This is a genomic window from Thermococcus piezophilus (assembly GCF_001647085.1).
GTDB classification, from domain to species: Archaea; Methanobacteriota_B; Thermococci; order Thermococcales; family Thermococcaceae; genus Thermococcus; species Thermococcus piezophilus.
Genome location: NZ_CP015520.1, coordinates 994,402 through 1,873,900, shown reverse-complemented (window position 1 = coordinate 1,873,900; position 879,499 = coordinate 994,402). Strand labels below are relative to the sequence as shown.

At 51.3% G+C, this 879,499-nt stretch carries 986 protein-coding genes, 28 tRNA genes, 1 rRNA gene, 37 pseudogenes, 2 CRISPR repeat arrays and 1 riboswitch (2 of these 1055 running past the window's edge); of the genes and pseudogenes, 518 read left to right on the top strand and 534 right to left on the bottom strand.

Translation table 11 applies throughout. The features are described from left to right. The 6 genes from A7C91_RS10310 to glyA all read right to left on the bottom strand — a co-directional run. Positions 1–64, bottom strand: partial view of a DNA replication complex subunit Gins51 gene (locus A7C91_RS10310; protein ID WP_068667231.1) — the 5' portion only. The gene continues 506 nt to the left of window position 1, outside the view; the window shows 64 of its 570 coding nt (coding positions 1–64); the start codon lies at positions 62–64; its stop codon lies beyond the left edge, outside the window. A gap of 36 nt (positions 65–100) precedes the next feature. Continuing rightward, positions 101–850 carry a DNA polymerase sliding clamp gene (locus A7C91_RS10305; RefSeq protein ID WP_068667229.1) on the bottom strand — a complete coding sequence of 250 codons (750 nt, stop codon included), beginning with the start codon at positions 848–850 and terminating at the stop codon, positions 101–103. A 2-nt stretch (positions 851–852) separates the two neighbouring features. Continuing rightward, positions 853–1,035: a hypothetical protein gene (locus A7C91_RS10300; protein ID WP_068667227.1), complete on the bottom strand. Its 183-nt coding sequence runs from the start codon at positions 1,033–1,035 to the stop codon at positions 853–855. Further along, positions 1,017–1,346 carry a transcription factor S gene (locus A7C91_RS10295; protein WP_068667225.1) on the bottom strand — a complete coding sequence of 110 codons (330 nt, stop codon included), beginning with the start codon at positions 1,344–1,346 and terminating at the stop codon, positions 1,017–1,019. Before A7C91_RS10295 ends, A7C91_RS10300 begins: the two co-directional genes overlap by 19 nt. Before the next feature lie 545 nt (positions 1,347–1,891). Then, positions 1,892–2,326, bottom strand: coding sequence for an immunoglobulin-like domain-containing protein (locus tag A7C91_RS10285; protein WP_068667223.1), 435 nt, complete (start codon positions 2,324–2,326; stop codon positions 1,892–1,894). Positions 2,327–2,466: 140 nt separating this feature from the next. Next, positions 2,467–3,750 carry a serine hydroxymethyltransferase gene (gene glyA / locus A7C91_RS10280; protein WP_068667220.1) on the bottom strand — a complete coding sequence of 428 codons (1,284 nt, stop codon included), beginning with the start codon at positions 3,748–3,750 and terminating at the stop codon, positions 2,467–2,469. A 216-nt stretch (positions 3,751–3,966) separates the two neighbouring features. Between glyA and cobB the strand changes: the two genes are divergently transcribed. Genes cobB through A7C91_RS10250 form a run of 6 tightly spaced genes read left to right on the top strand, consistent with a single transcriptional unit; the run spans position 3,967 to position 7,551 of the window. Then, positions 3,967–4,722: an NAD-dependent protein deacetylase gene (gene cobB / locus A7C91_RS10275; protein ID WP_068667218.1), complete on the top strand. Its 756-nt coding sequence runs from the start codon at positions 3,967–3,969 to the stop codon at positions 4,720–4,722. Continuing rightward, a complete protein-coding gene (locus tag A7C91_RS10270) occupies positions 4,719–5,132 on the top strand; it encodes a DUF3783 domain-containing protein (protein WP_068667216.1) in 414 nt (137 codons plus the stop codon). Before cobB ends, A7C91_RS10270 begins: the two co-directional genes overlap by 4 nt. A gap of 34 nt (positions 5,133–5,166) precedes the next feature. Beyond that, positions 5,167–5,895 carry a TIGR02253 family HAD-type hydrolase gene (locus A7C91_RS10265; RefSeq protein ID WP_068667214.1) on the top strand — a complete coding sequence of 243 codons (729 nt, stop codon included), beginning with the start codon at positions 5,167–5,169 and terminating at the stop codon, positions 5,893–5,895. Next, positions 5,852–6,433 (top strand): ASCH domain-containing protein, encoded by a 582-nt coding sequence (locus tag A7C91_RS10260; RefSeq protein WP_082872007.1) that lies wholly within the window; start codon positions 5,852–5,854, stop codon positions 6,431–6,433. Before A7C91_RS10265 ends, A7C91_RS10260 begins: the two co-directional genes overlap by 44 nt. Positions 6,434–6,473: 40 nt before the next feature. Next, positions 6,474–7,097, top strand: coding sequence for a phosphatase PAP2 family protein (locus A7C91_RS10255; RefSeq protein ID WP_068667212.1), 624 nt, complete (start codon positions 6,474–6,476; stop codon positions 7,095–7,097). Then, complete coding sequence (locus A7C91_RS10250) at positions 7,090–7,551, top strand: COG2426 family protein (RefSeq protein WP_068667210.1); 462 nt, start codon at positions 7,090–7,092, stop codon at positions 7,549–7,551. Before A7C91_RS10255 ends, A7C91_RS10250 begins: the two co-directional genes overlap by 8 nt. Positions 7,552–7,599: 48 nt before the next feature. Here A7C91_RS10250 and A7C91_RS10245 read toward each other — a convergent pair whose 3' ends face one another. The 23 genes and pseudogenes from A7C91_RS10245 to A7C91_RS10140 form a co-directional block, all read right to left on the bottom strand. Further along, positions 7,600–7,986: a PEGA domain-containing protein gene (locus tag A7C91_RS10245; protein WP_199920044.1), complete on the bottom strand. Its 387-nt coding sequence runs from the start codon at positions 7,984–7,986 to the stop codon at positions 7,600–7,602. A gap of 108 nt (positions 7,987–8,094) precedes the next feature. Then, a complete protein-coding gene (locus tag A7C91_RS10240) occupies positions 8,095–8,436 on the bottom strand; it encodes a hypothetical protein (RefSeq protein ID WP_068667206.1) in 342 nt (113 codons plus the stop codon). After that, entirely contained in the window at positions 8,421–8,789 is a 369-nt protein-coding gene (locus A7C91_RS10235) for a hypothetical protein (protein WP_068667204.1), read from the bottom strand. The genes A7C91_RS10240 and A7C91_RS10235 overlap by 16 nt, the downstream gene beginning before the upstream one ends. Next, positions 8,786–9,202 carry a hypothetical protein gene (locus tag A7C91_RS10230; protein WP_068667202.1) on the bottom strand — a complete coding sequence of 139 codons (417 nt, stop codon included), beginning with the start codon at positions 9,200–9,202 and terminating at the stop codon, positions 8,786–8,788. The genes A7C91_RS10235 and A7C91_RS10230 overlap by 4 nt, the downstream gene beginning before the upstream one ends. 4 nt (positions 9,203–9,206) lie before the next feature. Beyond that, on the bottom strand, positions 9,207–9,746 hold the full coding sequence (locus tag A7C91_RS10225; protein WP_234394506.1) for an ATP-binding cassette domain-containing protein: 540 nt from the start codon (positions 9,744–9,746) through the stop codon (positions 9,207–9,209). Between the two features lie 204 nt (positions 9,747–9,950). Further along, positions 9,951–10,325, bottom strand: a complete 375-nt coding sequence (locus A7C91_RS10220; RefSeq protein WP_068667200.1) for a hypothetical protein — start codon at positions 10,323–10,325, stop codon at positions 9,951–9,953. Continuing rightward, positions 10,322–11,080 (bottom strand): hypothetical protein, encoded by a 759-nt coding sequence (locus A7C91_RS10215; protein ID WP_199920043.1) that lies wholly within the window; start codon positions 11,078–11,080, stop codon positions 10,322–10,324. Before A7C91_RS10215 ends, A7C91_RS10220 begins: the two co-directional genes overlap by 4 nt. Before the next feature lie 623 nt (positions 11,081–11,703). Further along, on the bottom strand, positions 11,704–11,883 hold the full coding sequence (locus tag A7C91_RS10210) for a hypothetical protein (RefSeq protein ID WP_068667196.1): 180 nt from the start codon (positions 11,881–11,883) through the stop codon (positions 11,704–11,706). Further along, positions 11,867–12,115: a hypothetical protein gene (locus A7C91_RS11320; RefSeq protein ID WP_199920042.1), complete on the bottom strand. Its 249-nt coding sequence runs from the start codon at positions 12,113–12,115 to the stop codon at positions 11,867–11,869. The genes A7C91_RS10210 and A7C91_RS11320 overlap by 17 nt, the downstream gene beginning before the upstream one ends. Positions 12,116–12,332: 217 nt before the next feature. Continuing rightward, a pseudogene (locus tag A7C91_RS10205) lies at positions 12,333–13,615 on the bottom strand (MFS transporter). A gap of 348 nt (positions 13,616–13,963) precedes the next feature. Then, entirely contained in the window at positions 13,964–15,286 is a 1,323-nt protein-coding gene (locus tag A7C91_RS10200) for a TldD/PmbA family protein (protein WP_068667194.1), read from the bottom strand. Positions 15,287–15,296: 10 nt separating this feature from the next. Then, entirely contained in the window at positions 15,297–16,718 is a 1,422-nt protein-coding gene (locus A7C91_RS10195) for a TldD/PmbA family protein (RefSeq protein WP_068667192.1), read from the bottom strand. Positions 16,719–16,851: 133 nt separating this feature from the next. Then, positions 16,852–17,142: a MazG nucleotide pyrophosphohydrolase domain-containing protein gene (locus tag A7C91_RS10190; protein WP_068667190.1), complete on the bottom strand. Its 291-nt coding sequence runs from the start codon at positions 17,140–17,142 to the stop codon at positions 16,852–16,854. 40 nt (positions 17,143–17,182) lie between these two features. Next, positions 17,183–17,863, bottom strand: coding sequence for an aspartate/glutamate racemase family protein (locus tag A7C91_RS10185; RefSeq protein ID WP_068667188.1), 681 nt, complete (start codon positions 17,861–17,863; stop codon positions 17,183–17,185). 91 nt (positions 17,864–17,954) lie between these two features. Beyond that, positions 17,955–19,166 (bottom strand): bifunctional phosphopantothenoylcysteine decarboxylase/phosphopantothenate--cysteine ligase CoaBC, encoded by a 1,212-nt coding sequence (coaBC, locus tag A7C91_RS10180; protein WP_068667186.1) that lies wholly within the window; start codon positions 19,164–19,166, stop codon positions 17,955–17,957. Positions 19,167–19,244: 78 nt separating this feature from the next. Beyond that, on the bottom strand, positions 19,245–19,541 hold the full coding sequence (locus A7C91_RS10175) for a DUF835 domain-containing protein (RefSeq protein ID WP_068667184.1): 297 nt from the start codon (positions 19,539–19,541) through the stop codon (positions 19,245–19,247). After that, the gene (locus A7C91_RS10170; RefSeq protein WP_068667182.1) at positions 19,534–19,791 is read right to left on the bottom strand and encodes a hypothetical protein; all 258 of its coding nucleotides are present in this window, start codon (positions 19,789–19,791) and stop codon (positions 19,534–19,536) included. Before A7C91_RS10170 ends, A7C91_RS10175 begins: the two co-directional genes overlap by 8 nt. Before the next feature lie 274 nt (positions 19,792–20,065). Continuing rightward, positions 20,066–20,446 carry a DUF190 domain-containing protein gene (locus A7C91_RS10165; protein ID WP_068667180.1) on the bottom strand — a complete coding sequence of 127 codons (381 nt, stop codon included), beginning with the start codon at positions 20,444–20,446 and terminating at the stop codon, positions 20,066–20,068. A 4-nt stretch (positions 20,447–20,450) separates the two neighbouring features. Beyond that, positions 20,451–20,822, bottom strand: a complete 372-nt coding sequence (gene crcB / locus A7C91_RS10160; RefSeq protein WP_068667178.1) for a fluoride efflux transporter CrcB — start codon at positions 20,820–20,822, stop codon at positions 20,451–20,453. Between the two features lie 33 nt (positions 20,823–20,855). Further along, positions 20,856–21,281 (bottom strand): hypothetical protein, encoded by a 426-nt coding sequence (locus A7C91_RS10155; RefSeq protein WP_068667176.1) that lies wholly within the window; start codon positions 21,279–21,281, stop codon positions 20,856–20,858. Beyond that, positions 21,265–21,579, bottom strand: coding sequence for a hypothetical protein (locus A7C91_RS10150; RefSeq protein ID WP_068667174.1), 315 nt, complete (start codon positions 21,577–21,579; stop codon positions 21,265–21,267). Before A7C91_RS10150 ends, A7C91_RS10155 begins: the two co-directional genes overlap by 17 nt. Beyond that, positions 21,570–22,262 (bottom strand): DUF6062 family protein, encoded by a 693-nt coding sequence (locus A7C91_RS10145; protein ID WP_068667172.1) that lies wholly within the window; start codon positions 22,260–22,262, stop codon positions 21,570–21,572. The genes A7C91_RS10150 and A7C91_RS10145 overlap by 10 nt, the downstream gene beginning before the upstream one ends. Next, positions 22,262–23,119 carry a prenyltransferase/squalene oxidase repeat-containing protein gene (locus A7C91_RS10140; RefSeq protein WP_068667169.1) on the bottom strand — a complete coding sequence of 286 codons (858 nt, stop codon included), beginning with the start codon at positions 23,117–23,119 and terminating at the stop codon, positions 22,262–22,264. The genes A7C91_RS10145 and A7C91_RS10140 overlap by 1 nt, the downstream gene beginning before the upstream one ends. A 24-nt stretch (positions 23,120–23,143) precedes the next feature. Further along, positions 23,144–23,218: riboswitch (Fluoride riboswitch) on the bottom strand. An 83-nt stretch (positions 23,219–23,301) separates the two neighbouring features. Between A7C91_RS10140 and A7C91_RS10135 the strand changes: the two genes are divergently transcribed. Continuing rightward, complete coding sequence (locus A7C91_RS10135; protein WP_068667167.1) at positions 23,302–23,946, top strand: zinc metalloprotease; 645 nt, start codon at positions 23,302–23,304, stop codon at positions 23,944–23,946. Positions 23,947–23,984: 38 nt separating this feature from the next. Beyond that, positions 23,985–25,030, top strand: a pseudogene (locus A7C91_RS10130) (radical SAM protein). Here A7C91_RS10130 and A7C91_RS10125 read toward each other — a convergent pair. Then, positions 25,027–25,227 (bottom strand): TIGR04140 family protein, encoded by a 201-nt coding sequence (locus A7C91_RS10125; protein ID WP_068667165.1) that lies wholly within the window; start codon positions 25,225–25,227, stop codon positions 25,027–25,029. The pseudogene A7C91_RS10130 and the gene A7C91_RS10125 overlap by 4 nt on opposite strands. Positions 25,228–25,336: 109 nt before the next feature. On the opposite strand from A7C91_RS10125, the gene A7C91_RS10120 reads away from it, so the two are divergent. Beyond that, positions 25,337–25,786, top strand: a complete 450-nt coding sequence (locus A7C91_RS10120) for a hypothetical protein (protein ID WP_068667163.1) — start codon at positions 25,337–25,339, stop codon at positions 25,784–25,786. Between the two features lie 159 nt (positions 25,787–25,945). On the opposite strand, the gene A7C91_RS10115 is transcribed toward A7C91_RS10120, so the two are convergent. Continuing rightward, on the bottom strand, positions 25,946–26,407 hold the full coding sequence (locus tag A7C91_RS10115; protein WP_068667161.1) for a peroxiredoxin: 462 nt from the start codon (positions 26,405–26,407) through the stop codon (positions 25,946–25,948). A 95-nt stretch (positions 26,408–26,502) separates the two neighbouring features. Between A7C91_RS10115 and pyk the strand changes: the two genes are divergently transcribed. Both pyk and trmY read left to right on the top strand, forming a co-directional pair. After that, positions 26,503–27,942 carry a pyruvate kinase gene (gene pyk / locus A7C91_RS10110; RefSeq protein ID WP_068667159.1) on the top strand — a complete coding sequence of 480 codons (1,440 nt, stop codon included), beginning with the start codon at positions 26,503–26,505 and terminating at the stop codon, positions 27,940–27,942. 87 nt (positions 27,943–28,029) lie between these two features. Continuing rightward, a CRISPR array of direct repeats spans positions 28,030–28,727; the repeat unit is 30 nt; unit sequence TTTTCAATTCTCCTAGAGTCTTATTGCAAC. 516 nt (positions 28,728–29,243) lie between these two features. Continuing rightward, positions 29,244–29,855: a tRNA (pseudouridine(54)-N(1))-methyltransferase TrmY gene (gene trmY, locus A7C91_RS10105; RefSeq protein ID WP_068667157.1), complete on the top strand. Its 612-nt coding sequence runs from the start codon at positions 29,244–29,246 to the stop codon at positions 29,853–29,855. On the opposite strand, the gene A7C91_RS10100 is transcribed toward trmY, so the two are convergent. Then, entirely contained in the window at positions 29,839–30,285 is a 447-nt protein-coding gene (locus A7C91_RS10100; protein WP_068667155.1) for a single- stranded DNA-binding family protein, read from the bottom strand. The genes trmY and A7C91_RS10100 overlap by 17 nt on opposite strands. Before the next feature lie 56 nt (positions 30,286–30,341). Here A7C91_RS10100 and A7C91_RS10095 point away from each other — a divergent pair, with 56 nt between their 5' ends. Genes A7C91_RS10095 through A7C91_RS11990 form a run of 5 tightly spaced genes read left to right on the top strand, consistent with a single transcriptional unit; the run spans position 30,342 to position 32,504 of the window. Next, positions 30,342–31,016, top strand: coding sequence for an adenylate kinase (locus tag A7C91_RS10095; protein WP_068667152.1), 675 nt, complete (start codon positions 30,342–30,344; stop codon positions 31,014–31,016). Between the two features lie 43 nt (positions 31,017–31,059). Next, entirely contained in the window at positions 31,060–31,344 is a 285-nt protein-coding gene (locus tag A7C91_RS10090; protein ID WP_068667150.1) for a ubiquitin-like small modifier protein 1, read from the top strand. Then, positions 31,344–31,625: an MTH1187 family thiamine-binding protein gene (locus tag A7C91_RS10085; RefSeq protein ID WP_068667148.1), complete on the top strand. Its 282-nt coding sequence runs from the start codon at positions 31,344–31,346 to the stop codon at positions 31,623–31,625. Before A7C91_RS10090 ends, A7C91_RS10085 begins: the two co-directional genes overlap by 1 nt. Before the next feature lies 1 nt (position 31,626). Beyond that, positions 31,627–32,298 carry a class I SAM-dependent methyltransferase gene (locus tag A7C91_RS10080; RefSeq protein ID WP_068667146.1) on the top strand — a complete coding sequence of 224 codons (672 nt, stop codon included), beginning with the start codon at positions 31,627–31,629 and terminating at the stop codon, positions 32,296–32,298. Beyond that, the gene (locus A7C91_RS11990; RefSeq protein ID WP_234394380.1) at positions 32,295–32,504 is read left to right on the top strand and encodes a hypothetical protein; all 210 of its coding nucleotides are present in this window, start codon (positions 32,295–32,297) and stop codon (positions 32,502–32,504) included. Before A7C91_RS10080 ends, A7C91_RS11990 begins: the two co-directional genes overlap by 4 nt. Before the next feature lie 189 nt (positions 32,505–32,693). Here the strand turns inward: A7C91_RS11990 and A7C91_RS10070 are convergent, their stop codons facing one another. Further along, positions 32,694–35,558 (bottom strand): STT3 domain-containing protein, encoded by a 2,865-nt coding sequence (locus tag A7C91_RS10070; RefSeq protein WP_068667144.1) that lies wholly within the window; start codon positions 35,556–35,558, stop codon positions 32,694–32,696. Between the two features lie 10 nt (positions 35,559–35,568). Further along, a complete protein-coding gene (gene glmS, locus A7C91_RS10065) occupies positions 35,569–37,377 on the bottom strand; it encodes a glutamine--fructose-6-phosphate transaminase (isomerizing) (protein ID WP_068667142.1) in 1,809 nt (602 codons plus the stop codon). 170 nt (positions 37,378–37,547) lie between these two features. Here glmS and A7C91_RS10060 point away from each other — a divergent pair, with 170 nt between their 5' ends. Further along, positions 37,548–37,742, top strand: coding sequence for a PCNA-inhibitor (locus A7C91_RS10060; protein WP_068667140.1), 195 nt, complete (start codon positions 37,548–37,550; stop codon positions 37,740–37,742). Here the strand turns inward: A7C91_RS10060 and A7C91_RS10055 are convergent. After that, the gene (locus A7C91_RS10055; RefSeq protein ID WP_068667138.1) at positions 37,737–38,885 is read right to left on the bottom strand and encodes a class I SAM-dependent methyltransferase; all 1,149 of its coding nucleotides are present in this window, start codon (positions 38,883–38,885) and stop codon (positions 37,737–37,739) included. The two genes, A7C91_RS10060 and A7C91_RS10055, sit on opposite strands and share 6 nt — an antisense overlap. A 60-nt stretch (positions 38,886–38,945) precedes the next feature. Between A7C91_RS10055 and A7C91_RS10050 the strand changes: the two genes are divergently transcribed. Next, on the top strand, positions 38,946–40,418 hold the full coding sequence (locus A7C91_RS10050) for a dolichyl-phosphate-mannose--protein mannosyltransferase (protein ID WP_234394505.1): 1,473 nt from the start codon (positions 38,946–38,948) through the stop codon (positions 40,416–40,418). An 18-nt stretch (positions 40,419–40,436) separates the two neighbouring features. Here A7C91_RS10050 and rnhB read toward each other — a convergent pair whose 3' ends face one another. From rnhB to A7C91_RS10035, 3 genes are read right to left on the bottom strand one after another with little or no spacing between them, the layout of a single operon-like run. Beyond that, positions 40,437–41,120, bottom strand: a complete 684-nt coding sequence (gene rnhB / locus A7C91_RS10045; protein WP_068667136.1) for a ribonuclease HII — start codon at positions 41,118–41,120, stop codon at positions 40,437–40,439. Between the two features lie 4 nt (positions 41,121–41,124). Next, positions 41,125–41,946 carry a metal ABC transporter permease gene (locus A7C91_RS10040; protein WP_068667134.1) on the bottom strand — a complete coding sequence of 274 codons (822 nt, stop codon included), beginning with the start codon at positions 41,944–41,946 and terminating at the stop codon, positions 41,125–41,127. Continuing rightward, entirely contained in the window at positions 41,943–42,731 is a 789-nt protein-coding gene (locus A7C91_RS10035) for a metal ABC transporter ATP-binding protein (RefSeq protein WP_068667132.1), read from the bottom strand. The genes A7C91_RS10040 and A7C91_RS10035 overlap by 4 nt, the downstream gene beginning before the upstream one ends. 181 nt (positions 42,732–42,912) lie before the next feature. On the opposite strand from A7C91_RS10035, the gene eif1A reads away from it, so the two are divergent. The 25 genes from eif1A to A7C91_RS09915 all read left to right on the top strand — a co-directional run bounded on the left by eif1A (position 42,913) and on the right by A7C91_RS09915 (position 64,914). Beyond that, the gene (gene eif1A / locus A7C91_RS10030) at positions 42,913–43,269 is read left to right on the top strand and encodes a translation initiation factor eIF-1A (protein WP_068667130.1); all 357 of its coding nucleotides are present in this window, start codon (positions 42,913–42,915) and stop codon (positions 43,267–43,269) included. A gap of 22 nt (positions 43,270–43,291) precedes the next feature. Then, the gene (locus A7C91_RS10025) at positions 43,292–44,071 is read left to right on the top strand and encodes a serine protein kinase RIO (protein WP_068667128.1); all 780 of its coding nucleotides are present in this window, start codon (positions 43,292–43,294) and stop codon (positions 44,069–44,071) included. 5 nt (positions 44,072–44,076) lie between these two features. Next, positions 44,077–44,769 (top strand): KH domain-containing protein, encoded by a 693-nt coding sequence (locus tag A7C91_RS10020; protein ID WP_068667126.1) that lies wholly within the window; start codon positions 44,077–44,079, stop codon positions 44,767–44,769. Between the two features lie 2 nt (positions 44,770–44,771). Further along, entirely contained in the window at positions 44,772–46,481 is a 1,710-nt protein-coding gene (top6B, locus tag A7C91_RS10015) for a DNA topoisomerase VI subunit B (protein WP_068667124.1), read from the top strand. Next, positions 46,474–47,634, top strand: a complete 1,161-nt coding sequence (locus tag A7C91_RS10010; RefSeq protein WP_068667122.1) for a DNA topoisomerase IV subunit A — start codon at positions 46,474–46,476, stop codon at positions 47,632–47,634. The genes top6B and A7C91_RS10010 overlap by 8 nt, the downstream gene beginning before the upstream one ends. After that, positions 47,631–48,878, top strand: coding sequence for a DUF530 family protein (locus tag A7C91_RS10005; protein ID WP_068667120.1), 1,248 nt, complete (start codon positions 47,631–47,633; stop codon positions 48,876–48,878). The genes A7C91_RS10010 and A7C91_RS10005 overlap by 4 nt, the downstream gene beginning before the upstream one ends. Positions 48,879–48,882: 4 nt before the next feature. After that, a complete protein-coding gene (locus A7C91_RS10000; protein WP_068667118.1) occupies positions 48,883–49,293 on the top strand; it encodes a DUF1699 family protein in 411 nt (136 codons plus the stop codon). After that, positions 49,281–50,051 (top strand): DUF4129 domain-containing protein, encoded by a 771-nt coding sequence (locus A7C91_RS09995; protein ID WP_082872006.1) that lies wholly within the window; start codon positions 49,281–49,283, stop codon positions 50,049–50,051. Before A7C91_RS10000 ends, A7C91_RS09995 begins: the two co-directional genes overlap by 13 nt. 68 nt (positions 50,052–50,119) lie before the next feature. After that, entirely contained in the window at positions 50,120–52,270 is a 2,151-nt protein-coding gene (locus tag A7C91_RS09990; protein ID WP_068667116.1) for an McrB family protein, read from the top strand. Then, entirely contained in the window at positions 52,267–53,712 is a 1,446-nt protein-coding gene (locus A7C91_RS09985; RefSeq protein ID WP_068667114.1) for a 5-methylcytosine restriction system specificity protein McrC, read from the top strand. Before A7C91_RS09990 ends, A7C91_RS09985 begins: the two co-directional genes overlap by 4 nt. 19 nt (positions 53,713–53,731) lie before the next feature. Beyond that, entirely contained in the window at positions 53,732–54,538 is an 807-nt protein-coding gene (locus tag A7C91_RS09980; RefSeq protein ID WP_068667111.1) for a GTP cyclohydrolase IV, read from the top strand. Positions 54,539–54,579: 41 nt separating this feature from the next. Beyond that, the gene (locus tag A7C91_RS09975) at positions 54,580–54,771 is read left to right on the top strand and encodes a hypothetical protein (RefSeq protein ID WP_234394504.1); all 192 of its coding nucleotides are present in this window, start codon (positions 54,580–54,582) and stop codon (positions 54,769–54,771) included. Between the two features lie 642 nt (positions 54,772–55,413). Then, positions 55,414–55,800, top strand: coding sequence for a hypothetical protein (locus A7C91_RS11315; RefSeq protein WP_199920041.1), 387 nt, complete (start codon positions 55,414–55,416; stop codon positions 55,798–55,800). Between the two features lie 121 nt (positions 55,801–55,921). Further along, complete coding sequence (locus A7C91_RS11310) at positions 55,922–56,131, top strand: hypothetical protein (RefSeq protein ID WP_068667105.1); 210 nt, start codon at positions 55,922–55,924, stop codon at positions 56,129–56,131. A 133-nt stretch (positions 56,132–56,264) separates the two neighbouring features. Beyond that, positions 56,265–57,032: a hypothetical protein gene (locus A7C91_RS09955; RefSeq protein WP_068667103.1), complete on the top strand. Its 768-nt coding sequence runs from the start codon at positions 56,265–56,267 to the stop codon at positions 57,030–57,032. After that, on the top strand, positions 57,029–57,277 hold the full coding sequence (locus A7C91_RS11980) for a hypothetical protein (RefSeq protein WP_234394378.1): 249 nt from the start codon (positions 57,029–57,031) through the stop codon (positions 57,275–57,277). Before A7C91_RS09955 ends, A7C91_RS11980 begins: the two co-directional genes overlap by 4 nt. Positions 57,278–57,366: 89 nt before the next feature. Continuing rightward, entirely contained in the window at positions 57,367–57,489 is a 123-nt protein-coding gene (locus A7C91_RS12230; RefSeq protein ID WP_267886230.1) for a hypothetical protein, read from the top strand. Continuing rightward, on the top strand, positions 57,486–58,304 hold the full coding sequence (locus A7C91_RS09945) for an ATP-binding cassette domain-containing protein (RefSeq protein ID WP_199920040.1): 819 nt from the start codon (positions 57,486–57,488) through the stop codon (positions 58,302–58,304). Before A7C91_RS12230 ends, A7C91_RS09945 begins: the two co-directional genes overlap by 4 nt. After that, the gene (locus tag A7C91_RS09940) at positions 58,292–59,140 is read left to right on the top strand and encodes an HD domain-containing protein (protein WP_234394377.1); all 849 of its coding nucleotides are present in this window, start codon (positions 58,292–58,294) and stop codon (positions 59,138–59,140) included. The genes A7C91_RS09945 and A7C91_RS09940 overlap by 13 nt, the downstream gene beginning before the upstream one ends. Before the next feature lie 144 nt (positions 59,141–59,284). After that, the gene (locus A7C91_RS09935; RefSeq protein ID WP_068667101.1) at positions 59,285–61,483 is read left to right on the top strand and encodes an elongation factor EF-2; all 2,199 of its coding nucleotides are present in this window, start codon (positions 59,285–59,287) and stop codon (positions 61,481–61,483) included. Positions 61,484–61,712: 229 nt separating this feature from the next. After that, positions 61,713–62,168 carry an AAA family ATPase gene (locus tag A7C91_RS12555; protein WP_394326667.1) on the top strand — a complete coding sequence of 152 codons (456 nt, stop codon included), beginning with the start codon at positions 61,713–61,715 and terminating at the stop codon, positions 62,166–62,168. Further along, positions 62,125–62,859 (top strand): ATP-binding protein, encoded by a 735-nt coding sequence (locus A7C91_RS12550; RefSeq protein WP_394326653.1) that lies wholly within the window; start codon positions 62,125–62,127, stop codon positions 62,857–62,859. Before A7C91_RS12555 ends, A7C91_RS12550 begins: the two co-directional genes overlap by 44 nt. A gap of 301 nt (positions 62,860–63,160) precedes the next feature. Next, the gene (gene tuf, locus A7C91_RS09925) at positions 63,161–64,447 is read left to right on the top strand and encodes a translation elongation factor EF-1 subunit alpha (protein ID WP_068667099.1); all 1,287 of its coding nucleotides are present in this window, start codon (positions 63,161–63,163) and stop codon (positions 64,445–64,447) included. 52 nt (positions 64,448–64,499) lie between these two features. After that, the gene (gene rpsJ, locus A7C91_RS09920) at positions 64,500–64,808 is read left to right on the top strand and encodes a 30S ribosomal protein S10 (protein WP_012571711.1); all 309 of its coding nucleotides are present in this window, start codon (positions 64,500–64,502) and stop codon (positions 64,806–64,808) included. A gap of 18 nt (positions 64,809–64,826) precedes the next feature. Further along, a tRNA-Ser gene (locus tag A7C91_RS09915) sits at positions 64,827–64,914 on the top strand. A 263-nt stretch (positions 64,915–65,177) separates the two neighbouring features. Here the strand turns inward: A7C91_RS09915 and A7C91_RS09910 are convergent. The 10 genes and pseudogenes from A7C91_RS09910 to for all read right to left on the bottom strand — a co-directional run bounded on the left by A7C91_RS09910 (position 65,178) and on the right by for (position 71,341). Further along, a complete protein-coding gene (locus tag A7C91_RS09910) occupies positions 65,178–65,570 on the bottom strand; it encodes a M48 metallopeptidase family protein (protein WP_267886266.1) in 393 nt (130 codons plus the stop codon). A gap of 134 nt (positions 65,571–65,704) precedes the next feature. Continuing rightward, entirely contained in the window at positions 65,705–65,854 is a 150-nt protein-coding gene (locus A7C91_RS11975; protein WP_234394376.1) for a hypothetical protein, read from the bottom strand. A 72-nt stretch (positions 65,855–65,926) separates the two neighbouring features. Beyond that, positions 65,927–66,124: a hypothetical protein gene (locus tag A7C91_RS11970; protein WP_234394375.1), complete on the bottom strand. Its 198-nt coding sequence runs from the start codon at positions 66,122–66,124 to the stop codon at positions 65,927–65,929. Next, entirely contained in the window at positions 66,124–66,501 is a 378-nt protein-coding gene (locus tag A7C91_RS11965) for a type I restriction enzyme subunit R domain-containing protein (protein WP_234394374.1), read from the bottom strand. The genes A7C91_RS11970 and A7C91_RS11965 overlap by 1 nt, the downstream gene beginning before the upstream one ends. Then, positions 66,453–66,647, bottom strand: a complete 195-nt coding sequence (locus tag A7C91_RS11960) for a P-loop NTPase family protein (RefSeq protein ID WP_234394373.1) — start codon at positions 66,645–66,647, stop codon at positions 66,453–66,455. Before A7C91_RS11960 ends, A7C91_RS11965 begins: the two co-directional genes overlap by 49 nt. A 137-nt stretch (positions 66,648–66,784) precedes the next feature. Continuing rightward, a pseudogene (locus tag A7C91_RS12420) lies at positions 66,785–68,049 on the bottom strand (HsdR family type I site-specific deoxyribonuclease). Between the two features lie 121 nt (positions 68,050–68,170). Further along, positions 68,171–68,536 carry a hypothetical protein gene (locus A7C91_RS09900; RefSeq protein ID WP_068667095.1) on the bottom strand — a complete coding sequence of 122 codons (366 nt, stop codon included), beginning with the start codon at positions 68,534–68,536 and terminating at the stop codon, positions 68,171–68,173. After that, entirely contained in the window at positions 68,536–68,763 is a 228-nt protein-coding gene (locus A7C91_RS09895) for a PIN domain-containing protein (RefSeq protein ID WP_199920039.1), read from the bottom strand. Before A7C91_RS09895 ends, A7C91_RS09900 begins: the two co-directional genes overlap by 1 nt. Positions 68,764–69,188: 425 nt before the next feature. Further along, a complete protein-coding gene (locus A7C91_RS09890; RefSeq protein WP_068667091.1) occupies positions 69,189–69,419 on the bottom strand; it encodes a MoaD/ThiS family protein in 231 nt (76 codons plus the stop codon). Between the two features lie 62 nt (positions 69,420–69,481). Further along, positions 69,482–71,341, bottom strand: coding sequence for a tungsten-containing formaldehyde ferredoxin oxidoreductase (gene for, locus A7C91_RS09885; RefSeq protein ID WP_068667469.1), 1,860 nt, complete (start codon positions 71,339–71,341; stop codon positions 69,482–69,484). A 176-nt stretch (positions 71,342–71,517) separates the two neighbouring features. Here for and A7C91_RS11305 point away from each other — a divergent pair, with 176 nt between their 5' ends. After that, positions 71,518–71,679: a hypothetical protein gene (locus A7C91_RS11305; RefSeq protein WP_199920038.1), complete on the top strand. Its 162-nt coding sequence runs from the start codon at positions 71,518–71,520 to the stop codon at positions 71,677–71,679. A 52-nt stretch (positions 71,680–71,731) separates the two neighbouring features. On the opposite strand, the gene taw2 is transcribed toward A7C91_RS11305, so the two are convergent. After that, positions 71,732–72,574: a tRNA(Phe) (4-demethylwyosine(37)-C(7)) aminocarboxypropyltransferase Taw2 gene (gene taw2 / locus A7C91_RS09880; protein ID WP_068667089.1), complete on the bottom strand. Its 843-nt coding sequence runs from the start codon at positions 72,572–72,574 to the stop codon at positions 71,732–71,734. A 130-nt stretch (positions 72,575–72,704) separates the two neighbouring features. On the opposite strand from taw2, the gene A7C91_RS09875 reads away from it, so the two are divergent. Both A7C91_RS09875 and cas4 (A7C91_RS09870) read left to right on the top strand, forming a co-directional pair. Next, a complete protein-coding gene (locus A7C91_RS09875) occupies positions 72,705–73,040 on the top strand; it encodes a hypothetical protein (protein WP_068667468.1) in 336 nt (111 codons plus the stop codon). Between the two features lie 177 nt (positions 73,041–73,217). Then, a complete protein-coding gene (gene cas4 / locus A7C91_RS09870) occupies positions 73,218–73,847 on the top strand; it encodes a CRISPR-associated protein Cas4 (protein ID WP_068667087.1) in 630 nt (209 codons plus the stop codon). Here the strand turns inward: cas4 (A7C91_RS09870) and A7C91_RS12415 are convergent, their stop codons facing one another. The 3 genes from A7C91_RS12415 to A7C91_RS12405 form a co-directional block, all read right to left on the bottom strand. Beyond that, positions 73,848–74,114 carry a hypothetical protein gene (locus tag A7C91_RS12415; RefSeq protein WP_324609485.1) on the bottom strand — a complete coding sequence of 89 codons (267 nt, stop codon included), beginning with the start codon at positions 74,112–74,114 and terminating at the stop codon, positions 73,848–73,850. Continuing rightward, positions 74,111–74,299 (bottom strand): MBL fold metallo-hydrolase, encoded by a 189-nt coding sequence (locus tag A7C91_RS12410; RefSeq protein ID WP_324609484.1) that lies wholly within the window; start codon positions 74,297–74,299, stop codon positions 74,111–74,113. Before A7C91_RS12410 ends, A7C91_RS12415 begins: the two co-directional genes overlap by 4 nt. 158 nt (positions 74,300–74,457) lie before the next feature. Continuing rightward, complete coding sequence (locus A7C91_RS12405) at positions 74,458–74,721, bottom strand: MBL fold metallo-hydrolase (protein WP_324609483.1); 264 nt, start codon at positions 74,719–74,721, stop codon at positions 74,458–74,460. A gap of 87 nt (positions 74,722–74,808) precedes the next feature. Here A7C91_RS12405 and A7C91_RS09860 point away from each other — a divergent pair, with 87 nt between their 5' ends. Further along, complete coding sequence (locus tag A7C91_RS09860; protein ID WP_068667085.1) at positions 74,809–76,107, top strand: 2,3-diphosphoglycerate synthetase; 1,299 nt, start codon at positions 74,809–74,811, stop codon at positions 76,105–76,107. After that, complete coding sequence (locus A7C91_RS09855; protein WP_068667083.1) at positions 76,104–77,003, top strand: 2-phosphoglycerate kinase; 900 nt, start codon at positions 76,104–76,106, stop codon at positions 77,001–77,003. Before A7C91_RS09860 ends, A7C91_RS09855 begins: the two co-directional genes overlap by 4 nt. Positions 77,004–77,186: 183 nt before the next feature. Here the strand turns inward: A7C91_RS09855 and A7C91_RS09850 are convergent, their stop codons facing one another. From A7C91_RS09850 to A7C91_RS09840, 3 genes are read right to left on the bottom strand one after another with little or no spacing between them, the layout of a single operon-like run. Further along, positions 77,187–78,698: a metallophosphoesterase family protein gene (locus A7C91_RS09850; RefSeq protein ID WP_068667081.1), complete on the bottom strand. Its 1,512-nt coding sequence runs from the start codon at positions 78,696–78,698 to the stop codon at positions 77,187–77,189. A 6-nt stretch (positions 78,699–78,704) separates the two neighbouring features. Then, positions 78,705–79,112 (bottom strand): CBS domain-containing protein, encoded by a 408-nt coding sequence (locus A7C91_RS09845; RefSeq protein ID WP_068667079.1) that lies wholly within the window; start codon positions 79,110–79,112, stop codon positions 78,705–78,707. A gap of 45 nt (positions 79,113–79,157) precedes the next feature. After that, on the bottom strand, positions 79,158–79,949 hold the full coding sequence (locus A7C91_RS09840; protein ID WP_068667077.1) for a class II glutamine amidotransferase: 792 nt from the start codon (positions 79,947–79,949) through the stop codon (positions 79,158–79,160). Positions 79,950–80,017: 68 nt separating this feature from the next. Between A7C91_RS09840 and A7C91_RS09835 the strand changes: the two genes are divergently transcribed. Both A7C91_RS09835 and A7C91_RS09830 read left to right on the top strand, forming a co-directional pair. After that, positions 80,018–80,764 (top strand): Rossmann-like domain-containing protein, encoded by a 747-nt coding sequence (locus tag A7C91_RS09835; protein WP_068667075.1) that lies wholly within the window; start codon positions 80,018–80,020, stop codon positions 80,762–80,764. A gap of 1 nt (position 80,765) precedes the next feature. Further along, positions 80,766–81,638, top strand: coding sequence for a type I restriction enzyme HsdR N-terminal domain-containing protein (locus A7C91_RS09830; RefSeq protein ID WP_068667073.1), 873 nt, complete (start codon positions 80,766–80,768; stop codon positions 81,636–81,638). Here A7C91_RS09830 and A7C91_RS09825 read toward each other — a convergent pair. The 5 genes from A7C91_RS09825 to A7C91_RS09805 all read right to left on the bottom strand — a co-directional run bounded on the left by A7C91_RS09825 (position 81,635) and on the right by A7C91_RS09805 (position 84,549). Beyond that, the gene (locus tag A7C91_RS09825) at positions 81,635–82,627 is read right to left on the bottom strand and encodes an AIR synthase family protein (protein WP_068667071.1); all 993 of its coding nucleotides are present in this window, start codon (positions 82,625–82,627) and stop codon (positions 81,635–81,637) included. The genes A7C91_RS09830 and A7C91_RS09825 overlap by 4 nt on opposite strands. A gap of 1 nt (position 82,628) precedes the next feature. Next, positions 82,629–82,826 (bottom strand): hypothetical protein, encoded by a 198-nt coding sequence (locus A7C91_RS09820; protein ID WP_068667465.1) that lies wholly within the window; start codon positions 82,824–82,826, stop codon positions 82,629–82,631. Between the two features lie 2 nt (positions 82,827–82,828). Then, the gene (locus A7C91_RS09815; protein ID WP_068667069.1) at positions 82,829–83,125 is read right to left on the bottom strand and encodes an ArsR/SmtB family transcription factor; all 297 of its coding nucleotides are present in this window, start codon (positions 83,123–83,125) and stop codon (positions 82,829–82,831) included. A 255-nt stretch (positions 83,126–83,380) separates the two neighbouring features. Then, positions 83,381–83,683: a hypothetical protein gene (locus tag A7C91_RS09810; protein WP_068667067.1), complete on the bottom strand. Its 303-nt coding sequence runs from the start codon at positions 83,681–83,683 to the stop codon at positions 83,381–83,383. A 35-nt stretch (positions 83,684–83,718) separates the two neighbouring features. Beyond that, on the bottom strand, positions 83,719–84,549 hold the full coding sequence (locus tag A7C91_RS09805) for a DUF2202 domain-containing protein (protein WP_068667064.1): 831 nt from the start codon (positions 84,547–84,549) through the stop codon (positions 83,719–83,721). Positions 84,550–84,654: 105 nt separating this feature from the next. Here A7C91_RS09805 and A7C91_RS09800 point away from each other — a divergent pair, with 105 nt between their 5' ends. After that, on the top strand, positions 84,655–85,698 hold the full coding sequence (locus A7C91_RS09800; RefSeq protein ID WP_068667062.1) for an SLC13 family permease: 1,044 nt from the start codon (positions 84,655–84,657) through the stop codon (positions 85,696–85,698). A gap of 57 nt (positions 85,699–85,755) precedes the next feature. Here A7C91_RS09800 and A7C91_RS09795 read toward each other — a convergent pair whose 3' ends face one another. The 4 genes from A7C91_RS09795 to A7C91_RS09780 form a co-directional block, all read right to left on the bottom strand. Next, entirely contained in the window at positions 85,756–86,949 is a 1,194-nt protein-coding gene (locus tag A7C91_RS09795) for a cell wall-binding repeat-containing protein (RefSeq protein WP_234394502.1), read from the bottom strand. 243 nt (positions 86,950–87,192) lie between these two features. Next, positions 87,193–87,417: a hypothetical protein gene (locus tag A7C91_RS09790; RefSeq protein WP_068667060.1), complete on the bottom strand. Its 225-nt coding sequence runs from the start codon at positions 87,415–87,417 to the stop codon at positions 87,193–87,195. Then, positions 87,417–88,130, bottom strand: coding sequence for a DUF4405 domain-containing protein (locus A7C91_RS09785; protein WP_068667058.1), 714 nt, complete (start codon positions 88,128–88,130; stop codon positions 87,417–87,419). The genes A7C91_RS09790 and A7C91_RS09785 overlap by 1 nt, the downstream gene beginning before the upstream one ends. 255 nt (positions 88,131–88,385) lie before the next feature. After that, complete coding sequence (locus A7C91_RS09780) at positions 88,386–90,161, bottom strand: ribosome biogenesis/translation initiation ATPase RLI (RefSeq protein ID WP_068667056.1); 1,776 nt, start codon at positions 90,159–90,161, stop codon at positions 88,386–88,388. 60 nt (positions 90,162–90,221) lie between these two features. Here A7C91_RS09780 and A7C91_RS09775 point away from each other — a divergent pair. Both A7C91_RS09775 and A7C91_RS09770 read left to right on the top strand, forming a co-directional pair. After that, positions 90,222–92,916: pseudogene (locus A7C91_RS09775) on the top strand (DEAD/DEAH box helicase). A gap of 165 nt (positions 92,917–93,081) precedes the next feature. Beyond that, complete coding sequence (locus A7C91_RS09770) at positions 93,082–93,819, top strand: hypothetical protein (protein WP_199920037.1); 738 nt, start codon at positions 93,082–93,084, stop codon at positions 93,817–93,819. On the opposite strand, the gene A7C91_RS09765 is transcribed toward A7C91_RS09770, so the two are convergent. Together A7C91_RS09765 and A7C91_RS09760 are read right to left on the bottom strand one after the other, a co-directional pair. Then, positions 93,790–94,404, bottom strand: coding sequence for a YigZ family protein (locus tag A7C91_RS09765; protein ID WP_068667052.1), 615 nt, complete (start codon positions 94,402–94,404; stop codon positions 93,790–93,792). The genes A7C91_RS09770 and A7C91_RS09765 overlap by 30 nt on opposite strands. A 3-nt stretch (positions 94,405–94,407) precedes the next feature. Beyond that, on the bottom strand, positions 94,408–94,854 hold the full coding sequence (locus A7C91_RS09760; RefSeq protein WP_068667050.1) for an HAD family hydrolase: 447 nt from the start codon (positions 94,852–94,854) through the stop codon (positions 94,408–94,410). A gap of 145 nt (positions 94,855–94,999) precedes the next feature. On the opposite strand from A7C91_RS09760, the gene A7C91_RS09755 reads away from it, so the two are divergent. Then, positions 95,000–95,815 carry a phosphatase PAP2 family protein gene (locus A7C91_RS09755; RefSeq protein WP_068667048.1) on the top strand — a complete coding sequence of 272 codons (816 nt, stop codon included), beginning with the start codon at positions 95,000–95,002 and terminating at the stop codon, positions 95,813–95,815. A gap of 40 nt (positions 95,816–95,855) precedes the next feature. Beyond that, a tRNA-Thr gene (locus tag A7C91_RS09750) sits at positions 95,856–95,932 on the top strand. A 100-nt stretch (positions 95,933–96,032) separates the two neighbouring features. Here A7C91_RS09750 and A7C91_RS09745 read toward each other — a convergent pair. Continuing rightward, entirely contained in the window at positions 96,033–96,464 is a 432-nt protein-coding gene (locus A7C91_RS09745) for a hypothetical protein (protein WP_068667046.1), read from the bottom strand. Between the two features lie 234 nt (positions 96,465–96,698). On the opposite strand from A7C91_RS09745, the gene A7C91_RS09740 reads away from it, so the two are divergent. After that, complete coding sequence (locus tag A7C91_RS09740; RefSeq protein ID WP_068667044.1) at positions 96,699–97,541, top strand: DMT family transporter; 843 nt, start codon at positions 96,699–96,701, stop codon at positions 97,539–97,541. Here the strand turns inward: A7C91_RS09740 and A7C91_RS09735 are convergent. The 5 genes and pseudogenes from A7C91_RS09735 to panB form a co-directional block, all read right to left on the bottom strand. Next, positions 97,531–98,082 (bottom strand): glycosyltransferase family 2 protein, encoded by a 552-nt coding sequence (locus tag A7C91_RS09735; protein WP_068667042.1) that lies wholly within the window; start codon positions 98,080–98,082, stop codon positions 97,531–97,533. The genes A7C91_RS09740 and A7C91_RS09735 overlap by 11 nt on opposite strands. 3 nt (positions 98,083–98,085) lie before the next feature. After that, positions 98,086–99,252: an RNA-guided endonuclease InsQ/TnpB family protein gene (locus tag A7C91_RS09730; RefSeq protein WP_068667040.1), complete on the bottom strand. Its 1,167-nt coding sequence runs from the start codon at positions 99,250–99,252 to the stop codon at positions 98,086–98,088. Next, positions 99,233–99,841 (bottom strand): IS607 family transposase, encoded by a 609-nt coding sequence (locus A7C91_RS09725; protein ID WP_068667038.1) that lies wholly within the window; start codon positions 99,839–99,841, stop codon positions 99,233–99,235. Before A7C91_RS09725 ends, A7C91_RS09730 begins: the two co-directional genes overlap by 20 nt. 73 nt (positions 99,842–99,914) lie before the next feature. Next, positions 99,915–100,037: pseudogene (locus tag A7C91_RS10870) on the bottom strand (glycosyltransferase); the annotation flags it as partial. A 9-nt stretch (positions 100,038–100,046) separates the two neighbouring features. Further along, complete coding sequence (gene panB, locus A7C91_RS09720) at positions 100,047–100,895, bottom strand: 3-methyl-2-oxobutanoate hydroxymethyltransferase (protein WP_068667036.1); 849 nt, start codon at positions 100,893–100,895, stop codon at positions 100,047–100,049. A gap of 57 nt (positions 100,896–100,952) precedes the next feature. Here panB and A7C91_RS09715 point away from each other — a divergent pair, with 57 nt between their 5' ends. From A7C91_RS09715 to moaC, 5 genes are read left to right on the top strand one after another with little or no spacing between them, the layout of a single operon-like run. Continuing rightward, on the top strand, positions 100,953–101,381 hold the full coding sequence (locus A7C91_RS09715; RefSeq protein WP_068667034.1) for an archease: 429 nt from the start codon (positions 100,953–100,955) through the stop codon (positions 101,379–101,381). A gap of 9 nt (positions 101,382–101,390) precedes the next feature. Beyond that, positions 101,391–102,329 carry a tRNA (cytosine(49)-C(5))-methyltransferase gene (locus A7C91_RS09710; protein ID WP_068667031.1) on the top strand — a complete coding sequence of 313 codons (939 nt, stop codon included), beginning with the start codon at positions 101,391–101,393 and terminating at the stop codon, positions 102,327–102,329. Then, entirely contained in the window at positions 102,326–102,772 is a 447-nt protein-coding gene (locus A7C91_RS09705) for a methyltransferase RsmF C-terminal domain-like protein (protein ID WP_068667030.1), read from the top strand. Before A7C91_RS09710 ends, A7C91_RS09705 begins: the two co-directional genes overlap by 4 nt. Positions 102,773–102,831: 59 nt before the next feature. Continuing rightward, entirely contained in the window at positions 102,832–104,271 is a 1,440-nt protein-coding gene (locus A7C91_RS09700) for an RtcB family protein (protein WP_068667028.1), read from the top strand. A gap of 32 nt (positions 104,272–104,303) precedes the next feature. Further along, positions 104,304–104,771 (top strand): cyclic pyranopterin monophosphate synthase MoaC, encoded by a 468-nt coding sequence (gene moaC / locus A7C91_RS09695; RefSeq protein WP_068667026.1) that lies wholly within the window; start codon positions 104,304–104,306, stop codon positions 104,769–104,771. Here the strand turns inward: moaC and A7C91_RS11300 are convergent. Genes A7C91_RS11300 through A7C91_RS09680 form a run of 3 tightly spaced genes read right to left on the bottom strand, consistent with a single transcriptional unit; the run spans position 104,741 to position 105,638 of the window. Further along, on the bottom strand, positions 104,741–105,106 hold the full coding sequence (locus tag A7C91_RS11300; RefSeq protein WP_199920036.1) for a hypothetical protein: 366 nt from the start codon (positions 105,104–105,106) through the stop codon (positions 104,741–104,743). The two genes, moaC and A7C91_RS11300, sit on opposite strands and share 31 nt — an antisense overlap. Positions 105,107–105,132: 26 nt before the next feature. Next, positions 105,133–105,315, bottom strand: a complete 183-nt coding sequence (locus tag A7C91_RS09685; protein ID WP_199920035.1) for a hypothetical protein — start codon at positions 105,313–105,315, stop codon at positions 105,133–105,135. A gap of 44 nt (positions 105,316–105,359) precedes the next feature. Further along, on the bottom strand, positions 105,360–105,638 hold the full coding sequence (locus tag A7C91_RS09680; RefSeq protein WP_068667020.1) for a hypothetical protein: 279 nt from the start codon (positions 105,636–105,638) through the stop codon (positions 105,360–105,362). Positions 105,639–105,769: 131 nt separating this feature from the next. On the opposite strand from A7C91_RS09680, the gene A7C91_RS11950 reads away from it, so the two are divergent. The 3 genes and pseudogenes from A7C91_RS11950 (at position 105,770) to A7C91_RS09670 (ending at position 108,035) form a co-directional block, all read left to right on the top strand. Further along, on the top strand, positions 105,770–106,027 hold the full coding sequence (locus A7C91_RS11950; RefSeq protein ID WP_234394372.1) for a hypothetical protein: 258 nt from the start codon (positions 105,770–105,772) through the stop codon (positions 106,025–106,027). 38 nt (positions 106,028–106,065) lie between these two features. After that, a complete protein-coding gene (locus tag A7C91_RS11945; protein WP_234394371.1) occupies positions 106,066–106,308 on the top strand; it encodes a hypothetical protein in 243 nt (80 codons plus the stop codon). Positions 106,309–106,311: 3 nt separating this feature from the next. After that, positions 106,312–108,035, top strand: a pseudogene (locus tag A7C91_RS09670) (endonuclease MutS2). On the opposite strand, the gene A7C91_RS09665 reads toward A7C91_RS09670, so the two are convergent. Together A7C91_RS09665 and A7C91_RS09660 are read right to left on the bottom strand one after the other, a co-directional pair. Then, on the bottom strand, positions 108,032–108,694 hold the full coding sequence (locus tag A7C91_RS09665; RefSeq protein ID WP_068667018.1) for a Kae1-associated kinase Bud32: 663 nt from the start codon (positions 108,692–108,694) through the stop codon (positions 108,032–108,034). The pseudogene A7C91_RS09670 and the gene A7C91_RS09665 sit on opposite strands and share 4 nt — an antisense overlap. Before the next feature lies 1 nt (position 108,695). Continuing rightward, entirely contained in the window at positions 108,696–109,010 is a 315-nt protein-coding gene (locus tag A7C91_RS09660) for a hypothetical protein (RefSeq protein ID WP_068667016.1), read from the bottom strand. A gap of 174 nt (positions 109,011–109,184) precedes the next feature. Here A7C91_RS09660 and thsB point away from each other — a divergent pair, with 174 nt between their 5' ends. Next, positions 109,185–110,828 carry a thermosome subunit beta gene (gene thsB / locus A7C91_RS09655; protein ID WP_068667014.1) on the top strand — a complete coding sequence of 548 codons (1,644 nt, stop codon included), beginning with the start codon at positions 109,185–109,187 and terminating at the stop codon, positions 110,826–110,828. 160 nt (positions 110,829–110,988) lie between these two features. Beyond that, positions 110,989–112,128 carry an amidohydrolase gene (locus tag A7C91_RS09650; protein ID WP_068667012.1) on the top strand — a complete coding sequence of 380 codons (1,140 nt, stop codon included), beginning with the start codon at positions 110,989–110,991 and terminating at the stop codon, positions 112,126–112,128. Here the strand turns inward: A7C91_RS09650 and A7C91_RS11295 are convergent. Both A7C91_RS11295 and A7C91_RS09645 read right to left on the bottom strand, forming a co-directional pair. Beyond that, positions 112,113–112,505: a hypothetical protein gene (locus A7C91_RS11295; protein ID WP_199920034.1), complete on the bottom strand. Its 393-nt coding sequence runs from the start codon at positions 112,503–112,505 to the stop codon at positions 112,113–112,115. The two genes, A7C91_RS09650 and A7C91_RS11295, sit on opposite strands and share 16 nt — an antisense overlap. 54 nt (positions 112,506–112,559) lie before the next feature. Then, a complete protein-coding gene (locus A7C91_RS09645) occupies positions 112,560–113,261 on the bottom strand; it encodes an ATP-dependent nuclease (protein ID WP_267886264.1) in 702 nt (233 codons plus the stop codon). Between the two features lie 954 nt (positions 113,262–114,215). On the opposite strand from A7C91_RS09645, the gene A7C91_RS11290 reads away from it, so the two are divergent. Continuing rightward, on the top strand, positions 114,216–114,449 hold the full coding sequence (locus tag A7C91_RS11290) for a hypothetical protein (RefSeq protein ID WP_068667008.1): 234 nt from the start codon (positions 114,216–114,218) through the stop codon (positions 114,447–114,449). Positions 114,450–114,628: 179 nt separating this feature from the next. Here the strand turns inward: A7C91_RS11290 and A7C91_RS09635 are convergent, their stop codons facing one another. Beyond that, positions 114,629–115,408: an SDR family oxidoreductase gene (locus tag A7C91_RS09635; RefSeq protein WP_068667464.1), complete on the bottom strand. Its 780-nt coding sequence runs from the start codon at positions 115,406–115,408 to the stop codon at positions 114,629–114,631. Positions 115,409–115,604: 196 nt separating this feature from the next. Here A7C91_RS09635 and A7C91_RS09630 point away from each other — a divergent pair, with 196 nt between their 5' ends. Further along, positions 115,605–116,651 (top strand): FAD-dependent oxidoreductase, encoded by a 1,047-nt coding sequence (locus A7C91_RS09630; RefSeq protein ID WP_068667463.1) that lies wholly within the window; start codon positions 115,605–115,607, stop codon positions 116,649–116,651. A 35-nt stretch (positions 116,652–116,686) separates the two neighbouring features. Then, positions 116,687–117,697, top strand: coding sequence for a deoxyhypusine synthase (locus tag A7C91_RS09625; protein ID WP_068667461.1), 1,011 nt, complete (start codon positions 116,687–116,689; stop codon positions 117,695–117,697). A 387-nt stretch (positions 117,698–118,084) separates the two neighbouring features. Here A7C91_RS09625 and tiaS read toward each other — a convergent pair whose 3' ends face one another. Together tiaS and A7C91_RS09610 are read right to left on the bottom strand one after the other, a co-directional pair. Beyond that, on the bottom strand, positions 118,085–119,356 hold the full coding sequence (gene tiaS / locus A7C91_RS09615) for a tRNA(Ile2) 2-agmatinylcytidine synthetase TiaS (RefSeq protein WP_068667459.1): 1,272 nt from the start codon (positions 119,354–119,356) through the stop codon (positions 118,085–118,087). Positions 119,357–119,387: 31 nt separating this feature from the next. Continuing rightward, positions 119,388–119,921 carry a GNAT family N-acetyltransferase gene (locus A7C91_RS09610; RefSeq protein WP_068667004.1) on the bottom strand — a complete coding sequence of 178 codons (534 nt, stop codon included), beginning with the start codon at positions 119,919–119,921 and terminating at the stop codon, positions 119,388–119,390. A gap of 45 nt (positions 119,922–119,966) precedes the next feature. Between A7C91_RS09610 and A7C91_RS09605 the strand changes: the two genes are divergently transcribed. Further along, complete coding sequence (locus A7C91_RS09605) at positions 119,967–120,923, top strand: transcriptional regulator (RefSeq protein WP_068667458.1); 957 nt, start codon at positions 119,967–119,969, stop codon at positions 120,921–120,923. Here A7C91_RS09605 and A7C91_RS09600 read toward each other — a convergent pair. Beyond that, positions 120,916–122,166 (bottom strand): HD domain-containing protein, encoded by a 1,251-nt coding sequence (locus A7C91_RS09600; RefSeq protein ID WP_068667002.1) that lies wholly within the window; start codon positions 122,164–122,166, stop codon positions 120,916–120,918. The two genes, A7C91_RS09605 and A7C91_RS09600, sit on opposite strands and share 8 nt — an antisense overlap. An 82-nt stretch (positions 122,167–122,248) precedes the next feature. After that, positions 122,249–123,532 (bottom strand): AMP-binding protein, encoded by a 1,284-nt coding sequence (locus A7C91_RS09595; protein ID WP_068667000.1) that lies wholly within the window; start codon positions 123,530–123,532, stop codon positions 122,249–122,251. 121 nt (positions 123,533–123,653) lie between these two features. Here A7C91_RS09595 and A7C91_RS09590 point away from each other — a divergent pair, with 121 nt between their 5' ends. The 3 genes from A7C91_RS09590 (at position 123,654) to A7C91_RS10860 (ending at position 126,323) form a co-directional block, all read left to right on the top strand. Then, positions 123,654–124,709, top strand: coding sequence for a hypothetical protein (locus A7C91_RS09590; RefSeq protein WP_068666998.1), 1,056 nt, complete (start codon positions 123,654–123,656; stop codon positions 124,707–124,709). A gap of 6 nt (positions 124,710–124,715) precedes the next feature. Next, on the top strand, positions 124,716–125,810 hold the full coding sequence (locus tag A7C91_RS09585) for a DUF835 domain-containing protein (protein WP_234394370.1): 1,095 nt from the start codon (positions 124,716–124,718) through the stop codon (positions 125,808–125,810). A 351-nt stretch (positions 125,811–126,161) separates the two neighbouring features. Then, positions 126,162–126,323, top strand: a complete 162-nt coding sequence (locus A7C91_RS10860) for a hypothetical protein (protein ID WP_234394369.1) — start codon at positions 126,162–126,164, stop codon at positions 126,321–126,323. Positions 126,324–126,398: 75 nt separating this feature from the next. Here A7C91_RS10860 and A7C91_RS09575 read toward each other — a convergent pair whose 3' ends face one another. Both A7C91_RS09575 and A7C91_RS09570 read right to left on the bottom strand, forming a co-directional pair. Continuing rightward, positions 126,399–127,589 (bottom strand): molybdopterin molybdotransferase MoeA, encoded by a 1,191-nt coding sequence (locus tag A7C91_RS09575; RefSeq protein WP_068666994.1) that lies wholly within the window; start codon positions 127,587–127,589, stop codon positions 126,399–126,401. Between the two features lie 2 nt (positions 127,590–127,591). After that, a complete protein-coding gene (locus A7C91_RS09570) occupies positions 127,592–128,107 on the bottom strand; it encodes a MogA/MoaB family molybdenum cofactor biosynthesis protein (protein ID WP_068666991.1) in 516 nt (171 codons plus the stop codon). Between the two features lie 112 nt (positions 128,108–128,219). On the opposite strand from A7C91_RS09570, the gene A7C91_RS09565 reads away from it, so the two are divergent. Then, the gene (locus tag A7C91_RS09565) at positions 128,220–128,807 is read left to right on the top strand and encodes an adenosylcobinamide amidohydrolase (protein WP_068666990.1); all 588 of its coding nucleotides are present in this window, start codon (positions 128,220–128,222) and stop codon (positions 128,805–128,807) included. Here A7C91_RS09565 and cobT read toward each other — a convergent pair. Next, positions 128,804–129,811 (bottom strand): nicotinate mononucleotide-dependent phosphoribosyltransferase CobT, encoded by a 1,008-nt coding sequence (gene cobT / locus A7C91_RS09560; RefSeq protein ID WP_068666987.1) that lies wholly within the window; start codon positions 129,809–129,811, stop codon positions 128,804–128,806. The two genes, A7C91_RS09565 and cobT, sit on opposite strands and share 4 nt — an antisense overlap. Before the next feature lie 68 nt (positions 129,812–129,879). Between cobT and A7C91_RS09555 the strand changes: the two genes are divergently transcribed. After that, complete coding sequence (locus tag A7C91_RS09555; protein WP_068666985.1) at positions 129,880–131,331, top strand: cobyric acid synthase; 1,452 nt, start codon at positions 129,880–129,882, stop codon at positions 131,329–131,331. Here A7C91_RS09555 and A7C91_RS10855 read toward each other — a convergent pair. From A7C91_RS10855 to A7C91_RS09515, 8 genes and pseudogenes are all read right to left on the bottom strand, one after another. Next, entirely contained in the window at positions 131,328–131,753 is a 426-nt protein-coding gene (locus A7C91_RS10855; protein WP_199920033.1) for a DUF4268 domain-containing protein, read from the bottom strand. The two genes, A7C91_RS09555 and A7C91_RS10855, sit on opposite strands and share 4 nt — an antisense overlap. A 43-nt stretch (positions 131,754–131,796) precedes the next feature. After that, the gene (locus tag A7C91_RS09545) at positions 131,797–132,300 is read right to left on the bottom strand and encodes a PDDEXK family nuclease (protein WP_199920032.1); all 504 of its coding nucleotides are present in this window, start codon (positions 132,298–132,300) and stop codon (positions 131,797–131,799) included. After that, positions 132,272–132,487, bottom strand: a complete 216-nt coding sequence (locus A7C91_RS09540; RefSeq protein WP_068666981.1) for a hypothetical protein — start codon at positions 132,485–132,487, stop codon at positions 132,272–132,274. The genes A7C91_RS09545 and A7C91_RS09540 overlap by 29 nt, the downstream gene beginning before the upstream one ends. Beyond that, a complete protein-coding gene (locus A7C91_RS09535) occupies positions 132,484–133,023 on the bottom strand; it encodes an NTP transferase domain-containing protein (RefSeq protein WP_068666979.1) in 540 nt (179 codons plus the stop codon). Before A7C91_RS09535 ends, A7C91_RS09540 begins: the two co-directional genes overlap by 4 nt. Next, positions 133,020–133,715 carry an adenosylcobinamide-GDP ribazoletransferase gene (gene cobS / locus A7C91_RS09530; protein WP_068666976.1) on the bottom strand — a complete coding sequence of 232 codons (696 nt, stop codon included), beginning with the start codon at positions 133,713–133,715 and terminating at the stop codon, positions 133,020–133,022. Before cobS ends, A7C91_RS09535 begins: the two co-directional genes overlap by 4 nt. Positions 133,716–133,718: 3 nt before the next feature. Continuing rightward, positions 133,719–134,129 (bottom strand): alpha-ribazole phosphatase CobZ, encoded by a 411-nt coding sequence (gene cobZ, locus A7C91_RS09525; protein WP_068666974.1) that lies wholly within the window; start codon positions 134,127–134,129, stop codon positions 133,719–133,721. After that, a pseudogene (locus A7C91_RS09520) lies at positions 134,126–134,687 on the bottom strand (Dph6-related ATP pyrophosphatase). The gene cobZ and the pseudogene A7C91_RS09520 overlap by 4 nt, the downstream one beginning before the upstream one ends. Next, positions 134,684–134,896: a hypothetical protein gene (locus tag A7C91_RS09515; protein WP_324609539.1), complete on the bottom strand. Its 213-nt coding sequence runs from the start codon at positions 134,894–134,896 to the stop codon at positions 134,684–134,686. Before A7C91_RS09515 ends, A7C91_RS09520 begins: the two are co-directional and overlap by 4 nt. A gap of 79 nt (positions 134,897–134,975) precedes the next feature. Between A7C91_RS09515 and A7C91_RS09510 the strand changes: the two genes are divergently transcribed. Genes A7C91_RS09510 through A7C91_RS09500 form a run of 3 tightly spaced genes read left to right on the top strand, consistent with a single transcriptional unit; the run spans position 134,976 to position 137,541 of the window. After that, entirely contained in the window at positions 134,976–135,722 is a 747-nt protein-coding gene (locus A7C91_RS09510) for a uracil-DNA glycosylase family protein (RefSeq protein WP_068666970.1), read from the top strand. Further along, on the top strand, positions 135,710–136,591 hold the full coding sequence (cbiB, locus tag A7C91_RS09505; RefSeq protein ID WP_068666968.1) for an adenosylcobinamide-phosphate synthase CbiB: 882 nt from the start codon (positions 135,710–135,712) through the stop codon (positions 136,589–136,591). The genes A7C91_RS09510 and cbiB overlap by 13 nt, the downstream gene beginning before the upstream one ends. After that, positions 136,576–137,541 carry an aminotransferase class I/II-fold pyridoxal phosphate-dependent enzyme gene (locus tag A7C91_RS09500; protein WP_068666967.1) on the top strand — a complete coding sequence of 322 codons (966 nt, stop codon included), beginning with the start codon at positions 136,576–136,578 and terminating at the stop codon, positions 137,539–137,541. Before cbiB ends, A7C91_RS09500 begins: the two co-directional genes overlap by 16 nt. On the opposite strand, the gene A7C91_RS09495 is transcribed toward A7C91_RS09500, so the two are convergent. Next, entirely contained in the window at positions 137,522–138,097 is a 576-nt protein-coding gene (locus A7C91_RS09495) for a class I SAM-dependent methyltransferase (RefSeq protein WP_234394368.1), read from the bottom strand. The two genes, A7C91_RS09500 and A7C91_RS09495, sit on opposite strands and share 20 nt — an antisense overlap. A 179-nt stretch (positions 138,098–138,276) precedes the next feature. On the opposite strand from A7C91_RS09495, the gene A7C91_RS09490 reads away from it, so the two are divergent. After that, positions 138,277–139,452: an MFS transporter gene (locus tag A7C91_RS09490; RefSeq protein WP_234394367.1), complete on the top strand. Its 1,176-nt coding sequence runs from the start codon at positions 138,277–138,279 to the stop codon at positions 139,450–139,452. Positions 139,453–139,456: 4 nt separating this feature from the next. Beyond that, on the top strand, positions 139,457–142,111 hold the full coding sequence (locus A7C91_RS09485) for a valine--tRNA ligase (RefSeq protein WP_068667450.1): 2,655 nt from the start codon (positions 139,457–139,459) through the stop codon (positions 142,109–142,111). A gap of 44 nt (positions 142,112–142,155) precedes the next feature. Here A7C91_RS09485 and trm10 read toward each other — a convergent pair whose 3' ends face one another. From trm10 to A7C91_RS12390, 6 genes are all read right to left on the bottom strand, one after another. Then, complete coding sequence (gene trm10, locus A7C91_RS09480; protein WP_068667447.1) at positions 142,156–143,274, bottom strand: tRNA (guanine(9)-/adenine(9)-N1)-methyltransferase; 1,119 nt, start codon at positions 143,272–143,274, stop codon at positions 142,156–142,158. A 107-nt stretch (positions 143,275–143,381) separates the two neighbouring features. After that, positions 143,382–143,666 carry a hypothetical protein gene (locus tag A7C91_RS09475; RefSeq protein WP_199920031.1) on the bottom strand — a complete coding sequence of 95 codons (285 nt, stop codon included), beginning with the start codon at positions 143,664–143,666 and terminating at the stop codon, positions 143,382–143,384. Between the two features lie 261 nt (positions 143,667–143,927). Continuing rightward, positions 143,928–144,005, bottom strand: a tRNA-Glu gene (locus tag A7C91_RS09470). Positions 144,006–144,080: 75 nt separating this feature from the next. Further along, positions 144,081–144,278 carry a class III extradiol ring-cleavage dioxygenase family protein gene (locus tag A7C91_RS12400; protein ID WP_324609480.1) on the bottom strand — a complete coding sequence of 66 codons (198 nt, stop codon included), beginning with the start codon at positions 144,276–144,278 and terminating at the stop codon, positions 144,081–144,083. Next, complete coding sequence (locus A7C91_RS12395) at positions 144,250–144,546, bottom strand: class III extradiol ring-cleavage dioxygenase family protein (protein WP_324609479.1); 297 nt, start codon at positions 144,544–144,546, stop codon at positions 144,250–144,252. The genes A7C91_RS12400 and A7C91_RS12395 overlap by 29 nt, the downstream gene beginning before the upstream one ends. 135 nt (positions 144,547–144,681) lie before the next feature. Further along, positions 144,682–144,873, bottom strand: a complete 192-nt coding sequence (locus A7C91_RS12390; RefSeq protein WP_324609478.1) for a class III extradiol ring-cleavage dioxygenase family protein — start codon at positions 144,871–144,873, stop codon at positions 144,682–144,684. A gap of 61 nt (positions 144,874–144,934) precedes the next feature. Here A7C91_RS12390 and trm5b point away from each other — a divergent pair, with 61 nt between their 5' ends. Next, entirely contained in the window at positions 144,935–145,930 is a 996-nt protein-coding gene (gene trm5b, locus A7C91_RS09460; protein WP_068666962.1) for a tRNA (guanine(37)-N1)-methyltransferase Trm5b, read from the top strand. A gap of 91 nt (positions 145,931–146,021) precedes the next feature. Here the strand turns inward: trm5b and A7C91_RS09455 are convergent, their stop codons facing one another. Together A7C91_RS09455 and A7C91_RS09450 are read right to left on the bottom strand one after the other, a co-directional pair. Next, positions 146,022–147,347, bottom strand: coding sequence for a TldD/PmbA family protein (locus A7C91_RS09455; RefSeq protein ID WP_068666960.1), 1,326 nt, complete (start codon positions 147,345–147,347; stop codon positions 146,022–146,024). 10 nt (positions 147,348–147,357) lie between these two features. Next, a complete protein-coding gene (locus A7C91_RS09450) occupies positions 147,358–148,725 on the bottom strand; it encodes a TldD/PmbA family protein (RefSeq protein ID WP_068666958.1) in 1,368 nt (455 codons plus the stop codon). 127 nt (positions 148,726–148,852) lie between these two features. Between A7C91_RS09450 and A7C91_RS11285 the strand changes: the two genes are divergently transcribed. From A7C91_RS11285 to A7C91_RS11940, 10 genes are all read left to right on the top strand, one after another. Beyond that, on the top strand, positions 148,853–149,176 hold the full coding sequence (locus A7C91_RS11285) for a hypothetical protein (RefSeq protein ID WP_199920030.1): 324 nt from the start codon (positions 148,853–148,855) through the stop codon (positions 149,174–149,176). A gap of 204 nt (positions 149,177–149,380) precedes the next feature. Then, positions 149,381–149,773, top strand: a complete 393-nt coding sequence (locus A7C91_RS11280; protein WP_199920029.1) for a hypothetical protein — start codon at positions 149,381–149,383, stop codon at positions 149,771–149,773. A gap of 999 nt (positions 149,774–150,772) precedes the next feature. Further along, on the top strand, positions 150,773–150,934 hold the full coding sequence (locus A7C91_RS11275) for a hypothetical protein (protein WP_199920028.1): 162 nt from the start codon (positions 150,773–150,775) through the stop codon (positions 150,932–150,934). Between the two features lie 76 nt (positions 150,935–151,010). Next, complete coding sequence (locus A7C91_RS11270; RefSeq protein ID WP_199920027.1) at positions 151,011–151,178, top strand: hypothetical protein; 168 nt, start codon at positions 151,011–151,013, stop codon at positions 151,176–151,178. 34 nt (positions 151,179–151,212) lie between these two features. Beyond that, a complete protein-coding gene (locus A7C91_RS09430) occupies positions 151,213–151,554 on the top strand; it encodes a cupin domain-containing protein (RefSeq protein ID WP_068666952.1) in 342 nt (113 codons plus the stop codon). A 275-nt stretch (positions 151,555–151,829) separates the two neighbouring features. Beyond that, positions 151,830–152,153, top strand: coding sequence for a hypothetical protein (locus tag A7C91_RS09425; RefSeq protein ID WP_199920026.1), 324 nt, complete (start codon positions 151,830–151,832; stop codon positions 152,151–152,153). A 6-nt stretch (positions 152,154–152,159) separates the two neighbouring features. Further along, the gene (locus A7C91_RS09420) at positions 152,160–152,957 is read left to right on the top strand and encodes a hypothetical protein (RefSeq protein ID WP_068666948.1); all 798 of its coding nucleotides are present in this window, start codon (positions 152,160–152,162) and stop codon (positions 152,955–152,957) included. Beyond that, on the top strand, positions 152,950–153,729 hold the full coding sequence (locus A7C91_RS09415; RefSeq protein WP_234394500.1) for an oxygen-binding di-iron domain-containing protein: 780 nt from the start codon (positions 152,950–152,952) through the stop codon (positions 153,727–153,729). Before A7C91_RS09420 ends, A7C91_RS09415 begins: the two co-directional genes overlap by 8 nt. Before the next feature lie 340 nt (positions 153,730–154,069). Further along, positions 154,070–154,774, top strand: a complete 705-nt coding sequence (cuyB, locus tag A7C91_RS09410) for a cysteate racemase (RefSeq protein WP_068666944.1) — start codon at positions 154,070–154,072, stop codon at positions 154,772–154,774. A gap of 249 nt (positions 154,775–155,023) precedes the next feature. After that, positions 155,024–155,293, top strand: coding sequence for a hypothetical protein (locus A7C91_RS11940; RefSeq protein ID WP_234394366.1), 270 nt, complete (start codon positions 155,024–155,026; stop codon positions 155,291–155,293). Here A7C91_RS11940 and A7C91_RS11935 read toward each other — a convergent pair. Next, positions 155,276–155,407 (bottom strand): hypothetical protein, encoded by a 132-nt coding sequence (locus tag A7C91_RS11935; RefSeq protein ID WP_234394499.1) that lies wholly within the window; start codon positions 155,405–155,407, stop codon positions 155,276–155,278. The two genes, A7C91_RS11940 and A7C91_RS11935, sit on opposite strands and share 18 nt — an antisense overlap. Positions 155,408–155,646: 239 nt before the next feature. Then, on the bottom strand, positions 155,647–155,817 hold the full coding sequence (locus tag A7C91_RS11265) for a hypothetical protein (protein WP_199920025.1): 171 nt from the start codon (positions 155,815–155,817) through the stop codon (positions 155,647–155,649). A 107-nt stretch (positions 155,818–155,924) separates the two neighbouring features. Between A7C91_RS11265 and A7C91_RS09400 the strand changes: the two genes are divergently transcribed. The 5 genes from A7C91_RS09400 to A7C91_RS09380 all read left to right on the top strand — a co-directional run bounded on the left by A7C91_RS09400 (position 155,925) and on the right by A7C91_RS09380 (position 160,178). Then, the gene (locus tag A7C91_RS09400) at positions 155,925–156,377 is read left to right on the top strand and encodes a hypothetical protein (RefSeq protein WP_068666942.1); all 453 of its coding nucleotides are present in this window, start codon (positions 155,925–155,927) and stop codon (positions 156,375–156,377) included. Between the two features lie 78 nt (positions 156,378–156,455). After that, positions 156,456–157,562, top strand: coding sequence for a hypothetical protein (locus A7C91_RS09395; RefSeq protein ID WP_199920024.1), 1,107 nt, complete (start codon positions 156,456–156,458; stop codon positions 157,560–157,562). Then, the gene (locus A7C91_RS09390; protein ID WP_068666938.1) at positions 157,559–157,966 is read left to right on the top strand and encodes a hypothetical protein; all 408 of its coding nucleotides are present in this window, start codon (positions 157,559–157,561) and stop codon (positions 157,964–157,966) included. Before A7C91_RS09395 ends, A7C91_RS09390 begins: the two co-directional genes overlap by 4 nt. A gap of 1 nt (position 157,967) precedes the next feature. Further along, positions 157,968–158,606: an ABC transporter ATP-binding protein gene (locus A7C91_RS09385; protein ID WP_068666936.1), complete on the top strand. Its 639-nt coding sequence runs from the start codon at positions 157,968–157,970 to the stop codon at positions 158,604–158,606. A gap of 216 nt (positions 158,607–158,822) precedes the next feature. Beyond that, a complete protein-coding gene (locus A7C91_RS09380; RefSeq protein WP_068666934.1) occupies positions 158,823–160,178 on the top strand; it encodes an RsmB/NOP family class I SAM-dependent RNA methyltransferase in 1,356 nt (451 codons plus the stop codon). Position 160,179: 1 nt separating this feature from the next. Here the strand turns inward: A7C91_RS09380 and A7C91_RS09375 are convergent, their stop codons facing one another. The 3 genes and pseudogenes from A7C91_RS09375 to A7C91_RS09365 all read right to left on the bottom strand — a co-directional run bounded on the left by A7C91_RS09375 (position 160,180) and on the right by A7C91_RS09365 (position 162,648). Continuing rightward, complete coding sequence (locus A7C91_RS09375) at positions 160,180–160,806, bottom strand: TIGR00296 family protein (protein ID WP_068666932.1); 627 nt, start codon at positions 160,804–160,806, stop codon at positions 160,180–160,182. Between the two features lie 34 nt (positions 160,807–160,840). Next, positions 160,841–161,845: pseudogene (locus A7C91_RS10850) on the bottom strand (IS630 family transposase). A gap of 221 nt (positions 161,846–162,066) precedes the next feature. Continuing rightward, positions 162,067–162,648 carry an IS6 family transposase gene (locus A7C91_RS09365; RefSeq protein ID WP_199920023.1) on the bottom strand — a complete coding sequence of 194 codons (582 nt, stop codon included), beginning with the start codon at positions 162,646–162,648 and terminating at the stop codon, positions 162,067–162,069. Between the two features lie 47 nt (positions 162,649–162,695). Between A7C91_RS09365 and A7C91_RS09360 the strand changes: the two genes are divergently transcribed. Next, the gene (locus A7C91_RS09360; RefSeq protein ID WP_068666930.1) at positions 162,696–163,889 is read left to right on the top strand and encodes a redox-regulated ATPase YchF; all 1,194 of its coding nucleotides are present in this window, start codon (positions 162,696–162,698) and stop codon (positions 163,887–163,889) included. On the opposite strand, the gene A7C91_RS09355 is transcribed toward A7C91_RS09360, so the two are convergent. The 5 genes from A7C91_RS09355 to A7C91_RS09335 all read right to left on the bottom strand — a co-directional run bounded on the left by A7C91_RS09355 (position 163,864) and on the right by A7C91_RS09335 (position 166,883). Beyond that, a complete protein-coding gene (locus A7C91_RS09355; protein WP_068666928.1) occupies positions 163,864–164,892 on the bottom strand; it encodes an endo alpha-1,4 polygalactosaminidase in 1,029 nt (342 codons plus the stop codon). The genes A7C91_RS09360 and A7C91_RS09355 overlap by 26 nt on opposite strands. Beyond that, positions 164,892–165,272: a hypothetical protein gene (locus A7C91_RS09350; RefSeq protein ID WP_068666925.1), complete on the bottom strand. Its 381-nt coding sequence runs from the start codon at positions 165,270–165,272 to the stop codon at positions 164,892–164,894. Before A7C91_RS09350 ends, A7C91_RS09355 begins: the two co-directional genes overlap by 1 nt. Before the next feature lie 77 nt (positions 165,273–165,349). Further along, positions 165,350–165,865: a class IV adenylate cyclase gene (gene cyaB, locus A7C91_RS09345; RefSeq protein ID WP_068666923.1), complete on the bottom strand. Its 516-nt coding sequence runs from the start codon at positions 165,863–165,865 to the stop codon at positions 165,350–165,352. Beyond that, positions 165,866–166,348, bottom strand: coding sequence for an Lrp/AsnC family transcriptional regulator (locus tag A7C91_RS09340; protein ID WP_068666921.1), 483 nt, complete (start codon positions 166,346–166,348; stop codon positions 165,866–165,868). Between the two features lies 1 nt (position 166,349). Then, positions 166,350–166,883, bottom strand: a complete 534-nt coding sequence (locus A7C91_RS09335; RefSeq protein WP_068666919.1) for a UbiX family flavin prenyltransferase — start codon at positions 166,881–166,883, stop codon at positions 166,350–166,352. 100 nt (positions 166,884–166,983) lie between these two features. Between A7C91_RS09335 and A7C91_RS09330 the strand changes: the two genes are divergently transcribed. Next, positions 166,984–167,787, top strand: a complete 804-nt coding sequence (locus A7C91_RS09330) for a DNA integrity scanning protein DisA nucleotide-binding domain protein (protein ID WP_068666917.1) — start codon at positions 166,984–166,986, stop codon at positions 167,785–167,787. A 288-nt stretch (positions 167,788–168,075) separates the two neighbouring features. On the opposite strand, the gene A7C91_RS09325 is transcribed toward A7C91_RS09330, so the two are convergent. The 4 genes from A7C91_RS09325 to A7C91_RS09310 all read right to left on the bottom strand — a co-directional run bounded on the left by A7C91_RS09325 (position 168,076) and on the right by A7C91_RS09310 (position 171,883). Further along, positions 168,076–169,317, bottom strand: coding sequence for a nucleotidyltransferase family protein (locus tag A7C91_RS09325; RefSeq protein ID WP_068666915.1), 1,242 nt, complete (start codon positions 169,315–169,317; stop codon positions 168,076–168,078). Positions 169,318–169,404: 87 nt separating this feature from the next. Beyond that, positions 169,405–169,659 carry a helix-turn-helix domain-containing protein gene (locus A7C91_RS09320; protein WP_068666913.1) on the bottom strand — a complete coding sequence of 85 codons (255 nt, stop codon included), beginning with the start codon at positions 169,657–169,659 and terminating at the stop codon, positions 169,405–169,407. 9 nt (positions 169,660–169,668) lie between these two features. Beyond that, entirely contained in the window at positions 169,669–171,645 is a 1,977-nt protein-coding gene (gene feoB, locus A7C91_RS09315; RefSeq protein ID WP_068666911.1) for a ferrous iron transport protein B, read from the bottom strand. A gap of 10 nt (positions 171,646–171,655) precedes the next feature. Continuing rightward, the gene (locus tag A7C91_RS09310) at positions 171,656–171,883 is read right to left on the bottom strand and encodes a FeoA family protein (RefSeq protein WP_068666909.1); all 228 of its coding nucleotides are present in this window, start codon (positions 171,881–171,883) and stop codon (positions 171,656–171,658) included. A gap of 229 nt (positions 171,884–172,112) precedes the next feature. Between A7C91_RS09310 and A7C91_RS09305 the strand changes: the two genes are divergently transcribed. The 3 genes and pseudogenes from A7C91_RS09305 to A7C91_RS09295 all read left to right on the top strand — a co-directional run bounded on the left by A7C91_RS09305 (position 172,113) and on the right by A7C91_RS09295 (position 174,337). Then, entirely contained in the window at positions 172,113–172,511 is a 399-nt protein-coding gene (locus tag A7C91_RS09305) for a DUF4870 domain-containing protein (RefSeq protein WP_068666907.1), read from the top strand. A gap of 37 nt (positions 172,512–172,548) precedes the next feature. After that, entirely contained in the window at positions 172,549–173,343 is a 795-nt protein-coding gene (locus A7C91_RS09300) for a DUF7411 family protein (protein WP_068666905.1), read from the top strand. Next, a pseudogene (locus A7C91_RS09295) lies at positions 173,340–174,337 on the top strand (AIR synthase family protein). Before A7C91_RS09300 ends, A7C91_RS09295 begins: the two are co-directional and overlap by 4 nt. A 13-nt stretch (positions 174,338–174,350) precedes the next feature. Here A7C91_RS09295 and A7C91_RS09290 read toward each other — a convergent pair. Next, a complete protein-coding gene (locus A7C91_RS09290) occupies positions 174,351–175,424 on the bottom strand; it encodes an mRNA surveillance protein pelota (protein WP_068666903.1) in 1,074 nt (357 codons plus the stop codon). Between the two features lie 58 nt (positions 175,425–175,482). Beyond that, entirely contained in the window at positions 175,483–176,535 is a 1,053-nt protein-coding gene (pepQ, locus tag A7C91_RS09285) for a Xaa-Pro dipeptidase PepQ (protein ID WP_199920136.1), read from the bottom strand. Positions 176,536–176,617: 82 nt separating this feature from the next. On the opposite strand from pepQ, the gene A7C91_RS09280 reads away from it, so the two are divergent. The 4 genes from A7C91_RS09280 to A7C91_RS09265 all read left to right on the top strand — a co-directional run bounded on the left by A7C91_RS09280 (position 176,618) and on the right by A7C91_RS09265 (position 179,990). Next, the gene (locus tag A7C91_RS09280) at positions 176,618–177,271 is read left to right on the top strand and encodes an HAD hydrolase-like protein (RefSeq protein WP_068666899.1); all 654 of its coding nucleotides are present in this window, start codon (positions 176,618–176,620) and stop codon (positions 177,269–177,271) included. A 106-nt stretch (positions 177,272–177,377) separates the two neighbouring features. Next, a complete protein-coding gene (locus tag A7C91_RS09275; protein WP_068666897.1) occupies positions 177,378–177,641 on the top strand; it encodes a 50S ribosomal protein L35ae in 264 nt (87 codons plus the stop codon). A 32-nt stretch (positions 177,642–177,673) separates the two neighbouring features. Then, entirely contained in the window at positions 177,674–178,810 is a 1,137-nt protein-coding gene (locus tag A7C91_RS09270; protein WP_068666895.1) for a tRNA (guanine(10)-N(2))-dimethyltransferase, read from the top strand. An 85-nt stretch (positions 178,811–178,895) separates the two neighbouring features. Further along, positions 178,896–179,990: a VIT1/CCC1 transporter family protein gene (locus tag A7C91_RS09265; RefSeq protein ID WP_068666893.1), complete on the top strand. Its 1,095-nt coding sequence runs from the start codon at positions 178,896–178,898 to the stop codon at positions 179,988–179,990. On the opposite strand, the gene A7C91_RS09260 is transcribed toward A7C91_RS09265, so the two are convergent. From A7C91_RS09260 to A7C91_RS09240, 5 genes are all read right to left on the bottom strand, one after another. Beyond that, on the bottom strand, positions 179,987–180,391 hold the full coding sequence (locus tag A7C91_RS09260) for a type II toxin-antitoxin system VapC family toxin (protein ID WP_234394365.1): 405 nt from the start codon (positions 180,389–180,391) through the stop codon (positions 179,987–179,989). The two genes, A7C91_RS09265 and A7C91_RS09260, sit on opposite strands and share 4 nt — an antisense overlap. Continuing rightward, positions 180,372–180,593, bottom strand: a complete 222-nt coding sequence (gene vapB, locus A7C91_RS09255; RefSeq protein ID WP_068666891.1) for a type II toxin-antitoxin system VapB family antitoxin — start codon at positions 180,591–180,593, stop codon at positions 180,372–180,374. Before vapB ends, A7C91_RS09260 begins: the two co-directional genes overlap by 20 nt. 46 nt (positions 180,594–180,639) lie before the next feature. Beyond that, positions 180,640–182,040 (bottom strand): MATE family efflux transporter, encoded by a 1,401-nt coding sequence (locus A7C91_RS09250; protein ID WP_068666889.1) that lies wholly within the window; start codon positions 182,038–182,040, stop codon positions 180,640–180,642. Between the two features lie 122 nt (positions 182,041–182,162). Continuing rightward, positions 182,163–182,351, bottom strand: a complete 189-nt coding sequence (locus tag A7C91_RS09245) for a 50S ribosomal protein L37e (RefSeq protein ID WP_068666887.1) — start codon at positions 182,349–182,351, stop codon at positions 182,163–182,165. A gap of 34 nt (positions 182,352–182,385) precedes the next feature. Continuing rightward, on the bottom strand, positions 182,386–182,622 hold the full coding sequence (locus A7C91_RS09240) for an LSm family protein (RefSeq protein ID WP_012571603.1): 237 nt from the start codon (positions 182,620–182,622) through the stop codon (positions 182,386–182,388). Positions 182,623–182,771: 149 nt separating this feature from the next. Between A7C91_RS09240 and glyS the strand changes: the two genes are divergently transcribed. From glyS to A7C91_RS09220, 4 genes are all read left to right on the top strand, one after another. Further along, a complete protein-coding gene (gene glyS, locus A7C91_RS09235) occupies positions 182,772–184,475 on the top strand; it encodes a glycine--tRNA ligase (protein ID WP_068666885.1) in 1,704 nt (567 codons plus the stop codon). Positions 184,476–184,510: 35 nt separating this feature from the next. After that, positions 184,511–184,978 carry a hypothetical protein gene (locus tag A7C91_RS09230; protein ID WP_068666883.1) on the top strand — a complete coding sequence of 156 codons (468 nt, stop codon included), beginning with the start codon at positions 184,511–184,513 and terminating at the stop codon, positions 184,976–184,978. A gap of 14 nt (positions 184,979–184,992) precedes the next feature. Further along, entirely contained in the window at positions 184,993–185,283 is a 291-nt protein-coding gene (locus A7C91_RS09225; RefSeq protein ID WP_068666881.1) for a DUF167 domain-containing protein, read from the top strand. Positions 185,284–185,381: 98 nt separating this feature from the next. Further along, positions 185,382–186,494 (top strand): aromatic amino acid transport family protein, encoded by a 1,113-nt coding sequence (locus A7C91_RS09220; protein ID WP_234394498.1) that lies wholly within the window; start codon positions 185,382–185,384, stop codon positions 186,492–186,494. 87 nt (positions 186,495–186,581) lie between these two features. Here A7C91_RS09220 and A7C91_RS09215 read toward each other — a convergent pair whose 3' ends face one another. Continuing rightward, entirely contained in the window at positions 186,582–187,586 is a 1,005-nt protein-coding gene (locus tag A7C91_RS09215; protein WP_068666877.1) for a phosphorylating glyceraldehyde-3-phosphate dehydrogenase, read from the bottom strand. 154 nt (positions 187,587–187,740) lie between these two features. Between A7C91_RS09215 and A7C91_RS09210 the strand changes: the two genes are divergently transcribed. Beyond that, complete coding sequence (locus tag A7C91_RS09210; RefSeq protein ID WP_068666875.1) at positions 187,741–188,499, top strand: molybdopterin-binding protein; 759 nt, start codon at positions 187,741–187,743, stop codon at positions 188,497–188,499. A gap of 84 nt (positions 188,500–188,583) precedes the next feature. Beyond that, positions 188,584–189,411 carry a translation initiation factor eIF-2B alpha/beta/delta subunit family protein gene (locus A7C91_RS09205; protein ID WP_068666873.1) on the top strand — a complete coding sequence of 276 codons (828 nt, stop codon included), beginning with the start codon at positions 188,584–188,586 and terminating at the stop codon, positions 189,409–189,411. Positions 189,412–189,468: 57 nt separating this feature from the next. Here the strand turns inward: A7C91_RS09205 and A7C91_RS09200 are convergent, their stop codons facing one another. Then, a complete protein-coding gene (locus tag A7C91_RS09200) occupies positions 189,469–192,066 on the bottom strand; it encodes a DUF4350 domain-containing protein (protein ID WP_068666871.1) in 2,598 nt (865 codons plus the stop codon). A gap of 138 nt (positions 192,067–192,204) precedes the next feature. On the opposite strand from A7C91_RS09200, the gene A7C91_RS09195 reads away from it, so the two are divergent. Beyond that, positions 192,205–192,720 carry a cob(I)yrinic acid a,c-diamide adenosyltransferase gene (locus A7C91_RS09195; protein ID WP_068666868.1) on the top strand — a complete coding sequence of 172 codons (516 nt, stop codon included), beginning with the start codon at positions 192,205–192,207 and terminating at the stop codon, positions 192,718–192,720. An 11-nt stretch (positions 192,721–192,731) separates the two neighbouring features. On the opposite strand, the gene A7C91_RS09190 is transcribed toward A7C91_RS09195, so the two are convergent. The 5 genes from A7C91_RS09190 to A7C91_RS09170 form a co-directional block, all read right to left on the bottom strand. Beyond that, entirely contained in the window at positions 192,732–193,961 is a 1,230-nt protein-coding gene (locus A7C91_RS09190; protein ID WP_068666866.1) for an MFS transporter, read from the bottom strand. Between the two features lie 56 nt (positions 193,962–194,017). Beyond that, positions 194,018–194,680 (bottom strand): DUF4097 family beta strand repeat-containing protein, encoded by a 663-nt coding sequence (locus A7C91_RS09185; protein WP_068666864.1) that lies wholly within the window; start codon positions 194,678–194,680, stop codon positions 194,018–194,020. Then, the gene (locus A7C91_RS09180; protein WP_068666862.1) at positions 194,670–195,356 is read right to left on the bottom strand and encodes a hypothetical protein; all 687 of its coding nucleotides are present in this window, start codon (positions 195,354–195,356) and stop codon (positions 194,670–194,672) included. Before A7C91_RS09180 ends, A7C91_RS09185 begins: the two co-directional genes overlap by 11 nt. A gap of 118 nt (positions 195,357–195,474) precedes the next feature. Next, positions 195,475–196,779 (bottom strand): hypothetical protein, encoded by a 1,305-nt coding sequence (locus A7C91_RS09175; RefSeq protein WP_068666860.1) that lies wholly within the window; start codon positions 196,777–196,779, stop codon positions 195,475–195,477. Beyond that, positions 196,776–197,180 (bottom strand): ArsR/SmtB family transcription factor, encoded by a 405-nt coding sequence (locus tag A7C91_RS09170; protein ID WP_068666858.1) that lies wholly within the window; start codon positions 197,178–197,180, stop codon positions 196,776–196,778. Before A7C91_RS09170 ends, A7C91_RS09175 begins: the two co-directional genes overlap by 4 nt. Before the next feature lie 123 nt (positions 197,181–197,303). Between A7C91_RS09170 and A7C91_RS09165 the strand changes: the two genes are divergently transcribed. Then, positions 197,304–198,185 carry an AEC family transporter gene (locus A7C91_RS09165; protein WP_068666856.1) on the top strand — a complete coding sequence of 294 codons (882 nt, stop codon included), beginning with the start codon at positions 197,304–197,306 and terminating at the stop codon, positions 198,183–198,185. 55 nt (positions 198,186–198,240) lie between these two features. Then, a pseudogene (locus A7C91_RS12545) lies at positions 198,241–199,258 on the top strand (M42 family metallopeptidase). 178 nt (positions 199,259–199,436) lie between these two features. Here the strand turns inward: A7C91_RS12545 and A7C91_RS09155 are convergent. Both A7C91_RS09155 and serK read right to left on the bottom strand, forming a co-directional pair. Then, a complete protein-coding gene (locus A7C91_RS09155) occupies positions 199,437–200,114 on the bottom strand; it encodes an HAD family hydrolase (protein ID WP_068666854.1) in 678 nt (225 codons plus the stop codon). A gap of 111 nt (positions 200,115–200,225) precedes the next feature. Then, positions 200,226–200,953, bottom strand: a pseudogene (gene serK / locus A7C91_RS09150) (L-serine kinase SerK). Positions 200,954–201,123: 170 nt separating this feature from the next. Between serK and A7C91_RS09145 the strand changes: the two are divergent. The 3 genes and pseudogenes from A7C91_RS09145 to A7C91_RS09135 all read left to right on the top strand — a co-directional run. Beyond that, positions 201,124–202,061, top strand: a pseudogene (locus tag A7C91_RS09145) (DUF763 domain-containing protein); the annotation flags it as partial. Positions 202,062–202,346: 285 nt separating this feature from the next. Next, positions 202,347–202,652, top strand: a complete 306-nt coding sequence (locus A7C91_RS09140) for a hypothetical protein (RefSeq protein ID WP_199920022.1) — start codon at positions 202,347–202,349, stop codon at positions 202,650–202,652. 98 nt (positions 202,653–202,750) lie between these two features. After that, positions 202,751–203,026, top strand: a complete 276-nt coding sequence (locus A7C91_RS09135; RefSeq protein WP_068666850.1) for an LSm family protein — start codon at positions 202,751–202,753, stop codon at positions 203,024–203,026. Between the two features lie 46 nt (positions 203,027–203,072). On the opposite strand, the gene A7C91_RS09130 is transcribed toward A7C91_RS09135, so the two are convergent. The 5 genes from A7C91_RS09130 to A7C91_RS09110 form a co-directional block, all read right to left on the bottom strand. Continuing rightward, a tRNA-Val gene (locus A7C91_RS09130) sits at positions 203,073–203,149 on the bottom strand. Positions 203,150–203,192: 43 nt separating this feature from the next. Next, positions 203,193–204,935 (bottom strand): tRNA guanosine(15) transglycosylase TgtA, encoded by a 1,743-nt coding sequence (tgtA, locus tag A7C91_RS09125; RefSeq protein ID WP_068666848.1) that lies wholly within the window; start codon positions 204,933–204,935, stop codon positions 203,193–203,195. A gap of 41 nt (positions 204,936–204,976) precedes the next feature. Continuing rightward, positions 204,977–205,894: an inorganic phosphate transporter gene (locus tag A7C91_RS09120; RefSeq protein ID WP_068666846.1), complete on the bottom strand. Its 918-nt coding sequence runs from the start codon at positions 205,892–205,894 to the stop codon at positions 204,977–204,979. A gap of 108 nt (positions 205,895–206,002) precedes the next feature. Continuing rightward, positions 206,003–207,049 carry a glycosyltransferase family 2 protein gene (locus A7C91_RS09115; RefSeq protein WP_068666844.1) on the bottom strand — a complete coding sequence of 349 codons (1,047 nt, stop codon included), beginning with the start codon at positions 207,047–207,049 and terminating at the stop codon, positions 206,003–206,005. Positions 207,050–207,078: 29 nt separating this feature from the next. Then, positions 207,079–207,354, bottom strand: a complete 276-nt coding sequence (locus A7C91_RS09110; protein ID WP_068666841.1) for a hypothetical protein — start codon at positions 207,352–207,354, stop codon at positions 207,079–207,081. A gap of 91 nt (positions 207,355–207,445) precedes the next feature. Between A7C91_RS09110 and A7C91_RS09105 the strand changes: the two genes are divergently transcribed. After that, a complete protein-coding gene (locus tag A7C91_RS09105; protein WP_068666839.1) occupies positions 207,446–210,046 on the top strand; it encodes an ATP-dependent helicase in 2,601 nt (866 codons plus the stop codon). On the opposite strand, the gene A7C91_RS09100 is transcribed toward A7C91_RS09105, so the two are convergent. The 6 genes from A7C91_RS09100 to thiC form a co-directional block, all read right to left on the bottom strand. Next, a complete protein-coding gene (locus A7C91_RS09100; RefSeq protein ID WP_068666837.1) occupies positions 210,038–210,742 on the bottom strand; it encodes an RAD55 family ATPase in 705 nt (234 codons plus the stop codon). The genes A7C91_RS09105 and A7C91_RS09100 overlap by 9 nt on opposite strands. Positions 210,743–210,924: 182 nt before the next feature. Further along, a complete protein-coding gene (locus A7C91_RS09095) occupies positions 210,925–212,775 on the bottom strand; it encodes a prolyl oligopeptidase family serine peptidase (protein ID WP_068666835.1) in 1,851 nt (616 codons plus the stop codon). An 81-nt stretch (positions 212,776–212,856) separates the two neighbouring features. Next, complete coding sequence (locus A7C91_RS09090) at positions 212,857–213,447, bottom strand: IMP cyclohydrolase (RefSeq protein WP_068666833.1); 591 nt, start codon at positions 213,445–213,447, stop codon at positions 212,857–212,859. Beyond that, positions 213,444–214,376 carry a formate--phosphoribosylaminoimidazolecarboxamide ligase gene (locus A7C91_RS09085; protein WP_068666831.1) on the bottom strand — a complete coding sequence of 311 codons (933 nt, stop codon included), beginning with the start codon at positions 214,374–214,376 and terminating at the stop codon, positions 213,444–213,446. Before A7C91_RS09085 ends, A7C91_RS09090 begins: the two co-directional genes overlap by 4 nt. After that, positions 214,373–215,032, bottom strand: coding sequence for a phosphoribosylaminoimidazolesuccinocarboxamide synthase (locus A7C91_RS09080; RefSeq protein ID WP_068666829.1), 660 nt, complete (start codon positions 215,030–215,032; stop codon positions 214,373–214,375). The genes A7C91_RS09085 and A7C91_RS09080 overlap by 4 nt, the downstream gene beginning before the upstream one ends. Further along, the gene (gene thiC, locus A7C91_RS09075; protein ID WP_267886263.1) at positions 215,029–216,333 is read right to left on the bottom strand and encodes a phosphomethylpyrimidine synthase ThiC; all 1,305 of its coding nucleotides are present in this window, start codon (positions 216,331–216,333) and stop codon (positions 215,029–215,031) included. The genes A7C91_RS09080 and thiC overlap by 4 nt, the downstream gene beginning before the upstream one ends. Positions 216,334–216,397: 64 nt before the next feature. Between thiC and A7C91_RS09070 the strand changes: the two genes are divergently transcribed. The 5 genes from A7C91_RS09070 to A7C91_RS09055 all read left to right on the top strand — a co-directional run bounded on the left by A7C91_RS09070 (position 216,398) and on the right by A7C91_RS09055 (position 221,722). Beyond that, positions 216,398–217,156 (top strand): sulfide-dependent adenosine diphosphate thiazole synthase, encoded by a 759-nt coding sequence (locus A7C91_RS09070; RefSeq protein ID WP_068666827.1) that lies wholly within the window; start codon positions 216,398–216,400, stop codon positions 217,154–217,156. A gap of 3 nt (positions 217,157–217,159) precedes the next feature. Continuing rightward, positions 217,160–218,470 (top strand): bifunctional hydroxymethylpyrimidine kinase/phosphomethylpyrimidine kinase, encoded by a 1,311-nt coding sequence (thiD, locus tag A7C91_RS09065; protein WP_068666825.1) that lies wholly within the window; start codon positions 217,160–217,162, stop codon positions 218,468–218,470. A gap of 457 nt (positions 218,471–218,927) precedes the next feature. Then, a complete protein-coding gene (locus tag A7C91_RS11260; RefSeq protein ID WP_199920021.1) occupies positions 218,928–219,122 on the top strand; it encodes a hypothetical protein in 195 nt (64 codons plus the stop codon). Positions 219,123–219,474: 352 nt separating this feature from the next. Next, positions 219,475–219,603 (top strand): DUF835 domain-containing protein, encoded by a 129-nt coding sequence (locus A7C91_RS10845; protein WP_199920020.1) that lies wholly within the window; start codon positions 219,475–219,477, stop codon positions 219,601–219,603. Between the two features lie 202 nt (positions 219,604–219,805). Then, positions 219,806–221,722, top strand: a complete 1,917-nt coding sequence (locus tag A7C91_RS09055; protein ID WP_068666821.1) for an ATP-binding cassette domain-containing protein — start codon at positions 219,806–219,808, stop codon at positions 221,720–221,722. Here the strand turns inward: A7C91_RS09055 and A7C91_RS12215 are convergent. The 4 genes from A7C91_RS12215 to A7C91_RS09040 all read right to left on the bottom strand — a co-directional run bounded on the left by A7C91_RS12215 (position 221,682) and on the right by A7C91_RS09040 (position 224,157). After that, entirely contained in the window at positions 221,682–222,053 is a 372-nt protein-coding gene (locus tag A7C91_RS12215) for a heparan-alpha-glucosaminide N-acetyltransferase domain-containing protein (RefSeq protein ID WP_267886262.1), read from the bottom strand. The two genes, A7C91_RS09055 and A7C91_RS12215, sit on opposite strands and share 41 nt — an antisense overlap. 85 nt (positions 222,054–222,138) lie before the next feature. Further along, positions 222,139–222,432 (bottom strand): heparan-alpha-glucosaminide N-acetyltransferase domain-containing protein, encoded by a 294-nt coding sequence (locus A7C91_RS12210; protein WP_267886225.1) that lies wholly within the window; start codon positions 222,430–222,432, stop codon positions 222,139–222,141. Between the two features lie 35 nt (positions 222,433–222,467). Continuing rightward, positions 222,468–223,070 carry a CPBP family archaeomyxosortase MrtA gene (mrtA, locus tag A7C91_RS09045; RefSeq protein ID WP_068666819.1) on the bottom strand — a complete coding sequence of 201 codons (603 nt, stop codon included), beginning with the start codon at positions 223,068–223,070 and terminating at the stop codon, positions 222,468–222,470. Positions 223,071–223,107: 37 nt separating this feature from the next. Further along, a complete protein-coding gene (locus A7C91_RS09040; protein WP_068667441.1) occupies positions 223,108–224,157 on the bottom strand; it encodes an FKBP-type peptidyl-prolyl cis-trans isomerase in 1,050 nt (349 codons plus the stop codon). Between the two features lie 116 nt (positions 224,158–224,273). Here A7C91_RS09040 and cysS point away from each other — a divergent pair, with 116 nt between their 5' ends. The 3 genes from cysS (at position 224,274) to A7C91_RS09025 (ending at position 226,790) form a co-directional block, all read left to right on the top strand. Continuing rightward, positions 224,274–225,704 (top strand): cysteine--tRNA ligase, encoded by a 1,431-nt coding sequence (gene cysS, locus A7C91_RS09035; protein WP_068666817.1) that lies wholly within the window; start codon positions 224,274–224,276, stop codon positions 225,702–225,704. A 90-nt stretch (positions 225,705–225,794) separates the two neighbouring features. Next, positions 225,795–226,442, top strand: coding sequence for a phosphoribosyltransferase (locus A7C91_RS09030; protein WP_068666815.1), 648 nt, complete (start codon positions 225,795–225,797; stop codon positions 226,440–226,442). 12 nt (positions 226,443–226,454) lie between these two features. Further along, complete coding sequence (locus A7C91_RS09025; protein WP_068666813.1) at positions 226,455–226,790, top strand: hypothetical protein; 336 nt, start codon at positions 226,455–226,457, stop codon at positions 226,788–226,790. Here the strand turns inward: A7C91_RS09025 and A7C91_RS09020 are convergent. Both A7C91_RS09020 and A7C91_RS11930 read right to left on the bottom strand, forming a co-directional pair. Continuing rightward, on the bottom strand, positions 226,769–228,019 hold the full coding sequence (locus tag A7C91_RS09020; RefSeq protein WP_234394364.1) for a hypothetical protein: 1,251 nt from the start codon (positions 228,017–228,019) through the stop codon (positions 226,769–226,771). The genes A7C91_RS09025 and A7C91_RS09020 overlap by 22 nt on opposite strands. Before the next feature lie 50 nt (positions 228,020–228,069). Beyond that, complete coding sequence (locus A7C91_RS11930; RefSeq protein ID WP_234394363.1) at positions 228,070–228,264, bottom strand: hypothetical protein; 195 nt, start codon at positions 228,262–228,264, stop codon at positions 228,070–228,072. A 324-nt stretch (positions 228,265–228,588) separates the two neighbouring features. Here A7C91_RS11930 and A7C91_RS09015 point away from each other — a divergent pair, with 324 nt between their 5' ends. Further along, positions 228,589–229,572 carry a metal ABC transporter solute-binding protein, Zn/Mn family gene (locus A7C91_RS09015; protein WP_068666811.1) on the top strand — a complete coding sequence of 328 codons (984 nt, stop codon included), beginning with the start codon at positions 228,589–228,591 and terminating at the stop codon, positions 229,570–229,572. A 48-nt stretch (positions 229,573–229,620) separates the two neighbouring features. Here the strand turns inward: A7C91_RS09015 and A7C91_RS09010 are convergent, their stop codons facing one another. From A7C91_RS09010 to A7C91_RS08995, 4 genes are read right to left on the bottom strand one after another with little or no spacing between them, the layout of a single operon-like run. Beyond that, complete coding sequence (locus A7C91_RS09010; protein ID WP_068666809.1) at positions 229,621–230,517, bottom strand: ABC transporter permease; 897 nt, start codon at positions 230,515–230,517, stop codon at positions 229,621–229,623. After that, complete coding sequence (locus A7C91_RS09005; protein WP_068666807.1) at positions 230,514–231,548, bottom strand: ABC transporter permease; 1,035 nt, start codon at positions 231,546–231,548, stop codon at positions 230,514–230,516. Before A7C91_RS09005 ends, A7C91_RS09010 begins: the two co-directional genes overlap by 4 nt. After that, a complete protein-coding gene (locus tag A7C91_RS09000; protein ID WP_068666805.1) occupies positions 231,541–233,067 on the bottom strand; it encodes an ABC transporter ATP-binding protein in 1,527 nt (508 codons plus the stop codon). Before A7C91_RS09000 ends, A7C91_RS09005 begins: the two co-directional genes overlap by 8 nt. A 46-nt stretch (positions 233,068–233,113) precedes the next feature. Beyond that, positions 233,114–234,349, bottom strand: a complete 1,236-nt coding sequence (locus A7C91_RS08995; RefSeq protein WP_068666804.1) for a BMP family lipoprotein — start codon at positions 234,347–234,349, stop codon at positions 233,114–233,116. A gap of 116 nt (positions 234,350–234,465) precedes the next feature. Here A7C91_RS08995 and A7C91_RS08990 point away from each other — a divergent pair, with 116 nt between their 5' ends. Continuing rightward, a complete protein-coding gene (locus tag A7C91_RS08990) occupies positions 234,466–234,921 on the top strand; it encodes a hypothetical protein (RefSeq protein WP_068666802.1) in 456 nt (151 codons plus the stop codon). Between the two features lie 138 nt (positions 234,922–235,059). Continuing rightward, positions 235,060–235,965, top strand: a complete 906-nt coding sequence (gene ftsY, locus A7C91_RS08985) for a signal recognition particle-docking protein FtsY (protein WP_068666800.1) — start codon at positions 235,060–235,062, stop codon at positions 235,963–235,965. Positions 235,966–235,969: 4 nt separating this feature from the next. On the opposite strand, the gene A7C91_RS08980 is transcribed toward ftsY, so the two are convergent. The 4 genes from A7C91_RS08980 to surE all read right to left on the bottom strand — a co-directional run bounded on the left by A7C91_RS08980 (position 235,970) and on the right by surE (position 239,225). Continuing rightward, positions 235,970–236,293 carry a hypothetical protein gene (locus A7C91_RS08980; RefSeq protein WP_068666798.1) on the bottom strand — a complete coding sequence of 108 codons (324 nt, stop codon included), beginning with the start codon at positions 236,291–236,293 and terminating at the stop codon, positions 235,970–235,972. A 263-nt stretch (positions 236,294–236,556) separates the two neighbouring features. After that, positions 236,557–236,850 carry a hypothetical protein gene (locus A7C91_RS08975; RefSeq protein ID WP_068666796.1) on the bottom strand — a complete coding sequence of 98 codons (294 nt, stop codon included), beginning with the start codon at positions 236,848–236,850 and terminating at the stop codon, positions 236,557–236,559. A gap of 361 nt (positions 236,851–237,211) precedes the next feature. Continuing rightward, a complete protein-coding gene (locus A7C91_RS08970) occupies positions 237,212–237,427 on the bottom strand; it encodes a hypothetical protein (RefSeq protein WP_199920019.1) in 216 nt (71 codons plus the stop codon). Positions 237,428–238,442: 1,015 nt separating this feature from the next. Beyond that, a complete protein-coding gene (gene surE, locus A7C91_RS08965; RefSeq protein WP_068666792.1) occupies positions 238,443–239,225 on the bottom strand; it encodes a 5'/3'-nucleotidase SurE in 783 nt (260 codons plus the stop codon). A 59-nt stretch (positions 239,226–239,284) separates the two neighbouring features. Here surE and A7C91_RS08960 point away from each other — a divergent pair, with 59 nt between their 5' ends. From A7C91_RS08960 to A7C91_RS08920, 9 genes are all read left to right on the top strand, one after another. Next, positions 239,285–240,259: an archaeosine biosynthesis radical SAM protein RaSEA gene (locus A7C91_RS08960; protein ID WP_068666790.1), complete on the top strand. Its 975-nt coding sequence runs from the start codon at positions 239,285–239,287 to the stop codon at positions 240,257–240,259. A gap of 150 nt (positions 240,260–240,409) precedes the next feature. Further along, entirely contained in the window at positions 240,410–240,664 is a 255-nt protein-coding gene (locus A7C91_RS08955) for a 2-oxoglutarate ferredoxin oxidoreductase subunit delta (protein ID WP_068666788.1), read from the top strand. Positions 240,665–240,670: 6 nt separating this feature from the next. Further along, positions 240,671–241,861, top strand: coding sequence for a 2-oxoacid:acceptor oxidoreductase subunit alpha (locus A7C91_RS08950; RefSeq protein ID WP_068666786.1), 1,191 nt, complete (start codon positions 240,671–240,673; stop codon positions 241,859–241,861). Beyond that, a complete protein-coding gene (locus tag A7C91_RS08945) occupies positions 241,861–242,715 on the top strand; it encodes a 2-oxoacid:ferredoxin oxidoreductase subunit beta (protein ID WP_068666784.1) in 855 nt (284 codons plus the stop codon). Before A7C91_RS08950 ends, A7C91_RS08945 begins: the two co-directional genes overlap by 1 nt. 5 nt (positions 242,716–242,720) lie before the next feature. Next, the gene (locus A7C91_RS08940) at positions 242,721–243,233 is read left to right on the top strand and encodes a 2-oxoacid:ferredoxin oxidoreductase subunit gamma (RefSeq protein ID WP_068666782.1); all 513 of its coding nucleotides are present in this window, start codon (positions 242,721–242,723) and stop codon (positions 243,231–243,233) included. Continuing rightward, complete coding sequence (locus A7C91_RS08935) at positions 243,230–244,378, top strand: 2-oxoacid:acceptor oxidoreductase subunit alpha (protein ID WP_068666780.1); 1,149 nt, start codon at positions 243,230–243,232, stop codon at positions 244,376–244,378. The genes A7C91_RS08940 and A7C91_RS08935 overlap by 4 nt, the downstream gene beginning before the upstream one ends. After that, a complete protein-coding gene (locus tag A7C91_RS08930) occupies positions 244,379–245,224 on the top strand; it encodes a 2-oxoacid:ferredoxin oxidoreductase subunit beta (RefSeq protein WP_068666778.1) in 846 nt (281 codons plus the stop codon). Then, positions 245,221–245,781 (top strand): 2-oxoacid:ferredoxin oxidoreductase subunit gamma, encoded by a 561-nt coding sequence (locus A7C91_RS08925; RefSeq protein WP_068666776.1) that lies wholly within the window; start codon positions 245,221–245,223, stop codon positions 245,779–245,781. The genes A7C91_RS08930 and A7C91_RS08925 overlap by 4 nt, the downstream gene beginning before the upstream one ends. Positions 245,782–245,842: 61 nt before the next feature. Then, positions 245,843–246,313, top strand: a complete 471-nt coding sequence (locus A7C91_RS08920; protein ID WP_068666774.1) for a DUF192 domain-containing protein — start codon at positions 245,843–245,845, stop codon at positions 246,311–246,313. Here the strand turns inward: A7C91_RS08920 and A7C91_RS08915 are convergent. Then, entirely contained in the window at positions 246,310–246,657 is a 348-nt protein-coding gene (locus A7C91_RS08915) for a 6-pyruvoyl trahydropterin synthase family protein (protein ID WP_068666772.1), read from the bottom strand. The two genes, A7C91_RS08920 and A7C91_RS08915, sit on opposite strands and share 4 nt — an antisense overlap. A 178-nt stretch (positions 246,658–246,835) precedes the next feature. Here A7C91_RS08915 and metG point away from each other — a divergent pair, with 178 nt between their 5' ends. Next, the gene (metG, locus tag A7C91_RS08910; protein WP_068666770.1) at positions 246,836–249,037 is read left to right on the top strand and encodes a methionine--tRNA ligase; all 2,202 of its coding nucleotides are present in this window, start codon (positions 246,836–246,838) and stop codon (positions 249,035–249,037) included. A 7-nt stretch (positions 249,038–249,044) separates the two neighbouring features. Here the strand turns inward: metG and A7C91_RS08905 are convergent, their stop codons facing one another. The 4 genes from A7C91_RS08905 to A7C91_RS11920 are packed head-to-tail and all read right to left on the bottom strand — an operon-like array spanning position 249,045 to position 251,226. Continuing rightward, entirely contained in the window at positions 249,045–249,743 is a 699-nt protein-coding gene (locus A7C91_RS08905) for a helix-turn-helix transcriptional regulator (protein WP_234394362.1), read from the bottom strand. A 53-nt stretch (positions 249,744–249,796) separates the two neighbouring features. Next, positions 249,797–250,000, bottom strand: a complete 204-nt coding sequence (locus A7C91_RS11925) for a hypothetical protein (RefSeq protein ID WP_234394361.1) — start codon at positions 249,998–250,000, stop codon at positions 249,797–249,799. After that, the gene (locus tag A7C91_RS08900) at positions 250,001–251,089 is read right to left on the bottom strand and encodes a coiled-coil domain-containing protein (protein ID WP_234394360.1); all 1,089 of its coding nucleotides are present in this window, start codon (positions 251,087–251,089) and stop codon (positions 250,001–250,003) included. Continuing rightward, the gene (locus tag A7C91_RS11920; RefSeq protein ID WP_234394359.1) at positions 251,086–251,226 is read right to left on the bottom strand and encodes a hypothetical protein; all 141 of its coding nucleotides are present in this window, start codon (positions 251,224–251,226) and stop codon (positions 251,086–251,088) included. The genes A7C91_RS08900 and A7C91_RS11920 overlap by 4 nt, the downstream gene beginning before the upstream one ends. Before the next feature lie 355 nt (positions 251,227–251,581). On the opposite strand from A7C91_RS11920, the gene A7C91_RS12205 reads away from it, so the two are divergent. Together A7C91_RS12205 and A7C91_RS08895 are read left to right on the top strand one after the other, a co-directional pair. Continuing rightward, positions 251,582–251,707, top strand: coding sequence for a hypothetical protein (locus A7C91_RS12205; protein WP_267886224.1), 126 nt, complete (start codon positions 251,582–251,584; stop codon positions 251,705–251,707). Continuing rightward, positions 251,708–252,139, top strand: a complete 432-nt coding sequence (locus A7C91_RS08895; protein WP_068666768.1) for a hypothetical protein — start codon at positions 251,708–251,710, stop codon at positions 252,137–252,139. Here A7C91_RS08895 and A7C91_RS08890 read toward each other — a convergent pair. Genes A7C91_RS08890 through A7C91_RS08880 form a run of 3 tightly spaced genes read right to left on the bottom strand, consistent with a single transcriptional unit; the run spans position 252,081 to position 254,866 of the window. Next, on the bottom strand, positions 252,081–252,845 hold the full coding sequence (locus tag A7C91_RS08890) for a sulfite exporter TauE/SafE family protein (RefSeq protein ID WP_068666766.1): 765 nt from the start codon (positions 252,843–252,845) through the stop codon (positions 252,081–252,083). The genes A7C91_RS08895 and A7C91_RS08890 overlap by 59 nt on opposite strands. A 13-nt stretch (positions 252,846–252,858) precedes the next feature. Then, a complete protein-coding gene (locus A7C91_RS08885; RefSeq protein WP_068666764.1) occupies positions 252,859–253,854 on the bottom strand; it encodes a M42 family metallopeptidase in 996 nt (331 codons plus the stop codon). Positions 253,855–253,864: 10 nt separating this feature from the next. Continuing rightward, the gene (locus tag A7C91_RS08880) at positions 253,865–254,866 is read right to left on the bottom strand and encodes a 2-hydroxyacid dehydrogenase (RefSeq protein WP_068666762.1); all 1,002 of its coding nucleotides are present in this window, start codon (positions 254,864–254,866) and stop codon (positions 253,865–253,867) included. Between the two features lie 100 nt (positions 254,867–254,966). Between A7C91_RS08880 and proS the strand changes: the two genes are divergently transcribed. Further along, positions 254,967–256,415, top strand: a complete 1,449-nt coding sequence (gene proS / locus A7C91_RS08875; RefSeq protein WP_068666760.1) for a proline--tRNA ligase — start codon at positions 254,967–254,969, stop codon at positions 256,413–256,415. Between the two features lie 76 nt (positions 256,416–256,491). Here proS and A7C91_RS08870 read toward each other — a convergent pair whose 3' ends face one another. After that, a complete protein-coding gene (locus A7C91_RS08870) occupies positions 256,492–256,878 on the bottom strand; it encodes a pyrolysin (RefSeq protein WP_068666758.1) in 387 nt (128 codons plus the stop codon). Between the two features lie 91 nt (positions 256,879–256,969). Between A7C91_RS08870 and A7C91_RS08865 the strand changes: the two genes are divergently transcribed. Together A7C91_RS08865 and A7C91_RS08860 are read left to right on the top strand one after the other, a co-directional pair. Beyond that, a complete protein-coding gene (locus A7C91_RS08865; protein WP_068666756.1) occupies positions 256,970–258,574 on the top strand; it encodes a carbamoyltransferase family protein in 1,605 nt (534 codons plus the stop codon). 79 nt (positions 258,575–258,653) lie between these two features. After that, a complete protein-coding gene (locus A7C91_RS08860; RefSeq protein WP_068666754.1) occupies positions 258,654–259,823 on the top strand; it encodes a pyridoxal phosphate-dependent aminotransferase in 1,170 nt (389 codons plus the stop codon). Between the two features lie 22 nt (positions 259,824–259,845). On the opposite strand, the gene A7C91_RS08855 is transcribed toward A7C91_RS08860, so the two are convergent. Genes A7C91_RS08855 through A7C91_RS08845 form a run of 3 tightly spaced genes read right to left on the bottom strand, consistent with a single transcriptional unit; the run spans position 259,846 to position 261,932 of the window. Continuing rightward, positions 259,846–260,490 carry a metallophosphoesterase gene (locus tag A7C91_RS08855; protein ID WP_068666752.1) on the bottom strand — a complete coding sequence of 215 codons (645 nt, stop codon included), beginning with the start codon at positions 260,488–260,490 and terminating at the stop codon, positions 259,846–259,848. 34 nt (positions 260,491–260,524) lie between these two features. Beyond that, positions 260,525–261,397, bottom strand: a complete 873-nt coding sequence (gene htpX / locus A7C91_RS08850) for a zinc metalloprotease HtpX (RefSeq protein WP_068666750.1) — start codon at positions 261,395–261,397, stop codon at positions 260,525–260,527. A 4-nt stretch (positions 261,398–261,401) separates the two neighbouring features. Further along, the gene (locus A7C91_RS08845) at positions 261,402–261,932 is read right to left on the bottom strand and encodes an adenylate kinase family protein (protein ID WP_068666748.1); all 531 of its coding nucleotides are present in this window, start codon (positions 261,930–261,932) and stop codon (positions 261,402–261,404) included. A 135-nt stretch (positions 261,933–262,067) separates the two neighbouring features. Between A7C91_RS08845 and A7C91_RS08840 the strand changes: the two genes are divergently transcribed. After that, positions 262,068–262,289, top strand: a complete 222-nt coding sequence (locus A7C91_RS08840) for a hypothetical protein (RefSeq protein WP_199920018.1) — start codon at positions 262,068–262,070, stop codon at positions 262,287–262,289. A 40-nt stretch (positions 262,290–262,329) separates the two neighbouring features. Here A7C91_RS08840 and A7C91_RS08835 read toward each other — a convergent pair whose 3' ends face one another. Further along, positions 262,330–263,547, bottom strand: a complete 1,218-nt coding sequence (locus A7C91_RS08835) for a methionine adenosyltransferase (protein ID WP_068666746.1) — start codon at positions 263,545–263,547, stop codon at positions 262,330–262,332. 335 nt (positions 263,548–263,882) lie between these two features. On the opposite strand from A7C91_RS08835, the gene A7C91_RS08830 reads away from it, so the two are divergent. Genes A7C91_RS08830 through A7C91_RS08810 form a run of 5 tightly spaced genes read left to right on the top strand, consistent with a single transcriptional unit; the run spans position 263,883 to position 266,507 of the window. Further along, a complete protein-coding gene (locus A7C91_RS08830) occupies positions 263,883–264,500 on the top strand; it encodes a translin family protein (RefSeq protein WP_068666744.1) in 618 nt (205 codons plus the stop codon). Positions 264,501–264,530: 30 nt separating this feature from the next. Beyond that, a complete protein-coding gene (locus A7C91_RS08825; protein WP_082872001.1) occupies positions 264,531–265,100 on the top strand; it encodes an endonuclease V in 570 nt (189 codons plus the stop codon). Then, on the top strand, positions 265,097–265,735 hold the full coding sequence (locus A7C91_RS08820; RefSeq protein WP_068666741.1) for a DUF120 domain-containing protein: 639 nt from the start codon (positions 265,097–265,099) through the stop codon (positions 265,733–265,735). Before A7C91_RS08825 ends, A7C91_RS08820 begins: the two co-directional genes overlap by 4 nt. Next, a complete protein-coding gene (locus A7C91_RS08815; protein WP_234394358.1) occupies positions 265,735–266,256 on the top strand; it encodes a hypothetical protein in 522 nt (173 codons plus the stop codon). The genes A7C91_RS08820 and A7C91_RS08815 overlap by 1 nt, the downstream gene beginning before the upstream one ends. Positions 266,257–266,297: 41 nt before the next feature. Continuing rightward, positions 266,298–266,507, top strand: coding sequence for a PRC-barrel domain-containing protein (locus A7C91_RS08810; protein ID WP_068666737.1), 210 nt, complete (start codon positions 266,298–266,300; stop codon positions 266,505–266,507). Between the two features lie 2 nt (positions 266,508–266,509). On the opposite strand, the pseudogene A7C91_RS08805 reads toward A7C91_RS08810, so the two are convergent. Beyond that, a pseudogene (locus tag A7C91_RS08805) lies at positions 266,510–267,972 on the bottom strand (DHH family phosphoesterase). A 112-nt stretch (positions 267,973–268,084) separates the two neighbouring features. Here A7C91_RS08805 and A7C91_RS08800 point away from each other — a divergent pair. The 6 genes from A7C91_RS08800 to A7C91_RS11255 all read left to right on the top strand — a co-directional run bounded on the left by A7C91_RS08800 (position 268,085) and on the right by A7C91_RS11255 (position 274,492). Then, on the top strand, positions 268,085–269,803 hold the full coding sequence (locus A7C91_RS08800) for a hypothetical protein (RefSeq protein WP_068666735.1): 1,719 nt from the start codon (positions 268,085–268,087) through the stop codon (positions 269,801–269,803). A 169-nt stretch (positions 269,804–269,972) separates the two neighbouring features. Next, positions 269,973–270,842, top strand: a complete 870-nt coding sequence (locus tag A7C91_RS08795) for a DMT family transporter (RefSeq protein ID WP_068666733.1) — start codon at positions 269,973–269,975, stop codon at positions 270,840–270,842. 288 nt (positions 270,843–271,130) lie between these two features. Then, on the top strand, positions 271,131–271,703 hold the full coding sequence (locus A7C91_RS08790; protein ID WP_068666731.1) for a CBS domain-containing protein: 573 nt from the start codon (positions 271,131–271,133) through the stop codon (positions 271,701–271,703). A 208-nt stretch (positions 271,704–271,911) separates the two neighbouring features. Then, positions 271,912–273,105, top strand: a complete 1,194-nt coding sequence (locus A7C91_RS08785) for a hypothetical protein (protein WP_234394357.1) — start codon at positions 271,912–271,914, stop codon at positions 273,103–273,105. A gap of 107 nt (positions 273,106–273,212) precedes the next feature. Further along, positions 273,213–274,253 (top strand): ABC transporter substrate-binding protein, encoded by a 1,041-nt coding sequence (locus A7C91_RS08780; RefSeq protein ID WP_068666727.1) that lies wholly within the window; start codon positions 273,213–273,215, stop codon positions 274,251–274,253. A gap of 65 nt (positions 274,254–274,318) precedes the next feature. After that, positions 274,319–274,492, top strand: coding sequence for a hypothetical protein (locus A7C91_RS11255; RefSeq protein ID WP_199920017.1), 174 nt, complete (start codon positions 274,319–274,321; stop codon positions 274,490–274,492). A gap of 366 nt (positions 274,493–274,858) precedes the next feature. Here the strand turns inward: A7C91_RS11255 and A7C91_RS08775 are convergent, their stop codons facing one another. The 7 genes and pseudogenes from A7C91_RS08775 to A7C91_RS08745 all read right to left on the bottom strand — a co-directional run bounded on the left by A7C91_RS08775 (position 274,859) and on the right by A7C91_RS08745 (position 281,754). Then, complete coding sequence (locus A7C91_RS08775; RefSeq protein WP_234394356.1) at positions 274,859–275,917, bottom strand: iron-containing alcohol dehydrogenase; 1,059 nt, start codon at positions 275,915–275,917, stop codon at positions 274,859–274,861. A 341-nt stretch (positions 275,918–276,258) separates the two neighbouring features. Then, positions 276,259–276,764, bottom strand: a pseudogene (locus A7C91_RS08770) (4Fe-4S dicluster domain-containing protein). Between the two features lie 5 nt (positions 276,765–276,769). Then, on the bottom strand, positions 276,770–277,828 hold the full coding sequence (locus tag A7C91_RS08765; RefSeq protein WP_068666725.1) for an FAD-dependent oxidoreductase: 1,059 nt from the start codon (positions 277,826–277,828) through the stop codon (positions 276,770–276,772). 5 nt (positions 277,829–277,833) lie between these two features. Further along, positions 277,834–278,217, bottom strand: coding sequence for a 4Fe-4S dicluster domain-containing protein (locus A7C91_RS08760; RefSeq protein WP_234394355.1), 384 nt, complete (start codon positions 278,215–278,217; stop codon positions 277,834–277,836). Further along, positions 278,217–278,708 carry a 4Fe-4S dicluster domain-containing protein gene (locus A7C91_RS08755; protein WP_068666721.1) on the bottom strand — a complete coding sequence of 164 codons (492 nt, stop codon included), beginning with the start codon at positions 278,706–278,708 and terminating at the stop codon, positions 278,217–278,219. Before A7C91_RS08755 ends, A7C91_RS08760 begins: the two co-directional genes overlap by 1 nt. A 2-nt stretch (positions 278,709–278,710) precedes the next feature. Beyond that, complete coding sequence (fdhF, locus tag A7C91_RS08750) at positions 278,711–280,753, bottom strand: formate dehydrogenase subunit alpha (RefSeq protein WP_068666719.1); 2,043 nt, start codon at positions 280,751–280,753, stop codon at positions 278,711–278,713. A 32-nt stretch (positions 280,754–280,785) separates the two neighbouring features. Next, positions 280,786–281,754: a formate/nitrite transporter family protein gene (locus tag A7C91_RS08745; protein ID WP_199920016.1), complete on the bottom strand. Its 969-nt coding sequence runs from the start codon at positions 281,752–281,754 to the stop codon at positions 280,786–280,788. Positions 281,755–282,147: 393 nt separating this feature from the next. Here A7C91_RS08745 and hydB point away from each other — a divergent pair, with 393 nt between their 5' ends. From hydB to A7C91_RS08720, 5 genes are all read left to right on the top strand, one after another. Then, positions 282,148–283,251 (top strand): NADPH-dependent hydrogenase/sulfhydrogenase 1 subunit beta, encoded by a 1,104-nt coding sequence (hydB, locus tag A7C91_RS08740; RefSeq protein ID WP_068666716.1) that lies wholly within the window; start codon positions 282,148–282,150, stop codon positions 283,249–283,251. Beyond that, positions 283,248–284,123 carry an NADPH-dependent hydrogenase/sulfhydrogenase 1 subunit gamma gene (gene hydG / locus A7C91_RS08735; RefSeq protein WP_068666714.1) on the top strand — a complete coding sequence of 292 codons (876 nt, stop codon included), beginning with the start codon at positions 283,248–283,250 and terminating at the stop codon, positions 284,121–284,123. Before hydB ends, hydG begins: the two co-directional genes overlap by 4 nt. Before the next feature lie 10 nt (positions 284,124–284,133). Continuing rightward, positions 284,134–284,922: an NADPH-dependent hydrogenase/sulfhydrogenase 1 subunit delta gene (gene hydD / locus A7C91_RS08730; RefSeq protein WP_068666712.1), complete on the top strand. Its 789-nt coding sequence runs from the start codon at positions 284,134–284,136 to the stop codon at positions 284,920–284,922. Beyond that, positions 284,922–286,202, top strand: a complete 1,281-nt coding sequence (gene hydA, locus A7C91_RS08725) for an NADPH-dependent hydrogenase/sulfhydrogenase 1 subunit alpha (RefSeq protein ID WP_082872021.1) — start codon at positions 284,922–284,924, stop codon at positions 286,200–286,202. Before hydD ends, hydA begins: the two co-directional genes overlap by 1 nt. A gap of 132 nt (positions 286,203–286,334) precedes the next feature. Next, entirely contained in the window at positions 286,335–286,796 is a 462-nt protein-coding gene (locus tag A7C91_RS08720) for a hydrogenase maturation protease (protein ID WP_068666708.1), read from the top strand. An 8-nt stretch (positions 286,797–286,804) separates the two neighbouring features. Here A7C91_RS08720 and A7C91_RS08715 read toward each other — a convergent pair whose 3' ends face one another. From A7C91_RS08715 to lonB, 4 genes are all read right to left on the bottom strand, one after another. Beyond that, positions 286,805–287,098 (bottom strand): hypothetical protein, encoded by a 294-nt coding sequence (locus A7C91_RS08715; RefSeq protein ID WP_068666706.1) that lies wholly within the window; start codon positions 287,096–287,098, stop codon positions 286,805–286,807. Between the two features lie 111 nt (positions 287,099–287,209). After that, positions 287,210–288,547 carry an SUF-like minimal system protein SmsB gene (gene smsB / locus A7C91_RS08710; protein WP_068666704.1) on the bottom strand — a complete coding sequence of 446 codons (1,338 nt, stop codon included), beginning with the start codon at positions 288,545–288,547 and terminating at the stop codon, positions 287,210–287,212. Next, complete coding sequence (gene sufC / locus A7C91_RS08705) at positions 288,540–289,286, bottom strand: Fe-S cluster assembly ATPase SufC (RefSeq protein ID WP_068666702.1); 747 nt, start codon at positions 289,284–289,286, stop codon at positions 288,540–288,542. Before sufC ends, smsB begins: the two co-directional genes overlap by 8 nt. A 114-nt stretch (positions 289,287–289,400) precedes the next feature. After that, the gene (lonB, locus tag A7C91_RS08700) at positions 289,401–291,308 is read right to left on the bottom strand and encodes an ATP-dependent protease LonB (RefSeq protein ID WP_068666700.1); all 1,908 of its coding nucleotides are present in this window, start codon (positions 291,306–291,308) and stop codon (positions 289,401–289,403) included. 117 nt (positions 291,309–291,425) lie between these two features. Between lonB and A7C91_RS08695 the strand changes: the two genes are divergently transcribed. The 7 genes from A7C91_RS08695 to A7C91_RS08665 all read left to right on the top strand — a co-directional run bounded on the left by A7C91_RS08695 (position 291,426) and on the right by A7C91_RS08665 (position 295,229). After that, entirely contained in the window at positions 291,426–292,214 is a 789-nt protein-coding gene (locus tag A7C91_RS08695) for a DUF2666 family protein (RefSeq protein WP_068666698.1), read from the top strand. Between the two features lie 77 nt (positions 292,215–292,291). Next, positions 292,292–292,678 (top strand): RidA family protein, encoded by a 387-nt coding sequence (locus A7C91_RS08690; RefSeq protein ID WP_068666696.1) that lies wholly within the window; start codon positions 292,292–292,294, stop codon positions 292,676–292,678. Between the two features lie 23 nt (positions 292,679–292,701). Next, complete coding sequence (locus tag A7C91_RS08685) at positions 292,702–293,073, top strand: Mov34/MPN/PAD-1 family protein (protein ID WP_068666694.1); 372 nt, start codon at positions 292,702–292,704, stop codon at positions 293,071–293,073. A 57-nt stretch (positions 293,074–293,130) separates the two neighbouring features. Continuing rightward, positions 293,131–293,508: an ArsR/SmtB family transcription factor gene (locus A7C91_RS08680; RefSeq protein ID WP_068666692.1), complete on the top strand. Its 378-nt coding sequence runs from the start codon at positions 293,131–293,133 to the stop codon at positions 293,506–293,508. A gap of 8 nt (positions 293,509–293,516) precedes the next feature. Then, on the top strand, positions 293,517–293,813 hold the full coding sequence (locus A7C91_RS08675) for a MazG nucleotide pyrophosphohydrolase domain-containing protein (RefSeq protein WP_068666690.1): 297 nt from the start codon (positions 293,517–293,519) through the stop codon (positions 293,811–293,813). A 174-nt stretch (positions 293,814–293,987) separates the two neighbouring features. Further along, on the top strand, positions 293,988–294,437 hold the full coding sequence (locus A7C91_RS08670) for an Lrp/AsnC family transcriptional regulator (RefSeq protein ID WP_068666688.1): 450 nt from the start codon (positions 293,988–293,990) through the stop codon (positions 294,435–294,437). Between the two features lie 78 nt (positions 294,438–294,515). Next, complete coding sequence (locus A7C91_RS08665; protein ID WP_068666687.1) at positions 294,516–295,229, top strand: DUF92 domain-containing protein; 714 nt, start codon at positions 294,516–294,518, stop codon at positions 295,227–295,229. 144 nt (positions 295,230–295,373) lie between these two features. Here the strand turns inward: A7C91_RS08665 and A7C91_RS08660 are convergent, their stop codons facing one another. From A7C91_RS08660 to A7C91_RS08625, 9 genes and pseudogenes are all read right to left on the bottom strand, one after another. After that, complete coding sequence (locus tag A7C91_RS08660) at positions 295,374–296,429, bottom strand: SPOUT family RNA methylase (protein WP_068666685.1); 1,056 nt, start codon at positions 296,427–296,429, stop codon at positions 295,374–295,376. 89 nt (positions 296,430–296,518) lie between these two features. Next, the gene (locus A7C91_RS08655) at positions 296,519–297,121 is read right to left on the bottom strand and encodes a 30S ribosomal protein S3ae (protein ID WP_068666683.1); all 603 of its coding nucleotides are present in this window, start codon (positions 297,119–297,121) and stop codon (positions 296,519–296,521) included. Between the two features lie 18 nt (positions 297,122–297,139). Then, on the bottom strand, positions 297,140–297,391 hold the full coding sequence (locus tag A7C91_RS08650) for a KEOPS complex subunit Pcc1 (protein WP_068666681.1): 252 nt from the start codon (positions 297,389–297,391) through the stop codon (positions 297,140–297,142). Then, positions 297,381–298,811 carry a GINS-associated RecJ family nuclease gene (gan, locus tag A7C91_RS08645; protein ID WP_068666679.1) on the bottom strand — a complete coding sequence of 477 codons (1,431 nt, stop codon included), beginning with the start codon at positions 298,809–298,811 and terminating at the stop codon, positions 297,381–297,383. The genes A7C91_RS08650 and gan overlap by 11 nt, the downstream gene beginning before the upstream one ends. 29 nt (positions 298,812–298,840) lie before the next feature. Further along, on the bottom strand, positions 298,841–299,296 hold the full coding sequence (locus tag A7C91_RS08640) for a 30S ribosomal protein S15 (RefSeq protein ID WP_068666677.1): 456 nt from the start codon (positions 299,294–299,296) through the stop codon (positions 298,841–298,843). Between the two features lie 83 nt (positions 299,297–299,379). Beyond that, a pseudogene (locus A7C91_RS11250) lies at positions 299,380–299,592 on the bottom strand (lamin tail domain-containing protein); the annotation flags it as partial. A 462-nt stretch (positions 299,593–300,054) separates the two neighbouring features. After that, positions 300,055–300,132 (bottom strand) — tRNA-Met (locus tag A7C91_RS08635). Positions 300,133–300,225: 93 nt separating this feature from the next. Further along, positions 300,226–300,549: a hypothetical protein gene (locus tag A7C91_RS08630; protein ID WP_068666675.1), complete on the bottom strand. Its 324-nt coding sequence runs from the start codon at positions 300,547–300,549 to the stop codon at positions 300,226–300,228. Between the two features lie 15 nt (positions 300,550–300,564). Next, the gene (locus A7C91_RS08625) at positions 300,565–300,924 is read right to left on the bottom strand and encodes a hypothetical protein (RefSeq protein ID WP_068666673.1); all 360 of its coding nucleotides are present in this window, start codon (positions 300,922–300,924) and stop codon (positions 300,565–300,567) included. 227 nt (positions 300,925–301,151) lie between these two features. Between A7C91_RS08625 and A7C91_RS08620 the strand changes: the two genes are divergently transcribed. From A7C91_RS08620 to A7C91_RS08610, 3 genes are read left to right on the top strand one after another with little or no spacing between them, the layout of a single operon-like run. Further along, entirely contained in the window at positions 301,152–302,312 is a 1,161-nt protein-coding gene (locus tag A7C91_RS08620) for an aconitase X catalytic domain-containing protein (RefSeq protein WP_068666671.1), read from the top strand. A 9-nt stretch (positions 302,313–302,321) separates the two neighbouring features. After that, the gene (locus A7C91_RS08615; RefSeq protein ID WP_068666669.1) at positions 302,322–302,714 is read left to right on the top strand and encodes a DUF126 domain-containing protein; all 393 of its coding nucleotides are present in this window, start codon (positions 302,322–302,324) and stop codon (positions 302,712–302,714) included. Positions 302,715–302,758: 44 nt separating this feature from the next. Beyond that, a complete protein-coding gene (locus A7C91_RS08610) occupies positions 302,759–304,009 on the top strand; it encodes a site-2 protease family protein (protein WP_068666667.1) in 1,251 nt (416 codons plus the stop codon). Here the strand turns inward: A7C91_RS08610 and A7C91_RS08605 are convergent. Continuing rightward, positions 303,999–304,421 (bottom strand): hypothetical protein, encoded by a 423-nt coding sequence (locus A7C91_RS08605; protein ID WP_082872000.1) that lies wholly within the window; start codon positions 304,419–304,421, stop codon positions 303,999–304,001. The genes A7C91_RS08610 and A7C91_RS08605 overlap by 11 nt on opposite strands. Positions 304,422–304,679: 258 nt before the next feature. Here A7C91_RS08605 and A7C91_RS10835 point away from each other — a divergent pair, with 258 nt between their 5' ends. Next, positions 304,680–304,856 (top strand): class III signal peptide-containing protein, encoded by a 177-nt coding sequence (locus tag A7C91_RS10835; RefSeq protein ID WP_082871999.1) that lies wholly within the window; start codon positions 304,680–304,682, stop codon positions 304,854–304,856. Between the two features lie 238 nt (positions 304,857–305,094). On the opposite strand, the gene A7C91_RS08595 is transcribed toward A7C91_RS10835, so the two are convergent. Both A7C91_RS08595 and A7C91_RS08590 read right to left on the bottom strand, forming a co-directional pair. Continuing rightward, a complete protein-coding gene (locus tag A7C91_RS08595; RefSeq protein ID WP_199920014.1) occupies positions 305,095–307,263 on the bottom strand; it encodes an ArnT family glycosyltransferase in 2,169 nt (722 codons plus the stop codon). Positions 307,264–307,351: 88 nt separating this feature from the next. Further along, positions 307,352–309,505 (bottom strand): DUF6541 family protein, encoded by a 2,154-nt coding sequence (locus A7C91_RS08590; RefSeq protein ID WP_324609538.1) that lies wholly within the window; start codon positions 309,503–309,505, stop codon positions 307,352–307,354. A 418-nt stretch (positions 309,506–309,923) separates the two neighbouring features. Here A7C91_RS08590 and A7C91_RS08585 point away from each other — a divergent pair, with 418 nt between their 5' ends. From A7C91_RS08585 to prf1, 3 genes are all read left to right on the top strand, one after another. Continuing rightward, positions 309,924–310,484 (top strand): HEAT repeat domain-containing protein, encoded by a 561-nt coding sequence (locus tag A7C91_RS08585; protein ID WP_068666659.1) that lies wholly within the window; start codon positions 309,924–309,926, stop codon positions 310,482–310,484. A gap of 11 nt (positions 310,485–310,495) precedes the next feature. Next, positions 310,496–310,732 carry a pro-sigmaK processing inhibitor BofA family protein gene (locus A7C91_RS08580; protein ID WP_068666657.1) on the top strand — a complete coding sequence of 79 codons (237 nt, stop codon included), beginning with the start codon at positions 310,496–310,498 and terminating at the stop codon, positions 310,730–310,732. 74 nt (positions 310,733–310,806) lie between these two features. Then, positions 310,807–312,054: a peptide chain release factor aRF-1 gene (gene prf1 / locus A7C91_RS08575; RefSeq protein ID WP_068666656.1), complete on the top strand. Its 1,248-nt coding sequence runs from the start codon at positions 310,807–310,809 to the stop codon at positions 312,052–312,054. Here the strand turns inward: prf1 and A7C91_RS08570 are convergent. Continuing rightward, positions 312,048–312,929 carry a dihydrodipicolinate synthase family protein gene (locus A7C91_RS08570; protein WP_068666654.1) on the bottom strand — a complete coding sequence of 294 codons (882 nt, stop codon included), beginning with the start codon at positions 312,927–312,929 and terminating at the stop codon, positions 312,048–312,050. The two genes, prf1 and A7C91_RS08570, sit on opposite strands and share 7 nt — an antisense overlap. Before the next feature lie 44 nt (positions 312,930–312,973). Next, positions 312,974–314,902: an arginine--tRNA ligase gene (locus tag A7C91_RS08565; protein WP_068666652.1), complete on the bottom strand. Its 1,929-nt coding sequence runs from the start codon at positions 314,900–314,902 to the stop codon at positions 312,974–312,976. Positions 314,903–314,972: 70 nt separating this feature from the next. Here A7C91_RS08565 and A7C91_RS08560 point away from each other — a divergent pair, with 70 nt between their 5' ends. Both A7C91_RS08560 and A7C91_RS08555 read left to right on the top strand, forming a co-directional pair. Continuing rightward, positions 314,973–315,251, top strand: a complete 279-nt coding sequence (locus tag A7C91_RS08560; protein ID WP_068666650.1) for a lipoate-protein ligase small subunit — start codon at positions 314,973–314,975, stop codon at positions 315,249–315,251. A gap of 11 nt (positions 315,252–315,262) precedes the next feature. Then, positions 315,263–315,838 (top strand): stage II sporulation protein M, encoded by a 576-nt coding sequence (locus A7C91_RS08555; RefSeq protein ID WP_234394353.1) that lies wholly within the window; start codon positions 315,263–315,265, stop codon positions 315,836–315,838. On the opposite strand, the gene A7C91_RS08550 is transcribed toward A7C91_RS08555, so the two are convergent. Then, on the bottom strand, positions 315,773–316,903 hold the full coding sequence (locus A7C91_RS08550; protein WP_068666645.1) for a DUF354 domain-containing protein: 1,131 nt from the start codon (positions 316,901–316,903) through the stop codon (positions 315,773–315,775). The two genes, A7C91_RS08555 and A7C91_RS08550, sit on opposite strands and share 66 nt — an antisense overlap. Before the next feature lie 285 nt (positions 316,904–317,188). Here A7C91_RS08550 and A7C91_RS08545 point away from each other — a divergent pair, with 285 nt between their 5' ends. Both A7C91_RS08545 and wecB read left to right on the top strand, forming a co-directional pair. Beyond that, positions 317,189–318,475, top strand: coding sequence for a UDP-N-acetyl-D-mannosamine dehydrogenase (locus tag A7C91_RS08545; RefSeq protein ID WP_068666643.1), 1,287 nt, complete (start codon positions 317,189–317,191; stop codon positions 318,473–318,475). Continuing rightward, a complete protein-coding gene (gene wecB, locus A7C91_RS08540) occupies positions 318,472–319,605 on the top strand; it encodes a non-hydrolyzing UDP-N-acetylglucosamine 2-epimerase (RefSeq protein WP_068666641.1) in 1,134 nt (377 codons plus the stop codon). The genes A7C91_RS08545 and wecB overlap by 4 nt, the downstream gene beginning before the upstream one ends. Here wecB and A7C91_RS08535 read toward each other — a convergent pair. The 4 genes from A7C91_RS08535 to A7C91_RS08520 form a co-directional block, all read right to left on the bottom strand. Beyond that, complete coding sequence (locus A7C91_RS08535; RefSeq protein WP_199920013.1) at positions 319,591–319,965, bottom strand: hypothetical protein; 375 nt, start codon at positions 319,963–319,965, stop codon at positions 319,591–319,593. The two genes, wecB and A7C91_RS08535, sit on opposite strands and share 15 nt — an antisense overlap. Beyond that, positions 319,950–320,147, bottom strand: a complete 198-nt coding sequence (locus tag A7C91_RS08530; protein WP_199920012.1) for a hypothetical protein — start codon at positions 320,145–320,147, stop codon at positions 319,950–319,952. Before A7C91_RS08530 ends, A7C91_RS08535 begins: the two co-directional genes overlap by 16 nt. A 192-nt stretch (positions 320,148–320,339) precedes the next feature. Beyond that, the gene (locus tag A7C91_RS08525; protein ID WP_199920011.1) at positions 320,340–320,756 is read right to left on the bottom strand and encodes a hypothetical protein; all 417 of its coding nucleotides are present in this window, start codon (positions 320,754–320,756) and stop codon (positions 320,340–320,342) included. A 90-nt stretch (positions 320,757–320,846) separates the two neighbouring features. Then, positions 320,847–322,106, bottom strand: coding sequence for a radical SAM protein (locus tag A7C91_RS08520; protein ID WP_068666632.1), 1,260 nt, complete (start codon positions 322,104–322,106; stop codon positions 320,847–320,849). Positions 322,107–322,291: 185 nt separating this feature from the next. On the opposite strand from A7C91_RS08520, the gene A7C91_RS08515 reads away from it, so the two are divergent. The 14 genes from A7C91_RS08515 (at position 322,292) to nuoI (ending at position 332,762) form a co-directional block, all read left to right on the top strand. Further along, positions 322,292–322,792 carry a TrpY family transcription regulator gene (locus A7C91_RS08515; RefSeq protein WP_068666630.1) on the top strand — a complete coding sequence of 167 codons (501 nt, stop codon included), beginning with the start codon at positions 322,292–322,294 and terminating at the stop codon, positions 322,790–322,792. A gap of 272 nt (positions 322,793–323,064) precedes the next feature. Continuing rightward, on the top strand, positions 323,065–323,571 hold the full coding sequence (locus A7C91_RS08510) for a Na+/H+ antiporter subunit E (protein WP_068666628.1): 507 nt from the start codon (positions 323,065–323,067) through the stop codon (positions 323,569–323,571). Continuing rightward, positions 323,568–323,822, top strand: coding sequence for a monovalent cation/H+ antiporter complex subunit F (locus A7C91_RS08505; protein WP_068666626.1), 255 nt, complete (start codon positions 323,568–323,570; stop codon positions 323,820–323,822). The genes A7C91_RS08510 and A7C91_RS08505 overlap by 4 nt, the downstream gene beginning before the upstream one ends. Next, positions 323,819–324,199 carry a monovalent cation/H(+) antiporter subunit G gene (gene mnhG / locus A7C91_RS08500; RefSeq protein WP_068666623.1) on the top strand — a complete coding sequence of 127 codons (381 nt, stop codon included), beginning with the start codon at positions 323,819–323,821 and terminating at the stop codon, positions 324,197–324,199. The genes A7C91_RS08505 and mnhG (A7C91_RS08500) overlap by 4 nt, the downstream gene beginning before the upstream one ends. Beyond that, positions 324,196–324,480, top strand: a complete 285-nt coding sequence (locus tag A7C91_RS08495) for a DUF4040 domain-containing protein (protein ID WP_068666621.1) — start codon at positions 324,196–324,198, stop codon at positions 324,478–324,480. The genes mnhG (A7C91_RS08500) and A7C91_RS08495 overlap by 4 nt, the downstream gene beginning before the upstream one ends. Beyond that, positions 324,474–325,184, top strand: a complete 711-nt coding sequence (locus A7C91_RS08490; RefSeq protein WP_068666619.1) for a Na(+)/H(+) antiporter subunit B — start codon at positions 324,474–324,476, stop codon at positions 325,182–325,184. The genes A7C91_RS08495 and A7C91_RS08490 overlap by 7 nt, the downstream gene beginning before the upstream one ends. Next, positions 325,181–325,525, top strand: a complete 345-nt coding sequence (locus A7C91_RS08485; RefSeq protein ID WP_068666617.1) for an NADH-quinone oxidoreductase subunit K — start codon at positions 325,181–325,183, stop codon at positions 325,523–325,525. Before A7C91_RS08490 ends, A7C91_RS08485 begins: the two co-directional genes overlap by 4 nt. Continuing rightward, on the top strand, positions 325,522–327,009 hold the full coding sequence (locus tag A7C91_RS08480; protein WP_068666615.1) for a proton-conducting transporter transmembrane domain-containing protein: 1,488 nt from the start codon (positions 325,522–325,524) through the stop codon (positions 327,007–327,009). The genes A7C91_RS08485 and A7C91_RS08480 overlap by 4 nt, the downstream gene beginning before the upstream one ends. After that, on the top strand, positions 327,006–328,868 hold the full coding sequence (locus tag A7C91_RS08475; protein ID WP_234394352.1) for a proton-conducting transporter transmembrane domain-containing protein: 1,863 nt from the start codon (positions 327,006–327,008) through the stop codon (positions 328,866–328,868). Before A7C91_RS08480 ends, A7C91_RS08475 begins: the two co-directional genes overlap by 4 nt. Positions 328,869–328,871: 3 nt before the next feature. After that, positions 328,872–329,801 carry a respiratory chain complex I subunit 1 family protein gene (locus A7C91_RS08470; protein WP_068666613.1) on the top strand — a complete coding sequence of 310 codons (930 nt, stop codon included), beginning with the start codon at positions 328,872–328,874 and terminating at the stop codon, positions 329,799–329,801. A gap of 10 nt (positions 329,802–329,811) precedes the next feature. Further along, positions 329,812–330,384, top strand: coding sequence for a NuoB/complex I 20 kDa subunit family protein (locus A7C91_RS08465; RefSeq protein ID WP_068666612.1), 573 nt, complete (start codon positions 329,812–329,814; stop codon positions 330,382–330,384). A gap of 5 nt (positions 330,385–330,389) precedes the next feature. After that, the gene (locus A7C91_RS08460) at positions 330,390–330,923 is read left to right on the top strand and encodes an NADH-quinone oxidoreductase subunit C (RefSeq protein ID WP_068667436.1); all 534 of its coding nucleotides are present in this window, start codon (positions 330,390–330,392) and stop codon (positions 330,921–330,923) included. 10 nt (positions 330,924–330,933) lie between these two features. Continuing rightward, entirely contained in the window at positions 330,934–332,109 is a 1,176-nt protein-coding gene (locus A7C91_RS08455) for an NADH-quinone oxidoreductase subunit D (RefSeq protein ID WP_068666611.1), read from the top strand. 5 nt (positions 332,110–332,114) lie between these two features. Continuing rightward, a complete protein-coding gene (nuoI, locus tag A7C91_RS08450) occupies positions 332,115–332,762 on the top strand; it encodes an NADH-quinone oxidoreductase subunit NuoI (RefSeq protein WP_068666610.1) in 648 nt (215 codons plus the stop codon). Between the two features lie 316 nt (positions 332,763–333,078). Here nuoI and A7C91_RS08445 read toward each other — a convergent pair whose 3' ends face one another. Next, the gene (locus A7C91_RS08445; RefSeq protein ID WP_068666609.1) at positions 333,079–334,380 is read right to left on the bottom strand and encodes a uracil-xanthine permease family protein; all 1,302 of its coding nucleotides are present in this window, start codon (positions 334,378–334,380) and stop codon (positions 333,079–333,081) included. Positions 334,381–334,459: 79 nt separating this feature from the next. Further along, positions 334,460–335,745 (bottom strand): annotated as a pseudogene (locus tag A7C91_RS08440) (leucine/methionine racemase). Between the two features lie 148 nt (positions 335,746–335,893). Here A7C91_RS08440 and A7C91_RS08435 point away from each other — a divergent pair. Further along, a complete protein-coding gene (locus A7C91_RS08435; protein ID WP_068666608.1) occupies positions 335,894–336,355 on the top strand; it encodes an Lrp/AsnC family transcriptional regulator in 462 nt (153 codons plus the stop codon). On the opposite strand, the gene A7C91_RS08430 is transcribed toward A7C91_RS08435, so the two are convergent. From A7C91_RS08430 to A7C91_RS08420, 3 genes are read right to left on the bottom strand one after another with little or no spacing between them, the layout of a single operon-like run. Next, complete coding sequence (locus A7C91_RS08430; RefSeq protein WP_068666607.1) at positions 336,352–337,428, bottom strand: M24 family metallopeptidase; 1,077 nt, start codon at positions 337,426–337,428, stop codon at positions 336,352–336,354. The two genes, A7C91_RS08435 and A7C91_RS08430, sit on opposite strands and share 4 nt — an antisense overlap. 3 nt (positions 337,429–337,431) lie before the next feature. Continuing rightward, positions 337,432–337,743 (bottom strand): cupin domain-containing protein, encoded by a 312-nt coding sequence (locus tag A7C91_RS08425; RefSeq protein WP_068666605.1) that lies wholly within the window; start codon positions 337,741–337,743, stop codon positions 337,432–337,434. A gap of 1 nt (position 337,744) precedes the next feature. After that, the gene (locus A7C91_RS08420; protein ID WP_068666603.1) at positions 337,745–339,079 is read right to left on the bottom strand and encodes a DUF438 domain-containing protein; all 1,335 of its coding nucleotides are present in this window, start codon (positions 339,077–339,079) and stop codon (positions 337,745–337,747) included. 135 nt (positions 339,080–339,214) lie between these two features. Here A7C91_RS08420 and A7C91_RS08415 point away from each other — a divergent pair, with 135 nt between their 5' ends. After that, positions 339,215–339,634 (top strand): DUF1858 domain-containing protein, encoded by a 420-nt coding sequence (locus tag A7C91_RS08415; RefSeq protein WP_234394351.1) that lies wholly within the window; start codon positions 339,215–339,217, stop codon positions 339,632–339,634. A 54-nt stretch (positions 339,635–339,688) separates the two neighbouring features. Here A7C91_RS08415 and hcp read toward each other — a convergent pair whose 3' ends face one another. Beyond that, entirely contained in the window at positions 339,689–341,053 is a 1,365-nt protein-coding gene (hcp, locus tag A7C91_RS08410) for a hydroxylamine reductase (protein ID WP_234394350.1), read from the bottom strand. Positions 341,054–341,393: 340 nt separating this feature from the next. On the opposite strand from hcp, the gene A7C91_RS08405 reads away from it, so the two are divergent. The 4 genes from A7C91_RS08405 (at position 341,394) to A7C91_RS08390 (ending at position 343,662) form a co-directional block, all read left to right on the top strand. Continuing rightward, on the top strand, positions 341,394–341,780 hold the full coding sequence (locus A7C91_RS08405) for a transcriptional regulator (protein WP_068666598.1): 387 nt from the start codon (positions 341,394–341,396) through the stop codon (positions 341,778–341,780). Between the two features lie 71 nt (positions 341,781–341,851). Then, complete coding sequence (locus A7C91_RS08400; RefSeq protein ID WP_068666596.1) at positions 341,852–342,667, top strand: hypothetical protein; 816 nt, start codon at positions 341,852–341,854, stop codon at positions 342,665–342,667. Between the two features lie 11 nt (positions 342,668–342,678). Next, a complete protein-coding gene (locus tag A7C91_RS08395) occupies positions 342,679–343,251 on the top strand; it encodes a hypothetical protein (RefSeq protein WP_068666594.1) in 573 nt (190 codons plus the stop codon). A 60-nt stretch (positions 343,252–343,311) separates the two neighbouring features. Beyond that, positions 343,312–343,662 (top strand): thioredoxin family protein, encoded by a 351-nt coding sequence (locus tag A7C91_RS08390; RefSeq protein ID WP_068666592.1) that lies wholly within the window; start codon positions 343,312–343,314, stop codon positions 343,660–343,662. On the opposite strand, the gene A7C91_RS08385 is transcribed toward A7C91_RS08390, so the two are convergent. Next, positions 343,654–344,382, bottom strand: a complete 729-nt coding sequence (locus A7C91_RS08385) for a cytochrome c biogenesis CcdA family protein (RefSeq protein WP_068666590.1) — start codon at positions 344,380–344,382, stop codon at positions 343,654–343,656. The genes A7C91_RS08390 and A7C91_RS08385 overlap by 9 nt on opposite strands. Positions 344,383–344,445: 63 nt before the next feature. Then, positions 344,446–345,051, bottom strand: coding sequence for a CGP-CTERM sorting domain-containing protein (locus tag A7C91_RS08380; RefSeq protein WP_068666588.1), 606 nt, complete (start codon positions 345,049–345,051; stop codon positions 344,446–344,448). A 92-nt stretch (positions 345,052–345,143) separates the two neighbouring features. On the opposite strand from A7C91_RS08380, the gene A7C91_RS08375 reads away from it, so the two are divergent. Both A7C91_RS08375 and A7C91_RS08370 read left to right on the top strand, forming a co-directional pair. Continuing rightward, positions 345,144–345,608 (top strand): hypothetical protein, encoded by a 465-nt coding sequence (locus tag A7C91_RS08375; RefSeq protein ID WP_068666586.1) that lies wholly within the window; start codon positions 345,144–345,146, stop codon positions 345,606–345,608. Positions 345,609–345,708: 100 nt separating this feature from the next. Continuing rightward, a complete protein-coding gene (locus A7C91_RS08370) occupies positions 345,709–345,960 on the top strand; it encodes a hypothetical protein (protein WP_068666584.1) in 252 nt (83 codons plus the stop codon). On the opposite strand, the gene A7C91_RS08365 is transcribed toward A7C91_RS08370, so the two are convergent. Next, entirely contained in the window at positions 345,951–346,283 is a 333-nt protein-coding gene (locus tag A7C91_RS08365) for a YbhB/YbcL family Raf kinase inhibitor-like protein (RefSeq protein ID WP_324609474.1), read from the bottom strand. The two genes, A7C91_RS08370 and A7C91_RS08365, sit on opposite strands and share 10 nt — an antisense overlap. After that, entirely contained in the window at positions 346,216–346,356 is a 141-nt protein-coding gene (locus A7C91_RS12385; RefSeq protein WP_324609537.1) for a hypothetical protein, read from the bottom strand. The genes A7C91_RS08365 and A7C91_RS12385 overlap by 68 nt, the downstream gene beginning before the upstream one ends. 242 nt (positions 346,357–346,598) lie before the next feature. On the opposite strand from A7C91_RS12385, the gene A7C91_RS08360 reads away from it, so the two are divergent. The 4 genes from A7C91_RS08360 to A7C91_RS08345 are packed head-to-tail and all read left to right on the top strand — an operon-like array spanning position 346,599 to position 349,001. Further along, the gene (locus A7C91_RS08360; protein WP_068666582.1) at positions 346,599–347,060 is read left to right on the top strand and encodes a DUF2284 domain-containing protein; all 462 of its coding nucleotides are present in this window, start codon (positions 346,599–346,601) and stop codon (positions 347,058–347,060) included. 9 nt (positions 347,061–347,069) lie between these two features. Next, complete coding sequence (locus tag A7C91_RS08355) at positions 347,070–347,519, top strand: hypothetical protein (protein WP_234394349.1); 450 nt, start codon at positions 347,070–347,072, stop codon at positions 347,517–347,519. Beyond that, positions 347,513–348,007, top strand: a complete 495-nt coding sequence (locus A7C91_RS08350) for a hypothetical protein (RefSeq protein WP_068666578.1) — start codon at positions 347,513–347,515, stop codon at positions 348,005–348,007. Before A7C91_RS08355 ends, A7C91_RS08350 begins: the two co-directional genes overlap by 7 nt. Further along, positions 347,991–349,001, top strand: coding sequence for a PIN domain-containing protein (locus tag A7C91_RS08345; protein WP_068666577.1), 1,011 nt, complete (start codon positions 347,991–347,993; stop codon positions 348,999–349,001). The genes A7C91_RS08350 and A7C91_RS08345 overlap by 17 nt, the downstream gene beginning before the upstream one ends. An 11-nt stretch (positions 349,002–349,012) precedes the next feature. Here A7C91_RS08345 and A7C91_RS08340 read toward each other — a convergent pair whose 3' ends face one another. The 6 genes from A7C91_RS08340 to A7C91_RS08310 form a co-directional block, all read right to left on the bottom strand. Then, on the bottom strand, positions 349,013–350,335 hold the full coding sequence (locus A7C91_RS08340) for a RuvB-like helicase (RefSeq protein WP_068666575.1): 1,323 nt from the start codon (positions 350,333–350,335) through the stop codon (positions 349,013–349,015). A 266-nt stretch (positions 350,336–350,601) separates the two neighbouring features. After that, positions 350,602–350,853 carry a hypothetical protein gene (locus tag A7C91_RS08330; protein ID WP_068666571.1) on the bottom strand — a complete coding sequence of 84 codons (252 nt, stop codon included), beginning with the start codon at positions 350,851–350,853 and terminating at the stop codon, positions 350,602–350,604. A gap of 191 nt (positions 350,854–351,044) precedes the next feature. Continuing rightward, positions 351,045–351,806, bottom strand: a complete 762-nt coding sequence (locus A7C91_RS08325) for a 7-carboxy-7-deazaguanine synthase QueE (protein ID WP_068666569.1) — start codon at positions 351,804–351,806, stop codon at positions 351,045–351,047. 2 nt (positions 351,807–351,808) lie between these two features. After that, entirely contained in the window at positions 351,809–352,066 is a 258-nt protein-coding gene (locus tag A7C91_RS08320; protein WP_068666567.1) for a hypothetical protein, read from the bottom strand. Between the two features lie 64 nt (positions 352,067–352,130). Further along, positions 352,131–352,631, bottom strand: coding sequence for a hypothetical protein (locus tag A7C91_RS08315; protein ID WP_068666565.1), 501 nt, complete (start codon positions 352,629–352,631; stop codon positions 352,131–352,133). Positions 352,632–352,765: 134 nt separating this feature from the next. Then, positions 352,766–353,947, bottom strand: coding sequence for a hypothetical protein (locus A7C91_RS08310; RefSeq protein ID WP_068666563.1), 1,182 nt, complete (start codon positions 353,945–353,947; stop codon positions 352,766–352,768). Between the two features lie 748 nt (positions 353,948–354,695). On the opposite strand from A7C91_RS08310, the gene A7C91_RS08305 reads away from it, so the two are divergent. From A7C91_RS08305 to A7C91_RS08240, 13 genes are all read left to right on the top strand, one after another. Next, complete coding sequence (locus A7C91_RS08305) at positions 354,696–354,956, top strand: 50S ribosomal protein L37ae (RefSeq protein WP_068666560.1); 261 nt, start codon at positions 354,696–354,698, stop codon at positions 354,954–354,956. Between the two features lie 34 nt (positions 354,957–354,990). Further along, a complete protein-coding gene (locus tag A7C91_RS08300; protein ID WP_068666558.1) occupies positions 354,991–355,140 on the top strand; it encodes a DNA-directed RNA polymerase subunit P in 150 nt (49 codons plus the stop codon). A 55-nt stretch (positions 355,141–355,195) separates the two neighbouring features. Next, complete coding sequence (locus A7C91_RS08295; RefSeq protein WP_068666556.1) at positions 355,196–355,837, top strand: ribosomal biogenesis protein; 642 nt, start codon at positions 355,196–355,198, stop codon at positions 355,835–355,837. Next, entirely contained in the window at positions 355,780–356,058 is a 279-nt protein-coding gene (pcc1, locus tag A7C91_RS08290) for a KEOPS complex subunit Pcc1 (RefSeq protein ID WP_068666554.1), read from the top strand. The genes A7C91_RS08295 and pcc1 overlap by 58 nt, the downstream gene beginning before the upstream one ends. 63 nt (positions 356,059–356,121) lie before the next feature. After that, entirely contained in the window at positions 356,122–356,472 is a 351-nt protein-coding gene (locus A7C91_RS08285) for a prefoldin subunit beta (protein ID WP_068666552.1), read from the top strand. 31 nt (positions 356,473–356,503) lie between these two features. Further along, positions 356,504–356,836 carry a DUF3194 domain-containing protein gene (locus A7C91_RS08280; RefSeq protein WP_068666550.1) on the top strand — a complete coding sequence of 111 codons (333 nt, stop codon included), beginning with the start codon at positions 356,504–356,506 and terminating at the stop codon, positions 356,834–356,836. Continuing rightward, entirely contained in the window at positions 356,814–357,797 is a 984-nt protein-coding gene (locus tag A7C91_RS08275) for a DHH family phosphoesterase (RefSeq protein ID WP_068666549.1), read from the top strand. The genes A7C91_RS08280 and A7C91_RS08275 overlap by 23 nt, the downstream gene beginning before the upstream one ends. A 402-nt stretch (positions 357,798–358,199) precedes the next feature. After that, positions 358,200–359,120 (top strand): hypothetical protein, encoded by a 921-nt coding sequence (locus A7C91_RS08265; protein ID WP_068666545.1) that lies wholly within the window; start codon positions 358,200–358,202, stop codon positions 359,118–359,120. 152 nt (positions 359,121–359,272) lie between these two features. Further along, a complete protein-coding gene (locus A7C91_RS08260) occupies positions 359,273–359,599 on the top strand; it encodes a hypothetical protein (protein ID WP_068666543.1) in 327 nt (108 codons plus the stop codon). 63 nt (positions 359,600–359,662) lie between these two features. Continuing rightward, positions 359,663–360,769 (top strand): tetratricopeptide repeat protein, encoded by a 1,107-nt coding sequence (locus tag A7C91_RS08255; RefSeq protein ID WP_234394348.1) that lies wholly within the window; start codon positions 359,663–359,665, stop codon positions 360,767–360,769. Further along, a complete protein-coding gene (locus tag A7C91_RS08250) occupies positions 360,696–361,421 on the top strand; it encodes a tRNA-binding protein (RefSeq protein ID WP_068666539.1) in 726 nt (241 codons plus the stop codon). The genes A7C91_RS08255 and A7C91_RS08250 overlap by 74 nt, the downstream gene beginning before the upstream one ends. 198 nt (positions 361,422–361,619) lie before the next feature. After that, entirely contained in the window at positions 361,620–362,672 is a 1,053-nt protein-coding gene (locus A7C91_RS08245) for a hypothetical protein (RefSeq protein ID WP_068666537.1), read from the top strand. A gap of 47 nt (positions 362,673–362,719) precedes the next feature. Further along, positions 362,720–363,103, top strand: coding sequence for a hypothetical protein (locus A7C91_RS08240; protein WP_199920010.1), 384 nt, complete (start codon positions 362,720–362,722; stop codon positions 363,101–363,103). Between the two features lie 6 nt (positions 363,104–363,109). Here A7C91_RS08240 and A7C91_RS08235 read toward each other — a convergent pair whose 3' ends face one another. From A7C91_RS08235 to A7C91_RS08225, 3 genes are all read right to left on the bottom strand, one after another. After that, positions 363,110–364,966, bottom strand: coding sequence for an aldehyde ferredoxin oxidoreductase family protein (locus tag A7C91_RS08235; protein ID WP_068666534.1), 1,857 nt, complete (start codon positions 364,964–364,966; stop codon positions 363,110–363,112). After that, positions 364,966–365,802 carry an aldo/keto reductase gene (locus A7C91_RS08230; RefSeq protein WP_068666532.1) on the bottom strand — a complete coding sequence of 279 codons (837 nt, stop codon included), beginning with the start codon at positions 365,800–365,802 and terminating at the stop codon, positions 364,966–364,968. Before A7C91_RS08230 ends, A7C91_RS08235 begins: the two co-directional genes overlap by 1 nt. A gap of 107 nt (positions 365,803–365,909) precedes the next feature. Next, on the bottom strand, positions 365,910–367,142 hold the full coding sequence (locus A7C91_RS08225) for a 2,3-bisphosphoglycerate-independent phosphoglycerate mutase (RefSeq protein ID WP_068666530.1): 1,233 nt from the start codon (positions 367,140–367,142) through the stop codon (positions 365,910–365,912). Between the two features lie 131 nt (positions 367,143–367,273). On the opposite strand from A7C91_RS08225, the gene A7C91_RS08220 reads away from it, so the two are divergent. After that, positions 367,274–367,774 (top strand): HIT family protein, encoded by a 501-nt coding sequence (locus tag A7C91_RS08220; RefSeq protein WP_068666528.1) that lies wholly within the window; start codon positions 367,274–367,276, stop codon positions 367,772–367,774. Here the strand turns inward: A7C91_RS08220 and A7C91_RS08215 are convergent. The 9 genes from A7C91_RS08215 to A7C91_RS11890 all read right to left on the bottom strand — a co-directional run bounded on the left by A7C91_RS08215 (position 367,771) and on the right by A7C91_RS11890 (position 372,407). Beyond that, positions 367,771–368,466 (bottom strand): hypothetical protein, encoded by a 696-nt coding sequence (locus A7C91_RS08215; protein WP_068666526.1) that lies wholly within the window; start codon positions 368,464–368,466, stop codon positions 367,771–367,773. The genes A7C91_RS08220 and A7C91_RS08215 overlap by 4 nt on opposite strands. 104 nt (positions 368,467–368,570) lie before the next feature. Next, positions 368,571–368,840, bottom strand: a complete 270-nt coding sequence (locus A7C91_RS12200; RefSeq protein WP_324609536.1) for a Na+/H+ antiporter NhaC family protein — start codon at positions 368,838–368,840, stop codon at positions 368,571–368,573. Beyond that, a complete protein-coding gene (locus tag A7C91_RS11915; protein ID WP_267886223.1) occupies positions 368,819–369,631 on the bottom strand; it encodes a Na+/H+ antiporter NhaC family protein in 813 nt (270 codons plus the stop codon). The genes A7C91_RS12200 and A7C91_RS11915 overlap by 22 nt, the downstream gene beginning before the upstream one ends. Before the next feature lie 91 nt (positions 369,632–369,722). Continuing rightward, positions 369,723–370,205: a hypothetical protein gene (locus A7C91_RS11910; RefSeq protein WP_234394347.1), complete on the bottom strand. Its 483-nt coding sequence runs from the start codon at positions 370,203–370,205 to the stop codon at positions 369,723–369,725. A gap of 157 nt (positions 370,206–370,362) precedes the next feature. Next, positions 370,363–370,599 carry an ACT domain-containing protein gene (locus A7C91_RS11905; protein WP_234394346.1) on the bottom strand — a complete coding sequence of 79 codons (237 nt, stop codon included), beginning with the start codon at positions 370,597–370,599 and terminating at the stop codon, positions 370,363–370,365. A gap of 66 nt (positions 370,600–370,665) precedes the next feature. Next, complete coding sequence (locus A7C91_RS11900) at positions 370,666–370,944, bottom strand: hypothetical protein (protein WP_234394345.1); 279 nt, start codon at positions 370,942–370,944, stop codon at positions 370,666–370,668. A 123-nt stretch (positions 370,945–371,067) separates the two neighbouring features. Continuing rightward, on the bottom strand, positions 371,068–371,805 hold the full coding sequence (gene thyX / locus A7C91_RS08200; protein ID WP_068666524.1) for an FAD-dependent thymidylate synthase: 738 nt from the start codon (positions 371,803–371,805) through the stop codon (positions 371,068–371,070). 95 nt (positions 371,806–371,900) lie between these two features. Beyond that, positions 371,901–372,176, bottom strand: coding sequence for a DUF996 domain-containing protein (locus tag A7C91_RS11895; RefSeq protein ID WP_234394344.1), 276 nt, complete (start codon positions 372,174–372,176; stop codon positions 371,901–371,903). 66 nt (positions 372,177–372,242) lie between these two features. Beyond that, positions 372,243–372,407, bottom strand: a complete 165-nt coding sequence (locus tag A7C91_RS11890) for a hypothetical protein (RefSeq protein WP_234394343.1) — start codon at positions 372,405–372,407, stop codon at positions 372,243–372,245. 151 nt (positions 372,408–372,558) lie between these two features. Between A7C91_RS11890 and argF the strand changes: the two genes are divergently transcribed. The 6 genes and pseudogenes from argF to A7C91_RS11245 all read left to right on the top strand — a co-directional run bounded on the left by argF (position 372,559) and on the right by A7C91_RS11245 (position 375,851). Further along, positions 372,559–373,506, top strand: a complete 948-nt coding sequence (gene argF, locus A7C91_RS08190; protein WP_068666522.1) for an ornithine carbamoyltransferase — start codon at positions 372,559–372,561, stop codon at positions 373,504–373,506. Between the two features lie 71 nt (positions 373,507–373,577). Beyond that, positions 373,578–374,507: an NOL1/NOP2/sun family putative RNA methylase gene (locus tag A7C91_RS08185; protein WP_068666520.1), complete on the top strand. Its 930-nt coding sequence runs from the start codon at positions 373,578–373,580 to the stop codon at positions 374,505–374,507. Positions 374,508–374,557: 50 nt separating this feature from the next. After that, the gene (locus A7C91_RS12540) at positions 374,558–374,827 is read left to right on the top strand and encodes a DUF257 family protein (RefSeq protein ID WP_068666518.1); all 270 of its coding nucleotides are present in this window, start codon (positions 374,558–374,560) and stop codon (positions 374,825–374,827) included. A gap of 170 nt (positions 374,828–374,997) precedes the next feature. Continuing rightward, entirely contained in the window at positions 374,998–375,177 is a 180-nt protein-coding gene (locus A7C91_RS08175) for a hypothetical protein (protein ID WP_068666516.1), read from the top strand. Between the two features lie 42 nt (positions 375,178–375,219). Beyond that, a pseudogene (locus A7C91_RS10830) lies at positions 375,220–375,423 on the top strand (DUF257 family protein); the annotation flags it as partial. A 182-nt stretch (positions 375,424–375,605) separates the two neighbouring features. Then, complete coding sequence (locus A7C91_RS11245; RefSeq protein ID WP_199920009.1) at positions 375,606–375,851, top strand: DUF257 family protein; 246 nt, start codon at positions 375,606–375,608, stop codon at positions 375,849–375,851. On the opposite strand, the gene A7C91_RS08170 is transcribed toward A7C91_RS11245, so the two are convergent. Together A7C91_RS08170 and A7C91_RS08165 are read right to left on the bottom strand one after the other, a co-directional pair. Then, positions 375,820–376,782, bottom strand: coding sequence for a hypothetical protein (locus tag A7C91_RS08170; RefSeq protein ID WP_068666514.1), 963 nt, complete (start codon positions 376,780–376,782; stop codon positions 375,820–375,822). The genes A7C91_RS11245 and A7C91_RS08170 overlap by 32 nt on opposite strands. Further along, positions 376,782–377,360 (bottom strand): metallophosphoesterase family protein, encoded by a 579-nt coding sequence (locus A7C91_RS08165; RefSeq protein WP_068666512.1) that lies wholly within the window; start codon positions 377,358–377,360, stop codon positions 376,782–376,784. The genes A7C91_RS08170 and A7C91_RS08165 overlap by 1 nt, the downstream gene beginning before the upstream one ends. 59 nt (positions 377,361–377,419) lie before the next feature. On the opposite strand from A7C91_RS08165, the pseudogene A7C91_RS08160 reads away from it, so the two are divergent. The 7 genes and pseudogenes from A7C91_RS08160 to A7C91_RS08130 all read left to right on the top strand — a co-directional run bounded on the left by A7C91_RS08160 (position 377,420) and on the right by A7C91_RS08130 (position 384,433). Continuing rightward, positions 377,420–378,507: pseudogene (locus A7C91_RS08160) on the top strand (saccharopine dehydrogenase family protein). Continuing rightward, complete coding sequence (locus tag A7C91_RS08155; RefSeq protein ID WP_068666510.1) at positions 378,485–379,144, top strand: 16S rRNA methyltransferase; 660 nt, start codon at positions 378,485–378,487, stop codon at positions 379,142–379,144. The pseudogene A7C91_RS08160 and the gene A7C91_RS08155 overlap by 23 nt, the downstream one beginning before the upstream one ends. A gap of 86 nt (positions 379,145–379,230) precedes the next feature. After that, positions 379,231–380,610 (top strand): sodium-dependent transporter, encoded by a 1,380-nt coding sequence (locus A7C91_RS08150; RefSeq protein ID WP_068666508.1) that lies wholly within the window; start codon positions 379,231–379,233, stop codon positions 380,608–380,610. A gap of 83 nt (positions 380,611–380,693) precedes the next feature. Next, complete coding sequence (locus tag A7C91_RS08145; RefSeq protein WP_068666506.1) at positions 380,694–381,104, top strand: translation initiation factor IF-5A; 411 nt, start codon at positions 380,694–380,696, stop codon at positions 381,102–381,104. Between the two features lie 74 nt (positions 381,105–381,178). Further along, positions 381,179–382,042: an agmatinase gene (gene speB / locus A7C91_RS08140; protein ID WP_068666504.1), complete on the top strand. Its 864-nt coding sequence runs from the start codon at positions 381,179–381,181 to the stop codon at positions 382,040–382,042. Positions 382,043–382,631: 589 nt separating this feature from the next. Beyond that, positions 382,632–383,126 (top strand): CBS domain-containing protein, encoded by a 495-nt coding sequence (locus A7C91_RS08135; protein ID WP_068666502.1) that lies wholly within the window; start codon positions 382,632–382,634, stop codon positions 383,124–383,126. Beyond that, entirely contained in the window at positions 383,114–384,433 is a 1,320-nt protein-coding gene (locus A7C91_RS08130) for a cation:proton antiporter (protein WP_068666500.1), read from the top strand. Before A7C91_RS08135 ends, A7C91_RS08130 begins: the two co-directional genes overlap by 13 nt. Positions 384,434–384,446: 13 nt before the next feature. Here A7C91_RS08130 and A7C91_RS08125 read toward each other — a convergent pair whose 3' ends face one another. Further along, entirely contained in the window at positions 384,447–384,917 is a 471-nt protein-coding gene (locus A7C91_RS08125) for a hypothetical protein (RefSeq protein WP_068666498.1), read from the bottom strand. Positions 384,918–384,990: 73 nt separating this feature from the next. Between A7C91_RS08125 and A7C91_RS08120 the strand changes: the two genes are divergently transcribed. Together A7C91_RS08120 and A7C91_RS08115 are read left to right on the top strand one after the other, a co-directional pair. Beyond that, positions 384,991–386,712 carry a chloride channel protein gene (locus tag A7C91_RS08120; protein ID WP_068666496.1) on the top strand — a complete coding sequence of 574 codons (1,722 nt, stop codon included), beginning with the start codon at positions 384,991–384,993 and terminating at the stop codon, positions 386,710–386,712. Positions 386,713–386,721: 9 nt separating this feature from the next. After that, on the top strand, positions 386,722–387,981 hold the full coding sequence (locus A7C91_RS08115; protein ID WP_068666494.1) for a TIGR00375 family protein: 1,260 nt from the start codon (positions 386,722–386,724) through the stop codon (positions 387,979–387,981). Positions 387,982–387,985: 4 nt separating this feature from the next. Here the strand turns inward: A7C91_RS08115 and A7C91_RS08110 are convergent, their stop codons facing one another. After that, positions 387,986–388,594 carry a diacylglycerol/polyprenol kinase family protein gene (locus A7C91_RS08110; protein WP_068666492.1) on the bottom strand — a complete coding sequence of 203 codons (609 nt, stop codon included), beginning with the start codon at positions 388,592–388,594 and terminating at the stop codon, positions 387,986–387,988. A gap of 140 nt (positions 388,595–388,734) precedes the next feature. Here A7C91_RS08110 and A7C91_RS08105 point away from each other — a divergent pair, with 140 nt between their 5' ends. The 8 genes from A7C91_RS08105 to A7C91_RS08070 all read left to right on the top strand — a co-directional run bounded on the left by A7C91_RS08105 (position 388,735) and on the right by A7C91_RS08070 (position 397,307). Continuing rightward, entirely contained in the window at positions 388,735–389,670 is a 936-nt protein-coding gene (locus tag A7C91_RS08105; protein WP_068666490.1) for a thiamine-phosphate kinase, read from the top strand. 91 nt (positions 389,671–389,761) lie between these two features. Continuing rightward, positions 389,762–390,637, top strand: coding sequence for a lysylphosphatidylglycerol synthase transmembrane domain-containing protein (locus A7C91_RS08100; protein WP_068666488.1), 876 nt, complete (start codon positions 389,762–389,764; stop codon positions 390,635–390,637). Continuing rightward, positions 390,613–391,839 carry a glycosyltransferase family 4 protein gene (locus tag A7C91_RS08095; RefSeq protein ID WP_068666486.1) on the top strand — a complete coding sequence of 409 codons (1,227 nt, stop codon included), beginning with the start codon at positions 390,613–390,615 and terminating at the stop codon, positions 391,837–391,839. Before A7C91_RS08100 ends, A7C91_RS08095 begins: the two co-directional genes overlap by 25 nt. Then, a complete protein-coding gene (locus tag A7C91_RS08090; protein WP_068666484.1) occupies positions 391,836–392,549 on the top strand; it encodes a polysaccharide deacetylase family protein in 714 nt (237 codons plus the stop codon). The genes A7C91_RS08095 and A7C91_RS08090 overlap by 4 nt, the downstream gene beginning before the upstream one ends. A gap of 47 nt (positions 392,550–392,596) precedes the next feature. Next, positions 392,597–393,640 carry an AmmeMemoRadiSam system radical SAM enzyme gene (gene amrS / locus A7C91_RS08085; protein ID WP_068666482.1) on the top strand — a complete coding sequence of 348 codons (1,044 nt, stop codon included), beginning with the start codon at positions 392,597–392,599 and terminating at the stop codon, positions 393,638–393,640. A gap of 5 nt (positions 393,641–393,645) precedes the next feature. Then, complete coding sequence (locus tag A7C91_RS08080) at positions 393,646–394,470, top strand: hypothetical protein (RefSeq protein ID WP_068666480.1); 825 nt, start codon at positions 393,646–393,648, stop codon at positions 394,468–394,470. Between the two features lie 200 nt (positions 394,471–394,670). Next, complete coding sequence (locus A7C91_RS08075) at positions 394,671–396,479, top strand: S-layer protein (RefSeq protein WP_068666478.1); 1,809 nt, start codon at positions 394,671–394,673, stop codon at positions 396,477–396,479. Between the two features lie 45 nt (positions 396,480–396,524). Further along, the gene (locus tag A7C91_RS08070; protein WP_068666476.1) at positions 396,525–397,307 is read left to right on the top strand and encodes a hypothetical protein; all 783 of its coding nucleotides are present in this window, start codon (positions 396,525–396,527) and stop codon (positions 397,305–397,307) included. Here A7C91_RS08070 and A7C91_RS08065 read toward each other — a convergent pair. After that, positions 397,297–399,042, bottom strand: a complete 1,746-nt coding sequence (locus A7C91_RS08065; RefSeq protein WP_068666474.1) for a radical SAM protein — start codon at positions 399,040–399,042, stop codon at positions 397,297–397,299. The two genes, A7C91_RS08070 and A7C91_RS08065, sit on opposite strands and share 11 nt — an antisense overlap. Positions 399,043–399,268: 226 nt before the next feature. Between A7C91_RS08065 and A7C91_RS08060 the strand changes: the two genes are divergently transcribed. Next, positions 399,269–399,685, top strand: a complete 417-nt coding sequence (locus tag A7C91_RS08060; protein ID WP_234394342.1) for a ferritin-like domain-containing protein — start codon at positions 399,269–399,271, stop codon at positions 399,683–399,685. A 31-nt stretch (positions 399,686–399,716) separates the two neighbouring features. Here the strand turns inward: A7C91_RS08060 and rsmA are convergent, their stop codons facing one another. The 5 genes from rsmA to A7C91_RS08035 all read right to left on the bottom strand — a co-directional run bounded on the left by rsmA (position 399,717) and on the right by A7C91_RS08035 (position 403,197). Then, positions 399,717–400,538, bottom strand: a complete 822-nt coding sequence (rsmA, locus tag A7C91_RS08055; RefSeq protein WP_068666472.1) for a 16S rRNA (adenine(1518)-N(6)/adenine(1519)-N(6))-dimethyltransferase RsmA — start codon at positions 400,536–400,538, stop codon at positions 399,717–399,719. Continuing rightward, positions 400,535–401,155, bottom strand: a complete 621-nt coding sequence (locus A7C91_RS08050; RefSeq protein ID WP_068666470.1) for a DUF655 domain-containing protein — start codon at positions 401,153–401,155, stop codon at positions 400,535–400,537. Before A7C91_RS08050 ends, rsmA begins: the two co-directional genes overlap by 4 nt. Positions 401,156–401,224: 69 nt before the next feature. Further along, complete coding sequence (locus A7C91_RS08045) at positions 401,225–401,587, bottom strand: RNA polymerase Rpb4 family protein (protein WP_068666468.1); 363 nt, start codon at positions 401,585–401,587, stop codon at positions 401,225–401,227. A gap of 2 nt (positions 401,588–401,589) precedes the next feature. Further along, positions 401,590–401,886 carry a 50S ribosomal protein L21e gene (locus A7C91_RS08040; RefSeq protein ID WP_068666466.1) on the bottom strand — a complete coding sequence of 99 codons (297 nt, stop codon included), beginning with the start codon at positions 401,884–401,886 and terminating at the stop codon, positions 401,590–401,592. Between the two features lie 147 nt (positions 401,887–402,033). Next, entirely contained in the window at positions 402,034–403,197 is a 1,164-nt protein-coding gene (locus A7C91_RS08035; RefSeq protein WP_068666464.1) for a tRNA pseudouridine(54/55) synthase Pus10, read from the bottom strand. Positions 403,198–403,242: 45 nt separating this feature from the next. Here A7C91_RS08035 and A7C91_RS08030 point away from each other — a divergent pair, with 45 nt between their 5' ends. From A7C91_RS08030 to A7C91_RS12195, 5 genes are all read left to right on the top strand, one after another. After that, complete coding sequence (locus A7C91_RS08030; RefSeq protein ID WP_068667432.1) at positions 403,243–403,545, top strand: transcriptional regulator; 303 nt, start codon at positions 403,243–403,245, stop codon at positions 403,543–403,545. Positions 403,546–403,642: 97 nt separating this feature from the next. Beyond that, positions 403,643–404,962 (top strand): Glu-tRNA(Gln) amidotransferase subunit GatD, encoded by a 1,320-nt coding sequence (gene gatD / locus A7C91_RS08025; RefSeq protein ID WP_068666462.1) that lies wholly within the window; start codon positions 403,643–403,645, stop codon positions 404,960–404,962. Between the two features lie 5 nt (positions 404,963–404,967). Then, complete coding sequence (gene gatE / locus A7C91_RS08020; protein ID WP_068666460.1) at positions 404,968–406,848, top strand: Glu-tRNA(Gln) amidotransferase subunit GatE; 1,881 nt, start codon at positions 404,968–404,970, stop codon at positions 406,846–406,848. A 38-nt stretch (positions 406,849–406,886) separates the two neighbouring features. Continuing rightward, entirely contained in the window at positions 406,887–407,165 is a 279-nt protein-coding gene (locus tag A7C91_RS08015; protein WP_068666458.1) for a hypothetical protein, read from the top strand. A gap of 114 nt (positions 407,166–407,279) precedes the next feature. Continuing rightward, on the top strand, positions 407,280–407,402 hold the full coding sequence (locus A7C91_RS12195) for a hypothetical protein (RefSeq protein WP_267886222.1): 123 nt from the start codon (positions 407,280–407,282) through the stop codon (positions 407,400–407,402). A 108-nt stretch (positions 407,403–407,510) separates the two neighbouring features. Here A7C91_RS12195 and hmgA read toward each other — a convergent pair whose 3' ends face one another. Together hmgA and A7C91_RS08005 are read right to left on the bottom strand one after the other, a co-directional pair. Next, positions 407,511–408,737: a hydroxymethylglutaryl-CoA reductase (NADPH) gene (gene hmgA / locus A7C91_RS08010; protein WP_068666456.1), complete on the bottom strand. Its 1,227-nt coding sequence runs from the start codon at positions 408,735–408,737 to the stop codon at positions 407,511–407,513. 17 nt (positions 408,738–408,754) lie between these two features. Then, complete coding sequence (locus A7C91_RS08005) at positions 408,755–409,498, bottom strand: MinD/ParA family ATP-binding protein (protein ID WP_068666454.1); 744 nt, start codon at positions 409,496–409,498, stop codon at positions 408,755–408,757. A 159-nt stretch (positions 409,499–409,657) separates the two neighbouring features. Between A7C91_RS08005 and tdh the strand changes: the two genes are divergently transcribed. The 3 genes from tdh to pheT all read left to right on the top strand — a co-directional run bounded on the left by tdh (position 409,658) and on the right by pheT (position 413,990). Then, complete coding sequence (gene tdh / locus A7C91_RS08000) at positions 409,658–410,710, top strand: L-threonine 3-dehydrogenase (protein ID WP_068666452.1); 1,053 nt, start codon at positions 409,658–409,660, stop codon at positions 410,708–410,710. A 78-nt stretch (positions 410,711–410,788) separates the two neighbouring features. Beyond that, a complete protein-coding gene (gene pheS / locus A7C91_RS07995; RefSeq protein WP_068666450.1) occupies positions 410,789–412,291 on the top strand; it encodes a phenylalanine--tRNA ligase subunit alpha in 1,503 nt (500 codons plus the stop codon). Between the two features lie 19 nt (positions 412,292–412,310). Continuing rightward, positions 412,311–413,990: a phenylalanine--tRNA ligase subunit beta gene (pheT, locus tag A7C91_RS07990; RefSeq protein WP_068666448.1), complete on the top strand. Its 1,680-nt coding sequence runs from the start codon at positions 412,311–412,313 to the stop codon at positions 413,988–413,990. A 13-nt stretch (positions 413,991–414,003) separates the two neighbouring features. Here the strand turns inward: pheT and A7C91_RS11240 are convergent, their stop codons facing one another. Further along, on the bottom strand, positions 414,004–414,147 hold the full coding sequence (locus A7C91_RS11240; protein ID WP_199920008.1) for a hypothetical protein: 144 nt from the start codon (positions 414,145–414,147) through the stop codon (positions 414,004–414,006). A 186-nt stretch (positions 414,148–414,333) separates the two neighbouring features. On the opposite strand from A7C91_RS11240, the gene truA reads away from it, so the two are divergent. Then, positions 414,334–415,134: a tRNA pseudouridine(38-40) synthase TruA gene (truA, locus tag A7C91_RS07985; protein ID WP_068666447.1), complete on the top strand. Its 801-nt coding sequence runs from the start codon at positions 414,334–414,336 to the stop codon at positions 415,132–415,134. Here the strand turns inward: truA and A7C91_RS07980 are convergent. Then, positions 415,105–416,478, bottom strand: coding sequence for a DEAD/DEAH box helicase (locus A7C91_RS07980; protein ID WP_068667431.1), 1,374 nt, complete (start codon positions 416,476–416,478; stop codon positions 415,105–415,107). The two genes, truA and A7C91_RS07980, sit on opposite strands and share 30 nt — an antisense overlap. Positions 416,479–416,553: 75 nt before the next feature. On the opposite strand from A7C91_RS07980, the gene A7C91_RS07975 reads away from it, so the two are divergent. After that, the gene (locus A7C91_RS07975; protein ID WP_068666445.1) at positions 416,554–417,819 is read left to right on the top strand and encodes a UbiD family decarboxylase; all 1,266 of its coding nucleotides are present in this window, start codon (positions 416,554–416,556) and stop codon (positions 417,817–417,819) included. A 26-nt stretch (positions 417,820–417,845) separates the two neighbouring features. Here A7C91_RS07975 and A7C91_RS07970 read toward each other — a convergent pair whose 3' ends face one another. The 4 genes and pseudogenes from A7C91_RS07970 to A7C91_RS07955 form a co-directional block, all read right to left on the bottom strand. Then, the gene (locus tag A7C91_RS07970) at positions 417,846–418,766 is read right to left on the bottom strand and encodes an ABC transporter ATP-binding protein (protein ID WP_068666443.1); all 921 of its coding nucleotides are present in this window, start codon (positions 418,764–418,766) and stop codon (positions 417,846–417,848) included. Positions 418,767–418,771: 5 nt separating this feature from the next. Beyond that, on the bottom strand, positions 418,772–419,653 hold the full coding sequence (locus A7C91_RS07965) for an ABC transporter permease subunit (RefSeq protein WP_068666440.1): 882 nt from the start codon (positions 419,651–419,653) through the stop codon (positions 418,772–418,774). Between the two features lie 97 nt (positions 419,654–419,750). Next, positions 419,751–420,542 carry an N-glycosylase/DNA lyase gene (locus A7C91_RS07960; protein WP_068666438.1) on the bottom strand — a complete coding sequence of 264 codons (792 nt, stop codon included), beginning with the start codon at positions 420,540–420,542 and terminating at the stop codon, positions 419,751–419,753. Between the two features lies 1 nt (position 420,543). Continuing rightward, a pseudogene (locus A7C91_RS07955) lies at positions 420,544–421,513 on the bottom strand (beta-ribofuranosylaminobenzene 5'-phosphate synthase family protein). A gap of 71 nt (positions 421,514–421,584) precedes the next feature. Between A7C91_RS07955 and folP the strand changes: the two are divergent. Beyond that, positions 421,585–422,403, top strand: coding sequence for a dihydropteroate synthase (gene folP / locus A7C91_RS07950; protein WP_068666436.1), 819 nt, complete (start codon positions 421,585–421,587; stop codon positions 422,401–422,403). Here folP and A7C91_RS07945 read toward each other — a convergent pair. Genes A7C91_RS07945 through sppA form a run of 3 tightly spaced genes read right to left on the bottom strand, consistent with a single transcriptional unit; the run spans position 422,381 to position 424,880 of the window. Next, positions 422,381–423,388 (bottom strand): AI-2E family transporter, encoded by a 1,008-nt coding sequence (locus A7C91_RS07945; protein WP_068666434.1) that lies wholly within the window; start codon positions 423,386–423,388, stop codon positions 422,381–422,383. The two genes, folP and A7C91_RS07945, sit on opposite strands and share 23 nt — an antisense overlap. Further along, positions 423,378–423,860 (bottom strand): PH1570 family protein, encoded by a 483-nt coding sequence (locus tag A7C91_RS07940; protein ID WP_068666433.1) that lies wholly within the window; start codon positions 423,858–423,860, stop codon positions 423,378–423,380. Before A7C91_RS07940 ends, A7C91_RS07945 begins: the two co-directional genes overlap by 11 nt. A 12-nt stretch (positions 423,861–423,872) precedes the next feature. Further along, positions 423,873–424,880: a signal peptide peptidase SppA gene (gene sppA / locus A7C91_RS07935; RefSeq protein ID WP_068666431.1), complete on the bottom strand. Its 1,008-nt coding sequence runs from the start codon at positions 424,878–424,880 to the stop codon at positions 423,873–423,875. 93 nt (positions 424,881–424,973) lie between these two features. Here sppA and A7C91_RS07930 point away from each other — a divergent pair, with 93 nt between their 5' ends. Further along, positions 424,974–425,780 carry a sugar phosphate isomerase/epimerase family protein gene (locus A7C91_RS07930; RefSeq protein WP_068666429.1) on the top strand — a complete coding sequence of 269 codons (807 nt, stop codon included), beginning with the start codon at positions 424,974–424,976 and terminating at the stop codon, positions 425,778–425,780. Here A7C91_RS07930 and A7C91_RS07925 read toward each other — a convergent pair. From A7C91_RS07925 to A7C91_RS07905, 5 genes are all read right to left on the bottom strand, one after another. Continuing rightward, entirely contained in the window at positions 425,777–426,163 is a 387-nt protein-coding gene (locus tag A7C91_RS07925) for a ribonuclease III family protein (protein ID WP_068666427.1), read from the bottom strand. The genes A7C91_RS07930 and A7C91_RS07925 overlap by 4 nt on opposite strands. Further along, positions 426,160–427,479 carry a hypothetical protein gene (locus tag A7C91_RS07920; RefSeq protein ID WP_068666425.1) on the bottom strand — a complete coding sequence of 440 codons (1,320 nt, stop codon included), beginning with the start codon at positions 427,477–427,479 and terminating at the stop codon, positions 426,160–426,162. Before A7C91_RS07920 ends, A7C91_RS07925 begins: the two co-directional genes overlap by 4 nt. A 100-nt stretch (positions 427,480–427,579) precedes the next feature. Next, positions 427,580–427,867 (bottom strand): DNA-directed RNA polymerase subunit L, encoded by a 288-nt coding sequence (locus A7C91_RS07915; protein WP_068666423.1) that lies wholly within the window; start codon positions 427,865–427,867, stop codon positions 427,580–427,582. After that, positions 427,857–428,489 carry a DUF2067 family protein gene (locus A7C91_RS07910; RefSeq protein WP_068666421.1) on the bottom strand — a complete coding sequence of 211 codons (633 nt, stop codon included), beginning with the start codon at positions 428,487–428,489 and terminating at the stop codon, positions 427,857–427,859. The genes A7C91_RS07915 and A7C91_RS07910 overlap by 11 nt, the downstream gene beginning before the upstream one ends. A 2-nt stretch (positions 428,490–428,491) precedes the next feature. Beyond that, a complete protein-coding gene (locus A7C91_RS07905; RefSeq protein ID WP_068666419.1) occupies positions 428,492–429,079 on the bottom strand; it encodes an exosome complex RNA-binding protein Csl4 in 588 nt (195 codons plus the stop codon). 128 nt (positions 429,080–429,207) lie between these two features. Here A7C91_RS07905 and A7C91_RS07900 point away from each other — a divergent pair, with 128 nt between their 5' ends. Continuing rightward, positions 429,208–431,085 (top strand): threonine--tRNA ligase, encoded by a 1,878-nt coding sequence (locus A7C91_RS07900; RefSeq protein WP_068666417.1) that lies wholly within the window; start codon positions 429,208–429,210, stop codon positions 431,083–431,085. Here the strand turns inward: A7C91_RS07900 and A7C91_RS07895 are convergent. The 4 genes from A7C91_RS07895 to A7C91_RS07880 form a co-directional block, all read right to left on the bottom strand. Then, a complete protein-coding gene (locus A7C91_RS07895) occupies positions 431,075–431,803 on the bottom strand; it encodes a hypothetical protein (protein WP_068667430.1) in 729 nt (242 codons plus the stop codon). The genes A7C91_RS07900 and A7C91_RS07895 overlap by 11 nt on opposite strands. Before the next feature lie 82 nt (positions 431,804–431,885). Then, a complete protein-coding gene (locus A7C91_RS07890) occupies positions 431,886–432,566 on the bottom strand; it encodes a TBP-interacting protein (protein ID WP_068666415.1) in 681 nt (226 codons plus the stop codon). Positions 432,567–432,665: 99 nt separating this feature from the next. Beyond that, entirely contained in the window at positions 432,666–433,460 is a 795-nt protein-coding gene (gene uppS / locus A7C91_RS07885; RefSeq protein WP_068666413.1) for a polyprenyl diphosphate synthase, read from the bottom strand. 6 nt (positions 433,461–433,466) lie between these two features. After that, on the bottom strand, positions 433,467–433,991 hold the full coding sequence (locus A7C91_RS07880) for a gamma carbonic anhydrase family protein (RefSeq protein WP_068666411.1): 525 nt from the start codon (positions 433,989–433,991) through the stop codon (positions 433,467–433,469). A gap of 71 nt (positions 433,992–434,062) precedes the next feature. Here A7C91_RS07880 and hjc point away from each other — a divergent pair, with 71 nt between their 5' ends. The 6 genes from hjc (at position 434,063) to A7C91_RS07850 (ending at position 439,073) form a co-directional block, all read left to right on the top strand. Next, positions 434,063–434,464, top strand: coding sequence for a Holliday junction resolvase Hjc (gene hjc, locus A7C91_RS07875; protein ID WP_068666409.1), 402 nt, complete (start codon positions 434,063–434,065; stop codon positions 434,462–434,464). Next, a complete protein-coding gene (locus tag A7C91_RS07870) occupies positions 434,454–435,983 on the top strand; it encodes a COG1470 family protein (RefSeq protein WP_068666407.1) in 1,530 nt (509 codons plus the stop codon). The genes hjc and A7C91_RS07870 overlap by 11 nt, the downstream gene beginning before the upstream one ends. An 84-nt stretch (positions 435,984–436,067) precedes the next feature. After that, positions 436,068–437,105, top strand: a complete 1,038-nt coding sequence (locus A7C91_RS07865) for a lysyl aminopeptidase (RefSeq protein ID WP_068666405.1) — start codon at positions 436,068–436,070, stop codon at positions 437,103–437,105. Positions 437,106–437,222: 117 nt separating this feature from the next. Next, complete coding sequence (locus A7C91_RS07860; protein WP_199920007.1) at positions 437,223–437,627, top strand: DUF86 domain-containing protein; 405 nt, start codon at positions 437,223–437,225, stop codon at positions 437,625–437,627. Positions 437,628–437,704: 77 nt separating this feature from the next. After that, positions 437,705–438,259 (top strand): class IV adenylate cyclase, encoded by a 555-nt coding sequence (gene cyaB / locus A7C91_RS07855; RefSeq protein ID WP_068666403.1) that lies wholly within the window; start codon positions 437,705–437,707, stop codon positions 438,257–438,259. Then, on the top strand, positions 438,243–439,073 hold the full coding sequence (locus A7C91_RS07850; protein WP_068666401.1) for a hypothetical protein: 831 nt from the start codon (positions 438,243–438,245) through the stop codon (positions 439,071–439,073). Before cyaB (A7C91_RS07855) ends, A7C91_RS07850 begins: the two co-directional genes overlap by 17 nt. Here A7C91_RS07850 and A7C91_RS07845 read toward each other — a convergent pair. Beyond that, positions 439,033–439,887, bottom strand: coding sequence for an energy-coupling factor ABC transporter ATP-binding protein (locus tag A7C91_RS07845; RefSeq protein ID WP_068666399.1), 855 nt, complete (start codon positions 439,885–439,887; stop codon positions 439,033–439,035). The two genes, A7C91_RS07850 and A7C91_RS07845, sit on opposite strands and share 41 nt — an antisense overlap. Next, positions 439,884–441,365 (bottom strand): TrkH family potassium uptake protein, encoded by a 1,482-nt coding sequence (locus tag A7C91_RS07840; RefSeq protein ID WP_068666397.1) that lies wholly within the window; start codon positions 441,363–441,365, stop codon positions 439,884–439,886. Before A7C91_RS07840 ends, A7C91_RS07845 begins: the two co-directional genes overlap by 4 nt. 97 nt (positions 441,366–441,462) lie before the next feature. Between A7C91_RS07840 and map the strand changes: the two genes are divergently transcribed. Beyond that, positions 441,463–442,350, top strand: coding sequence for a type II methionyl aminopeptidase (map, locus tag A7C91_RS07835; RefSeq protein ID WP_068666395.1), 888 nt, complete (start codon positions 441,463–441,465; stop codon positions 442,348–442,350). Positions 442,351–442,650: 300 nt separating this feature from the next. Here map and A7C91_RS07825 read toward each other — a convergent pair. Then, positions 442,651–442,736 (bottom strand) — tRNA-Ser (locus A7C91_RS07825). Positions 442,737–442,876: 140 nt separating this feature from the next. On the opposite strand from A7C91_RS07825, the gene A7C91_RS07820 reads away from it, so the two are divergent. Beyond that, positions 442,877–444,052: a CBS domain-containing protein gene (locus A7C91_RS07820; protein ID WP_068666391.1), complete on the top strand. Its 1,176-nt coding sequence runs from the start codon at positions 442,877–442,879 to the stop codon at positions 444,050–444,052. A gap of 13 nt (positions 444,053–444,065) precedes the next feature. Here the strand turns inward: A7C91_RS07820 and A7C91_RS07815 are convergent, their stop codons facing one another. The 3 genes from A7C91_RS07815 to A7C91_RS07805 form a co-directional block, all read right to left on the bottom strand. Beyond that, positions 444,066–445,073 (bottom strand): DUF835 domain-containing protein, encoded by a 1,008-nt coding sequence (locus tag A7C91_RS07815; protein WP_234394341.1) that lies wholly within the window; start codon positions 445,071–445,073, stop codon positions 444,066–444,068. A gap of 89 nt (positions 445,074–445,162) precedes the next feature. Next, positions 445,163–446,422 carry a bifunctional sugar-1-phosphate nucleotidylyltransferase/acetyltransferase gene (gene glmU / locus A7C91_RS07810; protein WP_068666387.1) on the bottom strand — a complete coding sequence of 420 codons (1,260 nt, stop codon included), beginning with the start codon at positions 446,420–446,422 and terminating at the stop codon, positions 445,163–445,165. Further along, complete coding sequence (locus A7C91_RS07805; protein WP_068666385.1) at positions 446,419–447,234, bottom strand: undecaprenyl-diphosphate phosphatase; 816 nt, start codon at positions 447,232–447,234, stop codon at positions 446,419–446,421. The genes glmU and A7C91_RS07805 overlap by 4 nt, the downstream gene beginning before the upstream one ends. 56 nt (positions 447,235–447,290) lie before the next feature. Here A7C91_RS07805 and A7C91_RS07800 point away from each other — a divergent pair. Together A7C91_RS07800 and A7C91_RS07795 are read left to right on the top strand one after the other, a co-directional pair. Beyond that, positions 447,291–448,098 (top strand): annotated as a pseudogene (locus tag A7C91_RS07800) (MBL fold metallo-hydrolase). A 61-nt stretch (positions 448,099–448,159) separates the two neighbouring features. After that, positions 448,160–449,236, top strand: a complete 1,077-nt coding sequence (locus tag A7C91_RS07795; protein WP_068666383.1) for an NOG1 family protein — start codon at positions 448,160–448,162, stop codon at positions 449,234–449,236. Here the strand turns inward: A7C91_RS07795 and A7C91_RS07790 are convergent. Continuing rightward, on the bottom strand, positions 449,233–450,159 hold the full coding sequence (locus A7C91_RS07790) for a zinc ribbon domain-containing protein (protein WP_068666381.1): 927 nt from the start codon (positions 450,157–450,159) through the stop codon (positions 449,233–449,235). The two genes, A7C91_RS07795 and A7C91_RS07790, sit on opposite strands and share 4 nt — an antisense overlap. A 132-nt stretch (positions 450,160–450,291) precedes the next feature. Continuing rightward, complete coding sequence (locus tag A7C91_RS07785) at positions 450,292–450,684, bottom strand: 30S ribosomal protein S8e (protein WP_068666379.1); 393 nt, start codon at positions 450,682–450,684, stop codon at positions 450,292–450,294. A 115-nt stretch (positions 450,685–450,799) separates the two neighbouring features. Here A7C91_RS07785 and A7C91_RS07780 point away from each other — a divergent pair, with 115 nt between their 5' ends. Then, entirely contained in the window at positions 450,800–451,693 is an 894-nt protein-coding gene (locus A7C91_RS07780; protein ID WP_068666377.1) for a hypothetical protein, read from the top strand. A gap of 14 nt (positions 451,694–451,707) precedes the next feature. On the opposite strand, the gene pyrG is transcribed toward A7C91_RS07780, so the two are convergent. The 5 genes from pyrG to A7C91_RS07755 all read right to left on the bottom strand — a co-directional run bounded on the left by pyrG (position 451,708) and on the right by A7C91_RS07755 (position 454,964). Next, on the bottom strand, positions 451,708–453,306 hold the full coding sequence (pyrG, locus tag A7C91_RS07775; protein ID WP_068666375.1) for a glutamine hydrolyzing CTP synthase: 1,599 nt from the start codon (positions 453,304–453,306) through the stop codon (positions 451,708–451,710). Positions 453,307–453,500: 194 nt separating this feature from the next. Then, positions 453,501–453,881, bottom strand: a complete 381-nt coding sequence (locus tag A7C91_RS07770; protein WP_068666373.1) for a DUF555 domain-containing protein — start codon at positions 453,879–453,881, stop codon at positions 453,501–453,503. A gap of 12 nt (positions 453,882–453,893) precedes the next feature. Further along, positions 453,894–454,181, bottom strand: a complete 288-nt coding sequence (locus A7C91_RS07765) for a DUF357 domain-containing protein (RefSeq protein ID WP_068666371.1) — start codon at positions 454,179–454,181, stop codon at positions 453,894–453,896. Between the two features lie 618 nt (positions 454,182–454,799). Next, a tRNA-Val gene (locus tag A7C91_RS07760) sits at positions 454,800–454,877 on the bottom strand. A 10-nt stretch (positions 454,878–454,887) separates the two neighbouring features. Beyond that, a tRNA-Ala gene (locus A7C91_RS07755) sits at positions 454,888–454,964 on the bottom strand. A 116-nt stretch (positions 454,965–455,080) separates the two neighbouring features. Between A7C91_RS07755 and A7C91_RS07750 the strand changes: the two genes are divergently transcribed. Then, the gene (locus A7C91_RS07750; RefSeq protein ID WP_068666369.1) at positions 455,081–456,229 is read left to right on the top strand and encodes a M20 metallopeptidase family protein; all 1,149 of its coding nucleotides are present in this window, start codon (positions 455,081–455,083) and stop codon (positions 456,227–456,229) included. A gap of 14 nt (positions 456,230–456,243) precedes the next feature. On the opposite strand, the gene A7C91_RS11885 is transcribed toward A7C91_RS07750, so the two are convergent. The 15 genes from A7C91_RS11885 to hxlAB form a co-directional block, all read right to left on the bottom strand. Next, entirely contained in the window at positions 456,244–456,561 is a 318-nt protein-coding gene (locus A7C91_RS11885) for a hypothetical protein (protein ID WP_234394340.1), read from the bottom strand. A 210-nt stretch (positions 456,562–456,771) separates the two neighbouring features. After that, positions 456,772–457,158 (bottom strand): hypothetical protein, encoded by a 387-nt coding sequence (locus tag A7C91_RS11880; RefSeq protein ID WP_234394339.1) that lies wholly within the window; start codon positions 457,156–457,158, stop codon positions 456,772–456,774. A 10-nt stretch (positions 457,159–457,168) separates the two neighbouring features. Further along, a complete protein-coding gene (locus tag A7C91_RS07740; RefSeq protein WP_068666365.1) occupies positions 457,169–457,879 on the bottom strand; it encodes a phosphoglycolate phosphatase in 711 nt (236 codons plus the stop codon). Positions 457,880–457,943: 64 nt separating this feature from the next. Continuing rightward, positions 457,944–459,194: a tRNA pseudouridine(13) synthase TruD gene (gene truD, locus A7C91_RS07735; RefSeq protein ID WP_068666363.1), complete on the bottom strand. Its 1,251-nt coding sequence runs from the start codon at positions 459,192–459,194 to the stop codon at positions 457,944–457,946. Positions 459,195–459,197: 3 nt separating this feature from the next. Further along, positions 459,198–459,554: a peptidyl-tRNA hydrolase Pth2 gene (gene pth2 / locus A7C91_RS07730; protein ID WP_068666361.1), complete on the bottom strand. Its 357-nt coding sequence runs from the start codon at positions 459,552–459,554 to the stop codon at positions 459,198–459,200. A gap of 59 nt (positions 459,555–459,613) precedes the next feature. Then, positions 459,614–460,072 carry a hypothetical protein gene (locus tag A7C91_RS11875; RefSeq protein WP_234394338.1) on the bottom strand — a complete coding sequence of 153 codons (459 nt, stop codon included), beginning with the start codon at positions 460,070–460,072 and terminating at the stop codon, positions 459,614–459,616. Between the two features lie 26 nt (positions 460,073–460,098). Further along, positions 460,099–461,604, bottom strand: coding sequence for a BatD family protein (locus A7C91_RS07725; protein WP_234394337.1), 1,506 nt, complete (start codon positions 461,602–461,604; stop codon positions 460,099–460,101). A 117-nt stretch (positions 461,605–461,721) separates the two neighbouring features. Continuing rightward, positions 461,722–463,038 (bottom strand): aspartate--tRNA(Asn) ligase, encoded by a 1,317-nt coding sequence (gene aspS, locus A7C91_RS07720; protein ID WP_068666359.1) that lies wholly within the window; start codon positions 463,036–463,038, stop codon positions 461,722–461,724. Between the two features lie 28 nt (positions 463,039–463,066). Next, on the bottom strand, positions 463,067–463,579 hold the full coding sequence (locus tag A7C91_RS07715; protein WP_068666357.1) for a KH domain-containing protein: 513 nt from the start codon (positions 463,577–463,579) through the stop codon (positions 463,067–463,069). A 102-nt stretch (positions 463,580–463,681) separates the two neighbouring features. Then, entirely contained in the window at positions 463,682–464,302 is a 621-nt protein-coding gene (locus tag A7C91_RS07710) for an HD domain-containing protein (protein WP_068666355.1), read from the bottom strand. 8 nt (positions 464,303–464,310) lie between these two features. Further along, entirely contained in the window at positions 464,311–465,117 is an 807-nt protein-coding gene (locus tag A7C91_RS07705) for a glutamate cyclase domain-containing protein (RefSeq protein ID WP_068666353.1), read from the bottom strand. Positions 465,118–465,120: 3 nt separating this feature from the next. After that, positions 465,121–465,300, bottom strand: coding sequence for a hypothetical protein (locus tag A7C91_RS07700; protein ID WP_068666351.1), 180 nt, complete (start codon positions 465,298–465,300; stop codon positions 465,121–465,123). Continuing rightward, positions 465,297–465,941, bottom strand: a complete 645-nt coding sequence (locus tag A7C91_RS07695) for a TIGR02253 family HAD-type hydrolase (RefSeq protein ID WP_068666349.1) — start codon at positions 465,939–465,941, stop codon at positions 465,297–465,299. The genes A7C91_RS07700 and A7C91_RS07695 overlap by 4 nt, the downstream gene beginning before the upstream one ends. Position 465,942: 1 nt before the next feature. Then, positions 465,943–466,695 (bottom strand): FtsZ/tubulin family protein, encoded by a 753-nt coding sequence (locus A7C91_RS07690; RefSeq protein WP_068666347.1) that lies wholly within the window; start codon positions 466,693–466,695, stop codon positions 465,943–465,945. A 9-nt stretch (positions 466,696–466,704) separates the two neighbouring features. Beyond that, positions 466,705–467,925, bottom strand: coding sequence for a bifunctional 3-hexulose-6-phosphate synthase/6-phospho-3-hexuloisomerase (gene hxlAB, locus A7C91_RS07685; protein ID WP_068666345.1), 1,221 nt, complete (start codon positions 467,923–467,925; stop codon positions 466,705–466,707). A 138-nt stretch (positions 467,926–468,063) separates the two neighbouring features. On the opposite strand from hxlAB, the gene A7C91_RS07680 reads away from it, so the two are divergent. The 5 genes from A7C91_RS07680 to A7C91_RS07660 all read left to right on the top strand — a co-directional run bounded on the left by A7C91_RS07680 (position 468,064) and on the right by A7C91_RS07660 (position 471,034). Next, a complete protein-coding gene (locus tag A7C91_RS07680) occupies positions 468,064–468,789 on the top strand; it encodes an arginase family protein (RefSeq protein WP_068666342.1) in 726 nt (241 codons plus the stop codon). A 5-nt stretch (positions 468,790–468,794) separates the two neighbouring features. Then, entirely contained in the window at positions 468,795–469,124 is a 330-nt protein-coding gene (locus A7C91_RS07675) for an Sjogren's syndrome/scleroderma autoantigen 1 family protein (protein WP_068666340.1), read from the top strand. Further along, the gene (locus tag A7C91_RS07670) at positions 469,121–469,333 is read left to right on the top strand and encodes an ArsR family transcriptional regulator (protein WP_068666338.1); all 213 of its coding nucleotides are present in this window, start codon (positions 469,121–469,123) and stop codon (positions 469,331–469,333) included. Before A7C91_RS07675 ends, A7C91_RS07670 begins: the two co-directional genes overlap by 4 nt. A gap of 763 nt (positions 469,334–470,096) precedes the next feature. Continuing rightward, a complete protein-coding gene (locus A7C91_RS07665) occupies positions 470,097–470,534 on the top strand; it encodes a hypothetical protein (RefSeq protein ID WP_068666336.1) in 438 nt (145 codons plus the stop codon). A gap of 29 nt (positions 470,535–470,563) precedes the next feature. Continuing rightward, entirely contained in the window at positions 470,564–471,034 is a 471-nt protein-coding gene (locus A7C91_RS07660; RefSeq protein ID WP_068666334.1) for a hypothetical protein, read from the top strand. Between the two features lie 277 nt (positions 471,035–471,311). Here A7C91_RS07660 and trmBL2 read toward each other — a convergent pair whose 3' ends face one another. The 3 genes from trmBL2 to A7C91_RS07645 all read right to left on the bottom strand — a co-directional run bounded on the left by trmBL2 (position 471,312) and on the right by A7C91_RS07645 (position 476,811). Then, positions 471,312–472,106 (bottom strand): HTH-type transcriptional regulator TrmBL2, encoded by a 795-nt coding sequence (trmBL2, locus tag A7C91_RS07655; RefSeq protein ID WP_068666332.1) that lies wholly within the window; start codon positions 472,104–472,106, stop codon positions 471,312–471,314. A 455-nt stretch (positions 472,107–472,561) separates the two neighbouring features. Further along, on the bottom strand, positions 472,562–476,227 hold the full coding sequence (gene rgy / locus A7C91_RS07650; RefSeq protein ID WP_068666330.1) for a reverse gyrase: 3,666 nt from the start codon (positions 476,225–476,227) through the stop codon (positions 472,562–472,564). 53 nt (positions 476,228–476,280) lie between these two features. Then, positions 476,281–476,811, bottom strand: coding sequence for an SWIM zinc finger family protein (locus A7C91_RS07645; protein WP_068666328.1), 531 nt, complete (start codon positions 476,809–476,811; stop codon positions 476,281–476,283). Positions 476,812–476,906: 95 nt separating this feature from the next. Here A7C91_RS07645 and A7C91_RS07640 point away from each other — a divergent pair, with 95 nt between their 5' ends. Next, a complete protein-coding gene (locus A7C91_RS07640; RefSeq protein ID WP_068666326.1) occupies positions 476,907–477,140 on the top strand; it encodes a hypothetical protein in 234 nt (77 codons plus the stop codon). Positions 477,141–477,263: 123 nt separating this feature from the next. Here the strand turns inward: A7C91_RS07640 and A7C91_RS07635 are convergent, their stop codons facing one another. Beyond that, a complete protein-coding gene (locus A7C91_RS07635) occupies positions 477,264–478,442 on the bottom strand; it encodes a DUF4139 domain-containing protein (RefSeq protein ID WP_324609473.1) in 1,179 nt (392 codons plus the stop codon). A gap of 143 nt (positions 478,443–478,585) precedes the next feature. Between A7C91_RS07635 and A7C91_RS07630 the strand changes: the two genes are divergently transcribed. The 11 genes from A7C91_RS07630 to A7C91_RS11870 all read left to right on the top strand — a co-directional run bounded on the left by A7C91_RS07630 (position 478,586) and on the right by A7C91_RS11870 (position 488,327). Beyond that, positions 478,586–479,284, top strand: a complete 699-nt coding sequence (locus tag A7C91_RS07630; RefSeq protein ID WP_068666324.1) for an acetate--CoA ligase family protein — start codon at positions 478,586–478,588, stop codon at positions 479,282–479,284. A gap of 163 nt (positions 479,285–479,447) precedes the next feature. Beyond that, positions 479,448–480,221, top strand: a complete 774-nt coding sequence (gene cas6, locus A7C91_RS07625) for a CRISPR-associated endoribonuclease Cas6 (protein WP_068666322.1) — start codon at positions 479,448–479,450, stop codon at positions 480,219–480,221. A gap of 37 nt (positions 480,222–480,258) precedes the next feature. Beyond that, positions 480,259–481,656, top strand: a complete 1,398-nt coding sequence (gene cas8a1 / locus A7C91_RS07620; RefSeq protein WP_068666320.1) for a type I-B CRISPR-associated protein Cas8b1/Cst1 — start codon at positions 480,259–480,261, stop codon at positions 481,654–481,656. Beyond that, positions 481,653–482,738: a type I-B CRISPR-associated protein Cas7/Cst2/DevR gene (cas7i, locus tag A7C91_RS07615; RefSeq protein ID WP_068666318.1), complete on the top strand. Its 1,086-nt coding sequence runs from the start codon at positions 481,653–481,655 to the stop codon at positions 482,736–482,738. Before cas8a1 ends, cas7i begins: the two co-directional genes overlap by 4 nt. Positions 482,739–482,742: 4 nt before the next feature. Further along, positions 482,743–483,369, top strand: a complete 627-nt coding sequence (gene cas5b / locus A7C91_RS07610) for a type I-B CRISPR-associated protein Cas5b (RefSeq protein ID WP_068666316.1) — start codon at positions 482,743–482,745, stop codon at positions 483,367–483,369. Beyond that, a complete protein-coding gene (locus A7C91_RS07605; RefSeq protein WP_068666314.1) occupies positions 483,369–485,552 on the top strand; it encodes a CRISPR-associated helicase/endonuclease Cas3 in 2,184 nt (727 codons plus the stop codon). The genes cas5b and A7C91_RS07605 overlap by 1 nt, the downstream gene beginning before the upstream one ends. Positions 485,553–485,571: 19 nt before the next feature. Continuing rightward, positions 485,572–486,084, top strand: a complete 513-nt coding sequence (gene cas4 / locus A7C91_RS07600; protein ID WP_068666312.1) for a CRISPR-associated protein Cas4 — start codon at positions 485,572–485,574, stop codon at positions 486,082–486,084. A 59-nt stretch (positions 486,085–486,143) separates the two neighbouring features. Further along, on the top strand, positions 486,144–486,371 hold the full coding sequence (locus tag A7C91_RS07595; protein ID WP_068666310.1) for an AbrB/MazE/SpoVT family DNA-binding domain-containing protein: 228 nt from the start codon (positions 486,144–486,146) through the stop codon (positions 486,369–486,371). A gap of 85 nt (positions 486,372–486,456) precedes the next feature. Next, positions 486,457–486,774 (top strand): PIN domain-containing protein, encoded by a 318-nt coding sequence (locus A7C91_RS07590; RefSeq protein ID WP_234394336.1) that lies wholly within the window; start codon positions 486,457–486,459, stop codon positions 486,772–486,774. Between the two features lie 4 nt (positions 486,775–486,778). After that, positions 486,779–487,759 carry a type I-B CRISPR-associated endonuclease Cas1b gene (gene cas1b, locus A7C91_RS07585; protein WP_068666308.1) on the top strand — a complete coding sequence of 327 codons (981 nt, stop codon included), beginning with the start codon at positions 486,779–486,781 and terminating at the stop codon, positions 487,757–487,759. A 292-nt stretch (positions 487,760–488,051) separates the two neighbouring features. Next, on the top strand, positions 488,052–488,327 hold the full coding sequence (locus tag A7C91_RS11870; protein WP_234394335.1) for a hypothetical protein: 276 nt from the start codon (positions 488,052–488,054) through the stop codon (positions 488,325–488,327). 102 nt (positions 488,328–488,429) lie between these two features. Here A7C91_RS11870 and cas2 read toward each other — a convergent pair whose 3' ends face one another. Further along, entirely contained in the window at positions 488,430–488,687 is a 258-nt protein-coding gene (cas2, locus tag A7C91_RS07575) for a CRISPR-associated endonuclease Cas2 (RefSeq protein WP_012571277.1), read from the bottom strand. Positions 488,688–489,207: 520 nt separating this feature from the next. Further along, a CRISPR array of direct repeats spans positions 489,208–490,738; the repeat unit is 30 nt; unit sequence GTTGCAATAAGACTCTAGGAGAATTGAAAC. 151 nt (positions 490,739–490,889) lie between these two features. After that, positions 490,890–491,570, bottom strand: a complete 681-nt coding sequence (gene pdo, locus A7C91_RS07570; RefSeq protein WP_068666306.1) for a protein disulfide oxidoreductase — start codon at positions 491,568–491,570, stop codon at positions 490,890–490,892. A 135-nt stretch (positions 491,571–491,705) separates the two neighbouring features. Between pdo and surR the strand changes: the two genes are divergently transcribed. From surR to A7C91_RS07555, 3 genes are read left to right on the top strand one after another with little or no spacing between them, the layout of a single operon-like run. After that, positions 491,706–492,416 carry a sulfur metabolism transcriptional regulator SurR gene (gene surR, locus A7C91_RS07565; RefSeq protein WP_068666304.1) on the top strand — a complete coding sequence of 237 codons (711 nt, stop codon included), beginning with the start codon at positions 491,706–491,708 and terminating at the stop codon, positions 492,414–492,416. Beyond that, complete coding sequence (locus A7C91_RS07560; RefSeq protein ID WP_068666302.1) at positions 492,400–492,603, top strand: DUF362 domain-containing protein; 204 nt, start codon at positions 492,400–492,402, stop codon at positions 492,601–492,603. Before surR ends, A7C91_RS07560 begins: the two co-directional genes overlap by 17 nt. Before the next feature lie 5 nt (positions 492,604–492,608). Beyond that, positions 492,609–493,790, top strand: coding sequence for a geranylgeranyl reductase family protein (locus A7C91_RS07555; protein ID WP_394326666.1), 1,182 nt, complete (start codon positions 492,609–492,611; stop codon positions 493,788–493,790). Here the strand turns inward: A7C91_RS07555 and topA are convergent, their stop codons facing one another. From topA to A7C91_RS07535, 4 genes are all read right to left on the bottom strand, one after another. Beyond that, complete coding sequence (gene topA, locus A7C91_RS07550; protein WP_068666298.1) at positions 493,791–495,950, bottom strand: DNA topoisomerase I; 2,160 nt, start codon at positions 495,948–495,950, stop codon at positions 493,791–493,793. It abuts the gene before it with no gap. Positions 495,951–496,279: 329 nt separating this feature from the next. After that, positions 496,280–496,357 (bottom strand) — tRNA-Pro (locus A7C91_RS07545). 26 nt (positions 496,358–496,383) lie between these two features. Further along, a tRNA-Thr gene (locus tag A7C91_RS07540) sits at positions 496,384–496,460 on the bottom strand. 26 nt (positions 496,461–496,486) lie between these two features. Continuing rightward, positions 496,487–497,086, bottom strand: coding sequence for an RNA ligase partner protein (locus tag A7C91_RS07535; RefSeq protein ID WP_068666296.1), 600 nt, complete (start codon positions 497,084–497,086; stop codon positions 496,487–496,489). A 53-nt stretch (positions 497,087–497,139) separates the two neighbouring features. Here A7C91_RS07535 and A7C91_RS07530 point away from each other — a divergent pair, with 53 nt between their 5' ends. Continuing rightward, a complete protein-coding gene (locus tag A7C91_RS07530) occupies positions 497,140–498,348 on the top strand; it encodes a hypothetical protein (protein WP_068666293.1) in 1,209 nt (402 codons plus the stop codon). 108 nt (positions 498,349–498,456) lie between these two features. Then, entirely contained in the window at positions 498,457–498,627 is a 171-nt protein-coding gene (locus A7C91_RS11235; RefSeq protein WP_199920006.1) for a hypothetical protein, read from the top strand. Here the strand turns inward: A7C91_RS11235 and A7C91_RS07520 are convergent. From A7C91_RS07520 to A7C91_RS07510, 3 genes are read right to left on the bottom strand one after another with little or no spacing between them, the layout of a single operon-like run. Next, a complete protein-coding gene (locus A7C91_RS07520; protein WP_068666289.1) occupies positions 498,624–500,948 on the bottom strand; it encodes a TRAP transporter permease in 2,325 nt (774 codons plus the stop codon). The genes A7C91_RS11235 and A7C91_RS07520 overlap by 4 nt on opposite strands. A 2-nt stretch (positions 500,949–500,950) precedes the next feature. Continuing rightward, complete coding sequence (locus A7C91_RS07515; RefSeq protein ID WP_199920005.1) at positions 500,951–501,400, bottom strand: DUF1850 domain-containing protein; 450 nt, start codon at positions 501,398–501,400, stop codon at positions 500,951–500,953. A gap of 10 nt (positions 501,401–501,410) precedes the next feature. Next, complete coding sequence (locus A7C91_RS07510; RefSeq protein ID WP_068666287.1) at positions 501,411–502,418, bottom strand: TAXI family TRAP transporter solute-binding subunit; 1,008 nt, start codon at positions 502,416–502,418, stop codon at positions 501,411–501,413. A 224-nt stretch (positions 502,419–502,642) separates the two neighbouring features. On the opposite strand from A7C91_RS07510, the gene A7C91_RS07505 reads away from it, so the two are divergent. From A7C91_RS07505 to A7C91_RS07430, 16 genes and pseudogenes are all read left to right on the top strand, one after another. Further along, the gene (locus A7C91_RS07505; protein WP_068666285.1) at positions 502,643–503,461 is read left to right on the top strand and encodes a D-aminoacyl-tRNA deacylase; all 819 of its coding nucleotides are present in this window, start codon (positions 502,643–502,645) and stop codon (positions 503,459–503,461) included. A gap of 119 nt (positions 503,462–503,580) precedes the next feature. Then, positions 503,581–504,702 carry a cell division protein FtsZ gene (gene ftsZ, locus A7C91_RS07500; RefSeq protein WP_068666284.1) on the top strand — a complete coding sequence of 374 codons (1,122 nt, stop codon included), beginning with the start codon at positions 503,581–503,583 and terminating at the stop codon, positions 504,700–504,702. 39 nt (positions 504,703–504,741) lie between these two features. Then, complete coding sequence (locus A7C91_RS07495) at positions 504,742–504,927, top strand: protein translocase SEC61 complex subunit gamma (RefSeq protein WP_068666282.1); 186 nt, start codon at positions 504,742–504,744, stop codon at positions 504,925–504,927. A gap of 20 nt (positions 504,928–504,947) precedes the next feature. After that, complete coding sequence (locus A7C91_RS07490; protein ID WP_068666280.1) at positions 504,948–505,406, top strand: transcription elongation factor Spt5; 459 nt, start codon at positions 504,948–504,950, stop codon at positions 505,404–505,406. Between the two features lie 29 nt (positions 505,407–505,435). Then, the gene (locus tag A7C91_RS07485) at positions 505,436–505,927 is read left to right on the top strand and encodes a 50S ribosomal protein L11 (protein ID WP_068666278.1); all 492 of its coding nucleotides are present in this window, start codon (positions 505,436–505,438) and stop codon (positions 505,925–505,927) included. Between the two features lie 79 nt (positions 505,928–506,006). Further along, positions 506,007–506,657: a 50S ribosomal protein L1 gene (locus A7C91_RS07480; protein WP_068666276.1), complete on the top strand. Its 651-nt coding sequence runs from the start codon at positions 506,007–506,009 to the stop codon at positions 506,655–506,657. Between the two features lie 5 nt (positions 506,658–506,662). Further along, the gene (locus A7C91_RS07475; protein ID WP_068667425.1) at positions 506,663–507,682 is read left to right on the top strand and encodes a 50S ribosomal protein L10; all 1,020 of its coding nucleotides are present in this window, start codon (positions 506,663–506,665) and stop codon (positions 507,680–507,682) included. 69 nt (positions 507,683–507,751) lie between these two features. Further along, positions 507,752–508,069: a 50S ribosomal protein P1 gene (gene rpl12p, locus A7C91_RS07470; RefSeq protein ID WP_012571140.1), complete on the top strand. Its 318-nt coding sequence runs from the start codon at positions 507,752–507,754 to the stop codon at positions 508,067–508,069. 181 nt (positions 508,070–508,250) lie between these two features. Beyond that, positions 508,251–508,326: transfer RNA gene (locus A7C91_RS07465), tRNA-Arg, on the top strand. Between the two features lie 21 nt (positions 508,327–508,347). Further along, positions 508,348–508,817, top strand: a pseudogene (gene dcd / locus A7C91_RS07460) (dCTP deaminase). A gap of 349 nt (positions 508,818–509,166) precedes the next feature. Then, a complete protein-coding gene (gene hpkA / locus A7C91_RS07455) occupies positions 509,167–509,370 on the top strand; it encodes an archaeal histone HpkA (RefSeq protein WP_068666274.1) in 204 nt (67 codons plus the stop codon). Between the two features lie 77 nt (positions 509,371–509,447). After that, entirely contained in the window at positions 509,448–510,722 is a 1,275-nt protein-coding gene (locus tag A7C91_RS07450) for a TIGR04013 family B12-binding domain/radical SAM domain-containing protein (protein WP_068666272.1), read from the top strand. Between the two features lie 36 nt (positions 510,723–510,758). Continuing rightward, complete coding sequence (locus A7C91_RS11230) at positions 510,759–510,896, top strand: hypothetical protein (protein ID WP_199920004.1); 138 nt, start codon at positions 510,759–510,761, stop codon at positions 510,894–510,896. A 270-nt stretch (positions 510,897–511,166) separates the two neighbouring features. After that, the gene (locus A7C91_RS07445) at positions 511,167–511,565 is read left to right on the top strand and encodes a toprim domain-containing protein (RefSeq protein WP_068666270.1); all 399 of its coding nucleotides are present in this window, start codon (positions 511,167–511,169) and stop codon (positions 511,563–511,565) included. Next, positions 511,565–512,932 (top strand): DNA primase DnaG, encoded by a 1,368-nt coding sequence (gene dnaG / locus A7C91_RS07440; RefSeq protein ID WP_068666268.1) that lies wholly within the window; start codon positions 511,565–511,567, stop codon positions 512,930–512,932. The genes A7C91_RS07445 and dnaG overlap by 1 nt, the downstream gene beginning before the upstream one ends. Positions 512,933–513,215: 283 nt before the next feature. Next, positions 513,216–514,937: a glutamate--tRNA ligase gene (locus A7C91_RS07430; RefSeq protein ID WP_068666264.1), complete on the top strand. Its 1,722-nt coding sequence runs from the start codon at positions 513,216–513,218 to the stop codon at positions 514,935–514,937. Between the two features lie 51 nt (positions 514,938–514,988). Here the strand turns inward: A7C91_RS07430 and A7C91_RS07425 are convergent, their stop codons facing one another. The 3 genes and pseudogenes from A7C91_RS07425 to A7C91_RS07415 all read right to left on the bottom strand — a co-directional run bounded on the left by A7C91_RS07425 (position 514,989) and on the right by A7C91_RS07415 (position 520,908). Continuing rightward, positions 514,989–516,281 carry a sodium-dependent transporter gene (locus tag A7C91_RS07425; protein ID WP_068666262.1) on the bottom strand — a complete coding sequence of 431 codons (1,293 nt, stop codon included), beginning with the start codon at positions 516,279–516,281 and terminating at the stop codon, positions 514,989–514,991. Between the two features lie 140 nt (positions 516,282–516,421). Beyond that, a pseudogene (malP, locus tag A7C91_RS07420) lies at positions 516,422–518,932 on the bottom strand (maltodextrin phosphorylase). A 101-nt stretch (positions 518,933–519,033) separates the two neighbouring features. Next, positions 519,034–520,908 carry a phosphoenolpyruvate carboxykinase (GTP) gene (locus A7C91_RS07415; RefSeq protein ID WP_068666260.1) on the bottom strand — a complete coding sequence of 625 codons (1,875 nt, stop codon included), beginning with the start codon at positions 520,906–520,908 and terminating at the stop codon, positions 519,034–519,036. A gap of 134 nt (positions 520,909–521,042) precedes the next feature. Between A7C91_RS07415 and A7C91_RS07410 the strand changes: the two are divergent. The 3 genes and pseudogenes from A7C91_RS07410 to tmk all read left to right on the top strand — a co-directional run bounded on the left by A7C91_RS07410 (position 521,043) and on the right by tmk (position 523,568). Then, positions 521,043–522,125, top strand: a pseudogene (locus A7C91_RS07410) (nucleotidyltransferase family protein). 10 nt (positions 522,126–522,135) lie between these two features. Next, on the top strand, positions 522,136–522,843 hold the full coding sequence (locus A7C91_RS07405) for a phosphohexomutase domain-containing protein (RefSeq protein ID WP_068666258.1): 708 nt from the start codon (positions 522,136–522,138) through the stop codon (positions 522,841–522,843). 107 nt (positions 522,844–522,950) lie between these two features. Then, positions 522,951–523,568 carry a dTMP kinase gene (gene tmk / locus A7C91_RS07400; RefSeq protein WP_068667423.1) on the top strand — a complete coding sequence of 206 codons (618 nt, stop codon included), beginning with the start codon at positions 522,951–522,953 and terminating at the stop codon, positions 523,566–523,568. A 221-nt stretch (positions 523,569–523,789) separates the two neighbouring features. Here tmk and A7C91_RS07395 read toward each other — a convergent pair whose 3' ends face one another. The 3 genes from A7C91_RS07395 to A7C91_RS07385 form a co-directional block, all read right to left on the bottom strand. Continuing rightward, positions 523,790–524,659 (bottom strand): alpha/beta hydrolase, encoded by an 870-nt coding sequence (locus tag A7C91_RS07395; protein WP_068666256.1) that lies wholly within the window; start codon positions 524,657–524,659, stop codon positions 523,790–523,792. Positions 524,660–524,668: 9 nt separating this feature from the next. Further along, complete coding sequence (locus tag A7C91_RS07390; RefSeq protein WP_068666254.1) at positions 524,669–525,979, bottom strand: MFS transporter; 1,311 nt, start codon at positions 525,977–525,979, stop codon at positions 524,669–524,671. 129 nt (positions 525,980–526,108) lie between these two features. Further along, complete coding sequence (locus tag A7C91_RS07385; RefSeq protein ID WP_199920133.1) at positions 526,109–527,437, bottom strand: SLC45 family MFS transporter; 1,329 nt, start codon at positions 527,435–527,437, stop codon at positions 526,109–526,111. 87 nt (positions 527,438–527,524) lie between these two features. Between A7C91_RS07385 and A7C91_RS07380 the strand changes: the two genes are divergently transcribed. From A7C91_RS07380 to A7C91_RS07355, 6 genes are all read left to right on the top strand, one after another. Then, positions 527,525–528,211, top strand: a complete 687-nt coding sequence (locus A7C91_RS07380; protein ID WP_068666250.1) for a glycerophosphodiester phosphodiesterase family protein — start codon at positions 527,525–527,527, stop codon at positions 528,209–528,211. A 31-nt stretch (positions 528,212–528,242) separates the two neighbouring features. After that, positions 528,243–528,992, top strand: coding sequence for a glycerophosphodiester phosphodiesterase family protein (locus A7C91_RS07375; protein WP_068666248.1), 750 nt, complete (start codon positions 528,243–528,245; stop codon positions 528,990–528,992). Between the two features lie 59 nt (positions 528,993–529,051). Beyond that, positions 529,052–530,533: a glycerol kinase GlpK gene (glpK, locus tag A7C91_RS07370; protein ID WP_068666246.1), complete on the top strand. Its 1,482-nt coding sequence runs from the start codon at positions 529,052–529,054 to the stop codon at positions 530,531–530,533. A gap of 65 nt (positions 530,534–530,598) precedes the next feature. Further along, complete coding sequence (locus tag A7C91_RS07365; RefSeq protein WP_068667420.1) at positions 530,599–532,089, top strand: NAD(P)/FAD-dependent oxidoreductase; 1,491 nt, start codon at positions 530,599–530,601, stop codon at positions 532,087–532,089. Next, positions 532,089–533,345: an NAD(P)/FAD-dependent oxidoreductase gene (locus tag A7C91_RS07360; RefSeq protein WP_068666244.1), complete on the top strand. Its 1,257-nt coding sequence runs from the start codon at positions 532,089–532,091 to the stop codon at positions 533,343–533,345. Before A7C91_RS07365 ends, A7C91_RS07360 begins: the two co-directional genes overlap by 1 nt. Continuing rightward, on the top strand, positions 533,342–533,695 hold the full coding sequence (locus A7C91_RS07355) for a DUF1667 domain-containing protein (protein ID WP_068666242.1): 354 nt from the start codon (positions 533,342–533,344) through the stop codon (positions 533,693–533,695). The genes A7C91_RS07360 and A7C91_RS07355 overlap by 4 nt, the downstream gene beginning before the upstream one ends. A 75-nt stretch (positions 533,696–533,770) precedes the next feature. Here the strand turns inward: A7C91_RS07355 and A7C91_RS07350 are convergent, their stop codons facing one another. The 4 genes from A7C91_RS07350 to A7C91_RS07335 are packed head-to-tail and all read right to left on the bottom strand — an operon-like array spanning position 533,771 to position 536,223. Further along, positions 533,771–533,977, bottom strand: a complete 207-nt coding sequence (locus A7C91_RS07350; RefSeq protein WP_068666240.1) for a hypothetical protein — start codon at positions 533,975–533,977, stop codon at positions 533,771–533,773. Further along, entirely contained in the window at positions 533,970–534,677 is a 708-nt protein-coding gene (locus A7C91_RS07345) for a PrsW family intramembrane metalloprotease (RefSeq protein WP_068666238.1), read from the bottom strand. Before A7C91_RS07345 ends, A7C91_RS07350 begins: the two co-directional genes overlap by 8 nt. Positions 534,678–534,722: 45 nt before the next feature. Then, the gene (locus A7C91_RS07340; RefSeq protein ID WP_068666236.1) at positions 534,723–535,493 is read right to left on the bottom strand and encodes a hypothetical protein; all 771 of its coding nucleotides are present in this window, start codon (positions 535,491–535,493) and stop codon (positions 534,723–534,725) included. A gap of 49 nt (positions 535,494–535,542) precedes the next feature. After that, positions 535,543–536,223 (bottom strand): metallophosphoesterase, encoded by a 681-nt coding sequence (locus A7C91_RS07335; protein WP_068666234.1) that lies wholly within the window; start codon positions 536,221–536,223, stop codon positions 535,543–535,545. Positions 536,224–536,323: 100 nt separating this feature from the next. Between A7C91_RS07335 and A7C91_RS07330 the strand changes: the two genes are divergently transcribed. Next, positions 536,324–536,602 (top strand): hypothetical protein, encoded by a 279-nt coding sequence (locus tag A7C91_RS07330; RefSeq protein WP_068666232.1) that lies wholly within the window; start codon positions 536,324–536,326, stop codon positions 536,600–536,602. A 1-nt stretch (position 536,603) separates the two neighbouring features. On the opposite strand, the gene A7C91_RS07325 is transcribed toward A7C91_RS07330, so the two are convergent. After that, a complete protein-coding gene (locus A7C91_RS07325) occupies positions 536,604–537,284 on the bottom strand; it encodes an HAD family hydrolase (protein WP_068667417.1) in 681 nt (226 codons plus the stop codon). An 87-nt stretch (positions 537,285–537,371) separates the two neighbouring features. Between A7C91_RS07325 and A7C91_RS11225 the strand changes: the two genes are divergently transcribed. The 4 genes from A7C91_RS11225 to A7C91_RS07310 all read left to right on the top strand — a co-directional run bounded on the left by A7C91_RS11225 (position 537,372) and on the right by A7C91_RS07310 (position 541,086). Continuing rightward, complete coding sequence (locus A7C91_RS11225) at positions 537,372–537,515, top strand: hypothetical protein (RefSeq protein ID WP_234394334.1); 144 nt, start codon at positions 537,372–537,374, stop codon at positions 537,513–537,515. A 214-nt stretch (positions 537,516–537,729) separates the two neighbouring features. Beyond that, positions 537,730–539,070, top strand: a complete 1,341-nt coding sequence (gcvPA, locus tag A7C91_RS07320) for an aminomethyl-transferring glycine dehydrogenase subunit GcvPA (RefSeq protein ID WP_068666230.1) — start codon at positions 537,730–537,732, stop codon at positions 539,068–539,070. Next, a complete protein-coding gene (gcvPB, locus tag A7C91_RS07315) occupies positions 539,071–540,576 on the top strand; it encodes an aminomethyl-transferring glycine dehydrogenase subunit GcvPB (RefSeq protein ID WP_068666228.1) in 1,506 nt (501 codons plus the stop codon). It abuts the gene before it with no gap. Positions 540,577–540,771: 195 nt separating this feature from the next. After that, a complete protein-coding gene (locus tag A7C91_RS07310; protein ID WP_199920003.1) occupies positions 540,772–541,086 on the top strand; it encodes a hypothetical protein in 315 nt (104 codons plus the stop codon). A 6-nt stretch (positions 541,087–541,092) separates the two neighbouring features. Here the strand turns inward: A7C91_RS07310 and A7C91_RS07305 are convergent. After that, positions 541,093–541,169, bottom strand: a tRNA-Thr gene (locus tag A7C91_RS07305). Between the two features lie 321 nt (positions 541,170–541,490). On the opposite strand from A7C91_RS07305, the gene A7C91_RS07300 reads away from it, so the two are divergent. From A7C91_RS07300 to rpsG, 10 genes are all read left to right on the top strand, one after another. After that, positions 541,491–541,566: transfer RNA gene (locus A7C91_RS07300), tRNA-Asn, on the top strand. 5 nt (positions 541,567–541,571) lie between these two features. Beyond that, a tRNA-Ile gene (locus A7C91_RS07295) sits at positions 541,572–541,649 on the top strand. A 720-nt stretch (positions 541,650–542,369) separates the two neighbouring features. Beyond that, on the top strand, positions 542,370–542,618 hold the full coding sequence (locus A7C91_RS07290; protein ID WP_068666223.1) for a DNA-directed RNA polymerase subunit H: 249 nt from the start codon (positions 542,370–542,372) through the stop codon (positions 542,616–542,618). Between the two features lie 16 nt (positions 542,619–542,634). Then, positions 542,635–545,997, top strand: coding sequence for a DNA-directed RNA polymerase subunit B (locus A7C91_RS07285; RefSeq protein ID WP_068666221.1), 3,363 nt, complete (start codon positions 542,635–542,637; stop codon positions 545,995–545,997). 5 nt (positions 545,998–546,002) lie between these two features. Then, complete coding sequence (locus A7C91_RS07280; protein WP_068666219.1) at positions 546,003–548,720, top strand: DNA-directed RNA polymerase subunit A'; 2,718 nt, start codon at positions 546,003–546,005, stop codon at positions 548,718–548,720. 5 nt (positions 548,721–548,725) lie between these two features. Then, entirely contained in the window at positions 548,726–549,901 is a 1,176-nt protein-coding gene (gene rpoA2 / locus A7C91_RS07275; RefSeq protein ID WP_068666217.1) for a DNA-directed RNA polymerase subunit A'', read from the top strand. A gap of 13 nt (positions 549,902–549,914) precedes the next feature. Beyond that, positions 549,915–550,217: a 50S ribosomal protein L30e gene (locus tag A7C91_RS07270; protein WP_068666215.1), complete on the top strand. Its 303-nt coding sequence runs from the start codon at positions 549,915–549,917 to the stop codon at positions 550,215–550,217. Then, positions 550,217–550,654 (top strand): NusA-like transcription termination signal-binding factor, encoded by a 438-nt coding sequence (locus A7C91_RS07265; RefSeq protein ID WP_068666213.1) that lies wholly within the window; start codon positions 550,217–550,219, stop codon positions 550,652–550,654. The genes A7C91_RS07270 and A7C91_RS07265 overlap by 1 nt, the downstream gene beginning before the upstream one ends. Positions 550,655–550,664: 10 nt before the next feature. Further along, positions 550,665–551,108, top strand: coding sequence for a 30S ribosomal protein S12 (locus tag A7C91_RS07260; RefSeq protein WP_012571180.1), 444 nt, complete (start codon positions 550,665–550,667; stop codon positions 551,106–551,108). Between the two features lie 5 nt (positions 551,109–551,113). Beyond that, entirely contained in the window at positions 551,114–551,761 is a 648-nt protein-coding gene (gene rpsG, locus A7C91_RS07255) for a 30S ribosomal protein S7 (RefSeq protein ID WP_068666211.1), read from the top strand. A 98-nt stretch (positions 551,762–551,859) separates the two neighbouring features. Here rpsG and A7C91_RS11220 read toward each other — a convergent pair whose 3' ends face one another. Beyond that, positions 551,860–552,033, bottom strand: a complete 174-nt coding sequence (locus A7C91_RS11220; RefSeq protein WP_199920002.1) for a hypothetical protein — start codon at positions 552,031–552,033, stop codon at positions 551,860–551,862. A 507-nt stretch (positions 552,034–552,540) separates the two neighbouring features. On the opposite strand from A7C91_RS11220, the gene A7C91_RS07250 reads away from it, so the two are divergent. The 3 genes from A7C91_RS07250 to A7C91_RS07240 all read left to right on the top strand — a co-directional run bounded on the left by A7C91_RS07250 (position 552,541) and on the right by A7C91_RS07240 (position 553,950). Then, entirely contained in the window at positions 552,541–552,990 is a 450-nt protein-coding gene (locus A7C91_RS07250) for a hypothetical protein (protein ID WP_068666209.1), read from the top strand. After that, entirely contained in the window at positions 552,905–553,366 is a 462-nt protein-coding gene (locus tag A7C91_RS07245) for a hypothetical protein (protein ID WP_082871995.1), read from the top strand. Before A7C91_RS07250 ends, A7C91_RS07245 begins: the two co-directional genes overlap by 86 nt. 176 nt (positions 553,367–553,542) lie before the next feature. Beyond that, on the top strand, positions 553,543–553,950 hold the full coding sequence (locus A7C91_RS07240; RefSeq protein WP_199920001.1) for a hypothetical protein: 408 nt from the start codon (positions 553,543–553,545) through the stop codon (positions 553,948–553,950). An 11-nt stretch (positions 553,951–553,961) separates the two neighbouring features. Here A7C91_RS07240 and A7C91_RS07235 read toward each other — a convergent pair whose 3' ends face one another. Further along, positions 553,962–555,083: an alkaline phosphatase family protein gene (locus A7C91_RS07235; protein WP_068666203.1), complete on the bottom strand. Its 1,122-nt coding sequence runs from the start codon at positions 555,081–555,083 to the stop codon at positions 553,962–553,964. A gap of 73 nt (positions 555,084–555,156) precedes the next feature. Then, positions 555,157–556,407 (bottom strand): Nre family DNA repair protein, encoded by a 1,251-nt coding sequence (locus tag A7C91_RS07230; RefSeq protein WP_068666201.1) that lies wholly within the window; start codon positions 556,405–556,407, stop codon positions 555,157–555,159. Between the two features lie 110 nt (positions 556,408–556,517). On the opposite strand from A7C91_RS07230, the gene A7C91_RS07225 reads away from it, so the two are divergent. The 3 genes from A7C91_RS07225 to A7C91_RS07215 all read left to right on the top strand — a co-directional run bounded on the left by A7C91_RS07225 (position 556,518) and on the right by A7C91_RS07215 (position 557,250). Beyond that, positions 556,518–556,603: transfer RNA gene (locus A7C91_RS07225), tRNA-Ser, on the top strand. Between the two features lie 20 nt (positions 556,604–556,623). Beyond that, a tRNA-Cys gene (locus A7C91_RS07220) sits at positions 556,624–556,698 on the top strand. Between the two features lie 348 nt (positions 556,699–557,046). After that, on the top strand, positions 557,047–557,250 hold the full coding sequence (locus A7C91_RS07215) for a MoaD/ThiS family protein (protein ID WP_068666199.1): 204 nt from the start codon (positions 557,047–557,049) through the stop codon (positions 557,248–557,250). A 1,392-nt stretch (positions 557,251–558,642) separates the two neighbouring features. On the opposite strand, the gene A7C91_RS07205 is transcribed toward A7C91_RS07215, so the two are convergent. After that, complete coding sequence (locus tag A7C91_RS07205; protein WP_068666195.1) at positions 558,643–559,839, bottom strand: pyridoxal phosphate-dependent aminotransferase; 1,197 nt, start codon at positions 559,837–559,839, stop codon at positions 558,643–558,645. Positions 559,840–560,022: 183 nt separating this feature from the next. Here A7C91_RS07205 and A7C91_RS07200 point away from each other — a divergent pair, with 183 nt between their 5' ends. From A7C91_RS07200 to A7C91_RS07145, 12 genes are all read left to right on the top strand, one after another. Further along, positions 560,023–560,268: a hypothetical protein gene (locus A7C91_RS07200; protein WP_068666193.1), complete on the top strand. Its 246-nt coding sequence runs from the start codon at positions 560,023–560,025 to the stop codon at positions 560,266–560,268. After that, positions 560,265–560,846: a LysO family transporter gene (locus A7C91_RS07195; RefSeq protein ID WP_068666191.1), complete on the top strand. Its 582-nt coding sequence runs from the start codon at positions 560,265–560,267 to the stop codon at positions 560,844–560,846. Before A7C91_RS07200 ends, A7C91_RS07195 begins: the two co-directional genes overlap by 4 nt. A gap of 55 nt (positions 560,847–560,901) precedes the next feature. After that, a complete protein-coding gene (locus A7C91_RS07190) occupies positions 560,902–561,087 on the top strand; it encodes an HTH domain-containing protein (protein WP_234394333.1) in 186 nt (61 codons plus the stop codon). A 207-nt stretch (positions 561,088–561,294) separates the two neighbouring features. Continuing rightward, positions 561,295–561,579 carry a 50S ribosomal protein L44e gene (locus tag A7C91_RS07185; RefSeq protein ID WP_012571193.1) on the top strand — a complete coding sequence of 95 codons (285 nt, stop codon included), beginning with the start codon at positions 561,295–561,297 and terminating at the stop codon, positions 561,577–561,579. 3 nt (positions 561,580–561,582) lie between these two features. Beyond that, the gene (locus tag A7C91_RS07180; protein ID WP_012571194.1) at positions 561,583–561,780 is read left to right on the top strand and encodes a 30S ribosomal protein S27e; all 198 of its coding nucleotides are present in this window, start codon (positions 561,583–561,585) and stop codon (positions 561,778–561,780) included. A 95-nt stretch (positions 561,781–561,875) separates the two neighbouring features. After that, positions 561,876–562,703 carry a translation initiation factor IF-2 subunit alpha gene (locus tag A7C91_RS07175; protein ID WP_068666189.1) on the top strand — a complete coding sequence of 276 codons (828 nt, stop codon included), beginning with the start codon at positions 561,876–561,878 and terminating at the stop codon, positions 562,701–562,703. Positions 562,704–562,714: 11 nt separating this feature from the next. Then, positions 562,715–562,891: an RNA-protein complex protein Nop10 gene (locus A7C91_RS07170; RefSeq protein ID WP_068666187.1), complete on the top strand. Its 177-nt coding sequence runs from the start codon at positions 562,715–562,717 to the stop codon at positions 562,889–562,891. A 4-nt stretch (positions 562,892–562,895) separates the two neighbouring features. Continuing rightward, entirely contained in the window at positions 562,896–563,696 is an 801-nt protein-coding gene (locus A7C91_RS07165) for a proteasome assembly chaperone family protein (RefSeq protein WP_068666185.1), read from the top strand. A gap of 140 nt (positions 563,697–563,836) precedes the next feature. Next, positions 563,837–564,451 (top strand): energy-coupling factor ABC transporter permease, encoded by a 615-nt coding sequence (locus A7C91_RS07160; protein ID WP_068666183.1) that lies wholly within the window; start codon positions 563,837–563,839, stop codon positions 564,449–564,451. Beyond that, complete coding sequence (locus tag A7C91_RS07155) at positions 564,448–564,696, top strand: PDGLE domain-containing protein (protein ID WP_068666181.1); 249 nt, start codon at positions 564,448–564,450, stop codon at positions 564,694–564,696. Before A7C91_RS07160 ends, A7C91_RS07155 begins: the two co-directional genes overlap by 4 nt. Before the next feature lies 1 nt (position 564,697). Continuing rightward, the gene (locus tag A7C91_RS07150) at positions 564,698–565,357 is read left to right on the top strand and encodes an energy-coupling factor transporter transmembrane component T family protein (protein WP_068666179.1); all 660 of its coding nucleotides are present in this window, start codon (positions 564,698–564,700) and stop codon (positions 565,355–565,357) included. Then, positions 565,354–566,154: an energy-coupling factor ABC transporter ATP-binding protein gene (locus A7C91_RS07145; RefSeq protein ID WP_068666177.1), complete on the top strand. Its 801-nt coding sequence runs from the start codon at positions 565,354–565,356 to the stop codon at positions 566,152–566,154. Before A7C91_RS07150 ends, A7C91_RS07145 begins: the two co-directional genes overlap by 4 nt. Here A7C91_RS07145 and glmM read toward each other — a convergent pair. From glmM to A7C91_RS07090, 12 genes and pseudogenes are all read right to left on the bottom strand, one after another. Further along, a complete protein-coding gene (gene glmM, locus A7C91_RS07140; RefSeq protein ID WP_068666175.1) occupies positions 566,144–567,511 on the bottom strand; it encodes a phosphoglucosamine mutase in 1,368 nt (455 codons plus the stop codon). The genes A7C91_RS07145 and glmM overlap by 11 nt on opposite strands. A 13-nt stretch (positions 567,512–567,524) precedes the next feature. Next, positions 567,525–569,906 carry a hypothetical protein gene (locus tag A7C91_RS07135; RefSeq protein ID WP_068666173.1) on the bottom strand — a complete coding sequence of 794 codons (2,382 nt, stop codon included), beginning with the start codon at positions 569,904–569,906 and terminating at the stop codon, positions 567,525–567,527. Between the two features lie 4 nt (positions 569,907–569,910). Continuing rightward, positions 569,911–570,783, bottom strand: a complete 873-nt coding sequence (locus A7C91_RS07130) for a DMT family transporter (protein ID WP_068666171.1) — start codon at positions 570,781–570,783, stop codon at positions 569,911–569,913. A gap of 10 nt (positions 570,784–570,793) precedes the next feature. Beyond that, the gene (locus A7C91_RS07125) at positions 570,794–571,198 is read right to left on the bottom strand and encodes a hypothetical protein (RefSeq protein WP_068666169.1); all 405 of its coding nucleotides are present in this window, start codon (positions 571,196–571,198) and stop codon (positions 570,794–570,796) included. Between the two features lie 2 nt (positions 571,199–571,200). After that, positions 571,201–572,582, bottom strand: a pseudogene (locus A7C91_RS07120) (mannose-1-phosphate guanylyltransferase/mannose-6-phosphate isomerase). A gap of 77 nt (positions 572,583–572,659) precedes the next feature. Beyond that, positions 572,660–574,016 (bottom strand): annotated as a pseudogene (locus A7C91_RS07115) (ADP-specific glucokinase). A gap of 66 nt (positions 574,017–574,082) precedes the next feature. Further along, positions 574,083–574,652: a glucose-6-phosphate isomerase gene (locus tag A7C91_RS07110; protein ID WP_068666167.1), complete on the bottom strand. Its 570-nt coding sequence runs from the start codon at positions 574,650–574,652 to the stop codon at positions 574,083–574,085. Between the two features lie 64 nt (positions 574,653–574,716). Then, positions 574,717–575,331 carry a site-2 protease family protein gene (locus A7C91_RS07105; protein ID WP_068666165.1) on the bottom strand — a complete coding sequence of 205 codons (615 nt, stop codon included), beginning with the start codon at positions 575,329–575,331 and terminating at the stop codon, positions 574,717–574,719. Next, complete coding sequence (locus A7C91_RS07100; protein WP_068666163.1) at positions 575,328–575,507, bottom strand: KH domain-containing protein; 180 nt, start codon at positions 575,505–575,507, stop codon at positions 575,328–575,330. Before A7C91_RS07100 ends, A7C91_RS07105 begins: the two co-directional genes overlap by 4 nt. A 49-nt stretch (positions 575,508–575,556) precedes the next feature. Then, positions 575,557–575,732: pseudogene (locus A7C91_RS11215) on the bottom strand (zinc ribbon domain-containing protein). A gap of 16 nt (positions 575,733–575,748) precedes the next feature. Beyond that, positions 575,749–576,429: a TraB domain-containing protein gene (locus A7C91_RS07095; RefSeq protein WP_068666161.1), complete on the bottom strand. Its 681-nt coding sequence runs from the start codon at positions 576,427–576,429 to the stop codon at positions 575,749–575,751. 2 nt (positions 576,430–576,431) lie between these two features. Further along, positions 576,432–577,361, bottom strand: a complete 930-nt coding sequence (locus A7C91_RS07090; RefSeq protein WP_068666159.1) for a ribonuclease Z — start codon at positions 577,359–577,361, stop codon at positions 576,432–576,434. Between the two features lie 89 nt (positions 577,362–577,450). Between A7C91_RS07090 and A7C91_RS07085 the strand changes: the two genes are divergently transcribed. Next, the gene (locus tag A7C91_RS07085; RefSeq protein ID WP_068666157.1) at positions 577,451–578,410 is read left to right on the top strand and encodes a tetratricopeptide repeat protein; all 960 of its coding nucleotides are present in this window, start codon (positions 577,451–577,453) and stop codon (positions 578,408–578,410) included. Here A7C91_RS07085 and A7C91_RS07080 read toward each other — a convergent pair. The 4 genes from A7C91_RS07080 to A7C91_RS07065 are packed head-to-tail and all read right to left on the bottom strand — an operon-like array spanning position 578,378 to position 582,018. Further along, entirely contained in the window at positions 578,378–579,154 is a 777-nt protein-coding gene (locus A7C91_RS07080; protein ID WP_068666155.1) for an ABC transporter ATP-binding protein, read from the bottom strand. The genes A7C91_RS07085 and A7C91_RS07080 overlap by 33 nt on opposite strands. Next, positions 579,151–580,185 (bottom strand): FecCD family ABC transporter permease, encoded by a 1,035-nt coding sequence (locus tag A7C91_RS07075; RefSeq protein ID WP_068666153.1) that lies wholly within the window; start codon positions 580,183–580,185, stop codon positions 579,151–579,153. Before A7C91_RS07075 ends, A7C91_RS07080 begins: the two co-directional genes overlap by 4 nt. 5 nt (positions 580,186–580,190) lie before the next feature. Next, the gene (locus A7C91_RS07070; RefSeq protein WP_068666151.1) at positions 580,191–581,327 is read right to left on the bottom strand and encodes an iron ABC transporter substrate-binding protein; all 1,137 of its coding nucleotides are present in this window, start codon (positions 581,325–581,327) and stop codon (positions 580,191–580,193) included. A gap of 22 nt (positions 581,328–581,349) precedes the next feature. After that, a complete protein-coding gene (locus tag A7C91_RS07065) occupies positions 581,350–582,018 on the bottom strand; it encodes an FmdE family protein (protein WP_068666150.1) in 669 nt (222 codons plus the stop codon). A 131-nt stretch (positions 582,019–582,149) separates the two neighbouring features. Between A7C91_RS07065 and A7C91_RS07060 the strand changes: the two genes are divergently transcribed. Further along, positions 582,150–582,524, top strand: a complete 375-nt coding sequence (locus A7C91_RS07060; RefSeq protein ID WP_068666148.1) for a NifB/NifX family molybdenum-iron cluster-binding protein — start codon at positions 582,150–582,152, stop codon at positions 582,522–582,524. A gap of 58 nt (positions 582,525–582,582) precedes the next feature. Continuing rightward, the gene (locus tag A7C91_RS07055) at positions 582,583–583,596 is read left to right on the top strand and encodes a TDT family transporter (protein WP_068666146.1); all 1,014 of its coding nucleotides are present in this window, start codon (positions 582,583–582,585) and stop codon (positions 583,594–583,596) included. 108 nt (positions 583,597–583,704) lie between these two features. Here the strand turns inward: A7C91_RS07055 and A7C91_RS07050 are convergent. Next, positions 583,705–584,384 (bottom strand): annotated as a pseudogene (locus tag A7C91_RS07050) (cation diffusion facilitator family transporter); the annotation flags it as partial. A gap of 146 nt (positions 584,385–584,530) precedes the next feature. Between A7C91_RS07050 and hypA the strand changes: the two are divergent. The 4 genes from hypA (at position 584,531) to A7C91_RS11210 (ending at position 586,396) form a co-directional block, all read left to right on the top strand. Beyond that, entirely contained in the window at positions 584,531–584,950 is a 420-nt protein-coding gene (hypA, locus tag A7C91_RS07045; RefSeq protein WP_068666144.1) for a hydrogenase nickel incorporation protein HypA, read from the top strand. After that, positions 584,947–585,678 carry an Mrp/NBP35 family ATP-binding protein gene (locus A7C91_RS07040; protein WP_068666142.1) on the top strand — a complete coding sequence of 244 codons (732 nt, stop codon included), beginning with the start codon at positions 584,947–584,949 and terminating at the stop codon, positions 585,676–585,678. The genes hypA and A7C91_RS07040 overlap by 4 nt, the downstream gene beginning before the upstream one ends. A gap of 27 nt (positions 585,679–585,705) precedes the next feature. After that, the gene (locus A7C91_RS07035) at positions 585,706–586,182 is read left to right on the top strand and encodes a hydrogenase 3 maturation endopeptidase HyCI (protein WP_068666140.1); all 477 of its coding nucleotides are present in this window, start codon (positions 585,706–585,708) and stop codon (positions 586,180–586,182) included. 70 nt (positions 586,183–586,252) lie between these two features. Next, positions 586,253–586,396 (top strand): hypothetical protein, encoded by a 144-nt coding sequence (locus A7C91_RS11210; protein ID WP_199920000.1) that lies wholly within the window; start codon positions 586,253–586,255, stop codon positions 586,394–586,396. A 4-nt stretch (positions 586,397–586,400) separates the two neighbouring features. On the opposite strand, the gene mobA is transcribed toward A7C91_RS11210, so the two are convergent. The 19 genes from mobA to A7C91_RS06940 form a co-directional block, all read right to left on the bottom strand. Beyond that, complete coding sequence (gene mobA / locus A7C91_RS07030) at positions 586,401–586,982, bottom strand: molybdenum cofactor guanylyltransferase MobA (RefSeq protein ID WP_068666138.1); 582 nt, start codon at positions 586,980–586,982, stop codon at positions 586,401–586,403. Continuing rightward, positions 586,979–587,419, bottom strand: a complete 441-nt coding sequence (locus A7C91_RS07025; RefSeq protein ID WP_068666136.1) for a nucleotidyltransferase — start codon at positions 587,417–587,419, stop codon at positions 586,979–586,981. Before A7C91_RS07025 ends, mobA begins: the two co-directional genes overlap by 4 nt. 26 nt (positions 587,420–587,445) lie before the next feature. Further along, positions 587,446–589,011, bottom strand: coding sequence for a proton-conducting transporter transmembrane domain-containing protein (locus A7C91_RS07020; protein ID WP_068666134.1), 1,566 nt, complete (start codon positions 589,009–589,011; stop codon positions 587,446–587,448). Positions 589,012–589,021: 10 nt separating this feature from the next. Beyond that, positions 589,022–589,507 carry a Na+/H+ antiporter subunit E gene (locus A7C91_RS07015; RefSeq protein WP_068666132.1) on the bottom strand — a complete coding sequence of 162 codons (486 nt, stop codon included), beginning with the start codon at positions 589,505–589,507 and terminating at the stop codon, positions 589,022–589,024. Beyond that, on the bottom strand, positions 589,504–589,896 hold the full coding sequence (locus A7C91_RS07010; RefSeq protein ID WP_068666130.1) for a sodium:proton antiporter: 393 nt from the start codon (positions 589,894–589,896) through the stop codon (positions 589,504–589,506). Before A7C91_RS07010 ends, A7C91_RS07015 begins: the two co-directional genes overlap by 4 nt. Beyond that, positions 589,893–590,666, bottom strand: coding sequence for an MnhB domain-containing protein (locus A7C91_RS07005; RefSeq protein WP_068666128.1), 774 nt, complete (start codon positions 590,664–590,666; stop codon positions 589,893–589,895). Before A7C91_RS07005 ends, A7C91_RS07010 begins: the two co-directional genes overlap by 4 nt. Beyond that, entirely contained in the window at positions 590,667–590,921 is a 255-nt protein-coding gene (locus A7C91_RS07000; protein WP_068666126.1) for a hydrogenase subunit MbhD domain-containing protein, read from the bottom strand. Continuing rightward, a complete protein-coding gene (gene mnhG, locus A7C91_RS06995; RefSeq protein WP_068665212.1) occupies positions 590,918–591,268 on the bottom strand; it encodes a monovalent cation/H(+) antiporter subunit G in 351 nt (116 codons plus the stop codon). The genes A7C91_RS07000 and mnhG (A7C91_RS06995) overlap by 4 nt, the downstream gene beginning before the upstream one ends. Next, the gene (locus tag A7C91_RS06990; RefSeq protein ID WP_068666124.1) at positions 591,265–591,549 is read right to left on the bottom strand and encodes an MrpF/PhaF family protein; all 285 of its coding nucleotides are present in this window, start codon (positions 591,547–591,549) and stop codon (positions 591,265–591,267) included. Before A7C91_RS06990 ends, mnhG (A7C91_RS06995) begins: the two co-directional genes overlap by 4 nt. Before the next feature lie 4 nt (positions 591,550–591,553). Next, positions 591,554–591,859 carry a hypothetical protein gene (locus A7C91_RS06985; protein ID WP_199919999.1) on the bottom strand — a complete coding sequence of 102 codons (306 nt, stop codon included), beginning with the start codon at positions 591,857–591,859 and terminating at the stop codon, positions 591,554–591,556. Then, positions 591,810–592,610 carry an NADH-quinone oxidoreductase subunit B family protein gene (locus A7C91_RS06980; protein ID WP_068666120.1) on the bottom strand — a complete coding sequence of 267 codons (801 nt, stop codon included), beginning with the start codon at positions 592,608–592,610 and terminating at the stop codon, positions 591,810–591,812. Before A7C91_RS06980 ends, A7C91_RS06985 begins: the two co-directional genes overlap by 50 nt. Then, positions 592,607–593,224, bottom strand: a complete 618-nt coding sequence (locus tag A7C91_RS06975) for an NADH-quinone oxidoreductase subunit I (RefSeq protein WP_068666118.1) — start codon at positions 593,222–593,224, stop codon at positions 592,607–592,609. The genes A7C91_RS06980 and A7C91_RS06975 overlap by 4 nt, the downstream gene beginning before the upstream one ends. Continuing rightward, a complete protein-coding gene (locus A7C91_RS06970; RefSeq protein ID WP_068666116.1) occupies positions 593,224–594,975 on the bottom strand; it encodes an NADH-quinone oxidoreductase subunit D-related protein in 1,752 nt (583 codons plus the stop codon). Before A7C91_RS06970 ends, A7C91_RS06975 begins: the two co-directional genes overlap by 1 nt. Positions 594,976–594,978: 3 nt before the next feature. Next, complete coding sequence (locus A7C91_RS06965; protein ID WP_068666114.1) at positions 594,979–595,881, bottom strand: respiratory chain complex I subunit 1 family protein; 903 nt, start codon at positions 595,879–595,881, stop codon at positions 594,979–594,981. Between the two features lie 10 nt (positions 595,882–595,891). After that, positions 595,892–597,865, bottom strand: coding sequence for a complex I subunit 5 family protein (locus A7C91_RS06960; protein WP_068666112.1), 1,974 nt, complete (start codon positions 597,863–597,865; stop codon positions 595,892–595,894). A gap of 6 nt (positions 597,866–597,871) precedes the next feature. Beyond that, positions 597,872–599,323 carry a hydrogenase 4 subunit D gene (locus tag A7C91_RS06955; RefSeq protein WP_068666110.1) on the bottom strand — a complete coding sequence of 484 codons (1,452 nt, stop codon included), beginning with the start codon at positions 599,321–599,323 and terminating at the stop codon, positions 597,872–597,874. A gap of 14 nt (positions 599,324–599,337) precedes the next feature. Then, on the bottom strand, positions 599,338–599,835 hold the full coding sequence (locus A7C91_RS06950; protein ID WP_068666108.1) for a 4Fe-4S dicluster domain-containing protein: 498 nt from the start codon (positions 599,833–599,835) through the stop codon (positions 599,338–599,340). A 5-nt stretch (positions 599,836–599,840) separates the two neighbouring features. After that, on the bottom strand, positions 599,841–601,904 hold the full coding sequence (fdhF, locus tag A7C91_RS06945) for a formate dehydrogenase subunit alpha (RefSeq protein WP_068666106.1): 2,064 nt from the start codon (positions 601,902–601,904) through the stop codon (positions 599,841–599,843). Between the two features lie 413 nt (positions 601,905–602,317). Further along, positions 602,318–602,869 (bottom strand): TetR/AcrR family transcriptional regulator, encoded by a 552-nt coding sequence (locus A7C91_RS06940; protein WP_068666104.1) that lies wholly within the window; start codon positions 602,867–602,869, stop codon positions 602,318–602,320. A gap of 297 nt (positions 602,870–603,166) precedes the next feature. Here A7C91_RS06940 and A7C91_RS06935 point away from each other — a divergent pair, with 297 nt between their 5' ends. The 6 genes from A7C91_RS06935 to A7C91_RS06910 all read left to right on the top strand — a co-directional run bounded on the left by A7C91_RS06935 (position 603,167) and on the right by A7C91_RS06910 (position 609,663). Continuing rightward, entirely contained in the window at positions 603,167–603,412 is a 246-nt protein-coding gene (locus A7C91_RS06935) for a HypC/HybG/HupF family hydrogenase formation chaperone (RefSeq protein WP_068666102.1), read from the top strand. 1 nt (position 603,413) lies between these two features. Beyond that, on the top strand, positions 603,414–604,517 hold the full coding sequence (hypD, locus tag A7C91_RS06930) for a hydrogenase formation protein HypD (RefSeq protein ID WP_068666100.1): 1,104 nt from the start codon (positions 603,414–603,416) through the stop codon (positions 604,515–604,517). 92 nt (positions 604,518–604,609) lie between these two features. After that, complete coding sequence (gene hypF, locus A7C91_RS06925) at positions 604,610–606,922, top strand: carbamoyltransferase HypF (RefSeq protein WP_068666098.1); 2,313 nt, start codon at positions 604,610–604,612, stop codon at positions 606,920–606,922. Between the two features lie 161 nt (positions 606,923–607,083). Next, complete coding sequence (hypE, locus tag A7C91_RS06920) at positions 607,084–608,094, top strand: hydrogenase expression/formation protein HypE (RefSeq protein WP_068666096.1); 1,011 nt, start codon at positions 607,084–607,086, stop codon at positions 608,092–608,094. A 79-nt stretch (positions 608,095–608,173) separates the two neighbouring features. After that, a complete protein-coding gene (locus tag A7C91_RS06915) occupies positions 608,174–608,467 on the top strand; it encodes a hypothetical protein (protein ID WP_068666094.1) in 294 nt (97 codons plus the stop codon). After that, entirely contained in the window at positions 608,464–609,663 is a 1,200-nt protein-coding gene (locus A7C91_RS06910) for a cysteine desulfurase (RefSeq protein WP_068666092.1), read from the top strand. The genes A7C91_RS06915 and A7C91_RS06910 overlap by 4 nt, the downstream gene beginning before the upstream one ends. A gap of 62 nt (positions 609,664–609,725) precedes the next feature. Here the strand turns inward: A7C91_RS06910 and A7C91_RS06905 are convergent, their stop codons facing one another. From A7C91_RS06905 to A7C91_RS06880, 6 genes and pseudogenes are all read right to left on the bottom strand, one after another. Continuing rightward, the gene (locus A7C91_RS06905) at positions 609,726–610,454 is read right to left on the bottom strand and encodes an ATP-binding protein (protein WP_068666090.1); all 729 of its coding nucleotides are present in this window, start codon (positions 610,452–610,454) and stop codon (positions 609,726–609,728) included. Positions 610,455–610,503: 49 nt separating this feature from the next. After that, entirely contained in the window at positions 610,504–611,646 is a 1,143-nt protein-coding gene (locus tag A7C91_RS06900; protein WP_068666088.1) for an ATP-NAD kinase family protein, read from the bottom strand. Between the two features lie 4 nt (positions 611,647–611,650). Beyond that, on the bottom strand, positions 611,651–613,096 hold the full coding sequence (locus A7C91_RS06895) for a potassium channel family protein (RefSeq protein WP_068666086.1): 1,446 nt from the start codon (positions 613,094–613,096) through the stop codon (positions 611,651–611,653). A gap of 33 nt (positions 613,097–613,129) precedes the next feature. Further along, positions 613,130–614,080: pseudogene (locus tag A7C91_RS06890) on the bottom strand (radical SAM protein). Positions 614,081–614,127: 47 nt separating this feature from the next. Next, positions 614,128–614,367, bottom strand: a complete 240-nt coding sequence (locus A7C91_RS06885) for a DUF4405 domain-containing protein (RefSeq protein ID WP_068666084.1) — start codon at positions 614,365–614,367, stop codon at positions 614,128–614,130. A 4-nt stretch (positions 614,368–614,371) separates the two neighbouring features. After that, positions 614,372–615,163: a hypothetical protein gene (locus tag A7C91_RS06880; RefSeq protein ID WP_234394332.1), complete on the bottom strand. Its 792-nt coding sequence runs from the start codon at positions 615,161–615,163 to the stop codon at positions 614,372–614,374. A gap of 58 nt (positions 615,164–615,221) precedes the next feature. Here A7C91_RS06880 and A7C91_RS06875 point away from each other — a divergent pair. The 3 genes and pseudogenes from A7C91_RS06875 to A7C91_RS06870 all read left to right on the top strand — a co-directional run. Continuing rightward, a pseudogene (locus tag A7C91_RS06875) lies at positions 615,222–615,488 on the top strand (Rossmann-like domain-containing protein); the annotation flags it as partial. 124 nt (positions 615,489–615,612) lie between these two features. Continuing rightward, positions 615,613–615,795, top strand: coding sequence for a hypothetical protein (locus A7C91_RS11865; RefSeq protein WP_234394331.1), 183 nt, complete (start codon positions 615,613–615,615; stop codon positions 615,793–615,795). A 26-nt stretch (positions 615,796–615,821) separates the two neighbouring features. Beyond that, a complete protein-coding gene (locus tag A7C91_RS06870) occupies positions 615,822–616,856 on the top strand; it encodes an MFS transporter (RefSeq protein WP_234394330.1) in 1,035 nt (344 codons plus the stop codon). A 22-nt stretch (positions 616,857–616,878) separates the two neighbouring features. On the opposite strand, the gene cdr is transcribed toward A7C91_RS06870, so the two are convergent. The 5 genes from cdr to A7C91_RS11855 all read right to left on the bottom strand — a co-directional run bounded on the left by cdr (position 616,879) and on the right by A7C91_RS11855 (position 624,060). Beyond that, positions 616,879–618,204: a CoA-disulfide reductase gene (cdr, locus tag A7C91_RS06865; RefSeq protein WP_068666082.1), complete on the bottom strand. Its 1,326-nt coding sequence runs from the start codon at positions 618,202–618,204 to the stop codon at positions 616,879–616,881. Between the two features lie 59 nt (positions 618,205–618,263). Next, positions 618,264–619,430, bottom strand: a complete 1,167-nt coding sequence (locus tag A7C91_RS06860) for a 60S ribosomal export protein NMD3 (RefSeq protein WP_068666080.1) — start codon at positions 619,428–619,430, stop codon at positions 618,264–618,266. 5 nt (positions 619,431–619,435) lie between these two features. Then, positions 619,436–619,735 carry a DUF424 domain-containing protein gene (locus A7C91_RS06855; protein WP_068666078.1) on the bottom strand — a complete coding sequence of 100 codons (300 nt, stop codon included), beginning with the start codon at positions 619,733–619,735 and terminating at the stop codon, positions 619,436–619,438. Between the two features lie 75 nt (positions 619,736–619,810). Next, on the bottom strand, positions 619,811–621,256 hold the full coding sequence (locus A7C91_RS11860; protein WP_234394329.1) for a hypothetical protein: 1,446 nt from the start codon (positions 621,254–621,256) through the stop codon (positions 619,811–619,813). 149 nt (positions 621,257–621,405) lie between these two features. Then, positions 621,406–624,060, bottom strand: coding sequence for a S8 family peptidase (locus A7C91_RS11855; RefSeq protein WP_234394328.1), 2,655 nt, complete (start codon positions 624,058–624,060; stop codon positions 621,406–621,408). 284 nt (positions 624,061–624,344) lie between these two features. Here A7C91_RS11855 and A7C91_RS06845 point away from each other — a divergent pair, with 284 nt between their 5' ends. The 11 genes from A7C91_RS06845 (at position 624,345) to A7C91_RS06800 (ending at position 635,382) form a co-directional block, all read left to right on the top strand. Beyond that, complete coding sequence (locus A7C91_RS06845; RefSeq protein WP_068666076.1) at positions 624,345–625,010, top strand: phospholipase D-like domain-containing protein; 666 nt, start codon at positions 624,345–624,347, stop codon at positions 625,008–625,010. Further along, complete coding sequence (locus A7C91_RS06840; RefSeq protein WP_068666074.1) at positions 625,007–626,011, top strand: hypothetical protein; 1,005 nt, start codon at positions 625,007–625,009, stop codon at positions 626,009–626,011. The genes A7C91_RS06845 and A7C91_RS06840 overlap by 4 nt, the downstream gene beginning before the upstream one ends. After that, complete coding sequence (locus A7C91_RS06835) at positions 626,008–627,129, top strand: hypothetical protein (protein ID WP_068666072.1); 1,122 nt, start codon at positions 626,008–626,010, stop codon at positions 627,127–627,129. The genes A7C91_RS06840 and A7C91_RS06835 overlap by 4 nt, the downstream gene beginning before the upstream one ends. Then, the gene (locus A7C91_RS06830) at positions 627,111–628,505 is read left to right on the top strand and encodes an ArnT family glycosyltransferase (RefSeq protein ID WP_068666070.1); all 1,395 of its coding nucleotides are present in this window, start codon (positions 627,111–627,113) and stop codon (positions 628,503–628,505) included. The genes A7C91_RS06835 and A7C91_RS06830 overlap by 19 nt, the downstream gene beginning before the upstream one ends. Positions 628,506–628,654: 149 nt before the next feature. Further along, the gene (gene ppsA / locus A7C91_RS06825) at positions 628,655–631,006 is read left to right on the top strand and encodes a phosphoenolpyruvate synthase (protein WP_068666068.1); all 2,352 of its coding nucleotides are present in this window, start codon (positions 628,655–628,657) and stop codon (positions 631,004–631,006) included. A gap of 142 nt (positions 631,007–631,148) precedes the next feature. Beyond that, positions 631,149–632,600 (top strand): MATE family efflux transporter, encoded by a 1,452-nt coding sequence (locus A7C91_RS06820; protein WP_068666065.1) that lies wholly within the window; start codon positions 631,149–631,151, stop codon positions 632,598–632,600. Between the two features lie 171 nt (positions 632,601–632,771). After that, positions 632,772–633,440, top strand: a complete 669-nt coding sequence (gene upp / locus A7C91_RS06815; RefSeq protein WP_068666064.1) for a uracil phosphoribosyltransferase — start codon at positions 632,772–632,774, stop codon at positions 633,438–633,440. A gap of 594 nt (positions 633,441–634,034) precedes the next feature. Beyond that, a complete protein-coding gene (locus A7C91_RS06810) occupies positions 634,035–634,403 on the top strand; it encodes a hypothetical protein (RefSeq protein ID WP_068666062.1) in 369 nt (122 codons plus the stop codon). A gap of 30 nt (positions 634,404–634,433) precedes the next feature. Beyond that, positions 634,434–634,625 (top strand): transglutaminase-like domain-containing protein, encoded by a 192-nt coding sequence (locus A7C91_RS06805; protein WP_068666060.1) that lies wholly within the window; start codon positions 634,434–634,436, stop codon positions 634,623–634,625. 299 nt (positions 634,626–634,924) lie between these two features. Beyond that, positions 634,925–635,089: a transglutaminase-like domain-containing protein gene (locus A7C91_RS12535; RefSeq protein WP_082871993.1), complete on the top strand. Its 165-nt coding sequence runs from the start codon at positions 634,925–634,927 to the stop codon at positions 635,087–635,089. A 101-nt stretch (positions 635,090–635,190) separates the two neighbouring features. Next, entirely contained in the window at positions 635,191–635,382 is a 192-nt protein-coding gene (locus A7C91_RS06800; RefSeq protein WP_199919998.1) for a hypothetical protein, read from the top strand. A 242-nt stretch (positions 635,383–635,624) separates the two neighbouring features. Here the strand turns inward: A7C91_RS06800 and A7C91_RS06795 are convergent. The 7 genes from A7C91_RS06795 to psmB form a co-directional block, all read right to left on the bottom strand. Beyond that, a tRNA-Leu gene (locus A7C91_RS06795) sits at positions 635,625–635,712 on the bottom strand. A 117-nt stretch (positions 635,713–635,829) separates the two neighbouring features. Then, positions 635,830–635,997, bottom strand: a complete 168-nt coding sequence (locus A7C91_RS11205) for a hypothetical protein (protein WP_199919997.1) — start codon at positions 635,995–635,997, stop codon at positions 635,830–635,832. Between the two features lie 207 nt (positions 635,998–636,204). Then, positions 636,205–636,888 carry a ribose-5-phosphate isomerase RpiA gene (gene rpiA / locus A7C91_RS06790; protein ID WP_068666057.1) on the bottom strand — a complete coding sequence of 228 codons (684 nt, stop codon included), beginning with the start codon at positions 636,886–636,888 and terminating at the stop codon, positions 636,205–636,207. A gap of 4 nt (positions 636,889–636,892) precedes the next feature. After that, the gene (locus A7C91_RS06785) at positions 636,893–637,246 is read right to left on the bottom strand and encodes a hypothetical protein (RefSeq protein ID WP_324609471.1); all 354 of its coding nucleotides are present in this window, start codon (positions 637,244–637,246) and stop codon (positions 636,893–636,895) included. 39 nt (positions 637,247–637,285) lie between these two features. After that, positions 637,286–638,620: a pyridoxal-phosphate dependent enzyme gene (locus A7C91_RS06780; protein ID WP_068667413.1), complete on the bottom strand. Its 1,335-nt coding sequence runs from the start codon at positions 638,618–638,620 to the stop codon at positions 637,286–637,288. A 5-nt stretch (positions 638,621–638,625) separates the two neighbouring features. Next, on the bottom strand, positions 638,626–640,572 hold the full coding sequence (locus A7C91_RS06775; protein WP_068666053.1) for a beta-CASP ribonuclease aCPSF1: 1,947 nt from the start codon (positions 640,570–640,572) through the stop codon (positions 638,626–638,628). Positions 640,573–640,582: 10 nt separating this feature from the next. Then, complete coding sequence (psmB, locus tag A7C91_RS06770; RefSeq protein ID WP_068666051.1) at positions 640,583–641,194, bottom strand: archaeal proteasome endopeptidase complex subunit beta; 612 nt, start codon at positions 641,192–641,194, stop codon at positions 640,583–640,585. Between the two features lie 112 nt (positions 641,195–641,306). On the opposite strand from psmB, the gene A7C91_RS06765 reads away from it, so the two are divergent. Further along, the gene (locus tag A7C91_RS06765) at positions 641,307–642,470 is read left to right on the top strand and encodes a hypothetical protein (RefSeq protein WP_068666048.1); all 1,164 of its coding nucleotides are present in this window, start codon (positions 641,307–641,309) and stop codon (positions 642,468–642,470) included. 116 nt (positions 642,471–642,586) lie between these two features. On the opposite strand, the gene gdhA is transcribed toward A7C91_RS06765, so the two are convergent. Further along, positions 642,587–643,849, bottom strand: coding sequence for a glutamate dehydrogenase (gene gdhA, locus A7C91_RS06760; protein ID WP_068666045.1), 1,263 nt, complete (start codon positions 643,847–643,849; stop codon positions 642,587–642,589). Between the two features lie 626 nt (positions 643,850–644,475). Between gdhA and A7C91_RS06755 the strand changes: the two genes are divergently transcribed. Then, positions 644,476–646,059: a sodium:neurotransmitter symporter family protein gene (locus A7C91_RS06755; protein WP_068666043.1), complete on the top strand. Its 1,584-nt coding sequence runs from the start codon at positions 644,476–644,478 to the stop codon at positions 646,057–646,059. A gap of 156 nt (positions 646,060–646,215) precedes the next feature. Beyond that, on the top strand, positions 646,216–646,944 hold the full coding sequence (locus A7C91_RS06750; RefSeq protein WP_068666041.1) for an alpha-glucosidase: 729 nt from the start codon (positions 646,216–646,218) through the stop codon (positions 646,942–646,944). On the opposite strand, the gene A7C91_RS06745 is transcribed toward A7C91_RS06750, so the two are convergent. Then, on the bottom strand, positions 646,941–647,258 hold the full coding sequence (locus tag A7C91_RS06745) for a P-II family nitrogen regulator (protein WP_068666039.1): 318 nt from the start codon (positions 647,256–647,258) through the stop codon (positions 646,941–646,943). The two genes, A7C91_RS06750 and A7C91_RS06745, sit on opposite strands and share 4 nt — an antisense overlap. Positions 647,259–647,472: 214 nt before the next feature. Next, positions 647,473–649,155: pseudogene (locus A7C91_RS06740) on the bottom strand (glycoside hydrolase family 57 protein). 118 nt (positions 649,156–649,273) lie between these two features. Here A7C91_RS06740 and rqcH point away from each other — a divergent pair. Next, positions 649,274–651,226: a ribosome rescue protein RqcH gene (gene rqcH, locus A7C91_RS06735; protein WP_068666038.1), complete on the top strand. Its 1,953-nt coding sequence runs from the start codon at positions 649,274–649,276 to the stop codon at positions 651,224–651,226. Here rqcH and A7C91_RS06730 read toward each other — a convergent pair. Further along, positions 651,223–651,645: an amino acid permease gene (locus tag A7C91_RS06730; RefSeq protein ID WP_068666036.1), complete on the bottom strand. Its 423-nt coding sequence runs from the start codon at positions 651,643–651,645 to the stop codon at positions 651,223–651,225. The genes rqcH and A7C91_RS06730 overlap by 4 nt on opposite strands. A 19-nt stretch (positions 651,646–651,664) precedes the next feature. Beyond that, the gene (nikR, locus tag A7C91_RS06725) at positions 651,665–652,081 is read right to left on the bottom strand and encodes a nickel-responsive transcriptional regulator NikR (RefSeq protein ID WP_068666034.1); all 417 of its coding nucleotides are present in this window, start codon (positions 652,079–652,081) and stop codon (positions 651,665–651,667) included. An 82-nt stretch (positions 652,082–652,163) separates the two neighbouring features. Here nikR and A7C91_RS06720 point away from each other — a divergent pair, with 82 nt between their 5' ends. Continuing rightward, positions 652,164–652,610 carry a hypothetical protein gene (locus A7C91_RS06720; protein WP_068667411.1) on the top strand — a complete coding sequence of 149 codons (447 nt, stop codon included), beginning with the start codon at positions 652,164–652,166 and terminating at the stop codon, positions 652,608–652,610. On the opposite strand, the gene A7C91_RS11850 is transcribed toward A7C91_RS06720, so the two are convergent. Beyond that, complete coding sequence (locus A7C91_RS11850) at positions 652,607–653,107, bottom strand: DUF389 domain-containing protein (protein ID WP_234394327.1); 501 nt, start codon at positions 653,105–653,107, stop codon at positions 652,607–652,609. The genes A7C91_RS06720 and A7C91_RS11850 overlap by 4 nt on opposite strands. Between A7C91_RS11850 and A7C91_RS11845 the strand changes: the two genes are divergently transcribed. Further along, the gene (locus A7C91_RS11845; protein ID WP_234394326.1) at positions 653,076–653,330 is read left to right on the top strand and encodes a hypothetical protein; all 255 of its coding nucleotides are present in this window, start codon (positions 653,076–653,078) and stop codon (positions 653,328–653,330) included. The genes A7C91_RS11850 and A7C91_RS11845 overlap by 32 nt on opposite strands. Positions 653,331–653,416: 86 nt before the next feature. On the opposite strand, the gene A7C91_RS11840 is transcribed toward A7C91_RS11845, so the two are convergent. Next, a complete protein-coding gene (locus tag A7C91_RS11840) occupies positions 653,417–653,593 on the bottom strand; it encodes a hypothetical protein (RefSeq protein ID WP_234394325.1) in 177 nt (58 codons plus the stop codon). Between the two features lie 570 nt (positions 653,594–654,163). Here A7C91_RS11840 and A7C91_RS06710 point away from each other — a divergent pair. Beyond that, on the top strand, positions 654,164–655,495 hold the full coding sequence (locus A7C91_RS06710; RefSeq protein WP_068666033.1) for a TrpB-like pyridoxal phosphate-dependent enzyme: 1,332 nt from the start codon (positions 654,164–654,166) through the stop codon (positions 655,493–655,495). On the opposite strand, the gene A7C91_RS06705 is transcribed toward A7C91_RS06710, so the two are convergent. The 3 genes from A7C91_RS06705 to A7C91_RS06695 all read right to left on the bottom strand — a co-directional run bounded on the left by A7C91_RS06705 (position 655,492) and on the right by A7C91_RS06695 (position 657,295). Then, positions 655,492–656,166, bottom strand: a complete 675-nt coding sequence (locus tag A7C91_RS06705; RefSeq protein WP_068666031.1) for a Ribonuclease P protein component 3 — start codon at positions 656,164–656,166, stop codon at positions 655,492–655,494. The genes A7C91_RS06710 and A7C91_RS06705 overlap by 4 nt on opposite strands. Then, a complete protein-coding gene (locus tag A7C91_RS06700; protein WP_068666029.1) occupies positions 656,163–656,618 on the bottom strand; it encodes an RNA-binding protein in 456 nt (151 codons plus the stop codon). Before A7C91_RS06700 ends, A7C91_RS06705 begins: the two co-directional genes overlap by 4 nt. Before the next feature lie 92 nt (positions 656,619–656,710). Continuing rightward, complete coding sequence (locus A7C91_RS06695; protein ID WP_068666027.1) at positions 656,711–657,295, bottom strand: 50S ribosomal protein L15e; 585 nt, start codon at positions 657,293–657,295, stop codon at positions 656,711–656,713. 130 nt (positions 657,296–657,425) lie between these two features. Here A7C91_RS06695 and A7C91_RS06690 point away from each other — a divergent pair, with 130 nt between their 5' ends. Continuing rightward, the gene (locus A7C91_RS06690; protein ID WP_068666025.1) at positions 657,426–658,499 is read left to right on the top strand and encodes a M24 family metallopeptidase; all 1,074 of its coding nucleotides are present in this window, start codon (positions 657,426–657,428) and stop codon (positions 658,497–658,499) included. Positions 658,500–658,517: 18 nt separating this feature from the next. Here the strand turns inward: A7C91_RS06690 and A7C91_RS06685 are convergent, their stop codons facing one another. Beyond that, a complete protein-coding gene (locus A7C91_RS06685) occupies positions 658,518–659,012 on the bottom strand; it encodes a helix-turn-helix transcriptional regulator (protein WP_394326652.1) in 495 nt (164 codons plus the stop codon). 107 nt (positions 659,013–659,119) lie between these two features. On the opposite strand from A7C91_RS06685, the gene A7C91_RS06680 reads away from it, so the two are divergent. Together A7C91_RS06680 and leuS are read left to right on the top strand one after the other, a co-directional pair. Next, positions 659,120–662,482, top strand: coding sequence for an MMPL family transporter (locus A7C91_RS06680; protein WP_324609470.1), 3,363 nt, complete (start codon positions 659,120–659,122; stop codon positions 662,480–662,482). Positions 662,483–662,696: 214 nt separating this feature from the next. Further along, positions 662,697–665,588, top strand: a complete 2,892-nt coding sequence (leuS, locus tag A7C91_RS06675; protein WP_068666021.1) for a leucine--tRNA ligase — start codon at positions 662,697–662,699, stop codon at positions 665,586–665,588. 130 nt (positions 665,589–665,718) lie between these two features. On the opposite strand, the gene A7C91_RS06670 is transcribed toward leuS, so the two are convergent. From A7C91_RS06670 to A7C91_RS06620, 10 genes and pseudogenes are all read right to left on the bottom strand, one after another. Further along, positions 665,719–666,921 (bottom strand): hypothetical protein, encoded by a 1,203-nt coding sequence (locus A7C91_RS06670; protein ID WP_234394324.1) that lies wholly within the window; start codon positions 666,919–666,921, stop codon positions 665,719–665,721. 229 nt (positions 666,922–667,150) lie between these two features. After that, positions 667,151–667,699: a hypothetical protein gene (locus tag A7C91_RS06665; RefSeq protein WP_068666017.1), complete on the bottom strand. Its 549-nt coding sequence runs from the start codon at positions 667,697–667,699 to the stop codon at positions 667,151–667,153. 460 nt (positions 667,700–668,159) lie between these two features. Next, complete coding sequence (locus tag A7C91_RS06660) at positions 668,160–668,603, bottom strand: hypothetical protein (RefSeq protein ID WP_199919996.1); 444 nt, start codon at positions 668,601–668,603, stop codon at positions 668,160–668,162. Positions 668,604–668,928: 325 nt separating this feature from the next. Next, positions 668,929–669,957 (bottom strand): polyprenyl synthetase family protein, encoded by a 1,029-nt coding sequence (locus tag A7C91_RS06655; protein WP_068666013.1) that lies wholly within the window; start codon positions 669,955–669,957, stop codon positions 668,929–668,931. Positions 669,958–670,437: 480 nt separating this feature from the next. Continuing rightward, positions 670,438–671,760: an RNase J family beta-CASP ribonuclease gene (locus A7C91_RS06645; RefSeq protein ID WP_068666009.1), complete on the bottom strand. Its 1,323-nt coding sequence runs from the start codon at positions 671,758–671,760 to the stop codon at positions 670,438–670,440. Positions 671,761–671,913: 153 nt separating this feature from the next. Further along, entirely contained in the window at positions 671,914–673,038 is a 1,125-nt protein-coding gene (gene fni, locus A7C91_RS06640) for a type 2 isopentenyl-diphosphate Delta-isomerase (protein ID WP_199920132.1), read from the bottom strand. A 452-nt stretch (positions 673,039–673,490) separates the two neighbouring features. Next, a complete protein-coding gene (locus A7C91_RS06635; protein ID WP_068666005.1) occupies positions 673,491–674,267 on the bottom strand; it encodes an isopentenyl phosphate kinase in 777 nt (258 codons plus the stop codon). After that, entirely contained in the window at positions 674,264–675,268 is a 1,005-nt protein-coding gene (locus A7C91_RS06630; RefSeq protein ID WP_068666003.1) for a mevalonate kinase, read from the bottom strand. Before A7C91_RS06630 ends, A7C91_RS06635 begins: the two co-directional genes overlap by 4 nt. Positions 675,269–675,327: 59 nt before the next feature. Then, positions 675,328–676,203 (bottom strand): MEMO1 family protein, encoded by an 876-nt coding sequence (locus tag A7C91_RS06625; protein WP_068666001.1) that lies wholly within the window; start codon positions 676,201–676,203, stop codon positions 675,328–675,330. Between the two features lie 35 nt (positions 676,204–676,238). Further along, positions 676,239–677,072, bottom strand: a pseudogene (locus A7C91_RS06620) (pyridoxal-phosphate dependent enzyme). A 304-nt stretch (positions 677,073–677,376) separates the two neighbouring features. Between A7C91_RS06620 and udp the strand changes: the two are divergent. Further along, a complete protein-coding gene (gene udp / locus A7C91_RS06615; RefSeq protein WP_068665999.1) occupies positions 677,377–678,213 on the top strand; it encodes a uridine phosphorylase in 837 nt (278 codons plus the stop codon). Positions 678,214–679,119: 906 nt separating this feature from the next. On the opposite strand, the gene A7C91_RS06600 is transcribed toward udp, so the two are convergent. Further along, positions 679,120–679,197 (bottom strand) — tRNA-Gly (locus A7C91_RS06600). Positions 679,198–679,302: 105 nt separating this feature from the next. Here A7C91_RS06600 and A7C91_RS06595 point away from each other — a divergent pair. Continuing rightward, a tRNA-Arg gene (locus A7C91_RS06595) sits at positions 679,303–679,380 on the top strand. 202 nt (positions 679,381–679,582) lie between these two features. On the opposite strand, the gene A7C91_RS06590 is transcribed toward A7C91_RS06595, so the two are convergent. From A7C91_RS06590 to A7C91_RS12375, 8 genes and pseudogenes are all read right to left on the bottom strand, one after another. Next, positions 679,583–680,920 carry an FAD-dependent oxidoreductase gene (locus tag A7C91_RS06590; protein ID WP_068665993.1) on the bottom strand — a complete coding sequence of 446 codons (1,338 nt, stop codon included), beginning with the start codon at positions 680,918–680,920 and terminating at the stop codon, positions 679,583–679,585. 124 nt (positions 680,921–681,044) lie between these two features. Continuing rightward, positions 681,045–681,848, bottom strand: a complete 804-nt coding sequence (gene mtnP, locus A7C91_RS06585; protein ID WP_068665991.1) for an S-methyl-5'-thioadenosine phosphorylase — start codon at positions 681,846–681,848, stop codon at positions 681,045–681,047. Between the two features lie 41 nt (positions 681,849–681,889). Next, positions 681,890–682,588 (bottom strand): hypothetical protein, encoded by a 699-nt coding sequence (locus tag A7C91_RS11835; protein ID WP_234394323.1) that lies wholly within the window; start codon positions 682,586–682,588, stop codon positions 681,890–681,892. Between the two features lie 2 nt (positions 682,589–682,590). Beyond that, positions 682,591–682,803: a hypothetical protein gene (locus A7C91_RS11830; protein WP_234394322.1), complete on the bottom strand. Its 213-nt coding sequence runs from the start codon at positions 682,801–682,803 to the stop codon at positions 682,591–682,593. Next, a complete protein-coding gene (locus A7C91_RS11825) occupies positions 682,800–683,015 on the bottom strand; it encodes a hypothetical protein (RefSeq protein ID WP_234394321.1) in 216 nt (71 codons plus the stop codon). Before A7C91_RS11825 ends, A7C91_RS11830 begins: the two co-directional genes overlap by 4 nt. 264 nt (positions 683,016–683,279) lie before the next feature. Next, positions 683,280–683,489, bottom strand: a complete 210-nt coding sequence (locus A7C91_RS06575; protein ID WP_068665989.1) for an RNA chaperone — start codon at positions 683,487–683,489, stop codon at positions 683,280–683,282. Positions 683,490–683,666: 177 nt separating this feature from the next. Beyond that, on the bottom strand, positions 683,667–683,870 hold the full coding sequence (locus A7C91_RS12380) for an ARMT1-like domain-containing protein (protein ID WP_324609469.1): 204 nt from the start codon (positions 683,868–683,870) through the stop codon (positions 683,667–683,669). Continuing rightward, positions 683,867–684,289: pseudogene (locus A7C91_RS12375) on the bottom strand (ARMT1-like domain-containing protein). The gene A7C91_RS12380 and the pseudogene A7C91_RS12375 overlap by 4 nt, the downstream one beginning before the upstream one ends. 556 nt (positions 684,290–684,845) lie before the next feature. On the opposite strand from A7C91_RS12375, the gene A7C91_RS06565 reads away from it, so the two are divergent. From A7C91_RS06565 to A7C91_RS06545, 5 genes are read left to right on the top strand one after another with little or no spacing between them, the layout of a single operon-like run. After that, positions 684,846–686,192, top strand: a complete 1,347-nt coding sequence (locus A7C91_RS06565) for a signal recognition particle protein Srp54 (protein WP_068665987.1) — start codon at positions 684,846–684,848, stop codon at positions 686,190–686,192. Beyond that, positions 686,189–686,428, top strand: a complete 240-nt coding sequence (locus tag A7C91_RS06560) for an Lrp/AsnC ligand binding domain-containing protein (protein ID WP_068665985.1) — start codon at positions 686,189–686,191, stop codon at positions 686,426–686,428. Before A7C91_RS06565 ends, A7C91_RS06560 begins: the two co-directional genes overlap by 4 nt. A 4-nt stretch (positions 686,429–686,432) precedes the next feature. After that, positions 686,433–686,933, top strand: a complete 501-nt coding sequence (locus A7C91_RS06555; protein ID WP_068665983.1) for a YkgJ family cysteine cluster protein — start codon at positions 686,433–686,435, stop codon at positions 686,931–686,933. Positions 686,934–686,987: 54 nt separating this feature from the next. Further along, a complete protein-coding gene (locus tag A7C91_RS06550) occupies positions 686,988–687,704 on the top strand; it encodes a phosphoribosyltransferase family protein (protein WP_068665981.1) in 717 nt (238 codons plus the stop codon). Between the two features lie 5 nt (positions 687,705–687,709). Next, a complete protein-coding gene (locus tag A7C91_RS06545) occupies positions 687,710–688,036 on the top strand; it encodes a hypothetical protein (protein WP_068665979.1) in 327 nt (108 codons plus the stop codon). Here the strand turns inward: A7C91_RS06545 and A7C91_RS06540 are convergent. Beyond that, positions 688,022–688,474 (bottom strand): Lrp/AsnC family transcriptional regulator, encoded by a 453-nt coding sequence (locus tag A7C91_RS06540; protein ID WP_199920131.1) that lies wholly within the window; start codon positions 688,472–688,474, stop codon positions 688,022–688,024. The two genes, A7C91_RS06545 and A7C91_RS06540, sit on opposite strands and share 15 nt — an antisense overlap. 67 nt (positions 688,475–688,541) lie before the next feature. On the opposite strand from A7C91_RS06540, the gene A7C91_RS06535 reads away from it, so the two are divergent. Both A7C91_RS06535 and A7C91_RS06530 read left to right on the top strand, forming a co-directional pair. Further along, positions 688,542–688,619: transfer RNA gene (locus tag A7C91_RS06535), tRNA-Arg, on the top strand. Positions 688,620–688,976: 357 nt separating this feature from the next. Then, positions 688,977–689,732: a metallophosphoesterase family protein gene (locus A7C91_RS06530; RefSeq protein WP_068665977.1), complete on the top strand. Its 756-nt coding sequence runs from the start codon at positions 688,977–688,979 to the stop codon at positions 689,730–689,732. Here A7C91_RS06530 and A7C91_RS06525 read toward each other — a convergent pair. Continuing rightward, the gene (locus A7C91_RS06525) at positions 689,701–691,026 is read right to left on the bottom strand and encodes a lipopolysaccharide biosynthesis protein (RefSeq protein ID WP_068665975.1); all 1,326 of its coding nucleotides are present in this window, start codon (positions 691,024–691,026) and stop codon (positions 689,701–689,703) included. The two genes, A7C91_RS06530 and A7C91_RS06525, sit on opposite strands and share 32 nt — an antisense overlap. 24 nt (positions 691,027–691,050) lie before the next feature. Then, entirely contained in the window at positions 691,051–691,350 is a 300-nt protein-coding gene (locus tag A7C91_RS06520) for an FUN14 domain-containing protein (protein WP_068665973.1), read from the bottom strand. A gap of 113 nt (positions 691,351–691,463) precedes the next feature. Between A7C91_RS06520 and A7C91_RS06515 the strand changes: the two genes are divergently transcribed. Beyond that, a complete protein-coding gene (locus A7C91_RS06515) occupies positions 691,464–691,790 on the top strand; it encodes a PadR family transcriptional regulator (protein WP_068665971.1) in 327 nt (108 codons plus the stop codon). A gap of 84 nt (positions 691,791–691,874) precedes the next feature. Here the strand turns inward: A7C91_RS06515 and A7C91_RS06510 are convergent, their stop codons facing one another. The 51 genes from A7C91_RS06510 to A7C91_RS06255 all read right to left on the bottom strand — a co-directional run bounded on the left by A7C91_RS06510 (position 691,875) and on the right by A7C91_RS06255 (position 718,293). Beyond that, positions 691,875–692,033: a 50S ribosomal protein L40e gene (locus A7C91_RS06510; RefSeq protein WP_068665969.1), complete on the bottom strand. Its 159-nt coding sequence runs from the start codon at positions 692,031–692,033 to the stop codon at positions 691,875–691,877. A gap of 59 nt (positions 692,034–692,092) precedes the next feature. Continuing rightward, positions 692,093–692,180, bottom strand: a tRNA-Leu gene (locus tag A7C91_RS06505). Between the two features lie 40 nt (positions 692,181–692,220). After that, the gene (rpsB, locus tag A7C91_RS06500; protein WP_068665967.1) at positions 692,221–692,826 is read right to left on the bottom strand and encodes a 30S ribosomal protein S2; all 606 of its coding nucleotides are present in this window, start codon (positions 692,824–692,826) and stop codon (positions 692,221–692,223) included. Between the two features lie 18 nt (positions 692,827–692,844). Continuing rightward, a complete protein-coding gene (locus A7C91_RS06495; RefSeq protein WP_068665965.1) occupies positions 692,845–693,870 on the bottom strand; it encodes a hypothetical protein in 1,026 nt (341 codons plus the stop codon). Positions 693,871–693,876: 6 nt separating this feature from the next. Then, positions 693,877–694,050 (bottom strand): DNA-directed RNA polymerase subunit K, encoded by a 174-nt coding sequence (locus A7C91_RS06490; RefSeq protein ID WP_068665964.1) that lies wholly within the window; start codon positions 694,048–694,050, stop codon positions 693,877–693,879. A gap of 21 nt (positions 694,051–694,071) precedes the next feature. Beyond that, positions 694,072–694,149: transfer RNA gene (locus A7C91_RS06485), tRNA-Pro, on the bottom strand. A 16-nt stretch (positions 694,150–694,165) separates the two neighbouring features. Further along, positions 694,166–694,363, bottom strand: a complete 198-nt coding sequence (locus A7C91_RS06480; protein ID WP_068665962.1) for a DNA-directed RNA polymerase subunit N — start codon at positions 694,361–694,363, stop codon at positions 694,166–694,168. Positions 694,364–694,401: 38 nt separating this feature from the next. After that, positions 694,402–694,809 carry a 30S ribosomal protein S9 gene (locus tag A7C91_RS06475; protein ID WP_068665960.1) on the bottom strand — a complete coding sequence of 136 codons (408 nt, stop codon included), beginning with the start codon at positions 694,807–694,809 and terminating at the stop codon, positions 694,402–694,404. 11 nt (positions 694,810–694,820) lie between these two features. Continuing rightward, positions 694,821–695,249 (bottom strand): 50S ribosomal protein L13, encoded by a 429-nt coding sequence (rplM, locus tag A7C91_RS06470; RefSeq protein ID WP_068665958.1) that lies wholly within the window; start codon positions 695,247–695,249, stop codon positions 694,821–694,823. A 6-nt stretch (positions 695,250–695,255) separates the two neighbouring features. Further along, on the bottom strand, positions 695,256–695,618 hold the full coding sequence (locus tag A7C91_RS06465; protein ID WP_068665956.1) for a 50S ribosomal protein L18e: 363 nt from the start codon (positions 695,616–695,618) through the stop codon (positions 695,256–695,258). A 52-nt stretch (positions 695,619–695,670) separates the two neighbouring features. After that, positions 695,671–695,758 (bottom strand) — tRNA-Leu (locus A7C91_RS06460). A gap of 1 nt (position 695,759) precedes the next feature. After that, positions 695,760–696,536: a DNA-directed RNA polymerase subunit D gene (locus A7C91_RS06455; RefSeq protein WP_068665954.1), complete on the bottom strand. Its 777-nt coding sequence runs from the start codon at positions 696,534–696,536 to the stop codon at positions 695,760–695,762. Positions 696,537–696,566: 30 nt separating this feature from the next. Beyond that, complete coding sequence (locus tag A7C91_RS06450; protein ID WP_068665952.1) at positions 696,567–696,986, bottom strand: 30S ribosomal protein S11; 420 nt, start codon at positions 696,984–696,986, stop codon at positions 696,567–696,569. Then, entirely contained in the window at positions 696,983–697,525 is a 543-nt protein-coding gene (locus A7C91_RS06445) for a 30S ribosomal protein S4 (protein ID WP_068665950.1), read from the bottom strand. Before A7C91_RS06445 ends, A7C91_RS06450 begins: the two co-directional genes overlap by 4 nt. Positions 697,526–697,535: 10 nt before the next feature. Beyond that, positions 697,536–697,985: a 30S ribosomal protein S13 gene (locus tag A7C91_RS06440; protein WP_068665947.1), complete on the bottom strand. Its 450-nt coding sequence runs from the start codon at positions 697,983–697,985 to the stop codon at positions 697,536–697,538. A 39-nt stretch (positions 697,986–698,024) separates the two neighbouring features. Beyond that, positions 698,025–698,111, bottom strand: a tRNA-Ser gene (locus A7C91_RS06435). Beyond that, entirely contained in the window at positions 698,097–698,684 is a 588-nt protein-coding gene (locus A7C91_RS06430; RefSeq protein WP_068665945.1) for a class I SAM-dependent methyltransferase, read from the bottom strand. The genes A7C91_RS06435 and A7C91_RS06430 overlap by 15 nt, the downstream gene beginning before the upstream one ends. A gap of 40 nt (positions 698,685–698,724) precedes the next feature. After that, a complete protein-coding gene (locus A7C91_RS06425; RefSeq protein ID WP_199919994.1) occupies positions 698,725–699,426 on the bottom strand; it encodes a hypothetical protein in 702 nt (233 codons plus the stop codon). Between the two features lie 656 nt (positions 699,427–700,082). Beyond that, positions 700,083–701,087 (bottom strand): RNA-guided pseudouridylation complex pseudouridine synthase subunit Cbf5, encoded by a 1,005-nt coding sequence (locus tag A7C91_RS06415; RefSeq protein WP_068665939.1) that lies wholly within the window; start codon positions 701,085–701,087, stop codon positions 700,083–700,085. Between the two features lie 59 nt (positions 701,088–701,146). Further along, positions 701,147–701,866, bottom strand: a complete 720-nt coding sequence (locus A7C91_RS06410) for an SDR family NAD(P)-dependent oxidoreductase (RefSeq protein ID WP_324609468.1) — start codon at positions 701,864–701,866, stop codon at positions 701,147–701,149. Positions 701,867–701,907: 41 nt separating this feature from the next. Beyond that, entirely contained in the window at positions 701,908–702,159 is a 252-nt protein-coding gene (locus tag A7C91_RS06405; protein WP_068665935.1) for a 50S ribosomal protein L14e, read from the bottom strand. Between the two features lie 13 nt (positions 702,160–702,172). Beyond that, positions 702,173–702,742 carry a (d)CMP kinase gene (gene cmk, locus A7C91_RS06400; RefSeq protein ID WP_068665933.1) on the bottom strand — a complete coding sequence of 190 codons (570 nt, stop codon included), beginning with the start codon at positions 702,740–702,742 and terminating at the stop codon, positions 702,173–702,175. 10 nt (positions 702,743–702,752) lie between these two features. Next, on the bottom strand, positions 702,753–703,019 hold the full coding sequence (locus tag A7C91_RS06395) for a 50S ribosomal protein L34e (RefSeq protein WP_068665931.1): 267 nt from the start codon (positions 703,017–703,019) through the stop codon (positions 702,753–702,755). A 42-nt stretch (positions 703,020–703,061) separates the two neighbouring features. Next, on the bottom strand, positions 703,062–703,589 hold the full coding sequence (locus A7C91_RS06390; RefSeq protein WP_068665929.1) for a DUF106 domain-containing protein: 528 nt from the start codon (positions 703,587–703,589) through the stop codon (positions 703,062–703,064). After that, positions 703,582–704,172, bottom strand: coding sequence for an adenylate kinase (locus A7C91_RS06385; RefSeq protein WP_068665927.1), 591 nt, complete (start codon positions 704,170–704,172; stop codon positions 703,582–703,584). The genes A7C91_RS06390 and A7C91_RS06385 overlap by 8 nt, the downstream gene beginning before the upstream one ends. A gap of 74 nt (positions 704,173–704,246) precedes the next feature. Then, positions 704,247–705,692: a preprotein translocase subunit SecY gene (secY, locus tag A7C91_RS06380; protein ID WP_068665925.1), complete on the bottom strand. Its 1,446-nt coding sequence runs from the start codon at positions 705,690–705,692 to the stop codon at positions 704,247–704,249. A gap of 35 nt (positions 705,693–705,727) precedes the next feature. Beyond that, the gene (locus A7C91_RS06375; protein WP_068665923.1) at positions 705,728–706,174 is read right to left on the bottom strand and encodes a large ribosomal subunit protein uL15; all 447 of its coding nucleotides are present in this window, start codon (positions 706,172–706,174) and stop codon (positions 705,728–705,730) included. 11 nt (positions 706,175–706,185) lie between these two features. Beyond that, complete coding sequence (locus tag A7C91_RS06370; RefSeq protein WP_068665921.1) at positions 706,186–706,653, bottom strand: 50S ribosomal protein L30; 468 nt, start codon at positions 706,651–706,653, stop codon at positions 706,186–706,188. Between the two features lie 11 nt (positions 706,654–706,664). Beyond that, on the bottom strand, positions 706,665–707,372 hold the full coding sequence (rpsE, locus tag A7C91_RS06365) for a 30S ribosomal protein S5 (RefSeq protein ID WP_068665919.1): 708 nt from the start codon (positions 707,370–707,372) through the stop codon (positions 706,665–706,667). Next, positions 707,369–707,974: a 50S ribosomal protein L18 gene (locus tag A7C91_RS06360; protein WP_068665916.1), complete on the bottom strand. Its 606-nt coding sequence runs from the start codon at positions 707,972–707,974 to the stop codon at positions 707,369–707,371. Before A7C91_RS06360 ends, rpsE begins: the two co-directional genes overlap by 4 nt. 10 nt (positions 707,975–707,984) lie before the next feature. Then, complete coding sequence (locus tag A7C91_RS06355) at positions 707,985–708,431, bottom strand: 50S ribosomal protein L19e (protein ID WP_068665914.1); 447 nt, start codon at positions 708,429–708,431, stop codon at positions 707,985–707,987. Between the two features lie 11 nt (positions 708,432–708,442). After that, positions 708,443–708,823, bottom strand: a complete 381-nt coding sequence (locus tag A7C91_RS06350) for a 50S ribosomal protein L32e (protein ID WP_068665912.1) — start codon at positions 708,821–708,823, stop codon at positions 708,443–708,445. A gap of 10 nt (positions 708,824–708,833) precedes the next feature. Next, positions 708,834–709,388 carry a 50S ribosomal protein L6 gene (locus A7C91_RS06345; RefSeq protein WP_068665910.1) on the bottom strand — a complete coding sequence of 185 codons (555 nt, stop codon included), beginning with the start codon at positions 709,386–709,388 and terminating at the stop codon, positions 708,834–708,836. 10 nt (positions 709,389–709,398) lie between these two features. Next, entirely contained in the window at positions 709,399–709,791 is a 393-nt protein-coding gene (locus A7C91_RS06340; protein ID WP_012571039.1) for a 30S ribosomal protein S8, read from the bottom strand. Positions 709,792–709,802: 11 nt separating this feature from the next. Continuing rightward, a complete protein-coding gene (locus tag A7C91_RS06335) occupies positions 709,803–709,973 on the bottom strand; it encodes a 30S ribosomal protein S14 (protein WP_012571038.1) in 171 nt (56 codons plus the stop codon). 1 nt (position 709,974) lies between these two features. Next, entirely contained in the window at positions 709,975–710,526 is a 552-nt protein-coding gene (locus A7C91_RS06330; protein WP_068665908.1) for a 50S ribosomal protein L5, read from the bottom strand. A gap of 11 nt (positions 710,527–710,537) precedes the next feature. After that, entirely contained in the window at positions 710,538–711,284 is a 747-nt protein-coding gene (locus A7C91_RS06325) for a 30S ribosomal protein S4e (protein ID WP_068665906.1), read from the bottom strand. A 2-nt stretch (positions 711,285–711,286) separates the two neighbouring features. Then, the gene (gene rplX, locus A7C91_RS06320) at positions 711,287–711,649 is read right to left on the bottom strand and encodes a 50S ribosomal protein L24 (protein WP_068665904.1); all 363 of its coding nucleotides are present in this window, start codon (positions 711,647–711,649) and stop codon (positions 711,287–711,289) included. A 10-nt stretch (positions 711,650–711,659) separates the two neighbouring features. Continuing rightward, the gene (locus A7C91_RS06315) at positions 711,660–712,085 is read right to left on the bottom strand and encodes a 50S ribosomal protein L14 (protein ID WP_068665902.1); all 426 of its coding nucleotides are present in this window, start codon (positions 712,083–712,085) and stop codon (positions 711,660–711,662) included. A 5-nt stretch (positions 712,086–712,090) separates the two neighbouring features. Next, positions 712,091–712,426 (bottom strand): 30S ribosomal protein S17, encoded by a 336-nt coding sequence (locus A7C91_RS06310; RefSeq protein WP_068665899.1) that lies wholly within the window; start codon positions 712,424–712,426, stop codon positions 712,091–712,093. Then, complete coding sequence (locus tag A7C91_RS06305) at positions 712,423–712,800, bottom strand: ribonuclease P protein component 1 (protein WP_082871992.1); 378 nt, start codon at positions 712,798–712,800, stop codon at positions 712,423–712,425. The genes A7C91_RS06310 and A7C91_RS06305 overlap by 4 nt, the downstream gene beginning before the upstream one ends. Next, entirely contained in the window at positions 712,686–712,952 is a 267-nt protein-coding gene (gene yciH, locus A7C91_RS06300) for a stress response translation initiation inhibitor YciH (RefSeq protein ID WP_206204400.1), read from the bottom strand. Before yciH ends, A7C91_RS06305 begins: the two co-directional genes overlap by 115 nt. 36 nt (positions 712,953–712,988) lie before the next feature. Continuing rightward, the gene (gene rpmC / locus A7C91_RS06295) at positions 712,989–713,189 is read right to left on the bottom strand and encodes a 50S ribosomal protein L29 (protein WP_068665893.1); all 201 of its coding nucleotides are present in this window, start codon (positions 713,187–713,189) and stop codon (positions 712,989–712,991) included. Further along, on the bottom strand, positions 713,186–713,809 hold the full coding sequence (gene rpsC, locus A7C91_RS06290; RefSeq protein ID WP_068665891.1) for a 30S ribosomal protein S3: 624 nt from the start codon (positions 713,807–713,809) through the stop codon (positions 713,186–713,188). Before rpsC ends, rpmC begins: the two co-directional genes overlap by 4 nt. Before the next feature lie 5 nt (positions 713,810–713,814). Continuing rightward, positions 713,815–714,285, bottom strand: coding sequence for a 50S ribosomal protein L22 (rplV, locus tag A7C91_RS06285; RefSeq protein WP_068665889.1), 471 nt, complete (start codon positions 714,283–714,285; stop codon positions 713,815–713,817). Positions 714,286–714,295: 10 nt separating this feature from the next. Then, the gene (locus A7C91_RS06280; RefSeq protein WP_068665886.1) at positions 714,296–714,697 is read right to left on the bottom strand and encodes a 30S ribosomal protein S19; all 402 of its coding nucleotides are present in this window, start codon (positions 714,695–714,697) and stop codon (positions 714,296–714,298) included. Positions 714,698–714,699: 2 nt separating this feature from the next. Continuing rightward, a complete protein-coding gene (locus A7C91_RS06275; protein ID WP_068665884.1) occupies positions 714,700–715,419 on the bottom strand; it encodes a 50S ribosomal protein L2 in 720 nt (239 codons plus the stop codon). A gap of 13 nt (positions 715,420–715,432) precedes the next feature. Then, the gene (locus A7C91_RS06270) at positions 715,433–715,693 is read right to left on the bottom strand and encodes a 50S ribosomal protein L23 (RefSeq protein ID WP_068665882.1); all 261 of its coding nucleotides are present in this window, start codon (positions 715,691–715,693) and stop codon (positions 715,433–715,435) included. A 6-nt stretch (positions 715,694–715,699) separates the two neighbouring features. Next, complete coding sequence (gene rpl4p, locus A7C91_RS06265; protein ID WP_068665880.1) at positions 715,700–716,467, bottom strand: 50S ribosomal protein L4; 768 nt, start codon at positions 716,465–716,467, stop codon at positions 715,700–715,702. A 10-nt stretch (positions 716,468–716,477) separates the two neighbouring features. Continuing rightward, on the bottom strand, positions 716,478–717,521 hold the full coding sequence (locus A7C91_RS06260) for a 50S ribosomal protein L3 (RefSeq protein ID WP_068665878.1): 1,044 nt from the start codon (positions 717,519–717,521) through the stop codon (positions 716,478–716,480). Position 717,522: 1 nt separating this feature from the next. Next, positions 717,523–718,293 carry a putative RNA uridine N3 methyltransferase gene (locus tag A7C91_RS06255; protein ID WP_068665876.1) on the bottom strand — a complete coding sequence of 257 codons (771 nt, stop codon included), beginning with the start codon at positions 718,291–718,293 and terminating at the stop codon, positions 717,523–717,525. A 1,109-nt stretch (positions 718,294–719,402) separates the two neighbouring features. On the opposite strand from A7C91_RS06255, the gene A7C91_RS11820 reads away from it, so the two are divergent. From A7C91_RS11820 to A7C91_RS11810, 3 genes are all read left to right on the top strand, one after another. Then, a complete protein-coding gene (locus A7C91_RS11820) occupies positions 719,403–719,540 on the top strand; it encodes a hypothetical protein (protein ID WP_234394320.1) in 138 nt (45 codons plus the stop codon). 56 nt (positions 719,541–719,596) lie between these two features. Then, positions 719,597–719,833 carry an ATP-binding protein gene (locus tag A7C91_RS11815; protein ID WP_234394319.1) on the top strand — a complete coding sequence of 79 codons (237 nt, stop codon included), beginning with the start codon at positions 719,597–719,599 and terminating at the stop codon, positions 719,831–719,833. A 71-nt stretch (positions 719,834–719,904) separates the two neighbouring features. Further along, the gene (locus A7C91_RS11810; RefSeq protein WP_234394318.1) at positions 719,905–720,294 is read left to right on the top strand and encodes an AAA family ATPase; all 390 of its coding nucleotides are present in this window, start codon (positions 719,905–719,907) and stop codon (positions 720,292–720,294) included. A 103-nt stretch (positions 720,295–720,397) separates the two neighbouring features. Here A7C91_RS11810 and A7C91_RS06245 read toward each other — a convergent pair whose 3' ends face one another. The 3 genes from A7C91_RS06245 to A7C91_RS06235 form a co-directional block, all read right to left on the bottom strand. After that, complete coding sequence (locus tag A7C91_RS06245; protein WP_068665874.1) at positions 720,398–721,540, bottom strand: RNA ligase; 1,143 nt, start codon at positions 721,538–721,540, stop codon at positions 720,398–720,400. 187 nt (positions 721,541–721,727) lie between these two features. Beyond that, entirely contained in the window at positions 721,728–722,276 is a 549-nt protein-coding gene (locus A7C91_RS06240; protein WP_068665872.1) for a 50S ribosomal protein L16, read from the bottom strand. An 87-nt stretch (positions 722,277–722,363) separates the two neighbouring features. After that, complete coding sequence (locus tag A7C91_RS06235) at positions 722,364–723,530, bottom strand: MFS transporter (protein WP_068665870.1); 1,167 nt, start codon at positions 723,528–723,530, stop codon at positions 722,364–722,366. A gap of 163 nt (positions 723,531–723,693) precedes the next feature. Here A7C91_RS06235 and A7C91_RS06230 point away from each other — a divergent pair, with 163 nt between their 5' ends. Both A7C91_RS06230 and A7C91_RS06225 read left to right on the top strand, forming a co-directional pair. After that, positions 723,694–724,848: a pyridoxal-phosphate-dependent aminotransferase family protein gene (locus tag A7C91_RS06230; RefSeq protein WP_068665867.1), complete on the top strand. Its 1,155-nt coding sequence runs from the start codon at positions 723,694–723,696 to the stop codon at positions 724,846–724,848. Between the two features lie 31 nt (positions 724,849–724,879). After that, the gene (locus A7C91_RS06225) at positions 724,880–725,641 is read left to right on the top strand and encodes a hypothetical protein (RefSeq protein WP_068665865.1); all 762 of its coding nucleotides are present in this window, start codon (positions 724,880–724,882) and stop codon (positions 725,639–725,641) included. An 11-nt stretch (positions 725,642–725,652) separates the two neighbouring features. Here A7C91_RS06225 and A7C91_RS06220 read toward each other — a convergent pair whose 3' ends face one another. Next, positions 725,653–726,249, bottom strand: a complete 597-nt coding sequence (locus A7C91_RS06220; RefSeq protein WP_068665863.1) for an ATPase, T2SS/T4P/T4SS family — start codon at positions 726,247–726,249, stop codon at positions 725,653–725,655. Between the two features lie 193 nt (positions 726,250–726,442). Between A7C91_RS06220 and A7C91_RS06215 the strand changes: the two genes are divergently transcribed. Beyond that, positions 726,443–727,342 carry an asparagine synthetase A gene (locus tag A7C91_RS06215; protein ID WP_082871991.1) on the top strand — a complete coding sequence of 300 codons (900 nt, stop codon included), beginning with the start codon at positions 726,443–726,445 and terminating at the stop codon, positions 727,340–727,342. A gap of 71 nt (positions 727,343–727,413) precedes the next feature. Here A7C91_RS06215 and gltA read toward each other — a convergent pair. Further along, a pseudogene (gltA, locus tag A7C91_RS06210) lies at positions 727,414–728,837 on the bottom strand (NADPH-dependent glutamate synthase). Beyond that, a complete protein-coding gene (locus A7C91_RS06205; RefSeq protein WP_068665859.1) occupies positions 728,838–729,674 on the bottom strand; it encodes a sulfide/dihydroorotate dehydrogenase-like FAD/NAD-binding protein in 837 nt (278 codons plus the stop codon). It abuts the pseudogene before it with no gap. A 149-nt stretch (positions 729,675–729,823) separates the two neighbouring features. Between A7C91_RS06205 and shyB the strand changes: the two genes are divergently transcribed. From shyB to A7C91_RS06175, 6 genes are read left to right on the top strand one after another with little or no spacing between them, the layout of a single operon-like run. Beyond that, the gene (gene shyB / locus A7C91_RS06200) at positions 729,824–730,828 is read left to right on the top strand and encodes an NAD(P)-dependent hydrogenase/sulfhydrogenase 2 subunit beta (RefSeq protein ID WP_068665857.1); all 1,005 of its coding nucleotides are present in this window, start codon (positions 729,824–729,826) and stop codon (positions 730,826–730,828) included. After that, positions 730,825–731,700 (top strand): NAD(P)-dependent hydrogenase/sulfhydrogenase 2 subunit gamma, encoded by an 876-nt coding sequence (gene shyC, locus A7C91_RS06195; RefSeq protein ID WP_068665855.1) that lies wholly within the window; start codon positions 730,825–730,827, stop codon positions 731,698–731,700. The genes shyB and shyC overlap by 4 nt, the downstream gene beginning before the upstream one ends. Next, complete coding sequence (gene shyD / locus A7C91_RS06190) at positions 731,697–732,437, top strand: NAD(P)-dependent hydrogenase/sulfhydrogenase 2 subunit delta (protein ID WP_068665853.1); 741 nt, start codon at positions 731,697–731,699, stop codon at positions 732,435–732,437. The genes shyC and shyD overlap by 4 nt, the downstream gene beginning before the upstream one ends. Next, entirely contained in the window at positions 732,434–733,681 is a 1,248-nt protein-coding gene (gene shyA, locus A7C91_RS06185; RefSeq protein WP_068665851.1) for an NAD(P)-dependent hydrogenase/sulfhydrogenase 2 subunit alpha, read from the top strand. Before shyD ends, shyA begins: the two co-directional genes overlap by 4 nt. A 47-nt stretch (positions 733,682–733,728) precedes the next feature. Then, a complete protein-coding gene (gene pbp11 / locus A7C91_RS06180) occupies positions 733,729–734,052 on the top strand; it encodes a tRNA-binding protein Pbp11 (RefSeq protein WP_068665848.1) in 324 nt (107 codons plus the stop codon). A gap of 10 nt (positions 734,053–734,062) precedes the next feature. Then, positions 734,063–734,911 (top strand): TatD family hydrolase, encoded by an 849-nt coding sequence (locus tag A7C91_RS06175; protein ID WP_068665846.1) that lies wholly within the window; start codon positions 734,063–734,065, stop codon positions 734,909–734,911. On the opposite strand, the gene rtcA is transcribed toward A7C91_RS06175, so the two are convergent. Genes rtcA through A7C91_RS06160 form a run of 3 tightly spaced genes read right to left on the bottom strand, consistent with a single transcriptional unit; the run spans position 734,908 to position 737,310 of the window. Further along, positions 734,908–735,936, bottom strand: a complete 1,029-nt coding sequence (gene rtcA, locus A7C91_RS06170) for an RNA 3'-terminal phosphate cyclase (RefSeq protein ID WP_068665844.1) — start codon at positions 735,934–735,936, stop codon at positions 734,908–734,910. The genes A7C91_RS06175 and rtcA overlap by 4 nt on opposite strands. Then, positions 735,936–736,763 (bottom strand): hypothetical protein, encoded by an 828-nt coding sequence (locus A7C91_RS06165; protein ID WP_324609467.1) that lies wholly within the window; start codon positions 736,761–736,763, stop codon positions 735,936–735,938. Before A7C91_RS06165 ends, rtcA begins: the two co-directional genes overlap by 1 nt. A gap of 34 nt (positions 736,764–736,797) precedes the next feature. After that, a complete protein-coding gene (locus A7C91_RS06160) occupies positions 736,798–737,310 on the bottom strand; it encodes a metallophosphoesterase (protein ID WP_068665840.1) in 513 nt (170 codons plus the stop codon). A gap of 106 nt (positions 737,311–737,416) precedes the next feature. On the opposite strand from A7C91_RS06160, the gene A7C91_RS06155 reads away from it, so the two are divergent. From A7C91_RS06155 to A7C91_RS06110, 10 genes are all read left to right on the top strand, one after another. Then, a complete protein-coding gene (locus A7C91_RS06155; protein ID WP_068665838.1) occupies positions 737,417–737,911 on the top strand; it encodes a hypothetical protein in 495 nt (164 codons plus the stop codon). Beyond that, a complete protein-coding gene (locus A7C91_RS06150; RefSeq protein WP_068665836.1) occupies positions 737,911–744,519 on the top strand; it encodes an LAGLIDADG family homing endonuclease in 6,609 nt (2,202 codons plus the stop codon). Before A7C91_RS06155 ends, A7C91_RS06150 begins: the two co-directional genes overlap by 1 nt. Before the next feature lie 69 nt (positions 744,520–744,588). Further along, the gene (locus A7C91_RS06145) at positions 744,589–745,020 is read left to right on the top strand and encodes a translation initiation factor IF-2 subunit beta (protein ID WP_068665834.1); all 432 of its coding nucleotides are present in this window, start codon (positions 744,589–744,591) and stop codon (positions 745,018–745,020) included. Positions 745,021–745,160: 140 nt separating this feature from the next. Further along, a complete protein-coding gene (locus A7C91_RS06140) occupies positions 745,161–746,729 on the top strand; it encodes a carboxyl transferase domain-containing protein (protein WP_068665827.1) in 1,569 nt (522 codons plus the stop codon). A 10-nt stretch (positions 746,730–746,739) separates the two neighbouring features. Continuing rightward, the gene (locus A7C91_RS06135; RefSeq protein WP_068665825.1) at positions 746,740–747,114 is read left to right on the top strand and encodes an OadG family protein; all 375 of its coding nucleotides are present in this window, start codon (positions 746,740–746,742) and stop codon (positions 747,112–747,114) included. Positions 747,115–747,116: 2 nt separating this feature from the next. Further along, the gene (locus A7C91_RS06130; protein WP_068665823.1) at positions 747,117–747,569 is read left to right on the top strand and encodes a biotin/lipoyl-containing protein; all 453 of its coding nucleotides are present in this window, start codon (positions 747,117–747,119) and stop codon (positions 747,567–747,569) included. 6 nt (positions 747,570–747,575) lie between these two features. Continuing rightward, entirely contained in the window at positions 747,576–748,703 is a 1,128-nt protein-coding gene (locus A7C91_RS06125; protein ID WP_068665820.1) for a sodium ion-translocating decarboxylase subunit beta, read from the top strand. Between the two features lie 82 nt (positions 748,704–748,785). After that, on the top strand, positions 748,786–749,631 hold the full coding sequence (locus A7C91_RS06120; protein WP_068665818.1) for a CBS domain-containing high hydrostatic pressure regulator HhpR: 846 nt from the start codon (positions 748,786–748,788) through the stop codon (positions 749,629–749,631). 37 nt (positions 749,632–749,668) lie between these two features. Continuing rightward, entirely contained in the window at positions 749,669–750,670 is a 1,002-nt protein-coding gene (locus A7C91_RS06115; RefSeq protein ID WP_068665817.1) for a homoserine dehydrogenase, read from the top strand. Between the two features lie 50 nt (positions 750,671–750,720). After that, entirely contained in the window at positions 750,721–751,245 is a 525-nt protein-coding gene (locus A7C91_RS06110; RefSeq protein WP_068665815.1) for an ASCH domain-containing protein, read from the top strand. On the opposite strand, the gene A7C91_RS06105 is transcribed toward A7C91_RS06110, so the two are convergent. The 9 genes from A7C91_RS06105 to A7C91_RS06070 all read right to left on the bottom strand — a co-directional run bounded on the left by A7C91_RS06105 (position 751,242) and on the right by A7C91_RS06070 (position 757,113). Further along, on the bottom strand, positions 751,242–751,901 hold the full coding sequence (locus A7C91_RS06105; RefSeq protein WP_068665813.1) for a ZPR1 zinc finger domain-containing protein: 660 nt from the start codon (positions 751,899–751,901) through the stop codon (positions 751,242–751,244). The two genes, A7C91_RS06110 and A7C91_RS06105, sit on opposite strands and share 4 nt — an antisense overlap. A gap of 69 nt (positions 751,902–751,970) precedes the next feature. Then, positions 751,971–752,369, bottom strand: coding sequence for a cell division protein SepF (locus A7C91_RS06100; RefSeq protein ID WP_068665810.1), 399 nt, complete (start codon positions 752,367–752,369; stop codon positions 751,971–751,973). Between the two features lie 333 nt (positions 752,370–752,702). After that, on the bottom strand, positions 752,703–752,876 hold the full coding sequence (locus A7C91_RS11200; protein WP_199919993.1) for a hypothetical protein: 174 nt from the start codon (positions 752,874–752,876) through the stop codon (positions 752,703–752,705). 110 nt (positions 752,877–752,986) lie between these two features. Next, entirely contained in the window at positions 752,987–753,796 is an 810-nt protein-coding gene (gene rrp42, locus A7C91_RS06095; protein ID WP_068665808.1) for an exosome complex protein Rrp42, read from the bottom strand. 1 nt (position 753,797) lies between these two features. Beyond that, positions 753,798–754,547 (bottom strand): exosome complex exonuclease Rrp41, encoded by a 750-nt coding sequence (gene rrp41, locus A7C91_RS06090; RefSeq protein WP_068665806.1) that lies wholly within the window; start codon positions 754,545–754,547, stop codon positions 753,798–753,800. After that, positions 754,544–755,314 (bottom strand): exosome complex RNA-binding protein Rrp4, encoded by a 771-nt coding sequence (gene rrp4, locus A7C91_RS06085; RefSeq protein ID WP_068665804.1) that lies wholly within the window; start codon positions 755,312–755,314, stop codon positions 754,544–754,546. The genes rrp41 and rrp4 overlap by 4 nt, the downstream gene beginning before the upstream one ends. Beyond that, the gene (locus tag A7C91_RS06080) at positions 755,311–756,021 is read right to left on the bottom strand and encodes a ribosome assembly factor SBDS (RefSeq protein ID WP_068665803.1); all 711 of its coding nucleotides are present in this window, start codon (positions 756,019–756,021) and stop codon (positions 755,311–755,313) included. The genes rrp4 and A7C91_RS06080 overlap by 4 nt, the downstream gene beginning before the upstream one ends. 10 nt (positions 756,022–756,031) lie before the next feature. Then, positions 756,032–756,814, bottom strand: a complete 783-nt coding sequence (gene psmA / locus A7C91_RS06075) for an archaeal proteasome endopeptidase complex subunit alpha (RefSeq protein WP_068665802.1) — start codon at positions 756,812–756,814, stop codon at positions 756,032–756,034. A 77-nt stretch (positions 756,815–756,891) separates the two neighbouring features. Continuing rightward, complete coding sequence (locus A7C91_RS06070; RefSeq protein ID WP_068665801.1) at positions 756,892–757,113, bottom strand: hypothetical protein; 222 nt, start codon at positions 757,111–757,113, stop codon at positions 756,892–756,894. Positions 757,114–757,167: 54 nt separating this feature from the next. On the opposite strand from A7C91_RS06070, the pseudogene A7C91_RS06065 reads away from it, so the two are divergent. The 9 genes and pseudogenes from A7C91_RS06065 to A7C91_RS12530 all read left to right on the top strand — a co-directional run bounded on the left by A7C91_RS06065 (position 757,168) and on the right by A7C91_RS12530 (position 762,221). After that, positions 757,168–757,625: pseudogene (locus tag A7C91_RS06065) on the top strand (HIT family protein). 78 nt (positions 757,626–757,703) lie between these two features. Beyond that, on the top strand, positions 757,704–757,991 hold the full coding sequence (locus tag A7C91_RS06060) for a hypothetical protein (protein WP_199919992.1): 288 nt from the start codon (positions 757,704–757,706) through the stop codon (positions 757,989–757,991). Positions 757,992–758,054: 63 nt separating this feature from the next. Further along, complete coding sequence (locus A7C91_RS06055; RefSeq protein ID WP_068665791.1) at positions 758,055–758,393, top strand: hypothetical protein; 339 nt, start codon at positions 758,055–758,057, stop codon at positions 758,391–758,393. Between the two features lie 5 nt (positions 758,394–758,398). Then, positions 758,399–758,689, top strand: a complete 291-nt coding sequence (locus A7C91_RS11195; protein WP_199919991.1) for a hypothetical protein — start codon at positions 758,399–758,401, stop codon at positions 758,687–758,689. A 543-nt stretch (positions 758,690–759,232) separates the two neighbouring features. After that, complete coding sequence (locus A7C91_RS06050; protein WP_068665789.1) at positions 759,233–760,282, top strand: hypothetical protein; 1,050 nt, start codon at positions 759,233–759,235, stop codon at positions 760,280–760,282. Continuing rightward, a complete protein-coding gene (locus tag A7C91_RS06045; RefSeq protein ID WP_068665787.1) occupies positions 760,194–760,634 on the top strand; it encodes a hypothetical protein in 441 nt (146 codons plus the stop codon). The genes A7C91_RS06050 and A7C91_RS06045 overlap by 89 nt, the downstream gene beginning before the upstream one ends. 79 nt (positions 760,635–760,713) lie before the next feature. After that, entirely contained in the window at positions 760,714–761,109 is a 396-nt protein-coding gene (locus A7C91_RS06040) for a hypothetical protein (RefSeq protein ID WP_068665786.1), read from the top strand. Beyond that, a complete protein-coding gene (locus tag A7C91_RS06035; RefSeq protein WP_068665785.1) occupies positions 761,064–761,537 on the top strand; it encodes a hypothetical protein in 474 nt (157 codons plus the stop codon). Before A7C91_RS06040 ends, A7C91_RS06035 begins: the two co-directional genes overlap by 46 nt. Positions 761,538–762,071: 534 nt before the next feature. Further along, positions 762,072–762,221, top strand: coding sequence for a CGP-CTERM sorting domain-containing protein (locus tag A7C91_RS12530; RefSeq protein WP_082872017.1), 150 nt, complete (start codon positions 762,072–762,074; stop codon positions 762,219–762,221). Positions 762,222–762,235: 14 nt separating this feature from the next. On the opposite strand, the pseudogene A7C91_RS12525 reads toward A7C91_RS12530, so the two are convergent. Continuing rightward, positions 762,236–762,472: pseudogene (locus tag A7C91_RS12525) on the bottom strand (nucleotide pyrophosphohydrolase); the annotation flags it as partial. Positions 762,473–762,481: 9 nt separating this feature from the next. Beyond that, entirely contained in the window at positions 762,482–762,769 is a 288-nt protein-coding gene (locus A7C91_RS06025) for a hypothetical protein (RefSeq protein ID WP_068665784.1), read from the bottom strand. 93 nt (positions 762,770–762,862) lie between these two features. On the opposite strand from A7C91_RS06025, the gene A7C91_RS12190 reads away from it, so the two are divergent. From A7C91_RS12190 to iorA, 3 genes are all read left to right on the top strand, one after another. Next, positions 762,863–762,991, top strand: coding sequence for a hypothetical protein (locus tag A7C91_RS12190; RefSeq protein WP_267886214.1), 129 nt, complete (start codon positions 762,863–762,865; stop codon positions 762,989–762,991). A gap of 194 nt (positions 762,992–763,185) precedes the next feature. Continuing rightward, positions 763,186–763,395: a hypothetical protein gene (locus tag A7C91_RS11185; RefSeq protein WP_199919989.1), complete on the top strand. Its 210-nt coding sequence runs from the start codon at positions 763,186–763,188 to the stop codon at positions 763,393–763,395. Positions 763,396–763,467: 72 nt separating this feature from the next. Further along, positions 763,468–765,387, top strand: a complete 1,920-nt coding sequence (gene iorA, locus A7C91_RS06015) for an indolepyruvate ferredoxin oxidoreductase subunit alpha (RefSeq protein ID WP_234394316.1) — start codon at positions 763,468–763,470, stop codon at positions 765,385–765,387. Positions 765,388–765,415: 28 nt separating this feature from the next. On the opposite strand, the gene A7C91_RS06010 is transcribed toward iorA, so the two are convergent. Beyond that, positions 765,416–766,099: a DUF4152 family protein gene (locus A7C91_RS06010; protein ID WP_068665779.1), complete on the bottom strand. Its 684-nt coding sequence runs from the start codon at positions 766,097–766,099 to the stop codon at positions 765,416–765,418. A gap of 59 nt (positions 766,100–766,158) precedes the next feature. On the opposite strand from A7C91_RS06010, the gene A7C91_RS06005 reads away from it, so the two are divergent. Beyond that, positions 766,159–766,347 carry a hypothetical protein gene (locus tag A7C91_RS06005; protein WP_068665777.1) on the top strand — a complete coding sequence of 63 codons (189 nt, stop codon included), beginning with the start codon at positions 766,159–766,161 and terminating at the stop codon, positions 766,345–766,347. A 121-nt stretch (positions 766,348–766,468) separates the two neighbouring features. Continuing rightward, positions 766,469–766,606, top strand: coding sequence for a hypothetical protein (locus A7C91_RS11180; RefSeq protein ID WP_199919988.1), 138 nt, complete (start codon positions 766,469–766,471; stop codon positions 766,604–766,606). A gap of 6 nt (positions 766,607–766,612) precedes the next feature. Here the strand turns inward: A7C91_RS11180 and A7C91_RS06000 are convergent, their stop codons facing one another. Continuing rightward, entirely contained in the window at positions 766,613–766,936 is a 324-nt protein-coding gene (locus tag A7C91_RS06000; protein WP_068665775.1) for a hypothetical protein, read from the bottom strand. Positions 766,937–766,990: 54 nt separating this feature from the next. On the opposite strand from A7C91_RS06000, the gene A7C91_RS05995 reads away from it, so the two are divergent. Further along, complete coding sequence (locus A7C91_RS05995) at positions 766,991–768,037, top strand: AI-2E family transporter (protein ID WP_068665773.1); 1,047 nt, start codon at positions 766,991–766,993, stop codon at positions 768,035–768,037. Here the strand turns inward: A7C91_RS05995 and A7C91_RS05990 are convergent. Further along, positions 767,964–768,509, bottom strand: coding sequence for a nicotinamidase (locus tag A7C91_RS05990; RefSeq protein ID WP_068665771.1), 546 nt, complete (start codon positions 768,507–768,509; stop codon positions 767,964–767,966). The two genes, A7C91_RS05995 and A7C91_RS05990, sit on opposite strands and share 74 nt — an antisense overlap. Positions 768,510–768,573: 64 nt before the next feature. Beyond that, a complete protein-coding gene (locus A7C91_RS05985) occupies positions 768,574–768,972 on the bottom strand; it encodes a DUF2240 family protein (RefSeq protein ID WP_068665769.1) in 399 nt (132 codons plus the stop codon). A gap of 108 nt (positions 768,973–769,080) precedes the next feature. On the opposite strand from A7C91_RS05985, the gene A7C91_RS05980 reads away from it, so the two are divergent. Genes A7C91_RS05980 through A7C91_RS05970 form a run of 3 tightly spaced genes read left to right on the top strand, consistent with a single transcriptional unit; the run spans position 769,081 to position 770,985 of the window. Beyond that, the gene (locus A7C91_RS05980) at positions 769,081–769,467 is read left to right on the top strand and encodes a hotdog fold thioesterase (RefSeq protein WP_068665768.1); all 387 of its coding nucleotides are present in this window, start codon (positions 769,081–769,083) and stop codon (positions 769,465–769,467) included. A 48-nt stretch (positions 769,468–769,515) separates the two neighbouring features. Beyond that, positions 769,516–769,806, top strand: a complete 291-nt coding sequence (locus A7C91_RS05975; protein ID WP_068665767.1) for a PadR family transcriptional regulator — start codon at positions 769,516–769,518, stop codon at positions 769,804–769,806. A gap of 3 nt (positions 769,807–769,809) precedes the next feature. Further along, entirely contained in the window at positions 769,810–770,985 is a 1,176-nt protein-coding gene (locus A7C91_RS05970) for an MFS transporter (RefSeq protein WP_068665766.1), read from the top strand. 51 nt (positions 770,986–771,036) lie between these two features. Here A7C91_RS05970 and A7C91_RS05965 read toward each other — a convergent pair whose 3' ends face one another. The 5 genes from A7C91_RS05965 to A7C91_RS05945 form a co-directional block, all read right to left on the bottom strand. After that, positions 771,037–771,252 (bottom strand): hypothetical protein, encoded by a 216-nt coding sequence (locus A7C91_RS05965; protein ID WP_068665765.1) that lies wholly within the window; start codon positions 771,250–771,252, stop codon positions 771,037–771,039. 46 nt (positions 771,253–771,298) lie between these two features. Beyond that, the gene (locus A7C91_RS05960) at positions 771,299–771,553 is read right to left on the bottom strand and encodes a hypothetical protein (protein ID WP_068665763.1); all 255 of its coding nucleotides are present in this window, start codon (positions 771,551–771,553) and stop codon (positions 771,299–771,301) included. 69 nt (positions 771,554–771,622) lie between these two features. Then, complete coding sequence (locus A7C91_RS05955) at positions 771,623–773,848, bottom strand: DHH family phosphoesterase (protein ID WP_068665762.1); 2,226 nt, start codon at positions 773,846–773,848, stop codon at positions 771,623–771,625. Positions 773,849–773,886: 38 nt separating this feature from the next. Then, positions 773,887–775,065 (bottom strand): MFS transporter, encoded by a 1,179-nt coding sequence (locus A7C91_RS05950; protein ID WP_068665760.1) that lies wholly within the window; start codon positions 775,063–775,065, stop codon positions 773,887–773,889. A 159-nt stretch (positions 775,066–775,224) separates the two neighbouring features. Next, positions 775,225–776,694, bottom strand: a complete 1,470-nt coding sequence (locus A7C91_RS05945; protein WP_068665759.1) for an S-layer protein — start codon at positions 776,692–776,694, stop codon at positions 775,225–775,227. Positions 776,695–776,759: 65 nt separating this feature from the next. Between A7C91_RS05945 and A7C91_RS05940 the strand changes: the two genes are divergently transcribed. The 4 genes from A7C91_RS05940 to A7C91_RS05930 are packed head-to-tail and all read left to right on the top strand — an operon-like array spanning position 776,760 to position 779,051. Further along, on the top strand, positions 776,760–777,146 hold the full coding sequence (locus A7C91_RS05940; RefSeq protein WP_324609466.1) for a DUF2391 family protein: 387 nt from the start codon (positions 776,760–776,762) through the stop codon (positions 777,144–777,146). Further along, the gene (locus A7C91_RS12370; RefSeq protein ID WP_324609465.1) at positions 777,143–777,298 is read left to right on the top strand and encodes a hypothetical protein; all 156 of its coding nucleotides are present in this window, start codon (positions 777,143–777,145) and stop codon (positions 777,296–777,298) included. The genes A7C91_RS05940 and A7C91_RS12370 overlap by 4 nt, the downstream gene beginning before the upstream one ends. Next, positions 777,299–778,315, top strand: coding sequence for a DUF3226 domain-containing protein (locus A7C91_RS05935; protein ID WP_068665757.1), 1,017 nt, complete (start codon positions 777,299–777,301; stop codon positions 778,313–778,315). Positions 778,316–778,355: 40 nt separating this feature from the next. Continuing rightward, a complete protein-coding gene (locus A7C91_RS05930) occupies positions 778,356–779,051 on the top strand; it encodes an HAD family hydrolase (protein WP_068665755.1) in 696 nt (231 codons plus the stop codon). Between the two features lie 149 nt (positions 779,052–779,200). On the opposite strand, the gene A7C91_RS12365 is transcribed toward A7C91_RS05930, so the two are convergent. From A7C91_RS12365 to A7C91_RS05915, 4 genes are all read right to left on the bottom strand, one after another. Beyond that, a complete protein-coding gene (locus A7C91_RS12365; protein ID WP_324609534.1) occupies positions 779,201–782,182 on the bottom strand; it encodes a DNA polymerase domain-containing protein in 2,982 nt (993 codons plus the stop codon). Positions 782,183–782,186: 4 nt separating this feature from the next. After that, a complete protein-coding gene (locus A7C91_RS12360; protein ID WP_324609464.1) occupies positions 782,187–785,363 on the bottom strand; it encodes a 3'-5' exonuclease in 3,177 nt (1,058 codons plus the stop codon). Positions 785,364–785,451: 88 nt separating this feature from the next. Continuing rightward, on the bottom strand, positions 785,452–785,634 hold the full coding sequence (locus A7C91_RS11790; RefSeq protein WP_234394315.1) for a hypothetical protein: 183 nt from the start codon (positions 785,632–785,634) through the stop codon (positions 785,452–785,454). Positions 785,635–785,642: 8 nt separating this feature from the next. Next, complete coding sequence (locus A7C91_RS05915) at positions 785,643–786,008, bottom strand: hypothetical protein (RefSeq protein ID WP_234394314.1); 366 nt, start codon at positions 786,006–786,008, stop codon at positions 785,643–785,645. A gap of 100 nt (positions 786,009–786,108) precedes the next feature. Between A7C91_RS05915 and A7C91_RS05910 the strand changes: the two genes are divergently transcribed. Beyond that, positions 786,109–787,461, top strand: a complete 1,353-nt coding sequence (locus A7C91_RS05910) for an RsmB/NOP family class I SAM-dependent RNA methyltransferase (RefSeq protein WP_068665753.1) — start codon at positions 786,109–786,111, stop codon at positions 787,459–787,461. Here the strand turns inward: A7C91_RS05910 and A7C91_RS05905 are convergent, their stop codons facing one another. Continuing rightward, a complete protein-coding gene (locus A7C91_RS05905; RefSeq protein WP_068665748.1) occupies positions 787,462–788,079 on the bottom strand; it encodes a TIGR00296 family protein in 618 nt (205 codons plus the stop codon). A 93-nt stretch (positions 788,080–788,172) separates the two neighbouring features. On the opposite strand from A7C91_RS05905, the gene A7C91_RS05900 reads away from it, so the two are divergent. Genes A7C91_RS05900 through A7C91_RS05885 form a run of 4 tightly spaced genes read left to right on the top strand, consistent with a single transcriptional unit; the run spans position 788,173 to position 791,528 of the window. Further along, positions 788,173–788,475, top strand: coding sequence for an MTH1187 family thiamine-binding protein (locus A7C91_RS05900; protein WP_068665746.1), 303 nt, complete (start codon positions 788,173–788,175; stop codon positions 788,473–788,475). Continuing rightward, positions 788,468–789,601 (top strand): DUF373 family protein, encoded by a 1,134-nt coding sequence (locus A7C91_RS05895; protein WP_199919986.1) that lies wholly within the window; start codon positions 788,468–788,470, stop codon positions 789,599–789,601. The genes A7C91_RS05900 and A7C91_RS05895 overlap by 8 nt, the downstream gene beginning before the upstream one ends. Further along, on the top strand, positions 789,579–790,640 hold the full coding sequence (locus A7C91_RS05890) for a V-type ATP synthase subunit I domain-containing protein (RefSeq protein WP_068665744.1): 1,062 nt from the start codon (positions 789,579–789,581) through the stop codon (positions 790,638–790,640). The genes A7C91_RS05895 and A7C91_RS05890 overlap by 23 nt, the downstream gene beginning before the upstream one ends. Positions 790,641–790,682: 42 nt before the next feature. Beyond that, on the top strand, positions 790,683–791,528 hold the full coding sequence (locus A7C91_RS05885) for a deoxyribonuclease IV (protein ID WP_068665743.1): 846 nt from the start codon (positions 790,683–790,685) through the stop codon (positions 791,526–791,528). On the opposite strand, the gene A7C91_RS05880 is transcribed toward A7C91_RS05885, so the two are convergent. Continuing rightward, positions 791,525–792,568 carry a DmpA family aminopeptidase gene (locus tag A7C91_RS05880; protein WP_068665742.1) on the bottom strand — a complete coding sequence of 348 codons (1,044 nt, stop codon included), beginning with the start codon at positions 792,566–792,568 and terminating at the stop codon, positions 791,525–791,527. The two genes, A7C91_RS05885 and A7C91_RS05880, sit on opposite strands and share 4 nt — an antisense overlap. 85 nt (positions 792,569–792,653) lie before the next feature. Between A7C91_RS05880 and A7C91_RS05875 the strand changes: the two genes are divergently transcribed. From A7C91_RS05875 to A7C91_RS05865, 3 genes are all read left to right on the top strand, one after another. After that, positions 792,654–794,273, top strand: a complete 1,620-nt coding sequence (locus A7C91_RS05875) for an ABC transporter permease (protein ID WP_068665740.1) — start codon at positions 792,654–792,656, stop codon at positions 794,271–794,273. After that, the gene (locus A7C91_RS05870; RefSeq protein ID WP_068665736.1) at positions 794,267–795,271 is read left to right on the top strand and encodes an ABC transporter ATP-binding protein; all 1,005 of its coding nucleotides are present in this window, start codon (positions 794,267–794,269) and stop codon (positions 795,269–795,271) included. Before A7C91_RS05875 ends, A7C91_RS05870 begins: the two co-directional genes overlap by 7 nt. A gap of 131 nt (positions 795,272–795,402) precedes the next feature. Then, complete coding sequence (locus A7C91_RS05865) at positions 795,403–796,737, top strand: NCS2 family permease (protein ID WP_068665735.1); 1,335 nt, start codon at positions 795,403–795,405, stop codon at positions 796,735–796,737. A 37-nt stretch (positions 796,738–796,774) separates the two neighbouring features. On the opposite strand, the gene A7C91_RS05860 is transcribed toward A7C91_RS05865, so the two are convergent. The 4 genes from A7C91_RS05860 to rrf form a co-directional block, all read right to left on the bottom strand. Further along, complete coding sequence (locus tag A7C91_RS05860) at positions 796,775–797,212, bottom strand: metal-dependent transcriptional regulator (protein ID WP_068665734.1); 438 nt, start codon at positions 797,210–797,212, stop codon at positions 796,775–796,777. 387 nt (positions 797,213–797,599) lie between these two features. Continuing rightward, a tRNA-Lys gene (locus A7C91_RS05855) sits at positions 797,600–797,677 on the bottom strand. 106 nt (positions 797,678–797,783) lie between these two features. Further along, positions 797,784–797,861: transfer RNA gene (locus A7C91_RS05850), tRNA-Asp, on the bottom strand. A gap of 9 nt (positions 797,862–797,870) precedes the next feature. Further along, positions 797,871–797,992 (bottom strand): 5S ribosomal RNA (gene rrf / locus A7C91_RS05845). A 443-nt stretch (positions 797,993–798,435) separates the two neighbouring features. Between rrf and A7C91_RS05835 the strand changes: the two genes are divergently transcribed. The 6 genes from A7C91_RS05835 to A7C91_RS05810 all read left to right on the top strand — a co-directional run bounded on the left by A7C91_RS05835 (position 798,436) and on the right by A7C91_RS05810 (position 802,151). Then, positions 798,436–798,735, top strand: coding sequence for a hypothetical protein (locus tag A7C91_RS05835; protein ID WP_068665730.1), 300 nt, complete (start codon positions 798,436–798,438; stop codon positions 798,733–798,735). Then, entirely contained in the window at positions 798,708–799,172 is a 465-nt protein-coding gene (locus A7C91_RS05830; RefSeq protein ID WP_068665729.1) for a DUF835 domain-containing protein, read from the top strand. The genes A7C91_RS05835 and A7C91_RS05830 overlap by 28 nt, the downstream gene beginning before the upstream one ends. A 42-nt stretch (positions 799,173–799,214) precedes the next feature. Next, positions 799,215–799,790, top strand: coding sequence for an SMC-Scp complex subunit ScpB (gene scpB, locus A7C91_RS05825; RefSeq protein WP_068665727.1), 576 nt, complete (start codon positions 799,215–799,217; stop codon positions 799,788–799,790). A 124-nt stretch (positions 799,791–799,914) separates the two neighbouring features. Next, positions 799,915–800,979, top strand: coding sequence for an OB-fold nucleic acid binding domain-containing protein (locus A7C91_RS05820; RefSeq protein WP_068665725.1), 1,065 nt, complete (start codon positions 799,915–799,917; stop codon positions 800,977–800,979). After that, the gene (locus tag A7C91_RS05815) at positions 800,980–801,348 is read left to right on the top strand and encodes a replication protein RepA (protein ID WP_068665723.1); all 369 of its coding nucleotides are present in this window, start codon (positions 800,980–800,982) and stop codon (positions 801,346–801,348) included. Next, positions 801,345–802,151, top strand: a complete 807-nt coding sequence (locus tag A7C91_RS05810; protein ID WP_068665721.1) for an OB-fold nucleic acid binding domain-containing protein — start codon at positions 801,345–801,347, stop codon at positions 802,149–802,151. Before A7C91_RS05815 ends, A7C91_RS05810 begins: the two co-directional genes overlap by 4 nt. 99 nt (positions 802,152–802,250) lie before the next feature. Here A7C91_RS05810 and A7C91_RS05805 read toward each other — a convergent pair whose 3' ends face one another. Genes A7C91_RS05805 through A7C91_RS05795 form a run of 3 tightly spaced genes read right to left on the bottom strand, consistent with a single transcriptional unit; the run spans position 802,251 to position 804,586 of the window. Further along, on the bottom strand, positions 802,251–802,631 hold the full coding sequence (locus A7C91_RS05805) for a ribonucleoside-triphosphate reductase (RefSeq protein ID WP_068665720.1): 381 nt from the start codon (positions 802,629–802,631) through the stop codon (positions 802,251–802,253). Between the two features lie 12 nt (positions 802,632–802,643). Beyond that, positions 802,644–803,474 carry a geranylgeranylglycerol-phosphate geranylgeranyltransferase gene (locus A7C91_RS05800; RefSeq protein WP_068665718.1) on the bottom strand — a complete coding sequence of 277 codons (831 nt, stop codon included), beginning with the start codon at positions 803,472–803,474 and terminating at the stop codon, positions 802,644–802,646. Between the two features lie 44 nt (positions 803,475–803,518). After that, on the bottom strand, positions 803,519–804,586 hold the full coding sequence (locus A7C91_RS05795) for a Clp1/GlmU family protein (protein ID WP_068665716.1): 1,068 nt from the start codon (positions 804,584–804,586) through the stop codon (positions 803,519–803,521). A 172-nt stretch (positions 804,587–804,758) separates the two neighbouring features. Between A7C91_RS05795 and A7C91_RS05790 the strand changes: the two genes are divergently transcribed. Further along, a complete protein-coding gene (locus A7C91_RS05790) occupies positions 804,759–805,223 on the top strand; it encodes an Lrp/AsnC family transcriptional regulator (RefSeq protein WP_068665714.1) in 465 nt (154 codons plus the stop codon). On the opposite strand, the gene engB is transcribed toward A7C91_RS05790, so the two are convergent. Next, positions 805,170–805,799 (bottom strand): GTP-binding protein EngB, encoded by a 630-nt coding sequence (engB, locus tag A7C91_RS05785; RefSeq protein WP_068665712.1) that lies wholly within the window; start codon positions 805,797–805,799, stop codon positions 805,170–805,172. The two genes, A7C91_RS05790 and engB, sit on opposite strands and share 54 nt — an antisense overlap. 93 nt (positions 805,800–805,892) lie before the next feature. On the opposite strand from engB, the gene A7C91_RS05780 reads away from it, so the two are divergent. Beyond that, positions 805,893–806,555 (top strand): GAS domain-containing protein, encoded by a 663-nt coding sequence (locus A7C91_RS05780; protein ID WP_068665710.1) that lies wholly within the window; start codon positions 805,893–805,895, stop codon positions 806,553–806,555. Here A7C91_RS05780 and A7C91_RS05775 read toward each other — a convergent pair. Then, the gene (locus A7C91_RS05775) at positions 806,552–806,722 is read right to left on the bottom strand and encodes a preprotein translocase subunit Sec61beta (protein WP_068665708.1); all 171 of its coding nucleotides are present in this window, start codon (positions 806,720–806,722) and stop codon (positions 806,552–806,554) included. The two genes, A7C91_RS05780 and A7C91_RS05775, sit on opposite strands and share 4 nt — an antisense overlap. A gap of 295 nt (positions 806,723–807,017) precedes the next feature. Here A7C91_RS05775 and A7C91_RS05770 point away from each other — a divergent pair, with 295 nt between their 5' ends. The 8 genes from A7C91_RS05770 to A7C91_RS05735 all read left to right on the top strand — a co-directional run bounded on the left by A7C91_RS05770 (position 807,018) and on the right by A7C91_RS05735 (position 813,291). Then, the gene (locus tag A7C91_RS05770) at positions 807,018–807,323 is read left to right on the top strand and encodes a hypothetical protein (protein ID WP_068665706.1); all 306 of its coding nucleotides are present in this window, start codon (positions 807,018–807,020) and stop codon (positions 807,321–807,323) included. 121 nt (positions 807,324–807,444) lie between these two features. Then, on the top strand, positions 807,445–807,822 hold the full coding sequence (locus tag A7C91_RS05765; protein WP_068665704.1) for a 30S ribosomal protein S6e: 378 nt from the start codon (positions 807,445–807,447) through the stop codon (positions 807,820–807,822). Between the two features lie 119 nt (positions 807,823–807,941). Further along, a complete protein-coding gene (eif2g, locus tag A7C91_RS05760) occupies positions 807,942–809,174 on the top strand; it encodes a translation initiation factor IF-2 subunit gamma (RefSeq protein WP_068665703.1) in 1,233 nt (410 codons plus the stop codon). A 29-nt stretch (positions 809,175–809,203) separates the two neighbouring features. After that, positions 809,204–809,614 (top strand): PIN domain-containing protein, encoded by a 411-nt coding sequence (locus tag A7C91_RS05755; protein ID WP_068665702.1) that lies wholly within the window; start codon positions 809,204–809,206, stop codon positions 809,612–809,614. A 102-nt stretch (positions 809,615–809,716) separates the two neighbouring features. Beyond that, on the top strand, positions 809,717–810,487 hold the full coding sequence (locus A7C91_RS05750) for an HD domain-containing protein (protein WP_068665701.1): 771 nt from the start codon (positions 809,717–809,719) through the stop codon (positions 810,485–810,487). A 20-nt stretch (positions 810,488–810,507) separates the two neighbouring features. Further along, positions 810,508–811,155, top strand: a complete 648-nt coding sequence (locus A7C91_RS05745) for a DUF434 domain-containing protein (RefSeq protein WP_068665700.1) — start codon at positions 810,508–810,510, stop codon at positions 811,153–811,155. Positions 811,156–811,567: 412 nt separating this feature from the next. Further along, positions 811,568–812,206 carry a DUF432 domain-containing protein gene (locus A7C91_RS05740; protein ID WP_068665699.1) on the top strand — a complete coding sequence of 213 codons (639 nt, stop codon included), beginning with the start codon at positions 811,568–811,570 and terminating at the stop codon, positions 812,204–812,206. 2 nt (positions 812,207–812,208) lie between these two features. Further along, positions 812,209–813,291 carry a mechanosensitive ion channel family protein gene (locus A7C91_RS05735; RefSeq protein WP_068665698.1) on the top strand — a complete coding sequence of 361 codons (1,083 nt, stop codon included), beginning with the start codon at positions 812,209–812,211 and terminating at the stop codon, positions 813,289–813,291. Positions 813,292–813,295: 4 nt separating this feature from the next. Here A7C91_RS05735 and A7C91_RS05730 read toward each other — a convergent pair whose 3' ends face one another. The 5 genes from A7C91_RS05730 to dph2 form a co-directional block, all read right to left on the bottom strand. Continuing rightward, positions 813,296–814,621 carry an RsmB/NOP family class I SAM-dependent RNA methyltransferase gene (locus A7C91_RS05730; protein WP_068665697.1) on the bottom strand — a complete coding sequence of 442 codons (1,326 nt, stop codon included), beginning with the start codon at positions 814,619–814,621 and terminating at the stop codon, positions 813,296–813,298. A 36-nt stretch (positions 814,622–814,657) separates the two neighbouring features. Next, positions 814,658–815,488: a hypothetical protein gene (locus tag A7C91_RS05725; RefSeq protein ID WP_199919985.1), complete on the bottom strand. Its 831-nt coding sequence runs from the start codon at positions 815,486–815,488 to the stop codon at positions 814,658–814,660. Between the two features lie 122 nt (positions 815,489–815,610). Continuing rightward, positions 815,611–816,588 (bottom strand): hypothetical protein, encoded by a 978-nt coding sequence (locus tag A7C91_RS05720; RefSeq protein WP_068665693.1) that lies wholly within the window; start codon positions 816,586–816,588, stop codon positions 815,611–815,613. 77 nt (positions 816,589–816,665) lie between these two features. Continuing rightward, on the bottom strand, positions 816,666–817,277 hold the full coding sequence (locus A7C91_RS05715) for an METTL5 family protein (RefSeq protein WP_068665692.1): 612 nt from the start codon (positions 817,275–817,277) through the stop codon (positions 816,666–816,668). Next, on the bottom strand, positions 817,274–818,308 hold the full coding sequence (gene dph2, locus A7C91_RS05710) for a diphthamide biosynthesis enzyme Dph2 (protein ID WP_068665691.1): 1,035 nt from the start codon (positions 818,306–818,308) through the stop codon (positions 817,274–817,276). The genes A7C91_RS05715 and dph2 overlap by 4 nt, the downstream gene beginning before the upstream one ends. Before the next feature lie 118 nt (positions 818,309–818,426). Between dph2 and A7C91_RS05705 the strand changes: the two genes are divergently transcribed. The 7 genes from A7C91_RS05705 to A7C91_RS05680 all read left to right on the top strand — a co-directional run bounded on the left by A7C91_RS05705 (position 818,427) and on the right by A7C91_RS05680 (position 821,022). After that, the gene (locus tag A7C91_RS05705; protein WP_068665690.1) at positions 818,427–818,756 is read left to right on the top strand and encodes a YbjQ family protein; all 330 of its coding nucleotides are present in this window, start codon (positions 818,427–818,429) and stop codon (positions 818,754–818,756) included. Between the two features lie 155 nt (positions 818,757–818,911). After that, positions 818,912–819,061 (top strand): hypothetical protein, encoded by a 150-nt coding sequence (locus tag A7C91_RS11785; RefSeq protein WP_234394313.1) that lies wholly within the window; start codon positions 818,912–818,914, stop codon positions 819,059–819,061. 144 nt (positions 819,062–819,205) lie between these two features. Continuing rightward, the gene (locus A7C91_RS11780; protein ID WP_234394312.1) at positions 819,206–819,385 is read left to right on the top strand and encodes a hypothetical protein; all 180 of its coding nucleotides are present in this window, start codon (positions 819,206–819,208) and stop codon (positions 819,383–819,385) included. Between the two features lie 61 nt (positions 819,386–819,446). Next, the gene (locus tag A7C91_RS05690) at positions 819,447–819,803 is read left to right on the top strand and encodes a PadR family transcriptional regulator (RefSeq protein ID WP_068665687.1); all 357 of its coding nucleotides are present in this window, start codon (positions 819,447–819,449) and stop codon (positions 819,801–819,803) included. Between the two features lie 154 nt (positions 819,804–819,957). Next, positions 819,958–820,599, top strand: coding sequence for a DUF1648 domain-containing protein (locus A7C91_RS05685; RefSeq protein WP_199919984.1), 642 nt, complete (start codon positions 819,958–819,960; stop codon positions 820,597–820,599). Between the two features lie 4 nt (positions 820,600–820,603). Continuing rightward, positions 820,604–820,771, top strand: a complete 168-nt coding sequence (locus A7C91_RS11165; RefSeq protein WP_199919983.1) for a hypothetical protein — start codon at positions 820,604–820,606, stop codon at positions 820,769–820,771. Then, a complete protein-coding gene (locus tag A7C91_RS05680) occupies positions 820,762–821,022 on the top strand; it encodes a hypothetical protein (RefSeq protein WP_068665682.1) in 261 nt (86 codons plus the stop codon). Before A7C91_RS11165 ends, A7C91_RS05680 begins: the two co-directional genes overlap by 10 nt. Positions 821,023–821,063: 41 nt before the next feature. Here the strand turns inward: A7C91_RS05680 and A7C91_RS11160 are convergent, their stop codons facing one another. Continuing rightward, positions 821,064–821,258 (bottom strand): hypothetical protein, encoded by a 195-nt coding sequence (locus tag A7C91_RS11160; RefSeq protein WP_199919982.1) that lies wholly within the window; start codon positions 821,256–821,258, stop codon positions 821,064–821,066. A gap of 229 nt (positions 821,259–821,487) precedes the next feature. Here A7C91_RS11160 and A7C91_RS05675 point away from each other — a divergent pair, with 229 nt between their 5' ends. After that, entirely contained in the window at positions 821,488–822,084 is a 597-nt protein-coding gene (locus A7C91_RS05675) for a class I SAM-dependent methyltransferase (RefSeq protein WP_324609463.1), read from the top strand. 109 nt (positions 822,085–822,193) lie between these two features. Here A7C91_RS05675 and A7C91_RS05670 read toward each other — a convergent pair whose 3' ends face one another. Continuing rightward, positions 822,194–822,571: a multidrug transporter gene (locus tag A7C91_RS05670; protein ID WP_068665681.1), complete on the bottom strand. Its 378-nt coding sequence runs from the start codon at positions 822,569–822,571 to the stop codon at positions 822,194–822,196. A 292-nt stretch (positions 822,572–822,863) separates the two neighbouring features. Continuing rightward, positions 822,864–823,658 (bottom strand): nitrilase, encoded by a 795-nt coding sequence (locus tag A7C91_RS05665; protein WP_068665680.1) that lies wholly within the window; start codon positions 823,656–823,658, stop codon positions 822,864–822,866. Between the two features lie 515 nt (positions 823,659–824,173). On the opposite strand from A7C91_RS05665, the gene A7C91_RS05655 reads away from it, so the two are divergent. Together A7C91_RS05655 and A7C91_RS05650 are read left to right on the top strand one after the other, a co-directional pair. Continuing rightward, positions 824,174–824,824 carry a metallophosphoesterase gene (locus tag A7C91_RS05655; protein ID WP_068665678.1) on the top strand — a complete coding sequence of 217 codons (651 nt, stop codon included), beginning with the start codon at positions 824,174–824,176 and terminating at the stop codon, positions 824,822–824,824. A gap of 69 nt (positions 824,825–824,893) precedes the next feature. Further along, a complete protein-coding gene (locus tag A7C91_RS05650) occupies positions 824,894–825,235 on the top strand; it encodes a transcriptional regulator (protein ID WP_068665677.1) in 342 nt (113 codons plus the stop codon). On the opposite strand, the gene A7C91_RS05645 is transcribed toward A7C91_RS05650, so the two are convergent. Together A7C91_RS05645 and A7C91_RS05640 are read right to left on the bottom strand one after the other, a co-directional pair. Further along, positions 825,232–826,920 carry a DUF4910 domain-containing protein gene (locus tag A7C91_RS05645; protein ID WP_068665675.1) on the bottom strand — a complete coding sequence of 563 codons (1,689 nt, stop codon included), beginning with the start codon at positions 826,918–826,920 and terminating at the stop codon, positions 825,232–825,234. The genes A7C91_RS05650 and A7C91_RS05645 overlap by 4 nt on opposite strands. Positions 826,921–826,990: 70 nt before the next feature. Beyond that, complete coding sequence (locus A7C91_RS05640) at positions 826,991–828,049, bottom strand: glycosyltransferase (protein ID WP_068667406.1); 1,059 nt, start codon at positions 828,047–828,049, stop codon at positions 826,991–826,993. Positions 828,050–828,128: 79 nt separating this feature from the next. Here A7C91_RS05640 and A7C91_RS05635 point away from each other — a divergent pair. Then, positions 828,129–828,206, top strand: a tRNA-Pro gene (locus A7C91_RS05635). A 542-nt stretch (positions 828,207–828,748) separates the two neighbouring features. Here the strand turns inward: A7C91_RS05635 and A7C91_RS05630 are convergent. Further along, positions 828,749–829,003: a hypothetical protein gene (locus tag A7C91_RS05630; RefSeq protein WP_068665674.1), complete on the bottom strand. Its 255-nt coding sequence runs from the start codon at positions 829,001–829,003 to the stop codon at positions 828,749–828,751. Between the two features lie 125 nt (positions 829,004–829,128). On the opposite strand from A7C91_RS05630, the gene A7C91_RS05625 reads away from it, so the two are divergent. The 4 genes from A7C91_RS05625 (at position 829,129) to A7C91_RS11770 (ending at position 831,226) form a co-directional block, all read left to right on the top strand. Beyond that, positions 829,129–829,204: transfer RNA gene (locus A7C91_RS05625), tRNA-Gln, on the top strand. Between the two features lie 547 nt (positions 829,205–829,751). Beyond that, entirely contained in the window at positions 829,752–829,985 is a 234-nt protein-coding gene (locus tag A7C91_RS11775; protein ID WP_234394311.1) for a hypothetical protein, read from the top strand. 171 nt (positions 829,986–830,156) lie between these two features. Further along, positions 830,157–830,564, top strand: coding sequence for a DUF1102 domain-containing protein (locus A7C91_RS05615; RefSeq protein ID WP_324609462.1), 408 nt, complete (start codon positions 830,157–830,159; stop codon positions 830,562–830,564). Between the two features lie 434 nt (positions 830,565–830,998). Then, positions 830,999–831,226 carry a DUF1102 domain-containing protein gene (locus A7C91_RS11770; protein WP_234394310.1) on the top strand — a complete coding sequence of 76 codons (228 nt, stop codon included), beginning with the start codon at positions 830,999–831,001 and terminating at the stop codon, positions 831,224–831,226. Here the strand turns inward: A7C91_RS11770 and A7C91_RS11765 are convergent. Next, positions 831,218–831,391 carry a hypothetical protein gene (locus A7C91_RS11765; RefSeq protein ID WP_234394309.1) on the bottom strand — a complete coding sequence of 58 codons (174 nt, stop codon included), beginning with the start codon at positions 831,389–831,391 and terminating at the stop codon, positions 831,218–831,220. The genes A7C91_RS11770 and A7C91_RS11765 overlap by 9 nt on opposite strands. Between A7C91_RS11765 and A7C91_RS12580 the strand changes: the two genes are divergently transcribed. From A7C91_RS12580 to A7C91_RS05560, 13 genes are all read left to right on the top strand, one after another. After that, positions 831,381–831,497 carry a S24/S26 family peptidase gene (locus A7C91_RS12580; protein ID WP_234394308.1) on the top strand — a complete coding sequence of 39 codons (117 nt, stop codon included), beginning with the start codon at positions 831,381–831,383 and terminating at the stop codon, positions 831,495–831,497. The genes A7C91_RS11765 and A7C91_RS12580 overlap by 11 nt on opposite strands. 326 nt (positions 831,498–831,823) lie before the next feature. After that, positions 831,824–832,003 (top strand): hypothetical protein, encoded by a 180-nt coding sequence (locus A7C91_RS11755; protein WP_068665673.1) that lies wholly within the window; start codon positions 831,824–831,826, stop codon positions 832,001–832,003. 139 nt (positions 832,004–832,142) lie between these two features. Continuing rightward, positions 832,143–832,418: a hypothetical protein gene (locus A7C91_RS11750; RefSeq protein WP_234394307.1), complete on the top strand. Its 276-nt coding sequence runs from the start codon at positions 832,143–832,145 to the stop codon at positions 832,416–832,418. Between the two features lie 67 nt (positions 832,419–832,485). Beyond that, positions 832,486–832,812: a hypothetical protein gene (locus A7C91_RS05600; RefSeq protein WP_068665671.1), complete on the top strand. Its 327-nt coding sequence runs from the start codon at positions 832,486–832,488 to the stop codon at positions 832,810–832,812. Positions 832,813–833,220: 408 nt separating this feature from the next. After that, the gene (locus A7C91_RS05595) at positions 833,221–833,658 is read left to right on the top strand and encodes a hypothetical protein (protein ID WP_068665669.1); all 438 of its coding nucleotides are present in this window, start codon (positions 833,221–833,223) and stop codon (positions 833,656–833,658) included. A 56-nt stretch (positions 833,659–833,714) separates the two neighbouring features. After that, entirely contained in the window at positions 833,715–834,137 is a 423-nt protein-coding gene (locus tag A7C91_RS11745; RefSeq protein ID WP_234394306.1) for a hypothetical protein, read from the top strand. Positions 834,138–834,216: 79 nt separating this feature from the next. After that, positions 834,217–834,699 carry a hypothetical protein gene (locus A7C91_RS11740; protein ID WP_234394305.1) on the top strand — a complete coding sequence of 161 codons (483 nt, stop codon included), beginning with the start codon at positions 834,217–834,219 and terminating at the stop codon, positions 834,697–834,699. Positions 834,700–834,810: 111 nt separating this feature from the next. Then, a complete protein-coding gene (locus A7C91_RS05585) occupies positions 834,811–835,347 on the top strand; it encodes an inorganic diphosphatase (RefSeq protein ID WP_068665667.1) in 537 nt (178 codons plus the stop codon). Between the two features lie 35 nt (positions 835,348–835,382). Beyond that, positions 835,383–835,943, top strand: a complete 561-nt coding sequence (locus tag A7C91_RS05580) for a DNA-directed RNA polymerase (protein WP_068665665.1) — start codon at positions 835,383–835,385, stop codon at positions 835,941–835,943. Then, on the top strand, positions 835,940–836,125 hold the full coding sequence (gene spt4, locus A7C91_RS05575; protein WP_068665664.1) for a transcription elongation factor subunit Spt4: 186 nt from the start codon (positions 835,940–835,942) through the stop codon (positions 836,123–836,125). Before A7C91_RS05580 ends, spt4 begins: the two co-directional genes overlap by 4 nt. Next, complete coding sequence (locus A7C91_RS05570) at positions 836,125–836,658, top strand: GTP-dependent dephospho-CoA kinase (protein ID WP_082871990.1); 534 nt, start codon at positions 836,125–836,127, stop codon at positions 836,656–836,658. The genes spt4 and A7C91_RS05570 overlap by 1 nt, the downstream gene beginning before the upstream one ends. Then, positions 836,648–836,941, top strand: coding sequence for a 30S ribosomal protein S24e (locus A7C91_RS05565; RefSeq protein ID WP_068665661.1), 294 nt, complete (start codon positions 836,648–836,650; stop codon positions 836,939–836,941). The genes A7C91_RS05570 and A7C91_RS05565 overlap by 11 nt, the downstream gene beginning before the upstream one ends. Before the next feature lie 2 nt (positions 836,942–836,943). Then, positions 836,944–837,099 (top strand): 30S ribosomal protein S27ae, encoded by a 156-nt coding sequence (locus A7C91_RS05560; protein WP_068665659.1) that lies wholly within the window; start codon positions 836,944–836,946, stop codon positions 837,097–837,099. Between the two features lie 110 nt (positions 837,100–837,209). Here A7C91_RS05560 and A7C91_RS05555 read toward each other — a convergent pair whose 3' ends face one another. Continuing rightward, a complete protein-coding gene (locus tag A7C91_RS05555; protein WP_068665658.1) occupies positions 837,210–838,460 on the bottom strand; it encodes a S8 family peptidase in 1,251 nt (416 codons plus the stop codon). A 287-nt stretch (positions 838,461–838,747) separates the two neighbouring features. Between A7C91_RS05555 and A7C91_RS05550 the strand changes: the two genes are divergently transcribed. Further along, on the top strand, positions 838,748–839,332 hold the full coding sequence (locus A7C91_RS05550; RefSeq protein WP_068665657.1) for a HemK2/MTQ2 family protein methyltransferase: 585 nt from the start codon (positions 838,748–838,750) through the stop codon (positions 839,330–839,332). Here A7C91_RS05550 and A7C91_RS12180 read toward each other — a convergent pair. Beyond that, positions 839,329–839,463, bottom strand: coding sequence for a hypothetical protein (locus tag A7C91_RS12180; RefSeq protein ID WP_267886212.1), 135 nt, complete (start codon positions 839,461–839,463; stop codon positions 839,329–839,331). The genes A7C91_RS05550 and A7C91_RS12180 overlap by 4 nt on opposite strands. A gap of 131 nt (positions 839,464–839,594) precedes the next feature. Here A7C91_RS12180 and twy1 point away from each other — a divergent pair, with 131 nt between their 5' ends. The 11 genes from twy1 to A7C91_RS05495 all read left to right on the top strand — a co-directional run bounded on the left by twy1 (position 839,595) and on the right by A7C91_RS05495 (position 852,382). Further along, a complete protein-coding gene (gene twy1 / locus A7C91_RS05545) occupies positions 839,595–840,581 on the top strand; it encodes a 4-demethylwyosine synthase TYW1 (protein WP_068665655.1) in 987 nt (328 codons plus the stop codon). Positions 840,582–840,653: 72 nt separating this feature from the next. Beyond that, entirely contained in the window at positions 840,654–842,876 is a 2,223-nt protein-coding gene (locus A7C91_RS05540) for a prenyltransferase/squalene oxidase repeat-containing protein (protein ID WP_068665653.1), read from the top strand. 7 nt (positions 842,877–842,883) lie between these two features. Further along, complete coding sequence (locus A7C91_RS05535; protein ID WP_068665651.1) at positions 842,884–843,975, top strand: FtsZ/tubulin family protein; 1,092 nt, start codon at positions 842,884–842,886, stop codon at positions 843,973–843,975. Beyond that, the gene (locus A7C91_RS05530) at positions 843,972–844,601 is read left to right on the top strand and encodes a hypothetical protein (protein WP_068665649.1); all 630 of its coding nucleotides are present in this window, start codon (positions 843,972–843,974) and stop codon (positions 844,599–844,601) included. Before A7C91_RS05535 ends, A7C91_RS05530 begins: the two co-directional genes overlap by 4 nt. A 39-nt stretch (positions 844,602–844,640) precedes the next feature. Beyond that, complete coding sequence (locus A7C91_RS05525; RefSeq protein WP_068665648.1) at positions 844,641–845,276, top strand: class III signal peptide-containing protein; 636 nt, start codon at positions 844,641–844,643, stop codon at positions 845,274–845,276. 2 nt (positions 845,277–845,278) lie between these two features. Then, the gene (locus tag A7C91_RS05520) at positions 845,279–845,719 is read left to right on the top strand and encodes a hypothetical protein (RefSeq protein ID WP_068665638.1); all 441 of its coding nucleotides are present in this window, start codon (positions 845,279–845,281) and stop codon (positions 845,717–845,719) included. Continuing rightward, on the top strand, positions 845,706–846,173 hold the full coding sequence (locus A7C91_RS05515; RefSeq protein WP_234394304.1) for a hypothetical protein: 468 nt from the start codon (positions 845,706–845,708) through the stop codon (positions 846,171–846,173). The genes A7C91_RS05520 and A7C91_RS05515 overlap by 14 nt, the downstream gene beginning before the upstream one ends. After that, positions 846,170–847,948 (top strand): DUF4097 family beta strand repeat-containing protein, encoded by a 1,779-nt coding sequence (locus A7C91_RS05510; RefSeq protein ID WP_068665634.1) that lies wholly within the window; start codon positions 846,170–846,172, stop codon positions 847,946–847,948. The genes A7C91_RS05515 and A7C91_RS05510 overlap by 4 nt, the downstream gene beginning before the upstream one ends. A gap of 4 nt (positions 847,949–847,952) precedes the next feature. Continuing rightward, positions 847,953–850,505 (top strand): hypothetical protein, encoded by a 2,553-nt coding sequence (locus A7C91_RS05505; RefSeq protein WP_068665632.1) that lies wholly within the window; start codon positions 847,953–847,955, stop codon positions 850,503–850,505. After that, positions 850,505–851,608 carry a hypothetical protein gene (locus A7C91_RS05500; RefSeq protein WP_068665630.1) on the top strand — a complete coding sequence of 368 codons (1,104 nt, stop codon included), beginning with the start codon at positions 850,505–850,507 and terminating at the stop codon, positions 851,606–851,608. Before A7C91_RS05505 ends, A7C91_RS05500 begins: the two co-directional genes overlap by 1 nt. A 6-nt stretch (positions 851,609–851,614) precedes the next feature. Next, positions 851,615–852,382, top strand: a complete 768-nt coding sequence (locus tag A7C91_RS05495; protein WP_068665628.1) for a DUF2101 family protein — start codon at positions 851,615–851,617, stop codon at positions 852,380–852,382. On the opposite strand, the gene A7C91_RS11155 is transcribed toward A7C91_RS05495, so the two are convergent. The 9 genes from A7C91_RS11155 to purD form a co-directional block, all read right to left on the bottom strand. After that, on the bottom strand, positions 852,304–852,594 hold the full coding sequence (locus tag A7C91_RS11155; RefSeq protein ID WP_199919981.1) for a hypothetical protein: 291 nt from the start codon (positions 852,592–852,594) through the stop codon (positions 852,304–852,306). The two genes, A7C91_RS05495 and A7C91_RS11155, sit on opposite strands and share 79 nt — an antisense overlap. Before the next feature lie 104 nt (positions 852,595–852,698). Next, entirely contained in the window at positions 852,699–853,265 is a 567-nt protein-coding gene (locus A7C91_RS05490) for a GMP synthase subunit A (RefSeq protein ID WP_068665626.1), read from the bottom strand. A 10-nt stretch (positions 853,266–853,275) separates the two neighbouring features. After that, positions 853,276–854,199: a glutamine-hydrolyzing GMP synthase gene (gene guaA / locus A7C91_RS05485; protein ID WP_068665624.1), complete on the bottom strand. Its 924-nt coding sequence runs from the start codon at positions 854,197–854,199 to the stop codon at positions 853,276–853,278. Positions 854,200–854,266: 67 nt separating this feature from the next. Continuing rightward, positions 854,267–855,262 (bottom strand): formate--phosphoribosylaminoimidazolecarboxamide ligase, encoded by a 996-nt coding sequence (locus tag A7C91_RS05480; protein WP_068665622.1) that lies wholly within the window; start codon positions 855,260–855,262, stop codon positions 854,267–854,269. Continuing rightward, positions 855,259–857,400: a phosphoribosylformylglycinamidine synthase subunit PurL gene (purL, locus tag A7C91_RS05475; protein WP_068665619.1), complete on the bottom strand. Its 2,142-nt coding sequence runs from the start codon at positions 857,398–857,400 to the stop codon at positions 855,259–855,261. The genes A7C91_RS05480 and purL overlap by 4 nt, the downstream gene beginning before the upstream one ends. Before the next feature lie 6 nt (positions 857,401–857,406). After that, complete coding sequence (gene purQ, locus A7C91_RS05470) at positions 857,407–858,078, bottom strand: phosphoribosylformylglycinamidine synthase I (protein WP_068665617.1); 672 nt, start codon at positions 858,076–858,078, stop codon at positions 857,407–857,409. Position 858,079: 1 nt separating this feature from the next. Continuing rightward, positions 858,080–858,322: a phosphoribosylformylglycinamidine synthase subunit PurS gene (purS, locus tag A7C91_RS05465; RefSeq protein ID WP_068665615.1), complete on the bottom strand. Its 243-nt coding sequence runs from the start codon at positions 858,320–858,322 to the stop codon at positions 858,080–858,082. 10 nt (positions 858,323–858,332) lie between these two features. Next, on the bottom strand, positions 858,333–859,475 hold the full coding sequence (locus A7C91_RS05460) for a formate--phosphoribosylaminoimidazolecarboxamide ligase family protein (protein ID WP_068665613.1): 1,143 nt from the start codon (positions 859,473–859,475) through the stop codon (positions 858,333–858,335). 10 nt (positions 859,476–859,485) lie between these two features. Further along, on the bottom strand, positions 859,486–860,802 hold the full coding sequence (purD, locus tag A7C91_RS05455) for a phosphoribosylamine--glycine ligase (RefSeq protein ID WP_068665611.1): 1,317 nt from the start codon (positions 860,800–860,802) through the stop codon (positions 859,486–859,488). Between the two features lie 106 nt (positions 860,803–860,908). Between purD and purE the strand changes: the two genes are divergently transcribed. Beyond that, positions 860,909–861,340, top strand: a complete 432-nt coding sequence (gene purE / locus A7C91_RS05450; protein WP_068665609.1) for a 5-(carboxyamino)imidazole ribonucleotide mutase — start codon at positions 860,909–860,911, stop codon at positions 861,338–861,340. A 292-nt stretch (positions 861,341–861,632) separates the two neighbouring features. On the opposite strand, the gene purT is transcribed toward purE, so the two are convergent. Beyond that, positions 861,633–862,922 (bottom strand): phosphoribosylglycinamide formyltransferase 2, encoded by a 1,290-nt coding sequence (gene purT, locus A7C91_RS05445; protein WP_068665607.1) that lies wholly within the window; start codon positions 862,920–862,922, stop codon positions 861,633–861,635. A gap of 118 nt (positions 862,923–863,040) precedes the next feature. Here purT and purM point away from each other — a divergent pair, with 118 nt between their 5' ends. Next, complete coding sequence (purM, locus tag A7C91_RS05440; RefSeq protein ID WP_068665605.1) at positions 863,041–864,045, top strand: phosphoribosylformylglycinamidine cyclo-ligase; 1,005 nt, start codon at positions 863,041–863,043, stop codon at positions 864,043–864,045. Between the two features lie 23 nt (positions 864,046–864,068). Continuing rightward, a complete protein-coding gene (locus tag A7C91_RS11150) occupies positions 864,069–864,248 on the top strand; it encodes a hypothetical protein (RefSeq protein ID WP_199920140.1) in 180 nt (59 codons plus the stop codon). On the opposite strand, the gene purC is transcribed toward A7C91_RS11150, so the two are convergent. Next, a complete protein-coding gene (purC, locus tag A7C91_RS05435; RefSeq protein ID WP_082871988.1) occupies positions 864,232–864,927 on the bottom strand; it encodes a phosphoribosylaminoimidazolesuccinocarboxamide synthase in 696 nt (231 codons plus the stop codon). The two genes, A7C91_RS11150 and purC, sit on opposite strands and share 17 nt — an antisense overlap. A gap of 163 nt (positions 864,928–865,090) precedes the next feature. Here purC and purF point away from each other — a divergent pair, with 163 nt between their 5' ends. Next, entirely contained in the window at positions 865,091–866,422 is a 1,332-nt protein-coding gene (purF, locus tag A7C91_RS05430; protein ID WP_068665601.1) for an amidophosphoribosyltransferase, read from the top strand. Between the two features lie 35 nt (positions 866,423–866,457). Here the strand turns inward: purF and pdxT are convergent, their stop codons facing one another. Both pdxT and pdxS read right to left on the bottom strand, forming a co-directional pair. After that, on the bottom strand, positions 866,458–867,051 hold the full coding sequence (gene pdxT / locus A7C91_RS05425) for a pyridoxal 5'-phosphate synthase glutaminase subunit PdxT (protein ID WP_068665599.1): 594 nt from the start codon (positions 867,049–867,051) through the stop codon (positions 866,458–866,460). 33 nt (positions 867,052–867,084) lie between these two features. After that, complete coding sequence (gene pdxS, locus A7C91_RS05420; RefSeq protein ID WP_068665597.1) at positions 867,085–868,092, bottom strand: pyridoxal 5'-phosphate synthase lyase subunit PdxS; 1,008 nt, start codon at positions 868,090–868,092, stop codon at positions 867,085–867,087. A gap of 248 nt (positions 868,093–868,340) precedes the next feature. On the opposite strand from pdxS, the gene A7C91_RS05415 reads away from it, so the two are divergent. The 7 genes and pseudogenes from A7C91_RS05415 to A7C91_RS12160 all read left to right on the top strand — a co-directional run bounded on the left by A7C91_RS05415 (position 868,341) and on the right by A7C91_RS12160 (position 871,986). Then, positions 868,341–868,697: a hypothetical protein gene (locus tag A7C91_RS05415; RefSeq protein ID WP_199919979.1), complete on the top strand. Its 357-nt coding sequence runs from the start codon at positions 868,341–868,343 to the stop codon at positions 868,695–868,697. 147 nt (positions 868,698–868,844) lie between these two features. Continuing rightward, complete coding sequence (locus A7C91_RS05410) at positions 868,845–869,339, top strand: hypothetical protein (RefSeq protein WP_068665593.1); 495 nt, start codon at positions 868,845–868,847, stop codon at positions 869,337–869,339. 11 nt (positions 869,340–869,350) lie between these two features. Continuing rightward, a complete protein-coding gene (locus tag A7C91_RS05405; RefSeq protein ID WP_068665591.1) occupies positions 869,351–870,154 on the top strand; it encodes a hypothetical protein in 804 nt (267 codons plus the stop codon). Between the two features lie 639 nt (positions 870,155–870,793). Next, positions 870,794–871,168: pseudogene (locus A7C91_RS12175) on the top strand (type I restriction-modification system subunit M N-terminal domain-containing protein); the annotation flags it as partial. 6 nt (positions 871,169–871,174) lie between these two features. Continuing rightward, positions 871,175–871,327: an N-6 DNA methylase gene (locus A7C91_RS12170; protein ID WP_267886260.1), complete on the top strand. Its 153-nt coding sequence runs from the start codon at positions 871,175–871,177 to the stop codon at positions 871,325–871,327. A 38-nt stretch (positions 871,328–871,365) separates the two neighbouring features. Beyond that, complete coding sequence (locus A7C91_RS12165; RefSeq protein WP_068665587.1) at positions 871,366–871,650, top strand: hypothetical protein; 285 nt, start codon at positions 871,366–871,368, stop codon at positions 871,648–871,650. 201 nt (positions 871,651–871,851) lie between these two features. Beyond that, the gene (locus A7C91_RS12160; RefSeq protein ID WP_267886211.1) at positions 871,852–871,986 is read left to right on the top strand and encodes a hypothetical protein; all 135 of its coding nucleotides are present in this window, start codon (positions 871,852–871,854) and stop codon (positions 871,984–871,986) included. 143 nt (positions 871,987–872,129) lie between these two features. Here A7C91_RS12160 and A7C91_RS11135 read toward each other — a convergent pair whose 3' ends face one another. The 4 genes from A7C91_RS11135 to A7C91_RS11730 all read right to left on the bottom strand — a co-directional run bounded on the left by A7C91_RS11135 (position 872,130) and on the right by A7C91_RS11730 (position 875,569). After that, entirely contained in the window at positions 872,130–872,333 is a 204-nt protein-coding gene (locus tag A7C91_RS11135) for a hypothetical protein (protein WP_199919978.1), read from the bottom strand. A gap of 373 nt (positions 872,334–872,706) precedes the next feature. Next, the gene (locus A7C91_RS05390) at positions 872,707–873,156 is read right to left on the bottom strand and encodes a DUF6884 domain-containing protein (RefSeq protein WP_068665584.1); all 450 of its coding nucleotides are present in this window, start codon (positions 873,154–873,156) and stop codon (positions 872,707–872,709) included. Then, the gene (locus A7C91_RS05385) at positions 873,153–873,935 is read right to left on the bottom strand and encodes an N-glycosylase/DNA lyase (protein ID WP_068665582.1); all 783 of its coding nucleotides are present in this window, start codon (positions 873,933–873,935) and stop codon (positions 873,153–873,155) included. Before A7C91_RS05385 ends, A7C91_RS05390 begins: the two co-directional genes overlap by 4 nt. A gap of 143 nt (positions 873,936–874,078) precedes the next feature. Beyond that, positions 874,079–875,569 carry a protein NO VEIN domain-containing protein gene (locus A7C91_RS11730; protein WP_267886259.1) on the bottom strand — a complete coding sequence of 497 codons (1,491 nt, stop codon included), beginning with the start codon at positions 875,567–875,569 and terminating at the stop codon, positions 874,079–874,081. Between the two features lie 36 nt (positions 875,570–875,605). On the opposite strand from A7C91_RS11730, the pseudogene A7C91_RS05375 reads away from it, so the two are divergent. The 4 genes and pseudogenes from A7C91_RS05375 to A7C91_RS05365 all read left to right on the top strand — a co-directional run. Next, positions 875,606–875,977 (top strand): annotated as a pseudogene (locus A7C91_RS05375) (N-6 DNA methylase); the annotation flags it as partial. Positions 875,978–876,106: 129 nt separating this feature from the next. Then, the gene (locus tag A7C91_RS12155) at positions 876,107–876,235 is read left to right on the top strand and encodes a hypothetical protein (RefSeq protein WP_267886210.1); all 129 of its coding nucleotides are present in this window, start codon (positions 876,107–876,109) and stop codon (positions 876,233–876,235) included. 87 nt (positions 876,236–876,322) lie between these two features. Continuing rightward, complete coding sequence (locus tag A7C91_RS05370) at positions 876,323–876,616, top strand: hypothetical protein (RefSeq protein WP_199919977.1); 294 nt, start codon at positions 876,323–876,325, stop codon at positions 876,614–876,616. Next, complete coding sequence (locus tag A7C91_RS05365; RefSeq protein ID WP_199919976.1) at positions 876,613–876,864, top strand: hypothetical protein; 252 nt, start codon at positions 876,613–876,615, stop codon at positions 876,862–876,864. The genes A7C91_RS05370 and A7C91_RS05365 overlap by 4 nt, the downstream gene beginning before the upstream one ends. A gap of 172 nt (positions 876,865–877,036) precedes the next feature. Here A7C91_RS05365 and nadC read toward each other — a convergent pair whose 3' ends face one another. The 3 genes from nadC to nadA all read right to left on the bottom strand — a co-directional run. Beyond that, entirely contained in the window at positions 877,037–877,870 is an 834-nt protein-coding gene (gene nadC, locus A7C91_RS05360; RefSeq protein ID WP_068665573.1) for a carboxylating nicotinate-nucleotide diphosphorylase, read from the bottom strand. Then, positions 877,857–879,167 (bottom strand): ATP-binding protein, encoded by a 1,311-nt coding sequence (locus A7C91_RS05355; protein WP_068665571.1) that lies wholly within the window; start codon positions 879,165–879,167, stop codon positions 877,857–877,859. Before A7C91_RS05355 ends, nadC begins: the two co-directional genes overlap by 14 nt. Positions 879,168–879,244: 77 nt before the next feature. Then, positions 879,245–879,499 carry the 3' end of a quinolinate synthase NadA gene (nadA, locus tag A7C91_RS05350; RefSeq protein ID WP_199920129.1) on the bottom strand. The gene runs 657 nt beyond the window's last position, so only the last 255 of its 912 coding nucleotides appear in the window; its start codon lies beyond the right edge, outside the window — the gene reads right to left on this strand; it ends in the stop codon at positions 879,245–879,247.

Genomic DNA, 879,499 nt, shown 5'->3' with positions numbered 1-879,499 from the left:
GTTCGGCCAGTTCACTGGAGGAAAGCTCCCTCTCGAGCAGTTCCCTGAGCTTGATGATGTCCATGCTCCCACCAGCCCAAATGAAGAAAGGGGAAGGAAATCAGTCCTCAACCCTTGGGGCGAGCAGGAAGGTGAGCTTACCCTCGTCCCTTATCGGGTAGTCCATCTGGAGGGGCATCTCATTGCCGAAATGGATTATAACTTCGTCGGCCTTTCCGATGCCTTTGATCATGTCGGCGAGGTAGCTTATTCCGTAGGCACTCTTGGTCTCCTCCTCGACCTCAAGGTCAAGTAAACCTTCGTCCTCGAGGGTAAGCTTTATCTCGACCTCATTGGTCTCGCCCTCGGCCTTCATTATAAACTCTTTCTCCCTGGCGATGAACTTTAGGGAGTCACTGACGAGGGAAGCGTCCTTTACGGCCTCCTTGAGAACCTCTCCGAGGACGACGACTTTGGCGGTAAACGGCAGATCTGGAAGGTCGAGCTCGAGCTCCTCAACCTCTATGAGCGGAAGGCGGAAGGTCCTCTTGGCGGTTCCCTCAAAGGTAACTTCGAGGAAGTTCTCGTCGCCCTTCCTGAGGATAAGGGTGTCCTTGTTCTTTCCGCGCTTGAGTATCTTCTTGAAGTGATCCATGTTGATGCCTATGGTTTCCTCTTCATCGACCTCGTACTTGCTGAATATGCTCTCAGGGAGGTTGAGGTCAATGAGAACTACTCTGCTCGGGTCCATGGCGCGCATCGAAATTCCATCCTCTGTTACCTTAAAGGCAGCCTCGTCTATGAGGTTGCTCGCGGTGGCAATAAGATCGGCGAAATCCTTGGCACCATCAAAAACTATTTCGAACGGCATCTTTACCCCTCCTTCAATATATTGAGCATCAGCCTAACCCTTTCTTTTCCCCGAAATAAATAAGCTTTTCCGTTGTCGGTTTCGGGCAGTCTTTTATAAGCCTCCTCAAGCTCCTTAAGGGCCTTCTCAGCAAGCCGCCTGAGCACTTCGAACTTTTCCTCCTCGTTCACTCGTAGGACCTCCATACGTGGCCGCACTTGGTACACTTGTAGAATATCGTGCTCGGCTCATCGCCAGCCCTCGTCTGGAGCTCCCACCAGTAGGCCTCGTCGTTGCCGCACTTTGGACAGGTTATTTTGACCTTCGGCAGAGTCGCCACGTCCTGTTCTACGATGATTATGCCTTCGTCAGGCTTGTGCTCGACCTTCTGGGTAATCCGGTATTTCTTGGCGTCCTCTGGGTTAATGGGCTCCTCGTAGCCGCACTTACGGCAGACGAAAACCCCCTTCTTCTTGTCCGGAAGCATGATGCTGCCGCACTTTGGACAGAACTTCATCTCCTCACCCCCGCTGAGGGTAGAATAGTGGGAGATGGAATAAAAAGTTTTGCCAAACAAATGGGGCATTCAGTCCAATCGTAATGCCAGTCTTTCCGGATCTAGCCAGTTACCTCAAACTCGACGGAGAAGTTCTAGCAACCCCTCGGCCAGCCGCACACCTCTTTAACGACCCTGTATCTCCCTGGGGGCAGTGGTGGTTAATAACGGGGTTAATAACGGGGGTCTCCTATGGACTGATTTGTAGGGAGGTAAACAAGGCGAATCTTCTGCTTCCACGAGCTGAAGGGGAATACAGTATAAATCGGAAGCGTGAAGACGAGCCCCTGCTGGCCTTTACCCAGCTCCCGTTCTCCCAGCGGTAATGAGGTACCCCTGGCCAAAAGTGATCGGCATCAAGCCGATGTTCCTCACCGTGAGCTCAGGCCTCTCCCAGTGGGCATAGGTTGTTTTGTCAATGCTGACGATGACGTGAGGCCGGTTAAGCCCCAAAGAAGAATAATGGCCGAGACCAGTAGAGCCTTCTCCAAGGGGCTATCCTCCATTCATCTTTTGATGTCAAACTCGGTCTCGGGCTTTACAGTTACATTGCCCACGAAGATGCTCTTGACTATTTTGTAGTGTCCCGGATCAATGTTGAGCTTTGAGAGGTCTATTATCTGCTCCCAGCTCTTGCCGGGTTCAATGATGATAGCTATCTCTATGAAGGCCATGTCAAGGTTTACCTCCTTCCAGTTGCCGTTCTCAAGTCTGTAAAGCTGGAATTCGTAGCCGGTTGTTGCCTCCGAGTCGGCGTTGTTGACCACTGTTAAAACCATAGTCTCATCCGGGGCATAGCTCGTCTTGTCAAGTTTCAGAACGACGTCTGGAACGGCGGGGATTTCGTCAGTTCCTCCAATATCTCCCCCCATGGAGGAAGCCAGGAAATACGCCACGGGAATTATCAGGAGTGCCAACAGCACAGGGACTGCTTTTCTCATGTGAGCCACCATAGAAGTATTAACTTCCAAGTTCTTAACGGTTTTCAAAACTTCAAGGGGGAGTAAAGTGAACTGCCTGGGCACAGAGGGAGCACTTATTGGTCCCTAACTCCGCGAGGATATTAAAAAAGGAGATGGAATCACTCCTTCATCGGGAGGCCGTAGTCGAAGGAGTAGTAGACCTTCTGGTACTCCTTTCTGTACTCGGCGATCTCCTTCATGACCTTCTTCGGGTCCTCTTTGTCGATGAGGACGCGCCTCATGAAGACCGCTATGTCCTTCATGTTGTCTTCGAGCATTCCCACCCTGGTCATCTCTTGGACGCCTATCCTGAGGCCGCTCGGGGTGTTGACCTTCTCAAGCGGGTCCCACGGCAGGAGGTTCTTGTTGAGGATTATGCCTGCCTCCTCGAGGAGCGGCGCGGCCCAGCCGCCGGCGGCCTCGTGGAGATCGCTAACATCGACAATGACCTGGTGGCTCTCGGTGTAGTCCTTGTCCTCGCCAATGACCTTGAAGCCCTCCTCGGCGAGGGCCTCGGCGAGGGCCTTGGCGTTTTTGACAATCTGGGTCGCGTACCTCTCACCGTACTCGAGCATCTCGGCAGCGGTGATGACCTTTCCGGCCATGTGATGGAGGTGGTGGTTGCTGAGGACACCCGGGAAAATGGCCCACTGGAGCTTGGCGACGTCCTCACCGAAGTTCTTGTAGAGGATTATACCGCCCTGCGGTCCTGGGAAGGTCTTGTGGGTCGAGGCGGTGATTATATCTGCTCCCTCCCTGAGTGGGTCCTGGAACTGCTTTCCGGCAATGAGACCGAGCACGTGGGCTGCGTCGTACATGACATAAGCACCGACTTCCTTGGCCACCGGAGCAAGTTCCTTGACCGGGTGTGGGAACGGGAAGAGCGAACCACCGAAGACGACTATTCTTGGCTCGAGCTCACGAATGAGCTGAGCGGCCTTGTCAACGTCGATGTTGAACTCCTCATTGTCAAAGGGCCAGGTGTGGACTTCAAGGCCCCTCATTCCAGCGGCTCCGAATGGCATGTGGCTTATGTGGCCACCATGGGATGTGTGCAGAACGATAGCCTTGTCTCCCGGCTGGGTGAGACCGAAGAAAACTGCCTGGTTGGCGTTGGTTCCGGATATAGGTCTGAGGTCAGCAAAGTCGCTTCCAAATAGCTTGCAGAAGAGGTCAACACCGATGAGCTCGACCTCATCAACGTACTTACAGCCCTGATAATACCTCTGTCTGGGCCAGCCCTCGGCGTACTTGTGCATAAAGCCGCTAGAAACAGCGCGGTTGACGCTCGGAGAAGTGATGTTCTCACTTGCGATGAGGTTTATAGTCGAGCTCCTCCAATTCTCGTGGGCGTCCAGATATTCAATAACCTTGTCCCTGTACATCTTATATCTGTTCTCCATGGGAAACACCTCGATAGAGGTTTGAGCAGATAAAATATAAACCTTACCGCAGAATTGAAGGTTTATTCACGTGCTCTTTTCCTTTTGTTGGCAACTAAGCAGGGGCTGTTTCGGAAGATGGTGAAAAAAGTAAACTTTTTACAATGTATGCTGCATGTGCTGAAAGGATTTCAAAGCCGGGCAGGATTTTTAAGGACTGCCGACATAGGTGTACTCATGATAGAAGAAGCGGCCAAACTGCTCGCCCGCTCGAGGTTTGCGATTGCTTTTACCGGGGCCGGGATAAGCGCCGAGAGCAGGGTTCCGACCTTCAGGGGCTCCAACGGCCTGTGGAAGACGCACAGACCAGAGGAGCTCGCCACCCCAGAGGCCTTCAGGAGGGATCCCCATCTCGTCTGGAGCTTCTACAAATGGAGGATGGAGCTGATAGGGAAGGCCAGGCCAAACCCCGCTCACTACGCCTTAGCTGAGCTCGAAAGGATGGGAATCCTCAAGGCGGTTATAACTCAGAACGTTGATGATCTGCACCGCGAGGCTGGGACTAAGAATCTAATCGAGCTCCACGGCAACATCTTTCGCGTTAGGTGCACCTCCTGCGACTATAAGGAGAACCTGAAGGAGAGCGGTCGCCTGGAAGAGTTTCTGAAAGAGAAAGACCTTCCGAAGTGTCCGGAGTGTGGTTCCCTCCTGCGGCCCGATGTGGTCTGGTTCGGAGAGCCCCTGCCGAGAAAAGCACTGGAGGAGGCCTTCAGGCTCGCGGAGAGGGCTGACTTGGTGCTCGTCATAGGAACGAGCGGCGTGGTGTATCCGGCCGCGTACATCCCCCAGATAGTCAAGGAAACCGGGGGCAAAGTCATTGAGGTAAACCCAGAGGAGAGCGGGATTACGCCCATAGCCGACGTATTCCTCCGCTGTCCCGCTGGCGAGGCGATGGAAAAACTGATGGAGAGGATTGAGGGGCTGGTAAGATGAAGGTGAAGGTTTTTCTCATTGGTTTTAACGAGGAAGAAGCAAATGTCGTAAAGGAAGCCCTCAATGGACTCAGCGTCTTTGAGGTTCCCGAGTACTGCAGGGACTGGATCGTGGGGGATGTAGTGGAAAAGGCTGGGACGCTGAGCGGTTCCTGCTACTGGCATCTGAGGAAGTTCGTAATAATGCACGGCGTTGATAACGAGACCCTCAAAGATGCAATAAAAACCGTCCGATCCCTCGACCTCGGAAGGATCATATTCGCCACTACCACTCAGACTTCCCTGACGTGGAAGCTGGAGGATCTCCTGGACGAACTGATGGCCGAGGACGAGTACTTTCAGGCTCTGAGATGGGCCCGGGAGCAGGGCGCCAGGAAGAAGGGCCCGTTTCTGGATTTGGAGAAAGGTTAAATTACCCAAAGCACAACTAATGGCGGGTGGGGAGATGATAAAGGTCGTGTTTTTTGACCTTGACGATACCATCGTGGACACGTCCAAACTGGCCGAGATGGCACGGAGGAACGCGATAGAGAACATGGTGAGACACGGTCTTCCAGTTGATTTCGACACTACCTATCACGAGCTCCGTGAACTGATAAACGAGTACGGGAGCAACTTCGGCAGGCATTTTGATTACCTTCTGCGCCGTCTTGATCTTCCTTACGACCCCAAATGGGTGGCGGCTGGAGTTATAGCGTATCACAACACCAAGTTTGCCCACCTGACAAGCGTTAAGGGTACGAGAAAAGTCCTGCTTGAGCTTAAGAGAGAGGGACTCAGTCTCGGTATTATCACTGACGGCAATCCGATAAAGCAGTGGGAAAAGATACTCCGCCTTGAGCTCGATGACTACTTCGATGCAGTTTTTATCTCGGACTTCGTCGGCGTCAAAAAGCCCCATCCAAAGATATTCAAGAAGGCCCTTGGGAGGTTCAACGCCGAGCCCCATGAGGCCCTCATGGTCGGCGACAGGCTGTACTCCGACATATACGGTGCCAAGAACGTAGGCATGAAGACCGTGTGGTTTAAATACGGGAAGTACGCCAACCGCGAGCTGGACTACCTCGAGTACGCTGACTTTACCATTAACTCTCTTGAAGATGTTCTCAACATAGTCAGGAGGTTGACGAGTGAGGGGGAAAAGCGTTCAGATAAGGAAGTTCATGCTGATTGACAGCGCATACAAATCCAGAATCCTGCGTGGGGACAAAGTTACGACGATACGCTACGGAAACTACGAGGCCAAGCCGGGGAGCGAGGTCTACCTCGTCATAACGCCGAGCGACACTGCCATAGCCAAGGTCAGGATAACTCGCGTTGAGCGGAAGAAGGTCAAGGAGCTCACTAACGAAGATGCAAAGCTTGACGGCTTTTCCGACGTGGGTCAGTTGGTCAGGGAGCTCTCCAAGATATACGGCGAGCTCTACGGCGACGACGAGGTTACGATTATAGGCTTTGAAATGATAAAGCGCTTCGACGACGGTATCCCGCTCAAGTGGCTTAAGGGGCTCAACTACCGCGAGCCCGATGAAATAGCCCGCCTTTACCTGGAGAACCAGGAAAAGCTGAACCTGAACCGGGAAACGGACTTCATACTGCGCAGGATATACAACGAGGGCCTTGGAAGGGCAGTCAGAACATTCGGGCCAAAAAAAGTCCAGCAGGCGCTGCTCAAGGCATATCATGCGCTCTATGCAGCCGGCGTTATCTAATGGAAAGCTTTTTTAGTGTCGTTTTCCTTTTCAGAGTGCCATGGACGAGAGAAGAAAGCTTACAATCCTCACGGTTGCCCTTGCAATCGTTTTCATTGCCCAGCTGGCGGGCCTGTTCGATTGGATAAACCGGGCTGTAAACTCTGCCATCCCTCTCGTCGATACTCCTTTGGTTCGCGCGTTCACGTTTCTCGGCGATGATATGCCTTTTTTTGCGTTTGTATTTCTCGCAATTTTTCTCGACTGGCGCGAGAGGGAGAGGCTCTCCAGGGAGACGTTCGCCTTCGTCATTGCTGCCTTTGCTGGACTGGCTGTGGTCGGTTTGTTGAAGTTCACTCTGGGGGTTCCGAGGCCGAGACCCCTGCCGGTGGCGGGGGCCTTTAGCTCCGGCTCTTTTCCGTCCGGCCACACCTTCAGGGCTGCATTGATAGCAGCCTATGGAGACGACCGTTGGGAGAGGCTCAAGCCACTCTTTTGGGTCTACGCCTTAGCCATAACCTTTACGAGGCTCCTCCTCCACTACCACTGGCTCAGCGATGTTCTCTTCAGCCTAATCCTCGCTCCCTGGCTTTATATTCTGACCAGGGTCGCCGAGAGCCGCTGGCTTCCAGTTTACAATACCGTCGTTGAAAGGCTCAAACTGGGGGTGCTCCGGGTTGAATGAGCTCCTGAGGGTTTTTCTCCTCTCACTCCTCCCGACCTTTGAAGGTAGGTATGCCATAGTTTACGGTATAGGAAAAGGATATCCCCTCTACGAGACCCTGATAGTGGCTTCCCTCGGTGTCCTGATACTATCGCTGGTTCTTCCGATTACGCTCCCTTACCTGGACAAGCTGATGCTCTGGCTGGAAAAGACCCCCCTTGAGAAAATCGCGAGGCTCTACCTTTACTACGTGGAGCGCGTGAGGAAAAAGGCCCATCCCTACGTTGAGAGATGGGGCTTCCTCGGGCTGACTATCTTTGTCGCCATACCCCTCCCTGGAACGGGCGTATGGACGGGAGCTCTGGCCGCTTACCTGTTTGGCATCGAGAAGAGAATGGCCGTTCTCGCCTTGATCCTCGGAGGACTCCTAAGTATGGCGATAACACTCGTTCCGGCGCTAGGGCTGTTTGGGTAAAAAAGAAAGGTCAAAGCTTCTTGGCAATCAGTACACCAATTCCGACGATTAAAATGCCTCTGAGCACGTAGGCGGTGGTAGGGGATACTGGAAGCTTGCTCTTTGTTCCCTCCTTTGGGGCCATTTGTTCTGGTTCCCTTCTTTTATCCGGGGGTCCAACGAGTACTTTCTGCCGCTCAGGTCGGTGAGTGCTACCGAGATAACGCCGCTGTCTCCAGCGTGCGCTCTAACCATCGTCTCGTAGTCCCTGAAGCCCTCCTTCTTAAAGACCAGCGTGTGCGTTCCGGGAGTAAGGGTGATGTTGCAGGGCGTTGTGCAGTTCGCGGTCTTTCCGTCGATGTAAAGCCCTGCACCCCCAGGTACTGAAACTACCTGGAACTTAGGATACGGTAGGAGGGTCATGTTCAGGGCCAAACGCTCACCCGGTGAGAGCACCACCTTCCTGCTTCACTCCACAAACCCCTCGGTATATCCTGCGACCTTGTGCTCTCCAGGGGTCCGGTTCAGGGTACATTTGCCTATGCACATGAGATTACTGTCCACCTAAACCTCTGCGTCTTCCGGGTGAGCCTCTACCAAGAGCGTCGCGTTCTCCGGTTTGGGAATTCTGACTGTCTCGTTTCCAGCATTCCCGCTTGTGTTCTCGGTATTATCTGAAGTTCTCTCCAGCCCGTTGGGGGGATTCCTGTACTCTGAAGGAATCCCATAAACGACTTTGACGCTCACGGCATTTATAATCCGGGTAAAGTTGACGTTTATCGTGATTCTCTCTCCGGAACCTGGTTTCACGAGGAAGTCCACGTAGGGGGAGACACCATTGAATGAGTTGATATTCGATGCGACTGTTATGGGGCACTCTCTGGTTGGACTTACCTCAAACTCCACCCGCCTTTCAGCAAAATCGAGTCCGTATCCTTGGATGCTTTCATTGATGACAGGCAGGAGCGTGTTAAAGGCGTCCTCGGCACGTTGAGGATCCCTCCAAAGACGAGAACCGTGGAACCCTGCGGGTCGGAGTTTACATCAACCCTCAAGTATTCTGGAACGTAGCTGGTCCAGTTGAGGTAGTGTCCAACCGACGCCCAACCGTCTTCAATCCTGGTGATTTCTACTATATAGTACTCATCGCACACTCTAACCGGCGTGTTGTTGAACAGCAGGATGTAGCCGGTTCCGCTGGCGTTTTTCATGACTTCAAATACAGGCCCGTTACCCTCAACCGGCCCGTACGTCGTCACTGCACATTCCAGTGCTGGCCCGAGCCCGGGAGCTTCGGCGGCAGTCTAAGCGGTGCTTCGAACTTCAGCTCAATAGGTTTGGCGCCCTCAGTCATAATAGCCTCCCAGATTTTCCCACCATTCACCTTCAATATCGTCGTCAGACCTTCCTTGACCAGAACTGGGATTTTTACCTCCAACCCGTCGATTTTCAGGATAAGAAAGTACTCTTTGCCTTCATTTGTTGCAGGTAGCTCAACCCACGCCGGTGCGGTAAAGCTTAAATTCTCGTCCAGAACTAAAACTTCCGCGCTGGAATCGACAACGAGTATATCCCATGGCCGGCCTCCGGAGACGCCGTAACATTGTTTTGAACCGAAAGTGAGAGCAACAATAGTACAATGATTGCCGGGACGATTCTTTTCATAATTCACCACCTCACAGTGGGAACGCCCCTTCAAGCAGTGGAAGAACTTCCTCTGGATGGCCTGAAGCCTGAACCTTTCCCGCAGCTATCAGGACGGTGGGGTCTGCCATTCCAATAAACGGGTGCCAAATGTGGGAGATTACAACGAGATTAAGGCCGTCTTCATGCTCCCGCTTGATAACATCAATGACATTCTTCATGCCTCCCAGGTCGAGGTTGGCGAGGGGTTCATCAAGGAAAATCGGCTCGGGGTTTCCCCCGAATGCCTGGGCTAGGCTGATCATCTTCCTCATTCCGGCGGAGTACTCCCTGACCTTCTTGTCTATAAACTCCCCAGCCCCGAACATCTCCGCAGCCTCCCGGACATCCCGTCCATCCCCTCCTCTGGCCTCTGATATGTACTCCAGCCACTCCCTTCCGGTTCTCAGCGGGGGAAGCGCCGGCGGATCGAAGGAGACACCCAACCGTCTTCTTATCCCCTCGTCCCTCCAGGGGTCTTTTCCCAGAACCTCAATACTCCCCCTGGTGGACAGGTATGCCCCAGTTGCAATTTTCAGGAATGTTGACTTCCCGCCGCCGTTGGGACCTACTATGACGGTCAGGCCCTAGGAATCGTGAGGTCCATGGAATCGAGGGCGACGACGCTGCCAAAGCGCTTGGTGAGTTCCTTGGCTTTCACGATCACCGTCTCACTCCCAGCACAATCAAAGTGGCGAGAAGGAAGGCCGCCGTTCCTCCGGCCATGTACTCAACCCTCAGCACACGCTCCGATGGATAGGCCACACGGTTCTGATTGCGATCCGGGCCGTGCTGTTTCCGTGGTAGACGAAGTAGTAAGTCCCAGAATCCGGGAGTTCGATTTCCCTGTACATGTTTCCCATCGCGGGGAGGTTTGCGAGGAATTTTTCCCTCACCCCATCAAAGAGCAGGATGCTGTATTCCTCCTTACCGTCCGTCACAACGCTAACCGCGACCCTCCTGGCAGTGGGGACAAAGACCGACACGGACGAGCCATCCCCGCTGAAGAAGCCGTACGCAGTTGGATTCACCGATTGGTAGTGGGGAAGGAGCAGCGAGCTAACCGTGAAGAGAAAGAGCGCAAGCAGGAAAAACACCGTGAATCTATTCATCTCGCGTCCCTCCTTTCGCTGAGGACTGTTGAAGCGGCCAGCAGTGCCGACGGGACAAAAAACCCAACCTGGATGACGCCCACGTAGGGACTGCCGGCGTATCTCATCCTATACGCCGCTGCCGTTAGATATGAGGACATGGCGCTGGAGATGCTGAGGGGCGGGAGGTTCGATATTTCAAGGATAAAGGGGACGTACAGTACTGCCAGCCCCCCTAGTATTGCGGCGAACGAATTCGGGGACAGCACTGCCACGAAAAGCGAGACCGAGACCGTGTAAAAGACAGCCATCAGAAAGAACGTGAGAACGTTGATCCAGATCCCCTTTCCTAGGATTCCGGCGAGGAGGGAAGGGGAGCCGGAGAGGGTGTATCCAAGGGCCAGAAAATAAGGGAGCACGAACGAGATGAGCGCCAGAAAGAAGGTCGAAGCGAACTTTACAATGAAGAGCTTCCACTTCCTCATCTGAAGGGAGTAAACGGTGAGGGCAGCGAGGGAATCAATCTCTCCCCTTATTGAAAGGCTTGAAAGCATTACCGAGACGAAAGCCAGGACGCTGTAGGCTTCCTGCGAGATAGTCGGGAGGGCGAGCTTTGGAATGGTTGTAGCGTAGTATGACGCTGATTCGGGGCTGAACGGACTGAGTATTCTGGCTGCACCCATCCCAAAAACATCTCTCATGAACGCGAGTCCGGCCATCAAAAACCCGAACAGGAAAACGGTGAGCCTCAGAGGGTCGTTTAGCTCCCATTTCATCTGGGTTTTAAGCATGCCCATCCTTCCACAACTTTACCCCTATGGACACCAGAAGTGTCAGGGCCCAGAAGTGCATGTAGTACTTCCATGGAGTATCGGGGAAGAAGCTTTCATTTTCGTTTGGAAACTCAATGTTCGTGTCGTACAGCTTGATGCCGTCCGGCCAGATTCCTTCGCTCGATTTTCCGCGAATCTTGCGGTCCAGGCCTGTTCAACCTGCGGGGCCTTTCCAGAGAGATCAACATCTCCATGAGGAATGTCACCTACAGCGCCTACGGCAATGACACTGTTCTGACGTACTACCAGCCCTTCAGGCCCCGCGCATAGATATCACCACATGAAGGTTCTACTTCAGCGATGCGGGCAGGGACTGGTCGATGTCCGGGGGAGGAAGAGAGGAGTACACCTATGACTTCCTCACGAGAGTCATAATCGCGGGGTCGTTCAGCCATTCCCCAGAGCTGATGGCGCTGGGTGTGTTCAGCATCGACAGAGTTCTCCGGGCTTGGGAGGGGTGGAGGGATCTATGAAGAAGGTGGCCTTCCCTATGAGGGTTCCGTTCTCAGAGTAGGTCATACTGGTCAGGTTTGGGTTTAACACCTTCCATATCGTCAGGTTGGGAATTATTCGCACAGGTGGTTGCCCTCAATCGTGGCGTTTATGAAAGTTATGCTAACATTGATGAGCGCTTCACCTCCACAGACCTCAAGAACCTCAAACTGCAGGAAAATCCTCGTGCAGTCTCCGATTATAAAAGGGGAACTGTCTTTTTTCCAGGGGGAATCGTTACTCAAGTAGTCCATGATTTCCTTCTCCGGTGACTCTCTGATATTCGAATTTTGTGTATGCAATCTTTGATGTGTGGACCTTGTAGGGACCTTCGATAATTTTTGTTCCCATACTCCAAGACACTGCGGAAACGTGTTCTACTGTGTTGGTTTCGATAGTTGCACCTTCCATCATAAACCAAGACATATCCTCTGACTCCTGCCCAGTACCCCTCTCCGTTGTCCCATACATAATCATCAATATCATGTTTATAAATTTCCCAGCATCCAGTGGGGACACTGCTTTGGGAGGTTGCTACTACGAAGTTTCCGATAATATATCCAAAGAAAACCTACTATTAACAAAACACTAATAGCTCTCTTCAAATAATCACCTCTGAAGTTATTTGTAAATCTTCAGGTAGATATCGTATAAATTTTTATAAAGCGGTAAGTATGATAATGAATAGAAAATAGAAACAGTATCAGGCCAGCTCCTTCCCCATAGTCTCATCTCCAAGGGCCAGAACGTCGAGGGCACCTATTATAGAGATCACTGCTATAGTCAGAACCGCCAGCGCAGTGTCGCTGAGTTCCATGATTCTTCCTGCAACTATTGGGGCTATCCCACCGCCTATCCTAGCCATTGCTCCTGCCCACCCTGTTCCAGTTCCCCTTACACTGGTCGGGTAAAGTTCGGGCGTGTAGGCGTAGATGGCGCCCCAGGCACCTAGATTGAAGAAACTGAACAGTATGGCGCTCGCAAGTATCATGGATGTGTTGGCTGAGCTCGCCGCGAAGTAGAACATCAAACCCGCAATCCCCGAGAGGAACAGGTACGAAGAGAGCGTTTTCTTCCTCCCAACGTGCTCAATCAGATAGGCAGCACTCCAGTATCCAGGCAACTGGGCAACTGCAGTTATGATGAAGTACTGGAAGCTCTTGAAGACGGTTATTCCAAGCGTTGAGGAGAAAAACTTCGGAAGCCATATGAAGAAGCCGTAGTAGGCAAACGCTATGCTGAACCATGCTATGCTCAGCATTAGTGTCCTCCGTGAGTACTTCTTCCAGAGGTCTGCTATGGATGCTTTCTTGTGTTCCTCCGGGGGTTTCTGAAGCTTTACATCAACGCCGAAGATTATCTTCAGTGTCTCCTTCGCCTCGGAGACCCTACCTTTAACGAGTAAGAACCTCGGAGACTCTGGGAGTGTCAGAAAGAGCGGCAGGATAATCAGGATTGATCCGCCGAATAGCAGGATATTCCTCCAGTCTGCCATCACAAGGAGGGCCACCACTCCGATGATTATGGTTCCTATTGCCCAGGAGCTCTCCAAGATGGAAATCATTGCTCCTCTCATGGACTTCGGCATGAATTCGGCGAAGTACGAGCTGGCAACGGGCAGGGAACCTCCAAGTCCCAGCCGACGATAAACCTGAGAAGTATCAGCTGGTTAAGGCTCCCGGCGAAGGAGCTTGCTATGGATCCGAGTGAGAATGTGACGACGGTCAGGGTCAAGGTCTTTTTCCTCCCTATGTGATCCGAGAGGATTCCGAAAAGCCACGCTCCGAAGAGCATTCCAAAGAGGGCCGCCGAGCCGAGCGAACCGAGTTTGGGGAGGCTACCTTGGAAAGCGGGTTCCTCTTTCAGTAGGGGTATGATCAGGCTCGCGGCTATGGTGTTCACTGCAACAAATGCCCATATCGCTCCAAGCACGGCCAGAAGCTTGTAATGGAAGGTTTTAAGCTCTGAATTTTCTATTACTTCCATTTTTCACCACCACTACGGTGTATTCGGGACCCTTTCAGATTATTAAGGAAAGAGAAACAGTACTTTTAAGTGTTTGCCGACTGAAACCCCCAAAGTCGTTCATACTTCATCTTGGCTGGTTGCCATAGGAATAACGCGGTCATAGGGTTCATGATGCCTGAGAAAGGGGATGTGGCTTCTAAAATTGGAGTGCTGATGGCCACCACGAGCGTTCCTGGAGTTTACATCGGGAGTTACATGAACAAGACCGTGGAAGGGCCACTTTTGATGACGCTGCTCGCGATCCTAATGATTGTCATCCGGTTAAGATGGTGGATTAAATTGCGGAAAGGGGAAAGAGAAAAGACCTTACATCGTCGCCCTTGTTATTCCCACGTCCTTTACGAGCACGTATGGGGTGAAGACCGGCGTCCTGACCTCCCACCAGTGGATGTGGTGTAGCTGCTTTCCAAGGGCGGTGATGTTCTCCAGAATTCTCTGGAAGTTGTCGCTCACGCGGATGTTCCTTATGGGCTTCAGCTCGCCCCTCTCGACGAGGAAGATTCCGTCGCGAGGTATGGTCGAGAAGTCGCCCTTGACGTAGTTCTGGAAGCGCGTGTACCAGACGTTGGTGATGTAGATGCCCCTTCTGACGTCCTCGAAGAGCTCGTCCTTTGAGTAGTCGCCAGGCTCAAGGAGTATGTTCCAGGCGTGGGGCATCGTCAAACCCGCGTTGGCTGTGGTCTCGGTTCTGTACTTCTTAGCTAGGCTGGTGTTGAGGAGGAATGTCTTGAAGGTGCCTCTTTCAATTATGGTGGTTTCCCTCGTCGGAACGCCCTCGTCATCGAACTTTCTGGTGCCGTAGGCGTTGGGTATGTTGCCAACATCTTTGATGGTAACGTTCTCGTTTGCTACCTTCTGCCCGAGCTTGCCAACGAGGAAGGAGAAGCCCGCCTCGGCAGCGAAGGCCGACGTCATGAAGCTCATATAGCTGAGAAGGTTGGCAAAGGCTAACGGATCAAAGATAACATCGAACTTACCCTCAGGCCCCTGCTCCGGTTTCTGTGCTATCTTAGCTATCTCGCCTGCCTTTCTTCCCGCACTTTCGGGATCGAACTTCTTGAGGATCCTCACTGAGTTAGTTCCGTGGCCGCTCTCAAGGTCGCCGATGAAGGCTCTAACGCTTATCTCTATTCCCGTTCCCTCGTCAAAGGCCTCGACGCTGTTGCTCGTGGTTAGATAAAGCCTGTTGTGGTCAGTGTAAAGAACACCGGCGACACGCTTAGCCCCCTCCTCGAGGGCCGCGTTTATGGCGGTCTCAACGTACTCGTTCGGCTCATCGAGCTCGACTATGGCCTTATCAAAGGTCTCTGGTATATCCCTGTATTTGAAGGGTCCCTCGGCGATGCTGTAGTAGTCCTCCTTTGGAGACATGTTCTTTAAAGTCGAGAGTAGGGCCTTGAGCGTCCTCTCGATGTTCTCCCCGCTCAGCTCGGTGATGCTCGTTCCTGCGACCCTCTTCTCAAGCTCGACGAAGATCTCCACCTTCCTCTCGTGCCAGTTCTTGGCGACGGTTATCTCGTTGTTGGCGAAGCGCACCTGGCGTCTGTCCATCTCGTAGCCGAGGACGACAACATCGCCGAAGCCAAGCTCTTTGGCCTTCTTAAGGATGAATTCGTTAACGTCAAACATCTCCACCACCTCACGGCCTCCTCAGCGGTATTCCCCTGAGCCTCGCGTGGGCACCTCCCATCCAGACCGGAACGCCCTGGCCAGGCTCGCCCTTGCCACAGGTTCCTGGGAAGTACTCGACCTCTTTGCCAACGGCATCGACGCTGCTCCACAGTGCCTTGGTGGTTATCTCCAGAATCGGTCTCCTCACGGGGTGCTTAATCTCGCCGTTCTCGATGAGATAAGCCTCTCTGCCGATATAGCGCTGCTGGTAGCGCCTGTCGTCTATGTTCCACTCGTTGAAGGAGACCATGTAGACACCGAGCTTTATGTCCTCAATCAGCTCCTCGAAGCTGTAGTCGCCCGGCGCGAGGTATGTGTTCGCCATCCTCACTATCGGCTCGCGGTTGTAGTTTATGGCCCTCGCCGCTGCGTTCGACCTCCGCCCGAGCTTTGCGGCATACTCCCTGTTGGTGAGGAACTCGGTGATTATTCCGTCTTTGATGAGGTAGCGCGGCCTTGCCTTAACGCCTTCGTCGTCGTAGAGGTAGAAGCCCCAGCTGTTGGGTATCGTTGGATCCTCTATGACTGTGACAACTTCGCTTCCAATTCTCTCGCCAAGCATCTCTGGCTTTACGAAGCTTTCACCGGCCTGCGCCGCCTCCCTGCCGAATATTCTATCCGCCTCATATGGGTGTCCAACGCTCTCGTGAACAGCTATTCCAGCGACCTCGGGGCTTACGACCACATCTACTTTTCCTTCGGGCGGCTTCTGCCCCTCACCTATGAGCTTCTTCAGGGCCTGAACGTCCTTCACTGCCCACTTCCAGGGCTCATCTTTCTCTATGAGCTCTAAGCCGCCAGAGAAAGCCCTCTGGATGAATGGAGCCTGCTCCATCTGGCCGTTCTCGAGGACGACAAGGTTATACATTATCGAGACCTTTGGGATAACGCTTTCAACCAGCGCCCCCTCACTGTTGGCGAATATCTTGTGCCAGACGTAGTCCGAGTAGCCCAGGTACCTCATGGGCACGTTGATGCCCGTGTCGAGAACGTCCTCTTCAACCTTCTTGAGGAGCTCAAGCTTTTCCTCCACTGAGACTTCCCGGAAGTCCTTCCTCATCCTGACCTCGTAGTAAACCTTGTGGAAGTCCTCATCGCTAAAGCGAATAGGCTCATTCCTTACCTTCGCAGCTGCTTTAGCGAGTTTGACCGCCTTTTTAACAGCTTCAGCAACGCTTTCCCTGGTGAGGACGTTCGTCGAGGCAAAACCCATGCCCCCATTGACCAGAACCCTCACGCCAATTCCCCTGTCGGAGATAACCTCGAGGCCTTCTGGATTGCCATTCTTCATGGTCAGAGAAGTGCCGTTCTTCTCCTCAAAGCGAGCCTCGGCATAGCTCGCCCCAAGCTCTAAAGCCTTTTCAACGGCGAACTCAACGAGTTCATGCATGCACATCACCTCAGCTTACTGCATAGAATGGTGTGTTCAGGAGTATAAAAATCTTTTCGCTCAGATGATGGTCGAAAAAGAGGCTGCAATCTTCCACATCTGGAAGGCAGAACCGGAGAGAGGAATATGTCGTTCACTTCTCTTCGCAGGTGCAGGGACTGTTGCCGCAGTAGGGGCAGACGCCGGGGTATTTCTTTTTGGCTGCTTCCTCGAGGTCCATTCCGATGAGGTTGGCCAGGCTGGAGAGCCACGCCAAGACGTCGGCGAACTCCTCCTCCATTGCCTCCATGTCATTCTTCCTTATCGCCTCTGCTAACTCGCCAATCTCTTCCACGAACCAGAGGAACGTTTTATCCACTCCGCGCTTCGAGTCCTTATGAAAGTAAATCTCCCTTATCATTTCCTGGAACTCGCGAAGCTCCATCTTCTTCCCCTCGGTGAAGAATAGGAAAGGGGTATAAAAATCACTCGCTCGCCAGCTCTATGAGCTTCCTCATGTGGATTTCCGCCGTATCAAAGACCTCAATGCTAACGTCTCCAGCCTTTATGGCTAGAGGAAGCTCCGTGCAGCCAAGGATTACTCCTTCGACTTTCTCTTCCCTCGCATACCTCTCGATTAGTTCGACTATCCAGGGCTTGTTCCTGAAGTTCTCGAAGGCCAGCTCGTTGAAAATTATCGAGTTGAGCCGCTCCTGCTCCTCCTCGCTTGGAACCACTACTTCAAAGCCCTCCTCGCGGAGCGCGTTGACGTAGAAGCCGGAGCTCATGGTTGTTTTAGTTCCGAGGAGGAGAACGCGCTTTATCCTTCTCCTCTTGATTTCTTCAGCAACTGCCTCTATTATGCTCACCATTGGGACGTTTACTTCTTTCTGAACATCGGGGAAGACTTTGTGGGGAGTGTTTGCGGACATCACTATTATCTCCGCCCCTGCCCTCTCGAGGGCTTTGGCGGCGTTTATTAGGATCTTCTTCCTTCCCTCCCAACCTTCAGGGTTCTCGAAGAACCTCCGGAAGTTTATGGAATATATAATCAGCTCAGGGTAGATGTGCTTTTCAAATTTCTCGCGGCTTATCTCGATATATTTGCGGTAGTAGTAGCAGGTCGATTCCGGCGTCATTCCGCCTATTATACCTATCCTTTTCATGAGAACCACCAAGAGCGGTTGGAGTGAGTCTTTATGAGGTTTTTGGGGCTTGGATGAATTTTTTCTCAAGAAATGGGTAGAAGTAAAAGAACTAAACCATCAAAAGAATCCCGTCCCACAGCCTCTCTGCCAAGGCGCGCTTGTCCATCCTAGGCAGTTTCTTGACGGCATCAGCCGTTACGAGGATGACCTCGTTCTCTTCGCTGCCGAAGGCCTTGAGTGTGTTGGCAACTACCACGTCGCTTTTGACCCTCTCTATCTGCTTTCTGGCGGCGCTTACGAGTTCTTCTTCACTCAAGCCGGTCTCTGCCTTGAAACCAACGAGGAAAACATCGGGCTGGAGCTCTTTAACGCGGTCGATTAACTTGGGAGTCGGTTCGAGTTCGAGGGTTACCGGCTTCTCGCTCTTTATCTTGACATCTGCCTTGTTCTTAATGCGGAAGTCGCTCACCGCCGCTGCTAAAACCACGAAGTCGTATTTCTTGGCCTTCAGCTCGTTCTCTATCGCCTCTAGCATCTCCTCCACGGTCTCTACTTCGATTTGGTTCTCGACAAAGCTCGGCACGCTTCCCTTGGTCCTTATCAGTGTCACCTCTGCCCCTCTGAGGTCTGCCTCCTCAGCCATGGCAACTCCCATTTTTCCGCTGCTTGAGTTGGTTATGTAGCGTATCGGATCTATGTACTCCCTTGTCGCTCCAGCGGTTACAAGAACGCGCTTTCTGGCCAAATCTTTTGTATGGAGCTTTTTGATGACGCGGTATACTATCTCGTCGATGCTCGCTACCTTGGCCTTTCCCTCCTCGAACCTCGGCCCTATGAACTCGACGCCCAGCTTTTTGAGCTTCTCTATGTTCTCTGTGACTATCGGGTGGTCGTACATGCTCGAATGCATCGCAGGGGCAATCATTATGGACGTGTGGGCAAAGGCTGTCGTTACAACTGTCGTAACGGGTGTATCGTCGATCCCGGAGGCTATCTTCGAGATAGTGTTTGCCGTCGCTGGGCAGACTAAAATCAGGTCGGCCTTGTTCTCGTGGTCCCCCGCCAGCTCCACGTGCTCTATGAAACCAGTGATTTCAGTAACGACCGGGTTTCCTGTTGCGAACTCCATAGCGTAGGGGTGGACTATCTTCGTCGCGCTTTCGCTCATGACCGCGTGAACTTCCGCGCCATGCCTAATAAGCTCTCTGGCCAGCTTTACACACTCAACGGCTGCTATACTCCCGGGGATAGCTAGGACAATTTTTTTGCCAACCAGCTTCCGACTTTTCGTGGCGTAGATAAGCTTAACGTGATGGAGCATCTCAGTCACCACTCCCTATACGACCCGAACATCTAAATGTTTTGTGGCGGTGGGGACAGAAGGGGTCACGTTTTGGAGTCATCCTTTATTCTTTGTATCGAGCCATTTGAACTCTCTTTCAAGCAGTTTGAGGTGCTTCTCCTTGATAGCTGCTGGATCCAGCATGACTATGAGGGTGGCTCCAATCAGTATTCGCTTGTCCTTAAGCGTGGTTAGGAACTTGAAAATGCTCTCGAACCTATTTTCAAGGATGAGGTACTCCAAGCCATCAAAGATAATGACCGTGTTTTGGTCTGCACTATCAACGAGCTTCTGGAGGAGGGGCGCGAGGGAAGTTGGATGTATGGGGTTTTCCCATCTACATTGGTTATCCATAAGTAGGGGATTCCACGCTTTTCAATACCTCCGGTCTTCTGGTGATGGCAAGAGCTTCTTTGCCCCTCAAGTATGGTAGGATATCCCTAATGTTCCTGCTGGTTAAATAGGCATCTTCAGGAAGGGAACCCTCACCTTTCATGATTTTCTTGGGGGCTATCCTTATCCCTATGGTGTGCTGCATTCTCCACACATAGGTGAAGACTACTCCACTTCCCAAGACGAGCAGCACGCTATTGGGTATCTTCATGAACCTGTGCTGGAGCAATGCCGTTTATCATGTTCACAAAATATCCAGTCTAGAACACCGCCGCACCCAAGGTAACCCCGTTGAGGGTCTCGCTTCCAAAATTTCCCTGAGCAGTGAATAGGAATGGCGGAGGAGGTAGAGTTCCCCCTTCAGCACCAAAAAGCACGCTGCCTCTGCCAAGAGTTCAATTGTATTATAGATGTCCCACATCGTACCAGGTGCCCGTGGATAGTGCAAAAATGAGTTTTAATAATTTTTGTTTTAAGAATCAAAGCTATTCCTCCCTAATTGCATCTTCCTTGAACTTCTTGACTTCCTCCGCGGTTCCGACCCAGACCACGATAGTTGGCTCGACCGTTATCATGCCGTCCTTTATCATCGGCTTTATCTCGCAGATTGCTTTCTCTATCTTGTAGCCCCTGTCCACGGCCTCGACAATGATGGGTAAATCCGTGGAGAGCCTCATTACATCGGTGGAGTGAATTTTGCTCTTCTTCCCGAAGCCGTAGAGTCCACGATAAACAGTAGCACCAGCGATGCCCATCTCGCGGAGCTTTCCAACTATCGCTTTGTAGAGGGGCTTCCCGTCCCAGCGGTCGTTTTCCCCTATGTAAATCCTGAGGCGGAGCGTGTTCCAGTGCTCAACCTCGACCATTCTATCACCTCCTGGAAAGGACAAAGCCTGCAAAGACTAATGCAATCGTGATTATAACGTTTGCCGAGACGTTCAGGAGAGCTAAAAGGTATTCCTTCTCCCTCATGAGCGAGAATGTCTCATAGGAGAAGGTTGAAAAAGTGCTCAGGCCACCGCAGAAGCCCGTTCCGAAGAAGGTCCTCCAGTCTGCCGGAACGTCAATTCCCCAGAAGAGGAGGCCGTAGAGGTAACCGAGTATGAAGCTGGCTATGCTGTTGACGAGCAGAGTTCCAACGGGGAGGTCCCTGTAAACAGGCATTATTCCCGAGATGTAAAAGCGCGCCAGCGCTCCAAGGGCACCGCCGAGTGCTATCGCCACCGCTATCCTGCCGTTCATTCCATCACCGCCGAACCATGTGCAGGGTCTCTTTTAATCCTTGTCCCCAAAGGCCATGTAGTAGTGAATCAGCTCCTCAACTTCCGAGAAGTCTCTCCCCTCCTTCCCGAGTAACTTTCTCAGCCTCTTGTTCTCCGCCATCATTCCGGAGAGCTGGATTCCGAGGTTCTGGTTGTCGAGCGCTATATAATAGGAGCGGAACTTCAGGGGCGACCACTTCCCTTCAAGCTCGTACAGCTCCTTTTCAAGAGCATCTATATCCTTCTCAAGCTTTTCAAAGGCCTCCTCGTCGGCGTCGACTCCATCATTCACATAGCCCTGGAGGAGTATTATCCTTATGGCCTCCTCCGGCCTGAAGCCGTAGCGCTCGCACAGTTCCTCTATCCTTTTGAGGGTCTCATCTGGAATCCTGAAAGTAACCCTCCGCCAGCCCCTCCGCGGCTTAACGGTTATTTTCATCCCTCTTTTCCTCCAGCTCTTTTCTAAGACTTTTGTTCTCCTCGCTGAGTTCCTTCCTAAAGACCATCAAAAACTCCTTATCCCTCTTTGCCTTATCCTCAAACTCAAGCAGCTCGCAATAGTTTCTCCTCATCTCGTTGAGCCTCTTCTCCAGCCTGGCCCTCTGCTCCAGGAGGAACTGCAACTTGAGGGCTTTTAGGGTTTTCTCAAGCCCTTCCAGGTCTTTGAAGCGCATCACTATCTCCCGCCGGTTCCTCCGTATCTCAGCCAGCTCCTCGGAACTTACTTCTATCTCCATAGCAAAACGCTCCTCACCCGCCTTTTTCGCTCCTTCTTCCTTAAGGTTGCTCCGTTTTTGAGCCCTTTAAGCGCCTCTATAACCCGTGGAAGTGATGAGACCTCTTCTTTTGTGGGCCTTTCGGTTGCTCTATAGTCGAATTTGTCTATGAGAGAGTTCATTTTTTCCCTGAGCTTCTTCAGCTTCTCCAGCTGGACTTTTCTGAGCCTCTCCGCACTCTGGGGATTTTTCTCCCTGAGGATTGAGCCTATCATCTCGTAGTGCCTTTTGCAGAGGATTGCCTCCGATGACTCGTAAACGGGCAGGAGCTCCTCAATTCTCTCCGCGATAGCCTCCACCGTGTCCTTTTCCTTCTCCTCCACGAGAAGGCACAGGAAGCACTCGCCTTCCTTAACTTTTTCCCGGCTTTCGAGGGTTTTGATGTACGTTGAAAGCATGTGCTCGTAGATTATCGCCACTCCCAGCGGGCCGAGCAGCGGGTTCGAGTAGGCCTTTTTGAGGGTCTTCCAGGCGTGGTAGGTGCAGAGGCCAAGGCTCTCCTTGAACTTGGTCCTAACAGCGGGGTCGTTCACGTGCTCGTAGAGTATTGTATCGATTTCAGACTCCTCGTACTCCCTGAGTATCCTGCAGATTGGGCAGCCCTCCTTCATAGCCTCCCTGAGGTATATTCCCACGATATCCATCAGTACCACTTCAGGAGTTCGTCGAGGGCTTTCACGGCTCTGTAAGTGTTCTGGAAGTTAGATATACCCATCTCCAGCGAGCGCCTGAAGCCTCCGTTGGGGTTCTGCAGTGCCCGGATGAACCTGATATGGTCCTCTACATAGCGCGCCCTCTTGTCTAGCAGACTGAGACCTCTTATAGCATAGAACGTCGGCTCTAGGTAGGGGGGCAGCGAGTAGGGCACCTCGGTAAAGCCACCGTAGACCTCGCATCTGTAGAAGTGGGTAGTGTCTTGGACGGCATAGCCAAGGCCTTTGAGGGTGAAGAGGGCTTGGTAAGTCATGGTTGTGGTGGCCCCCTTCACCCCGAAGCCGTCTCCCTCGCGGAACCCCATTACGAACTCGCGTATCCTTTCTTTAGTCTCGCCGTCCATACGGTAACCCACGGCCGCCAGCGCCCTCATGGCCCAGTAGGTAGCCTCCAGGGGTGTGGCAGTTCCGAACTCCTCACTTCCTCCGAGGCCGACGGCGAACTTCCCTTCTAGCGGGTTGTATTTGGAGAAGAGCAGATCCAGCTTTTCTCTTGCCAGGTCTCTCGCTCCCAGTAATGACAGTGCCTCGATGGCCATTGCAACGGCCACCACCGCGGTCTGCATCTGAGCGGAAGTGTAAAGGAACTCCACTGTCTTCTCCCTCTCAGGAATTTCGAGCCCGAGCGGGTCGTAAATCTTTACCGCGTAGTACGTGTCGTTAATATTGGTCTCATTCAAAACGCTCACGAAGCAGTAGCCGCCGTCCTCGTGGCGCCTATCCTCAACGTAGCGGATGAGCGCATCAGCGTTAATAAACCTGCCAATCTCACTCAGCTTCGAGCCCATTCTACCGCCTCCCGCTATCTCTGGCAGGGAACAGGCGTCATCAGCCCAAAACGGGCGGTTCGGCTCGAAGCCCGGGCGGACGCCATCGCCAGAAACCCTTCGAATGGCGGTTAAAAACGTTTGTGGTTCAATCACCTAAAAATTTAATAACTTTAGAGCGGCCTTTAATTTGTGGTGAAATCATGGAGTTTATAGCGTTCACCTATGTCGGGAACTTCGTGGACAAAGAAATAATAACCGATGTTCTATTCAACGTTTTCGACGATACGAACCGCTTCTTCCAGCAGAATGAGATTCCCGTGAGGTTCCTCTACATAGGAAAACTTGAGCTGGAGCCGGGTTACCTGATAAACCTCAACACCCCTGAGGGCAGGATAAGGGTCTATCCGCTTGAGGCCCTCGTTGAGGTTCTCTACTCCAGACTGCTTCAGGAAATCAATGAGAAAGGGGACGTCAAGATGAACAAGATATTTGCCCTCACCACATTCCCGCTCGTTTCTAGGAATCCCTACTTCGACTTCTACGAGAAGTTTCTGGGCATTCACGAGGTCATCACAGGTCTCAGGATTATGATACTGTCGATGAAGCCCTTCGAGGTCCCCATAGCCCCCGACGATTCCGCCCATGAGCGCAGGATGAAGCTTGAGACGTTCAAAAGCAGGCTCCTCAAGGGTATCCTCCACGAAGTCGGGCACAGCTTTGGCCTTGAGCACTGCAGCAACCAGTGCGTCATGCATCCCCCGGCCAACATAGAGGAGTGGGACTCGCGGATCCCGGGCTACTGCGATGAGTGCCTCCTCAATCTGAGGGCAGCCTTAGAAAAGTAACCGACAAGTGTTTTAACCATGAGAACTTCTTAGATGGCATGTGGTTCAGGCGGATAGAGATTAGGGAAATTGAAGGGACCATAAAAGCAATGCACCACTACTTCGCGGTTCTCAGGGGAGACGAAGTGCCGAACTTCTTTCTATCAAAGCGGGTGGAAGTGGAATTTGACGAAGATGCGCCATTAGAAGAGCTGTGGGAGATCCACAAAGAGGCTATGGGTGGATTGGGGGAACGACCTCAGCGAAAGCCCGGAGAAGAGCCTCCTCGACCTCAAAGCGGTTATAGATTATAAGATCCTCAAGAGCTGCGAGCTCTGCGAGTTCAAGTGCCGAACGAACAGAAAAAAAAGGAAATCGGCTACTGCAGGGTGAAGGAGAGCCTCGTTGCGAGTGATTTCCTCCACTACGGCGAGGAGCCGGAGCTGGTTCCCTCTTACACGATCTTGTTCAGCGGCTGCAACTTCTGGTGCGTCTTCTGTCAGAACTGGGACATCAGTCAGTTTCGGGCTGGGGTTGAATATTCACCGAATGAGATGGCAGAAAAGATAACCGTGGCCTTCGCACGGGGAGCAAAGAACGTGAACTTCGTCGGCGGTGAGCCGACTTCAAACCTTTCCTTCATCATCGAGACCCTAGGCAAGTTAAAGTTCCGGTTCCTGTCGTCTGGAACTCCAACATGTACATGAGCGAAGAGGCGATGAAGCTTCTCGATGGGGTTGTCGATGTTTACTTAGCCGACTTCGGGTGGGAAAATGATAAATGCGCCCTGAAGTATTCGCGGGCACCCCGCTACTGGGAGGTTGTTACCAGAAACTTCCTCCTTGGCAAAAGGCATTACAAAGCCGAGTTCCTGATAAGGCATCTCGTTATTCCTGGTCACCTCGACTGCTGCACAGGGCAGATACTAACGTGGATAGCCGAGAACCTTGGAGAGGATGTTAGAATAAACGTGATGTTCCAGTACCGGCCAGAATACGAAGCAGGGAAACATCCAGAGATCAGCCGGACTCTTAAGGACGAAGAGATGATTAAAGCCGCACGGCTCGTGAGAGAATTTGGATTCAAGAACGCCTTGGTGGGCTAACCGCCGGCCCTTGCCAGTCTGAGGACATCCATGAACTTTTCTATCTCTTCGTCTGTCCCTTCCAGAAGCACTCTGTACCTCGGCATGCCGTGGAATGATTCTGCCTCCGAAATGACCAGCTCAACCTTTGCTCCAGATTTTTTCAGGATGAGCTCTATTTCGTCTGGCGGGATTGCTGTTATTAACTCCTTCCTCACGGCATTAGTCTTCTATGGTTTGGGGTTTTATAGCTTTTCAACATCGAAAACTTTATAAAGAAACCCGATATATGTAATATTGAAGTTACACATGGAGGGGTGATATGACATGAAAAAGTGGTTGGGAATTGGTTTGATGGTGTTGGGCCTCTTTGGCCTCGTGTTTGGAACAGTCGCAGCATACCAGGGTGTGCCGGGACCAAACCCGGATGTTGAGAGGGCCATGGAGCCTCAAATGGTCGGTCATGGCCACGGTGCCATGGCTGAGGATAGGGGCAGGTACATGGGCCTTGGAGTTAGAGCGACTGACCTGATAGAAGTCAGCATCGATCCTGCTGAAGTTCAGGACTATCTGAGTCAGCTCTCAGTTGAGGAGTTCACCAACCCCCGCGGAGTAACCATCCAGAAGCTCGTCTACGACGGTGACTATGTTGGCAAGGTCGTTGGTGACTACGACCTCAGCGAGCTGGACGTTTACGCTGCCTACGAGACCCTAAACGGTGTTAAGGTCTTCCTCACCTACGAGGGCAACATAGTCGGCTTCGTGCTCATGAAGTGAGCACCTCTGCCTCCTTCATTTTTAAGCTTTGGGAGGTGAGAACGTGAGAATCGTCGAAATTATCGGCAGATTCCTTTTGAGATTTGAACCTAAAAATAACAAGAACCCTGTTCTTCAATCCGAGTCGCTGTTGGCGGAAGAAGGAAATAAATAGATGCCTTAATTTTCTTCCACGAGTTTCTTCGCTTCTTCTAAGACTTTTGATGCGTGCCCCTTTGCCCTGACCTTAATTTTCTTCCAGACTATCTCTCCTTCAGGATTCAGGATGAATGTGCTCCGTATAACGCCCTCGTATTCCTTTCCGTAGCTTTTCTTCTTGCCCCATGCCCCAAGAGCTTTGATAAGCTCTGCGTTGGGATCGCTCAGGAGTTTTATTCTCAGTCCATGCTTCTCTTTGAACCTCCGGTGAGAGTTAACTGAATCCTTACTTACCCCAATCACCTGAAAACCGAGCTTCTCGAACTCGGGAAGGAGTTCTGTAAACTCTTTCGCCTCGGTCGTGCAGCCAGGAGTGTTGTCCTTTGGATAGACGTAAAGAATGGTCCACTTTCCAAGAACGGCGTCCCTGAGCGGGGCTTTGTTCCCTTTCTCATCAAAAACCTCAACATCGAGGTGGTTCATCCGATCACCGGGTCAATTAGGCTTTCCTAACTTATTAAGGTTTCGTTGGGATAAGATTATTAGGGGTAAGTGAAATGCCATTTTAGGTGAAAGACATGAGGTTGCCATCCCACAAAACGAAAATCATAGCCACAATAGGGCCAGCCTCCCTGAAGAGGAAGACGGTAGAGACCATGGTGAAGGCAGGAATGAGCGTTGCACGCATAAACTTCGCCCACGGAGACTTTGAACAGCACGCGAAGACAGTGGAACTGGTAAGGAAAGTCTCCGACAGGCTCAACAGACCCATCGCCATTCTCGGCGATCTTCCAGGAGTGAAGATACGCGTTGGGGAGATCCAAAACGGTTCAGTAACACTGAGACGCTGGCAAACGATAACCCTCACCACGCGGGATGTGGTTGGCAATGAGGCAGAGATACCCGTGCAGTTCAAGGACTTTCCCAAGATGGTATCCAAGGGAGACGTCATCTATCTGAGTGATGGCTTTATAGCGCTCCGTGTCGAGGAGGTTCACGATATCGACGTGGTCTGTAAAGTTCTCGTTGGAGGCACACTCTTCTCCCACAAGGGCATAAACGTCCCGAATGCAAGGATAGCGATAGACGCGGTGACGGAGAAGGATTTGCAGTTTCTTGAGTTCGCAATAGAGCACGGCATGGACGCTGTAGGAATAAGCTTCGTCGGCTCGGCCTACGACGTTCTGAAGGTCAGGCGCTTCGTGGAGGAGAGAAACGCGAAGATCTTCATAATCGCTAAGATAGAGAGACCCGATGCAGTAAAGAACTTCGACCAGATACTCAGCGCGGCCGATGGCATAATGATAGCCCGGGGCGATTTGGGAGTCGAGATGCCGATTGAGAGGCTCCCGGTGCTCCAGAAAAAGCTCCTAAAAAAGGCCAACATGGCGGGCAAGCCCGCCATAACAGCCACCCAGATGCTCGAATCAATGACCCAGGAAAAGCTTCCCACGAGGGCAGAGGTCACAGACGTGGCCAACGCCATCCTCGACGGAACGGACGCGGTTATGCTCTCGGAAGAGACTGCTGTAGGCAAGTATCCTGTCGACGCAATCAAGATGATGGCTAAGATAGCAAGAACCACCGAAGCCTACCGCGATTCCCTCTGGTCAACGCGCGTGGTAGAGTGGAAGATGAGCGAGTGGAAGGGCCAGATGCCCAAAAAGAGCACCATAAAAGACGCCATAGCGAGGAGCATCATAGAGGCCCTCAACTCGATAGACATCAAGTACATCCTTACCCCTACGAGGACAGGTGAGACGGCTAGGCTGATATCCCGTTTCAAGCCGAGACAGTGGATTCTGGCTTTTGCCACCGACGAGAAGGTTGCCAACAGCCTCATGTTCTCCTATGGAGTCTACCCCTTCCTCGTCGAGGAGACCAGCGAGCGCGAGATACTGAACCTCATCAAGGGCCTTGGTCTCGTGAACGAAAACGACACGGTTCTGCTGACGAAAGGAACGCCGATAGGGAAGACCGCTGGAACGAACACGATAAGGATATTCACCGTTGGGTGAGGCCCTCTGCATTCCATAGGTATATTTTAAGGGCTCTGGGTCTCTTGGAGTCTTATTGAAACTACAGATAGGCGCTGTCTTTGCCCTCTTTCAATTCTCCTAGAGTCTTATTGCAACTTGATGTCCCAATGACGGCGGCGGTGACGGCGGGTTTTCTTTCAATTCTCCTAGAGTCTTATTGCAACACTTGCAGATAAAGGAATGCTTGTGAGGGCTCTTATTTTCAATTCTCCTAGAGTCTTATTGCAACCTGCAAGCCCTTTGAAGTATCTTCTCTCTTCTTCCGTTTTTCAATTCTCCTAGAGTCTTATTGCAACGAGCGTGAGCGAAGTCATTGAGGAGGTCGAAGATGCATTTTCAATTCTCCTAGAGTCTTATTGCAACGGGCATCCTCTAGGTTACGGACTTGATAGGGCAGTAATTTTCAATTCTCCTAGAGTCTTATTGCAACACGGTTACGCGCTTGATGTGAAAATTGCAGTAGGAGTTTTCAATTCTCCTAGAGTCTTATTGCAACTCGCTAAGCTCATGTGGTCCATCACTAATCTCGCCACTTTTCAATTCTCCTAGAGTCTTATTGCAACGGTGGGAACACCTGGTCGCTTGTAGCGTCAACTGATATTTTCAATTCTCCTAGAGTCTTATTGCAACTGAAAAGGAGGCGCTGGCTTATGCAACGTGGTGGTGGTTTTCAATTCTCCTAGAGTCTTATTGCAACCCACTGACCCCGCAATACGAGCAATATACCAACGATATTTTCAATTCTCCTAGAGTCTTATTGCAACAGGGCGGCTTTTTCCTTCTTTTGCTCTATATGGCTATAAAGTGCCTTGAATCTTATAAGTTTTTCTGCAGAAGGGTGGTTTCAACGCTACGAGGATCTTCTATTCGGGGCCTTTTAGGAACCTCTCTCAGGAATTTCAGGGCCTGTACAGCTCAAAAATTCTGTGAACAAGAATGTTCGCTAGATTTCCAAAGGCCGAAGAAAAGAGAAAAATTAATTTTCAGACTTCAAAATCATTTAACAGTCAAAAAGACCAGTTTCCTCTGGAGAATGGGATAAAAACAGCCGTATCGTGCTATTCTCAATGTTATGAAAAAATTTCGTTACATTATAAGGTAAAGATAGTACCAAAAAGTCTGATAGTTACCGAGTGTTACTAAAGACTTCCAAACACTTCACCGTCCCCATTTTCCAGAGTTTCGGACGATGAAGTAAGAAGGCCAGGGATGCCGCAGTATGAATCTGCTCCGGAATCTCTTCGGGCAAGGGTTATAAGTCCCCCTCCAAACTCCCCCCCATGAGGACGTTCATAGTCAAGGCTAACAAGGCTCACACCAAGGCCGATTTCAAGCTCAGGGACTTACCTGGAACGAGCGGTAGGATTGACTTGCTCTGTAGGGTTCTCAACTCAGCTTTTCTGCTTTCCTACAGCTTCAGGAAGAACGTCCGCGTCTGGCTGAGCCTCTACGGCCCGCCGAACCCACCGAAGGCGATAAGGTTTGAGGGGCAGGAGATGAAGCCCAAAACGCTCAACCCCGACGAGCTGAGCACGGCGAAGCTGATAATCAAAGCTTTGAAGGTAGGAGAGACCCTCCGCGAGCCGAGCAAGGAAGTCCAGGTTCTCCCAGGAATATACGTCAGCAACATGACCTTTGAGGACATCGTGAGGAGAACCCTGAAAAGCTCGACCCTTTACTACCTACACGAGGAGGGCAGACCCATCGGGAGAGTGAACTTTTCGCAGAATGTTGCCTTCATCCTCGGCGACCACGAGGGGTTAACCCCTGAGGACGAGACCTTTCTTGAGGGCATAGCTGAAAAAGTGAGCATCGGAAGGAAAAGCTACCTCGCCTCCCATGTCGTGGCCTACGTCAACATCTTCCTTGATTCCCTCACTCCTCCGCCTTGAGTCTGAGCGAGGTATGCTCCTGCTTGAGCTCCTCCAGCTTCTCCAGTATTTTCTCGCTCATCTCCCTGAGCTGAAGGGCGAGCTCTTCAAGCTCCTTTATCTGCTCTTCGAGGTCTCTCTCGCGCTCCTCGATTTCTTCCATAGCTTCGGCGAGCTTTGCTTCATCCTCTCGCTTGTAGACCTCTATCTTGAGTCCCTCATAGTGCCACTTTATCTTTCCATCCTCGATGCTGAAGGGGACGCTTATCCTCACGACGTCCCCCTTGTCCACCCCCATCTCCTGGAGCTTTTCAAAGACGTACTGGTTGAGCTCCGCCGCGGCCTTTACAACTTCTTCCGGCTCCACCCTCCCGCGTGTTATTGCAAAGAGGACGCGCCTCACCTTGTGGGCGTAGCCGGATGCCCGAACAAAGCCTGTGCTCAGTTTCATGACCACCACCGTAATTGTTTTATCAACTGAGAAACAAATAACTAACGGTGAGAAAAATGAACATCCTCATCTTTGGGCCACCTGGGAGCGGCAAATCAACCCACTCAAGGACGATAACGGAGCGCTACGGGCTGACGTATATCTCCTCGGGGGACATGATACGGACGGAGATTGAAAGGGGAAGCGAGCTCGGGAAGGAGCTGAAGAAGTATCTCGCAAAGGGGGAGCTCATCCCGGACATCGTCGTCAATACCCTCGTGATTTCTCGCTTAAGGCGCGACAGGAACAACTTCATCATCGACGGCTACCCCAGAACGGCAGAACAGGTTCTCGCGCTCGAGAACTACCTCTACGACCACGGCATAAGGATAGACGTGGCGATGGAGATTTTCATCTCTAAGGAGGAGAGCGTTGAGCGCATCTCCAGGAGGAGGATATGTCCCAAGTGTGGTGCCGTTTATCACCTTCAGTACCGATCCACAAAGGTTCCTGGTAAATGTGACATCTGTGGCTCTCAGCTCGTCCAGAGGGAGGACGATATGCCGGACATAATCGGGAGACGCTACGACCTCTACGTCAAGAACATGGAGCCAATAATCAAGTTCTACAAGAGGCAGGGCATCTACGTTAGGGTTGATGGTCACGGCAGTATAAACGAGGTCTGGGAGAGGATGAGACCGCTCCTCGACTACATACACAACCGCGAAAAGAAACGGAAAGAACACGAATAAAGTTTTTTAGTCCCTTCTTCCAACCTTTTTTAGGTGGGGCTCAATGAAGGTGCGATTTTACGCCACGTTCCGGGAGCTGATAGGGAGGAAGGAGATAGAGTTGAACAGTTCCAGAACGGTAGGTGAGCTTATCGATTATCTGGCCGAGCACTACAATCCGGAGATAAAGAAGCAGCTCCTTGAGAGTCCCCACGCCAAGGAGGCAGGAAAGGCCATAGACGGAATGATCCTCGTGAACGGCCACAACATCCTGCACCTTAAGGGCCTCGACACCGAGCTGAAGGATGATGATGAGGTGCACATCTTCCCGCCCGCAGGGGGTGGCTGATGGCGGTAGCGGAGCTTTGCCTTTTTCTACTTGGAACAGAAAGCCCGAGTGTGGGCAAGTACCTCGAACCCATCATCAAAGTCATAAAGGCGAGCGGCCTGAAGTACCATGTCTGCCTGATGGGAACTGTGGTTGAAGGTTCCGTTGATGAAATCCTCGAGCTGGTCAAGCGCTGCCACGAGACAATCCTCAATACTGGTGTGAAGCGCGTCGTGATAAACCTCAAGATAGACGACCGGGTTGATAAACCGCTCACCATAGAGGGCAAAATGGGGGTTTAACGTGGTTGAATACTTTGACAGGATAGCGAAGCGCTACGACGACTGGTACAGGACAAAGACCGGTCGCTACGTGGATAGGACAGAGAAGTGGCTCGTGTTCTCGATGCTACGCTCTAAGGCCGGTAAAGCCCTTGACCTCGGCTGCGGCACCGGAAACTACACTATCGAGCTTAAAAAGCGCGGCTTTGACGTTATCGGCCTCGACGCGAGCGAGGGGATGCTGGAAATAGCCGGGGCAAAGGGCCTCAACTGCATCAAAGGCAATGCATATTCCCTGCCCTTTCCGGACGAGAGCTTTGACCTAGTCCTGAGCGTGACCATGTTTGAGTTTATCCACGAGCCTGAGAAGGTAATCGCCGAGATCCACCGCGTCCTCAAGCCCGGCGGTGAGGTTATCATCGGCACCATGAACGGAAGGAGCTCGTGGTTCTTCTTCAAGCGCCTAAAGAGCCTCTTCGTCGAGACTGCCTACCGCTATGCCCGGTTCTACACTCCCAGGGAGCTCAAACTTCTCCTGAAGAACGGGGGCTTTACTGAGGTCGAGTGTGCGGGGGTTATCTTTTTTCCATCCTTCTGGCCCTTCTTAGGCTTGGCCGAAAGGATTGATAGAAAATGCCACAGGAAGCGCAAAAACTTCGCCGCCTTTATAGCCGTTAGGGGCGTGAAGACTTGAGAGGGACCAGGCTCATAACGAGGGAGGAGGCCTTCAGGCGCGCCGAGAGGATAAAGGAGGAATACGAGGTGATTTATGGCATTGAGTTTGAGCTTGAAAGGGAGTTCATCCCCCTGGAGCAGGTCGTTTCCACCCAGAGGGAGCTCAGCGGGGCCAAGCTGCTGGTCATCCTTCAGGAGATCAAGCACGCTACAACGCGCCTATAGTAGTCATACCCCATGGTGGGAAATACTACATGCTCGATGATCACCACAGGGCATTTGCCCTCAAAAAGCTCGGCTTTTCCGAGGTCGAGGCCATCATTCTGAGACCAAAAACGGCTTTGTTCCTGGCGTTGTAAGAACAGTAAGAAAAGAAGAGTTAGAAAGGCTGGAAGACGTAAAAATAGTGAGAGATTAGCCCTCCCAGATCACGTACTCCTTCTTGGCAATGAATATCGGCTCTATCCTCTCCTTCACTACGACGACCTTGTCCTCGCCGTACTTCTTGTAGAGCTCCTGGAGGTACTGCTCAAAGACGTTCTCCGGCATGCTCGCCTGGACGGTTATGGTGTTGTTGCCGGCCTTCACGCTGATGCCCTTCTTGACGGGGATGTAGGTTATGATGTCCATGTGGGGCTCCAGGCGGAAGTTCGGCTGGTTAATGTCCTTGCCGTTGGGTGCGACGTAGTAAACTATGCTGGCCCTGAGATAGAGGTCAGCGGTGTAGTTCTTCCTGAAGGCCGCAGTAAGCTCGAGCTGGCCGCTCTGGCCCTCATTAAGGATGTAACTTGGGTTGGCAATCTTTCCATCGACCTTCGGCGCGCCGTTAAGCACTCCGACAGGGCCGTCCTGGATGAGGACGAAGCGGTAGCTGGTGACGTTCGGTATCGTCAGGCTGACCTCGACGGGGGTCTCGTTGAGGTAGTTGATGTTAACATTCTCCGCAACGACTTCCCTCTTGACCAGCTCGGTTCCGTTGTAGGCCTCAAAGACCAGGGTGGCGTCTTTAACGTCCCTGCCGAAGGCTGAGATCCAGAGTCTAAGCCTCTGTTCGCCGAGTGGGAGCTTTCCGCCGGCGGTCGTGCTGTAAAATGCCTTCCATGTTCCGTTCTCATATTTGTCAATCCTGTAAACTGCGAAGGGCCTGAACTCGTAGGTCGAAACTCCACCGTTAGTGTAGACCGGCTTGAAGTTCGCGAAGAGCATCTGGGCGTCCCACTGCTTGAAGGAGTACGGTATGTGGAAGGCGAGTCTAACGAAGTTGCTGAAGGCTATGCTCTGGTACGCGAGCAGGCCGTAGCCCTGGAAGACGTAGAGGACGTAGGGTATGTCTCCCCTTCCCTGGATGACCTGGCCCTTAGTGAGGTCGATGGTCATTATCGGCTGGTAGGCGTACTGGCCGTTGGTGATGTAGACTACCGTTTTGCCGCTCTCGTTGACGTAGCGGATGTAGTTCGGGTATATCACCTGGAACATGGGATTGTTCTTGTATTCCTCGTAGGTTATCGCTCCACCGAGGTAGCTTATGGCGTTGAACTTGTAGATGTCCTGCTGCCAGACTATCATGTAGTTGAGCTCCCAGCTCTCGAAGTCGACCTCGCTCTCGTTGCCGTAGTGGGCGAAGAAGTCCGCAACTATGTAGCGCCTGTCGTAGGCGTGACCGCCGTCGGTGGCAGAGCGCCTGTTGCTGAGGAGGCTTGACTCGATCCAGTAGCCGTAGTCCCACCAGCTGGTGGCACTGTCAAGCGGGTCGCTGTTCTCCCTGAGCCATTTGAGAGTATTCACCCAGTCGGCCGGGACTGAGCCCTGGGCCTTTGATGTGTTGATGGCCACGTTGTTCATATACTGGGCACCTATGATTGGGAGCGGCAGGAACAGGAGGATGAGGAGCATCGCGTAGAGGACCCTAGTGCTGATGCTATCTTTCATGTTTTCAACAAACAGGAACACTTCGCCAATCGCAACGCCAGCCAAGAGGAGTATAGCGCCCGAAGCCTGGAACACGAATCTAACCGCCATGAGGAGCAGATAAACCGAGCCAATGTAGTAGGTCACGAGGAAGACTTCCTTATAGCCGGTGAGGTCACTTTTGAGGAGCTTTCTGATGAACCTGACAAGCACTATGATGAAACCAGCAAGTGAGAGCAGGAAGATAATTCCGTCTTTGGTCTTGACACTGTAGTAGCTGGCTATTGTTTTCCAGTTAGTCTTTGCAAGTTCAGCAACAGTCTGGTAGAGCGGGTTGGACTGGTACGCGGCGCCCATGTACTTCAACATGTCAGGACCGAGGTAGAGGTAGGCGCCGAGAAAGCCAACCAGGCCGATCGCGAGAACGGTTCCAAAGCGGTGCTTTCTGTGGGAGTAGCTAAGCCCGACCCGCTCACCATACAGCATTATTGCAACGAGCACGGAAAGCCCGATGAATGCCTGAAGGGAGAATATAAGGAAGCCCCTTATTCTGACGAAGCCCGTCGGGTACAGTGCTATTCCGATGAGTAGTGACAGCGCGTAGATCGGGTAAAATTCTTTAACAAAGCGCTTGAGCTCTTCAATCTTTCCGAATACGAAGAGGATTATCGTGTGTGCCGCCGCGAAGAGCAGGAGGATTCCCACACCGAACTGGCTTCCCAGCCAGACGCCCATGTAGAGGACGCTGGCTATCAGGAAGAGCAACCCTGAGAGGATTTTCTTCCAGTTCCACTCCTTCTCGTCGAGGTACACGATGAGGAAGAACACCGCGTAGAGGAAGAACATCATGAACGGACCTTCACCACGGTTGTTACCCGAGTAGGTCTTGCTGAAGTTAGCGTAGGAGAACATCATGAATGCTGCCGCCCAGACACCCGCCCAGTTGGAGTGGAGCTTCCTTCCGAGGAGATAAACGGCTATGATGGTCATTGCTCCAACGAACGGCGGCCAGAGCTTGAAGGCATCCATCACGTCGTAGCCGAGCGGACTAATCAGCTTGTAGAAGAACGCCTGAACCGCGTAGAGGCCAAGGGACCCGCTTATTTTAAACCCCGTCGGTGGGTTGGCGTAGGGGAAGTACTTGGGGAGCCACTCTTGGATGGCCAGCTTGTAGAGCTCGTAGTGGTAGAAGGTATCCGGATCGAGGAAGGTCTTGTAGTTGGACGTAACGGCCCTTATCTTGAAGCCGATGTATGCCAGCAGGAGAACTATCAGCGGAAGCCCGTAGGCCTTGAACTTCTGATAGTACTCGGAAATGGAGGATTTCTCCTCCTTTTTCTTTCGTTTTTCCTTAACGTCGGTTTTCACCATTCAAACCACCTCATTCAACGGTAACTGACTTGGCCAAATTCCTCGGCTTGTCGGGGTCGTTGCCCCTGAGGACGGCGAGATGATATGCGAGGATCTGGAGAGGGACGACGTAAACTATGGGCGTGAGCAGCTCGTCCATTGGAGGCATCTCTATAATCACGTCCGAGACCTTCTTAAGGCTCTCATTATCGCCTAGGGCTATTATGTATGCTCCCCTTGCCTTGGCCTCCTCTATGTTGGAAAGCATCTTGTCGAAGGTCTTCCCGCTTGGAGCGATTGCAACCACTGGAACGCCTTCTTCGAGCAGTGCCAGCGGGCCGTGCTTCAGCTCACCCGCGCTCAGTCCCTCGGCATGGATGTAGCTTATCTCCTTGAGCTTGAGAGCTCCTTCCAGGGCGGTGGGGACGCCTATGCTCCTTCCGATGTAGAAGAAGTCCCTCTTTTCCTTAAGTTCTTCGGCGAGCTCCCTGAGTGCGCCATCGTGCTTGAGAACTTTCTCAACAAGCTCTGGGATTCTGTTTAGGTTCTCCTCAAGCTGCCTTAAGTACTCCTTATCGGCAGTTCCAAGGGTTCTCGCAAGGGCTATCGCGAGCATGGTAAGAACTGTAAGCTGGGTGGTGTAGGTTTTCGTCGCGGCTACGCCTATCTCCGGCCCCGCGTGGGTGTAGAGCGTTAAGTCGGCTATCCTGGTCGCCATACTGCCAATGACATTGACTATTGCCAGAACTTTTGCGCCCCTAGCTTTTGCCAGCTTCATGGCCGCTAAAGTGTCTGCAGTCTCGCCGCTCTGGGTTATGGCTATGACGAGCGTATCCTCATCTATCAGCTCTTCCATTTCATAGCGGAATTCGCTGGCCTCTTCAACGATTGGAACCTTCTTCGCCAGGCGCTGGAGGAGGTATTTCCCGACCAGGGCGGCGTGGTAGGAGGTTCCCATTGCAACGAAGAAGATTTTATCGTACTTCGCTATCTCCTTGGCGACATTTTCTATAACTTCCGCGTTGCCGTGGATTGCGTCCCTTATCGCCCTCGGCTGCTCGTAGATCTCCTTCAGCATGAAGTGCTCATAACCAGCCTTCTCGGCCATCTCGAGCGTCCAACCTATCTCCTGGACGGGCTTGTCAATGACTTCACCGGTCGAGAGCTTTTTAACGACGCAGGAGTCCTTCGTTATCACCGCGTATTCCCCATCGTCAAGGAAAACGGCCCTGTTGGTGTACTCCAAAAACGCAGGCACATCGCTTGCCGCGAAGTTTTCTCCCTCACCTATGCCCAGAACGAGCGGACTCTCGTTCCTCACGAAGTAGAGCCTGTCCGGCTCTTCTGTGTAGATTATTCCCAGAGCGAAAGAGCCCTTGAGCTTGAGCAGGGCTTTTCTCATGGCTTCTTCAAAGCTCTTGCTCGACTTGAGCTCATCCTCGATGAGGTGAGCTATGACCTCAGTATCAGTGTCGCTCTTGAAGACGTGTCCCCTTTTGAGGAGCTCCTCTTTTATCTCGCCGTAGTTCTCAATTATGCCGTTGTGGACGAGGGCGATTTTGCCGGAGCAGTCAGTTTGGGGATGAGCGTTAACGTCGTTCGGAACACCATGGGTCGCCCAGCGGGTGTGGCCGATGCCCCTTTTTCCTGGCATCTCGAGCAGACCAAGCTTCTCGGCCAGCTCGTCTATCTTTCCGGCACCTTTCTTAATGTGAAGCGCTCCATTTTCCTCGGTGACTATTCCAGCAGAATCGTAACCTCTGTATTCGAGGCGTTTGAGCCCTTTAACGATAACCTGACAGGCCTGTCTTTCGCCGATGTACCCGATTATGCCACACATTTTGCTTCACCGTGTTCTGTTACTCTTTTCCCAAATAAATTCCCAAAGTTAAAAGCGTTTCTCAACTGACTACCTTCCACCCTGTGTTGACCATTAATATGCTCTTTGGTGCAACCCTCGATGGAAGAAAAGCCTTTATACCCCCTTATCCATTTCATCTGGGTGGGTCAATGGACAGGAAGCTCGACGAGTTCATAGGCAACACAAGTCCAAAGGTCTCTCAGGACGATGCGCCCCGCAAAAAGAAGAAACGCCTCAAATCCACGAGCCTGGAATCTTTTCTGCCTGAGGAACATGTGGCTTACTTCAGAAAGCTTCGCATAGGCTCGAAGAAGATAAGGAACGCCAAAATAGAAGAGCTATAGCGTCTCCGCTATTATCGCCTTGTCCTTGAACTGGAAAACAAAGGCCCTTCTTTCTCCCGTCAGGTTCGCCTCTATGCGCTTCCTGAAGCGCCAGTACTCATTCTCGGGGATGCTTATCCTGAGCGTCGCCCTGCCGAAGCCCTCCTTCCTGAGAAAGTCGTTTATCCTCAGCGGGTGGAACTTGGTGACCCCAACGATAACATAGGAACGCTTAAAGTAGTCGCTCTGTATTTTCTCATCGCTCGTCGCCAGAACGCGCCTCTTCTCGCGGAGCAGCATTTTGAGATTTCCATGGACTGCGTGGAAGAGCTCGTTTATCAGGTCTGCATAGTCTACCGCCTGCGGAATCTCGTGGAGATAGGCCTTTGGTTCTTCCGTCCATGTTACAATATTTTCGAGGTTCGGGTCGCTCTCCAGCCGGACGCCCTTAGGGAGCATTACCGCGCTCCTATCTGCCTTTGCCAGCGTCTCAAAGTAGAAGGTCAGTCTGTTGAGGTGGCCGAAAAGGTCTATGTACTCGAACTCTCCTTTCCATGGAACCCTCTCGCGCCTTATCTGCGGGGGAAGGTCAAAGATGAACGCATCGGTTTTTGCTTTGTAGGCTTCGTAGACCTCTAGTGGGCTCGGCAGCAAGTCTTCAAGCCTTCTCTCGGGCATCTCGGGGGGTCTCGCTGGATCCGAAAAGATTACGTCGGCATCGATGTGTTCTATCGTTTCGGGTGCGAGGGAATCGGCGTTTATGAACTCGATGTTTCTAACGCCGTACTTCTCGGCGTTTTTCCTCGCGAACTCTATCTTCTTGGGGTCTATATCAACTCCGTAGGCCTTCTCTACCTTCATCGCGTAGAAGATAAGCTGTATGCCTATTCCGCACGAAACGTCGGCTATGCTCTTAACTCCAAACTCTGCCAGCCTCTCGGCCCTATATCTCGCGACGACCTCGTGGGTGGCGTAGCGCAACCCTTCCAAGTCCATCCATAGGTCATCGCGGGAGAACTTGTCCCTGGCCCTGATTCTCGCCCGAGCTATTTCTGCTATCTCCTCCCAGTTCTCACCAAGCTTCGCGCGGAGCTTCTTCTCGTCGAGGCCCTTTCTGAGCATCTCAACGGCGAGGTTGATTTGCTCTTCCTTTATCTCGCTCATGTTCCCAAGCTCGGAGGGAAGCTTAAAAACGTTGCCGAACTACTTTGAGTGGTGGCAATAATGAACTGGAAAAGGGTTGCGTTCATTATCATCTCTGGGCTCATAATAATAGGTTCTTTTGGGTATCTCTACGGTATAGCTTCCCAGCCAAAGCTTAGGGACTACGTGGGGGATGAAGTATGGTACGTCCCCGCCTCAAGGAACATCCTCCACAGGCTCGGCGTCGAGCTGCACTACGTCAACGAAACCACGAACGCCGAAGGGGTCAATGTAATATTCTCCAACACGAGCATGAGGATAAAGTACCAGTACTCCGTCGAGAAGATAGCCCTCCGATACAACGCCACCTATGAGAAGAAGTACCTCAAGTTCCCGGGCGTTTACTTTGAGATTCCCGTTGAGAACCTTGGGGCTTTTCTGGACGAGCTTGAGCGGGAGATTCCTTCCGATGCCTATTACGTTGTTACGAGCTACTGGTATCCTGACAAGGAGAACATCCAGAACTACCTGAACACAGAGCATCCCTTCCTCGGAAAGGACCTCATAATGCTCGGCATGCTCATCGAGGATAAACCAATCAACTGGCGCCTTCCCGGGCTGATAACATTTTTCATCCTCAACATCCTCGTCCTCCTAACCGCGTATAAAATAAGCAGGAGCTACCTCGCGGCTCTCATAGCACTTCTCTTTTCCGCCGCAGACCCGACACTTCAGGCGACTGCCGTAGCTGCCATGCTCGACATTCACGTGGCGTTCTTTGTTGCGCTCTTCATGGCCCTGCTCGTCTTTGAGAAGAGAGGTGCCTCGGGTTTTGCCGTCGGCTTAGCCGCAGCGGCAAAGCTCAGCGGTGCCTTCGGCTGGCCGGTGCTTTTGGTCAGGGCATTCAAACGGGAGAACAATCTCCCGAGCTTCCTCCTCACCATAGCGATATTTCCTGCCATCGGCTTCATCCTGCCCAACGTCCCCGCGATAATAGCCATCGGGGTCGAGAAGTGGTTCAGGGAGTTTCTCGGCAGCTTCCGCTGGCACCTCAGCTCCAAGGGTGGCCACCCAGCGGCTTCTCCGCTTTGGCAGTGGTTCATAAACAAGAAGGCCTTCGCGCTCCACTACGACCCCAACATCTTCGTTCGGACAGACCCCTTATTGCTCCTGGCCATGGTGGTCTTTATCTTCGCCATGCCCTGGCTTTACTGGAGGAAGCCGAAAATCCTGGTTCCCTTCTGCATCTTCTGGAGCACGGTAGGCTTCTTTGCCCTCCAGTATCTCCTCGGCGGAACCACTCAGTTCAGCTTTTACGCAACGGTGCTCGTTCCCCCGGCGGCGGTAACCATGGGCGTCGCCCTCAACGAGCTCATCAACTGGGATGCCTTCAGGGAGTCGAGAGAATTCTACATCAAGTGGGGCCTTAAGGTAAAGAATAGAATTATAGGGCGCCTCAAAAGGGGCGAAAGGCCAACCGGTAGAGATGACCCGGGCACCTCGGGGAACATTGAGGAGAAGCCGATCCCGGGACTGGAAACTTCAAGAAAATGAATAATCGCGACTTAAGGTTTATCCCTTCCCGAGGAACTCCCCGAGGGTGAGCTGTCCTCTCTTCTTTTTCTCTGCCGAGAGCTTCTCCTCGATCTTCCTAAGGGTTTTCCAGCTCCTTCTGACTATCGGTGGAAAGTCGCCGTGCCGCTTGTAGTAGTCCTCAAGGAACTTCCTCGTTCTCGGATCGCTTGGATATCCAGAGCCTATCTCGCCGTACTCCTCTTTAAGCCTATCAATTTCCCTGTCGCGTGTTACCTTAGCGAGTATTGAGGCGGCGGAGACGGGAACGAACTTGTCGTCGGCCTTGTGCTCGGCTATTATCTCTGCCTCGAAGTTCAGCTTTGCCTTTATCTCCTCGCCAAAGCGGACCTCCTTCACGTCAGCCGCGTCTATGTATACCACGTCGGGCTTCAGTTTAAGGGAACTCAGGGCTTTCACGAAGTTATCCACTTCGAACTCGTTGAGCGTTCCCTCGCGGGAGTCTATCTGCTCGGGCCACAGTTCGATGATGACGTAGTCGTCGAGAAGCCTGATTATCTCGTCGAACAGCCTCTCGCGCCTTTTTGGAGTGAGCTTCTTTGAGTCCCTCACGCCGAGCTCCTCCAGCTTTGGAATGTTCTTTTCATCAACGACCACAGCCGCTATGACCATTGGGCCGAGGACTGGACCCCTGCCGGCTTCGTCTATTCCAGCGAGCTTCAAGATTTCACCCCCTGAAGAGCAGCGCACCGTAAATGACGCCGAGCATTATCGTCGCTATGCCGCTCGGCGGGATGTCCGTGAAGTACGCTAAAACAACAGAGGACAGCTCTATCCCAAGGGTTAGGAAAAGGCTCACGGCAAGTATCTTCCTGATGTTGTCGCTCACCATGAGCGCTATTGCGCCTGGCAGAACCGCCACCACCTGGAGCGTTATAAGTCCAACCGTCTGGACTATGAGAGCGCCTATTGCCCCGACCAGGACGTAGAGAATCATTAGGTAAGCCCTAGCTTTGCCGCCGTAGCTCTCCAGGCCTTCAGCGTCGAAGCTTAGGTAGAGGAAGTCCCTATAAAGGAGCAGCATGACGAAGAACATAACCGCGCCGCCGAGGACGAGAACCGTCAAGTCGTTGAGCGTTATGAGAAAAATCTCGCCCGTCAAGTAGGAAACTATGTTCTCGCTGAGGGGGAAGTAGGGTCTGCTGGCCATCACCTTGTAAAGTACTCCAAAGCCGAGGACGGTTAGGCCGGCCACGAAGCTCGCCACTATTCCGACGGCAGAATCAGGTGAAAAACCAATCTTTTCAAGCTGGGCGATGAGGAGGACTATTGCAACGGTTACAATCAGCGCAACAAGCATGACCAGACTCATATTTCCGAAGATCAGTCCGAGTATCATTCCCAGAACCGCGCCAAATAGGAGGGCGTGGAATATCGCGTGGGTGAGAAAGGCCAGCCCCTTGGTGTTTATCAGTGGGCTGAGCATCCCGAGGAGGACGCTAACCATAACGCTCGCAAGGATTGCCCTGATAAGGTACTCCGGAATCAACGCCCGCCACCTCCGTGGATGTGGGTGTCGCCGATGATGCAGTATAGCCTGTCCTCGATCTTTACCGCCTTTGCCAGTGGGCCGTAAACGGACTTTATAATGGTGTCCTGAAGGACCTCATCCGGCGTTCCAAAGGCTATGAGGCGTCTGTTAAGTAGCATGACTTTGTCCCCAAGGTCTATGAGCGGATTGACGTCGTGGGTGGTGATTATCATGGTTATTCCGCTCTCGCGCTTTATCTTTCCGAGGACATTTGCCACCTCCACCCTTGCGCTCGGGTCGAGGGCTGAGAGGGGTTCATCAAGGAGGAGAAGCTTCGGGTCGGACACCAAGGCCCTCGCGAGGAGAACCCTCTGCTTCTGGCCGCCGCTCAGCTCTCTGAAGAGCTTGTCCTTAACGTGGGCGAGTCCAACAAAGCCAAGAGCTTCCTCGGCTTTCTGGAGGATTTCCTTTGGGATTTTGAAATGGATGAAGCCTTTCCGGTAGATGCCGCCCATGGCAACTACCTCTAACGCGGTCAATGGAACGCGCTCGTTGAGGACGTGGCTCTGGGGGACGTAGGAGATAAGTTCCTTGGCTTCTTCCGGTTTTCTGCCGAATACTTCGAGCTTTCCGGTATACTCCCTGTGGAACGCCGCTATGGTTCTCAGAAGTGTGGTCTTTCCTGCCCCGTTGGGGCCAAGGAGGAGCAGTGTCTCCCCGTCATCCAGCTCGAAGGTTACGTCTTCCACAGCCCTCTGCCCATCGTAGAGTATCGTGAGGTTCTCGGCCTTTACTACCTTCATAGTCATCATCCAAAAGATGCCTTTGAAGGGTGCGCTTTTAAACTTTAATGTGCCCTCACTGGGCAGTCTTGGGTAGTCTCAGTGCAAAAATTTTAAAAGTGGGGTGCTGTACTTCCGTTGGAAAATTTTTGCAAGGCTTAAGCTTATAAGGGCTCAATCCTAGGGGAGGGGGGTGATGCTCATGGTATACCATAAGGGTAAGAAGAAAAACAACAGGCAGGTGGAGGGAGACGAGGTAATTCGTGTCCCCCTTCCAAAGGAGGGCCAGCTCTTCGGCGTGATAGAGCAGGCCCTCGGAGCGGGATGGATGGACGTCCGCTGCTCTGACGGAAAGGTTAGAAGATGCAGGATTCCAGGCAAGCTCAAGAGAAGGATGTGGATGCGTGTCGGCGACGTCGTCATAGTCCAGCCGTGGCCGGTGCAGAGCGACCAGAGAGGCGACATTGTCTACCGCTACACCAGGACCCAGGTGGACTGGCTCCTCAGGAAGGGCAAGATAAGCCAGGAGTTCCTCACTGGCAGCGAGCTGCTCTTTTGAGCAACTTTAACCAGTGATGACGATGCGCGAGGAGTTCATCGAACGTGAAATCGAAGAGGTGCTCGGTTTAACAGAGAGGCGCGAGAAGGACAGTGAGCTCTACAAGATAGCTAACGAGGTCTTCGACAGGACGACCAAGGAGACCCTTGCCTATCTCCACCGCAGGGGCAAGATAGAGAGCCTCTACGGCGTGATAAGCACGGGCAAAGAGGCCAACGTCTTCGCTGGGATAGACAGCGAGGGCAACAGGATAGCAGTCAAAATCTACCGCACCTACACTACCGAGTTCCGCAGGATATGGGAGTACTTAGCTGCCGACCCGAGGGTTGGCTATCTGCCAAAGGACATGCGCAAGCTCGTCTTCGTCTGGACGAGGAGGGAATATAAAAACCTCAAGAGGGCTATTAAATATGCTGTTAGGGTCCCAGAGCCGATAATCTTCCGCAACAACGTTTTGGTAATGGAGTTCATAGGCGACGAACTGCCGGCCCCGAGGCTCAAAGACGTCGAGAGGGAGTTAACTAAGGTCGACTTCGAGGAACTCTACGCCTTCACGATGGGCGTTATTGAGCGTCTCTGGAAGCGCGGAGACATGGTTCATGGGGATTTGAGCGAGTACAACATCTTAATTCACGAACCCCCCGTCGTAATAGACTGGTCCCAGGCAACGGTAAAGAGAAACAAGATGTCTGTCTCGCTCCTCAGGAGAGATTTGAGGAACGTCATCAACTACTTCGCCCGTAAAGGTGTCTCAGTTGACGACTTCGAGGAGAAGTTTAGGGAACTCATTGAGAGCAGGTGAGAGTTATGAACGAGTTTGAGAGACTACTTAAGAAGTACGAGCGCGTTGATAAGGAGGGCAACCCGATCAGGGACGATGAAGAGGAGGTAACCTACGCTGCCCTTGGGGAGCAGGAGGAGTTCGTCAAGATACCCAAGGACAGGGTCGCCGTTCTGATAGGGAAGAAGGGCCAAACGAAGAGGGAGATAGAGAGGAGAACGAAGACAAAGATAGAAATCGACAGCGAGACGGGTGGGGTCTTCATAACCTCCACGAAGGAGACCGACGACCCCCTGGCCGTGTGGAAGGCGCGCGATGTCGTCACGGCCATAGGCAGGGGCTTTTCGCCCGAGAGGGCCTTCAGGCTCTTCAACGAGGGTGAAATACTGGAGGTAATCAACCTCACCGACATCATCATCGGAAACGATAAGAACGCCCTTCCCCGCGTGAGGGGCAGGATAATCGGTCGGAAGGGCAGGACAAGGGAAATCATAGAGGAGATGAGCGGTGCCGATGTGAGCGTCTACGGTAAGACCGTTGCCATAATCGGAAATCCCCTCCAGGTTGAGATAGCTAAGACCGCCATCGAGAAGCTTGCCAAGGGCTCACCGCATGGTACCGTTTACAAGTACCTCGAGCGGAGGAAGAAAGACCTCGAGCTGGAGAGTTCCTCCTACTACGAGGCCCTTGGCGGCGTTGACAACTTCGAGGAGGAGTAAAGATGGCCGAAGCCAAGGAGCTGTTCAAGGAGTTTAAGATTCAGAGCGTCAGCGAGTTTTTCAGGCGAAACGCGGCAATGCTGGGCTATACCGGAAAGATACGCTCCCTCACCACCGTCGTCCACGAGGCCGTTACAAACTCACTCGACGCATGTGAGGAAGCTGGAATACTCCCCTACGTCCGTGTTGAAATAGAGGAGCTTGGGAGGGAGCACTACAAGGTCACAGTTGAGGACAACGGCCCAGGCATTCCCGAGAAGTTCATAACCCACGTCTTCGGTAAGATGCTGGCCGGTACGAAGGCCCACAGGAACATACAGAGCCGCGGTCAGCAGGGTATTGGTATAAGCGGTGCAGTGATGTTTGCCCAGATAACGAGCGGAAAGGCAACTCGCGTTATCACCTCCACCGGAGACGACAAGATAGTTGAGGCGTGGGTTAAGATTGACGTCGACAAGAACGAGGGCAAGATAGTCAAGAAGGAGAAGCACCCCAATCCTAAGGGCTGGCGCGGGACGAGGATCGAGCTTGAGGTCAAGAACGTTAAATACGTCCGCTCGAAGCAGGGTGTCTACTGGTACCTCAAGCTCACCGCTATAGCGAACCCCCACGCCCACATCGAGCTGATTGAACCCGATGGAAAGCTCATCGTCTTCCCGCGCTCGAGCGAGGAGGTTCCAAAGCCGCCGGTTGAGATGAAGCCTCACCCGAGGGGTGTTCTAACGGACGACGTTTACAGGATGGCGAAGAGGACTAGGAGGAACACAGTAAGGCGCTTCCTCATCGGCGAGTTCTCCAGGATAAGCGACAAGAAGGTCGACGAGCTTGTCATGTACATAGCGGCGCTCAGGCTCATCAAGACTGAGGAAGACAAGAACGTCCAGGAGCAGTTCTACGAGAGGCTCATGAACGAGGAAGTGGAGAAAGTCCTCAAGTCCTTCGGAAGGAATTGGCGCAAGGTCGTTAAGGAAGTCGAGAAGATAATGGAGAAGCCGCCCGAGAAGCTCACCTGGCATGAGGCTGAGGAAATCGTTGAGGCCTTCAAGTTTATGAAGTTCCTAGCACCGCCGACGCACGGTTTAAGACCTATAGGTGAGGAGAACATAGAGAAGGGCCTCATGGGAATCCTCAAGCCAGAGTTCGTCACCGCCGTTACGAGGCCGCCGAAGGTCTACAGCGGAGGTATTCCTTTCCAGGTCGAGGTAGGCCTGGCTTACGGCGGAGAGATAAGCAACGGTTTCGACCTTCTCCGCTACGCCAACCGCGTTCCGCTCCTCTTTGATGCCGGCTCATGTGTGACGACCTTGGCGGCTCGCTCCATTGACTGGAAGAGGTACAAAGTAGACGACCTCGAGAGGGCGCCAGTGGTTCTCATGATAAACGTCATCAGCGTCCACGTGCCCTACACTGGAACGGGCAAGCAGAGCATAGCCAATGTGGAGGAAATCTACAACGAGATCAGGCTGGCAATAATGGACGCCGCGAGGAAGCTTCAGACATACCTCAGCGGAAAGCACCGCAGGCTCTACCAGGTGAAGAGGAAGAAGACCTTTGAGAAGTACGTGCCTGAGATAGCGAGGGCACTAAGCATTCTGACGGGCGAGCCCGAGGAGGAGATTAAAAACTACTTCCTGGGGTTCATCGAGATGAAGTTCGCCCAGAGCGAGAGTGAAGAGAGAGCCGTCCCTGCGGAGGTGACCGAGAATGCCTAAATCCAAAGCCGTCAAGAGAAGCCAACCGAGAGAGCACTTTGTCTATGATCCCCAGAAGGTTCTCAGCAAGCTCGAAGAGTACGGAAGGAGGGTTCTTGAGGACATAAAGTCGGGCAAAAACCCCTACTTCGACATACCTATGCGTGGCCTCGGCAACGTCTACTTCGACGAGAAGAGGAAAGTCATCAAGATGGGCGACAAGCTCTCCAGGAGGTACTTCCTCAACGTCGCTCACGCGAGAAAGTTCATGCAGACGCTCCTCACAATGTCCTACGTCAAGAGGCTCGTGGCCGAAGGCAAGCACGCGAGCCTTCGTGAAGCCTACTACGCCAACAAGCACACCATTCCGGGAACGAAGGAGAACACCTTCGAGGACCAGCGCGAGAGCGACCCGATCATCGAGGACCTTGAGAGAATGCTCGGCGTTCTCCGTGAGGAGATGCACCTCACAGCGGACAGGCGCGGCTACATATACGGTGACATCGTCATACGCGACGGGGAGGACGAGTTCAACACGAGCAAGCTCGGTATGGGTGGCTGGGCCGTTCCAGGAACTGTGGAGCACCTCCAGTTCGTGGAAGTCAATGTTGACTACGCCCTAGTCGTCGAGACCGCAGCTATGGCCGACCGTCTCATCGAGGAAAAGTTCCCGAAGAAGGAGAACGCCCTCATAATAGCCACCCAGGGACAGGCCTCCCGTGGAGTCAGGAGGCTCATCCACAGGCTCCACTACGAGGAGGGGCTGCCCATCATAGTCTTCACCGATGGAGACCCCTACGGTTGGTACATCTACTCCACCATAAAGCAGGGCTCCATTAACCTCGCATACCTCAGCGAGAAGCTGGCAACGCCGGAAGCTAAGTTCGTGGGCATGACCATGGACGACATCGAGAGGTACGGGCTCAAGAACGTCACCGAGAAGCTCAAGGGAATACCGCCCAACAAGAAGGGTGGTCCGACGGGCGACTACAAGAGAATCATGGAGGAGATGAACTATCCATGGTTCCAGAACAAGGAGTGGCAGAGGCAGCTCCAGCTCGCTCTCAAGATGGGGGTTAGGATAGAGCAGCAGGCTCTGGCCAATAAGTCCCTCGAGTTCGTGGCGAAGAAGTACCTCCCTGAAAAGATAAACAACGGTGAGCTCCTGCCATGACGACGACAGAAGAGCTCGTCGCACAGGTGAACAAGATACTGGACGACATCGGGATAGACATGGATGGGTTATTCGAGACTTTTGACGTCCCGTCCATTTCTTACCGTTTGAAGGAGAACCTGTCTCTCCTCCAGGAGCTTGAGGAGAATTTATCGAGGCGCGTCGGCGAGGTTGCTCCCTCGGTGGGGGGCTTCGACAAGAAGAGCAAGGATCCTCACATCCAGTGGATATACAAGAAGAAGCGCAACCGTGTTTTAGCCCTTGAGAGGCTCCGCTCGGCTATTACCTCCCACAAGATGGCCCTCGCTTTGATAGCGGCCAACTATACTTTCACCCTTGGAAAGAGGGAGCTCTCAATCAGGGAGCTCAAGAGGGAGGATATTCCAAAGGTTAAGGCCATCCAAAAGCCTGTCCAGCTCGGGCGCATTGAGGTGCTTCCTTATTTGGCATATTCCGGTGACGTACTCCGCCTTCTGGCAAGAGAAAGCATCGAGGTCAGGGAGACCTTCAAATTCATAAAGGCCAAGCTCCGCGAGAAGGGGACAGTGAGAACGCGCGGACTGCGCATAGAGGTGGAATACTGGGAGAACAACAGGCTTAAGAAGGCCCGTATAGACCTTCCGGCCAATGCGGACATCGAGAGCGAGCTCCGCCAGCGCTACGGGAAGCGCTTCCGCTGGCGCGTGCTGAGCTTCGTTAAGACAAAGGGCGCCATTATAAACAACCACTACACAGTGGATAACCTTGCGCTGGCCTACTCTATCCTCGATCCAAAGAAGGGTGCCGAACTGCTCGGCTTGGACTTGTTCCGCTACTATTTCCTCACTTCTGAGACCGAGAGGGAAGTGCTGGGCCTCTATCCGGACATAAAGCTCTGCATCGACTGCCACTACTCGATCTTCGATCTTCCCTTCAGGGATGAGCCTGGCTTTAAAACGGGCCACGGTAGCATACTCATCACAAGGAAGTGTGAGATGGAGAGGGCCCTAGTTGGCAGGAGGAAGGATATAACCAACATCCCCAACTATCTTCTTGGAGGAGTCCTGCTCTACGGAATGAGCGGCTACAGCGAAGAGAAAGTTGCCGAGTTGCTGGACATCCCAAAGGACGAGCTCATCGAGGCCATAAAAAAGTTCGTTATATCCGGCCTTCACAAGACGCTCTTTGCAGACACCAAGAAGTTCGAAAAGTTTATGCCAAAGAGCGACAGGGCGAAGCAGTTCTTAGCCCTCCTCCAGGGGTGATGGTGTGAGGGTGGAGATAAAGGCCAAGAACAACGCCGAGCTCATAAGGAAGCTCAACGAAAGCCTGAACGAGGAAGTTACGGAAGTCTACATTAACCTTCGCCCGACCAAGGAGATACTCGTGAGGATCCTTGAAAGGGCCCCCAACGTGAGGAAGATTTCCTGCCCGCCGAGCCTCTATCCGAAGGTCTCGAAGAAAGCGATAAACGCCCTCGCGCAGATGGGCATAGAGCTCGTTCCCGGGGGCTATCCCCGTGGAAGGCCGCGGAAGTACGATGAGCGGACTATCCGTGAGGTTTACGACCTTATACGGAAGGGCGTAACCCCCAAGGAGATAAGCTCACGTATGGGAATTCCGCTCAGGACGGTTTACTACCTGATCGAGAAGATGGGTGCTCGGCAATGGAGAGAATGAAGGCCCTTTACGGGGCCCTGTTTTCCTTCCTCCTTCTGCTCTTCACCCTTCTCGGGAGTACTGCTGTGCACGGCGGTGTTACGGTCTTCAACATCGAGTGGTTCTTTTTCTTTGTGAACCTGACGCTCCTCGCGATGGCTGGCTACGTAGTTAAAATAATGCTCTCAGAAGGCCTCGACAGGGAGGAGCGAAAGAGGAAGAAGAGAAACGTCCTGGCGACGATAATAACGATACTTGCCTTTTTCGTGGCGATAAAGCTTCTCCTGGATAAGAGGACGGAGAAGCTCTTTGAGGGCCCCGATGCGGTGAAAACCATCGAAGGCGCCTTGGACTACATAACTTCTGGAGGCGTTCAGGTCGTCCTGAGGGAGCTTCCTGCGGTCTTCTATCTTCTTCCCTTCATTATCTTCCTGCTCATAGCCGGCACAGCTCTGTGGAGAAGGAAAAGGAAAGTGGAGTTCGAGGTGCGTTTTAACCCTGAGATGCGCTACGAGGCCCTCAAAGGGACGCCGGCCGAGAGGGTCATCAAGATGTACAAGAACGTCGTCGCTGGCCTTGTCATGAAAGGCTATCCCTACCGCAAAAGCTGGACCCACTGGGAGCACGAGGAGAAGCTCAGGGAGATTTTCCCAGATTTGGATGACCTCGACGTCCTAACACGGATTTTTGAGAAGGCAAAATACGCCGGGAGGCTTAGCGATGGGGACGTTGAAGTGGCGCGGGAGAGCTATGAGAGGCTGATGGACTTTCTGAGGTAGTCAGAGACTCTGACGGGTAGGGAAAAGATTTAATACCCTTACAGCCTCCATTCCTATTGGTGATTGTAATGATTCGTCCGGTACCAATGAAAAGTTCAATGTATTCTATAAACAGGTTTTTGGACAGCGAGTACGGGGACTTTGGCTTCGTCGTTGAAGACCTGAAGCTGTTTCCCAGCGGGAGGTATCTGGCAGTTCTGGTAAGACTGGATGACGACTCAAGGTTCATACACGCTTTTGAAACAGGAGGACGGCTCCTCGAAGGTTGGGAAAAGGGCATTCCTGTGCCCTGCGCGGACGAGGTGGTGATGTTTCCAGGGAAAAGAGAACTCGCAGTCTTCACGAAGTGCTATACTGGGGAGGTTAAAATTTACCCTATCCAGTCGGACAATCCGGAATCTGATGCGCTCTCAGTAACGTTTACCAGACTGCCCCTTTACGTCAATTTTACCTCCCTAGGAAGGCTTGTGGTGTTCTGTGATTACAAGGTAGAGTACTTTGCACCTGCGGAGATTGAAGTCATCAAGATTCCAACGCCATCAAATGGTTTTGCGTATCTCCATTCAGTAAAGGATACCAAGGACTCACTTTACCTGCTCTATACCTTCAGAGAGAATCAAAAGCCGCGCCTGGAGCTGGGAATGGTTCCTCTCCCAATGTTTCCTTACTATTCTTCCCTGGAGTTCTGGGATGGCGTTGAGACCCTCTCAAAATCCAGCATTGTGCCTCGGGGAGGAAGGCATGTGGGGGACATATGGCTGGAAAACGGCTCTTTTATTGCAGCTCTCGGCACCAAGGGGGGAAATGAGATTTACCTCATGAGCGCCGCCGGAACGAAAGTGGCACTGCTTCCCGGGGAGCTGGTGTTCCTATCATTCACATCCAGAGGACTTTTTGTCATAACGGGTATATACGGTGGAAACCTGAAGGCCTGGCTCGTACCCTTCGATGTCATTAACACCACCAAAAAGATAAAAGTGGAAGATTTCCGCGGAGATGCGGTTCTGGGGAGGTATGTCCCTGGGGTTGTTGATCCAAAGTTCGCGGGAATATCAATGGATGGGAGAGTTCTTTACTTAGGTAGAAGCGGGGGAAAAAGTTCGGGCGGAACTTTCTATTACTTTCTCCGCAGGGACGTGGACTACCTTTACCGGCTCGAGGTGTCTGAAACTCCGAACCGGGAAAGTGAATCAAGGGTGGGGGTTTCCGAGCTTGGACCTGTTGGGAACAAAAAAGGGGAAACGGCCGAAAAAACTGGGGGGACGTTTCTGGAGCCCCTGCTTCAGAGGTTCAAGCAGGTCATCATCTACGGGCCGCCCGGCACGGGTAAAACATACCTGGCGCTTAAAACCGCCAAAAACGCGGAGTTTGTCACATTCCACCAGTCTTACAGTTATGAGGATTTCGTCGAGGGGTTTAGACCTGTTGAAAAAGACGGGAACGTTGTGTACCGTGTCTTCGACGGAGTATTTAAGCGCCTGGCAGTGCGAGCAATATACGACTCCCTACCGGAGGAATTCCGAGAACACAAAAACAACGCAGGGTATGAGGATATGAAGCTAGCAGTCCAGAAGTTCCTGGAAAAAAGGAGAAAAGGAAAGAAGACTGCCATTAAGCCTCAGAGAGAATTCTACATGGTAATTGATGAAATAAACAGGGGCAATATAAGCAGAATACTCGGTGAGCTGATAACCCTCCTCGATCCCGATAAAAGGCTGGGCGCCCCAAACGAGACTATAGTGACCCTTCCATACTCGGGAGAGCTTTTTGCGCTACCCCCCAACTTATACATAGTCGCCACCATGAACTCGGCGGACAGAAGCATAGCGATGCTCGACATCGCACTCAGAAGGAGGTTCGCATTCGTGGAACTGTCTCCAGATCCTGAGAAACTCAGAGGGATAAATGTGGATGGGATAGACCTTGAACACCTCATCATGAGAATAAACTCCATTATCGAGCAGGAAAAGGGCAAAGACTACACCATAGGGCACGGATACTTTCTCGATGTTCCCTCCGCGGACGACCCAAGGCAGGCGCTCTACCTGGTCTTCTACCACAAGGTGCTGCCTCTTTTCCAAGAGTACTTTTACGGGAACTGGGAGCACCTCCGATCCCTCTATCCAGGCTTTGAGTTCATAGACGAGAGGGGCCGGATAATTCGGATGAACCTTGACGAGTTCATGGATGCCCTCCGCAGGCTGGGGGGGTCGGAATGAGGGCGGTAACCCTTTACGAGTTCCAGAGAAAGTACCTCCAAAGTCTCCAGGCTGAGGGTATAAAGGTATCCCCCTCCGAACTCCAGAGGTTTTTTGACTTTATCAACAGGACTTACGGCCATGAAAATGACGTCCTGAGCCTGAGATACGACGTCAGCAAGGGGGACTACTACATCCAGGCCCATGGGAGTGTGGGCTTCGCATACTACCTTGGGGATGAGCCGTTCATGATACAGGTTCTTCCGAAACCCTACAGGCACGATTCCGACCAGAGGCGTTCCATGAAGTTCTTCCTCAGTCTGCTCAACCTGAGCGGCAGCCTGGGTATGAGCCCACGCGATATAGAGCTTGCTGTCTCCGCTTACCAGGACGAAGGTGAGCTGATCCATGAGCTGTTCTTTTACCTCTACGTCTCCCAGCTGGGGAGGAGAATATTCCACGGGATGTACCAGGAGTACAATGAACTCGAAGAGAACACCAAGACCATCCGGGGGAGGGTGCTCCTTTCGCGTTTGATCAGGACAGCACCCGGACAGCTGGATATCCCCGTCAGGCATTCGGTCCTTGGAATCGACAACCCGCTGAACAGGGTATTGAGGGCCGCACTTGAAGTGGTGACGGAGAACTCAGAGTGGAACGGGGTGAGAAGGGCGGCCGGCTCTCTTCTTGAGTACTTTAGGGGAGTTGGACAGCTCAATCAAAACGATTTCAGCAGGGTGTCCTTCAACCCCCTGAACGAGAGGTTCAGGCCAGTCTACATCCTCGCAACAATAATCCTCAGAGGGTTCAGCAGAGGAAGTCAAAGGGGCACGGCGCAGCAGGGAGTTTTTATAGATATGGCTCATCTATTTGAGAACCTGGTGTATCACACAATAAAGAGGGCCCTAACTGGGTGGGGGAGGGTCTACAGGGACTACCTCCTCCCGCACCTTGTTAAAGATTCCCGGAAGGTGGAGGCAGAATTGGGGGCTGTTTTTACTTTCGGGCCCCCGCTTCCGGATATACTAATTGTAACAGATTCCGGGAAATGCGTGGTTGAGGTCAAATACCGCAGTCTCCTTGTAAAGATGCGGGGGAAGTGGCGGAGAAAGCTCGTCCGAAACAGCGAGGAGCTCTACCAGATATACTCCTATTCCCGCCTCGCCGGAGGAAGTGCGGCGATCGTTTATCCCCGCCTGGAGGGGGTGTACAACCACTGGATTCCGGACATGTTTGGGCCCGGCGAAGAGATTCTCAGCTTCTTCGACGGTACGCCCTTCGGGCTCTTTGGATACGAGCTCTCCAGAGTTGGGACGGACGTGTTTATAACCCGAAACGGTGTCGTTTTGAGGGATTCGGTTGCCAAAAACCTTAGGGAACACCTGCTGTCTCTATGTGAGGGAAGATATGTGGAAGCACATCACGGCGTACATTTAAAAAGCCCCCCTCATAGATGCCCCTAAAAAGTTCAGGGTGATACTCATGCCGATATTCGAGACCCAGGAAGAGATTCCCGAGATTAGAGAGCGTCTTCACCGTGTCGGAATAACAAATCTCCGAACGGTGGCAAAGATAAACTGGAAAGGAAGGGTGTACACTTTCCTCCCGCTTTTTGAGATAACTATCGACGTTCCCGAAGAGAAGAAGGGCATACACATGAGCAGGCTCGTGGAAAGCATAACGGAAGCGATGAGCGAGGCCGTTGAGGAAGAGGTAATGGAAGCCCACAGCTCGCTCGAAGAGCTTGGGAAGGCAGTCATTTATAGGCTCGAAGGCAAGCACCCACACAAGAGGGCTGAGGTCTGGATAAGAACTCACCTCATAATCCCTCGCGAGACTCCGGCGAGCAAAAAGACCACCTACGAGCCCTATGACGTTGAAGTCGGTGTCCTCAAGAATGAGGACGGAAGCTTTGAGAAGATTCTAAGGGTTAAGGTTATCGGAAACACCGCCTGTCCGCACGCGATGGCCAACAACATGGGGAAAACCCACATCCAGCGCGCGGTCGGCGAGCTGGAAGTCAGGACTGCCTTCGACGAGGAGATAGCACTTGAGGACATGATAGACGTCGTTGAGAGCTCCTTCAGTCACCCGACCTACACGCTGCTCAAGACGGTGGACGAGAACGCCGTCGTTCAGGGCATGTACAGGAACCCGAAGTTCGTGGAGGATGTTGCGAGAGAAATCTTCGCCAAGGCCAAGGAGCGCTTTAAGGGCAGGATTCACGTGAGGGTCATCAGCAACGAGAGCATCCACAAGCACGACGTCATAGCGGAGACGTGGAGTTAGCCAAAAGCTTTTTTGTCCTTACCCTTTAACTTTAGTTGGTGATGAAGATGAGCGTCACACTCAGCGAAATCCTCCACAGGATAGATGAAACAGAGCGCTTTCTAAAGGAGCTCATAGATGTCAACCTCCAGCTCATCGAGGAGGTTAAGCCTGAGGAGTGGGAGGAAGAGGCAATCAAAGAACGCGGAGAAGATGAGTTCGTCGAGTGGGACGTGGTGAAGGATGGGCTTTGAGAACAGAGTTCTCATCAGCAGAAAAGCTCTGAAGGAACTCATGGACATACCTGAGGAAGAAAGAGAGGCTTATTAAGGACAGGATATCTAAGCTTGCCTTCTTTCCACTGCCCATCTCGATGTTCAAAAGATCAGGGCTACAAGAATGTTTACCGCCTCCGCGTTGGTGAATACAGGGTCATTTTTGGCGACCTTTTGTTAAATTATTTCGTTAATCCTGGTATAACTGGGTTGTTAGTTTTGACATACCTATCTATATGTTTGTACAGTGTAATGGGCTGGAGGGACGTTTCCGATTTTTTGAAATTTATAATTAAACTTCGAAGTAAAAGTTAAATATAATAATGAGAGTATCACCAATCGCCCGGCAGGTCGTATTGTTTTGAAAATTGAACAAGGAGGGTCTGAAATGGTCAAGCATAGATTGGTAAATCTTTTCCTGCTGGTTGCGATTCTCATGGTGTCGTCCCTTGCTAGTGCTTCTGAGTTTGGTAGTTATACTTCTCTAACATATATAGCCTCTAGATACGACCCATATATTCACTATCGTCTCTCCCTTGGGGACAAGCCCGAATGGATAACCACATCATGATTTACAATTACTCTGGAGTTCTTTACACGATAAAAACATACAATGATGTCATGATAAAGTTCGAACTCGAAGAAAACGGCAGCTATGTCCGTTCGCGTGTCGCCATTACGCTCAATAACGTTACGGTAATGACGTTTCTTCCCAGAGGTGTATCACTCCCGGTTTTCTGGAATGAGTCGGATCTTCTCTCGAAGAAAATTGAGGAAAGCCACGACCCTGATTTCAAGGACTGGAGTTGGTACGTCTTCAAATTGAGGAAAGTTAAGATAAGTGGGTCTTACTTCATCAGAGAAAGCGATTTGCAGGTAATAAAAAACGGGAAGGTTTATGGCCACACAATGCTTTTTGATGACCCCGTTAAAACCCCTCAAAAAAGGGGACGCCTTCACGGAGTATCCTTTCCCAACAACAATATCCTCTGTGGCAATCGACAATAAGAGACCAATGAAATGGAAAAACATTACGTACTATCCACCGTTAAAAACAGTAGTCACAAGCCAGTACTCCTTTAACCTTACCCAGCCCTTTGGCAGGGGGTATCCCATTGTAAACGTTCAGATGGCGACCATGATTTACACCTTCGACGCTTCCGATGGAAAGCTTATATTCACTCCCAACGGCGGACCTGATCTATGGGCCGTTGGAATCTTGGAGGCATCCTTTACCGACGAGTATGCTCTATACCAGGTGGAGGTCAGGCACAATGATTCGTACGCCACAGGCATTGTCCTTAATCGTTCAGACTCAAAGGGGAAAAATCCGGTGTAGTGGCCTTCGAAAAACCGAAGGTAAAAACCTCCTACGTCTTCTATTGCTCGCTTGCAATTCTATTGTTGGCACTCTTGATTGGAAGGTACAATAAGGGAATCAAAGAAAAGACAAAATTAGAGGTGGGAATGAGGTGGGACGTCTCTACACGCTCTTCCGCTGGAAGATGAACAACTTGGTTAAGAGCGTCCTCCTGCTGTTCGGAATACTCTTGGCAGGAATGGCTATGAAGCAGTCTCTGATGACAGTAAGTTCAAGTATGGGCTTTGCCTCTGGAGCCCAGATTGAACTCTTCGGGCCTTCAAAAGCATCCGGAGTTTCAACGGCGATACTGGGCATGCTCCCCCTCGATGATGTCTGGACGCTGATAAGCTTCCTCGTTCTGCTCCTTGGTGCGCTAACCTTCCGCTACGACCGGGACAGCGGGGTGGCGAAGTCCGTCTACTCCCTCCCCTACTCGAACGACGAGTTCCTTTGGATCAAACTGCTCTCGTTCCTCATCTACGGCTTCCTCGTAGTGCTGCTACCTTTCGCATACGTGACGCTGACCACATACGCGAGCATAGCGGGCTACTTGCCGGAGATAACGTCGAACTTCATGACCGATGCCCAAATCATCCTGACTTTCCTGGTGCTGTACTTAATGGCAATAGCCACAGTGGTTTCCCTCGCGTCCCCCAACGCATTTCTTGCCTTCATGGTGGGCTTCGCCCTCATATACGCGCCTAGGGTCATTGGGACATCGGAGATACCGCCCCAGCTCTTCATTGACGCTATAGCTCGGAGCGGAAGTGCAGACTTCACTCCCTTCACCTTACACTACTTTGGTTGGGGCCTGCTCGTCCCTGCTGTCCTCTTCGCCGTATCGTGGGTTCTAATCAGGAGGAGGGATGTGGTGTGAGGTTCTGGGTGGCTCTCCTCGCGGCAATGCTGATGCTCACCGCGGGCTCGCTGTGGGTTTACAGCTCCTACGAGGACAGGGTGGGTTCTATAGGGCAGGTTTTCCTCTCTTTGGTGGAGCATCAGGGAAACGTCACTAGCATGGACTATGTCACTGCCCATACGCTCACCAGCTCACTGGTGGAGGCGTCATGCAACGGCAATGGAATGGTTGAGGTGTACGACATCATCACGGGAAACAGATAGATAGGCACGCTGTCTACGGCCACGCAAAGTATCAGTTCGTCATCCCCCGTGAAGGGGACTACCTCATAATCAACAACGGCACCGACGGATTGACCTGCTCGTTCAGGTTCATAAAGAATTACCCGACTAAAGAAGTTCAGGACGCGCTCTACATCAGCGGCTCCGTCTTCGCTCTTCTCCTCGCTCTCGTGGTCTGGAGGTGGGCCAGATGACGCTGGTAGAGGCGAAAGAACTTAGGAAAATCTTCGGAAGCATAAGGGCGCTCGACGGCGTAACGGTTGAGATTTCCGAAGGGATAACCCTCATCCTCGGCTCCAACGGCGGCGAAAAGAGCACCTTCCTCAAGCTGGCAACGGGGGTATACAGGCCAACCTCAGAGGAGATAAAGGTCTTTGGCGAGAACCCTTGGAACAACTGGAGGGTCAAGAAACGCTTTGGCGTTGCCTACGATCCACCTGCTTTTCCCCAGTTCACAACGGGCAGGGAGTGGCTCACCCTCTTCGCCGAGAGCAAAGGCTTTGGAGAGGATGAAGTGGAGAGGGTTGTGGAGCTGTTTGAGGTCAAGCCCTTCATAGATAAAAGGATAAACTGCTACTCCTCGGGGATGTTGAAGCGCCTATCGCTCGCTCAGGCCTTCATTGGGGAGCCGGAGCTGGTATTCCTCGATGAGCCTTTGGCGAACATAGACTTCGACAGCATGGAGAGGGTCATTGAGATAATCGACGGCATGAGAAAGACGAACTTCGTGAAGATAAGCCACATCTGGGAGCCGCTGATGCCCATAGTCGACTGGGTAATTGTCATCGGCAACGTGAGGCTCATCCTGAACGGAAAGGCTGATGAGGTGCAGGAGGATGTTGAGAAGCTGTTTAAACCACGTATAGCAAGGAAGAAGGGGGCTCAAAAGAGCCCCCCGGGCAGGAGGGTCGACAAACTCCAAGCGGAGGTGAACCATCTGAAGTGGAAGCCCCTGCCACCTATTAGTCGGCACCAGATTTATATAAACTTTTCCTCATGGAGGGTGTAACCTACGCGGCTTTGCTTCATGACCTCGGGCAGTATCCTTTCTCCCATACGCTGGAGGTCCTTTATCCGTGGCACGAGGAGAACCCCACATGGTTCCTCAAAAACGGCGAGATTAGGGAGGCAATAGAGGAAGCCTACTCGATTAGGAAGTTCCTGCTGTTTCTGAAGCACCCGATAGTGAGTGGGGACATAGACGCCGACAGGATGGACTACCTCGTGAGGGATGCCTACTACACCGGCGTTGCATATGGACTCGTCGACCTCGACAGGCTTATAAGAAACCTCCGCTACGACGGCGAAAAGCTCATCATCGGGCAAAAGGGGGATATGGCCGCTCAGTCGCTGCTCCTCGCGAGGAGCATGATGTATCCGACCGTCTACCAGCACCATGTTTCCAGGATAGCGTCGGCGATGCTCATCAAGGCAGTCGAGCTTGAGAGAATACGTGAGAAAGAGGTCGCCACCATGGACGAGGTCGATTTAATTGCTCTCCTTAGGGGAAGCGAGCGCGATGAGGTCAAAGAGCTTGTGAAGGCCATCGATAATAGGAGGCTCTATAAACGCGTAGTTTACACAAACAAAGAGCTCAAGAATGTCGAGGAGCTTAAAAAGGCCCTTGAAGATGAGTTCGGCCACTTAGCTATTTTTGACTACCCACCGAAGCCAAAGTTCGAGGAGAAGAACGCATTCGTTGAGGGAGACCAGAGGTTAAGCAATGTTTCCCCTCTCGTCAGGAGCCTGGTAGAGCTCAAGGATACGCACTGGCGCTGGGGGGTTTACGCAAGGGAGGACGTCAGGGAAGAGGTCAGGCAATTCTTAATAGACTTCCTTGGCTGAAGTGGTTGGATTTTCTTTTTGCTTCCAAAAACCTTAAGTAGTTTAAACGTTTTCGCCTGACCTCGATTTTGCGCTGGGAAAGATTTATAACCGCACCTTTTAAGTGAGTGGTGAACAAGCTCATCAGGTTAGAAGGTGGTGTAAATGGGAAGAAGGGAAGAGATGATTGCAAAGATTAAGGAGCTCATGACCCAGCCCGAGAGGATTAGGAACATGGGTATTGCCGCTCACATTGACCACGGTAAGACAACGCTGAGCGACAACCTGCTCGCCGGAGCAGGTATGATTAGCGAGGAGCTCGCTGGAAAGCAGCTCGTCCTTGACTTCGACGAGCAGGAGCAGGCGAGGGGAATTACCATCAACGCTGCAAACGTCTCAATGGTCCACACCTATGAGGGCAAGGAGTACCTCATTAACCTCATCGACACTCCAGGTCACGTTGACTTCGGTGGTGACGTTACCAGGGCCATGCGTGCAATAGACGGTGCGATCATAGTCGTCGACGCCGTCGAGGGTGTCATGCCCCAGACCGAGACCGTTCTCAGGCAGGCCCTCAGGGAGTACGTTAAGCCGGTCCTCTTCATCAACAAGGTCGATAGGCTCATCAAGGAGCTCAAGCTCGGTCCGAACGAGATCCTCAACAGGTTTGCCAAGATTATCACCGACGTCAACAGGCTCATCAAGAAGTACGCTCCGGACGAGTTCAAGAGCCAGTGGATGGTTAAGGTCGAGGACGGTAGCGTCGCCTTCGGTAGCGCCTACTACAACTGGGCCCTCAGCGTCCCCTACATGAAGAAGACTGGCGTTTCATTCAAGGACATCGTCGAGCTCACCAACGCCGGCGACATTAAGACCCTCAGGCAGAAGGCCCCGCTCCACGTCGTGGTTCTCGATATGGTCGTCCGCCACCTCCCGAACCCGCTCGAGGCCCAGAAGTACAGGATCCCGCACCTCTGGAGGGGCGACGTCAACAGCGATGTCGGTCAGGCCATGCTCAAGTGTGACCCGCAGGGCAAGATTGTCATGGTCGTTACCAAGATTATCCTCGACAAGCACGCGGGTGAGGTCGCCACCGGCCGTGTCTGGAGCGGTACCGTGAAGACCGGTCAGGAGGTCTACCTCATCAGCGCCAAGAGGAAGGCTAGGATTCAGCAGGTCGGTATCTACATGGGTCCTGAGAGGGTCAACATGGAGGCCGTTCCGGCCGGTAACATCGTCGCCGTCACCGGACTGCGCGACGCCATGGCCGGTGAGACCGTCGCCCAGGAGCAGATCGAGCCGTTCGAGGCGCTCCACTACACCAGCGAGCCAGTCGTTACCGTGGCTATAGAGGCCAAGAACGTTAAGGACCTTCCGAAGCTCATCGAGGCGCTCAGGCAGCTCGCCAAGGAGGACCCAACTCTGCACGTCAAGATCGACGAGGAGACCGGCCAGCACCTCCTCAGTGGTATGGGTGAGCTCCACCTCGAGGTCAAGCTCGTCAAGCTCAAGGAGGACTGGAAGCTCGACGTCGAAGTCAGCCCGCCGATTGTCGTCTACCGCGAGAGCGTCACCAAGGTCAGCCCGATAGTCGAAGGAAAGTCCCCGAACAAGCACAACAGGTTCTACATCACCGTCGAGCCTATGCCGGACGAGATCTACCAGGCCATCCGTGAGGGCGTCATCCCAGAGGGAAGGCCCAAGAACCCGAAGGAGGTCGCCAAGAAACTCGCAGAGCTCGGCATGGACTACGAGATCGCCAAGGGTATCGTCGACATATACAACGGCAACATGTTCTTCGACAACACCAAGGGTATCCAGTACCTCAACGAGGTTATGGATCTGCTCGTCGACGGTTTCCACATGGCCATGGATGAGGGACCGCTCGCTAAGGAGCCGGTCATGAAAGTCATCGTCAGGCTCCACGACGCCAAGATTCACGAGGACAACGTCCACCGCGGTCCGGCCCAGATCTACCCGGCCATCAGGACTGCCATCCACTGCGCCATGATGAAGGCCCAGCCGGTCCTCTACGAGCCGTACCAGAAGGTCATCATCAACATACCCTACGAGTACATGGGTGCCGTCAGCAGGGAACTCAACCAGAGGCGCGGCCAGCTCATAGACATGAGGCAGGAAGGAGAGGTTATGATCATAATCGGCGAGGCCCCAGTTGCCGAGATGTTTGGATTTGCCGGAGCGATCCGCGGGGCCACCAGCGGAAAGGCCCTCTGGACAACAGAGCATGCCGGCTTCAAGAGGGTTCCGAACGAACTCGCCCAGCAGATCATCAGGCAGATACGCCAGAGGAAGGGCCTCGACCCGAACCCGCCGAAGGAGCAGGACGTCTGCCCGCAGCAGTGAGGGCTTTCTGCCCTCTAAACTTTTCTATTCCTCGTTTCTTTGTTGTGCCATTTTCTGAGTTTTTCAAAAGTGGCTTGGACTTCGGATCGTGATTCGCAATTGACCAAAATTCTTAAAGATAATAATATGATAATAGTGATTATCATAATGAACCGCTTCGTGGACAGGAGGCCGAGCTAAGGGCCATAAATGAGAAGTTGATGAGTGAGAAGTTTGAACTCATCGTGATATACGGAAGGAGGCGTGTTGGAAAAACCGACTCGTTCTTGAGGCAGTTAAGGAAATACCACACGTTTACTATCTGGCGGTTGAAGGGGACAACCTCGAGTATTTTCGGAAAACTGCCGGGAGAGCTTTTCCGGAAGTTCGTTATGCCCGTGAGGACTGGAAGGGCCTGCTTCACGCTCTAAAGGGAAAAGTGAGGGTCATAGACGAATTTCCCAACATGATTAAGGAAGATCCTAAGGTTCTTTCCCTGTTTCAAAGGGCGTTTGACCTTGATCTTTCGGGGTCAAAGACCAAACTGATACGCCTTGGTTCTTCAGTGAGCATGATGACTGAGAAGGTGTTGAGCTACAAAAGCCCACTCTACGGCAGGAGAATAGGCTCCATGAAGTTAAAACCGATGGAGTTTTTTTACCTTGAGGGAGTTCTTTCCCAGGGCGGGCTTGGAAGAGCTCGTTGAGATTTACGCCCTCACCGATGGCATCCCATTCTATATCACTCAAGTTGAAATCCCACTCTGGGAGTGGCTGAGGGAGGAACTCCTTAATCCGGTGAGCTTCTTTAGGGACGAGATTGATTTTCTCCTCAGGTATGAGTTCACAGAGATCAAAACATACAAGCGCATACTTGAAGCTATTGCGCTGGGCAAAACAACGCCAAAGGAGATAACGGACTTCACTGGAATGAAGCACTCCAACATAATCCCCTACCTGCGCAACCTTATTGAAATGGATTTGGTCGTGAGGGAAGTTCCGGTTACTGAAAAGCCCTCCTCTAAGAGGGGCCATTACTACGTTGCCGATAACTTTTTGGCCTTCTGGTTCTGCTACGTTTACCCAAACCTCTCAAGGATTGAGGAAGGAACTTTTGACGTTGCTGAAATCCAGGAAAATTACAGTCACTACCTCGGCTGGGTTTTTGAGAAAGTTACGAGGCGGTTCCTTCTCAAAATGAACAGAGATGGAAAGCTTCCGTTCCGCTTCACGAAGATTGAGAAGTGGTGGCACAAGAACGAGGAAATTAATTTGGTTGCCCTGAATGAGCGTGAAAAGAAGGCCCTCTTCTTTGAAGTCAAGTGGAAGGACTCAAGCAATCGGGAGGCAAGGGGAATTTTGAGGGATTTAGGGAAAAAGCGGAGCTTGTATGATTGAACAATTGGGAGAAGAGCTTTGGTTTAGTGGTGAAGAGTGTTGAAGGGAAGGAAAGGCTGAAGGAGGAAGGCTGGCTCGTATGGGATTTGAAGGAGTTTGAAGGCTTGTCCTGAAAATTGACAAATCTCTGCCCAACGGCGATTAGTTAAGTTTTTAAACTCATCCCTCAAGTTCACCTCGGAACTCATGAGGTTCCCTCGAGAAAAAGGCGGGTTTCCCGCCCGAGGGAGCCGAAGTTCGAAAGATTTAAAAGGCCATCCTAGTCAAACGGGACTAGACCAAAATTAGGAGGTGTTTGAAAATGGCAAAGGAGAAGCCACACGTTAACATAGTCTTTATCGGCCACGTCGACCACGGAAAGAGCACCACCATCGGAAGGCTGCTCTTTGACACCGCTAACATCCCGGAGAACATCATCAAGAAGTTCGAGGAGATGGGTGAGAAGGGTAAGTCCTTCAAGTTCGCTTGGGTCATGGACAGGCTCAAGGAGGAGAGGGAGAGGGGTATCACCATCGACGTTGCCCACACCAAGTTCGAGACCCCGCACAGGTACATCACCATCATCGACGCTCCGGGTCACAGGGACTTCGTTAAGAACATGATCACCGGTGCCAGCCAGGCCGACGCTGCCGTTCTCGTCGTTGCCGCCACCGACGGTGTCATGCCGCAGACCAAGGAGCACGCCTTCCTTGCCAGGACCCTTGGTATCGGCCACCTCATCGTCGCCATCAACAAGATGGACATGGTTAACTACGACGAGAAGAAGTTCCAGCAGGTCGCCGAGCAGGTCAAGAAGCTCCTCATGATGCTCGGCTACAAGGACTTCCCGATCATCCCGATCAGCGCTTGGGAGGGTGACAACGTTGTCAAGAAGAGCGACAAGATGCCCTGGTACAAGGGTCCAACCCTCATCGAGGCCCTCGACCAGATACCCGAGCCGCCGAAGCCCACCGACAAGCCGCTCCGCATCCCGATCCAGGACGTTTACTCCATTAAGGGTGTCGGTACCGTCCCGGTCGGCCGTGTCGAGACCGGTGTCCTCCGCGTCGGTGACGTCGTCATCTTCGAGCCGGCCAGCACCATCTTCCACAAGCCGATCCAGGGTGAGGTCAAGAGCATCGAGATGCACCACGAGCCACTCCAGGAGGCCCTTCCGGGTGACAACATCGGATTCAACGTTAGGGGTGTCGGTAAGAACGACATAAAGCGCGGTGATGTCGCTGGCCACACCAACAACCCGCCGACCGTCGTCAGGCCAAGGGACACCTTTAAGGCCCAGATCATCGTCCTCAACCACCCGACCGCCATCACCGTCGGCTACACCCCAGTCCTCCACGCCCATACCCTCCAGGTCGCCGTCAGGTTCGAGCAGATCCTCGCCAAGCTCGACCCGAGGACAGGTAACATCGTCGAGGAGAACCCGCAGTTCATCAAGACCGGTGACTCCGCCATCGTCATCCTCAGGCCGACCAAGCCAATGGTTATTGAGCCGGTCAAGGAGATCCCGCAGATGGGCAGGTTCGCCATCCGTGACATGGGCCAGACCGTCGCTGCGGGTATGGTTATCTCCGTTCAGAAGGGCGAGTGAAGCCCTTCACTAATCTTTCCTTTACTTCCCTGAACTCATAGGAGGGACGAAAATGCAGAAGGCAAGGATTAAGCTCGCAAGCACCAACATTAAGGCCCTCAACGAGGTCACCGACCAGATAAAGCAGATAGCCGAGAGGACCGGCGTTAGGATGAGCGGCCCGATCCCGCTCCCCACCAAGAGGATCAGGATCACCACCAGGAAGAGCCCGGACGGAGAGGGCACGGCAACCTTTGACAGATTCGAGCTCCGCGTTCACAAGAGGCTCGTTGACATTGAGGCCGACGAAAGGGCCATGAGGCAGATCATGAGGATTCGCGTCCCTGAGGACGTCACCATCGAGATCGAGCTCATCTCGTGATTCTCCTCCTTTTTACGCGCCGGGGTAGCCTAGCCTGGGAAGGCGCGGGCCTGGAGAGTCCGTGGGCGTCGAGCCCGCCAGGGTTCAAATCCCTGCCCCGGCGCCAATCAACCCTTCTAACAAACTTCGCCTGCGCGACGTTGAAGCGAAGCTTCAACGCACGGGACGATAGTCCCGTTGAGTTTGATCAAGGCTCGTACGTCTCTTATAAATTTCAACTTTTGAATGATTTTCTCTATTACATGAGCTGTTTTTCAATGTTTCACTGTACTCGGCGCTTTTCGAGCGCCTAAAAATGGGGAAACCTGCTAAAAAGCCTGTTTTTCAATAAAACCCACACTCGCAAGTCAGTTTAAAGGACATACTAACTCATCGCCAGTACTCCCTCAGTCCCCTCCGGGCACGCATGTAATCTGGATAATACTCCCTCACGAGCTTCCAAAATGCTCGAGAGTGTTTTTGGAACTTGAGGTGGGCCACCTCGTGGATTATGATGTAGTCCCTGAGTTCCTCTGGCAGCGCCATAAGCATCAGGTTAAAGCTTAGATTTCCTTTCTCAGAGCAGCTTGCCCACTTCGTCTTCTGAAAGCGGATGTAGATTTTTCTGTACTTTACCCCAAAGACCGATGAGAAGAGTCTCACCTTGAATTCCAGCCCCTCTCCCAGCTGACTCTTCAGCCATCTTTTTAGCATTCCCAAATCGTTGTTGGGCAGGAGAACCACGTGAAACTTTGGATTAACCCCAAACTCCTCTGACTCGATGAGTTCGTAGAACTCACCGTCGAGTATGAGTCTCTTGGAAAGCGGGAGAAACCTCCCAAGGGGGCTTATCTCGATGCGGGGATACTTAACGTCCCTCAGAGCGAGACCTCACTGACGACCTCGGTTTTCTCCGTCTAGCGGGTGAACCTAAGCGCCTCAGTTTCTTTGAGTAGCTTTCTAACCCCTTTGATAAGCTCGTTAGTATTGGTCTTTATGTGCTTCTTGAGCACCATAAGAAGGGCATATTCGAGCTCGTTCAAATCGAGCTTTCTCTGCTCCTGCAAGCGCGTTTCTATTTCCTTCGCTATTCCACGGAGCTCCTCATAGAGCTTTTCGATTTCTTCCTTTTTATGCCTCTAGGCTTCGATTATCTTCTCTACCTGCTCAACTAAGTCCTCCGTTAAAGGTTCCTTGTGAGTGTTTACGTAGTGTCTGACCGAGAATAGGAGGTTAGTAAATGCCTTCCGCTTATCCCTCTCCCCCATTACTTTCTTGAGGAACTCCTCGTCAAGTTCAATTATTGGAGAGTCAGTCTTTATCTCCTCTATGTCCACTATCTCATATATGAACCGTAAAGCTTCTCTGAAGACAGCCTCCCGAACTCCTTGCCCTTGTTGTTTCTGAACAGTATCTCAATTGCGTTCATTATCGTCTCCTTATCCCTTCTCGGCTCAAGACCATCAAAGTATCCCATAACCCTGGCAATCTTTTTCCTGAGCTCTTCCTTTATCTCTTCGACGCTGTAGGTGGCCCCTTCGATATCAACTTCATCATAGATTTCTAGCGCTCTCTTCAACTCCTTGAATATACCCACGTAATCTATAACGAGGCCGAAGGGCCTGACGTTCTCACCATTCTTGATGAAGGGCCTGTTGGTCCTCGCTATTGCCTGAAGGAGCCTGTGCTCCTTGAGCGGCTTGTCCAGATACATATTTGAAGGATTAGGGCGTCAAAGCCCGTGAGGAGCATATCGGTAACTATCAGGATTTTTGAGGACTCCCTATCAACTGCGACGACCATTGCTTTAAACGGCTCCATGCTCTCTTTATAGTGCCTTGCTATGTCCCGGGTTATCATTTCGGTCCTCTTCGGGTTTTTCAGGAGGACCCTTATCGCGTTGAGCCTCTTTTTGAGCTTCTCCTCTACCCTTCTGCGGTACTCCTCTGGGATTTACTCCAGCTTCGATGAGAGAAACGCCTCAAGGAGCTCCCTCTTTAGGTGAACATCCCCTCAAGCCTCGCCTGGTAGGTTATCTTCACAGTAAAGCCGTCCCCTATGGACTGCGTTGTGAAGTACCTGTCGAGGTAGGGCCTGTCCTTATAGCCGAAGGTAGCGTAGGTGTCGTGCCCTTTCTTTGCTATCGGAGTACCGGTAAAGGCAAAGAAGGACGCGCTCTTAAGTATCGAGCGCATAGTCGAAGCAAGCTCGCCGTACTGGGTTCTGTGGCCTTCGTCTATGAGAACCACGACGTCCCTGCGGTTCATTATCGTCTTTCTTCTCCGGCTTTCCCTATTGAGGCCTTCCAGCACGTCATTGAGGTCCTCGGCGCGGAACTTGTGGATGAGTGTGATGAATATCCCCCTCGTTCCATCGGCGTGGGTTAGGACTTCCTTGAGCTTCTCGATTGAATCCATGACTTCAAAGCTCAGGCCCACGGCTTTAAGCTCATCGCTCAGCTGTCTCTCAAGTTCCTTCCTGTCAACGACGAAGAAAATTGTGGGGTTACCAGCAGGCGCTTGAGTTTATAGGCGGAGAATATAATGGTCAAGGTTTTTCCGCTTCCCTGCCAGTGCCATATCAAGCCCCTGTTTCTTTCCGTCTCGCCCCTCGCGTAGGCCAGAGCGATGCTCACTACCTCTCTAACCGCCCGGTACTGCATGTACCTTGGTAGAACCTTTGTAAAAGCTCCACCGCTCTCACGGTAGAAGGTGAAGTAGCGGAAGATGTCAAGGAGAGTCTCAGGTTTTAAAAGCCCAACCAGATTATCCAGCTCATCAAATCTCTCGCCCTTCCATTTGTAGACCGGAACATTGTCAAGCCACGGCACTATGGGGACGTAGACGGGTTTATCTCCGACGGCGATCCCTACCTGCACGTACTTGAAGAGCTCGGGTATCTCCCTCTCGTAGTCCTTAATCTGCTCGTAGGCCTTTTTCCAGCTCACGTCCAACTTTTTGCACTCGATGATGACCAGAGGGATACCGTTGACGTAGAGGATTACATCGGGTATCTTGGTCTTGAACGGATAGCCGACTTGGTTAGCAATGATGAACTCGTTGTTTCCGAGGTTTTCGTAGTCAATGAGCATCAGCCCCTGTGGTTGAGCGGTTTCCTCATCCTTCACAGGAACGCCGTTCTTGAGGTAGTCGAGCACCTTTCTCGACCCATTAACACCAAAATGAGCGGCCTTGAGGATGTTGATTGCCTCCTCCGCTTCCGTCTCGCTAACTCCGCTCGTCCTTACTATCGCACGCTTCATCCTTGGGATTGAGAGGGGCTCGTTTTCGTCTTCGAGGACCTCGATGCCCCTCCTGTAAGTCCGGCCCTTCGATTACAGCCGCTCGATGGTAAGCTCCTAACATTGGAGGTATTCGGGGGTTTCATGCAAGGGACGGCACCTCCCTGAAGAACTCGCCCATTATGGGCGGGGCGTACTCGTATTCAATCCTCCATCTCGTCAAAAACGCCCTGAATTCAAACGTCGCATGCACCGGCACCAAAACTACTCCTGCGGCAAGCTCAACGGCATTGAGCTTTTTGAGTATCCCCTTACCTCCCTTTCTCCCCCTCAGGCTATATATGAACCTCACCTTTTCGCTGCCAGTAAGACCGGAGTATGAGAACTTAAAGAGGGTGTGTCCCTTGGCGTTGAGAGCCTTATGGGGGAATTCGTTTTTTGTCAGGGAATAGCCTTCAACGAGCAGTGCAAAACTTATCAGGTTGTTTTCGCTGAAAAGTTCACCCATCAGGAAGCGATTAAAAAATCGGCAAAAGTCCTCGCCATCTCCGCCATTGCGAGGTTTGAGGTGTAGAATTTAGCCTTAAACTCTCCGTTAATTGCCCTATCAACAAGACGGTAGGATTGCTCAAGCTTGCGGTATTTCCTAACGAGTGCTCTGCCATGCCCCTCGATACCCTTCCTCAACATTGCCCCGTGGACTATCGTGTTCGTATCAACGAACACCCTGACCATAGCCCTTGGCCCAGAAGATCCCAAATTGACCCTTTTTTCTTCCTGCCCCCTCTCTTGGGAGGATGTCAGAGTCCCACTATTTTATACCGCCCGTCGGGCTGAACCTCGGCGAGATAGTACTTTCCCGTGAGTGGATTGTGAATGCGCTTGTACTTTTTCTTTGTTCTCCTCTTTGTGACCATTTCCCCACCCAATTAATTTAGACGAGGAGCTTTAATAACCCTTCCCTCAATACCCCAGCTCCCTCAAATACCCTTCAATCCTCTCATCAAACTTCGCAAGCTCCTCACGGGTTAAACCGTTATCCTTCCTGGGTGAATCATTTAGAACTCAGTGAGCTTCCTCTCCATGATTCACACCAACGAGAGGATACCCTCACGGGTTGTTGTACTTAACTCCAAAGCAAAGAAAAGAACGGTCCTCCTTCAGCCTCCGCTCAAAATCGGCATCACCTTAATCTCATCGCCGTCGGTAACCTCGGCGTCGCCCCTCGCGGGCTGGCCGTTGATGAAGATGATCTTCTCCTTGAACTCGTCGTACCTCGGAATTACCTCCCTCAGAATCTCATCCACAGTTTTCTTGTCCTCTATCTTCACATTGAGATCCCTCGCCTTCGCAAGGTGGGCGAAAGCTCCCATTAGCCTAATCCTGACCATTTTTACCACCGTACAAACTTGACTCCGCGGGCTAAGGTTTGTTGGAGAAGAAAAAGGGAAAATCACTCGAGCTTTGTAACCTTCTCGAGCTCTGGGATAACCTCCTCGAGGCCGAGCTCCTTGAGGGTCTCCTCCTTCGGGATTCCGCGCTCGTCCCATCCCCTGAGCCTGTAGTACTCGCTGAGAAGCTTGTCGTACTGCTTCTCATCGAGGTGCATGCCCTTGTACGAGCCGCTCTTGAGGCCCTCGATGAACCACCTCTTCGGCGGGTAGTCCATCTTTCTGTCCCACTTGCCGTTGAACTCTCTGACCCAAAAGGCCCTGATGAGTGCGTAGACCCTGTCGGCTGCCCTGTAGAGGTCGTCCCAGGTGTATTTTACGCCGGTAATGGCCTCGAGGAGCTTCGGATAGTAGTCGAGGCTCAGGCCGACCTCGACCCATGGAAGCCTACATGCGGTGAGCATCTCAAAGAGGCCTCCCCTGAGGCGCTGGAGCTCGATAACCTTAGCGGCCTTCTCCGGGTTGTAGGTGATTTTGTACTCGACCTTCTTGGCCTGCTCACCCTCGATTGGAGCGGTGCCAATCTCCCAGGCGATGACCCATGCCTCCTTATGGTGAGCACCGATTGAGCTGGTACCGAAGGCGAGCGCCATGGCCGGATAGATGAAGCAGTTGTAACCGCTCGTCTCAAGGCCCTTTACGTGCATGGCGAAGCTGTCATCGCCGAGCTTCTGGCTCATCCTCATGACGCCTTCGGCGGCGAAGTTGCCGAGCTCTCCCCTCCTAAAGGCGATGTCCTCAATGAGCTGCTTGGCGCCCTTGAAGTCCCCAAAGGTCGGACCTTCCTTAAGGAGTCCCCTCTCTACAGCCTCCATCACGAATGATATCGATACACCGAGTGAAATGGTGTCGAGGCCGTACATGTCGGCGAGCCTGTTGAGGACCGAAACCTCATTGAGCTTGCCAAGGCCGAGGTTTGAGCCGAGCAGGGCAACGTTCTCGTAGTCAAGCTCGCTCTCCTGGGCTTCGGCATCGAGGACGACGTTTCCACAGGGCATGTTACAGTACGGACAACCGCGCTGCTTGACCTTCATGCCCTCCATGGTGTATCCATCGATCGAGCGTGCAAACTCGAAGGAACCGTCGCTGAAGTTCCTCGTCGGCAGGGCGCTGTTTTCGTTGGTCCACTCGACAGCGGCCATGGTTCCCTGCCTCTTCCAGAAGGGGTAAGCCGGCGAGCTCTGGATTGCCTTGTAGGCCTCCTTTGAGAGCTCCTGGAGCTTTTTCTTGTCAGCGACTGGTATCTCCTTCGTTCCCTTTATGACGACGGCCTTGAGCTTTTTGCTTCCCATTACGGCACCCATACCGGGCCTTCCAGCGGCCCTGCCCTCCTGTGACATGACGACGGCGTAGCGGACAAGGTTTTCTCCACCCGGACCGATGCTAAGGATTCCGACGTTCTTGCCGTGTATCTTCTTGAGCTCCTCCTCTGTCTTGAAGGTGTCGAGACCCCAGAGGCCCTCAGCGCTGAGTATGCTAACGTTGTCGTTCTCTATGTAGAGGTAAACCGGCTTCTTGGCCTTGCCCTCAACGACGATGGCATCATAACCGGCCTTTCTCAGGTGGACAGTCGCCATGGTGCCGAGGTTACCATCACCGTAACCGCCGGTGAGCGGGCTCTTGGCGGCGACGACGAGCTTACCGCCGCTCGGAGTTGGTAAACCGTTGAACGGACCCGCAGCAAAAACGAGCTTGTTCTCCGGCCCAAGCGGGTCGGCACCTTTGACTTCATCCCAGAGGATCTTGATTGCGAGACCTCTACCCCCGATAAACTGCTGAGCCACATCGGGAGAATACTCCTGCACCCAGACTTTGTTGTTGGTCAAGTCGACCCGGAGGATCCTTCCCCACCATCCTTTCATTGACATATCAGAATCACCTCGAGAGATTTTCGGTTTGAAGGATATAAGGGCTTCGCAAAAGGAAACATTTCACCGAACCCTTTACGTTAAGTCCATTTGTTAACTACAATGACCCAAGACGAACACAAATAGCCAAAGGTTTATTCGGAGCGCATGAATTTTCATGGGTGAACCCGATGGATGAAGGTCTTAAAGCCTGCAAGAACTGCCACTGGTTCGGTGCGGTAGACTCGTATTTCCCGACACAGGGGATATGCAGGAAGTGCATGAAAACAGTCCACATGAATTTCGTCTGCGATGACTGGGAGCCGTTGTGGAAGAGGTTTGAAAGGGCCTGATGAAGACAACTGCTGACGTTGTATGATAGCGATTATTATAACCGCGATTATACTACCGCTTGAAGACACTTAAATCCAGAACCACGTGCCACACCCCTGGAGCGTAGCGCTTTATAACGAGCTCGTTGAGCTTCTCCACCTCGTAGCCGTATTCCCTGGCCGTTTTCTGGAAGGTCTCAAGGGGTTCCCTCGGCATCAGCCTCTCGGGAACGGTGTTGTGGTAGTGGATTATCGCCTCGTCCTTCGCTATGCTCAGCGCTTTAGGGATGAACTCGTGAGTCTTCACCACGTATCCCATGAGAATCCTGTCGGCGATGTTCTCCCCTAGAAAGTCGCGGTTGTCAATGTTGTAAGCCGTCATCCTGTCCTGCACTTTATTAAGCTCGATGTTCTCCACCAGAAAGCGGAAGGTGTAAGGGCTCTTTTCTATGGCTATAACCCTCGCCCCTCCGTGAACTGCCATTGGCAGGCTGAGGTGGCCGACTCCCGCAAACATATCAACGACAAGCTCATCTGGTTTTGCTATTTTGGCCATCCTAACACGCTCTTTGACGTTCGCTGGCGAGAACATGACCTTTGCCACGTCGAGCTTGTAGAGTATCCCGTTCTCGCGGTGTATTGTGACAGTGTCGTTCCCGTAGAGGAGCTCATAGTTTGTCTCCCTAAATTCGCCACATATGCGCCCTTTCCTAAGCACGGCCTTGACGCCGAGAACCTCCGCATAGACTTCGGCTATCCTGTGTTTGTATGGCTCAAGCTCCTCCCTGAGCGGAAGGATTAGCACGTCGCCTATCTGCGTCCAGTGCTTTGGGAGCTTATCCACTAACTCCGCGGGGAGCTCTTTTGAAAGTATCGCCCTGATCCTCGGCTTGATTAGTTGGGTTTTCCACGGCATCGGACTTACTCAGTGTGTAAACCTTAAAAAGGATTCCCTCTCAGCATTTCGGCAAAAAGCGATGAGAAAGCCTTAAAAACATGGAAGGCGAATAAAAAAGCGAGAAGTCCCTTGGAGGTCGATGGCCCCTATGGATGAAGAACCCCCGAGTAGTTGGTTATTGAAGCTATTTAAACCACGGAATAAACCCGCCCTTCTTGAGCAGAAATTGAGTGAAGAGGTCTACGAGGACTACAGGCGGCTTTTGATGAAGGCTAGGCCCGAGGTCAGCGGATCAAAGCTTACACTGAGGCTCTCCAGCGGAACCGTCGAGCTCGACCGCGGCGTTCTCCGCGTTAAGGCAAAGAACCGGAAGGCCGCGGAGAAGATACTCCGCAACCTGCACCACTACGAGCAGCCCCCGAGCCTCTGGCCGGCTTATGGTCTAAGTTACTCGCTCAAGAGGAAGAGGGGCACCCTTCTTTGACTCTTGCTTTTATCCCCACTTATGCCCCCCAAATATTTAAAGGCACAGTTAGTCTTAATTCTCTAAGCGGATGACGACCCTTGCCCAGTCTGATTGGTGATGACGTCGGTATTAGCTGACGCTGGGGTGGTGAGGCTCGCGGACCGATGACCCACCCCCTCATCTGGAGGGAAGGAGATGGGCAACGAGGAAAACGACGGACTGCTTGAGTTTTACGCAAGCGAGGCCCTGACCTGCCCGAGGAGAATATACTTCAGGCTCAAGGGCTACCCCGAGAGGTGGCCCGAGTTCGTCAGGGTGAGGTTGAACCAGGGGGTAAATACCCACAACGTCCTCGGCGAGATTCTGGCAAAGCGCTTTGGCTTTGAGCTTGAGAAGCACATGATTCTGCGCTCCACTAGACTGGGCTTTGAGATCCACGGCAGGGTTGATGCCATAAGGGACTTTCCCATCGAGATAAAGGGCAAGACGAGCCTCCCGAGGGTTCCCTACGACTACCATTTGGCCCAGCTCAACATCTACCTCCGCTGGGCCGAAGCTGAGTACGGCTACCTCTACTACATAAAGCTTCACAACGAGCCGATGAAGGTCATCAGCAGGATAGACTTCTCCCGCTTCCCGATCGTCAAGGGGCCCAACTTCAAGGCCTTCGAGGTGCCCTACGACGGTAAGCTCTTCAGAGAGACACTCAGGCACTTCTACAACGTCAAGATGCACTACGAGAAAGGAAAGCCTCCCAAAGGCTGGAATGACTACGCCTGCAGGTTCTGCCCCTACAGGTATCTGTGCCATCCGGATGAAGAATGATTATGGAGCGGTTCTCCACTTCAGTCCATTATCCGCGACGGCCTCTATTTTTCCCTCGTTGTAGAGCTCCGCTATAATTGCCCTTAGGGGGACGAGGTTAAGGGCGAGTTTTTGTGGAGTAACTTTGACACCGTAGTGCCCCATTATCTTAAAAGCCAGCTCGTCGAGACTCATCGGCGTTCTGAGGAGCCTGGGAATTAACGCCTCCAGCCCTTCGACGCGTTTCATGTTGAAATCAAGGAGCTTAAGAGCTTCCTCGCCGCTCACAACCTCCCCATGGGGGGAACGAGGGTGTAATCATCTTCTGCATAATTCTGTAATTCAATAATTGAAGCTTTAAATAATTCTGGCTCAACGAAGTAGGGAACGCCTACGGCCATTATCAACCTCTTGCCAAAGAATGAATCGCCAGCGTAGATTATCCTGTTCTCCTCGTCAAGAAAACCCGTCATTCTGGGCGAATGTCCGTTGAGCCTTATCGCCTTGAGGCCGAATGGCTCGTCACCCCACTCAAAACGGCGTGAACTTTGACTTCCTCTGGAAACTGGTAGGTCAGAAAGCCCCTGGGAGCTTTCGAGCTGAAGGTAAGCAATTTCCTGTTGAGGGGACTCTAGGCAATGGAGAACTCGAAACGGTGGATGAAGAGCGGAGCGTTTATCTTCGGGGCAACTGAAACGTGGTCGGCATGGCCGTGGGTGACGAGCTGTGATTTGATATCCAGTCCGAGCTTTCTAACTTCCCTCTTCAGGTCTTTATGCCTGCCGCTCCCCTGGTCGGGGTCGACAAGAACACAGCCTTCATCAAAAACCCCGATGAGCGTTGCGGGGCTTCCGGGATACAGGTGGGCAGAATCACCCAACCGTCCCAATGCCATAGTACCATCACCCTTGTTAAAAGCTCACGATTAAAAATCCATCGAAAGGTTATAATGTCCTGGGGATAAATAAGGGCGGGTGGTTATATGAGGCTCGCTCTAATCGACGGTGAGCACTATCCAGGTGTCACTGCATGGGCGATTAAAAAGCTTGGTAACGTCTGCTGCGCCGTCTTCCTCGGGGGAAGCGAAAAGATTGGTAGTATCGAAGAGGTCGAGAGGAAAGTGGGGGTTAAGGTTTATCATTCACCCAACTATCTTAATGCCATCAGGCGGGCGCTGGAGGAAAACGAAGTTGAAGAGGTCGTTGATCTGAGTGATGAGCCCGTCCTCAACTATGAGGACCGCTTTAAGATAGCATCCATCTGCATGCTCTACGGCGTGGCATACCGCGGTGCGGACTTCTACTTCAAGCCAAGCCCCATGAAAAGGCTTGGAAAGCCGAGTATAGCTATTATTGGCACAGGGAAGAGGGTGGGGAAGACGGCCGTGAGCGGCTTCGTGGCGAGAATCCTTAAGACGATAGCCAGACCTGTCATCGTCACCATGGGGCGCGGCGGTCCAGAGGAGCCTGAGCTGATAGAGGGAGAAAGGTTCGAGATAACCCCAGAGTTCCTGCTTAAGCTGGCCGAGAACGGCAAGCATGCGGCATCAGATCACTTTGAGGATGCGCTGACGTCGCGCGTTACAACAATAGGCTGCAGGCGCTGCGGCGGCGGCATGGCGGGCTTTCCCTTCTTCGATGTTGTGGACGCGGGGGTGAAGCTTGCCGAGAGCCTGCCCAACGACTTGATAATCCTAGAGGGCAGCGGGGCGACGTTTCCAGCTTATAAAGCCGACCGGTACGTTGTTGTGGTCAGTGCCGATCAGAAGCTGGACTTCATACGGGGCTACTTTGGGCCCTTCAGATTGGCAATGGCGGATATCGTCGTGGTTACGAGAGCAGACTCCGTGGGTGAAGAAAAGATGAAAGCTTTGGAAAACGTCATCCACGATACCAACCCTGACGCGGATCTTCACTTGACGGCCTTCCGTCCGAGACCCCTCGGTGAGGTCTCCGGGAAGAGGCTCGGCCTCGTGATGACCTCCGGTGAGGCCCTTCCAAAGGCGAAGGAGTACCTTGAAATGCTTGGCGCTGAAGTGCTATACAACTCGGGCAACCTCTCGAAGAGGCCACTCCTCTGGAGGGATTTGGGGGGCTTTGAGGGAATAGACGCCGTTGCCGTCGAGCTCAAAGCCGCTGCGGTTGACGTGGTTACGAGGTGGGCACTGGAGAGGGGAATAGAGGTCATCTATCTTGACAACGAGCCGGTCAATATCGACGGCAAAGACCTGAGGAGTGCCGTATTAACCCTTGGCCGTTCCTTGCTGGAGGGGAGAGCATGATAATCGTTACCGACCCAGAAAGGAAGATACGCCTTCCGTTCTCACGGGGAATCCTCACGCGCTCAATAACCCTCGCAGGGGTTGACGTGGGAATAGCGTACATCATAGCTACGGAGGTTCAGAAAGAACTGAAGGAGCGGAAGCGCAAGCTCATAACCACTGAGGATATCCACGAGCTGACCTATCAGAAGCTCCTTGACCATGGTCTGAAGGAGGCAGCAAAGCGCTACCTCCTCTGGCGTCAGCTCAGACGTCTCAAGGTGCCGATAACCATACTGCTCGGCGGCGCCACAGGCGTGGGGAAATCAACCATAGCGACGGAGTTAGCCTTTCGCCTTGGGATCAGGAGCGTCATAGGCACGGATACAATACGAGAAGTCATGAGGAAGATAATAGCCCCCGAGCTCCTCCCCGACCTTCACACCTCATCCTTCCTCGCGTGGAAGGTAATAGGTGCGGGCAGGAAGGAGAATTCGCCTCTCATACGGGGCTTTGAGAACCAGGTTCAGCACGTCTCTGTTGGCGTCAACGCCGTCCTTGAGAGGGCTTACAAGGAGGGCTTCAACGCGATAATCGAGGGCATACACCTAGTTCCCGGATACATAGAGCTAAGGGAGAACAGTTTCATGTACGTGATAACCGTGGATGGCCGAAAAGACCTTGAGGCCAGGTTCTACGAGAGGGCCCGCTACAGCAAAAGACCAGTGGACTACTACCTCAAGCACATTGAGGCGATCCTTGAGATTCAGGATTTTCTCATTGAACGTGCCAGGGAGCACGGTGTGCCGGTCCTCAACAACGTCGAGCTTGAGAACACGATTAACACCATCATGGAGGACATAATGGAGAGGCTTATGGAGAGAATTGGGGAGAAGCTGACCTCCCCTTCACCCTGAAGGAGTTCCCCGGACGTCATAACTCCCTCCAGGGTGCTTCATCGGTTTGCGGGGGATCTACTTGCCCCCGCCACCAATTTTGGGAACCAGCCCCGAGGAGACAGTCTTGAAAGGTTTTTGCTTTTAAAGGGCCTGTCTGGAGGATTCCCGTCCCGCACTGGCGGGTAAGACTTGACGGAGTTATCAGGGGTTAAAGGGCTCTTTTATTTTCCACATCCCCAGCAGTCTGCCTGAACCCCACGTTGCCTGTACCTCGAAGACCACCATCAGGTCGCGGTATATATCTATGAGGTTGAAGGTGTTCCCGTAGGGGTTCCTGTGGAGCTCCCAGCTTACCGAGCTGGCGTTGACTATGGGCGTGTTCTCCACCTTTATACCGAAGGAGTTGCCACCGTGGCCAGTCAGAACGAGGTTGGCCTTTTCTCTTGTCAGCATCCTCAGCACGTCTCCGGCATCCTCTAGGAAGCCCCTCTCTCTGCTCCGCGGAATGGGCACGATGTTGTGGTGCATAACCACCACCGTGAACGTCTCGCGGTACTCCTCAAGGTGTTTGGCTATAATTCTCTGTCCTATCCTCCCCACAACCCCAATCGGTGTCTCGTACTGGGCGCTTATCACCGGAATAAAGGTGAATCTCCCGATTTCGAGGATATTTGGGTCGCCGAAGTACTCTCTGAAGAGGTCGTAGCCGAGATATGTTATGTCATTGTGGCCGGGAACGACGAGCTTCTGGGCTTTTATTTTCTCGTAGAACTCGTAGGCCTTTTCGTAGTACCTCTCTATTCCCATATCCACGATATCGCCGCAGTGGATCACCAGGTCTGGCTTTATGCGCTCGTTTATCGTTCTTATGGCGTTTTCGAGCACTTTTCTCCTGAAGTAAACCCTGTCCGAGACGTTGCTCTCACTGAGCTGGACTATCCTGAAAAGCCTTTTCTCCTTGGGGACGAAAATCTTTGGCCTTACAGGTTCGCGCTCTTTCTTTGCCCTCTCTCCGGTAACGCGCTTTATAGTAACCTCTATCCTTCCGTCATCGTGAAGAGTTATGATGTTGTAGCTGTTCACGTCACCCTTGCGCGTCTTCCTGCAGGAGGTGCAGCCCGCGTTGTCCACTACCATGTCCTCAACCCTGTAAACGTTGGGTACGTGCTTGTGACCGCACGTGTAGAGGCTGACTTCGTGCCTGAGCATTAAATCGAGGACGTCGCCGGCGTTGAAGAGCACGTTCCTCTCACGCCCTGTGTCGGGCAGAGGGACGATGTGGTGGTGGGCAGCAATGATTTTGAACTCCCTTTTGGAGTACTCCTCCAGCTTTGCTTTCAGCCACTTGAACTTATAGCCGCCGACCCTGCCGTCGCTCAAATCTGGAATCGTCGAATCGACCCAGATAACGACACCATTCTCGAACTCAAAAACGCCGTTCAGAGGCCCAATGAACTTCTGGAAGAGCTCATAACCGACGTTTCTAACGTCGTGGTTTCCGGGGATGACGACCAGAGGTTTCTGAATCTTCTTCAGTTCATATGCTGCCCGTTCATACTCCTCGCGCAGTCCTTGATTGGTGACGTCGCCCGTGTGGATCACGAAGTCGAAGTTTCCTCTGTTGATTTCGCTCACTATGAGGTCGTAGGCGTAGCCCTTGTACGCTGACTCGCTTGTTATGTGGGTGTCGCTTATGTGAGCTATTCGAATCATCGCCCATCACTCCGCGGCTATGGCAGTTTCGAGCTTTCTTCTGCTTGCGGTGAGAAGGTCGCTTAGGCTGAAGATGCCCACTATTTTGCCTTTCTCCTCGATGAGCATGTGCTTTATTCCCTTTTTGGCCATCAGATCGAGAACTTCCCTGAGCGGGGTGTTTTCGTCCACGGCTATGAGCTCGCTGCTCATTATATCTTTCGCCGGTGTCGTGTTCGGAAGGCCGGGAATCACAACGCGTCTTATTATATCGCTCTTGGTGAAGAAGCCGACGACCCGTCCCTCCTCCACTACCACAAGGGAGCCGATGTCGAACTCGACCATCACTTCACAGGCCCGCTTCACCGTATCGTCGGGCGCGACGCCAATGAGCTTTCTCGTCATGTAGACCTTAATCGGAGCCTTCCCCTCCATATCATCACCCAAAAGAAAAGTGGGAGGACTTTCTATATAACCTTATCACAGATGAACGGTCTCAACGCTGACATCCTCATAAGAAATCCGCAGGTAAAAGGCTGTCTCGTTGGGGATGACCTCGTATCCGGCTTCGTGATAGAGCTCCAGCGTTGAGGAAGCCACGGCAAATAGGTTCTCCTCCCTCAGAAGGAGGAGCTTGGAGTAGTCGAACCTCTCGGGTTTTTGGAGGAGTCTCTCGACCATCTTAGCCGTTATAAATGCAGTAAACTCTCCCTTGGAGTTCTGGAACAGCGTCATCGTGTTGAAGACACTCTTGGTGGTCTCCTCGATTACGCGGTAGTGGATGAGAACATCCTCCAGTTTGGGACTCGGGAGCCTCCTGCAGAGATACACGGCAAAGGTGTAGCTGTCGGAGGCGTTCCTTAGGTCTTTCTCGTCCAGCTCGGCGAGCTCGATTATCTTCTCCTTGTTGAGGTCTCCGTTGTGAAGCAACCAGAAGCTGAAGCCACGTCTCGTTGAGAAAGCGAAGGGCTGGACGTTGAAGAGGTTCTTGGCCCCCTGGCTGGCCGCCCTCGTGTGAACCATCAGAACGGAGAAGCCCTCGAGGGCATCCTTTACGGACGCGACGGCAGAAGAGTCCTCAAATATTGGCTTCATGCTCCTGTAGTGCCTCACGCTTCCGTCTCTCACCAGGACGTAGCCCCAACCGTCCCTGTGCTGTCTTCCACTTCCCCTACGCTCCTTATACGGGTCATTCTCCGAGGCTTTGACTATCGCATCGACGAGGGGTTTGATTTTCTTCCCGTCTCCAGCTGCAAACAGTATGCGGCACATTCTTCTCACCACACTGAGTTCCCTCCAGAACCCCAAAAGCTTTTAGGTCTCAAAGTGTAGATGTTTCCATGCTGCTGAGGGAGATAAAGAGGAAAGCTCTTAAGCTGGTGGAGGAAGACTTTAGGATTATCGACTTCTCCTTCGCCCTGCCATACACTTACGTCCTCATAGAGGGAGAGCGTGGAAGGGCCCTCGGTGTGGCCATGACCCTCCCCGAGGAAGTGGGCACCTACAGGACTTCGATTGAGGAGCCTTCTCTGGAGGTTTTCATCGAAAGGGCGGACAGTCTCAACGTCATCGAGCGAACGCTTGCCCTGGCGGCGATAAACGCGGTTTCTCAATACTACATCGACGTCTCAAATGCACCGAACTTGGACGTGGTTGAGCTTCTGGATGACAGCTTTGAAAAGGTCGCCATCATCGGTAACATGCCTCCCGTGGTGAGGACTATCCGCGAGAGGGGTTTTGACGTTTACGTCTTCGAGCGGAATCCGAAGCTCTGGGACAGGAACACTCTCAGCGATGCCCTCGAGTACTGGCTTCTGCCAGAGGTCGACGCTGTGATAGCGAGCGGTTCAGCCATCCTGAACGGGACCCTTGAGATGATGCTCGACAGGGCAAAGCGGGCTAAGTTTTTCATCCTCACAGGACCGACTGCCCAGCTCCTGCCAGAGTTCCTCAGGGGAAGTGGAGTTACTCATCTAGCCACCATGAAAGTTGTGGACATCGATACGGCCTTGGTGAAGCTCAAGCTCGGCTCCTTCAGGGGTTTTGAGGCGGGTAGCAGGAAGTACATCATTGGGGTCGGTGGATGATATGGAAGAGCTTAGAAAAGCCATTATCAGTGTTGCTAGGAAGGTGCGCGCTCACAGATCTCTCTACGAGAAGAACGAAGAGGCTGTAAAGCAGCATCTAATAGGGGAGATATTTCAGGCCCTTGGCTGGGACTGGAACAACCCCGAGGAAGTTAGACCGGAGGAGAGGACAGAGGACGGAAGGGCCGATTATGCCCTCATCCTCGACGGTAACGTCTTCGCCTACGTTGAGGCCAAGAACCTCGGTGTGAACATCCTCAAGAATGATAAACCGCTCAGACAGCTCGGCCGCTACTGCTTCAACTCGGGCGTGAGGTACGGTATACTGACGAACGGGGCAGTTTGGATAGCCCTAAAGGCCTTTGAGGAAGGCTCGAGGCTGAGCGATAGGATTCTTCTTATCACCAACATCGAGGAGGAGTCCCTGAACAAGCTTGTTCTCAAGCTCTCTCTTCTGTCGAAGTCCCGTATCTGGGACATTGAAAGGCTGACATCGCTTCTTAAAGCCCTCGAGCTGAGCTTTGCAGGATTGAGGAAAGAGGGCTATTCGGAAGAGATGCTCATCGAGTATCTAACTTCCAAGGGCGGTACGAACCTCGTTCCCGTCGAGGATCTTACCGGGACGGAGGCGCCCAAGGCAGCTTACGTTTATGACAACGGCTGGAAGCTCCTCCCACTACCTGAGAGGAGCATTAAAGGCGTCCTGCTCGCGGTCCTGCTCTACATGGAAAAAAACTCCCATGGTCCTCAGAAGGAAGAAATCAGGAAAGCCTACGAACACATAAGGGCGATGACGATAAGCCCCAGAACCGCCCTTGAAATTCTGAAGAAGCTCGAGGAGGAAGAAAGGCTAAGGATTTCCGTGGAGCTTTAGACGATCTTCCAGAGCTCGTCGCTCTCCGGCCTCTCAAGGGGCCTTTCCCTTCCGTTCTCAACTATTACCTTTGAGTCTTTGTCTTCCAGGAACTCCCCGATTACCGAGGCGTTTATGCCCTTTCCCTCGAGGGCGGAGATTATATCATCGGCATTTTCTTTAGGGGCAGCTATTATAAGCGCACCTGAGCTGATGAGGGCGAGCGGATTGAGGCCGTAAAACTCACAGATTTTCAGAGTTTCTTCCCTTATCGGGATCTTCTCTGCGTAAACCTTAAGGCCAAGCTTAGCAGAGTCTGCCATCTCGTGGAGGCCGTTGGTTATTCCGCCCTCGGTGGGGTCGTGCATTGCATCAACGCCGGCCTCGTTGGCCGTGAGGGCGTCCTCAACGACGCTTATCATCGAGATGAAGGACTTGGCCCTCTCGACAAACTCCCTCCCGAAGACCTTTACCAGTTCCTCCTCACGCTCGTTCGCTATGATGGAGGTGCCCTCTAAACCGGCCCACTTGGTGAGGATTATGGCATCGCCCGGTTTGGCACCGTTTGAGGTTACGAGCTTCTCCTCCGAAACCTCTCCCAGCATGGTGCCGACCACTATTGGCCTGTGGAGGCCTGGGGTGACCTCCGTGTGGCCGCCGACTATCGCCACGCCAAGCTTTTTGGCACTCTCGTGGAGCTCGTCCATAATCTTGGCGAGTAAGGCCTCGTCGGCATTTTCGGGGAGGAGGATAGAAACTAAAAACCACTTGGGCTTGGCGCCGAAGGTCGCAACGTCGTTCGCGTTGATGTGAACCGCATAGAAGCCTATTCTCTCCTCGGTCCCGGTTATCGGGTCAGTGGAGGCAACCAAAACGGAAGAACCGAAATCGATTGCAGTGGCATCTACCCCGAGGTCTGATTTAATTATAACCCTCTCGCCTGGGGCTCCCAGGCGGTTGAACACTATCTCCCTGAGCTTCTCTGGGGGAATTTTGCCTGGCGGCAGCATTTCAGACTTCCTCGAGCTTCTTCTTGACTTCCTCGGTGTGTCTCTTGGTCTCCTCTAGAGTGTTCCGCAGGTTTGCCAGCTCGAGCTTCAGCTCACCCAGCGTCTTGTTCATCTGGTAAAAGGCGAAGACCATTATCGCTATCAGGATCAGCCCGAGGGTTATAGATATCCATCCGCTCGGAGTCGAGCTGTACGGCATCATCACACCTCCTTCAGGTTTTTCACAATCTCGTTATCGATTATGAGCTTGAAGGGTTTTGCTTTGTAATACTTCTTTGCCCTTGGGTCGTTCGGCTCCAGGCGGAGCTCGCTCTCGACGAGGTTCGCCTTTTCCAACTTTTTCAGATGGAGGTAAAGCAGCTGGCGAGAAATGCCCAGGGTCTTTGCGAGCTCGTAGACGTACCACTCCTTCTCGCAGAGCATCTTGAGTATCTTCACCCTGATTGGAGAACTCAGAGCTTCCGCGATCACTGCCAGCTCTTGGATGCTCTCGACCATTTTTCATCACGCTTGGCCTTCCATAGGACAGGAAGTCATTACATAAGTTGGAACGAAAAATAAAAAGCTTTCGAAATCAGCGCTTCAGGAGGGTGTAAAGCAACGCCCCCAGCAGGAGGAGAGGCAGGAACAGGAACGCTAAGCGCGTAAATATGAAAAATATTCCAAAACCTCACCACATCCAGCCGAAGCCCCACCTCCTCCTTCCAAACATTGGACCCCTCATTATTGATCCTCCAAATCCTCTCGGCATTTTCATCCCTCTAGATATAGCCATCCAACGATTGTTTCGCCGCAGTCGAGCGTTACTTTGACCCCAAACGGGGTCTGGTAGGCGCTTCCAATGGTGAGCTTTTCAATGGGGCACTCACCTACGACCTTTCCGATGTAGTTTCCGTACTCATCGAGCAGTTTCATCACGGTTCCCCTTGAGGTCTCGTACATATCGACCCTCACGCGCCTGAGCAGCTTTAGAGCGTCGTCCTTAACTTCCTCCACATCTATCTCCTCAACCGGGAACTCCCCGAACTCAACGAAGTGCCAAACCTTGGCCTCCATATCTAAACCTCCATTCGATTATAAAAAAGAAAGCTTCAGATGGCGAAGCCTATCCTGTGGACAAAGCCCCTCATCCAGTTCCAAGTGTTCCTGAAGGTGTTGATGATGCTGTCAATTATTCCAGTCTCTTGAGTCGGCTCCTGTGCGGCGCTGTCCCATATTCCGGGGCCCCTGACAATGTCGCCCATCGGGTTGCCGAAGCCGTGGCTGTTTGCCGAGCTGATGACCTCCTGGTAGTAGTTCTCGCTGATCACCTGCGGCTCGTATGTTACCCCGTAGTTCGCGAGCACGCTCACGAAGCCCCTGAGGTGGTTCTTGCTACCTGCCTTGAGGCTCTCGTAGACCTGGATTATGTCCGCGTTGTCGGTCTTCTCAGTCCACTCCTCCAGGTCAGCTATGTCAGTCTCCTCTATCAATGCCCCGACCTTGAGGGCGTCGACGAGGCCTTGGCTGCCCATCTCGACGAGCTGGTCGTAGAGGGCCTGAAGTTCTGGATTCGTGAAGACGCCTATTTCGTCGGTGGCCGGGTCGGTAAGGTTGTACTTCTCTATCAGGACAAGCACGGTGTCAGTATGCGTCTGCTCGCTCTGGGCTATGTTGTAGAATATTGGCAGTCCATACATCTCATAGAACGTGAGGTAGACGTCCCTGGCGAGCTTCTCCTCTTCTCTCATCCAGAGTAGGCCGTCTATTTCCTCTTGGCTCAGGTCAGCGTAGTAAGTGGTGAGTGTGCTGTCCACGAGGGGCGCGGTCTCCTGGACCGGCATCCTTGGACCGGTCCAGCTCTGCATTGCTGCAGCCATTCCAAAGGTCATTCCAACCAGCAGGGCGAGGAGCCCAACTCCAAACAACTTCATATTTCTCATGTTATTAGCCACCTCCATGTGTAAGTTTAATATTACATATATCGAAGACTTTATAAAGTTTTCGGTATAGATACAATTAAAAAGGCAGCCTTGGGCACATACATCATGCAGCTCAAGCTGAAGAAAATACTCATTGAGGAGTGGTTGTTTTCTCTCTCGGTCTCTGGCCTAGTCTTGATTTCCCTTGTGACACAGAGAATCCCCCATTACTCCACCGATGACTTCCAGGTTGTCTTCACACTCTTCGTGTTCCTAGTCATTGTCAACGGCCTACAGCGCGAGAACGTCCTCAGGTTCTTGGCGGCCAACTTTCAGGGGAACTTGGGAGCGGTTAAGCTCGTTGCAATAACTGGGATTCTCTCGATTTTTGTCACCAATGATGCCGCTCTAATAACGATGGTTCCCCTCACTCTTGTCATAGACTTCGAAGACGCCGCCCTAGTTGTTATTTTGGAGACGCTAATGGCTAACGCCGTCTCAGCTTTGACGCCCTTTGGCAATCCCCAGAACCTCTTTATCTACTATCACTACAACGTTTCACCCGCCGATTTCGTCCACACTATACTTCCCTTCGTCTTGGTGATGTCTCTTGTTATACTCTTCATGAGTCTTAGGGTGAGAGCCAATCCGGAGGTTGAGTTCTCTGGGAAGCCGTCTCGGGAGGGATGGATATACGTGGGGATGTTTCTCCTGTTCATAGCTGCAGTCTTGAAGATCGTCCCCCTGTGGGTCGGCGTTATAGTTTTGGGCTACGCCCTCCTTTTCGATAGGAGGCGCCTCAGGGTAGATTACTTCCTTCTCGGCACTTTTCTGGCGTTCTTCGGCTTCACGGACAACGTCTCCCACCTTCTGAGATTTGAGCTGGAGTTCCCTCACCAAACATTCTTCACTGCTGCATTCCTCAGTCAGATAATGAGCAACGTCCCCTCAGCACTGCTCATTGCTGACTTTACGTCCGATTGGAAAGCCCTTCTCTGGGGAGTGAATGTCGGTGGATTCGGAACGCTTATCGCTTCACTTGCAAACCTAATCTCCTACCGCATATACTCATCGCACAGAAATAAAGAAAGGACATATCTGATACGGTTCCATCTCTACAGCTTTTCATTGTTCCTGCTGGGGATCATCCTGTATCTAGTTATTGAATAGCAGAATCTGGCTACCTGATGACAGCAAGTAAAAACGGATCAAAAACAAAATTAAACGTCATGGGGCTCCCCCATGAACGGGGAGCTTTCTATGGCCTTTTATATGTGGCTTGCCGCTCATATAGAGCTCCCTGAGGGTGCTTTCCAGCTTCATCAGGAGGGCACTGGCAGTCTCCACGTCGTTGTTCTCAATGGAGGCCTTAAGCTGCTCAACCAGATTCTCTAATTCTGAGACATCGATCCCGGCCTTTTCTAGGACTTTTATCTGGGCTTCTAGGCGGTGGAGTGTTATCTCTGCCCTCCTCATCGGGTCGAACTTCACCTTCATGTTCCACTCCTTTGAGGCTATCCTGATGACAAACTCAGCGTGGGCCTTCGCCGCCGTTGCCTGTCCGTAGGCCCTTCCGTACTTACCTTCGTCATAGGCCTCCTTTGCCCTCTCAAGCTCCTTCTTTGCAAGGTTGAGCATCTTCTCGGCAAGCCACTCCTTCTGCTCCGGGAGCGTCACGTTGGCAAGGAGCTCCTCCGCAGTGGTTATCCTCTCCTCGCCCATGTTGATGGCCTTGAGTGCCACCTCCCAGGTTACGTTGACCTCAACCTCGGTGACGTTGAATGGAGTCTCGTTATCAAAGGCCCCCTCACTGAGCCTTTCCCTGACCCTCTCCGCAACGCCCTTCATAACGTGACTCCTGATGATGGTTATGTTCTTGGGCCTGAGCTGTATCTTCATCATAACCTGAGTTATGTCGGTACTGTTGTTGACGAAGATTATTATCCCGTGAACCTTCAAGGCCCTCCTGAGGGCGACCTCGATTCCGGCAGTGTCGTTGCCTGGAACCACGATGACGCTGTTTTCGAACTTTATTTTGAGCTTCACGGTGGCGTTGTTGATAACGGCCAGGTTGGTCTCGTACCTGTTCCTGCCCCACCAGCGCTCAACTGTGATGTTCAGGCCCTCGAGGTCCTCGACGTACTGGTCAACAACGGCATCGGGGCCGCCAATTATTATGACCTCATCTGGAGCGTAGCTCATTATCTCGGCGGTAACGTTCGGGTAATAAACGCCCCACGCAGTGGTTATAATAACTGCACCAGTCAGATTGGCTAGGTACTCGGCCAGTGCACAATCTGCCTCGTTGTCGCTGACGAGGATGACAGTTGCTGAAGTTTCCCCTGCGGAGACTCTTCCGAACGCCAACGTGGTCGTTATTAGCATCATACCGAAGAGCAACGCGATGACTTTTTTCCACATCACGGTACATCACCTCGACTGCTACTATGAAAAAGGCCTTATTTAAGCTTTTTTCACGAAATCGTCAGTGTAAATTCATGCTTATTTAGCCTGGGGCGGTCGTCGTGACTATTTTGTCCTTTATCGTTAAAAAATGTTAGCCAACGTTTATCTATGTTCAACGGCCCTCATCAGCGAAGAGAAAAGAAAAAAGTGCCAGCACATCTCTGGGTTAATGATACAAGCCCATAGGCATTGTCGGGCTCACACCTCTTCGAGTATCTTCTCCACCTCGGCGGTCTGTCCCCGAAGATCCGCCGCGACCTGGTTTATTCCCCTGAGCTCTTCCGTTATGGCTGCGAGGTTCTTGTGCAGGGAGTACATTGAGAACAGGACCACTGCCAAGAGAACGAGCCACAGGGCTATGTTCACGTACTCAACGTAACCGGGAGTCTCGGAGTAAAAATATCGGGGAATGTAAGGGCCCATCAGCCTTCACCTCCTTCAGCTGTTTCGTTTCCCTCAACTGGGCTGTTTAAACCCAGAAGCTTCTCAATCGCCGCGGCGAGCTCTTCCTTGAAGACCTCCCTATCTAGGCCATTCTTGAGCTCGATGGTCTCAAGGAGTTCATCGGGTTCTGCTTCGATGCCATAGTCTTCCTTCAGGACTTTGGCCAGCTCGTCCGCAGGGACGCCGTAGAGATCCGCGAGCTGTTGTAGCGCATAGCTCTTGAGCATCGTTCCGGTGATTTCAACGTAGGTGTATGTGGTGTTGATGGTCTCGTTCGGGAGATAGTCCAAGTAATCGTGGGTGCCCTCAGTGTCTTCCGTGTTCTCTTCCTCTACGATTAAGGCGCCGTAAGCGTAGAACCCCGCTGCTAGGAGGGTGAACACGAGCAGCAGCGCAGCGATGGGCTTCCACTTGGTCTTCCTAAAGCCCATCCTGAGCATGGTTATCATGCTCTTAAACCCTATTATCAGGTGAGCCGCCACGAGACCTACCATGGCAAAGCCGAAATACGTGTGGGTGTTGGTCCACGTGTCCTTGTCAAGCCCTAGGAAAGTCCAGCCCAATGTATCTGCTATCCTTCCAGAGGGTGCTAAATACAGGGCTATTCCAGAAATGATGACCACTATAAAAACAACCGTTAGCGCGAGGTCTATTATTCCCCTAAGCCAGGCCGGGGCCGCTTTCCACTTCATCAACGGCATCTCCCCTTGCATTTTATGGTTCCAAGAGTAGGAATTGTTGGAGTTTCAATGTGGAAACCTCTGTCAGGGGTCATTCCTTTGGTTTTCAACATCAATTTCATACGAATCACCACATATGTAACTTTAAAATTACATATGATGGCTCCATTTAAAAAAGTTTCGGTAGACTGGTTGGCCAAAGGTATTGAATACTTTAATATCCAAAAAAAGAGTAATCCCCGCAGAATAAAGGAAGAGAGCACAGAATCAGAGAGAGACGTAGTAGTACTCTCCCATCTCCTTCTGCTCCCTGTCCTTGACGCTTCCTTCCTTGTTGGCCCTCGGCCTTCCAGTATCCGGATCGCGTCTGAAGGTTACTCCCACACTGGCCAGGAAGCGGTTCATGCCCTCGCGCATTCCTGTCGGCGGCAGAGCCTTACCGTACTTGCCAGGCTCTCCCTCAAAGACCATTATCCTGTCGCTTATGTAGTCTATCATGAGGACGTCGTGCTCTACTACGAGGGCAGTCTTTCCTTCTTTCTCCATGAGGTGCCTTATCGCCCTTGATACGGCCAAGCGTTGCTCGACGTCGAGGTAGGCTGAGGGCTCGTCGAGCAAATAGAGGTCGGCATCACGTATGAGCGCCGCAGTTATAGCGACCCTCTGCAGCTCTCCACCGCTCAGCTCGTTCACCTGCTTGTCGTAGAGGTCTGGAATGCTCAGCGGGTTTAACAGCTCGGTCTTGTAGAAGTTGCTGAGGAGCTTTGAGGCGTCGATCTTGCTCAAAAGGTCGTAAACCGTTTCCTCATAGTCTGCCTTGATGTACTGGGGCTTGTAGCTGACCTTGAGCTCCCAGTCGACCTCGCCCTCTGTGGGCTTCTCCACTCCGGCCAGCATTTTCACGAAGGTGGTCTTACCGATACCGTTCGGGCCGACGATGCTAACAACTTCACCCATGTAGAGCGTCCCCGGCTCGGCCTCCAGTCTGAACCCACCGTAGTCCTTGACGAGGCGCTGGTACTCAACGAGTATCTCGCTCGCCTGGCTCTGCCTATCGCTGGACTTGGTGAAGCGTATCTCATAGGGCCTAAATCTAACGTTCTCGTCTCTTAAATAGCCCCTGAGGAATTCGTTGATGCCGTTCCTCGTTCCCTTCGGCTGGGAGAAGATACCGTAAGCGCCAGGCTTACCGTAGACGACGTGGACTATGTCGCTCAGGTAGTCGAGAACCGCCAGGTCGTGCTCGACAGTTAAGACGGCCTTTCCTGAGTCGGCAAGCTTCCTTATTATCCTCGCGACCTTGAGACGCTGCCTTATATCGAGGTAGCTGGAGGGTTCGTCAAAGAAGTAGAAGTGTGCATTCCTGAGCAGAGCCGCGGCTATTGCAACCCTCTGAATCTCACCACCGCTTAGCTGATCTATGTTCCTGTCGAGGACGTTCCTGAGCTCGAGCTCATCAACAACTTCATCAAATGCTCCAATCTCGTCTGCCCTCTTGAGTAAGTCCCTCACCTTGCCCTTCACTGCCTTGGGGATTAAATCGACGTACTGGGGCTTGACAACAGGTCTAATCTCTTTGTTTTTCAGCCTCTCAAAGTAGGTCTGGAGCTCGTTGCCGCGGAAGGCCCTAATAACGTTGTCCCAGCTGTCGTTGTCGCCGCAGAGGTTTGGGAGGAGCTGGCCGGCGAGTATCTTGACCGCGGTGGTCTTACCGGTTCCGTTTGGACCAAGGATTCCGACGACCATACCTTCCTTGACGACCGGCAGGCGATAGAGGACGAATGCATTGACGCCATAGCGGTGCACGCAGCCCTCTTCAAGCTCCTCCGGGAGGTTCACAATGGTTATCGCGTTGAACGGGCACTTGTGAACGCAGATTCCACAGCCCGTACAGCTTGCCTCTTGAATTATGGGCCTGTAGTTCTCCTCGTCGATGATTATAGCCTCGCCACCCATTCGATTGACTGGACAGACGCGCTCACACAGGAAGTGCCCGCACTTGTCAGGGTTGCACTTCTCATAATCGATGACCGCGATTCTCATTCCCACCACCGCCCTACCCTACTGAGAAGGCCTTTAAAAAGTTGCGACGTAGTTTGACCCATGAGCCTATTCGAGGCCTTCAAAGACCTCAAAGGCGAGATAGCCCACGTGAGCGTTTTTTCATCGAGGAAAGGTGATTTCTCGGATTTCCGGTTCAACCACCGTGAGATAAATGCCCTCCTTAACGAGCTGGGATTCGCCCTCTACCGTCACCAGGTTGAGGCGCTGGAGAAGCTCTACTCCAGCAAAAACATCGTGGTAACCACTCCAACTGCGAGCGGAAAGAGCGAAATCTTCAGGCTTGCCATCTTTGACTCCTACCTCTCGAATCCTCGCGCAACGTATCTTCTCATCTATCCCACCCGCGCGCTTATCAACAACCAGTATGAAAAGTTCTCGCTCGAAGCCTTCTACTTCTTCAGGCTCACAGAAAAGATACCGACGGCGAGTATCTTGACTGGCGACGTCCCGTGGGAGGAGAGGAGAAAGATACCCCGCGAGAAGCCGAACGTGATATTCACGACTCCAGACATGCTCTACTACAACGCCCTGAGGAGGTGGCGGGACTATGAATGGCTCCTGTGGAACCTCTGCTACCTCGTCATTGATGAGCTTCACGCATACCGCGGCGTCTTCGGCAGCAACACTGCCTACCTATTCCGCAGGCTGGCCTTCAGGCTGAAACGTCTCAGAGTTAAACCCCAGATAATAGCCCTCTCTGCGACGCTCAGGAATCCGAAGGAGTTTGCCGGAAACCTCTTCAAAACCAAGTTCGAGGTCGTGGAGGAGGCCACAAACCCCTTTCCCAGGAGGTACCTAATCCTCTTCGAGCCGAGGAACCTCGACGGGAGACAGCTCCTCAGGGCGGTCGTCGAGAGGCTGGCGGGGAGAGGAATCAAAACCCTAGTCTTCTTCGACTCACGGAAGGGCACCGAGAAGCTCCTGCGCTTCATGCTCGGCTCCCCAGTTTTCACGAAAACGAGCACCTACAAGGGAACACTGCCAAAAAACGTCCGCTGGGAAATAGAGCGGGACTTCAAGGAGGGAAGGCTTTTAGTTCTACTCACCACGAACGCCCTCGAACTGGGAATAGACATCGGTGATTTGGACGCAGTGATAAACTATGGCATCCCACCAGACGGCCTCTTCTCGCTCATCCAGCGCTTTGGCAGGGCTGGGAGAAAAGCGGACAGAGAGGCTATCAACGGTATCGTCCTGAGGAAGAACGGAGTCGACTATTACTACAAGGAGCACGTCGATGAGCTCGTCGAGAAGCTTGAGAAGGGCATAATCGAGTATATGCCTGTCAACCTGTGGAACGAGCACATAGCGAAGAAGCACATCCACTACCTCCTCACCGAGGTTGGAGTGGTTGAGTGGGATGAGCTGGACGAGTTCGAGAGGAAGGTTGCGGAAAAGCTCGTCATCGAGAGGCTCGCCTCATTCAGAAAGAACCCCCTGCTTGGAAAGCTCGAGGTCAGGCCACTGAGGCCAGCTCTTAGTTATTCCTCACTTAGAACGGCGAGCGACGAGAGCTTCTTCCTGCTCATAGACGAGCCGTGGATAAGAGCCAAGCTCGTGGAAAAACGGGACATGGGTGAGCTTCTCCGCTTCATCAACTGGCTCAAGCTCAAGGGCTACGTAATTGAGGAGGTTGATACGGCCGAGTACCACCGCTCCCTCCTTCTGGGTATGGCCTACTTCTCGAGGGGAGAGCTCTACATGGCGAAGGACCGATTGAGCCTCGGCAAGTTCCACTTCGTCTTCGCCAAGAGACTCAACCGCCTCTGGGACGTTGAGACCTTCGCGAGCAAGGGGGAGGACATCGAGAGGCTCGAAGTTTACGAGAGTAAGTCTTACAAGGGGACAGAGGTTCATCTGGGCAGGCTTAGGGTCAGGCACGTTTACACGGGCTTTGCGGTTAAGGGCAGGGACGTTGAAAACTACGCCGCTGAGCTGATGAAGCTCAGGAAGGAGGGAATCCTCCGCGGGGAGATACATTCTCCTGTAAGCGGCCAGAGGGTTGAAACTGAGGAGGACTTCTCCATACTCAACTGGGAACGCTTTGCCAGAGTCGAGTTTGAAAAACCCCTAGAGGGGGAGTTTGAGACCGAGGGCATATGGCTCGTCTTCCCGGACTGGATTCGGGAAATTCCCCACGAGGGGTTCAACGAGTTCTTCAGAGTGGCGGCGGAGAAGGAAAAAGAAAACATCACCTTCGCCCTCTACGAGAACCTCGACAGGAGGAAGCTCTTCCCCGAGCTGTTAGGAGCGACGAGCCACTACATCAGGAAGGCGATTGATGATGCCCTCCAGCGCTTCAACATTTAAGACAAGGAGCTCGCCTTCGCGATAAAGAAGATGATGGACAGCAAGGACGGGGTAGGCTCTGCGTTACACGCCATAGAGCACAACATGATAAAGATAGCCCCCATCTTCACCTACGTGGATTCGAGGGAGCTTGGCGGCTACAGCTACGCGAGCTTTCCCATCCCCCCACGTAGGGAAGCCAGTGGTGTTTATCTACGACGGCAATGAGTTCAGCGCTGGGCTGGCGCCAATACTCTACGAAAACGCCGAAAAACTGATGGAGAAGAGTTTATGGCACCTGAAGGGCTGCGAATGCAAAGACGGCTGCTCCGTCTGCGTTCTCTCGTCCAAGTGCGGCACCTTCAATGAGTTCCTCGATAAGTGGATAGCGAGAAGGGTGTGGGAGAGATTACTTAAACAACCCAATAAAGGGCAAGATTTTTAACTCCAGATGGTCATCCCCAGCCCATGACCGTGCAGAGCATCCCTGGACCCGAGGTGTACTGTGTAATCTACAGCCTTGTGGAGCGTGGAAGGTTCGAAGAGGCTCTCGCCAAGATACGGGAACTCCCTCCGGACTATGCGAGCGAGGAACTGGTCTCTCTTGGGGGTGAAGATTGCAGCGGACTTCGCCCGGCGGGGCGATCTTAGGAAAGCACTGGTTGTGGTGGACATCCTGGTGGGGGACTCCGTCGATTGGGCAAGATGGCACGTTTTCAAGGAGTATCTAGATTCGTACAGTCTGGAAAGAGCGGAGACGTCCTTTGAGAGACACCAAGTTCTTATAAAGCCAGAGAGTAAGGTGGAGGCTCTCCCGGACATTGCGAGGTGTGCCGGAAAAGAGAACTCAAAGCTTGCCCGTGACGCGCTGATTCTGGCCCTCCAGCGGGCGAGGCACATAAAGGGACGTTCAAACAGGGACTGGAGGCTGGAGATGGTTATAAACACTGCGTGTGACCTTGAGGAGTGGGATATCGTTGCAGAGGCCTGCCGGGCCATGAGCGGAAAGGGGCGAAGAAAGGTCATAGAGGATAGGCTCTTTCCCGAGGAGCTGGAGAAAGGGGTAACCACCTGTTGGGAATTCGCCGAGACACTGAAGAGGCGCTATGAATCGGCGGAGGAAAACTCCTTCGACCTGGTCATAGAAGCCCACTTGAAGTATGAGAAGGAAATCCTGAAATCGCGAGTAGTACACCCTTACCTGTACAAGCTGAAGGCAGTAAAAATTGAAGAAGGCGTTACGTTCTACGCCGTTAGAAGACCCCTTACGGTGGCACTTACCTGGTACCTGTTGGACAGAGTGAGGCGGCTCCTGAGTCTAAACGCTCCTCATGAAGAGGGGCCTTAGTCTAACCCTCCCGCGCGTCTTTTCAGTCAGAAGCTCCATCAGCGGTTCGGCCTCACCTTTTCTCGTCTCCACGATGAATTTCACCAGCTCACCGTAATCCTCGCCAACCACCTTCCCGCCGTTTCCCTCGACAGTCTCTCTGACGGCCTGGTAGAGACTGTAGGAAAAAACAACCTCAAAGCGCTCTGTCTCATAGACTTCGACTATCCCTGCGTTTTCTATGGCCAAACTAGCTGCTTCGCTGTAGGCCTTAACAAGCCTGCCGTAGCCGAGCTTTATGCCGCCGAAGTAGCGCGTAACAACGACAACGACGTTGCTCAGGCCTTTGTTCTGGATGACCTTGAGAACGGGCTTTCCGGCAGAGCCTTTAGGCTCGCCGTCGTCGTCATAGCGGACAGCAAAGTTCTTCCCGTCGTTTATCAGATACGCCGAGACATTGTGGGTGGCGTCGCTGTGGTGGGCCTTTATCTTCCCTATGAAGGATTTTGCTTCTTCCTCAGAGCTGGCAGGTGAAGCGTAGCCTATGAAGACGGACTTCTTAACGACTAACTCGGCTGTGCCTATGCCCTTTAGCGTTCTGTACATGCCTTACCCTCTCAGCGTCGCGATGAGTTTCTTCTCGTTGAGGAGCATAGCTATCGCATCTTTGACATCGGTAACTACGATATCGCTCGCGAGTAGGGCGTCTATTGTGGCCCCCTCTGGACCTATGACGCAGAAGGCCAGCTCGGCGCTCTCCAGCATTGCTACGTCGTTGTTTCCATTACCGACGGCTATGTAGGAGCCGTAGCTCATAGCTTTTTGGAGCTTCTCGCTTCCGTCTTTAATCCTCTCAACCCTGACGGGGAGGCCTTTGAACTCTTCCTCCAGCGTCCCGAAGGTGTCCGCACTTAGTATTACAACGGTGTACCTGTCGGCAAGCCTCTCCAGGAGGTGCTTTACCTCATCGTCCACTTTTCCAGCCGATCCAAGGGTCCCGTTGAGGTCGAACACTACAGTTTCAGCTTCTATTTTGCCGTAGCCAGGAATTTCCATTGAGACCACCACTGTAACGTTGCCAGGAGGATTTTTAAGGTTTGAACCCCAAGTGGCCGATAGAGGGGTGGGGGGCGACCAATTCAAGGGTGTGTTCCGTATCAATAGAGAAAGAGTTAAATATCTCACCACTGGAGGGAATACCATGTTAAAAGTGCGAGAGCTTGTCAATGACTGGGAGGTTCTCGTTAGGCTAAACTCGTTCTTTCTGAGCTACTTCGGATGGCTCTTATTTGGACTTGCCTACGGCTTTCTCGGCAGGTATAGCGTTGATTTGACCGATTATCTCTTGAAGCTTCCGTTCACCTCCAGGGATTTTGTGGTTAGCCTTGTGGGGTTTACAAAAAGTGTTCCTCTCATATACTGGCTCCTTGAGGCAGTTTATTACCTGGGCTTCTCAGGGTCAATCGCTCTCGTCGTTGCATATCTACTCCTTTACAAAAGGGATTTGGAGACATCGGACGAGCTCTTTATTCGATATCTGCTCTCCTATTCCGTGGCTGGAGTGATATACATCCTCTTCCATGTCCACGCACCACATCTGGTCTACAACCTTCCAGGCTACATATCCGAGAATAACTATCTGACGAGGCAGGAGTTCGTTCTGCCTTCTCTCCATAACACCTTCGCCATGGTGAACATAATCACCCTCTGGAAGTACAGAAAGGAGAAGACAGGCGCGACTATCATAGCCATCAACTCGTTAATACCCTTTGCCACGCTCCTCCTCGGCCACCACTGGATTTATGATATAGTCACAGGGATGCTCCTTGCGGGAATCGTTTCAAGGCTCCTCGTGGGCTATTCTCCAAAGCTCCCGGCCATCCTGTGCAGGCTGGAGCTCTCTTATCTAAAACGGCTGACACTGGTCAGTTTCTTCATCGGCGTCATCGCCCTCTTCCTCGCTGCCGCCCCTCAGCACTGGAGCCAGCTCGTCAACAATCTCTTTGGGACTCCCTGAGAAAAACTTATAAATGTCTCCGAAGCCCTTAACATCGGGTGCCGGGGTAGCCTAGCTCGGCAGGGCGGCGGACTCGTAATCCGCAGGTCGCGGGTTCAAATCCCGCTCCCGGCTCCACAACCACCCTTCCCACTTCTCAGGCCATTTCTCAATTGAAAGCCTCACCAAAACGGCATCCTCCATGAAACGGCTCCTGTTATTTGAAGGCTTTTATTGCTCACCACGGAATAATCCCTAATCTTACCAAAAACTGAACTTTGGTGGGCCCCTCGGCTGAATCAGACATCATGACCAGGTACATGGAACCGTTCTTCGGGAATCTCCAGGTCCTTTCCAGACTGTACGTGTTATCTACCTTAAAGAAGCAGAGGGCACCCCTCCCGGATTCTAGCATGCTGAGGCCGGTGTCGTCTGTGATACATATCGTCACAGGATTATCGGAGGTTATTGAGAAATAGACCATACTCCACTCGTAACCTTGGATTTCATATATGTAATAATCCCCGGGCGGTATTACTACCTCCTCCTGGAGCTGGTATGAAACTCCAAGGATGCTGACTGAGAGCAAGACAATAACAACTACCATAAGCGCGAATCCAAAGGCTTCTAAGCGCCTCAGGTTTAATGGTCCAAGAATTACATGCTTCACGGTACCTCCCTATTACTATTACGTTCCGTCCTATTTAAAGGTTGTTACGTTGAGTCTGACTTTTTTCTATCTTTATTACGTACATACCCACAACCTGTAGTTTTTATATTCCATTGGACAAAATCCAATATATGGGGGGACATACTCTTTCTCGATTTGAGCTGCGCCGCTTGAGGAACATCAATCGCCGCACCCTCCTGAGAATTTATAACCCCAAAAGAGAAATGGAGAAGCATGGAGCAGGAATCCCTCGGGACACTCTTCGCAATGATTGGGATGCTCATTTACGGCCTCGAGCCGGTGGTAATAAAATCAAACCACTCGAATCCGGTTAGCTTTGCCACGTTCTCTGCTCTTACAGCGTCTTTAATTCTGTGGGGAAACCTCCTCTGGAGCGGAAGATGGCGGGAGATTAAGGATAACCGGAAGGGGCTGAAGGGCGCCTTTTTTATAGGGTTCTTTGGAACGGCACTAGCTTATTTGGCCTATTCCTATGGCGTGCGGCTGAGCACCGCCATAAACGCTTCCCTTATTACTAGAAGTGAAGTTCTTTTCTCGTTCTTCCTTTCGTGGGTTTTCCTTGGAGAACGAATAACCAGAAATCTCGTCGCATATTCTGCGGTTATCCTAGCTGGCTTGGTTCTTGTAATCACCCAGGGCGGTTCCATGGAGCTTCATTTTGGAGACTTCCTTCTCCTGCTGGTTCCCCTTTTCTGGCAACTTGGTCATGTCATATCTAAAAAGCTTTCATACAGCCCCATAACTATAGCAGCCCTCAGGAATACGTTTGGCTTTTTAATCCTGCTTCCCTTCGCGGTTGCGACGGGTCTTGAGCTCTCAAAGTTCATCCTTGCTGAGGGCTTGGTAATAGCTCTCGGCCAGATTGTTTGGTACAGGACGATAAAGCTCATCAACCTCTCTAAGGCGACTACCATAATAACTCCGGCCCCTGCGGTCGCGATAGGAATCGGTGTGTTCTTGGGGGAGAGATTTACCCCCTACCACGCCCTCGGCTTCCTCCTGATAACCCTCGGAACCCTTGGGGCGGTGAGGGTAAAGAGCGAGCTCAGAACTTGAGCAGTGCCCAGAGGAAGCGGAGAACATCCTCGAGGCGGAAGTGGCCTGTTTCGACGCCATATATCATGCTTACGGGCACTTCTTTAATCCTCGCCCCGGCCTTGGCGGTCTTTATTAGCACCTCCGTCTCGACCTCATAGCGGTCGCTTTCGATTTCTGGGACGAACTCCCTCCGTATCGCCCTAAAGCCGCTCTGGGTGTCGTAGACGTACTGTCTGAGCTTTAGGCGTATAAGTCGGGTAGTGATTATGTTACTCAGTCTCCTGTGGAGCGGTCTTTTTCCCTGAACCTCGAATTTCCTTGCACCGATGACAAAATCCGCCTCATCTTTGACTATCGGTTCAATGAGCTTCACGATTTCCTCTGGCCTGTGTTGGCCATCCGCGTCCATGAAGACGATTACATCTCCGCTCGCGTGATTGACACCTTCCCTCATTGCGCAGCCTTTGCCGCAGTTCTTCTCCAGCCGGAAGGCCTTCACTCTGGAGTCAGTCTTGGAGTATTTCCCGGCAACTCCGTAGGTGTTGTCCGTTCTGGTTATCCGCTACTTTTGGAACATGTAATTGTAGCGGGTAACCTTCCAGCCTCTGCTCATCGGCTGGCGTTCGGGGGGAACGGAGACTCCCCACATCTTCAGGGCTTTTAAACGAATGTTCCAAGAGCCAACAGCATCCCTATCTGATTCAAAACCACAGTTTGAACACTTTAAAACCCTGTGCCCATTCGGGCTTAACTTACCCCCACATATCGGGCACAGGGAAGAAGTAAAAGCGGGATTGACAAAAACAACCTTTATGCCCTTTAGTTTAGCCTTGTATTCGATGATTGACTGGAGTTTGCGAAAACTCCAGCGGTGCAAACGACCATTCATCTCGGCTGAATACCTGATTGACGCCCTGATTTCTGTTAAATCTTCGAGGGCGAGACCACCGTATTTTTCCGCAAACTCGACGATTTTGTTAGCTAATTTATGGTAGAGGTCGTTCAGCCTGTTTCTTTCCCTCTGCCCGTATTTCTCGAGGAGTTCTTTCCTTTTCTTACCAGCTCGAATTTTCCTCTGGATTTTCCTCCTCTTAACAAAATAACCCGTTCTAACTTCCCGCTCGTGGGTGATAATCTGCAAAAACTCACCATTCGGGAGGGAAAGAGTTACATTATTCTCGTTCAAATCAACTCCGACAAAAGCTTCAGGCTCTCTAATCTTGACCTCCTTTGAGAAAACAACATGAAGGAAGACGCCTTTTGGCGTTTTGACGAGCCAAGCTTGTCCAACCTTCCAGTCCTTAAACCTCTCGTGGTATTTGGCCGGGTAAAACTTCAAACTAAGCCTTCTTTGAGGAGTGGAGAGTTTTACGGTTTTAGTTTCCAAGTCGAGTTTGAACAAGTGATCGTCTAGCATTATAACATCTTTCTTGAAAACTGGTTTTCCCTTAGCTTTCCCCTTCCTCCTTCTTTTCCTGTAGCTTTTGAAAATTGCAATCGCCATCTGGCAGGCCGTGTAAAGGTAATGGCTTGGGAGTTCCGGATATTCCTTGCGCAATCCCTTGTAAGTTTCCTTCTTTAGCCGGTAAAAGCTCGTAACGTTGTTCTCGAAAGCGTAAGTTATGAGAAGGTTTACAATCTCACGATAAGTGGAGAAAAGGCTGCCTAACCCTTCAGGAATTGTTTTGAGCTTGAATTTGGCAGTGAGCTTAATCGTTTCTAAGGGCATTCTTTACCGCCTTAATGAGGCGTTTTTTCCTGTGAGAGCGCATGCCATAAAGTTTTCCAGCAAATGAGGTTACAATGGCTAATAAATCCTCAACGAGTTCTTTTTCTGGTGTTTTCTCCTCGTCATCGAAGATTACTTCAATCTCAACGCCATGAGAGTTGAAGTACTGTTCGAGGTATTTGAAGCCGAATCGCGTGAGCCTGTCCCGGTAAGTTATGATGACTCTGGTAACTTCTCCGCTCTCAACCAATTTGAAGAGTTGTTTTAAGCCCTTCCTGTTCTCGTTCAGGCCGGAGGAAATGTCCGTGATGATTTTGGCCACTTGGTAACCTTTTGAAGAAGAGTAATTCTTGAGGTATTCAACCTGTCTCTCCAAGTCCTCCTTCTGGTCTCTGCCCGAGACCCTGGCGTAAATGACTACTTTATCAGGGACTTTGCCCTCAAGAATTCTCTTGATTTCGCTTTCAGGGACTCTGTATTCTTTGCCGATTTTGTGGGCTTTAAGTTTGCCTGATTTAATCCAACGAAGGACTGTCATCTTGGAAACTCCGAGCTTCTTTGCTGCTTCACCAGTTCGATAAAGCTTCACCCCTCTCACCCAAAAGAAATTAGTACCAAAAATATTTAAAAGCTTCGCTTGTTATTATTTATGGAACAGCTCCACTACCGTCGTCCACCACTATAATCTCGTCAACGAACTCCGGAATTTTGCTGAGAACGTTTAGTATCCTCCTTTCCTCGTTGTATGCTGGGATTATCACCGTTATCCTCTTGCCTTCCAGCATTCAATCATCCTAGCTTAACCTTTCGAGGACCTTCCTGGCTTTTCTCTTGAATTCCTCCTTGTCGAGAAACTCCCAGTAGTGCTCCTTTGCAGGAAAAGAGCCGTTCTTGACCTCTTCACGGTAGTTCTCGAGGGCGAGGCGAATCATCCCACCTATGTCCGCGTACTTCTTGACGAAGGGTGGGACGTTCTCGTAAATTCCAAGAAGGTCGTGCCAGACCAGAACCTGTCCGTCCACGTATGGCCCAGCTCCGATGCCGATGGTCGGAATGGAAACCTCTTCGGTTACGAGCTTGGCAACATCAGCAAGTGTGAACTCCAGAACGACAGCAAATGCTCCAGCTTTTTCAAGAGCCTTGGCATCGCGCAGGATTTCCTCGATCTCCTCCTCGGTTTCGCCCATCAGGCGATAGCCTCCCAATCTGAGGTAGCGCTGTGGAGTTAAGCCTGTGTGCCCTATAACTGGAATCCCCATGCGGACGAGCCTCTTAACGAGCTTTTTATGATCATAGCCGCCCTCTATCTTGACGGCATCTGCACCGGCCTGAATCAGCCTGATGGCATTCCTGATGCCTTCTTCAACGTCAACCTCGTAGCTCCCGAAGGGCATATCGGCCAGAACGAGTGCCCGCTTGACGGCTTTGGCAACGGCCCTCGTGTGGAGAACCATCTGATCCATAGAAACGGCCAGTGTGCTTGGTTCGCCGTAAACGACCATGCCGAGGGAATCGCCGATGAATATGATGTCCATTCCTGCTCTGTCCGCTATGAGCGCAGAAGGATAATCGTAAGCGGTTATCATAGAAATTTTCTCTTTGCCCTTCATCTCCATAATCGTCCTTGGGGTTATCTCCCTCATGCTCTCACCCTTAGCCTAATAAACCCCCCTCCCTATAAGTCTTCTGGAGGTGATAAGATGCGCGAGTGGGAACACTACGAGCACACCGCGGACATTGGAATCCGCGGGTACGGTGAGACCCTTGAGGAGGCCTTTGAAGCTGTCGCGTTGGCGCTCTTCGATGTCATGGTCAATGTGAGGAAGGTCGAGCCGAAGGAAGTGAGAGAACTTGAGGTTGAGGCTGAAGACTTGGAGGCTTTGCTCTACCTGTTCCTTGAGGAGCTCCTGGCGCTTCATGAGATGGACGGTCTCGTATTTGGAAACTTCAAGGTCAAACTCGAGAAGACTGAGGAGGGCTATAGGCTCCGGGCCAGAGCCTACGGTGAGCTCCTTGATTACGTGAAGCACGAGCCCAAGGAAGAGGTCAAGGCCATAACCTACCACGACATGAGAATTGAAAAACTGTCAGACGGGAGATGGATGGTCCAGCTCGTGCCCGATTTATGAGGTGATTCGATGAATGCAAGGGACGAGGTTAGGCATGCCAATCCTGAGTTTTACGAGCGCTATTCTCAAATAGAAGACACTGATGAGTTCTGGGAGTTCATAGTAAGGCCCCTCAGGCAGAGCATCAGGGTGAACACGCTCAAAGCACCCTTCGACTATATCGTGGAGCGCCTGAGCGAGCGCTACGAGCTTGAGCCGATTCCCTGGGCCAGAGAGGGCTTTTTCATCGACGTCGAGAACCTTGCCACGATTCTCGAGCACAGCCTCGGTCTGATATTCGGCCAAGAGGCCAGCTCGATGATTCCGCCCGTTGTTCTTGATCCAAAGCCTGGAGAGCTCGTTCTCGACATGGCCGCCGCACCGGGAAGCAAGACCGGACAGATAGCCCAGTATATGGAGAATGAGGGCTGTATAATAGCCAACGACCCGAAGATAGAGAGAGCAAACGTTCTCATAGCGAATCTCAACAGGATGGGCGTTTTGAACACGCGCGTAACGACGCGCGATGGTGCCTACTTTGGCCGCTTTGAGAACACCTTCGACAGAGTTCTACTAGATGCCCCCTGCTCAAGCGTGGGAATGATAAGGAAGAAGTGGCGCTTTCTGACGGAGTGGAACCTTAGAACCGTCGTCCGCTATATGAACATACAAAAAAGACTTATCTTAGCCAGCTACCGCGCGCTGAAACCTGGAGGGGTCATGGTATACTCAACATGCACCATAGACCCACTGGAGAACGAGGGTGTAGTTGACTACCTCCTGAGGAAGACGGACGCGAGGCTGGATGATATAGACCTGCCTGTGAAGACAAGCGAACCCGTTCTCGAGTGGGAGGGTAGAACTTACTCAGAAGAGCTTAGGAAAACCCGCAGGATTCATCCCAACGACAACGACACTGAAGCATTCTTCATTGCGAAGATAGTGAAGCCCAAGGAGGGAGAAGCATGAGCGAGAACCCTAGGGGGGAGATATGGAAGACGGACGATACCGAGCTTGTGAAGAAGCTTTTACTTGAGAATTATGGCTACGCCCCGGAGTTAATCTACGAGATACGCGGCAGATATCATAAGGTCTATGCATACAAGCCTTGTGACTTTGAGGTGAAAAGCACGGACAGACAGGGGGTCTATTTTGGCAGGATCGAAAGCGATGGGATAAGGCTTACCATCGAAGGAAGCTTCTTGATTGGTCCAAAAGCGACGAAGAACATCGTTGAGCTGGATAAAGAGCGAGCCAAGCGTTATCTTGCCGGCGAGAGCGTTGAGATTGACGAAGACATTCACAGCTGGGTCATTGTAAAGTGGGGGAGCTATTACCTTGGTTCGGCCAAAGCCAAGGAGGGCAGGCTCATCAACTATGTGCCAAAGGAAAGAAGACTGAAGCTGGAGTAACACTTCAGTCCAGCTAAAGCTTAAATAACTTCGGGGGGATTTAAAACGGAGGTGAGAGGATGATTCCGCTGAAGAAAATTGATAAGATAAGGTGGGAGATACCGAAGTTCGATAAGAGGATGCGCGTTCCAGGCAGGGTTTATGCTGACGACCAACTCATAGAGAAAATGCGCCAGGACAGAACACTTGAGCAGGCGGCAAATGTTGCCATGCTTCCTGGCATCTACAAGTATTCCATAGTCATGCCTGACGGTCATCAGGGTTATGGCTTCCCGATAGGGGGCGTCGCCGCTTTTGATATTAATGAAGGAGTTATCAGCCCCGGTGGAGTCGGCTATGACATAAACTGTGGTGTCCGTCTTATCCGCACGAACCTAACTGAAAAGGAAGTTAGGCCGAAGATCAAGGAGCTTGTCGACACACTCTTCAAAAACGTTCCCTCCGGTTTGGGAAGCAAGGGTAGAGTGAGGCTCCACTGGAGCCAGCTGGATGATGTTTTAGCCGACGGTGCCAAATGGGCCGTCGATAATGGCTACGGCTGGGAAGAGGATTTGGAGCACCTTGAAGAGGGCGGAAGAATGGAGGGGGCCGACTCAGAGGCCGTCAGCCAGAAGGCGAAGCAGCGCGGTGCTTCTCAGCTCGGTTCCCTTGGCTCGGGTAACCACTTCCTCGAGATTCAGGTAGTCGATAAGATATACGACGAGAAAATTGCTAAAGTCTATGGCCTCTACGAGGGACAGATCGTCGTCATGGTACACACTGGTTCTCGCGGACTGGGCCACCAGGTAGCGAGCGATTACCTGAGGATAATGGAGAAGGCCAACAGAAAGTACAACGTGCCCTGGCCAGACCGTGAGCTGGTCAGCGTTCCGTTCCAGACGGAGGAAGGTCAGCGCTACTTCTCAGCTATGAAAGCCGCTGCAAACTTCGCCTGGGCCAACAGACAGATGATAACCCACTGGGTCAGGGAGAGCTTTGAGGAGGTCTTCAAACAGAAAGCCGAGGACATGGAGATGAGCATCGTCTACGATGTGGCCCACAACATAGCGAAGGTCGAGGAGCACGAGGTCGATGGAAAGAAGGTCAAAGTTGTAGTCCACAGGAAGGGAGCTACCAGAGCTTTCCCGGCCGGACACCCGGACGTTCCGAGGGCATACAGAGATGGCGGCCAACCCGTGCTCATACCTGGTTCGATGGGAACGGCCAGCTACGTCCTGGCTGGGGCCGAGGGCTCGATGAAGGAGACCTTCGGTTCGAGCTGCCACGGAGCCGGCAGGCTCATGAGCAGGCACGCCGCGACCAGGCAGTACCGCGGCGACAAGCTGAGGAACGAGCTCTTCCGGAGGGGAATCTATATTAGAGCGGCCAGCATGCGCGTCATTGCTGAGGAAGCTCCAGGAGCCTACAAGAACGTGGACAACGTCGTTAACGTCGTCCACCAGGCGGGAATAGCCACACTTGTTGCCAGGATGAGGCCGTTCGGAGTGGCCAAGGGCTGATTCATTTTCTCTTAACTTTTGGAGGTTTCACCATGAAGGAACTCACTCATGTCGATGAGAAGGGTGTTAAGATGGTTGAGGTCGGCCACAAGAGCGAGGTCTTCAGGAGGGCCGTTGCCAAGGGCAGGATAAGGCTCAGGCCAGAGACGATAGAGCTCATAAAGGCAGGAAAGACGAAGAAGGGCAACGTCATAGCGACGGCACAGATAGCGGGCATTCTGGCGGTCAAAAAGACCCCCGAGCTCGTACCACTCTGCCATCCGATACCGCTGACGGGCGTGGATATAACCTTCGAGTTCGGTGAGGACTACATAGAGGCCACCTGCGAGGTTCGGGCGACCTATAAGACCGGAGTCGAGATGGAGGCCCTGATGGGGGTAACCCTCGCGCTGCTGACTATATGGGACATGGTTAAGGCCGTCGAGAAGGACGAGCAGGGTCAGTATCCGTTTACGAGGATCGAGGACGTTCACGTCGTGGAGAAGGTGAAGGAGAGATAACCTTGATAGTGCCAGCCTTCCTGGCTGGCATGTTTTTCACCCTGGTATATCTTACCACACTCTATTTTCTGATCACCTCGGAAAGCTTGAAGCGAGCGGTTCTCATGGTACCGCTGCTTATTGGAGCTTACCTGCTTGGCAAGTGGGCGATGTTTAAGGCCGTGGAATCGAACGGCGAGATATTGGTATGGCTGGCTGGGGCTGTTATACTGGCAGTAGGTATAATTCCTTGGCTCCACAGGAAGGCATCTGAGAAAACCCCCCTCCGGAGAGAACGCTGCGAGCGTCGTCGCAATAGTGCTTGTCACACCATTTGTTCTGCTGGCCATCTTCATCGCACTCGCCTTCCTCAGCTGATTTCCTATTCTCTGCAGTAGCCCAGGATGAAGTACTCCATAACTTTGAGCAGTTCGTTGAGGAAGAATCCCAGGAGTATCAGAAAGATACTCGCCAGAGGGTATCTGCCCCCCAGATACTGAAGGCCGAAGATGAGGGGCGCCCAGATGACGAAGGGCTGGAGCTCCATGAGTATCTTCATCGTCATCGAGGTTTGGCTTAAAATGAGCTTCTTTAGTGCCCCCTCGCTTCTCACAAAGTAGGCGTTCTCTTTGATCTTCTCCCCCTTCGTGAGAGGTTTGGTGCTCTCACGAGCAGTTTAGTCCCGTCCTTAAACTTCATGAGGTAGACGTACTTCCCAAAGCTCGACGCGAGGAAAGACTCGACCATTAGCTCCGCATCCCAGTCTTCCCTCAGCTCCACGGGGTTGATGCCATTTTGCCTCAGCCCCTCCTTGAACTTTTCGCTCTCGAACTTCAGCCACCAGACCCTGAAGTGATACGCTGGCTTGAGGAGCCTTTCGAGAAGCATGGAAAAGCCTCCAGACTGATTACTGCCTCTGTTAGTATTAACCTCACTGGTCTTATAAAACTTTGTTGGTTCTCACTTCTGGCCAGCCCATTTTTTTAAGCCTCCACGGGAAGACTTCCCGGGTGGGAGTAATGTATCTGGTGAAGAAGAGTAAAGCTGACTACATATTTAATAAGCTGCGCGAGAGGATAGCGTTTCTCTTCATGGATGATGGAACCTACATCATGTACCACGACGAGAAAGTCCTCTGCTACTCGACAGGACCAGTAGAGATAGCGAGGGAGGATATAAAGGCCTTCGAGAAGACTGGCGAGCTTCCAGAGCTTGTAAAGCGTATCAAGGCCAGGGATTTCCAGGGCAGTGCGTCGTTAGGGAGCTACCTCCAATAGACGATGATCTGCCCCCGCTCAACCCGAGCAGGAAGGCGGTGGTAATCTTCACAGGCTTCAGGGATACGGTGATAGACTACGTCGAGTGCAACGGTAAGACTTTGGCAGTCGCGAGGCTCGTGGACGAGCCAGAAAAAGTCTGCCGCTTCGCTGGGAGAGGCAACTACAAGATAGCGGCCGTCAAGCTCAAGCGCGGTGAGAAATGCTTGAGCAGGAGGAGTTCCTCAAGAAAATCGTGGAGTGCCAGCGGAAGGTTTTTTAGACCCCTTCCCATCTTTTGAACGATGACGCTCAAGCTTAACCCAGAGGCAAGAGCCATATACAAGGCTATCCGTGAGGATATAAAGAGAAGGTTAGTCCTTCATAGGAGTTCGGCTATTCTCGACAGCTTCGAGCCCGTGGGTGATAAAGACGAAATCCTCCAGAGACAGGCCTATCTGAGGGAGAACCTCCCGCGGATTAGACCCAAGCTTAGGGACTACCTCTCGAAAATCAGGTCCATAAAGTTCAGGCGGGACTTCCTCCACGACAGGATTCTGATAGTTGACGAGAGCGAGCTTGAAAAAGCAGGGAATTTAAACCTCTGCGAGGTCTCAACAAGCTTAGATGACGCCGAGGGCTATCCTCTCGTCCTCAGCACCATTGGCTACGGCATCGATGTTGAGCTTACACCTTCTGATATAGCTCCTGAGCTCTACATCATGCCTCTATGGGGGAACAAAGAGACGCTTCAAGCCCTCGTGAGTATAGGTGAGCTCACAGGAGAGAAAAGCGTTGCGAAAGAAATTCTCGAGGCGCTTAAAGAACTCGAAGAAGTCATGGAAAAAAGGAGGCTCCTTGATGGGCTCGAAGAACTGATAGCCGGCAAGGAGCGCGAGCTGAACGAGAAGATTTCAGAAAAGCTTGAGAAGTTCAGCCTGACGCTCAGCGGGAAGGAGCTCTTGGAGTTCCTGGGGGAGCTGAAGGCTGGAAACTATGAGGCAATTTTCTCCCACTTCGGCGAGATTGAGGGCGAAATACTCGAGCTAATTAACGAGACCGAGAGGGATTTAAGTGAGAGGCTTGGCGCTACGGTTGAACTGTTCTCACGCGAAGAGCTTTACCCTGTTTCTGTACCTCCCGAGAGGGTCGAGTTACTGAGGGACGAACTAGAAAGGGAACTCAAAGTCGAACTCTACCTCAGGAGCAGGGAAGTCCTCGAAAGAATCCGCCCAGTACTCCCAAGGCTCAAGGAGGAGCTGGCGAGGGTCTACGAACTGGACTTCCTGAGGGCAGTGAAGGAGTTCGCGGAGGACTTTGCCTTCCCCGAGCTCTGGAACGGTGGAATCGCGTTTATCAACGGCAGGCACCTATTCATCGAGAACCCCCAGTCGGTGAGTTACGTCGTCGGGAAAAAGCCCGAGAACTTTGCCCTTCCAGGCGCAGAGAAGGTAAAGGACGAGCCTGTAGTAATCCTCACCGGTGCGAACAGCGGTGGAAAAACTTCACTCCTAGAGCTAATCACACAGATAACGCTCCTCGCCCACATGGGGCTGCCCGTTCCGGCGGAGAAAGCGTGGGTCGAGCCCCTCGATGAGCTTTTCCTCTTCAGGCGTAAGAGGAGTGTTTACAGTGCAGGAGCCTTTGAGACGGCCTTGAGGTCGTTCGTCAGAGCGCTGAAGGGCAAGGGCAGAAAGCTAATCCTCATAGATGAGTTCGAGGCCATAACCGAGCCCGGAGCGGCCGTTAAGATAATCGGCGAACTTCTCAAGGTGGCCCGCGAGAGGGGCTTTTACGTCGTCATAGTTTCACATCTCGGCGAGGACCTGAAGAGGGAGCTGCCCTTCGCGAGGGTTGACGGCATAGAGGCCAAAGGTCTGGACGAGAACCTCAACCTCATTGTGGACAGGCAGCCGAAGTTTGGAACGCTTGGGAGAAGCACGCCCGAGCTCATAGTTGAGCGCTCGCGAGGAAGAAGCGTGGAAAAGAGAGGGAGATCTTCGAGAGGGTTTGGAGGGCGTTCCGCTAACTCACCCAGCTCCTCTCCCTGTACCGTCCCCTGCTCTCGATTTCTTCAATCTTAGCTTTCAGCTCTGCTGCCTTCTCTTTGCCCCTGACCTCAGCATAGCCCTCCAGCACCGCTTCAAAGCCCTCCTCGAACCAGGTATAATGCGTGCTCTCCATTGCCCTCTTAAGCAGGTGGATGTCAACCCCCCGGGCCTCCAGCGTAGGATCGAAGTCCGCCAAGCCAAAGTCAATCAGGTAAACTTTCCCACCACGGAGTATCATGTTTGAGGTAGTCAAGTCGCCGTGCACTATTCCGGCCTCGTGGAGCTTTCCTACCTGTCTGCCTATCTCTCTGCATAGCTTCAGCCTTTCCTCCATCGGGACGCTCTCAAGGAGCTCCTTCAGTCTTTCTCCCTCTATGAACTCCATGGTTATCTTCATGTCCCTCAAATCGACCTCATAAACGTAGGGACAGTTGACACCGAACTCCTTGGCCCTGTGGAGAACCCTCGCCTCGCGAACGGTGCGCTCTTTCCTTAACCTTTCATCTATTTCCCTTATGCGGTAGCGCTTTGGAATCCTGTGCTTGATGATGATCTTCTCATTATCCCAGGAAAAGTACAGTTCACCGAAGTCTGCGAGATAAATCTTTGCCTCCGCGCCCTGCTTTATCAGCTCCACCTCACTCCCTCCTCTTTAGTTCGAAATCTTCTATTAGCCTTCCGTAATCCCCGACTGTAACGTGTATCATTATGATGTTCTCCATCTTCACCACGAGCGTTCCAGTACCGTCCTTTACGACCAGCAGTGCCGAGTCGATGGTTCTATCGTCGAGCTTCTCACGGGCGTATTTAAGCCTCTCCTTGTCCGACTGGAGCATATCATCAAATAGGGAAGCTTCGTTCTCAATTTCTATTCCGACTATCCCGTATTTTTCGATGCCTTCGGAAATCTCCCTTATTTTCCCCAAGGGCACGTTGTAGATGGTCGGCTCCATTTCCACACCACTCCTTGTTGCTATTGAAGGTTTTAGCCTTTTCCCCCACTTTTTTCCTTAACTGCTGTCATATGTTTAAAAAAATCTCAAAAATTTGAAATTTTTGACCCAAAAGTTTTTATAGAGCGCTGACGAAGCGTTTTTGCCAAATTGATTTAGAAGGAGGAATGTCGAATGGCACAGCTTAGTGGACAGCCGGTTGTTATTCTGCCTGAGGGGACCCAGAGGTACGTTGGAAGGGACGCCCAGAGGCTTAACATCCTCGCCGCGAGGATTATTGCTGAGACAGTGAGGACCACCCTCGGTCCGAAGGGTATGGACAAGATGCTTGTTGACAGCCTTGGAGATGTTGTCATTACCAACGATGGAGCCACCATTCTCGACAGGATTGACCTCCAGCACCCTGCTGCTAAGATGATGGTTGAGGTTGCTAAGACTCAGGATAAGGAGGCCGGTGACGGTACCACCACTGCTGTCGTCATCGCTGGCGAGCTTCTTAGGAAGGCCGAGGAGCTTCTTGACCAGAACATCCACCCAAGCATCATCGTTAAGGGTTATACAATGGCCGCCGAGAAGGCCCAGGAAATACTCGAGGACATCGCCATCGAGGTCACTCCCAACGACGAGGAGACCCTCCTGAAGATAGCCATGACTTCAATCACAGGTAAGAACGCCGAGAGCCACAAGGACCTCTTTGCCAAGCTCGCTGTCGAGGCCGTCAAGCAGGTCGCCGAGAAGAAGAACGGCAAGTACGTTGTTGACATAGACAACATTAAGATCGAGAAGAAAGCCGGCGAGAGCGTCGAGGAGAGCGAGCTCATCCGCGGTGTGGTTATCGACAAGGAGCGCGTCCACCCGAGGATGCCGACCAAGGTCGAGAACGCTAAGATAGCCCTCATCAACGACGCCCTCGAGGTCAAGAAGACCGAGACCGACGCTAAGATTAACATCACCAGCCCCGACCAGCTCTTCCAGTTTATCGAGCAGGAGGAGAAGATGCTCAAGGACATGGTCGAGCAGATAGCCGCAACTGGAGCTAACGTCGTCTTCGTCCAGAAGGGTATTGATGACCTTGCCCAGCACTACCTCGCCAAGTACGGCATCCTCGCCGTCAGGCGCGTCAAGAAGAGCGACATGGAGAAACTCGCCAAGGCCACCGGTGCCAAGATAGTCACCAACGTCAAGGACCTTACCAGTGAGGACCTCGGCTATGCTGAGATAGTTGAGGAGCGCAAGATAGCGGGCGAGAGCATGATCTTCGTCGAGGGCTGCAAGAATCCAAAGGCAGTAACAATCCTCATCAGGGGTGGTACCGAGCACGTCGTCGACGAGGTTGAGAGGGCCCTTGAGGATGCCGTCAAGGTCGCCAAGGACGTCATGGAGGATGGAGCAGTTCTCCCGGCCGGGGGTGCCGGCGAGATAGAGCTCAGTATCAAGCTCGACGAGTACGCCAAGGCCGTTGGCGGCAAGGAGGCCCTTGCTATAGAGGCCTTCGCTGAGGCTCTTAAGATAATCCCGAAGACCCTCGCTGAGAACGCAGGTCTCGACACCGTCGAGATGCTCGTCAAGGTCATCAGCGAGCACAAGAACAAGGGTAAGAACATAGGCATAGACATCTTCGAAGGCGGGCCTGCTGACATGATCGAGAGGAGCATCATCGAGCCGCTCCGCGTCAAGAAGCAGGCCATCAAGAGCGCCAGCGAGGCGGCAATAATGATACTCCGCATAGATGACGTCATCGCCGCCAAGCTCAGCAAGCCGGAAGGCGGAGAGGGCGGAATGCCTGGCGGAATGGGTGGCATGGAAATGGGCATGTGAGCCCCTTTCTATTTCATTCTCTTTTGCAGGGCTTTCAGAAAGGTCTCCTTGGTTCGTCCTAGGCTTCTGCATTATTCTAGACTATGTGATTATGCTATTCGGTAATTACAGAATCGACAGGCATTTAAGCGTTCGAGCGAACTCTTAAGCGGTGACGACCATGAAGGCCGTTAAAGCCACCATTCTCTACGATGGTCTGGGCAACGTCCAGAAAGACGTATACGTAGTCTTCGACAAGGAGATTAAGGAGATAACGAAGGAGAAGCCCAAGGAGGCCGAAGTGATAGCGGAGGGCGTTGTAACCCCTGCATTCATCGATGGTCACAGCCACATAGGAATGGGCCGCTACGGCGAGCCCTACCAGGAAGACGAGACCAACGAGCAGATGGATGCAGTCCTTCCGCTCGTTGATGCGCTTTACTCCATCTACATGGACGACAAGGCTTTCAAGCACTCGATTGAGTTTGGCGTTCTGTATTCGTCCGTCCTGCCTGGCAGCGGGAACATCATCGGTGGAAGGGCCGTTCTCATCAAGAACTATGGCAGAGACATAGAGGATGCCTTCATGAAATACGTCGGTGTCAAAGCTGCCTTCGGCTACAACCCGCGCTCGACCACGAACTGGAAGGGAACAAGGCCAAGCACGAGGATGGGTGCCATAGGTATTCTCCTCGACTGGCTCATAAAGACGCAGAAGACGATAGCTTTGCTCGAGAAGGACAAGAAAGAACCGGAAGAGATAGAGCCAACGGTTGAGGCACTAATCCCGGTCCTTAAAGGAGAGGTTCCGCTCAGGGTCCATGTGCATAAGGAAGATGACATCGCCGCCCTGCTGATGATAAAGCGGAAGTTTGGACTTAAGATAACCATCGAACACGCCTGCGACGTCCACAGCAGGGAAACCTTTGAGAAGATAAAGAAAGAAGGCGTGCCACTCGTCTACGGCCCCTTTGATTCCCTGCCCTACAAGGTCGAGCTGAAGCATGAGGACTGGAAGAACGCCAGATACCTGCTCGAGGTCAAGCTGCTCTTTGGGCTGATGAGCGACCACCCAGTTACGCTCCAGGCCAACCTCTACCTCCAGCTCAGGCACTTCATAAGGCTCGGCATGAGCAAGGAAGAGGCAATAAAAATCATAACCCACAACAATGCGAAAATCCTCGGCGTTGACGACAAGCTCGGAAGCATCGAGAAGGACAAGTGGGCCTCGCTGGTGGTCTGGAACGGCGATCCGTTCCACATGGAGAACTACCCGACGCACGTCTTCGCGGAGGGAGAGCTGATTCACGAAACGGACTGATGAGTTAGCCGGGTCATTAAAGTTGCCTTATCTCCTGTTTTCTCTTTGATTAGGCGTCCATTTAAGTAGTTTAGGCCACTTAAAAAGTCAAGTATCTCAGCAAAAGTTTCCCATGATGCACTATCTATATATGCGGAGTCATACCCCTCTTTACTACTAAAACGACGTCTAAGCTCATCTGAGCTTCTAATGAGTTTATCCCACAGATAGTCATATAAGTTGTGACCTCGTATGAGCCTTTTACAGTTCTCTATGAATTCATCATCACTGATACTACCTGAAAACAATTGCTGACGATAGGATTCAATGTTAAGGTCTCTATCTTCTATTCTTTTTCTTTTCCCAATATCCTTCAATCTCCTCTTTATTCTCTTCAATAAATTGCTTAAGCAAGTTTATGTATTCCTCCTTAGACTGAATGATGCCCATGTTCAGGAGTACCTCATGATCAATGAGATAGTTTTCAAGGGAGGAATACTTAAGAACAAGGATATGGTCACCAGCTTTCTCTTTCCCATACCAGTATTTTGCTTGTATACATTGATTAAGCGCTCTTTAAGTTTCTTTGGCGAAATTTTGTCGGAGTCCAGTATAATTGCAAAGTTGTCCTTTAACTCTGTTATTCCCATAAATCTAAGGGTGGCATATGCGGCAATGTTTTTAGATCCCCTCGCCTCAAGGAAATAAATTCGTTTCTTTACTTCATGAGGATTCCATCCCGTGAATTTTGATAATATTTCTGTGATTCTCCTAGTGTCATCCGGACCTTCCACAATAATAACAAACTCCTTATGTATGATGTCCACTGTTGAATAACCTAAATCGGAGAGGATTTGGCTTAATTTGGCCTCTTTGATTTTTGTACTCCCAGAGGACATATAAACATGCTTGACGTTTGAGATGTCAAAATGCTGGAGCAACATAGGAGAATGTGTGGAGAAAAATACCTGATTCCCAGTTCTTCTTGGAAGTTCATATAAAATTCTCGCCATCTTCTTTTGAAGCTCAGGGTGAAGATAAATCTCGGGTTCTTCAAAGATGAATATAGCACGAGGAACATGGGAGAGTTTAAGATATGCCTCCAATAGTGAGACTAAATACATGCTCCTGACCCTGCGCCAACATTGGTTAATGATATTCCTTAAGAATCCCCAGAATTTTCATTTTGACCTCCACATTTACTGCCTTCCTTAGATCTATATTAGGATCAAGTTTGACTGCATACTCACCACTATAATAGGTTTTAAAGAATTGGTTGATTTCATTCTCATAGTGCTCTGTTAATCTTGCCAGTTCCTCTTGTAGTTCAGCTTCTTTTTTAGTAATCGAATCGTTGACTCCTTCCCAATAAAGCCTGACTAATTTCTCAGTCCAAGTGTTTTCTTTGATTGTTCTTCATTTGAGTAGTTCCTTTCATCACTGATGTATACGAGCTCTGGAAGCAGAGCTCTTAGCTGAGGTTTTTTTGAGTTCTGCCCCTGTAAGGAGGGTATACTCCTGAGATATCCCATTGTTATTTTTCGATATTGTCAAAGTCACTGTGAGATACTGATGACCGTCTTCTTGATTAATTCCTAGTCTTTCTTTTAACTTATTTAACCAAATTCGATACAGCTCATGTCTTTTAATGTCGTCTGTTTTTTATATTGAATAACCTCTTGAAGTTCATCTCTAGCTTTCCTAACTGATTGGCCATTTGGGAGTCTAGATGTGCTACTGAGTACTCTGTTACTACCTATACCATAAGTCCTATCACATAACAAAGAGTCGAGGTTTGTGTCACTGATTTCAAAGGTCATCTTAGTGATTATTTGTTTTCTAGTGTCTCTTTTGTGAAAATCACTTTCTGTTAGACTTTTTTCTCCAAAAAAGCACCGATTGCACTTAGAATAGCACTTTTTCCTGCATTGTTCTTTCCAACTAAGAATAAGTGCATCTCCAATAGGTGATATTTCAATCTCTTTGATAGATCTAAAGTTCTGTATTTTTACCCCCAACTATTCTCATGGTATATCATGTTACTTCTACTAACTTAAGTTATAAAAACTTTTTTGACATCCCGCAGAATCACCCGCCCTAGGTTTCTCATGGGCGCTCATCCCGAGTTTCATCTTACCCTCAGCGCTCGAAAAGACCAGCTAAAGAACGCAGAAGAAGAGATAAGGGCTTTTGGTCAGCTCACCTTAAACTCAAACCCCTTCGCGAAGGTGTACGCTTCCCTCAGCTCTGGCCTCTTCTTGAGGATGCGGAGGATGTACTGGCCGCAGTTCGAGCCGATGAGGTTCTCCCTCGTGTCGCTGACCGATATAATGATGTCGTAGCCGAGCCTCTTTAATCGTCCACGAACTTCCTGTGCTTCATCGGAAGGCCCGTCTCAAGGTCAACGTCGTTAGTGAGCTTATTCTTTAGCACGCTCACCGTCGGGTTGAGCGGCGTTATCTTGATGGGAAAGTATCTCTTAGAAAGTCTCTTTTATGGGCATAAAATAGGGGAAGATGGCTTAAAGGCTTATCCCCCCCGTCATTGCGCCGTCTATGACCACCGTCGAGCCGAGCATGTACTCTGCCTCATCGCTCAGGAGAAAAGCTACGAGTGAGCCAAGCTCGTCCCATCTGCCAGTCCTGTGGAGGGGCGTTCTGCCCAGCACTTCCCTCTCCCAGGTCTCCTCAAAGGTCTCGCCCCTCGACTCGGCAACGGCCTTGAGGTTCTCCCGTGCGCCAGGTGTATCGAAGCTGCCGAGCAGAACGCTGTAGGCCCTTATTCCGTGCTTTCCGTAAGTTCTCGAAACGCTCTTCGCCAGCTGAACAAGGCCGGCTCTCGTAACGTCCGCCAGAACCAGCGGCGGCATTGGCTCCTTTATCGAGATGGAGTTGAGGTAAACGAGGACGCCCTTCGTTTTTCTTTCGAGCCACGTTTGGACAAAGAGTGTTGTAAGGTAGCCCGGAGCAACCGTGTGGAGTGTGGAAGCCTCAGTCCAGTCGATGTAACTCACCTCGTGGAGGATGCACGGCTCACAGCGGACGTTCCCGGCGTTCCAGACGAGGGCGTCGACTCCTTCCAAAAGCTCCCAGCTCTCCCTCACGAGATTTTCAAGCTCCACTTGGTCGAGAAGGTTCGCCCTGACTGCATAGACCTCGCCATAACTTGAAAGATCGTCGAGGGCCTTTCTGAGGTTTTTCTCGTTTTTTGAGCTTATCACGACTCGGGCGTTCCTCTTTAAGAGCTCCCGCGCGGCGTTGAAGCCTATCCCCCTCGATGAGGCGGTCACGAGAACACCCATGCCATTGAGGTCTATCTCCACGCTCATGATCGTTTCTTCGCCCGGGGATTAATAAACGTTGGCTGTCATTCTGACAAAGATTACCTTAATTAGGGTAACCTAATTCGTCTCATCGTCGGTGTTTCGAGAGAAAACAACTTAAGGTATAAAACCTTCGGTTTTAAACAGATTTTTTGAAAAGTTTGGGGGTGATATGGTGAAGTTCTACATATGCAGAGAGAAGAGCGAGCCAAGGCCCTTCAAGGTTGCAATCATAGGTGCGGGGCCAGCAGGATTAACGGCAGCCGGCTATCTCGCCTGCAGGGGCTACGAGGTTCACGTTTACGACAAGATGCCAGAGGGCGGCGGAATGGTCGCCTTTGCGATTCCCGAGGTGAGAATCCCGATCAGGACTGTGAGGGAGGGAGTTAGAGACCTCGAAAAGCTTGGTGTTAGCTTTCACTTCAGAACGAAGGTGGTCTATGATTCCCCAAAGGAACTCGGCGACGAGTGGGCCGAGCACTTCGTCTCGCTTGAAAGATTGATGAGTGAGTTCGATGCTCTGCTCATAGCGACCGGTGCTTGGAAGCCGAGAAAGCTGAAGGTTCCGGGCGTTGAGCTTGAGGGCGTTTACGACGCGCTCAGCCTGCTCCACAGCATAAAGATGGCGAGAATAGGTTATTACTCCTGGGATAGGGCTCCTGACTTCAAGGGGAGCCGTGTTGTCATAATCGGAGCTGGCTACACGGCCGTTGACGTGGCAATTGAATTAAGGTTCCTCGGGGCGGAAAAGGTAACGATGGTCTACCGCCGCTCCCTAGAGCACAGCTACGCTAAAGCCGAGATAAGAAAGCTCATCTCAGAGGGCGTCGAGTTCATAGAGCACGCGACTCCCGCCAGGATACTGGGTGAGGAAAAAGTGAGGGGCGTTGAATTCGCTAAAACAAAGATAGTTGAGGGAAACGTCGTGATGACGGACGAACACTTTGTTATAGATGCAGACGTCGTTGCCTATGCCATCGGCCAGCTGCCCACGAGCCCAATAAAGGAAATCGTCTGCGCCAGCGAAAAGATGCTGGAGGAGACGGGAATATTCTTCGCCGGTGACGTCATAACTCCAAGGAACATAGGCACCGCCATAAGAGAGGGAAGAGCCGTCGCGGAGAGGATAGAGGAGTGGCTTCTAAGGAAGGCACCGCGCAGGGTCTTTCCCGTTGCCATAACCGGCAGGCTCATAGTGGGGGTTCTCGGCGGTAAGTGCTGAGCAAAGTTTATACGCCCTCCCCTGAACCCACTATCATGACCGAGCCAAAGGATATAGTCCTCAAGGAATCGGAAGAGATTGGGGGAATGCCCATCGAGGGGCCGTGGCTGGATGAAGTGGGAAGCCTTGAGGAGGTCATCGATTACTATCACCGCATAGGCTTCCAGGCGACGCACCTTGGAAGGGCCATCGAAGTATGGAAAAAGGTGGAGGAAAAGCGCGCCAGCGGCGAAGAGGTCAGGGTCTTCCTCGGCTACACTTCCAACATAGTCTCTTCTGGCCTCAGAGAGCTGATAGCATGGCTTGTCAAGGAGGGCAAGGTGGACGTCGTTGTAACAACGGCCGGCGGCGTTGAGGAGGACTTCATAAAGGCCCTAAAGCCGTTCATTCTGGGCGACTGGTACGTCAACGACGCGGAGATGAGAGAGAAGGGCATAAACAGAATAGGCAACATCTTCGTGCCCAACGACAGGTACATTGAATTCGAGAAGTACATGATACCCTTCTTCGAAAGGGTTATTGAGATGGAAAAGGAGCGCGGAAAACCGCTGACGGCGAGTGAGTTCATCCACGAGATGGGCCGCTTCATGGACGAAAAGCTGGGGAAGGAGAAGGAGCGCTCAGTAATTTATTGGGCCTACAAGAGAAACATCCCGATATTCTGTCCTGCCATAACGGATGGCTCAATCGGCGACATGCTCTACTTCTTCAAGGAGGAGCGCGGTGACAGGGAGCTTATCATAGACGTGGCCAACGACATCGTGAAGCTCAACAACCTAGCTGTCACAGCGAAGGAAACCTCCTCGATAATCCTTGGAGGTTCCCTGCCGAAGCATGCAATAATAAACGCCAATCTTTTCAGAGGAGGAACGGACTACGCGATATACATCACCACTGCAGTCCCCTGGGACGGCTCGCTTAGCGGCGCGCCGCCTAGCGAAGGAGTGAGCTGGGGCAAGATACGGGCTAAGGCTGACTACGTCGAGATATGGGCCGATGCGACGCTCGTCTTCCCGGTGCTGGTGTGGAAGGTGATGAAGGGTTAAGGCTTCCATTTGAGTTTGTTTAGTTATTTTCCAAAAATTTATACTCTCTGAAGCCTAACTAAATTGTGGGGACACGGGGTGCATCAGAGAAAAGTTGTTGAGAATAATCTTCTTGTAGTGTACTTTATGGTATACATCATGTGGTTGAGTATGATGGTTGCTGTCCTTATGTTCTTCGGGGTGATGGCCAAGTTGTTCCTTGACGCTTCGGGAATTTCAGACCCAACTCGCTTGCTACTATTCGGACAAACCATCCGTGTCTTAGAACCTGGAATGGTGCTTTCGGTTCCAGGTTCGGTGCAAGGCTTATTCTTGCCCGTTAATTATATCTGTTGTTCCAGTAGTCTTTGATTTCCATCAAGATAAGAATAGGGGCTTAGAGCGTTTTTAACACTCCAAAATCCTCTCTTCACCACCCGGCAGCACCAGCGGCCTCGATAGGTGCTTCCTCGCGTCGGGCGGCACTTCATAGATTTTCCTCTCCAGCTCGCGCGGAACTTCAACCGGAATGAGCTTCTTCGGCATCTTATAGCCGCAGTGCTTGCACTTCAAATAGTTGCCCTTGCTCTTCATCGTCACCCCACACCGCGGGCACTTGGGCTTCCGGTACTCGAATTTAGGCACGAGCTTCACAGGATAGAACTTCTCAAGGTTGAGCGTCAGAACGCCCTCGTGCTCTTTAACGCCTCCAGCGGCTATTATCTCGTCTCCAGGGAGGAGCTTCCTCACGTAGTTCCTGAACTTCTTGGTCGGCTCGAAGGCAGCAATGCGAATCCTTCCCGTTTCATCCTCAAGCTCAAAGAATACGTGCCTCCCGCGCTCCCAGTAGGGCTTAACCACCGTTCCTCTAACCACCGCGCTGTCGTAGAGCTTCAGCTCGCCGATTTTTTTGTATGTAAGATGATCATCGGTGTTCTGGTTCGTCTTGTAGAGCTGGTAAAATGTCACGGGCTCCTCAAAGCGAACCATCTCAAAGGTCTGGAGAACCTTTCCCCTGTCAATTCCCCTGATGCCAACCAGAACGGGATCCTTGCCGTGGGGTGTTATGAGGACGCTCCTCTTGTAGGGGTCAACGTTGTCGTAGGTGAAGGGATAGCTCCAGCTATCGGCCAGAAAGACACTCTCCTTGTCCACTCTCCTCGGCGTCCCCCAGTTGTCGGGCTCTCTGTAAGCTAACAGCTCGTAGCTGAACCTCTCCAGAGGGTAAGCAACCGCCGCGAGCGCGCCGATTATACCCCTCCCGACCTTGAACTTGAAATATTCTACTCCAGCGTTTCTCGCAGCTTTCTCTGCCTCTTCTATAGTGATGTGCTCGTGGAGGGCCTTCATTGCGAACTCTACGAGCTCTTTAGGAATTTCTCCCTCGACGAATACCACTCCTGGATTTGTGTTCTCGTGCTCGAAGTCAGCTAATCGGTCCACGTAGAAGTGGACGGTGTTTTTAACCTCGGTTATAAGATCCTCATCGACCTCAAAGGTCATCGCCACCGCTCCATTGCCGCGGGTCTTGTAGGGAATGTTCGGGTTGAGCCTGATCAAGCGGGGAAGGTCTATGGGCTCCGCTATCCGGGACAGCTCGCGGTAGAGGATGGCACCGAGGTAGGTAGTGCACATGCCGTTTGGTGAGTCAGTGTCGTCGATGCCGATGTGGAGCCTCATGGTTGGAAGAAAATGGGAGGGGTTTAAAAAGCTAAGGCTCGCGGAAGAGCTCGTAGCAGAGCACATCAACGAAGCCTTTCCCTGGGACGTACTGATGCTTCCTCCAGCGGCCGGCCAATTTGAAGCCGTTCTTTTCGAGAATTCTTATTGAAGCTCCGTTGCTCTCGTAGACACGGGCATAAACCTTCCTCAGGTTGAGCCACTCAAGGGCATAGCGAACCGCCAGAGAAACAGCCTCACTCGCGTAGCCGCGGTTCCAGTACTCTTTCCCGATGAAGTAGCCTAGTTCGGCGTGTCCGTTATGGAAGTCGATTTTGTGAAGTCCCACGAGTCCAACGAGTGAGCGCGAGGAGTTCTCGATTATCGCGAAAACCTTCTCGTGTTTCTTCTCTCTCCTTAGGGCCTCGTACCACTCCAGCTCGTCCTCGTAGAAGAATATCTCCTCCGGAAAGGAGAGGTAGCGCTTTACGTCCCTGTCGTTGTACCACATCCAGACCTGGCTGAGATCCTCCCGCAGGAGGACTCCGAGGGAAACCAAGTTTCCTCTGAAGATTATCGGCCTCATGCAAACACCTTAACTTTATTAAGGCCAATTGCCTATTTAAAAATGATGGACAGGGAAAGACTTATAAGAGCCGTCGAGGCGATACTCAGGGGCACGGGCTACAAAACCGCCAGGATGGACTTCAAAGGCTCGTGCTTCGACATAGTGGCGAGCAGGTTACTCCTGTTGCTCTTCATTAAAGTGGCAACCAACATAGACACCGTTACGGAAGAGCAGGCCGAGGACCTAAAAAGGCTCTCCAAGTTCTTTAAGGCCTCCCCTCTCATCGTTGGGCTGAAGACCAAGAATGCCGAGCTAGAAGAGGGAGTAGTTTACGAGCGCTTTGGCATCTATGCCTTGAGGCCAGAAACCCTCTACGATGTCCTTGTCGAGAACGAGCTTCCAGCCATCTTTGCCGAGCGCGGCGGCTTCTACGTCAGGATAAACGGGAAGCTCCTGAGGCACCTTCGCGAGAAGCACGGCTACAGCACGAACGAGTTGGCCGAGCTCATTGGAGTCTCCAGGAAGAGCCTCCTCAACTATGAGCGAGGGGAGCAGGCGGTTTCCCTTGACGTTGCAATCCGCCTTGAGGAGATGTTTGACGAACCGCTGGCCGAACCAATAGACATACTTAACTCAACGGTTGAAGCCAACCTCGACGTTACGCCCGAGACTCCACTCGAGAGGGAGGTATTCGAGCGCCTCAAGTTTCTGGGCCTTGGCGTGGTCAAGGTCAGAAAAGCCCCCTTCAACGCGGTCTCGAAGGAGGAGGAGTTCAAGATACTCACGGGCATAGACGAGAAGAAGACCCGCTCGACGGTCAAGCGTGCCGAGATAGTGGCGGAGGTAAGCAGGATAATCAACAGCGACGGCATCTTTATCCTTGAGAAGGCCAAAACCGAAGTAGTTAAGGAAGTGCCGCTGATTCCCAAGGACAGCCTCCAGGAAGTTAAGGATGCCGATGAGCTCATAGAGATGATTGAAGAGCTGAAAAAGGAGATAAAGAAGCGGCTCTTCAGCTGAAAATAACCCTCTTCCAAACTTCCCTCACTTTCTCAATGTACTCCTTCGGTGAGGCTATGAGTACGGCCCACCTGGGGGTCTGGCGTCTCTTGAGTGCATTCGCCAGCGGAGTAACCTTGGTCAGCGGCTGAACTTCTCCGCTTCCGAGGAGCACGTTTATCTCCGTTGACTTCAGCCTGGGTTCGCTGAGCATCAGGTCGGCTATGCTGAACTCGAGGATGACTTCCCCTTCCTTTGCTCCCACCACATCGGCCAGTGCCCTCTCTATCTCCTGCCTCCTCTTCACGTTCCTGTAGGCGGTAAGAAGCTCCCTCTTCTCTTCACCAGTCAGCTCATCGGCACTCGCGAGGACAGCCGCTTTGTAGAGCTCGCGGTACTTTATGCGCCTGACTATCTCAGCAGGGTATCCCTCCAAGTCCTCCAGCTCCACGAGGACCCTGCAGTCTATCATTTTCCAGAAGTCCCACAGGTGGCCCTCCTCGAGGGCAAACTCCAGAGCCCTTGTAAGCATCCCCTCGGCTATCTTCACCGTGTGGTGGAAGTAGACACTCGAATACATCAGCGAACGGGCGACCATCATGCCCTCGACGGCCTCGATTCCCTTCTCGTCCACCACGAGCTCGCCTTCGTGCACCTTCAGGACCTTCGTAAGTCTCTCGAGGTCGATTATGCCGTGTGCAACCCCCGTGTAGTGGGCGTCCCTTATGAGGTAGTCAAGCTGGTCGACGTCAACATCCCCGTGCAGCATCTGGCCGAGGTAGCGCTTCTCATGCTTTCCGAGGATGAGGTCGGCGACGTCCTTTGGGGTGAAGTCGTAGTCGTAGCTCTCTATTCTCTCGGGAATACTGCCGCCGTTCTCGCTTTCAGTTATGTTTATCCTCCCCAGGACTATATCCTGCCCGAGGCGCATGTGGTCGTGCTCCTTGACGTAGTGCTTGTAGATGCTCTCAAAAGTGTGGCTGAAGGGGCCGTGGCCGATATCGTGGAGAAGTGCACCAACCTGGAGGAGCATGCTCTCATCTTCGCTCAGACCAACCTCCATTGAGAGCCTTCTCGCTATGTTCCACGCTCCGAGAGAGTGCTCAAAGCGGGAGTGGTTGGCACCTGGGTAGACGAGGTAAGCCAGACCGAGCTGCCTTATGTTCCTAAGCCTCTGAAATTCGGGAGTCTTGACGAGATCGAGGATCAAGCCGGTAAGCTTCATGCTACCATGAATGCCGTCGTGAATAATCTTCCCACTCATCCTACCACCGCTGGAAGTTTGAGAATATTCTTAAATAAGTTTTTGGTATTGTGACAAAATTGAAAGGGGAAGAACGGCAGAATCATAGATCTTTTCCGACTATGTAAATTCTCTTCGTCTTTCCTGGTTTCTTTGGGAGGCCTTCTCTAAGTTTCACCAGTGGCACTGCCTCGATGATCAACCCAGCCTGCTTTGATTCCTCAACTTCATACCTTACCGGGTTGTTCGCCTCGTAGATGAGCTCTCTGACTTCGTCCTCTATTCCCGCCGGCTTATTTCCGCTGTAGGCGACCCGAATGATGGCCTTTGGCTTTGGATTCTCGGGAGAGAGCGGGTGGTAAATTATCACGAAGTCGAGGAGGTCGGGATGGTCGTAAACTATCTCCATAATCTGGTCGATGTGGAGCTTAGCCCCGGCGAGGCTCACAACGTCCTTGATGCGGATTATGTTTTTGACCTTACCGTCGACGACCCTTGCAAGGTCCCCTATGTCGTAGTTGAAGAGCGGAAGGCCAGTCAGCTCGCCGTCCCTCATCACCTTGGTGATGTACACGCGCTTGTATTCACTGTAGTTATCACCATTATCCTTCAACACGACGATAGATTCGGTAAAATGGAACTCACTCATCTTCTTCTTTGTTATTACACGGTAGCTAGTTATAGCGTCCTCAGTCGAGCCGAAGTTGTCAATTATCACGGCATTCTCAAACAGCTCAAGCGTCGCCATGGCGAGTTCCTTTGTCAGTGTCTCTCCTCCGACCACTATCGTCTGAATGTCCTTCTTTATGTCCTCCGGGAGGATCAGTCCGAGGTTGTATGCTGTGGCTGTGAGACAGAAGAGGGCGGTTGGTTTTATGTCCCTGAGCTCCTTTAAAAGGAGGTTCCTATCCATGAGGTACTGGATTGGCACTTGGTAATAGGCCACCTTGGCGTTGAGGGCTTCAAAGCCGCCGAAAGCGAACATTCCGGAGGATGAGGGCAGCGGCGGGAAGAATGATGCAATCCTGTCGCCTTTATCCATGTATTCTCTTACCCATGGTTCTATCTGCCTGCCCGTCCTAAAGCGGTCGTCCTTGGTGTAGGGTATCCTCTTTGGCCTGCCGGTCGTTCCGCTCGTCCTCATGACGGTGTAGAAAACCCTGCCTTCTTTGATGTAGCGGGGCCACACTTCGTCTATTTTATAGAGATCATGGGGAGTTATGTTTATCCTCTCGGTCAGAGAGGCTATGTCCTCTAGTTTAATTTCCTCTGAGTTAAGCTCCGAGAACTTCTCCTTCCAGAGCTCAGTGGTCTCTATGGCTTTCTCAACTGTGTACCTGAAATCTTCAATCCCATTTTTATCAAGCCTCCCTAAAATCAGGCTCACAGGAGTTCACCTAGTCAATAGTTTGAGTTAACAATATTTAATTGTTAGGGTTTATCCAATCAAATTCGCAGAAGAATCCATTGGGAAAGGTTTTTATACTCCCCCAGTTAGAACACCTACCATGGATTATCAGAGGGTGCTGGATAAACTCCATGTAAATCCTTTGAATGCTGGGAAAACTGAAACGAAGGAGTACCTTAGAGAAGTTTTTGAGTTTCACATGACCAATACTCCATACTGGAAGAGGGTTATCTCTGCCGCGCGTCTGGATTTAGATGAGCTTTTCCAGGGCACTTTGGAGGAGGTCTTCGAAAGAATCTTCAACTCAGGTCTGGCCGTCGACGAGGAATATCTGCGCCATAATTGGCTGGAGTTCATCCCTAACAACTATTCAGGTAGAATCCGCTTTTACCAGTCTTCTGGAACCACGAGAGAAAGGGCAATTGGTCACTGGGATAGGGATTATCTGAAAGCACTCCACATGTACCTTAGGGAATCTCTCGATGAAATCTACAGCCTGGCGGAGATTTATAATGAAGAACACCAGATGAAGGCACTGGCCCATGGCCCCTACGGTTGGTATCAAGACGAAATAAGCGAGCTTGTATGGAGTTACGGGGGCGTTTTGTACTTTATAGGGATGGAGACAGATGGACTGAAGAAGGTCTACGCGAAGCAGGGCCTTGAGGCCGTCCTTAAAATCCTCGATCCCCTCGTGAGGTACACAAAGCGCGTGATGGAGAAGGATACGATAAACACTGTAAGATCAGCACCCCCCTTGATGGCTCTCTTTGAACCATACCATGAGAACATTGAGACTACCATAATAAGCGGTGTTGGGATCAACTACGAGTTCTTCCAACACCTTTCCGAAAAGTTTGAGAACGCCACTCTGATACCCCTCTACGGTTACTATGCCTTTGGGGATCTAGTTGGTATCCAGAAAGGAAGAAGCTTCTGGTATTATCCAAACTATCCATTCACGATAATCTTCCCTCTGAAGCAGGAAGACGGATACAAGATAGTGAAACACGGTGAAAGAGGACAGGTAGGGATGATAATTGCTAGGCCGGAGGTTTTAATAGTTAAGCTTGAGGATGAAACTGCCATCAGAACTCCCGCTGATGGACCGTTTAGATGGGATGGATTTGGAGACCCTAAAAGAAGGGTGGGGTGAAATGAATTGGATAGTATCCAAGCGCTTGTCTTCGTTGAGGCAATCATCGTAATGGCAGCAGATTTAATTGCTGCAGGATTGATCTTCCGTATATACCTCCATAATAAGAGACGGTCTGCTCTCGCGTTCTCAATGGCGTGGATCTTTGATTTCATTGCCATATTTCTCACGTCTCTCAGCGATCCGGTTCTTCAGTTGCTCGGTTCGATATCCCTCCCGGTGTTTTCATCGCTTATATTCTACGGGGCCATAGAATTTCTTGAAGAGGAATCAATATGCGTGCAGCACAGAACCCTCGTGATGCTCGTTCCGATGCCGGTACTCTTTATGTTGTATATGCTTGGTGCTAACATATATACTCAAGACCCCATGTGGACAGCAACAAGCGCTGCTACCTTGGGCATAAGCGGGATATTTGTCATCGCTGGTGGGCTCTTGCTCAGAGAGACCGAGGAAATATACAAAAGCGCTATTAAGTACCTTTACTTGAGCATTATACTCTTCGGGCTACACCTGGTACCTGCTGCGCTCTTTGGACTCAACGACTGGTACCGGCCTATAGGATTCACCATTTCAACCGTACTGATAGTTAGCATGGTAATTGCGATGTTGAGGCTCGTATCGTCAGAGTCCTTCAGACCCCCAGCGAAAGAAAATGGGAATCCCGCGGACATCAAGCCCGGAGTTCTTGTTCTAGATTGGCAAGAATACCAGAAGATCAAGAAACTACTAAACACTGCACCAGTGCTCGCTTTTATCAGAGACGTACTGGACGTTTCGGACAAATGGATATACTACTTTGTCACCACTATCCCCTTCAAGGGCAAGTTTAAGAATACCATATACCCAACAGACCTAGTGAGGATAACCGAGATTTCCTACAGGTATCTGGAGGAGTTTTCACGGTCAGGAAAGCATGGAATAATTGTAATTGACTGTTTGGAATACCTCACAGTCTACAACTCCTGGGAAAGCCTCATGAAGTTTCTGTCCAAACTCAGGGACTTCGTCATCGTCAATAACGGCACTCTCATCATCGTTTTGGAGAAGGAGAGCCTAGACTCTCGGTTCTATGCCCAGCTCAGAAAGCTTGTTGAGTAAAAGGTAACCTTATATACCTCTTTTTTAATCCCAATAATGCCCCTGCGCGAGGACCCCGGGGATAATGAACCGGGGGGCGATGCGGGGGCTACAGCTCGGCCTCAGCGAGGTCCCCCCGGGAGCCTTCCGCGTTACGGAGCGCAATGACCGTGGGAAACCCAGGCCGAGCACAGCGAAGGCCGCCTGGGTTAGCCCGCCCGAGTCCGCCGTCAGGCATCGATGGGGGTGGGAGTTACGGGCGGGCCATAGCATGAACATTTGTGTTCTTTGCAAATTAACAAATGTGAGAAACATGCAAGGTCTGAATACCCAGCCGGAAGACTTTGACCGCAAGATACAGGAGATAATCCCGTGGGCAAGACCAAACCGCTGACAGAGGTTATGGGCGAGAAAGAACGGGAGAAATTCGAAGTCATCGAGATCGTGGAGGACCTTGCTGACCATGGAGAGCTTCCCAGTGAAGTTAAACTCCTCGTTAAGAAGCCGAAAAAAGAAGAGCTGATGGAGGAGTGAATGTTCTTTTCTATGATTCTTGGTTCTTAGTGTATGTTATTAGTTCATGGACTTTTATGAGGTCTTGAGGAGTTCTTAATAAAGCACGACCTCTACGGTTTCCCCTTTTAAATAACCCTCACTGTCCTCTGGAATCACGATGTAGCCATTGCTCTTAACGAGTGAGCTTATTATCCCGCTGCCCTTTTTCTTAATCGGTCTTGCAACACCGTTTTCGTACCAGACCTTGATGAACTCATGCCTCCCAAGCTGACTCGAAACCCTCTCGGCCAGCTTTGCGTAAACTCTGATCTCATAGTTTTTAGCTCCGACGAGTTTCGCTAAAGCATGCTTGACATAGAGGTAGAACTGCACGAAGACTGCAACGGGATAGCCACTCATAATGAAGACCCTCTCACCGTAGCCTATTGGCCTTCCTGGCTTTATCGTCGTTCCGTGGAAGAGGAGCCTGACGAAGCGGTGGGCGAAGTCCTTGTCACCAAAGGCGCTTCCGCCAGTGACGAGAACGAGGTCGTTCTCGGCCTTGGCCTTTTCTATTGCTGCTTTAATTTTCTCCTCGTTGTCTGGGATGACGCCGTAGAAGACTGGCTCCCCGAAGTACTGCCTCACTAATCCCTTGAGCAGGGCGGAGTTGCTCTCGAGTATCTTGCCGGCTTTAAGGGCTTCCTCGTCGAACTCCTCGATAAGCTCATCTCCAGTTATGATTATCCCAACGCGGGGCTTTCTTTTGACCTTAACGCTCTTAAACCCGATGCTCTTGAGCAGACTGACCTCTTGTGGCCTGAGAATCTGTCCCTTTCTCAGGACGACCTCACCCTTCTTCACGTCCTCACCGGCGGAGGCCACGTTCTGGCCTGGGGCTACCGGTCTAAGGACATAAATCCTGTCTCCCTCGCGCTTCACCATCTCCTGCATTATTACTGCATTCGCGCCTTTGGGCATTTTGTTGCCCGTCATCAGCTTCACAGCCTTTCCGCTGGTGACCTCTTTCCCGCTCTCCATGCCGGCGGTTATCTCGTCTATGACCTCAAGCCCTATAGGATGGTACTCCCTCGCCTGGAATGTGTCCTCTGCTCTAACTGCGTAGCCATCGACAGCCGAACGGTCAAAGGGAGGACTGTCTATGGGAGAAACAACGTCCTCAGCTAAGACCCTGCCATAGGCCTCGTCGAGTGGTACTTCTTCAACCCCACCTATTTCCCTCAGGTCATTGAGCATCAGCTCAAAGGCTTCCTTGTATGGAGTCAGGCGTTTGAACTCCCTCATAGTCACTCCCTCGCGTGCTTGAGTATATGATAGGCTTCCCTTTTTATTATCTCCACTCCGGTCTTGACTGCGTTCAGGCTTCCCGGCAGGCAGAAGACAACTATGGCCCTGCCATCGTTCCTAATGATTCCAGCGGTTGCCCTGGTGAGAACGACGGCTGTTCCAATCTCTTCATAGCTCCTCAGCCTGAAGACCTCGCCAAAGCCAACCAGCTCCTTATCGAAAAGCGTTCTTATGCTCTCTATCGTGACATCCCTGCTAGTTATTCCCGTTCCGCCTGTGGTAACGATCACATCGGCACCTTTTTCGATAGACTCAATGACTGCTTTGATTATTGCCAGCTTTTCGTCCGGCACGATAGTGTAATGGACATTCTCGTTTCCACTCTCTTTCAGAGCCTCCACAAGAAACTTTCCGCTGGCGTCCTCTTTCTCTCCTCTGCTTGCGGTATCGCTGACCGTTATAACTGCAAACTTAAACTTCTTCGGCGCTTTTTTCCTATGTTCTTCCACTCCCATGCTATCACCCAAAAAATCTTTGCGAGGAAGTTAATAACCTTTTCAGTGATAAGCGGAAGCATTTAACAGAAAAAGCGTAAAGCGTTAATATGTCATCCTCGTAGAGTTTCCCATGGAGTCCAGACATTTCATAAAATCATTCAATGAACCTATGATGGCCCTCAGCAACGCGCCTCACAGAGGAGGTCTTGTTAACGCCAACGGCTTCTTTTTCATGAAAGTGCACAAGGACTATTCTGGAGACTACAAAGCTGACTGTCTCATCTTCGAGCGAGAGAATGGCCTTGAGAACTTTGTAGGCTTCATGACGGCAGCGGATATCCGCAGAGTTCTAGCTGTTTCAAGACATGGAAGCGTTACCGCCTATGTCACTGCAGGGATAACCAATCCTGCAATAGCCGGCGACGTCCCACCACCATGGAAGCCAGGTACAATAAATATGGCAATCGTGATAAACAAGGGGCTAACCGTTGGGGCTATGGCCAACGCGATAATGACAGCGACTGAGGCTAAGACATACACCCTCTTAAAGCTCGGCTACAAGGCCACCGGAACGACAAGCGACGGTATAGGGGTTTTTGCATATCTCGGGGAGAAAGAGTGGGCCGGAACAGCAACAGAGCTAGGAATAAACATTGGAAAAACCGTCAGGGAGGCTCTCGAAGAGAGTGTAAGGAAGTGGGAGAGAATAAGAGGTTAGGTAGCCTCCAGCTTCATCAGCCTTCTGTAAAGCTCGTCCACCTTTCTGCTGACGTCTTCGGGGGAGAATCCAGCCTTAACCGCCAGCCAGGTGGCACCACCAGCCCCAACGCCCTCCTTAACGTAGCCATTCTCGTAGTCCCTGAGGCCTTTGAATTCGTTCTTAGAGAAGTCCAGATCAGCGGCATAAGTGATTATCCCTATCTCCTTTGCGGTGTCGATGAATGTGGCGCTTCTATCATTTACAACCCATTTGGTTGTCGCTATCATAAACCTGCTCATGTCTTCTCCGAGGACCTTCAGCAGAGCTGCAACGGCGAGCATCTGGGTTCCACCAGCAAGAACGACTTTGCCTTTGAAACCGAGTGCTATCCCGACTACCGCTGCCATCATGGGGTCCCCGAACTGCTTGAGTGCTTCAAGGGGCTTCTCTTTGAAGTTTCCAGGCTTTATTCCGGCCCTTTCAAAGCCTGCTTTTATAACTTCCTCCTTTAGGCTCTGGGGGTTGTTTGGGGCCGCCGAAGAAGTTCTGGCTTCATAGCCGAGCGCCCAGAGGACAGCCTGAGCTGTTGTCGTTCCCCCTGGAGTGGACTCGCCGATGACGAGCTCTTCGATTGAGGTATTGCTGAGCTCTTCGCCGAAGAGTCTCGCTCTCGCGATTATCTCCTCGGCCTCTTGTAAAGCCGGTCCCTTCCTGAAGTCCCTGCCAACGTAGTCGCTGATGTGGACGTGAGGCACGAGGGGAGCCAAGTAAGTTCCACCGCGGACTATCATCAACGGGAAGTTGGCAAGCTCCCTTGCGGCCTTGGTGATTATGGCTGGCGTGGGATGTCCATTGGGGGTAACGGGAATCACGTCTATGATTTTCGGCTTCTCGTAGAACAGGTATTCAGCATCGGCTGGTGGAGTAAGCTTTGTGAGCTCTGGCGTTGCTCCAGCAACGCTTATTCCTGGCACGGTGCTTATCTCTGTGTTTCCGAGGACAATCAGCATGAGGCTTTTCATAGTATCACCGATGGAGGTTTTATCCAACAGGTTTATATATCCTTCGTCCACTTCCAGTGGGGGTGTGAATGGGAAAAGCCCTAATGGTTCAGGGAACTTCCTCCGGAGCTGGGAAATCCCTCCTCGTCATGGCTTTGTGCAGGATCTTTTCGAACTTAGGGTATGACGTTGTTCCGTTTAAAAGCCAGAACATGAGCCTGAACTCCGCACCGAGCATAGAAGGCGGCGAAATAAGTCGCGCCCAGTACCTTCAGGCGGTAGCCTGCAGAAAAAAGCCGTCGGTGAGGTTCAATCCAATACTCCTCAAGCCTGAGGGGAACATGAGGAGCCAAGTTGTGTTTATGGGAAAGCCAATAGGAAGCGTTTCAGCTAGGGAATACATGCTCTCCCGGAAGGAGGAGCTCTTTCGGAAGGCCATGAAGGTTCTGGATGAACTTATTGTGGAACACGAGATTGTGATAATCGAAGGCGCAGGCTCGCCCGTTGAGATTAACCTCAAGGACTATGACATAGCCAACATGCGCGTTGCGAGGCACGCCAAAGCGAAGACCATCCTCGTTACCGACATCGACCGAGGTGGGAGCTTCGCTTCTATAGTGGGTACGATGGAGCTCTTGAGCAAGGAGGAGCGAAACTTGATCCTTGGCTTCGTATTCAATAAGTTCCGCGGCGATGCCTCCCTGCTGGAGCCAGGCTTTGAATATCTAGAGAAGCGCTATGGGAAGCTTACCCTCGGAGTCGTTCCCTACGTCGAGCACAAGTTGCCAGAAGAGGACTCTCTGACTAGCTTTCCGAGGGTTAAGGGCGGACTTCACATCCAGGTAGTCAAGCTTCCTCACATAAGCAACTCTACCGACTTTGAGCCCCTTCACTGGGCCAATGGGGTGGACTACGTTACAAAAGCGGAGGAAATCGAAGGTGATTTGATAATAATCCCCGGGAGCAAGAACACCGTCGAGGACTTGCTCTGGATGCGCGAGAATGGAATAGAGGACGCGATAATTCAGGCTCACCACGAAGGTTCTTTCGTCGTTGGAATCTGCGGCGGCTTTCAAATGCTCGGGGAGAAGATAATCGACAACGTAGAATCGAAGCGCGGTGAGGTCAAGGGTATTGGACTGTTGCCCGCTAAAACAATCTTCACGCCCGTTAAACGGACAAATCACCTGAAGGCCGAAATCCTTTGGGAGCCAGCTAAGAGAATGAGCGTTGAGGGCTATGAGATAAGGATGGGCCGCTCAACCTCAGAGAGGCCCTTCTCGATAATACGCGAGATAAACGGTGCTAAGGCCTTTGAGCCGGAGGGAGCCCTTGGTGAGAGAACCTTCGGGACCTATTTACACGGCATCTTCCATAACTTCGCCTTTACGGAGCGTCTTCTCAACTTTCTGCGGGCGGAAAAAGGTCTCGAGCCGATAAGCGTTGATGGATGGAGCATTGAGGAGGAGATAGAGCGCTTTGCTAGGGTTGTCAAGAAGAACCTTGACGTTGAGAGGATTTTAGGGGAGCTGGGGATTTAATGGCATCTTTGGAGTATCTTCTTTGTAACCTTCTCCAATTTTCTCATTTCCGATGCAAGCCTTTTGGCCAATTCATTCCGCTCTTTCTCGCCCATTTCAAAAGGTGATGTTGAAAGGGAGTAATGTATGCTCATTCTCTTTGAGCCTCTTGTGGTCCCGGGAGGCTCTTCCCATTTGATATCGGTGGAGGATATATCCAGTGCTTGTGCTATTTCATCAATGTGTTCCATAAGACACCTTTGTACCCGTTCGTTTTCCTTGGGTGAGGGCTTGCCTATGTAGATACCAATGGAAAACTTGTCTTCCCATATGTGCCATTCATATGGAACGTCAGAAACTCCACTTCCAAACACCATCCTATATCCAGGTTGAGGTCTTAGGTTTTTACCGTACATCTCAAGAACTCTTCTCCAGATGTCCAAATAAAGCTCCTGTATGGGGCTTAATCTAGTGACCATGTCTCTGCTAATTTTTTTGCCATTGATTTGGCATGACGACAACGTCGAAATCCATCGCATAGGGGGAACTTCCAATTCTGACAGCCTTGACCTCGAGCCCGAAGAATCCTATGTCCTGTCTGGTGTTTTCGTTCAACCAGTTTAACGCTTGTTTGTGCTCATCAGAAAACTTCTCTGCTATCCAGACCATAATTTTTGCATTCGCTCCAGAGGCATATGTGAGTATTTTTCCAAGGTGATCATGGTTTGTCTTCCCAAATTGGTTCTCGATTATAACCCTCGCACCACTGTTTGTGTCCCTCGCGAGTATGTCAACGAAGTAGTTTCCAATCTGATATTCTCTCTTAATGTCCTCAAGTTCAATGCCTATTTTTTCCCCGAGGACTTCAATGTTTTCAACAAGCCAATCGCTAAACTCCTCCTCCCTTGAAAAAACGTTATTAATGCTTAATGTCTTCAACCAAGCAATCTCCGCAATTTGCTCACCTCCAATAATCCTCCTGGCTTTCAAGCTCCTTGGGCGGGTGTCTCTTTTCCCGCCAGGGCTTCAGGCGGACGTAGAGGTAGAAGCCGAGGAAAAGGAGCAGACCGAGGAGGATTAGAATCACTGTCACAATCAGGAAGCCGAAGAGGAACAGCCCCGCGAGGATTGAAATTCCGATGAAGGCTAACGCACCTTTGAGCTCCTCGTCCCTCATCTTTCCACCAATCTCGCTATCCTCTCGGCGAGCTTTAAATCTTCCGGCGTGTTCACGTTGAGAGCCAACAGCGGGTTGCTCAGCTCTAAGAACTCCTCCTCCTCAGTTCCGACGGCGTTGAGGCCGACTATCGCGTAGCCCCTGTAAACGACGGGATGCAAGTCCTTCGGAACGAGCTTCAGCGGAAGGACCCCCGTCAGGCTCGTCCTCCCGTTGAAGGCTTTCTCGATAAGCCAAAAATCCGAGGCCTTCACAAAGGGTATATCTGCGGAGACGCTTACAAATGGGCCAAGCTCATGCAAAAGCCACTGGATGTCCTGGACGTAGCCTTTTCCCGGCGTCTCAATGAAGGAAATCCCTTCCCTGATGCAAAGCTCCCTCGTCTTCGGCGTGTTCTTGGAGATGGCAACGAGCACTTCCCCAACTTTTTCGGTCTCCACGTAAACGCGCAGGAGCATCTGTTTATCGGCTACCTTCAGGATGGGCTTTTCCTGCCCCATGCGGGTTGATTTGCCTCCGGCGAGGATGATTATCATGTATACCACCAAACGAAAGCCACAACCAAAAGCGTCCCAACCCTCGTTATCTCCGCTATTGCACCTATGCAGTCGCCGTTTATTCCGCCGAAGTTGTCGAGGGCAACTTTGATGGTGTAACCTCCGAAGGCCAGACCAAGGAGCGAGACCAGGGCATCTTGCTCGTAAACAACTACTGGGACGAGGAGAATGGAGTAGAAGATGAACCCACCGAGGAGCTGGCCGCTGTTCATCCTCTCCATGAAGTAGGCCCCAATCCCTTGGCCGAGCGGTTTCCTGGTTGCCAGCGCGAGGAGCATGGCGAGCTTTGAGTTTAGCTCCGCCAGGAAGAGGGCGTAGAAAGGAACGAGCTGGAGGGAATAGACCTGGAGGAACAGAACCATGACCACCGCGAAGAGGCCCGCTATTCCGGTGTTCAGGTCTTTCATTGCTTTTATCTTTCTCTCGCGGTCGCCTTTAACCATCACACCATCAGCGAAATCAGCTAAGCCATCGAGGTGAAGAAGACCGATGGTAAAGTAGAGCGCCAAGACCGCCAGGACGTTCGAGAGGGGAAGTTTTAAGTAAAGGATGAGCGTCGGGAGCGCTGAACTTACTAAAGCAACAAGTGGAAAGGCCCAGAGCTCCTCGCGAGCTTTCTTGAAGTCGCCCTTGATTGGCACCCGTGTCAGGAATGGCAGGACGTTTCTCATGACTCAGTCCTCCGAAAGGAGCTTCGTCATGCAGCCCGCTATGAAGCCGCCTACTGCGTCGTCCAGAAAGGGCGGCAGCTCCTTCAGTATTCTGGGCTTTCTCGTGTCATAGTAGAAGAAGTTGAAGAGAGCCATTTTACCGCCTATGTATTCTGCTATGCTTATCCCGATGAGCTCGTCGGCGACTAAGTTCACCGGGTCACCTTCAACGTCAAAATTCTCCTCGAGGAGGAGCGCCGCCATGAGAAGGGACTGAACGTTGATGTCGTCAAGATAGCGGAGCATCGTCTCTTCCAGCAGTTCTCTAACGTCTCCGGCATTTTCGCCGATGTAGAGCTCCATCGCGGTATCGAGCATCTTTTCAAGGGTTATGCCCTTTGATTCAAGTTTCCCGAGGATATCTCCGCCTCTCATTCTCTCACCAACCTGAACTTCAGCCAGCAGTAGGTCTCGCTCTCCTCTATCTCCAGCAGCTTCAGCTCAAAACTCTCCCCAAACAGCGGGCATTTTACGACCACCGTGTGGAACTCAGCGAACTCGCCAAGGGGGTCGATGCCGGGGTTTGCATCGAGGAAGCGCTCCAAATCCTCAACCGAGTGGAAGGTGTAGCCGAGCCATTCTTTGTAGAGTTTCCCCTTGTTGACGCGATTATCGCGTATTCAAATCCCGCCTCGATTACCTCTCTCGCGAGCTCAAGCGTGTCCCTGCCCCAGAGGGGCTCCAAGACTTTAACGCCCGCTCCTTCGGCCAGCCGTTCGATCCACTCCAAGTGGTCTTCGAGCAGTATATCAAAGGCTCCTTTCCCATAGCCTCAGCGAGCTTTTCCAGTTCGCTTATGTTCTCGTAGTGCGACGAGACTCCGATGGTGGCCTTCAGGACGAGGAAATACGTGATACTTATGCCTCTTTTCTGGGCCAAATAAGTTGCATAAAGCCCGTCCTTGACGCCCGAGAAGAAGGCGATGCCCCTCAAATTGAACCCTCCAGTTTCTTCTGCTCGTACTCTTCACGGATGAGTGAAAGCTTCTTCTCATCAACGTACGCAACAACCGCGCCGCAGTCGATGCAGAGCCAAGGCCTGCCCTTTACTCCCGGCTTCAGGAGGTCCGTCAGTCTGCTCTTCCAGGGCGGGACCCAGAAGTACCGGGCGTGCCCAAGGAGGTCAGTTTTGCTTGGCACCATAGTCCCTCCGCAGAAGGGACACTTTCTCGTCTCCATGTCACCACCAGAATTATAAACGCCTTGGGATGTTTTATCCTTTATGCTGCTGAAGCTTGACGAGCTGGAGCAGGTTGGAAAGGTCTATGTAAATCCAAGAAACCTTAAGACTAAGCCCCTCTTCCTCAGGGACTGGCGGGACTTTCTCAGCCTCGAGGAGAAGGTTTACGGCCTCTACGCGAGGACGATTTACAATCCGGAGCAGCGTTTTATGGTCCTCAAAGAGAAAGACGAAAAAGTAGCGGGGGAGCTTGAGGCGCTCTACCGCGAGTTCCTGAACGAGCCGCTCCGCTTCTGCCACGAGGAGTATTACAGCTATCAGCTTAAAATCGGGACTTTTAAAGGCCTGCCCTTCGCCAACGGCTGGGTCGGTTCGGGCGTTGTCCTTGTAGGCGAAGCGCCTGGAAGGAAAGGGTGTGGGTTAACGGGAATATGCTTCTATCGCGACGCCTCGGGAATGCTGCTCAGGAAGGCCCTCTTTTCCCTGGGGCTTAACCCCGACTTTGTTTACATCACCAACGTCGTGAAATGCAATCCGCCGGGGAACAAGCTTAAGGGCTTCGACAAACGGGAGCTCGGCCTTCTGGAGAGGGAGCTTGAAATTTTGAGACCTAAATCAATTTTTGCCATCGGCAGAACTGCGGAGAAGGCCCTAGAAAGACTTGGCTTTGATGCAACCTACTTAAGACATCCCGCCTGGTACGTGCGCAGGGGCTTGAGGGAACCCAACAAGGAGATGCTCGATGAATACACCCCGGTAAAGGAGGTCTTCGAGGAATGGAAGCCTTGATGATTTTTGTGGTTGCGCTCCTCTGGGATTTCCTCCTCGGCGAACCGCCAGCATTAGTCCATCCCACTGTCTGGTTCGGCAGGCTAATCGGTCTCTTTGATGGGATGTACAGAAGAAGCTCGATTTTGGACTTTCTCGCCGGAACCTCTGCTTCTCTCTTTGTCATCACCTTCGCCTTCGCCCTCTCCATGCTTCCGGAGCTTCTGCCAGAGTGGCTGGGTTTCGCCCTAGGCGTTTACCTTCTAAAAAGCTCCTTCGCGATTAAAAGCCTCGCCCAGCACGTGGAGAACACGGTGAAGGACGACATAGAAGAGCAGAGGAAGTACGTGGGCTGGATAGTCAGCAGGGACGTCTCAAAGCTCGACAGGACTCATCTCAATTCAGCGGCCATAGAGAGCCTCGCCGAGAATATTACAGACAGCATCGTTGCTCCGCTCTTCTACTACCTCCTCTTTGGCCTGCCAGGAGCTCTTGCTTACCGTGCTGTGAATACTATGGACGCCATGATAGGCTACCGCGATGAAAGGCACGAGTATTTCGGCAAGTTTGCGGCAAGGCTCGATGACGTTCTCAACTTCATCCCAGCCCGTATTACCGTTCTGCTCTTCCTGCCGCTCAGTCCGAGAAAGGTTCTCGAATACTGGGGGAAGGCGAAGTTTAAGATAAACGCCGACAAGCCCATAGCAGCGATGAGCGCAGTCCTCGGTGTCTGGCTTGAGAAAGAAGGGGTTTATCGCTTTGAAGGCAGGGAGCCGATGCTTGATGACATTAAGAGGGCCCTTAGGGTTTATCGGATTGTTGTAGGAGAGTGGGTTTTAATATGTATGCTTCTACTCGTCCTGGAGGTGTGTCTATGCTCAAACCTGTAAGCTTCAAGGCCCACCACGGCGGTGCGAGGGAAGAAGGTTTGCTCGACTTCTCGGCATCTCTGAACCCCTATATCCCCGAATGGCTAGATGATATGTTTAACCGAGCAAAAGAGCTGAGCGGCCGTTACCTGTATTGGGAAAAGCTCGAAGAAGAGCTTTCTGAGTTAGTTGGTGAACCCCTGACGGTGACGGCCGGAATCACTGAGGCGCTCTATCTAATCGGCATCCTCGCGATGAGGGAAAAGCACAAGGTAATAATCCCGCGTCACACCTACGAGGAGTATGAGAGAGTAGCGAAGATTTTCGGTGCAAAAGTCATTAACGGCCCAAACGATCCAGAGAAGCTTGCCGAACTCGTGGAGAATGAGAGTATCGTTTTTTTCTGCAACCCCAACAACCCCGACGGCAAGTTCTACTCGCCAAAGGGGCTCAGGCCTCTTCTCGATGCCGTCGAAGACAAAGGCGCACTCCTTATACTTGATGAGGCATTCATAGACTTCGTCAAAGGAGCGAAAAGTCCCGAAGGGGAAAACCTCGTGAAGCTCAGGACCTTCACCAAGAGCTACGGGCTGCCCGGGATAAGGGTGGGCTACGTCATCGGCTTTGAGGAGGCCTTTAAAAGCGTCCGCATGCCATGGGGTATAGGCTCGCTCGGCTACGCCTTTTTGGAGTTCCTCCTCGAGGACGGCTTCGAGCATCTCAAGAAAACGATGCCTCTAATCTGGCGCGAGAAGAAGCGGATGGAAAAGGCCATGGAGGTCAAAAGCGATGCCAACTTCTTCATAAAAAATGTCGGCGATGCGAGGGGAACCGTCGAACGGCTGAAAGAGAGGGGAATCCTCGTAAGGGACTGCACGAGCTTTGGTTTGCCTCAGTACGTCCGCTTCAGCGTGAGAAAGAGGAAGGAGAACGAGAGGCTTATTAAGGCATTCAGGGAGCTTGGCCTTTGATTCCAACGAGCCAGAGTCTCCACGCATTCGCCGGAAGCTCTCTCTGAAAGTCACCATAAATTATAACCTCGTCGAAGTGCTTCTCAGCAAGCAGGCGCATTTCCCGGGCGGTGTAAACGTTCAGGTTCTCGTGAGTGAAAAAGGCTCTATCACGGTAGAAAAGCAAATTCGACCAGTCTGCGACGAAGACTCCTCCAGGCCGTAGAGCTTTAATTACAGAATTAAATAATTCGTTAATTCTGTCCTCATTGAGGTAGAGGATGCTCGAGAAGAACATCGTCACCGCATCGAACTCCTCTCGGAAGTCGAGTGCCGCGGCATCTCCCAACATGAATTCCACGCTCAACTCCTCTCTCCGGGCCTTCTCTCTGGCCACAGTCAGCATCTCCTCGTTGATATCGAGACCCACAACCTCATAGCCCCGCCGGACAAGCTCAAGGGTTGGCGCACCGGTTCCGCAAGCTATGTCGAGAACGTGCCTAACTTCCCGCCTCGCGTCGTTCCTGAAGATTCTTTCGACGAAGTCAATTTCCTGGGAGATCCTCTCCAGCCGCACTCGATAGATAACATCATAGTAGCGCGCGAGGCTCCTGTAGAGCTCACCCGTGGAATCACCTCATCTGAGCTTTCCTTCAAATGTTGCCACGAAAACCTTTTAAAACTATGCACCATTAGGTGCACCGGTGGTGCCTATCGTCCATCGGAAGAGAGGAGAGTGGTCGGAAATGGCCCCGATTGGAGGGGCGCTACATAGCGACGGCCCTACTGAGCTCGCTGAGCTCAGCAACGCTCGGCCCGTATCTGAGCCTATGGCTTAAAGGAATTGGCCTGGGCCTTTCTGAGATTGGTTTAGTTCAGAGCGTTTCTGAGGTCGCGCAGCTTCTCACTGACTTTCCAACGGGAGGCATGGCCAACAGGTATGGCAGGGTAAAAACCTATGCGGCAGGGAGCTCGGTTTTCGGGCTCGGACTTATTGTCATAGCGCTCGCGAAGAGAATGCCGGCGGTTCTGATGGGTGCAACCCTCGCAGGCTTCGGAGCGGCCCTCATCAGCGGGACGATGATTCCGTGGCTCTACGATGCCATTAGAGATAGGACGGCGGTTAAATCCGTCTTGGGAAAGGTCAAGGCACTATCCGGGCCGGTGAGGTTTGCTGGTGGATTTATCGGCGGTTACCTAGCTACATTGGCTCCAAACTTGTCCGTGCTAATTGCAGGAACACTTTCAATAGCTTCGGCACTTATGGCATTAATATTGCTTCCGGACAACTACTGGGACAGGAAAGCTAACTACTTTGAAGTACTCAAAAAGGGCCTTAAGGAGATACGGACAAACAGAGCCCTCCACCTGTTGTTAGCCTCTTTGCTCCTGCTGGGCTTTACTGCAAGAGCATTTTTTACTTTCCAGATGCTCCTGCTGGCCGGGCGCGGCTTTCCCGCTGAGTATCTTAGCGCACTGTTTGCCCTGCTGGTGCTCTCCACATCGGCAGGTGCACTCATTGCCAGGAATCTTGGGCCCGCTCCAAGGACAGCCGCCCTGCTCACCGCACTGCTCGGTGCGGAGATGGTACTGCTTGGCTTCACCGAAAACCTGATGATTAACCTCGCTATGCTCTTTGCCGTAGAGGTAACGCTCGGTGCCAGATTTCCAGTGATGGCGGTGCTCAGGAACGACTTTATACCCGGCGAGGTTCGCTCGACAGTGAACTCAGCGATGAGCACAACCGGGAGCGGCTTCACCGCCATCGCCAATGTGGCCGTTGGGGCACTCGCGGAAAAGCTGGGCCTCGGGTCTGCCTACGTCATGGCCGGCTCCCTCGGAGTCCTCGCGGCGCTTCCTCTTTGGGGATTAACCTTTTTAAGCGCTCCCGCTGAAGGGGGTAACATCACTGAAAAACCCGATGGAGGATGATACGATGCTTCCCAAAACCTACGACCCGAACGAGATTGAGCCCAAGTGGCAGAAGTTCTGGCTGGATGAAAAAATCTACAAATATGAGCTCGACGAGAAGAGGCCACGCTACGCGATCGACACTCCACCCCCGTTCACAAGCGGAACGCTCCACCTTGGTCATGTGCTCAGCCACACCTGGATTGACATTGTGGCCCGTTATAAGCGCATGACTGGCTATAACGTGCTCTTCCCACAGGGCTTCGACAACCACGGCCTTCCGACCGAGCTGAAGGTGGAGAAGGAGTTTGGAATCAGCAAGGATGAACCAGAAAAGTTTCTGCAGAAGTGTATCGAGTGGACCTGGCAGGCTATTGAAGCAATGAGAAACCAGTTTATCAGAATTGGTTATTCTGCTGACTGGGATTTGGAGTATCACACGATGGATGACGAATACAGGGCTTTAGTGCAGAAGTCCCTGCTGGAGTTCTACAAGAAAGGCCTGCTTTATCAAGCAGAGCACCCGGTTTACTGGTGTCCGAGATGTAGGACGAGCCTTGCCAAGGCTGAAGTAGGTTACGTGGAAGAGGACGGCTTCCTCTATTACATAAAGCTCCCACTTGCTGATGGTAGCGGTTACGTCCCGATAGCGACAACGAGACCGGAGCTCATGCCGGCCTGTGTTGCGGTATTTGTCCACCCTGACGATGAGAGGTATAAGGACGTTGTCGGCAAAAAGGTGAAGCTCCCGATATTCGAGCGTGAAGTGCCGGTTATAGCCGACGAAGACGTCGATCCGACCTTTGGAACCGGTGCCGTTTACAACTGTACCTACGGCGATGAGCAGGACGTCGTGTGGCAGAAGCGCTACAACCTGCCGGTCATCATAGCCATCAACGAGGACGGCACCATGAACGAAAACGCCGGCAAGTACGCCGGCATGAAGACCGAAGAGGCGAGGAAGGCCATCGCCGAGGATCTCGAAAAGATGGGCCTTCTCTACAAGAAGGAGAAGATAACCCACCGCGTCCTGAGGCACACTGAGCGTAGCAGCTGTATGGCCCCGATCGAGCTCCTGCCGAAGAAGCAGTGGTTCATAAAGGTGAAGGACTTTACGGACGAGATTGTGAAAGTGGCAGAGAAAATCAACTGGTATCCGAGCGATATGTTCCTCCGCCTCAAGGACTGGGCTGAGTCAATGGACTGGGACTGGGTTATAAGCAGGCAGCGTGTCTTTGGAACCCCAATTCCATTCTGGGTCTGCAAGAACGGCCATGTGATTCCTGCCAGAGAGGAAGACCTGCCCGTTGACCCGCGTTTCGACAAACCTCCAGTGGAGAAGTGCCCGGTCTGCGGTGCCGAGCTCGAGCCTGTAACTGACGTCCTTGACTGCTGGGTGGATTCGAGCATTACACCGCTCATCATCACCAAGTGGGGCAAGGACGAGAAGTGGTTCAAGCACAACTTCCCCGCAGCTTTGAGACCCCAAGGAACCGACATCATCAGGACGTGGGCGTTCTACACAATCTTCAGAACCTACATTCTTACCGGGGAAAAGCCGTGGCATGACATCCTCATCAACGGAATGGTGGCTGGACCTGATGGCAGGAAGATGAGCAAGAGCTACGGCAACGTCGTTGCACCGGATGAGGTGATCCCGAAGTACGGTGCTGATGCTTTAAGACTCTGGACAGCCTTAGCCCCACCGGGAGAAGACCACCCGTTCAAGTGGGAAACTGTTGACTACAACTACCGCTTCCTTCAGAAGGTCTGGAACATCTACCGCTTTGCAGAGAGGCACATCAAAGATTTGGACTATAATGCAAACAAAGATATTGAGCTTGAGCCCCTTGACCGCTGGATACTCTCAAGGCTTCACCGCTTAATCAAGTTCGCCACGGAGGAAATGGAGAAGTACCGCTTCAACCTGCTCACGAGGGAGCTGATAACATTTGTCTGGCACGAAGTTGCGGATGATTACATCGAGATGATAAAGTACCGCCTCTACGGCGACGACGAAGAGAGCAAGCTGAAGGCAAGAGTAGCACTGTATGAGTTGCTCTACAACATCCTCCTACTGCTCGCACCATTTGTGCCACATATAACGGAGGAGCTCTACCAAGAGGTCTTTAAGGACAAGATCGGAGCAAAGAGCATCCACCTCTTAGAGTGGCCTGCTTACAATGAGGCGAGGATTGACGAGAACGCCGAGAAGCTCGGCGAGCTGGCCAGGGAGCTAGTAGGTGTCATGAGGCGCTACAAGAACAGCCACGGCTTGGCGTTAAACGCCAAGCTCAAGTACGTGGCGATCTACGCTACCGACTCCTATGAGATGCTGAAGGCCATCGAAAAGGACATCGCTGGAACTATGAACATCGAGAGGCTTGAGATAATCAAGGGCGAGCCGGAGCTTGAGGAAAGAATCGTCGAGATTAAGCCAAACTTCAGAACTGTAGGGCCGCGCTACGGCAAGCTCGTTCCAAAGATTGTTGCATACCTCAAGCAGAATGCTGAAGTAGTTGCCAAAGCCCTCAAGGAGAGCGGAAAAGTAGAGTTCGAGATTGAAGGGCAGAAGATTGAGCTCAGCAAGGACGACATCGTGCTGAGGAAGGCGGTTTTCAGCGAGGGCGAAGAGGTGGAAACCGCGGTTGTTGACGATGCGGTAATCCTGTTCTTCTGAACTTTTCTTTCTCTAATTTGTCGGAGAACGAGAAAGAGGAACGTTCAGCAGTTGTAGCACAGCATCGCGGCCTTCTTGAGGAGTATGACCCTGTAAGCCTTGCCGTTGATTATCCTGGGGTTGGAAATCTTGTTGAGGTGGTGCATCCGCTTCCTCTCGAGCGCGACGAGATTTAACTCACGCAGAACCTTGACGAAGTCCTCCCAGCGTATCTTGAGCCAATTGGAGTACTCGTCAAACAGCTCCTTCTCGACAACGCGGTAAACTTTCCCGTTAATCATATAGCGCGTTGCATGCTTTGGAAGCTCCTTCCTCAGGCGCCAGCGGGCGTGGAGTGGTGACTGGACGTCATAGACCGCCTCATCCATATCTTTGCCCTCAACCATCATCCCGAGCAGAATCTCGAGTATGTGGTTTATCCTGTCTGGAACGCCAACGATGTCGCCCCTGAGGACTATCTTCCTGCGCCGAACTTTTATCCCCGCTGTCTCAAGCTCCTCTCCGATTTTTGGAGTGGTTTTCTTCTTTGTACCCCCTGTATCAACTATTCCACCGATGATAAAGGCCCTAACGCCAAAATCCTCTTCGCTTAAGACCTCGCCAGCCCAGGGATCGAGCAGAACGACCTCATCGATGCCTTCGCTCTTCAGAAACTCTGTGGTCGGGCCCTCGTGGAGAGTGACTTTGTCGAGGGGCATGTTGGCCATTTCCCTGAACTCTTCGTTCGCCCACGTAACAGCTAAGCGGTCGCCCATGAAGTAGTCCCTCAGCAGGCCGTAGCACTGCGCTAATTGGAGGCAGACTTTGCCCTTCTCCTTCTGGGTGTGCTTGTCCCAGTGCATTAGGTCAACGATGAAGTATGGCCACTCTGGGATGGCCTTCTTGATGTCCTCAGCCATTATGACCGCCTTGAAGCGGTGGGCGAGGTTCTTCGGAATGAATGCGTAGATCGCATCCTTCGTCGTCCCGTTCTCCAAGTCCCAGGCTATCGCCGTCGGCTTCTCAACCTTACCGATGTAGCCGTAACCCTCGAGCACGTGGATTGCTATATCCTGCAGTCTGTCTTTAGTGTCCCTCTTTGGCACTCTCTTCGATAGCGTGCCGACCTTGTCTATGCCCCTGCTAACTAATAGCTTCCTGAAGACGTCGCTGAGCTTCTCCATGGTCATCGGGCGGGGAAACGGGTGAGGAGTTAAAAGCCTTTCCATCTGAATTTAGCTAAGGTTAAAGAATAAAGAAAAACCGTATTCAAAAAGAAAACAATAAGATATCAAAAGATCTGGATTCTGTGCTCTTTTGAGAGTCTTACGGTGTAGTGCCTCGGTTTGAACTCTTGGACAGGAGAGTTGGGCACCAGTATAGTTTCTTCCAGACCCATGTTGTCAGTGCTGGAAATAACCTCTATGAGTTGGTCGCTAAGACTATAGATCCACGCCGTTACATAATCGGGAACAGCATTTCTGTTCAAGATGGAGACTGTGACAATACTAAACTTATTTTCCCTTATTGCCGCTTTCTCAAAGCTCGCAAGTGATGCCCTTATTAGGTTGTTCATGGTCTGTTTCCGAATTCGTGATAGGATCTTATAAATAACAAAATTCAAAGAAGTGCAGGTCTTCAACGAAAAATTACTGAGAAATAAATACATTCAGAACTGCGAGAGAGGATAGCCTGCGAATGGCCAAAAGACAGCCGAGAATGCTCTGCAAAACACTTCTGGGTAAGGTGAATTATAATATATCTCGTTTTATTGAGGATGTGGTTATAGCGTGGCTCTCAAGCGAAAACTGGCAGGAGAATGGTAGGAATGCGGTTTTGGTGCCCCGGCCGGGATTTGAACCCGGGGCGCGGGCTCGAAAGGCCCGCATGTTTGACCGGGCTACACCACCGGGGCTCGATAGTTAAGGACTTATGAACGCTTAAAAATCTTTCGCCTGAGGCTCCCTATTTTAAAAAGCACCAACGGAAATTACTTTGTGTAGTACGCTACCGCCATTCCAAAGTAGCTTGGACAGGCGTAGGCGCTTGCCTTCAGCTCCATTGGAATAACCCTTAATGCTCTGTGCATAATCAGCAACTGCCAATAGCTGTAGGGTTTAGCCCGCTCTATGAACTCTTCGCTGAGATTCAGGAGCCCTTCAAGTCTGTTCTCGTTTATTAGCTCCATCACGAGCTCGTCGTATTCTTTGGACTCTGGCGTGTAGCCGTAGGGGCCGTTGGGGGTTGTGAGCGTGTCCGTGATCGGCGCTGATTATGAGGCCGACCTTTTTGTAGTAACCCTCGAGGGCTTTAGCTAAAATCTCACCGAAGCGGATGAGCGTTTCCCTCGGCACTTTCCTCGCTGGTGTTACCACTACGAGGGGCCTTTTCTCGAGGAAGTGGAGCGGTATCAGCTCGCCCCAGCCCAGCTGGAAGCTGGAGTACTCTCCACTCAAAGCCCCGAAGTTGATGTCAACTACAAGAATCTTGGCGTTCTTTGCGGTGGTGTATATCCTCCCCGCGAGCTCTCTATCGGTCTCGTACTTCCCTGGGAGCTCGGCGCCATCAAACCCTAGCCACGAGATGAAGTGCTAGGCAAAGACAACCCCAATGTGATCGCTCATTCTGAGGTTGTGGGGCGTTACGAGGACGTAGGCATCCAAACCGCTGAACTCCTTCTCTATCCATCTCAGAAGTTCAGCAAGCCTTTTTGTTTCCTCGTCCTTTGGAGCAAGGACATCGTTGCCGTGGGGCATCATAGCTATTCCAGCAAGCATTGGCACCACCGTTGATGGTTCTCGCCGCGATGATAAACCTTTTGAAGGCAAAAAGTTACTCCCACCGATGCTCGCCGTTAAGGTTCACAAACGCGAGGCCGAAAGGGTTAGGAGAAGGCTTTTGGAGCTCGGCGTTTTGGCTAAGGGCTACTCTGTGAAGCGCGAGGGGGATTACGTCCTTTTTCCCATCACGAGGCCAGTCGAGGGTTTCGAGTTAATCGATGATGAATTCGAGCGAACCGAAAAGAGGCCCCACAGCTACCGCGAGGTTGTAGAGGTTCCCGAGGATGTCAGGCCCTTTCTTCCGAGTTCCTTCGACATTATCGGCGACATCGCAATAATCGAGCTCCCGGAGGAGCTCATGTCCTATGGAAGAGTCATTGGAGAGGCCATCCTCAAGGTTCACCGCCACATAAAGGCCGTCTTCGCTAAGGGGAGCAAAGTCGAGGGAGAATACCGCGTCAGGGAGCTTATTCACCTCGCTGGTGAGAGGAGAACCGAGACTGTCCATAAGGAGAACGGAATAAGGCTGAAGCTCGACGTTGCGAAGGTCTACTTCTCGCCCCGCCTAGCAACGGAGAGAATGAGGATTTTTGAGAAAACCCGGCCTGGAGAGATAATCTTCGATATGTTCGCGGGGGTTGGGCCCTACTCAGTCCTCCTCGCGAAGAAAGCAAAGCTCGTCTTCGCCTGCGACATCAACCCCCGGGCGGTGGGATACCTTGAAGAGAACAGACTCCTCAACAAGACCCCCAATGTTCTTCCAGTCCTCGGCGACGTGAGGAGAATCGCTGGAAAAATTGAGGCCGATAGGGTACTAATGAATCTCCCCAAGTTCGCTGACCGCTTTTTGAGGGAGGCCATGTTGAGCGTTAAAAACGGTGGGGTAGTTCACTACTACGGCTTCGGCCCTGAAGAAGACCTCTTCTCGGAGCACGAGGCAAAGATAACGGGAGTTGCCAGAGAGCTCGGCTTCCACGTGGAGTTCTTAGAGGGACGAAAGGTCCGCCCCTACGCGCCGAGACAGTTCAACATAGCCATAGACTTCCGGGTGCTGAAGTGATGTTCTGAGTGTAGAACATCCCGGCTGTGAGTGGCCGGTTGCTTCATTGATCCACGTGCAAAAAGAGATGCAAAACGGGGAAAAGAAAGCCTCACTTCCCCGCTATCTTCACGTCCTCGAACCTTATGAAGGGCGTAGTTACGGCCGTCATGAAGGGCATTACCGTGACTTCCTTGCTGACCTCGCTGGCTTGCTTGAGCAACTCGTAGATGTTTCCAGCAATTAGGAACACGCTCGAGCCTACTACCTCGCCATCCTCGATGAGGTACGCTGGATTCGCCGTCACCGCGAAGTTTCCGTTGTCGGGGTTGCTTGAGTGGGCACCCTGGAAGCCGTCCACGAAGTAGCCGTGCTTTATCTCGCCTATCATGTCCTCGAAGCTCTTCTTTCCGTTCTCGATTACGACGTTGTGGAAGCCTATGTTTATTCCTCCGCTTCTCAGGTCCCTTTTTCCGTTACCAGTGCTCTCCGTCCCGTAAACCTTAGCCCAGTAGTTGTCCCAGACGAAGCCCTTAAAGGTGCCCTTTTCGATGAGGATGTTCTTCCTCGTTGGAACACCCTCGCCGTCCGCTATGACTGGCTCAATGCTCAGTTTGTGGAACGGGTCGTCGTAAATAGTCAGCACTTCGCTCGCTACAGCTTCCCCAACCTTCCCAGCGAGGGGCGTGGTTTCCTTGACGAGCCTCTCACCGCTGAAGGCAGGGAATAGGGCATAGCTCAGGAGTCCGGCTATGGCCCATGGACCGAGGATTATGGGAATCTCCTCGTTCTTGCTGGCCTTGACGTCGTAGGCCCAGTCGACCTTCCTGACGACCCTCTCGACTACCCCTTCAACGTCGAGGTTCAAATCTCTGCGCGCGTCGAAGTCGAATATGCCCGGCGTCACCACGCCGCCTTTTCTTCCCACGAGCTCGAAGAAGATGTAGGCCATCCCTCCCTCCTGGAAGACATCTACCCCGCGGGAGTTGACGATGTGCTTCTCCTCCCAAATTACGCCGCCTTCACCTCCAGCAACAACGGCATTTGGGTCTTTCTCGCGGGCGAGCTTTATACCCCTGATGACCATCTCGACGAGCTGGTCGGGGGAGGCCTCCTTGAGCTCCTTGTTCGGCTTGAGTGGCTCGCGGTATTTGCCCGGCTCTGGGAGGGAGTCCCACTTTCCATCCCTGCTGTTGAGCCTCGCCATCTTTGCAGCAGTCTCTATAGCTTCCTTAATCCGCTCGGGCTCCTCGCTGTCTATTATAGCTAAACCGAGGCGCTTCTCATTTATTCCACGGATTATCGTGATCGCCCTGCTCTTAACGCTGGCCATTGAAATCTCGTTGAGCTCGATGCTGGCGCTAACGCCCCTCGTTCTGTAGATGGCAATCTCGAGCTCGTCAAAAAATCTCTCGCCAAAGCGTATGAGTTCTTTCATTTCCACCACCTCACCCGATGAGTATTCCCCCGTCGAAGCGCATGTGCGGCCCGCCAGAGCTTACGAAGGCCGTCTGTCCCTTGCCGCAGAAGCCGACCTCAAGGCCAAAGTCCTTGCCGATCGCGCTTATCCTCTTGAGAGCCTCTATTGCCACGCCGGTGATAGAGGTGTCCCTTATCGGCTCGGCTATTTCGCCATTCCTGATAACGTAGCCCTCCTGGATTCCGACTTGGAATGCGCTGTTCAGCTGGGCCTGGCCACCGCGGAAGTCTACCACATAGTAGCCGAACTTGATGTCCTCTATTAGCTCTTCGAAGGAGCAATCTCCAGGCTCAAAAACGGTGTTGCGCATTCTGATTATAGGTGGATAGGTGTAATCCTGAGCCCTCGCGTGTCCGTTCGGCTCCATGTTCCACTTTGCCGCATACTCGCGGTTGAACATTATCTCTTTCAGGATTCCGTTCTCGATGATGTGGATGTCCTTAACGGGGACGCCTTCGTCGTCGTACTTGTCGTTGCCAAAACCTCCCTCAACGTAACGCTCGCTCATGGTCACGTATTCAGGAGCAATTTGCTTTCCAATGAGGTCCTTGAAGGGCGAGTTTATGGTCAGGTCAGCCTCGGCCAAGTGGCCCAAAGCCTCGTGGGCGATGATGCCGACGACTATTGGGCCAGCAACTATCGGGAACTCGCCGCGCTTTGGAGCGATACCGTCCAGCTGAGAGTGCATCTTCCTGAGGAGCCTCTCAGTTACCTTCTCGTTGGATTCATGTTCAGTCATGAGCTCCCAGCCGTAGTCCACCGCTCCGATGCTGTCCCTCGCCATGGCGAGCTTTCCGTCTTTCTTTCCGGTAATATAGGTTCCTTGGAAGAGATAGTTGTAGTCCCAGGTAATGTGAGTCCCCTCGTTCGTGAGGAGAACCTTTTCTCCACTACCGTCCTCGTAACGAATCTGAACGGACTTAACGGCTTCGTCCTCCTTGAGAAGCCTTTCAAGCTCAAGGAGGTGCGTCACCTTCTCCTCGACGTCTATCTCGGCTGGTTTGATTTTCATCTTGCTCTTCACGAAGTCCTGGACGGGCTTTATCTCAGCCAGTTCTATCTTCTCCTTCTTGGTCTGGGAGGCGGCTTTTGCAAGTTTGTAAGCCTCTTCAATGGCCCTCTCAAGGTTCTCCAGCCTGTTCGTTGAAGAGAAACCCCAAGCACCATAGGCGAAAACCCTTATTGCGACACCCTGCTGGAGCTTTCCAGTGAAGCTCGTAAAAACACCGTCTTTGAGTCCGAGAGTCGTCTTCTTCAGGCTTTCATAGCGCAGCTCTATGTAGTCCGCCTTCAGGTTGTCCTCAGCCCATCTGAGGGCCTTCTCAAGTGCCTCCATGGTCATCACCGTTTACGTTTGTCCAGGGGGGTATGGAAAGCGAACTATAAAAGCCTTTTGAGTGTTTAGATGAAGGTCGAAAAGAGAGATTCAAACCCAATAGGCAAAAAATTTATGATAGGGTGTTGTGAACCCTCGCCTCAATTTAAAAAGTGCATTTATTGCATTCGCTGTTCTTTTTGGCCTTAGTTCAGCAGTTAGAGTGAACGAGAACGATTTAAGTCTTGGTATTGTCATCGGCAGTGGGGGGTTTTCTTGGATTCTTCTTAATACCCACGGTTCTGGCTTTCATTCTGAAGCCCAAATCGAGCTTGTAGAGGCCCTCATATGGTATGGAACGGTTGCCGTTTCTGTTTTGGTGATGACAGTAGTTACTCACCAGCCTTTTGATTCGGCTAGGCCAACAATCTTTGGGGGCGTTTCTTGGATTTCCTGTTCGGAGTTACAATGAAGCATGACCTTTTCGGAAAGCTCGAGAGGTAGCTTGATGAAAAACCCCAGCCTAACATTAGTGTTAAAGGGAATGCAAAGGGAAATAACTTAGATTAGTTCGTGGTAATTTTTGTAATTCATAATATAAACCGGGCTCAGTTCAAACGAAAGTGTTATATATAATAAAATGAAAAAATTTAACGCAAAAACCCGTTGGGGGTCGATGAGAAAACGTGCACTGCTGGCCATATTTGTGGTCTTGCTCCTCGTTGGAGCATACGGAGCCTATGTAGTCAGCTACCCGAAGTATCCAGAATTGAAAGGGTACGTGAATCCCTTCGCAGTTACAAAGCCCATTGACATGGTCCAGAAGAACTGGTCTAAAGCACATATATCCTTCAAGCTAGCAACTACAAGGGACTTCTGGAAGCTGACAAAGCCGTGGGACGTTGACAACTCTCAAGTTAAAATCGTCAAGCATACGATTGAATATAACGGGGAAAAGATAACCATGCTAGCTATGGGAATCCCGCTAAAGGACAAGAAGCACGTGATAGCGCTGTACGAGTTTTCAAAGCCTGTGCAGGGAGTAACGGTGAGATCTCTCCTTCTATGATGGTGATAACACTCAAAAAAGCCAACAATCTACTCCTGCAATTAAGACTATTGTATTAACTACTAACGGAGAATATACTTCCACTAGTAGCTGCACACATGAATGTACCTCTGATAGTGACTGCGGATTGTTTTCGAGTTGTAGTGAATACTGCTGTACTATGAATTGGATATGTGCCATAGACTGTTGTACAAGTGCGGGACATTGTGGTCCAGCCTGTGCCATCACAATTTGGGTTACTCCATATGTGTGCATTGCGTGCGTAGTTGCAAATTGTGCATGGTGTATAAGTGCAGATAGCAACTGCTGTTTGGAACATGGCACAACGTGGGTAAGTTCCATACCCCCATGAGGGGGATATAATGGAAAGCTTTTGAAATTAGGAAAAAACTTGGGTCCACTTTTTAGTCTTTTTTATTATTTTCTTGGCTGGGAATATCCTGTCAACATATGAAAAGACTAGTCTTTCAAATGCTATTATTCTTGGACTCTTGGTCACGTCGGCAATTTTGGTATACCCTGTCTCATTGTCGTGCTATTTCTCAGGAGATATGAGATAGTGCGTGGATTGTTATTTGGTGGTGTCTTTGCTTGCCTTGTCGAATTTGGGTGGGCATACCTATTAAAGGCTTGTTATGAAGAATGGAAAGTCTTTGCTATAGCAGCAATATTAGGCACAATCTTGGTCGTACTGTCAGTTGAGTATGCGATCATATTGCCATTCAAACAAAAAGGCACTTTACCTTAGGGGAGTGGTATGCCATGACGATTAGAAACACAAATAAACCTGAGAAAATTTTCATCTGGTCCACATTTCTCGTCCTTCTGTTGATTTCCTTTTTATATTTTAAAAATCATAATCCTAAGTATTTTATTTAATCCTAAGTATTTTATTTATTCTCTAGTGCTTTTTATCTTCGCTTCTAGTTCTATACATGTCAAAAAGTACTTGAAATTAGTGGAGAAGAAACATCCGCTTACGCCATAGCAGTATTGGACGTGCTCATCCCAGCGTTTGCAGTTTTTGTGCTTGATATCATAGGATACCTGTTGGACGAAAAGATTTATTATCTCATGAGACATTTGCTTGAAGGGGTTGGATTCGGCCTTATGCTTATTATTGTTGATCTTATCTTCAATAAAAAGAGTGTAGGGATGTGAAAAAGTGAATGCGTGAGTTGGGACAGGTATAGTTCTCGGCATCCCTTTTCTTATTTATTTGTACTCCAAAAAACGAATGGATACTCCTAAATCAGGCCTGATAGCCGTTACAACGTATATTCTCCTTGGACTGGCCCCAATAGCCCTCGGCTGGAATATCAGCCCCTGGACGATAGTTCTCCCAGGTCTCTTCGTTGTGTTCCTTGATGTCCTCCAGCTTCACAGGGAAACCCTGAGTAGTTAGCAACATTTTTATTTCTCCATACAAATCCACAACCATGAAGGCCGAGATCAAAAACCTCATCGATCGTGGGACATACAGAAAGCTTCCTCTCTTTGAGGGGGAATTGCCGGAGGGAAGCTACGCCCAGATAGTTGAGGTGAAGCCGGGACAGACGGTTAAAAAGCACTATCACGAAAGGCAGTACGAGCTGTTCTACATAATTAGCGGAGTGGCAAAACTCGGTATCGGGGAAAAGGAATACGATGCAAAGCCGGGAGATATATTCCTGGTCAAGCCCAAAACCCTTCACTGGGTTGTCAATGAAGGGGAAGAGCCGTTTAGGCTCTTTGTCGTTAAGCTGAACTACTTTGGAGACGATAGCATCTGGCTTGAATGATTTCAAAATCTTTTAGCGTCTGAACGTTTTTATACTGTTTGGTTGAGTACTATCTCAATATCTATCCCTCATTTCTGGATCAAATTGTATTGAAAATAATTAAAACTATCTATAGGAATCTAACCTTTGATTATAACATAAAAGCTGAACATCTTTGAACGTAATTTAAAATCCTTAAAATTTTAATTCTGATCTCGTTACTTAAAGGTTTTAGTTTTGAATAGCAATGTTTAAAAACCTAACCTATATAGACATTGACAAGAGAGATAAAAATATTGGAGGGATATAAGGTGACTACCAGTCTTGAATATAATGCTCATAGGAGCACCTTTGTATGGATGGACAACCCACTGGAGCGGATTTATCAGTTGTGGCCTGAGATAATGGAAGCGACGAAGTTCAATTCAATTCCACACGTAGTTGGGGAGATGAAAATTCAAGCTAAGACCATTACCGATATCAGGATGGACGTTGTATTAAAGGAAAACCCCGATGAGCTTGTTATAGTGGAAGATGACATGGTTTACTTCATGTTTCCTGTTGAGGTTACCTCGGGAGTTGAAGGTCTGTATCTGAAGCTGCTATCAATCCTTAGGTGAACTCCAATGAAACGAAAAATTTATATTGTGAGTATAAACGCTTCCCCGGATAATGTAAAAAAGGTTCTGGAAAACGCTGAGGAATTTATACTGAACTGGCCATACGTTGTGAAAATTAGAAAATTAAAGGGGATCATTGCCCGGATTAGACTGCCTAGGTTTATTTTCTCGTTTGAGGATGAGTATGCTTTTTCAATTAGCGAAGATAAAAACACTTATGTTTATGATGGAAAAGGTAAACAAAGCAAAATAACTATCATGATTTTGCTTGAATCACCGAAGAAAGCAACGACCAATGCTACAGTTGAGGTTAGGTATTCCGGTAAAAGGGAGTTCTTACTTGGAAAGACCATTGAAGAGCTTGCAAGGGGCATTGGGGAGACACTTAGGGTCATGGCAGAATCCCTTAAAGACACATCCATCAAAAGTCCAAAAACGACCTTAGATATTGACTTTGATGATCCAATGAGCTTGGCAGGTTTTCTCTCCAGAGCTAAAATGGTTTATACAGGTCTGCACACGATTCAAAAAGGACAGCTCTTTGAATCCCTAATGAAAATAATCTCAAATTATAGAGAAGAGACATTTTACATATCGGGGATCAACCAAGACGGCACCAAGTCATTTAAAGTCCTCCTTGATCAGGGAAGAATCACTGCCATTCAATACAGAGACAGCACCGGGACTGAAAGTGTAAAGGTCATGGGAAACAATCAGGATGAGGCTATAAAAGCATTTCAGATTGCCGAAAAGATTGAAGGGGTTTATATGATAAATATCTGGGTTCCAGTTGGAGGTGGTTAAGGTGATTAAAAAAGTTGAATCATATCCCCTTTATGATGATGGTAACCATAAAGTTTTCTGGCTTGGGGTAGAGGAGGCTGAGGATGAGAAGGGAATACTCACGAATCAGTATCTGATCATCGATAATGATGAGGCGGCATTGATTGAGCCCGGAGGATACTTTGTTTTTGAGAGGGTTCTAAGAAACGTTTCATCCAAAATACCCCCAACCAAAATAAAGTATCTAATATACTCTCATCAGGATCCCGATGTTGTAGCGGGAATGAACCTCTGGTTTGAATACGCTCCATTGGCAAAGATCGTGATCTCAAAGCTTTGGATAAGGTTCATCTCCCATTTGGCAATTCTCAGTGGTCCAAGGACGATTGGAATTCCCGATGAAGGGATGGAGATAACGGTGGGAAACTCAAAAATTAAGGCACTCCCTGCGCACTATCTTCACTCCCCTGGAAACTTTGTTTTCTATGATATGAAGGCAAAGATACTCCTCAGTTCGGACATAGGAGCGGCGGCGTTTCCGGAGGGGGAGTGGTACCTGTTTGTTGAGGATTTTGACAGACATGCAGAATTTATGGAGGCTTTTCACAAAAGATACATGAGCTCAAGCAAAGCACTCAGGGCATGGGTAAGGATGGTGAGAAACCTTGACATCAATATGATAGCCCCGCAGCATGGTGCGATATTTGAAGGGGAAAACGTCAAAAAATTCCTTGACTGGCTGTATAACCTTGAAGTGGGTATTGACGTGTACGAGCATTTATTTAAGGTTTAAACTTTTAATACCCTTTATCAATATCAAGACTGCCAATTCCAGAGTTCCGGAAAAGGTTCACACTAATGATATCCAAAGGCCACTATTTAATTTATTTTTTGAATTCAGCCTTCTGTACAATCCCAATTCATCCGAATAAGCTCCAGGATGTGACCGTGGATGTCCTCAACGGAAAAGGGTCATCCCAGTAATCAAGCTAAAGACCTGAAGGCCCGCATTCCGGAGTGGCCCTACTTAATAATTGACCCAATGCACTGGGACAAGCTGAAGAGCCATTTAGGCTCTTTGTCGTTAAGCTGAACTACTTTGGAGACGACTCCGTCTGGCTGGAGGAGTGACAATGCCCGAGAGGGTCATCGGAATCCTCGGCGGTATGGGACCATTAGCCACCGCAGAACTCTTCAGGCGGATAATCGAAAAGACACCGGCAAAGAGGGATCAGGATCACCCGCGAATAATCATCTACAACAACCCTAAAATTTCTGACAGGACGGCCTTTGTCCTTGGGAAGGGGGAGGATCCAAGGCCAGGGCTCATAGAGGGCGCCCGCAAGCTCGAGAGCTGTGGAGCGGACTTTATAATAATGCCATGCAATACAGCTCATTTCTTCGCGGAAAACATCCAGAGGAAGATAAGCATACCACTGATCAGTATGGTGGAAGAAACCGCGAAGAGAATAGAGGAAATGGGACTTAAGAAGGTCGGTCTTTTGGCCACCGATGGAACCATTAGGGGCCTTGTTTATCACCGTGCCCTCCTTGATAGGGGGATTCAGATAGCAGTGCCCATCAAAAAGGATCAGGAGCTCGTCATGAAGGGTATTTACGAGGGGATCAAATCTGGAAACCTCGAGCTGGGCAGGGAACTTCTCCTCCGGGTTGCCAGGAGGCTGGAAAAGAGGAGCGAAGGCATAATAGCCGGTTGCACCGAGGTGAGTGTAGCAATTGGGCCAGATGACTTGGGCGTTCCCTTGATAGACCCCCTGGATGTCATAGCGGAGAAGGCAGTAAGGCTGGCCCTTGGAATGGAGGAGCTCGGCGATTAGAACTCCACTACATCCCGGAATGGAGTTTGTGGAAGTTCCCCCGTAGGCCTCCAGGAATGCCGCCTCTGCCCTCAGCCCCGTGCAGTGGCCGGTGTAAACCTCCTCCACACCCAAGTCGAGGAACGCCTTCACTGTCTTCTTTATTCTCTCAGTGCTTTCATCTATCAGGTGAAAGCCCCCAATGACGGCCCTCACCCTCTCCTCGCCGATCAGCCTCATGGTGTGCTTCACTATGCTCACGATTCCAGCATGGGAACAGCCGCTAACCACGACGAGCCCTTTGGGAGTTCTTATCGCAAGGCTCATGTCGTCAAGGAGCTCGTCCCTTACAACGCGCCCGTCTTTTATGGTGTAAACCTCAAGACTGGTCCGCTCAAAGTCCTCCCTCTCGTGAACCTCGCCCGTGGAGTAAACCCCTTTGACTATCTCGATTGGTTCGGCCGTAAGGTAGAGCTCTGCGAGCTCCTCAACTTTTTCCCCAGAATTGAACGCCGACGTCTCTCAAGTAGGGTTTTGTAATGAAGTGCTGCCCGAAGATGGTAGGTGAGCTATAACTGGAACCCTGCGGCCAATTGTCTTTAACATCTCCAAAAGCCCGCCGGTGTGGTCGTAGTGGCAGTGGGAGAGAAAGATGTAGTTGATGGCTCAAGCTCAAGGAGTTTCATGTTGTGGAGTATCGGCCCAGCACTCTAGCCAACGTCGAAGAGAATCCTTTTGTTTCCGTGCTCGATGAGAAAGCTCACGCCGTGCTGTGCCAGAAAGGGACTCTCATAGCTGGAGTAGTCCTCCACGAGTGTGTATATCCTCATAAGATCACCAGAGGGATTAGTGCATTTCCAGAATTATATTTTTTCGGCACGCTACCGAGACTGTCAAGATAAGCTGGGCATCACCTTTTTTCTGAGGGAGATTCCGAGGTAGTACAGGATTGCAGCCAGGACTTTTAGTCTGACATCTTTCTTGTTTCGCTTGAAGATTTTTCTGACTTTAACTTCCTCAACCAGTAATTCCAGTACAACCATAATCAGAACAACCCACGCCAACACTTTAACAGTTATCTTGACAGTCCCTTTTGTCTTTACAGAAAAATTTATAAATCATACCATAATCCTATCAACAATATTAAAAATAGTTCAGGGGTTATATCCAGATGTATCTTTCAAAAGAAATAAAAGAAAAGATATTATTTAGTGGAGTAGTACTACTACTTGGAACTTTACTAGCTCAGACATTTGTAGTAGGGTTGTCCCTGCTCTCAATTGCCAAGGGAATTAATATCCCATTTTTAATTGAAAAGATAACTACCAACAGGGAGACTCTTTTTAGAGCAACACCAATCCTCTTGATTCTTAGCTACGCCCTTGCTACTATTATAGCCAAATACAGCATAGATATTGCAAGCAGAGCTGGAAAATCTGGCGAGCTAAGGTACATACAAGTGATAATACTTATACTCGCCATCTCAGTTATCGTGTTAATCTTTGGCTCCATTGTAGCTTGTGGAGTTGTCTGTCCGCGCCTTGCCTGTCATGGAGCTATGGAATCGTGCACTTGGGACACTGGTTGGTTCTATGTGAAGTATGTGTGTAAGTGTATAGTTTAGTTTTAGTTTGATTATTTTTAACTTTTTAAGGTGATAAATATGAAAGCCTTTTTTTGTCTGTTTTTTATATGGCTCAAGATGCTCCTTAGAAGATGGAGCTATATCGCCTTTTTGCTGGTGAGTGTCGGGGTATTCTATACATTTAAAGATCTTTCACTTATAATAACTTTGATACCTCAAGAGCTTTTAGTTACTAACATGATAATTCTAACGGGACTCGTTGGCTGGATTTATTCCCTTACTCATGATCCAAGGAATCTTCTTGGAATAGAAACTCTCCCTGCTTCGGATTGGAGGATTAATGTTATGAACTTACTAACTTTTCTGCCATTTCCTTTAGTGCTCTCTACATTTAGTCCAATTCCCCCTCTTTATTACATTGTGCTCTCTGCTTTTCTCTTCCTAGGTATTGTCGATAGCCCACTACTTCTTTTGCCAGGATTTGCACTGACATATAATTTCAACTTCTTTGTCAGCATGGTATTTGGGGTAGTTTTACTGACAAAGGTGACACTGAAATTAATTCCTAAGAGGAGAGTGACTCTCCTTTGGATAGGCAAAACTCCTATAACAATTATTAACCCATTAATTTTATGGCCTCTGAGTCTTGTAGTACTTGGAATGTTGCTTATCTATGTAAATGTCCACGACACAGAACTCTGGGCATCTCCTATTGGAGGTGGTGCAACGTATCTCTCTAACATATCTCTCAGTGAGGAAGGTTATGTACTATTACTTGGAGGTGTCTTCACTACACTATCCATGCTTCTGTCCCTTATGCTACCTCTCTCTGTCTCAGCTCTTAGGTATCTAGACAACTATATCTGGCATATAAAACTCTTAAGGGGATTATTAAATAGAAGTTTTATCTTGGGGTTTTCCTTAAATGCTGTCTTCGGAATTGTAATTATTGCTCTCCCATTTCTCATTCTTATGCTCTTTGGAATTGGTAGTTTTAAGGGTATTCTACTTGTACTTGCTCTTTCACTCTTTGTATCATCTGCCCTGGCACCCTCTCCTGATAGAAACGACTCTCTTGGGAATTTCCTACTTGGGTATATGCTTTTGGGTTTCATTATCGGAAGGATACAAGTGCCAGAAGAATATGTTGTTATGCTTGCAATATCTATGTCGTTCCCTGCATATTTGGTATGGTTTAAACTAAATAAGGAGGGAAGAATATGAAATTCTGGGAGTTCACGCGAATTGTTGCCGGAAACTTATTAAAGGTATTTTTGAGTGTAGCTTTAGTAATCCTCGTGGGTGCGGCTTATCTAGACCGTTTAGGATGTCTCCTCAAGAACCCTCTTAATGGGGAAATCTTTATTTCAGTGTTCCTTATGATATACCTCCATGAAGTTGGACATTACATTCCTCTGAGGAACCGGGAGATAGAAGTAAAAAGAGATGGCATTGGTATTACAATATCAACAACTAAGCCAATACCGTCTTCTGCAGTTATTCTCAGTACATTACTGCCGTTGCTTGTTGCAGTCGTGTTAACTGCAATATCCAGAAACTGGGTTTTCATAATTCTTTGGTTGGGTATTGGTGCCATGAGCCTTATAGATGCTACGGAGGTAATGTAAAATGCTGGAACTTCAAAATCTCGTGGCTGGTTATGGCAAGATTCCAATTATAGGCCCAATAAACCTTCAAGTGGAAAAAGGGGAAGTCGTAATTCTTTGGGGTCCTAATGGGGTTGGAAAAACAACACTTCTAAGAACTATAGCATCATTCCTAAAACCTTTAGAGGGAAGTGTAAAATTAAATGGAAAACCAATTCCAAAGCTCAAGAGGAAAATATTTCTCCTTGATGAGAGGGTAACCCTTCCAGGTAGCTTGAAAGCAATAGAGTATTTAAAGGTTGTAGGAGCCCTCTATGGACATTATTCTAATTATTCAAAACTTCTTAAATATGTGGGAGTTCATCCAAATGTCTTAATCTCCCATTTATCTCAAGGCCAACAGAGAAGACTCCAATTGGCAAGTATACTAGCTGCTGAAAGTGCAGAGCTCTTTCTTATCGATGACCCAACTGTTGGTCTTGATGATTACAGTGTCGAAGCTCTAATTCCGTGGTTTGTGGAATACTTAATGAATAAAGACAAAATAGTTATTATATCGACGAGAACTAACTATTTAAAAGAGTTACTTGCAAATAAAGCAAAAATAATTAATGCAACTAAATATAGCAAAGTCTTACCTAAAATAGCTGAGGGGCAATAGACCAGCTGAGCGGATAACTCAATTAACCATTACTTGTCTGTAACTTTTGTTTTTATAGGTATGTAGTGACCAGTTTGAGTTTCTGCCCTTGTTGACCCTCAGGAAACAATCATTGCTATCTTTCGGAGCTACTGAATTGAGGGTTCTTAATTACTATAACTACGAAACAGCTCTCAACGTCGCCAAATTTTTAAACTCTCCATCGAAGCTAAGAGCATGGAGCTGTTTTATCGCATAACTCTTCACGAGCTCATAGCTGACATATTAACATTAATTGATGAGCGTGAGCTCTCTTCAAAAAATGCCCTTGAGAGAGTTTTTAAGCGAGTTAGTGGAAGAGACAGAGAAAAAGCCCGTGGGTTGGCTCATGCTTATGTATTCGAAATTGAAAAATGGAGGAAGAAAATCGACTTCATGGTGAACTCCGTCCTCAAGGGCTCAAAAATTGAGGATTTGGATCTTTATTTGGCCAATTTAATCAGAATCGGCGTTTTTGAAATGAAGTTCAAGGGAGTTAATCCTGCCATTGCCACCGATTCCGTTGTCCGGGTTGTTAAGGAGAGATATGATCAATCAAAGGCCAGGTTTGTGAATGCCCTGCTTAGGGAGGTTGAGGGTTTCAACCTTGAAAAAGCTTTAAAAAAGCTGAAAGAGAAGGATAGAATTGAGTATTTAAGTGTTAAGTTCTCCCATCCAAGATGGTACGTTGAATATGCAATTGAGTTACTTGGTTATGGGGGTGCGGTAAGGCTTATGCTAAGCAATAATAGAGCTCAGCGCTACTATGTGCGGGTGAATCCTCTAAAAACGGACATTGACAGCTTAGCTGATTATTTGGAGGAGCACAATGTTAGGGTTGCTAGAACTCTAGTTGATGACGTGCTCAAGATTTTAGAATACGAGACTCCAATTACGAGGCTTGAATGGTACAAGCAAGGCCACTTTGTCATTCAAGACTTGGCTTCAGCTTATGTTGCCCATGTTTTAAGCCCAGAAAAGGACGAGAGAATTCTTGATTTGGCAGCTGCTCCGGGCAGCAAAACATTCCACGTTGCTCACCTGATGGAAAACACGGGGGAGATAATAGCTGTTGATTATTCTATGGAAAGGCTCAACAAAATGCGTGAGAAGATGAAGGCTCTGGGAGTTACAAATGTTAAGCTTGTCCATGCTGATGGGATGAAGTTTAAAGACAAAGAAGAGTTTGATAGAATTATTCTTGATGCTCCATGCTCAAGTTCGGGCACCTACAGGCAGTTCCCTGAGGTGAAGTGGCGCTTTGATGAAAGGAAAATTCAAAGGGTTATTCAAGTGCAGAAGGCGATGCTGAGGAATGCCTATCGCAACTTGAAAGCCGGTGGGGACATGACATATTCAACCTGCTCAATCAGGATTGATGAAAACGAAGAGAATGTTAGATATGCAATAAACAAGGTGGGTTTTGAGCTGGTTGATTACCCCTTCAGCTGGGGCGAGAAGGGATTCACGGAGATTGGAGATAAAGTTTTTAGGGCCTGGACTCATCTGCACGACTGTAACAGCTTTTTCATTGCAAAATTGAGAAAAGAATAAGTCACTCTTCTGGAACTAACGGCTTCCTCTTCACGGGGCCTCTTGGGTATTCCTCCCCAAATATCTCCGCCGTAAACTTGTAAACCTTTGTATCCTCATCGAGCCAGCAGTCTGGAGGTAAGCCAGCTTTCCAGCAGGTTTCTGCCAAAAATTCTTCCTCATCCCAGCCCCATTCAATAGGGACTTGAGGCAGCAAAAGTCCCGAATGAATGCCCTTCTCAACTATCAGCCCATCCCTTCCAACTTTAATTTTCTTCGGTCTCTCTTCTGGAGGCCCCTCAACTAACTCGGGAGGAGTTAGAACACTCACCTCAACGGTTATGTTGTCCATCTCATCAAGCGTTACAGGTGGAAAGCGAGGATCTTCAACAGCGGCATATATAGCCGCTTTTATTGTGGCTTCAACGAGCGGATAAATTGGCAAGGGAAACCCGATACACCCCCTGAGCGCTGATTGTTTTGGGACACCATGGCGGTTGAGAGTGACAAAAACTCCCATCTTTTCCCAAAGCTCTTCTGGAGTGTCCTCTGGTGGCTTAATGACTCTTCCTGAGTTTAAATACTCCTCGATTGCCTTCCTTGCAAGCCTAACAAGGAACTCTCCTAATTCGTCCTTGATCCTGGGCACGTTTCTCACCACATTTTCTTAAGGTCTCTAGGTATTATGGTTGAGTGCATAACATCTTAAACTTATTTCCTAAAAACTTCTCAATCCAGCTCTTTGCAAAAGATATAGACTCTGTTAACTTTTTAAAAGCTTTAGCGATTGTTTCCTTCAGCTCTTCTACATTCAACGGAGATTTCTCGGAAACGTATCTTTTAACACTCTTCTAGATATTTTCAATCGGATTTAAATCTGGAGAGTAGGGAGGGAGGTAAACCAGCACAAGATTCAGCTTTTCAGCCTCCTCTCTCACCTTCTTTGCACGATGAGTTTTAAAGTTATCCAGGATGATAACAATTCTTTTCTCAGGATTAGCTTCTCTTATCTTCCTGAGAAACGCTATAAAGTTTTCAGTCCTGTTACTTTCTGGAAACTCTACTACACTCTCTCCGTTTATACAGTAGAACCCTGCAACTCTGGCTTTAACGTAGGTGGCAGCTCTTTTAACAGGCCTGCCAGAACTCCAGAATCTCGCCGTGTTTGCACTCGCTTCAACTGCCATCTCATCGACGAATCCCACTGTATCGCCGATTTCAGCTTCTGCCAGGTTTTTAAAGTCCCTTCAGCATCATCCGGTTTCCTGTCTTTCTGGTAGGGTTTGGCGTATTTCATTCCAAATTTTAAGATTCTCCTGACCTGCCACGAAGAATATGTAACCCCAAATTCCTCCTTGATGAGTTCCTGAACTTCTTTCGTCGTCCAGGGATCTTTTTCTTTTAGAATCTCCTTAAGTTCCTCTTTCTGCTCTTCTGTGAGTTTAGAAGGTCTACCTCCACCAAACTTCGGAATTAAGCCTTCGTATCCTTTAGAGTTCCATCTTTTTAGCCATGAATGTGGCTTTAGTAACTCCTACCAGGTCTGCTGCCCCCTAACGCTCCTCTGTAGAGATGTCTTATGAAGTCTTTTTAAGGACTCTTGTGTCTTTTTCGAGCTTTCTGGTTTTTCTATCGAGTTCTTCTGCTGGTAGATGCTTTATGACTTCATAAACACGTTTTCTCCCCATGCATTTAGTTGTTGTTTTTAGTATAAATAGTTTTGCTCAAGACAATAAATTACCAGTTCACAGATATAACCCTTTCTCTTTGCAAGTTGGAGACTGTCAGGATAAGCTGGGCATTACCTCTAGAAAATTATGAACCGCAAAGAAGCTTTCCAACCAGCTTTGAACTGAAGTAAAGGAAGACTTGTAGGGAAACCTGTTTCAAAACCTCTCAGTCCTCCTCTTCAGTAAAGAGAAAACAGATTCAACAACACTCCGCTCACCAAATCTCTCCTGTCTAAACCGCAACCCCAACCTCTGAAAAGCCCACGGATACCACGGGCCCTTATCAACCACAAACTCAGGCTTATTCTCACAGTACTTGAGAACCCCGCGCAGGAACAAGTAAGCGTCCAGACTACTCCCCCCCGGGAGAGCTGAACAGATAAGACCTCCCGAGTATCCACATCAACAGCAATCCAAACAAAAACTTGCAGCTCCTCGATTTTCAGTTTCGTCCCATCAACTGCGATGAGCCTGCGCTTCTTTTTCTGCGGCGGTTGAATGACATTCTTCAGCCTGTGACAGTAAGCTCTCACTGCCTCATGACTCATTGTCTGGAATACTGTCATGAAACTGCTTGTTTTTCTGAGGGAGATTCCGAGGTAGTACAGGATTGCGGCCAGGACTTTTAGTCTGACATCTTTCTTGTTTCGCTTGAAGATTTTTCTGACTTTAACTTCCTCAACCAGTAATTCCAGTACAACCATAATCAAAACAACCCACACCAACACTTTAACAATTATCCCGACAGTCCCCGCTACCAAACCGCAGGCCTTTAAAACCCCTCCTCCAATTTACCTCGGTGGTGAGCATGGAGATAGGAGTTGTAGGAAAGCCGAACGTCGGGAAGTCCACCTTCTTCTCGGCCGCGACCCTTGTTGACGTTCAAATTGCCAATTACCCATTCACAACGATAGATGCCAACGTCGGCGTTACCTACGCGGTAGCGGAGCACCCCTGCAAGGAGCTCGGCTGTAATCCAAACCCCCAGAACTACGAATACAAGGACGGCCTTGCACTCCTCCCCCTAAAGATGATAGACGTCGCCGGCCTCGTCCCAGGGGCCCACGAGGGTCGCGGCCTGGGCAACAAGTTCCTCGACGACCTGAGGATGGCTTCGGCGTTAATCCACGTCGTTGATGCTACTGGTAAAACAGACGCTGAGGGCCGGCCAACTGATTATCACGACCCTGTTGAAGACATTGAGTTCCTCGAGAGGGAGATAGACTACTGGATATACAGCATACTCAGGAAAAACTGGGAGAAGTTCGCCAAGAGGATAAAGCTCCAGCACCTCAAGTTGGCGCAGGCTATAGCCGACCAGCTGACGGGAATAGGCGTCAGCGAGGAAGACGCCTTTGAGGCCATACACAGACTCGGTCTGGACAGCGACCCGACGAAGTGGAGCGACAAAGACCTGCTCGCCTTCGTGAGAGAGCTGAGGAAAGTGAACAAGCCGATAATAATAGCCGCCAACAAGGCTGATGCAGCAAGCGATGAGCAGCTTGAAAGGCTCAAGCGGGAAGGGGAGAAGAGGGGCTACATAGTTGTCCCAACGAGTGCCGCCGCGGAGCTGACCCTTAGAAAAGCGGCCAAGGCGGGCTTCATAGACTACGTTCCTGGTTCGAGTGATTTCAAAATCCTGAAGCCGATGAGCACCAAGCAGGAAAAAGCACTGCAGCTGATAAAGGAGAGGGTTCTCGACCGCTTCGGCTCCACGGGCGTCCAGGAGGTCATCAACAGGGCCATTTTCGAGCTCCTCCAGCTGATCCCGGTCTATCCTGTGGAGGACGAGCACAAGCTCACGGACCAGTTCGGCAACGTTCTGCCGCACGTCCACCTACTCCCCAAGGGCTCGACGCCAAGGGATCTGGCCTACAAGGTTCACACCGATCTGGGGAAGACCTTCATCTACGCTGTTAATGCCAAAACACACAGGCGCGTCGGAGAGGACTACGAGCTCCAGTTCAATGACATAATCAAAATCGTCGCCACCGCGAGGTGAGCGCGAGGAGCAGAAGGGTCACTATTAACGCGGGTCCGCAGATAACCCTGGGTTCGCTTCCATTTTCGCCATTTTCTGTGGCTTCTTTGGGTGAACTTTTGGGTGAACTTTCACCGCTTGGAGTCAGAGTGTCTTTGTTGTATTCCCTATATGATGTGGTCGTGGTAGTACCAGCAGGACTTTGGTTTGACGCCTCTACGCATGGGTCAACCCCAATCCGCTGAAGAGCCACGTCGGTGAGATAAACGTCTTTAATCCTCCATTCTTTGGCGTATTCGCAGATTAAAGCCGGGAACTCCTCCACCTGCGATTCATCGCTCAGGTTGGCGTAGCTCAGCGCGAGTACTGAAACGTTTAAGCCTTTGAGCTTCTCTATATGCCCGAACTCCCACTCGAGCTCGTTTTCGCCAAAGATTTCGTAGCGGCCGCTCGTGAAGTTGTAGTAGCTCACAAAGTCCTCGAAGAGAACGTAATCAACGTAGGGAGCTATCTCCTTCGCTATCGAAAAGCCCCTATTGGCGATTATCGTTATGTTGGGATAGCGCTCCCTTATAGCCTTTACAAGCTCGACCACGGCCGCTCTCTTAGAGGGGTACAAATCAACGTAGTCAAGATTGTCGAGAAAAACTCCATTAAAACCCCTTGAGAGAATGTACGGAACGGCCTCATCGAGGATTATACGCTCCCATTCCGGCGAAGCAAAGTCAACCACCTCCTCGTTCCAGTTCTTGTTCTTGTCTATGAAGAGCCACTGGGGAACGTCTTCCGCCCATGGTTCCCAGCCGCCAACGGTCGAAAGGCTGACGTAGCCGGCGACGGTGTGGTTGGCAGAAAGGCAGGAAACATAGGTCGGGTCGATGGTGGGCGGAAGAATTAGGATGTTAAACTTATCGAGCTGAGCAGTTTCGTCCGGACCAAAGGGGCCATAGTAAACCGCAAAACTTGCGGATACAGGAAATGATAGGCTCAACATGCCAAGTAAAATCAGTAAAAGAGGGCCCATCACAGGCCCCGCTTCCAAACGGTGAACTGAACTTGAGATGGGAAGGCCCTCTCTGGCACAGGTGTCCAGTAGTTTACAGGCTTAAGGATGCCTTCGTGCTCTATGGGGTCAAGCCCGGCAACATTTTTTACAGGACCGAAGCAGACCAGCTGGACTTTGGCACCGTTTATCGAGTCCTTAACAGCCCATATGCGGTAGTTAACCTTGTATGTACCGTCTCCGTTGTCCTCCAGCCAGACTTCTAATTTAAAGTTTCCCTGATCCTCCACTTGATTTGGCATACTTCCAAGGACCACGGTGAGTGCTGTTGAGTACGGTGCCGATATTGCGCCTATTGCGCGGATTACTAAGAGGATTACCACCAACGTGGCCGCTATCATAAAGAGATATTCGAGGGAACTTGGCCTTTGCGGGAGTCCATACGCATCCCCTCTAATACATTGGAGGGTAAATATATTTACGTTTTATCTTCGAGTTCGTGAAGGAGCTCTTGGTAAAGCCTGGGTTCGACGTCTTCTTTTCTCAACCCAATCCTTCTTGAGATGTCCCATATCCGTTTTTTGGCATAGCTCACATCGTCGCTCATTACCTCGATGTCAAGAAAGGCCCCTAGCCTTTCCACTTCACTTAGTTCGAATGTCACGTCATTGAGCCGGTAAACTAAACGCCTTTTCCTGACCCAGATGTCCTCCTCGAAGCCGAGCCTCTTCAGTATCTCCCGCATCTTTTCGAAGTCCGAGATTTCCACCTCTATCTCATCGAACTCCTCGTTCTTTCCAGAATCTTCAATCCGTTTGTAAGTCAGAAAAGCGCGCCCCAAATTGACTATCCTCCTTATTCGGAGGAGCTCTGGAAGAGAAAGGGAAAAATATAGGTCCTCCTGAATTTCTTCCCCCACAAATACAGCGCCAAGAGACTCTATTGCCGCCTTGGTCTTATTGAATTCAACTCGGAACTTGATCTCTATCTCCATTTAGACCCCCACTAAGAAGCCAACAATCTCCTTGCCCTTGGTGAAGCTATCTATTGGAAACACTTCAACCTTCTTGAGAGTTGGGAGTGCCCTTATGGTTTCATCTACAAAGCGATTGAGCTTTTCGCGGTTCTCTTCACCTATTAGGGCTATAATCCCGGCCTTTCCACTCCTTGCAACAGCCAAGACATTGGGGAACATGGAAAGAGTTTTCATTAGGTACAGGATGTACCTCTCGAGGAAGTCCTCTATGATCGGGGTTTCGGCCTGTATGTAAACTATGGCAAGGCTCTTGGGCTGGAGCCTCTCGCCAAGAACTATGGTATATTTATCAATGACGTTCTGCTCTTGGAGCTTTTTAATTCTAAAATGAACTGTAGATTCGGGCCTACCAAGCCTCCCGGCTATTTCTGATATTGTTAATCTTGCGTCCTCTTTCAGGAGGCGAAGTATTGCCCTATCGAGGTCATCAAGCTGAATCATACTAACTCCCCCATCGAGGGTATACCTCGTTTTCGAGTCCAAGAACATCTAAGATTTTTCCAATTATAAAGTTTATCATTTCGTCCAAAGTTTTGGGTTTTGTGTAAAATCCTGGAGAAGCTGGCATCACAATAGCGCCAGCTTGAGTCACCTTCACCATATTTTGGATATGTATCAAGTTTAGTGGCGTCTCCCTGATAAGTAGTATAAGTTTTCTGCGTTCTTTTAAAGCAACGTCCGAGGCCCTGGTTATTAAGTTATCGGCGTAGCCATTGGCTATAGCAGAGAGAGTCTTCATCGAGCATGGGGCAATTACCATGGCGTCGAACCTATGGGAACCGGAGGCGATTGGGGCGAAAAGGTTGTCCTCGGTGTAGTCGGGCTTGAAGTCAATGCCAAGTTCGTGCTTTATGACAACCAGGCCGGTTTTGGAAGCAACCGTCACAACCTCGTGCCCCATATCACGTAAAACCTCAATCAATCTCACACCATAGATTACTCCACTCGCCCCTGTTATTGCAACCACTATTCTCATGTTTCACACCAAATGCCCTATGGCACGCTTAGTTTTAACGTTTTCTGAGGACGGTAGGTTTTTATACATCCCGAAGTTAGTTTATTAACGGCTGGTTGACATGACCAAGAGGATCCCAGAGATAATGATAAGGAGCGCGATTACGGTTGTGAAAGAACTGGGTGGAAAGGCATTAGTTGTTTTAGAGGATGTTGATCCAAACACGATCCCGGATATAGACGTTACGGTTGTGATACTAAGCTCTTCCTTCGATGTGGAGAACGACAGGATCAAACGAGTCTCCATTCCTCAGAACCTCGATATAAATAACATCCTCAACCTTATCTCTGCTTTTCTCCTCGAGCACGATATAGTCAAGGAAGGGGATTCTTTCATTTACGTCACCAGTGAGCTGATTGGAGTCAAAACGGTCAAGAAGAACCTCTCCGCGATGCGCGGGTTCTTTGCCCAGAACCAGAACGTCCTCCAGCGGCTCCTCGAGATAGCCATTGAGCTGAGCATCGAGGGACGAGAGGGTACTCCAGTCGGGACGCTCTTCGTCATCGGCGACACGAGGAACGTGCTCAAGCACTCCCACCAGATGATACCCAACCCCTTTAAGGGCCACAAGATAAACGTCCTCGACAGAGACAGTAAGGAAATCATTAAGGAGTTTGCCCAGCTTGACGGGGCCTTCGTCATAAGCAACACGGGCAGAATCATTGCGGGTGGGAGGTATATAGAGGTTGATCCCAAGGCGATTGATCTAATGCTCCCACCCGGACTGGGAAGCAGGCACATAGCGGCCGCAGGGATAACCAAACTCACAAAGGCAGTCTCCATAAGTCTCTCCGAGAGCGGCACGATAAGAATCTTCAAGAACGGTCTGATGCTCCTTGAGTACAACCCAAGAATTAGGTACTGAAGGAAATTGCTGGCGCAAATTTTCATCAAAAGTTTTTGACTTTTAACGGACTAAATTTGGGGCTGCATTATACTATGAGGGGGCTTGTTTACAGTGGATTTCCTCTTCAATCGGCAGTTTAACTTGAGTTCTTCTCTTTCGACGCCCTTCAGGCGTCTAAAAACGTTGAACTTGCGTTTTAAGGCTCCAAATATCATAGGATTCACATTTCAATCTGTTATCTTACGGAGGTTCCATTCTTTTCGCGAGCCTTCAAAGCGTGCCCTAAGGCTCAAAAAGAGAAGAGACTCAGAAAAGCCACTGGTTTTCGATACACTCATCACAGGGCGGCTTTTCGCCGGCTATGGCCTTGAACTTGGTGTAGATGCACTCGACCAGTCCTAGCGGGCAGCGCTCTGGCGTAACACCCGGCCTGACCTTGGTTGGGTCAAGCTTTATTTTGATATACGCTTCGTATTCCTCGACCTTCTTCCATGGAAGTACCTTCGCGCCGTAGATGACGAGGTTGTCGTATATCTTGGCGTAGTCGCCGACGACGGCATTCTCCTTTAGGAGGACGTTCTTGCCAACGACGACGCCTTCTCCGAGTATGGACTCCTTTATCTCGGCCCTCTCCTTGACGATGTCGCTGCCTATCAGGATGGCCCTCTTGAGGTATGCCTTGTCCTCAATGATGCTGTTCGGGCCGATGTAGGTGTAGGCCTTTATCTTGACGCCGTGGCCTATCTTGACCCCCTCATCGATGTAGACAGGCCCCTGGATCTCAACGTCCTCTGGAACCTCTGCACCCTCTCTTATGGTATAGTAGCCATTCTGCTTCGTTATCTCGTCCATTGCTATCTGGTGGGCGTAGAAGATATCGTCTGACGTTCCGAGGTCGATCCAGTAGTACTCACGGGATATCTGGTGGGCGTAAACCTCTCCCTGGGCGACAAACTTTGGAAGGATTTCTCTCTCAAAGTAGACCTCCTTGTTCTTTGGAATGGTCTCGAGAACCTTCTTGTTCACCATGTATATTCCGGCATCGACAAGGTTAGTCTTTGGCCTCTTGGGCTTCTCTTCAAAGTGAACGATCTTGCCCTCCTCGTCAACCTCGACGACACCGTACTTCTCTGGGTCATAGACTTTAGTAACTGCAACGGTGATAAGGCCATCTTTTTCTTTGTGAGCCTCTATAAGCTCCTCAAAGTTGAAGTTGGTGAAGATGTCACCGTAGATGACGAGGAAATCCTCGCTCACGTAGTCCTCAACGTTCTTGAGTGCTCCGCCAGTTTCCAGTGGCATAGGGTCGTTGACGAAGCGAATGGTCTTAGGATAGTCGCTCATCTTCTCGTGGATGAACTCCCTTATCTCTCCCCTCATGTAATGAACCGATAAGATAATCTCATCGATTTTGGGTATTTTTTCCAGACTCTCCAGAAGGTACTGAAGGTTGGGCTTGCCGAGAACTGGCACCATTGGTTTTGGTCTGGTCGATGAAAGTGGCCTGAGCCTCGTTCCAAAACCGCCAGCAAGAATAACGGCTTTCATGGTATCACCGTTTAACACTCGGACGGAAAACTTATATATTTTACGGCTGTTAAATATGCCCCACGGTGAACGAGAAGGATGTGATGTTCATTTTTGTTCTTTGAGTTTGAACTCGGTGATGGTGTAGACTTCCCCTTTGAATCGGAAGCAAGAGCCAGGGCAGATACTTTTAAGCGGACACGTTTCACAGGTAGAGCTTCCGAGTTCGACCTTCTCCACGTAGCCCAAGCTCTCCAGGACCTTCAGCGCTCCCTCAACTCCTTCCCGTGGAAGGGAGAGCTCCTCGGCGATTTCTTCTATGCCTTTACCGTTCCTTATCAGCTCAAGGATGCGCTCCAGCATGGTTTCACCTCAAAAACCCAGGACAATGCCGATGTGCCAGACAACTATCCCAACAAATGAGGCAAGGGCTATCATGTAGAACACCGTAAAGGCGGCCCACTTCCAGCTGCTCTCGGCCCTTATCGCGCCGATGGTGGCTATGCACGGAACGTAGAGAGTCGTTACGAGGGCGAGCACGTAGGCCTGAAGGGGCCTCATGATGCCGACTATCGCTTCCTCGCTTCCGTAGATTATCCCGTAGGTGGATATAACGTTCTCCTTGGCGATTATCCCAAATAGCAGGCTGACAGCGGCTTTCCAGTCCAGGCCCATCAGTCTTGTATATGGCTCGAAAAACCTGCCGAGTCTTTCTGCGTAGCTACCTCCGGTTCCGATCGGTGCGGGGTAGGTGCTCAAGTACCAGATGGCTATTGAACCGAGGAGTATTATCGTCCCGGCCTTCTTGATAAACTCCTTACTCCTTTCCCAGGAGTGGAGCAGGAGGGTTTTCCAGGAGGGGACGAGGTACTCGGGCAGCTCTATTATGAAGGGACTCTCCTCCCCTTTTATCACAAACCTGCTGATGACCCAGGCCATCAAGAGCGCGAGGAGTATGGAGGTGGCGTATATGCTTACCGCCACGAGGGCCTGACGCTCCGCGAAGAAGGCCCCGGCTAGGAAACTTATAACGCTCAGCCTAGCACTGCACGGGATGAGCGGATTGACGAGCATGGTCAGCAGTCTGTCCCTTTCGTCGTCTAGGGTTCTCGTGGCCATCACCGCAGGAACGTTGCAGCCAAAGGCAAGGACGAGGGGTATGAAGCTTTTCCCGGAAAGCCCGAACTTGCGCATAATCCTCTCCATAACCACCGCAGCCCTCGCCATGTAGCCGATGTCCTCGAGCAAGGACATGGCAAGGAACAGGAGGAACACCAGCGGGAAGAAGCTAAGCACCGAGCCAACTCCTGCTATCACTCCATCGACCAGAAGGGCGCGTAGGGTTTCGTTCGCTATGTGGGGCGCGAGCCACACGCCAAAGCTCGAGAAGGACTCCTCGAGCAGTCCCTGGAGGGGCATTCCAAAGGCAAACACGAACTTGAACATTAGATAGAATACTCCAAAGAGGGCAATGAGGCCATAAATCGGATGAGTCAAAACCCGGTCGAGCTGGTCGCTGAAGGTCTCACTCTGCTCATGGGAGTACCTGACGAAGTTATGCATCAGACCGTCGATGAACTCGTACTTCTGACTGGCGATGATCAGATCCATTGCACGCTTGTAGCGCTCTTCGACCTCGCTTATATGGGTCATTATCTCGTCAAGCTTTTCACTGCCAAGGTGCCTCAGAACGAGCTTTATTACCTCCTCATCCCTCTGCAGGAGTTTGATGGCAAGCCAGCGGAGGTTGTACTTCTCTGCCAGGGAAGTCCCGCTGAGAACCTCGGTTATGTGCCGGATCTCCCTCTCAACCTCTGGATCGTAGGTTGGAACAACAGGCTTGGCCTCCAGCTCTCCGTTCGCCATTCGGTATATCTTTCCCTTGAGTTCCTCGATGCCGATGCCCTCCTTAGCACTGAGGAAAACCACCGGAACTCCAAGGACTTCCTCCATCTTTTTGACGTTTATCTCAATGCCTCTCTTTTCCGCGAGGTCTATCTTGTTGATGGCTACGATAACGTTGTCAAGGCCTATCTCAAGTATTTCCATGGTAAGAAAGAGGTTCCTCATGAGGGCGGTTGCATCGAGGACGTGGACTACAACATCCGCACTCCTCTTGAGCAAAAAATCTCTCGCGACAAGTTCATCGACGGAATGGGCAGTCAGGGAGTACGTTCCAGGCAGATCTACTACTAAAAATCTCTGCCCACGGTATTCAAGGATTCCTTCCTTTTTCTCGACGGTCACGCCGGGCCAGTTGCCGACGTGCTGCCGCATTCCAGTCAGTGAATTGAAAATCGTGGTCTTTCCGACGTTTGGGTTTCCGGCCAAGGCAACAATCTTCATCATGGCAGACACCTTAGAGCTTTCTTACCATGACCTTGCTCGCCAGTCCCCTGCCTATTGCGAACCTTGACCCTCCAACGGAGAATATTATTGGCCCCATCGAGTGTGATTCGATGACCTGAACCATCGCCCCGGGACTAAGCCCCATGGAAACCAACCTCTGCCTCGCGTAGTGCCCACCTGCTATGTTCACCACGATTCCCTTTTCTCCCGGCCCCAGGGCGCTTAAAGGTACAATCATGTGCATCACCGTTAGGTTATCCTAATTCTGTTCTGAATACATAGAGAACCTTAAAAAGCTTTGGTGAGCCTAACAAAGCCTAATGGTTCGAAATCAGAAAATCTCAGGTTCCAACGTAGGCACACTCGAAATCTGCAGGTTAAAACTTATATTAAAATTCTGGAACTTGGAAAGATATTTAAAGGATGAGAGAAAATATAACTAATTGAACTCTGGAGGTGTGTTATTTATGGAGGAGATCTCCCCCGAAGAACCCAAGAAGAAAACTTCCCTCGGCATAGACGAGAACATCGAGGCTCTGTTGGCCTATGTACTTATGTGGCTCACCGGTATAATCTTTATAGTACTCGAAAAGAAAAGCGATTTCGTCCGTTTCCACGCTATGCAGTCAACGATTACATTCCTCGGGATCAACATTATTCAGATAGTTCTGTGGATGATAAGTGTGATCCTTGGAGCAGTCTTCGGCCCACTTGCGGCTCTCATTGGGATCTTTATCATGCTCGTGAACCTTGTGGGTCTGATTTTCTGGGTACTCGGAATGATCAAGGCCTACCAGGGCGAGTACTACAAGTTTCCAATCTTTGGCGACCTCGCCGAGAAGTGGGTCGGTAAAGTGAATGTCTGAGGCTTAGGTTTTTAAGCCCCCTATTATATTTTTTCCCATGATTGGGCACGTTGTGGAAGGCATAGTGAACTTCTCCGATAGAAACGGACTTTACGAAAAGAGGATTCTCCTCATGTTTTCCGGCGGGAAAGATAGCAGTCTAGCCCTTTACCTGCTCAAGGAAGCCGGCTTGGAAGTGTCGGCTTTAACCTTCCTCCACCGCTGGAGCTGGAGGGAAACGCTGAACTGGGCGATGAAGTTTACCAGGAAACTCGGGGTCGAGCATTATCTCGTTGATGTTACTAAGGGCCTTCTCAGGGAGGCTGCTGGAAGGAAGGGGCCGATATGCATCAACTGCAAGAAAGTCATGCTCTGGAACGCCAAGTGGTTTGCCCTCAACAACGGCTTCGACATCTTAGCCAAGGGCGACAACGCCAATGACAAAATCATCGGTGCCCTCCTCGACCAGTGTAAATCTGACATACGGCTTTGCAACATTCCAAAGATAGGCGTTCCCTTCTTCAGACCTCTGATTAAATACACCGCCGAGGAAGTTGAAGCCCTTGCGGAAGAGGCTGGTATAAGGCCCTACCGCATGTACGAGCACGCTAGGAGGAGGCAGTGGCGCGAAGGCTGTCCTTTGCAGTACATAGATCGTGGGGAGATTGTAACGCCCGAACTCATTGATTTAGCTTACAGGGCGAACTACGAGATAAGCAAGCTCGCGAGGAGGAAGAAAGTTCGTATGAGCGTCCGCGTCCCGAGCTTTGAGATAATGTGTTGGGACTGTGATGAGGAAACGCTGAGGGAAGCTCAGGAGCTCGTGGAGACCTTCGGGGAGGAGGGAAGATGAAACTCCCGCTCGGCAAGCTTCGCAACGACCTCCTGAGGGAGGTGGTCTTTCCCAATCTCGGCATCGAAGACCCCGGGATAGGTTACGGGCCGAGGGAGGGGTTCGACTCGGCCGTCCTCGAATACGACCACGAGCACTACTTAATCGTCGCTACAGACCCGGCACTTGGTGTGCCTGAAGAAACCTTCGGATTCTTCACCTACCACTTTGCGGCGAGTGACGTTGCTGTTTTTGGTGCCAGACCCAGGTGGCTGATAGTTGATCTGCTCTTTCCGCCAAGAACCGAAAGAAGTTTCCTTGAAAACGTCATGAGAAGTCTAAACACCGAGTGCCACAAGTATGGAAGCTCCATAATTGGTGGCCACACAGGGGTCTACCCCTCTATAACTGAGCCCACCGCTACAACGACCGCTATGGGTGTGGTAAGGAAAGACGAACTAAAGCTCCCGCTGGCGGAGCCAGGCGATAAAATAATCGTCACCGCCAAGATCGGCCTTGAGTTTGCCGTTTCTGCCGCATATTTCTTGGAGGAGGGGCTGAGAAAGTTCATGACCTTCAAAGAGATTGAGAGGCTTAAGAGGCTTTTCGCATTTGAGACCACCCTTCCTGATGCCCTAATTGCCAAGCCTTTCGTCAGGGGCATGCACGACGCGACGGAGGGCGCCTAACGGCCCTCCACGAGATAGCCGAGAACTCGGGGGTTGGGTTCAGGGTCTACGCAGATAGGCTCTACCTCGACCCGCTCGTCAGAAGGGTTCTCGACTTCTATGGCCTTGAACCCTGGAACGTCTCTTCAACTGGGACTCTAATAGCGATAACGCCTCCAGATAAAGCCGATACTTTAATTGCAGAATTATATAAAAATGGAATTGTGTCATTCGAGCTCGGCGAGTTTACGGAGGAGAAAGGGAAGATTTTAGTGGAGGGGAATGACGAGAGACCCTTCCCAACCTTCGATGGCGACCCCTACGTGGAGCTTTACGGAAAGGGATAAACCCGTAGAAATCTCACTTCACCCTGAACCTCAGCAGGGCCACGAGACCGCCCAATGCCTTAAGCTTCTCACCGCCCTCGTGTTCCGAGCTGACGATAATGACTTCGCCGCGGGAGTACCTGACCGAATCCATGAGCTCTTCTATTTTTTCCCTCATCTCTCCCTTGAGCAGCTCGTCGAGGACCAAGAGGGTCTCGACAGCCCCGTAATTCACGGCCTCTTCTACCTCCCTGAGGCCGTAGGCTACTAAGCCGTTGTTCCTCGCTATGTTCTCCAGAACCTTCTCTACCAGCTGAACTTCCTTGGCAACGCGGTTCTCGTGGTAAACCCTGTCAACGGTTCCGCGCTTTATGACCTCGTATATGCCCGTCCTGCCCGTTACGCTTGTGTCCTCTATGACTACCTTCTTGGCCAGCCCTGGATAGTTTTCCCTGAGGAACTTGTAGAAGTCCTCCTTCACGAAGCCGGGACCCGCAACGATAGCTTTTTCTACCCTCTCCCTGCCCATTATCTCCTCCATCGTCTTCGCAACGTCATGGAAGAACCGCTTTTCTTCGGCCTCCCTGTCGGTGTTGTACCTCTTCCCGCCGAGGTTGTACCTTATGCTGCTTAGTATCTCGACGCCGTATTCTCTCACCAGCGCCATGTCAGCCTCTCCGTCGTCAATGACCACAATCATCACGCGAGCCCTCTTGGAAGCCTCGACGGCCTCGCGAAGGCGCCCGATGTGGTGCTCCCTCCAACGGGGCTTCCGAATTGTAACGACCGTCCCCTCTTCAATTGCTATGGTGTGGTACTTGCCGAGGGGAACGTCTTCCCTGCTAGCGTAGACTATCGGTCCAGTAACGCGCACCTGGTTGGCAAACTTGTGAAAGTTAATCTTCTCGGCTTTGACGCCGAGAAAGACAGGGATGACCTCGACTTTTTCTGCCCTGAGAGAGTCGGCACGCTGGCTCTGCTTCCTCAGGGTCTTCGCGTAGACTACATCTCCCTCATCGATGATGTGGTAGAGGTGCCAGAGGTCATCGAGGGTTTCTGCCTTAATCTTCACCTTGCCCTCCTTTGGGTCCTCGTGCAGTATTTGCATCTCCTCACCTCCCTAGAAGAATTTGCCTAGAAACTTTAAAAAGTTGTGAAAGAAGGAGTTAGATGAGCTCCCTCTCCGTCTTGGTGAGCCTCTTTGCCCCGTTCTCTGTTATCAGCACGGTGTCCTCTATACGGACCCCCCCGAACTTGGGGATGTAAATGCCTGGCTCGATGGTTATCACCATCCCGGGCTTGAGCTCGGTGTCGTCCTGCTGGCTGACGCGTGGCCACTCGTGGATTTCGAGGCCGACGCCGTGGCCCGTTGAGTGGATGAAATAGTCGCCGTAGCCATATTCTTCTATGACGCTTCTCGCAACACTATCCAGTCCTTTGGCAGTCATGCCCGGTTTTGCCGCTTCAACAGCCTTCTTCTGGGCCTCAAGAGTTATCTCATAGATTTCCCTCTGCTTCGGGTTCGGGTTTCCGACGACTATTGTCCTCGTTATATCTGAGTGGTAGTGTTTGTAGAGAGCCCCTTCGTCGATGACGACTAAATCCCCCTTTTCAATTCTCTTGTCGCTTGCGACACCGTGGGGGAGTGCCGAACGCCAGCCGCTGGCCACTATAGTGTCAAAGGCAGGCTTTTCTGCCCCGTTAATCTTCATAGCGTATTCCATCTTGGCGGCTATTTCCCTCTCGCGCTTGCCCTCGCTTATCTCCTCAACGGCCACCATCATAGCCATATCGGCTATTTTGCATGCGGCCTTGATGACATCTATTTCTTCCCTCGTCTTGATTATCCTCATCTCTCTGATAATCTCATCGATGGATTCGAAGTTCTTAACTCCCACCTTCTCCCGGAGCGAGTTGACGAAGCCGAAGCTGGCGCTCTCCTCGATTCCGAGGTTCTCAATTTTGAACGATTTGAGCTTGTCAAACAGCTCCATCGAGGTTTTGAACTTCTCCACTGGGACTTTGGAGGTCTCATTAGCTTCTTCATATTCCAGCTCCGGGACAAGAAAAACGCTCTCGTCTGGAGTGACGACTAGATACCCACCGAGGACGGGTGAGCTTCCCGTGAAGTAGAAGAGATTCTCTCTCCTCTTTATTAGAGCAGCATCAAGGCCTTTCTCAAAGATGTACTTCTGGAGCCTTTCGATTCTCATCGTAATCACCAAACCTGATGATGGGTTTTATGAATAAAATCCTTTCGGGAGGAAAAGGATTATAACTCAACCCGTGATACATCCAACTATGGTGGTTTACTTATTCGACTTCGATGGAACGCTTGTTGACAGCAGGCAGGCCGTCGAGAAGGCCCTGAGGATAGCCATCGAGAAGACGATTCCGGCTGTTATAGAGAGCGACCTTTATGATGACTATTATAAGGCGCTTTTTCTCTTCATCAAGGGCAAGCTCACCTACCAGTACCTCGGTGTCATCCACGAGCTCGTCGCTCAGGGAACGATACACGAGTACTATCAACTCATGCCCAAGTACATCAAAGACTTTCCATTTGCCCGCGACGTCGTGAGAACCCTTAGAGAGCGAGGAAGATACGTAATCTCCTTCTCCGGCGAACACACCTATCCAGGTGGGAAGGCCATTTTCATGAAGAAGACTAACTGGTACGATGAGTTCGACGAGGTCATAACCTTCAAGGGAACAAAGGACATGCTCCAAAAGTTTGAGACCCTCAGGGAGCTTTATCCAGATGAGCCTTTCGTCTGGGTTGACGACAGTCCGAGCCGGTTCACCTTCGTTACCGATGAGAACACCCTCCTCATCCAAAAGGCCTCACCCTACAAACAGGATGTTGCTCTTCTCTTCGAGAGGCAGAACTTCATTAAGATCAAGGGCCTCAGGGAGCTTCTTGACATAGATAAAAGCCTAACGGAGTTTCTGTAGTCTCCCTTCAAACGACGCTCCGGTCCACTCTCAGGATTCTTCCATGGGGGTAAAGTAAAACTTAAAAGACCCAGTTCTTGAATCATTCCGAGTGGAGGTGAGGGCGATGAAGAGGAAGGCCATCGTCCTTACCTACGCCGGAACCAAGGAGCACCAGGACAACTACCACATGATTCTCAAGCTCCTGGGGGTTGAGGGCAGGGAGCAGGCGGCCCAGCTCATCGGCAGGAAGGTCGTCTGGAAAACCCCAACCGGCAGGAAGATGTTCGGAAAGATTCTCAAGCCCCACGGCAACAAGGGAGAGGTCAAGGCCTACTTCAAGCCCGGCCTTCCCGGACAAGCCCTCGGCGACTACGTCGAAATCCTTTAAACGTTTCAACCTTTTCTTTCCTCGGTGAGAGAATGAAGCTGGTTGAAGTTCACGAAAGTCTCGTGGGGATTCTCGTTCCAAAGGCAGAGCGCATTTACGATGCCCCTGTCTTCTATAACCCCGTCATGGCGTTGAACAGGGACATAAGCGTTCTTGCTCTGAAGGTTCTTGGTTCAAAGCGCGTTCTCGATGCCCTTTCGGCAACGGGGATAAGGGGTATTCGATACGCCCTCGAAACGTCAGCTGAGGAGGTGTGGCTCAATGACATAAACCCCGACGCTTTTAGGCTGATAGTCGAGAATCTGAAGCTGAACTTTTCAGGGGAGCCTGAGTTCCGCGAGAAGAAAGTGGTTCTTAGAGGAGACAAGACCCTCGTGGCAATGAACGCAGATGCCAACAGGCTGATGAACGAGCAGTTTAGGTACTTCGACTTCGTTGACTTAGACCCCTTCGGCTCGCCGATGGAATTCCTTGATTCGGCCCTTAGAGCCGTGAAGAGGCGCGGCGTTTTGGCCATCACCGCGACCGACACCGGAGTCCTCTGCGGGGCATACAGGAACGCCTGCCTGCGCAAATACCTTGCAGAGCCCATAAGGGGTGAGCTCTGCCACGAGGCAGGTCTTAGGATCCTCACCGGGACCCTCGTCAGGTACGCGGCGAAGTATGACCTCGGCGTTGAAGTTCTGCTGGCTTATTACAGGGACCACTACTTCAGGACCTTCCTCAGGCTCAGGAGCGGTGCAAAGAAGGCCGACGAGAGTATGAAGCAGCTCGGCTATCTGTATCAGGAGCCGAGCGGGAGGTTTGACTATGAGAGGGCCTTTCTGCCGTCAAAAGTCAAAGCATACGGCCCGCTCTGGCTCGGTCCGTTGAAGAGCCAGGAGTTCGTTGAGGAGCTCTATAAGCTGAGCAGGGACTCCCCGCTCGGCAACGCGAAGAAAACCCCCGAGTTCCTGGGGCTACTCAGAGACGAGCTGGACATTCCGTTCCACTACGACACCCACGCTTTAACCAGAAGGCACGGCCTCGAGGTCAGGAAGCTGGCCGGAGTCATCGAGATACTCCGCGAGAAGGGCTACAAGGCAACGAGGACGCACTTCTCGCCGACGGCTCTTAAAACGGACGCACCCTTTGAGGAAGTGCTCGAGGCTTTGAGGGAGCTTCAGTGATTTCGTATTGACAGGAAGTCGAAATTCCTTAATCTTCCGATAGGCATTTTAACCTTTCTTCGGATTTCTTATGGGAGGTGGGCAGATGGACGAGATGCTCAAACTCGCTAGGGAGTTCTACAAGGACGAGTATGCAGATTCGGTGCTTTATGCCCAGCTGGCCAAAATGGAGAAGGATGAAGAAATCAAGAGAGAGTTTCTGAGGCTCTCCAATATAGAGTCGAAGCACGCCAAGTTCTGGCACGATTTCATAGTGATGCACGGTGGAGAAGTCCCGAAGCCGAGCATTAGGAGGCTCACCATCTGGAGCACCAAGCTCCTAAGGAAGCTCCTCGGTCCCGGTTCGAGTGCTTCCCTCCTTGAGATGGGCGAGAACAGCGCGATACAGAAGTACTTCAAGTATCTCACGACCTACGCCGACCGCTTTTCCGAGGAAGAAATGAGGAAGATACGGGAGGTCATCCTCGATGAGCTTGAGCACGAGAAGTTCTTCTACGAGAGCAAGCAGCGCTTCCACGTCGAGAACATCCGCGACCTCGTCTTGGGCATGAACGACGGCTTAGTTGAGATACTCGGTGCGGTCACTGGCCTTTCAGCTGTCTATCCTCACAATCCCCAGCTCGTTGGGATAAGCGGTCTCATCGTCGGCGTTGCTGGAGCTCTCTCGATGGCTATAGGTAGCTTCATCTCTGTCCGCTCCCAGAGGCAGGTGAACGAGAGCATCAGGGATAGAATGGAGGTTCTCTTCCGTGTTTCCCCTGAGAGGGCAAAGGAGGAACTCCTGGATAAGCTCATCGAAGGAGGAATGCCCGAAGAAGTCGCAATGGAGGTGGCTGAAGAACTCGCGAACAACAGCGACACCATAATGAAGCTCCTCATTCCAGAGGCCGATGAAAACGAAGTGAGGGCAGCACTATACACGGGCTTTGCCTACCTGCTCGGCGTCGCATTCCCGGTTACGCCTTACTTACTGGCTTCAAGCTCCCTAACGGCGCTGCCGTTCTCTATACTGTTCGCGGGCTCTGCTTTGGCCGTCGTCGCAACGCTGATCTCGCTCCTGTCGGGAATCTCAATAAGAAAGAAGGTCGCAGAGATGGTCGCGACTGGCCTCGGAGCCGCGTTCCTGAGCTACCTCTTCGGCCGTTTGATGGAGGCCCTCTTCAACGTCTCGGCGCTCTAAATGAAAATTACATTAATACCCAGGCCTTCTGCTATTTTTCCCTGCTTTTTATCGCTTGTGAGAAGTGTTCCGTACTTTCTTGCTTGAGATATGTAGAGACTATCGTAAACTGAGATTCTACATTCAACTGCTATCTCTCTCGCTTCTTTGAGGTAACCCTGAAATCTTTCGAAGGGAATTACATTTGGAAGCAGATCAATGGCCCTGAACATCTTTTCGGCAATCTCTTTATCTACCCATTCGTAGAGCACAAAATGTTTCCAGACGGCGTTAGTGACCTCCAAGAGTGCGTGGTCTACGGACACGGGCCCCATGGCAAGGTATTGCTCAAGGTGCTCCCAACCCTCCTCCTTGAGAATGTATTTGGCTATTGCAGAGGCATCAATTACTATCACGGTCATCCCTCACGTATTTGGCTGCGGTTCCTTTCTCTGTCCCGGGAACATCTTTAAGAAGTGTCCGAATCTCTTCAAGGGCTTTTTTTCGATTGTATTCTCGGATCTTTGATTCGATGAACTTTCTTATCTCCTCACTCCAGTTGATGTTTACCTCTTTCATCTTCGCCTTAAGCTCATCGGGGACGCGGACGCTGACGACTGCCATACAATCACCATTTACATCTTCGCAATACAAAGATATAAACATTTTGTCATACCTTCACACGCTTCCACTTTCCGCGCTTGAACACCCACCAGAAGAGGGCAGCTGTAGTGAATGTCTCGAGGCTCATGGCTATCCATGCCGCTATAACGCCGAGACCTTCAAAAGTGAATCCCGGGAATGTCCATTGGCCAAGTGTAAAGCCCGGAATAGTGAAGCCAAAACCGAGCAGATATGCGGGGACTATCCTGAAGAGCAGCTTGCTCACCGCGGTTATGTACATCGGGCTCTTGGTGTCTCCCGCTCCCCTCAAAGCCCCGCCAATGACGAAGAGCCAGCCGAGGGGTATCTCACTTATGCCGACAATTATCAGGTAAATCGCCGCGAGCCTGAGAACCTCTCCGTAATTCGGGTCGCTGGGGCTGATAAAGGGCATGACAAGGTAGCGCGGGAAGGCCATAAGGATCACCGCCATGGTGGCCATGAAGAGGCTGACCATCTTGATGGCCTCGTAAACGGTCTTTTCGGCTTTATCGGGCCTTCCCTCGCCGAGGCTCTGACCAACTAAAGCAGCCGTTGCCACGTTGAAGCCAAAGGCTGGCATGTATGCTATGCTCTCCACCCTAATGCCGACCTGGTGTGCGGCCAAAGCTATGGTCCCGAAGCGCGTCACTATGCTCATGTAGAGGAAGTTGTAGAAGCTGAACAGCCCGCGCTCGACCATCGTTGGAATACCTATGCGCAATACCCTCCTGGCCATGCTGGTGTGGAAAGACCAGCTTGGCTTGAAGTGAAGCACAAGCCTGCCGCTGCTGAGGAGGTAAAGGCCTATCAGGAAGGAAGTCGTTATACCAATTCCAGAGCCCCACGCCGCTCCAACTGGGCCGAGCTTTGGAAAGCCGAACTTTCCGAAGATTAGCAGGTAGTCGAAAACCGCGTTGACAATGTTCATGAGTATGCCCAGCTTCATTGGCGTTTTTGTGTCTCCGGCCCCCCTGAGGGCGGAAAAGGCTGTGAATCCGACGAACCTTATTGGATAGAAGGCAAAGAGCACCTTTATGTACTCGTAGCCGAGCTCAATGACGTTATCGCTGGCACCCATGATCCTAAGGATGTCATCGCCGAAGAACCAGCCGAAGAGCATCACTGGAATTCCAAGGAGAAAAGACAGGTAAAGACTCTGCTCTAAAGCTAAAGTTGCGTTCTCTTCGTCCTTGGCGCCGACGAACCTTGCAACGAGGGCGAGGGTTCCCGTAGCAACTGCCGCCATTATCGGCATCATAAACCAGCTGACCTGACCGCCGAGACCAACCGCGGCCAGGGCTAGCGCACCGAGCTGGCCAACCATCACCATATCAACTAAGTTAAGGAGGGTCTGGGATATGTTGCCCATGATGGCCGGCCAGGCAAGCTTCCACAGCCTTTGCTGATCCTCGTTGAAGTGCAGCATTAAGACGCCCCTCTAAACGGTGAGATGAGAGTGGAGCTTAAAAGGGTTGTGGTGGCTGTCCAACATAACGGGTCAAACACGCCACGAAAAGGGCCAAAAAAGAACAAACAAAGAGAAAAGGTTCAGAGGAGGTTCCTCTTCTTCTTCCACTTGTGGGACCAGCGGTACCTCCTCATGCGCCTGCTCCTGCCGAAGCCGCACGAAGCACAGTAGCCCTTCCTTATGTTGTATGACCTCTTGCCGCACCTGCGACACTTTATGTGAGTTGGAGTGTGGTTCCTCCTGCCCTTTGGTGCAGTCCCGCTTCCCATAGTATCACCCCACCAACTCTCGGCTCACTAAAGTTCACTCAACACCAACATCAACAGGGGAAATCGCCAGGACATTGTCTCCCCTGATAACGATTTTACCGTACTTCTTAACGACCTCGCCGTCCTGAATCATCTCGGCACCGGCGAGGACGATGTTCAGGTGAATGTCGTAACCGATGAGCTTGCCCCTGAACTCGAACCCCTTCTTCAGGATGACGAGCACATCCTTGTCGAGGGACCTGTGGATAACGTCGAGTGGTCTTTCCGCCATTTTCACACACCTCCCAAATAATTAAAGTTCATAGCGATAACGAGGTATTCGGTTTATAACTCTTTCCCCTTGCCCATCTTAACAATTAGACGAACGACCGCCCAAAAGGTTTTTATGAAAATCCCTTACTTGACTTTCAGGTGGTGAGCATGGCCGATAAGTACGAGATTCTTCAGGACCTCATGAGGAGGAGAGGCTTCGCTTGGGGCAGCTTTGAAATTTACGGTGGTGCGAGAGGTTTTTATGATTATGGTCCACTCGGTGCGACTATCAAGAAGAAGATAGAGCAGAAGATAAGGGAGGCCTTCCAGAGGGAGGGATTCTTCGAGCTCGAAACACCCGACATAACCCCAGAAAAGGTTTTCATAGCAAGCGGCCACGTGGAAAAGTTCGTTGACCCACTCGTAGAGTGTAAAAAGTGCGGCGCGCGCTTCAGGGCCGACCACCTAGTTGAAGATGCTTTAGACATAGACACCGAGGGGATGAGTGCCGACAATTTGACCCAGCTTATAAGGAATCACGATATAAAATGCCCCGAGTGCGGCGGCGAGCTTTCTGATGTGTGGTACTTCAACCTCATGTTCGAGACGAAGATAGGCCCCTACGGCGACCAGAAGGGTTACCTGAGGCCAGAAACGGCTCAGGGCATCTTCGTGAACTTCAGACGCTTAAACTCTTTCGCAAGGAACAAGCTTCCCTTCGGTGTGTTCCAGATTGGGAAGGCCTACCGTAATGAGATCTCACCCAGGCAGGGAATGCTCCGCCTGAGGGAGTTCACGCAGGCCGAGGCGGAGATATTCTTCAACCCGAAGGAGACTGAACATCCACACTTCGACGAGGTCAAGGATGAGGTGCTAAGGCTCTATCCGATAGAGAACCAGCTCAAAAACCTCGGCGAGATTGAGATAACCGCAGAAGAGGCTGTAAAGAGGGGCTACATCATGAACACCTTCTTCGCCTACTATATGGCCATGGTCAAGCGCGTTCTCCTCGACATAGGAATTCCCGAGAGTGCCATACGCTTCCGCCAGCAGTTGCCCGAGGAAAGGGCCCACTACTCTAGCGACACATGGGATGTGGAAATACACAGCGAACGCTTCGGCTGGGTGGAGTGCGTCGGCGTGGCCTACCGTGGGGATTATGACCTCAGCAAGCACATGAAGATGAGCGGGGCAGATTTAACCGTCCTCATCCACTACGACGAGCCGAAGATAGTCAAACGCCTGATTGTCAGCCTCAACATGAAGCGCGTTGGACCGAAGCTCAAGGGCGACGCCAAGAGGATAAACGAGAAGCTCAAGGCGATGAGCCAGGAGGAGCTCGAAAAGATAGTCAAGAGCCTCAACGAGACTGGCAAAGCCATCATAGACGGCTACGAGCTTGAGAAGGACGACTTCATAATCAAAGAAGTTGAGGAGAAGATAACGGGCGAGAAGATATTGCCCCACGTCCTTGAGCCGAGCTTTGGAATAGACAGGCCCTTCTACCTGCTCCTTGAGAACAGCCTCGTCATCGAAGAGGACAGAACATACCTGAAGCTCAAGAAGGACATGGCGCCTATAGAAGTCGCAGTTCTGCCGCTCGTTGCGAAGGAACCGCTGAAAAGCATAGCCTATGATGTGTTCAGAAAGCTCCAGAAGGCGGGCTTCATAGCGGTGTACGACGAGAAGGACACGATAGGAAGGCGCTACATTAGGTACGATGAGATTGGAACGCCCTACTGCGTCACGATAGACAACCAGACGCCGGAGGATGGCACGGTAACGATTAGGGACCGCGACACGAGGGAGCAGATGAGGGTAAAGATAGAGGAGCTTCCAGAGAAGCTGAGGGAGCTGATTTTCGGAAAGTGAGCTCTTCCTTTTCTCAATCTCTTTTGGTGTCTCTCATGAAAATCCACCTCCTCTACTGCCGTGTCCCGAACCACGTCCTGGAGCTCCCAGATATTTGTGGCGCACTCAGCTCAGAAGACGGAGAAGCTAAAAAACACCGGTATATTGAGTGGTTCAACAAGTATGTGGGAGAGAAGTATAAAGGATGCTTAACTGGGGAGGATTGTTATTATTTTAGGTGCTCATTTGTACATCAGGGCACCTCTCAGCATCCCAAAAGCAGCTATTCAAGGGTTCTTTTTGTTGAACTAACGGCTACGTCAAATATTTTCCATTGCAACATTTTAAATGATGCTTTGAACATTGATGTCCAGATATTTGTGATGGACATCCTTGAAGATGTAGAGAAGTGGTTAGACGAAGTAAAGGATACCGAGGTATTCAAAAAGAACTACGCGCGATTTATGAAACGCTATCCTGATGGACTATCACCATACATTATTGGAGTTCCATTTATTAGTTGACTGGAGGGTTCAACATGAGCGCAAAGTTCATCAGGGAAACCAAGGACGGCGTTGTAATCCTGCTTTACGTCCAGCCGAAGGCGAAGAAGAACGAGATTGAAGGTGTTGATGAGTGGCGCGGAAGGCTGAAGGTGAAAATCAAAGCTCCACCAGTGGAGGGAAAGGCGAATAAAGAGGCAGTCAAGTTCTTCTCCAAGCTGCTTGGGGCCGAGGTCGAAATAATTCGGGGCGAAACTTCTCGTGAGAAAGACCTCCTGGTTAAGGGTCTTTCCAGCAAAGAAGCCCTTAAAAAACTTGGACTCTAACGTCCAAGTCTGTTCTCTGCTCTTTTTCTCGTATCAGTGACGAACACCTTTTTTCGGAGCAACGCTTAAATCCATGAACATTCCTTCACGCTTCGGTGATGGTAATGAAGAAGCTGACACTTGCCGAGGCGAGTGCCATACTCATAGGGACTCAAATAGGGGCGGGCGTTCTGGGCCTGCCGTACGCGCTTAAGGATGTCGGCTTTGCGGGGATAGCGATTATCGCAGCGGTTGGCGTTCTTACGCTTCTCACGGCTCTCCTCGTGCTTGAGATGGCAGTCCAGAGGGGAGGAACGCTCACCTCACTTGCGCGCGAGACGCTCGGAAAAGCGGGCGGCTGGCTCATGCTCGCGAGCATGTCCGTTCTCAGCTACGGAGCGCTGATAGCATATATATCTGGGAGCGGCGACATTCTCTCGTCCCTGTTCGGGATCAACAAAACCATCTGTGCCGTTGCCTTTTGGCTGGTTATGAGTGCCATTGTACTGATGGGCCTCAAGGCATCTGGAGAGGCCGAGCTGATGCTCAACTTCCTTCTGCTCGGTGCTTTGGCCCTGGCCGTTATCCTGATGCTTCCAAAAGTCAACGTCGAGAACATGGCAACAGTCGATGTCTCAGCGGCTGTTGCGGGGATAGGCGTTGCCATCTTCGCCTACGTCAGCCACATGGTTGTGCCCGAGATGTACAAGGGACTAGGCAGTGCTGAGGAGACCAAGAAAGCCGTCCTCGTAGGCTACCTAGTGCCTATGGCCTTCTACGCTCTCTTCGTCCTCGCCTTTGTTGGTGCGCTCGGCGGGAACACCCCACAGCTGGCCACATCGGCTCTCGAAGACTACTACGGAAGTCTCGGTAAAGTGCTCGGTCTTATCCTCCCGCTTGCGGCGATAAGCACGAGCTACATAGGGATAGGCTTTGCCCAGATGGACAACCTTCGCGAGGCGTTTAAGCTTGACAAGAGAAGCGCGTGGCTCTTGACGGTGGTTCCACCACTACTGATATACTTCGCTGGGCTTAAGAGCTTCGTCAGTGCCCTCTGGCTCGCTGGAACCTTCGGCGGCCTCCTTTACGCTGGAATCCTGCCCGTGGGTATGTATCTTAAAACGGGAAAGGTTTACCCACCGAAGTGTGTGAGGATTCCACACGGCGTTGCCTACTTTACCGGAGCGATTTTCTTCTTGGTTTTCCTATACTCCGTGGCGTCGCTGGTCTGAGCTTTCTTTATTTCAATTCCTTCAGCGGTTCCTGGCTGAACCTTAACAGAAGCGTTATCAGTCTGGCAAAGATGAAAAGATAAAAGCTCACCTCAAAATCCCGAGGCTCTGGTTCGTCTTCCTTATGCTCTCCCACTTGTCGGCCAGCTCGAACATGGCCCTTATCGCGTCGATGTTCTCGGGCACTACATCGCTTTCCTGGTGGACAGCCTGTATGTAGAAGAGCCTGTTTCCGCGGACGCTTATGCTATCTTTCCAGACGGCTATCTCGTAGAGGTTGTTCCACTCCCTGTGTAGGTCGCGGGCGAACTCTATGAGCTGCGCGGTGCTCTCAAAGCCCCTCTCCTTCTCGAAGAGCAGAACGCGCGTGGTGTTCTCGAAGATGTCTATGACGTCCTTTGCTTCCAGCGGCTTTTTCAGCTCGACCATTATCGAGTGGACGTGCATTATCGTCGTCGGAACGACAAAAGCAGAGGTCTCGATGTTTATCGGGATGACCGTCTGCACATCTGGCCCGTGGTGCGATGGGACGGTTACGCTGGGCTTTATAGCGTTAATTGGCCCCCTTTTGATGTCGTTCGGATCAGCCGCCCTTCTAATCATCACCGCGTAGACATAGTCGATGTACTCCTGAATGGCCGAGAGGGTCCTGGTTAGGCCCGTGGTGTTACAAGAAACGACCCTGACGTAGTCCTTGCCGAGGGCCGCCTGGTAGTTGGCCTGGGCGACGAAGGAAACCTGGGCAACGCTGGCCTTCTCGCCGCCCTGGAAGATGGCCTTAACTCCTGCCTTCTCGTAAAGAACTTTGTTCTTGGCCCCCATTCCTCCGGGGGTTGCATCTACGATAACGTCAACCTTTTCGAGCAGGTCTGTGAGCGTTCCAGCGACTTCGAAGCCCGCTTTTTCAAACCTCGGAAGGAACTCCTCGCTCGCGGCATAAACCGGAATACCAAGCTCCTTTGCCCTGTGGACCTCAAAGTCGAGCTTTGTTTTCGTTACACCGATGAGCTCCATGTCGTCCTGCTTCATCACGGCATAAGCGACGCGCTTTCCTATGGTTCCGTAGCCGTTAATTCCCACCTTAACCTTCATGCCACCACCAACCATTTTATACCTATGAAATACTTAAGCGTTGCTTTCACTCCTGGTGAAAAACAACGTCGAGAAAGAAATTTTTGACATATAAATGGAAAACTCCCCCCGCTGGGATTATAAGGGGGACTTCAAAATATCCAGCGGTGGTGGCATGTTCGCAGAAATCCTGACCATAGGAGACGAGCTCCTCACCGGAAACACCGTGGACAGTAACTCGGCTTTCATAGCCCGGAAGCTCACCCAGAGGGGCTACTGGGTGAGAAGGAAGACCACCGTTGGCGATGACGTCGAGGAGATAAAGAAGGTTATCCGTGAGATCCTAGATAGGAAACCAGAGGTTCTCATCATCTCTGGAGGTCTGGGACCGACCCACGACGACGTGACTATGCTTGCCGTTGCCGAGGCCCTCGGGAAGAATCTAACCCTTTGTGAGCCCTGCCTTGAAAGGATTAAGGCCTTCTACGAGCACCTTTATAAGGAAGGCTACATCGACGACCCCGAGCTAAACGAGGGAAGGAAAAAGATGGCCTACCTTCCGGAAGGGGCCGTTCCTCTGGAGAACACCGAGGGAGCCGCACCTGGGGCGTTCACAGAGCACGGGGGCGTTAAGATTTTCGTCCTCCCGGGAATGCCGCGTGAGATGAAGGCAATGCTCGAGAGGGAAGTCCTCCCAAGGCTCGGTGAGAGGAAGTTTATCCAGAGGAAGCTCCTGGCAGAGATAACCGACGAGTCGAAGCTTGCTCCGATTCTGACTGAGGCAGTAGAGCGCTTCAAGGTAAGAATACACTCCTCGCCCAAGGGCTTTGGCAAATACATCGGGGTAATAATCTTCGGCGAGGGCGGGGAGGAGATAGAGAAGGCCAAGGCCTTCATGGAGGAAAGGGGCATTCACTTTGAAGAGGGCTGGTAGCGAAAGTGTGATAAGGATAAACGGGCAATTCCATCGGGTTCAAATCTAGCCGAAGAGGAATCAACCACTGTCGTGGTGTGAGCCATGCTTCCCCCAGAAATTCACTCCATCCTCGAAGAGATGCGCGCAGAGCGCATAAGGGGCGCGAGCTATCTGGCTAGGAGAGGTGCGGAAGCATACATAAAGCTCGCTGAGCTTTTAAGCGGCGAAGAGCTCAGAAAAGCGCTCGAAGAGATGAGGGAAGAAATTCCAGTGGTGAACAGGACGATGGTCTCGCTTTACAACCTCAGCAGGTTCATTCCAATCACGGATAATTCTGGGCTCGTTAGGGCCAAGGCCGAGGAGTTCATAAAGCTGAGCGAGGAAGCCAAAAGGGAGATCGGCAACATAGGCAGCGAGCTGATAGATGAGAATGAGGTAATCCTAACCCACTCCTTCTCCTCCGCCGTGCTAGAGATTTTCAAGGCTGCTAAGAAAAAGGGCAAGCGCTTCAGGGTCATCCTGACGGAAAGCGCGCCCGACTACGAGGGGCTGGCGCTGGCGAGAGAATTGGAAAGCCTAGGGATTCCCTTCGAGATCATCACCGATGCCCAGATCGGCATCTTTGCGGGAAAGGCAACCTTAGCTTTAGTCGGGGCCGACAACGTGACTAGGGATGGGGCTGTAATCAACAAGGCTGGCACGTACCTCCTTGCCCTAGCCTGTCATGACAATGGCGTTCCGTTCTACATCGCGGCCGAGAGCTTCAAGCTACATCCAGAACTGACCTCCGATGAGGTAGAAATCGTTGAAAGGAAGTTCAAGAGGAATCACCTTCTGATTCGAGGCTACCTCTTTGACATCACGCCCTGGAAATACGTTAGGGGGATAGTAACTGAACTCGGAATTCTGGTGCCTCCGAAGGAGATTTGAAGTCCTCTTTTCTTGTCATCTTCAAAATCTAGAAAGAACAGAAGGAAAGAAAAGAAATCAAATTTCGTGGGCCAGCCAGAGAAGGACGCCCTTGACGAACGGCCAGTTGCTGTCTATGTACTTGCCGTAGTAGGAGTCACTAATGGCCTTGCTCGAGCCATAGGCAACTATTCTACCGTTTCCGGCTTCTACGGCAGCCGCGACTATCGGATTTGTGCCCTTGCCCCTAACCACGTTTCCATTGGCATCGACGGAGTATGAGGTGTCGTATGCCTTGATCAACCATGTAACTTCGCCGCTGATGGTAAGGGTCTGACCGTTGTAGTAGGTCTTCCAGGCTTCAGGAACGAACTTCATCGCCGGATGGGCGGTGTTGTAGATTCCAACGAACGGATAGTACGGCCTTCCGCTGTTCACATCATCGTCCATAAGCTCATCAGCGTTGAACTTGATGCCATACTTCTCGACCACGGCATTGAGGCTCTCGACATTGGAGTACTTGTACCAGTCTCCAGCTATAAAGAGCCCACCACCGTTTTCGACGTACTCCTGAAGTGCCGCCACCTCGTTTGGAGTTAGGTCTTCCTTCGGGTTGAGGATTATCACAACGTCGTACTCCTTAAGCAGGTCGTAGGTGAGCGGTAGCTTGTTGATCTCTACCTCCCAGCCTAGATCGCTCTTGACCTTCTCGGCGAGCCCGTTAACGCCGACTTCCTCAACGTAGTACTGGCTGTGAGAGGCGTCGATTAGCACCTTGGTGATGGTGATGGTTATGTTACTTGGCTGGGTCATGTTGGTCTCGTTTCCGGGTGTTGGAGTGGGTGGCTGGTATGTTGCTTCAACTTTCTCAAGAACATCCTGGAGGTGCGGCAGGACGAACTCTATCTCCCGCATAACTTCTCTGCTCATGAGTGCTGCCTTCCTGATGTGCACCATAACAGGATAGTAGTAGGATGCCCTGTATGGATTCTGCTGGACAAGCAGGCCCTTGAGGCTGTTATAGATGCTGTATTCCCTCTGTATCTCTGCCATTGTTTCGTTAATCCACTGAATCGTAGGCTTAAGATCTCCGAAATCGACACCGTACTGTCTGAGCTTGTTAACGGTGTAGGTGAAGTTCTCGTAGAGTTCTGTGAGGTTGCTCGTCTCTTTGGTGTAGAGCCTCTCGTAGTAAGGAGTGAGACCGTAGGCAACGACGTTGGGGTTCGGAACCACCTTGTACTCGTATATCCTCTCGTCGATGAGGCCCCAGTTGGTGGTAATGACCTGTATGTCTATCGACAGTGCCCCCAGCTCGGTTGGGACGTAGGAGAGCTCGTAGATGGCGCTTCCATTGACCGCTATCCTCTGAGTGGCGTTTTCAACCTTCACTCCGTTGGCGTAGAGGACAACCGTGACGTTGTCGGCGACCTTGCCGTTGTTAATGACAGTAACCTTGAAGTTCATTGGGACGCCTTTGATAGCATACTCGGACTTGTCGACATCAGAAATGCCTATCAAGGGAATGTAACGCTCGTAATCGAGTGGGTAGACCTCCATGACGTTGTACTTGTAGCCGATACCCTCGATGTACTTCAGTATCTTGCCCTCCGTGACGTCCATAATTCCGTAGTAATCGTAGAGGGCGAGGCTTCCGGTGTCGTCGGCTATGGTGATCAGCTTTCCATCGACCTCGGTAACTCTGACCCACTCCAGCCTAACGAGCATGCTCTGGTAGGAATCGTTGATTTCCCCTGCCTTGAGAACCACGGGCTCTGGAAGCTCAGCCTTTCCAACCACTTTGTAGCTCGGGTTGGATATCTCGTAGAGACCTTTCCACACATCGGTAGTTCCGTTCACCTGGACGACGTCACCAACCTGCACTGAGGGGGTACTCCCGGTGTAAACGTAGATGCCGCTGTTGGGCTCGGTGCCGTTCTGAATGAAGAAGCCGTTGTACTTGGTGCCTATGACTATTCCGCTGGTGACGACCTGCTTGCCGGCCTCCCAGTTCTCTCTTATCTCCTTGATGGGCTGGTACTGCGGGCCCTCAGGGACGTAGTAGACGACCTCTAGGTAGGGATAGTTTCCGTACGAGCTCTCCTTGGAGTTGTAGCCTATGCTCTCGGTAATTTCACCCTCAACATCCGATATGAGAACGAAGCTGACGACCTTGTCTCCGGAGAGCTCGGCCTTGACGAAGTCCGTCACGTTCCAGACGGACCAGTGCTTTACAGGATTCGTTTTTTTGTTTGAATTGGGAACCATGTCCTTGTCAAGTAAATCTCCAATCTCCGGCCTGTTGTTCCAAGTTATGGAGTCCTCGGTCCAGGAATCGTTGGAAACCGAGTAGGCACTGATGGTGACGTCCTGCGAGTAGGCGCCATAGTAAGTGTAAGCGTGGAGCGTGGCACTGATGATGACCGCGTTGTCCGGAATGCTGGAGAGGTCGAATTTGAGGTAAGCCCTCTCGTTCGCGTTGTCCTTGTAATAAGTCCCGACGTAGAGGCTGCCATCGGAGCCGTAGTTTGTATCGGGCGTAGTGTCTTTGACGTACGCGTCGTCGGTGGGGTTTATTTGAACGGTTGTTGTTGCCGCCGAAACCGCGTGAAACGCGACGCTCGGCACTAGGCTCAACACTACCAGAGCAATTAAAGCGAGTCCCCATCGTTTCATGTGAACCACCTAATCAGAAACGGCGTTCATGTATAAATAAGTTTTTCCATAACTTACTCCGACAATTTATCACTCACCGTGTTCAGAAATTCCGAAATTAATAAAACTTGGTCACACAATACCCACCTCGGTGATCCTATGCCAATAACGACCAAAACCGGTGATAAGGGTTTAACAGGCCTCTTTACAGGCGACAGAATTGCGAAGTACTCGCCCATAATGGAAGCTAACGGCACCATAGACGAGCTGAGCAGCTTCCTGGGCGAGGCCAAACACTACGTGCCCAAAGAGATGGCGGAGGTACTAGAAAAAATCCAGGTCGAGCTTTACTCGCTCATGGCTGAGATAGCCAGTAAGGGCAAGTACAAAAAGGTCGGGGAAGGGGAAGTCAAGTGGATGGAAGAGCTCATACAGAGGTACGAAGAGGAGATTCAGCTGAAGGCTTTCGTCCTGCCGGGCTCCACCATCGCCAGCGCCAAGCTCGATGTGTGCAGGGCAGTTGCAAGGAGGTCCGAGAGGGCCGTTGCACGGCTCGTTCTTGATTACGGCTTTGGAAGCAGTGCCCTCATCTACCTTAATAGGCTCAGCGACCTGTTATTCATAATGGCACGGGCAATAGAAAAGAGGGAGAAAAAGATAAAAGAGGTCAAGTAGCTCTCTCCGCTTCAGCTCTCTCCATATTTTTGCTCCCTGAGTAGGGTCTCCCTATGCTTGATGTAGTAGTGGAGTATCACGGCCCCCATCATAATCCAAAGGACGGCGCTTATCTGCCAGACAGGGAGGCGGTCCATCAGAGTCCCCACAACCACAAGGCCGAGAGGCGCGGATAGGTTTATGAGCAGGGCAAGGGCGGAGAAAACCCTACTGCGGAGTTCTGTGGGAATAGCACGCTGTATCTTGGCGTTGAGGGGAACGTTAATCAGCGCGTTGCTAAAGCCCCACAGTATGGACACTCCGGCGAGGATAAAGAATGCAACCGTCGTGGCAAGCTCTGCATAAGGCGAGACCACCCATATGAAGACTAACATCATGGCACCGTTGAATGCAAGCGCCTTGAAGAACAGCCTGCCCGGCCTCTTCAGCTTCACTGCTATGAGGAGGTTGCCGAGGAGCATGCCGCCCATGAAGGCGCTTTCGAGCAGTCCAAACTGCTGGCTGGAAAACTTAAGGATCTCCCTGAAGGAGTAGGGCATTATAACCGCGCCGAAGGGCTGACCGAGGGCATTCATGAAGAGGGCAAAGAACATGAGAACCATGAGGTAGTGGCTGGAGCGCAGGAACGCTATTCCCTCCTTTATGTCCTCGATGACTTGTCTGGCGCTCTCAAGCTCCCTCGTCTTCCACTCGTAGTGTATTAGAGCTTCAAACAGGCCGGAGCCAAAGAAACTCATCGCGTTTATGAGCAGGGCGAGCTTTATCCCCCCAAAGGCGTAGATGAGGCCACCCAAGGCTGGACCGACGAGCCTCGCTATTATTGAGAACGAACTCACCGTGGAGTTTGCCTTCTCCAGCTCTTCAGGCTCAACTAGGTCCGGAAACATCGCGCTCGTGGCGGCTCCGAAGAACGTTCCCATGGCCGCCATGACGACCTGAATTGTGAGTAGCTGGTAGATGCCGAGGAAGTTGAACGCTATGACCGCGAAGAGGAGAACTCCCCTCGCGAGGTCAAAGCCCACCATAAGCTTTTTCCTGTTGTAGCGATCACCTATTACACCCGCGAACGGCATTATAATGAGAGAGGGGATGATGTCCGCTAAAACGAAGAGTGTCATCATGCCACCACTATGGGTCTGGTCAAGGACGTAAAGCGGCAAAGCGACTTCCTGCACCGCCCAGCCGAGCTGCGAGATGAAGCGGCCGACCGCGAAGAGCCAGAAGTTTCTGTTGAGGCTCATTCCCTACCCTCCGTATTACACCATTTCTGTAATTAAGTAAGTAGAGAATTAGACTTTTAAATAAGCTCAACCCTCACATCACCGTTGACGGTGCTTACTTTAACCTCATAAGTTCCGGCCCCAATAACGGGGTCGTTGGAGTCTATTCCAGCAATTTCAACGTCGCCGTTGACTTTAGTGACCTTTATGCGCGCGTCGCAGAAGTCAGTGATACGAACCACCACGTCCCCGTTCACGCTCTTTACCTCTATGTCGTCCTCCAGCTCCTCAATCTCAAGCACAATATCCCCGTTCATCGTCGTCGCCTTCAGCGGGCCGGCTGTGGGGAGGCTCGCCTTCGCCTCGCCGTTGACCGTCTTTATAAGCTCCGCCTCGCAGTTCTCCAGCTCAAGCTCACCGTTAACGGTTATGGCTTCGGTGAAGCGGACGTTCTTTGCGTGAAGCTCCCCGTTGACGTTCTTAGCCTTCACAACGACTTTCCTCGGAACTTTCAGCTCAATCTCCGCCCAACCGTCTGAAGACTTCTGGAAGATGCCAAGGACTTTTTTCGTCCGGGGCTTTTCTTTGATGACAAGCTTATCCCCTTCCTGCTCTACTTCAACATCTACCTCACCGTGTAGAGTATAATCGACTTCCACGTAGTCGTTGTCCCAGCCCTCGATATTGATACGGCCGTTCACGGACTTTATCTGAACTTCCCTCACGTTTTCAAACATCATCCCAACCATCCTCCTCATGCAGTCCGATGGTAACGTTGTCCATCTCCGAGGTTATGGTGACTTTGTACTTCCCTGTGCCGATAATGGGATCCAGTGGACCAACCCCCTCGAACCATACCCTTTCCTTTCTCCGGGATGCAACGTTAATCCTGGCGTCGCAGGTGTCAGGAAGATACAGCCTGAGGGCACCTATGACGACATTCGCGCGGACGTTTCCCTCGAGTTCCGTAATCCTGAGTTCCGCATCCCTCCTCGCAATGTTGATGCTCATAGAGCCCACCACTGAAAGCAAAGCCTTGAGCGTTGATTGGGCCAGTGTTAGAGTTTTAGCCGTGCAATTCTTTAGGATAAGGGTTCCCCCACCACACACCACGTTCTCGAAGTTCACTTCTGAGGCCTCGCTATCTCCCCTAAAACCCTGGAGATGAACCCGCGTATCTCCAGGCCCCCTGATTTCCAGCTCGGCCCTGCCATCATCAAGCTTCCTGAGGAAGTTGAAGGCTTTTCTTCTAACTCCTCCCACTATTTTGAGCTTTTCTCCCTTTTGAACAGCTTTGACAGTAGCTTTTCCCTCTGAACTGTGGTTCAACTCCACGTAATCCTCTTCCCACCATTCAAGCTTGATGTGTCCCTTGGTTATGTCTATCTCAACTTCTCGTACCCCTTCGAACCTCACAGACATCCCTCCAGCGAACAAGGAATAAAATCAAAAAGCGGCCTTTCGTGGCCGTTTTTCTTTTCGCGTTCCTCAGGTGTATTTACCTCCACTATCACGGCAACTGTTTCCATTCCTTTCACCCTAAGTACTCCATTAGCTTGTCCAGGAGCTCCTTCACGCGCCTGTTTAGTCTGGCCCGGTCTATGCCAAGGCCCTCTATTAGCTCCGCGCTCTGTTCCTCCACGATTTCCTTGGCCTTCCCCATGACGAGCCTGTAGGCATCTTTGTTCTCTACCGTGTAGCTCTTCCCACCGGCCCTTATGCGGACCTTTCCTTCCTTGGCCGAGATCACCACCTCCTCGATGCGTATCTTTGCCCTTCCCCTGCCCACCGTTATCAAAACCTCTCCGGAGCGGAGTGAGACGTGGTCTCTCCCAAGGGATAGGCTCTCGCTTCCGCTCTTATAGAGAACCTTCTCGCCGTCAACCTCTATCGAGTATTCGTCCGTCTGAATCCTCAGCCTGTCGCCAACCTTGGTGAGCTGGAAGCCGTTGGCAAGCTCCCTGATGGTGAGCATCTCGCTTGACGGTCTCTCAGGGTGCCCCTCACGGAACCTCATGGGGCCTATCTTGACATCGTGGCCGCTTGGGGTCTCTATGACCTCGATGAACGGAAGCTTAACATATTCATAACCCTCTCCCCCATAGACTTTGATGAAGCCAAGGTCAACCACCGTGTCCCTCCTGCCCCTCTTGTAGAGCCTGTCCGGGTTTATCAATTCGTTTACCCTTTCCACGAAGGAGGAATCGGGGGAGGTCTTCTTTCCGGTTATGTTCTCAGATGTCCAGACGGCAACTGGGGAAATCAACTTCTTCCTTACAGTCCCAAGTGGGGTTTCTGCCTCGACTGTGAATTCCCCATCCAGAACCCAGCCAACCTTTTTTCTGCCAAATCTAATGGGATACGCTTTACCGCTTCCCCTGAGCTTCACGTCGCTGAAGTCTGAACCGTTGAACTCGTAGGCGCTTTTCTCGACCTTTATATCGAGCCTCTTCTCGTCAAACTTAGCCATCAGCAGACCCGTGATGGTCAACACAACTGCGTATGCGAAGGCCGTTCCAGCATATCCGCTAAGGGCCTTCAACATGCCGAGCCACTTCCCGAAGAACAGGAAGACGCTTGTCCAGAAGGCACCTTTTGCCAGCGCAAAGATTATTCCGCTCAGCGTTACGCCGAACCACTTCCCCACGCTCAGCAGCTCGAAGGCAAATATCAAACCTATTATCGCATAGACCATGTAGTCGTTGTACTCCTCAAGCCTCAATAGCCCCTTGAACAGCCAGAGAAGCAGCAAAACGGCTGTAAAACCCTTCAGATACTCAGAGATCTTAAACCTTGGACTCTCGTGTACCACCACACGGTACTTCCACTCAAAACTCATTCTTCCACCTCCTCAAGGGCAGTAATTATCTCTAGCAAACGCAAAAACAAACGACCGTCGGGCGATATCTCGTACTTGTCACCTTTCCTGACCATCCTCGTTTTGACGAGAAGCTTGAGATGGTGTGAAACGGTGGGGCTTTCCACACCCAGCGCTTCCTTTATCTCCTTGAAGCCCATTGGCCTCTCGGAGAGCATCTTGAGGATTCTAATCCTATCAGGGTTTGCCAAAGCCTTCAGCGTCCTCGCTGCCTTCTCTTCGTCAAGCTCTGGAAGGCTCTCGAGCTTCTTCCTGAGCCGGGCCTTTATCGAGAGCATCACCTCGTCCACGGGGTCAATGCTCTCTTCAAGCACCTCCAGCCTCTTTTTCAGCTCCTCGAGCTGAACCTTTAGATCCTCCATGCTACCACCAGGTACAGACTTTTGTAGTACAATTTTCTGTACTTAACTTGGGCAGTAGGTATATAAAAGTTTATCGGTCTGTGATGCCAAAAACGTTTTAACGCTCAAATCTAAATCGTCCCCATGAACATCGTCCAGATGCTCGCGCTCATCGCTTTAGGTTACATCCTCAAGCTGATGATTAAAGACGACAAGCCCTTTGATTACCTCCGCATTCTGGTAAACGACTTCCTCTTGGCCTTTTTCATCTTCGGCAACGTCGCGAGCAAGGATTTGGTATACCTCCTCAGCATCAAGACCGTCTTCCTCTACGTTTTCCTGGTAATCGCCCTCAGCCTTGGTCTCTCCTATGCCTATGGGAGGGTTTTCCTTAAGGACAAGAAGTGGGCTGGCGCCCTGATGGTCCTATCGGTTTATCCGAACACCGCCGCCCTGGGCTTTCCTATAGCGAGCCTCTTCCTTGATGACATAACGCCGGCCATACTATACTCGACCACCAACTCGATGATAGCGCTTCCCATAGTCACGTTCATAGCCGCCCACTACTCCAGCGGTGGGGTATCGATAAAGAGAAGCTTCATAAAGGTCCTCAAGTTCCCACCGACCATCGCTAACCTCATCGCTTTGGCCATCGTTATCGCGGGAATAAAGCTTCCTCCCTCCCTCCTTGACCCGATAAGGACCATTGGATGGTGGAGCATCCCTCTGCTTGTCATATACTTTGGCTCCCGCATAAGCTTCAGCAGGTTCCAGGCCAAAAAGCTTCTCGAGGTCGGGGCGTTCAGGATAGCGGTGCCATTCCTCTTCGTGTTCCTCACCCTGCGCTTTGCGAACCAGGACATCTTATACTCCGTCCTCGTTGAGGCTTCGATGCCTCCGGCCATAGCGGCCAACGCGATTTTGGCCCAGTACAAACTAAAGGCTGAGGAGGCAATAAGCGTTACATTCGTGCTGACGCTGGCGGTTATTGGCCTGTTCATGGTGCTCAAAATCCTTGGAGTCTGATTCGACCTTCCGAGTAGGTTTTAAGCAGACGGAGGAATATTCTGCGGTGGTTATCATGGAGCGCGTGGTCGAGGTACTCAAAGAGATTCTGGAGATACCCTCCCCGACCGGCTACACCGTTGAGGTCATTAAGCACATCGAGAATCTCCTGCGTGAGAACGGAGTAAATACTTACTACACCAACAAAGGGGCCTTGATAGCGGGCAACCATCCAGAACCGGAGCTCGTGATAGCGGCTCACGTGGACACTCCCGGAGCGATGGTGAAGGGAATCCTTCCGGATGGACATCTCTCATTCACAAGAATCGGCGGTCTTCTTCTGCCCACATTCGAGGGTGAGTACTGCACCATAATAACCCGCTCGGGCAAGCGCTATCGCGGAACGCTCCTCCTCAAGAACCCAAGCGTCCACGTGAACAGAGATGCCGGAAAGAAGGAGCGCAAGGAGGAGAACATGTACATAAGGTTGATGCAGAGGTCGAGAAGAGAGAAGACACCGAAAAGCTCGGCATAGGGCCAGGCGATTTCATAGCCTTTGATGCAAAGTTTGAGTACGTGAACGGCTTCGTCAAGGCCTACTTCCTTGACGACAAAGCGAGCGTGGCCGTGATGATAGACTTAATCCTTGACTTGGGAGCCGAAGCCCTTGAGAAGCTTCCGGTAGCGTTCTTCTTCTCGCCCTACGAGGAGGCCGGCCACGGCGGTTCGACTGGCTATCCACCAACGATAAAGGAGCTGCTCGTTGTGGACATGGGCATCGTCGGCGATTGCGTCGCTGGCAAAGAGACGGCCGTTTCAATAGCGGCCAAAGATTCAAGCGACCCCTACGACTACGGAATGACGACAAAGCTGATAGAACTGGCGGAGAAGCACGACATCCCCCCGTCATCGATGTTTTCTCATACTACGGCTCCGATGGTTCAGCCGCTCTAAGGGCCGGCTGGGATTTTAGGGTTGCGCTCATTGACCCAGGCGTCCATGCCAGTCACGGCATGGAGCGCACTCACGTCAAGGGGCTTAATGCGACGAAAGAGTTGATCAGAGCGTATATCGAGGAGAAGTTCGGGGTTTGAACATCTTCTTTATCCTTCTGAAAGCTGACCCATAGAACTTACTATCAGACTCCTTCTCGCGAGAAGCTACTCATTACATCGCCATCAAAAGAGAAAATTGAGAGGAAGCCTCACTCTAACTTAGCCCCACACACCGGGCAGAACTAGCACCTGGCATAGACATCTACGAAAAGGAATTCTACGGCGACTGAGTTTTATTTTCTCCTTTGAGCTCTTTTATCAGCCCAACCAGCTCCCAGAGGTCGCTTACGTAGTAGTCGGCACCTTCCACCTTTCCGAAGCGGGTGACGTTGACGGCCTTCATTCCTGCACGGTGGGCAGCCAAAACGTCATGAGTGCTGTCACCGACCACTATGGCCTCTTCCGGCTTGAGGCCCAGCGCCTTGAGGGCCTTCTCCACGAGGTAGGGATTGGGCTTAACTCCATCCAGATTGGAGTAGTCCTTGCCGTAAACAACATCGAAGTACTTCCTCAGGCCGAAGAGGTCAAGGACAAACTCTGTGCACTCCTGCGAGGCGTTGCTCACCGCGGCGAGCTTCAGGCCCATCTCCTTCAGCTCTCCCAGAGCATCAACGTCAGGGAAAGGCTTTATTCTTCCCATCTCCGCCATTTTCCTGCGGTATTCCAGGTTCACCTCGTCCACGAGCTTCCAGAACTCGACGTAATCGATCCCAAAGCGCTCGACGTAGCTTCTCGGCAACTCGCCTGTTACGGTCTTTTTGTAAGTCTCATAATCCAGTTCGATGTTATGCTTTCTTAAAGCGGGCATCACCCAGTTCTCGTACCATTCGCGGTGATCGTAGCCATCATAGTAGACGAGGGTCTCATCCACGTCGAAGATTAAACCCTTAAGCATGCCTCAGCCTCCTGGACTGCTCATCACTTTACCGCGAAGCGCGGTTTCAGCCGGTTGATCCTTCTTCATCGGCGAAAGGAGTTAAGGAAAAAGGGGTTAAAAGCTTAGGGCTCAGAAGAGCTCCTCAATCTTAACGTCTATCTTATCGGGGTTGAACGGAAGGACATGCCTAGTGGTCTTCGGGGAGTAGACCTCACCGCGCTTGACGAGCTCCATGACCTCTTCCTTGCTCGGAGCCTTCCTAAGGAAGACATAGTCAATCTCGCCCTTTGCCATGTCCTCTCTAGCGTCTTCCTTGAGACCGTAGTAGATGAGCTCAATCTTACCCTCAACGCTCATCTCGTCGAGAACCTTGCTGACCTTCTTCTGCTCATCAATGCCGCCGGGGATGGCAAAGCGCTTCTCGCCGACGAGAGCGAATGCTATCTCGCCACTCTCGGCCTTCTCCTCGGCCTCTGGATCCTCGATGACTTCGAGACCCTCGGTCTTGAGCCTCTCAAGAACTCTTCGAGGCTGCCCTTGAAGGCAGGGTACCAGGTGTAGACCTTCACATCATCGCTGAAGTAGTCGAGGATGACCGACGGGGCGCGCTTGGCGCCGAGCTTCTGAAGGCCGGCCCAGCGGTGGTGGCCGTCAACGATGAGGTACATGTCCTCGCCCGGGACCTTCGCGAGGAGCATCGGCTTCCAGAAGAGGCCGGAGCCGGTGACGCTCTCGATGAATGCCTCGAGCTCCTTCTGGACGAGCTGCTCGTGTGGCTTCATCTTGTCGAGCTCGATAAAAACGTAATCAACCTTAACCGTCGGGATGTCATACTTCGGAACCTTTTCGACTCCCATTATCGCGACCTCCTTCAGCATTAGACCTGCAGACGAAAATCGAAGTAGAAGATAAAAAGGCTTTCCTTGTTTTACTGCCAGGTTAAATCGATGATTATGCATCTCACCTGGCTCTCACATGATGATTTTCCGGAACAACGGTTAAAACATTGAGTGATGATATAACCCTGATGAGGAACGTCGCTGATTTACCTCTCCACGGCGGCCACGTTCCGCCCTTGCTGGCCCAGAGGATGAGAAGGCTCACCCGCTTAGTCCTTCTTCTGGCTGTGGATGAGTACGGGACTAAAGGTCTCTTGGAGAGGCTATCCGACCCGATATGGTTTCAGGCCTTCAACAACGTCATCGGCATGGACTGGGACTCCTCTGGGAGTACGACGGTAACGGCAGGGATGATAAAGGACGCCCTCTGGAGGGAGGAACTCGGGGTTAAAGCGGCCGGCGGAAAGGGCAAGAAGAGCAGGGCAACGCCGGAGGAACTGAAAACCATAGCCAAGATTTACGACCTCGACCCGACTCCATACGTCAGAACGTCCAGGCTTGTGGCAAAGGCGACACAGTGGCCCTCCAGACGGGCTATCAGTTGTACCACCACGTCTTCTTCCTGGACGAAGAGGGCAACTGAGCAGTGATACATCAGGGTATGAACGAGAGGGAAAGGCTCGCGAGGCGTTTCCACTGGTTTGACGCAGAGGTTTTCACACTCGACCCCCACAAGGGGATTGCAGGTTTAAAGAGGGAGTTTGCGCTGAACACTGTCTCGAAAGAGGCCGGGGAATATCAGAAGACGCTCCTCGATATCATCAAGGAAAAGCCCGTGAAGATAGAGCGCGAGTTTGAGAGCCTCAAGGCCATAGCGAGGGGCTACCGACCGCTTGTCTACTACAAGCCGCGCGACGTCGATGAGGTCTCCCTTCTCAGGAGATACGAGAGCCTCGGAAGGTTGGAGCTTAACAAGAGAGCCCTTGAGTTTGCCCGCGAGCTAAGTGTGAATAACTACGAGAAGCTTCTCCTCCTGAAGGGTCTCGGCCCGAGCACGCTGAGGGCTCTATCGCTCGTTCTGGAGCTTGTTTACGATGTCTATCCACCGTGGAAGGATCCAGTAACTACCAAAATAAAAGGGACAATAAGGATGGAGGCATAATTCAAAAGGCATGGAGAAAAATAAGTGGAAGAAAAGGGGTACTATTGGGTTTGGTCCTTGGAATTGCCCTTACTCCTCTTGTAGATCCTATGGTAGCGTTCGTTTACACAAAAATAGGGATTTTTGAGGAACCACAGGTGTCAGTCAGTGTATGGTACAATGATCCTTGACGAAGGCTTACGGTGTCGGAACTCCGGTAAAGACACTTAACAACGTAACTGGAAAGAGAGTTACAGGGTATACACTGTCGTGATAGAGGATAAGAGTGATGTGGTGGAAGATTTCAAAGTTAGGATATACTTTCCGGGTTGTATAATCTCCCATTCAAAGGTTCCAACAGAGGGCACGGAATATGATGTCCTGTATCCATGGGCTACTGTAATAGTGGACGGATGGGAGAATTATCCAAACTGTTATGGGTTCATGCTCATTTCAGCAGATAGGCTGTCTAAGGATGATGCAATCATCATGAATGTCCTTGTGGACACAAATACTAGTGGGAAGATTATGGCGTTTTTGTCAGATAAGTATGTATATTCGGGAAGCTACACATGATATGCAGGGAATAAGTGGATTATTACCAATTCAAGGTTTAGGAAGACATTTAGTGGTTCAGTAAAGACAGAAAAAGGATACTCTGGGGGAGAGTGAGTATGAAAAGAAAGGTTAGCCAGAGCAGAAGTAAAGATGGATTCAGGTATCCCGTATTAAGGTTGCCCAGGCAGTTTGAATGGCTAATTGGGAGGGAGGTTGAGATTGAGTTAAGGGATGTTGATGGAAGGCGGGCCCTTGTCATTTACGTCGAGGATGAAAAGAACCCCGGAGTTGTACAATTTAGCGGAAATAACGAAAAATTATTACAATCCATTAGCGATTTTGAAGGTTTGAAAAGGTATGTAGAAGGATTGGGAAACGAGTACAGCTCTTAGAGGGATTAATCCTTGGGTGAAGCTCCCTAAAAGATTTCGGCTGTTATGGTGGGCCCGCGGGATTCGAACCCCGGACCTCCACCTTGTAAGGGTGGCGTCATAACCAGTCTAGACCACGGGCCCGCCCAGAGTAAAGAAAAAGGAGAAGGTTATAAAATTTTCGAAGCTACTTCTCAACTCCCCTCCTGGCCTTCACGGCCAGACCGCTCTGGAAGAGCTTGAGCTCCCTTCCGTTCAGCAGTGTCTGCCCGGTTGCCAGGAGCTCATCGTTTTTGTTCACAACCAGAACTTCGTCATAGGGCCTTATGTTCTCGTCAGCATCAATAACGAACTTCGCGAACACGTTCTTGCCTTTCCTCGCGAAGGGTTCGGCGTCCTCATCGACCACCACGCGCATCTTCGGGAACGGCAGGATTTCGTGGAGCCTCTTAGCACCTTCGATACCGAGCGTTAAAAGCCCATCCTCGGCCCTGAAGGTTGCAAGGTGCTTGCCCTTTGCCTTTATCTGCCTTGGCATCCCCGTCTTCCTCGACAGCTCGACGAAGGCGTCCTTAAAGGCCTCCCCAGCACCCTCTCCGAACTGGTACTCGGCTACAGCCATAACGTAGTTCCTGACCTCACTCTTCTTTGGCTTCTCTATTGTAAAGTCCTCCTCGCCCTCACTCTGAGCGAAGGGGTAGCTGAGGCTTAAATACTTGGGAATCTCCCCGAATATCGGATGGTTGATTGTTTCAGGGAACTTGGCCTTAACGCCCTCCGCCCTCGCTCTGGCCATCTGGACTATCGGCCAATTCAAGGATTCTCCGCTCACCTTGAAGAAGGCGCTCGCCTTGGTTATCGGCTCGTTCTGCTCCAAGTAATCTTGGTATTTGAGCAGTCTCCTGTAGGCCGCGTAGAGCTTCGGGTGTGAGCGCGCCCTCTCGTCAACTAACCTCCAGAGTTCGCCCTCCTTGATGGCCTGCTTCACGCGATTGAGCTCCTCCCGGATTACCCAGAGATTGTGCAAAGCCAGAAGCCTCGTGCGCTCTTCCTTCGGCATCTCGCGGAGCTCCTGAGGGGTGTAGCGGGAACAGACGGGGCATGAGCACGGGAAGTACTCAAGCTCGCTCAGGTGCTTTGTCCCCTCAGGCGTTAGATATCGGTCGTCCTTGGCGTAGAGGGCGTAGCTGGCAGAGTCGAAGAGGTCTATCCCCATCGCCACAGCTAAGGCGAATATCATCGGGTGGCCAGCGCCGAAGATGTGGACCGGCCTGTCGGGCCTCAGCCCCTGCTTGGAGGCTATGACAACATCAACCAGATCCCTGTAGCGGTAGCTCTCCATCAGCGGCACGACGGCGCCAATGGGATGAATCTCGAAGTTCATCTCGCTGAGCTTCTGGGCGGCATATGTCCTCAGGTCCGGATACGTTGAGCCCTGAACCGTTGCGTTCATCGCTATCCTCTTTATCTCCTCGGCCTCCTTAGCGCGCTCAAGGGTTATCATGAGGTCTTTCTCCGCCTTCTCCCTCGGAGCATCTGGCGGTGTGGGGATGTCAAGGAAAGTCCCGATGTCGACGCCAATCTTCTCCTGGAACTCGACTATTTCCCTGTTGGTAACGTCAACGCCGCCGTAGCGCATGAGCTGGAAGGAGCCGGAGTCGACCTCGATGATGCCGTCGTAGTCGAGGAGCCTGTGGATGCCAACCTCGAGGGCCCTCTCTCTCAGCTCCGGCGTATTATAAATTATGTAGGAGTTTGTGATTATTATGCCGAAGCCCATCCCCTTCAGTTCCTTCGGCGTCACTATGAGCTGCTTCGGGTTGATAACTGGCATTATGGCAGGCGTTTCTATCTTCTTCCCGTTAACTTCAAGCTTTCCAATCCTACCAGCGGCGTCTCTCGCCTTTACCTCAAACTTAAACTCGACCATCTCGCAACACCTCAAGAACCTTCGGCGGTCGGTTTAAAAGCCTAAGCTAAGAGGCCGACGAGCAGGTATGCCAGCCCACCCGCAGCCAGAGGACCGAGAATCCACCCCCGGACTATTCCAAGGAGAACCCTGACGTTTACATGCTCGCCCTTATAAGCACTAAGCCCGCTTATGGCGCCTATTATCGCCTGGCCAGAGCTAACTGGAAGGCCCAGCAGGTTAGCGGCGCTGACCGCTAAAGAAGCCCCTAACTGTGATGAGAAGGCCGAAGTTGGCCCCAGAGGAGAGAGGTTTCTTCCAACCGTCATCATGACCTCGTAGCTAAAGGTAAGCGCTCCAATAGCAAGCATAAGTGCAAGGACGACCTTGAAAGGCCCATCAAAGCCCAAGCTTTCTAGTATACCTGCCACGTTGGAGAGCTCGTTTGCACCGAGGTTGAAAGCTGAGAAAGAAGCCGCCGTGAATATCAGCCACCTCTGGCTCAGCTCCAAGTTTCTGAGGCACTTTACTTTCTTCAACACCGGGGAGTAGAGACGATAGACGACTATGGCCGCAAGAGCCGCCAGGATGGGGGAGAGAACCCATGCAAGGGCTATCCTCCCCAGCGTTCCCCAGTCCACAGACAGGCCAAGCGCAAGGGAGGCACCGGTTAAAGCTCCGAGGAGGGACTGAGTGGTTGAGATGGGCTTTCCCCAGAGGCTTGCAATTGTAACCGCCACCGCCGCGCTGAAGAGCACTAAACCGAGCGTCGGGGCTTCTATACCTCCGGCTAACCCGCTCACCGTTCCTGAAACGCCCGAACCGCCGAGAAGGACACCCAAAGTCGTAAATATCCCGATGAGCAGCACGGCCCGCTTGAATCCGATAACTCCAGACCCAACGGCGGTTCCAACGGCCTTTGCACTGTCGTTTGCGCCTATCGCCCAGGCCATGAAGAGGGCGGCGGTTATGAGGATCATCGTCATCACATCTATTTAGTCTATTGGCTAACACATAGTCTATATAGTTTATGTAGCACAGGGATGGGCATTTAAAGGTTTCGTCCAAAAGAGACAGGGAAAAGAGAGTCAAAGCCTGCTCAGGAGTAGCCTAACGTATCCGTAAACGTGGAGCATAAGGTAGAACAGCGCCCAGAACCACACGATGAAAGGAAACAGGAGCGCGTTTAGGAGTGAGCCCTCTTCAACGACCGTTGGCACGAGCATCGTGATAACCTCAAAGCCGTACCAGAGGAGGAAGAGCTCCCAGCGACCGAGAGCGAGCAGTAGCGGCGGGACGAGAATGTCAAGCAACGCAACGAAGTCGCCGAGGAGCAGAAAAGCCCAGTCCTTGGTGAAGCCGCCACCGAGGTTCTTCAGGTCGCCGAGGAACCAGCGCTTCCTCTGGCGCCAGAGTTTGGAGAGAGTATTATGCATCTCAGTATAAACCCTGGCCCTTGGGGCGTAGACGACCTTTCCGAGCTTTTTGATGGCTTTGGTTGTCGCGTAGTCCTCGACTATGTCCTCAACAAAGCCGCCAATTCTCTCGAGGGCTTCCCTTCTGAAGGCCGCTATAGGCCCGGGGGCGAGGCTTAAATCCTCGAGCTCTTTAGCGCGTCGGAACATGGCAATCCTCAGGTGTTCAATATCTTGAGCCCTCTCGAGAAAGGACGAGCCCATAACCCGTACTTGGCCGCCCACGCCAAGTACCTCATTGGAGTAGAAGCGTCTCACCAGCTCCTTCAGGGCGTTTTCATCAAGCTCGCTGTCTGCATCTGTGGTGACTATTATCTCCCCACTGGCTTTTGAGAGACCGAAGTTCAATGCTCTGGCCTTTCCGCTGTGTTCGTTTCTGTAAACCCTGAGCATCGGATCTTTAACGGAATTGGCTACCTCAAAGGTGTTGTCCTCGCTTCCATCATCGACAACTATGACCTCAAAGTCTGGGTAGTCCTGCCCGAGAGCGGCTTTGATGGACTTCAAAACGCGCTCTCCCTCGTTGTAGGCGGGTATGAGGAGGCTTACCTTCGGCGTCCATTCTTTAGTTCTGTAATTACGGAAAAGGCTAATTATGTAATTAAGGAAGAAGTAGCCATCCCAGAGGAATATCACCGCGAGGACCAACTCAAGGAGCATGGCCTAAAATCGAAGCGAGGCCTTAAAACTCAATCGCCCTTTCCGAGCCTGTACTTCACAACGTACCGTCCGTGCTCGAACTCATCCTCCTCAGCCGCGATGATCTCCACGAGCTCAATGTTGAGGCCAAATTCCATAGCCTCCCACTTTATGTCGTCAAAATAGTCATAGAGCCCACAGGTGGCGCAGAATGAACCTTCAAACTCTATGATTACTTCGTCATCTTTTCTCTTGACTATCCTTGCCTGGGCCTCGCTGCCGTGGAGCCTGTTGAACTCTTCAAGAACCTTTTTGAGTATTTCCATCTTCTCACCCAACTGGGGTTCATCATAAGCACTTAAAAAGTTTGTTAAGCCAACCGAATAGTTTAAAAATCCAAAAGCAAATGGTCGACCGATGAGTGAGGAGAGGATAAGATACGCCGTCAGGGAATACAATGATGAGGAGATATTCGAGATACTGAGCGAGCCGGTTAGGGAGTGGTCCAAGAGAAAGTTCGGCACCTTCACCCCGCCCCAGCGCTATGCGGTCATAGAAATACACAAGGGTGAGAACGTTCTCATATCCTCCCCGACGGGCTCAGGAAAGACCCTCTCCGCTTTTCTCGCTGCCATAAACGAGCTCATCCTCCTCGCCAAGGAAGGAAAGCTGGAGGACAAAATCTACGTCCTCTACGTTTCACCCCTCCGTGCGCTGAACAACGACATAAAGCGGAACCTTGAGGGGCCTCTCGCGGAGATAAAGGAAGTGGCAAAAGAGCTTGGCTACGAGCTGCCGGAGATAAGGGTCGGCATAAGGACGAGCGACACCTCGAGCTACGAGAAGAGCAAGATGGTGAGAAAACCACCCCACATACTCATAACCACTCCAGAAAGCCTCGCCATAGCGCTCAACGCGCCAAAGTTCCGCGAGAGGCTGAGAACTGTAAAGTACCTCATCATCGATGAGGTTCACGCCTTGGCCGAGAACAAGCGCGGTTCTCATCTGGCATTGAGCATCGAGCGCCTGGCAAATCTCGCCGAGAGTGAATTCGTCAGGATAGGCTTGAGTGCGACGATTCATCCACTTGAGGAAGTCGCCAAGTTCGTTTTCGGTTTTGACGATGAGGGCAAACCGAGGCCGGGCCTAATAGTTGACGTCAGCTTCGCCAAAGAGACCAGAATATGGGTCGAGAGCGTCGTCGAGGATTTGATTTACACTGACGCTGGAACCCTGAGCGACGCCCTCTACAAACGCCTCGCCGAGCTGATAAGAGAACATAGAACGACGCTAATCTTCACCAACACGAGAAACGGTGCGGAGAGGGTGGCCTTCAACCTGAAGAAGCGCTATCCGGAGTTTGAGGGACTGATCGAAGCTCATCACTCAAGCCTTTCGCGAGAGGTTCGTCTGGACGTCGAGGAGAAGCTAAAGAGGGGTGAGCTGAAGGCCGTCGTCACTTCGACAAGCTTAGAACTCGGCATTGACATCGGTACAATAGATTTGGTTGTCCTTATCGGTTCGCCAAAGAGCGTCAATAGAGCATTGCAGAGGATTGGAAGGGCCGGTCACAGGCTGCACGACGTGAGCAAAGGCGTCATTTTGGCCCTCGATAGGGATGATTTGGTTGAGGTTACCGTTTTGGCGCACAACGCCCGCAACAGGAGGCTTGACAGGGTTAGAATTCCGAAGAATCCTCTCGATGTTCTGGTTCAGCATTTGCTAGGAATGGCACTGAATCAGATCTGGGAGGTCAATGAGGCATACAAACTGGTAAGGAGGGCATATCCATTCCACGACCTGTCTTACGAGGACTTCATGAGCGTTCTGAGATATTTGGCTGGCGAATACGCTGGCCTTGCAGAGAGAAAAGTCTACGCAAAGATATGGCTTGAGGACGGTAAGTTCGGAAGGCGCGGCAAGATGACAAAGGCAATCTACTATATGAACGTCGGCACCATTCCAGACGAGGCCAAAATCCGAGTTTACACGATGGACAAGAAGCTGATAGGAACTGTAGAGGAGGAGTTCGCCGAGAGGCTCATGCCAGGAGACATCTTCGTTCTCGCCGGAAGAACCTACGAGTTCATCAAGAGCAGGGGCAACAAGATCTACGTTATTCCGCGCGAGGGCGCGAGGCCAACGATACCGGCGTGGTTCTCGGAGATGCTTCCGCTGAGCTTTGACCTTGCCCGGGATGTCCAGAGATTTAGGAGGGAAGTCAAGAACCTTCTAGACAAGAGGAACGCAAAGTCCCTCCTCATGAAGAAGTACGGCATAGATGAAAGAGCCTCGAGAGCAATTTTAACCTACTTCTGCGAGCAGGCACGCTATTCGGTGATTCCGGAAGACGGCACGGTGCTAGTTGAAGAGGCTCTTGGCGAGAAGAGAAACCGCTATTTCTTCCACACGCTCATCGGCAGGCGAGCAAACGACGCTTTAAGCAGGGCCTTTGCCTATCTCGTGAGCAAGTGGGAGGGCTGTAACGTCGGGATAGCGATAAATGACAACGGCTTTGCCCTTCTCCTGCCAGCAGACAAAAGACTGAGTGAGGAGGATATTAAAGCCCTCTTTGAGATTGAAGACTTGAGGGAGACGCTGAGGAAAGCCCTCGACAACACGGAGCTGTTGAAGAGGAGATTTAGACACGTTGCCAATCGCGGACTGCTCATTTTAAGGCGCTACATCGGGAGGAGCAAGAGGCTCGGCAGGCAGCAGGTCATGGCCGTTGCGCTCCTCAAGGTGCTCAAGGAGAACTATCCAGACTTTCCCCTTCTTAAAGAGGTGTACCGCGAGATAATGGAGGACAAGATGGATGTGAAAAGTGCCGAGCTCTTCCTGAGCTGGGTTCGCGACGGGAAAGTTAAGGTTGTGATCGATCACAACGAGCTGCCAAGTCCCTTCGCCTTCAACCTGGAGGCTATTGGCTCGAGCGACGTCGTTTTGATGGAAGACAGAAGGGAGCTCATCAAGCAGCTGCACAGAAAGATAATGGCGATGATAGAAGCATCAGGGTGAAGAAATCACGCGATCGTTATGGACCACTATCCCCCTGTCAGTAATTTCATACGGCCTGATGGTTCCGTCGAAGCCGCTCCCTCTAAATTTGGTTATCTTGATGCCCCGGGAGAGTCTCCCGTCGACTTCGAAGGCCTTCAGCTCTATCACACCGCTCACAAGGTACTCCTCGATGTCCGTTCTCTGAAGCTCCGATGTCAGCAGAACGGTCGTCCTCATCCTCATCATCGTCTTTATGAAGGTCAGGAAGGCCCTCCTGTACTCTATCTCCTTCGTCGCTGTCAGCTTGAGCATGGTTACGGGATCGAGAATTATCCGGGTGTAGTGCTTTGTGCGGAGCTGCTGCTTTATGGCCTCCGTCATCCTCTCTATGTTCTTAGCGAAGGACTCAAAGAAGTCGTCTACGAGAACGTATCTCTCAGCCGTTGGAGTCGCGTCTATCAGGGTGAACCTGGGATCGCGGAGGTTAAATCCCAGCTTGATCATGTCCGCTCTGAGGTTATCTGCTGGCTCTTCTAAGGTCACGTAGAGAACGTTCTCTCCGTTGGCAATGCCGGCCATGGCAAAGTGCATCGCAAACGTCGTTTTTCCAGTTCCGGGAGCTCCCTTGACTAGGTATGTTCTACCAGGAATGAGACCCCCATTTAGCATTGCATCGAGCCCGGGAATACCAGTTGATATCCGTGTGTTCTCCATGTCTCGCTCCCTAATCTAACTCTCCCCAAGGGAATATAAGAACCTTTCGAGCTTCGGCAAATCTCAAGATACTTACATCTTGATAAGTATCCACTAGTTAGGAGAAAATTCATTATCAGATACTTCGGCCGAGAAACTTAACTTGGCACCAATCAGCTCAATGATGGAAAAAAAGAAAAAGCCTAGACCCCCAGTACCTTAATCACGAACGCCAGCAAGTCAGTTAATTCTCTCGCCCTCGTCTCAGGCGAAGCGCCCATGTGGCCGCTCTTGGTCTCGATGCGCAGATAAACGGGCGCGCCGACCTCCCTCAGCTTCATGAAGAACTTGATGGCATGTGCTGGGTGAACCCTGTCATCATATAAGCCAGTGTAGAGGAGCGTTGGCGGATATTTCTGCCTTTTGACGTTGTGGTAGGGGCAGTACTTCAGCAGAAACTCCCTGTCCTTCGGGTCGTCGGGATTGCCGTACTCAGGGACCCAAACACTGCCGATGTAGAGCTTGTGGAAGCGACGCATGTCAATGACGGGATAGCCTATCAGTGCCGCGTCCATTACGTCCGGCCTCTGAACGAGCGTCGCTGAGACGAGCAGTCCGCCGTTGCTCCTGCCCCATGCGGCCACTTTGTAACCTTTGGCCTTGAGCTTACCGAGAACGGCTATGAAATCATCGAAGACGTTCTGCTTGTTTTCCCTCATTCCGGCACGGTGCCACTCTTCGCCGTATTCACTACCTCCCCTGAGGTTGGCCATTACAAAGGTTCCGCCGCGCCGGATGAACGGAATCGCCTGCGGGAAGAACCTCGGGGTCAGGGAAATGTTGAAGCCGCCGTAGCCGAAGACCCAGGCCTTCCTCTCGCCCCCCTCACCTTTGACTAGGAAGTAATGAATCCTCGTGCCGTCCCCCGACATCGCGAAGTCCTCGCTCACCTGAAAGTCACCTTCAACTTTCCTCTCGTCGAGAAGCTTCAGCTCTCCGTCAAACTCGTAGAGCCTGTAGGGGACGGTGAAGCTCTCGTATCGGAGGATAACCTTCTTGCCATCGGTGTCGAGTGGGTAGAGGCTTCCGGGCAGGTCAAAGATAATCTCGTCGAGCTTCTTGCCATTAAGTGAGTAGACCTCGAGCCTGTGGCTGGCATGGACGAGCCTGCCGGCTAGGATTCTGTCGCTTACTATTACTGCCCACTCCAGCGGGAACTCGCCCTCGGGAATAACCTCCTCGATTTCGCCATCCTCGATTGCGATGACCTTTCCGAGGCCCTTTCCTTCCTTCGTGAGGATGTAGATCTTTCCATCGACAACGTCTATCGGCTGTGCCGGAACCTCAGCTGAGTAAACCTTCTTCCACTTTTCGGGCTCCTCTATGAGGCCGAGGTATATCTCAGCCTTGTTCCAGCCAAAGGTCACCACTACCATCGCCCACTTTCCGTCGGTGCTCTTCCCCATGTTGATGAAGTAGCCTGAGCCGAGGCCCCCACCGAAGACCATCCTTTCACCGCTCTCGTCCTTGAAGAAGAGCCTCACCGCCGGCGGCTCCATTCCATCGGGGGTCTTCTCCTTTCTGTAGAAGCGCGCGAAGTAGTAGCCGTCCTCGAGGAAGATGATTCCCCAAACTGAAGGTCTAATCTCTTCGATGAGTTTCCCGCTCTCGAGGTCGATTATCCTTGTTATCCCCTCGTCCGCCCCCCCAATGGAGAAGCTGTAGGCGAGCCTTTTTCCTTCGCTATCTGCTGTGAAGCCCTGCAAAAGCACTTCATCACCGAGCTCTTCTTCAAGCTTTTTGGAATCGACTATCACATCACCGTCAAGCCACTTAACGACCTGCCTTCCGGCCTCGTTGACCATTACGAGCGTGCCCCGTTCGGTCAGCTTTGCCATTCTAACGATGGGCAGAAAGTAGAGCTCCTTGACCTCTGGGAAAAGCTCGTCGCTGAGCTCTCCAACGAACTCCCTAAAGCGTTTGTTCTCCTCCTCAACCAGCTTGAGAACACGCTCGTCCTGGAGGTTCTCCATCCAGACGTATGGGTCCTCCATGAAAATCACCGCTTTAACGTTATGAGGAAGACAATAAAAAGATTCCGTGGTGTTAAGTTGGGGGAGCTTAAAAGAGAAGGTTCAAGGCTTAACTGCCGCTTTCCAACCACCCTCTTTTTCAACCACCGCAATTGCCAGCACAGGATGAGAGAACTCCAGCCTTAAGACTTTCTCGGCCAGTTCTTCGGCATTCGAAAAGCTCAGCTCCAGCTCTTCAATGCCATCGACGTTGTACGTCGCGGTAAAGAGGGCCTTTCCTTCCTCCAGCTTAATGGCTTTAACCCAGAGCTCTTCTCTGCCAACGAAGCCGAGCCAGCCTCTAGCTTTCCCGCACTCCACTATGACAGCTATCCTTGGTGTGCTGTAGTCATCACGCTCGTAGTCGAGGGCGTCGAGGACATGGATCAACGCTTTTCTCGGGCTTTCCTCTTCGAGAGCCTGGGCCATAAAGACAGTCTGCAGTCCGTTGCTCACGACCGCGTAGTTTTCGAGCAGCTTCACAACGGGATAGCTCACGTAGGGGTTGTCAGTCTCGGTCTGGTTGGCTATGTAAATTTCGTTTCCCCGAATAACCGCCCTCCTGTTAGGGAATGAGCGGGAGTTCAGGCGGTAGAAGGCGAAGGGCCTCCCGTTGTTTAGGCCCACTCCGAGCATTCTCCCGACGTACCTCAAGTTACCACCTCCTCGAGACGGTCCTCCTCGAGGGCGAGCTTAATCTCGCGCGCTATCCTCTCGCCCATGAGCATCGGCCTCTCCCAGTAGAGGGCCGAGTACCAGTGTTTGGCATTGCTGCCGCCGTCTATGCGCGAGGCGAAGCCTATGCAGCGGAATTCACCATCGTAGGCGAAGTGGAGAGCGAAGGGACCTATAATACCGGGAGGTTCAAGCTCTTCCATGGCCTTGACGAAAACCAATCCGTAATCATAGAGCATTGGAATGAGCGACTCCCTCAGCGCTACGGCCTTGTTTCCCGCTATGGTGTATGGGAGGATCTTGAAGGGCCGCCTCTTGTTTGCGTCCGCGATGACCAGGCGCTCATCAATGCCAAAGAGCTCCAAACGGTTTAAAATCGGCGAATAGAAGAAGTGGACGTAGAGGTAAACGCCGTCTGTGAAGCGTTCAATCCTGTAGGGTTCGCTCAGACCTTTGATCTTCTCCTCCAGTTCATAACCGTAAGCCAAAAAGTGCCCGCTTCCACCCCTCGGTCCCTCAAGGCGGACAAAGTAAAGCTCGTCTGGCTTAGCCTCTTCGGGCTCGATGACCTCAACCATCGGGATGCCGGCCTTTTTAAGGGCCCTATCCTGGAGTTCAAAGCTGGTTTCCCACTTGAGGAAACGCTTGTTGCCGAAGAACTTAGTGTTTGCTTTCTCGATGGTCTCTATGCCAAGGTAGGCCACGAAAGAGCCGTGGGGTACGACGATGCCGTCATCACCGAGTACTTCCCTCATGTTTTCCGTTACGACGATTTCATCGACGAGCGGGATGAAGGAGTAGAAGGCCTTTCTATTCGGTTTGACGTAGAGCCTCGTTCTGAAGCCCTCTCTCTTTACCCCCATGAGTATCTGAAGAGAGGAATGGGAAGCTATGGTGGAGATTATCATTCTACCACCTCCAGGAGCTCTTCCTGGCTCAAAAGCCTTCCGCCCTTCATAACGCGCATCGTGTCGCCGCTGAGCTCGTCTATCACCAGAAGCTCTCCATTCAGCCTGCCGAACTCCAGCTTGAAGTCTATTAGCTCAAGCCCCTTTGCGGAGAAGAACTCCGCCAGGATTTCGGCGACCCTTTTCGTTACCTCCTTCATTTCCTCCAGCTCTCCTTCGCTCGCTATACCAAGCCGTAATATTGCTTCTTCGGTTATGAGGGGATCACCGAGCGAGTCGTCCTTGAGGGTGAACTCGACTATTCCCAGCTCTTGAAGGGACTCCACCCAGCCGCTGTATTTCCTGAGAAAGCTTCCGTAAGCCTTGAAGCGGTATATAGTCTCCAGAGGAATCCTCTCTGCCTTCAGAAAGCGCGCCCTTCTCTCGTCAATCCGCTCGACGAAGTGGGTCCTTATCCCGTTCCTTTCCAGCAGGCTGAAGAGGAACTCCGTCTGCTTGAGAACTGCACTCCCCTTGCCAGGTTTCTCGCCTATCACCTCGTTGCCACCCGTGTCTTCTCTGCCGTCTTCGCCCAGCAGGGAGTCCTTGAAGTAAAAGACCAGATACGGACCATCCTCGTAAACGTCCTTCGTCTTGCCGCAGTAGATGAGCCTCACTCTGCCTCACCTGTCCTCAGCATGTCGTTGATGAGCTTTATCGCGCATAAATCGCCGCACATGGAGCATGCCTCGGTCTTTGTCGGTCTATCCTTCCTTATCTCGACGAACATCTCCTTGTCCTCGCTGAGTTCGAACTGCTTCGCCCAGTTCAGCCTTCCCCTCGCGAGGCTCATGAGGTAATCCTTCTTAAAATCGGCCTCGAAGCGCGTTAGATTGACTGCGTGAGCGGCTATCCTGGTAGCTATAACCCCCTCCCTCACGTGCTCGACAGTCGGGAGGCCGAGGTGCTCCGCTGGGGTGACGTAGCAGAGGAAGTCAGCCCCGTTTAGAGCGGCTATTGCTCCGCCTATGGCCGCCGTGATGTGGTCATAGCCTGGGAAGACATCGGTAACTATCGGACCTAACACATAGAAAGGAGCGTTATCCGTGGCGATCTTGGCCAGCTTCACCTGGGCTGCTATCTGGTCTATCGGAACGTGGCCGGGCCCTTCAACCATGGTCTGAACTCCTGCCTCTCTGGCTCTCCTAACGAGCCTTCCGAGGGTATAAAGCTCGGCTATCTGCAGTTCATCGCCAGCATCGGGCAGTCCACCAGGCCTCAACCCGTCGCCGAGGCTTAGGACGACATCGTACTCCTTGGCGAGCTCAAGGAGGTAGTCGTAGTTCTTGTAGAAGAGGTTCTCCTCGCCCCAGTGGAGTATCCACGCTGCCAGAAACGTTCCGCCACGGGAGACCATGCCGACGATCCTCTTGGTTCTCTTCATCTTCTCGACGACCTCTTTCGTAACTCCAACGTGTATCGTCGTGTAGTCAACGCCGTCCCTGAAGTGCCTCTCCAAAGCCCTCCACATGTCGTCCTCAGTCATGTCGATGATGGCCTTTCCCTTGGCCAGCATCTCCTCGGCGGCCTGGTAGATGGGAACGGTGCCAATGGGAACGTCCACAGACTTCATTATGCGCTTTCTTATTTCATCGAGGTCGCCGCTAGTTGAGAGGTCCATTATGGTATCGGCGCCGTATTTGACCGCGATTTTGGCCTTCTCTATCTCAGCCTCGACGTCTACTATGTCGCGCGAGGTGCCTATGTTGGCGTTGACCTTAACGCGGACGACTTCACCAACTGCAACGGGCTTGACCCAATCGTGCCTTACGTTGCGGAATATGACGGTGTGGCCTTTGGCGACGCTTCTCCTCAGCTTTTCAGCACTTATCCCCTCGCGCTCCGCTATGAACTTCATTTCCTCCGTAATTACCCCCCGTCTAGCTTCCTCCAGCTGGTCATTGCCACCACCATGTATAACAAGGTTTTTAAATTTCAAAACTTAGTTTTCACCGTAGCTTATAAGATTTGGGGTGGTCAGAATGCTGAAAGACGTCGAGATAAGTGGGGCGATAATCGAGGCCTACATGAAAGACCTGCTCGACAACCTCACGCTTGATGTTGCCATCATCGGTGCTGGCCCATCGGGCATGGTTGCGGCTTACTATCTCGCCAAGGGCGGAGCAAAGGTGGCAATCTTCGAGAAGAAGCTCAGCGTGGGCGGTGGAATCTGGGGCGGCGCGATGGGCTTCAACAGGATCGTCGTGGAGGAGAGAGCCAGGAAGATACTCGATGAGTTTGGGATAAATTATGGGGAGTTCAGACCGGGTCTTTACGTAGCCGACGCGATTGAAGTTGCCACGACGATAGCCAGCAGGACGGTGAAGGCTGGGGTAAAGATATTCAACATGTTTGAGGTCGAGGACTTAGTAGTTAAAAACGACCGCGTGGCTGGTGTGGTCATAAACTGGACGCCGGTGAAGATGACGGGCCTCCACGTGGATCCCCTAACTGTTGAGGCAAGGTTCGTGATTGATTCAACGGGCCATGGAGCTCAGGTAACTCAGCACCTGCTGAAGAGAGGGCTGATAGAGAAGCTCCCGGGGGAGGGCCCCATGTGGGCCGAGATTGGTGAGAGGCTCACGGTGGAGCATACTGGGGAGGTCTTCCCGGGACTGTACGTCACAGGCATGGCGGCAAACGCAGTTGCAGGTGCCCCTAGGATGGGGCCGATATTCGGCGGCATGTTCCTGAGCGGGAGAAAAGCAGCCATTGAAATCTTCGAGAAGCTCAAGGTGTGAGCCATGGCCGTCTTGATAATAGCGGGCCTCGACACCGGCGGCGGGGCTGGAATAGCAGCCGACATAAAGACCGTCTCAGCCCTCGGTCTCCATCCACTCCCTATCCTTTCTGCGGTAACCTACCAGAACCCCGATGGAGTCAGAGGCTACCATGTCCTTCCCCCAGAGCTCATCCGCGGGGAGATAAGGGCCGTCAAGGATTTCTTCGAGATTGAGGCGGTAAAAATAGGTATGCTCGGCAACGGAGAGGCTGTAAGAATAGTCGCCGAGGAAACGGGGGGCCTTTTGAGGGTTCTTGACCCTGTTTTGGCTTCCTCCATCGGTCATCCCCTGATAGACTTGGAAGGCATCGAGACGCTAAAGGACCTCCTGATTCCAGGTTCAATAGTCACGCCGAACGTTCCAGAGGCCGAGAAGCTTACGGGGATGAAGGTTTCAAGCGTTGAAGGCATGAAGAAGGCCGCCAGGATTCTCGTTGAGGAGTTCGGAGCCAAAGCGGCCGTCGTTAATGGAGGACACCTCGACTACACCGACGTCCTCTACTGGAATGGAGAGTTCTACGAGTTCCGAGGTGAGATGATTGAAGGCTTCACCCACGGAACGGGCTGCGCATTTTCTTCGGCTTTGGCTTCCCTCCTCGCCAAGGGGATGGAGCTTCCAGAGGCCGTGGAGGAGGCAAAGCGCTTCGTTGAAACTGCGATAAGGTTCTCCTCCAGAGAGGGCAAGTGCATTAACCCCCTTGCACCGCTTGAAATCGACGTCGAGCGCTGGAGGACCTATTCAGGGCTCAAAAATGAAGTGAAAAGACTCATGAAGATGGGTGAGCTTTTGAACCCTCTCGTTCCGGAGGTTGGGACGAACTTTGCCTACGCCACTCCCCAAGGCGAGGTCTTCGCTGTGAATGGCAGGATAGTGCGCTACGGAAAAACGATTAAACCAGTTGGGCCGGTCGAGCTAAACGCGTCGGACCACCTAAAACGAGCCCTCCTCAAGTTCCGTGAGTTTTACCCTGAGGTAAGGGCAGTTATCAACCTCCGCTATTCAAGGGAGCTCATCGAGAGGGCAGAAAAGCTGGGCCTTATGGTTTCCTTCTACGACAGGCGCGAGGAGCCAGGGGATGTTAAGGCCAGGGAGGGCGGAACGATTCCGTGGGGCATAGAGACGGCGATAAGGAGGGTCGGGGACAGGCCCGACGTCATATATCACCTTGGTGACTGGGGCAAGGAGCCGATGGTCCTTATATTTGGAGAGAATCCGTTGAAGGTTCTTGAAAAAGTCAAGGGACTCTTGGACGTTCCAAGAGGGCAATCCTAAGGTGTTCCAGTGTGGTTCCTCGACTGGCTCAGGCCGATGGTACGACAGTCGATAGAGACATCTAGAACGTGTCTTCCCCCCTTATTTTTTCTCGCTGTCCATATGGCCGTATCAATCAGATCGGTCCTCTCAAGGGCCAAATAGCTTTCGGGCTCTCCTTATGAATCCCATAAATGTTTGCTTTCTCTCAACGGGCTTCAAAGTGAGCTCCTATCTTGGTGTCCCACACAGACGTAATGGGTCTTCCGTTGATAACTGTGGATAAATAACTTAAATAAATGGGAAATAATGACCCTAAAGTACCTAAAGTTTTGTTAAAGACCGCTGAATTATGCAACTACAATCATAACCCATACAGCGGGAGTTTTAAATTACGAACACTAACGTTCTAGGTAGTAGCATTTACAGGGGTATAATCCAAATACTCCTAAGTGCCGAATTTAATGAAACTGTCACCTTGATAATCAACATAGCCACGGTGGCCTTGGCAGTTAAATTCAGAAAGTTCTTCCGGAGCACGTATCCCGGCGTAGGAAAGTTCTACGATGCACTTCTCCTCGCCACAATTGTATGGTTTATCGCAGAATGCTTCTATGCCCAGGCTATTTCTCTGGCTATTTCAGCGAAGAGTTCATGGAAAAATCTGAATTGATAGCAGATAACATATGGATAGTGTTTCAGCTGCTGTTTTTCTATGCCTTTGCATTGCTGTTTGGGGCACTTATAAACAACTATCGGGTGAAGGTCTTTAAAGAGGTTCCAAAAGGCGGTGAGAACGAATCGGCGTTAATGTTACCCCTGGCACACACATAGTTTTCCCAGGAAAGGCGGAAGGGTTTTTCCTGAGCCTCTTGAAGAAATATCCTGGCCTATGATTTCAAGAACACCCCCGGAGGAAATCAAGAGGAGACTCGGGCTTGAGCGGACGCCCGTCATATGGATCACGAGAGTAGACGGGAAATCGCACGTTTCCCCCACCCGTCTTGAGTACTCGGGGACATCTGGTGGTCGAGTTCTTCAAGGAAAACGAAACACCCAAGGTCGTTATGATAGACTGTCTAGAGTATCTCGTTATCGAGAACGGCTTTCAGCAGGTTTTCAAGTTTTTTAAAATCTCAAAGACCATGCCCTGATAACCAATTCGATTATTCTCCTGGCAACGTCCCAAGAAGTCTGGAGAAACAATGAGTGGACGCTTCTCACAAGGGAGTTCCCATGGTGGGTCGCGATAATCATTAAGAAAACAAGTGCACAGGTACTTAGAAGCCTGGATTCCTTGTAAAAAGGGAGAACAGTTATTAATTTCATCCGTTCAATTATCAGGGGTGATGTCCGATGATTCTTCGGGGCAGGGTAATTGACAGCGAAATCCCGCGCTTCAAACACCGGTGGTTTGGGATTCTTGCGGTCGAGACCGAGAAGGGAAGGTTCAAGCTCTACATGACGGGCAACGCCGCCCAGTGGTTCCTGAGCGGTGATGAGGTAGAGATTCACCTCAAGAAAGAGCCGGAGGAAGAAATCCTCGACTTCGACGACTACGAGCTCTACAAATTTTATTCGGGTGATAAGGTCAAGGTCTGGCCGCTGTGGGAAAAGACGTTCGAGGCAAAGCGCTTTTCTCCCCTGACTGGAGAGCTCCTATACACCTACAGCATATGCGCGAGAGAGGCAAAATACGAGAGCGACTTCGAGGCTATAGCCGAGCTGGAGCAGTACCACTACGCCAGCCAGAAGGAGAAGGTGGCCTTATGGCGCTGTGAGAACGGCCACATCTTCGAGGCCAACACGAAGGAGAGCTGCCCAGTCTGCGGGAGTGACAATGTTCACATCCTCGAAATCAAAGGCTCAATCCCAGCGTCGCGCTTCTTGATTCTCGAGCTGGAGAACAGTGAGGAGTACGAGCCGAGGATTTTGGCATACGTCCGCATTGACCCTCCGATTCCGCTGATGCACAGGCGTTTGCCGAACGGTGAGGTGGAAGGGAACATTCGTGAAAAGGTCTTTCCAGAGGACTGGTTTAAGCCTGCTTTCTGGCCCGAGAGAATAATGAGGGAGCTATACGGGGAGCTGAAGAGGAAGCACACCAGGAGAGTAGCCCGTTCAATGCTCTGGGAGGAGGCAAAGTGGAGGGCCATGAGGGAGACGAACACAGCTGGATCAAGGATAGCGCGCGTTGTTGTTCACCCAGACTACCGCTCCGACGGGTTGGGCCAATTAAGCCTCAAGGCAGCACTAGAGTGGATTGCCGGGAGAAGAATCCCTGAGATGAAGAAGAGGAAACACATAGTCGAGACCATAGCTCAAATGGCCCGCTACAACCCCTTCTTTGAGAAGGTCGGCTTTAAGTTCCTCTGGGAGACCGCGAGCGGGAGACCGGTTCTCTTTTACCCGCTCAGTGATGAGGCTAAGGAATACATAGAGCGCTTTTTGAGGGAAGACCCCTATGCCCCGAAGGACGGCCGCTTATGGAGGCCGAGTTACGGAAGAGTCGAGCCGCTAAGCGGGCCAATAGTCTTTAAGAACGTCAGCAAGGTCTTTGAGAGCGAGCTTGACGTTAAGGGATTGCCCGAAGAAATTCAGGAACTTTTAAAGGCCTTCGGCGTCAGGCACCGCGTAATTCAAAGGCCCGTTTTGAGAAATCTGGACTTTGAACTCAAGCCCGGCGAGATTGTGGCCATAGTCGGAGCGAGCGGAGCAGGAAAAACCACCCTGCTGAGGCTCATCCTCGGCGCGGTGAGGGGATACTGGGAGGAAAAATACAGGCCGACAGTTGGGGAGATAGAGGTGCCCGACAACGTCAAGGTCTCCGTGCTGATTCCGAGTGAGTTCGAGCCAGAATTTGGCTCAGAGAGCATATTGGAGCACATTTACAGGAAAATCAGAGATTTAAATGCGTCCGTCGAAATTCTCAACCGGACCGGACTGAGCGATGCAGTGCTTTACAGAGCCCGCTTTGGTGAGCTCTCGACCGGCCAGAAGGAGAGGGCAAAGATAGCTTCACTCCTCGCTGAGAAGCCGAATCTCCTCCTCATGGACGAGTTTGCAGCGCATCTCGACACGCTTACGGCCATGAGAGTGGCCAAAAAGGTGGCCGAGATTATCAGGGAGGCTGGCATCACCGCCCTCATAATCACCCACAGGCCAGAGGTGCTGAGGGCTCTGGACCCGGATAAGGTGCTCTTCGTCGGCTACGGGACGGCAAGGGTTGAGGCTAAAGGGAAATCCCTGGAAGAGGGCCGTAAATCAGCATGAGAAGACCAACCAGCAGGGGCTGATGGACGAGGTATATGACGAGAGTGTGCCTGCCGGCCAAGCAGAAGGCTAAAACGAGAGGGTTTGCGGGAATTCTCAGCTCCTTTTTCCTCATTCCCTCAGGATAGAAGGCGCTGCCTGCTGTGAGACTGAGGAAGTAAATCCCAAACCAGGGAAATATCGGGAAGTAGTCCGGGGAAGAAAAACCTTTGAAGGTTATTCCGGGGGAAGAAGCCATGCAGGGCCGATTAGGTTTCTCACCCAGAGGGAGCCGAGGATGAAGAAAGGCCGCCCACAAGAGATTAAGTTTCCCAAAGCGGTAGAAGGGAATCGCTAAAAGCGTTGCGACGCCGAGGAAGTGGAGAACCCAAAGTAAATTGTCATGCCGTCGAGGAAAAGGTACGTGACGACTGTTATCAGCATGCCGGGCCGAAGAGCTTAAGGAATCTCCTAAAGTACTTGGCGTAGGGACGGGGGTTCTTTTTGATCGTCCGGGAGTAACTTATCCAGAAGGAGAGGCCGGAGACGAAGACGAGTATCGATGCCGTTGCATAGACGAAAGCCTTCCAGAAGAAGGGATGTCCTGAATAGTTCAGGAAGAGCTGTAAATCCGTGACGAAGTTGGAGAGAACCACCATAGTGATGCCTATCCCCCTGAGGAAGTCAACCTCCCAGAAGCGTCCGCGAGAGTACACCTCGGCTCCGAGCATAAACATTCCTTCGAGACGGATTTAAAAAGGCTTGCTCAAAGGAGAATGCACATGACGTCGAAGAGGACCGAGCCGAACCAGTGGAGGAGAAAGCTAGGAAGGAAGCTCTTACCCCTCAAATCCATTTTTGCAAAGACTATTCCCGCAAAGAATGCGTAGGGGATTTCGATACCAGGCTTTCCGATGTGAACTAAGGTGTAGGGAACATCCTGGGCCAGTATAGCTAGCCATTCATTTTTCTTCGCCAGCGGGAAGAGTAATATCCCCCGATAGAAGGCCTCGTGGGCGAACATTATCGCACCAACAGCAAGCTCTTTGAGGAGAACGTCGGTCCAGTTGGAGTAAGCGAATATTGGATAGTAGTTTTTCATCTCGGGAACCCCCGTCCCATACAAGCTTATCGGGATCGAGATCAAAAAGAGAACGACAAACCACCTGTAACCCTTGCGGTTTCCAAGTTGAAAGCCGAGTTCTCTTGGCTTAAAACCGAGAAGGTAACCAACGGCCAACGGCAGAACGACGTAAAAAGCCGCGTTGTAAGCCGCCCACCCGAAAACATTGTCTCCCCTACCCCAGACAAGGGGAATGAACACAAGGGAGAGCGCATAGAGAAGCCAGGGGTTTCGCTTCAGTTCCATGGAGAAAAGTTAGGAAAAGAAGATAAAAGTTTTGGCCTCACTCAGTCTCTTCCGTCTTCTCCTCGGCACTCTCGGCTGGCTTCTCGGTCTTCTTTTTGGTAGTTTTCCTCTTCTTGGCTGAGGTGCTCCTCTTTCGGGTGGTTTTGGACTTCTTGGTGGACTTCTTCTTCGGTTTCTCCTCAGCCTGCTCTTCTTTCCTGGTCTCTGGCTCCTCCTTGACCTCCTCGCCCTCGGAAGTCTCTTCCTTCTTCTCCTCGCTTTCCTCGGCCTTCACTCCCTCAGTTTCGGTGGTCTCTTCAGCAGGCTTCTCTTCCTCGGCCTTCTCGATGAGCGGCTCGCTGACCTCCTCCTCGAGCTCTGTGACCTGCTCTTCCTTTTCCGGTGGCTTGAGAAGCTCGTCGACGCTTGGCTTTAACTTGACTTCCTCGTAGCCTATGAACTTGAGGTCGCTCTCAAGGAGTATCTCGCCGAGAACGAGGGTGTTTCTGTCTATCCCGACATTGCTAAAGTCAACGCTGACGTCTTTCTCACCGACCTCGATGATGACCTCCTCCGGCTTGACCATTGGCATGCGGAGCTCTATGAGGGCCTTGACCTTATCTATCGGGTCCTCTATCTTCTCGACGACCTCGACCTCATAGACGAGGTGCTTGCCGGCATAGGGGTGGTTGAAGTCAACCCTCACCCTGCCGCCACTGACGGTGAGGACCTTGCCCTTGAGCTTCCTGCCGCTCTCGGTCTCTATCTCAACCGGCATTCCGGGGAACGGGAAGATGCCCTGCCTCCTGAACTGGCCGAGGGTGAATGTCTTGATGAGCTTGGGGTCGCGCTTTCCAAAGCCTTTCTCGGGCGGGATAATTATCTCGTACTTCTTGCCGACTTCTAACCCCTCAAGCTGCTCGTCAAGGCCCTTAAGCACGTGGCCAGCTCCAACCGCTATCGGGACAGGGCCGTAGATGCCCTTCTCGTTGTAGATGCCGGCCTTTTTGGCAACCTCCTCATAGGTGGTGTCAAAAATCTCCCCGGTTTCTTTGACCTTGCCGGTGTAGTGAAGCCTTATGACGTCTCCCTTCTGAACCTTGACCATGAGCATTACCTCCTTTTCGTGCTCCTACCCCGATTAAGGGAGTTGGTTTTTAAGCTTTCCCACCGGGCGATAACCTAATAAAACGCCTCGGCAAAGTTCACCCGGTGGTGAGAAAGATGGCCATTAGAGTGTACAACACCCTGACGAAGCAGAAGGAGGAGTTCAGGCCCCTGAGAGAAGGGGAGGTCAGAATGTACGTCTGCGGTCCAACGGTTTACGATTACACCCACCTCGGTCACGCCAGAACCTACATAGCCTTCGACGTCATCAGGCGCTACCTCGAGCACAGAGGTTATACTGTTCTCATGGTCATGAACTTCACCGACATAGACGACAAGATTATCAGGCGCGCCAACGAGACCGGCGAAGACCCTAAGGAGCTCGCTGAGAAGTTCCTTCGCTACTTCCTAGAGGACATGAAAGCTCTAAATGTTAAGCCGGCCGACATCTATCCGCGCGTTACGGAGCACATTCAGGACATTATAGACTTCGTGAAGAAGCTCCAGGAAAAGGGATACGCCTACGAGGGGAGCGATGGAGTCTACTTCGAGGTCAGGAAGTTTAAGGGCTATGGTAAGCTGAGCGGAATAAAGCTTGAAGAGCTGGTTAAGGGAGCGAGGGTCGAGCCCGGCGAAGGCAAGAAGAACCCCGAGGACTTCGCCCTCTGGAAGAAGGCCAAGCCCGGAGAGCCTAAGTGGGACAGCCCATGGGACGAGGGGAGGCCAGGCTGGCACATCGAGTGCTCCACGATGAGCACGAAGTACCTCGGTGAGAGCTTCGACATCCACGGAGGCGGAAACGACCTCATCTTCCCGCACCACGAAAATGAAATCGCTCAGAGCGAGGCCTGCACGGGTCATGAGTGGGTCAAGTACTGGCTGCACACGGGCTTCGTTATGGTCAGCGGCGAAAAGATGAGCAAGAGCCTCGGCAACTTTGTAACGATTAGGGAGCTCCTCGAGAAGTACTCGCCCGAGGTCATCCGCTTCTTCGTCCTCCAAAAGCACTATCGCTCACCACTGGATTACACAGAGGAAGGCATCCAGCACGCCAAGAACAACCTTGAGAGGCTCTACAACACGCTGGAGAACATTAGGATTGCCCTAGAGAGGGCGGAGATTTCCTTCAGGTGGGGCAGTGAAGAGTTCGAGCTCTACGAGACCATCAGGGAAGCGAGGAAGAAGTTCTACAATGCGATGGACGACGACTTTAACACAGCCGAAGCCATGAAACCAATCTTTGAAGTTTCAAATGCCGTGAACAGGTACCTCACCAAAGTGGAGAATACGAAGGAGAGCGTCCTCAGGAAGGCCATGGAGTTCTTCAGGATGGTAAGCGAGATATTCGGCATTTTTGAGGACTACTTCAAGGAGGAGAAGGCAGGGAGCGAGGAGACGCTGATAGAACTCCTCATAGAAGTCAGGGCCGAACTTAGAAAACAGCGCAACTTTACTTTAGCCGATAAAATCAGAGACGAGCTTAAAGCGCTGGGCATACAGCTCGAGGACACCCCCCAGGGGACGGTTTGGAAGAGGATTAACGTTTGATTTTCCTCAATTCTTTTGCCACTTTTCCGTCAAACGGCAGAGCGTAAGGCTTAAATATAACCTTTCCTTTGCTCCGTTAAGGGAAATCCAATGAAGAAGTTTCCGGCTTATCTTGCTTCTTGGGACGATATAGAGAAGTGGGCAAAGGAGTGCGCATGGAAGGTTCTTGAAGACGGCTGGAGACCGGACGTTATAGTCGGTCTTGCCAGAGGCGGCTGGATTACAGCAAGGCTTTACTGCGACTACCTCGGTGTTAAGGACCTCGTCAGCCTCAAGGTGGAGCACTGGGGCGTTACAGCCACTCCGGACGGAAAGGCAAGACTCAAGTACGGCAGCAACTACGACATGAGCGGAAAGAATGTTCTTATCGTGGACGACATCAGTGACACTGGAGAGAGCTTAACCCTGGCAAAGAATTACGTGGAGAGCCAGAATCCGGCGGAGGTTAGGGCGGCAACACTGCTTACAATAAGAGGCTCCCGCTTCAACCCAGACTACTACGGCGAGGAGATTGACTGGGCCTGGATAGTCTTCCCCTGGAACTTCGTGGAGGACATGATAAATCTCGTCAACAACATCTTCGAGGAGAAGGAAGCCCTAACCACCGATGAAATCGTCGAGCTCTTCAAGGAGCTCCACGGCATTGAGGTTCCAAAAGGCAGACTTGAGGAAGCCCTCAGAATGGCCGAGCGCAGGAAGGTTTTTAAGTTCCGCGACGGAGCCTGGCGCAAAGCCTGAGGGTGTGGTAGCTTGGATCGGAAGAGGACTGTCGAGGAAATCAAGAGCCACAGCGTCTATGCCAAGGAAATCTACGACATGCACAGTGAGAGCATCAACGAGGCCATAGACAACTACGAGCGGCTGAAAGAGGACTACCTGAACGATCACTCGCGGGCGAGGATAGTGAGAATAGTCTTCAACGACGACCATGGCCTCCCATTAGCCATGGAGTTCAACAGGAAGGATGACAGCTTCAGGGGATTTACCATAGCCATCGGCAAGCCGCACATAAAAAGCAACGGAAACGGAAAGGAAAGGCAGAAAGCAGAAGAGACCATCCCCATTCAGGAAGACGCGAGCGGCTGAACGTAGAATCCCATCTCTATCTCTTTTCCATTGAAGAGTTCATAGCTGCTGAGGTAGTAGGTTGGATTTTTGTAAAGTCTCGTGCCGTAGCGATCTGCTCCAGCTATCCATATAATGTAGTTCTCAGGGTTGAGCGGGTTCCTGATGGCCATTATCACCGATGCGTTGAGGTAGTTGGCATTCCAGCCCTCAAGGACTGGATAGGCATCATTCTCTTGGAGTATGAAGGAGGCAATCTCCCAGTTCCAGTGCTCCGACCGTTCCAAAACCCACTCGTCTCCGTATTTCACAAAGCGCAACGGGAAGTTGTCCTGGAGTTCGGCGACAATCTTGTTGGCAAGAGGGCCGCCAATAAGGATAAGGTTCTCCTTCAGTTCTTCGTCGGTAACGTTAACGTCGGCCTTAATGACTACCTCGACGCCGTCTGGCCACTGGGAGTAGAAGGTCTTAAGGTAATTCGCAACAATCTCAGCCGTCTCCCTGTCATATTCGGTTCCACTCGGGTCTGGATTCTGGATGCCGTAAACTACGATAACCTTTCTGGCAACGGCTCCCCTGGCAAGGGCCCTGAAGGGTGTCACTGGAACGCGCTTTTGGTATAACTCTCCCGCTTTTCCGGGCGAAACCCTGTCCTTCAGCTCGTTCATCATGTCAACAATGTAGTCACCCAGCGACCTCCCTTCCTGAACGCTTATCAGAGTGTACTTCTCGTAGATTTCAACCATGTCTTCTATCCAGAACTCTCCCCATGCCCTCTGCATCCACATTGCCAGCTCCACGTAGGCGGGATCAACACGCTTCAGTGAAAAGTCCATCCACCCATCGGCGAAGCCCTCGTACACCATCATCGTGTCCCACCAGAAGTGGATGTCATATGTCGCAAGGTAAGGCATATCCCCCTCTATCGTATCCTCGAGGTATCTGAGGTCGTAGGTGAGGCCGTAGTTCCAGTTCAGTTCCTCGGTCGTGATGTCATGGCCAAGCTCGTGGTATACGAAGCCGAGATAGATAAGCTCGTCCAGTCTCTTGTTCTTAATGTAGTCCCTGTTGAGCGGCAGACCAAACATTGTGTCGCGGGCTGTCTTGTATGTCCACTCAGTCCTCTGTGGGTCGCGCCTCACTAGGGGAATCATTCCGCCAGCGCCGTATATCTGTGTGCCGTTGATTATCGGGTTGAAGCTGTGGCCATGGACGGCAACGAGGTATGGATGCAGAAACTCAAAGCGCACGTTTGAAATGCTAACGTATTGCCCCATAAACTCATCGGGAGGTAAAAGTTCTAGAGCAGTGATGTAGGTATTAAGGTCTTCCTGACAATACTTCTGACTGGTTTTGTAAACCACTCATCATCCACAAGAACCAGAGGTTTCAGCTCTGGCGGCCCCGTGCACATCAAAAGATATGCCTCAAGGTAGTAGAGCCTTATGTCCCTGTCTGGGATTGTCGTAGCATTCTCCAAATACTCCCTGAGCATCTTGACGACAGGATGATTTCTATATGGGCCAAAGTAAGAATCAACATCACTGAGGTAGTCCTCTCTATCTATGACGAAGGTATCGTTTCTTCCAAAAGCCAGATAATAGCTGAAAGAAGCTCCGAGTTGGGGCTTATGGTTACCGAAACCTTGGAGCTGACATCGTAAGCGCTTACTGAGACAGCACTACTCAGGAACAACAGCATGATTATTAACGCCGCCAATCTCTTCATGACGACACCAAGTGGTATTGAGGGCGAAAACTTATAAAACTTTCCGACAACATTTAAAGTTAAGCGTTGAATTCTGTTAGGGTGGCCGAAAATGAGGGCGGGAACTCTACTCATAGCGTTGCTTTTAATCGGATCATTCATTCCACTCACCAGTGGGGCTGGAGAAAAGCCCCTCGTGGTGACGAGTATAGCACCTTTGGCAGCGATAGTTCAAGATGCCTTCGGGGATTCCGTGGAGGTTGTTTACATAATCCCTCTTGGCGCAGATCCGCACGAGTATCAGCTGACAGCAAGCCAAATCGAGCTCCTGCGCCAGGCAGATATCATAGTGACTACCGGGGGCCATTTACCCGTGGAAAAGAAAATCGCCGAGCTGAAGGCTGAAGGGACAATAACCGGCGAGGCCCTCTTCATAGACGATTACAAGGCCAATGGCTTTCGCTATCTAAAAGAGCACTGGTACAACGAGAAGGACAATCCCCACGGGATATGGCTTGATCCCTACAATGCCCTAGCGATTGCCCAGGCGACAGAAAAAGCCCTGGAAAAAGCCGACCCCCACAACGCCGAGCTTTACAGGAAGGGCTTTGAATGCTTCAATGAGAGAGTCATAACCATCGTAGAATCCTACAGGGCCATTTTGACGGAAAACCTTACCGCAATCATCCAGATGCCCTCCAACCAGTACGCCTTAGAGTGGCTTGGAATAACGGCGGTAGCCTCGATAAAGCCTGAGGAAGAAGTTCCAGCCTTGGGTGTCGATGAGCTAGTTGAGAAGGCCGCCGAGGCAGATCTAATCGTCTACGGCCACGAGAGCCCGGAGCAGTTAACGGACGCAGCCAAGGAGTTAGCTGTAAAGAGCAGGAAGTCCCCAGCCGAGATAACGGTCTTCTGGAAGGACAGACCCTATACAGAGGTGCTTATAGAGAACAGTGCCGCGGTGATCAAGGCGCTCGAAGAAAAGCCCCCTGAAAAACTAGCCGAGGCTAGGACAGACGTCACACGGTATGTCGTCGTTTCCATCATTGTTGGTCTTGTCTTAGGAACCGCTCTTGGAGTAATACTCAAGAAGTGAGCCTTTCCTTTCTCCCAATTTGTCGGGAAAGAGAAAATGAGAAGAGGATCACTCCCTCTTGTAGGGCCTGCCGTCCCACTTGGGCGGGCGGACCTTTCCTATTATTCCAGCCACAATGATGATGGTCATCACGTAGGGCAGCATCTGGACGAACTGCCACGGAACGACCTGGCTGGACTGGACCCATATTGCCAGCGTGTCAAAGAATCCGAAGAGGAATCCTCCGACCAGAGCCATTAGCGGGTTCCAGCCGCTGAACACCATGTTGGCGAGCGCTATGAAACCCCTTCCAGCTGCAACGTTCTTGGTGACCGCTCCGACCCAGTCTATACTGATGTATGCTCCAGCGAGACCCGCCAGTGCGGCACCGTACACTGCCGCCCAGAAGCGGTACTTCTCAACGTTCAGGCCTATGGCATCTGCCGCCTCTGGGTTCTCACCCATGGCCCTTATCCTTAGCCCAAGCGGCGTTTTGAAGAGCACCCAGTAGGTGACGAAAGTTATGACAAGGGTCACTAGTATCATGGGACTGATGTTCCCGTAGGTGGTGTTCCAGTTGGGAACCCTGACGGTGTCTGGAACCTGGTGCTGACCTGCCGTTCCCCAGTATGCCACGATACCGAAGGGGACGAGACCCATGGCGAGGAGGTTTATACCAATACCCGGGATGATGTGGTCTCCCTTGAGGTAGACCGTGATGAAGCCGTGGAGCATTCCGAGAAGGGCGCCGACGAAGGCTCCTCCAAGAAGGCCGATGAACCAGCTTCCACTGACTTCTGCCAAAATAGCGCCGAAGAAGGCACTTATCATTATGATTCCCTCGTAGCCGATGTTGACTATTCCAGCGCGCTCGCTGACAACCGCACCAACGCTCGTAAGGACTATGGGCACCATGGCCATCAGGGAGGTCACTAGGATTGGGACGATTGATGATCCGAGGCTCATGCCCTCACCCTCCTCAAGTTCCTGAATATGTCAATCAGACCAGGAATCGCGACGGCAACGACGATTATACCCTGAATGACGTAGATAATCTCAAGCGGAACCCCTGCTCCAATCTGCATCATTGTTGTTCCGGCACGGAGCATGCCAAAGAACATTGCCGCGAGGATTATGCCTAGTGGGTGATTTCTTCCGACGAGGGCAACACCTATTCCGTCGAAACCATAGCCGTTGATGTTGGCCATTCCCTGGCTTATGGCATAAGTTGGAGGTCTTCCCATGACCTCAACGGCGCCAGCAAGACCACTAGCAAATCCGCCTATGACAAATGACCATATTATCGCTTTCTTTGGATCGATTCCCCCGTACTCTGCACCCTTCGGATTCATGCCGCTGGCCCTCATGCCGAAGCCCAGCTCAGTGTGCCAGAGGATGTAGTAAACGATGATGGAAGCTACGATGGCAAGTATAAACCCCACTGACAGATTTGAGCCGCCGAGGAGCGGAAGTCTTGCGCTTTCCGGGACGAGAATGGTCTTGTTAGGGTCGCTGGGATTGGCATATGGGCCAGTGACGAGGTAGAGGACGGCATACCAGGCTATCCAGTTGAGCATGATAGTTGAGATAACTTCGTGAACACCGCGGAAGACCTTGAGGAAAGCTGCTGGAAGGCCCCACATCGCCCCAACCAGCATGCCCATGAGGAGCCCAAAGAGGACGTTGCCGTAGACGTTGGTGAATATTATCGCAGCTATTGCTCCGAAGTAAACAGAACCCTCAGCACCGATGTTAAAGATTCCTGTCCTAGCGCTTATTGCGAATGTCAGGGCGGTAAGCATGATAGGAGTGGCATAGCTAAGTGTGGAAGCTACTCCTGATGCGGAACCGAGAGAACCCCTTAGGAGCCAATAATAGGCCTCAAAGGGGCTGTAACCGAACGCTAGGAGGATTATTGCACCTAAGAAGAATCCAATGAACACCGCCAGCAGGCTCTCCGCGAGCGGTTTGAGGAAGCCCTTCACTTTTTCATTCACGTCTGATCCCTCCCATCATCATTCCAATCTCTTCCTCTGTGACCTCCTCGGGCTTCACGATGCCCATGAACTCTCCCTCATACATGACGGCCATCCTGTCGCTCAGCTGGGTTACCTCATCAAGGTCGGCGGAAACGAGCAGAACGGCCTTGTTCTCGTTCCTGAGCTTGACGAGGTAGTTCCTAATGTACTCAGTGGAGGCAACGTCAACACCCCTTGTAGGCTGGGATGCGACTATCAAGACAGGCTCCTTGCTTACCTCTCTGGCAACGATGAGCTTCTGCTGGTTTCCACCGCTCAGGCTCTTTGCTGGAGCGTTTATACCTGGAACAACTACATCGAACTGCTCAACGAGTTTTTTAGCGTGCTCCCTGACGGCGTTCCACCTTATCGAGTTGAGCGGTCCCTTGAATTTCTCCCTCCACTGAAGGCCGAGGATCGAGTTCTCGGCGACGCTCATGTCAACGATGAGACCCATGTTTATTCTGTCCTCTGGAATATGGGCCAGCCCGAGGTCGTAGAGCTCTCTCGGTGGCCTGTCTGTGATGTCCTTACCGTTTAGAATGATCTTTCCTCTCTCAACCGTTCTGAGACCAGTTATAGCATCTATAAGCTCGGTCTGACCGTTGCCCTCAACGCCGGCTATACCAAATATTTCGCCGGCGTGAACCTCAAAGGAGAGACCCTTAACGGCGTCCTCACCTCTGTCGCCCTTAACCCAGAGGTTCTCAACCTTAAGAATAGGCGCTCCCGGCTCTTTGGGGGGCTTCTCCACCCTGAGAACGACCTCCCTTCCAACCATCATCTTGGCGAGTACCTGGGGCGTTGCGTTCTTGGTGTCTATGGTTCCTATGAGCTCGCCCTTCCTGAGGACGGTAACGCGGTCAGTTATCTCGATGACCTCCTTAAGCTTGTGGCTGATGAAGATTATCGTCTTACCCTGGCTCTTCAGCAGGTTGAGAACCCTGAACAGCTCTTTGACCTCTATCGGCGTTAGAACAGCCGTCGGCTCGTCGAGGATAAGTATGTCGACATCCCTGAAGAGCATCTTGAGGATTTCAATCCTCTGCTGGACACCGACGGGCAGCTTCTCAACTGGAATATCAAGGGGAACCTGGAAGTTCAGCTCGTCCATCAGCTTCTGGAGCTTTTCAGTGGCTTTTACCACATCTATCTTCGAGAATAAACTGTGCCCCTCCATCCCGAGGATTATGTTCTCAAGAGCGTTAAACACCTCAACAAGCGTGAAGTGCTGGTGGACGATACCAATGCCCTTTTCCAAGGCATCTGCAGGGCTCTTAAAATGAACTTCCTCACCGTTTATGTAAATTTTACCCTCAGTGGGCTTTATCATGCCGGAGAGAATCTTCATGAGGGTGGTCTTACCTGCTCCGTTCTCACCTAACAGACCATGAATCTCGCCCTTTTTAACGGAAAAGTCAACACCCTTCAGAGCCTTTGTACCATCAGAGTAAACTTTCACAATGTTCTTCATCTGTATCAGCGGCACTTCTTCCATGGCAACACCCCCTGCAAAGAGAAACGGAAAAAGAAGAAAAAGGTTCTCAACCCATCATCTCGGTCCAGTCGTTGGCGTTCCTTATCTTCTCAATGCCGTCCTTGTCCATTGGCGCTGGAACCTGGATCTCGCCGTTGATTATTTTCTGCTTGAGCTCGTCAATGGCCTGCCAGACCCAGTCGGGAACCTGCTTCCTGGTCTCCTCGAGCTTGGCGAAGAGCTGATCCTCGCTGTCGAATCCAAGCTCCTGGAGTTTCTGCTTCTTGGTGTCCTCCGGGAGGGAGTTGAACATCTCCTTAACGTCCTCGATGGTGCTTATTCCAACACCGCCCTCCTTGAGACCGAGCTCGACGACACCGCCCTTGAAGGTGCCCTCGACGGCCGCTTTAACTGCGGTGTAGACACCGACGTCAACTCTCTTCATCATGCTTGCGATGATGATGCCCGGCTTGATCCAGTCTTGGGCTGAGTCAACACCGATAGCGAACGGCGGTCCCATGTCCTTACCCTGGGCCTTCAGAGCCTCAGCGACGGCATCAAAGACACCAACACCGGTTCCACCGGCGACCTGGTAGATGACCCAAGCGCCCTGCTGGAGCTGGGCCTGGGCGGCAGCCTTACCCTTGGCCGCGTCGGTGAAGGTTCCGGTGTACTGGTAGATAACGTCGACCTTCTTGTTGGTGCCCATCTTCTGGTTGTAGTAGTCAACGCCCCATGAAACACCGAACCTGTATCCAGCCTCGAACTTGTAGAGAACCGGGATCTCCATGCCGAGGACGATACCGACCTTGTCCTTGTCATCGTTGGCGGCGACCATTCCTGCAAGGGCGCCGACAAGTGCTGAACCCTCATTCTCCTTGAAGAGTATCATCATGACGTTGTCTGGCATCTCTGGGTCAAATCCGTCGATGATGGCGAACTTCTGGTCGGGGTACTTGGCGGCGACCTGCTTAACGGCATCGGTCATCATGAAACCGACAGCAATAATTATCTCATACTCGCCCCGCTGGGCAAGGGTCTCAAGGTTCTGAAGATAGTCAGTCTCCTTGGCGCTCTGGACCTCAACCAGCTCCAGGTTGAAGTCCTTGGCGGCCTTGGAGGCGCCGAGATAGGCCATGTCGTTGAAGCTCAGGTCACCCCTGCCACCGACGTCATAAACGATGGCTATCTTGCCCTTATACTGGGGAGTACTGGTTGTCTCTCCTTTATCGCTAATACAGCCACTGGCCACGACGCTAATAGCCAGGAGGCCGATTAAAAACAGACTTAACAACTTCCTCATACTAACACCCCTGGAGTTTTCACAGTTATAACTCCGCGCGGGATATATACTTTGCGGTCAAGAGAATGCCGAAAACATGGGAAAAAATTTTAACTGATTGGTAAAAGTTTTTTGTGATGCCTGCGCTGAAGGAAATAGCCGAACTGGACTCGGGAGTGGTTTTAATAACCGGTGATGCTAAGAGACTTGTGAGAATGTACCTCACTGAATGGAGTCGCAGGGGAAAGACCATACTCATTGAGTACATACCATTTCAGATCGATGGGGAGGTGTACATCGGCTCGCCCTACGAGGGGACAAGCTTCGATGCTTACCGTATAGTAAACCCGCTCTCACGCTCAAAGGCAGAGCGCGAAAAGCTCCACCGCTGGCTTGCTAGGAACAGAGATAAACTTATCCTGCTCTACGAAGGTAAATACGTGAAGGACTCCATAACGCGCTATGCAATTAGGGAACTCATTGATTATTTAATCGCTTACAAGCGCGAGACAGTTGGCTTTGAGAGGATAGACGTGATGCGCTTTGAGGATGGAAAAATCGTGGAGAGCAGGACCTACGTCAGGAGGCGCTGATTTATAAACCCTCCGCTGAACCATCAACGCCCGATGACGAACGGTTTCGGGTCTGAGGTGTGATGACACCAGCTATCGCCGAGGGCATTTTCATAATAATTATATACACTTGACCCCCTTGCTCATCCGGTGGTGAAGATGTTCAGGAAGCTGAAGGAGAAGTTAGGCTCATTCGTCGAGAAGGTGTCTCAAACCGAGATAAAGGAAAAAGACGTCGAAAACGCCCTATGGGACTTGGAACTCGAGCTCCTCGAGGCCGACGTTGCCCTTGAGACCGTCGAGGCCCTCAAGGAGAAGATAAAGGAAAGGCTTGTTGGTCAGAAGGTCAAGATAGGTACCAACAAGAAGGAGCTCATCGAAAACGCCGTCAGAGAGTCAGTCCTGGAGATTCTCACCCCTCCCAAAAAGATAGACCTGCTCGGGATGATCCGCTCCAAGGAGGAGAAGCCCTTCATCATAGCCTTCGTCGGCTTCAACGGCTCTGGAAAGACAACCACCATAGCGAAGCTCGCCCACTGGCTCAAGAAGAACGGCTTAAGCGTTGTCATCGCTGCCAGCGACACCTTCAGGGCTGGGGCCATAGAGCAAGTTGAGGAGCACGCCAAAAGGGTTGGTGTCAAAGTAATTAAGCATGACTATGGAGCGGACCCCGCGGCAGTTGCCTATGACGCAATACAGCACGCGAAGGCTAGGGGCATTGATGTGGTTCTCATAGACACTGCCGGAAGAAACGAGCTTAACAGGAACCTGATGGACGAAATGAAGAAAATCGTCCGCGTTTCAAAACCTGATTTGGTCATCTTTGTCGGTGACAGCCTCGCTGGAAATGCCGTGGTAGAACAGGCGAAGCAGTTTAATGAGGCGGTAAGGATAGACGGCGTCATACTCACAAAGCTTGATGCCGACGCCCGTGGTGGGGCCGCACTCAGCATAAGCCACGCCATAGGGGCGCCGATACTCTTTGTCGGCGTCGGTCAGGGCTACAACGACCTCAAGCCCTTCGACGAGAAGTGGTTCGTTGAGAGGATTTTTGGGGAGGGGTGAACAATCAGCAACTGACAGCAAGCCCGCCGAGTATTATCACAAGCACGACAAAGCCCGGCAAAAAGCCCCTAATAGCGAGCAACACCTTCTCTCCTTTTCCTTCTCCGAGCACGGCACCAACGCTGACGGAAATGACAGGCAGAACCACGAGAGAACTATCGGGGTTTATGAGGGAGACGAGAACCACCAACAGAACGGGCACTCCAATCGCGAGACCCGATCTCTTTAGGGTGGCTTTCTTGAAGAGGAGATACAGGGCGAGCAAGACAAGAGCGGGGAGGAGAACGAGAATGAGGAAGTTAATGATTGTGAGTACCCCCTCCAGCATTTGATGACTCCACTGCTCAGATGAATCATTCTGCCTTTGATGTAGTAGTCGTCGTCCAGCAGGGATGCGTTGTACGCTAATAGAAGCTCCCACGGCGTTGCTAAGGCAAGGACAAAAATGTGGGGGATCCTCTGAGCCTCACCACCACATCACCTCACATAAGGGAAATTGAGTCAGAGAGTTTTTTGATGTCGCCCTCATCCCCTACAGCGAGAATTAGGTACAGGTTGCCCTTATCCCTAACCTTAAGCACAAGCAGGTAATTATTTTCCCTTCCTGAACATCCAACTCCTGAAGAGACCGTCAGAAAGTTCCCTGACTGAAGTATGGCCTGAGTGCTTAAGCTTGGAAATGTAGGCATCCACAATCTCACTTGGAGGTTCCTTATACTTGAGCCGAAATGCTTCGGTTAGCTTTGACTTCTCAGGTGTTTCTTCGTAATTCACCTTAGCTATTATTGTCGTTTCCTCAAACGGATACACGTAAACGGCCATATTGAGGGTTCCAGAGATCTCAACTCCTTCAACGTTCAGGCCGGTGCTATAATCCCAGTCCATTTCTCGGAAACGCCTTCTAGGGATTTAAAGTAGCAGGCGGGCTTTTCAATGAGCCACGACACGTTTTCAAAGCCAAAAAAACCCGAGGAGCACGTGTCGAGGGCTTCCGTTTATAACCCCATCCGGGGTTATTTCCCTGAACTTGTAGCTCGGCGGGAACCTCGGCCCCGCTGACGAGGGGAGGCTTAACATCACTGACGTTCACCATTACTCTTGAAAAGCAGGGCTCACCGCCGACCGTCGCATCCCTAGCAGAGGAAAAGAAAAAATCCCTAAACAGAAAAGGGATAATAGTAAAAGGAACCGCGTATTTTTTCATAGGAACTATCTAATCTGAGATCAGCATGAAGCTCACATTCTCTCATATACTCATAGCAATGGCCATCTTTATCGCAAGGTAAACCGAGAGGATGCTCATGAAAGATACCAATGACGCAATCCTCCCCTGTCTCTTTCCCCTTTTGCCCAGAAGGAGCGCAGGAGAAACGGACACGGAGAGAGCGAGTGGGGAGGTTTTCAGAAGATAAATGAGTGCAACCCCAACAAGCAACGTCGCGCAGGATGATGCAAAAATCACCACCTTCTCATCCAGTTTTTCCAGCAGGAAACGGCGACGGCCAGCGTGAAGGGTAGCGTAACAGCCAGAAGAAAACCAAGAAGGGACCGAAGCCGAAGGTGCGGGAGGACGGATTTAACGATCCGCAGGTTGCTTTAACGTAGTATTCTGAGGGGAGTATCAGCAGAACCACAAACTCCAATACAAAAAAGGGGGTAAAGGAGTTTTATGAATTTCATGAGGATTCACCCCCTGAGGATGCACTTTCACGAGATGTGTATCACTGCCCCAGTTGCCCCATGCCAAGTAATGGTCATACATGTCCCATCCGCTATGAATCACCACGTACTCAATTTGCCCGTTACTGTTTTTTATGTAGCCCACTATAACAACACTATGGTCTCCATAAGGCCCCTGACCATCCGTTGCTTTTCTGCCATTATCAAGTTGAAGTAAAATAGGGCGGTTGTTGTCAACTTCACTAATAACATCACCTGCATTTATGTATGCATCTAGCCAGCATAATCCTAATGTACAAGTAGGCTGTGCATCGTAGCTGTGGACAAGAGACCACGAGACTATTCCCTCATTCTTTAGTTTTTGATATTCACCTGCAAATGCCTCAATTCCATCACAAGCATCGCTACCGAGTCTGCCACACTAATATGTCCATCCATCATTACTGGTTCCCATAGTGTGATGGAAGATATCAACTAAAGGTTTCGCGCTCTTCCAGTCCTCAAAGTTCGGAATGTTTGAGGATGTCCACTGAAGGTGTCTCTGAGCAACAAGCATAGCCTCAGCTGGCGTCACGGAACCATCGTGACCGAGGGGAAACCAAACTCAAAGCCCCAGCGAAGCTACTCAAAACCAAAACTGCAAAAAACCGCTAGTATGCAGGTACTCAGTCGGTGCATAACAAACCACAATAAGTTGTAGGGCACAACAGTTTAAAAAGTTTTTTGATCACCTATTCCATAACTAAAGATTACTCTAATTTCAACAGAAATAAAGAACACATTTATGCGGTATACAGTTATGTATCATCGAGAAGAATATCTCCAATTTTCTCAAAATCCACTCCCGCGGTCATGTCTATGTTTATCGGCGTTACACTGACCTTCCTCTCCACTTTTAGGGTATAAGCATCCGTCCCGGGCTCGAACTTCTCGCACTTTCTGCCGACTATCCAGTAGTAAGGATACCCCCTCGGGTCGATGCGCTCCTCAATGGTTGGCCGGTACCTCCTCCTCGCGAGCCTCGTCACCTTTATCTCCGTCTCTGGAGTGGCGTCGTTCGGGATGTTCACGTTGAGCATGTCAACGCCCTCTGGAAGGCCCTTCTCAAGGACGGCCCTGGCTATTCTCCTCAGGAAGTGCGACGCAACTGAGAAGTCTATCCCCTCGCCCTCACTGAGGGCCTTTCCCCAGTCGACCTCGAGGCTTATCGCTATGCTGGGAATCCCGTGGGTGGAAGTTTCTATGGCAGCAGAAGCCGTTCCGGAGACTGTTATCTCTGTGCTCAGGTTCTCGCCAAGGTTGATACCGCTTATCGCCAGGTCGAAATGGGTGAACCTTGCGAGAGCAAAGACAACGCAGTCAACCGGCATGCCGTCGAGGCCGTAAGCAATTTCCGCACCAGGAACGTCCACCAGTCTGGCCCTCAGCGGCCTGTGGAGGGTCATAGCCCTTCCGCTGGCGCTCCTCTGAAAGAGGGGAGCAACGACGTAGACTTCTCCAATGTCTCTGACTGCCTCGACTGCGGCCAGGAGGCCCTTCGAATATATCCCATCATCGTTCGTTATGAGTATCCTCGGCATGCTAGGGACTAAGGCCTCACCTTTAAAAACCCTAACTTCGAGCGGAGTTGGGTGAGAGCATGACCTACTGGACGAACGAGGACAACGTGGCCGGAAAGCCCGGAACGGCGCTTTTCATAATCCTCCCCACGATAGGCTGTTACAGGTTTAGTATCAACCAAGCCTGCTACATGTGCTCATATCCAACTGCGGCACCCAAGATCAAGTGGAGCCAAGAGGCTATAGTCGACTACGTGAGGGAAGCGCTGAAGATGATAGAAGGCAAAAAGGGGCCCTTTGCGGTAAGAATGTTCACCTCTGGCTCGTTCCTCGACAACAGAGAGCTAAAACCCGAGACAAGGAGGAGAATCTTCGAGCTTCTGGCCCAGATGGAGAACGTTGAGGAGATAGTTATCGAAAGCAGGAGCGAGCTTGTCCGCTACGACGCGGTTAAAGAGCTCGTCGACATAGTCTCCGACAAGCACTTCGAGGTAGCGATAGGCCTTGAAACGGCAAACGACGATATCTCCGATGTGAGCATAAACAAGGGCAACACCTTCGATGACTTCGTGAGGGCGGCGGAGATAACCCACGAGGCTGGCGCCAAGGTCAAGACCTACCTCCTGCTCAAGCCGATATTCCTGAGCGAGCGCGATGGGATTGAGGACGTGAAGGAGAGCATTATTCGGGCGGAGCCCTACACGGATACCTTTTCGATAAACATCACCGACATCCAGAAGGGCACGCTCTACGAGAGGCTCTGGGAGAAGAGTGAATACCGCCCGCCGTGGCTCTGGAGTGCCGTGGAGGTTCTTCTGTGGGCAAAGAGGCATTTTCCCAACAAGAGAATCCTCAGCGACCCGGTAGGAGCGGGCTCCAAGAGAGGCCCCCACAACTGCCTGACCGACCATGACCGAAAAATTGGCAGGGTGATAAAGAAGTTCTCGGCAACGCAGGACATCGGCCACCTCGAGAAGCTTGAACCAGTGTGCAGGGAGGCGTGGAGGTACATAGTTGAGGAAGGGCTCCTCGACTGGCAGCTCCTCACGTGGTGAAGAGATTTCGTTTTTGAAATTCGTTTCACGCCTTCTTTTCGCCTGCCTTTTAACATCCACCGGGCTTCTTTGATGTTCAGAAATGCACACCCACGAAAGCTTTAAATGTTTACATACGTAAACGGATTTAACAAATCGCAGGTGATAATTATGGCGGATGTCGAAATTAGCCGGGATAACTACCTCGTGATCGGGAAGACCGACGCCGTGGAAATTGATGTTGATACTTTTCTGTGCAAGGGTTGTGGGATCTGTGTTGAAATGTGCCCAAGGAAGGTCTTTGAGTGGAGTAAGGAGTTGAGCGAAAAGGGCGTGCACTATCCCGTTCCGGCCGCTGCTGACAAATGTGTCAGATGCAAGCTCTGCGAGCTGCTCTGTCCCGACTTCGCTATATCAGTAAGGTGATGACCTATGATAATTCGCGGTGATGAGCCTGAGCAAATCAGGCTCCTGAGAAAGCCTTACAAAAAAGGCAACTATTTCATGCAGGGCAATGAGGCTGTCGCTTACGGCGCCCTCTTTGCCGGCTGTCGCTTCTACGCGGGCTATCCAATCACGCCTTCGAGTGAGATAGCCGAAACGATGGCGAAGGAACTACCGAAACTGGGAGGATATTACCTCCAGATGGAGGACGAGATAGCGAGCATTGCCGCCATGGTCGGCGCCTCGTGGACCGGATTCAAAGTGATGACCGCCACAGCCGGTCCCGGATTCAGCCTCATGCAGGAAAACCTCGGCTATGCCGTGATGACAGAAACTCCGCTCGTTCTTGTCGATGTCCAGAGGAGCGGCCCATCAACGGGCCAGGCCACCAAGGGCGCTCAGGGGGACTTTTTCCAGGCTCGCTGGGGAACCCACGGCGACCATCCTATAATAGCCGTCTCACCGACGAGTGTTGAAGATTCATTCTGGGAGACGGTCAGGGCCTTCAACATAGCTGAGAAGCTAAGAACACCGGTCGTGGTTCTCTTCGATGGCATTAGTGCCCACGCGAGGGAGCGGATAAGGATTCCCGATCCGGAAGAGGTCGAAGTAACCTACCGCAAGCTTCCGGCCAATGAGGAGGAAGCAAAGCTCCCCTTCGGAGACCCGCACGGCGACGGCGTCTCACCCATGCCCCTCTTTGGCCACGGTCACTTCACCCATGTTACGGGTTCAACCCACAAGGAGAACGGCCTCAGGGATGTCTACACCCCAGAAGTTCACGATAGACTCGTGAGAAGAATTCACCGGAAGATAGAGCAGAATAAACACGTTTATGAGAAGTACGATGAGCACTTTACCGACGATGCTGAGATATTGGTCATAAGCTGGGGCGTCTCGGCCAGGCCCTCGCTCGGGGCGGTTCTCAATGCCAGAGAAGAAGGAATAAAGGTCGGCCTCTTCGTGCCGAAGACGGTTCACCCGTTCCCGGGGGAGCGCGTGAGAGAACTTTCCAAGAAGGCCCGTGCAATACTCGTTCCAGAGATGAACCTAGGACAGCTCATTCTCGAAGTCCAGCGCTTCGTCAACGACGACGTTCTCCTCAAGGGCGTGAACAAGGTTGGCGGCGTTCCATTAACCGTTGAGGAAATCCTGCGCGAGATAAGGGGTGTTGCCTGATGGCGAAGGAGATTTATTCCATGTATCCGAGGGTTAAATACCTCCGCAAGGAGGCGCTTCCCACAGCACTGTGCCCCGGCTGCGGTGGTGGAACGGTTCTCAATGCTTTTGCCAATGCCGTTGACCAGCTCAAGATAGACCCCAGGGATTTGGTGGTTGTGAGCGGTATCGGCTGCTCTGCGTGGATAGCCTCGCCCTATTTCTTGGCCGACACGCTTCACACCACCCACGGAAGGGCCATAGCCTTCGCAACTGGTGTTAAGGTCGGCCTGCCGGACAAGAAGGTCGTCGTCATAAGCGGCGACGGTGATCTAGCCAGCATCGGGGGAAACCACCTCATCCATGCCGCGAGGAGGAATATCGACATAACGGTCATCCTCGTGAACAACTTCATCTACGGAATGACCGGCGGCCAAGTTGCCCCGACGACGCCCTTTGGAGCGAGAACTACCACTTCCCCATACAGAAACATAGAGCACCCGCTCCAGATTTCCGAGACGGTAGCGGCGGCTGGAGCGAGCTATGTGGCAAGGTGGACAACCGCTCATGTTTACCAGCTCATCGAGAGCATCAAGAAGGCCCTGACCGTGAAGGGCTTCTCCCTCGTGGAGGTCATCTCCCAGTGTCCAGTCCAGTTCGGAAGAAGGAACAGGATGAAGGAACCGGCCGACATGCTCCGCTGGTTCCTCAAGGACTCTGTGCCGATAAGTAAGGCCAGGAACATGTCTCCAGAGGAGCTTGAAGGCAAGTTCGTCATCGGGGAGCTCGTGAATCGGGAGAGACCAGAGTTCACGGAGGAGCTTAACAAGCTGATTGATGATGTCCAAGAACATTTCGGCCTTAGGGAGGAGTGAGAGCCATGCAGATTCGTTTCGCCGGTATAGGTGGCCAGGGAGTGGTCCTTGCCGGCGTCATCCTCGGCGAGGCCGCGGCGATTGAGGGGCTTAACGTTTTGCAGACCCAGGACTACAGCTCCGCAAGCAGAGGCGGCCACAGTATAGCGGATGTCATAGTCTCAAAGGAGCCGATTTACGACCTGGTGGTCACCAAGGCGGATGTTTTGGTGGCTTTACATCAGCTTGGCTACGACACTGTTAAAGACGAACTGAAGGAAGATGGCCTGCTGATAATCGACACTGACCTTGTGAAGCCCGATGGAGAGTACACAGGCGCGCCCTTCACCCGCCTGGCGGAGGAAAATACAGGACTAGCTTTGACGGTCAATATGGTGGCCTTGGGCTATCTGGTTGCTAAGACGGGAGTGGTTAAGACGGAGAGCGTTGAAGAAGCCATTAGAAGGCGCGTTCCCAAGGGAACCGAGGAGATAAACCTCAGAGCCTTCAATGTTGGTTATGAGGAGGGATTGAAATGAGATACCCCTTTCCCGTTGGCAAGAGCGACTTCATCCAGGGTGATGAAGCCATAGCAAGGGCGGCTATCTTGGCGGGCTGTCGCTTTTACGCTGGCTACCCGATAACTCCCGCGAGCGAGATTTTCGAGGCGATGGCATTATACATGCCCCTCGTTGACGGCGTTTCCATACAGATGGAGGACGAGCTGGCTAGTATGGCGGCAATAATCGGGGCCTCATGGGCCGGTGCCAAGGCCATGACGGCAACTTCTGGTCCGGGATTCAGCCTCATGCAGGAGAACATAGGATACGCGATCATGACTGAAACCCCAGTGGTTGTTGTCGACGTCCAGAGGGGAGGGCCAAGCACGGGGCAGCCGACGTTAGCTGCACAGGGGGATATAATGCAGGCCATATGGGGCACCCACGGAGACCACAGCCTTATCGTTCTCAGTCCATCGACGATTCAAGAAGCATTCGACATGACAATAAGGGCATTCAACCTTGCCGAGAAGTACCGCACGCCCGTCGTCCTTCTCACCGACGCCGAGATTGCCCACATGCGTGAGAGGGTTTACATTCCCCTACCCGAGGAGATTGAGATCGTTGAGAGAAAGCTTCCCGCCAACGAGGAGGAGGCCAAGTATCCTTTTGGTGACATTCACGGCGATGGCATTCCACCGATGCCGGTATTCGGAAAGGGCTACCGCACCTACGTTACAGGCCTGACCCACGACGAGCGCGGAAGGCCGAAGACGGTTGATGCCAAGGTGCACGAGAGGCTCATCAAGAGGATCGTTGAAAAGCTCGAGAGAAACAAAGCCGACATCGTTTCCTACGAGACCCGTGGCATGGAAGACGCCGAGATAGCAATAGTGTCCACCGGGATAGTCGCCCGTTCCGCGATTAGGGCCGTCAAGATACTGCGCGAGAGGGGCATCAAAGCCGGCATGCTCAAGCTCAACACAATATGGCCCTTCGACTTCGACATGATTGAAGAACTCGCCGAGAGGGTCGAGAAGATATACGTGCCGGAGATGAACCTTGGACAGCTTTACCACCTCGTCAGGGAAGGTGCCAACGGGAAAGCCGAGGTCAAGCTCATAAGCAAGATAGGCGGCGAGGTTCACACGCCGATGGAGATAGTTGAGAGGGTGGTGAGCTGAATGTACCTTACGTCCGCTTACGAGATTCGCGATAAATACCTGCGCAAGGACATGCTGCCGACCATCTTCTGTCCGGGCTGTGGAATAGGCTCGGCTTTACAGTACACGCTCAGGGCTATAGATGACCTCGGCCTCAACCCCGACGAGATAGTCTGGGTGAGCGGCATAGGCTGTTCTTCGCGTGTTCCTGGCTTTGTCAACTTCGACGGCCTGCACACGACCCATGGAAGGGCCTTAGCCTTTGCCACAGGTATAAAGCTCGCAAATCCCGACCTCAAGATAATCGCCTTCATGGGAGACGGCGATGCGGCGGCTATCGGAGGAAACCACTTCATCCACGCCATAAGGAGAAACCTCGACATCACCGTGATACTAATCAACAACTTCACCTACGGGATGACCGGCGGTCAAGTGGCTCCAACTGCTCTGAAGGGCCTCCGCGGAACCACCGCGCCATACGGTCAGTTTGAGAACCCCTTTGATATAGCAGATCTCGCCGTTTCAGCCGGTGCCAACTACGTGGCCCGGTGGAGCGTCTTCAACTACCTCCAGGGAATCAACAGCATCAAGAAGGCACTCAAGAAGGAGGGCTTCACCCTGGTGGAATTCCTCTCACCGTGTCCGATAAGCTTCGGAAGGAGGAACAGGATGAAGACGGCCCCAGAATTGCTTAGATGGTACCAGAAGATAACCGTGCCAATAAGCAAGGCCAAGAACATGTCGCCAGAGGAGCTTGAAGGCAAGATAGTCATCGGCGAGTTCGTGGACAGGGATAGGCCTGGTCTGATTAGGGAGTACGAGGAGTACAAGAAGAGGGCCAAGAGAATGATGGGGTGGGAAGAATGAGGACAGAAGTCCTTTTCAGCGGGTTTGGAGGTCAGGGTGTCATACTGGCCAGCGTCATCCTTGGAAGAGCCGCGGCCGTTTACGGGAACCTCTATGCGGTGCAGACCCAGGCATATGGACCGGAGTCACGGGGAGGCGCGAGCAAAGCTGAGGTAGTCATAAGCGATGAGCCGATTGATTATCCAAAGACGCTTCACCCCGATTACGCGGTCTTCTTCTCCCAGGAGGCCTACAACAAGTACCTGAAAACCGTTAAGGAGGGTGCCGTTGTAATAGTCGAGAGCGAGCTCGTGCCGCACAGAGATGAAGAGTTCGAGAAAAAGCTGAAGGTTTACGCCTGCCCACTGACTAAGATAGCCGAAGAAACTACCGGCCTCAGCCTTACCATGAACATTCTCACCCTTGGCCTGCTGGTCGCTTTGACCGACGTCGTGAGCAGGGAGGCTATAGAAAAGGCCGTTCTCGATGCGGTTCCGAAGGGCACAGAGGAAATCAACCTCAAAGCATTCCGCAGGGGCGTCGAGATCGGCGAGAAGGCTAAAAAAGGCAAGCTTTGAGCCCGTCTTTTCTCCCACATTTTCCCAAAAATCTTATCAATCCGGCCGGAGAGTTGAGTCTATGCTGGTAAACGAGAGTAAAAGAAAGGTCTGGCACGGGAGGGTAGAGCTAGCAGATACGTTCTTCAAGCGGTTTAAGGGGTTGATGCTGGTTAGAAACGTCAATTACGCTCTCGTCTTCGTCCTGCCCGCTGAAACCCGGGTAAACGCTTCAATTCATATGTTTTTCATGCTGAGCGACATCGACGTAATCTGGCTCGACTCTTCTTGTCGGGTGGTGGATTTCAAGACCGCCAGAAAGTGGCGAGTCTATGCTCCCAAAAAGGCCGCCAAGTACATAATCGAAGGTCCAGTGGGGATGATAAGGACCCTGGAGATTGGGGAAGGGGACTTGATAAGCTGGAGCCTGAGTGAGGAGAAAGAAAAAGCGATTCCAGTCAAAATTTCCCTGCCGGAAAAGCTCTCCTTCGAGAGTTCAAACGGAGTGACTATGGCGGAGAGCGTTAGTAAACTGAAAACTAAAAAGGCCTAAAACTCGAGCTCCACTCCATTCTCCTCTCCCTCCCAGAGGACTATCCTCCGGAGCCTGACGCCCTTGGGGAGCTTCTTTTTAACCTCTTCCGCTATCCAGAGGGCGACGTTCTCAGTCGTCGGGTTCTCAAAGAGGGTATTGAGATTCCTGTGGTCAAGCCTCTCGATTATTTCACCGACTGTTCTTCTCAGCTCAAGGAAGTCCGTGACGTAGCCGTTCCTCAGCGGGCCCTCAACAGCAACCTCAAGCCAGAAAGTGTGGCCGTGTATCTCCTCGGGCTTTTCGTCTATGATAACGGCATGGGCCGCCTCAAATTTGAAACGCTCGACGATGCAGGACTTCATTTTGCTCACCCTGACTTTCGTACCATCCGGAACCCAAATTAGCGCCAATACTCTAAAACCTTTGGGATTGATTTATGTATAACTCAACATATTTCTGGCCTTTAAAAATAACCTATCGTAATGCTTAAAACCCGCAGGTCTTATAAGGAGCTAAAACGACGGTGTGGGGGTGGTTAAAATGGTCAGGTACATGGTGACTTCCGCTCTTCCATACGCCAACGGGCCGATTCATGCTGGACACCTTGCTGGAGCATATCTGCCTGCGGACATATTCGTCCGCTATCTGAGGCTCAAGGGTGAGGAAGTGATTTTCATCAGCGGAACCGATGAACACGGGACACCAATAACCTTCCGAGCGCTCAAAGAGGGGAGAAGCCCGATGGAGATAGTCGACTACTACCACGAGCACATCAAGACGACCTTAGAGAGAGCCAAGATAAGCTTCGACTACTTTGGCAGAACTGAACTGCCAGTCCACTACAGTATAAGCCAGGAGTTCTTCCTAAAGGCCCTCGAAAACGGCCACCTCGTTAAAAAGGTGAGCAAGCAGGCCTACTGTGAGCACGACAAGATGTTTCTCCCGGACAGGTACGTTATCGGCACGTGCCCCCACTGCGGTGCCGAGAACCAGAGGGGCGACCAGTGTGAGGTCTGCGGCCACCCCCTCACGCCGGAAGAGCTCATAAACCCGCGCTGCAACATCTGTGGCAATCCAATAACCTTCAAGGACTCTGCTCACTATTACATAAAAATGCAGAACTTCTCAGAAAAGCTGAAAGAGTGGGTGCAGAGCCAGGAGCACTGGAAGCCGAACGTCAGAAACACCGTCCTCGGCTGGATTGAGGAGGGCCTTGAGGAGAGGGCCATAACGAGGGACTTGAACTGGGGCATTCCAGTGCCGCTCGACGATGAGGACGTCAAGGGCAAGGTTCTCTACGTATGGTTTGAAGCACCGATAGGGTACATCAGCATAACCGTCGAGCACCTTAAGAGGGAAGGCAGAGAGAATGAGTGGAAGAAGTTCTGGCTCAACCTTGACGGACAAACAAAGGTCATCCACTTTATCGGCAAGGACAACATACCCTTCCACGCGATATTCTGGCCGGCTTTCCTGATGGCCTACGGCAGGTATAAGGACGAAGAGGCTGAGGCAGAGTGGCTCCTTCCGTACGACATCCCAGCCAATGAGTACCTCAACCTGGAAGGCAAGAAGTTCTCAACGAGCAGGAACTGGGCCATCTGGGTGCACGAGTTCCTCGACGCCTTCCCGGCTGACTACCTCCGCTATTACCTCACCGCCATAATGCCCGAGACGAGGGACAGCGACTTCAGCTTCGCCGACTTCAAGACAAAGATTAACGAGGAGCTGGTGAACAACCTCGGAAACTTTGTGCACAGGGCTTTGACCTTCGTCAACCGCTACTTCAACGGGGTCGTTCCTGAAAGGGGCGAGCTTGATGATTTGGACAGGCAGGCCTTCGAGGAGATTGAAGCTACTTTCAGAGAAACAGGTGAGCTGATAAGTCAGTACCGCTTCAAAGATGCTCTCAGGCGCGTAATGGGGCTGGCAATCTTCGGCAACCGCTACTTCGACTACCAGAAGCCATGGAAGACTGCCAAGGAAGACCGCGAGAGGACGGCAACAACTGTTAATGTCTCGCTCCAGATCGTCAAGACCCTTGGAATACTCCTGGAGCCGTTCCTTCCGGATGCGAGCGAGAAGATATGGCACCTTCTCAACCTCGAGGAGACCAAGCGCTGGGAGTTCACTGAGATTCCAGCTGGCCACAGAGTTAGAAAGGCCGAGATTCTCTTCAGGAAGGTCACCGATGAGGACATAATATTCTTCATCGTAAACTACATAGCCAGGGGCAATCCTGAGAGCGCAAGGTTGCTCCTCGACAAGTACTACAGGACGGACGATGTCGTCAAGGTTGCCCTCGAGAGGTTCGGTGAGAAGCGTAGAGATGAGGTCATGGCAATCCTTAAGAACATATACGGTGAGAGGCTTGAGAAAAAGGCCAAAAAGGAGAAGAAAAAGGAGGGTGGAAAAGTGGAGTACGTCAAGTTCGAGGACTTTGTGAAGCTCGACTTGAGGGTTGGAAAGATTGTTGATGTGCAGGACCACCCGAACGCCGACAAGCTCTACGTGGTAAAGGTTGACCTTGGTGACGAGGTCAGGCAGCTCGTCGCTGGACTCAAGAAGTACTACAGCAAGGACGACCTCCTCAACCGCTACGTCGTTATCATAGCCAACCTCGAGCCCAAGAAGCTCAGGGGAATAGAGAGCCAGGGAATGCTGCTGGCAGCGGACGACGGCGAGAACGTTGCCCTGCTTATGCCGGACAAGGAGGTAAAGCTCGGGGCAAGAATAAGGTGATGGGAGCTCAGAGCCTGAGCTCCACCCAGTTTTCCCTCTTCTTCTTGTAGACCCGCACAAGGCCCTGCTTTTCGAGCCTCTGGAACATTCTCCAGGCAGTTGTCTTTGGGATTCCGAGCGTCTCCCTGACCTCGGACTGCCTTGCCTTTCCGCCTCTGTCGAAAAGATAAAGCAGTGCTTTTTCCTCATCCTTTGTCAAGTCGTACTCCGTGAGCCTCTTTTCAAAGTCCTCCCTGCTGATGCTTGGTGCCAATCCGCTCTCTTCCTTACCACTCTTCAGGTATATGAAGCCGCCTATGGAGAGGGCAAAGAGAGCGAGTATTCCAATCGTTGCCCAGCTGGTGGAGCCACCCGAGGGGGTTTCAGTTGACGAGCCAGTGGTTGAGGGTGCGGTGGAGTTAACGAAACTTTCAGAGGCAGATGTTTCCGAGATGGACTGGGTAGTCTGTGTCTGGGCCGTTTCTGTCCCAACTGGCAGATATTCCAGAACATAGGAAACCGTCTGATTGCCCGCAGGCATGACGATTGAGTTGCCGTTTATCTCGAGGGGGATGTCGCTCAGGTCAACCACTATGTAGTTCTCCGGGAGAACCACGGTGAAAGGGCTCTCAGACGAAACCTTGAGCGTCCAGACAATGCCATCCTTGGATGTTAAGTCGGGGGTGTAATATGAGACCCTGACGACCTGGGCATCCTCTGGGTACATCAAAAGGCTGCCGTTATCTAGCCGGAAGTTCAGGGGGTTCCTGTCCTCATTCTCTACAAAGAGGTTCTCATAATGCTCTCCGAAGAGGAAACCTCAATTTGAGAGGCGTAATCAGCGGGAAGGAGCTCGCATTCAACCTTAACGTAGCCGTCCTCGTAGACGGTCAGAACCAGAGACGAGACGGTATACTCTCCACCAACCACCGGAACGAGAATAAGAGCCGTTATCATGAATATCACGAGCGACTTCCTCTCCATTTAAGCATCCTTCCAAATCAAATGAAAAGGGAAAGGGTCATATGAATGGGCAAGGATACACTCGTCGACATTGTGGAGCATATTCAGGGCTATTGCGAAATGAGCCTTGGCCTGGAGCGGCTTCCTGTCCTTAAGGAGTTCAACGCCGATCCTAAGCTCCTGCACCACGACTTTCAGCTGAATCTCCGCAGAGGTGGTGTCCACGCCCTCCCTCATGAGCTCGGCCAGCGCCTTGGCATCCTTTTCAATCCTGTTCTCCATCTCCATAAGGGACGCTCTCACGTCCTTGAGCTTCTCCTCGAGCTCCCTTTCGTAGACCTTCATTCTGATGAACTCAGCAGCTTTTTGGAATTCTCTGATGGTCTCCTTGTTTTCGTCCATTACTTTGAGGGCCTCCTCCCACCTGCCCTCGTCGGTAAGGGCCTTCACTTCGTCGTACACGGCAAGGAAAACGTTGAGTCTCTCCTGGAGTTCAGTGGTGTCGTAGCCGTTCTTCTGGGCCTTCTCAATTGCCTGCTGGGCAATTTCTATTCCTTTCTCGCCCTTGATGAGGAACTCCTGAACTATCTTATCTGCGTTAGCATAGGCGAGCTCCTCGCGAACCTTCCCCAGTTCCTCATTGAGTAGGGCCTTCTTCTCCAGCGCAACTTCGTAGTCAGCCTTGGCCCTTTCTATGTCCCCGGCCTTCAGATCATCGAGAACGAGTTTGTACGCCTCTTTGGTCTCGTTGTAAAGCTGAGTTAGGTTTCTCACGTCGACCCCCTGGTTCTGGGCGAACCTGATGGTCTTCTCGACCATCTGGAAGTATTCCATCATCTCAGTCTCGATCCTGATGCGCTCCCTGAAATCCTGAACCCTATCTGCCGCTTCCTGAAGCCTCGAGAGGGCGAGCTTGTAGTAATGCATCGCCATCAGACTGTCCATGATTGAGTTGGAGTAATCGCCAGCCTCGTATTCACTGATATCCCTGTCCTTATATTCCTCTGCGGTTTCGTAGTTGGCCAATATGCTGGAATTCTCAGGCAGCTTGTCCTTAATAGGTTCCATCCTATCCTCCGCAAGCTGGTTGATGAGCTGCTCCGCTATCACATCTCACTGGTGCCGTTGTTCAGAAGGGTTGCATCGCTTGCAGTAGCGTTGTCTTCGGCCATGCTCAGTGGAATGACGCTTCCAAGCAACAGCAGGACGAGGGCAAGTGCTCCCCACTTCGTGCCTGCCATGGGCATCACCACTCGTTAATGCGAGCTCAACCTATTTTAGGAACTCTATGAAAAGCGCTTTTCACACCGTTCCATTCTTCTCGAGCTTTCTTATATACAGAGCAGTAATACAGCTTCCGTCCCCTACATGTTATGCTGTAAATCACCCAGCCCTTCTCCTCAAGTGTCTCTATGAGCTTCCAAGCATTGGTCATATCACTCTCGTCGTGGATTTCAACACCGTATTCAGCCTTTACCTTCTCGAAGAGCCCTTTCTTTTTCCCACCAGTCTAATATGGAGGGCCTGACCAATAAACCTGAGCCCCAGTCTCTTGAAAAACGCTTTAATGATTTATATGCAAATTATTTTTGGTGGCGGGCATTGAAACGTGAGGTTCTCAGATTCTGGCTCATTGCTGTTCTCGTTCTGATAGTTACTCAGCCGGGAGCGATAGGTGTGGCCAACTGGGACGCTCTCTACTGCTTCTACATGGATTTAGGCGCGTAGATGGAAGCAGCCTTTGGAGTCTCGGTTTTCGTTTTCTTGTATGGCCTTTTGAGGAGAGAAAAGATAGGGAGCATCAGCTTGACCCTCCACGCACTCCTTCTGATTTCTATCGCAGTGGTAGGCTATCGGGCAAATGTGCTGGCACTCGATGAGGTCAATCCGAATTTCAGCTTCTTTGATTTCATTGTGGTTTCCTTCCTGATGGCGTCGATGGTCCTTTACCTCTTCTTACCGAGCCTTCCGTGGGTTCTCACGGGAAAAGCTTACTACTCACACGACAGGCCACTGATTATAGCAGAGGCCGTTCTGACGGCCATTGCTGTGACTATCTATCTGCTCTACAGAAAATCAGAGGAGAAAGAGAAGAGAGACCTCACGGCACAGGATAACCCAGCCCCTTCAGAATCATCCTCAGGGCAAGCAGAGCCATGACGACCGCGAAGGCGTTCTTCAGGTTCTTCGCCTTGGTTCTCTTGGCAATCCTTGCCCCGAGCTGGGCGCCGACTATCAAGCCAGGAATGAGGAGAACGAGCCAGTGGAGCTCAACGTTTCCGAGGGTGTAGTGCTTTATGGCACCAGCCGTGGCGGTGAAGACTATGGCGAAGCTGGAAGTGGCCACCGCGTAGTGTATCGGGAGACCGAGCCACGTCAGAAAGGGCACGTTGATTATCCCTCCGCCGACGCCGAGCAGGCCACTCGCTATTCCAGCGAAAAAGCCGCCGATTGGGACGAGCCTGTAGTCAACTTTAACATCCTCGAGCCTTATTTCCGTTGGCTCCGCCGTTTTCTTGCGGTAAATCCTGATTGCGACTATGATGAGCGTTGCTCCAAAGATGATCTTAAGCGTTCCAGCGCTTATGAAGCTCGTCATCCCGGCCCCGATGTATGCTCCAATCACTGCGGTGCTAGCGAGCAGAAGGCCAATCTTGTAGTGTATCCTCTTCTGCCTCGAGTATGCGAGGGCAGAGCTCAGTGAGGTAAAAACAACCGCGGCGGAGGAAGTTCCCACTGCATGGTGTATCTCAACCCCAAGCAGGTTAAGCGTCGGCACTATCAGAAAGCCCCCACCGAGGCCGAAGAGGGCCGCGAGGATTCCAATGAACACGCCAACCACGAAATAGCTAAGGTATTTGAGCAATCAATCACCTCCGTTACAGCTCGAAGGCTATCGCCTCTATGAGCTTTATCAGTGCCTCAAGGTCGCCCAAGTGGAGCGTCTCGACCTCGCTGTGGAGGTACTTTATGGGCACGCTCAGGGCCAAAACCTCGCTCTTGCTCTGGAAAACAGAGGCGTCCGTTCCTCCGCCCGTTACACCTATCTGAATAGGTATATCGTTCTTCTCCGCTATTTCCCAGACCTTCCTAGCGAGCCTGCGAGTGTAAATCGCTGAGTTGTCCACGGCCCTTATGAGTGCTCCGCCACCGAGCTTCACATCTCCAGTCAGCTCGGAGCAGCAGGCGAAGGAATCGATGGCGAATGCGTACTTTGGAGAGTAGTGCTCCGCGAGGAACTTGGCCCCCTTAAGGCCTATCTCCTCCTGGACGGTGAAGGCAAAGATGAAGCGGCCGTTCAGGTCGTGATCGACCAGGTCCTTAACAGCCTCAACGAGGGCAACCACACCGAAGCGGTCGTCCAAGGAGCGGGTCGAGACGTAGCGGTTGTTGAGCACTGCGAAGTGCTTCTTGAAGACTGCATAGTCCAGAACCTTGACTTCCATGTCGAGGGCTTCCTCCTTGCTCTCCGCTCCGATGTCAATGGTGAGCCTGTTCCATGGGACCGTATCGAACTTCCTCTCAATGTTCAGGTGGACTGGTAAATCCCCTATAACACCGTCGAGCTTCCCGCTCTCGGTGATTACATCCACGTGCCTGCCGTAGAGGAGGCGGTCGTCTATTCCACCGATTTTTCTAAAGCGGAGCTTTCCATCGGGGGTTATGCCCGTAATCAGAAGCCCAATCTCGTCCATGTGGGCCATGAAGATGGCCTTGAGCTCACCCTCGCCCAGCTCTACGATGAGGTTTCCGATAGTGTCCACGGTGCAGTCCATGTAGGGCTCAAGCCATTCCATGAGCTTCTCCCTAACCTTCTCCTCGTAGCCGGAAATACCGGGTATGGCGGTGATCTCCCTCAGCTCTTCAACGAGCATTTTTATCACCTCAGAGCATCTTTACCTCCTCAATCGGCCTGACCTTTAGAATCTCCCGATTAACTAGGTCTCCTGGAATCTCACCGCGGAGAACGGTGAGAAGGTTCTCCACAGCCCGAAAACCCATGTCCTCCATTGCCTCCCTGCTCAGACCAGCGTGGTGCGGCGTTAGAACCGTCTCCCACTCCATACCGAAGAGCTCGTGCTCGGTAACGGGCTCCCTCTCAAAGACGTCCGTGGCGTAGCCCTTCAGCTTTCCATCTTTCAGTACCTTCACGAGGGCCTCCTCATCCACGAGGCTTCCGCGGCCGATGTTGACGAGGTATTTCCCTTCCATGAGCTTTAGGCGTTCCTCATTGATAATGTTGTAGGTTTCCAGCGTTGCAGGGAGGGCCAAAACAACGATGTCAGCGCTCTTAAGAACCTCCTCGAGCGGGAGGTACTTCGCGTTAACCTCTTCTTCGATGTCTTTCTTCCTCGAGCGCGACCAGTACACCACTTCCGTGCCGAGCGCCTTGACTCGCCTCGCTATGGCCTTCCCTATCGCCCCCATGCCGAGTATCCCGACGGTTTTGCCGTAAACGGTCTCAATGTCCTTGAAGCCACTCCATATTACTGTGTGAGACTCCCACTTTCCAGCGCGTATGAACCTGTCGGTGTAGGCTATCTTCCTGAGGAGGGCTATCATAAGCCCGACGGCGAACTCGGCGACTGCCTCGCTTAGAACACCGCTAACCTTTGTGACATATATTCCCCTCTCAGTGGCGGCCTTCACGTCGACGTGGTCGTAGCCGGCGGAGTGGCAGCTTATAACTTTGAGCCTTTCGGCCCTCTCGATGACTTCAAGCGGGATTGGGTTTAAGGGGGAAACAATTATCCCGTCGAATTCCCCAATTTTCTCCTTGAGCTCCTCCACACTTGGATATAGGAGCAGCTCAACGTCTGCGTGCTTTTTGAGTTCCTCTAAAGGATTGCTTTTCATTTTAAAAAGAACGCCCACCTTTGGTCTCATGTTTCCCACCTTACGATGATTATCGAAACGGGCTAATAAGTTTTCCGCCTCCCGGGAAAGCTTAAAAAGTTTTTCTGGCCTCTCACTTTAGGTGGTGTCGATGAAGGTTGAGCGCAAGAAGTGGAGCGAGGAGTTCAGCGAGTGGTACAACGAGCTGATTGAAACTGCCGGGATACAGGACAAGCGTTACCCGGTCAAGGGAATGAACATCTGGCTCCCGTACGGGCTTAAAATAATGCGCAACATTGAGAGGTTCATACATGCCGAGATGGAAAGAACCGGCCATGGTGAGGTTCTTTTCCCGGCACTCATCCCTGAAACCGAGTTCCAGAAGGAGGCAGAACACATAGCGGGCTTTGAGGGTGAGGTTTTCTGGGTCACTCACGCCGGTCACGATCCCCTCGACATCAAGCTCATCCTCAGGCCGACGAGCGAGACTGCAATGTACTCAATGTTCGCTCTCTGGATTCGCTCACATGCAGACCTTCCATTCAAGATCTACCAGATAGTTAACACTTACCGCTACGAGACCAAGCACACGAGGCCGCTCATCCGTGTCAGGGAGATTAGCAGGTTTTTTGAAGCTCACACAGCCCATGACAGCTTTGAAGACGCCGAGAGGCAGATAAAGGAGGATCTTGAGATATTCAACAACCTCGCCAAGTTCCTTGCGATTCCATACATCGTCTCCAAGAGGCCCGAATGGGACAAGTTCCCGGGTGCATACTACTCCCTCGGCGCCGAGGTCATGATGCCCGACGGGAGAACGCTCCAGATAGGAACGATGCACAACTACAGGCAGAACTTTGCCAAGGCCTACGAGATACTCTACGAGACCGAGGATGGCAACCATGAGTACGTCCACCAGACGACTTTCGGAATGAGCGAGAGGCTTCTGGCTGCTGTTATAGCCATTCACGGCGACGACAGGGGAATGGTCCTGCCACCGACGATAGCGCCGATCCAGGTAGTCATAGTACCGATTCCGAAGAAAGACGCCGAGGCTGATGTGTTTGCCTACGCGAGGGAGATAGCGGATGAGCTTAAAGCCGCAGGAATCAGGGTTCACGTAGACGAGCGCGACATAAGGCCGGGCAGGAAGTTCTACGACTGGGAGCTCAAGGGCGTGCCGCTTAGAATAGAGGTCGGCCCAAGAGACGTCGAAGGAAGGAAAGCAGTTCTGGCGAGACGTGACACGCTCATGAAGGAGACCGTTGAGAGGGAGGGACTAGTCGAGGTCATCAGGAAGACCCTCGACGAAATCCACGCGAACCTCTACACGAGGGCAGAGGAGTTCCTCAGGAGCCACATAAAACGCGTTGACACCATCGAGGAGGCCAAGGCCGTCTTTGAGGACAGGCGCGGAGTAGTCGAGATTCCCTGGTGCGGCGAGGAGGAGTGCGGTCTGAAAATGGAAGAGGAACTCGACGCTAAGATGCTCGGAACGCCCTATCCCGAGGAGAAGGCCAAGGAGGGCATCGAGGGCAAGAAGTGCCCAATCTGCGGAAGGGGAGCCAAGTTCATCGCCAGGTTTGCCAGAACATACTGAGCTTTCCTTTCTATTCTCCCACACTCCACTTTTGGGGCACAGTTAGAAAACAGTCGAGAAAAGGGAATAGGGAAAATCAAGCACTCTCGTTCTCGATGACGGCTTCAAGGAGCTCGACGGCCTGATTGATGTAGAGGTAGGCCTTCCTGATGTGGACGCTGAAGACAACCCAGCGCAGGGTCCTTCCCTCGTCTGGGATGCCGTACATCAGCGCCTTCTCGAATTCGGCGGTGGCGTTGGTGTAGAGCTCCATCACAAGCTGGAGCGTCTCGTTGCTGACGTTGGCCTGGACGCTGAGGTTGTAGAGCTCGTTGAACTTCTCCTCATCGCTCTGGTAGAGGTAGTACCAAGCGATGGACTGCTTGATGAAGTTCTCATAGCTCCAAGCGGTGGCACCGGCGGCTCCCGCGAATGGGACAAGTGCTACCGTCAAAACCACGAGGAGTGCAACGGCCCTCTTCATGGTTCCACCTCCTCCAAATGCATTCATCCGTGAGTACCTTTAAATTTTTTTCTCTCCTAACATTTAAAAAATGAACATCAAATGAAGTACTATGATTTTGGGAATCCACGACGGCCACGATGCGGGAGCTGTGTTGATAAACGGCGAGAGTATCTTCGCGGTTAACGAAGAGAGGCTGAACCGGGTTAAGAAGTACCGCGGCTTTCCGAGGCTGAGCGTTAGGAAAGTCCTTGAGATGGCGGACGATTCAATAGAAGACGTCGAGGTTATAGCGGTAGCTGGCATTTTCAGGAAGCAGAAGAGGCTTCTGGAGCTTGAGGCCCATCTCAAGGACATCTTTGGGCCAGACTTCAAGCGAAAGGTTCTTTTCGTCGAGCACCACCTCGCCCATTCGGCGAGTGCCTACTACACGAGCGGCTGGAAGGATGCTATAGCCCTGAGCATAGACGCCGCTGGAGATGGGTTGAGCTCATCAATCTATATCGCGAGAGATGGAGAGATGATTAAAATCGCCCAGAGCACCTATCTAGACTCCCTCGGCGACTTCTACGCATCTGTTACGGAGCTCCTTGGCTTTAAGCCAATGCGCCACGAGGGCAAGGTGATGAGCCTGGCAGCATACGGAAGGCCCACCTATGATTTGAGCAATATCATAGAGCTCAACGGCCTAACCTTTGACAACCACCTCAAACTCATAGGCGTTGAAGCTACGAGGAAGCTGGCCGAGCTATTCAGCTATCCCTTGAGCAGGGCTAAAGAAATCGCAGGGCAGATGAAGCGCGGGAAGCTCGACGGCGAACTCCAGAGAAGGGCAATAGAGATAGCGGCCAGCGCTCAGGCGCACCTCGAAAAGCTCATTGACGAGCTAGGGCTTAAGCTGAAGGAATATAATCTTCCGCTCGCCTACGCCGGCGGAGTTGCCCAGAACGTCAAGGCCAATGCCATTTTGAGAAAGCTCTTCCCAAGCTTGTGGGTCTTCCCCGCGATGGACGATGGAGGGCTGGCGTTTGGAGCAGCGGTCTTCGTTAAGGCCCAGATGGAAAGGCTCGACGGAAGGTGGAGACCCTTCAAGCTTGAGCACGTTTACCTTGGCCCTGGCTACTCAAGGGGAGAAGTTGAGGAGTTCCTTAAGGAAGAGGGCATCGCCTACGAGGAAGTAAGCGACGTTCCATCCTTCGTTGCGGATGCACTGACCGATGGAAAAATCGTCGCCTTCTTCCAGGGGAGAATGGAGTTTGGGCCGAGAGCCTTGGGCAACCGCTCTATTTTAGCAGACCCACGGGGCGAGGGAGTTAAGGAGAGGCTTAACGTGGCCCTGCGGAGAGACGTCTTCCAGCCCTTCGCACCTTCGATGCTCGAAGAGCGGGCAGAAGAATATCTGGTAGACCTCAACGGCGAGCCCAACAGGTTCATGACAATGAGCTACACCGCGAGCGACGAGTTTAGAAGGGAAACCCCAGCGGTTGTCCACGTGGACGGAACAACGAGACCGCAGAGCGTGGTTGAGGAAATCAATCTGGCCTACTACCGCCTGATAAAGAAGTTCGAGAAGAGAACTGGCCTTGGCGCTGTGCTGAACACGAGCTTCAACATGCACGGCGAACCAATAGTTTGCTCGCCGAGGGATGCTCTCGAGAGCTTCAGAAAGGCGGGGCTGGACGTGCTGGTTCTTGAGGGATTTGTCGTTCATCAGTGAACTTTACTATTCTTCGATGTCCATCTTTCCTCTGAGATAAAGTTATAAACATTGGACCGAAGGGCATCTGGTGATTCTCATGGCGCTGAGCGACAGATTAGACCTCGTTAACCCTTCTGAGATTAGAAAGCTCTTCGACCTCGCTCAGGGTGTCGAGGGCCTCATCTCACTCGGAATCGGAGAACCTGACTTTGACAACCCAGAGCATATCAAAGAGTACGCGAAAGAGGCCCTAGACAAGGGGATGACACATTATAGCCCCAACGCCGGAATCATGATGCTCCGCGAGGCCGTTGCATGGAAGCTAAAGGAGCAGAACGGCATTGAGGTTGACCCCAAGAGCCAGGTAATGATAACCGTCGGGGCCAACCAGGCGTTCATTATGGGGCTCGCAGCGTTTCTCAGGGATAATGAGGAGGTTCTGATCCCAAGCCCAATGTTCGTGAGCTATGCCCCAGCGGTAATCCTCGCAGGAGGAAAACCAGTTGAAGTCCCGACCTATGAAGAGAACGAGTTCCGCCTGAGCGTTGATGACCTCGAGAAATACGTCACCGAGAAGACGAGAGCCCTCATAATAAACAGTCCGAACAACCCAACGGGAGCCGTTTTGACCAAGAAGGATCTCGAGGAGATAGCCGATTTTGCCGTCGAGCACGACCTGATAGTTTTCAGCGACGAGGTTTACGAGCACTTCGTTTACGACGGCGTCAGAAACCACAGCATAGCGGCTCTCGACGGCATGTTCGAGAGAACGATAACGATAAACGGCTTCTCCAAGACTTTCGCCATGACGGGCTGGCGCCTCGGCTTCGTCGCCGCGCCGGAGTGGATAATCGAAAAGATGACCCGCTTCCAGATGTACAACGCCACCTGTCCCGTAACCTTCGTCCAGTACGCGGCTTCAAAAGCTTTGAGGGACGAGAGGAGCTGGAAGGCCGTCGAGGAGATGCGCAGGGAGTACGAAAGGAGGAGAAACCTCGTCTGGAAGAGGCTAAACGAGATGGGCCTGCCAACGGTAAAACCCAAGGGAGCGTTCTACATACTACCGCGCATAAAGGACACTGGGCTGAAGAGCAAAGAGTTCAGCGAACTGATGCTCCTCAAGGCGAAGGTCGCGGTCGTTCCCGGCAGCGCCTTCGGAGAGGCCGGAGAGGGCTACGTCAGGATAAGCTACGCCACTGCCTACGAGCAGCTTGAAGAAGCAATGGACAGAATGGAGAATGTGTTAAAAGAGAAAAAGCTGGTCTGAGGTTTCCTTTTTCCATTTGACCTCATAGACGCTCCAACCTGGCGTTTATCTCTTCTCCAATTTCTATGATCGCGTAGTAGCCTTTGAAGAGCGGCCCGGGGTTTATTACCGGGGTTTCTCCAATTCTGTCGACGCCCCTCGCCTCGTGGATGTGGCCGCAGATGACCAAGGGGGGCTGCCTCTCCTCGATGAAACTCCTCAACGCCTTACTGCCGACGTGAAGTCCGGAGCGAACTTTGTCAGTTACTGTGTTGTAGGGTGGAGCGTGGGAGAGTATCACGTCTCCCTTTTGGTAGTTCCTCTCAAGAATCCCGTGGATTTCTTCTTCGGTTAGCTCCCATATTGTGTTGAAAGGGGTGATGTTTGAGCCACCGACTCCAACGACGCCCAGTCCGTTGAGCTCAACCCGCTTGTTGTGGACAGAGATTCCAAGTTCTTCCAAAAGCTCTGGCACGTCCCTGCCGTCGCAGTTGCCGTGGACAGCTATGATTGGCTTGCCGAGCTCCAAGAGATGCCTCAGAATCCTCCTGGCCGTTTCAGCACCGCTGAAGTTGGTTACGTCCCCTGCAATGAGCAGGGCATCGAAGTCCTCCGCAGAGAGCCTTCTGGAGAACTTCTCGACCATTTCGAGGTTTCCATGGAGGTCAGTTATAGCGACAAGCCTCATTGCTACCACTCCAGAACAAAAAATGATGAAAGACTCAGAAGTACATGCCCATCTCCTCGGCTATCTTCCTGAGGCGCGCTATCCTCTTCTCCGTTGGCGGGTGGGTGGAGAACAACTCGGCAACACTCATCCCCCTGAAGGGGTTCACTATGAACATGTGAGCGGTGGCTGGGTTGCCTTCGCTCATAGGCCTGTATCTTACCGCGGCTTCAATCTTTTCGAGTGCCCTCGCGAGGGCCCACGGCTTGCCGCTTATTCTGGCCCCAGTTTCGTCCGCCAGGTACTCCCTTGAGCGGCTTATTGCCATCTGTATCATCATCGCCACTATCGGGGCGAGGATGGCTATGAGGATAGCAGTGATCACGTTGCTTCCGTCCCTGTCGTCCCTGCCAAAGCCGCCGAAGATGGCTATCCACCTCGCCCAGTAGGCGAGGTTAATTATGGCCCCAGCCAGGGCTGCCGCTATTGTGCTTATGAGTATGTCCCTGTTCTTTACGTGGCCCAGCTCGTGAGCTATGACTCCTTCGAGCTCGTCCCTGTCGAGAATCCTAAGGAGGCCCTGGGTAACCGCCACTACCGCGTGCTTAGGATCCCTGCCAGTTGCGAAGGCGTTTGGCGTCTCGCTGGGAATTATCGCAATCCTTGGCGTGGGAATGCCCGCCCTTTCGGCGAGCTTTCTGACTATAGCGTAGAGCTCTGGAGCCTCGCTCTCGTCCACTATCCTTGCCCTATACCAAGCTAGCACTATTTTGTCGCTGTACCAGTAGGAGAAGAAGTTTATCGCCAGCGCGAAGAGGAACATCAGGAAGGCCGCGTCTTGGCCGCCTATGACGTAGCCGATGGCCATCAACAGGCCAGTGAGGAAACCCATGAGCAGGCTTGTTCTCAACCAGAGCCCAAGTCCCATTCTATCACCTCCTCAGATATTCTACTATATCGTCAAACCTGTCACTCCAGTCTACAATTCCAACGCGCCTTTTAACTCCCCCCTCCAAGAGGTGTACTATTTCCTCCACGATTTCTTCGGGAGTTTTTCCAGTTGTATCCACTTCAATCACGTTCTCGTTCTCTTCCAGAGCCTCAACCAGTATCTCGTCTATGAGCTCGGCCTCCACATTCTCCCCTACCTTTTTCTTTAGGTAGTCCCTCTCAATTAAACGTTGCGCCACAATTTTGGGGTCTGCCCTCAGGACTATCACGAAATCCACCGGAACGTAATGGCTCAGATGACCGTCTATGACCACGTTCTTCCCAATGGTCTCGTCCATGATCTCGGCGAGCTCATCAACGTCTATCTCGATTTCATCGCCAACCCTCTTGCCTATCCCGTGTTCGACCGCGAAGTCTTTTACACTTGTGTACTCGTAGCCCAGCCTCCCGGCGAGCAGTTTTGAGACTGTTGTCTTCCCAACTCCGGGCGTTCCTGTTATTGCTATCCTCATGCCCTCACCAGTTTTAATAACCACAAGTAGGTTTTTAAACCTATGGTCTCGCTTCGACACTTGTCGATTTCGACTTTAGTAGAAAACGAAAGACTTATAAGGTTTGGGGCCTCCAATTATGGCAAGGTGAGTAGTATGAAGCGGCTGAAATCCACTCTACTTCAGAAGAGGCTTCAGCTAGTAAGGGAAAGGAAAAAGATGCTCCTCCTCGAGGAGGCCAGGCTGGTTAGACTTTCCCGCCAGAAGAAAATAGCTGCGGAGGTTCTTTCCAAGGTTAGGAAGGAGAAATTCCAGGTCTTGATGGAAGAAGCAAGGCTCATAAGAACCCTTAAGCAGAGCGGCTACCCGGCCGTCTGACTCCCTCAACTTTAAAAACTTTTAAAGAAAGGGGAAACGCTCAGAAGACGGTGAGCTTGTCCTCAAGAATCATCTTCTGAATCTTGGTTATGTCGGCGAGCCAAGCGTCGGCTATCTCGTAGGCGGGCTTCTGTATGGCATCGATGCTGTAGCCCTTCTTAGGTATCACCTGGATGCTGGCAACAAGCGGCTCGTCAATCGGCTTGCCTATCTGGCTGAGTATCCTGACGTAGACCTCCTCGACGCCCTCGACCTGCTCCGCTATGTCGTTGGCGATGAGCATCGAGAGGAGGTTGTAAATCTTTCCAACGTGGCTGACCGGGTTCTTTCCAGCGGCGGCCTCCATGCTCATGTGCCTGTTTGGAGTGATGAGGCCGTTAACACGGTTGCCTCTACCAACGGAACCGTCGTCGCCGGCCTCGGCTGAAGTTCCGGTGACGGTGATGTAGTAGATGCCCTTCTCCGTGTCGTCGGCGGTGTTGACGTAGATGTTGACCTTCCTCTCGGTGTGGGCCTCGGCGACGCCCTTAGCGGCCTCGTAGATAGCCTGCTTGACGGCAAAGTACTCTCCAGGGTTCTGAACCTCGCTGTCGACTATGGCGGCGGCTATAGTTATGTCTATTTCATCGCCCCTCCTGAGGCCCATGACCTTTATGTCCTCACCAACAGCCGGCCACTTCTTCTTGAACTCGTCGCTGTTGAGCAGCTTTTCGGTCTCAAGGACTATCCTCTCGGTTTCGCTAAGTGGAGCGTAGCCGACGCCGAAGGAGGTGTCGTTGGCAAGCGGAATCGGAGTTTCCTTGGCCTTGTTGAAGACTCCAACGAGGTCAACGCTTCCCTGGCCTACGCGGGAGTCGATAACGATGTGGTAGTCGAGATCAAGGTGCCTGACGGCATTCTTCAGGTACTCCCTGGCAGCCTTTATTGCGACCTCGTGAACGGGGAACATCTCCCTATCGACTATCTCGACAGCCCTACCGGAGAGGAGAATGTAAATTGGCTTGATGACCTCACCGCCACCGAAGCGCGGGTAGGCCTTACCGCCAACGACCTCGACCTGGTCGGTGTTGTGGTGGAGAATAATTCCATATCTCTTTAGGTACTCTCTGCTGAGAGCCCTGCTAACGGCCTCGGCTATACCGTCGGCTATACTGTCTGGGTGGCCTATCCCCTTTCTTTCGACGAGCTCGACCTTCTGCATCTCCACAGGAGTCCTCACGAGCTCCTCAACCACTATGTTCCTAACTTTTCCGGCCATGAGCGTCACCTCAACTTTGTTGTCTTGGACGGGTCTGTTCATCAGCTTATATAATTTTCGGCATGAATTAGGGAGACTAATATTCTTCACAGTTATGAAATCCGAAACCCTTAAAATTCTCCTCGAAAATTCTCCATAACGAGTAAGCATCCGACGCCGCTCGGCAGCCCGGCCGTGGGAGCTTCCCGAGGGGATGCTGTGAGCACGGTGGACGGCCGAGCGAACAGGGCTTGGCCTCCGGACCGCTCGAGACCGCCTTCCGGCTTTCAATGAAGGCGGGGGATCAGCCAAGCCCACATTTTTAAGGACTTCCCCCAACTTTTTCTGGTGAAAGCATGGGACTGAAGAAAATAGTCTCTGAGATTAGAGCCGTTCTCGACGAAAAGGACGCCCTCAGGGAAGAAGCATTGAAACTCACGAGAGAGATCGTAAGACTGGGCGGGGACACTATAAAGGCCCTCCACAGGGGAGAAATTGGGAAAGCCGAGGAGAGACTCAAACTGGCACGCGAGAAAGTTGCACAGCTGAGGAAGAGACTGGCCGACCACCCGGACCTCTACTTCAGCGGCTATGTCCAGAGCGCCCACCAGGAGTTCGTTGAGGCGACGCTCTTCTACAGCTACATCGCTGGGAGGGACTTCCCGTCCCCGGGAGAACTCGGAGTTCCAGCGGCGGACTATGCCCTGGGTATAGGAGACTTCATTGGCGAGCTGAGGAGACATTTCCTGCGGTTGCTCCTTGAGGGCAAACTGGGTAAGGCTGAGGAAGTTTACAGATTCATGGAAGATGCCTACGAGGAGCTCATGACGCTCGAATATCCAAAAGGTCTTGTAAACATTCGCCAAAAGCAGGATCAGGCAAGACACATCCTCGAGAGAACTCTCGAAGATTTGACGAGGGCGAAGCTGAGCAAGAGCCTAGAGGAGAAGCTCGAAAAAACTCTAAAGGATTAGCTAATTACATAATTAGGTGATTAAGTTATTATAGAATTAAACAAAAAACTCGAGAGGATTGCAGAAGTTCAGTGGAAGCTCGCCGCCAGGGTAGTCGAGAGGCCGCTCAAACTGGAGGACATCGAAACAGTTGGGGCAGTTGATGTTTCCTACAGGGGAAGCCTCGCAAGGAGCGCTTTCATCCTGTGCTCTTTTCCTTCCTGCAAAGTTCTGAAATCCAAGGTTATGGAAACCGAAGTTAGCTTTCCTTACGTTTCGACGTTCTTTTTCCTCAGGGAGACAAGGTCAGTTCTCTTGGCCCTTCGCGGTGAAGAGTTCGAGGTCCTGCTCGTCGAGGGCCACGGAAGAGCACACCCAAGGGGCTACGGACTGGCCTCCCATATAGGTCTCCTACTCCATAAACCAACCATAGGCGTCGCCAAAAGGCCCCTGCGCGGCGTTCCTGAGGAATCCTTCGTGAGGGTGGGAAAAGTTTATGTAAGCGTCGGACATCTAATCGATTTGAACTCTGCTGTGAGAATAGTTGAAGCTCTACTAGAGCGAGGCTATCCAAAGCCGCTAAAACTCGCTGATAGGCTCTCAAAGAGGGGAATCCTATGAAAAGGCTCAAACTGCTAGTCACGCTCGCAAAAAAGGGTGCAATAGGTGAAAAAGTCAAGATAACTCTCAGGGAGCTCGCCGATGAGCTAGGAATATCTCCCCAATCGGTTCTCAGACTGCTAGACGAGATGGAGAAGGAAGGCCTAGTCTCCAAAGAGGTCCTAGGCAGGAAAACCTACGTCGAGATAGACCATGAGGGACTAGCGTTCCTCGAAAGCCTCTGCGATGCCATCTCCGAGGCGCTCTACAACGGGGTAATAATAGGAGAGGTAATCTCAGGAATCGGAGAAGGGGCCTATTACGTTAAGCAGTACGCCCACTTAATAAGGGAGTACCTCGGTTTCGATCCATATCTCGGAACGCTCAACATCAGGGTTCTCTTCCCGAAGACAGTTTTCGACGCCCTCTGTGGTGTCAGGCCTGTTGTACTCCCGGGCTTCACCAAGGATGGCAGAACCTTTGGGGACGTCAAGGCCTACCGCATTAGGATCAACGACATAGAGGGTGCGATAGTGGTACCCTCGAGAACCGTCCATCCGCCCAGAATAGCTGAAATAATAGCTCCCGTCTATTTGAGAGAAGCACTAAACCTTAAGGACGGGTCGAGAATAACTCTAAGGGTCGTGAAAGGATGATGGAGGAATGGAAGTCCATCCTAACAGGAGCGGGAATCGGGTCGTTTCTTGGATTCATCGTGGCAGTGGCACTTTACTCCACCCTCAACAACGATGGTTCGGTATACTTGATATACGTGGGCATGCTCATCGGTGCACTCCTCGGCATTAGGTACAGGATTAAGGTCAACGCCTCCGCCTATTCCTTTCCCTTTGGTTTTGCGGTCACTGTTATCCTAGCTGGCATCTGGATGGTAAGGGACGTAAAGCCGACCGAGGTCTACCTGTTCCTGGCCGCAGTGATGACTATAATGCTCTTCATAAAATCCGAGGGTCTTTTAGACATGTTCCTCGTACCTATAACATACTTCGGGGGCTTTACCGTGGCTATGCTGGCCTTTAAGGGCTACCAGCCGCTCCAGGAGATGGAAGGTGCCGTTGTAAGCCTCTTTGTGGTTGGTGTGATGGGGGCGATCTTAGCATTCTTTGCGGTCTTCGCGAGGTGGGCCTTTACAAAAGCGAAGAAGATCCCACTGAGGTAACGTTTAAATATGTTCGCCAGTAACCTACTCTGGTGGTTAGAATGGTGATGCGCCTCTCGAGGCTCTACGGAAAGCAGATTTACAACACCAGGGGCTACTATGTCGGCTACGTCGACGAGGTCCTCATTGAGATAGACAAAGGACGCGGGAAAATCCTTGCCCTCGGACTGCCTGGCGAGAAAGTCGGCGTTCCCTACGATAGGGTCACGGCGATAGGCGACATAATCCTCGTAAGGTCAAAAGAAGAGTGAGGCTAAGCCTCTTTAACTTTTAATGCCTCAAGGAACTTTTCCGTTATTGCCTCTTCTGCCAGCCTTAGAAGAGAGCTCTTGTCCTTGGCTAGCTTGAAAATCCCGAGGGGAATCCTCGCACCACCGGACTGGGCATGGCCACCGCCACTTCCGATGTCGCCAAAGGCTTCCCTGAGAACTGCCCCGATATTGACCCTGACGTCGCGCGTTCTGGCTGAAATCTCAATCCTGTCGTCAACGATGCCGAAGACGAGAACCGTCGTTATTCCCTCCAGCCTCAGCAGGAAGTCCGCCGATTCTGCTATGGCGTCGCGGTTGGTGATGAACCCAACGTTGGAAATAACCACGTTCTTGTAGATGCGCCTGTTCATTATGGCCTTTGCGAGTATCTCGCAGTCTCAGTGGATATGTCCGGGTGCTCTATCTTATCGAGGAGCTCATAGTCCACCTTCTCGGCTAAGAACTCAATGGCCTTCAAATCGACATGACTGAGTTTGGAGAACTTTTTGGTGTCGATATATACGCCATAGAACAGAGCCGTCCCGAGGATGTGGTTAACCGAGATGTTGAGCATCCTCAGATATTCTGCCAGTATTGCGGAGGAGGAATAGACCTCGGGCCTTATGTCAAGGAAGGCATCCTCGGGAAGAAGCTCCTGAAGGTGCTGGAGGATTTGATGATGGTCGATGAGAACTTTTATCTTTTCGTAGTCACTCTGGTCGAGTATCGTCAGGTTTCCATTGGGCTGACAGTCAACGAGGGCTATGAAGGGGTAGCGCCTCAGCTCATAGGAGCCGCGGGATATTTTCCTGAGCTCTACTCCGAGGAGGTTCACAAAGGCCCTGTTCTCGTGGTGGGTTATCTCGCCACCGTAGACTATCTGGGTCTTGAATCCGAGTGTCCGAGCTATGACGCTCAGGGCTGTGGCGCTTGCTATCGCGTCTGGGTCAGGGTTGTCGTGTATGACAATGAGAATGGAATCCCCCTCGTTCCGAAGCTCCTTGAGCTTCTTGACGAGAAGGTTGGCGTTTTTCTTTTCTCCGAGCATCCCAACTGTCCTTACCATTGCATCTTTGAGTGCAGCCCTTGGAGAGATCGCATAGTCCACTTTGACCTCTGCCTCAAACTCCTCATTTATCTGAGAGATGAGTTCATCAAGGCTTATTTCGTCAGGTAAGACAGTCAGAATAGGAATTTCTTTGTTGTTTGTATGTATGACGTAGACGGTTTTTTTGATTGTATCGACGTTCATCGTCGTGATTATAGCCATCTCGGCTCTCTCAATTCCAGCTTTCAGGAGTGTAGCTGTGTATGAGAAATCACCTTGAATTACCTGAAAACCGCTCTCTTCAAGGGCCTTAGCCCGAAGCTCGTCTTTTTCAATGATTATAATCTCAAATTCCCCCTTGAGAGACTCAGCTATTGAGCGGCCGATTGCGCCACCCCCGAGTATCAGCACCCTCATGTTTCTCACCTTTTGCACGATAATGTTTAAATATAAGCGCTAATATACTAAGACGGTGAATCCCCTTGGGATTTCTTTGATAGAAGGATATATATAGCTAATGGTGATGAGGATGCAGCTGCCAAACAAGCAACCACTCATGGAGAACGTTGTAGTAACTTCGGTAGGGGAACTGGGAGGCCCCATACAAAAAGCTCTCTCTGAGGGAAGCGGAGCGTTTCTTAAGATATTCGCCAAGGACGCGAGCGGAAAGTACTACGTTACTGTTCTCTTTGACAGATCCAAGATCTTGGCTGCAGAATGTCTGCTGGTGGACAAAAAGGAGAATCTGGTCGGGGAAGAAGTAATTAGACTGTTGAAGTCATTCATTGGTAAACCCTTGGTCGTTGATGTTTATGCCCTCGATGATCTGGAAATAAAGCTGTCGATAGCGGATAACGTTGATGTATACGTCCAGACCCCGAAGATTCCACTAGACGAGCTGTTTAAGGTGAAAGCTCCCCCTGAGAAACCAACAAAGAGGGAGGAAGTAGCGGCCATAGCTGCAGCCGAGGCTGCCCCTGTGATACCAAAGCCAACCCCCATCGAGGAAGTTATGGAGAAAAAAGTTAAGGAGAAACTTCGAGAGGTTGCAAAGGAAGGGCCAAAACCCGCCCCAGTAACGAAGCCCGAGGTTATCATTAACTTAACGGGAGGGACCATTCCCGAGAACGCGTTCCAGATATATGCAGAGGACCTCCTAAAGGAGGCCAAGAAAATAAAAGGTCTCAGAATCCACAGGATTGAGTTCGATGCCAACATTGGTGAGGGTGTCGTTTACCTCAACGTTCACATCCAAGGTTCCTCGGACGGAAGCGCAAGGGATATCGAGATAGCGGAGAAGAGAATGCTCCACGCGGTCAGCAAGTATGCTCTAGTTCTCCTTAGAGAAGCGGAGATTAAGCCAATAATCAGGGACGTCAGTATTGTCATTGACGGTGAGGAGTTCAAACCTCAGGAGATAGTTGACAGGGACAAAAAGAAGACTGGCAACGTTACGAAGGACGGGAGGATAACCCTCTCAGTTCTTGAAGATGTCTGGCCGTACTTCAGTGCCTACGCCAGGACTGTCATCACCGAAATAGAGAGCGCCGAGATAAGGATCAAGAAGGCCCACTTCGACGTAAAGGGACGTAGGGAATTTGAAATAAACCTCTCTATGGCGGCGGAAACGAGAATGTCAAAAGACGAAGTCAGGAGAATCGTGAAGGATGTTCTCAGCAGACACGCAAGGGAGCTCAGCAGGAGCATAAAGAGGTATATAACAGTTCACAACATCGAGATCGAAATTATCACTCCCGAAGTTACGGCATCTTCCACTACCCACGCTGCCACAGTCGGCACTTCAAGCAAAACCGCCGAAATCCTTGCCAAAAAGGCACTCCTTGAGAAAGAAGTTGAACAGCTCCTCAAGCAGGCGGGGATAGAAGAGCTCTCAGCACTCACGGAAGAGAAAAAGAAGGAAGCTGAAGAAGCAATGCTCAAGAGCCGCATAGAACCTGCTGTAGAAACCCTCAAGAGCAGGATACACGCTGAGCTCAAGCTCGTTCCGAGGGTCACCTTTAAGTGGCTCAAGATGAACCACGAGGTCAGGGGCTCGACTGTCTACGTTGACATCGAGGCTAGCTTCCTGAGAGAGAGCGTTGGGGGACTCTTCGGCTCATTCTCTGGGGTCTCCGACGATAGGATACGCAGGGACGTTGCGGAAACTATAAACAGGGTTATAAAAGAAGTCTCAAGGGAGCATGGAATCGGAATGGTCCTTCGGAAGCTCAACGTTATTATCCACTGATTATTTCAATCTTTTTCAGCACTCAAGATCGTCATCATCCTGACGTCAGTTCTGCCGAGGTCATCATCTATGTTACCATGGCTGGGCCCCCTTATAACATTGACCCCGCTGACTTTTAGTCCGTCATCGAAACGTTAAGTTTTTAAGCTGAAAGTTTCCCGATGGATACATGAACACCTTAATCCTCGGCGTTCTCGCGGCGCTTACCTCGGCGTTCTCCTGGGCAGCCTCAACGATACTGATAAAGGCAGGCATGAGGAACAAAAGCCCAGTGGCCGTCAATATATTCCGCCTCTACATCGTTTCCGTAATGTTCGCGGTCATATTCCTGTTCAACGGCACGTTATCGCAAATAGAATCCCTTTCCTGGAAGCTTCTTCTGGTAGCGTTCTTTTCCGCCCAGTTCGGCTTTGTCATAGGGGACTACTTCTACTTCAACGCCCTCAATCTCATGGGTGTCTCTAGAACAGTGCCGATAACCTCGACCTATCCCCTCTGGACGATACTGTGGACGTTCCTGTTCCTTGGAAGGAACATCAGCCCCCAGGTGTTACTTGGAGCGATATTCGTAGTTGCGGCAATAATAGTCGTCAGAAAGGCCGAGGAAGAGGAGCACCTGAACCCCAAAGGCTTCGTCTTCGCCCTCCTCGCACCGCTCTCCTGGAGCTTCGCCATACTCACTATGGACTGGCTCACCGGGAGTATGGACGTTCTTACTTTAGCTGGAATCAGGATGATGTTCGCGGCCATCGGAGTTTCGCTGTTTCTACCGAGATACGGTTCCGAGCTGAGAGAGATAACGAAGCGCGAGGCGACGCTCCTCATAGGTGCCGCAATCAGCGGGCTGATGCTCGGGCAGTACCTCTTCGTCTACTCCGTCAATCTCGTCGGCTCCCAGATAGCGGCGCCAGTTTCCGCCATAAACCCAATCATAGCCTCGGCCCTTGCAATCCTGCTCCTGAAGGAGCCTCCAAACAAAAGGATAATAGAAGGTCTCGTTCTGGCCGTTCTTGGGGTCATCCTGATTTCCACCGCATGATTCGCTAACCTTTTTAAGGCTTTTGAATATAGAGAATACTGCCGACAGCGAGGGTACAATCGTACCCTCGTGGGGCTCGGACGAACCCGCACCCCCAACGCGTCGGGTTGGGTGAGGGGGCTGTGCTCACGCCGAGCCCACAAGGCCGGTGCATCCACCCGCGCGAGCGAATGAACGCGGGCCTCTGTCGCCGGCCCACAGCTTTTCCACCCTCTTCTAAACCGTAAAACGGTGCTCTGGACAAAACTTATAACCCAGAAGACTACAGTCAATAACTGGTGGTTATTTATGGTGATAATACCCCGCCCCATAGACCCCCGAGAGATAAGGCGAATTCGAAAGGAATTAGGAATAACCCAGGAGGAGCTCGCCGAAAGGGCAGGAGTGACACAGGCTTACATAGCTAAGCTTGAGGCGGGAAAGGTCGACCCCCGGCTGTCCACGTTTAATCGAATTCTTCAGGCCCTTCTCGAGTGCAAAAAGGCCCAGCTTAGGGCTAAAGATGTTATGTCCTCCCCGGTCATCTCCGTCAAGCCTTATGAGAGTGTGGAAAACGTCATAAAGATAATGAACGAGCACAACATTTCTCAGATTCCGGTGATAGCTGGCAACAAGGTCGTTGGCTCGGTTACAGAGCGAACCCTCATCAGGCAGAGCCTGGAGTACGAGGACATCTACGACAGGAAGGTTATGGAGGTTATGGAGGAGCCCTTCCCGATAGTCAGCGAGGACGAAGACCTAGAGGTCGTGAAGTATCTCTTAGAGGAACACCCGGCCGTTCTCGTCCAGGACAAGGAGGGAAGAATGACGGGGATAATCGCGAGGGTTGACATATTCAGGATTGGGAAAGAAAAAGAGTAGTCTTCATCTCTCTTTTTGCCCGAGTTTTTGGAAAAGCTCCCCCAGCATCGTGATATCACCACATTTTTGAAAAGCCTCTTCAATGGGAGTATATTCTTTCCCAACTTTTTACGTTTTTAGACTTTTGAAGGCGTCTGCATGAAAATGTTTTTATCGTCCACACACAAACATCTACAAGATTAGTTGCCCCATAATGGGGGGACGGATTGTGAAAAAGGTGTTATTTCCCATGGTTCTAATCCTCATCGGGGTCTTCTCCCAGTGCGTCGGGGCAACCACAATAGCCGTTGATATATCGCACGATGAAGGAACGATTGCACTGGTTGCCTCGATAGTTGACCCAACGACGGGTAAGATCGTGGCGGAGGGGATTATTCCGACCCTCTCCTGGTACGACTGGTCGTACTTCGGATACGAGCCAGAACTGGAAAACGCAGGCGTAACGAGGTTGGGAGATGCCATAACCTACGACGCCCTGAAGGACGTGGACATGCTGATAATCGGCCAGCTTGGGGAAGGGCTTTCCCAGGAAGAGATAGACGCGATAGTGAAGTGGTTCTCCGAGGGTGGAAAAGTCCTATGGGTGGCAGGGGATTCGGACATCAAAACCGGTGCCTACATCCAGGACAACGCAAACCGGCTCCTCGCGGCAATTCCAAATGCCAGGCTCAGGTTTGACTACGCGACAGCCACCGACACATTCAGCAACGCAGGAAAAAGCACTTACGTAGCCGGCTACGTCAGAGTGGACCTGCACACCCCAGACGCTTCAATCCTCAACCAGGGCTACCACTCCGAGGTCGGCAAGGTGCTGTTCCACGAACCGGGTGTTCTGGCATGGGTTGATGAGAACGGCAAGTGGCATCCCCTTATCGCCGGGGAAATCCCGGAGGGAGTATACAGAATAATCACCACGAGCGGCAACGGCATGATAGAGGACTACTCCGCCCCCGAGCCAATGGCATACAGGACATGGGAAAAGGGCCTCTTCACGCTTTTAGCCGTGGAGTTCGTAAAGCTCCCGAACGGAAGGGAGAGCCTTCTTATCCTCAGCGTCGAGAGTCCCTACGGGAGCCCAGTGCCTATCTGGGTGAACCGCTATGGTCCCTACCTGTTTGACGGCCAGCAGTTCGTCACAAATCTCCTCCGCTGGGCTACCCTGCAGGCCTCAAACCTGAAGCCAGAAGAAGAAACGATTACACTAAGCACCACGGCGACCACAGGTACCACAACCACAACGACAACAACATCCACAATCACTCCAACTTCGATGGTTGGTGCAACTTCATCCACCACAACAACAGAAGACTCCGGAGGAATCCCAGCGTGGGGCATCGGCCTCGTCGTTGTTCTACTCCTGGGGGCCGTTATCCTTGCGTTTCTCATGATGAAGAGGCGGTGACTGTTCTTCTTTACTTCCCCACATTTTTCTCAACCTGGCCAAAATATCCAACAAGCTTATATACCACCACCCCAACCACTCATGGACAAATAATCCAGGTGATACCAATGAGGCGAACCGCGGTGATTTTGTTCCTCGTTCTGATGCTCGGAGCTGTGGTGGCATCGGGATGCATAAGCTCCACTGAGACCACCACAACTTCAAGTACCACCTCGCCAAGCACCGAATCTCCCGCCACTACAACGAGCACAATGACAACAACCACTACCACTGCAACCGAGACACAGTATTATCCAATCACAATAACAGACTTCGCCAACAGGACGGTTACCATTGAGAAAGAACCCCAGAGAATAGTCTCCCTCGCACCGAGCATTACAGAAAGCCTATTTTACATCGGAGCCGGTGATAAGGTGATTGGAGTTACAGACTACGACGACTTCCCGCCCGTGGTCAAGAACATCACGAGTGTTGGGGGCTACGGTCAGTACGCCAACATTGAAGTCATAGCGTCCCTTAATCCAGACCTCATCCTCGCGGACAGCTTCTCCATGGTAATACTGGACGACCTAGAAAAGATAGCACCGGTCGTCATCATTGACCCCAAGAATCTCACAGACATATACAGGGGCATAGAGCTCCTTGGCAAGATAACCAACCGTGAAGAGCAGGCCAAGCTCGTCGTTGCTGACATGGAAGCTAAAGTGAACTACATAACCTCAATAGTGGCCAACCAGAGCAGGCCCAAGGTGCTCTTTATTACATGGTGGAACCCGCTCTATGTTCCAGGCAACGGCACCTTCCAGAACGACCTCATAGAGCTTGCGGGAGGAGAAAACATATTCGCTGATGTGAGTGGCTGGGTGCAGGTCAGCATCGAGCAGGTTCTAGAGAGAGACCCCGACGTGATAATACTATCCGCCCACGCAGGCATCACCGCGGAAGAGCTCTGTAGCACCGAGCTCGCGAACACCAATGCAGTCAAGAACGGCATGGTTTTCACAGTCAGCGACGACAACCTCGTCTCAAGGCCCGGACCGAGGATAGTCTACGGATTAGAGGAAATTGCTGAGTTCCTGCACCCGGAGCTCTTCAACTACCAGCCACAGCCACTTGTCTGCAACGCAACTTCTTCGGCATCTGGCTGAGCCTTTCCTTCTTTTTCTCTTGGCAAAGGTTAAAAACCATCCCCCCAACGTTTTTCGGTGATACTATGGAGAGAAAGACGTTTTATCGCTTGCTGCTTGCCGTCGTTCTTGTCCTCACGTTCATATACACATTGGGACTTATAGGAGTGGTTCCCTTCGAGATGAGCTATTACATAACCCTGTTCATGGTGATGCTTTTCATCTATCTCCGCTTTGATGCAAAGGCGAGGGGAGACTGAGATGCCCTTCGCTTGACGAGCAAAGCGCGTTGAGAAGTCCTATTAACCCCCTGTAACCTCAAAATTGGGCCCTTGGCCTGGTAGGCTGGAGAGAAAATCGTGAGGAAGAATAATGATTGCTCGCGCTTGCGATTTTCATACACGGCTCGGGGTTTAGAAACCTTGCCAATAACTAAAACTGCATCATTGTTTTGTGAGAACACGGAAGACCACAATGACCAAGAGAACTCAAAATTGAAAAGATGGAGGTGAAGCAGATACTTCACTTGCTAAGCGGATAGAGTGAGTCGCGGTAGATGGCCGCGACAGTCTTCCTGGTAGCCTCGATCGGGGCAAGCGAGAGCAACAGGTCGAGGCTCGGGGTGGTCATGGCGAGTTCGGTGAGCTTGTCAACGTCTCCTCGGTGAATCCTACGTCGGTGAGCTTCTGAGTAATTCCGATGTTGAAGAGCCACTCTTCAACCCTCTTTGCAACGAGCTCAGCCTCTCCCGGGACCCCCTTGGCCTCCGGGACGAGCGGCCTGTAGACCTCGGCGAGTACCCTGGCGGTGGCCGGGTAGATGTGCTTGATAACCGCCGGCAGGAGCATGGCGAGGCCGAGTCCATGTGGAAGGTCTGGCTTCACGGCGCTGAGCGGGTGCTCGAGGGCGTGTGTGAAGTGGAGCAGGCCGTTGTCGAAGGATATGCCCGCTATCGCGGAGGCGTAGAGCAGGTAGTACCTAGCCTGCAGGTTGTTCGGGTGAGACAGGGCCTCCGGGAGGTAGTCGAATATCAGCCTGGCGGTCTCCTGGGCTAGGAGTATCGAGTACGGGCTGGCGACCTTGGTGGTGGCGGCCTCGGTGATGTGGTTGAGCGCATCAATGGTTACGTAGCGAGTCTGGTCGGCTGGAAGCTTGGTCATGAGGGCGGGGTCATCAATCGAGTAGAGCGGGTAGATACAGTCGTAGGCTATGGCCGGCTTATACTCCTTCTCAGGAATCGAAGCCACCGCGAACCTGTCAACCTCAGTTCCGGTTCCGTGGGTAGTGTTCACGGCTATGATGGGCTTGGCCTTCGTTGGGGTGAACTTAAGCTCGTAAAGGTCCCTGGCAGTCTTGTCGGTGTAATCCAGCAGAATCGCAACGCTCTTGGCGCTGTCTATTGGACTTCCGCCACCAATGCTAATAACGGCCTGGGCTCCGAACTCTTTACCGAGCTGAGTGGCCTCATCGACCATATCAACGGTCGGGTTCGGGCCGACCTTGTCGTAGTGAACGTACTCAATGCCGTACTCCTCAAGGGCGGGCTTGACAACGTCCCAAGCGCCACACTTCTTGTATGAGCTCTTTCCAGTGACGAGGATGACCCTGCTTATGCCGCGGTTTTCCTTGAGGTCCTTAGCTATATCGTGAAACTTGTTAATAGCTCCAACACCAAAGTATGTCATGGATCTGCAGCGAAGTTCGAACACCTGATTTATGGGGATCTGGGACTCCCACAACATTGTACATCCCTCCAAATGTGTTCATTTGTAGTTATTTCGGGTAGGATAAAAACCTTTCTACAACAAGAAATGCATAACCAATAGTTTTTAACAAAATATCTAATAAAATCTAGTTTTTTTAACTAAAATGACAAACAAAAGCATAAAACTATTACGGAAATTATATTACATAGACTTGTTTTCTTTTTTGAATAAACTAAAACGCTTAAATTTAACACACAGGACTTTCAGGTCATACCTGTGGGTTCTAACAAAACAATAAAAAGGTCAAAACAGATGAGTAATTAAAGCATCCTCCCAACACCTTCCATGTCTACGGCAGCTATCATCTCGCGTGCTATCCTCTCGGCAGTCCTGCGTCTTATCCTGTCCTCGACCTCTTCGGGCTTTCCAAAGAATATTGCCTCTGCGGGACACATCTCGGCACAGGCAGGTTCCATGCCAAGCCTTCTCCTGTCGGCACACATATCGCACTTCGTGACTGCCTTAGTCTTGACGTCAAAGCTCGGCACGCCAAACGGACAGACGGCAAGACACATGTAGCAGCCTATGCACCTGTCAGGGTTTATTATGATGGCTCCGTCGCTGTCGCGGTAAATTGCACCTGCAGGACAGACGTCTATACAGGGTGCCCTCTCGCAGTGGCGGCAGTTTATTGGAATCGGAAGTCCGGTGACAGTGTAGTAAATCCTTATGTTGGGCTTGCCACCATGAGGAAGTCACAGACTGCCTCACACGTCTCACCGCCAATACAAAGGCTGTAATCAACGTGAAGGATTCTCTTCGTCATTCCCATCACCTCCCCATCAGCCACATGTGCATGGCCTCAGCAGCATACAAGCCATCCTTAACAGCCTTACCAACCGTTGACGGGCCTAAAACAACGTCTCCTGCGGCAAAAACACCTTCCCTGCTCGTCATGTGCCTATTATCAACTACGATCCTGCCCTTCTTATCGACGGCTATATCGATCTCTTCTGCGAAGGGTGGAGTGGGGCTCTGACCGACGGCGAAGATGACATAATCCACGTCTATCTGGAAGTTCGAACCTTCTACTGGAACAGGCCTCCTCCTGCCGCTCTCGTCGGGTTCACTGAGCTTGGTCTTCACCAGCTCCACAGCTCTGACCTTTCCGTTCTCACCTATTATCCTGACCGGCATCGTTCTCTCCAGCCACTTCACACCCCTCTGCTGGAGGAGGTTAATCTCATAGGCCCCCGCAGGAGCCTCCCTTATCGTCCTGCGGTAACTGAGGTACACCGTATCCGCTCCGAGGAGAACGCTCTCCAATGCAGCATCGACGGCTGTGTGACCAGCACCAACGACCAGCACTTTCTTACCCTCTACTAGTGCGACCTTGCCCCAATCCATGTGGCCGAGCTTGGCGCTCTTTATCCTAAAGAGGTACTCGAGGGCCGGGAAGACACCCTCAAGCTCCTCTCCCTCCATGTTTGGAATCCAGCACTTCCATGTTCCTGTTGCTATTAGTACAGCATCGTACTTCTCCACGAGTTCCTTGAAGTCTACCCTGTTCTCAACGAACTCGTCTCCTGATTCTCCTTCCAGATTCCCAAAGTACACTTTGGTTCTGGTGAAGAACTTGACATTGTAGACCCTTTCTAATTCTTCATAGCCTTCTCTAACGCGGTATATTGGAATCCTTAACTCTGGTATGCCAAATAGCATTAATCCTCCAGGCTCCGGCAACTTGTCGTAAACATGAACCTCATGACCTTGGCAGACAAGGTAGCCAGTTGCCGCCAAACCTGCCGGTCCGGCTCCGATAATGGCTATTTTCTTCCCAGTTGGTTCTGGTCTTTCCCTACACAGGAACGCAAACCTCATCCCGCTCATACTCATCACCCCAGGTAAGCCTCATATTTGTTGGCAACACCAAACAGCCTTTTCCTCTTGCAGTTATCACAGAGAAAGGCAATCTCTGGGTTTTCACCCAGCTCAATCAGCTTTTTTGCAAGATACTCGGCTTCCTCCTTCACGACGTTGAGCCTTTTCCCGCAGATGACACAGTAGGCAAACTCAAAGACCAGTCCCACTTTGTCCGGCTTCCCTTCCAGCGCCCCCATTGGACAGGCTTCGTTACACTCAAAGGAGCATTCTTCGCATTTCTTCGAGTCGAAGACTATCCTCCTCACACCATCTTCAAAAACTGAAATGGCCGAGTGGGGGCAGGCCTTTGCACAGACCCCGCACCCCACACAGAGCCCCACTTTCAGCACCGCCATCACCCGAAGTAGGCGAGCGTTTCAACCGCTTTCCTCTGGGCTTCGACGATGCGCTCAGCCTTGCGCTTCCTCTTCTCCTCCATCAGCTCGTTGAGGTCGGCGTAGATTATCGCATCAGTTGGGCAGACCGCAGCGCAGAACGGACCTTTGCCCTCCTTCCTTCTTTCGGCACATAGGTCGCACTTCACAGCCAGCTCTTTTATCGGGTCAACTATAGGAATCGCGTAAGGGCAGACAGCTGAACACATGTAGCAGCCGATACACTTAGACCTGTCTATCACAACTGCGCCATCTTCGTCGCGATAGATGGCCTTCGTCGGGCAGACTTCGATACACGGAGCCTTCTCACAGTGGCGGCAGTTGAGGGGAACCGCTATGTCCCTGAACTCATAGACCGTGATGAATGAAATTCCATGCTCTTTCTCACAGGCCACCTCGCAGGCGCGGCAGGCAATGCAACGCCCGAGGTTTATGAACAGCTTTTTCTCCATCTTCAGCACCCCCCGATCTTCTCCACCCTACAGGCGGCCACCTTCAGCTCAGGAATCTTCGCCTCTGGATCGAGGACATCGTTCGTGAGTATATTGGCCCCCCAGTGCCATGGAACTGCGATCACTCCTTCCGAGACATCTTCAGTAACGACCGCCCTGCAGGTGTAGCTTCCACGTCTCGTAACTATCCTTATCACTTCACCATCCTGTATACCCAGCTTCTCTGCATCTTTCGGACTTATCTGGGCGTACGGGCTGGACCAGCGCTTCTTCAGGCTCTCACTCCTGTTGCTCATCGTAAGTGTGTGGTACTGGCCGACGATGCGGAATGTCGTCAGTATGAATGGGTACTCCTCATCGGGCTCTTCTGCAGGTGGCTTGAACTCTACGGGGATTATGTTGGCCTTTCCGTCGGGGGTGGCGAAGCGCTCGACATGCAGCCTCGGCGTTCCAGAATGATCCTCGCTCGGGCACGGCCACTGCACACCCATAACCTCTCGCTTGAGCCTATCAGGGGTTATCCCACGGTACTGCGGAGCAACGAGGGTTATCTCCCTCGTAATATCTTCAACGTCTGAGTAGTCGAACTTTGGCAGGCCGAGAGCCTTTCCAAGCATCGTCAGTATCTCCCAGTCCGGTTTGGCTTCTCCCGGCGGCTCAATAGCCTTGAAGTTCCACTGGACGCGCCTCTCGCTTGCGGTAAATGATCCTTCCTTCTCGGCATATGCGGCTGCTGGGAGCACGTAGTGAGCCAGCTCGGCCGTTTCGGTGAGGAATATATCCTGAACAACAAGAAGTTCGAGGTTCTTGAGAGCCTCGATAACGTGCTTTGTGTTCGGATCGCTCATGACCGGATTCTCGCCCATTATGTAGAGTGCCTTCAACTCGCCTTTAGCAGCCGCATCAATCATCTCTGGAATGGTAAGGCCCGGCTTCGATGAGAGATCTTCAACGCCCCAAATTTCTGCCATGTACTTCCTCTTTTCGTCGTCAGTTACCTTCTGATAGCCTGGAAAGACGTTTGGCAAGGCTGCCATGTCACATGCTCCCTGAACATTGTTCTGACCGCGCATCGGGAAGAGACCTGTTCCTTCTCTTCCGACGTAGCCACAGATCAGAGCCAGATCAGCGAGGACCTTAACATTGGCCGCCCCAGTGACGTGCTGCGTCAGTCCCATTGCCCACATCACGATGCCCCGTCCGGCAGTGGCAAAGGTTATAGCGGATTCTCTGATAAGCTTGGCGGGGACACCGGTTATTTCCTCGGCGTATTCTGGCGTGTACTTCTGGACAACTGCTATGAGCTTCTCAAAGCCCTTCGTCCGGTTCATGATGAACTCCCTGTCATAGAGCCTTTCTTCAATGATGACGTGCATCATAGCGTTGGCTAGGACTATGTCCGTTCCAGGCTTAAGCTGGAGGTGCATATCGGCGAACCAGACAGTCCCCGTCTTCCTCGGATCTACGACGATTATCTTGGCTCCGTTGTCCCTCGCGCGGAGGATGTAGCGCATGAGAACCGGGTGGGTTTCTGACGGGTTGTATCCCCATATCAAGAGTACCTTAGCCTTGGGTATGTCTGTGTAGGAGCCGCTCTGAGCGGCAGCGCCAACCGTCTGAGCAAGACCGACAACCGTTGAGGCGTGACAGAGCCTCGCGCAGTGGTCGACGTTGTTGGTGCCCAGAAGGCGGGCTATTTTCTGCAGGAGGTAGTTCTCCTCGTTGGAACAACGGGCACTTGAGAAGAAGCCTAACGTATCCGGCCCGTACTTCTCGCGTATCTCCAGAAGCTTTTCAGCAATCTCCTTTATCGCCTGTTCCCAGTTTATCTCGACTAAGCCGTTTTCAGTTCTCTTGAGCGGCTTTTTCAGCCTATCTTTGTGTCTGAGGAAGTCAACGGCGGCGACACCCTTTGGACAGAGCTTTCCTTCATTAACACCACCAGGATACGGCTCTATTCCTATGGGCTGCCCGTTAAGAGTCTTTATGTAAAACCTGCACCCCATCCCACAGTATGGGCACAGGCCAATCTTAAACTCCTCCATCCGCACCACCGCCCCATCTTCATTTTGAACCTTCACAGCGCTCTCCTTACTAAATATGTCATCACAACTCCATAGACACTTATGATGAGTGGCACAAGCCATGTGGCAATGTTTCCGAGACCGCTGAGGGCGTAGGCTATTCCCGCTGGGATAGGCACTATGATAAAGACGAAGAGTGCCAGCACCTCGACGAAGTCAATCAGCTCTTTAATGGCATTTCTACCGTCAGCGAGGTACCAGTGGTAGAAGCCCACAAAGAGGAAGCCCCCAATGGCATTTCCTATCGTGACTGGGATTATGTTGTGGAAGAACTGGACCCAGCTTATCGCACCGTCCGAGGCAAATATGCTGGCGCTTATGGCCCACATATTGGCTATGCTGTGCTCAAAACCTATGGCAACGAAGGCGAAGATCGGGAACCAGGTTACGATTACCTTCCCGGCAGTGTCTTTGGCGCGAATGTAGAGCCATATCACCACGTTCACAAGCCAGTTACAACCTATTCCCAGCCAGAGGGCCTTCCATGGGGTGAGCGCCACTTTGTAGTTGCCAATGCCTATCAGAACGTCCTTGAACAAACCACCTGCCATGAGCCCCGTTCCGTAAACTGCCAAGAATGCCACGAAGACCGAGCCTACGAAATTGCCCGTGTAGCTGCCGATCCAGTTGTAGAGCACATCCTTAATGCTCGCCCTGCCCGTCATTTTCGAAAGTGTTACTATATGGGCGTTGCCCGTCCAGAGATCCGCACCGCCAAGAAGGACGGCTATGAGACCGACTGGGAAAACTGCACCCAGAAGCAGCTTGAAGAGAGATAGGTTTGGGAAAGTGCCCAGCTTTGGATGGAAGCTTGCACTAGCGACGATGGCAAAAATGAATCCAAAGGCTATGTATGCACCAGCCATGAAACCCGCAAAGAGCAGCCTTGATGGAGTGGCCTTGGTCTTAACACAGCCAACGTTTGAGCATACATCCACGGTCTCATGAACATCATACAGCACGAGTGAATTATTCTATGCCATCCCCGCCACCCTGCATTAAATGTCCTAAGATGTTCATTTAGGTGTTAAATGAATTTGCTTAAAAACGTTTTTTTAACGGCCTTTTCCAAACTAAAGGTTCAACACTGTTTCATTAGTTGATTAGGAACTTTATACGACTATAGTGGCGTGGAATAAGTTATAATGGTTTATATTGTTCTCGGAACCGCTAAAAGGGACACCATCACGTCTAAAATTTTTGTTATCTCTAAAATTCTAAACTAAACAAAAGAGTTTTAACCTTTGGTTTACAATTTCCAGGTTTAAAAACGCTTTTTTATCTATCTACCAAGCCAAGACTGAGGGGACAAACATGAGCACGCGTAAGTTTATGTCCATTGGGGGGATGGTAATATGAGATACGTCAAGCTTCCAAAAGAAAATACATATGAATTTTTAGAAAGACTAAAAAACCTCGGAAAGCTGTACGCCCCAGTGAAAATTTCCGATCAGTTCTATGATTTTAGAAAAATTGACGACGTCAGAAAGATTGAATTCAACTACACGAGAACTCTGATGCCGCCGAAGAAGTTCTTCTTCCCACCAAGGGAGAAGATGTTCGAGTTCAGCATCTCAAAAGCAGAGTACAGGGAAGTAATCCCCGAAATCGAGCCCTTCGTCATCTTCGGTCTCCACGCCTGCGACATCTACGGTCTGAAGATACTCGACAGCATATACCTGGATGAGTACCCTGACAAGTACTACAAGGTCAGGCGTGAAAAAGGAATAATCATCGGTATAAGCTGCATGCCAGATGAGTACTGCTTCTGCAACCTGCTAAGAACTGACTTTGAGCATGACGGCTTTGACCTGTTTTTCCACGAGCTTCCCGATGGCTGGCTGGTGAGGATCGGAACTCCCACGGGCCACAGGATAGTTGACAAGAACATCAAGCTGTTTACCAAAGTCACATCCGAGGACATCTGCGCCTTCAGGGAATTTGAAAGGAAGCGTGCCAAGGCATTTAAGTATCACGAAGAGTGGGACAACATCCACTATCTGCTGGAGCTCGAGATGGAGCACCCACTCTGGGAAAAAGAGGCAGATAAATGCTTTGCCTGTGGCAACTGCAACACCGTCTGTCCAACCTGCAGGTGCTATGAGGTTAGGGACGTCGTGAATATTGATGGCGACACAGGCTACAGGGAAAGGCGCTGGGATTCGTGTAAGTTTAGGAGCCACGCGCTCGTGGCTGGCGGTCACAACTTCAGGCCTACCAAAAAGGACCGCTTCATAAATCGCTATCTCTGTAAGATGTCCTTTCACTGGACGCTTGGAATCAACTTCTGTGTCGGCTGTGGAAGGTGTACCACCTTCTGTCCGGCTGGCATTGATTTCGTGAAGAACCTCAGAATTATAGCTGGATTGGAGGACCCAGCCTGCCCGTCTGAGTTAAGCGAAGAAATCCCGAAGAAAGGTTTTGCATACGCCAACAATGTGAAGGGTGAGGACATATGAGCGAGTCCAACGTCTGCCTCTGCCATGACAATCCGTACGCCCTTGACAAGGTCAAAGTTCTCAGGGTGTACTCACTGACTGAGAAGGAGAAGCTTTTCCTGTTCAGGTTTGAGGATCCAGAGATAGCCGAGAACTGGACCTTCAAGCCAGGACAGTTCGTCCAGCTCACCATTCAGGGTGTTGGAGAGGTCCCAATAAGCATCTGTTCATCACCTATGAGGAAGGGATTCTTTGAGCTATGCATAAGGAAAGCAGGAAGAGTTACAACCGTTGTCCACAGGCTCCAGCCTGGCGACACCGTCTTAGTGAGGGGACCCTACGGAAACGGCTTCCCAGTGGACGAGTGGAAGGGCATGGACTTACTCCTAATCGCTGCTGGCCTCGGAACTGCCCCGCTCAGGAGTGTCTTCCTCTACGCTATGGACAACCGCTGGAAGTACGGAAACATAACCTTTATCAACACAGCCCGTTATGGAAAGGACCTCCTCTTCTACAAGGAGCTTGAGGCCATGAAAGACCTTGCCGAAGCCGAAAATGTCAAGATAATCCAGAGCGTTACGCGCGACCCAGACTGGCCAGGCCTGCATGGGAGGCCTCAGAACTTCATAGTTGAAGCCAACACCAACCCAAAGAACACCGCCATAGCCATATGCGGCCCGCCGAGAATGTATAAGGCAGTCTTTGAAGCGCTCATAAACTACGGATACCGCCCGGAGAACATCTACGTGACTCTGGAAAGAAAGATGAAGTGCGGAATAGGTAAGTGTGGTCACTGCAACGTCGGAACGAGTACCTCATGGAAATACGTGTGTAAAGATGGCCCCGTCTTTACGTACTTTGACATAGTCTCAACCCCAGGACTGCTTGATTGAGGTGGTAGAAATGGCAGGGAAAATTAGGATCGGGTTTTACGCTCTCACCTCATGCTACGGCTGTCAGCTTCAGTTCGCCATGATGGATGAAATAATTCAGCTCCTCAATAAGGCCAATATCGAGTGCTGGTTTATGATAGACAGAGACAGCGACGAAGATAGAGACGTTGATATAGCCTTCATCGAGGGCAGCGTTTCAACAGAGGAGGAAGTCGAGCTTGTAAAGAAAGTTAGGGAGAAGGCAAAAATAGTCATCGCGGTTGGCTCCTGCGCTGTTCACGGAGGAGTGCAGAGCTGGGCCAATGACAAGAAGCTCGAAGAGCTTTGGAAGACTGTTTACGGCGATGCCAAAGTAAAGTTCCAGCCGAAGATGGCTGAGCCTGTTGAGAAGTACATCAAGGTTGATTACAAAATCTACGGCTGCCCGCCGGAGAAGAAGGACTTTCTCTACGCCCTTGGAACCTTCCTCGTCGGCTCGTGGCCGGAGGACATAGACTATCCCGTCTGCCTCGAGTGCAGGCTGAAGGGCAACCCATGCATACTCATAGAAAAGGGCGAGCCATGCCTTGGACCAGTGACTGTAGCTGGTTGCGACGCAAGGTGTCCGAGCTACGGAATAGCGTGCATAGGGTGTAGAGGTGCTATAAGTTACGATGTTGCATGGTTCGACTCACTGGCCATGACATTCAAGGAGAAGGGCCTCACTAAGGAAGAAATCCTCGAAAGAATGAAGATTTTCAACGCACACAATCCAAAGCTTGAGGAGATGGTTAACAAAATTTTTGAGGAGGGAGAATGATGTACATACCAATTACTGTTGATCACATTGCGCGTGTAGAGGGAAAAGGTGGAATCGAGATAGTCATGGGCGACGAAGGCGTTACGGAGGTCAAGCTCAATATCATCGAGGGTCCAAGGTTCTTTGAGGCGATAACCATAGGCAAGAAGCTTGAAGAAGCCTTGGCCGTTTATCCAAGAATTTGCTCCTTCTGTTCAGCAGCTCACAAGCTCACCGCCCTGGAGGCTGCTGAGAAAGCGGTAGGCTTCACCCCTAGGGAAGAGATTCAGGCCCTGAGGGAGGTCCTCTACATAGGCGACATGATAGAGAGCCACGCACTTCACCTCTACCTCCTCGTCCTGCCGGACTATCTCGGCTACTCCAATCCACTCAGCATGATAGATGAATACAAGAAGGAAATCGAGATAGCCCTAAAGCTCAAGAACCTCGGCTCGTGGATGATGGACGTTCTTGGAAGCAGGGCGATCCACCAAGAAAATGCTATCTTGGGTGGCTTCGGAAAGCTCCCCGATAAAACCACACTAGAGGAGATGAAGGAGAAGCTCAAGGAGGCACTTCCGCTGGCAGAATACACCTTCGAGCTCTTTGCAAAGATGAAGCAGTACAAAGAGGTGGAGGGTCCGATAATCCACATGGCAGTTAAGCCGAGGGGAGACGTCTACGGCATCTACGGAGATTACATCAAGGTGAGCGACGGTTTCAAATTCCCAGTTGAAGAGTACAAGAAGCACATAGTTGAGAGGGTTGTGGAGCACAGCTTCGCCAATCACAGCTTTTACAACGGCGAAAGGCCATTCATGGTCAGTGCAATTTCAAGGATAGCCAATAACGCAGAGCTGCTCTACGGCAGGGCCAAAGAGCTCTACTCGCAGTATAGAGATCTTCTACAGCCAACCAACCCCTTCACCAACAACCTCGCCCAGGCACTTGAGCTCGTCTACTTCATAGAAAGGGCCATAGACCTAATCGATGAAACTCTCGCTAAGTGGCCGATACGGCCGAAAGACGAGGTGGGGATAAGGGACGGAAGGGGAGTAAGCTTCACCGAGGCACCGAGGGGACTGCTCGTCTACACGCTCGAGATCAAGGACGGTAGGGTGGCTTACGCTGATATAATAACCCCAACAGCGATGAACCTGGCCATGATGGAGCACCACGTCAGGATGATGGCTGAGAAGCACTCTAACGATGAGCCGGAGCAGCTCAAGCTCCTCGCGGAGATGGTTGTCAGGGCCTACGACCCGTGCATCTCCTGTTCAGTGCACGTGGCGAGGCTTTGAGCTTTTCCTCTTTTTTGTCTTGGCACTCGAAGCGTGATTATTATAACCGGGTTCGAAAAAACATAACACTGAAAGGCCACCAAAAGACGCTGGAAGCGTTATCATCTAAAAAGTAGACAAGGAGGGAAATCTATGAGCACGCTCATCTTAGCTCTAGGAAACGAGCTGATGAAGGATGATGGAGTGGGCTTAAAGGTCGGCAGGCTTCTGGCGGAAAAAGGTTACAACGTTATCGAAGTTGGCACTGACATATTCAGGCTCCAGAGCCATTACAATGGAGAGGAGAGGCTCATAATCATCGACGCCATACTTAGTGAAAGGTTTAAGGCGGGAGAAATAATCCACGTGAGCGGCGATGAGGTCTTCGAGAAGCTGAAAGCTGAAATCAGGAGCGCGCACTTCATGGGGGCAATAGAAGGGCTCAAACTCCTCATGGCACTCGACGAGAGGCTCGCCAACGTTGAAATCCACTTCATTGGGGTCGTTGCGAAGGAAATTGACCTTGGCATGGAGCTGAGCGAGGAAGTAAAGAAGGCCCTTCCGAAGGCTGCTGAGCTTGTTGAAGAACTGGCCAAAAATGAATTCCACAGTTAAAAATGAAGTCAGCCGAAGAGGAGCTCAAGCTCCTTCTTCATTATGCTTCTGTTCATCGCGAGGTGGATTATAATTAGGAACATCATTATTATGCCGTACTGGGACCTGAGCTTGAGAAAATCCAGCTGGGTCATTCCTAAGAAGCTCCCGGCTTTGCTGGCGATTATTGTCCCGACGGTTATGAATATCACACCAAGGAACATTACGAACAGAAGCAGCGAGAAGGCGGCCTTTATCTTCAGCTTCTTCCTAATTTTTGGGTTGTTCTTTGCCTCTTCAAACGCTTTAGCCATTAGATCCATATTATCACCCACAAAAGAGACGAAGAGCCATTTAAAATTCTTAGTTCGGATTCACAGGGAAAAAAACGACTAAAATTAGTGGATATAAGAAACAAAGAGAAAAATCTTCAGTCACATTCCACCGCTCACTGCCATCTCGATTATTTTCCTTATCTCGATGAGGAATTCCATTGGGATGTCCTTGAGCATCGGCTCGAGGAAGCCCTTGACTATCAACTGAGTCGCCTTCTCCTCGCTCAGGCCGCGGCTCATAAGGTAGAAGAGCTCCTCTTCGTGGATTTTGCCTATAGCGGCTTCGTGGCTCAGCTCGGCATCGTCAACCCTGCTAACCAGACCTGGATATGTCTCCATCACTGCTTTGTCGCTCATCACCAGGGCATCGCAGCTTATGTGTCCCTTGGTTCTTGGCGCTTCGGCCACTATCTTGCCCCTAGTTATGACAGTGCTCTCGTCCATTATCACGGCCTTGCTGGCGTTTATACCCGCGGCTTCCCTTCCCTGGAGGTACATCTCGCCGCCAAGGTCAACGTACCAGTCCTTCTGGCCGAGGATGATTCCGTTCAATTCAACGTAGCCGTTCTCCTCAACCCAGTACTTGGGATTGGCTATGTTGCTCCTCCCCGTTCCGAGACCGACGGTGGTGTTGATGAAACGGGCGTTCTTTCCTATTCTAGCTCTCGTCATTGGCCTAGTGTGAACGTACTCAGGCCAGTTCTGGAGAACCGTGAGCTGGACCCTTGCGCCGTCGCGTATATACGCCTCCGTCATGTCGAGGTGAAGGGAGTGCTTAACTAAAACGGGTGCTGTACAGCCCTCAATGAGGTGGAACTCCGTGTTGGGTTCGGCGATGATTATTATGTGCGGGGCCTGGGCTAATGCGCTCTCCTGTATGAGGAAGAACAGGTGGAGCGGGAAGGGAACCTTTAAGCCTTCCTTGACGTAGAGGAAGATACCACCGTTCCACACTGCCGTGTGATAGGCTGCCAGCTTGCTCTCGTTGGGGCTGAACATCTGGAGGAAGTGCCTCTTCATGACATCTGGGTACTTCTTCACTGCCTCCTCCATTGGAAGAACTATGAGGCCCTTCTTCGCCCACTCCTGGAGGAACTGGTTGTAAATTATTCCAGTGTCTGTCTGAACGGCTAAACCGGCAATATACTTCTGCTCGACCTCGCTTATGCCTAGCCTGTCGAGCAGGGCCTTCATCTCTGGAGGGAGGTCATCGAGGCTCTCTATGTGCTCGGGGAAGCCCTCTATCTCTGGCTTGGCTATGAACCTCAGCAGTTCGTCCTTGCTAATGACAGGGTCATTGTGAGGGGCCTTCTCGAAGGCTTCCAAGCCTTTGTACCTTATGCGCGTCATCCATTCCGGCTCTTTGTTCCTCCTAGCGAGGTTCTCTATCTCCTGCGCTATGATCTCCTTGGCTTCATGAAGGGTTACCTCACTCATCGCAACCACACTCCTCGAAAAGTCTCTGGAAGCCTTTCTCTTCAATCTCCTTCACGAACTCGCCTCCCTTTTCTAGCACTACCCTGCCGTCCTTCATTACGTGAACACTGAACGTGCTTGGGTCGAGGTGCTGGAGGATTCTTCCATAGTGGGTTATCAGTAGTATCGCCGTCCCTTTTTTGTGGAGCTCCTCGATCTTTCTGCTTATCACACTGAGCGAATCCACATCAACGCCACTGTCAGGCTCGTCGAGAATTAGGAGCTTCGGCTCGAGAAGCAGTGCCTGGAGGATTTCAAACCGCTTTCTCTCACCACCAGAGAAGCCGGCATTAACGTATCTCATGAGGTCATCTTCTTTGAACCACAGTTCCCTGGCGGTTTCCACTATCATATCATAAGCTTCAGCAAGGTCAATTCCCTTGACTTCCGCGAGAACCTGCTGAAGGAAATCTATTATTTTGACTCCTTCAATCTCTTCCGGATGCTGGAATGCGAGCATTATGCCCATTCTGGCCCTTTTATAGGGAGGCATATCGGTTATGTCCTTGCCATTGAAGAGTATCCTACCCTCCCTGACCTCATACCTCGGATGACCAGCAATGGTCAGCGCGAGGGTGGATTTTCCAGAACCGTTGGGGCCCATGATGACATGAAAGCCCTCATTATCCACGGAAATGTTCACACCCTTGAGAATCTCCCTATCTCCGACAGTGACTCTGAGGTTCTCTACTTTGAGCACTCTCCCACCTCCTAGGTTACCTCGATTGGCCATTTTTTAAGTATTTCTGGCCAAAGATGTAGAAGATCATGGAAAGAACGTCCTTCCGCAAAATAGATTAAAAACAAGGTAAACTCAGCGGGAGAGCGGTAGGGTCTCCCTAATCCTCCTGAGAAGCTCCCTCTTCTTCTCGCTTCCCTCAAGTGCTATCTCGAGAACCTCGTCGATTGTCTCCACTGGAATGATGTTTATCGTCTCGGCTTTGTCCTTGCTGAGAAATACATCCTTCTCGTTGCTCTTGGGGATTATCACGGTCTTTATACCCGCCTCGATAGCGGCTTCGATCTTCGGCGTTGCACCGCCTATCGGGAGCACCTCGCCGCGAACGCTGAGCGAGCCAGTCATTGCCACGTCCTGCCTTATAGGAATCTCCTCAAGGGCCGAGATGACCGCAGTAGCAACGCTTATGCTGGCGGAGTCACCCTCAACCCCTTCGTAGGTCTGGAGAAACTGGACGTGGATATCGTAGCGGCTAATATCCTCACCCTTGTAGCGCTTGATTATCGCCGAGACGTTCTGGACTGCTTCTTTCGCTATCTCGCCAAGTTTTCCAGTGACAATAATCTTACCCTCCTCCTTGCTCGCTGCTGGGGCAACAACAGCTTCAATCGGTAGGACGATACCGCTCTGCTCACCTATGACTGCTAATCCGTTCACCCTTCCTATCTCGCTGCCCTCAGTCTTGATGACCTGATACTCCTTCTTGCGCTCGATGTACCAGTCTGCCAGCTGCTTCTCGAGGGGCTTCGCCATCTTTATGGCCTCTAAAACGTCCTCCTTCTCGACGTACTTCTTACCCTTCTTGACCGCTATGTCACCAGCGGCCCTGACAATACCGCCGAGGTCTCTGAGGCGGAGCGTTAAGTGGCCCTTCCTTCCGGCCCTCTTCTGGGCCTCCCTTACTATCTCTTCGACGGCATCCCTCATGAAGTGCGGGATCTTACCGTCCCTAATTACCTCCTGGGCCACGAACTGGACAAGCTTCTTCCTGTTCTCCAGAGTGTCCGGCATAGTTGTCCTCATGTAGACCTCGTAACCGTAACCCCTGATCCTCGAGCGGAGCGCTGGGTGCATCTTGTCCACAGTATCGAGGTTTCCAGCGGCCACAAGAACAAAGTCACATGGAACTGGCTCGGTTCTGACCATTGCACCGCTCGACATCTCACTCTGGCCGGTAATGGGGAACTTCTTTTCCTGCATTGCTGTGAGCAGGCTCTGCTGCATCTTGAGGCTCAGGGTGGCGATCTCGTCTATGAAGAGCACTCCCTTGTGGGCGCGGTGTATCATTCCCGGCTCAACGCGCTCGTGAGCCGGCGTTCCGAGACCACCGCTCTGGAAGGGGTCGTGACGAACATCACCAAGTAGCGCTCCGGCGTGTGCACCCGTTGCGTCGATGAACGGTGCCTTGGTTCTTCCACAGTTATCCACAAGGAGCTTTGGAACAAGAACCGAGCTTTTGAGGCGCATGTTGGAGAGGGCCATTATGGTGATTACTATGACGAACAGGCCCATGAGGAGAGTGGTGGCGCTAAACTGAATAAATAACGCCATCATAACGGTGAATATGACAAGTAGTAGAAGGTAGGACTTTATATTCTCCTGACTCTTGGCCTTCTCACGGTACCTCTCAACGATGCGCCTGCCCTGACAGGCAGGGACGGTTTTAATTTTAGGCATGTTCTCGTCTTCGGGGTTGGGGAAAACTAGGATATCCTCAAGGCTCTCGGTTGGGAGGAGCTCAGCCATCGCCTGGCCGAGCATGGACTTTCCAGTTCCAGGCTCGCCTATGAGAAGGACGTGCCTCTTCTGAGTGGCTGCAGTTTTAATGACCTCTACTGCATGTTCCTGACCAATAACCTGATCGATGAGCCTTTCCGGAACCTTGAGTTCCTCAGTGGTATTGAACTCAATGCCAAGTTCTAAGCGCTCCCCGTACTCTTTGGGGGTCAGGACTTCCTTCTTAACGTTCTCGTCGTCCCCCATTTTCCTTCCCTCTTGCACCCTCTCAAACTCGAATGCTCAGAGCGATTTATAACTTTTTTGAGGATGTAAAGAAAAAGCTAAAATAGGCCTTGGCACCCATAGAGATTGGTGAGAGCAATGAAAGTTGAGGATCAGATTATCTTTACGGCTCGTCACGGAAGCTGGAAGGTAGGAGACCGACTCCTCGATATGGACAACGAGAGTATTGCCCACTTTCTCGCGAGCATTGCCAACACCGTGAACTTCAAGATAGCCGAGTATCTAACGGAAGTCATGAACATCGCGGGAATAATGAGCCTCGCCGAGGAGATAGCCAAAAAGGACCTGAATGATACTATAATGGCCCTTAAGTCCTCAGGAACGGCAAGAAAGCTTGGCACCCTTGTCTTCGAGGAAGATAAGAAGCTGAAGAAGCACCTAGTTGAGGTAGCCAAGGCAATTCTCGTTAGAGCGGCTCTGGCCAAGAAGGTTTCCATCGACTACCCCGAAGAGCCCCTGAAGGAAGTCAAAATCGTCCTCCCCTTCAACGAAGACCACATCAACTTCACGGCCAAGCACGGCAGGTGGATAGTCGTGAAGAGGCTCATGATAGACGATAAGACTCCTATGGCGGATGTCGCCAGAATCCTGGCGAGCATAAACGAGACGATAACGCTCAAACTTCCAATCTACGCTGGGATAGACCTGGATGGTATAGATGCTTGGTTCGGGGAATTCAAGAAAGTTAAAAAGGCCGAGATTCCCGCTGTAGTTGAGAAGTACAAGCACTTCCCGGCCGAGAATTACGCACCGAGTGGCTTTGAGAAACACGCAGAGGTTTATGCCCTTAGGAAGGCCCTGGAGAAGATAAGCCTCCCGCTCGACGTCCCGGCAAAGAACCTAGAGAAGTACCTGGAGAAGAAATGATGAAGCCGAGGACACCCGAGCTGGAGCAATGAGGAATCTTCGCTTCGCTGATGTCTTCCCTGTTTGGAGGTGAAAGAATGAAGAAGGAAGTGGTTTTCACGGAAGATGCCCCAAAGCCAATCGGGCCCTACAGCCAAGGGGTAATTGTGGAAGCCAAGAGGTGGCTTTTCGTTTCCGGCCAGATACCGATAAATCCAGAGACAGGGGAACTGATAGATGGCCCAATCGAAGAGCAGGCAAAGCAAGCCCTTGAGAACCTCTTAGCAGTTGTGAGGGCCACCGGCGGAAGCGCTGACAACGTCGTCAAAGTTACCGTCTACATAACAGACATGGCGGAATATGCCAAGTTCAACGAGGTCTATGCCAAGTATTTCTCTGGGTCCAAACCGGCTAGGGCAGTCGTCGAGGTTTCAAACCTGCCAAAAGGAGTCAAGGTTGAGATTGATGCCATCGTCGCCCTTTGACTTTCATTTTTTGGTGGTTGATAATGGAAACAGTCAAAATCCGCAGAGAACTACTCGAATATCTCCTCGAATTGGCTAGGGAGTTCTATCCCAACGAATTCGCCGGCTTTTTGAGGGAGAGAGAGGGGATTTTTGAGGAGGTTCTCATCGCCCCAGCAGGACACTTCGGTCGCAATTCGGCGTTTTTCAACACTTGGATGCTACCATATGACGAGACCATAAAGGGGACGGTTCATTCCCATCCGAGCCCCAATCCGTGGCCCTCCCAGGCAGATTTAGAATTTTTCTCCAAGTTTGGAGGGATTCATCTAATAATCGCCTACCCATTTACAGAGGAGAGCGTGAGGGCTTACAAAAACGATGGAACCCGATTGAGACTTGAGGTTGTTGACTAATTTTCATGTGAAAATTCTTAAAAGGGGACTGTCCAATTTACTAACTGGTGTTGCACTATGAGGGTTAAAGATGTACTAGGAGAACTGGACGAGAAGCAGCGGAAGACTGTCATTCAATGTGCAGAAACCTGCGGAATTCCAAATCTCGAAAAGGACATTGAGTCCTCTGTGAATAAGGACATTGTAAAATTCCTTAAGGCAATATCAAACCCACTGAGGCTTCAGATACTCAAAATTCTGAAAGACAATTGGCTGTGTGTGTGCCTGATATCCAAAATACTCGGGCAGGATCAGACCCTAATCAGCCACCACCTTCGTACTCTAAGAGCCCTCGGTCTAATACTCGAGAGGAAGGAGGGCAAAATGCACTTCTATAAAACAAATACGGAGACCCTGGAGAGATACTTATCACAGGTTAGAACTGAACTAGTGTAGGTGTCTCTATGAATGAATATCAACAAAGAGTTGATAAACTCGTCAGGGAATTCGGGGGTTACTGGAAGCCATTTGAGATGCTGGCAGCTTTAGTGGAGGAGATTGGAGAGCTCTCCGATGAACTCCTAAAACTGGAGGGAGTTAAGGGAGCAGGGAGCCAAAAGAAATTGAGAGAAGAGCTAGGGGATGTGATGTTTGCCCTCTCGTGTATTGCCAATTACTATCAAGTGGACCTTCTGGAGGCACTCGATGAGAGCATACGGAAGTACGGAGAGCGCGACGCGGAACGTTGGAAAAACCCCTAAAAATGAACTTTCTTTTATCAATTTTTGGATGTAACATAGTGTCCCATCATATAATCCTGTTTTGAGAAAGTAGTAGCATTTAAGATAACCTACTGGTTGGAAACATTCCAAATTATCGAAAGATTTTTATAAGAGTTTACACAATTTCTGCCATAGTTAGGTGGGGTGAATGCAATGGCGGATAAAATAACTGGAATTGATGTGAAGATTCTAAAACTTCTCGCCAAGAACGCCCGTTTGACATACAAAGAGCTTGCAGAGATTTTGGGAACCACCAGGCAGAGGATTTCCAGGAGAATGGACCGTCTCGAGAGGAACGGCATAATCAAGAAGTACACAATAATTCCGGACTACGATGCTCTCGGTTACATCCATGTCATTCTGGGGATAACCATCAGGCCATCTGTTGACATAGATAAAGTTATTGAACTTCTCAAAGAAGATGAGAACGTCAAAGTAATCGAAAGGGCATTGGGCTCCCACAATCTGGTGGTGCACATTGTTGGCCCTAAGGACATGAAGGAAATGGAAAAGATAATTTCTAATGTCTCCAGGAAAATACCTGGCATCGACAAGCTCGATATAACTTTCGTTACGGAGATTGTGAAGTTCGAGGTCCTTTGATTTCATTTACTTCCTTCGTCAATGAACGAGAGAAAGAATAATAAAGCATCGATAAGCGAGTTCTCCAAGGTGACAGTGATGCTCGAAAGACTAGCAGTAGACGTTGCAGTGATGGCAGGATTGAGCGTAGGCTCCTACAAGATAAAGGCGCTCGATACCAAAGGTGCTCTTGCAGCCGCGGCTATAGGTCTGGCTGTTGTTGAGCTCGGTGGAACATATCCACTTTTGGCTATGATAACCTTTGTAATCCTTGGTGTTCTGGCAACAAAGTACAAGTTCAGAGAGAAAGCAAAACTAGGCCTCGCTCAGAGCAGGAACGGGGTAAGAAGCTGGGGCAATGTTCTTGGCAACGGACTCGCAGCGGTGATTTTCTTAGCCTTTGAATACTTCTCCAACATGGACGTTTTCTGGGCCGCCACTTTTGCATCCATAGCGACCGCTAATGGCGACACCCTCGCAAGTGAGCTGGGAAAAGTTTTCGGAAAACGACCCCGGCTTATAACCAGTCTCAAGCCAGCTAAACCTGGCGTCAACGGGGCCGTTTCACTGCCTGGAGAGCTCTTTGCGCTTATCGGCTCGTTTATCATAGCGCTCTTCGCCCTTCCGCTCACGACTCAAAAAGCCCTCATGCTTCTGGCGGTTACCCTCGGGGGGTTCATAGGGGTTAACCTCGACAGCCTCATCGGGGCAACCCTTGAGAACGAGGGAATAACAAACAACAACTCTACCAACTTCCTGGCTTCACTTCTCGGCGGCTTCGCCGGTGCGCTCCTTTTCTACGTCCTTGCGTGAAGTTTAAAAGAGACTGCGAAAAAGCCCGATTTGGCGGATGATGACTACGGCGGATTCCTGAGCGGTGAGGAAGACCTTAGGGTCTGACGCCGTTTACTCGCCAATAATTATTGAATTCTGGAATTAGATAAAAAAAGTAAAAGCTCACTCTTCCCCTTCCCTCGTTCTAGAGTATTCTTCGTAAATCTCCCACATGGACACAAGGGCTGCAGGGATACCGTGTTCAGTTGCGAAGGTCATGTATGGAGCCAGATCCACGACATAGTCGGCGAAGCGGAAGAGGCCGCGTGGTATGCCCTCACGGGAGCCGACGAAGATAACGACTTCCTTCGCGTAGTACATATCCCTAGCGAGCTTATCCTTCACCTCAGCCAGTGATGGCCCCTTGGGATCAGTGATTATAAGGAGCCTCTTGTTCCTCCGCTTATCGCGAACGACCTGGTAGAGATCCCATACGCTGACTGGAACTTTCTCGACTTTCCAGGGATAAGCCTCGCGCTGTATCTGGTATCTGCTTTCCTGGCCGACCCTCACCCCCTTAATAAACTCCATTAGCTCGAAGGCATCCATCTTCTCCTTGGGGGCTATTATAAGCTCCCTCACCTCAAAGGCCTGGGCAGCCCTTCCAATCTTCTCACCAAAGCTCCTACAGGCCTTGTAGTCGCCCCAGTAGGGCATCTGGACGAGCGTAACCTTGCGGAAGAGCTTCCTCGCGTTGATTTTATCGGGGGTAAACTTCCTGTACTCCTCCCCAGGAAGGAGGGAGATATAAGCTTTATCGCCTATTATCTCGACCTGAACCACCTTGTCAGGCCAGCTTAGGTTAACATCGGCGTTGGTGAGTTCCTTGATTTTCGCACCGAGCTGGGCGTTAACGTCGAGGCTCGAGAAGTCGTGCTTCCCGCGGCGCTTGGTCTTAACGGCAAAAGTCTCGTTTTCCCTAATAAGCTTTGCAACATCCTCAGCCACGCTCAGGATAGCCTCAAGCTCGGCGGGAACCTCGAAGAGGACCTTTATAGCCCTCTCGACCTCAGGTATCTCCAATATCTTTTCCTCGGCACTTCTATCGTCAGTCTCCACTATGACGAGGCCAGAGTAGCCCATCGGAGATGCCCACACCTCTGCATCTGGAAGAGCCTCTCTGATGTAGTTAGCGGTAACACTCTCCATTCCGCGCTGAGTCTTGACTAGAAACTTCACCCTCCCACCTCCAGAGGGAGAACGCTTGGGTGTTTAAAAGCCTGCCGAGAAGAGAACTGGAAGGTATAGAGAAGAGGGTTGAGAGGCCTTCAGGCCTCCGGCTCTGCGAGAACCTTTATCTTCCTAATCTCGGCCCTCTTGATCGGGTAGATCCTCCTGGCTTCCTTGGCTATCTCGGTGGCCATCTTTCCAGTGACGGCCTCAAGGATAAAATCCTTGTAGTTGAGCTCCTCGGCCTTCTTGTAGATTATGTCCCTCATTATCTCCCTGATGGCCCTCTCCTGACTGGTCTGTATGCGCCTGTAGGCGATGACCATACCCATAACGCGGAGCTTGTAGCCGTCCTTGGTGGTGATGTTGAATATGCCGTCAATTCTCGTGGTTCTCCTCCTAACAAGGCTCCTGATGTAGCTCCTCGCGAGGGTGTGGCCCTTGAACTTAGTGTAGGCGTTCTGGCCCTTGACGTCGTAAACCTGGAAGTAGAGCTTGACCTGGCCCTTGGTGAAGTCGCCGGTGAGGTCCTTGAGGGTGGTCTCGATGACCCTTCCGATGACCTTCTCGGGGTCGTCGGCTGGAGTTAAGCCTATCTCCTTGTTGCCGAAAAAGTCTGGAGCGTAAACCACGAACCACTCTTTCATCTTCCACTTATCCTTGGTTGCAGCAGCCCTCTTCCTTGGGTTAGCCTTTGCCATCTTAACACCTCCAACCTTTCACGTGACATCTTCGGCGATTTTGATTGAAAACACCAAATCGTCCAGCGCTTTGATGAGTGTTTCAATCTCACCCGAGTATTTAACCTTTGTTATGACGTTCCCATCATCCCATCGGGTTTTCACATTTAAACTTTTCTTTAGGCTCGCCGGAAGGCCCGTGTTGTCCACCTCGAGCGCCTGGGCTATAGCTTTGGCCCTCTCTTCGTTTTCGTAGCGCCAGACGATTTCGACCTTTGCTTTAATCTCCACTGCCGCTACCTCCTGTAACCTGCTTTGCCAGTGCCTCGTTGAAGTACTTGATGAACTCGTCTATCCTGCTTTTTGGGAAGCGTATTCCAGCGGCTATGGCGTGCCCACCACCCTCTCCACCAAGCTTCTCTGCAACTTCCTTGAGGGCCTTGCCGAGGTGGTAGCCCTTCGCCAGGGCCTTCTCCGTCGTCCTTGCCGAGCCCTTCACGAGGTTTGGATCCTCATCGCTGTCCGCGAGTACAACGACGGGCTTTTCTGGGTCCACCAAGCCGGCGTTGATGGCTATGTTGGCCGCTATGCCGACCAGAGTATCCCTGATGTTTCTGCCCACGTAGAAGACATAGGCATGCTCGCCCTCGTCGGCCATGTTCCAGTTCTGGATTATAAACTTCCTCGCCTCTATCTGCTCCCTTTTGTAGTCGTCGAGCATTTTCCTTGCCCTTTTGTAGGCTTCCTCGTCTCCCAAGCATATCGCGGCACCAAGAGTTCCAGCGTTGAGCCTGCCGGTGGCGTTTAAGAGTGTCGCGAATTCCCTCGCCTCGTGCCGCGGATCGCCTTCAGGGTAGAGCGGGCTTATGACCACGTCACCGATAAGTCTGTCTATGGTTTCCTTGGGGACATCGTGCTTTATCATGTGGATTATCAAAGCATCGTGAAGCTTCCTCTTCTCCTCTTCGCGAAGCTGCCAGTATTTCATGTCTGGATCAAAGCCTTTAGCTCTAAGCCACTCTATGGCCTTCCTTTCGTCACCAGTTATTTCTGGAATCTCAGGGTTGGTCGCGTAGGTGAGCATCTGGGCGAGAGTCCTGCTCTCTCTGCCGAAGAGACGGAGCTCCTTCCTTATCTCGAGAATGCCGAGCTTTTTCCCGTCCTCGATGATGTCCAGGTTCATCCCATGGAAGGTTCCGTCTATTTCCTGCATGTCCCCAACTGACCCAACGAGCGCGATATAGCTCAAGTCTCTGTTCTTATCGTTCATCTCCCTAGCGACGAAGTAAGCAACGCCAGAGCCACTCAGGTCTCTAACGCTGTTAGCACCTAAGGAGACGGGATTCACCAGGAGGTGGGAATCGGTGGAGAACTCGTCCTTCTCGGACGGGTGGTGGTCAGACACCACCACCGTCGCGTTCGTGAGATATCTTTCAATTAGCTCCATCGAACCGCTTCCCAGGTCGCTGAAGACGTAGATATGGTGCTTCTCCTTGGCCAGCTCTTGAATCAATTCCCCACTGAGCTGCTTGACTATACTGAGCTGGAAGCTTCCGCCTTCCCTTGCTATTGCCTTGGCGAGAATTGCACCGGCAGTTATGCCATCTGCATCGCGGTGGGAGATTATCCTTATGGTGTGCCCTAGCTCGATGTGCATCTTAATTAGCTCTGCCCCTTCGCGAGCCTTCTCCAAGAAAGCGCCCTTGTCCATCATATCACCTTATAAGAAGGAAAGGGAAATCAGCGGACTAAGAGCTTGGCCTGTTCTGGGTCGTACCTCCACTTGGCCGGCAGCTTGCCAGTCCTGCGGTAGTACTTGACGAGCCTCCTTATCTTGCTCTCGGTGAGCTGGAGACCGCGCCTGGAGTGCTTGTCCTTGGGGTGCTGCTCGAGGTGCTTCCTGAGCTTGACGGCCTTCCTGATGAGGGCCATGAGGTCCTCTGGAATCTCAGGGGCGAGGCCGTTCTCCTCGAGGATCTTGGTTATCTTCTTACCGGTGATGAGCTTGACGCTCGGAATGCCGTACTGGTCCCTGAGGATGGTTCCTATCATGGCAGCGCTGTAGCCTTCCTTCCTGAGCTTGATAACGAGCCCCTCGACTTCCTCCGCCGTGTACTCAACCCAGGTCGGCGGAGCGGTCCTCGGTGGCCTCTTAGAACCAGACTTACCCCTCTTTCTCGCGTGTATCCTTGCCATATCATACACCTCCCGGTGACGACCAGCTCACGCCAGCCGCCCCTTCGCATCAGCCTAAAAGAAGGAGTTTAAAAAGTTTGCCGTCAGTGACAGCTGACGGCTCCCCATTCTTCTCCGGTCCAGCTGCAACTGTCCACGAGATTCCCACTTGCGTCGTAGAGGTAGGCAGTATCGCCGTCATTGTTCCAGACAGCCCACTTTCTGCCCCAGTATAAGTCTGTGTCAGTATCAGTTCCCGAGCCAGTATGTACAGTCACCGTTTTTCCGGCCTTCAAGATGAAGCCGTCTGGGAAAGAATATGTGTGCTTTTTTCATCTACCAGCTTCCATCCGCTTAGGTCTTCGTCTTTTTCAGACGTCCCGTTGCTTATTAACGAAAGCAAATAAAAGTTTAGTAGGATATCATCGTTTCAGCGGCATCTATTTCAAACTATGATGCTCTCCACAGCAAGGCGGTGATGTTTTCTCACTTCATAGGGGGGCTATGTTGGGCTCTAGACCTCTACTATGGAACAGTCCAAAGCCGGATTCAAATTCCTGCTTTAAAAGGATACCATTGAAACCGTCTCCTCTATTGGTTGCTTTTGTTATAACGGTTCTCACGAGAACTGTATCCTGCCTCCAACATCTCCCACCGGTAAGTCCGTGTTGCAAAGTTTGCCAAGGAGATAGGATTCACAATCAAGCGGGAACAGGAAAAGCTTGAACGCTTCTTCAAGCATATTATACAACTCAAAAATACCACCACAGCCCAGAATGTGGTAGCGGGGGGAGGATTTGAACCTCCGACCTCCGGGTTATGAGCCCGGCGGGCACTCCTAGCTGCCCCACCCCGCTGCTCAACCTCGTAGTTACTGAACCAGGGAGGGTTTATAAATTTTACGGGAGCGGTATCAAGGTAACCAAAAAGAAAAGTGTGAGACAACAAGGTCAGCCAGAAGGTTGTATAGCAACCCTCACTTTCAAGTCTTTATCTTGAGATTCAAACTGTACAGGAATGCCTTTCGAATTTACCAACACTATCAATTCTTTTCCTGACCGAGATGTAAACCTGTAGGCAAAGAGTTTCTCTTTCAGCCCTAGGCCCATTAGAATCCTGTCTGTTGTAGAGAGTTGCAACTGAACACTTGAAATCTCCGTCGAGTTAAGCACAAGAAGCCTAAATGCTAACATCGGAAGATTGTTCTTGAACATAGTGAGAGCCTCATATTTTTCAATGCCATAATATTCTCTCCAGAATTCTGTTAAATCCATTCCTATTGTTTAACGCTACTTTCCTGTAATTTCCCCTGTGTTTAAGTCCACTGTCACATAAGCACGTGTCAAGAGAGTTCTATTGACGTAAAACTCCTCAACTGCTTTCACTATCCTTATCCCCATATCAACGTGACCTCTTGTAATGACTTTACCAACATAAGCGAAATCTTTTCTGACTTCTCTGGCCCTATTTTGTTCAGTAACATGCACATAATACTGGTTGAACTCAACCTCCCTGGTGAAATTGTAAGTGGTCAGAGTTCTTGCAGAGGCGACTAGAATATCCTTAGAGGGAGGCTCAACAAGGGCATATGCCGTTCCGATGATACCTCCAAGGAATATCGTAATAACAAACAAAAGCAACTTTTTCATGACTCTCCCCCTTACCAATCACCGACATTTACATAATGCCACGAAGCAATTAGTCGAGAACCAACCTCGACTTTTCTTGCCAGGGATGTCAAGACAGATACTCTCAAGTAGTTGTCACAACAATCTATAATTTTAAAGTATAAAATCCTTACGGTTATCAAGTGTTGATAATCGACGAACCGAGAAGGGTTTATAACCTTCCCCTCTCTAATTTCTCCGGTGGTAGAATGTACCTGACGAAGGAGGAAGAGCTCATCCTGGCCGGCGAATACGGCTACGCCCTTCAGAAGGCCATGGAGATACTCGTTGCCCTCGGTGAGATCTATGGCGCCGACAGACTCATCCCCATTAAAAGTGCCCAGATTGCTGGTGTTTCATACAAAAACATCGGTGACGCTGGAATTGAGTTTCTAAGAGATTTTGCCAACGCTGGGGCAAAGGTAAGCGTCTACACAACCCTTAACCCAGCGGGAATAGGCGACGACGAGTTCATGGAAAAGCAGATGAAAGTTCTGGAGCTTTACAGGAAGATGGGTATAGAAGCCACCTCCACATGCACCCCATACTACGGGGCAAATCTTCCAAAGTTCGGCGATCACTTGGCCTGGAGCGAAAGCTCAGCGGTAAGCTTCGCCAACTCGATTTTAGGTGCGAGGACAAACCGCGAAGGAGGGCCTTCGAGTCTGGCAGCTGCCATAGTCGGTAAAACTCCTAACTACGGCCTGCATCTAGACGAAAACAGGAAAGCAACCGTCATAATCAGCGTTGAGGCAAATGTCAGGACTTTCGTGGACTACGCGGCCTTGGGTTATCACCTTGGAAAAACCCTCGGCAACGATGTGCCATACATCAAAGGCCTGAAGCCCGAGATGACTGAGTATCTCAAAGAGATGGGTGCCGCTATAGCCGCGAGCGGCTCTATAGCTCTGTATCATGTGGAAGGTGAGACCCCTGAATATAGAGGTGCTATAACTGAGAAGCTCGAAACGATAACCATCGAAAATTCTGATATCAGAGCCGTTAAGGAGCAGTTCGCCGATGACTGGAGCGAGATCGACATGATTTTGATTGGCTGCCCCCATACTTCCCTAGCGGAAGTTAAGGAAATCGCCGAGCTACTGAGCATGCGCGGGAGGCCGCTGAAGATACCGCTCTTCATCACGGCGAGCAGAGCGGTCAAGGCATTGGCAGATTCTCTAGGCTACACTGAGATCATAGAGCGCTACAACGGTAGGATTATTCCAGACATATGCTTCGTAGTCTCACCGATAAAGGGCTGGTACAAAGGAGTGGCCACCAACAGCGGAAAATCAGCCTTCTACTTCCGGTCCTTCGGCTTCAAGGTTAGGCTCGACGATGAGGAGAACCTCATAAATGAGGCACCTTGAGGTGAGAAAATGAAACTCAAGGGCAGGAAGATAGTCGGTGGCGAGGCTAAGGGGGAACTGATAGTCTCTCAGAAGCCCCTTTCCTTCCTCGGCGGCGTTGATCCCGAGACAGGAATAGTTACCGACGCCGAGAGCGATATAAGGGGCCAGAGCATAGCAGGAAAAATCCTGGCATTTCCACGTGGTAAGGGCTCAACCGTTGGCTCTTACGTTATCTATGCCCTTAAAAAGAACGGAAAGGCGCCAAAGGCAATAATCGTCGGTGAGGCCGAGACAATAGTGGCAACAGGAGCTATAATAGCGGGTATTCCTATGGTTGATGGCATAGACGTCTCCAAGCTCAAGAGCGGACAGAGGGTCAGGGTCAAAGCCGAGGAGGGACTGATCGAAGTTGAGGAGTAGCCTTTTTAAGGTGCTCCTCAATCCATTTTTAGGGAGTGCAGAAAATGCCGAAGGGTATCTACGAATGTATTGACTGTGGCCACAGGGAGGCTCTTGACTCGTCTAAGCCCTTCATTGAAAATGCCTGCCCGAAGTGCGGCGGAGACATGCTCCACGTTGGATTTCAAGAGGACAAAGAGGGTGCACCTTTTGGAGTTCAGATCGAGAGGCCAATCCTTCCAGAAGACCTCGAAGCAAAGCTGAAAACCTTCTACGAGCTCGAACTAAAGGGGGTAGAGGGAAGTGTCTTCGTTTTTGAGGTTCGTGAGATACATGAGGACAACTTTGAGCGAGTGCTGAGGGAACTGGAAGAATTTGGCTACTGGGGGGCGCTCAAAAAGCGTGAGGGTAAGGTGATACTGTTTGTTTTCCCCGCCCAAGAGGTAAAGAAAAATAATAAGTGGCTCCCTTGGATATTCCTCATCGCAACCATATTCACAACTCTGCTGGCGGGATATTATCTCTCAACAGGTTACATCGCAATACTGAACTACTATAACCTACCAGGCATCCGGAATCCATACATTCACGCCGTTGCGTTTTCGATAAGCGTTATGACCATCCTTGGAACTCACGAGCTGGGGCACAAAATAGCGGCGGCCTGTCATGGTGTCAAGGCAACCATGCCGTACTTCATCCCATTTCCGAGTATGTTAGGTACCCTTGGGGCCGTTATCCGGGTAAAGTCACCTCTTCCCACGAGGGACGCCGCCATAGACCTTGGTGTCAGCGGTCCCATCACAGGATTCTTAGTTGCCATACCGGTGAGTATAATCGGGTTAAGGCTCTCCATTCCAATACCCGCCGACCAGATACAATCAATGGAAGGCGGTATAGCATTCGGGGAAAACCTCATTTTTACTCTCCTTGAAAAGTATGTGGTCACGTTCCCCGACAACACTGTGGTTTTCCTCCATCCCGTTGCCATAGCAGGATGGGTTGGTATTCTTGTAACATTTCTAAACCTCATACCAGCCGCCCAGCTAGACGGTGGACACATAGCGCGGGCTTTCTTGAGCGAAAGAACCCACCGCTATCTTACCATGTGCACAGGGATCATGCTTATAGCTATGAGCTACTTCTGGGTTGGCTGGCTTATTTGGGGCATGCTCATACTCCTGATGGGCTCGATTGGGAACCCCGGGGCACTTGATGAAATTGCTCCAATATCAAAGAAAAGACTTGTCTTAGTAGCCATAGCGGTGATAATCTTCCTGGTGTCGGCGACACCAAGACCCCTATGGGTCACTGGCTGACCTTCTTCTCTTTTAGTATCTGTTCTATGTCGTAGTATATGGAGTCCCTTGAGACGCCGAATATTCTTGCTATCTCAGATATGTTGAGAACCCTCTGGTTGTAGTTGAACATTTCTAGGACGTTGGCCAAAAGCTCTCTGCGCTCCTTTATCGTGAACTCTCTAAAAGGCCTCTTCTTCAGGGGGACATTGTAAACGACGACGCCCACAGCGTAGGTTCTCCTTGTGATGGGAGTGGTATAGGTCCCGACCTCAAAGTCCACGACCCGTGTCTCACTTGGCAGGGCTCTGTTGATTTTTTCTAGGACTCTATCTACTGCTTCCTCTTTGTTTCTTCCGACGGCATATTCCGCAAGGATGCCTTTTTTCATATTGACACCAGTATCCAGAAGAACAGTTACTGTCAGGGTCATAAACGCACCGAAAGTCAGGGTTATCTTTGAGGACGATATGAAGCCAGGCTTTGGAGATAGTAGATTCCTTGACTTAAGCACTATGCTATTTACACAATCCCCAATATTTGAGGATTCACATTGTATATTCATTAACTCCACGCAATCACCCCTATGCTTTCCGCAATATTAAGTATAACTAGCCTAAATTTGAGTAGAAAGCTATATAAGCTTTTTCTGCGCGCTGATATATGGAGTAATTCCCTGGAGGTGAGGAGAATGAAGAGGAAGGCTCAGGGTGCAATTGAGTACCTGTTTATGATTGCAGCTGCTCTGATAATAATCCTGATTGTTGTCAGGCAGCTCCAGAACAGGGGCAAGACTGCCTCTACGACCATCGAAGGCGCTGAGGGAGAGATAAGCAACGTTCTTAGCTCGATGAGTGCCAGCGGTTGAAGCCTTGGCCCTTTTTTCTATTATCAATCTACATTTAATTGTCGGAATTTACGAGGGAAGAGTCATGAAAAAACGTGCACAAAGTTCCTTAGAGTATGTATTTATGTTCTCCGTTGGTTTACTCCTAGTGTTGATAGTTCTCGTGGTACTGAGGGACCGTCCGCATCATACAGCCGTGCAGTTTGTCGAGTTGGGGGACAGTCTAGTTTCGGTTCTGACAGAGTTGCAAAATGGGTGATTAAGGATCTCTGAGCTCAAGGATTATTTTATCACCGATTATTTCAATCTGGTTATTGGACACTTTTCTAACTTTGATGTCCCTCCCAGCAATCAGCAATTGGAAGTCTCCACAATAGACATCAACTGGGGAGTTAGATTCATCGCCAAGTTTTAGGAATTTGTCTTCGCCAAATACTGTTATATCCCCTGTAAAATTGAATACCAGAGGGGTAGGCACGTCTAAAAATATTAATTGGCTCCCATTTAATAACAATCTAAATGCAACCGAGCTGGAAGCGTTTGCGTACTGAACCGCAAGATAGTCATTCTTATCTAAATCATAGCTCAGCTGAGTGCGGAAATTAAAAGTGGTGTTGTTATTAACCGCGTAGAAATTTGCAATTTCCATTGAGTTTACCCAAACAACGACCCTACCATCGTAAGTGCTTATATAAAGTGGCCCTGCGGGATTATGAGTAAGCAACCGTGAATACATTTCTAAGATATCCTTGTTATCGTAAGACTCTCCATAAAGTAAAGTTGAACTCATCCTCACTGTCGATGCAAAGCTCTGAAGTTGATCTCTGAGTTCTTTGTTAGCCCAGCTATAATATGCCCAGGTGCTAATGACGAAATATTCAACTTCCTCCTCTTCCAAGATATTAAGCATAGTACTAACGTTGAGGTCTTCAAGTAAAAGTAAACCAAATGCGTCAATGTAATATGGAACCGTACTGGCCTCCAAATAGTAAGTATTCATGGGATTTAAGGAATAAGTTGTCCCCAGAGCTATGTTGGCGGATGAGAGGTAGTCCTTAAGATCATCCCTCATCGTTTTTGTATGAACCGCGTAGATAACCTTTAGATTGCCGTGAGGATACTGGTAAACAATTCCAAAATCAACCACCAACAACAATAGAACGAGGAAAAAGCCCAGAGTGCGTACATGTCCTTTTTGAATGATGGAGGGAAGATTGTAAAGAACATCCGCAAGCAGAATATATATCAACAATAGAAAGGGTAGGATAAACCTGCCTGTGATAATAGATGGAGACACTGCAAAGTACATAAACGCTGTTATTGTTGACAAGACAAGGAAGGATCTGCCCGACGAAGACATTGGAACTTTCTTGGAAAATGCCCAGATAGCCAGTACTAGGAGTGCTAATAGAACAACCGGAAGAATAAACATCCAGAACTCCAGAGTGTTCTTGTAAATGTCCTCGAAGAGATCGCTAACGAATATGAAGAAGTTTATTATCGGGAAGCTTCTCCCACTCTGTATCAAGTATGTCTGGGAGAGATAATCAGTACTAATTGCAATTCCCAGCAATCCTTCCACAATTATTTTAGGCAAAAAGAATGCTGAAGCCAGAATCAAAACGCGTCTTAGATGGTGAAGTGAAAAGCTAATAATGTCTTTTACTTGAGGAAAATATGAGCAGTTGAATATTTTCAATGTCAGACTGCCCCAGAGGACAAGGAGAACCACTATGGGGATTATCTGATCCCAGTAAACGATCCTATGAATACCCGGCACCACAACAACAGCCCTAACATACCAGCTTGGCCATAGGATAACAGTTGCCATAACCAAGAGAATCATGATGAGGTATGTTGTCGCTAGTATAAAGGCCTGTCGTTTGTTAAAAATGACTCCTATTGCACCATGTAAGTGTGAAATAATGCGTTCACTTTTGTTGAATAGTATTAGGACGTAGAGTGCAAGTGCATACGGAAGAATTGTGAATTTGGATGTGCTTCCGAGACCTCCCCAAAATAACGCAATATACGCATATTTTTCATCTTCTGTTTTTAAGTACCTGATAAAATAGTAAACAGACAGCAGAGTGAAAAATTCAATTGAAGATTCATGGAGAACCAAGGAGTTTACTTGAATTAAAAGAGGATCGAGGGCCAGCAATCCCGAAAGGATAATGCCCAGTTTCCAATCTTTAATCTCCTTGCCGATGTAGTAAGCTATGATCAGTGATAGCAGACCAAAGAAAACTGATAGCGCTCGTCCGGTTATATAATTGTCGCCAAATACCCTTAGCCAGACAGCAAGGAGATAATAATAGAGGGGAGGATGAACCGCAAAAATATCCCTGTAAGGAAGATAACCATGGTTAATCAGCCGGGCGATTAGGAGATACGTACCCTCGTCATAGTCGTAGTATTCGTTCATAAATGTGGAGATACAGTAAATCCGCATCAGGAGATAGACAAACAATACTGATAACATGCCCACCCACTGACGTGCTCTCCCCATTATACTATCCCATCCTCCAATTATAGTCACTAAATTCAATGGACTTTATTAGGAACAATCCTCCATTTCTCTCTTTCTTTATTTCTATTATGTTTAAGGTTCCCGATTGGATTTCTGCTGGTAATTCATAGATATTGTCGCCTGGATTCGCAATTATCGTATGAGATACACCATTTATCAATATTGTTGTGTTGATTGGATCCGGGGATAAGGAAATAAATGATATTGCAATCCTGTTATAATTTTTGCATGGCACAAAGATGATGGTGCCATTTTGGCCGGAGAGCCATGCATAATTGAGACCGTGTAAATGGAAATATTCAACCATGACATATTTTTTCATGAATCCATATACGTAGTACCGCCCATCTTCATATGTGTCGCCGGATATCGTGTTTTTACACAGCATAATTTGAGACTTCAGGATATCATAGTTTTCAGATATGTTTTTGGATGTAATGTCAAATATCCAATTTCCATTATTGTATCTAAGAAGCTTAAAGCGAGTGTAAAAAATCAAAGGATTTAAACTTGGATAATTTGTATCTATATACGCCAACGTCGCATTTAGGGGAACTATACCTTCCTGAATCAAGGCTTCCACAGCTTTTGGAGTATAGTTGTACACCCTACAATAGTTTACGTAAGAGAAAAGAACAGTGTTCGAGGTAAAAAACGGAATCCACTGCCCAGAATCCGCATCACAGGAGTTTAGCACAGTGATACCTGAGAACCTCTCGTTAATCCATTCAAAATCTTCCAAATTATGAGCGTTAACATAATAATTCGCCTCATTAGAAATCATGTCATATGCTATCCCTTGCGCGGGAACTATAAACAGAAACACGAGGAAAATTAGTTTAATTGCCTTAAGCTTCTTGGAACCTACCACTTCATTAAAAGTGTCAAGTAATGTCCTTAATCCAACTGCGATAAAGACTGGAAAGAGTGGAGTCAACCACAAAAACATGCGCTCCATGGCTGCGGTTCCATAAAAGGGAATTGGAATGTTGTAGGTAAGTCGGTTCAATATCAAGAGCAAAACAAACAGAACAAAACCCCATAGGGATGCCAACTCCTTAAGCTTATACTTTTTAGAAAGGGGAATCCCAACACTTGCTACTAAAAGAAGGGATGCAAAGTAACTGTAATTTCTCAGAGTTGCCCAATTAACCATGAACTTAAACCTGTCCCAGGTATCCATGATATTTCTGCCAGTGAAAACAGCTAGGTTATTCACTGCGACTTCAATGTATGAAGCCCAGGGATATTCAATAGCCACTTTTGATGCAAGTTCTGGCCACCAAAAGTATGGATTTAAAACCGCGTAAATAGCAAGAGGCAGTACAAAATAAAGCAATCCATTTAATATAGCATGTTTTAGCGTGAGTTCTTTGTAGTAAATGCTTATCAAGAGATAAACTGCGGCAATAAAAACGTACGCTTGAAATTCGTAGGGATGGACAAAGAGAGTACCCGCTGCTATGAGAATGAAGAATATGGTGATAATTGTCCAATCACTGTAGTGAGAAGTATCCTTTTTGTTGAGAACCAAGTAAAACATTGCCAACGTAGCCATAAAGAAATAGAAGCCTAAGAAGTTTGGATGAATGTAGATTATGAGATAATAGTTGTAGATGTTAGCTACCAAGATCACCATCGCGGAGTATATGCCCACTTTGCCATCAAACCAAACCGAGGCAAACAAATAAGTTCCAAGTGCTATCAAAATCCAGCTCCATACTCTGACAACGAGCATTGCATGTGGTATCAAGTCCCCAGACAATAAAACTACCCACGTTACAATAGTATGATATCCAGCAGGATATGAAAGCACATTAAAAACTGGGACTTTTGGAGGAAATAGTGACTGATATTTCAATATATACTGGACTTTATAGGCGTGGAATACACTGTCCACTGTATCTGTTGGCATTTTTAGGATGAGAACTTTTATAATCGCTATTAATCCCACAATGAGCATTAGTTTTCCCAACGTGAGAGCTTCGTCCTTAGATATCTTTGCATATTTATGAAAATCAAATGTTAGAGCAGTTATTATTAGCATTACATGGATTAGAGGCGACAAGCCAGTCCCAAGAATGCTAAGTATGTATGCCACGAGTATCAGGACAGAGAATCCAATAGCTCCCGCAATTCCAATCCTGTATGGGAAACTATCAAAATATACGAACTTAGATTTAAGCCTAGAAACACCGGCAGCAATACTGAAAAATAGGGATTTACTCTACCTAGCAACAGCAGAATGATTGAAATTGCTGCACCAATTGTGATATTCAAAGCTACATCTCGTCTCATCAGCTTAACATTAGTTTCCAAGTAGCTTATAAATTTATTCACTACCTGTTATTGCAGTTTCATAACCCACACAGGAATATAGAGGTTCCCATAACGCGACACTACTTAAGTCTATCCCACCGCTTTATCAATGCCTCTTCCACTTGGAAATGTATCTCGTGTGTCCCTTTCTGAACTTATCCTTTATGAGCATGTATCCTCCCCACGAAAAAACTTTATACACTAAAACCCAATAAATCCCATCCAGAGGTGATACTATGGGTTTCCTCTCATTCGGCTCAAAAAAAGAGAAAATAAAAAAACTAATAGAGCAGGAGCGCTTTAATGACATCATCACAATGGTTCTAAAAGATAAGAAGGCACTTGACGGTCTTATTGAGCTCCTTGACGACAGTGTGCCCGGGATTCGAGGGGATGCCCTTCTCATTCTGGGGATGATTGCAGAACAGCAAAGTGATGTGCTTGAGTCTTACCTTGAGAAAGTCTTTCCCAAAGCCATTGAGCTCACAAAGAACAGAAACCCTTACGTAAAGGAAAATGCGATGGTGCTGTCCTATGAACTTGCCCGCAGATTTCGAACTAGAATATCGATGCTCAAAGGGACAGTTGTCAGTGATCTAATCGAAGAACTCGAAGAGGGAGATAAAAACATCCGGGGCTTTGCATTGATGTTGCTCGGTGAGCTTGGGGCTAAAGAGGCCATAGAGTATGTTGAGGAGTTCGTCAACGTTGAAGACAAAGTCATACTACCATTTGAGGGCAAGAAGTGGGTTACCCTCAGACAAATTGCCCGCGAAACCCTTGAAAAAATCTCATGAGAGGTGATCGTATGATTGAAACGCTGTTGTTTTTGTTCCTGCTTGCGTTTGTTCTGTACTTAGTTTTTAAACTGACAATAGCCATCCTGAAGTACCTGATTACCAACGCAGTTATCGGCCTGATACTCCTGTGGATACTGAACGCGGTCGGAATAGCGAACGTTCCGTTCACCTTCATAAATATCCTGATAGTAGCCGTTGGAGGGGTCTTCGGGGTGATCCTTCTCATGATACTCTCGTGGCTCTAGCCACATCTAAATCTTTATAAGTACCCTTTTCGTGCCCTTCTTGGAGTGAGAGAAGGCTTTGGAAGGTGATGCTCATGTCTCACAAATCAGCCGAAATGTACGAACTCAAGAAGAAGGTCGAGGAACTGAAGAGGTATCGAGGTCGAGCGACCGAGCTCGTCTCCCTCTACATACCATCAGGCTATGATATAAACAAGGTCATGCAGCAGCTTAGGGAAGAGTACGGAACGGCTCAGAACATCAAGTCAAAGTCAACTAGGAAAAACGTTCTCGGTGCCTTAGAAAGGGCCATGCAGCACCTCAAACTCTACCGCAAGACCCCGGAGACGGGACTCGCGCTCTTCGTCGGAAACGTCAGCGAACAAGAGGGAGTCAGCGACATCAAGCTCTGGGCAATAGTTCCCCCAGAACCGCTCAAGGTTAGGCTCTACCGCTGCGACCAGACGTTTGTAACTGAACCCCTCGAGGAGATGCTCCGTGTCAAAGACGCCTACGGCCTCATCACTGTCGAGAAGAACGAGGCCACCATTGGTCTGCTCAGAGGCAAACGTATTGAAGTTATTGACGAGCTCACCTCGAACGTTCCAGGAAAGACCCGTGCCGGTGGTCAGTCAGCAAGGCGTTACGAGAGGATTAGGGAGCAGGAGACCCATGAGTTCATGAAGAGGATCGCCGAACACGCCACCAAGGCTTTCTTGCCTCTCCTTGAGAAGGGAGAGCTGAGGGGCATCATTGTCGGTGGCCCTGGACCGACCAAGGAGGAGTTCGTTGATGGGGACTACTTGCACCACGAGCTGAGGAAGAAGGTGATAGGTGTCGTTGACATTAGCTACCACGGCGAGTACGGCCTAAGGGAGCTCGTTGAGAAGGCCAGCGACATGCTGAGCGAGCACGAGGCTGTCAAAGAAAGAAAGCTCATTCAGGAGTTCTTTAGGCATCTCGTCAAGGACACTGGCCTAATAACCTACGGTGAGAGGGAAATCAGGAAAGCCCTCGAGCTCGGAGCCGTGGATACTCTCCTCATCAGCGAGGGCTACGACAAGGTCAGAGTTAGGGCAAAGTGCAATGCCTGCGGTTGGGAGGAGCTCAAAACTATGAGTGAGAGCGAGTTCCACGTTTACAAGAAAAAGCTCACCCACTGCCCTAAGTGTGGCAGCCAGAACCTAAGCTTCGAGAAGTGGGACGTCGCAGAGGAGCTCATAAAGATGGCAGAGGAGAGCGGCTCCGATGTGGAGATAATCTCCCTCGACACTGAGGAAGGCCAGCAGTTTTACAAGGCCTTTGGAGGACTCGGAGCTTTCCTGAGGTACAAGATTCAGTAGAGCACTTTCTTGAGGAGTTTCCTTATCTCTTCTTTCATATTGTCTCCGTCAATCACATATGGCGGCCTCAAAACTGGCTTTATGGAGAATCCCCTGATGTTCATCGCGAGCTTTATCGCCAAACCGAAGAAAGAGGCCAAATCGTAAACCTTCGAAAGCTCTGTTAGCTTTCGGGCGTAAAGGAATGCATCCTCAAAACGCTTTTCCTGGAACGTTTTATAGAGTTCCAGGTGCAGCTCCGGGGCAAAGTTGGCGCAGGCCATTATCCTGCCATCTCCATCTATGATGAGGGTGTTCAAGAAGTGCTGATCGAGGCCGGTGAATACCACAAAGTCCTCCCGTTCGCCTTTAACCTCCAGGATTACGCCCCTGACGTGGTTTACGCTGTCTATCGTCTCCTTAACGCCAGCTATATTCGGATACTCGAGGGCAAGCCGCTTGATAAGCTGAACGCTCAGAGGGTTCGCACAACTCGGGATGTTGTAAAGAATTATCGGAATATCGGTACTCTCGGCCACCATCGAGTAGTGCCTGAACAGGGCCTCTTCCTTTAGTGGACAGTAGTAGGGTGGAGCTATTACAACGTAGTCCGCGCCGATGTCTCGGGCGTGGTTAGTTAGTTCTATAACCCCAAAGGTGTTCGTAGAGGCTGCTCCCACAAGGTAGAAAGCGGAATTAACAAGCTCACGTCCCTTTTCAGCCAAGAATTTTCTTTCTTCAAGGCTTAAACTTGTGAATTCACCGGCGGTTTCGTTGATGAATATCCCGTGGACGCCTACCTTCTGGAGGAAGTCTATGTGCTCCTCAAGGGCGGGGACACCAATGGAGTAATCTTCGTTGAAGGGCGTCACAAGGGGTACTATAACACCGCGCATGACATCACCAGAAAAGTTAGAAAGAGGGGGTATTTTAGCTTTTTTCACATCTTCTCGGGAGCTTCTATGCCGAGCAGCGCGAGTGCGTTTCTGAGCACTCCTTTCGTGGCCAGCACGAGGAGCAGGCGCTCTTCCCTTACCCCATCCTCGGCCTTGAGAACTGGATGATCCATGTAAAACCTGTTGAAGAGCGAGGCCAATTCATTGGCAAACCAGGGGATGAGGTGAGGCTTGATGTCCCTTCCAGCCTGCTCGACAATCTCCGGGAACTTTGCAAGGAGCTTTATCAGTTCCTTTTCCCTGCGGGTGAGCTTTGAGAAGTCTGCCTTCTCGATCAGGTCCTTCCAGTCTGTGGAGATTCCCGAGCTTTCTGCCTTCCTCAGTATTGAGGCACAGCGTGCGTGAGCGTACTGCACGTAGGGGGCGCTCTCTCCCTCGAAGTTGAGTACGTCCTCCCAGCGGAAGGTGATTATCTTGTCCGGGCTATACTTGATAAGGTTAAAGCGAACTGCACCAACACCAACGGCTTCCGCTATTTTCTCCTTCTCCTCCTCGCTTAAGTTGGGGTTCTTCTCCTCGACGAGCTCCTTTGCCCTCTTAACCGCCTCGTTGAGAACCTCATCAACGGTGAAGCCAACCCAGGTCCCTTTCCTTCCGCTAAACTTGCCCTCTGGCCTCACAACATGCTCGTAAGCGAGGTGGTGGAAGTTCTCAGCCGAGTCCTCAAAGCCGAGGAGCCGGAGGGCGTACTTTATGGCCATCTGCGGGTGCTTCTGTTCGATGCCGATGACGTTAATGACTATATCAGCTTTACCAAACTTCCCAGGCATCTTCTCGCCGTCGGAAGCCGTCGTCCAGGTCCTGTGGTCTTCCAGTCTGTCCCACGGTTTGTAAAGCATGTCTGAGCTGACCTTGCCAAACTTCCAGAGGTGATAGGCTATGTCCTTGCCGGTGTAAGTTGCCGTTCCATCGCTTCTCTTAAGGACGAGGAAGGGGTTCTTCATGTCAGGGAAGAGCTTCCTGAGGTCCATCACGAAGGCTCCTTTGTACTTACCTTTCTTAGCCCAGAAGAAGTTGGGATTGCTCTCGATGAGGCTGTAGGCCTCTTCAAAAATGCCGCTCCTCATTATGTCGCTCTCCCAGCTGAGGAGGTCGTAGATGATGTTCATCCTGTAGGTCGTCATCATCTGGGCCTTAACGACCCTTTCGGCAAGCTTCCTTCCGATTTTGGCTATCTCGTTGTCGCCCTCTTCAAGCTTCTTCATAAGTTCGCGGACTTCTTTATCCACCTCAGGATTCCCCTCTATGCGATTGTTAACTTCGACGTAGAGGAGGCCCATAACGTGGTCTATAACGTCTTCCTTGACTCCTTTCTCCCTAAGCTCGGCCTCGAGCCGTTCAAACTCTTCTTTCAGGTTGAGATATCCCCAGAGAACCTGGGCGAACTGGACGCCAAGGTCATCGATGTAGTTCTGAACCTCAACGTTGTAACCTATGGCCCTCATGATTCTCGCCATAGTATCACCGAGAACTGCATTCCTCGCGTGACCCATGTGGAGCGGTTTGGTTGGGTTGACGGAGGTGTGCTCTACGATGACTTTCTTTCCCTTTCCGAGCTTGCTCTCGCCGTAGCGCTCGCCCATGCTAAGAATCTCGTTGATCAAGTTCCTCCCAAAGCGCTCGTAGTCGAGGAAAAAGTTGACATACCCATTTACGGCCTCGACTTTAGCTATCTCTTCAGGGAGCTTCCTGTCTATGCGCTTCACGATTTCCTCAGCTATGAGCTTGGGGGCCTTCCTGAAGACGCGCGCCAGCTGAAATGAAACAGTTGTGGCAAAGTCGCCGAACTCTACGCTTGGGGTTTCGTCAAACGTAGTCTCGCCTTCCCACTCCTTCCCGCTCTCCTTGAGCATCTTCTCGAGTTCTTCCATTAAGATGAGCTTGGCTTTCTCCTTAACCTCCGTGTATCCCATTACTATCACCGCAACCACTTCGACCCAACCTTTAAAAAGTTCTCCGCGGAGTTTACTCCTGGGGATGGGTATGAAACACCATGTCGGCGAGCACAAGGCCAGAAAGGGCCTGATAAGGGTTGAGATTGATGAGGAAAACGGAATCGCGGAGAACGTGAAGATTACGGGGGACTTCTTCATCCACCCAGAGGAAACCATAGGCGAGCTTGAAAAGGAGCTCAAAGGGCACAAACTGGAGGAGCTTGAGCACGTTATAGACGAGTTCTTCGCGATGAGGATGGACATAGAGATGCCCTACGTGAACGTTGAGGACTTCAAGATAGCCATCAAAAACGCCCTTAAGGATTGAGGGTGATGCCTTTGACCCTCAAACTGGGAAAGAAATCTTCGCGCCGTATTTTTATCATGCTTCTCTCCGTTTTTCTGGGACTGGCGTTCATAGGATACGTCTTCGCTGTAGGCAATCCCAACGCGGCTGTGAACATAACCCAAAAAATCGGGGAGGAGATAGGACCCGTTTCGGACTCAGATTTCAAGAACTTCGTCATGATATTCACCAACAACTCCATGGTTGTGGCCTTCATGGTGCTCTCCGGCTTACTCTTTGGTCTCGGCCCATGGTTCATAATGGCCTTCAACGGCTTTATCGTTGGTGTTGTAGTGAGGGCAGTCCAGCTCACGGGAAACATTTCAGCGACGCAGATACTCCTCGGGCTGATACCCCACGGAATCGTCGAAATTCCAGCGCTCGCCATTGCCGGAACGGCTGGAATAATGTGGTATCAGGAAATAGTCCACGGAGAAGGTGAAATAGGAAGGAGATTTAAAATAGGTGCTTTAAAGGCGCTTAAGCTTTTTGGAATCTCAGTACTACTTCTCATCGTTGCGGCGTTCATCGAGGCCTATGTAACCCCTAGCATCGCTGGCATTGGTTGATTCCCCAATTTTTATCGTCTTGAATGTTCCAAGCTCTTCGTAGGTCTCTATCTCCCTTAGGATAACGTCCATCGGGTTTTCAAAGCCGCTAACAATGCTCCTTATGTAGGCCCTGTAACTGCCGTTGAGCTCCATCATGCGCTCAGCCATTCTTGCCACTTCCACCGGATCAGTTGAGTGGAACTTAAGCCCCTTCTCCACGAGCCACTTTGTGACGGCCAAGAGCCTGCCGGGATATGTGGATATTGTGGGAGTTCCTAGGGCGATAGCTTCCCTGTTCATCGTTCCGCCAGCGCCTATCATGAGCTTGGCATAATAAAGAAGGCTAAGGCTGTCAACGGCATGTCCTGGAATTATAACGTTGGAAAATCTTTCGAACCTTTTTCTCTGGCTCTCGGTCCTCGGGAAGAGAACTATCGGGACTTCTGGCAGGAGGGGAATCAGGCCCTCGAGAATGCTCTTTTCAGAATCTCCGTTGAAGTAGTTGGCCTTTATCGGCTCCGTGCGCATCACGATGTAGCCGTTTTTCTTTAAACCCAGCTCCTTAAGGACTTTTTTATCGGGAATAAAGCCGTAGAGATGTGCAAGTTCTGAAAAGCCTTTCACAGGGCGCATGTCGTTTGGATCTGCACCGCACCTGAGCAGCTCGTAGGCGTCTATGGCCATGGGGTAAATCAAGAGGCTCGTGTATGGCAGGATGAGCTTGTTCTGAGCCACGGCAGTCTCGTTGTCAACGAAGCCGATGGAGGGTATCCTAAGTCCGAACGCAACCCGTGGTGCCTCTGCGGAATGTTTGTATAGGGCCAGATCGGGCTTTTCCTCGATTATAAGCTTGGAGAGTTTGTACATTCTCTCTACGCTCATGAGAAGCTTGCCCTCGAGAGTAGAACCCCCATGGCGACCAATGATGTAGTAATCGAATCCAAACATGTCAAGGATATCCGTCAGCCCGTCAAACTCCCTGGTTGTTATAAGAACCTCGTGCCCAGATTTCTCCAGCTCCCAGATTACACCCTTGAAAAAGTGAACGTGAGGAGCATTGGTAATGTCTATCCATATCTTCATCCCACCCACCTATCTATTGGACATTCCTGTTCAATTATAAGGCTTTCCCAAAAACGGTTGTGGGGCCTTCTTTTTGAAGTTTTTGTATGGTGTTTTGAGCCAAAAAAACGTTTAAAACGCTTTCTTTCGATGAAATTGAAGTTGTGAAAAACCTAGAACGGACCAAAAGATGGTGAGAGGTCAAAAATACTACAGACGTCCTGCATAGGGCCGAAATCCGGCCAGAAATCGTTTTTTGGAAAAGACTTTTATTCCCAAGAGTACCACCGTCGATAGGTGAGAGAAATGCGAGAAAAGATAGAGAATCGAACCGCCGAACTCGCCGTGATAGGGCTAGGATACATAGGACTCCCAACTGCCATAATGCTAGCCAACGCTGGTTTCAGGGTAACAGGGCTAGAGATTCGGGAGGACGTTGTTGAAAAAATAAACTCCGGTCACGCCCATATAATTGAGCCTGAAATCGACGAGCTTCTACAGAGTGCCCTCAAAAATGGCAACCTGAGGGCGACCTCAAATACTGAGGATATAAAGGAGAAGGATGTTTACATAATCTGCGTCCAGACCCCGCTCAAGGATGACAAAACTCCCAATCTGAGCTATCTCGAGAGCGCGGTGAGAACTGTAGCTGGGGCCATGAAAAAAGGCTCACTCGTCATAATAGAGAGCACCGTTCCTCCTCTAACAACAGCCAAGATGGCCACACTGATAGAGGAGCTAACCGGTCTAAAAGCTGGTGAGGACTTCTACATGGTTCACGCCCCAGAGAGAGTAATGCCGGGCAGAATTTTCAAAGAGCTGGTGTACAATTCAAGGATCTTTGGGGGCATAACTCCCGAGAGTGCCGAGCTTGCAGAACTCCTCTACCGCTCCTTCGTAAAGGGACAGACGTTCAAAACGAGCTCAACCGTTAGTGAAGTCGTTAAGCTTATGGAGAACACGTTCAGAGACGTCAACATCGCCCTAGCCAACGAGTTCGCCTTCCTTGCCTACCAGTATGGGATAAACGTCTTCGAGGCAATAGAGCTTGCGAACACCCATCCAAGGGTCAGAATCCACATCCCCGGCATAGGTGTCGGCGGCCACTGCCTGCCCAAAGACCCACATTTACTCATCTGGCCAGCCGAGGAGGACTTCGGCTTGATAAGGTTAGCAAGGGAGATAAACGACAGCATGCCTCTCTTCACGAAGGACTTGCTCTTCAAAGCCTTCAGAGAGATAAACCTACCCCCAGAAGAGACCGTTGTAACTATCTTAGGGCTCGCCTACAAAGGAAACTCAGACGACACAAGAAACTCCCCGGCATCTGCCCTCATAGAGGCTATACGGGAGGACGTTGGGGAGGTAAGAACATACGACCCCTACGTGGGCGGAACGCACGAGAGCCTCGAAGCCGCCGTCAGTGGTGCCGACGCCATCGTAATAGCCACCGATCACACGTCCTTCAAAGCCATAAACTGGGAGGAGCTTGGAAAGATCATGCGGAATAAGATCCTCATCGATGGCCGGCACGTGGTCAAGGAACCCCCCAAGGGATTCATCTTTAAGGGCATCGGGAGGGGAGAGTATTGAAGCCAGCCTTCGTCTTCGGAACCAGGCCGGAGATAATCAAGCTCGCTCCCGTTATCAGGGCGTTTGAAGAGATGGGCATCGAACCTCTACTGGTTCACACCGGTCAGCACTACGACTACGAGATGAGCAGTGTATTCCTCGAGGAGTTAGAGCTCAGGAAGATAGACTACCACCTTGAAGTTGGTTCTGGAACGCAGGCCGAACAGACGGGAACGGCAATGATTAAGATCGAGAAGGTTCTGATGAAAGAAAAGCCCGACGTCACGCTCGTTCAAGGCGATACAAACACAGCCCTCGCCGGTGCACTGGCAAGCGTCAAGCTGAAAATCCCCGTTGCCCACGTTGAAGCTGGATTGAGGAGCTTCGACAGAACAATGCCGGAGGAGGTAAACAGAATTTTAGCGGATCACGCAAGTGAGGTTCTCTTTGCCCCGACGGAAGAGGCAAGGGAAAACCTCGAGCGTGAGGGCATAACCGAGAACGTTTACGTCGTGGGCAACACCGTTGTTGACGCAGTCCTCCAGAACGCCAAGATAGCCGAGAGGAAGAGCGATATTTTGGAGAGGCTTGGCCTCAAAAGCAGGGAATACATCCTCATCACAGCCCACAGAGCTGAGAACACGGACAGCAAGGAGAATCTGAGAAGGCTCTTGGAAATCCTTGAGGCGCTGCCGATTAAGGCTGTCTATCCCATGCATCCCAGAACGAGGAAGAGGCTCGAGAGTTTTGGCCTATGGGGACGTGTTGAGGCGATAGAGAACCTTATTGTCACGAAGCCGCTTGGATATCTCGACTTCTTAAAGCTCCAGAGGAACGCGAAAATAGTTATGACAGACTCTGGCGGGATTCAGGAGGAGAGCATAATCCTGAACGTGCCCTGCCTGACCCTCCGCTACAACACCGAGAGACCGGAAACTGTGAAAGCCGGCGGCAACGTCCTCGTTGGCCTCGAGAAGGAGAGAGCCCTGAGCTCCCTCGAGAGACTTCTGAACGATGAGGAGTTCTACAAGAAGATGGCAAATGCCCCAAATCCCTTCGGCAATGGAAAATCAGGACAGAGAATAGCCGAAATTCTGCTTGAGCTTTACAAAAAAGGAGAGCTAAGGGTCAGAAACTCAAGGTTTATTTAGCGTTTCAGCCCATCTCCCAACCGCTTTTGCAACTTCCTTTGAGAGCAGCGCCCAGCAGTCCTCCCCACTCAGTGCACCGGTTCGAACGGTCAGCACGTCCCAGTAAACAACGGCGGTTGAGGTGTTTCCGCCCATCAGGTCGTTTCTGAGCATGGCTGTGTTGTACAGTTCCCTGGCAAAGGGTTCCAGCCGTTGGAGTTCATCAGAACTTCCCCGAAACTTTATCTCAGTCGCTCTAAAGCTGAGGACGTCGCCATTGGAGTTCATGTAGAGCAGAACGCTCGCGAAGCATTTTTGATACACAATGTAGCTGCCCTGCCTGTAAAAGGGAATTAAAATAATAATTACTGGAGAATCCACCTCGTTGGGTGAACGAATGCCAAGGGAATTTCAACTGAGCTTTCAAGGTTCGTAAAGGTCACGTTGAGGCCCCTCTCCTGAAGGGTTAATGATATCGAGTTCTTCAGGGTTTTCTCAAGGTTACAGGTGTCCACGTCGCCGAACAGTGAGGGACACACAACGCTGAGGGGCATACTGACCACGACGGTTCCGTTGGAAACTTTCCCGATACGAATCCCTCTTCGCGAGGTATCCCTTGTATACTTTCAGATTCTTCCACTAGGAAATTCCAACGGTGCCCCCCAACAGGTTCTCAACGAGATATCTCTTGGAGTTCTCTAAAAGTCTCTCAGCGAATATCTCTGGGTCTCTGGTATGATCAAGGTAGTATATTGTTAGAAGGCTTTGTATATCACCGATGGAGGAGTAATAGACCACGACGTCGATCCGATAGGTTTTTGATAACAGGCCAGACTCTTTCCCTTTGAACGCACGTATACCGCAATCACCCTACCTCTAAACTGGAACTGGAATTTCGTCAGCTCATCCCTCTCCGAAGGCATCGAAACGACAACGGGCTTTAGTCCATATTTCCCGACAGTCTCCCCAAGCATGTTCGTCAGCTCGGTGTACAGCGGATCACCGGCCATCACGACGATATAGACCGTATCTGGGTTGACATGTATTTCTGTGGCGTTTAAAGTACTGTTAATGAGTATCGGGTCGTTAGAGAACACCTCTTTCCCTGAATAATCTGCAATAAGGGTGTTTTGGGATGCAATGAGCAGTGTGGGTATAGTGAGCACGAGCACGATAGAAACTATCATTAGTGTCTTCTCATAACTACCCGCAAAGGTAGGGCATGGAAAATAAATTTAAATAACTTTATGAAAAAAGAGGACTCAAACTGGCGTCCCTATGTAAATCCCGTGCCTCGTCCTGACTATCCTTACCTTTATCCTGTCACCGACCTCAGCATCCGTGCTGATAACCTCGATAAGCCTGTTTCTGGCCTTAGCCAGCATCTCGCCCTGGATTCTGCCTGGCAGAACAACCTCAGCCTTTACAATCTCCCCGGGCCTGAAGGCAAGGGGGATGAACTCACGCTTCTCCATGCCAAAGTGGTGAGGCTTCAGGACGAGGGGCTTCATTCCAGTTTTCATCTCCAGCTCGCGGAGCCACTCGTAGAACTTCTTAAACGGAACGAGCTTGGTTATAGTTGGATTCCTGCCGAACTTATATGGTATGTAGTTCTGGAAGCCAAGGGCGGGCCATCTCTTACCAGCTCCAATCATCCTCGCGAACTCAATAAAGGCCTCTGCCTCGTTGTCGTTGATGCCAAAGATTATGACCGGGGCGAGGAGGACGTCGATGCCCGCATTCACCAAAGCCTCGGCCATGTCCAGGACGTGCTGGAGGTCGTAGTCCTTCCGCCCCATAAGCATCTTGGCCTTCTCCGGGTCTAAGGAATGGAGTGAGAGGTTCACCCTATCGAGACCTGCCTCGGCAAGTTCTTCCACGAGTTTATCATTCAGCAGAGTCCCGTTGCTCTGCATCGAGATTACCCTAACATTCGGGTGCTCCCTTAGGGCCTGAACTAGCTCCACGCTAAAAGGATAGAGAAGTGGCTCTCCTTGGCCGTCGATGTGAGCTTCTAAGCCCTTACCCTTGATTCTGGCTACATAGTCAAACCATTTCATCAGATAGTCAACGTCCACCACGTAGTCGAGCTTCCTCGTCCTAGAGTAGGGCCCCTCATCAACGGAGCAGAAGATGCAGCTCATGTTGCAGCCGCTGACTCCCCTTACCTGAATAAGGTTTGTGCCCCTGTCTATTAAACCAAAGGCGTTATAGCCAAGGAGGGGAACGTCCATCCCCTCGTGAACGTAGAGGACTTTTCTCTTGGTGTAGCGGTTCCTGAGGAGTGCACCGAGGTTGTTCTGGATGTATATCACGATGTACTTCTCTATTTCGGGATAATCAGTATCAATGATGAGCGCCCCGTCTCTCACGCTTATGTCCGGGAAAACCCTATACTTTCGCCCCAGAACCCTCTTGAGTTCATCTTTTTCGAAGTCAGCGTAGAGCGTCCTCCTCCAGATTAACCTCACACTCTCACCGAGGTCTTCAAAGATAGTATGTGGGAGCCTCACCTCAATCATAGTCTCGAGTTCCCAAACTCTTTTAAAAATCCGCCGATGGATAAAAAATCCGGCCAGGAATGAAGCTTTAAGGCCATTCTGCCAAATTTTTTAAAGGGAGACCCTTTGCCATCATGCGGGCATGGAAACATTTTAATATTATTGAATTAAACAGTCTAATGATGGACTACTGTGGGGGAGTGCACATGTGGGGAAAGATTGAGCATTACTTTGATGAATATCCCGTCAGAAAGCAGATTGCCAAGACCCTTCTCAAGTACGGCCTTCGTGTGTCGGACGACATGAAGATTAAAGCCGGGGACATCGAGGTTCCCTACACAAAGATAGCCAAGGCCCTCGACGTCGACAGGCGTGTTGTGAAAGAGACTGTCGGGATGATACTCAAGATACCCGAGCTGAAGGAGATTTACACCAACCTAGAGCCCACGGTTCACATGAAGTACGTCGGAAGGCACGTCGGCTACGGCGTTATCGAAATCGAACCCGAGCCAAGGGCCATAGGAATACTTGCCAAGATAGCCCAGAAGATAGCCGAGAGAGACATCAACATCGTTCAGGTGGTTGCCGAAGATCCGGAGCTCTACCCAGAGGCAACACTCACGATAATCACCGAGAAACCCATCCCTGGTGACCTGATAAACGAGCTCTCCAAGCTTGAGGGAGTCAAGAGGATTTCGATTTATTGAATCTTCTCTCTTACTAATTTGTTGGCTGAAGTTTTCTTCAACTTTCCCAACTTTTGGTAAACAAATTTTGGAAATTCGTGGCTTCTATAAAGTCATGCGCCCTGAGGGACTTTTCTTTGCACCATAGAACAAATCTGCTGTCCCCATTTTAACCAAAAGTTCTGAACCTTTGTTCTTCGCAGATAAGGTTTATAAATAATTGTTTAAAACTAAAAAGTAGCTGCATTTATCTCTGTTCGGAACACGTCCATCAACCACTGGAGGGTTGCTGAATGGGAGAAGCAAGCAGGATAAGCCGCTATCTGTATACGGTTATCGTGTTGTTTGCAATATGGCTGTTTCTAACGGCCAGTTTAGACCCACAAGAACTCGGATTCGGCCTGCTACTGTCTCTAATCGTTGGGGCCTTCACTTACGAGATATTCACAACCAATGGCCTCGCAAACCTGCATCCAAAGAGAATCGCCTACGCAATAGCCTACATACCCTACTTCCTCTGGGCCATGATCATGGCCAACCTCGACGTGGCCTACCGGGTTCTTCACCCAAAGAGGCCCATAAACCCGGGAATCGTTGAGTGCAGAACCGTTCTCAAGAGCGACGTTGGAAAGCTCAGCCTTGCGAACTCAATAACCCTTACGCCGGGAACCATCACCCTCGACGTAAAGGGCGACAGGTACTTTATTCACTGGATAGACGTTAAGGACGACTCGATTGAAGGCGCTTCTAAGAACATAACCGAGCCCTTTGAAAAGTTCCTGAAGGTGATCTTCGGATGATAGGGATTAACATATACCTCACCCTTATAACCATAGCAACGCTCCTGAGCATGTACAGGGTCTTCAGAGGGCCCACGACCGTCGATAGGCTCGTTGCAGTGGACATCATGACTACCATAACCACCGGACTCATGGTGCTCTTCGCGCTCTACTACAAGAGGATGATATTCCTCGACGTTGCCCTCGTGTATGCGATCCTCGCCTTTGGAGGAGTCATAGCCTTCGCGCGCTACCTGGAGGGAGGAGTATGAGCGCCCTTACAATAATCGGCGAAGTTCTCGTCCTGTTGGGGACGTTCTTTTACTTCCTGTCGGCGTTGGGCCTAATCAGGATGCCAGACGTCTACAACAGGATGCAGACCTCAACCAAGAGCGCCACCCTCGGCTCCCTTGGTGTCTTCGTCGGCGTTGGAATATGGGCCCTTGGAACCGACTACGGAAGCATTGCATGGCTCACCAAGACGGTAGTGATAGCGGTCTTCCTGCTGCTCACCAACCCAATAAGCGCCCACGCGCTCATAAGGGCAGCGTACAAGAGCGGAATCCCGCTGTGGGAGGGTAGCGTCGTTGATAAGTACAAAGAACACCTCGAAGCTGAGGCAAAGACGGAGGAGGGTGGTGAGGAATGAACCTCGCATATTACATCCCCCACTTAATAGTTGCAATTATGGTAGTCTCCGCAATCCTAGCAGTTGAGTGGAAGGACCTACTAGCTGCGGTCGTCGGAATGGCAGCGGTTAGTCTGTTCGCCTCACTGCTGTTCTTCTTCCTGCAGGCGCCAGACGTTGCCATGACCGAGGCTGCCATAGGTGCAGCGCTGAGCGGTGCAATCTTCATATTCGCAATTAAGAGAACCCAGAGGTATGAGACCGAGGATGAAGAAAAGCCCGGGTGGTGGGTGAGATGGTAGTCAAGCGGGCCTTGGCAATAATTACCCTCCTAGTCATCGGTTACTGGCTGGCCGTTGGGCTGTCTCAGGTTCCCTTCGGCGAGGACAAGATGCTCATCGGCCAGTACTACCTCAACAACGTGAAGGATCAGACTGGAGCGGTCAATGCCGTTACCGCGGTAGTTGTCAACTACCGTGGCTTCGATACCCTCGGTGAAGTCACCGTCCTGTTCATAGCCTCAACCGGTGTCGGTGCCCTGCTCTGGAAGAGAAAGAGGAAGAGAACCGCCAAGACAGAGGGAAGCATCGTCCTCACAACAGGTACGAGGCTGCTCTTCCCATTCGTGATGCTCTTCGGTGCCTACATCTTCATCCACGGACACCTCACCCCGGGCGGAGGATTCCCGGGCGGAGCAACGGTGGCTACTGCCTTCCTGCTGCTCTACCTGGCCTACACCGCCTACGAGATACCGCACAGGGGCTTTGAGGTTACAGAAGGACTGGCCGGCATGGGCTACGTTACCGTTGGTCTCATCGGCCTCGCGATAGGCGGCTACTTCCTCTTCGACTGGATATGGCAGACCTGGCAGTTTGGAACCGACAACATCGGCAGGCTCCTCAGCGGCGGCTTCATACCGATAATCTACACCATAATCGGCATCAAGGTCGGAACCGAACTCAGCGGAATCATTGACAACATGGTCAAAGAGGAGGTGAGCGAATGATAAGCGTCTACTACTTTGGAGCCATAGCGCTTATCCTGATAGGCCTCTACGCCATACTCATCAAGAGGAACCTGCTCAAAATCCTCGTTGGGCTAAGCATAATGGAAACCGGCGTCAACCTGCTCCTCATCAGCATTGGCTACGTGAGCGGTAAGAGCGCCCCGATACTGAGCGAAGGAATAGGTCCGAGCCAGGCAGTTGACCCGATTCCGCAGGCATTGGTTCTCACGGCTATAGTTATTGGAGTTGCTACCACCGCCATGGCTCTTAGCGTTGCCATACTGATTTACGAAAAGTACGGAACCCTTAACGTTGAAGAGATAAGGAGGTTGAGAGGATGAACGAGCAGTACGCTGCTCTGCTCATAGCGTTACCCCTCATCAGCGCGTTCTTCGTCCCCGTGTTTAAGGGAATTGGAAAGAACGCCGTCAGGTACTTCCTCCTCCTCGTCACGGCCCTCCAGACTGGAATAGCGGCGTGGGTTTTTAAGGAGGTCTACACCACAGGTCAGCCCATTATAGTCATCGCCGGCGGCTGGAAGCCACCCGTGGGAATAAACCTCTACATCGGTCACTTTGCGGCACTTTTCGTGCTCATAATAGCGGTCGTCAGCCTCGTCATGGCAGTCTTCAGCATCAGCGCCGTTAAAACTGAGCCAATAGACAAATACGCCATGCTATTCCTCCTGCTGATGCTCGGTGCCACTGGAATGATAGCGACCGGTGACATCTTCAACCTCTTCGTCTTCATGGAGATAACTGCAATAAGCGCCTACGCACTTACCGCCTACAACAAGACCGGCGAAGCGGCCGAGGCTTCAATGAAGTACATCATCCTCGGTGGAATCGGTTCAAGCTTCTTCCTCATCGGTGTCGCTTTAATCTACGGCTCCCTTGGAACCCTCAACATGGCTCAGATAGCCCAGCTCGCTGCGACTATGAACCCGACCGTTGCCCAAGTCGGCCTCGCGCTGATAATCTTCGGCTTGGCCGTTGAGGCAGAGATATTTCCGCTCAACACCTGGGCACCCGACGCCTATCAGGCAGCACCGCACCCAATCACCGTCATGTTCTCAGCCTTCGTCGTCAAGGCTGCCCTCTACGCGATGGCGAGGCTAATCTATCTCATGAGCGACGTCGGAAGCTGGAACTCCGTGCTCAGGATGCTCATAATAATGGCCACCCTCACCGTCGTCGTTGCCGAGCTTGCCGCGCTCAGGCAGAAGAACGTCAAGAGGATGATATCCTACTCGAGCATTGCTCAGGTCGGCTTAATAGCCCTTGCATTTGCCCTCGGAACTCAGGCCGGCGTTGATGCAGGAGTGTTTCACATGATCAACCACGCGGTAGTCAAGGCCCTCCTGTTCCTCGCCGTCGGCTACGTGGCGATAACTATCGGCGGTGCAGAGATGGAGAACTTTAAGGGGCTTGGAAAGAAGATGCCGTGGACGGCCTTCGCAATTTCAATCGGTGCCATAGCCACGGTCGGAATACCGCTCTTCAACGTCTTCTGGAGCAAGGTCAGAATAATCCTGGCCACCATAGACGTCGGCTACACCTGGGCGGCCGTGCTCGTTCTTTCAGCGAGCGTCGTGGAGGCAGTCTATTACTTCAGGCTACTTCACGTGATATGGTTCGAAGGAGAAGGAGAAAAGATCAACGAGAGCTTTGTCATCGGCCTCATGATGCTCTTCCTCGCGGCCCTTGTGGTGGCAATAGGCGTCTATCCAGACTACGTCTGGGAGCTCGCCAGGAAGGCTGGAGAGGACATCTTCAACGTGACACAGTACGTTAAGAACGTTCCACTGATGGGGGTGGGAGCATGATTAACGAACTTTTCATAATCATTTTCGCGCCGCTCGTTGCGGGAGTCATCGCCTGGGCGCTCGACATAAAGGGAATCAGAGAGCTGCTCGGCGTCGCTGGAGCTGCGGTTCCATTGGCTTACCTCATCAAGCTATACCCAACCATCGAGTCAGATGGAATGGTAAACTACACCCTCAACTTTGCAGGGTTCAGCTTTGAGTTTATGCTTACCCACCTGAGCTGGGTATTCGCCATGATAGCCGGCGTCGTCGGACTGGCTGCGGTCCTCGGCATTGTCTCAACGGCCAAGAAGGGCTATGAGTGGCTCTTCGCTCTCATGAGCCTCACGGGAGTCTACGGAGTATTCATAGCCTACGACCTGCTGGGCTTCTTCATCTTCTGGGAAATCATGACCTTCGGAAGCTTCATGATGGTGCTCAAGTACAACAAAGCGGCATCACTCAAATACTTCGTGCTCAGCGTCATCGGAGCCTACGCAATGCTCATAGCGATAAGTATAATATACGCCAAAGTAGGCTCCTTCAGCTTTATAGAAGTTTACAGAGCTTTCTCACAGGACGCAGCACTAGCGACTGTCGGCTCATCTCCCCTCTTCAGTAGAGGTGAAATTGCATTAATCTTCGGTCTCTTCCTGGTCGCCTTCGGCGTTAAAGCCGGGATGTTCCCGCTTCACGTCTGGGCACCCGATGCCTACAGCGAGACCAACCAGAGCTACACCGCGATGTTCAGCGGCGTCCTCAGCAAGACAGGCGTTTACGGATTTATCCTCATCTACATGCTCATAGGCTACCGCCTGCTCTACGAATTCGGAACGATTAGAACCGTCCCCAAGTTCGGCTACATCATAGCATTCCTCGGCGGTCTAACCATTATCGTCGGCGGCATCCTCGCGGCGCTCCAGGAGGACATCAGAAAGCTCTTCGCCTACTCCAGTATAAGCCAGCTCGGCTACATCCTCGTGGGCATAGGCGTTGGGACGGCATTGAGCATTGAAGCCTCCATCTACCACGCCATCAGCCACGCCCTCTTCAAGGGACTGTTCTTCCTCATAGTGGCCACCATAATCTACCGCACCGGAAAGACGGAGTTCAAGGACATGGGCGGCCTGGCAGAGAAGATGCCAGTAACATTTGCGATGGCCTTCGTAGCAATACTCAGCCTCGCAGGAATTCCGCCGATGGTCGGCTTCGCCAGCAAGTGGCTAATCTTCGAGTCGGTCATAAGCCAGAACATGCCAATACTCGGTGCGATGGTGTTCTTTGGAAGCGCCGTAGGTTTCGTTTACCTCATCAGATTCACCTACGCAGTCTGGTTCGGTCAGAGGCCAACCGACCTTGACGACACCAAGGACGCTCCATTGCCACTCGCCATAGGCATGGGCATACTTGCGGTGCTCAATGTCGTCTTCGGTGTCGCTCCAGGTCTTGTGGCCCAAGAGCTGAACAAAATATTCGGCAGAGAGGTCATCGGTGGAACTATCTGGGAGCTGAACCTCGGCTTCGGTAAGTACAACGGCCTCCTCCTCACCGTCTGGTTCGTGGTCGGCATGCTCATCGCGGCCATAGTCTACTTCATGGGTGCCAAGGTCAGAAAGGTTCCGATAACTGACACATATCAGTCAGGAAACCCAGTAACGATGGAGTACAACCTCACCATCAGGAGGAACTTCTTCCTTCCGCTCAAGGAGGCCCTGTCCTTCTGGCTCAGGATGAGCTTCGACAGGTTCTACAAGGACGTTGGAAAGACCGTTGAGGACTTCGCCGAGACCATGAGGAACTACGTCTACAACGGAAACGTCCAGAACTACGCCTGGTATCTCGTCATAATCCTGCTAATCCTCGCGATGTGGGGGGTGTGAAAAATGATCGAGGTAGCGCTGAAGGCTTTATTCATCCTAATTTATGCGACCTTCGTCGGGTTCATGTTCATGGGAATAATCAGGAAAGTGAGCGCAAGGATACACAGAAGAGTAGGACCGCCAATCTATCAGCCCATACTTGACACCATTAAGTTCTTCGGCAAGAAGGAGAACATTACCCACGGATTAATCTACGACTTCGGCATCATCTACGCCCTTGGAGCCACAATACTGGCTTTGTTCTTCATCCCGCTGGGAAGCGTCAGCATACTCAGGGCCTACGGTGACCTCATCCTCATCACCTTCCTCCTCGAGATACCTATGCTGGGGATAATGTTCGCTGCAATGAGCTCAGGGAACCCCTATGCAGGAATAGGTGCCCAGAGGGCCCTGCTTACTATGCTCGCCATTCAGGTGCCTCTCGGCTTCGCAATAATAGCCCTCGCAGAGTTTTACGGAACCTTCAGTACCTACGAGATAGTCATGGCCCAGCAGATCAGCGGATGGAGTATAATACACCTGCCGCTCCTCTTAGCCGCCATAGCCTACGACATCGTCCTTCAGGCAATGTTCGGCAAGGAGCCCTTCGACATCATGATTGCACCAGGTGAAATCTCCCTCGGTCCGATGGTCGAGTTCGGCGGAAAACACATGGGAATACTCCAAATACAGCACGCCATAGGCCTCTTCGCAGAGACGCTGTTCTTCAGCAACATATTCCTTGGTGGAGCAGTTATTACTGCCTTTGCAAGCCCGATACTGAACACCATCGCCAGCCTTGCAATACTCCTCGTCAAGCAGATAGCGGTGCTTCTCATAGCGGTATTCGTCAGCACGATATTCCCGAGGTTCACGATTGACCAGGCGGCCAAGTTCTACTGGAAGTGGCCGACCATCATAGCCGCACTCGGAGCGATACTTGCAAGCCTGTGAGGTGATGAAAATGGTGGACTGGAGACTCTTTGAACCTCTCTTTAATTATGCGAGAAAGAAGAGCCTTTGGATTGTGTCGTTCTGTACCGGATGCGGCGGTATAGAGATGCCGCCCCTCATGACGTCAAGGTATGACCTAGAGCGATTCGGCATGATGCCAGACCCGAGCCCAAGGCAGTACGACCTCTTTCTCATCACGGGCTACGTTACGCCGAAGACCCTCAAGAGAATCATAATCACCTACGAGATGGCACCTGATCCAAAGTACGTCCTGGCCCACGGCTCCTGCCCGCTCAACGGTGGAATCTACTGGGACGCCTACAACGCCATCAAGCACCTCGACAAGTACATCCCGGTCGATGTCGTCATAGCCGGATGTATGCCGAGGCCAGAGGCAGTCATGGATGGAATCCAGAAGATAATGGAGATGATTGAGAACGGAACAGCAGACGGATGGAAGAGGTACAAGGAGAACTATGAGTGGTACAAGAAGAACCAGGACGAACTCTTCGGCGAAGGATGGCGTGAGAGGGAAGCCAGGAGGTGGATCCCATGGCTGATGGACAAGAAAAAGGAGGAGTGAACGAGATGGGGGAAGTCAAGTGGGAGAGAGAGCAGATGCTCGTTGACAAAATCCTTGAAAAAGCCCCCTACGCCGAGGGCAAGGTGCGGCGCGAACGGAGGATTGAGTTCAGCATTCCGGCAGACAGGATAAGGGACTTCCTCATGCTTCTCAAGGAGAACGACTTCGAGCTCATGCTCCAGATAACGACCGTCGACTGGCCCAACGACGGCGAGCTTGAGCTCATCTATCAGATGTGGAGCGTGACCCACAGAACCCACGCCATGGTCAGAACACGGATTCCGAGGGATCTCGATAAGGCAAGGATACCAACCGTCAAGGACATCTACCCTGTGGCTGAGACTTATGAGAGGGACTCCCACGACTTCTTTGGAGTCTACTTCGAGGGCAACGAGAAGATGGAGATGCCGTGGATCCTCGACGACACCGAGCAGGGGCTCTTCCCGCACAGAAAAGACTTCGACATGCTGACCTACGTGAAGAAGAAGTACAAACTGCTCGACAGGTTCGATGAGGATAAGGACAACTACGTGATTTGAGGTGAGAGTTATGGTTTCGCAGAATGAGCTCATTCGGGAAGCGAGAGAAAACGGGATGGACCTGTTCCCGCTCGATAAGGACACTTACGAGTTGTTCTTCGGTCCACAGCACATGGCCACTGAGAACTTCAGCATAATCCTCAAGATGGATGGCCACAGGGTTGTGAAGGCCATAGCCAACCCCGGCTTCCTCCACAGGGGCTTTGAGAAGCTTGCCGAGTACAGGCCGTGGCACACGAACATAGCGCTCCTCCTTAGAATCTGTGTTCCAGAGCCAGACGTCCCAGAGGCAATATACTCAATGGCCGTTGATGAGATAATCGGCTGGGAGGTTCCAGAGAGGGCCCAGTGGATTAGAACAACTGTCCTCGAAATGGCGAGGGTTTCCGCATATCTGTTCTGGATAATGGGTCTCAGCTTTAAGCTCGGTGTCTACACTGCCGGCCAGTGGGCTGCTGCCTACAGGGAGAGGCTGATGGCCCTCTTCGAGCAGCTGACCGGTGCCAGGGTCTACCACATATACACCATCCCCGGCGGTGTCAGGAGGGACATCCCGGGCGACAAGTGGCTCCGCCAGCTCAAAGACACCGTCGAGTACATCAGGAGCAAGTTACCAGACTTCGACAACCTCGTCTTCGAGAACTACGTCGCCCACAGGAGGCTTGAGGGAATTGGAGTGATGGACAAGAAGTTCGCCCTCGCCGAAGGCGTCACTGGACCAAACCTCAGAGCCACCGGCGTTCCCTACGACGTGAGGATGGCAGATCCATACCTGCTTTATCCAGAGCTCGACTTCGAGGTCCCCGTCCTGAAGGAGGGCGATGCCCTCGCGAGGGCTTTGATAAGGCGCTTCGAGCTCGAGCAAGATCTCTACATCCTCGACCAGCTCCTCGAGATGGGGCCGCCGAGCGGACCGTACAAGGTTGAAGACCCCAGGCTCAAGAACCTCCCGAGGTTCAAGGTTCCGGCAGGAGATGCGTTCGCCCACGTGGAATCAACGAAGGGCGACTTTGGTGCCTACGTCGTCAGCGATGGAAAGCACAAGCCGTACCGAGTGCAGATAAGGGGTCCAAGTATAGCCCACGGAGTCAGGATTCTCGAGCAGCTCTTGGTTGGAGCAAGAATAGCCGACGTCCCCGTGATATTGATGAGCCTTGACAACTGTCCACCAGACATCGACAGGTGATGAAGATGGAGGTTGATTTTAAGGTCGCCCCAGAGGAGAAAATCAGGAAGAAGCCATCATTCATCAAGCCCTGGATGGGCCTCAAGTACCTCTTCAAGAAGCCCGTTACCATCAAGATACCCTACGAGAGGGTACAGATAGCTAAGGACTACAGGGGGTTCCACACCCTCGACTGGAAGAAGTGTGTCGGCTGTAACTTCTGCGGCCAGATATGTCCGGCGAGGGCAATAGAGATGACCTGGATAGAAGTGGATGGCAAGATGGAGAAAAGGCCACATCCAAAGATAGACTACGGCAGGTGTACCTTCTGTGAGTTCTGTGTCGACGTCTGTCCAACTGGAGCGCTGGACTTCATCGAGAACTATATCCTCACCACCGAGTGGAAGGACGAGGAGCTGGAGCTCTTTGACTGGGTTCCAATCCATCCAGACAAGTTCAGGGAGATAAGCGAGAAGTTCCCCGACTACAGGTTCCCGGTGGAGAAGATAAAGTTCAACAATGAAACGAAGGAGGTCACCTACTACCTGAGAGACGGAGAGGTCATGAAGTTCAAGATACTCGGCTACGGCATCAGGCCGCCGAAGCCACCGACAAAGCCTGCTCAGAAGGTAGCCGCAAAACCAGCTGAAAAGACCGAGGAAAAGAAGGAGTGAGAGCCTTTCCCTTTTTCCTTCCCAATCGTGGACTTTTTTTAGATCATTAGGTATTATTCTTTATGGTGGACTCTCCTGGGGATAAATGTCCGGAGTGAAAAGAACCCAAAGACGCTGCCAACTGGGTATGGTGGGGGGCTTTAACCTCCATAGTCCTCATCGGCTTTTTTTGCTCCTGATCGCCCAGATATACATAATCATCGGCTTCAGCAAGATGCCCGAAGAAATAGGTGAGGAACCTGCACCGAGCGCCGAAGAGGTCATCACGTGGTGAGGGTTTCCTTCCCCAATCTTTTTTTGAAAAAATAATAGAGGCTTAGAGGAGCCTGTCAAGGATTATTGCCGTCAACGCTCCAACGGCCATGCCTGACTCAAGTATGTTGGCTATAACCTTCGGAAAGTGCGCCAAGAACTCAGCAGGAAGCTGGGGTGCACCGAGGCCCGCTATAAGTGCGGCTGCCAGTATGAGGGTGTTCCTGTCGTTGAGCTCCACTTTTTCGGTTATCAATCTAAGCCCAGTGACACTTATCATGCCGTAGAGCGCCAGTGTGAGGCCGCCGAGCACTGGAGCGGGCATGGAGGCCAAGACTCCTGCGAACTTGGGAATCAGCGATAGGAGTATCAGTATAGCTGCCCCCACCTGCACAACGTGCCTGCTCGCCACTTTGGTGAGCGCCACAAGTCCGATATTCTCCGAGTAGCTCGTTGTTCCGCAGGCACCCAAAAAGCCGGCTATCGAGCAGGCTAGCCCTTCGCTGCCTATACCGCGGGCTATGTGCTTCTCCGTTATCTCCGAGCCGGTAACGGTCGCTATGGCATGGTAGTCGCCGACGCTCTCGATTATGCTCACCATGAAGGCGAAGAGCAGGATGACGATTACCGTCGTGTCAAAGATAGGCTCATCCCAGGGAAGAATCTTGGGCAGACTGAACGCCGGAAGGCTCTTCGCAAGGTCGAAGTTGGCTAAGCCGAGCGGGATGCTGGCGGCGTAGCCAACGAGCGCACCTATCACCACTGGCATGGCCCTGAGGCTTCCCTTCACCTTCAGCGCGACGAACACCGTGGTGAGGAAGGTAACCCCCGCGACGATGACGGAGCTTACAATAGTGCTCCCGCTTGGGTCGGCGTAGAAGTTGAAGAAGTTCTTGACGGCAACGTCCGCCAGGCTGAAGCCTATGAGCATTATTGTAACTCCTGTGACGAGAGGTGTGAAGAGTTTTCTGACCTTGCCGATTATACCGAGCCAGCCTATAGTCGCTTCAATCAAGCCCCCCACGATAAGTGCACCCTGTATGGCAGCCATGCCATTAGTTGAGCCTATCGCTATCAACCCTGGGATGAAGGCGAAGCTCGAACCCTGGACTATCGGGTAGCGCGAGCCTATCGTCGTCTGCAGAAGTGTCGCGATGCCCATGGCCAGAAGAACCGCCTGTATCATGAGGGCAACCTGGTCGCCGCTGAGACCTATTGCACCGCCCACGACCAGCGGGACAGTGACAGTTGCTCCAAACATCGCCAGAACATGCTGAAGACCAAAAACCAAAGCCTTCAAAGGCTCAACCCTGTCATCAATTCCAAACTTCAAAGCACCTTTCTTTTCAAACTCCGCAGCCTCCATTGAAGCCCGCTCGAGCTGTGTCAGAATTTGTTTAAAAAGTTTTCGGAAAAGCGCAAGATTAACAAAAATTTGTCAAAGTTTACCAGCCCTGCATCTTTGATAGCACGTTGTCGGAGACCTTACCGTTCTCAACATTCTGCTATAGCCTGTTCCAGCCTGTTAAGACCATCCTCCAAAAGCTCCTCCTCTATCGTTAGCGGCGGCTGGATTCTCAGCACATTGCCCTGAAGGAACGCGAGGATGAGTCCGAGCTCGTAGGCACGCCAGACGACCTTCTTCGCCTCATCGTAGGCCCTCTCCTTTGTCTCCCTGTCTTTCACGAGATCAACCCCAAGCATCAGACCGAGACCGCGGACATCTCCGATTAGCTCGTGCTCTTCCTTCATTTTCTCGAGCCGCCTTTAGGTGTACTCTCCAAGCTTTTCCACCCTCTTGAGGAGTTCTTTTTCCTCTATCTCCTCGATGACTGCCAAAGCAGCCCTGCTCGTCACGGAATTGTCGCTCAGCGTGAAGGTGTGGCCGAGAGGTAGCAGGGAGTCCATTATCTCGGCCCTACCTATTATCGCGCTTATGGGCAGTCCGCCACCGAGGGGCTTAGCGAGGTTATTATATCCGGCGTAATGCCGAAATGCTCTATCGCGAACCACTTTCCAGTCCTACCCAGTCCGCTCTGCATCTCGTCCACCACGAGGAGAATGCCGTGCTCATCGAGGATGCGCTTGATTTTTTTGAAGTAGCCCTCTGGCGGCACTACCATCCCGGCGTCGCCTTGTATGGGCTCGGCAAAGAGTGCAGCCGTTCCCTCTGCGTAAACCTCTCCCTCAAACTTCTCTTTCAGATACTCAACACACTCCATGTGGCAGGTCCTCGGCTCCTTGCCAAGGGACAGCGGTAGCAGTGTGGGTAAGGAATGTAGTGAACTTCACTTAGCTCTCCTGCGATGGAGCGGACCTCAAGTTCCAAACCGATGACACTCATCGCCCCATAATAGCTCCTTAGGTAGCTGAGGATGTAACGTCTCCCAGTGTAGGCCCTCGCGAACTTTATTGCCCCATCTTTGGCATCGCTTCCGCTGAGACCAAAGGAGATTTTAGGATTCTCTATGGGGGAAATCTCGGCGAGCTTTTCTGCCAAGAGCAGGGGCTCGACTGGAAAGCCGTAGATGAAGGTGAAATGAATCAGCCTATCGGCCTGCTCTTTAACGGCATTCACGACGCGCGGGTTGTTGTGGCCGACGTTCTGGACAGCAGCGTTGCTCAGGAAGTCTATGTATTCCCTCCCCTCGATGTCCCACACTTTGGCGTTTTCAGCCCTCACTCCGACTATAGGGGCATAGGTAACGCGCGCTGCCTTGGGAAATACCATTGAATACCTCCTGATTATTTCATCTCCATAATCTCACCTCCAATGCTATACACGTTGTAGACTTAATAGTAATTTCGCCCAAATTTTGGTGAATTCGCAGAAAAGCTTAAGACCTTAATGTCGAATTAACAGAATAGGTGGCTGCATAATGCGGGAGAATGAACACCTTAACGAACTCGATAGGATGATACTCTACATCCTCCAGGAGGACGGGAGGGCGAGTTACTCGGAGATAGCGAGGAGGCTCAGAATACCTGAATCGACGGTAAGGCTCCGCGTGAAGAAGCTCTTGGAAAGGGGAATCATAAGAAAGTTCGCGGCACTGATAAACCCATTCAAGGCGGGCTATAACATAGTGGCATTCATAGCCGTTGACATCGAGCCAAACAAAATAAAGCAAGCAGCGGAAGAGCTAAGCAAGCTGCCTGAAGTTGATGTTCTCGGCATAGCCACAGGAGCGCACGACATACTCATGCAGGTAACGGTGAAGGATTTGCAGGAGCTGGAGAGCTTTCTAATAGAAAAGCTGGGAAAGATCGAGGGAATAAGGAGCACGGAAACATCAATCCTGACGAGCGTCCGGAAGTGGGGCTACGCAAGGGTGTTTTAGGTGACCCTCTCAATGCCGTTTTCCTTTACGATGTAGGTGTCCTCCTTCTTTATGGCCCCTTCGGTAATCATGAGCGGCGGGTGGATTATTGTGAGAACCATATTCTCTTGTACCTTCGCGGCCCTCTGTGGAACGACGATGGTCGTTATCGGCGGTTCCTCGATTAACAGACCGACTCCGTGGGTGTAGCCAGCTATGTAGGCATCACCAAAGCCCCTCTCCTTGAAGAAATTCGTAAGCTTCTTCTCCACTGCCGAAAGGGGAACGCCGATTCTGGTTTCCTCCAGCGCAAGTCTGTAAGCCTCTTCCTTGACCTCAATGGCTTTTCTGACACTCTCACCGGGATCGCCGACCACGAAAGTCCTCGCCATGTTCGCATAATAATGGTTCCAGTCTGCCCCTATGACGACCGTAACGACACCGTTCTCCTTTACTTTCAAGTCCCTGAAGGGCTCTGCGTGGGCCCTTGGTGTTGTTGAGACATAAACCTTGGGATCTTCACTGCCGTTGAGCATGAGCTCGCGCATAACCTCGGCCGCTATCTCGAGCTCGCTCATGCCAGGCTTTATAACATCCTCTGAAACCTTCATACCCTTCTGGGCTATCTTTCCAGCTTTCCTGATATTGTCGAGCTCCCATTCATCCTTTATAATCCTGAGGCCCATCGTGAGATCAAGGATATCCACTATCTCAACCGTTGGATTCAGCCGCTGGAATATCTTGAGGAAGATTAAGTAGGCGTCCCTCTCTACGCCGAACTCTAAACCGACACGCTCCATGCCATTACCGTGTATCCAGCTCACCACACCGGCCATCAAGTCCTCGACCTTCCGGAACTCGACGACATTCTCAATCCAGCTCCTCCGCTTGAACTCCTCGGCCTCGCCCTTGACGACGTAAACGATCGGTTCCCCTTCGGCCGGAATAAGGATGCTTGGACGGAGCCACTTGGTGCCGGTGAAGTAGATAAAGCTCGACAGAGTTCTGATGACTGCCCCGTCTATCTCATTATCCCTTAAAAGCTCCTGGAAGCGCTCGACCCTTTTCCGAAATATCTCGGGATTTCCCCTCATTTTTCACACCACCTTAACGACGAGAAAGGACATCTCCATGCTTCCAGCGTTCGAGACGCTGTGGGGGATGTTCTTAGGTAAGTATACGAGGTATCCCTTCTTAACCTCTGCTCTCTCCTCACCGACTTCTACCACACCCCTTCCCTTGAGCACGTAGAGAAAGGCATCCACTGAAGTGGAGTGCTTCTTGAGCTCTTCACCGGGTTTTAGGCTCACGTGGAGCACGCTGACTTTCTCCATCGCGAGGAGCTTTCTAACGTCCACTCCGTGAGGGTTTTCGACCCCTTCGGCGTTTTCGACGTTAACAACAATCATCTCAATTCCTCCAGTCGAGAAGCCTCTTTTCGCCTTCAATTTTCTTATACGGGGCGATGTCCATCGTAATCTCAAGGGTCCCGAGGTATTCACCGTTATCATCGAAGAGCGGCACGTATTTGATGTAAACGTACTTCGGCCCCATGCGTATCCAGAAGGTGGACTCTTTCTCCCTGCCCTCTTTGAAGGCCTCGAGGATTTTGTTCACTATGTGGACGCTCTTAGGTGGATGGCAGAGATGGACGGGCCTTCCAAGGACGCTCAACGAGCGCGTGAATATCCTCTCGCCTGGCGAAAAGAACCTCACGCGGTCGTCCTTGTCTATAAAGGTCACATCAACCGGAAGGGCCTCGAATATTGCCTTGAGTTCCTCGACGTTAACGTAGCCGGTTCCAAGGTCTATGTCGTCCTCACGTTTGAGCTCAGCTTTGTCAAACTCCAGCGGCTGTCCCTTAAGGGCCTGCTGAACCTCCTTTGGAAGGCCGAGGAGCTGCTCTGCATTCAGCGTCGGGTCAATCTGCCAGGGGTGAAGGGGCTCAACGTCGGGGTTCCACTCCTTTGGCTGGACTTTGTAGTAGCCAAACTCGTCTTCCTGAAATCTTATAGCCTTCCACTCACCCTCGCTCAGCAGGGCCTTAACGGTGGGATAGAATATGTTGTTTTCCCTGAAGACCATGTCAGTTAGGGCAAAAGCCGCCTCGTTTGCCTTTTCCTTGAACTTCGTGACGAACTCTTCCCAGGGCATCTCCTCCCTCTTCCTTAAAAGCTCGGTGAGGTGCTTTATCATGAACCTTATCTCGTCATGCTTCATCCAGAGGACGGTTGCTATTGCCGTCAGGCCGCGGCGCTCGATGTATGGGAAAATGAGCATCTCTTCGCGGTTGTAGTGGGTGAAGCCGACCTTCCTGAGGTTGCCCACTATCTCCTCAAGAACGCCGAGGATTTCTTTCCTCATGAGATCGTCCTTGGTGTTGACCAGTGTCGAGGCGTAAAGATTAAGCATTTCGGCGTCCTTCATTATCTCATGGTTCTCCTCGTAGAGAGTCCTGAGCGGATGTCCCTCTGGAAGATCCTTCTCTTCGAGCTCGTCAGTACCCGAAACTGCCTCGCGGAAGAGCTCGACATGGATGTCGCACATCTTGGCTATCTCCTTAGCGGAGATGCCTTCCTTCACCAGCTCCTGCTCGATGAGCGGGATTTCAAGGGGGGAGATGCTACTTAAGACTGCCTTAAACTCAGTCTTCAGCTTGTTTACCTCTTCTCCCTCGTGTATCTTTTTGAGCAGATTCTTGAGCTGCTCCTTCTTATACTCCCTGTTGTTCAGTAACTCGGTCATCTTAGTCACCTTCATGACATATGTCATAGATGGCGCTTATAAGTATTTCTGGACATATCTGAACATAGAAAACTAAACAATCCTGACCAGTAAAGATTATATGCCGCGTGTCATACATTCGAACGGTGAGCGAAAATGATGCTTGATGTTAGGGGCTTGAAACCTCCCCAACCAGCTGTTATGATCCTCGAGAGCCTCGGGAAGCTCAAGGTCGGGGATACACTTGAGGTTATAGGCGGCAGACCTTTCGTTGACTTGATTCCTAAGTTGGAGGAGGCAGGATATGACATTGAAGTTAGGGAAGTCGGCGGTTTCTTCGTCCTCAAAGTTACGAAGACCGAAAGCTCGAAGGAATTTAAGATGAAAGTTAAAGAGTGCGACGATAGGCTGGATGAGATAACAGAAGACACCAACGTGGCCAAGCTTCTCAAGGCCTATCCTCAGTCCCTTGAGATACTCGTCAAGTATGGCTTCTCTCCGCCCCATAACCCTGTGATGAGGAAAACCTGGTCAGAACAGTGGCCCTTAGGCAGGCCAAAAAGCTTCTCGGTATGAGCGACGAGAAGTTCAAGGCCATGATAGAAGAATTGAAAAACTGGAGGCGAGGAATTAATCCACCTCCTCCACTGAGATGGCCCAATCTTCCACCCTTATTCCCTTGCTGAGCATGTCTTTCAGATCCTTCTCTGGGTCACCAGTTAATCTAAGGTCAAACTGCTTCCTTAGGATTTCGAAAACGTTTGGCGTTAGGAATTCTGGCGCTTTTGGACCTATGTAAATACCCTTCACTCCCAAGTACAGAAGGGTGTAAAGTATGCCGATGGCCTTCTGCTCCATCCACGACAGTACTATGCTGACGGGGAGTGAGTTAACGTCGGTTCCGAGCTCGCTTGCCAGAGCTAGTGCTATCTCTATTATCGAGTAGACGTTGTTGCACTGGCCGAAGTCCAGGAACCTTGGAATGCCCTCGATCGTCCCGTAGTCCCTCGCGTTGTAGCGGAACTTTCCACAGGCGGCCGAGAGTATTATGGCATCGTCAGGAATGAGCTCTGTGAGCCTCTCGTAGTAGCCCATGCCCTTGTGGGGCGTATCACAGCCACCGACGACGAAGATGTGCCGTATCTTGCCCTCTTGGATGAGCTCTATGAGCTTATCTTTCATGGCCAGCACATTGGTGTGATGGAAGCCCGTGAGAAGCTGTCCCCCCTCAATTTTTTCCATCCTCGGGGTTTCCAGAGCCCTCTTTATCAAAGGCTCGAAGTCGTAGTCCCTAATGTGTGGGACTCCCTCAAGGCCAGCTATTCCAACTGTGAATATTCTGTCCGCGTAGGCCTTTGTCGGCTGCTGGACGCAGTTGCTCGTTCCTAGTATAACACCGGGGAATTCTGCAAACTCCTTTCTCTGGTACAGCCAGCTCCCGCCCCAGTTGCCGTAGAGCGATTTGAACTTCCTCAGTTTGGGATAGGCGTGGGCGGGGAACATTTCTGCGTGGGTGTAGACCCTGATGTCATCATCGAGTCCCATCTCTTCAATCTGCTTGAGAAGCTCGTACAACGCCTTATAGCTGTGACCCGTGACGAGGATGCCGTGACCTTCCTCGGTGCCAGTGGGCACTTTCACGGGCTCCGGCCTTCCGAAGGTCTCAACATACGCCCTATCCAGAAGCTTCATGGCCTCGAGATGGATTCTTCCGTTCTCAAGGATGAGCCCAAGGAAGCGGTTTTTGTCGAAGTTGACGTTAGTCAGGGTAGAGTATAGGGCCTCGGCAAGGAAGTGGCCAATCTCTGGATTGTCATAGCCAACCTCGAGCGCATGGTAGTAGTAGGCGGCGGTGCCCTTTATTCCATAGAGCAGCGCTTCCTGAAGGGAGTTCAAGTCCGGGTCTTTTCCGCACACGCCCCTAACGGTACAGCCACCACTCAGGCTCATCGAACACTGGTTGCAGAGCATCCCAACACCTCCAGGCAACTTCATCACGATTCCCTCTATGACACGTGTCATATACCTCGAGCTATAGATGAAGATACCTTCATAAAAAGTTTGTGGTTTCTTAACATAAACGACCACATTTACATAGCCGAAAAGAAAATATTTGAGACATACAGTCTCATTAACTGTTATATTATGTTCTAATTTTTGAATTGAATGTTTTCAACTTTCCCATTCTCTCAAGGTGTATATGATACGTATCATTACACTGTAATTTCCAGAAAACCACGAGTCATAACAAAGAAAATGTTCATTTAATTCAACCTGAAGCTTGGCCAAAGTTCGACCAAAAGTCTTAAATATTCCGTGCGTCATATAAGGTTACATGAAAACTAATGCTTTCGAAGTTGCTTCACGCTATGTCTACCCCTCGCTGAGGCGCAGACTTGTAGAGATACTCAGGGAGAAGGGACTCAAGCAGACACAGATAGCGGAGCTTTTGCACATTACTCAGTCCGCCGTTTCTCGATATCTGAGGATGGACAGGGGAGCTTTAATAGACGTCGCCCAGTTCCCAGACATAGATGATGACCTCAAAAAGCTCGCCGAGGAGATAATCAGGAAGAGACCTGCCGAGTACGAAATCCACTCGATGCTAGTTCAAATCTCGCTGGAGATGCTGGGCAAAGGCTACGTCTGTTCTTTCCACTCCCAGATTGACCCCGAGTTGAACCCTGTCCAGTGCAGGGTCTGCCTAGAGCTGTTCGGTTAGCCGAAAGTTTACAGCCGAGACTAACACAACATTTAATATGTTTCGACGTGTATCTTAACCTGGTGATTCTCATGAAAAGGGCACTTGTAACCCTTACTCCCCCCGAGAGCAAGAGGTTGATAGCCAAAGCGGTAGTGGCCATGGAAGAGGTCCAGCACGCCCTTAAGCACGGCTTTGTCTACATCGCGACTGGAACGACCGCAGCCTACATAGCCGAGGAGCTCCTCGGGGAGAAAATCGAAAAGGAGAAGTGGACCGTTGGAGTAATAAGCAAAGGCAGAACGTGCGTTACCCCCAAGGATACCTGGCCGAAGCACCTCGTCCTATACAAGGGGAAGCCCTTTGAGGGCGAGCCGATAGAAGCCCTGAGAGAGATGGGACCGAAGGACGTCTTCATCAAGGGCGGAAACGCGATAGACGTAAACTGGAACGTGGCCGTCTTTGCCGCCGCCCCAGACGGAGGAACGATAGGCAAGACCTTCGGCTGGACGATAGCCAAGGGGGTCTTTACGATAACGCCCATAAGCCTGGAGAAGTTCGTTCCCACGCCCGTGGAGGAGAGCGCCAAGCTCACTGGTATATATTCCTTCGACTGGGGTACGGGCCTCTACGCGGCTCTCGTTCCAATCCCCCATGCTCACCCTGTGACGGAGGTTGAAGTCTACAGGATACTCTCCGACGTTGAAGCGATACCAATAGCTGCAGGAGGCGCCGGTGGGGCCGAGGGAAGTGTAACGCTCGTTCTTGAAGGAGAGGACGACGCCATGGAAAAGGCCAAGGAGATAACGAAGGCTGTAAAGGGTGAGCCCTACCTCAAGCCGTACACAGAGGACTGTGCCGTCTGTCCCTTCGCGAAGATATGTGGGCTAGGAAGCGGAGCCTTCTGAGGTGAAGCTTGATGAAACGGGCCCTCGCTTTGGTTCTTTTAATTCTTCTTTTGGCTCCACTCGTTCTCGCTGACGAATACGCGGGAGAAGAAGACGAATACGAGGCTGGCTACACGGCCTTTGCAGTGGCTGGAGTTGCCATGATAGCAGTGGGAGTGATCTATTACTCGCTCACCAAAAGAAAGCTTCTAATAATCCACAAGAAATCGAGCGAGTGGGGCTTCGAGATAAAGCCTGAACAGCCCTACGTGACGGTGTTTGGGCCGGTTCATCCCCTCACCATCCACCATGTCCTCACGATAACAGGTACCCTTTTGGTGTTCGTTCACTTCTTCTCGTGCGATAATTACTCAGGCCTCGCTGGAGGAACCGGTCTCAGCATGGCCATAACACTGGTTCTGCTGAACGTCAGTGGCTTTGCTGGACGCTACATTCACGGCAAAGTAACCCTAGCCGCAAAGAAGCACGACAGCACCATGGCCAAGAAGTTCGTTAGGATACTGGGGCACTGGAAGAAGGTGCACATTGCACTGGCGATAATATTCGCGATACTGCTCATCATTCACCTCAACGCCGTTGATTGAAGCTTTTTTCAAGAATTTCTTTTTAAGCCTCCGTTTTTTCTCTTCTATTGGGGGTGAGCCATGAACGAGCTGGAGATAATTAGGAGAAAAAAGATGCTTGAGCTGATGAAGAGGGCTGGGATGATAGAGGTCAAGCCAAAGAGACCTAAAGTCCTCATTGAGGTCATCACCGCCCCAGGCTGTCCCTACTGTCCCATAGCAGTCCAGATGGCAAAGGAGCTAGAGAGGAAGTACGAGGGTGTGGTAGCTAAAGAGCTAAGCGTCGCAACGCCAGAGGGACAGAGAAAGGCTATGGAGCACAACATCCTCGGAACTCCCACCATACTGATAAACAACAGAGTGGAGTTTATAGGCGTGCCAAACTTTGGGGAGTTCGAGAGAAAAGTAAGAGCGCTGTTAGGCCTACAGTGAGGCCCCCGTGAGAACCCAGATCCCTATCGCTATGAGCAATATCCCCGCTATCACGGACAGCTCCCTGCTGTGCCTCACCATCGCCTGGGAGAAGTGCTTGCTCTCCGTTACACTACCCATGGCAAGGAGGATGACTACCAGTGGCAGGACAAAGACGAGGTTGTACAGGGCGAGCAGAAGAAAGGCAAGCGTTTTTCCGCTCTTTGATATTATTATCGCGTAGACGAGATAGCTGCCGGCAGAGCAGGGAAGGAGAGTCGTCGAGACTATGATGCCAAGGGTGAAAGCTCCAAGGAGCGTCGCGTCGCTCCTGAATATCTTTTTCCTCAGGTCACTCTTCCCAAAGACCCTTGACTTCTCCATCAATCCTGTAACGATGGTATACAAGCCGAATATTATCGCGGCAACGCCCGCGACCCAAAGGGGCAGGCAGCCAGCGAAGTAGAGCAGGCCAACGCCCAGGAGATAGTACGAGATATAGACGGCCGCTATGAATGAGGCCCCAATGATATAGAGCCTCCTCCGTGAAATCTCTCTAACGGAGAGTGCTATGAGGAGCATGGTGTAGATGACGAAGGTGCACGGGTTTATGGAGTCGCTCATTGCAAGTGTGAAGAACTGCGGGATGAAGTGAGTCAAATCGAGTGCCCAGAGCGCCAAGGAGCTTATTCCAAAGGAAGCCATGAGGATGATAGCCAGTGCCTTGACTTCACTCCTCATGGTAGCCACTTCCGCCATAAACTTTTTTGTTGCTTTCTAAAACAAAAAGTTGAGAACAAAAGGTTAGCGCCTTCTCAAGGCGAGGAGGGGCAGGAGAACAAGTACCACGACTATTCCCGGGCCGCAGGTCTTGCCATCATCCCCTGACTCTTGTCCATAGGTATCTGTAGCTGCGGTAGTGCTGGACGCTTCAGTGGATTCGGCCCCTGGAAGCCTGTGCTCAACGTAGATCGCCTGAAGTTCCTCAATGACGGTCTGGTTTTTTATCAGGTATGCCTGTCCCCCAACAACCAGTATGAGACCTCCTTCCTGCATGGCAGCCTCGATTATCTTGGGCGTTGCCGAAACGTTGAACTCACCCTCTATAATGGCGTAGAGCTTCCCGTCGTACGCTACACCTATTGCTGGAACCCCCATAATGCCGGTGTATTTGTACTGTTCACCGAAAAGCTTCTGATTCTCCTCGTTGTTCACCAGCTCGTAATAGGTCAGACTTTCGGGGCCATAGATTTCCGGGATGAGCTTTTTCATATTCTGGCAATGGGGACATGTGGCCATGCCATACATGTAGAAGTGAATTTTGTTTGGGTCTATCTGGGTTTCAGCCGCTGCGTAGGAGAGCGTCGAAACCGTCAGGAGGAAAAGCAGCAGTAAAGCAATCCTCTTCATTTTCTCACCTGCAGATAATTCTCGCGGGAGGTTATAAACCTTGGCCGCGGAAAGCTTAAATCCTTCAAAGCCCAAGACTTGTGGGGATAATCATGCAGGAGTGGTATCGCTCTCGGGCGCTCTATGAGGCAGTCCTCAAGCTTGTTGATTCTGGAAACTTCGACGAAGCCGTCAAAATGACGGAAGATATACCCGACAAAGGCATTAGAGCGAAGGCCCTCTCACGCATCGCTGTCGCGCTGGCAAAGAGGGGGGCCGATTATAGGGAAGTCCTGGAAAGGGCCATAAAATCCGCCCTCGATATAGACAACCATGACGAAAGCACCAAGGCTTTAATGAGCCTCGCCTTTGAGTTCCTGAACCTTGACAAACCCGAGGAGGCCATGAAGATAGCCAACTACATAACCGACCTCTCAAACCGCTCGAAGATACAGGCTGAAGTTGCATTAGCCCTCGCCAAAGCAGGTAAGATCTCCGATGCAATGGAGATTATCAACAGTATCCTTGATGAAGACGTTAAAACATGGGCGATGTCTCGGCTCGCGAGCCAGCTTTAGCTTAGACTTGCCTATTTCAGGCATTCTATTCCCAGGTTTTAACATGTATGCATCCACAAGGCTTTTTTAGGCTCGCCCGTTTCCCGTTCGGGTGAGAAAAATGAACGGTGGAGAGATAATAGGACTCATAGGAATGCTACTGCTGGTCAGCTCGTGGCTACCTCAAACCATCGAGACCGTGAAGAAAAAGCACTGCCCGCTGAACATGAAGTTTATCATAATCTACGTTGTAGCGGCAACACTGCTGACGATATACTCCCACATAATAGGGGACAGGATATTCTTTACCCTGAACTTCCTGTCTGCACTCCAGAGTGCCATAAACCTCGCGGTGAAACTGCTCTACCCATGACCTTTATTTTCTCTCGTAGAGCCCCACAAGCTCCCGCACTGGATGACATGCCCTTTTATGGCTTTTTCCAGTTCTTCCCTGCTGGCTCCGGGGTTGAGATTCAGCTTCCTGTCAAGGATGTAGACCTTGAAGTGATAGTAGTGAACGCCATGCCCCTTCGGTGGACAGGGGCCGTCATAACCTATCCTTCCAAAGTCGTTCATACCCTGCATCACGTGAACCGGCTGCTCAACATTTGCCCTGGGAGTGATTCCCCTAGGTATCTCCCCGAGCGGTGAAATGTTCCAGGCCCTCCAGTGGATAAAAGTTCCCCCTAGGAGCATCTAGGTCATCAACTATTATGGCCACAATCTCGGCTTTCGGGTCAATATAACCAATGAAAATCGGCGGATTAATGTTCTCCCCATCGCAAGTAAACTCAACGGGAATGAATTCTCCGTCGTGGAATATGAATCATATCTCAAAGGTCTTCTCAAATGACATATCTGCACCTCCTTTCGAAGACAGGCACCCGCCGCGAGCACCGTAAGGGTCACCAGCAAGCTACCTACTTCATGGTAAAGATATACGTTCTCATCAGTAAAAACATTTCTTAGCAAAGATTTTAATGGTGGATTCCTCAAGTTCAACGATGAACCATGAGGGTGCTGTGGGAGAAAGAAGTTAGCACGGATGATATAGTCGTCTCGCCGAGGCCCATCTGGAAGTGTAGGGCATGTCCAATGTACGGTAAAAGGCCAAGCTGTCCGCCCCACGTCCCGGACTGGAGGGAAGCTAGGGACTGGGTCAGCTCATTCAAACGGGCGCTCCTCATCAAGTTTGAGATTGACTACAACAACTTCGAAGCCGAGAAAAGGAAAGCCATCCTCTACCTTCTTAAGCGCGAAGAGGAGTTATTCAAAGAGGGCAAGATGTATGCGATGGCTCTCTTCCCAGGAAGTTGCAACCTATGCGATGACTGCCCCTTTGAACAGGGCGAACCCTGCAGGATGCCAACAAAGGTAAGACCGTCCATAGATGCCATCGGGATAGAGATAGGACAGCTGGTGAGGATAGACTTCTCCGAAAGCGTTTTGTATGGGATGGTGCTAATAGAATGAGGTGGGAGCGTGGGGAGTAGAGCGTTTCGCATGAAGTTTGGGATAGCCCTCGTGATATCCTTCGTTTATTCTCTTGCTGCAGCGTGGTTCTACTACATAACCGCGAAGGGTGAGCCTTTTCTGGAGGTCTCCTTCGGGACGCTCCTCCTCAACTTCTCCTTCCTCGTCTTTCTGCTGTGGATAGTTGCCAGTCCACATGCCAAAAAGAGCACCGCCGCAGACATGGTTCTCATAACGGTGATGATCATACCGGCCGGCGTTCTCGCTACCCTGCCCATTCTCTTTACCCTTACTGGTTTGGGAATCTACGAGAGCTATGGCCTCGAGTACTTCCTCATGCCGGTAATACCATTCACGCTTGCCTACAGGACCGTGGAGGGAAAAGTAACTGTTAAACCAATCCTGCTGGCATTGCTATATGGAATCATTGCATTCGCATGGGGGAATCTCACATGGTGAACCCGAGGAAGATAGCATACGTAACGCTGCTCGGCCGCTCAGAATGGGCACTCGTCAACACCTACTACGCGGTAGCTTCCAAGGGAAGAAAGCCAAAGAGAGTGTTTGTGTTCACAGAAAAGACTTACAGAGACAAACTTCCACGGGTGGTTGAGGCTATACGGGCAATCTCGGAGGCTTACAACTTCATGCCCGAGATAGAGAGCGTAGTAATCCCAGACAACAGCTTTTTAGAGGCGGATAAGAAGTTCAAGGAGCTCTTTCAGAGGCTTGAGAAGGAGGGATATACCATTGGACTCGACGTAACTTCGGGCAGGAAGGCACTGGCAACGGCGGCGGTGGTCCAGATAAGGGACTTCCCGGTAGACAGGATAATTTACATGGCACTCCTCGATATGGACTTTCCGGACAGGCCGTACATGATGATTCCGAGGCACATGCAGAGGCTCAAGAACTTCCTCGGTGATGAAAATGTCAGTGAGATATGAGATAATCGAGAAGCCCGAGCTCCAGATACTCATAAATGTCCTTCCTGAAATAGTGGTTAGCTATCCCCTCTACGAACTGCCCCTCTTCCGTGCTTGGCCATCAGAGGCTGGCTATGAAGTGAACGTCCTAGTCGGCCGCCACGAGTTCAGCGAAGCCGTTCCGGAGTACCTGTCCTATGAGCTGCCCACCTACGTCGACTTCTACGAGGCATTTATCTCCGCCGGAATACTCCGCTACGACAACATAGAGGAGTTCATGAAAAGCCTCGAGCTCTACAAGTACCTTCGCAAGGGAGTTACCTTCGCTCCCGACACTAATCTCTTCTACCACCGCTTCATTTCGGGCTTCCGACCGCTCGACGGTTATCAGATAGTCGTGGCGGAGGAAGTAAAGAAGGAAATAGAGAACGCCATGAACTACAAGTACCACCGCAGCCAGCTGAGCGAGATAGGAAAGGCCGTCAGAAACGCCCACCTGCTGAAGGAGTTCAGCAACCGACGCATGAAGAAGTCGAGGAAAGCAGCCTACATAGCCCTAAAGGAGTTCGAGCGCCTAAAAGAGCGCATAATCATCGCGGAGAGCATCAAGGATGAAGCCCACAACAACGACGAGATAATCATTAAGTCCCTCAAGCGCTACGACGAGATGACCCCAACTCTCTTAGTCTTTCTGACTGCAGACATAGCAATAACTGACGTTGCAGAGATAGAGGGGCTGGAATACTTCCTCTTCGATTACCCAACTGCCAAACTCGGAAAACACGAGGTAACCGCATATCAACTCAGGACGCTGATATTCAACTTGGCGGCCGTTTTCGGGGTCATTGAAGTGAACGGGGTAATTGTTTTCGGAGAGTTCGGCGGCAAGCGCGGACTGAACGAGCTCAAGGTGCTCTTCCCAGAGGAGAACAGGATTTACCACGAGTTTATGTTCCACCTCAAGCTGTGCAGGAGGCTCATGGAGATAATGGGGGAGAAAAGGAGCAGGGGGTAAAAAGGCGCGAATCACTTCAGCATTCCCTCAAGCGTTTCCACGAACTCTATGCTCCTCCTTAAGTCCGCGAAGTACTCTTTAGCCTTTTCCACGTGCTCTCTCTCGACCTTTCCGCCCTTCGCTATGACGCTCGCTGGAGCCAGGAGCTGGACGGCATAGCGCAGGCTGGTCTCCTCGCCGAGCTCAGCGAGGTATTCTATAGCCTCTTCGCTTATATCAATCTTTTCTTCCCTCGCACGAATCTTGACTATCTCCCGGATTTCGTCCCTCTTGTAGGGCTCGGTGTTGATGATGAGCAGTCTGTCGAGCATGTCTATCGGTATGCCATGCGGAGCCTCGATGTCCGTTCCTCTAATCTTCGTCCTTCCGCGGTTAGTTGCCAAGATGAGAATCGGTGCCAGCTCGCTCTCCATAGCCCTGGCCAGGAAGGAGAAGGCCTCTATGTCGAGCATGTGAACCTCGTCTATGAAGAGCACTCCCGGGACGAGGGTGGCCTTTCCGTCCTCTATCCACTTCTTGACCATCTCGTCGACCTTTTCCCTTATCTCGTCGCTTATCTCTGCCCCAGAGCTAAAGAGCAGTCCGAAGATGTTGCCCCTCGCGTTCGCAACATCGAGGTCATGGAGAGTGATGGTGTAAGTGAACTCCTTTATCTTGAGCACCGGGCCGCTCGGCAGGTTGACCCTCCTCTTGAAGAAGAGGCCTTCCTCTTCCTTAACTGTTCCGAGCTTTGAAATCCTGCCCGTCTCAGCGTCTATCTGTATGACGTCGCCCTCTTCAACGCCCAGTTCCAGGAGCTGGTAGGCTATCTCCCTGCCGGCCCTTATGGTCTTCTCATCGTCCTTCGTGCGGAGGGTTATTATCACGCTCTCGGGAATCTCCACGTAGGGGTTGAACGGGTGCCTTGTCTTTCTGACCTCAATTTCCTTGACTTCACCTTCGTAAACTTTCCTCTCCTCGCTGATTCTAACGCCTATCGCTCTCCTGAGGGCCTGCTTCAGGAACTCGGTCTTCTTGACCTCGGCGGAGTAAATCTCGCTGCCGGCCATCTGGACGAAGGGGACATCCTCGCCGAGTTCCCTCGCTATTCCCATGGCTATTGCCGTCTTACCGCTTCCGGTTGGGCCAACGAGGAGGATTCCCTTCCCGGCAAGCTTTCCGCGCTTGATGAGCTCGACGGCAATTCCAGCCGCTTCTCTCGCTTTAACCTGCCCCACCATGCCGTCGGCCATGAACTTCGCCTTTCCGTTCTCGTCGAGGCCAAGACCCCTTATGTGGGAGTGCATGCCGACCCTCTCGAAGGATACCTTGGCGACCTCCTCGATGACCGGCATGGCACCACCCCCTTAATCTTTCCGCTAGTTACTAAAATAAGGGAGCTTTAAAAATTTGACGGCTCAGAAATGGCCTTCAGGAATCGCCTTATCGCACCAAAGGCCTCTTCCTCCGGAGCGAAATCCTCCGTGACTCGCTCAAACGTCTGTGCTAGCTGGCTGAAGGTCAAAAGTTTTTGTGGCTCAGGCCGTCGATCCCGGGCATCACTCACCCTAAAGGCCAATGTCATCATCGCCAGTTGAAGTTCGCGAGCGGACTTAAAAACTCACCTAGGTTTGAGGACAAAGTACAGCGAAGCGACGCCCGTGATTATACTCGCTGCGAGGATAAAGGTACCGATGGTTCTTGCGAGATATGCATCCTCCTGAAGGGCGAGCCAGCCGAGGAGAAAGCCTGCCAAAACGAGTGAAATTACGGAGAGCTTCGATTTCCAGAGGAAACCGATTCCGAGGAAAAGACCGGCGAGCAGGTAGAGCGGGTTCCCGTAGTTCAGAAAGAGGAGAAGGGACAGCGCCAAGCCTGCCCATGGGGCTATCTTATCTCCCCTCTCGTCGCGGTTGATGTAGAAGGAGCCTATGATGAGAATGACGAGAGATAGAACAGTGCTTACCTAGGAGCTGTTGGATTGGGGTTCTGAGTGTACGCGGAGAGAAGCACAAAAACCGCCGAAAAACCCACGAGCGCGAGGGCCTTTCTCATGCCACCACCTCACAAGACGTTGAGATACTTGTGCACCTGGAAGCTCAGCCCGACGTTCTTGCGACCCATTATCAGAGCCGCCTCGCGGTAGAACTCCATCAGTTTTGGCTGGGAGATGTCAATGGGTTCTCGCGGCTGGATCACAAGTGGTGCTAGGCCTTTCAGGAGCGAGGCATACCAGCGAACGTTCTCTATCTTTGTGTCCTTCGTCACCACTAGCTTGGCGTATGTCTTTGCCCCAGCATCCTTCAGAATCCTTATGCTCTCTATCTCATGGAGAACGAGAGATTTCCAGTCTTCAGTTGCCTTAGCCGTTTCGTCCTTTATGTCCACGCTGGCGTAGTCCGTGAGATGAGCTACTTCCTTAATCAGCTCTGGAAGGCCGCCGTGGGTCTCAAGGAAGTTTGAAAAGCCGAGCTCGTTCATCCCCTCCATGAGAGCCTTGAGCGGCCTGACCTGAAGCGTTGGCTCGCCGCCGGTGTAGCTTATGGAATGTATATCCCCTGTGTCAAGCCACAGGATGGCATCGACTATCTCATCCAAGCTCGCCGGGTTAGGTTTGTATTTGAACTTTCCGGTGAAAGGCTCGACCTCGTAGCGCCAATGCAAGACCTTGTAGGCATCTATGAACTCCCTCGAGTCACACCAAATGCAGTTCAGGTCACAGCCTGCGAATCGTACAAATATCTGCCTCCGTCCAAATGCAGAACCCTCAACGCTCCCCCCTTCCCCCTGCCAGCTGTTGAACACCTCGGCCATTATGAGCTTCATGCTCACACCTCATCGAGGTCGATTCCCTTCACATGCTCGCTAACATAGCCCTCGAGAATCTCAATGCGGACGCTTCTATCTTCGCCCGTCATGTCGGCCATGAGCTGGACTCCTCTCGCGTAGTCCCAGAGGCGCCTCTTGGCGGCCTCTTCAATGGCCTCGCACATGACTATGATTTCCCCCGCGTTCTCCCTGCTGACAATCTCTATGACCTTCCGGGCATCCTCCTCAGTGAAGAGGCCCCTCTTCTTGAAGAGCATGCAACTCCCCCCTGTTTTCTACAAGTACATAATTACATAATTCAATATTTGCACAATTAACGAATTAAACGTACTCCATGAGCATCCCCACAGCTTCTTCGAATATCTCCCTGTCCGTGCCTTCAACGACGCTCTCGAGGTACTGGAGGTTCAGGAGGTTGAGTATTATATAGGCCGTGTTCCTGTCGAGACCAAGGTCGTAGGCCTCATAGAAGACTATCTCCCTCCCAATAGCCTCGTTCAGCATCTCCACGAAGTAGGCGATGTCCTCCACGCGGAGCTCGTCCCACTTGCTCTCCATTTCATCGAAGTAGCGCTCCATTATCCTGAGCGTCTCGAGGTCGAGCTTCAGCGTGCCCTCGAAGTAGGGAAACTCGCCAACACGGAATATCTTAACTCCCCCCTCATCATGGATACCTATGTAGTCCCAGAGAAGAACACCCTCTATGACGTTGTGGCCGTAGCGGCTCGCCAGATACGTGAACCTCTCCACTATCTCCATCATGTCCTCAAGGAACTCCTCTTCATCCTGGAAATGGATTATCTTGCTTATCGTTCCGGGCATACCTCACACCTAATTGAAGTTGGGAGTGGAGTTATAAGGCTTTGGCATCATAAAGATAAAAGATAAATAGGATGCATCTAATCAACCGATTCACTAGTATCCTCTTGTAACAAAAATATGAATCCAAAGGGATGCTAATTTATGCTCCAGTCCCAATAATAGACTAAGGTATTTGATGCATGGATGTCTGGAGAGAGAGGTATGTTATCGACCCAATTGACGGTTATTGTAAATTTCTGACTAGCCTCGACGTGTTTGTTTGGAATTCTCAGCGAAAACATGTATCCTGGCTCTACATTGACCCATTCATCCCCAACTCCGAGATCTCTGTTAAATTTGTAAGTCCAGCGAACCCAATTTTCCCCGATATTATCAACGGTGATTTTGACGGCTTTAAGTATGTTGGTAATCGTGACACTTGCTCCCCCATTGCCCAGGGTATACTGAAGTGTCTGAGAATGTTCTTCGTTATAATAATCAACATTATTATATGATGGTTTAAATGAATCTAGCGAAAAGACGCTATTCCCATCAGGTCTTGTGTCGACTTGGATTGTGATCTTCTCGAACTCCCAATTGCGTATTGGTAGTATGCTCGCTGAGTTAGGCTGTATTTTTTGAACCCTGTTTGAGTTCTGCTTTGAACCCCAAAGATAACGGCCGGCATAAACATACGTCTGCATATCAACGACACGCCAGTCATAGTCAGGATTCATGTCCGCCAACTTGTAAACCAAGTAGATTAACTGTAACCTACCACGTGGATACCACTCATCACCAGATGTCCAGGTTATCTTGCTCTCAAGATATGCATCCGTTGAAGTGGAAACGGATTCTGCTGAAAAATTTGAGATAACTTTTCCATTTGCCATTGTCCTCCAGGAATAGTCAACGGGAATTTCTATTGGAACCGTATATTCAACAAAATAAGCCTTCCTGAACTCCGTTAGTGCCTCTTCTTTGAACTTTTTTATGTCATTTTCAACAGATTCTTCTGGAGCAGCATATATAAAAAATCTTCCTCCAGGGAGAATCTTGACTGCGTATACCGTGTCGTTACCAAATCTAATGATATATGGAAGAAGTTTCGCATCTTTAAGCACCTCAAGGCCATGGGAGTCCACTAAAATAAGCTGTCCTTCCTTGAGCAACTTCTCAGCCTGTTCCGGAGAAATAGTATGTATAATACCTAACGAGATGGTTTCCTTTGGCGTATCCCTCTGCTGGAGGTAGGAATCTCCAGCAATTCCAATTCTGGCCGTCACTCCAATCATAAGCAGTCCTATCAGGACTGCTAGCAGCGGCTTCCATCGCAAGTTGCTCACCTCCTATAAGTTTCTGTACTATCACTTAAACAACTTACATTTATAAATTTTTCTTTTTACTATAAGTAAGTTTCTTTTTTTTCTTTTTTAAAGTATAAATTTTTTTATAGTTAAGTTTTACTCTTAGAATGAACGAAAAGAAATCAGAGTAAAAGACTACGCTCTATTGTTCAGCAACCTTTTTATCACTATTATCGCATTTCCTCCTGCCCGAGGAGTATTGGGTTGCGATGACCTCGGAGCCCCCAGGGGGCCGACAATCCCAAAGGCCCCCTATACAAACTTTTGCCAAGCAATGTTGGAGCTTCGCTCCAACACACGGAGAACTTCGTCCTACGCTGAAGTTTGATCAAAGTTCGTGACTCTCTCGAAAAGGGGAAGCTCGAAAGAAGCGCCTCGTAAACAGCCGGTTTCCAGTTGAATTCGGTCACACAGGAGTTTTAGGTGTTCACTAAAAGACCGACGCCCAACGGGCGTCAAAGAAAATTGTGAACATCCCACGGCGTACAAGTGTCGAGGGAATCAACCTCCGTGTTCAGAATTAATTTGCGCTCATACTCAGCATTGTAGGGATAATAGGGGTCACAATCTTTGATGAAACTTTGCTGGGCAAAGTTTCCCACGAAAGGTTTATTAGGGACAAGCCCGCTCCGAGTGTCCAGGTATATGCAAAGGTTTATAAAACGTCCTCTGGAAAACCCTTCAGTCGTGAAAATTGTAGCCTTTAGGGGTGATGCTCATGGGAAGGACTACTAAGGTCGGCTCAGCTGGAAGGTTCGGTTCCAGGTATGGTCTCAAGATAAGGAGAAGGGTCGCGGCCGTTGAGGCCAAGATGAAGCAGAAGCACGTCTGCCCGGTCTGCGGAAGGAAGGCCGTCAGGAGGATAAGCACCGGCATATGGCAGTGCCAGAAGTGCGGAGCAACGTTCGCTGGCGGCGCTTACCTGCCAGTTACTCCAGCAGGAAAGGTCGCGAAGAGGGTTACCTCTTCGAAGGCCTGATTCCCTTTCCTTTGCTTAGTTTAAGGTGGTAGCTATGGTGATGGCCGTTTACCGCTGTGCGAAATGCGGAAAGGAGGTCGAGCTTGACCTCGAGAACACAAGGGAAGTCCGCTGCCCCTACTGCAGCAGCAAGATACTTTACAAGCCCAGGCCGAAAGTGGCCAGGCGTGTCAAGGCGATCTGATTCTTTTGAATTTCGAAAGGCTTTTATTTAATCAACAGAGTTTTGAGTGAGGGCCATGATGCTGATAACGACCTCACACAGACCAACGAGAAGGACGAGGAGCTTCGGACACGACCTGGAGAAGGTGTTCCCCAACTCTCTTTACTTGACCCGGGGAAAGAAGACTATCCAGGACTTGCTGATGGAGGCCTATGACAGGAACTACGAGAGGCTCTTGATAGTCAACGTCTGGAAGGGTAATCCCTTGAAGATGACATTCATCAAGGTCGACCCGGAGGACTGGGGCTACCTCGGCTACCTCTACCTCCACGGCATCAAGCTACAGCGCGAGATTGGTTTCAGGGACGTCAGGCCCATCCGCGAGGAAATGCCCTTCATAGTAACCACAGCCAAGCGCGTTGGTCTTGATCACGTCGCCTTTGCCCAGGCATTTGCCGAGCTCACGGGCGGCAAGTTCGTTCCAAGGAGGGAGAGGAGCCTCCTCGGAATCGCTGACAGGTACAACACCGACGTTCTGGGTGTTATAGAACGCCATCCGCGCGGAATGGCCGTCAACTTCTACCGCCTCGACGTGACGAAGGAGAGGGCCGTCGGCCCGCTCATAAGCGTCAAGATATGGATAATGGAGGACGGCAGGAGATGGGACTACAAGGAGGCGCTGGGAATAAGGAAGAGGCCTGGCCAATCGAGGGAGTGATTGAACTGGAACTCCCCAACGAGGAGACGGCCAGAGTAGTTTATGAGAGTGTCCTTTACGAGCACGAGAGCGTTCCCTACAGAAGGAGCAGGATCGATTTCCTCCTCGAAGGAAACAGGCTGATAATCAGGTTTCTGGCAAAGGACAACTCCGCCCTGAGGGGGACCCTAAACTCCTACCTCCGCTGGATTAAGGTGGCCATCGATTCTCTCGAAGTCTGACACAACATTCTTAAACTCCCGCCCTTATTCTAACCCGGCATTACGATTACGGAGGTGTTTGTCATGCAGAACATTCCGCCGCAGGTTCAGGCTATGTTGGGCCAGCTCGAGAGCTACCAGGGGCAGCTCCAGCTTGTCATCCAGCAGAAGCAGAAGGTTCAGCTCGAGCTCACCGAGGCAAAGAAGGCTCTGGAGGAAATCGAGAAGGTTGAGGATGGAACCGTCATCTACAAGACCGTGGGAACGCTTATAGTCGAGACCGACAAGGCCAAGGCCCTCGAGGAGCTGAAGGAGAAGGTCGAAACCCTCGAAGTCCGTCTCAACGCCCTCGAGAGGCAGGAAAAGAAGCTCAACGAGAAGCTCAAGGAGCTCACCCAGAAGATTCAGGCCGCTCTCAGGCCGACCGCTGGCTGATTCCTCTTCTCTTTCCTTTGAGGTGATAGCGATGGACGAGAGAAGCAGTGGGAAAAGGGTTATCCACATTGGGCTTCCGGAGCTGAGCGAGGAGCAACTCATAGAGATAGGCGAGCTTGCCCAGGAGAAGATAATAGACTACGTCTTTGACCACCTCACGCGGAGCGAGGTCAAGGACATAGAGGTGACGATGAGAATAAACCGCGGGGAGACCCTCGATCTGGAGATTGAAGTCTATCTCGAGGTTCCCATCTTTGTGAAGGTGGACGTTGATAAGCTCATAGATGAGGCCGTGGAGAGAGCCTACGAGAGAGTGGAGACGAGGCTGAGGGCGATAGCCGATGAGGGGAAAGATAAAGCTTAAGCGTTTCATGGAGAATGCAGGGGACAAATCCTTCCTCCTGCTCTGTCATCACAATGCAGACCCGGATTCTCTTGGCTCCGCTATAGCCTTTGCCCTCTACCTTAAATCAATTGGAATAGAGAAGGTCAGAATCGGCGTGGCTCAGAGTGTTTCCTCCTACACAAAAAGGCTACTCACCTTTTCCCCGGTTCCCATCGAGAAGGATCCACAGGTTCGCGAGGACGTCGTTGTGATATTTGACACGTCCTCAATTGAGCAGCTCGAACCTATTGAAATTCCCAAGGACAAGTTCATAATCATGATAGACCACCACGCCGAGAAGGAGAATCCAATAAGGGCTGATATAATGATTGTTGATTCCTCAAGAACTTCGACCGCTGAAATCGTCTGGGAGCTGTTTAAATATCTCGGCTTTTATGACGAGACCTCAGCTAAGGCCCTCTTGGCGGGAATAGTCACCGACACCGCGACATTCCGCTACTCCAATGCCAAAACCTTCAAGACCATGAACGAGATTCTGGAGAGGTTTCCCATCCAGATGGGAGAGATATACAACCTGGTTGCCCCCGTCAGCGACGAGAACATTGACCAAGCGAAGAGGATGGCCGTGCTGAAGGCCTGCCAGAGACTCGAGCTGAGGAAGTTCAGAAAGTACATCATAGCGGTGTCAAAGGTTTCAGCATATGAATCCCTCGCCTGCAAGACATTCATCCAGCTTGGAGCCGATATAGCAATAGTCGGAAGTGAGAAGAAGGACGTCAGAATCTCTGCGAGGGCCAAAGAAAACCTGGTAAAGAAAGGCCTTCACCTCGGTAAAATCATGGAGAAGGTCGGGCCGATTATAGAAGGCTCTGGTGGCGGCCACGCTGGTGCCGCCGGAGCGAACGGGAAGGCCAACCTTGACGAGGCCATAAAGCTGATTTTGAAGGAGATTGAGAAGTTTTTGAGGAAAAGAGAGTAACTCCATTTAGTGCTTATTGGATGTGTTTTCCCTATTGGGCACATGTACCTAGGTGTCCACTCTTTTACTTGGGCTTCTTTTGGTTTGTTCTCCCTGTAAAACTAAACTCTGAAAAAATTTATACTCAGAAAAAAACAAAGAAAACTTACTTATAGTAAATGGAGAAGTTTATAAGAGTTAGTTGTCCAAGTGAGAATGCAGAACCTTTATAGGAGGTGTCAACTTGAAGTGGAAACCATTGTTGGGGATCCTGTTAGGACTGTTAGTAATATCCAGCATGGCTACGGCCTCCTTAGAGGAGCCCGCATCTCCTAAGACAATGGAATCAATAGAACCCCCAACGAACTTTAAGAATATCGTTTTGACAAAAGTTTTTCCGGAAAAGATGCGTCACTGGAGGCAATGAACTTCCTTGCCAGATATCGTGGACGGCTCACTCTTGAAGTAGATCTCAGAAATCTTGAAAACATTACTTTCATAGGTATATCACTAAGACCCACCAAAAATGGATATTACCTTCCCGCATATTATATTGTGGACAAGAGCACTCCTATGAGCAGGCAAGAGTTCCAAAAGAGGTTCAATGAGATCACTGCAACCTTGGCCAAGGAGCCTCTCATAATGCCGGGGGATGTTCTAAATGTGGAACCTAAAGTTAATTGGGAATATGCTGGGAGAATAGATTATGTGACATCTCATGTCACAAGAAATGGAAGGACTGGCACAATACAACAGACTGGATGGTACTACTATTACTTTGTAGACAATTACAGAGTAGAATATTATGCAAAGATTAAAATCCGTGGGGACATGAACTCTAAGGATGTGGCACTCAAAGAACTAAACCTTCACGTTGATAGGAATGGATATACCCATGAAACTCTTGGCGATTTCTTGCCTGATGGTCATATAGGGCCCACAACGAGCTACTCTGAGTCACTCATGATTGAAGTCGACTCCGGAAAAACTCTAAGGATACCAGCCCATGGAGAATACACAAAAGATACCAACGATGGGATATACTTTAGGGGAGATACCCACACATTAAACCCCAATGATTACGTGGACTTTCACTTCTATGACTTCAAGCGTAACATAAGGTTCTTCCCAGACCCTCCCGCATGGGGTGAGTCCTTTTACATGTACCTAGCAGTTACTATGAGTGCAAGTTACAAAAATATCAAGTATGGAGTACTGAGGCAGAAACTTAGTGGGTCATTCTACTTTAATGGACAACATATAACTGTAAAATCAGCCCCAAGAGTGGATATAGTAGTCTATATAAAACCAAATCCCAAGAGCGTCTGGTACATCAGAAGATGAGTATTTTCTAGTTCTCTTTTATTCTCTTTATATTTATTAATTTTAGAGATGTCCTTGTAGTGTCCAAATATACCTCGTGATATTCCAAGTGGTAAAATGTGCTAGGAAACATTTAAAATAGTCATTTTATCAGTGAATCTAAGGTGATTAAATTGGCTAAATGTCCACTCTGTGGGACAACCTTAAACTGGGCCGAGCTCATCGAGCAGATGCTCCCTATAGATGACGCTCAGGCCATTTTCAAGGACAAGGAGCGCTTTATGGGGGCCTTTGAGAGCTTCGTCTTCAAGTGTCCAACCTGCGGGGATGAATTCTACGGGGGAAACCTTCCACGGAAGGAAGCTGAAAAGGTCTTCGACCTTCTCAACGAGTTCAACGGCTCGATAGACTGGGAGAAAAGGAGGGTAAGGCTCAGGCTAAACAGTCTTCTGGCTCTTGACATGATGCTGGAGCAGTGGGACAAAAAAGTAAAGGGTTAGCGATACTCTTTTTTACTTTGGTTCCACATCTTTTAGCGGTCGGTGGTTCTTGTGGCGGAGGTGGTGGAGCTTCGCATATCGAAGGAGGATTACAAAGGTGCCCTCAAGAGCGCGTTGAGGATAGATACTCCAATAAAGAGACTCATTGCTCTCACGGAGGTTCTGACAGCTTTTCCAAGGGACGAAGTCCTTGCCAACATGCTTGACACCCTGGAATCCATAAGCGCTACTCCAGAGAGGGCACTGGCCTACTCGCTCCTCGGTAGGGCCCTCTACACCCTCAACAAGGACAGAGGCGCCGAAGCTTACTTCGAACGGGCCCTCACACTGACAAACTCCATAGGCTCCCCGAGGATAAGGGGGGAAGTCTTCGCAGGGATAGCGAGGAACCTCGTCCTTTCCGATAGATACAAAGACGCCTTGGAGCTTTTTAAAAGAGCCGTCGAGCTCCTTCAGACCTCGAGGGGACTGTCCTCTGCCGCGATCTCATCGTTGATAAGGATAGCAAGGCTCATGGAGAAGAGCGCGAATGAGATTCCTAATCCGATGGCCATCGAGTTCTACGAGCTGGCGAGAGATGTTTACTCGTCCATCTGGTTCAGGCTCCAGGCGAAACATCTCGAGGAAAAAATAGAGCTCGTAAGGGACGTCCTCAAGCGCGGCAAGGTCGCCGTTGAGGAGCTCCTCGAGAGGGGAGAGGTCGAACTGGCGATAGAAACCATGCGCTTCCTGCCCCTTGAGAGCAGGGCGATCTCAATGCTGGAGCTCTCCTACTGGCTTTTCCTTCACGAGCAGCCAAGACTTGGAAAAAGGGTCTTTGAAGATGCTCTCGAGATAATCTTTGTGGGCAAGTTCAGACCAACTGATGTGGAGCTTGAGCGCGTTGCTTATAGGCTCCTCCGCATAGGGCTCCTTGAGGAGCCGCTGGTTCTCGCAGGGATTATTGGAGACAACAAGCGTGCTTCGGAGCTCCTTGGGAAGATAGCAATGGCCTACGCGCGCTGGGACGACAAAGCTAAGGCCCGCTCGATAGCCGAGGGTATAATGGACGAAAGCGTTAAGAACCGCGTTCTGAAAGCTCTGGAGGGTGAAGAAGATGTGGGATACGAGCAAGGACTATCGCCTGCTTGTGGCGGAGAAATCGGTGGAGCTCTTTCTGAAGACGATTGAAGGAGCCAAGTTCAAGGGGAAGTGGGACAAGAAGAGGGCCATTCAGCTGGCAAAGGAGATGATTCCCGAGATACAGGCGATGAGATACTCCTACGTCGAGCCGAAGGAACTCATAGAGACTCCGCAGATGCAGGCTCTGAAGGAGAAGGCCAACGGCATAATCGAGGCTCTTGGTGGAGACGACTGGCACCACAAGTTCCTCAGTCTGGCCGACAAGAGCGAGCGCGAGAAGGTTGAGGAGGCCATCGCGAAGATAAGGTTCTTCCTGAACACTATACTGGGCCTCGAAGGGCGCTTGGCTCTCGGCAAAATAAACGATCCGGTCATAGCGGTGGACATAAAGGTCGGAGAGGTCATGAGCGTCGGGAAGCACCCCAACGCGGACAGGCTTTTGGTTACGAACGTCAACATCGGAGAGAGGGCAATAACTGTGGTCACCAACGACCTCACCGTTAAGGAGGGTAACCGCGTTGCCGTTGCCCTGCTCCCGCCGGCGAACTTCCGCGGAATAGTCAGCGAGGGGATGTTCCTCGGCGCCGGTGAAGGCGTCCTCAAGGACGTCAAGGGAGAGATCGGCGGCCTGCCGAAGGGAATCCCGCTCGAGGCATTCAAAGAGACGAGGAACCTTGTAGAGGTGTTTTTGAAGGGATAACCTTTCGATTTTTGTTCCGATGTATTCACTAGCTTACTCGATTACTCTTCTTTCTTTTGACCCAGCTCCATCGCAAAACCCAACTCTAAATAAATTTATACCCGAAAAAAAAGAAAGAAGCTTTACTAATGGTAAAAGAAAAAGCTTATATATCAAAACATGCATAGGTGTCATGAAAACCCCTTGGAGGAGAACTGCATGAGATGGAAGCATATGTTGGCAGTCCTTTTAGGACTGCTAATGATTGGAACAATATCAAAAAATGTAAATGCAGCAGTATATGTCAATGAAAATTGGGTATATATAAAGTATGCCACAGCAACTAATTGGGGTCATACTATCACGTACAAAATATATAACTCCGGAAATCTCCAACTTCAGTGGTATATACCCCCACAGGAAGGTATAAATCCCAGATATATCTTTGTTGCATCAACTTCAGCCAAATCCACTGCCACTTATGGAGAACCATTACCGATATGTAACGGAGAGTATATAATCCAAAAAATTGGTGGCAGTAAGTATATGGCCATTCTTTCTGACCCTAAAAGTCTAAGCTATGCTGGCGCAGATCCTTGGAATGGAGATCATAACTACACTTTGGTTAAACAGGTTGCATATGATTCACTAAGTGTAGCATTAGACCTCCTCAATTCATATGTGACAACTGCAAAAGACATTGGTCAACTAATGTATGATCTTGCTAGAGGAGTAAGTTCGACGAGCCATCCCGACACTACTTATTGGGATGTTAGATGGGATTTTTGTTCATTTTTTGGTGGCGGTCCAACTGAGACCCATACCTATTTCAAATTTGAAGTTGAAGTACCGAAAAGCGATCCGCTCTTTGAGATAAAGCTGATAAGCAAAGTAAATGACAATCCAGACAGTACTATAATGTGGGACATAATGGGTGACTATCCAGACTATCCTAGGCCAATTAGCATAGCATCAATCCCTAAGTACCCGGTGAGCCTGACAACCAGCAGATTGTCCCAAAAGGGCATGCTTCCAGAGGGGATAGACTGGGTAAAGGTGCAAGTGCCCACAAAGTATCACGGAAAGGTAATCATAGAGAAAATGTCATATAAAGGCCAATCCGTTGAATTGTATGTAATTACCCCAGAAGGACTAGCAAAATACGGAAAATTGCTTGGGATCCCGAATGACCTGATAGAGCATTTCACAAAGATGGATAAGCCATTATACCTAATTAAAAATCCAAATAATGTCCAGGTGAAGGTTGGATGAGACACTCAAAACGACATTATGCATTTGCTCTCTTCATTTTTTTCTTGATGCTACTAGTAACAGTCATAGGGCTGTTCTGGAGACACCCAACCACAGATAGTACTCAAGAAACCTCCCTTCCCGCTTACGTGATTTTCCAAAATAAGATAGCCTCCATGGCCCTTGACCACTGCTACCAACAGAACCCAGATTGGCGGTGTAGAGGGATCACTCTTTGCGCCTGGCCCAACGGAACGGCAACGGCCATAGTCTACGCCAATTACACGATTAAATGCATCGGCTCAACGTGTTACTCCGTCAATGGAACCTACTACCGCGTCGTCATAAACACGACCGACTGGAGCGTCGTTAAGTTTGAGCCGGCAGAAGAGGGCATCGTCCAGAGAGTAATATCGGAATGCGGGAGGGTGTGGAATACAACGGAAAAGTGAGGGGCGTCAAAGCCCCATTCTCTTCTTTACGACCTCCAAAGCCCTCCCAGCATCGTCATTGAACTCAGGATAGCCTAGTTCCTTCATGGTCTCCGGCAGTGGAACCCCAAGCTCTTCATGCCAGCCCCGGAGCCTATAGAACTCTCTCCTCGCCTCAAGGAAGTCGCTGTAGTCTATAAACGCCGCGTTGCCTTCCGCTGGCCCCTCAGGCTCGGGCTCCCACCAGCGCGGCGGTATGGTATCGTCGTACGGCGGCGTGATCCAGTCAAGGGCGTCGTGGATTCTGGCGATGCTCTCCACCGCTTGGGCAACTTTCCTCAGCCTCTCGACCGTCCACTCCTCGCCAGTGACGATGCTGTAGAGCCTCGCTAGGTCTTCCATCTTGTAGGGTATGAACTTACAGACGCCGAGCATGTCGGTGATGTAGCTCTCATCCCTGCCCTCGATAAGGGACGGCACGAGCTCCTTAGCTGGCCCCTGGTTGGGCAGCTGATGCGGCCTCGGCCAGCCCCTCAGGTGGCTCGCTCCGACGTCGGCTGTAGCGTAGCTCAGGGCGTAGGTCCTCCTTCCACGCGGGTCCCAGGCCGGTGACTCCATGCCCTTGACGTGGACTGCAAACTCGCAGCCCCTTCCGAGCCTTTCGCAGGCACGCTTTACTCCATCGGCAAGGATCGCACCGATGCCCTTCCTCTCGGCCATGAGCTTGAGGATCTTCTCTTCGGCCTCTTCGTCACCCCAGCCTTTAACGGGGAAGCCTATCTCGTTCTCGCCGATTAGGCCCCTCTCGACCATCTCGAAAAGCCACGCTATTGTAGCTCCGGCCGCTATACTGTCCAGCCCGAGATTGTTGGCAAGCCAGTTGAAGTACGCAACAGCCTGGAAGTTGAAGACTCCCGTTGCTGCTCCGAGCATGGCTATGCTCTCGTATTCGGGCTTGACGCGTATCTTCCTTCCTTTGTATTCTACCTCGACGTAGCGAGCGCACTTTATCGGACAACTCTTGCCGTGCACGAACCATTCCGGCTCTATCTCATACTTCTTGACCTCGTCGCCCGCTAATTTGCTCGCCAGCTCGTCCGGGATGTAAGGCCTCGAGAAGTTGTAGGCAGGACTCATGCCGAGGCTCGCCGAGCTCCTGAGGGCATCGGTGGTTCCGTAGTTCCTCGTGTGCCCGTACTTCGGATTAGTGGCGAACTCACTGTAGAACTCCTTCCAGAGCCGCTGAAACTCTTCCGGATGAGCAACATTCGGTTTCTGGCCCGGCTCCACAACGACTGCCTTAACCTTCTTGCTTCCAAGAACCGCGCCAAGACCGCCCCTTCCACTGGCCCTCTCGGTGTCATAGATTATGTTCGCTATCCTGGCAGTTTTTTCTCCAGCGGGCCCTATCATGGCCATGCTGGCCTTTGGGTGCTCCTTCCAGATTTCCTTAGCAACTTCGTAAGTCCCTCTGCCCCACAGGTCTTCGGCGTCTATTATCTCGACCTCACCATCATGGATATAGAGATATACTGGCTTCTCTGCCTTCCCCTCGATTATCAGGGCGTCGAAGTGGCCCTTGAGCTTGGGCCCGAAGGCGTCTCCACCGCTGGAGTCGCTTATTAACCCAGTCTCTGGGCTCTTGCTCATGGCTATGACCTTACTCGAGCCCGGAACTAAGCCCGTCATTCCTCCTGGAGCGAAGACAAGCTTGTTCGCCGGGCTGAGCGGATCGGTTCCCGGCGGAACCTCACGGTAGATGATGTAGTAGCCAAGCCCCTTTCCTCCTATGAACCTCCTGATCGTCTCGTCGTCAAGCTTCTCGTAGGTTACCTTACCTCTGCTCAGGTTCACCCGTGCTATCCTGTTGTGGTAGCCATACATCAGACGCACCTCCGGACCTTTTCACGGTCTTCTTTCGAGAGCCTCCAGCCCATGGCTCCAAAGTTCTCTTCAAGGTGGTCTTTACTCCCGGCCTTCGGGATGGCTACGACGTTATCCTCCCCGACGAGGTAGTTCAGTGCGACCTGAGCGGCGGTTTTGCCGTATCTCTCACCGATTTTTGCCAGGCACTCGTTCCTCGCGAGGGAACCCTTCTCGAGTGGCGTATATGCTATCAGGGCAATCGTTTCTTTCTTCATATAGTCGAGAAGGCCGCTTGTCTCTGGCCAGCGGTCTCTGAGGGAGTACTTCACCTCGTTAGCAACTATCTCGTACTTTTTCATGACTTCCTGGGAGTGCTTGAGAAGTTCAAGGTCGAAGTTGCTCACTCCTATGTAGCAAATTAATCCTTCATCAACGAGCTCCTCCAAGGCGTGAAGCGTCTCCCTGATTTTCTCAAAGCTGCTGCTTGGCCAGTGGAGGAGGTAGAGGTCTATGTGGGTGCCGAGTCTCTTGGCGCTCGCTCTGGCGGCCTTCTTCGCGCTTTCGTATCCGAAGTGCGTCGGCCATACTTTGCTGATGATAAACATATCGTCCCGCTCAAACTCCCTTATCGCTTCTCTCACTAGCTCCTCGCTGTGGCCGGCACCGTAGAACTCCGCCGTGTCAATGAGATTGATACCCAGCTCGAGACCATGCTTGAGGGCTTCGATGCTCTCCTTATCTCGCGAGTAATCAGGGCTCTCGTAGCCGCCGATGCCCCACGTACCTATGCCTATAGCAGTGACCCTGTCACTTCCGATCCTTTTGAGGTCGTTAAAAACCGGAACTCTCTTCACACCATCACCTATTTTGGGTATTCGTCCTGGAATCTTATTAAGTTTTTCATTTGAACGTTAAAATGAAATTCATTTCAAGCGATACGGAAGAAAAAGGGGAGAAGAGTTCAGGCTCCGAACTTCTCGGAGCGGTTCATGAGATCCATCATCATAGACACTATGTCGTGACCCTTCACCCTGCCTATTCCACCGCGCATGCACTCGCGCTCACCGAAGGCCTCAGTATGGTCGGCCCTGACGCCACCGCCGGCGATGAGGAGCGGAACCGGGTCGCCGCTATGATTCATAACCTCGCATGGAGTTGAGTGGTCGCCGGTTATTGCTATAACAACCTCCTCGAAGTCGATGTTGTCAATAATGTATCCTATCATCTCGTCGGCCTTCTCTACCATTTGAGCCTTGAGCTTCGGGTTGTTATCGTGGCCGGCAGCATCGGTAGGTTTGAAGTGGAGGAACACGAAGTCGTAGTCCTTGAGGAGTTCAACGACCTTCTTGGCTTTGGCCATCGCATCGGTATTGTATTCCCCGGTCGCCCCTTCGGGCGTGTATATGTCAAAGCCTATCGCCCTTGCGACGCCCTTGACGAGGGAAACGGCGACGACTGCAGCAGCCTTAACCTTCCACTGCTCGGTGAACTTCATCGGTATGTCCGGATAAGTTCCCGCGCCCCTGACAAGGAGGTAGTTCGCTACCGGCTTGCCCTCCTTCTTCCTCTTCTCGTTTATCGGGTGCTTTTCGAGAACCTCGTGGGCCTGCCTCACGAACTCCTCGAGGATTTCTGCCACCTTCTTGCTCGCATCGTCCTCGTAGGTGAACTCATGAGGCGGCTTTCCGGCCTCGTGGGGGTCGTTCTCGCCGACTCTATAGCCGGCGGCCATGCCCCTGAGCACCAGAACGGCCCTGTGGCCGGTCGCCCCAACGAAGATGAATTCAACAGGCAGTTTGACGTTCTCCTGAATGGCCTTGGCGAGCTCGTGGGCTTCCTCCGTGCTTATTCTTCCGGCCCTCCTGTCGGTGATGATGCCGTTCTCGATAGTGGCGAAGTTAACCCTGAAGGCGAGGTCGTCCTCATCAAGGTCGAGGCCGACTCCCAGCGCCTCGAGGAAGCCCCTGCCGCGGTAGACCTTGTATGGATCGTAGCCGAATATCGAGAGGTGAGCGGTGTCGCTGCCGGCTGGCTGGCCCGGCTTTATCGGGTCCTGCTGGCCAAGGATTCCCATCTTGGCGAGCCTGTCCATGTTCGGTGTATCAGCGTACTCAAGCGGGGTCTTTCCGCCGAACTCTTTGATCGGCCTGTCTCCGAGGCCATCGAGGATTATCAGAAGTCCCTTCCTCTTCACGTCTATCACCAGAGGTGGTTGGTGGCCAACCGTTAAAAGCTTTGTCAGATGTTTCTGAACCTCGAAAGGTATTTCAGATTGTTCAAAAAAGCTTTTAACTCCGCCCCGTTTCTCCCACTGGGGGTGAGAGAATGAAAGTGCTCTGGGCACCTTGGAGGATAGAGTACATACGCTCATCTAAATACGACGGATGCATATTCTGCGACTTCCCGAAGGAGAAACGCGACAGGGAGAGGCTCATACTCTACCGCGGAAAGCACAGCTTCATAATAATGAACAACTACCCTTACAACCCCGGTCACGTTATGATAGCCCCCTACCGTCACGTCGGAAAGTGGGAGGAACTAACGGACGAAGAACTCCTTGAGATCATGAAGCTCTCCCAGCTCATGATAAGAGCCCTGAGGAAGGCTATGAGCCCCGATGGGTTCAACATGGGCGTGAACATTGGCCGCGTTGCAGGGGCAGGCATAGATGACCACGTGCACTTCCACATCGTGCCGAGGTGGAACGGCGACACAAATTTCATGCCGGTTATAGCCAATACGAAGGTCATCCCTGAATCACTGGAAGAGGCCTACGACGAGCTGAAGAGGGCACTTGAAGAAGTCCTAAAAGAAGAGAAAGTTTAAATCCGCTTTACTTTTATCTCAAACTTTTCTTTCAGTGGTAAGCCCTCAAAGAGCTCAGGTGTAAGCTCCAAAACCGGCACTTCCGCCTGTATGATCGTCTCCCTTCCTTCCTTCTCTTTAACCTTGAGTTCAACGAGGTGTTCATCCCTCACCATGGCCGATAGGACCGTCCCATCCCCTGAGATACCCTCCAAGATGAAGTCCTTCCCTTTCAGCTCCCATGAAATCCTTTTTATAAGAGCCGGGGCTGTCTCAGGGGTTACGTGTTCCACGATTCCTTTTTCCTCGGTTATCGTCATCACTGGACAGGCCGCCTGGGCACTGCAAAAGTCCTGTATTGCCTTGGCTATGCCTTTGGCAAAAGTTTCGAGGGGCTTACCCATAAACACCTCTCCAAATCCGGACCAGCTGGCCGTCACCCTAAGCCTGCTCCCTGTCATCTCGAACGTGACGGTGAGTATGCCCCTGTCCCCAGTGAAAGTGTATATCGCTTTTCTCTTCTGGAAGCCGACCGCGAGCTTAAACTCATAGCCAAAGTCAAAGATGAAGCGCGGCACCTTGAACCGAACGGTGTCTCCCTCAATGCTTTCAAAGTAAGGGAAGAACGGAAGTGTTTTCTCCGGCTCACTCAAGATTACTTCAAGGCTCTCCCATGGATGGATGAGTTCAACTTCCCAGCTCTTTGTTTTCACGATGACTCACCCACCATTTTATTGATTAAGGCCCAAAAAAAGGATTTCTTAAACCGTCGGTTTAGAACCCGTCAACAACTGCATACACAAAAAGAAATGGAAAATCAGCTTTCCTCTACGATGTAGATGGGAACTTTGCCGTGTGGGATACCCGCCTGTCTGCCGTACCACTCGCTGAGGACAAGGTGAAGCACCCCAAGAAGGAGCACCGCTATCGCCAGTAGCACCCAGCCGTTCCTTAGTCCGGCGGCGAAGAGCAGAAGCATCACTGCACCAACAACACCCAAAGTGAAGGCGTAGGGTATCTGAGTGTTCACATGGTCGATATGGTCGCAGCCAGAGAACATCGAGCTCATGATGGTTGTGTCACTGATGGGGGAGCCGTGGTCGCCAAATACTCCCCCTGCAAAGACTGAGGCAATGCTGGCGTAAACAATCGGCCAAAGCTTCCGCTGAGCTGGTAGGAGAGCGGAACCGCTATAGGCATCATTATCGAGAAGGTTCCCCAGCTCGTTCCTGTCGTGAACGATATGAACGCCACCACCACAAAGACGACTAAGGGAATCAGTCCAGGGGAGAGCACGTTTGAGGCCACCCCGACTATGTAGTCAGCAGTTCCAACGGCGTCGCAGGCGCTCTTGATGCTCCACGAGAGGATGAGTATCATCATGGCAAAATGCATCTGCTTCATTCCCGTGACCAAGGTGTGCTCGACATCCTCAAGGGTCATTCTCTTCATGGCCAAGACGAGCGCCATTGCAACTATGACCATTGAGAGCGAACCCCCATACGAGGGCCCACGTCGAGTCTGCATTCGACAGAAACTCCTGGAATCCTCCCTCTGCATAGGCAGCACTTCCACTTCCAGTGATCCACAGGCCGAGGAAGTCATAAGAACCAGTGCCAGGACGGGTAGTATGAATACCCAGACGCTTTCCTTGCCCCTTATAGACATTCCAACATCGACCTCGGTGGTCATCATCGGCTGGGCGCCGTCGCGGAGCACTTTACCCTCCTTTCTGGTCCTGTACTCGGCCTTCAACATCAGACCGTAGTGCCTGTGAGTAGCTGCTACGAGGTAGACAAGGATGACCGCGAGGATTGGATAAAACCTGTAAGGCCAGCTCGCAAACCAAGCCGAGTAAGCGCTTATGTTTTCGCCCACACTTGCTATGGCGTCCTTTAGGAGTCCAAGCTCGTAGCCTATTCACGTTGAAACCACGGCCAGAACTGCCACCGGGGCGGCGGTGGAATCGTCAGCGTAAGCCAGAAACTCCCTCGAAACTCTTGCCCCTGTCGGTGATGGGCCTCATGGTGTTTCCGACAATGATTGTGTTCGTGTAGTCGTCGAAGAATATTATGGTACCAAAGATAGCCGCCATCAATGAAGCGGCCCTGCTGGTCTTGACCTTCCGAGTTACGGCTTTGGCGATGGCGTTCATTCCACCCGCTTTGTATATACGTGCAACACCGGCACCAATGAGTGCGTCGAACAATAGTATTCTTCTAGTGTTCCACAGATCTGTCATGATCTGGCCGTCTTCTTCCCATGCTGAAGCTATGTTAAAGATTATCCACTTCAATGTCTCAGTGGTTGCACCTACTTGATCTCCACCTGCAACCAGAAATCCACCAACCCACACTCTAAAAAACAAAGCGAATAAGACCCTTTTGGTGAGTATTGCCAAGCCTATAGCCACCAGAGGCAGCAAGAGTGAAAGCACTCCAAAGTCTGACATGGTCATCCCTCCTTACAGTTCCAGCAACCGTCCGCTATCCTGCAAGTCCCGAAACTGGAGCACTCGAGGAATAATCGAAACGTTTTTATGTTTTCTGTAACAAATATTTTAAAATAGTCAAGTTTTGTTATATTTGAAACAGTTTATTTAGAACGATTTACTGCATCCTTCTTATCAGCTCTTCTAGAATTTGGTATGCCTTTGGGGTGTCTTTTCGGTCAATTACAAAGATCGTGTCTTTGTAGCAGGAAATCACTTGAGTTATATTTATCCCGTTTGATGAGAGTGCCGATGTCATGAAGGCCACTACACCAGGAGTTTCAATTATTCTCCCTGGGCTTATTATGGTGAGTGCCGTTTGATCCCTCAGTATGCTGACGGTTTCTCCTACCAATTGACACACTTTTTCCTCATCTTCACTTGCAATAACGATTGTAAATGTTTCTCTCCATTGGGTCAGTTAGAGGAATCGTGACTCACTCATTATCTCGGAGATATCTTTTATAACTCCAGTAATGCGCTCCTTTGAAACCGTTATCACGCTCACATCGGACTGCAACTCTATAATGCTGTTCCCGATAACCTCCCTAACCCTGCCTTCTAGGAGGGATTTTTCTTTTTTGAGCTCTTCGCCGAGCCTTATCAGTGCCATTTTAATGGCAGGAATCGAAGAGTCCAGATCAAGCTCCTCAGCAAGAAGTCTCGCAAGGGCGCTATAGTTAACAATTCCCAAGCTCATGCATTCCCCACAAAGGGCTCCCTCATTATCTCTTCCCGTATAACGTCGGTTATACTCCTCCTCCCATCACTCATAAGCTCCCCCACCAAGAGCTGACCTTGTAAAAGAAATTTAACGGGGATTTCACCCCAGAGCCACTTCTTTCCACTTCTCCCTCGTCCTCTTCCAGCAGCCTGGCGGCATGAGCTCTCCTTCAGGACAGTAACCAAGCTGAACGCACCTCGGCCCGAGCTTGGCCCACCTGATTATCGGCCTCAGCTCTTCGTTCTTGGCGATTTCTCCCAGCATCTTCCAGGCGACATCCCTTATCTCCCACTGGGCCCGCTCACAGGCTCTAAGGCCAAGGAAGTGCTTTAGCTCGCGAAGGTTCATGGTTACGACGATTTTGGTCCTCACTGCCTGGGGAAGGATGAAGCGAGCATTTTCTTGGTGGACACCTTCGCTGTAACTCTCCTCGTATAGCTCAATCGCCCTTTTCATGAATTCCTTCCACTTTTCATAGAGCTCTGGCCTTTCCTTAACGCTCTCGGGGATTACGAAGGTCTCCTCGACGTCCTCGGGGTTGAGCTTTATGTAGCGCTGTGACTGCTGCGTATAGCTTGCTATTCTGTGACGAACGAGCTGGTGCGAGGTAATCCTGGATATACCCTCAATGGAAAACGTTAGAACCGCATGCTCCAGAATGGACTCATGGCCATAGCCGAGAATCTTCGGAAGGTGCATCGTGACGTCCTGTTCGCCCATTCGCTCGAAGGCTTCTGTCTCCCATTCATCCCAGTAGCTTATAAGAGCTGCCCAAGTGACGGTTTCCAGAGGTTTTTTCGTATAATTGACAAGCTTGACTTTGATTCCATCCCCCATCAGCGCCACCGAAGGTAAAACCGTTTCAGGTTTATTAGGTTTACCCGATGGGAACAGAGAACCAAATACTCTGCATATCAAAATAAAAGGGAAATTTAAATGGCCAGGGAAGCCTCGCCCCTTCCTGGAACTTCGTCCGGGAGGGAGAAGAAGGCCACTATCTCGAGGATTGCGGCTATCAGTATAAGCAGCATCCCAATCATGACTATCATTAGTATGGCGCCAACGAAGTAAAGCAACGCAACCGTGTGGAACATGCCAACACCGGTTTCCTCTGCTATCATGTCGTGGCTCTGCTTCATGAACCAGACGCCTAGTATCATTAGACCTGCTGCTAGAATGGTGCCTATGCTAATCGCACCGAAACTCATCATAGAATACCCATCCCGCCGGCTCTGAACGTGTTTCCCCAGAAGCTCCACATTGCAACAATGATGTCAAGTATCGCGAGTATGGCCCCAGAGGTACTTAGTGAAGATTTTCTTCCTTCCGGTCACCTCGGAGATGTTCTTAACGGCGAAAATCTTCAAGACGAACCCCACAATGGCGATACCCGGTATCAGGGTAAGGATGGCCCCGAAAATTTTTGGATACACTTCCATCAGAAAGACATTGATGGCATAAGTAATCCATTGATGTCCATTACGTTTAGAAAGCTCCCAAGCGTTAATGCTCAAAAGATTTCAGCTGGAAGCAGATTTATTCGACGAAAGGGTTATTAAAACCGAGCGCCAGCTTTAAGCGGTGATGCACATGGTGGTTAGCCTAGCCGGAAGAGACCTTCTCTGCCTCCAGGACTTTACGAGGGAGGAGATTGAGACCATTCTCAAAACGGCCGAAATGATGAAGATATGGAACAAGATCGGCAAGCCGCACCGCGTTCTCGAGGGCAAAACTCTCGCTATGATATTCCAGAAGCCCTCGACCAGGACGAGGATAAGCTTTGAGGTTGGAATCTACCAGCTCGGCGGTTACGGTCTCTACCTTAACGCCAATGATTTGCAACTCAGGCGCGGTGAGACGATAGCCGATACCGCCCGCGTTCTGAGCAAGTACGTCGACGGAATAATGGCCCGTGTTTTTGACCACCAGGACGTCGTCGACCTCGCCAAGTACGCGGATGTTCCGGTCATCAACGGCCTGAGCGACTTTTCCCACCCCTGCCAGGCTCTGGCCGATTACCAGACCATTCTCGAGAAGAAAGGCCGCATAGCGGGCCTCAAGATTGTCTACGTCGGCGATGGTAACAACGTGGCCCACTCCCTCATGATTGCCGGAACCAAGCTTGGCGCTCACGTCGTCGTTGCAACTCCAGAGGGCTACGAGCCAGACGAGAGGGTCATCAAGTGGGCCGAACAGAACGCGGCTGAGAGCGGTGGCTCCTTTGAGCTCCTCCACGACCCGGTCAAGGCCGTCAAGGATGCTGACGTCATCTACACAGATGTCTGGGCCAGTATGGGCCAGGAGGCTGAGGCAGAGGAGAGAAGAAGGAGATTCAAGCCATTCCAGGTCAACAAGGACCTTGTCAAGCACGCCAAGCCGGATTACATATTCATGCACTGCCTCCCAGCCCACAGGGGAGAGGAAGTCACCGACGACGTCATCGACAGCCCCAACAGCGTCGTCTTCGACCAGGCCGAGAACCGCTTACACGCCCAGAAGTCCGCGATGGCCCTGGTTATGGGCGGGATTAAGGTGTGACCCCTATTTTTGACCGTTTCTTCCTTTGTTTCTAGGGGTTAAGGTTTAAAATCCCCATTCCAACTTTAGTTATGCTCCAGAAACTCTTCAGCCTCGGCTACTCGAAGACCTTCGCGGAGCGCTATTACGAGCTCTGGGGCAAGAGAGCTCTGGCAATAGCTGAGGCTATGGAAAAGCCCCTGCCGAGGTGCTTTAGGATTAACACGCTTCGCATTGAAGTGTCCCAGCTCACAAAGCTGCTCAACAAGAAGGGCTTCCAATTCAGGCGAGTGCCCTGGGCGAGGGAAGGCTTCTGCCTAACCAGAGAACCATTCTCGATGACTTCAACACCCGAATACCTGAGCGGGCTGCTCTACATCCAAGAGGCCTCGTCAATGTATCCTCCCGTTGCTCTGGAGCCACAGCCAGGGGATGTCATAGCTGACATGGCCGCCGCTCCCGGAGGAAAAACCTCCTACATGACCCAGCTCATGAAAAACGAAGGCATCATCTACGCCTTTGACGTCGGCGAGGAACGCCTGAAGGAGACTCGCCTGAACCTCTCACGTTTGGGCGTTATCAACACGGTTTTAATCCATAAGTCCTCGCTCCACATGGGGGAGCTTGGGATAGAGTTCAACAAAATCCTCCTCGATGCTCCCTGCACTGGCTCGGGGACGATACACAAGAACCCAGAGCGGAAGACCAGCCGCACGATGGAGGATGTGAAGTTCTGCCAAGGACTGCAAATAAAGATGCTGAAGGTGGCCTTGGAGAACCTAAAGCCTGGGGGAATTCTGGTCTATTCTACCTGCTCCCTTGAGCCCGAGGAGAACGAGTTCGTAATCCAGTGGGTTCTCGACAACTTTGACGTCGAGCTTCTACCCCTTAGATACGGGGAGCCGGCTTTAACCGCTCCCTTCGGCGTCGAGCTGAGCGATGAGATAAGAAACGCGAGGCGTTTCTATCCTGATAGACACAGAACGAGCGGCTTCTTTGTGGCCAAAATTAGAAAACTCTAAGGAAAGTTTTTATCTGCAGATCCTAAGATAAAGTCGGGGAAGGGTTACCCATGGAATTGGGAATGGACCAGTTTCTGGAAACCTTTACTATGGGAGACATGGTTCTAAATCAGGTATTTCCTAACCGACCATCCGAGCTCTTGTTTTACAGTGCCGTCAAGCATGTCCTTGACGAGGGAGTGAACGGGATTATTGTAGACGCGTTCAGCACGTTTCACGTTTTCACGACAATGCTCAAATTCAGCGGCAGAGACGTCACTTTCCTGAAGAATTTACCAACTGTATGGATCGGAGGCTCGCCCAAGAAGGAAAGGTCGTAGCAACTATCAGCCCATTTAATGATGTGTCCATCCTTACTCAAGAGTTGTCCAGGAAAATAAAAGATATCGCAACGCCAAGAACCATGATTTTCTTCCTTGGAGCTGGAAAATTCCTCTCAATCTAGGAGAGCAATCCCTATTACCTGAGCAGGTTCTTCATTGAGATTATTATGAAAAACCGCATTACAAAGGAATTCCGCAGCGTTGTCTTCGCCAACGCCGGAGTACTGAAGCCTGAGACTTTCGAGAAGTTGGAGTTCTATATTCCAATCATCGTTGAGCTCAAGGATGGAGGAAATAAGGCCGAGATTCTCAAGCATGTCCACCCAAGGTTCGTTGGTTTGGAGTAGTTCCATGAAAGATTTCAACGACTTCGTGAAGTCGTTCAGACTGGGGAAACAGTAACCGTCGAGATATCATCGCGTTCTCCCCTTTATCCTGTCTTTTATGGGGCCCTCAAGTCAGCGCGAGAGAGGGGTATGAACGTCCTGGTTCTGGACGGCTTTGACAGACTGGCCATCGTTGTCCAGGATCTCAAGAGTGTCGGCATTGACCTTGACCTAGACAAGTTAGACGTCATAAAGGGTGGGGGATGATACGGATAGGGAATCTGATAGCACACATTGACGTGTCTCACGACGAGAGGGTTTTATATTAGAAAGTACCAGGACACATTCTACAGATACCTTAACTCTCATCCGGAAACTGTGCTGCTTGTCCTTGGCTTGGAGAAACTCATCGTGAAGAGTAGCACAGGGAGCAGGGATGAGATGTTTTTATGGATCTGCTTAGATCCTTCCTCAACATCCCACAAAGAATTGCGATTTACTTCATCAACCCCAGTCTAATCAGCGAGCGTGCTAGGGCTCAGCTATGGGAGCTATCCATAAGGATTGTCCCGGTGGAGTGTTCCAGGGGCTTACTGATAAGAATCAAGAAGAGCATAAATCCAGAAGAACAGGGAGCCGAGATACTTGTGCCCCCGGACTACGTTACCGAGACAGCATCTCATCAAGGTTCTTAAGTCTCTCTCTGGATTCCTCGCTAAGCAAAGATTCAAGTTCTTCCCTTGCTTTTTTTGCGAGTTCGAACTTCTCCAAGCCCTTTGAAACACTTACCCAGCTTATCCTTTTGCCTTCAACGAAGACGTCTATGTCGCACAGCCTCTTGTAGCCCACGTACTCGAGACCCTTAAGGAAGAACTTGACCCTCATTGGGTCTTCCCACGTCAGAAGCTTCAGCTTGTAAACCGGAACGCGCATAAATGGCCTCGGATAGTCCCAGTCCCAGCCCTCACCAACTATGAAACCGAGATCCAGGTCTTCTATAACCATCATGAGCCTCTCTATGTTTTCGTCGTAGCGCTTATCGGTGTCGTATACCTTTATGGTCAGCTCCTTCCACTCCGGCATCAGCTTTGTGAGGAGTATGGGGGCGTCTGTACTGAGTTCTCTGTAAACGTCGAGAAAGTCCCTGTGGAGAAGCACAGCCCCTTTTATGTCCTCTGGCCCGATGGGACAGTTGAGCTTCTTCTCGGTAATTGCTATTATAGTATCAGCTGCCTCGCTCTCATCGAGAGCCGTCCTTATGTCCATCACTTCCCCACTATACTTCTCGGCGAGAAGCTTAATCCCCTCATCGACCCTTGTAGGGATTCGTATCATTATCATGGTGCCCTTGATATGGACCTTCTCAATCGGCATCCTCTCGTTGATAATTTCGCTCAGTACTATGGGAGCGTGTTTGTTGATCAAGAAGGCCATCTCCAGTGGAATAGTTTCTTTCTCCCACTCATCAGTGACGAAGACTATCGTCTCAAACTCATTACTTTCGCGTATGGCATCGTTGGCAGGTATCTCATGAACGCCAAAAATCTCCATCAGCTTGGCCTTGACGGTTTCCACCTCTTTAGTTCTCAAGAACACTATAGATGGCCCAAACCTCAGAACGCGCATTACATACCCCTCCACATCTTGTATCCCCTCTCAAAGTCGGTCCCGGGAGGATACTTGACCCTATAGGTTCTCCTGCTCGGAAGGAGGACGAAGTTTACCCCAAGAACACCGTTCAGGCCCCTCTCAATGAGCTTGAAGTTGTGGCCGTAGAGCTTGAAGTCCGCATCGAGATCGACAACGTCCTTCCACGTGTGCCCGAGAGCAAAGCGGGTACCCTCTATATCCACAACGCTCCCGGGTTCGACGAGGTTCTCACCAAAGAACTCCCGCAACATCTCCAAGTCGTCCTCGTTACCAGGAACAATGTATATTCGCGCATTGAACCCGCCGAACATCCTCGCGAGCTTTCTCAGGGCCCCCTTGTAGCGACGCCTAAGATGCGGCTTCCTCTCGAGTTTTATATTGTCGGCCAAATCCCCAGTATGGATTACATAGTCAAGTCTAACCTTCTCAATGAGTCCCTCTATGAAGCGGTAGGAGCTCTCTGGAGTATCGCTTATGTGCATGACTTTTGTCTCGTCAGAGGAGGCCAATAGTTCCAGGACTCTCTTTCTGAACAGGGGCAGTTTAATCTGCATTGAATGAAGTAGGAGCAGACCTTATATATCTTGCTCTCAAGTTTCTTATGGGTGTTATCGTGAAGGTGCTCATTCTGGGAGCCGGAAACGTTGGAAAGGCAATAGCTTGGGACTTAAAGGATGAATTCGAGGTATGGGTCGGAGACAGAAGTCAGGATAGGCTAAACTCCGTCAGGGATTTTGCCGAGACGATAAAAGTCGATGCTTCAGACTTTGATTCTCTCGTTGAGACTATGAGGGAGTTTGAACTTGTCATCGGTGCCTGCCGGGAAGGTTCGGATACCGCTCGATAAAGGCGGCAATAAAGGCGGGCGTTGACATGGTGGATGTCTCCTTCATGCCGGAGAACCCGCTGAAACTCCGCGACGAGGCTGAAAAAGCTCAGTTAACAATTATCTTTGATGCCGGCTTTGCACCGGGACTGAGCCACATCTTCATGGGGAGGATATGGCAAGAAATTGACGAGCTCAGAGAAGGCCGCATCTACGTCGGAGGCCTGCCGAAAGAGCCGAGGCCACCGCTCTACTATCTCATCACCTGGTCACCCTATGATCTGATAGAGGAATACACGAGGCCCGCACGAGTCATCAGGAACGGCAAGGTCATCTCAGTTGATCCATTTGAGAGGCTCGAGCACGTTCAGGTTGGGGATTTTGAGTTCGAGTCATTCGTGAGTGATGGCCTCCGCTCATTGCTTGAAAGCGTCAAGGCAGAAAAGCTTGAGGAGTGGACACTGCGCTGGCCCGGACACCTCGAAAAGATGCGCGTTCTTAGGGAGCTGGGATTCTTTAAACCCGAGCACGTCGATAAGACGCTTGAGGTCATCACGCCTCTCATGATCTACAAGAGCTCGGATTTCTCGATAATGGAGGTTGTTGGGCAGGGCACACTTGATGAAGAGGATAAAGAGATCGGCTACTTCCTCTACGACGAGGAAAGGGGCGGCTTCACATCGATGGCTAGAGTTACTGGCTTCACAGCGGCGATAATAGCGCGTCTTGTTGCCGAGAAGGGCTGCATTTTCGGAATCATACCCCCCGAGATACTCGGAATGAGGATAGACACTTTCACAAGGATAACCGAGGAGCTCATAGATAGGGGAATAACTATTGAGAGGTGGGAGGATGCTCCACCTGGTGATAGCTGACTCGGAGCTAGAGCTTGTTCCGAAGAGCATAAGGAACCATCCAGTGGTGGTGAACTACGCCAGGAGAAAAGGCAAGAGGCCAGAGGAAGTGCTCCTGGACAGCACTTACCACCATACGGCACTGAAAAAACTTGAAGACGGTGAGAGACGGGGAAGGCCGGACATAGTACACATCTGCCTTCTCAATGCCCTCGAAAGCATAGCAGACAAGAAGGGCCTGCTGAGGGTTTACGTTCACACGAGGAACGACGAAGTGATTTACATAAAACCTGAGACTAGGATTCCAAGGAATTACAACCGCTTCGTTGGCCTGATGGAGAGCCTTTTTAAGAACCGTGTCGTGCCGAGAGACTTGGAGCTCCTCAGGATGGAAAAGAAGGGCCTCAAAGAGCTCATCGACGAGATTAAACCAGACGGCGTTTTTATCATGCACGAAAACGGGGAGCTCCTGAAGCCCCAGGAATTCGGGAAAACCCTTGCCGAAATCCATGAACCCCTTGTGGTTGTCGGTGGATTCTCTCACGGGGACTTCAGAAGTGAAATCTTAGGGAAAAAAATAAGCATTTACAAAGCCCCACTGATGGCATGGACGGTTGTAAACGAGGTAATTACCAACTTTGAACATTGGGTTTTCTAAATTCAGATAAGAAAACAGCACAATGTTTTTATATTTCTTTCCTCTTAGCTCATTCTTAGAAACAGCCTTTGTGGAGGTGTATCTCAATGAGAAAAATAAGCGTCCTTATGGCGTTCTTAATAACCGGGTACATTCTTGGAATCTGGAACTTCCTGGTTCTGCCGAAGTATTACATAACCTTCGGACTGAAGGGCTTTTTGGTTTCGCTGATTCCAATGCTGATAGCCCTGTTCCTGATCTACAGTGAAGCCGAGAGCACTAAAAGGACAAGGTATCTAATCTATGAGCTGTTCTTTAAGATAGCGAGGACACCCGCTCTGATATTCACCCTGATAATGTTCCTGCTGATAATGCTCGGTTTAACAACATACTACACCTCCTACAGCCTCATATACATCTTCGGACTTGACGCGAGCTACGTTCCCATCTTGGGGGTTGTAACGGTTCTAATCTCCGCAGTACTTTTACTCATGGCCAAGGGCAGGACCCTTGAGTTCATTTCTGTTATATCCATAATCTTCTTGCTCTTCGCCATAATCTCAGCGGTTCTTATTAGGAACCAGGCCCTGAGCACTGTTACCACCCCACATGCTGTTCAGTACATGGAGAGAGCAGTTTCATCAATAACTTCCTTTGACCAACCCCTGACGTTCAAAGGAGTTCTTTACATGCTTGTTTCAGTGCTCATCTCCTTCGGCCTTGGCGCGGGAGTCTACTACGTGGTGGGCAGCTTTACTCCCGAGGAGCTTGACCTGAGGAAGGTTCTGGGCATAGTGTTCATACTCCAAATAGTACTCAGTTTTGCCGCAGCATTCACCGTTGCTTACTCCCTCGGTGCAGCCTATCAGGGATTCGATAGGAGTTTCCACAATCCCAATATCCCATCAGAGGAGTCCATGAATCTCTTCCTCAAGTTCACAGACCTCAAGGAGTATGCCACCGACAGCACCAGGAGCCCGATAGACTCGATTGAGGTCTTCTACTCGATCCCCGAGGTCCTCAAGGGCAACATAGCAAATGCTGACAGGTTAATCTACCTGCTCATGCTTTCACTGTACTTCGCAGGCCTAACAACCATCATACTCCTTATCGAGATGGGCAGCCAGATACTTTCAGAGGTCATACAGCTCGACAGGAGCAGGAGCCTTGCCATTGTTTCATTAATTGGCATGATAATAGCCAGCCTCATGATGGTCAGTGATATCAGAATGATGTTCGTAGTTGTGCCCTTCAGTGTTGGTGCCCTCATAGCTGCAGCAGAGGCTTATCCACTCCTGTCCTCCGAGTTGGCCCACAACAAAGGAGCCGTGGCGGCAGTGATACTCCTGCTCTTATTAGGTGGTCTGGTGACCCTCTACTACACCTTCAGGACATCTTTGACTACGGTGAAGATAGGCGCACTGCTCAGCCTCGTTCTCTTTGTGCCGATGCTTATGAATGGCATGCTGATAAAAGGCAGGCGTTGATGTTTCTCCGTTTTCTTTCCTATTCAAAAATTTTTTAAAGTCCCTTCCTAATCCCCTTTAGAACGCTTATGGAGGTCTGAAAAATGGGAGACAAGACTAAGGTTCAGGTTAGCAAGCTCAAGCCTGGAAGGTACATCCTCCTCGACGGTGAGCCCTGCAGAATAGCGAACATAACCGTTTCCTCCCCAGGTAAGCACGGCTCCGCCAAGGCGAGGATTGAAGCTGTTGGCATCTTCGACGGCAAGGTCAGGAGCATCGTCAAGCCCACCAGCGCAGAGGTTGACGTTCCGATAATCGACAAGAGGACCGCCCAGATCATCGCCATGACCCCAGACACCGTCCAGATCATGGATATGGAGACCTACGCGCTCTACGATGTCCCAATAGAGACCGGCGTCGCTGACGAGGTCAAGGACCATCTCAAGGAGGGCATCAACGTCGAGTACTGGGAGACCCTAGGCAGGATCAAGATAATGAAGCTAAAGGGCGAGTGATTTTTCTTTCGCCTCTACTTCCCTTCTGCACAACCTTTTAAACGGGTCGCTCAATTTTCTCCAGAGGTGAGACCGTGGAATTCCTCCACACCTACGACACCCTCAAACTCGAGTTTCCCCTCGTCGGGCCGGAAAATGCCAAGTTCGTAATTCTTGGAGTCCCCTTCGATGGAACAACCTCCTACAAGCCTGGAACCAGATTCGGCCCAACGCTCATCAGGCAGGCAACGCTCAACCTCGAGAGCTACATTCTAGACTACGGCATAGACATAGCCGAGCTCCCCATAGCGGATATTGGAGACATAGCAGTCATTGCCGGCGATGCCAAGGGCACAGCGAAAAGGGTGAGAGAAATCATCGAAGAGCTAAAGAGGACTAACCCCGACGCAATACCAATAACCCTTGGCGGCGAGCACTCGATAACCCTCGGTCCTGTCGAGGCCCTCAAGCCTGCCAGCTACGTCGTGTTCGATGCACATCTCGACCTCCGTGACCAGTATGAAGACAACCTCTACAACCACGCGTGTGTGGCGAGAAGGATTTCCGAGCTCGGGATTAGAGAGGCCATCTTCGGAGTGAGGAGCGGAACAAGAGAAGAGGTGGAATACGCCGAGGAGAAAAGCATCACCTGGGTTCACGCGAGGGATTACTCCTTCGATGCCTTCGTGGAGCTGGTTAAACCCCTCCCGGAGCCGGTTTATCTCTCGGTGGACATCGATGTATTTGACCTCTCGATGGTTCCGAGCACTGGCACGCCCGAGGCTGGTGGCCTGAGGTTCTGGGAGGTTATCGAGGCCCTCGAATGGCTCGTCGAGAACAAGAAGATAACCGGCTTCGACATAACAGAGGTTGCAGGAACGGAACTGGGAGATGTGACTGCCCTCACCGCAGCAAAGCTGCTTTTTTACTTCATCGGGGCAATGGGGAGAGACATTTGATTTCTTTTTTTGAGAACAAGCCAAGCTGCCAACAGTGCCCCGGGATATACCTGTAACAGTCGCCACGAGATAGCCCACGGCCTGGACAAACTCGCTAAGAAGGAAACCCCCGAAGGCCAGCGCGAGGGAGAATATAACGACCTCCGGGAAGTTCATTACCCTCGCCCGTTTGAGGATTTTGTAGCAGACTATTCTAAGTGCCACGCCAATGACTATGAACATCCCATAGGAAGAAAAGCACCGCGGCGGGGTAAAATGCCAACGTAGCGATGCCTCAGGAACGAACAGAGCCCCGTCGACGGAAGTGAAGATTATGCCAAGCGAATCGTTGAAAATGGACTCAGTTACGATTAACGGTCTCGGCATCTGTTACTGTCATTTTGATTCCTCCAGCCTGTTTGTTTACCGTTGAAATTAATAAGCATGTCGAATATGGTGCCAAAAGGCTCTCCTGCCAGTTCCTGCTGGTTGAGGAAGCGGTGAAACTTTAGTTGTTTTTGGTACAATGTCCTAAACGTTTCTCCAATGCCCTCCCAGACTCACAAAGCCTTAAATAGAACTTTTTCATCTTTCAGAATGGGTGGTGGTCATGAGCGTAGAGTCAGCCCTCGAGAAGTTTCACTCACTCAAGCTGACCGATATAATGCCCACGTCTGAAACCATGCCAGTCGTTACCGCTGATGCTGATCTGATAAGCGTACTCAAGATACTGAGGACAAGGCACCACGTCTGGGTCGTCGAGAACAAGGAGAGCATGAAACTAGTAGGTGTCATCCGCTACATCGATGTGATAGATGTACTCCTGCCGCCAGAAGCCCATAAGTTCAAGCTCGGAATGACCAGCAGGACGATGCGCTCTATGCTGGGCGGGGCGGCGAAGGCAGAGGATATAGCCGAGAGGCACGTGCTCACTATAGAGGAAGACACGACGGTACTTGAAGCTCTCATGAAGATGCGCAAGTACAGGATTCAGGTGCTGGCTGTAGTAAAGGACGGAAAGCTGGTCGGGGAAGTGAGCATTCGCATACTGATTGACGAGCTACTTAGACTGCTCAGGGTAGGTGGTGCCCAATGGAAACAGTGACATGGCTGCTGTTCGCGGTAGGTCTCTCGCTCATCTTGGCGAAGATAGGAGACAGCATAATCGAGCGTTATGAACTACCAGGAGTCCTCGGAGAGCTGCTCATGGGAATGATTCTCGGAAACCTCGTCTACTTCGGCATAGTTGCCCCCCAGTACATCCCAATAGTCAGCGGCGAGGGATTCACCACAGACCTGACAGTCGTCTCCAACTTCCTCGCCAAGCTGGGTATAATATTTTTGCTCTTCCTCGGCGCCCTCGATGCAGACCTCGAGCAGCTGAAGAAGACGGGCCTCACCGCCACGGTTTCGACTCTTCTTGGCGTCTTCATCCCGCTCGTCCTTGGCTGGTTTGCCCTCATGGGGATGGGCTACGACAGCAGGGAGGCCTTCGCAGGCGGCGTTCTGCTCACGGCCACGAGCGTAGGTCTCACCGTCCGTGTAATGATGGACTTGGGCGTGCTGAAGAGTGAAGTCGGAGCGGCATCGCTGAGCGCGAGCGTGATGGACGACTTCCTTGGCATAGCGCTGATAATCTTCGCAGTCGGAACGGGCGGTCTTATTGAGTTGAGCGCTAAGATTGTGGCCTTCTTCATAATAACAGGCGTTATCTGGTGGTTCCTCGTTGACTACTACATCAAGTTCGCGGAAAAGCTGCACGTCGAGAAGGGCATTCTCGGAATGGTTCTTGGCGTGATGTTCCTCTTCGCGGCTTTGGCAGAAGGCTGGTTCGCAGCTGCAATCGAAGGAGCTTTTATGATGGGACTCGTCCTCTCAAAGCTCCCAGAAGGAAAGCGCCTGATGGAGGACGTTAGGGCCATAGGCTACGGCCTTCTCATACCGTTCTTCTTCGTTCACACGGGAGCAATGCTAAATCTTACAGTCTTCGAAAACACCCGGGCCCTCGTTCTCGCCGCTGTTCTCACTACCGTTGCAGTCTTCGGAAAGATCTTCGGTAGGGGCATCGGAGCATGGATTACCGCCTGGGGCCGCGGAAGGAAGTTCCTCCTTACCAGAGAGAACTTCTGGATGTCCCTCCAGATGGGAATTGGCTCCGTCCCCAGAACCGAAGTGGCGCTTGTTGACCTGATGGTGGCGATACATGGAGGGGCAATAAGCCAGCAGCATGCACCAGAGTTCATAGCGGCCACGCTGATATTCATAACCGTCTCAGTACTCATAACACCGCCTCTCCTAAAGTGGGCCTTCAAGAGAGAGATAGAAGAGGCCAGAAACATCAAGGCAGCCCAAAAGGCCGAGAGGGTACAAACGACGCATAGAAAGATAAAGGAAATTAAAGGCTCTTCTTGAGCCTTCAAATTTTTCAGCCGAAGAAGGCTCCCATCATATCCATCTGCTCTTTGCTCATAGACTTTATCTTGAACTCAGGCGTCTCGGTCTTGAGCTTCCCATATTCCTCAGCGGTTATCTCCTCGGCCTTTCCACCTTTCACGAGGTAGAAGACGCCGTATTCCTCCTCACGGTAGGCGACGAGGAAGTCATCGACCTCGATGTCGTCAAAGTTCACGAAGATGACGTTTCCGCCCGTGTACGGGCGCTTGCACTTGAAGGGGAAGCTCGAGGAGTTGAGCATGGCATCTCCTAGAGCCTGATTAGCTTTTTCGCCGTTTATCTCGGTCCAGAACTTTCTCCCCTCGAAGTCCCCTTCGACGACTATCAGAAATCTCTGGCCGTCGAGCTCAACTATTGGCGCTCCCTTCTCCTGGAGTATCTTGAACAGCTCACATATGGTTTCCGCGTTTCTGAGGGAAGCGACAAATCCTTCAACTTTCATAGTTTCCACCGAAGAGAGTTCTCGAGGAGGTATAAAAGCTTAAGCTTTTTATTGGAGATACTTACTATCATTGATGGCCTCGGAAAACGGGCGCTACATCAAGAAGTGGGGAGGTATAATAACATTCTCGATACTCGCTGGCTTAGCTGGGGGTATCGGAGCGATTACATTCAGGATTCTAATCGGGCTCGTTCACAAGTTTTTCTTTGTCTGGTTGCTGCCGAAGGTGTCATACCAGGTGGGAGACTTCAACCTGGGCTACATCCTCCTACCAACCCTGGGAGCCCTCGTAGTTAGCTTCTTCATCGTTAAATACCCCGACATAAAAGGCAACGGTATTCCCGAAGTCATAGAGGCTGTGATCTTCAAGGGCGGCAACATCCATGGAGCCTTTGCAGTCATCAAGACCGTCGCAACGGCGATAACAATTGGCTCAGGCGGAAGCGTAGGAAGGGAAGGCCCAATAGGATTCATTGGGGCCTCGCTTACCTCTGTCCTCGCTCGCAGATTCCATCTCTCAAAGGAAATGAGGAAGCTCCTCATCACCTGCGGCTTAGCCGCGGGAATAGCAGGGGCCTTCAATACGCCTCTTGCGGGAGCTATGTTCGCCATTGAGGTTGTTTACATGGGGGCGTTCTCGATAAACCTAGTGCCAATCTTTATAGCGGCCGTAACAGGCAACGCGGTCACTCTGGCGGTGCTCAACAGGGCGGTTGAAATAGACATTCCCGACAAGATAGGTTACACACTCCCAGAACTGCCGCTCTTCTTCTTCCTAGGGCTCCTCCTCGGCCTCCTTGCAGCATTCTACGCCCGCTTCCTCTACTCCGCTGTTGACAGGTTCAGTGAGTCGAAGCTCCCCGAACTCTCAAAGCCCCTCATCGGCGGCATTGGCGTTGGCTTCCTTGGAATGCTCTTTCCAGCTCACGGGATATTCGGCATAGGCTACGGGGGCATGAGGATGGCCTTCTACGGCGAGCTGGCGACATGGCTCCTCATAGTCCTCGGGCTCACAAAGATGCTTGCAACTGCACTGACCATAGGCTCTGGCCAGAGCGGCGGTGTTTTCGCGCCGAGTCTCTACATTGGGACGATGTTCGGCGCCGCCTTCGGCCAGCTGGTAAAACTAATCCTGCCAGCGCTGGAGCCAAATCCCACCGTTTACGCCCTCGCTGGAATGGCTGCCTTCTTCAGTGGGATGACGCAGGCGCCACTGACGCAGATACTCATGGTGACCGAGCTAACGAGGAGCTACGCCGTCCTGCCCCCTGTAATGACCTCCGCGACGATAGGCTTCCTGACCGCGAGGTTCTTCCTCAGGGGAGAGTCCATATACACACTTAAGCTCCGCAGGAAAGGGTACCGCGTCAGAACAGGAAGGCCGATAATCCTCGAAACCATCTCGGTCAGCGAGATAATGACGCGCGAGCCCGTTTACGTCCACGAGAACCAGACACTCCTCTACGTCGAGCACCTGATAGGTGAAACCGGCCACGACTGCTTCCCCGTCGTTAATGACAATCTCGAGGTTGTTGGTGTCATTGGGATAAAGGACATTCTGAAGAAGCCGATTTCCCTCAAGAGAATGCGCGTGAAGCGCTTCACGAACAGGGCCTACGGTGTTACATATCCAACGGAAACAGCGGAAGATGCCTTTGAGAAGCTGATGGCCCACGATCGGAACCTTTTGCCGGTGGTTGAGAGTCCTCAGAACCGGAAGCTCGTCGGAGTCGTCACCAAAAGGGACATATACCGCGCCTACTACCGCGGACTGGAGGGTATGTACATAGACTGAGGTGGTTTCATGCTGGTTGACGCTGACCTCCACATCCACTCCCGCTACTCGAAGGCGGTTTCAAAGCTTATGACGATTCCAATGCTCGCGGAGAACGCGAAGTTCAAGGGGCTTGGAATTGTCGGAACCGGCGACATACTCAACCCGAAATGGGAGGAAGAGCTACTCAGATACGCAGAGAAAGCTGATGAAGGAACCTACGAAAGGAACGGGATACGTTTCCTGCTCACGACGGAGGTCGAGGACAATAAGAGAGTCCACCACGCTCTTATCTTTCCAAACATTGGAGCCGTCCACGAGATGAGGGAGCTGCTTAAACCTTATTCCAACGATATAGATACGGAAGGTCGCCCCCACGTAAGCCTTTCGGCGGCGGAGATAGCGGACCTTGCCAACGATCTTGGTGTCCTGATCGGTCCTGCCCACGCCTTCACACCCTGGACAGCACTCTACAAGGAGTACAACAGCCTGAAGGAGGCTTATCAGGGGGCCAAAATCCACTTCCTCGAGCTCGGCCTTTCCGCTGATTCTGAGATGGCAGATAGAATAAAAGCCCATCACAGGCTCACCTACCTTAGCAATTCGGATGCCCACTCGCCGATGCCCCACCGCCTTGGAAGGGAGTTCAACCGCTTCGATATCAACGAGGCGACCTTTGACGAGGTCAGGAAAGCCCTTCTGAAGCGCGGAGGAAGGAGGATAGTCCTCAACGCAGGGCTTGACCCGAGGCTCGGAAAGTACCATCTAACCGCCTGTTCCCGCTGCTACGCTAAGTATTCACCAGAGGAAGCCAAGGCCTTCAAATGGAAGTGCCCCAAGTGCGGAGGGAGGATAAAGAAGGGTGTCCACGACAGAATTCTCGAGCTGGCAGATACAAAAGAAAGGCCCAAAGACAGGCCGCCCTACCTGAGACTTGCCCCTCTGGCTGAGATAATAGCGATGGTAATCGGCAAAGGTGTTGAGACAAAGGCCGTGAAGGCCATCTGGGAGCGCTTTTTGAAGGAGTTTGGAAGCGAGATTGAAGTCCTTGTTGACGTGCCTATCGAGAGTCTCGCGGAGGTTCACGAGGAGGTGGCAAAAGCGGTCTGGGCCTACAGGAAGGGCAAGCTGATAGTGATTCCAGGCGGAGGCGGAAAGTACGGAGAGATAAACCTGCCCGAGGAAATAAAAAAGGCTAGAATAGACGAGTTGGAGAGCGTTGAGGTGAAAGTGCCGAAGGAAGAATACAAGCCGAAGCAGACTTCGCTGATGAAATTTTTGAATAAATAAGAAATCAAAGCACAAAGAGGGGCTTTATCAGAACCGCAACTACTGGAACGGCAATGTTATCATCGATGACTTTCTGATACTCGGCGAGCATCAGTATGCCGGACCAAGCAAACTTCATAACAACGTTCAGATCAGGCAGCATTACAAAGGCTATGATGAGAGCGCTGAGGATGTACCCCACGCTGCCGATCCAGTGCTTCCTGAGCTTGACGTTGAAGCCGTTCTTTTTGAAATAGTAGAACCTGAACACACCAGTGATACCATCGCTGATGGCCATCACAAGCATTATCGCGGAGGCGTAGTTGACATCCATAAAGACCGCCATGGCGCTGAACATGATGCAGTAAAAGACCTCGCCGTAGTTGTCCCTTATCTGGTACCAGCTAAGCTCCTTTTTCATTATATGAGTTATAAGCTGGGCGATAGCAAAGACCATGACGGCACCAGCAAGTTCAACGCCAGAAACAAGGCCTTCTCTGAACATAAGGATTGCAGGAACACTGCTGAAGTGGATTATCTTCCTGTTTATCCACACATAGTCTTCTCCCAGCTTCTTCGTCAGCGCTATCGCCAGCACTGGAAAAAACACCGCAAGCAGCAGATATTTTAACATCTTATTCTCCCTTCTAAGTTGGGTAAATTAATCAAATTATCACGGTTTCATTTATAAGTTTCTCGTTTTGTCTAGCCAACTTTCGGCGGGTGCCGAAGGCAACCCTAATAACCACCCTTCCGAACCTTGGTGCGATGCCCATGGAGCGCGAAATCATCGAACTCTTCATGAAACACCTCAGAAAGCAGGGCGATTTGCCACTCGGTGATGATGCAGGAGCACTAAGGCTCGGTGATGAGTGGCTGGTTGCAACCAACGACATGCTCGTGAAAAATACCGACGTTCCCAATATAATGACCCCTGAACAGGTCGGCTTCAAAGCCGTAACTATGAACGTGAGCGACGTGGCAGCTATGGGAGCTAGGCCCATCGGATTCTTGTTCTCTCTAGGAGTGCCAATGGGCATTGATTGGGGCTACATCGAAGGTGTTGCGAGAGGAATTGGTGAAGCGCTTGAGTTCTACGGCGTTCCGGTGTTGAGCGCAGACACCAACGAGGTAGACGATTTGATAATCGACGGCATCGCCCTCGGAACGACAAAGCGCCTCCTTAGGAGGAGTGGAGCAAAGCCAGGCGATTTAGTATGCGTTACCGGAGACATAGGAAGGGCACTGTCGGGCCTCATGATTTATTTGAACGATCTCGACATTGACAGGAAAACAAGAGAAATCCTCTACGAAAAGCTGCTCGAACCAAAAGCGAGGGTAAAAGAAGGAATCGAGCTGAGTAAGTACGCAAACTCGGCGATAGACATCAGCGACGGACTGAGCAAGGGGTTGCATCTCCTTGCAGAGATGAGCGGCGTAAGAATCGAGATCGACGGGGAAAACCTGCCGATATGGAAAGAAGTTCATGAAGTCGCCTCAATTATAAATGCCAATCCCATTGAAATTGCACTGGCCTCTGGGGAAGAGTTCGAGCTGCTCTTCACTATTCCTCCCCAAAATCTGGAAGAACTGAGCTCTGATTTTACGGTTATAGGCACGGTACACAAAGGGGCTGGGGTATTCATTACTGCCTCCGGAAAACGACTGAAAATGCCCCTGTTAGGGTGGGAACACTTCAGGAGGCCCTGAACACCAGCCTTCTGCCACGTCCGCCTTCCTTACCCTTCAAACTCGGATAAGGTTTATAAACGATCATCGTGAGTAAAGGCTGGTTGGGAGTATGTTCGAGAATGTCGGGGTATCAACAGAACAGTACGTGACTCTCATAGAAAAAGTTCCCCTACACTACTTAACCCTAGCGCTCCTCACCTACTACGTGAGCGTCGTGCTGTACGCCATCCGTTGGAAGCTCGTTCTCAGAGGCATGGGGCGTGATGCTCCCCTCTTCGAGCTGGTGAAGGCAATTTTGGCCTCCATCTTCATGAACAACGTGACCCCGATGAGCCGCGGCGGCGAACTCCTGAGAATCGCGTGGATAAGTAAAAAGAACAATATCCCCACAGGCATATCCATGGTGAGCATAGTATACGAGCGTATCCTTGAGACAATCCCAGTTTTCGTTCTGTTCCTGGTGGGGATGCTTTATTTCTCCTCAACACCCGAACTGCTGTTCATTATAGGGATCGCGGGCGTGGCGGCGATATGGATTAAATGGGAAGCCTTTGTGAGGCTCTCCCTGAGGCTGTTCAGGACCTCTGTAAGCGGGGAAGAGCTGGAAAACATTCGCTCCCTTAGGAATAGGCACAATATAAACCTCATGGGCATTCTTCTGAGCTCGGCCGTCTGGATACTCGATGTTGCAAGGCTCAAGCTGATAACTCTCGCTTTTGGACTCCACTTAAGTCTGAGCCTGATCGCAGTCATTTCCATAGCAAACCTGCTCCTCGGCCTGGTGGCATTCACTCCGGGAGGCATCGGTATCATTGAGGGGGGTCTCGTTGGAACTCTTACTCACTTCGGGATCCCACTGGGATTTGCCGTTTCCATAACCCTGCTGGAGCGCTTTGTCTCCTACGTGCTCAGCACCCTCGTGGGACTAGTGGTTCTTCTAACGTCGGGGGGGAAAGAGGTATGGAGAGCCTTAAAATCGCGATAGTGTCCGACTGGTTTTTTCCTAAAATCGGTGGAATCGAGACTCACATTGACGATCTCGCCCGGAATCTCCTCGAAATTGGGCACGAGCCCTATGTGATCACCCACGATTACAGATATCTGAAACCCTACAAGGACAACTTTCCCTATACAGTCAGGAGGTTTTCTGCGTCCATGTATCTGAAAAACTACCACGTCAGCTTCGGCCCAAACCAGCTTTGGAAGATAAATGAGCTCTATAAAGAGGTGGGCTTTGACATTACCCATGTTCACAGCATGTATTCGCCCCTTTCAATTGCCGTCGCCAACCTCTCGCGGGGCATCCGCGGTGTTCCAGTTGTTGCGACTAACCACTCATTCTACGGAAACCCCAAGGTCGACTTTATCCTCGGCCCCATGCTGAGGCACTACCTTAGGAGGGTAGACTCCTTTATCGCCGTGAGCACACCCGTGGCAGAGGACACCAGGAAACTGCTCGGAAAAAGTATGAACGGGCGTCCTGTGGTGGTCGTTCCCAATGGCATCGATGTCGAAAAGTGGCGGCCCCCAGAGCCGGAGGAAAGAGAGAAAACCAGGGAAATGCTGGGACTTTCCGATGAGATAGCACTCCTCTACATAGGGAGGATGACCGAGAGGAAACAGGCCCACAGGCTTCCTTTCGTTATCTCTTCTGCTCTGAAGCTTTCGGGCCTCAGTAAGGACAAGATACGACTGATTGCTGTTGGGAACGGAGCTATGCGTCCTAAACTTGAGGAGAACCTCCACATAACCGGTTTGGCCGAACGCACGGTTCTCTTTGATTTCCTGCCAAGGGAGAAGGCTAGAGAACTATACTGGGCGGCGGATGTTGTTTTAATGCCAGGAATGCTGGAGGCATTTCCAATAGTGGGTCTTGAGGCCTCGGCCACGGGACGGGCGATAGTTGGTCGGAACGAAAGCGGACTCTCTGACCTGATAGTAGATGGCCTCACCGGGTTCCTTGGCAACAGTGAGGAGGAGCTCAGCCAGAAGCTCGCTGAAGTGATTTCCAACGGAGATATCATAGAAAGAATAGGCAGAGAAGCCAGAAAACGTGTAGAGAAAGAGTTCTCCTGGAAGGTAGTCCTTGAAAAGCTCCTCGATGTTTACAAAACCACATTAGATGCTGTAGATGGGGCCGACAGGAGATATATACTCTACAGGATATTACGGGGGAGCAGGGGATGATAGTTTCAATAACCTTTGATGTTGAACACGATTGTCCGCCCTATCTAACGACCACAAAAGGAATGGAGGAAGGCCTGCCGAAGCTTCTCGACCTTCTAAGCGAGAAGAACGTTAAGGCGACCTTCTTCTTTACCGCGGAAATGGCCAGGCGCTTTCCGCACCTTGTGCGGCGCGTTATAGACGAAGGCCATGAGCTTGGAAGTCACAACTACAACCACGAGAGACTGGACAAGTTCTCAAAGGGCGAAGGAAGGTACGCGATAGAGAAATCCCTCAAAATCCTAAGGGAGTTTGGTGATGTCGTCTCGTTCAGGGCCCCCAACCTGCAGTTCCCTAACTACTATTATGAGATACTGGAAAGGAATGGTATACTGGTTGACTCGTCCAAGGCAACTTACAAGGGTTACCGCGAAGGAGTTAGATTCTTTGGGAATGTGCTTGAGGTTCCCGCGTCAACAACATCTTCTGTTATAAGGCTCCCATGGAGAATCCAGAAGCTCATTCACCCAAGACTGAGCGAGCCACGCGTTTACTTCGCCCACCCCTGGGAGTTCGTTCCGATGCAGAAGGAGCCCATAAGGTTCGACTGCAGGTTCAACACTGGAGATAGAGCCCTTGAGCTCCTCGCCCGGCTTATAGACTACTACAAAAGCCAGAACGCAGAGTTCCTCCTTGTGAGAGACTACTACGAGAGGTATATGAAAGCCTAATTAACTTTCCTTTCCAATTATATCTAAGTGAGATGGAGGTGATAGTTATGAGAGAGGCAATGTTCTGGGAGAAGCTCGACGGTAACCGCGTTCGCTGTAGGCTCTGTCCAGTCAACTGCATCATCGATGAGGGGCAGCGCGGCTCGTGTAGGGTAAGGAAGAACATCGGTGGGAAACTCTACACCTTAAACTACGGCAAGGTTTCTTCGATGGCTATGGATCCAGTGGAGAAAAAACCGCTCTTTCATTTCTGGCCCGGTTCCTGCGCATTCTCGATCGGAACCGTCGGCTGCAACATGCACTGCAAGCACTGCCAGAACTGGGAGATAAGCCAGGCAGATGAGAGCCTCCCATATATACGGGATGTTTCTCCTCCTGAGGTAGTTGAATTGGCCAAGCGCTACGGCTGTGAGAGCATAGCGTACACATACAATGATCCCGTAATCTGGTACGAGTTTGTGCTGGATACTGCAAAGATAGCGCGGAGAGAAGGTTTGAACAACATCCTCGTCACAAACGGATATATTAACGAGGAGCCGTTCAGAGAGCTGGCTAAACACATAGATGCCATGAACATCGACATCAAGGCCTTCGATGATGTCTTCTATATGAAGATAGCGGGCGTCCCCTCCGGAGAGCCGAGCAAGAGAATCGCGGAGATAGCTAAGAATGAGCTCGGAATTCACGTTGAGCTGACTTATCTTATCAGTCCAACACTCAATGACAGAGAAGAGGAGATAAGAGCCTTCGCCCGCTGGGTAGTCGAGCATTTAGGGGACGACACACCCGTCCACTTCTCGCGTTTCTTCCCACACTACAAGCTCGCCAGCCTTCCGCCGACACCGCTTGAGACTATCGAGATGGCATACCGCATTGCCAAGGAAGAGGGCCTGAAGTTCGTGTACATCGGCAACGTGCCTGGGCACACAGGGGAGCATACCTACTGCCCAAGTTGCAGCAAACCTTTAATAGTCCGCTGGGGATTCAAAATCACCGAGTACCACGTGAAGGACGGGAAGTGCAAGTATTGTGGAGAACCCATTCCAATAGTTGGGACGTACTTAAAAAAGCAATATAGCTGGATGTGGTGATGAAATTGTCCGAGATCGAGGTTATTTTTTACATAGAAGCCTTAGGCAACGACAAGAAAGTTTTAGAAAGGGCTTTAGAGGAGACTGCCAAGAACCTCAAAGATGAAAAGGGGGTCAAGATCAAATACATAAACGTTGAAGACGTGCTGAAAAACGAAGATGAGGATTTTCTAAAGTATTCCGGAGTCATAGAAGCCCAGTTCTCCGGTGATCTGGGAAACATAGTACGGTTAACCCTCAAATACTCACCGGCAGTTGTAGAGGTGCTTGGGCCCGGAAAGGTCGAGGTCGAGTCCAAAACGCTCATGAAGATCCTGGGAGAGGTTTCTCTCTTCATGGGTAAGCTCATGCAGAAGTTCGGCGGTCTGGCGGTTTACCCCAAACTCGACGATTTGCCAGAACCGAGAATAGACTATTCCCGAGAGGAAATCGAGGAGTTAATCGTCGAGGACAGGAACATTCTTTATCGTTTTGTCATAGAGGTCTTTGGTGAAAGCGAGGAGGCCATAAAAACGACTATGGCAAAGGCCCTGACCATCGAAGGGTGCAGGATAAACAAACTCGCTGTTCAGGGGCAAGAAGAGGACAGTCAATTTAAGGGACTTTTAGCGGCTGAGCTCCTCTCGTCTTTCGAGTCCCTCATGCAGCTCACGGCAAAATATGCTCCTGTGGCGATTTCTGTGCTGGAGCCCGAAATCATCGACATTACTGCCAATGAGCTCCAAAACGTCCTCACAGATCTGGCCGGATTCGTGAACGAACTGGTTACCAGACCCATAAAGAGGCAGATTATGGAGAAAAAGAACACCGAGTTCAAGCTCAGCCCGTGAGATTATCGGCAAAAGGCGAATACTCTATAGGCATTTAATTAAGCTCCCTTTCATTTTTACGGCAATCAGCGTGCTCTTTTTGAACAGAGAAAGGGTCTGAAAGCGAAAAGTATATATACCCGTATCTGATAGAAAGTCATTGACAACACATATTAGACCACCTTAGGGTGTTAACCCCAAACTTATGGAGGTGTTGGGAAATGAAAGTGAAGAAAATCGCGGCCCTTGCACTTGGTGCCGCAATGGTTGGAGCAACCGTCGGCTTCGCCAGCGCCCAGCCGACCGTCCCGAACATACCGAAGGACTTCTTCGTTAACGCCGATGGAACCCCGAACGTTAAAATCGTCGTTGGAAGTAACGCTGCTGCAATGGACGTTGCCAGTGCCGCTGACATAGCCGTTGCCCTTGGAAGCCTGCTCTACACCACCGAGCAGGTTGACGTCCAGGGCGACTACGTCAAGATCAAGGCTGAGTACCCACCAGAGACTGTCCTCTCAGAGCTGATCTACGCCTACAACTACACTACCATGACCAACGACCACAACCTTACGAACCTCACTGGTTGGGCCACCAGCTACGACGAGCTTCCGGGAGACTACTGGTACAATGGCAGCGCCTACACTGGTAACTACACTGACTGGGTGGGCAACTTCATGGTCCCTACCACCATTGCCGACAAGGACAAGATCGGCGACGAGCAGCTTATCGACTGGCACATCACCCTCAAGAACGTCCAGCTCAGCTCCAAGGACCCCGCTGAGTGGAACGGTACCATGCCACCCAAGGACGCTGACCTTATAGTCACTCCAGGCAACGTCACCGTCTTCGTTGACTACGTCCTCTACAACTACACCGTCTCACACACCACTGAGGTCAGGCCAGCTTACCCAGAGTGGGGCGTCCCGGCTGAGAGTGCAACTGTTACTGACTGGTACATCGGCGACGCCGAGAACATGGCTGCTGCCGGTGGAACCGAAGTTGGCGTCTACAGCCCAGGTGTTGCTGCCGGTGACACCTTCACCGTCTTCGGCGAGACTTACTACGTCCTCAGCGTCGGAAACGACACCTTCACTGCCGGTCTCGATAAGGGTACCTCCTGGTACCAGGTCGGCCAGCCGCAGGCTATCGAGGGCACTGACTGGATTGTTACCGTCCTCGACATAAGCATCATCGACCAGAGGGCTCTTGTTGTCGTCAAGAACGCCGTCACCGGCGAGGAGAGCGACCAGATTATCCTCGAGAAAGACACCCCAGTTAACATCTTCGGCGATGGTAGGGTGGTGCTTACCCTCAAGGACACTTTCGTCGGTATCGACGGTCACCTTATAGCCAGCATCGCAGCCCAGGTTGGCGTCGATACTTACACCAGCGGTCGCACCATCACCTACGATGGCAAGAACTGGGAGATGACCATAAAGACCGACGGCACCTACATCACCAACATAACCCTTACCAACCTCGACACCCTCGAGGGCAACCCGGTTGACATCTTCGGCACCTACAACCTCGTGTACAAATTTGAGATGAAGACCAAGAATGAGGCGGACGTTGACTACGACATCAACGGCGATGGCGACAAGGACGATACCCTCGTCGTTGCTTACGCCTACATCTGCCTCAAGGAGAAGGAGGGCACCATCATCGAGAAGGAGCTCAAGGTCGGCGACAGCGTCCTTGGCACCGACTACGTCGTCAGCGAGATCCACGCTACCGCCGACAACATCATCCCCAAGCCAGTCGCCAGCCCGATAACCGTCATGGACTACGAGGTCAACCTTGAGGACCCAGGAAGCAACCTCATCCTCGTTGGCGGCCCGGTTGCCAACAGTGTCACCCAGTACCTCGTCGATGAGGGCATCAGCCAGGTCGACTGGTACAACAGCACAGGCGGCATCGAGTACATCCAGGACGCCCTTGGAGGCTACGACGTCGTCATCGTCGCCGGTGCCACCAGGACAGAGACCAAGGCTGCCGCCGAGGCCCTCATGCAGTACCTCGCTGGCCTCTGAAAGCCTTTCCTTCTCTTTTAATTCTCTCTTCTGGGGGTTTTAACCTTGAATCAAAAGAAGCTTGCAGTCATTTTCATAGTTCTCCTCATAATCGTTGCTCCAATAAGCTACTTCATGTATGCATATCATGAGTTTTCTAACGTCCTCAATCCAGGACCACCAAAGGCATCGAGTCAGTACATCGTGATATACACTCCCTCAGCCCAGTTCTATGTCCTCACTGAGGAGCAGTACAGGAAGCTCCTCAAAGAAGGAACCAGGCCACCTACGGGTTCGAGGATATACAACATCACAGTGGACAGTTACATTACAGGCAGTCCAGAAGTTGACCTGAATCTGACGATTAGAAGCTTTTATGAGTACTTCACGATAGTTATCGGCGACCCCTCCGTAGAGAACTGTAAAGATAACCCCCAGATGTATGTCGGGGACTGCAGATACAGAACACTCACAGTCTCTGAGATATCTGGGGTAGTGTCCAACATCTTCACAATAAACTACTATATTAAGGGCTTAGAGATGGGCTATGACAACACCACCGCCAAGCAGTACGCCTACAACCAGACCTGGCTAAGGTACAGAAAGGTCTACCTAACGTTCATGACCAAGTTCGATATTGGCCGTGGTAAGATCGGAAACCCAGACCACCTGGTGATACTCATCATTGGACCGGCTGAGGGCGCAAAGGAGAACCGAATCTTTGCCCCACGCAGAGGTGTGCTTGTGATAGAGGGAGTGACCGACGACACCCTCAGGGCAGAAATCACGCTGATAGAAAAGCTGATAGGGTTCACATGGCTAAGCGGGGAAGGGAATACTACAGGGTGATCAAATCATCCAGGAGGTTTCTCTCTTCTTTTCCAACCACTTCAAAGAATTCATCCTTACTTCTGAATGGTCTCATTGAAAGAAGTTTCACAACCTTCTTTTTCCCTATCCCTGGAATCTGCTGAAGAACCTTGGGACTCTCAGTGTTGACGTTTATCGGTACTGGAATTCCCGTTATACTCCTGAAGCCGTGTCCGACTATCATCACATCGTAGAAGCGGTTCAGCTCAACCTCCTTTGGAATGCCGACTATAAGGGGATAGCTCCCTATCTGCCTGCCGTAGGTAAGGCCGTTATCATAAACCTCAGCCCTAACGTCCCTGAGAACCGTTCCAACGGGCACAACCCGCTTCAGCATAGGCAGGTCTATCTCATGACGGATTTTATACTTGTAGTGCTGGATGAGCTTCTTGTGCTTCTCTGTCTTGACTTTGTTTCTCATGTGCCATAGCGGAGTCCCGGGGAAGACAACCACCTGTCGGATGTTTATCCTCCTAACCATCAAACCGTCGTCGAGAAGCCTCTTTAGGAATTGGAACGTCAGCTCGTAGCTCTTCTTTGTCTCTCCTGGAAGGCCGAAGATAACATTTATACCCGGCAGGAGCCAGGGCATCCCATTGTATCCTCTCTTCCCACCGATTTCGTTGAGCAGCTTTACAGCTTCATAGGTTTCCTCGGGAGTGGCGTTCAGGTTGTTGAGCTTGGCCACCCTGGGATCTGCGTTCTCCAGCCCAAAGGCCACAACGTTCCCCGGAGTGCCGTATTCAACAAGGGCCTTCGCTATACGCGTGCTCTCTTCTGGATAGTTGGCTATTACAGCTGGGTTGGCGTTGTCCACATGGAGGGTTTTCAGGTCAGGAGCGACCGAGCGGATTCCGCGGAAGAGCTTCTCTACCGCCTCGGGGTTTGGTATGGGAACGCGGCCGTTCGGTTTCGCCATATAGGAGAAGATACAGCTCTGCCTGCCGACGCGGAAGTGTCTTACCCCAAAGTTGTAGAGAATCTCGACTTCTTTTACTATATCATTAACTGGCCTGTCCTCAACGGTTTTGTACCTAACGGGTTCCGTGCAGAAGGAGCATCCCCCAATGCCCATAGCCTTTGGACAGCCGCGCTGCGTTTCGATTTCCACTATTACAAAATCCGGAAAGTCAGGAAACTGTTTGACAACTTCAGCCCCAAGGAGCGCGTAATCCCGAAGCTCGTCATAGGTTCTGAACCTGAATAGGTCAGCTTCTCTCGGGTCTCTAAAAAAATCATGGAGGAACGCTTCCAGGTCACCGTAAACGATGTGGTCAAAAACCTCCTGGGCCAACATCAGTTCTCGCGAGGTTATCTTCGTCCCACCTTGATGGGCGGAGCCCATGAACGCAGGCCCACCGAGGATTTTAACCCCTTGGAAAGGCTTCAGAAACTTTGCAACTTCCTCAACCCGGGATGGAACTGCCGAAAGATATTTGCCAGGAGTGTGCAAGCCACCGAGGTATATCATAACTTGAGCCTTTTCAAGGATTTGCCTAGTCTTCTGGAAGTTTGGAGTTTTGTTCTTGGTTGCTATGCCGTTTTCCCCGATGAACGTAGCTCTGAGGTCATCTATGGTTAGGTAGAATACTTCAGCATCATTTCTAGCCTTTTTAATTGCCCCGTAGGCATACCTTGGATATATGCCAAGATAAGGCGGAACACCCAGCCCGGCAGGTTCGTCTGTGTAACCGTCGATGATGGCAACTATCATGTTGGATGAATCAACTGGGCCTCTTAAAAATCAATCGATACCGAAAAGTATAAACGGTTCGACGCCGTAGCACAGAATTGGGATAAACATGACCACTCAAATGACTACCTCCCGTTACAAAACTAATAAAAAAGCTCAATTTGAAAAAATCATCCAGACACTTTCCCAGCTCAACCATAAGGAACTTATCTCATACTGGATAAACCAAGAGGTAAAGGAGGCCGAGATGTACCACAGACTCTACACGATGAGCAAAGAGATTATGTGGGATGAACGGGTTCCAAAGCTTTTCTTTGAACTCTACAGGGACAGTTTGGGGCACGCTGAGATATTGCTAAGGCTATACCACACAATGTTTCCCGGGGAAAATGTCGTTCAGGTAGACATCCCTCCTCTGGAGGTGGAGTTACCCGGGGATCGCCTCAGGGAGATGGTGTTTAAGGGAAACCTAGGGGACATCATCGAGTACATGATGGGCACCGAAAGGCTTGCGCGCGATGTCTACAGTTACCTGGCAGATCACGCTACCGACGAAAAAACAAAGGCAACTCTCGTAGGGCTGGCTGACATTGAGAATGGACACTACGAGAGGCTCAGGAAGATCTATGAGGCACTCTTCGGGGATGAACTGGAGAAGGAATAAGATAATTCCGCCACCAGTTCTTTGCTTCCACTTACCCGATGATATGATTGGCCCGTAGGTAGTCCTCTATTTCCTTAACCTCTTCCGGAGAAAGCTGGAAGACCCTCTTCTCTGCATGTGGAACCGAGGCTATTAGCCTCTTTATGGCCTTGAGCTCCGCCTTACCAAGGCCAAGCATGTGATGTGAATCCTTCAATGCCCGACTGACCTTTTTTCTCCTATGGTGGAAGAGGGCCTTAACGAGGTTCTCGTCGAGCTCTATCCTTTCGTCTTTAGGCTTAGGTTCCAGGATTATGACGGCAGAGTCCACCTTTGGTCGTGGATAGAAAGCACCCCTACCTATTCTCTCGACGAGCTCAGCATGGGCCTTTGCTCGAACCATCAATGATAAGCGGGAGTAGTTTCCATCTCCAGGCTTCGCCACCATCCTCTGGGCAAATTCGAGCTGGTATATCAGAACTGCCCTGTCGAACTCATACCTGAGAAATTTGAAGGTTACGGGCGAGGATATCTGATAGGGAAGGTTGGACACTATTTTATTGAACACAGGAAAGTCCACCTTTAAGGCATCTCCTTCTATTATCTCAACGTTGGGCCAGGCATACTCCTTTTTTAGTATCCCCACAAGAAGAGAGTCTTTCTCTATTGCGTAGACCTTTCCAGCTTTCTTGCTCAGTGCATCCGTGAGGACTCCCAAACCGGGCCCAATCTCAAGAACCGTGTCTCTTTCGCCCAGTTCCGCTCTCTCAACGTTCCGTTCAATTATATCATCAACTATGAGGAAGTTCTGACCGAGATTAGAATTTGCCCGTAACCCATATTTAGAAATAAGAGAAAAGATGCGCTCCCTCATACCCTGAATATCCTCCTCGAGCCAACGAAGAGGCGATATCTGTCCTTGCCTTCCAGTTCGTCAACGATGCGCTTGGCTATCATCTTCGCTGGATCAGGGAGCCCCTTGACCCTATGCCTGAGATCCTCAAAGCTCCTGAAGGGCTCTTTCTTGCGCTCCTCTATAATCTCCCACATGTGCTTCTTCCCTATGCCCGGCAGGAGCTCAAGACTGTGGAGCCTGTTGGTTATCGGTGGAGCGAGGTTGAAGAACTGAACAAAGCGCTCCTCGTTGTTTTTGACTATCTCCTCAACGACGTAGGGAAGCTCGGCCTTGGCCGTGGCGGTGAGATCATCGTAATGGATCTTCTTATTTATCATGAGAATTTTGTCCCTCTGGCCCTTGCCTATGAACACTCTCTCGTACAGCATCAGATCCTCTTTCGGGGCCACCTCAAGAAGCGTGAAGGCTTTTTCACCTATTACCTGGGCTACAGGTCTTCCGGTTCTCCTCCCGGTCTTCAAATCGGTGTATCCCTCCGGCAGATAGTCCAGCACGTATGCGTACTCTTCATATTCAACATTCCGCCTCTTTTTCTCGAGGCTCTCCCTATAAGAATGCCTTCTGTAGCGATCCATTTTCTCTCCCCCAGAAATTATACCCACTTGGAGTTTTTATACTTTGTCGAGAAAAGGGAAAGAAGGGAGTCACTCCCTGTAGTCGTCGAGGAGCTTTATTATCTCCTCAGCCTCTTCCTTCGTTGGCAAGTACTCTTCCTTGGCAAAGATGACACGGATGTCGAAGTAGTCCTCCGGCATCAGGTCGACGAGCTTAGCTGCCAACCTCTCGTCGAGCCAGTCGAAGAGCTCCATGAGCTTCTCTTTGAGCTCAACTGCCTGTTCTGGATTGAGCCTGGTGAAGCGCTCGGCATGCTCGAGGCTAACCCTAGCCTCGTAAAACATCGGCTCCTCAGGTTTCTCCCCGATGCCCTCAGCCTTGCGCCTCTCGAGGAACTCCTTCGTTTCGGCTATCGTAAGATAGCGCTCCTCGAGCTTCTTCCTGCCTATCATGCTCATCCCTTCTGAGCCCTCAAGTGGACCGGGTGGATGAAGAATGTCTTTATTTTGCTGCCGTCCCCAATCTGGACGACGTAAGCATCGCCGCGCTTGCCGACGACAGTTCCAGTTCTACCGTGGAACCTTGGGTCGGGCATTCCCTTGTGGTAGCTTGGCTCTATGACGATGTGAACCCTCTGCCCGACCTCAAACTCCTGAAGGAACCTGGTGAGCGGGGGAAGTCCCCTCCTCCTCGGCTTCTTGCTGAGCTTGCCTCTGGTCTTCCTCCTAAAGCTGTGGGCCTTCTGAACCATACCAATCACCTCACTAATTTTTACTCATCCTGCAACGGACATGGAGAGGTTTATCTCCACTTTTCGAATTCTCCAAATCTTTTCGGCATATAGACTAAGCCTGTTATGGCTTCGTTACCCAATCAGCGAAAAGCGTTTATAAAGTTTTCAGTCATCGAGGATGTTCAACACATCAAGCCTCTCGCACCAAGCGGGCTTTCCGAGCAGCTCGCTCACGGACGGTTTCGTCCTTCCCTTATCCCCGGAGATTAACTCCTTGATGTAGAGACCGCCGTCAGTTATGAGCCTCAGTTCAAAGTGCCTTTCGTCTATCCATCCAGCCTCGGCATCGTGAACCCTCTTCACCCTGACCTTGTCGGCCCGCGCCTTCCTCACGCGCCGCGGCGTCCTCTGGAGTATCTCAAGTCCTCTAAGCTTTCTCACGACTTCCTCGGCTTCCTCGGGGGTTACGCCGTCCTCAACGAGAACGAGCGCGAGATATTCCTTTCGGTGGTTCTTGGTGAGAACTTTCTCAGCCTCCTTAGGAGTAACGAAGCGAAGGTTAAGCACTTCAACCTTTCCGCTCCCGTTTATTTCCTCTGTGAGAACGTTGAGGTCAACGCTCCTCACTTTGGGGTTCTTTATCTCAAGGATGAAGGGCCTGCCGTTGCCGAGGGTTCTGACGTCAACGTCCTCCCTCCCTGCACCCTTAAAGACGCACTTCCCCCCAGTTACCTTTGAGAAAGGCCTGCATATCAGCGACGCAACGCTGTCCTCGAAGCCCGGCAGGGGCGTCTGGGGGATTCTCCTGACGAGCTTTCTGTAGCGGCCATAAACGTAGAGCGGGTTTATCTGAAGCTCCACTTTCCCAGAAAAGGGCTCCACGATGAAGACCACATCGGGGTTGTCTCTCTCAGTTTCCTTTCTCAGTCTTTTTCCGAGGGCCTTTCCGAGCTCACGGTTGAACTCGACCTTTATCGGCTCGGCTGTTTCTATACCAAACTCCTCCCAGATTCGCCTTTCCTTCTCAAGCACCTCATCGGGAAACCTCGAGCCGACCCAGAAGGTTGAGAACTCAATCCCTTCGGATGCTTTAAAGCACAGCTCAACGAACTGGTCAAGCCTCTCGAAAACGTGGTTACAAAGCTCACATCTCTCAGGCTTTTCGACGGGTTCTAGTTCTTTCTCGGAGCGTTCCATGTTGAGAACGAACCTTATTGCCTCTCCACGCTCCTCGTTGGTGCCCTTTCCGAGCTTGGCGAAGAGCCTGCCAAGGCAGTGGTTGCAGAGACTGTGATTCTCGAGAACCTCTTCGGCCTTGTTGACTATCATGCTCCCACCCTAAGCTTTATATCTCCTGTTTCAAAGCATCTCGTAATGATGACTCGCAGGCAACGGATAATAAAACTTTTGGATGAGCGGGACTACTCACCGAGTGAGTTAGCCGTGGCTTTGGAGCTCCGAGGAAGGGGGGCGAAGAAATTAATCCTCGAAGACCTCAAAGCCATCCAAAAGGTCCTCAAGCGCGAGGGGAAGATTCTCCTCATAAAGCCCGCCGAGTGCAGGAAGTGCGGCTTCGTTTTCAGGCCAGAGATAAACATTCCATCGCGCTGTCCGCGCTGCAAGTCCGAGTGGATAGAGGAGCCGAGGTTTAAAATAGCCCCAAAATGTTTGCCATAATGATAGATTTTTGCAGTGTTTTTCCACGATTTTTGTCATACGTTCAGCCCGAAGGTTTATATTAGCCACCCACCAGTATAGGGCGGAGGGAGTAGTTATGCGCAAAGTAGAGCGGTTCATGAACGAAAAAGGCCTCACCGTTGGGGATTACGTTAAAATAATTGAAAAGGAAAACGGGAACGAGAGCGTCTATGAGGGCATGGTGATGAGTCCCTACGAACTCTCCAGCGGCGAGACACTTACGCTCAAGCTCGACAACGGCTACAACATCGGAATTCTCGTTGACCAGATAGTCTCCGTCGAAATAATTGAGAAGGCCAAGCCCAAAGAGAAAATCCAGTTCGAGGAAGTGTTTCCCAAAAAGCCAGACCTGCCGAACGTTGCCATTCTCGGAACGGGAGGAACCATAGCGAGCAGGATAGACTACAAGACTGGTGCAGTTCACCCGGCTTTTACAGCAGAGGAGCTCGCAAAGGCGGTTCCGGAAATCTTCGAAGTAGCCAACATCACGCCAAAGCTTCTCATGAACATACTCAGCGAGGACATGAAGCCCAAGTACTGGATTAAGATAGCTCACGAGGTCGCAAGAATGCTGAACAACGGCGAAGATGGAGTGGTCATCGCCCATGGAACAGATACGATGGCCTACACCGCCTCGGCGTTGAGCTTCATGCTCCGCGACCTTGGAAAGCCCGTTATTCTCGTAGGTGCTCAAAGGAGCAGCGACAGGCCGAGCAGCGACGCTGCCATGAACCTCATCTGCTCGGTCAGAATGGCCACCGAGGACTTCGGCGAGGTGGCCGTGGTCATGCACGGCGAGACTTCTGACAGCTACTGCCTCGTCCACCGCGGAACGAAGGTCAGGAAGATGCACACCAGCAGGAGAGATGCGTTCAGGAGCATAAATGACATCCCAATAGCCAAAATAATGGCCGATGGAAAAATCGAGTTCCTCCGGAAGGACTACAGGAGGAAAACCGAGAGCGAGGTATGGGTAGATGACAAGATGGAGGAGAAAGTGGCCCTCGTCAAAGCATTTCCTGGAATGGCAACGGAGATAATAGACTTCTTTGTTGATAAAGGCTACAGGGGCATCGTAATAGAGGGAACAGGCCTCGGCCACGTGCCAACCTACGTCATTGATTCCATCCAGCGCGCCACGGAGGAAGGTGTCACCGTTTGCATGACAAGCCAGTGCCTCTATGGAAGGGTGAACCTCAACGTCTACTCCACGGGAAGGAGGCTCCTCAAAGCTGGAGTCATCCAGTGTGAGGACATGCTTCCAGAGACGGCTTACGTTAAGCTCATGTGGGTTCTCGGCCACACCAACGATCCAAAGGAAGTCAGGGAGATGATGCTAACCAGCTACGCGGGCGAGATAACCCCCTATACGAGGTTTGACACGTTCCTGAGGTGATAATAATGGCGTACGATTACGAAAAGCTTGGGCTTAAGGTGGGTCTTGAGATTCACAGGCAGCTCGACACCAAGAAACTATTCTCACCCGTTCCGAGCGAGCTGAGCGACGAGGTGGAGTTCGCCTTCCAGAGAAGGCTAAGGCCAACCATAAGCGAGCTCGGCGAGATTGATCTAGCTGCTCTAGAGGAGTTCAAGAAGGGAAGAACATACATCTATGAGGGCAGTTACGAGCTCGCTGACCTCGTTTACATAGACGAAGAGCCGCCGCACATGCCGGACGAAGAGGCCCTTCGCGTAGCGCTCCAGATAGGCTACCTCCTCAACGCCACCCCTGTTGACGAGGTCCACTTCATGCGTAAAATCGTCATAGACGGCTCCAACGTCTCAGGCTTCCAGAGGACAGCGATAATAGCTATGAACGGAAAGGTGGAAACGCCGTGGGGAACGGTCGGCATCCCAACCGTCTGCCTTGAGGAGGACGCGTGCAGGATAGTTGAGAGGAGGGAGAAGGAGGTAATCTACCGCCTCGATAGGCTTGGAATCCCCCTCGTCGAGATTTCAACGACGCCAGACATCCACCACCCAGAGCAGGCCAAGGTTGTAGCCAAGTTCATAGGCGACGCGCTGAGGGCAACCAGGAAGGTCAAGCGCGGGCTGGGAACGATAAGGCAGGACCTCAACATCTCCATCAAGGGTGGAGCGAGGGTCGAGATCAAAGGTGTCCAAGAGCTTGATATGATACCACTCATTATCGAGAGGGAAATCGAAAGGCAGCTCAGGCTTTTGGAGATAAGGGACGAGCTGAGGAAGCGCGGGGTTAGGCCGGAGGACATAAAGGAGGAGTTCTACGACGTCATGGAAATATTCGAAAACACCCCGTCAAAGATAATCGCGAGGACGATTAAGACTGGCGGAAAGGTTCTGGCGATAAAGCTTCCCAGGTTCCGTGGGCTCATCGGGAAGGAGATACAGCCCGGCAGAAGGCTCGGAACGGAGATGGCCGACAGGGCCAAGAAGTACGTCAGGGGCATCTTCCACATCGACGAATTGCCGAATTATGGAATTACAGAATTAGAAGTTAATGCAGTTATCGAAAAACTTGGACTCGGCGAGGAGGACGCGTTTGTCCTCGTTGCTGCCGAAGAGGAGACCGCAAAGAACGCCCTCAGAGAAGTAATTCAGCGTGCGAGGGAGGCTATAGAAGGAGTTCCCGAGGAAACGAGAAGGGCTCTGCCAGACGGGAACACCCAGTACATGCGCCCGCTTCCAGGAAAGGCAAGGATGTACCCCGAGACGGACATCCCGCCGATACTCATAACGAAGGAGATGAAGGAGGAGATACTCGCCAACCTCCCAGAGCTCCCACAGGAGAGGGTTGAGCGCTACGTAAAGGAGTACAAGATAGACAAGAGCTTAGCTGAGACCCTGGTAAACGACGAGCGCGACGAGCTCTTCGAGGAGCTCATAGAGATGGGCGTCAAGCCCTCTTTGGCAGCTTCGACGCTTGTTGTCGTTCTGAAGGGCCTCAAGAAGGAGGCCCCAATAGAGAACATCACCGACGAGCACATAAAGGAGGCCTTCGAGCTTTACCTCGCTGGAAAGATAGCTAAAGAAGCATTTGAGGATATATTCAAAGAGCTCGCCCTCAATCCGGAGAAGACTGCAAAACAAGTGGCTGAAGAGAAGGGCCTAACGCTGCTCAGCGAGGAAGAGGTCGAGAGGATTATTGACGAGATAGTCCAGCAGAACATCGAGGTAATCAAGGCCAAGGGTATAGGCGCGATGGGAATGCTGATGGGCAGAGCCATGGCAAAGCTCCGCGGCAGGGCTGACGGAAAGCTCGTCAGCACTCTGGTCAAGAAGAAGATTCAGGAGCTCAGTTAAGCTTTTAACTCCCTTTTCTTACCTCTTCTCGTGAGAACATGGGAAAGTTCATCATCTACTACCTCTACAAACTGACGGACGAACCAATAAGCGTCCGCGCAAAGAGATTTGAGGAAGATTTGGAAAGCTACCTCCTGCTCGTGAATCCTAATGACTTCACCCTGCTAGAAAACACGAGGAGACTCCTCAAAGAGTCCAAGAAAATATATGTAATCAAGTTAAGCAACGGAGTTAGCAGATGGTCCTACCTGACGGATAAGGAGTTCAAGTGGATAGAAAAGCCCACGCTCGCCTACGAGTATGAAGTAGGAAAGTGAAAGGGCCTTGAGGTAGTTTTCAATAAAATCATAGACGAGAAATTTAATGGAAAGTGGAGCTTCGACAGAATATCGTGGCTTCTCCAGAGACTATTATGGGGAAGCTTCTTCCTCATGAGTTATCTCGGATACAGAAACGAAGAACTCGAAAAGGTCTCCAACTACCTGCCCCTTATCCTTCTCATCTCCGGAACGATAGAGGGCCGGAGGAAGGGCTACAAAAGGAAAAGAAGATAGGTCAGAGCATCGGCTCCTCATCACTCGTCAGAGTGAGGGAAATGGTCATCATCCCTAGAACACATTTCTTCGAGGATTTTTAAGCGTCAAGTAAGAAGGGAAAGAGGCTCAACGACCAAGCTCCTTGTGAGCCTTGGCGAGGTGCTTCGCCGCTATTGCCGCTAACAAGGAGAGCTCGCCCGCGAGAACTGCACCGGCGATTATCTCTGCGAACTTCTTGGCGTTCGTCCCCGGCGGGTCACCTCCGCCGGCGACGCCCATTATGCTGAGCGCTTCCCTCTGAGTTGGAACCCTCGTTCCTCCGCCGACGGTTCCTATCTCGAGACTCGGCATTGTTATGCTGATGTAGAGGTTGCCTTCTGGTGTAACCTCTGCAAGAGTTATGCCATGAGCTCCTTCCGTAATCTGCGCCTCGTCCTGACCAGTGGCGAGGAATATGGCCCCAACGATGTTGGCGAAGTGGGCGTTGAAGCCGTAGGAGCCAGCTTGGGCTGAACCCACAAGGTTCTTGCGGTAGTTGACCTCAGCGATAAGCTCGGGGGTGGTTTTGAGCTTCTTCTCGACTATCTCGCGCGGGATTATTGCCTCGGCTATGACCGTCTTTCCACGGCCATTGATGAAGTTCATGGCGTTGGGCTTTTTATCAACGCAGAGGTTACCGGATAGGGCTAGGTACCCAACGTCGGGAAACTCCTCCTCAAGGACCTTCATTATTTCCTCGCTCGATATGGTCACCATGTTCATGCCCATGGCATCTCCCGTCTCAAACTCGAAGCGGAGGTAGAGATTGTTGCCCACTATGAAGGGCTTAACATCCCGGAGCTTTCCGTGCCTTGTTACCTTTGAGACTGCCTTCTCCTGGAGATAGTCGAGGTTAGCCTTCACCCACTCAGCAACTTCCCTCGCCCTCCTGGCGTCAGGGCACTTGAGGAGCGGCGCGCGGGTCATTTTATCCCCTACGACGGTCGTCTTAACTCCCCCAGCTTCCGTCAAGGCAGAGCAGCCCCTGTTCACGGAGGCAACCAGTGCCCCTTCCGTCGTCGCGAGCGGGATGTAGAACTCTCCCTTGGCGTACTCTCCGTTGATCTTTAACGGCCCCGCGACTCCCATCGGAATCTGAACAACTCCTATCATGTTCTCGATGTTCCTTCCAATGACCTGGTTCGGGTCAATGGAGTAGTGTCCTATATTCTCGAGGCTTATCCCAAGCCTCTTTTCGAGGGCATTCCTTCTTATTTCAGTGGCGAGTCTCTTGTCGCCGTCCGTGTACTTCTCAACCTGATGGAGCTTTATTTCTCCCCTGGCTACCTTATCCACGAGATCTTCCACGTTCATCCCAACACCTCCAGAAATCAGCCGAATATCCACTCTTCGAGAATTTCTCCCACCTCACGAAACGCGAGGGCGGCATCACTCCGGGGCATGTACTTAAGGATTGGAATACCAACGTTAATTGACTCAGGGACGTTGTTATCAAAGGGTATCCACCCCAGAACAGGAACACCAAGGTCACTTTCAACGGCATCTATTATCGCATCAACCACATCCTTAGACTCCCTCACCTTGTTCAGTATCACGCCGATGTTGAGTTTGTACCTCTCACCCAGGGCCTTCAGCTTCTCTATCTCGTTCTTCACCATCGTCTCAAAGGAGTAAATTGGAGAACGCTCTATTTCAACCACTATAAGCTGGTAGTTGGCCAGCTCAAAAGTGGGAAGCGTGTCGAATGGAATGCCCGTAGGTGAGTCTACAAAGACGACACCGAACTTGTACTTGACTTTATCGAGAATCTCCACCAATCTTTTCGGAGAAATACCAAGGACATCTTGGAGCTGTGTACTTCCCGGCATCACGTGGACTCCCGTTTGGGGATGTTTGTATATGGTCCATTCTGGATCGATATCTGGGTTTTTGAGGAGTGAGTGAAGTGTATACTTTACGGTATCGAGTGCAAAGTGAAAACCAAGATTCGGCAGATAGAGGTCACCATCAACTGCCAGAACGCGGTACTCTCTCATAGCCAGGAAAGTGCTGAGATTTGCGGTAGTGGTGGTTTTTCCTGTACCCCCGCGTCCAGTCACGACGATCAACGCCATCTTCCAACCCCCTTTGTCCATTAGGGAAATACTTGCAGGAGAATATAAGGTTTCCGATGATCCATCAGGAAAACTATTGTTTACATCGATATATACTCACAAAAGGTTTATATCGCCTCTCGTTTAGATATGCGTGTAAACGCTTTGGAGATGGTAACTATGGAAGGCAAGATGCCAGCCATCGTGAAAACGAAGCCCGCTTACGGTGCGGAGCTCGTTGAAGTTGATATCCCCAAACCCGGTCCCGGAGAGGTTCTCATCAAGGTTCTCGCTACGAGCATCTGTGGAACCGATTTGCACATATACGAGTGGAACGAATGGGCCCAGAGCAGAATCAAAACTCCTCAGATTATGGGACACGAGGTCGCTGGAGAGGTCGTAGAGGTTGGCCCCGGCGTCGATACAATCCAGGTTGGGGATTACATTTCAGCTGAGACCCACATCGTCTGTGGAAAATGTTACGCCTGTAAGCATAACCGCTACCACGTCTGCCAGAACACCAAGATATTCGGCGTCGACATGGACGGTGTCTTCGCTGAATACGCCATAGTTCCAGCCCAGAACGCCTGGAAGAACCCGAAGAACATGCCGCCCGAGTATGCAAGCCTTCAGGAGCCCCTTGGAAACGCGGTCGATACAGTTTTAGCTGGTCCGATAGTCGGGAGAAGCACCTTCATAACCGGAGCCGGTCCGCTCGGCCTGCTTGGAATCGCCGTTGCAAAAGCTGCTGGCGCTTATCCAGTCATCGTCAGCGAGCCGAGCGAGTTCAGGAGAAAACTAGCGAAAAAGGTCGGCGCCGACTACGTCGTCAACCCATTCGAGGAGGATCCGGTTAAGTTCGTAATGGACATAACTGACGGAGCCGGTGTTGAGGTGTTCTTAGAGTTCAGCGGGGCACCAAAGGCATTGGAGCAGGGACTCCAGGCGGTAACCCCGGGAGGAAGGGTTTCGCTGCTCGGCCTCTTCCCGAGGGAGGTCACCTTCGACGTCAACAACCTCGTAATCTTCAAGGCCCTCGAAGTTCACGGCATAACCGGAAGACACCTCTGGGAGACCTGGTATACCGTCTCAAGCCTCATCCAGAGCGGCAAGCTCAACCTCGACCCGATAATCACCCACAAGTACAATGGCTTCGACAAGTTCGAGGAAGCCTTCGAGCTCATGCGCGCGGGCAAGACTGGAAAAGTTGTCTTCTTCCCCCACAAGAAGTGAGTCCTCTTCTTCCCTTTTCCTTCATCAACCGCAATTCTTAAGTAACTCTCCTCAAACTCAACCCAAGGAGGTGGCCTTATGGATCTGAGCTACCAGGAAAAGCTGACGCTCATAAAGCTTAACGATTTAAAGCGCGCTAAGTTCGAAGAACTCGTTGAGAAGACGGGTCTTGATCAAGTGGCTGTGATGAGAGCCGTTCTCTGGCTCCAGAGCAAGGGACTGGCCAGGCTCCACGAGAGGAGCGAGAGGGTAGTAAAGCTAACCGAGACGGGTAAAAAGTACGCCCAAATAGGATTACCGGAGTGGAGAGCCCTGAGTGTTTTGAGGGAGAAAGGAAAAATCACGCTCGACGACCTTAAGGATGTCCTCAGCGAGGACGAGCTCAAGCCGATAGTTGGCCTTCTCAGGAGAGAAGGCTGGGCAAGCGTCAGGAAGAAAGAAGGAAAGCTCGTCCTTGAGATAACAGAGAAGGGCCTCAAAGCCGGGGAGAGACCGATAGACAGGGCCCTCAAACTGCTCGCCGAGAGGAAAGCCCTTCCGGTTAGTGAAATCGAGGGTCTCGTTAAGGTGAACGAACTCAAGAGGAGGAAGATAGCGGAAGAAGACACCGTCACAGAGCGTGAGGTTGAGATAACACCAGAGGGAGAGGATGTGGTCAAAGCAGGTATTGAGCTCAAAGAGGAAGTTTCTACCCTCACACCCGAGCTGATAAAGTCTGGCAAGTGGAGGGAAGTTGAGTTCAAGCGCTTCAACATCTCCGCACCCGTTAGAAGGGTTTATCCGGGCAAAAAACAGCCTTACAGGGCGTTCCTCGACAAGATAAGGAGAAGGCTCATCGAGATGGGCTTCATCGAGATGACGGTCGAGAGTCTCATCGAGACTCAGTTTTGGAACTTCGACGCCCTCTTCCAGCCCCAGAACCACCCCGCGAGGGAATGGACAGACACCTACCAGCTCAAATACCCGAAGAGCGGCTACCTACCTAATGAAGAACTCGTCAAGAGGGTTAAGACTGCCCACGAGAGAGGCATAGCTGGCTCACGCGGCTGGGGCTATGTCTGGAGTCCGGAGAGGGCCATACGGCTGATGCCGAGAGCCCACGGTACCGCCCTGAGCGGCAGGCAGCTTGCTAAAGGTGTCAAGATTCCAGGTAAATACTTCACGATACAGCGCGTTTTCAGGCCCGACGTCCTGGACAGGACGCACCTCATAGAGTTCAACCAGGTGGACGGTTTTGTTGTTGGCGAAGACCTCAACTTCAGGCATCTCTTGGGTATACTCAAGCGCTTCGCTGTTGAAATTGCCGGAGCAAAGAAAGTCAAGTTCCTGCCTGACTACTACCCGTTCACCGAGCCGAGCGTTCAGATGAGTGCCTACCATCCAGAACTCGGTTGGGTTGAGTTTGGAGGAGCAGGAATATTCCGTGAGGAGATGACCAAGGCTCTGGGCATAGATGTCCCTGTCATAGCCTGGGGAATTGGAATAGACAGGCTGGCCATGTTCAAGCTTGGAATTGATGACATCCGCTACCTATTCAGCTACGACCTGAGGTGGCTCAGAGAGGCGAGGCTGGTATGGTGATTAACGAGAGGTGATGCTCATGCCGAAGTTCGACGTTTCAAAGACTGATTTGGAAAGGCTCGTTGGGAAGACCTTCAGCGTAGAGGAGTGGGAAGACCTCTTCCTCTACGCGAAATGTGAGCTCGACAACGTCTGGGAGGAGAACGGTCAAATCTACTTCAAGGCAGACTCCAAGGACACCAACAGGCCGGACCTCTGGAGCGCCGAGGGTATAGCAAGGCAGATACGCTGGGCGCTCGGATTCCAGAAAGGCCTCCCGAGGTATGAAATTGAGAAGAGCGACGTCACTGTTTACGTTGACGAGAAGCTCAAAGATATCAGGCCCTACGGTGTCTATGCCATCGTTGAGGGTCTCAGCCTCGACGAAGAGGCTCTCAAGCAGATGATCAACCTCCAGGAAAAAGTCGCTTTAACCTTCGGAAGGCGCAGAAGAGAGGTTGCCATAGGCATCTTCGACTTCGACAAGGTGAAGCCACCTATCTATTATCGTGCGGCGGAGAAAACAGAGAAGTTCATTCCCCTTGGCTTCGACGAGGAGCTCACTCTGGAGGAAATCCTCGAAAAGCACGAGAAGGGTAAGGAGTACGGCCACCTCATAAAGGACAAACCATACTATCCGCTTCTCGTTGACAGCCAGGGCAACATTCTTTCCATGCCACCTATTATTAACTCCGAGCTCACCGGAAGGGTAACCACCGAGACCAAGAACGTCTTTGTTGACGTCACTGGCTGGGACCTGAAAAAGATAATGCTCGCCCTCAATGTAGTCGTTACTGCCTTAGCCGAGCGCGGCGGCAAGATAAATAGCGTCAAGGTAGTTTACAAGGACTTCGAGATCGAAACCCCAGATCTAACCCCCAAGACCTTTGAAGTCGAGCTCGACTATATCAAAAGGCTAGCCGGAATAGAGCTGAGCGATGTTGAAATCAAAGACCTCCTCGAGAGGATGTTTTACGAGGTCGAGCTGGTCGAGGGCAAGGCAAAGCTCAAGTATCCGGCCTTCCGCGACGACATAATGCACGCCCGTGATGTGCTCGAGGACGTCCTCATAGCCTACGGCTACAACGAGATCGAACCCGAGGAGCCCAAGTTAGCCGTCCAGGGCAGGGGAGACAAATTCGTGGGGTTTGAGGATGCTGTAAGGGAGCTGATGATCGGCTTCGGCTTGCAAGAAGTTATGACCTTCAACCTGACAAACAAGGAGGCCCAGTTCGCCAAGATGAACATCACAGAGGAGGACATCGTCGAGATAGAGAATCCGATAAGCCTAAAGTGGTCGGCTCTGAGGAAGTGGCTCATACCTTCCCTTCTTGAGTTCCTGAGCCAGAACACCCACGAGGAGTACCCGCAGAAAATCTTTGAGGTCGGGAAGGCCACGATGATAGATGAAAGCAGGGAGACGAAGACGATAAGCGAGAGCAAGCTCGCCGTTGCCATCGCCCACCCGCGCGTCACATTCACTGAGGTCAAAGAGATACTCGAGAGTGTTATCTACCATTTAGGCTTTAAGTACGAACTAAAGGAAACTGAACACGGCTCGTTCATCCCTGGAAGGGTTGGCAAGATAATAGTGAACGGTCAGGAAATCGGTATAATCGGAGAAATCCATCCGCAGGTGCTCGAAAACTGGGGAATAGAAATGCCAGTGGCGGCCTTTGAGATTTTTCTCGGACCGCTCTATTCAGAACCGTATTTCTGACTTTCTCTACTATCTATTTCCTTTGGAGAGAGGAAGACGGAGATACAGGATTAGCATCTTTTCTGACATTCTCAGGGTTTTCATTCAATTTCTTAAGAAGAAACTGCCACATAATATCAAAGTTCACGATGTTTATGAAGACTTCGGGTTCAATCACAGATTCCACCTAGTGATCACCTCCATAACCTTTTCAAATTAATAATTTCAAGGTCGCTTTATTAAACATTTCGAAAAATTTTGAAAATATTTGTCAAAATTCGCCCAGTTTTTACACCAATCATTGTCAGAATGCCAACAAATTAAGCACCAAAAAGGATTTAACTTTACCTAACAACTCCAGACCATGAGACTGGCCCTTCGCATAGCCTACGATGGAACAGCTTTCTACGGATTCCAAAGGCAGCCGGATCTTAGAACTGTTGGGGGAGACCTCATGAGGGTTCTCACCAAGCTTGGAATAATCGAGGATGCCGAAAGCTCCAACTTCAAGGGTGCCTCGAGAACTGACAAGGGCGTTTCGGCTTTCTTCAATGTCGTCTCTTTCGACACAGAAAATTCTCGCTTGGCAAGGCCTGAAATCCTAAATCACCATCTTAGGGACGTCTGGGTTCTTGGGGTTGCTGAGGTTCCCGAGGACTTCCACCCACGTTTCTGGGCGAAGTCCAAGACCTACAGGTACTACCTCGTCGATGAAGGCTTTGATGTAGAAGCAATGCGGGAGTGCGCGGGGCTATTCATCGGAACCCACGATTTTTCAGCATTCGCAAAGCTCGAACCCCACAGAGACCCAGTGAGGGAACTCACGAGGGTGGAAGTGATTAAACGCCAAGGCTACTACATCATCGAGCTTGAAGGAAAAAGCTTCCTCTGGGAAATGGCCAGGAGGATAGTCAATGCACTCCGATTTTGCGGACTGGGTGTCCTAAGGGAGAGGGAAATCGAAAGCATGCTCAGGGGGGAGTACTCCAAGAAGATACCACCAGCGAGGCCAGAGGGCCTCATGCTCTGGAGAATAGAATACGAGGGGGTTAAATTTTCCGCAGATGAAAGGGGGATTAAAAAAGCGAAACGTGACCTCTTTGAGCGCTATTCCGAGGCCCTAACAAGGGCAGCCCTATTTGGTGACCTTCTTCTTGGCCTTTGATCTCTCCATTTCCCTGTCATAGTACCTGCCATAGTACTGCTTGAGGGCCTTCTGCCGCTCAAGGAAGTGCGTAAAGAGCAAGGGATCGTCGTCCTGAACGTCCACAATGACAGCTTTCATACCCTTTTTCGGTCTAAGAGCTCTGCCTATGGTCTGGATGGTCATGATGTCGCTCTTCCCACCTCCAGCAAGAATTATCGCCGAGATTTCAGGTATGTCGATACCCTCTTTCAGCAGGGTTGACACGAGGACAGGTATGCTACCTTCCTTGAAGCCCTCGAGAATCTCCCAGCGGTCGGGGCTCTTGGAACTGAGAAATTCCGCTTTTATGCCCTTCTTCGCGAGCATCTCCTTTAGTATCTTACCGTGCTCTATCCTTTTAACGTCTATGAGGACTCTGTGGCCCTTCTTGGCCAGCTCCACAGCCTTCTTGAGTATTGCCCTGTTTCTCTCGTCGTTGTTCATTATCATATCCTCGTAGAGCTCCTTATAGCGCTCACTGAATGAAGGCACGGTTGACTCATAGGTTATTATCTCGAAGCGCGGCTTTGCCAGAAAGCTTTCCTTGATGAGATCCTCAGCACGAACCTCGAATATCGTCGGACCAACAACTGCCTCGATCTTGATTTCCTCCCCTTTAACGCGCCTCCAGGGAGTAGCAGAGAGTCCAAAACGGTAGACCTGAGGTAAAGAGAGACCCAGCTTGTAAAACTTCTCAGCTGCAGAGGTTCTGTGGCACTCATCGAACATTACTATTGCGTAGTTGTTCTGGAGCTTATCAGCGCCTCTTGAGAGGAGTGTCTGGATCATCGCTATGGTTACGGCTTTTTCTTCCCACTTGTTGTCTCCAACAATTCCCGGCTCGACACCGAGAATCTCGTGCACCTTATCCGCCCACTGATAGAGGAGCTCTTTGGTGTGAACGACAATGAGAGCCGAAAGGTCAAGCTCGTGGATTATCCTCAGCCCAACTACAGTCTTTCCGCTACCAACTGGAAGTGAAAGAACACCCATTTTCTCCTTCAAAGCCTTTTTAACGGCCCTCTGCTGATACCGTCTCATAATGTAGCCCTCGTTCCAAGTCGAGTTGAGCTTAACACCGCCAACCTCTCGCTCGTCCTTTACTCTGATGCGGTAGCCCTTGGAGTTAAGAAACTTCTTCACCCTTGGAAGCACGCCAACAGGGAAAGTCTTCTCATAGGGATCGTAGAGGCTCTCGGGCTTCTCCCACTTGCCAAAATCCTTTCTATACGTCAGTAGCTCGTATATTCTAAAGTAAACCTGTGGATCTGCCTTCTCCACGTACACCAGTGCAGAACCATCAGGGATACGAAGGACAACCACGGGCATGATCAATCAGACAAGAGTTCTGGAAAAAGCCTTTATAGACCTTTTGGAACAGTAGTCTTAGGTGGTAAAATGCTGAGAGAAATCATCGAACATTTTGATGATACCGTGATCATCGAGAGGCCGGTTAGCAAAGAGCTCGAGGTAACCCGTTACCTGATGAAGTACAGAGATCGGCCAGTGCTCTTTAAGGACGTTGATGGCTGGCAAGTTGTCGGGAACATCTGGTCAAAGAGGGGAAGGATAGCAGACTATCTCGGTGTGGAGAAGGGGGAAAGCCTCTATCTCATGGCAGAGGCCATGGAGAATCCCATGCCATACCAAAAGGCTGAGAAGGCTCCTTTTATGAAGAACTCAACGAAAGACTTTTCCCTTAAGGAGCTCCCAATTCCCAAGTACTTCCCGAAGGATGGGGGCCAGTACTTTACCTCCGCAATGGTAATTGCAAAGGACAAGAACGGTTTCGTAAATATGTCGTTCCACAGAATGATGGTGTTCGATGATAAGCGCGTTGCGATAAGGCTCGTACCTAGGCACCTCTATTCGATGTGGAAGGACAAAATGGAACATGGCGAAGCACTGAACGTTAGAATAGTCGTAGGCAACCCCATCCACCTGCTTTTGGCTGGGGCAACCAGCGTCGCCTACGGCATAAGTGAGCTTGAGATAGCATCCGCCATAAGCCAAAGAACCTTCGGAAAGCCCTTAGAGGTCGTTGACCTCAACGGGATTCCTGTACCAGTGGAGAGCGAGTTCGTCTTCGAGGCAAAGATACTTCCCGAACTAACAGACGAGGGTCCATTTGTGGACATCACCGGAACCTACGACTATGTTAGAAAGCAGCCTGTGGTGGTCTTCGAGAGGATGTACCACGTTGACGAGCCGATATTCCACGCCCTCCTCCCGGGAGGTTATGAGCACTACATGCTGATGGGACTCCCCAAGGAGCCCCAAATCTATGCCAGCGTAAAACGGGTCGTTCCAAAGGTTCACGGGGTCCGCTTGACGGAAGGCGGAGCAATGTGGCTCCATGCAGTGGTCAGCATAACCAAGCAGCACGATGGCGATGGTAAAAACGCCATCCTATCGGCCTTCACTGGCCATCCCTCGCTCAAGCACGTCATCGTCGTTGATGAAGACATCGACATCTATGACGATAGAGAAGTGGAGTGGGCGGTAGCCACTCGCTTCCAGGCCGATAGGGATCTCGTAGTAATCCCGAACGCGAGGGGAAGCTCCCTCGACCCCTCTGCTGAGAAGAGCCTTACAGCCAAGTGGGGCATCGACGCCACAAAGCCGCTCGATAGAAAAGATGAATTCGAGAGGGCTAAGATTTAGACTTCCCACTTCACTTTTTATGCAAGTCATTCGACCATCTTAAGGAAAATCTCCTCGAGGCTGGGCTCTTTGACCTGCATCGTGAGGATCTTAGCGCCCTGCGCCGCCACGAAGTCATGAACTGCCTCCCTGATGTCTCCCGGCGCGACGATGCGGTATTTCTTCTCCCCGAGGGATGTGACTTTCCACTCAACGCCACTGAAGTCAACCGGTCTGTTGGTCTCAAGGACTATGGTGTATCCTGCCCTCTTGAGGAACTCGCGCTTAATGTTGTCAAGTTTGTCCTCCACGCGGAGCTTGCCCTTCACGATTACTCCCACTGTGTCGCATATCTCCTCGACGTGTGCGAGGATGTGCGAGGAGAAGAACACTGTCTTTCCAGCCTTCTTCTGCTCCCTGATTATCTCCTTAAACTCCGCTATCCCGGTTGGGTCGAGGCCCGTCATAGGCTCATCGAGGATGAGCAGCTCCGGATCGTTCATTAGGGCCTGGGCGAGGAGGAGTCTCTGCTGCATTCCCTTGGAGAACTTGCCCACCTTCTTGTCCCTGACCTCCCATAAGTTGAGGAGCTCGAGAAGTTCCCTCGCCTGTTTTTCCCTCTCGGGCTTGGGTATCCCAAAGGCCTCGCCTATTATGTCAAGGGTTTGCATCGGCGTGAGGAAGTTCCACAGAGTAGCGTGCTCAGGCATGTAGCCGATTCTCCTCTTGGCCTCAACGAGCTTGCTCTCATCGTATTTCCCGTTTCGGAAGACTTCCTCTCCAAAAAGTTCTATCCTACCCTCCTGGGGAAAGATAAGACCAAGAACGCTCAGGATAGTCGTGCTCTTTCCAGCACCGTTCGGGCCAAGGAAACCGTAAATCTGACTCTTCTTCACTTCAAGATCGAGGCCGTCCAGAGCCCTGATGTCCTTATAAACCTTAACAAGGTTCTCGATTTTCAGTACCATTATCCTCACCTCAGATCCATCCTGCTGAACCTGTAGAATCCGATGCCCAGGTAGAGAAGTGTCATCACAACAATTATCGCGAAGTTCACGAGGTTGTTGCTTATGGCGTATGCCATGCCCTTGTATTCAGTTTTAACATCTCCGTAATCCCCGAATCCTCCATCTGAAACAGTTCCAGCGTCTCCAGTGATGACGCCAACCTGTGATGTCGGGACGTAGAAGAGGTATTTGGTGGTGTAGTCCTTCTGCAGCTGTTTGAGCTCAGTCATGCTCATGTCGGGGTTGTCCATGGCTTCCTTAAACACCATGTATCCAACAATGTTGGGGACTATGAGGAACATCACAAAGACCAGAACCAGCGCGGCCCCAAGGGCTGAGCTCGAGGACTTTATCACCGTGGAAAGAATGTAGCCGAGGGCAACGAGCTGGAGCATTGCCAGGAGAAGGAGCATATTGAGAAGCAGAACGTCTGTAACGAGCTGGCCGCTCAGGGGCACGCCAAGGTAGACAACACCCAGCACCCCAATGAGAGTTGATATGAGCAGGGCTATGAGGAGAACCAACGCGTGGGCGAAAAACTTGCCGCCTATGTAGCTGAGCCTCTTTATGGGCTTGCTCATCGCAACGCGAAGAGTGCCTTTCTCTATCTCACTGTTTATTGCCGTCGCGCCCATGAGCAGGGCGAGTATCCCAATGAAGAACCCTGCCATGCCTGTGACGAACTGTATCAGAAACGACATGGCCTCCTCGGTGGTGAAATCCTGCACACCCGCACTCTTCATGATGTAGAACACGGGAATGTAGAGAAGCGCCATTGTGCCGAGTATCCCCCAGAGCTTCTTTGTTCGAAGGCTCTGCTTAAACTCAAGCTGAAATCCCCACCACATACGAATCACCTCTCCAGTCGTGAGCATTATCGCAAACAGCTTTCAATTACAACTAAATATCAGAGTATAAAAATTTTTCTCGAAAAGAAGTTATACATCAAAGAGTCGCCAGTTCAAAAACGAGATCCGCCCTTTGGCAGTATTTTTTGAGCCTCTCTCTCACTTCCTTGTGTCTTCCCAAGACCGGCCACAGGATTGAGTCAATGTGGAGCGGGGGAATGCCAACCTCCCCAGCTATTCTACTCCAAAACCTTACCGGCGGCTCATTCGTGAAGCGCTTCGTGTAGGTGTTTATCCTGACGTCATCGGGAATCTCTATCTCTGTTGGATAGGGGACGAACTCACCAAAGGCTATTCTCCCAGCGTAGCCGAACATCTTGACGGCAAAGACTACGGTTTTGGCGCTCCTCTTCGAACCGAGAACCTGAGCGAGGTCGTCCCTCAGGGCGCTCATTCCAGCGAAGTAATGCCCCTTAAGGTCTTCCAGACTCAGCTTTTCCAGAAACGGCTCCAGCTTCTGCAGTCTTCTTACTTTCCCGGAGACCAATCGCCTGTTGGTTTTCGAAGCTGGGAGGAACTCTGAATAGGCATTGTCTATGCCTCCCAGTGGTGGATTTCTGGAGAAATGCATCGAAAACTCCCACCACCACTCTTCCCCTGTCGCAGTCAACTGGTAGCTCACTATCGCATTCGCTATGACCAGTTTAATGAAGAGTTCACCGTCCTTCAAGTTTTTATGGAGATTCTCCAACGCATGAAACTGAAGGTCAACCTTTTCCTCGATGGTCCTCGAACATTCGATGCCAAGCTCACTAAGGATTTCCTTTAAGCGGAAGATCTTTGCTTCGTCGGTCTTGTACTTTACTCTGAAGAACCTGTCCAGCGTCACTTCACTCACCTGCCACGTTCCGCAGAATCCTTTGGAGAAAGGCGTTCTCCACAACTACCTCGGCACCCCTGTTTCTCGGAAGGCCAAGCTCGATCTGCGCTTTTATCCCGTGCTCCCTCAAGTAGTCGTGAGCCTCCGCGCTGAGTCTCGCGAACTCTCCCTTGAGTATCAGTCCATAAACGGTTGGTCCCCACGAGCTCTGACCATAGCCGTAGGTTTTTGGGGCGAGGAAGTCCAAGATGAGCTTTACATCTTCCCTGAATTCTCCTCCCTGGTATGCCTCAAAGTGCTTCCCGACGAGTCTCTGGATGGCACTCAAATGCTCGCCGAAGACCTTTATGTTCCTCTCTCTCAGCGCGGGCAGGAGACCGAGCAGGATTCTGTAAGATATCTCCATCGCAACGTCAACCCTTCCAGTCATTCCCGTCATAATGGGCTTTTCCTCCTTCTCATCCAGTCCCGGCCTGAGGTCGCGTTATCAGCAGAAACGCCCAGTTCTCTGGAAAGTCCTCACGGAAGATGAGTGGAGGTATGTCCCCCTTCACGCCGCCGTCTATCACAAATCCCCCATGCTTGAAAGCATAGATCCCGGCCCCTCCGTTCCTCCCCCTGCCAAGAATCCTGGCAAGCTCTTCAACCGAAACGTTCAACCCCCTGAGCTTTGCTATCCCCACTGCAACGGCCAGACTGAGCTGTGTGGTTGAACCCAAGCCCACATGTCTGGGAATCGATTTCCTGACTTCGACAAGGTAGTTCACGCCGACCTCGTAGCGCGAGTTCATCCTCTTTATTGTGAACTCTATCGTCTCTCTATCCTCACCTTCAGCTACTATCTCCATAGTGTCGTTTTCGATGATTTTAATCTCGTAGCCTCCTTCCAGGGCAACGCCAAGGCTTCCGAATCGTCTTCCGAGCGTTGCGGATGGGTCTATAAGGCCGAAGTGGAGCCTCCTGGGAGTACGGATTATCATGGATACCACCAAAACTGAAAGGGCAAAAGTCCTTTTATACCCAGCGCTGTACTCTTCATGGGGTGAGTACCATGAAGTTCGCAGGAATAGACCTCTCAGAGCCAAAGATAATGGGCGTCATCAACGTCTCGCCGGAGAGCTTCTACAAGGGAAGCGTCAGGAACGACGAGGACAAACTGATTGAAACAGCCGTGAAAATGGTCAAGCACGGCGCCTCCTTCATTGACATTGGGGCAAAATCCACTGCCCCGTATCTTGAAACACAGATTCCTTTGGAGGAGGAGGTAAGGCGGGCAGTCTGGGCAATAAAGACCATCCGCGAGCACGTTGAAGTCCCGATAAGCATAGACACCACCAGCGCCAGGGTGGCAGAAGAAGTCCTGAATGCGGGAGCGAACATAATCAACGACGTCACCGGCCTTAAAGGAGACCCCGAGATGGCTCAAATAGCCAGTGAATACAACGCTCCGGTGATAGTCTGCGCCCACGGCGAGGTCAAAAACCTGAGCGACCCCATCCACACTGTCATGGACTTCCTCCAAGAAAGCCTCGTAATAGCGGAAAAGCACGGCATTGAGGAGGTTGCAGTCGATCCGGCCATTGGCTTCCTCCGTCCGGAGTGGCCCCCCTGGTACGAGTGGGATTCTAAAGTCATAGCCAACCTCAATATGCTCAAGATATTCGGAAAGCCCATTCTGGTGGGCGTATCCAGGAAGTCCTTCATAGGCGCAATAACGGGGAGAAAGGATCCAAACGAGAGACTCCCGGGGAGCCTAAGCGCCACGGCCATAGCAGGTTTCAATGGGGCAAACATCATCAGAACCCACGACGTCAAGGAAACCCTCGACGCTGTGAGGATGGCGGAATTCATAAGGCGGTTTGCGCCTTAATTTTCTTCTTCGTTTCTTTCCACTCATCAACAAGGGTCGCGAACAGACCAAGGGCAACGGGCCCGATTATGATTCCTACTAATCCAAAAGCCAGCAGTCCTCCGAAGATTCCAATGAGCGAGATGAGGGCGTTGACACCCCGCTCCCTAACGGTTATTCTGGGCTTGAGGACGATATCAGGGAGCGGCGAGATAAACACCACACCGTAGAGCGCAAATAACAGTCCGGAAATAATCTGGCCTCTGTTGATAAGGTAGATCATCCCTGCGAGCCAAACCACCCAGCCGCCGAAGACCGGGAGGAGCTCAAAGATTATGGTGAAAATTCCAGCGGCTATGGCACCGCCCATATCGGCCATTCCAAAGAGCAAAAAGCCCGCCGCGGTGAAGATTCCCTTGAGGATGCTGAGGGAGAGCCAGCCACGCAGGAGAGTGTGGAGGGTTTCTCCCGCCTTGTCAAGGAGTTTTATTGCCAGTTCCCTGTTCTCCGGAGGGAGGAGTGAGTAGACCTCACGCCTGATGGTTCTGACATTGACGAGAATGCCGTAAAATGCAAAGACCGTCACTATAGCCTGGAGCGAGAGTTTGGGAAGGGAATAGGTGTATCCGAGGACATATTCTTCAAAACGCTTTGGAATGTCCTCCGCAAGCTTCTGGAGGAGTTCATAGAGCGAAGGCGAAAGATTGAAGGTGAGCAGCCACGTGAAGAAGCTATCTAGGTAGTAAGCCAGGGAGCGCTTGACGTCGTTCATCCACAGGACGAAGCCTATTATAAAGAGAAACATTATAACCGTGAGGATGGCCGTTATGGTGAAGGCGGAAAGTTTGTTGCCCATCTTCTTGGACAATCTTTCGTGGAAGGGGTAGAGTATGTAGGCAAGGGTTACTGCGATGATTAGGGGAGAAAGGATTGGGCTAACCGTTTCCCATACGAGGTAAAGGATTATGATGGAAATCGCAATCCATATGGCCGCCTCAAGCTCCATCTGCCATCCCCAGATACTTGAGTACCAGCTCGCGGGCGCTGGGCTTGTTGAAAACGAAGAGCACCCCTCCGTCCTCGTCAAGGATGAAGTTCTTCCCGAGGGCTAATAAACCTTTCTTGAGCTTGTGAACCTCCGCGCTCTCAAAGTCGATGGCCTCTTTGACTTCCTCGGGAGCATCTATCTCGTCGAGGGCTTTTTCGAGCTTGTTGAGCACACTCCTGTTCAGGAACTTTACAGGACTCGGCGTGAAGTCTTCGGCGATTATCTCTCCAGCATCCATGTAGATGCCCCAAAACTCCTTGGCGCACTCGAATGGATAGACGTAGTCCTCCTTGTAATCGGGAAGGTACAGCTCCCTAATGATGGCCAGGAGAACCCGCCTGGCGTCGCTTCCGTAGAACTCCATCCTAAGGTTGAACTTCCCATCCTCGAAGCCGTTCTCAAACACTTCCAGCTTCTCTTCGCACAGCAAGTTCTCACCCCCTTAGCCCGTCCTTAAATAGAAACTAACGTAGCGGGGGTCGAGAAGGAGAGCCATGCTTCCGAATATCCCGAAGTCCGAGGAGGAGTGGCTGTTATATATCACCACCCTCGCGTTTGTAACGTTGAGCATGTCTTCCAAAACCTTAACCGCGTAGTCGAGATCGCCGGTCTCATCAACGAGCGTACCCGTCACGTTGATGGCAAACCAGGTTCTTCCAATTGCGTACTCCCTGGTCTCGTTGAGGCTCATGTTCCTGCCGCCGCTGACCGCTTGCAGGAAGGCCTGGAAGTAGGTGTTGATGCTCTCGGCTATCATGTTCTTCTCTTCCTCAGTCAGACCCCTCCACTCGGCGCCCATGTCCTTGTACGGGCCCGTCTTGAAGACCTCAACCTTTATTCCATTCATCTGGTAGTTCTGCTCCATGTCGTAGTGGACGTAGATGACGCCTATGCTTCCCACTTCAGCGAGCGGGTCGGCTATTATCTTCTCCGCACCGACCGCTATGTAGTAGCCGCCTGAGGCCGCTATTCCGCCAGTATAAGCCACGACTGGCTTTATCATGTTAAGCTTCTTCACGGTCGCGTATATCTCCCTCACTGGCCCCACGTAGCCGCCAGGGCTCTCTATCCAGAGAACGACCCCTCCTATGGAATCGTTTTTAGCGATATCCCTCAGAATGGAGATTATACTAAGGGAGGTATACTCATCGATGAGTCCAAAAATGGGAACGATTGCTATGGTCGTGTTGCCTTCAGGCAGGTTCTGCTCCCTTAGCTGGGCCGTCAAAAATTCCAGCTGCCTCCGGAGCTCCTCTACCTGCAGCTCATAGGCCGTCAAATTGCAGCTCGCGTTGAGGGGTCTCTCAACGATGACCGTGCTTGTGACGTTCGGTGGTGTGTAACTCCTCAGCTCGGAGTTCTGCATGTAGAGCAAAACAACCGCTACGCTCGACGTTGCGAGAAGGAGGATAAGAATCGCCGAGACGTACTTCCAGATGTTTTCCCTCATCCTTTCACCCACATATACTCCCAAGTGGAACTTTTAAACCTGCCCCTCGCTAAGCTTTTATATCCTCCGCACCACTCTTGTGTAGGTGATAGTATGGAGATAGGTGTAACGATTTATCCACATTTCGTCACGAAGGACAAGACTCTCGCATCGATTCTCGCCGACGTCAAGATAAAGAACTACGACTTCGTGTCAATCTTCCCGCACACCCTCGGCCTTATAATGAACGGCATTGTCATTGAGAAGAAGCTCAGAAACGTTGAGACCACGCTTCGCGGAGTGGGCATCAACTACATCGTCAGAATGCCGATCTCAGTGAACCTGCGCGACCACATCTACTACACGCGTCACTTCCGCGTCGCGAAGGCCGTGGCCGACGTCGCCATAAAGCTCGGTGCCAAGGTCATCGTCATGCAGAGCGGCAGAACCGGAAGGCTTGACCTTGAGATAGAGGCCATACAGCAGCTTGCCGATATGGTGCACCCATTCGGCATAAAGATAGCCCTCGAAAACACCTTCAGCGTTAAGGATACACTCTACGTCGTTGACAACGTCGACAGGGAGAACGTTGGCTTTGCCCTGGATGTTGCCCACGCCTTTCTGAGCGCCCAGGGCGATGCAGACAAACTCCTCAAGGACGTCAAGCTCGGTACCGACAAGACGATCATTCTGATGATACACGACAACTTCGGAAAGCTCTTCCCGCAGGTCGAGCCAGAGGATGCCCTGGCTTACGGCGTCGGTGACCTCCATTTGATACCCGGCGAGGGAAGCATACCCTTCGGAAAGGTGCTCAGGCTCTTCGGTGATGTCCCGCTCCTGCTAAAGGTCAAGAACCCCAAGAAGTTCGCCAAGGTTCCCAGCAAGCAGGGCCTTATTGAGCTTCTGACGAGCCTTTAAAGCTCCAGTCTCTCCCTTATTACCTTGAAAACCTCTGCAAAGGCCTTTCCTATTGCCTCTTTTCTCCTTGAGAAGTGGGTAACGTCCTCCATGAAATTCTTCTTAAGGATTTCAACGGCCTCTTCGATGCTCACAACTCCTTCAAGCCAGGCGTAGGCGAATATGGCCTCGGCTATGTCTCCCCTCCCGTGCTTGTCGGTCCTCGGTGGAACCACGTGCTTCAGCCCAGAGAGCTCGAGGGCCGTGCTTAGAGAGGCGTTCGGAACCCTCTCACCGGTGGGGCGCCCAAGATATTCGCTCAGCGCCAGCGAGAAGACGAAGTTCACCAGAGAATCACCAAACTTCGACAGCCCCTTGTCCCTGAAGTCCCTCTTGTATCTCAAGCTCCCACCCCAAGACGGTTGGAGAGCCAGGTTTTAAGGGTTTTGAGGTGGGGAATGGTCGAGGTCAAAACTATGAGGTAAAGAAGAACCGTCAGACCAAGGCTGTAGGCAACGTACGGCTCGTCTTCGAAAATCCTCAGGGTTAAGCTGTCTACCAGGTGCACCATTTCCCAGTTCGGGTTTTTCAGATGCACATGGAACCAGAAGCTCGCCGGCTGCATTATCGGCCAGAACCCAGCGTAGATTGCCGTTCCAAGGGCAAGGCTTGAGGGGAAGCCCCTTCCGCAGGAAGCAATCAGAACCAGGAACGCCACGAGGGGTGCAAGGTACTGGGGGTTTACCCTCCAGAATGTCGCCACGAAAACGACATATGCGAGGGAGCTTGAGACGAGCAAGTTTCCCTCAAAGGAGTGCCTCACAAAAACAAGGGAGAGCAGAATGGCCGCTGGGACGTACCAGTGCTCCAGAAGGGTAAGGGTTTCGGCTCCCCTCGTCTGGTGGAAGTAAGTGGCCAGGCTTGAAACCCCGTTTAGGCTGTAGGGGATCGGAAGCGCGTAGCCTATAGATATCCCTCCCATGAGCTCCGGTACCGAGCGGAGGCTCGAAGGGCAGAGGAGTAGGAGTGGAAGGAACGGAAGCGAGACACCCAGAAGAAAGAGGGCGAGCTTCTTAACAGCCCCTCTTCCAGTTAGAAGGGCGTCCCACACCGAGACGAGAGCAGGGAAGAGAAGGGTGTACTTGACGGCTAATGTAAACCCGTAAAGCGCGTGGGAGAGATTCTCCTTCAGGGTCGAGAGGTAGAGGCCCAGCAGAAAGAGGAGGAGTGCCAGCCCGTCAAACATGCCGTAAATGGAGGAGACGTAAATCGTCATCGGGTTCAAATAATAGAGCGCGGTCAGGAAGAGGGCTTTCTTCTCACCCCTTAACATGAGCATGCGGTAGAGCAGAAGCGCCACGAGAGCATCTGCAAGGATGAAGAAAAGCTTCACAGACAATGCCCATGTAGAGTCAACATAGACGTAGTAATTTCCATCGCTCCAGAAGGCTTCTACAGAACCCCCGACGAGACGGCGGATTAAAGCCAAGAGATAAGCCAGAACCGGGCCGTAGACGTAGGGCCAGGGATACGGCCAGCCCTCCCTGATGTGGCCGATTCCATCAGCGTAGGAGTAAAAGCAGGCTCCATGTTCAAGCATTGTCTCAGCAAAGCCGTAAAACTGAGCCAAATCACTGCCAGCTGAATACGGGGCCAATACCAGCCTCACAGCGAGTCCAGTTAGGATTAGTATAGTAAGCAGTGGGGGAGGACTTTTCAATCATTCCACCTCACGGAGGGTCGGGAAGTTTCAACTTAAAGTTAGAAGAGTTCAGGATTTAAGGGTTTTGGAAGCGGGGTTAACAAAAAGGGTGGAGGGCTTACTGGCCAACGGCCTCTTTCCAGGCCTCGAGAACGGCCCTCGCCCTGTCAAATATCTTCTGGGCAGCCTCTTCAAGTGCCTGCCCTGGAGTCACCTTTCCATCGGTGACGACCCGGAACTTCGGCTTCCTGGCCATGAGAACCGGGTGCTCGATGGTGTAGCCGGCAAAGGTCACATGCTCGTTCTCGTGAAGGACTTCGTTGAGCAGGTTGGCGAAGGTGTGGTCCTCACCCTCAATGTAGAACTCAAGGACGTTTTCCTCACGCTTGATGACCTCAATTTTCATCTTCCTCACCCTTCAAATGCTTTAGCAGGATCTCCAACGCCTGCTCCTTGTTCTTCACCAGTTCGTATTTAAACTTATCCTCCTTCCACTCGGCCAGACCCAGTTCCAGCAGGATGTCTATAGCTTCCTCAGGATCCAAGTTGTAACGGATGGCTACCGGGAGAATCACCTCGCGTATCTGCTTCGTTGTCTGGAGGGAAACATCACCAAGATACTCACCCAGCATTCCAACGAGTTTAATTATCTCCTCCCACGGCATCGACGTTACTAGCTCTCCATTCTTGACCTCCACGGTTTCCCCGAGAAGCTCAAGGGTCTTAACGAGGATTGGTGTCGAGACGCTCGCGCCGGCCCCCCTGAAGAGATCGTCGAGATTGTAGTGGTAGAGTCTGTGCCTATCTGGGTAGAGCTTAGCCCTCACGCGGTTGTGAATCTCCTTGATTTTGTAAGTCGTCTCGCGGATCTCCTCCTTCGTTCCCTGTATGTTTATCTTGAGGTCGTTGAGCTTTCCGTGGACGTAGATGAAAGCTGGAAGGCGGAGCCTCTGGAGCTCCTTGAGGAACTCTTCCTTCTCCCTATCGTCCTGAACGTGAATTGTAATTACCTTTTTTGCCCTCGCCATACTTACACCTTCAGCTTTCTGTAGAAAGAGGAGAGCTTCCTTGTTTCGACGTGGCCGCATCTTGGGCAGACGAGCTGGTTCCCACGTCTGACGAGTGGAGCCCTACAGCGTGTGCACAGCGCGTAAACCACCCCAAGGTCGTGGCCTTTCGTGGAGAGCTGTATTGGACTCTTCTCGTTGGCTATTACCCTGGCCCTGATTACATCTCCAATCTTGAACTCGTTGGTCATGCTCTCGATGTATCCCTCCCTGACCTGGGAGATGTGGATGCCGGCCAGCTTCGATGTGGCGATCTCCCTCTCGTTCCGGCCCTCGATTCTAACGAGCTGGACTATCGCGGCTTGGGGCTTGACCTCTATGACCTTGGCTATAACGATGTCTCCTATCTGCGGAAGCGGAGGCGTGTCCGTAACTGATTCTATGCTTATTTCCATTTTGTTTGGATCTATCCTGACTCTTCCTGGCCTGATCGCGTAGAGTTCCCCGTTCTCCTCTTTAACACCATCACCCGGAAAATACTCCTCGATAACGCCGAGATAATCTCCAGGGAGAACGAGGTCGCCGTTTTCTACCCGTTTCTTTTCATCCATTCCCCCACCTCCAAGGAAGTTCGGATTCGGATTTTTTAAGTCTTTGCTATGGGACGTCAGGTGAGAGTTTATAAAGGCCGAGGGAAAAGTTTTAGTAATTCCCATTGACCCTAGGGTGGTGGTTAAAGATGAGAATGCTTCTAATACACAGCGACTATTTGGAGTACGAGGTCAAAGACAAGGCTTTAAAGAACCCCGAGCCGATACGTGAAGAGCAGAAGAAAGGAAGGCTTGAGGAGGTTCTGGCAGCCTTTATAAGCGTTGAGAAGGTCGACGAGACCAACCCAGATGAAGTTGTAAAAAAGGCCGTTAACGAAATCAAAGATGTCGCCTCCCATATTAAAGCCAAAAACGTGTTCGTTTATCCGTTTGCCCACCTCAGCAGCGAGCTCGCCAAACCCGATGTGGCCCTTGAAATCCTTAAAAAGATAGAAGAACGTCTCAAAGAGGGGGATTTAAACGTCAAGCGCGCCCCATTTGGTTACTACAAGGCCTTCAAGCTCTCCTGTAAGGGCCACCCGTTGGCAGAACTCAGCAGGACAATAGTCCCGAGCGGCGAAGCCAAAGCCGAGGAAGAAGTCCCAGAGGCCCTCAAAAAGGAGGAAGAACTCATCAGCTACTGGTACATACTCACCCCCGAAGGCGAGCTTATCGAGGTCGACAAGTTCGACTTTACCGGCCACGAGAACCTTAGAAAGTTCGCCAACTACGAGATAAGCAAGAGCCGCATCGCTGACAAGGAGCCACCACACGTCAGGATAATGCTCGAGCAGGAGCTCGTAGATTATGAGCCGGGAAGCGACCCAGGCAACCTGCGCTACTACCCGAAGGGCAGACTGATAAAGAGCCTCCTCGAACAGTACGTAACCGAGAAGGTCATCGAGTACGGCGCGATGGAAGTTGAGACCCCTATTATGTATGACTTCGAGCACCCAGCTCTCGAGAAGTACCTCAACCGATTTCCAGCGAGGCAGTACATAGTTAAGAGCGGTGACAAGAAGTTCTTCCTCCGCTTTGCGGCTTGCTTTGGCCAGTTCCTCATCAAGAAGGACGCGATAATAAGCTACCGCAACCTGCCGCTCCGAATGTACGAGCTCACCAGGTATTCCTTCAGGCGTGAAAAGAGCGGTGAGCTGAGCGGACTCAGGCGCCTTAGGGCATTCACGATGCCAGATATGCACACCGTCGCTAAGGACCTCAAGCAGGCCATGGACGAGTTCAAGAAGCAGTACAAGCTCAGTATGGAGGTCCTCAAGGGTGTCGGGCTTACCCCAGAAGACTACGAAGTGGCCATAAGGTTTACGGAGGACTTCTGGAACGAGAACAGGGACTTCATAGTGGAGCTCGCCAGGATTATAGGAAAACCCGTGCTCATCGAGATGTGGAAGCAGAGGTTCTTCTACTTCATCCTCAAGTTCGAGTTCAACTTCGTGGACAACCTCGACAAGGCGGCCGCACTTAGCACAGTCCAGATAGACGTCGAGAACGCCGAGCGCTTTGGTATCACCTACTACGATGAGGAAGGCAAGGAGCAGTATCCGCTCATACTCCACTGCTCGCCGAGCGGAGCAATAGAGCGCGTCATGTACGCCATCCTTGAGAAGCAGGCCAAGCTCCAGGCCAAGGGAGTAAAGCCGATGTTCCCGCTCTGGCTGAGCCCGATACAGGTCAGGGTCATCCCGGTCAGCGAGGAGGTTCTTGACTACGCCCTCTACGTCGCAGGAAAGCTTGAGGGGGCAAGGATCAGGGTCGACGTCGACGACACCAACGACAGGCTCAACAAGAAGATAAGGAAAGCAGAAAAAGAGTGGATTCCCTACGTCATCGTGGTCGGCAGAAACGAGAAGGAGCAGAACACTGTAACTGTAAGGCGCAGGAGCGGGGGCCAGGCCGAGATGCAGCTCGAGGATCTCATCAAGGAGATAAAGAGCCAGACCGAGGGCTTCCCCTACAAGCCGAGGCCTCTGCCACTTATCCTCTCGAAGAGGCCCAAGTTCAGGGGCTGATTTTTCTGACCTTTAATTTATCCATCCCTCTGTTCTTGGTAACCTTGAATGAATAAGCCGTTGGCTCGAACTCCTCGTAGGGGGCCTTTATTAGATAGAGGAACTCTGTTGGACCGTCTTCATCGAGTTGAGACTGGGCAAGGATGACGTAGTCGCTTATGCTTGTCACCCACGCCACAAAGCGCTGAGAGACCACGTCCCTATTGATTGCAAGGACCAGGGTGGAATCTCGGAGCCGAATGCTCTTCGAGGCAAGCGTCTGATTTAGAAGCTTCAGGGTATTATCCTCTCCCAGGAGAAGGGAGGCCCCATCAAGGGTGTATATCATGCGAAGTGCCAGTTTCTCTGAGAGATATTCCTTCAGCGGACCATCATGGATACGCTCTATCTTCGGGTTCAGGGTCTCTGGCTCGACCTTATCGAGGTAGAAGACGTTGGGAAGCTCCTCCTTTGAGAGGTACCTGGACCCAAAGAAGTCTATTATTGCCATCTCTCCTTTCTCTAGGGTGTTCCTGATGTCAATGCCAACTGTTTCGGCCTTTCTTATGAACGCACTTAGCGGGACGCTGTAGTTTGAAACAATTCCAAAGTAGCCGTTTTCCAGGCCGTAGCGTAGAAGGAGTAGCGCTATCTGCCAAGCCGACGAGTAGGCATCGTAGACTACGCTAACCGTTGAACCCGGAAGGTGCTCCTTGTGGAAGATTTCAATGACGTTCATTTCCTTCACTGGCACCACCTCCACGAATGTACACACTGAATTCCAGCCAGCCGATTGTAACAAGAATTAGATAAAGAAGAACTCACTCGACGGACTCCCTCATACCTGCCATAATATCGTCGAGGAAGTCATTGGCCTCTTCGCTGAACAGCTCCCTCGGCACTTCTTTTCCGTGCTTGTCGTAAACCTTGCCATCCCTGAAGTTGATTTCGAAGACCTCGTACCTCTCCTCGCTCTTCTCATGGTGCTTGATACCGTGCCACTTGAGGTGCCTCTCGACGCTCTCTATATCAACGTACTTCCCGCAGTCTTTACACCTGTAGAACTGCCAGAAGACGTAGTCCTGGCCAGCCAGCATGTTGTTCTTGATGTGCTGAACGAGCACGCCCCCAAGGTACTCGTAGAAATCCTCCTGAACCAGCCTGCCGTCCTCCTCGACGACCTTGAACCCGCTCCACACTATGTGGTCGTTTATGTCGGCGAGCGTTGCCTTGAGGTAGCGGTAGGTGAGGATAAAGGCCCCGTTGTGAATGTAGAAAACGCTCTTGTCAGGTATGGCGATTATCCTTATTCCATCGGCGTCCTCCTCTGAAAGCTTCTCCGCGTGCTCCTTATTGTCGGCGACGTCTATTGTTATCTTCACACTGCTCTTCTTGTGGATTCCGATGATTCTGTCATCATTAATCTCCCAGTAATAGTCATCAAGGTATCTCACTTGGGCATAGACTTTTTTAATCCTCGGACTGAGCTCTTCGTAGGTCATTAATCACCACCGTGGAGAGATAGAAGCTAACGTTAATAAGCTTTAGCGAAAATTTTAAAAAGGGTCGTTCTGCCCAATGGGGGCTGCGATTGAGAAGTGCTACCTTCCGAAGCGCCTCTGCCGTTTCTGGTACTCTCTGATTATCCGGAGGAAGTCTATCTTCCTGAACTCAGGGAAGTAAACATCGACGAAAAACAGCTCACTGTATGCTATCTGGTAGAGAAGGAAGTTGCTTATTCTCACCTCACCGCCCGTCCTTATCACGATGTCAGGGTCCGGCATGTTGGGATAGTAGAGGTAGCGCTTTATGAGATCCTCGTCTATGTCTTCCCTGCTTATTTTTCCAGCGAGAACGTCGTCAACAATCTCCCTCACCGCATCCACTATCTCGCTTCTCCCGCCGTAGGCTATCGCTATGTTCAGGAAGTAGTTGTCGTACTTTCTTGTGGTCCTTTCCGCCTCTTCAGCGGCCTCCCTGACGTCTTTGGGGAGGAGTTCCTTTCTGCCTATGACGTTCACGCGGATGCCGTACTTATGAACCCTCTCGTCGTGTATCAGCTCGTGGAACTTCTCTTTAAAGAGGTTCATGAGGGCATTTACTTCCTCTGGCGAGCGCTTGAAGTTCTCCGTGGAGAAGGCGTAAACGGTGAGCGTCATTATATTGAGCTCGCGGCACCACTCCAGAATCTCCTCAAGCTTTCGGGAGCCAAAGAGGTGGCCGTACCACGGGGGCTTCTCAAGCTTCCTCGCCCACCGCCTGTTTCCGTCCATAATTATCGCTACATGCTTCGGAATACGGCCCCTCTTAACCTTGTCTATGAGGTAGCTCTCGTAGAGGTCGTAGGCGGGCTTGAATAAAATGTGGGGAATATGAGAAACCAAACGGGATATCATCACGCATCACTCGATTCTCTTCCTACCCTTCATGTGCTTTTCAGCCAGCTCGATATAAATCTCGGCGTTCTTCTTTGTCCACTCAATCTCCTCCTCACTGAGCTGCCTGACGACCTTACCAGGAACACCGACAACAAGACTGTAGTCCGGTATCTCCTTGCCCGGTGGGACGAGGGCACCGGCACCGATGACGACGTGCTTGCCTATCTTAGCACCGTCTAGGACAACCGCACCCATTCCAATGATGGTGTAATCTCCTATCTCCGCCCCATGAACAACGGCGTTGTGCCCGATGGTAACATACTTGCCGATTATCGTCGGCTGTCTGTGGGAGGTGTGTATGCTCACGTTGTCTTGGATGTTGGAGCCTTCGCCCACGTAAATCTGCTCTATGTCTCCCCTGAGCACGGCAGATGGCCACACGTTGGTCTTGGCTTCAAGAACAACATCACCTATGACCGATGCAGTCTCATCAATGAAAGCGGTCTCGTGAATTTTAGGTTTCTTTCCATCCAGCTCGTAGACTGCCATTAGTACCACCGCCCCTAACTCCTCGACATAACTTATAAACCTAACCAGACAAGATAGTCTGAGGGAGTGCAATGAGGTACAAAAAGGGTGCGAGTGCCGAGAGGGAGCTCATAAAGATGCTCGAGAAGGAGGGATTCGCAGTCGTACGCTCCGCCGGGAGCAAGAAGGTTGACATCGTGGCCGGCAATGGAAAGCTGTACCTCTGTATAGAGGTGAAGAGCACCCACGACGAGAAGCTCTACTTCAGTCGGGAAGATTATGATAAGCTCATCTCCTTCGCGGAGAAGTTCGGGGGAAGGCCTATTATAGCGGTCAAGTTCATCAACAACGGCTGGCGCTTCTTCCATCCGGAAAACCTTGAGAGGGGAGGCAAAAACTATAAGGTTAGCCTCCAAACATCAAACTACCTGACCTTTGATGAGGTCGTCGGAAAGCAGAGGTCTCTCGAAGAGGTGATAAGTCGTGAAGCTTAGGGCTTTAATTCTCGTCCTCCTGATGATTCCGGTTTTCCTTCCCTCCGCCAGCGCCCAGTCCCCGCTAGCTATCATTCCACTAAATGATAATTTTTCTGGTGTCCCTGGCGACGTTATAGTAATACCCTTCCGTCTCATAAACCTTGGAAACGAGACAATCTCGAACGTTACCGTGTACGTTACGGGGCCGACGGAGGGCTTCCTTTACCAGAGCAAGGTCATCAGGGATCCAATCGGACCAAATGAGACAGTTCAGGACACTCTATCCGTGAAGATCCTTAACATTGATCCTGGAAAATATACCCTTATCATTGTCGCCCGTGTGGGTTCGAGCTACTCGGAAGCACAAGTAACGATAACGGTTAAAACCTTTGTCGATTACGCCCTCAGGATAGATGCCGACGACGAATACCTCTACGGAAACAACGTAACGGCCCTCCTTAGGATCACGTCCCAGGCGAACGGTGTTATCATCGGACGGATAGGATACAGTTTCTATTACGATGGAACCCTTTTCAAGAGCTTTTCCACGGTCATCTACCTTAGACCCGGCGAGAGCTGGCTTCAGAACCTCACGCTGACCACGCCCAAGGTTGGCAACTACATGATTTACTTCTGGGGCAACTTTAGCGGCAGGTTTAAGAGCACCACCGCGACTTTCCGCGTCTACCAGAGGAACCTTAAATACGAAGCCTACTTCAGGGACGGAGTGATTTACGTTCAGGTTTACGATGAGAACGGAAACGGCGTCCCAAATATCTCGATTAAGATAAACGAAATTCCGTTCAAGACGGATGACGATGGCACAGTCGCCTACCTGGTGAACCAGCCCGGGACATACAAAATCGTGCTCAATCTCGATGGAAGAATCATAACAACCTTCGTCGAGGTGAAAAAACTCTTTATGAGCTATTCTCAAGAAAATGATACACTGCTGGTTAAAGTCGTGGATTCCACCGACGTTCCAGTTCCTAACATCACCGTAACGGCATCAGGGCCCCTAGGAAAGACCTACGCCGTGACGGACTCGTCAGGTCTCGCTACAGTAGACCTGAAAAAGACCGGCTACGGGACCATCATGCTCAAGGCCGAGAGCAGCAGATACATTGGAGCAGAGGCGAACGTTAAGGTAGTTCCCCCCATAACTCCCATGCCGACGTCCACAACGATCACACCCGAAAGCAACGTCTCGACGAGCACAGTTCCGCAGGAGCCCCAAAAGGGCTACGGTCCCTTGGGTGTCGTACTCATCATAGCCGGCATTCTATTCGCTGGAACGTCCTACTCGGCCTTCTTCATGCCGTTAACCCAAGAGGAAGTGCTCGACCGCTATTACTTCGTGAAGGTGAAGGCACCGAGGCTCAGGGGCATGGATAACTTCCGCTTTGAAAAGGCTGTGTCTGCCATAGACGTTAGGGCAACCAAGGGGACGGCAAAAGTTGAGGACAACAGAGTAATCTGGGAAATAGAGCATTTGGAGCCAGGTGAAGAGGCCTACCTCCAGGTAATCCTCGGCTGACCTCTTCCCCTCTTCTGCGGCAAACCTTTTAAGGAAAGGAAGCGTTACTGTTAGATGGAAATCTTAACGAAAGAGGTGATTGAAATGGTGAACATCGAGCTTTTGAAAAAGGTCATTGAGGCTCCTGGTGTTTCTGGATACGAATTTCTCGGAATACGAGACGTCGTCATCGAGACCCTCGAGGGCTACGTTGATGAAATCTATGTTGACAAGCTCGGCAACGTCATAGCCCCCAAGAAGGGCTCCGGGCCAAAAATCATGATAGCAGCCCACATGGACAAAATCGGTGTCATGGTCAACCACATCGACAAGGAGGGTTACCTTCACGTCGTTCCAGTTGGCGGCGTTGACCCAAGGACTTTAGTTGCCCAGAGGATTCGCTTCTTCACCGAGAAGGGCGAGCGCTTTGGCGTTGTCGGCCACATCCCACCACACCTCCAGAAGCCTGAGGACAGAAAGAAGGCAGCCGACTGGGATACCATAGTGGTCGACATCGGTGTTGACAGCAAGGAAGAAGCCGAAGAGCTCGGCTTCCGCGTTGGCACAATCGGAGAGTTTGCCCCTGCCTTCACCCAGCTCAACGAGAACAGGATTGCCACGCCATATCTCGACGACCGCGTCTGCCTCTACGCTATGCTCGAAGCTGCAAGACAGCTCGAAGAGCACGAGGCTGACATCTACTTCGTGGCCAGCGTCCAGGAGGAGGTCGGCCTCCGCGGTGCCAGGGTTGCCAGCTACGCCATTGACCCCGAGATAGGCATAGCCATGGACGTCACTTTCGCCAAGCAGGTTGGCGACAAGAGTAAGATCGTTCCGAAGCTCGGCGGCGGTCCGGTTATGGACGTCGGGCCAAACATCAACCCGAAGATAAGGGCCTTCGCCGATGAAGTGGCGAAGAAGTACGAGATACCGCTCCAGGTCGAGGCTTCACCGAGACCAACCGGTACGGATGCCAACATAATGCAGATTAACCGTGAGGGCGTCGCAACGGCAGTTCTGAGCATACCCATCAGGTACATGCACAGCCAGGTTGAGACCGCCGACCTAAGGGATATAGACCTTACGATAAAGTTCGCCAAGCACTTCCTTGAGGAGCTCAAACCCATGGACCTGACACCGTGAGATGACGGTCGATTGAAATATCCCTTTTCTCTTTTACCTTTCGAATTATTATTCTGTCGGGACACTCTGGGAAAAGTTTATTTCATCATTTCCCAAATTTTCTGTCGGGGTGTGGGTGTGAAAACCGAACTCATGGTTGAGAGCATTGAACTGATAAAGGAAACCATGCCCAATTCTTTTGAGGAGTTTCAAGCACTGGGCCTTGCGAAAGATGGAATCTACAAAAGGCTCGAGTTCGCAATACAGTGCATTCTAGACATCTGCTCTCAAATAGCGCATGAACAGGAGATGGTGAGCTTTGGCTACAAAGACCTGGTGAACAATCTGGCCGAAAACGGAATAATATCCTCCGAGTTGAAGGAGAAGCTTTTCTTCCTCGTGGATCTGAGGGAGATACTGATATACAACTACGACCTGATGAGCGATGAGATAGCCTTCCGAAACGTGCCCGAGTACATTGAGTACATTGAAGCTTTCCTGAAGGAGGCGCCGTGGAGGAGAGACTTAATCCGGACCCGTTAATTCTTTCGGCAAGGCTACAATAAAGGGAGATGGGATACCATAATATCCTTTTAAAAAAGCTTTAAGGAGGCGTTGGCATGATTGAGATTGAGGTTAAAGGCTACGCGGACGATAAGGTGTTCGAGCGTGTCAGGAAAAATTTCAAGCTAATTAGACGAGAATACCACGAGGACACCTACTTTCAGCACCCCTGTCGGAACTTCACAGAGACCGACGAGGCACTCAGGATAAGGATACGAAAGTTCAACGGACATTTTGAGGCATTCATAACATACAAAGGACCGAAGATTGATCCGAATTCAAAAACAAGGTGGGAAATAGAGGTCCCCGTGAGCGACCCGGACAGGCATGTAGAGATTCTTGAGAGCCTCGGCTTCAAGGAGGTAATGACCATTGAGAAGACCAGGGAAAAGTACTACGTCGACAAGGGTATCGTTATAATGCTCGACGAGGTCGAGGGCTTAGGGAAGTTCATCGAGATAGAGGCACTCGCCGAAAGTGAAGAAGCCGTAGGGGAAACCGTGAGAATATTAAGGAAAATCTTGATCTCACTTGGAGTTAAAAAGTTTGAGAGGCGTTCCTATCTAGAGCTGATACTGGAGAAGGAGGGAAGCTATGGAGAAGCTAGATGAGTTTTTTAAGTCCCTGATAGGCGAGAGAAATGGAAAATCTGACCTGGAAATACTCGAGGAGATCGAGGGCTACCTCCAGACAGGAGGGGTAGATGAGGCTATAGCCCAGCTTAAAAACCTTGAGAAGGAACAGAACATCTTTTTAGCCCTCAGAATGATCATGCGCTCTATTGTGAGCCAGCTGGACGAGCTGAACCAGTTGGGCACCATCACCCAAGAAGATCTTCAGAAAGTCCACGAGAAAGTTAAGGAATTGATACCCATTGTGAACACTGTCTTCAACTCCAGGTATAGGGCGCTTCTCATGGCAGACCTATCCGTGCTTTTCTACTGCCTTAATGATGAACTTAACGGGGACATGGCCCTCCGCACTGCCATCGATTTGGCAAGGAACCACGATGACGTCCTCAGGGACATAATGATGTGCTTCATAAGGAAGGGTCTTCTTAACAAGGCGGGCTATGCAATAAAGATGGTCAGAGAACCCGAGAAGCTCAACGTCGTTCTCGTCCAGCTGGCGGAGATGTTCTACCGTGCCGGGGACATGAAGAAGGCAAGGCTGATAATCGATCACATAGCCAGTCCGTTTCACAAAACGATGGCATTCTACTACATAGCCGCCATAGAGGCAGAACATAACAAAGAAGAAGCGCTCAAGATACTGGATGCAGCTTTTCAAATGGCAGAGAAAGTCAAAGACCCAGAGGCGAGGTTTGAACTTACGCTCAAGCTCTATGAACTGAAGCATTCAATCCTCGGTAACACATTCAGTCTTAAAGAGATTTTATCTCGGAAAGGAGGTCCTCCTCAGTAAAAGCCAGCCGCTTTATCAATCCCCTCCTCTTGAGCTCATGAGAGATTTCAAGGCTCGGTGGGAGCTTTACGCCAAGCCTTCTCAGAACTTCAACTTCCTCTACTATCTCTCCTGGCTTGCCTTCAAGTATTATCCTACCCCCATCCATGACGATTACCCTGTCTGCAAAGCGGAGTATGTACCCCGTGTGGTGCTCAACCAAGATGACTGTGATGCCGTGTTCTTTCCTGAGGAGAGAGATGAGTCCAAGAACCTCTTCCCTTCCAACGGGGTCGAGCTGGGACGTGGGTTCGTCGAGAACCAAGACTTCCGGCTTCATTGCCAGAATTGCTGCTATAGCCAAGCGCTGCTTCTGTCCGCCGCTCAGGTTGGGGGGGAACTCCTTCTCTAAGCCCTCCAACCCGGAGACTTCCAGTGCCCACATAATACGTCGCATAATTTCGTTTCTGTCAAGACCAAGATTTTCAAGCCCAAATGCTATCTCGTCCTCAACAGTCATGTTAAAGAGCTGGCTTTCGGGGTTCTGAAGAACCAAACCAACGATTGTCGAGAGCTTTGCCACGGGCGTCTCCTTTGTGTTGTATTCCTCCCCAGTTTTTGGATCCCGTACAATTACATCCCCCGAAAAGTCCCCTTTTATCGAATGAGGGATTATGCCGTTAAAGGTCAGGCAGAGCGTTGATTTTCCACTTCCACTTGGCCCGAGTATGCCCAGAAGCTCTCCCTTTTTAACCTCAAAGCTAACGTCCCTCAGTGAATAGTTCACTGCCCTGCGGTACCTGAAGCTTAGATCCTCAACGGTTATCACCTTCATCTCTTGCCCACCACCCTGGGCGCGAGGAAGAGGACGCTTATTATGAACACCAGTGTGGAGAATATCTCCAGCCTGCCTATCCACATGTGGAGAATGAGAAGGATCTTCATATCAATGGGGAGGCTGGGAGACGTTATTCCAACGCTCAGTCCGACGTTTCCCTGAGCGGAAGCCACCTCAAAGAATGAATCCACAAGTTTTGTTCCAAGGCGGAGCATGGTGTAGATCGTGCCAAAGAGCAGAAACGCCAAGTACGTCATGGTGAAGCTCATGACCTCCTGGAGATCCTCCTCACTGAAGATGTAGTTTCCAACCTTCCTTTTGATAATGGCCCCCCTCGGGAGCAGGGCCTGCTGAATGGTCCACTTCAGGCTCTCGTACATCAGGATGACTCGTATGAGCTTTATTCCACCGGCGGTGCTTCCCGCTCCACCACCTATGACCATCAGCATACCTATCATGAACTTGGCCAGCTCAGGGTATTTGCTCAGATCCCCTATTCCAAATCCAGTACATGTTATCGCCGATACCGAGTGAAAGATAGACTGTCTGAGGGCTTGGCCGATGGTATCACCAATCTGGATCAGGCTGAATGTTATTATTGCCACCGTTGGAAGGAGGAAGAAGAATAGGTACCTAACCTGAACATCCTCGAAGAAGGGCTTGAGGTGTCTCTCCCGGAAGATTTTATAGTGGACGGTGAAGTTGACGGCACCCATAATCATGAGGAATATCGTAACGGCCTCTATGGCGGTGCTGTTGAAGTAACCTATGCTTAAGTCATGGCTGCTCATACCGCCGGTTCCGAGGCCAGTCATGGCGTGGATTACCGCATCAAAGAGCGTCATGCCGTTGATGTAGTAGAGGTAAACTCCGACCAGCGTGAGGACGAAGTATATCTCAAAAATTACCTTGGAGGTATTGACGAGGTTCGGCAGAATCCTCTCGCTCCTCGCCTCGGCCCTGTAAAGCCTCGCTGCTGCAACACCTGGGCGAATGAGTATTGTGAGCGCGACGAGGACGATACCTATACCTCCCAACCACTGCATCCAAGAGCGCCAGAAGAGCAGGATATGGGGATAGCTCTCTAGGTTGCTCATCATGGTGAGGCCCGTGCCTGTCCAGGCGGACATGCTCTCGAAGTAGGAATCAATAAATGGCATGTTGGCGATGCTCATGAAGGGGACGACGCTGATAAATGACGCAAAGAGCCAAGTGAAAGCGGCAGAAACCATAGCCTGCCTGAGATTAACGTCCTCGACGTTCCCCAGATGCCTGGCAAGCCATGCGCCAAGGAGGATGCTAAAAACACCAGGGACGGCGAAGTATATGACGTACTGAATTTCATTCGGATAGATCCAGGCTAACAGAACCGGAAATAGGTAGGCAAGGCCAACGCCCTGAAGTATGGCTCCAATGAGGTTTTTGACTACGAATAGATCGTCGGAGATATTGATGTACTTCCCTAACTCTAGCATGGGCCCACCGTAGATTAAGGGTTCGCACCAAATAAAAGGTTTTCTCAGGTGGAAAGGTTTAAGGGGCGTGAGAGCTTTCTTAGCTCGGTGATAGAACGTGGATGAAAGGGAAGCCTTCATAAAGGCTGGGGAGATAGCCAGACAGGTTAAAAAAGAGGTAATTGACCTCATAAAGCCAGGCGCCAGGCTCTACGATATAGCGGAGTTCATTGAGAAGCGAATAGTTGAGCTCGGCGGGAAACCGGCTTTTCCATGCAATCTTTCCATAAACGAGATTGCTGCACACTACACACCGTATAAGGGCGACGAGACAGTTCTCAAGGAGGGCGACTACCTAAAGGTAGACATTGGAGTCCACGTCGACGGTTACATAGCGGACACGGCCTTAACGGTTCGTGTCGGGATGGAAGAGGACGACCTCATGGCGGCAGCCAAGGAAGCCCTTGAAAACGCGATAAGCGTTATTCGTGCAGGGGTCAAGATACGCGAGATTGGAAAGGCCATAGAGGAGACCATCAGATGCTACGGCTTCAATCCCATAGTGAACCTCAGCGGGCACAAGATTGAGCGATACAAGCTCCATGCTGGTATTTCCATACCCAACGTTTACCGCCCGGCGGACAGCTACGAGCTCAAGGAGGGCGACGTAATAGCCATAGAGCCCTTCGCAACCACTGGAGCAGGCCAGGTCATAGAGGTTCCGCCCGCGCTGATATTCATGTACCTCCGCGACAGACCCGTGAGGATGATCCAGGCAAGGAGGCTTTTGATGCACATCAAGAGGGAATACAACACGCTTCCCTTCGCCTACCGCTGGCTCCAGGGATTCATGTCCGACAATCAGCTCAAGCTCGCTTTAGCGCAGCTCGACAGGGTGGGGGCGATATACAGCTACCCAATACTCAGAGAGGTTCGCGGAGGACTGGTGACCCAGTTCGAGCATACGGTTATAGTCGAGAAGGACGGCGCGCTGATAACCACGTGATTATTTCGTTAGTTTATTTTTTCACCATACATAGATGGGCATCCTAAGAAACGGTGAGGTTGCCCCGTACCCTAAAGCTCGTACTGTACACAATGGGGGCCTTCTCTCAAGAGTTGTCATAGTAGTGATGAGTTTCCTCAAGTTCCAGGTAGCAGCCTTTATCAAGAAAGGCAGCACAGCGTTTTTATGGATGGTCCTTGTGTTAATCGGGATTTCAGTGGCGCTCGTTGGCCCAGTTATCAGAGTGCTGAAGCTGGTTAGAGAAGGGGAAAGGAGCTAACCCCCAACGGGCTCGGCAGATGGCGCCGGGGCAGGGATTTGAACCCTGGTGGGCAACGCCCACGGGATCTCGAGTCCCGCGCCTTCCCATGCTAGGCTACCCCGGCGCGGTTTGGATTTCTCATGCAAGTTTTATAAATCTTTCCGCGAAATATTTATTAACCAAACTTAACTAAACTCCTCTCGGAGAAGTTGCAAAGATTTAAATTATCGAGCACCCAATAATAAAGTGAAGGAGGTGGCAGAAATGGTCGGTATTCCTGTGCAGGAGGTTATAACTGGGAAGTTCCAGAAGATAGACATCAACGCCCCGCTTTCTGAGGCGATTGGCATCTTTGAGAAGGAGGACCCGGACCTTATTCTGGTCTTCGATGGAAACGTGTACAAGGGTGTCCTGACCCAGGACCTTATTATACACTCCCATCTCAAGTGGAACCCAACCAAGGCTAAGGTTAAGGATGTTTATAAGACCGCTCCAGTTATCAAACCGAACGAGGACCTAAGCAAGGCCGCCAAACTTATGATTGAGGTTGACCTGCGCTCCCTCCCTGTTGGGGAGAGCAAAGCTGAAATAATCGGAGTCATAAGCGATTTAATGCTCTTGAACAGGATCGCTAAGGAAGAGTTCGGAAAGAGAAAGGTAGAAGAGTTCATGACGACGGATGTCATCACTCTTAGACCGGACGACACGGTTGCCAAAGCCTTAGCGACGATGCGCGACCATGCCATCTCGAGAATTCCCCTCGTTAACGAAGAGGGCAGGCTTGAGGGCCTCGTTACGCTCCACGACCTCATAGTCAGATTTATAAAGCCGCGCTTCAGGGCTCAGACTGGCGAACTCGTCGGCGAGAAGATACCGCCCTTCTCGACCCGGCTCAGGGAGGTTATGATAAGGGGCGTCATTACCATACTGCCCGATGCCACTGTCCAAGAAGCCGTTGCAACGATGATAGATAGCAACATCGATGGCCTCGTAGTGGTCGATGAAAACGACAGGGTCAGGGGAGTCCTGACCATTAAGGATCTGCTCCTGCCAATCTCAAGGATGGTCGAAAAAGAGGTAAAGTTCTACCTCCAGCTCGGAGGAGACGCCGCCCTACTGAGCGACTTCACCAGGGAGAGGATTATAGAGGACATCAAACGCTTTGTAGACGGTTATGAAGACCTGCTCGGCAACGAGGGCACAATATACCTCTACCTCCGGCGCTTCAGCGAGAAGTTCAGGGGAGTCTACCTCTACCAGGCAAGGATGAGAGTAGTCACCGACAGAGGCATCTTCATCGCAACCGGAGAAACCTGGGGAGCGATACAGGCCGTCCACGATGCCATTAGAGCCATCGAGAGACAGCTACTCCAGAAGGCAGAGCTGGAAAGGGACACCCACTACTACAAGCGCTTCCTTGAGAGAATAGGTCTGGCCTGAAAATTTGATGCAGTCACCCCCTTGAAAATTCCCTTTCCAGTATTTTTTTCTGGAACGTATCGAGTGCACTGGAATTCACAACAAGTATCAGCGTGCCCTTATTGGCCAAGACCCTATCCTTCACGTTCAAGAGGAATTTAATGGCGTTATCAAAGCCATTCTCCAAGATGAGATATTCAAAGGCGTCTATGTAGACTACTCTGTATCCCCTTTCCACGGCCCTGGCTATAAGGTCAATCAAGATGTCTATTTTAGTTGGGCTTATGGCGTAGATTGTGGGAGAGTCGTGGAGCTTACCTTCCTTGGTTCTCGTGATCCAAAACACTATGGCCTCGGGGTTTATTTGCTGTTTGAGCTTGTTGACATCCTTACGGGTTATCATCAATAGGCCCGGCTCAAGCTCCCAGTCTCCGAACTCTCGAGTCACTGATTCTCTGGTGGGATACAGAAAAGCTCCAGGGGGTATATCACGTTCAACTTCGGGTTCAATGTGGAAGAACAGATAGAACATGAAGCTCAATGCCCCACTCGCCATCATTATTCTGAACATTGTGCCCAAGAAAAAGCCGTACGGGACAAACCACTTCCAAGTGGCGGTTACGGGATACGTAGCGTTCAGTAGTCCAAGGAGCATCATCCCCACAGGAAACAGCAGCTGTTCGAACTTCTTGACTATGATGTAGCGGTAGAAGACAATCCCCGCATAAACATAACCGAGGGCGTAGACCAAGAATGGCCCTAGGGCCCTTATGGTTAAGTCGGGATAGAAGTGGGTCGTGTTTGTAACGACCAGCCATAGGTATGAGAAAATACCAAACCCCAAAATGACAATAGAATCCCTCATCGTCGGGTTCGGGGTTTCCAGATACCTCGCAGCCAAAAGCAAGAATAGTCCCTGGAGTGCGGTGTTTACCATACCCAGAACGAACGCCACCTCTGGAACAAGCTTGAGCCCCAATGGCTCCAGAAGGAGCTGCTCTGGGGTGATAGCCGAAAGAAGAAAGGCCACCATCAAGAACATCCAGCCTTTACTGCGCTCTTTATATGTTTTATACGCTGCCACCCCGAAGAGTATCCACCTTGAAATTAGGTTGAGGGCGTATACCCATATCACAGTTCTCTAACCTCCTTTTCCTGCTTCACTACCACAAGGCTGTTGCTTGGCACATTTTTATCGACAATGACTCCGGGTCCGATAAATGAGTTGCTCCCGATTTCCCTCCCAGGATAGATGGTCACGTGTATGCCTACCTTGACATTGTGGCCTATTATCGCCCCGAGCTTTCTCCTTCCAGAGTCTTCGAGTTTGCCCTTTATCTCGACTTTTATGTTCCCCTTATCGTGTCTGAGGTTTGCAGTGATCGTTCCAGCACCAAGGTTTGTGTTTTCCCCTATTATCGAGTCACCCACATAGTTGAGGTGGGGAGCGTTACTGTTGTCCATAATTATGGAATTCTTCACTTCGACGGCGTTCCCGATGTGACAGTTGTCACCGATGCTTGTGTAGGGTCTTATGAAGCAGTTGGGGCCTATGCGCGAGTTTTTGCCTATCTTAACCGGCCCGATGATGTAGGCCCCACTACGTACCACTGTTCCCTCGCCTATCTCCACGGGCGGAACTATGGTTGCCCCCTCCTCCACGATACCCCGTATCTCGTGCCGGAGGTAGTTTTTAAGGAGGTATTCGTTAAGCTCAAGAAGGTTCCACGGTCTCCCAACGTCGTTCCAGTAGGCTGTATAAACTGCGTAGGTTATTCGTTTGCCCGCGTTGATCATCAGGTTGAGGGTGTCGGTTATCTCGTACTCCCCACGCTCGCTTGTTGGGGTTTTCTCAATGAACTCAAATACATCGGGTTTAAATATGTAGACGCCGAGGTTGGCGTAGCCAGGTACCTTCCCAGGCTTTTCCCCGACGGCCTTCACAAGGTTCCCGTCAACCTCTATCTTCCCAAAGTGGCTTAGGTCATCAAACTCTTTAACCAGTATCGCAGCATCCGCCTTTTCCTTCTTGAAGGATTGGATGAGCTCCTTAACGCCATCTATCTCGAAATAGATATCACCGTTCGCCACTATGAACTCCTCGCCCTCAATGTAATCCTTAGCAGATTCTATCGCCTTCGCCGTACCGTCTCCTTCAAGCTGGTCAACGTAAGTTATCGGCTTTCCGTTGAACTCGTCCCCCAGGGCTTTAACCAGCATCTCCTTCTCATACCTAACGATGAGAATAAACTCATCCACGAACGGGGAGAGGTTCTCTAAGATGTACTCTATTATCGGCCTGTTGGCGACTTTTAGTATTACTTTCGGCCTGTCGTCCGTCAAGGGCCTCAGTCTCTCACCCTTCCCAGCGGCAAGCACTACAGCCTTCAAAGGACCACCCCCAGGATGTATACAATCACCGCAATGGAACCAAAAATAGTGACGAATACCTTTCTACCAAGGATATTAGGGAGTTTTAGGAGCAGACTCATCGTGAGTATGCTGGTCACAAAAGAAGTGAGGAACGCGACAAATGAGATGCCCAATGGGAGCTGGGCTTCACAGCCATCGAGAAAGATCAGCCTCATCACGATGTAAACAGGTGCTATGAGAAAACTCAGCTCCAGGGCACGTTTTACGCTGACACCCGTGCCCAAAAGGGACGTTATTGTAAGCCCAGTCCTTGATATACCATTTATGAACGCAATTCCCTGTGATACACCGACTATCAGAGAGTCGAGGAACGTGGGCTCATTTTCACTATCGCGCAGGTTGCTCTCAACGTTCTTTAGTGTGGCCTTAATGCGCTTAGAGGTCAGCATTCCCATACCAATGAGGAGAGCACCAATGATGGCATTGACCATGTCTGCAGTCTTTGGATCAAGAACATCGGAGAGGCCTATACATACGGAGTACCCAACGAGAATCGTAAAGATTGAGGCGTAGAAGAGGAATCTCCCATCGGCGTCTATGTTAATTTTGATGGCCTTTTGGGCGCCCTCGGCTACCTTTTCTCTGAAGTGGAAGAGGACTGCGAAGAGGATACCAAGGTACGCCGGGACGAAGTAAGTCTCGTAGAGCGGGTTGATTTCCGCGAGAACCGTTTTTAAGAAGTACCCATCGAAACTTATTGGAAGCCACGAGGATAGCGCGACGATAACTCCCGAAATCGCTGAGCTGTAGTAATCGTACGGATAAACCATGGCAATCACTAAAAGGTTTTAACCTTCGAGAAAAATAAACTTTTCGAGGGAAGGTCATGAAGCTAAGGGTAATCCACGAGAACCACGCGGGATTCAAAAGGAACCTCTCGGGCGCACACGGCTTCTAGACTCTAGTTGAACACGGTGGAATTAAAGTCCTAGTTGATACTAGAACCGACGGAGAGGTGCTCCTCCGCAACATAGAGGCACTGGAAATAAGGCCGGAAGAGATTGACTACCTTTTTATCACCCACGGCCACTACAACCACACTGGCGAGCTTAAAGTGTTCTTTGAGGCTAGAGGGAAGCGGATAATGGTCATAGCTCACCCTGGAATATTCCTGAGGAGGATAGCACTGAATCCACACCGGAGGAAGACTAGGAATTCCATTCACTCGAGAGGAACTGGAAGAACCCGGGGCGGAGTTCATCCTCAGTGAGAAGCCATTTGAGTTCGCGCCAGGGTTTATGAGCTCCGGCGAAATCGAGAGAAGAACCTGGGACCGAGCAGTCGGTTATCTCGAAGAGAACGGTGAGCTCCTCAGAGATCCGGTCATAGACGACATCGCTCTAATCGTTGACCTCGGCGATTCCATAGCGGTTATCATCGGTTGCGGACACTCAAGCGTTCTCAACATAGCCTGGCACGCCGAAGACGTTTTGGGGAAGCCCGTTAAAGCGCTAATCGGAGGTCTGCATCTCAGCGGTGCAAGCAAAGAGCTCCTTAATGACGTGGTTGAGAAAATTGACGCCGAAAAGCTCTACGCGGGCCATTGCACGGGCATAGACTCCTACGCTTATCTTAAGACGAGACTTGGGGATAGAATAGAGCCCCTCTACGTGGGCAAAACGGTAGAACTCTAGCGAACCTTTAAATACCCAGCTGAAAAGCTAACCATCGCGAGAGAAAGGAGAGGTGAGAGAGATGAAGAACCCATTCGAGAAGATGCCAACCGTCCTTACCGCTGACGAGCTCATCGATAAGGCCTTCCGAAGGGCTGAAAAAGCCGCCTCGGCATTCACTCCCAAGGGCAACAGGGTGATCAAGGCAAGGCAGAGGGAGGAGCTCAGGGTTAGAACGGTCTCCAATGTCGTGAGGGACAACCTAAGAAAGATACTCGACAGAACGCCAGGCGTTTCGACGCTTCCGAAGTTCTACCAGGACCTGGTTGACATACTCGTCGACCGGGACCAGTTCCACCGCTCGCTGGCCCACGTCAACTGGGCAACAAAGACGATAAGGAACCTTGAGCAGAGATATGTTGAGAAGATACGATACTCCAGAGACCCCGACGAAATAGCCAAGCTGAGAAGGCAGTTCTACGGAAGAGTTGCAGACGTTATTAAGGAGATAGGAGACGACCTTAAGTACCTCAACCAGGCGAGGAACGTCCTCAAAGATTTGCCGGTCGTTGATCTGGAGCTTCCCACAGTGGTCATAGCGGGCCACCCAAACGTTGGCAAGAGCACCCTGCTGAGGACCTTGACCAACGCGAAGCCTGAAGTTGCCAGCTACCCGTTCACCACGAAGGGCATCAACGTAGGCCAGTTCGAGGAGCACTACCTCAAGTACCAGGTCATTGATACCCCGGGACTGCTCGACAGGCCGCTTAGCGAGAGGAACGAAATCGAGAGGCAGGCAATTCTCGCTTTGAAGCACCTTGGGAGAGTGATAGTCTATATCTTCGATCCGTCGGAGTACTGCGGCTTCCCCATTGAGGAGCAGATGCACCTCTTCGAGGAAATTTACGAAGAGTTCAGGGACTTCCCGTTCATAGTCGTCCTCAACAAGGTGGACATCGCCGACGAGGAGAAGATTAGAGTGGTCGAGGAGTTCGTTAAGAGTAAAGGCCTTGAGCCGCTGAGGATTTCGGCGCTGAACAGCGAGGGGCTGGAAGAATTAAAGCGGCGCGTCATAGAGCTGGTACAGCCAATGGTCGAGGAGCAGGCGCGGAAAATAATGGAGAAGGAGATAAGGAAGTTCAGGGAAGAAGAATTCTAGCTCTCTTCTCCCATCTTCTCAACCTTGACGCCGCAGTAGGGGCAGAACTCCAGATAGAGCTGTCTCATGGCACCACAGTTCTCGCACTTTTCCTTCAGCCTTGCCCCGCAGTTGGGGCAGTAGAGGTAGTCATCCTTAACCGAAAATCCACAGCGATAGCACCTGTTTTGTCCTGTCCTGCGTCTGTAAACCCTCTCAGGCTTGAGGTACTCTTTCCTCAGGTAGTAGAGCGCCGCAGCTGAAGCCCCTGCCCCGAACAGACTCAGCCCTATCATCTGGATCGTGCTCCATATCGCTGAGAGGATTAGGTAGATAAGCAGCAGCGAAGAGTAGGCTATCAGAGAAGTTGTGTAGATGTTCCTACGCTTTCTGAAGAGCAGGAACGAGACTATGAAAATCGGCAGAGCGAAGAGGAGCTTTAGCGCCAGAACTTTGAGCCTGTAAATCTGATACTCCCTATTGTACTCATCCCAGGTTTTTGCACTCAGCTCACCTATACGCGCGTTAAGCTCCACTAGCTGCTGGTGAACATCTTCATAAGCTCCTTTAGCTGCCAGATACCTCGCGTATGTCCTTTTGTAGTTCTCCTTTGCCTGAAGGTATTCCTGCTTCAGCTCCTCCGTGGCGTTGCCGCTCTCAATTGTCGGGCGGTACTCCTCACGCTTGAAGAGGTAAACCCTCTCCGCCTCAGTCAGGTTGTTCTCGGCCGCTTGATACGTTTTGAATAGCTCCCGTTCTAGGGAAATTAGCCTGCTCCGATTGTCGAGGAGCTCGTCTATTCCGTACTTGGTCTGGTAATCAGAATAGTCTGGCTCTGCAGGGATGCGTTCAAGCTCGCGAAGAAAGTTGATGCTCGCCAGAAGGAGAAACAAAACGAAAAGAGTCGCAAGTACTTTCTCGGCTCGGGAATATTCATCTTCCATAGGACACCATCATTGCAAATTGGTCGCCAAACTATATACAGGTTTGGAGCCCCATGAAACTTTGGCACAAAGACATCAGAACCGGGCATCTAAAGGAAAGCTAAAAGGACACATCCAAAGGAAGAAGAGAAATCAGGCGTTCCCCTCCGTGATGAGGACGGCGTTAACGACGCCGTGCTGGCCGGGCCTGCTGGTGACAATGGCCCTGCCGATCTCAGTCTCGATAATGGCACCCTTGGTGATGATGTTCCTCCTGACGTACTGCCTGTTGGCCGGGTTCTCGACGACGTTGAGTATCTTGACCTTCTTGCCCTTGCCGCCGTCGAAAACGTTCGCGTAGAGGGCCTCTATAAGACGAACCTTCCTGTTGCCACCGTAGGTCCTTATGATCTTCTTCTTTTCCTTCTTCTCGGCGACCCTGGTGAAAGCGGGCTCCCTACCGAGCTCCCTCTTCCTTTTCTTCCTCGCGAGGATAATCCTTCCGCCCGAAGGCTTCTTGAGTGACCTTCCCTGCCAGATAGCCATTTATCTCACCTCATGAGCTTAATCTTCAACCTATCGCCACTTTGGGCGGTGCATTTATAAGCTTTTCTGGAAGGGTTTTTAAATTCTTTACCCACTTACTCTTCCAGGTGGTGGTATGGGAGCGATAGATGCCTTCTCAAGGACATTCAGCATAGTACTCGCCAACAAAAAGCTTTACCTATTCGTCCTGATAATGACGCTCATCCTCGCGCCACTGTCAGTCTACGTTATTCCCCAAGATTTTGAATACACCTACAACCAGACATCAATCCAGAGGGGCGACGTGATAGTAGTGGAGTATGGAACACCAATAGCAGAAGACGAGGCAGAGGTTATGGTCAAGCTCCTCGCTGGCCTAGCGGTTTATTTCCTTGTGAGCGTCCTTCTCAGTTCGGCATTTCAATACGGAACAACAAAGGGAGTCCTCCAATACCTAAAGGGCGAAGACTACAGCTTAGAAGAACTTCTTAAGGACGGGTTCAAACACTTCCCCGGAGTGCTGGCAATCAACATAGTGTTCGGTCTGATCGTGGCTGTTTTCATCGTGATAGCCATCATCCCCATAGGCGTTGGCGCCCTGATAGGACTTCCAGTGGGTTGGATTTTGATTTTCCTGGGGGTGTTGCTGTTCTTCGCAGTCCTGGCCTTCTCGATAGGACTCACATCCCTACCAGTTCCCCTCTACGTAGAAAGAAAAAACCTAGGCGCAGCCTTCGAAGCTTTTGGCCTGGTCTTCAGAAACGTCTTCTCAACAATCGGATTCGGGGTACTGATGACCATCGCAGTGATGGGTATTGTCATCATAGCGAGCCCGCTGGCCTTCATAATCCAGCTCACAGTTCCAGAGAACATAACCCCCTACGTCTCGGCATTCGTGCAGGCCCCGCTGGATGCCCTCATGTACCTCTTCCTCTGGACTGGAGGGGTGGCCTTCTACAAGGAGCTCCAGAGAATGGAGGATATAAAAAAGGTGGACGCAGAGCTGGAAGACCTTGGTCTTGAGCTCTAATGTGTTCGCAGACTTCATTCAAACTTCTTCTCTTTTGCGGCTTTAACAAGCCCCCTGAAAACCGGCGCTGGGTTCATGGGCCTAGATTTGAACTCCGGATGGAACTGAGTGGCTATGAAGTAGCGCTTTTCTGGAAGCTCGAGTATCTCCATCCTCCTCCTATCGTCGCCAGCGATTCCACTGAAAACCATGCCAGCATCCTCAAAGCGCTCGATGTAGTCCGGGTTGACCTCCCAGCGGTGCCTGTGGCGCTCGTAGATGAGTTCCTTACCATAGAGTTCCCTTGCAAGGGTGTTCGGCTTTATCTTGACCGGATAAGTCCCAAGGCGCATGGTTCCGCCGAGCTTGTCGAGGCCCCTCTGCTCGGGCATCAAGTCGACAACAGGATAAGGCGTCTCTGGGTCTATCTCCGTCGAATGAGCTCCCTTAAGACCGAGAACATTCCTCGCAAATTCAACGACAGTCAGCTGGAAACCGAAACATATGCCAAGGAAGGGTATGTCTTTCTCCCTCGCGTACCTTATCGCCATCATCTTGCCCTCAGTTCCCCTCGCCCCAAAGCCGCCAGGGACGATTATTCCATCCACGCCTTCGAGGGGCTTAATCCCGTGCTTCTCAACGTCTTCTGCCTCTACCCAGCGGATCTTGACCTTGATGCCGTTGGCCACGCTGGAGTGCTTCAGAGCTTCCTTTATGCTGAGATACGAGTCGGAGAGCTTGACGTATTTGCCAACGATGGCTATCTCGACGGTGTCAGTGAGGGACTTATACCTCTCCACCATCTCGCGCCAAGCATCTAGCTCGGGCTCCCTCTCAGAAAGACCGAGCCTCTTGGTGATGTATCTCGCAAGGCCCTCCTTCTCGAGCATCAGCGGAACCTCGTAGGTGTCCTCGACGTCGTAGGCGCTTATAACTGCCTCCGGCGGAACGTTGGTGAAGAGGCTTATCTTCCTCCTCGCGTCCTCTTCCAGCGGATCCTCAGAGCGCGCAACGATGGTATCTGGCTGAATACCAAGGCTTCTCAGCTCTTTGACGCTGTGCTGGGTCGGCTTCGTCTTCTGCTCGCCCACGACCCTGAGCTTGGGAACGTAGGTGACGTGGACGAAGGCAACGTTCTCTCTTCCTTCTTCAAGCTGCATCTGCCTGGCTGCCTCAAGGAATGGCATGCTTTCTATGTCTCCAACGGTTCCACCGATTTCAACTACTACAACGTCGTAGTCCCGGGCAATGCGCCTTATGCGCTCCTTTATCTCGTTGGTGATATGAGGTATGACCTGAACCGTCGCGCCGAGGTATTCACCCTCTCTCTCCTTCTCGATGACGGCCGAGTAAACCTTGCCGGTGGTTATGTTGTGGTCAAAGGTCAGGCTGGTGTCGAGGAATCGCTCGTAGTTGCCGAGGTCGAGGTCAACTTCACCGCCATCGTCGAGGACAAAAACCTCTCCGTGCTGGTAGGGGTTCATGGTTCCAGCGTCGTAGTTGATGTAAGGGTCTATCTTGATGTTGGTGGTTCTAAATCCGCGCGCCTTCATGAGCATTCCAAGGGAGGCGCTGGTTATACCCTTCCCGAGACCGCTAACGACACCACCCGTGACAAATATGAACTTGGCCATGGCAAAACCTCCACAAGTTATGTCGTTGGTTGATTGACGAGTGCTTAAAAGCTTTGTTTAGAAAAGGATAAAAGGCCCCGAGACTAACTCATAAACCCCACCGAAAAAGCTTGAAAAACCCCTAGAAGCCTCTGATTTTGTAAAGAACAAATACCATCAAGAAGGCATGAGCAGGAAATAAAGGACGGATTGCATTATTCAGTGTATTCAACGCCGTTTTTTCCTTCCTCTTCAGTCAGCTCCCGTATCTCATAAACATTGAGCGGAACCTTCTTGAGGGCCTTGCCGATAACGGCCTTCGCTATCCTCTCAGCGTGCTCAATCGTCTGGGCGTTGTAGACCTTTATCGTGAGGTACATCCCGACGAGGCCAACGCTCCCAATCACAAAGGCGCTCTCGAAGTGCGCCCCACAGACTGGGCACTGAGAATAACCAATCTCAACCCTAACAAAATCGAGCTTCTCCTTGTTGAGGGCCTTGGCGACCTTTGATACCGCCACGTTTATCGCATCCTCGCTCGTCTCAACGTCCCTGACTATGATAGGTGCCTCCAAAACAACTACGTAGTCTCCCATTGCTCCCACCTCTCAACCAAAAGCAAACAGTCTGTCATTTTCCCCCTTGAAGACTCCAAGCCTCACCCCAGCGTCGATAAAGCCATGTGCGTAGTTGAGGGCGGCAAAAGCCGTCACGTAGTCGCCTTTCTCGTAGTAGTATTTAGCGTCCTCAAAATAGCTCTTCGCCATAGTCAAAAAGTCGTCCGCAACGCTCCTCAGGAGGCTCTTCTGGTGGACGGCTATTTCAAGCGTCCTAAGGGCCTCCTCGGTGATTCTAAAATACCTCCGGAGCTTTTCCTCGGTTATCTCTCGCTCCACCGGTCTCGCCTCACGGTTGGTAAGGGAGGAATCTTATAAACCTTATCCCATCAGCCTTGCCTTCGGCAAGCGCTGGCGGAAAGTTTTTACTGCTCATACAACATAAAATCAGAACAGCGTGCAACTCTAATACGGCACTCCTCAACGAGTTTATCAATATAAACGGCAAGTTGTAGGGTTTCATTTTTATTTTGACATCCTTCGGGCGCCGTATTGACTGCAATAGTCTTTGATTGTAGAAACTACTTCTAAGAATTAGCAATTCCAAAAGCGACATACTAACTTTGATGAAACTCTACGGGACTATCATCCCTCGCGTCGAGCTTTGCTCGACGTCGCGCAGGCGAACAAGCTTTTAGAAAAAGCTTGACCAAAGAGTGCCCTTCTTCACAATTGCCCGAGAACAGTCGTGCACTACCAAGGGCTTTTCTAACTAGAGTTTGTTCGAAGATGAGCGGGTAAAAAGGTTTCACATCTTATTTCAGCGCCCAAAGGGCGCTTTTTGAAAGTGAAACCCTGAAAAAGGAGCTAGTGAAACGCAAACTCTAACTAAAACTCGAAAACTTTTAGAGAAGCACACAATCTTCCGCCAGCGCTTTGCGAAGCAAAGGGTTGTTATGGTGGGCCCGCGGGGATTCGAACCCCGGACCTCCACCTTGTCAGGGTGGCGTCATAACCAGTCTAGACCACGGGCCCAACCCAAGGATGGTGGACCGGCCGGGATTTGAACCCGGGGCCTCCGCCTTGCCAAGGCGCGCTCGTACCAGGCTGAGCTACCGGCCCACTTCCCACCGACGCCGTAATCACCTACCAAGGTGGATTTATAAATTTTTTGGTCTTTTCAGATGAGCATCGAAAAGCTAATATGGGGGCTTGGCGGGATTAATGATGGTGATAGCATGAGCCCAGTTGAAGAAGCCCTCAAGATTAAGGAGGAGATAATCGCGTGGAGAAGAGACTTCCACATGTACCCAGAGCTCAAGTACGAGGAGAAGAGAACCTCCAAGATAGTTAAGGAGCACCTGCGCGAGTGGGGCTACAAGATAAAGCGCGTCGGCACTGGCATCATAGCAGACATAGGGGTGGGTGAAAGAACGATAGCCCTCCGCGCGGATATGGACGCTCTGCCGGTCCAGGAAGAGAACAACATTCCCTACAAGTCGAAGATTCCAGGCAAGATGCACGCTTGCGGACACGATGCACATACCGCCATGCTCCTCGGAGCGGCCAAGATAATAGCCGAGCACAGTGAAGAGCTCAATGGAAGGGTCAGGCTCATCTTCCAGCCGGCTGAGGAAGGCGGAAACGGAGCATTGAAGATGATCGAAGGCGGAGCTCTGGAGGGAGTAGATGCAATCTTCGGCTTCCATGTCTGGATGGACCTGCCGAGCGGAGTTATAGGAATACGCGATGGCCCATTCCTGGCTGGAGCTGGAATATTCAATGCCCTGATTAAGGGCAGGGGCGGTCACGGTGCCTCGCCTCACGAGACTATCGACCCAATTCCAATAGCTGCGGAAACCATACTGGCCCTCCAGACCATAGGGAGCAGGAACATTGACCCAATAGAGAGTGGCGTCATCAGCGTTACCTCCATCTGCGGCGGGACGGCATTCAACGTGATTCCCGAGGAGGTCAAGCTTAAAGGAACGATAAGGTTCTTCAAGCCAGGGGTGGGCGAGCTAATAGTGAGGAGAATGAAGGAGATATTTGAGGGTGTAACGAAGGCCCACGGCGCTTCATACGAGCTCGACATTGAGGAGCTAACGCCGCCGACGGTGAACGATAAGAGAATGGCAGACTTCGCGAGGAAAGTGGCAGATAAATACGGCCTTATGTGGGGCAAGGTCAAGCCGACGATGGGCGCAGAGGACTTCTCCTTCTATCTCCAGAAGGTTCCCGGGGTGTTTTTGGCCCTTGGCATAAGGAACGAGGAGAAGGGAATCGTCCATCCCCACCACCATCCCAAGTTCGACGTCGATGAAGAAGTTCTGCACCTCGGAACTGCAATGGAGGTCGCTCTGGCTTTTGAGTTCTTAAGGGAATGATCCATTTCCTTACCCTATTGGATATGCCTGCCGAGTATTATGTTTTCGCCAAGGACACTGGGCTTGAGTTCCCTCAAAAGGGTTTCGTCAACGACGGTGCGAACCTTTTTGAATCCGATCTCCTTTGCCCGTCCTGGGGTAAGGGGAAGGTCTTCCCGCTTGCCCCACAGGAACAGCGTGCCCCCATCGCCAGAGGGCAATTCCCTGAGCACGTAGTAGAACTCACCGAGCATTCCGCTCTCGAAATGTATAACGCCGTCCACACCGGCTATCCTGTCCCTGAAGGAAACGAACCAGTAGTGGCACGAGCTCTGGAATCTCCCCGCGACCATTTCGAGGGCCTTTACGTCGTCCCAGGAGAACTCGAATGTTTCAGGATCTTTTGGAGGTTCAGGAAACTTTGAAGTATCGAACTCGGCGATGCCGGCCCTATAGACGACCTCTGAAACGCCTATTTTCTTGTAGAATCCGACAGCGCTTGGATCGGGAGTTGCGGTGAAAAGTCTGCATCCCTCTCAGAGCAAGTTCCTCCAAGAACTCCACTATTGCCCGTCCAACTCCACGTCCCCGAATTCCCTGTGAACTTCGATAACATTGAGGTGTGCTATTTTGATAATCTCTCCATGCACGGGTTCTTCGCTTATCAGAAGTTCGGCCTCGCTAACGATCCTCCCATCTACTTCAGCCGCCACTGCAATCTGCCCCTCAAGAAGGAGATTGTTTATGTGAACCACACAGCTCTCGATGCTCACCCAGGGGCTGCCGGAGAGATAGCGCTCCCTTACGCTCAGCTCCTTATAGTGAGCCTCCTCAACCCTCCCGTCTTCTCGTTTAAGCCACCGCTCAATTCCGGATCGGTGGACACCAACTATTCCAGCCACGTCTTCAAGCGTCGCAATCCGCACGTTCAGGGTCGAGACCATAGCCATAAGCTCCCCTCTATTCCTTCGCGAGGTACCCGAACTTCCGGAGGATATGTACTATTCCCTCCGCCCCTCCCTCGCCGTAAGTCGCCCGCGTCACGTAGTCGGCTTCAGCTTTCAGTGTCTCCGGGGCCTGTCCAACAGCCACGCGGTAGCCAACAACGCGGAAGGCATCGAGGTCGTTCTCACCGTCGCCAACGTGAGCAACCTCTTTCGGGCTTATGCCGAGAATCTCGCAGGCCTTCTCTATGCCCGTCCCCTTGTTTATCCAGGGCTTTTTGATGTGTATGGCAAAGCCGGAGTCAACAGCTATCAAGTTGAGTCCCAGCTCTTCTATGAGCTCTCTAACTTTCTCGACGGGAATTGTGCGCATTACCACGAGACCCGCCTTTCTTTCAGGCATTGAGAAGCTGAGAACGGCCTCGGGATAGCGCCTTTTTATCTCGCTCCAGAGGATCCACTCCTCGTCCATCGTTGTGAGGTATATCCTCTTTCTCAAACGGCCGTCCTTTACTGAGAGGGCACCGCCATCCTCGGCCACGACTGGTCCAGTGGTTCCTATCATTATTGCCATCGCCTCAGCGAATGGTATAGAATTGCCCGTGACGAGCATGACAGGAACACCGAGGCTCTCAGCGAGCCTTATGGCCTTTAGAGCATCCTCGTGGAGCCGCCTGTCGGGATAGGTTATCGTGCCGTCTATGTCGAGAGATATAGCTTTAATCATTCTCTTCACCCTAAGGCCACTCAACGGCCACAGATAAAAGGGTTTCTTCCCATTCTCGTGGTGGCTAATGATCTTTCATTATCTCCCTCAGGACACTCGTGGCGTAAACCCCCTTGGGCAGGAAAAAGCGGAAGCACATTCCTACGCCTGAGACATAGCCGTAGGTTAGGCCGAGGGGCCTTATGAGAAGTTCTCTCCTGCCACCGGGCTCGGCCATGGGTTTTGGGAGCCTTTTGAAGTCGTCCAGTGTTATACCCTCGGCATCGAGCAGCTCTTCCTCAAGTCTTCCAGGAATACCCCTGGCGCGCCTCATGGCGAAGCCGAAGAGAGGGCCCGAGACCATCGCCTGACCCTTGTGGATTTTCTCATTGACGAACCCGATGTTAGTCTCAGTCACGCGGTAGGTTCTATCGCGGTAAGGTACTCCTCCCTTGACCTGGATGACGATATCACCCACAAGGGCCTCGTTAAGCGGCAGGCCCTCCTCGATGCGGCGCGAGATGTAGAGGTTGAAGAGGTAAGACTGATAGGCGTGGATGAAGATGCGCATTATGGGCAACGGAAGCGAGAGAAATGCCTTTCTCCAGCTGCCGGTCTCTCGGTACCTGTACAGCATCGCCCGCTCATAGCGGAGAAACTTTGGGAACTCCTCCAGAGCCCTGTTAACGTCCCCCGTTTCCCAGAAGGTTTTCCTCGCCTCGTCCCCCTCCATGTTTCCCCCATGGGCCCCCAGGAAAAGCCTCGCAGCGCCCCCAAAGTCGCCCTTCATGAGGAGCTTCCCAATCAGGTGGTTCGTAACGCGCCTCTCGCCGAAGCGCTGGTAGCCGAAGTAGTTGGGGAAACCGCCCTTAGACCGAAGCTCCCTCACTATCTCCTTCGTCCTCTCAAAGGCGCCCCCATCCACATCCCTGACGGTTATCTTGAAGCGGTTGCCGAGCAAATGGCCGAGCTTTAAAGGTTTTCCGTAGCCGATGAACTTTAACTCTACATCCCTGATTTGAACGGCCTCAACCTTTTCCTTGGCCTCCCCCGGCACGCTGATGTACTGGTAGGTTACCGCGTGCCTGTCCTTTGTCCCGGCGAAACCTATCTCCCTATGAGAAATCCCCGCGCGCTTGGCTATCTCCTTTATGGCTGCCATGGTATCCCAGTTTCGCTTCTTGAGGAGTAAGATAGCATGCTTTTTTCCCTCGAAGATGCTCGGCAGAGGCTCCTCCCTAACGATAAATTCCCCGGGCTCAACTTTAATTCTCCCGCCTATGCCGGGCTTTTCGCTCAAATACTTAAACTGGGAGAAGAACTCGCGGTAGTCCATCTCTCACACCAGCTTCAGACGTCCAGTAACCTTGTCCACGAGCTCCTCTGGGGCAGGGCCGACCGCGAGACATGTTATCGTTCCGGGCGCTATCTCGGTCAGGCCCGCGTCGCGTATGAGGGCCGTTGGAATACCGAGCTTCTCTGCGTGGGCCTTCAGCTCGAAGAGCTCCCTCTCGTTTTCTGCTTTAACAACGACTTTCTTTTGTCCCTCATGGAACCAGTTTTTGAACCACTCTGGCTTCTCTTTTTGCGCCTTTATCGCCGCGGTTACGGCTCCATGTGCCACCTGGACGGCCAACTTGCCTTTACTAATCTTCAAATCATTCCTTATGACCATGACCTGCTTGTACCTGAACATCTCCCCTCCCGTGAAGAGTGAAAAAGGGGGGTTTATAAATTTAAGGAGAGGAAAAAAGCTCAAAGCTCGACTATCTCGGAGCTTTTCTGCTCTTCTTCAGCTTTCTTGGGAAGTCCACCTGGGCGCCTGTGCTTCTTTCTCTCAAGCTTCTCCCTGAGCTTCTCGGATTCACTCCAGTACCTGTATGTCAGACCCGCGAAGACAGCAGTCAGGATTATGAAGACGATTCCAACGCCTTTCCATATGTTGGTTGTTGGGTTGTACCTCGCGGCGATGGCCTCTATCTTTTCGGCGACTGGAGCAGGATCGCTCATGTTGGCGAGGACCTGGTCGATGTACTTCGGAAGTTCCTCGGAGCTTGGATAAACTGAGACCTCCTTAACGATAACTTTCGGCGGGATGCTGTTTATAGTGACGAGGTTTCCGAACTCGGTTCTGTGCTCCCCGCCGAGCGGGTCTGCATAAAGGAGGACTACCTTTATGCTGGTGAGGTTCTCCTTGAGGACTTTGAGATCCACCTGAACCGTCTTGGTCTCTCCCGCCTTTATGGTTCCAACATTAACCTCAGTTGGGCCATCGACGCTGCTGGGCAGGCTGAGGACGAGCGTGGCATTCTGGATGAATTCATAGTCCGGGTTCCCATCGGTAGCTTTAAGGGTGAACTTGACGCTGACTGTGTCGCCAACGTTGCCGTGACGTAGTTGCCCCAGGTTCCGTTGTAGGCCATCCCATTAACCTCTATCTTGGGGATTCCATACACTTTAATGCCGGTGAGAACAGGGGAATAAATGGTTTTCTCCTCATTGGTTTCAATACTTGTGTCGTCGTAGAATGTCACAACAGCCTTTCCAATTTCAAACTCACCCACCTTTGTCGGCTTAAGGACGTAGATGAGGGCAGGCATGTTGGTGAAGGCCGGGAACGTCTTGAGGCTCCAGGTCTTCGTCATGCTGATCAGCTCGAAGTCGTTTGGTATTGGAGCCGCAACACTGACATCGTAAGCATCGCCCCTGCCGAGGTTCTCGACATTTATGACAACCACGAGCTCATCGCCAAGAAGCATCTCCTTGGGGCTCGCGTCTATTTTGACCAAGAGATTTGCAGGACGGAGTATAGGGATGACGTGGGCCCCAGCAGGACCGTAAACCCTGATGATGGCCCTCTTATACTCGGGCTCAACGCTCTGAACAGAAAGTTTGATGGGTGCGTTGGGGACGTTCTTGGGCTCATCGTCGTTAACCCTAAGGATTATTGATCCAAGGCTCTTGTCGTCCTTGAAGACCTCGACTTTGGCAACGTCCGGAATCGTTGAGACAAGCTTGACGTAGTAGGTAACATTGTCAACGGTTATCGGGAGCTTCTCGTTGACGTAAAGGAGGTCATTGTAAACGAGAACCGTCTCAACGGTTGTCGTTGGAGCGGTTTCTTCCTCGCCTTCCCTCACTATCTTGAAGTCGGTCGAGGCGACCTTGGGGACATAGATGTCAACTGTCGCCGGACCATCGCTTGTGGTGTTTAAGAGGTGAATGTAAACGTAATTGGAGTAGGAGTAAACATCACCAAGCTTATACCTAACGCTTCCACCAGAGCCCTCGGTTATCACGAGGGTCTGGGTCTCGCCGTACGGGAGAGTCACAAGGAAGGTAGCCTGTGTGTCCGAGGTCGAGGTGAGTTTAATGCTTATCTGTGGGAAGCCCTCGGGGAGGTTTATTGTGTCACCCACGTTGAGCTTCTGGCCAGAGAGTAACTTCTGGAGAGGGGACTGTATCTCGATGAGGGCGGTCTTGGTATCGGATCTGATCCAGGTCAGAGTAATGTTGAGGTACTGGTTGTCTGCCGCGGGATAAACAAACGACTCGCCTTGCCCCACAACGTAGAGCTTTGGACCATCCGGTCCGTTGACATGGAAGCTCAGCCTGCTCCAGTACATATCAACGTCGATGAACTGCACCTCAAAGGGGCCCAGAACTACCTTGTCTTTCAGTCCCAGGGAGACTCCTGTGATGCTCGCGTACTCGGGCACCGTCGCGGATTTTACTAAGTGCACCATTGGTGTCAGGGAGAGAAGCAGCAGAGTCAACAAGATTAAAGTGATAGCTTTTTTCATATTTCAAACCTCCAAAGAGTAGTCAACTAGTCACCAAAAGGAAAAGGTAGTATAAAGGCGTTACGGTGTGAGCCTTCTCCTGTCCCTCGGGAAGAGTATAACTTCCCTGATGTTATTCAGGTCAAGCATCTGCTTGATGAGCCTCTCGGCTCCAAGTCCGAAGCCTCCATGTGGTGGCATGCCGTAGCGGAAGGCCTTGAGGTAGAACTCGAAGCTCTCCGGGTTCAGTCCCTTCTCCCTTATCTGCTCGACGAGGACATCTACCCTGTGCTCCCTCTGGCCGCCCGAGGTTATCTCGACACCGCGGTATTCAAAGTCAAAGGCACGGCAGATCTCTGGCTTAGTATCATATTTCATTATGTAGAATGGCTTGGCCTCGCTTGGATAGCGGTAGAGGAAGTAGAGCGGCGCGTTCTCGTTCTCGAGCATGTACTTTCCGAGGAGCCTCTCACCTTCAGTGTCTATGTCCTCGCCCCAGGGAATTTCCTTGCCAAGATCCGCTAGGATTTCAAGGGCATCATCGTAGGTGACGCGCCTGAATGGAATCTTGACTTCCTCCAGCTCAAAGCCAAGGGTCTGGAGCTCCTTTTCGTTGTGCTCGCGGATGTAGTTGACGGTGTGAGCCACGAGCCTTTCGAGGAGCTCCATTACCTCCTCCTCGTTCTCGATGAATGCTATCTCGGCATCTATGCTCCAGGCCTCGTTGAGGTGCCTCGTTGTGTTGTGTTCCTCGGCTCTGAAAATCGGGGCAATTTCATAAACGCGGTCGAGGCCACTGGCCATCATTATCTGCTTGTAGAGCTGCGGGCTCTGGGCGAGGAAGGCGTCCTTCTCGAAGTACTTCATTGGGAAGAGCTCGGTGCCGCCCTCCGTTGCCGTGGCTATTATCTTTGGCGTGTGGATTTCTACAAAGCCCTCGCTGTGGAAGAAGTTCCTGACGGCATTGAAGAGGCTTGAGCGTATCTTGAATATCGCCATTACCTCCGGCCTTCTGACGTCCATAAAGCGGTTGTCAAGGCGAGTGTCCAGCTCTGCCTTGACTTTTCCCGTCGGGTCAAGTGGGAGCGGGCTCTGGGCCCTGCTCAGGACATCGAGCTTCTCGGGAAGGATTTCAAAGCCGAGTTTAGCCTTTGGCGTAAAGTTCACGATGCCTTCAACAGCTATTACGTCCTCACTGTTAAGCTTGGGTATGAGCCTGAATATCTCAGGGTCAACCTTCTTCTTGGGTGCGGTTATCTGGACTATACCTTCTCTGTCCCTTATCCAAAGGAACTTTATTCCACCGAGGTCCTTAACTTCCCAGACCCAGCCGGCAACTTTAACCCTCTGACCGTTTAACTCTTCGGTTATCTGACTCGAATAGTGCGTCCTGTACATCTCCACAACCTCCATAAGAAAAAAGAAGTCAGATGAAGTCCATTTTAACTTCCTCTCCAACTATCTGGGAGAGTATGCTCTCGAGCACCTCGGCCTTTTCTGGGAGCTTCTTTCTGTCCCTGCCGGGGACGAGGACCTTGTAGTAGGTTCCTCCTCCAGGCTTGTAGACGATATTAACACCGAAGACACTCGCTGGGTAGAGCAGGTCAGTGGCGAGCTTCTTGACGTCGTCGGTTCCCTTCACTTCAACGCTCTCGATGACCCTTATCCTCTTTCCGAGCTCTCTCATGAGGGCCTTGATGTTCTTGCCGCCCTTTCCAATGGTTATCGGTACGTCGCCCTCTCCGACCATAAGTATTATAAGGTCTCCAGCCTCGACGGCCCTCTTGAACTCCATATCAACGTCGCCAATAAGCTTGTAGAGGAGTCTCGCAACGGTAACGTCAAGCTCGGAGATAACCCCCCCTTGAAGTTTTTTCTCGTCAGCCGGGCACAGAATGTCGTCGGTCTTCAAACACACCTCACAGATTGGTGCCTTCATCTCCTCACCTCCCCTTACCTGAAGAATGACCTTGAAGGGCTAAACCTTAATTCCGAGGGTTGTTTAAAAACCTTATTATGGAAGAAAAGGCTAGAAGGGGGTTCAGATTTCTCCCTCTATCTCGCGCCTTATGCGCTCTATGAACTTCACGGTAAAGCGGTGCCGCTCTTCCGCCATATTTCTGGCGGTTTCGGTATACATGATGTCTTTCAGCTTGAGTATCTTCTCCTCAAAGTGTTCTAGTGATGCGTCTATATCCCTGCCGTGCTCGCCGGAATACATGAAGACCCTAGCAATGCCTATCGCACCCATTGCGTCGAGCTTGTCAGCATCACTCAGAATTTTAGCCTCCAAGGTTCTTGGTTTCGGATCGCGGGAGAAGCGGTGGGCTTCTATGGCATGGACAACGGCTTCAACCTTTTCCTCAGGATAGCCTAAGCTCCTCAGGTAGTGCCTCGCTATCCTCGCCCCCTCGGCAGCGTGATCCTCGACCTTTCCGGCGCTCTCGAGGGGCCTCGCAACGTCATGGAGGATGGCCGCCAGGGCCAGAATCTCTAAATCGGCACCTTCCTCTCTGCCTATGTGCATGCACAGGTTGAAAACGCGCTCTACGTGGCTGAAGCCATGCGTCCCTTCGCGTTCGAAGAAGTGCTCCGCAAACTCCCTCGTGCGTTCTATGAGCCTGGGGCTCTCTTCATCGGTTATGAACTTATCCAGCTTCATTCCACCACCTAAAGGGCCTCATTAACGATTGCCTTTAAAAGCCCAACGATTCTTTCATGAACCTCAGCGCTTATTCCATCAACGCTTTGAGAGCGGGTCTTTGAGACGCCATCTATGAGGCCTCCCTTAGCGAGCACTCCAATGATTTCGCGCTCGTTCCAGTTTTCCAAGAGATTCTTTCCTACCTCAAAGGAAGCCTGGGCCAGCAATCCGTAGGCGCCCCAGTTGGAGACGGCAGAAACTATAAGCTCGTCCGTCTCGACGGTGCTCACTATCCTTTCGCCATGAGAAACGTACTTTACAACCAATTCCCTGATTTTCCCCATACCTATCTCGTTGCCGCCGTCGCCTATGCCTATGGTCGGGATTCCCAGACTCCTAGCTTCAATGAATACTCCATCAAGTGGCTCTCTCTTTATCTCCATAGCGCTCATAGAATAGTATTTGCCATCAGCAGCTCTTCCTGAAGTTTCAACGCTGATTATAAGGGAGTAATCACTCGGCTCTGGAACTCTTGCGAAGGATACCCCGAATGGCTCAAGGACCATCTCGACTTCTGGATACGTTAAAATCTCAGCCTTTCCACCCAGCATCTCAACAGCCCTGTAAAGCGCCAGCGCTCCCGGCGGCCCATCAGTTTCAGCTAGCATCATGGGGGGAATCGGAAAGCCAGTAACGATGAGAACCCTCTCGATGTTATCTAAAAACAGCTTTGCAGAATTATGTAAAAAATTAAAGTTCTCCTTACGATATTCGAGGTAGACACTCAGGATGCCCCTGTCACCTATATCCGTATTTATTAGATGGGCTATCATCCCTCATTCCTCGACTTCGTAGACGACCACTCTAACCCTCTTACCCTTCAAGGCCTCCTTAAGCTTCCACCAGAGCTCCGTCGGTTCCTCTATCCTGTGCGTCAGCTCGTCGCCGTTCTCGAGCTGCACCTTCTTCTCGGCATACTTAACAAAAACACCTTCCGCGTTGAATATCTCCCTCATTTTTCACCACCCAGGACTTTTCTCAGCTCATAAAGGGTTCTTATCTCATAATCGGGCATATTGTATCCCCTATCCCCGTTGCGGTTTATCCACACTGCGGTCATGCCGATGTTTTTGGCACCGTAAACGTCCTGTGAGAGAGAATCCCCGACCATAACGGCCTCCTTGGGTTCGACACCAAGCTTTTCGAGGGCATGGAGAAAGATCTTGGGTTCAGGTTTTATTGTCCCAATGTCATCCCTGGTGACGACAACATCGAAGTACTCCAAAAGGCCGACGAGCTTAAGCTTAAGCCGCTGATAGGAAGGCCCACTCGTCACGACACCGAGCTTGTAGCCAGCCTCCCTCAGCCATTCGAGGGTAGGAACAGTGTCAGGATAAATCACGAGCTTGTGGAAATACCTCTCAAGAAGCTCTTCATATTTCAGACCAAGGTCAAAGAGCCTGAAGAAGAAGTTCCAGTCGTGCCAGTCGTATGTATCACGCCTACCGAGTACCTCCGCTAGGAAGCGCTCTCTCGCCTCGTCCTTGCTGATTCCCATCTTTTTGGAGAGTTTATCGTAGACCTGCGGGAGGAAGAGCATTACGAGGGGCTTCTCCGTCAGTATCGTCCCATCAATGTCGAACAGAACGGCCTCCATTTTACCACCTCTTAACGAGAAGTGCCAGTATCTCGACCTCGTTCTTTAGGCTCTCTTCCATGATGACACCCCAGATGATGTCCTTCTCTTGTAGTATCTCCTGGAAGCGCTCGAGTATCTCATGAGCATCCTTAAGGGGAAACTCCTTCCCGACGAGGATTCCAATCAGTCCCCTGGCCCAGAGGCCCCAGTGCCAGCTGAAGTCCACTCTGTTGAGGAGGCGCAGTATTCCAACGTTCCCTCCACGTATCATGTTGAAGAGGTCTGCATAGTCTATGTTAACCAGCATCTGGGTCTCAAGGTAGTAGTAGAGCTTGGAGAACATCTCGGCGATGTTCTCGGCAGCCCTGCTGAAGGCTAGTGATAGGGAATCGCTCTCTCTGAGGAAGTCCCAGAGGGAATCATAGAACACGGTCTCAAACGGCTCGGCCCATTCGGGCTTCTTTCCGGTAACCAGCTCCTTTCTTGGAGTCAGGACATAGGCAAGCTTTATGGTATCGCTCGGAGCACTCTCAACGATTATCTCCATGAGTTTGTGATTTACTTCCTTATCCTCGAATACAAGCCACAGGAAAGTGTTCTCTGGAAGGCTTGAGAAGAAGCTTCTGAGTCGTTCCTTATACTCCTCCGATCGGGGAAGAAGGTAGTAGGCAGGATTAACCGTTACCTTCACAATTCCATCGGCGCGTATGCTGTTTGTTATCCTCGCGCCCGTGTTCCCTATTCCAACAAAAACGTGGGTAAAAGACGGCATGGCGACCCCTTACTCAAGGGTCGCATGCTTCTTCTTCATATCCTTTTCGGTCTTCTGGAAGGTGGCCATGAGGAGGGCTATGACACCGTCGAGGAATATCATGGTGGAGTCCTCGAAGAGCGTGCCCATCGGCGCTATCCACTTGTACTTGGTAAGCATCTGGCGCGCTATGTAGTCAGTAGGTATGTCCGCCTTGGTCCTTCCAGGAATCTCAACGACGACATCCGAGAGCGTTCCAAGGGTCGAGTTGGCGTAGGAGGTTATGGCGACAACCTTTCCGCCCTGCTTCTTGGCTATCTCCGCAGCATCGACGATGCTCTTGGTCTCGCCTGAACCGCTGATGGCTATGAGCAGGTCCCCAGGTTCAAAGGCAGGCGTTATGGTCTCTCCAACGACGTAGACGTTGAAGTCGAGGTGCATGAGGCGCATTGCAAAGGCCTTGCCGACCAAACCGCTCCTTCCTGCACCGTAGATGAATATCTTGTTAGCCCCTATCATGGCATCGACGAAGCCCCTGACCTGCTCAAGCCTGATGCTCTCAGCAACTTGGTTGATGTGCTCGAGGATATCGGTCATGGCCTTCCTGATGGTCATCATGTACTCTCCCCAGAAGAGGTCGATTATCTTCCTAGTGACGTCCTCCGGGTCTTTCGCTTTGGTTATGGCTCCGCCAACTATGATTATCGTTGCACCGAGCTCTATGACCTTCGGGATGGTTTCGAGGTTCAAGCCACCAGCAACGGCAACTGGAACGCTGACGGCTTTGACGACCTTCTCAAGGTCCTCCAACGGACTCTTGCCTTGGACCTGCTCGTCTATTCCTGTGTGGACGAGTATGTAGTGAACACCCATCTTCTCGAGTTCCTTGGCACGTTTGACCTTGTCCTTCACGCCAATTAAATCAACCATGATCCTGATTCCATATCTTCTGGCCACCTCAACTGCGTCTTTGATGGTCTTATCATCAGCAACGCCGAGGATAGAAACGACGTCGGCACCGTGCCTTGCTGCCATCTCTACCTCCAAGGCTCCGGTGTCCATTGTTTTTAAATCGGCGACAATTTTCCTGTCTGGGAAGCGTCTCTTGAGAAGCTCCACTGCCCTCATGCCCTCCTTCTTGATGAGGGGAGTTCCAACCTCAAGCCAGTGAGCGCCACCTCTAGCGGCCTTCTCAGCGATAGAAATTGCCTGTTCAATGTCGGTTAAGTCTAAAGCAACCTGAAGTATCATCTCCTCGCCTCCAAGGAGTTTTCGGTTTAACCTCATCAGGCTACTTTTTAAACTTTGGCGTTGAAATTTGACATAATTTTGTCGAAGGGCTTCACCAAGATTTAAAAAGAAGAGGACTAATTTTCGACGGGTGGAATCATGGTTACGTTCATCCCTTTCGGCGAGAAGCCCAACCGCGACGGCGTTCTCTACGTTCTGCAGCTGCTCAGACGGAACAAGCTAATAGAGGACTACATTATAGTCGAATCGAGCAGGGTTGAGCTTTTAGCGGAGCGCATTCCTCAAGACCGGGCCTACATCGTCGGTGAGCACCTAGCAACCTACGGCATAGTGGAAAAGCTCAGGCCAAACTCGCTCCTCAGCATAGACGGCCACACAGACTTGATGCACGACTACCTCGACCACGGCTCCTGGCTCGCTTACACCCTCGAGGAACGCCTAGTTAACAGGACCGTCGTCCTCGCACCAGTCCTCATGATCCCGACCACCGAGAGAACTCAACTCTGGACAAGGCGCGTGAAGATTTTCCCCGCACTGCTCAGGAGCAGGAAGGTGCGCGGAAAGTGGAAGGCCTACAAAAACCTCCAGACGAATTCCCTCGACGAGATACTGGATGAGACTAAGAAATATCTCGGCGATGAGATTTACCTGACCATTGACATGGACGTCCTGAAGCCGGAGTACAAGATAGCCCGCTTCCAACACGGGGAACTGAGCCTCGAGGAACTCTTAGAAATCCTTGAGGAGGTAAAGAAAAACTTTAAGATAAGGGCCTTTGACATGGCCGAAGTTTCTGATAGAATTAGACGCTCCCGCCTAGGAAAGAAGGCCTTCGTGGAGGTCTTCCAGCTCCTGATGGGGTGAAGAGGATGGCACTGAAGGGTCCTACAGAAGAAGAGATAAGAACGGTCCTCATGCCCCTCATGCTTTCGGGAGCCAAGATGCTCGACAAGCACTGTCCCAGGTGCGGCTCGCCCCTCTTTGAGAAGGACGGCAGGGTGTTCTGTCCAATCTGCGAGCACAGGGCCAGGCAGAGGAAGGCCAAGATGAAGGGAATTGCGGAACGGTTAATGGAGAAGCTAACCGAACTTGCAAACTCGCTTCCCGAGGATTTAACCGAGCTCGAGAAACACTTAAGTGTCATGGAAAAAATAATAGGACTGCTGGAGAGATACAAAAAGCTGGAGGGAGGAGAATGAAGAACGTCAGGGTCATGAAGGCTCTGGAGGAAGGCCCAAAGACCATCGAGGAGATAGTCGAGGCAACTAAACTTCCAAAGATGGAAGTCAGGCGCTACCTGCTCCGCTTTTTGGAGCAGGGAAAGGTCGAAAGCTATCAAAAGAACGGAAAGCTCTTCTGGAAGATTAAGGAGAAAGACGAAAAAGAGGAAGAGTTCAAGTACGTTTGAACCTCTGATTTTTCATATTAGAAGTGGAGTCTGAGTAATTGGTTTTTACCCCTTATTTTTGACCCATAATGTTGCAATTTTAACAATTAGAAATTCAAATAGTTTTTTAAGTGTATGGATAGTATTTATAACGGTGATGTCCCGTGGAAAGTGAGTTAGGTAGAACTGTTCCCATTACGTGTCGAGGATGAAGGTTGGAGGAAGAGACGTCACTGTTGAGGACTTCAGGAGAATGTGCTTTGATAGGTTGATAATACTGGATGGCGAAGGGCGTAACTCTAACTGCAGTGGTTTTAGGTATTCCAATGGGTACGACAACGGAAGAGAGTTAGCGAAATGAGCCGTTCCCTGAGTATTGACATGCCGCTTTGCATAACAATTCCGTTTAGTCGTCCCGATGGCAGGCAGAGGGATCAGACCCAGGCATCTTTTTCAAATGTCCCGGACTCATGAAGCCGACAACAACATAATTGGGGAAGCGAGCAACTGTGCGTACTGCAAGAGTACTCAAGGATGAGGGGAGAACAATCACTTCAAAGAGAAGGTCGGTTGTGACGAGAATCCCACTCAAGAAACAGAACAGAAGTGCATCAACCGCGCCTGTGACTACTATAGGGCCATCCTTGAAGTAAACCCCAGTGCATTCTCAACCAGAGCATACTACTTTGGCACAGATCCAAGAGTCGTTGACAAGGTGAGAGCAAAGTGTCCAGGATGGTAATTTTGTAGTCTGTTATTTTTTGATAACAATGGGGTGATAATTATGAAACGGATTGCTATTTTCTTAATTCTCTTTCTTATAACCTTGTCTGTCAACTCTTTAGTTTTTGCTTTCCAGATTATATATAAACCGCCCACAACCGTTTATAAAATCCACATCTCTGGTATTGGAACTAGAACCCAGACGATACTCTCCATTGATGTTGAGCTTCCAGACTACGGAACATACACACTGGCCTACGGGTTCACTTACTACTACACGAACTACGGAAACTTCACCTATCTGAACTTCACGGGTCTTCCGGGTGAAAGCTTTAAGTTGAGAAACATCACGCTTCCTTGGCCCACCAATAGGTTTAAACTATACTCAGCGGGAAATGATGTAATCCTCCACTGGTGGCTGAAGAACGGCTCCGCAGTTGACTATGTGGTTCTCAAGGGTCTCGTTAGGGTGCACACCAGATACTCCCCACCATACTGACTACGGGAGAACTTCAGGGTGATTACATTGTGTTTGGGATTTCCAACTGGACTGTCAGAATTTCTCTCGACAAACTTGAGCACTACTACCCGAAGGTTTTTCTCTCCGAGATTGGCGCCACAGTATACTACCATATTGTAAACTGGGATGAACACGGCAACCCGATTTATCGTTGGGAGCTTTTGATTTACCCCCTGAACGTAACCTATTGGAAAAGCGGCGGCGAGCTTTACGTTGGCCCCAACTCCTCGGCTGGTGTACCACTCGTCAATGCTCTTCCCGTACTGCTATGTTCAAATGACACATTAAAGCCCGTTGCGGATATACTAATGATGATTACACCCAAAGGAGACTCCCTAAGGGACTTACCAAATCCATACGCAGTTAATGCAACGGTAATGAGACCCGAAAAGAACGCCCTTGAAAACTGTGATTTCTCCCCAACGGATTATCTTTCAATATACCTGTACTTTAACGGTAGCACCGCATGCTCAGGATAAAAGATTGGCGATCCGCTGCATGGATTCCTATGAACTTCCTGTACCTATTCAGGGATGAAACTCCGATTTATCTCAATCTCTCCTCAATGTCGCATGTGGATAAGACCTCAAACCCCCTCTGCCCTCCTATCATATTGATGCCGGTGTCGCAAACTGCTCCTACTACATTCTCTGGAGGTATGTTCTCAAGGACCCCCCAAGATGGACTTCACGGGTTTACAAAGATGCAGGTCGGAAAAGCACATGAAGAACAAAGAAGAATAGGGAAAAAGAGGAATCAGACCTTCTTTGCCTTCTCCCAATACTCATTGAACTTGCCCTCGAAGAGAGCCTTGACGCGGAAGTCCTTTATCCAGATCTGGGTCTCGTAGTTGAAGTACCTGGCAGCCATATCCTCAAGGGCGAAGAAGACCTCGTCGTCGCAGATGAGCATCGGAAGCTCGAGCTTGTCGATGACCTTGAGCTCAAGCTTTCCTGCCTTGTAGTAGTCCATTATCTTAGAAGTTCCGAGCCTGTGATAGACATTTTCGGTGACGATTATGTTAGCCTTGGCGCCGTTGTCTATGGCCTTTATAATATCGCTCTCGAGGTTGATGGCTATGTAGCCATCATCGGCAAGGAGTATTTGCTCCTTAACCTCCTCAAACATCTCCTTGGTCTTGATGGTGGCGTTCCTTATGCCCCTGACAACCCATATCCTCTCGACGCCGTACTTCGGAATCTCCGTCTCGATGAGTGGGTTCATGAGCTCGAGGAGTTCTTCCTTAGCCTTCTTCTTGGCTTCGAGCTCTTCCTTGACACGCTCCTGCCACTCCTCGATGAACTTCTCGAGGATGTTCTCCGGGTGAACCGGCCTGTACTTATTAACCTTGCCCGGCTGGCTTATGGCGAAGCCCTTCTTCTCAAGGCTCCTGAGGACATCGTAGGTTCTCGGAGCCGGAACTTCCGAGACACTGGCGAGCTCCGCTGGGGTTAGTACCCCGAACCCAACTAATGCAACGTACGCCCTGGCCTCGTAGAGGTTCAACTCAAAGTGCTCCTGAAGGAGCTCTACCATCCTGTCCCTAACCATTTTTACCACCACCACATTTTCTATTTTCTGTGTAGGTTTAATCACATATAAATTTTTTCCACGGCCCATTAGTGTCTCAAGTTATGTCTCGAAGATTATTCGGCAATGACTTCGCCAGATATTACGGCCGTTGCATCTACATGCAAACCTATTACTACAGAGAGATTTTAAAATTTTTGGTCTTACTGAAAAGCAAAATTATAGTGAAAGATAGCATACTAAATGAAACAATACTAAGAAAAAATGAAACGAAATGTGAGTTATTTGAAGGATTTACAATAATCAGTACAGACATTAGCTCTCCGAAAAACATACAAACCATCGAGTGTAGACATCACATTATCAAATACACTACAAACACAGAGCCAAGGCATAAACATCAAAAGTCCAGTTAGAAGTTTAAAAGATTTTAAAAAAGCTCGCGTCAAGCGCGCCATCTACCTAGATCGCAGGTTTCATTTCAGATATTCCTGTATCTCACTGTAAAGCTGCCTAAGCACCGTTTGGTAGTCAACTTTATTCTCTTCTATTTGATCCATTATCTCCTCAAGTTCACGGGTCTTTTCCTCGCTGACCAGTTCTTTGTACTTGCTGATGAGGTAGTGGTAAACCTTAATGCCCTGTTCCGTCGGCACGAGCTTCTTCCGCCCGCGGGTCTCGATGACGTAGTAGCGCTGGAGGAGCGTCTTAACTATCTTAGCATAGGTAGAGGGTCTGCCTATCTTCTTTTCTTTCATTAACGCAATGAGGTCACCCTGGGTGTATAGCTGAACCTTTGGTGCCTTCCACTTCTTGCTCTCAACGACCTTGAGCGTCTGCCCTTTCTCAAGCTTTGGCAGCTCTCTAAGGGGCAGCTTCCGTATGCGGGCCCATCCGTCGTAAAGTATATCCACGTAGCCCTCTACTTCAGTCTTCCCAACGCTGGCATCGATGGTGGCTTTTTCATAGAGAACCTTTGCGGCTTTCATCTGGCTGGTCATGAAGCGCTTGAATATCATATCGTAAAGCCTGTAGTGATTCCTCGTGAGGTTCTTGGGAAGAGTAATAACGCCATCGCGGATGAGTTGCATTAACCTGCCCGTATCTATCGGCCTCGTCGGCCTTATGGCCTCGTGGGTTCCCTCCTCACCCCATGGTCTCGGCTTGAAGTACTCCTCTCCGATTTCCTGAGTTATGTATTCCTTGGCAACCTCTATTCCAGTGCTGCTGACGTGTGTCGAGTCGGTACGGTGGTAGGTGATTAAACCCAGCTCGAACAGGTCCTGAGCCAAGCGCATCGTCTCTGGAGCCGAAAGCTTGAGAAAGGTTGATGCATCGCGCAGCATCGCATCGGTGGTGTGGGGTGGGGATGGGCTTATCTCGCGCTCTTCAATGCTAACATCTTCAACGACGACCTCCTCGGGGGGCTTAACCTCTTTGCCGTCTTTGCCGACCTCGAGCGTTACGATTAAGCCGTTCTCGAGGGTTAAACCGAGGAAGTGAGTCTCGCTCTCCGTGAACTCCTTATACCTCTCTATGACCCAGCCAAGGACAGGCGTCTGAACCCTTCCAGCTGAGAGGTTTCTGTTTTCAAACACGCGCTGGAGTTCTTGACTGAGTTCAAAGCCTATCCACCTGTCCTCCATCCTCCTCACGAGCTGGGCATTCACGCGGCCCTCGTTGATGTCGCGCGCCTCCTCGATGGCCCTCAGTATTGCAGGTCTCGTGACCTCGTGGAACTCTATGCGCCTGATGTTCGGGGTGTAAGGTGAGAGGACGTTCCTTATGTCCCAAGCTATCTTCTCACCCTCTGTGTCGGGGTCCGTCGCTATGAGTATCTCGTCAACCTCCTGTGCTATCTCGCGCATGGCCTTGACGTTTTCGAGCGCATCGCGGACATTGGTCGAGCCGCAGCGCGGACAGATGCCTTTCTCCTCCCAGTCAACGAACTGATGGCCGCAGTCACGGCAGCGCTTGATGGTGTCGTAAACTGGGATGAACTTCAGCATTCCATCATTCTGCTCGACGAGGACGCCGTGGTAGCCTTCGTTGGTCACAAGATCGAACATATGTCCGCCGCTCGCCAAAACCGTCAGCACCCTGTTGCCTATGCTAACTTCATAAGCTACAAGGTCGCCTATCCTCCTCTTGCTCGGCTGGCCGAAGAAGTTGGCTATGGTTCTTGCCTTGTTCGGGCTCTCAACTATCATCAAAGCGGATTTAACGAGATTCTTGACTTTGGCGCTTATCTTGCCCGCCATCACGAGCCTTACCTTCTCCCTGTCCTCATCGATCTGGCGGAGTATCTCCTCGAGGTTCAGCTCTTCGAAGGGCACCATCTTGAACTCGGTGAAGCGCCAGCGCATCTGTCTAACTAGGCCGTTGAAGACCTTCTCGTTGTCCACGATCAGGACGCTTAGTCCCTTGGTTATTCCTCCCGCGAAGAGCCTGCTCGTCCTTCCCGTTGCTTGTATGTACGTCCTCACATCTGGAATCTCGATGTACCACTTTCCGCCCTCTTCTTTTAGGCTGATGAAGGGATCCTCGGCGAGCTTTCTCAGAACCTCCCTGTCCTTGAGAACCCTCCTGAGAAACTCCACTATCTGTCTGAAAACGTCAAGGACGTGGTTCTGGAAGCCACCCTCAATCGGCAACCCCTCTGCCAGCGCCTCCTCGATTTTTAGGAGTTCAAACTGGGGAATGTTTCTGATGAGCCTCCTCAGCCTTGCGTGAAGCTTTTCCGCCTCCTTCCTATGCTCGTCGCTCAGGAAGTCTATAATCTCGCTCATCAAACCAAGGGCGCGATAGATGGTCGGCCTCTCGAGGTCTACGGAAAACCTGAACTTTGGAACGCCCGTAAAGATTGCATAACGGATGAGGTGAGGTAAATCGAGACCCCTGACAAGAGAGCCGTAGTAGGTGGCCGAGCCAATCAAGTAGTCAGCCTCACCGTTCTCAAACCTCTCAATTGCCTTTTTGTTCTTGGACGAAACTAGCTCAACGCGGAAGCCCTTTTCCTTGAGATAATTCGCCAGTTCTTCGGCATATGCCAGCCCCTGATCGATGGGGGTGAAGATTATACCGCCCCTACCGAGCCTCGAGAGGAGCTCCTCCACCTGCTCCTTGGTGTCTTTGCTCGGCTTCAGATAGCTGTCCACGACGTTCCTCAACGAGGAACGTCCACTCCCCACCTCAAAGCCAAGCAGCTCGCGGTAGAGCTTTATCCTGTCCCCCCTCGCGCTCCCAGTGGCTGAGGCGATGATCATTATGCCAACGTTATTTCTGGCCTTGAACTCCTCTATCTCGCGCTGGAGCTTCTCTATCTCCTCGTTAAGCTCCTTGAGCTTCTCGTCCCTGTCTTCGGCGCGGCCGTTTAGATAGCGCGCCATGCTCTTCTTCAGCCTTATTATCTCCCACGCCTTCTGGATTATTTCTTCCGTGAAGCCGAGAAGGAGAAGCGAACGGTCTATGTTCTTTGAGGCCTTGAGGAAGGCATCCACATCGTCAACAAAGGTGAAGTCGAAGTGCCTGCCCTTCAGAACCTCGTCGAACTTCCGGGCGAGCCACTGGGCGCTGGTGACCAGGATATCATAGTCCTCGTTCTGAATCTTGGTGACCATCTCTTCCTTTTCCTTCTTCCTGAGGTTGCCGTGGTAGTATGCGAGGTTAACCTCAATGCCAGCTTTCTCTGCTATCTTTTCGATTTTCTTAACTGTCTGGATTACCAGCGGAGTCGTTGGGACGACGATATAGCTCTTCTTGCCTTTGGTTGCATGCCAGACTGCCATAAAGGCTCCAAAGGTGCTCTTGCCCATTCCCGTCGGAGCTATGATTGAGAAGCTCCTTCCCCTGACCAGCCGCTTGACCCACGTCCTCTGGGCGCTCCAGAAGGTGAAGCCAGTAGCTTTTTCAAAGAACTCTTCTATCTCGTGCGTTTGGCTTTCAACCTGGTAGAGCTCCTCCCAGGCCTTGAGTGTGCCACGCAGCTTAAGCGCATTTCTCACAGCAGTTACAAGCTCCAAATAAGAATTAGCGTGAACAGCTTCGGGGAGGCACTCATCGCAGGGATTCTTACTGCACAGTCTCTCATCGGAGATCCTACCGACGCAGTTTGGGCACATCTCCCGATAAACGGCCTTCATTTTCCCACCCTCTAAGTTCCTATTTGGTGTTTCAGGAATTTATAAGGCTTTTTTTAGAGCCTCGTCTTAAGCTTCCTCAGTTCATCCTCAAGCTTTAGGGCCAGCTCGTAATCGCTGAAGACGTGTTTGTATTCGTCAAGAATATCCTCGAGGACATGAAGCACTTCAACCCTTTTCGTGATTTCGGCAAGCCTCAGCGCCCTTCTGAAGAGCCTCGCTACCTCGCTGCCGCTCTCATCGGTGCTCATCGCAAAGCGGAGCTCCTTGAGGGTAACATCCAGCGCCAGCTCCGGAACGCTCGCCAGCATCTTCAATACCACGGCCTCAGGATACAGCAGAGCATAGTCTTCGAGAGCCTCGAAGTAGAAGCCGTTTTCGTGGGCCTTTATCACGGCGGCAACGTGTTTGCAGTCTCCACCCAAGGGGCAGGTGCACCTGTTCTCACCGGTGGAGAGGTCAAGCTCGACATAGTAGGGATACGTCCCAAGAACCTTGGAGAAGAGTTTGTCCTTATACTTAACAACCCAGAGAACCTTACCGGCCTTATAGTAGCGCTTCCCTTTTTTGAGAGTCCTCTCGTCCATGTTGACCACTTGTTTTAGTAACTGATCGAGGGTTTTAAGCCTTTCGACCGCAACCGTTCTATCACAGCAGGGATAATAGTTAATGGTGATAACGTATGGATGTCTTCGAACTCGCGCGCAGGTATCACGATGAGCTTGACATAAAGGAGCCGAGCATGGCCGCGATGGCGGCGAAGCTGTTCGACGAGCTCGGGCTGAAGATGGTGGAGTTCCTCAAGGAGGAAGGCTACGCCCTCGTTGGGACGAGGTTTAAAGACTACGACAAGGGCCTCGTGCTGGACGTGACAAAAGGTGAAAATAGATTCGAGATAACGCTAAGGAAGTCTTAATCACCAGCGGCTCTCGTAGTCAAAAACCATCTCCTTCTTTTCTCCGGGTTTCAGAGTGATCTTGAACTCGACGTAGTTGGCAGTCTTGTTGATAGGGTCAATGCTCGAGCTCAGCAGCTTGCCCTATCTGTAGTGGCTCACTATGACCGTCTTCGTCTCCTCGCCGAAGTTCTCAACCGTTACTTTTACTTTGTAATAGGCGTATCCATCGCCGTGCTCCTCCTCAAGGATAACCGTGCTTCCCTTGAGGTCATAGTTCCTTCCTATGCCTATCCTGAGAGTCTCGTCCTTGGGCGTGTGCTCTATCCAGCGTTCCCCCATAAGGAGAGTTCTGTCCTCGGTTCCCCTGTAAATCTCGACAATCCCTGCTGGAAGAACCTGCTCCGTCTTGAATGAGACTGACTCATAGACCTCCCCATCGCCGTAAGGATAACTCTCGTAGAGATACTCAAGCTCGAAGGGAACCTCGAAGCTTATATACGGAAAGGCCATCTTGCTCGACGGGTTCAGGTCGACTATACCGAGCTTGTACAAGTAGAAGGCCTCGATCTTCGGAGGCTCACTCAGCTCCACGGCTTCCTCTTCAGCTTTTGCGTAGATAACCCCCAGCTGTGGGAAGGCTTTCTGGTAAAGCTGGACATCACCGGCAACGAGGAGAACCTTCGCACCCTCAAAGGTCTGAGCGGTAGGGTTGTCTATCAAGATGTGGCCGTAGAGTTTGGCGGTATCTTCGATGTAGAGCTTGTAGCGGGAAGACCAGCTCATGTTGAAAACGCGGTAGATGACGTCAAAGCTGTATTTGCCGGCATTATCGGCCTGGATGGATGCGTAAACGCTCAAAGCACCCTCTAGGTTCTTGGCTTTAAAGTAAACCACCTCGTCCGGGTTGATGATGTAGTATGCATCGCCCTGGATAGCAAGCTTGCCGTCATTGATGCCAAGGAACTTTCCGGTAACGGTATCGCCGCTCCTCAGCTTCACCTCGACCTCGCTCCCGACGTTGGCGCTGTAAACGTCACCAGTAGAACCTCGACTGAAGATTCCGAGGACTCTCGCCCCGTCGTCAAGGGACATTATCGTGACCTCAGCTATATCCAAACCCGCCAACCCGTCGAGGGAAACGCTGTTTATTCCTTCCTCGAGTTCCACCTCGATCGTCTTCTCAATTACGCCAATCTTAACGGAGTTGTACAGAACGACCGTGGTGTTGCTATCTACAGCCTTCTCTCCCTGGAAAGAAAAAACCGCCAGAATCAGAATCAGCACAGCCCCAAGTCCAACGAGCATTTTTCTCTTCGTCATAAATCACCCAATATCTTTTTCGGCGGCATAGTGGTTATACCCCGTCATTGCTTCAAACGAGACTGAAACGGAAGGTTGGCAAATGGAAACCCTTTTAACTCTCCCGGGAAATCCACAACTGTCAAGCTGATGGGGTGATTGATATGGACAGGATTGAGAAGGCTAGGGCAATCATTGAGAAGGCTAAGGCCGAAAACAGGCCGCTCGTCGAGCCGGAGGCCAAGGAGATACTCAAGCTCTACGGCGTCCCGGTTCCGGACTTCAAGGTCGCCACCAACGAGGAGGAGGCCGTTCAGTTCGCAAGGGAAATCGGCTACCCGGTCGTTATGAAGATCGTTTCTCCGCAGATCATCCACAAGAGCGACGCGGGTGGAGTTAAGGTCAACATCAATAATGACGATGAAGCCAGGCAGGCATTCAAGACCATCATGGAGAACGCCAAGAACTACAAGCCGGATGCGGACCTCTGGGGTGTCATCGTCTACAAGATGCTCCCGCTCGGCAAGGAGGTCATCGTCGGAATGATCCGCGACCCGCAGTTCGGTCCGGCCATCATGTTCGGTCTCGGTGGAATCTTCGTCGAGATTCTCAAGGACGTTTCCTTCCGCGTTGCCCCGGTAACCAAGGAGGAAGCCCTCGACATGATAAAGGAGATCAAGGCCTATCCAATTCTCGCTGGAGCGCGCGGTGAGAAGCCGGTGGACATCGACGCCCTTGCCGAAATCATTGTCAAGGTCGGCGAGCTCGCCCTTGAGCTTCCGGAGATCAAGGAGCTTGACATTAACCCGATCTTCGCCTACGAGGACTCAGCTGTTGCCGTTGACGCGAGGATGCTTCTCTGAGCTTTCGGCCCTTTTTCTTCCATTACTCACGTTTTGTTTGAGTGGAAGAGTCTTCGGTAAAATTCTCTTTATACTCTAAATCGCGAGAAAAAGTTATAAGGTTTGAAGTCGTATCTTTCTTTACATCTTTATATCTTATCGTACCAATAGATAAGGTGATACCGTGCGCTTTGAAATAAGACTCCGTCCGGAGAATGAGCCGTTCCGGATACCCTTCAACCACCAGCACAAGCTCCAGGGACTTGTCTACCGAAGGATTCAGAGCGTCAATCCAAACCTCAGCCTAAGCCTCCACAATCCAAAGGTTCCTAAGCTCTTAACGTATTCCCTCTTCATGGCCGAGAAGAGAGAGCTGGCTGAGGACAAAAGCCATCTGCTCGGCTACAGGCGGGGCTTCTTTTACTTCTCGACGCCCATCGCCAAGATTGCTGAAGCCTTCATCGGCGGTCTGCTCCAGAAACCTGAGGTAGAGCTCTGGGGCGAGAAGTTCACGGTCGAGGAAGTCCAAGCTCTCACTGAGCCACGAAAGCTGAGCGGGAAGAAGTTTGTGACCCTCTCACCGATAGCCATGACAACCAAGAGGGTTCAGTTCGGGAAGCCGAGGAGCTATGACCTTGGCCCCAACGAGCCGGAGTTCTACGACCTCCTGAAGGAGAATCTCCGTGAGAAGTACGTCCTCCTCTACGGGAGCAAGCCGCCCGAGGAGTTCGAGATAAAGGTCCTCAACGCCAAGCCCAAGCGCTTCGAGGTCAAGCCGGGAATATTCCAGATCGCGTGGCATCTTGTCTTTAGGGCCTACGGCGACGAGGGTCTGCTGAGGGTTGGCTACCAGGCCGGCTTCGGAGAGAAGAACTCGATCGGCTTTGGGATGGTGAAGGTTGATGGTGTGAAAAGGAGGAAGCCGAAAACCGGGGGTGAGAAAAATCGGGGAGACTAAAACCTTGGAGGAGTTTCTATCTGGTAAAAACCGAGATATGCCTCCTTTCACATGGACGGGCCATCCGTTTACCGATGCAGGACTAGCAGCCATTCTCTTAATCAGTGGAAAGGAACGACCGGAGGATCTGACGGAGAAAGATGTTACCAAGGCCATTGAGTTTGCTTCCAAACTCTACGCTAGGAAAGAATGGAGCTCGGGATACATCCACGCTATGATGCTTCCCAACAGCGGAATCCTTATGGCGAATCCAAGCATGGCAAAGAAGAGAACCCCCACAGCCATAGCCGAGAACCTTCTCTCCCTTCTGCATGAACCCGAAGACCCAAACGCACCAATCTGCGAAATCTGTGGAAAGAGACACGCAAGGACAAAGCCAGTTTACCGCTCTGACTTCCCGCTTGTGGGGACTGGAGGAATTCCCAACTACTTTCCGTCCGGAAAGGACGGTGCGAACATCTGCTCCCACTGCCTTTTCCTAACCCAGTTCCTCCCGATTGTAGCCTACCGCCTCCAGAGAGTTTTAGTAATACACGCATACCCCCATGAACTCATGCTTGAGCTCCATAATGAAGCGATAGATGAAGTGAAGAAAACTCTCCTCGCATCGAACGCGCGGAACTTCCGTAGGCCAGAGAACTTCCTTTTCCAGCTTCTCTCGGAGCTGACGGTAAAGGTTGAGCGCGACGAGTTGTGGCAGAATGCTTCTATAACCCTCTACTACTTCGTGAACAACAACCAAGGACAGGAACTCGAGATAATCCATGTCCCAAGTCCTGTATTGAGCTTCATTGCCTACGCTTCACGCTATGACTCCGCAGGCTGGAGAAGAATAGTTGCGATAGGCTGGGACGAGCGCTGTTCGCGCGGGCTGGCGAAAAAAAGGAAAGAAAGCGAGATTGAGCACAGTTGCCACAATCGTGTTTATTCAGCCCTGCTCTCAGGAAAAAGCATCCTGCTCTACTTCATTAACTCGAAAGAAAAGCGGACTAACACCAAATGGTCCCTTTTAGCTTTCTACTGTTCGGAGGTGTTGGGTTTGGATAAAGAGGCCCTAGAGTTTATAAAAGGTATTGGCGATAGGGTCGTGGAGACCCTCGAAAAACTGCCGGACAACAAGTTGAAGCGCCGCGTAAGGGAGCTGGAAAACGCGACGAAGCTCTACCAGTTTGAAAGCTTTTTTGTTGGCCTTGAAAGGCTCAGACAGGAGCTGGGCATAGACAAGCCACTTATGACCTTCGATGAGTTCGCACAGATTCTTACAGCCTACGGCGAGGACATGAACGTTTCCTGGAAGACCGTCAAGAACCTTCTTCTCTTCCGCATCTATGAAAAGCTCCATGATAGGCTGATGAAGGCCGAAACCGAGGCCGGTGAAGAAGAGGATGAAGAAAGCAAAATCGAGTTTTATGGGCTTGAGGAGGTGGAAGAATGAGGTTTGCTGCCGGAATGGTTCTGATTGACGCACCCCACTCGGCGTTGAACATGCTCGGCATAGACGAAAGGCTGGCCGACAGAAACGTTACGAGGGTTAAGACCTTCAGGCGCGGAGGAAACCGCTACCCCTACGTTTCCCCGCAGGCCTGGCGTTACTGGTGGCGCTCAACGCTCAGTGAGCACTTCAACTGGGAGCTCTCACCACTCTACCGCGAGCAGAAACAGGTTTTCACGGCCGCCAACCCACTCAAGTATCCTGACGACGACGTCTTTGGTTACATGAGGGCATTCAAGAAGGGCGGAATAAATGTGACCGTTACCCGCATCTCCCCGCTCAAAAACACTCCCTTGATTTCGGTTCTGCCGGAAAGGAGCGCCCTCACAGTCGATGATGGCTACGCCTCAAGGCACGAGGGAGACCCCGTCCCGTATAGCCAGGAGTTCTACTCAACAATCTTCAAGGGGGCTTTTTCACTCGACTTGGACTCAGTTGGCAGGTTCACCTTGGTACACAAGGCAGGGTACAAGAACATGCTCACTTGGGACGACGTGCCTAAGGACAAAAAGGGCCAGCCAAAAGGCAATGCCAAAGAAATAGTCGAGGAAATCGAGGAGATGGAACGCTTGGCTGAAAAGCTTGGTGTCCAAAAGGGCGAGAAAGAGTGGCTCATGCCTGCTGAAGTCAGAAAGAAGCGCGCGAGTGAGACAGTGAAGGCTCTGCGTTACCTTTCAGGCGGGGCCAAACAGACGGCCTACCACACGGACGTAATTCCAAAGTTCTTCCTTGGACTGAGCATAGATGCCGGGATAAACCCATTCATCAGCGATATCGTTTTCGAGGAGAGGGGAGAAGTGAAATTTAACGCTGAAGCTCTCGCCGAGAGGCTGAAAGACTTAAGTGAAGTACTACCAACCAAAAAGCTCTACCTTGGCTATGATGCAGGCTTCGTCCGCTCTCTCGGCTGGGACATTGAGAAAATAAAGGCAACGTTAGAAGGGACAGGACTTGAGGTCTTTATAGGGACAGTCGGCGAGGCGATAGAGGCCTTTGCAAAGGAAATCGAGTCCTATTACGGGTGAGGGCATGATACGGGTCAAACTGAGCGCATGGACGGCGAGCTTCCGCTTTCCAACTTTTCAATCTGGCTACCAGCCCACTCTGCCTGTCCCACCCCCCTCAACGATTCAGGGACTCCTTTCCGCGGTTAAGGGAGAGCCAGTGTACCTTACAGAGCTTCCCTACCTCGGTTACGTCTTCAAAAGCTCGGGCAAAGGCATTGACCTGGAGAAAATCTACGCCCTTGGCAAGATTGAGACTGACATAATGAGGCGCGAGTTCCTTTACAACACAGAGCTCTACCTCTACCTACCTGATGAATGGAAAGAACACTTTAGAAAGCCCAAATACCAGCTCCTCCTCGGGCGCTCAAGTGACCTAGCGACGGTCGAGGAAATTAAGAGAGTCGAACTTGAAGAAAGAGAAGCACCTATAGGTGGCACAGTAGTGCCGGTTAGTCTTGGCGTTCCAGGGATGGTGCACGCGCTCGTAGTCGAGCATGACTACTCGGTAATCCCGAGAAGGCCAAAGCTTGTGAAGCCTTTCATAGTCCTTCCGTATCCGAGAACCGACGGGGAGAGAAAGAGACAAAGGGCGAATGCACTCTACGACAGTGACCTCAATATCGGTGTTTACCTGCACAGGTGGGGCTGATGGGCTGCTTCGCCAAGTTCAACCCCCACGACTTCCTTGAATGTCACACAAATGATGCCATAAACGTGCTGAAAAGCATAAGGGAAGCGTTTCCCTGGCTGGAAGAGCTCTCACCCGGAATCTGGCGTCTCTCTTTTTATTCTGTTCTGCTCCACGATCTCGGAAAGTGTTCTGGATTCCAAAAGAACCCACGAAGATGGGGTTACCGACACGAAGTTCTCTCGGTTCCATTTGCGGAGTTCCTCAATCTCTCCGATGAAGAGAGAAAACTGATAGCACTGGCAATCCTCACCCACCACAGGACGCTGGACGAGCTGAAGGAAATACTACCAACCGGGAATCACAGGGCAGAATACGAGGAAAAGGTCGAGGAGCTTTTGAGGTTCGCAGACTACATAGAGCAATTCTTCCTTCCAAGGATTCCCTACTGGGAGGCATATTTTTTTGGAACGAAGAGACCTCCAAGGGCACTAGAACTTCCACCTAGATGGGGAGAGAAGATTAAATCGTTCGATTTTGACGCTCTACTTGATTGGTACGACAAGAATGGCGAGAAATACAAAGAAGTGCTAACCTATTTGAGGGGCATTCTTAACGCTTCTGACCATCTCGCTTCCGCGGGAGAGCTCGAGGTAAGGGTGTTACCAGACATTGCGGATAGAGTGGCTCTCAGGGTTCAGCCAGAGAAGTGGAGGCCGCTCCAGAAGGCAGCAGGGAAAACGATAGGAAATCTCATTCTGCGCGCTCCAACTGGTTACGGTAAGACAGAGGCGGCTCTTCTCTGGGCTAACCTGAATGCCTACCGAACCAAGAGAGGCATATCTAGCAGGATTTTCTATGTCCTTCCGTACAAAGCGAGCATCAACGCGATGCACCAACGCCTGCTTGGCATCTTTTCAGATCCATCACTCGTCGGTGTTCTGCACAGCTCCTCAGGCGTCTACTTATACTCCTCTGCCCTCGAATATAGGCGCCTCTCATCGCTCTATCACAAAATATACACACCGTTTAAAGTGACAACACCCTTCCAGAGAATAAAGGCGTTTTTTGGCGTTGGCTTTTACGAGATGACGCTGACCGAGCTCACAGGCTCGCTCCTTATATTCGACGAGATTCACGCCTACGAGCCAAACATACTCGGAATAATCCTAGCCATACTTGAACTCCTGAAGCAAAAACGGGTCAAAACGCTCGTAATGACTGCAACACTTCCCGACTTCATTGAAGAGCTTCTAAAAGAGGTTCTAAAGCCAAGGGGGCTGAAAGTTCGCCCTGAGGAAGCGGATCGCTTCACAAGGCACCGGGTTAACGTCGTCAAAGGAAGTATGGACAATGTCCTTGGACTGATAGAAAAGATGAACCTGCCGAGACCTTCGCTGATAGCCTGCAATAGCGTTGGCAGAGCAATAGAAGTGCATTCTGCCCTAACCGATGCTGGCTACAAAACGCTCCTTCTTCACAGTAGGTTTACATATGGAGATAGAGAAGAGAAGGAAAGGGAACTGATGGCAAGGCTCAATGACTACGACTTTGTAGTTGCAACTCAGGTTGTTGAGGTCTCTTTGGATGTGAGCTTTGCCTCAATCCTCACGGAGCCGGCTCCGCTGGATGCCCTGATTCAGAGATTTGGTAGGGTCAATAGGAGGGGATTCGGGAAGCCAAGGGACGTTTACATCCTAACAAAAGGTTCGGAAGCAGACAGAAAGATTTACAGGCCTTACTCCATCGTTGATGACAGTCTGGAGCTTCTCACGGAGCTTGACGGAGAGGAGCTGAGGGAGTCTCTGGTTCCGGAACTCGTGAGTGAGGCGTATTATTCTGTCGCTGAGAAGCTGAGGGCGGATATAGAAGAGTACCGCGACATTGCATTCGCCCTGTTCGAGAACCTCAAACCGCTGATGCGGGGGGAGGATGAGAAGCAGTTCTACGAAATGTTCCAGGGGCTTGAGGTCGTGCCGGGACTTTATCAGGATTGGGTCCGTGAACTCCTCGATAAAAGGCTTTACATGGAAGTTTATCGCTACTTGGTACCCATCCCATACTGGCTTTATTTTGCCAAAAGAGACTCTTTCCACAGGTTGGGCGATAAAGGAGCGAGAAGGCACATCCTAGTGGTGGAACTTGAGTACACTCCAGAGCTAGGCCTGCTGAGAGAACCCGCAAGTGGAGATGAAGTTCTGTGAGTATCGGGGAGGTTCGTCCATGCCCCCTGAATACCCTCACGACGAACTCCTCATCCGCGGTACCGAGATAAACTACCTCTTTATCTGCCCCACGAAGCTCTGGTACTTCGCTAAGGGCATCACAATGGAACAGGAGAGCGAGTGGGTTGACCTTGGTAAATTCCTCCACGAACGGCGCTATGGCAGCGAGGAGAAAGAAGTTCAGATTGGAAGCATAAAGATAGACTTCATCCGCAGGGGCAACATCATAGAAGTCCACGAGGTCAAAAAAAGCAAATCCATGGAGAAAGCTCACGAGATGCAGGCGCTGTACTACCTTTATTACCTCAAGCAGCACGGCATCAAAGCGAAGGCGGTTCTCCACTACCCGCAACTTAGGGAGACGAAGGAGGTAACACTCGAGGGCCGCGAGAAAGAAGTCGAGGGGACAATCAGGGAAGTTGAGAGAATAAAATCACTTTCGAGACCTCCAGAACCAGCGAAGACCAAGAAGTGCAAGAAGTGCGCGTATTATGAGCTGTGCTGGGTCTGAGGCGATAGTAGAAACTCTATATAGTAGGATATTAAAAGTATTACTAGAGGAGTGATACTATGCCGGTGACTAAAGTGACCCGAAACTACCAGATAACGCTTCCCACGGAGGTTAGGAAGGCGCTTGGGATTAAGGAGGGAGAGTTGCTTGAGGTGGAGCTCGAAGGAGAGAGGATAGTGATAAAACGCTTCAAAAGAGAACGCCAGATCCTCAAACTCGGCAGACCGATCACCCCAGAGGAAATCGAAAAAGCCATCGAGGAGGGCATGGAGGAATGCATGCAGTGATTGATACCAACGTTTTGACTTATGATACCTTCTCGGATAATCCCTTTCATGAGAATGCCCGAGGACTTCTGGAATCGCTTGACAGATGGTACATTCCGCGCTTGTACTCCAGGAGTATCTCTGGTTCTTCAAGAAGGAGAAGAAGCCCCTTCAGACCGCCAAGGAAATGATCGAACGGTACGTTTCTGACCCAAGATTCCGGGGCCTGGAGATGAGCCACGAAATCATAATGCAAGCCCTCAAGATACTTTGGGACTACAACCGCTCCTTAAGCCATATCAACGATGCTATAATTCTTTCCCATGCTGTTTTAAAGGAGTTTCCACTCGCCACTTTTGATATCAAACTAAGAAAGCTGGCCCAAAATGGTGGTGTCAAAGTTTTACCTGCAGACAAAGGGTGATCCCATGAGAAAGCGCTCCATTACCCTGCTCTCCGATGGGACCCTCTTCCGGAAGGAGAACACCCTTTACTTTGAGAGCGGGGGCGAGAAAAAGCCCTTCGCCGTTGAGGGCATCTACGACATCTACATCTACGGCCACGTGAACATAACATCCCAGGCTCTGCATTTCCTCGCTCAGAAAGGAATAGCCGTCCACTTCTTCAACCACTACGGCTACTACGACGGGAGCTTTTACCCGAAGGAGAAGCTTCACTCGGGCGACCTGGTTATCAGACAGGCCGAACACTACCTCAACGAGGAGAAAAGGCTTAAGCTGGCGAAGCTCTTCGTCATCGGCAGTGCCAGGAACATGGAGCGCAACCTGAAGCGCTGGAAGGTCGGGGAGGACTTCCCCGAGTTGCTGGCTGAACTCTTGGAGGAGCTGGAAGAGGCCAGGAAGATAACCGATGTCATGAACGTCGAGGCGAGGATAAGGCAGGAGTACTACGCCCGCTGGGACGAACACCTACCCGATGGCTTCAAAATAGTGAAGCGCACGAGGAGGCCGCCTCAGAACGAGATGAACGCACTGATAAACTTCCTGAACTCAAGGCTCTACGCGACTATAGTGAGCGAGCTCTATAACACCCAGTTAGTTCCAACCGTAAGCTACCTTCATGAACCTGGAGAGCGCCGCTTCTCACTGGCACTCGACCTGAGCGAGATATTCAAACCGGCGATAGTTGACAGAATAGCCAACCGTCTCGTCAAGCAGGGAATCATCAGAAAGGAACACTTCCGGGAGGAGCTGAACGGCATCCTGCTCACCAAGGAGGGCATGAGGAAGGCCGTGGAGGTTTACAACAAGGAGATGAAAACGAGCGTGAGGCATCCGAAGCTGAAGAAGAACGTAACAAAGCAGCGTTTGATCAGGCTCGAGGCGTACAAGCTGATAAGACATCTCGTTGGAAGCCAAGAGTATGAGCCACTGGTAGCGTGGTTCTGAGGTGGATGAAATGGGGTATCCCTAAGAGATTGAGGAGTTTAACGAGAGGATTCGGAACGCGATAGTGGGAAAGACCCCTGAGCGGAAGATATGGGTGACATCTCTAAGCTACTGCCTGAGAAAGGCTGCACTTTCCATCTACCTGGGCACATTCAAGTACGAGAGGACGGGCGAAATGCTCGTGGGGAGTGTTCTCCATGAATGGCTCGGCAATGCGCTCAGTAGCTAAGACATAGAGTTTGAGGTTACCGTTGAGTATCCCATAGAGGACGGATGGAATCTCGTAGGCAGGGTGGACGCAGTAAAGGGGAATTATCCACTTGAGTTCAAGTTCAAAGGATTCAACGGAGAGGATGAGAGCAGTCCAAAAACACCGGACGAGATGAACGAACCCCCAAAGCTTGCAAAGGAGCAGCTCAATGCATATTTTAACATGATGGACAAGAAACTGGACTACATCTATGTCCTTGACCGAAATGGTCTAAGCTTCAAGCCGTTCCCCGTAGAAAGAGACAAAAAGGCCTTTCAAAGGAACTCAGAAGGGCCAAGGCGGTTATTGAAGGTGTGAGGCAGCTCGAATCCGGCAGTTTTCCAGAGTGGATAAAGCCCCACTACGGAAAGCGGGAATGTGGAGAATGCCCCTTTAGACCCATATGTTAGGCCGTTGAGTCTAAATGATGTCCTCCAGAGGGTTCTTTTCCATTCCCAGCACTTCCCTTTTTGGCATCGAACGGAGCTTGTAAATGACCACAGAGTCTTCGTCTTCATCAATCAGATCGAGCAGACCGGCTTTTATGCGCTCGAACTCGGCTAGGGTTACCTCACCCTCGAAGACACTGTTCTGAACCCAGTGGAGATGCCGACGTAGGAACTTCTTGACTTTGTTCACCCGTTCAACGGCCACATCGTAGACGATGACCACGTACATGAGCTCACCTAAAAGAAATACTGAATAAGGTCTTTTAGGGATTTTGGAAGGCAGTATCAAGTTTGGAGGGGCACATTTTGGAACTGGCGTACTCTGAGGAGTTAAAAGGAAAAACATGGCACTGTCGTCAAATGGGAAGTCTTTAGTAACATAAAGTAATTATCAAACTTAATGTTGCATCAAAGATATTTGATGTAACGAAATTTTTTCTGAAAGTTAAGATGAAACTTCATGGGCCTCCAAAAAGTTAGCAACCTGTTTAAACTCGGCGTTTTTATAACCCAAAGGGTCCAATTGCTCGTTAAGTCAATCACAGCGATCTCTATCCTCCGGAACTTGCAAGGATTACCACACACAACACCAGAAAGACGTCTTGGAGCTTTCTATTCCCCAAGTGATCATTTTAATCCGGAGATTTCCAAGGCCACATAGATACACATTAGCAGACCTCCGGAGAAAGGCTTATAAAAACTAAGTTCTCATAATCTTTTGTTAGGCAGAAAAAGGAAAAAGCCGCCCTGTTGCAATAAGACTCTAGGAGAATTGAAACCAGTTGCGAGCTTTATGGGAGCAATGGGATTCATGGCGTTGCAATAAGACTCTAGGAGAATTGAAACATGTAAGGATGGCTTCTGGCTAGGCTTTGGAACTGGGTTGCAATAAGACTCTAGGAGAATTGAAACTGACCTTGTAGTAGATGAGGTCGCCGAACTTTGACGGGTTGCAATAAGACTCTAGGAGAATTGAAACTCAAAATCATCGAAAAAGTCAAAACCGCGTTGCCGTGTTGCAATAAGACTCTAGGAGAATTGAAACATGACAAAATCGCAAACCAGATAATCGACACATTAGGTTGCAATAAGACTCTAGGAGAATTGAAACATTGTTACGCTGTTTTCTGCTGCATAGTACAACAGCAGTTGCAATAAGACTCTAGGAGAATTGAAACATCGACATTAGTAACTATACAATAACAACGACGAATGGTTGCAATAAGACTCTAGGAGAATTGAAACAGTCTGCTTGTGAGATAGCTCGCGTCGAGACTGCCAGTGTTGCAATAAGACTCTAGGAGAATTGAAACCTATACTAATATAAGTCGCGCTCGGGTTTGTATCGTTGCAATAAGACTCTAGGAGAATTGAACATTCTTTTACAGCGCCTTATATTGCGTGGTCGACGTTGCAATAAGACTCTAGGAGAATTGAAACTCCGCCGTTCGAATGTCCCTAACAAAATACTGTAGGAGGTTGCAATAAGACTCTAGGAGAATTGAAACTAGACTTTGTACGTAAGGACGTCTGGACCTCCGGTGTGTTGCAATAAGACTCTAGGAGAATTGAAACTTAATCTTTCGGGCTCTTGGGAAGGTTCAACAATCTAAGGTTGCACATGAACGCTCTTATAGTTGCAATAAGACTCTAGGAGAATTGAAACTTAATCTTTCGGGTTCTTGGGAAGGTTCAACAATCTAAGGTTGCAATAAGACTCTAGGATAATTGAAACAAAGGTTCTGGACCTCATCAATGAAAAGGAAAACCGGTTGCAATAAGACTCTAGGAGAATTGAAACAGAGTGCAATACCCACTCCTGTTGCGAAACTTACAATGTTGCAATAAGACTCTAGGAGAATTGAAACATCGAAGTCGAAGTTATGAGCAAATATATAAAGCGTAGTTGCAATAAGACTCTAGGAGAATTGAAACTTGGTGATGGGAGCTCCCAATGAGCCCGCCAATACCAAGTTGCAATAAGAATCTAGGAGAATTGAAACCGTCCAATTCACAGCGGTCTCTACGTCATGAATAGTTACCCCTGGTTGCAATAAGACTCTAGGAGAATTGAAACAAAGACGAACCGCTTAACCGGAAAACCCTCTGGCTTAAGTTGCAATAAGACTCTAGGAGAATTGAAACATTAATGAATTTCGACTTATTAAGCGCAAACTCGTCCATTGCAATAAGACTCTAGGAGAATTGAAACTTGAGAGGCTTGAGAAGAAGATTCGGCGGTTGAGGAAGGTTGCAATAAGACTCTAGGAGAATTCTAGAAGTTCTTCTGGAAAGAAATTAATTACATAATTCTACAATAAACCAATAATCTAATTGTGCAAAGATAGGTCTGGAGGGAAATCGCAGCAAATTAGCGTTAAGTGGAAGGCACTATGAAACCCAAAGAAACAGAAAAGGAACAAAATCGCCCTCAATCGAGGGCAGCCAAAAGCTTCTCCATGAACATCTTCTCCGGGTAAGCTCCCTCGAACTGAACCTTGTCCTCGCCGTCCACCTGGATGACGATCTTCGGGACGGCCATGACGCTGTACTGGTCAGCCCACTCCGGATACTCGATGGCCTCAACCATGTCGCCCCTTATCTTGTCCTTGCCGGCGTTGGTGTTCTCGATGGCGAACTTGTGGGCCATCCTGACCGCGAGCGGGCAGTACGGGCAGGTTGGGGTGACGAAGACGAGTATCCTGACGTTCCTGTCGACCTTGGCAAGCTCCTCCTTCGTATCTGGCATGAGGTCGGTCTGGGCGTTGCTGACATCGACGATGTCCTCAAGGAAGGCACCGAACTCGTGGCCGGCTGGAAGGCCAAAGAACCTGACGCCCATGTCCTTGCCGTCCTGGGTTATGGTAATAGCCGGGGCGCGGTCGATGCTGTACTGCTCGGCGAGCTTCCTGCCCTCCTCGCTGTCGAAGTCGTAGAACTCGTAGCTGAGCTTGTCGCTGAGCTCCGAGAGTTCCTGGACGAGCTGCTTCAGCTGGTCACAGTACTGGCAGTGATCCTTGCCGATGAATCCGATAATCTTGACTGGGTTCGTCATCTTGGAGAAGAACTCCTCCCTGATGACCTTCTTATCTCCATCGCTAATCAATCCCATTCTCAACACCTCCATGGCTAAAGGTTTATAACGCTTTGAGCACAATACCTGATGGAGCTTAATCTCCAGGTTTGCAACCTAAGGTTGAATGTTCACTATATAAGCTTTGCGTCACAGATTTGGGTGGTGTGGGTCATGACTGAACCAGATATCTTTTACATATTGGGGAACAAGGTGAGGCGCGATCTGCTCAGTCACCTCACCTGTACCGAATGTTACTTTAGCTTTCTCAGCAGTAAAGTCAGCGTCTCTTCGACGGCTGTTGCCAAACACCTTAAAATAATGGAACGCGAAGGCATTCTCAAGTCTTATGAAAGGGAAGGGCCGTTCATTGGTCCCGCTAGAAAGTACTACGACATAGCCATCTCCAGAACTTACGTTACCACTGTAACCCCCAACCTATTCTGGTACAAAGGGCTCGATCTCGGAACACCTTCCATCGATAAGGTGGAGATAGACCTCACCTGTATACCCCCCGAGCACGAGAGTCTCCCAGGCATGGTTGATTCGTTCCTCGAGCTCAGGAAAGAGCTTGAAAAGGTTCTTAAAGCCCTCCAGGCGATTGAGAGCGGAAGGGACAAACTGATGAAGGGGATAAAGGAGCGCTATCTCAAAGAGATAGGCGACATGACCCAGCTCGCTATTCTGCACTACCTGCTCCTTAACGATGAAGCGACCATTGAGGAGCTGAGCGACAGGTTGAACCTCAAGGAGAGGGAAGTCCTCGTAAAGGCCCAAGAACTTGACAGATTCATACCATTAAGGATAAAAGACGGGGTCATCAAACTCGATGAAGAAAAGCTGAAACAAAAGCTCGGCGGTGGAGAAGATGCCGGAGAAGATTAAAATCGTTGTGAACGAAGACAGGTGCTACCTCTGTGGCGGATGTGCTGGCGTTTGTCCGGCACTGGCCATAAAGGTCAGTTCAACGAAGTGGGAGTTCTTCCAGGAGAAGTGCATATCCTGCCGCATATGCATCAACGCCTGTCCCGTTGGAGCCTTAACCGCTAAACCCTTGGGGGTGTCCGAATGACCGAGATGAAGTACGATGTAGTAGTTGTCGGCGCAGGAATCGCCGGCCCAATCGTCGCGAGAAACGTTGCTAAAGCCGGCTTTTCCGTTCTGCTCATCGATAAGAAGTCCGCGATAGGCACTCCAAAGCAGTGCGCCGAAGGAATAAGCAAGACGGTCTTTGAGAAATACGACATACCCTACGACAGACGCTTCATCAACCGCGAAATTTACGGTGCTAAACTCTACTCCCCAAGCGGCTATGAGCTCGAGCTCAGATACAAGGAAGTCAGTGGTGTAATCCTCGAGAGGAAGGTCTTTGACAAAATGCTTGCTTATTACGCCGCCAAAGCTGGGGCCGACGTTCTGGCCAGAACCGAGGCAATGGACGTCATAAGGAAGGACGGAAAGATAGAGGGAATAAAGGCCAAGCACGAGGACGAGCCCGTTGAGATTTACGCCGATATAATCGTTGCGGCCGACGGCGTTGAGAGCATGGTCGCCAGGTGGGCAGGCATAAACACCTACACCCCACCACACGAGTTCGACTCAAGCTATGAGTACGAGATGCTCATCGAAGGCTTTGACCCCGACATAATCCACCTCTGGTTCGGCAACGAGATAGCTCCCCGTGGTTACGTCTGGGTCTTCCCCAAGGATGAGGACAGGGCTAACGTCGGAATAGGTATAAACTCCGACAATCCCCAGACTGCCAAGTACTATCTCAACAAGTGGCTGAAGGAGAACAATATCCCCGCCAAAAAGCTCCTGGAGGTAAACGTCGGCGTCGTTCCGGTTGGCGGCTTCGTGAAGGAGCTGGCCAAGGACAACGTCGTCGTTGTGGGTGATGCCGCCAGGCAGGTCAACCCGATGCACGGTGGCGGAATGGCGGAGGCCATGGAAGCTGGCACGATAGCAGCAAAGTGGGTAGTGAAGGCACTCGAGGAAGAAAACCTGGAGCTGCTCAAGAACTACACAACTGAGTGGTGGGAGACCGACGGAAAGAGGCTTGAGAGGGTTCTGAAGGTCAGGCGCGTTACTGAGAAACTCACCGATGAGGATCTCGACCTCTTCATCCAGCTGCTCAGTGGCGCGGATGCCGAAAAGATAGCGGGCGGAGACTACGTCGAGATCATCAAGGCCCTCCTCAAGCACCCCAAGGTGCTTATGAGCAAGAGGAGGCTGAGCCTCCTGAAGGAGCTTCTCTGATCACTTCTTTTCCTTCTTATATCTCCAATCCTTGCAGTTCATGTCAAGGCAGATTTCGTATTCCCTTCCCTTCTCTCGGATTTTGACCACTGGAGCACCGTTGCAGCAGGTCTTGTTCGTGGGTATTATCTCGCCGCGCTGAAGGAGGGGGTAGGTAACGTTGCACTTCGGCCAGTTGGAGCAGCCAACGAAGCGCTTTCCAGTCTTTCTGTTGTACCTGACGACCAGATCGCCGCCGCACTTGGGGCACTTGCCGACTACAAGGGGCTTTTTCTCTTCTTTTTCCACTGCCTTCTTGGCTTCCCTCTCCTCGGCCTCACTAAGCTCCTTCACGGCCCCAGAGCGCTTGGTGCTTTCTTTGCCTGTGGTCACTCCCGTTCCAGTGGTCTCAAGCAGGGCCTTCCCTATGTCCATCTCCTTCTCCCTGAACTCCTGGAGGATTTTGACGAGCTGCTCCTTGCTCTCCTCAATGACCTCATCCTTTCTGGCCTTGCCGGCCATTATCTCCTCCATCTTCTCCTCAAAGGCCCTCGTCAGCTCGACGCTGACTATGTCAGGAACGTTCCGCTCCAAGGCCTCGACAACGCGCATGCCGAGAGGGGTGACCTTTATCTTCTTCTTACCCTCAATGTAGCCCCTCGCGTAGAGCGTTTCGAGTATCTGGGCGCGCGTGGCTTTCGTTCCTATGCCCAGGTCCTCCATCCTCTTGATCACGGCTGCGGGAGAATATCTCGCCGGAGGCTTCGTTTTCTTCTTCTCGCGCTTTATCTGGATGACTTTAACAGGCTCGCCCTCCTTAAAGGAGGGCAGGATAACTTCGTCGAACTTGACATACTTCCCGTAAACCTTGAGCCAGCCCTCCTTTACGGTCCTCGCACCGCCCAGGATGAAGCGGTGGTTGTTGGAGGTGATGATGACATTCATCGTCTCCCTTACGGCCGGTTCCATAAAGAGGGCCAGAAAACGCCTGACTACCAGGTCATAGATGTTCTGCTCGTCCTTCATCAGCTCGCCAGGCTTTGGAAGTTCGCCCGTCGGATAGATGGCTGGGTGAGCCGGGTCATCCTTTTTTCCTTCGACAGGCTTGAAGTTCTCCTTCCCGAGGAGCTCGTGGGCGAAGGGTTTGTACTCCGGGAGCTTGGCTATGTTCTGGATAATCGAGCGGAAGTTAAGGTTCTTGGGGAGCTTTTGTGAGGAGGTACGGGGATACGATTGTAAACCTTTCTCATAAAGCTTCTGCGCGATCTCTAAAGTTTTCTTGGGAGAGTAGCCGAAGACAGAATAGGCCTCCCTCTGGAGAGTTCCGAGGTCAAAGGGAACTGGCGGGTGTCTCCTCTGCTGTCTCACCGCTACCTTTTCCACGAAGGCAGGCCCCCTTTTGGCCTCCTCAACTATGCGCTTCGCCTCATCTTCGTCGAGGATGCGCTCCTTTTCGTATGTTGCAGTGTATTTCTCCCCGTTCTTCTCGAGGAGCATTTTTATGACCCAGTACGGAGTGGGCTTGAAGTTCTGGATTTCCTTCTCCCTATCGACGAGGAACTTGAGCGTAGGGCCCTGAACGCGGCCCGTCGAAAGAACCATCCACTTGCCGCTCGCGCGTTTTATGGCCGAAGTTAAGGCACGCGATAGGTTCACGCCCCAGTACCAATCTAAAACATGCCTCGCTATTCCAGCATCGGCCATGCCGAAGTTTATCGTCGGCTCGAGGTTGTACCAGGCCTTGAGGAGGTCTTTCTTCGTCAACGCCGAGAACTTCATGCGCTTGGCCTTTGAGGGATCAACACCGCAGGCGTACTTGAGGGCAGTATAGCCTATAACCTCTCCCTCGGTGTCGTAGTCGCAAGCTACAATAAACTCGTCCGCCTGCTTGGCGAGCTTCGCCAGGGCCTTTATGTAGTCTTTCGCGTAGCTCTTCCCCTTCTCGGCCACGTAAACAGGCACCCACTCTATGTCAAAGACCGGATAGCCGTAGGTCTTCTGCTTTGGGGCGAGGGAGAAGAGGTGGCCGACTGCCGGAGCGACGATTACTTTCTTCCCATCCCGGGTGAACTCGTAGTAGGCCACCTTCCCTATAATCTTCCGGATCGGTTTACCCTCTGCCAAAGCGTAGGCGATCTTCCTGGCGACGTTTGGCTTCTCGGCGATAATGAGCGTGACCATGGCGACACCTTAAAGGCCTAGGCAGGAGCAGTATAAAAACATTACATAGCAACCTTTGCTAGTGCAAAGCTTGACCAAAGTAAGATACCGTGAAAATGGCCAGTTTTGGAGTGCATTCCTCATGAAGGTGCTTTCTTAGTTAGGAATTCGCCCCGAACTTAGCACCACAATTTGAGTTCAATTTTTTTCCTTTTAACGCCCAAAGGGAGTCGTGTTGAAGTGAAACACTATAAAATAGTCTTTTACTCGTAGAAACCACTTAAAGAACTGGAAGTTCAAAAGGGCATACGAACTTTGATCAAACTTTTGCTTGACAAAAGTTTGTTTTCTGGTGGGGCCGCCGGGATTTGAACCCGGGTCACGGGCTCCCAAAGCCCGCAGGATAGACCAAGCTACCCCACGGCCCCCTGCCCAGAATAGGTTCCAAGAAGTTTGGAGCCCCGGGCGGGGTTTGAACCCGCGACCTGCCGCTTACCAAGCGGCCGCTCCACCAGGCTGAGCCACCGGGGCACCGATGATACGATGCAAGGGAGCCTTTATAAATTTTTCTCTTCACCCAGCTTCGCCACGAGGCCTTCCAGGACCTCCCTGAAGTTAGCAGCATCTATCCACTTTATGCCCATCTTCTGGGCCCACGTTAATATTCCAACGTCGGCTGATACTATCGTTGCATCGAGCTCTTTTGCAAGGAGAATCAGCTCAAAGTCCTCCTTACTGTCCACTATGCCCTCACGAAGAGCTTTGCGGTAGTTCCGCCTCAGCTTCTGGATTATTCTGTCCACGTTATCGGTCTCTATGACGCTCTCGCGGACGGCCTTCTCCGCAACGCGGAGGCCTTTGTCTATTCTTCTCCTTATATCATCAATCAGCTCGTAAACGACGAAGGCGGGGATTTTGATGTCGTGCACGTTGGGCGGCTTCTTTATGATGTAAAGCTCAATTTCAGGCAAAAGCTCTTCCTCATCAACAAAGTGCATAACCTCGCGGTAGATTCCAGGGGGCATGTAGAACTCCACCCTGCCGAAGAGCCTCTCGGCATAGTCAAGGAAAGTCCTCATAGCCTCGGTTGGGTTGTCCCCGAACTTGCGCCTTATCTCAGGATTGACGAAGATGCTCGTATCGAGCACGAATCTCATCGCGACCACAAGCTTATTTAATCACCGAGGTTTAAAACACCTTAGGTGAAAGCATGAAGGTCGGGGTTGTTTTTGGGATCAGCGAGCTGGCCAATCCAAGGAATTTTGAGAAAAAGGCATCGAAGTTCATAACCAAGCTAGCAAAGGAGTTCGACGTCGTTGGGGGTTTCTTCGTTTCGAGCAGGAGGGAGTTCAGGGAAGCCAAGGGGGAAGTAGACTTCAACGAGGTTGATGCCATCGTCCTCTACCCGCTCACCGGTGGAACAGAAAACGCCCTGAAGGAGTTCGAGGTATATAGAAGGCCGACAATCATCTACGGCGATACTTTTAACAACTCAATAGCGGCAGGAATAGAGCTAAGAGAGTACTTCAGGAACAGGCTCGTTCCCTCGACCCTGGTTAAAGACTTCAACGAACTCAAAGCGACCCTCCTCGGCTACGAGGACATGGGCGAGACCCTGGACAAGTTCCTCAAGATGCGTCTCGGCATCATTGGTAGGATCTCACCGTGGCTCATAAACGAGAAGTTCGAGCTTCCCTACATGAGCATAAGCCTCAAGAAGTTCTACGAATACTACGAAGCAACAACCGACGCCGAGGGCTGGAAGGCCGTCGAGGAAATAGTCGCTAAGGCGAGGGAAATAAAAGAGCCCCAGAGAGAGGACCTCGTCAAGGCTGGAAGGATTTACATCGCCATCAAGCGCATCCTCGAGGACTATCACTTGGACGGTTTCACAATAGGCTGCTTCGACATCATAATGAAGATAAAGGCCACACCCTGCCTTGCCCTTGCGATGTTCAATGCCGAGGGAATCCCTGCTGCATGCGAGGGAGAGCTGAACGCGCTCCTCGGAATGGCAATAGTGAGGCGCTTCTTCAACAAGCCAGCCTTCATGGGCAACATAGCAGATTACGGCGACGATTACATCATCCTTGCCCACTGTACCGCCCCGCTCATAGGAGGATACATCATAAGGTCGCACTTCGAGAGTGGACTGGGAGTTGGCGTTGAGGTCGAACTCCCCAAGGGGAAGGCTTCACTCATCAAGATAAGGGGCAGAAAAGCGGTAGTGGCCAGTGTCGAAGTCATTGGTAGGGAGCGCAGCGAGCATCGCTGCCGGACCCAGATGAAGCTCCGCATCGAAGAGGCAAGGGACTTCATAGACGGCACACTCGGAAACCACCATCTCCTCGTTTACGTGGACAGTGAGGAGCTGGCAGATCTGCTCAGCGAACTTGGCTTCGAGGTCATGCTGTATTAACGTCCACACATTTGTCTTTAACTTCTCTATCATCTAAATGATCTTGGTCAAAAATTTATTAACCTTAAGTTACTTAATATGTATTGGAAGTGGCAGGAGGTAAGTCGTATGAGGCGAGCCCAGGCCGCAATAGAATACCTAATGATGATGGCAATGGCCTTGGCTGTAGTCTTATTTACCATCAGAACGCTCCAGAGAACTGCCAGTAACGCCAGCAACCAAGTTACAAGAACTTCGGAAGAAATAATAAAAACTATGAGCGAAAGGATAGACAACTAAAGGGGCTCAGGCCCCGGACAGTGCTTTTTTCCATAAAGCTTCAGGCCGAGCCAAGCCACCACACCGGCCCCGATGACTATGGGGTTTAGCGTTACTCCCGCCAGCCCAATGACCCCAAAGACAGCCCTGATCCACTTCTTCAGGTTGGTGCTGTAGAACCCCGTTAAGGCTATCGCCAGCAGGTACATCACGAACAGGGTCGCCGCCAGATAATATGCTACTCTGAGCACCATCATGAGATTCCACTCGGCCACGGTTATGAGAAACATCTCTGGGTGAGTGAAGTATATGTACGGCCCTATGTAACCCGCCAAAGCGTACTTCACCGCGTTCATCGCCGTCTTCCAAAAGTCCCCGCCAGCTATTGCAGAACCAGCGTAGCTCGCAAGCGCCACTGGTGGGGTAACGTCCGCCAAGATTCCGAAATAGAACACGAAGAAGTGGGCCGAGAGCATTGCTATGAGCACTGTGTAGCCTGGAACCGGCTGGTTGTAGGGCTCTATGCTCCTGACGAGCATGTATATTGCAGGTGCAGCAACGAGAGAGGTTATGATATAGTTTGCCGTCGTCGGGACGCCCATACCGAGGATGAGGCTGAACACCATGGTCAACATGAGGAGCAGCCAGAGGTGTCCTCCCGTGAGGGATATGAGGCGGTAGCCTATGTTGGTGAGCTCGCCGGTCATGGTAAGAACGCCCTGGATGAGGCCAGCGCTGGCGGCGGCTAGCATAACGCTGACGCTAGTTTTTCCTGCGTCTATCATGGCCTCGTAAGTGGCGCGGTACATCATCCTGCCACTGTCGTGGGATGAGCGGTAGCCGACAAGGATTGAGAAGACTATTCCGAAGACGCCCGTCATGAGGACTATCTGCTCTTTGGTCATGCCAAGGTACTTGGCGAGGGCTATGAAAAGCAGGAACATCGCGGTTATGTAAAACTTCTCGTTGAAGGCAACGCCCTTCTTCATCACGCCGAGAACCACGAGAACAATGAACATCGCCAATAGCATCATCGCGGTCTGTGTACCGATGTCTTTGCCGAGGAACATTAGCAGGGTGGCAATGATGGCTACGGCAACGTAGAGCTTCTCGTTTCCGTAAATCTCATCCCTCGAAATCCACGCGACCCATATAGCTACGCCGAGGGATGATATAGCTGCTATTTGAGGCGCTATTCCCCAGACAAGTGCCACCGTGATGACGATTATTGGCAGAAGAATGTAGAGCTTCCTGAGGAAGTAAGTCATCGTCTTGAAGTGGTTAGTCGCCATGCCCTTAAGGCCAAGCCTCTTGGTCTCAAGGTCAATGAAGAGGTAGACACCGCCGTAGTAAACGAGGGCAGGCAAAACGGCAGCTATGATGATCTTGTTATACGGTAGGTTGAGGAACTCCGCCATGATGAAGGCCGCCGCTCCCATGATTGGAGGCATGAGCTGACCGCCCGTTGATGCCACTGGCTCCACGGCACCAGCTATCTCAGGTGGATAGCCCGCCTTCTTCATCAGCGGAATGGTGAACGTTCCTGTCGTCAGGACGTTTGCGACGCTAGAACCGCTGACAGTTCCCATGAGGGCGCTTGAGATGACTGCGGATTTGGCTGGACCACCTGGCCTCTTTCCGAAGAGGCTTATCATGAACTCGGTTATGTAGTCGCTGACGCCTATCCTCAGCAGGAACGCACCAAAGAATATGAAGGCAAAGACGTAGATGGTCATAACGAAGAACGGAATTCCGAAGATTCCCTCGTCGAAGTAAAGCTGCTGGACAAAGCGCACCCAGTCGAAGTTTATTGCGTAGATCCCGTAGACGAGGAAAAGAGTTACTATCAGGGGCAGAACCCAGCCGAGAACGCGTCTCGTTGCCTCAATAACCATTATTATGGCCAGGAGTCCAAAGATGACATCAGTGTCGTTAAGGGTCGACATCAGTATGTAACGCTGGTAGACCGCGAACAGGTATATCATCGAGATTACTCCAACGGTACCCATGACATAGTCGTAGGCAAAAACCTTCTTGAAATACTTCTCCTTCTTCCGAATCGGGTAGAGCAAGAAGGTTATAGCCATGAGCATGGCCAGAACAAATGCTTCCCCTTGCTTCGGCTGGAAGGTAATCCTGAGGAATTCTAACTTAAGGCCCAGTCTGGAGAAGAGATCGTAGAGTGTGTAGTTGAAGTTGAATATGAACAGGATTTCGTAAAGGCCTATAAGTATCGCAGCAATCTTAACGACCAGCTCCAGCCTGGGCGGAAGGGTTCTCGTCCGTTCTATAACTACCTCCTCATACTCCATCCTGTCCATTCCTTGAAGACCTTCTCCCATCTTCACCACCTCCCTATTAGAGTCAGAATCAGGGGAACTCGCTTAATCCTAAAATTAACCAACAGTGCCTTTTCAGGGCTGTTGAGAACGGGGGACCCGTTTACGGTTATGTTCACATGGTTCAGCGGGATGAACCAGTAGCTGAAGTCCTCTCCTAGGTAATCGCTGACGTGCTTAACGTAATAGTCCCCCACAGTTCCTTGAATGTCCTCGGGGAGACCTGCTCCGAAGTCTTTCCACTTCATTTCGACGGCGTAAAACCCGCTCGTGTTTGCCACGAGCACCTCCACAACAGTGCTACGTTCAACGCTGTGAATGTAGGTTATCTCAATCGTTGAACCGGGGGGATAAAAGTGGACACCACCATCAAAACTTATCTCAACGGCCTTTACCGGAAGGAACAGAATGATGAACATAGCGATAACAAAAAAGGAAAGGGTTCTGCGGCTCAAAGATACCCCCTCATGGTTTCAGGTTGTCGGGGATGGTCTTGCCCTGCTCCTCGTAGTACTTGATGGCCCCTGGGTGGAGCGGGATGCTCATACCGTCGAGGGCGGTGTCAAGGCTTATGTAATGGGCCTTGGCGTGAACCTGCCTGAGCTCGTCAACGTGCAGGAAGAGGAGCTTGGTCATGGCGTAGACGACTTCGTCAGGAACGTCGGCGCTGACGACTAGGATGGCCTTAACGGCAAGGGTCGGGGTGTCTTGGGTCATTCCGTTGTATGTGTCCTTCGGGAGGGTCTGGCTGACGTAGAATATGTAGCCCTTGTCATGGAGCTTCTGGAGGATGTCCTCTCCAATCGGGAGAATCCTTACTGGAGTCTGGACGGCTATCTGGTCAACGGCAGGAGTCGGAGCACCTGAAACTATGACTGCAGCATCTATCTGGCCGAGCTTGAGCTGCTGGGTTGCTTCGGTGAAAGAGAGGTAGACCTTATCCACCTGGTCCCAAACTCCAGCAGCTTCGAGTATCTGCTGGGCGGCAACGGCCGTTCCGCTTCCGGCGGCACCGACCGCGACCTTCTTACCGGTGAGATCCTGGAGGGTCTTTATGTCACTGTCGGCTTTAACGACGAACTGGATGGTTTCGGGATAGAGGGCGGCTATTCCACGAAGATTCTTAACGGCGTTGTCCTTGAACGCGTCGAGTATAACTCCATTGTAGGCATAGTAAGCGACATCGTTCTGCATGATGGCAGCCTGAGCCCTTCCGTCACCGATGGCCTGGGCGTTGGAGACACTCGCACCGCTGGTAACGGCCTTCGCGTCAATTTTGATTCCAGTTTCATCCTTGCCATACTTCTGGAGGATATTGGCGTAGGTTGAGCCGAGCGGATAGTAAACACCGGAGGTTGAACCAGTGTATATAGTTATGGAGTATGTTCCGGTTTCAGTGCTGCTGATACAGCCCGCCATAACCACTGCAAAAAGCAAAACGACCACAAGGCCAATCGATATAAACCTTTTCATGCCTTTCACGCCTCCAAACCTAATTGTGAGTATATGGTCTGAACGACCATATTAGGATATTGAAGTACATTTGCGGTTATATAGTTTGTGTTACTTTTTCGTAAATCTTTATGTGAGATTGGAGAATAGAACACAGCACCATCGAAATCTAGTGGACAAAAGTAGAAGTTCAAACCTGGACAAAACCTTTTAATTCCAAAGCCAAGCATCAAGGGGGTTGAAAAATGAAGGTCATAATGACGACGAAGATAGACCTAGCTTCCATGAATATAATGGAAAAACTGGTGGAGAACTTCGGCTTCAAAGAAACGGAGAAAAGCTTCGACGGAAATCCAGTCTACTCAAAGGGCGATATACTAATCCTGACGACCAACAACGAGATGATCTACTACGACAACCTTGATGGAACAATAGAGGAGCAACTAGGCTCCACGCCCGAGATAATCGTCTTTGCCTCGAGACACGCCAGCAAGCAGAAGCTACCTGCACTCACCACTCACGTGACCGGTAACTGGGGCAACGCAATGTACGGCGGAAAGGACGAGAGCCTAGCTATAGCACAGCCGAACGCAATGAAGCTTGCACTCCTCACGATGAACGAACTCAACGATTTAGACTGGACCGTCTGCTACGAGGCGACCCACCACGGCCCGAGCGAGCTGAACGTCCCGAGTCTGTTCATCGAAATAGGCTCGAGCGAGGAGGAGTGGGTGAACGACAGGGCGGGGGAGATATCGGCGGAGACAATAATATCCGTGCTGGAGAACTACGAGAACTCAAAATTCCCAGTTGCCATTGGAATCGGAGGAGGCCACTACGCGCCGAAGCAGACGAAGAGAGCACTCGAAACGGACCTGGCTTTCGGTCACATAGCCCCGAAGTACACCCACCCTCTCAAGAAGGAACTCCTCCTCAAGGCCATTGAGAGAACGGACTGTGGGGTGGACGCCATATACGTCGATTGGAAGGGCAGTAAGGGTGAGACAAGACAGACGGCGAAAACTCTAGCTGAGGAGCTCGGCTTGGAGTTCATACGGGACTGATAATCGAAATCTTTAAAGATGTTAAGCGGGATTTTAAAATCAGCACCGGCCTTAGCTAAATTTATATACTACCTGCCTACAAAGTGAAACAGATGTTAAATTGCCCGGAGGGTAAAAAGATGCTGAAGCTGATTGAAGACGCTATCGAAAGAACCTCCTCCGACCTTAACAAGGTTCCGGAGGCCCAGGCTCCGCAGACTGACATAGATGAGGAACTTAGGAGGATTCTAGAGCAGATACAGGCCAAGATTTATGTCGTTGGTGTCGGTGGTGCCGGCTGCAACACTATAAACAGGATGATGCAGGTCGGTATCCAGGGTGCGAAGGTTATTGCCATCAACACTGATGCTCAGGATCTCCTCAAGGTTAGAGCTCACAAAAAGATACTCATCGGTAAGGAACTTACCCGTGGTCTCGGCGCAGGAAACAACCCCAAGATGGGAGAGGAGGCTGCTAAGGAGAGCGAGAGGGAAATCCGCGATGCTCTCGAAGGTGCTGACATGGTCTTTATAACATGCGGTCTCGGTGGTGGAACCGGCACCGGTGCCGCCCCCGTCGTTGCCGAGATAGCAAAGAAGATGGGTGCCCTCACCGTTTCCGTCGTCACCCTCCCGTTCACCGTTGAGGGCATCAGGAGGATAAAGAACGCTGAATATGGTCTCGAGAGGCTCAGGAAGAACAGCGACACGGTTATCGTTATACCGAACGACAAGCTCATGGAGGTCGCTCCCAACCTGCCCATACACATGGCCTTCAAGGTCGCTGACGAGATACTCGTCCAGGCCGTCAAGGGCATCACTGAGCTCATCACCAAGCCGGGACTCGTTAACCTCGACTTCAACGACGTAAGGGCAGTCATGAAGGATGGCGGCGTTGCGATGATAGGTATCGGCGAGAGCGACAGCGAGAAGAGGGCCCTCGAAGCTGCCCAGCAGGCTTTGAACAGCCCGCTCCTCGACGTTGACATAAGCGGTGCCAAGGGAGCGCTCATAAGCATAAGCGGAAGCGACGTCAAGCTCGAGGAGGCTCAGCAAATAATAGAGCTCGTCACGAGCAAGCTCGACCCTGAGGCACAGGTCATCTGGGGAATACAGCTTGACGAAGAGCTCGGAAAGATGATAAGGATCCTCATCGTGGTTACTGGAGTCAGCTCCCCATACGCTGTCGCCGAGGAAGAGCCCACTTACTACGGTGAAGAACCCGAGAGAAAAGTTATTAAACTCGACCTTGAGGAGCTTTGATAACCCGTTCATTTTCCAAAATTTAGAGGGGTGACGAGGGTGGCAACAACCACGGAAAAGCTTAAAAACTTCTTTGCGGAGTCGCGGAGGGTTTTGCTAGTAACAAAAAAGCCGGGCTGGAAAGAGTTTAAGATGGCTGCTAAGATTACCGGCATTGGAATGACTTTAATTGGCCTTATAGGCCTCATAATCCGCATGATTGGATACATAATCACTGGCGCTTGAGTTAGTAGCGGGTGATAAGCATGAGCAATGGCAGGATATTCACAGTGCGCGTCACCGTTGGTCAGGAAGAGACCACGGCAAAGCTGATATACAGCAAAATTAAGACTTACAAACTCCCAGTCTACGCCATACTGACACCATCGAAAGTCAAGGGCTACATATTCGTCGAGGCCCCAAGCAAGAGCGCCGTGGATGAAGCAATTAAGGGCATAAGACACGCCAAGGGAACTCTTCCCGGTGAGATTAGGTTTGAAGAGATTGAACACTTCCTCGAGGAAAAACCAGCCGTGAGCGGCTTCGAGCCTGGTGACATAGTTGAGCTCATCGCCGGCCCGTTCAAGGGCGAGAAAGCAAAGGTCGTTAGGGTTGACGAAGCCAAGGATGAAATAGTTGTCGAGCTCATCGGTTCAATCGTCCCGATTCCGGTTACGGTGAGGGGCGAATACGTTAGACTTATAAGCAAACGCCAGAAGGAGTGAACGGACTCAGAAAACTAGAGGTGAGAAAGATGCCGCAGGTTGTTGAGGTGCTCGTTGAGGGAGGAAAGGCTTCACCAGGTCCACCACTCGGTCCCGCTATCGGTCCGCTCGGACTTAACGTTAAGCAGGTCGTTGACGAGATAAACAAGGCTACCAAGGACTTCGAGGGAATGCAAGTTCCAGTCAAGATCATCGTGGAGGACCCCAAGAAGAAGACCTTCCGCATTGAGGTTGGTGTTCCTCCGGTCAGCCAGCTCATAAAGAAGGAGCTTGGTATACCAAAGGGCTCCAGCGAGGCTGGCCACAGCCCGGTCGGAAACCTAACCATGGAGCAGGTCATCAGGGTAGCCAAGGCCAAGGTGGACCAGATGCTTGCCGCTGACCTCAAGGCTGCAGCCAAGGAGGTCATCGGTACAGCGCTCAGCATGGGCGTTACCGTCGAGGGCAAGGACCCGAGGGAAGTCCAGAAGGAGATTGACGAAGGCATTTACGACGAGATTTTTGCAAACGCCGAGGAGTGAGGGAAAAGTTTAAAAATCCCTCTTTTTACGCATTTTTGACTTTTCGGTGCTTAAATCAAAAATGAAGGGAGGGCTGTAGATGGCCTTTGACAGGCAGAAAATCGTGGAAGCGGTGAAGGAGGCGAAGGCCCGGGCTAAGCCGCGCAACTTCACACAGACCGTCGAAGTGGCAGTCAACCTCAAGGATATAGACCTCCGCAAGCCGGAGAACAGGTTTAAGCTTGAGGTTGTGCTGCCCCACGGTCGTGGGAAGGAGCCAAAGATCGCGGTCATCGCTGATGGTGCCGTTGCCGAGGCGGCTAAAAAGCTCGGGCTGGATGTGATTAGTGGAGAGCAGCTTGAGGAACTCGCCAAGAGCCCAAGGCAGGCAAGGAAGCTGGCGAAGAGCTACGACTTCTTCATTGCGGCGGCTCCGCTGATGCCGAAGATCGGTAGGTACCTCGGTAGGTACCTTGGTCCAAGGAACAAGATGCCGCAGGTCGTTCCACCGACCATGACCAACCTAGAGCCAATAATTGCAAGGCTCAAGAAGACAGTCAGGATACAGCTTAAGAACAACCCGGTTGTGCATGCCCCCATTGGAACCGAGGACATGGACGACGAGAAGCTCGCCGAGAACGCTGAAGCAGTGCTCAACGCCATCATCAACAAGCTTGAGAGGGGCGAGAACCAAGTGAAGTCAGTGTACGTCAAGACCACCATGGGACCGGCCGTTAAGGTGGAGAGGTGAGGGAGATGGCCCACGTTGCTGAGTGGAAGAAGAAGGAAGTTGAAGAGCTCACCAACATCATCAAGAGCTACCCAGTGATAGCACTCGTTGACGTTGCCAATGTCCCGGCTTACCCGCTCTCAAAGATGCGTGAGAAGCTCAGGGGCAAGGCACTCCTCAGGGTCTCGAGGAACACCCTCATTGAGCTCGCCATAAAGAGGGCCGCTCAGGAGCTTGGAAAGCCAGAGCTCGAGAAGCTCATCGACCACATACAGGGTGGAGCCGGAATCCTCGCTACCGAGATGAACCCATTCAAGCTCTACAAGCTCCTTGAGGAGAGCAAGACTCCTGCTCCGGCCAAGCCAGGCGTGCCGGTTCCCAAGGACGTCGTCATACCAGCCGGTCCGACTTCAATCTCACCGGGTCCGCTCGTCGGTGAGATGCAGGCTCTTGGCATACCTGCGAGAATCGAGAAGGGTAAGGTCAGCATCCAGAAGGACTATACCGTGCTCAAGGCCGGTGAGGTCATAACCGAGCAGTTCGCTAGGATCCTCAATGCCCTCGGTATCGAGCCGCTTGAGGTAGGTCTCAACCTCCTCGCGGCCTACGAGGACGGAATCGTCTACACCCCAGAGGTTCTCGCCATCGACGAGGAGGAGTACATCAACCTGCTCCAGCAGGCCTACATGCACGCGTTCAACCTGTCCGTCAACACTGCCTATCCAACCAGCCAGACCATCGAGGCCATCATCCAGAAGGCCTACCTTGGAGCCAAGAATGTTGCGGTCGAGGCTGGCTACATCACCAAGGATACCGTCGAGGACATCTTTGGCAGGGCTCTGCGTGCCGTCCTGCTCATAGCCCAGAACCTGCCTGAGGAACTGCTCGACGAGAAGACCAAAGAGCTTTTAAACCAACAGGCACAAATAGCCGTTGCCGCTCAGCCTCAGCAGGAGGAGAAGGTCGAGGAGGCTGAGGAAGAGGAGGAAGAAGAGGAAGCCTCCGAGGAGGACGCGCTCGCTGGACTGGGCGCGCTCTTCGGCTGAACTTTCCATTTCCCTCGTATCCCTGAATAAAACCGTGTGAAAAAATGAAGATGATTGGAGGTGTAAAGAATGGAGTACGTGTATGCCGCTCTGCTGCTCCACGCCGCTGGTAAGGAGATAACCGAGGAGAACCTCAAGGCCGTCCTTGAGGCTGCCGGAGTTAGCCCGGACGAGGCCAGGATAAAGGCTCTCGTTGCCGCCCTTGAGGGCGTCAACATCGACGAGGTCATCGAGAAGGCCGCCATGCCGGTTGCTGCCCCGGTCGCCGTTGCCGCCGCTCCGGCCGCTGGCGCCGAGGCCGCTCCGGCTGAGGAGGAAGAGGAGGAGGAAGAGGAGGAGGCCAGCGAGGAGGAGGCCCTCGCTGGACTCGGTGCCCTCTTCGGCTGAACTCCTCTCCCTTCAAACTTTTCTTTCCAAGTTGATCAAAAGTCCTGCTGTCAGTTTTTGGATTCCATCTCCACAACACGTACTTTTGGGAAAACAAATCCACCCAACGATGAGATTTTTTCATCCCCAAACTGCACCTGCCACCGCAAGCTTTATTTTTGCTCCCCATGACTTATCCTGAGGGCCCGTGGCCTAGGGGATATGGCACCGGCCTTCGGAGCCGGTAGTCGCGGGTTCGAATCCCGCCGGGCCCGCCAGCCAAAACTGTGGTGGCCAACATGATGCTCCCAGACTGGAAAATCCGGAAGGAAATTCTAATCGAGCCCTTCAACGAGAAATCCCTTCAGCGGCCGGCTACGACTTGAAGGTTGGAAAGGAGGCAATGGTTAACGGAGAGTTCATAGACGTTGGGAAGGAATGGAAGGTTGTAATCCCCGCAAAGGGTTACGCCCTGATTCTCACCCTCGAACGCATTAAACTACCTGACGACGTTATGGGGGATATGAAGCTGAGGAGCAGCCTAGCAAGAGAGGGACTGATGGGTTCCTTCGCCTGGGTCGACCCGGGATGGGACGGCAACCTCACCCTTGGAATATTCAACGCCTCAGATGAACCTATCGAGCTTGCCTACGGAGAGAGGTTCGTTCAGATAGCATTCATCAGGCTTGAAGGCCCGGCAAAGAATCCCTACCGGGGCAGTTATCAGGGGAGCCAGCACCTTACGCTATCAAAGAGGAGAAAGAAATAAGACTACGAAATTTGCCTCGATACCCAACTCCATTCTATTTCTTAGGCCATCCAAGTACGAGTAGTGAACAAATGAATTCTTCCCGAGAACATAAGACTTAATTAAAAGGTGTACTGGTAAACTATCGCTCCCCAAAGGCACCATCTGGGTAATGCCTTCTATTGGGCACTGTGCTCTCGACCGGTTATCTATTTCCCTCAAGGTTCACGAGAAAATCCGTCTCGCTAAGTTGGTTGTATCCAAGGGCGTAGTGGCCATCTAATCGACGTAGCTGGCTCCGTTTACCGAAAGGTTTATATATCTCCAATCGCCTAAAAACTAGTGAAAAATCCTTCTGGAGGTGTTGTGAATGGCTGAGTTGCCAATTGCCCCAATTGACAGGTTGATTAGGAAGGCCGGTGCCGAGAGGGTTAGCGAAGAGGCCGCTAAGGTTCTCGCTGAGTACCTCGAGGAGTACGCCATCGAGCTTGCCAAGAAGGCCGTCGAGTACGCCAGGCACGCTGGCAGAAAGACCGTCAAGGCCGAGGACATCAAGCTCGCTATCAAGGCCTGAAGGCCTTTCTTTCTCTTCCTTGCTTTTGTCACCCCCTGAAAGTCAACTTTTTAAACCGCTCTTTTGGAGGTTTCCCCATGCCAGAGATAGCGGTCAGAATGACAAAACGCAACCATAATGCCTTTGTTCATCTTCTCGGCGCCCTGGAGAGTCAGGGATTTGATCTCGGAGAGCTGTTGGTAACCAAAGACTTCAATGAGATTCTAAAAGCTCGGCCGAAGGTCGTTCTCTACTCCTTCTTCACGGAGGAGATATGGGGAGACCTTCCCCACGAGGTCAAGCGCCTCAAGGAGAGGGGAGCTTTGCTGATAGCCGGCGGCTATCACGCGATAGCCATGCCCAAACACACCCTAAACCAGCTCGGTTTTGACATAGCTGTCATAGGCGAGGGAGAGGAGGTTCTCTATCAGCTTTTAACGACCCTCAAAAAGACGGGCTATAAAATCACAAAGGAGCTTCTCAACATCATGGGGCTCTCCTTTTACCTGGACGGCGAGTTAACCTTCACGGGCTTCGCTAAAGTGGAGAACTTCTGGCGTTTTCCGCCCTATCCCGAGTCGCTAAGACTAATCTCTCCCATCGAGATAAGCAGAGGCTGCCCCTTCAGCTGCTACTATTGCCAAACACCCTACATCAAGGGGCTCCGCATGAGGCATAGGCCCATAGATCAGATAGTGAGATATTCAAGAAGAATGAAGGACATACGCTACATAACTCCCAACGCTTTTGCCTACGGCTCGCCTGGGGCGATACTTAAGTTGAACAAGCTTGAGGCTTTACTGAAGGCCCTTCAACCTCTCAGAAAAGAGGGACGGCGGCTCTTCTACGGAACGTTTCCGAGCGAAGTTAGGCCAGAGTTCGTCCTGCCGGAGACCCTTGAGCTCCTCACAGACTACGCCGACAACAGGCGCTTGGCCATAGGCGCCCAGAGCGGCGATGATGCGATGCTCAAAGCGATGCACAGGATTCATAAGGTCGAACATGTCAAGCGAGCGGTGGAGTATATGCTCGAGTACGGCTTTGAGCCGGTGGTAGATTTCATAGTTGGTCTTCCGAACGAGAGCGAAGAGAGCCAGAGGAAGAGCATCGAGCTGATGGAGTGGGTTATGAAAAAGGGAGGAAAGGTTCGCGCCCATTATTTCATGCCTTTACCGGGGACGCCCTATGCAAGGTGTAAGCCTTCACCTCTGGACGATGAGATGAAGAAGTTTCTGGGTAGGATGGCATCAAAGGGCAAGATAGAGGGTTCCTGGGGCAAGCAGGTTGAGCTTTCAAGAAAGCTCCAGAGGCTTATAGAGGAGTTTTACGAGGAACCCATGAGCCACACGGTGCCGGTTAGAAACGTGTGTTAGCAATGCTTTTATGGACTCTCTTGAAAAGTTATGCCGGTGGATAGCATGAAGCGCATAGACCTGCTGAGCTTCATACTCGGCTTTTTTGGTGGTGTTTTATCTGCTCAGAGGGGACGTAGAATGGACGCTCTCGTAGGCCTTTGTCCTCAGGATAGTTTACCTTACCGCGGTTAAACCAAGGGTTGGTGGGGCTATCCTCTATGCTCTCTTGGGGTTTCTCGGGGGATTCGCACTCACCCTAATCCTTGGGATGACCTTCCCCTTCCAGAAATGGTCAGGGACATCATGATGCGGCTTTGCCGCTCACTGGATTGATCCTGGCGCTTTACTACGGCAAGAAAAGCGACTATACCTGGTGGCCCCTTTTTCGGCTTCAGGTACCGGCTCTAAACCTGCGCCAATAAGCTTATAACCCCATTCTTTCGTTACCAGTACGACGGCAATATGTACGCCGAAAACTATAAAAGATTCGAGGAGCTTATAAACAAACTGCGAGAGTTTGAGGGGGCCATCATAGTTGAGGGCCCGCGAGACGAGGTGGCTTTGAGAAATTTGGGGGTCAGGGCGGAGATAATAAGACTCTCCCGCCTTCCACTGTCAGAAATTGCGTTCATCGCATCATCGTATGATGAGGTCATGATACTTACGGACTTTGACAGAAAGGGCGAAGAACTCGCAAGGAAGCTCCTCCAGTATTTGGAGGGGTATTCCTGCAGGGTGGACTCAGAGACGAGAAAAGAGCTCAAGAGGATAGCAAAGAAGGACATAAAGGGTATCGAGGACCTTTACGGCCTTTACCTTAAAGTCGTCTCCGTTTCTGACCCCCGAATGGAGGGGATTTAATGAAAAGGAAAAAGACAGTGCTTCACCACATTTTAGCTGAAAAACAGAAGTTTGAAAAAAGAAAAGAGGGTGATGGTATGTCAGCCAAAGATGAATTCGGAACGACTAAATACGTAATCTACGCTGAGTTCGAAGCAAACGGAATCGTCGAAAGGCCTGACGTTGTTGGTGCTATTTTTGGTCAAACTGAGGGCCTTCTCGGTGATGACTTGGACTTAAGGGAACTCCAGAAGACCGGCAGGATTGGAAGGATAAGGGTTGAAGTTCACACGAAGGCAGGAAAGACCTACGGAACGATAACCGTCCCATCGAGCCTCGACAGGGTTGAGACAGCCATTCTGGCAGCTGCCCTTGAGACCATCGACAGGGTTGGCCCGGCCGAGGCCAAAATAAAGGTTCTCCGCATAGAGGACGTTCGCGCCACCAAGAGGAAGTACATTATCGAGAGGGCCAAGGAGATCCTCGGGACCATGATGGAGCAGGAGATCCCGGAGACCCAGGAGCTCACCGAGGAGGTCAAGAAAGCCGTCCGTGCCAAGGAGCTCATAGAGTACGGCCCGGAGAAGCTTCCTGCCGGACCGCATGTGCCGTTCTCTGACTCAATCATTGTTGTTGAAGGAAGGGCAGATGTGCTCAACTTGCTCAAGCACGGCATAAAGAACGCCATAGCCGTCGAGGGAACCTCCGTCCCAGAGACCATCATAAAGCTCAGCAAGGAGCGCATCGTTACCGCCTTTACCGACGGCGACCGCGGTGGAGAGCTCATCCTCAAGGAGCTCCTTCAGGTTGCAGATATTGACTACGTCGCCAGGGCACCCGAGGGCAAAGAAGTTGAAGAGCTCACAAAGAAAGAGATAGTCAAAGCCCTGAGGAGCAAGGTCCCAGCGGAGCAGGTCATAACCGAGATATTCTATAAGGGCAGGAACTTCTACGATGTTATAAAAGAGAAAGAAAAGGCCAAAGCCAAGGAGGAAAAGCACAGGGAAGTCAAACCCCCAGTACCAAAGCCCCCAGAAAGGCCCGAACCCAAGGAGAGGGGGGAGAAGATAGTCAAGCCAATCCAGCAACCCAGACCGAGTGAGCTCGACGAGTTCGGTGAGTTCATCGAGAAGGTCAGGAGCTCCAAGGACTCGGTGGCGCTCCTCCTAGATAAGGACAAAAACGTCATCGCTGAGATACCCGTCAGAGAGCTCACCAACCAGCTTAAGGAGCGTAAGGACGTTTACGCGGTCGTCTTCAACGGCGTCATAACTCAGAGGCTCATCGACACCGTCAGTGAAAGCGGGGTAAAGTACCTCGTCGGAGCGAGGAAGTACAACGTCGTCAGAAGGCCGGTCAATCTCAAGATAGTGACCTTTGCGGAGTGAGCTCCGCACCTTCTTATTTTCTGCCACAAAACTTCCAACTTCTTTGAGTAGAATATTCTGATGGTTCCATGGATGAGGGTCTTGAGCTGATGCTCTTGGGAATTTCGTTCATTCTCTTTGGGATACTGATGGGCAATAACGGGGGCATGTTCTTCGGAATCCTCGGTTTTAGCCCTGGTGTTCCTGGAGATACTCCTACCGCAGAAGAAACGGAAGGAAGAACCACATTGCGAAGGGGAGTAACTTTATAACTCCTCCCTCCCTTCTTCCCCAGGTGAGGAAAATGAACGTGAAAGAGCTGATTATGAAGTACGCGCTCATCAATGCGATCAGCCACAAGGGCAAGGCCAACCCAAAGGCTGTGATAGGGAAGGTTCTCGGCGAGAACCCGGAACTTAGGCCCAAAGCAAAGGAGATAATCCCACTCGTCAATCAGATAGTGGAGCAGGTCAATGGAATGGGCATCGAAGAACAGGAAGCAAAGCTGAAGGAGATTTATCCCGAGTTCTTTGAGACAAAGAAGGAAAAGAAAGAGGAAAAGACGGGCCTCCCTCCACTCCCCAATGCCGAGAAAGGCAAAGTGGTTGCCCGCTTCGCTCCAAACCCCGACGGAGCACTCCACCTCGGCAACGCCAGGGCGGCGATACTCAGCCACGAGTACGCTCGCATATACGGTGGAAAGTTTATCCTCCGCTTTGATGACACAGACCCGAAGGTCAAGAGACCCGAACCTAAGTTCTACGACTGGATTATCGAAGACCTAAAGTGGCTCGGCTTCCAGATCGACGAAATCCACATTGCCAGCGACAGAATTGAGATTTATTACAATTACGCGGAGGAGCTCATCAGAATGGGTAAGGCCTATGTCTGTACCTGCAGGCCAGAGGAGTTCAGAAAGCTCCGCGATGAAGGAAAGGCCTGTCCACACAGGGAAGAGCCGGTAGAGGTTCAGCTCGAACGCTGGAGGAAAATGCTCAACGGAGAGTATAAAGAGGGAGAAGCCGTCGTTAGAATCAAGACCGACCTCAGCCATCCGAACCCAGCGGTTAGGGACTGGCCAGCCTTGAGAATAATCGACAATCCAAACCACCCGAGGACGGGCAACAAATACCGTGTCTGGCCGCTCTACAACTTCGCCTCCGCTATAGACGACCACGAGCTCGGTGTTACCCACATCTTCCGCGGTCAAGAGCACGCAGAAAACGAGACGAGGCAGCGCTACGTCTACGACTACTTTGGCTGGGAATACCCAGTTACCGTCCACCACGGAAGGCTCAGCATAGAGGGAGTAATTCTTAGCAAGTCCAAGACGAGAAAGGGCATCGAGGATGGAAAATACCTCGGCTGGGACGACCCGAGGTTAGGAACCATAAGGGCCCTGAAGAGGCGCGGCATAAGACCGGAGGCCATAAGGGAGCTTATCATCGAGGTCGGCCTAAAGAGAAGCGACACTACCGTCAGCTGGAACAACTTGGCAGCTATAAACCGCAGAATCATAGAGCCCATAGCCAACCGCCACTTCTTCGTTGCTGACCCGATACCGATGTACATTGAAGGTTACGGGGAGGAATTCGTGGCAGAGATTCCTCTACATCCGGACCACCCGGAGAGGGGCGTTAGAAGGCTCAAGTTCAAGCCCAAAAAGCCGGTTTATGTATCAAAGGACGACATGAACCTGCTCAAGCCCGGCAACTTTATCCGCCTGAAGGATCTCTTCAACGTGGAGATAGTCGAGGTGAGCGAGGAGGGAATTAAGGCCAGGTTCCACAGCATCGACTACGAGGTAGCGAGGGAAAACCGCTGGAGGATGATACACTGGGTAACCGAGGGCAAGCCCTGTGAGGTTCTCGTTCCACAGGGAGACGAACTCATCACCAGGAAAGGTCTGCTCGAAGCCGATGCTGACGTTAAGGTCGATGACATCGTCCAGTTCGAGCGCTTTGGCTTTGTGAGGATAGACGAAGTGACTCCAGAAAAGGTCGTCGCAATATTTGCTCACAAGTGAGCCCTTCTTCTTTTTTGCTTATTGCATCACAAACAAAAAATGAAAAAGCCCTCACTCTGAGGGCGTCCAGGGCACAAGCTTGTCGCCAAAGAGCCCGAAGGCAATAACTACCACGGCGAGGATTCCCGAGGCTACGTAGACGCCTCCTGCTCTGAACACGGTGGCGAGGGCATAAAGACCTCCCACAAGGAAGAGCAGTGCGGCTGTTCCTGCCACCACGAGCCCGAGAGTTGAGAGCTTCTCCTTGGATGTTATCACTGGATACAGCTCAAATATGGCCATGAAGAAAGTTATTATGATCACTGCCTTGAGAGCCATATCCGCTATTGACGGGGGAGAATCCATCAGCCCTATGACGAGGGCCGCGCCAATAAGATACATGGCAGCCCTGTTTCTGCCCACTCTCAGTGTCGATTCTACTATCTGGAGGCCTACCTCAGCGGTAGGCAACAGGCTCGTGACCCCAGCAAAGAACACTGAGATTCCGATGAGTGCTATAAGTGCAGGATAGCCTGAGAGTATGTCCGGTAGCTCACTCATGAGCTGGATCGCCCCTTCATCGCCGCCATAGACGTACTGAAGGAGCCTCTCCGGGGTGGTTGGACCAAGGCCGTAGACAACGATTATCGTGGAGAGCACTCCAACAAGGAGCTGAATGAAGATTCCAGTTCCTATAATGAGCTTAGCGTTAAAGCGCTCGTTGATGAAGCTCCCGAGCATCAGGTAGAACGCGAATCCAAGTCCAACACCATAGATTGCTCTAAGTGCGGCGTCTTTAATGAGGTCAAGAGTGATGGCGTGCCTAGCAATAAGCATGTGCTTGGCCATTCCAAGGAACGTGGCATTCTCCGGTATCTGGAGCTTGAAGGCAACCGCCGTTATGGCCACCGCAATGACGAAGATAACCGAACCAATGGCCATTATGGCGAAGGTATTCTCCTTGGCCCTGGTAAGGATCACGAAGACTATCACGAACATCAGTACCTTTGCTATTAACCTCGCAACGGCTCCAGTACCGAGCAGCGGTGAGACCAGAGTCAGCATCACGTTGGCTGCATAGTATGAGAGAAACATCACTATAGCCGCAAATATTGCCATAATCATTGAGGGCCTTTTGGCAACCTTCTGGTACAGCTCCACGAAGTAGTAGCCGGACTTCATGACGGTCTCCGCCTCTAGGATTGCCACATAGGTCAGCATGGTCAGGAATACTACGTGCACTATGATTCCCGTAATCCCGTACTGGAGCCAAAACTGCGGGAAGAGACCTATGCTTCCGATTCCCGTGGCAAATCCAGCAACGAGGAATATCAGATATATCGTCCATTTTTTGACTTCGTCCATGATTCCACCTCCGGGAATTCTAATCAAAAAGGCGACATTGATAGTTAAAAATATGCCTCCACACAAAGAATGTTGGAAAGTTCTTATACAAAATTTTGTGAGTTGAATTTTGTTGGAAATGAAACAAAGGGAATAAAAAATCACTCGAAGGGACCTCTCCACTTCACCAATCCAAGCAGGAATCGGTGAAACAGCTTTTCGTGGTGGGGGTAGATCCTTATCACATAGTGCCAGTAGGGGTCACTGAGGTGCCTCAGAGCGCTTCCCTCATAGGTGTAGAGCCACCTTCCATCCCCGAGCTCCTTTGGATGCCTCAGCTCAAAGATATGCGGTTTCTCTATGTGATGCTCCTCGGCATGGACGCCGAAGTAGAGCTCGAGGCAAACGTCTTCGGGCTTAAGTCCGTCGAGGTGGACGATGACCTGAAGTCTGCTTCCGTCTGTGATGACTACGTTTTTGATGCTCACGTTGTTCCATGTACCGATAACGCGGTCTTTCCATGTGGCTATCTCTTTGGCACCGACGTAGTTGTCCCTCGTGAGCCAGATGTAGTTGCTCATAGCCTTGGAATAGAAGAGGTTCATGTACTCCTTGACCATCCTGTGGGTGCTGAAGCGCGGGGCTATGCTCTTGATGCTCTCCTTCATCATGTAAATCCATCTCTTGCGGTTGCCGTAGTAGGTCGGAATTATCTCCCTCTCCAGCAGGTTGTAGAGGCTCTCTGCGTCCTTTATGTCGTCGGCCTCGGTTTCGGGCTTCGTGCTCTCCTCTCCAATAATCCACCCGTTCCTGCCGTTGTAGCCTTCCACCCACCAACCCTCGTAGATGCTCGCGTTGAGCACTCCGTTCAGCCCAGCCTTCATTCCACTCGTTCCGCTCGCTTCCATCGGCCTGCGCGGGGTGTTGAGCCAGAGGTCAACTCCAGCCACCATGAGCCTTGCACTGCGCATGTCGTAGTTCTCAAGGACGAATATCTTGCCCTTGAACTCGGGCATCGAGGAAACCTCGTAGACCTTCTTTAGGAACTCCTTGCCGGCCTCGTCCATTGAATGAGCCTTTCCACCAAAGACTATGTAGACTGGCCTCTCCGGGTCGTTCAGGATCCTCTTGAGTCGCTCGATGTCCGTGAAGAGTAGGGTGGCGCGCTTGTAGGTCACAAAGCGCCTGGCGAAGTATATGATGAGCGCGTTTTCGTCGATCTCAGGCAGGGGCTCATCTATTCCAAGCCTCTCGTTCCTAGCTTTAATCTTCCTCTTCAGTAGCTCTATGAACTCCCTCTTGGCCTTAAGGTGGACCTCCCAGAGCTCTTCATCGGGAATTCTCTCGATGGCATACCACAGACCCTCGATGTTCGTGTGCTCGCGCCATGCCTTTCCGATATAGCGGTCGAAGAGCTTTCTCATCTCGCTGTGAACCTAGGTCATGGTGTGCACGCCGTTGGTGATACCGTCGACAGGTATCTCATCCAGCGGAACTCCGGGCCAAAGATTCTGCCACATGCGCTTGCTTACCTCGGCATGGAGCTTGCTAACGCCGTTGACATAGCTGGAAGTTCTTATGGCCAGTAGGGTCATGTTGATTTCATTCCACTCGCGGCCGAGCTCCAGGAGCCTCTCGTCCTTACCCTCAAGGAACTTGGCGAGCCTCTTCCTGACTTCCTCAATTGGGAAGCGGTCGTGGCCCGCTGGAACTGGAGTGTGCGTGGTGAAAACCGTAGTCTCCCTAACAATACTCAACGCCTCGGTAAAGGTCAACCCTTCATCCATGTACCAGGCTATCCTCTGGAGGTTGGCAAAGGCTGGATGCCCCTCGTTGAGATGAACAACACTCGGCTCTATACCAAGAGCTTCCAAAAGGCACATTCCACCGATTCCCAGGGGTATCTCCTGCTTTATGCGCTTGTCTATCTCGGCGTTGTAGATGTAGTCGCATATGGTTCTGTCGTCCGCGCTATTCTCGGGAACGTCGGTGTCTAGGAGATATATCTTCACCCTTCCAACCTCAACCTCGGAGGCCCTTGCGTAAATGATTCTGTCCTCTATGGGGACCTCTATAAGGAGTGGCTTTCCATCCCTTCCGAGAACCGGTTTTATCGGCATCTCCTCTGGCCTGTACTCTGGGAAAATCTCAATCTATCTTCCGTCCCTGTCTATCTCCTGTTTGAAGTAGCCGTGCTTATAGAGCAGACCTATTGCTATGAAAGGCAGACCAAGGTCACTGGCGGTCTTCACGTGGTCACCAGCGAGTATTCCCAGGCCGCCGGAGTATATGAGCAGAGTCCTGCTTATGCCGTACTCCATGCAGAGATACACTATGGGCTTGTCCCACTTGGGATAGTTGGTTAAGAACCAGAACGAATTTGGATCCACATAATCACTGAACTGTTCCATAACGAGCTCGTAGAGGTTTATGAAGTCGTCGTCCTTCAGAAGTTCCTCCAGGCGCTCCTCAGAAACATCGAGAAGAAGCTTAACCGGATTATTGTGTTCCTTCCAGTGTTCCGGATCAATATACTCCCAGAGCCTCGTTGCCCTCCTGTTCCAGCTCCACCAGTAGTTGTAGGCCAGATCAGCTAAATCCTTTATGGGATTGGGAAGCTTCTCCCTGATTAAATCGTGGATGGGAGTTTCAACGTCAGTCCTGGCAACCACTTATGTATCATTTTCAGTGATACTATGTAGAAAGAAAGTTAAAAAGGGTTTTGGGAGTGCATAGAAAAGTGCACTCAGAGAAGGGAAAAGAAAAGAAGGGCTCAGACCTTCTCCAGCTGGAAGGGGCTGATGTAGTCGCCGTACTTCTCTCTCGCCTTCAGCAGCCTCTCGCGCTCCTGAGCAAGAACTTCAAAGAGCTCCTCCGGAATGTTTCCAATCTCGCGGTAGATTTTTTCGATGCGCTCTATCTTGGCCAACAGCTCTGGAACCCTTATTGTGAACTGTTTTTCGTAGTCATCCCTAGTGTAGTCCTTGTTGAGAACCTCACGGGAGAGCCTCGCCAGGTCCTCGTACTTGGGTATGTATCCTATCGGTGTTTCTATGGCATCGACGTCGCCGTGAACGCGGAGCTCCATCCACTTGAGCCACACAGCTTTGTCGATCTTGTGGTTGAGCCAGTTACCCTCCTTGTTCCTGAGGAAGTAGTTAACCGCGAATATCTTGGGAGCCTTCCTGAGCTTCCCCTCGAACTCCAGGTAGTTCCTCAGGTAGTCCCCTATGTGGACGCTCATAAAGTCCAGTATGGCCATTGGATTGAAGGCCCTGACCCCTTCCTTACCGAGGGTAGCGGCGGTAGTCTCGCTCTCAAGAGCCGCTCCCATAGTTACGATGCCGTGCTTCCAGTCGAAGGCCTCGCGAACTGGAGGCCATGTGTCCTTGTCCCTGCCGCCGAATATCATACCGCCAACTTCAACGCCGCAAGGAGCTTCCAGGGCGTCCATGTCAACGTTCGGGAAGTGTTCGAGTGAAACCGTGAAGCGCGCGTTCTTATGGCTCGGCGGTATCTCGTTGCTCTCTTCATCCTTCTTTCCGCGCCACCACTGACCGCTGTGGTTTTCCCCATCGTCAGGAATCTCTGTCCCCATATCGTTCCAGTAGGGCTTTCCGTCCTTGACGAGCACGTTGGAGAAGATTATCTCGACGGGCGAGTGGAGAACCTGCCATATTATCGGGTCGTCCTCTGGATTTACGCCCTGAATTATGCCGAAAACGCCTTTCTCGACGTTCGCTCCGCGTGCTATTCCGTTCATGGGCACGATGAACGCCAAATCGTCGCCGACGATGTTCTCCCACGGAATCATAGCTGTGGAGGTTTTGCCGCACATGCTCGGATAGGCGCCGGTGAAGTAGGTCTTCCTGCCGTTGGGGCCGTTTACCCTCATCAGGAACATGTGCTCGCTGAGCCAGCCCTCTCTAACGGCGCGCTGGATGGTGAGCCTGAAGGCGAGCTTCTTGAGGCCTATCGTGTTGCCGCCATACTGGGTGTTGACGGAGTAGACCGTCTCGCCCTCAAGGTCTATGTATATCCTCCTCTTACCGAGGTTCTTGCTGGTCTTCCTCTCGTCGAGCTCTCCAGCGCTGTGAACGAACCTGAAGAAGCGCGCGCTTCTTCCGAGGCGTTTAAACTCTTCGTAGCCCTTCCTGTAAAGGATGAACTCGGAATGGGCTACATAAGCAGAATCCGTGAGCTGAACAGCAGGAATCGTGAAGACCGAGTTCTTCGGCCCGAGGACGAAAAAGCACACGAAGAGCTCCTTACCGCGCATTACTCCCTTCATCAGCTCGCGTATCTCCTTAAGGCCCTCCTCACGGTCAATGGTGTTGAGAAACGGTAAGCTCTTCCCGCCGGAAACGAGAAGTTTCGTGTTGGCCTTGTCGCGGGCCTGGTCATAGTAGTTGTCGTAATGAACCGTATGATTGGGAGTTTCGAGCATCTTCTCTTCGCCATAATAGAGAGCTTTCCAGCGGACATACCATTCATCCTCTTCGCTATCGGTGCAGACGAAAACTTTGCTCGGTTCGAGCCACTCAATCCACTCGGCCAAAAACTCGTGTAGTTCTGGGTTGTCTATTGCCTTAATTTTCTCAAACTGCTCCTTATCAAGGAGTTTCTCAAGCCTTTCGAGAGCATTCATACTACCGCCTCCAAGAATAGTAGAGTAATACCTTAAAATAGTTTGTCGGAAATTTAAGTGCCCCGGTGGACTTATAAGTTCAGCCATGCGCAAAACATATTAACTCTTAGTAGAACAACATAGCGGTGCGTGGAATGAAGGCGGTGATTTTGGCAGGGGGTAGGGGACGCGGCTGCTACCACTCACAGTCTACAGACCCAAGCCGATGATACCCTTCCTCAACAGGCCCCTCATGGAGTACGCCCTCCAAAACCTCCTGAGGGCCGGGGTTGAGGAAGTGTACGTCTTGGTTGGCTACCTCAAAGAGCGCATTATGGAGTACCTTGGCGAGGGAAGCGACTATGGAATAGAGATACACTACTCCAACAGCGAGAACGCTAAGTTAGGAACAAGTGGGGCCACGAGAAAGCTCGTCAAGAACATGGGCGAGGCATTCTTTGTCGTCTCGAGCAACGTGCTAACAAACCTCGACCTCAGGGCGCTCTACGAATACCACCTGAGGAAAAAGGCGCCGGCAACGATAGCGCTCTCGAGGGTCTAAGACCCCACGCAGTATGGTATAGTCCTAATAAACAACGATGGAAGGATTCTCCGCTTCAAGGAAAAGCCCAAGCAGAAAGAAGCCTTCAGCGATTTGGTCAATGCAGGCATCTACGTCTTCGAGCCGGAGGCCTTTGATCTCGTTCCCAAGAGTAAGAACTTTGACTTCTCCAAGGACCTGTTCCCGAGGATGCTCGAGAATGGCTTGCCCTCCTACGGCTTCCCCTTCAGGGGTACTGGAACGACGTTGGCAGGCCGTCCAACTATCTGCAGGCTACATAGGACATCTTTCACGGCAGGCTGATACTCCCACAGCTCAGGGCAGAGAGCCTGAAGGGAAACCTCGAACACGGGGGCAGTTTGATTACAGGGCAACGATGCAGGCTCAGAAAGCCAGAACTACAGGGCTTCGCTGTTCTCGGCGACGATGTGGAGATAGACAGAAACGTTAAAATAGAGCGTTCCGTGATATTCTCAAATGTTACCATCGAGGAAGGGGCTGAGATTAGGGAAGCGATAATCGGCGAGAACGTCTACATTGGAAGGGGGTCATTATCCAGCCCGAGAGCGTCATAGGCGACAGTACGGTCATCGAGGACTTCAGCAAGATCGGCTCCAACGTCAAGATTTGGGTGGAGTCGAGGATTGATAAGGAGAGTATAATAGTGCCAGATTGAGGTGGTGAAGGTGGAGGTGTATTACTCCCAGAGATTCAATCCAGAGGAACTCGCCCTGCTTGGAAGGGCAATAGGAACGATATCCCACGGCACGATAATAGTCGGAAGGGACGGCAGAGCCATCTCGCGCTACGGGAAAAGGGCAATGGTGGTCGGCATAGTCAGTACGGGCTCGACGATAATGGACGTCAGGCTGATACCCCTCATAGCCCTCAAGGACTTCGCCTACAGGAAGGGCCTTCCTTTGGCCTACGTCTACTACTACGGCGGCATTCGTGTCTACGTCAGCGGAATAGACAGCGAGGAGATAAAGGCCATCCTGGAGAGCAAGAGCTTCATCGAGGCCCAGCCCAACGATATAGGTGCAACGGTCTACTACCCGAACGCGCTCGACGACTTTCTGCATGAGATCTTCAAGCACTACAACTTCCGTATCAAGGGTAAGGCCCTTGTGGATGCCATGAACACTCCAGCAGTTCTCTTCTTCCCGAGGATGAGCGAGCACTTCGGCTTTGAGGCCGAGCTTATAAACGACATGATGACGAGTTACCTGCCACCAAAACCAAAGGAGGTCTTCCTCCACAAGCTGAGCAAGGGTGACTACGACTTCGGTCTTCGCTTCAGGCCAGAAGGCGTGGTGGAGTTCTACAAAGACGGGGAAGAACTCGAGTTTGGAAGCATATGGAAGCTCTTCGACCACATGAAGAAGAACCTCTAAGATTTTTTACTTTCTTTTTAAATCGGCTCAAAATCCTGAAAGAAAAGCGTTAAAAGGGGAGCCCTTAATAACCCCCTCTGTTCATTTTGGGGGTGACATCTGTGGGAATGTTCATTGTTATCGAGGGCATAGATGGTGCTGGTAAATCAACTCAAGCAAAGCTTCTAGCGAAGTGGTTCGAGGAAAAAGGCTACGACGTGGTTCTAACTAAAGAGCCAACAGATACAGCCTTCGGAAAGCTCATCAGAAGGCTCGTCCTCACCGGCGGCAGGGAGGGCATAATAGACGGAGCTCGAATAAGCCACGAGGCTGAGGCGCTTCTCTTCGCAGCAGATAGAGCGGAGCACGTCCACAAGCTGATAAAACCATCTATAGGGGCTGGAAAGATCGTCATCTCCGACCGCTACTTCTACTCGTCCCTGGCATATCAATGGGCGAGGGGTCTCGATTTGGATTGGCTCATTGACCTGAACCGCTTCGCCATTAGGCCGGATCTCGTAATCCTCCTCGATTTGCCCGTCAAGGAAAGCATGAAGCGCATAAACGGACGAAGCATAAAGACAGAGTTCGACAAGATAGTGGAGCTCCAGAAGAAGGTCAGGGAGAACTACCTCAAGCTCGCAGAGAGGTTTCCGGAGATGAAGATAGTGAACGCCCTCGCCAGCGTCAAGGACATACACAACGACATCGTCGCCCTGGTTGAGCACGAACTCCTCAAGAAGTGATGGGGTCAGCCAGTGCCGATGTCATCACGTGCCGCACGGAGCGCGGGTTCAGACCGGTAAACGCTCCTCATCCCCTGCTTTTCTTCGGCGGATTCTTTTTAAAGGTTGGGGAGAAGTTCTTTTGGCCGATGACGAGCGTTAGCCACACTGAGCGGTGAGGAAAAGAGGGTTAGCCGAGGCCGCTTTTCACAGAGAAAACGGGTAAGGGAATCAAAAGCTTCTCAAGCCATCCACTTCCTCAGAAACTCCCCGACCTTCGCTTTCCACTCCTCGGGATGGAACTTGAGCGTCCTGACATGGGTGGCATCGGTAACCCACAGCTCGACGTTCGGATTGATTCTCTTGTTCCGCTCGTAGAAAGCTCTGACTTCCTCGACCTTGACGAGCGGGTCCTTTTCACCGGCTATGATGAGGAGGGGCTTTCTGACTCTGTCGGCGTACTCTATCGGGTGGATTTCCCTTCCGCCACTGAAGAGCTTGGTGAATGGCTTGACAAAGGTGTAGAGCCACTCCGGCAGGTTGGCAAAGTACCTGAGCCCCCTAGCTCCAGTTTTGTCGAGATCCATCGGCGGCGAATCTGCCACACCACAGCAGGTCCTTTCATCCTCTGCAAGGGCCCTTATGGTCACCATTGCGCCCATCGAGAAGCCGATTAGGCCTATCTTCTCCGCCTTGTCTGGGTGCTCCTTCTTCAGCCAGTCGATGGCAGATAAGACGTCGGTTAACTCCTTATCGCTCACCGTTGTGTATTTACCCCCGCTCCTCCCGTGGGCGCGGAAGTCGAAGACAAGCACGTTGTAGCCCTCCTTGAGCAGAAACTCGACTGTGGGCTTCATGTAGAGGGAATACCACCTGCTGGAAGTGTAGCCGTGGAGCGGTATCACTGTCTTATCGCTCCCGTTGTCAATCCACCAGCCGCTCAGCTTGAGCCCATCGCGCGTTTCTATCGTGACATCCTCATAGTCGTGGCCAAACTCCTTAGGCGTCCAGTCCTCGATGAGCCTTGGTGGCTTCACCATCTTGTAGCTCACGAAAGCGACAAAAGCCAAAAACAGAAAGGCGAGAAGGGCAATAACTGTAAGCCATCCCATTTTATCACCTCACTCCAACTCCGCCGTATGGACCTCAAGGTTCTTCATGTGCCATATCATCGGCATCGCCAGGAGAACCAGTATCGCCCCGATGGGGAACAGGACGCGGTAGTTCTCCCCTGCCAGGTCAACTATTGCACCGCCGACTATTCCCGCCAAGAGCACTGGAAGGGAGCGGGTGGCCTCAAAGAAGCCATAATAACGGCCCGTGAAGGCTTCCTTCTCATAGCGAGTCAACAAGTCGCCGATGACAGGATAAGAAGCCGCCATGAGGATTCCCCAGCCGATTCCCGCTATTCCAAGGGCAATCACTATTTCGGTCTGGGTGTTGATAAACCCCCCCCAAAGCTGCGGGAGGGCAAATATGAGACCGCCGAGGATTATGCTAAGCCTTCTGCCGAGCTTGTCATAGATGAGGCCACCAGGAAGGGCACCGAGGAGAACAGTAATGTTGAAGAGTGCCATAAGGTAAAGTCCGAGAGAAGTCACTGCCTTGACGTTCTCCTCGCTCGCTGATCCGTGAAGGACGTAAGCCAGTATGCCGTAAAGGAATATCGCTATGAACTCGAAGCTCATCCACCAGAGTGTTTGAGCCGCGTAGAACTTGAGGAAGTCTCTGTTCTTGACGATGCTCTTCAGGTATGCGGTAAGGCTCTCATTCTCCTCTATCTCTGGTGCCTCTGGCTCTCTTACAATGAAGTAAACGAAGAGCGCCGCTCCAATGAGGAATGCAGCTGTGATGATGTACGGTATCTTGAGATAGGGGGTCTGGGCGAGTGCCTTGATTCCCTCGCTCTCGCCGGTCTCTGCCACTGCTTTGGCTATCAGGTAACCAGCCAAGCCGAAGAGGAAGAGGTTTCCAGCCCACTCGAGAAGTGTGATGACCCCACTGGCCTTCCCTCTCTGGCCGCTCTCTATTGTGTCGGGCATCAGAGCTCTAAACTGGGCAGTATAGATGTGCATTGACAGGTAGAAGAACGCTAACGTTAGGGCGAAGCCCCAGAGCGGAACTCCCATAGCGTAGCCCGTGTACATCATCATCGCTGCGATTCCAGCGAGAATGCCGCCTATCATGATGAAAGGCCTTCTCCTTCCGTGCTTTGATTTGAGTGTATCGCTGTAATATCCAAGAAGAACTGGAATGAACAGGCCGATAAAACCCTCAACAGCCAGTATGGTTCCTTTCACAAATGCCGAGTTGGTGTAGCTCGAGAGCAGCGGGAATGAAAGCCCCTTGTTCAGTGCCCAGCCGACGCTCCTGCTGAATCCGAGCAACGCCAGGCCCAGAACAACACTCCAGCTGAACTTTTTCTCGTTCATGGTTTTACCCCCCATAGTCAGTTGCTGAGACAAGTTTCTGGAAAAATCTGTTTTTATGTTTTTGGTTTGAAGAATGAAATTTCCTATATTCCGGAAGGCAGGACTTTTAAGATTATAAAGAGAAAAGGATCAGTCCATCTCGGGCACGTAGTCGTACACATCCCCCTTGCTCTTTACGATGTCGCCTCTCCTGACGAACTGCATCGTTACGAGGGCCAGCACGAAAAAGACCGTCGCAAATAGCAGCAGCGTCTTGTAGCCCGCAACGTCTATGAAGGCTCCAGAGAGAGGAGGTGCAACGAGGTTTGCCGCCTGGCTGAAGAAGTAGTAGAGGCCAGTGTAGCCGCCGAGCTTTTCTTCGGTGGTCATGTCCACAACCATTGGCAGGGAGTTAACGTTCACCATCGCCCAGCCTATGCCACCCACGAAGAAGAGTCCCATAAAGGTCATCACAACGGGGTCTCCGAGGGAACTGCTCGCGGGTTTTGAGGTTTCACCGACCTGGTAGGCCGCGAGCATTATTGCCACAACCACGAGCAGGCCAATGGTTATGGTTCTCTTTCTTCCAACCCTGCCACCGAGAAAGCCCGCTGGAATAGCGAATATCATAAAGCTAAGCGAGAACACGCCCAGCATAAAGGCACCGGTGCTCTCCTCAATTCCGAGATGGTATTTTGCGTAGCTCGTAAAGAATGTCTCTAGCGAGTTGAATGCTATGAACCAGAAGAATATTGCCAGCAGTATCGCAAGCAGACTCTTTTCCCTGCTAGCAAAGACATCCTTAAGATTTTCCTTCAGCTCACCGGAGCTCTTCCGGCTGGTTTCCTTGAGGAGTTGACTCAGTTTGACCCTGACCTCGCCCGCTTTCCTGTACCTCCCAGGCTCAGGCACGAAAAGCACCACGAAGAGGTTAGCGAGAAGCATTATCGCGGCGCCAACGTAGAAAGGAAGCACATAATTGATGTCGTAGAGCATTTTGCCTCCAAAGTAGGCAAAGAGCGCTCCAAGACCACCCATAAAGTTGATTATCCCATTGGCCTGGCTCCTCTTCTCACTCGGCGTTATGTCTGGCATGAAGGCTATGACCGGCGAGCGGAAGAGAGCCATGAAGAAGTTCATCAGGATAATGGTCCCCATGAAGAGAGCCAAGTTTTCGTACTCCCTGGCCACGGGTATAAGTGCAAACATAAGAGCCGCCAAAGGAGCACCCAAGAGTATGTATGGCTTCCTCCTCCCAAGGCGCGTTCGGGTCATATCGCTCAGAGCCCCGAGGAATGGAAGGAGGATGACTGCGAAGAGGTTGTCTATCGTCATGATAAAGCCGGTGACAGTCTTGCTGAGGTTAAACGTGTCCTGCAGGAAAATAGGCACATAAGCGTTGTAGAGCGCCCATATTATACTTATCCCAAAGAAGCCAAAACCAAGGATGAATATCCTGCTGTACTTGAAGTCCTTCATGTTCATCACCAGACTATTTTAGTCCTCAATGAATTAAAACGATGGGTTTTTAAGGATTTTTAATGTCCATAAAGAGTGGTAGTAAGGATGAGGATCGTAATCCTCGGCCACAGAGGCTTCAGAGGGAGGCTCGAGAACACCATTCCTGCCTTTAGGCGGGTACTCCGATACGCCGACGGTATAGAGTTCGACGTGAGGGTCACAGGCGATGGAAAGCTCGTGACCCACCACGACAGGGGCTTCCAAGCTGATGGTTCCTATCACTATCTGCGGGAGCTGAGCCTTAGGGAGCTGAGAAGGCTCCACCCCAATGGAAAGCTCATTCCAACAGTCGGAAGCGTTTTCAAGAAATCCAGGGACGTTCCTCTCAACGCCGACATGAAGGAGATAGAAGCCGTAGAGGATGTTGTAACCCTAGCCGAGAGGTTTGGAGTCCTTGAAAACACTGTCTTTTCAACCGAGAGCAGAGAAATCGCGAAACGTCTCATGAAGGAATGCCCATTCTGCAGAGTTGGCTTTTCAATAGTCGGCTATTCCTCTATCAGCCATCTCGCAAGGTTGAAAGGCCTTTATTCTATCCACGTGCCGATAGATGCAGTGGGATATATTGGATACAGAAATCTCATTACCCTACTCATGACACTTCGGAAGAGGAGACTGCGGGTTTACCTCTGGAACTACCAAATGGACGAGCTTCTCTGGGTTCCGAGGCTAAAGAGCCTCGTAGACGTTATCATCTCTGACGATCCGGCAAAGCTGAGGAAAGTTTTTTAGTGACTGGGCTTATCAGTTTGGGGCGATGTTCATGCCATGGGAACGGAAAGGAGTAATAGTCCTCGGACACAGGGGATATATGAGTAAGTACCCAGAAAACAGCCTCCTGGCCTTCAAGGAGGCAATCGAGGCAGGGGCCGATGGAATCGAACTCGATGTCTGGCTCACCCGGGACGGAAAAGTCATAGTCATGCATGATGAGAGCATAGACAGGACGAGCAACTTAAGCGGGAAGCAGAAGGGGATGACGCTGGAAGAGCTAAAAAGGGCCGACATAGGTATGGGAGAGAAGATACCCACGCTGGAAGAGGTTTTTGAGGTCCTTCCGAAAGATACCCTGATAAACGTCGAGCTCAAAGACGTTGATGCCGCCAAAGAAACAGCCTGCATAGTCCTGGAGAACAACCCCGAGAGAGTCATGGTTTCCTCCTTCGAAATCGACGCCCTGAGGGAGTACCGCAAATACGACAGAGAGACCACCATGGGACTCCTCATAGACAGGGAGGAAGTTGTGCCGCTCATACTAAAGCTCAAGGAGGAACTCAACCTCTGGTCGATAAACGTCCCGATGGAGGCCATCCCAATAATCGGCCTTGAGAAGACCCTACAAGCGCTCGGCTGGGCCCGCTCGCTCGGCCTCAGGGTTGCCCTCTGGACGGAGAACGACGAGCTGTTCTACCTCAATGATAACTTAGCGAAGCTAAAAGGTCTCTTTGAGGTCATCATAGCGAACGACGTCGAGAGAATGATTGAATACTTAAGGAGATTGGGACTCAGGTAAGGTAACGACCGAAGCCCTAATATACCATCTTTTACTTTTCTCATTACTGGGGAACAAGGATGGACAGGTTCATTCTCTCACTCGATGAGGGAACTACCTCCTCAAGGGCGATAGTCTTTGATAAGGAAAGCAACGTCCTCGGCGTTGGCCAGTACGAGTTCCCCCAGCACTACCCAAAGCCCGGCTGGGTGGAGCACAACCCCGAGGAGATATGGGAAGCCCAGCTTAAGGCGATAAAAACCGCTCTTAGGAACGCCAAAATTACCCCAGAGCAGATAGCTGCAATAGGCATAACCAACCAGCGCGAAACTACGATCGTGTGGGACAAGAGCGGAAAGCCCATCTACAACGCCATAGTGTGGCAGTGCAGAAGAACGGCAGAGATGGTTGAGGAGATAAAGAGGGAACACGGAGATGTAATCAAGGAGAAGACCGGCCTCGTCCCGGATGCCTACTTCTCCGCCTCAAAGCTCAAGTGGCTCCTCGACAACGTTCCCGGGCTAAGGGGAAAGGCCGAGAAAGGGGAGGTTCTCTTCGGAACAGTCGATACTTTTCTCATCTACAAACTCACAGGCGAGCACGTTACCGATTACTCCAACGCCTCAAGGACGATGCTCTTCAACATCAAGAGGCTCGAATGGGATGACGAGCTCCTCGAAATCTTCGATATTCCCGAGGCCATCCTCCCGGAGGTTAAAGAATCGAGTGAGATTTATGGCTACACAAAGAGAGAACTCTTAGGCGCGGAGGTTCCAGTAAGTGGAGACGCTGGAGACCAGCAGGCTGCTTTATTTGGTCAGGCATGCTTTGAGGAGGGCATGGTTAAAGCCACCTACGGGACAGGCAACTTCATCCTGGCCAACACTGGAAGGATGCTCCTCTACTCAGACAACCTTCTGACGACAATAGCCTGGGGGCTTGATGGAAGGGTCACCTACGCCCTCGAAGGAAGCGTGTTCATAACTGGGGCAGCAGTTCAATGGCTCCGTGACGGGATTAGAATCATCAAAGATGCCGCCGAGACAGAGGAGATGGCCGAAAAGCTGGCCTCGAACGAGGGAGTCTACTTTGTCCCCGCTTTTGTGGGTCTTGGGGCACCGTACTGGGATCAGTTCGCGAGGGGACTGATAATCGGAATAACGCGGGGAACAGGAAGGGAGCACCTCGCGAGGGCCACGCTCGAGGCGATAGCCTATCTCACGCGCGATGTCGTTGATGAAATGGAAAAGCTGGTGCAGATTAAAGAGCTTCGCGTTGACGGAGGAGCCACGAGGAACAACTTTCTCATGAGGTTCCAGGCTGACATCCTCAACAAGCGTGTCATTAGACCCGTTGTACAAGAAACAACGGCCCTAGGTGCGGCATATTTGGCCGGTCTTGCCGTGGACTACTGGGGAGGGCTAAAGGAGATAAAGGAGCTCTGGAAGACCGAGAGGATTTTTGAACCGAATATGGACGAAGAAACGAGAAAAAGGCTATACGCTGGGTGGAAAGAGGCCGTCAGACGTTCGATAGGGTGGGCAAAGGTTGTCCAACTTTAGGTTTGGGAAAACCTTAAATCTTTGAATTTTCTTCCATTCAGAATATACTGGGAGGAGGAATCATGATGAAAACGAAGGTCGCCATTATCGGCGCCGGTATAAGCGGAGCAAGTATAGCGCGCGTTCTCAGCAGATACGAGAACCTCGAAGTGCATCTGATCGAAAAAGCCCCCGATGTGGGTTGGGGGGTCAGTAAAGCCAACACCGCTCTGATACACGGGGGCTACGACGATGACCCAAAGAAATATCCCATGAGAGCCAAGCTGTGCATCAAAGGCAACCGCTTGTGGCACGAGTGGGTTAAGGAGCTCCAGATACCTCACATCTGGAACGGAGCTTTGATAGTCGCCACCAAAGAGGAAGATTTTGACGAGCTCGAGAGGCTCATCGAGCGTGGAAGGGAGAACGGCATTCCAGAGATGAGGATAGTTGATAGAGATGAGCTGTTCCACCTTGAACCCGGCCTGACGAAAGAAGCAATTGGAGCCCTCTGGGTGCCGATAGTCGGACAGATAGGCCCTATTCCAGCGGTCATAGCCATTGTGGAGAACGCCGTTGCCAACGGGGTTAAAACACACCTTGAGACTGAAGTGAGAGGAATAAAAGTCGAGAATGGGGAAGTTAAGGGTGTCGAAACCAATAACGGGTTCATCGAGGCGGATATAGTCATCAACGCCGCTGGACTTTATGCCGATGAAGTAGCGCGCATGGCAGGGATAGATTACTTTGAGATACATCCAAGGAAGGGCGAATACTTCCTCTTTGATGATGCCATACCCGGGCCAAAGCGCGTTCTCTTCCCAACTCCAACACCGATAAGCAAGGGGATAGTGGTCACAACCGAGATAAGCGGTCATCTGATGATAGGGCCTAACGCCCAAGACCTGCCACCTGAGGAAAAAGAGGACCTCGCAACGACGAGGGGGGGTCTTGAGCAGGTCTGGGAAGGAGCTAAAAAGCTCTGGCCCAACCTTCCGCCGAAGTGGAAGGTCATCAGAACGTTCGCCGGCCTCAGACCAGAACCAACGGGTGGGGACTTCATAATAAAGGCCGAAGAGGAGGTCTGGGGCTTCATCAACGTGGCCGGAATACGCTCTCCGGGATTAACCAGCGCCCCAGCCATCGCCTACGAGGTGGCTGAGATAATTCAATGCGACCTCGGAGTAGGCTTGGTTGAAAAGACCAAGTGGAATCCCTACAGGAAGGAAATCACCCACTTCTTCATGCTCTCGCCGGCTCAAATAAACGAGCTCGTCAAGAAGAACCCCGCCTACGGAAAGGTGATCTGCAGATGCAACCATGTGAGCGAAGGTGACGTCCTCGAGGCCATAGAAAGGATGAAGTTCATAGGCGTGAAGATGCCGAGCGTCGATTCCGTCAAGTTCCGCACGAAGGCCACAACCGGAACCTGTCAGGGAAGCTTCTGCAGACCCAGGATAATCCAGCTCCTCGCAAAGGAGTACAACATCCCGCCGTGGAAGGTTACACTGAAAGGAAGCGGCAGCGAAATTGGAATAGGAGACGTCAAGGTCCTCGTGAGGGGGGATGAGGCGTGATGTCAGGACTTCACATAATCCAGTACGACGTTGTGGTTATTGGCGGTGGGCCGGCGGGCATGGCCGCAGCCGTTAAGGCCAAAGAACTTGGGTTAAATGTTCTCCTCCTCGACGACAATGAGTACCTCGGCGGGATACTCCCCCAGTGCATCCATCCAGGCTTTGGGATCCACTACTTCAAGGAAGAGCTGACCGGACCCGAGTTTGCATACCGCCTCACCAAGAGAGCCCTTGAGCTCGGCGTGGACTATTACACCGCCGCCAGAGTTCTGGAGATCAAAAACTACTCCGACATTGAGAAGGTCGTTATATTCAGCTCACCCAAAGGGGCCTTTGAGGTCTGGACAAAAACGATAATCTACGCCGCCGGAGCGAGGGAGAGGCATGCTTTTGAAATTGGGATTGTGGGAGATAGGGGCGCAGGAATCTACACCGCGGGAGAGGCTCAAACTCTAATGGACATCTACGGCATCATGCCCGGTAGGGAGATTGTTATAGTCGGTTCAGGCGACGTTGGCCTGATAATGGCGCGCCGCTTCGCCCTTGAGGGGGCCAATGTAAAGGCCGTCATTGAGCTGATGCCCTACCCGGGTGGACTCGCCAGGAACATCATGATACTCAAGGACTTCGATATACCCCTATACCTGAGCCACAAAGTCGTTGAGGTTAAGGGGAAGAACAGGGTGGAGCGCGTCAAGGTCATCAAAGTCGATGAGAACCTGAATGAGATACCCGGGACGGAGTTCTGGATCGAATGCGACACGGTGGTGATCTCAGCCGGCCTGATCCCGAGCGTAAAACTCCTCACGAACATCGGGGCCGAAATCGACCCAGCAACGGGTGGACCTATCGTCAACGACCTCTTTGAGACTACCATCCCGGGAATATTTGCCGCAGGCAACACGGTTCTCATCAACGATCTCGTCGACTATGTCGCAGAGCAGGGAGAACTGGCAGCCTATGGTGCAAAGCTCTTCATAGAGAACGGCGGGATACCCACAAAGCACTGGATCAAGCTGAGAAAGGGTGAAAATGTCAGGCTTCTCATCCCACACTACCTCAGTGGCGAGAGGGACGTTTTCATTTACGCCCGCGTTAAACGGCCGATGGAAAACGTGGAGGTCAGGTTCCCGGAGATAGGCAAGAGGCTCAGGCTGCCGATTGTTAAGCCCGCCGAGATGCTCAGGCTCAAGCTCAGGAAGGAAGATATCGCCAAAGCCAAGGACGAGATCACCATGGAGGTGGTGCCGCTATGACGAGCAGGGTCTACCTCTTCACGTGCATTGTCTGCCCCCTCGGATGTACCCTCGAGGTCGAAATGGACGGGGACAAAATCAAAGAAGTAAAAGGGTACACCTGTCCTAAGGGAAGAGAATGGGCCATTGAGGAAGTTATGAACCCCAAGAGAGTCGTTATGAGCGTTATCAAAGTCAGGAACGGTAAACTGCCAACGGTAAGCGTTAAGACCGCCGAGCCAGTTCCAAAAGCCAAAATACCTGAGCTGATGAAGTTTCTGGCAAAGCTCGAGGTAGAGGGGCCGATTCGAGTTGGACAGACTATATTGGAGTTTGAAGGAATAAAAATAGTGGCCACGAGGGAAACTTAACTCCCTTCTCTTTTCGCTTATCTGCCCTTTGCCAAAGCTTTAGGTGCCCCAGCTCTAAAATGGAGAAGAGAAAAATCAAAGCACCTCGAACTTCTGTAGGAATATCCTGAGGTCGGTCTTGAAGGGTTCTTCAGCGCGGTTTATCTCCGCGTTCAAGAGTTCAATGAAATTTTCCTCGGTGGTTGCCTCCTCCCAGAGCGTTTCAACGAGTTCTTTGAGCCTGTCGTAGTATTCAATGTAAGGTCTCACCTCGAAGAGGACCTCCTCAAGTTTGCTACTCATAGTTATCCCTCCTGAACCAGTAATACCATCTCCTGCTTGCGTCCTCTGCTTGCCCCGCTATGAGGAAGTAACGCAGTATTGCGAGGTTTATAAGGATGAAGAGGATCAGCATCACGTTGTACTGGGGGATCGAGGCGCTCAAGAAGGCGTAATAATCCCAGATGAAGTGCATGATGATAGCGAGGAGGAAGAATGGAGCCACCGAAGAGGTTCTGCCATCGGCTTTCATGCCGTAGCCGACGCCGATTATGGCGCTCCATGCCCCGTGGGCGATTGGGGTTAGAAAGGCCCTCGTAATGGTCACCGCGACACCGTATCCAAACCCGTACAGGAAGTTCTCAGTGGCGGCAAAACCTAAACCTGCAGCGACGCCATAAACTAACCCGTCCATTATGCCGTCCATCTGGCCGGCCTTGAATGGCCACCTAATCGCCAGGGCTTTGGCCGGCTCTTCCACGATGCCTGCGACGAGGGCTACATAGAAGGCAGTCGTTGGAAGTATTGGCTCCACTCTGCCGCCGATAGTAAGAAACATCTCCAGGATGTACGCTATTCCAACGGAGAGGGTTCCCCCAAGGATAAATGTGCCTATAACGTATTTTTTAGGCTCTGGCTCAAACTTGTCCGCGTGATAGAAGTACCACAGCATCACAAGGGCCGGGGCATATGCGAAGAACACGAGTATACTCAACACGTCCATAGCAGGGCTCACCAGAAAGAAGTGGGAAATTTGAAAATTTAAAGGTTAGCATTGAGCGAGAAGCTTTTCGAGGTCTATTCCCTGTTCTTTGAGATACTGAACGAGACCCTCCGGGGGCTCCACATTGGCGCTGTTGACGTTCATAATCTCGATGGTTATCACATCGACCCATTTCTCGTTGCCTCTGGTGTAGTAGGCAGTCTGCTTGATCTCGACGGGTATGAGCTTCTTGGTTACTTTAACCTCTAGTTGACCCCTGTAAACGTCCATATTTTCGGTGCCAACCTCAAAGGTTCCTCCAGTTAAGTTTGCGCTGATAATGTAGTAGTCCCCTTCGTTCTCCACCTGCACTCCCGGAAGGGTCAGGACTTTCCAGACGTTGTCGAGTATCGAGGTGGTAAGGTTCGGCCCCTGTCCCGGCCCATAGCAGCTTGCCTCCCACACAACGGTCCCGTTCCTGTCGGTTAGGGTTGCATAGCCAGTGGCAGTGGTGTAGTAGTAGGTCTTGTAGTAAACCGGCCCCTTCAGGGTGCCGTTAGATACCGTAACCGTTGATTTTATCCCCCTCTCAAAATCAATTGCCCCGGTGGTCTTAAGCTGAAACGCCAGCTTAGTGCCGTTGTAGCTGTCAACAGTCATCGTGTATTCGTAGCTTTTCAAACTCTTCACGGCGTTCTCCAGGTCCTGAGCGGTGAACGGGAGGTTCGGGGGTGCCGTAGTAGTGGATGGAGTAGTTGTGCTCGTTCCTTCAGAGGAGATACACCCCGCACTCAGTACCATTAGAGCAAGGAGGATTCCGAGGTAGAACTTCCTCATTCCATCACCTAGGGTAGGTTCCGTTCTGAGTATTAAAAGGTTAGTATCACTACATCCTCCCGAGAATTTCCACCAATTTCCCCAGGGTTCCGAAGTCAAGGAACTCATCCCCAAGGGGCACGAGAACCCTTAATGTGCTCACGTCATGGGCCCTGAGGAATGGGGAGAGTATCTCCCTCAGGACGTCGTTGCCATAGGCCCAGGGACTGAAAGCCGGGAGAACTACCAAGTCCTCGCCAAGAAGGAAGGCAGGAACCTTAACAATGGCCCCAACTTCGTCGCGGAGCCGTATCGACGGGTGCTCGTGGCCGATTATGAAGCGCTCACCTTCAACGAGTTTGTGCCCGTGAGCAAGCATCCAGCCGTGGAGCTCAAGCTCATCGAGGATTTCAACCCCCAGCTCCCTTAGCCATAGGGTTCCTACGTCGTGGTTGCCCTTTACTAGGATTAGCTCATCAACGAGAGGTGCTACCTCCCCCACGAAGGCCTCAAGCTCTTCACGTTCGCGCCACTCTGGAATGAATGAGTGCTTCAAATCCCCATTGATGATGAGCCTTTTTGGTCTTTCCCTCTCAAGCAGGGATCTCAGCCTTCTCACGACTTCGTGGAATATCCTCGGCAGGTAAAATCCTTCCCTCGCCATGCTGACCTCATAGCCGAGGTGTATGTCGGCAACTATGACGGCATCCCCAAGCTTCAGCGCCTTGTCCGGGAGGGGCTCTGGCCTCATGGTGGGAAATTATGAAGCCAACGCTTTTAAAACTAACGAATATTGTTAGACGAACCAAAAAAGTTTTAAGTTCCAACCCGAAGCGTATATTGGTGAGAGCATGCCGTTCATTGGGTTTGTGAAGAGCAATTACGGGCCGGCCGAGACGTATAAGAGGATACTAGATGAACTGCAAAGGAGGGGCTTTGAGGTGAGGTTTTCCAAGCACCACTGGATGGGAGATGCGCCATTCGGTCTCGTCATCGCGGAGACGAACAGGGGAGAGGTTGCCATCAGGTGGAATCTCGGAAAGGTCTTCGAGCTTAGGCTTGAAGAGGTAGAGAAGGAGGACGTAGACGAGTTCGTGGAAGACACCATGGAGTACCTCAGCGGCGACTGAGCTACTTCAGGCTGCGTTCTTGTTTTACCCGTTCTATCACGTCAAACAGACTCCAGAGATCCCTTATCACGTGGAGATGATGGATCAGCACGAGCTTCGCCCGATCTTTTTCCACGAACTTCGCCGTGGGTGGGAAGTAGTACCATACGTATTCGGTGTTGGTGTCCCCGTGTCCAATGAAGCGCCAAGGCTTGTCATCGACCCAGATAAAAATTTCATCTCCATATTTTTTCCGAATCAGTTTGAATGCCTCGTCTATCGTTAGATCCCTTCCAAATACAATAACATCGTCAAAGAGGTCGTATATGCCGAGGGTCTTTAGCCTTTTCACCTTCATCCCGTCTATGAAGTCCTCCGCTGAGAAGGAGATTACAATGTGGCCCTCCTCCTTGAGCCTTCTAAGTAGCTCGGGAGAGTCATCCAGCGGTCTAGTAAGCTTAGCTCTCTCCTCAAACCACGTCTCCATGAACTTCGTCCTAAGGAAGAAGGGAGGCTTTGATTTCTTTTTGTGACTCCCAAAGATGGGTCTCTCAAAGTACATCTCGATTCTGGCGAGCACCTTTGCCCAGAATCCTTTGAATGGAAGCCAACGGTAGCGCTTCTCCAGTGCACGCTTAAAGGCCTCCTCAATGCACGAGTAAGTATCCGCGAGCGTTCCGTCGAAATCAAAGGCAATTATCACCATTCTCCCCCCGCCAGAATGAAGGCCTCACGGCCTTTAAGCTTTTTCTCATAGTGGTACTTCATCGAACTCCACGCTGACTTCGATGTGAATGCCCCAAGCGGCTTCAAGACCCTCGACGACAGAACCTACAGCAACGTCCAGTGGGCCGTCTACGAGAGCATGCAGTACACCATCAGGCTCGTCGCAGGCCTCATGGAGAAGTTCTTCGAGGATGTTGGTCTTTTGTGATGCTCACGTCTTTTTTAGCCCCCAGTTTTTACAACTCGAATGCTTAATTAACCGGGGTTTAGAGTATAAATTCAAAGGGCAACCTCAAAATTTTCGGTTTAATCTCCGATGGTCAGTGGATATTTCTTTATTCTGCCTCCCGTTTGAAACACAAAGCATATAATCCGCCGAACCTATCTTCCACAACTGTCTTAAAGCTCAGAAGGTGGTAGGCATGGGAAGGCACTACCTGCCGAACTCTGCTCACAGAAATGAAATGCTCAAGGATATGGGCTTCAGCTCAATCGAAGACCTCTTCTCGGATGTTCCCAAGGGCATGGTCAAGAAGTTCAATCTTCCAGAAGGCAAGAGCGAGTACGAGGTCTTCTTTGAGATGAATGAAGCTCTCTCAAAGAATAAGACCGTCCTTGAGATGCCAAGCTTTCTTGGAGCGGGAACGTATTTCCACTACATCCCGGCCCACGTAAAATACCTCATCGAGAGGAGCGAGTTTCTGACAGCTTACACCCCCTACCAGCCGGAGATAAGCCAGGGCATGCTCCAGGCGCTCTTCGAATACCAGAGCCTTATCGGAGAACTTGTCGGCCTTCCGATAGTTAACTCCTCGATGTACGATTGGGGAACGGCTATGGCAGAGGCGGCTCTAATGAGTGCGAGGGTTACAAGGAGGAACAAATTCGTCGTTCCGAGGAATATAAGCCCAGAGAAGAAGATGGTTCTCCATACATACGTATTCGGTGCGGGCATAGAGATAGAGTACGTCGATTGGAACGAGAACGGCCAGATCGACCTTGAGAAGCTCAAAGAAAAGGTCGAGGGGGCGGCCGGAGTTTACGTCGAGATGCCCAACTTCTTCGGACTCATAGAAGAGGAAATCCAGGCGGTGGGAGAGATAGCCCACGATGCCAAGGCCCTCTTTGTCGTAGGCGTTGACCCAACGATACTCGGAATAGTAGAGGCCCCCGGAGAGCTCGGGGCTGATATAGTGGTGGGTGAGGCAGCTTACTTCGGAAACCCAATGAACTTCGGCGGGCCGAGGGCAGGTATATTCGCCATTAGAGATGACAAAAAGCTCATCCGCCAGATGCCGGGAAGGATAATCGGAATGACGAAGGATGCAGACGGGAAGAGGGCCTTCGTGATGACTCTCCAGACGAGGGAGCAGCACATCAGAAGGGCAAAGGCAACCTCCAACATCTGTTCAAACGAGGCATTAGTGGCCGTTGCTGCCGCGATACACCTGGCAACCCTGGGGCCGAAGGGCCTTAGGGAGCTCGGCGAAACGATACTCAGGAACACAGCCTACTTCAAGAAGCGCATAGGCGAAGTTGCCGAGGTAGTCTTCGAGGGAATAAACTTCAAGGACGTACCCGTTCGCTTTGAGAGACCCTATCCGGAGATACACGAGGCCCTGCTCGCTAAGAACATTCACGGCGGCTATTATCTCAAGCCCCACTTCCAGGAGCTCGGCGAGAGCGCGCTGTTTGCGGTAACCGAGACGACGAGAACGGAGTGGGTTGGTGCCCTCATCGAGGTCCTGAGGGAGGTGGCCTGAATGTTCAGGCAGGCTAAATGGGATGAACCGCTCATCTTCGAGCTCTCCCGTCCGGGTAGGATTGGGTACACGCTTCCAAAACCGATAGAGGATATTGAAGTTCAAATCCCTGAAAAGCTCAGGAGAAAAAGGCTTGACCTTCCAGAGCTGAGCGAGCCCGAGGTGGTCAAGCACTACACCAGACTAAGTGAGATGAATTACGGCGTTGACAGCGGTATCTACCCTCTCGGCTCGTGCACGATGAAGTATAATCCAAAGATAAATGAAGAAGTTGCCGGACATCCGGGAGTCGCCTACATTCACCCATATCAGGACGAAAGGACTGTGCAGGGAGCACTAAAAATCATGTGGGAGCTGGAGCAGTGGTTAAGGGAAATCACTGGAATGGATCGCTTCACCCTCCAGCCGGCCGCCGGAGCCAACGGCGAGTTTACCGGAGTCATGATCATCAGGGCCTACCACCTCGACCGCGGTGAGACCCAGAGGAAGGAGATGCTCGTTCCAGACTCAGCTCACGGAACCAATCCTGCCTCAGCCGCCATGGCAGGTTTCAAAGTCATCGAGATTCCATCCAATGATAATGGAACTGTGGATTTGGAGGCCCTCGAAAATGCCGTGAGCGAGAAAACAGCTGGATTAATGCTCACCAACCCCAACACCCTCGGAATCTTCGAAGACGAGATTGGTGAGATAGCGAAGATAGTCCACAAGGCCGGAGGCCTGCTCTACTACGATGGAGCCAATCTCAATGCGGTCCTCGGAAAGATAAGACCCGGTGATATGGGCTTCGATGTGGTGCACCTAAACCTCCACAAGACCTTTTCGACGCCACACGGCGGCGGCGGGCCCGGAAGTGGCCCAGTTGGTGTTAAGGACTCCCTGAAGGACTACCTGCCCGTTCCGTTGGTTGGCTACGACGAGAAGACTGGAAGGTACTACCTCGACTACGACGTGCCCAAGAGCATAGGCAAGGTCAAGGAGCTCTACGGCAATTTCGCGGTCATCGTCAGGGCGCTGACATACCTTAAGATAATGGGCAGGGACGGGCTGAAGGAAGCCAGCGAAATAGCGGTTCTCAACGCCAACTACCTCACACAGAAGCTCAAGGGAACAAGGGGTTATGAATTACCACACAAGGAGCTCAGGAAGCATGAGGTCGTCTTCAGTGCCGAGCCGATGAAGAAGGAAACGGGAGTTAAGGCTCTCGACATTGCCAAGCGCCTGCTCGACTTCGGCCTGCATGCACCGACGATATACTTCCCGCTGATTGTCCATGAGGCCCTGATGATAGAGCCAACGGAAACCGTCAGCAAGGAGGAGCTCGACGCCTACATTGAGGCGCTCAAGCGGATAGGTGAGGAAGCATACAACAACCCCGAACTCGTGAAGAGCGCACCACACAATACGGCAGTCAAGCGCGTTGATGATGTCCTCGCTGCGAAGAGACCAATAATTACCTGGCGCATGTACAAGGAGCTGAAGGAGAGGGGAGAGGTCGATATTTGAACTCTTTTTACTCTCTTTTCCGAGCTTCAAATCTGTCTGTTTTTCTGTTAGGCAGTTCAATGCGTTTTTAGGTTTGGATTATAGGTTCTTGGAGATTTTCATCCTTAGCACAGTTCTATGTAAGCCCTGATTTCTCTGGAACGTTCGTTCCACGGGAGTCCTAATAAATATGTAACAAAAAACTTACACGTGGGGATGAAGATGGTGGAGGCTGTAGAAAAGTCTGGGCTCGTCCACTATGGTGAGGTTGTTGAGGAGTTTGAAGTCCCTGTCAGGGGGTTCCTCTTCAAGGGTGGAAAGCTTGAGGGCGTCTATATCAAAGGTGGCATAATTCCCGTGACGGTAGAGCTGCCAAAGGACATTAACGAAGCTATATTAAGGGGAAAGACACAGAAAAAGCTCCTCATAAGGGACGTCAGGTACAAAGGCAAAGGAACAATTGAGGTCTACATCCAGGACGGCTACAGGGTATGGCCGATTCACGAGATGGATTTTGAAGAGCCAAGCTGAGAGTTGTGGAGCCCCGGGCGGGATTTGAACCCGCGACCGGCGGATTACAAGTCCGCCGCCCCGCCAGGCTAGGCTACCGGGGCACGGTTTAATGGCTGTAAGATAGGAATATAAAGTTTTCGACATCGAATCTCACGGGAGTATTGGAACCTTTTATACAAATTCCATCGGCGGTTGAATTCACGAGTGATAATCGCCCCAATATACAATATCTGATGCAAGAGCTCGTCTGAGTTAACAATAGGCAGAAATACCATATTTTGCCCGTTCTAGATTCCTTTTGTCCAGATGGGTAAAATAATCTGTGGAAATCCCTGAAATCTTGTGAGGGTATTACCCCAGCATGCATGGAAGGGCCACCGTAATCTTTATAAATCCACCCTGTATTCCCTACATTGGGTTGTGCCGCCGTAGCTTAGACGGTAGAGCGCTGGACTGTTAATCCAGTGGTCCCCGGTTCGAATCCGGGCGGCGGCGCCAGCAATGGGCCCGTAGCTCAGCCTGGTCAGAGCGCGCGGCTCATAACCGCGTGGTCGGGGGTTCAAAGCCCCCCGGGCCCACCAGTTCTACAAACTTTGCCTTCGCGAAGTTTGATCAAGGTTCGTATGTCCCTTCTAAAACTCGCTGTTTTGGGGTTTCTCATTGTCAACTTCAGTGTTATGAGGTTTTACTTCCCAGACGCTCTTCGAGCACCAAAAAATTAGGAAACTTCTTCAAGAGTGCTGAATCTATAATGAAACCCACCTCCAACAAGCCAACTCTCGAAGACATACAAACTCATTCTGGCTTTTTTGAAGAAAGTTAATCTCTGATCAAACTTTGCCCCGCAAAGTTTGTTTACAGCAAAGGTTGCCGCGGAAAAAGCCTCAAAATCGTCGAACATCCGAATATACGTTCAATACAGGCGTCTTTTTTGTCCGAATTCCGACGGATTTTTGGCCCATATATCTGTTAAATGTTGCAAACATTCCGGTTCGGTTCTGACATTATGACAATATGTATGGAGTTTATAGGTTATAATTACATCCAATTTGCGAGAACTTCCGATTTTCTACCAGGTTTGAATCCCGAACCTACGCTGAGACTTTTTAAGCTTTTCTCAGTATCGGTGAACATACTAGTACACCAAAGCCGCTTTTCGGCGCGAAAAACGGTTCTTAAACTTTTCGTAACCGATATAAACCCCTACGGTCGAGTTATCACTCGAAAAGCTTATATACCGAAACCCACAGTGGGGAGGTAGTGGTAACCATTCTATAAAAACGTTAAGGGGGCAATTCTCGGTGGCGGCGAAAAAAGAGTTTGATATATTTGCTCATGAGCTGGTTCCCGAGCACAGAATCCTCAGCGAAGAAGAGAAAGAGGAGCTTCTCAAGAAATACCGGATTAGACTTTCACAGCTTCCTCAGATCAAGGCTTCAGACCCTGTGGTCGTTGCGCTCGGCGCAAAGCCTGGAGACGTTCTTGAAATCAAAAGGAAGAGTCCAACGGCGGGCTACTATTACTACTACCGCCTTGTGGTGGAGGACTGATTCTTGAGGTGAGAGCATGAGAGGACCAACCGTTGTAGATGTTACTCCCGACGATCTTTGGCTCGTTATGGAGGCTTACTGGAAGGAGAAGGGGCTCGTCAGACAGCACCTTGACTCTTACAATGCATTTATTGACTACGGAATGCAGAAGGTCATCGACGAGTTCGGCGGCATAAAACCCGACATACCAGATTTTGAGGTGAAGTTTGGGAAGGTCCGCCTCGGTGAGCCCGAGTTCCAAGAAGCCCAGGGACAGAGGAAGCCCCTCTACCCCATGGACACAAGGATTAGAAACTTGACGTACTCCGCACCGCTCTACCTTGAACTCATTCCGGTTATAAACGGCATCGAGCAGGAGCCAGTCGAGGTCAGAATTGGAGAGCTCCCAATAATGCTTAAATCGAAGGCCTGCAGGCTCTACGGCCTCAGTGACGAGGAGCTCATCAAGCTCGGCGAAGACCCGAAAGACCCCGGAGGATACTTCATCATCAATGGATCCGAGAGGGTTATCGTTTCTATCGAGGATCTGGCACCTAACAAGACACTCGTCGAGAAAGATGAAAGACAGAACAGGATTATTGCCAAGTGTTTCTCCTACAGGCACGGTTATAGAGCGCTCATTACCGTTGAGAGAAGAAAGGATGGTATTCTTTATGTAAACATTCCCAACGTTCCGAGGCCTGTCAAGTTCGTCTACGTCATGCGCGCCCTCGGTCTGGAGAGCGATAAGGAGATAGTTGAAGCAGTCAGCGACGACCCGAGGATACAGCAGGTTCTCTTCGACAACCTTGAGGATGCGAGCGACATCCAGAGAATGGAGGAAGCGCTCGACTACATCGGTAAGCTCGCTCTGCCTGGCCAACCCAAGGAGTACAGGCTCCGCAGGGCCGAGCACATCATCGACAACAACCTCCTGCCGCACATGGGCGTCGAGGAGAATGACAGGAAAGCAAAAGCATACTACCTCGGCATGATGGCCCTCAAGGTTCTCGAGCTTTCCCTCGGCCTCCGTGGCGAGGACGACAAGGACCACTACGCCAACAAGAGGCTCAAGCTTGCTGGAGACCTCCTTAAGGATCTGTTCCGCGTTGCCTTCGGCCAGCTCGTCAAGGACATGCAGTACCAGATGACTAAGACTTACCAGAGGAAGGGCGAGCGCTACACCTTCGAGAACATACAGAGGTTCGTAAGAAACTCGATAAGACCCGACGTCCTCAGCGAGAGAATTGAGCATGCCCTCGCGACCGGTGCATGGCCGGGAGGAAGAACCGGTGTGAGCCAGCTTCTCGATAGAACCAACTATATGTCCACCCTTTCTCACCTCAGGCGTGTCACTTCTCCGCTCAGCAGGGATCAGCCACACTTCGAGGCCCGCGATCTGCATGGAACCCACTGGGGCAGGATCTGTCCGACGGAAACGCCAGAAGGTCCGAACTGTGGTCTCGTCAAGAACCTGGCTTTGATGGCCCAGATAACCACCGGCATTTCTGAGGAGGAAGTTAGGGAGTACCTGAGCAAACTCGGAGTTGTTCCAATAGAGGAGAGGAGGCCAAGTCCCGAGCTCTGGCGTGTATACCTCAACGGCGTTCTCATCGGAACTGCCGAAGATGGAGAGAGCCTTGTCAAGAGGATAAGGGCAGACAGAAGGAGCGGAAGGATAAGCGACGTCATCAACGTAGCTATCTACCAGGACGAAGAAGTGAAGGAAATCTATGTCAACAGCGACGACGGTAGGGTTAGGAGACCTCTCATCATAGTCGAGAACGGCCAGCCAAAGCTCACCCGCGAGCATGTGGAGGGCATAAAGAACGGAACGCTCACCTGGAGTGATCTCATCAAGATGGGTGTCATTGAGTATCTCGACGCCGAGGAAGAGGAGAACGCCTACGTTGCAACATGGCCGTGGGAGGTTACCGAGGAGCACACCCACCTCGAGCTGATGCCGGCAGCGATACTCGGTATCCCAGCGTCGCTTGTTCCTTACCCTGAGCACAACGCCGCACCGCGTAACACCTATGGTGCCGGTATGGCCAAGCAGAGCCTCGGTCTCGGCTGGGCCAACTTCAGGATTCGTGTTGACACCCGCGGTCACTTCATGCACTATCCACAGGTTCCGCTAGTCAACTCAAGGATAATGAAGGCCGTCGGTTTCGAGGAGAGGCCAGCAGGTCAGAACTTCGTCGTTGCTGTGCTCAGCTACCAGGGATACAACATGGAGGATGCAATCATAATGAACAAGGCCTCCATTGAAAGGGGACTCGCGAGGAGTACCTTCTTCAGAACCTACGAAGCTGAGGAGAAGCGCTACCTCGGTGGTCAGACCGATCGCTTCGAGGTTCCGGATCCGACCATACAGGGCTATCTTGGTGAGAAGTACTACAGGCACCTCGATGAGGACGGTATAATCTTCCCAGAGTCAAAGGTCGAAGGTAAGGACGTTCTCGTTGGAAGGACTTCCCCGCCGAGGTTCCTTGAGGAGCAGAGCGGTCTTGGTGGCATAATCCTCCAGGAGAGGAGGGAAACCAGCGTTGCCGTGAGGCCGAGCGAGAAGGGTATCGTTGATAAAGTCATAATCACTGAGACCGGCGACGGAACCAAGCTAGTCAAGGTTACCGTCAGGGACCTTAGGATTCCTGAGTTCGGAGATAAGTTCGCATCAAGACACGGTCAGAAGGGTGTTATCGGCCTCATCGTCCCGCAGGAGGACATGCCCTGGACCGAGAGCGGAATCGTTCCTGATTTAATCGTCAACCCGCACGGTATTCCGAGCCGTATGACCGTTGGACAGCTTATAGAAGCAATAGGCGGAAAGGTGGCTTCACTCAAGGGCAGGCGTGTTGACGGTACAGCCTTCATTGGTGAGCCGGAGGAGAAGCTCAGGAAGGAGCTGGAGGAGCTCGGCTTCAAGCACAGCGGAAGAGAAGTCATGTACGACGGCATAACTGGAAGAAGATTAGAAGCTGACATATTCGTCGGTGTCATCTACTACCAGAGGCTCCACCACATGGTCGCTGACAAGATGCACGCGAGGAGCAGGGGTCCAGTGCAAGTTCTCACTAAACAGCCGACCGAGGGTAGGGCCAGAGAAGGTGGTCTCAGGTTCGGTGAGATGGAGCGTGACGTCCTCATCGGTCACGGCGCTGCAATGCTGCTCATAGAGCGTCTCCTCGAGGAGAGCGACAAGACAGAGGTATGGGTCTGTGAAAACTGTGGTCACTTAGCGCTGGAAGACAAGCGTCGCGGTAAGGTCTACTGCCCGGTCTGTGGAGAGGAGGAAAGAATAAGCAAGGTGGAGATGAGCTACGCCTTCAAGCTGCTGCTGGACGAGCTGAAGGCGATGGGAATAAGGCCATCTCTCAATATCGTTGACAGGGTGTGAGAACCATGCAGTCTATGAAGAAAGTTATCGGAAGTATCGAGTTCGGTATCCTCTCACCACAGGAAATCAGAAAGATGAGTGCGGCCGAGATCACCGTCCCAGACACCTACGACGATGACGGTTATCCAATTGAAGGAGGTCTAATGGACAAAAGACTTGGTGTCATTGACCCGGGACTGAGATGTGAGACCTGTGGAGCTAGGGCAGGAGACTGTCCGGGCCACTTTGGCCACGTTGAGCTCGCCAGGCCGATAATCCACGTCGGCTTTGCTAAGACCATCCACCGCGTGCTGGAAAGTACCTGCCGCGAGTGTGGTAGGATAAAGCTCACCGACGAAGAAATAGAGGAGTACTTGAGAAAGTTCGAGGTCATGAACGACAGGAAGAAGGCCAAGGACAGGCTCATCAAGGAGATACACAAGAAGGCCAAAGAAAGGATGGTCTGCCCGCACTGTGGTGCCCCGCAGTTCCCGATCAAGTTCGAGAGGCCAACCATTTACTGGGAGTCCAGGAAGGACGAGGAGGGCAACGAGTACAGGCACAGAATGATGCCGAGCGAAGTCAGGGACAGGCTTGAAAAGATACCCGACAAAGACCTCCCGCTCCTTGGACTCCACCCCGAGAAGGCTAGACCAGAGTGGATGGTCCTCACAGTCCTTCCGGTTCCGCCGGTCACCATGAGACCGTCCATCACCCTCGAGAGCGGCATTAGGGCGGAGGACGACCTCACCCACAAGCTCGTTGACATCATCAGGATCAACAACAGGCTCAAGAGCAACATCGAGGCTGGTGCACCGCAGCTCATCATCGAAGACCTCTGGGACCTCCTCCAGTACCACGTAACGACCTACATCAACAACGAGACCTCCGGAATTCCGCCGGCCAAGCATAAGAGCGGAAGGCCCCTCAAGACCCTTGCCCAGCGTTTGAAGGGTAAGGAAGGAAGATTCAGGGGCAACCTCAGCGGTAAGCGTGTTAACTTCTCAGCCCGTACGGTCATCAGTCCCGACCCAATGATAAGCATCAACGAGGTCGGCGTTCCAATAGCCATAGCCATGGAGCTCACCGTTCCTGAGAAAGTTACGGAGTTCAACTACAAGGGGCTCAAGAAGATGGTCCTCAACGGGCCCGAGAAGTATCCGGGAGCTAACTACGTCATAGACCCCGAGGGAAGAAGAATCAGGCTCATGGAGAACAACCTCGAGCTCATCGCTGAGAAACTCGACATAGGCTGGACGGTTGAGAGGCACCTCCTCGATGGAGATATAGTTCTCTTCAACAGGCAACCGTCCCTTCACAGGATGTCCATTATGGCCCACCGCGTTAGGGTGATGCCCTACAGAACCTTCAGGCTCAACCTGGCCGTCTGTCCGCCCTACAACGCTGACTTCGACGGTGACGAGATGAACCTCCACGTGCCGCAGACCGAGGAGGCCCAAGCGGAAGCCAAGGTACTCATGGAGGTCCAGAACCACATAATCTCGCCGAGGTACGGTGGGCCGCTCATCGCTGGAATACAGGACCACATCTCCGGCGGTTACCTACTGACGTACGAAGGGGCATACTTCACCCGCTCAGAGATTGAGCAGATGCTCATGTTCGCAGGAGTGGACATAGACAGGCTCCCAGAACCAGACAAGATTGAGAACGGCGTTGAGCTCTGGAGTGGGAAGACCATATTCTCGCTCATACTGCCTGAAGACTTGACCATCTGGTACAGGAACAAGCTCTGCGACGACCCCGAGCGCTGTGAGGCTCTTGAAAAGCTCATCGAGGAGAAGCTCATCCCAGATGAGGAGGAAGTCAGAAAGCTTGCCTACGACGGCTTCACCTACATCCTCAATGGGAAGCTCCTAAGCGGTGCAATAGACAAGAAGGCCTACGGTAGAGAAGATGGAAGGATACTTGACATCATCGTGAGGGAGTACGGCGTTGATAGAGCGAGGCAGTTCCTCGACCAGGTTACCAAGCTTGCCATATGGGTCATTACCCACAAGGGCTTCACTACTGCCATAGACGACGAAGACCTCCCGAGCGAAGCCCTCGACAGGATCAAGGAGATAATCCGCGAGGCGGAGGAGAGGGTTAACGGGCTCATTGATGCATACAAGAACGGCGAGCTTGAACCGCTCCCAGGTAAGACCCTTGAGGAGACCCTCGAGAGCAACATCATGGCGGTTTTGGCTGAAGCGCGTGACAACGCAGGTAAAGTCGCTGAGAATTACCTCGGTATGACCAACCACGCGGTCATCATGGCTAAGACGGGTGCGAGGGGTAAGATGCTCAACATTACCCAGATGGCGGCAATGCTTGGTCAGCAGTCCATTCGTGGTAGGCGTCTCTACCGCGGCTACCGCGGAAGGGTTCTGACTCACTTCAGGCAGGGTGACCTGGGAGCCAGGGCTAGGGGATTCGTCGTCAACTCCTACAAGAGCGGACTAACGCCGCAGGAGTACTTCTTCCACGCAATGGGTGGTAGGGAAGGTCTCGTCGATACTGCAGTCAGGACTGCCCAGAGCGGTTACATGCAGCGCCGTTTGATCAACGCTCTTCAAGACCTCAAGGTTGACTACGACGGAACGGTCAGAGACCCAACGGGAATCATCGTCCAGTTCAAGTACGGCGAGGACGGCGTTGACCCGATGAGGAGCTGGCAGGGCAAGACTGTGGAGGTAGATAGGGTTATAATGAGAACCCTGCTCAAGGTCAGGGGTAAGGGGTGAGAGAGATGGTGACGCCAAAGACCATTAAGAGCCTCGTAGATAAGGCAGAGCTTCCAGATAACCTTAAGGAGGAGCTCTACAGCAAGCTCATCGAGTACAACAAGAAGTACAAGCTCAAGAAGGCGGAGATCGAAGCCATAATCGAGGAGACCGTGAAGGAGTACCAGAATGCGCTCATCGAGCCTGGCGAGGCCATAGGAACGGTCGCAGCCCAGTCGATAGGTGAGCCCTCCACACAGATGACCCTCAACACCTTCCACTACGCGGGTGTCGCTGAGATTAACGTCACCCTCGGTCTGCCGAGAATCATCGAGATTGTTGATGCCAGAAAGAACCCGTCCACTCCAATCATGACCGTCTACCTCAACGAGAAGCACAGATACGACAGGGAGAAGGCCCTGGAAGTTGCGAGGCGCATTGAGGGAACCACCATAGAAAACCTCGCGAGGGAGATGAGCATAGATATCCTTAACTTCGAGTTCATCATCGAGATTGACCCCGAGAGGCTTGAGAAGAGCGGCCTCGACATGGAAAAGATTCAGAGGAAGCTGGAGAGCTCCTTCAAGAGCGCGGAATTCGAAGTGGACGGCTACACGCTCATAATGAGGCCCAAGAAGGTAACCAAGCTTTCAGACCTGAGGAGGCTCTCCGAAAAGGTTAAAAAGCATCGCTTGAAGGGTCTCTCAGGCGTCGGAAAGACAATTATCAGGAAGGAAGGCAACGAATACGTCATCTACACCGAGGGCTCCAACTTCAAGCAAATACTCAAAGTCCCGGGTGTTGACCCGACGAGGACGAGAACGAACAACATCCACGAGATTGCCGAGGTGCTCGGAATCGAGGCTGCTAGGAACGCCATCATTGAGGAAATCGTGAACACGATGCGTGATCAGGGTCTTGAGGTTGACGTCAGGCACATCATGCTCGTCGCCGACATGATGACGCTCGACGGCGTCATACTGCCCATAGGCAGGCACGGTATAGTCGGGGAGAAGGCCAGCGTGCTGGCCAGGGCTGCCTTTGAGATAACCACTCAGCACCTCTTCGAGGCGGCCGAGAGGGGCGAGGTTGACCCGCTCAACGGTGTCGTCGAGAACGTGCTCATCGGACAGCCCGTTCCAGTCGGAACGGGAATAGTCAGGCTGGCAATGAATCTCCCCCTGAGACCGAAAAGGGAGTAGGGAGGTGTGATTGATGGACTTTGCATTTGAACTTAGGAAAGCTGAAGAAACTGGAAAGATAATCATGGGTGCTAAGAAAACCATCCAGTACGCGAAGATGGGCGGAGCCAAGATGGTTATCGTCGCGAAGAACGCCAGGCCAGACATCAAGGAGGACATCTACTACTACGCCAAGCTCAGTGGAATACCGGTTTACGAGTTCGAGGGAACCAGCGTCGAGCTCGGAATGATCCTCGGAAGGCCACACACGGTTTCGGCTTTGGCCATAGTTGACCCCGGAGAGAGCAAAATCCTGGCCCTTGGGGGTAAGGAGTAATGCCGCTCAAGCTCAACACTGACCAGATCAAGTACATAGCCCTCTTCGAGAGCATGACGGGAGCGACTGTCATGGACTGCCTCATAGACAGCAACAGGAACAGGCTCATCTACGTCATCAAGAAGGGCGAGATGGGACTGGCACTCGGAAAGAAGGGTGCTAACGTCAAACGCGTCCAGAACATGCTCGGTAAGGAGATAGAGCTCATCGAACACTCCGACAATCCGGAGGAGTTCCTGAGGAACATTTATAAGAGCCTCGGGGTAAAGGTTAAAAAAGTCCACATTACCGAAAAGAGGGATGGTAAGAAGGTCGCCCTCCTCGACATAGGCCCGCGCGAGAAGCCGCGCGCCATCGGAAGGGGCGGCCAAAACATCAACCTCGTGAAAGAGTTGATGGAGAGACACCACGGTATTCACGACGTGGTCATAATTTGAGGTGATGCTCATGCCAGGAAAGAAGGCTCCGTATGGAGAGTTTGCCGGTAGGAAGCTCAAGCTCAAGAGGAAGAAGTTCCGCTGGAGCGACATTAGGTACAAGAGAAGGGTACTCAGGCTCAAGGAGAAGAGCGACCCGCTTGAGGGAGCCCCGCAGGCCAAGGGTATAGTCCTTGAGAAGATAGCCGTCGAGGCAAAGCAGCCCAACTCTGGAATGCGTAAGGCCGTTAGGGTTCAGCTCATCAAGAACGGTAAGGTCGTTACCGCTTTCACCCCTGGTGACGGCGCTATAAACCACATCGACGAGCACGACGAGGTTATCATCGAGGGAATCGGCGGTCCAAAGGGTGGTTCGATGGGTGACATCCCAGGAATCAGGTACAAGGTCGTCAAGGTGAACAGGGTCTCCCTCAAGGAGCTCGTCAAGGGCAGGAAGGAGAAGCCAAGGAGGTGAAGGACATGGCCAAGCCGCTTACCGGGAGGTTCTATCAGCCTAAGGAGCTCAAGGTCATGGGCAGGTGGAGCGTTGAGGATGTCGTTGTGAACGACCCCTCGCTCAGGCCCTACATCAACCTTGAGCCAAGGATTCTTCCGCACAGCCACGGAAGGTACGCCAAGAAGCCCTTCGGCAAGGCCCAGGTTCACATCGTCGAGAGGCTCATCAACAAGGTCATGCGCAGCGGTGCCAGCAGCCACAAGGTCGGCGGCCATTTCATGAGGAGAGAGCACCGCTCCCTCATGAGCAAGAAAATGAAGGCCTACGAGGTTGTCAAGGAGGCCTTCATGATCATCGAGAGGAGGACAAAGCAGAACCCAATTCAGGTTCTCATAAGGGCTATCGAGAACTCCGCCCCAAGGGAAGATACGACCACCATTGCATTCGGTGGAATCCGCTACCACATGGCCGTTGACGTTTCACCACTCAGGAGACTCGACATAGCCCTCAAGAACATCGCCCTCGGTGCGAGCGCCAAGTGCTACCGCAACAAGACCAGCTACGCCCAGGCCCTTGCCGAGGAGATAATCGCTGCTGCCAACAAGGACCCGAAGAGCTTCGCCTACAGCAAGAAGGAAGAGATAGAGAGGATTGCCCAGTCCTCAAGGTGAGGGCTGGCAGGTTTCTTCTTCCCTTCTTATTGTTGGCTAAAAATTATCAAGCCAGTTTTTCATAGCCGTCGGGCCATATTCTGGCAGGCATCGAGTTTCTAAATTTCCTCATCGCCCGCTGTCCATGTGGCAAGGTTATTTAGCTCCGAGTGTATCTCTTTCGGTGATATCATGAGGCCAGCATCTCTGCTGATCCTGGCAATTCTATTCCTCAGTCTTATTCCATCCGCGGCTTCAACTGTAGCGACATCTGGGTATGAGGGAGTTGGCATAAACCCAGCAGGATTTCGCCTAGGCTCCTGGGAGCTCGAGGGAGTGAACGTTATCGTGCCGGCGAGAAGGGTGCACTCGGACAGAGATATCCCCTCTGGGACTGGCTGCTGAGCGAGCCATGGCAAGGAAACCTCTCAACTGGGGAGTATGAGATTTCTGAGAATGAAGGTGTCATTAGGGGCACCTTAAAGGACGGTTCTTTGCTCGTAGAGAAGAGGTTTCGGGTTCTCGACTCCAACAGGGCTCTCCTAAACGTGACGTACACCAACACTGGAAATTCCACATTCAAAAGTCTCGTGAGCTGAGACTCCTTTGATCTCGGCTATGCCATGGCCTATCAGGTTACCTTGGAAAGCCCGGCGATGAGCAGGAGATATGGATGGAAAACGGGCAACGTCACATCGAGGAGAATAACTGGGTGAGACTCAGAACAAAGGTGGAAGCCCTTGGCCTGGTGGACTCTGACGAGGACCTGACTAGAGGGAGAAATCATCGCAAGCACAACTATGAGGGCCTTCGAGAAGGGAAAGCCCCTCAAGGTAGTCTTTGTCTGGCACCACCATCAGAGCCCCGAAGTCTGGCCCAACGGGACGCTACACGGCCCCTGGGCCCTCGTGCACACCTACGAGGACGAACTTGAACCCTACTATGACGGCGGCGCCTACTACTTCCACGCATGGATTCTCCAGAAGTACCCTGAGATTAAGATGACCTACCACCTTTCCCCTTCATCCTCTGGCGGTGGAACCTCACAAACACCGGCTGGCCAGAGCTATCCTTCCTACCAGTGCTTCACGCCAGAGAGTCCCGAGGCCGAAAAAGTCAGGGAAGCGATGAGACTGTACAGAGACTTATACGAGAGGGGGCCAAATAGAGATACTCTCCAGCTACTTTGCCCATCCGATAAGCGGCTACCTCGCGGAACGCTACGGCGGGTTCGATATACTGGATTATGAGCTTTCTCTGGGAAAGAGAACGACGGAGGGAGTTATGAGTGTAAACGCGAGCGGTATGTGGCTCCCGGAGATGGCCTTCAGCCCGAAGCTCGTTCCCCTGCTCGAGGAGCACGGTGCCAGGTACACTGTCCTCGACGACCGCTGCCACCTGAATGTCATCTACCCCTACTCACCGTACCACTTCTACGGAATTGAAAACTCCTCGATCAGGGTTCTGTTCAGGAATCATACCATAAGCGACGACTTCGCTTTTAACAACTTCAGGAGCGAGGACGAAATCCTCATGGTAAGGGAAGGTGACCCCGAACGCGGAAGTTGTCACGATAGCGGCAGACAGCGAGAACTGGATACTATTCTCCCCCCAATCCCTGCTTAAATGCAAAGTACTTCGAGTACCTCCTTCAGTACCTTCAGGAGGCTCAGGAGAAAGGACTAATCAAGACTGTAACCCTTGGGGAAGCGGTTAACGAGCTCCAGCCCTAAAAGAATATCACTTCTCTAACCACTTCCTGGCTCTGTTCGTGGAACAAATGGACGAAGGAGAAGGCCTCGGTGCAGAGTCCGATGTGGGAGCACGACGAAGAGGTGTACAACCTCACGCGCGAGTACCTTGAGAATTGTGGGAAGGATGAAATCTACGAAAAGGCCCTCTATAGACTTGCCCAGGCCCTAGACAGCGACTTCCGCTGGGCGGAGTTCTCGTATCCACCCCACGTCTATGCATGGCTCAATTGGACGGAAAATCTTGTGAAGGATGGATTGAAAGGGTGCGGCTCTACGAACGTCACTCCAACGACAATGACCACAACAACGTCTGCAGCCATCCTTCACGACGCTACCTCGGCCACCGAAACCCACTCGACATCTGAAAAAGGAGAGAGCAACAGGTTCTCGATATGTGGCGTTGGGGCATTATCTATCCTTTCCCTGCTCGTCCTCCTTCTGAGAAAGAAGGAGTGAACCCCAACTTTTCATTTTATCAAACTCTTTCCCACCATGTTTCCGGGCTTTTCTAAGCCAAAGAAGTCCAGAACCGTCGGCGCTATGTCCATGAGGCCCGCGTTTTCAAGCTCAACGTTCTCAAATCCCCACAGTATGAGTGGGACTTTAACAACCGGCTCGTTCATCGAGCCGTGCATGCCCATTACCCAGTGGCTTTCACCCTTAATCCCCCTGCACATTCTGTGGGAGCAGAACCAGTAGCCGGGCTTGGCCGAGACTATCAGCTCGCCGCTCAGGGGCGTGTCAAGGTGGGATAGCTCATCGCGGAAAAAGACTTCTTTAACCCCCGGCGCTCTTCGGAGAACCTCAAAGGCATCCTCGGTCTGGTTCGGGTCTCTGAGATAAACGTGAACCCCACCGCCAGAGGAGACACGGAGCGTCTCGATGCCGTGCTTCCTGAGGTAAGTTTTCAGGTTCACCCAGGTGTGAACTTCCTCCTGTCCGTGGTCGGCGAAGATTATGAATGCGTACTCGTCTTTCATGCGCTCCCAGAGGGTTCCGACGGCGGTATCGACGATCTTAACAGCCCTCAAAGCCCCCTCGCTCAGCGGCCCGAAATCGTGGCCCATGCCGTCTATCGAGGCGAAGTGGACAAGGAGCAAATCCGGTTTGCATTCCTCGTATAGGTAAATGGCCGAGTTCATGACCCAGACGTCCTTCCTCCAGTCACGTCCATACTGGCGGTACATCTTGTCGCTTGCAAAGAAGGGGGGAAAGATCCTAACGTCTGTCCCGCTGAATGGCGGCATGGTGTAGCCGCTTACCGCGGCCGTTCTGACACCCCTCGGACGGAGCAGGTCAACGATGGTAGGGGCCTTTATGACCCGGTGGGGGTTGAAGGCCACCTCATAGCCATAGAAGTTCACCTTCCTATCAGCCAGCCTGTCGTAGTAGCCGTTCTCGACGACGCCGTGATCCTTGGGCCATACCCCCGTCATCACGCTGGTGTGGACTAAGTCAGTTAACGTTGGAAAGATTGAATCGACGACGGCAAGCTCCCCCGACTCAGCCAGCTCGCCCAGGAAGGGCATGTGCTTGAGGTTGTAGACCCCGTTGCCATCGATGCTTACGAGAGCGAGCTTTTTTCTCATGTCACTACCTCCAAGTGTCAGCTGACGTGCACTCATCACCTCTCAGTGAGATGGAGTGGTCATAATCCACCCGCTATTCGGTGAGGCGGTATAAATTCTTTCCGAGCCACTCGTCAAGGGTTTTCTGCCTCGCTAGACTGCCGAGTATATGGCTCCTTGCAAGATACTTCTCGAACGGATGCTCAAGGCGACGCTTTATTGCCTCTAGGGCTTCATTGAGCATCGAGAAGCGCCCAACCGGGTTCTCCATAGCCTTCTTAACGCCCAGCCTTATCTGCCAGACACCGACGGAAGCGTAGTACTTCGGAGTGACTTCGCGGAAAACAACAATCCTCGCCTGCCTCCCCCTCGCTCTCAAAGCTTCAAGAACGCTCAGACGGGCTGCGTGGTAGGCTCCGGCCGTTTCCTTTACGTATCCCGTTCTTCCGCGGAAGTCCTCGTAGTCATGGATAACACTCGGCGCCTCACTTCCGAAGAGCGAACCCTTAAGCCAGACCTCAAGCAGCTCGAAGGCGTAGCTCTCTGGCATAAGGAGAATCGCATAGCGGTTGCCGAGGAATTCGTAGAAGTAGACCTCGTAATCGTTTATCTCTGGATAACTGAGGATTTCTCTCCGGAGGTTGTTCCCTATGGTGTCCTGGACAGCCGTTATGCTCCACCTCGTTGGCACGAGCTTCTTATCAAGCCCGAGCAATCCCGCAGAGAGGAGCCTTATAATATAGTACTCGTCGAAGCCCCAGTTGTAGAGGCGCATTATTGCCTGCTCGGCCTTGAGCTCGTCGCTCACCACGTAGTCGGTTCTTCGCGGTATTTTAGGGTTCTCCGTGAGCTCAAAGTCCAAAAGCTCCGCCTTCGGCCCTATTGGCGGGGCAAACTCACTTGGAAGGACTTTAAAAACGGGCTTTCTCTTCAAGAGTATCTCGCTGTCAACTGGCCTTATCGACATGGCCAGCTCCTGAACCTCGCCGAGTATTCTTCCGCTCCTCCTTACGTGGATGTCTGCCGTTGTCTCGCCCATAACCAATAGCGAGCGGTAGTAGAGGATGTCCTTTATTGTATTGTTCTCCCACTTGAGGGGATTATCTAGGTGGCTCGTGTTTCCCTCAATCGGCGGCACAAGAGGGCCGATTCTAACCTTGGGATAGCCATACTCACCGACGAAGATGCTTGGCGGGGATGAGCCGAAGAGGTGGCGCTTGTTGAGCCTTTCCTCGACTCTCTTGGCTACCCTGAACCTTTCGAGAATCGGGCAGGTTGGTCTGCCGCAGAGGAGCTTTCTGCCCTTGCAGACGGCACAGAGCTTGGAATTGAAAAGCTGGGTCATCGGGGATACCTACTCTAGAAGGTATTTATGGTTTGCCAATGCTGGCATCTCTAGTATCTTCCAAAAAACTTAAAAACCCCCTCCAGCTCATATAACTCGGGCATTGGAGTGCCGCGGTAGCCTAGCCTGGTAGGGCGCCGGCCTGCTAAGCCGGTGGGCGTGGCCCACAGGGGTTCAAATCCCCTCCGCGGCGCCAAATCTTTCTCTGGGTCGAATGCCGGGATAGCCTAGAGGTGAGGCGGTGGACTGCAGATCCACTTTACGGGGGTTCGAATCCCCCTCCCGGCTCCATAACGAAAGACAAGGGGCTCCGCCCCCTTATCTCTCTGTATCTTAAACCCCCGTAGTGGGGCTTCGCCCCACGACCCCGTTCTTCTTTAAAACTCCGGGGGGCTAACGCCCCCACACCCCAAACAACCTTTTGCTAACGCAAAGCGTTGCTTTCACTGGCCACCATTCCCCTCCAACTCAACAGAAGGGGAACTCTTTTGGTCAAGCTTTTGGAAAAAGCTTGCTGGTGCAAAAGTTGATGGCCTAAGAAGCAGTGGCCCTCATCACCCCCTCGGTGCCGGGCCAAACTTTCCTCATCGGCCGGGAGGTTTTATAAACGCTTAAAAGATATGCCTTTCGGTGGTGACGATGATCAAGGTCAAGGTCATTGGAAGAGGAATAGAGAAGGAAACTGAGTGGAGGAAGGGAATGAAGATTGCAGATGTTCTCCGCGAAGTGGGCTTCAACACAGAGAGTGCGATAGCGAAGCTCAACGGCCGCGTTGCCCTGGAGGACGAGAACGTGAAAGATGGTGACTACGTGGAGGTTATTCCTGTAGTTTCGGGTGGATGAAGCAAAGTCACAAATAACTTTCAATATGTTGAACAAAACCGAATTTTTAGTTTTAGGCAGTAGTTTGGCCAACGGGAGTTTTTAATTTATGTATTCTTGGAGCGAAAGTGTTATACAAAACTTGCAATGATTATACCTAGTAATCCTCTGGGAAAGGGGCAAATGCGGAAATGGGCAGTAATGTTTTATTGGACTGTTCGTTTTGAGTAGTCTCGAGTACATACAGAAAGGAACAATCCGGGAATTCTACGCCACCTCAAAGACCTGCCAGAACGCAAGTATGGAGATGTCGGAAGTTCCTGCAAGTGGGCAAATACACACTGTGGTGAATGTTTTGCACCGGATCAAGCAAGGTCTCAAAATTTCGTGGTTTGTACTAAGGATACATATGGAAGCCTGTGTGGATGGGACTGGGTGGTAAAGTGGTGATGATACATGGGCCGAAATAAAGCGGCAATTTCAATTTTAATCTTTTATTTGCTCTTTGTATTCTTTCTACCCAAAGGCCTACTTATTCCAGCAGATGTGAAAGATGTAGATTTTGAAGAAGCCTCGAGCGCTTTGCATTGTCCCCCAAATATCCATATTAAAACCGAGTACTATCAATATAAGCGTAACCATTTTGTGAACTTCACTTTTATCCAGAATCAGACTCCCATAGCAAAGTATAAGAAGAGTTAAAGGAGTGCACCTATGTCTTCCTGAAGGCATATTAGTTTACGCCTACTACCCTGGGAGCTCTAGGTCTTGGGCCGGAACAACTTTGGCATTGTTTGATTACAATATGAGCCTCAAATGGTGGAGGCTTTCTTCAGGATACCCACTCAGGTACACCCGAGACGGTCTCATTCTAGTTAGTTCTGCCCCATTTGACTCTGAGGTAAGTCCTGTGCATATCTCATAAATATCTCTACTGGAGAGACAACATTCAGATTCTACCCCGATGTTTTGGGAGCCCATATCTCTGATGTCAGAATTATCGGTGACAAAGCTTACGTGACCGTTGGGTGGCCAGATAGAGGGTGGTCTTCCCTTAAGGCTAAAGTAATCCTTTACATTGTGGAAGGGAAAAAGTTAAGAGGAAAACAATTACAAGCATCAACGGCGAGGGCCTTGGAATTAGAGTGCTTGTAGACGCTGATGACAGCCACGTTGCAGTGGCATATTATCTTAAAAATGAGAAAGGCGAAAAAAGAACGGAGTCTGCATTTACATGGCAGGCCATTTAATCAAAATTGCCTGCAAGAGCTTCAATGAGCGGCCATAGGATGGGAAAATTGATGGAAACATAGTTTACATCAAAACATGGAACAGCGTAAAAGCCTACAAAATAATCGGTCCATGAGAACTCTCATTATTTTTCTTTCCCCACCAGAGAAAATGAAGAGGAAATCAGGAACTTAGCCTCTTCCTCATGAAGGCCTCAAGGCTGTCCATGGCCTGCTCCAGTATCTCAACCGACGGCAGGAAGACCGCCCTGAAGTGCCCGGCACCGTTCCTTCCGAAGCCGGATCCATGGACGAAGAGTACGTGAGCCTCGTGCAGGACGTCGAGGACGAACTCCTTGTCGCTCTTCCATGGGCCCTCTTCAATTTTCGGGAAGATGTAGAAGGCTCCCTGCGGCTTCTGGGTGCTTATTCCCGGTATCTCGTTGAGGCGCTTGTAGATGTAGTCTCTCCTCTCCCTGAGCTTCACCATGTATTCCCTGAGGTAGTCCATCGGACCCGTGAGGCCAGCTATGGCTGCCTTCTGAGCAGGTGTGTTCGGACATAGTCTTATCCTCGCCATCTTGTCTATCGCTTCCCTCAGCTCGTCGAGCTTGCCCTCGGGATCGACGTAGTACATGTAGCCCAATCGCCAGCCGGTGGAGAAGTAGACCTTCGAGAGGCCGTTCATAACTATAACTGGCACGTCCTTAGTGATGGAAGCCGGAGAAACGTGCTCTCCATCGTAGGTCATGAGGTCGTATATCTCGTCGCTTATGACGAAAAGGCCGTGTTCGCAGGCTATATCGAGTATCTCCTTCAGAACCTTCCTATCGTAGAGGGCACCAGTCGGGTTGTTAGGGTTGATGACGGCTATTGCCTTCGTTCTCTCGGTTATCTTCTTTCTTATGTCATCGACATCGGGCTGCCAGCCTTCTTCTTCAATGGTTCTGTACTCGACGGGGATGCCATCGTAGAACTTTACAAGGCCAACGTAGGGCGGATAGCTCGGACCAGGTATGAGAATCTCATCCCCCGAGTCGATGGCGGCACCGAATATGAACTGCAGGGCTTCCGTAACCGCCGCAGTAACGCGCACATCGTCGGGCGTTATATCAACACCGTTCTTTTTCTTCTCGCGTTCAACGATGGCCTTTCTAAGCTCAAAGTCTCCCTCACTCTCTCCGTAGTAGTTGTGGCCTTCCATGATGGCCTCGCAGTAGGCCTTTCTCATGTGCTCGGGCGGCTGGAAGTCGTATTTGACGGGATCGCCTATGTTGAGTCGTATTACCTTTATCCCCTTCTTTTCAAGCTCTCTGGCAGGAAGGACAACATCCCTTATGGCGTATTCAATGCCCATGGCCCTCTTAGATGCGCGAATCATAACCACCACCGGAGACGGTTGAATGCTTCCTCATAAAAACCTTAGCATAGCTTTAAAAGCGGGTGTGGATAACTAAAACGGGCGATGACGATTAGCAAGCATGCTGAGACGATGCGGAATGATGACGTGAACACCCACCGAGCCCCTCGATACGTTTATTAACCTTCAGAGGAACTTCGCTGCATGAACATATTCATTCCCCTGCTTTTGGGAGTCCTCATAGGGTACCTTCTAAGGCGGAAGAACAAAAAAGTCAACGTGGATCTCCCAATGAGCGCTGCACTCTTGTTACTGATATTCTTCATGGGGGTTGAGGCTGGAAAGGTCAAAATCAACGCCCTATGGCTCTTCACTTCTTCAATAATCTTCGCGGCCTTAACAATAGTCGGTAGCGTCGGCGTGGCACTGCTTCTGGGGGGAAGAAGATGAGGTTCCTGGCTTACGTTTTGACTTCCCTTTTTGTGGGAATACTGGTCGGTCACTTCTACGCCCCGGACTTCGGCAACCTGCACGAGATAATGCTCTACATCCTGATATTCCTGATTGGCATAGACCTCGCCCAGAGCTTCAGGATCAAAGAGATACGAAAGCTCGGAAAGCTCGCCCTCAAGCTGCCCCTTGGAACCCTCGCAGGTTCTCTCCTTGGAGGGCTGGCAGCTTCGCTGATCCTCGGGATAGACCTGAAATGGGGGCTTACCGTTTCAGCGGGCTGCGGTTGGTACAGCCTAACCGGGCCGCTGATAGCCCAATACTCGGCAGTCTACGGAACCCTGGGCTTCCTCGCCAACCTGACGAGGGAGATATTCACGGTTCTCCTCTATCCCGTTGCAATCAAAAGAATTCCCAAGGAGTTAGCGGTCTCAATGGGTGGGGCAACGACCATGGACACCACCCTGCCAATAATGACCAAGTTCGGCGGGAGTGAAGTCGCTCTAATAGCCTTTGTCCACGGGTTCATCCTCACTGCTCTCGTTCCATTTGCGGTTCCATTCATCCTTCAGTTTTAACCAATAAGCTTTTAAGTTCAAACATTTTAGGTTCTTTTGACAAACTCCAAAGGTGATGAGAATGAGCGAGGTTGAGCTGGTGTTCAAGGTTTTAAAAGAAGCTGGAAAGCCACTTAAGAGCAAGGAGATAGCCGAGCTTGCCGGCATCGACAAGAAAGAAGTCGATAAAGCGATAAAGATTCTGAAAAAAGAGGGCAAGATAATCTCGCCGAAGCGCTGCTACTACGCGCCAGCCGAGTGAGTCAGCCAGGTATTTTCTTCCAATTTCTCCAGCAGGGTCCACTTTCGATTTCCTTCACTCCGCTTTGAGAGTCCACTGGAATTCGTCCCAGTCGATAGCAAAAACATTTTTAAAGCCTCACGATTAGCGAGGGTTGCAGGATAATCCCTTATGGCTCGGGGGTGTCCGAGGAGAAGAACCCACCGGGCCCTCTGTGGAGGTGAGAGAATGAAGTATCCAAAGCAGATAAGGACTTACTGTCCGTTTTGTAAGAAGCACACCATCCACAAGGTCGAGAAGGTCAAGAAGAGGCCAAGGAGCGAGCTCAGCCAGGGTCAGAGGCGTTTCAGGAGAATCATGAAGGGTTACCGCGGTTTCCCGAGGCCGAACCCAGCTGGAAGGGAAAAGCCAGTCAAGAAGCTCGACCTTAGGTTCAGGTGCACCGTCTGCGGTAAGGCCCACACGAGGGGACAGGGCTTCCGCGTTAAGAAGTTCGAGCTCGTGGAGGTGTGATGCATGGCGCTCCCGAAGAACCTCATCCCGATGCCGAGGAGCAGGTTCCTCCGCGTCAAGTGCATCGACTGCGGCAACGAGCAGATAGTCTTCAGCAACCCGGCTACCACCGTTAGGTGCCTCGTCTGCGGTGCTACTCTCGTCGAGCCCACTGGCGGTAAGGGCGTTATCAAGGCCAAGATACTCGAGGTTCTCGAGTGAACGCCTTTCCTTCTCTTCCCTTTCAGCCTTCTGCTAAACTTTAAAAACCTCTTTCCGTAAATTACTCAGGTAGAGAAAATTTTGAGGTGGTTAAAATGCCGAGGAAAGCCAAGGAGTACCCTGAAGAGGGAGAGTTTGTCATCGCGACTGTCAAGAGCATCCATCCTTACGGTGCGTTTCTCAAGCTCGACGAGTACCCCGGTAAGGAGGGATTCATGCACATAAGCGAGGTCGCCTCCACATGGGTTAAGAACATCAGGGACTTCGTCAGGGAGGGCCAGAAGATAGTGGCCAAGGTTATCAGGGTAGACCCGAGCAAGGGACACATAGATTTAAGCCTCAAAAGGGTGAACCAGCAGCAGAGAAAGGCCAAGCTCCAGGAGTACAAGCGCGCTCAGAAGGCAGAGAACCTTCTCAAGATGGCGGCAGAAAAGCTCGGAAAGGACTTCGATACGGCCTGGCGCGAGGTCTGGGTTCCGCTCGAGGAGGAGTATGGAGAAGTTTACGCCGCCTTTGAGGACGCGGCCCAGAATGGCATAGAGGTTCTGAAGGGCATAATCCCAGACGAGTGGTTCGAGCCCCTCAACGAGGTAGTCACCAACTACGTCGAGGTTCCAACCGTTACCATTGATGCGGAGTTCGAGATAACCGTGCCAAAGCCAAACGGCATTGAGATCATCAAGGAGGCCCTCATAAGGGCCAGGGACAGGGTGAACGAGGAGAAGGACATCGAGGTCAAGTTCACATACCAGGGAGCGCCGAGATACAGGATAGACATAACTGCACCCGACTACTACAAGGCCGAAGAGGTTCTTGAGGACATCGCCGAGGAGATTCTCAGAGTCATAAAGCAGGCGGGCGGAGAGGCAACCCTCCTGAGGAAGGAGAAGAGAATCAAGAAGATAAAGAGGAGAGGCGCCTAAAGGGGATTTGCATGAGGTTTCGCATAAGGAAGTGCCCCGAATGCGGGCGCTATACTTTAAAGGAGACCTGCCCCGTCTGCGGGGCCAAGACAAGAGTGGCCCATCCGCCGAGGTTCTCGCCAGAAGATCCCTACGGCGAGTACAGGCGGAGGCTTAAGCGCGAGCAGTTGGGGCTAACCAAGGGGTGAGAGCATGAAGGAAACCAGGATTTACGTCTACGAGAGGCCTCAGCTGAGAGACCCCGTGTTCATCGAGGGGCTCCCGGGTATAGGCCTCGTTGGAAAGCTCGCAGCCGAGCACCTGATTCAGGAGCTTGAGGCAGTTAAGTTCGCCGAACTTTACTCACCGCACTTCATGCACCAAGTGCTCATCAAGAAGAATTCCGTCGTTGAGCTGATGAAGAACGAGTTCTACTACTGGAAGAACCCCGACGAGAACGGGAGAGACCTCATAATTATCACAGGTGACCAGCAGGTTCCTCCAACAGACAGTCCCGGCCACTTCGAGGTCGTTGGCAAAATGCTTGACTTCGTGAGCGAGTTCGGAGTAAGGGAAATCATCACGATGGGCGGCTATCAGGTGCCAGAGCTTCAAGGCGAGCCGAAGGTTTTAGCGGCGGTGACCCACGAGGAGCTGGTTGAATACTACAAAGCCAAGCTGGAAGGCTGCCAGGTAGAGGTCGTATGGAGGGAGGACGAGGGAGGCGCTATAGTTGGTGCCGCCGGACTGCTTCTCGGTGTGGGCAAGCTCAGGAGCATGTTTGGGATATCGCTCCTCGGGGAGAGCCTCGGCTACATCGTCGATGCCAAAGCGGCTAAATCCATCCTCAGTGCTGCAACCAAGATACTTGGCATTGAACTGGACATGAGCGCCCTCGATGAGCGTGCAAAAGAAACCGAGGAGATACTCAAGAAGGTTCAGGAGATGCAGAGAGCCATGCTTGAGCAGGCGATGCCCCCCACACCAGAGGAAGAGGACAGGGGCTACCTCTGATTTTCTTCCCTTTTTCAGGTCTCTTACTGGCTTCTGGTACATCCAACCCATGGTTAATAATACCGGGTTGCAGAAACACTTTTATATAGTGCTATCTTTTTTGACTTTAATAACACCCTTGGGTCAAGGAGGGAGATAAATTGCACATACCAGACGGGTTGTTGAGCACACCAGTTATAATAATGACTTACACAGTAACCATAGCGGGCATTCTGTACTCAATTAAAAAGCTCGGGGACTTTCCGGAAGAGAAGATACCTCTCCTCGGCCTCTTTGCGGCTGGAATCTTCGCGGCCCAGATGGTCAACTTCCCGATAATCGGGGGAGTCAGTGGGCATCTGCTCGGAGCGACGCTCGTGGCCATAATGCTTGGCCCGTACGCGGCGGTAGTAGTCATGACTGCGGTGCTGCTCATCCAGACATTTCTATTCGGCGACGGTGGAATAATGGCCATGGGGGCGAACATCCTCAACATGGGTCTTATCGGAGCGTTCGTTGGCTACGCTATCTACACCAGGCTGAAGAACATCAATGAGGCTTTCGCCATGGGCTTTGCCGCGTGGCTTTCGGTGCTCCTGGGAGCAACGATGACTGCTATCGAGATAGGCCTCAGCCAGAGCCTGCCCTTCACCAAAGTTCTCACCCTGATGATAAGCTATCATGCTATAATCGGCATCGGCGAGGCCATACTCACTATACTCATCGTCCAGGCCGTTAGGATGAAGCTTCCCGAGATAGAGGGGGTGACCGCATGAGGACGATAGTGAATGGGCTCACCGTCATAGTCGTTATATTGGCCATAGTCCTTCCGCTGGCCTCGAGCAATCCCGATGGTTTAGAGGCCACCATGGAAAAGGTCGGCCTCGAAGAGAATCCCATCTACCACGCCCCCCTCGATTATGGCGAAAGCTGGGTCCAGAGCTTCGCCATGGGGCTCCTCGGAGTAACCTTGACCTTCATGGTTGGCTACGGCTTAGCAAAGCTCGCCAAGGGTGCCTGAAGTGTACCTGCCGTTCATTTTTATTTACGCGATTGGCGTCGTTACCCGAAAAAGCCTGAGTGAGTTAGCTTATTTTGCCCTCCTGTTCCTCGCTGTAGCCATTATGATGAGGCTTAAGAAGAGAGTTCTCCTCAACCTCGGATTCCTCCTCGGGTTCGAGGGGCTACTCTTCATCCTTGCCCTCTTCAATCCTGGAAGACCAATTCTCGATACCCACATAGGGTCAATAACCCACGAGGGACTTTATTTATTCTTCCTTCTCCTTGGGAAGGCCTTTCTATCCGCGGGAACCGCCGTAGTGATAACCAGCTCGGTCGGCTTTTCAAGGATACTCGCAGAGATGGAGACCCTGAAGTTTCCGAGGATGCTCATCCTGACGCTCGCGTTCACATACCGCTACCTCGACCTCTTTGCAGAGGAGGCCGAGAGGATGAAGCGGGCCCTCGATTCCAGGGCCTTTGGAATCGGGAGAAAGGAATACTACCGGAAACTTGGAGCACTCATAGGCGAAATTTTTGTGAGGGCATACCTTAGAAACGGGAGAATTTATAAGGCAATGCTCTCAAGGGGCTTTGGCGAGTTCCCAAGACTAGAAGAACCACGTCCAAATTTCTCAATCGGACTGCTGATGCTCCTCGCCATCGGGGGTCTGCTGATATGATAGAGCTGAGGGATGTTCACTTCTCGTACGCAGGAAGAGAGGTCCTGAGGGGTGTGAACCTCACCATCGAAGGGGAAGAAATTTTCGGAATTCTTGGACCCAATGGGGCTGGAAAGAGCACGCTTGTTCTTCATCTCAACGGCATACTGAAGCCGAAGAAGGGAAAGGTGATTATAGACGACCTCGATCCCGCTAAGAACCCCAAGGAGGTTCGAAGGAAGGTTGGCATCGTCTTTCAGGACCCAAACGACCAGCTGTTCTCGCCGACTGTCTTCGAGGACGTTGCCTTCGGCCCCTACAACCTCGGTCTCCGCGGGGAGAAGATGAGGGAGAGAGTCCTGTGGGCACTGAGACAGGTCGGTATGGAAGACTACGCCAGCAGGGAAACAAAGGAGCTCAGCTTCGGCGAAAAGAAGAGGATAGCAATAGCCACGATTCTTGCAATGGAACCCGAAATCATCGTCTTTGACGAGCCCTTCGCCAACCTTGATTTCAAGGGAAAACGGCTCCTCGGGGAGTTGATAAGGAGGATGAAGGAGGAAGGGAAGACGGTAATTCTGGCCTCCCACGAGGCAGAATATCTGACCCTCTGCGACAGGATAGCCCTGATGGACAGTGGGAAAGTAATAACCGTCGGAACGCCTGAGGAGATACTCGGTAATCCCAGGCTCCTTAGAGAGCACAACCTTGAGGTCCCATCCATCGCGGAGCTGTTCCTAAGCTTGGGGCTGAAGGTTCCAAGGAACGTTGAAGAGGCAAGAAAAATACTCGAAGAATGGAAAAGGGCTAAGCTATAGCCTTCTCCAAAAGCTCCAAGCCAAGGTCGAGGTATTCCCTTGCCTTTTCTTTGCTCTTCGCCTCGCTGAAAACCCTTATTATCGGCTCCGTTCCGCTGGCCCTGACCAATACCCAGCCGTCGTCGAAGAGTATCTTGGTTCCGTCAGTTGTATCGATGGTGTAACCTCTCTCGCTGGCCAACTCAGCCACTTTAGCGACTATCGCCTTCCTGTTGCCTTCGATATGCATTTTCGTCTTGAACTGGTAGTACCTGGGGAGTTCATCTATAAGCTCGCTGAACTTCTTACCGCTTTTCGCGAATATCTCCACGATTTTTGCCGCTGTCATGGCCCCATCCCTGCCGAGGACAAAGTCTGGAAAGATTACGCCGCCGTTCTCCTCGCCACCTATGGTTCCGTCGTGCTCCAACAAAGCCCTCGCCACTATAAGGTCGCCGACCTTCGTGCGCATTACCTCGGCATTGTTCCTCTTGGCTATGTCATCAAGCAGGTAGGAGGTAGCGACGGTTGTGACAAGCAGCCCTCCGCCGTTTTCTCTGAGAACGGCATCGGCAACCAGCGCAAAGGTCTTATCACCCTGAACAAAGTTGCCGTTCTCGTCAATGAAAACGGCTCTGTCGGCATCTCCGTCCTGAGCCACTCCAAAGTCCGCCCCGAGAGCCTTGACAACCTTCATGAAGTCCCTAAGATTTTCCTCGTTGGGCTCAGGATTTCTCGCAGGGAAGTGGCCGTCTGGATGGGCGTTTACGCTGACGACCTTACAGCCCAGCTCCATGAGAAGGTATGGTAAAGTGAGCGAGCCGGCACCGTTGGACGTATCGACGACTACGGATGGCTTCCTCTTCCTTATTGCCTCAACGTCCACCCTAGATTTTATGGCGTCGAGATAGGGCCTTATTATGTCCTCCTTTCTAACCTCCCCGATTTCGTCCCACTTGGCCCTGTCGAAGTCCTCGTTGAAGAACAACTCCTCAACTACCGCCTCCCTCTCCTTCTTCAAGCCCATGCCGTTGGGCTCGAGGAGCTTTATGCCGTTGTATTCAGGCGGGTTGTGGCTTGCCGTTATTACCGCTCCGCCGTCGGCCTTGAAGTACCTGCAGGCGAACTGTATGGCTGGAGTTGGAGCGACTCCGACATCGATAACGTCACATCCAACACTGAGGAGACCGCTTATTAGGGCATTTTTGAGCATCTCGCCGCTAACGCGGGTGTCCCTGCCGACAACTACCAGCGGCTTCTCCATTCCTTCCCTCTTCAGCATCGTTCCGAAGGCTATACCCATCCTAAGCGCGAACTCGGGGGTTATCTTCTCGTTGGCTATCCCCCTGACGCCGAAGGTTCCGAACAGCTTTCCCATGTCTTTCACCTCCTCAATCAACCCTCATTCCAACGACCTTAAGCGGCTTAACCTCCCCAGACTCCAGAGCCTTAACCATCTCCTCGAAGACCGTGTAGCAGGAGTTTATGGAGCCCAAGTTGGAGCAGGGTGCGGTTCCTTTTCCATCCTCTGAGAGAAGTCTCAGGGTCTTATCAATGGGGAAGGAGACTATGTAGAAAGTGGGGTCATTGTCATCTAGAAGTTCCGTCCTCATGACAGCCCCCTCAAGGCTCTTCAGCAGCCAGGGGAGGATCATGGCACCTATGATAGTTGATATAGCCCCTGGATGTCCCGCACCGCTAAGCGTCCAGAAGTCCACTGAGACTTCCCTAGGCTCAAGCCCGCGGGCCTTCAGCGCATCCCTTACCCTGAGGACTACCTTGTGGAGCGGACTGTACGGGAAGTAGAGGAACGAGAAAGGTACCATACCCACCAGGAAGCAGTTGTTCTCTGTTTCCCTGCCGCACGCGAAGCCCGTCACTATCTTTCTGACCTTAGGATCGTAACCGCTTACAGAGAACTGAAGCGGCCCAACGCTCTTGACCGTCAGCCCCTGCCGATATCTCTTCATCCTGAACTCCTCGCAGTCGAAGGGATTCGAGAGGTCATAGATTCCCCTCGCCCTCCCTACCCACCGGTTGTGGGCGATAACGTAGTGAATAACGGGGTTTGACTGGATCGAACCCAAAGCAACGACCGCCATCTTGAGCTTTTTCCCATGGGGAGGATTTTTCTGGGTGTAGAGTCCCAGGATTTTCTCTAGGGCACGAACCGAGATTATGGGAACCAGCAGTGGCAGGGGGTACTCGACCGCCCCTTCAGGAAGCTCCTCGTTGTATCCACGGATGTGAAGGACCACGTGGGGATCCTCGTTATCCCTCTCGCAGAAGTCCGGGTGACAAACCGAATAGAAAAGCGCCTCAGAAAGACCGGACTCCCTTAGGTCGTTTATGAAGTCAACGATAATCCCGACGAGCTCCTCTTTGTGGTTCACTGCCTCCCGTATAGCATCTGCACTCACTTCAAACCTGACGCCCACCTTAAGCTTTTCCACGCCGAGTGGCTGTCGGACTTCTTCGAGAACGTGTGCAAGTATTGCCGGGAAGTACCCAACCTGTCCGGAACCGAACACCTCCTTAAAAATACCCTCAAGGTCAACATTCCCTTCTTTAACTTCAATGGCGAGTTTTAGGGCATAGGGGAACGTTCCCAAAATCGGAACAGGAGAGCTGGAGACACTCGTAAGGCCCTTCTTAGCGGCTTCTTCCGGCAGGAGAAGGGGAGGGATTAGGTTCATTATCCCGCCGAGTGAATCGTAGCTCTCCACTATAACCAGCCTTCCATCGTCACTCTTCCCCACGCGATATATCTCGCTGTCGGGATATGGAACCTTTCCGGCGAGACCAACGCCCGCTATCATAGTCGCCACTCGGTCGGTTGAAAGGCTCCGGAAGTAAGTGTTCTTTGGGATTTCCTTGGACTTGAATTTCTTCAAAACGCTTTCTATTGCCAATATTAGGGAAAAGCTCCTCGGTATATCCCCATACTCGAATCCCGTCAGGAATATCACGATGTCGTAGTCGTCAAGGAGGTGCTTACCCAAAGATTCCACCCCCAGCTCATATGACTTCATGAAAAACGCCGCAAAAAGACCCAAAGGTAGCCAGAGAATCAGCGCCAAAGGCACGTACCACCAGTCCACACTCCCCACGGAGCCGCCAAGCTGGGTTATAGAAGAGAACACAATTCCCATTGATACGAGAAGGGTTATTATAAGACCCGAAACGATAAACGTCTCGTTGCTGAGCCTTCTCACCTTTCTGAGGCCCTGGGAGAGGTTTACGACGTGCTCCATTTCCTCTGGCCTTTCTCTCGGTAGAATGAGATGGATCTCCGAAACTTCAACGAAGAGCCTGTACATAAAATAGATGAAAAACGCAAAGAGGTTGACTTCGACAATCACAAGGATGTATGAGTAAAAGAGCAGCAGAGTCCCGTCGTCGAGCAACCTTACTGCCATCGCAGAGAGGATGAGAAGGAGACCCCCAGTAATGAGCGCCTTTATGAAGTTCCTGAAATCAACAAACACATTAAGGAGCTTCAGAAAAGATTTTCCACTTCTCTCCAGAAGGCGGGCGTACACCCAACCGTAAACCCCTGAGACCATGAGGATAAGGGGAATAAGTGAAACCAACATCAGGAATGCCCAGTAGGGGGTGGGAAGGATAGAGAGCATGCTCCCACTCACCTCAATGGGGGAAGGTTCCACGGCAAGAATTGCAAGGATTATGCCGAGTATTCCAATGAGCACGTTTCTGAAGGTATCGTCTATCAGGGTAAAAAGCTCAAAGCTCTTTTCGAAAGTTCCCTCCATTCTATCACCCCGCCGAAACCATAAGGGCGTTAGCTATAACAACACCTATCACGGCGGCCACCTTATAAGGTGTGATGTTCTCCCCGGCCGATTTAACAAAGGCCCCGAGGATCACTATAAGGGCGGGATAAGAAAGAACCACGACCGTGACTTCCGTTGCACTCCCCAGAGCTAGGGCCCCGAACCTCATGACGTGGGCCAAAGATAGGGAAACTCCGGCGAAGAGTATGGCTCTTCTAGGAAAAAACCTGGGAAATCTTCCCCGAATCCCCATGAAAAGGAGCAGGGCCACGAGGGCGATGCCCTGTCCTATGAGGACTCCCGTGGTGGGAAATGCCATCACGCTCGTGAGCGAGAGGTACCTGAGCATGACCGCGGTTAAGGCCGCCATCGAGCCCGCTCCCATCCCAAGAAGCATAGCTTTCGTAGGACCACTGAAGGACCCAGCTGAGCCCACGTGAAGAAGGAACATCGAGAAAGTGGCGAGGACAGCCCCCAAAGCGAGCTTAAGGCCGATAACCTCACGTATGAGCAGGGCGGCGAGGAGGGCCGTCAGTATCGGCTCGGAGGCTGAAGAGACTGTGGAAGCAACCGAGGCCCCTCCAAGCTCGACAGCCTTGAAGTACGCTATCCTGGAGAGGAAAAACTGAAGTAGACCGACGATCAAGTAAAGCAACACCTGGTCACGCGTTATCGCGTAGTGCTTTGAGGAGAGCTCCTGGACGGAAAAGGGCACCAGAACTATCAGTCCCCAGAACATGGCTTCGATTATAGTATCCCAGAAATCCCTACCCTTGGCAAACTTAATTCTCATCAGTATGTTTCCCATCGCGAGGAGGAGGGCCGAAAGAAAAGAAAGCGCGAACCAGGGCTCCATGTTTAACACCTCACATAAATGCGCTGGTGAAATCCAGTATCACCCTCACGAAGATGTAGAGCGCATAGACGAAGACCCCGACCTGAAACAGCGATATAGCTATCTTCAGCGGTCTGAGCTTCTCTGAGAAGAGAGGCACTGGCAGTCCCAGGAGTATCGCCCCAAAGAGGTAAATCACCGAATTCCTAATCGCCAGAAAGTCTATCGGAACCTTGACTTCAGGATAGTTCACGGTAACGGTCTGTCCCTCCACGGGGATGTTTATTTGAACTCCCTGCGGGCCCTTCATCATGAAGTAGGAAATCACAAGAATAAAAAGCAGCGTTGAGAGCAGGCTGATGGATAGGGAAGATATTCCCCCGCTGAACCGTTCCCAGCCATCGCCGCAGTTTTTGACCTTCTCTTCCTTGGCCATGACTATTCCCTCCCGAAGTCGTCATCAAAGCGGACTATGTCGTCTTCCCCTAGATATTCACCGATCTGGGTCTCTATGACCTCAAGGACGACCTTTCCAGGGTTCTCAAGCCTGTGTTTAACTCCAGCAGGAATGAAGGTGCTCTCACCAGGCCGCAGGAGAATTTCCTCATCGCCAACGAGAACCTTCGCCGTTCCCCTCACGACAACCCAGTGCTCGCTCCTGTGGTAGTGCATCTGGAGGCTAAGCTTTTTGCCGGGCAAAACGGTCAAGCGTTTTATCTTGTAGCGCTCGCCCTCCTCAAGGACGGTATAGCTTCCCCAGGGCCTGTGGGCAGTTTTGTGGACGAAAACTCTCTCGTCGCCTTTCTCCTTGAGCCTCCTGTAAACCTCCGTGACCTTCTGACTATCACCGCAATGGGCAACGAGCAGGGCATCGTCGTGTCTATGATTATCAAATCCTCGACACCAACGGTTGCCGTTAAGCGCTCTGTTAGGATTAGATTGTTCTTCGAATCCACTCCCACATGGTATCCCTTGGCTCCCCTAATCTTTACCGCGTTGTTGTTCTCATCTTTGTCGAGAACCTCATAGAGTGCATCAAAACTACCCAAGTCATTCCAGTAAACGTTGAGCGGAACGACTGCAGCTTTATCAGTCTTCTCCATTACTCCGTAGTCAATCGAAAGGTCCGGAACCAGCCCGTATGCATCTTCGACGCTATTGGTACTCTCAAAGGCATCGTAAACTTCCGGAGCCAACCTCTTGACTTCTTCAATGAAGAGTTCCGTGTCGAACATGAACATGCCACTGTTCCAGTAGTAGCCTTCCTCGACGTAGCGCTTCGCCGTTTCAAAATCAGGCTTCTCCTTGAACTCCTCAACCTTATATCCACCCTTCAGTCTCTCGCCGGGCTTTATGTAGCCGTAGCCCGTGTGGGGTCTCGTTGGTTTTATCCCGAAGGTTACAAGGTAATCACGAGCAAGCCTCTCGGCGCTCTGGAATGCATTCAGGTAATTTTCATTGGTATCTATCATGTGGTCCGACGGGAGAACAGCCACAATGGAATCCCCAAATGCCTCCTCTATCTTCATTATTCCCCAGAAGATAGCTAGAAGAGTGTTCTTTCCGATCGGCTCAAGGAGAATGTTCCTTTCTGGAAGCTCAAGGCCGAGCTCACGCAGGTCGTCGAGAACCCGGAACTTATACTTATTATTGGTTACAATAAAGATCTCCTCAGGTCTGGAGAACAGCAGCGCCCTCTGAACCGTCTTCTGAAAGAGAGAATAGTTGTCCAGTATTCTGATAAACTGCTTGGGCATCAGCTCCCTGCTAAGAGGCCAGAGACGTGTCCCCTTACCCCCCGCGAGAATCAACGTCTTCATTGAACCACCCCCACCAGTTTGACTCTGAGTATCTTTGTCCTTCAAAGTTTTTAACTTTAGGGGGGAAGAAGGAAAACTCAACAGAGGGCGAACTCCCCGATGAATGCCGAGCTGGATATGGTGTTGCCTATCCCAACGGTACTCTTCGGCTTCTCCACTATCTTAGTCGGGACAAAGGCAAGCTGGTAGCCATCGAGCTGAGCCATGCCGTCCTTAAGGCCGAACTCCCCGGTTAGGACATCTTCAACCTCTTGAGCCTTCTCGTTGACGGGGACGTCCATGGCCCCAGCAACGTCGTCTATGTTCCTCACGTCGCCAAGCTTTGCCTTTGCGGCCGCTGCTAAAGCCGCGAAGAGGAGTGCATCGCGAACTTGCTCGCCTTCATAGTTAGTCAGAGCCAGATAATAGCCGTAGGTGTAGAATTGTATCCTCTGAACTCCAGTCCCATCCGCGAGCTTCAACATTGCCTCAACGACAGCGACTGGATCCACCGGATCATGAGCAAGGAACTTTTCCGCCATGGCTTTCTCACCCATTACATCCATTATCGAAGCCACCCCACCTCGTTCAAGCCGACGCTCGTGAACTTCCCGAGGATTCCCACGAGCTTCTTCATAACTGTCTCGTCTGGCGTGAAGGCGAACTCAAGGTGGACGGGAATTTCCCTATCGTTAAGAATACCTAAGTGGAGGTTTATCTCTTCAAACGGCTTGGAATAGTTCTCCTTTGTTAACGCCTGCAGACCGCTTATTATAGCCAGTTCAACCCTATCAGCAATCTCCTCGAAATTCCCACTGAACTCCGATCTTATGTAGAGGTTGGGGTTGTAATCATCGGCGTTCGCTATGAACCTGTTCTCCCTGGGGCCTCAAAGTTAAAAACCCGGAATCCCCTTGGGAATTCGTAGAGGTAATGGATCAAATTCTCTTCGTCACCAGCAAAGTCCTTCGGATGAACGAGCTTTAATTTTCTGTTCTCCAGCGTGGGCACGTATATCATCCCCTCCTTGAAGAGGCTCACCTAGAGCCTTGAAATCTGGGGAACGTGAGCTATCACCTGCACACCGTAGACCCCACCGAGCAGGTTAGCTATTATGCCGCCTGGCCGCCCATCCTCAGCTCGTCTCAGCCCCAGCGCTTCATGTAGAAGCGAACAGGGCAGCTTTCAACGAACATCTCCGCCGCTTTCCTCGCCTCACACTCCAAAGTATCCCCCGAGGAGGTGCTGAACCTGAGTTATTCTCTCGGGAAGCTCTTCAGAAAATTGGGGAACTTCCTCCTTTCCAACTTTTTCTATTCTTGCCTCGAGGTCAGAAGAATCAAGATACCTTATCGCGTCGATGTTGGTGTTGTAAGCCAGCAGAACGTTACCGACTTTCCAGAACCTTTCTCTGACTCTATGAAACGCGGCAGAGTACAGGTCATCCCAAGCCATTTATATCACTGGGAGTGGTATAATAGAGCAAGTTAATAAGGATTGCGGTAAGAAAAAGAGAAGAGCTCAGACCTTCCACTTCGGGTTATCGATGACCTTGACATCCCCGTCCGCCTCAACCACCAGCTTCGAGAAGCCCTTCCCCTTTATGCTGCCGTAGTCGTGGCCGGCATCGGCTGGATAGATAGCCAGGAATATGAATGGCTCATCCCCAGTATTCACCGTCCTGTGGGCCCAGTAGGGCGGGACGTAAACGACGGTTCCAGGCTCCATCGGAATCCACTCGGCCTTTCCCTCTGGCGTCTGAAGGAGCATGCCACCTCTGCCCTTTATGGCGTAGTATATCTCCGCCCTGTCAGCCTTCGAGTGGTAGTGGCCCTTGGTGAAGAAGAACTCGTTGCCGACCTTGCCAGGATAAAGAACCGTCGTGGCAAAGTTCAAATCGCCGTCCTTTTCTTCCTGCTCAATCGCGTAGACCTCGTAGACAACGGGGTCATCCTTGAGGAGTTCTTCGTAGGCTTTTTCATCGAGGAAATAGCCCTTGAGGTCACTCAGGCGCCTAACGAGCTTTTTAGCATCCAGGATGACCCCAGTTTCGAGGTCGATCTTAACACCAATCGGGGCCTTGTACTCCATCCATATCACCACTCAAAAATCGCTATTTGGCTTTTAACCTTTCGCTTCTATATCACTGTAAGTGTTATATAAAGGCTCTGAGGAGGTAGGCAACGCCTATGGCTATTGCCCAGTAGCCGGTGTTCCAGCGGAGCACTTTCCAGCCATCAAGCGGAGGGATGGGCAGGAGGTTGAAGAAGGCCAGCCAGAGGTTCACACCGGCGGTCGCCCTTAGTACATACCAGGGTATCGTGAAATGTGTAAGGAGGCGCATCAGGACTATAGCAACGATTCCAACGGCTATATTCGTCAGAGGTCCCGCGAGGCCTATTTTGCCATAGGCCTCCTTGTCGTACCAGTACTGGTAGGGCGCGTAGATGTGGACTGCCCCAAGTGATGCAAATATCCACGTATTGCCCGTGAGCAGCTTGGTGAAGATGCCGATTAGTAGAGCAAGGACTATTCCAGCGTCCCAGCGCTTGTAAAAGGCGATGTAGCCATAGCGCCTCGCCACTTCCCTGTGGGCCAGCTCGTGGAAGATGAACGCAGTGAGAACCGCGACGAGCACGTAGGGAATGTCGTACGGGTCGAAGTTGGAAAATAACAAGACAAGGACGAGGAAGGACACCGCTAAGTCTTCCAGCTCCCTCCCGTGGAGGTATGGCCTTCCGGGGAGATGCTCCCCTGTGGGGAGATTCATCTACCTTTCACCTCAATCATCTTGCCGATGACGAGCTCGGCGGCCTTCACAGCTGCCCCGCCGCTGCCAACGGCTATCCTTACCTGGTCCTCCGGGACGTAGACGATTATCTTGTCGTCGAGCTCCTCTATCTCCAAGACCCTCACGTTGAACATCTTCTCCAGCCTGTCCTTCATGGTGAATCCCCAGAAATCCTCCCCACTTCCCAATATAAAAGTAACGAAATCAGTCAAAGTCCCAAATGGTCTTGCCCTTGTAGAACATCATCACGTAGCCACAGTTCCTGCAGATTACTATCTTAACCTTGTGGGCAGTTAAACCCCACTTGCTGTCGAGCTTTCCCTCTTCAACCCGGAAGGCGGTCCCCCCACAGAGGGGCACTTAAGCTGCCTGTGTTCCATGTGGATCACCAATTACCTATTGTAGGTAAAAACTTTCCACCCTCTCCCTGTCTAGTATGTGCTCGATGCCCGGTTTATGGCCAAGGCCCACAACCGCGATAACCTTCGGCTTTTTAACACCCTGGATTCTCAGAGAATCCACGATCGAGATTAAATTGCGAGCCATTATCTCGTTGCGCTCCTCCACGAGGACGCGATAGAGGTAGGGGTAGCGACGCTTGAATTGGAGCATCATCACCCTGTAGTCTGCCATTGGATCAGAGATTTCTCCGAGATTTAAGGGCAGAAATATGCTGAGGCTCTCCAGTGCCATCAGGAGCTTCTCGCGCGATGGTGCGGCGGCGATCTTGGCGAGTGTGACGTTGATGTCCTCATCGATGAGGTATAACGGGACGCCGAAGGTTTGGGCGGCGCTTATCGCAGCCTTCATTTCCTCTCCGGGCTTCATCCCGAACTCTTCTCCGAGTTTCTCCTCGACCTTAGCCAGAACGTAGTTTATAAGCCCCCTCTTTCCGTAGCGGAGGGCATCCTCGAGGCTAACGTTACGGTTCTGGCTCATGGCTAAAAAGCGCGTCCTGTCGAGTTCTATCGCAACTGCATGAGGTTTCTCAGAGAGGATGGTCATTATTACCTCCTCTCTACTCTTTGGGGAGACGTGCATGGTTCCGATAAGCTTGACGTAGCGCAGGTAGCTCATTGTCAATCCTCCCGAAGGTTTCTCATTTCCCAGCGCCCAGATTTGAAGGTCAGAACGTCAAAGTCCCTAGGGACCACAAATGGGACATCGCACAATTCCCTCGCCTTTGCCGCGTATTCGTCGTAAGTATAGCGGAAGGCCCTGTGGAACAACGCCAAAAGCTTAACCTTGGCCTTCTTGGCCGTCTGACAGGCTTCTTCGACGGTCGAGTGGTAGCTCTCGCCCCTGTCGTCCGAAGTTAGGTAAGTCGCCTCATGGATGAGCAGGTCGGCGTTTTCAGAGAAGAGCCGTACCCTCTCGCACGGCTCGGTATCGCCGGTGTAAACCACCGTAACACCCTTCCTCCTCGGTCCGATCACGTCCTCCAGGCGGATTATTCGACCGTTCCACTCGATTTGACCCTGCTTCTCAAGCTTTCCCAGAATCGGCCCCCCGCTCAGGCCGTATTCTGAGAGTTTCTCCGGCAGAAATTTGCCCCTTCTGTCTTTCTCCTTGAAAACGTAGCCGAGGGCAGGAACGCCATGCTCAACCTTAAAGCTCCAGATTTCATAGTCCCCGAACTCCAGTCTGGTCTCGCCGAGCTCATGGACGTGTATATCAAAGCCGGGCCTGAAGAAGCCACTGTTCAGGAAGTTCTGGACGAACTGGAAGGTGTACTTTGGCCCGTAGATGTGGAGGGGCTTTTCCCTGCCCCAAAGATTCATGGTCTGTATCAGTGCGGCCAGGCCGAGGTAGTGGTCACCGTGGAAGTGGGTGATGAATATCTTTTCAACCTTCATCGGGCTGAGCTTTGCAGTGTTCATCTGCCTCATCGTACCTTCTCCAACATCGAAGAGTATTATCTCACCCTTATAGCGGAGCGCTATGGTTGGAACGTTCCTTTCGAGGGTGGGCATTACCCCGCCGGTACCCAGGAAGATCACTTCAAGCATGGTTTCATCTCCGTGAGAGAGGTTAAAAAGTTAGCAGTGGCCAAACCGTTAAATATGCCTAGGCGAACTAATTTTTGAGGTGTATATAGATGGAGGAAATTCTAAAGGCAGTTGAGGAGAAGGACTGCAAAAAAGTGGCGAGCCTCCTCTACTACAAGGTGGAAGGGCTGAGCGATGAGGAGCTCACGGAGATCCTCGAAAAAGCTGAAAAGCTCGCCCTTGAGTGTAAGGACCCCGAACTCTACAAGCTCATCGTTTACTACTTCCACGAGCTGCTCGGTGTGGATAAGATAAGCGAGTTCGAGAAGATGGCCAAGGAGGAGGACACCTTCGAAGCCAAATTCCAGCTTGCTGACCTTTACTACCTCCTCGGCGAGCTTGAGAAGAGCCTCGACCTCTACAGGGCTCTCCTAGAGGAAGAGACCGAGAAGGGCAACAAGGAGAACATAGCGAAGATTTACTACAACATGGCGCTCATCCACGAGGAGATCCAGGAGTACGAAAAGGCCCTCGAGCTCATGGAGAAGGCAGAGGAGATTTATAGAGAGCTTGGAAAGGAGGAAGAGGTGCTGCACATAGCGGTCTACAAGGCATACGTAACCTTCGAGATGGGGGAGCCTTACAAGGCCAAGGCCATGCTCGCTGGAGTCATCCCCAAAGCTATGGGCAACGATAAACTCCTGGCTGAGCTACACCTCTCCTACGAGGAGATATTCGAGGACGACGAGAACTACGATGCCGCCCTGCAGGAGTGCCTCTACGCCCTAACGAGGGCAAAGGGTACGGAGTACTACGACGTGGCATTCGACGCGCTCATCGACGTCATCTGGCAGCTGATGCTCGAGGACGACTTCGAGACGGTTTATCTCCACATGGACATGTTCGCCAACGCTCTGCCAGAGCTCAAGGAGTTCTTCGAAGGTGTTAAGGCTATAGCCCTCTACAAAGATGGAAGGGCTGACATGGAAGAGGTCAGAAAATTCATCGAGAAAGTCAAAGACAGAAGGTTGCTTGACTTACTTGAATTCCTCGGAGAGGCCGAGATGTGAGAGGGAAACGATCACTGGAATTCCCCTTATTTCTCCCACCTCAACTTTTACACCATAGACCTCTTCGAAAAGCTCTGGCTTGAGGACTTTCCTCCCACCGTCGGCTATTATCTCTCCATTCTTCATGAAGACGAAGCGTTCGGCGAAGCGAAGGGCCAAGTTGACGTCGTGCATGACCACTATTGAAGTTCCTCCCGAGAGCGCGAAATCCCTGGCTATCTCCATCACCTCGAGCTGGCTCTTCAGGTCGAGGTTGTTGGTGGGCTCGTCCATCATGAGGATTCTCGGCTCCTGGGCTAACGCTCTCGCTATACTGACCTTCTGGAGCTCACCGCCGCTGAGCCTGTTGGTAGGCTTGAGGGCGAGGTGAGAGATACCGAGCTTTTCGAGGGTTTTCTTAACAACCTCAATATCTCTCTTCGAGGGCCGTAGCCCCATGTAAGGCCTCCTGCCGAGGAGAACCGTGTCAAAGACAGTCATAAAGCCGGGCTCACTTCTCTGGGGAACATATGCTAAAACCCTCGCGAGCTCTTTTCTGGGATAGCTCTCGATGGGTCTCTCCAGAACCCCAACACCCTCACAGTGAAGGATTCCCGCGATGCATCTCAGGAGCGTGCTCTTTCCAGCGCCGTTCGGTCCGAGGATTGCTATGAACTCACCCTCCTCGACTTCCAGGTTTATGCCTCTCAGCACCTCGGAGCCGTTGTAGGTGAAGCGCAGGTTTCTGACTTTTACTGCCTTCATCGCCGCCCCTCCATCCTTATGAGGAGGTATATGAATGTCGGCGCACCGAGGAAGGAGGTCACAACGCCAACGGGCAGGATCATCGGTGAGAAAGCCAGCCTCGCAACTGTATCCGCCGCGAGGAGGAGCAGAGCCCCGGTTAGAGCAGAAAGGGGAATGAGGAAACGGTAGTCACCGCCGACGATGAGCCGGATTGCGTGGGGAGCTATTAAGCCGACGAAGCCTATTACCCCAACGAAGGCCACGCTGATTGCTGTTATCAGTGCAGCCAGAAACGTCGAGATAAGTCTAACCCTCTCGACCTCTACACCGACCGACTTTGCAACATCATCTCCCATCGCCGAGGCGTTAAGGTCCCAGCGCTTGATAACGAAGTAGGCAAAAACGGGAAGGAAGATGGCAAACATTATTCCGTCTTCCCTCCACGTCGCCCTGCCGAGGTCGCCGAAGCTCCAGTAGACCATTGCAGCCAGCTGGAGCTCGTCGGCGAAGTATTGGACGAGTGTCGTTAGGGCTACAAAGAGGGAGCTCATGGCAATTCCAGCAAGAATTATGGCCTCGGGACTGAGGCCTTTGAGTTTGGCGAGGGCAAGGATAACCGCGGTAGCACTTATCGCCCCGAGAAAGGCGAAAATAACCACCGCGTAGGGATTGCTGAGCGAAATCCTGCCCGAGCTTTCCGCGTAGCCCGCTCCCAGGAGTATCGCCAGAGAGGCGCCGAACATCGCCCCGTGTGAAACGCCCATCGTGAACGGAGTGGCGAGAGGGTTCCTGAGGAAGCCCTGCATGACCGCTCCAGCTATGGCAAGGGAAGCCCCCACAAGAAGTGCCGCGGCAATTCTCGGCAGGCGGATGTTCCAGACGACGAGCTTAGAGCTCCCGCTCTCGTTACCGAGAAGGGCCTCGATGACCTCCCGTACTGAGAGGCTGTAGGCTCCATTTGCCAGAGAGTAGAGACTAACCAGGAGGAGAAGGAAAAGAAGGAAGAAGCCTATAAGCCCCCTCCTGGCAACGTAGCCCTCGTAGTCCATGGCCATCACGGTGAAGTAGGCAGTGAGTACTTAACGGTTCCGTTGGCGAGGTCGATCTTTCCAAAGCCGCCGAACTGCTCGGCCATCTCCGTATAGACGGGCTTCCCGAGGAGGAAGGTGTATATCTCGTCGGCCTTCTTGGTTGGACTTACGTCTTCAAAGCGCTCGGGATAAAGGACCTTTCCGATGAAGTAGGCGTCCGCTAAAGCGGTTCCGATGTTGGTGGTGTAGAAGTTGTACGGGAGGATTCCGTAGACGTTGCCCTCTCTAACGGCCTTGAGGGAGTTGTAGAAGTTCGGGTCTTTCTGGTAGTCATCAAGGACGAGCTTTAAGCCACCTTCATCGATGAAGATGTAGTCCGGGTTCCACTCAAGGAGCTGCTCCTTATCAATGAACTTGTGCCCTTCACCGAGCTCATCAGCGACGTTCTTGGCGTGAAGAACCACGAAGGGCGGATAATCAGCCTCAGTGCTCTCTATGCCGTGAGCTCCCTTGTAGCCTATTCCACCGACGTAAACAGCCGGGCTTTCAACGTTCTCGGTGCGCTTCATGAGGTCGTCCTGGATGGATTTGATAAAATTTATAACCTCCTCCGCGCGCTTCTCCTTTCCGAGGATTTTACCTGCCAGCTCGAGGGACTTAAAGAGCTCCTCGTCGTCGAAGGTAGCCAGCTGGCCGTAGCTGAGGACTACAACTGGGATGCCTGTCTTCTCTTGAATGTCGTCGGCGGTCTTGGCGTCAACGTAGGTAATGAATATCACGTCCGGTTTGAGCTTAACCAGTGCTTCCAAATCGGGAAGCTTTCCTGGGCCACCCGGTCCTATGGTGGGCAGCTCCTTGAGCTCGGGATGGGCGAGTATGTAGGGCCTGCCGTAGTTGTAACGCTTCTCGAAGTCCTCGACTCCAATCACCATGTCGCTCGCGTTTAGATAAACTATCAGCCTCAAAGCTCCAGGTCCAGCGGCTACAACCCTGCTTACATTTGCAGGAACCTCAACGGTTCTTCCAAGCAGATCCGTCACAGTTACGTAAGCCGAACCGGGCTCTGTGGTTGCAGTATTGGTTGGATTTTCCGTCGTGCCTATGCACCCGCTTACAGAGACAACCAGCAGAACGAGAAGTAGGGCCAGAACCTTCCTCATCTAATCACCCCCGAGACGTCAACTATCCCCCCCCGATCACCGCGCGGTAGGTTTCTCCCGCACAGCGGAAACAAAAGGGCTCATCGTTTATGTAAACCACTTTATTGCCCATGACCAGCTCGCCACAGCGAGAGCAGCGGATGCTCTCAACTATTGGCGCCTGTTCGATTGGCGGAACCTTGACGCGCTCGATTTTGAACTCCTCCCTCGGGAGGTAGAGCATGGTTTTTGCTATCTCCTCCCATAGCTCCCAGAGGCGTTTCCTTTCCTCCTCAGTCCCCTTCCGCTCCTTGACAACCTTGTTGAAGAGCTCAACTGCTCCAGGAGGGTAGTACTTCCTCAGCCTTTCGGCGTCTGCGTAAACCCTGACTCCTTCCCATGCGGAGCGCTTGACCAGTGTGAGGGCTGTCTTTCCAAGGTCGAGGTATATGAGGGAGTTGTTGCCCAGCGTGCATCCTGTGGTTACTTGAACGCCATCTGTGAAGCAGCTATTAATTTCAACCATGGCAAGGATGGACTCATCAACACTTCCCGAGTGGTCGAGCCTTCCAACACCTAGTTCCTCCATCGCTATCAGCGAGGCCCTTATTCCAAGAGCCAAATAGGGGCAGACGTGACCGTGGAATTCCTTTGCGATTTCGAGGATTTCCTCCGCGTTCCGCTCCTCCACGAGGCGGTTGAGCGCGAGCATAGTATCACCAATAACAGTAACAGTAACACGCCTTTAATAATTTTTGGTCTAAGTGTTATTATAGGTGCTATTAACCTTATGGTTGCGGTAGGTTTTTAATGAATGAGGTTTTATGGGCCGATGGTGATGCTATGAGGATAGCCGTACCAATAAAGGACAATCGCGGCCTTGAGAGTGAGGTTTGCGAGCACTTCGGAAGGGCCAGATACGTCGTTTTCATCGATGTCGAGGATGGGACAGTTAAAGGATCGGAGGTTATAGAGGTACCCTTTAAGGAGCATGAATCTGGAGACCTACCCGCCTTTATTAAGGAGCACGGGGGAGAAGTCGTCCTTGCCTACGGCATGGGGAGGAGAGCCATCGCCTACTTCAACACCATGGGGGTTCAGGTAATCACTGGCGTGAGCGGAAAAGTTAGAGATGTTCTCGAAGGGCTCGCCAAGGGCACGCTGAAGACCGACCCCGACTGGAGAAGCAAAGGAGACTTTGGAAGACACGAGTTCTGAACTTTCAGTTGCCGTAAGATTTATATATGAAATTTTTTTCATACATCTTGGTGGTGATATGAAGCTGAACGTAAAGGACTTCGCCCCAAGCTGGTTCGCGAGCGTCATGGGCACAGGAGCGTTAGCTTTGGTGAGCAAAGCTTACTCCTCAAAGCTCACAATCCTTGAAAATTTCGCCGAGTTCCTCGTTTATTTCAACACTGCCCTCTTCTTCGTTCTGCTGATTCCGTGGGTTCTCCGCTGGGTTAAATACCGAGAGAACGCGCTTGCGGATTTACACCATCCAGTCCTCGGCAACTTCTACGGAACGATAGCCATAGCGATGCTCGTCCTCTCGGCCGATTACCTCATGGTCTTCGGGAATACAAGTGTGGCGTGGGCCTTCTGGCTCGCCGGGACACCGCTGACGATATTCTTCGCCTTAATGATTCCATTCCTCGTTTTCACGAGCGAAGGGGTAGATACCAAGACTATAACACCCGCTTGGTTCATTCCGCCGGTGGGACTGATAGTCATTCCGCTAAGCGGGGCGAAGCTCATGACTCTGACCAGCGGAGCTACTGGAGAACTAATGACCTTTATCAACTACTTCGCCTGGGGCGCTGGGTTCTTCCTGTATTTAGCACTCTTTGCCATTGTGATGTATAGACTCATAACTCACGAGCCGATGCCCTGCAGCATAGCGCCTTCGATATGGATAAACCTCGGTCCGATAGGGGCTGGAACCTCAACCCTCTACGCCCTCGTTAAAGCTTCCGATTTCATACCCGTCAAGGAACCGCTCTTAGCTTTTGGCTTGTTCTTCTGGGGCTTCGGCGTCTGGTGGTTCGTCATGGCAGTCCTGCTGACCATCCACTACATCAGAAAGCTCAACCTGCCCTATAGTTTAGCCTGGTGGGCCTTTATATTCCCCTTCGGAGCCTACGTAAGTGCCACATACAACGTTGGGACGACTTTCGGAATAAGTTCAATCGTTAACTTCGGCTTCGCCCTGTACTGGCTGCTCCTAGCAATGTGGACTGTAACGGGGGTTAAAACTATCGTGCACGTACTTTCCGGCCCCAAAACATGAGGCAGGGTATGAGTGGTTTCATCTAAGAAATATGGAGAACCAAAGTGGTGCTCTCACTTTTCCTGTTTCACCCTTCTAAATCTTTTTGATCTCGTCAATGATACGCTGAGCATTTTTAACGCCGGGAATTGACTCAAGTTCTGCCTTTATTGCATCGAAGTCAAGCCCGGGCGATGCCTCCATGAGAACATCAACGCTTTCTTTAAGTAGCCCTCACGGAGGATGTAGAGTGAAATGAGTATGGTAACGAGGGGATCGATCCAGAGGGGGCCGTAGTATCTTATGGCCAGACCGCCGGCCACCACAGCCACCGAAGACAGCGTGTCGCTCACGAGGTGAAGGTAAGCGGAGCGGACGTTGATGCTCTCGTGGGCGTGCTCGTGGAGGAGGAGAACAGAGAGAAGGTTCGCCAGAAGTCCAATAATCGCCACCACGAGTATGAGGTCGGTGTCTATGGGATTGGGGTCCCTGAAGCGCTTGTAGGCCTCCACGAGCAGGAAGAGGGCGACGCCGACGAGGACGGCAGAGTTGACAAAGGTGACGAGTATCTCGGCCCTCTTGTAGCCAAAGGTGTACTTCTCGTTTCTCTCGCGTTCGCCGATTCTTATCGCTAGATAGCTCGCTAAAAGACTCATCGCGTCGCTGAAGTTGTGGAGCGAGTCGCTCAGGAGAGCTAAACTCCCGGAGAGGATTCCTCCTACGACCTCGGCAAGCGTTATTACGAAGTTCAGAACTATGGAGAAGACAATCCTAGATTTCATGCCCTCGTGGGAGTGGCCGTGTACCATTCCCCTCCCCAGAAGCAGTCGGGGGAGAGGCTTAAAAGCATTTTGAGGCCAAAATTGGGAAGTTCCAAGTGAAAGATAACGTAAACATAACATTGGAAAACTCAACACTTTTTAAGGGAACTACCCAGAAAGTTAGCGGTGATACCATGCACGAGTGGGCTCTGGCTGATGGAATAGTTAGGACCGCCCTCGACTACGTCCAGAGGGAGGGCGCAAAAAAGCTTCTGGCAATCCAGGTAGTCCTCGGAGAGCTCCAGGATGTCAACGCCGAGATAGTCGAATTTGCCATGAGGGAACTCCTCAAGGGCACCATAGGAGAAGGAGCCGAGATAGAGTTCATCGAGGAAGAGGCAGTCTTCAGGTGCAGGAGCTGCGGCCACGAGTGGAAGCTCAAGGAAGTCAGGGACAGATTTGACGAACGCATAAAAGAGGACATACACTTCATTCCAGAGGTTGTTCACGCCTTTTTAGCGTGTCCGAAGTGCGGTAGCCACGATTTCGAAGTCATCCAGGGCAGAGGAGTTTACATAAGCGGGATAAAAATCGAGAAGGAGGGAGAGGCATGATAGCCATAGATCCCCGCGTCAAGGGCATAGAGGCGAGGCTTGAAAGGGTAGAGCGCATAATCCCAGTTGTCAGCGGCAAGGGTGGCGTTGGAAAGTCCCTAACCGCGACAACTCTCGCCCTCGTTCTTGCCGAGAAGGGCTATAAAGTTGGCCTCCTCGACCTCGACTTCCACGGTGCGAGCGACCACGTAGTCCTCGGCTTCGAGCCGAAGGAGTTCCCGGAGGAGGACAAGGGCGTTGTTCCCCCGACGGTTCACGGAATAAAGTTCATGAGCATTGTGTACTACTCAGAGGATAAGCCAACCCCTATGAGGGGAATGGAGGTGAGCGACGCTCTAATAGAGCTCCTCACCATAACGCGCTGGGATGAGCTGGACTATCTCATCATTGACATGCCTCCAGGTCTGGGAGACCAGTTCCTCGACGTGCTGAGGTTCCTTAAGGGTGGAGAATTCATCGTCGTTGCAACGCCGTCAAAGCTGGCCCTCAACGTAGTGAGGAAGCTGATAGAGCTCCTTAAGGCAGAGAAGCACAAGATCGTTGGTGTTATCGAGAACATGAAACTAAACGATGAGAAGGATGTGAAGGAGCTGGCGGAGAAGCTTGACGTCTCGTACTTGGCAGGGATCCCGTTCTACACTGACCTGGAGGAGAAGATAGGGAAACCAGAGGAGCTCCTGAAGACGGAGTTCGCGGAAAAGATAAGGGAAGTGGTGGAGAAGCTCTAATTTCCTATTTTCTTCTGGGGTGAAACGATGGAACTTGAAAAACTCTTCCAGAACGCTAAGAGGGTTGTAATCTGCGGTATCGGGAACGACATTCGCGGAGACGACGCCTTTGGCGTTCTCGTCGCAAAGAGGCTGAAGGAACTCATCAAGAAAGAAAACGTCCTCGTACTCAACTGCGGGGAAGTGCCAGAGAACTACACGGGCAGGATAGCGGAGTTTAAGCCCGACTTAGTGGTCTTCATTGATGCCGTGGACTTCGGCGGAAAGCATGGAGAGCTCGTCGTAGCCGACCCTGAGGGAACCTTGGGCGAGGCAGTGTCTACCCACGGGCTTCCCCTCAAGTTCATAACGCGGTTCATGAAGACAATGGTAAATGCTGAGTTCATCCTTATCGGCTGCCAGCCCCGCTTGATGGGCCTCTTCGAGGAGCCGACCGAGGTGATAAAGGAAAAAGCCGAGCTACTTGCTGAGACCATTGCCAAAATTCTCAACTCACAGGGATGAAGGAATGACCTGAGGATTATTTTCATCCCCCTCATCCGTTGCTTCCTTCGTTTTCTTTCTGCTCGACTTTATGGAAGAGACCAGCAACGGGGAGAAGCTGAAAGACGGTCTCTTGACTTTGGCGTTCCTGACTTACTACCTCGACAGAATTCTTCTCGGCTCGTTCCCCCTTCTGGCCTTGACCGTAGCATATTTGCCAGAGGCCAAGAAATAGCGGATTAGAAAGAGGACTTAGGAAACTTTCTCAAATCCTCCTTTCTGTTCACGTTGAAAAAGCTCTCGCGCCACCTCTCCGGGAGCTCCTCTATCGGCAGGTAGCAGGTGTTGATCCTCTCTATGGCTTTCCTTATCATGTAGTCCCCGCTCGTAATCTGCTCCTCGAGGATTTTTCTGAACCCCGCAGAGTAGGTCGCGTGCAGTGGCTCCAGGTAGCCGTTGCTCCAGCGCGGAACGCAGACCGCTTTTCCACTTTTCCTGAATTCATGGATTATGTAATCAACGAATTCTGTGACTATTAGGGGCATGTCCCCAGCTACCACGAAGGCATCACCGAGGCTCAATGCAGTGTAGATGCCCCCTATGGGACCGACCATCAGCCCGTCAACGATGACCTCGTAGCCGAGTTTTTCCATGTTTCCCGCATTCTTTGGAGAGGCAACTATCACGACCTCGTCTATCCCCCTAGCGGCCTCGAGGCTCTCGATGGCGTAAGCTATGAGGGGCTTTCCGTCTATCCTGAAGAGCAGCTTATCGCCCCCGAAACGCCTTCCCTGTCCCCCCGCCAGAACGGCTCCTATCATTTCTCCTCCCTTTGCTCATTTTCCACCGGGATGTACTCGATGGTACTTATGTACTTCACGTACTCTATAGTCTTCTTAGGATTTAGCATCTCTCTGAGCAGGTTCTGGAAGTAGTTGTCTCTGTCGTAGGCAATCTCGTGGGCCTTGGCAACGTCGAGGAAGGACGAGTGAAAGTTCTCCGCCTCTTCCCTGGTGTAGAGCTCGAAAGCTATGAAATAGCCATACTCCTCCTCAACGGGCTCCTTGATGTTTTCTATAAAGTCCGCCACCCGGTTGAGCTTGACCGGGTCATAGGGCTTATCAATGATTACAAGGACATCAATCTCATCCAGCTCGTCCTTCAGGTGTGCCCCATAGAAGACCACGGAGAGCAGATTGTCACTGTAGAATTTCATTATCCGCTGAAAAAGCTTTTGCTTTGCTGCCTCAATGCTCATTCCAACACCTCCAAAAATTGAAAGATTTAGAGGATTTTTAATCTTGATGCATACTCCAAGGCGGTTTGAATGTAAAGCCTGTAGTCCATCGTCTGGGCCGCGGCAGGTTCGATGTAGTGCTGGAGTATCACCGGCGCGGCGAGGCCGATCACAACAACCGCAGCCGCCAGCAGGAGCACCACGAATGCCATGCTCCCGGATTCTCCCATTACCACTTCTCTGGACGGCTTGCCGAGCCATACCCTGTAGAGGACGCGCATGTAGGCAACGAGCGCAGTGACTGAGCTGACAACTATGACCATTGCTAGGGCAAAGCTTTTCTCCATCAAAGCGTTGAAGAGCAACAATTTGCTGAAGAACACGTTGAATGGCGGGATTCCGACGAGGCTCAGCGTTGCTATGGCCAGGCTGAAGGTGGCGACGGGCATCTGCCTGCCGAGGCCTGCCAGGTCCGAGATGTCCCTTGAGCCAGCGGCATGGATGAACATCCCAGCGGCGAGGAAGAGGAGGGCCTTGGCGATGGCATGGTTAATGATGTGGAAAAGTGCCGCTTGGAGTCCAAGTTGGGTGCCCAGGCCAACGGCCATGAACAGATAACCCATGTGCATTATCGTGGAGTAGGCGATGAGCTTCTTCACGTCTCTCTGGGCGTTCATCATAAGGGCCCCGAAGAGTGCCGAGATTGCACCAAGGGCAATGAGCACCGTTCCAAGGGTACCAACTACTTTCGCCAAGCCCGGTGCGAGTTCGCCGCCATAGACGGTGTAGAGGAACCTGATGAGTGAGTAAACACCGACGTTGACGACCAGTCCGGAGAGTACAGCCGAGATTGAACTCGGCGCTGCTGGGTGGGCTTCTGGGAGCCAGAAGTGGTTCGGGACTATGGCGGACTTAATCAAGAACGCCCAGGTGGCCAAGGCCAAAGCAACACCCGAGGCAACTACGATATCCCCAACTGGAGCACCAGTTAGAGGGAAGTCCATTCCGTGAACCTTTGCCGTCAAATCGGCAAGATTAACCGTGCCAAAGGCGCCGTAGAGTATTCCAAGCGCGAGGAAGTACATGGTGGTTCCTATGGCGCCTATGAATGCGTACTTAAGAGCAGCGTGCACGGCATCCCTCCTTCCCCTGTAGAACGCCACGAGGGCGTATGCTGCGATGCTTGTTACTTCAATCATGACGAAGAGGTTGAATGCATCACCCGTAAGGAGAACGCCGAGTAAACCAGCCTCAAGGCCGAGGTAGAGGGTATAGTACCACTCTAAGCCCTCCTCGTGCTCCAAATAACGGTAACTGTAAATCGCAATCAGGAACATCAGGGCAGCTGTAACCAGGGCTATGAGAGCGCTAGTTCTGTCAACCTCGTAGATTATGCCTATCGGAGCGACCCACTTACCAAAGGTGTAAATCAGCGGTTTATCCGAGGAGTAGGCCAGCTGGAAGAGCTTAAAGGCACTGATTAAAGTTAATCCCGTGCCCACCAAAGCATAAGCCTGGATTATCTTCCTGTTGCCCTTGATAATAATCGACGTAAGAGGAAGGCCAAAGGCAAACAGTACTGGAATGATTGGTGTCAGTCCAACCACATCCATGCCCCTCACCTCACTCGAATATTCTCTTCGCGAACCTCTCAAAGTCCGCCGAGATTTCTCCCTTAGCCTTCTCAGGGTCCAGAGTCGTCACGTCAATCCAGTTCACGTAGAGGTACTTCTCGTCCATGTCCACCACGACCGTTCCGGGCGTGTTGGTTATCGAGTTCGCCACGAGGGTCTTAGCGTAGCTTGTCTCGACACCAATAGGCACCTTAACTATTCCGGGGTTGTAGTTGCCGGTGGTTGTCCTAATCATGACGTCTATGTGGGACTTCGTCTCTGCCACGAGCATATACCAGAGGAAGTAAATGACACCCCACAGCCACCTCACTGGATTTATGGCCTTGGCATCATTCTGAACAACGTATTTACCCATAAGCAATCCTACTCCTACTGCCACAACCGCTCCAGTGAACAGATCGTAGGGACTGCTTGAACCAGTGAAGATTATGTACGTGATGAACGCGAGCAGGGCCGTTGGAATGACCCCCCTCATTCCTCACCACCCCTCTTCGCTATCTCCCTCACGTCGAGCGTGCCGTAGAGACGGTAGAGCTGTATCGCCAGCACCGCGAGGAGTATGTTCACCGCCATTCCTATGACGACCGCAGTGATAACGAGCGCCTGCGGAAGCGGGTCAACGGCAGAACTCACAAACCCCTCCAACGCTTCTTTTGAGAGCGATGGCAGTATTGGCGGGGCGATTGGATAGGTGAGGCGGTAGCCTATGAGAACGACCATGACGTTGACGGCATCGCCGAGTATCGTGAGGGATATAATTTTCTTCAGCATGTTCGGCCTAGCGATTATGCCGTACAGCGATACCGCCAGCGTGAGCAGTAAGACGACCCAGAGGTAAGCCCACAGGAACTCTGAAGTGCTCATTTCTTCACCTCCAGGATTTTCTTGAATTTTTCTTCTGGGATGCTTAGGAGGAGGAATACCGCCGTGAATCCAGCGCCAACGGCCAGGAACTCGAAGAAGTTGTAGTAGATTAGGGAACCACCGATAAGTTGGCCTCCAATTTCAGCAGGGAATATCGGCTGGTTCTGCATGACGAAACCACCGCTGAGCAAGGGGACTAACGCTACGAGAGCAATTCCCAGGAGACCAATGGAACGAAGGATTAATGCTCTCGTTTTATCCAGGCCATTCTTTTCGAGGGCGTACTTGGAGTAAGCTGCGATTATCAACAATGGAGCAACTGCCAAAGCCGAACCACCCTGGAAACCACCACCAGGCGTTAAGTGACCGTGTAGAGCAATCGAGGCCGAAACGGCAAGAATCATCGCAACGATAACTTTAGTAACGTCCTTCACTATTGGTGTCAGCTCGGTTGGAGCGCTTTCAACCTTCTTGACCTCTTTCTCCTGCTCTTTGGTGAGTCTGAAGATGGTTAAGCTTCCAATTATTGCGAGGAAGAACACTGCAGTCTCAAAGAGCGTGTCAATGCCACGGTAGTCCCAGAGGATTGAGGTAACAACCTCAGGACTCTTAGCAGAATAATCCCCGAAATAACTGTTTTCTAAGTAGAATTCGCCGAGAGGTCTGACTCCGGTACCCTCGCTGAAGACCTGGAGGGAGACAACAGCGTAAGTCATGAGCGCGGCGAAGGTCAGGATTATAACCGCCGTGATGAGGCCCTTGCCCCTCATTCACACCACCTCGTACCTCTCGGTCTTGCTGATGGCGAATATCAGCAGGGCAGAGTATATTCCCACGGCTATCGCTATGTAGGCGAGAACTATGTCCGGCGCCATCAGGATGTAGAATGCTATGGCGTAGGCTATTGCTTGGACAGAGGAAAAGCCCACTGCCTTAAGCAGATCTCTCTCCATCACCGCCAGATAGCTGGCTATGAATCCCAGGATGAGGGCAAGGCTGAGGATAAGCAGGTGGATTTCAATCACTCTCTCACCTCCTTGAGGTGGTCGACTTTTGGCTTCCACTCCACGAGCTTGGCCTTGTGAGCAGCGTAGGCCAAAGCGTGAGCGCCCGCTGGTGCTGCGAGGAGGACTATTATGCCGGTGATGAAGCTTGCACCAGCGATGGCGTACCTGTGGGGGAGGAAGTCCGCACCGAGGGCAAGCAGGGCAACGCCGAATAACGGCACTACTGCTCCTCCAATAGTTCCTACCGTAGCAGCATGTAACCTAACGTAAAAGTTCGGGAATTTTAAGAGTCCAAGGGCACCAAATAAGTCGCAGATGCCACCAATGACTATCAGGAGCGCTCCTATGTAAAACAGAACGCTCATGCTCCCACCTCCCTGCTCACCAAGTACTTTGCAACGTAGATATCCAGCAGGTACGCCCAAAGAGCGAGTATTATAGCCCCGCTCACTAAGTAAACGCTCTTAAAGTAAACCGCAAGGATGGCCATGAACGCTGCCACATCGAAAGAGAGACAGTCAACAGCAAGGATAATATCCACTATTGTGGGACCTTTGAAGGCTCTGACGGCATAGATAATGAAAGCCAGCAGATAAACCGGTATCACAAACTTCATCAGCAGGAAGAACTGGGACTCAAGGCTCATACCCTCACCTCCTCACTATCTTGAGCTTGGCGTCCGCTTCAAGCTCCTGGGCGACCTTTAAGAGGAGATTCCTATCGTTCTCGGGCAATCTTTCAACTGGTATCAGTATAAGGTCGCCTATAGACAGGTCTATCTCGTTTCCCTTTGTCCCGAGGCTCTCCTTGATTATCTCGACGGTTTTCTCATTCAGCGTTCCTATTTCCTCTAACACGGCCATGTCGCCGGCGAAATGCGCCATCGCCTTTGAGAAGTAAGGTGGATTAACGTAAACCAGCTTTAACAAGTGCCAGGTGCCTCTTTTCATAGGCATCCTTCAACCTCCAGTACTCGTTTTCGAGGAACCTTATCGCGAACTTCACACGGGAGTCCTTCTCCCTCAGGAAGTAGCCAGTAACAAGCTCGTGGAGCCTCTTCCTCGGGTTCTCGCTCTCCTGGGCCTTTTCCACGAGGGCCATGAAGTCCTCGAGAACCTTCTCCCTATCGAAGTACCCCACGACGCGCCTTAGGGATTCTCTGAGCGTCAGGTAAATCCTTTCCTCGATGGGTCTGTCGGGCAGGACGAACTCAATCTCGTCTGCATAGTAATACTCGCCCTTCATCTTCTTCTCCTTCAGGCCGAGGAGCTGGGCTAAACCATAGAGTATCTCCTCCGGGCTCGGCGGGCATCCCGGAATGTATATGTCTGGCTTTTTCCCGTATTCTGCCAGGAGAACCTCTATTCCGCCCGTCCTGAGCCTGTCGCTTCCTCTCTCCGGGTTCGGGTTATAGATTGGATAGCCATTGTAGAATATACCCCCGCTGGACGCGCAGGTACCTACGGCCACAACTATCCTCGGTTTTGGCGGCATCGCCTCGTAGGCGGCTTTGACAGCGTAGTAAGTCTGCCTCGTGAGTGGGCCTGAAACGAGGAGGGCATCGGCATGTCTTGGACTCGGCACGAGCTTTATTCCGAGCCTCTCCACATCATAGTATGGCGTGAGCACGTCAAGTATCTCTATGTCGCAGCCGTTGCAGCTTCCGCTGTCAACGTGGAATACCCAAACAGACTTCAACCCGCTCATCTCCTCTCACCCATCACCTTTGAGCCTCTCGGATAGAGGGAAAGGAGAAGGCTGTCAGCGTAGGGCCCTTGAACCGCCAAGGTCTTGGCGCTCTCCTCCATCCTGCACTCCCTGCAGAGAAAAGCCCTCTCGGCTATGCCGTGCTGGTCAATGACTTCCTTCGGCAGAATCTGAAACATCTTCTGAACCTGTCTTTCCGTGAACTCCTCGTATTTTCCGCAGCGCGGGCACCTGTAGAGTTTGTGGTCAACGACCTCGATGAGGTCCTCCTTGTTCGGCGTCGCTATTTCAAACCTCGTCGTGCCCTGCATCGCACCGGTTGGACAGACCTCGACGCAGCGGTGGCACCTTATACAGCGCGCGGCGTTGAAGACTATCCTCTTCCTCCCGTTCTCAAAGTCCCACTCTATCGTTAGGGCATCCGGTGGACAGGCCCTAACACAGGCACCACAGCCAATGCAGAGATGGGGATCTATGTGAGGTATACCCCTGTACTCCGGTGGCTTTTCAATGTCAACGAAAGGATAAGATGTCGTAACAGGAGCCTTCTTAACGTCCTCCTCTGGTCGCTTCCAGAACTTGAGCCTGTCGGTGAATGAAATCGCCTGGGCCATCAGGCCACCCCCTTGCCCTTCTCTATCGAGAGCATGTTGAACTGCTGCTCGTTCAGAGTCTGGGCCTTTCCGGTCTCAACGTCCACTATCTGGACCCTCTCCGTACAGGAGTAGCACGGATCTATGCTCGCTATGATGAGCGGGGCATCGGCAACGCTATAACCCTTGAGCATCTCCGGAACAGCTGGAAGGTTGTTGTAAGTCGGCGCCCTGATCTTCCAGCGGTAGACCTTGTTCTTCTTGTCAGTCATGACGTAGTGGATGACTTCACCCCTTGGAGCTTCACTGTAGCCAAGGGCCTCTTCATACTCCGGGAGCTCCCCTATCGGCATGAAGACGTCTCCTCCTGGCATCTGATCAATGGCCTGCTCGATGAGCCAGATGCTCTCAAGAACCTCGTCCATCCTGATGAGGAACCTTGCCAAGACGTCGCCCTCCTTGTAGACTGGAACCTTAAAGTCCAAATCCTTGTATGCTGCGAACGGCTGATCCCTTCTAATGTCAATGTTCCTCCCGCTGGCCCTACCGTTCGGACCGAGGACCGAATAAGCCTTGGCCACTTTGTACGGCAGAATTCCAACCCCCTCGGCCCTCTTGACGAAGGTTGCCGTACCGGTCGCTATTTCGATGAACTCCTCGACCTGCCTCCTGAGCTCCTTGATCTTCTCCATTATCATCTCCTTGCGGTAGTCGAGGAAGTCCCTCCTAACCCCTCCGACGATGTTGAGTCCGTAGGTCTTCCTGTTGCCGGTGAGCCTCTCAGCGAGCCACATGACGGGCTCTCTGACGCGCCAAGCGTGCATGAATCCCGTGTCAAAGCCCGTCAAATGGGCCGCAACACCGGCCCAGAGCATGTGGGAGTGAATCCTCTCAAGCTCAAGCATTACCGCCCTTATGTACATGGCCCTCTCGGGAATTTCAATGCCGGCTATGTTTTCAACCGCCTGGGCGTAGCTCGTCGAGTGCTGGAAGCCACAGATTCCACATACCCTCTCGGCTATGAAGAGCACCTGGTTGTAGGTCAGTCTTCCCTCACCTATCTTCTCAATTCCCCTGTGGGAGTAGAAGCCGCGGTAGTCAACGTCAACCACCGTTTCTCCCTTGACGAATATCCTGAAGTGGGCCGGCTCGTCGAGCGCCAGGTGGTACGGGCCGATTGGAACCGTCATTGTGTCGGGCGGCCCGGGCTTGTAGTAACACTTTGGCGTATCCATCGGCGAGGCCTTGTAGTCATGGTCCTTCCTAAGCGGGTAAACACCCTCGGGCCAATCCTCCGGGAGTATGAGCCTTCTCAAATCCGGATGGCCTTTGGGGTTGAAGCCGAGCAGGTCGTAGACTTCCCTCTCCGCCCACAAAGCCGCGGGAAGCTTTGCGGCTATTGATGGAAACTCTGGGTTGTCCTCGTCGAGGTAGGCCTTCAGAATAACCCAGTAGTTCCTCTCCCCGTTTCCAGGCTCAACGGTGACGTTTATCACCGGAGCGTAGGCGAACTTTCCGGCGATGTTCCTCTCATCCGTCCCGATGCTCGTTGAATAGTGAGTTTCTTTCAGCTCGGGATGGTTGTGCCAGTGGAGCACCATCTCCGGAAGTGTATCTTTATCAACGATGAACAGGTACTGGTTCCTCGTCAGCTTCTTGCACTCGAAAATCGATCTCCTAAACTTCTCCACGAATTCCTTTAGATGACCATCCTCAAGGACGTCCTCAACTTCAGCCGATCTGCATCCACCCGCACACACGCTGCACTCCATATCTCACCACCCCACCAGCGCTATTATCAGGACAGCAAGGGACATCAGGAAGACCTTCTTGTTAAGGGAAACCGCCTGGTCGATCCTCAGGCGGGCGTTTGCAGCCTCAACGGCCACGGCAAGCGAATAAAGCAGAAACGTAGCGACCAGCTGGGCGACGAGCAGTGCCATTGAGCTTGTTATACCGAGAGACCTCATGGCGGGAATCACAATCATGGACGCCAGCAACCAGAGCAGGACAATCCTTTTAATCAGCAGGGCGTACTTGAAGATTCCGAGGAGCCTTCCGCTGTACTCTGTAAGGGGACCCCCGATTACTTCGGTTTCCGCCTCAGCTATGTCAAATGGAACGAATCCGCTCTCAACGTAGACCGCATAAGCCAGCAGGATGTAAGCGAGGGCAACGGAAAGCGAGAGGTTAGCGCTGAAGGGCATCTCAGCGACGTTGAGCGTTCCAAGCTTGAATGCCAGGACACCGAAGACGACAGCCAGCACTGGCTCAATCGAGAGTATCAGCATGACCTCTCTGTGTCCGCCTATGTGAGAGAACGCGTTCTGGACGGAGAAAGCGGCGAGTATCATCACTACGCTGACCATCGCCATGACGTAGAAGAACACTATGAGGCTCTTTCCAAAAGCCAACACCGACTCGCTTCCGAAGGGAAGCATTAGGCCGCCGGCAATGGCAGATGCCAGGGCTATGTACGGTGCCAGTCTGAAAATTATGCTCTCAGTTGGAAGCACTGACGGCAGCTTGAGAAGCTTTTCGAGGTCGTAGAACGTCTGCATTATAGGCGGTCCTCTCCTGTACTGAATCCTTGCCTTTATCCTTCTCCCTATTCCATCAAGGAACGGTGGAAGGAGGAAGAGGACGATCGGAGCAGCGATAATGCTTACGTAGTCCATCACCATCACCTCACAACACAAGGAGTGCGAGTATTATCACCGTGGTCAGCATTGAAGCCAGGAAGAGCTCGTCCATGGACACCGAGATGCCCGCTGCCAGCACGGCGATGTTTTTGAGTAGATCCATCATCGGCGCGAAGAATGCCTCGTCCAGGTACCTGACGGTACTCTGTCGAAGCTCGTCAAGGGTGAAGGAGCGCTTCTTCTCCCTGCCGGTGTAGACGAGGCCCCTGGCGAGAACGAGGTAGATGGACATCAGGGCAGAGAGGAGGGCCCTTCCAACCTTGCCAGCGGCGCTTCCAAGGGTGTAGATACCGCTCATCTCAGTGAAATACGGTTTGTAATAGTCCCTGGCCTTCGCTCCATACCTCTCTTCCGGCAGGAAAAGCGCTCCAGCGTTCCATGGTTTGACGTTGGTCGTCTTTGGCCTGAAGACGAAGTACGAAGCAACCGCAATAAATGAAACCGCAAGGAGCAGGGCTATTGGCGAGAAGTACTCAAAGTCAGTGGATATAGAACCCATTGTAACGGTGACGTCGCTGCCATTCAATGAAATCGTTAATATCGGGTAAGCGATAGCCGGAAGTATTCCAACGGCAAGTGAAGTTAAGGCAATAATTCCCTCACCGAGGAGCATGCCCGACGGGACTTCCCTGGCGTTCTCAGTTCTCTCGTTCGGTTCGCCTCCGAAGGCAGAGGTGTAGAGCTTGAGCGAGTACGCCAAGGTTACGGCACTCATAAACACCGCCATTACGGAGCCAAAGACGAAGAGGCCGATTCCAGAGTAGTAGCCAGCCTGGTAAATCATCCACTTCGAGAGGAAGCCACTGAAGAGGGGCACTCCAGCGAGGGAGAGCGCACCTATGGCGGTGAAGAGCGACGAGTACGGCATTGCCCTCCTCAAGCCACCAAGCTCGTTGAGGTCAGCCGTTCCGGCGGAGTACTCGAAGTTGCCCGAGATGAGAAAGAGTAGTCCCTTGAAGAGTGCGTGATTGAAGGAGTGGAAGACTCCGGCGAGGAAGGCCAGGTAAGCCAGGCTCTCCATGCCCTTTGCTAAGAAGACCATGCCCATGCCTACCGCGAACCAGATGTAGCCCATTTGTCCAACGCTTGAGTAAGCGAGGAGCCTCTTCGCGTGGGTTTCTCTGAGGGCATAGATGGTTCCGAAGGTCATGGTAAGTATACCAACGATAACGAGAACGTAACCAATGCCTTCACTGCATGGTAGGACGTTGCAGAGGAGCCTTATCAGACCGTAAATCGCCATCTTCTCCATCGCACCGGCCATCAGCGAGGCTATATTGCTGGGGGCAGATTGATACGCATCGGGCACCCAGAACTGGAATGGAACACTCCCAGATTTTGCAAGAAATGTTACAAGGAACATCGCGTAGAGCAGCTTGATCTGGGTCGGAGAAAGGGAAGATGTCTTAAGCGTGGCGTAATCAACGCTGAAGCTCCCGGTGGCGGAGTAGATTATGCCGAGGGCCACGAAGAGGGGCACCGTGTTAAACACCTGCATCGTGATGAGGTATTTAATTCCAGCGTCCTGCTGCCTCCAGCTCACAAAGACGAAGGACGTTAGAGTCATCAGCTCCCAGAAGAAGACGAACCATAGCAGGTTTGACGTCAGAGCCACGAAAATCATTGATATCACAAACGTGCTGTATAGGAGTGCATATGCCAGCGGTCTTCCGGTAGTTCTGTGAACTTCCATGTATGAAATGGAGTACACTGAAACCACGAGGCTGAGTAGGGCTATGATGAACAGGAACGGGAGGGAGAGGCTGTCTATGATTAGGGGAATGCCCAAAAAGCTCTCCCGAACGGGAAGCCCCCTGGACAGGGCATGAACAGTTACGCCCAGAAGGGATAGGGATGCTATGGCTGAGAGGACGCTTGAAATCTTAATGCTCCGCCTAAAATCCTTTATCAGACCGGAAATCGCTGAGAGTGAGTAGAGCGCGATTGAAATTTCCATCATCCCACATCACCCCATGAACCCTATCTGAGTCACGAGCTTCACGCTTAGGAACGGCGCAACGATGGACAGGATTATTAAAACCACGAGGACAAAGCGCATCAGCGGGGAAACTTCTGCACTCTCCTGGAGGGGCTCGCTGAACACCATCCTCTTAATCCATCCGAGAGATACCGCAAGGAAAACCGTGGCATCGGCCAGCACTAGGAAGAGCGGAATCCAGCCAACCCAGCTGGTTATTGAAGACGCGTTCATGAAGAGATACGCCTTGCTGAAGAACAGGCCGAGCGGGGGAACTCCAGCCAGGCCGAGAAGGGCCAGGAACCAGCTTGCACCAACGACCGGAACGAGCTTTCCGAGGCCCCTAATCTTTTCCATGTCGAGCGTTCCAAAAGCGTAACTGAAGGTTCCCGCGGTGAGGAAGGCAAGACCCTTGACGAAAGCATGGTTAGCCAGCTGGAACATGGCCGCCTGGAGGCCGTAGACAGAGCCAAACACGGCATAGAGCACGCCAACGTACATCACTCCTGCCTCTGCTATGGTTGAATAAGCAAGGAGTCTCTTGGCGTCCTTCTGGAGCGGGTAGTAGAGGATTGCTATGAGTAAAGTTAGCGACACGAAGACGAGCATAACGTAGAAAGCTGTCTCCGGAATCGGTTGCATGAACTGGGTGACCCTAGCGAGCAGGTAAACTCCCATTTCAACCATTGCAGCACCGTGGAGAAAAGCGGAAGCAGGTGTTGGAGCAGCCATTGCATCAGGAAGCCATGAATAGAGTGGGAACTGGGCACTCTTGGTGAAAGCAGCAACCATTATACCCAAAAAGACCAAAAGCTTGAGCTCATCATTCAGGTTCTGAAGAGCGTAAAGACTAAGATCGTGGAGTTTGAGGATGCCAATGCCAACGGTGGTGTAGAGGCCAATCATGGCACCAAAGTTGGGCACGAGGAGAGCTTTATAGGCCGCTCTCTCGGCCTTTGGACTTCTATAGTATCCAACAACACCCCAGCAGGCGAGCCCCATTATCTCGAAGAATATGAGCAGCTGAAGCGTTGTGGAGGAGTATATGAATGCCAGCGTTGCCCCGACGAAGATGACCATCCACGCATAGAACCTGCCCTTATCAGAGTAGACGGGGTGCTGCTTGTTTCTCTCGCTCATATAATCAACCGCGTAGAGAAGGAACAGCACGCCGGCGAGGCTAACTATGAAACCAACCAGAACACTCATCGGGTCGATTATAACGCCGTACACCTCACCGAGGGAGGAAGTTTCGAGGTAAACGATGTGATGAGCGCCACCGACCTTTAGGTATTCGAGGACTCCCACAAGGTTAACAAGGAAGGAAGACACAACGGCGATGAGCATGAACACATCAGCTTTTCTACCGTCCAGCTTAAACAGAAAGGGACCAAGGATGAGGGGAATTAAAAAAGATATGATGAAGGGAGAGGCGTTCATCCCGGCACCTCCTTTCATCTGATGAGGTAGGCCTCGAGGACGTTGGTCCTGTCACCAATGTCCTTAAACTCGGCAACTATCTTTCCTTCTCTGGCCCAGAGGACATCGTTTATGTCGCCGTACTTGAGGGCCTCAGTTGGACACGCTGAGACACATGCGGGAAGCTTACCCTCTGCTCTGCGGTGGGCGCAGAGGTCACACTTGTCCATTATCTTGTTGTACTCGTCTATCTTTGGAATGCCGAATGGACAGGCCAGACCGCACATGAGACAGCCGATACACTTGAGGGGATCGAGAACGACTGCGCCATCATCGTCCTTGGAGAGCGCGTTGGTTGGGCAGACCTCAACGCATGGGGCCTTTTCACAGTGGCGGCAGTTGAAGGCGACGCTGGTCAAGTCGGGGAACTCAAAAACCCTAATCCTTGCCTCCCCGTGCTCCATCTCACAGGCCACTTCACAGGCCTTACAAGCGATACAGCGCTTAAAATCGATAAATATCTTCTTGCTCATTTAAATCACCCCTCAACCTTGGAGATTCTACATGCGGCCGTCTTCAACTCGGGCATCTTGGCGTATTCGTCAAGGACATCGGTGGTCAGATAGTTGAAGTCCCAGTGCCACGGCACGGCAACGACGCCCTCCCTGATGTGCGGTGTAACCTTGGCCTTGAGAACCAGCGCTGCTCTCCTTGTTTCAACCTTCACGAGGTTGCCGTCCTTTATGCCAAGCCTTTTGGCATCGTTTTCGTTAATCTCTACATACTCCTCCGGCCACCTCTTGCTCAGGCTCTTGCTCCTGTGGCTCATAGTTCCGGTGTGGAACTGACCAACGAACCTGTAGTTGGTGAGCCAGAATGGATATTCCTCATCTGGAACCTCTCCGGGCTCTTCATACTCCACAGGGATGAGTTGGGCCTTTCCGTTCGGCGTCAGGAAGCCTTGGACAAAGAGTCTCGGTGTTTCGGTGCTCTCGTCTGGACACGGTGTCATACAGCCTTTAAGATTCTTTTTGAGTCTCTCTGGTGTGGCGCCGGTGAGGAATGGAATAGTTCTGTTTATCTCCCTCAGTATATCGTCCACATCGGAGTAGTTGAAGTACTCCCCAAGTCCAAGCTCCTTCGCGAGCATTACGATAATCTCCCAGTCCGGCTTGGCCTCCCCTGGCGCATCAGCAGCCTTAAAGCTCCTCTGAACCCTCCTCTCGAAGCTTACAGCAGTTGCATCCTTCTCAAACCATGCGGCCGCTGGAAGGACCATGTCAGCGTATCTCGCGGTTTCAGTGAGGAAGATGTCCTGGACAACGAGGAACTCAATGTTCTTAAAGGCCTCCTCAACCTTCTTAAGGTTTGGAAGGGATTTTGCAGGATTGGTTCCCATAACGTAGAGGGCCTTGAGCTTGCCCTTAAGGAGCGCATCAACCATTTCAACGTAAGTTATTCCAGGCTTCTCCGGAATCTTGAAGCCCCACACTTCCTCAATTCTCCTCCTGTGCTCTTCGGCGTGAAGTGGGAACTTTCCTGGCAGTGCATCCGGTTCTACACCCATGAGTCCAGCACCCATACCGTTGTGAGCACCGGGTATGGCTCCAGACATGACGCCCTCCTTTCCGAAGTAGCCACATAGAACCATCATCTCGGTGAGGGCCATAACTGTCCTTGTTCCGTTGGCGTGCTGGTTCACTCCCTCGTTCGTTAGCAGGGCCGCGGTTCCGGCCGTTGCAAAGGTGATTGCGGCCTTCCTTATGAGCTCAGCAGGAACGCCGCTGACCTTCTCAGCCCATTCTGGAGTGTACTTTTCGACGGTCTTGGAGAGCTCCTCAAGGCCCTCCGCGCGCTCCGCCACGAAGTCCTTATCGTAGAGCTCCTCGGTGATTATGACGTTGAGCATAGCCAGTGCAACGGCAAGGTCAGTTCCGGGATAGGGTTGTAGATGTATGTCCGCGTACTTGGCGGTCTTCGTTTTCCTCGGGTCAACGACAATGAGAGTGGCATTGTTGTCGAGAATTGCCTTCTCAATGTACTGGCCGAAGAAAACCGGATTAGTTGCGGCTGGATTGTATCCCCAAAGAACGATAACTTTAGCCTTAAAGATGTCCTCGAATGGATTCGTAAGACCAGGATGCCCAAGAAGCATTCCTTTGCCAGCAACGGCCGTTGACTGACACATTCTACAAACGTAGTCAAGGTTGTTGGTGCCTAAAGCTCTAGCCAGCTTCTGGAGAACATAGTTCTCCTCTATGGAGCACCTCTCACTCCCAAGGAAGGCAAGAGCCTCAGGACCGTACTTTTCCTTGATTTCACTTAGTTTTTGTGCGATCTCCTTAATTGCTTCATCCCAGCTTATCTCCACGAACTTGCCCTCGCCTCTCTCGCCGACTCTCTTGAGAGGTCTCTTGAGTCTGTCCGGATGTCTGAGGTACTGGAAGGCAGCGACACCTTTTGGACAGAGCTTGCCGTGGTTCCTGATGTCATTCTCATAGTCGAACTCGATCTTCTTGGGGTATCCATTCACATTTACTATGTAGAACCTACAACCAACGGAACACCACGGGCAGACTACTGGCACCAACTTCTCTGCCATATGCATCACCCAAGTCGGCTATGACTGACTAGTCAGTTTACTCAAATGCAGTGAGTAATAAATCATTTAAATAGTTTTCCTTAACGTTGTATTGTACACACAGTTGGTTTTTAGTGCAAGTTTGTGTTCTTTGGTCAATTGGTAACAAAAAGTATGGATTTTGTTGTCCACCAAAATTATATTATTCAGACCGGAATGAGAATGCTAAAATGGGCAACAATTCGCGTATATGGATCTGCACTTTGAACTACAATAACGAGATGAACACAAAAAACATCCTTAAGTTAAACAGATTTTCCAAATGAGAAAGGACCCATTTAGTGATTATGTTTACCACTCCCGGACAATAACGCCCAAATGCACAAAGATGCTCAAGAAAACGGGATTATGCAAAAAATTATTCACAGCACCGCCTAGTTTTTCAAACTTTTCTCTATTAACTTGATGAGTTCTGAAACGTAATCCACATCCGGGGTGCACGAATATTCAACAAAAACCACTCTCGAAAAGAGGGCACCATAAAACGCCTTAAAAACCACCAGGGCAGTTTTTTCATCCACGTTTGCGAGCTGAGATATTTTCTTGGCACCCTTGGAAATCGCCTCTGTGCAGAATGTCCTGTGGATTTCCTCGACATCTTTTATTTTGCCTCTTACTGCCAGCGTGTAGAAGAATAGGGATCGCAAGACCGGATCGCAGTAATATACAATGTACGCCTTTGCAATACTGTGCAGAAACTCCGTAAGGCTCTCGTGCTCTCTTTCAAGCTCCTCCCTTATTGCAGAGTACGGCAGGGACTGGAGAGCGACGATTTTTATCAGCTCCTCTTTACTCTTAAAGTAGTTGTAGAAAGTGCCCTTAGCAACCCCTGCCCTCTCAACGATTTCATCAACGGTAGTTTTATCGTAGCCCTTCTCGGCAAAGAGTTCCTCTGCAGCTTTCAGTATCCTCTCTCTGGTGTACATTCCCAGCACTCCCCGCGTTATACTGACTGCGAGGTCAGTGGCGTTATATAAAAAAGTTACGGCAATTCAAATAATTCGCGGGGAAGACTTGTGTTCATCATGGAGGTAAGAAGAGCTCCTAAAGGAGGACAAGCCCCTTAGTCCTTGAGAATTTTTTAGTTTGCGAGTTTAATCAGGTCTTGAGGTGGAACTGTAATCTCCAGTTGGAGAGATTATCCTTTTAGTTGAAGTTACATGAAATTCTTTTTTATGCAACATTTAAAAAGCCCCTGGCAAACCTAGAAACAGGTGAGAGAAATGTGTCTGGCGGTTCCAGCTAAGGTTCTCGAAATCAACGGAAACGTTGCGATTGTTGATTTCGGAGGCGTAAAGAGGGAAGCGCGCCTTGACCTGCTTCCTGATGTCGAGGTTGGCGATTACGTGATTGTGCACACGGGCTTCGCAATAGAAAAGCTGGACGAGGAGCGCGCTAAGGAGATACTCGAAGCATGGGACGAAGTCTTTAGAATAACCCGGGGCGGAGGACTCCCGCGGAGGGATTGAAATGCTCGAAAAGTTCAGAGACAAGGAACTAGCTCAGAAGATAGTCAGGGAAATCCACGAAGAGGCAAAGGGCCTCGAAGAAGTTCGTTTCATGCACGTCTGCGGAACCCATGAGGACACGGTAACGAGGAGCGGAATCCGATCACTGCTTCCAGAGAATGTCAAAATCGTCAGCGGCCCTGGCTGTCCCGTCTGCATAACGCCCGTCGAGGACATAGTCAAGATGCAGGAGATAATGCGCCGGGCCTATGAGGAAGGTGACAAGATAATCCTCACTACCTTCGGCGACATGTACAAGATACCAACACCAAGAGGAAGCTTCGCCGACCTGAAGAGCGAAGGCTACGACGTCAGGGTGGTATATTCAATCTTTGACGCCTACAAGCTCGCCAAGGAAAACCCCGACAGAACAGTAGTTCACTTCAGCCCTGGCTTTGAAACCACCACTGCCCCAGCCGCTGGAATGCTCAACGCGGTCGTTGAAGAAGGAATTGAAAACTTCAAAATCTACTCCGTTCACCGCTTAACGCCCCCAGCAGTTGAGGCTCTGGTGAAACAGGGCACGAGGTTCCACGGATTAATAGACCCCGGCCACGTCTCCACAATAATAGGAGTGAAAGGCTGGGAATACATAACCACTGAGTACGGCGTTCCCCAGGTTGTTGCCGGCTTCGAACCGGTTGACATGCTCCTCGCGATCCTGCTCCTGATAATGATGGTCAAAGAAGGCAGAGTTGAGATAATCAACGAGTACACGAGGGCTGTCAAGTATGAGGGCAACGTCACCGCTCAGGCTCTCACCGAGAAATTCTTTGAGGTAACGGACGCAAAATGGCGCGCCCTGGGGGTTATTCCCAAGAGCGGACTTGAGCTGAAGAAAGAGTGGAAGGAGCTGGAGATAAGAACCTACTATAACCCAGAGGTTCCCAAGCTACCAGACTTAGAGAAGGGTTGTCTCTGCGGGGCAATACTGCGCGGCTTGGCACTTCCACCGCAGTGCCCGCACTTTGGGAAGACGTGCACTCCGAGACATCCAGTTGGCCCATGCATGGTGTCCTACGAGGGAACCTGCAGCATCTTCTACAAGTACGGGGCGTTATTCTGACACCAAAGGTTTAGAACTCGCTCCTAGTTTTTAACTTTTGGTTTTAGAAACGTATAAAGGCCGTAAACATTAAAGAGAAACCGGTGAGAGGAATGAAAGCTTACCGGATTCACGTTCAGGGTATCGTTCAGGCCGTTGGTTTCAGGCCATTCGTCTACAGGATCGCTCACGAGCATGATTTGAAGGGCTATGTCAAGAACCTCGGAGATGCAGGAGTGGAAATAGTAGTTGAAGGCCACGAAAAGAATATCAACTCTTTTCTGCGCGATTTAAGGGAGAAACTCCCCCCTCTCGCCAGAATTGAAAGGATCAAGAAAAGAGAGGTTCCAGTTCAAGGTTTTGACCGATTCTATATTGAAAAGAGCTCCCCTGGAGGCTCTGAAGGAGACTCAATAATTCCCCCCGATGTGAGCATCTGCGACGACTGCGTCAGAGAGCTCTTTGACCCCACAAACAAGCGCTACATGTATCCCTTCATCGTCTGCACTAACTGCGGGCCGAGGTTCACGATAATTGAGGATCTGCCCTACGACCGCGAGAACACAACCATGAAGGAATTCCCGATGTGTGACTTCTGCGAGAGTGAGTACAAAGACCCCCTCAACCGGCGCTATCACGCCGAACCGGTATGCTGCCCCGTCTGCGGGCCAAGTTACAGGCTCTATACAAACGACGGCGAAGAGATAATCGGCGACCCCCTGAAGAAAGCCGCCGAGCTGATAGACAAGGGTTACATCGTGGCTATCAAGGGAATCGGCGGAATTCACCTCGCCTGCGACGCCACTAGAGAAGACGTCGTAGAGGAGCTCAGGAAAAGGACCCTCCGCCCCCAGAAGCCTTTCGCGATAATGGCAAAGGACATCGAGACGATAAAGGAGTTCGCCTTTATCGGTCCAGAAGAGCTGGAGGAACTCACGAGCTACCGCAAGCCCATCGTGACGCTCCGCAAGAAGGAACCCTTCCCACTCCCGGAGATACTCGCACCTGGGCTCCACACCATCGGAGTCATGCTCCCCTACGCGGGGACGCATTATATACTCTTCCACTACTCAAAAACCCCCGTTTATGTCATGACCTCCGCCAACTACCCCGGAATGCCAATGGTCAAGGACAATGAAAAGGCCTTCGAGGAACTGAAAGCGATGGCCGATTACCTCCTGCTCCACAACAGGAAGATACTTAACAGAGCCGACGACAGCGTAGTCCGCTTTGTGGACGGCAAGAGAGCCATTATCAGGCGCTCCCGCGGCTTTGTTCCGCTCTCGATAGGGATACCCTTCGGGTACAGAGGATTAGCCATGGGAGCAGAGCTCATGAACGCCTTCGGCTTTTCCAAGAACGGAAAAATCTACCCAAGCCAGTACATAGGCAACACCTCAAAGGTTGAAGTCTTGGAGTTCATGCGGCAAGCCATAGAGCACTTCAAGAAGATACTCCGCATCAAAAAGCTGGATTTGATCGTGGCGGACCTTCACCCCTCATACAACACCACTAAGCTCGCGATGGAGATGGCCAACGAGCTTGGCGTCGAGTTCCTGCAGGTTCAGCACCACTACGCGCATATAGCCTCAGTGATGGCCGAGCACAACCTCGACGAGATAGTGGGCATAGCGGTCGACGGCGTCGGCTACGGAACTGACGGCCACACCTGGGGTGGTGAGGTGATATATCTCAGCTACGAGGATGTCGAGCGCTTGGCCCACATTGACTACTATCCACTTCCCGGTGGGGATCTAGCCAGTTACTACCCACTCAGGGCGTTAATGGGAATCCTCAGTAATGTTTACGGCATAGATGAGCTTGAGGAAATTATCGAGAAGTGCTGCCCGAAGGCGGTAGAGAGCCTCCCCTACAGAAGGGTCGAGTTCAACGTCATCCTCACCCAGCTGGCAAAGGAAGTGAACACTACCTACGCCTCCTCAACCGGAAGGGTGCTCGATGCCTTCTCCGTCCTGCTTAACGTGGCCTACAGGAGGCACTACGAGGGTGAACCGGCTATGAAGCTTGAGAGCTTCGCCATGCGCGGCAAGAACGACCTCGGCTTTACTGTTCCGGCGGAGGGTGAACTGATAAAGGTCGAGGAGATGTTCAGGCAGGCCCTAGAAGTGAACGCCGCACCCGCTGATGTCGCCTATTCGGTTCACCTCGCCCTCGCGAGGTCTTTCGGCGAGATAGCTGTGGAAAAAGCTAAAGAGTTCGGGGTCAAGAACGTTGGAATCAGCGGTGGCGTTGCATTCAACGAACTCATCGTAAAGACAGTAAGGAAGATCGTTGAGGCCAACGGTCTGAAGTTCTACTCAACCTACGAAGTTCCAAGGGGAGACAACGGAATAAACGTTGGCCAAGCCTTCCTCGGGGGATTGTACCTTGAGGGATACCTGAGTGGGGAGGACCTCATGCTGTGAAAAGGTTAAATGCCGAAAGGGCGATAGGTTGCAAAGGTGAGAGGATGAAAAGGAATCGAGTCGTGAAATCCACAGAGGAGAATAAAATCCTCGCCGCTGTTAGGAGAGAATTCCCCATAGCTCGTTAGTTTTGAACTAAAAGCCTGTTGGAGGGATAAAAAATGAAAATCAAGCTCGAGCACGGTGCCGGTGGAGAAATAATGGAAGAGCTCCTGAGGGATGTGATACTGAAGAACCTGAGCCTCAATAGTGCGGGAGGAATAGGACTGGACGCTTTAGACGACGGTGCAACGATACCCTTCGGGGATAAGCACGTCGTCTTCACTATCGACGGCCACACTGTTAGGCCCATATTCTTCCCTGGCGGCGATATAGGACGCCTGGCAATCAGCGGAACGGTCAACGATTTAGCCGTTATGGGGGCCCAGCCCATAGCCTTGGCAAACTCAATGATAATCGGGGAAGGCTTCGACGGTGAGGACTTCATTAAAATCCTCCGTTCGATGGACGAGACGGCAAAGGAAGTGCCCGTTCCAATAGTTACTGGCGACACCAAAGTTGTGGAAGACGACATAGGCATCTTCGTCATCACCGCAGGCATAGGAATAGCTGAGAGGCCGATAAGCGACGCTGGGGCCAAAGTGGGGGACGTTGTTTTAGTTAGCGGGACGATAGGAGACCACGGGATAGCCCTGATGGGCCACCGCGAGGGAATTGCCTTTGAGACCGAGCTGAAGAGTGACGTGGCACCTGTTTGGGAAGTGGTTAAATCTGTGGCAGACGCAATAGGCTGGGAGAACATCCACGCCATGAAGGACCCGACGAGGGGTGGTTTAAGCAACGCCCTCAATGAGATGGCCAGAAAGGCCAACGTGGGCATACTCATCCGCGAGGCAGACGTGCCTATAAAGCCGGAGGTAAGGGCAGCCAGTGAGATGCTCGGAATAAGCCCCTTCGATGTGGCTAATGAGGGCAAGGTCGTGATGATAGTTCCAAAAGAGCACGCTGAGGATGCTCTTGAAGCGATGAGGAAAACGGAGAAAGGAAGGAACGCTGCCATAATCGGCGAGGTTATTGAAGACTACCGCGGAAAGGTCTTAGTTGAGACGGGCATAGGCGGAAAGAGGTTTTTGGAACCGCCAGCTGGAGACCCGGTTCCGAGGGTCTGCTGATTTTTCCCATTTTTGTCCTTAACCTTGAGTTTAGGAAAGCTATAAATCGTCCTTCTTCGAGATTTCAATTGGTGAGAGCATGATAATAGTGAAACCCTGTGTTACTATGAAGGGGACTGTAATAAGCGGCTATTCCTGGGATAAAAAGATTGAAGTGGACATTACCAAGACCGCCCAATGTCTAAAGGAAAGAGGCTATACTATCAAGAGGCTCTTCCCCGGGATGATGCTGATCTTGGAGATGGACGGCTATGAGGTCAGCGTTTATCCCAGCGGCAAAATAATCGTCAAGCTTCTCGAAGACTCGAAGAAAAGCGAGGAGATTGCTAGAATCATATACGACTGTGCTGGAGTTCTGGAGGTGGTATCGTGAGGATTCCCGACGATGTTAGAAAGGACATACCCCTGACGAGCGAGGTTATCTACTTCGACAACACGGCGACTTCACTCACGCCGAAGCCCGTAATAGAGGCGATGGATGAGTACTACCTCAAGTACAAAGCAAACGTCCACAGGGGAGTTCACAGGCTCTCCCAGATGGCGACCCACAAGTACGAGGAGTCCAGAAAGATCGTGGCAGATTTCATCGGGGCAAAGTTCGAAGAGATAGTCTTTACAAAGAACACGAGCGAGAGCCTGAACCTGGTTGCGCTTGGCCTTGAGCATCTCTTCAAGAAGGGAGACAGAATCGTGACCACACCCTACGAGCACCACTCCGATTTACTGCCCTGGCAGCGTCTAGCCAAAAAACTCGGCCTCAAACTGGAGTTCATAGAGGGCGACGACGAGGGCAACCTCGATTTGAGCGACGCGGAGAAGAAAATCAAGGGAGCAAGGCTCGTGGCAGTTCAGCACGTCTCCAACGCTCTCGGTGTTATCCACGAGGTCGAGGAGCTCGGGAAGATGGCCAAGGATGAAGGCGCGATATTCGTAGTCGACGCCGCCCAGAGCGCCGGCCACATGGAAGTTAACGTTAAGAAGCTCCACGCCGATTTCCTGGCCTTCTCCGGCCACAAAGGCCCGATGGGACCAACTGGAATAGGCGCACTCTACATCAGGGAGGAGTTCTTTGAGACCTTCGAGCCGCCTTTCATTGGAGGCGGAACGATAGAGGACGTATCGCTCGACGGATACAAGCTCACCGAGCCACCAGAGCGCTTCGAGGCCGGAACGCCAAACATCGGTGGTGCGATCGGTTTGGCTGCCGGAATCCGCTACATCGAGAGGATTAGACTAGACAAAATCGAAAAGCAGGAGTACAAGCTCGTTAAGAGGACCACCGAAGGCCTCTACGAGCTCGAGATTCCATGGTACGGGCCGCACAATTTGAAAAAGCACGCAGGTGTTGTCAGCTTCAACGTGCCGCCGCTTCATCCACACGACGTCGCGGCCATACTCGACGACCACGACATCATGGTTCGCTCGGGCCACCACTGTGCGCTGCCAGTGATGAAGAAACTGAGAATAAACGGGACGGTGAGGGCATCGTTCCACGTCTACAACAGCATTGAAGAGGTCGAGACCTTCCTGAGCGTTATGGAAGAGCTCGTGAGGAATCTCAGGGAGTGACCCGACCCTTTTCTATTTCCCTGCAAATGCATGCCAAAGCGGCTTAAAAGAGAAAAATAACTTCATCCGCTTATTTTCATCCACAGCTCCTCCACCTGCGAAACAGGTCTGATCTCCCTGCCTTCAAGACTTTCTATGATAAAGCGCTGGTCATAGGGTATAACGACATCGGGCTTAACGGGGAGCTTGTCCTCTATGCCAGGCAGGGCCTTGTTGAGAACCAGGACGTGCTTGAGACCGAGGCTCCCGGCCAGACCCTCAATCTTCTTTGACAGTTCGAGAGACTCGGCCGAAGGCTCGGCAACGTCTATGATGACGTCAACGTACCGGTCAATACCCCTTCCAAAGTGCTCTATTCCAGCCTCAGTATCAATGATGAGTACCCCGTTATCATCCAGATTTATGCCCTCAAGGAGCTTTCTGGCAAGGAAGCCGTAGGGACAGGCACAGCCCTCTTCTGCTTCCTCTATCTTACCTATGGTCAGAACGGCGAGGTTGCCCTTCCTTGCGAGTATTTTCCCTGGAATATCATCAAGGGTCCAGTTGAAGAGCTCCTCGTCGAGCTCTCCCTTACCCTCTGCCGCCATGAGAATCTTTGCTCCCCGTCTGCCACCTAGATGCTCAGCTAGAGTCTTAACCTTTGGCAATCCAAGCATCCTGTAGAGACCCGGGTTAGATTCATCGGCGTCGATTATCAGGACCCTGTAGCCCTTATCCTCCAGATATTTACCGAGCATGGCCGTTATGGTGCTCTTCCCACAGCCACCTTTACCGCTGACGAGAATCTTCATTCGTATCACCAAACGCAAAAAAAGTAACACAATTTAAAAGGTCTTTGGTTCAGCTCTTTATGACCCGCACCATCTTCTCCATCCACGGACTCACGCGCACCTTTATGTAGCCAGTCAGCTTTTCGTCCACGTCTCTGTCACCAGTGTAAACCCTGATAATCCCGTCCCGTATCTTTGAGGGCAATGCCACAACGATTATATTCTCCTTGGGGATTCTCCTCAGCACCTCCGCCGAGAACTGCTGATTGCCCCTGCCGAACAGGAACCCGAGGCCGCCGACGACAGTAACAACTATCTTGGGGTTATTATCGACGAACTTAAGGAGGTCTTTTTCAGCCGCATCCTTCACAAGGAGCCGGGCTTTTCCGTCCTTAACTTCAACGACGTCCACACCCAGGAGGGTTCCATCAATGCCAATCGTATCCTTGATTCGTTTTATCGTCGAGCCGGCACCGAGGAAGTAGATCCCATCGCTTTCGAGGATTTCCTCGGCCAATGCCTTGGCTATTGCTTCAAGCTCCTCTCCTTCATCCAGAGGGGTGGCTTCCTTGCTCCCCTGCACAAGGGTCTCGACACACGGAACGAGGGCTTTGCCGTAGTGTCTCGGCTTTACTTCATCATGCCTGTAGGCCTCTTCGTCAAGGTCCATAACTTCCCTCTCGAGGATTCGAGCATTTCCTCTGATGAGCCCCACGATAATCTTTGCTGCGTTCTCTGGTGAAGTTGCAAATACTCCAGAATACATCTTCACCCCCGTCGGGATGCCGAGGATTGGGACTTCATTTCCAACGGTGGAGTAAACGTCCCTCGCCGTCCCGTCGCCGCCGGCAAAGACGATAAGTTCAACTTTCCCGAGCATCCCCCTGGCGAGCTTTTGGGTGTCTTCTGCGGTCGTATCCGGGAGCTTGAGCCCACTAATTTCACGGTAGGAAACGTCCCTATGCCTGATAACATCAAAGGAAAAATTGAACTCCTCCAGCACTTCTTCACCGAGGCCATCCGGGCCTGTGAGGAACTCAATTGAACGGGACTCTTCGTAATGAGACAGCTCCCCAAGAAAAAGCCTCACGATATCTTTAGCTATCGGCTTGGCCCCCCTCCTCACGGCCTCTTCGACAACTCCATCAGTTCCCTTCAGGGCTATCCTGCCCCCCATTCCGGCTATAGGGTTTATGATTAAACCGATCCTCATAGGCTCACCTCATGTACTTCCTCGCGAAGACTGTTAGGAACACAGCCCACATGAACATTCCGAATAGTGCCTCAACGGATGCAATAGCCCTACCAACTCCTATCGGGTGGTAGTCACCATAGCCGAGGGTCGTGGCAGTGACAACGCTGAAGTACTCGTAGTCAAAGAACCCCATCGTCCCACTGAGGCCCTGGACGCTCTTAGTCAGGAAGAACAGAAGGGGAAAGAAAATGTTCACCGCGGCAAGCCACAGAAGTATGGGCCGCTTCCAGTCCGTTCCATATTTGCACGTCAGGTCAGCGAAGAGCCACTCGAATATTCCCTCCAGCTTTAGGAGGGCCTTTTTAAGACCATTAACCTTCGCAGTTAGCCGCGCATGCCTTTTGGCGACCATCTCAAGGTAGTAGTATTCATCCGCGCGTTCAAGGTCCCCGTTTCTCTCCCAGCTCGTCCTGGCGATGCGGTAGAATATCTCAGACATCCTCGGGTTGTTGAAGCGGCACTCCTCGACGACCACAAAACCCTCAACGTTGAGCTCAAGGGGCAGATGGGGGAGAACGGTTACGTTCCAGGTTGCATCGCCGTAGAAACTAACCCGTCGGAATATGAAGTTCCCCATCACAGTGACGTGGACGAACTCAGGAATCTTTATTCTACCACCGAGCACCTCCGCGTGTCCGAACACGTGGAGATTCTCGAGAACAATCTGGCCGTGGAAGTGCCTCACACTCAGCCTGACCTCCCTCTTAAAGCGCGCTGACTGGTCAAACTGGACGTTCCTGAGGACGAGGGCTGTTGCTTTGACGGTTCTCTCCGCGGAACTAGAGATCTTTATCCCGTGCTCTTCGAGGAGACGCTTCATGAGGGGATACCTGACGTTTATACCTATCCTCCGTACATCCCTCAGGTTGGCTAGTTCTATTCTTCCTGTTGCTGTTTTTCTCTCACCATATTCCTCTTCACCTTTCTCCGCCTTTCCGATGTACTCCGTCGAATTCAGCATGAAGTAGCGGACGCTGGAGTCCTTAATGTATATCGAGTTCGAAAATTTCACGCGGAGAATGTTGAGACCGAAAATCCGTGAGCCGTGAACGAGGAGCGTTCCGACTTCGCTCCCAAAGACCACAATTCTTCCAGCCGAAGAGTTGTAGAAGGTCAGCCCGGGAATGCTCACGTCATCGAAGAGCAACGTCTTAACGTGAGAGTTCTTGAAGACTATCGGCTTCTTGGCCCTGAAATCGCTTATCGTGACTTCGTAGAGGTAGACCCCCTCAAAATACGTCTGGCCCGACTTTAACCTCTTCAGAAACGTCTCCTCCTTAATGCGCCTTATTTCATCCCCAAATAAACGCTCACCTTCCTCGTACGGTATGTGGAGGGCACAGTACTGGGAGCCTTCTAGAGCCTTTAGTCTACACTTCCTACTGTTCTCATATGTATACTCACACATAATTCCCCCGGATAAACTCGCTGTGGGAAGTAATTAAGGTTTTCTCCTGCTCCTCAGTGAACTCATGTAGAATTTCCTTCCATTGTAGTCCAGTCCTATTAGCAGTCCCGCACTCAAAAGATTCTCAACAGTGTCCCAGTCGGCGTTGGCCCTCCTCAGGAGTTCCATAACTGCCTCTTCGCGCATTGGATGGACGGCAGTGATGCTCAACAGATCCTCTTCAATGTTCCCAGAGAATGCAAAAGCGTTCCCTTCATAGCCGATAAGATACTCAATGTGTTCATCTCCGAGAACTTCAGCGAATGCCTGGAATGCACGGTTTATTGTCTCCTCATCAGCGGGTCTTACCCATGACTCAGCCGGTGGCCTCGTAGGGACGGCTATGTAAGCTTTATCCGGCATAAGTTCCTTCAAAAATTCGGCAAGCTTCTCAAACTCGTTTCCATAGCCGAAGTTGATGAGCATGGTCCCAGTAACGAGGGTTCTGTCGAAGCCGTCCCTAAACTCAAGCATTCCATTGAGTATTTTCTCAAGGCTCAGGCTCTTGTGAGGCCTGTCTATGCGCCTTCAGAGGGATTCACTCACGGCGTCGAGCTTTAACGAAACGAAATTGAGTTGGGACAGCTCCTCCCTTACGTCATCACGCCATATTAGCGACGAGTTCGTGAGTACCGCGAGCGGAATCCCAAGGTCTTTCAAAAGCCCTATTTCCTTCCCGAGGTTAGAGTTGATGGTCAGCTCGCCGTCGGGCACGAAGGTTATATAGTCGATTCTCTCGCCCCTCTCTTCGGCGGCCTCAACCTTCTTGCGGACCTCCTCTAACTATGAAGGAGGGCCAGTAGAAGGGCCTCCTCTCGACTCCATCCTAACGGTTCTCCCAATCTGACAGTAGATGCAGGCATAAGAACAGACTTTATCTGGAATATTGTTCACTCCGAGGCTCTTTCCTAACCGTCTCGAAGGAACAGGACCAAAGGCTATCATGTCATCACCCGAATTAGGTTAACCTAAAAGCGTATAAACTTTGCTCACTAGCGGAGCTTCCTGAAGTAAGCCTTCATCGCCGACCAGTTGATTGCTATGTGGACAAAAGACAGCCCGAAGAAGGCGAAGCCAAGGTAAGTATGAAGCGTATCCGCCAGATCAACGGGCAGGTTGAACCCAAGCTGGGCCGCAAGAGGACCAATGAGCAGAATAATTCCAGTTATCCCCGTAATCAGCCACAGGACGAAGAGCGTCAGCGAGACCCACATTCTCAGTTTATAACTCATAGCACTACCTCCTTACAAACCTCTGGCCGTTTATGATTATGACGTCGGCCTTCAGCTCGCCAGTTTCATAGCTCGCGAGGACTTCGACCCTCTCCCCAACGTGGAGAAGGAGAAGCATGTCCTTCCAGGTGTATTCAACCCCGTTTGGTCCCGTCCACCTGCCCCTCACCCATATCGCCTTCCCATCCACGACGAAGTAGCGATCGACCAAGTTGATCTCCTCGACGATGCCGGTGATGTTCATAGTCGTGATGTTGAACAGTTCCTCGGGATTCGTCACGGTGAGATTGATATCCTCTGGGGGCTGTCCTATGTAGAACCCGATGGTTACCCTTTCCTCAGTACCGTAAGGACAGCCACTGCCGTATTTAAATACGACGTCAAGGGTGCCGTTGTCGAGAACTCTGACGGCGTACTGCCTGAAAGCTGTGTACGGATCAAGGAGCTCCGTCTCAGTCTCGTTGATGACCTCAACGTTTTCGGGATTCTCCGTAACTATCTCCCAATCAGAGTACGGACAGGGCTGGGCGTGTTTGAACTTCACGGTAACATTAAGGATAACCTCCGTCCCCGGCTCAGGAACGTAGGCCTCAGCTGGAACCACACAGAGCAAATCGGAACCCTCATGAGAAACTGCAGATCCAGCGTAGATGACTCCGTTTGATGCTATTATCGAGGAATTAGACGGAAGAACTGAGATGGTGCTCGAGAGCCTTCCCTCTCCCCATTTAACCACGAAGGGCAGAGCCGTAAAGAGGATGCACAGGATGAATGCCGCGATAAGTTTCCGCTCCATACAGTGAATCTTACATATGAAAGAGGATTTAAGCTTTTTGGCATAATTGTCCGTAAACGAAACACTGAGCGACTCGCTGAAGTACTGGCTTCTGCCAGAAGTCGATGCAGTAATGGCAAGTGCAACCTGCATCCTGAACGGAACCATCGACATGCTGCTTGACCATCCAACGGGCCAGGTTCTTCTAGAGTTCTTTAAGGGCACAGGGGTAACGCACATAGCCTCGATGAAGGTTGTGAACGTCGAAAAGGCAGTGCTCCAGCTGAAGCTTGGCTGCTTCAGGGGATTCTCCAACGAGAGCAAGAAGTACGTCGTTGAACCTTGAGGGTTTTCTTCTTTTGTCGTTTCTTCCACACATATTCAATGAACAATTCCGGACATCATAGCCGTCTCCGCGTCACAAATCTTTTTAAACCGAAAGCGACTCCCGAAGGCCTCAAGGTGAGAAAATGAGTCAGAGAGTTTCGGTTGCGGTTAGAAACGCAATGGTCTCGAACCGCTACCGCTACGTCCCCAGGATGCCGCGGTGGTTTTACTCCTTCGTGCCCTTCAAGGTAGCCACAGGTGGAGGCTCCGCCTTGGTCAGCCTCTACCTCCTTGAGCTTGGCGGGAACGCCTCGACCTTGGCTTAACTTTCGCCCTTGCTAGTTTAGCCTCAATGCTCGGCGCTTTATTCTGGGGAAAGCTCAGCGATAAGACCCTGAGAAGGAAGCCCTTTATACTGCTCGGCTTCGCGAGCGTGCCACTCTTCCTAACGCTGATGGCACTGGCGAGAACTCCTGCACAGCTCACAGCAATAAACACCGCCTACACATTCTTCCTTGCATCGACGCTTTCCGTGCCGATAGCCCTAGTTTTAAGAAGCGTCAGAAAGCACAGCTGGGACTACGGTATAGGGAAGTTCAACGAGATAAGCGGCTGGGGCTGGATGCTCGGTCTAGTTCTCGGCTTTGGCCTCTCAAGGTTCCTCACGATTCCCCAGCTGTTCATGGCCTTTGCCCTCCTATGCCTGCCCTCAGTGTTCATGGCCCAAAGGATGATACGCGAGGTCCCGATATACGTCAACAGGAAGGCGATACGGGCCTTTTGCAACTACGTCATTGAAAAAGCCCGATACTTCCCGAACTTCATCCTCCACACCAACTTCAGCCTTCCAAATGGTCTGAAAAGGTTCTACATCTCGTTCCTACTCTTCTGGATAGCGGCAGGACTGTATTTCCCGCAGGTTCCTGTGCTCCTTACGGAGAGCGGCTACACGAAGGAGCTCATCTACCTTGCCCTGATCGTCAACTCAACCATAGCAGCCCTCAACTACACCCGCGTCGGAATGAGCATGGGTGAAAACAAGGAAGGAACGCTCAGAAAAGGCCTCCTTCTCAGGACAGGGGCGTTCGTAGCAATCACTGCCGGCGCGCTGGTCTCTCCAGCACTGCTCCCCCTGGCGTTCGTCTCATACGCTCTGGCTGGCTACTCCTGGACCTTCATAGGCGTCTCATCGACGGCCATAGTTAGTGAAAAGGCCGGTGAAAAGGAAAATGGAAGTGCCATGGGAACCTACAACGTGATAAGCTCAGCAGGATACATAGCCGGGAGTGCCCTTGGCGGATATGTCGTCTCGGCCTTCGGCTTTGACATGACCTTTGGCCTCGGGGTGGCCCTTTTGGGTGGGAGCGTGCTGCTGCTAATGAGGTAAAAAGAGCTGTAAAAAAGAAGCTTCAGAACTTAAGAACTCTTGCGAGAACGATCAGCGGGTCCCAAACCGGGGCGAACGGTGGAGCGTAGGCCAGATCTGTGAAGAAGACATCTTTGGTTGTGAAGCCAGCCTGAATCATGGCCGCTGCAGCGTCAATCCTTGGCAGTATCTCTGCACCCACCGCCTGAACGCCGAGCAGCCTATTGGTTTCGTTGTCAACAACGCCCTTGAGGTGGATCTCCCTTCCGCCGGGGTAGTAGTGGGGCTTTGTCCTGGCCTTTATGACGGCTGTCCTGACATCATAGCCCTCTTTTATTGCCTCAGCCTCGGTGAGGCCGGTCTTTCCAATCTCGAGATCAAGGAACTTGGTTATGCTCGTTCCCAGGACGCCGGGGAAGCTTATCTCCTTTCCGGCTATGTTGCTTCCAGCGACGTAGCCCATCTTGTTTCCTGCCGGGGCGAGCGGAATCCAGACGTGCCTGCCAGTTATTATGTGCCTTGTCTCTGCCACATCCCCGGCAGCGTAAACGTTCTCAACGCTCGTCTGCATTCTCTCATTCGTCCATATGGCACCAGCCTCACCTATCTTCACTCCCAGCTTCCTTGCGAGCTCGGTGTTTGGCTTTATGCCCGTGGCAATTATTACGAGATCCGCTGGATATTCAGCGGTATCAGTTACCACTTTCTTGACCTTTCCATCGCCTTCTATGCGTATTGTCAGCTCCTGGAGGCGGAGGTTTAAATGCTTCTTAAGCTTCTCCTCAACGATGTTGGTTATCTCCTTGTCAAAGGTCTTTCTCAGAATCCTCTCGCTCCGCCCGATGAGTGTTACGTTCTTGTCCTGGGCGACGAAAGCCTCGGCCATCTCCAGAGCGATGTAACCAGTTCCAATGACGACGACGTTTTTAACGTCGTTCTTCTCAAGGTACTCTCTTATGGCGACGGCATCGAGTGGCAAATCTGCGGTGAAAACCCCCCCAAGCTCGGTTCCCTCTATGGGCGGGACCTGAGGAGAGGCACCGTTGGCGAAGACGAGGTAATCCCACTCGTAGGTGTGTTCTCCGTCTTCCTCGCGAACCCTCACAGAACCCTCTTCGACCTCTATTACCTCTGCCTTCATGTGAAGGTCTATGCCACGCTTCTTAATGAAAACCTCCGGTGGATAGTGCATAAGCTTCTCCTTCGGTGAGATTCCTTCTACCACGTATGGAACTCCACAGGGAGCATGGCTGACCCATTCTGTTGCTTCAAAGACCTTAACGTCCCATTCCGGCTTCAGGCGCTTGATGCGAGATGCAGCGCTCATTCCAGCTGCTCCACCACCTATGATAACGACTGTCTTCTTCATAAGAATCACCAAAAGAGGTTCAAAACCTACGGTTAAAAAAGTTGGCGGACAAAAGCGGATCACTCCTTCTTCCTAAGGAAGTACTTCCTGCCCCTGACCTCCACCATGCGGTATATCTCACCTTCCCTCAGATCAATGCCTGGCTTGTCAAGCTCATACGTCTCATAGGTTTCCATATCCATCAGCTGAACCTCGTTCGGAGTTATGCTAGTTACCATGGCCTCCCTCTCCTCGTGATCCACCCAGTCTATGCCGTCCCTCTTCACAGTCTTCCAGTCCAGGTGCTCGCTCTCATTGGTCGAAAGGTTCCTGAGGCTCATTCCTCTGTTGTCAACCTTCTCGACCTCATAAACGTTGCCATGCTTATCCTCGACTATGTCCCCCTTCTGGAACTTCGGAATTCTCACACTGACACTCGTGCGGTAAACTTCCCTGCTCGTCTGTCTGTCCATTCCAACGAGCTCGTAGGCCTCGCTTATTGTGCCCCCGAACCTTTCCTTTATTGCCTGGGCGAGTTTTCTTGCACTTGAGGTAGAGCCCATGTAGAAATCGAGGCCCTCCTCCTTCTCTAGTGTGTCCTGAATGAAACCCATCCTGTCCTTGCGCATTATCTCGTCAACCTTCTCCTCAACGAGCTTCCCAATGATCTTGCGTTCCTCTTCAGTCAGAGGCCTATCCTCCGCTCTGACCTGCAGAATCGCCTCAAAGTAGCCCCCAAGGAACTTCTGACATCGAGGGCAGACGGTCTGGCGGACGTAGACAGTAACGTACTTCGTCTCCTCGTGGAGCTCGTGCTGGAGCTCGTGTATTCTGGCCTTAACGCGAACCTCGTAGGTTATTATAGCAGGGAAATACTCGATGTGCCAGTCCACCGGCTGGAAAGCCACAAGGGCTCCTTCGACCGGGAGTTCTTCAACCTCCTCGAGCTCTTCCATTGAAACTACTTCAAAGCTCCTCACGCGTTCATCGAGGGAATCCCCAAGCTCTTCAAGGAGAGCACCCTCAGCAACTTCGAAAATAAGCTCATCAAGCTCGTAGATGCTTGGATCAACCCAGACTCCCCTTTTCTTGTAGCTTCCACAGTTCTGGCACAGCTCTGTGTTTATCTCTCCTTCCATGAGGAGAACCGGATTCTCCTTCCGGAAGCATACCTGGCAGAGGCCCTCGATGAGGGGACCTCCCTCCTCCTCGCTTATCCCGCAGCGGTAGCAGAAGCGTTCACTCATGGCCATCACCACTTCATCTTCGCCATCTGAGCGTGGGGTACTCCTTCAATCCGCAAAACGCGATTTTCGTCGACGTAGCCCAGCTCTATGGCCTTCTCCACGCACCTCTCACCGACGAGATTGGCTATCGTTGCCTCTTCAAGGAGCTCCTCTAAGGTGTCGAGCTCAACGAGTTCACCCTTGTAAAAGCGCTCTTTTACCTCTAATTTGAGTTTCCCCTCTCGAAAGGTTTTCCCCAGGAGTTCCTTGTCGCAGGCAGCCAATAAAACCTCCCCTTGAACGCGATAAACTTTGATGTATATCATGAGCGTCACCAGTTGGAGAAAAGCGCGGCAGTTTAAAAGCATTGGGTAGGAAAAACTAAGGAAAGAAAGAGGGCATCAGCCCTCGGAACCTTCAATCTCGTTAACTGCCTCCTCGAGCAGTGTGTAGGCCTTGAAGATGTTGAGATAGGCCTTCCTGACGTACGGAAGTGCCGCAACGGCGAGGTTCTCTCTGTACGGGTTCATGTACTTCTTTGCCTCTGCGTAGTACTCGTCGGCGAGCTCCTTGTAGCGCATGGCCTCTTGAAGGGTCTCGTTGTCAACACCGAGTTCGACGGCCTTCTGGTAGAGTGGGTCGAACTTCTGGTCGTACCTCCAGTAGAGCATGTACCAGACGTAGTTCCAGGTGCTGACGATGTAGCGGGCAGTCTTGTACTCGATGGTGACTGTAACTGGGGATGCGTACCTGACCTTGACAATAGTGTAGACTGCATTCTGGCCCTCAAGGATATAGTACTCGAGCACATGATCGCCGGCGACCTTGACGTACTGGGTGTCACCTGGAAGGGTGACTAGGAGATATCCAATCGTACCGCTGGGGCCTTCAGCGGTAATCCCTATCATCGTGCCGCTGTCCGAAACATTGATCTTGGTTACACTGCCAAGTCCCGTGGCGATGTATGGTTTTATATGGGTAGCATCGTAAACCTCATTGCCAGCGAGTTCATTCACTTTGACCGTAAATGTTCCGGAGTAGTCCATGTAGTAGTCACTGATGACGTATATATTGAAGGTCTCTTCAAACTTAAGTGGGACGAAGTAAACATCCACTTCACCGTTGTCAGTGTAGTACTCCCTGCCGTTCACGATGACTTTGGCTGGAGCGTTTATCAGCTGCATAGTGGCAAGGTCAAGGAGCTTAATCTTAAGCACCGACTGCTTGCCAAGCGTGGCCTCTGAATAGACTGCCACAAACATCTCTGGACTGCCCACTTGGAATATCATAGGCGCGTAGGTGAGAGCCTCACCAGTGTCAGAATCGACGAGACCCATGACTCCGAGGTAAGTTCCATAGTTGTTGAGTTCTACAGTGGCTTTTATAGTCTTGCTGGTGCCTTCTGTGAATGTAAACGGAGTACTATCAACGCTGATGTTGCCGTTATCGCCGAGTATCTGGTAGTAGAAGACGTACTGGATTGGATTGTAGTTAACTGTGTCGTAGCCGTAAACCGCGATGAAGTAATAGCCCGGCTCTGGCATAAACTTCTCAAATACCTCGTCGGAGGTTGGGCCTACCTGCTCATCGTAGAGGGTGTAGTTTGTGAAGTTCATTAGGTCCTCGTAAGTCGGGAAGTAGAATATGTACAGATCAAGGTCAGCGTTCGGGTCTTCTGGCTGGGTGATTCCGAACTTGATGTAGTAGTCAGAGCTGGTGACCTCCACTGCACCTACAATATCCCAGTCGCTCTGGTTGACTTCCCTGATCATGGCGTCTGCCTCGTCCAGCCTGCCAACACCATAGCCGACGGCACTGGCGTTGAAGTCATCGTAGTCGTTGCTCACGGTGGCCTTGACAGTGACGTTTGAGGACTGGGCAACGTCCTTGAGTATGAGCTCAGGCTCGATGGAAACTGAGGTCAGGCTGACCTCAATCTCGTACTGGGAAGTGTCGTAGCCGCTGAGGTACTTGGTGAATATACTAGAGTAGGCAGTTATCTCCCAGGTGCCCTCGATCGGGTTGGGAATGACCCAGGTGTACTCGTAGACGTTTCCGGCAGAGTTGGCTCCGACGTAGTAGTAGTCTGGGACATAGGCAGCAACGACCTCACCGAGTGGCCTAGCGATGAAAAGGGTCGTTCTGCCAATCGGGTTGCCCTCGGCGTCGGTTGCGATGCGGAGGGTGACGCGGAGCTCCTTGGTGCGCGCGGAACCTTAACGAAGTAGTGCTTGGCTTCTCCAGGATTCTCGGTGTCGAAGAGCCTGGCATAGCTTTCACCGTTTGGGTTCACAGGAATGTCGACGGTGACAGCTATGTAACCGTCGATGTAGCTAGTGTCGGGGTCGTCGATGTAAACGAGTCCAACGTATGTTCCACTCTTCTGGAGCTTGGAGTAGTCGATGTTAATTGAGAACTGTCCTATGAGGTCGTCTATGCTCTGAGCACTGGCGCCGTTGATCGTGACCTCTGTGGTGTTGGGAATGATCCAATTAACGTTGGTGCTTATCCTGTAGGTCTTGTTCTCGAAGACGTACCGGAGTCCCCAACCTGGCTCATAGACGAGCGGTGAGAAGTATATCGGAACGCTTCCCGGATACTCGTTCCTTATGTAGACTCCCCTGTAAAGGTACGGGAAGCCAAAGGCGTTCTGGAAGTAGCCGTTGAAGTCCACATAGGCCTGTGATATCGGGATCATCGGAACGCCTATCGGGTTCTTGAAGCCGGTGTAGGTGGTTCCGGCGAAGATGTAGGTGGTCGGCTCCTGGCTGAGCTTCTCAAGCTCCTCGATGGCCTTATCCACCTGTATGAGGCCGAAGCCCTGATCTATAAGGGTCCCATTGACGGGCTTGGCGCTGAGTTCGAGGGCGCGCTTTATCATTATGGGATCATAGGTCAGGTTGTGCTGCTTGGCGTAGCTAATCATTAGGGCAACGGCACCGCTGACATGCGGAGTGGCCATTGAGGTACCGCTCCATATTCCATAGTATCTGTTGGAGTCGTTGTAAACGATAGTATACCACATCGGCAGGCTCGAGAATATGTCGGTACCCGGAGCCATGACGTCGGGGTCGAGCATACCGTCGTCCCTCGGTCCCCTGCTGGAGCTCATAGCTGGACCAGAGATTATGCCCATATCAACCCCGTACCAGAATGACTCCCTCTCGTTGTCTACGTAGTTGCCGACGGTTATGGCGAGGTCGCTGTCACCAGGTGAGTGGACGGTGTTGGTGGTCGGGCCCTCGTTTCCTGCGGCTATGGCAAATGTAACACCGTACCGGTCGGTTAGCAGGTTAACGTAGAAGTTCTCCGGGCTCTCTATACCGTCGTTTATCTCGCCTCCACCACCTAGGGACATGCTTATGACGTCCGCACCGTTGAGGGTGGCGTATATCATTCCGTTGATTATCCAGCTAGTCCTTCCAAATCCAAACTCACCCGGAAGAACCTTGACCTCCATGAGCTGGGCGTTGGGGGCAACTCCATACACACCGCTGAAAACCGGGTCGTCTGGAAGGCCAACGCCGGCAACGGTACCGCTGACGTGAGTTCCGTGACCGTGAGCGTCCCACATGAACATTGCGTAGTCTGGAGCCATGAACTCGGCAAACGCAACGTTAACGAGGCTGGTGTTGAAGGTGAAGTACTCCCCTGTCTCAGTATAGAGGCCAACCCCAGTATCATCAGTAAAGTTATTGTTCATGTTGATATCCATGTATGCGGTGTAAGTGCCATTGTTGTCAACGACGAGAATCGGGTAAACATCGTTCTTATCACCATCAAAGTTCAAGTCAAAGTACCTCTCCGGGAGGAGTCCTATATAGTACATGTCACCTGTTATGTTGCCGATGTAATAGGTTCCCATGGTGTAGTTCGTGTAATATGCATCGTGGCCGTAGTACTGCGCATAAACACCCCAGAACAGGGTGACGTTCTTATCGACTGTTATGTAGCCACTAGACGTGGTGTTGGTGGAGTAGTATATCTCCGCGAGCCCCTCGTCACTGGCGTCGTATATGTTCACAATCTTAGGCCTTCCATCGAGGGTGACCTGGAGGAACGGGTGGCCGACGTCAATTCCAGTGTCAAGAACGGCAACGGTGACATTGTCTCCGAGGACACCATAATTAACCCATGTGTCGTAAGCGTGAATCGTGAAGATGCTCATGAACATGTCCGGGTGAGTGGGGAAGCTGGCATCTGGAGAAACATCTCCTGCCCCTGCCTCAGGTGCGACGGGCTCCTCGAGCTTGACCATCTCGTCCTTCCAGACGTGGAGTATTCCGGGTATTTCAGCGAGCTTTTCAACGTTGGAAACTGGCATTTCAACAACTATGAACTGCAGCTCAGGTTTGCTGATGGGGTCAATCTTACCAAGGCTCTTGAGGGCGTTGTAAACCTCAGTCCTGTGATCCCTATCCGGTGCCACTATGAGGCGCACCGTCTTACCTCTGCTTTCCAGAACCTTCTGGATTTCCTTCTGAAGAACTTCCCCAGGTATGAAATTGCTGGGCTTCTCCACCTCGATCTGCTGGGGGCTCTCAGACTGATGTACTGAAGTCGTCGTTACTGCTAGCACTGATACTGTCGCTGGGATCGCAGAGAGTAACATCACTACCGCGACTAAAAGGCTCAGAGCCTTTTTGTTCATCCTAACACCTCCTAATCCTGATGTTCATCTATAATGTGAAGGTCACACAGATATAAAGATTTCGTTCTGTGAAGTAGCTTAAAAGCCCAAGATCATCAGATAACACCTATGATGGCTACTTTTAGGCACTGCAGACCTTTTTAGACCTGTTGACGCTCCTACAACAGGATACTATGCCCGATAATTCTGATAATATTATGACCGGGAGGGCCAAGAAGTCCACCAAAACATATAAAACTGACCGAAACTGCACGAGATTTAGCGGGACAGCGTGGTGAGATGATATGGACTGGAGAAAAGTTTCAGCCATCGTTGTGGTCATATCCCTTCTCGGCGTTGCCATTAACCACTATATCCAGCACTACCAAGGCGGCGAAATATACGAGGCCGCCAACCACGCCTTTGGACTGCTCACTAAGGGCTTCAACGTGACGGTAACCGTGGAAACCGTCAATGGAAAGACCGTACAAGGGACCCTACTGAACGTTCAAGGGTCGACAATAACCATAGTTTCTAATGGAACTGTCCTCAGCGTGGGGGGACCGAGCGCCACCAAGGAGGACCTCAAAGCCAAGCTCATAAGGGTAGACTACAGTGGGAAGGTCTACGTCTATAAACTGCCACCCCAGTTAGGGGAAATGGATGACATCATAAATTCCCTCACTGTCGAAGCTTACTCCGAGAGGTTCACCGGAGTAATCTATATAGAGGGTAATGTAAGTCCGATAGAGCTGGGCATGCTCAAGTACAAGGCAGACTATATGACTTACGGTTCAGTAACAATAAACCAGATTAGCTACAACGGTGCAATGATAACTACCAACAGGGTGCCCATATCATACCTTAAGGCGTACCTTGGCGACTGCAGGGTTTACATGTACGGCATCCTCTACGTAAACTCGGAGGAGAGAAACCTGCCGCTGGAGCTTCTTGAGGTGAGGGCTGGATGAAAGGGTTACCCCTGCTCATCCCAGTACTCTTCATGGCCTTTATAGCCCTCGGCTTAGCTCAGCCGAAGACAGTAGCCGTGGGTCTGGTGTTTTCCATTGCGATCCTATGGGGAATCCACCGCGGAACGAAGGTTGAGTGGGAGGATGTGGGGCTGGACATCGAGGAGAAATACATAGTCTTGGCCTTCTGGGCTGCCATCGCAATAATAATCATTCAGATCCTCAACTTTCGGAGCATCCCGCTGATTAACCCAGCCATAAGAACTAGCCTCAACCCCCAGCTCACCGCGCTGACGTACTTCCTCGGCGTTCCCTCGAGCGTCTATCTGTTCCTGCGGGGAAAGAAATATTCCTTGATATACCCCATAGCAGTGACCCTCTACGCATACAGGACTCCAGTTCTTGTTAGTCTGCTTGCAGTGGGTGCAGCGTACTACGAAGAAACGCGCGAGAGCGGAAGGCTCAAGGTACTCCACATATCGGTCCTTGTTGTAGGACTCCTTGTTCTTGGGCTTGGAATGACGTTCCTGCGTGGAGAGACTGCTGCAGGCCTTCTGACAAGGGTTCAGAGCTCCACCTCTGTCCTCGACATAATAGTCTGGCGCGCCGGCTGGAAAGGTCTTTATCATGGCTACCTTCAGTGGACTGGGATATCCTCATACATTATTGGGGGCTACTCCCCCAGGGGTCTTGTGGCCAAGTTCCTCTACGTCCACAACGGCGTTACAATAACCCCCACCCTCTTGGGCGGGATGTATTTGGACTTCGGAGTATTTGCAATTCTTGAGGGTTTCCTGCTTGGCCTTTACTACGGGCTGATTCAGAAAGCCATACATCCCGTTACGAAAGCCCTCTACTATTCCACCCTCGCCTACGGTATAGTCGGTGTTGAGACAGGGATACTTGATCTCCCTGTGTATCTGCTTTTTGCGATGGGGGCATACATAGTAATACATGGGTGGAAGGCAGCAAAGAGAGAAGGTAGTGGGGTTGCGGAATGAGGCTCAACGTGATATTCTGGATTTCCGCGGTTGCTTACATTCTCCTCGCCCTAGTTGCAAAGCTTGCCTATCCTAAACTTCTCCCTAAGCTCGAGTGGGATTCCCTGCTCTATGCCCTGGCATTTCTCGGAGTTCTTGCCTTTGCATATAGCGCAAGCGAGAGAATCCAACACCGGTACAAATCGGCAATGTACCTAGCAGTATTGCTCCTTATGCCCTCGTGTCTGGGCTGGTGGGGGTTACTTGTCGCACTGGCCATAATCGTCACAACTCACGTGATTATCTACTTCGAAAGGCATAAGGTCGAGGATAACTCAGAAAATGCCAGATGGAAACTCCGCATTATCCTGATAGCAGCGGTGGTAATACTGGCCATTGTACCCCTTGTCTTTGGTGTAATCCCTCTCCTCCAGCCTGAAACACGTTATTCATCGCTCAGACTTCTTTATCTGACGGCAGGATACTTTACAGTGGCCATACTAGCGATAAAGCCAGATTTTAAAGTGTTCCTCATTGGTGAAGCGATAGCCATCGTTTCAACCTTCAGAACAGTGGGGATAGCGGTTGCACTGGCATACTTTCTGAAGCTGGTCCAGACAGGAAAACTCAGATGGGATAAAAGGAACTGGAGGAGCTACGCTATTCTAGCGGTCGTGTTTTCCAGCGTCTTTGCTGTCTTCATTATCAGGTATTACACTACTCTCCAGACGTATCCCGAATGGAAGCTTGGTTTCTCTGAGACCCTTCTATATCGTCCTGGCGTTACCTACACAGTCTACGAGAGGCTCTTTGAGCTCGGGATGCCCTGGGGAAAGCAAGCAATAATTTTCTCAGTCAACCCGAAGGGCTACGTCGGGGCGCTTTTCAGAAGGGATGTGGGGTACACCTACACCCTCTTCGGTCAACCCGCTTATGATTTCGGGATTCTTGGACTGGTAGAAGCAGTCTTCCTCGGTATAGCACTTGCAGATTCGGAGAGAAGGAGAACAACGGAGGTTCTCGCGGTAACTTTCATGACTCTTGCAGTGCCCATAGGGCTTGATACGTTTTTCCTGTCTGCAATGGCATTTTTTGCATACCTTGCGGTGGAGGTGGAAAGATGGAGAAAGAGCGCGTGATGCCGTTGATTCCATTTATCCTAGCTCTGGGAGTCAGCCTCGCGACGATGCCCCCCTGGAACACGCTCACCTACGACGGGGCGCTCTACCTAGATATAGCCCGAAATCTGGCCAATGACATAACTAGCTTCACATATCAGGAAGTTTACATGATGTATAGACCCCCACTATATCCATACACCCTTTCGCTTTTCTACCACTTCGTTCCCGAGGAGTACCATCTCCTCGTTGCGAGGCTCGTTTCGGCATTCTTCTTCTCGTTCACTGCAGTTCTCGTTTACCTACTCGCAAGAGACATATTCGGGGACGAGAGGAGGAGCATAATTGCAAGTCTATTTTTCATCAGCAATCCCCTAGCATTCACGATGGCTACGCGTGAACTGGTTCACAGCGAATTCACGTTCTTTTATACCCTTGCCGTCTACTTGCTCTACACCGGACGAAAAAAAAGAAACGTACTGAGAATATACATTTCATTCATAGCTGCAGGTCTAGCGATCCTCACCCGATACACCGGCCTCTCCATCGTGGTGGTCTTTTTAGTGTATCTCTACCTCACAGACCACTGGAAATGGGTCAAGAAAAGGGAGTACTGGATTGGGTTGATATTATTGGCGTTCACACTCGCCCCCTGGCTTTACATGGGACACATCTACTACGGGGGAATTTTCAGACCCTTCAGTGTAGCCTCGCGCGTCGTTACGCTGGACAGACCCATCTCTGTTTTGGACTACATCAATATGCTCCTCAAAGACCTCGGCTATCTCCTGCCGGCGCTCACGACACTTGGCTTCGTCAGACTGAAGAAGAATGACGAGGGATGGCTCATCATAAGCTGGTTCTTCATGGGGTTGATGGGTATACTCACAGTTACCCATAAGGAGACGCGTTTCATAACATTTCTTGCACCGGCCATGGCAATACTCACCGAGGAGGGTGTAATGATACTCATCGATGCAGTCGAACACTTTAGACCAAAGACCTTAGGTAGGTACCGGACTGTGCTGATATTAGCCCTTGCATTGCTGTTTCTCATGCCAATAAGCAGGAGAGCGTACGACTTAAAGGATACCTGGAACGTCGTTGGAAAGTACGATTCAGATATTTTAAACTACGCTGCAGACCATTATCAAGCTGAGAAACTTTTAGTTTCACCGTACCTGTACACGATGGCAGGTTTCTACTACCCTGATGCAAGTGTAGAAATGATCCTGTACAGCAACAAAACGAGAGAAAAGATAGCAAGAGGTTACTATGACCTAATAATATACAAAGAACCTAAAACTTACCTAAACATCGAAGAGAGCGGAAACTACTTACTAATCAAAAAGTTCTACGAAGGAAAGTTCAAAATATACGCCAGGAGGGAGAATTAGGTCAGCCTTACAACTTAAATGGACACATTCCCCCCTCTTTTCATTCCTGTACTCCAGCGAACATCCTTGGATAGTTAATTTTAAATATAAACTCTCTATATATCACTCGCAATAAGCAATTGCGGTAAACCACTTTGGAGGGGATTTGGATGAGCGAATACAAGTTTATAAAATGGTTTGAAGAGCTCGGAAAGAAGGATGTTGCCCTTGTTGGTGGAAAGGGTGCAAACCTTGGTGAACTTAACAACGCTGGTATTCCGGTTCCACCTGGATTTTGTGTTACTGCTAAGGCCTACAAGTACTTCGTTGAGAACATCCGCGTTGAGGACGGTAGAACCCTTCAGGAGTGGATTATGGACATAATCGCCCAGACTAACGTTGATGACAGCAAGCAGCTCCAGGAGAATACCGCCAAGATAAGAGAGAAGATAATCTCCATGGAGATGCCAGAGGATATAGCCAAAGAAATTGTCGACGCTTACAAGAAGCTCAGCCAGCGCTTCAACAAGGACGCCGTTTATGTTGCCGTCCGCTCTTCTGCCACCGCTGAGGACCTCCCGGAGGCTTCCTTCGCCGGCCAGCAGGAGACCTACCTCGACGTCCACGGCGAGGACGACGTTCTCGAGAAGGTCAAGCGTTGCTGGGCCAGCCTCTGGACAGCTAGGGCCACCTTCTACAGGGCCAAACAGGGCTTCGACCACAGTAAGGTTTACCTCAGCGCTGTCGTCCAGAAGATGGTCAACAGCGAGACCAGCGGTGTTATGTTCACCGCCAACCCGGTCACCAACGATAGGAGTGAGATAATGATCAACGCTGCCTGGGGCCTCGGTGAGGCCGTCGTCAGCGGTGCCGTTTCTCCGGACGAGTACATAGTCGAGAAAGGCACCTGGAAGATCAAGGAGAAGTACATCGCCAAGAAGGAGATAATGATCGTCAGGAACCCCGAGACCGGTAAGGGAACCGTCACCGTTAAGACTGCCGAGTACCTCGGCCCAGAGTACGTCGAGAAGCAGGTCCTCACCGACGAGCAGATACTCGAGGTCGCCAAGATCGGTGCCAGGATCGAGGAGCACTACGGCTGGCCACAGGACATCGAGTGGGCCTACGACAAGGACGACGGCAAGCTCTACATTGTCCAGTCCAGGCCGATTACGACCCTTAAGGAAGAGGTTAAGACAGAAGACGCCGAGATGACTGAGGAGATGAAGGTTCTCCTCAAGGGTCTCGGAGCCTCACCGGGTATTGGTGCCGGTAAGGTTGTCGTCATCTTCGACGCGAGTGACGTAGACAAGGTCAAGGAGGGCGATGTCCTCGTCACCACCATGACCAACCCGGACATGGTTCCGGCCATGAAGAGGGCCAGCGCTATCGTCACCGACGAGGGCGGTAGGACCTGTCACGCCGCCATCGTCAGCAGGGAGCTCGGTATTCCAGCTGTTGTCGGTACCAAGGATGCTACCAAGGTCCTCAAGGACGGCATGCTCGTTACCGTCGACGGTACCAGGGGTGTCGTCTACGAGGGCATAGTCAAGAGCCTCGTTAAGGACGAAGAGGAGAAGGCCGCTGGCAGTCAGGTAGTTGTCACCGGTGCTCCGCTCATCACCGCCACCGAGGTCAAGGTCAACGTCTCGATGCCTGAGGTCGCAGAGAGGGCCGCCGCCACCGGCGCGGACGGAGTTGGCCTCCTTAGGGCCGAGCACATGATCCTCGGCATCGGTGCCCACCCGATCAAGTTCATCAAGGAGGGCAGGGAAGAGGAGCTCGTCGAGAAGCTCGTCGAGGGTATCAGGAAGGTCGTCGAGGCCTTCTACCCGAGGAGGGTCTGGTACAGGACCCTTGACGCCCCGACCAACGAGTTCCGCGAGCTCCCAGGTGGCGAGGACGAGCCAGAAGAGAGGAACCCGATGCTTGGCTGGAGAGGCATCAGACGCGGTCTCGACCAGCCGGAGCTCCTCAAGGCCGAGTTCAAGGCCATCAAGAGGCTCGTTGACGAGGGCTACGACAACATCGGTGTCATGCTCCCGCTCGTCAGCCACCCGGAGCAGATCAGGAAGGCCAAGAAGATAGCCATGGAGGTTGGCCTCATTCCGCACAAGGACGTCGAGTGGGGCGTCATGATCGAGACCCCGGCCAGCGCCCTCATCATCGAGGACCTCATCAAGGAGGGCCTTGACTTCGTAAGCTTCGGTACCAACGACCTCACCCAGTACACCCTCGCCATCGATAGGGACAACGAGCGCGTCTTCAAGCTCTACGACGAGAAGCACCCGGCCGTTCTCAAGCTCATCGAGAATGTCATCAAGGTCTGCAAGAAGTACGGCGTCGAGACCAGCATCTGCGGTCAGGCCGGCAGCGACCCGAAGATGGTCAAGCTCCTCGTCAGAATGGGTATCGACAGCGTCAGCGCCAACCCGGATGCCGTCGAGCTCGTCAGGAAGACCGTTGCCAGGGAAGAGCAGAAGCTCATGCTCGAGGCCGCCAGGAAGAGGCTCTTCGAGTGAACCTCTTCGAGCAGCGCTCCGCGCTTCCTTCTTTTCTATATCATTTGGCTTGATGTATTCTCCAGTTTATTGAAACAGTGGATGGATTCTTTATCCACAGCAAGGCTTTTATATCAGCGTTTCGATTGCCGTCTGATTGAATATGAGGGACTCCAAAGTTCAGAGGACGCGCGAGGAAATTCTCCACGGGCCCATTGAGAAGACGCTTCTGTCTCTCTCGCTCCCGCTCATAATCAATAACTTAGTGCAGGTTCTGTACAACATCACCGACACATTCTGGCTCGGCAAGCTTGGAAGGGCAGAACTCTCAGCTCCAGGAACTGCCTGGCCTATGATAGGAACCCTTATGGCCCTCGGCATGGGCTTTGCCACGGCAGGCTTTGCACTCGTCGGGCAGTACGTAGGGGCCGGGAGGTACAGAGAAGCGAACAGAGCTGCGGGTTCACTCTACTCCCTCGTGCTAATCTTTGCCACCTTTGTCGGGATATTCGGCTACTTCGCGACGCCCTATGCACTCCGCTTCATGCACGTTTCCGAGAGTGTCTACCCATATGCTTTGAGCTACACGAGGATAATATTCCTCGGCATACCCTTTGCCTTCACCAGCTTTGATTTCAGCTTTCTCCTAAGGGCCGTCGGTGACACCAAAACACCGATGAAGCTCAACCTCCTGACGGTGGCCGTAAACATAGCCCTCGACCCCATCCTAATATTCGGATGGTTCGGCTTTCCTGAAATGGGGGTCACTGGAGCCGCCCTAGCCACGATAACAGCTAACAGCATTGGCTCACTCATAGGTGCCTACTTGCTCTTCACTGGTAAGGTTGGCGTGCATCTCACTCCGGAGAACCTCACACCGGATTTGGAATTCTACAGTAAAATATTCCGCATCGGACTGCCCTCGAGCATCGGCCAGTCTGCCAACAACTTCGGGTTCGTCATCCTGACGAGAATAATCTTCGGCTTCGGCGACGTCGCCTACGCTGCCTACATAATCACTACCCGCCTCGTGAACGTGCTCACTAGCATATCAAGGGGAATAAGTATGGGAATGGGCACGATGGTCGCCCAGAACGTCGGTGCGGAGCAGTACAAGAGGGCCAAGAGGATAGCCGAGAGGACGATGATGGTAAACTTTGCCATAGCCTTTTTCTCGGTTCTCCTGATCGGAATATTCAGAGAGGAGGTTTTCCGAGTCTTTCTCAATGACCCAGCTGTTATAGCCGAGAGTGAAGTCGTTCTCAAGTACTTTCTAATTTCTGTCCCATTCTTCAACGGCATCTTCGTAGTAGTTACCAACGTCTTCAGGAGCGCAGGTCACACGAAAAAGAGCATGGCCTTAAGCATACTCCGCCTTTGGGGCCTGAGGATACCGATGAGCTATGCCTTTGGTTATATACCAGCGCTGGCCTTCAGCTTCGTCCTGCTTGGGCACACAGTCAGCGTCCACATTCCGCTGGCCGAGCTCTTCAACTTCACGAGCAAGGGAGTGTTCTTTGGCATGGGCATGAGCAACTTTATAACGGCTGGAGTGGCTTTAGTCTGGTTCATGAAGGGCACCTGGATGCAGAGGGTCATTGGAAGAGTGGAATAAATCAAGACGTTTCCGAAACATTTTCTGTTGTTCTGAGTAAAGACCAAGAATTTTTAAATCCTCTTGGAAATTTTAAGCGAAATCCGAGTCCAGAATCAGAGAATACAATCAGCAGATCAAATCAGGAGTCAGACTAATAAACCCCTCTCCCAACCCCTTCCTGGTGATGGAATGATCAGGGACGAACGCTGGACTGGAGTTTACCATTTTGAGGACTCGCCCTTTATTATGGAGATCCTAACCGAGCTCAGGGACGAGAGGACGGGGCCTATAGCCTTCAGAAAGGGACTCGTCAAGCTTGGCAGATACCTGGCCTACGAGATAACCAAGACGATGGAGACAGAGAGAATCAGGATAAACACGCCCCTCGAGGAGACTGACGGAGTCCTCATCACTGACAGACGCAACGTTGTCATAATAACAGTTCTCAGGGCCGCGATTCCACTGATGGAGGGTCTGATCAAGGTTCTCGACCACGCCCGCGTGGGCATCGTCTCGGCCTCCCGCAGCAAGGCTCCGAAGTTCGAAATAGAAATGAAGTACGTCAAGGTGCCCCAGATAAAGGAGAAAGACACAGTCATCATAGCCGACCCGATGATAGCGACGGGCTCGACGCTGATTAAGGTTCTCGACGAGGTCAAGAAGTACGGGAAGGCCAAGCGCTACGTCATCGTCGGTGTCCTTGCGGCTCCGGAGGGGATAAGCAGGATAAAGGAAGCCCATCCGGACGTCGAAATGTTCGTCGCGGCAATAGACAGGGAGCTTAACGAAAAGGGCTACATTCTGCCGGGCCTTGGGGATGCCGGCGACAGGGCTTTCGGAGCGCCGAGTAAGGTCTGACATCTCTCCTTTCTGCCTTTTTCCTTCGGAGCTACGTTAAATTTATTATTCCATGAACGATATTGTACAATATGGCAAGTAAAGACTATCAGATATTCATCTATCCAATCTTAATTCAAGAAGATAATCCTCTTAATAAGATATATTATTTACTGAGGATATCTAAAATTTTGTACTTGCCTCTTGTTATTTTTAATAAAAGAAGAGGAAAGGCTTTTATGGAACACTTTCACAAATGAGCTTAAAAAGAAAATTCCTTGAAAAAGGGCTATTTGAGTCGTCTAAGCTTGCTAGTCGCATTTTAGAAAAATATTTGGTAACGAAGTACTTGTGCAACGAAAAAATTACGGCCTCTGTCTTTATCTAGTGAGTCTCTACTTAAATTTCCATTAAAGATGTTGAAATTGATATTTCAATTATTTTCTTTCACGTTACCGATTCCATCTTTTGTTACTTCAGAGTATTTGAACTTATATTTAAAACAGTTTGAAAGTTTACCTGAAACCAAACTAGAAAAAGGAGAATATGCAGAGCAGTATCATCTACTTGATATACTACGACATTATATAGACAAAGAAGAAATTTGAATGGTATTTGATAGCGTTAGATACCAAATTAATAAAAGAAAAAGAAGTACAAGCTGAATTAGATATTCTGGTAATCGGATTCTCTCCAAAACACCTTATGATCTCCATAAGCGAAGTAAAATCAGGTAAGCATAAACGCTTCAATGATAAGCATAAACGCTTCAATGATAAGCATAAACGCTTCAATGATAAGCATAAACGCTTCAATGATAAGCATAAACGCTTCAAGGAGCAACTCAAGAGGTACGAGAGTATACTTGAAAGCCTAAAAACAAAATTCGAAAGCCACGGATATAATGTAGAATTAAAAGCTTTAGACAATATCTCTAAGGATAGAGATATAAAAACACAGATTTTGGAAATATTGCTTAGTTAACCATCTGACAATTAAGATTTGTGATGGATTATGTCAATACTCTCAAAAATTACAGAGATCAAAAGAGAATTTTGTCCAACACTGGGAGAGATAGATAACATAAAAATACAGAGATTAGTAAATCAACTAAAAGGAGATTCTGAGAAAGAAACATTAGTTAATATCTTAGAATGGGAAGACAAGAACATAAGATACCCGACAGAAAGATGGATAGTATCATGAGTTTTAGGAATCTAGATTATATTATTCGTTGTTCTTGTGGTTGTTTAATTCCAGCTTTATTGTTTATCACATTGCCTTTCTTTGTGATTATATACTTAATAATTAGTTATCGACCTTTGTGAAGATATGAAAAATCGAAATTATCAAAATTAGCAAAACTATTTGGATATTTTATAGACATCATTCGACCAAGTCTACCATCAACAAAGTCCTGAAGTACAAACTAGCAGTATGCAGAGACCATGCAAGATTTACTGCATCTCTCTGCCGAATATTTATCCTGAAATTTACTTTATTACATTTTTGGTCATGTTGCTGTAGGTGTTAAAATTGGAGAGAAACTCTACATTCTGGATCAACGCTTACCGAGTTTTAATTTGGATACTTGGCTAATGAAATGGAACAAAAAGAAGACAACTGTTCATAAACTCAAAAAAGTGTTAATGCAGACTCGACTAGGTTAATCTTTGAGAAATGTGGAGTTTACAAAAGAGTTAGAAGCAAAAACAATAATCATAAAGAGGGTACAAAGGATTTGACCTTTAAACTTGTCAAGGTTTTTAAGTTGAGTCAAAAAACAGAGAAAAAAGAACCAGATCTTGAAATAGAACTAAAAAACTATGCAATTTATTGTGAAGATTATGAGATAGCCCAATATTCTATGCTGAGAGTGCTTAAAATGAAAATTGAGGCAGAATTATGTAGTAATACCAACAAATTAACAAGATTGAACTTGTTCAAAAGAATGGAGATGTAGTTCTGAAGCTTTATCTTCTATGGTTATTAACAAACTTTATGACTTTTAATATTTGAAGACAGTAAAACTATCGTGAATCTTAGTAATGGAGAGAAATCAACTGAAGATACTTATACTAACGAATTCTGTAATGATATATCCTGTATGGAACTATAAAATGGAAGAATTGCTCTAGATACAATTGGACTATTCGTTATACAGTTTGATACATTATCAGTCTTTTGTTATAACTAATGACGGAATGGTGCGGGGGCGGGGATTTGAACCCCGGAACCCCTGCGGGAGTGGATCTTGAGTCCACCGCCTTTGACCAGGCTCGGCAACCCCCGCACAAAGCAACGACTCACCAAAACTCTTTTAATATCCCGTCTAAAGGTGTGTCCTTAAGAGATTTAAAAATATTATGGTCCAAACTCTATATAGGGAAATATAAATACTCCTAGCATTTCACTTTCTTGTCTTTTCTGTTCTGAACTTTGCTAGTTGGATAAGTCCATCGTAAAACTCTTTTATGTCCTTATTAGTTAATCCAATTGTACCTAAAAGCAACTCTTCCATTTCCATCCTAGTTCTATATTTTGCCTCATCCTCAATATTCTTAGGCTTTCTTTTCAAAAGCCTATCAACCAGAGTTAAGAATCTGTTTAGCTTTCCTTGTTCTTGAAGCTTCTCTTGTACATATATCGGATCAATAATTGGAATTTTTAGACAATTTCATAATAATTTCACCTCTTAAATATTACAAGCATGGAAAGTTAAAAATTTTGAGGTTAAATCCTGTTCTCTGTTTCCAGCTTACTCTGAATTTCTATTCTTTTGATTTCACCGCTCGAGCCTCTTGACGCCTTCCCTCGTGCCTACGAGGACTATGTCAGCTATATCCGCGAATATGCCGTTCTCAACCACGCCTGGAATGTTGTTGAGCTCTATCTCCAGGTCGAGCGGGTCGTCGATGCGGTGGAACCTCGCGTCGAGAAGGAAGTTTCCGTTCTCCGTGACCACCGGTCCGTCCTTCTTACTGGCCATCCTGAGCTCGGCGGTGGCGTTGAAGACCTCAAGTTCCTCTTTTATGGCCCTCCACGCGGCTGGGATGACCTCTATGGGCACTGGCATCTTCTGACCGAGCCTCTCTACGAGCTTGCTCTCGTCCACCAGCACGAGAAACGTTCCCGCACGGTACTCGACGATTTTCTCCATTGTCAGCGCTGCCCCGCGGCCCTTTATCAGATTCAGGTTGAGGTCAACCTCGTCGGCGCCGTCAACGGCTATGTCTATGGCATCAACTTCATCCAAGCCAACAACTGGAACGCCGTACTCGAGTGCCAATAGTCTTGCCTGATAGGACGTCGGGACGCCATAGACGTCTTCGAGTTCCTCTTCCATTATGAGCTTGCCGAGATACTCGAGGAAGTAGGCAGTAGTGGAGCCCGTTCCAAGGCTCACTATCATATCGTCCTCAATGAACTTCAAAGCCTCTTTAGCAACCGCTCTTTTCAGCTCCTTCATCTGCTCACCCCGTCACCGTTCCGTTGTGGGTGATTTGATAGAGCAGGCTCTGGTTCGAGTAGAACACCGGCTGGAAGTCTATCATAACGGTGTAGCTGAGCATCGTGAAGTAGAGCCAGAATAGTAACCATCCCCAGAAGGCTCTCTTAAGCACCATTCTTTCGTCCTCAATTTCAGACGGTAGCTCCTTTATGAATGCCAGAACGAACTTGTCGATGACGAAGTACAGAGCAACGCCGAGCAGCCAGCCGTATTGGACTTTTGCCGCTGCTATTCCACTGATTAACCCAGTTATCAGTCCCCACAGATATACCGATAGTGAAAACTTATGTTCAACTGTCAGCCCCACGTTCTTCACCTACGGTTAGCTTTTAAAAGATGGTTTAAAACCTTTCCGTTAAGCGGAGAGTGTCTCGAGGAACTTCCTGCCCTTCTCGGTTATGCCGTAGTAGACCCGCCTCCCCTTCCGATAGGATTCCTCTATCAGACCGAGGCTTTCCAGCTCGCTGAGATGCTGATAGACCGCTTGATACTTAAGGGGCTTCTCCAAGGCCTCCCAAATCTCATAGCCGTACATACTCCTTTCGCTAAGGAGCTTAAGGATTTCCAGTTTTGTGCCACCAATCGCGAATTTCTCCCTGCTCTCGGAGTAATGGCCCTTAAGGCCAGAACTCGTCACTATGAGGGCTATCCTATCGTCTCTATTAAAGTAGCCCTCCTCGGCAAGCTTGAGAAGAGCTGGGACTATAACAGCGGATGCATACTCCGCAAAGATGCCCTCCTTCGCGAGCAACCTCTCACCGAGATCGAGCTCATCATCTCCCACGAGAACGGCTGTCCCATCGCTCTCACGTATAGCCTCCAACGCCAGCCCCTTCGTGAGCGGGTTCTTTACGTACAGCCCAAGTGCTTTGGTCGGCTCTGCTTTCGGCTCGATGCCAAGCACCTCACTCGCTATGGGCGAGCACCTTTCAGCCTGAACCACTATCATCCTGGGCATTTCATCGATGGCCCTGATGGTGAGGAGCTCTTTAAAGCCCTTGTAGATGCTGTAGAGGTTGCTGCCGCTCCCCGTAGGAACTATCACATGCGTAGGGCTAAGCTCCTCCCACAGCTCAAAGGCTATTGTCTTCTGCCCCTCAAGGCCCACTACATTCCTCTCGGGCGTGACGTTGTAGAGCCCCTTGCCCTCGGCCAGTCCATCGGCGTAACTTATGCCCTCGTCAACGCTCTCGCCGTATCGTATTATCCTTGCCCCGAAGGCCGCTATCTGAGTGAGCTTGCACTTCTCTATAAGATTTGGGACAACTGTATAGGCCTCCTTGCCGGCACGTGCGGCGTATGCGGCAAGCGATGCTGCAGCATTTCCGTTGCTGGCAACGACAAAACCGTTCTCAGCGTAGGACAGACCGTATGAAACAGCCACACTAACGAGCCTGTCCCTAAAGGAACCGGTAGGGTTCCTCGTCTCGTCCTTGATGAAGACGTTTAGGCCCATTTCCTCCCCCAATTTAGCCTTCAAAAGGGGAGTCCCACCTTCACTCAGGCTCACAACTTCCTTGACGTCCGGAAGAAGCTCCCTATAGCGCCAGACACCCTTAACACGGTTCCTCCACTTGGAAACGTCTATGGACTCGTAGTCGTAGGTTATGGTCAAGGGCGCCCCACAGGAGCACTTAGGGGGAATAAGGGAGGAATAGACCCTCCTACAGGAGGGACACTTCACCCGCATTTCCATCACTTCAACCTGATCGCGTCGAGGTTGTTCGGAGCCCTTGTGCTGAGACCGAACTTCTTGTGGATGCTCGTTGAAAGGTCGAGACACTTGTGTGCCTCTCCGTGGACGGTGATGACCCTCTCTGGCCTTGGCCTGAGGCGGGCAATGTAGCTCATGAGCTCCCTTCTGTCTGCATGACCGGAGAAGCCATCGATGGTGTAAACCTCCATGTTGACCTGAACGACCTCTGTCCTGCCATCCTCACCGACCAGTGGGATCTCACGCAGGCCGCGCTGCACCTGCCTTCCGAGCGTTCCATCTGCCTGGTAGCTGACGAATATCATGCTGTTCCTCGGATCGGGAGCGAGCTGCTTGAAGTACTCAACGCTCGGCCCACCAACGAGCATGCCCGATGTCGCTATAATTATCGCCGGCTCGTCGCTGTCTATGATGTCCTGCCTCTCCCTGGTGTTGGCGACGCTCTTGAATATCGGGTTGAGGAACGGGTTGTAGCCCTCGTGGAATATCTGCTCGCGGAGGTGCTTGCTGAGGTACTCCGGATAGGCCGTGTGTATTGCGGTTGCCTCCCATATCATCCCATCGAGGTAAATGGGCACGTCTATGCCGCCGACGCGCGCATACTCCTCGAGCACCATCATTATCTCCTGGGCTCTACCGACGGCCATCGACGGAATCAAGACCTTGCCTTTCCTCCCGATGGTCTGGTGTATGATTTCTATCAAGCGCTTCTCGGCTTCCTCACGCGGCATCTGGTAGTCGTTGCTTCCACCGTAAGTCGATTCCATCACTAGGGTCTCCAGGCGGGGGAACCTGCTCACGGCTGGCTCGAAGAGCCTCGTGGGGATGAACTTGAAGTCGCCTGTTATGGCTATGTTGTGCAGTCCGTTGCCTATGTGGAGGTGAACTATGGACGAACCAAGAATGTGGCCGGCGTTGTGGAGCGTAAGCCTCATGTCCGGGGCAATGTCACGGACCTCACCGTAGTCAAGGGTTATGGTGTGCTTGATGACCTCTTTGATATCCTTCGGCCTGTAGAGAGGCTCCATACCGCTCATCTGCTGGATTTCGATGAAGTCCTTCTGGAGGAGCACCATCAGGTCCCTCGTCGGCGGGGTCGTGTATATCGGCCCGTCGAAAAGGTTGAACCTGAAGAGGTAGGGCAGCAAACCGCTGTGGTCGAGATGGGCGTGGGTTATGATTATGGCATCAAGAAGGCCCGCATCCAGGACGTAGCGGAACTCGGGCGCGTCGAAGTGTGGGAAGGCCTTCTTTGGGTCACGGAGGGCGGCTATATTGATACCAAAATCGACCAGCACGTAGCTCTCGTTGGTCTGAACGAGCAGCGCACTCCTGCCAACCTCACGAAAGCCTCCAAGGCCCGTGATTCTAATCCACTCACTCTTGAGCTCGGGCTTGCGGTAGATGTTCCTGCCCACCTGCCTGAGGAACTTCCTCCTGTCCTTGCTCTCAGTCTGAAGGATCTGCCGGATTGAGTAAATCGTCTGGGACTGTATGGGCGGTGTCCGTATAACGCGCGGCGCCCAGTGAACCTTCTGAGTGATTAAACGAAGCGTCTCGCCGTTCTTTCCAATGACGAGACCCGGCTTTTTGGCCTCTATTAGAACCTCACCGACGGATGGATCAAAGCTTATGTTGGTTATCTCGGCCTCAGGCAGGACGAGAGCTTTTATCATCTCCTCCGCGCGCTCAGGTGGGAGGAGAACGTCTGGATCAGGCCTCACACTTATCCTCTTCTTGAGCACCTTGGCGAGGTTCTTTATCAGCTCACCGTCCTGCATTATGGCCTCGGGATTCTTGACGTAAATAACCAACTCCGGTCCCTCGAACTCAACGTCCGTAATCCTTGCCTCCTTAGGAACCATCTGGGAAATTACTGCTTTTATATCGCGTAGAATGTCATCAACGAAGGTCTCTCTCCTTATCAAAGCCACCACCTCACTTCAGAAGAGTCTTTATTTCCTCTTTGCTCAGCTCTCTGTAGCCCTCCTTTGTTAGGGTTATGAGGGTTATCCCATCACCCGTGAAAACGTCGCGCCTGGTGGCGATATTTATCGCCTTGAGGGCGAGCTTAACGCCCTCTTTAACAGTCATATCATCCTTGTACTCGTTCTCGAGAACTGCAAAGGCGAGCTCCATTCCGGAGCCAGCCGCGGTGAACTTGTCCCCGGTAACACCACCCGCCATATCTACAGAATACAGCGCGGGCTCCTCATTGTAGCCGGCTATTAAGAACCATCCAAAGTACGGCATGAATCTGTTCCCGTGGAGGATGTTCGCAGTGAGGGTAGCGAGTGCCTTAACGCTCATCTCCCTTCCAACCTTGGCCATGTAAAGCCTGGTCTCAGCTTGGAGAAGCCTAACCAGAGCCAGAATATCCCCAACGTTCCCTGCACCCGCTAGGGCAAGATGATCGTCTATCTGGAATACCTTGGTGACGTCCTTGGACAGTATCATGTTGCCGAGGGACGCTCTCTTGTCCGCTGCCAGCACCACGCCGTCCTTACATACAATGCCGACTGTAGTCGTTCCTTTTAGCTTTTCATCCAATTACAACACCCCTGTTGGTCTGCTTTTAGAATAGAAGAACCTCTACAAGTGCGGTTTAGGGGAATGATATTTAAAGGTTTCGTCCCAAAAGAGGGAAAAGTGGGGTGGTAGAATGAAGGAAGTTATACTCTTAACTGGCCCGCCGCTCAACGGCAGGGACGAATATATAACCGAGGCCCTCAAGCTCGCCGAAGGAGGGAGCCACGTATACTATCACGTTTTTGACTACATAAGGGAAGTCGGCAAGGAGCTCGGCGTTAAAATCACGCGCAAGAACGTTCTAGATTTCGCAATAAGCCATCAGGATTTGATGAACGAGATAAGGGACGAAGCATTCAATAGAATAAGAAATGAAATAGATGAAAGCGACAAGAAGTACCACCTTGTCTCAACTCCCAGTCTCTTCCGCTGGGGAAGTGGGAGCGTTCTAGGGTTCACCACGAGCAATCTTAAGCTCCTCAGACCAAACCGGGTGGTAGTTGTCCTGGACGACGTGCTCTCCGTCAGGCGGAGGATAATAAACGACCCCGAGTGGTTCGAGCGCTTCGGCAAAGACCCCGAGAACATAAAGCTAACAACCCTCGTCATGTGGCGTGAGGACGCCATAAACCACGTGAAGACCCTCGTCCACGAGCTTAAGAAGGAAGGCCTTGAAGTCCGCTACGTCCTCCAGTTCGGCATAAGGCACCCACACGAGGTCTTCCTTAACCTGATTTTTAGGGAGAATGAGAAGCCCCTCATTTATCTCAGCTACCCGATGACGGGTCATGAGGAGGAGTACTACCATCGCGTCAGGGACTTCTACGACAAGCTGAACGAGCACTTCACGGTTCTCGACCCTGGCGCCCTCGACGACTGGTGGGTGGTCGCCGAGTACGACAACCAAGTAGCTAAAGATCCATCCATAAGGAGGATTAAAATTAAGCACCTGCTCGACGGCGAGGAAGTTGAGGAACTCGACAGGGAGGACATAGAGCAGGCTACCGACATTCTAAGAAGACAGCTCGTGGAGAGGGACTTCAACTTGGTAGATGTCAGCAAAGCGATAGCGGTGTATCACTATGCGGAGGAAGTCTCTGCAGGGGTTATCAGCGAAATGGCCGAAGCTTACAGAACGCTCGCTGCCATATACCTCTACTATCCCTTCGAGAGGCGTCCGAGTCCGTTTATGGAGTTTTACGGCATGCAGAACCCGTCGCGTAGAACCATGTTCAAGGACAAAGACGAGATGATAAGGGCGATGGTGGAGGAAAAGGACTACTGGGCGAAAGCTTAGATCCCTCTTCTATCCTAATTTTCCGCCAAAGAATTGTCCCTAAAGGCTACATCAGGACCTCAAAACAGAGGATAACCAAACGGCAAGAAAAGAATTAAGAAGAAAGGAGCAAGAAATCACTTCTTAACCCATCCGCGCCACTTCATGGCGTCGTAGACCCTCTGGACAGCGACGACGTAGGCAGCGTCACGCATGTTGATATTCTTCTCCTTGTGGGTGTTGTAGACGTCCCAGAAGGCCTTGGTCATCTTCTTGTCGAGCTTGGCCCTGGTCTCCTCGACGGTCCAGTAGTCGCCGGTTATGTTCTGAATCCACTCAAAGTAGCTGACGGTAACACCACCAGCGTTACAGAGGAAGTCTGGTATGATGAGGATGCCCTTCTCGTAGAGGATCTCGTCGGCCTCAGGGGTGGTCGGACCGTTGGCGAGCTCGGCGATAATCTTAGCTTTGATGTTGTCGGCGTTCTTCTTGGTGATGACCTCCTCAATGGCGCTCGGGGCGAGGACGTCGACCTCGAGCTCGAGGAGCTCCTCGTTGGTGATGTTGGTCGTGCCTGGGAAGTCCTTAACTGAGCCGTGCTCCCTCTTCCACTTGAGGACCTCATCGGCGTTGAGGCCGTCCGGATTGTAAATGCCACCCTTGCTATCGCTGACTGCAACGACCTTCATACCGTACTCCTCGCTCATTATCTTGGCCATGTAGTAGCCGGCGTTACCGTAGCCCTGGATGGCTATGGTCTTGCCCTTGAGGGTGTCCCATCCGAGGGCCTTCGCAGCCTCGCGGACGGTGAAGGCAGCGCCCCTGGCGGTGGCGTCCATCCTGGCGACAATACCTCCAACTCCGGGCGGCTTGCCGGTGATGATTCCGAAGCTCGGAACCTTCCTCCTGCTGATGGCCTCGTACTCGTCCATCATCCAGGCCATGATCTGCGGGTTGGTGTAAACGTCGGGAGCGGGAACATCAGTGTACGGGCTGATGATGTCGTAGATAGCCCTTATGTAACCACGAGCAAGCCTCTCCTTCTCCCTGTCGGAGAGCTCCTTCGGGTTGCAGATGATACCACCCTTACCTCCACCGTAGGGGAGGTCCATAACGGCGGTCTTCCAGGTCATCCAGGCAGCGAGGGCCTTAACGGTGCCAAGGGTCTCCTCAGGGTGCCACCTGATACCACCCTTAGTTGGACCACGAGCCCAGTTGTACTGAACCCTAAAACCGGTGAAGACCTTAACAGAACCGTCATCCATCTCAACAGGGATGCTAACCTCAAGGACCCTCTGAGGCCTCTTAAGGAACTCGAGAGCCTCTTCGCTTATGTCCATGTACTGGGCAGCCCTCTCGAGCTGCCTAACGGCAATCTCAAACGGGTCGACTTCGACCATTTCCATCACCTCAGTTTCAGTAATCTGCGATACAGGTTACGAGGGTTACATATATAAATCTTTCGCTAAAGGAGGCAGGAGAACGGCCAATTTCAAACAAAAAGTTATATATGGAAATTTTCGGCCAAAAGAAAAAACCTGCCGAAATTTTGGGACAAAAACAAGGCTGTACATCCAAGATTTTTTATACATTAACGAACATTAAGAGACACGGTTGAATAAGAACGAATGAAACAAAATTGAAACGGGATGCCCTCAGCGAGAAGTCGGTCATCATCCCGTCAGCTCACTCTCTGTTCCAATCATCGGGCATTCGTTGTCGTATTCCTAACATATATTAACCCTTCGCAAATGCCCATTGGGAGGTCAGCCTGATGTTGTCGCCCTTTTTAACTATCCGGTGGAACATTGTCACAATGACCATTTTCTAATTACGAGACACTAACGTACTGAAAGATATATAAGAATTGAATTTCAACCATTTCATGGTTAAGCACATCGTCTTTTGTCGAAAAAGGCAGCAGAAAGCTTTTTATAGAATGTTAAATGTTATATGCTATACATAATACCCCATAACAGTGCATGGAGGTTTGTTATCAGTCCATTTAAGAACGGGGGTGAAAGGCTTGGAGAAGAGGGATCAATGGGCAACAAAGATTGGTTTGATTTTAGCCATGGCTGGAAATGCCATCGGTCTCGGAAACTTCTGGAGGTTTCCATACCAGCTAGCTAGCAACGGTGGCGGCGCTTTCATGATACCTTACTTCATAGCGCTGGTGTTCCTTGGAATTCCGGTAATGTGGATTGAATGGACCACTGGTCGCTACGGTGGTAAGTACGGACACGGTACAATCGGGCCAATGTTCTACCTCATGGCCAGGGAGAGCCTCAAGCCAAGAACGGCTTTAGTCTTCGGTATAATCGGTGGAATGCTGGCCTTCTCTGTCGCTTCCCTGCTTAGCTCATACTACTACCAGATCATAGGATGGTCAGCAGCTTATACCTACTACAGCCTCACTGGTGCTTACTTCGGAAAGGACACAGTTCAGTTCTTCCACAGCTATGTAGCAAATACCAAGGCAGTGCTGTTCTTCTGGGGACTGACGATGCTCTTCCTTGGAATAGCCGTTGGACAGGGCGTCAGTAAAGGTATCGAACGCTGGGTCAAGGTTATGATGCCCGTTCTATATGTATTCGCTATACTCCTGGTTATCAGAGCCCTTACTCTCGGTTCACCGGTTAAGCCAGAGTGGAGCGCCATAGCAGGTCTTGAGTACATCTGGAAGCCAGACTTCACAGTACTCAGGGAGAACTTCTTCAAGATAAGCCTAGCAGCGGCGGGACAGATATTTTTCACCCTATCCCTCGGTATGGGTATCATCCACAACTACGCTTCCTACCTCGGCCCTGAGGACGACGTTGCCCTCTCAGGTCTAGCCACGGTTTCGCTCAACGAGTTCGCAGAGGTCATCCTCGGTGGTTCGCTTGCCATACCGATAGCCTTCGCCTATCTCGGTCCGGAGAAGGCAGTCAAGAGCGGTGTCGGTCTCGCATACAAGGCTCTTCCGAACGTCTTCGCTAACATGCCAGCAGGTCAAATATTCGGTGCAATGTGGTTCCTCCTGCTCTGGTTCGCAGGATTCACTTCAGCTATAGCCACCTACAACTACCTCGTCGCCATGCTCGAGGAGGACATTCACATCGAGAGGAAGGTCGGCACCTGGCTAGTGTTCATATTCCTGTCCCTGCTTGGACTGCCGGTTGCCCTTGACAGCACCCTAGCGTACCTCAGCGAGCTCGACATGTGGGTTGGTTCCTACTTCCTCGTGCTGCTCGGTCTCTTCGACATCATAGTTGCAGTGTGGCTCTTCAAGCCCGGTAACTTCTGGAAGGAGCTCCACAAGGGTGCTTACATTAACGTTCCAGAGTGGTACAAGCCGATAATGACCATAATAGCGCCGCTGTTTATGCTGTTCCTTCTGGTTGGCAACACCTGGGACTACATAAGGAACGGAGCCTTCTCAGTATCGGAGTACTATGTCACTCAGATACTTGAATACGACTACACTCCAGAGATAATCAGCCTCATCACCAGGGCCAGGATAGTGATCCTCATAATCCTCGTCATCGGCGCCATCGAGGCTTACCTGGCCATCAAGAAGAAGTACGGCGAAGAGCTCGCAAAGAACGAGGTCATCATAAAGATCTGAGGTGATCGAGATGGACATGGGTGCTCTGGCATTCCTGGTATTTGCGTGGGGTTCGATATTTATCCTGATGTACTGGAGCATTAGCAAGCTCCTCAAAGCCGAGAAGGAGCAAAAGGCTTAAAGCTCCCTTTTCTTTTACCTTTTGGAGGTGCTTTGATGAAGAGTCAGGAGATTCTGCGAGATGTAGCACAGACAATTGAAGATACTGAGAAAAAAGTTAACTCCCTCACCAAGCTCTCAGATAAAAATAAACAAAAGACCCTAAAGCTCCTCGAGGAGGCGAGGAGGAACTTCATGGAACTGTCGGAGAACGTTGTCATCGACAACCAGGAGCTGGCCAACTTCTTCCTCAAGAGGGCGGTCAAGCTGAAGAACAACACCAATGACAGGTTCATCGAAAAGATGGGCAAGAAGGAGTACATGAAGTCGGTGAGCATGATAAACAGGTACTCAAAGGCTGCTCCCTACGACTTTGCCGGAAAAGTGAAAGATCTCCAAAGGGCATACAGGGCATTCCTGTTCGGAATGATACCGTTCTACGTCGTTTCAGGCATCTTTGGCCCAGTATACGCGGTAACGGCCCTTATCCTGATAATCCCAACCCTGTTAGCCATGTTCAGCCTGAGGAAAAGGGGAAGCCTCGGTCTCATGCTCTCCTTCGCCGTCATGCCGATTCCGATGGTCATGGGGGCGTTCTCAATACGCTATGGCATATACGCCCTAACCAACGAGGGGGAGCTTACGAGGATAGCGGAGGCTCTCGGGCAGAGCTTGGCTGTCGCACAGGGAATAGCTATACTGATAACCCTCCTAGGAGCGGCAAGCCTAATCCTGCTCGGCTATGCGAGCTACATGCTTTACAAGCACAGGCACGCGTTCCTTTAATAGAGGGCCTCGTTGCCCCTCTCTCCAGTTCTTACTCTGATGGCATCGTGAACAGGAAGAACGAATATCTTTCCATCCCCAGGAATTCCGCGCCTTGCGTTTCTAATGATGGTGTCTATAATTTTCTCAAGGTCTTCGTCTTTGGCGACAATCTCAATCTTCACTTTCGGTAGCAAGTCGTAGGGAGGAACTCCACCCTGAACGCCACGCCCCTGGACGGGATAGACCGTCAGAGGAATTATACCAAGCTGCTTGAGGGCGCTCTTAACCCTATCAAGGTCTTCGTTTCTGATAATTGCCTCAACTTTCTTCATGGGTATCACAATGATATTTTGGAAAAACTCCCGAAAAAGCTTTCGAAAATTCAAAGAAAAAGGTCAAAAACAAGTATCACCTAATCTGTCTCACAAACTTCAGCAACCTCTCTTGGGATATCCCAGTTTTTCTTAGAAAGCTTCCCCAAGGCCGGCATTTTCAGGTCTTGGGCTTCTGGGCGAGGGCTTTGGCAACCTCCCTTGCATAGGTTCTCTACTCTTCCATCTTGACGAGTTCTTCGGGTTTTTCCTCCTTCTTCTCAGGCGGCTCAACGTATTCCGGGACCTCAGGAGGATTCCCGCTCACGTAGTGAGCAACGATGATGGGTCTGAACGGATTGTCACGCTCTTCGAGCTTCTCAAGGAGCTTGAAGTCAAACTGCCCGGTCTTCATGTACATCTCAAGCTCGTTGGCCAGCCTGTGGAAGTCACTCGCGTGGAGGAGAATCCTCCTCTTACCGTACTCCTTCGCTTGACCTGTCGTTATGAGGAACTGTCAGTCGCTCGCCTCCAAGATGAGGAGTTCCCTTGCGAGCTGCTCCAGAATTCTGTCAGCGAGCCGATCCTTACCGTAGTACTTAGTCGCCAGCGCCACCATCCTTTTCTCCGCTGAATACACATACTCTCAGGTCCATTCCGTTCCCTCGTTCCACCATGTCGAGTGGTCCGCATTCTTGCCCCAGGAACCCTCGGGAAGTTCTATCTCGTCTCTCTCGCCGGAGTAGCTATCGAGAAATTCTGAAAGCGTCCTCGTCCTTATCTCACACTCTGCCATGAGCTCAAGAACCCTTCCAAGCCACTTAACCCCCTCAAACCACCAGTGACCGAAGAGCTCTGTGTCGTAGGGCGAGACAATTATGCCTTTTTCGCCGAACTTCTCCTCATGCTCCACCAGGAGGCGCTCAATCAACGAGACGAAGTCCCTCGCATGTTCCTCAGCGCGCTCCATAGCTTTGCCAGGGTCGTAGAACTCCTTATCATTGAGGTCGACGCCCTTGCCCGTCACTCGCCAGTATTGGTCGCCACTCTCTTTGGCCTTCTTGTGGAACTCCCTGTACCAGACGTCACCGGGATAGCCAAAGTGGGCACTCCAGACCTAGTGGCCAGCCTCGCGGTTTCTGGCGAAGATCGCAACGTTGATTCCCTTAACTCAGTAGGGCCTGAGTGTGCTCTTCTCAGTCTCGGCCAGCGTTATCTCACCGTACTCCTTCGTTACGGGCCCCCATCAATCAAGTTGCTCTCCACGAAGAAGTACTCCAGATCGACTCCTCGAGGAACTTCTCGATTCTCTGTCTCTGCACCCTCCTTCCGCCGGGCAGTGGCTATTCTCCCCCGGACTGGTAGGCGCATTCGGGCAACCATACCCTCTAGGCTTCCTGCCGAAGTGCTTCTCATAGGTTAAAATGCCGTTGGCGAGCTGAGAGCGTATGGCCTCGTCCCTGACAAGCAGGGGCAGGTAACCGTAGGTCGCCGCTGAAGTTATCACCCCGATGTAGCCCCCCTCCTGAAGCTCGCGGAGCTTTCCTATGATGTCGCCATTGATAGCTTTCCAGTAGTCGTGGACTTTTCTGAAGTGGTCGAGCATGAAGCTTACAGCGTTCTCGTCGTACTTTTCACTCCTCAAGTCTTCCTCCGTTGCTTTCAGCTTGCGTGCCAGGTACTCCTCAAAGCCACGCTTGATATAGTCATCGGCCAGCTGCTCGGCGAGAACCGGTGTGACGTTTATGACCAGCTCGAACTTCACACCTTTAGCCTTAAGCCTCTCAAGCTCCATGAGCAGGGGCAGATAGGTCTCGCTCATAGCCTCGTAGAGCCACTCCTCACCGAACGGCCATTTTCCGTGCTTCCTCACATAGGGGAGGTGGGTGTGGAGAACAAAGGTTAGGTATCCTTTCACTATATATCACCTAATGTGTTATGTACGTTCGACTATTTAACCTTCGATTTTTCGTTGGAGAGACGAAATCAGCCAGCAACCCTTTAAACTCAACCGCGAAATCTCTTCGGGTGAGAGAATGAAGGAGGAGATGAGCAGCGTTGACATACGCTACATCCTGAGGGAACTGCAGAGGTTGGTGGGCTCTCGCGTTGACAAGATATATCACGATGGAAATGAGATAAGGATAAAGCTCCGCACGAAGGAGGGAAGGCAGGACCTGATTTTGGAGGCGGGCAAGCGCTTCCACGTCACGACCTACATCAAAGAAGCACCAAAGATGCCATCAAGCTTCACCATGCTTTTGAGAAAGCACCTCAGCGGCGGCTTCATAGACGCTATAGAGCAGCACGACTTCGACAGAATAGTCAAAATTAAGGTGGGCGACTACACTCTCATTGGCGAGCTCTTCAGGAGGGGAAACATAATACTGGTTGACTCTGAGAACAGAATCATCGCTGCACTCCGCTACGAGGAGTTCAAAGACAGGGCGATAAAGCCGAAGGCAGAATACAAGTTCCCGCCCGCCCGCGAAAACCCGCTCGATGTTGAATGGGAGCGCTTTAAGGAGTTAATCCTAGAGGAAGATGCCGAGGTAGTCCGGGCGCTGGCTAGAAAGCTCAACATGGGCGGCCTATACGCGGAGGAAATTCTTCTTCGGGCGGGAATGGACAAGAAGAAAAAAGCGAGCGAGCTGAGCGAGGAGGAGCTCAAGCTAATCTTCAACACTATGAAGGCTCTTTTCAACAAGGAGCCAAAGCCAAACATCGTCTTCAAGGACAGTGCCATGATAGATGTCCTGCCAATAGAGCTGAAGTGGTATGAGGGGTATGAAAGGGAATACTTCAGCACCTTCAGCGAGGCACTTGACGAATACTTCGGGAAGATAACGGTCGAGAAAGCCAGGCTCGAGCAGACAAAAAAACTTGAGGGGAAGAAAAGGCAGCTCTTAATGACCCTCAAAAAGCAGGAGGAAATGCTGAAGGGCTTTGAAGAACAGGCGAGGGCAAACCAAGAACTCGGGGATCTGATATACGCCAACTTCACGCTCATTGAGAATCTCCTATCGGAGTTCAGGAAGGCCGTTGAAAAGCTCGGCTGGGAGGAGTTCAAACGACGAATAGAGGAGGGGAAGAAGGCAGGCAACAAAGTGGCCCTAATGGTCAAGTCCATCGACCCGAAGGAGAAGGCGGTAACGATAGAGCTTGATGGGAAGAAGATTCGTCTCTACCTCACCAAGAGCATAGGTGAAAACGCGGAGCTCTACTACGAGAAGGCCAAGAAGGCCAAGCACAAGCTCGAGGGAGCGCTTAAGGCCTACGAGGACACAAAGAGGAAGCTGAAAGAGGTAGAAAAGCTCATCGAGGAGGAAATGAAGAAGGAGCTCTCCGTGAAGAAACTCGAGCGCAGGAAGAAGAAGTGGTTCGAGAAGTTCCGCTGGTTTGTGTCGAGTGAGGGCTTTTTGGTCCTGGCTGGAAAAGACGCCAGCACGAACGAGAACCTCATAAAGAAGCACATGAATGAAAACGACCTCTACTGCCACGCCGACGTTTACGGAGCTCCTCACGTCGTCATCAAGGATGGCCAGAATGCCGGGGAGAAGACGCTCTTTGAGGCCTGCCAGTTTGCAGTGAGCATGTCAAAGGCCTGGAGCCAGGGACTCTACAGCGCCGATGCATACTGGGCGTATCCAAGCCAGGTGACAAAGCAGGCCCCAAGCGGTGAGTACATGGGCAAGGGAGCCTTCATGGTCTACGGCAAGAGGAACTGGTTCCACGGGCTTCCGCTCAAGCTTGCCGTTGGGGTAATAAACTATGAAGGCGAGGACTTCGTGGTCTGCGCGCCGGTTGATGCAACAAGAACCTACACCGATAGGTACATCGTCATAAGGCCCGGTTCGTTGAAGAAGAGCGAACTGGTGAAGAGAATCAAACGCATCCTCGGGAAGTGGGGCTATAAGGTGAGAGAAGAAGACATCATGGCAGTCCTGCCGCCGGGGAACGGTGACATAGTAGAGGTGGTCGGCGCTTAGAGCGCCTTTCCCCCTCCCCAAATAAAGCCGACGACGAAGCTTAGCAGTGCTATTATGTAGCCTTCACCGAGTACCTCAAAGAATCCCTCGCCATACACATGCCACGCCACGAGAGTAATGATGAACACTCCGACGACCCCAATCCCAGGCCCAGTACGGCCGCCGAGAAGACCAAAGAGAATCCCGGCGAGTATCATGGATATCCCCGTGAAGAAGACGATGAAGAGGAATATCGTGCCGACACTTTCCGGGTTGAGCCACCAAAAGGCCCCCTCAAGACCGTTTGAGCTGCCCAGGGTTTCCTCGAGTATGGCAAGAAAGGTGATTTCCTCCACGCCACCGTTGACGGGTATCCTGAACCAGGGGAGAATGAAGGACAGGACCACAACAATGGAAGACAGAAAACCAAGCAATCTCATAACTTCTCCCCCACAGACCTCATACAAGCTCTTTCCCCGTTGTCGTCATCACGAGCTTTCCGTGCTTGACGCCCTTCAGGCTTATCAGCCTCTCTGCTATCTCCTTTATCCTGCTCGCCTTGCCCTTAACGACGACGACCTCGAGGCAGTTGTGCTCATCCATATGAACGTGAAGGCTTGAGATAATCTCATCGACATAGTCATGCTGTAAATCAAGGAGTTCCTTAACGACGTCAGCCTCGTCGTGATTGTAGACAATGGTTATCGTTCCGGCCACCTCTTTGTTTCCCTCCTCCCACTCGTGTCTGACGATAAAGTCCCTCATCAAATCCCTGATTGCCTCACTCCTGTTGACGTAGCCCTTCTCCTCAATGATGCGGTCGAACTTCTCAAGCAGCTCATCGGGAACGGATACACCAAAGCGCGTTATCTTCATAACACCACCGTGATATCTTTGGGCCTCATCGTTAAAAAGATGACGCGAAATGCTTTTATCCTTCGGAAAACAAGAAGTGGCCATGCAGATGGAAGAGCTTTACACCACAGCCCAGATGGAGCTCGCAAAGGACCTGGTGTTTGAGATAGAGGGAGAACCCGTTACCCTCTCAATAAAGGGTGTTCTGATCGCAAGGGTAAAATCGAAAAGCTACAACTTCTCGTTCTTCGAGCTGAGTGAGAATGAGTTCGTCCTAGCAGTTCAGATGAAGGGGTTCACAGTTTATCTCGGCATAGAGGCCAACGAAGAGCTAAACGAGGAGGCCTATCCCGAGGTGGTGAGAATTCTCATCGAGCATCTCACCCCCCAGATAGCGCTCCTGGTGACAAAGGCGGAGAAGAGCTATTTGGGAAAGGCGGACATTTTGCTCGACGACGACATGAGCCCCGAGATGAAGGAGTTCTTCTACAGCCTGCTCGTGAGGCACAGGAAGGGTGAGCTAATCTATGAACAGACCGAGGTTGCTTAGCCTGGAAACATGAGTTCAAGGAGAACTATCAGCGCTAGGACGAACATGGTTCTCTTCGTGTAGAGTCTCGCCGCTCTCCTCTCGTAATAGCTCCTCGGCGAGACGTTGAGGATGTAAAGACCGAGGAGCGAGCCGATGAGCAGGCCAAGAACATTCTCGAGGATTAGGATCAGCGAGCCGCCGAAAACATCCCACCAGCCCATGACAAGGGATATTCCAATGACCGTCTTTGGGGGAACGAGGGCAGCAGCAATGGAAACGCCAGCCAGTATCTCCGGTACCTTGCCGACTATAGCCACGACCCTCGCGTAGCCGAGTATAACAGCCAGCAGGATGTAAACGAGGCCAGAATCTCCGCGGATCGCCATCCCGTGGGTCGGCTGAGAAGGCATAACTCCAGCCGGTTTGAGGAAGAGCGTCACGATGGCGGCGGAGAGGAAGATAACTCCTTTGAAGATGGAATAGATGGCGTTGAGGGCGTCTCTCCCCTTGACCATGACGACGTTGAGAGAATCCGTAGAGGGGGCCGAGGATAGGAGAGAGGAGCATGGCAGAGATCATCATCACGATGCTGTCGTTTATCAATCCGAAGGAGGCTATTATGAAAGCGACCGCGCCGAGGGTAAGCTGAATCGGGTCAACCGTCGCCTGGTTGTTGGCGTCTTTTATGAGCTTCTCTACAGCCGCGAGACTCTAGCAGCGCTTGAACTTCCTGAGTGATTGGAGGGAGTTGGCGTACTTGACGGACTTGCTACTCACCTGTGACCACGTTATCGCCGAGTGCCCTTTTCTAAGGTCAATGACCTTCATGAGCTCGCTGCAAGGTCGTTTATGATGAAATCCGGGACAAAGGCCACGAACTTGAGGACGCGGTTATCGTTGCCCTTAATCTCTTCCACGTAGAACTGGACGTCCCACTTACCGAGAACCGCGGAAACTTGCTCTCCCTCGGTTTCATCACAGTAGACCTCACGCCGGAGCATTAGGCATCATATGATATGGTAAGGGGATGTTAATAACCGTTTCCGCTACGATTGCCTTTGCCGCAATCAGTGCGGTTGGATCCTCACGCGAAAATGCATCCCGTCCATGGAACGGTCTTCCAAGATTTATTTGGCCCCAATACCAAACGGGGCAATCCTGTCCAAATCCGGGCGAAAAGTTTTGGCAGGCATGTATCCCAGAACATCCATTCGTAGCCCAGAGCTTGCAAAAATGTCAAAAATCCAACATATTCGTGGAAATAATCGTCATTTCTCCAGTCAACTTGGAAAAAAACATTTAAGGATTACAATCTTTTGAACTCTGATGCACCATGATGAATAGGAGTGATTGTTTTTGGCGTCTCTGATATCCCCTTGAATGTTCGGGTTAGCCTAACAGCTCAAGGGCGGGATCGTTTTTGGCCTGACTGATGAGAGGCTCGTTTTTGGAGGTTCTAGAGGATTGGGCTTATATCCCTACCCAGCTGGAGCTTTCTGCTTTGGGTTAGTTCTTATGCTCTTTATTCCCTCGCCTTTGGGACTTCTTCCAAAAATCAGGAGGTGGTTTGAATGAAAGCCGTTCTGCAGGATTCCAAGATACCAAAGAAGTGGTACAACATTCTGCCTGACCTGCCGGAGCCTTTGGCACCGCCCCTCGACCCGGAGACGGACGAGCCAATTGAGCCAGAGAAGCTGCTCCGCATCTTCGCAGCGGAGCTGGTGAAGCAGGAAATGACCATGGAACGATACATCGATATTCCAAAGAAAGTTCGTGAGCTCTACGCTAAAATAGGCCGTCCAACGCCCCTCTTCAGGGCGATGAACCTCGAAAAGGCACTCAAAACGCCGGCGAGGATATACTTCAAATACGAAGGGGCTACCATAACGGGCAGCCACAAGATAAACACCGCATTGGCCCAGGCATACTACGCGAAGAAGCAGGGCATCGAAAGGCTCGTAACAGAGACAGGTGCAGGCCAGTGGGGAACTGCTCTGTCTCTGGCAGGGGCACTAATGGGGATAAACGTTCGTGTTTACATGGCCAGGGCCAGCTTTTACCAGAAGCCCTACAGGAAGACTATAATGCGTCTCTACGGTGCCGAAATCTACCCCAGCCCAAGCGACAGGACTGAAATAGGAAGGAAGTTCCTGAGCGAAGACCCAAACCACCCGGGTGGCTTGGGAATAGCGATAAGCGAAGCTATCGAGGACGTTCTAAGGGACGAAAAAGCGCGCTACGCCCTCGGAAGCGTGCTCAACCACGTTTTAATGCACCAGACGGTCATAGGTCTAGAGGCCAAGGAGCAGATGAAGGAGTTTGAGGATCCAGATGTCATAATTGGCTGCGTTGGGGGAGGAAGCAACTTCGCCGGCTTGGCATATCCCTTCGTCAAGGATAGACTAGACGGCAAAGCTGACTACGAGTTCATAGCGGTTGAGCCAAGGGCGGCACCAAGCATGACGCGCGGCGTTTACACCTACGACTACGGCGACTCTGGAGGGCTAACGCCGAAGATGAGGATGCACACCCTCGGCCACACCTACTACGTCCCGCCGATACACGCTGGCGGCCTGAGGTACCACGGCCTGGCTCCAACGCTCAGTATTCTGATAAACCACGGGATAGTTAGGCCAGTAGCCTATCATCAGACAGAGGTCTTCGAGGCGGCCCGGCTCTTTGCCAGGACGGAAGGCATAGTTCCAGCACCCGAGAGCGCCCACGCGGTCAAGGCTGCAATAGACAGGGCCCTCAAGGCGAAGGAAGAGGGCAGGGAGGAGGTCATCCTGTTCAACCTCAGCGGCCACGGCCTTCTCGACCTCAAGGGCTACGAGGACTATCTCGACGACAAGCTTGAGGACTACGAGCCAGAAGAGTTTCCAGCTTTGAAGTGGGAGGTTTAGCTTTTCCTCTCCAAAACCCTTCTTGGATAAAAGTCCAGGCTTGCCCTAGCTTGAGGGATCTCCATGCCAAGCGCTATTCCAAGGCTCATCAAATCCCTCGGCGAGCGGACTTCCCATCTGCTCCCGGCTGAAGATGTTAAAAACCTCATGGCACCGTATTTCTCGACAAGCTGCCAGGTTTTCATCATGAAGCGCAGGATCTGAGCTCTCTCGTATGGGCTGGCCCTCAGAATAGGTAATAAGGAGAAACCTATTGCCACGTTGTTCTTGGCCGCAAGCCTCGCCAGTATGTGGTCAAAGCCCGGATCTTTTCTGCCCAACCATGGGCTTATGAGAGCATCGACGCCAAGCTCAAGGGCAAAGCGGTTCACCTTCATATCTCCACCCTGAACGTAGATGAGGGCCTTGAGGTTTCTGCCCTTGACTTCACGGATTAGGGAGGGCTTCTTTGTGACGAGGAGAAGGGCAACTTTATCGTATCTCTCCCGCAGCTCCCTGATCTCGGCTTTGAGTGCCTCAAAGTCCGGCATATCGTCGAGGAAAAGCCTCTTGGTGAAGACCACCTCGTTGAACCACTCCTCGGCCAGCTCGTAGGCCTCTTCACTCCTTACATCCATCTCTATCCAGTGCTCGCGGGAAAAAGAAATTTCCTCATCAACTTCCTGAATCATTCATCCAGCCACTCCCTAACGGCTTTGACGACGGCTTCCTTTTTTATCGGGAAGGCTTTGGCCTTTATCTTTATCTGGATGACGTCCTCGCCCTCATCTACCTCTGCCTCGCCGAGGTATGCCCTCTGCTTGTTGAAGCGGACGTAGAAGGTGCCTTCCTCGTCGACCTTCTCGTCGAGGTGGTCAAGGAGGTAGGTTTTATCCCGATCGCTCAGGAGCTCCTTGAAGTATTCGAGGAAGGTCCTGACGGCCTTGCTCCTCTTTATCTCAACGTTCACAACCTTAATCGGATTACCAAAGAAGCCCTGAGTCTCAACGATGTCAAAGAGGACATCATCGTCGTCTATCTCCTCTGGGATGAAGGTTGATATCGCCTCAAGAACCTTGTCCTCATCCTCAGTCGCGTGGATGAAGGTGGTCAGCCTGACGTGATGTGCCTTTATCTTCGCCATTTTTCTCACCAGAGAAGAGAAACGATGAAGGGTTTAAAAAGTTCGCCTGAGCTGGGGACAAAAAGCTGAAGGAATAGAAACAAAAGGGCAGATCACTTGGTCTTGCCCTTGTTGGCCCTTACACTGGGCCTGACCTTCTCGGCGCCCTTGCCCTTGTTCCTCAAGCCACGGCTCTTCCTGCCGGCGCTGGTGAGTCCGCGGAAGACCCTGCCCTTGTGGGCCTTGCCAGCAATCCAGGCGATCTTCGGGTCGCTCTTTATGACCGGGTGGTGCGGGTCGACCATGATGACCTCGAACCACTTGTACATTCCGTCCTCGCCGACCCAGTAGCTGTTGAGAACCTCAAGGTTCGGGAACTTGCGGGCAGCCTTCTCCTCGGCAATCCACTGGAGGCTCTTCTTCGGGCTGTACTTGACCATACCCATCTTGGAGGGCTTCCTACCGCCCTTCCACCTTGGCCTCTTCCTTCCGCCGCGCCTGACGCGAACGCGAACGATGACGTAGCCCTGCTTGGCCTGGTAGCCGAGGCTCCTGGCCCTGTCGAGCCTCGTCGGGCGCTCAACCCTAACAACGCTCGGCTCCCTGCGCCACTTAATCATCCTAACCTTGAGAAGCTGACCGACGTAGGTCTTCTTCGGAGTCTTCCAGGCTTCCCTAATGTACTTATACATTCCCATCTTTTCCACCTCACTTCCCTCGTTTGTGGTTCTCCGCTTAGCGGAACATCCCGCGGGTTCCCCCGCCTAGTCGAGCGAAGTTGGAGAGTGAGTTTTTAAAAGTTGCGGAGTAGTCTAGGCGGTGATAGCAATGTGCCTCGACAAGCTCGTTTCCCTCATGGAGAAGCAGGGTTTTAATGGAGCTTTGGTGAGCCCCGGCTCAAACCTCTACTACCTGACCGGCCTGCACATCCATGAGGCAGGAGAGAGGCTGACCGTTCTGGCAGTGAATTCCGATGGAGAATATCACCTCCTGGCTCCAAGCCTCTACGGGAACGTTATCGAGGACTTCCCAGTTACCTTCTGGCGTGATGGAGAGAACCCCTACGGGAAACTGGGAGGAATTCTGAGGGAGCTTGACATAACCTCAGGCAGGCTCCTTGTCGAGAACACTATGAGGGCCGACTGGCTGATAGGCATCGAGAAGCTCCTCAGGGACCACGATCTCCACCCGCTCAGCAGTCTAATGCGCGAGTTGAGAATGAGGAAGGACAGAGAAGAGATAAGGCTCATGGAGAAGGCGGCCCAAGTCGTTGATGATGTCTTCGAGGAAATCCTCGCCATGAACTTAATCGGTATGAGCGAGAGAGAGCTCGCTTTGAAAATCGAGCTGATGATAAGGGAGCGCTCCGATGGAATCTCCTTCGAGCCGATAGTGGCATCAGGAGAGAATGGGGCTAATCCACACCATGCACCCGGCGAGAGGAAGCTGAAGAAGGGAGACCTCGTTATCCTCGACTACGGCGCCAAGTGGGAGAGCTACTGCTCCGACATAACGAGAACCATCGCGTTAGGAAAGCCGGACGAAAAGCTTCTAGAGATTTACGAGGTCGTCAAGAACGCCCAGGAGAGCGCCTTCCAGACCGTCCGTGAGGGGATAACGGCCAGGGAAGTCGATAAGGCCGCGAGAGAATACATAGCGAAGGCGGGCTACAGCAAATACTTCACCCACAGAACCGGCCACGGCCTGGGCTTAGACGTCCATGAGGAGCCATACATAGGACCGGATGGAGAATTAGTCCTGGAAAACGGCATGACCTTCACGATAGAGCCAGGAATATACCTCCCGGGCCTCGGGGGAGTCAGGATAGAGGACGATGTGATGGTTGAAAACGGAAGGGGGGAGAGGCTAACTAAAGCTGAAAGGGAGCTTATTCAGCTGTGACACCTACAGAAGAGCCTATTAATCCCCTTCAAGCTCCTCTTCTATCCTCTTTATTTCCTCATCGAGGATGTTCCTTATCTTCTTGAGCAGATCAAGGTATTCCATGACAGTTTCCCTCTTCATCTTCCTCTCATGTCCAGCCGCTTCAAGCTTCTTCTTGAGCCTCTCATGGTAGTCAACGGCCGTGTAGAGGGTTCTCAAAGCCAGGTCGTTCGAGGTCTTGAGGTACTCCCATCCCCTCTCTGTAAGGCGGTACTTCACGCGTCTAACCTTTCCACGGTACTCCTCCTTAGGTTCGAGGAGGCCCTCCTCGACCATCTTATTCAAAAGCGTGTAGAGGTTGCTGTGGCTCGGCTTCCAGAGGCCGACGGCGAACTTTTCGAGTTCCTTCAAGAGTTCATAGCCATGGGTTTCACCCTTTAAGCCGACAATGACAAGAATTATATTCTTCAGGGGGACAGTAAACAGCCCCTTGACTATGCGCTTCTCTACATTATCGGTCGTTTCTATCACCCCCTTATCATAAATTTGTTCAAAAGGCTTATAAAATATATCCCTCAAAGACATGTCGAACTTAAACATGTTTGAAAACTTCATATTGAAGAGTGACATAGACGGTGATGGCTATGGCCTGGAACGAGTGGATAGTGAAGCACGCAAAGCTGGTAGTCGCACTCTGGATAGTCATCATAATCCTCGCGGCACCACTGGCAGTGAAGCTGAAGGACGTGACCAACTACAGCACCGACCAGTTCCTGCCGAAAGACGTTGAGTCTGTCAGGGTTCAGGATATTCTGTCCCAGGACTTTCCAAGCTTCTCCCAGAGCGATAACCAGACCTACATGGTGATAACCAACATCAACGTGAACGATCCAAAGGCGAAAGAGGCCTACGAGCGCTTCAAGGCGGAAGCCAAGCCCTACGGTGACAACTTCACATCCTACTACGATGCGATTGAGCTTCTCCAGAACCAGTCCTACGACATGGCCCTCAACCTGACGAGGCAGACTGCCAACCTGACAGGAATTCTCTATATCTCGGCGCTGAACGCGAGTGACACCTTCGGAGAAGCCCTTTCGCAGATGGAGCTCTTATCACAGTCAATCAACATGACGAAGGAGAGCCTCCCTGAACTTGCCGGTGCATACCTTGAGATGAGGCAGAACCTCACGCTCCTCTACAACCAGATGATGGGTCTCAAGGCCCTCATCAACTCCACTGACATGGCATACGCTGAGCTCAGCAGGAACCTCATAAACGCTAGCCAGCAGGAACTCGAAAAGGTACTCATCGAGGAGATCTCAGAGAGTGTTCTGGAGGAAGAGAAAGCCCTCGTCCCAGTCATTGTGAAAACCGTAATGGCTTACGACACGAACGCCACAGGAGTTCTTGCAAAGGATCCAGTCCTGCTCAAGGAGGTTACGATTGGGCTGATGGAGAGTGTTTTGGAAGAACAGGGCCTTTCTCTCGACGAGAAGACGCTTGATGCCATCTACGAGAGCGGCGGAAACGTCGATGGCATAGCAAAGGCCCTCTTGATTCAGGGTACCATCGAGAAGCTTGCCGGAATGCCCAACGCCAACGAGACTGCTAGGAAGCTTGTGGAAGTCGCGACGGCCGATCCAGAGGGAATACTAAGTGGTGAGAAGCTTGAGAACGCCACCCTGAGCGTCGTTGTCTCCCTCGCTGGAAACGTTGAAAGAATAGACTTCAAGGACGTGGCAAAGAGGATCTACGAGGGCGAGAGCCCAAGAAAGATCGCCGAGGAGCTCTTCATTGACGAGATCAACTGGAAGCTGGATGACATTGACGCACCTGAGATCGTGAAGCGGGCCATGAAGGACACCCTAACGGCCGTTATTAAGGAGTATCCGGTGAGCGTGGAGGAGCTTGAGGCTTTAGTTAAGGAGAAGGTCAAAGCCCTGATCGGAGAGTACATAAACGAGAACTCGCAGGGCCTTGAGCTTCACATTGACACGGACGAGCTCGTGAACCTCGCCTTCAAGTTCAAGGACGACCCCAATGCCATAACAAGGGATGACGTTACACCCATTGAGGAGTACATCTACCCAACGATCTACGATAAGGCGAAGAACTACATCGAGATGCTCAAGAGCCCAGACAACACGACGATGCTCGTCCTCTTCGTCCCACAGGGTCTCAAGGGAGTATCTGCCCTCGAGAAGAGTTCAAAGGTTCAGTACGAGAACTCCCTGAAGGCCAAGGAAGTTGCGCTTAGGGAGTTTGGAAAGGCCTTCCCACAGGTCGAGGCCTACGTCAGCGGCACGCCGGTTCAGACCTATGAGACCATCAAGTACGGCAAGGAGGACAACGATAAGACGACGAAGTTCAGCATCATCGGGGCACTGATAGTGCTCTTCATCATCATGGGTGCGGCACTGCTCGCAACATTCCTGCCGTTTACAGGTGTCGCAACCGCCACCCTCACTGCTCTTGGAATACTCTACCTCCTCGCCAAGGGCGATATCCTTGACGTCGGTAGCTGGGCCCAGATGCTCACCGTCACCACCGCCCTCGGACTGGGAATAGACTACTCAACCTACTACCTCCACAGGTTCAGGGAGTACCTAGCTGAAGGCTACGACCACAACACTGCGGCAAGCGAGGCCTTGAAGCGCGCCAAGGATGCTGTGCTTGCCTCGGCCTCGACAGACATAATAGCCTTCGCCTCCTTCGTGCTCGCCTACGAGTTTCCGATATTCAAGACAATGGGTATAATAGCCCCAATAGCCGTCATAACGGTGCTCCTGGCGTCTCTGACACTCATACCAGCAATAACTGTCCTGATAGGCAACAAGCCGATATTCTGGTGGCCGAGGCATATCAAGCACATTGAGGGGATAGACATCCACGAGAAAAGCAGAATAGCCGACTGGGCAACGAGGCACGCCAAGGTCGTCGTTCTCATAGCCCTACTCCTGACGGTTCCGGCAGCCTACAACTTCGCCAACTTCCACGGAACACACGACATCAAGCTCTTCATCCCGAAGGACAGCGATACCTACCACTTCCTCCAGCTGACGGAGGAGAAGATAGGTGCCAGTGTGGCGTCGCCGACCTACGTCGTCATCGAGTTCGACCACCCGGTGAGCGACAGCGATCTGACCACCATCGACAGCATCGCAAAGAAGATAGAGAAGGTTGAGGGCGTTAAGTACGTCTACACAGTGACCCAGCCCTACGGAGAGCCGATTAGCGGCGTCGGCCTCGACGGGCTCAAGAGCCTCGGCGGCGACCGCTACATCTCCAAGGACGGAAAGAAGGTGCTCATCCAGGTGACAGGAAAGTACAGCGCCACCGACGAGCACTCCAAGGACATGGTGAAGGAGATAAGGTCCATCATCAAGGACGAAAAGAGCTCAGGAGGGCTCAAAGACGGGCTGGTAGGCGGAGCCACTGCACTGGCCCTCGACCTTAGCAACCTCATCAACGACGTCTTCTGGCACAGGATATTCCCAGTGGCGCTGCTGCTGATGTTCCTGTCGCTCATACCGACTCTCAAGGGACTGCCGGCGGTAATTACTACAATGGTCACCATAGCCACTGGCGTCCTGCTGAGCATCTGGCTCTCCAGCTGGCTCTTTGAGAGGGTCTTCGGGCAGCAGATAATGTGGTTCCTGCCCATGATGGTCTTCGTAGTTCTCATGGGAGTCGGCATCGACTACAACAGCTTCTTCCTCATCAAAGCCAGGGACGAGTTCGAGAGGAGAGAACCGAGGGAGGCCCTGGTAGTTGCAGCGGGAACCATGGACCTGATTGTCATCGGCCTGGCAGCGGTGCTGGCGGCTACCTACGGCTCGCTGATGACAGGTGCAACCTGGGGAGTCAGGGAGATAGGATTCGCCCTAGCCATTGGAGTTCTCCTGACGGCCGCAATGGCAGTGTACTTCGTAGGACCTGCCACTATGGCCCTCTTCGGCGAGAAGGCCTGGTGGCCGCTGTTCAAGAGAAAGAATGATTGAACTTCCACTTTTCCATTCTTTTCTACCCTTTTGCATGGGAGTGAAAACCCAAAAACCTTAAATACCAAAACCCGTTACCTACCCCGATGCCTATGAGGGGGGAGTGTCTTCTCCACCGCTGCAATCACGCCGATGTCTGATTACCCCAATAACCCCCCTATTATGGAGTTTCCATTCTCAGGCTCTTTTGAAAAAACTTTGAGGAGGTTTAGGCATGGAGGATCTTAACTTCAGGGCTATTGAGGAGAAGTGGCAGAAGCGCTGGCTGGAGGAAAAGGTCTTCGAGCCGAAGAGAGAAGATAAGCCAAAGTTCTACATAACGGTTGCCTTTCCCTACCTCTCAGGACACCTGCACGTCGGTCACGCGAGGACCTACACGATTCCCGACGTCATAGCGCGCTTTAAGAGGATGCAGGGCTACAACGTGCTGTTCCCAATGGGCTGGCACATCACCGGAGCCCCGATAGTCGGAATCGCTGAGCGCATAAAGAACCGCGACCCCAAAACCATCCGCATCTACCACGACGTCTACAAGGTGCCCGAGGAGATACTGTGGAAGTTTGAGGATCCGAAGGAGATAGTCAAGTACTTCATGAAGGCCGCAAGGGAGACATTCATAAGGGCCGGCTTCTCCGTTGACTGGAGCAGGGAGTTCCACACCACCAGCCTGTTCCCACCCTTCAGCAAGTTCATAGAGTGGCAGTTCTGGACGCTAAAGGATATGGGGCTGGTCGTTAAGGGCGCCCACAGGGTTAGATGGGATCCCGTTGTTGGCACCCCGCTCGGCGACCACGACATAATGGAGGGCGAGGACGTTCAGATACTTGAGTACGTCATCATCAAGTTTATCCTGGAGGAGAACGACGAGGAAATATACATGCCGGCCGCTACGCTGAGGCCGGAGACAGTCTATGGCGTAACCAACATGTGGCTGAATCCAGAGGCGATCTACGTCAAAGCAAAGGTCAGGCGCGGCAATAGGGAAGAGACCTGGATAATCAGCAAGGAGGCAGCTTACAAGCTCTCCTTCCAGGACAGGGAAATTGAGGTCATCGAGGAGTTCAAGGGCGAGAGACTCATAGGTAAGTACGTGAAGAACCCCATAACGGGCGACGAGGTCATAATCCTGCCGGCTGAGTTCGTTGACCCTGACAACGCCACCGGAGTTGTTATGAGCGTTCCTGCTCATGCCCCCTTCGACCACGTGGCTTTAGAGGATTTAAAGAAGGAAACCGAGATACTGCTGAAGTACGACATCGACCCGCGTGTGGTTGAGGAGATAAGCTACATCCCGCTGATAAAGCTTGAGGGCTACGGCGAGTTCCCGGCGGTTGAGGAAGTTGAGAAGCTCGGTGTAAAGAGCCAGAAGGACGATGAAAAGCTCGAGGAAGCCACCAAGAACATCTACAAGGCAGAGTACCACAAGGGAGTCTTCAAGATTGAGCCCTACGCAGGCAAGCCCGTTCAGGAGGTTAAGGACCTAATAGCAAAGGAGCTCCAGGAGAAGGGCATCGCCGAGATAATGTACGAGTTCGCCGAGAAGCCGGTCATTTCAAGGTTCGGCAACCAGGCGGTCATCAAGATAATCCACGACCAGTGGTTCATCGACTACGGAAACCCCGAGTGGAAGGAAAAGGCGAGGGAAGCTCTAGCCAACATGACGATTTACCCAGAGAGCAGGCGCACACAGTTCGAGGCGGTAATAGACTGGCTCGACAAGAAGGCCTGCGCGAGGAAAGTTGGCCTTGGAACACCACTCCCATGGGATCCGGAGTGGGTAATCGAGAGCCTGAGCGACTCGACCATCTACATGGCCTACTACACCATAAGCAGGCACATCAACAAGCTGAGAGAAGAGGGCAGGCTCGACCCTGAGAAGCTCGACAGGGAGTTCTTCGACTACCTGTTCGGGGAGGAGTTCAGCGAAGAGAGGGAGAAAGAGCTGGCTGAGAAGACGGGCATTCCCGCGGAGATAATCCACGAGATGAAGGAGGAGTTCGAGTACTGGTACCCGCTCGACTGGCGCTGCTCGGCGAAGGACTTAATCCCGAACCACCTCACGTTCTTCATCTTCAACCACGTGGCGATATTCAGGAAGGGGCACTGGCCGAGGGGCATAGCCGTAAACGGCTTCGGAACGCTGGAAGGCAAGAAAATGAGCAAGAGCAAGGGGAATGTGCTGAACTTCATTGATGCAATAAACGAGAACGGCGCAGACGTTGTGAGGCTCTACATAATGAGCCTAGCTGAACACGATAGCGACTTCGACTGGCGCAGGAAGGAGGTCGGCAAGCTCAGAAAGCAGGTCGAGAGGTTCTACGAGCTGGTAAGCGAATTTGCTGAATATGAAGCAAAGCCAACTGAGCTGAAGGACATCGACAGGTGGATGCTACACCGCCTGAACAAGGCCATTGAAGGAGCCACCAGGGGACTGGAGGAGTTCAGAACAAGAACAGCAGTGCAGTGGGCGTTTTATTCAGTCCTGAACGACCTACGCTGGTATCTAAGGAGAACCGAGGGACGAGACGACGAGGCCAAGCGCTACGTCCTGAGAACCCTCGCCGACGTATGGGTCAGGCTTATGGCCTCGTTCACACCGCACATCAGCGAGGAGCTCTGGGAGAAGCTCGGCGGAGAGGGCTTCGTGAGCCTTGCAAAGTGGCCCGAGCCAAATCCGGAGTGGTGGAACGAAACAATAGAGCTGGAGGAGGAGTACGTCAAGAACCTCATCGAGGACATCAAGGAGATAATCCGCGTGGCAAAGATAGAGGATGCAAAGAGGGCATACATCTACACGGCTCCAGAGTGGAAGTGGCGCGTTGCTGAGGTCGTCGCTGAAAAGAGGGACTTCAGGGAAGCAATGTCCGAGCTCATGAAGGACCCGGAGATGAGGAAGCACGGCAAGGAGATAAGCAAGATGATACAGCGCCTGATAAAGGACAGGGCTTTTGAAATCAAGCGCATCGACGAGGAGAAGGCCCTGAGAGAAGCCAAGGACTTCATCGAGAAGGAGCTTGGCTTAGAAATAATCATCAACCCAGAGGTGGACAAGGGCGGAAAGAAGAAACAGGCAATGCCCATGAAGCCGGCTGTGTTTGTTGAATAAGTTTTCTCTTTTCTCTGTTTTCACACTCTCAAATCCAGAGAACGCTGTATGTCGACCTCAAGCATTACACAAGTTCCCAAGACAAAAAGCAAAAAGAAAAAGGAAACACAGTGTTGTTATCAAAGCCCCATCACTTTCGGTTTATAAACCACGGGTACATCTCGACGGTGAACTCAATTGGTGGAGCATCAACACTCTTTTCTTCGTGTAAGATAACACAGCCCCCATAACGCAATCCGCAGACACGAGCTGAATCTTCATAAAAGAAGGTAGATTTTGCCTGTATTCGGATATCACCCTCATGGAATGGAGTTCCTGACTCAACGTGAACTAAAACAACCGGGTGAGATATGAAAATCTGCCCCCAAGCTGGGGAATCGCCGAACCATTCCCTCTTTTTGAGGTCGTAGAACTCGAATTGGATCTCTGAATTTGGATCAATGTCATCTGTGTACCACTTAAAAGTCAATCCCTTGGTGTAACTTTCGCTGAAACCTGCCTGTGCATTGGGCAGGGGTCTTCCATTGACATCAATACCCCCATTAAGACCCCACGTTATAACGGGGTTAGATGATGGCCCGCTTCCCTCAGGCCTGAAATTTCCAAGACCTATAAACGCATGGTGGGTGTTCAACACAGTTACTCTCTCCTTGACTTCCTTAACTGCCACTTTAAAGTTTCCCGGAAAATCCTTTTCCTTCGGGACTTTGGCTTCATGAGTTAAGTATACATAATAAACGTATTGTCCGCTGGTACTCAAAGTCACCCAGAAGTCCCCGCCAATCTCATTGTACACCATAACGGTATCTTTTTTCAATGTTTTGACTTCCAATGATGTCCGTATAGACCGTATTCCTCCAATATACTTCCAGTTCCTTGATGGTTCATCCGCAAGGGCGCCCGTTACTTCAAGGGACATGTCTCCAAATTTACTGGCCTCAGAGTAAAAGCTCCTCGTGAGGGTCTCAACATCAAGATTCCTATCCTCCTGCCCAAAGTAGTACAGAGGAACATAGGCACCCGTTGGAAGACGTCTGAGCGCAATTCCAACAAAAGTTGCGTTATTGAACTCGCCAAAGTCTATGCGGAGGGTAAGCTTGTCCTGGTATCGTTGAATGAACAGCTCTGCTGAACGAAGGCTAGACTTACCCGTAAAGGTTTTCACTATGATATTTCCTGTGTTGGGAGGTAAACTTGGAACTTGAATGTTTTTATCCGTTGACATGTTCATAGGACTTCCCGTTATGGCAATGTTTGGAATATCTCCAAGCGTTCCCACCATCAGCAGTCCAAGGATGACTGCAAGCAGGGACCTCCACTTCGTTGAGCTCACCTCCGATAATGTTTTGCAAGATGATTACGAATTTATATATTTATAAACTTTTCTTTTTTAAAGTAAATTTGAAGCAATTGTAAAGAATTACTATTGACACGGACATGATAACCAGAGAAAACCGAGATAACAATTCAGAGCATTATAAAGCACGTAAACAGGAGTAAATACCGCTGAAGTCGGCGGTGTTTGGGAAGTGAGTTCGAGATTATTTCCTCCTCTATTTTTTCTACGTTCTGTTTGCCTCCTGAAGTAACCTCCGGCATTCTTTATTCATATCACTCAATCCTTGGATGATGTTCCCATAGGTTGGAGGATAAACGCGGGTGAAGTTTATTATTGTATCGAGGCCGTTAGAGGCAAGAAGAACGTCCTCGTGAGTCATGTTCTCGCTTTGGACTGTGTAGTACACCACTTCGAGAAGCTCCACACAGTCCCCACCGGAAGGAAAAAGGCTGTCATTTTCATATCCTAACCAGGCACCCAAGTGATCGACATCCCTTTCCAGTCCCGAAAGTGAATATTTTGTATTGTTCAATTCAATGAGCAAGGCAAGTTTGGATTCAGTATCGAGGGGAGTGTCCATAAGGGCATTCGTTAGTTTTGCATGACGCCTTAACTCGAAAATTTCATGTATAAACTGAGAAGTCACAAGAGTTTCCTTTATACCCTTCTGTTCTTCTCTCAAACGCTCGTTTTCATGTGAAACTGACCAAAGCTGTGCAATCAAAAGAAAAATAATGAAAAGGTACAATGCATCCCTTACCCCAAGCTTCATAGTATCACCCATGTGTTACGTTGATATATTGGTATATTAGTGTTTATAGTCCTCACCTTTGTGGCATAAATGTATTCCCAGTAAACTGGAACCTTGTAAAATGCATAAACTGGCGCCATGCAGCGTCCCTTTCTTGGTATTCTATTATGACACCCTCAACGTTTATTCTATTGCCCGTATCCGATAATTCAACATTGTCAAATATAAATCTAAATGAATTAGGGGAGCCTCAGAATCCGGGATAATTAGTGACAAGGGATTAGGAACCGTTCTGGTTACCCGCTACTTTTGGGACACGTAGTTGATGATTTCCAGCCTCCACTCATTGGCTGGCGTTCGGGGAGCGAGAGCACATCTTCAGTCAACAGCCCCCATTCGGGCTTACAACCCCACATACCGAGTTACATCACTACCTATCCTCCAAACGAAAAACAAAAATTACCAAATATTTCACTCGTTACTACCTACGAAACAGCCCTATGTACCAAGTCAATAAGCCAAATCCCCACTTTAGCGAATTAGGGGAACTTGGCTGGGGAGGTATATCTATAGGTCCAGCGATCCGATACACCCAGTCATACACTGTGGAAGTCCATGGTGCAGCAATACCGATTTCTATCGGGTCATTGTAGTTCCCAAGTGTGAGCGGAGTTCCCATGCTAACTAATGAAAAAGAAGTTCCTCTGTCAATGTACTTCCCCTCATCCACGATTTTGATTGCCACCTTGTAGTCACCATAATCGTTTATATTGGTAGGTCCTTCGAATATGCACCTTACCCAGATATACCACTGCTCATCATATGGTTCCACCCACTGATACGTAACTATAATGAATTCATCATCACTACGGATCACACTCTCAGTACCACCTAAAGCAATAACTTCAGAGTCTCTTGGCTTCAAGATTTTGACTTTAGAGATGTGACAAGAGGCAACCAGTAGTTTTTGTCAATGTCTGCAGTAGGCAAGTTCATTGAGTCAAGTATTCTCACAAGTTTCATGTTAGTGGTTTTAATGCATACACCCCACCATTCGAATCTTTAAGGAAAAGTTCTATTGTACCATTTTTGTATACGTTCCCCTGCAAGGCAAAGAGGGTATCTTTTTAAAAGACGAGAAAAAGCGCGCCGAACTTCCGGAGCGGTGGGATAGGGCCTACGAGAAATGGAAAGCTGGTGCGGAGCATCCGCCTGTGGGGTGGGTTCTGGCAGAAAAAGAGGAGTAAAGCTCAGAACTCCCTCTCAACCAGGAACTCGGCGAGGAGCTCCAAGTCTTTCCTCGCTTCACTCTCGGGAAGGATCTTCAGGGCATCGTTTGCTTCCTTCACGAGGTTCTTGGCGTATTCTGCTGCGTAGTCTATGCTACCGTACTTCTTGAGAAGTTCTATCGCCTTAGCTACTTCCCCTTTAACGTCCTCATGAATCAGCGCGTCGCCCTTTGCGTCACCAGCGTACTTGCCAAAAACTCTCATAAACTCAGCCCTGTCCTCTTCGCTGGCGTTCTGGAAGAAGTGAGCAACTATGAGGGTCTTCTTGCCCTTTCTTATGTCGCTTCCCACAGGTTTTCCGAGCTTCTCCTCGTCCGCTATGATGTCAAGAACGTCGTCCCATATCTGGAAAGCTATTCCAACGTTCCTGCCCCACTTAGAGAGCGCCTGAATGTACTCCTCGTTGTCAGTTCCAATGATAGCACCTATCGTTGCGGAGCCATCAAAGAGTGCTCCGGTCTTGCCACTTATCATCTGGAGATATTCATCAACGGTGACCTCTTCCCTCGTCTCGAACTCGATGTCGAGGGTCTGTCCCTCGCACAGCTCGTTGGAAGTCTGAACGAGGACTTCCAAAATCCTCACTTTCTTCTCGGGACTGACCTCTGCCCTGGCAACAGCCTCAAAGGCCTTGCTGAAGAGCAGGTCGCCAGCCAAAATCGCCATGTTGATGCCCCAGACCTTATGGACGGTCGGTCTTCCGCGCCTGAGCTCGTCCATGTCCATTATGTCGTCGTGGACGAGAGAGTAATTGTGTATAAGCTCGACCGCAGCCGCGGGATAGAGTGCTTTGATTGGATCCCCGCCAACGGCCTCGGCCGCGCGGAGAACGACAAAGGGCCTGACGCGCTTTCCTCCCGCGAGCGGATAATGTCTGGCAGCATCGTAGAGCTTCCTCGGTTCTCTCTCCGGAATGAGCTTGAAGAGCACATCATCAACGCTCTTTGCCATCTTCTTAACCCTTGCAAACAGCTCATCGTACTTCGTCATTCTATCACCTCGCGAGCGATGAGAGCATGCCAAAGGGAAAAAGGGGTAACTCTTTATCAGTTTTACCCTCCCGAAAGCCTTATCCTTTAGGGCAGGGATGCGGTAGACTCCCCAAGGAACAATTTAAGAATCGAAACCATTAAATACTTTTCAGAGTAATAGGGCCTCAACGAGGCCACTCCAAAACAACCCGAGGGGGATGGGTTTCAACTATGCTCCAGCCCTTGCTGGAGCTGACGCCGTTGGGCGTCCTCTCAAAAACCTCCTTCGAGCGATAAAAGGTTGGGGTGGCCACCAAGCGATAACCCTGATCCCGCTTGGGCGGGTAGGGGTGATGGGCCTAAGACCGGGCCCGCGGGCTAAGACCGAAAACGGCAACGGGAGTAGGTGATGGACCCGTAAACCGATGAAAGCCTTGAAGGGTTGGGTTATGACGCCCAAGAGGAACCCCAATCCCTTAGGGCAAAGAGGAAGTCAGCCCTACTTAATATCCACAGTGTAGCCGTTGCGCGAGACGAAGACATCCCTGCCTATAAGGTAGCCCTCCTCCTCGGCCAGCTCAGCGTAGTAGGTGAGCATCCTAAAGTCACCGTGGCCAGGGACTATGTTCTCTGGGTTGAGCATTCTCAGCAGGTAGCGGTGGTCCTCCCTGCTGGCGTGGCCTGAAACGTGGAGATCCTTTATCATCCTAACGCCCTTCATCTTGAGCTTGGTTTCGAGAACGTAGCGCTGGGCCCTGTTAAGGGGGTTGGGAATGGTGCCGGCGGAGAAAACAACGGTATCGCGCTTGCCTATGTCGTAGAGCTCCCCATTTGCTATCCTGGTTAAAACGGCACCAGGTTCACCCTGATGGCCGGTGACTATTAACAGGTAGTTCTCCCTTGCCTGGGAAACCTCTTTTAGAACCTTCCTGACCGCGTTTGGGCTCCTCACGGCCTTGGCTCCCTTCATTTTGATGAGACCAAGCTGCTTGGCTATGCCCGTGTATTTGGCCAGGGAGCGGCCAACTAAGACAGCTTGCCTGCCCATCCTGTTGGCTATCCAGATGAGCTCCTGAAGGCGTGCTATATGGCTGGCGAAGGTTGTGGCTATCAGTCCGTCAGATTCCATGCCTTCATAGAGGAAGAAGTCCTCGAGGAGCATCTGAGCAACTGCTTCGCTCGGCGTTTTGGTGGGTTCAGCAACGCGCGTCGATTCGGGGATAAGAACCTTGACACCTTCCTTCCCAAGCTCTTTAAGCCTGTCGTAATCGGGCCTCTCGCCGAGAGGACTGTTGTTGTCGAACTTAAAATCTCCTGTGTGGACAACGGCGCCTTCAGGCGTGTGAACTACAACAATGGCAGCTTGAGGGATGGAGTGGGTAATCTGAACGAACTCAATAGCTAAGTTCTCGCTCACCTGGACTATCTCGCCGTATTCTGTCTCGTACATCGGGTTCTTGACTTCGAAGTACTGCTCGCTCTTGACCTCGCTCTTGGCGAGCTTTATGGTGTAGGGAGTTCCATATATCGGCACGTCTGGATAATGGGGAGCGAGCTTGCCGACGGCACCTATGTGGTCGAGATGGCCGTGGGTAAAGGCTATCGCGACGACTTTCTTGTTCCTGATTGGTGAATCGTCAGGAATAGCCCCAAGCTTCTGGAGCTCCTTCGTGGGGAACTGCTGAATGTTCACATCCTCATGGATGAGGACGCGGTCTAGCCTGATTCCCATATCGATTATAACGACCTCTCCGTTGTATTCGACGGCGGTCATGTTTTTACCGACTTCCTCGTAACCGCTGAGCGTGTAGATCTTTATCATACTCTTTCCTCCTTCGGCCTCTAAGCTCATAAGAGCATAAGGCCCCGTTGGAGAGAATAGGCCAGGTGAGTTTAAAAATGTGTGCATCGAAGAGGAGGGCGTCAAGAACGTAGACACCGACTAGACACAACCTAAAAACGTGAAAACGGAAGGTTAAATCCGCCTGTCCCGCAGGTAAGCAGGCAGGTCAATCCTCTGCTCGAGCCACTCCCTTGTGAAGCCTGTTATGACAAGTGGAACCCTCCTCAGCTCCTCGACGTTTCTGGCACCGACGAGGAACATGGTGTTCCTTATCTCCTCGATGTAGCGCTCCAGCACCTTGATGACGCCCTCGACGTCGCCCTTAACCGCTGGTCTGAGCAGTGGTAGGGCAACGCCGGCGAAGGTGGCTCCCATCGCTAGTGCCTTCGCCATCGTTATTCCGTCGCGCATTCCTCCCGTGGCTATAATCGGCAGCTCGGTGGCGTATCTGACTTCAGCCACGCTTATGGCGGTCTTTATGCCCCAGTCCCAGAACTTCAGGGCCAGGTTTTTGCCCATCTCATCCTTGGCACGGTAGTACTCGACACCGCTCCAGCTGGTTCCGCCGAGACCGCCGACGTCAATCGCGTCTATTTCAATGCTCTCGAGCCTTATCGCGACCTCCATCGAGACGCCGGCACCAGTTTCCTTGGCGATTATCGGGTAGGGGAACTCCGCCTTCAGCTCGGCCAGGGCCTTCAGCACTCCGCGGTACTGTGTGTCTCCCTCGGGCTGGACGCTCTCTTGGAGGGGGTTCATGTGTATCGCCAGAGCATCGGCCTGAATGGTTTCAACTGCTTTAAGAGCCTCCTCTATACCATAGCGTCCCGGCATTGTCTCGGCGAACTGTGGCGCGCCGAGGTTGCCAACGAGGAAGACGTCGGGAGCAACATCTCTAACGTAGTAGCTCTCCCAGGTTTCGGGCTTTCTAATCATGGCCCTCTGGCTTCCGACGCCTATGGGGATGTTCAGCTCCTGAGCCGCCTTTGCCAGGGTCTTGTTTATCTTTCCGGCGAGCTGAGAGCCCTTCGTTCCGCCGGTCATGCCGGCTATCATTATCGGGTAGTCAAATTTCCTGCCAAGGAATTCGACGCTGAGGTCGATTTCATCCTTGTCTATCTCAGGCAGGCTCATGTGGACGAAGTGTACGTCCTCAAAACCATTGCTGACATGAGCCTGAACGTTCCTCTTAAGGCAGTACTCTATATGCTCGAACTTCCTGATGATCGTGAGCTCTTCCTTATCGAAAACTGCCACATCCACCACCTGAAGAGAAAGGGAAGAGGGAGGTTAAGAGGTTTTTGGAAGGCCCGTCTCTGGTTCACCGTTGTTCATGAGTAGAGGTACGACCAAAGCTTCCCAAAGAGTATGCTCGCGAGAGCGTATTTGGAAAAGTAGAAGGAATCATACGGATCAGTAGAACTGGAATCATTAACGGGAGACCGTTCAGGAAGAGCCGATGAGGAGCAAAAGCGAGAGTGCAAGCCTGTGCCGGAGCTTTTCTTGATTGAAAGCCAAAGCCGTTGGGAGAGTCAGGAAAAAACCTCGGAGTAGCAGTGGAGTTCCGTAAGCGGCGTATTCAGCCTCGTAGGTCTCCCACAGCGGATAACCTGCTACCCTAAGAATGATTCTTGGTGGAAGAGATAGAAAAAAGTTGCAACGGCTTCAGAAATTAGAAGAGATAGAAAAGCAGTTGCCGTTTCTCCACCTCACGGCATAATTTTCGTCCCAGTTCCCCCTCCAATGATCGCGCCGCTCAGCCTTCCGGAAACTTTGCCATTTACAAACCAGACCTCTGAAAACTGGGCTATCTCCTTCGTCTCCCTGAGCTTGTTAGCTATGCCGCCTGTAACGTCTATTCCAGCCGAGCCAGAGAGTCTCTCGATTAGCCTGTCAATCTCCCTGACCTTGAGCTCCCATATGAGACTTCCTTCGTCAGGCTTGCCGTCATATATCCCATCCACGTCCATGAGGAATATCACCTTGCTCGGCCTCAGCATCTTTGCCAGGTAGGTTATTATCTGGTCGCCCGAGAGAATATCTATGCCCTTCTTCAAATCCACGGCAACATCGCCGAAGAGAACTGGGATTAACCTCAGCTCGATTAGCCTCTTGAGAACCTCTACATTACCATAGGCGACTGAGCCACCCTCGGTTATGAAGACCGAGGACGTAGAGACCGAGAAGGCCGGAAGGTTTTTCTCTAGGAAAATGTTGATTATCTTCTCGTTAAGCTCCAGCATAGCCTGATGAGTTTTTGAGAAGCCAATGCGCTTACTCTCTGGATTCGGCTCGATGCCCTCCCTGAGGTTGTACTCCTTCGCGAGGGGATGACCGTAGCTCCCGCCGCCATGGACGATAATGAAGTTCTCCTTTGGATAGAACTGGGCTATCTCACTCGCTATCTGGCTCACGACGTCCTCGTGGAAAGACTTCTCCACATTTTTGTCACTTATAACACTTCCACCAAGCTTGACAATTATCATGGAAGAACCTCCTCTATCCTCAATCCTTCATCGCTGATTTTAGTTATCATCGGCGTTCCTCCGGCGATGGTTATGGCAGTTGCCACCTCACTCTGCTTCCCAGGGGCGAGGGCGTACATGCATCCGCCTCCTCCAGCGCCGGTTATCTTCACTCCTAGCGCTCCGGCCGTTCTGGCAGCGTAAACAAGCTCGCTGAGCTTCTTGGTAGAAACGCCTAGGGCATCGAGCAGGCCGTGGTTGATGTTCATGAGCCTGCCAAGCTGGACAAAGCGGACTTCATCGTCGAGCTCAGAGAGGAGAACTTCCCTTGCCTTGTCCACTATCTTACCCATTGACACTAGGATTGGATCGATAACTTCGGGCATCTCCTCATAGGTTTTTCTTACCATCGCGACGAGCTCCTTCGTCGAGCCGCTTGAGCCTGTGTAGCCGACAACTATGGGCAGCTCCATAAAGGGAAGGTGCTCGAACTTACCCTTCTCGTAGTGAAGGAAGCCGCCTATGGCCGAGACGGTGGGGTCTATCCCGCTCGAAGCGCCCTGGACGAGGAGTTCGACTTTGTGGCCAAGTTTGGCGATTTCCTCGTTGCTCAGCTCCAAGCCGAGAAGCCTTGAGACCGCACCAATGGTGGCAACCGCAACGGCCGCTGAGGAGCCCAAACCAGCTCCAACGGGAATCTGTGAGGTTATAGAGACTGTGACCCCATTTCCGTTCTTGTCGGCCTCTTCGCGAACAAGCTCAATCGCCTGTCTGACGTAGCTTAAAACCTCGGCGGCCTTACCGTAGTCGCTCTCGAAGTATATCTCGTCCTCTGAGAAGGAGACTGTCAATCCGGGCACCTTGATGTCCTTGGCCTCTATCTTTATCGCCCCTTTGTTGTTAAACTCTGCCCAGACATAGGTTCTTAGATCTATCGCAGCCGCTATGGCAGGTTTTCCATAGACGACGCTGTGCTCGCCGAATAGGATAATTTTAGCAGGAGCTGATGCGAGAACCCTCATCTCTGACCCTCCAAACAAGAAAAGGGAAGAAAGTTTATGTGGGTTTTGGTCAAACAAGCTCACTTCCTGAAGACTATAGAGGCATAGCCAACTATTGCATCGGTACTCCTGCTTACCTCAAAGCTCGTCGTGTAGTGTAAAAGCTCGGCCTCAAGGGCTCCAGCCAAGCGGGAGTAGACTACCGCAGTTCCAACTCCCCCAGGCCCACATAGGGTATGGCCCATCTTCCTTATCTCGTCGAACATTCCCTTAACGTCGAAGTCGAGGATTTTCTGAATAACCCTGAAGTCCCACTCCTTGACCCTGTGGGGAAGCTCATCCGCCCTGGCTCTAAAGGGAACATAGCCATAGGCCGGACCGTAGTGCATGAAGTCAGTGCTCGCTATAACAACGATGTCCCTGCCGAGTTTTTTGGCGGCCTCGTAGATTGCCTTGCCAAGATCCTCCACAACCTCCTCGTCATGGATGCCAAGGGATATCGGCACTATCCTCACTTCCTTCTCTGCCCTCTCGGCCAAATACTGGATGAAGGGCAGCTGAACCTCAATGGAGTGCTCGTATTTGTGGGCCAGCTCGTCGAGGTCTGCTATTCCAGAGAGCTTCGCTATGGCCTTGGCCATCTCGGGATCGACCTCAATCTCGCCGAGCGGTGTGAGCCATTTACCGCCAGGATAGACCGCTATCGGCGAGCCAAGGCCTGTGTGGTCCGGCCCGATGACTACAAAGGTCTCCGGCAGACCGTCCTCGTAGATGGCCTTAAATGTTCTTGAAGCTGTGTAGCCAGAAAATATGTAGCCTGCATGAGGCACAACACCCGCTGTTATCCTCCTCTCGCTTCCGTGCTCACCCAAGTCTCTGAAGAACTTCTCGAGCATCTCGATGAGCGCCTCACCCTCTGGATAGAAGCTCCCAGCAACGGCAGGATACCTCGCCATATCCATCACCTCCAGGGGGTAATCAACTCGAAAGTTTAAATACCTTGAGTTAGTTTAAGGCCCGAGCCGGTGAGGGGAAGGAGGACTTTCGAACCCTCGGGGACAGAGCCGTCTTTTCTGAGCCTCCACAGGGCGGCCAACACCGTTGCTGATGTCGGCTCAACGATGAAACTCCACTCCCAGAGCCAGCGAATGGCTTCCGCTATTTCAGCATCACCAACGCTCATGCACTTCCCTTCGGTCTCAATTAGTATTTTCCTCATCTCTTCCAGCCTCGGCGGCTCCGGAATGGCTATGCCCTCTGCGAGGTGACTTTTCTCTTCCGAGCGCTTGCAGAGACTCTCGTAGCCGGAAGCCTGAACCGCCACAAAGTGAGGAAGCCTGTCAATCTCGCCCATCTTTTTGAGCTTGTAGAAGCCTTTCCAGAGGCCTATGAAGATGGAACCGCTGCTGGTTGGGACTAAAACGTAGTCTGGAACGCCAGTGCTCTCGTAAACCCCAAAGGCGATTGTTTTCGTCCCCTCGATGAAATATGGATTAAGTCAGTGGGAGACATAGGTGATGCCCCTCCTCTCAGCGAACTCAATAGCCACCCTGTGGACTTCCATCCGCGAACCATCGATGACATGAAGCTCCGTGCCAAGTCTTTTCAAGAGTTCAAGCTTTCCGGAGCTTGTGCGCACGGGCACGAAGATGTGGACGGATATTCCCTCAGCTTTGGAAAAAGCGGCCAGACTTAACGCCGCGTTGCCCGAGCTGTCGAGGACAACCTCAGCCAAACCCTTCTCCATGAGATTGGCAATTGTTACGTAGGTGCCCCTGTCCTTGAAGGAGCCCGTTGGCTGGAGGTATTCAAGTTTGAAGAGCACGTTTACTCCATCCAGGGCAAGCTCCACGATTGGAGTTACTGCCGGGATGATGATAGGTAGATGTCCCTCCGAGATTGGCAGAAAACTCAGGTAGCGCCTGATATCAAAGTGTTCTGCAGGTTTTCCCCAAAGCGTCCGCTTAGGTTCTTCTCCATGAAGAGGGTTCCCCCGCAGTCACACCTCAAGCGAAATTCCTCGGGATACCTGAGCCCACAGCGTGAACATACAAGCACCCGAACCACCCAAGGGTTTTTAGAGGCTTCTTGCTATACATATGTCACATTAAGATAAAAAGGTGATTGAGATGGGTGAGAAGTTCCTATCTGCCGAGAGGCCGCAGACCGAGGAAGGATATCAGTACCACATAGCATGCAAGCCGGGGGACGCTGCAAGATACGTTCTCCTGCCCGGCGATCCCGAGAGAGTTCCGAAGATAAGCTCTCTATGGGATGAGGCTAAGGAGATAGCCTTCCACAGGGAGTATAGGACACACACCGGAAAATACAAAGGTGTTCCAATCAGCGTTACTTCAACCGGAATAGGCGGACCTTCAACGGCAATAGCGATTGAAGAGCTCGCAGCCATAGGGGCAGATACATTCATTCGAGTCGGCTCAACTGGAGCCATACAGCCGGGAATGGAAATAGGCGACCTTATTATAGCGAAGGCAGCAGTGAGACTCGAGGGGACATCGAGGCAGTACGTTAGAATAGAGTACCCAGCCGTTGCCGACCTGGAGGTTACCCTTGCACTAATCGAGGCCGCCGAGACCCTCGGAGTGCGCTATCACACCGGCATAACCGCCTCGACTGACAGCTTCTACCTCGGTCAGGGAAGACCCGGACTGAACGGCTACTTCCCGAGCTTCGCCAAGAACATCCTTGACGACCTCAGGCAGGCCCGGGTCACCAACTTTGAGATGGAAGCGGCGACCCTCTTCACGCTGGCGAACATCTACGGCCTCAGGGCTGGCTGTGTTTGTGCCGTCTTCGCTAACAGAGTGACCAATGAGTTTGGCAAGGCTGGTGAGAAGGAGGCCGCCTTAGTTGCCAGCGAAGCCGTCAAGATACTCTCCGAATGGGATGAGGAGAAGGAGCAGAAAGGCAAGAAAGTGTGGTTCCCGGGATTGAGGAGGCTTTGATTCATTCACCCTCTACTTTTCTCCAAGAAGTGTAACATGTTATAAAGAGCAATAGTTAGTTTTCTAATGCTCTCCTTTATTTTAACCAAAACCACATAAATCGGCTCTTGTGTTGGTAATCCTTTTTTTACAGGTGAGCCACCCAGTTCCTTAGAGTAATTAGCGGATTAAGAGTTACTTTAAATTTCATTTTGCTAGTAAACTGCGAATGAGACTTCACTAAGTCCCATTCAAAAAATGTCCCTAATGTCTTCAAGGTACAAATAATCAACATATCCTAGGTTTTCGTTTTTCTTGCGGTCTTCACCCAAGCGCTTTTCTATCCGGGTTAAGTTTTCAGGTTCCAATAATGTTTTTACAGCATTATCCAAATTATCCCGATAGCAGCTTTCTAGCACAGCTCTGAAAGTTGATTCCAAGTTTAATATCATTAAATAAAACAACACTCTCACACGGTGCTTCTTAAGATCAGAATAGTAAACAAGACCACAATGTTCTTTCCTTCCTTAACAAAATAGACAGTATGCTTCTCGTTGAACAAATCAATCAAATCAAACAATCGCGTATCAGCCGAGATAACGTTTTCTGCCAGAATAAGCCTCATTTCTTTAGCTTTCGTATCATAATAGTGTTTCAAATCTTACAAGACAAACATCATACTCACAATTTTCCAAATTCTCGCGAGGAGAATCCTTATAATATACAAAATCCTTCTTCGGCGTCATTATCCTCTTCACTTGAAGTGCGTCTATCAATGGCTGAAAAGTTGGCGGCAGAATTTGTCCAGAAGAACCCAATGCTTCCACGATATATCACCAAAATAGTTTTGTTATGAAACACAGATTAAACTTTTCAGTAACATTAAATGCGATTTAAACTTCACATCATAACCCCAAAAACAGAGTGTGGTGCGGTGGCCGGGATTTGAACCCGGGCCAGCGGCGTGGCAGGCCGCTGTCCTAGACCAGGCTAGACTACCACCGCACTGTGCGGCCCGTTAGATACTCACCGCTAGGCGCTTTATAAATCTTTCGGTGGCAGAAAAAGGTTAAATTTATAAAGCGTCCTTAAGAAGGTTTAGCGGGCAGTGCCCCGGTGGCCTAGTCTGGATAGGGCGCGAGGCTGCGGACCTCGAGGTCCGGGGTTCAAATCCCCGCCGGGGCGCCATTCTAACAAAACTTCACGCAGGCGAAGTTTGACTAAGGTTGGCATGTCGCTTTTTATAATTGCTGCCATTTCAGTGGGTTTACCTTTTAACTTGCCACTTTTCCATGGTTTTACTGTGAGTGTAACACCCTTCAGGCGTTAAGAAAACATGCAAACTCATTCCAGCCAATTTTGCAGAGCAAAAATTGGTAGAAGAAAAGCCTCAAGTCCTCAGCTTCGCGAGGGCATCTTCAGCAGCCTTGACTATCTGGTAGCCAATGGGCGATGCCGTGAGAAGCGGATGGGTAGCTATCTGCAGCGTGTAGAGCTCGCTCGCGGTAAGGCGCTTCTGTATTGCCAGGGCAAGGATGTTTATCATCTCACCGACGCTCTTTCCTCCAGCTATCTGGGCCCCAAGGATTGCTCCCCTATCCCTGGAGAATATCAGCTTCACCGTCACCATGGAGGTATCAGTGAACTTTGCTGGATGCCTATCCGGACCCTTGGCGCGGCCGATGATGACTTCAAAGCCCTCCTTCTTTGCGGCTTCTTCGGTTAGACCCGCTGCGGCCAGGGTTAGTCCAGCAACGCGGGTGGAGTAAACGCCTATCGTCCTCCTGTTCTCCCTGACTATCTGGAGCTTGAAGAGGTTGGCTCCGGCTATTCTTGCCTCAAAGGTTGCAGTTGATGCGAGCATTAAGCCATAGGGCTTGCCCGTGAAGAAGTCCCTGTGCTCGACACAGTCACCGACTGCAAAGATGTCCGGGTGAGAAGTCCTCATGTACTCGTCCGTCCAGATGCCGTAGCGAGTAACCTTCAGGCCGGTTTTGATAGCTAGGTCAACATTCGGGCGGTAGCCAATGGAGAATATCACGAGGTCAGCGTCAAGCTCTTTGCCGTCCACCAGCTTAACCTTCTCGACTTTTCCGCTTCCCAGAAGTCTCTCAACCTGGCCGTAGACGATATTTATACCTGCCTCCCTGAGCTTCTCCTCAACAATCTCGCTGAACTCCGGATCGAAAGAGGCCCTCAAGAGTCTGCTCCTAACGAGCAAAGTTACGTCCTTACAGAGCTTCCTTATCTCGTCACCAACTTCAAGGGCTATAAAGCCCCCACCAACGATGACTACTTTCTCGGCATTTTCAAGCCTCTCACGGAGAGCTTTCAGGTAGTGGTAGTCCTTAGGGACGGTGTAAACACCGTCAAGTTTGGCCCCGGGTATCTCCAGAAAGACCGGCTTCGAGCCAGTTGCTATGACGAGCTTCTCCCAAGCAATTTCCTTTCTACCCTTAGTCCTCACGACCTTGGCCTTCGGATCTATCTCGACGACCTCATCAACGAGTATCTCCACACCGAGGGGCTCGAGAAACTTCTCGGCTGGAAGGATATCATCATCAACGCCCTCGAAGGTTCCAAAGATATAGGGAATGCCACAGGGGATCATGCCGATTTGCTCCTTTTTAATTACAAGAACGCTCTTGTCAGGGTAAAACCTCTTGGCCGAGATCGCCGCGGTTAATCCACCCGCGCTCGCGCCGATAACAACAACATCGTACTTCATATTTAGGCCCTCCTAACGGTTTTCAGTTAGGGTTACTCCCCAAAGGATTTTAACCTTTCGTTAACCTTGGGTTCAAAACGCGGGCACAGGGGATTTCATCAATGAAGAAAAGAGAACAGAGAAATCACTCTCCAGTCGCGCCCTTAAGGGCGTCCTTGCAACTGCAGCGGCGCTCTTTCGGAATGTGTTTAATGGAATTCATGAGCAAGTACTTTATCTCCTCACTCTTCTTTGCCATCAGCTCGACGACCTCAGTGTGGGTGAGCTTCTCCCTGCTTATCCCTGCAGCGAAGTTGGTAACTATGGCCACGCTGGCGTAGCACATCTCAAGCTCCCTTGCGAGAATCGCCTCAGGACACTGCGTCATGCCAACGACGTCGGCACCGAGTATCTTAAGCGCCCTTATTTCTGCCCTCGTCTCAAACCTCGGCCCTTCCATGCAGGCGTACGTCCCAGTGGGATGGTAATTGAACCTCAGCTCCTTTGCAGCACTTATAAGGGCCTTTCTGAGCTCCGGACAGTATGGGTCCGTGAAATCAACGTGGGCCACGAACTTCCTGTCGTGAGGACTGTTCTCGCCGTCGTAGAAGGTGTAGTGCCTCGTCTTCGTGAAGTCCAGAAGCTGGTCGAGGATAACGAAATCGCCCGGCTTCATGGCCTCGTTCAAAGAACCAACGGCGGACGTTGAGAGAATCCTCTCAACGCCGAGCTCGTACAGGGCCCAGATGTTGGCACGGTAGTTTATACTGTGCGGTGGAACGCTGTGGCCCTCTCCATGTCTCGGGAGAAACGCTATCTCCTCCTCGTTGTACTCGCCTATCTTCACCCCAACCTTCCCGTAGGGCGTGCTGACCCACTCCTCCCTGACGTTTGCCAAGAGCTTCGGATCGTAAACTCCAGAACCTCCTATAATGGCTATCCTCGGCATGATATCACCTAAAGGAAAGAAACGGGCGAGGGCTTAAAATGTTAGTGCTTCTCCCAGAAAGCCTTCTGGTGTGCAGCCTTCTTTTCAATGTCTTCCTCGATCTGGCCCTCGACCTGAAGCTCCAATATCTTCGTCAGTATCTCGCTGAGCAGCCAAGAGCCCCATTTTGGGTCTTTAACCTCAAAGGCGGCATCTATCGCCCCATCGATATCCCCCACCTTAAGTCTCGCAACGGCTATGCTTCCGAAGGCAAGGGAGCGGAGGTAATGGCCGCGGACGCGTTGGACGAACCTGACGGCATACTCAAAGTCTCTCAGCTTGGAGAGGTAAGTAACCACCTTTACCAAGAGGGCATCATCAGTCGTACGGTCACCTATCATCTCCACGAGATGTTTGTACCTCTCATCAACTGGCCGCTCAAGAAGCCGATGGAGGACAAAGCTGGCAACCTCTTCAAACTCCAACCTCTTCAAGGAGTATAAAAGGCGGGATAAAATCTCTTTCCTGTCGAGAGAGGTCTCAACTATATCCCCTAAGATAGCAAGCCTCTCATCGGGCGATAACTTCCCGAGTACTGTTATGACGAACTCAAGTTCGCCCTGGTTGACCAACCCCACCAAGAGTGACTTGAGAACGTTGAATCCAGTCTCAGATGACATGCTAAAGGCAATTTCAACGAATTTTTCGTAGGTTGTCTTTGGAACATTAGAGGTCTTCAGGTAAACCGCAACCTCCTTCATGGCTAGCCCAACCAGTACTCGCTCGTCATCTCCGAGAGTAACCGTATTGCACTCCCGAACTCTTCGCGCTTAAGGTGTTCTTTTATTGCCCCGATGGCACCGATTGAACGCCATGGCTCCTCCTCGATCCGATCTATGATAATCTTGGCCTTGCACATATTGCCCGTTTTGATATAAACACGGAGTATTTCGAGGAGGAGATCGTTACGCTTCACATTGTCCTTAACGTCCATACGTAGAAGAGTGCATCGTCGGCAATATCCAATTCCAGAAGCCTGTCCACAAGGTTCTCAAGCAGATCATCCCTCAGGGGTTGTGGGAACGCGATTATTGACTCGTATGCCTGCTGGAAAACCTTAGACGCGATTTTAGAACCGGTTCCATAAATGTAAGTGCATATCTCAATTACTGCCTTTACCATAAGCACGGATTATCGATGGATCCCGCAGCGTTGAATGCGTATTTGAATGCCTCTTTGTACCCGGGGTTTCTGGATCGGTACATGTAGTAACCAATTCTAGCGTAGGTGACCGCTCGAAGGTATTCGTCTCTAATGCTCGAGGCCAGCTTAAGAGCCCCACGATAAACATCCACGGACATCATTTCCCCATAGTAGATTTACGACATCGGAGTATTTAATGATTTCCAACATTTGGGACAGAAACAGGAGAATTAGACAAAAAACGAAAATTCAGCCAAGCTCGTCGTAAACGATACCCACGACCTCACCATCGTCGAGGGACACGAAGCTTACCTTTGTTTTCTTTCCGCTTTTAGGATCCACAACAACAAAATCCGGCTGTAAGAGGTACTTACTGGTGGGTATCTTCCAGACATCGCCGTAATGGGCCCTAAGCTCTTTCATAAATCTATCTGCGTCACGTTTAATTACCGTAGTCACAGTTATCACCATTCAACTATACTACTTTAAAATATAAAAAGGTTTCTTATAGACATTCGTTAAAGTTAATATCGACAATTGTCTATTAAAGCCACCCAATGGACATGGCGGAACCTTCAGGAACGTTCAGCTCCCTTGCTATGGGCAAACATTTGGCCTTGAGAAGGAAAAATATCCTCAATCCCGGAGTTCACTTAACGTTTCGAAGTTTGCCTGTCCCTTGGCGATTGTAACGTCAGCCATATTAACGAGCTCTATAAAGTCCTCTGACGCATATTCCAATGGCGTTCCTGGAAGACGAGATCCGGTTGAACTCACATGTGAAAACCTGTTGAACCCCGCCTCCAACAATTCTTCCACGGTGGCGTCGTTGATTATCATCCCTCCTTGGCGGCGACGTACACCTCAATACCGGGAAAGAGGCGCTTGATCGTCTCGATGAAGAGCCTGTCAAAGTAAATCTCACCGCAGTTATCTACGAGGTACAAGAGAACCCAAGCTTTTTCAAACTCGCGGAACAGCACATCACTCTCGTCTATGTAGAGCTCTTCTCCCGCCATGCGGAGGATGTCATCCTCTATCTACCCTGGGTTATACCCGACGGATACGTCTATCACGTTTCCAGCAATAGCCAGCCGCATGACAGTTTTGAAATCGTCAACTGTACCGATGTCTTTCGCAACCTTTCTGGCGAGCTCACTGGAGCGGCGCTTGTATTCCCTAAAAGGGTCATCATTGCCCAGAAACTTGTAGAGCTCAAGGAACAGCCTTCCACCGTCGTTGCTGACCGGAGTCTTCATTGAAAAATTCGCCAATCTGTTTGGCAAGGAAAACCATTGCCTCCCCGCGCTTTTCAAGATTGGATGTGCTCATCTCTACTATCTTCTGGACCTAATTGACCGCACAAGTGATGCACTCGTAGTGAATCTTCATATTATCATCGGAGAAAATAGAAGAGGTGAGTTATATAAATCAAACCATCATGAGCTGCTCGACGTACTTGAGCTCCTCAGGAATAGGCTTCTTTTTCCTTCTTTCCATTTCTTTCGTGAGCATGTACTCGTAAAGTGCAGTCATCCAGGTCATCTCTCTCACCCCCTCTTTGTCTCTCCAGCTTATATTAACTATATTTTGAGTTTAAAAGCCTTGTGAGACTTAAGAATTCCACGAATGCCTCCTAAATATCTTTAATCACCCAGAAAAGCAGCGATGATGGTTTTTGGAATTGGATGAGCATAAATGCACAATTTAAAAAGTCCTCATGCCGTATTTTTCAACAAAAGAGAACATTCAAACAGGCAAAAATAACCTAACTGTTTATAAACTTTGAAGCCTCCTTCACTATGGTGGGAGAAGATGGCCTTAGAAAAGCTCGGAAAGGCACTCAACAACGCCCTGAGGAAGCTCGCTCGTTCAAGCACTGTGGATGAAGCCACGATAAAGGAAGTCGTGAGGGACATCCAAAGGGCTCTCATTCAATCAGATGTTAACGTTCGACTCGTTCTTGACCTGACCAAGAGGATAGAAAAGAGAACCCTCGAAGAGAAGCCCCCCGCGGGTGTTTCGAAGAAGGAGCACATAATTAAAATCGTCTATGAGGAGCTCACCAGGTTCCTTGGAACAGAGGCTAAACCAATTGAGATAAAGGAGAAGCCCACCGTTCTGCTAACGGTTGGTATTCAAGGTTCGGGCAAGACCACCAGCATAGCGAAGCTGGCGCGCTATTTCCAGAAGCGTGGTTATAAAGTGGGCCTCGTCTGTTCGGACACCTGGCGTCCAGGAGCTTACTACCAGCTCAAACAGCTCGTCGAGCCCCTTGGCATAGAGGTTTTTGGAGATCCGGACGAGAAGGACGCGATAAAGCTCGCCAAAGAGGGAGTTGAGTACTTCAAAGAGAAAGGAGCAGACATCATCATAGTCGATTCCGCGGGAAGGCACAAAGAGGAGAAGAGCCTCATAGAGGAGATGAAGCAGATAAGCAATGCCATAAAACCGCACGAAGTCATCCTCGTCATAGATGGAACTATCGGCCAGCAGGCCTACAACCAGGCACTGGCCTTTAAAGAGGCAACCCCAATAGGCTCAATCATCGTTACAAAGCTCGATGGCTCCGCTAAAGGTGGTGGAGCGCTGTCTGCTGTGGCCGCAACAGGGGCACTGATAAAGTTCATCGGTGTTGGTGAGAGGATAGACGACCTCGAGCCCTTCGACCCCAAGAGGTTCGTCTCGCGCCTCCTCGGCCTCGGCGACATTCAGGGACTTCTTGAGAAGTTTGAGGAGCTCCAGAAACAGCAGGAATTCAGCGAGGAGGATATGGAAAAGTTCCTCAAAGGCAAGTTCAATCTCAAGGACATGTACGCCCAGCTCGAGGCCATGCAGAAGATGGGTCCGCTCAAACAGATACTGCAGATGATCCCAGGAATGGGGTACTCCCTCCCGGAGGAAGCGGTTAGGGTCGGAGAGGAAAAGCTGAAGAAGTTTAAAGTCATAATGGATTCAATGACAGAAGAGGAGCTTGAGCACCCAGAGATAATCAACTACTCGAGGATTAAAAGGATTGCGAGGGGCTCCGGAACCAGCACCCAGGATGTCAGGGAGCTTCTAAACCAGTACAAACAGATGAAAAAGATGTTCAAGAGCATGGATAAGAGAAAACTCTCCAAAATTGCCCGTAAATTTAACCTGGGAGGGTTTGGGTTATGATAGGGGCCTTCGTGCTGGTTGTTGTTAAGCCCGGAACAGAAGAGAAAGTCTACGAAGTTCTTGCCAAAAACGAGAAGATTAAGGAAATCTACCGCGTCTATGGGGAATACGACATCATTCTCCGCGTGGAGGTCGGGAACATCGGGGAATTAGACAGCTTCCACGATAAGGTCCTGAGGAGAATAAACAACATAGAAATGACAGAGACCCTCATAGCAAGCTCCTACAGGGGGTGAACACTTGGAGAAGAGGTGGGTCGCCACGATTCACCTCGATACGTTAGAGGTAGAATCGGACCCCACATTTAAATTTAAGTGCCTCGAGAACTGCGGGAAGTGCTGTTACGAGCTTGAGATACCAATAAGGAACGAGGATATAGTCAGGATAGAGGAGCTCGGCTATAATGCCTGGGAGTTCGTGGACTACAACAAGAGTTTCTACAGAGGGGACAAGTTCCTCAGCTATGCGGTTAAAAAGAGACCCTTCGACGGCAGCTGTGTATTTTTGGACTCGGAGACGATGAGGTGCAAAATTTACAAGCACAGGCCCCTCGCGTGCAGGCTGTATCCTTTCGTTTTCGTGAAGCATGGGAACAAGATGGAGATCTACGTCAAAGAAGATCCATTCTGTCCGGGCATTAACCATCCCAAAGGCGAGCCCGTAACGAAGGAGTTCCTCCTCAGGGAATACGGGGACATTATAGAGGACTACCGCAGAAAGGCTGTAAACCTCGAAGGATAACCGAAACATATTTATACATTTTCTTGTTAATTTCTAGCCACCGGAGGTGAGAGAATGAGCCAGTTAAAGTCGGTCCAGGAGAAACTCAGACTCGTCAGAATCCTTAGATTGCTTAAGAAAACCTACACCTACGAGGAGCTCTCGAAGATAACGGGCCTCCCCATAACCGTCCTCAACAGATACGTCAGGGGAAAGGTCCTTCCAAGTGCCGAAAGAACAAGGGAGCTCCTTAAGCTGCTGCTCCCCTACGTTAACATCGAGGAGGAAGTTAAAAAGAGGATAAAATTCGATGAGTACGGTTTCTTCGACAATATACCCGTCATCAGCGACACAGCCCTGATGAGCATAATAGCCGAAGACGTGGCAAGCAGGTTCATGGACAAGAACGTGGATAAGGTTCTAACGGCAGCGACCGATGGGATACCCCTCGGTGTCCACGTTGCGAGGGAGCTCAACGTCGATGTGGTCTACGCCAAAAAGAAGAAGGAAGTCGGAGTTGAGAAGTTCTACGAGGTAAGCTATGTGCCAAGCGCCTCTGGAAGCGTTACAACACTCTATCTCCCCCAATGGGCTCTCAAAAAGGGCGAGAACGTCCTCATTGTCGATGATGTCATTAGGAGCGGTGAAACCCAGAAAGCCCTGCTGGAGATGTGCAAGCAGGCAGTTGCAAAGCCCGTTGGCATGTTCTTCCTGATAAGCGTCGGAGACGTCATTGACAAACTCAAAGAAGAGTACAACATCCCCGTGGAGAGCCTCATAAGGCTGGAGTGATTGAAATGAAAGTGCTGATTTACAACGTTGATAGCCTAACCCTCCTGGTGGAGGTCGAGCCTGGCCTCCCCTTCACCTTTAACTGCAGTTCGGAGGAATGCGGCAAGGAGATAATCATCGAAGGCATTGTGAGAATCGTGGATGAGCTCGAGTTCAATAGGGTTCTTGAGAATACCATCTCGGAAAATCCCGATTTTGAGAGGATAAAGGAAATCACCGCGAGGAACCTCATATTTGAGGGGAGGGTAAATGGGAAAAGGGTTAAGCTCCCCGTGGAGAGCATGGACAACTTCGCCAAGCGCTTCATGGATGAGGTTTTAGTCCTCCGTTAGCTTAATCCTTAGATCCTCTTTTACAACTTGCATGGCGACGCTCGTGTTCGTTTTTTCCACACCATCAAGTGAGAGGAGCCACTTGACGAACCTGTTCATGTCGGCCCTGTCCCTGAATTTGGCAACCACTACTATGTCGAATTCTCCCGTTATGTCGTAGACCATTATCACCCCATCGTTCTCGGCTATCTGGCGCTCAATTTCAGTAATCTTCCTTCCCTGAGCTTTAACCCCGATGACCGTTGTCAGGCCAAAACCAAGCTTCTCGTAGTCAAGGATAGGGGCAAATCCTTTGATTATTCCTTCCTCTTCCATCCGTTTGATGCGGTTATAAACCGTTCCCACGGCGATTTTAAGCTCACGGGCTATCTCACGGTAAGATAGACGAGCATTCTCCTGAAGTAGCGAGAGGATTTTGAGGTCAAGTTCATCCACCATCTTCACCACCACACCAAATAGACCGTAAAGTTTAAATATCCTTCCCTGTGAGGGAATAGCGGGCAGTGGACCGGTAGCCTAGCTAGGATAGGGCGGCGGCCTCCTAAGCCGCAGGTCCGGGGTTCAAATCCCCGCCGGTCCGCCATACAAAGTTTCTCGCTGGGTTTAAAAGGAGCATATTCCACGGTTAATTCATTGTGCCGACTCTTAGGAGCCCACTTGAGGTTCTCTCCATGCCTAGCATAAGAGGCTCTTTATGCTCTCCGGCCACGCTATAAATTACCTTTTGATGTGCCGCTATCGACCATTCGGCGAGAAAACAGCTGAAGGAGGTGAAAGACACGGTGGAGGACGCGCTCTTGTTTTACATAGCGAGCATGAGAAGGGAGACCGAGCAGAGGAAGAAGAAAAAGCGCTTTCTCCTCTGAACCCTTCCGAAACCTTTAAATATTTTTGTCACTTTTAGTTAATTTGAGTAAGAAAAATTGCGGAGGTGCTGACGATGGTCTACGTGGCGGTTCTGGCCAACATCAACGGGAACTTCCCTGCGCTGGCCAAGGCACTTGAAAGGATAGAAGAGCTCAAGGAGGAAGGATACGAAATCGAGAGATACTACATCCTTGGAAACATAGTTGGCCTCTTTCCATACCCGAGGGAGGTCCTTGATACCCTCGATGATCTGATAAAAAACAACCTGGTCAAGGTCATCCGTGGTCAATTCGACCAGCTCATCGCCATGAGCGACCCCCACGCAGAGGGTTTGGACTACATCGACCAGCTCGACCTTGAGCCCCACGTAAAGGCCGCCCTCAAATACACCTGGGAAGCCGCCGGTCACGAGGGAAGGGAGTTCATCCGCGATCTGCCAATATACCTCGTGGACAGGATAGGCAAGAACGACGTCTTCGGCGTCTACGGAAGCCCGCTCAATCCATTCGAGGGCACGGTACTTCCAGACCAGCCCACGAGCTACTACGAGTCCATCATGAGGCCCGTCAAGGACTACGAGATACTCCTTGTTGCATCGCCCAAGTATCCAGTCAATGCCATGACGAGGTACGGAAGGGTCGTCTGTCCTGGTAGCGTGGGCTTCCCACCGGCCAAAAACCACAAGGCGACCTTCGCGCTCATAGACATGGATACGCTTCACACTAAGTTCATCGAAGTGGAATACGACAAGAAGCTCGTTGAGGAGAGAATAAAGCAGGAAGGCCTTCCCGAAGAGATCATCCGGATTCTTTACCACGGAAGGATTTGAAGGAGCTTAAAACATCTTTAATATCTTTTCTCTCGTAGATCACGAAGAGTAACAGGCCAACCATAAGGGCGACTTTTGAGACGAAGACTAAAGACTGAAGGGCCAGCGCGGCAAGAAGTGGAAGGTATATTCTAGGAGAAACCCCAAGGAGTTTTTTTGAGTAGTGAGTGGAGCCGAGCAGTATAATCGCGTAGCCAATGATCAAACCGATCATTACACCGAAGGAACCAAACGTGGGAATCAGATAAAGCCATGACAGGAGAGATGCAATTGCACCCAGCAGAGCAACGAAAGTGCCTTTCCTTACGTAGGCCGTCGAGTTGAGTGCAACTATGCAGGGGTTATAAGCTATGTAAACCTCCATCGCCATCAGGGCAAGGTAAAAGTCTGGCCCAACATCAAAGCTGAAGAACATTGAAAGAACCTCCCTGCCAAGGAGCATGAGGAGAGAAACTCCCAAAGCAGTGAGGAGTACTAGAACTCTTGTGGTCTTTTCAGCGAGAAACCTGACGTAATCATCTCCACTCCTGCCGTACTTGTAGGAGAAAAGAGGTATTATTGCAGACTGGACCACTTGGGGGAGGTATGTGAGCAGGAAGGCCACCGAGAGGACTGCGGCAACCCTACCAGCGACTTCCGCTCCCGCGAGATACTCGCTTATGAAATAGGGCCCCTGGACTAGGAAAACACCCGAGAGCGCGCCAATGAAAGCGAACGATGAATAAGAAAAGAGGAGCGTGAGCTCATCTTTTCTGGGCTTTCCAAAAAGATTGAATTTCACCAGATAGCCCAGGGAAAAAAGGGAGACGAAGCCAAGGAAGAGAATGTACGGTGCAAAGACGTTGGGGAGGAGAAAACCAAAGAGGAATCCAAAAAACGCCAACGTTATGATGTATGCGTAGTGCTCACCACGGTGGATTCCATAAAGAAAGCTCCTCAGCGTGAGCTGTATTCCTCTAAAGGTTGCTAGGAGGGAGAGGTAGACATTGAAGGGAATCAGGAGAAGGCCAGCGAGAGGGAGGAGGAATGATGGAAGTGTTATTGAGCGGATCGCATCTTTATCACCCCTTCCGAGAAACTCCGATGCATATTTCCCAAGCGCAACTGCGAAAAAACTCAGTGGGATTGCCAGAAAGAAGGCCTGTGAGATAAGTGAGTTTGCCCTCCCGAGTTCCTCGACGCCGAAGCGCCGAGAGACGATTACGCTGTAGAGGAACCTGCTTAACCCAGTCAGACCGAGGGCTATTATGGACGCTAGAGAATGACGCAGGAGAACGCGGCGTTCGTAGCTCATGGCTAAAAAATCGAAGGAATGAATTTAACCTTTGTGGAATCCGAGGTAGAAGCCAGCTACAAAGGCACTAGTTCCAGGCAGGATTCCTAGAACCTTCTGCCCGAGCGTGGCTATCTGGGTCGTCAGGTCTCCAGCAAGGTTAAAGAGCTTGTCGGTGTTGATTGTTATCACACCCTTCTGCTGGAGCCAGAAGAGGCTGAGCATGTACGCACCTAGTAAAGCCATCGCAAGCTTCATGACTTTCTTGAGGGCGAAGCCTGTAAGGAATCCCGCTATTCCGCCAACGCCCACGTCCCCAATCATGGCATTTACATCTAAATCCATCTACACCACCATTCGGACATACATCCTAGGGAGATAAAACGTTTTTGTTCCAAAATGTTTAAATTAAACGAGTCCAAAATATTTGCAGTAGATAAAAGTCCGGAAGTGGGAGCATGACGAGTCCGATGGAGAGACTTAAAAATAAAATAACTAAGGAGGTTCTCTGGCTCTACATCCTCCGCCTGCTAAAAGAGAGACCCATGTACGCCTATGAACTGAAGGAGAGAATAAAAGAGGCCTTCAACTTCGAGCCGGCGACAGTCAGCTCTTACGTCGTCCTCTATAAGCTCGAGAAGGACGGCTATGTCACAGCAGAGTGGCAGGAAAGCGAGACTGGGAAGCCGTCGAGGAAGTACTACAGGCTCACTCCAGAGGGAGAAAAGCTCCTCGAAGAGGGGCTCGCCTTCTTGGAAATGATGCTCTCAAAGCTCAAAGGCTGAGCTTTTCTTTAAATTACTGTTGAAATAACAGGTGAACAAAAAGAAAAGGTACTTGAATAGACAAAGCAATGATAGCAAAAGCCCTCAGCGTCCCATTCCACCGCGTGGCTCCTTGGCCTTCGGGCGAAGCCCCTTGTAGCCGCACTTCCTGCACTTCTTGGCCTTCCACGGGTTAGTGGCACCGCAGCGCATGCAGATGTACTTCTTAAATATCCTGGCCTCAGCCTCTGGGAATCTCGCCATCGTAATCACCCCATGATCTTGAACTCCAACACACCTTTTTCTCCCCACTTTTAAAGCTTTGGTGCGGGGGACGGGATTCGAACCCGCGCAGCCCTACGGCAGCGGATCTTAAGTCCGCCCCCTTTGGCCAGGCTCGGGCACCCCCGCGCGAGTGAGAGTGGGAAAGGCAAAATTAAAAGGTTTGCCCTCAAGTCCTGACTATCCTCATCTCAAAGTCCTCAATCGGGACCTTGAAGTCCTCCCGGCTCTCGATCTCCTTCCTGTTGTAGAGTATCTCCCTCGCAAGGATCCAATAGATAAGCGCGAGGGCCTTCCTACCCTTGTTGTTGGTCGGGATAGCAACATCAACGTAGCTGAGGAAGTTCTCGGTGTCAACGAGGGCAACTATTGGAATACCGATCTCTATGGCCTCCTTCATGGCCTGGTAGTCGGCCCTCGGGTCGGTAACGATAAGGACATCGGGCTCAAAGAAGTTCTTGACCTGTGGGTTGGTCATAGTTCCCGGGAGAAACCTTCCGGGGATAGCTCTGGCGCCGGTGACCTCGCCAAACCTCTTGACGGGCTTCTGACCGTAGAGCCTGACACTGACCGCGAGAATGCTCTCGGGATCAAACTTGGCGAGGAACTTGCCGGCAATGCGGAGCCTCTCATCGGTCTTCCTAACATCGAGGACGTAGAGACCGTCCTGCCTGACCCTGTAGATAAACTTCTTCATGTCCTGGGTCTTCTGCTGGGTTCCAATGTGGATGCCCGCAGCAAGGTACTGGTCGAGTGGAACCAAATACTCCTCCATTTCTTTCACCCTCCTTTATCATCCTTCGAATGTTATTATCCTTCCTCTTTCACCCAAATCTTCAGCGATTCTTATTAGCTCGTTCAGCTTGGCGATGGAATCCTTTCCCAGGACCATCGCCGGGCACTTGAGGCCGACCGCGAGATGCGGCAGGGCCTCATCAGAGGACTCGTACCTGGCTTCCGCCAGGATGGGCGTGATTCTCTCCGACTTCGCGTCGTTCACGAGGTTGTATAAGTCGGTGAGCGTGCCGAGGTTAATGGGCTTTATGGAGAGTGCGTTGTAGTAGCGCCTGTCAAGGATGTCCTTCTGGCGGAAGAGGTGTTCACCATCCACAAACACCCCATGGGTTCCCACTATCAACTCAAGGAACAGCTCCTCATCGCCCATCGGCTTTATGTAGGCAACGTTGTTGTCCTCAACTACATTGAGCACCACTTCAGTCTCCATCGGCCTCTTCTGGACAAGGCCAAGCGCAACCTCCAGACCAAGATCGCTTCCAGCCTTCTCGGTAGCCTTTGAGAGGGCCTCAATGGTCATAGTCTCAGCGTTCTCAAGCACTTTTGCGGACGCGTCAACCACATCGGTTATCTCCATCAGGTCGCGCACCATCACGTAGTAGTCAAAATCCTCTCCACTCGCTATCTCCAGGAGTGGAACGGGCAGTTCTGTAGTGAAGGTTCCACCTATGTAGCTGTAAAGTGGCATCCTCTTGACACTGGCAGCGGCCTTCGCAACCGCCATGGAAACCGCCAAAGCCGTGTTTGCGCCTATGTGGCTGAAGTCCTCGGTGCCGTCTATCTCCCACAGATAGCTGTCGATGAGCTCCTGCTCGCTTGCGTCAAATCCTATCAGCTCGGGACCTATTATCTCGTCGACCTCGCTAACGGCCCTGTGGGCCTCCGCTATGTAAAGGCTCGGATTATCGTCTATCGGAGCTGCAAAGCGACCGAATCCCGAGCTGGTGATAACGTCTACCTCGACGGAGTACTTTCCGCCCTTGAGCACTGCGACCCTGCCGATTACGTTCTCTATCACGGTCATCTTTCATCAGCTCGGCCTTATTACGGTGAGCGGAATTATGCCCTTCTCAAACTCAAGGAGCGCTACATCAAGCGGCGTGATTCCTTCCGGGACGTCTATGAGTATGGGCGCACCCATCGCTATCTGGAGAGCCCTCGCTCCCACAATCCTCGCCCTTTCAAACCTTGTGTACCTGAACATTCTAACCACCTGTGCAAATTTTGGTGGGGCCGCCGGGATTTGAACCCGGGTCTCCGGCACCCCAAGCCGGGAGGATAGACCAAGCTACCCCACGGCCCCCCAGAAATGTGGTTTTTCAGTATACTCTGTAGACCATTACCTGATCTATCAGCTCGACGTGACTGAGGAGCGTCCTCCTGCAGCAGTACCTCTCTACTCCGAGGTCGTCGAGCACCTTCTCAGGGTCTTCGCCCTTCTCGACGCGGGCCTTAAACTCGTAGTATTTATCTCCCAGGACTTTTCCACATGTGAAGCACCTTACGGGGACTATCACCCGTATCACCTTCTTCGAAATGAATATTAAAGGCAGGATCAGCGGTAGGACTTCTGCCTCTTGGCCCTTGGACCCTTGGTCGAGCGGTTGGGCTTATGCGGCTCAGTTCTCCTTGAGTCGCCAACGAGCATTGTCCTGTCGTACTTCATAAACTTTTCTTTGAGGTTCATGTCGTTGGTCCACTCGATGAGGGCCCTAGCAATGGCAACGCGGGCAGCCTCCGCCTGACCCATGAAACCTCCGCCTTCCACCTTGACGTCGATGTCGACCTTGCTGACAATCTCCTCGCCGGCAAGGACGAGGGGCTCCATAATGGTGAAGCGCGCAATTTCTGGCTCGGTTATCTCAACCGGCTTGTGGTTGATCCTGACGCGACCCTTTCCTTCCCTAATGGTGGCCCTCGCAATGGCAGTCTTCCTCTTTCCAGCAGTCTGGATGACCTTCATTTTCTCTCACCTCAGAACTTTCCACCAAGGAACTTCGCGACCTCGCCAACAGTAACGTACTTAGGCGTGGCGAGCCTCGACATGTGCGCCTCCATCAGGGTCTCCAGCTCCTTGCCCTCAAACTCCTTGGGAACACCTACGTAGACATTGAGTCTCTTGAATGCCTTTCTTCCGCGGTCGGTCTTCCACGGAAGCATGCCTCTGACGGTTCTCCTGACTATCTCGTCGCTTCTCTTCGGGTAGAAAGGACCCCTTCTCGGGTTGGTCCTGGTCCTGAGCTCAGTCCTCTGCTTGTACTTGGCGAAGATGTCCTCCCTGTTGCCAGTGATGACGGCCTTCTCAGCGTTGACTATAATCACTTCCTCGCCTTCGAGGAGCATCTTGGCGACCTTTGAGGCGAGTCTCCCAAGTATGAGTCCTTCAGCGTTAATAATCCTCATGGCCCATCACTCCATTATGATTACTCCACTTCCCTTCGGGTTTCTCTCGAGGAGCTCCTCAATCGTGATAGCCTCCCCACCGGCTTCGGCTATCTTCCCCTTAGCCGTCTCACTGAACTTCCAGGCAGCAACGACAACCTTGTGCTCGAGCTTTCCAGCACCGAGAACGCTTCCCGGAACTATAACGGTGTCGCCCTCTTTGGTGTATCTATTGATTTTGCTGACGTTCACTTCAGCCCTCTGCCTCCTAGGCCTCTCAAGACGCCAGGCTATGTCCTTCCATATCTTCACTCCTTCCTCGTTTGACTTCTTTCTGAGGTAGCGGATGAGCCTCCTCAGGTTGATGTCAGTTGGACCGGTTCTTTTCATGAGCATTCCTCCTTCACAATTCTCGCACCGAGGGACGGGGTGAGCGTGAATTTGGTGCGGGGGCGGGGATTTGAACCCCGGAACCCCTGCGGGACGGGACCCTGAATCCCGCGCCTTTGACCAGGCTCGGCAACCCCCGCGTCACTCGGCTAATTTATGGAGTTCGCTTATAAATCTATCGCTCTTCCTCATCAGAATCTTGAGAGCTATGGTAACTATTTCCTCAACGGGGAGCTCCCCGTTGGTTTCCACGGTAAAGACGAACATATTGGGCACAACCTCTTCGGTGATCTTATCACCCACAAACTGGTCGAACTTTCTTGGAAGGTAAAACGCCTTAATTGTCGTTATGATCAGCTCGTTCTCAGTCTCCTCCACCAGGAGACCGCGCTTTTCAGCCAGAGCCTTAAGCTCCTCCCAGTCCGGAACCTCTTTGCTGACGTGAATTTTGGTCAGGTACTTGTAGTAGACAAACCCTGGCTGCCATTTCGCGTGGTCCTTTCCGCGGCCAAGCTTGGCATAGGCGTTGAGAGTGAGCCTCTGTCCCTCAGCGAGCTTGACTATTGGGATGTTTGGGTTTGCTGGCCTGACGTCCGGGTCATCGCTCTTAAGGTCGCCCGAATACACCATACCTGGACCCTCTGCCTCCAGAGAAAGGATAACCGTGTAGTCGTCAAGCTCTAAAGCATCGAGGGGAAACCTCCCAGCTGGCGTAGTGAGTGGAATCATTGCCAGGCGATGAGCGATAATCTCGTCAAAGAGGGCCGAATCGTTCTCGAATAACTCAACCTCATCCACAGCAAATGTGGGAACCTCTGAGAGGATGGTTCTCCTGAGGGCGTTGGCAAAGGGAATGTCAACTCCCTCAAGGATGAACTTAATCGAGTCCTCCCTTTTGTCAAGAATCTCAAACTTCATTTTCCTCACCAAAAAAGAAGTTGTAGAGAGTCAGACTCTCCTGCCCCTTCTTCCGCCCTTCGGTCTGGTGCCGTCGTGCGGAATCGGGGTAACGTCCTCGACCCTTCCTATCTTCAGTCCGGCCCTGGCAAGGGCTCTGATGGCTGCCTGGGCACCCGGACCAGGAGTCTTGCTCTTGCTTCCTCCCGGGGCGCGGACCTTGATGTGAACGCCGACGAAGCCCTTCTCCATGGCCTCCTCAGCGGCCCTCTTGGCGGCTATCATAGCCGCGTAAGGCGAGGGCTCGTCCCTGTCAGCCTTAACGACCATACCACCGCTCCACCTGGAGATGGTCTCGGCCCCAGTGAGGTCGGTAATGTGGATAATGGTGTTGTTGTAGGAGGAGTAGATGTGGGCAACGCCCCACTTCTCCTTCTTCTTAAGGTTAACAACCTGCTGCTCCTCGCTCATGAGACCTCACCCTGCTTAGCCTGTTCGATAACCATTCTCTCGGGGTGGCTCTCCTTCGCGAAAGGAGAGGTCTTGGAGTAGGTTATGGTGCCTTCCTCCTCCTTGAGGACGAGGTAGCCCGGAGAGCGGATTATCTGGCCGTTGACCTCGATGTGGCCGTGGACTACGAGCTGCCTGGCCTGCTTGATGGTCCTGGCGAGTCCCTTCTTGAAGACTATGGTCTGGAGGCGCCTGTCGAGAACGTCCTCCACGGTGAGGGACAGGACATCATCTAGCACCGCATCGGCCGGAAGAAGGCCAAGCCTGTTGAGCCTCTGGAGGAGCTGAATCCTCTCGATCTCAGCCTGCTTACCGCGGGCAGCGAGGAGGCGCCTGGCCCTACGCCTGAACTCCTTGAGCTGAGTCTCGTGCCTCCAGAGCTCCTTCTTGTTCTTGAGAGCGTACTTCTTCATGAGCACGCGCTCTCTCTCAAGCCTCTCCTTAATCCAAGGGTGAGAGGGAGTCTCGTACTTCTTCCTCTGCCTCTTTGGGTCTCCCATTTACACCACCTCACTTCTTCTTTCTTCTCACGCCAACGGTGGTACCGTGCCTGAAGTTCGACCTGGTCCTCTGTCCCCTGAGCGGCAGTCCGAGCTCGTGCCTTATACCGCGGTAAGCCCTGATCCTCCTGAGCCTGTTGATGTCCTCACGCCAGGCCATGACGAGCTTGGCGGTGATAAGATGCATGTCCTTGCCAGTCTCGTAGTCCTTTGGCCTGTTGACCGCCCAAGCGGGTATGCCATGGGCAACTGGGTCCTCCAGGATCCCCTCTATCTTCCTGACCTGCTCGTCTGTCAGATAACCGGTCTTCATGTAGGGGTCAAGCCCTGCAACTCTAAGCACCATCGTTGCAAAGTTTATTCCTACGCCCTTGATGCCCGTAAGGGCCCATCTCAGCTGCTTATTCCCGTCCAAATCAACTCCCGCTATACGGACGATGTGTCTGAAGTTGTCCGCCATTACGAATACACCTCCATACCAATCCTTCAAAGAGGATTTTGGCGCCGGGACGGGGATTTGAACCCCGGTGTCCATACGGACACGGGCTCTCAAGGCCCGCGCCATCCCAGGCTAGGCGATCCCGGCATACACGCGGTAGCCGCTCCCCTTTGACAGTTCTCTCACTTCAGTGAAGTGCTCCTCCATCAAAGCCTTAATATATTTTGCGCCCTGCTTCGTCTTGATAACTAACTGAAGCAGGCCTCCATCGTTGAGATGCTGGGGAGCATTTATAACTATTTCCCTCAGGACTTCCTTTCCCGCGTGCACCGGGGGGTTAGTGATGATTGTGTCGAACTTTTCACCCTTAACGGGCTCATAGAGGCTTCCCCACCTAACCTCGGCGTTTCTAACGTTGTTAATTTTTAAATTTTTCCTCGCTATGCTCACAGCCCTTCTGTTCACATCGGTCATGACGACATAGCCTGCAAAGCGGGAAGCGACAATGCCTATTGCACCGTAGCCGCAGCCGAGGTCGAAGACGCGCCAGTTCCCGTCAAGTATCATACTCTCTATGAGCAGTTCCGTTCCCCTGTCGAGTTTCCCGAAGGAGAACACTCCGCTGGCGGTGATGAACCTGAAGCAATCACCCCTGAGGCAGACCTCAATGGTCTTTGTCTTGAGGGGAACGTTCGGCTCCTCGGAGTAGTAGTGGCCCATGTGCAGGGATAAGAAAGAGGGTTTATAAAGATAAGGAAGTTCACTTGGAAGAGACCAGCCACTCTTCCCACCACGACCCCGTCACGTCTTTGGAAACCCCATAATCCCAAAGGAGCAGTCGCGTCTTAGCGTCAATGGCAAGTTTAAGGGTGGCATCATTAGTTTCCGCTTTCACTATAATACATTCTCTCCCGTTTATAATCCTCACATCCACCACAGTGAGATTGGCACAGCACAGCCTTAGGGTGTAGCCCTTTTCAGCCTTTAGTCGCTCGAATACTGGAGAGTAAGGATATCCAACCCTAAATAGTTCGACTTCAGCTCGTTCCCCCTCAACAAAGATTGAACCGTCAGGTTGATAGACAATGGGGTTTGTGCCAGCTATCTCGGCTCGGGTTTTCCCTGTAAAAATCGAATGATCTGGCACATGCCACTCGATTTCAAACCTCTGAAGGATTTTAATAGTGTTCTCCTCCCGGGTTATGATGAAAGTCCTCGTTGAGTTCTGAACCAGCGTTTTCTCAGAGTATTCCACGGCTTTGTATACAAGGGTCATGTTTGGACCTGTAGAGTCAAGACTCGTTGCGCTGAACTTTATCTGAGGTTCCCTGACACTGCTGGAGCCATTAACGTGGAGGTAATAAGCCCCACCAGCAACCAACAGAAAAACAAGGAGAAGGACAGAGTAGAAAGTCCTGGAATGCTTCACCCAAATCACCTCAACATTTCCTGCAGTCGTCATTAGATGTAACGTTAAAATCCTTAAAAGCTTTTCCAATTACAAGTTTGAATTAGTTCCGTTTTTTCGTAGAATTTCCAATTTCCAACGATAACAAAACGATGAGAACAAGTCAAAAGAAGGGAGAGTAATTGAATGGACAAAAGAATACAAACGATGTTACTTGTACAACCAAAGTTTCCGGGGGTGTGGGGGGTGTTAGCCCCAGAGGTTTAGAGAAAAAGTGGGGTTGTGGGGCGAAGCCCCGCACTGGGGGTTTGAGAGTACAGAGCAAGCTTTGGGAAAGCTTGACCAAAAATAGTGATTCCTTTTTTAAGGTGCAATTTGGAGAGTGTTTGCACTATCCCCAAGAGATCTTTAAACGAGAATTTACCCCACATAACTTCCAAACAGGGGGTTCAACTCTAAAAGCGCTCAAGAGAGCGCGAGAAAAAGTAACCTCAAGCAAATGTTTCCATTTAAGTAGAATTCCAAATCCAAGAGACAAATCTCGAAAGGCAAATAACAAAGAGGAAAACTAAGAAAGTATTGGCGTCCTTCGGACGCCGTTTTAAAAGTGGAACATTCACCAAAAAGCAAAGTTGAGAACAAACCCACTAAAAACTGAAAATGAAAAAAGCACCCAACCTTCCGCCGGCGCTTGCGTCAGCAAGGGCCCGCTACCACATCTTCGGGTACCAGTCCCTCGGCATGAAGACCTTGTCCACATCGACGGCTATCCCCTTACTTTTGTTGAGCATCTCACCGCTCGTCATAGAGGCCTTACCGAGGGCAACGAGTTCATCCTTGAGGGTCATTATGGCGACCAAGTCCCCTCTCTTTATGCCAGCGTGGAGCTTAACGATTCCCGGAACGGCCAAATCGGCGCCATAAGTAACAGCAGCAACCGCAGAGTCTCTAATCCACACCTTCGGTAAATGTTCCACAGCCTTTTCCATTGGCTGGATGGCTTTCCTGAAGTACTCCTCAATTCCATCTTCCTTCCAGAAATGATAGTAATCAACAAGGTCGTGGAGGGTCACTAAAGTTTCGTCTTCCTTGAATGGACCGCTTCTGGTACGGCGAAGCTCGGCCATGTGGGCACCGACACCGAGGGCAAGGCCGATGTGGTGGATCAGTGAACGGATGTAGGTTCCTGCCTCAACACCAACCCTGAAGAGGACATCTTTACCATCAATCTCCAAAATCTCAATGTAGTAAACCCTCCTCGTCCTCAGCCTTCTCTTGACCGCGCTCCTCAGGGGCGGCCTCTGGATTATCTCCCCCTCAAACTCCTTCATAACGGCGTAGATTTTGTCCTCCGAAACCTCGCCATGGAGGTGCATCAGAGCAACGTACTCCTTACCCGCTGGTAAAAGGGCTTGAACAACCCTTGTTGCTCTCTCGAGGGCAACTGGTAAAACACCGCTAACCTTGGGGTCGAGGGTTCCACCGTGACCGGCTTTCTTCAGGCTGAAGAGCTTTTTAACCCATGCAACAACCTCGTGGCTCGTTGGGCCTGGAGGCTTGTCGAGATTGATTATGCCGAACTGCATGTGCATTTCCATCGGTCTCTTCTCTGGAGGAAAACCCCACTTTGGATTGGTCTCAGCTTTTTCATCTTTGATTAACACGTCCCTCTTGATGTCTGCAGGAAGGATTCTTCTAACTTCATCTCTCGCCATGAGCATCACCCAATGATCGCCATGTAAGAATCTCAGAATTTTGCTTTATAAATCTGCCCTCAGAATTTAAACTTGTAATCAAAAACCGGCCATCTTGGGAGATACTTAACGAGCCTGACGTAAGCAGGGACATACACTTCGCTTTTGTTTTTCTTAATAGCTTTTAAAAGTACGTCTGCAACTTCTTCTGGGCTGATAGAACCTTTAGGAACTTTCTCATGCCAGAAAGGAGTTGCCACTTGTCTTGGATACACCTTAATCACATAGATATTCTTGCTCTTCAGCTCCTTTTCAAGATTAACAGCCATATAGTGGAGAGCGGCCTTTGCAGCCCCATACGATGGCAAATCTACAGTATTAACAAAAGCAGCAGCACTTATCACAAACACGACTTTTCCGCCTCTGGGAATCATGTCTGAGAGTTCCTTCGTAAGTAAAATTGGGGCTATTACATTTACTTTGAAAAGTTTCTCGAGCTCTTCTTCGCTTTGCTCAAGGAGAGGTTTAGCTATAGCAAAGCCGGCGTTATTAATGAGAATATCAAGCTTTTTAACTCCTCTCTGCTCCAACTCCCTTCTAATCCTCTTTGCCACCCCTCTTTTGCTTAGATCCGCGATAATGTAGTCAAAATTTCTAAGGGAGCTAAGCTCTCTCAGGGATTTTTCATTCCTACCAACTCCAATAACAAAATAATCCTGCTCAATCAATCTTTTTACAATTAACTTTCCAATCCCGCCAGAGGCTCCGGTAACAAGTGCATTGTTCATAAGTCTCCCCAAGCAAGAAGTAGAAAAGAGAAGTTAAAAAGCTTGGCTTAGCTTCAAGCCAAGCTGATTCCAGCCTTTTCTAAAGCCTCCTTAACTTCCTCGTCGTCGGCGCCTCTCTCAATGTTGACCCTCTCGGGAAGGGGCTCGAGGTGCTTGACATTCATCCTCCTTCTCTTAACCTTGTTCAAGCCCGCTCCAGTAACGAGGACGAAGTTCTTGTCGATTATATCAACTACAACAACTTTTTGCCCGGCTCTCCTTCCGGCAATAACAACTGCTATTCTTCCTATATCAATTGCTGGCATTCATTCCACCTCCTCATTTTTTTGTCCTAAACCCCGTGTCGCCATCGGGGTACAGGTGGTCGATGGCGGCCTTCACGATTGCAAAGACCCCATCGGGCGACCATTTCGAAGTGTTTATAACCAGATCATAAATTGAAAGGTCGTTGATGTCAATGCCATAAAGATTTAAATATCTTTTCCTATTCTGCTTCTCCCTCTCGGCAATCTGCATAAATGCCTCCTCAACACTGATGCCCTCTCTCCTCGCGACCCTTTCGGCTCTAACCCTCACTGGAGCATCAAGCCATATCTTAAGATCCGCATCCTTAACCATCCAGCCGGCGAGCCTGCCCTCGATGACGACGTTGCACTCCTTAGCTGCTTCAATCTGCCTCCTGTCAACTTCCCGGTCTATCTCTGGGTGGAGCTCCGCATATTCCTGGAACTCCTGCAGTGTCATGCCCATCTCTCTGGCCATCTGTCTGAAAATTAGGCCAGCGTAGATGTGCTTAAAGCCATAGTGTCTGGCGAGGTTCCTGCAAAGGGTCGTGGTGCCTGAACCGGCCAGGCCGCTGACGGTTATGACGAGGCAGTCGCGGGGCATGTGCATCACTTCAGAGAGCAGCCCTGACCTGAGCCTTTATGACCTTCCTCATGCAGCTCGGGCAGAGGTTCGGATACGGCCTCTCTGGCCTCTTCTTGGTCTTTGGGAGCTTCCTGAGCTCGCTCGGCCTGCCGCGTGGAACGCCGTTGAGAGGTCTGCCACACATAGCGCAGTGGGCTATCTTTGGCTTCTTCCTTTCAAAGTGTATGACCGTTCTCCCTCCCGGAGTCCTGACGTACTTCCTTCTCCATGACCTTGACCTGTACATGGGCTTCATTTCTCTCACCTCGCAATGCCTTTTTGTCAAGCGTTTTTAAATTTAACCCATATCGAGGAGCTTCCTAAGGATGTAACCGGTTATCATGGAAGTCATGATGTACCAACCTATGTATCCCAGCTCGTTGGCTGGAAGGCCCGAGTGGTAGAGCTTGTGGAACCAGTCAAAGAGGAAGAAGTTGAAGGGTGCTTTGGCTATGCCGACCTCTACGTACCATCTCCTGAGCCAGCCGAAGAATATCCAGAATATCGGTAGGGTCAGGAGGGTGACCTTGAACATTGTATCCTTCATGACCTCGCTTTGGAGCTTCATAAGCTCTATCTGCTCCTGCTGGAGCTTCCTGAGCTTCTTCTCGTCCTTGGAAGCCTGGGCTTCCTTGTACTTCTTCTGGAACTCCTTACTCTTCTTCTGGAGCAGCTTGACCTTCTCCTGGTCAACCAGGACGTAGTTGATTAGGGTAAATAACGCACCTAGGATTATTCCCGATACCGTGACTACCAATATTGGCTGGTATGAAGTTATCAACGGCCCAAACAAGCTGTCAAGGAAAGAGTATACTCCTTCAATCATATTGTCCCACCGCCAGATCTAATACTTCAACAAGTTCATGAACTGCCTCTTTAAGGCCTTTGTCCTCATGGTTCTCGATTATCTTTATAAGTGCGTTGGAGTGCATTGCATAGCTAACCGCAGCGGCGCGGTTCAAGTCCTGGTGCCTCTGTATCTGTTCCTCAGTTTCGACGTCTCTGTCGCGCTTGAGGTCCCTAAGCCTTCTACCGAGTATCTCGCTCGGAGTGGCTTCAATTATGACTATGAAGTTGGGGTTTATGACCTCTATAACCTCCTTGGGGAATCCAAGCAGGTAGCCCACTGGAGTCCTTATAGTGGCGTGGGTGTCGATGAGTATGGGCTCAGTTTTGGCCATCTCAACTATCCTCCGAGCAGCCTTCATCTGTAGATCCTTCTGCACATTTGGGTTGAGCTTCCTCATCTCGTCCCTATGCTTCACTAGGCCTGCCTTCACTGCCTCCTCGAACATCAGGTCGCCAAAGTTCACTAGTTTGAACTTCATCCTAGCCTTTTTAAGGGCAAGCTTGGTTATTGTGCTCTTTCCAACACCTGGGATTCCTGTTATCATGACCACAAACGGCATCATGCTCACCCAAGGAGGCTCTGGAAGAATCTACTCCAAGCTGGTTTAAAAGGTTTTGTGAAGAAAAGAAAGGATCACTTGGAAAAGAACTTCCTGAGCATCGGGAACATCTCTGTTGCCTGCTCCCTTGCTATCTCCTCGTAGAACCTGTAGAGGATACCGACGGTAAGGAGGATTCCTGTTCCAGTACCGAGCGCTCCAAGGAAGTCTGCCAGCACTGCAACCAGCGCCAAGGTGAATGAACCCAGGAAGGTAACATAGGGTATGTACCTGTTGAGCACCCTCTCGAGTATCCTCGGATCTCTTCTGAATCCCGGGATCTGAAGCCCGGCACTCTGAAGCTGCCTAGCTATGCTCTTGGCATCGAGGCCAGTCAGCTCAACCCACAGGAATCCAAAGATTACTGCCCAGCCTATTGTCATCAGGGCATAGACAAGTGCCCTCTGGGGGTCGGCTATGACATGATAGATGTCCCTTGGGGGCGAGAGATAAGTGACGAAGCCACTTATTGGATAACCGTTGCTGTCGAATGTCCCAAGCCAAGTGTAGCCAAAGTTGTTAAGCAGCCTGGCCCAGAGCTGTATATTGGCATAGAGTGCGAAGGTAAGGATTATCGGTATGTTGCTGACATACATGAACCTTATCGGGTACCTTCCACGAACGGTTACTCGGCCGTAACTGAGGGGTATCTCAACACGCATGCTCTCGAGGTAGACGACGACCAGGAACACTACTATAGTTGCCATGAGATCCATCATGTCCGGCAGGGCACCTCTGTAGATGGCCCCAGTAACGTCCCCATGAAGAAGGTGCTGAATGAAAGCCGGGACTGCACCGATTATCGCTGGTCCTCCTGTGATCGGATCGATGTACTCTGGGGTGGTCATTGGGTTAAGGGCTTTAACGATAACCGTCTGGGAAACTCCCGCGGCAATGAAGAGACTGATACCGCTGCCAATTCCCCACTTGCTAACCAGCTCATCGAGAAGGATGAGCATCACGGAAGCGAATCCTAGCTGGAGAAGGATGAGTATCGCAAGACCTAGACCTATGAAAATGGCTCCATCTGGTGTCGTAACCGTCTGGAACGCACCGAGACCCATATCAACCTTACCGAACGCTCCTGCAAAGACGTATATGGCGGCCTCAAAGAAGCTCATGAATACCGCGAAGAGCTTTTGAGCCGCTTGATAAAATCTCCTATCCTCATGATTTGAGAGATCAAGGTGAACTATGTCGGAACCGACGAGAAGCTGCATGATAATACTAGCAGTGACAATTGGACCGATACCAAGGGTCAGAAGAGAACCGCTCCTACCGGCGAGAACGAATCTGAGCGTGGCGAAGTAGTCCTGAATCTGCGCTGGGATTCCATAGAGCGGAATCTCGGCGAGGATAAAGTACAGCAGCAGAACAATGCCTGTCCACATGAACTTCTCCTTGAGTGGGACGTGCCTCCTGGGCCTTTCAACTTCAGGGAAGTACCTCTCTATCGCGAACACTACGTTCCTTAATCCCATGATTAACACCCGCCAGAAGTTAAATTAAAGGAAAATCAGGCGAGGAGAACCTCGCCGCCAGCGGCCTTAATCTTCTCCTCGGCCTTGGGGGTGACGTAGTAGGCCTTAACGACTATGGCCCTGGTGAGCTTTCCTGAGCCGAGAACCTTATCAACGCCGAGCTGAGTGGTATCGACGATTATCTTTCCACCTTCCTCGTAGGCAATGCCCATCTGCATGAGCTCGTCGAGGTTCTCGTCGAGGAAGCTCAGGTTTACGGTCTGTGGGGTATAGTGAACAGCCTTCGGCCTGTGGAAGCCCCTCTTGCCGAGGTGATCCGGGGCGTACTTGATGGTCCAGGTCCACTTGGTGTTTTTCCTTTTTCCAGTTCCAGCCATTCCCTTACCGCCCTTGCTTCCACCGCCACGGTGCTTCTTCTTGCAGCCCCATCCGTGAGTGTGACTTCCGCGGAGCTTCCTAACCTTCTTCCTCCTCCTAATCATCTCTCGCCACCTCAGAGCATTCTCTCAATGAGCTCGTTAATCTTCTCGCCGCGGTAACCGAGGGCTCCGCCTTCCTTGAATGAGCGCTTCTTGCTTCCCTTGAGACCGCCCCTTGGTGGGTGGAGCCTGAAGACGGGCTTGATGTTCGGGAGGTCGGTGAGCTTCATCTCGCCCTCGACGACCTTTTTGGCGAACTCCTCTATGCTCATTCCGAGCTTCTCCTTGACGTACTCCTCGGTAACCGGCTTGTTGCCTATGAGCCTGCCCCTCTTCCTGATGAGCTTGGCCAAGGTTTCCGCGTCTATCTCGCCCCAGGTGATGTAGTCCTTGACCTTCTGAACCATGCCCTTGTAGCTAGGGGTGTCTTCAATGAGGACGAGGTGGTTGATCCTGTGGAGGCGGAGCATGGCGAGGGTGTCTCTCACTTCTCCCCTCGCCCTGATTCCGCTCCTAAGTCTGATGAGTGCAAGCTTTGCCATTCTCTCTCACCTCACTTCAGCTCAAAGTTGGCTGCCATCTCCCTTCCAACGACGATGCCGTATTTCTCAACCATCTCCGGCTTGATTGCAACCCTGTTGGTGTTGTAAAGCGCGTTGAAGACTGCCTTGGCGAAGTTGACAGTGGTCCTCGTCTCACCGAGGGTCTGGGACCAGACGTCCTGAACACCAGCGAGACTGAGTATCTTCTTGCCAACGTCACCGATGACCAGTCCAAGGCCACGCGGTCCAGGCATGAGCTTGACGCGGACGCTTCCCTCCTTGCCCTCGACGGCGAACGGAATTGAGTGTGGCCTCCTGCACCTGCACTCCCAGCTTCCACAGCCGCGCTTTGTCTCAATGATGTTCATCTTGGCGTAGTTGATGGCCTTCCTGATGGCTATTCCAACCTCCTTGCCGTGGCCGATTCCAAGGCCGACGTAGCCGTCCCTGTTGCCCACAGCGGCAAGAACGCGGAAGCGAATCCTCCTACCGCTGTCGGTCATCCTAACCGTCAGAGCTATGTCGAGCACTTCCTGGTTCTCCCTGAGGTTAACCTCAGGAAGGAGCACGTCAACTATCTCGGGCTCCTTAATCTGGTAGCCCTTGCGGAATATCTCGTGAATGTCAGTTATCTGGCCCTCCTTGACGAGCATACCGAGCTTGGTCCTCGGCTGCCACTCCTCCAAAACCCTCTGGGCGATCTCCCTCGGGTCGCTCATTCTCTCGCCTCCTCAAACTTTTTGATTATTCTCGCCTTGACCTCTTCAAAGTGCTCTGGGAGCCTTTCGGGCTCGAGGCCCCCAACGAGATAGCCACCGAACTGCTTCCTGTAGAGGGCCTCGTCCTCCTCCTTGAGGGCCTTGGCGTAGTTGGCAATATGCTCGCCGGTTATCCTGTATTCCTCCGGGTAGATCTCCTCGCTGTGCGGGATGTTCAAGCCGGCATCGACGGCTCCCTTGAGGACGGCGAAGACGCTCGAGCCCCTGGTCGGCGGGTGGAGGCCTATGTCAAGTATGGCCTCTTCAATGCCGGCCTTCTTAGCCTTGTAACCGATGAGCAGGCCAAGCAGGTAAGCGCTTGACGTGTTGCCACCGTGGCCCTTCCAGCCGAGGTCCCTCATAAGCTCCCTGGTGTGAGCCGAAACGAGGGTCTTGTCACCTTTTGGATCGTAAACCACTATCTGGGCTATGTGGTGGTTGAGGCTCTTCCTCACGACAAGCCTCGGCTTGCCTGACTTAAGGAGAGCGAGCCTCTTGTGATAGTTAGTCTTACCTTCTCTCCTCCTCCTGAAGGGAACCCTATACCTCGGTCCGTGCGCCATTTCTCTCACCTCACTCCTTCAGTATGCCGTGCTCCTGCATGAACAAGTAGAGCTGCCTCTTGTTCTTGAACTGACCACCCTTGGCCCTGATGTAGAGCCTCCTGTAGGTGTGCTCGTCTATCTTGCCCTCTGCCTTGAGCTTCCTGAGCTCCTTCCTGAGGGCCCTGATGGTCATCATCCAGCGCTCCTTCTTGCCCATCCTGGCGGTCTTCTTACCCTTCCTGCTTCCCGGGCCTCTGTGGCGGCCCTTCTTCCTGGCCTCCTGGTAGGCTCTCGCCCTGGCCCTACTCTGGCCCTTGATGGGCTTCTTCTTTATGATACCGTCGTTGATGAGCCTCTTTATGTCCTCCCTCGTGATGGCAGCAGCGACGTCATCAATCCTCTCAGGGTCAATCCAGACCCTATTCTCACCGCACTTCAAAATGTCAGCGGCAATCCTTCTCTGCATCTTAAGCATGACCTTTCACCTCACGGGTTGAGTACCTTCACACCAAGCTCCTTGGCCTTGGCAAGTATCATCTCTCTCTTCCTAGCACCGACGGTTCTCGCTATCCTCGCGGCCTGCCTGGTCGGGTCGATTGCCTCAAGCTCCTTGACGTTGTGGACGAGGACTTCCTCATATCCGCTCGGGTGGAGCCAACGGACAGCCTTGGGAGAGCTCCAACCGATGCTGGGTGAGCGCGCCTTGCCCTTCTTCTTGAGCCTCATCTTGCTGTCAATTCCCTTGGGCCTGCGCCACTTCGGGTTGTTCTTGAACTTGGGATAGCGCCACCACTCCTGCCTGAGGAACCTTGGCTTTTTCCTCTTGAGCTTGGCCCTAATCCTAAGGAGTCTCGCCTTCTCGTTCATTTCTCACACCTCAGAACCTTATCGGCTTACCAGCCTTCTCGACAATGTAAATACCATCCTGGAAGACTCTCCTATCCCACTTGGTTATCCTGGTGGCCTGCTCGATGTTGGCCGCGGTCTGGCCAACAGCTTCCTTGTCAATGCCCTCGACGATGACCTCTGAACCCATGACCTTGACGGTAACTCCAGGGAGTATCTTGGCCATTCTCGGGTTCTTCTCACCGAGGAAGTTTTCGATGATGACCTCGTCACCCTGAACCTTGACGGTCATCGGGAAGTGGCTGTAAACGACCTTGAGCCTATAGGTGAATCCCTCGGTGACACCCTTCACCATGTTGGAGATGTGGGCCTTGAAGGTCCTCGCTATGGCGATGTCCTTCTTCCTTGGGAACTCCTTGTAAACGACGACCTTGCCGTCCTCGGTGAATATCCTAACGCCAGGGTATTTGAGCTCCCTCTCGAGCTCTCCCTTCGGCCCCTTGACCTTGACAACGTTGTTCTCGACGGTGACTTCAACTCCCTCTGGAATCTCAACCTCTTCCCTTACCCACGCATCTATCGGCATCTCTCTCACCTCAGTAGACGTACGCTATCAGCCTTCCGCCGATTCCCTTCTCTATGGCCTCTTTGTGGGTCATGACACCCTGAGAGGTCGAGACGATGAGGATACCGAATTCGAAGGCCGGAAGGAACCTCTTCTCCCAGGCCTCATACTCCCGCGCCTTGACCGGGAACCTCGGCTTTATCGCGCCGGCCTTGTTTATCTTGCCTATGAGCTGAACCCTGTAGATGCCGGCCCTTCCGTCGTCTATGAACTCAAACTCGCCTATGTAGCCGTTCTCCTGCATAACCCTGAGGACCTCTCCGATGAGCTTGGAGGCGGGCTTTATGTAAACCTCCTTCTTTCCGACCCTCTCGCTGTTGGTTATGTGTGAAAGCGCGTTCGCCAACGGATCAAGCAAAGTCATCTCCTCTCACCTCACTCGTACTTCTTAAAGCCCAGCTTGGGGGCTATCTCTCTAAAGCAGTGCCTGCAGAGCATCAAGCCGTGGATCCTGATAATCGGGCCGTACTGTCCGCAGCGGACGCATCTCCTGGCGCCCTTTCCAAACTTCCTCGGCTTCCTCTTGTTGTAGTCAGCCTTCGCCATCTCACAATCCCTCCACTTGGACGTTAAACTCCTCTATAGTGAAGACGATACCTTCCTCCTTGGTCAGCTTGTGCCTGTTCGGTATCTTCTTCCTCTGCCTCTTCCTCCTTGCGACCCTGAAACCCGGCCTCTCAAGGGTGACGCAGACGTCCATACCGAATATACCGATTTCTGGGTCGTATTCAACGCCCGGGATGTTGATGTGCTCGTCTATACCAAAACAGAAGTTGCCGTGCTCGTCGAAGTTGCCCGCCTTGAGCTTGTTGTCAACCGCAGCGAGGAGCCTCCTGAGCGTCTCTTCAGCCTTCTTGCCCCTGAGGGTGACCTTAACGGCTATCGGCTCGCCGCGCCTGATTCCGAAGTCCTTGTTGGTCTGCTTGGCCCTTCTCCTTATCGGCTTCTGGCCGACAAGCTGCTCGAGCATGGTCTCGGCCTTGGTAAGCCTCTCACCGCTCTCGCCAACTCCAATGTTGATGGTGACCTTCGCAATCCTGGGCTTCCTCATGGGGTGAGCTTCCCAGTCAGCAAGTATGGCCTCTCTGTTGATCTGCATCTCATCTCACCTCACGGAAGGGAAATCTCCGGCTTGTCCTTTCCAACCACGAAGGCATACTCCTTCAGGGTGTCGAAGAGCTCACCGTTCTCGTCCTCGATGGTGACGACGTCCGGCCATCCCATTGGGAACTGCCTGACCTCGACGACCTTACCCCTCCTGGCGACGTTCTTACCCTGGGTAACGAAGACGTAAGCACCGACCTCGAAGGGTATGACTTCGACTATCTCCCTCTCGGGAACGCGCATGAGTATGGTATCGGCGGTCTCGAACTTGTCCTTGGTCTCGTCGGTCAGTGAGCTGAGCCTGATGAGGTGGTTGCTTCCGTCGTGGAGGTTGAGCTGGAGGTTGCCTCCCTTGACCATCCTCTTGTTGCTTATCCTGAGCAGCTTTATGTTGGCCTCTTTCTCGGTTATCGGGTGGAGTATGAGCTTGCCGATCCTGTTCGGGAGAACCCTGTAGTGCTCGCCGGTCTCTGGGATGGAGACAACGTCCATAATACCGACCGGGAACTTGTAGTCCTTCCTAACGCGGCCGTCGACGAGGATCTTGCCCTCGTTGAGGATCTTCCTAGCCTCGCGAGCGGTCCTGGCGTAGCCGAGGTAGTCCCTGACTATGTAGATCAGCGGTATTGAGGTCTTCATGCTGTGCGGACCCGGCCTCGGCCTGACCGCCCACTTATAGGCCTTCCTCTCAATATACCACTGATTTGGAGCGGCAAGCCTCTTAAGGTGTCTCTTGGCTCCCTTTCTCGCCATCTTCAAGCCCTCCTCTCAATTATCTTCTCCCTCTTCTCGTCCTCAAGGTTGAGCTCAACTATCATAACATTCGACGGGTGAACCGGGTAGAAGACCTCGGTGCCGTCGACCTTCTTCTGGGTGACGCCCTCGACGTAGATCCTGTACCTCTTGAGGTTGACCTCAACGACCTTTCCTTCCTTGCCCTTGTAGTCGCCGCGCATTATCCTGACCTTGTCGCCCTCCCTTATCGGAAGGTTCCTGACACCGTACTTCTCCCTGAGCTCCCTCGAGAGGGAAGCGCTCATTATCTTGCTCCTAAGGTGAAGGGGAGCGTTGTAGAGGAACTTCCTCTGCTTCCTCGGCTGCTTGGTATCCAACTTCATCATTCTCACCTCACAACACAATGCTCGCTATGCTGCCGAGCCTAACCCACCTCTCGGCGGCCTCCCTGGCTATGGCACCCCTGATCTCGGTTCCCCTCGGAACACCCTCGGGGGTGACTATCGCGGCAGCATTGTCCTCGAACTTGACGCGCATGCCATCGAGCCTTCTGTACTCCTTCCTCTGCCTGACAACAACGGCCCTGACGACCTGATGCCTGATGTCAGGCCTACCCTTCTTAACGGTAGCGACAACCATATCGCCGACACCGGCACTGGCAAGTCTCCTCCTGGTTCCCTTGTAGCCGACGACGCCGATGATCTGGATGACCTTGGCACCGCTGTTGTCTGCAACCTTAAGGTAAGCACCTATCGGCAGAGCGCGAGTCGGCCTGACGGGGCTAATACCCCTAGTAGCACCAGCACCCTTCTTAGCCATTGTTATCACCTCTCCTCTGCCTTCTGAAGTATGCCAACGACGACAAAGCTCTTGGTCTTGCTGAGCGGCCTGGTCTCGGCAATGAGAACCTTGTCGCCAGGCTTGGCGTTAATGCACGGCGGGTTGTGCGCGTGTATCCTGCTCCTCCTGAGCTCATACCTCTCGTACTTTTTGAGGTAGTGGTAGTGCTGCCTCTCAACGGTGACGGTCCTCTTGGGCTTGTCGCTGACGACTATGCCCTCGAAGTACCTGCCGTGTATCTTGAGGTGTCCGTGCCACGGGCAGTGGGGATCGTCACACTTCTCAGCGGGAGGCTGAATCTTTAATCCTATCTCTCTCATCGTCTCCACCTCTTCTTCAATCTCATCTCGGGTCTTCCAATCAGTTCCCTTCCATCGATTCGTATCCTTTTATCGCCAACTTCAAACTCGAGCTCCACCACGTCCTTCGGGATAACCCAAACCCTCTCACCGCCGATGGTGAGGGTGTTCCTCGTCTCATCAAGGACGTAGCCCTTGATGCCAACCAGCTCTGGATGAGATGCCCTTATAATCTTTGCTTTCAGGCCTATGAGCTCGTGCCAGATGATGTTTCTCGCTGTCACTCGATTTCTATCAAGTCCTCTGAAAATCCAAGGTCTGCCAGCAATTTCTTGACCCTTTCCCTGTGGTCGCCCTGGAGCTCTATCCTTCCTTTCTTTACAGTTCCGCCGCATGCCAGCTTCGCCTTCAGCTTTTTGGCTATGTCCTCGAGGTCAAACTCCTTCTCATCTATGCCCTCGATTATGGTCTTAAGCTTTCCGTAACGGGCCTTCTCTATGTATACCCTAATTCTCTGCTGCTCCTTCAGGACCTCCTTAAAGAGCATCTCATCCAGAGGGTTAACGATCCTAGGCACTAACCATCACCTTTTCTCCCTAAGCTTCTCCTTCTTTATGGTAAGCAGGCGCGCGATGTCGCGCCTGAGGTTGCGGATGACCATGGGGTTTTCCATAGAGGCCCCCATGGTAAGCACACCCCTCTCTTTGGCAAGCTCGAGGCGGAGCTCCCTGATCTTCTTGTCGATCTCCTCAATGCTCATTTCCCTAATCTCGCTCGGCTTCATTCTCCACTCACCTCTTCCTCAACGGGCTTTTCAATGACCTCAATCTCGTCCGGAAGCTTGGCGTCAGGTGGCATGATGGAGACCTTGACACCTATGACACCGAGCTTGAGGAGCGCCTGGGCGTAGCCCTTGCTGACGAGGGTCTCGGCCGGGTTTCCGACCTTGGCGAGGTAGCCCTGGTAGAACCTGACGCTCTTAGCCCTCTCGCCAGTGAGCTTGCCGCTGAGCCTAATCTCGACACCCCTGGCGCCGTTCCTCATGATGGCCCTTATGGCAGCGTAGGCAGCCCTCCTGAAGTGGACGCCCCTCTCAAGGGCCTGGGCGAGCCTCACGGCCTGAACCTTGGCGTTGAGGTAGGGGTTCTTTATCTCCTCGACCTCGATCTGCGGGTTCTCGAGGCCAAACTGCCTCTCAAGGATCCTGGTGAGCTCCCTAATGCGCCTTCCGCCCCTTCCTATGACGTAGCCAGGGTTGGCGGCGAAGATGATAACCTTGGTTCCAAGGGGAGTCTTCTTGATGTCAATACCACCGTAGCCCGCGCGCCTGAGCTCCTTCTCGAGGTACTCGTCGATGAGCATCTCCTTAACGCCTTCCTTGATGAAGTATCTCTCGATCGCCAAAAGGCTCACCTCCTAATTTCCTCCACAACTATCTCTATGTGGGTGGTCTGTTCGTTGAACGGTGTGGCCCTACCAAAGGCCTTTGGAATGTATCCGCGGAGCACTGGTCCCCTGTGGGCGGCGGCGTGGATTATCTTAAGCCTGTCCGGGTCGAGGCCCTTCTGCTCGGCGTTGTTCTTGGCGTTGAGGAGAACCTTCTTGACGGCCTTGGCGACCTTGACCGGGTACCTACCTGGTCCGAAGCCCTTACCCGGCTTGTGGCCCTGGCTGTCGTTGAAGCTCCTCATTGGGACCGGCCTCTTGAGGGCTATGACGTCGTCGAGGTACCTCAGAGCGTCGTTGAGCATCATGCCCCTTATCTCCCTGAGGAGCTCGACGCTGTGCTTCGGGGAAATCCTAAGGTCCCTTCCGCTCGCGCGAGCCATCCTCTCTGGGTCAAAATTTTGGAATGAGTAGGAAAACCTTCCCCTAGACATTCAGACCACCTCACTTGATCGCCACGAACATCGATGACCTAGTTGCACCAACACCAGGTGAGCCGTGCTGGACTACCTTCCTGGTAAGGGCAAACTCGCCGAGGTAGTGGCCTATCATCTCCTCTTTTATCTCGATGGGGACGAACTCCTTTCCGTTGTAGACATGGATGGTCATACCGACCATCTCTGGAAGGATGACCATGTCCCTGCTATGGGTCCTTATCGGCTTGTTGTACTTGCCCTTCTTGGCAAGGCGTATCTTCCTGAGGAGCTTCTTCTGCTCCGGGCTGAGGCCCCTCTTGAGGCTCCTCCTCTGCCTCGCCGGAAGGAGCTTGGCGAAGTCCTCGAGTGACATGTTGAGCAGTTCCTCAAAGGTGTAGCCCCTATACCTAAATTCCTTCTTTCTCGCCATCTTCACTTCCTCCTACCAGTTCTTCTCGCGGCTATGTGACCGACCTTCCTTCCAGGCGGAGCGCGCCTTGAAACTGTCGAAGGCCTGCCTATGTGGTGCTCCTTACCACCGTGCGGGTGGTTGACGGCGTTCATCTTGACACCCCTCGGCTTCGGCCAGAACCTGTTCCTGGCTTTGGCTATGTAGTAGGCCTTTCCTGCCTTGACGATGGGCTTCTCGAGCCTACCGCCGCCAGCTACCACACCGATGGTGGCCCTGCACATGGGGTTGAACTGCTTGAGCTCACCGCTCGGGAGCTGGACGATGACCTTATCCTTCTCCCTGCTGACGACGAGGGCGTAGCTACCGCCAGCCCTAACGTATTTACCGCCATCTCCTGGGACGCCCTCGATGTCGTAGACGTAGCTTCCCTCCGGAATCATGGCAAGCGGAAGGGTGTTGCCTATCTTTATTGGGGCGTTCGGTCCGATGGCTATCTCCTCACCGACGAGGATTCCCTCAGGGGCAATGATAAGCTTCTCGGCGCCGTTCTCGAATTTAACCCTGGCAACTGGGGCAGTCCTTCCAGGGTCGTGGAGTATCTCAACGACCTTGCCGACGAGGGTCTTCTCCCTGGTCAGGTTGAGCGGGAGGTACCTAACGGCTCCCCTATAGCGGTGGGAGGGAGCCCTAAAGGTGGTGGTTCCCTTTCCTCTCCTCTGCTGAATCAAACTCTTTCCCATCTCACTCACCCCATCAGAACAATCCTATCCTTGCGGCGATTTCACTTGCGCTGTACTCGGGCTTGAGCTTCACATAGGCCTTCTTCTCGCCCCTCATGGTGATGAGGGTGTTGACCTTCTCGACCTTGACCTGGAACATCTCTTCCACGGCCCTCTTGATGTCGCTCTTGGTGGCCCTTCTGTCAACTATGAAGGTGAGCTTGTTCTCGTTCTCTATCATTGCAACGGCCTTCTCGGTGACGACCGGCCTGACAATAACCTTGTATGGGTCCATCTCTCATCACCCGTAAATCTCCCTAAGCCTCTCAATAGCGCCCTTGGTCCAGATGGTAAGCCTTCCTGGGTGGGTACCAGGGGCAAGCAGCTCGACACCGAGGTTGTCAACGGTGACAACGTCAACGCCTGGGTGGTTCCTAGCTCCCTGGATAATGCCCTCGTTCTTGGCAACGACGATGAGCGGGCCCTTGGCCTTCTTGTAGCGCCTTCCACGCATCTTACCCTTACCTGCCCTTATCTTGGTGTTCTTCTTGGCCCTCTCGATGTCGTCCCAAACGCCGAGCTTCTTGAATATCTCTCTGGTCTGGGCAGTCTTGAAGACCTTCTCAAGGTCATCAACCACAACCAGCGGAACCTGCGGGACGTTGTCGACTATGTGGCCCCTCGTCCTGACGAGGTCGTAGTTGGCAGTAGCGGCAATGGCGCTCATGATAGCGAGCCTGCGCTCCTTCTTGTTGATTTCCTCCCAGATGATCTTCTCGACCTTCGGTGGGTGGGTCCTCCTTCCGCCCCTCGCGAAGGGCACGAAGGCCGCAAACCTCGGGGAGGTCTTTATCCTCTCAACTCTAGCCATGCCGTGGCCCTTTCCGATGTTCTCAGTAACCCTTCTCTTTCCAGCGAGCGGGTCTCTGCCCTGGGGCTGTATTCTGTGGGTCCATGAAGCGATGACAGCCCTCCTTATGAGGTCCGGCCTGAACGGAGTGGCGAAGACCTTTGGAAGCTCAATTTCATCAACGGGCTCGCCTTCGAGGTTGAAAACCTTAACCTTCATCTATCTCACCTCACTGCTTGGATTCCCTACTGATGTAGGTGATCTGCGGCCTCTCAACCGGCGGCTTCTTCTTCGGAGGCCTTATGGCTGGCCTAACCCTGATGATCCTCTTGAAGGATCCTGGGATCGTTCCCTGAATCATAAGGAAGTCGCTCCTAATTATTCCGTAGTGCGGGAAGCCGCCCTTCGGAGTTATCTCGATCTCGTTCTTCTCGTCGAGTTTGAGCTTGCCGTTTTCACCTATGGCGATGAGCCTCTTGTTGAACTCGGTCCTGTGGTGGAAGCCCATCTGACCGGCCTGCGGAACAGTCCACATGACCCTGGTCGGGTGCCATGGACCGAGGTTACCGACATGCCTGCCCTTTCCAGCCCTCTGGGCCTTGTGGAACTGGATCTTGATCCCCCATCTCTTGACTGGGCCCTGGGTTCCATTACCCTTGGTGACGGCTATGACGTCGATGAGCTCACCCTCGTGGAGAACCTCGCTCGCGCGGAGCTCCTTGCCTATCTTTTCCTTGGCGTAGTCGAACTTGGCTTTGACATCGTCGCCACCGATGGCGTACTCCATGACCTCGGGCTTCTTCTTGAGCCGGATGAGCCACGGCTGGGTGTGGACGAGCAGCCTGACGTCAACTATCTCGCCGTCGTTAACGAGGCCCTCAAGCTGGCCGAGCTTGGCCTGGAAGGCCTCCTCGTTGTAGTCCTTCGGCACGGTCTTTATCCTCCTTTTGACGTAGTCGTTGAGCTCGTGGAACCAGACCTCGGTGGCAGTCTCGAGGCCAAGGTAGCCCTGCCTGTAGGCCCTTATGCCGTAGACGAAGAGCGGCGGAACTTCAACTATGGTCACGGGCATGAATATTTCCTTGCCCTTGGTGAGCCCTGGCCTGTCGTCGATCATGAGGACGTGGGTCATTCCTGCCTTGTATCCCGCGAAACCAAGCATCCTGACTTCGCTGTCCTTCGGCCACTTCCTGATTCTCGGGACTATGCTCTTAGCCCTCTTCCTTGGGGAGTAAGCCAGTGAACCTCTCCTTGGTCTGTGTATTTTTCCCATCTCAATCCCTCCTTATGAGATTAAACACCGCGAGGGTGGCCAAGACAGCCTCCTCGGTACGGACCGTGGCAGTCCGTTGATTTGGAATGGTGTTGAGGATTAGATCAAAGGGATAATCCTCCTCTCCGAGGAGCTCCATCACGCCTTTCCTCGGTGAGCCGAATACGAATCCGACCTCCCCCTCGAGTGGGGGAAGCTTCACGTCTCGGAAGTCTTGCCCCTTCCTGGAGGTTGCAACTGCCAAGTCAAGCCTGGCCTTTTTAAGTGTTTTTGCCAGTGACTTCCTCGTGAGGTGCACCCTGTAGCCCCAGTATTCCTCTGGCTTTGTAGGTACCACCCTGAGAGGCCTCGTCGAGACTATTCTGAAGGCCGCGCGACCTTCAACGTCTCCTTCGACGGTAGCCAACTCGTCGAGACCTATGTCGGCGTAAATTCTCTTCCCCCGCCTGAAGGCAAAGCCCTCGCGTATCTCCCCGACCCTTGGCCTAGACTTGAGCTTGTGGTGCGGGGTCCTCAGCGGGGGTATGACCCCCACGTGCTTCAGCTCGGACATCAGGGGGAAGAGCCTCTTACGGAGGTACTGCGGGGTCTCAGCGTACTCGAGGACGAGCTTTATGAAGCGCCCGTCCCTGCCACCGGCCCTGTAAATCCAGATATGCTCGACGCCGAATATCGCCGCGGCCCTGGCTATCTGCCCAACTTTGTATGTTCTGATTTTCGGGTCGTCGGTTTCTTCGAGGAGCGAATCGGGAATGAAGATGTGCCAGGCCATTTTTTCGTCATCCTTTGTTCTGGATACTCTAAAGCTGAGGGGAAGTCTATGGAGACTATTTAAAAGGCTTTCGAACCCTTCCACCCTTTTTTAGGTTTGGGGGTGTACAATTTTTTTGCAAAACAAACTTCGCCTTCGCAAAGTTTGATCAAAGCTCGCATGTCCTTATTAAAGCGGTAATTCCTGGGTAGGTTTACTTTAGATTCACGGTCTTACGTAGTTTCACTGCAAATAAACGCCCAAAGGGCGTTAAGAGAAAAGCGAAACCCTTTAGCTTGTCAGCTCTTCAGGTTAAACCCTAACCAAGCTCATAATTTTAAAAAGACATGCAAAACTCATTCCAGCTAAGTTAAGAAGTTAATTCGTTTTATCAACTTTGCTCAAGCAAAGGTTGATGTACTCTCAAACTCCCGATGCGGGGTTTCATCCCGCAACCTGTTTTTCTAAAACTCTGGAGAGGGTTGCCGCCCCCATCCCCCAGTAACTTTCGCCAAGCGAAAGTTTCATCAAAGTTAGTGATTCCTCATCGACACAGCCCACTTAATGAAAGTTTCCACTTAGATGACCACCGGTCTAGTTAATGCCCTTTTATGGGACTTTTTGAGAAGGTTTGTCTTCACCCGCGCTTCTCCGGAGCACCAAACAAAAGAAAACCCCTTCCAATTGCCTCAACGAAAAGTGCATTCCCTCTTTAAAACTCCAGTTTAAACAGGAAAACTACTGACAATGGCCATCAGATAAGAATCACTAACTTTGGTCAACCTTTGCTCATGCAAAGGTCGTTAGGGGGGCTAACGCCCCACACCCCAAACTTCACCTGCTCAACGTCAAGTATAGCTTAGTAGAAAAACACAACTCTAAGGCATCTGTTAAGGCAACCCTTTTATACTTGCACTCCTGCAAGTAACTATTGGGAGTGCAAGTTATGCTGTTCTCGCCTTACCCGAAGACGAAAAGGGGAGCTGTTCGATAGAGAGAACGAGCTGAGGGAACTTGCGGAGGCAATAGAAAGGGGCAAGAGGCTGATACTCCCCTCCGGCCTCAGGAGGCCCGGCAAGAGCTCGCCCTCCAACATGGCCTTAGGCGAGCTTTCGAACCCCTCGGTAAAGGTGGACGTGAGGAAGACCTACGCAGAATACCCCTCCGTGAACCGCTACATCATCGGCAAGACCCTGCTCTCGTCCCTGAGCGGCAAGAAAAGGCTCATTGAGGAGGCAAAGGCCTTCCTGAGCAGGCTAAGGGGATAGCCTTCTCGGGGGCGAAGGTTGAGATAACCTCCAAGGATTTCTCAATAACGGAGCTTTTGGAGGCTCTCAACGAGTATGGAGAGGAGAAGAGAAGAGTCGTCATAGCATTCGACGAGGCCCAGTACCTCCGCTTTGGCGGGGCCACGAAGTACGACGGGATAATAGCGTACGCCGTTGACAACCTCAAAAACCTCACATTTATCCTCACAGGCTCTGAAGTCGGCCTGCTCTTCGACTCCTCAAGTTCAACAATCCAGAGGCGCCGCTCTTCGGCAGGTACCACCACGACATAGTCATTGAACGCTTTAGTAAGGAGCTAAGCGAGGAGTTTCTCCTGAGGGGGTTCGATGAGGCAGGCTCCCCCGTGAGGGAAGAAGTCGGGGCGACAGTTGAGGAGCTCGACGGTATTGTGGGCTGGTTATCGCTCTACGGCTACGTAAGAGCCACGAGGAAGCTCGACCACGAAAAGGCCCTCGAAGAGGTTCTGAGAGAGGCGAAGTCGGTGGTAAACAGCGAGCTCTCGAAGCTCTTCACATACAGCCCGCGCTACCGCGTGATTCTGAAGGCCATAGCGCTCGGCTACTCCCGCTGGAGCGACATCAAGGACTACCTGACCCTGAAGCTTGGCTACGTTAACGACGCTAACTTCTCGAACCTGCTCGAGAACCTCGTGAAGTACGGCTACGTGGAGAAGAGGAATAACCAATACACCATACCCGACCCGGTGCTCGTGAGGATCTTCAAGGAGCTTTAACTTGCACCCCACAAGTAACTATCAGGGGTGCAAGTTAATCTTTCAAGTTTTCCTATCTATAAACCTACCCATGAGTATAATACTCCAGAGTACGTTTCCTTGCCTAGTCCACAAACGCCAGCCCGTTCCACAGCTCCCTTATCTCCTTCGTGGCGTCAGGATAAACCCGCTTGAAGGTTATCCGCCAGTAGCCGTTCTTTAAATCCTCGATGTCCTCGATGTGTATCTTGATGCCGAGTCTCTCGAAGTGGGTGACCATCTTGTGTGCGGTGGTTATGCTCTTGACGCGAACAGTAAAGGTCTCCTCTATCTCGCCGCCGTTGGCCACCTCATGGATGCTCTCAACGAAGGGCCGTAGCAGTGCCTTCCCTAGGGCCTTGGCATATTCGTCAAACTCCTCACCCTTGATGTGCTTTTCTGCTAGATAGAAAGCCAGCCGCTTTATTCTCTGCATGAAGTAGCCGTACGGCAGGTCAAAGAATATGTGCGAGCCTATCCTGACGTCGTTGATGTTGGCGTAGGGCGTTACGTACTTCGCGATTCTCTTCATGTCAGGGCTCTTCATGACGATTCCTTCCCTTCTCTCGCGATGCAACCTCTCAATGAGGTCGTAGAGGTCGTCGATGCGGCGTCGATCATAAACTCCGAACACTTCAACGTGAGGAATTCCGTATTCTTCAGCGAGCTTCAGCCTTTCCTCTACGGAAAGGCTCTTCCCACTCCCCATCTCCTGAATGTCAAAGAGGAAGAACTGAATATCCTCCGTCACGTAGGGCGGACCCTCGACGAGGTAAGGGCTCTCAGACCCGGCCATCTCTCCAGCTAGAACGAGGTTCGGGTAGTCCATGAAGAAGTCGAAATTTATGAAGTCCTCAACCCTCTCCGTCGTGAAGGGACAGACGAAGCCTCCTCTTGTGAGGGCGAGAACCTTATCTCCCACTTTAACGACCCTGACGTTGTATCCATCGACCTTTTCCTCGACATAGAAAGGCCTGTTCTTGAAGACGCGCCTTATCCCGTTCTCAAGCTGGACGACGCGTTTTATGTGGGGAAAGCCCAGAACCACCTCGCCGTTCTCGAAGACGAGGGTTCCACGCCTGAAGCCCTTGGCAGAATCGCGGAAGCGGACGTATCTGATACCCTCAAACTCGTCTTCGACGAGGCCTCCTTTACCCTCGAGGACTGATAATCGCTCCTCAGGGATGCCGAGCTTGAGCAGAATGTTCCTGAAGTGAGAGCTTACCATCTTCCCACCAAAGAAGTTTAGACGTTGGCATTAATAATTATTTGGACTTACCGGACTTAGAGTTAAAGGCAATCAACACCCATTGCACGTGGGGAATCATCACTATGCACAAAATTAGGGCGACATCGTTAATATTATGAATATACGGCAAAACTCGGACAGAAAAAAGGAGCAAGGAAGAAGCGCTTCAGCGCTTCATGGTCGAGAGAACCTTGGTGGTGACGTCGTTGCCTTCCTTGTCGTAGATCCTGTAATAGGCGCTGTAGGGGAGCTTCATAGCAGCCCTGCGCATGGCCTCGAGGGCAAACTTGAGATGGTTCTCGTTGACCCAGACGGTGAGTATCTTCTGATCCTTCTTGACGCGAGCGGCAAGGCCAATCGGCTTTCCGAAGGGCCTACGCATACCGTTACCGTAACGGTCTGCCTTCCTTCCGGTAGCCATCGGGTTCTCACGGAGAACCTGGAACGGGTAGACCCTTATCTTGAAGTGGTAGTTGCTCCTACCGACGTTCTTCTGGAGGTACCTGTTGACCTGAATACGAATGGCCTCGAGGGCGTTCTGCCTTATCTGCATGGCCTGCTCAGCGTGAAGGCTCACCTCGTACTGGAACTCAGCGGAAAGGTTGCCCATGTCGAAGATGGTTATCTTCGGACCGGGGGCACCGCGTATGTATTCCCTCCTCGTGTAAGCGGGCTTGTCAACGTCCCTATCAATCTTGGCTGGTCTCAGTCCCATACTCTCACCTCCAAATGAGCGTAAGCTAAGCCTAAACTTAGGCGAGTGGAGTGGCTTATAAAAGTTTTGGAAAGCCCGTCACCCATCTTACTCCCCAGTCCCTTTAAGCTTAACGGACTCCCGGAGGAGTGCCAGTGAAAACGGCAGGAAGGAAAGCAGGGCGAGGTTCAACGTTACGCCCACACTTATCTCCCCGAGAGAGTAGGCCAGGCCGAAGAGCATTCCCCCTGCGAAGGTCGAGAGGTTCTGAATTCCGTTCACACCGCCTATAGCTAATGAAGAGCGGTAGTATGAAGCCAAGACTTTCCTCGAAATCGGTCTGAAGCTCTGGAAGGCAAAGAGGGCCATAAATATGCCGAGAAAAACTGTCGGAGCGGTCTTTACGGCAGCGAGGATTGGAGAGACTGCTGCCATAACTGACGTCAGAACAACCATCCTTCTCTCGCTCCTGACGTCGGCGAGCCAGGAAATGACGTAGCTGAGGAGTGCCGATAAAAAGCCTGCCCATCCGATAAGCGTCGCTGTTTTGGCTTTGTCCATGCCCAAAGCTTCAGAAACATAGATGTAGGTTATCTCGCCGGAAGTGAAGGCAACTATGATTGCCATCAGCGACGCAATTATGAGAATCCTTTTTGGGTTGAGGTCCGGCTTCTCCCCATCGGGCGTTTTCTTTCTCTTGGGCACTATCCAGCCGTAGAGTAGGAAGTAGGCAAGGAGCATTATCATGCCGGTGAATACAAAGAATGCAGAGGCGATCCACATCTGACCGGACAAGCCAAGGTTAATGGTGTAGGCGTAAATGTAGTTGCCGAGGAGTGAAGCTACACTGCCAAAGAGGAAGTAAACCGACGTGACCCTTGCTCGTATCTCGTTTGGAGTAGTCACGGCTATTACAAATTGAGCCATTGGCCAGCTCAATCCATTGAGGAAGCCGTTGAGAATCTTTATTCCGGCCACCTGAGCCCAGGTGCTCGTGAGGGGGTAGAGATGAACCGCCAAAGCGTTGCCCATCATGACCAGCGCACCGATGTAAACGAGCTTCCTACCTCTCTCAAGGGTGAGACCACCAAGAACAGACGAAAATGCCCTTGCCAGGACAAATGACATGGAAACAATGGAGACCGAGAGCATTGAGGCCTGGAGAATATCCCTCGTATAGAAGGCTATCGCCGGAGTCGCGAGACGGAAAGCTATCGTTCCTGTGAAGGCAGAGATGATGAGTAGGATTATTCCAGCCAGGCGCTTGCGCTCCATCAAACCACCTTCTGAACGTTAGGGTAAAGCTTTTAAAAGTCTTGTGAGGTCGAAAATTCTTCATTTTATTGCCTGCGGAACGAATATAGCTTCGATAAGTTACGGGAAGGAACTAACGAACCCTTTTTATATTTCCCCTCCAACCTCCGCCGAGGTGATGCTGATGGAGCTCAGGTTCGACATGCAGTATGAGGACGCTTACAGGGAGCTCTACGAGATAGTCAAGCCGAAGTACAAGCTCTTCACGGCTGGTCCTGTTGCTTGTTTCCCGGAGGTTCTCGCGATAATGAGCGTCCAGATGTTCAGCCACCGTTCGGCTGAGGCAAAGGAGGTTCATGTTGATACCCTCAACAGGCTCAAGGCCTTACTTGAGGCCGATAAAGGCGAGATAATCCTCTTCCCGAGCTCTGGAACAGGCTTCATGGAGGCCGCTGTAAGGAACACAATACCCTACGGTGGAAAAGTTCTCGTTACGGTCATTGGTGCGTTCGGAAAGCGCTTTGCAGAGGTGGTCAACACCAACGGAAGAAAGGCAGTCGTCTTTGAGAAGGAGCCCGGAAAAGCCATCAAGCCAGAGGAGCTTGATGAAGTCCTCAAGAAGAACCCCGATGTCGAGGCCGTCACCATAACCTACAACGAGACCTCCACAGGTGTCCTCAACCCGCTTCCAGAGCTTGCCAAGGTCGTCAAGGAGCACGACAAGCTGCTCTTCGTCGATGCCGTCTCTGCCATGGGCGGAGCGGACATAAAGTTCGACAAGTGGGGCATCGACCTCATCTTCGCGAGCTCTCAGAAGGCCTTCGGCGTCCCGCCAGGTCTTGCCGTCGCCGCAGTCAGCGAGCGCGTTTTTGAGATAGCCGAGAAGATGCCTGAGCGCGGCTGGTACTTTGATCTGCCGCTCTACAAGAAGTTCAACGAAAAGAAGAAGGGAACGCCCTCAACCCCACCGCTCCCGCAGATATTCGGCCTCAACGTTGTGCTCAGGATAATCGAGAAGATGGGCGGAAAGAAGACATGGCTCGAAATGTACAGGAAAAGGAGTGAGATGATACGCGAGGGCGTCAAGGAGATGGGCCTCGGAATCCTCGCCGAGCCAGGCTACGAGAGCCCGACCATCACTGCCGTCGTCGTTCCTGAGGGAATGAAGGGCGTTGATGTTTACAACGCCATGCGCGAGAGGGGCTTCGAGCTGGCCAAGGGCTACGGAAGTGTTGCCGAGAAGACCTTTAGGATTGGAAACATGGGCTACATGACATTCGACGACATAAGAGAGATGCTCGACAACCTCAGAGAGGTCATAGAAAAGCTTAAGGCCTGATGCCACCTTTATATTTTTCCAGTGAAAAATAATGGCAAAGAAAAGATGGATTGCACTGTGGCTTTTCGCCAATTTCATCATTTTCTGGTGTGTCGGACTCTATACGAGTGGGTATTCCCCCGAGGGCTACCTTCCATGGGAAAGCGCCAAGATTCAAGAGTATACCCCTATCATCTATACCTCCTCCGGAGATGAACCTTACGGAATTCTCTCCATGGCGGACATAAAGGGCAACATCTACTACTACATCGTATGGGAGGACGAGTATTTTCACAACATGATAATCGACAGGCTCTACCGCTTCTTCCGTTCCTTGGTTTACGGGGGGAACACTTACGATATAGAGGTCGTGAAGATCTACCCAGACAACAACAGCATATACCTCCAAACCTACGAGCACACCGATGTATGGGCAACGATGCAGCCCGACGGAAGCTGCCTCTGGAACGGGCACACCATACCCGACTGCACTGAGAAGGGAACCCACGTGAAGGTCTACGTCGTAACTTGGAACCACATGCTATCGCTGACTCCAAAGAACGGCACCATCAGGGTTGGGAACCTCCCTATGAGGCACATGACGGTGGACGACTATGTTTCCCTCGGCATGTTCCGGAGAACCCAAGAAACCATCGGAGGAGTGGCCATCAACTCAATGCTGATATCAGCCCTCTTCACGGTGGCCTTTAACGTGGTGCTCTACGTTTCGTGGAGGAAGGGCTACCTCTCATGGGACTACTATCGTTATATGAAAAACGAGTTCAGGAAAATGGTCAATCGGGAAAAGAAATAACGAGAAGGAGATTACACCAAACTCTCCAGCTCTATCTTCTCATCTCCTGATTTTTTAACCGCGTATATGTTGTTGATTCTCCTCGTTCCCGTCCTGAAGTCCCTTTTCAGCTCGACTATGATATCGAACTTGCCGATGACACCATCGTCGGCTCTCAACCAGTGCCTGACTTCCTCCACGATGTCGCCAGACATTACCAGGGAGGTAGCAATAAATGTGTAGCCGTCGAGGAGCTCGCTCAGAATGGTGGGCACGTGGACAGTGTGGATGGTGTCTATGATGACGTAGTCCGGGTTTATGCGCTTTATCTTTTCGATGACTTCCTTGGTGCGCTTCTCAAGGCTCTCAGGGTTAAATTGGGTGTCTATAACAACGATATTCGGTCTGAATGGCTTGAATTCGCTGTAGGCGGTTATTACAGCAACCTTCCTGTCATCAGGTATCAGGCTGATCAGGGCCTCGACGAGCTTGGTCTTTCCAGACCTGCTTGAGCCAACGATTAAGATGTCCTTCCCCTCAAGGAGAGCATCCTTTAATATCTCAAGCTGTTCCTCGGTTATCGTTCCGTATCTAAGGAGGTCTTCGGGGGTGAATATGTAGACGCCCATGTTTTACCACCGTATAGGGTTCTCATCGGGCATTATAACGCTATCGTTTACCCGCCCTCATCTTCGTCAATTAAATTGCGATTTTTTAACATTTATCCAAAATTTTCGCTAAAATTATGTCTAAATTTGCCCAAAATCCAGCGTTTCTTGCATAAAAGACATAAAGGTGAAAATCACTGACAAGAATCAGGTGATGAACATGAACGCTCTTCAACTTGTGACCCGAAAAATTGAACCAATTATGGAGGTTCAGACGAGAGTGATTGAATATATGACAAGGTACATGGTGGATAAGGGATTCAAGTGGATGCTCCCGGTAATGCTCAGCTCTATAACTGACCCCCTCTGGCCGGATCCAGAGGCCGAGAAAATGCTAAGACCGCCAGAGATCGAGGTCTACGGCGAAAGGCTCCGCTTAACCCACAGCATGATACTGCACAAGCAGATGGTAGTTGCGATGGGAATAGATAAGCTCTTCATACTCTCGCCGAACATAAGACTCGAGGGAAAAAGCGCGGACGACGGCAGGCACGCCTACGAGTTCACCCAGCTCGACATGGAGATGGCCCACGCGAGCATGGACGACGTGATGAGTCTCATTGAGGGCCTAATCGCCGGCCTCTTCAAGGAAGCAAGGAGCTGGGGGCTGGAGAGGGAAATCCCAAGAGTTAAGACTCCCTTCAAGCGCTTCACCCTTGATGAGATAACGGCCGAGTTCGGAAGCGAGGAGGAAGCGAGCAAGGCCATGGACGAGCCCTTCTGGATAACTGGAATCCCAAGGGAGTTCTACGACAGGGAAGTTGACGGTCAATGGAGGAACTACGACCTCTATTTGCCGGGGGGCTATGGTGAGGTTTCGAGCGGCGGCGAGAGGGAGTGGGAGTACGAGGTCATCGTGAGGAAGATGAAGAAAGCGGGCATAAGCCTCGAGGCCTTCAGGCCCTACCTTGAGGTTGCCAAAGCTGGCCTGCTGAGGCCGAGTGCGGGGGCGGGGATAGGTGTTGAGAGGCTCCTCAGATACATGGTCGGCGCAGAGCACATCGCGGAGGTGCAGCCCTTCCCGAGGATTCCAGGAATTCCAGCGGTCATCTAATGGTCCCTTTTCTTTCTTCTAGCCAGTCAAAATTAACCGCGCTTTGACAAGTAGAATAAAAGTCAGTGGACTCACGAGCCGCTCAGGTACTCGTGGATTGCCTTTGCCGCCTTTTTTCCATCCTCCATGGCCAAAATAACCGTTGCCTCTCCCCTTATCGCGTCTCCCCCGGCGAAGACCCCCGGAACGCTCGACATCAGGTTCTCATCGACCTTTATCCTGCCCTTCTCATCGACCTCGAGTTCTGGGACGGTTTCAAGGAACGTCCTGTTCGGGGTCTGGCCGATGGCTATAATAGCAGTATCGAACTCCATCGTTATCGTCTCGCCCGTTGGTACGGGTCTCCTCCTACCGCTCTCATCGGGCTCGCCGAGCTCCATCTTCTCAAGCTCTATGGCCTTGAGGTTCCCGTTCTCATCGCCTATGAAGCGCTTGGGCGAAACGAGAAACATGAGGTTCACGCCCTCTTCCTCGGCGTGGTAGATTTCCTCCTCACGGGCAGACATCTCGGCCCTCGTCCTGCGGTATAGTATCCACACCTTCGCGCCGAGCCTCAAAGCCGAGCGGGCGGCGTCCATAGCGGTGTTCCCAGCACCTATCACCGCCACATTCTCTATGATCTTTATGGGAGTGTCGTATTCTGGGAACTCGTAGGCTTTCATGAGGTTTACCCTAGTTAGGAACTCGTTCGCCGAATAGACCCCGTTGAGGTTTACCCCTGGCCACGGATATATGCGGGGCGTTCCGGCGCCCGTGCCGATGAATATCGCGTCGTACTCCTCTCTCAGCTCCTCAAAGGTTACAGTCTTGCCGACGAGAACGTTGGTTTCTATCCTAACGCCGAGCCTCCTCAGGTTCTCAAGTTCCCTCTCGACAATCACCTTCGGCAGCCTGAACTCTGGGATGCCGTAGATTAGGACTCCTCCAGGCTTGTGGAGAGCCTCGAAAATCGTAACCTCATAGCCGAGCTTGGCCAGTTCTGCCGCACACGTCAGCCCAGCTGGCCAGCACCCACAATCGCAACCTTCCTGCCATTCTTCTTTATTCCCCCCGCCCCATCCTCCAAAAGCTGAATGTCCATGCCCTTCCCGCGGGAGTAGTCTGCCACAAACCTTTCGAGCTTGCCGATATTGATTTTGTCACCGACCCTACCCATGACGCAGTTCATCTCGCACTGCTCCTCCTGGGGGCAGACGCGGCCCGTTATAGCCGGAAGTGAGTTGCAAGCCCAGATGACACTTAAGGCCTCCCTCACGGCTCTATCAGGATCATCACAGTACTGGACAAGTTTGGATATGAACTCGGGAATCCTTATTCCGACTGGACAGCCCCTAACGCAGGGAGCATAGTCAATTGGACAGTTGAGGCAGCGTTCGGCCTCTTTCACGGCCAACTTGAAAGTGTACCCGAGGTTTACCTCCCTAAAATCCTTAATCCTCTCCTCAGGCGGTCGCTCGGGAGTGGGAACGCGCTCCTTGATGATTTTTCTCGGCATTCAGACCATCCCCCTCTTCTGCTTCCACCTCTCAAAGCTCATGAGCTCCAAATCTCTGTAATAGACCAGCCTCTTCATCAGCTCGTCCCAATCGATGAGATGGGCATCAAATTCGGGCCCGTCAACGCAGGCGAACTTTATCTCACCGCCGACGGTTACCCTGCAAGCACCACACATGCCAGTTCCATCGACCATAATCGGGTTCAGGCTCGCGACGGTTCTTATGCCATAGGGCCTAGTGAGCTCCGCAACGGCCTTCATCATAACAACAGGTCCAACGGCATGCACGAGATCAATTTTTCTGCCTTCCTCGAACAGCCTTGCTAAGGCGTGCGTGGTGAAGCCCTTCATGCCGTAGCTCCCGTCGTTGGTGGTAACGATTACCTCGTTGCCTACCTCCGCGAGTTTATCCTCCCAGAAGACTAGCTCCTTCGTCCTGAAACCGAGTATAGAAATCACGTGGTTGCCAGCTTCCTTCATCGCCTTCGCAACGGGGTAGATTTCGGCCACGCCAACGCCGCCGCCGACCATGACGACCGTGCCGAAGTTATCTATGTGGCTGGGCTTTCCAAGAGGTCCGAGGAGGTCGAGTATGATATCGCCCTCTTTATAGGTGCCGAGCTCGTAGGTGGTCTTCCCGACCTCTTGGACAACTATCGTTATGGTTCCCCTATCAGGGTCATTGTCGGCTATCGTGAGCGGTATCCTCTCGCCCCTCTCGTGGAGCCTGAGAACAACGAACTGGCCGGGTTTAGTGTGTCCCGCTATCCTCGGGGCCTCGATTTCGAAGAGGTCTATACCAGGAGAAAGCTTCTCCTTGTGAACTATCCTAAACACAGTTCCCACCTTGATATTTTGAGACGAGTTCCTATAAAACCCTTTTCGAATACTCAACCATCAGTTGGTAACTGTTGGTTTGAAGAACCCTTAAATCGCTCTTTTACAAACTGTAGATTATAAGATGCCACGTAACGGGGGCGATACATTTGAGATATGTAAAACTGTCGATCGAGAACTTCAGCTCATTTTTTAATTCCCTACGGAACTGGGGTAAAGTCTACGCCCCCACCAAAAGGGGAAGCATCTACACCTTCCAAGAGGTTCATGACCAGGAGGAAATAGAACTCAACTACACGAGGACGATGCTGCCGCCCAAGAAGTTCTTCGTGAGGCCGAGGGAGAAGATGTTCCAGCTCAAAAACGGCCACTGGGAGAACAGAAGTAACGCCGAGCCCATAGTTCTATTCGGACTCCACTCCTGCGATATCCACGGGCTCAAGATTCTGGATAAGGTCTATCTCGAGGAACCCATCGACCCGTACTACAAGGCAAGACGCGAGAAGGCGCTGATAATCGGGATAAGCTGTATGCCCGACGAGTACTGCTTCTGCAAGAGCTTAGGCACACGCTTCGCCATGGACGGGTTCGACCTCTTCCTCCACGAGCTCCCAGACGGCTGGCTGGTGAGGGTAGGAAGCGTGAGGGGGCACGAGATAGCCTGGGCAAACGAGGACCTCTTCGAGGAGGTAACGGACGAAGATTTGAGGAACTTCAAGGAGTTCGAGGAGAAACGCTCCAAATCCTTCAAGAAGGAGCTTCCCGGAGAAGGGCTCGCCGATATGCTCGACCTGGCCTACAATAGCCCGGTGTGGAAGAAGTATGCCGAGATATGCCTAGCCTGCGGCAACTGCAACATGGTCTGCCCAACATGTAGATGTTACGAGGTCTGCGACCGGTGGATAAACTCATATGAATCCGTGAGGGAGCGCCGCTACGATTCGTGCTTTATGGAAAACCACGGCCTGGTTGCTGGGGGACACAACTTCAGGCCGACCCGTCTCGACAGGTTCAGGCACCGCTATTACTGCAAGAGCTACTTCGACCCCTCCTCAGGTTACAACTGCGTGGGCTGCGGCCGCTGCGATGAGTTCTGCCCCGCGAAGATAGAGCACGTTAAGGTTCTTGAAGAGGTTAGGGGGTCGCTGAGATGAGTGAAAACCCCCATCAGAGCTACGACGCCCGCATTCTTGAGATGAAGGACCTGACGCCAAGGGAGAAGCTCTTTACACTGCGCTTCCTTGACCCTGAGGTGGGGGAGCACTTCACCTTCAGGCCTGGGCAGTTCGTTATCGTTGACATGAGGGGTTTCGGGGAGTTCCCGATAAGCCTCTGCTCCTCACCGACGAGGAAGGGTTACATACAGCTCTGCATCAGGAAGGCGGGAAGGATGACCAAGTTCATCCACAAAATGAAGGAGGGTGAAATCGTCGGCATTCGCGGGCCCTACGGTAACGGCTTCCCAATGGAGGAGATGGAGGGTTCTAACCTCATCCTCGTCGCTGGTGGATTGGGAATGGCACCCCTCCGCTCCGTCCTCTGGTATGCACTTGACACGGCAAAGTATGAGGACGTCTGGCTCTTCTACGGGACGAAGGCCTACGAAGACATACTCTTCCGCGACGAAATAGTCCACCTGATGAAGCACGGTAAGGCGATGGGGTGTAAGGTGAAGCTCGCCTACGAGGTGGAGAGCCCCTCGTGCGTTTACCTTGAGAGGGGCTTCTCTGACAGGGTGTGCAAGGGTGTCGTTACAGACCTGTTCAGGGGAGAGATCTTCGACGTGGAGAACACCTACGCCCTCATCTGCGGCCCGCCGGTGATGTACCGCTTCGTCATCAGGGAGCTCCTCGACAGGAAGCTCTCTCCAGGGAGGATTTACATGACCCTCGAGAGGCGCATGCGCTGCGGAATAGGCAAGTGCGGCCACTGTATAGTAGGGACGAGCACCTCAATAAAGTACGTCTGCAAGGACGGCCCCGTCTTCACATACTGGGACGCTCTCTCGACGAGGGGGTTGATATGATGGAGAAGCTCAAGCTCGCGGTTTTTGAGCTTACCGACTGCGGTGGCTGCGCGCTCAACATTCTCTTCATCTACGAGAGGCTCTTCGACCTCCTCGAGTTCTACGAGATAAGCGAGTTCCACATGGCGACGAGCCTAAGTGGGGAAAACCACTACGATGTGGCCCTCATCACGGGCACCGTCTCGAGCCAGCGCGACCTGGCACTCCTCAAGGAAGCCAGGAACCACTCCGATTATCTCATAGCCCTCGGAACCTGCGCGACCCACGGCTCCGTTCAAGCGAGCGTCGAGGGAAGCATAAGGAAGAAGCTGGAGGAAGTCTACGGAGACAAGGGCAACCCCATGAGGGCCCTCGATTCAAAACCAGTTGTCGAATACGTAGCCGTGGATTTCGCCCTCCCCGGCTGTCCCTACGACAAGGAGGAGATATATCAGGTTCTGATCGACATAGCCAAAGGCGTGGAGCCGGTCAGGAAAGACTACCCAGTCTGCGTCGAGTGCAAGCTCAACGAGTACGAATGCGTTCTGGTGAAGAAGAACCTGCCCTGCCTCGGTCCGATAACCTACGGCGGCTGCAACGCGGCATGCATACGCTCAGGATTGGGCTGCATAGGCTGCCGCGGGCCTCTACCCGGCGAGGTAAATCCAGCGAGCGAGTATGAGATACTGAAGGACCTCGGCTACGATGAGGACTACATCATCAGGAAGTTCAAGACCTTCGCGAGGTGGGAGCCATGATAATCGAGCTGAGGGAATTCACACGCGTCGAGGGCAACGGGAAGGCGGAGATAGTCGTCGAGGACGGTGAAGTGAAGAACGTGAGGTTAAAAATAGTCGAGGGACCGCGCTTCTTCGAGCTGCTGACTCTGGGGAGGCATTACTACGACGTCCCCGACCTGGAGGCGAGGATATGTGCCATCTGCTACCTCTCCCACAGCGTCGCCTCGGTCATGGCCATAGAGCGGGCCTTCGGCGTTGATGTTCCAGAGGAAATCCAATTGCTAAGGGAGCTTGGTCTTATAGGAGAACTGCTCGAAAGCCACGCGCTTCACCTCTACCTACTCGTTGCTCCTGATATATTCGGCTATCCAGACGCCATAAGGATGGCAACAAAGCACGGGGAGCTGGTGAGAGAGGGGCTCGCCATAAAGGCCTTTGGAAACAGGCTGAGGGAAATCATCGGAGGGAGGGAGATACACGGTATAAACGTTAAGCCGGGCGGCTTCGGCAGGTATCCAACTGTTGAAGAGCTTGAACTCTTCGAGAGGGAAAGCGGGGCACTGCTAAAGCTCGCGAGGAGGGCTGTAAGGCTCTTTGCTTCGCTTGAACCCTACGGTGAAAAGGCGGAACACTTCGTCGCGACGGACGGCTACCTCTGGGGTGACAAGCTGGTTTCCAACGAAGAGGGCACCTTCCACTATACGGAGAGGATAGAGGAACGCTCGCTGGTTTACAGCTTTGCCAAGCAGAGCCATTATAACGGCGAACCCTTCCTCGTCGGGGCGCTGGCGAGGCTCCTTCTAAAGGCTGACTCACTAACGCCCATGGCGAAGAGGCTCTTCGAGGAGCACAGGGAAAAGCTCGCCACCGGTTACGTGAGCTATAACAACCTCGCCCAGGCCATAGAGCTTGTATACAGTCTCGAACGGGCGAATGAAATAGCGAAGACACTGCTCGATAAGGGACTCGAAGGAGAGAACATCCCAATAGCGGTCCGGGAAGGCGAGGGCATCGGCTACGTCGAGGCTCCCAGGGGAGTGCTCATACACCACTACCGCATAGACGGCTCTGGAAATGTCTTTTACTCGAACATTATAACGCCCACGGCCCTCAACCACGCCATGATGGAGCTCAGCCTGCTGAGGGAAGCCAAGAGAGGTTACGGCGAGCTCGATGAGTGCTCGCTAATCCAGAGGCTCGAGGAGACTGTGAGGGCCTTTGACCCGTGCATCTCCTGCTCGGTACACATCGTGAAGCTTTAGCCGGCAATCTTTTTATTTCCTCTTCTCCAATCCCTCTGGGGAAGAGCATGGGATTCCTGAGCAGGCTGTTCGGTGGGAAGAAGGAAACCAGTACTGAGGAAATTCAGATAGTCTCAAGGAAGCCTGTCGGAAAGTTCAGGGTTGAAAAAACCTTCAAGATTCTCGGAAAGGAAACCCTCATCGGAAAGGTCGAGAACGGAATCATCTACCCCGGCTACAAGCTCAGGGGAAAAGAAGTCGCTGTGATATACAAAATAGAGAAGGAAAGGAAAACCGTCGATTTTGCGATTGATGGTGATACGGTTGCCCTAATACTTGAGGGCGACCTTAAGGCCAAGCCCGGCGAGGTTCTCGAAATCTATCAGTCGTGAGGTGGTGGGAATGATAATCCTTGACAACCACTTCCATGTTGACCCCTTCAAGGGGCTCTTCCTCAAGGCCGTCAAGCAGTTCCACAGAGCTGGCGGGACTCATCTGATGGTGGTCTACAAGACGGCCCACGACTACAGCTTTCCGGGAATGAGCGCAGAGGATTTTATCAAAGCCATGGACTTCCACATCAAGCTTGTGGAGAAGATAAACAAAGAAACACCTGTAAAAGCATACGCCGTTGTCGGCGTCCATCCAGCGGAGTTCGTCTACCTTGCAGAGAAAAAGGGCCTCGAATATGCCAAGAACGAAGTTATGAAGGCATTAGAATACGCCCAGAGGCTCTGTCTCGAAGGAAAAGCGATAGCCATAGGTGAGATAGGCAGACCCCACTACGAGGTTCCGATAGAAATCTGGGATGCGAGCATCGAGCTAATGAAGTACGGGATGAGCTTGGCTGAGGAAGCCGACTGCGCGGTCCAGCTCCACACGGAGAGCTTCAACGAGGCCAAGTTCCGCGAGTTGGGCGAAATAGTCAAGGAGGTCGGAATAAAGCCGTACAGGGTCGTCAAGCACTTCTCGCCGCCGCTGGTGAAGATTGCCGAGGAAGTCGGTGTCTTCCCGAGCATAATCGCGAGCAAGAAGAACATTGCCGAAGCCATCAAGCAGGGCAACCGCTTCATGATGGAGACTGACTACATAGACGACAAGCGCCGTCCCGGAGCCGTTTTAGGGCCGAAGACCGTGCCGAAGAGGACCAAGGCCTTCCTCCAGAACGGCCTCTTCACGGAGGAGGACGTTTACAAGATTCACGTGGAAAATCCGGAGAAGGTTTACGGGGTGGAGATGGAGAGGCCCTAAAGTTCGGCCTTTCTCACAACCCTCACCCTTCCAGGCTCCCCAACCTCTCCCTCTACCTCGAAGATCTTGCCCAAAAACTGCTCCACGACCCAGACGTTCGTCACGAGGTGGTTCGTTATCTCGGCAACTTTTATCTCGCCCCCCACGAAGGCCAGGAATGGTATCAGCTGGTCGCCGAGGAATCTGTCAACCGCGGCCCTGCTCGTCAGCTGCTCCAGAAGCTCGTCCGCCGCTTCCCTACCTACTGCTTCAGCGGGCTTTCCGCGCTTTCCAAGGGCGTCTTCACTGAGCCTCAAAACGTCCGTCTCGGCCCACACGACTATGCCACTACCAGGCCCGAAGGAACGCGAGACTTCTTCATATATATTAATAGGAACATCGTAAAACTCACTCAACCTCTCCCTAGCGGCCTTCGCCTGCCTACTTGCCACGTGCTCCGGGAGGTTGATAGCGTGGCTGATGCCACCAAATAGCTCTATATGTCTCCACTCCGTCGCCACCAGCGGATTTCTTTCCTCCCACGGCTCGACCCTGCCGACCACCAGTCCGCCGCCTTTGGGATAGTGTCCCCTGCGCTTGATTTCAATCTCGGCTCTTAGCCCCATTTTTCCCAAGACATAAAGGGTAACATGCCTGAGGTAGTCCACCGGCGGCGACCAGGGAACGTCGGTTCCGCCCGTTATCTCGAAGCTCCCACCGATGAAAGCCATCGCCGGAAGTAAAGCCTGGAGAATAAGGGTTATGCTTCCGGCGGTCTTTATCGGCACGTGGATGTGCCCCGGCCTAGCCCTGCCGGGGTAGAACTCGAGAACCGTCGAGCCGACCTGGGCCCCCTTAACCTTAGCGGCGCTCAGCTCCTTCAGAGCCAAGATGCCATGCATGTGCTGGGGCCTCAAACCCGGACTCGGCCTGTTTGCTCGGATGTTGATTATCTTGACTGGTTTGCCAGTGATGACCGATAGAGCTACGCTCGTCCTCAGTATCTGTCCCCCGCCCTCGCCGTGGGAGCCGTCTATGATAAGCATCACACTTCACCAAGGTGTATCCTCACGGCGAGCCTTAAAAGCTCTTCCCAGTTTCTCCCTGTTCTCACACGGAGCTTTTTCGCGAGCCTTGCTATCGCCTTCGCACTGGAATAACCTCTCTTGTGGGGTGGAAGACGCTCAAAGATTCCCGGGTCAACCCTGAAGCCTAGCTCCTCTGAGACGGCCTCCGCAAACTCTTCGGAGGACAGCGGCGGGATGCGGATAAAGATCGAGAAGCCGAGCCTTTCATACTTTCCAGCGTCCTTCGTCTCCACCACCACAGTTTCTCCCGCAGCCAAGATCTCCGCAACGCGCTCTACCGGAGGCTCTCGGAGGAACTTAACGCCCTTCGGCAGGTACGCCGTTATGTCCGCATCCCTCAGGTTCTCCACGAGGGTGCTCTCACCAAGGGTCAGGAGCTTCAGCTTGGTGAGTTCGCTCCTCTTGGCTTTCTCACTCTCCTGAAATTCCCCGAGGAGTCTCTCGCTAACCAGGGTGAGCTGGTAAACCGATTCAAGCCCTTTCGTATACAGAACCCCATTGGACAGGAGGCGAAGGCCCAGACGAGAAAGCTTTGCCGAAAGCCCAGTCTCGCTCCTCGTTGTTATTGCACCCTTCCCCTTCAGTGACTCGACCCCCTTGTCCACGAGAAAGAAATCAGAGGGAAAAAGTCCTCTGGCGTTGAAAAACTCTTCGAGTGTCCTGGCGGCAACCTCCTCACTGACCGCGTAGACCTTAACGAACTCGACGTTCTCCCCCCTGTCTACACCGATGAAGACGACCGCATCGCGCCTTTCCTTAGGAACTAGTATATCTTCCATGCCCATCGCCAATCCATTCGCTTCTGATTTGAGGCACCCGTTAAAGACTCATGACGCCCAGCATCTCCCCAGTCTCAATGTTCACTATCCTGACCTCTCTCTTCCTTGTGTCGAGCAGTGCAACGCTCTTAACTCCCGTAACGTAACCGCAGACCTCGCCGGGGTTCACCAGTATGGTTCTGCCGTCTTCTCTGATTTCATAGCGGTGAGTGTGGCCAACGACGACAACATCGTAAAGCCTGCTCCTGGCCAGGGCCCTAACGATCCTCTCGTCCGTGCCGTGGGTAACAGATATCTTCATTCCGTCGGCCTCCATCTCGAGTATCTCGTCGGCTATTCCCAGCACCTCGTAGAGACCCTTCTTCTCACCGTCATTGTTGCCGAAGACTCCCTTCAGGGGCGCCTTGAGTCTCCTGAGCTCCCTCGCTACGAATGGCGCCACGTAATCGCCAGCGTGAATCACCAGCTCGACGTTCTGCTTGTTAAAAAACTCGACGGCTTTCCTTATGGCAGGAAGGTTGTCGTGTGTGTCGCTCATTATTCCTATCAGCATGCTCTCACCGATGATAATGAGGAGTTTGGGCTTATAGCCTTAACCCAGGGCCACCCAAAGATTAATAGGCCCAAGACCTTAGGGGTATATCCGAGAGGGTGATGTCATGTTCACAGGGAGGGCAATCATAGCCGTTAAAATCCTTCGTCCCTTTAGCGATTGGAACGCCGGGGACATCGTTCTCATTGAAGACTGGAAGGCGAAGGAACTTTGGGAAGCTGGAATCGTCGAAGTAATTGACGAAACCGACAAGGTGATAGGAGAGATAGACAGGGCAATAGCGGAGGAAAGGAACAACGAGCCGCTCATGCCCATCCCCTCCGGACTCTACGAGAGGGCCGCTTTCTATATGTACTACCTCGAGAACTATGTCAGGATGAATGCCGGCGACAACGTCGAGACCATAAACGTCAAGCTCACCAAGCTGGCCAACCTAAAGAAGAAGCTGGAGCACCTCAAGGCTATACGCTTCAAGAAGATACTTAACTCAGTCATGCTTAGGCCTAACAGCCTTGAACTCCTTTCAAGACTTTCCCCCGAGGAGAGAAGGGTCTACCTGCAGCTTTCGAAGATAAGAAACGAGTGGTTGGGTGAGAGCTGATGGACAGGGAGGAGATTATTGAGAGATACGCGCGCTTCCTCAGGGAGTACGTCGATGACGACGGCAACGAGGTGTATTTAAACAAGCTGAAGGACCTGCTCACAGTAACCCCCAAGCGCTCCCTCTCCATAGACTGGGCACACCTTAACTCCTACGACCCCGAGCTGGCGGAGGAGCTGATAAAGAACCCGGAGGAAAGCATACTTGCCGCTGAGGATGCGATCCAAATCGTCCTCCGCGAGCCGCCGCTTTTGAAGGAGGAGGAGTTCAAGGTTCACGCGCGCTTCTTCAACCTTCCAAAGACGCTCCTCGTCAAGGATCTCGGGAGCGAGCATATAAACAGGCTCATACAGGTGGAGGGAATAATTACCCGCGTGAGCGAAGTCAAGCCATATGTGGAGAGAGCCGTCTTTGCGTGTAAAGACTGTGGAAACGAGATGGTGAGGATCCAGAGGCCCTATGAGAACATAGTCAAGCCGAACAAGTGCGATGCGTGTGGAAGCAGGAACATCGACCTCGATGTGGACAAGAGCAAGTTCATCAACTTCCAGAGCTTTCGCCTTCAGGACAGGCCAGAGAGTTTGAAGGGCGGCCAGATGCCGCGCTTCGTGGATGCGATACTCCTAGATGACCTCGTGGACACGGCCCTGCCCGGTGATAGGGTTGTTGTAACCGGAATCCTGCGCGTTATCCTAGAGCAGAAGGACAAGAGGCCGATATTCAAGAAGGTTCTCGAGGTCAACCACATAGAGCAGCTCAGCAAGGAGATAGAGGAGCTGGAGATAACCCCGGAGGACGAGCAGAAGATAAGGGAGCTCGCAAGGAGGAAGGACATCGTCGATGCCATCGTCGATTCCATCGCCCCAGCAATATGGGGCCACAGGACAGTCAAGAAGGGCATAGCACTGGCCCTGTTCGGTGGAGTTCAGAGGACCCTGCCGGATGGGACGAAGCTTAGGGGCGAGAGCCACATTTTGCTGGTCGGAGATCCGGGTGTTGCGAAGTGCGTTGATTATAACACCCAGGTTGTTCTGGCCGACGGGAGCTTAGGGAAGATAGGTGAGCTTGTGGAGGGAGCAATTAAGAGAGCCAAAAAAGAGGGAACCCTCAGCAGGGTTGACGACGGCTTCTACGCTCCAATAGACCTTGAGCTTTACGCTCTAGATGCCAGGACGCTCAAAGTGAAAAAGGCGAAGGCCAACATAGCCTGGAAAAGAACTGCGCCCGAGAGAATGTTCCTCATAAGGACCGCGAGCGGGAGGGAAATAAGGGTAACGCCGACTCATCCATTCTTTGTCTTTGAGAATGGGCAGTTCAAGACAAGGAAGGCTGAGGAACTAAAAGCGAGCGACTTTATAGCAGTTCCACGCATCATTCCGATTGATGGGAAGCCTACTATGCTTTGGGACATTGAGATAGAAAAATCCAAAACTGCCAAGAGCAGGTTAAAGCCTCCTGAATTTGCGGACGAGGAGTTCTGGTACGTTATCGGCCTACTGGCCGGGGAGGGCTACGCACAGAACAGAAACGGTAGCGCTACGATATTCTTTACGAACAACGACGAAAAGCTGATTCAAAAAGTCTACGAATACTTCAGAAAGCTCGACCTTAACCCAACTATTAGAAAGCCTCATAGAGGTAAATCGGCGAAAGAGGTTTACGTGAACAGCGTTGAATTCTTCAGATTGTTTAAACGTCTTGGAATTGCGGAGAACTCTTCAAAGAAAAAAGTACCATCCCAGATATTCTCCGCAAGGGTGGAGGACATCAAGGCGTTCCTTCGGGGTTACTTTGACGCAGAAGGGACAGTTGATAGAGCCAAACCAAAAATCACAGTGGTTTCAGCATCGCTGGAACTCCTGAGAGATGTCCAGCACCTTCTTTTGAGGTTTGGAATAAAATCACAGCTGCACGCGACAAGAGGCAGAGCCACAAACGGAAAGACGAAGGAGGCAAAAACATACTACCGCCTGGTTATAACGGGCAAAGATGTCATAAAGTTCGGAGAGACCATCGGCTTTGGAGTTGAGGAAAAGGCAAAACTCCTCGCAAAGGTTACCAACGGGATAAAACTGAACACCAACGTTGACGTCATTCCTGGCGTCTCGAAGCTACTCAGAGAACTCCGTGAATCAGCGGGACTAAGACAAAAGGACCTAGGAATAAACCGCTCCACTTACCTGCACTATGAACAGGGGGATAGGCTGCCCAGCAGGGAAAAGCTCAAAACCGTCGTTGAAACACTGAAAGAGAAGTCTCCTGATGTCCCCAAAAAGCTCAAAGTACTTGAAATGCTTGCGGACTCCGACATCTTCTGGGACAGAGTCGTCGAGGTCAGAGAATACAAGCCAGAGCACCCGTGGGTCTACGACCTCCAGGTGCCGGAGCACCACAACTTCATAGCCAACGACATCTTTGTCCACAACAGTCAGCTCCTCCGCTACGTGGCCAACCTCGCGCCGAGAGCGATTTACACGAGCGGTAAGAGCTCAAGTGCAGCTGGTCTATGTGTTGCGCCCGATTCGATAGTAGTGACCGACGACGGTGCCCTTGAGATTAGTCTCCTCACGGAGTGCCAGATGCGCGAGAGTGGGAGCATTGAATACGCTGAGGGGATTGAGTATTCGCCGTTCCTTGGAGAAACTGTTTCGATAGAAAAAGGACGCATCGAACAGGCCCCATTGAGCAGAGTATGGCGGCTGAAAGCACCTGAGAGACTCATCAAAGTAAAGACAACAACCGGCAAAGAGCTTATATTAACCCCAGAAACTAAGCTCAGAACAATTGAAAAAGGCACCCTCAAATGGATTAAGGCAGAAGACATAAAACCGGACACGTACGTTGCCACCGTCCGCAGAATAGAAGTTCCCGAAAAGCATATTACAGTCCTCGAATTGCTGAGCGACCTTGATGAGCTTGTCATATGCGGAATCAAGGATAAAGTCAGGGAACTGATTGAGAGGGCCTGCAAAAACCTCGGAGTAACCAAGAGGGAACTCGCAAAAAGACTCTGGGTTAGTGAGGACGCGGTGTACTACAACTGGGTCAGCCAAAACGCCAGGGGCAACATCAGAATGAAGCATCTTCGTGAGCTGATTGAACTCGCCGGGACCAGTTGGGAAGAGATAAAGCCTGAATGCATGTCCCTGCAGGCTGGAACTGGAATCAAACTCCCCAAGTACGTGGATGAAAGGCTCGCCTACTTCGCCGGACTCATTGCTGGAGATGGAGACGTTTCAAAGTCCGAATGGGGAGTTTCAATAAGGTTCTCCAACGGCAGTGAATCCCTGAGAAAGAAGTTCAAGTCGCTAGCCAAGGAACTGTTCGACATTGAGGCAAAGGAAAGCAGACAGAGTAACCGTGTGCCAGCCGTAAGGTTCCACTCAAAGATAGTTGCCCAGCTTCTTGAAAAGCTCGGCATTCCTCCCTCCCCAAAGTCATCACACCTCGACATTGCCCCACAGCTGATGGTTGCTCCAGAAGAAGTTCTCGCGGCATTTATACGAGGGCTCTTCGACTGCGACGGAACGGTCGTTGTACGCGAGAAGGGCTCCTCGTACATCAAGCTTGATACTACCAGCGAAAGACTCGCCAAAAAGCTCCAGCTTGCCCTCCTCCGCTTCGGAATCGTCTCGCACTTGAGAAGGCGCAGAAGGGCAGGTGCAATCTCAGAGATCAATGGAAAGCAGGTAGTTTCAAAACACGACCGCTGGGAACTGAAGGTTTATGGGGAGAACATCACCAAGTTCGCCGCGTTTATAGGCATGGAGCATCCAGAAAAAGCAAAGAAACTTGAAAAACTCGTGAAGGCGCTAGAAGGGTCTAAAATAGACACCGATGTAGATGTGGTCCCCGAAGTGGGTGGGCTGATAAGGGAAGTCAGAGAATTCTACGGGCTAAGCATAGAAGACGCCTACGGCTCAAACCTCGGAAGCGCGGTAGAGAGAGGAAAACCGATATCACGGAGAGCGCTTCAAAGGGTCGTTGAAAGACTAAAGGAGAGAACAGATATCTCGAAGATTCCCATAGAGTTACCGAACAAACTTAGGCTCAACATTGGACACCTGATTAAACCCGAAGAGCTTGGGATGACCTATGCCGAGTTCTACGAGCTCTTTAGGAGAAAACGGTCAAGGGCACTTCCGTATGACCTCCTTGTAAAAGTGGCAAATATCATCAAAGAGAGGGATGAAAAAACTTACAGAGAAATTGTTTGGACCCTCAGCGAGATTTCCGGAAATGAGGAGCGTATCAGAGTGAAGCTCTCAATCCTCGAGGAGATTGCACATTCAGACGTCCTGTGGGAGAAGGTTAAGGACATTGAAGTTATTGAAAGCCCCTACAAATACGTCTACGACCTAACAGTCGAGGGGTCCCACAGCTTCATCGCCAATGGCTTCATCGTCCACAACACGGCTGCAGCCGTCCGCGACGAGTTCACGGGCTCCTGGGTTCTGGAGGCTGGTGTCTTGGTTCTCGCCGACGGCGGTTTTGCCCTAATCGACGAGTTCGACAAGATGAGTGACAGGGATAGGAGTGCCATACACGAAGCTCTTGAGCAGCAGAGTTACCACAAGGATTTCGAGCTCCTCTTGGCGGACGGAAGAAAGGTCAAAATCGGCGAGTTCGTTGACAGGCTTATCGAAGAGAACCGCGACAAGGTCATCCTCGGCAAGGACACCGAAATCCTACCCGTCGATGACCTCTACCTCCTCGCCTACGACCTTGAAAAGAAGGAAATCGTAAAGGTGAAAGCCGACCGCGTGAGCAGGCACATTGCCCCGGACCATTTCATAAGACTCAACTTCAGCAACGGCATAGAAATAACTGTAACGCCGGAACATCCCGTAATGGTGTGGGAGAACGGCAGAATCGTTGAGAAGCCAGCCAAGGAAGTCAAAGAGGAGTCCCTCGTCATCGGTGTTAAGTCGTATCCACTCCTTGGAAACGGGAAAAACGGGAAGGAGCTCGCGCTGTCTCTGTTCAGTGATAGAAACCTCTACAAGTTCAAGAAAGGAGTTCGCTTTCCCCCAGATGCCTTCAGGCTTAGCGAGGATGAGCTCAAAAAGTTCGTGAAGGTTATCTGGGAGCGCAGGAGAAGCAAGCTCAACGGAAAAACGTGCGTGAGATTCCCCACGAAAGGGCTTGCGGAGGACTTTCACGACATCCTGCTCCTATTGGAAGTTGATTCCGTAGTACGCAGTGTTGGGGCCGCTTATGTGGTCCTCCCAAGAACCAGAGAAGCTGCCGAACGATTCTCCAAGATAGTCAGAGAGGAATGCACAACGCCATATGAGGAGTACCTTCCAGGCGACTTCGCGAGGGCCGTTTTGAGGGCTATCAAAATCCTGAACCTCCGTATCCCGCACTCAGACCGCGTCAAGCTCTATCGGAACCCCGTGAAAAGGGCCCTTGTGGAGAGATACCTGCAGGTTGCCAGAGAGAGAATCAGGGAGCTCAAGAACCTTGAAGAGGAACGTAACTATGAGGCGATTTTTGAAGTGCTCTCTGGGGCGAGGCTCTACAGGAAGTATGGCACCACCCCAAAGAGACTGAAAAAACTGGCACTGGAGAACGTTGAGTGGGCAGTCAGAATAACACTCGACGAGGCAGAGCAGTTGATAAAAGCCGCCGAGCGGGAGCTTGCCCCTGTCGAAGAATACCTGAAGAGCAACGTCTGCTTCCATGTCGTTTCGAAAGTCAAGAAGATACCGAACACTGACTCCAAATGGGTCTATGATGTTACCATGGAGCCTCACCACCTCTTCATCTCCCATGGCCTGGTGCTCCACAACACGATAAGCATCTCTAAGGCAGGCATCACTGCGACGCTGAATGCAAGAACAACGGTTATAGCTGCTGCAAATCCAAAGTACGGACGCTTCAACCGCCATAAGTCGCTCCCAGAACAGCTCGACCTCCCACCGACACTGCTAAGCCGTTTCGACCTCATCTTCCTGCTCCTTGACGAGCCGGACGAGAAAGTTGACTCATCCATAGCAGAGCACATCCTCAAGGTCAGGCGCGGAGAGGCAGAGGCCGTAACGCCCAAGATACCCTACGACCTCCTCAAGAAATACATCGCCTACGCGAGGAAAAACATCCATCCTGTGCTCAGCAAAGAGGCAATGGACGAGATAAAGCACTACTATGTGCGCATGAGGAAGGGCTTCAAGAAGAGCGGCGAAGAGGAAGGGGTTCGGCCGATTCCGATTACTGCAAGGCAGCTGGAGGCACTGATACGTCTCAGCGAGGCCCACGCGCGCATGAGGCTAAGTGAGACGGTGACGCGCGAAGACGCCAGGGAGGCCATACGCATCGTCGAGGAGATGATAAGGAAGATAGCCACCGATGAGGAAGGAACGCTGGACGTCTCAATCCTCGAGGTCGGCAAGAGCTCCAAGAAGATAAACAAGATAGACAAGCTCATCGACATCATCAAGACCCTTGAAGGAGAGGGAGAGTTTGGCGCCCCAGAGGACAAGGTCATCGAGGCGGCGAAGCAGGCCGGACTGGGAAGCGAGAACGAGATCAGGAAACTCTTGAACGGCTTAAAGAGAGATGCAAGGATATACGAACCGAGGGCTGGCTTCTACAGGGTGCTGTGATTTCTCCTCTATACCACAACTCCAAAAAGTTATAAACGTCAAGGCCTAGGTTAGGTGGAGGTGAGGAAAGTGAGCAAGAAGAAGGTTGACTTTCACGATTTCGAAGGATTACTCGATAAAGCTTACGAGGAGCTTCCCGAAAACGTTAAGCATCACACCTCGAGGTTTGAGGTTCCGGCTGCAGTCGTCACGATAGAGGGCAACAAAACCATAATTGAGAACTTCAGGGACATAGCAGAGGCCATGAACCGCGACCCGAACCATCTCCTCAAGTTCATCCTGCGCGAGGTGGCAACGGCTGGAACTCTCGAGGGAAGGCGCGTCGTCCTGCAGGGACGCTTTACGCCCTATCTCATAGCCAACAAGATGAGGAAGTACCTCAAGGACTACGTCATCTGCCCGGTCTGCGGTTCACCAGATACGAAAATCATCAAGAAGGGACGCTTCCACTTCCTCAAGTGTGAGGCATGCGGTGCTGAAACACCGATTGCACACCTTTGAGGCATTTTTATCATCCTTTGGCCCTTAGGGGCCGTCTTCAAGTTTTAAACAACCCGTTTCGCAGCTTGGGGGAGCAAAAATCCTTTTAAACTTTACAAACTACCACCACCAGACACTCTCAGCTGTTAGGGGGAGTTCTCATGAGCATGGAGGAAAAAGTTAAAGAGCTTTACGAGAGGAAGAAGAAGATTCTTGAAATGGGGGGCGAAAAGGCTGTCGAGAAACAGCACGCCAAGGGCAAGCTCACCGCCCGTGAGAGGATTGAAAGGCTCCTTGACCCAGGGAGCTTCGTTGAAATCGGTACCTTCGTCAAGCACCGCGGAACGGAGTTCGGTTTGGACAGGAAGGAATTGCCAGCGGATGGAATTATCACTGGCTACGGAACCATCGACGGCAGGTTAGTTTTCGTTTACGCACAGGACTTCACCGTTATGGGCGGTTCCCTCGGCGAGATGCATGCGGCAAAGATAAAGCGCATCATGGAGCTTGCTTTAGAGGCCGGTGCCCCAGTTATTGGCCTCAACGATTCTGGAGGAGCAAGGATTCAGGAGGGAGTCGATTCGCTCAAGGGCTACGGCGAGATTTTCAAGATGAACACGATTCTGAGCGGCGTCGTTCCGCAGATTACAGCAATTATGGGCCCTTGTGCTGGAGGAGCCGTCTACAGCCCGGCCATTGGAGACTTCATTCTGATAGTAGACAATCCGGCGACCTTCATGTTCATCACCGGTCCGCAGGTCGTCAAGGCCGTGACCGGTGTCGAGGTTACCCCAGTCCAGCTAGGCGGAGCCATGGTGCACGCCCAGAGGGCTGGTCAGGCTCACCTCATAGGCAAGAGCGACGAGGAAGTTTTGGCGCTAATAAGGCGCCTGATAAGCTACCTCCCGTCCAACAATATGGAGAAGCCGCCGAGGATTAAGACCGGTGATTTACCATTCAGAAAGACCAAGAGGCTCTACGAGATAGTCCCTAACGACCCGAACAAGGGCTACGACGTTAGGCAGGTCATCTACGAGATAGTTGACCGCGACGAGAACGGCAACCCAGACTTCCTGGAGATACTGCCCTACTTCGCGCCGAACGCCGTAGTCGGATTTGGAAGGATGAACGGCCAGACCGTTGGAATAGTCGCCAACAACCCGATACACTTCGCAGGGGTTCTTGATATAGACAGTTCGGACAAGATAGCGCGCTTTGTTAGAACCTGCGACGCCTTCAACATACCCATTGTTACCCTCGTCGATGTTCCTGGCTATTTACCCGGCACCCAGCAGGAGTACGGCGGAATCATAAGGCACGGCGCTAAAGTCCTTTACGCTTATTCCGAGGCCACCGTCCCGATGGTAACCGTCATCCTGAGGAAGGCCTACGGCGGTGCTTACCTCGCGATGGGAAGCAAGCATCTCGGGACTGACTTTGTCTTCGCATGGCCAACCGCTGAGATAGCCGTCATGGGTCCGGAGGGTGCTGCCAATATCATCTTCAGGAAAGAGATAGCCCAAGCCGAGAACCCTGAGGAAGTCAGGCAGGCGAAGATCAGGGAGTACCGCGAGAGGTTCGCCAACCCATACGTTGCAGCTGCAAGGGGATACATAGACGACGTCATCGACCCAGCCGAGACGAGAGCGAAGATAATACTCGCCCTCGAGGCCCTTGAGAGCAAGCGCGTCAAACTACCACCCAAGAAGCACGGCAACATACCGCTGTGAGGTGTGAACCATGGTAACAATAGCTGAGTTAATAGAGAGTCTCAACATAACCGCCATGGGAGTAACGGTGGTTTTTGCCGTTCTCACAATTTTGGCCCTTATCCTTTACTTCGTCGGCTGGCTCGAGAGGAGGATCACGGAGAGAGAAACTCCCGCCCCTGTCCCAGTGAAGGTCGAGGAGACTAAGGTGGAAGAGGAGAAGGAGATACCCCCAAGGGACCTGGCTATCATAACTGCCGCAATTCTGGCCTACACCGCCGAGAAGGCCTCACAGCTGAGGCCTCTACCGTTTAAGAGAAAAGTTTCTGATGCATGGCGCCTCTACGGCATCCAAACTACCATGGAAGAGGTTGAGGACTTCAACTACGAGATTGGGAAGTGGTGAAAATGGCGAAGGTTAAGGTCGTCGTTGATGGTGTCGAGTACGAGGTCGAGGTTGAAGAGCTCGGAATGGGACACTTCAGGGTATCCTTCGAGGACAAGAACTACGAGGTCGAGGCCAAAGGCTTGGGCATAGACCTGAGCGCCGTTTCCACCGCCGCTAGCGCTCCTAGTGTTTCTGTTTCTGCTCCTGCCCCAGCACCGGCGCCCGCAGCACCAGCAGCACCAACTCCAGCGCCGGCAGGTGAGGGGGTAGTTACTGCCCCAATGCCGGGCAAAATCATCAGGATATTAGTCAAAGAAGGCGATGAGGTCAAAACCGGTCAAGGACTACTCATCCTTGAGGCAATGAAAATGGAGAATGAAATACCCTCACCAAAAGACGGCGTAGTAAAGAAAATCCTCGTCAAAGAAGGCCAAACCGTCGACACCGGACAAGCACTCATAGAAATAGGGTGATGCGCAATGAGTGGACTGGAGCAGGCGATAATAGAGTTCATAGAGAGCATGGGGATCTTCCACCTGACAATCGGAAACGTGATAATGATACTCGTCGGTCTCACCCTCGTGTATCTTGCCATACGCTACGAGATGGAGCCGCTGCTTCTCCTGCCGATAGGCATAAGCGCAGTCATTGTCAATCTGCCGCTCACTGGAATAGCTGAGGAACCCCACGGGCTGTTATATCTCATTCACCATTACCTCATAAGCACCGAGATAGTCCCGCTCCTGATATTCTTCGGGCTGGGAGCGATGACCGACTTTGGACCAATGATAGCAGACCCCAAGACGGCTCTGCTCGGCGCGGCGGCTCAGATAGGTGTGTTCATAGCGATGCTCAGTGCTGTTCTCCTCGGGTTCACCCTCCCCGAGGCGGCATCGATAGGAATCATCGGCGGTGCCGACGGGCCCACGACCATATACCTCACCACAAAGCTCGCACCACACCTCCTCGGTGCCACGGCTGTGGCTGCCTACTCCTACATGAGCCTGGTTCCGCTCATCCAGCCGCCGATAATCAAGGCCTTGACGAATAAGGAGGAAAGAAGAATCAGAATGGAGCAGCTCAGGCCGGTTTCAAAGAGGGAGAAGATAATGTTCCCCATTATCACAGCCATCGTCATCAGCCTCCTCGTTCCGAGCGCCGGGCCGCTGATAGGCATGCTCATGATAGGCAACCTCTTCAGGGAGAGCGGTGTCGTAGAGAGGCTCAGCAAAGCCGCCCAGGAGGAGCTGATGAACATAGTCACTATATTCCTCGGACTTGGCGTCGGTTCCACCATGAAGGCTGAGAGCTTCCTGACGATGCAGACCCTCATGATACTCGGCCTCGGTGTGGTTGCCTTCGCCTCGGCAACCGCAGGGGGGGTGCTCCTCGGAAAGCTCATGATGAAACTCTCCGGCGGAAAGATAAACCCAATGATTGGAGCGGCTGGGGTTTCAGCAGTTCCGATGAGCGCAAGGGTCGTTCAGCGCTTGGCGAGCGAAGAGGACCCCGGCAACTTCATCCTCATGCATGCCATGGGCCCGAACGTTGCCGGAGTCATAGGCACAGCCGTTGCCGCAGGAGTTTTACTCTCTGTACTTGGATAACCTTTTCTTCAAATTTTTGACCACCCTAATGAAAATCTTAAATAGTAGAAGGGTGCTTTAACTTAAAGCGGTGGTGAAGAAAATGCGCGTAAAAACTTTGATGACTCCTGACCCAGTGGTGATAGAACTTCCCGCAACGAGGGAATATGCTATTGATCTGTTTAGGAAACATAAGGTCAGGTCTTTCCCAGTCATCAACAAAAACACGAAGGCTCTTGTTGGAATAATAAGCATAAAGAGGGTTCTCCTTCACCCCGACGAGGAACAGTTAGCGATGCTCGTTAAGAGGGACGTGCCTACTGTCAAGCCAAACGACAACCTAAAGAAAGCAGTTCGCCTAATGGTCGAGTATGACTACAGGCGCATCATAGTGGTCGACGAGGAGAACCATGTCCTCGGAATACTCACCGTTGGCGACATAGTGCGCAGATACCTCTCCAAGAACGAGAAGCTCAAGGGAACCACTATAGAAGGCTACTACCAGAAGAACGTCGGCGTTGTCTGGCGTGGAACACCGCTCAAGGCAGCCCTCAAGGCCCTCTTGCTATGCAACGCCATGGCTATACCAGTCATAGACGACGATGGTAACCTCGTGGGAATGATTGACGAGACCGACCTCCTCAAGGACAGCGAGGTTGTAAGGGTCATGAAGAGCACGGCCCTGGCCGCTTCCAGCGAGGAGGACTGGATACTTGAGAGCAACCCCACGCTCCTCTTCGAGAAAGCCGAGCTCCAGCTGCCGAAGAAACCCGTTGAGGACATAATGAACCGCGAGGTGGTCATAGCGACACCCCACATGAGCATCTACGAAGTCGCCCAGAAGATGGTCCAGTACCACATCGAGCAGCTGCCCGTCATAAGAGGCGAGGGCGAGCTCGTTGGAATCATCAGGGACATGGACATAATCAAGGTCATCCTCAACAAGTGAGCTCTTCTCTTTTCCCAACATTTTAGCGGGTGGTTCTATGGAGGTAAAACTATCCCTCTTCGGTTTTGGCAACGTTGGAAAGACCGTGGCGAGGGTTCTTCTTGAGAAGGAAGCCTTCTTCCGCGAGCGCTATGGAGTCGAGTTCAAGGTGGTGAGCATAGCCGACACGAGCGGAACGGTGTGGCTCCCGGAGGGCATCGACCTGAGGGAAGCGCTCACCGTGAAAGAGACCTTCGGAAAGCTCTCGGCATGGACTAACGACTACGAGGTTTACAACTTCACGCCGAAGGAGGCGGTTCAGGAGATAGACGCAGACATCGTTATCGACGTGACGAACGACAAGAACGCCCACGAGTGGCATCTAACCGCTTTAAGGGACGAAAAGGCCGTCGTTACGAGCAACAAGCCGCCGCTGGCCTTCCACTACGCCGAGCTTAGGGAGGAGGCCGAAAAGAGGAACATCCCGTACCTCTTTGAGGCGACGGTGATGGCAGGAACCCCAATAATAACGCTCCTCCGACACGGGCTGAGGGGGGACACCGTGGGGAGAATTGAAGCCGTCCTCAATGCCACAACAACCTTCATCCTGAGCGAGATGGAGAAAGGGTTGGACTTTGATGATGCTTTGAAGGAGGCCCAAAAGTTGGGCATAGCGGAGCGCGACCCGAGCGGCGATATATTGGGCATCGACGCCGGCTATAAAGCGACCATCCTCCACTGCCTTGCCTTCGAGCCTATAACGTTTGATATGGCGAGTGTTAAGGGCATCGTCGAGGTAACGCCCGGAGAGATTGAAAGGGCAAAAGCGAAGGGCAAGACAATAAGGCTCGTCGCCACGATTGAAGAGGGGAGAATCGTTGTGGGGCCTAAAGAAATCCCGAAGAACAGTCCGCTCGCAGTTGAAAGCCACGAAAACGTGGCAGTGATAAAAACCGACCTCCTCGGCAAGCTTGTGATTAAGGGTGCTGGCGCAGGGCTGAAGGAAACCGCCAGCGGGGTGGTGAGTGATATTGTTATGGCGGCGCTGATGATGCGCTGAACTACCCAAACATTTTTTAGTCCTACTGGAAGCCTAACTCCGGTGAGCTCATGGAGCACGTGATAGCGCTCCACCAGGTCTACGGCGAGCTGATATTCAGAGGCCTAAAGACGGTAGAGCTGAGGAAGAGCAGAGCTTTTGGCGAGGGGGACATCGTTTTCCTCTACATAGCGCGCGGAAACCCCTACGAGCTGAGGGACACGCTAAGGAGGCTCGGCCTTCACGAGGAGCAGACGCTGACGAGGAGAGGCACTATAGCTGGAGGCTTCGAAGTAGGGGAGGTCATAAAGGCCGACCTCGATACGCTCTGGGAAATGACAAAGGATACGAGCGGTTTAACCCTCGTCCACGGCGAGAACGGGAAGAAGTGGCTCGGTGAATACATCAAGGACTACGGCTACGCCTTCACCATAGAGAGACCCTTCCTCTTCAAGGAGCCGATGAGCAGAGAAGAAATGAAGGAGCACTACGGCATTCACGTGGAAGGCATAATCCATCTCTCCAGGAAAACGAGAAAGCCATGGGTAAAAGCCCTAATCGAGGACCTCCTGGCAAGGGAGGCAGTGTACCTCTAATCAGCCTTTTCTTCGCCGGCATTCTCTTCCGAGAACTGAGATTCGTCCTTCTCCGGATCAACGATGACGTATGGCCCAAGGCTCAGGCTCTCGATTTCCCCCTGCGTTAAGAGCCTGCTCCTGACCTTCTCACCTATCAGTGCACTGTTGCCGAGGGGGTCCATGATTTTAACTGTGAGCGGCTTTTTGCCCTCTCTGACGTCCTCAAGGTACTGGAGTATCTCATCAACCCTCTTAACGGCTTCCTCGTCGCCCTCCTGCTTCCTGAAGTCCCTGGCCATGAGGAGAGTCTCCCTGACTCTTTCAATCACTCCCTCGACGTTGCTGACAAAGCCTTCCGCGGCCGGGCCGGGCTCTATCTTGACGCCTATCTCGTCGAGCTCTATGGTTCCGCTCTTGCTCCTGACGACGCGCGTGAAGAGGTCCTTCTCGTTCTCCACCTTCACAGTGTAGAGCTTCGGCGGCCTGTCCTCAAGTATCATAACGTCGGCGTTTCTGTAGCCGCAGCGCTCGCAGATTATCGTGGACTCCATGACCTTGCCGAAGTAGGGTATCTCGTGAACGTACTGCAGGGCCTTGAGGGTGCCCTTGCCCCCACAGATTGGGCAATCTCCGAGACGAACCTCCTGAATCTCTCCCTCAGGCTTCTCACTCATCTCACACCACCGAAGAATAGAACCCCTAAGCCCTTTATAAAATCATGGTATGGGAAAAAGAAAACCCCGTCACTTGGCTATCTTTATGTCTGCAGGGGTTAAAATGAGCTTTATCTCGTGCTTGCAGATTTTAGCGGCCTGGCCGCCGAGGGCACTCACCATACCCTTTATCTGCTCCGCGACCTTCTCAAGAACCTCCTGCTTGACCTCGAGCGGGGTGAGGTCGACTAAAACGATGTTGCCGTTCTGGAGCTCCTCTGAAATCTTCTCGAGGTCGGCATAGCTGGTGACGACGATCTTCTTGAGGTACCTGACCTGGGGCTTGACTAGCTCCTTAGCAAGAACATCCTCCTCAAGGGGTACAACATCAATGTCACGCCTTGGAGCAGCAACCTCCTTCTTAATAGCAGTGGGTGGCTTCCTTTTGATATTTTCGTCCTTCTTTTTGAGGCTATCAAACAATCCCATAACCTGTTCCCCCCAGTTAATCGTAAGGCTGGATTAATTTGGGCATTGGTGTTTATATCTCTTTCTGAAACTCGCCTGACCCTTCTTGCCGCAGGCGATAGAGGCCAAAGCTACAAGGGAAAACTTTCACAAGGAAAAGCAATCCAAACTAAGAGAAAATCTTTTCAATAGATATTCGACAACAGGTTTTTTATTATAGCGCTAGGTCTAATTTACTATTTATTATAGAAAAACACATAAAATAATTAATGTTGTTGTATTCCTATGGTGATATAGTTCATTAAATAAGACAGGTGATTATTATGACCTTTAAAGATCCCCTTTGCAAAAATCCTAAAGAGTACTGAATTCATAAAGCAGGCCGCATTTTTCACCCTCCTCTGCATTGGCAGGTTCTTTTTTCCGCACTCGAAGATAGATGGGGTATTTTCCAGCCAGTTTTACCAGTTGCTCACAGCTTATTTCATCATAACACTCGGGATAGTTTTCAGTTATGAGCTCCTCCATGACTCATTCTCATTCAGGAGAGATGAATTTTGAGGGCAACTCAAAGGATGAGGGAATTCTAGTAGGCAAAAGTAAACACCAACGGGTACCAAAGGACAAAAGAAAAAGGCTCACTCGGCCTTAACGGCCTCGAGAACTTTCTCCCTTATCTCGGCGGCCTTCTTGAGGGCAATATCTACTGCATACATTACCTCCTCGAGCTTAAAGGAACCGCCCTCACTCTTCTGCACGGAGGAAATCATGCCGTCCTCGTCGGTGGTTATGGTTATCCTGCCATCCATAACGCGCTCCTCGTCGAGGTTCGGGTCAACGAGGATGTTATGCCCTATCTTGGCGAGGGTTACTGGAATCGGTATCTTGCTGACTGGCAGGGGCTCGTACTCGTCGAGTATCTGCACCTCTCCACTTTCCTCGTCATAGATGACATTTGGCATCTTGGCGCTGAGCAGGGCGGCGATGGCACCAATGCCGCTCGCATCCAGCAAGTTGCCGTCGTGGTCGAGCACGTGCACGTCTATGAAGACGACGCGGACGAGCTTGCCAGGAACTATGACGAGCTTTTCGAGTTCAACCGCTCCGCTCTCCCTTATGCCCCTGTCAACAACCCTTGCGAGCTCGATGGCTCTCTCGTCTGGCGGGCCAGGCTCGAAGCTCGGCGACGCAAGTGGAACGAGCTCGACGTTGGTGGTTATAACCCCCTTTTCAGGGAGGTCAGGGAACGGTTCGCCCATGTCTATCTTGATTCCGACGAGAACCTGGGTGTTGCCAAGCTTTACCCAGGCGGAGCCTTCCGCCTTCTCGATGACGTTTACCTTTATCTCAAGGTCACGGTAGTCCTCCAGCGAGCGGCCGTCGACGCGCTTGCCCTCCTTGAGGAGCGCTAAGATGTGATCCCTCATTATCGAGGCCATGACTTCCATCTCACTCACCTCCACCGACCTCCTCTGCTATCCTGAGATACTTCTCCTTCAGTGCCTCCCTCTGCTTCTGGTAGACGGCCTTTGCGCCCTTTATGGCCAGCCTTACCGCTTCCACAAACTCGTCCTTGGTAAGGTATCCGTCCATCTGGAGGAGTGTTATGTCGTTCTTGAGGGGCATTATGGCCACTGGCACATCTGCCTCACCGTAGTTGTCCTCCTCCTTGTTGAGGTCGAGCACTATCTCACCCTCTATCTTTCCGGCAGCACAGGCAGAGACGAGGTCCCTCATCGGTATGCCTGCATCGGCGAGGGCGAGGGAAGCAGCAGTAATTCCGGCCACCCTAGTTCCCGCATCCGCCTGGAGAACCTCGATGAATATGTCTACAGCGGTCCTAGGGAACATTTCGAGGATTAAAGCTGGCTCAAGGGCTCCGCGTATGACCCTGCTTATCTCGACGCTCCTCCTGTCAGGCCCGGGCTTCTTCCTCTCCTCGACGCTGAAGGGAGCCATATTGTAGCGGACGCGAAGAATAGCCCTGTCCGGCCTCTGGAGGTGCTTTGGATGAATCTCTCTCGGACCGTACACAGCAGCAAGAATCTTATTCTTACCCCATTCAACGTAGGCCGAACCGTCGGCGTTCTTAAGCACGCCGACCTCCATCTTAATCGGTCTGAGTTCGTACTTCTTTCTTCCATCTACCCTTCTGCCGTTTTCATCTATGAGCTTCAAATCCCTAGGCTTGCCCATCATTCTCCTTCACCCTCTCCCGCGGTTGGCTCTTCAATCTGAGGTATCTCCTCAATAACACTCTGCTCCTTTAGCTCCATGAGCCTCGACTGGAGGAACTCCTTGACCCTGTCGGTGAGCCCCTGGGTGTGGCTCTCCCTGTCCACCTTGAGGATGGCCTCTATGGCGAGCTTTTCGAGCTCCTCGTTCCTTCCGCTGACCCACACCCATCCGTTCTGACCGACAATTATCCTCGTACCTGTCAGCTTCTTGATGAGGTTTATCATCGAACCGCCCTTTCCTATAAGCCTCGGAACCTTAGAGGGCGTTATTTCGACTATCTGGCCGCCCCTAAGCGGCCCACCCTTGAAGGGCATTCCCTTTGTGGTCAGGTCTATCTGGTTTATCTCGTTGTAGGCTTTTATTTTGGCGTAGATTATGTCGCCGATATCGAATATCTTCCTGAGATCCGTCTTGAGGATGTCGATTCTCTCCTCCACGGCATCTTGAACGCGGAGACTCGCCTGATACGGCGCACCGATATCAACCATCCAGTTGGAGAACTTCACGTCTATTATCTTGCCGATGACGTTGTCGCCGACTTCTGGAATGTAGGGCCCCTCGAGTGGGATTACCCTTATGGAGTCGTTCCTTATCTCAACGAGTCCTACAACAGTCGAGTAAATCCTGTTTCCTTCCCTGAAGGTACCTCTACCGCTCTTAAACGGCCCCTGTGCCAAGAGTGTTCCTGGAACCACTAATTCCCTATTTTTTACAAAAATCCTCCTCATAGTCCCTTCCTCTCTATAAGTTTAGTTATAGCGTTACCCTTTGTAAGGGCGTTTAGCTTTTCATAAAATTCCTCCTCAACCCCACCGGGAATCTCAATGAGGAACATCCACGAACCGTCGCTGGCCCATTCCTCGCGCTTTATGGTTCCGAACTTCCTGACTTCACCATATGCCTTGCCGACGTAGTCCCCTGGTATCTTAACCGCGATGACCTTCATCTCCATCTTGAGCGGCAGAATCGGTCTTATTGCCCTGATGATGTTGGGAACCTGAGCCTCTGCGTCCTTGAAGAGGTCCACGTGGACACCGGCTTCCTGCATCGCACGTAGAATCCTGTCTACGGGATGGGGAAAACCAGTCCTTGGATCAACGGCATGCCTGTGGATTATCGTCGCTATATAGCGCCTCTTCTCTTCGAGCATCTGGCGCCTCTGATCAGCGGTGAGCTGGACATCCCCTTTACGGAGGATCACCTTGGCTACCTCGTAGGGGTCGCTGGTGCCGAATACCTTCTCCATTTCGTGCTCACTCGCTTTGTCGCCCTTGTGGGCGTCCTTAAAAACGTAGGGAGTGGCAAGGATTTCCTCTATGGGGACGTCCTTGCCTTCCTTGAAGTCCCTCGCTAAGTAAGGATCGACGAGTATCTCGAAGATCTCGCCGTGGGTCTTCAATCGCGCTATCACTGCCTTGTCAACACTGATGGGCATTGCCCTCACCTCAGTAGTTGCTGTCGAGCTCCGAGTAATCCTCTTCCTTTTCCTCGACTTCCTCCTCCTTGATCTCCTCAAGGATTTCGTCGAGGTACTTGGCGACTTCGTCCTTGTCGAGCTTCTTCCAGCGCTTGTCTTCCATGGTTATATAAGCAACCTCTATGCTGTCTGGGGTTGGCTCCTCGAGGGTCTTCGCGAGGGCGAGGATGGCGAGTTTTACCGCTCCTTCCATGTCAAAGTCGTCGCTGTAGTGTTCCTCGAAGATGGCCATTGCCGTGTTCCTGCCGCTGCCTATGGCAACGGCCTTCCACTCGAAGTAGGCACCACTCGGATCGGTTTCAAAAAGCTCGGGCTTTTCATTAACCCCCGCCATAAGGAGGGCGGCACCGAATGGCCTCACACCGCCGTACTGGGTGTGGGCCTGCTTGAGGTCACATATCTTCTTCACCAGAACGGTAAGCGGGACTGGTTCGCCGTATGTCAGTCTGTAGACCTGAGCCTCCACGCGGGCCCTATCAACGAGAACCCTCGCGTCAGCTATTATACCGCTAGGAGCTGCCGCGATGTGGTCGTCTATCTGGAATATCTTCTCGTAGCTGCTCGGCTCTATGAGCTTGCTGGTAATCCTTTTTTCAACGGCCAGAACGACACCATCCTTCCACTTGACACCGACCGCGGTGGCTCCTCTCTTAACTGCCTCCCTCGCATAGTTCACCTGGAAAAGCCTTCCGTCAGGGCTGAAAACGGTAATAGCCCTGTCGTAGCCTGCCTGCGGTGGCACAAACGCCATTTTACATCACCTCTATGGATTATCGCAATACCTTCCACTCTCTTGGGATAATTCTCGAACCGCCTAATTAAGCTTTTCTATTCTCCCCTAAGGGCCATAACCGCCATCTTTCTGGCGATCCTCTTTGCAATCTCCAGCGGGATGAAGGCAAGCAGGAAGACAATGACTGCCAAGACCAGCGAAACCGACCTGTCGCGGGGCTGGAGTATCATAAGCGCGAACGCCACGAGCATCAGCCCGAGTCCAGTGGCGAGGAACTTTTGATATGTCTTCTTTAAAGCATCGAGCCTCTCGTCCATCTCATCCACCGAGGGGTTTTTATTCCGAGGTGGTTTTAAGCCTTTGGTGTTGGCATGGACTGTCCCTTCTGCAACCCCCGGGAGGAATTGATACTCTACGAAGACGGGCTAATCAGAATCCTGATTGACTCGTATCCAGCAAACAGGGGGCATCTCCTAGTGGTTCCAAGGAGGCACGTCGAGCGCTGGGAAGACCTGACAGAAGAAGAGAAGGCCACACTGGTCAGGGGCATAGACCTCGCGATAGAGAGGCTGAAGAAGGCACTCAAGCCTGATGCGTTTAACATTGGCATTAACCTTGGGAGGGCGGCGGGCAGACGGTTCCCCACCTTCACATGCATGTGATTCCAAGATGGGAGGGAGACTGCAGGCACCCGCGGGGCGGCGTCAGGAAGGCCGTTCTAGATTTGGAGGACGAGAACCTCAGCCTAAAGGAACGCTGGGAGAAGAACAGGATGAGCGGGGAAGAGGTCAAGCGGCTGAGGAAGGCATTTGAACAACACTTTGAGTAATAATTTAATTTGTCTCCTAAATGTTTTTATCCACAATCTCCAATACTCACAATACAACGACCTTCCCTAGTGATACAGATGAGGCGATTGGTTGTAGTAGTTCTCGCCGTGCTGCTCGTACTGAGCGGCCTGCCACAGACAACAGGAGCCTCATCAGACATCCAAAATGAAAGGGGCGTTATTAACCCACTCTTCGAGAAGTGCCTAAACGCTCTCCAGACCGCCGCTCCAGAGGAAAAAAGGGCAATACTAAAGCTAATGGAAGCCCTTCTCAACGGCACACTGAACGGGGAAATGGTGATTTCAGAGAACATGAGGATCAGAAACGCACATTGGAACGGAACCGACTTGATATTCCAGATCTAGTGGTACAACGGCACCGAGCCCACCATAATAAAAACTTACCTCTGGAGGAATCCAAGGAGAGCGTTGGAAGCCATTCAAAGGGAAAAAGATGTCAGCACGTATTCAGTCCAATCAACGGAGAGCATTAACGACGAGTTTAAGGTTGAACTCCTTTCAACCAGCTCCATGGTTCAAATAATAGACGTTAAGTATCTAACCAACGATGGAACCGGCGAGTATGCCTACCTGTATAACCCCAGCTCTATATCTCAGAGCTTAGAAGGGTGGCACCTTCTCGATGATTATGCATATAACAACCCAAGCTGCTGGATAAAGAACACACCCAAAGATAATTGCATCGATGCTTTTGGCAGGGATCATTCAATAGAACTCAGCAGTTCCGCATCCCCTACACTCCCATAAAAATTTTGATAGCCAGCTCTCCAGAAAGCGCGATACTAAACAACGATGGCGATGTCCTGTACCTTATAGACGCTTGGGGCAATGTGATTTCAAGATACCAGTACTACGCATCACCGGAGATTGCCATTGAGGGGATTACAATACACCCAGATCCGCCGATAGACGGGGAATACATGTCGCTGACCTTGAAACTGGACAACAGGGGTGCACTCGACGGGACCGGAACTATAGAGGTATACGTAGACGGTACGCTGGTAAGGACTGAAAGAGACGTGAGCGTGAGAAATACAGTGTAAGATACTACAGCGTTTACAAGGTATGGACAGCAACTCCCGGAAACCACACGCTGGTAGTCAGGTTCGTTCCAGACTACAACGGAGAAACTGCCACCATTGGAAAGACATTCCACGTAGACGCTACTCCCCACCCATATATCAGTGAAGTAAGGTATAACACTCCGGTAATGGATTATCCCCTGAGGTTCAACATCACAGCCAAAAATCCAACAGATACAACTCAAGATATACAGCTCACGCTTTTGGTTGATGGGGGCTAAAGTTGATGAGTTCAGTAGAGGATTCATCTACGCCCATAAAAAGTAGGATGGATTTATCTAATCTGGAGCCAGCCAACTGCAGGCTATCACAACTTCACGATAATAATGACCGCCGAAGACGGCTCAACGAGCGAGTGGAGCAGAAAGATCTACGTGAGGTCCAACTCCCCACCGAGGATTGAGAGCGTTGAATTTCCAGGCCAAGTGTACGCCAACGAGAACAACACCGGCCAGGTTTATGTTTATGACCCCGAGGGGGATACTGTAAACGTGTGGGTAAACGTTGGCGAACGCTTCAGTTTTCCCGTTCCCCAGGTGCCCTCAGAAGAATCTCGTCCTATACAATTACATCAACTGCCAAGAAAACGTTACCATTGAGTTCACCCACGTAGACAAGTACGGAAAGGTCGGGGAAACCTACAGAATGAACGTTACAGTTATTACAGACAGTGAAAGAGACGGGTGGTGCAACGCGGAGGATATAGAGCCGTTTAGAGACGCAACGATGACTGTCTATATATTTAAGTACCGGGAACTCGATGCAGTTAGCGGAGACGTCAGCTTAAAAACGTTTACACTCATAAACGGAAGATATCAAGAAGTATACACCTCACAACTTGCATATATGACCACAGACTACGAAAAGAGAACCCTCCTTGGAGAAAATATTTTCAGCAATCTAGAAGAGCAGGCAATAGCAAAGTTCACCTTTGACATCCCAGACAACGCAGAGACTATAGATTTGTGGTTAAACCTGAACGATGGAGAAAACGTGCTGGATATCTCACCAACATCCTCTCTATTTGCCCATATAGTGTTTAACACTCTAACCGGAACCTGGAGCGGCGACGACTATCCCGATGACCACAAAGAGTACTTCAGTTACGGCCACCTGAGCGGCTGTGGCGACGGCTCTTGTGGAGATTTAGACTCAAGCACCGACATCGAACCCTTCTCCAAGCACTACGACGAGCTTGAGGCTCTTGGCTACGATTTAAGCGTTGTAAACATCACAGACGTTCATGGCTGGGACGGAATAGACGAGCTGGAGATAAAAGACTACCAGAGCGGAACCCTCTACCAATACACAAATCCTGAAGAAGCCGTGCTCTTCACCCTAACACTCCCCAACGGGACCCAGAGGAGAGTCCTCCTCATCAACAAGTGGAACGCCGAAGTGAGGGCAATAAGGCTGAACGATGAAGTGAGTGCAACCCCCACGGGGGGCAGACAAAGACGCCAACATGAGCAACCTCACGACCAACGCAACGCCAAAGGCCAAGAACGAAGCCAAATACGAGGCAACGCTCACTTTCAGGAAGGGGAAGGATAGCGTCAAGACCCTCAGCACCGAGTCAGTTTCGAGTTCAGAAACCTCAACTGAGACGAGTTCACTGACCTTTGACGCCGTTGCAACCTCAACGGACGTTGATGAGGACGATGCAGAAATATGGTTCCTCATCAAGCTGAACGACGCCGACGGTGATGGGATACCATTCCACAGAGAGATGGAGCTTAACAAAGAGCTTGGAACCAACAAGTTCTCGCCAGAGCGTAATGACACATACTACGACTACGATGGAGATGGAGTCCCGAACGCGGTGGAGCTGTTCATAGGGAAAGACCCCCGCGAAGCCCGACGTTCTTGGGATAAAGCTCTCAGTCGCGATTGGTTGGAAAGCTGACGAGGATTACCTCAAAAAACTAATCAAAGGCTTTCAGAGGGCGAGCCAAGTAATCTACGATTACACCGATGGCTACGCAATGATAGCTGAAATCAGCATAAAGAACAACGTGCAGGTGGGCAGTGAAGAGTGGGAGAACTCAATGGTACGGATCGAGGAATCCGGCGGGTTTTATACTAGTCATGGTTTCAGGTACTGGCTCTGGTTTAAAGAGAATTCAACAGTGCCCAAAGGTTACGTTCACCTCCAAAAGGACTGGTATGGCACTCCGGAAAACCTTGGATATTACAGGGGCGTGGCTCACGAGCTTGCACACTTTGTCTTTGGTATTGACGACGAGTACGGTGCACCATTCTCATGGGACTATGATATGGACGGAGATACGGATGGATTCACACTGGAATATGTGCTCGAAACAGAGTACGGGATATGCGGATTCGAGGGAATAAGAAAGGTCATGACGATTCAAAAATAGCCACCGAACTAAGCACAAAAGGCAATCCAAACCAAAAGAACGATTACGACTGGTTCTACAACGAACTCCTCGAATACGACAAAAAACTGAGAGAAAAATTTGGATATGGGCTAATTAAAGTCATAAAAGATCACAACGGGCCTAACGATCTAGACAAACTAGAAGAGATAATGCTAACTCACTGGCACAGAACGTACATTATCAATCGGATACCTCGGAACATGACCTCAGCGTGGGAAGTTGTATTCGCCCTACTTACGATAGGTCATACTTTATCATATAACGAAGTGTACGATCAGGATGCAAAACTGTATATTGACTTAGACTTTAATAGGATCCCAGATTCAACACTGCCGGTAGACTATACTCCAAAGGTTGGCCCGTACACTGGAGTCGGCTACTATTTAAGGATCAACTGGGAGGGATGAGAGTTGAAAAGGATCGCTTTTGTTCTTTTCGTTTTTTCCCTTCTTATCGTACTGCCAAAAACAAATGCCATCAGTATCTGGGATGTTCTCAAAGAAAATGATACCGTGTTATGGATATTAGATAAAGGTGGCCCACACCCTACTTCTCCCCCATTAAACCCGCTTAATGACTCAGTGATTGACAAAATATACACTATCCTTCCATACAATGAGACACATATCAAAACCCTCACATACTATTCATCCGGGAATAGGATAAACAGATTTGACACATACTACCCTCACACTCCAACCGTCCCATTCAACCTTTCTGACTGGAATCTCTTAAAGGTTCTCGAAGAATACCAATGGGGGGTTAAAAACTATCTGCCTAATATTACCGGAGAGCACTGGGAAAAAGGTTACTGGAACAGCACAATAACCAGATGGGAGGTTGAACTTAACGCAACCACTTTTAAAGTAGTCCTGTACGGCGGGTACTGTGGTGAATGCGAGCAGTACATTACCTTCGAATGCCAGAGAGGAGAAAACAACATGACATGCAAGTGGAACGAACCAGTGTTTAAAGTTATTACCCCACCCTGGGCTCGTAGTGAGAACACAAAATCAAAAGACATCTGCGGACCAGCTTTGTTAGTTGGATTAGTGTTGGTTCCCCTACTCGTAAAACAGAAGAAGAGGTAGTTTCCAAGCTCATGGGCGAGGAGTGTAATGTAGATTATGACATCCGCAATCTCGTCGGCTATCGCTTCCCTTTTGGTTGGGTTCTCGGCGAGTTCAAGAATCTCCTCGTCGGTTTCCCACTGGAAGTGCTCCAAAAGTTCGCCGAGCTCAACCACTGCCGAGATGGCGAGGTTTTTGGGCGTGTGATACTTCGCCCAGCCTCGTGCATCACGGAAGACCACAACCTTTCTCTCCAGCTCTCCGAAGTCCATGAAACCACCTCAGTAGACGTGGGCGTCGGTGTTTCTCAGCAACTCAAGCATCTTTAGGAACTCCCTGAGCTCTTCCTTGGAGAAGTGGTTCTCCGCCTCATCCTCCGGGTCGAATTTGCTTAGGTATTCTCTGGCCTTCATTAGGTCATCAAGATCCTCCTGAAGCTCTAAAGCGCGCTGGGTGAACTCATAGCTCGTGTGCGGGCTCTCAAAGGCCCTGTTCTGGTTGGCTATTATGGCAATCTTAATGTTGGCTATCGTTTCGTCGAGCAGTTGGATGAGTTCTCCAATCTTCATTTCCACCACATTGAGACTTTCTCAGCCAGAATATTTAAGCTTCTCCCGGAAGGTTCTTACTCAATAGCCTAGGAAATGTTTATGGTGAGACCTATGGACTTCGACCTCTTCATGAAGAGGTACGGGCATAAAATACTGTTCGGAATCTTTGGAGTTGTGCTTCTTGTAATAATAGGTACCCTTCTGGCATCGTTCTACCTGCTGTTCAGGTTCATTGGATAATTTGCCGCTGGCCTGGTAATCGTTTTTTGATAACCTACGCCTTCACAGTAAAGAGACCCATCATGGACGCCCCGGCGCAGGCCTACGCCAAATACTTCTACGACGACAGGAGGAAGCGTTAGGGGAAGAAAGATAAATCTTGGGTTTCTTCATGGAGAGAATGGATATAAGCTCCTTATGGTCTTTATGGCCCCGTGGTCATTGGAATAATCGGAGCACCTGTGGTCCTGATGGCCATCGGCCTTAAGGAGGACATCACCTCAGTGGCCATTGTAATACTTCTCTTATTCCTGATGGGTGCCGCTATCTTTGCCTTCTCAAGCGGCCGTCAGAGCATCAGCAATACATTCACTAGGACACCCAACAGGGCATTCTACGGAAAGAAGGAAAAAGGGGAAAAGTGACTTTCGAAAATTTTTCGATTTTTACAGGTACTTTTCTGAGCATAGAGTTTTAACCCTCGGCACAGATAGCATATGGTGGTCATCGTGGAGACGGTTAAGGCTTATCCTTCTGATTTAGTCAAGTCCAAAGCCAAGAAACGTGAGAAAAAGCTTCTCATGGGAAACGAAGCGATAGCCTACGGTGCCCTTGAATCGGGCGTCGTCTTCGCAACTGGTTACCCAGGAACCCCCTCAACCGAGGTCATCGAGACAATTGCCCATCTCAAGCCAGAAGTCTTCGCCGAGTGGGCGCCCAACGAGAAGGTCGCCCTGGAGGAGGCCGCCGGGGTTGCATACACCGGCCTAAGGGCGCTCGTAACTATGAAGTGCGTTGGCCTAAACGTCGCCGCCGACCCGCTGATGAGCCTGGCATATTCGGGCGTTGAAGGTGGCTTAGTTATTCTCGTCGCGGACGACCCGGGACCGCATACCAGCCAGACGGAGCAGGATGACAGGTATTATGGAAAGCTCTCGCTTCTCCCGGTTCTTGAGCCTGCCGATCCTCAAGAGGCCCACGATTTGATCATCTACGCCTACGAGCTGAGTGAGCGCCATAAAGTCCCTGTCATCTTCAGAACGACCACGAGGGTGAACCACACGACGGCCGATGTTGATGTTGGAGAATTTGTGGAGCTGAACAGAGAGCCCAAGTTCAAGAAGGACATAGAGCGCTATGTAAGGGCAAGCATGGATGGCAACAGGAGGAGGCACAAGTGGCTCAACGAGACGCTGAGAAAGATTGAGGAGGAATTCAACTCGATGCCCTTCAACTGGGTCGAGGGCGAGGGAAGGATTGGAATAATCGTCGAAGGAGCACCCTACAACTACGTGAGAGAGGTTCTTCCAAAGCTCGACGGCGATTTCAAGGTTCTAAAGCTCTCCACCCCACACCCACTGCCGAGAAAGCTGGTCGTTGACTTCCTCAAAACGGTTGACTTCGCAATAGTCATTGAGGACGGCGCTCCCTTCCTCGAGGAGGAGGTTAAAATAGCGGCCTACGAAGCTGGTCTCAACGTTCCCATCTACGGCAAGAGGACTGTCCACTTACCCCTTGAAGGTGAGCTCAACCCAAGCCTCATCAGAAACGCTCTGCTGAGGCTCCTAGGCAGGGAAGCGGAGGAATACACCAAGCCGGAAGAAGTGGCCTACGCGGAAAGTCTCGCCCCCAAGAGGCCACCGGTGATGTGTCCCGGCTGTCCTCACAGGGGCTCATACAGGGCAGCTTTAGACGCTCTAAGGGATCTCAAGCTGGGCCGCTACTCGGTTCCAATACACGGTGACATAGGCTGCTACGCCCTCTCGCTCCTCCCGCCGCTCGAGGCCATCTGGACGGAGTTCGTGATGGGTGCGAGCATAAGCCTAGCCAACGGCCAGAGCGTGGCAATAAAGAAAAAAATCATAGCGACGATCGGAGACTCTACATTCTTCCACAACGGAATCCAGCCACTGGTTGATGCTGTCTACAAGAATCTGGACGTCTTGGTCATGATACTCGACAACAGGACGACGGCAATGACCGGCCACCAGCCGCATCCGGGAACGGGGGGAAGCGAGACTGGAAAGAAGTTCAAAGAGGTAGACATAGAAGCCCTTGTCAAGGCGCTTGGAGTCCAGTACGTTAAGACTGTAGATCCCTACGACCTGAAGGCAACGAGAGAGGCCATAAAGGAGGCCATGCAGGTTAAAGGGCCGGCCGTGATAATAGCTAGGCGGGAGTGCGTCATTCCTGTGATAAGGCGCGGTGAGATAGGCGAAATTCCCGTAGTTGTAGAGGAGAAGTGCACTGGCTGCAAGGCCTGCATACTCCTGACTGGCTGTCCAGCTCTGGTCTACGACCCAGAGACTAACAAGGTGAAAATCGACGAGCTCCTCTGTACCGGCTGCGGCGTCTGCAACCAGCTCTGTCCGTTCGACGCGATAAATTTCCCGAGCGAGCTAGAGAGAAAAAGTTGAAACCTCTCTGATCCCATTGTTTTCTTCTCTACTCCTTCCACACCTCGAGCACCATAAAGGTTCTCACGAGCGGGTTGGGGTAGAGCTCCCAGGCAATGCCTTCAGTTTCTGCCTCGATTTCACCGTAGAGGCCACCCTCCCTTGGGTCTAGGCTCTCACCGTAGATCTTCCCAGGGCGAATTTCGACCTTCATGTATCTCGGCAGGCCAACGATAGCTTTTCCGTTCTCCCTCGCGTATTCCAGCGCCCACTTGGCTGAGTAGAGGCCCGAGAAGATCTCCGCTATCCTAACCGAAACGCTCTCCTTACCAACCGCAAGTATCTCTATCCCAGTGTCCTCCCAGAAACGTCTCGCTAAAGGCTGGAGGTCCTTCCTGAGCTCGTGCCAGACCGCCTTTCCCCTGTCTGAAATCCTGAGGGCATCGATGGTCACGTCGTCGAGCTTCCTAATCTCGATTCCTCCGAGCGTTGAGTCCAGGTGAACAACGTCGGGCTTGACCTTTCTGGTGAGCTTCACCGCCAGTAAGGCCTCGTCCCTTATCGCCTGCCTCCCGCCGAGGTCGTAGTTGAACGGGTTGGCGTACTTAACGATGCTCAGCGTTGCGGTTCTGTAGGGCTTCTCGACGAGCACAGCGGCGGTTGCTATAAGCCCCACCGGATTGTATTTCTCATCGAGCACTGCTCCGCCAGTGTCGGCAGCCACTATCCTCATACCCATCACCGGTAAGTTCCAATATATGGCGAGACGCTAAATAAGATTAGGTGGTTGTGGTGAGTGAATCGACCGACATAGTTTATGAAGCTTTGGGGCGCTATATCGACAGCCTCTGCGGCTCCACATACATCGGAACCGCGAGGAGAATGGTGGTCCTCTATAGAGGGGCAGAAATCCACCATCTAACGCCCCTCAAAGAGCCGCTACCGTTCCTGAACCTGTTCTACCATAAGGACACTGTGTAGATAGTTGGTGTATGGCGGGAGGAAAAGAGTGAGGCCTTCTTCCTAAAAGTGGCCGCGCGGATGTTAGACTTTTCGAAGATGAAAGAACGATAAGCATCATCACATACCCCGCACAGGGGACATGCAGAAGAGGGGAATGCTGATAATAACGCTCCACGCCAACATGGGTATGGCCAAAACCCTAAAGAGCATAATACAAGAGGAGACCTGCTTCATAAAGAAGGAAGAGGTGGTGATTTCATCGAGGGTCAGCATCTGAAGCTCATCACTCCTCAGAACTCGGCAAACTCATCATCCCACGAAGCCTTTCAAGGTCATCCCTTAAAGCACTTACCGTATCTTCGTCAAAAAGGGTTATTTCGGAGTATCGCTTTATGACATCATAGACCTCCGGATGTCTGCTCTCGAGCATTCCCATAAGCTCCCTCGCCGGCAGGAGCAGACCTGTGTCGCGGTAAACGAGGTATGCCCCGATGGTGTAGAGGGCATCCATGTAGGAGTTATAGGCCATATCAAAGCGCCTCTCCTTCAGATAGTACTCTGCACGGCTTATATAAGACAGGGCCTTCTCAATGAGCTCCTCTTCCATTTTCCACACCGCGTATAGTTTATAAGGATAGCCCTAATAAATATGTCGAGGAAAATGCGAACCGAAGTAGCCGCCTGGACCGTGACAATCCTCCTCATACTGTACACCTCATGGAGGGCAGTCAGCCCTCTACTCACGCCTATATTCTTTGGCCTTGTCTTAGCCTATGCAGTTTATCCGATCCACAGGAGGCTCATCCCAAGGTTCGGAGAGGCTAGATCAGCCCTCCTTCTGACGATTGGAATGGTGGGCCTCGGTGGAGTCATAACGGCCGACCTGATAATGATTTCCGCCCAAGTGGCATCTTCCTTCTACTACAACGTCGTGGACTTCTTCAACTGGCTCATGACCCAGCCCCTTCCGACTGGGGTTTCGGACTTCATCCAGAGCTTTTCCGAGCAGTTCGTACCGAAGCTCTCTGAATACCTATCAACACGGGCGTTCTCACTTCCCACGTACATCCTTCAGCTGGTTACGTTCCTGTTCGTGTTCTACTACGCGCTGGCCAACTCAACGAGTATAAGGGAGCAGATCAAGCTTTCCCTGCCAGAAAAAAACAGACGCCTGGGTGAGGAGATACTGGAGAGCGTGAGCAGAACCCTGAGCGCGCTGGTCAGGGCGTGGCTCCTGCTCAACGTTGTGAAAGGCGTACTCATGACGCTCGGCTTCATAATCTTCCGCGTCTCTGACATGTACACTGCCATAGTTGCCGGCTTTCTAACGTTCTTCTTCAGCTTTGTGCCACTCTTCGAGGGCTGGATGATATGGCTGATAGCTGCAGCCTACTTCGTCAAGGAGGGCATGTACCTCCACGCAGTTGGCATCTCCATCTATGGGGCAGCCTTAGTATCGCCGCTGCCAGACTACACCATAAGGCCGCGCCTCGTGGCGAAGAACGCAGACCTCGACGAGACGCTGGTCTTCATCGGGATGGTGGGCGGAACGTGGGCGATGGGAATCAAGGGCCTCATAATAGGGCCTATAGTGCTGAACCTCCTGCTGACGCTCCTAAAAGAGTGGAAAAGACTCATAAAGAGGGAAGGAGCTTCACGCCAGCTTTCTCAAGCTCCTTCAGAGCCAGCTCCTCGTCTTCAGGCTTAATTCCCTTAACCGCGTCGAGGAGCAGGTAAGTCTCAAAGCCGTTCTTGACGGCATCCAAGGCGGTAGCTTTAACGCAGTACTCAGTTGCGACGCCGCAGACGTAGACACTCTTTACCCCATTCTCCCTCAGAATTTCTGCCAGATTCGTCCCCTCGAAGCCAGAATAGGCTTCCTTGTCTGGCTCGGTTGCCTTTGAGATTATCACCGCATCCTGAGGCAGCTCAACGACAAACTCTGCTCCCGGAGTGTCCTGAACGCAGTGCCTCGGCCACGGCCCACCCTGTGCCTTGAAGCTGATATGGTTCTTAGGGTGCCAGTCGCGGGTGGCAACTATCAGAGCCCCGCGCTTCTTGAAATTCTTGATGTACCCGTTGCACTTGGAGATAATTTTATCCCCATCTGGGACTGGCAGTGTCCCACCGGGCATGAAATCCCTCTGCATGTCCACAACGATAAGCGCCTCCTCGGGCATCTCCAATCACCATAACGAAATTGGGGAGAAAGGTTAAAACCGTTTATTGTGCGACCCCGTCCATTCAGACCTCAAGTCTATCCTTAAACTTCGACATGTCAACGCCCTTGTCGAGACCAAAGAGATAAGCTAAAAGCCTCTCGTCGAGGTCGCCGTAGCGCTCGCGCATAGCTTTTATCCCCTCAAGGACATCATTCTCGTCCCAGCCAAGGGAACGGGCGATGTACTCCACCAGGGCATTGAAGAGATCCTCGCTCTCCTCCTCGCTCTCGAGCAGGGCCTCATTGATGACCAGAATTCCGTCTTTTTCCACGAGGAGACCGCTCTCGATCGACCTTTCAATCAGCTCTTTGGCCGACTTGACGTCCATTAATCTGAGCTTGAAGGCGAGTATTCCAACCAGCTCACTCCTCGTGAACTCAGTAGAGCCTTTGTATGTTATCGCACTTTTCAGAGGGTGCACACGACCACCTAACGTTTTTAGGGTGGCGGAATAAATAAACCTTTGCATCTGGGCCTTTCGGCCGATAGTGGTTTAAGCTCTTAAAGAGTAGAAAAAGCGGTGATAGTTATGGAGCAGAGAACTCACAGGCTAACCTCTGAAAGGCTCGTTGGAAAGCCCATGAAGATTGAAGACGGCTACGCTGAGGTGGTTCTTGAGACGACGGAAGAGATGGCCGTCGACGAGTACGGCCTCGTTCACGGCGGCTTCACCTTCGGGCTTGCCGATTATGCTGCTATGTTGGTGGTGAACGAGCCGACCGTCGTCCTTGGAAAGGCAGAGGTAAAGTTCCTCAAGCCGGTCAAGGCAGGCGAAAGACTACTCGCAAAGGCGAAGGTTGAGGAAGACCTGGGTAGAAAGAAGCTCGTGAAAGCCGAAGTGTTCAACGGGAAGAACGAGAAGGTCTTTGAAGGAGCCTTCCACTGCTACGTCCTTGAGAAGCACGTCCTCGAGTGACCAAAATTTTTTAAATCCCAATATCGGATTTCGATATCGGTGTTCGATATGAAGTACCGCGACTTCCTAACTCTGCACGTCCTCCACCACGCAGGGAGGGAGCCCATCACGGGCACCTTTATGATGGAGGAACTCAAAAGACACGACTACCACGTCAGCCCAGGGACAATATACCCACTCCTGCACAGCATGGAAAAAAGTGGACTCTTAAAGAGCCGCTGGGAGATCAGGGAAGGGAGGCGCGTCAGAATCTACGAGATAACCGATCCTGGAAGAAAAGCACTGGAGGAAGGTAAGGCAAGGGTTAGAGAGCTCTGCAGGGAGCTGCTGGAGGAATGAGGAATGGAGAAGAAAGAACAGAAAATTCTGGGAGTGAGCTGGAACGTCTTCCTGCTCGGAATAGTCAGCTTCCTCAACGACATGAGCAGCGAGATGATAGCCCCAGTTGTGCCCACTTATCTAACTGACGTGCTCGGAATAGGAAAGGCCGCGAGCGGTTCGATAATGGGCCTCATCGAAAGCCTGAGCTCGCTGTTTAAAGTGCTCTTCGGCTACTTCAGCGACCGCTTTAGAAAAAGGAAGCTCTTCGTGGCCTTCGGCTACCTGTTTTCCACTATCACCAAGGGGGCCCTTGCATTCGTCCACTCGTGGTGGGACTTTGTAACCCTAAGGATTCTCGACAGGGTGGGCAAAGGAATAAGAACCGCCCCGAGGGACGCGCTTATAGCTGAATCAAGCGAGAAGGGAAAGACGGGCAAGTCCTTCGGCTTCCATAGGATGATGGACACCCTTGGAGCGGTGGCCGGACCGCTCACGGCGATAGCGATTTTGGAGCTACTCAAAAGCCTGCCCGCGGAAACCGCCTACCGTTATCTCTTCCTGCTCTCAGCTATTCCAGGCTTAATTGGAGTCGTCATCGTCATACTGCTGGTCAAAGACAAAGGTGGCGAGGTAAAGAAGGTAAAGGGCATCTCGGCTCTCAAATCTAAGAACCTGCGCCTTTTCCTGCTCGTGGTTGCCATTGGCGCGCTCGGGAGGTACAGCTACGCCTTCACCCTCTGGAAGGCGAAAGAGCTCGGCTTCTCAGTCGTTCAGGGACTGGGCTTTTACGCGCTTTTCAACCTAATCTACGCCCTATCAGCCTATCCCATCGGGACTTACTCGGACACATTCGGAAAGAAGAAGATGATAACCATTGGCTTTGGCCTGGCAGCACTCACTTCCCTCACTTTTGCCTACGCCAAGGACCCATACACGCTCATAGCGGCCTTCGTTCTCTACGGCCTCTACATAGCCATCGAGGACACTATTCCGAGGGCCTACATGGCTGACTTAGCGAAGGAATTCGAGAAGGGAACGGTAATAGGAGCATACCACACCGTCTTCGGAGTTTTCGTCTTCCCAGCGTCTGTCATAGCGGGCTGGCTCTGGCAGAGTTATTCACTGACCTACTCATTCACCTTCGCGGCGCTGATGAACATGCTGGCGATGGGACTGATGGTTTTCGTAAGGGAATGACTTCTCTTTCTTATTTTTACGAATCGTGACGCCCAGAGAAGAAAAAGGGAATTAGGCACCGAGCTTCTCAAGCTCTTCCTTTCCTATGAGGAGCGGCCTCTCAGCCTCTATAACGTAGCTCAGCTCCCAGAGGACTTCACCTTTGTTCATGGCCTTGGCGTAGCGCTCGGCCATCTCCTCGGCCTCTTCAAGTGAGTTAGCCTCGATTATCCTCCTGACGTGCCATTTCCTATCCCCAAAGCGAAGCTTGAACTCCGCCATGTACATGGGCACCACCGTAGGGAGTTCGATCGGAAGTATAAAAACCTAAGGCTCACGGTTCCTCCGCGTAGTAAGCCCCGTTCCTCTCAACGGTCCCAAAGATCTTGCCCCCTTCCTTTGTGCGGAGCTCCACGAGGACCTTAGCGGGCTCGCGCTCAACTTCCTCCTCCACAACCCTTTTGCTTAGAACCTGGATAAAGGCATCCCCCAGCCTCTCGAACTCGAAGACGAGAACGTCATCCTCCCATCTGTGGCCGCGGTAAGAAACACCGCCCATTCTAAAAGTAACCTCAACCTTAACCTTCATTCGGACTCCTCCAAAAACTTGTACCATAAAAACCTTCAGCTTCCACCTTTAAAAAGGTTGGGAAAAGTGTCACGAGCTCTTCTTCAGCTTGAGCACCTGCTTGGCGAACTCCTCAAGCACTTCCTTGCGCATACCCTCGAAGAACTTTATTGAGCCGGCGTAGCTGTGGCCGCCACCCTCGATGCCAGCGCTCGGGAGTGCCTCCTGGAGCTTGGGTATTATCTCGTTGAGGTCGAATTTGTATGCCGCCATGCCGTCTGAAGCCCTCACCACCGCGAAGTCCGGGCCGTAGGCTAAGGTTAATATCGGGCTGTCTTCGCCGTACTTCTCCTTGAAGTGGTCGTGGATCAGGCCACTCAGCTTGCCGGGGCTCGGGTAGCTGAACTTCGGTGCGTAGAGCTCTATGTCTATGGTGTTGAACCTTATGCCGTTCGGCAGGACGACGCTCTTGACGTGCGGCAGTGAAGCTCTAAGGGCCTTCTCCTGCTTCTCCCTGACCTCTGGATAAATTGCGTCGATAAGCATTCTGTGCCTCTGCAGGTTGCCCGTCAGGAGGAGTATCTCGTCGATTATGCCGTGCCCGTCCATGAACTTCCAGAAGTAGGCCTCGTGGTCTATAACCTCGGCTATCTTCTTGAGGTCCTCCTCGGTTAGACCCTTCGCCTTCTTGGCGATCTCAAGGTACTGGTAGAACTCTGGTGCGTTACTCCTGTCGCCGGTTCCGGCTATGGCTGGCAGATGCTTTATCTTGTCCTCCACTGCCGGGTTTATGTAGCGGGCCACTTCAGTTGCCAGCATTCCGGCGGTTAGTTCGTAGTAGCCGCGCTTGATGTGGTGGGGGTTGACGTGGACGTCGACGTACTCATCGACGGCGGCTTTGTCCTCGCTTACCCATTCCCTCGGGTCGTGGTGGTCGATGACGACTATCGGAACGCCGTAGGCCCTGATGCGCTTGTAGGCAGGAATGTCCTCACTGGTTCCGCCGTTGTCTACTATGACGACGAGCGGTAATGGATCGCCGAACTTCTCGTGGTCCTCGACCATGAAGATTATGTCCTTGAGGGCATCCTCAAGCTCGTAGAAGGGCGCCCTGCTCGGTCTGCGCTTGAAGAGCTTCCACCTCGCGCCGGGGTCCGGGGAAACTTCCTCGATGAGCGGGACTATTGCATATTCGAGCGCCAGACCAGAGGTATAGCCGTCCGCATCCGCGTGGTGCCTCAGCAGTATCGGCCTGCCCTCGTAGATGGCACGCCTTATCATGAAGGCGGCCTTCATTATCTTCGGCTTGAGCTTCTCCAGAACCTCGCTCTCCACGAGGAAGCCAACGTCCTCGGGCTGGGCCTTCCTGTCGAGCTCCTCCTCGATTTTCTTCTTTACTGCAGCCGCCTCCGGACCCCAGAGGCGGGCCATGTCGCTGACTTCTACCTGTATCTCGCCGGAGTGGAAGGCTATCTTTCCGATTATCTCAATGATGTCGCCGACGTTTATGTTAGGATAGGCCCTAACGCCCGGTGCCTCAAAGGCGGCCGCCCATGTTATGCCCGTTCCGTCGGTTATAGTGAAGACCGTAGGGCCGCCGGTGACCTGTATCTGAGTGACCCTACCGCGTATCCTCACGGTTTTCCCGGCCATGTCATTCTTGAGTTCACCAATCGGCGTAACCGGAAGCTCTTTTCTAACGACGACCTCCTTGTAGTGCTTGAGGGTCGACTCTATGAGGTCGACCTCGCGCTTGTCAGGCCTCACATCGAGAACCTGAACGAGTATCTCCTGACCCGGAACGTAATCCCTGCTGCCAAGAAGGTCTTTCCTCTTGATGAGGCCCGTTACATGGGGGTTAAGCTTGACAAAGACTCCGAAGCGCTCTACTCTGTCAATGGTTCCCTTATAGATGTTGCCGACCTCAACATCCTCGTAGTCGCAGGTCTTATCGAGGATGTAGACGACCTTGTACTTCCGCATACAGTCTGGACAGACCCAGGTAGTTTCCATGCCAGGCTCCCAAGGCCCCTTAACTTTTCCGCAGATGTCGCAGGCGAGAACCCTTCCAGTTCCGCCACAGGTAGGGCAGGTGTCGTAGACGGGAACGACGCCCTTACCGTGACACTCTGGACAGGGAATCTCATCAACCTCATCATCAACACCGAGGTAATCCAAATTCCTGTAGCCTTTGAGCTGCTTGTCGAGCTTAAAATCAGCCGGAACGTAGCCCCAGCCGTTGCACACCTCACACTCCTTCTCGCCGACCTTGACTTTACCCGTTCCGTGACACTCGGGACAGTCTCTAACGACCATGGCCCGCACTCTCCAGAAGTTTTCTCACTACGTCCCACTTAGGCCGATGGAGACTTATAATCTTTTGTCTCTGCCCCATGAAATAACCCCCAGAAGACCGCCATGGAGAGTGCGTAGAGGAGGGCCGTTATCAGGAACGGCCAGGTGAGGGAGAAGTCGAGGATCATACCGCCGATATACTGCCCCAGCCCGAAGGTTGCCGTCCAAGAGAGGTTGTTGAGTGCCATCACCGTTGAGCGCTCCTCCTTGGAGAAGAAGCCCATCATGAAGGAGTTCCATATCGGATTGACTATGTTCATGAGGATTGTCCTCACCGTGTAGATGACCGCCGCTATGAGGAAGGTTGAGGAGAAGGGCATGACCGCTATCAGGAAGCTGGCGCTCCCGTTGAAGGAAACTATGGTCTTAACGCTGCCGAGCCTGTCGGCTATCATTGGAAGGACGAACATTCCAATGCCCATTATGAACTGCTGGAGGGCAAAGAGCCAGCCGATGCTTTCCAAGCTAGTGCCAAAGCGCTGGTTGAAATAGAGACCCATGTATGGGATGGTAACACCTGCACCGAGGCCGATGAGGGCACTTGGCAATGCAAAGCGGCCGATTTTAAGGAGCAGTCTCCTGTTGAGGTCGAGCCTCTTCTCGGTGTTCGCCAACACGGACTTTACGAAGAGCACGAGCAGGAACCTTATAGGGATTATAAAGAGCACGAGGGCAAAGACCTCTCGATAACTCATGTACCTTGACAGGAAGCCGGCTAAGAGGAGACCGACTGCGGAACCAATGGTTCCCATCGCGGAGGAAAGGCTGAAGAGATAGTGCCTCTTTTCATCGCTCACCTCACCGCTCAGCAGGGCCATGTAGGAGGGGCTCTCAAAGGCGAGGCCGATTCCTATGAGTACTCCACCTAACGTGAGCATTGCAATCGTCGGGTAGAAAACCTGAAAGGCTCTCCCTAGGAACATTAGTGAGACACCAAGGAGAACGGCATTCTTATATCCTATTCTCGTCCCCAGTGGCCCCGAAAACAGTAGAACGCTCGCCTGGGCCAGCGTCGAGAGCGAGAAGATGATACCTATGCCAGCGTAATTGAAACCGAGCGATTTGAGGTAGAAGGGGAATATGAACCATGCTATGTTGCCACCCAACCAAGATATGAACGAATACGCGACGAGCAGCCAAGCGTCCCTGCTAAAGCCTCTGTAATTCTGCAGCGACATGAACGTTTAGATAAAGGTTTGAGTATATAAACTTACCCCACACTACCAAAAAACTTATTAATTAAAAGAAGCATTACTCAGCGTTTAAATCAAAAATATGAAAATTTCCGGGCTCAAATAAAGGATGGTAAAATTAGAGAAACTGGATAAAATAAGATGTTAATTTTCTCCCATGAACTTTTCCACAGCAAGTTTAGTTTCCTCATAGGTCCTTCCGGCGAGTATTATCACCTTGTACTGAGGATTCTCCGAATTGTCCATCTCCTTTATCACGTACCCGTTCTGCTCCACTTCGGCCTTGATGGCGTCAATAACCGCCTTACCGTAGACATCCTCGAGTAAAATCCAAGCCTTGTTGCTAACCCATCCACCGATGATGATGACGTTCTTGTCAGATGGCAGGCTTGTAAGGTCGGTGTCCTCGATGATGAAGTCGTAGACGTTCCCAGTCGCTTCAACCTTTGGGGCGGTTATTGAGATCGTCCGGGTAACTGTGGCAACGCGGACGAAGCGGTAGCCTTCAACTCCGGTTATGGCGCCGTTCTCATCCCTCGTGAAAACAGCAGTTAGTTCAAGACCCCACTCAGTGGGTAGCTTTATAGAATCTCCCTCTCCAATAAAGACCCTCGGGAAGCTCGCGAGGCTCTCGTTCACGTGGAGGTACAGGGTGTAGAGCCCATTGGCCGGGTCTATATCCCACACCCACTGTCCATTATAGACATCGCCATCCGAGTACTGCTTGACCTTCTCGTAGTACCAGTAGTCATAGGTAACCATCTGCACGTTGTTTATCCCCACGAAGAAGTCCGTCGGGGTGAAGAGGAAGACGTTCCTCGCCCCAGCTTCGAGAAGCTCGTTTATTCTGGCCGATGGATAGGTATCGTACTCCTCGAAATCCTCCGCACCGTTGGCATCGACATACATAACGTAGTACTTGTCCTTAGTCATCGTTTTGGTCTTGATGAGGCCGCTGGGGTAGGTCAGTTCGATGAGCATCTTGGAAACGTCGAGATTTATATCCAGCATTTTTATCTTCCATCCCCCAACGATGATAGAATCTCCAAAGCCCTTGGATTCCGAATCGGCCTCTGTGTAAAAGTAGAAGTACATAGTGTCCCTGCCGTCCACAGTCGTTGGGACAACCTTGTAGTCCCCTCCAATGTTAAGGGGGGTGGTGTTCTCGTTGAATATTATTTCGATGCTCCTGTCGAGGAACTCCACCATCCCCTTGGTAGAGTTGAAACTAACCCGAGAGAAGTTGACCTGAACGACAACCGCATGACCAACCGGCTGGTCACTGACGTTTATCCCAACGTCAGGCATGTCAATGGGATTGAGCTTGTATGTCTGGTTGTTATCGGGAATTATCACACTGTGATACTCAACCGGAACAGAAACGGTGGCGGTGTAAGTTCCATGAGATATGCCATTGAGAACCAGAAAAGCCCCAAGCCTCGAGCCGGTTATCGCATCTTCACCGATGTGGAGCGGCACACCGTTCACTATCTTGGTTGTGGGAAGAACTATTATGGAGTTAGCGGAGTTAATGCCCGCAACGGCTCCCTGAACTGGCATGAAAAGTGAGCTCAGAATCGCAAGGCTCACAAACATTGCTAAAGCCTTTTTCATTGTTCGTCACCGAATTAAAGTGAATCTCAAGGTTTATAACTTTTCCCGAGAAGAATCCTCCTGCGATGATGAGTGAATCCAATGCTGATGGGATGATGAAACCCCGACCTGAGCACTTACCAACGGGCGAAAGGGGAAAGGAAATGGAAAATAAGCTCGACGAGATATACGCCAGCCTTGAGGAGCTCCACAGGGAGATCGAAGAAAAGAAGGCACCCGACAGGCTCGGGTGGGACGACATAGCCCAGGAGATCATCGGAGCGGTAACCTTCGCCCTTCCATTCCTCTTCACCGGCGAACTTTGGGAAATCGCCAAGGACATATCCGTGGAGCGCTCCTTGGTGATCCTCATCATGACCCTGACCATTGCGTATCTCTTCATTGCGAAGTCCCGGATAGGCAACCTCAAAAAGAAGAGCTCTTCCACGTCCCAAAAAGACTTCTCACGGTGACCCTGATAGCGTATCTGATTTCCGCCGGGCTGATATACCTCTACGGCATCAACGGCATAGCCAACTTTACGACGGAGCAGTACCTCAACGCGACCATACTTATAAGCACCTTTGCAGTCATCGGAGCGATAACTGTTGATATGGTGAAGTGAATGAGGATTATCACTGGAAAGAGATTTGAGGCCTTTGCAGATGAGAACGCACTGATTTTCCAGGAGTATGGAAAGAATAGAAGGGAGCTCGTTGAGATCGTTGGATCGCTCACAGGCGATGAGACGGTGGTAACAGCGAGCCTCGAGCTCATAGACCTGATACTCAGCAGGTTCAAGAGCGAGAGACATTTCCTTATTTACTCAGACACTGGAAAGACCCTAACCACAAGGGAGGCCTACGAACTGAGAAAATACCTCGAATTCGATCTCCGGGGTGGCTTTACCGGAGGACCATCCCTGGCGAGCGTCCTTTTCGTCGAGGGCAAAACCGACGCGAAGTTCTTCAAGGCCGTTTTTAAGAAGCTCTACGAGTTCAAAGAGAGCAGAGAAGTTCCAGCGAATCTAAAATTCATTGAGAGGGTCTTCAAGCGCGAGAACTTCGAGCTGTTGAGAAACGAAAATGGCTTTTTGGCAGTGATTCCGAGCGAGGGCAACTCGGGAGTCATCCGAAACCTGGGCAACTTTATCAGAGCGATGGAAGTCTTTGAATTCAGTGTTGACAAAATAGGAGTCGCCATAGATGTTGATGACAACAGAGAGAGTGCAATGGCCTCGATAACCGGGAAGCTCTCTCTGTTCTATCCAGAAAAAACAGCCACAGGTTTTAGGGTTGGGAAGACAGAGGTGATTCCCCTAATCATAGGCCTTCCCTTCGAGGACGAGCTAATCGAGTGGAAGAAGCCCACCGTTGAAGATTTAATGCTCCACCTCATAGCGCGGGAGGGACTTCTGGAGAGAATCAGACCGGCATTAAGAACCTTAAACGAGAGCCTGGGAAGGACGCTAAAGCCCAAAGAGATCATGTATCTGGCCCTCTCGGCCTACGGACACTGGGGCAACCTAGAAGGCTTTTACGAGCTCTTTGTCATGCGCTCCCGCTTCAGAAACATCAAGGCCGTCCTGAGAGAGGCGGGGCTTATGGAAGGGCTTTTCACCCTCTCGGGCAAGGACCGTTGAATTTTTATTCCCCCTCCCCCAACTCACTCCGGTGATACGCATGAAGCTCGCCTCATTCGATGTCTGGAACACCCTCCTAGACCTCAACGTCATGCTCGATGCTATGGCCGCTGAGCTGTCCAAGCTCATGGGAGTATGCATACTCGACGTGGTGGAAGGCATGATGTTCACAAGGGGGAGGATAAAGCGCATGAGGGCAGAAACGGCAGGTGATCCTCAGAGGACCCTAGAGGAGAGCCAGGAACTTTTGGCGGAGCTCCTCGGAACAGAGGTCGAGGTCGTAAGGAGGGCAGCCGCGAGGGCGGTTCTTAAGGTCGGTGATGAAATCGTTCTGCCGGGGGCAAAGGAGGCGCTTGAGGGCGTCAAGAGGAAGGGCCTGAAGGTCACCGTTACGGGCAACGTGATGTTCTGGCCGGGCTCTTACACAAGGCTTCTGCTTGAGCGCTTCGGGCTGATGAAGTTCGTGGACAAGACCTTCTTTGCGGACGAGGTCTTCGCTTACAAGCCAATGCCCGAGATGTTCGAAAAGCCCCTTAGGGCCTTCGGAGTTGAGCCGAGTGAAGCGATACACGTAGGAGATACCTACACGGAGGACTTCAAAGGCGCGCTGAGCGCTGGAATGTGGGCGGTCTGGATTAATCCCGAGGCAGAGGAAATGAAGAGAATCCATGAGAGGGGCTTTGATGTGCCGAGCGTTGAGAAAATCCTGGAGGTGCTGGAGGAGTTGGGAGGTTAAATTGGCTTTTTAACAGTCTTATCCACCAAATCAACACATTTGGATTGATACAATGAAACATCATGGAAGTCAAAGAGCCGGAGAAACAGGGCAAAGGAAGAAAGGGCCATTCGGTTGAAATAATAGACAGGAAACACGAATCCCAGAACTCATTTCTTCGGCTTCAACCACGCCCCAAGGCCGACCTGCTTTGTCTTCTGATACCTCAGGTCCTCCTTACGGTAGCCGAACGCCTCCAAAATCCTCATCACAGCCGGGAGAACCTGGTTCTCGATGTAGTAGTCAGCGTCGTACTTGTGCTTTGCTGGGTCGAACTCGTCGAAGGGTATGGCCCTGTCGCCTATCCTTCCAGAGCCTTTAAGCACGATGTAGCTTATTATCGTGCCGGGGCGGACTTTTATTCCCCTCGCGGTGAGGCGCTTGGCAATCGCCACGTGCGGGCCAGTCGCCTTGTAGTCCTTCAGCTCGCGCGTTATCTGCTCGTGGATGACGAGCTTCTCCGGCGGGATTTCGTACTTGCTCAGCTTTTCGGTTATCTCCTTGACTATCTTAACGGCCTTCTCGACATTACCGTCCTTCAGGAGAGCCTCAAGAACCCTAGCCTGCGTTTCTTTAGCTATATCACTCCAGTCACGCCTGACTATCTCCAGCCCGCGAGTTACTATCTTGCCCTCCTCGTCGATAACGGCGTACTTCTTTTTGGTGACGAAGAAGCCGCGCTTGTAGAAGCCCTCGTACTCAAGCTCCAGGAGGCCGGGCAGCTTGGCGTTTATGTATTTAAGAAACTCTTTAGCCTTCTTTTTGACAGTTTCAGCGTCCGCTCCTGGTATTGTCGCATAAAAGCCGTCCGTGTTGTGGACGAGTATTCCATTGGCAAAGAACCTGTGGGTGTCCTCGACCTCTATGTCGTAGACGTAGCCATTGTGGGGTATCTCATCAACTTTCTTAATCTGCACGAGGTCAAAGTCATACTTGAAGACCCTCTTTTTCATCATAGATTCCTTGAGATTTTCGACGAGCTTCCTCTGCTTCCTTTCTAGGATGAAGCCTATCCTCTCGGCGAAGGCCTTCTTGTCCTTGATGCGGATATGCTTTGAGTATGTGCCGCTGACCTTTCCGTTGTACCTGTTTGGATTGCTTTTCCTGAACATCGAGTTCGAAACCCCTACGAGCCAGAGGAGCTTTCTAACGTCCTCTAAGAGGACCCCGTTGACGGAGGTCAACCTTATCTCTGGAACGCCGCGCCTCAGGCTGACCGTTCCGTCGGCCGTAAACAGACCCCTAAGAAAAGCCTCAATGTACTCGCGCGGGATGTTGAACATAAAGCCAGGAATCCTCTTCTCCCCATTCTCATCCTTAAAGTACCTAACCATGAACCGCGCCAGTCCTTTTGAGAGTATCGAGAGGTCGCCTTTCCTACTCTTGTCGTAGTAGTTCGAGATTACTCCCATCTCTTTCAGTGGTTCGAGGACTTTCCAGGCTATTTCGTCCCGGTCGTTGCCACAGGCGAGACCAACATAGTATCTGGCCCAGTTTGAAGAACCACCCCAGTTGCCATCACCGACGAGAAGCCCCACCAGCTCCCAGAACTTAACCGCAACCGGGTTTGGTTTTACGCTCTTGGCTAAGGCCTTTCTCGGCGTTATGAGGGACTTCACTGACTTTCCGAGTTCTTCCGGTTTAACCTCAACAAACCGCTCCTTTAACGGTCTGTTCGGCTTTACCTTGGAGGTGTTGATGTAGCCGATAAGGGAGTGGTCCTCGGTAACTTCCAAGTGCCAGCTATTGGTAAGCCAAACGCGATAAACCTTCTTATCAGTTTTGTGCCTCATGACGTGGGGAACCTTCTTCCAGACTAGTTTCCCCCTGTTGTCAAGGGTCAGGGCTTCAACTCCATCAAGGGTACAGTACTCTTTCTCACCTATTCTGTAATCAACCCTTTCAAATAGATCCTCGATTCTGACGAACTCAACACGCCCCTTCCGCCGTATGATTATCTCAGTGTCCCCGGTGACGCTGTCCGCATACAGCACTTTAAAGCCATATTTCTCCTCAATTTCCCTTATCGTCATCTCAATGTATTCCCTGCCCCAGGCGGTAACGCTCTCAGCGCACTCCTTGCAGTACCACCTTGCCCTGGGATAGCCGTAGTACCCGTAATAGCTGTTGTGAGCGTATATCATTCCAAATCCTGCCAGGAAGTTTTCATTCTCCTCAACGCTTAGATCGTAGACGTAGCCGTTGTAGTCCTCAACTTCGACTTCTTCAACTCTGTCAAGCACAATGTCTCCCTCGAGAAGCCAGGAAATTCTCTTGGCCTTCTCCTGGTTAAGTTCGCTCCTCTTAATCTTCTCTCTAAGCTTTTTGGGGCTCACGTTTTTCTGAAACCTCTTTTCGAAGACGTCTTCGAGTATCTCCTTTGGAATTACGTGAAAGTAATAGGCGTTCTTCTTCTTGCTGTTGCCAAGGAACGATAGTTCTTCGTTAACTAGAACTCTGTACACCCCGCTCTCAAACATTATCTTAACGGCCGAGATGCCAAGGGAGTTGAGGAGGATTATCAAACCGTTGACTAAGGTCTCGCTTTTTGTGGAAAGCCTAACCCTCTTGCTCGGATGGAGGTCGCCGTCCCCTATGAAGTACCCCTCTAAAAAGGCCCAGCGCACGTTTTCGGGGGAGGTGAATATGACCTCAGGAACTCGTTTGTTCTCCGCCAGTGTACCACATAGGCTCTTGAAGAGCACGTAGGCCATTTTCTTGGGCATCTCCACGTAGTTCTTTCCGCGTCTCACCTTTCCGAAGAATTTCGATGCAAGCCTCTCCATGTCATCGAGAACCTTCTGGTCATTGTTGTAAAGCTTGACCGAATAGCTCCACCCGTTCTTCTGGTTCCTCTGCTTTCCTGCATAACCCTCACTAACGTAATAACCGAGAAGCTTTGCAAGGTCTTCGTTGACTTCAATGAAAGGCTCCATCCTAAAGCCGTTGAGGGTTCCAATCTTCCACTCCCTAAGCTCTTCCTCAGGCATAAACTCTATCTTATCCCTGAGGTCATTAAAGGCAACCAGGTATTCCCTCTTGTTGCCGTTGTACCTAACCTTTTCAGCAAGAACCTCGTAGAGCGCCTGTATTTCCTTAAAGCTTTCTCATCAAGAACTTCGTAGCCGATTTTTTGAGTCTGACATAGCCCAGCTTTTGGAGGTGTTCAAGGTATCTTCGGGCCGTTCTGGGTCTTTTCTCTCCCTCAAAAATCCAGCGGAGGGTTCTCAGCATGCCCCTAAAGAAGTTCTTGCGCCCCCTGGTGGGTATAGTTAAGACGACGTCGGCGGTTTCCTCCTCAGGAAGGTTGAGGAGAACATCGGCAAGGTTTATCCTCTCATGCCTTTCCGGGAGGTTAATCATCCTTGGAACTGATATGAAGTCCCCAGGTTTTACTTTCCCGCCGGTAACTTCCACAAGTTCCCCATTTTTGACTGTGAAAAGACTGTGCCCCTCCGTGACCTTGATTTTCCTGCCGGAGGAGAATTTTATTCTGTACACTTTTCCGCGATAGCGGTGCCGTATAAGGGCTCTGACGGGCCTTACCTCGGATATCTTTGTCTTTCTGTTGAAAGAAATGGCATTTATTCCCCAAACTTCGAGAACCTCGGTTTCATTGCTCTTTAGGGGGTTCCCCTCATCCATCGCATTATCAACAAAATCGCCGATTCTCGTCAGTTTGAGCCTTCCATCAATGAGCAAAGGAACCCATTCATCGGGTAGAATGCTATTCGCTAAGATTTTTATTGCCCGTTGCCTGTAATCAAGGAGCTTCTTCTCGAGGGGGTCTATCGTAGCCTTCATCTTCCTTTTTATCTTCTGCCTCTCGTCAAGCAGAGCACCGAGCAGACTTGGGATGAACCCGGGAACATCCTTGCAGAACTTGTGGCCGACCTTAGGGGCGACATCATATTCCTTGCAGCCCTCTCTGTTGAGAGTATCCGGCGAGACGTTGTGTGTGATTATGATAGAGGGGTACAGCGAATTGTGGGTCAGTATTCCGTTGGCAAAGTAATAGGGGCTACCCTCAAGAGTCAGGTCGTAAACCTTGCCCTCATAGTACTCCTTCTTCGTGGTGAAGTCGCTGAGCTCATAAAAAGAGCTGTTTTCGAGTCTGTTCATTTCTATACTTTGGATAGCTTCCCGAAGCATCTCGTTCTTGTGAGAGCTAATGAATCCAGCGAGAACCTGGAAGAGAATTAGTCCATCCCTGCCTGTTATCTCAAGTATGTGCCTTGTGAGACGCTTTCTATTCTCTGTATATTGGTACTCGTAAGTACTGTAGGGGATTCCAAGCCTATTGAGGAGCTTTGAAATCAGCTCAAGCTTCCACCCATTGTTTGTCCCCTGGCTAATGACGATACTCTTGCGAACGCGGTTAACAGTTCCATCACCCTCAAAGAAACCCCTAACAACTGAGGGAGCATGCAAATTCTCAACGTTGTTCATCAGCTTTTCAATTTCAAGATAAACCCTTTTCTTTGCCACTTGGATTTTTACCGCGTTCGTTCCCCCCTTCCTCGTGATTGAAGGAGTAACCCCAAAGAGCTTCTCAAAAATGTAGACAATTCTGTCGAGGAACTCTTTCTCCTCGCTTCCAATCGTTATCTCCACCCGATATTGATGGGATATACTCCTCTTGGTGCGTGACAAGTCAAAATCCTTTCTGAGCAACGTCCCCTCTGCAAGCAGTATACCCACAAGTTCTCCCTTCAGAACTTCATCTTCACTGACCTGAGTGGATTCAAAGTTACTTATCCTCTCGAACATAGGGGTTGTAATTATCCGTCCCTTAACTTTACGAGTCAAAAAGGATTTAGCAAGACTGTCCCTTATCCTTGTCTGTCTCTCGTTTTTAGTGACAACTGGTATCTTGTGGTTAGGAGTGCACCTGAGTCCATTGATGTTAATTAACTCTCCTTTGTAATTGTACTCCCAGACTTTTCTGACACGTTGCCACCCGTTGATTCCAAGGACATAGTCACCTTCCCTGACCTCGCTTATGTTAACGAGTCCATGTCCTTTTACAATGACTTTTGTATCAGCAGGGTGACATCTGAAGTCCAAATAAGCTATGTTCTCCCATAGTCCGCGCTCGGGCTCCTTAACGTAGCCGCCAGCGTAGCTGTTCCTTCTCCTCGCTAGTTCCCTGTCGTCTGGCTTGTTCGGTACCAGCTCGTTTCTCTCATAGGCCGTCCTCAGCAGGAACCATTCAACCAGATTGCCCGTGCTGGAACGCGACACGTCCCAGAGGCTCTGGCCTATCAGCCTCGAAAGCTGGGCCTCCATCGGGAAGAACTCCCTTCCGAGCTCATAGGTTGCCTTTGCATCTTCCATAGAGTAGCGCGCAACGCGCTCAAGCCCCTCGCCGCTCTCCCAGGCAAGGGTTATCTCCTCCGCGTATACCTTCTCCTTGGGTTTGCCAAAGACCGCCTCATAAACGACCTCAAGGGTGTAGGTCGGCAGGTTGATGGTGCGCCTTATGACCGGGTAGAGGTCAAAGTGAATCCTCCCCTTGACCTCCACGGCGAAGCGGTCGCCCATGCGGTGTATCCTCGGCTCGCTTCCGTCCCGCCCGAGGGTGAAGCTTATCCCAAGCTTTTCGCAACGTTTTTTGAGGTATGAAAAGTCGAAGTTGTCGCCGTTGTATGTAATGAGAACATCAGGATCCTTCTCCTTAACAACCCTCAAAAAGCGCTTTATCATCTCCTTCTCAGTTGAGACGACGTCAACATAGGGCAGGTCGATCTTTTTCCAGGTTATAACCCTCGCCTCGTTCTCATCCGCGTAGCTTATCATGAGTATGGGCCCGGTTCCGAACTCCTCGCCCTCGTGGTAGAGCGTCTCGATGTCAAAGGCGAGCATCTTCAGTTCTTCATTGCCCTCCATGGGGACGAGGCCCCTGTCTATGATGTAGCGCTTGGCGAAGGGGATGTCATACTCATAGATGTCTACCACAGCGGGATGCTTCCTTATCTCATCCCTTATGGCCGGGACATCCTGCGGGTGCTCGAAGTAGAGCTTCCATACCTCAACAGGTCGGCCGAGGAACTTCTTCTTCACCTTCTCGGCACGCTTGACCTTGACGACGGTGTTATGTCTCTTCGCCGTTATCTTCTTCACTTCTTCGATGGCAGAATCGTCCTTGAGGAGTGCATAGATGTAAGGCTCGAAGTCTCTGTCGTATTCAATCTTGAACTCACCCTTCTCCTTCTTAAAGATCCTGATGACAGGCTTTCCGTCCTCTGTGATGTAATCGACATCAAGGATCATAACCAACACCTGTTGGATTATTGAATCCAGAACTAATAAACTTCGCCATCGAGGTTCATCAGAAAGAGAATGAAAAAAAGACCAACAATCAAGGATTCACAACCTTTGGAACAAGGGCACTGCACTTCTGCTGAAGCTCGGCATTGGCTTTCAAAATCTCTTCGCTGGGATAGTTGCCGTTCTCTCGCCACTCTGTGGCAAAATTGTAAATCAGGTTTAACCCCTCGCGGACGGCAGAGATGTTGGCGGTCCCATCCAAGAAATCTGCCATTGACGCGTTTAAAAATCTATACACGGCCCTGTATTGGTCATCTCCAAAACGGAATCGTTAAGCGTGTCTAGTTCAAGGTAAATCGCAGTCTCAACGAGGTGATTGTAGAGGCCTAAAAAGTCCCTTTCAAGCTCAACGGTGGAGAGGTTAAACGCGTCCGTGGAATTTGAGTGAACCGCATCAAGCGCGTTCTTGGAGTGGAATTGAACATCAACCAGCGTAGAAAACGTTACGAGGTGAACCCAGGACCTATCACAGTCCCGCCGGGCTTCAATCTTGGCGTTCAAACGCTTTTTTGGACGTAAAGATGAACACTCAAGATTATGATTATCCCCAACACCGTCACAACTACAGTGTTTCTCCGATCCATTCATCCCACCACAATTAACCCCACCTTTAGAGGTAATAAAGGTTTTGGGACTTCAAGTAGAACTGCACCACCACCTTTTTAAACTTCCCTGCGAAGGCTCGGCCATGGAGCTGTTTTACAGGGTGAGCTTTCAGGAAGTGGTGGCGGATGCTTTGATGCTCGTTGAGGAGCGCGAGCTGTCCTCAAAGCACGCCCTTGAGAGAGTCTTTAAGAAGGTTGCCGGTAAAGACCGCGAGAAGGCGAGGGGACTGACCCACGCCTACGTCTTTGAAATCGAGAAGTGGAGGGCGAAGATAGACTTCATAATCAACTCCGTCCTCAAGGGTTCAAGCGTGGAAGATCTGGACCTCTATCTGGCCAACCTTCTGAGGATAGGAACCTTCGAAATCCACTTCAGGAAAGTGCCGCCGGCTGTGGCCACGGACTCGATAATCAGGGTCGTTAAGGAGCGCTTTGATTTCTCCCGTGCCAAGTTCGTCAACGCGCTCATGCACTCGATAGAGAAGTTCGACGTCGAGAAGGCACTTAAGAGACTCAAGGAGAGGGACAGGATAGAATGGCTCTCCGTCCGCTTCTCCCACCCCCGCTGGTACGTCGAGTACGCTGTGGAGATCCTAGACTACGATGAGACGGTGAGGCTTCTCCTCAGCAACAACAGGCCGCAGAGGTACTACGTCAGAGCAAACACCCTTACGACCGACGTGGACTCGCTGAGGGACTACCTTGAGGAGAACGGCGTGAAGACGGCCCTGACCCCCGTTCCGGACGTCCTGAAGGTCCTCGAATACAGAACTCCGGTGACGAAGCTCGACTGGTACAAGGAAGGAAAGTTCGTTATCCAAGATTTAGCCTCAGCTTACGTCGCCCACGTTTTAGCCCCCGAACCCGGCGAGAGAGTTCTTGACCTGGCAGCAGCGCCAGGGAGCAAAACCTTTCACGCGGCGGCGCTGATGGAGAACCGGGGCGAGATAGTGGCGGTTGATTATTCCTACGACAGGCTCATGCGCATGAAGGAGAAAATGAAACTGCTCGAAATCAAAAACGTCAAGCTCGTCCACGCGGACGGCCGGAGCTTCAGGGATAAGGAGAAGTTCGATAAAATAATCCTCGACACCCCTTGTTCAAGCTCGGGAACCTACAGGCAGTTCCCTGAAGTCAAGTGGCGCTTCGACGAGAAGAAGATAAAGCGCATCATAAACGTCCAGAGGAACATGCTGAGGAACGCCCATGAGAACCTGAGAGACGGCGGCGAGATGACGTATTCGACGTGCTCTATAAGGGTTGACGAGGATGAGGAAAATGTTCTCTTCGCGATAAACCGGGTCGAGCTTGAGCTTATCGACTATCCCTTCAGCTGGGGCGATAGGGGCTTCCTTGAAATAGGGGAGAAAGTCTTCAGAGCGTGGACGCACAGGCACGACTGCAACAGCTTCTTCATTGCGAAATTGAAAAAATAATCACACCAGTGGCTTCCTTCTTACCGGGCCCATCGGGTACTCCTCTTCGAATATCTCTGCTGTGAAGCGGTAGACTTTGGTGTCCTCGTCGAGCCAGCAGTCGGGGGGCAATCCAGCCTTCCAGCAGATCTGAGCTAAAAACTCCTCCTCGTCCCAGCCCCACTCTACAGGCACCTGAGGAAGTAGCAGGCCTGAATGTATCCCCTTCTCGATTATCAGGCCGTCTTGGCCCACCTTTATCTTCCTCGGTCTCTCCTCCGGCGGTCCTTCTATAATCTCGGGAGGCGTCAGGACACTGACCTCAATGACAATATCATCCAGCTCGCTCTCCTTCACAGGCGGAAAGCGCGGGTCATCGATGGCAGCGTAGATGGCCGCTTTTATCGTGGCCTCAACTAGAGGATAGATCGGCAGTGGAAAGCCTATGCAGCCCCTAAGAGACATTTGAGGTGGAACATTATGACGGTTAAGGGTTACGAAAACCCCCATCTTTTCCCAGAGCTCGGGCGGCGTGCCCTCTGGGGGCTCTATCGTTCTGCCGTTACGGACGTACTCCTCTATAGCCCTCCTCGCTAGCATGACGAGGAACTCTCCCCACTCATCCTTGATCCTGTACATTCCATCACCCCCAACTATCTACGGGTGAATGGTTATTTATCTTTCCCGCAAAGTTTAAAAAATTGCCGAACTAAACTTAGCCAGGTGTCGAAGATGGTCATCGTGGAATTCGTGATAGTACCCCTTGGTGAGAAGAGCCTGAGCAGATACGTGGCCGAAGTGGTAAAGCTTTTAGATAAGAAAGGTGTTAAGTATCAACTGACACCGATGGCAACTATCATAGAGGTTCCGACCATGAAGGAGGCTTTCGATATAGTCGAAGAAGCCCATGAGCTCATGTTCAAGCTCGGGGCAGATAGGGTTTCAACAACGGTGAGAATCGATGACAGAAGGGATAAGCATGTTCACATGGAGGATAAAGTGAAATCAGTCCTCGAGAAGGCAAGGGGTGGTTGATATTAAGGCTCTGATTTTGGCGATAGATAGGGATGACGATTTTGGACAAAAGGCCGGGGTAGAGGGCCCGGTCATCGGGAGAGACGCCTGCATAGATGCGGCCTTAAAGCTCAGCCTGGCCGATCCAGAGGACAGTGACGCCAACGTTGTCTACGCCGCTGTCAAGCTCTATGACAAGCTCAATGGGGGTGACGAGTTCGAGGAAGTTGAGGTCGCGCTTATAACCGGCCACCCCAAAGTCGGCGTTAAGAGCGACCTGGAGCTGAGCAGACAGCTGGACGAGGTTCTTGAAAGGTTCCAGGCCGATGGAGTCATAACGGTAACTGATGGTGCCGAAGACGAGCAGATCTTCCCGATTATAACCTCAAAGGTACCCATAATAAGCTCCCACAGGGTCGTCATCAAGCAGAGCGAGGGAATCGAGACGACCTACTACATCATATACAAATATTTGAGGGAGATACTTAGCGACCCCGAGGTGGCCAAGGTAGTCCTAGGGATACCCGGAATGATACTTCTCCTGTACGGCATCTCCAGACTCATCTCGGTTTGGTATCCTGAGAGCATCAAGATAGTCTCCGCAACGGTCACCGGGACGATCCTCCTTTTCATTGGAGGATACTTCTTCACAAAGGGCTTTAGGCTCAACGTCAGGGAAACTCTAGCGAGGCAGTTTATATTCGTAATTTCGGTAATCGCGGGCCTGCTTATTATAAGCGGCGGGGCCATAAACGCTTATCTAAGCCTGGAGGAGTACTCAAAGGAGCTGATAGGGGGATGGCCAGGCACATCGCTACTAGCAACTCTCATTTACTTAAACGCCCTCAACTCCTCGCTTATCCTCGGAGTCTCAGTCATGATAATGGGCCGCGTTATCCAGGCTTACTTGAGGAGGGACTACCACATCTGGTACTACATCTCAACACTACTCATAATGCCGGCCTTGTGGGTCACCATTGACCTGACGACGAGATACGCGATGGCGATACTGACGATATCCGACATAGAGGTCTTCACGAAGCTCATATTGGCCGTCATTGACGTTGGGATTGCCGTTCTCGTTGGAATTTACCTTAGGGGAAAAGTAAGAGGATGGGAGAGAGTTGAAGCTGGAGCAAGCACTTAGGGAATATAAAAAACAGAGAAAGAATGCGGAGAGAGAAGTCAAGAAAGTCGAAAAAAAGTACAATACGCGCCTGAAAAAGAAGGTCAGAGAGATTCTGAAGAGAATAGACGCCCTCGAAAGAAAAGAGGTGCCCAAGGACGTCGAGGACAGGATTAAGAAAATCGTCACGGCAGAGAAAAGGAACTACGTTATCTCTCTCAGGCGTGCCCTCGAGAGCCTCGAGACAATGGACGACCTCGGAAAGAGGCTACCGGATCTGGCGAAGCTCCACGTGGGGCACGGAAAGTACCTCCTGCTGATATTCGAAAAGGACGTTTACGCCATCAACCGCCTCCTCAAGAAGCTGAACGAGGACTATGTGAAGTATTACGAAAAGGTGTCAAAAAAGAGCCTCGGGGAGCTTAACATAGAGGAGCTTATCGAGAACGAGAGGGAGACGAGAAGGAAGATAGAGCTCATCGAGAGAGAACGGGACGAGCTCAGAGAAAAAGTTGAAGAGAAAAAGAAGGAGCTTGAAGAATTCCACAGGGAGCATGGTCTTGATGAGCTCGAGAAACGCATCAAAGAGCTCTCCTCGAAAGTCAGAAGTGAGGAGCTGGAGGTAAGATCAAAGGCTTCCAAGCTCCAGAAGCCGATAAAGAGGATGAGGCTCCACGAGGAGATAGCTTCCAATTTCGTGGGGGACAGCTCCTACGCCCTGAAAAAGCCCGACGAGTTCATCTCACTCCTCCAGAGGATTTACCCGCAATTGGAGGGCAAACACAGGAAAACCGCTCAGTGGCTGATTGAGAACCTCAAGGAGAGGGCTGAGGCAATAGCAGAGGAAAGACGTCTCCTCAGAGAGCTGAAGGAAAGGAAGGATGAAATACTCGATCATGCCAGCTCGAAGGAAAAGGAAATCTGGGAGCTTGAGAGGTTAATTAAGGAAAAGGAGTCGGAGATAAGAAAGCTAAAGCGCCAGCTGGAGCACCTCGAGAAGGAGCTGGAGAAGAGCATTAAGCGGCTCGAGGAGATACTAGGCGAAAAAATCGAACGGTAGGCTTATAAGTTAGGTTTCCCTAATTCTCTTTGGGTGGTGAGAATGTTCAGGATGAACAAGTTGCGCTTCGGAACAGCCGGAATACCGCTCTCCACTCCAAAGCGCTCAACGATAGACGGCATAATCCATGTGAGAAACCTTGGTTTAGACGCTATGGAGCTCGAATTCGTCCGCGGAATCAATGTAAAGCCCGAGCTGGCGAAGAAGATAAAGTACGTAGCGAAAAAGCATGACGTTCTATTAACGGCTCACGCGCCTTACTACATCAACCTCAACGCGAGCGAGAAGGACAAGGTCGAGGCAAGCAAAAGGAGGATAATCCAGAGTGCAGAGAGGCTCTACGATGCTGGCGGCTGGAGCGTTGTTTTTCACGCTGGCTACTACCTCAAGCAACACCCCAAAAGGGTCTACGAGCGTATTAAAAACGAGCTGGAAGACGTAGAGCGCGAGCTGATGGACAAAGGAGTTAAAGTCTGGCTCAGGCCAGAGCTTACAGGAAAGCCCACCCAGTTCGGAGATTTGAAGGAGATAGTTAAGTTGAGCGAGGAGCTTGAGACGGTTCTCCCGACAATAGACTTCGCCCACGCCCACGCGAGGAACGCAGGAAAGTGTAACTCAATTGAGGAGTGGCACGAGATGCTGAGCTTCATCGAGGACCGCTTAGGCAGAGAAGCCCTCGACAACATGCACATTCACATGAGCGGGATTGAGTACACCGAGAAGGGTGAGAAGAGGCACTTGCCGCTTCAGGGGAGTGACATGAGGTGGGAGGACCTGTTGAGGGTTCTCAGGGAGTTCCGCGTTAAAGGTGTCGTCATAAGCGAGAGTCCGAAAATTGAGGAGGACGCGCTTTTAATGAAAAAGAAGTATGAGGAAATAAAGGTTTAGGTTTTTTCGAGCCTTCCATACTTCTCCATGATTTCGAGGAGCCTATCGAGGGGAAGCGCATACCTAATCTTTCCGTTGCCTTCCATAGTCCTCGCTTGAAGGAGGGCGTTAATTATCGCCTCTTCCGTTGACTCTGCTGCCGCTTTGAAAAGCCTGCTCAAGGCATTGTCGGGCAGAAAGCTTATGAGATGTGGCTCTTTGTCGAGAGGAACAGTTTGGGCCGTTGAGAACGCTAAAACAACGTCCCCACTGCCGTGGTAGGCGTATCCACCTGTTCTGGCGAGACCGACAACGGCTCTTTTCGCAAGCCTGCCGAGTTGCCTTGCCGTTAAGGAGGCATCTGTAGCGATAACCATCGAGATGCTCCCCTTGCTGGAAGCTCCTCTGCCAGGGTAGTCCCTCAGCTCTATACCTACCGGAACGCCTGCCATCGTCAGGTCCTCTCTCCTCCCAAAGTTCGCCAAGACGAGCGATGCCACTGTGTATTTTTCCCTACCGATTTCAACCACCCTCGATGACGAGCCTATTCCCCCCTTGAACTCGAAGGCGCTCATTCCAGTCCCCGCTCCAACCGAGCCCTCCTCAAAGTCCAGGCTCGCACCTTTCATGGCCTCGAAGTAGTGCTCCTCTGTGACCGCCATCGCCCGTATGTTGTTGAGGTAGGAGTCGTTGCACTCCATCACCATGGGCGAGACGCTCCTTAAATCCGGATTCAGCTCCATCACATGCTTCACCATCGCGTTAGCGACGGTGTAAACGGCCAGCGTGTTGGTGAGAGCTATGGGAGTTTCCATATAGCCGAGCTCATTCACCTGAACGAAGCCTATCGGCTTTGAGAAGCCGTTCATAACAAAGGTTGAAGCAAAGAGTCTCTCCTTGTATGGATTCTTCACTGGTGGAAGGAGAACGGTAACGCCTGTTCTGATGCTATCCCCCTCGATTATCGTCGAGTGACCAACCTTGACGCCTAGGTCAGCGATGGAGTTTCTCTTCCCATGAGCGTAGGAGCCAATCTTTATCCCCAGCTCGGGAGCCTTCATGGTGCCACCCCGTAAAGATTCTCGTGAGGAGTTTAACAACTTTGTCCAATCAAAGCTTATAAACGGCCAAAACCGAGTTGTGAGTATGAGGCTCTCGAAGCTCGCAGTGCTGATTCCTATAGCCTTCCTTGTGTTCTTCTTCTACGTTCCCCTAATCAGCATAATAAAGACGGGCCTGTGGGACAACGGCCCGACACTCAAATATATAGCCCCCGTTCTTTCGAACGCATACCACAGACGGGTCATACTCTTCACGATAGCTCAGGCTGTTGCCTCCACGCTTCTCACCCTCATCCTCGGCCTCCCTGGGGCGTACATCTTCGCCAAATATGACTTCCCCGGAAAGGGCCTGCTGAAGGCCGTCTTAACGGTTCCTTTCGTCATGCCGAGCGTGATGGTAGCTTTGGGTTACATTCTCCTCTTTGGAAAGAGCGGCTTCATAACCCAACTCATAGGCAGGGACTTGGGAGTCCTTTACTCGTGGAAGGCCATCCTTCTCGCCCACGCGTTCTACAACTTCCCCATAGTCATCAGGATGGTCTCATCGCTGTGGCAGCGCGTTAATCCCCACTACGAAGAGATGGCTATGGCCCTCGGGGCCAAAGGCTGGAAGCTCTTCTGGAGGGTCACCCTTCCGCTGATTTCCCCCGCCATCTTTGCCTCTGCCATGCTCACATTCGTTTTCTGCTTCCTGAGCTTCTCCATACCCCTCATCCTCAGTGGCTACCAGTACGCCACCATAGAGGTGGACATCTTCACGTCAATAATGGTGCTCCTTGACTTCAAGACTGGTTCGGCACTGGCCATAATCCAGATAGCCCTCAGCATGCTCTTCATGTACTTCTACCTGAAAAGCCTCGACGCCTACGCGAAGCGCGAGGAGCAAAGGATTCTCCAGAAGCCAAGAAACTTTACAAAAAGGGACATCCTCAGCGTTAAGGGCCTTCTCATCGGCCTCTACTCCATCCTCGTCCTGCTCCTGATCATCGCACCCCTAATAGCTGTTATCTACGACTCGCTCCAGTTCAATGGCGAGTGGAGCCTAGAGTGGTACAGGAGAATCTTCTCGGCAGAGTTCAACCCGATGTTCGGTGCAACGACGCTCGATGCCATAAGGAACTCCCTCCTCTTCGGCTTCTCCACGGTAGTGCTGTCGGTTGTCATTGCCCTTCCTATAGCATACGCCCTCCACCGCTGGAACTTCCGCGGGAAGAGACTCTTCGACGTCCTCGTGATGCTCCCGCTGGCGAGCTCTGCAATAACCCTCGGACTGGGCTATATCAGAGTCTTCCACAATACTGAGCTGTACTACACAGCATACCTCATCATAGCGGCGCACACCGTCATAGCTTACCCCTTTGTTCTCCGCGCCGTTTCGACGTCCCTCAAGAAGATAAGGCCCAACCTCTGGGAGGCCGCGATGAGCCTCGGAGCCAATGAGTGGAAGGCTTTCCTGAAGGTGGAGCTGCCACTCGCCCTCGGTGGGATGATCGTTGGCTCGATATTCGCATTCGCAATAAGCATAGCCGAGCTCGGAGCGACCTACATGCTAGCGGCACCGGAATACACCACGATGACTGTGGCAATATACCGCTTCCTTGGAGCGAGGCAGTTCGGCTCGGCTTCCGCCCTGGCGGTTCTCCTGATGGCCATCTCGACAGCGGGCTTCATACTGATAGAGAAGGTAGGTGAGGAGATATGGTGAGAGTTGAACTGAAGAATATTATCAAAGCTTGGGAAAACTTCAGGCTGGAGATTGGTTACCTCAAGGCAAAGGATGGGGAGTTTCTCACGCTCCTGGGGCCGAGCGGCTGTGGAAAGACGACCACGTTGAGGATGATAGCGGGCTTCGAAAAGCCAGATAAGGGAGAGATACTCTTCAATGGGAATATCGTGAACGAACTGCCGCCTTACGAGAGGAACATAGGCATAGTCTTCCAGGATTATGCGCTGTTTCCTCACCTGACGGTCTTTGATAACATCGCTTTTGGCTTGGAGATTAAGAGACTTCCACGGGATGAAATCGAGAGGAAGGTTAGGTGGGCCCTTGAGCTTGTAGGCTTGGAAGAACTCGAAAACCGCTATCCGGAGCAGCTGAGCGGTGGTCAGCAGCAGCGCGTGGCTTTGGCAAGGGCACTGGTCATAGAGCCAGAGGTTCTCCTCCTCGACGAGCCGCTGAGCAACCTCGACGCTAAAATCCGAGAGAGGTTACGGAGCGAGATAAAGAGAATCCAGCGCGAGCTGGGGATAACGACCATCTACGTCACCCACGACCAAGAAGAGGCAATGGCGATAAGCGACCGGATAGCCGTCATGAACGTCGGCCACGTGGAGCAGGTTGGAAAGCCGCTGGAGCTTTACTACAGGCCCAAGACCGAGTTCGTGGCGCGCTTTCTGGGGCTGAGCAACATCCTTAAGCTGAAGGCCAAGGATGGGAAGGCCTGCATAGGCGGACTGTGCTTCGACGTTGAAAGGGATGGAAAGGTTCGGGTCTTTTTCAGGCCGGAGAGCGTTTACGTGAAGCCTGGGAAAATGGCGGAGATAGTGGACTACGAACTCCTTCCAGGGAGGATAAGGCTCAGGCTTAAAATCGGAGACGAGCTTATCCTGGCCGAGCGTTTCCTTGATGAGCTTCCATTCTCGGTGGAAGATCTGCCAGAAAGGGTAGATGTGGAGGTTCGCTCGTTTTCTATTCTCAAATGAACCCTCTTTTTGGTATCCTTCTATAGTCCCCCAGAGTAAAAAGCTGCACTTCTTATTTACAAATTTTTGTCAAAAAAAGCTTTAAAAAACTAAGTTATTAGCAAAAATCAGCTAATCAAGGAGGTGCGCTCATGAGATGGTTCGAGAGGTACTTTGAGTTTGATAAGTACGGCACAGACATGAGGACTGAGATGTTAGCGGGCGTTACGACCTTCATGACAATGGCCTACATCCTCTTCGTTAATCCAGCGATCCTCAGCGATGCCATAGGTAAGGAGGCCTTTGACTCCCTCGTCGCCGTCACGGCTTTAGCTGCTGGCTTTGCGACGATTCTCATGGGTCTCTACGCCAAGAAGCCCTTCGCCTTGGCCCCTGGAATGGGCCTCAACGCTTACTTCGCCTACAGCGTTGTTTTGGGCATGGGCTACGACTGGAAGGTGGCTTTAGCCGCTGTCTTCGTCGAGGGTATAATATTCATCATCCTGAGCGTCACGAAAGTTAGGAGCGCGATCATCCACGCAATCCCACTCAGCCAGAAGTACGCCGTTGGTGCTGGAATAGGCCTCTTCCTTACGCTCATAGGCCTCAACAACATAGGCCTTCTCACAGCTTTCGTCCAGGATGGGGTGCTCAAATTCACAGGCCTGAACACCACCGCACTGGCGAGCAAGCAGATCCTGCTGTTCTTCTTCGGCCTCTTCCTGACTGCGGTTCTTATTGCCCGCCGCATCAAGGGCGCTCTGCTCATCTCCATCGTAACCACCAGCATCCTCGGCTGGATTACTGGAACCGCACCGTGGCCCGAGCAACTATTCTCGACCCCGGACATAAGCTACACCTTCATGAAGATGGACCTCCAGGGACTGCTCAACGTTGGTGCCCTCGGCGTGATCTTTGCCTTCTTCATGGTGGACTTCTTTGACACTCTTGGAACGGTGACTGGCCTGAGCGCCAAGGCTGGTTTCATAACCAGAGACGGAAAGATACCCGATGCAGAAAAGATCCTTCTCACCGATGCCGTCGGCACAACTGTCGGTGCGGTCCTCGGAACCTCAACCGTCACAACATACATCGAGAGTGCAGCGGGGATAGAAGAGGGCGGCAGAACTGGAATGACTGCCCTGGTTACGGGCTTCCTGTTCTTAGCCATAGGCCTCTTCATTGCCCCGCTGGCCCAGGCCATTCCAGCCTTCGCCACCGCTCCAGCGCTGGTCATAGTGGGTTACTACATGCTCAGCGCCATAAAGGAGGTCGACTTCAGCGACCCAACAGAGGCCATCCCGGCGTTCCTCGTGCTCATAACTATACCCTACACCTACTCAATAGCGGACGGCATAGGAATGGGCTTCATAAGCTACACACTGCTCAAGGTCTTCAGCGGCCGCTGGAAGGAGATCCACCCGCTTATGTACATCCTCGTCCTGGTGTTCATAGCCTACTTCGCATACCTCGGTGGGGTCATCTAATCCCCACACAATATTTTTTGAAAAGTACGCAGAAGAATCACTCAAGAGCCTCATTCTCTGCCAGCTTTTCTTTAATGAACTGCTTGAGCACGTACGGGCACTGCTCCTGTATGAACTGGGCAAACTCCCTTATCCTCTGCACAGTTATCTCGCTCACATAGTGCTCAAACTGGCAGGCGTCATGCTCCGCTATCTCGGGGGGTATGCCGAGGATGTCTATGAAGAACTTAGTCAAGAGGAGATGTTTTGAATAGGTCTGTTCGGCAACCTCTTTACCCTTCTCGGTCAGAAGAATCCTATCGTACTTCTCATATTCGACCAGACCCTTCTCGCTGAGCTTTTTGAGAGCATCGACGACGCTTGGGGGCTTGACCCTCATCATTTTAGCGATGTCCTTGACGCGTATAACACCCTTGTTCTTGTGGAGGATGTACATGGTCTCGAGGTATTCCTCTTCCCTCTTGCTTATCTCCAACGCCCTCACCGCGTTAGGTTGCCCAAAAATGTTTAAGTAGTTTTCGCTCCTCACAAACTTTGCCTTTGCGAAGTTTGTCCAAAATTGGTCAACTGTTATAAAGTCTGGTCTTTAACGTCGCATTCTTTGTCAAGCTACAGGTTTATTTTGAGGTCCCCATTGATAAGGACTATTGACAGAGTCCCTCCAAAACTGACGCCCTACGGGCGTCATCTTAACTCCGAACCAGCAGGGGATGAACAGCCAAACAAGGAACCCACAAAAACATAACCAACACTTAATGAACGCTCTCTCACAACTCAGCCATCATAATCACTCAAAAATTCCCGCTATCCGTCAAGGGTGCCTGAACGAAGTGAAAGCGGCGCTTTCGTCAGAAAGGGCTAATGGCGGGCCGGACGGGATTCGAACCCGCGGCCACGGGGTTAAAAGCCCCGCGCTCTAACCAGGCTGAGCTACCGGCCCATCCCGATGGGATAACAGGGGGACATCTTAAAAACTTTACCCCGGCGAGCTTAGGTTTCAAACCCAGTACCGACTGCCACAAAATTTGATGCTTAGAAACTTGGGATGGCGCCCGGGTCGGGATTTGAACCCGAGTCACGGGAGTGACAGTCCCGTATGATGGGCCTGACTACACCACCCGGGCGCTTTGGGTGGCCGGCGGCGTCCCCGGTTTCCCGCCCCCTCTCGGAGGGCAGTACACCCGGGATCGCTGGCGGGCTTAACTTCCGGGGTCGAAACGAGACCGGGTGTAACCCCACCGCTATGACCGCCGTACCGCTATTGAGCTATCGGGATGGGTTTATAAAGATTGCGGTCGGAGGCATCCAACGGCCATTTTGTGGTTAGATAGTAAGTTAAAGTTTTTAGGCTTTGAAGTCCAAAGATATACTTGGGCATCCATAGGTGAGCAACATGAATAAATCCCTCTTGCTGGTTGGCCAGACACTCAGTCTGCTTGCAAAACTGACAGTCTCAATGATTCTTCTCATAGTATACCTCCGCTCCCGAAGAAGGTCCGCCTTTGTATGGTCCCTCGCCTGAATAATCGCGGCTCTCAGCATAGTCTCCGACGCCCTGGGCATCCTCCGGCTTATAACAATCACCGAAGCTGCGTTTTCCTCCGTGCTATTTCTCGGCTCACTAATATTTCTCTCCGAGGAGCTCGGCTGGAATACCAAACACGCCTTCATATATGCCACTCCCCCCTGATTGCCGCCATGTACAGTGTAACCTTGGGTAAGGGCCGGGTTTCCATAGTGGGCATCCCCTACGGTGTCTCCGCTTTCTTTGTTGTCCTGTTTGGACTATTCATACTGCACGCCAGCGAGGAGAGCTTCAAGAGCGCCAAAAGGGCTGGGTGGATGGTTCTTCTGATGGGACTTCACGAGATGGATTATCCCTTCCTCAGGGGTGTGGATTGGTTCGCCCCGATAGGCTTCACTTTAGGGGCCATACTTACGGTTCTCTTAGTATACTTCATGGCCTGCATATGCTTTCCGAAGAGTTCATCAAGCTGAAGAATCCGGTAAAGGCCAACATCGAGCCCGGAGTCAAGCTGATTCCCAGTGATGAATACCGCAAGATGAAAGAGATGTTTAGGGAATACCCAGCCTTAGCTTTTGTTAGGGATGTATCCCCTCCAGAAACGTGTAGAACATACTTCATCACCAACACGAGGGGGGAGAACGCAATTCACCCCACGAACCTGGCCAAAATGCTCGAGCTTTCTAACAGGTACCTGCGCGAGGCAGAGATGCATGGACTCACCGGCGTCATAATACTAGACGGCATCGAGTATCTAACGATATACAACGGCATCACTGCAGTTGTCAAGTTCCTGGCGATCCTTAGAGACATGGTCGTAGTTAGAAACGGCTCCCTCTTAGTGGTGGTCGACGAGGCGGCCTGGGAGAAGAAGTACCGCACCATCAGGAGGATTCTCCTTGGAGAGTAAACCCTATAAGAGGAGGTTCAAATTTCCAAGGAGGTGGTAATAATGGGACTCATAGAAGACAAGGCCCTTGTTGAAGCAGCCCTCTTCGTTTCTGGACGGCCACTGAGCGTTAAAGAACTGTCCAAAGCTTTGGGAATAAAGTCGCTGGATTATCTCGAAAAGCTCATCGAACTTATCGCAGCGGAATATGCAGAGCGGAAGAGTGCAATCGAAGTGGTGCGCGTTCTCGGAGACAAGTACGTGATGCAGGTGAAGCAGGAGTACTCTCAAAAAGTTATCCACATGATGCCGAGGCCCGATTTGAGGGCGGGCGAGCTGAAAACGCTAGCGCTTATAGCTTATCTTCAGCCGATAGAGCAGAGCAGGCTCGTGAAGCTCCGCGGGAGCCAGGCCTACGAGCACATAAGGAAGCTACAGGAGATGGGCCTCATCTATGCCGAACCCTACGAGAGGACAAAGCTCCTCGGAACAACGCCCAAATTTGCTGAGCTCTACGGATTCCCTGAAAACGATCCAATGATAATCAAGGAGGCCTTCAAGAAAGTGGTTCACGCTGAGTACAGCGATTTAATTGAGAAGCTCGAGAAAGGTGAGGCGGCTTCAGAAGGCGAAGAGTAATTTCTTAACCTTTCAGTTCCCTTATTTCTGCCCATAAAAGAAACAGAACGCTCTTTTCTAAGAACTCAGCCCCTAGAGAAAAGTTTAAATACCCGCACCCATTATTACCATTAAGGTGAGTTCTATGGGAGTGCTGACCAAGGAACAAATCATCGAGATGATAGAGAGGCAGAAGGGTCTCTCCAAAGACGAAATCGAAGAGAAGATAGCGGAGATAGCTTCCCGCGAGGGAATTTCCGAGCATGCCGCGGCTTTAATGCTCGCCGAAGAGTTGGGAATCAACTTGGAGGGGAGAGAAGAGCTCCTTCACATAGCAGATCTCGTTCCCGGGATGACCAACGTGAACATAGTCGCGAGGATACTGAGGAAGTACCCGCCGAGGGAGTACCAGCGGAGGGACGGCTCGAGCGGCCAGGTCGCCAACGTGATAATTTACGACTCCACCGGAAAAGCCAGGCTCGTCCTCTGGGACAGTCAAGTGGCCAAGTACTACAACGAGCTTAACCCAGGAGATGTAATCAAGATTATAGACCCGAGCATCAGGGAGGGCAGGTCCGGAATAGAACTCCATGCCAACTTCAGGACGAGGATAATACTCAATCCAGAGGATCCGCGCGTTGAAGAAATCCCACCGCTCGAAGATGTGAGGAGCTACAACTACAGGCGCGTCAATATAGGTGAGTTGATGGGCGGTGAGAGGTTCGTTGAGGTTCGCGGAACTATAGCGAGGCTATACCGCGTTACCGTTTACGACGCCTGTCCAGAGTGCAGGAGAAAGGTTGACTACGAGCCCGCAACGGACACCTGGGTGTGCCCCGAGCACGGCGAGGTTCACCCGATAAAGATAACCATCATTGACTTTGGCCTTGACGACTCCACCGGCTACATCAGGACAACTCTCTTTGGGGACGACGCGGCGGAGCTTATCGGAAAGGATCCGGAAGAGATAGCCGAGAGGATGAGGGAGCTCATGGAGGAGGGCTTGACCGCCAAGGAAGCCAGTAAGAAGCTCGCAGAAGAGGAGTACTACTACCTACTCGGCAGGGAAATAGTGGTCAGGGGCAACGTGGTGGACGACAAGTTCCTCGGGCTAATACTGAAGGCCTTCGGCTGGGACGAGGTGGACTACAGAAGGGAGATAAGCCGGGTGAGGGCCGAGCTGAAGGAGGTCCTCAAGGAGGTGCTGTGAATGGAGGAGGTTAGGTACAGGCGGCGCAAGCCGGCCGTCGAGAGGAAAATAGGAGAAATAACCGAGGACGACACCCGCGTGGCTCTCATGGGAAAGGCCTTCAAGGTCGACAAGATGGACTACACCTTCTGGCTCGACGACGGAACTGGAGTCATACTTATCGAGAGCGAGGAGAACGTCCTCCCGCAGAACGGTCAAATCGTCAGGGTCATAGGGAGAGTCATAAGGAATGACGAGGGGGTTCACATCTACGGCGAGGTCATACAGGACTTCAGCGAGGCCGATTTGGAAGCCCTCGAAGAGATTAGAGAACTTGAGAGGAAAGTTCTCCCAAAGGTTGAGAGCGCGCTCGCGTGGTGGTCAGAATGAAGAAGCGCCTCCCAGCGAGTAGGGTTTATATAAAGGATATCCTAGAGGGATACTACGTCAAGAGCGAGGGCGATTTCGAGCCCAACTATCTGATAACGAAGGACGCGAGGAAGGTCTACCGCGTTAAGGTAGTCGCGACCGTCGTCCGCGAGCCAGTCATAAGCGACGACGAGACTTACGGAAAGCTCCAGATAGACGACGGAACAGGGACGATATGGGTTCTCGGGTTTAGGGACGACACCCGCTTTATAAGGCTCGTGAAGAAGGGTGACCTCGTCCAGATAATCGGCAAGGTTGCCGAATGGCGCGACGACAAGCAGATACTCGTAGAGGGCATAGCTACGGTCCACCCCAACATATGGATACTCCACCGCTTCGAAACCCTCAAGGAGAAGGTCGAGCACGCAAAGAAGGCCCAAATAGCCTTTGAGATTTACGACAAGTACGGCATCACAGCGAAGGCCAAGGTGATAGCCAAAAACAAAGGTGTAAGCGAGGACATGCTCCTCACTATAGACGAGCTCTACACCATAATGCTCGAACAGAGAAACCTCGAGGAGGAGCTCTTCGAGGAGGAAGTGGAGGAACTAGAGGAGAAGGCAGAAGAGAGCCCGGAGCTGGAGAAGGCCAAGAAGGCTGTCCTCGACCTGCTGAACGAAAAGAAGAAGGCCCTCTCGCACAAGTTCATCGTTAAGAAGCTCTCCAAGGAGTTCGACGAGGAGCTCATCGAAGAGGCCATAACCAAGCTCTTAGCTGAGGGAGAAATCTACGAACCGGAGATAGGCTACTACGAGCCGCTGTGAGTCAGCTTTTCAATATTTCCTTCACTCTTTTTCTACAAACCACTCGTCTTAGGTGAGGGATTAAAAAGCTTAGGAAAGTTAAAAATTAAAAACATCCCCTCAGTACTGCTCCCTCATCGTCCTTATCACGGGGTCGTGGATGAGGGTCGAGGTTATGCTGTCCACCATGCGGAAGAACTCATCCTTTCCGCGTTCGAGGTCAAAGTTCTCCACTTTGATTAGGGCACAGTCCTCGCTGAGTATCCACTTGCCGAGCAGTATCTTCTCCTTTCCTTCCCTCTCGAGGTCCATCCTGATGATGCCGTAGGGTATATCCGCAGTCCACCAGTTGGCCTTGAATGTTACTTTCCATCCAGCATCCTCAACGACCGAGCTTAGCTTTTCCATCGTAACTCCTGGCCCGTAGGGAGTCTTGAACGTGATAACCGTCCAGAGGCCCTCTCCCTCAAGGTTCTTGATTATCTCATCCCTAAACTCCACAAGACTCACCCCCTAAACTATTGCAGCAATCAGGAACGCCATAACGGCAAGGAATATGCTCATCTTGAGCAACTTCTGTGATTTGCGTGCCATCTCTCTCTCCTGGCTCTTCAGGATTAGATAGGCCGCGTAGAGTATAATCACGTCCACAGGAACCATGGCATAGTAACCAATACCCACACCAGCTTTCACAGGCAGGAATGAGGCAATGACCGTTAACAGGGCAAAGAACGACCCGACGTAGGCGGCTTTTTTCTTTCCCCATATGATGGGCAGGGTCTTAGCACCCTTTACCAAATCCCCCTCGACGTCCTCTATATCCTTGATGACTTCCCTCGCGACGTTCACGAGAAAGGCGCAGATGGCAAGATAGCCAGCCAGGCCGAAGTGCTCAACAGCGACGGCACCGTAAAGTGGCGTCGCACCCGTAAGGCCAGCCACCACGAGGTTCCCGATGAATGGGAGCGGCTTGAGCTTCCATGCGTAGAGGCACATCGTAACGTAGGCTATGACAGCGAGGATGAAGGCGTAGCGGTTTATCATGTAAGCCAAGGCCATACCGACGGCGAAGAGGAGCATCGCGTACCAGAGGGCGGTTTTTCTATCCATAGCCCCCCGCGGGAGGGGCCTATCTGGTCGGTTGACTTTATCAATCTCGTAGTCAAAGTAGTCGTTTATCGTGTTTCCACCGGCACAGCCGAGGGTGACCACTAAGAAGACAAGCAGGCTAGTTTTAAGGTCCGGGAAGTGGCCCACCGCCACTATAGAGCCTAGAAGACCCACAATCCCAGCAAGGACGCAGTTGTGGGGCCTCGTTATCTCAACGAACGCCTTGAGCTCCATTAGGGCCACCTAATTCTATTGGGTTCTTAATTTAAAAACCTTTGCTACAGCTCCTTCCTCTGAAGGAGGCCAAGTTCCTCGCCTGTTTCAATCACCCGTATGCGCCCAAACCTGAGCTCGAGGGCTTTCTCCAGTTCCTCAGGTGTGAGCGGAGTAAGTACTTGCGCTTTCATTTCGCTGAAGTTTACCCACTTGAATATGCCAACCCCGAGGCACAGGCCGTCTCCATCTATAAAGCCAACGAGCAGGTTGCTAAGCTTCTCAAAATCCACAGTGTGGATTACAGATTTGCTATAGTGCCTTGGGAAGCTTTCCATATCGGCCTTAACGACGGTGTAGCGCTCATTTTTCCAGCCTGCAATCACGAGCCACTTGAACAGGGCGGCGAGGAGATCCTTTTCCTCAGACGTCAGCGGTCTGCCGAGGAACATTTCCGTCCCGGTTGGGGCGATTTTCTTCAGATCCACCTCGATGAGCTCTCCATTTGAAAAGTAGGTCTTCCACTTCTCTTTCCTCACTTCCCGACGCTCTTCCTGCGAGTGTTCCCTTGCCTTCTGGCTCACGGAGAGGTCAATTATCTCCGTGTAAGGAGCAAGGACCTTCCTCAGATGACTCAGCTCGTCCGTCCGCTCCAAGAGAAGGGTAAGTTCGGGCTTTATCAGCTCGACCTTAAGACGCTTCATCTCGAGGCCCGGACCGGTTACAAATCCGGTGGTATCTATGAGAACGACGTCGGCTTCGTTGATCGCTATATCGGTAAGGCGCCTAACACCCACCGCCATCTCTCCGGCGTACTGGCCGGGAGAAGTGGTTCCGATGAAGTAGTGAGCGACCCCTCTCAGGTCGCCCAGCGATTTGAAGCGCTCCTCCGGAAAGGCGAGGCTCAAGGTTGCTGGAGGAAGAATTCCTTTCTGCCCAACGTCACTATCGATTACAGCGACCCTAAAGCCCAGTTCAAGAAGACCATTTGCTAAAAACGTCAGCAGAGTGGTCTTTCCGCTGTCGGTTCCGCCGATGAGCATTACCTTAAGCGGCTTATCCTCACTGGCAATCCGCTCAAGGAGTTCAAACCTGTCCTCCGGGACGTCTTCGGTGTAGGTCGCTTTGTTCATGTGAGTTGGTTGGAGGCGGGGATTAAAAAGTTAATCTTGGGAAAGACTTATAAAAGAAGCTTGGAGCTATCAGTGTAGAAGCCAAGAAAATTTGACATTGACCTTGAAATTAGTTGGTTTAATAAAAGACGTAAAAGGTATAAACGCTAATCTTGCAAAGGAGGTTTTGGAAATGGAAGAGAAACCCACCCTTACCCCAAGACAAATTAGACTGCTCAGGAAGTTCTATGACGAAGGCAAGACAATAGAGGTCCATACCGTTGAAAAGACCCAGGATGAACTTGCCGGAGAGCTGGGAATAACCAGGCAGGCTCTCAGCAACCACCTCAAGATTCTCAAAGAGCTCGGCTACATAAGAACGGGAAGGGGCTTCATCGACCTCACCGACAAGGCCCTCGACCTCCTCGGAGAGAGGAAAGGTGACGTCTTTGTCTTTGTTAGAATCGAGCCAACTAAGAGAAAGCACGTTTACGAGGAGATAAAGAAGCTCAGGATAAAGAAGATTTACAGGGTTACCGGGGATATAGACCTCATAATCGAGGCAGACAAGACCAGACTCGACGAGATACTCGAGGAGATAGCCTCACTCGACGGCGTCAAGGAGACCATCACCCATATCGTTCTCGAAGTCCTCTGAAGGCTCTTTTTCCTTCTTCTTACCTTCCTGGAGCTTCTTCTCCATGAGCCTCCTCAGTTCCTCGAGGTTCTTCCCGAACTTGGCGGATATCGGCACGAAGGTTTCTCTGTGGTCGTTCCACGTGCCGCTCAGCCCGAACTTCTCCACGAGACGGTTCATAGTGGCCTGAAGGTTCTTGACCTTGTCTATTTTGTTCACAGCGACGATGGTAGGTATACCCAGTTCTCGGAGGAACTGGAAGAACTCGACGTCAATCGGTATCTCACCGCGCTTCTCCCAGCGCTCGATTATCTCCAGCGCGCTCTTGCCGTCTATGACGAGAACCGCGAGCTCTATTTCGTCGGCGTTGTCTTCTATGAAGTGGACTATCTCGTCCTTTATCCTCTCCTGCCTGGCCTTCGGCAGGCCGCTCATGAATCCGAAGCCCGGCATATCGATGACCCTTCTGTTGCGCCAGTTGACCTCGACAGGCTTTCTCGTAACCCCCGGCCGCTTGCCTCGCCTAACCAGCTTTCCGGTCAGGCGAAAGATGAGCGTGCTCTTGCCAACGTTCGATCTCCCCACGAAAATTATCATGTCTCTCACCGGATGGGGTTGAAGGTTTTTCACTTTATAAGACTTGGCGGAAAAGTTAAGTACGCCAAGGGGCAAATAATCGCGGTGGTGTTTATGGCAGAGGGTAGCGAGGCCAAGGCCAATCAGCTCATTAACAAGTTCGTGATTTCCCTCACAGAGGGGAGGATACTTGGATTCGTGACGGACATCAACGTCGAGGTTGAGGGCGACCAGTTCTACTTTATCCTGAAGATGAAGCTCGTGGAAAACCTCGGAAAGGGCGAGCATCCAGGAATGTTCTCCAACGAGAAAAAAATGAAAATCAAACCCGATGACATTGTCAACGTGGGTCCGGACGTTATAATCCTCGGAAACGGTAAAGTGCCCCCCTTGAGGGAGATAGAAAGGCTTACCCAGATAGCTGAGGAGTACAATGCCCTTGTGCGCGAGCTTGAAGCCAAGGAGAGGCTTATAAAGAAGCTCAAAGAGGAGAACTACGCATTAACCAAACAGCTCGACGAGCTACAGAGGGAGCTCAGGAAGCTCCATGTCATGAAGGAGGACTTCAAACACCTCAAGGAGCAGTTAATTAGGCAGGAAGGCCAGCTCGAAATGGCGAAGGACTACATACGGCTCCTGGAAGGACTGAGGCATGACATCGACAAAATAAAGGATGACGTAGACAAGCTCATCCAGACCCAGCTCGAAGAAGTCGTGAGGACGATAATAAACGAGGAACTGAACGCAAGGGGATTAAAGAAAACTAGCTTCATTTAACCGAAGATCTGGGTTCCAAAGGCGTGAAGAAGCAACTCCATAGCAACGAGTATCAGCGTGAGGGCTATAACGCCCCTTGGACTTATCTTTACTGCCTTGGTATCCTCATCGAAGAACCTCATGAGACCGGCGCCAGTGGGTGGTAGCGTCGCCTTTTCTTTTGCCATCCCTCTCACCTCTTACGAAATCCCTAAGTTCGGCACGGTATAAAAAAGTTTTGATGGTGGGCCATTCCCTCACCCACAATTTAACCTTAGTTATGTAAAGATTTTTCGCGATATATATTTAGACATACCAGCCAAAAGCTTTATATAACATAAGCTAAAGGCCCCAGTAACAGGTTCTATCCGGGTGAGGCCGCGAGTTGAAGCACCAACGAAACTCAGCGATTCTTCCCACCCAACGGTGCCCCATCTGACAGGTATGCATTAAAATTTCATTGAATTACGTGGAGGTGTGCCAATGTCCGTATACCATGTAACTCATAGATGGTCAATAGACGAGAGTGCGGTTGCCGCAAAGGAAGCTGCCGACTTCTTTTCTTCAACCGAACTGCCCAAGGGGGTTGAATTCCTAGCCGCATACAACTTCGACGGAGGTGCCTATACAATCCGGAAAGCACCCAGCAGGGAGATCCTTAAAGAGGTGATCATAACCCCGACGTTCAGAAAGAACATGGAGATCACGGAGGTAATCCAGAGTTACCCGCCGACCATTAAATATATGATTAGGTTATGGAACTGGGTATATCGTCCGAGCCAGAAGTAAGGAGCTTTGCTCCCTCTCAATTTTTTGGAAGAAGAAACTTTTTTAAATGGTAGCCCTCAGCCCATGGTGGATAAGGGGTTTACCCAATGAATCCCGCTAATGACGTAGGAGGTGGGAGGAAATGGCGACCTTTAAACTCGTCATATCGAACCCAAAGAACGGTATCGCCAGGCAGGTTGAGATAAGCGGCGAAGAGGCTGAGAAGCTCATTGGAAAGAGAATCGGAGAGGAACTCTCCGCCAAGGAGCTTGGCCTCAACCTCACCGAGATATTCGGCGAGGAGATTCCGGCCGATGCCAAGCTCAAAATAACCGGCGGAACCGACAAGGATGGCTTCCCCATGAGGCCCGATGTCCATGGTCCGAGGAGGGTCAAGATCCTAGTCTCCAGGGGACCGGGTTTCAGGCCTAAGGAGAAGGGTGAGAGGAGGAAGAAGACCGTCAGGGGCAACACCATCAGCCCCGAGATCGTTCAGATCAACATGAAGCTCGTCTTCTGAGCTTCCTCCTTTCCCCAACTTACTGCTTTTCTGCTTGCCTTGGAGCATGTCCTTCGAGTTCTTCCCCTGAGGTAACCTTAATAAATGCCCAAACTCTCTAAATTTAGGGGTGAGAGAAGATGGCAAAGAAGAAGGAGTTTAGACAGGCCGAGGTCAACATCGGAATGGTTGGTCACGTTGATCACGGTAAAACGACACTCACCAAGGCTTTAACCGGAATCTGGACAGACACCCACAGCGAGGAGCTGAGGAGAGGAATCACCATCAAGATAGGCTTTGCCGATGCCGAGATAAGGAAGTGCCCGAGCTGCAGCAGGTATTCAAACTCCCCTGTGTGCCCGTACTGCGGCGCTGAAACTGACTTCGAGAGGAGGGTTTCCTTCATCGATGCCCCTGGACACGAGGCACTCATGACGACCATGCTCGCCGGAGCTTCCCTCATGGACGGAGCCGTTCTCGTCATAGCGGCAAACGAAGGTGTTATGCCTCAGACGAGAGAGCACCTCATGGCCCTCCAGATAGTCGGCAACAAGAACATCGTCATCGCCCTCAACAAGATCGAGCTCGTCGATAGGGAGAAGGTCATACAGCGCTACCACGAGATAAAAGAATTCGTTAAGGGGACTGTGGCAGAAGACGCTCCAATAATCCCTATTTCAGCCCTGCATGGAGCAAACGTTGACGTTCTCCTGGCTGCAATAGAGGAGTTCATCCCAACGCCCGAGCACGATCCGAACAAGCCTCCAAAGATGCTTGTTCTGAGGAGCTTCGACGTCAACAAGCCCGGAACCAAGCCCGAGAAGCTCGTCGGTGGAGTCATCGGCGGTTCGATAGTCCAGGGCAAGCTCAAGGTCGGCGACGAGATAGAGATCCGCCCGGGCGTTCCCTACGAGGAGCACGGCAGGATCAAGTACGAGCCGATAACCACCGAAATCGTATCCCTCCAGGCAGGAGGAAGATTCGTCGAGGAAGCCTATCCTGGAGGTCTCGTTGGAGTGGGAACCAAGCTCGACCCGTTCCTCACTAAGGGTGACCTCATGGCTGGAAACGTCGTCGGAAAGCCGGGTAAGCTCCCGCCGGTCTGGGATGAGCTCAGGCTTGAGGTTCATCTTCTCGAGAGGGTAGTAGGAACCGAGGAGGAGCTTAAGGTCGAGCCGATTAAGAGGAGGGAAGTCCTGCTCCTCAACGTCGGCACGGCAAGGACGATGGGCCTCGTTACCGGCCTCGGAAAGGACGAAGTCGAGCTCAAGCTGCAGATACCCATCTGTGCCGAGGTCGGCGACAGGGTTGCCATCAGCAGGCAAGTCGGCAGCAGGTGGAGACTCATAGGCTACGGCTTCATCAAGGAGTGACCCTCTTTTCTTTCCTTCTGGTGGTCTCCATGCGCCGCGAGTGGCTCGTTATTCCAGACACCAACTTTCTCCTCGTTCCAGGGCAGTTCGGCGTCGACATAATATCCGAGCTGAACAGGGTTCTCGATATAAAGTTCAGGATTGTAATTCCAAACGTTGTCCTTCAGGAGCTGGACGTCATCGAAAGAAAGTCCCGCGGGAAGGATCTGATGGCCATCAGGATGGCGAAGAAGCTAGTCGAGAGGTTCGAGACCGTTGATATAGGCCGCTTTGGGGAAAGGATGATAGACGACCAGATTTTTGACTTCGCACTGAATAACGAGCGCGTTGTGGTCTGCACCAACGATAAGGGGCTGAAAAAGAGGCTCCGCGCGAGGGGCATTCCCGTGGTTTATCTCCGCTCGAAGAAGATACTCGAGCTTGAGGGAATGCTGGAGTGAGCTATTTTCTGTCCAAGCTCCACAACCATTCAAAGAGTTCTTTTTGCCTAGGCGTTCAAAACCCTTAAAACTTCCTTTTCTCCATGCATTCGGGTGGGAAATATGTACACCGAAGAGGATCTTTTGAAAGAGATTAAGGAACTAATGGAAGACGACGAACTCTACCAGATGTACGAAAGGGCATTCAGGGAACACATTTACTACTTCGAGACAGCCAACTACATAGTACTGAACATCTACCAGTTCAACGACCACGGGCCGATCCACGTTCTCCTCACAACGAGGCGGGCTCTAGAGCTGCTCAGGATCATCAAGAAGTTCGGCATCGAGACGACCGCCGAAAAGCTCGGTAAGTCCTTCCGCTGGAGCAAGTTCATAGTGGCCTTCGGCGCGCTCTTCCACGACCTGGGCAACATGATACACAGAATAAACCACTATGAGTTCAGCGTCTTCCTTGCAGAGCCCATCATTGACAGGCTCGCCAAGGAGTTCGAGAAAGACGACTGGCTCCTCCTAAAGGCGCTAACGCTCAACGCCATCTACACCCACGACGAGCACGTTCCGTGCACGACGATCGAGGGGAGCCTGGTGACAATAGCGGACGGCTGCGACATGGAGGCAGGAAGGAGCAGACTGGTCCACAAGAAGGACCGCGTTGATATTCACGCAGTTTCAGCATTGGCTATAGAGAGCGTCGAAATCAAGGAAGGAAATGAGGAGCAGCCGATATTAATTGAGATACGCATGAAGCATCTCGCGGGAGTCTTCCAAGTGGACGAGATACTGACGAAGAAGGTCAAGAGTTCGGTGCTGGGCAGGAAGGTGAGGATAAGGATACACGCCGGCGAGGAAGTAATGGAGAAGGTTATTTAACCTTCATCCCAACTTTCTCCATGCTTCCCGATGCCTACTTCGACCTCAAGTACCTCCTCAACAGGGGCTACCGTAAGAAAAGCGCCTTGGACTTCGTGGCCAACCACTATAGGCTAACGCTCGACGAGAGGCATCTATTAGCTAGATGCGTTTTTTCCAATGGATGGATTTTAGAAGTCAAGGAAAAGCTCCTCCGCCCGGAAGAGCTCGCTGGGAATGTTTTAGCAATTGACGGCTTTAACGTCCTTATAACCCTCGAATCGCTCCTCGAGGGAAAGGCAATACTCTGCGAGGACGGTCTGGTCAGAGATTTAAAATATCAGGGGAAGTACGGGCTTAGCGAAAGGACCCCGAACCTGCTCGGGGAAATAGCGAATGTTCTGAAGGAGCTGAAAGTTGGAGATGCAGTGTTCTTCTATGGAAAAAACGTCCCAAAGAGTGGCGAGATCAGGAAGCTGACGGAAGAAAAGCTGGTCGAGTCCGGTCTTTCCGGTGAGATAAAACTTGTGAAGAACCCAGATTCCAAGCTCAAGGCCTTCGAGGTTGTTGCAACGGCAGACGTTGGAATAATCTCCAAGGTTCCCCACGTTTTCGACCTTGCGAGATACGTTGGGGAGAAGCTCGGGAAGGTACCAGTATCATTTCAGCAACTCTTGAGGGAACGATAGCACATGCTCGGAAAAACCTATGAAGACGACCTTACACCGTAGCTAATGTTTAAATATTTCAACTATATGGTAGGTATAACCTAAGGAAAAGGTCGAGATATTATGAAAAAAGGTAAAGTAGTTTCTGCAATTTTCTTGGTGATTTTGCTTTTTGTGAGTGCTAACAGCTGCATAAGCGGAGGAGACACTTCCTCCGCCCATACTGGAGAGCATCAGTACACGAAGAGCGAAACCCATTCAGAAACGGGAGGATACAGCGATACTTACGTTTTCATTGCCTGGGAACCAACATGTACACCTACCTCAAGCTCTATGGCATAGGCTTCGAGAAGGTCTGAGGCCCTTCCGTTATTTTGCCAATTTTTCCACATTTCCAGGCAAACTTTAAATCCTTGAACCCCAATTTTTATCCATGTTTGGAGAGCACGAGCTCAAAACGCAGTTCATCAAAATCCTCAACAAAAAAATACACCTCGTAGAGATGCCCGGGGATAAAATCCTCTACAAGCGGGACAATGTTCGGGTTCTGATAAAACGGGGCAAAGGGGCGTTTAATGTACTCCCCTCACCTGCCACGGGCTATGGAGTCAAGTTTCTCATGGTGAAGTTCTCGTCCAGATTATCCATTCCACCCAAGGAGAGGCTCACAGGCTACCTATCCACTCCAATAGATATAGAAGTCAAAAGTGGAGACGTTATGATAGACCGCTTCGTGATCGGTAGGGAGAAGTACGCGCTCTACGGCCAGGATAACGTAGGTGTAATAGCGCGCTATCATGTGAGCGAGTTTCTCGAGAGAACACCCGATGAGCTCGGTGTTATAAAGCTCGTGATAAACAATCCAACCGACGAGTGGAAGCTCGTCGATAAGATCGTCATCCCGATAAGGAACAGCGTCATGTTCTACTCCCCGGAGAGGGCATACTACCCGCTCGTAATACTGACAACCAAAGAGCCCTATGAGGTCAACAACACTGGAAACCCGCCCGATGGAACATTGAAGGCCACCCACAGGGCAGAACCGCTACCAAACTTCAAGATGAGGTGGTGAGAATGGCAAACTTAACGGATAATACCACCACAACTCTCCCCACTGGCCTGGAGAAACCAATACTGGCTGGGATAACATTAGAAACGGCCATCAAGGCAGTTGTTATCCTAGTTGCCATGATAATCCTTGGAAGGACCCTCAGAAAAATCATAATCAGGGAATCAAAGGAGACCAGCCTCACGTGGATAATCAACGAGGACACCGCTGATATAGTGTTCCGCATGTTCGTCCTTGGGGGAATAACATGGTCCCTCTTTGAGATTGGTTTAATGGCTTACCCGATATTGCGGACGACGGTCGGGAACATAACCTTCGCGGTCGGCTTCTTTTACTTCGCCTACTTAATAGCCAGGAAGTCCAAGGATTACTTCATCATGAGCGCGGGCAGGAGGCCCTCCCCAGACGTGCAGATAAAGGCCAAGATATTCTACTATACCTTCATCACCGTGGCGTTCTTTTTGAGTCTCAACTTTGCAGGAGTCAGCACTCAACTGAGCGCCCTTCTCGCCGCGGCGGGAATAACAGGTATCGTCCTCGGTTTTTCAGCCCAGACTGTAGTTTCGAACTTCATCTCCGGACTCTTCATGTACTTCGATAAGCCCCTTAACATCGGCGACCCAGTGAAAATAGGCGAGCTCGGGGGCGTTGTGGAGGACATAAGAATCCTGTCGACTCGGATTCGGGCCTGGGACGGCACCCTTATCAGAATTCCAAACGAAAAGCTCTTCAACAGCAACATAATCAACCTCCAGGGGTACCCCGCCAGAAGGGTGGACGTAAGGATCGGCATAGCCTACAGTGCAGACATCGAAAAGGCCATCGAGGTGATAAGGGAAACCCTCGACAAGATGCCCCTGGTCCTGGCGGAACCAGAGCCCCTCATTTTCGTTGAAGACCTTGGGGACAACGCGGTTATACTCTCGATCCGGGCATGGGCTCCGAGTGAGAAATGGTTCAACGTCAAAACGGAGCTGATATCAAAAGTGAAGAAGGCCCTTGACGAGGCCGGCATAGAGATACCCTTCCCGCAGCGCGTTAATTGGTTCGCAGAGCCGCTGAGGATAAAACTCGAAAAGGAGACCTGAACCCCTACTTCTTCTTTTCTAGCAGGGCATAGAAGAAGCTTATCGTCCTGTGCCTATGGGGCCAGGCCCTCATCGTTCCGGGCAGGAATCCCTCATCATAGGGGCCCTTCAGGGGAACCAAACGGGCATCATCGTGCCTCCCCAGGAACCATTCAATTAGCTCTTCGTTCTCCTCTGGCAGCATCGAGCAGGTTGAGTAGAGCATCCTTCCTCCATGTTTCAACAGCTTCCAGGCGCTCTCGATGAGCTCCCTCTGAAGGGAAACGACCTTAGGGATGTTCTTCTCCCTGAGGCGCCATCTCAGCTCGGGATTTTTCGCTATGGTTCCATCGCTCGTGCAGGGGGCATCGAGAAGAACTCTGTCAGCTATCTCCTCCCCGAGGATTTCTGGAGCCCTCCTCCCGTCGGCCTTGATTACTTCAGCTATCTTAACGCCAGCTCTCCTTAGAATTTCCTTCATGCGCTTTATCCTTGCTCTATCAACGTCGAAGGCATAAATGCTTCCTTCGTTTCTCATAAGCTCAGCCATGTGGGCGGTCTTGCCTCCGGGAGCGGCCGCCAAATCGACCACCGTTTCCCCGAGTTCGGGAGCCAAAACGAGCGAGGCGACCGCTGCTGCCTCTTCCTGTGGTATAGCAAGCCCCTTGTTGAAGAGCCACTTAGGATTGAATGGGTCAAGGATTCTCAGAACGGTCTCAATCCTCTCGCTCCTCTCGAAGCGCACTTCCTTATTCCTCAGGTAGTCCTCGACCTCATCCACGCTCGCCTTGAGGAGATTCACCCTTATGCTCGTTGGCAGGGTCTCGTTAAGGGCCTTGAGAAGTTCCTCTGCTTCCTCCCCAACGAGCTCCCTCACCCTGTGGATAAACCACTCGGGAAACAGGTATTCCCATTCGAGGCGTTTCTCCTCGGTGTCAAGCTGGGGGACGTATTCCAGAACCCTCGGGAGAAGGTCATAGTAGTAATAGCCCACGAATGGATGTGTTCTTCTCGAGAGAAACTGGGCGAGGCCCTTCAAATGCCTCCTAGTCTTCTCGCTCGGGTCCCTGAAGACGGCAACCTCCACGGCAACCCTAAGCGTCGTCCTCAGCCAGGGGTCGAGGATGTAGGGCGAAACTCCGACCAGCTCCTCGATTATCTCGTCTATCAGGCCGAGCCTCCGCTGAATTGAATAGAAGATACCGGTAAGCTTCGAATTCTCCCACCCATCGATTCGGTATTTCGCGAAGGCCTTTCTCTTGGCACTCTGGCTTGGTTTGATCTCCTCACCGAGTTTTACCGCCTCGATCAGCGCGTAGAGCTGCCTATCGCTCAGTTTGAGCTTCCCCAACTTTGCACCCCTCAAGGAATTCTTGAGGTTAGAGTTTTAAAACCTGCGAAACTCCCCGACAGACTGTGAACTAGAAATAAAAGATGTAACTCGTCCAGAGACCTCCTTGGCTTTTATACGCACCAGAGGATCCTCTTTTTGGTGGATTAACTCCCCCACAACTTTAGAGATTCTCACGACCTCATCTTTTACGTCCGCAGGAAGAGGGTACTTCATAACATCCCCCAACACATCGAGAATCAACTCCAAAAGGAAATCTTCTCCACTAAAGAGGAGAGTATATGCCTCAGTAAGCAGGAGTCTCAAAGCATCCACGTCGTCAGAGGGAATAAAAGAATTGGCAAGAAGACGTAGCCCTATCGTTTTTAAGTATGGGTCATCGGAACCGATGAGTTTATTGATCTTGGTGTTTATGGATTCGGACATTCTGACTGGCCGAACTTTTGAGAGCACGTCAATAGCTTCCAGCGTCACTATGTCACGATTTGAATTTTCCACAAGATTCGTTAAAACCTCTGTTATCTCCAGGAATTCCTTCTCTTCAAGGGGAATACCCTCAACCAGGTGCCCCAAAGCACGAAGCGCCTTCATTACTATTCTCTCGTTTTCGTCAGTCAGTGTATCAATAAACACATCCAGATGGTTCTTTAGAACCCGGCTCTTCACATCCCCACCAGTTCTTTTGAAAATCTCGTTAAGGGCCATGAACGCCCTAAGGCGCGTGATATCATCCCGCTCCCTGGCAAGATCCAGAATGAGAATTAGAAGGCCCTCATCCTCGGAGGCCAGTCTCACCGTCTCCAATATCTGCCAGGAAAGCACAATCTCTCTGAGCTCGGCTTTTGATAGAGTGTTGCGCGGGGACATTACAGTAGATAATTCAAATTTCGAACATATATTAATTTCGCTTTTCGCTTTACAAATTTTAAGTGGTTCTCCTAACTAACTAGGTCCTCCACAACTCCCGGGGAAGTGAGGAGTGGCAAGCACTATGGCCCGCGCGGTGACCCAGGCAGTTTATCGAACGTCCCACCAAGCACGTCGGGAGGCTGCATTTCACCGTCGACTCCAAGCAACAGAGAAGAGTCCCCCACAACCAGAGCGAGAATCATTGCTTCATCAATGAGACCCGCGTTCAGGAACTTCTTAACAACATTCCTGGCTTCCTCCGGCCTCGAACGGTAGTAACTGTAAAGTGCGCCCTCCAAAAGCCCCAGAATTTCACCGGCCCTCGCGCGCAGGACTAAGTTATCGGCGGTCTTTGTAAGCTCTTTGAGAACCGGAAGAATTTCCCGAAGAACTCCCTCCATAGGAATAGTACTCGGGAGCTTTAGTATGTCTGCCAATGCATCTAGGGCAACTTCTACGAGGAGAGGATTCCCACTCCTTATGAGCTCCGCCGTCCCCCTGAGGATAAGGCCCCAGTTTTCACTTGACGGTTGCCCCATGTTGAGAAGCAGCCTCAAAGCCAGTGCCTTTCCGTGGAGGTTAGGCGAGTTGAGGAGAGACGCCATGCGGGAGAGCACTCCATCGGGGGGAGAGGGCACGGATATCTTCGCCGCAAGCTCCACCGCCTCGAGCCATGCCAGGCCTTCGCCCCTGGAAACCAGTGAAGCGAGTGCATCCACGAGGTCCACCAGCTGTTTTTCCCGCAGGGGAGTTTCCCCAACCAGACGTTTTAAAACCCTAAGGGCCCTCATGTTAAGTCGCTCATCTCCTTCATGGAGGGCCTCCACTATTGCATCGAAACCGCTCTTCAATATTAGAGACTTCGTCTTTCTGTCGGTCCCATTAAGAACCTCCTCGAGCGCGGCAAGGGCCCTCATCTTTATGGTTCTATCTTCCTCCCTAGCAAGGTCAATAAGTGCTAGAAGTGCCTCCTCACTACCCCGAGACAGTTCAACCGCATCCATCATCTGCCAAGAAAGTATCAGCTCCATTATTTTATCGGTAGAGACACCACCCATTACAGTCACCACCATCGATTATAGCAACTACTATTGGTTGGGGGTTATCCAATATATTCTTTTCGCCAGTCGGTATTTTAAGTCCTCTCGAACCTGTAAATATCGACCAGAATCCTCTCCAGTCTCTTTCGATGGAAGAAGAATTGGGCGGGAATCTCAAAAGGAATAGTTATCCTATGAGTTATTGAAAAACCAGCATCTCTAACGAACGTTTCAATGAACCTTCTCACCTCAGGCTTCGCGAGGTGAATGGAATAGACAACGTCACTTATCCCAAAGGCCCTCATAAGAAAGGGTCTGTCGGCATGCTTCACCTGGCTGCCAAAGGGAGGGTTCATTACCACAGTATCAACACGGAGGGCAAAATCCGAGACGTCAAAGTTCACGAACTCAACACAGTTCTCAAGGCTGAGAGATTCGACGTTCTCCCTGGCGATTCTTAAAGCCTTCCCGTCGATTTCAACGGCGTAGACTCTTTCAGCCCCCATCAGGCATGCGCCGGCACTCAGAACTCCAGTCCCGGCACCCAAATCCGCGATGACTTTACCTTCAATGTCTCCAATGGAGTGAGCCAGCCAGAGCAATTCTGCCGCAACGTCTCCTGGGGTTCTGTACTGCTCCAATTCGGGTTTCGGCTGTGGAAAGCCTTTCAACCTTGAAAGGATCATCGCAAGGTGCTTTTTCCTCAACCTCTCACCCCGTGGAGGGCTATGCCAAAAGGTTCGTTCTTATCCCGCTTCCCCCCGAAGATTTCATCGAACTCGTAGTCCTCGCGCAGGCCAAGGAGGAGTTCCACCTCAGGTGGAGTTAGAACCGGCTTTCTCCAGTTCTCGACGTCGTCTATGGGCACCCTTGGACAGGCCACTACCACATAGGCATCGAAGTCAAAGCCTTCGAGAGCGGGATAGCTTATGTGGTTCATGGCTATGAGCCTCGCGTACTTCCCGTGCTCGCGGAGGAGCTTAATTATTCTCCTCGCCTCCCCCAGACGAAGCTGCCCCTTCTTGGTGCTTACAACGACACCGAACTTTTCCACATCGTAAGCCTTCGCTATCTGGGCCCAGCGCTTTCGTATTATCCATTCGGCCTCTTCATTCATCCATATCGCATCCCTACTGTAGGGGTTTACCGCTAGGGTGGGCTTCCTGACTGCCAGGGCAACTCCAACCGGGTGGAAGTATCCAGCACCAATGAAAAGCACCCCATCGGCGTCAACTTTGGCGGCGGTGAAGTTGCAACCGATAACCTGGCCGCGCCAGCTTACCCTTCCGTCGCCATCACCTACGAGGACTTCAAAGCCACCATTTTCAAGGAACTCCCTGGCCCTTTCCAGCTGGTGTATGTGCTGGGCGGTTGTAACGAGCGCTATCTTCCTCCCGAGCTTTTTAATCTCGTCCAGATTCTTCTCCAGCGCAGGAAGAACGTCAACTTTGGCAAAGGCTGGAACAAAGAGGGTGGGAACCTCAAGGTTGAGCTTCATGTAGCTGTGGCCGAGATGAATGAGCGCGTCGCAACCGAGGGCCTTCGCCTCCCTATCAGCAGGGTCACAGGCACCATAGTTGATGTCGCCGCTTATTATTGCCTCTATCCCGTTCTCTTCAAGAAAGTCGGCCAGAAACTGAGCCTCGTGCTTGAGGCCCTCGGGAGTCTGGATAAGAACGCGCTTAGCTTTAAGCTCTCCAAGTACTTTCAATATCTCTCGCTCATCTATCTCGTGCATCCTCTCACCAATGAGCCTTCATAATGAGGCCTTAAAATTCTTCCCCAAAAAAGGGGGAAATATTTTTATATTTTCACACCCAATATACCTCGAAGTCCGATGTATTGGGGGTGACGTTATGGAGGACATCATAGTAGTTACGACCGAAAGCGTGCCCGGATACAGAATAGTTGAGATCAGGGGAATAGCTAGGGGAGGAATAGTTAAGGCCACCCACCTGGGCAGGGACATAATGGCCGTTTTTAGAAACATAAAAGGTGGCGAAGTGAAAGAGTACACCCAGATGATAGCCGAGGCCAGGGAGGAGGCCCTGAAAAGGATGGTACTCCACGCCAAGGAGCTCGGAGCCAACGCCGTTGTAAACGTCCGCTTCGCAACTGCGAACGTCGGTTCTAGTGTTGCTGAGGTTTACGCCTACGGTACTGCGGTGGTCATGGAAAAGGAGTGATTGCCATGTACCTCCTCCCGTTCCCGATACTGGGAGGTTTGCTCGCTTGGACCACGATATAATTCTTAGGCTTCAAAAGGACAAAGTGGTCAGAGTTCGTATTCGGGCTGGCGATATTCTTCATTGCGATAATCGTCCAGAACTCAATCCAGCAGTTGCCTCTACTGGCGCTGGGAATACGCTCGAACGCAGATGTCATAGCCAAGGGGGCGGCCTTTACCATAGCGGCCTCGCTGTGGCTGGGCCTTGTTGCTGGCCTCATCCAGAGGGCACCAAATACATTCTCGTTAAAGGGAAAGACCTGAGGACTGCTCTCTTCGTGGGGCTTGATTCGGCGTCACCGAGGCTTTCTTTGTGGGAATAATCGCCGCCGTTGCCGCGATAGCGAGACCCCACTGGATGTTCCAGTCAGCACAGCCCTCCTCTCGTAGATCGAGCGCTACTTCGCCGTGTTCTTCCATGTAGGGACAACGGTCTTCCTCGCCTACGCATACAGGGAAGGCTTCGGAAAGAAAGGGTTGATTGCAATCGTCGGTCTGCATACGATCGTTGACTCAATGGCAGCCTACTACCAGCTAACAGGGAGCGAGACATTTATGTACGCCACGAGGTTATCTTTGCCGGAATAGCGCTCGCGCTCAGGGTGAAGGTCGAGAAGCCTGAGGAAGAAAAAGTAATATGGTGAAGTGATTGCTTGGTAACAAAAAGGAAAGGGCACTCAAAAAGCTTCTCAAGGACTTACGCTCCGGTCTTTACTCCTATTTAGTCCTTTCTCTCTTAGAAAAGAGAGAAGAGATGCACGGATATGCGATAAGGAAAGAGCTTGAGAAGCTGAGCAGTGGAAGGCTTGTTCCGAGCGAGGGAACTCTCTACGACCTCCTCAAGAGCCTGAAGAAGTACGGACTCGTTGAGGACTTCTGGGCCGAGGTCGGCGGAAGGCCGAGGAAGTATTACAGAATTACGGATCTTGGAAGGGAAGTTCTAACCGAGCTGAGGGGTGAAATAAATGAGATAGTTCGAATAATAGAAAGGAGGGAGCAGTGGTGACGAACCCCGACATCCCACTCGAGGCCTTTACAACGGCGATGGTTTTAATTGCAGGCCTTTCGACCTTTGCTTTCGAAACAATATTAACAGCAACATCGGGTTAAGGGTGGGCAATACATACCTTTCGGAAGAGGCCTGGAAGAAGGGAAACACCATGGCTGAAATCGGAATGCTCCTTCTCTCGCTCGTCCTTGCGGCTATGATACTCTTCAACGTCAGAAGGGACATTTTCACAATCACCCTTCTGATTGGAACCTTCGCCGTGATTTGGGCGGGCACTTATGTGGCGAAGAGAAATTACGAGATTGAAGATTTGAGCCAAGAAGCTCTGGAGAAGCCAGAGCGGGAAAGGCAAATACCCGAGTTCAACGTGAGGCCGTACCTCACCATCCATCTCGCGGTTCTGGTCATATACTTCATCCTCACCGCTTTTCTCTGGGAGAGAATTCCGGACACAGTTGCAATACACTTCAACCTGAACGGTCAGCCAGACGGCTTTGCGGACAAGGTCACTGGAATTCTCGCCATACCTCTGTTAGTGTGGGGATTCTTCTTTACAATGACGTACTTTGCCAAGAGCCCGCTCTTCACCAGCAGAGGATTCTTTATTCTGCCCAATAGGTCTAAGCGCTTCGCCGAGTTCATGACGGTACTGAACATGACCACAACACCCGTGTATACTATCGCGCTGCTCTACAACGTGGTCCTGATTCCTGGGATATACGTCAGCTACGCCGCTTTCCCGGTGCTGGCGGGGATGCTCTTTGAAATTTGCAGGCTTCTCTCGGCGAAGTGATGCAATGGAGCCCTATCCGCTCCTTAGATTCCTCTACAGTCTCTTCCTAGGCGGCCTGCTCACATATCACTACAGAAACGAACCAAACTATGTAATATGCTTCCGCATCGGCTACACCTTCCTCTGGCGGGAAGCCGGGGGAAAGGCCAACGCCTTCGGCGGGTGGCCCTAACCCTTTTTGGGGTCGCGATAATAGTCATAAGCCCTTTCCTAAGCACTACCTGGCCGATAGTCGTTTTTCTCCTTGGAATCGCGGTAATCTCGGGGGTTGCCTACTTGCTCGCGAAGGAAGCCTACGAGAAGGAGGAACTCAGTGAAAAAGCCCTAGAAAAGCCTAAAAAGATTATAGAACTGCCCGATATAAGAACAGTACCTTTACGCCCAGACAATCATGATAACAGCTTATCACCCCCTTCTTGGTAAAGCTCCCTGGGAACTGCTTCTGATAATGTTATTCATGCTCTTCATGACGTCTTCTCAGGAAAACCGCTCATCCTCCAGATTTCACCGAATTTCACAGATAAGCTGGCAAAGGCCAGTGCTGAGTTCATGACATTTCTGACGTTCCTCTGCGTTATGTCTGGAGTGCTAACCTTTTTTGAAGCCGGAACAGAGGTTGGGGTTCTCTTTGCCCTGATATTAATCCCCCTTATGTTCATTGAAATGTTCCGCTCCCTGCTGAGAGCTGAGGAGGAAGGGTATGAGTAGTCAGCTCTCAAAGGCTTTAACTCTTCAGGCTTTCAACGGATTTAAATAACTTCATGTATTATTGGCTGTGGTGATATCATGTTCCTCGAGGAGCTCTACCGCTACCTTCGTTGGAGAACGTAGCCCGATGACGAAAGAGCCGTGGAGAGGTTCTAGGGGATAGCAAAGGTCTTTGAATTCATGGAGGAACTCCTGCCGGAAGAGCCTAGAGTGCTCGACTTCTGCGCCGGTACGGGAATTGCCGGAGCGGCCACTGCCAAAGCCACTAATGCTCCCCTGCTGACGGTTCTGGACGCAAGGAATGAGGACCTTAAGAAGGCCAGGAAGTGGCTCGAGATAGCGGGGATAAGTCTAGAGCTTAAGCTCATCACTGGATATGTGAGGGAAGTTTCAAAGCTCGTAGGAGAGCACGGCCTGGCCTTACTCTGGGGACTCACAATGCCACACTTCGACCCCTTCGATGCCGTAAGAATATTCGCAAACGTTACCCTGAGCCTGAACGAAGATGGAATTTTCGTCATAAAAGAAACGGACAGGGTTTACGGAATCCTATACAATATAGGTTACAAAGACTTCCTCGTCGAATCTAAAACGGAGGACCACACCATAGTCTCAGTTCACGAAGGCTACAACCTCAAGAGGGGCACTTCAGGAGGACATACTACAAGCTACCGGGCTTCGAGAAGATTACCGAAGATGGGTACAGGCTCTGGGACGTTGCGTCGCAGCTGGCCATCGGGAGCGTTTTCTTCAGGGAATGGAAGCTCATCACAATAAACGAACATGGGATCAACGGTGTTTCCCACCTGCTCTACTTCAGAAGGCCGAGGAGGAATATCGCCAGGGAAGTATTCAGCGCTTTTTGACTTGATTTATCCTAAATGCCTCAGTGCTCCGCTTTAAATTCTATCTCCACTATCTGACTTGTATTTCCGTTCTTTATGACGAGGTAACAATCCTCCCCAGGAGCCTGGAAGTCAAGCTCTACTGCAGTTACATTCTCCCACATCATCACAGCACTCGAAGGATCAAACTCCCCAAAATAGCCAGAATCCGAGATAATCACGTAAGCCGAAAATGGATGTTCTGCCCTGATGTACCCAGTGACGGAGGTGTTGGCTGGAATGAATTCGGCCTGGATGTGATTGGGACAAACATAGCTTTTCTCATAAACGTAGTTGGCCGGCAGGAGTGCCGCCTGTGCAACAAAACCAACCACCACTGCAATCACAAGCAACACTTCAGGGAGGATTAGTCTCCTCATTTTCAGCACCAGCTTTCATTTAAGGCCTTATTTTTTAAAACTCTTTCGAAAAATAGCACAATCGCCAAAAAGCTGTGCAATCCACAGTCTTTTATGCTGTTTCTCCAAGTTCTTCTATGCCCATTGTGAATTACAAAAAGAACAACGGCTTTAATGAAAAATCCGTCAAGACCAATTGCTTACTCCCTAGGATACTATCGTTACAAGTGTCATTACTACAACATCTGCCAGAGGCCTGCATCACCCGACCGACAAAGCAAGGTAAAACAAATGAAAGCTGAAAGACATCGGCTCATACAAAATAAAACTCGGGCCGCCTGTCCTTGAATATGTCGTTGAGCTCATTGAGCCTCTTGTCCCTGGTGAGGTTCAGGTCAATCTCGACGACACCAATCTCTTCCCTATCCCCACTTCCTACCGCCAAAACTTCGGCCTTCGGTGAGGCTATTGTGCTCTTGCCTATGAACCTAAGGCCCCGCTCCTCGCCTATGCGATTAGCGGTTATAGTGTAAACGCGATTCTCCAAGGCCCTGATTGGCATGGCCCTCGGCGCATAAGGCATAACGAGGTTGCTCGGGTGGGCTATTATCTCCGCTCCCTTCAGAGCGAGCGTTCTTGCCGATTCTGGGAAGAACCAGTCAAAGCATATCATAACTCCGACCTTTACGATGCCGATATTGAAAACGTGGAAGCCGAGGTTTCCGGACTCGAAGAAGAGCTTCTCGCGGTAGAAGAGGTGAACCTTGTGGTACTTCCCGATATAGCCCCAGCCTATCGGGCCAACTATTACTGCGGAATTGTAGAGCCTTCCTTTCTCATCTTTCTCTGCAGTTCCCGCGACGATGAAGACCTCAAGATCCCTGGAAAGCTCAACAAGAAACTCAGTGGTTTCTCCGTCCGGAATCTGGCCGGCGACGCTCTCCACCTCGTCCCTGCTCTCAAAGTTGTAGCCGGTGTCGAAGAGCTCAGGGAGGACCACCAGCTTCGCCCCTTCCTTGGCGGCCTCTTTTATAAGCCTCTCCGCTTTGGAGTAGTTTTTCTCAGGTTCCAAAAGCTTCGGCTCCATCTGGACATAGGCGACCCTCATACCACCACCGTGGGATTTTATCCGGAGAAGTAGATAAGGTTAATGGAGAAGTGTTTCAAACTTGAAAACAGTCATATTTAATCTACTCCATCTTACAAGATCAATATAGACAATTGCTATATAGTTGACAACGCATTCAGCCTAAAGACCAATAACAGGCTACAGATAAAATATAAAAGCCCCACACATTCTGGAAAAATTGGAAAACAAGAACCCATCCTCTATCGGCTTTTCGGGCAGGTTAGAGCGTTGGTGCATCTTTTCGACCGTCCAAAGGGAGCTAACCTTTCCCCACGGAAAAGCTTAAAAAGGAGCCGCTGGAGCTAAGGGTGGAGTTAAAGCTCAGGGGTGATGCTCATGAAGAGGAGACCCAGGAAGTGGAAGAAGAAAGGAAGGATGAGGTGGAAGTGGATTAAGAAGAGGATCAGGCGCCTCAAGAGGCAGAGGAGAAAGGAACGCGGACTCATCTGATAACCCTCCTCTCCTTTTCTATCGATTTGCTTTTTGGTGGTGCTATGGACTTTTTCGATGCCTTCGAGAGGCTTTCACTCGAGCTTAAAACCTCAATGGGGAAGACCCTCCTCCTGGCCGATGCACACATGGGGTTTGAGCTTTCCCGCGGGTTGAGAATAAGGACTCACTTCGAAGAGAGGCTCGCCGAGTTCATAAAGGAGAGAGACCCTGACCTGCTGATACTCCTGGGAGATGTCAAAGAGCCCATTGGACTTAGTTTCACGATGAAGCGCCTGTTGATTGGGTTCTTTTCCGAGCTGAGAGAGGTTCCAACTGTAATAACCAAAGGCAATCACGACGGGCGCATAGAAGAAGTTGCCAGGAAGTTTCCAAACATCAATGTCGTTGACCACCTCGTCATTGACGGCCTCCTTTTACTCCACGGGCACACAAACCTGCCAGAGGTGGAGTTCGTTGAGGCCTACCTCGGCCACATACATCCCGCTTGTGGCATCAAGGGGGGTAGAGTCCTCAGAAAAACCAAATGTTTCTTGAGGGTGGAGAAGTTCCTAATCCTGCCCTCTGTAAATCCATACCTAGAGGGCTTTGACGCGAGGGAAGGTATTAAGATAGTCCCCTTCTTGAGAAATGCAAAGAAGGGAAAGGCTTTTTTACCCGACGGACTCTACATAGGCGAAGTTTCCTTCCAGTAGGACAAACTTTATTAATGAGTATGAAAACAACTTTTCATAGGTAAGATGAGAGTACATCAGGTGGGGGAGATGAGCGACGTCTATGAGAAGCTCGAGGCACTGCTGCGCTCAATGGGTATCAAGAAGACGGAACTGAGAATATACCGCCTCCTGCTTGAGAAAAGGGAGCCAATGAGAATAACTGAAATACAGAGGGAGCTCGGAATAAGCGAACGCTCGGTCAGGGAGCACGTCCTGAAGCTGTATAGAAGAGGAATTCTAAAAAGGAGGCTCATCGAGCAGGGATGGCTCGGCTACGTCTACACCGCGGTCTCACCGAGTGAAGTCCTCGGAAACATTAAGGAAAACCTTGTAAAGAGGATAAACGAGCTGGAGAAAGAATTAAATGGCTCTTCTAGCCGGGGGGGTTAGAGGAGCCCCACAATTCCTGTTTTTTTCAGGATCTCCACGAGCCTCTCGAGCTTCTCCACATCCACCTTGCCAAACTCCTCCTCAAGGGCTTTAAAGGCTTCGTCCTTCGGTAGAAGCTCACCCAGCATTAAGAGCTCGTGAAGGTGGGCGAGAACTTTTCTATCCTCCGTCAGCACTTTAAACTCCTCATAGGCCTTCTCGTCAATTTCACGGATGAAAGTCGCCGAAATGATACCTTTCCTAACCCACTTAAGCCATGGCCTTCTCTCAAAGTGGTGGCCGCTCTGGATTTCGAGGAAGCGCGAGTCCCTCGCGAGGCCCATCATGACGAGCCTCTCAACCGTTTCGGTGTCCCTCTCTCGCCCGAGTTCACCCAGATACTTCATGGCGTAGCCCCTGGCGAAGCGCTGGAGTTCGTCCTTTTCTGCCTTTGCCAGTGCCAGGGCAGTCGCCAGAACAGCCTTACCAATCAGCTCGATGGTTGCCTTGCTCACCTTATCGATGGTATCCTCACTGGAGTGATAGAAGCGGTCAGGCCACGTTATGGACATTACCGAGGGAATACCAAAGAAGTTGAAGACGTCGTGGTCGCTGCCCATCTCGTAGGGATAAGACTTAAGCTTGAGCCTCGGCATCGGGCTTCCCGAAAAGCTTTTTCCGGCTCCGTTTGCCTTTTCGAGGAAATATTCAATAACCCCTGAGACCACCGAGAACCTTGACACAGGAGTTCTAACGAGCATCACCGTCGAACCGGCCCTGTCCTCGCTCCCGGCGACCATGTCGAGGTTTATAACAGCATAGTACTTGTCGAGCTCGGCGTACTTCTCGATGAAGGCCTGGGTTCCGTAGTACTCGGGTATCCAAAGGAAGGCAAAACCAAAGCGGAAGGAGTTGTTGTAGAGGCCGTTCAGAACCCTCGCGAGCTCTATGAGCATCGCGCTTCCGCTGGCGTTGTCGTTGGCCCCGGGCTTGGGGTGGCAGATATGGGCTGTGAAGAGTATGAAAGGAGGCTTTCCTATCTCGGCGTAGAGGATTGGGAGAACCTGACGCTCGTTTATCTGGGTCTCGACCTCTATTTTCGCTTTAACAGTCTCCCCCGAGTTCAGCTTGCCTATGACCGCCTTCGAGAGGCTCTCTGGAACTGCAACGGCTGGAATCCTTGCCCATTCAAGTTCATCCTTAGTGAGGAAAAGGCCGATGTAGGGAATTGCGTCCCCCGTTCCTTCCCTGTAGGCGATGAACGCCTTTGCCTTTACCTCGTTGGCCCTTCTATAGGCGTCCCTCCAGTTCCTCCCAACCATGACTACTCTCCCTTCAGCCTTCTCCCAGTCCTCGTCCTTGGCTATGTGGACGACTTCACCTTCAGCTTTCCCGCTCGGGGAGTGGGCCATCACCACCAGCGGGCTCATCGAAGTCGTGAGAACCTTTCCACGGAGCTCGACCTTTCCATGTACTAAATCCCACGCTATAGGAGACTTCAACGTCAGATAGCGGGTCTTCCCATCGTAGAACTCCTCGAAGAGCTGAGAGTTAATCCCCCAGATTCTGAGCTCCTCCCCGATAAACTTAACTGCCTCAGGGAGCTCCTTCGAGCCCTGTATCCTGTGGAACTGACTTATCTCGGCTATGTAGTGGAGAACGTTGGCCGAATCAAAAACCTCTGCCTCCTTCAAAAAGCGCATCATGTCTATCCCCAGAGGAAATAACCCTCTGGATATTTAAGGTTGGTCTCCGGCAGGGAAATGAAAAAGCCAACTAACCCCAGGTGACGTGCCTGTTCACGAGGAAGCGGACTATGAACGAGACGGCGATGCCGACCAGGTTGGCAAGGAGGTAGTTCATTCCAAAGAAGATGAGGGTAGCGTAGATGATCCACTGAACGATTGCACCAGTTAGAGCAGCAAGATGGAAGCTCAGGAGGCGCTGATAAAGGGGCCTGCTTTTCAGGTCTCTGAAAGTCCAGAGGTCGTTCCAAGTAAAGTTGTTGAGTATTGCCAGCTCCATGGCAGGAATGTTAGCGAGTATCTTGTCCCAGCCGAGCTTTTCGACGAAGAACCAGAGAAAGCCCTGGTTAACGAGTACCCCTGAGAGGCCAACGAGCGTGAACTTCACCAGCCTGTCAAGCTCGCCCTCCCACTTCATGAGCCTGTAAACGTGCTTGAGGTAATTGAGTATCGTCTTTCCACCGAGCTTGCTCTCGCCGGCGTGTCTGAGGCCAAAGATAAATGGAACCTCTTCGACGCGCTGGTATCTGCCCTTGATAAGTATCTCCATAAGTATCTTGAAGCCAATGGGATTAAGCTGGGCGTTTTCGACGACTTCCTTTCTGAGGGCGAAGAAGCCGCTCACGGGATCCTTAACGTCCCTTATTTTCGGCAGGGCAATACGGCCGATCATTATAGCCCCCTTGGAGATCAGCTTCCTGTACCAGTACCAGTTCCTGACGCCCCCTCCCCTAACGTAGCGGGAGGCTATGGCTATGTCCGCGCCGTTCTCGATTGCCTCCAGCAGCAGGGGAATCACCTCCGGCGGGTGCTGCAGGTCGGCGTCCATTACGACGAAGACGTCGGCGCTCGCCTCCTTGAAGCCGCGGATGACAGCTGAGGAGAGACCCTTCTCCTTCGTCCGGCGGATAACCTTAACTGAATACTTTTCGGCGAGCTTCTGGGCGAATTCCCAGGTTTTGTCAGGGGAATCGTCGTCAACAACGATGATTTCATAATCGTAATAAGCAATGGCCTTGCTTATTCTCTCGAAGAGCTCCTCAAGGTTGTCGCGCTCGTTGTACGTTGGTACTATCACCGAGACCTTCATGTTCTCCACTCCTCCACCATGTACACTAGACTACTCCGTAAACTTTATAAGTCCTGCGAGTCCCCTTATCAGCGGGCATGGGGCCGTGGGGTAGCTTGGCCTATCCTTCCGGCTTCGGGAGCCGGGGACCCGAGTTCAAATCTCGGCGGCCCCACCATAACAACCCTCTGCTTGCGCAAAGCGTTGACGGAAAGGTGCGTGCAATTCTGAAGTGCTCGCATTCCAAGTGGTTTATTCTCCAATTATCAATTGCAATGGTTTCACTCTCCTCAAGGCGTCCAACGGACGCCAGGAAAACATGAACCCAGGTAACAGACTGTTTTCGAAGATAAACCACACTAAAAGCACAATTCAAAAGTGCACGCTTTCATTTCTACCGTTCAATGAAAAGGATTCTTTTGATCAACCTTTGCAAGGCAAAGGTTGCTTCGCCTTCGCGAAGTTTGATTAAGGTTCGCATGTCAATTCTAAAATGGCTGGTTCTTAAATGGGTTTACTCCCTCAATTGCCAGTTTTACAGTGTTTCACTGCGAATATAACGTCCGAAAGGCGTTAAGAGGAAAGTGAAACCATTTGGATTGCTTGTTTTTTGAGTCAAACCCACTTTGAACTTACAATCTTGAAAGACATGCAAACTCAATAGCCTATTTAGATGGAAGTTCGCTCTTTGATCAACCTTTTCACTAGAAAAGTTTGGCGCTACTTTTCCTCGTTCCAGTCTTTAATGACGTGGGTCTGTCTCATCTTGTCAGCAAAATTCCAGAACTTCGGGACGACCATCAATGCAATGCCTATTGCGAGCACTATCACCGCGATAACTGCGGCCGCAATGCCGCTGCTGAAGGCCCAGAAAGTCATCACAAAGGGCGCGAGCATGATTCCGAGTATAGCGGCGCCAAAAACCAACACCAAAATTCGGTAGCCGTACCTTTCCATGAAGAGGGCAAAGTCCATTGCTCTCACTAGTTACCATTGAAGTAGAGAAAAATATAAATTTTGCATAAGCCCCACTAGGAGTATGAAATTCCAGGGAAGAGGATAAAATTTATAAATCAATACCTGAACCTATCAACGGGCACAGCCCCGTGGTGTAGCGGCCAAGCATGCGGGACTCTGGATCCCGCGACCGGGGTTCGAATCCCCGCGGGGCTACCATCTAACTGGGCTCCAGACCTCGAACCCCATCCTTTTATCATCTTCCGTGTTCTAATCTCGAACCTCATGTTATACCTCACAATGTATCACGTCATGAAGGGGCTTTATCATGAATGCTATCCGACTTTTGGAAGTTGAACAAGTCAAGGGGGTGAGGACGTGAACACTGTAATAAACCTTAAGGGAGAGATTGCAAACCTCCTGAGGGACGAGATTCCTGAATGAGAGAGGAATATGCTGCACGAGGCAGAAAGTTGAAAGAACGCTCGGGAATATGATAGACCAAAAAAGGTAGAGGCATTTTACACCAACGGAAACAAGCGGAATCATTATCGCCTACGGTGATACTATGGGTACTGCAACGATGATACTGAGGAACGACAGGAGGATGCTCCTGATAGAGTTCCTACAGAGATGTGAGGGCAAGGCCGAACTCAGGGAGCTCGTTGAGTAAATAGCCAAGAAAAGGGGACACCAATCGGAAGAATAAAAAAGCGTCTACGTCAGCCTGATGCAAACCTATATCCCCAAGCTTGAAAGGGAAGGTGTGGTCACTTTCAACCATGGTGTTGTCATACTTCTGAGGATTCCAGAGGACGTGACCCTCTACATGGAAGTCGTTAAAAAGGACGACATAAGCTGGAGCACCTTTTATATGGGCACCTCAATAATATTCACGATACTGGGCTGGTATCTGGGAAGCATTCCCCTGCTTTTTGCAGCACTGGTGTACCTTGGTATAAGCATCGTGCACCACAGGAAGATGAAAAAGCTGTTTTAATTATTATGGGTGAAGAACACTTTCCTGTCCCAAAGGCTGCTCTTTTGGGCGGTAACGTGGGATTACCATGCAGTAACTCGGAATTTACTATATACATGAAGGCCCCAATAATAGAATAAGTGCTCAGTCTATATCTCGGAGCACGACCTTTGAACATCTAGAGGAAAAGCCATGAAGAAAATTTTGGCCCTTGGTATGCTGGGGCTTATGATCGCGGCGGCCTTTGCTTTAGGCACGAGCGCGACCTTCGGAGACTTTGAGGCCACTAGGAGCGCACATATCGCAGTAGTAGCCGACGATGAAGAGCTCATCGACCTGACCCCTGTCCAGCCCTACGCATACATCACAAACGGGGGACAACTCGTGATTGATCTCAGCAGCCACAACGGAAACGGGAATAGTAACCCTGGTGAGGGTGTAAGCCCGAACAGCACCTACGTCTTCGAGGAAGTCTTTGGGATCAGCAACGACCTCTGGGAGGGTACCTCCATATGCACGCGCATAACCTACAGCGGCAGTGGTGGAATTCTCTTCTTTGAGGGAGACTACGTCAGGCAGGTGCAACCACCCTTGACGTGACCATCATGCCGGGCGAGGTTGTCAAGATCGGAATGATCATCGACAGCACCGGCATGTAGATGGCGACACTATTGATGGCCAGATACAGCTCTACGAAGAGGCTGGAGTCTGCAGTGGATACATGTCGTGAATGTAAGGTTTCTTTCTGGAGCCTTTGCTCCTTTTAAAACATTTTTTTAGGGGGAAGAAAGAGTGAGAACGAGTACAAAGATTTTCGTCGGTATTGGAATATCATTCTATTGCTCACAGGGCTCAGGAGCGTGTATCCATCAGAGCCCATAACCGTCGTTTACGCGACCCCGATAGAGACAACGTCTCAATAAAAAGCCCACTTCCTCTATATCCCCATTCGAGTGACAGGGTCCTAAGAGTCGAGATAAGCGCCCAAAGCCCGTTCCACCAAGAATGGGGGAGATGGTTTAGGCAGTGATAGTGTGTACATTTTCGAGGATGCATTTCTGATCGAAAACAACCAAAGCGAGACGAGCTACTACAAGATATGTGTGAGAATAAGCTCGGATTCCGCCAAGATAGGCTTCTTCACCGATAGTTTTGACGGAAGCTGGAGTCAGGTGATTGAGGCGATTCTACTGGCCAACGAGAGCATGGGTGGGGGATATGAGGATAGACACCAATGGCCTCACCCTTGGGGACTACACTGATGAAATAACCATTGAGGCCTGGGGAGAAAGCTGCGGATGAAGATTCTCATCGAATACCTTCTTCTCTCTTCCATCGGCATCATAGTTATATGTTTCATCTTGGGAGCCCTCCTTGACAGGCCCGTTTTTATGTCTTACGCTTAACTCAGACAGCATGACGCCCACCATATGCAGGGAAGACGTCTTTTTCATTAACCCATTTGACAGAAACCCCAACGTTGAGGACATAATAATCTTTCAGAGGGGGACATATGGACGGTTCACAGAGTAGTCGCCATTACTGACGAAGAATATATCACAAAAGGGGACAACAACATTGCAACTGACCAGCAGAGCTGCAACATTCCCTCTGTAACGCAGGACAAGATAGGAGGAACTGTTGTAACAGCCAGCGAAAAAGTCCTGACCATCCCAAAGGTGAGGGTACCTTGAAACAGGTCTCACGGAAAAGAGCAGGATGCTGATTGGCGGTCTGCTCGTTATTATCGGTGTTCTCGCGTTCACCAGTAGTGGGACTTCAAAAAAGGCAAAGAAAAGAAGTTTTTTACGATAAAGTTCACGACCGCTTACCTTCTGGTCTCTGCGTTCCTGCTCATCATGATAGCCGTTTCAACTTTCGTCTCATGGGCGCTCATTCCCATAGACTACGCGGTTACCTCAGCAGGCAGGATGAGGGAAGGCTGGTACCTGCCCGGCGATGAGTTCCAGCGTGAACTGACGATTAAGAACAACAACTTCTATTCGATGTTCTACTACGTTTCAGCAAAGGCCCGGTAGTAGATATCTCTGGTAGAGAATTCCGGCTGGTGCTGGAGAAGAAACTGAGATAACAGTGAGAGTAAAAGAGCCCCAAACAACGTCCCTATACTCAACGAAAGTTCAGATAAACGCCTATTTACCACTCCTGCCTGCATCGGTGATAGAGGAACTCCACAGCATCCACCCGATAGTGCCGCTCTTTGCGATGCTTATCGAGGTTTCAATATTCCTAGGAGTGCTGTACATGGTTTCAGGGATCAGAAACGAGGAGATAATTGGAATCAGGAGGAGAAGGAATTTTGCTAAAAGAGGAATAGCGAAGGTGTTTAGGAAAGGACTATTCTCAATAACCATAACGTTTGCACTGGCATCGCTGATTCTCGTGGGCTCCAGTGGAACTTTTGTAAGCTTCGAAAGCATCGAGAGAAGTTAAGGTCGCGGTCGTACCCCATGAAAAGGAGTACATTGGATTTCTGTGTGAGGACGATTACGCAGCCATAGTGGAAGTCGCAGCGAACAGTGAAACAGACTTTGACGCGCTGACCGTCAGGAACTACCTGAACGAGATGAAAGACGCCTGGATATGGCTCCAGCCGGACTATTCCAACCTTCCAAACGATGTTGACATGTTCGTAGAAAAGGAAGACGGCGTCGAGAAGATGATAGCCTCAGGCGAGGAATATACCTTCAGCGACCACGTAACCGTCGGTGAGGTTGAATCCGGCGAATACATTATTCCAGTTACGATGTACGCCCGCTGGGAAGGCGGAGACGCAGTCATATCGACCTGTCCTATAAAACTCATCATTACCGGCGGCCGACGATAGAGAAGGAGCTCCTGAGCGGGGATTTAGTAGTACCCACTCACACCTATGAGGAGTGGACGTTCCGCATCACGGTGACAAGCCCTGGAGAGACACGGGATCTAACCATAAAAGACGTTATACCAGGAGAATTTGAAATAAAGAGCATCTCGCCGAGCACAGAAGCTACTACGTCATTCAGCACGGTGCCTCCCCCCACATCTACTCGAATGTGGAGGTGGAAGCCGATGGAAGTGATTACCTCGACGTTACTATCTACACCAAACTCAACCCCCAGGCATTCAAGAATTCACCTCCTGTGGAGATTATATACCAAATGAGAGGGCCGAACTGAAAGGCTACGACATCACGAGTGATGGAATAACAGTCACGGCGGAGTGCGACGGAGAGAACGACTGTCAGCTCTACGTTATGAACGAACTGCTCAGTCCTACATATCAGACGATAGAGTCGGACACACCGGGCGACTTCTACACCCAGCTGACGGTTGTCAACACTGGAGCAGAGAAGGACGTGGTGATCAAACAGTACGTGGGGAGTCACTTCACTGTGGAAGACTTTACACCGACGGACGGCAGCGTAACGCTGACTCCAATGCCCAATGGACGGACACTCGTAACCTGGAGCGTCCATCTCGAAGTTTGGGAAACCGTCTACCTAACCCTGCACGAGCACACGGATGGTATATCCGTCCACCATTGCCACGAGATGACGGTTGAGCTCGTTAGCTCACCATGGGTCGAGGAATGCGAATGGATGTGGGGAGACTCCATAGACGTCCTCGTGGTTCACTCGTGCTGCTGCGATTCGGAGGAGGGGCATTCCGCCCAAGGGGAGGCCATTTTTTAAGACAGCTTGATAGGAGATTATGAAAGATGAAAAAGGAAAAAACATTAGGATTTGTTATGAGGAAGGAGGTGCTGGGAGCATTCCTAGTGCTGTTCCTCATTTTTGGATTTTACTCAGTAAAGCTCATGAGCGCTCACCACTATGTGGTCAGCAGCGAAATCCTTGGAACCTATACAGGGGAAGGAACACTCAATCACGCAGCATTTTTGAACCCTAACACCCTCTACGGGTACCTCGTCACCATGGACAACTACCCCATATCACTTGTTAACAGATTCCTGTTGACTTATACCTACAAATCCAATCCCGTCTTGACGGATGGGACATACCATGTTACTGGAACTGTTGAATACTACGTGAACAAAGGGAACGAAGAAGTCGTTCTATGGGAAGAAACCCTCTTTGACGAGAAAGGCCAGCTCCAGGATGGGGGTTCACCGTTAATTACGTACTGGACATGGAAGAACTGGACGACATGAGCACTCAGATAGCCAACGACCTTGAGTCAAAAGGCTCAAAAGGAGGGTAACAATAACCGCTACGGTAATTGGTGTGGGAGTGGCGTATGGGAAGGAGATACACGAGAGCTTCAGCCATGAGATAGAGCTTATTAAGGACTCAACCGCGGAGCTTTACTACTTCACGAACCCAACAAAGACGACAAAGAAGACTCTCACCGAGACAGTGAAGGAGGAAGTAAGCGCCAGCGTTTTGGGAATAACGAGTGATGTTGGAACAGCAAAGACCGTCACCACAGCCCTAGCATTGCTGATACTCATGCCACTTCTGGGATATGTATACACTGCCAGGACACCCTACGACAAGATAAAGAAGATGAGGCCGTACATCGTGAAGGGCGCCCCTGGAGAGGTTCAGAAAAAGGTCGTTCTAAGGACTCCAAAGGACATAGAAACGACTTTTGAGCTGCTGGACAAGCCAATACCGCACTACATAGAGGGCGAAGAAGTCTACGCCATAATCGAGGGCGACATCTCCTATGAGTACAGGAAACCCCTGCCCGAAGAGAAGAAGGACAACTGACTCCCTTTTCTTTTTCCCTTTACTATTTTCCCCGTTTCACAACCAACAACTTTAAAAGCCCTATCTGAAAGCCTAACCTAGAAGTTCTACAAGTGGTAAGAGGTGGTAGTGATGAACCCGTTCCATGATCTGGAGCCAGGACCGGAGGTTCCCGAGGTTGTTTACGCTCTCATAGAGATTCCAAAGGGGAGCAGGAACAAGTACGAGATAGACAAAAAGACCGGCCTTCTCAAGCTCGACAGAGTCCTCTACAGCCCGTTCTTCTATCCGATCGACTACGGAATAATTCCACAGACCTGGTACGAGGATGAAGATCCCTTTGATATAATGGTCATCATGCGCGAGCCCGTTTACCCGTTCACCATCGTCGAGGCTAGGCCAATAGGCATAATGAAGATGGAGGACAGCGGTGACAAGGACTGGAAGGTTCTGGCCGTTCCCGTTGAGGACCCGTACTTCGACGACTGGAAGGACATCGACGACATCCCAAAGGCCTTCCTCGACGAGATAGCCCACTTCTTCCAGAGGTATAAGGAGCTCCAGGGCAAGGTCACCAAGATAGAGGGCTGGGGCAATGCAGAAGAAGCTAAGAAAGAAATCCTCCGTGCCATCGAGCTCTACAAGGAGAAGTTCGGCAAGAAGGACTGATTTTCCCATTTTATTTTGAGAGAGGAGGTAAAGGCATGTACAAGCTCCTGAAGATTAAGGACGTCGTGAGGATTCCACCCAAGATGTTCACCATAGACCCAAAGGAAGCCGCAAAGATAGTTTTGAGAGAGACATATGAGGGAATCTACGACAGGGATGAGGGAGTCATCTTAGCCGTTATGGACGTTGAGGAGATAAGCCAAGGCGTCGTCGTCCCTGGAGACGGAGCGACCTACCACGACGTGATTTTCAACGTCCTCGTCTGGAAGCCGGAGATGCATGAGGTGGTTGAGGGCGAGGTCATCGACGTTGCTCCCTACGGTGCCTTCATAAGGATAGGCCCAATGGACGGTCTCGTTCACATCTCACAGCTCATGGACGACTACGTCGTCTTTGACGAGAAGAACAAGCAGTTCCTCGGTAAAGAAACCAAGAGAACCCTTAAGCTTGGAGACGAGGTTAGGGCAAGGATTATCGCGGTGAGCATCAAGAGCAGGGTCATAAGGGAGAACAAGATCGGCCTGACGATGAGGCAGCCAGGTCTTGGAAAGTTCGAGTGGATTGAGAAGGAGAAGCGCAAGGAGGGCGAGGCATGAAGGAGCGCGCCTGCAGGCACTGCCACTTCATCACCACGGAAGACCGCTGCCCCGTCTGCGGCGGCAGGGACCTGAGTGATGAATGGTTCGACCTCGTCATCATTACCGAGCCGGAGAAGTCGAGGATAGCCCAAAAGCTGGGCGTTAAGGTTCCAGGAAAGTACGCGATAAGGGTCAGATGATGCCCTACTTCAAATTAACTCCCGAGCTCCGAAAAGTGCTGAAGGAGCCCCTCGGAAGGCTTATCCGAGGGGAGATTCCTGAACCCTACTTGAAGATACGGGGCGAGCTTGAAAAGGCCAGGCATGTCGTTACAGTCGGTGACGTCGTCACAGAGAATGTCCTCAAGCTCGGGATAAAGCCAAATTTGGCCATATACGACCACAAGACAAAAAGACGGGAGTACAGTCCCGAGATCGAGAACGAAGCCGTTATAATGACAGTGCAAAATCCCCCCGGAACAATAACGAAAGCTTTATTAAACGCAATCAGAAAGGGGTTTGGACTGGCCGAAAGGGGCCGTAGGGTTTACATAAAGGTGTGCGGAGAGGAAGACCTCGCGGCGATTCCAGCGGTGCTCTACGCCCCCGAGGGCTCAGTGGTGCTCTATGGCCAGCCCAACGAGGGAGTAGTGCTTATAAAGGTAACTCCTGAATGTAAGCTCAAGTGCGGGAAGCTCATGTCCAAGATGGAGGTGGTTCGAGATGGAGATTAAGGTTACCGAGATAAAGGAGAACAAGCTCCTCGGAAGAAAGGAGATATACTTCGACATCATCCACGAGGGTGAGCCGACCCCCTCGAGGAAGGACGTCAAGGGCAAGCTCGTTGCCATGCTCGACCTCAACCCCGAGACCACCGTTGTTCAGTACATTAGATCCTACTTCGGTAGCAGGGCCAGCAAGGGCTATGCCAAGGCCTACGAGAGCAAGGAGAGGATGCTCTATATCGAGCCCGAGTACATTCTCATTAGGGACGGAATAATAACCAAGGAGGAATGAAAATGGGACAGAAGTGGAAGCTCTACGAGGTTCAGGACGGTAAGGTCAAGAGGAAGAACAAGTTCTGCCCGCGCTGCGGTCCGGGTGTCTTTATGGCCGAGCACAAGGACCGCTGGAGCTGCGGCCGCTGCGGTTACACCGAGTGGAAGAGGAAGTGATTTCTTTTTCTCTCTAATCCCTTGAACGTTTCCTGAAAACAACTAAAGCTCCTGTTCCAGTTAAGAAAACCTTGCTCAGGCTATCAAAACAGAGAAATAAAAAAGAGAAATCAGCCGATGGCCGCCTGAACTGCCAAGTCGGCCCTTACTATTCCATAACCGTAGTATATGTCCCAACCAGCTTCACCGAGATCATCAGCAGTGCTATGCAGGATTCCTCTGACAGTGCTGGTACTCATGTCGTCAAAGGTTCCAACCGGGAGAACCTTGCCGTACTTGTTGTAGTAGGCAGCCTGGATGAGGGCAACAACACCACTGACGTGCGGAGTGGCCATGCTGGTTCCGCTGAGGCTCTCGTAGGTGTCGTCCGGATAGGTGCTGAGGATGTCAACACCCGGAGCGCTGACCTCAGGCTGGAGGTTGCTGAAGTAAGCTATGGCGTCGGTTGAGTCGGTGGCACCAACGGCGATGACCTCCGGGTAGATGGCCGGGTAGCTCGGCTGGTCAGCGGCCTCGTTGCCGCTGGCGGCAACTATGACAACGCCGTAGTTGTAGGCCTGGATTATCATGTCGTGGAGGTACTGGTCATCGCTCGGACCGCCGAGAGACATGCTTATGACCTCAGCAGCGTCGTCATCCGGGTCGCCAACGACTATTCCATCTCCGTCAGCGTCGAGGACTCCGTCCGGACCGAGAACAGCCTGCTCTATACCAATGGCTATGTCAGTGTAGGTTCCGCTTCCCCTGTCGTCAAGGACCTTGATGGCGTAGATCTCAACGTTCGGAGCAACTCCGACGACACCAATGTCGTTGTTAAGGGCCGCTATAGTTCCTATAACGTGGGTTCCGTGTCCGTTTCCGTCGTACCAGTCAGCAGGGTCCGTGCTAACAACACCACCACTGGTGCTAATTCCCCAAACAATGTTGGCGGCAATGTCAGGGTGGTCCCAGTCAGCTCCAGTGTCGAGAACTGCAACTTCAATGACGCCGTTGCTGGAGCCGTCGGTTATGCTCCAGACGGTTGGAGCCTGAACACGCTCAATTCCCCACGGAACCGTCTGAGCAGGCTGGGTCGGCTGGCTGATGAGCCACGGAGGACCGCCCCTGTAAACCTGAGCCATGTGGTCGTATTCAACCTTGGTAACACCGTCGAGATTAATCAGCTTGCCGACGGCATTAGCTGGGATATCAATGACAACGGCATCGATCAGCTTGAACTCGTAGACGATTTTACCCCCGATTCCATTGACGGCGTCGGCCTTGAAGTGGCCCACGTCTATGTGTGCGACAACCCTGATAGTCTCTGGCTTCTCAGCGACAGCGGGGACGGCAAAGATTGCTGCCAGAAGCAACAAGGCCATTAAACTACCTATAGTTACTTTCCTGTTCCTTCAACAACACCCCAGTACCATTTTGTGCACTTATACATAAAGGCACACATACTTAAGTCTTTCGTAGGTTACATATGACAAATCGTCATCAAATGTAAGAAAGTTCTGTCATGTGGCATTTCTACATGACAATACATTGGCAAGTATACAAAACATAAGAATATTTTCAAAATGTTCGAAAGATATTCAAAAAATATCCCAAAAAACCAAAAAGACACAGGGTTAAACACAAAAAGGTTCTGAAGATATCTACTTTCATGATGATATATTACAAAGGACTAAAGCTCAAACTCCATCCGCAAGTCTACGAGCCAGCGGAGGATACGTTTCTCTTAGCCGAGAACTTGGCGGTTAAACATGGCGACGTTGCCCTCGATATGGGCACCGGAACGGGCATAATAGCACTTCTGATGGCGAGAAAGGCAGAGTACGTCCTCGGCGTTGACGTAAATCCCCTCTCCATTAAGCTGGCAAGGGAAAATGCGAGGCTCAACGGCATTGAAAACGTTGAGTTCATCCAGAGCAACCTCTTCGGGGGGGTTGATGGGGAGTTTGACGTCATCACCTTCAACGCGCCGTATCTGCCCGGCGAACCCAAGGAGCCTATAGACCTAGCACTGGTGGGGGGAGAAACCGGAAGGGAAGTCCTCGACAGGTTCATAGATGAGGTTGTAGATTATCTGAAGCCCGGGGGAATCATTCAAATAGTTCAGAGCTCCATAACAGGAATAAAAGAGACTCTCAAGAGGCTGAAAGAAGTGGGTCTAAAGGGAGAAATAGCCGCTAAGAATCATGTCTTCTTTGAGGACATAGTCCTAATAAACGCCCTGCTTGAGGATTAAGCCAAATGGTGACGTTTAACTTCAAACAGGAACTTAACCTTCGGCTTGTTCTTGACCTCTGGTTCTCCCGTAGGAAAGATCTCGAACTCCTCCTTTTTGAGCATTGGGATCGGTTTTATCCGCTCAAACATAAAAGTAGCCTCGAACTTCCGCTTTTAAACCTTTCTCAATCGTCGAAGTATTTTTCGACGATAAAATATGGGACAGTTATGTTTCCAACAGGTTTTTAAAAACATCCCTGAACTCGAATTAGGTGAGACTAATGGCAATAGTTGTGAAGTCCAATCCAAACATGCCCGAAGAAATCGCGAGACTCTTCAAGAAGCAACATTACGCTCTGGTGGGCAATCACAGCGGAGTGAAGCTCTGCCACTGGTTAAAAGAGAGTATAAAGCATGACAGATTCTGCTACAAGCAGAAGTTCTATGGCATCCACGCTCACCGCTGCCTCCAGATGACCCCAGTCCTTGCCTGGTGCACCCACAATTGTATATTCTGCTGGCGCCCAATGGAGGGGTTCCTCAACGTCGAACTGCCTAAGCCATGGGACGATCCAGTGTTTATAGTCGAGGAGAGCATAAAGGCCCAGAGGAAGCTTTTGGTCGGCTACAAGGGCATGCCGGGAATAAATATGAAGAAGTTCGAGGAGGCATGGAATCCAAAGCACGCAGCCATAAGCCTCTCAGGTGAGCCCATGCTCTATCCGTACATGGGCGACCTCGTTGAGGAGTTCCACAAGAGGGGATTCACCACTTTCATCGTCACCAACGGAACGGTTCCGGAGAGACTCGAAGAAATGATTAAAGAGGACAAGCTCCCGACCCAGCTCTACGTCTCGCTCACCGCTCCAGACATAGAGACCTACAACCGCGTCAATGTCCCAATGAGTCCCGACGGCTGGGAGAAAATCCTTAGAACGCTCGAGCTCATGAACGGCCTGCCGACGAGGACGGTGATAAGACTCACGCTCGTCAAGGGCGAGAACATGCACAATCCAGAGGGCTACGCAAAGTTCATAATGAAAGCCAAGCCTATGTTCGTTGAGGCCAAGGCATACATGTTCGTCGGCTTCTCACGCAATAGGCTGACGATCAACAACATGCCGCGCCATGAGGAAATTAGGGCCTTCGCCGAAGAGCTCGTCAGGCACCTTCCGGGCTATCACATCGAGGACGAGTATGAGCCAAGCCGTGTCGTTCTGATAATGCGCGATGATGTGGATAAAACGGAACGCTTCATAAAGCACTGAGCTTTCTCTCCCTTTTTATGGAAAAGGTTTATTTATTTTTGCCGCTTAGAATGAACTTAGGGGGGTAAGATAATGAAGAAGGTTCTAGCTCTGATACTGGTAGTTCTCATGCTGATTCCAGTCATCAGCGCGAGCACGATAGATGGTTCTGTAAGGTTCCTCAGGGATGCAGCCAACTCTACAAAGCAGACGAGGGAAATAAGCCTTGCATTGATGGCGTTATCAGGGGCAGTTGATGATTTAACATCGGGTGTTATTATCAATCCCAACATAGAATCCTTAGTAGAAACGCTCCTCACCAACCAGAATCCCGACGGCGGTTGGGGCTTTTACCCGGGTGAGACAAGCAACGTTCTCGATACCGCCTATGCTGTTATAGCATTGAAGAAGGCTTACCCATATCTGGGAACGGAGGAGAGACTCAAGGTAAGATCCGCCATTGAAAGGGGAATTTCATACCTGATTTTGGCGAAAAACCAAAACGGATGGGGCTATGTTCCAGAGACACCTACCTCATGTTACCCAACGGTGGTAGCAATCTGGGCCCTTGGTGAAAGCGGATACACCTACAACAGCCAAACCGTCCGCGATGCGATTAAATATCTCGAAAACGCCTCCTGCGAGATCTCCGATTACGAAGCCCTAGCCCTTAAGCTCATCGCATACCACAGCACAGGCTATCCCGTCGACAAAGAGACCATAGACGAGGTCAAGGATGTCCTACTCAACGGCGAGATAACTATGAAAGAGAGGGCAATGCTCACCTATGTCCTAGTTCTCTACACACCACTCGATTTTGACACCGCGAGAATACTCACAAAACTCGAATCTTACAGCAAAACATCCAACGACCTCGTTTATTGGATGAACACTCCAAATCTGTTCTCTTCCACTGAGCTCATAGCGACAACATCCTTTGCTCTGATGGCGCTCTCCACGTCCTTTGAGGTACTTCCTCCAAGCGAGATTAAAAACCCATACGAGATGCCCTGCCAAGCCCTGAAGAATATGCAGAATCCCGATGGAGGATGGGGTCTGACTCTGAACTCACCCTCCGACGAGAAGGCCACCTACTACGCCCTCAAAGCTATAGAAGCCTGCTATCCGGAGAAGGAGTCAATAGACAGGGCCGTAGCGTGGGCGAGGGATGCCTTCCAGAAGGATGCGGTTTGGATGAAGCAGAACGGCAGGATGTCAGTCGGATACTATTACGCCCTTGAGACTCTCTTGATGTACAACACCCTCACAGATGAGGAGAAGGAGCAAGCGATAGAGCTCATAAAGGGCTCCCAGCTCGACTACGGCCTCTGGGGCAACACCATTCTCGGTCCTCAGCCTTACGAAACGGCACTGGCCATCAAGGCCCTTCGCGATCTCGGCGTGAGCCCCGACGACCCGCTAATTCAGAAGGCCAAGGACTGGCTCCTGAGCATAACGGACGGCGGATGGGGAACGTACGTTACCACAAGGTACTTCTCATATATGCTCAAGCCAGATGTCCTCACCACCATCACTGTCCTCGAGGCCCTCGATGGAATAGCCACGCGGGAAGAGCTTCAACCACACATCGAGTGGCTCATCGAGCAGAGAGTCAATGGTGGATGGCCCTACTGGAAGGTATACTACATATGGGAAAAGAACAGGGAATATCCAGGAACGCCAAGTGTTGAGCTTACTGTTAGAACCACAGATCTGCTCCTCAAGTACGGCTACAACTACACCAATGAAACCCTTAACTTTGTCATGGACGCCCGCGACAGCGGGTTGATAGAAAACAATACCATAGGGATAGCTAGCGCGATACTCTACCTCTCGCGCTTCCAGTACATACCGCCAGTCGACCTCTACGACGTTGAGAGAGCCCTCAACGAGGACATCTTCCACATCATAACGCCTGGAATAGACAATGAGAGCGTGAGTGAGATAGTCACCACGCTGAACGACCTCTTCGCAGGAGGATTTATCGAGGCCAACTCCACAACCATCGGCGAAGAGAGCTATATAGTGATGGCGAACTTTGGAGAATACAGCATAAGGGAGTACAACCCCTACCTAAGATTCCACTTTGAGAACGGAACCGTCACGGTGGGCAACGTCACCGTCCCAACGGACAAAGCAGTGGTACTCATCCCTGGCAAGACCCCTAAGGGCGTCGTGCTGTTCATATTCTACGAGCCAGAAAACGCCGAAATCGTAAAAGAAATATTCACAACGGGGTTCATTAGATACCTTAGGGGAGACGCGCTTGTCCTTCTTAACGAGAACAGTAGGGTGCGCGTTATAGTCGTGGGGTGATTAAGTCGTGAGGGCTATAATCATAGGGATTGGCCAGTGTGGAACTAAGATAGCCGACCTCTTCGCGCTGGTGGACTTCGAAACTCTCGCCATAAACACATCTAAAGGCGACCTAGAGTACCTCAAGCACATCCCGCCGGAGAGAAGGGTACTCATAGGAGAAAGTCTAACAGGTGGCAAAGGTGTAAACGCCAATCCCCTCCTTGGCAGGGAAGCGATGAAGCGCGACCTGCAAATAGTCATGCGCAAGATAGGCTCGATAATCGGCTATGAGGACGTTGACGTCTTCTTCCTCACTTTTGGATTCGGAGGCGGGACTGGCGCGGGGGGAACACCAGTTCTGGCTCAGGCACTCAAGGAGGAATACCCAGACTCCCTTGTTGTAGCCATCGGAGCACTTCCCCTCAGAGAGGAGGGCATAAGGCCTACCATCAACGCGGCCATAACCATCGACAAACTCTCAAAGATAGCAGACTCCATAATAGCCATCGACAACAACAAAATGAAAGAAAGCGGCGACGACATAACCAAAGCCTATGAGAGGATAAACTATACCATAGTCGAGCGTATAGCTTCCCTACTGGCCCTCGTTGACGTGCCAGGTGAACAGACCCTTGACGCAAGCGATTTGAAGTTCGTCCTCAAGGCCTTTGGAAGCTTTTCGACGATTGGCTACGCAAAGGCCGACGCAAACAAACTCAAAAGCCTCTCCCGACTCATAATGAAGTCCTTCGAGAACGAGGGGCTTTATCTGGATGCAAACATAGAGTCAGCGCTCTACGGCCTCGTTGCAATTCATGGGCCGCCGGAGCTGCTCAAAGCTACGGAGATATTCGAGGCCCTCGATTACCTCACCAACAAGATACGAGGTAAGCAGATATTCCGCGGCTTCTATCCAGATCCGCGCGAGAGAGAGGTTGAAGTTGTAACCCTGCTGAGCGGCATCTACGAAAGCAAGAGCATCGAAGAGATAGTACTAACTGCCAAGCGCTACGCTCAGTCGTTCATGAGGGCCAAGAAAGAGGCTGAGGCTAAGAAGAAGAAGCTGCTAAGCGGTCTGCCTGACTTCGATGACATATACCCCGGTGGTGAAGAATGACCGAGCCAATAAAGGACTCCGTCGAGGTCGCGCTGGAGCTCGACGAGAAGGAAGTCTACTCTCACATAGCCCACGAAAGCGCCGAGGACATAATCAGGATAATCTCCTCCCTCGATGCTGAAAGGGCTAGGCTCCATGGAGAGATCATCTATTACAGGGACAACTGGGACGATTTAATCAGGGAAAGGATTGCAAAGGGAAAGCGTCACACCGCCTTTGACTTCTACAATCCGGCGCTTCTGGACATCTGGGAAGAGAAGGTAGAGGAAATCAAGGGGATAAAGAAAAAGGAAAAAGCAGCATACACCGCCGTAGGAGGTGTCATTGCAGCCACGGCAGTGGCCTCCCTGCTGCTAAAACAGCCCTACTTAATTCTCGGCCTCGCGATGCTGCCAGTGATTCTCTTCATCAGGGACTACACGAAAGAGAAGCTCGATTTGATGTACTATGAGCTAACCCAGTTCTTTATTGACGAACTGGACGAGCTCGTGAGGAAGCACTCCCTGCCTCCAGAAAAGTACAAGTTCAAGATATTCAGCGGCGATTACTTTGGAGTTACAACCAGAAAAGCCGGAACGAGTCTTTTTGCAGTAATAAAGGCTGAAAAATCCGAGAGTAACGGTTAAATAGATGCTCACAACTAATCACTATTGAGGGGAGAATGTATGATGAAAAAAGCGAAGCGTGGCCAGATATCACTGGAGTTCATGCTTATATTCGGTATAATGCTTATACTGTTACTTTACTCTGTGAACAACATCACTTTCCGGGAGGGTTCAACTTCAATCGAAACCCTCCGTATTCAGGTAAGTCTTGAGGAGAAGAACCTCGCCAATGCCATATCGAACACCATAAGCCAGGTCTACGCCCAGGGACCCGGTGCCAAGTCCACCACATACGTCAAGCTGACATACTTAAGGGATGCAGGCATGCTCGAAAAGGCTCTGAACCTGGGGAGTCCAAACATATTCATAACCTATGGCAACTATAGTAACGATGGTAACGGCACCTATGTCACGGTCACAGGCACGGGGTTTACTCCCGTCCTGACTGGCGGGAACAAGAACGTTTTCTGGAGCAGGTCAATGTATCAGGCGGTGCCCTACGGCAACCCCTCCGTATGGTCACCATCCGGGAGCATCACAGTTGGAACTATTACGCTGTACGGCCTGGAAATAGATCCCACAAGCCTTCCCCCCACCCTGAAGATAGTCGTTGAGTGGAACCCGGACCAGCCGGAGAGCTGGACGTTCGACTCGGCCAAGGGCGAGCTGAGAATAAACATCAATCCCGGTGGCTGAAGATGAGAGCACAGATAAGTCTAGACCTCCTCTTTGCGGTTACTCTGATAACACTGACGATAGTCAACTTAGCCTATATCGCCAGCAGCGAGACGAGCTACGCCGAAACCTTTGATGTGATTACGAACCTCAAAGTGTTCTCAATAGACGTTAGGGATTCCGTTGCTAAAGTCTACGCGGTTGGAGACGGCTTTAGTATCAGAAAAGAACTGCCCATGTCCCTCAATGAGGGCGACAAAGTCACAGTCACACTCGTGCCCTCCAACGATACTATCATGATAAGCGCCACGATAGCTGGCAGGAAGTACCTCGTCATTCAGAACAGTCCCGTGCCAATTTACCGGGAAAGCTCAGTGACACTCACAGAGGCCGATAGAGAATTCCAGATAGTGGCAAAGTACAACGAGACGGAGGGAAGGCTGTATGTTGATGTCTCGTCGTAAGGCCCAGACTGCAATTGAGAGCATCTTCATAATCGCAATAATCCTTACGGGCATTCTAATAATAGTGCCTCCCTACCTGAACGAAAACAAGAACATCTCACTGGTAGTCTATGCAAGGAATTCTGCGTCCAACGCCTGTACATACCTGAACACAGGGGTTGTGATCAACGAAGCTGACTACACTCCCCTGAACGTAATAATAAAGGCTGACACCTACACTTACCACACATTCCAGCTCACATCCATTAGCATGAACGAGTTGGATAGCAAGATACAGGTCAATATCATCATAACGTACTCGGGAAGCGCCGTCCCTGAAACAACCCTAGAAACCAACATAAAGCAGTACATAGTCAATGACCTTGCCTCAAACACGAACGTTCGGCTGAGCGGGGGCAAGCTGTATTTTGGTGGAAAAGAAGTTGAGATAAACGTGGATGTGGTGAGAAAATGAAGCCAGGTCAGCTGCTTTCCTTTGACGCGATGCTTTCATTGGTCATAGTTATACTCATACTGGGAATGATAACCAGCACATCTAGTGCACTAAAAGATGATATAACTACTATGCTGGGCTGGTACGAAAGGGCCAATATCGGAGACAACATGCTGGACGTCTTAACGAAGAGTCCCGGAGAGCCGGAGGACTGGGATGGCACAAACGTTGTTATATTCGGATTAAGAGGTCAGGAGGGTTACATTGAATATGCCAAACTGAGCAGATTAATATCACTACTTGAAGCAAATGATACACATACAATATCTGTTTTGGAGAAAATGGTGTCCAACATGAATTTCCAGATAACATTTGATTTAATGCGCTCTGGGATTTCTGCAAACTTTACAAGCACCCTTCAAAGTGGATATCTATTTGATGGCACAGTTTATAATGGAGACTGCAGTATAACCGGGAGCAGAGATATTTCGTTCAGTGATCCAACAATAGTAAACTGTACTGATGGATTCAGAAGAACAGGAAGCGGAGACTTGATTGCAGATTCCAGCTTGTGTATAATTTCTGGCTTCGACTACACTGGATCAGGTGACGTAACAATCGGCTCATACCTTGCAATTAACGGTACGTTTGATGAGAGCGGAAGCGGGGACATATCCGTAAACGGGGATTTGTATGTATATGATTATTGGGATAGAACGGGATCTGGATCGATTAATATTGGAGGAAATGTCCATGTTAAGGGATATGTAGATTTTAGTGGCAGTGATTCAGCATATATTGGGGGAAGCGTATATATATTCGATGCCAATTTACCTGCTATTAGACTTACGGGAAGTAATGATATAACAATAAATGGGTGGATCTACATTGAGTATAATGGAGAGTGGTACGCGACAAGAGGATATATCTCAAGAAGGAGCACTTCCTTGGAATGGTACAAATGGAACGGAAACGAATGGGTTAGTGATAAGGGACTTGATAATGCACTCAGTACTTCCGGTAGCGGGAGCATAAGTATAGCGGGGAGCGGGAAATTAGCAACTCCTCCAACATCTTTTCCAACACCCCCATGTTTTGGAGGAGGTGTATTTACAGCAGTAAAGCTATCATCATTGAATGTAATCCTTAGCTTTGAATACCCCCAGGTATTGGGCAGTATAACTCCATATAAAAAATCCTTTGCAGTGATAAACGGCACCCTCGTTACAGATGAAGATGTGATTCAGTCTTCTAAATCTCGGGCAAGTTGGATTGAGTACTCTGCAAAGATGTTTCCAACTTCCAAAAAAGTATATGCTGAGAAGTATGTGCTGTCCCAGAGCGATCTTCCAAGAGAAATTTATTCCGGTGTTCTTGATCAGTATACTCCGAGCAAGTTAAGTTTAACATTTCCTGCAAATATAGAGAACGGAAACTTAACCCTTGTATCTGCATTTACGACCAAAGAGTATACTGGATATGCTGTTCTCGTTATCGCTAGAAACAACAATCAATGGGCATATGGAGTTAATATGACAAAGATATATGGAACTTACAACGTTACAGGTGTCCCTGATAACTGCAATGTAAATTTCAATGATGGACAAGTGACTGTTTCATTCTTCTGTCTCGTTCCAGAGGCCAGTTTAGACGATCCTGTAACCTTTACGGTCTGGGCCTACGAGCTTAAAGGGTTTCCTCAGGTTACGGTAGAGGATATAGGAAACCTTGATGCATATCTCAAGCCCATCAAACAAATGGGAGTCATAAGATTGTGGGTATGGCCAAGAGGGTGATATTATGAGGCAGGGATTTATATTTACATTGGATGCACTGCTCGCTTTAACCCTTGTCTCTCTGTTTGTAGTATCTACAGTCACTATGGTTGAGAACATGGAACATGGTTATGCCACTCAGGTTAGAGAGAAGAATAAGGATATGGCTGAGAACCTTCTCCGAACCTTTAGAACTGTTCCTTTGGATAACCTCGTTCCTCCCACTCAAATCTCGGATTGGATTGGTGACGGCACTCTTGATTTGACCTACGTTAATCCTCAGATGCCCCCTTTGCAGATAGTGGCAACCTACTGGGCGCTGAACTCGACAGAGTACAAACAGAAGGCTGAAGCCATAATGAAGTACCTCCTTCAGAATTTGGCGAGTGGCTACAAATACCAGCTCATAATCAACAACTACACGAGTCCATACCTGACGTTCGACAACTCCTATCAAAACGCGAGCGACGTCGGCTCGGCAACTGTTATGGTGAGTGGTTATGTGGCGAACGAAACACCGAGAGGCTACGTGGCCAAGGCTTACCTGACGAAGTTCGTAACGTTTCAGGAGAAGCTCGTGGGAATACAGAGGGTTCTGGCAGGTGGATATTACTGCTCCCAGCCTGTTCCATCCTCTTATAACGATTATTCTCTGACCGTCTCGAAGCTCTACCTTGAGTATCAGACAGTTCCGGGATATGAAAACACCGTCCAGTCAGGCAGGTTCCAGCTTGAGGGGAGCTACAACGGGGGAAGCGTGAGCGTTAATGAAGACTTGAGCTGGTGGAGCGTTAATTACAGGAACGTTTATGTTGATGGCTACGGATACGTTGGTCAGATAACTATAAGCAATGGAGTAAACACCGTTAGATTATACTTAAACAAAAGGTTCTCAAGTTTCACTACAAATTATGACGTCAGGGCCATAGTCTATGAGGATGCCAGTGGGAATCAGGAAGTTGTGTACCCTGACAGCGGGGTTTACGTTGTGGTGAGTTGGACATGGAATTGGGGATGGTACATTTCCTCGTCTAGGGCATATACTACTACACCAGATATATCCAACGCAATTTACAGAGTTTCGGTTCCACCTTATGAATGCAATGATTTCAACGATAACTCCCTCAACGTTACTCTTAGATTCAAACTCCCCCTCGACGCTTCAGATATAAGTGGACTGCTCAACTACGCCACAAGGGCTGGCGAATTTGTAAATTTTATCCTGAATGGGAAGACCCTAACCTCTACGGAGATATCGAACTACCTCGTTGGAGGGGATAATGTCCTAGATGCCTACTTCTACAATCCTCAATGGTATGAAATCGGCTTTGGTAGTGGTAGCTGGATAAGCCTAAAATACAAAACTTCAACGCCCCAAGTTGATAACCCAGGTCTGGTTAAGTTCTACAGCATAACGAGCGAGGGAACCGGAATATACTACCTCAACTCCCTCTTTGTCCCGGGCAACGTTACCGGAATAAACATAAAACTCACCGTTGAGGGCGTTCACGAGATAAGAATCTACTACTCTAACGGAACAACTTTAAACCTCATCTACGAGAACACGAGCGTCTCGCCAGGACTGACGACGGTAACGATAGACAACTCCACGCTTATGGGAAACCTGACCAGGTACGCCACCCTGCAGGAACTAAGCAAAAGAAACTTCAACCTGGTGATAATGCTGGATGCATACTATGACACCAACTATAGTCGTCCGGTGAGATACGCCGGCCAGGACTATAACTACGAGTGGAGCAATCAAAGGACTCTCTATGGATACCCCGACTCCTATATCAACATAACATACATCCCAAGAGTAACTATGACAAGGTTCACGATACCCCTTGAACAAATATACTCCCCAAATGGAGAGGGACGGTACCTCGCAGGATACAAGACGATGTACTTCGATTATTACCTGCCCGACAAAGCACAGCCGTGGTACGTTGACGTGTGGACCGCGATATCTTTTTCTGGGTATCCTACCGGCTTAACAACCCTCTATGACGGTCCGAACGCAAACACGAAGGTCTTTGAGTTCCCCTTAGATTATTACCTCATACGACTTGCCTATACCCGCCTAACTAACAACATTATGGTGCCAGGAGAGACCAATGAATTTAAGCTTGAAAGTGATTCCAATGACTATGTTTTCAGAGTTGATGACAGCCGTGCCATCGTCCACTACTTCCTCAACGGCTATGCTCCCTATGGGAAGGTATTCACCTACTACGCCCAGGACAACGCCTGCGGCTACAACCTGATTTACTGGTACAATCTCGGGAGCGGTGTCCAGCAAGGGAGCGTCCTCATAGGCAACTGTAGGCCGAGCGAGGCGCCCGTGCAAAAAAAGACCGATGATCTGGAACCAGGGAAGTATGCACTCGATGATGCAATATACCGCCTATTCGTCCAGCTTGGGGCAGAGGAAGACAGCGCCTCGTTCCCGGGAACGAAAGATAATCCCATTAGAGTAGAGCTCAAAGGTTTGGCTGGAAAGGCCATAGGCATAAAGAGCGTTCCCGCAACCGGAGGGTCGATAACCGTAACCCTTCGCATCTGGAGGGGTGGCTGATGCGCAGGGGATACCTCCTCAACGTCACAGCACTGCTTCTCGTTATCCCACTTCTCCTCCTCGTGGCTACATACCAGCAGGCGTCCAGCTATATCATAGCATCCCAGTCCCAGAGAACCCTCGTGGAGAGGCAGTACTTCGGCATAAACAACATCCAGTATGACCTCCAGAATATCGTCGAGCTGAGCTTTAAAAGGGCATATTTGACTTTAACGGAATACGTAATAAACTATGATTTCGTGGACAACGCCTCCCTTGAGCTCAAGAACCTCATGGTCTATGGAACCCTCAAAGGAATGCCCCAGAAAAACATGGACAACCTGACCCTGAGGGACTGGTTTAAAAATACTGTGAGCTACCTCAACTCGATTGGCTTTAACGTGGAGCCCTCAGACCCGGATGAGTTCGTGAGGGATCACCTAGAGGTCACCGTGGGACCGCTCGACTCGTTCCACGTCGCCGTCAGGGTTAAGATAAAGAACATCACAATCACGGAGAGTTCTGGAGTGGTCAGATACTCTGGAGACATCCCTCCAGGAAATGATAAATATCTATACTCCGTTGTAAGTATTGTTGGATTTGAGGATCCTTTTATTGTAAGGATGCTCAACGGACTTTACACAAGGGTCATAACACCATGCAAAATACCATTCCCCGGAGAAGTTTATGGATATTACAATATATCCAGCCAAGATGATGTTGATGAACTTGTCCTCAATTGGTGCTATCTCGGTCTTCAGGACAACGAATCGGCAGGAATGTACTATCCTACAATTTTGGAGAGATTCGAAGGGAAAATAGACATGAATCAGCATGAGTATTACCTAAGTTTAGCAAAGAAGTTCCAGGAACATCTAGGATTTACCCGGAACTTCCCTGTTGGTATTGTAACATTTCTCGTGCCGGATCCAAATGTTGATCCTGCACTTCTTGGAGCATTAACAAGTGTCGGAAGTTTTGTTCCTGACAATTATACCAGCGTTTCATATTATTTCCTGAGATGTGCTATCGATGGTGAAGATTGTAGAGAGGGAGTTTCAATTAGGTATGATGCATTTAAATTGGACACCATAACAAAGTCTTTAGTATTTGGAAATGGGTGAAATCAAATGAATCTCGAAGAATTATTCTACAGAGTGGGCGAGTTTGTAGAATCGGCATGGGAGAAAATAAGAAGCACCATAAATCCAAGACCCCAAGAGAAGCCTCCGGCCTTTAAACTTCTGGGAAGAGTTGTAAAAAGGAAAGTTACAGTTCATGAATTGTTAGTCCTAAAGCTTCAGTTAGCTTTTATCTCCTATTTGCTTCTATCCTTACTCCTCGTAGTTTTCTTGCCAAACGAGTTATATTTGGTTGCCTTAACAGCTGTGTATTTCATATATTTGAGAGCAATATTCCGCAAGTATAGAGAATTTTTCATCGAGTATAGGCCGTATCAAATGTTCTATTACTCAATCAGCGTCATAGGCTTCCTAGCGTTTTTTGGATACTCACTTCTGAAGAGATTTTCTTTAGGCATTCATTATTCGTTGGGTTACCTTGTTTTTGTTTTTGTTGTGGTTATCCTGTTTAGGTTTTATTTCAAGTCTAAATACGGCAGAAACTGGACTTATGGTGTCATAGAGGAAATTAAAGAAAATGTGGTGAAAATTAGTGTACACGATGACATAAGAGCGAACGTTAAGCCTGGTGAATATTGGGTTGATAAGGTTCCAGATGTGGAAATTGGGAGAATAGTGAAAGTTTTAGTTGAGGAAAGGGCATTTAGAGGAGCTGTGCCAACGAAAATAATTGAGGTTTATTTAAGCGACCAGCCTTCATCATCAAAGGCCTCAACTGAAGCAAAGGAGGAAAGCGAAAGCAACAGCAGTTTGTAAATCCCGGTATAGGGTTGCAGTTTGTAAGTTTTTGCCGACATCCATCTTCCATTTATTATCATCGGCTCAACACGCTCACAGTTGGGTTCTATTATTATTGCCGCATTTTTCTCATAAACCCTGAAGTTAAGTTCTTCGAGGATTGGCTTCAAGACTTTGAGGGCTTTATCCCTGTCCCTGAATGACACAATGTAATAAATTGTGTAACCCATTTCCGGCCCCCACCAACACTTTCAAAAATGGTAGAGATTAAAACTTTAAAAAATTTTTGTTTTTACAAAGATTTATTGTAAAAATGTGGGTAGAATGGGATTACTCAAAGCTCTCCACAGAGTTCAGCGAAGTTTCTGTAGATTTCGCTTCCTTTTTCTGTGTGTGCAACCTCTGGATGGAACTGGACTCCATAGATAGGTAATTTTCTGTGCTTCATTGCCTCGACTTCACAGAACTCGCTCCTTGCTAAAAGCTTGAACTTCTCGGGCAGCTCTTTCACCTCGTCCATGTGGCTTTCCCAAACCTTGAGCCTCTTCGGAAGCCCTTTGAAGATGTCGTTCTCCTCGAGTATCTCAATCTCCACGAGGCTGTATTCGGCCTTCTCGCCCCTGCCGACTTTACCGCCGAAGTGCCTCGATATGAGTTGGTGGCCGAGGCAGATACCAAGGATGGGCACGCTGAACTCGTCGTAGTGCTCCAGAATCGCCTCACAGTTACCAGTTTTGTTTATGTCCGGTCCCCCAGAGAAGATTATTCCCGTGGGCTTCATCGCCTTTATCTCCTCGAGAGGCGTCGTGTTTGGGATTATCCTCGTCTCGACGCCGAGGTATCTAAGAGTACGCCAAATCCTGTGGACGTACTGCCCGTGATTGTCCATTATGACTATCATTCATTTCACCTCACTCGAACTCTATGGTCGCCGGCGGCTTGTTGGTTATATCATAGAGGACTCTGCCAACTTGTGGAATCTCACTCGTTATCCTAAAGGCTATTCTCCGCAAAACCTCAAAGGGGACGTTCATGGCATTTGCTGTCATGCCGTCGAGGCTCTCCACGACCCTAACTGTAATCGTCTCCTTGTAGGCCCTTATGTCACCCTGAACGCCGACGGTCTTGACGCCCAGCAGAACCGCGAAGGCCTGCCATGGCCTCAGTCCAGCTTTAGCTATCTCCTCCTCCACGATGGCATTGGCCTCCCTGACGATGGCGACCTTTTCGGGGGTAACCTCTCCAAGAACCCTGACGGCCAGTCCGGGACCAGGGAAGGGCATCCTGTTGTATACCTTCTCCGGAAGGCCGAGCTCCTTTGCCAGTTCCCTGACTTCATCCTTGTAGAGATCCCTCAATGGCTCGATAAGCTTAAGGTTCAGCCTCTCCGGCAGTCCGCCGACGTTATGGTGGCTCTTGATTTTGCCCTGACTCTCTATCCAGTCTGGAGCTATCGTGCCTTGAATCAGGAACTCCGCGTCTATTTCCCTTGCAACCCCCTCGAACACCTCTATGAAGACCCTGCCTATTATCTTCCTCTTCTCCTCGGGGTCGGTTATGCCTTTGAGGGCATCGAAGAACCTCTCCTGAGCGTCAACGTAGTGAAGGTTCATGCCGAGCTCGTCCCTGAAGGTCTTCACCACGAACTCTGGTTCGCCCTTCCTTAGGAAGCCAGTGTTCACGAAGACCGCGTGAAGTTTATTCCCGATGGCCCTGTGGGCTAAAACAGCAGTGGTTGAGCTGTCAACGCCGCCGCTGAGCGCTATGATGGCCTTTCCATTGCCAACGGTTTCCCTAATCTCTCTAACCTTCTCCTCTATGAAGTTCTCCCACATGAGCATCACCTTTTCCTTCGCATTGGACAGTCAATTTATAAACCTATCCTGTGGCAAATCCTCACGTTTATGTCAAAACTTCGTCAAGCCTGTCTTCTTCCAAAGCCTCCCTTATCTCCATGGCTATCCTCCTGCCTGTGCTAACGGGCTCGTCGTACCTCAGCCAGCTGTAGGGCGAACCGTGGATGAAGGGGTTCGTGCCAGCCACTATCCTGGCTGAAATCTCAAAAACGACAAACTCTAAATCCTCTGTGAAGACTCCCTCGAGGCAGAAGGGGCCCCAGAGGCCACCCATGAGTTCTTCGGCAGCTTTAACCACCCTCTCGGCGGCCTCGATAACGTCCATAAGCAGGCTTTCCCTGAGAACGATTGGTATGTTGCCAATCACTGTGTAGTTCGGCTCAACGCCGAGATCAAGCTGCTCTTTAGCTGGAATCCTTCCCAACGAATCGGCGTTTGCTTCATACCTCCTGTCGATGCTCATAAGCTCCAGCTCGCGGTTGAGCTTCGAGTAAAAGTAGTGGGAGTAAACAGGTACTCCAAGGACGTACTCCTGTATCTGAACGTTGAAGAGGTCTTCATTGCTTTTTACGCCTATCTTTTCCGCCTTCTCCCAGAAGTCCTCAGGGCTCTTTGCCAGGAAATAGCCCCTGCCGCCCTTTGCTCCGTGGGGCTTAACTATGACCGGACCATCTATGTCATCTGGATCCTCATAGACCCTCGGAAGCCTGAGCTTGGCCTTTTCGAGCCATTTCCGCTCGAGGTTCCTGTCGCTCTCCCATCTGAGAACGGCCTTGTTGCCGTAATAGGGAACCCTCATTTCCTCAACCAGCTCGATGCCGAGGTGTGCCACGAAAGAACCAGTTGGGATGACTATTGCATTCAGCCTAAGAAGCTCCTCTTCTGGATAATCTCCTTCTAAGAAGTGGTCCGCAACCGGAAAGTACTTCGTGTAGAGGGACTTGACCCTCGCCTTCCCGAAGGCTATCGTTTCAAAGCCCTCATCCTTGGCGCCCTTCAAAATTTGAAGGGCGGAGTGGGAGGCGTAGGTGGCTATCCTCATTCCCCCTCACCCAGAAGCTTTGGAAGCAAGCTGTGAACTTCGACTACCTCATCGAGGGGCTTCCTGAGGAGCTCCGTTCCATTCCAGGTGAAAACAATCTCATTTCCATCGGCCCTTCCGATTACTGCAAAGTTCCTGAAGAGACCATTCAGGCGCTCCATGTTCTCCTCGGGGAAGGCTACAACGTAGCGCTCGTGGCTTTCAGAGAAGGCCACCTCAAGGGGCTTCATGTCCTCCGTGGGCACTCTGGCCAAATCAATGACAAAGCCCGTCTTTCCTGCAACAGCCATTTCAGCTAGGGCCACCGCTATTCCACCCTTGCTCACGTCGTGGACCGCTTTAACGAGCCCGAGTCGTATTGCCTTGAGCAGAGCCTTCGCATTTGCTTTCTCCTCTTCCAGGTTTACCCTCGGGGCAATCCCACCATCAACGCCGAGAACCCTGAAGAGTTCGCTTCCGCCGAGTTCTCTCCTCGTGAAACCCACGACCCCAATGAGCAGACCCTCCTCGAGACCAAATTCTGGTGTCTCCTCAAGCTTCACCTTTCCGAGACCAGCGACCACAGGTGTGGGCTTTATCGGCTTTCCGGCAACTTCGTTGTAGAAGCTGACGTTTCCGCTGACGTATACCAAGCCGAAGGCACTGGCCGCATCGGCAAGTCCCCTGACCGTCTCGGCGAAGCTCCAGTAAACCTCCGGCCTCTCAGGCGAAGCAAAGTTCAGGTTGTCAACTAAAGCCAGGGGTTCAGCTCCGACGCTTACGAGGTTCCTGACAACCTCGGCGACGGCGCCCATCGCCCCGTGGTAGGGGTTCAGGTGGCTGTGGCGTGGATTTCCATCTGCCACGAATGCCAAGCCATACTCCTCGTTTATCTTCAAAACTGCCGCATCCCTTCCTGGATTTACAACGGTCCTCCCCTGAACCTCGTGGTCGTATTGCTCCCATATCCATGCCTTGCTTATTACGTTCGGACTACCCCAGACCTTCTCAAAGGCCTCCTCAAAGCTCACCTCTGGCGTTTCAACATCCTTCTCAAGGGAGTACTCCTTCATTGGCCATCCAATCGTTGGAACCTTTGTGAGCAAGCCAATTGGCAAGTCGGAGACCTTCTTGCCATGCCAGTAAACGATGAAGCGCGGCTCCTTTATTACCTCCCCAACTACCGTCCACTCGAGCTCGTACTTCTCGAATATCTTTCCGAGTTCATCGACATCTTCTTCCCTCACGGCGAAGAGCATCCTTTCCTGGCTCTCGGAGATCATGACCTCCACCGCGTTCATTCCGGGCTCGCGCTGGAAAACGCGGTCGGCGTAGATTACCGCACCGAAGCCCTTCTTTCCAACCATCTCAGAGGCGGCACATGTCAAACCGCCGCCGCCGAGGTCTTTGAGTGCCCTCACCCTGCCGGTGTAAACGGCCTCGAGAGTTGCCTCTATGAGGAGCTTCTCGGTGAAGGAGTCTGGAATCTGGACGGCCGAGCGGTCCTCTTCCTCAGCATTTTCACTCAGCTCCTCGCTGGCGAAGGTTACCCCGTGGATTCCATCCCTTCCAGTTCTGTTGCCAACAATGACGAGCTTTAGGCCAGCCTCGGTGACGTAGCTGTGCACTAAATGTTCGGGCTTCATTATTCCAACGCATGCAACATTCACCAATGTATAGTTGTCCAAGCTCTCATCGAATTCAGTTTCCCCTCCAACGGTCGGGACACCTATTCTGTTGCCGTAGTCCGCTATGCCCTTGACAACATACTCAAAGAGGTAGCGGTTGCGCTCCTTCTCCAAGGGTCCGAAGCGAATTGGGTCGAGCAAAGCTATGGGTCGAGCGCCCATGCAGAGCACGTCCCTAACGATGCCGCCGACGCCAGTTGCTGCTCCTCCGTAGGGTTCCACAGCGCTCGGGTGGTTGTGGCTCTCTATTCCCACCACTATCCAAGTTTCATCGTCGAACCTCACTATCCCAGCATCCTCACCAGGGCCCAAAACCACGTGCTCGTTGCTTGTAGGCAAAAGCTTGAGCCACTCCCTGCTAGACTTGTACGAAGCGTGCTCGCTCCACATGACCTCAAGCATCGCCCACTCAACTTCGTTGGGCTCTCTCCCGAGCTTTTCATGGATAAGCTTCTCCTCATGGGGAAACATTGCTTTTCACCTCTTCGCATATTCAATCATAGAGCTGAAGACTCTCAACCCATCCTCACCCCCCAGCCACCTATCGCTCGCCCTCTCGGGGTGAGGCATCATGCCGAGGACGTTGCCCTTCTCGTTACTTATTCCCGCTATATTTAACAGAGAACCGTTTGGATTAGCATCTTCTATAATCTCGCCATTCCCATCACTGTATTGAAAGGTTATCCTAACTTTGCTCAGATCATTGGCGTAATAATTACCCTCTGCATGAGCTATTGGCATTCTTATCACTTCTCCCGGCTCGTAGAGGCTGGTGAAAGCCGTCTCGGTGTCGACGACCCTGAGGTGAACCCACTTACAGATGAATCTTGGAATCCTGTTGGGTCTCAGAGCACCCGGGAGGAGGCCGGATTCAGTCAGTATTTGAAAGCCATTGCATATCCCCAAGACGGGTTTTCCCTCCTTCGAGAGCTCCTTCACTTCCTCCATTATTTCCTGCCTCGCCGCTATCGCTCCGGCACGTAGATAATCGGCGTAGCTGAAACCCCCAGGAAGGATGACGCCATCGAAATCCTTGAGGCTTTCCCTGTACCAGATTCTCTCGGCCTCGCCGCCGGCCTTTCTTATTGCCCGTTCGGTCTCGAAGTCGCAGTTTGTCCCTGGAAACACTATGACAGCAAACTTTGGCACATCAGCTCACCTTTTCGATGCGGTACTCGTAGGTGTGTATGACGGGATTAGCCAGCAGACGCCTGCACATCTCCTCAACTTCCCTCTCTGGATTATCGCTCTCAAGCTCGAACTCGAAGTACTTCGGAACCTTGAGGTTCTCGACGGCGTAGCCCAGGTTTCTCAAGGCGCTTTCTATCACCCTTCCCTCAGGGTCGTTGAGGCCCTCCTTAAGGCGGACGGTTACCCTAACTTCCCATCTCATTCAGACCACCTCATGTAACGACCTTCTCAAGCTCGCCCAGCTCAATGGCTCTCTTAATCTCAAGCGCCACCCTTCTACCTGTGCTCATCGGCCTCCTCCAGAGGGCGTTGCCGTACGGGTGGCCTATGGCCATGTGGATGTTCGTTCCACCGCCGGTTCTTGGAGCAACGTCGTAGATGTAGAAGTTGAGATCCTTGTCAAGAGCTGTTTGCAAAGTGAATGGGCCGATTATTCCCGGGGGATAGTATTTTTGTGTCGCCTTAACATAACGCTCAGCCATGTCGAAGATCTTCTCAAGCAGAGATTCCCTAAGGGTTGACGAAGCGTGGCCGCAGACAGTATATTCAGGCTCGAACTGATGCTCTGGAAGGGTAAGCTGCTGGTGAGCTGGAAGACGAACGTGGCCGTCTAAGCTGGTTTCGAAGCGCCAGTCTATCCCAAGGAGCTCGATTTCATCGTCTATAGGCGAGTAGAAGAAGTCGAAATTGAACACCGGGCCGATTATGTAGCGCTCGATTCTTGCCTTGGCGAGGTCTTCCTCGGTGATTATCCCAAGTTTGATAAGCATCTCGGCCTTCTCGCGGAACTCCCGATAAGAGGCAGCCGTAAAGAAGCCTCTCTCCAGCCTCTTCTTGGCGTGAGGAAGCTTGACGATGACCAAACCGACCTCGTCAATCTCTTCGGGCTTAACAGGCTCTGGGTAAGGCAGGTCAGCCTTCTCGAGCAGCCAGTAGTAGCTTTTCTCCTCACTTCTCTCCTCGCTCCTCAGGAGGTTCCTGCTGCCAAAGAGCGGAACGAGGAAGTCGTTTTCGACGCGGTCTATTCCGGTATAGACAACGAACGAGCGGTTGGGGACGAAGATGACATTCCTCCTTCTCAGCTCCTCTTGAACGTCAATTATCTGAGCGAACTTTTCGAGAACTATAATCTCATCGATGAACCCCTTGGTTAGGCCGTCTTTCATCCTCCTAAGCTTGAAGTATTCCGTGTAAGTCCTGTGCCTGCCCCTCTGGGCAACGACAAGCGTTGGGAGACCTTCCTCATTAGCACCATCGGCTATGTCCAGCGCGGAATGGCTTCCAATGACGCCAACGGTTATCTTCTCTAGGTCGTACTTCTCAAGAACCTCCAAAATCTCCTCGCGGCTTATCATCCCGACCACCTCAGCAGGCCAAAGGCTCGAAATCTTTACCGAACTCCCTCATCAGCCTGATCCTCTTCTCGATGCTCTCTCTCGTTCCAACGTCCTTCCTGCAGAACAGCTCACCCTTAACGTGGGAGATTCCTTCCGAGGCTATCCTCTCCGCTTCCTCAAGCGTATCTGCTACACCAACCACTGCCAAGGCACGTGAGCCGAGTAAAGTGAGGTTCTCGTCAATTGAAGCATAGTAAAGCTTCGCTCCCGTCTCGACTATGGCCTTCTCATCGAGTTCTATCCTGACACCCTTAACAGGGTGCGTTGGGTACCCCTCGGGGGCGAGGTACTTCACGACGGTGGCCTTCCTCTCGAACTCGGCTTTCTTTAATCTCCCGTCGACGATTCCCTCCGCTATTTCAAGGAGACTTGTCTCCAGAAGCGGGAGGACGTTCATCGCCTCAGGATCTCCGAAGCGGGCGTTGTACTCGATTATCACCGGCCCCTCCTTGCTCAGCATGAACTGACCGTAGAGGATGCCCTTGTAGGGAATTCCTTCTTTCCTCATGGCCTCGACCGTTGCCTTCAGCGTCTTCAGAGCCTTCTCGTAGTCATCCTTCATGACAAAGGGCTGGAGGTGATTTGAGCACGAGTATGAGCCCATTCCGCCCGTTATCGGGCCTTCGTCGTTCTCATAGGCGTGTGGGTAGTCCTGGACTAGAGGCATCGGCAGAACCCTCTTCCCGTCCGTGAAGATCTGGAAGGTGAACTCCACTCCATCGGTCCTCTCCTCGATGAGGACTTTACCGTCCTTTCTGATAAGCTCCTCAGCGTAGACCTTGGCCTCGTCGTTGTCCTCTAGCTGGTAGCCGACGACCTTAACCCCCTTGCCGCCGGTAAGGCCTAGAGGCTTAACAACGACTGGCCTCCCGAAGTTGTCTATCCAGGATTTCATCTCGGCAACGTCCTCAAAGACCCTGAAGAGCTTCCTTCCAGGGATTTCGTGCTTCTCCATCAGCTCACGGGCAAAGGCCTTGTTGGTTTCGAGCTTGGCAGCCTCCTTACTCGGCCCAACAGTTGGGATGCCGTTTCCCTCCAGAACATCCACGATACCGGCTTCGAGAGGGGCCTCGGGACCAATGAAAGCAAGCTCGACTCCCCACCTCTCTGCATACTCGAGAACCTTGGGAACGTCGGTCTCCTTCACCAAGCTGTACTCCTTCGCAAACCTCTTAAGTCCGGGATTAACATGCCTTGAGACAACGTAGAGCTCGGCCCCGGCCATTACAAGAGCCTCGCCTATGGCGTTCTCCCTACCGCCGCCACCAACGAGCAGAACCTTCATGATGTTCACCATAAACTTGTCAAAAACTTTAGTTTTTAAGCTTTGTTTTTACACAAAAACGGCAAAATTTATAAAGGTCAACGACGAACGAACTCCGGTGAAGACCATGAAGGTGCTCGTGGTTACGGGGAGTAAAAGCGACAGCCATATAGCCGAGAAGGTGACTTCAGTTCTCGACGAGTTCGGAGTTTCATACGACCTCGAGGTTGCTTCAGCCCACAGGGACCCAAAAAAGGTCGAGGAGTTGGCAAAGAAGGACTATGATGTTTTCATAGCAATAGCAGGCCTGAGTGCGGCCCTGCCGGGCGTCATAGCCGCCCACACGGTTAAGCCGGTCATAGGTGTCCCCATTTCGGCCAAACTGGGCGGCCTCGATGCACTGCTCAGTATCGCCCAGCTCCCACCCGGCGTTCCCGTCGCCACCGTTGGCATAGACAACGGCAAGAACGCTGCTCTGCTCGCGATTGAGATACTCGCACTCAGGGATGAGAGACTAAGAAAGAAGCTCGAAGATTATAGGGAAAGGATGCGCGGTTAGTGGCTTCCCTTAAGGTCGAGGCTGATTTCAACCGCCTGATTTTAACATCAAGAGGGCATACATAATATAGGCACATTAATCAAATTTAAATTTTTCGCATTTTTTCCAAAGATTTGATAAAGTTCTAAAATCCTCATCACAATGCCAAAAACTATCCAACGTTACATTACATGTTGTCTACAAATTAGAGCGTTTTGTGCTCATTTGTTCTGTCAAAAAGCACATTCTGCGCCCGTCACGTGTTGGGGACTAATCCCGCCAACCCCAAGGAAGCTGACACCTAAAAAAGGTGTTAAAGAAGGTGCCTCCTCTTTTCATAGTCTTGATCGTACCAGTCGGAGCTCCTCGTCCTGAGTTCGACCATGTGGGCGACCCTCTCAGCCCTCTTCTTCGCTTCCTGAACATCCCTGTCCCATGCTAAAGCAACACCCAAGCGCCTTCCAGGGTAAGCTTCGGGCTTTCCAAAGAGCCGTACTGTGGCATTCGGAACGCTCAGAGCTCTGGCCAGCCCCCTAAAGCGCGGAGAATAACCTGAAACGTTGGCCTTGATGACGTGGGTCGCTGCTGGGGTCAGCATCGGGAATAGGCGATAACCATCAACCCATTCACCAGGTATTGGCAAGCCGAGAACGGCCCTCAGGTGGAGGCCAAACTCCGAGAAGCCTGGCGGATGGGAGGCGAGCGTCACCATTCCAGTGTCGTGGGGTCTCGGGGAGACTTCGTTGGCCCAGACCTTGCCACCCTTAACGAACATCTCGACGCCGAAGAGGCCAAGACCACCGAGAACATCCGTTATGCGCTTCGCTATCCTGTAAACCTCCCGTTCAGCTTTCTCACTTATCTCGGCCGGCTGCCAACTGGCGTGGTAGTCACCGTCTATCTGGTAGTGGCCAACGGGCTTGGGGAAGGTCGTCACAATTTCCCCGTTCTCATCGTAGTGCCTGACTGCCAGCTCGGTTATCTCGACGTCGAAATCGATGTGCTCCTCGACGATTATCTTGTCTGAACTACCGCGGGCCTTTTTCTTCGCCTCCTCCCAGGCCTTAGGGATATCCTCAGGACCCTTCACGAAGTAGGAGCCCTTTCCGCTGGAGCTCATTATGGCCTTGGTGTGGCAGGGATAGCCAATCTTTTCGCACGCCTCATAGAGCTCGTCGAGAGTTGTTGCATAGGCATATCTTGACGTTGGGACCATAGCTTCCTTTGCTAAAGTCTCCCTCGTCCTCTCACGGTGCATGGCTATCCACGTTGCTTTGGCGTTTGGCACGACGAAGTAACCTTCTTTCTCAATCTCAAACAGCGCGTCGAGGTTGATGGCCTCAATCTCAGGGATTATTACGTCAGGCTTCTCCCTCTCCATGACACTCCACAAGAAGTCCTTGTCCTTCATGTTGCCCACATAAGAGCGATGAGCAACCTGCATGGCGGGGGCGTTGGCGTATCTATCTACCGCCACAACCTCAACGCCCAGGCGCTGGGCCTCTATAGCTATCTCCTTCCCGAGCTCGCCGCTACCGGAGAGGAGTATCTTCTGGGCAGAATCCGTCATCGCGGTTCCTAGCTCATCCCTAAGCTTCACCATAAAAATCACCTCAAGGTTTGACGTTAAAATGTTAAAATTTGCAAGTATTTAAGCCTTTTTAAGCAAGAAAATGGCAAACCTTTTAAGCCTCCACGCAAACTAAGGCCAGGTGTTGCTCATGCTGACCTATGCCCAGGCTGGTGTGGACGACGAAAAGACGGCTAAAGCTCTAAAGAGTATAATAAACGCCGCCAAGACAACCTTTGCCTTCAGGAAAGGAAAACTCGGAGAACCGGCCCAGAACCTCGGCCACTACGCAGCCTTGATGGACTTCGGAAGCTTTCACCTCGCCATGACGACCGACGGAGTAGGCACTAAGATTCTGGTTGCTGAGGCCGTTGGTAAGTTCGACACCATAGGAATAGACATGATAGCCATGAACGTGAACGATCTGCTCTGCGTTGGGGCTGAGCCAATAGCGCTCGTTGATTACCTCGCAGTAAAAGAGCCCGACGAAGGAGTCTTTTCCCAGATTGCGAAGGGTCTCCACGAAGGGGCAAGGCAAGCGGGAATAGCCATAGTCGGCGGCGAAACCGCCGTGATGCCCGACCTCATCAACGGCTTCGATTTAGCCGGAACCGCCATCGGTGTCGTCGAGAAAGACGGAGTAATAACGGGCGAGAAGATAAAGCCAGGGGATGTGGTCATTGGAATTTCCAGCTCAGGTGTACATTCAAACGGCCTAACCCTTGCCAGAAAGCTCCTCATTCCAAGATACAGCCTCGACTATGAGTTCGATGGAAAAAAGCTCTGGGAGCACCTCCTCGAGCCGACGAGGATTTACGTCAAGCTCGTGCTTGAGCTTTTGAAGAGTGTTGAGGTTTACGGACTGGCACACATCACTGGCGGAGGCCTGCTCAACCTTAAGCGCCTAACGAACTACGGCTTTTCCCTTGAGATGCCCCCACTAGAGGGGATATTCAAGCTGATCTACGAGAACGGCGTTCCGCTTGAGGAGATGTTCAGGGTCTTCAACATGGGAGTGGGCTTCGCTGTCATAGTCCCTCAAGAGGGGAAGGAGGAGGTCCTCGAGGTTCTCAACAAACACTACGAAAGCTTTGAGCTCGGAATGGTTACAAAGGAGCCAGGAATCGTCGTGGAGAACTACGGGGTAAGGCTTTAAGCCCTTGCCTTTACTTTTCTTTGGTGGAGCAGGTGGAGATGACGGTTAAGAGAAAGGCCTTCCTTGAGGAGCTGTCCAAGGTCGTAGATGATGCCGTTAGGGAGTATGGCCCGAGACTGAAGAGAATAGAAATAGTGGAGGATGAAAAAGGATGCTACATTGTGTGGATAACCTATGATTCGGATTTCAGGCCTCGCCCGTAAGCCTCTTATAGAGCTCCTCGTAAGCGCTTATCAAATCCCCCCTGTCGAAGCGGAAAACGTCCTTGTCGAGGCTCTTCCTCGTTCTGGCGTCCCAGAAGCGGCAGGTGTCAGGGCTTATCTCATCCCCAAGGACTATCTCACCTCTGCCGTTCTTTCCGAACTCGAGCTTGAAGTCGACGAGGATTATTCCCCTCTCGGCGAAGTACTCCCTCAGGATTTCGTTAACCTTCAGAGCTATACGCTCCATCTCTCTGATTTCCCCTTCGCTTATTCCGAGGATTTTGGCGTGGTAGTGGTTTATCATCGGATCTCCTTTGCTGTCGTCCTTGTAGTAAAGCTCGATTATCGGCTCCGGAAGCTTGGTTCCTTCTTCCAGCGGAAGGCGCTTTTTCAGGCTTCCAGCAACGACGTTCCTGACCACAACCTCGAGCGGATACATATCGAGCTTTTCAACAATGAGCCTGTTGTCACCAGCAACGCCTATGAAGTGGGTCTTAACACCCCTCTCCTCGAGAACCCCGAAGAGAGTCGCGCTTATCTGGGCATTAAACCAGCCTTTTCCTTTGAACTGGGCCTTCTTCTTGCCGTCAAAGGCCGTTGCATTGTCTTTGAATTCCATGATAACCTTTCCACCGTCGAGTGGGATTATCTTCTTGGCCTTACCTTCATAAACCTGCATGGGTTTCACCATATTTATGTAAACTTTGCGAATATTTAAGCTTTGTTTTGCCATTAGTGTGACAAAACATGAGCAAAGCTTTTAAGCATAAAACACTAAAAAAGGCCGTCAAAACAGACCATAATTATCACTTTCAAGTCAAACCAGTGTGTGAGGGTATGCCATGAGGGAGAATTGCGGAATCTTTGCAGCGAAGACTGAAAACGCCCCGAAGAAGGCATACTACGCACTCATCGCTCTGCAGCACCGCGGCCAGGAGAGCGCCGGCATAAGCGTCTGGAAGCACAGAATTAAGACTTTAACCGGCCAGGGGCTTGTCTCGGAGGTCTTCCACAACGGTGAGCTGGCGAAGCTGAAATCGAACCTCGCCATAGCCCACGTCCGCTACTCCACCTCCGGCTCGCTGAACGAGACCCAGCCGCTTGAAGTTTCCTGCTGCGGTAAGAGGCTTGCCTTAGCCCACAACGGCACACTCACAAACTTCCTGCCCCTGCGGAGACATTATGAGAAGCTCGGCGTGAAGTTCAGCCACTCCGTCGATTCCGAGCTCCTTGGCGTTTCCTTCCTCTGGCACCTCAAGGAAACCGGGGACGAGTTCGAAGCGATGCGGGAAGTTTTCAATGAGGTCAAAGGCGCCTATTCCGTTGCCTTACTCTTCGACGGTAAGCTCCTCGTCGCAAGGGATCCAGTTGGTTTTAGACCATTGAGCTATGGAAGGGGCGATGGTCACTACTTCACCTCCGAGGATTCCGCGCTGAGGCTCTTTATTGATGAGATAAGGGACGTAAAGCCCGGGGAGGTCTTCCTCGTGGATGATTCGATTGAGAGCAAAGTTCTAGTGGAGGAAAATCACCACCACTGCGTCTTTGAGTACATCTACTTCGCCAGACCAGACAGCACGCTCGATGGGGTGAACGTTTACAGCGCCCGCGTGAGGATGGGCCGTGAGCTCGCCAAAGAGAGTCCAGCGGAGGGTGATATCGTCATAGCGGTGCCCGATTCTGGAAGGGCAGCCGCTCTGGGCTTTTCCCAAGAGAGCGGCATCCCATACTCCGAGGGGCTCATAAAGAACCGTTACATCGGAAGGACGTTCATAACCCCGGGGCAGTTCTACCGCGAGCTGAAGGTCAAGCTCAAGCTCTCGCCAGTTAAGGAAATCGTCGAGGGCAGGAAAGTTGTTCTCGTGGACGATTCAATAGTCAGGGGCACGACGATGAAGAGGATTGTCGCAATGCTCAAAAAGGCCGGCGCGAGGGAGGTGCACGTGAGGATCGCCTCGCCGCCGATAAGGCATCCCTGCTACATGGGAATAGACATCCCCACCAGGCACGAGCTCATAGCCGCTTTTGGTAGTGTTGAAAAGGTCAGGGAAGCTATAGGGGCCGACAGCTTAGCCTACCTTAGCGTCGAGGGGCTGAAAAAAGCGGTGGGGAAAAGGGAGCTCTGCACCGCCTGTCTCACCGGAGAGTATCCAGAGTGGGCCTTCCGCTTCTGAGCTTCCTTATTCTGCGTATATGAAAATTTGTAAAGTCAAAGAGCCCTCCTGAGGAAGTACTCGTGAAGCCTTGCGTCTTCGGTTAACTCAGGATGGAACGCTAAGCCAATGATGTTCCCCTGCTCTACGCCAACGACCTCATCGCCGTGCCAGGCTATCGGCTTGATCTTATCGCCCAGAAGCTCGACTATCCTCGGCGCGCGGATGAAGACACCTGGGAACGGTTCATCACTGAAGGACAGCTTTAACGGGGCTTCGAAACTGTTCACCTGCCTGCCGTAGGCGTTTCTGTTAACCCTGACGTCGAGGAGCTCCAGAAAGCGCTGCCCCTCAACGGCTCCCTCGACCTCCTTTGCGAGGAGGATTAAACCTGCACAGGTGCCCATTATTGGAAGCCCTTCCTCACCGAGCTTCGTAACCGGCTCAAAGAGACCGCTCTTCTGCATCAGCCGAGATATGGTCGTGCTCTCCCCGCCAGGCAGGATTATTGCGTCAATGGCATTCAATTGCTCGGGCCTCCTCAGCCAGAATGCCTCCCCCCCAACGCCGAGCTTTTCCAAAGCCCTTTTTGTTGCATCGATGTGCTCGCTCACAGCCCCCTGAACACCGATAACTCCGACTTTGAGCACCTTCTCACCCCCAGAAATAGAGAAAGAAAAAGCTCAGACGCCCCTATCCTCGAGGCGGACCTCGAGCTCCTCAATCTCTAGACCCTTCATGGGCTCTCCAATCTCCTTGCTTATCTCCACAAGAACGTCCGGCTTGTCCCAGTGGTTTACAGCTTCGACTATGGCCCGGGCCATCTTTTCCGGATTGGAGCTCTTGAAGATGCCGCTGCCCACGAAGACGCCGTCCATGCCCATCTGCATCATCAGGGCAGCGTCGGCTGGAGTGGCAACTCCTCCAGCGGCGAAGTTAACCACGGGCAGCCTTCCGAGCTTCTTTATCCCCAGGAGAATCTTGTAGAGACCGTCAACTATCTCGCGGTAGGTGTAGTGACCGTAAACAGGCTCGTTCTCGAGGATCCTCTCTGAAAGGCCGCTTATCTCCCTTATCTGCCTGGCCAGCCTGAGGTAGGGCTCGGCAAACTTTTCAGCCACGCCGTAGACCTGCTCGTCCGTCATGCGCTGGATGAGCCTTATGTTGTCGGCGACGAGCCTAACGTGTCTGACTGCCTCGACGATGTTACCGGTTCCGGCCTCGCCCTTGGTTCTTATCATGGCGGAGCCTTCCCATATCCTCCTAACGGCCTCCCCAAGATTCCTCGCTCCACAGACGAAGGGAACGTTGAACTCCCTCTTGTCTATGTGGAAGAACGGGTTCGCTGGAGTTAAAACCTCACTCTCGTCTATCATGTCCACACCGAGCGCCTCAAGAACTCTAGCCTCGGCGACGTGGCCTATCCTGACCTTGGCCATGACGGGAATCGTCACCGCGTCCATTATTTCCTGGATCTTCTCTATCGGAGCCATCCTAGCAACGCCGCCGGCCTTCCTAATGTCGGCCGGAACTTTGTGAAGGGCCATGACAGAAACTGCACCGGCCTCTTCCGCAATCCTCGCCTGCTCGGCGTTGGTGACGTCCATTATGACGCCGCCCTTAACCATCCTGGCAAAACCGCGCTTCAACCTCTCCGTGCCCTTAGCCTCAATAACGCGGAGCCTTCCCATTGGTATCACCTTTTCAAGCTGTAACTTGCAATAATCTCAAGAAAAAGCTTGAATATAAGGATTGCGATGTGGAAGCAGAAATGACCAGGGAAGCAGTTTAAAGACTTAACAGCCGGGGAATATTGTATAGGGTTGTTCGGATTGGATTAAAAATCCAGCAAATATTTTCTGTCCTCAATTACTACTCAACGATGTTTGCCAAGACATGCCTCAGTTGTTACTAAGCAAAGTTTAAAAACTACAATCGTGTGCTCAACACTGATGATACAATGAAATTGCGTAGGATTGTTGCTCTTACCCCGGTTGTGCTCTTTCTTGGAATGACCGTCAGCAGTGCAAGCGCCACGGCAGAGTTAGTGAACACTACCTCGAACAGCACCGTAGAACTCCCCTCAGAATTCAATCCTGAGAGGAAGCCAGGAGATAAAGTCCAGCCGCAGTTCCTACCAGCTATTGGTGTTGGTATAAGTATAGTAGTGGGCAGTACTGAACTGTTAGCCATAACCGTAAGCTTAGCCACAATAGCTGTCATTGGACTTTACAGGGTCATTGAGAAATACGGGGCGTTCACCTGGCAAGTATGTGCTGAGGGCCATAGGCATTAAACAAACCTCAGAGTTTGGTGACGGTTTCCTAACGACTGCAGGCAATTACATGAGGGATCCGGACGTTAATTACAACCTAAAGAAATCTGGATCATCCCACTACCCAAAGTTGAAAGTATTGCGATTTATAATGGCCCAAGAAAAATAGTGGGAGTCAAAACCAGCGAGCTTGACCAAGTCAGCTGCCTCTTCAGTCCAAAAGAATTCGGACAACTACTCGCACAAGCATGGCTCAACGGATGGGACGCAAATGACGCGAAGAAACTTGCCGAGAAATTTGAGAAAGAATATCCATATTTTGGAAATATATGGTTTAAAGGAGCAACACTATCTTGCGGGGTTTTTGATGGTGGGTGGGTTATACTTGACAAGGAAGGAGTTAAACACATCATTAAACGACATATACTCACGAGGGCGTATAGGTCCAAGGACAAATTTAAGTACCTCTCTGCCCAAGACATCATGAGGGAAATAAAAGAGACCATACGGAATCCAGATGATGTGGACTGTGGAAAGAAGCCGAACAGCATGCTACTCGTGAGGTACTCTCCGAAACTTGGAACAAAAATGGCAGTAGTGCTTGAAAAAGTGGGAAATGGGTGGTATAGGATAGTCACCGCATTCCCGGCATCTAAATATTAGGGGGCTGTGTTATGGTGTATTTCTCCTTTTATTTTACCACAGAGGAAGATGGGTTTCCGGTTCTGATAACAGCCGAGGAACCCATTTTCATCACTGAAGAACCCATCCTGGTAAAAGAGTTCCTGAATATGCTGATGGAACTCGTAAATTTAAGAACAGTTTCCACAGATATATTCGGGTTGAAAATCATAAAAAATGGAGAGTACGTCAAGATTAGACTTCCAGACGGCAGGAACATCCAGGTCTCCGCTGGAGAGTTCACTAAAAACGTTCAACACACTATAGAAAACATACGCCGTATTCTACAGAAGAGGCCAGTGAAAGTGAAGCATTTAAAATTTAGACTCCTCCGCCCGGAGGAGTTCTGGAGCGAGGGCGATGAGAGCTACCTGAATGAGTATGATATCGAGATTTATGGCGACGTTTACGTTCTAAACGCTACTATAAACTTGAGGGATTACCTGGATGACCTGAGGGGACTGAAAGAGTTTATTGAGGAGGGAAAACTACCTAAGGAAAAGTGGAGAGTGGTGTGGGACATCGCTCAACTAAAGCAGGGCTTGGAAAAAGCGCTACCAACACTGGTCAAGTCGGCTGACTGTGTTAGTCCACCTTTTGTCCGATTTAATCTTGGCACTTATGATCCATTGGAGATAGTTTATGTCTCCAACCTTGGCGACAGAGCTGCCCTGTTCTTTGTTGCATGGGCCAAAATCGCAATTAAAGTTCCTAAAGAAGTTCTTTTAATGGCTCTGAACGATGCAATAAGGGACGCGGAAAAGGAACTCGAAAGGCTAAAGTTGTCCGGGTGGTGAATATGTCTTTTTCCATCTTTTTCTTCGGCTGGGAGTAGGCACTCCGGGGGCGAGGTTTCGGTGGATGCCCTGACGGTTGCACTCCGGCACGGAGACGAGACCATACTACAGAATTGAGCGTTTTGGGATGTTGTCTTCATTTACGTTCACTTCTTCTACTCACCGATTTTAGAGAGACTTGAGCTCTTCGGCGTTGATGAGTGATTGGTTATAGCGGATGCAAACAAGAGGGAGCCTTTCAAAGCTCTGCCTTATCTATAACGAATTTCGGTTTATTCTCGCTGAGGAGCAAATTTTTGAGAATTTGAGAACGCATGTAAGAAAGCGGAATAACAAAAGATGCCACCGTTCATTCCTTAAGACATTCATTTGCAACTCACCTGATTGAAAGCTGACTTAGATGCATTCAGGAGCTATTAGGGCCCAAAAGCTCGAAAACGATAGAGTTATATACTCATGTTGCTACTAAAGATTTGAGAAAATAAGGAGTCCGCTGGATTTGATGGGAATGAAAGAATGATTGGGAAGTTCGCATATTCTGCTAAACTTGGAGTTCCCAAAATATGTGGCTCGGCTTTAAAAATTAGAGGTGTAGTGATGTAGTTTGGAAAGCTTGATACTTCAACATTAGAAAATTGGCTCTGGGAAGCAGCATGTAGTATTAGAGGAGAAATAGATACTCCAAAGTATAAAGATTACATAATTCCATTGATATTTTACAAAAGGCTCTGTGATGTGTATGAAGATGAAATAAAGAAGCTTGCCAGTGAATTTGGAAATGAAGAGATAGCAAGGAAGCTTGTAGAAAAAGACAGAAAACTCGTAAGATTCTACATCCCTGAAGAATGTCTCTGGAAGAATATCAGGAAAATAACAACAGGTTTGGGTGAAAAATTAACAGAGGCATTGAGAAAAATAGCAAAAGAGAATCCAAAATTGCAGGGAGTTATTGATATTGTTGATTTTAATGCAACTCAGGCAGGACAGAGAATAATAAGCGATGAGAGCATCCACAGGTTAATGCAGAGTCTGAGCAAGTACAGGCTTGGCTTGGATGATGTAGAGCCTGACATTCTGGGCAGAGCATACGAATGCCTTTTGAGAAAATTTGCTGAAGACTCGGGGCAGTCGGCGGGTGAATTCTATAGAAAAAAGAAGTTAAAAGGCCTTTAAAGCTCTATGGACAGGAAATAAATCCATTTATCTATGCAATGGCAAAGATGAACGCCTTTATCCATGACATGGATGTAGATATAAGGGTTGGGGACACAATAAGGAATCCAAATTTTGTCAAAGAAGCTAAATACTGTGAGAATAAACCAAAATTCATCATTGATAAAGCTCTGCTAATCGATGCACTGAAAAGTCTTAATTTAGAATACGGGCATCAATTCCTTTGTAGAAGTAAGATTGAATCAGTTTTTCCACTAAAGCAGAGGATAAAGATCTTTTTCTGTTCGATTAGCTGTTTTAATCTTAAACTGGAATTTTCGTAAGCTGTTTATACTTTACTACAACGAGGTGGTTATGTTAAGCGGACACGTCCCGAAGTTCTAACGAAAATTTAATAAAAGATTGAAACTCGGTTAAAACGCAGGAGGAATCGAATTTGTCTGAACGAGAAGGAGATAGAGAACAGCATGAACGACTTTTTAAAGCTTCAATGAATCCTTTGAGAAAAAGGATTGTCGAAGAAATTGGAAATGGAGAGATTAACAAGAGATGAACTGAAAACGAAACTCAGTAATGTTTCAGACTTTGAACTAAGCTTCAACCTTGAATACCTAATCGCTGAAAGATTTGTAGTTGAGAAAAATGCTGTATCTAACTGAAGATGGTGTAGATCTAGCTCATAGGGGTTGAAAAATGGTAAAATATGAATGTATCGTCTGTTAGTACATATACAATGAGTATGAGAGCGACCCAGATAATAATCTTCTATTTATACTGTCTCTTTTGGACCTCGGACCTCAAATTAACTCATGTATTGATTTAAGGCCTCCACCATAACCCTGTCATCAAGCTCTACAAAGTGAGAGTCCATGTCAGCTTTGGCCAATCCCTTCTCCAGATGAACTGTAGGATATATCTTACCTGTGCAGTGCCATTCTCCCTGAGAGTAAGTGATGGAGAGCTCGACGTGTGGTTCTTTGATGCTGTTGCTGCTGTAGGAATCCACACCAACGAGAACGTGATTAGCATTTATCTCAATACCTCTCAGCAGTTTCTCAACCCATAACTTTCCTTCTTCTGCAGCCTCTTCAAATCTTCTGAACTTTCAAGGAATTATTAAAAATCCACTTGGAGTCAGAAAATAGTCCGCTTTGAAATCCAGTTCTGAAACTTTTTCCAGTGCTTTTCTTGCATACAAATCTTCTGCTGAAATTGCCTTCTATGAAAAGCCTGGCAATTTTCACTTTACCTGCTTCAAATTTTTGAATTTTAATTTCTCCAACCTTTTCAGGCTGTGGGGTGAGTATAGCTTTTTTAAAGGTTTACCTGACCATTCAGATCAGCTCCCAACATGCTTTTTACATAAATAATTAAATAATTTAAAGCTCCCTTCCATCTTCTATGGCTCTCTTTATAGCAGATATCATTAGACCCATTCCTCCAAGCCCCTTGAGCGGAGTTATGATCTTCTTTCCTGCGAACACCTTTCTGACTATTTTCACGTAATTGCTACCCGCAACAACAACTATCTCGTCATATTTCATCAATCCTTTTTGCTCTGCCTGTCTTCTCAGTTCTTCAACCCCTATCGGGTTCGTTTTTGGATCGTTGAATGTCACGTTATAATTTCCGGGAATCAGTTCATCCGGAAAGAGAAAACCGTATTTGGCAGATAGAATCACATATCTTCGGGGATAAAATCTCTCAGCATAATCAATGCATGCTTTTGCAAAGGGACCAATGTAAACGTCCTTTGCCTTTGTGGGTCCTGCATCAGGATTTTTGTCCCAGATTTTTAACTTTCCACACGGGACTACACATAGCCTCATCTTCTCAACACCTCCGATATTCTCTCCCCAACTTCCTTCAAACCGAATCTCGAAAAATAATCCACTATCTCAGAATCTCTCAGCACGCCAATCTGCCATATCAGAGAATCAAGGTGAATCATGTTTATTCTCTGGCCATTTTTTCTCAATCCCTCCAGAACTTTGTTCCAGAATCTTCGCACGTCCTCGTCAGTATTCACGGCTATACCGAGTCTTCTCGTGAATTCTCTGACTCTGTAATCCACAGGAATGGGAATACTCTCGAAACTGAAATTAGTCTCCCCAGCCATGAGAAGTGCAATCCCGAGGCATTTCATCGCAAAGACAATTGTTTTTGCATCTCTATTCTGTTTCATTGTTGTAGCAAGCTCATACCAAATCTTGACGAAATTCTCAGCAACATCCTTTGCACTTGATTCCCATAACCATTCAGCGAGTCTGCTTGAAAGGAACCGACTCAATCTCTTCAGTTTTAGATCTGGCAATCTTTCTCTGCTGTAAAATTCTGAAAGAATCGATTTTAGGTCGGACAGGCTTTCAGGAGGTTTGCAGGACTCCAGCAATTCTCTTATTTTTGGCCAGTATGCTACCTCGGCCTTTCCTTTAAGCTGAAAGTCGTTTAATCCGGCTGCTGTCATGAGAACTGCAAATCTGCTGAATCCATATTTTTCAAGAAATTCTCGCATATTCTTCCATTCTGGTTCTTCCTGAACAATTTTGTTCCAGACTTCCAAAGGAATTTGTGAGAAGATTTCCAAAATTTCATTCAGACTTCTCATAAAACTCACCAACACCCTGTATTCCGTACTTAACTTTTTCCGAATAGTATATTGCCCCTATTACTTTTAAAGTTATTTATCTTCCGTCTTAGTTTCCTGCCAAACTCAAAGGAGTCGAGCGAGTGATATATTTATTTAAATTGTTAAATCCTGGGTTTGAAATAAACTTTATAGACTTCTTCCTTAATAACCTTAGTCCTTTTTTCTTTCTCGATAGCAAGCTTGCTTATGGGATCTCTAATGGTAGCTAATATGGGATTATCACTCAAAGCGTTATACACAACGTAAAGCCAGTATTTATCTCCCCTACTCTTTGCGAACTCAAACTCGCCTTTTGGAAGTATTGAGAACACAGCGCCCCTAGCATGCCCCTTTACTTCTATATATCTTTCACCTCTCCTCATACCCTCTTGAACATCCTTCTCATTTTTTGGATATGTATAGAAGTCAAACTTCATCGTATTTTGCCTGTCTTCTATTACCCTACCCTCTCTTTCTTCATATCTTTTTACAAACTCCACAGCAGCCATTTCGACTTTCTTCCTAAAACTTTCATCATACTCTTCTGGATTTCCGGGTGTAGAAGGTAGTCTTAAGACTGTTGTCAAAATTTCGAGTCTTATATTTTTTATACCAACATCCTTCCAAAGTCCTCCATATTTTGAAGAGTATTCCCTGTAAGGACGTAAGAGAGAGTTAAATCTTTCTTCAAGCTTAATTTTGATCATGCTCTTAATACCTATTCCCGGCCTTATTTGCTTTTCATAATAGATATCATCCGGGACTATTGATCTTTTCACGACTTCAATAATGTACTTCAAAGCATCTATACCCATCTTAATATCATCTCCAAAGACTACGAGCGGAATCTTCATCTCATGCTCAGCAAACTTTACGGTAGCAATCACTATATAGTCAACGCCCTCTTTGTCGTCCAATATAACAAGTATTTCTGGTATTCTTCCATCAATCGTCTTCAGCAGTTCATAAATTTCATGAACATTCCTAACTTCTAGAGAACACAAATTTACCACGTCTAATAGTAACTTTTCTATCTTCTCTGAATCTCCTACACCAAGTCTTTGAAGTTGTTCTTTTATAAATTCTGCAATCTCTGTCGGATATATTCTCTTTCTAAATATCTCATCTTTAAGATCTGCAATCTGCCTCGCTATAAGTTCCATAAGTTCGTCAAATTCTCCAGTGATCTGCGAAAGCGCTATCCTATACTCTGTTATCTTTCTTCTCCTACCTTTTATTTTAACCTCGCCAAGCTCAGAAACTGGTTCGAATATCTGATCCACGCTACCAACATCCTTCTCATACGCGGCATGAATCTTCTCTCCGAGTATTGCTCTTGTATCACTCAAAGCTTCATGTATGTTAAGAAGCTTTACATAAAGAGCGTTAGCAATATCTAAATCTGCTCTAGTTGCAAGGAAGAGGTTATATACAAACACTTCTTTTTCTTGCCCAAGTCTCCAAACTCTTCCTATCCTCTGTTCGAGCTTTATCGGAGTCCATGGGGATTCATAGTTTACGACGACGTTTGCAATCTGCAAATTGAGACCTTCTGATGCTACATCTGTTGCTATGAGAAGACTTCTTTCTTTGCTCTCAAAATCAGCAAGAATGCTTATTGAAGCAGTGATTTTACTCCCGATAATTTATTTTACAACACAACAGCACCCGGAACCATAATTGTGATAAATAAGGCGAAGAAGCATAAGGGCGAGATTTTGCTTATAAATGCTTCAAAGGAGTTTGCAAAGGGAAGACCAAAGAATTATTTGACGGATGAAAACATAAAGAAGATACTTGATGCATATTTCGGCTGGAAGGAAATAGAAGGTTTTTCAAAGATCATAACAATAGAGGAGGCAAGAAAGAACGATTATAACTTGAGTCCTTCCCGTTATGTTTCAGTTGATGAGAAAGAGGAGATTTTGCCAGTTGAGGACATACTCGTTGAGCTTGCAAAGGTTAAGGAGGAGAGGAGAAAGGTTGATGAGGAATTGAGGAGAATATTAACTAAAATTTGAGGTGTGAAAATGGATCAAAAAAGCATAGAGATAGCGGAAAATGTCATAAGGGCTGTTAAGTAAGGAGATTTGGAGCCTGAGGATGCTGGAAGGATGTTAAGGAAAAAGAAGCTTGAATGATGCGGGGTGGTGGGATTGAGTATATTGAACTGGTTAAGGGGTAGAAAGAAGAGAGAACAGGTATCGGATGAGGGAGAGGGATTTTTTATCCTGTGGAAGTATAGGGAAGTTCCCAAGAACGTAAGGTCCTACGGATGAAGCTTTAAGATCCCTAAAGAGCTCCCGAACTGGCTTGACAATGAAGTCAGAATTCCCAGAGGACTATTGAAAAACAAATTTAACAAATTGGCATCAGACCTGTTCTTGAGATCCTTTCTTGGAAGTTATGATCCAACTTTAGTCATCTACGGGTTCAGGGAGGATGAGTATATCTATCTCGTAAGTGTGGATTACAGGAAGGTCTGTAGGGTACCGGTTAAAGAGTTTGCGAAGGTTGCAATAAACGTCACTGACAGGGCCATCCAAGAGTTGGAATCCTGCACTCGCATATTTGAGGAGAACGGGATTAAAGGGTACCTAAAGATAATTAATGACTACAAAGAACTCCTTAAAAACCTGAAAGAATTGAGCGAAGAATGAGGATAGTGATGGACATTAAATTTTGTGTTAAGCCAAGTCTTGAAAAGCTGAAGGAATCCGATGGATTTGGTGCTGAGATTGAGGTTGAGATTAACGGGAAAGAGTTTGTATTAGCACTCTGCTACATTGTGCAGGCGCTGGCGGCAATCCTCGCTACAGTAACCTTCGCGGTTGCATCGTGCGATGAAGCCACAGTACGAGGAGTACTTAAAAGATGCCACAGAAGATGCATACTTAACCGCCCTTGAACGGGTGAAGGAGCTTATACGAAACAGCAGGTATGCAAGTGCACTGGGGAGAAAATAAGTGCAGAATTATGATTACGAGCTCCAACAGTTCGGGCGGCACCCTAAATTTTTGCCTTGGCCGGCGAGAGATACAGAAGGGAACCCAAAAGAAAAACGCATGGAAGGATAAAACTCACAGCCTCCCAACGATATCGAGGCTGACATCAAAGTTTCTCACCGAGTGCGTCAGGTAGCCGAGGCTTATAACGTCAATGTCAAGCTTGGCGTATTCGGTTATATTCCCGGGCGTTATTCCACCGCTGACTTCAATTTTAACTCTCTCCCTGAGCCCTTCCCGCTTGAGGGCTTCTAAAACCTCGGCTATTTCCCCAGGCTTCATGTTGTCGAGCATCACAACGTCGGCACCTGCTCTGGCCGCTTTGATGGCGTCCTCGAGGGTCTCGACCTCAACCTCGACGACCGTGTAGACGCTGAAGGCCTTGGCGCGCCTTATAGCTTCTTCCAGGGGGACAAGAGCCAGGTGGTTGTCCTTTATGAGTACCGCATCGCTAAGGGAAAAACGGTGGGGCTCACCGCCGCCTATGAGTATCGCCCTCTTATCTATCGGCTTGAGGAGGGTCTTCCTAGTTCCGGCGACGCGAATCCTCGGGTTTATGGCTTTGGCCTTCCCCACCAGCTTTCTGACCTCGGTCGCTATGCCGCTCATCCTGCCCATAACGTTTAACGCTGTCCTCTCGACGAGAAGTATTGCCCTCGCGTTCCCTTCGAGCTCAAGGAGGACGTCGCCCCTCTTCACGGCCTCGCCATCCCTCTTTCTGACCTCAACTTTAACCCCGAAGTGCTCGAAGAGGGCCTTGACTTCCTCAACGCCCGCTATTATTCCTTCCTGCTTTGCGATGATTACGGCCTTTGCATTCAACTCCTCCGGAATAACTGCCTCACTCGTGACGTCGCCGAAGGGGGCGTCCTCCTCTACGAAGCGAATGAGATAACTAAGGTGAATCATTACTGTCACCTCCAAGCAGGAACTTCCAGAGAGGGATGAGCCTGACCTTTTTCCCTCCGACCTCACGAATGTCATCTCTGTTCCAGTTTATTATCGTGAGGTTTTCGCAGTCGAGTTTCTCCGAGGCATTCACCAGTGCCGAGATCTCTCGTTCGAACGTTTCGGGGGCTTCAAGTGAATAACTGACCTGTATGAGCTCCGAGATATCCTTTCCATCCTTCACGAGGAAATCAACCTCTCTCCCGCGCTCGTCCCTGAAGTAGTAGAGCTCATTCTCACGTCTTCTAAGTTCAAGGAAAACGGCGTTCTCGATGAGCCTACCAATGGTCTCCCCGAAGCGAAGCGAGTAGGCGTTTATCAAACCCGTATCAACGACGTAGACCTTGGGAAGGCTATTCTCAACCTCCCTCAAGTTGTAGGAAAATTTCTTGAGCGGGAAGATCACGTAAGCTTCTTCAAAGTAGTCGAAGTAGCTGTAGAGGGTGTTCTTGCTGACGTCCACGCCAATACCCTTCATGTACCTAGCCGTTCGGTTCACCGAGAACTCCTTGGCAAAGGACGTTATGAGAAGCTTCAGGAACAGCCTCACAGCTTTTAAATTCTTTACCCCGTGCCTTTCAACAACGTCGCGATACAGCATCACATCCACATACTCGGAAAGCGTTTTCCGCTTTAGGTATGTGTCCTCGATAAGAACAACCTCTGGAAAGCCGCCGAACTCTAGGTATTCCCTCAGAAGAGTCTTGACAACCGCCTCTTCTCTCGTTGAGAGATACCTACCCACCTCAATCCCCTTCGCTCTAAGGAACTCTCGGAAGCTGAAGGGTAGCATCTCGAATGTTAGAGTTCTTCCCCGAAGGGCCGTTGCTATCTCCCTGCTGAGGAGTTTTGAAGAGGAGCCGGTTAAGTAAACCCTGAACCCATCACGTTCCATGACACGCTTAACGAAAAGCTCCCAGTTGGGGACGTTCTGAATCTCGTCGAGAAAAAGGTACTTCTCGTCGGCATCCGGGAAGAGCTCGTAGAATACCCTCACGAGAGTTGAAAGGTCATCGGGTGTTGGAGGGTATATCCTGTCATCGTCGAGAGGGAAGAAGACGGCTGCTTTACCAGCCTTCCTCAGTTTGGAAAACTTTTGAAGAATGTAGAAGGTCTTCCCAGCCCTTCTTGGGCCGATTATTGTTATTGCTTTGTTTATTCGGATGTCCTCAGAAATCCTCAGCTCACGCTCGACACCTTTAACGCTGAGATTGAGATAGTCCATCACAATTTGGGCCATTGTTTCCTCGCGGCTCATGTTAGATAAAGAGGTAAAAATCCTTAAAAAGTTTCCCTCTGTACTTGACAAAAATGGTAGAATCTTTCCCTACAGACTTAGCTCATCTCCAGCATCCTCTCTATGGCCCTTCTGGCTTTCTCGGCTATATCCTCTGGAACTTCAACCTCGTACTTCATGTCCCTTAGCGACTCGTAGATGTGGTTGAGCGTTATCGCCTTCATGCCGATGCAGATGGCGTCTTCTTTAGCCGGGTGGAACTTGATGTCCGGATAGAGCTTCTGAAGGCGGTAGACCATCTCCCTCTCCGTGAAGACGACCCACTCGTCGTGCTCGGGAGCTCGCCTTATCAT

What these genes read in the sequence shown, in the direction of transcription:
- A7C91_RS10305 (WP_068667229.1), bottom strand. Translation starts at nt 850, where the DNA reads ATGCCGTTCGAAATAGTTTTTGATGGTGCCAAGGATTTCGCCGATCTT.
- A7C91_RS10300 (WP_068667227.1), bottom strand. Translation starts at nt 1,035, where the DNA reads ATGGAGGTCCTACGAGTGAACGAGGAGGAAAAGTTCGAAGTGCTCAGG.
- A7C91_RS10295 (WP_068667225.1), bottom strand. Translation starts at nt 1,346, where the DNA reads ATGAAGTTCTGTCCAAAGTGCGGCAGCATCATGCTTCCGGACAAGAAG.
- A7C91_RS10285 (WP_068667223.1), bottom strand. Translation starts at nt 2,326, where the DNA reads ATGAGAAAAGCAGTCCCTGTGCTGTTGGCACTCCTGATAATTCCCGTG.
- glyA (WP_068667220.1), bottom strand. Translation starts at nt 3,750, where the DNA reads ATGGAGAACAGATATAAGATGTACAGGGACAAGGTTATTGAATATCTG.
- cobB (WP_068667218.1), top strand. Translation starts at nt 3,967, where the DNA reads ATGATAGAAGAAGCGGCCAAACTGCTCGCCCGCTCGAGGTTTGCGATT.
- A7C91_RS10270 (WP_068667216.1), top strand. Translation starts at nt 4,719, where the DNA reads ATGAAGGTGAAGGTTTTTCTCATTGGTTTTAACGAGGAAGAAGCAAAT.
- A7C91_RS10265 (WP_068667214.1), top strand. Translation starts at nt 5,167, where the DNA reads ATGATAAAGGTCGTGTTTTTTGACCTTGACGATACCATCGTGGACACG.
- A7C91_RS10255 (WP_068667212.1), top strand. Translation starts at nt 6,474, where the DNA reads ATGGACGAGAGAAGAAAGCTTACAATCCTCACGGTTGCCCTTGCAATC.
- A7C91_RS10220 (WP_068667200.1), bottom strand. Translation starts at nt 10,325, where the DNA reads ATGAATAGATTCACGGTGTTTTTCCTGCTTGCGCTCTTTCTCTTCACG.
- A7C91_RS10215 (WP_199920043.1), bottom strand. Translation starts at nt 11,080, where the DNA reads ATGAAATGGGAGCTAAACGACCCTCTGAGGCTCACCGTTTTCCTGTTC.
- A7C91_RS10210 (WP_068667196.1), bottom strand. Translation starts at nt 11,883, where the DNA reads ATGGACTACTTGAGTAACGATTCCCCCTGGAAAAAAGACAGTTCCCCT.
- A7C91_RS11320 (WP_199920042.1), bottom strand. Translation starts at nt 12,115, where the DNA reads ATGATATTGATGATTATGTATGGGACAACGGAGAGGGGTACTGGGCAG.
- A7C91_RS10200 (WP_068667194.1), bottom strand. Translation starts at nt 15,286, where the DNA reads ATGTTTGACGTTAACGAATTCATCCTTAAGAAGGCCAAAGAGCTTGGC.
- A7C91_RS10195 (WP_068667192.1), bottom strand. Translation starts at nt 16,718, where the DNA reads ATGCATGAACTCGTTGAGTTCGCCGTTGAAAAGGCTTTAGAGCTTGGG.
- A7C91_RS10190 (WP_068667190.1), bottom strand. Translation starts at nt 17,142, where the DNA reads ATGGAGCTTCGCGAGTTCCAGGAAATGATAAGGGAGATTTACTTTCAT.
- A7C91_RS10185 (WP_068667188.1), bottom strand. Translation starts at nt 17,863, where the DNA reads ATGAAAAGGATAGGTATAATAGGCGGAATGACGCCGGAATCGACCTGC.
- coaBC (WP_068667186.1), bottom strand. Translation starts at nt 19,166, where the DNA reads ATGCTCCATCACGTTAAGCTTATCTACGCCACGAAAAGTCGGAAGCTG.
- A7C91_RS10175 (WP_068667184.1), bottom strand. Translation starts at nt 19,541, where the DNA reads ATGGATAACCAATGTAGATGGGAAAACCCCATACATCCAACTTCCCTC.
- A7C91_RS10170 (WP_068667182.1), bottom strand. Translation starts at nt 19,791, where the DNA reads ATGAAGATACCCAATAGCGTGCTGCTCGTCTTGGGAAGTGGAGTAGTC.
- A7C91_RS10165 (WP_068667180.1), bottom strand. Translation starts at nt 20,446, where the DNA reads ATGGTCGAGGTTGAGCACTGGAACACGCTCCGCCTCAGGATTTACATA.
- crcB (WP_068667178.1), bottom strand. Translation starts at nt 20,822, where the DNA reads ATGAACGGCAGGATAGCGGTGGCGATAGCACTCGGCGGTGCCCTTGGA.
- A7C91_RS10155 (WP_068667176.1), bottom strand. Translation starts at nt 21,281, where the DNA reads ATGAAAATAACCGTTAAGCCGCGGAGGGGCTGGCGGAGGGTTACTTTC.
- A7C91_RS10150 (WP_068667174.1), bottom strand. Translation starts at nt 21,579, where the DNA reads ATGGAGATAGAAGTAAGTTCCGAGGAGCTGGCTGAGATACGGAGGAAC.
- A7C91_RS10145 (WP_068667172.1), bottom strand. Translation starts at nt 22,262, where the DNA reads ATGGATATCGTGGGAATATACCTCAGGGAGGCTATGAAGGAGGGCTGC.
- A7C91_RS10140 (WP_068667169.1), bottom strand. Translation starts at nt 23,119, where the DNA reads ATGGGCTCGAAGCTGAGTGAGATTGGCAGGTTTATTAACGCTGATGCG.
- A7C91_RS10135 (WP_068667167.1), top strand. Translation starts at nt 23,302, where the DNA reads ATGGAGTTTATAGCGTTCACCTATGTCGGGAACTTCGTGGACAAAGAA.
- A7C91_RS10120 (WP_068667163.1), top strand. Translation starts at nt 25,337, where the DNA reads ATGAAAAAGTGGTTGGGAATTGGTTTGATGGTGTTGGGCCTCTTTGGC.
- A7C91_RS10115 (WP_068667161.1), bottom strand. Translation starts at nt 26,407, where the DNA reads ATGAACCACCTCGATGTTGAGGTTTTTGATGAGAAAGGGAACAAAGCC.
- pyk (WP_068667159.1), top strand. Translation starts at nt 26,503, where the DNA reads ATGAGGTTGCCATCCCACAAAACGAAAATCATAGCCACAATAGGGCCA.
- trmY (WP_068667157.1), top strand. Translation starts at nt 29,244, where the DNA reads ATGAGGACGTTCATAGTCAAGGCTAACAAGGCTCACACCAAGGCCGAT.
- A7C91_RS10100 (WP_068667155.1), bottom strand. Translation starts at nt 30,285, where the DNA reads ATGAAACTGAGCACAGGCTTTGTTCGGGCATCCGGCTACGCCCACAAG.
- A7C91_RS10095 (WP_068667152.1), top strand. Translation starts at nt 30,342, where the DNA reads ATGAACATCCTCATCTTTGGGCCACCTGGGAGCGGCAAATCAACCCAC.
- A7C91_RS10090 (WP_068667150.1), top strand. Translation starts at nt 31,060, where the DNA reads ATGAAGGTGCGATTTTACGCCACGTTCCGGGAGCTGATAGGGAGGAAG.
- A7C91_RS10085 (WP_068667148.1), top strand. Translation starts at nt 31,344, where the DNA reads ATGGCGGTAGCGGAGCTTTGCCTTTTTCTACTTGGAACAGAAAGCCCG.
- A7C91_RS10070 (WP_068667144.1), bottom strand. Translation starts at nt 35,558, where the DNA reads ATGGTGAAAACCGACGTTAAGGAAAAACGAAAGAAAAAGGAGGAGAAA.
- glmS (WP_068667142.1), bottom strand. Translation starts at nt 37,377, where the DNA reads ATGTGTGGCATAATCGGGTACATCGGCGAAAGACAGGCCTGTCAGGTT.
- A7C91_RS10060 (WP_068667140.1), top strand. Translation starts at nt 37,548, where the DNA reads ATGGACAGGAAGCTCGACGAGTTCATAGGCAACACAAGTCCAAAGGTC.
- A7C91_RS10055 (WP_068667138.1), bottom strand. Translation starts at nt 38,885, where the DNA reads ATGAGCGAGATAAAGGAAGAGCAAATCAACCTCGCCGTTGAGATGCTC.
- A7C91_RS10050 (WP_234394505.1), top strand. Translation starts at nt 38,946, where the DNA reads ATGAACTGGAAAAGGGTTGCGTTCATTATCATCTCTGGGCTCATAATA.
- A7C91_RS10035 (WP_068667132.1), bottom strand. Translation starts at nt 42,731, where the DNA reads ATGAAGGTAGTAAAGGCCGAGAACCTCACGATACTCTACGATGGGCAG.
- eif1A (WP_068667130.1), top strand. Translation starts at nt 42,913, where the DNA reads ATGGTATACCATAAGGGTAAGAAGAAAAACAACAGGCAGGTGGAGGGA.
- A7C91_RS10025 (WP_068667128.1), top strand. Translation starts at nt 43,292, where the DNA reads ATGCGCGAGGAGTTCATCGAACGTGAAATCGAAGAGGTGCTCGGTTTA.
- A7C91_RS10020 (WP_068667126.1), top strand. Translation starts at nt 44,077, where the DNA reads ATGAACGAGTTTGAGAGACTACTTAAGAAGTACGAGCGCGTTGATAAG.
- top6B (WP_068667124.1), top strand. Translation starts at nt 44,772, where the DNA reads ATGGCCGAAGCCAAGGAGCTGTTCAAGGAGTTTAAGATTCAGAGCGTC.
- A7C91_RS10010 (WP_068667122.1), top strand. Translation starts at nt 46,474, where the DNA reads ATGCCTAAATCCAAAGCCGTCAAGAGAAGCCAACCGAGAGAGCACTTT.
- A7C91_RS10005 (WP_068667120.1), top strand. Translation starts at nt 47,631, where the DNA reads ATGACGACGACAGAAGAGCTCGTCGCACAGGTGAACAAGATACTGGAC.
- A7C91_RS09995 (WP_082872006.1), top strand. Translation starts at nt 49,281, where the DNA reads ATGGAGAGAATGAAGGCCCTTTACGGGGCCCTGTTTTCCTTCCTCCTT.
- A7C91_RS09990 (WP_068667116.1), top strand. Translation starts at nt 50,120, where the DNA reads ATGATTCGTCCGGTACCAATGAAAAGTTCAATGTATTCTATAAACAGG.
- A7C91_RS09985 (WP_068667114.1), top strand. Translation starts at nt 52,267, where the DNA reads ATGAGGGCGGTAACCCTTTACGAGTTCCAGAGAAAGTACCTCCAAAGT.
- A7C91_RS09980 (WP_068667111.1), top strand. Translation starts at nt 53,732, where the DNA reads ATGCCGATATTCGAGACCCAGGAAGAGATTCCCGAGATTAGAGAGCGT.
- A7C91_RS09975 (WP_234394504.1), top strand. Translation starts at nt 54,580, where the DNA reads ATGAAGATGAGCGTCACACTCAGCGAAATCCTCCACAGGATAGATGAA.
- A7C91_RS11315 (WP_199920041.1), top strand. Translation starts at nt 55,414, where the DNA reads ATGATAAAGTTCGAACTCGAAGAAAACGGCAGCTATGTCCGTTCGCGT.
- A7C91_RS11310 (WP_068667105.1), top strand. Translation starts at nt 55,922, where the DNA reads ATGGCGACCATGATTTACACCTTCGACGCTTCCGATGGAAAGCTTATA.
- A7C91_RS09945 (WP_199920040.1), top strand. Translation starts at nt 57,486, where the DNA reads ATGACGCTGGTAGAGGCGAAAGAACTTAGGAAAATCTTCGGAAGCATA.
- A7C91_RS09940 (WP_234394377.1), top strand. Translation starts at nt 58,292, where the DNA reads ATGGAGGGTGTAACCTACGCGGCTTTGCTTCATGACCTCGGGCAGTAT.
- A7C91_RS09935 (WP_068667101.1), top strand. Translation starts at nt 59,285, where the DNA reads ATGGGAAGAAGGGAAGAGATGATTGCAAAGATTAAGGAGCTCATGACC.
- tuf (WP_068667099.1), top strand. Translation starts at nt 63,161, where the DNA reads ATGGCAAAGGAGAAGCCACACGTTAACATAGTCTTTATCGGCCACGTC.
- rpsJ (WP_012571711.1), top strand. Translation starts at nt 64,500, where the DNA reads ATGCAGAAGGCAAGGATTAAGCTCGCAAGCACCAACATTAAGGCCCTC.
- A7C91_RS11965 (WP_234394374.1), bottom strand. Translation starts at nt 66,501, where the DNA reads ATGTATCTGGACAAGCCGCTCAAGGAGCACAGGCTCCTTCAGGCAATA.
- A7C91_RS11960 (WP_234394373.1), bottom strand. Translation starts at nt 66,647, where the DNA reads ATGATAACCCGGGACATAGCAAGGCACTATAAAGAGAGCATGGAGCCG.
- A7C91_RS09900 (WP_068667095.1), bottom strand. Translation starts at nt 68,536, where the DNA reads ATGGGTGAACTTTTCAGCGAAAACAACCTGATAAGTTTTGCACTGCTC.
- A7C91_RS09895 (WP_199920039.1), bottom strand. Translation starts at nt 68,763, where the DNA reads ATGGTCAGGGTGTTCGTTGATACGAACACGATAGTCCACGGGGCAATG.
- A7C91_RS09890 (WP_068667091.1), bottom strand. Translation starts at nt 69,419, where the DNA reads ATGGTCAGGATTAGGCTAATGGGAGCTTTCGCCCACCTTGCGAAGGCG.
- for (WP_068667469.1), bottom strand. Translation starts at nt 71,341, where the DNA reads ATGAAAGGATGGTGGGGAAGGATCCTCCGGGTCGACTTGACCAACAAC.
- A7C91_RS11305 (WP_199920038.1), top strand. Translation starts at nt 71,518, where the DNA reads ATGGATGAAGGTCTTAAAGCCTGCAAGAACTGCCACTGGTTCGGTGCG.
- taw2 (WP_068667089.1), bottom strand. Translation starts at nt 72,574, where the DNA reads ATGCCGTGGAAAACCCAACTAATCAAGCCGAGGATCAGGGCGATACTT.
- A7C91_RS09875 (WP_068667468.1), top strand. Translation starts at nt 72,705, where the DNA reads ATGGATGAAGAACCCCCGAGTAGTTGGTTATTGAAGCTATTTAAACCA.
- cas4 (WP_068667087.1), top strand. Translation starts at nt 73,218, where the DNA reads ATGGGCAACGAGGAAAACGACGGACTGCTTGAGTTTTACGCAAGCGAG.
- A7C91_RS12410 (WP_324609484.1), bottom strand. Translation starts at nt 74,299, where the DNA reads ATGACGGGTTTTCTTGACGAGGAGAACAGGATAATCTACGCTGGCGAT.
- A7C91_RS12405 (WP_324609483.1), bottom strand. Translation starts at nt 74,721, where the DNA reads ATGGCATTGGGACGGTTGGGTGATTCTGCCCACCTGTATCCCGGAAGC.
- A7C91_RS09860 (WP_068667085.1), top strand. Translation starts at nt 74,809, where the DNA reads ATGAGGCTCGCTCTAATCGACGGTGAGCACTATCCAGGTGTCACTGCA.
- A7C91_RS09855 (WP_068667083.1), top strand. Translation starts at nt 76,104, where the DNA reads ATGATAATCGTTACCGACCCAGAAAGGAAGATACGCCTTCCGTTCTCA.
- A7C91_RS09850 (WP_068667081.1), bottom strand. Translation starts at nt 78,698, where the DNA reads ATGATTCGAATAGCTCACATAAGCGACACCCACATAACAAGCGAGTCA.
- A7C91_RS09845 (WP_068667079.1), bottom strand. Translation starts at nt 79,112, where the DNA reads ATGGAGGGGAAGGCTCCGATTAAGGTCTACATGACGAGAAAGCTCATT.
- A7C91_RS09840 (WP_068667077.1), bottom strand. Translation starts at nt 79,949, where the DNA reads ATGTGCCGCATACTGTTTGCAGCTGGAGACGGGAAGAAAATCAAACCC.
- A7C91_RS09835 (WP_068667075.1), top strand. Translation starts at nt 80,018, where the DNA reads ATGCTGCTGAGGGAGATAAAGAGGAAAGCTCTTAAGCTGGTGGAGGAA.
- A7C91_RS09830 (WP_068667073.1), top strand. Translation starts at nt 80,766, where the DNA reads ATGGAAGAGCTTAGAAAAGCCATTATCAGTGTTGCTAGGAAGGTGCGC.
- A7C91_RS09825 (WP_068667071.1), bottom strand. Translation starts at nt 82,627, where the DNA reads ATGCTGCCGCCAGGCAAAATTCCCCCAGAGAAGCTCAGGGAGATAGTG.
- A7C91_RS09820 (WP_068667465.1), bottom strand. Translation starts at nt 82,826, where the DNA reads ATGCCGTACAGCTCGACTCCGAGCGGATGGATATCTATAACCCTCGGG.
- A7C91_RS09815 (WP_068667069.1), bottom strand. Translation starts at nt 83,125, where the DNA reads ATGGTCGAGAGCATCCAAGAGCTGGCAGTGATCGCGGAAGCTCTGAGT.
- A7C91_RS09810 (WP_068667067.1), bottom strand. Translation starts at nt 83,683, where the DNA reads ATGGAGGCCAAGGTTTGGCACTTCGTTGAGTTCGGGGAGTTCCCGGTT.
- A7C91_RS09805 (WP_068667064.1), bottom strand. Translation starts at nt 84,549, where the DNA reads ATGAGAAATATGAAGTTGTTTGGAGTTGGGCTCCTCGCCCTGCTGGTT.
- A7C91_RS09800 (WP_068667062.1), top strand. Translation starts at nt 84,655, where the DNA reads ATGCAGCTCAAGCTGAAGAAAATACTCATTGAGGAGTGGTTGTTTTCT.
- A7C91_RS09795 (WP_234394502.1), bottom strand. Translation starts at nt 86,949, where the DNA reads ATGTGGAAAAAAGTCATCGCGTTGCTCTTCGGTATGATGCTAATAACG.
- A7C91_RS09790 (WP_068667060.1), bottom strand. Translation starts at nt 87,417, where the DNA reads ATGGGCCCTTACATTCCCCGATATTTTTACTCCGAGACTCCCGGTTAC.
- A7C91_RS09785 (WP_068667058.1), bottom strand. Translation starts at nt 88,130, where the DNA reads ATGAAGTGGAAAGCGGCCCCGGCCTGGCTTAGGGGAATAATAGACCTC.
- A7C91_RS09780 (WP_068667056.1), bottom strand. Translation starts at nt 90,161, where the DNA reads ATGAGAATCGCGGTCATCGATTATGAGAAGTGCAACCCTGACAAGTGC.
- A7C91_RS09765 (WP_068667052.1), bottom strand. Translation starts at nt 94,404, where the DNA reads ATGTACAGAACGCTAAAGGGCATAGGCACAGCCGAGTTAGTCGTTAAG.
- A7C91_RS09760 (WP_068667050.1), bottom strand. Translation starts at nt 94,854, where the DNA reads ATGGAAATTCCTGGCTACGGCAAAATAGAAGCTGAAACTGTAGTGTTC.
- A7C91_RS09755 (WP_068667048.1), top strand. Translation starts at nt 95,000, where the DNA reads ATGTTAAAAGTGCGAGAGCTTGTCAATGACTGGGAGGTTCTCGTTAGG.
- A7C91_RS09740 (WP_068667044.1), top strand. Translation starts at nt 96,699, where the DNA reads ATGGAGCAGGAATCCCTCGGGACACTCTTCGCAATGATTGGGATGCTC.
- A7C91_RS09730 (WP_068667040.1), bottom strand. Translation starts at nt 99,252, where the DNA reads ATGCCCTTAGAAACGATTAAGCTCACTGCCAAATTCAAGCTCAAAACA.
- panB (WP_068667036.1), bottom strand. Translation starts at nt 100,895, where the DNA reads ATGAGGGAGATAACCCCAAGGACGATTATGGAGATGAAGGGCAAAGAG.
- A7C91_RS09715 (WP_068667034.1), top strand. Translation starts at nt 100,953, where the DNA reads ATGCGCGAGTGGGAACACTACGAGCACACCGCGGACATTGGAATCCGC.
- A7C91_RS09710 (WP_068667031.1), top strand. Translation starts at nt 101,391, where the DNA reads ATGAATGCAAGGGACGAGGTTAGGCATGCCAATCCTGAGTTTTACGAG.
- A7C91_RS09705 (WP_068667030.1), top strand. Translation starts at nt 102,326, where the DNA reads ATGAGCGAGAACCCTAGGGGGGAGATATGGAAGACGGACGATACCGAG.
- A7C91_RS09700 (WP_068667028.1), top strand. Translation starts at nt 102,832, where the DNA reads ATGATTCCGCTGAAGAAAATTGATAAGATAAGGTGGGAGATACCGAAG.
- moaC (WP_068667026.1), top strand. Translation starts at nt 104,304, where the DNA reads ATGAAGGAACTCACTCATGTCGATGAGAAGGGTGTTAAGATGGTTGAG.
- A7C91_RS11300 (WP_199920036.1), bottom strand. Translation starts at nt 105,106, where the DNA reads ATGAAGATGGCCAGCAGAACAAATGGTGTGACAAGCACTATTGCGACG.
- A7C91_RS09685 (WP_199920035.1), bottom strand. Translation starts at nt 105,315, where the DNA reads ATGACGATGAAGATACTCATGGAGCTCCAGCCCTTCGTCATCTGGGCG.
- A7C91_RS09680 (WP_068667020.1), bottom strand. Translation starts at nt 105,638, where the DNA reads ATGCTTCTCGAAAGGCTCCTCAAGCCAGCGTATCACTTCAGGGTCTGG.
- A7C91_RS11950 (WP_234394372.1), top strand. Translation starts at nt 105,770, where the DNA reads ATGTATCTGGTGAAGAAGAGTAAAGCTGACTACATATTTAATAAGCTG.
- A7C91_RS09660 (WP_068667016.1), bottom strand. Translation starts at nt 109,010, where the DNA reads ATGGAGCCGACCATCTACAACGTGCCCTTGGGGAAAATAAGGGAGATT.
- thsB (WP_068667014.1), top strand. Translation starts at nt 109,185, where the DNA reads ATGGCACAGCTTAGTGGACAGCCGGTTGTTATTCTGCCTGAGGGGACC.
- A7C91_RS09650 (WP_068667012.1), top strand. Translation starts at nt 110,989, where the DNA reads ATGAAGGCCGTTAAAGCCACCATTCTCTACGATGGTCTGGGCAACGTC.
- A7C91_RS11290 (WP_068667008.1), top strand. Translation starts at nt 114,216, where the DNA reads ATGGGCGCTCATCCCGAGTTTCATCTTACCCTCAGCGCTCGAAAAGAC.
- A7C91_RS09635 (WP_068667464.1), bottom strand. Translation starts at nt 115,408, where the DNA reads ATGGGTGTTCTCGTGACCGCCTCATCGAGGGGGATAGGCTTCAACGCC.
- A7C91_RS09625 (WP_068667461.1), top strand. Translation starts at nt 116,687, where the DNA reads ATGACCGAGCCAAAGGATATAGTCCTCAAGGAATCGGAAGAGATTGGG.
- tiaS (WP_068667459.1), bottom strand. Translation starts at nt 119,356, where the DNA reads ATGAGGCTCCACATCGGCATCGACGACACTGACTCACCAAACGGCATG.
- A7C91_RS09610 (WP_068667004.1), bottom strand. Translation starts at nt 119,921, where the DNA reads ATGAGGCCGATAATCTTCAGAGGAAACTTGGTTTCCCTCGGAGTCCTC.
- A7C91_RS09605 (WP_068667458.1), top strand. Translation starts at nt 119,967, where the DNA reads ATGGACAGGGAAAGACTTATAAGAGCCGTCGAGGCGATACTCAGGGGC.
- A7C91_RS09600 (WP_068667002.1), bottom strand. Translation starts at nt 122,166, where the DNA reads ATGAGTGGGAAGATTATTCACGACGGCATTCATGGTAGCATGAAGCTT.
- A7C91_RS09590 (WP_068666998.1), top strand. Translation starts at nt 123,654, where the DNA reads ATGGATTATCAGAGGGTGCTGGATAAACTCCATGTAAATCCTTTGAAT.
- A7C91_RS09575 (WP_068666994.1), bottom strand. Translation starts at nt 127,589, where the DNA reads ATGAGGGAGTTCAAACGCCTGACTCCATACAAGGAAGCCTTTGAGCTG.
- A7C91_RS09570 (WP_068666991.1), bottom strand. Translation starts at nt 128,107, where the DNA reads ATGGGAGTGGAAGAACATAGGAAAAAAGCGCCGAAGAAGTTTAAGTTT.
- A7C91_RS09565 (WP_068666990.1), top strand. Translation starts at nt 128,220, where the DNA reads ATGGAGTCCAGACATTTCATAAAATCATTCAATGAACCTATGATGGCC.
- cobT (WP_068666987.1), bottom strand. Translation starts at nt 129,811, where the DNA reads ATGAAAAGCCTCATGCTGATTGTCCTCGGAAACACAGAGATAAGCACC.
- A7C91_RS09555 (WP_068666985.1), top strand. Translation starts at nt 129,880, where the DNA reads ATGGGAAAAGCCCTAATGGTTCAGGGAACTTCCTCCGGAGCTGGGAAA.
- A7C91_RS09540 (WP_068666981.1), bottom strand. Translation starts at nt 132,487, where the DNA reads ATGAGGGACGAGGAGCTCAAAGGTGCGTTAGCCTTCATCGGAATTTCA.
- A7C91_RS09535 (WP_068666979.1), bottom strand. Translation starts at nt 133,023, where the DNA reads ATGATAATCATCCTCGCCGGAGGCAAATCAACCCGCATGGGGCAGGAA.
- cobS (WP_068666976.1), bottom strand. Translation starts at nt 133,715, where the DNA reads ATGAGAAACGTCCTGCCATTCCTGACACGGGTGCCAATCAAGGGCGAC.
- cobZ (WP_068666974.1), bottom strand. Translation starts at nt 134,129, where the DNA reads ATGAGAGGCGGAGATATCCTCGGGAAACTTGAATCAAAGGGCATAACC.
- A7C91_RS09515 (WP_324609539.1), bottom strand. Translation starts at nt 134,896, where the DNA reads ATGGTGCCAAGCAAAACTGACCTCCTTGGGCACGCCCGGTACTTCTGG.
- A7C91_RS09510 (WP_068666970.1), top strand. Translation starts at nt 134,976, where the DNA reads ATGCTGCTGAAGCTTGACGAGCTGGAGCAGGTTGGAAAGGTCTATGTA.
- cbiB (WP_068666968.1), top strand. Translation starts at nt 135,710, where the DNA reads ATGGAAGCCTTGATGATTTTTGTGGTTGCGCTCCTCTGGGATTTCCTC.
- A7C91_RS09500 (WP_068666967.1), top strand. Translation starts at nt 136,576, where the DNA reads ATGCTCAAACCTGTAAGCTTCAAGGCCCACCACGGCGGTGCGAGGGAA.
- A7C91_RS09485 (WP_068667450.1), top strand. Translation starts at nt 139,457, where the DNA reads ATGCTTCCCAAAACCTACGACCCGAACGAGATTGAGCCCAAGTGGCAG.
- trm10 (WP_068667447.1), bottom strand. Translation starts at nt 143,274, where the DNA reads ATGGAGAAGCTCAGCGACGTCTTCAGGAAGCTATTAGTTAGCAGGGGC.
- A7C91_RS09475 (WP_199920031.1), bottom strand. Translation starts at nt 143,666, where the DNA reads ATGAACAACCTAATAAGGGCATCACTTGCGAGCTTTGAGAAAGCGGCA.
- A7C91_RS12400 (WP_324609480.1), bottom strand. Translation starts at nt 144,278, where the DNA reads ATGGAGCTAATAAACGAGAACAGACTTGAAGGGCTCCTGAATCTCAGC.
- trm5b (WP_068666962.1), top strand. Translation starts at nt 144,935, where the DNA reads ATGCTCGCCGTTAAGGTTCACAAACGCGAGGCCGAAAGGGTTAGGAGA.
- A7C91_RS09455 (WP_068666960.1), bottom strand. Translation starts at nt 147,347, where the DNA reads ATGAAAGAACTCATACGCTTTGGCGAGAGATTTTTTGACGAGCTCGAG.
- A7C91_RS09450 (WP_068666958.1), bottom strand. Translation starts at nt 148,725, where the DNA reads ATGGAGGCACTTGAGAAGGCCCTCAGATGGGCTGAGGACAACCTGAAG.
- A7C91_RS11280 (WP_199920029.1), top strand. Translation starts at nt 149,381, where the DNA reads ATGAGAAAACGTGCACTGCTGGCCATATTTGTGGTCTTGCTCCTCGTT.
- A7C91_RS11270 (WP_199920027.1), top strand. Translation starts at nt 151,011, where the DNA reads ATGGATACTCCTAAATCAGGCCTGATAGCCGTTACAACGTATATTCTC.
- A7C91_RS09430 (WP_068666952.1), top strand. Translation starts at nt 151,213, where the DNA reads ATGAAGGCCGAGATCAAAAACCTCATCGATCGTGGGACATACAGAAAG.
- A7C91_RS09420 (WP_068666948.1), top strand. Translation starts at nt 152,160, where the DNA reads ATGAAACGAAAAATTTATATTGTGAGTATAAACGCTTCCCCGGATAAT.
- cuyB (WP_068666944.1), top strand. Translation starts at nt 154,070, where the DNA reads ATGCCCGAGAGGGTCATCGGAATCCTCGGCGGTATGGGACCATTAGCC.
- A7C91_RS11940 (WP_234394366.1), top strand. Translation starts at nt 155,024, where the DNA reads ATGGGAACAGCCGCTAACCACGACGAGCCCTTTGGGAGTTCTTATCGC.
- A7C91_RS09400 (WP_068666942.1), top strand. Translation starts at nt 155,925, where the DNA reads ATGTATCTTTCAAAAGAAATAAAAGAAAAGATATTATTTAGTGGAGTA.
- A7C91_RS09395 (WP_199920024.1), top strand. Translation starts at nt 156,456, where the DNA reads ATGCTCCTTAGAAGATGGAGCTATATCGCCTTTTTGCTGGTGAGTGTC.
- A7C91_RS09390 (WP_068666938.1), top strand. Translation starts at nt 157,559, where the DNA reads ATGAAATTCTGGGAGTTCACGCGAATTGTTGCCGGAAACTTATTAAAG.
- A7C91_RS09385 (WP_068666936.1), top strand. Translation starts at nt 157,968, where the DNA reads ATGCTGGAACTTCAAAATCTCGTGGCTGGTTATGGCAAGATTCCAATT.
- A7C91_RS09380 (WP_068666934.1), top strand. Translation starts at nt 158,823, where the DNA reads ATGGAGCTGTTTTATCGCATAACTCTTCACGAGCTCATAGCTGACATA.
- A7C91_RS09360 (WP_068666930.1), top strand. Translation starts at nt 162,696, where the DNA reads ATGGAGATAGGAGTTGTAGGAAAGCCGAACGTCGGGAAGTCCACCTTC.
- A7C91_RS09355 (WP_068666928.1), bottom strand. Translation starts at nt 164,892, where the DNA reads ATGGGCCCTCTTTTACTGATTTTACTTGGCATGTTGAGCCTATCATTT.
- A7C91_RS09350 (WP_068666925.1), bottom strand. Translation starts at nt 165,272, where the DNA reads ATGATAGCGGCCACGTTGGTGGTAATCCTCTTAGTAATCCGCGCAATA.
- cyaB (WP_068666923.1), bottom strand. Translation starts at nt 165,865, where the DNA reads ATGGAGATAGAGATCAAGTTCCGAGTTGAATTCAATAAGACCAAGGCG.
- A7C91_RS09340 (WP_068666921.1), bottom strand. Translation starts at nt 166,348, where the DNA reads ATGATTCAGCTTGATGACCTCGATAGGGCAATACTTCGCCTCCTGAAA.
- A7C91_RS09335 (WP_068666919.1), bottom strand. Translation starts at nt 166,883, where the DNA reads ATGAGAATAGTGGTTGCAATAACAGGGGCGAGTGGAGTAATCTATGGT.
- A7C91_RS09330 (WP_068666917.1), top strand. Translation starts at nt 166,984, where the DNA reads ATGACCAAGAGGATCCCAGAGATAATGATAAGGAGCGCGATTACGGTT.
- A7C91_RS09325 (WP_068666915.1), bottom strand. Translation starts at nt 169,317, where the DNA reads ATGAAAGCCGTTATTCTTGCTGGCGGTTTTGGAACGAGGCTCAGGCCA.
- A7C91_RS09320 (WP_068666913.1), bottom strand. Translation starts at nt 169,659, where the DNA reads ATGCTGGAGCGCATCCTTGAGCTGATAAGGAACGGTAAAGGCATAGAA.
- feoB (WP_068666911.1), bottom strand. Translation starts at nt 171,645, where the DNA reads ATGATGAAGATTGTTGCCTTGGCCGGAAACCCAAACGTCGGAAAGACC.
- A7C91_RS09310 (WP_068666909.1), bottom strand. Translation starts at nt 171,883, where the DNA reads ATGATTGTACCTTTAAGCGCCCTGGGGCCGGGAGAAAAGGGAATCGTG.
- A7C91_RS09305 (WP_068666907.1), top strand. Translation starts at nt 172,113, where the DNA reads ATGGAGGAGATCTCCCCCGAAGAACCCAAGAAGAAAACTTCCCTCGGC.
- A7C91_RS09300 (WP_068666905.1), top strand. Translation starts at nt 172,549, where the DNA reads ATGATTGGGCACGTTGTGGAAGGCATAGTGAACTTCTCCGATAGAAAC.
- A7C91_RS09290 (WP_068666903.1), bottom strand. Translation starts at nt 175,424, where the DNA reads ATGCAAATACTGCACGAGGACCCAAAGGAGGGCAAGGTGAAGATTAAG.
- A7C91_RS09280 (WP_068666899.1), top strand. Translation starts at nt 176,618, where the DNA reads ATGGTGGTTTACTTATTCGACTTCGATGGAACGCTTGTTGACAGCAGG.
- A7C91_RS09275 (WP_068666897.1), top strand. Translation starts at nt 177,378, where the DNA reads ATGAAGAGGAAGGCCATCGTCCTTACCTACGCCGGAACCAAGGAGCAC.
- A7C91_RS09270 (WP_068666895.1), top strand. Translation starts at nt 177,674, where the DNA reads ATGAAGCTGGTTGAAGTTCACGAAAGTCTCGTGGGGATTCTCGTTCCA.
- A7C91_RS09265 (WP_068666893.1), top strand. Translation starts at nt 178,896, where the DNA reads ATGGACGAGATGCTCAAACTCGCTAGGGAGTTCTACAAGGACGAGTAT.
- A7C91_RS09260 (WP_234394365.1), bottom strand. Translation starts at nt 180,391, where the DNA reads ATGACCGTGATAGTAATTGATGCCTCTGCAATAGCCAAATACATTCTC.
- vapB (WP_068666891.1), bottom strand. Translation starts at nt 180,593, where the DNA reads ATGGCAGTCGTCAGCGTCCGCGTCCCCGATGAGCTTAAGGCGAAGATG.
- A7C91_RS09250 (WP_068666889.1), bottom strand. Translation starts at nt 182,040, where the DNA reads ATGCTGCACTTCAACGAGGATCAGCAAAGGCTGTGGAAGCTTGCCTGG.
- A7C91_RS09245 (WP_068666887.1), bottom strand. Translation starts at nt 182,351, where the DNA reads ATGGGAAGCGGGACTGCACCAAAGGGCAGGAGGAACCACACTCCAACT.
- A7C91_RS09240 (WP_012571603.1), bottom strand. Translation starts at nt 182,622, where the DNA reads ATGGCGGAAAGACCACTCGACGTTATCCACAGGTCCCTCGACAAGGAT.
- glyS (WP_068666885.1), top strand. Translation starts at nt 182,772, where the DNA reads ATGGCCGATAAGTACGAGATTCTTCAGGACCTCATGAGGAGGAGAGGC.
- A7C91_RS09230 (WP_068666883.1), top strand. Translation starts at nt 184,511, where the DNA reads ATGAAAATCCACCTCCTCTACTGCCGTGTCCCGAACCACGTCCTGGAG.
- A7C91_RS09225 (WP_068666881.1), top strand. Translation starts at nt 184,993, where the DNA reads ATGAGCGCAAAGTTCATCAGGGAAACCAAGGACGGCGTTGTAATCCTG.
- A7C91_RS09220 (WP_234394498.1), top strand. Translation starts at nt 185,382, where the DNA reads ATGGTAATGAAGAAGCTGACACTTGCCGAGGCGAGTGCCATACTCATA.
- A7C91_RS09215 (WP_068666877.1), bottom strand. Translation starts at nt 187,586, where the DNA reads ATGAAGGTTAAGGTGGGAATTAACGGCTACGGAACCATAGGAAAGCGC.
- A7C91_RS09210 (WP_068666875.1), top strand. Translation starts at nt 187,741, where the DNA reads ATGTTCGCAGAAATCCTGACCATAGGAGACGAGCTCCTCACCGGAAAC.
- A7C91_RS09205 (WP_068666873.1), top strand. Translation starts at nt 188,584, where the DNA reads ATGCTTCCCCCAGAAATTCACTCCATCCTCGAAGAGATGCGCGCAGAG.
- A7C91_RS09200 (WP_068666871.1), bottom strand. Translation starts at nt 192,066, where the DNA reads ATGAAACGATGGGGACTCGCTTTAATTGCTCTGGTAGTGTTGAGCCTA.
- A7C91_RS09195 (WP_068666868.1), top strand. Translation starts at nt 192,205, where the DNA reads ATGCCAATAACGACCAAAACCGGTGATAAGGGTTTAACAGGCCTCTTT.
- A7C91_RS09190 (WP_068666866.1), bottom strand. Translation starts at nt 193,961, where the DNA reads ATGAGCCTCAACAGAAACTTCTGGCTCTTCGCGGTCGGCCGCTTCATC.
- A7C91_RS09185 (WP_068666864.1), bottom strand. Translation starts at nt 194,680, where the DNA reads ATGATGTTTGAAAACGTGAGGGAAGTTCAGATAAAGTCCGTGAACGGC.
- A7C91_RS09175 (WP_068666860.1), bottom strand. Translation starts at nt 196,779, where the DNA reads ATGAGTTTTGAGTGGAAGTACCGTGTGGTGGTACACGAGAGTCCAAGG.
- A7C91_RS09170 (WP_068666858.1), bottom strand. Translation starts at nt 197,180, where the DNA reads ATGGAGGATCTAAAGGTTCAGCTCGAGGAGCTGAAAAAGAGGCTGGAG.
- A7C91_RS09165 (WP_068666856.1), top strand. Translation starts at nt 197,304, where the DNA reads ATGAACATCGTCCAGATGCTCGCGCTCATCGCTTTAGGTTACATCCTC.
- A7C91_RS09155 (WP_068666854.1), bottom strand. Translation starts at nt 200,114, where the DNA reads ATGCTTAAGGGTTTAATCTTCGACGTGGATGAGACCCTCGTCTACTAT.
- A7C91_RS09135 (WP_068666850.1), top strand. Translation starts at nt 202,751, where the DNA reads ATGAAAAGAAAGGTTAGCCAGAGCAGAAGTAAAGATGGATTCAGGTAT.
- tgtA (WP_068666848.1), bottom strand. Translation starts at nt 204,935, where the DNA reads ATGGTCGAGTTTAAGTTTGAGGTAAAGGCGAGAGACGCCGCTGGTAGG.
- A7C91_RS09120 (WP_068666846.1), bottom strand. Translation starts at nt 205,894, where the DNA reads ATGATCCTCATAACCGCCGCCCTCTTCATGGCCTGGGCGATAGGCGCA.
- A7C91_RS09115 (WP_068666844.1), bottom strand. Translation starts at nt 207,049, where the DNA reads ATGCTCCTTGAGTTGGTCCTCGCGGTGATATTCCTCTGGGATGGCTAC.
- A7C91_RS09110 (WP_068666841.1), bottom strand. Translation starts at nt 207,354, where the DNA reads ATGGAAATACTCAAAAAGGTTCTTGAAGAGTTCAACAGGCTCCACGGC.
- A7C91_RS09105 (WP_068666839.1), top strand. Translation starts at nt 207,446, where the DNA reads ATGAGTGAGGAGAGGATAAGATACGCCGTCAGGGAATACAATGATGAG.
- A7C91_RS09100 (WP_068666837.1), bottom strand. Translation starts at nt 210,742, where the DNA reads ATGGAGAACACACGGATATCAACTGGTATTCCCGGGCTCGATGCAATG.
- A7C91_RS09095 (WP_068666835.1), bottom strand. Translation starts at nt 212,775, where the DNA reads ATGGAGGACCCATACGTCTGGATGGAGAACCTCCAGGACGAGCGTGTT.
- A7C91_RS09085 (WP_068666831.1), bottom strand. Translation starts at nt 214,376, where the DNA reads ATGATAATCTCCACCATAGCTTCCCATTCCTCTCTTCAGATACTCATG.
- A7C91_RS09070 (WP_068666827.1), top strand. Translation starts at nt 216,398, where the DNA reads ATGCTGAAAGACGTCGAGATAAGTGGGGCGATAATCGAGGCCTACATG.
- thiD (WP_068666825.1), top strand. Translation starts at nt 217,160, where the DNA reads ATGGCCGTCTTGATAATAGCGGGCCTCGACACCGGCGGCGGGGCTGGA.
- A7C91_RS09055 (WP_068666821.1), top strand. Translation starts at nt 219,806, where the DNA reads ATGATTCTTCGGGGCAGGGTAATTGACAGCGAAATCCCGCGCTTCAAA.
- A7C91_RS12210 (WP_267886225.1), bottom strand. Translation starts at nt 222,432, where the DNA reads ATGCTCGGAGCCGAGGTGTACTCTCGCGGACGCTTCTGGGAGGTTGAC.
- mrtA (WP_068666819.1), bottom strand. Translation starts at nt 223,070, where the DNA reads ATGGAACTGAAGCGAAACCCCTGGCTTCTCTATGCGCTCTCCCTTGTG.
- A7C91_RS09040 (WP_068667441.1), bottom strand. Translation starts at nt 224,157, where the DNA reads ATGGTCAAGGTTCAGAAGGGAGACGTCATAAGGCTTCACTACACCGGC.
- cysS (WP_068666817.1), top strand. Translation starts at nt 224,274, where the DNA reads ATGGCCATTAGAGTGTACAACACCCTGACGAAGCAGAAGGAGGAGTTC.
- A7C91_RS09030 (WP_068666815.1), top strand. Translation starts at nt 225,795, where the DNA reads ATGAAGAAGTTTCCGGCTTATCTTGCTTCTTGGGACGATATAGAGAAG.
- A7C91_RS11930 (WP_234394363.1), bottom strand. Translation starts at nt 228,264, where the DNA reads ATGCTCAGGGAGTATTTGGAGAATGCTACGACAATCCCAGACAGGGAC.
- A7C91_RS09015 (WP_068666811.1), top strand. Translation starts at nt 228,589, where the DNA reads ATGAGGGCGGGAACTCTACTCATAGCGTTGCTTTTAATCGGATCATTC.
- A7C91_RS09010 (WP_068666809.1), bottom strand. Translation starts at nt 230,517, where the DNA reads ATGAGCCTCGGATCATCAATCGTCCCAATCCTAGTGACCTCCCTGATG.
- A7C91_RS09000 (WP_068666805.1), bottom strand. Translation starts at nt 233,067, where the DNA reads ATGGAAGAAGTGCCGCTGATACAGATGAAGAACATTGTGAAAGTTTAC.
- A7C91_RS08995 (WP_068666804.1), bottom strand. Translation starts at nt 234,349, where the DNA reads ATGAGGAAGTTGTTAAGTCTGTTTTTAATCGGCCTCCTGGCTATTAGC.
- A7C91_RS08990 (WP_068666802.1), top strand. Translation starts at nt 234,466, where the DNA reads ATGCCTGCGCTGAAGGAAATAGCCGAACTGGACTCGGGAGTGGTTTTA.
- ftsY (WP_068666800.1), top strand. Translation starts at nt 235,060, where the DNA reads ATGTTCAGGAAGCTGAAGGAGAAGTTAGGCTCATTCGTCGAGAAGGTG.
- A7C91_RS08980 (WP_068666798.1), bottom strand. Translation starts at nt 236,293, where the DNA reads ATGCTGGAGGGGGTACTCACAATCATTAACTTCCTCATTCTCGTTCTC.
- A7C91_RS08975 (WP_068666796.1), bottom strand. Translation starts at nt 236,850, where the DNA reads ATGGACTGGGATTATAGCACCGGCCTGAACGTTGAAGGAGTTGAGATC.
- surE (WP_068666792.1), bottom strand. Translation starts at nt 239,225, where the DNA reads ATGCCGAGGATACTCATAACGAACGATGATGGGATATATTCGAAGGGC.
- A7C91_RS08960 (WP_068666790.1), top strand. Translation starts at nt 239,285, where the DNA reads ATGACCTACTGGACGAACGAGGACAACGTGGCCGGAAAGCCCGGAACG.
- A7C91_RS08955 (WP_068666788.1), top strand. Translation starts at nt 240,410, where the DNA reads ATGGCGGATGTCGAAATTAGCCGGGATAACTACCTCGTGATCGGGAAG.
- A7C91_RS08950 (WP_068666786.1), top strand. Translation starts at nt 240,671, where the DNA reads ATGATAATTCGCGGTGATGAGCCTGAGCAAATCAGGCTCCTGAGAAAG.
- A7C91_RS08945 (WP_068666784.1), top strand. Translation starts at nt 241,861, where the DNA reads ATGGCGAAGGAGATTTATTCCATGTATCCGAGGGTTAAATACCTCCGC.
- A7C91_RS08940 (WP_068666782.1), top strand. Translation starts at nt 242,721, where the DNA reads ATGCAGATTCGTTTCGCCGGTATAGGTGGCCAGGGAGTGGTCCTTGCC.
- A7C91_RS08935 (WP_068666780.1), top strand. Translation starts at nt 243,230, where the DNA reads ATGAGATACCCCTTTCCCGTTGGCAAGAGCGACTTCATCCAGGGTGAT.
- A7C91_RS08930 (WP_068666778.1), top strand. Translation starts at nt 244,379, where the DNA reads ATGTACCTTACGTCCGCTTACGAGATTCGCGATAAATACCTGCGCAAG.
- A7C91_RS08925 (WP_068666776.1), top strand. Translation starts at nt 245,221, where the DNA reads ATGAGGACAGAAGTCCTTTTCAGCGGGTTTGGAGGTCAGGGTGTCATA.
- A7C91_RS08920 (WP_068666774.1), top strand. Translation starts at nt 245,843, where the DNA reads ATGCTGGTAAACGAGAGTAAAAGAAAGGTCTGGCACGGGAGGGTAGAG.
- A7C91_RS08915 (WP_068666772.1), bottom strand. Translation starts at nt 246,657, where the DNA reads ATGAAGTCCTGCATCGTCGAGCGTTTCAAATTTGAGGCGGCCCATGCC.
- metG (WP_068666770.1), top strand. Translation starts at nt 246,836, where the DNA reads ATGGTCAGGTACATGGTGACTTCCGCTCTTCCATACGCCAACGGGCCG.
- A7C91_RS08905 (WP_234394362.1), bottom strand. Translation starts at nt 249,743, where the DNA reads ATGTACCCAGAGGATGCCCAGGTCGTCAGGGTCTCATATTACACCCCC.
- A7C91_RS11925 (WP_234394361.1), bottom strand. Translation starts at nt 250,000, where the DNA reads ATGGAGAGGAAGTCGCTCGTGATATTCATGATAACGGCTCTTATTCTC.
- A7C91_RS11920 (WP_234394359.1), bottom strand. Translation starts at nt 251,226, where the DNA reads ATGCCCATGGCAGGCACGAAGTGGGGAGCACTTGCCCTCGTCCTGCTG.
- A7C91_RS08895 (WP_068666768.1), top strand. Translation starts at nt 251,708, where the DNA reads ATGGAAGCAGCCTTTGGAGTCTCGGTTTTCGTTTTCTTGTATGGCCTT.
- A7C91_RS08885 (WP_068666764.1), bottom strand. Translation starts at nt 253,854, where the DNA reads ATGCTCGTTGAAGAGCTGAGGGAGATCACCGCCATACCCGGTATTTCC.
- A7C91_RS08880 (WP_068666762.1), bottom strand. Translation starts at nt 254,866, where the DNA reads ATGAGACCAAAGGTGGGCGTTCTTTTTAAAATGAAAAGCAATCCTTTA.
- proS (WP_068666760.1), top strand. Translation starts at nt 254,967, where the DNA reads ATGAAGGTTGAGCGCAAGAAGTGGAGCGAGGAGTTCAGCGAGTGGTAC.
- A7C91_RS08870 (WP_068666758.1), bottom strand. Translation starts at nt 256,878, where the DNA reads ATGAAGAGGGCCGTTGCACTCCTCGTGGTTTTGACGGTAGCACTTGTC.
- A7C91_RS08865 (WP_068666756.1), top strand. Translation starts at nt 256,970, where the DNA reads ATGATTTTGGGAATCCACGACGGCCACGATGCGGGAGCTGTGTTGATA.
- A7C91_RS08860 (WP_068666754.1), top strand. Translation starts at nt 258,654, where the DNA reads ATGGCGCTGAGCGACAGATTAGACCTCGTTAACCCTTCTGAGATTAGA.
- A7C91_RS08855 (WP_068666752.1), bottom strand. Translation starts at nt 260,490, where the DNA reads ATGAGGCTTGTCGCTATAACTGACCTCCATGGAAACCTCGAAATGGTC.
- htpX (WP_068666750.1), bottom strand. Translation starts at nt 261,397, where the DNA reads ATGGGACTTGGGCTCTGGTTGAGAACAAGCCTGCTCATGGGTTTCCTC.
- A7C91_RS08845 (WP_068666748.1), bottom strand. Translation starts at nt 261,932, where the DNA reads ATGAGGATAGCAATAACAGGAACGCCCGGAGTTGGGAAGACAACAGTC.
- A7C91_RS08840 (WP_199920018.1), top strand. Translation starts at nt 262,068, where the DNA reads ATGAAGCGGCTGAAATCCACTCTACTTCAGAAGAGGCTTCAGCTAGTA.
- A7C91_RS08835 (WP_068666746.1), bottom strand. Translation starts at nt 263,547, where the DNA reads ATGGCCGGAAAAGTTAGGAACATAGTGGTTGAGGAGCTCGTGAGGACT.
- A7C91_RS08830 (WP_068666744.1), top strand. Translation starts at nt 263,883, where the DNA reads ATGGGACTGAAGAAAATAGTCTCTGAGATTAGAGCCGTTCTCGACGAA.
- A7C91_RS08820 (WP_068666741.1), top strand. Translation starts at nt 265,097, where the DNA reads ATGAAAAGGCTCAAACTGCTAGTCACGCTCGCAAAAAAGGGTGCAATA.
- A7C91_RS08815 (WP_234394358.1), top strand. Translation starts at nt 265,735, where the DNA reads ATGGAGGAATGGAAGTCCATCCTAACAGGAGCGGGAATCGGGTCGTTT.
- A7C91_RS08810 (WP_068666737.1), top strand. Translation starts at nt 266,298, where the DNA reads ATGGTGATGCGCCTCTCGAGGCTCTACGGAAAGCAGATTTACAACACC.
- A7C91_RS08800 (WP_068666735.1), top strand. Translation starts at nt 268,085, where the DNA reads ATGCAGCTGCCAAACAAGCAACCACTCATGGAGAACGTTGTAGTAACT.
- A7C91_RS08795 (WP_068666733.1), top strand. Translation starts at nt 269,973, where the DNA reads ATGAACACCTTAATCCTCGGCGTTCTCGCGGCGCTTACCTCGGCGTTC.
- A7C91_RS08790 (WP_068666731.1), top strand. Translation starts at nt 271,131, where the DNA reads ATGGTGATAATACCCCGCCCCATAGACCCCCGAGAGATAAGGCGAATT.
- A7C91_RS08780 (WP_068666727.1), top strand. Translation starts at nt 273,213, where the DNA reads ATGAGGCGAACCGCGGTGATTTTGTTCCTCGTTCTGATGCTCGGAGCT.
- A7C91_RS11255 (WP_199920017.1), top strand. Translation starts at nt 274,319, where the DNA reads ATGGAGAGAAAGACGTTTTATCGCTTGCTGCTTGCCGTCGTTCTTGTC.
- A7C91_RS08775 (WP_234394356.1), bottom strand. Translation starts at nt 275,917, where the DNA reads ATGACATACTTTGGTGTTGGAGCTATTAACAAGTTTCACGATATAGCT.
- A7C91_RS08765 (WP_068666725.1), bottom strand. Translation starts at nt 277,828, where the DNA reads ATGAGCGGGATGAGGTTTGCGTTCCTGTGTAGGGAAAGACCAGAACCA.
- A7C91_RS08760 (WP_234394355.1), bottom strand. Translation starts at nt 278,217, where the DNA reads ATGGCGGTGCTGAAAGTGGGGCTCTGTGTGGGGTGCGGGGTCTGTGCA.
- A7C91_RS08755 (WP_068666721.1), bottom strand. Translation starts at nt 278,708, where the DNA reads ATGGAGAAAAAGCTGTTCATAAACCTCGGGCGTTGCATTGCCTGCCGC.
- fdhF (WP_068666719.1), bottom strand. Translation starts at nt 280,753, where the DNA reads ATGGAGGAGTTTAAGATTGGCCTGTGCCCATACTGTGGGATGGGGTGC.
- hydB (WP_068666716.1), top strand. Translation starts at nt 282,148, where the DNA reads ATGAGATACGTCAAGCTTCCAAAAGAAAATACATATGAATTTTTAGAA.
- hydG (WP_068666714.1), top strand. Translation starts at nt 283,248, where the DNA reads ATGAGCGAGTCCAACGTCTGCCTCTGCCATGACAATCCGTACGCCCTT.
- hydD (WP_068666712.1), top strand. Translation starts at nt 284,134, where the DNA reads ATGGCAGGGAAAATTAGGATCGGGTTTTACGCTCTCACCTCATGCTAC.
- hydA (WP_082872021.1), top strand. Translation starts at nt 284,922, where the DNA reads ATGTACATACCAATTACTGTTGATCACATTGCGCGTGTAGAGGGAAAA.
- A7C91_RS08720 (WP_068666708.1), top strand. Translation starts at nt 286,335, where the DNA reads ATGAGCACGCTCATCTTAGCTCTAGGAAACGAGCTGATGAAGGATGAT.
- A7C91_RS08715 (WP_068666706.1), bottom strand. Translation starts at nt 287,098, where the DNA reads ATGGATCTAATGGCTAAAGCGTTTGAAGAGGCAAAGAACAACCCAAAA.
- smsB (WP_068666704.1), bottom strand. Translation starts at nt 288,547, where the DNA reads ATGAGTGAGGTAACCCTTCATGAAGCCAAGGAGATCATAGCGCAGGAG.
- lonB (WP_068666700.1), bottom strand. Translation starts at nt 291,308, where the DNA reads ATGGGGGACGACGAGAACGTTAAGAAGGAAGTCCTGACCCCCAAAGAG.
- A7C91_RS08695 (WP_068666698.1), top strand. Translation starts at nt 291,426, where the DNA reads ATGAAAGTTGAGGATCAGATTATCTTTACGGCTCGTCACGGAAGCTGG.
- A7C91_RS08690 (WP_068666696.1), top strand. Translation starts at nt 292,292, where the DNA reads ATGAAGAAGGAAGTGGTTTTCACGGAAGATGCCCCAAAGCCAATCGGG.
- A7C91_RS08685 (WP_068666694.1), top strand. Translation starts at nt 292,702, where the DNA reads ATGGAAACAGTCAAAATCCGCAGAGAACTACTCGAATATCTCCTCGAA.
- A7C91_RS08680 (WP_068666692.1), top strand. Translation starts at nt 293,131, where the DNA reads ATGAGGGTTAAAGATGTACTAGGAGAACTGGACGAGAAGCAGCGGAAG.
- A7C91_RS08675 (WP_068666690.1), top strand. Translation starts at nt 293,517, where the DNA reads ATGAATGAATATCAACAAAGAGTTGATAAACTCGTCAGGGAATTCGGG.
- A7C91_RS08670 (WP_068666688.1), top strand. Translation starts at nt 293,988, where the DNA reads ATGGCGGATAAAATAACTGGAATTGATGTGAAGATTCTAAAACTTCTC.
- A7C91_RS08665 (WP_068666687.1), top strand. Translation starts at nt 294,516, where the DNA reads ATGCTCGAAAGACTAGCAGTAGACGTTGCAGTGATGGCAGGATTGAGC.
- A7C91_RS08655 (WP_068666683.1), bottom strand. Translation starts at nt 297,121, where the DNA reads ATGGCAAAGGCTAACCCAAGGAAGAGGGCTGCTGCAACCAAGGATAAG.
- gan (WP_068666679.1), bottom strand. Translation starts at nt 298,811, where the DNA reads ATGGACAAGGGCGCTTTCTTGGAGAAGGCTCGCGAAGGGGCAGAGCTA.
- A7C91_RS08640 (WP_068666677.1), bottom strand. Translation starts at nt 299,296, where the DNA reads ATGGCAAGGATACACGCGAGAAAGAGGGGTAAGTCTGGTTCTAAGAGG.
- A7C91_RS08630 (WP_068666675.1), bottom strand. Translation starts at nt 300,549, where the DNA reads ATGGATTTAACAGAATTCTGGAGAGAATATTATGGCATTGAAAAATAT.
- A7C91_RS08625 (WP_068666673.1), bottom strand. Translation starts at nt 300,924, where the DNA reads ATGAAAAAGTTGCTTTTGTTTGTTATTACGATATTCCTTGGAGGTATC.
- A7C91_RS08620 (WP_068666671.1), top strand. Translation starts at nt 301,152, where the DNA reads ATGTACCTGACGAAGGAGGAAGAGCTCATCCTGGCCGGCGAATACGGC.
- A7C91_RS08615 (WP_068666669.1), top strand. Translation starts at nt 302,322, where the DNA reads ATGAAACTCAAGGGCAGGAAGATAGTCGGTGGCGAGGCTAAGGGGGAA.
- A7C91_RS08610 (WP_068666667.1), top strand. Translation starts at nt 302,759, where the DNA reads ATGCCGAAGGGTATCTACGAATGTATTGACTGTGGCCACAGGGAGGCT.
- A7C91_RS08605 (WP_082872000.1), bottom strand. Translation starts at nt 304,421, where the DNA reads ATGACCCTGACAGTAACTGTTCTTCTGGATACTGGTGTCAATATGAAA.
- A7C91_RS10835 (WP_082871999.1), top strand. Translation starts at nt 304,680, where the DNA reads ATGAAGAGGAAGGCTCAGGGTGCAATTGAGTACCTGTTTATGATTGCA.
- A7C91_RS08595 (WP_199920014.1), bottom strand. Translation starts at nt 307,263, where the DNA reads ATGAACGAATACTACGACTATGACGAGGGTACGTATCTCCTAATCGCC.
- A7C91_RS08585 (WP_068666659.1), top strand. Translation starts at nt 309,924, where the DNA reads ATGGGTTTCCTCTCATTCGGCTCAAAAAAAGAGAAAATAAAAAAACTA.
- A7C91_RS08580 (WP_068666657.1), top strand. Translation starts at nt 310,496, where the DNA reads ATGATTGAAACGCTGTTGTTTTTGTTCCTGCTTGCGTTTGTTCTGTAC.
- prf1 (WP_068666656.1), top strand. Translation starts at nt 310,807, where the DNA reads ATGTCTCACAAATCAGCCGAAATGTACGAACTCAAGAAGAAGGTCGAG.
- A7C91_RS08570 (WP_068666654.1), bottom strand. Translation starts at nt 312,929, where the DNA reads ATGCGCGGTGTTATAGTACCCCTTGTGACGCCCTTCAACGAAGATTAC.
- A7C91_RS08565 (WP_068666652.1), bottom strand. Translation starts at nt 314,902, where the DNA reads ATGGGATACACGGAGGTTAAGGAGAAAGCCAAGCTCATCTTAATGGAA.
- A7C91_RS08560 (WP_068666650.1), top strand. Translation starts at nt 314,973, where the DNA reads ATGAAACACCATGTCGGCGAGCACAAGGCCAGAAAGGGCCTGATAAGG.
- A7C91_RS08550 (WP_068666645.1), bottom strand. Translation starts at nt 316,903, where the DNA reads ATGAAGATATGGATAGACATTACCAATGCTCCTCACGTTCACTTTTTC.
- A7C91_RS08545 (WP_068666643.1), top strand. Translation starts at nt 317,189, where the DNA reads ATGCGAGAAAAGATAGAGAATCGAACCGCCGAACTCGCCGTGATAGGG.
- A7C91_RS08520 (WP_068666632.1), bottom strand. Translation starts at nt 322,106, where the DNA reads ATGATTGAGGTGAGGCTCCCACATACTATCTTTGAAGACCTCGGTGAG.
- A7C91_RS08515 (WP_068666630.1), top strand. Translation starts at nt 322,292, where the DNA reads ATGTGGGGAAAGATTGAGCATTACTTTGATGAATATCCCGTCAGAAAG.
- A7C91_RS08510 (WP_068666628.1), top strand. Translation starts at nt 323,065, where the DNA reads ATGGGAGAAGCAAGCAGGATAAGCCGCTATCTGTATACGGTTATCGTG.
- A7C91_RS08505 (WP_068666626.1), top strand. Translation starts at nt 323,568, where the DNA reads ATGATAGGGATTAACATATACCTCACCCTTATAACCATAGCAACGCTC.
- mnhG (WP_068666623.1), top strand. Translation starts at nt 323,819, where the DNA reads ATGAGCGCCCTTACAATAATCGGCGAAGTTCTCGTCCTGTTGGGGACG.
- A7C91_RS08495 (WP_068666621.1), top strand. Translation starts at nt 324,196, where the DNA reads ATGAACCTCGCATATTACATCCCCCACTTAATAGTTGCAATTATGGTA.
- A7C91_RS08490 (WP_068666619.1), top strand. Translation starts at nt 324,474, where the DNA reads ATGGTAGTCAAGCGGGCCTTGGCAATAATTACCCTCCTAGTCATCGGT.
- A7C91_RS08485 (WP_068666617.1), top strand. Translation starts at nt 325,181, where the DNA reads ATGATAAGCGTCTACTACTTTGGAGCCATAGCGCTTATCCTGATAGGC.
- A7C91_RS08480 (WP_068666615.1), top strand. Translation starts at nt 325,522, where the DNA reads ATGAACGAGCAGTACGCTGCTCTGCTCATAGCGTTACCCCTCATCAGC.
- A7C91_RS08475 (WP_234394352.1), top strand. Translation starts at nt 327,006, where the DNA reads ATGATTAACGAACTTTTCATAATCATTTTCGCGCCGCTCGTTGCGGGA.
- A7C91_RS08470 (WP_068666613.1), top strand. Translation starts at nt 328,872, where the DNA reads ATGATCGAGGTAGCGCTGAAGGCTTTATTCATCCTAATTTATGCGACC.
- A7C91_RS08465 (WP_068666612.1), top strand. Translation starts at nt 329,812, where the DNA reads ATGGTGGACTGGAGACTCTTTGAACCTCTCTTTAATTATGCGAGAAAG.
- A7C91_RS08460 (WP_068667436.1), top strand. Translation starts at nt 330,390, where the DNA reads ATGGGGGAAGTCAAGTGGGAGAGAGAGCAGATGCTCGTTGACAAAATC.
- A7C91_RS08455 (WP_068666611.1), top strand. Translation starts at nt 330,934, where the DNA reads ATGGTTTCGCAGAATGAGCTCATTCGGGAAGCGAGAGAAAACGGGATG.
- nuoI (WP_068666610.1), top strand. Translation starts at nt 332,115, where the DNA reads ATGGAGGTTGATTTTAAGGTCGCCCCAGAGGAGAAAATCAGGAAGAAG.
- A7C91_RS08445 (WP_068666609.1), bottom strand. Translation starts at nt 334,380, where the DNA reads ATGGAGGCTGCGGAGTTTGAAAAGAAAGGTGCTTTGAAGTTTGGAATT.
- A7C91_RS08435 (WP_068666608.1), top strand. Translation starts at nt 335,894, where the DNA reads ATGCGGGAGAATGAACACCTTAACGAACTCGATAGGATGATACTCTAC.
- A7C91_RS08430 (WP_068666607.1), bottom strand. Translation starts at nt 337,428, where the DNA reads ATGAGGGGAAATCCCGAGATATTTCGGAAAAGGGTCGAGCGCTTCCAG.
- A7C91_RS08425 (WP_068666605.1), bottom strand. Translation starts at nt 337,743, where the DNA reads ATGATTGTTGTTAACGTCGAAAACGCCGAAGGGGTCGAAAACCCTCAC.
- A7C91_RS08420 (WP_068666603.1), bottom strand. Translation starts at nt 339,079, where the DNA reads ATGACCGAGTTACTGAACAACAGGGAGTATAAGAAGGAGCAGCTCAAG.
- A7C91_RS08415 (WP_234394351.1), top strand. Translation starts at nt 339,215, where the DNA reads ATGATGCTTGATGTTAGGGGCTTGAAACCTCCCCAACCAGCTGTTATG.
- hcp (WP_234394350.1), bottom strand. Translation starts at nt 341,053, where the DNA reads ATGAAGTTGCCTGGAGGTGTTGGGATGCTCTGCAACCAGTGTTCGATG.
- A7C91_RS08405 (WP_068666598.1), top strand. Translation starts at nt 341,394, where the DNA reads ATGAAAACTAATGCTTTCGAAGTTGCTTCACGCTATGTCTACCCCTCG.
- A7C91_RS08400 (WP_068666596.1), top strand. Translation starts at nt 341,852, where the DNA reads ATGAAAAGGGCACTTGTAACCCTTACTCCCCCCGAGAGCAAGAGGTTG.
- A7C91_RS08395 (WP_068666594.1), top strand. Translation starts at nt 342,679, where the DNA reads ATGAAACGGGCCCTCGCTTTGGTTCTTTTAATTCTTCTTTTGGCTCCA.
- A7C91_RS08390 (WP_068666592.1), top strand. Translation starts at nt 343,312, where the DNA reads ATGAACGAGCTGGAGATAATTAGGAGAAAAAAGATGCTTGAGCTGATG.
- A7C91_RS08385 (WP_068666590.1), bottom strand. Translation starts at nt 344,382, where the DNA reads ATGAGGAGTGAAGTCAAGGCACTGGCTATCATCCTCATGGCTTCCTTT.
- A7C91_RS08380 (WP_068666588.1), bottom strand. Translation starts at nt 345,051, where the DNA reads ATGAAGAGGATTGCTTTACTGCTGCTTTTCCTCCTGACGGTTTCGACG.
- A7C91_RS08375 (WP_068666586.1), top strand. Translation starts at nt 345,144, where the DNA reads ATGCAGGAGTGGTATCGCTCTCGGGCGCTCTATGAGGCAGTCCTCAAG.
- A7C91_RS08370 (WP_068666584.1), top strand. Translation starts at nt 345,709, where the DNA reads ATGAACGGTGGAGAGATAATAGGACTCATAGGAATGCTACTGCTGGTC.
- A7C91_RS08365 (WP_324609474.1), bottom strand. Translation starts at nt 346,283, where the DNA reads ATGCTCCTAGGGGGAACTTTTATCCACTGGAGGGCCTGGAACATTTCA.
- A7C91_RS08360 (WP_068666582.1), top strand. Translation starts at nt 346,599, where the DNA reads ATGAGGGTGCTGTGGGAGAAAGAAGTTAGCACGGATGATATAGTCGTC.
- A7C91_RS08350 (WP_068666578.1), top strand. Translation starts at nt 347,513, where the DNA reads ATGGTGAACCCGAGGAAGATAGCATACGTAACGCTGCTCGGCCGCTCA.
- A7C91_RS08345 (WP_068666577.1), top strand. Translation starts at nt 347,991, where the DNA reads ATGTCAGTGAGATATGAGATAATCGAGAAGCCCGAGCTCCAGATACTC.
- A7C91_RS08340 (WP_068666575.1), bottom strand. Translation starts at nt 350,335, where the DNA reads ATGCCGGTCATCGAGGAGGTCGCCAAGGTATCCTTCGAGAGGGTCGGC.
- A7C91_RS08325 (WP_068666569.1), bottom strand. Translation starts at nt 351,806, where the DNA reads ATGAAGCTCATAATGGCCGAGGTGTTCAACAGCTGGCAGGGGGAAGGG.
- A7C91_RS08320 (WP_068666567.1), bottom strand. Translation starts at nt 352,066, where the DNA reads ATGCTCTTCAAGAAGAGGGGCCTCTTCACTGAGGAGGATGCCCGGAAG.
- A7C91_RS08315 (WP_068666565.1), bottom strand. Translation starts at nt 352,631, where the DNA reads ATGCCCGGAACGATAAGCAAGATAATCCATTTCCAGGATGAAGAGGAG.
- A7C91_RS08305 (WP_068666560.1), top strand. Translation starts at nt 354,696, where the DNA reads ATGGGAAGGACTACTAAGGTCGGCTCAGCTGGAAGGTTCGGTTCCAGG.
- A7C91_RS08300 (WP_068666558.1), top strand. Translation starts at nt 354,991, where the DNA reads ATGGTGATGGCCGTTTACCGCTGTGCGAAATGCGGAAAGGAGGTCGAG.
- A7C91_RS08295 (WP_068666556.1), top strand. Translation starts at nt 355,196, where the DNA reads ATGATGCTGATAACGACCTCACACAGACCAACGAGAAGGACGAGGAGC.
- pcc1 (WP_068666554.1), top strand. Translation starts at nt 355,780, where the DNA reads ATGGGACTACAAGGAGGCGCTGGGAATAAGGAAGAGGCCTGGCCAATC.
- A7C91_RS08285 (WP_068666552.1), top strand. Translation starts at nt 356,122, where the DNA reads ATGCAGAACATTCCGCCGCAGGTTCAGGCTATGTTGGGCCAGCTCGAG.
- A7C91_RS08280 (WP_068666550.1), top strand. Translation starts at nt 356,504, where the DNA reads ATGGACGAGAGAAGCAGTGGGAAAAGGGTTATCCACATTGGGCTTCCG.
- A7C91_RS08275 (WP_068666549.1), top strand. Translation starts at nt 356,814, where the DNA reads ATGAGGGGAAAGATAAAGCTTAAGCGTTTCATGGAGAATGCAGGGGAC.
- A7C91_RS08265 (WP_068666545.1), top strand. Translation starts at nt 358,200, where the DNA reads ATGAACTTCCTTGCCAGATATCGTGGACGGCTCACTCTTGAAGTAGAT.
- A7C91_RS08250 (WP_068666539.1), top strand. Translation starts at nt 360,696, where the DNA reads ATGTGGGATACGAGCAAGGACTATCGCCTGCTTGTGGCGGAGAAATCG.
- A7C91_RS08245 (WP_068666537.1), top strand. Translation starts at nt 361,620, where the DNA reads ATGAGATGGAAGCATATGTTGGCAGTCCTTTTAGGACTGCTAATGATT.
- A7C91_RS08240 (WP_199920010.1), top strand. Translation starts at nt 362,720, where the DNA reads ATGCTACTAGTAACAGTCATAGGGCTGTTCTGGAGACACCCAACCACA.
- A7C91_RS08235 (WP_068666534.1), bottom strand. Translation starts at nt 364,966, where the DNA reads ATGTATGGCTACCACAACAGGATAGCACGGGTGAACCTGAGCAGAGGT.
- A7C91_RS08220 (WP_068666528.1), top strand. Translation starts at nt 367,274, where the DNA reads ATGAAAGTGCTCTGGGCACCTTGGAGGATAGAGTACATACGCTCATCT.
- A7C91_RS11910 (WP_234394347.1), bottom strand. Translation starts at nt 370,205, where the DNA reads ATGTCAGACTTTGGAGTGCTTTCACTCTTGCTGCCTCTGGTGGCTATA.
- A7C91_RS11900 (WP_234394345.1), bottom strand. Translation starts at nt 370,944, where the DNA reads ATGAGCTTGGGAATTGTTAACTATAGCGCCCTTGCGAGACTTCTTGCT.
- thyX (WP_068666524.1), bottom strand. Translation starts at nt 371,805, where the DNA reads ATGGGGGATGGAATCAAAGTCAAGCTTGTCAATTATACGAAAAAACCT.
- A7C91_RS11895 (WP_234394344.1), bottom strand. Translation starts at nt 372,176, where the DNA reads ATGAGTTTCGGTGCGATTAGCATAGGCACCATTCTAGCAGCAGGTCTA.
- A7C91_RS11890 (WP_234394343.1), bottom strand. Translation starts at nt 372,407, where the DNA reads ATGGAAGTGTATCCAAAAATTTTCGGGGCCATCCTTACCCTGATACCG.
- argF (WP_068666522.1), top strand. Translation starts at nt 372,559, where the DNA reads ATGGTGGTTAGCCTAGCCGGAAGAGACCTTCTCTGCCTCCAGGACTTT.
- A7C91_RS08185 (WP_068666520.1), top strand. Translation starts at nt 373,578, where the DNA reads ATGCTCCAGAAACTCTTCAGCCTCGGCTACTCGAAGACCTTCGCGGAG.
- A7C91_RS12540 (WP_068666518.1), top strand. Translation starts at nt 374,558, where the DNA reads ATGGAATTGGGAATGGACCAGTTTCTGGAAACCTTTACTATGGGAGAC.
- A7C91_RS08175 (WP_068666516.1), top strand. Translation starts at nt 374,998, where the DNA reads ATGAAAAACCGCATTACAAAGGAATTCCGCAGCGTTGTCTTCGCCAAC.
- A7C91_RS11245 (WP_199920009.1), top strand. Translation starts at nt 375,606, where the DNA reads ATGGATCTGCTTAGATCCTTCCTCAACATCCCACAAAGAATTGCGATT.
- A7C91_RS08170 (WP_068666514.1), bottom strand. Translation starts at nt 376,782, where the DNA reads ATGCGCGTTCTGAGGTTTGGGCCATCTATAGTGTTCTTGAGAACTAAA.
- A7C91_RS08165 (WP_068666512.1), bottom strand. Translation starts at nt 377,360, where the DNA reads ATGCAGATTAAACTGCCCCTGTTCAGAAAGAGAGTCCTGGAACTATTG.
- A7C91_RS08155 (WP_068666510.1), top strand. Translation starts at nt 378,485, where the DNA reads ATGCTCCACCTGGTGATAGCTGACTCGGAGCTAGAGCTTGTTCCGAAG.
- A7C91_RS08150 (WP_068666508.1), top strand. Translation starts at nt 379,231, where the DNA reads ATGAGAAAAATAAGCGTCCTTATGGCGTTCTTAATAACCGGGTACATT.
- A7C91_RS08145 (WP_068666506.1), top strand. Translation starts at nt 380,694, where the DNA reads ATGGGAGACAAGACTAAGGTTCAGGTTAGCAAGCTCAAGCCTGGAAGG.
- A7C91_RS08135 (WP_068666502.1), top strand. Translation starts at nt 382,632, where the DNA reads ATGAGCGTAGAGTCAGCCCTCGAGAAGTTTCACTCACTCAAGCTGACC.
- A7C91_RS08130 (WP_068666500.1), top strand. Translation starts at nt 383,114, where the DNA reads ATGGAAACAGTGACATGGCTGCTGTTCGCGGTAGGTCTCTCGCTCATC.
- A7C91_RS08125 (WP_068666498.1), bottom strand. Translation starts at nt 384,917, where the DNA reads ATGAAAGTTGAAGGATTTGTCGCTTCCCTCAGAAACGCGGAAACCATA.
- A7C91_RS08120 (WP_068666496.1), top strand. Translation starts at nt 384,991, where the DNA reads ATGGCCTCGGAAAACGGGCGCTACATCAAGAAGTGGGGAGGTATAATA.
- A7C91_RS08115 (WP_068666494.1), top strand. Translation starts at nt 386,722, where the DNA reads ATGCTGGTTGACGCTGACCTCCACATCCACTCCCGCTACTCGAAGGCG.
- A7C91_RS08110 (WP_068666492.1), bottom strand. Translation starts at nt 388,594, where the DNA reads ATGTTAAAATATCTGCTGCTTGCGGTGTTTTTTCCAGTGCTGGCGATA.
- A7C91_RS08105 (WP_068666490.1), top strand. Translation starts at nt 388,735, where the DNA reads ATGGAGCGCGAAATCATCGAACTCTTCATGAAACACCTCAGAAAGCAG.
- A7C91_RS08100 (WP_068666488.1), top strand. Translation starts at nt 389,762, where the DNA reads ATGTTCGAGAATGTCGGGGTATCAACAGAACAGTACGTGACTCTCATA.
- A7C91_RS08095 (WP_068666486.1), top strand. Translation starts at nt 390,613, where the DNA reads ATGGAGAGCCTTAAAATCGCGATAGTGTCCGACTGGTTTTTTCCTAAA.
- A7C91_RS08090 (WP_068666484.1), top strand. Translation starts at nt 391,836, where the DNA reads ATGATAGTTTCAATAACCTTTGATGTTGAACACGATTGTCCGCCCTAT.
- amrS (WP_068666482.1), top strand. Translation starts at nt 392,597, where the DNA reads ATGAGAGAGGCAATGTTCTGGGAGAAGCTCGACGGTAACCGCGTTCGC.
- A7C91_RS08075 (WP_068666478.1), top strand. Translation starts at nt 394,671, where the DNA reads ATGAAAGTGAAGAAAATCGCGGCCCTTGCACTTGGTGCCGCAATGGTT.
- A7C91_RS08065 (WP_068666474.1), bottom strand. Translation starts at nt 399,042, where the DNA reads ATGATAGTTGCCATCATCGACGGTTACACAGACGAACCTGCCGGGCTG.
- A7C91_RS08060 (WP_234394342.1), top strand. Translation starts at nt 399,269, where the DNA reads ATGTACCACAGACTCTACACGATGAGCAAAGAGATTATGTGGGATGAA.
- rsmA (WP_068666472.1), bottom strand. Translation starts at nt 400,538, where the DNA reads ATGAGGGAGCGCATCTTTTCTCTTATTTCTAAATATGGGTTACGGGCA.
- A7C91_RS08050 (WP_068666470.1), bottom strand. Translation starts at nt 401,155, where the DNA reads ATGGATCGCTACAGAAGGCATTCTTATAGGGAGAGCCTCGAGAAAAAG.
- A7C91_RS08045 (WP_068666468.1), bottom strand. Translation starts at nt 401,587, where the DNA reads ATGATAGGCAGGAAGAAGCTCGAGGAGCGCTATCTTACGATAGCCGAA.
- A7C91_RS08040 (WP_068666466.1), bottom strand. Translation starts at nt 401,886, where the DNA reads ATGGTTCAGAAGGCCCACAGCTTTAGGAGGAAGACCAGAGGCAAGCTC.
- A7C91_RS08035 (WP_068666464.1), bottom strand. Translation starts at nt 403,197, where the DNA reads ATGATAGTCAACAAGGCCGAAGAGGTTCTCGAGAATCACAGTCTCTGC.
- A7C91_RS08030 (WP_068667432.1), top strand. Translation starts at nt 403,243, where the DNA reads ATGATGACTCGCAGGCAACGGATAATAAAACTTTTGGATGAGCGGGAC.
- gatD (WP_068666462.1), top strand. Translation starts at nt 403,643, where the DNA reads ATGCGCAAAGTAGAGCGGTTCATGAACGAAAAAGGCCTCACCGTTGGG.
- gatE (WP_068666460.1), top strand. Translation starts at nt 404,968, where the DNA reads ATGGCGTACGATTACGAAAAGCTTGGGCTTAAGGTGGGTCTTGAGATT.
- A7C91_RS08015 (WP_068666458.1), top strand. Translation starts at nt 406,887, where the DNA reads ATGGGAAAGTTCATCATCTACTACCTCTACAAACTGACGGACGAACCA.
- A7C91_RS12195 (WP_267886222.1), top strand. Translation starts at nt 407,280, where the DNA reads ATGAGTTATCTCGGATACAGAAACGAAGAACTCGAAAAGGTCTCCAAC.
- hmgA (WP_068666456.1), bottom strand. Translation starts at nt 408,737, where the DNA reads ATGAACGTGGAAGATCTCGTGGATAAGGTAGCCAGGGGAGAAATAAAG.
- A7C91_RS08005 (WP_068666454.1), bottom strand. Translation starts at nt 409,498, where the DNA reads ATGGCGTTGATCGTCGTGACTGGACGCGGGGGTACAGGAAAAACCACC.
- tdh (WP_068666452.1), top strand. Translation starts at nt 409,658, where the DNA reads ATGGAAGGCAAGATGCCAGCCATCGTGAAAACGAAGCCCGCTTACGGT.
- pheS (WP_068666450.1), top strand. Translation starts at nt 410,789, where the DNA reads ATGGATCTGAGCTACCAGGAAAAGCTGACGCTCATAAAGCTTAACGAT.
- pheT (WP_068666448.1), top strand. Translation starts at nt 412,311, where the DNA reads ATGCCGAAGTTCGACGTTTCAAAGACTGATTTGGAAAGGCTCGTTGGG.
- truA (WP_068666447.1), top strand. Translation starts at nt 414,334, where the DNA reads ATGAGACTGGCCCTTCGCATAGCCTACGATGGAACAGCTTTCTACGGA.
- A7C91_RS07975 (WP_068666445.1), top strand. Translation starts at nt 416,554, where the DNA reads ATGCTGAGAGAAATCATCGAACATTTTGATGATACCGTGATCATCGAG.
- A7C91_RS07970 (WP_068666443.1), bottom strand. Translation starts at nt 418,766, where the DNA reads ATGGTACTGAAAATCGAGAACCTTGTTAAGGTTTATAAGGACATCAGG.
- A7C91_RS07965 (WP_068666440.1), bottom strand. Translation starts at nt 419,653, where the DNA reads ATGTGGTGGGGATTTCAGCTTGAGTTTAAGCAGAGCCTTCGAACAAAG.
- folP (WP_068666436.1), top strand. Translation starts at nt 421,585, where the DNA reads ATGAAGTTCGCAGGAATAGACCTCTCAGAGCCAAAGATAATGGGCGTC.
- A7C91_RS07945 (WP_068666434.1), bottom strand. Translation starts at nt 423,388, where the DNA reads ATGGAGCTTGAGGCGGCCATATGGATTGCGATTTCCATCATAATCCTT.
- sppA (WP_068666431.1), bottom strand. Translation starts at nt 424,880, where the DNA reads ATGAGGGAAAACATCTGGAAGTACGTCTCGGCGATTCTTATCCTCCTT.
- A7C91_RS07930 (WP_068666429.1), top strand. Translation starts at nt 424,974, where the DNA reads ATGGAGATAGGTGTAACGATTTATCCACATTTCGTCACGAAGGACAAG.
- A7C91_RS07915 (WP_068666423.1), bottom strand. Translation starts at nt 427,867, where the DNA reads ATGAAAATTGAGGTCATCAAGCGTGAGGAAAACGTCCTTGAGTTCTAC.
- A7C91_RS07910 (WP_068666421.1), bottom strand. Translation starts at nt 428,489, where the DNA reads ATGGCGAGGGCAAAAAAGGTAATTACAATTCACGTTCAGGACGATAGG.
- A7C91_RS07905 (WP_068666419.1), bottom strand. Translation starts at nt 429,079, where the DNA reads ATGGATGAAAAGAAACGGGTAGAAAACGGCGACCTCGTTCTCCCTGGA.
- A7C91_RS07900 (WP_068666417.1), top strand. Translation starts at nt 429,208, where the DNA reads ATGAGAATGCTTCTAATACACAGCGACTATTTGGAGTACGAGGTCAAA.
- A7C91_RS07895 (WP_068667430.1), bottom strand. Translation starts at nt 431,803, where the DNA reads ATGAACGTCATTGAAATCTTCCACAAGGAGCACCTTCCGGGTTCAACG.
- A7C91_RS07890 (WP_068666415.1), bottom strand. Translation starts at nt 432,566, where the DNA reads ATGACCTACGAAGAGCTCAGTCCGAGGATTAAAAAAGTCTATGCCCAA.
- uppS (WP_068666413.1), bottom strand. Translation starts at nt 433,460, where the DNA reads ATGATATCCCGTTTGGTTTCTCATATTCCCCACATTTTATTCAAGCCC.
- A7C91_RS07880 (WP_068666411.1), bottom strand. Translation starts at nt 433,991, where the DNA reads ATGGCAGTCTACGAGCTGGATGGAAAGAAACCTAAAATTCACGAGACC.
- hjc (WP_068666409.1), top strand. Translation starts at nt 434,063, where the DNA reads ATGAGGTACAAAAAGGGTGCGAGTGCCGAGAGGGAGCTCATAAAGATG.
- A7C91_RS07865 (WP_068666405.1), top strand. Translation starts at nt 436,068, where the DNA reads ATGGTGAACATCGAGCTTTTGAAAAAGGTCATTGAGGCTCCTGGTGTT.
- cyaB (WP_068666403.1), top strand. Translation starts at nt 437,705, where the DNA reads ATGATTGAGATTGAGGTTAAAGGCTACGCGGACGATAAGGTGTTCGAG.
- A7C91_RS07850 (WP_068666401.1), top strand. Translation starts at nt 438,243, where the DNA reads ATGGAGAAGCTAGATGAGTTTTTTAAGTCCCTGATAGGCGAGAGAAAT.
- A7C91_RS07845 (WP_068666399.1), bottom strand. Translation starts at nt 439,887, where the DNA reads ATGAAGGTGATAACCGTTGAGGATCTAAGCTTCAGGTACCGCAGGGCA.
- A7C91_RS07840 (WP_068666397.1), bottom strand. Translation starts at nt 441,365, where the DNA reads ATGCTAGAGTTAGGGAAGTACATCAATATCTCCGACGATCTATTCGTA.
- A7C91_RS07820 (WP_068666391.1), top strand. Translation starts at nt 442,877, where the DNA reads ATGGTCGGTATTCCTGTGCAGGAGGTTATAACTGGGAAGTTCCAGAAG.
- A7C91_RS07815 (WP_234394341.1), bottom strand. Translation starts at nt 445,073, where the DNA reads ATGTTCTTGATGGTGGCCTTTCTTCTTTCGGCTATCACCCCAGAGCAG.
- A7C91_RS07805 (WP_068666385.1), bottom strand. Translation starts at nt 447,234, where the DNA reads ATGGTTTATCCGTACGATTACTACAGCTCAGCGATTTCGGGAGTTATC.
- A7C91_RS07795 (WP_068666383.1), top strand. Translation starts at nt 448,160, where the DNA reads ATGAAGAACCCATTCGAGAAGATGCCAACCGTCCTTACCGCTGACGAG.
- A7C91_RS07790 (WP_068666381.1), bottom strand. Translation starts at nt 450,159, where the DNA reads ATGGAAGATGAATATTCCCGAGCCGAGAAAGTACTTGCGACTCTTTTC.
- A7C91_RS07785 (WP_068666379.1), bottom strand. Translation starts at nt 450,684, where the DNA reads ATGGCTATCTGGCAGGGAAGGTCACTCAAGAAGCCTTCGGGCGGAAGG.
- A7C91_RS07780 (WP_068666377.1), top strand. Translation starts at nt 450,800, where the DNA reads ATGGGAGCGATAGATGCCTTCTCAAGGACATTCAGCATAGTACTCGCC.
- pyrG (WP_068666375.1), bottom strand. Translation starts at nt 453,306, where the DNA reads ATGGCCAAGTTCATATTTGTCACGGGTGGTGTCGTTAGCGGTCTCGGG.
- A7C91_RS07770 (WP_068666373.1), bottom strand. Translation starts at nt 453,881, where the DNA reads ATGGGAGACTACGTAGTTGTTTTGGAGGCACCTATCATAGTCAGGGAC.
- A7C91_RS07750 (WP_068666369.1), top strand. Translation starts at nt 455,081, where the DNA reads ATGAGCCCAGTTGAAGAAGCCCTCAAGATTAAGGAGGAGATAATCGCG.
- A7C91_RS11885 (WP_234394340.1), bottom strand. Translation starts at nt 456,561, where the DNA reads ATGGTCGCGGGGAGATTCCAGAGCTCGTGCCACTACTGGTTCGTTTCC.
- A7C91_RS11880 (WP_234394339.1), bottom strand. Translation starts at nt 457,158, where the DNA reads ATGGCTATGGTCTCGACCCTGAACGTGCGGATTGCGACGCTTGAAGAC.
- A7C91_RS07740 (WP_068666365.1), bottom strand. Translation starts at nt 457,879, where the DNA reads ATGATTAAAGCTATATCTCTCGACATAGACGGCACGATAACCTATCCC.
- truD (WP_068666363.1), bottom strand. Translation starts at nt 459,194, where the DNA reads ATGGACTACCGCGAGTTCTTCTCCCAGTTTAAGTATTTGAGCGAAAAG.
- pth2 (WP_068666361.1), bottom strand. Translation starts at nt 459,554, where the DNA reads ATGTTCAGGTACAAGCAGGTCATGGTCATAAGGAATGATTTGAAGATT.
- A7C91_RS07725 (WP_234394337.1), bottom strand. Translation starts at nt 461,604, where the DNA reads ATGGTGCACTTAGTAAAATCCGCGACGGTGCCCGAGTACGCGAGCATC.
- aspS (WP_068666359.1), bottom strand. Translation starts at nt 463,038, where the DNA reads ATGTACAGGACGCACTATTCGAGTCAGATAACCGAAGAGTTAAACGGT.
- A7C91_RS07715 (WP_068666357.1), bottom strand. Translation starts at nt 463,579, where the DNA reads ATGAAGGCACCAATCTGTGAGGTGTGTTTGAAGACCGACGACATTCTG.
- A7C91_RS07710 (WP_068666355.1), bottom strand. Translation starts at nt 464,302, where the DNA reads ATGAAGCTGGATAAGTTCATAACCGATGAAGAGAGCCCCAGGCTCATA.
- A7C91_RS07705 (WP_068666353.1), bottom strand. Translation starts at nt 465,117, where the DNA reads ATGATAGCCCATCTAATAAATACGGATATAGGTGACAGGGGCATCCTG.
- A7C91_RS07700 (WP_068666351.1), bottom strand. Translation starts at nt 465,300, where the DNA reads ATGAGGGAGATATTCAACGCGGAAGGTGTTTTTGTTAAGTATGCCGAG.
- A7C91_RS07695 (WP_068666349.1), bottom strand. Translation starts at nt 465,941, where the DNA reads ATGGAGGCCGTTCTGTTCGACATTGATGGGACGATACTGACGGAGAAG.
- A7C91_RS07690 (WP_068666347.1), bottom strand. Translation starts at nt 466,695, where the DNA reads ATGCCGTCTTTTACCCACGTTTTTGTTGGAATAGGGAACACGGGCGCG.
- hxlAB (WP_068666345.1), bottom strand. Translation starts at nt 467,925, where the DNA reads ATGATACTTCAGGTTGCTTTAGACTTAACCGACATTGAACAGGCAATT.
- A7C91_RS07680 (WP_068666342.1), top strand. Translation starts at nt 468,064, where the DNA reads ATGGTTACGTTCATCCCTTTCGGCGAGAAGCCCAACCGCGACGGCGTT.
- A7C91_RS07675 (WP_068666340.1), top strand. Translation starts at nt 468,795, where the DNA reads ATGGCACTGAAGGGTCCTACAGAAGAAGAGATAAGAACGGTCCTCATG.
- A7C91_RS07670 (WP_068666338.1), top strand. Translation starts at nt 469,121, where the DNA reads ATGAAGAACGTCAGGGTCATGAAGGCTCTGGAGGAAGGCCCAAAGACC.
- A7C91_RS07665 (WP_068666336.1), top strand. Translation starts at nt 470,097, where the DNA reads ATGAAACGGATTGCTATTTTCTTAATTCTCTTTCTTATAACCTTGTCT.
- trmBL2 (WP_068666332.1), bottom strand. Translation starts at nt 472,106, where the DNA reads ATGGTTAGGGACAGGATGGTAGAGCTCCTTCAGGAGCACTTTGAGTTG.
- rgy (WP_068666330.1), bottom strand. Translation starts at nt 476,227, where the DNA reads ATGAAGGCCGTTTATCGGGAGATGTGCCCAAACTGCGTCGGTAGGATC.
- A7C91_RS07645 (WP_068666328.1), bottom strand. Translation starts at nt 476,811, where the DNA reads ATGGACGAGAGGACTCTCAAAAAAGGGAAGCGCTACTATAAGGCCGGT.
- A7C91_RS07640 (WP_068666326.1), top strand. Translation starts at nt 476,907, where the DNA reads ATGGATGTCTTCGAACTCGCGCGCAGGTATCACGATGAGCTTGACATA.
- A7C91_RS07635 (WP_324609473.1), bottom strand. Translation starts at nt 478,442, where the DNA reads ATGACGAAGAGAAAAATGCTCGTTGGACTTGGGGCTGTGCTGATTCTG.
- A7C91_RS07630 (WP_068666324.1), top strand. Translation starts at nt 478,586, where the DNA reads ATGGACAGGATTGAGAAGGCTAGGGCAATCATTGAGAAGGCTAAGGCC.
- cas8a1 (WP_068666320.1), top strand. Translation starts at nt 480,259, where the DNA reads ATGCCTCCTTTCACATGGACGGGCCATCCGTTTACCGATGCAGGACTA.
- cas7i (WP_068666318.1), top strand. Translation starts at nt 481,653, where the DNA reads ATGAGGTTTGCTGCCGGAATGGTTCTGATTGACGCACCCCACTCGGCG.
- cas5b (WP_068666316.1), top strand. Translation starts at nt 482,743, where the DNA reads ATGATACGGGTCAAACTGAGCGCATGGACGGCGAGCTTCCGCTTTCCA.
- A7C91_RS07605 (WP_068666314.1), top strand. Translation starts at nt 483,369, where the DNA reads ATGGGCTGCTTCGCCAAGTTCAACCCCCACGACTTCCTTGAATGTCAC.
- cas4 (WP_068666312.1), top strand. Translation starts at nt 485,572, where the DNA reads ATGCCCCCTGAATACCCTCACGACGAACTCCTCATCCGCGGTACCGAG.
- A7C91_RS07595 (WP_068666310.1), top strand. Translation starts at nt 486,144, where the DNA reads ATGCCGGTGACTAAAGTGACCCGAAACTACCAGATAACGCTTCCCACG.
- A7C91_RS07590 (WP_234394336.1), top strand. Translation starts at nt 486,457, where the DNA reads ATGGTACATTCCGCGCTTGTACTCCAGGAGTATCTCTGGTTCTTCAAG.
- cas1b (WP_068666308.1), top strand. Translation starts at nt 486,779, where the DNA reads ATGAGAAAGCGCTCCATTACCCTGCTCTCCGATGGGACCCTCTTCCGG.
- cas2 (WP_012571277.1), bottom strand. Translation starts at nt 488,687, where the DNA reads ATGTACGTGGTCATCGTCTACGATGTGGCCGTTGAACGGGTGAACAAA.
- pdo (WP_068666306.1), bottom strand. Translation starts at nt 491,570, where the DNA reads ATGGGATTGATTAGCGATGGAGATAAGAAGGTCATCAGGGAGGAGTTC.
- surR (WP_068666304.1), top strand. Translation starts at nt 491,706, where the DNA reads ATGACTGAACCAGATATCTTTTACATATTGGGGAACAAGGTGAGGCGC.
- A7C91_RS07560 (WP_068666302.1), top strand. Translation starts at nt 492,400, where the DNA reads ATGCCGGAGAAGATTAAAATCGTTGTGAACGAAGACAGGTGCTACCTC.
- A7C91_RS07555 (WP_394326666.1), top strand. Translation starts at nt 492,609, where the DNA reads ATGAAGTACGATGTAGTAGTTGTCGGCGCAGGAATCGCCGGCCCAATC.
- topA (WP_068666298.1), bottom strand. Translation starts at nt 495,950, where the DNA reads ATGGTCACGCTCATTATCGCCGAGAAGCCAAACGTCGCCAGGAAGATC.
- A7C91_RS07535 (WP_068666296.1), bottom strand. Translation starts at nt 497,086, where the DNA reads ATGAGATTCGTGCTCGATACGAGCATCTTCGTCAATCCTGAGATAAGG.
- A7C91_RS07530 (WP_068666293.1), top strand. Translation starts at nt 497,140, where the DNA reads ATGAAGGTCGGGGTTGTTTTTGGGATCAGCGAGCTGGCCAATCCAAGG.
- A7C91_RS11235 (WP_199920006.1), top strand. Translation starts at nt 498,457, where the DNA reads ATGAGGCGAGCCCAGGCCGCAATAGAATACCTAATGATGATGGCAATG.
- A7C91_RS07520 (WP_068666289.1), bottom strand. Translation starts at nt 500,948, where the DNA reads ATGGGAGAAGGTCTTCAAGGAATGGACAGGATGGAGTATGAGGAGGTA.
- A7C91_RS07510 (WP_068666287.1), bottom strand. Translation starts at nt 502,418, where the DNA reads ATGAAAAGGTTTATATCGATTGGCCTTGTGGTCGTTTTGCTTTTTGCA.
- A7C91_RS07505 (WP_068666285.1), top strand. Translation starts at nt 502,643, where the DNA reads ATGAAGGTCATAATGACGACGAAGATAGACCTAGCTTCCATGAATATA.
- ftsZ (WP_068666284.1), top strand. Translation starts at nt 503,581, where the DNA reads ATGCTGAAGCTGATTGAAGACGCTATCGAAAGAACCTCCTCCGACCTT.
- A7C91_RS07490 (WP_068666280.1), top strand. Translation starts at nt 504,948, where the DNA reads ATGAGCAATGGCAGGATATTCACAGTGCGCGTCACCGTTGGTCAGGAA.
- A7C91_RS07485 (WP_068666278.1), top strand. Translation starts at nt 505,436, where the DNA reads ATGCCGCAGGTTGTTGAGGTGCTCGTTGAGGGAGGAAAGGCTTCACCA.
- A7C91_RS07480 (WP_068666276.1), top strand. Translation starts at nt 506,007, where the DNA reads ATGGCCTTTGACAGGCAGAAAATCGTGGAAGCGGTGAAGGAGGCGAAG.
- A7C91_RS07475 (WP_068667425.1), top strand. Translation starts at nt 506,663, where the DNA reads ATGGCCCACGTTGCTGAGTGGAAGAAGAAGGAAGTTGAAGAGCTCACC.
- rpl12p (WP_012571140.1), top strand. Translation starts at nt 507,752, where the DNA reads ATGGAGTACGTGTATGCCGCTCTGCTGCTCCACGCCGCTGGTAAGGAG.
- hpkA (WP_068666274.1), top strand. Translation starts at nt 509,167, where the DNA reads ATGGCTGAGTTGCCAATTGCCCCAATTGACAGGTTGATTAGGAAGGCC.
- A7C91_RS07450 (WP_068666272.1), top strand. Translation starts at nt 509,448, where the DNA reads ATGCCAGAGATAGCGGTCAGAATGACAAAACGCAACCATAATGCCTTT.
- A7C91_RS07445 (WP_068666270.1), top strand. Translation starts at nt 511,167, where the DNA reads ATGTACGCCGAAAACTATAAAAGATTCGAGGAGCTTATAAACAAACTG.
- dnaG (WP_068666268.1), top strand. Translation starts at nt 511,565, where the DNA reads ATGAAAAGGAAAAAGACAGTGCTTCACCACATTTTAGCTGAAAAACAG.
- A7C91_RS07430 (WP_068666264.1), top strand. Translation starts at nt 513,216, where the DNA reads ATGAACGTGAAAGAGCTGATTATGAAGTACGCGCTCATCAATGCGATC.
- A7C91_RS07425 (WP_068666262.1), bottom strand. Translation starts at nt 516,281, where the DNA reads ATGGACGAAGTCAAAAAATGGACGATATATCTGATATTCCTCGTTGCT.
- A7C91_RS07415 (WP_068666260.1), bottom strand. Translation starts at nt 520,908, where the DNA reads ATGAATGCTCTCGAAAGGCTTGAGAAACTCCTTGATAAGGAGCAGTTT.
- tmk (WP_068667423.1), top strand. Translation starts at nt 522,951, where the DNA reads ATGTTCATTGTTATCGAGGGCATAGATGGTGCTGGTAAATCAACTCAA.
- A7C91_RS07395 (WP_068666256.1), bottom strand. Translation starts at nt 524,659, where the DNA reads ATGGGATGGCTTACAGTTATTGCCCTTCTCGCCTTTCTGTTTTTGGCT.
- A7C91_RS07390 (WP_068666254.1), bottom strand. Translation starts at nt 525,979, where the DNA reads ATGAACGAGAAAAAGTTCAGCTGGAGTGTTGTTCTGGGCCTGGCGTTG.
- A7C91_RS07385 (WP_199920133.1), bottom strand. Translation starts at nt 527,437, where the DNA reads ATGAAGGACTTCAAGTACAGCAGGATATTCATCCTTGGTTTTGGCTTC.
- A7C91_RS07380 (WP_068666250.1), top strand. Translation starts at nt 527,525, where the DNA reads ATGAGGATCGTAATCCTCGGCCACAGAGGCTTCAGAGGGAGGCTCGAG.
- A7C91_RS07375 (WP_068666248.1), top strand. Translation starts at nt 528,243, where the DNA reads ATGCCATGGGAACGGAAAGGAGTAATAGTCCTCGGACACAGGGGATAT.
- glpK (WP_068666246.1), top strand. Translation starts at nt 529,052, where the DNA reads ATGGACAGGTTCATTCTCTCACTCGATGAGGGAACTACCTCCTCAAGG.
- A7C91_RS07365 (WP_068667420.1), top strand. Translation starts at nt 530,599, where the DNA reads ATGAAAACGAAGGTCGCCATTATCGGCGCCGGTATAAGCGGAGCAAGT.
- A7C91_RS07360 (WP_068666244.1), top strand. Translation starts at nt 532,089, where the DNA reads ATGTCAGGACTTCACATAATCCAGTACGACGTTGTGGTTATTGGCGGT.
- A7C91_RS07355 (WP_068666242.1), top strand. Translation starts at nt 533,342, where the DNA reads ATGACGAGCAGGGTCTACCTCTTCACGTGCATTGTCTGCCCCCTCGGA.
- A7C91_RS07350 (WP_068666240.1), bottom strand. Translation starts at nt 533,977, where the DNA reads ATGAGTAGCAAACTTGAGGAGGTCCTCTTCGAGGTGAGACCTTACATT.
- A7C91_RS07345 (WP_068666238.1), bottom strand. Translation starts at nt 534,677, where the DNA reads ATGGACGTGTTGAGTATACTCGTGTTCTTCGCATATGCCCCGGCCCTT.
- A7C91_RS07340 (WP_068666236.1), bottom strand. Translation starts at nt 535,493, where the DNA reads ATGAGGAAGTTCTACCTCGGAATCCTCCTTGCTCTAATGGTACTGAGT.
- A7C91_RS07335 (WP_068666234.1), bottom strand. Translation starts at nt 536,223, where the DNA reads ATGAGGCCAGAGCCCCTCCCGGACAAGGCGCTGAAGCTTGGGGATGCC.
- A7C91_RS07330 (WP_068666232.1), top strand. Translation starts at nt 536,324, where the DNA reads ATGCCGTTCATTGGGTTTGTGAAGAGCAATTACGGGCCGGCCGAGACG.
- gcvPA (WP_068666230.1), top strand. Translation starts at nt 537,730, where the DNA reads ATGGGAAGGCACTACCTGCCGAACTCTGCTCACAGAAATGAAATGCTC.
- gcvPB (WP_068666228.1), top strand. Translation starts at nt 539,071, where the DNA reads ATGTTCAGGCAGGCTAAATGGGATGAACCGCTCATCTTCGAGCTCTCC.
- A7C91_RS07310 (WP_199920003.1), top strand. Translation starts at nt 540,772, where the DNA reads ATGAAGATGGTGGAGGCTGTAGAAAAGTCTGGGCTCGTCCACTATGGT.
- A7C91_RS07285 (WP_068666221.1), top strand. Translation starts at nt 542,635, where the DNA reads ATGAGAGGACCAACCGTTGTAGATGTTACTCCCGACGATCTTTGGCTC.
- A7C91_RS07280 (WP_068666219.1), top strand. Translation starts at nt 546,003, where the DNA reads ATGCAGTCTATGAAGAAAGTTATCGGAAGTATCGAGTTCGGTATCCTC.
- rpoA2 (WP_068666217.1), top strand. Translation starts at nt 548,726, where the DNA reads ATGGTGACGCCAAAGACCATTAAGAGCCTCGTAGATAAGGCAGAGCTT.
- A7C91_RS07270 (WP_068666215.1), top strand. Translation starts at nt 549,915, where the DNA reads ATGGACTTTGCATTTGAACTTAGGAAAGCTGAAGAAACTGGAAAGATA.
- A7C91_RS07265 (WP_068666213.1), top strand. Translation starts at nt 550,217, where the DNA reads ATGCCGCTCAAGCTCAACACTGACCAGATCAAGTACATAGCCCTCTTC.
- A7C91_RS07260 (WP_012571180.1), top strand. Translation starts at nt 550,665, where the DNA reads ATGCCAGGAAAGAAGGCTCCGTATGGAGAGTTTGCCGGTAGGAAGCTC.
- rpsG (WP_068666211.1), top strand. Translation starts at nt 551,114, where the DNA reads ATGGCCAAGCCGCTTACCGGGAGGTTCTATCAGCCTAAGGAGCTCAAG.
- A7C91_RS11220 (WP_199920002.1), bottom strand. Translation starts at nt 552,033, where the DNA reads ATGCCAACTCCCTCATACCCAGATGTCGCTACAGTTGAAGCCGCGGAT.
- A7C91_RS07250 (WP_068666209.1), top strand. Translation starts at nt 552,541, where the DNA reads ATGAGGGCCTTCGAGAAGGGAAAGCCCCTCAAGGTAGTCTTTGTCTGG.
- A7C91_RS07235 (WP_068666203.1), bottom strand. Translation starts at nt 555,083, where the DNA reads ATGAGAAAAAAGCTCGCTCTCGTAAGCATCGATGGCAACGGGGTCTAC.
- A7C91_RS07230 (WP_068666201.1), bottom strand. Translation starts at nt 556,407, where the DNA reads ATGACCCAGCTTTTCAATTCCAAGCTCTGTGCCGTCTGCAAGGGCAGA.
- A7C91_RS07215 (WP_068666199.1), top strand. Translation starts at nt 557,047, where the DNA reads ATGATCAAGGTCAAGGTCATTGGAAGAGGAATAGAGAAGGAAACTGAG.
- A7C91_RS07205 (WP_068666195.1), bottom strand. Translation starts at nt 559,839, where the DNA reads ATGATTCGCGCATCTAAGAGGGCCATGGGCATTGAATACGCCATAAGG.
- A7C91_RS07200 (WP_068666193.1), top strand. Translation starts at nt 560,023, where the DNA reads ATGAACATATTCATTCCCCTGCTTTTGGGAGTCCTCATAGGGTACCTT.
- A7C91_RS07195 (WP_068666191.1), top strand. Translation starts at nt 560,265, where the DNA reads ATGAGGTTCCTGGCTTACGTTTTGACTTCCCTTTTTGTGGGAATACTG.
- A7C91_RS07190 (WP_234394333.1), top strand. Translation starts at nt 560,902, where the DNA reads ATGAGAATGAGCGAGGTTGAGCTGGTGTTCAAGGTTTTAAAAGAAGCT.
- A7C91_RS07185 (WP_012571193.1), top strand. Translation starts at nt 561,295, where the DNA reads ATGAAGTATCCAAAGCAGATAAGGACTTACTGTCCGTTTTGTAAGAAG.
- A7C91_RS07180 (WP_012571194.1), top strand. Translation starts at nt 561,583, where the DNA reads ATGGCGCTCCCGAAGAACCTCATCCCGATGCCGAGGAGCAGGTTCCTC.
- A7C91_RS07175 (WP_068666189.1), top strand. Translation starts at nt 561,876, where the DNA reads ATGCCGAGGAAAGCCAAGGAGTACCCTGAAGAGGGAGAGTTTGTCATC.
- A7C91_RS07170 (WP_068666187.1), top strand. Translation starts at nt 562,715, where the DNA reads ATGAGGTTTCGCATAAGGAAGTGCCCCGAATGCGGGCGCTATACTTTA.
- A7C91_RS07165 (WP_068666185.1), top strand. Translation starts at nt 562,896, where the DNA reads ATGAAGGAAACCAGGATTTACGTCTACGAGAGGCCTCAGCTGAGAGAC.
- A7C91_RS07155 (WP_068666181.1), top strand. Translation starts at nt 564,448, where the DNA reads ATGAGGACGATAGTGAATGGGCTCACCGTCATAGTCGTTATATTGGCC.
- A7C91_RS07145 (WP_068666177.1), top strand. Translation starts at nt 565,354, where the DNA reads ATGATAGAGCTGAGGGATGTTCACTTCTCGTACGCAGGAAGAGAGGTC.
- glmM (WP_068666175.1), bottom strand. Translation starts at nt 567,511, where the DNA reads ATGGGAAAGCTGTTCGGAACCTTCGGCGTCAGGGGGATAGCCAACGAG.
- A7C91_RS07135 (WP_068666173.1), bottom strand. Translation starts at nt 569,906, where the DNA reads ATGGAGGGAACTTTCGAAAAGAGCTTTGAGCTTTTTACCCTGATAGAC.
- A7C91_RS07130 (WP_068666171.1), bottom strand. Translation starts at nt 570,783, where the DNA reads ATGGAGCCCTGGTTCGCGCTTTCTTTTCTTTCGGCCCTCCTCCTCGCG.
- A7C91_RS07125 (WP_068666169.1), bottom strand. Translation starts at nt 571,198, where the DNA reads ATGGCCAAGGAAGAGAAGGTCAAAAACTGCGGCGATGGCTGGGAACGG.
- A7C91_RS07110 (WP_068666167.1), bottom strand. Translation starts at nt 574,652, where the DNA reads ATGGAGTACAAGGCCCCGATTGGTGTTAAGATCGACCTCGAAACTGGG.
- A7C91_RS07105 (WP_068666165.1), bottom strand. Translation starts at nt 575,331, where the DNA reads ATGAATCTCCCCACAGGGGAGCATCTCCCCGGAAGGCCATACCTCCAC.
- A7C91_RS07100 (WP_068666163.1), bottom strand. Translation starts at nt 575,507, where the DNA reads ATGAAGGACAGGCTGGAGAAGATGTTCAACGTGAGGGTCTTGGAGATA.
- A7C91_RS07095 (WP_068666161.1), bottom strand. Translation starts at nt 576,429, where the DNA reads ATGAGCTACCTGCGCTACGTCAAGCTTATCGGAACCATGCACGTCTCC.
- A7C91_RS07090 (WP_068666159.1), bottom strand. Translation starts at nt 577,361, where the DNA reads ATGCTTGAAGTGATCTTCCTGGGTACCGGCGGGGTAATGCCCACCCTC.
- A7C91_RS07085 (WP_068666157.1), top strand. Translation starts at nt 577,451, where the DNA reads ATGGAGGAAATTCTAAAGGCAGTTGAGGAGAAGGACTGCAAAAAAGTG.
- A7C91_RS07080 (WP_068666155.1), bottom strand. Translation starts at nt 579,154, where the DNA reads ATGAAGGCAGTAAAAGTCAGAAACCTGCGCTTCACCTACAACGGCTCC.
- A7C91_RS07075 (WP_068666153.1), bottom strand. Translation starts at nt 580,185, where the DNA reads ATGGACTACGAGGGCTACGTTGCCAGGAGGGGGCTTATAGGCTTCTTC.
- A7C91_RS07070 (WP_068666151.1), bottom strand. Translation starts at nt 581,327, where the DNA reads ATGAGGAAGGTTCTGGCCCTACTTCTCGTTCTGCTGGTTGTCTCTGTA.
- A7C91_RS07065 (WP_068666150.1), bottom strand. Translation starts at nt 582,018, where the DNA reads ATGCTCGCGCTCAACCGCCTCGTGGAGGAGCGGAACGCGGAGGAAATC.
- A7C91_RS07060 (WP_068666148.1), top strand. Translation starts at nt 582,150, where the DNA reads ATGAGGATAGCCGTACCAATAAAGGACAATCGCGGCCTTGAGAGTGAG.
- A7C91_RS07055 (WP_068666146.1), top strand. Translation starts at nt 582,583, where the DNA reads ATGAAGCTGAACGTAAAGGACTTCGCCCCAAGCTGGTTCGCGAGCGTC.
- hypA (WP_068666144.1), top strand. Translation starts at nt 584,531, where the DNA reads ATGCACGAGTGGGCTCTGGCTGATGGAATAGTTAGGACCGCCCTCGAC.
- A7C91_RS07040 (WP_068666142.1), top strand. Translation starts at nt 584,947, where the DNA reads ATGATAGCCATAGATCCCCGCGTCAAGGGCATAGAGGCGAGGCTTGAA.
- A7C91_RS07035 (WP_068666140.1), top strand. Translation starts at nt 585,706, where the DNA reads ATGGAACTTGAAAAACTCTTCCAGAACGCTAAGAGGGTTGTAATCTGC.
- A7C91_RS11210 (WP_199920000.1), top strand. Translation starts at nt 586,253, where the DNA reads ATGGAAGAGACCAGCAACGGGGAGAAGCTGAAAGACGGTCTCTTGACT.
- mobA (WP_068666138.1), bottom strand. Translation starts at nt 586,982, where the DNA reads ATGATAGGAGCCGTTCTGGCGGGGGGACAGGGAAGGCGTTTCGGGGGC.
- A7C91_RS07025 (WP_068666136.1), bottom strand. Translation starts at nt 587,419, where the DNA reads ATGAGCATTGAGGCAGCAAAGCAAAAGCTTTTTCAGCGGATAATGAAA.
- A7C91_RS07020 (WP_068666134.1), bottom strand. Translation starts at nt 589,011, where the DNA reads ATGGATGTGGTTGGACTGACACCAATCATTCCAGTACTGTTTGCCTTT.
- A7C91_RS07015 (WP_068666132.1), bottom strand. Translation starts at nt 589,507, where the DNA reads ATGAGGGGGGTCATTCCAACGGCCCTGCTCGCGTTCATCACGTACATA.
- A7C91_RS07010 (WP_068666130.1), bottom strand. Translation starts at nt 589,896, where the DNA reads ATGAGCACTTCAGAGTTCCTGTGGGCTTACCTCTGGGTCGTCTTACTG.
- A7C91_RS07005 (WP_068666128.1), bottom strand. Translation starts at nt 590,666, where the DNA reads ATGAGGGGCAAGGGCCTCATCACGGCGGTTATAATCCTGACCTTCGCC.
- mnhG (WP_068665212.1), bottom strand. Translation starts at nt 591,268, where the DNA reads ATGAGCGTTCTGTTTTACATAGGAGCGCTCCTGATAGTCATTGGTGGC.
- A7C91_RS06990 (WP_068666124.1), bottom strand. Translation starts at nt 591,549, where the DNA reads ATGAGCCTTGAGTCCCAGTTCTTCCTGCTGATGAAGTTTGTGATACCG.
- A7C91_RS06985 (WP_199919999.1), bottom strand. Translation starts at nt 591,859, where the DNA reads ATGCCTATGAAAAGAGGCACCTGGCACTTGTTAAAGCTGGTTTACGTT.
- A7C91_RS06980 (WP_068666120.1), bottom strand. Translation starts at nt 592,610, where the DNA reads ATGAGCGGGTTGAAGTCTGTTTGGGTATTCCACGTTGACAGCGGAAGC.
- A7C91_RS06975 (WP_068666118.1), bottom strand. Translation starts at nt 593,224, where the DNA reads ATGGCCCAGGCGATTTCATTCACCGACAGGCTCAAGTTCTGGAAGCGA.
- A7C91_RS06970 (WP_068666116.1), bottom strand. Translation starts at nt 594,975, where the DNA reads ATGGAGTGCAGCGTGTGTGCGGGTGGATGCAGATCGGCTGAAGTTGAG.
- A7C91_RS06965 (WP_068666114.1), bottom strand. Translation starts at nt 595,881, where the DNA reads ATGGACTACGTAAGCATTATCGCTGCTCCGATCGTCCTCTTCCTCCTT.
- A7C91_RS06960 (WP_068666112.1), bottom strand. Translation starts at nt 597,865, where the DNA reads ATGATGGAAATTTCAATCGCGCTCTACTCACTCTCAGCGATTTCCGGT.
- A7C91_RS06955 (WP_068666110.1), bottom strand. Translation starts at nt 599,323, where the DNA reads ATGAACGCCTCTCCCTTCATCATATCTTTTTTAATTCCCCTCATCCTT.
- A7C91_RS06950 (WP_068666108.1), bottom strand. Translation starts at nt 599,835, where the DNA reads ATGAGCAAGAAGATATTTATCGATTTTAAGCGCTGTATCGCTTGTAAG.
- fdhF (WP_068666106.1), bottom strand. Translation starts at nt 601,904, where the DNA reads ATGGCAGAGAAGTTGGTGCCAGTAGTCTGCCCGTGGTGTTCCGTTGGT.
- A7C91_RS06940 (WP_068666104.1), bottom strand. Translation starts at nt 602,869, where the DNA reads ATGTACACCAGAGAGAGGATACTGAAAGCTGCAGAGGAACTCTTTGCC.
- A7C91_RS06935 (WP_068666102.1), top strand. Translation starts at nt 603,167, where the DNA reads ATGTGTCTGGCGGTTCCAGCTAAGGTTCTCGAAATCAACGGAAACGTT.
- hypD (WP_068666100.1), top strand. Translation starts at nt 603,414, where the DNA reads ATGCTCGAAAAGTTCAGAGACAAGGAACTAGCTCAGAAGATAGTCAGG.
- hypF (WP_068666098.1), top strand. Translation starts at nt 604,610, where the DNA reads ATGAAAGCTTACCGGATTCACGTTCAGGGTATCGTTCAGGCCGTTGGT.
- hypE (WP_068666096.1), top strand. Translation starts at nt 607,084, where the DNA reads ATGAAAATCAAGCTCGAGCACGGTGCCGGTGGAGAAATAATGGAAGAG.
- A7C91_RS06915 (WP_068666094.1), top strand. Translation starts at nt 608,174, where the DNA reads ATGATAATAGTGAAACCCTGTGTTACTATGAAGGGGACTGTAATAAGC.
- A7C91_RS06905 (WP_068666090.1), bottom strand. Translation starts at nt 610,454, where the DNA reads ATGAAGATTCTCGTCAGCGGTAAAGGTGGCTGTGGGAAGAGCACCATA.
- A7C91_RS06900 (WP_068666088.1), bottom strand. Translation starts at nt 611,646, where the DNA reads ATGAGGATCGGTTTAATCATAAACCCTATAGCCGGAATGGGGGGCAGG.
- A7C91_RS06895 (WP_068666086.1), bottom strand. Translation starts at nt 613,096, where the DNA reads ATGTGTGAGTATACATATGAGAACAGTAGGAAGTGTAGACTAAAGGCT.
- A7C91_RS06885 (WP_068666084.1), bottom strand. Translation starts at nt 614,367, where the DNA reads ATGAGTTATAAACTGAGAATGTGGGTCTCGCTGACGCTCTTCGTCCTG.
- A7C91_RS06880 (WP_234394332.1), bottom strand. Translation starts at nt 615,163, where the DNA reads ATGGAGCGGAAACTTATCGCGGCATTCATCCTGTGCATCCTCTTTACG.
- A7C91_RS11865 (WP_234394331.1), top strand. Translation starts at nt 615,613, where the DNA reads ATGAGTCAGAGAGTTTCGGTTGCGGTTAGAAACGCAATGGTCTCGAAC.
- A7C91_RS06870 (WP_234394330.1), top strand. Translation starts at nt 615,822, where the DNA reads ATGCTCGGCGCTTTATTCTGGGGAAAGCTCAGCGATAAGACCCTGAGA.
- cdr (WP_068666082.1), bottom strand. Translation starts at nt 618,204, where the DNA reads ATGAAGAAGACAGTCGTTATCATAGGTGGTGGAGCAGCTGGAATGAGC.
- A7C91_RS06860 (WP_068666080.1), bottom strand. Translation starts at nt 619,430, where the DNA reads ATGAGTGAACGCTTCTGCTACCGCTGCGGGATAAGCGAGGAGGAGGGA.
- A7C91_RS06855 (WP_068666078.1), bottom strand. Translation starts at nt 619,735, where the DNA reads ATGATATACATCAAAGTTTATCGCGTTCAAGGGGAGGTTTTATTGGCT.
- A7C91_RS11855 (WP_234394328.1), bottom strand. Translation starts at nt 624,060, where the DNA reads ATGAACAAAAAGGCTCTGAGCCTTTTAGTCGCGGTAGTGATGTTACTC.
- A7C91_RS06845 (WP_068666076.1), top strand. Translation starts at nt 624,345, where the DNA reads ATGGACTGGAGAAAAGTTTCAGCCATCGTTGTGGTCATATCCCTTCTC.
- A7C91_RS06840 (WP_068666074.1), top strand. Translation starts at nt 625,007, where the DNA reads ATGAAAGGGTTACCCCTGCTCATCCCAGTACTCTTCATGGCCTTTATA.
- A7C91_RS06835 (WP_068666072.1), top strand. Translation starts at nt 626,008, where the DNA reads ATGAGGCTCAACGTGATATTCTGGATTTCCGCGGTTGCTTACATTCTC.
- A7C91_RS06830 (WP_068666070.1), top strand. Translation starts at nt 627,111, where the DNA reads ATGGAGAAAGAGCGCGTGATGCCGTTGATTCCATTTATCCTAGCTCTG.
- ppsA (WP_068666068.1), top strand. Translation starts at nt 628,655, where the DNA reads ATGAGCGAATACAAGTTTATAAAATGGTTTGAAGAGCTCGGAAAGAAG.
- A7C91_RS06820 (WP_068666065.1), top strand. Translation starts at nt 631,149, where the DNA reads ATGAGGGACTCCAAAGTTCAGAGGACGCGCGAGGAAATTCTCCACGGG.
- upp (WP_068666064.1), top strand. Translation starts at nt 632,772, where the DNA reads ATGATCAGGGACGAACGCTGGACTGGAGTTTACCATTTTGAGGACTCG.
- A7C91_RS06805 (WP_068666060.1), top strand. Translation starts at nt 634,434, where the DNA reads ATGTCAATACTCTCAAAAATTACAGAGATCAAAAGAGAATTTTGTCCA.
- rpiA (WP_068666057.1), bottom strand. Translation starts at nt 636,888, where the DNA reads ATGAAGGAGCTGAAAAGAGCGGTTGCTAAAGAGGCTTTGAAGTTCATT.
- A7C91_RS06780 (WP_068667413.1), bottom strand. Translation starts at nt 638,620, where the DNA reads ATGCGGGTGAAGTGTCCCTCCTGTAGGAGGGTCTATTCCTCCCTTATT.
- A7C91_RS06765 (WP_068666048.1), top strand. Translation starts at nt 641,307, where the DNA reads ATGAAGGAAGTTATACTCTTAACTGGCCCGCCGCTCAACGGCAGGGAC.
- gdhA (WP_068666045.1), bottom strand. Translation starts at nt 643,849, where the DNA reads ATGGTCGAAGTCGACCCGTTTGAGATTGCCGTTAGGCAGCTCGAGAGG.
- A7C91_RS06750 (WP_068666041.1), top strand. Translation starts at nt 646,216, where the DNA reads ATGAAGAGTCAGGAGATTCTGCGAGATGTAGCACAGACAATTGAAGAT.
- A7C91_RS06745 (WP_068666039.1), bottom strand. Translation starts at nt 647,258, where the DNA reads ATGAAGAAAGTTGAGGCAATTATCAGAAACGAAGACCTTGATAGGGTT.
- rqcH (WP_068666038.1), top strand. Translation starts at nt 649,274, where the DNA reads ATGAAGGAGGAGATGAGCAGCGTTGACATACGCTACATCCTGAGGGAA.
- A7C91_RS06730 (WP_068666036.1), bottom strand. Translation starts at nt 651,645, where the DNA reads ATGAGATTGCTTGGTTTTCTGTCTTCCATTGTTGTGGTCCTGTCCTTC.
- nikR (WP_068666034.1), bottom strand. Translation starts at nt 652,081, where the DNA reads ATGAAGATAACGCGCTTTGGTGTATCCGTTCCCGATGAGCTGCTTGAG.
- A7C91_RS06720 (WP_068667411.1), top strand. Translation starts at nt 652,164, where the DNA reads ATGCAGATGGAAGAGCTTTACACCACAGCCCAGATGGAGCTCGCAAAG.
- A7C91_RS11845 (WP_234394326.1), top strand. Translation starts at nt 653,076, where the DNA reads ATGGCGTTGAGGGCGTCTCTCCCCTTGACCATGACGACGTTGAGAGAA.
- A7C91_RS11850 (WP_234394327.1), bottom strand. Translation starts at nt 653,107, where the DNA reads ATGGTCAAGGGGAGAGACGCCCTCAACGCCATCTATTCCATCTTCAAA.
- A7C91_RS11840 (WP_234394325.1), bottom strand. Translation starts at nt 653,593, where the DNA reads ATGCTCCGGCGTGAGGTCTACTGTGATGAAACCGAGGGAGAGCAAGTT.
- A7C91_RS06710 (WP_068666033.1), top strand. Translation starts at nt 654,164, where the DNA reads ATGAAAGCCGTTCTGCAGGATTCCAAGATACCAAAGAAGTGGTACAAC.
- A7C91_RS06705 (WP_068666031.1), bottom strand. Translation starts at nt 656,166, where the DNA reads ATGATTCAGGAAGTTGATGAGGAAATTTCTTTTTCCCGCGAGCACTGG.
- A7C91_RS06700 (WP_068666029.1), bottom strand. Translation starts at nt 656,618, where the DNA reads ATGGCGAAGATAAAGGCACATCACGTCAGGCTGACCACCTTCATCCAC.
- A7C91_RS06695 (WP_068666027.1), bottom strand. Translation starts at nt 657,295, where the DNA reads ATGGGAATGTATAAGTACATTAGGGAAGCCTGGAAGACTCCGAAGAAG.
- A7C91_RS06690 (WP_068666025.1), top strand. Translation starts at nt 657,426, where the DNA reads ATGTGCCTCGACAAGCTCGTTTCCCTCATGGAGAAGCAGGGTTTTAAT.
- A7C91_RS06680 (WP_324609470.1), top strand. Translation starts at nt 659,120, where the DNA reads ATGGCTATGGCCTGGAACGAGTGGATAGTGAAGCACGCAAAGCTGGTA.
- leuS (WP_068666021.1), top strand. Translation starts at nt 662,697, where the DNA reads ATGGAGGATCTTAACTTCAGGGCTATTGAGGAGAAGTGGCAGAAGCGC.
- A7C91_RS06665 (WP_068666017.1), bottom strand. Translation starts at nt 667,699, where the DNA reads ATGAAGCTTGGGGTAAGGGATGCATTGTACCTTTTCATTATTTTTCTT.
- A7C91_RS06655 (WP_068666013.1), bottom strand. Translation starts at nt 669,957, where the DNA reads ATGACGAAGTACGATGAGCTGTTTGCAAGGGTTAAGAAGATGGCAAAG.
- A7C91_RS06645 (WP_068666009.1), bottom strand. Translation starts at nt 671,760, where the DNA reads ATGATAAAGATCTACACGCTCAGCGGTTACGAGGAAGTCGGTAAAAAC.
- A7C91_RS06635 (WP_068666005.1), bottom strand. Translation starts at nt 674,267, where the DNA reads ATGATAATTGTCAAGCTTGGTGGAAGTGTTATAAGTGACAAAAATGTG.
- A7C91_RS06630 (WP_068666003.1), bottom strand. Translation starts at nt 675,268, where the DNA reads ATGAGGGTTCTCGCATCAGCTCCTGCTAAAATTATCCTATTCGGCGAG.
- A7C91_RS06625 (WP_068666001.1), bottom strand. Translation starts at nt 676,203, where the DNA reads ATGGCGAGGTATCCTGCCGTTGCTGGGAGCTTCTATCCAGAGGGTGAG.
- udp (WP_068665999.1), top strand. Translation starts at nt 677,377, where the DNA reads ATGGGTGAGAAGTTCCTATCTGCCGAGAGGCCGCAGACCGAGGAAGGA.
- A7C91_RS06590 (WP_068665993.1), bottom strand. Translation starts at nt 680,920, where the DNA reads ATGAAGTACGATGTTGTTGTTATCGGCGCGAGCGCGGGTGGATTAACC.
- mtnP (WP_068665991.1), bottom strand. Translation starts at nt 681,848, where the DNA reads ATGCCGAGGATAGCCATTATAGGAGGTTCTGGAGTTTACGATCCGAAG.
- A7C91_RS11835 (WP_234394323.1), bottom strand. Translation starts at nt 682,588, where the DNA reads ATGAAGGAGGTTGCGGTTTACCTGAAGACCTCTAATGTTCCAAAGACA.
- A7C91_RS12380 (WP_324609469.1), bottom strand. Translation starts at nt 683,870, where the DNA reads ATGATAATCAACGACGCCACCGTGGAAGAATTGTTGGAGGCGGGGTTC.
- A7C91_RS06565 (WP_068665987.1), top strand. Translation starts at nt 684,846, where the DNA reads ATGGCCTTAGAAAAGCTCGGAAAGGCACTCAACAACGCCCTGAGGAAG.
- A7C91_RS06560 (WP_068665985.1), top strand. Translation starts at nt 686,189, where the DNA reads ATGATAGGGGCCTTCGTGCTGGTTGTTGTTAAGCCCGGAACAGAAGAG.
- A7C91_RS06550 (WP_068665981.1), top strand. Translation starts at nt 686,988, where the DNA reads ATGAGCCAGTTAAAGTCGGTCCAGGAGAAACTCAGACTCGTCAGAATC.
- A7C91_RS06545 (WP_068665979.1), top strand. Translation starts at nt 687,710, where the DNA reads ATGAAAGTGCTGATTTACAACGTTGATAGCCTAACCCTCCTGGTGGAG.
- A7C91_RS06540 (WP_199920131.1), bottom strand. Translation starts at nt 688,474, where the DNA reads ATGGTGGATGAACTTGACCTCAAAATCCTCTCGCTACTTCAGGAGAAT.
- A7C91_RS06530 (WP_068665977.1), top strand. Translation starts at nt 688,977, where the DNA reads ATGGTCTACGTGGCGGTTCTGGCCAACATCAACGGGAACTTCCCTGCG.
- A7C91_RS06525 (WP_068665975.1), bottom strand. Translation starts at nt 691,026, where the DNA reads ATGAGCTACGAACGCCGCGTTCTCCTGCGTCATTCTCTAGCGTCCATA.
- A7C91_RS06520 (WP_068665973.1), bottom strand. Translation starts at nt 691,350, where the DNA reads ATGGATTTAGATGTAAATGCCATGATTGGGGACGTGGGCGTTGGCGGA.
- A7C91_RS06515 (WP_068665971.1), top strand. Translation starts at nt 691,464, where the DNA reads ATGACGAGTCCGATGGAGAGACTTAAAAATAAAATAACTAAGGAGGTT.
- A7C91_RS06510 (WP_068665969.1), bottom strand. Translation starts at nt 692,033, where the DNA reads ATGGCGAGATTCCCAGAGGCTGAGGCCAGGATATTTAAGAAGTACATC.
- rpsB (WP_068665967.1), bottom strand. Translation starts at nt 692,826, where the DNA reads ATGGAGGAGTATTTGGTTCCACTCGACCAGTACCTTGCTGCGGGCATC.
- A7C91_RS06495 (WP_068665965.1), bottom strand. Translation starts at nt 693,870, where the DNA reads ATGACCGTGATAGAGAACGTAATCGGCAGGGTCGCAGTGCTCAAGGGC.
- A7C91_RS06490 (WP_068665964.1), bottom strand. Translation starts at nt 694,050, where the DNA reads ATGTTCAGGTACACAAGGTTTGAAAGGGCGAGGATTGTGGGAGCGAGG.
- A7C91_RS06475 (WP_068665960.1), bottom strand. Translation starts at nt 694,809, where the DNA reads ATGAAGGTCATCCAGACTGCTGGAAAGAGGAAGACTGCCATTGCGAGG.
- rplM (WP_068665958.1), bottom strand. Translation starts at nt 695,249, where the DNA reads ATGAGGATTATTAACGCTGAAGGACTCATACTTGGGAGACTCGCCTCA.
- A7C91_RS06465 (WP_068665956.1), bottom strand. Translation starts at nt 695,618, where the DNA reads ATGAAAAGAACCGGTCCAACTGACATCAACCTGAGGAGGCTCATCCGC.
- A7C91_RS06455 (WP_068665954.1), bottom strand. Translation starts at nt 696,536, where the DNA reads ATGAAGTTTGAGATTCTTGACAAAAGGGAGGACTCGATTAAGTTCATC.
- A7C91_RS06450 (WP_068665952.1), bottom strand. Translation starts at nt 696,986, where the DNA reads ATGAGCGAGGAGCAGCAGGTTGTTAACCTTAAGAAGAAGGAGAAGTGG.
- A7C91_RS06445 (WP_068665950.1), bottom strand. Translation starts at nt 697,525, where the DNA reads ATGGGAGACCCAAAGAGGCAGAGGAAGAAGTACGAGACTCCCTCTCAC.
- A7C91_RS06440 (WP_068665947.1), bottom strand. Translation starts at nt 697,985, where the DNA reads ATGGCGGACAACTTCAGACACATCGTCCGTATAGCGGGAGTTGATTTG.
- A7C91_RS06430 (WP_068665945.1), bottom strand. Translation starts at nt 698,684, where the DNA reads ATGGGCCACTACTACTCCGAGGAGCCGAACGTTCCCCTCAAGACAAAG.
- A7C91_RS06425 (WP_199919994.1), bottom strand. Translation starts at nt 699,426, where the DNA reads ATGACGACTGCAGGAAATGTTGAGGTGATTTGGGTGAAGCATTCCAGG.
- A7C91_RS06415 (WP_068665939.1), bottom strand. Translation starts at nt 701,087, where the DNA reads ATGGCGAGAGATGAAGTTAGAAGAATCCTTCCTGCAGACATCAAGAGG.
- A7C91_RS06405 (WP_068665935.1), bottom strand. Translation starts at nt 702,159, where the DNA reads ATGCCAGCAATTGATATAGGAAGAATAGCAGTTGTTATTGCCGGAAGG.
- cmk (WP_068665933.1), bottom strand. Translation starts at nt 702,742, where the DNA reads ATGCCCCGCGACTGCCTCGTCATAACCGTCAGCGGCCTGGCCGGTTCA.
- A7C91_RS06395 (WP_068665931.1), bottom strand. Translation starts at nt 703,019, where the DNA reads ATGAAGCCCATGTACAGGTCAAGGTCATGGAGAAGGAAGTACGTCAGG.
- A7C91_RS06390 (WP_068665929.1), bottom strand. Translation starts at nt 703,589, where the DNA reads ATGATTGAAGGAGTATACTCTTTCCTTGACAGCTTGTTTGGGCCGTTG.
- A7C91_RS06385 (WP_068665927.1), bottom strand. Translation starts at nt 704,172, where the DNA reads ATGCCGTTTGTGGTCATGATAACAGGAATCCCAGGTGTTGGAAAGAGC.
- secY (WP_068665925.1), bottom strand. Translation starts at nt 705,692, where the DNA reads ATGGGATTAAGGAACGTAGTGTTCGCGATAGAGAGGTACTTCCCTGAA.
- A7C91_RS06375 (WP_068665923.1), bottom strand. Translation starts at nt 706,174, where the DNA reads ATGATTAGGAGGAGGAAGAAGGTTAGGAAGCTCCGCGGAAGTCACACT.
- A7C91_RS06370 (WP_068665921.1), bottom strand. Translation starts at nt 706,653, where the DNA reads ATGGCAAAGCTTGCACTCATCAGACTTAGGAGCGGAATCAGGGCGAGG.
- rpsE (WP_068665919.1), bottom strand. Translation starts at nt 707,372, where the DNA reads ATGAGCGACCCGAGGGAGATCGCCCAGAGGGTTTTGGAGGAGTGGCAG.
- A7C91_RS06360 (WP_068665916.1), bottom strand. Translation starts at nt 707,974, where the DNA reads ATGGCGCACGGACCGAGGTATAGGGTTCCCTTCAGGAGGAGGAGAGAA.
- A7C91_RS06355 (WP_068665914.1), bottom strand. Translation starts at nt 708,431, where the DNA reads ATGCTTAAGATGCAGAGAAGGATTGCCGCTGACATTTTGAAGTGCGGT.
- A7C91_RS06350 (WP_068665912.1), bottom strand. Translation starts at nt 708,823, where the DNA reads ATGAACGAGAAGGCGAGACTCCTTAGGATTAGGGCCAAGCTCAAGAGG.
- A7C91_RS06345 (WP_068665910.1), bottom strand. Translation starts at nt 709,388, where the DNA reads ATGCCGATAGATGCGTGGGTAAGGGAAGAGGTTGAGATTCCAGAGGGA.
- A7C91_RS06340 (WP_012571039.1), bottom strand. Translation starts at nt 709,791, where the DNA reads ATGACTTTGCTTGATCCGTTGGCGAACGCGCTTTCACACATAACCAAC.
- A7C91_RS06335 (WP_012571038.1), bottom strand. Translation starts at nt 709,973, where the DNA reads ATGGCGAAGGCTGACTACAACAAGAGGAAGCCGAGGAAGTTTGGAAAG.
- A7C91_RS06330 (WP_068665908.1), bottom strand. Translation starts at nt 710,526, where the DNA reads ATGCAGATCAACAGAGAGGCCATACTTGCTGACTGGGAAGCTCACCCC.
- A7C91_RS06325 (WP_068665906.1), bottom strand. Translation starts at nt 711,284, where the DNA reads ATGGCGAGAAAGGGAGCCAAGAGACACCTTAAGAGGCTTGCCGCTCCA.
- rplX (WP_068665904.1), bottom strand. Translation starts at nt 711,649, where the DNA reads ATGAAGTTGGATACCAAGCAGCCGAGGAAGCAGAGGAAGTTCCTCTAC.
- A7C91_RS06315 (WP_068665902.1), bottom strand. Translation starts at nt 712,085, where the DNA reads ATGGCTAAGAAGGGTGCTGGTGCTACTAGGGGTATTAGCCCCGTCAGG.
- A7C91_RS06310 (WP_068665899.1), bottom strand. Translation starts at nt 712,426, where the DNA reads ATGAGAGAGATAGGATTAAAGATTCAGCCTCCCGCTGAGAAGTGTGAC.
- A7C91_RS06305 (WP_082871992.1), bottom strand. Translation starts at nt 712,800, where the DNA reads ATGCGGCGGAACTGTAAAGAAAGGAAGGATAGAGCTCCAGGGCGACCA.
- yciH (WP_206204400.1), bottom strand. Translation starts at nt 712,952, where the DNA reads ATGCTCTTTAAGGAGGTCCTGAAGGAGCAGCAGAGAATTAGGGTATAC.
- rpmC (WP_068665893.1), bottom strand. Translation starts at nt 713,189, where the DNA reads ATGAAGCCGAGCGAGATTAGGGAAATGAGCATTGAGGAGATCGACAAG.
- rplV (WP_068665889.1), bottom strand. Translation starts at nt 714,285, where the DNA reads ATGTCTAGGGGAAGGTTTTCCTACTCATTCCAAAATTTTGACCCAGAG.
- A7C91_RS06280 (WP_068665886.1), bottom strand. Translation starts at nt 714,697, where the DNA reads ATGGCGAGAAAGAAGGAATTTAGGTATAGGGGCTACACCTTTGAGGAA.
- A7C91_RS06275 (WP_068665884.1), bottom strand. Translation starts at nt 715,419, where the DNA reads ATGGGAAAGAGTTTGATTCAGCAGAGGAGAGGAAAGGGAACCACCACC.
- A7C91_RS06270 (WP_068665882.1), bottom strand. Translation starts at nt 715,693, where the DNA reads ATGGACCCATACAAGGTTATTGTCAGGCCGGTCGTCACCGAGAAGGCC.
- rpl4p (WP_068665880.1), bottom strand. Translation starts at nt 716,467, where the DNA reads ATGAAGGTTAAGGTTTTCAACCTCGAAGGCGAGCCCGTTGATGAAATT.
- A7C91_RS06260 (WP_068665878.1), bottom strand. Translation starts at nt 717,521, where the DNA reads ATGGGAAAAATACACAGACCAAGGAGAGGTTCACTGGCTTACTCCCCA.
- A7C91_RS06255 (WP_068665876.1), bottom strand. Translation starts at nt 718,293, where the DNA reads ATGGCCTGGCACATCTTCATTCCCGATTCGCTCCTCGAAGAAACCGAC.
- A7C91_RS06245 (WP_068665874.1), bottom strand. Translation starts at nt 721,540, where the DNA reads ATGGTAAGCTCTCACTTCAGGAACATTCTGCTCAAGCTCGGCATCCCT.
- A7C91_RS06240 (WP_068665872.1), bottom strand. Translation starts at nt 722,276, where the DNA reads ATGGGACTGAGACCAGCCAAGATTGATAGGGACGTTGACAAGCCCGCT.
- A7C91_RS06235 (WP_068665870.1), bottom strand. Translation starts at nt 723,530, where the DNA reads ATGGAGCGCAAGCGCCTGGCTGGAATAATCCTACTCATCATCTCTGCC.
- A7C91_RS06230 (WP_068665867.1), top strand. Translation starts at nt 723,694, where the DNA reads ATGGAGCTCAGGTTCGACATGCAGTATGAGGACGCTTACAGGGAGCTC.
- A7C91_RS06225 (WP_068665865.1), top strand. Translation starts at nt 724,880, where the DNA reads ATGGCAAAGAAAAGATGGATTGCACTGTGGCTTTTCGCCAATTTCATC.
- A7C91_RS06220 (WP_068665863.1), bottom strand. Translation starts at nt 726,249, where the DNA reads ATGGGCGTCTACATATTCACCCCCGAAGACCTCCTTAGATACGGAACG.
- A7C91_RS06215 (WP_082871991.1), top strand. Translation starts at nt 726,443, where the DNA reads ATGAACATGAACGCTCTTCAACTTGTGACCCGAAAAATTGAACCAATT.
- shyC (WP_068665855.1), top strand. Translation starts at nt 730,825, where the DNA reads ATGAGTGAAAACCCCCATCAGAGCTACGACGCCCGCATTCTTGAGATG.
- shyD (WP_068665853.1), top strand. Translation starts at nt 731,697, where the DNA reads ATGATGGAGAAGCTCAAGCTCGCGGTTTTTGAGCTTACCGACTGCGGT.
- shyA (WP_068665851.1), top strand. Translation starts at nt 732,434, where the DNA reads ATGATAATCGAGCTGAGGGAATTCACACGCGTCGAGGGCAACGGGAAG.
- pbp11 (WP_068665848.1), top strand. Translation starts at nt 733,729, where the DNA reads ATGGGATTCCTGAGCAGGCTGTTCGGTGGGAAGAAGGAAACCAGTACT.
- A7C91_RS06175 (WP_068665846.1), top strand. Translation starts at nt 734,063, where the DNA reads ATGATAATCCTTGACAACCACTTCCATGTTGACCCCTTCAAGGGGCTC.
- rtcA (WP_068665844.1), bottom strand. Translation starts at nt 735,936, where the DNA reads ATGCTTATCATAGACGGCTCCCACGGCGAGGGCGGGGGACAGATACTG.
- A7C91_RS06165 (WP_324609467.1), bottom strand. Translation starts at nt 736,763, where the DNA reads ATGGGCATGGAAGATATACTAGTTCCTAAGGAAAGGCGCGATGCGGTC.
- A7C91_RS06160 (WP_068665840.1), bottom strand. Translation starts at nt 737,310, where the DNA reads ATGCTGATAGGAATAATGAGCGACACACACGACAACCTTCCTGCCATA.
- A7C91_RS06155 (WP_068665838.1), top strand. Translation starts at nt 737,417, where the DNA reads ATGTTCACAGGGAGGGCAATCATAGCCGTTAAAATCCTTCGTCCCTTT.
- A7C91_RS06150 (WP_068665836.1), top strand. Translation starts at nt 737,911, where the DNA reads ATGGACAGGGAGGAGATTATTGAGAGATACGCGCGCTTCCTCAGGGAG.
- A7C91_RS06140 (WP_068665827.1), top strand. Translation starts at nt 745,161, where the DNA reads ATGAGCATGGAGGAAAAAGTTAAAGAGCTTTACGAGAGGAAGAAGAAG.
- A7C91_RS06135 (WP_068665825.1), top strand. Translation starts at nt 746,740, where the DNA reads ATGGTAACAATAGCTGAGTTAATAGAGAGTCTCAACATAACCGCCATG.
- A7C91_RS06130 (WP_068665823.1), top strand. Translation starts at nt 747,117, where the DNA reads ATGGCGAAGGTTAAGGTCGTCGTTGATGGTGTCGAGTACGAGGTCGAG.
- A7C91_RS06125 (WP_068665820.1), top strand. Translation starts at nt 747,576, where the DNA reads ATGAGTGGACTGGAGCAGGCGATAATAGAGTTCATAGAGAGCATGGGG.
- A7C91_RS06120 (WP_068665818.1), top strand. Translation starts at nt 748,786, where the DNA reads ATGCGCGTAAAAACTTTGATGACTCCTGACCCAGTGGTGATAGAACTT.
- A7C91_RS06115 (WP_068665817.1), top strand. Translation starts at nt 749,669, where the DNA reads ATGGAGGTAAAACTATCCCTCTTCGGTTTTGGCAACGTTGGAAAGACC.
- A7C91_RS06110 (WP_068665815.1), top strand. Translation starts at nt 750,721, where the DNA reads ATGGAGCACGTGATAGCGCTCCACCAGGTCTACGGCGAGCTGATATTC.
- A7C91_RS06105 (WP_068665813.1), bottom strand. Translation starts at nt 751,901, where the DNA reads ATGAGTGAGAAGCCTGAGGGAGAGATTCAGGAGGTTCGTCTCGGAGAT.
- A7C91_RS06100 (WP_068665810.1), bottom strand. Translation starts at nt 752,369, where the DNA reads ATGGGATTGTTTGATAGCCTCAAAAAGAAGGACGAAAATATCAAAAGG.
- A7C91_RS11200 (WP_199919993.1), bottom strand. Translation starts at nt 752,876, where the DNA reads ATGGAGGAGCTCATAACTGAAAACTATCCCGAGTGTTATGATGAAATA.
- rrp42 (WP_068665808.1), bottom strand. Translation starts at nt 753,796, where the DNA reads ATGGAAGTCATGGCCTCGATAATGAGGGATCACATCTTAGCGCTCCTC.
- rrp41 (WP_068665806.1), bottom strand. Translation starts at nt 754,547, where the DNA reads ATGATGGGCAAGCCTAGGGATTTGAAGCTCATAGATGAAAACGGCAGA.
- rrp4 (WP_068665804.1), bottom strand. Translation starts at nt 755,314, where the DNA reads ATGAGGAGGATTTTTGTAAAAAATAGGGAATTAGTGGTTCCAGGAACA.
- A7C91_RS06080 (WP_068665803.1), bottom strand. Translation starts at nt 756,021, where the DNA reads ATGCCCATCAGTGTTGACAAGGCAGTGATAGCGCGATTGAAGACCCAC.
- psmA (WP_068665802.1), bottom strand. Translation starts at nt 756,814, where the DNA reads ATGGCGTTTGTGCCACCGCAGGCAGGCTACGACAGGGCTATTACCGTT.
- A7C91_RS06070 (WP_068665801.1), bottom strand. Translation starts at nt 757,113, where the DNA reads ATGGACGAGAGGCTCGATGCTTTAAAGAAGACATATCAAAAGTTCCTC.
- A7C91_RS06060 (WP_199919992.1), top strand. Translation starts at nt 757,704, where the DNA reads ATGAGGCGATTGGTTGTAGTAGTTCTCGCCGTGCTGCTCGTACTGAGC.
- A7C91_RS06045 (WP_068665787.1), top strand. Translation starts at nt 760,194, where the DNA reads ATGAGCAACCTCACGACCAACGCAACGCCAAAGGCCAAGAACGAAGCC.
- A7C91_RS06040 (WP_068665786.1), top strand. Translation starts at nt 760,714, where the DNA reads ATGATAGCTGAAATCAGCATAAAGAACAACGTGCAGGTGGGCAGTGAA.
- A7C91_RS06035 (WP_068665785.1), top strand. Translation starts at nt 761,064, where the DNA reads ATGCGGATTCGAGGGAATAAGAAAGGTCATGACGATTCAAAAATAGCC.
- A7C91_RS12530 (WP_082872017.1), top strand. Translation starts at nt 762,072, where the DNA reads ATGACATGCAAGTGGAACGAACCAGTGTTTAAAGTTATTACCCCACCC.
- A7C91_RS06025 (WP_068665784.1), bottom strand. Translation starts at nt 762,769, where the DNA reads ATGAAGATTGGAGAACTCATCCAACTGCTCGACGAAACGATAGCCAAC.
- A7C91_RS12190 (WP_267886214.1), top strand. Translation starts at nt 762,863, where the DNA reads ATGGACTTCGACCTCTTCATGAAGAGGTACGGGCATAAAATACTGTTC.
- iorA (WP_234394316.1), top strand. Translation starts at nt 763,468, where the DNA reads ATGGTGGTCATCGTGGAGACGGTTAAGGCTTATCCTTCTGATTTAGTC.
- A7C91_RS06010 (WP_068665779.1), bottom strand. Translation starts at nt 766,099, where the DNA reads ATGAGGATAGTGGCTGCCGACACTGGCGGAGCAGTGCTCGATGAGAAA.
- A7C91_RS11180 (WP_199919988.1), top strand. Translation starts at nt 766,469, where the DNA reads ATGCAGAAGAGGGGAATGCTGATAATAACGCTCCACGCCAACATGGGT.
- A7C91_RS06000 (WP_068665775.1), bottom strand. Translation starts at nt 766,936, where the DNA reads ATGGAAGAGGAGCTCATTGAGAAGGCCCTGTCTTATATAAGCCGTGCA.
- A7C91_RS05995 (WP_068665773.1), top strand. Translation starts at nt 766,991, where the DNA reads ATGCGAACCGAAGTAGCCGCCTGGACCGTGACAATCCTCCTCATACTG.
- A7C91_RS05990 (WP_068665771.1), bottom strand. Translation starts at nt 768,509, where the DNA reads ATGCCCGAGGAGGCGCTTATCGTTGTGGACATGCAGAGGGATTTCATG.
- A7C91_RS05980 (WP_068665768.1), top strand. Translation starts at nt 769,081, where the DNA reads ATGGAGCAGAGAACTCACAGGCTAACCTCTGAAAGGCTCGTTGGAAAG.
- A7C91_RS05975 (WP_068665767.1), top strand. Translation starts at nt 769,516, where the DNA reads ATGAAGTACCGCGACTTCCTAACTCTGCACGTCCTCCACCACGCAGGG.
- A7C91_RS05970 (WP_068665766.1), top strand. Translation starts at nt 769,810, where the DNA reads ATGGAGAAGAAAGAACAGAAAATTCTGGGAGTGAGCTGGAACGTCTTC.
- A7C91_RS05965 (WP_068665765.1), bottom strand. Translation starts at nt 771,252, where the DNA reads ATGTACATGGCGGAGTTCAAGCTTCGCTTTGGGGATAGGAAATGGCAC.
- A7C91_RS05960 (WP_068665763.1), bottom strand. Translation starts at nt 771,553, where the DNA reads ATGAAGGTTAAGGTTGAGGTTACTTTTAGAATGGGCGGTGTTTCTTAC.
- A7C91_RS05955 (WP_068665762.1), bottom strand. Translation starts at nt 773,848, where the DNA reads ATGGTCGTTAGAGACTGTCCCGAGTGTCACGGAACGGGTAAAGTCAAG.
- A7C91_RS05950 (WP_068665760.1), bottom strand. Translation starts at nt 775,065, where the DNA reads ATGTCGCTGCAGAATTACAGAGGCTTTAGCAGGGACGCTTGGCTGCTC.
- A7C91_RS05945 (WP_068665759.1), bottom strand. Translation starts at nt 776,694, where the DNA reads ATGAAAAAGGCTTTAGCAATGTTTGTGAGCCTTGCGATTCTGAGCTCA.
- A7C91_RS05940 (WP_324609466.1), top strand. Translation starts at nt 776,760, where the DNA reads ATGATGAGTGAATCCAATGCTGATGGGATGATGAAACCCCGACCTGAG.
- A7C91_RS05935 (WP_068665757.1), top strand. Translation starts at nt 777,299, where the DNA reads ATGAGGATTATCACTGGAAAGAGATTTGAGGCCTTTGCAGATGAGAAC.
- A7C91_RS05930 (WP_068665755.1), top strand. Translation starts at nt 778,356, where the DNA reads ATGAAGCTCGCCTCATTCGATGTCTGGAACACCCTCCTAGACCTCAAC.
- A7C91_RS12360 (WP_324609464.1), bottom strand. Translation starts at nt 785,363, where the DNA reads ATGATCCTTGATGTCGATTACATCACAGAGGACGGAAAGCCTGTCATC.
- A7C91_RS11790 (WP_234394315.1), bottom strand. Translation starts at nt 785,634, where the DNA reads ATGGCAGATTTCTTGGATGGGACCGCCAACATCTCTGCCGTCCGCGAG.
- A7C91_RS05915 (WP_234394314.1), bottom strand. Translation starts at nt 786,008, where the DNA reads ATGAATGGATCGGAGAAACACTGTAGTTGTGACGGTGTTGGGGATAAT.
- A7C91_RS05910 (WP_068665753.1), top strand. Translation starts at nt 786,109, where the DNA reads ATGGAGCTGTTTTACAGGGTGAGCTTTCAGGAAGTGGTGGCGGATGCT.
- A7C91_RS05905 (WP_068665748.1), bottom strand. Translation starts at nt 788,079, where the DNA reads ATGTACAGGATCAAGGATGAGTGGGGAGAGTTCCTCGTCATGCTAGCG.
- A7C91_RS05900 (WP_068665746.1), top strand. Translation starts at nt 788,173, where the DNA reads ATGGTCATCGTGGAATTCGTGATAGTACCCCTTGGTGAGAAGAGCCTG.
- A7C91_RS05885 (WP_068665743.1), top strand. Translation starts at nt 790,683, where the DNA reads ATGTTCAGGATGAACAAGTTGCGCTTCGGAACAGCCGGAATACCGCTC.
- A7C91_RS05880 (WP_068665742.1), bottom strand. Translation starts at nt 792,568, where the DNA reads ATGAAGGCTCCCGAGCTGGGGATAAAGATTGGCTCCTACGCTCATGGG.
- A7C91_RS05875 (WP_068665740.1), top strand. Translation starts at nt 792,654, where the DNA reads ATGAGGCTCTCGAAGCTCGCAGTGCTGATTCCTATAGCCTTCCTTGTG.
- A7C91_RS05870 (WP_068665736.1), top strand. Translation starts at nt 794,267, where the DNA reads ATGGTGAGAGTTGAACTGAAGAATATTATCAAAGCTTGGGAAAACTTC.
- A7C91_RS05865 (WP_068665735.1), top strand. Translation starts at nt 795,403, where the DNA reads ATGAGATGGTTCGAGAGGTACTTTGAGTTTGATAAGTACGGCACAGAC.
- A7C91_RS05835 (WP_068665730.1), top strand. Translation starts at nt 798,436, where the DNA reads ATGTACAGTGTAACCTTGGGTAAGGGCCGGGTTTCCATAGTGGGCATC.
- A7C91_RS05830 (WP_068665729.1), top strand. Translation starts at nt 798,708, where the DNA reads ATGCTTTCCGAAGAGTTCATCAAGCTGAAGAATCCGGTAAAGGCCAAC.
- scpB (WP_068665727.1), top strand. Translation starts at nt 799,215, where the DNA reads ATGGGACTCATAGAAGACAAGGCCCTTGTTGAAGCAGCCCTCTTCGTT.
- A7C91_RS05820 (WP_068665725.1), top strand. Translation starts at nt 799,915, where the DNA reads ATGGGAGTGCTGACCAAGGAACAAATCATCGAGATGATAGAGAGGCAG.
- A7C91_RS05815 (WP_068665723.1), top strand. Translation starts at nt 800,980, where the DNA reads ATGGAGGAGGTTAGGTACAGGCGGCGCAAGCCGGCCGTCGAGAGGAAA.
- A7C91_RS05810 (WP_068665721.1), top strand. Translation starts at nt 801,345, where the DNA reads ATGAAGAAGCGCCTCCCAGCGAGTAGGGTTTATATAAAGGATATCCTA.
- A7C91_RS05800 (WP_068665718.1), bottom strand. Translation starts at nt 803,474, where the DNA reads ATGGAGCTCAAGGCGTTCGTTGAGATAACGAGGCCCCACAACTGCGTC.
- A7C91_RS05795 (WP_068665716.1), bottom strand. Translation starts at nt 804,586, where the DNA reads ATGAACAAAGCGACCTACACCGAAGACGTCCCGGAGGACAGGTTTGAA.
- A7C91_RS05790 (WP_068665714.1), top strand. Translation starts at nt 804,759, where the DNA reads ATGGAAGAGAAACCCACCCTTACCCCAAGACAAATTAGACTGCTCAGG.
- engB (WP_068665712.1), bottom strand. Translation starts at nt 805,799, where the DNA reads ATGATAATTTTCGTGGGGAGATCGAACGTTGGCAAGAGCACGCTCATC.
- A7C91_RS05780 (WP_068665710.1), top strand. Translation starts at nt 805,893, where the DNA reads ATGGCAGAGGGTAGCGAGGCCAAGGCCAATCAGCTCATTAACAAGTTC.
- A7C91_RS05775 (WP_068665708.1), bottom strand. Translation starts at nt 806,722, where the DNA reads ATGGCAAAAGAAAAGGCGACGCTACCACCCACTGGCGCCGGTCTCATG.
- A7C91_RS05770 (WP_068665706.1), top strand. Translation starts at nt 807,018, where the DNA reads ATGTCCGTATACCATGTAACTCATAGATGGTCAATAGACGAGAGTGCG.
- A7C91_RS05765 (WP_068665704.1), top strand. Translation starts at nt 807,445, where the DNA reads ATGGCGACCTTTAAACTCGTCATATCGAACCCAAAGAACGGTATCGCC.
- eif2g (WP_068665703.1), top strand. Translation starts at nt 807,942, where the DNA reads ATGGCAAAGAAGAAGGAGTTTAGACAGGCCGAGGTCAACATCGGAATG.
- A7C91_RS05755 (WP_068665702.1), top strand. Translation starts at nt 809,204, where the DNA reads ATGCGCCGCGAGTGGCTCGTTATTCCAGACACCAACTTTCTCCTCGTT.
- A7C91_RS05750 (WP_068665701.1), top strand. Translation starts at nt 809,717, where the DNA reads ATGTACACCGAAGAGGATCTTTTGAAAGAGATTAAGGAACTAATGGAA.
- A7C91_RS05745 (WP_068665700.1), top strand. Translation starts at nt 810,508, where the DNA reads ATGCTTCCCGATGCCTACTTCGACCTCAAGTACCTCCTCAACAGGGGC.
- A7C91_RS05740 (WP_068665699.1), top strand. Translation starts at nt 811,568, where the DNA reads ATGTTTGGAGAGCACGAGCTCAAAACGCAGTTCATCAAAATCCTCAAC.
- A7C91_RS05735 (WP_068665698.1), top strand. Translation starts at nt 812,209, where the DNA reads ATGGCAAACTTAACGGATAATACCACCACAACTCTCCCCACTGGCCTG.
- A7C91_RS05725 (WP_199919985.1), bottom strand. Translation starts at nt 815,488, where the DNA reads ATGTCCCCGCGCAACACTCTATCAAAAGCCGAGCTCAGAGAGATTGTG.
- A7C91_RS05720 (WP_068665693.1), bottom strand. Translation starts at nt 816,588, where the DNA reads ATGGGTGGTGTCTCTACCGATAAAATAATGGAGCTGATACTTTCTTGG.
- dph2 (WP_068665691.1), bottom strand. Translation starts at nt 818,308, where the DNA reads ATGCACGAGATAGATGAGCGAGAGATATTGAAAGTACTTGGAGAGCTT.
- A7C91_RS05705 (WP_068665690.1), top strand. Translation starts at nt 818,427, where the DNA reads ATGGAGGACATCATAGTAGTTACGACCGAAAGCGTGCCCGGATACAGA.
- A7C91_RS05685 (WP_199919984.1), top strand. Translation starts at nt 819,958, where the DNA reads ATGGCTGAAATCGGAATGCTCCTTCTCTCGCTCGTCCTTGCGGCTATG.
- A7C91_RS11165 (WP_199919983.1), top strand. Translation starts at nt 820,604, where the DNA reads ATGGAGCCCTATCCGCTCCTTAGATTCCTCTACAGTCTCTTCCTAGGC.
- A7C91_RS11160 (WP_199919982.1), bottom strand. Translation starts at nt 821,258, where the DNA reads ATGAACATAAGGGGGATTAATATCAGGGCAAAGAGAACCCCAACCTCT.
- A7C91_RS05675 (WP_324609463.1), top strand. Translation starts at nt 821,488, where the DNA reads ATGGAGGAACTCCTGCCGGAAGAGCCTAGAGTGCTCGACTTCTGCGCC.
- A7C91_RS05670 (WP_068665681.1), bottom strand. Translation starts at nt 822,571, where the DNA reads ATGAGGAGACTAATCCTCCCTGAAGTGTTGCTTGTGATTGCAGTGGTG.
- A7C91_RS05665 (WP_068665680.1), bottom strand. Translation starts at nt 823,658, where the DNA reads ATGAGGGTCGCCTATGTCCAGATGGAGCCGAAGCTTTTGGAACCTGAG.
- A7C91_RS05655 (WP_068665678.1), top strand. Translation starts at nt 824,174, where the DNA reads ATGGACTTTTTCGATGCCTTCGAGAGGCTTTCACTCGAGCTTAAAACC.
- A7C91_RS05650 (WP_068665677.1), top strand. Translation starts at nt 824,894, where the DNA reads ATGAGCGACGTCTATGAGAAGCTCGAGGCACTGCTGCGCTCAATGGGT.
- A7C91_RS05645 (WP_068665675.1), bottom strand. Translation starts at nt 826,920, where the DNA reads ATGATGCGCTTTTTGAAGGAGGCAGAGGTTTTTGATTCGGCCAACGTT.
- A7C91_RS05640 (WP_068667406.1), bottom strand. Translation starts at nt 828,049, where the DNA reads ATGAAGGTCTCGGTGATAGTACCAACGTACAACGAGCGCGACAACCTT.
- A7C91_RS05630 (WP_068665674.1), bottom strand. Translation starts at nt 829,003, where the DNA reads ATGGACTTTGCCCTCTTCATGGAAAGGTACGGCTACCGAATTTTGGTG.
- A7C91_RS05615 (WP_324609462.1), top strand. Translation starts at nt 830,157, where the DNA reads ATGAAGAAAATTTTGGCCCTTGGTATGCTGGGGCTTATGATCGCGGCG.
- A7C91_RS12580 (WP_234394308.1), top strand. Translation starts at nt 831,381, where the DNA reads ATGACGCCCACCATATGCAGGGAAGACGTCTTTTTCATTAACCCATTT.
- A7C91_RS11755 (WP_068665673.1), top strand. Translation starts at nt 831,824, where the DNA reads ATGATAGCCGTTTCAACTTTCGTCTCATGGGCGCTCATTCCCATAGAC.
- A7C91_RS05595 (WP_068665669.1), top strand. Translation starts at nt 833,221, where the DNA reads ATGAACGAACTGCTCAGTCCTACATATCAGACGATAGAGTCGGACACA.
- A7C91_RS11745 (WP_234394306.1), top strand. Translation starts at nt 833,715, where the DNA reads ATGAGGAAGGAGGTGCTGGGAGCATTCCTAGTGCTGTTCCTCATTTTT.
- A7C91_RS05585 (WP_068665667.1), top strand. Translation starts at nt 834,811, where the DNA reads ATGAACCCGTTCCATGATCTGGAGCCAGGACCGGAGGTTCCCGAGGTT.
- A7C91_RS05580 (WP_068665665.1), top strand. Translation starts at nt 835,383, where the DNA reads ATGTACAAGCTCCTGAAGATTAAGGACGTCGTGAGGATTCCACCCAAG.
- spt4 (WP_068665664.1), top strand. Translation starts at nt 835,940, where the DNA reads ATGAAGGAGCGCGCCTGCAGGCACTGCCACTTCATCACCACGGAAGAC.
- A7C91_RS05570 (WP_082871990.1), top strand. Translation starts at nt 836,125, where the DNA reads ATGCCCTACTTCAAATTAACTCCCGAGCTCCGAAAAGTGCTGAAGGAG.
- A7C91_RS05565 (WP_068665661.1), top strand. Translation starts at nt 836,648, where the DNA reads ATGGAGATTAAGGTTACCGAGATAAAGGAGAACAAGCTCCTCGGAAGA.
- A7C91_RS05560 (WP_068665659.1), top strand. Translation starts at nt 836,944, where the DNA reads ATGGGACAGAAGTGGAAGCTCTACGAGGTTCAGGACGGTAAGGTCAAG.
- A7C91_RS05555 (WP_068665658.1), bottom strand. Translation starts at nt 838,460, where the DNA reads ATGGCCTTGTTGCTTCTGGCAGCAATCTTTGCCGTCCCCGCTGTCGCT.
- A7C91_RS05550 (WP_068665657.1), top strand. Translation starts at nt 838,748, where the DNA reads ATGATGATATATTACAAAGGACTAAAGCTCAAACTCCATCCGCAAGTC.
- A7C91_RS12180 (WP_267886212.1), bottom strand. Translation starts at nt 839,463, where the DNA reads ATGTTTGAGCGGATAAAACCGATCCCAATGCTCAAAAAGGAGGAGTTC.
- twy1 (WP_068665655.1), top strand. Translation starts at nt 839,595, where the DNA reads ATGGCAATAGTTGTGAAGTCCAATCCAAACATGCCCGAAGAAATCGCG.
- A7C91_RS05540 (WP_068665653.1), top strand. Translation starts at nt 840,654, where the DNA reads ATGAAGAAGGTTCTAGCTCTGATACTGGTAGTTCTCATGCTGATTCCA.
- A7C91_RS05530 (WP_068665649.1), top strand. Translation starts at nt 843,972, where the DNA reads ATGACCGAGCCAATAAAGGACTCCGTCGAGGTCGCGCTGGAGCTCGAC.
- A7C91_RS05525 (WP_068665648.1), top strand. Translation starts at nt 844,641, where the DNA reads ATGATGAAAAAAGCGAAGCGTGGCCAGATATCACTGGAGTTCATGCTT.
- A7C91_RS05520 (WP_068665638.1), top strand. Translation starts at nt 845,279, where the DNA reads ATGAGAGCACAGATAAGTCTAGACCTCCTCTTTGCGGTTACTCTGATA.
- A7C91_RS05515 (WP_234394304.1), top strand. Translation starts at nt 845,706, where the DNA reads ATGTCTCGTCGTAAGGCCCAGACTGCAATTGAGAGCATCTTCATAATC.
- A7C91_RS05510 (WP_068665634.1), top strand. Translation starts at nt 846,170, where the DNA reads ATGAAGCCAGGTCAGCTGCTTTCCTTTGACGCGATGCTTTCATTGGTC.
- A7C91_RS05505 (WP_068665632.1), top strand. Translation starts at nt 847,953, where the DNA reads ATGAGGCAGGGATTTATATTTACATTGGATGCACTGCTCGCTTTAACC.
- A7C91_RS05500 (WP_068665630.1), top strand. Translation starts at nt 850,505, where the DNA reads ATGCGCAGGGGATACCTCCTCAACGTCACAGCACTGCTTCTCGTTATC.
- A7C91_RS05495 (WP_068665628.1), top strand. Translation starts at nt 851,615, where the DNA reads ATGAATCTCGAAGAATTATTCTACAGAGTGGGCGAGTTTGTAGAATCG.
- A7C91_RS11155 (WP_199919981.1), bottom strand. Translation starts at nt 852,594, where the DNA reads ATGGGTTACACAATTTATTACATTGTGTCATTCAGGGACAGGGATAAA.
- A7C91_RS05490 (WP_068665626.1), bottom strand. Translation starts at nt 853,265, where the DNA reads ATGATAGTCATAATGGACAATCACGGGCAGTACGTCCACAGGATTTGG.
- guaA (WP_068665624.1), bottom strand. Translation starts at nt 854,199, where the DNA reads ATGTGGGAGAACTTCATAGAGGAGAAGGTTAGAGAGATTAGGGAAACC.
- A7C91_RS05480 (WP_068665622.1), bottom strand. Translation starts at nt 855,262, where the DNA reads ATGAGGATAGCCACCTACGCCTCCCACTCCGCCCTTCAAATTTTGAAG.
- purL (WP_068665619.1), bottom strand. Translation starts at nt 857,400, where the DNA reads ATGTTTCCCCATGAGGAGAAGCTTATCCATGAAAAGCTCGGGAGAGAG.
- purS (WP_068665615.1), bottom strand. Translation starts at nt 858,322, where the DNA reads ATGAGATGGGAAGTTAGGGTAACCGTCCGCCTTAAGGAGGGCCTCAAC.
- A7C91_RS05460 (WP_068665613.1), bottom strand. Translation starts at nt 859,475, where the DNA reads ATGATAAGCCGCGAGGAGATTTTGGAGGTTCTTGAGAAGTACGACCTA.
- purD (WP_068665611.1), bottom strand. Translation starts at nt 860,802, where the DNA reads ATGAAGGTTCTGCTCGTTGGTGGCGGCGGTAGGGAGAACGCCATAGGC.
- purE (WP_068665609.1), top strand. Translation starts at nt 860,909, where the DNA reads ATGAAGGTGCTCGTGGTTACGGGGAGTAAAAGCGACAGCCATATAGCC.
- purT (WP_068665607.1), bottom strand. Translation starts at nt 862,922, where the DNA reads ATGGTGAAGCTTAGGGATGAGCTAGGAACCGCGATGACGGATTCTGCC.
- purM (WP_068665605.1), top strand. Translation starts at nt 863,041, where the DNA reads ATGCTGACCTATGCCCAGGCTGGTGTGGACGACGAAAAGACGGCTAAA.
- purC (WP_082871988.1), bottom strand. Translation starts at nt 864,927, where the DNA reads ATGCAGGTTTATGAAGGTAAGGCCAAGAAGATAATCCCACTCGACGGT.
- purF (WP_068665601.1), top strand. Translation starts at nt 865,091, where the DNA reads ATGAGGGAGAATTGCGGAATCTTTGCAGCGAAGACTGAAAACGCCCCG.
- pdxS (WP_068665597.1), bottom strand. Translation starts at nt 868,092, where the DNA reads ATGGGAAGGCTCCGCGTTATTGAGGCTAAGGGCACGGAGAGGTTGAAG.
- A7C91_RS05405 (WP_068665591.1), top strand. Translation starts at nt 869,351, where the DNA reads ATGGTGTATTTCTCCTTTTATTTTACCACAGAGGAAGATGGGTTTCCG.
- A7C91_RS12170 (WP_267886260.1), top strand. Translation starts at nt 871,175, where the DNA reads ATGCAGAGTCTGAGCAAGTACAGGCTTGGCTTGGATGATGTAGAGCCT.
- A7C91_RS12165 (WP_068665587.1), top strand. Translation starts at nt 871,366, where the DNA reads ATGGCAAAGATGAACGCCTTTATCCATGACATGGATGTAGATATAAGG.
- A7C91_RS05390 (WP_068665584.1), bottom strand. Translation starts at nt 873,156, where the DNA reads ATGAGGCTATGTGTAGTCCCGTGTGGAAAGTTAAAAATCTGGGACAAA.
- A7C91_RS05385 (WP_068665582.1), bottom strand. Translation starts at nt 873,935, where the DNA reads ATGAGAAGTCTGAATGAAATTTTGGAAATCTTCTCACAAATTCCTTTG.
- A7C91_RS05365 (WP_199919976.1), top strand. Translation starts at nt 876,613, where the DNA reads ATGAGGATAGTGATGGACATTAAATTTTGTGTTAAGCCAAGTCTTGAA.
- nadC (WP_068665573.1), bottom strand. Translation starts at nt 877,870, where the DNA reads ATGATTCACCTTAGTTATCTCATTCGCTTCGTAGAGGAGGACGCCCCC.
- A7C91_RS05355 (WP_068665571.1), bottom strand. Translation starts at nt 879,167, where the DNA reads ATGAGCCGCGAGGAAACAATGGCCCAAATTGTGATGGACTATCTCAAT.